Genomic DNA, 913241 nt, shown 5'->3' with positions numbered 1-913241 from the left:
CCGCCTCATCAACGTACTCCATGTGATCCCACTCGGTCAGGCCCAGCGGGTCGGCGATGAGGTGGTCGAGGAACGCGTTGTCCCACTCCTCGTTGATGAGGCCGGCACGGGGACCCTGGAGCTGGTGGCTCATGCCGCCGGTGCCCCAGATCTGCACGTTGAGCTCCGGGCCGTCCCACTTGTCGAGGGCGCGGCGAAGGGCCTTGCCGAGCTCGTAGCAGCGGCGGCCGGAAGGCACCGGATACTGCACCACGTTGACGGCCAGCGGGATGACCTTGCACGGCCACTCCTCGACGTCGCCGAAGACGAGCGAGAGCGGAACGGTGAGCCCGTGGTCCACGACCATCTCGTTGACGAGGGTGAGGTCGAAGTCGTCCTGGATAACCGACTGCGCGATGTGCGCGGCGAACTCCGGGTAGCCCTTCACGCCGGGCACAGGGCGGGGGCCGTAGCCCTCGTCCGCGACCGGGTATTCTGCCCCGGTGCCGAGCACGAAGGTGGGGATGATCGACGAGTCGAAGGCCGTGGCGTGGTCGTTGTAGACGAGGATGACGACGTCGGGCGTATTCTCCTTGGCCCACCTGCGGGTCCACTCGTAGCCGGAGAACACCTTCTTCCAGTACGGCTCCTCGGTTTTGCCGAGGTCCATCGCGGCGCCGATCGCCGGGACATGCGAGGTGAACAGCGCCGACGTGTACTTCGCCGGGGCGTTCTCGCGCATGGTCTGGGACTTCTCGCGCGGCGCCGGCGGGACCCAGCCGTCGAGGTCCTTGAGGCGGTTGCCCTCGGGGCGGCGTCCGCCGCCGATCATCATGTCGCGGTAGGCGGCCTCGGACATGCCAGTCATGGAGCCGGCCATCTGCTGGAAGCTCAGGCCGTGCGTGGCGCCGATCTTGCTCAGGAAGTAGATGTTGCCGCCCTCGGCCATCATGGCGTTGAGGTCCATGTCCAGCACGGCCTGGCGCTGCTTGGGCGAAAGGGGCCACTCATCGAGGTACGCCTCGCGGTCGGCCAGGTAGCGCTGGCGGTTCTCGGGCTTCATCAGCGACATCGAGAACTGGTTGAGGTGGTATCCCTTGCGGGCCATCTCCGCGTCGAAGATGATCGTGCCGGGAACGTCCTTGTACGGCTTGTCGAGTGCCATGTCATGCTCCTTCGGGCCAGTAGAGGCGGCGCGGGTTGTCCACGAGCAGCTTCTGCTGCAGCTCGGGGGTCGTCGCGATCTGTGGGATGTAGTCGACCAGCAGCCCGTCGTCGGGCATGTGGTCCTTGAGGTTGGGGTGGGGCCAATCGGTTCCCCACAGCACGCGGTCGGGGAACTCCTCGACCACGCGTCGGGCGAACGGCACCACGTCTGTGTAGGCGTGCTGTTCGCCGTCGAGAGCGCGCGGGCCGGTGACGGACAGGCGCTCTGGGCAGGAGACCTTGGTCCACACATTGGTGTTCTCGCGCATGAAGCGCAGGAACAGTGCGAACTCAGGGCCGTCCGGGTCCTTGGACACGTCGGGTCGGCCCATATGGTCGACGACGACGTCGGTCGGGATCGCGGAGAAGAAGTCGTAGAGCTCCGGCAGGTCCTCGGCCTCGAAGTAGATGACCACGTGCCAGCCGAGCGGCGCGATCTTCGCGACGATCTCCCCGAGCGAGTCGGTGGGCACCCGGTCGACGAGGCGCTTGACGAAGTTAAAGCGGACCCCGCGGACGCCGGCCGCGTGCAGCTCGGCCAGCTGCTCCTCGGTCACGTCGCGGCGGACCGTAGCGACGCCGCGGGCGCGGCCGCCGCTGCGCTGCAGCGCATCGACCAGTGCCCGGTTGTCGGCGCCGTGGCAGGTTGCCTGGACGATCACGTTGCGGTCGAAGCCGAGTTGGTCGCGCAGCGCGAAGAGCTGCTCCGCCGAGGCATCGCACGGGGTGTACTTCCGCTCGGGGGCGTAAGGGAACCGCTCCCCGGGTCCGAACACGTGGCAGTGCGCGTCGACCGCGTCGTCCGGCAGTCGGAACGTGGGCTTGGTGGGGCCGTCGTACCAGTCGAGCCAGCCTGCGGACTTCTCGAAGCCTCCCGTGGTGTCTCCGTGCGCCACGGTCACTTCTCCACGTACTCGAGGCCGGCGGCGGCGAGCGGCTCCCGCATGCCGTAGATATCCAGGCCCAGGACGCCCTCACGGAACTTCACGCGTTTGGCTTCCTCGTTATCCTCGCGCTTCTGGCTGGCGTCTGCCACCGCTCCGACCAGCCCGCGCGGGACAACCACGACGCCGTCGACGTCGGCCACAACGACGTCGCCAGGGTTCACCACGGCGTTCGCGACCACGACGGGGACGTTCACCGATCCGAGGGTGGCCTTGACCGTGCCCTTGGCGTTGACAGCGCGGGAGAACACCGGGAAATCCATCTTCTCCAGATCGGCGACGTCGCGGACACCACCGTCGATCACCAAGCCCTTGCAGCCGCGGGCGGTCAGCGAGGTGGCGAGCAGCTCACCGAAGAAACCGTCCTCGCTTTCGGTGGTGCAGCCGGCGACGATCACATCGCCTTCCTGTACCTGCTCGGCGGCGACGTGGAACATCCAGTTGTCACCGGGCTGTAGCAGCACGGTCACGGCCGGACCACAGAGCTTAGCGCCGGTGTAGGCCGGCCTGATGTAGGGGCGCAGGAGCCCGACTCGCCCCATCGCCTCGTGGATGGTGGCGACGCCGAACTGCGAAAGCCGTTTGACGTCCGCGGGATCCGGACGTTCGATGTTGGTGCGGACGATGCCGAGGTTGTTCAGTCGCATGTGGTGGTCCTCTCAGAGTCCGCGTGCAGTAAGGGCGCGGTCAAGCCTTGGGTAGACACGGCGGGCGTTGGCTTCGAACACCTGCGCGCGCTGCGCGTCGTTCAGGTTCGGGGTGGCGTCGACGTAACGCTTGGTGTCGTCGAAGTAGTGTCCGCTGCGCGGGTCGATGTCGCGCACGGCGCCGATCATCTCGCTCGCGAAGAGGATGTTCTCGGTCGGGACGACCTTGGTGAGAAGGTCGATGCCCGGCTGGTGGTACACGCAGGTGTCGAAGAACACGTTGTTCAGCAGGTGCTCCTCGATTACGGGCTTGCCCAGCGCCATTGCGAGCCCACGGAAGCGCCCCCAGTGGTAGGGAACGGCGCCGCCGCCGTGAGGGATTACGAGCTTCAACTCGGGGAAGTCGCGGAACAGATCGCCCTGGAGCAATTGCATGAACGCGGTGGTGTCGGCGTTCAGGTAGTGCGCTCCGGTCGTGTGGAAGGCCGGGTTGCACGAGGTGCTGACGTGCACCATCGCCGGGATCTCGTATTCGACGAGTTTCTCGTAGATCGGGTACCACGAGCGATCGGTCAGCGGCGGTGACGTCCAGTTGCCGCCGGACGGGTCGGGGTTGAGGTTCACGGTGACGGCGCCGAGTTCCTCGACGGCACGAGTAAGCTCGGCCACGCTCGTCGCGGGATCCGTACCGGGGGACTGGGGGAGCATCGCCCCCATTAGGAAGCGTTCGGGGTAGAGCTCGCTGACGCGGGCGCACAGGTCGTTGCAGATCCGGGCCCAGGTCTCGCTAACAGCCAGGTCTCCGATGTGGTGCGCCATGAACGAGGCCCGAGGGCTGAATACGGTGACGTCGCTGCCGCGCTCGTTCATAAGCTTGAGCTGATTGGCCTCGATGGTCTCACGGATGTCGTCATCGCTGATGCGCAGGGCCGCAGGGTCAGGAGCGTCCGCGCGTCCTTCAGTGAATGCGATCTGCAGATCACGCCAGGCTCCAAGCTGTGTTGGAGCTGTGGTGTAGTGGCCGTGGATGTCGATAATCACGCGTGTCGTCCTTGTCACTGAGGGTAAGCGGTGCGAAAGCAGCTGCACTTCGTTGATTCAGTGCTGCCCCAACTGACTCTAGGGGTGTTTGCCACCGTGGTCCAATAGATATGCAAAGACTGAGTCATAGATAGGATCTATGACATGACGTTCACCGACCTCAACCAGCTCCGGACATTCGTCACGCTCTACGAGCTGCGCAGCGTCACGGGCGCCGCCAGGCAACTGCACGTGACACAGCCCACGATCAGCTATTCCCTGAAGCGGCTCAGGGAACGGTTCGGCGACGAGCTGTTCCGTCGCGAGGGGAACGACATGGTGCCGACCGCGAAGGCGACGCAACTGTTTGGGCCCCTACACAACGCCCTGGCACAAATAGACGCGACCGTCATGGGATCGGACGTGTTCGAACCGACCGGATTCAGCGGCGAACTCGTGCTCGGACTCACCTCGATCGGCGAGCAGACGTTCCTCCCACCGATCATGACCGCCCTCGGGCGGGTCGGCGCCGATCCGCGAATACAGGTAGAACGGCTCGATTCGGACGAGGTCGAGAGCGGGCTAATCCGCGGCACCATCGATCTGGCATTGACCGTGTCGCTGATCGCCACACCGCGGCTGTGGAGGACGCACGTGCGTTCGGTCGAATACGTGGCTCTGTCGTCCGGGTCGCATCCACTGCCCGCGACCGGGCCTGACATGTTCGAGGGGAGGCGCTTTGTGCGGGTCTCCGCCCGTGGCGGGCACGTCTATCCTTTGCAGGCGCTGACCGAACACGACTTGATGTCCCAGGTCGTGCTGACCATGGAGGAATACGGCACTGTGCCCGCCGTGCTCGAGGCGACGGATCTGGTCGTCCTGCTGCCTCGGCATGTAGCGGGGGTGTTCTGCGGCTGGTTCCCCCGCCTTCGCATCGCCGAGCTGCCCTGGCCCGGGCAGAGCACACCAGTGGAGTTGTACACGCGGCGCGAGGCCAGCCTCTCGCAGGCGCAGCGCTGGTTCCGCTCGCTGGTGCTTGATGCGGTTGCGGCGGACGAATACAAGTCGTAGTCACAAGCGTCTGCGGGCGTTTCAAAATCGGACAGGCTGCCCATCGCCGGCAGGCCAAAGCGGAGCGCTAGCGTTTCGTCCTGTTCCAGCTGGCCTTACCCGGAGCGAACGGGCTACGCACATGGATTGACCATGACGAGTGTGGGTGGATCGTCAGAATCGCGTGCTCCCACCAGGCGCGGGCTTCGTCAGGGAGCTCCGCTAGAACCGCATCCTTGTCGGCGTCGTCCTCCGGACGGGGGCGGAGCGCCTTCCAGACCAGCTGCACCTCGGGCGCCCCGGTCGGAATGCCGTCGACGTCGATCACTGCACGATCCCACGGCAGCTGCAGTCGGGGATCTCGTCGATAAACCCAGACGCTATCCGTGCCGTCCTCGACGTTGACCTGCAATACCCATGCGCCAGTTGCGTCATTATGGATACGGATCGGCTGCAGATCGGCATCCATATCAGCCTCTGCCCAAGGGAGAACGCCGTCGCCTGACGGAACCCACGCGCTAAACGGCGCCGGCAGGGCCTGCACCACTTGAGGCAGGTCGGCGATCGTCGTGCTGACATCGATATTGTCGTGCCCGCGAGTGTTAGTGCCGAGCCAGTGGTCGAGCGCCACCCCTCCGGAAAGCCACCAACGCGCCGATGACGGCCCCAGGAGCTCCGCCACGACTCGCAGGGGCAGGGGTTCCCAGCGCGTCGCTAGGGTGGGTGTGGATGAGGCCATGGCTCAAGGTTACCCGTGGGCGGCGGTGGTTTGTCGAAATGGCAAGGGGATCGAACAGGAAACCTGCGGGAGCAAACGATCCAACAAGGAATTCAGGCTGCTCCTTAGCGCCGCCACATCAGGAACGCCCGACGGCGGGAGTGTCCCGCCGTCGGGCGTTCCTGGGGCTGATAGGGAAACCAAGCGCTTGCTATCAGAGCACGGGGAGGCTGCCGGCGCTCCTGCCTACCCGTGAGTAGATTCCTCCAGACTAGCCGCGGGCCTGGGCGGTGGTGGCCTGGGCTGTGGCGGCCGCGTGGCGGGCGGCCTGCCAGCCGAAGGTCATGCCGGAGGCGACCTGCACGCCTGCGCCGGGGTATTCCGAGCCCATGACCGACGCGGCGTCGTTTCCAGCGGCATAAAGTCCGGCCACCGGTTTGCCCTGGGCATCGAGTGCCTGCCCGTTTCCGTCGGTGAGCACCCCGTAGGCGGTGGCCAGCGGTGTGGGCACGACGGCCATCGCATAAAAGGGCGCCTTCTGCAGCGGCCCGATGTTCGGGTTCGGCCCATGGTCCGGGTCCCCGGCCACCCGGCCGAAGAGCAGCTCGCCCTTGTGGAAGTCCTCATCCACGCCGGTGGCGGCAAATCCGTTGTAGCGCTGCACGGTCGACTCCAAGCCCGCGGCGTCCACGCCGATCTGCGCCGCCAAGCCGGTGAGGGTCTCAGCCTCGTAGAGGTAACCGTCCTTGATGTAGCGCCGCAGTGCCGCACGCGGCAGGTGGGGCATCGTGATCATGCCCAGCCCATACTTTGCCAAGGTCCGCGAGTCCACGACCAGCCAGGCCGGAACCGCCGCGGCGTCCGGGGAGGCGAACATGGCCCGCACGAACCGGTGGTAGGAACAGGATTCGTCCACGAAGCGCAAGCCGTTAGAGTCCACGGCGATCACGCCGGGACGGGCACGGTCCCAGATGTGCGGGAAGACCACGCGGGAACCGTCCCTTCGCCGTCCGATGGAGCTGGGGAACCACAGTGCGTTTTCCCCGTTATCCTTGGCCAGCGTGGCACCGGCCTCCCTGGCCAGGGACAGCGTGTCTCCGGTGGCCCCTTCCCCGGCCCGCGAGTAGAGCGGCGTGGGGGACGGCAGCAGCTTCTTTCGCATTTCGGCGTTTTGGGCGAAGCCGCCGGCGGCGAGCACCACGCCTTGGCGGGAATGGATGCGCAGGCGCCTGCCGTTCTGCACAACCACCGCACCGACAACACGGTCCCCGTCCTTAAGTAGTTCGGTGGTTTGCGCACCGAAAAGGAATTCCACCCCGCGCTTGCGCGATTCGTGGAACATGCGGGCCACCAGCCCGTTGCCCATCACCAGACGTGTGCCTCGCGGACGGGTGAGCCGGTCAAGTGCCCACCGCAGGCCGAGTTGTGCAGCCAGAGCCACGGCCTTGCCACGCTCAGCCAGTGAGCCGTTGTAGAGCTTGAGTAAGGCGGACACGTCCGCACGGCGCAACATCAGGGTCCCGCCCAGAAGGGCGAATTCCGGTACCGGCGGACGGACACGGGCGAAGTCGGCCTTGTCCAGCAGGCGCCCGTCGAAGGGGTCCGGTTCCAATGCGCGTCCGGTCTTACCAGTCTCGGGCAGTTCGGAGTGGTAGTCGACCACGGCAGGGGAGCGACGGAAGGTGACGCCGAGGTCATGCATCGCGTCCAGCATCTTGGGCGCGGCGTCCAGATAGGCGAGCCAGCCTTCACGCGGGGCCTTGTCGCCCACCACAGCATCCAGATAGCGTGCGGCGCGGTCGTAATCGTCCAGGATTCCGTCTTCACGCTGGAATCGGTTGTTTGGCACCCAGCAAGTGCCGGCCGAGTACGCGGTGGTTCCCCCGAGGAGTTCGGTTTTTTCCAGGACCAGGACTTCCGAGCCCAGGGCCGCGGCAGTCAACGCCGCTGAAAGCCCCGCCGCTCCGGTACCGAGCACCACAAGGTCCACTTCCTGATCCCAATTGTCCGACAGGGGCGTTTTCATGTTTCTCCTTCGCGCACATCTGTGTGCGTCACGTGCTGTATGTCCTCCTCATTATGGGCGCCATACAATGTAGCGTCTATGACTAAGTAGGTTACTGATTATGTGCAAAACAAGAATAGTCTGGGTCTGATGCGATGGACCGACGTGCCGCGGTCGTACCGGGACGGGGAACCTGGCACCCGCAGATCGTTTCGGAGCCGCTGGCTTCTGAAGAGGTAAATCCCGAGTGACTCATTGGTGGTTGGACCGCCGATGCCCCCGTCCGAGGACGGTGCTATGTGCGCAAGCTCCCTGTGCTGGTCCGGGGGGTAATCCCTGAAAGCTAGAGCCCCCTGTCCGCCCGACGTTCAGGTTGAGGGTACATTCTGAAGACATGACTGAAATCCGTTGGCTGGAGGCGTTCGTTGCGGTGGCCGAAGAACTGCACTTCGGCCGTGCTGCGCTGCGCCTGCACACGTCGCAGTCCCCGCTGAGCCAGACGATCAAGAAGCTCGAGGCGGATCTGGGGACGCGCCTCTTTGAGCGCAACACCAGAAGCGTGGCGCTCACGCCGGCGGGTTATGCCCTGCTGCCGCGCGCTTACCGCGTACTCCAGGACATGCGCCTGGCCCGCGAGGCGGCACGGGCGGAGGTTGAGGGCGTCCGGGGCAACATCAGAATCGGGTTCTCCGGTGCCGTGAACCACCTGACCCTCCCGCCGCTGACCCGTGCGGTGCGCCGTCGTCATCCCGACATCAAAATGGAACTCACCAGCCGGGTGCGCACGGCGGACGGATTGACCAGCGTGGCTAACGGAACCCTGGACCTTGCCTTCGTGGGCCTTCCCGAAACTCCTGTCCCTTCGGTGCTGACGCGGCTGGTCGCCAGCGAGGAAATCGGCGCGGTGCTGCCGCTGGATCATCCGCTGGCGCAGGAAAAATCCATCCCCTTGCAGGCTCTGGTGGGCGATGACTTCATCTCGCCGCCGCTGGACGGCTCGTCCTCCATGACCGAGGTGATGCTCGCATCCTGCATGGCGGCAGGCTTCCGCCCGCGCATTGTCCAGGAGTTGTCGGACCCCTACATGGTGCTGACCTTCGTGGCCGCCGGTGTGGGAGTCACCCTCATGAGTAGCGGGATCGCCGGGATCATCCCCTCCGGCGCAACATACGTGGCCCTGGATCCGCCGCGCCACTTCATGAACCACGCCATCGCGTGGTCCGAGGGAAATGACTCCGCCGTGCTCGCGGCCGTGCTCGCCGTCGTCGAGGAGATCTTCCCTGAGATCCCCCACTGACCTCACCTCATATAGTCGAATTGCGGCATAGTGATAGATCATTTTAGTCGTGGACACACTAAGTGATTGCAGCCACACTGGAGGGAGAAGCCGCATAACGTGGCAAACCGTTTCGCAGCTGGCCCACCCCCAAGAGCCCCGAGACGGTCCTGTTACCTGAAGGGAACACAATGTCAGTGTCGACATCGGCGCCAGCACGACCCAAGAACAATGCGAAGATCGCAGCCGTTTCAGGGTTCGTGGGAAGCGCACTCGAGTACTACGACTTTTTCATCTTCGGCTCGGCGGCAGCGCTGATCTTCGGCAAGCTGTTCTTCGCCCCCGGTCCTTCCGCGATGCTCTTGTCATTCGCAACCGTCGGCGTTGCTTATGTCGCACGTCCGCTTGGGGCTGTGATCTGCGGACACCTCGGCGACAAATTCGGCCGCAAGAAGGTCCTGCTGGTCACCCTCCTGCTGATGGGCTCCTCGACGTTCCTCATCGGCTGCCTGCCCACCTACAACGACATTGGAATGGCAGCGCCGATCCTCATCGTGGCTCTCCGGCTCCTGCAGGGACTCTCCGCCGGCGGCGAATCGCCGGGGTCAAGCTCCCTCACGCTCGAGCACGCACCGGACAGGAAGCGCGCCTTCTACACGAGCTGGACGATGAGCGGCATCATGTTCGGCATCGTGCTCTCCACGCTGGTGTTCATTCCGGTGGCGTCCATGCCCGAGGACCAGCTGCTGGCCTGGGGCTGGCGCATCCCGTTCCTCGCCAGCGCAGTGGTGACCGTCATCGCCTTTGTGCTCCGTCGGCTCCTGGAGGAGCCGCCGGTCTTCGCCGACGTCAAAGCGCAGGACGAAGTGGTCAAGGTTCCGATTGTCACCCTGTTCCGGCACCACTGGGTTACCGTCATCCGTGTCACCGCCATGTCGCTGTTCACCATCATCAACACCATCATCAATGTCTTTGCGCTGTCCTACGCCACCTCCGTGGTCGGCGTTGAAAAGGGGCTGATGCTGACCGTAATCGCAGTGGCCAACCTCGCCGCAGTGGCCATGGGCCCGCTGGCCGGCATCCTCTCGGACCGGATCGGGCGTAAACCCGTCTTCGTCACCGGTCTGGTGCTGCAGATAGCGATGATCTTCGTGTTCTTCTCGGCCTTGTCGGCGGCGAATGTTCCGCTGATCTTTGTGACCGGCATCCTTCTGATCGGCGTTGCGTACACCGGGTCGAACTCCATCTACCCCGCATTCTTCCCGGAGCAGTTCCCGGTCAAGGTCCGCTACTCCGGCATGGCCATCAGCCTCATGTTCGGACTCCTGCTGGCAGGATTCGCTCCGGTCATTTCCGAGCTGCTGATCGGTGGCGACAAAGCCAACTGGGTTCCGGTCGCAACGTTCGCCGCCGTGGCCTGCGCCATCTCCGCCGTCGCAGCGCTGCTGGCACCCGAGACGTTCAAGACTCCGACGGCCCTGCTGGGACTGAAGAAATCTGACCCGCGGCGCCACGCGGCGTCGTCCGTCACCCCGGAACCCGCAGCACCACAATCCAGCACGGCCGACGCCGCTTCCCACGCAGTTGCCGACAAGGCACGGGCATGAGCCAGCAAACCCTGGCGGGAACCCGGGCATTCCGGCCGCGTGAAGCCAATACCAGCCATCGGTTCGTGGTGGGTTTGCTCGGCTCCGGTATCGGCGGATCGCTCACTCCGGGCCTGCACGAAGCCGAAGCCGACAGGCTGGGCCTTGCCTACACCTACCGCGTCATCGATCTGGACCAGATCGGAGAACCTGCGGAAAGCTCCGCGGCGCTGGTCCGGCACGCAGCGGATCTCGGCTTCGACGGCCTGAACGTCACCCACCCGAGCAAGCAACTGGTCCAGGACAGCCTGGACGAGCTTTCCCCCGAAGCCCGGATCCTTGGTGCCGTCAACACCATCACCTTTCAGGACGGCAAGGCTGTAGGCCACAACACGGACCACACCGGCTTCACCGAAGGCCTCAAGGCCGGTCTCCCGTCCGCCGCCACCGACTCGGTGGTGCAGATCGGTGCCGGAGGAGCCGGCGCGGCGGTGGCCTTCGGTCTGCTCAGCACCGGAACCCGGCACCTGGTCATCGCGGACATCGAACCGGCCCGAGCCGAAGCCCTGGCCACCCGGCTGGCCCCGCACTTCCCGGACAGCCAGCTCTCGGTGACCCGCACGGATGCTGTTGCCGGAAGCATCCGGGAAGCCGACGGGCTGGTGAACTCAACACCCATCGGTATGACAGGCCACCCCGGTATGCCCGTGGATCCCGATCTGATCCACTCCGGGTTGTGGGTAGCGGACGTGATCTACCGGCCGCTTGAAACCGAACTGATCAAGGCAGCCCGCGGCAAGGGCTGCGCCGTGCTCGACGGCGGATGCATGGTGGTGGGGCAGGCAGCCGCCGCCTTCGAGCTCTTCACCGGCATCCCCGCCGACGCCGAGCGCATGCTGGCCACGTTCCGACAGGCGGTCAGCTAGCTATGGATTCCCAGGCACCGAGCACCATCGCCGAGTCCCGCTGCCTGGTCATCGGGGCGGCAAGCGGCATCGGACGTGCGACGGCGGCACGCCTCAGGGCGTCCGGCGCCGCGGTGACGGGTGCGGACCTGCCCTCGGCCACCTGGCCGGGCGGACCAGGCACCTCACTCGCTATGGACGTCACCGACCCGGCATCGGTTGCGGCGGCCGTCTCCGAGGCTGAACGGGAGATGGGAGGGCTCGACGCGGTGGTGAACTGCGCCGGCATCCTGGGCCCTGTGGCCCCGGCTGCCGCCACAACGGTGGCGGACTTCGAACGCATCATGAAGATCAACCTGACAGGGGCGTTCATCGTCTCGCAGGCCGTCCTGCCTGGGATGGCCAAGGCAGGATATGGGCGGCTCCTCCATATCTCCTCGACGGCGGGCAAGGAAGGCGTCGTCAACATGCCCGCCTACTCTGCCAGCAAGGCCGGGATCCTGGGCCTGGTCAAGTCACTCGCCAAGGAGTTCGCATTGTCCGGCGTCACCGTCAATGCCCTCGCCCCCGGCAATGTGGTGACCCCGCTCTTCGCCGAAGTGCCGAAAGAACAGCAGGCGGCCCAGGCCGCCAAGATCCCGATGGGCAGGTTCGGGACGCCCGACGAAGCGGCCGCCCTCATCGAATTCATCGTTTCACCGGCGGCGTCCTACACCACCGGCTCCGTCTTCGACCTGTCCGGCGGCCGGGCCACCTACTAGCCCCGCACCAGCCTCTGCCGGACCGCACCACACTTTCCTACCAGCACCAGAAAGATGGCACCTGTTGATGATCACCCCATCACCTGTCACCGCCCGCACCTTCCGCATCGGAATCGTGGGCTGCGGTGCCATCTCCCGCAACCACCTCGAGGCGTTCCGCGCCCTGGTGAAGGCCTGCGATGACGCCGGCGAGAAACTCGGTGTCCTCTTCCAGCGCCGTTTCTGGCCGTATCCGCGGCGGCGGAGAACCGGCCATCACCGGCCAGGACGCGACGAAGGCCTTGCGGATACTGCTGGCGGTTTACGAATCGTCCCGTACAGGTCTTCCGGTTCGCTTCGACCGGCTGCCTGAAAACACACGATCCCTCGCACAGGTTGCGGGCTAAGGAACAGTAATGGAACAGAACACACGCTACGCCGCCCGCCCCCTGACACTGGGCCGCAACGGCCGCACCCCAAAGACTCTCCGCTATGACGCAGCACAGCGGATCGCCTCTCTCCTGACGGCCGGGGCCACCGCCAACAACGAACTGAGCCTGAACGGAGCAAAGTCATGACCGAAAACGCGCACAGGCCCGTCGGCCTGGCCCAGTTGTCCCTGCTGAACACCATGCCGCCTGACCTGGTGGAAGTCGCCGCCCGGGCGGGTTTCGATTTCATTGGCGTCCGGGTCCGCCCCGTGACACCGGCGGAGCGGCCTTACAACCTCCAGCCAGGCTCACTGATGCTGCGCGAGACGCGGTCGAGGATGGAGGACACGGGCGTGACCGTGCGGGATATCGAATTCCTGCTGCTGGACGGCAGCGACCAGCGCGAAGCATGGCTGCGCATGATGGAGGCGGGCCAGGCCTTGGGGGCAAGCTCCCTCACCGTGGCCGGTGCGGATCCGGACAGCGCCCGACTGGTCGGCACGCTGGCCCGGATGACCGAGGACGGCCGCGGTTTCGGGATCACCCCCACCCTGGAGGCGATCTCCTATCAGCCCGTCGCCTCGATCGCCCAGGCCGCGGACATCGCCCGCCAGGCAGGCTGCCGGATCGTGGTGGATACCCTGCACTTCAACCGCTACAACGGTCCGGGCGCGGCCGATCAGTGGGAGGAGCTGCGCGCCAACGCCGACCTCGTGCCGCTCCTGCAGTTGTGCGACGGCCCGGCGGAACGGCCCGCCAGCCGGGACGGGCTGGTCCTTGAATCCCGATCCGAGCGGGGCGTTCCCGGCGAGGGCGAGTTCGGCCTCGTGGCGGCGGTTGCCGCACTTCCGGCCAGCCTTCCGGTCAGTGTGGAGGCCCCTTCGGACCGGCGCGTGGCGGAACTCGGCAAGCTGGGGTGGGCGCGTCTGCTCAAATCAGGAGTTGACGCCGTGCTGGCCCAGGCAGGCAGCGCGCAGCTGACCGGCACTCTTGACAGGGCAGGTGCGAAATGAGCGGCACCACTGCAGAGTTAGCGACGGCGGAACTCGCGCCGGACGTGCGTATGCCGCTTATCGGCCTGGGCACCTGGCCCCTGACGGGTGAGAACGCCGCCGCGGCAGTGTCCCAAGCCATCGGCATCGGCTACCGGCACATCGACACGGCCGAGAACTACGCCAACGAGGCCGCCGTGGGGGAGGGCGTCCGCCGCAGCGGCGTCGACCGCGGTGACCTGTTCCTCACCACCAAGTTCAACACCCGGTGGCACAGCCGGAACGGAGTGCGCGAGGCCTTCGGCCAGGCGGTGCGGCGGCTCGGAACCGACTATCTGGACCTGTTCCTGGTTGACTGGCCCAACCCCGCCCAGGGGCGATTCGTTGAAGCCTGCGAAGGGCTGCAGGACCTCGTGGAGAACGGCTCCATCAGGGCTTGGGGTGTCTCAAACTTCAAACCGGCGCACCTGCAGGCCGTTCAGGAGGCCGGCCTGGCGGTCCCGCTGAACCAGGTACAGGTTGATCCCGAGCACGGCCAACCGGCCCAACTGGCGTACCACCGCGAGCACGGAATAGTCACTGCCGCCTACAGCCCTTTGGGCCGCAACGGGAGTTTCCTGGAGCAGACGGCTGTGCGCGACCCTGCCAGGGAGCTTGGCAGGACACCGGCCCAGATCGTCCTGCGATGGCATGTGCAGCACGGCCGCGTGGCGGTGCCGAAGTCCGCGGACAGCCAACGCCAACGGGAGAACCTGGACGTCTTCAGTTTCGCCCTGACCCAGCAGCACATGGCCGCGATTGATGCACTCGAAACCGGTGCGCCGCCGCGCCTGGACTCCGACACCTACTTCCACTGAGAAAGCACTGAACATGACTGCACCTCTGAAATCCTCTGTTGGACGGCCGAGTCTGGACTGCGATGTCCTGGTAGTCGGCTCCGGCGCGGGCGGTCTGTCTGCCGCCGTGACCGCCGCCTATCACGGACTGAAGGTAGTGGTTGTTGAAAAGGCCGATGTCTGCGGCGGCGCCACGTCCTGGTCCGGCGGCTGGGCCTGGACCCCGGGCAACCCGCTGGCCCGGGCCGCCGGCGTCAACGAGGACCGCGAACAGTTCCGCACCTACCTTCGCCACCGGCTCGGCAAGAACTACCAGGAAGACAGGGTGGAGGCATTCCTCGAGGCGGTCCCTCATATGGTGGGCTTCTTCCAGGACAAAACCAGCCTCCAGTTTGTACCGGGAACCAAGATCAAGGACATCTACGGCAGCACGCCCGGCGCCGGCACCGGGAACCGATCCGTGGGGCCCAAACCGTTCAACGCACGCAAAATCAAGCCTGAGCTCCGCGCCAAGATGCGCCACCAGCTGTACGAGACCTCTTTCCTCGGCATGGGCATCATGGCAGGCCCGGACCTGACCAAATTCCTCTCCGCCTCCCAAGGCAACATCAAAGGCATCTTCCACGCAGGCTGGCGGGTGGGCTTCCACATCCTGGACTTGGTTACTCACAGGCGCAACATGCAGCTGGTCAACGGGACCGCACTCACGGGCCGGCTGCTGAAGTCCGCCGATGACCTGGGCGTGGAGATCCGCGTCTCCACCCCGGCCAAGCACCTGCTGACCGACGGGTCCGGGAAGGTGACGGGCGCCGTCGTAAGTTCCCCGGAAGGCGAGCTGCAGATCAACGCTTCCCGCGGCGTCGTCCTGGCCGCCGGCGGCTTCCCCAACGATGTCTCCCGCCGAAAGGTGCTGTTCCCCAAGACGCCCACGGGCCGTGAGCACTGGACACTTGCGCCGAAGGAAACCACGGGCGACGGCATCACCATGGCGCAGGAAGTGGGCGCCCGCTTCGAGACGGACGTGGAGTCCCCGGCCGCCTGGTGCCCGGTCTCGCTGGTGCCGTACCGCAACGGACGTACCGGAACCTTCCCGCACATCATGGACCGGGCCAAGCCCGGCAGCATCGGAGTGCGGCGGGACGGCAGGCGGTTCGTCAACGAGGCCAACGGTTACTACGACTACGTCGAAGGCCTCCTAAACGCCACTCCAGAAGGGGAAGCGGTGGAGGCCTGGCAGATCGCCGACGCGGCGTTCGTCCGTAAGTTCCCCTTGGGGATGGCCAAGCCGCTGCCGGTGCCGCTCTTCCCCTACCTGCGCTCGGGATACCTCAAGAAGGGCAAGACCCTTGAGGAATTGGCGGCTGCCTGCGGGATTGATCCGAAAGGGCTCGCCGCGACTGTCGCTGAATTCAACGGCAACGCGCGCAAGGGTATTGATCCCGACTTCGACCGCGGCGCCAGCGAATTCAACCGTTACGGCGGGGACCCCGAGAACACCCCGAACCCCTCACTGCGTCCCCTGGAAAAGGGGCCGTTCTACGCCGTCAGGATTGTCCCGGGATCCTTCGGCACCTTCGCCGGACTCGCGGCCGATTCACGGGCACGGGTCCTGAACAACGATGGCCAGCCCATCAGCGGTTTGTACGTTGCAGGCAACGATCAGGCCTCCGTCATGGGCGGGCACTACCCCGCCGGGGGCATCAACCTTGGGCCGGCGCTGACCTTCGGCTACGTTGCCGGCCGCGACCTCGCCGGAGCCACGCACTACGAAGATGACGGCACCAGAGCCCCGGAAGAACGCGCCGGAAACAACGATGCGACGGTCAAGCGGCCGAGTTTGAATTAGCAGAGGTCGGCCCTGATCTGTCGAGGATCCCAAGCCTGCAGTGAGTGTTCGAGGTTGCAGCCACACACCCTGGGCATCGGATCGGGTGGTATTGGTGCCGGACTGGGCTCGATTGCGGAGGTTTTCGGGGGAGCGGCGGGGCCAGATGGCTGCTGGTCGCACCGAAGCCTTCGGTAGAAGCCCGGACCAAGGCATGACGTGTAGGCAGAAGTGCCCGGCTGGACGGCCGGGGTAGAGCCGGCGGGGATACGGATGCAGCGCCTCGGCTATTCGGCCGTAACGCTGGCCGGTGACTTTTTGACCGTGGCCAGCAGGAGGACTCCGGCGACGGCTGTTGCGCCGGCAAGTAGGAAGGCGATGAATGCTTCTGCCGGGGCTGTGTCGGCCTCACCGAGGACGGCGATGCCTAGGGTGACGGCGACAAGCGGATCGATTACTGTCAGGCCCGCGACGACGAGTTCGGATGTCCCTCGGGTGTGGGCGTTTTGGACCAGGAATGTCCCGAACAGGGCGGCGATGATTAGCCCTGCAAGACAGGTCAGGGATAGCCATTCGAAGTCCCCTTGGAAGAGTCGGGCAATCACGGTTTTGGCCAGGGCCGCGACGAACCCGAAGAGGATCCCGGCTCCGGCGGTGAACACGACGGCGCCCCAGCGGTGGCGCCAGAGACCGAAACCCGTGCCGAGCGCAGCGAGGACGGCGCCGAGCAGTATCAGAATAGTGATGAGGTGCCGGTCATTGATTTCAACGTCCCGCGCGGAAACTGCAGCGACTGCAACGAACACCCCTACACCGGCAATGCACAGGGCCACGGATGTGAGCGCGCGGCGGCCCGGGGACCGTCGGGTCATTCTGGCGGTGGCCAGGGTCGTGACCACAAGGGCGACCGCGCCGATGGGCTGTACGACGATCAGGGGTGAGAATCTCAGACTTGTGAGCTGCAGTAGTATTGCCGCTCCCAGCATGGCTGTGCCGACGAGCCAGGCTGGTTTGCCCAGGAGGGCCTGTAACCGGCCCCCGCCCATGCTCCCGGCGGCGCGCCCTGGTGCGGGTCTCTGCTCGTCTACGGCTTTGTGTTGGAAGAGGGTGCCGAGGGCCAGCAGGATCGCTCCGGCGACGGCGATCGGGATGCCAAGCCAGTGATAGGAAGACAAGGCCGGCCCTGCGATAGTCTGGATCATGATTCGACCCTAAAGGTGGCTGGCAGCGCTCACTGCACCGCCTCAGCACCTTCCTGCGAACGCGCCCGAAGATCCGAAGCCTTTCCAGAGTTTCTCGAGCTGGCCGGGGGTGCACAGGATCCCCTGGCCCAGAAGATGGCCCGGAACGGTATTCATCCACAGCGGGCAGGTGCTTCTGCTTAGAGCTGGGGTCTGGCCCCGGACAAGGAGCCTGGTTCCTAGGAGGACCAGCACCGTTTCCGCCTTGGACTCATCAGGACAACGGGTGCAGGTCAGACGCCTGCAGGATCGATGACGCCATGGCGTTCAATGGTCGCCAGTTCTTTCAGCTCGTGCAGAATCTCCAGCTGCTGGCTGTTGATTGCCATAAGCAGCTCAATCTCTTCCTTCGCCTTTACGTTGGTGTCGTAGTCGTGTTGGGCCATGGCGGCGGCGATGGCATCCTGCCTCTTGGCGGCGATCAGCAGGATGGCGCCTTGGAGTCCGGCCAGCATCGAGAGCAGGAGGTTTAGAAGGATGTAGGGGTAAGGATCCCAGGAATTGGTGGCCAGGGCCCAGGTGTTTATGGCGGCCCAGATGAGCATGAAAGCGACGAAGCCGCCCACGAATGGCCAGCTTCCCATTCCGTTTCGCATGATGTCGGCGGCGCGCTGGCCTCTTGTGAGGGTGGCTTTGTGCCCCTCGTGCCAGGTCTTTTGGTGGTCGGTCATGACTCAGGGTGGCCGGGGGAAGACTACCGTCCACCCTCTGCTTGCCAGTGGAAACTGATCCGGAGCGGATGGGAACGCCGCGGTCTTGTTGACTCCTTGACTTAGCGAGGGCTCGTGGAGTGATGCCGATCATGTCGGCGGCTTAAGGGGGCCGAGTTCGCAATGTGAGTTATGGGCGCTGGCCGCGGTGGCGGGCTCCGCTGCGTCATTGGCGGTGCGTGCTCACTTCGTGGACGGCCGGACCGTCGGTCATGCTCGCTAGTGCTGTGCTTATTCGGGGCCGCAGGTCAACCTCCTGTTGGACGGTCGAGTGTGTACAAACCGACCGTCAAGCGGAACCACCAGGACCTGCCAGACCATGCTCGAGCTGCATATCCGTTCCGTCATCGGTCACGTCCCCGTGAACAAGCTCGACTACCGCGTGATCGCGCATCGGGTCAGGTCCATGATGGCCAAGGGTAAAGCGCCGAAGACCATCCACAACGTCCACGGCCTGATTTCGGCCGGCATGAATACTGCAGAGATGCTCGGATACATATCGCGCAATCCCTGCCGCGGCGTGCAGCTTGATTGTGGAGGGCATGGGGGAGCGGTACAAGGCCTTCACCAATTTCCTGGTCATGACCGGAACGCGCTTTGGCGAAGCTACCGCGCTGACTGTGGCGCGGACGTGGATCCGCTCTCCAAACCGCCAACTGCCGCATTAACAAGGCTTGGAAGCCGGATGGGCAGAATCAGTACTACATTGGGGCCACCAAGACGGGTGCAGGTACTGGCTAGTGGCGGATTTCAACGTTGCCGCTGACCGTTGCAGGATGTTTGATGTGGGGGAGTTGACCGCCGCCCCAGCTACGTTGAATCCATGGTGAGGGTATAGTCCTGGCGGCTCGCCCGTCATTTAAGCATGTCGCTCATGACGGGCGCCTTCTTGTCGTTGTCCGTCAGCGGCGCGAGGCCCCACTGGCTTTCTACCGTGTGCAGCACAGAATAGTGGCTGAATGCTGCATCGGATCTGAACCCCTTTTTCGCTGCGGGCCCGGCGAAAATCGTTGGCACTTTGTTGCTGCTGTCGTCACCTTCGTCCCAGGTGACCACCAGCAGGGAGTTCTGGGTTGTGAAGGCCGGCGATGCCAGAATTGCGGAAACCTGTCGCGACAGCCACTCGTCCCCAGTAGTCACTGGGCAGTCGTGCATGTCGTTGCACATATTAGGGCTGATGAACGCATAATCTGGGAGGCTAGACGCACCCTTCAGGTCCTCGCCCAGTTGTGTCAAGGCAACGACATGTGCCGCGCACGAGGCTTTATCGCCGGTGACACCGGGGTAGTACATGAACGGATTGTGCTTTACCGCGTACTTGCCTGAATTTTTCGCCGTACAGGGGGCGGGCATGTCCTCGGCGTACATTTTCCAGCTTCGGCCTGATTCGCCGATCCGCTCTACGATATTCGGCACATTTGCCGTGCAATTGCCACCGGGGCTGCAGTCATCGGTGATGCCGGCGTTGGTGCCGCTGGTCAGAGCCAGGTAATTGGGCAGGCTCGGGTGCGTCACTGCCTGATAGTTGACGGCCAGCGCGTTATCGGCGGCCAGTGTGTTGATGTACGGCGCATCGCTATTGTCGATGATGAGCTGTGAAGGCTTGTTTTCCTCCACTATGATGACGATGTGATCCAGCCCGCGCGGAGTCCGGACACCGGCAGCGGGACCGCCCGATGACGAACCCGCGGCCGGCTCAGAGGGACTTGTAACGGGAGCCGGAGCCGAACGGGACGGAACCGGAGCAACCGCCGGCGGTGGTGTTGTGCATCCCGCCGTGAACAGCCCCAAAGCGAGGGACCCACAAGCGAGGACCAGGGATCTTCTCTTCCTGCCCATCACCGGTGCTAGCCGCATATTCCCCGCTCTGCTACCTGTCATTGGCTCTCGCGGCGTCGGAGAGTATTGACGTCATTCTACAACGCGGCCACCCTGAGCGGCAGAGCGGGACCGAAGAGATTTCTGGCGGGCCGGGCGCGGATGGCCAAAAGGCGCCGTGACGATCGAGCAGGTTTTTGCAGAGGCACGGCGCCGCGGAGCTCAAGCCATCCATCGACGGGGGTGGTGACGCCGGAGGCGGTCAGCCTGTCAACCTCGTGCAGCGCCGGCGGCTGGTCCGCCGGCGGCGAATGACGGCGCTTGACCGCCTGCTGCTTGATGGAGGAGATCCTCTGCCAGGGCGGCCCACTGGGGCCGGAAGGAATAGAGGCAGCCGAGCCGGAGGCGGGCCGCAGCGGCGTAGGCGTCGAAGCGGGCCGGGGTGACCCGCAGTTCCTCGGCGGCGGCGATGACCTGGTGGCGGGCGCTCCGGTATCGCTCGGGTGTCAGGCGCCCTTGGCGCAGGCGCAGGCGCAGGTGGACGGCGAGGTTTGCGAGGTCGGCGGCGGCTTCCGCCAGCCCGGCCTCGTCGAAGTCCAGCAGCCCCAGGGGAGCATCGGGCGCGGTGGCGAAAACCTGCTTGTCATGAAGGTCCCCGTGGGACCAGACCAGCGGATCAGGGCTGGTCCGGAGCAGCTGCTCCGCGATCCGCCCTGCGGCCGCAGCCACCCCGTCCCGCTGGGTCCGGGCGCCCGGTACGTCCTGGGCATGCAGCAACCACCGGTCCACCATGCGTTGCAGATTTTCGAGTTCGACGGCGGCCGTGCGGGGTGCCAGCGCCGCCAGTGACGAACGGTACCCGGCAGCGCCGGCCAGGGACTGCTGACGGACCCAAGCGTGGGACCATTTTTGCCAGATTCCTTCGAACCCGGCGTCGCTGACCGCGGGGTCGTTTCCCAGCTCGAACAGCGAGCGGCCGGGGAGGGCGGTGATCAGGAGGCAGCCCTGGGTGTAGGAAACGACTTCAGGGCTAAGGAAGTCCCCGGCAGCCAGAAACGCGGTCGTCCGGATGTGCCGGTCCGCGGCTTCGTCGGACTGCCGGGGCCGGAAGATCTTGAAATAGCGGTCGCCGGCCCTCACCACGGCCCGCTTGTGGGCCCGGTGCACCACCACCTCGCCCAGCGGTTCCACTGGGGCCAGGGCGGGCAGGCGCCGGTCGCCGCCCTGAGGCAGCAGCTCCAGCGCTCCGGCCCGGAAATGCGCGGCCCGGACGCCCGCCCGTCCGGGCGCCGCAAGCTCCATGATGTAGTCCCCTGCCGTGGGCTCGGGCCACGCCCGCCGGACCAGCCATTGCGCTCCGTCCGCGTCCGGGATGGAGAGCGGGACGGGCGGGTGCCAGCTCATGTCATCAGCTCCTGGGCGCGGCGGACCGGCGGATGCGAGGCGCGTTCGTCGAGCGCGGCGAGGGCCAGGGACAAGCGGCCCGGCAGCGGAGAACAGGCCAGACGCAGCCAGGCGGCATCGGAATACGCACGGAACCTGTCCGGACTGACCTGCAGCCGGTCAGCGGCGGCTATTACCTGCCGGTGGGCCGTGAGATAGCGTGCCGGCGCAAGGCGTTGTTGGCGTACCAGAAACTCCAGGTGGACATCCAGATTGGCCAGATCGAGGGCGGCCTCGGCCCGGGCAGTGTCGTCGAAATCGAGCAGTCCGAGGGCGGACGCGCCGTCGATGGCGATGAGTTGCTTGTCGTGGAGGTCACCGTGGGCCCACACCAGCGGATCCGGTGCCGACCGGAGCAGGTCCCGTGCCACGTCTTCCGCCCTGGCGCATAAGGCATCGCGTTGCGACGACGCTTCGGGGAGATCCCCATAGTGGCGCAACCACCGGTTCACCCACCGCGACAGATCCGCTACTTCGACGTCCGGCGAGTGGACCGGCAGGGCGGCCAAGGCACTGAGCCGGGCGGTGTCGTAATGGGCGCCTACCTGGGTGGTCCAGGCCAGCGACCAGTTCTCCCACAGCAGGGCAAAAGCTGCATCGCTGACGGTCACGAGGTCCTTCCCCAGCTCGCCCAGGGTCCGTCCGAAGATGGAACTGAAAACGATGACATCCGCGGAGCTCCGCATGACCCTGGGCGCTCTGAAGGGGCCGGCGCCCAACAAGAGCTCGGTTTGTGCGCAACGTTCGGCGGGCACGGTAGCCTCGCCGGCGCGGAAGATCTTGATGTAGCACCCCTCTGCGCGTACCACAGCGCGTGTGTGGGGCCGGTGGGCAATGATTTCCCCATGCCGCGCTTCGGCTATGAGGGACGGCAGTCCGGGGTCGTCTCGTGGCACCACCTCAAAGTGCCCGGACCGGAGGTGGGCTGCCCTAACGCCGGTCTCTCCGGTTGCCGTGACCTCCAGTTTGTAGTCCCCCGGGGTCCTGTCGGGCCATGCCCGGCGGACCTGCCAAGTTCGCCCGGAATCGTCCACCGCGCACTTCGGGAGCGGCGGAAGCCAGCTCATGGGACCAGCTCCCAGGCTCTGTCGATGTGCCTGGACATGTCGGCCGCCCATTCAGGGCACCGGTCCCGGAACGGGTCCACGCTGCCGGCGAACAGCCGGAGCGCTGCCCAGGCATCCGTCTCTCCGGGCACAAACCGGCCACCTGCAAGGACGTAACCCTCCAGCAGGGGTGCCAAGCGCGACAGGCTCGTGGTGTTCCCTCGCCAGCAGCCCATTTCCTCAACGGCGGCGAATGAGCCGAGATCGGCCTCCGGAATTCCCGTGCGGGCACGGTCGAAGTCGATGAGCCGGACCTCGGACCCGCTGACCAGCACCTGATCAGCGGAGAAGTCCCCATGGACGACGACGGCGGGCCCGCCGTCGTCGGCGCCTTCGAGACTGTGGCGGATCCGGGCCGCCACTCTGGCGGCACGCAGTTCCAGCGCGGGGACGAGCGCCGTAACCATGGCGCAGGTCACCGCCAGTTGGCGCTCCACGAGGGTCCCGGACCCAGCGGCGAGGCCGCCGTCTTCCGCCGCCGGAATGCTATGAAGCCGGGCGAGGGCTTCGCCTGCCCGGCGTACACTCTCAGGGTCGTCGCTGGCCGCTAGATCCCGGTCGCCCCACAGGGGGCTCGCGCTGGTGCCGTGGTCCCGGCAATCAGCACCGCCGAGCATGGGAAGTACGGGAACTCCATGGCGCCGCAAACGCTGGTGGAGACGGTCCGCGTTCTCAGCCGGATGGGCCGCGGTCTTGATCACGAGCGGCGCATCCTGATGTTGCTCCAGCAGGACCACGCGCCGCTCGGGCTTGTAGCGCAGCACCGTGGCGCCGCTGCTAAGGAGTCCGGGCCCGGGGCGCGGCACGGCGCCGAGCTGTTCCAATCCCACGTCGGCGAGCCAGCGGAGGTTGTTACACAGTGCCCAGTCATCCTCGATTCCACCGACGGCGATCACGGCATCGGTGTGGGCCGGGGCAGCAGGCAGGAGGCGTAGTCCCCCGCCACGCCGCTCCGACTTCTGGGCACGTCCGTCCAGCTTGACGTTGCCACGCGTCGTGAGGGCCCAGCCATACTCTTCCTTGCCGTCAAGGGTGCGGCGGAAGGCAACGAGGGCAGATGTGCCCGGCTTGTACCGGACCCGGTTAATGCGGACCGGTTCCCCCAGGACTTCGGAGAGCAGGTCGTCGTCGAGTACCACGGCAAGGCAGGGCAGCCGGTCGTCCCGGCAGGCGAGCGAGAAGTCGGCCTCGCGCAAAGGCATGCTCACGGCATTCAAGTGGGCACCTCAACATCGCGGAGCACTACTCGCTGTTCGTCCTCCTCCACCGCTTCGTCCTCTGCTGCGCGGATGGTGGGCGGATCTCCCAACCACCTGCTGAACCGGCTGTCGGGGTCCTGCAGCAGCTCCAGCGGACGGCCCTCTTCGAGGATGCGACCGTCCTCGAGCCAGATGACCCGGTCGCAGAGGCGGGCGGCGAAAGCATCGTGGGTGATCGTGATCGAGGTCCGCCCCCGGGTCAGGATCTCCAGGGCATCCAGGATCGATTCCCGGGACGCCGGGTCCAATCCCGCGGTCGCCTCGTCCAGGATGACGATCGGCGCCTGCCGGAGGATGGCACGGGCGATCGCGATCCGCTGCCGCTGCCCGCCCGAGAGATCTTTGGCCGCTTCGCCCAAAACCGTGTCGTAGCCATCCGGAAGGGCACGGATAAAGTCGTCCGCCTGGGCCAGTGCCGCGGCGTGTTCGATCTCTTCATCGGAGGCATCCAGGCGACCGAACCTGATGTTCTCCCGCACGGTGTTTCCGAAAAGGACGGAGTCCTGGAGCAGGATGGAGACGTGGGAGCGCACCGACGCGATCTGGAGGTCCTTCAGGTCCTCGCCTCCCACCCGGACCGTGCCGGTGGCGGGGTCGATCATGCGCAGGATCAGGCTGGCCAAGGTTGATTTTCCGGCACCGGAGGGGCCGATGATGGCCAGGCGTTCCCCGGCCGGAATCGTCAGGTTGATCGCGTGCAACACCGTGGTGCCCTCGCCGTGGCCAGCGGAGACGTCTTCGAACACGACGTCCGGGTGGCGGCTTTCCAGGGGGCGGGCGTTAGGAAGCTCGGGCAGATCCGTTTCGGCCTCGAGTAGGTCGGCCACGCGTTCGCCGGAAGCCGTGGCCTGCGCGATCCGGCTCGTTTGCTTGGCCAGATCCTTCAGCGGCTTCATGCCGGTTTTCAGGTAGGTGAGGAAAACGACCAGGTCCCCGGGGGTAATCGAGTGATCCAGTACGCGCCAGCCTCCACCCGCCAGGACGATGGCCGTGGCGAAGCCGATCAGCACATCGGTGCGCCGTTCAAGGCCGGCGGCCAGCCGGAGTGCGGCGACGCCGGTCCCGAGCGTGGCTGCGTTGCTCTTCCGGAAGCTGGAGCTGATGGTGTCCTCGAGCCCGTAGGCCTGCACTTCGCGCATGGCCCCGAGGGTCTGGGCGGCCGTGGTCGCCAAGGCTCCCTCACCCTTGCGGGATTTACCCGCTGCCTTCGTAATCGAGCCCGAACTCCGACGCGACAGGAGGGCGAAAATGCCGGCCGCCAGGAAGACAACGAGCGCCAGCATCGGATCAAGCCACAGCATGATGACGGTCATGGCCACGAGCGTGACAGCGTTGCCCAGCATCGGAAGACCGGCGGTAACGGCGACGTCCTGCAGGCGTGAGACGTCACTGACGAGCCGCTGGACGGTGTCTCCGGAGGACGCCCGCGTGTGGTGCCGCATGGACAGGCCCTGGACGTGGCGGAACGTGCGGGCACGGAGGTCGGCCGCGACCCGGGAACCGACGAGGGCGAAGGAGATAGCGGACCAGTAGTTGGCGATGGCGCGCAGGATGCTGATGACCACGATCGCGGCGCCGCAGAGCAGCAGCGTCTGCAGACTGGCTTCCAGTGCGGGTCCCGGCCTTCGCAGGGTCGCGCCAAGGGAGCGTGTCACGGCATCGATCACCAGTTTCACGGGCCATGGCTCCAGCAGGCGGAACAGGACGTCGGCGGCAAGAGCCGCGAATCCGATGACCATCCGCAACCGGTGCTCGCGCAGATGCGGGCCGACGCACCTCAGGGTCCGGCGGAGCCCGGAGACTGGTTTGTCAGCCTGGCCGCGGCGCATCCCCCGCCAGAGTCCCTTCGGGGTTCGGGCGGGTACGTGCCTGGGCGCGGTCATGGCCAGGCCGCCTGCCGCGGGACTGGGAGCGCCGCCGTGATGCGGGAGAGGACCCCGTTCCAACTGAAGCGTTTTTCGGCCTCTTCGCGGGCCCGGCTGCCGAGATCTTCGCGCAGGGCAGGATCGCCAGCCACGCGGGTAAGTGCCGCAGCGAGAGCCGCGGGCTCCGAGGGTGGGACCAAAATGCCCGTGCGTCGGTCTTCCAAGATGGAGGGAATCTGGCCCACGGAGCTCGCGATGATCGGCATCGCGGCGGCCATGTACTCGTAGACTTTCAGCGGCGAAAAATAGTCGTCCCGTCCCTCTTCTTCCGCGGGATAGGGCGCCGCGGCGGCGTCGCACTCGTGCAGCAGGGCCGGCACGTCCGCCGGCCGCACGGCACCGATGAACTCCGTCTCAACCCGCAGCGAGCCGGCGAGCTGTTCCAGTTCCATCCGGCCCGGGCCGTCGCCGATGATCCGTACCGCCCACCGACGGCTCGGACCGGGGGCGGTGGAATTCGCCAACGCGACGGCCTGCAGCAGGTCCGGCACCCCGTGCCAGGGCTTCAACGTTCCGACAAAGGCCACGGTGAGGTGGTCGGGGTTTTTCCGGCCGTGGCGGCGCGCCGTGATGCGTTCGGTGTTGACGCCGTTCGGCGCCAAGAGCGTCCGGGCCCTGGGTACCCGGGCGTGCACCCAGCGGACCACCGGCTCCGAAACACAGGCCACGACGTCGGCGGTCCCGGCATTGCGCCGAAGGACCGTTTCGGCCTTCCTGACGTCCAGCAGTTCGCGATACTTCTGTTGTTCCTCGATCAGCGGGGCGTTGACTTCCAGTACCGAGGGGATGTCCAGGACGCGGGCCAGCACCGAGAGTGCCGGGCTGAACAGCGAATAGCGTTCGTACACCAGACCGCAGCCTTGGCGCAGGACCTGGTCAACGAGGGCGAGTGCGGCGTCCTCAAGTGCCTGCTCACGGGCCGGCCCGGGGACGCTGTCCGGCTGGACTTCGACGACGTCGAGGTCGTCAAGGTCGTCGGGGCGGTCGGTTCCCAGCCGGGAGCAGTAGACCGTGACATTGGCACCTGCCACGCGCCAGGCCCGGACGATTTCCTGGACATGCACGGATGAGCCCTTGGTGCCGAAGACGGGCACCCCGGGGTCCGCGCAAATGTAGGCCACGTGCATCAGGCGACCCTCCTTTCCGCGAGGGCGAGGGATCGAAGGAGTTCGGCTTGGCGTCGGACGTCGAAGTCCTGCTCGATCAGTGCGCGTGCGTTGCGGGTCATTGCGACCCGGTCGGTGCCGGGGGAGCTCATCTTCTGGATTGCGCGGGCCAGGAAGTGCGGGTTTGCCGGCTGCGCCAGGATCCCGGTTGAACCATTACGGACCACTTCCGGGATCCCGGTGACGGCCGTGCTTATGCAGGGAACTCCGGCGGCCATTGCTTCCAGGAGGACCGTGGGCATGCCGTCCGCGTTGCCGTCCGCCGCGACGACACAGGGCGCGATGAAGATGTCGGACGCATCGAGCAGCTCATGGACCTGGTCCTGGGTCTGGGCTCCGATCAGCCGGACGTGGTCGCCGAGGCCGAGGCGTTCGATGGTCGCCTCAAGCTCTTCGGCCAGCACACCGGTTCCGGCGATGCGCAGGTCCAGGCGGAAGCCCGCATCCAGGAGTTCGGCGGCTGCGGGCAGCAGATGCTGGAATCCCTTCTTTTCCACCAGGCGCCCGACGGCGGCGATCCGCACCGCGGTGCCGAGCGGGCGTGGATCCCGGTACGGGAAGCGGTCCAGGTCCAGGCCGTTGCGCACCAAATGGAGCCGGGCCGTCGCGGCCGGGAAGCGCCTGCGCAGGTAGCGCAGGTTGAAGTGACTGATCGTCACGGCGTGGTGGGCTTGTTCGAGCTTGATCCGGAGGTCCTCGCTGTTGACCGAGTCATGGAAGATGTCGACGGCGTGAGCGGTGAAAGAGTAGGGGATACCCGTGATGGCCGAAGCCAGCCGGGCGACACTCGTGGCTCCCGATGCGAAGTGGACGTGCATGTGCCGGATATTCCGGTGCTGCAGGGCAACGGCCAGGTTGATGGCACGGACGGCGTCGTCCGGCGCGGCTGCGGAGAGTTCGGCGAAATTCCTGCCCAGCGCGCCCGTGAGCCCGGCCGCTCCGGCCGCATGAAAGCACTCCCAGAGGTCGGACGTCTTCAGCGGCCGGTCAATGTAGGTCACCGGCGCCTGGACCCTTGCGAGTTCGGAGTGGAACCGGGGGTCGTTGGGCGGCAGCAGGGAGAAGATCTCGATCCTGTCCCCTGCCGCTTCCCGGGCCAGGATCTCGGACACGATGAAGGTCTCGGAGAACCGCGGGTACATCTTGAGGACGTAGGCAGTCCCCGGCTCAGACGGCGACACGGGCGGCGCCTTCTTTCGGACTGAGTGCCGGATCGCTGGCATTCGGACGGAACAGCGGCTGGAGCAACTGGGCCGCCAGTTGGGGAACACGGATCAGCCCGTCGAGGACCGCGCGACGGCGATCCACCGTGGTGCCGACCCGCGCCGCGAGCCAGCCGCCGAAGATGTCGGGGGTCAGCGTCCCGATGTCCTGCTGTTCCAAATAGCCGGCGTTGGCTAGCGACGTGGCCCGGATGCGCTGCTCAGCCCGAGCCTGGGTGCGGGGCACGATCAGGGCGGGCACGTTCGTGCTCATAATCTCGCACACCGTGTTGTAGCCGCCCATCGAAACGACGGCCGCCGCGTTGCGGAGATGATAAATAAGGTCATCCACCGTGGCGACAACCTTGACGCCGGGCCCGGCCAGCTGCCGCAATTCGTTGAGCTGCTCGCCGGGCATCTCGGGCCCCGCCACGATCAGGTGTCCCAGGCCCTCCGGCACGTGGGCGGCGACCGCCACTCTTGCCAAGGCATGGCCGTCTGAGCCGCCGCCGACTGTCGTTAGGCAATAGGAGCCGGGCATGCAACTGGTTCCGGAGCCGGGGGGCCGTCCCTCGGCAAGATAACCGGTGTAGCGGATAAGCGTCCGAAGGGAGAATGGAATTTCGCCGGCCGCCACGGGATCGTGGACGGCGGGATCGCCGTAGATCCAGATCTCATCGAATAAGGCCTTGACCAGCCGCGGTCCGCCAAAACGGGCCCATTCACTGAAGGCTACGTCGGGGGAGTCCAGGACTTCCCGGAGCCCCAGCACCACCCGCACCGGGGCGCCCGAGCGGGCATGCCGCAGAGCGGATTCAAGTTCGCGGTGCACCCCGGTCGCGTGGCGGTCCACTATCACCAGGTGCGGGCGGAACCCGGCCAAGACGGCTTTGAGCAGCAGTGCCCGCATCGACACGAGTTCGTGCATGGGCATCGCGAGGTTTCGCGGCAGATAGCCTTCCGGGCTTTTCCCCACACCGGGCAGCAGTACCCAGTCCCAGCCGTCCGGCGCCTGGAACGCGGGCGCATGCGCGGTGCCGGTGATGAGGATGCCGGTGACGGGACGTCCGGTCAGCCCCGGAAGTTGATTGTTCAGCGCATGCGCCAGCGCCAAATTCCGGCGCACATGCCCCAGACCGACTGAATCATGTGAGTAAAGCACTATTCGCATCGGATCCATTTCGGTCCTCCAAACACACGGCCCGCAACTCAGGGGGTATTCCCTCCCAGCGGTGGTTGATGTCAAGAACCAGCCTGCCCCGCAAGCGTGAGGAAGGGATGAGGGGAAGATTAAGGACTTCTCATGTACAGCGCTCGGGCTGCCGTCGGTTCAGAGCTTGAGGCCCACGGTCTGCAGCGGTACCCGGATCATGAAGCGTGATCCCTGGCCATAGGCTGATTCCACGCTGGCCGTGCCACCGTGGGCTTCGGCGATAGCTGCGACGATGGCAAGTCCGAGGCCGGATCCTTCCTCGCCTCGGCCCGGGCGGACCCGGCCGAAACGCTCAAAGATCCGCTGCTGGTCCTTCACCTCGATGCCGGCACCCGTGTCGCGCACCCACAGCACGAGCGTGTCTGAACCGGCCAGCGGGGTGCCGTCCGGCGCCGTCGGACCTTCGATCCTGCCGCCCAGAGCGATCGTGGAGGAGCCCCCGGTGTACTTGACGGCGTTGGCGGCCAGCTGGACGAGAGCCTGGGTGAGGCGCTGGGGGTCGGCCTCCACCACGTAGTCGGCGCTTTCATCGATCTGCCAGTGACGGTCCGCGAGGACATGGATTTTCTCCATTACCTGTTGGAGGAATTCGGGGATCCGGATGGGCGCTTTCCTTATGAAGTCGCGGTGGCCGGCATTGGCGAGCACCAGCAGGTCATCCACGAGACGCTGCATCCGGTCCAGCTCTTCGAGCAGCACCTCCCTCGTGGCGATCACATCGGCGGGGTCGTCGACGGACACCAGTTCCAGGTGCCCCCGGAGAATCGTGAGGGGGGTTCGCAGCTCGTGGCCGGCGTCGTCTAGGAACTGTTGCTGCTGCCGGGCGCCCTCATCGAGTCTTTCCAGCATGGTGTTGAAGGTCTTCGTCAGCAGCGTCACGTCGTCCTCGCCGTCGCGCACTTCCACCCGCTGGGTGAGATCCTCATGGCTGACCACCCGGGTGGCTTCGCGCAAGCGGCGGAGCGGATCCAGCAGGCGCCCGGCTACCAGCCCGCCGATCAGGGCCGCGGCGAGCAGCGTGCCGGCCGCTACCAGGGAGTACGTCTGGACGGAGGCGAGATTGTGGTCTCTTTGGTCGGAGGCGTCCCGGCCCAACAACAGATACGTCCCTGTGCTTTGAGCCGTCGCATCCTTCACCGGCAGGACGACGGTCCTGAGCGGACGGCCGCCGGCGCTGAACTCGCCGAAGGCTGCGGCCGAGGGCTTAGGGAGCCGGGTGACGGCCGGTTGCAGCGCTTGGTCCAGGAGAGGCTCATCAGGGTTCCCCTCTTTGATCCACTCAATGCGCCCGTCCACGATTGCGGCCATGACTTCGTTGCTGCGCGGTGCGATGTCCTCGGCGGAGTCGCGGAGCTTGTTGCTGTAGGAATCGCTGCTGTCACCGCTGTTGGTCTCTACCAGCTTGACCAGTGAATTTCCCTTGTCCAGGATGGCCTGGTCAACCCGGGCGTCGGAGTCCTGGAACTGGACAATGAAGGCGATCAGTCCCGCACTCACCAGCCCTGCGAGCATCATGCCCAGCATGGCGGCCACCACCCGGAAACGCACCGAATGGAACTTCGCGCTCCAGCCGGACGGGTCTAAGTCCGCGGACGGGGGAGCTCCGCCTGCCGTCGTGGCAACGGCCGCCATCACGGGCACGGTGCGGCCGTTTCCAAATAGCCGCTGCAGCACGGATTTCACGAGTTACCTTCCCTGGCAAGCCGGTATCCCGCGCCGCGCATGGTGACGATGCGGTCCGCGCCAATCTTTTGCCGAAGCTGGCGGACGTAAACGTCCACCACATTGGACTTCCCGTCAAAGTCATAGCCCCACACGTGACTGAGGATTTGTTCCCGGCTCAGAATCTGCCCCGGATGAAGCAGGAACATTTCGACCAACGCGAACTCGCGGGCCGAGAGTTCAATCGCCTTGTCCCCGATACTCACCTCATGGGTGTGCAGGTTCAGTTCCAGGATGCCGTGGCGGATAATGTGCTCGGTTGGATGGTAGTTTTCCCCGGCGCGAACGCGGCGCCTGATGCGAGCCACAAGTTCCTCGAAGCGAAATGGCTTGGCTATGTAGTCGTCTGCGCCGCCCTCTAGGCCCGCTACGGTGTCTGCGGCGGAACCCCGGGCGGTGAGGATGATAACTGGAATGTCCAAACCGCCTTTGCGCAGCACGGTCAGCACGGCAAACCCATCAAGGCGGGGGAGCCCGACGTCCAGCAGCAGTAGATCGAACTGGCCGCTGGACGCGTAGTCCACGGCTGTGACACCATCAGCGACCACCGTGGGGACGAATCCGGCGCCCCGCAGGCCCTTCTCAATGAACCGGGAGATGCGTTCTTCGTCTTCTGCGACGAGTATGCGGATCACGTTGACCTCAAGGTAATGCCAAGTTCGGTACCTCCAGGTGCACTGCGTGCTCCTGGCACTATTTCCGGTACTTCAGGGCTGGTCCAAACTGTGGCGTCTCCTACTTGGGAGGAAAGGATGTGGCTCAGCGGCATCATTGGTCGCTGGCGTCCAGGCTGCTTCCTAAGGGACCTAGCGCCGGTGAGCGGTGTCATGGTGTGGGACTGGAGCTTGGGCAGGCAGGAGGGTGAGGGAGTTCAGGGCAGACGGGATCCCTAAAGCACGGTAGTCCCAGCCGGCCGAGCGGTAGGCATCGGCGTCGAGGGCATGCCGGCCGTCCACGATGTTGCGCCGTGAGACAAGCCGGCCCAGCTCGACGGGATCGGCGCGTTTAAAGACCTCCCATTCGGTCAGGAGCGCGAGGACCTCTGCGCCCGATACCGCCGCTTCGGTGCTAGCCGCGTAGGTCAACTCCGGGTATTTCCTCCGAGCGTTGTCCATGGCCCGGGGGTCGTATACCGTCACCTGCGCCCCGGCTTGGTGGAGTATGCGCGCGACATCCAGGGCAGGGGCGTCCCGGATGTCGTCGGAGTCCGGTTTGAACGCGGCGCCAAGGACAGTGACCTTGACGTCGGCCAGATTGCCATAGGCGAGGTCGGAGACGAGGTCCACCGTCCGCTGCCTGCGCCGCCGGTTGATGTCATCGACCTCGCGCAGGAAGCTAACTGCCTGACCGACCCCGAGTTCGCGGGCACGGTAAGCGAAAGCCCGGATGTCCTTGGGCAAGCAACCACCGCCGAAACCGAGCCCTGGTTTGAGGAACTGACCACCGATCCTGCTGTCGTAGGAGAGTGCCTCAGCCAGCAGGTTCACGTCCCCGCCGGTGGCTTCGCAGATTTCCGCCATGGCATTGATGAAGGAGATTTTCGTTGCAAGGAACGAATTCGCGGCTGACTTGACCAGTTCCGCGGTGGGCAGGTCCGTCGTGACCACGGGGGTGCCAGCCTCGATCAGGGTGGCGTAGACGGCGTTTAGCTGCGCCCTTGCCCAGTCGCTGGCCACGCCGAAAACGAGACGGTTGGGCTGGAGCGTGTCTTCGACGGCATGTCCTTCACGCAGGAACTCGGGGTTCCACGCAAGTTCCACAGCCCGGCCCCCTGGGGATAAACCGCCGACAAGGGATGCCAGCCGGCTGGCCGTGCCGACGGGAACCGTGGACTTGCCCACCACAAGGCACCTGTGGTGCAGATGGCCGGCCAGACGACGGACAGCGGCGTGGAGGAAGCGAAGATCCGCAGCGTCCGAGTCGGTCGATTGAGGAGTTCCAACGCAGATGAAATGAATGTTGGCGTCCTCGGCGGCTGAGAAATCGGTGGTGAACCGCAGCCGCCCTGTTTGAAGTGCCTGCCCGAGGAGTTCTGCCAATCCGGGTTCGAAAAACGGCAGCTGGCCCCTCGATAGGGCCTCAATCTTGGTCTCATCGACGTCGATTCCCATGACGTTATGGCCAAGGAGAGTCATGCAAACGGCATGGGTGGCGCCCAGGTATCCGGTTCCGATGACGGAGATGGTGAGGGAGCCCGGTTGCCTGAGAGCCTCAGCGGCACCGGCTGGCTGCGTGATGGCGGTAGATCTCATGGGAATTCTCCTTAGCAACTGCGGGATGCTGGAGGCCGCTTCCCAGTGAGCGGCGGGACCTGGCATAGGGCCTGCACCGGCGTTGCGTCCCGCAGCCCTCCCACGATCCCGCGACGGCGGTCCGTTTGGAAGGCGGCGTGACGGTGAACGTGACATCGTCGTTGGCCCCTGCGCAGCTAAACCGCGGCGGAGATTGGGCGGTGCGTGAGTGGTGTCGGCTGGGGTGCCAAGGTTCAGGGTTGTCGGCCAACGCAGTGTTGGCCCAGGCCGTTTGCGGGCGGAGCGGCGTGCACTTCAGAGTCCGCAGCCCGCTGTCCGGGCCCGAGAGGCACCTAGTGCACTCCTTCCTGCACCCTCGGGCGCGGGAAAGGAAGAACTGCTTATTTGGTTCGAGATGGTAGCGGCGCACAGTACCTCACAAAGCTAACGGCCGACCGGAGACTGTCCCATCGAGTGGCTGGCACTGGGTTTCTCCCGCCATCACAGCCTCGGCAGCCGGTCCGCTAAGTGTGGCACAACGCGATCCATCAGTACACAGGTGATCCCGCCCACAAGGCCGAGGTGGCCGGCGCTGGCTTGGCCAGCAGCTGGAGGCGCCCGGCCGACGACGGCACGTTCCTGGTGATCCCCCACCGGGTTCCCATTCGCGAATCCTTGAGGCTTAGAATCTCCCTTATGGGGGACGAGTGCTTCCTCGTGATTGCTTATTTTGGGGGTGTGAGTTGGGGTTCCGTTACCGCAAGTCGAAGAGTTTCGGGCCTGTAAGGATCACGGCGTCGAAGCGCGGGGTGAGTACGAGCATTGGGGCAGGCCCGTTCCGGGTTACGAAGTCCACGACAGGCCGCACGACGAGCACAGTGAGGATCCCTGGAACGGGCGCCTCGTATGTGGCCACCGGCTCTGGCCGCCGGTCGACACAGAGGCCTGCTACCCGGGCGTCCCAACCGACTCGCCCGCAGCTTGCGCATCAGACCATCAGCGACGAGACATGGCGGGAGTTCCTCGCTACCGATGGGACGGTCGCGGCGTCGAAGTTCCAGCGTAACTTCGTTCGTGCGGCTGTCGCACGCCGAACGGGCAAGCGCCCGAGTCTGATGCACCTGACCTTGGGACAGGCGGCGCGCGTCCTGGAGCATGTGGGTCAGAGCCCGGCTAAGCTGAACGCCGGCGGCCGCGGCGTGCCGAGCCTAGAGAAGGCTGGGACGTTTGCCCAGTGGATCATGTTCGGGGTGCTGGTGCTGGTGCTGATTGTGACGGTATCCTCACCTACTGGGTTTCTGCTGGCCGCGGGGATCGTCGGGCTGATGTTCTTTTTTCGGAAGCGGCGCCGTGACCGGCAGGCGTGGGAGGACGCGACCGGGGCGGTGAGTCCAGTCAGCGGCGTGCAAGGAATCGCGGTTCCTGATGTCCAGATTGAGGCCCCGGCGAATCACGCCGCCCCAAAGCGGGTCGCCTCTGAGGCTCAGGCACCAATTTCGCCGGTCACTCGCCCCGTTTCCTCAAGCCAGGGGCTGTATCGCGTGTCGCTCGGCCGGTTGGAATGGCCGAACGTCGAAGTCGTGGGCGAGCACGCGTACAGCCAGGTGATCAAAGCCGCGCTGCGCGGCAGTGAGGCGCCGATCGTTGCACGGAGCGACAGCGAAGTCGAAGGCGTTCAGGTGGAACTGGTCTCCGAGCCGGATAACCCGTATGACACGAATGCCATCAGCGTTCGTTGGCGGAATCAGGTCCTTGGCTATCTCAGTGGAGAAGACGCGATCCGTTACGCTCAACCTCTCAAGAGAATTATTGCGAGCGGGCTCACGGCGGTTACGACGGCTCGCATCTGGGCGTACGACGGCGGCGATCAGCTCCAAGCCCGAGTCACCGTCGCCCTGCCCGAGCCGGAGCTGATCACGCCGCTCAATGAAGCCCCGACGGGCGTCACCACTCTTGTACCGTGGGGATCGGCGATTCAAGTCCTCAAGGAGGAGGACCATTTCGACATTCTTTTCAACTACGTGCCACCGGAAGGGGTCGGTCTCCTGATCGTCAGTCTGCACAAGGCGATCCGCACACTTAAGAACGGTGCCGAGCGTCCATTTGTCGAGGTCCGACTTGAAGGTGAACGCGTCGGTGAGCTTAGCAACGTCACCTCGGCGCATCTGTTGCCGCTTCTCGAGCACACCGAGACTATCGGAGAAACGGCCCTCGCTTACGCAAAAATCACCGGCTCAGCCCTCGCTGCCCAGCTCGTTCTGCACGCCGCCAAGGCCACCGAGATCAGCGACGACTGGCTATCCGACGGCCCACACCCAGCTCCAAAGCTCCTTCCAAGGGCCACGGGATATGAGGTCCCGCCGGCTTACGCTACATAGGAGACACCCCGGACCGATCCGATCAACAGAAGTGGCCGGTGGGGAATGAGAATCTCGAGGGATTGATTTTTGGGAATGGGATCCCCGACCCTGAGGCGACTGGTATGGCTTCGGAACCGCAGTGGTTCCCGGCCATGGACCGGACACGGACCTTCGGCCAGTGGTGCTGGCTGACTGAGTTCCAGTCGCGCGTCGATCGCCAAGCTCTTTGTTGTCCGGGAATGGGCCCTTTTAGTTTGTGGCCTTTGTGTGGCCGGGTGGCCCGTGCTCTTGGGTTATCGCGACTCTTCGGGGCTTGTTCCTTCTTCATGGCGTCGGCGGTGGTCTACTACATGATCACCGGGAATTACCAGCCTCTGAACTGCTTCACGTAGTTCTCGACGGCGTCCGTGGTTTGAGTTTCGTTGGTCGGGGCCGTCACCACCCGTTCGTACCCGGGCCGCCCTTGAACGGGCCAACGATCTGCGTGGTGATCCAACCGCCGTAGAAGTCACCATCCTGGAAGGTCACTTGCTCGCCGTTGACCTCACAGGAGTCCATGTGATCCGGGTATAGGGCCACTCGGGTACTGAGCGCCTCGAAACCCCGGGTGGGTTCCGGGTAGGTCCACCCGGCACGGGCAGCTACGACTCCGCCGGCAACGACGTCGAAGTAGTGCGCTTCTCCCTTGAACTCGCAGAAGCTGGTGCCCTCGACCGGGACGAGCACACCGGCAGGGAATGCGTCCAATGGCAAGTAGTAGACAGGGGGATGACTCGTCTCCAGGACGCGCACTGCATCGGTGGTGTCGGCAATCAGCTGCCCGCCAAGCCGGACGGTGACCCGGTCGGATCGAGGCTCGACCCTTGGTGGCCGCGGGTAGTCCCACACCGATTCTTGACCGGCCTGGGGTTTGATGGGCTGGGGACGCCGGAAGAAGCCGGAAAAACCGTGAGCAGGAGTCATGTCCCCATGCTCCCATGTTCCGCTGGGATGCCACCGTGAACGCCGGGGAGGTCTCGGTTGGCACTTGGGGCGGTATCGAACCCGGCCGGCGTTCTTCGGCGCGTCTAGCCGGTGCCGCCGCCGGGGACGGCGCCAGCCGGTCCGGACTTTAGCCGCCGGCCTTGGGGCTTCCTGTTGTAATTTTGGCGAGGTCGTGGCGGAACATTTCGGGCTCACTCTCCACAGGGAGGTCGACAATGTCTTCGGCTGCATCGAGAGACTCGGCTGAGTCGGGCGTCAGGGGGGGTGTCCCTATGCTTTTGGTCAAGCCGTTTGGGGAGCTTTTTCCTCGTAGAGTGTGCCGTTGCGGAGCATGGCATGGATGACGTCGCAGCGGCGGCGTGCCAGACAAATGACGGCGGCGTTGTGTTTCTTCCCTTCGGCGCGTTTCCGGTCGTAGTAGGCCTTGGAAACGGGGTCGTGGCAGGAGGCGATCCAGGCGGATCGGAAGAGTGCGTTCTTGAGTTCCTTGTTGCCGGAGCGGGCAGGGAATTCGCCACGGATGGACGTTCCGGACCGTCGAGTGACCGGTGCGATGCCCGCGTAGGCGGCGAGGTGGCCGGAGGTGCGGAAGCTGCTCCCGTCGCCGATGGTCAGGAGTATCGTGGCGGCGGTCTTGATGCCAACTCCCGGCATGGACATCAAGACCCGGGAAAGAGGGAAGTCGTCCAGGAGCTTTTCGACTTCTTCGGCCACGATGGTCCGTTGGCGTTTGAGTTCCTTGATCTGGGCGGCGACGCGCGGGATGACCAGCTCCACCGCCTCGGTCCCGGCGACGGTTACCGTCTGCTCGCCCAGGGCGGCGAACACGGCGTCGATGAGCGCGGCCGGGTCTTTGCGGCTGTGGTTGCGGACCCAGCGCAGCACATTCGACCGTCCCGCGGCACGAAGACCGGTCGGGCCCGCGTATCTGATCAGCATTTCCAGGACCAGGGAACGGGTAAGGACGGTGCCGGGAAAGGCCCGTTCCAGGGCCGGGAAGATCTGCAGCAGCAGGGACCGGAGCCGGTTGATCGCACGGGTGCATTCGTGGGTCAGATCCTCATCAAATCCGGAGAGCACCTTCAGCGCCGAGAGGACCTCGCTGTCACGGTCGACCGCGCGCAGAGTGTGCGGCATGGCGCGCGCCGTGGCCGCGATGATGAAGGCGTCACGGGCATCGGTCTTGGACTTTCCCGGGTAGAGGTCTGCCGCTTTGCGCATGGCCAGTCCCGGCAGATAAGCCACCTCGCAACCACAATCCCGGGCCACAGCAACCGGCAGCGCCCCGATGGTGTTGGGCTGGTCGACCACCACCAGGACCTGTCCGTGCTCCTGGAGTGCGGTAAACAGCATCCGGAGCCGTGCTTCGTCCTGCGGCAGCGGTTTGTCGAAAACCCGCTCCCCGGCGGCGTTGAGCGCGGTTGCATGATGTTCGCTCTTGCCGACATCGAGCCCGCAGAAGATGTCGAATTCCTGTTCCATACCGGCGCTCCTTTGCACCACCATATGGCCGCAGTCACGACACCCGATGCCGGCACCCACGTTACAAAGAGACCTGGACGCTATCGCCCGGCCGTGTCCCTATCAGCGGTCAGCAAGTGTCTCCGAACCCGGCGACAACACCCCCCGGATCATCAATGACAGGGCGAGAAAGTCATACCGGGTTCAGCGACCAAATCCCCGGCCTTCGGGGACCCAATAAATGTAACGGGTGAAGAGGGTGGTGAGGTCGTCCTGCTCGGGTCCGTGGTCGGCGATGAGTTCGAGAGTTTTGTGGTTGGCGGCGTCGATGTGAAGGCTGCCGATGAGTACGCGGGCGATTTGGTCCCGTGCAATAACGCCGTCGGCTGGTGATCCAGAGTGTTTCCTATCGCCTTGGAGCATGGCGATCTTCCGCTGGCCGGGTTGGTTATAGTCAAACCATCCGGGGCGCACGATTGTGTACGGGTTGCCGCTGGCGCGGACGAGCCGCTCGCTCCGCAGCTTCCACTCTGCGTAGGCGACGCCGGGCCGCGTGGTGCCGATAGCAGTCATGAGCACGATGCGTGTCCGGCGGCCGCCCAAGGCTTTGAGCATGTTGGCGACGCCGCTGTAGTCGTTGTCCCGCACGTCCCGTTCGCTGGTGGTGGATCCGTGCGTGAACACGATCGCGTCGACTCCGTCGACGGCACCGACGATCAGAACAGTGGAGGGACGGTCGTTCATTTTCCCTCCTTGACTGCGGCCTCTGCGGTGTTCCGCTGGGTGGCGGCCCAACTGGCGAGGACTTTCAGCGCGTCCTCGGAGGGCGTCCCGGGATCTGCTGTGTAGACGTTGATGCGCAGTCCCGGGTCTGCGGGGAGTTCCAGCGCTTCAAAGCTCAAGTCCATGTCGCCAACGATCGGGTGGTGGAGCCGTTTGCGGCCGGCGCGGTGGTACTTCACGTCGTGACGGGCCCACCGGGTGCGGAACTCCTCGCTGCGGGTTGAGAGTTCACCGATCAGGTCCGTGAGGTCCTTGTCGTACGGGTTCTTTCCGGCCGTGGAGCGCAGGACAGCGACGATGTCATCCGCCGCGCGTTCCCAATCGGCGAAGAACTCCCGCGCTTTCGGATTCAGGAAGGTGAACCGTGCGCTGTTCGGCGGAGTGGGTCCCTCTGCCATCATGTCCAGATAGAGCGCACGGCCCAGTTCGTTGGCGGCGAGGACATCCCCGCGGTCGTTGCGGACCCAGGCCGGCGCCGTCGTGATCGCATCGATGACGCGTTGCACGCTCGGCCGCACCGTCTGCGGGCTGCGCTTGCGCCGCACCCGGGGGGAGGCGGTGGCGGCGCGGGCCAGGTCAAAAAGGTGGGCCGTTTCGGCGTCGTCGAGCTTCAGGGCACGCCCCAGGGCTTCAAGGACGCTGTCCGAGGCGCCGGAGAGGTTTCCCCGCTCAAGGCGTATGTAGTAATCGATGCTCATCCCGGCGAGCATCGCGACTTCCTCGCGGCGCAGCCCGCTAACGCGCCGGTTGCCGCCATAGACCGGCAGGCCGGCCTCATCCGGCGTGATCCTTGCACGGCGGGAAGTCAGGAACTTCCGCACGTCGTCACTGTGTGTCATGGCATCCACGCTACGCCGCCGCCCCGGAACGAAGGAGGTACTGGCGTTACCCGGAAGGGCCGTGACTCCCGGCCAGTAAGGAATCACGGTTGCATTGAAAGCATGAAACCTGAACCCGCAACCGCGCCCCACCCGGCAGCCATCCTGGCGATCATCCTGGCCAGTTATTTCATGATCCTGCTGGACAACTCGGTCATCTTCACCGCGCTGCCGAGCCTGCAGGCCGACCTGCGGCTGAGCACCGGTGAGCTCTCCTGGGTTCAGGACGCCTACACGCTGGTCTTCGGCGGGCTGCTGCTGCTCGGAGCCCGGGCAGGAGATCTGCTGGGGCGCCGCCGGGTGTTCGTGTTCGGTTTGGTGGTGTTTTCGATCGCGTCGCTGTTGATCGGGCTGGCGCCGGCGGGCTGGTGGGCGATCGCCGGCCGCGCCGTTCAGGGTATCGGGGCTGCGATCGTCGCACCCGCGTCACTGTCCCTGCTCACGGCGAGCTTCCCGGAGGGCCGTGATCGCACCCGGGCGGTGGCGTTGTACGGCGCTACCGCAGGGATCGGTGCCAGCCTTGGGCTGGTCATCGGCGGGGCGCTGGCCCACTGGATCTCCTGGCGGGCAGGGTTCTTCGTCAATGTACCCATCGGCGCCGCGATGATCGCACTTGCACCGCGGTTCATCCCGGAATCGGGCCGGGCCCGCGGCCGCTTTGATGTATTCGGCGCGCTCAGCACCACGCTGGGTGTCGGCGCTTTCGTGTTCGGCATCATCAACTCCGCCGACGACGGATGGGCCTCGCCGGTCACAGTCACGGCTGCCACCGTCGGCGTCGTGCTCCTGGCTCTGTTCGTCCAGATTGAACGCCGGGCTGCCCAGCCGATCATGCCGCTGCGGCTGTTCAAGAGCCGCCGCCGCACCGGCGCCTATGTCGCCCGCTTTCTGTACCTGGGCGCGATGATCGCATTCTTCTTCTTCACGACCCAGTACCTGCAGGAAGTACTGGGCTTCGACCCCCTGCAGGCCGGCATGGGATTCCTCCCCATGACCGCAGTCAACTTCGCTGTGGCAATGAGTATCCCACGGCTCATGGGCAAAATGCCGGGTTCAATTCCACTCGTGGCCGGCATTCTGATCACCCTTGCCGGGATGTTCTGGCTCAGCCGGGTCGGCGTCGACTCCAGCTATCTGACCGGGGTGGCACTGCCGATGGTCCTCATTGGCGCGGGCCAAGGTCTTGCTTTTGCGCCACTGACCTCGTTCGGCATCATCGGCGCCCCGGCCTCCGACGCAGGGGCAGCGTCGGGCCTTCTGAACACCTTCCACCAGATCGGCACCTGCCTCGGGCTCGGCATAGCGGTCGCCGCCGCAGCCACCGTCCCCACGGGCGGTTCTGCCGCAGCGCAGCTGGCCGCGCAGGTCAGCGCCGCGCTCACCACAGGCAGTGTCCTGCTGCTCATCGCCCTGGCCGTCACCGCGGCCCTCATCCTGCCCGCAGACCTGGCCACCCGCCGCACCAGGACACCACTCGGGGCCGCCCCTGCGCTGCAGCTCGAAGGCGCCCGCTGAACCTGACGCGACACACTTCAAGGGGGTACTGATGTGCACTCCCACAACGCCGCACATCTGAATACCGTGAAAGGCATGATCATGGAACTAACACTCAACAACGGCATCACCATCCCAGCCCTCGGCCTGGGCGTCTTCCAAAGCGCCCCGGAGCAGACCACTGCCGCCGTCGAGGCCGCGCTTGCAACCGGCTACCGGCACATCGACACTGCCGCCGCCTACGGCAACGAGCGGGAAGTCGGGCAGGGCATCCGCAACTCGGGCCTGGATCGTTCGGAGGTGTTCATCGAGACCAAGGTCTGGGTCAGCGACTACGGCTACGGCCAGACCCTGCATGCCTGGGACAAGGCAACAGGCAAACTCGGCGTCGACTACCTGGACCTGCTCATCCTGCACCAGCCCGCCCCCGACCGGTTCGACAAAACCATCGCCGCATACAAGGCCCTGGAGACCCTGCTTGCTGACGGGCGCGTCCGTGCGATCGGCGTCAGCAACTTCATGCCCCACCACCTGAAGCAACTGCTCGACTCGACCGACGTCGTCCCGGCCGTGAACCAGATCGAACTGCACCCCTACTTCACCCAGCCGGACGTCCAGGCAGCCGACGCCCAGCACGGGATCCTCACCCAGGCCTGGTCGCCGATCGGAGGGATCACCTTCTACCCAGGGTGGGGCGGGGACCGCCGGAACGTCATGGAAGACCCGACAATCGCCGCCATCGCACGGGCCTACGGCAGGAGCCCGGCGCAGGTCATGCTCCGGTGGCACCTGCAGCAGGGGCGCTCAGCCATTCCGAAATCGACCAACCCGGCACGCATCGCCGAAAACTTCGACGTCTTCAACTTCGAACTCAGTGCGGACGAACTCGCCGCCATCGACGCGCTCGACACCGGCGTGCGTAACGGACCGGACCCGGACGAGGCCCGCGAGGAACGCTTCGCCATGGTCATCCCCGAATCCTAAGCCAGAGAGAAGGAACCAGCATGGAATACCGTCCCCTCGGCCGCACCGGCGTGCAGGTCAGCCCCTTGTGCCTCGGTGCGATGATGTTCGGCCCCTGGGGCAACAACGACACCGCCGACTCCATCCACATCATCCACCGCGCCCTCGACGCGGGCATCAACTTCATCGACACCGCCGACGTCTACTCAGGCGGGGCATCCGAGGAAATCGTCGGAAAGGCAGTGGAAGGCCGGCGTGAGGACGTGTTCCTCGCCACCAAGTTCTTTATGCCCATGAGCGAGGACCCCAACGAGCGCGGCGGATCCCGCCGCTGGATCATCCGCGAAGTCGAAAACTCCCTCCGCCGGCTGAACACCGACTACATCGACCTCTACCAGGTCCACCGGCCCAGCCCCGATACCGACGTCGAGGAGACCCTCGGCGCGCTCACCGACCTCGTCCGCCAGGGCAAGGTCCGTTACATCGGCTCCTCGTCCTACTCGGGATCCCAGATTGTCGAAGCCCAGTGGGCATCCCGGGAACGAAACCTCGAACGGTTCATCACCGAACAGCCGCCCTACTCGATCCTGGTCCGCGGCATCGAGGAAGACGTCCTTCCCGCGGTGCAGCGCCACGGAATGGGCACCCTCACCTACAGCCCGCTCGGCGGCGGCTGGCTCTCCGGACGGTGGCGTAAAGACGCAGCGTCCGCACCCACCTCGTCGGCCCGTCCGGGCGCCCGGTTCGATATGACAAGCCCGGCCAACCAGCGCAAGCTCGACATCGTCGAAGACCTCGCCCAGCTGGCCGAACAGGCCGGGCTGACCCTCATCGAGCTGGCGATAGCGTTCGTGATCAACCACCCCGGCGTCACGGCGGCGATCGTCGGGCCCCGCACCATGGAGCAGCTGGAGTCCTACCTGCCGGCCGCCGATATCACTCTGTCCACCGACGTGCTGGACGGCATCGATCAGCTCGTCGCGCCCGGGGTCACCGTCAATCCCGATGACAACAGCTATGGAGCCCAGGAACTGACAGCGCAGGCACGGCGGCGGAGACAGGCGTGAGCGCCGCCGCGGTGGAGGAGCTCCACAGCGCTTCGTGCGAGGCGATGGTGGCCGGGGATGTGGCCGGGCTGGACAGCATCCTCGCCGACGAATTCACCCTTACGCACATGACCGGATACGTGCAGTCAAAGGCGGAATGGCTTGATGCCATCGAAACCGGCCAGATGCAGTACCACCGGATGGAAACAGTGGAGGCAACCCTCGGCACGGACGTCACCGTGCCAGAGATGACCGCCCGCACGTTCACCGACGCCACGATCTGGGGATCCAGGGCCACCTGGCGGCTGACGCTGCGTTCCTGGTTCGAACGCCGTGGAGACGAATGGGTCGTAGCGCGCACAGTCGCATCAACCTGGTAAGTCCCACGCGGCCCATCCATTTGACGCGAGCAGTAGAACACACAGATCGGAAGGAGATGTCATGGAAGGGCTGGAAACCGTCGTACTCCTGGGCATGACCGTGCTCGCGGGCACGCTCTCGAAAACGGCGTGACCCAGGAGGAGCTCATCGAAGCCATCACCCATGTCACGCCCTACGCAGGCTGGCCAAGGGCATGTCTGCGATGGGCGTCGCCAAGCAACTCTTCACAGACATCAAGCAAGGAAAATCATGAACATCGAACCCTCTGTGCCCACCTCGAAAAACCCGGCGGCCCAATTCGCCGGCGACGTCTGGCTGGATCCGATCGCTCTTCCCCACGAGTCTGACCAGACGATGGTCGTCGCGACCGTCCGTTTCGCGCCCGGAGCACGTACCGCCTGGCACTCCCACGAGCACGGCCAGTATCTGCGTGTCACCCAGGGCGTGGGCCGTTTCGGTACCCGTGACGGCAGGATCATCGAGGTCCACCCGGGCCAGACGCTTTACACGCCGCCCGGCGAGGAGCATTGGCACGCGGCTGCCCCAGGCTGCTTCATGGAACACATTGCGATGCTCCAAAACGGCGAGGACCCGTCAAAGACCACCACTTGGGGCGAGCACATCACAGACGACGAGTACAACGGCCGCTGACCGGCCGCGGGCGTTTCATGGAGCAGGAAGCAAAGGTGGCCTCCTAGAGGCGCCGGTCCGCAGCCGCAGTCGTCCTGCCCTCCGGCGGGAGCTGTAAGTTCCGGTTGGTTCGGGGCCGAATACCACGGTAATCGATGGAGAAAACGGACGGGATGAAACGCGGCACGCCCGCTTCCGCCGCCGCCTCCAGCAAGCGCGATTGAGCACCGATGATGGCGCTGTCGAGACCGTTGATCGCGGAGACTACGGAGTCAACCTCCGTGCAGGCTCTTCGGAGGCCGCCCGGGTCGTCGTAACCGGTCTGGACCACCTTGACCCCTGGGCGCGTAGCTGTGAGATCCGCGCCGTGCTGGTCCCTGGTCGTGTCAGGATTCGAACGGTGGCCCCAAGGGCGACCAAATTCCACAGGATGCGTCCCCCGAGATCGCCGGTGGCACCGGCAAGAAGGACTGTGCCTGGCGGGGGTGGCATCGCGGTCATGATTCACACCTCAAGTGATGTCTGGCGGAAAAGCGATAGTCGGCTAAAGACTATCTGCTTCTCCAATCCCCCACACTGACAGGACCGCCGCTGTGGTGTCCATGCGGGCGCCGTTCGCGACGACTCTTACTGCTCTGGCTGGGGATCCGATGGTAGTGGTGCGGGTGAGTCGCACGATGGGCACCTTTACATTCGCCGTCTTCGCGTTCAGGCGTTGGCGGGGGCGAGGACGACGTCGAAGCGGGTGCGGGCCCAGGTCTGGTCGCCGAGGTCGCGGCCGTCCGGGGTTGGAGCGTTGGCGGGCTGGGGTTCGAATTTCTTGATGAGGGAGTTTTTGACGCCGAAGACGGAGTCGCCGGTTTCGATCTGCGGGTCCCCTGCGACGAAGATGTGCGTCACGAGGGTGCGCAGGCCGGGGGCGGTGACCATGAAGTGCAGGTGGGAGGCGCGGACGGGGGAGCGGCGGGTGGCTTCGAGCATTTTGCCGACCGGTCCGTCGTGGGGGATCGGGTACGGGGTGGGGGTGAGTCCCCAGAACGCGTAGTTGCCGTTGTCGTCGGCGAACAGGTGGGCCCGGCCGGCGACGCGGGCATCGGTGTACTGGACGTCGTAGAAGCCGTCTTCGTCGGCTTCCCAGACTTCGATCCGGGCTCCCGGCACAGGGTTGCCGGAGGTGTCGGTGATGGTGCCCTCGACCCAGCAGGGCTGGCCGGCGGCGCCGCCGGCGATGTCGCCGCCGATGGGGATTTCGGGGGCGTCGTCCACAAAGAACGGCCCGAAGACCGTGGCCTCGGTGGCGGGGGCGGTGCCGGTGTAGGCCTGGTTGTTGATGGCGATGGTTTGCATGGACAGGCCCAGGACGTCGGAGAGGAGGATGAATTCCTGGCGTTTGTCATCGGTGATGTGTCCGGCGGCGGTGAGGAATTCAATCCCGGTGTTCCACTCGTCCTCGGTGAGGCGGACTTCGCGGACGAAGTTGTGCAGGTGCCGGGTCAGGGACTGCATGATCTGCTTCAGGCGCGGGTCCCCGGCCTTTTCGAAGGACGCGACGACGGTGTCCACAAGTTCCTGTTCGACGGCGGCCTGTTCGGGGCTGATGGTGCCTTGGGGGTGGGTGGTGTGGGACATGCTGTACTCCTTAAATCTGTGTGTGGTCGGGGCCCGGGTCAGAGACTCAGCAGGACCGCGGGGTCTTCGCCGGTGAGGGCTGCCGCCAGGAGGCGGGTGAGGTTCTCGGTGGTGACGGGGCGTGGGTTGTTTGCCGGTACGGCGGGAAGGATGATGGCGGCGGCTTCGGGGATCCCGTCTGCGGTGAAGCCGTAGTCAGAGAGTGCCTTGGGCGCGTCGAGTCGTTTGCGGAGTTCCTGGAGACCGGTGAGGGCGTCGGTGGTGCCGAAGGCGGCGGCGATCCGGGCGCTGGCCTCGGGGGCGCAGGGTGCGTTGAAGGCCAGGACGTAGGGCAGGACGGTGGCGTGGGTCTGGGCGTGGGGCAGGTTGAAGGTGCCGCCGAGGACGTGGCAGATTTTGTGGTGGATCCCGGATCCGGCGGAGGCGAACGCGACGGCGGCGAGGTAGGCGCCGTAGAGGGATTGTTCGCGCCCCTCGGTCCCGGCCGGGTCCTCCGCGATGAGGGGCAGTCCCTGGTTGAGGGCGCGGATGCCTTCGGCGGCCAGCGCGGCGTTGATGGGGTCGGCTCGGGGGGCCCACATCGAGTCGATGCAGTGGGCCATGCCGTTCAGGCCGGAGGCGACGGACATGGCCACGGGCAGGGACAGGGTCAGGGCGGCGTCGTAGATGACGGTGGCGGGCAGGACGGCGTCGTCGACGCCGGTGGTTTTCCGGGCTGCCTCGGTCAGGCCCCAGACGTTGGTGGCTTCGGATCCGGCGTAGGTGGTGGGCACGGCGATGATCGGGATCCGGGTGGTCATGGCGATGGCTTTGGCCAGGCCCGTGGTGGACCCGCCGCCGACGCAGACCAGCAGGTCGATGCCGGACCCGGCCGCGGCGGCCCGGGCCTTTTCGGCCGTTTCGATGGGGACGTGCATGACGACGTCGTGGTGCCAGAGCGCGACGTTGATGCCGGCGGCGACGGTGCGGGCCATCGGCGTCTCGAAGTCGGAGGCGATCACCATGATCCGCTGAGCGCCCAGCCGGGCGACCTCCGCTGCGAGGTTCGCAGCAGCCTTACCGGTGCCGAACAGGACACGCTGGCCCAGGGTCACATGCTCAAAAGACAGGCTCATAGTCAGTTCTCCAGATTCAGGATTGCGCACACGGCGCCGTAGAGGGCACCATTCGGATCCGCCGGCAAGCGGTCGGCGCGCCAGCCGACGTGCTTGTCCGGGCGGACCAGCACGGCACCATCTTCCGCCACACCACGCAGTTTCGCCCAGTCGAAGTACAGGTCCGTGACCTCCTGGCCTGGGCCGATCACTACGGCCTGGACCGTGACGCCGAGCTGGTCGCTGACCTTCTGCGCGGCCGTGCGCCAATCCACGCCCGTGCTGCCGGTGAATAGCGTGAACTGGCCGTACGGGGCAAGGTCGTGGGTCGAGAGCTTGCGGGCGCTGTCGCCCAGCCAGGCATGCGGGAGCCGTCCGCCCGGATGTGTCGATGCTTCGTAATAAAGTTCCGGATCCCGGGCCGGGACAGCGCGGGTGGTTCCGTCGCTTACGATCGCGGAGGACTCGTAGTGCTGGCCGAGTTCCACGCCATGGGCATTGAATTCGTAGTTCTTGATCTCCATCGCCGCCTGGATGGCCTGGCGCTTGGCTGCGCCTTCGGCGGTGTTGTCCTTGCGGGACTCGATCAAGGCGTGCATCTCCTCGGCGGTCTCGGCCTTGTCGATCCCGAGGGCCTCGAAGAGCTGGCCGAATTCCCGGCCGGACTTGTTGGCCCTGGTCACGATCTGCTTCGCCACCGGGGCGCGCTCGGCGGTGTAGGTCTCCAACAGATCCTCGCCGGCCTGTCCGTTGAGCACGGCGGCGATCTTCCAGGCCAGGTTGTAGGAATCCTGGATCGAGGTGTTGGAGCCGAGCCCGTTGCTCGGCGGGTGCTTGTGCACGGCGTCTCCGGCGCAAAAGACACGCCCGGACTGCAGCCGCGTGGCGTACTGCTCGTTGTTGCCCCACAGCGAGGTTCCCGTGATTTCGACGTCGAGGTCCGGGACACCGATCAGGTTCCGAACGATCTGGGCCGCGGACTCATCCGTCACAACGGGCGGCTCGTCGTTGATGTCGAAGCCCCACACGATCAGCCACTCGTTCCACGGCCGCACCATGCGCACCAGGCCGGCACCGATGCCGCCGATGTTCGATCCGGGCTGGACCACCCAGTACAGCACCGAGGGACGGTGCCCCACAAGCCCGGCGATGTCCGCCTTGAAGGTGATGTTCATCGAACCTGCGATGTCCATCTGCCCCTCGTACGGCAGCTTAATGTCCGAGGCAACCTTGGAACGGGCGCCATCGGCGCCGATCAGGTACTTGGCCCGGATGGTGTATCCGGTTCCAGTGAGCCGGTTCAGCACCCGCACGCTCACGCCGTCGACGTCCTGGCTGTGCGAGAGGTACTCGGTGGAGAACTGGGTCTGCGTACCGCGCATGGTCGCGTTCTTCACCAGGATCGGCTCGAGGTAGGTCTGCGGGATATCGCAGTTCAAGGACGGTGACGCCAGTTCATAGTCGGCATGACGCGCCGGATGTGTTCCCCAGCTCAGGATCCGCCCGATCTCCTCCCCGGCAATCGACGTGCAGAACACGGTATCGCCGATCATCTCGTGAGGCGTGGCATCGGCCAGGACCTGGTCCTCGATCCCCATGTCCCGGAAGATCTCCATGGTGCGCTGGTTCGTGATGTGCGCACGGGGCGTGTTCGCCGTCCAGCGGTACTTGGTGATCATGATGTTCGGCACGCCCAGGCTGGATAGGAACAGTGCGGCCGAGGACCCCGCCGGGCCCGACCCGACGATCAGCACGTCGGTGTGGACGACATTTGCGTCCGGGAGAGCCGTTTCGGCAACCCCGTCGTTAAAAATAACCATTGTTTTCCTTCGGTAAGGCCCAGGGGCCGGAAGTTTGAGGCTGAAGTGGTGCGCGCTATCGGTGCGCCGGGCTATCCTGGCCGCTGCTCTCATAGAGACCTTCCCATGGGGAGGCTGAGATCGCCTCCGGCCGGGCCGGCCAGGTGCCGGGCTGCCCGGCACCGTCCGACGGCGTGGCGTTCGACGGTGGGCAACCTCCATGAGCGGTCCCAGCCGCCGGACACGTTCTGATCCTGATGCTGCCGAACATGGTCAGCCCGCAACTCTTGCAGTGTCGGTGGCCCGGGTCCGGATCGAGTTGGCCACGAGGTTCATCACGTCGGCGCTGGCCGGCAGGACGTTGACCATGGAGAAGAAGGCGTGCATCTGTCCCGGCCAACGGTGATGTTCGACGTTGACGCCCGACTCTTCGAGGCGCGCCGCGTAGGCCTCGCCTTCGTCGCGGAGTATGTCGTGCTCGGCGGTGACCACCAGCGCGGGTGCAAGGCCCGCCAGCGAACCGGTCCGTAGCGGGGATGCCTCCGGTTGGATCCGGAGGGCCGGTTCGGGCAGATAGAGGTTCCAGAACCACTGCATGAATTCTGTGGTGAGGAAGGACTGGTTTTCCGGTTCAAGGTAGGAAGCCCGGGAAAAGTCCGAGTCCGTGGAGGGGTAGAGCAGCACCTGGCCGGCAAGTTCGGGACCGGCGTTGTCCCGGGCGCGGATGGCGGTGACGGCCGCTAGGTTTCCGCCGGCGCTGTCACCGCCGACGAACAGCGGTACACGCGCTCCGGCAAACCGTTCCACATTCTCCCCAGTCCACTTCAGGGCTGTCCAGGCATCCTCGACCGGAGTCGGGAACGGGTGCTCGGGGGCCTTGCGGTAGTTCACGAGAACGATGACGGCGCCGGATTTCGTGGCGAGCTGCCGTCCCAGGGTTTCGTAGCCCTCGATGTCATCCAGGACCCAGCCGCCGCCGTGCATATATACGAGCACGGCGTTTGGCTTGTCGTTGGGAACAAGGACCCTGACCTTGAAGTTCCCGCCGTCGTAGCCGGTCAGCGTGTGGTCTTCAGCGTTGTGGACGTCGGGGCCGGAGCCGTAGAGGTCCTTCAGCCCGCTGCTGGCGATGCGGGCTTCCGCCGCGGTCAGCTCCCACAGGGGTTTGGCGTCGGGGCCGGCGGCCTGTGCCATGCCGGTCAGGAATGCGGTGGTTGCTTCGTCGAGTGCCATGGGTTCTCCTCGTTGAGATGTGGCGTGGTGATGGGGTTTGGGTTTGATCAGAACGGACGACGGCGGCCGGTCAGCTGATTGCCGACAGCTCGCCGAGCCGGTGCCAGGCCCGGTTGTGGTAGACCAGCGGGCTGGTGTCGGCGTCCGGCCCGGGTTCGGATACGGAGGCCTGCAGGACCTGGACGGCTACGACGGTTGAGTCGCCGGCCTGCATGCGGTCCACGATGCGGCCGCGCAGCCAGGTCGGGGCGTCGTGCAGCACCGGTTCACCGGTGACCAGCCGCGACCACGTGGCGGTGTCGGCGAAGCGGTCGATCCCGCTTGTGGCGAAGGTCTTGGCCAGGCCCATCTGGTCCGCGCTCAGGAGATGGACCACGAGGGTTTCGGCCCGGGCCAGTGCCGGGGCCGTGGAGGAGAAGGCCGACAGGGAAAACACCAGCAGTGCAGGGTTGGCCGAAACCGAGATGACGGATGTGGCGGTCAGCCCGACGGGGCCGTCCCCGGCATCCGCGGTGATAACCGCTACGCCGGCCGGATGGTTACGGAACGCGGCCTTGAAATCATCGGCAGAGAGCATATCCCCGGATCCGACACTGCCCACCCTGTTGGTGAAATGGTCCGCATGCGAAGCGCTGACAGCGTTCGTGGCGCTCATCGCTGTGCCTCCTGTGCAGGCGTTTCGGCCGATGACTTTTCGGCAAGGGAGAAGAAGACCCATTCGGCGTTCTTGGCCAGCCCGGAAAGCATCCGGCCGCACGCCTGCAGCACCACCGGACCGGAGGTCATGTGCTGTGTTCCGGCGTGCATGTCCCGGAAGAAGCGCTGCAGGTCGCCGTGCCGGAGGGCGGCCGTCGCCGCCCACTTGTAGACGGTCATGCAGACCTCATGGGCGGACCAGGTGGCGTTGTTCAGCGCGAGGCGGGTCAGGGTTTCCTGTTCGGCCGAGAGCAGTCCGTTGCCGTCCAGGGTTGCTTCGTTGTCCCGCCAGACCTCGAAGACGAAAGCCCGGGCGGAGCGCAGTGTGGCTTCGGCTTTGGCGTACTCGGCAGCGAACTGGTCAGTATCGACGCTGGCGCCAGGGGCGCCTGATTTCTTCTGGGCGAGGGACTTCATTTCGTCGAGCATCCGGCGCCCGACGCCGAGTGCCCACCCGGCGTGGTTGATGCCGGACATGTTGGCCAGGCCCATCCGGTAGAGGGCTCCGCCATAGACGCTCTCTTTGGTGGTGACGTCGTAGGTGTATGACTCCGGCACGAAGAGGTCTTCGCAGCTGTAGTCGATGCTGCCGGAGGCCTTGAGCCCCATGACGTCCCAGTTGTCAACGATCCGTGCCTGTTCCTTGGGCAGGGTGAAGACCAAGGGCTGGCCGGTTTCAAGGACGACGGCGGCCGTATGGATGTGGCTGGCGTGCGGCAGCCCCGACGCGAACCTCCAGGACCCGGTGAGGAGGTATCCGCCGTCGACCTTTCTTGCCGTTCCCATCCGTGTGCCCTGGCCAGCCATCAGGTGGTAACTGCCGTTGGCGAAAAGCTCATCCGTGGCGTCTTTGCCTTGGTATGCGGCTGTTGTTCCGGTGATCATCTGCAGTGCCATGACGGCCCAGCCGGTGGAAGCGTCGGCATAGGAGAGCTTTTCGATGACTTCGATGACCTGGCGGGCGGATGCCTCATAGCCGCCTAGTTCGCGGGGGATGCCCAATCGGAAGACCCCCGAGCCGTGGAGGGCCTGGACAGCTTTGTCCGTAAGACGCCCGAGTTCCTCATTCTCGTCCGCCTGCGACTTCAGCACTGGCGTGATTTCATCGATGCGGGCGAGAAGGGCCGGGACGTCGTCGCTGACATGCAGGCGGCCTGTTGATTCCAAAAGTGTCTGGGACATTTCTTGCTCCTAGCTTGTTACGTTGCCGTAGTTGCAATTTATGCGTGATCCGCCTCACGTTGGATACGATGGAGTGCACATGAATGTTGTGACAGTGAACACATTTTTTGTCGCAGAGCGGGCCGCCGAAGGGGATGTTGTATGAGCAAGCCCCTGAAGGACGACGCCGTGACGGCGCGGTTTGTGACCGAGCAGGCCAAGGATCCCGGGTCGTGGGGCGCAATGGTCTCATCCACTCTTCTTGCCCTGGATATGCAAACCGATCATCCCGAATCGTTTACGGCCCGGATGCGGAACCGTGTTCAGGGCGGTATCCATCTCGCGGAAATCGAAGCCTCCGGACATGCGGCGCGGCGAGGGGCCGAACGCGTGGGCGCGGATGGCGGATCCCTGGTCCTATGCCATGTGCTCAGCGGCGAAGGCTATATTGTCCAGGACGGCCGGCAGGCCCAGTTGGGGCCGGGGGACTTCGGTTTCTACCAGACCGGGCGGCCGGTTGAAGTCGTTGTTCCCACGGGCTTCAACATCCTCTTCCTGAAGTTTCCGCAGTCCTTGATCACGCTCTCGAGCCTCCAGATTGCGGAACTGGTGGCGGAGCGGCTGGACAGCCGCTCCGGCCTGGCTCCAGCGCTGGCGGGACTACTGGGCGGGCTGAATTCAGTGGTGGACAACCTGACGCCCGAACTGCAGATGCTCACACTCCATAACGCGGTGGACCTGACATCGACGATGATGGGCCATGAACTGGCCCTGGCTGACAGCCCCGAGCCCGCAGGGCAAAAGCGTGTCCGCTTCGAAGGCATCGCAGCCTACATCGACGCGCACCTCCACGACCCGGACATTTCACCCCGCAGCATTGCCGCCGCCAACTTCATCTCGGTTAGGTACCTGCACGCCATCTTTTCCGAATCCGGCGAGACTGTGGGGTCCTGGATGCGCACCCGAAGACTGGACCGCTGCGCACGGGACCTGCGGGACCCCCGCCTGGCCGGCGTCCCGGTCAGTGTCCTAAGCCACCGCAATGGCTTCAAGAACCAGTCCTATTTCAGCCAACTCTTCAAGGAAGCGACGGGGCAGGCACCGGCCGAATACCGGGCAGCAGCCCTGGCACGTGCTTGAGGACGCACCGTCGCAGCAGCCTGAGTCCAGGCCCATCCGGCTTCACCCCCCAGAACGCCCCGGCCGCCACGGCGCCACGGCGCCCGGGGCGTTCTGCGTCCGGGGCACGGCGCCGGAGGCGGTAGCCTCCTCGAGCCGGGGCGTTAACTCCTCAACCCGGGACGCTGAATGCGGAGTCGGTTAGCGTGGCTGGTTGTCCGCCGGTCCTGTCAGGCATGGGTGCGGCATTCTCCGGGCCCTTCCGGCGCTGTTGCCGCGTGGTGAGCAGGATGACGAGGAACGCGATACCGGCCCCAAGGGTGGTTTCCATGGCCCGGTCGGTGACCAGCACGCCGGCTGGCTTTGGGGCGACGAATTCGGTCATCATGAGGGCCACCGGAGTCATCCATACCAGCGCGATGCTGTAGTGCCGGACCACGAAGACCTCACCCACGAACTGCAGGACCGCGAGCAGGACGGCCAGTTGCAGCGGCGACCAATTGACAGCAAGCAGGCAGGCCGTCAGGAGCACCCCGCCGTAGGTGCCCAGGGTGCGGTGCACCGCCCGGATTAGGCCGTGGGTGGCGTCGGCCGCGGCAATCGGGGCCGCTGCCGCCACCATGGCCCAGTAACTGTGGCCCAGACCGGCCAGTGTGGCGATGGAGCCCGCCAGGCCGATGGCCAACACATACCGTCCGGCATGTTTGAGCATCCTTGGCCAGGGTGGGTGTGCCGGTTCGCGCAGGCTGCGTTGGGGGTCGGAGCGGCGCGCGCGGAGGCGCCCGGAGAAACCTAGCAGGAGTACGACGGCGACACTGACCGCGGCTGCGGCGGCTGCCTGCCAGAGCGGCCCGCGGAAAGGGATGGAAGCGCTGGCGGTGAAGGCAAACAGAAAGAAGAACGGGCCAGCCGGGCGAAGGTGGAGACGGTCGGCCACCAGTGAGAGCGCACCGGCAACGGCAGTGCTCAGCACGATGAGGCTCCACCCGGTCAGACCCGCGGCGGCTGCCGTGACGCCGCCGATGACGCTGGCACACATGATGATGCCCGCGAAGCTCTGATGCTTGAGCCGCAGCCAATGCGGCTCCACGCGGCCGTAGACGCCGGTGAGCGCCCCGAGCAGCGCGTAAATGGTCAGGTCCGTCCTGCCCATCAGGACCAGCGCGAGCAGCGGGATGACGATGCCGATGGCAACCCGGAGTGCGGGCATCCGGTGGCCCCGGGCGGGCGGAACATGGAAGAACTCTCGGGCGTACTGCCTCACGGGTTGGTGTGCGCCTCCTCGGCATGGGATACGGACTGGGGACGTTGCGGCTGACGCTCGTCAGGGATCGCCGGGATGCGGTTCGAGGCCGGCCAGCAGCGCGCGCAGGTCCCGGGCAAGTTCACCGGCAGTGGACGGATCCAGCACGGAGAGCAGCCCCGCCTCGAACTTCAGGACGGATTCCAGAATGGGCCGCAGCAGGCCGCGGGCCTTCGGCGTCAGGCGGACGAGCGCACCGCGGCCGTCCTGCGGGTTGATGTCCCGCTGGACCAGCTCCGCGTCCCGGAGCTTCTTGATCCGCTTGGTGGCGCCGGCGCCGGAGATGAGCAGTTCGGTGGCCAGCTCGGTTGGAGCCATCGGTCTTCCTACCCGGGCCAGCAGCGAGAGCATGTCGAACTCGGCCCGGGTGATGCCGTTCTCGGCCAGCACCGCGTCGCTGCGCAACTGGATAATCTGGGCAATCCGGTTGATCCGCGCGACGATGTCGACAGAGCCCGTCTCCAGGCCTCGGAAAATCTGCTCCCACTGCTGACGGACGCGGTCGACATAATCCGGCTGTGTGCCGGGCTGGTCCTCAGGCATGACCGAAATGGCAAGATCCTTTTCTCGATAAGTACTTTATTTACTTTACCAGAAAAATATCTCAAGCGCAGCGGCACAGTCTCGGATTTAGGTCCTGCCTTGTAAATCGGCGGGGTGCATCGAAGATGAAACGACGGAAGCCGCTCCCACTGAGTGAGCGGCTTCCGCGTCAGGGAGAGGATCTACGCCCAGATATATTCTTCGGCGATCGCTCCGTCACGCCACTTCGCGACCGTCACCATCCGGCTCCCATCCGCGAACTCGCCGATGACACAAGTCCACTCACCGGATCCGAAGGCGATCGGGTGGGAGGTGATCTGGGGCGGGGTGCCCCCAACGGAATCGACGTAAGCCTTCATCGCGTCTATGTGCTGTTCGACCCCGTGTGTCGGTTCCTGGCCCTTCCAGTCCACAAGAACGTCATCAGTGTGGTGATGGGCGAAGATGCCGTTCCAGTCGGCCTTGTTCCAACCGTCGAAGTCGAGGTCGTCCATTCCCTTGAGGTTGTGATCAACTTGTTCGTCCTGCATGGTTCCTCCTTCTCCAAGCGCGCCGACCTGGGTGTCTGGCAGCGCTGCCGTACCAACCTTGAGCTTGACCCGACCAGCGTCGATGAGAAGTCAACGACGTACAACGCTCCCATCAACGACGGTCCGACGGAGTGCCGCCGGCCGTCACTCCGGCCGTCACTCCGGCCGGCCGACGACGACCTGCGCGGGACTGTGGGTGATGTAGCCGTTGAGCCAGGAAAACAGTGCGCGGACCTTCTGCTGGAATCCCGACAGGAGGGCGAGATGAACCAGGAGCCAGGCCACGAAAGCCAGCGGCCCCTGCAGCTGGATGCGCTTGCGCCCGATCTCGGCGACCGCGGCGCCCCTGCCGATCATCGCCATGTATCCCTTGTCGAAGTATTCGAAGGGCCGCCGGGTACCGCCGGTGAGGTCGGCGTGGATGTTGCCGGCCGCCCACTTCCCGGCCTGCTGCGCCACGGAGCCCAGCTGCGGTAGTTTGGCCCCGGTCGAATCGGTCATGTTGGCCGCGTCGCCGAGGACATACACGCCCTCGACATCCGGGGCGGTCAGGTCCGGGCGGACATCGATGCGCCCTCCCCGGCCTTGCGCCAGGCCAGAGCCGGCAATGAACTCTCCGGCCTTCAGGCCTCCGGCCCACACCACGACGCGGCTGGGTATGACGGTCCCGTCGGCAAGCGTCACGCCGTCGGCACGGACCTCCGTGACGCCGACTCCGAGGTGCACCTGGACCCCGATCTTCGTCAGGCGGTGCCTGGTGTATTCCTGCGACTTTGCCGAGAACGCATTGAGTACGGCCGGGACCATGTCCACCAGGTGGACACGGCACCGGGATGCGAGCTCCGGCGAAAAGAACTTGGGCACCACGAACTTGACGTTTTCCGCCATGGCGCCGGCGGTCTCCACACCTGTCGGGCCGCCCCCGACGACGACGACGTCCACGGAGCCGCCGGTCTCCCGATCGGCCTCATCCAGCAGTTGGGTCAGCCTGGTACCGAGCCGGGTGGCGTCGGTGACCGAATACAGCGGGAGGGCATGCTCATCCGCGCCCGGCGTATTGAAGAAGTTCGGCACGGCGCCTGCGGCGATGACCACGATCTGGGCCCGGAAGGTATCGCCCTCGACGGTGGTGACGGAGCGGTTGGCCGCATCGACCGCTGCCACCTCCGCGGTGAGTACCCTCACTTTCCTGAGGCGGCGGAAAACGGACCGAAGCGGCCGGGCAATGGCCGACACCCCGATCTGTGACGTCGCGACCTGGTAAAGGAGCGGCTGGAACTGGTGATAGTTGTTGGAATCGATGAGCAGTACCTCGACGCCCCTGCGGCCCAGTTCCTTGGCCGCCGTCATGCCGGCGAAACCGGCCCCGACCACGATGACCTGATATGTGTCCTCCATCCGAGCAAGCTACTCCACCTGACGCCGGTGCAACAGTGCCGAAGGGAACGCCGTCAAGCAAGGAGGCTTAAAGATGCTGCCTGCGCAGCTGAATCGCACCGGGCTTGATGGTGGTATTGATTCCCGTGGGTGGCTTCCCCGGGGGATTCAATCTTCTGGGGGAGTGCCGGTCGGAGTGTGGCGGAATTCGCCGATCACGACCCATTCGGCGGCGGTGGCCTGCCGGGTGGCGGAGCGGGCCAATTGGATGCGCCATACCAGGGGCGTGTGGAGGGCCCGGATGCCCGCCCCCTGGCCGTGCTGCAGCGCCGACTCGGGCAGGAAGGCGACCCCCAGGCCCTCCCGGACCAGTTCCAGGGCCATGGTGAAGGACACCACTTCGGTGTGGACCGTGCGGTGCAGCCCCGACGCGGCGAAAGCGGCGTCCACAGTGGTGCGGTTTCCCCAGCCCTCGGGAAAGTCGATGAAAGGCTCGTCCGCAATCTCGGACAAGCTCACGCGCTTCCGGACGGCCAGGGGATGGGAGTCCGGGCAGGCAAAGACGATGCCCTCGGCGTGCAGCGGGTACAGCTCGAGGCCCGGCGCAGCCTCTTCGGGCACGGACACCAGGGCCAGGTCCAGGGCGCCGGAGCGGACATCGGCCAGGCTGGTGCGGGTTCCCTGGACGGTCTGGCGCAGCTTGACGACGATGCCCGGATAGTCCCGCCGGACCGTCCGCAGGATCTGCAGCACGTCGACGGAACCGGCATGGGCCAGTGTGCCCAGGGCGACTGTCCCGCGCACGGTCCCGCGGACGGCGTCGACGGCGTCACGTGCGGCCCGCACATCGGCAAGGATGGCGCGGGCGCGCGGGAGCAGGGCTTCCCCGGCAGGGGTGAGGCGGATCGTTCTGCCCTGGCGGATGAACAAGTCGGAGCCAAGGTCGTGTTCGAGTTGACGGATGGCCGCCGAGACGGCGGACTGGACGATGTTGACCCGCCGGGCGCCTTGGGTGAAGCTCAGCGCCTCCGCCACCGCGATGAAGTATTCAATCTGAAAAAGCTGCATGCATCCAGTATCGTGGATGACGATGGGTATCAGCGTCAATAAGCGTTGGACGCGATGTGCCGCCACGCCAATACTGGAGGAATGACGCACACATTAACTTCCCCCTCCCTCCGGGCTGACGCATCCGAGCAGGCGCACCAGCGCCGGCATGGACGCGGGTTCTGGATTGTCACGTTCGTCATTATGATCACGATGGCGTTCGCCGCCGCGCCGGCCCCGCTGTACGTGCTGTACCAGCAGCGGGGCGGGTTCAGTGCCTTTACCATCACGGTCATCTTCGCAGCCTATGCTGCCGGTGTGGTGGCCAGCCTGTTCCTGGCCGGGCATATCTCCGACAGGTTCGGCCGCCGCAGGGTGATCGCCCCGGCCGTCCTGCTCAACGTCGTCGCGGCGCTGATCTTCCTGGTCTGGCCGGATCTTCCCGGCCTGCTGCTGGCCCGGTTCATCTGCGGCCTGGGCATCGGCATGCTGACCGCCACCGCCACGGCCCATATGACCGAACTGCACAGCGCCGCACGCCCCGGCACCGGGTCCCGGCGCGCGGAGGTCATCTCGACCGCGGCCAACATCGGCGGACTGGGCCTTGGCCCGCTCATCACGGGCTTCCTTGCCGAGTACGTGCCGATGCCGCTGTACACCCCGTACGTGGTATTCGCGTTCCTCCTGCTCGCAGGGCTGCTGCTGATCGTGACCGTACCCGAAACCGTCAACACGGTTGACGAAACCTGGGTCTACCGGCCGCAGCGGGTCGTGGTCCCGCGCGCCGCACGCGGACAGTACGCGGCCGCGGCCATGATGGCCTTCGTCGGGTTCGCCATGTTCGGCTTCTTCACCTCCCTGGCACCCTCCTTTGTGTCCCGGCAGTTGGGCATCACCTCCCACATGGTGGCCGGCGCCGTAGCCTTCGTCGTCTTCGCCTCCTCGGCAGCGTTCCAGGTGCTCTCCTCCCGCTGGGAGCGCAGCAGGCAGTTCGTCGTCGGCCTGATCCTGTTGGGAGCAGGACTCGGGCTGGTCACCGTGTCGATCGCTGCCTCCTCGCTTCCGCTGCTGATCGCCGGCGGCCTGGTCGCGGGGTCCGGGGTAGGCGTGACGTTCAAATCCGCAGTCGGCACCGTCATCGCCATCTCGGCTCCGGAGACCCGCGGTGAAGCGCTGGCCGGGTTGTTCCTGGTCGGGTATGTGGGCATGGCAGTGCCGGTCGTGCTGCTGGGGCTGATCCTTCAGACCACAGCCCTGGTTCCGGCAGTCGTGATGTTTGGCGCGGTCATGCTGGCATTGATTGTCATCACCGCTGTGACCCTTGCCCGCGCCTATGGTCGGGGCCGCTCCCTGCCCGCCGGTTCGCCCGTATCCTCGAAGTAGCCGATCCAAAGGAGAACGCATCATGGCTGACTGGCAGGACTCCCTTCCCCTCTGGGCCGCCGCCTGGGCCGCCGTCCGCGGACAAACCTCGGCCCCGGAGGGCTCCGGAGTGCTCACCGCAGCGGCGGGGGAACACTCCCATCCGGAGTACATCCTCGCCTGGCCCGGAACCGACGCTGACCGCGCCGCAGAGACCGTCCGCCAGCATCCCGGGGCGGTCCTGACACTCGTGAGCGGCGGCTCCGGGGACGCGCTGGGTTACGCCGCCGCCCGCGGCTTGGCCCCCGTGGGCCACGCAGTGCTGCTTACCGCCCGCACGGATGAGCTGAACGCCGTGCCGGAATTACCCGAGAACGCCGAGCTGGCCCAGGCACCCCTCGAGTTGTATGACCTCGTGGAAATATCCGTTTTCGACCACCCGGTCGCCAGCGGCCGCATCAGGATCGAGGACGGCCTGGCCGTCATCGGCGGCCTGCAGACCCACACGGCGGAATCCGGGAAGAGCTTCGAGCCGGCGGTTCTGGCGGCACTGGCGGACGAGGCCTACGTGCACGGTGCGGACACGCTCTACACAGTCCTCGGCCCGCACCAGGTGGCAGACTACACCGCCTCGGGATGGACAGTGGCAGCCCATATCATCAGCCTCGGCGCGCCCGGGTGAACCTTGAATCCCGCCCGGCCTTGTCACGGATGATCCGGTGCCTCCATCTTTATGGCCAAGCAGTTTAGGCTGTTTTTCCTCGAAGGGCGCTGGGCATGGTTTAAGTAACATCGGACCCCGGTTGACGCCTTTTGGGCGTCAACCGGGGCCGTGCGGTTCAGGGTTCCCGGGGTGCGCCGGCGAGCAGGCCGAGGATGCCGGCACTGGGCGCCACCCCGTTGACGACAAAGTCGCCAACAGCCTGCTGCCGGTAGATCGCCGGATTGTGGGAGGAAATGGTCCGCGCGTTGCGCCACAGCCGGTCCAGTTGGCGGGACCGCGACGTCGCGGAGGCCCCGCCCACCTCGAACACGCGGGAAACCAGGCCGAGCACCAGATCGATCACGGTCGACTGGACACCGTAAACATGCGCATCGGCTTCCGCGAAATCGCGGTCGACGGCGGTGCCGGCCTGCTGCGCGTCACTCGCCCTCTGCACCGTGAGCGCGGCGGCCAGGACGGTTGCCTTGACGGTTTCGACGGTGCCGTACCCCCAGCCGATGACCTGCAGGGAAACCGGGTCCCGCTCCGGCGCGACGGCGGGGTTGAACAGGTTACGGGTCCGGGACCGGATGAACGCGGTGATCTCTTCCAGCGCGGCGGCCCCGATTCCTGCGAGCGCCGCAAGGTGGACCAGCTGGTACACGGCGTTCTGGACAGTTGCGGTGAACTCGCCGGCGCCGCGCAGGTTCAGGAGCCGCGGATCCACTTCCACACCCGTGAACTCGGTGGTGCCGGATCCGGTCAGGCGCTGGCCGAAACCGTCCCAGTCATCGTGGATCCGCACGCCCGCCGCGTCGGCGCGGACCTGCACGGTGGCCAGGCCGGGCCCGCCGTCCCCGGCCTGATCCACGCCAACACCCACGTGGATCCAGTCCGCGAAAATGGACCCCGTTGTGTAGTACTTCGCGCCGTTCAGCACCAGCCGCCCGTCCACCGGGGTGACCTTCGTGGCAGGCTCTCCGAATGTGCCGGTGCGCTCGCTTTCGGCATTGCCCACCAGTGCTCCGGCGGCCAGCTCGGCAAACCAGAATTCCCGGTACGCGGCGTCCGGATGGGCCAGGACGTATTCCACGAAGCCGATGTGGCCGCGCAGCGCCTGCGGGATGTTGGAATCCGCGGTGCCCAGGCCGATCAGCAGCTGCACCAGCTGGCCGATGCCGACGCCGAAGCCTCCGGCCTCGCGGGGGACCCGCAGCCGGCCAAAGCCGGCCTCCCGGAGCCAGCCGATTTCCTTGTGGGGTAGCCGGCGGTCTGTTTCCCTGTCGATGGCACCTTCGCGGATGCGGTCAAAGACGGGCTGGAAAATGTCCAGCAGTTCCCGGTCGGTCAAGGGCGCCGGCGCTGCCTGCAGTGTATTAGTCATGGACAAGTTCCTTTTCGATGGTGGTGTCGTTCGGGTTGGCGTTGCCGAAGGCGCCACGGTAGCGGGCGGCAGGGTGGCGTTCATTGAGCCGGTCCTGTCCGAAGAGCTTGCGGCGCAAGGTGCCCTCGGCATACTCCGTCTTGGCCAGCCCCCGGCGCTGGAGCGTCGGCAGGAGCTGTTCGTTGAACTCCTGGTAGCTGCCGGGCAGGCGCCAGTTGATGACATTGATGCCATCCGCGCCTGCGGCCTGCCAGTCGGCCAGACGGTCTGCGATCTGGTCCGGGGTGCCGGCCACGTAGCCGCGGCGCAGCCGGCCCTGGGTCAGGTCGGCCAGGGTGGGTTCGCGGTCGGGGATGGCCGCGCGCAGCCAGTCCACGTGCCCCTGCCCGCCGTTGTTCGGGAGGTCCTTCAAGGGTGTGTCTTCGGGCAGCCGGGTGCCGTCGGGCAGGATCCCGAGCGAGGCATGGGTGAGGTAGCCCACCACCGATGCGTACTGCAGGTAGTCGGACTCCTTGCGCCGCACCTCCGCCGCGGTGGACCCCACCACGAAGCTGAGCCCCGGGAAGAACTTGATGTCCTGCGGCTGGCGCCCGGCGCCTACGACAAGCGCGCGGGCCTTCCGGATGTGTCCGTGAGCGACCTCAGGGGTCGGGGTACCGAGGAAGACCGCTTCGGCATGCTGCGCAGCGAAGCGGCTGCCTCGCGCCGAACCCCCTGCCTGGAAGAGCAGCGGCGTCCGCTGGGGTGACGGCGAGGGCAGGTGCGGGCCCGCGACCTTGTAGCGCAGCCCCTCATGGTGGATCTTGTGGATCTTTGCCGGGTCTGAGTATGTTCCCCGGTCCCTGTCCTTGAGCAGCGCTCCCTCGTCCCAGGATCCTTCCCAGAGCTTGTAGACCACATCCAGGTACTCATCGGCCCAGTCGTACCGGGCGTCGTGTTCCGCCAGCGCGGGGAGGCCGAAGTTGCGGGCAGAGTTCTCCTGGGTTCCGGTCACGATGTTCCACGCGATGCGTCCGTTGGAGATATGGTCCAGCGTGGAAGCCTGCCGCGCAAAGTTGAACGGATGGTTCTGCATCGTATTGGAGGTATACGCCAGGCCAATGTTTTGCGTGTGGACGGCCAGGGCGCCGAGCAGGACCGCCGGGTCGTTGCTCGGAATCTGCAGGCCTTCGTGCACGTTGTCCGTGTAGACACCGTCCACCGGACCGTAGAGGCCGGTCACATCGGCGAAGAACATCGCGTCGAAGAATCCTTCCTCCAGTATTCCGGCCAGCTCGATCCACAGCCCGACATCGTTGAATTCGGCCTGTCGGGCGTCCGGGTGCCGCCACTGTCCATGCTGGATGTGGGATCCCGTGTTCATCAGGAATGCGTTGAAGTGCAGCGGGCGGGTCATTCTGTGCCTCCGTGGCTGTTGGACCGGCCCGCGCCGGCCAGGCCCAGCGCGGGCACGGATGCGAGCAGTTCCTGGGTATACGGCTGTTGCGGGTTGTTGAAGATCTCCTCCGCGGTTCCTTGTTCCACCGCCCTGCCGTCTTTCATCACCAGCACCCGGTCGCTCATGTGGTGGATGACGCCCAGATCATGGGAGATGAAGAGATAGCTTAGTCCCAGTTCCTGCTGCAGGTCCGAGAGCAGATCCAGGACCTGCGCCTGCACGGACACATCCAGGGCTGAGACCGCCTCATCCAGCACGATGACTTCGGGCTCCGGGGCCAGCGCCCGCGCAATGGCCAGGCGCTGCCGTTGTCCGCCGGAGAGCTGCAGCGGATGTTTGGACAGGTGTTGCGCTTGCAGCCCCACCTGTCCGGCAAGTTCAATGGCCCGGGCCGTCCGGTCCGCGTCCGCCGGGAAATCCTGGCGGGAAATCGCATCCAGCAGGATCCGCTCCCCGTTCCAGCGCGGATCGAAGGAGCTCAGGGGATCCTGGTAGACCACGGTCATCAGGCGGCGGCGCGCACGGCGGGCCGCCGTCGTGATTCCGGTCCATGCCGCACCATCGAGCAGTACGCGGCCGCTGTCCGGTTCCAGCATGGCGAGTGCCATTTTGGCCGTCGTGCTTTTCCCGGAGCCCGATTCGCCGACGATCCCCAGCGTCTCGCCGACGCCGAGCTGGAAGGAGACGTCCTGCACCACCGTCCGCACCACACCGTCCGGCCCCTTGTAGCTCTTGGCCAGATTCTCTGCCCGCAGCGCGGGCGGGGCGGCGGGATCGCGTTCGGTGCGGACACGGCGGCTGACGGCGGTGATGCGCGCGCGGCCGGTCCTCGACAGCGGCGTACCCTTCGTGTGCTCGGACGGGATGGCGTCCAGCAACGTCCGGGTGTAGTCGTGCTTCGGGTTGTACAGCACTTCATGGGCAGGGCCCTGCTCGACGATGGCGCCACCCTGCATGACGGCCACATGGTCGGCCAGCATGGCCACCACGGACAGGTCATGGCTGATCAGAATGATGCCGGTGCCGCGGTCCTTCATTCCGGCGAACAGCTCAAGGATCTGGGCCTGCACGGTAACGTCCAGCGCTGTGGTCGGCTCGTCGGCAATCACGATTTTCGGATCCATGGCAATGGCGGAGGCGATCAGGGCGCGCTGGCGCAGTCCGCCGGAGAGTTCGTCCGGCCGCTGCCCGGCACGCATCTGCGGGTCAGGTACGCCCACGCTGGCCAGCAGTTCGACTGCCTTGGCCGCCCGGCTTCGATTGTTCCCCCAGCCGTGCAGCCGGAGCGCCTCCTCGATCTCCTTGCCCACGGGGCGGAGGGGATCGAGGGACACCAGCGCATCCTGCAGGACGAAGCCGACGTCCTTGCCGCGCACTTGCCGCCACTGGCGCTCCGCCAGGGCTGCCACCTGGTGGCCGGCCAGTTCCAAGGTGTCCGCCTGCACCCGGGCCGTGCCGCCGGGCAATCCCACCAGCGTACGGGCCATGACAGATTTGCCCGAACCGGATTCTCCGACAATCGCCAGGCACTCGCCGGCTGCCAGCGAAATCGACACGTCCTTGACCACGTGGTGAAGTCCGGCGTTCCGGCCCTTGCCGACGGCGAAGGACACATTCAGGTTCTTCACGCTGAGCAGGTCCTGCTTGACGGCAGCTGCTGCGGCCCGGTGTTCGAGGGTGGCGGTCATGACGGTGCTCCTTCAAGCTTCTTCTGAATGAATTGGCCCAGCGAGGTGGCGGCCAGGGCAATGGCCACAATGGCCAGGCCTGGCATTACTTCCAGCCACCAGGCCCGGGTGATGAACATGCGGCCGGCATCCAGCAGTGCGCCCCACTCCGGCGACGGAGGGGCAACACCGAGCCCCAGAAATGCCAGCCCTGACGCCCAGACAATGGACTGGCCGATGCCGAGCGTGATGACGGCAACCAGCGGGCGCATGGCATTGGGAAAGACGTGGCGGCGCAGCACGGTCCAGCGGCTGTGGCCCAGCGCATGGGCCGCTTCCACGTAGCCTGAATTGCGGACGGAAAGCACCTGGCCACGGATCATCCGCGCATAGCCCGGGGCGGTACCCAGGCCGACTGCGATGATCTGCGTGGTGACGCTGGGCCCGTAGATGGTGACGAACAGCATGGCCAGCAGCAGCACGGGAAACGCGAAGAGAACCTCAAGCCCGCGGCTGATCAGCCCGTCGGACAGCCTGCCGCCCAGGCCGGCGGCGGCGCCCAGGATCAAGGCGACGGCCGTGGCCAGTACGGTGGCGCCCAAGCCGATCAGCAGCGATTCCCGCGAGCCGTAGATCACGCGGGTGAACAGATCCCGGCCGGACTGGTCGGTGCCGAACGGGTGGGCGAGGCTGGGGGGCTGCAAGGAGTTGGCCAGGTCAATCACCAGCGGGTCCCGCGCGGTCAGCAGCTGTGGCGCCAGCGCGGCAATAGCAAAGAAGAGGACGACGGCGGCGGCCACCGCGGGTGCCGGGGGCACCTCGCGCAGCTTCCGTCCTGCGGCGGCCAGCAGCCCGGGGCCCCGGGTCGCATTCAGGGTTGCGGTGGTCATGAGTTCTTCAACCTCGGATCGATGAGAGTGTAGGCGATGTCTACCAGCAGATTTGCCAGCACATAGATGGCGGCAACCAGGATGACGATGCCGCAGACCACCGGCAGGTCGCGGGAATTGACGGCGGCGACAAGGACCTTGCCCAACCCGGGCCGGGTGAAGATGCTTTCAGCGATTACTGCCCCGGAGAAGAGTGATCCCAGCGCCCAGCCGGAGAGAGTGACGCCGGGCAGGACCGAATGCCTCAGCACATGGCGCAGCCGCACGCCGGTGTCTCCCATCCCGCGCATCCGGGCTGAGAGGGCAAAAGGCTGCTCCATGGCTTTCTCGAACTCCGTGCGTGTGACCTGGCCCAGGAATCCCGCCAGCGGAATACCCAGGGTCAGGGCGGGCAGAATCAATCCGTCGAGCCCGCTGCCGCCCACTACCGGGAACAACCCCAGGTTCAGCGCCAGGACGACCAGCAGGATGACCCCCAGCCAGTACTGCGGCAGCCCTGCTGCCACAGCCTCGAGGCCGGACGCCACCGAGGACACAATCCGGTTGCGCCGTGCGGTGCCGACGATCACCACGGCCGCGATGATCCACGCCACGATCAGCGACGCGAAGGTCAGGACGATGGTCGGTCCCACCTGGTCCCCGATGACCTCGGCCACCGGTTTGTGCAGTTGATAGGACACGCCCAGGTTCCCGGCCACCAGATCACGGAGGAAGTTCAGGTACTGGACGACGAGCGGATCATCAAAGCCGTACATCTTGTTGATGGGGGCCAACTCCGCAGGCGTGCGGGCCTGCACCTGCCCTGTGAGCTGGTTCAGCAGCGCGGTGGCCCGGTCGCCGGGGAGCAGCGCCTGGATGAGGAAGGTGAAGGTGGCGGCGGCCCAGAGCACGCCGGCAGCCGTCAGGAGGCGCCCGGCGCCCCGGCGCAGGCCGCGCGTTTCAAGGATGCTCATATTCCGCCGCCGGTCACTTCGTGAAATACGCATCGTGGAACACGGGCTCGCCTTGTGAAGCCTCGAGCCAGACGTCCTTCAGCGTTGCCTTGGAGGCGACCGAGGCGGTCTGCGTGTAGAGGCCAACGGCCACTGCCTCGTCGCTGAGCCGCTGCTGGGCCTGGCCATAGTACTTGTTGGCTTCCTCGGTGGTCTTCGCCGAGTTGGCTTTCAGGATGAGGCCCTCGATCTCGGCATTGTTGTAGAAGGTCGAGTTGGCGTAGTTGGGCTTCTCCTTGGTGTTCTGCCGGAAATTGATGTAAAGGATGCCTGCCGTGGGGCTGGTCCAGTACCCGAGCGAGGCGTCGTACTTGTCCGGCGTGGAGTAGGCGCCCGAGAACAGGTCAGCCTGTGTCACAGGCACCAGGGTGACCTTGAAACCGGTGGGCTTGACCTGCTCCTGCAGGTTCTGCAGCGCGGTGGCACCCTCGGTGGTAACAATGGAGTTCAGGCCAAAGACAATCCTGACCTCAAGCTCCTTGCCGTCCTTGACCCGGACGCCGGCGGAATTACGGGTGGTCCAGCCGGCGTCGTCGAGCAGTTTGTTGGCCTTGGCCTGGTCAAAGGGGTAGGCGCCGGCAACATCGGCGTTGTAGCCGGGAGTGCTCTTGCTCACTGTCCCGTTGCCTTCGAAGGGAACAACGCCCAGGAAAGCCGAATCAACGGCGGCCTTCCGGTCCGAGCTGTAGGCAAACGCCTGGCGCACCTTTACATCGGCGAAGGGGCCCTGCACGGTATTGAGGGAGAGCGTCACCGGGCGGCCCGGGGTGATGTACTGCTCCACCTGGAACTGTGACTTGGCCGCGTCGAAGTTCACTGTGGGAACTTCTCCGATGGCATCCGCGGCTCCGCTGGCCAGTGCACCGTAGCGGGAAGTGTTGTCCTGGACGAAGGACCAGACAACACTGTCGACGTAAGCCGGACCCTGGTGCCGGGCCGTCGCCGGGGCCGAGTTATAGCCGGCGTTCCGGTTGAACGTGATCGATTCCCCGCGCTTCCACTGCCCGACGGTGAACGGGCCGGATCCGATGGGGGCTTCGCAGTTCTGCTGTTTGGTGCGGCCAGACAGCGCCGCAGGGGACTGGATGCCGAAGTAGCCCTGGCCCAGGGCCGAGAGCAGCGGCGAGTACGGCGCCTTGAGCTTGACTTCCAGGGTCAGCGGATCCACGGCCCGGCTCGACTCGTAGTAGTCGCCGATGTAGGCCGTGACGGTGCCGTTGCCGCCACCGACCCAGTACTTGAAGTTCTCGCTCACGGCCTGCGCGTCCAGCGTCGTGCCGTCGGTGAATTTCACGCCGTCCTTGAGCATGAAGGTCCAGGTCAGCTGGTCGTCGCTGACCTTCCAGGACTGCGCCAGCCACGGAACGATAGTGCCGTCCGCTTTCTGCGAGACCAGCGAGTCAAGCACCTGCCGGGACAGGTAGGCCTGCTGGACCCAGCCGCCATAGACGCAGGGCGGTTCCTGCAGGTTCGCATACCGGAGGGTGCCGCCGTCCACCTTCTGTCCGGAATTCCCGGCGCTGGCAGAACCTGCCGGCGTGGCGCCGCAGCCTGTCAGCAGGAGGGCCAGTGCGGAAAGGGTTGATCCTGCCGCCAGCAGGGTTTTGGATGGTCGACGTGCCACGGGAAATCTCCTCATTCGAAGCTTCAGGCTCAGGGTTGGTTGTGAGCTGCGACCAGTGAAGCGCAGTCATGATTGCCCGGGCAACGTCAATGACGCGGCACGCTTTTTACCGTCGCAAAGCCTCAACCTGCCGTCGCAAAGCCTCAACAGGAGGCAACACGGCGCCACGGAAGCCCACATTCGGTCACAGGATTTCCGCCGCCATTCATCCTGCTGGAAGCATCGGTTCCCACCCGCCAGATGCACCCGAACGTTAGGACCGCCGCGATGCCGCAGCCACTGCATTTCAATGCTTTTGTTATGAACACCACCTCACACATCCACCACGGACAGTGGCGCCGGCCGGATGCCGGCCAGACCGAGTTCAACGATGTGGATACCTGGATCGGACTCGCGCAGACACTGGAAGCGGCCAAGTTCGATGGAATGTTTTTTGCCGATGTCACCGGACTCTATGGCGACGCGGATGCGGACTTCGATGTGTATGTCCGCGAGGGCCTGCAGATCCCCAGCAATGATCCGACCGTTCTGCTGGGCGCGCTCGCCGTGAAGACCAGGAACATCGGTCTGGCACTGACGTCGAATGTGGCCCAGAACCACCCCTTCAATTTCGCCCGCCAGGTCTCAACCCTGGACCACATTTCCGGCGGCCGGATTGCCTGGAACATCGTGACGGGGGTGCAGGACAACGGTGCGCGGAACTTCGGGCTGGATCAACTGACCGATCACGCCGAGCGGTACGAATGGGCCCAGGAATACGTCGACGTTGCCTACAAGCTGTGGGAGGGTTCCTGGGACGAGGGGGCCCTGCTTAAGGACAAGGAACGCGGAATCTTCTCCGACCCGTCCAAGATCCACAAGATCTACCATGAGGGCAAGCGCTACCGCGTCGAGGGGCCGCACCTGCCCTCGCCCTCAGCGCAGCGCACCCCGGTGCTGTACCAGGCCGGCTCGTCGGCGTCCGGACGGGCGTTTGCCGCGAGGAACGCGGAAGCCGTCTTCATTATCTCGGCTAATCCCGACGTTGCTGCCCTCCAGATCGCCGATACCCGCCGCCAGGCGGTGGAAGCCGGCCGGAACCCTGAAGACATCAAGTTCTTCCAGGGGCTTTCCTTCATCATCGGCGAGACCGAAGAGGAAGCACTGGCGAAAGCCAGGGAGTACGACCAGTATGTGAGCGTCGACGGCTACCTGGCCCACGCCGCGATCGTGGACAAGACCGGACGCGTCTATCCGGCCGACACCCCGCTGTCAGAAGTCGACACCAACACCATGAAGGGGTTCCAGGAGTGGGTCTCGAAGGCCATTACCGACCGTGAACCGGTGGTCGGCGATCTTGCCCGGCTGCAGGCGCAGAACACCCGAGTGGTCGGCACCCCGGAGCAGATCGCGGACGAGCTCGAAAAATGGCAGGCGGCCGGAGTCGACGGCATTAACGTGATCAACTGGGTTATCCCGGGCTCCTTTGAGGAATTCGCCGATAAGGTCATGCCTGTGTTGCGCGAACGCGGCGTTGCCCAGTCCGAGTACGCCGAGGGTCCGCTGCGCCAGAAACTGTTCGGCGCGGCCCGCCTGAACGACCGCCACCCCGCCGCCAGGTACCGCGGTGCCTTCGCCTCCGGTCCGGGCAGCTGGGCAGAAGCCGACGCCGCCCGTGCCGCCCAGGAAGCCGGCGCCGTCAGCGCCGGCGCCTAGCCGCAATACCGTTCAGGCCCTCAGGCGCGGGTTCCGGAGGTGCTTCAGCCGCCCGCACCACCGGTTGGCCTGAAAGCGTCCAGGGCGGGCAGGCCGTGGCCCCACCAGTCGAACAGCGTGAGATTGCTGTGCGCGTTGCCGGTGCGTTCGTCTGCCGGTACTCCGGGAAGCCAGCCGGGTTCCCAGATGAAGTATCCGGCGCCGCGGCCATTGGGGACTTCGCGCAGGATCCGGTTGAGCGTCTCGAAAAAGAGGGCCTGTCCCTGCGGCGTGGGCGGGTAGGCCGCGGCATCAGGCAGGGCGGCTGCCGTGCTTACGACGCTGGGAACGCCGCCGCTGCCGGACAGTGTCCAGGGGTAGGCGGTTTCGGCGATGATGATGTCCTTGTTGTAGCGCGTGGCCAACGAGTGCAGGTTCCGGCGCAGATCCGCCAGCGATCCATTCCAGAAGGGATAGTAGGAGAGCCCGATCAGGTCAAAGCTGACTCCCTGCTGCCGGAGATGGTCATAGAAGTAGTTCGACGCGTTTTGGTCTCCGCCGGTGTCGGAGTGGACCATGATCAGGGGAACCTGTGCCGGGTTGCCGGCCCTGGCCCCGGCGGCCCCGGCCTTGACCAGTTCGGCGAATCCCGCCCAGGATTCACCGCCCGGAGTGTAGATGCGGCCATTGGGCCAGAGCATGCCGTGGTTGACCTCGTTGCCGATCTGGACGATGTCCGCCGGGGTGCCCTGGCGGGCCAAGGCGGCGACCGAGTCGCGTGAATAGTTTTCCACGGTGGAACGCAGGTCCTGTTCGCTTTGGCCCTGCCAGGCCGCAGGTATTTGCTGGGTGGTCCGGTCCGCCCAGGAATCTGAGAAGTGAAGGTCCAGAAGCAATTTCAGGCCGGCTGCGTGGGCGCGCCTGGCGAGTTCCAGGGCTGAATTCAGATCGCTTCTGCCTCCCTGCGGGTTTACCCAGAGCCGGAGCCGGACGTAGTTTGCGCCGTGGCCGGCCAGGATCTGCTCCACGGGCGCAGCGGTCCCGTTGTCGCTGAGGACCTGATTGATGGCTTCCTCCTGCAGGGTGAATGAGATATCGGCGCCGCGAATCCGTAATTCCGGCGAGACGGCGGCCGGGCCTATTGCTGTTGCGGCGACGAGGGCGCCGAGCGCTGTCACGGCCGCGGCGAGCGCGGTGCCCAGGCGCCAGGGCTTCATCGGATGATCCTGACGGCGGCGTACTGTTCCGCGGCGTCGAGCCTGTGGGTTGAGCCGAGGGCATGCGCCTGCGTTGTCAGTGCATGACCGTTGGAGGGGCTCGGCGGCGGCGACGTTTCGGAGCGGTAGGCGTCCAGGGCCAGGGCCTTGGCGGAGACGGGCCAGCCGGAAATGTCCTCGAAGGTGTTGAACTTCAGTCCTGTCGGAGTGAGCTCCAGGCTATAGGCGGCCACGTGGTAGACAAATACGCTGCGGGCGTACCAATGGTCTGCCTTCATGGAGGCACGGGCCGATCTCATCCCGGCTTCGTAGACCGCAATGTGGTCCTGGTGCAGGTCCGGGTAGGGCAGGTACACCTCGTCGGGCTGGTGTTTGTCGAGCAGGTCGTCGAAGGCTGTGACGAGGCTTCGTCCGCCGTAACCCTGTTCCAGTTCCAGCCAGTGCATCTCGCGGTAGCCAAGGACTCTCCTTGCGTTGGCCGCTTCTTCCCGGCGGATGTGGGAGGGAACGGAGCAGACGGCGACGACGCACTCGTCCGGGTACTTGGCGAGGAGGCCTCCGCAGCCGAGGACTTCGTCGTCGGCATGCGGGGCGATGATGAGGCGGGTCATGATGTGTGTCCTTCCGGATGGAGGGCGCTGGTCGGTCAGTGAAGGAATCGGGACAAATAGGCCGGGTATGCGGAAGCGGAGGCAATGACAAGTACCCAGGCCGAGGCCGCGAGGACCAGCGGGGTGACAACCGTGCCGCGGAGGGCTGAGGCGAAGGACGCCGAGGCGTTCCGGGCGGCTTCCCTCGCGTGCAGGAGCGGGACCGCCAGGGTGACGATGCCGTAGCAGGTGGCCCCGAGGATGCAGAGGAAGACGTACCCGAACGCCCCGGTGCTTGCTTCGCCGATAAGCGCGGCTCCGGCCAGTACGGCGGAAGTGGCTCCGAAGGGAAGGACCAGCCGCGTCGGCAGCGGTTCCAGGCCGCCGGTGGTCTTGGGCGTGACCCGGAAGGTCAGCGGCTGCGGGCGGATCTTCTGCATCACGGCCGCCAGGACACCCCAGCCTATGAAGGGCCAGCGGGCAAAGGCATACATCCAGTTTTCCCAGCTGATGATCGGCGCATTCTGCGGGCGCAGCAGGCCACGCCGGCGTATGAACAGGGTAATGGCGAGCATGCACGCGTTCAGTGCCATCCATCTCAGGATGAATTCGAAGTAGTTCACGTTGATCCACGCCGCACCGGAGACCGCCGCGAGCACGGGCATGGCCAGGCCCGCGATGGTGGTCACCGTCAGCAGGGGATAGTAGGAAAGGGCAAAGAGGAAGCGCACCCGAAGGGGCCAGGACAGCCGGAGCAAGTGCTTCGGGACCATGTCGAAGAACAACATGACAAGGCTCCTGGACCACTGGAACTCCTGGGTGGCCATCGCGGCGAAGGTATGGGGGCCCTCCCCGTGGGCTTCCGCGGTGTGGGCGAAGGCGGATTTCCAGCCTGCGGAGGTGAGGAGGAAGGCGGTTGAGAAGTCTTCGGCCAGCTCCGGGCCGATACCCCCGATGGTCTTCAGCGCCTGGGTGCGGACTGCATAGTGTGAGCCGATGCACGAGGGGGCGAGCCCGTCGGAGTGGCCGAGCTGGACCGGCCCGTGGAACGTCGCTTCGCGGTGCAGCCGGCCGCGGGCGGACCATGAGGCCGTGGCATTGGAATCGTTGACACTGGGGGCTGCCACGTAGCCGATGGCCGGATCGGCGAAGGGCCGGACCATTTCCGAGAGATACGTCGGGGCGGGCACATGGTCGCAGTCCAGTTGCGCGATGACGTCGTAGTCGCGGTATCCCTGCTTGTCGTAGAAGTAGGCGAGGTTGCCTTCCTTGCACCGGGTCCGGCGCGGCCACTGCTTCTGGTGGTATTCGGCGACGCCGTGGCGGCTTGATACGTCGACCCCGTGCTGTGCGCACCACGCCAGCACCTCGTCGCTCGGATCTTCATCACAGAGCCACACGTCATAGGGGTGTGGAAAGCGCTGTCCGAGCATTGCCTCGAGGGTCTTGCTCGCGACTTCCCAGGGTTCAGAGGGCGCCTTGGTCACTACGAAAGCCGTCCGAAGCGCGGGGACCGCCAGCTCCGGGTTGACCCGGTGGAGTCGGTTAACCACCACCAGGAAGTAGCTTGGCAGATAGGACAGGTAGAACAGGAGGGCGGAATTGAGGATCAGTCCCGCCCAGCCCACCCGGTGGTCGGGCTGCAGCCACCAGACCCAGAAACCGACGAATGCGAGAACCCAGACAATTGTCAGCCCTGCAACGACTGCCCTGTCCGGCTTCGAAAGCGTCGGGATGAATGTTCCGCGCCGCGTCTTCACCGCTGGTGCCCGCCGGCCGGACAGGATGGGCCCGGCCGGGGTCGTGGCCACCACGGTCCCCCAATCCGGCGTGCGGTCTTCCCGGGCGGCTGCGGTGGAGGCAGTCATCGTGTCCTCCCTGCCGTGGCCGGGGCAGCCGCGTAGCCCATCGGATACCGCTCCTGGAAGCGCCAGGCGTCCTGGCACATCTCCGTGAGGTTCCGGTGCGCTGTCCAGCCGAGTTCGGAGTTGGCGAGGGAAGCGGAGGCAACCAGTTCGGGGACGTCGCCTGGCCTGCGCGCCACAATGCGGTAGGGGATCCTCTTGCCTGAGGCGGCAGCGAATTCGCGGACCAGCTCCAGGACCGACGTCCCCACTCCGGTTCCGAGGTTGTAGCGGCGGAAACCCGGAACGGGGCCGGTTTCGAGGGCCAGCCGGTGCCCTTCGACGACGTCCATCACGTGGATGTAGTCCCGCACTGCGGTGCCGTCCGGGGTGGGGTAGTCGGAGCCGAAGATCTTCAGTTCGTCATGCCGGCCGGCGGCAAGCTGGGTCAGGTAGGGCAGCACATTGCCGGGCACTCCCGTCGGATCTTCGCCGAGTTCGCCGCTTTCGTGGGCACCCGCCGGGTTGAAGTAGCGCAGCGCCGTGACAGACCATTCAGGGTAACGGGCGCACAGGTCGGTCAGGATCTGCTCACACATCCATTTGCTTTGCGCATAAGGATTAGTGGGGCGTGCAGGTGACTCCTCCGTTAGCGGGAGCTTAAGGGCATCCCCGTAGATGGAGCACGACGAGGAAAAGACCAGGTGCTTCACCTCGGCGTCGCGCATGGCATTCAGGAGGCTCAACAGTCCGGTGAGGTTGTTGCTGTAGTACTCCAGCGGGCGGTTCATGGAATCGCCGACCGCCTTGTGGGCCGCGAAGTGGACGGCGACGTCGATCCTGTGAACTGCGAAGACCCGGTCCAGGGCATCTTTGTCAGCTATGTCCAGCTCGTAGAAGGTGAGCTCGCCGCCGCTGATCTCGCGGACGCGTTCGATGGCGGCCGCCGAGCTGTTGATGAGGTTGTCCACTACGACGACGTCGTAGCCGTTCAGGAGCAGGTCCAGGCAGCAGTGGCTGCCGATGAAGCCGGCGCCGCCGGTGACGAGGGCTGTTGGGTTGGTCATGTTGCTTTGTCCTCTCTTTTTCGCGGGGGTTCCTAGCGGGCCGGCCGGCCCATCGCCCGGACGGTCCATCCGGCGGACCGCCAGTGGTCGATATCCAGCGTGTTCCTGGCGTCCAGGATGCGCGGAGCGGAGACCAGGGTCGAAAGGTGGACCGGGTCGAGTAGTTTGTATTCCTGCCATTCGGTGAGATGTATTGCCAGTTCGGCACCCTCGAAGGCCTTCTGGACCTCGGTCGTGTAGTTGAGGGCCGGGTGCGCCGCGCGCGCGTTCTCGATGGCTTCGGGGTCGTGGACGCGGACGTGGGCGCCCTGGCTTTGGAGGGCATTGGCGACGCTGAGGGCAGGGGAGTCGCGGATGTCGTCGCTGTTGGGTTTGAAGGCCGCGCCCAGGACGGCGATTCGTTTGTCCTGGAGCGAGCCGCCCAGCATGACCTTGGCCAGGTCGACGGCGCTGCGGCGCCGGTTGACGTTGATGGTGTCGATGTTCTTCAGGAAGGTGAGGGCTTCCTCGATGCCCAGTTCCTCGGCGCGGGCGAGGAAGGCCCGGATGTCCTTGGGCAGGCAGCCGCCGCCGAAACCAACACCGGGGGACAGGAAGCGGCTGCCGATGCGGGCGTCGTGGCCCAAGGCCGCGGCCAAGGGCATGATGTCAGCCCCGACGGCCTCGCAGACTTCGGAGATCGCGTTGATGAAGGAGATCTTCGTGGCCAGGAAGGCGTTGGCGGACACCTTGACGAGCTCGGCGGTCGCGACGTCTGTGGAGATGTACGGCGTGCCGTCGCTGAGGATGGTCGCGTACACCTCCCGGAGGACAGCGTCGGAATGCGCCGAGGCGACTCCGACCACCAGCCGGTCGGGATGGAGAGTGTCATTGACGGCGAAACCTTCCCGGAGGAATTCCGGATTCCATGCGAGGTCGACCCGGCTGTCTGCCGGTGCCAGTTCGGCGACCATTGTGGCCAACCGGGCTGCCGTGCCGACCGGAACCGTGGACTTGCCCACGATCAGGCACGGCCGATGCATGTGGGGCGCCATTCCCTCGATGACGGCGTCAACGTACTTCATGTCCGCAGCGGTGGAGCCTGGACGTTGCGGAGTGCCGACGCAAATGAAGTGCACGTCGCCGAATTCGGCGGCTTCTTTCAGGGACGTGGAGAACTTCAGCCGACCGGCGTCGATGTTCTCGCGCAGCAGTTCAGGGAATCCTGGTTCGTAGAACGGTGCATGTCCTTGAGCGAGCCGATCGATCTTTTGAACGTCGACGTCCACTCCGAGGACGTCGTGGCCGAACTGGGCCATCCCGGCTGCATGTACGGCGCCTAGGTAGCCTGTTCCAATAACGGTGATGCGCATGGTGACCTCCTGAGATGGCGGATGCGGATCCTGACGGGCCGCAGCCTGGATAAAGGGTTGGAGATGGGGAGTCAGGCCAGCCTGGCCATGGCCGGGCTGTAGGCGGGGGCCCCCGCCTGGTGGATTCCCTCGAACTGGGCGCCGGCAATACTGCCGGCCGCCGCGGATACTTCTGCGGCGTTGGAGCGGAAATAGCTGATGGTGTGAAGCAGGCCTTCCTCGGTCGAGACCTGGGGCTGCCATCCCAGCCGCGCGGCCGCGAGGCTGATGTCCGGGCGGCGGCGGCTCGGATCATCCACCGGCCGGGGGTGGAATTCGATGGCCGAAGCCGATCCGGTGATCTCCAGGACGAGTTCGGCAAGTTCCTGCACTGTCCGTTCCACGGGGTTGCCCAGATTGATCGGCCCGGACTCATGGCTGTCGATCATGGCGGTAATTCCGCGCACCAGGTCGTCGACGTAGCAGAAGCTGCGGGTCTGTCCGCCGTCGCCGTAGATGGTCAGCGGATCGCCGTTCAGTGCCTGGGCGATAAAGCTGGACACGACCCGGCCGTCCTCGGCGCGCATTCGCGGACCGAAGGTATTGAAGATACGGACGATGCCCACATCGACACCGCGGCTGCGCGAGTACGCCATCGAGATGGCCTCGGCAAAACGCTTGGCCTCGTCATAGACGCTGCGCGGCCCGACGGAGCTGACGTTGCCCCAGTAGTTCTCGGTCTGGGGATGGACGGTCGGATCCCCGTAGACCTCGCTGGTGGAGGCCAGGACGAAGCGCGCGGACTTTTCCTCCGCGAGTTTCAACGCGTTTTCGGTGCCCCTGCTGCCGACGGCCAGGGTTTCCAGCGGCAGCCGGTGGTAGTCGGGCGGCGAGGCCGGACTGGCCAGGTGGGCCAGGACGTCCAACGGTCCGTTGAGCCGAAGCGACGTACTGACGTCGCACTGCAAAAAGGTGAAATTCGGATGGTCGGAGAAGGCTGCGATATTGTTCCGCCGGCCTGTGGAGAGATCATCGGCGCAGATCACCGTGTCCCCCCGCTGAAGCAATGTCTCGCACAAATGGGAGCCCAGAAAGCCTGCCCCTCCGGTTATTAACGCACGCATGTTTACCCCTCACCAGATAGTGGTTTTCATCATCGAGATTCATCGGAAATGAAATGCGCCGGGCTGCGAAGAGATTGCATCCGCCGGACGCTTTGCCGGACGTTTCTCCGGACTTTTCGTTGGGAGGCACTTGGCCTCCCATGCGGGCCGGCAACCGATGCCTGCCGGGTAGGGCCAACCTACGGCGAGCGGCGAACGGCGCACCCGGGTAGTGGATACCCGCCTTTGTGGGGTCCTTCTACCCGCACGTAACATGAATGTCGTGCGGCCACTCGGTTGATTCACCCGGGCGAAACATTTTGGCCGGCACCCGTTGCCCGACTACGGGGATCTGCTTCGAAATAACTGATGGGAATTCGAATTGAAACATGCCCGCGGCGCGAAGTTAACCGGTCCGGCCGGGCAAAAGGGCGGGCATGGGAGGGCAAAAGGGCAGGTGCGATGTGCATGGCTCCGCGTGGCCGGGAGGCGCAGGACCCAAACGTGCAGCGCGGCAGACATCGCTCACATCAACAGATACTTGAAGCTTCAATAAAAGTGGCGTATGATGTTGTTATGACGCAGACACTTGACCGCCCTCCCGTCCTCTTTCTCAGCCACGGTGCACCGCCGCTCGCCGACGATGCCACTTGGACCAGCGAACTCAATGCCTGGTCCGGCACCTTTGACAAGCCCAAAGACATCCTGATGGTGTCCGCCCATTGGGAAAATGCCCCCGTCACCCTGAGTGCAACGAAGCGCAATCCGGGCCTGGTGTATGACTTTTGGGGCTTCCCGCAGAAGTACTACGACGTCGCCTACGACGCCCCGCAGGCATCCGAGCTCGCCACCGAAGTGGAGAAGCTCGTGGCCGGCCATGGCCACCATGTCGAGCGCGATGAGAGCCGTGGACTGGACCATGGAGCCTACGTGCCGCTCAAGGAGATGTACCCCGATGCGGATGTGCCGGTGGTTCAGATGTCCATGCCGACCCTGGATCCGCAGGGACTGTTCGACCTCGGCAAGTCGCTCGGGCCGCTCCGGGACCGCGGCACGCTGATCGTCGGGTCCGGCTTCACCACGCACAATCTCCGCTGGTTCAACCCCGCGGGCGGGCCCGACAGCGCCCCGCCCGCAGCATCCAGCGAATTCGATCACTGGGCAGAGGAAGCCATGGCACGCGGCGACGTCGATTCCATCCTCGACTTCCTGCACAAGGCACCGGCCGCCCGCGAGGCACACCCGAGAAGCGAGCACTGGGCACCGCTGTATGTCGCCCTCGGCGCAGCCTACGGCTCCGGCGACATCCAGGCAAAGACGGCAATCGAAGGATTCTGGTTCGGGCTGTCCAAGCGCTCCTGGACGCTGACGTAGTCAGCGACTGGACCCGGTCTTTTAGGATCCGGCGGATCCGGTCGCCAGGTTTCGTTTCAGGATCTTTCCGCTGGGGCCGAGGGGAAGTTCAGCGAGCAACCTGACGACTCGCGGGTACTTGTAGGCGGCGAGCTGGGCGCTTGCGAATTCGATCAGGTCTGTCTCGGTGGCGGTGGCTCCCGCGTCGAGCACGATCGCGGCCGCAACTTCCTGGCCGTGGACCTCGTGCGGGATTCCGTAGACGGCGGCGCTGACCACCTGCGGGTGGGTGAGGAGGATTTCCTCAACTTCGCGGGGGTAGACGTTGTAGCCGTTGCGGATGATCATGTCCTTTTTTCGGTCAACGATTGTCAGGTAGCCGTCGTCGTCCTTCGTACCGAGGTCCCCGGTGCGGAACCAGCCGTCGACGATTGCTTCGGCGGTGTCCTCGGGCCGGTTGAGGTAGCCCTTCATCAGCAGGTGTCCGCGCACGACGAGCTCGCCCAGCTCACCCGGGGGCAGAAACTCGATGCTCTCGACCGTTTCGGCGCGGGCAATTTCGATGTCAACGCCCCAAATGGCGACCCCGATGGTGCCGGGCCGGGGCGGGGTGCCGACGTGGTTGAACGCGGCGACGGGGGAGGTTTCGGTCAGGCCGTAGCCTTCGTGGATTTCCACGCCGAAGACGTCGCGGAACTTGTCCATCACAACCAGCGGGAGGGATGCGCCGCCGGAGATGCCGTAGCGCAGGGCGGACGGGCGGACTTGAACCGTCTTTGCCGCTTCAAGTAGCGCGACATACATGGTCGGCACCCCGACGAAGATGTTCACGTTGTGCCGGGCCATCAGCTTGAGGGCGCCCTCGCCGCTGAAGCGGGGCATCATGACGATGGTCGCGCCCGCGCGGAGTCCCGCGTTGAGGACAACTGTCTGGCCAAAGGTGTGGAACAGCGGCAGCCCGCCGAAGAGGACGTCGCCTGGCCGGAAGTCCATGACGGACGTCAGAATGACGGAAGTCTGTTCCACTAGGGCGAAGTGAGTGCCGAGAGCGCCCTTTGGTTTGCCGGTGGTGCCGGAGGTGTAGAGGATGGTGGCGGTGTCCGAGGGCCGGCAGGGGACGTACGTGCGGATTGGCTCGGCTGCAGCGGCCTCGCCTTCGAGCCGCGGCAGCCCGCCGTCGTCGGGCGCCATCACGGTCAGCAGTTCGACGCCGGTGCTGCTGGCACCGGCAGCCCCTTCCTTCAGCAGCGGCGCTGCGCAGATCAGCAACGTGGCGCCGCTGTCCTGGAGCACGTATTCGATTTCGCGTGCCTTGAGCAGTGCGTGCACCGGAACCACAATGGCTCCCAGCGACAGGACCGCGAAATAGACGCGGGCGAAGTCCGCAACATTGGGAATCAGCACGGCAACTGCATCGCCGGGGCCGATGCCGCGCGCCCGCAGTGCCCCGGCGTAGGCGCGGGTCTCACGCCAGAGATCGCCGTAGCTGGTTTCCTCCTCACCGACGATCAGCGCGGTGCGGTCCGGGGTCCTTCGAGCGGACTCGGCCAGGATGGCTGCCACGGAGATCGTTCCGAAGCCCTCTGCGGGATTGTTGGTATTCATGGCCTGCTTCTTGGTAGGGATGGTCACGCCTTCAGGATCGGGGCGTCGCCCTGGCCGCCGCCGCCGCAGAGAGCGGCGACGCCGACACGGCGTGGATCATGCGAAGGCGGAGATGCCGGTGATACCGCGCCCGATGATCAGGGCCTGCATCGTTTCGGTGCCTTCATAGGTGTGGATGGCCTCGATGTCGGCGAGGTGGCGGGCGACGCGGTTTGCCAGCAGGATGCCGTTGCCTCCGAGGAGATCCCGCGCATTGGAGGCAATCGCGCGGGCAATACGGGTGCAGGTGTATTTGGCGAGTGATGCCTGTTCGGGTGTGAGCAACCCGTCTTCATCGAGACGGGTGAGCTGAACCACCATCAGCTGCATGGTGGCCAGTTCGCTGAGCATCCGTGCCAGTCGTTCCTGCACGATCTGGGAGGCCGCCAGCGGCCGGCCGAACTGCACGCGTTGCTTCGCGTACTGCACCGCGGTTTCGTAGCAGGCTGTGGCATGCCCGACGGCGGACCAGGCGACGCCCAGCCGGGTGGCCAGCAGCACACGCGCCGTGTCCTTGAAGGACCCCGCCCCCGGCAGGGCATTCTCCTCGGGGACAAAGACATTCTCCAGCCGGACGTGGGCCTGCCAGATGGCGCGCAAGGCAAGCTTGCCTTCAATCGTTGTGGCCGCGTAGCCGGGGGAGTCCTGCGGCACGAGGTAGCCGTGAACCTGGCCGTCGTCGCCCCTGGCCCACACCACGCTCACTCCACCGACGGAGCCGTTGCCGATCCATTTCTTCTCGCCGTTCAGAAGGTAACCGCCGGCCGTGCTGGTGGCCGTGGATTCCAGAGCCACCGCGTCCGAGCCGTGGGTAGGTTCCGTCAACGCGAACGCAGCGAATTCCTTGCCGGCGGCGACCGCCGGAAGCCACCGCTTCTTCTGTTCGGCAGACCCGCACTCCGCTATGGACCGCAGGGCAAGACCGCCCTGAACCGCGATCATGGTTGCAACGGAGCCGTCGCCGCGACTGATTTCCATGTTCACCAGGCCGGCCGCCATCCTGCTCATCGGGGCGAAACCTTCCACCTGCACTCCGTCACGCAGCAGGTCCAGTTCGCCAAGGCGTCTGACCAGGTGCAGCGGGTAATCGGCGCGCTCCCAGTAGCTGTCTATTGCGGGCAGAACCTCGTTCTGGACGAAGTGGCGGGCGCGGTTCCAATAGCCGCGGTCTTCGTCGCTGATACCGGCGAACACGGACGCCGGGTCCGTGCCCAGGGCCTCCGTCAGGACGTAGCCGGGTTCTACGGTGCCGACGGGAAAATGGTCTGAAGCATCTGTGGCAGTGAAGCCGGAATCGGGTGACGTCGTCGTCATTTATTCGTCCTCTGTCTCGGCGCCGGGTACCAGTCGCCGACGCGCTGTGGCTCACACCACATCGACCAAGGATGCTTTGAATCGTAGTTCCATGTCAAGGAACGCAGTGTCAAAAGATCCGTATCTGCGATTCAGGGCAGGGCGTCACGGACTGCCTTCAGGATTGCGTCCTTGTCGGCGCCCGCAGTAAGTACGGTCACGACGACGGCCGGGGAAGCGTGCGCGGGGGTGATCGGCCCCAACAGTGCCGGCCGGAAGATCTCGGAGAGGGCATGGAGTTCGTCCGCGAGTGCCGCAGCCTTCTCCCGGTCGGCCCGAATCTCTGTTTCCTGGGCGTCCTGTGTCGAGCGGAGCCACCGCCGGAGGAAGGCGTTGTGCACGGCGACTGCGGCTGCGGCGAAGGCTACAGCCTTGTATTCACGATGCTCGCCGTCAGGCAGTTTATCCAGCAGGTGCAGCAGGAACGCCCTCTCGTACCGGTGCGAGGTGACCAGCTCCCGATCCCGGAGGGCCGGCACGGCCTGCATCAGCTCATACCGGGCACGCGACGTTTCCCGGTTCCGCAAGTGGTGATTGAAAACCAACAGCGCCGCGTCCTCGATTGCTGCCAGTGGTTCCTGCATCGTTTCCGCCAGGCCGTCGGTCACCCGCGCCAGTATCCGCTCGTGGTCGGCGAAGACGACATCCTCCTTTGACCCGAACTTTCGAAAGAACGTGCTGCGGCTCATGCCCGCGGCATCCGCCAGTTCGTCAACGGACGTTGCCTCATAGCCCTGCCTTGCCAGCAGCCCGACGGCGGCGGCAGCGGGCCCGTCGGGGTTGTGTGGTGTCGGCTGCGAGATCATGGGCCGAAATCTAGCACAACCACGGGAGCCCCCCCGCTCCCGGCGTCGGCAGGTGCGGTTCAGAAGAGCGGGATGCCGGTGAGTTCAGCGAGTCGGCCCAGGAGCTGGTCCTGGAAGCCGGGGTCAAGGGCAACCGGCGCGGGCATTCCCCGTTTCCGGTGGTACCAGTAGCCGCCACTGACCATCGCGGCCGGATCGTTGCTGGCGGCGAGCCAGGTCTGGGTGAGGTGCCCCATTTCCAGATCGTCCGGAGCGCCGGGGCCACCCATTTTCGTGGCGACCCAGCCTGGATCCACGGCATTGCTGAACACCTCCGGCCAGTGGCGCGCGATCGCCAGGGCGAGCGCGGCGATGTACAGCTTGCTCTCGGCGTACGCCTCGCCTGCACTCCACCGCCGCTCGGTCCAGTCGACGTCGTGCAGTGAGCTGCTGCTTCCCCGGTGCATTCCGCTGCTGAGGTAGACCAGGCGGGAGGGCCGCTCAATGAGTGCGGTGAGCATGTAGGGCGCCAGGGTGTTCACGGCGACGGTCCGCGCGTGGCCCTCGGGCGTCGCAGCCCGTTCCGGCTCCAGATAGGTGCCGGCGTTGTGGATGACAGCGTCCATCCTCCCGATGCTGTTCACCTGGTCGGCCAGGGCGATGGTTTCAACCGCGCTGCTGAGATCCCCGACGACGACGCCTGCTGCCCGTGCGGTGAGATCGGCGACGGCGGCTGCACGCTCGGGCGTCCGGACGTGCAGGACGACCTCGTGGCCCTCGCCCAGGAGGGTGCGGGCTGCTGCGCGGCCGAGCCCGTCGGCGGAGCCGGTGATGAAGATGCGTGCCACGGAATGTTCCCTTCGTCAGTTCGGTCGGTATGTGGACAATACGCCCTCCAGTGTGTGCGGATAGGCTTCCCTACGTGACCTCGAGCCCATTCCCCGGCCACGCGGCGGCCCGACGCCGGCGCGTCGGGCAGGCCGCGGTGGCGGGCATGACAGGGCCGGTCCTGTTCGTGTCCGGCTTCACCGTTCTCGGGTGGCTGGACCCAGGCTACTCCCCGACGCGCATGTTCGTCAGCGAGCTGTCGCTCGGTCCCCAGGGCTGGGTCCAGATCCTGAACTTCGTACTCACAGGCACCCTGGTGGTGGCGTTCGGCCGGGGCCTCGCCGCTCACTTCAGCACCGGAGCGGCCTCCCGGGCCGGGCCGGTGCTAGTGCAGAGCATTGGAGTCAGCCTGATCGCGTCCGGACCATTTACCACCGACCCGTCGGCGATGTTCGAGCAAAGCAGTCTGCACGGCTTCGTGCACGGCATCTTCGGCGCCGTCGTCTTCACGCTTGCGCCCCTCAGTTGCTTCGTCTTCCACCGGCGTTTCCACGGGGACCCCGTGTGGCGCTCCCTGGCCGGGTGGACACTGTTCAGCGGCCTTGTGCTCACCCTCGGGATCGGCGTCCTGAAGATCAGCCAGCAGCCTGGGAGCGGGCTGTTCGAATGGAAGGGGGCCGTGCAGCGCGTACTGCTCGTCACGTTCATGGCGTGGATTTTTGCGGTTGCATTCCGCCTGCGCCGCTGCTGCCGGGACCAGGAGCGCGGCTCCTTCACCCCGCCGCCGTCCTAGCGCAGCCCTTGCCACATGACCGGCGTCGGATCAATCGGGGCGGCATTCACAGCCTGGGCACAGGCGTATCCGGCCATTGGCCAAGGCGGCTGGACCACTGTTGGTCCATGAGGTTTTGGGAATCAACGACGGGGATCTGGAAGAAGATCATGGTTCCTGGCCTTGCGGCTATGGCCATTGCCCTGCTGGGCGCGGCCGGAGCGTCCGGCATCGACGAGATGGCCAGCGCCAGAATCGTGCATCCGGCTTCCGCCGGGGTGGCGGCCGCACCGGACGGACAGCCGCCGTTACGCCATATCATCCTGCTCGGCCTCGCCAGGGGTTCGCTCCCGGGCGGGCTTCCGCACGATGAACTGCGCGAAGAAAAGAACGAGGAGAACTATCAGGAGGCCACGGTCCGCTTGGACAGCGCCAACAGCGGTACGGCATTTTGAGCACCGCGGACTTATCTGGCGCGGCAACATGCGGGCGGCGTTGGGAAGACGCGCGGGTTAATCGGTGGTGCGCAGGCAGCGGTCGTCCGGGTCGATGGCGTGCAGGATGCGTTGCCCGATGTCGCCCAGTTGGCGTGATTGTGCCTTCGTGAGGGGGTCGAAGACGAGGGCGCGGACGGCTTCGACATGCCCGGGGGCTGTTTGAACGACTTTCTCCCATCCGTCGTCGGTGAGGGCAGCCAGCGTGATGCGGCCGTCGGAGGGGTCGGGGGAACGGCGTACCCAGCCCCGCTTCTCGAGCCGGCCCACGACCTGGGACAGGCGGGGGAGCCCGGATTCGGTGAAGCCGGCCAGGTCGCTCATCCGGCGTGTGCGGCCGGGGGCCTCGGAGAGGCCGGCGAGCACCATGTACTCAAAGTGGGTGAGCCCGGCGTCGCGCTGCAGCTGCGCGTCCAGCGTGGAGGGCAGCCGCATCACCACGCCAACGAGCGTGAGCCAGGCATGACGCTCGTCGCTTGTCAGCCAGCGGGCGTCCACGGGGGTATCCATAGCCAAAGAATAGCCCAAGAAACTTCACGCATGAAGTGTAATGGTGGTCAAATCACTTGCATCATGAACTAATGGCTTATAAGTTTAAGTTGAACATTGAAGTAAAATTCCAGTGGTTGGGGTTGGCCCGGTTCGGGCCCTGCTCCTTCTGATCCGCCGGCCGTTGGCTGGCCGCCTGACCCTTTCTTATCGAATGCCTGAGGACCCGAGATGACCGTTTTGTCTGAGACCACCGTGCCGCCGCTGGGTGCCGCGCCTGCCACAGTGCGCAGCCAGGTTACCGTGCCGCTGCGCTTCCCGGACGGCTTCACCGCTACCGCCGAGGTCCTGACATTCCACGGGCTGGCAGACGGCAGGGAACACCTGCTGCTCGCTTTGGGCGAGTGGGAGCAGGCGCTGCTGCAGCAGGCGCCGGCGGGCTCGGGGCCTTTGGTCCGGCTGCACAGCGAATGCCTGACGGGGGATGTCTTCGGCAGCCAGCGCTGTGACTGCGGTCCGCAGCTGCGGGAGGCGGTCGAGCAGATCGCCGCCGCCGGCGGGTTCCTGCTCTACCTCCGCCAGGAAGGCCGCGGCATCGGCTTGTACTCCAAGCTCGATGCCTACGCCTTGCAGGACACCGGGCTGGACACCTACGAAGCCAACGTGGCACTCGGCCACGGCGAGGACGAGCGGGACTACACCGCCGCCGCGCAGATGCTGGGCGCCCTCGGCGCCACCACCGTCCGCCTGCTCAGCAACAACCCGGACAAAGCCGCCCAGCTCACCGACCTAGGCATCGGCGTCGCCGCACAGGTCCCCACCGGGGTGCACCTGTCCCCGGCCAACCACCGCTACCTGGCTGCAAAACGCGACCATACCGGGCATACCCTGGAGCTCCCGGCCGCCGCCGGAATCCGACAGGACCCCCGCATCACCGCCTTCCGCGCCGATCCCGCACCCACCATGACAACTTCGACGCCGGCGGCCGTCCCCACTCCCGAGGACCTGCTCGCCCGCGTTGACGAACTCCTTCCCCGCCTCCGGGAGCGGGCCGAGGAAACGGAGCGCATTCGCCAAATTCCGGACGCGACGATGGAGGAGTTGAAGGAGGCAGGAGTCTTCGGCATGCTCTCCCCGAAGGCCGTCGGGGGATTTGGCATGGGATTGGAGACCTATGTCCAGGTCGTGCGCCGGCTTGGCCAGGGATGCCCCTCCACGGCCTGGACCGTTGGTCATCTGATCGAGCACGCCTGGATGCTTGCACGGTGGCCCCGGGAGGTTCAGGACGAAGTCTTCGCGAACGGTCCGGCGCCGTTGGCTGCTGCCACCGGGGCCCCGGCAGGTGTCGCCGAGAAGGTCCCGGGCGGGTACTTGATCTCGGGCCGGTGGACCTTTGCCTCCGGGGTGATGCATTCCGAGTGGGCCCTGCTGGCCGCGCAGCATGACAACGTCCGCCTGCAGTGCCTGGTCCCGATGTCCGAGGTCGAGTTGCTGGACGTCTGGCACACGGCAGGGCTGAGGGGGACCGGCAGCAATGACATCAGGGCAGGGAAGCTGTTTGTCCCGGCGTATCGAACGCTGGACTGGGACCTTCTGGCTGCCGCGGACAACCCTGGCAGCCGGATCCATGAGGATCCCATCATTCACACCCCGATGGCGTCGCTGCTGAATATGGTGGGGCCCGCCGCAGCCTTGGGGGCCGCCGAGCATGCCGTCGACCTGTTCCGCGAGCGGATGATGGTGCGCCGGGTCAAGAACGCCGTGGAGAACCGCCAGGCGGATTCGCCGCTCGCGCAAGCAAGGTTCTCGCAGGCCTACGGACTGGTCGTCACCGCGCGGCTGCACTGGGAAGAAGCCATCCGGGTGGTCTCTGCCGAGTATGGCCGTCGGCCGTCAACGATGACAGACGGGGAACGGGCCCGGTACCGGCTCTCCCAGGCGCTCAGCGGCGAGGCATCGGCGGAAGCCGTCCGTCTCATCATGACGGGATCGGGAGGGAACGCCTACCGGCTTTCGCAGCCGCTGCAGCGGATCCAGCGCGACGTCAGCGTTCTGCTCAGCCACCCGACCCTGACCATGGATCCGATTCTCGAGCAGGCGGGGCGAGGCCTTCTGGGCCTCGGCTTCACGATTCCCGCCTTCTGACCGGGCCAGGCCAGCGTCCCCAGGAGTAGTGTTTGTCCGAACTGACGAAGGGGTTCAAATGAGCTACAAATATCGGACCGTCCGGGTTCGCGGCACCGAACTGGTTGGAACCATTGCGCGCAAACACGGGGGCGCGCCCGAGATCTACGAAACCTCGAAGGACCCGAATACGTCGGTAGTTCCGGTGTTTTTCCAGGCGACGGGCGAAATCCGCTTTTTCGACAGGTCGATGCTGGAGGATGTAGTGGCGCCGGCGAATTAGATCCGGCGAATTAAATGCTGTGGTGCGGGCCACGGTTCCGGAGGAAAATGCAAGACATGAACACTGTGGAGCACGAGAACTTTGGCAAGCCCAGCGAGACCCGGACCTTTCCTCACGGCAAGGCCGAGATTCTGAACATGGGTGATGGCACTGTCGGTCGGCTGACTCTGGAGCCGGGTTGGCGGTGGTCGAACGACGTTAAGCCGATCGCCGGAACGGAGAGCTGCGAGGCGCCGCATTTCCAGTACCACGTCTCCGGGCGGCTGGCCATACGCATGGATGACGGAACCGAGTTCGTCGCAGGTCCCGGCGACGTCACGAGCCTCCCTCAGGGGCACGACGCCTGGGTGGTCGGTGACGAAACGGTCGTGACCGTCGATTGGTTCGGCGCCACGAACTATGCGAAGGCTTCCGAGTAGGAGCGTCCTCCATCGGGGTGATGCCTGGCTGCGCTCCTTGTGGACGCCGGCTATCCACGCTCCAGCTTCGCTTGCTTCGATGTCCAGCCTTGCTCGTGAAGCCGCTCAAAGCCGTCGAGGAGTAGATCCAGGGCGAACTCGAATTCGAACTGGTCGTCGCAGCCGTGCCCGACGACCGCGCCGCCGTCGTGGGTCATGGATGTGGCGAAAGCCACGATATTCGGATAGCGCCCGGCCATCTGCCGGGGCATGGCGGCCCGGGCCGCCGGGGGTACCTCCGCCGGCGCCTCCGTCTTCGGACCGGCCGGGTCGTCGAACAACTCCTGGGTGAATCCCCACATGCGGCCCCCGATGGCATGCATCACGTGGTGCGTGAGATCGACCGAGAAGCCGCCGGCCAGGAACATGCCGGTAAACGAGTCCATGTAATCGAGGACTGCCGGCGTCTTGTTGGTGCGCGATTCGACCACCTGGCGGGCCCACCGGTGCCGTTGCAGTGCCCGCCTTGCGGAGAGTACCCTCAGCCGGACCGCGCTCCGCCAGCCGGCATCGGGGACCGGGGGGTCGATCTCGCCGACCACGACGTCGACCATGCCGTCGAGAAGTTCTTCCTTGTTGGCGACGTGCTTGTAGAGCGCCATCGGGACCACGCCGAGCTCCTGGGCCAGCCGGCGCATGCTGAGCGACTCGATGCCTGCGTCGTCAGCGAGCGCGACGGCGGCGTGCAGCACCCGGTCCCGGTTCAGGGGGTCCGGCGGGCCGCGAGCTGCTGAGTCATCCTCGCCGGTCCCTGTCGTGACCCACATCTCCAGCGTCACCGTGTACAGCCTGCTCGGCGCGTTCCAGTTCGTTCCCGCACTTCGAGGCCGGCGCGGCTGGCACCGCATCGCCGGCCGCATTCTCATACCCGCCGGCCTGCTCGCGGCCCTCTCCGGCCTGTGGATGTCAGCCTTCTACCCGCTCCCGGCCAGGGACGGCATCGCCCTGTTCGTCCTCCGGCTCGTCTTCGGTTCGGCCATGCTGGCGGGCATCGTCCTGGGGCTGCTCGCGGTCCTGCTCAGGGACTTCGTTTCGCACGGCGCGTGGATGACGCGCGGCTACGCAATCGGCGTCGCCGCGGGAACCCAGGCCGTGATTGGCATCCCCTGGATGCTCCTTGTCGGCCCGGCCGAGGAACCGACCCGGGCGGTTCCCCTGGGGGCGGATGGGTCATCAACCTGGCGGTGGCGGAGTTCGTCATCTATCGGCGCGCCCAGCTGTCCGCGCGGGCGTCCCGTACTTCTCAGGCTGCTTGCCCAGTCGGCCTGGGGATTTCGACGTAATAGAAGTAACCGCGCTCGAGAGGGAACATCGCGTGCATCCTGTGCCGGAGGGGCCGGTAAATGTGCCCGAAAGGGTCCTCAACGAAGATATGTGCCAGGCGCTTGTTTCCAGCGAGTTGGCGGCCGACGTCTGGCAGAGTCGCCGGATGTGAGACCTTGCCGTCGCTGGTGAGGGTCCATGGCGCGGAAACCGGGCCGCGCTCGAGTTCGAGGATTTCGAATACTTCGGCCAGCACGGCGTCCTTGGCGGACGGGTAGAAGCGGTGCAGTGGATGGTCGCGCGGATGCCGGCGTTGTTCGTCAAGCCATGCCTTGCGGAGCCAGTTGAACTCGACGGGACCGAAAGAGGGTCCAAGGCGGAGATGGCGGTCCGCGTCCATGGCCAGGTCGAAGGTGGTGCCGGTGCGGTCAATGATGCAAGCGGCCTCGTCGATGTATTCAAATCCGGCAAGCAGCGCAGTCTGGGACGGGTGATATGAGAACGACCCGCCGTCATCGACTGTCACGTAATCAGCTGTGTGCCCCGCGGGTTCTTCGGGGCCGGCCGGGGCTGCGTGGGTCGGGGTCGGGGTAGCGTTCATTGCGGTACTGCTCCTGCCGAGGACGCCGGGTGACAGCCAGGATGGCTGCGGGGACCTCTAATTCCATGGGACCACCGCAGACCGTTCGGGAGAGCGGTCTTAACACTTTCGATACGCGGCGGTGCCAAGATTTGACGTCATCTTAATGGCACCGGGCCGCGGAACTGACGGACGGGGAGTCGGCAGGACCACGGGCGGCGGGATGTTAAGGATTCGTATGGATTGATCCGGTGGCACGTAGCAAGGCGTCCCGCGGGGGATATCGTCGGGAGTGATCGCGGTGCTGCACACCGCGCGGAGAGGGATAGATGACCACGCTGAGCAGGCCGCCGGCCGATCCTTCGGCGCCCCGGCCCGGGGCCACGGAGAAATTCAGGAGCTGGCTGCTGTTCGGCCTGCAGGACGCCAAGGGGTCCCATCAGGGCCCCGGCGCGGTGGGCGATTCCCATCTGAAGAAGCACGCGTGGTGGCAGGTGATGTGCCTGACCGGCGTCGACTATTTCTCCACCCTCGGGTACCAGCCCGCGATCGCCGCGCTCGCCGCGGGGGTGATCTCCCCGCTGGCCACCCTCGTGCTGGTGGCGGTCACCCTGCTGGGCGCCCTGCCGGTCTACCGCCGGGTGGCCGGGGAGAGCCACCGCGGAGAAGGTTCCATCGCCATGCTCGAGCGCCTCCTGCCGCGCTGGAGCGGCAAGCTCTTTGTCCTGGTCCTGCTGGGGTTCGCCGCCACGGACTTCATGATCACCATGACCCTGTCCGCCGCCGACGCAACGGCGCACGCGCTCCAGAACCCGTTTGCCCCGGGCTGGCTGCAGGGCCAGAACATCCTCGTCACGCTCTTCCTGCTCGCCCTGCTGGCCGCCGTATTCCTGCGCGGATTTAAGGAGGCCATCGGTGTTGCTGTCGTCCTGGTCGGCATCTACCTGGGCCTGAACGTCGTGGTCGTGATCACGACCATTCTGGAAGTATTCACCCACCCGGTTGCCGTGGGGGACTGGTGGCACGCCCTGTCCACCCAGCACGGGAATCCGTTCATGGTAGTCGGTATCGCGCTGCTGGTGTTCCCCAAGCTCGCCCTGGGCCTGTCCGGATTCGAAACCGGCGTGGCTGTCATGCCGCAGATCCAGGGGCGCCCGGGTGACACCGAGGAGAGCCCAGCCGGCCGGATCGAGCGGGCCCGACGGCTGCTGACGACGGCGGCCGTCATCATGAGCTGTTTTCTGGTTACCACCAGCTTCACCACCGTCATCCTGATCCCGGAGCAGGAATTTCAGCCGGGCGGCCAGGCCAACGGCCGCGCCCTGGCGTTCCTGGCCCACGAGTACCTCGGCGTCGGGTTCGGCACGGTCTATGACATCAGCACCATCGCCATCCTCTGGTTTGCCGGTGCCTCCGCCATGGCGGGGCTGCTGAACCTGGTACCGCGGTATCTGCCCCGCTACGGCATGGCCCCTGAGTGGGCCCGGGCCGTGCGCCCCCTGGTGCTGGTGTTCACCCTCATCGGGTTCCTGATCACCTGGCTGTTCAACGCCGACGTCGACGCGCAGGGCGGCGCCTACGCCACCGGCGTCCTGGTGCTGATGACCTCCGCCGCGGTCGCCGTGACACTCTCTGCCCGGCGCCGGCACCAGCGCAAGCGCACCGTCGGGTTCGGGGTCATCGCCGTGGTGTTCATCTACACCACCGTGGCCAACATCGTTGAACGGCCCGAAGGCATCCGGATCGCCTCGTTCTTCATTCTGGGGATCATTGTGATCTCCCTGCTGTCCCGGGTCCGCCGCTCCTTTGAACTCCACGCCACCCATGTCCATATGGACCGGCAGGCGCTGGAGTTCATGTCCGCCAACCTGGACGGTCCCATCGCCATCATCGCCCACGAACCCCTGCGCCTGAGCCCCGAGGCCTACCGGGACAAGCTGACCTCCGCCATCGAGGTCAGCCATCTTCCGGTGGATTACCAGGCGCTGTTCCTGGAGGTGGTGGTGGACGACTCCTCCGACTTCGAAACCGCGCTGGAGGTCCACGGCGTGACCCGGCACGGCTACCAGATCCTGGAGGTGCACGGTCCCGTCGTCCCCAACACCATCGCCTCCGTGCTCCTGCACATCCGGGACGTCACCGGGCTGATGCCGCACATCTACTTCCGCTGGACTGAGGGAAACCCAGTCACCAACCTGCTCCGCTTCCTCTTCCTGGGCGAGGGCGAGATAGCACCCGTCACCCGCGAGGTGCTCCGCGAAGCCGAACCCGACGTCACCAAACGACCCTGGGTCCACGTCGGCTGAGCCGGGCCGGGACGACCCGGTGTTAAGACGGCGTCAATATTCGGCATGGCGGCATTAAGGATCCATCAGGAACCGGGTCAATTCCCGCTGGGAGGAGTTGACTGTCAGTAGCCCCGCAAACGGGGCGCGGATGAAAGGAACCTGCAATGGCCGATGTGGCTGTGATCGGAATTCTCATGGTGTCCATGGGGTTCGTGATGTGGATCGGCCACGTGCTGGCCGGGATGGTCGGCGGCGCCGAGGACCGGCCGGAGGGCGGGCAATGAGCGCCGACGCGATCATGTGGCTGGTCCTGCTCATTGCGGGACTGAGCCTCTTCGGATACCTGCTGGCCGTCCTGATCCATCCGGAAAAGTGGTGAGCGGATCATGACCTTCAACCCGGCATCCTTTGTTGTCCAAATCGGGGCACTTCTCATTGTTCTCGCAGCCCTGCACAAGCCCCTGGGCATCTACCTCACCCATGTTTTCGAGGGCACGACGTCCAGCCGGCCCGAGCGGCTGTTTTATAGGCTCGCCGGGATCGACGCCGGCACCGACCAGACCTGGTCCGTGTACCTGCGCAGCGTCCTGGCGTTCTCGGCTGTCTCCATCCTGGCCGTGTTCGGCCTCCAGCGGCTGCAGGGCGTCCTGCCCGGCAGCGGATCCCTCCCCGGCGTGGACCCGTGGATTGCCATGAACACCGCCATCTCCTTTGCCACCAACACGAACTGGCAGACCTACGTACCCGAAACCACGGTCGGCATTTTCGTGCAGATGAGCCTGCTTGCGGTGCAGAACTTCCTCTCCGCCGCCGTCGGTATCGTCGTCGTCGTCGCCCTCATCCGGGGCATCGCCCGCACCCGAACGCACCGGCTGGGGAACTTCTGGGTGGACCTCGCCCGGACGACGTTCCGGCTCCTGCTCCCGCTCGCGTTCGTCGCGGCCCTGGTCATGGTCCTCGGCGGTGTCATCCAGAACTTCTGGCCCACCGACGTCACCAACCAGGCGGCCGGGATCAGCCAGAGCATTCCCGGCGGGCCGGTCGCGTCCCAGGAGGCCATCAAGATCCTCGGGACCAACGGCGGCGGCTACTTCAATGCCAACTCCGCCCACCCGTTCGAGAACCCCAACGCCCTCATCAGCCTCTTCGAAGTGTTCCTGATCCTGCTGATCCCCTCGGCCCTGCCCTACGCCTTTGGCAGGATGGTCGGCGACCAGAAGCAGGGCTACACGGTCGCCGCCGTCATGGGCACCCTATGGCTGGCTTCCACCGCCCTGATGGGCTGGGCCGTGGCTTCCGGCCAGGGAACCGCGACGGCGGCGGCCGGCGGCCTGGGCGAAGGCTTTGAACAGCGCTTCGGCCCCGTGCCGAGCGCGATCTTCGCCACGTCCACCACCCTGACCTCCACCGGGGCGATCAACGTAGCCCATGATTCCCTGCCGCCGCTGGCCGGCGGAGTGGCCATGGTGAACATGATGCTCGGCGAGGTCGCCCCCGGCGGAACCGGTTCCGGGCTCTACGGCCTGCTGATCCTGTCCATCATTTCCGTCTTCATCGCCGGGCTCATGGTCGGGCGCACTCCGGAGTACCTGGGCAAGAAGATCGGCCCGACGGAAATGAAGCTCGCCGCCATGTACATCCTGGTCACCCCTACCGTGGTCCTGGCCCTGTCCGGCATCACCGTCCTGCTGCCGGACGCCTTGGCCAACGCCCCGGCCACGGGTCCGCACCAGTTCAGCGAGGTGCTCTACGCCTTCACCTCCGGGGCCAACAACAACGGCTCGGCGTTCGGCGGCATCACCACCTCTGGCCCCTACCTCTCGGTCATGATGGGCCTGGCGATGCTGCTGGGCCGGTACCTGCCCATTGTCCTGGTGCTCGCCCTGGCCGGCTCCCTCGCCCGTCAAGGCAAGGTCCCCGCCTCCGCCGGCACCGTCCCCACCCACGGCCCGCTGTTCGGCGGCCTGCTGCTAGGCGTGACAGTGATCATGACCGCTCTGAGCTACTTCCCGGCCCTTGCCCTGGGCCCCCTCGCAGAAGGACTCCTCAAATGACCCCGTCCCGGACGGACATCGCCGCCCAGACCTACGCCGACGGCAACCCCCTCGGCACCCCCGGCGAGCACAAGCACCACACCAAGGCCCCGGCAAAACTCACGCTCACGTCCGTCATCGCCGCGCTGCCGCTCGCGGTCCGGAAACTCTCCCCGCGGCAGATGATCCATTCCCCGGTCATGTTCACCGTGCTGGTGGGGGCCGCCCTGTGCACGGCCATCTCCCTGTACCGGCCGTCAGTGTTCGGCATCGCCGTCACCGTCTGGCTGTGGCTCACCGTCCTCTTCGGCACCCTGTCCGAATCCATCGCCGAAGGCCGCGGCAAAGCCCAGGCCGACAGCCTTCGCGCCAGCCGCAAAGGCGTGCAGGCACGGCTCCGGCTCCCCGACGGCACCACCAGGGAGGTCCCCGGCACCGAGTTGCGGCTCAACGACGTGGTCATCTGCGAAGCCGGGGACGTCATCCCCTCGGACGGCGAAATCATCGAAGGCCTGGCCAGCGTCGACGAATCGACCATCACCGGCGAATCAGCCCCTGTCATCCGCGAATCCGGCGGAGACCGTTCCTCCGTCACGGGCGGCACGAAGGTCCTCTCGGACCGGATCGTCATCCGTATCACCGCCGAGCCCGGACAGACGTTCATCGACCGGATGATCAAGCTGGTCGAGGGCGCCGTGCGGCAGAAGACCCCCAACGAAATCGCCCTTCACGTGCTGCTGGTGTCCCTGACCATTGTGTTCCTGGCCGTCACCATGTCCCTGGCCCCGTTCGCCGCCCTGGCCGGCGCCACGCCATCGCCGATCGTGCTGGTCGCCCTGCTGGTGTGCCTGATCCCCACCACCATCGGGGCGCTGGTCCCCGCGATCGGCATCGCCGGCATGGACCGCCTGGTCCAGCACAACGTGCTCGCCACCTCCGGCCGGGCCGTGGAAACCGCCGGGGACATCACCACGCTCCTGCTGGACAAGACCGGGACCATCACCTACGGCAACCGCCGCGCCGTCAGCTTCTTCCCCGCCACCCATGTGGAGCGGACCGAGCTCATCGAAGCGGCCCGGGTCTGCAGCCTGGCCGACGAAACCCCCGAGGGACGCTCCATCGTGGACCTCGCCGCGGACAAGGGCGTGACCGGGGCCGATCTGGCCACGCTCGAACGGAGCTCCGGCGATTTTTCGGTGGTCCCCTTCAGCGCCAGCACCCGCATGAGCGGGCTGGACTTTGACGGCCGGCAGATCCGCAAAGGCGCCGCCTCCGCGGTTTCGGCCTTCGTTGCCGAATACGGCGGCCACACCCCGGCGGAAGTGGACCATCGGGTGAAGGAAATCTCCGCCCAGGGCGGCACCCCCCTGCTCGTTGCCCGGGTGGGCAAGGATGGCCGCGCGGACATCCTGGGGACCATCCACCTCGCCGACGTCGTCAAACCCGGCATGCACGCCCGCTTCGCCGAACTGCGGCAAATGGGCATCCGGACCGTGATGATCACCGGCGACAACCCCGTCACCGCCAAGGCGATCGCCGCCGAAGCCGGGGTCGACGATTTCCTGGCCGAAGCAACCCCGGAGGACAAGCTCGCGGTCATCAAAAAGGAACAGGCCGCAGGCCGGCTCGTGGCCATGACCGGGGACGGCACCAACGACGCCCCGGCGCTGGCCGCGGCAGACGTCGGCGTCGCCATGAACTCCGGAACCCCGGCCGCCAAGGACGCTGCCAACATGGTGGACCTCGACTCCGACCCCACCAAACTCATCAACATCGTCGGCATCGGCAAGCAGCTGCTCATCACCCGCGGTGCCCTCACCACGTTTTCCGTGGCGAACGACGTCGCCAAGTACTTCGCGATCGTCCCCGCCCTCTTCACCGCCGCCTTCCCAGGGCTCGGGCTGCTGAACATCATGGGCCTGGCCACCCCGTCCTCGGCCATCCTCTCCGCGGTGATCTTCAACGCCCTGATCATCATCGCCCTGGTGCCGCTCGCCCTCCGCGGCGTGAAATACCGTGCCGTGTCCGCCAACCAGGCACTGGCACGGAACCTGCTGATCTACGGGCTTGGCGGCCTGATCGCCCCGTTCATCGGCATCAAGATCATCGACATCATCATTTCCCTCATCCCCGGAATCGGCTAGGAACGCCCCATGAACACTCTCACCGGCTACCTCCGGCAGGCCGGCACCGCCGTCCGGTTCCTGCTCCTCGCCACCCTGGTCCTCGGCGTGGCCTACCCCCTGGCCGTCTTCGGCATCGGGCAATTGATCGCCCCGTACCAGGCCAACGGCTCCATCATCAAAGACGGTGCCGGCGCCCCGGCCGCGTCCGCCCTGATCGCCCAGGCCGCGGCCGACGACGCCGGTGCCCAGGACCCGCGCTGGTTCCACGCCCGGCCCTCGGCCGTGAAATGGGACCCGGCGTCGTCCTCCGCCAGCAACCTGGGCCCCAACGATCCGAAACTGCTCGACGCCGTCACCGCCAACCGGTCCGCCGTCGCCGCCGCCGAAGGCATCAGCGAGGAACAGGTGCCCGCCGATGCCGTGACCGCCAGCGGTTCGGGACTGGACCCGGACATCTCCCCGGCGTACGCCCGGGTTCAGGTGGCGCGCGTCGCCGCGGCCCAGCATCTGGGCGCCGACACCGTGATGTCCCTGGTCAACAGGCACACCACGGGCGGCCTGGAGGCCTTCCTGGGCCAACCGTCCGTCAATGTGACAGCCCTTAACGTTGATCTGGCCGCCGCAACACCGTCCAAGTGAGAGTCCAAGCGGAGGGATGACGCCATGTCAGGTGGAACGCTGCGGATCTTCCTGGGTGCCGCGCCCGGGGTCGGCAAAACCTACGAGATGCTCGAGGAGGCTCACCGTCTGGGCGAACGCGGCGAGGACGTCGTCGTCGCGTTCGCCCTGGACCACGGACGGGCCGACACGAGGGACCTGCTGAAGGGGCTCGAAGTCATCCCGCCCCGGCACCTGCCCTACCGTGGCACCGAGTTTGAAGAGATGGACCTGGACGCCGTTCTCGCCCGCGCACCCGGGACCGCGATCGTGGACGAATACGCCCACTCCAACATTCCCGGCAGCCGTCACGCCAAACGCTGGGAGGACGTCGACGAACTCCTCAATGCCGGCATCAATGTCCTCTCCACGGTCAACATCCAGCACCTGGCCTCCCTGGGCGACGTCGTCGGCGCCATCACCGACGTGCGCCAGGCCGAGACAGTGCCGGACGAGATCGTCCGACGGGCAGACCAGATCCACCTGGTCGATATCTCCCCCGAGCTGCTCCGCCAGCGCCTGGGCGACGGAAAGATCTACGCCGCCGACAAAATCGACGCTGCCCTCACGAACTACTTCCGCCTCGGCAACCTCACCGCGTTACGGGAACTGGCACTGCTCTGGCTGGCCGACCGGGTCGATGAAGGCCTGGCCCGGTACCGGGCCGAACAGGGCATCGAAGCCAGCTGGCCGGCCCGCGAACGCATCGTTATCGGGCTGACCGGCAGCCCCGAAGGCGAGGTCCTCATCCGCCGCGGGGCCCGGATCCTGAACAGGGTCAACGGCGGGGACCTGCTGGCGGTGCACGTCCGCGCCGCCGACGGTATCGCAGAGGAGTCGCCGCAGGCGCTGGACGCCCAGCGCCGCCTGATCCTGGACCTTGGCGGCAGCTACCATGTCGTGACGGGCGAAGACCCTGCCGGGGCGCTCCTGGACTTCGCCCGCAGCGTCAACGCCACCCAGATCGTCGTCGGCATCTCCCGCCACAAAGGGCTCGCCGGCCTGCTGGGAACACTGCTCGGAGGAGGCGTCGGAACCCGGGTCGTCCGCGACTCCGGCGACATCGACGTCCACATGGTCTCCCACCCCCTCGGCGGCCGCGGCGCCGGCCCGCGCCGGCAACGGGACCTTGGCCGCATCCGGGTCGCCGCCGGCTTCATCCTGGCCGTCGTGCTCCCCGTGCTGCTGCAGATGCTGCTCTCCCTGAACCCGGATCAAAACGTCGCCACCGCGGCGCTGGTCCAGCTCGCCGGGGCCGTCGCCGTCGCCCTTGTCGGCGGACTCTGGCCGGCGGTTCTTGCGGCCCTCTGGAGCAGCCTGTTGGTCAACTACTTCTCCACCCCGCCGGTCGGCACCCTGACCATCAGCGATCCGCAGAATCTCCTCGCCCTGCTGGTCTTCGTCGGCGTCTCCGCGGCCGTCGCCGTCGTCGTCGACCTCTCCGCCCGCCGGTCCAAAGAAGCCGCCCGCGCCCGCGCCGAAGCCGCCACCCTGGGAGACCTCACCCGCGGCGCAGCCCGTGCCGAGGACACCCTGAAAGGACTCCTTGAACAGGCCCTGGACGTGTTCCAGGTCAGCGGCGCCGCGCTCTACACCTCCACCGGATACACCGGGAAAGGAGCTGTTGGGAGCACCGGCTGGCGGCTCGTTGCAGAGGCCGGCACGATCCCTCCCTCAGCGCCGCAGGGTGGAGAAAACGTCGAACAGATCGACCCCACAACCCGGCTCGTCCTCACCGGCCGCACCCTGCCGGCCAGCGACCGACGGCTGCTCGGAGCGTTCGGTGTGCACCTGGCCGCACAACTGGAACGCCAGCAACTGGCGGCCAGCCGCCGCGAAGTCGTGCGGCTAGCCGAAAGCAACACCATGCGCACCTCCATTCTCCGTGCCGTCTCCCACGACCTCCGCACCCCGCTGGCCGGTATCAAACTGGCTGCCGGCACCCTCCTGCAAACCGGCGTGCAGTACACCCCCGAAGAGGAACATGAACTGCTGCTGACCATCGATGAATGCTCCGACCGGCTGGACCTTCTCGTGGCGAACCTCCTGGACATGTCCCGGATCACCTCCGAGGCCGTCAACCCCCTTCTCGGGCCCGTGCGCTGGTACGAAGTCATCCCCGCCGCGCTGCGTGGGATACCGGCCGGCCGGGCCAGGGTGGAGCTTCCCCCGAATATGCCCGAAGTCGACGCCGACGCCGGAATGCTCGAACGCGTCATCGCGAACATCGTCGAGAACGCCGTCAAATACGCACCGGACTCCGACGTCGTTCTCGTCGGAGCGGGAGGCGGTCTCAGCCACGCAACCCTGGGCGGGCGTCCCGCGGGAGAACTGCGCATCATCGACCACGGCCAGGGCGTCCCGGCAGAAAGCGTCGTCGAAATGTTCCGCCCCTTCCAGCGCCTCGACGACGTCCCGCAGACAACCGGCGTCGGACTCGGCCTGGCCGTAGCCAAAGGATTCACCGAAGCCATGGGAGGAACGCTGACCGCAGAACAAACCCCGGGGGGAGGGCTCACCATGGTCATCAGACTTCCGCTGTCCACCGGCGCAACCGCCGAAGGAAGCTACAGCCAGGCACCCCTGGTTCCACAGTCAATCCTCGCCCGGCGGACCCACGCGCAGCCTCTCACGCCATCGAATCCCGATACGCCATGACCGCTGTCCTGGTCGTCGACGATGACCCCTCCCTGCTGAAAATACTGAAAATCACCCTTCCGGCCAACGGCTATGCGGTCACCACCGCCACAGACGGGCAGTCCGCACTCCTCGCCGCCACGCAGCACAATTTTTCCCTGATCATCCTGGACCTGGGACTGCCTGATATGGACGGGACAACTGTCATCAGGAGACTCCGGAGCTGGAACAGCGTTCCCATCCTCGTTCTCTCAGCCCGGCGCGGCTCCGAAGACAAGGTGGAGGCGCTGGACGCCGGCGCCGACGACTACATCACCAAACCCTTTGGCCCGGACGAGCTCCTTGCCCGGCTCCGCGCCCTGCTACGCCGCACCTCCGAGCAACCCCGGGAAGAACCTGTCGTCGTAACCGACTCCTTCACCGTGGACCTGGCCAGACACCGTGTCATCAAGGATGGAACGGACGTGCGCCTGACACCCACCGAATGGGACATCCTGGAACTCCTCGTCCGCAACCCCGGGAAACTCATCACCCAGCGGCAGCTGCTGTCCGAGGTGTGGGGGCCCGCGTATACAAAGGACTCCAACTACCTGCGCGTCTACATGGCCCAACTCCGCCGTAAACTCGAAACGGACACCGGCAACCCCCGGCACCTCCTCACCGAGGCCGGCATCGGCTACAGGTTCCAGCCATAGCCGGGCGCACTTCCGCCGGAAGCGTGCTCCTCCCGGCGGGGCACATGCTTGGCCGCCGGGACCCGCTCCGGTCAGGGCAGCCGGTCCAAGGACACAGGTTGTCGCTGAAGGCGCCCATGAAGTTGGAGGCGTCCTCCCACGAGACGGTGATCGGTTCACCGACGACATGCGAAGCGATATCCACGGAGGGGTAAGTCTGCTTCAGCGAGTGGAGCATGAGCCGGACCCGTTCGTCAGAGTCCAGCTGCAGCCGTTCGAGGGCATCGTCATTCCAGGGATCGGATTCCCTGCCGATACCCTAGCAGCCGGCACGGCAAGCACCGCGGGGCTGCTGCCCGGCCTCCATACGGCCTCGGGCATGTGAGGGAGTATTCCGCAGCTTTGAGTGACCCTCCGTCGGCACCAGGAACGGCGACGGTGGCACAGGGTGGGTGCCGCCGTCGCCGTACCGTATCACTGAAGCCGGGTGCGGTTACCGTGCAGGCCGGATCCGTCCGGCGACCTCGCCGAAGTTGATCCGCGTGCCGCCGGGGCCCGGAGCGGTGCCTCGGATCCCGACGGTGTTCCCGTCCTCGAGGAAGCTCATTTCCCTGCCGGAGTCCAGTTTCAGGGGTTCCTTGCCGCTCCAGCTCAGCTCCAGGAAGGAGCCGCGCTGGTTTTTTTCGGTGCCGGAGACGGTGCCGGAGGCAAAGAAGTCCCCGGACCGCAGGCCGGCGCCGTTGACGGTCATGTGGGCGAGCATCTGTGCCGCGGTCCAGTACATGCCGGCGACAGGCGGGCGGGACACGGTCTGCCCGTCCAGCACCACTTCCAGTGCGATGTCGAAGCCCCATGGCTCGGCATTGCTGTCATCCAGGTACCCGGCGAGGGGTTTTGTGCGGGCCGGCGGGGTGACGCGGGCGGCGTCGAGGGCCTGCACGGGTACAACCCAGAGGGATACGGACGTGGCAAATGACTTGCCCAGGAACGGGCCCAGCGGAACGTATTCATAGGCCTGGATGTCGCGGGCGGACCAGTCGTTGACCAGGACCAGGCCGAAGATATGGTCGCCGGCGTCGGCCAGCTTCACCTCGCCCTCCGGAACGCCGGCGCCGATGACGAATCCCACCTCGGCTTCGATGTCCAGGCGGCGGGACGGCCCGAAGGTCGGCACGCCGTCCGGCTCGGGCCGCAGGCCCTTGGGCCGGGGGATGTCGGTGCCGGATGGGACGATGGTGCCGGCGCGGCCATGGTAGCCGATGGGCAGGTGCTTCCAGTTGGGCGTCAGCGCGGCCTGGTCCGGACGGAAGATCCGGCCCACGTTGCTTGCGTGGTTCTCGGAGGCATAGAAGTCCACGTAGTCAGCCACGGTGAAGGGAAGCTGCAGCCGCACGGCGTCGACGTCGTGCAGGTTCTCCTCAAGGGCTGCGGCCGCAGCGGCCGAGCCAATGAGCGCGGTCAAGCGGGCACGGAGCTCCTCCCAGACCGGCCGGCCTGCGGCCAGCAGTGCGTCCAGGTTGGGACCGGCGACGGCGGCGCGCAGGGCGGAGGAAGCCGCGGCGTCGGCGTTAACCGCGGCGGGCACGTCCAGTACGGAGTTGCCGATGCGGACGCCGAGGCGCGCCTCTTGCCCTGCGGGGGCGAAGGAAGCGTAGGGAAGATTCTCGATCCCGAAGCCCTCGGTGGCGTACTTCCAGGCAATGCTGCCGTTCTCGGTGGTGGCGGTCATGCTGGGTTCGCTTCCTGTCGGGTGTGGGCATGGGTGGTGTGTGACGGGGCGATGCCTGCAGGCAGTAGTCCCAGCTCTTCGAGGCTCTCCGCCGGTTCGGCCACGCTGCAGGTGCCGAAGGAAATGAAGTCCCGGCGCCAGCCCGGGGAGGCCGGCCCGGCGGGGGAGAGGGAGCGGAACCGTGCCGTGAGTTTCTGGCTGTCGGTTTCCAGCAAGGCGTCCTCAAGCTGCCGGGCATCGCAGCCCCGCTGCGCCAGCGCCGCGGCCACGGCGATATTGAGGAAACCATGGTGGGTGAAGCCGGTGGCCTCGTTGGTGTGGCGGACCGCCTGATGCAGCCCGGCGGTCAGCTTGAACGGGATCCTCCGTGCGGTCGCGGCAGCCATCGTTGCCGCGAGCAGCGCCGGCGTCGGGAAGAGATGGTCTTCGATCCCGCCGGTGCGGTACTTCAGCCGGACACCGGTCCCGGCGATCAGCTCCAGCGCGCCTGCATCGATCTGGGAGGCCGTGAGCTCCACATAGATCTGGACGCCGGACTCCGCCGCGGCGGCGGCTTCGGCCAGCTCGCGTTCCCAGTCGGCCTGCTCCGGACTGGTCTTCAATTCCACGGCGATGATCCGCAGCGCGGGCCCCGCGACGGCGCCGGCCTCCAGTGTGGCGGAAAGCCGGCCGGCGGGAGTGACCACGCTGACCAGGACCGGCCCGGCGGAAAGATCCTGGCCGGCAGCCAGTTCCCGGGCCATGGCCAGCTCAGCGAGCGGCAACACCACCGGTCCCACCGCGGCGGCAAGCGGCGTGCGCCGTCGGGCCACATGGTCCGCGATTGCCTGATCCAGGGGTGCAAGTCCCGGTGGGAAGACGGCGGCGTCGTCGAAGAAGGCGAGGAAAGCCTGGGGTACTTTCTCAACCATTGATCCACCGGCCCCCGGTCCAGGAGGATGCGTATTTCCCGTCGTCGGAGGCCAGGGCTGCTTCGCCAAGGTCCAGCGGGCGGAAGGTGTCCACCATAACGGCCAGTTCGTCGAAGTACTCGGCGCCGAGGCTGCCCTCGATGGAACCCGGCTGCGGGCCGTGGGCATGGCCGCCGGGGTGGATGGAGACTGAGCCCTTGCCGATGCCGGATCCCTTGCGGGCCTCGTAGTCGCCGTCGACGTAGAACATGATCTCGTCCGAGTCCACGTTGGAGTGGTAGTAAGGCACGGGTACGGAGAGCGGGTGGTAGTCGACCTTGCGGGGGACGAAGTTGCAGATCACGAAGTTGTTGCCTTCGAAGACCTGGTGCACGGGCGGCGGCTGGTGGACCTTGCCGGTGATGGGCATGTAGTCGTTGATGTTGAAGACGTACGGGTAGAGGCAGCCGTCCCAGCCGACGACGTCGAAGGGGTGTTCCGGTACGGTGTGGATGGTGCCGGCCAGTCCATTGGGGCCGGATCCGCGGTGCTTGATGTAGATCTCCACGTCCTGCTCATCGACCAGGAGCGGGCCTTCGGGGCCGCGCAGGTCCCGCTCGCAGAACGGGGCGTGCTCGAGCAGCTGCCCGTGTGTGGACAGGTACTGCCGGGCCGGGCCGATGTGGCTGTTGGCCTCCACGAAGTAAAGCCGTGCAGTGTCCCCGTCCTGGATGACCCAGCGGTGGTTCGTGGCGCGGGGAATGATCACGTAGTCGCCCTGGGCCACGGGCAGGGAACCGAAGACGGTTTCGACGACGGCGGCGCCGGACTCGACATAGACGCATTCGTCGCCGGTGGCGTTGCGGTACAGCGGTGAGGTCCTGCCGACCCGGGCGTAGCCGATCCGGACGTCCCCATTGCCCAGGATCAGCCGGCGGCCTGTCACGGCGTCAGTCTCCGCGGCCTGCTCGTCGGTGAACAGGTCATGCAGTTTCAGGTGCCGGGGGAGCAGCGGGGCGTTCGGGGTCAGGGTCTGGTCCGGTAGGTCCCAGACGCGGGCGCCGACGATCGCGGACGGAATACCGCGGTGGTAGAGGAGGGAGGAGTCCGAGGAAAACCCTTCCTCGCCCATCAGCTCCTCGTAGTAGATGTCGCCGGAATCGGCGCGGAACAAGGTATGCCGGGTCTTGGGGATGGAACCTTGCTGGCGGTAGTAGGCCATATCGCACTCCTTCGTGATTTGCGGTCTTCCAAAATGATAAACACATTTACTAAATAATGCGACCCCCAACACTGCTGCCTGGGCGGGAGCGCCGGGGCCGGCGAAGTTCGGACGGCACGCCTGGGGTACATTGGCGGCATGAGCGAGCAGCAGGGCGCGGTGCCGGACGTTTCGGACCGGAGCGCCAAAGATCTGGACTACTGGTCCTTCGTGGAGCTGGCCAAAGAACGGCTGGACCATGAATTTGATGACAACGACGCCAGGGCGACGCGGGTGATCCTGACCCTGAACCGCGCGGCCTCCCTGGTGACCTACGACCTCGAGTCGAGCATCCACCGCCCGCGCGGCGGGTCCTGGTCCGCCTTCCGGATGATGTTCGTTATCTGGCTGGCGGGACCCATGGAACCCAATGTGGTGGCCAATCTTGCCGGCATGAGCAGGGCGGCCGTATCGAATCTGGCTAAGACGCTGGTGGCCAAGGGGCTGTTGCGGAAGGATGCCGCGGCGGACGATGGCCGCGCCGTCACACTGACACTCACGGCGCCGGGTCTGGCTGAAATCCGGGACACCTTCAGGGAGCAGAATCGGCGGGAGTCGAGCTGGGCAGCCGTCCTGACGGACATCGAGCAGGACCTGCTGGTGATGCTGCTCGAAAAGCTGATGTCCCAGCGCGAACAGGTGGGTGCCAAGGCGCGGAACTGACCCCCGCGGCTGTCGCCATCCAGGCACAAAGTAATACACGTATTGACTAAAGCTCTGTGATGCTCCTAACGTTGCATACCGACCGACCATTCGATCGCCAGTTCATAGGAGAACAATGAGCGAGCAGCCAACCCTGTACAGCTACGAAGACCAGCCAGCGGACTTCTGGGCCCAGCCCCACCCGGCCGTAGTCATCGGCGGCGGCCCGATTGGCCTGATCGCGGCGCTCGGGCTGGTCCGCCGGGGCATCCGGACGGTTGTGGTCGAAGCGGGCAATTCCGTCTCTGTCGGCTCGCGCGCCATCTGCACCTCCCGCCATACCCTTGAGGTGCTGGACCGTCTGGGCGCCGGAGACCTGGTCCAGAATGACTCCCTTATCTGGTCCCGGGGCCGCAGCTTCCACCGCGACGAGGAAGTCCTCAGTTTCGAGATGCCTTCTTCCCCGTCCAGCGTCCGGCCCGCCATGGTCAACATTTCCCAGGCCGTCATTGAACAGCACCTCATCGACATTCTGCGCGCTGAGCCCCTGGCAACTGTCCTGTTCGAAGCGAAGCTCACCAAATGCACGGAGCACTCCGATTCCGTGGAGCTGCGGGTCGCGACCCCGGCCGGGGAGCGGACCCTGTCGGCCGCCTGGGTGGTTGCTGCCGACGGCGCCCGCAGCGAGGTGCGCAGCCAGCTGGGCCTGCGCCTGAACGGCACCAGCTATGAGGGCCGCTACGTCATCGCGGACATCCGCTGGAAGAGCCAGTGGCCGACGGAACGCAAGGTCTGGTTCGATCCGGCCAGCAACCCCGGTTCCACCGTCATCATGCACGAGCAGCCTGACGATGTCTGGCGCGTGGACTACCAGCTGGACGACGCCGACGACGCCGACGCCGAAACGCAGCCCGAGCGCATCCGCGAGCGCATCGCCCGTCACTTCGCCTGGCTGGGAATGCCGGAGGAAGAGTACGAGCTGGTGTGGTCCAGCCTTTATCAGGCCCGTGCGCTTTCCCTGGACAGCTACCGGCACGGCAGGGTGCTTTTCGCCGGGGACGCCGCCCACCTGGTCCCGATCTTCGGCGTCCGCGGCCTGAACTCGGGCGCAGAGGATGCCAGCACCCTCAGCTGGACCCTGGCCTCCGTCATCAACGGCGATGCGGACCCGAAGCTGTTGGATGCCTACGCCTGGGAACGCCGGAATGCCTGGGAACAGAACATTGCCAACGCCAAACTGAGCACCCTGTTCATGACCCCCGGCAGCATCGGCTACAAGACCACGCGCAGTGCCGTGCTGGCCATTGCGAATGATCGGCCGGTCTTCCGGAACCTGATAAACCCGCGCCAGTCCTCGGCGACGCATGCGCACGGCTCCGCCATCAACTGGGCCAATGATCCCGCCGAAGCGGGCTCCACGGGGGCGAAGCCCGGTGACCCTATTCCGGACGTGTATCTCACGGCGGACAAGAGCCACACTCTCCTCGGTGAAGGCGGCAGCGGCTTCATCATGGTGGGCAACCAGGGGATCGCCGGTGTCCTGACGGGCCTGGCTGAGGCCTTCGGCACTGCCTTCCCGCTGGAAGGGGCGCGCGCTGTCGTGCTTGACGACGAGACCAGGCATCGGCTTGCCGGGGAATTCGGGACCAGCCCCAAAGAAGCGTTTGTCATCCGACCCGAGGGGCTGCTGCTGGCCCGGATCGATACGGAGCGTGCGTTCGACGCCGCGGAAATCATTGAAGGCGTCCGGGCGGGGACGGCCGAACGCCACGTGCCGCTGGAACCGGAACTCCGCGACGTTGAGGCGGACGCCGCCCGGGTTGAAGAGGTTTGGAAGGGTGTCAGCGATGCCCTGGATGCCACTCCCGCCGCCGAGCACACCGTGCTGCTGGCCAAGCTCGTGCTGCTGCTCGCGGAAGACCTCCCGGAACCGGGGCGGGTGCAGGAGCTGATAGCCCTGGCGCAGGCCCGTTCCTGACCGTCCCACTGACCTGTTCCATGCAATCTTTACCCGCTCCAGGAGAGCCATGTCCGATGGCGGGCGCCGCCGTCGCCGTCGGATTGCTTCCCAACTATGCCCAGATCGGCATCGCGGCCCCGATCCTGCTGGTCGCCCTGCGCATCCTCCAGGGATTCTCCGCCGGAGGCGAATGGGGCGGCGCGGCCCTGCCCGCCGTCGAACACGCGCCGGCCAAACACCGCGGCCTCTTTGGTTCCTTCCCGCAGATGGGTGTTCCGGCCGGCATGCTGCTCGCCACGGTTGTCCTGGGTATCACCACCGCGACCATGAGCAAGGAGGCCTTCCTCGGCTGGGCTGGCGCATTCCGTTCGTGCTGAGCATCGTGCTGTTCGCAGTGGGCCTGGCCATCAGGGCCAAGGTGGCGGAAAGCCCCGTCTTCGCCGAACTGCAGGCCAGCAAGGAGGCCTCGAAGATGCCCCTGGCGCAGCTGTTCAGCTTCCGCTGGAAGCCGCTCATCCTGTGGTCGCTGACCTTCGTTGGCGTCGGGGCCGCCGGCTACATGATCACCGGCGGCTACGTCCTGTCCTGCGCCAGGACGGTGGTCAAGATGGACCGGACCGCCGAACTGGTCGCGGTCTCCGTCTTCGCGGCATGCTGGATCGCCACGACCGCCTGGGGCGGTGCGCTGTCCGACCGGATCGGCCGCAAGCGCACCTTCCAGATCGGCTTCGCTGCGCAGATCCTCTGGGTTTTCCCCATGTTCCTGATAATCGACACCGGCAACGTCCTGCTGCCCGGCGCCTCCATCGCCTGTGCGCTGGGTTCCAGCCAGGGCGGTGCCTTCGCCCCGATGATCGCCACGTGGCTGCAGGCGTCCACCGGCACCACGCTGTCCGTCTCCGCCTATCTGGCGCTGTTCACGCTGTTCGCCCTGGCGGCGGTCACCCTGTTGAAGGACCGTGACGGCCAGCCCCTGGCCTCGTCCGACGACGGAGTCTATGGTTCAGGCACTGCCGGGACCGAATCCGGCGGACTCCTCGTGCCGGCCGGGGCCGCCCGCCGCTGAGTCCGGCCACACGGACTGCGTACGGCACGTGAGGATACGGGCAGGCAACAATGGAAATATCCGGCACCCCAGGGTGGCCGGATATTTCCATTTGCAGGCTGACGAGTCAGCCGTTGATCACCTGGGGAACGCCGAGGGATTTCAGCCCGTCGACACCGAATTCCACCCCGTAGCCGGACTGCTTCACGCCGCCGAAGGGGATCATCGGGTGGACGCCGCCGTGGGAGTTGATCCACACGGTGCCGGCCTCGATCCGGGCCGCCACCTTGCGGGCTTCGGCCGGGTCCGCGGACCAGACCGAAGCCCCCAGCCCGACGTCGAGCGCGTTCGCCATGGCTACGGCCTCGTCCACCGTGCGGTAGCGGATGATCGGGAGGGCAGGACCGAACTGTTCCTCGGCGACCAGCGGGTTGCCGTTGTCGATGTCGGCAACCAGCGTCGTGGGGTAGAAGAAACCGGGCTGGTCCGGATCCGGGTTGCCGCCCAGCAGCACCCGGGCGCCGGAGTCCTTGGCAGCTTCCACGAGCCGGGCCACGATGTCGAACTGCTGCCTGTTCTGCAGCGGGCCGAGGACGTTGGCCTCGTCCAGCCCCACTCCCATGGGCATGGCGGCAGCGACGGTGGTGAGGGCCTCGCACACATCGTCATAGATGTCATCGTGAACGTACAGGCGCTTCAGGGCCGCGCAGGTCTGGCCGGTGTTGATGAAGGCGCCCCAGAACAGGCCCTCGGCGATGGTCTTCGGGTCGGCGTCCGGGAGCACGATGCCGGCGTCGTTGCCGCCGAGTTCCAGGGTGAGCCGCTTAACGGTGCCCGCAGAGGACCTGATGATCGCCTTGCCCGTTGCAGTGGAGCCGGTGAACATGATCTTCCCGATCGCCGGGTGTTCAGCCAGGCGTGCGCCGACCTCGCGTCCGCCGGAGACAACGGACAGGATGCCGTCCGGGAGCTCCTGGTTCAGGATACTGACCAACGCCAGAACGCTGAGTGGGGTGTATTCGGAGGGCTTGACGACGACGGCGTTGCCCATCCGCAGGGCGGGGGCAAGCTGCCAGACGGCGATCATCATGGGCCAGTTCCAGGGCCCGATGGCGCCGACGACGCCGATGGGCCGGTAGTGCATCTCGGCGTGCGTTTCGCCGTCGTCCACCACGGTCTCGGGTTCCATGGGGATGGAGGCCGTGGCACGCAGCCAGGCGGAGCAGGCGCCGACCTCAAAGCGGGCGTTGGGGCCGTTGAGCGGCTTGCCCTGCTCGCGGGAGAGCAGTCGGGCCAGTTCTTCGGCGGCACGGTCGACGGCGTCGGCCGCCTTCAGCAGTGCGGCGCTGCGGGCGTCGTGGCCCAGCGCCGCCCATGCCGGCTGGGCTGCCTGGGCCGCCGCGACAGCGCGGTCCAAATCTTCCACCCCGTGGATCGGGGCGTCTCCCACGGCCTGGCCGGTGGCAGGGTCAAGAATCGTCCGGGTCTCCCCGGACGCCGGGGCGATCGAGGCGAGAAGAGCGTCGTAGGTTTCCATTGGTACTCCACTTTTGAGTAGGCGGGCACGCACGCCGGGACGGCATTGCAGCGGTCCCTCAAGCCTGCCCCGCCTGGTCCCTCCGGTCTTGTCGATCCGCGAAGGGCACTTGACCAGAAGCGAACGATCCCGGCACTCCGTCGCGCGCTGGACGCGTCGCTGCGCTCAGTTACAACAACCGATCGCGGATCGACAAGTGCGGAAAGGGCGTGTGCTGCCATGCTGGATTGCAAGGTGCCAGGCACTCCATTCCATCGAAGCTCATGACCATGAAGAAGGATCCAATGAGTATTTCCAGTTCCGAGACCCAGACCGCTGAAGCAGGTCCCAGCAAGGAGCACACGACTGCCCTTCGCGCCGGCAGCGTCGGCGTTATGGGCATTCTCTTCTTTGTTTTGTCCGCCCAGGCGCCGCTGACCGGAATCGTCGGAGCGTCCCCGCTGGCTGCGGCCCTCGGCAACGGGCCAGGCGCTCCTGGGGCGTATCTGGTGGTCGGCATCGTGATCGTGATCTTCGCCGTGGGGTTCGTCGCCATGAGCCGGAAGATCCAGACCAACGGCGCTTTCTACGCGTACGTCACGGCGGCGTTCGGGCGCAAGGTCGGAGCCGGTGCCGCATGGCTGGCGCTGCTTGCCTACAGCACCGTCCAGGCTGCCATGTATGGCCTGTATGGTGCCGCGTTCTCCGGCCTTCTCGCCTCGGCGGGAGTCACCGTGCCCTGGTGGCTGCTGGCCGTCGTCACGATGGCTGGCGTGCAGGTACTGGGATCCCTGAACATTGAACTTGGCGCCAGGGTCCTTGCCCTGCTCGTGGGCCTGGAAGTCGCGATCCTGCTGATGTTCGGATTCACGGTTCTGCTCAGGGGCGGAGGTCCCGAGGGGATCAACATCGCCGCGTCGTTCTCGCCCGAGGCGATCGGCAGCGGCGCCCCCGGCGTGGCCATCATGTTCGCGGTGGCTTCCATGTTCGGGTTCGAGTCAACCGCCATTTATTCGGCCGAGGCCAAGGACGCGCAGCGCACGGTCGCCAGGGCAACCTATCTCTCGGTGGTCGTCATCGCCGTGTTCTTCTCCTTCATTTCCTGGATGCTGGTCAGCTACTACGGCCCCTCGCGGGTCATCGATGCGGCCGGCGCGGCCCTGGAATCCGGCGACTCGACGTCCTTCGTGCTGACTCCCATGGTGGAGTTGTTCGGCCCGTGGGCAGGCATCACCACGGGCATCCTGCTCGTGACATCGCTTCTTGCCGGCATCATTGCCTTCCACAACGGCATCAACCGCTACCTGCACTCGCTGGCGCTTCGCGGGTCCATGCCCGCCGTGGTGGCCCGTACCAACCGGCACCGGGCTCCGGCGGTTGCTGCCCGGATCCAAACCGTGATCGCAGTCGTGCTGGTGGCGCCGTTCGCGCTGCTTGGCCTGGACCCGGTGCTGACGCTTTTCTCCTGGTTCAGCGGGCTGGCTGTTGCGGCGCTGCTGGTGCTCTATATGCTGTCCTCCTTCGCCGTCGTCGGCTACTTCCGGCGCGAGCGGGTAGCCGGCCAGTACTGGCAGACCCTGATCGCACCGGTGCTCGCGTCAGCGCTGCTCGCCTGGGTGCTGTACCTCGTGGTCAGCAACTTCACTGCACTGATCGGGGGGAGCGCCGAAACCGCGGTGGGACTGCTGATAGCCGTCCCCATCATGTTTACGGCCGGCGTGCTGGTGGAGGTCGGGGTGGAGCGCAGGGCCACGCCCAGCCGGACCGCCGGCTAGGTACCGGCTTCAAGGCAGAGGGCGCGGCGCCGGAGTGATCCGGCGCCGCGCCCTCTGCACCTCTGCTGCCTGGTGGGGTTTCGGCGGACGGGCGGCTCAGGCGCCGCGCCGCCAGTCACTGGGCGATTCGCCGAAGGCGTCCCGGAACGAGCGGCTGAAGTGCGCCGCATCGAGGAAGCCCCAACGGGCGGCCACCGTCCCCACGGACTTCCCTGAATGCAGCGGATCGCGCAGCTCACGCTTGGCACCTTCCAGCCGCTGGCTCCTGATCCAGCTGGCAACGGTGGTCCCGGATTCGTGGAAAACGTTGTGCAGGTGGCGGGTGGAGATGAAATGGGCTGCCGCAATCGAAGCGGGGGAGAGAGTCGGGTCGGAGAGATTCGCCTCGATGTACTCGCGGATGGCGGAGGCCAGAAGGGCCAGCGGCTTCATCCGGTCCGGCGCCATGTCGAGTTCGGAATGAAGCATCGTGGAGACAAGGTCAAGGGCGTTGGTGGCGAGCCGTGAGCCGCTCGGACCATTCAGGACGTCCAGGTTTTCCGCGAGCCGGGAAATGAACGGGCCCACAAGGCTGGTCAGGCCGCCGCCCGCGGCCATCCGCACCGCCGAAAGCTGGCCCACACATTCGGGCGGCAGTGACAAGGCGTCGTAGGGAAACATCACCACCATCATCCGGGCCTGCTCTTCAAACGCGAGGCTGTATGGCCTGTTGGTGTCATAGATTGCGAGGTCGCCCGGACGCAGCACGGCCTCACGGTTGTCCTGGACAAGAAGGCCCGTTCCCTGGAGCTGGAGACTGAGTTTGAAGTACCGCTGATCCGACTGCGCAATCAGCGCAGCCGTGCGGTGGACTTCGTGGCTCGTCGATGAGACCTCGACGATGGCCAGGCGGTCCAGCAGCCGGGACCGCAGGCGGCCGTGGAAAGTCTCCGCATCGCCGGTCTGGGCCAGCAACGGAACAAACGACTCCGCCACAAGGTGCCGCCAATGGTCAAAGGAAGTGGCCACGCTGGTGCGGAGTTCCTGCCTGTCGGGATGCGCTACCGCTGCTGTCATTGAAGATCCTGACGCCTAAATCATCTTGGGTCGTGTGTTGTGGGACACAGTCTTTACAGATTAGCGCGGCTGCCGGCCGGTGTCATCTTTTTTCAACACTTGGCGAAAAAAGATCAGCGGGCCGGGCAGAGCAGGCTCAGGTATCCGTCCAGTTCGCCCATGAGATCGGTGCTGATCGGGCCTTCGGGTGCCAGTGCGGCGGTAATTTGTGCGCCCAGCAGCATGTTCAGCAGGTGGCCGGCGACGGCCTCGTCCGGAACGGCGGCCGTGACATCGCCCGTGGCCCTGGCCTGGGTGAGGTATCCAAGTATCATCCTGCGCCACTGGTCCATTGACGAACGGTGGATCAGCGCTTTTTCCTCGTCGTTGACCGCCTTCTGCCAGAAGGGGATGACGATGCGCGCTTCGTTGACGCGCTCTTCATCCAGCGGGAGCACCTCGAGGCAGAAGTCCCTGAGGGCCGCAACGCCGGATTTTCCCGCGGTGACCGCCGCCACCCGCTCATTGGTCCGGTTGAAGACATGGCTGAAGGCGAAGGCGAGCAGTGTGTCCTTCGTGGGGAAGTACGGCTTGAGGGCGCCGTTCGCGAAGCCTGCCTCGATGGCGATTTCCCGCATGGTGGCCCCCTCCACGCCCAACCGGGCGATGATCCGCCAGGTTGCGTCCACGAGCTCCAGGCGCCGCTCATCATGATCAACAATCTTTGGCACGCAACTGCTCCCCGGGTCTATTTTGCGGCGGACTCTTGTGGCACATCTTACGTACGGCTATTCTCTACACCTATAGAAAATAAAACTACGACCCGTCAGGGTCCCGGACAAGAAGGCCGCCATGACGCCCTCAAAAACTGACACGGTTACCCCGTACCGCCTGGCAACGGGCGCCGAAATCACCGAGGTCCAGAGCATCCTGCGCGCCGCGGGTCTTCTCGGACCGGAGAAACGCATCGCCTACCTGGGCCTCCTGGATCCGGCCCGCAACGCTCCGGATCGGGAAGACCGCCGCTTCCGGGCGTTCATTCACGACGTGTCCGGAGCCCGTCCCTCGGACGTCACCGTCTCCGTGACGCAGCAGTCAGTGGTTTCCTGCATTGAACTGGATACCACCGCCACCGGCGAGCTCCCTGTCCTGGAGGAGGAGTTCGAGGTCGTGGAGGAGCTCCTGGCTGCGGACGGGCGCTGGCTGCAGGCGCTCGCTGACCGAGGCCTGGACGTCAGCAAGGTCAGGGTCGCCCCGCTGTCGGCCGGGGTCTTCGAATACCCGGAGGAGAAGGGCCGCCGCATCCTCCGGGGCCTCGCGTTCGTGCAGGATTTCCCCGAGGACAGCGCCTGGGCGCACCCCGTCGACGGGCTTGTCGCGTATGTCGACGTCGTCAGCAAGACGGTGACCCAGGTGCTGGATACCGGCGCCGTGCCGATTCCCGCAGAACACGGCAACTACACCGACCCTGGGCTCACGGGGCCGCTCCGCACCACGCAGAAACCCATCAGCATCACCCAGCCGGACGGGCCCAGCTTCACGGTCAGCGGCGGGAACCATGTCGAATGGGAAAAGTGGAGCGTCGACGTCGGCTTCGACGTCCGTGAAGGCGTGGTGCTGCATAACATTGCCTTCCGGGACGGTGACCGGAAGCGCCCCATCATCAACAGGGCCTCCATCGCCGAGATGGTGGTTCCCTACGGGGACCCGTCGCCGATCCGGTCCTGGCAGAACTACTTCGACACCGGCGAGTACCTGGTGGGCCAGTACGCCAACTCCCTGGAACTCGGCTGCGACTGCCTGGGCGAGATCACCTACCTCAGCCCGGTCATCAGCGACGCCTTCGGGAATCCCCGCGAGATCCGTAACGGCATCTGCATGCACGAGGAAGACTGGGGCATCCTGGCCAAACACACCGATCTCTGGTCCGGCATCAGCTACACCCGCCGCAACCGCCGCCTGGTGATCTCCTTCTTCACCACCGTCGGCAACTATGACTACGGCTTCTACTGGTACCTCTACCTCGACGGCACCATCGAGTTCGAGGCCAAGGCCACCGGCGTGGTCTTCACCAGTGCCTACCCCGACGGCGGATCGGCGAATATCTCACAGCTGGCCCCCGGCCTGGGCGCCCCGTTCCACCAGCACATCTTCAGCGCCCGGCTGGACATGGCGATCGACGGCCTCACCAACCGCGTCGAGGAAGAGGACGTTGTCCGGCAGGCAATGGGCGAGGGAAACGAACGGGGCAACGCCTTCTCGCGGAAACGCACCGTGCTGGCCCGGGAATCCGACGGTGTCCGCGAGGCCGATGCGCGTGCAGGGCGGACCTGGGTGATCTCCAACCCGGAGTCCAGGAACCGCCTGGGTGAACCCGTGGGATACAAGCTCCATTCACAGGGCCAGCCCACCCTGCTGGCGGACCCGGATTCCTCGATTGCCCGCCGGGCGGCCTTTGCCACAAAGGACCTGTGGGTCACCCGTTTCGCGGAAGACGAGCGTTACCCCACCGGCGACTTCGTGAATCAGCACGCCGGGGGCGCGGGGTTGCCGGCGTACATTGAGCAGGACCGGGACATCGACGGCCAGGACATCGTCCTCTGGCACACCTTCGGGCTGACCCATTTCCCCCGGGTGGAAGACTGGCCCATCATGCCGGTCGACACCGTGGGATTCAAACTGCGCCCGGAAGGGTTCTTCGACCGCAGCCCCGTGCTGGACGTTCCTGCTTCGGCCGAGGCCGCGGGGGGCCACTGCCATGGTTAGAAGTTAAGCGATGGCCTCGATTCCGGCATGGGGCCGGGCAACTGGCCCCATGCTCCACTCCCGGGTGTGCGCCGTCGTGACGGCCGGGTCCTGCCTGGCGCACCTATGGTTCGCCCTCGGGAACCAGCACGGGCCTTGGCTGAGTCTTCTTATGCTTGCCATGGTTGCCGTGTGCGTTCCGTGTTCGCTGCATATCTGGCGGCACCGCCGCGTCAGTGCGCTGCGCAAGGTCATGGTCTCGGCATCGGTCATGGCCGCGCTGCATGCATTCCTGCTCCTTACGGCGGGGCCGTCGGGCCACAGCCACACAACGACGGCCGCGGCCGCGGCCGGAACCGCAACGGCCGCGGCCGGGGCGTCGCTGGCCATCATCGCTGTGGAAATTACGACGGCGATGTTCGCCGCCACGGTGGTTGCCCGGCTCCGCGTCCGGGTAGGGTGACCACGTCTCCGACGAGGAACACGGCAGGAAGCAGAGGTCCAGGCACCTGTGCCAGCCCTCTTCGTGACGTATGGAAAGCGTTAAGGCCCCTTCCGGCCAGAGCCGGCCGGTGATGTTATGAAGCAGAAGAAATGCCGCGGCCACTGTGGACGCGGGCCGTTCGTCAACAGGAGCAGGATCCGCCATGAATGCCACCTCCCGACCGGACACGGCAGGCGTTCCGGCGCCTGCGGATGACGCCCGCGATTTCGTCGTCGTCGATGACAGCGGCGCGTTTTCGTACTATCCAACCGCACAAGACCTGCTTGGGGACTTCGAGTACGTGGGGGAAGCGTCGTGCATCATCGACCGCAGCGGCACCTCGTGTGACCTTGCCCTGGACAGGAACCGCCACCTGATCCTTGGCCGGGATCACGGTCCGGTCGAATTCCACTGGCTGCGCCAGGCGGTGGCCGATGCCTGGGAGACCCATCCGGAAGAGCACCGGCTCAGGCGTCTGCCGGCCCCCACCCTCGGCGCTTTGGTATCCGGCCTGTTCGAAACCCTCCAACTGGTTGAGGGTCACAGCCCGGAACCCGGTCCGTGGACCGTTGACATCGGCGGCCTCACCGTGCGCCGATCAACCCTGCGCGATGTCGATCAACGGCTGGCCACCGAGGACCAATTGGACGGCATCCGGGTGAAGGACCCCCTCGGCCACATCTACCGCCCGGTGAGGCACCGCAGACACTGGTTCCTGCCGAACGGAACCGGATTCATCGTCTATGAAGAGGTCCCGGCAAAAGCGCAGTGACTCCGCCGCGTCCGGGCCCGGGACCGGCGGCGGAGCCCATGCCCCGGATCAGGCGGGGGCGAGGAGGGCGTCGAAGCGGGTGCGGGACTCCTTGGACTCCTCCTGGGCCCCGTGTCCCTCGTCTTCTGCCTGATCTGCGTCGCGCTGATGGGAATCGGCGGCCACTCGGCGCAGAACCTGATCAACGCCACCGCCACCAACGCCGTCGCGCCCCACTCCCGGGGAACCATCCTCGGACTCACGAACACCATGGCGTTTATCGGATCGTTTATGGGTCCGTTCTTCGGCGGCGTGGCCTTTGCCTCCGACGGGCCCGCGGGGCTCTTCACGCTCTACGCCGGCTCCGCCATCCTGTGCCTGCTGATCAGCGTGGGGCTCTTCTACGCACACCGGGCGCCGGCCAGCCGAACTGCCGCAGAGGGCATCCCCGTGCTGGTGGAAAGCTAAGCCTCACCCGCGACGTACTGGAGGCAACGGTGGCATAGGCAGGGAGCGATTCCGGCGACATTTACTTGACGCTTCAATTATTAATGCCTACATTAGTTGTAGGTGCAAGCAATAGTGATCGAAGCGCCCGTTCCAGTCCGCCGGAAACAGGCACCTGCTTGAACCGCCCAGCCCATCACAAAGGAAAATCATGACCACGTATGCAGTTACCGGAGCCACGGGCCAGCTTGGCGCGCTTGTCATGGAGGCCCTGCTTGGCCAGGACGTCAATCCCGCGGACATCGTCGCCATTGTCCGCAACCCGGCCAAGGCCGCGGGCCTGTTCGAACGCGGCATCGACGTCCGGCAGGCCGACTACACCGAGCCGGACACCCTGGCGGCCGCCCTGGCCGGCGTCGACAATCTGCTGCTGATTTCCGGCAGTGAGGTTGGCCGGCGGGTGGCCCAGCACAGCAACGTCGTCGCGGCCGCCATGGCCGCCGGCGTCCGGCGGATCGCGTACACCAGTGTGCTGCGGGCCGACACCACGGCTCTCGCATTGGCTCCGGAGCACAAGGCCACCGAGGCCATCATCCGCGACTCCGGCATCGAGTTCACCTTCCTGCGCAACGGCTGGTACACGGAAAACTACACCGGCCAGCTGGGCCAGTACCTGCAGGCCGGCGCGGTCGTCGGCGCCGCCGGGGATGCCAAGGTTGCCGCTGCCACGCGGGCGGACTTCGCCGCCGCGGCCGCCATCGTGCTGACCGGGGAAGGCCACGGGAACCAGATCTACGAACTGGGCGGCGTGCCGTTCGGCTTCGCCGAGCTGGCCGCAACGGTCAGCGACATCACGGGCCGGGTCATCCCGTACCGCAACGCCAGCCTGGCCGAATACCAGCAGGGCCTGATTGCTGCCGGGCTGGATGAAGGGACGGCGGGTTTCTTCGCCGCGCTTGAAGCCAACACGGCGGCGGGGGATCTTGACACGGACAGCGAGGATCTGGCTAAGCTGCTCGGCCGCCCGGCCACCCCGCTGTCAGAAGCGGTCCGCGCGGCACACGCGGCCTGAGCCCGGCCGCCGCATCCCCGGACACCCTGTCCGGGGACGCGGCGGAGCGACCGGAGGGTGCCGGGCGGCGGAACACACGGCGTCGTCCGGCGCCCTACTCGTAGATGGTGGGGATGGCCGGTGCGCCGCGCTGGAGCCTTTTCACCTCCGCCGCCAGCTCGTCCAGGGAATCAGCATGGCGCCGTCGGGCACGCGCCACCGCCGCCGGGCCGGTCCAGCCCGGAATCAGCTCGCCGTCCTTCATGAACTGCTGCAGGAGTGCACGGCCTTTGGGCCCGGCAGCGGGGGGATGGCCGACGCCGATTACCTCCTGCGTGGCGGTCCCGCCGTCGTCGAACCTGCGCAGCGCATACTTGCGGCCGCCCACGGTGGCCTTGTTCCGGGAGGTCTTGGCCACCGGAACGAATTCGCCGGCTTCGTTGGTCCGGCTGACCAGCTTGTAGACCATGCCCGCCGTCGGGGCGCCGGAACCCGTCACGAGGGACGTTCCAATGCCGTAGGCGTCTGCCGGGGCGGACCGGAGCGCGGCTACGGAGAATTCATCCAGATCCGAGGTGACCACGATCTTCGTGTGGACGTTGCCCAGCCCGTCCAGCAGTGTCCTGACCCACTTCGCCTGGGCCACAAGGTCCCCGGAGTCCAGCCGGACAGCCCCCAGCTTGTCCCCGGCCAGTTCGACGGCCGTGCGGACGGCCGTCTCGACGTCGTAGGTGTCCACGAGCAGGGTGGTTCCTGGCCCGAGGGAAGCCAGTTGCGCCGCGAACGCCTCGCGTTCGGAGTCATGGAGCAGGGTGAAGGAATGCGCAGCAGTGCCCACCGTCCTCAGGCCGTAGCGCCGGCCGGCTTCCAGGTTCGAGGTGGCAGCGAATCCCGCAATGACGGCCGCCCGCGCGGCTGCGGGAGCCGACTCCTCCTGGGTGCGCCGGGAACCCATCTCGATGCAGGGCCGGCCGCCGGCCGCGCTGATCATCCGGGACGCGGCGGAGGCAATGGCGCTGTCATGGTTCAGCACAGACAGGACATACGTCTCCAGGATGCACGCTTCGGCGAACGTTGATTCAACGATCAGGACGGGGGAGTTCGGGAAATATGCCTCGCCTTCCGGATAGCCCCAGATATCTCCGGAAAACCGGTAGCCGGCGAGGTGGTCCAGGGTCTCCGCATTGACGACCCCGGTCCGGGCCAGGAAGTCCAGTTCGGACTGGCCGAAGCGGAAGCCGGCGATGCCCTCGAGCAGGCGGCCGGTACCGGCCACGACGCCGTAGCGACGGCCGTCCGGGAGCCCCCGGGCAAACGCCTCGAAGACGGTCCTGCGGTGTGCCGCGCCGGATTCGAGGGCCGCCTGGAACATCGTCAGCTCGTAGTGGTCCGTAAACAGGGACGTGCGGGGCCGGTCCGGTGCGGGGGAGGTATCCATAGTCCACTCTAATCCGCTCGATTGTGGGCACAATGGACGGGTGACTTCTCCTACTGTCCCTCGGGACTCCGCCTGCGCCGCCGGGCCGTTCGATCTGGGCACCATCGGTGCCAGCCTGGCTTTTGCCGACTCGCTGGGCGGGCTCGCCGCCGCGCTGCGTGCCGGCGCCCCGGCGGGAACTGCGGTGGTGCAGGCGCCTCCGGGGACGGGCAAAACCACGCTGGTTCCACCGCTGCTCGCCAACCTTGCGTCCGCCGCCCCACAGGCGTCACGAGGAAAGGCCCCGCGCATCGTGGTGACCCAGCCGCGCCGCGTCGCCGCGCGCTCGGCGGCCCGGCGCCTTGCCGCCCTGGACGGCAGCCGGCCCGGGGACCGCGTCGGGTACACGGTCCGCGGCGAACGCCAGGCAGGACCCGGGACCCTGATCGAGTTCGTCACCCCCGGCATCCTGCTGAACCGGCTGCTCACCGACCCGGGGCTCGGCAGCACCGACGCCGTGATCCTCGATGAGGTCCACGAACGCGGTCTCGAGACGGACCTGCTTATGGGTATGCTCGCCGAGGTCCGCCAGTTGCGCGGCGACCTGATGCTCGTCGCCATGTCCGCGACCCTGGACGCGCCGCGCTTCGCCGCCCTGATCGGGGACGCCGACGGCGGCGGCCCGGCTCCCGTCGTCGACTGTCCGTCCGCGCTGTACCTGCTGGAAACGGTGTGGGCACCCGCGGCGGTGCCCAGGCTGGATACCCGGGGAGTGACCCGCGCCTTCCTGGACCATGTGGCGGACACGGCGGCGGCGTCGCACTCCGCGGCGCTCGGGGCCGGCGCGGACATCGACGCCCTGGTGTTCGTCCCCGGAGCGCGGGAAGTGTCCCACGTCGCTGCCCGCCTGCGCGGCCGGGGTGCCGCAGAGATACTGGAGCTTCATGGCCAGGCAGGCCCGGCCGAGCAGGACCGTGCCGTCTCCGGACGGGAACCCGGCGGGCCGCCCCGGATCATCGTCTCGACGGCGCTCGCCGAGTCCTCCCTGACGGTTCCCGGAGTCCGGCTGGTGGTCGATTCGGGGCTGTCCCGTGAGCCGAGGCGTGACGCCGGCCGAGGCATGTCGGGACTGGTCACCGTGTCCTGCTCCCGGGCCTCTGCAGAACAGCGTGCCGGGCGGGCGGCCCGCCAAGGGCCCGGGCGGGTGGTCCGCTGCTACGACCAGAAGACCTATGGCGCCGCACCGGCCCACCCAACCCCCGAGATCGCGGTCGCGGACCTGACGGGTGCCGCCCTGGTCCTGGCCTGCTGGGGATCGCCCGGCGGCCGGGGACTGGCGCTTCCGGATGCCCCGCCGCAGGCTGCGATGGAGGAGGCCGTGGAGGTACTCCGGGAGCTCGGCGCGGTGGAGGAAGGCGGCCTCGCCACGGAGCTGGGGAAGACCCTGGCCAGGATTCCCGCCGACCCGCGGCTGGCCCGCGCCCTTCTGGACGGCGCCGCCGTCGTGGGCCACCGGACCGCGGCGGAGGCCGTCGCCCTCGTCTCCGGAGACCAGCGTGCTCCCGGCGCCGACCTCACCCGCCTGCTGGGCACACTGCGGACCGGCAAGGACCCGGCGGCCCGGCGCTGGGCGGAGGATGTCCGGCGGATGGAGACGATCGCACACCAGGAGAAGGCCGGCGCCGTTCCTTCCCCCGCCGCACGGGTCACGGCCGCGGAGTCCGTCGGTTTCGTCGTCGCCCTCGCATTCCCCGACCGGGTGGGACGGCGCGTCCCGGGCGCCGGACCGGAGCGCTACCTGCTCACCTCCGGCACACGGGCCGGACTGCCGGCCGGCAGCCCGCTCTCCGGGCAGGAGTGGCTGGCCGTGGCCGAGGTGTCCCGCGCGGAAGGGCGCGACGCGGCCGGAACAGGCGCCGTCATCCGGTCCGCGGCGCCGCTCGCGGCGGACACGGCGGAGGCCGCCGCCCGGCAGCTGCGCAGTGAAACGGTGGAGGCGCAGTTCGGCCAGGGCAAGGTCACGGCCCGGCGGGAACGCCGTCTGGGGGCAATCGTGCTGTCCTCCACCCCGGTACGGCCGACTGCGGACGAGGGACGAGCGGCGGTGGCCCGCGCCCTGGAGAAGGAAGGGCTGGGGACAATCGGATGGTCGGCGGCGGCCGGCGCCCTGCGCCGCCGCATCGCACTGCTGCACCGGGAACTGGGCAATCCCTGGCCGGATGTGTCCGAGCAGGCTTTGCTGGGCAGGCTGAACGAGTGGCTGGCTCCGGAGCTTGAGGCCCTGGCCGGCGGGGCTGCCACGAACGCGATCAACCTGGCCGATCCCTTGCGGCGGCTGCTGCCGTGGCCCGACGCGGCCCGGCTGGGCGAGCTGGCGCCCGAGACGCTCGAGGTGCCGAGCGGTTCGCGGGTGCGGATCGACTACCCGGACGTCGGGGGCGACGGCCGGCCGGTGGTGGCGGTCAAGCTGCAGGAGTGCTTCGGCTGGGACCAGACGCCCCGGCTGGCGGGCGGAAGGGTGCCGGTGCTGTTCCACCTGCTCTCACCGGCCCGGCGGCCACTGGCCGTGACAGACGACCTGGCTTCCTTCTGGTCCGGACCCTACGCACAGGTCCGGGCGGAGATGCGGGGCCGCTACCCGAAGCATCCCTGGCCGGAAGACCCGTGGACGGCACCGGCCACGGCAAGGACCAAGGCCAGGAGCTGACCCCGATCCGCCGGCAGGCACCCCCGGCACCGGATGGCCCCGTGAACGAATGATGCAGGCCTTTAGCTGCGGGCCTAACGGTAATAACGTGGGAGCTTAACGACGGAAAAGTCGCCCGACCTATCAGGAGGGCCTGCCATGTTGCGCCTGCCGGCTATTGAAGAGCCGCTGAATCCGTTTCCGCAGTACGAAACGATGCGGCAGAGCCAGCCCGTTTTCCAGGACCAGGAGACCGGGGTGTGGCATGTGTTCCGCTACGACGACGTGCAGCGGGTCCTGTCCGAGCACTCCACCTTTTCCTCCCGGATGGCAGGCGGGAATCCGTCCGAGACGGGCCAGCTCTTCGCGGCCAGCCTGATCAATACCGATCCGCCCCGTCACCGCCAGCTCCGTTCCCTCGTCACGCAGGCATTCACGCCGCGGGCGGTGGAGGCCCTCGCCCCGCGCATCTCCGAAATCACGGATGCTTTGCTGGCCCCGGCCCTCTCCGCGGGGACCATGGACCTCATCGAGGAACTGGCATATCCCTTGCCGGTCATCGTCATCGCGGAGCTCATGGGGATCCCTGCAGCGGACCGGGACCGCTTCAAGCAGTGGTCCGACGTCATCGTCAGCCAGACCCGGCCGGCGCCCGAAGAGTCCGGGCAAAGTGCCCCGCAGGACCACGGTACCGCGCATCGGGAGATGGCCGAGTATTTCATGGGCATGATCGAGGAACGCCGGCACCGTCCGGGCAACGATCTGATCAGCAAGCTGCTGGCGGCGCAGATCGACGGGGAGCACCTCAGCGTCGTCGAACTTCTCGGCTTCTGCGCCCTGCTGCTCGTCGCGGGCAATGAAACGACCACCAACCTGATCGGCAACGCGGTCCTTTGTTTCACCGAAAATCCCGGCACGATCGAGCGGCTCGGCGCCGGGCCGGGACTGCTCCCGCACGCGATTGAAGAAGTGCTCCGCTACCGGTCCCCGGTCCAGTCGATGTACCGCATCGCGGCCGCCGACACGACACTGGGCGAACACCGGATCCCCGCCGGTTCGCCGCTCGTCGCCTGGATCGGCTCGGCGAACCGCGATGCGGATCAGTTCCCAAACCCGGATGCGTTCGACGTCGGACGGGCCCCGAACCGCCACCTCGCCTTCGGCCAGGGCATCCACTTCTGCCTGGGCGCGCCACTGGCCCGGTTGGAGGCCAGCATTGCGTTGCAGGCTGTGGTCTCGCGCCTGCCCGGGCTGGCACTGGCCCCCCGGGCCCGTCTGGAACGGATGGAAAGCACTATCATCTATGGCCTCAAACAGCTTCCCGTGACCTGGGAGCCTAGGCCCGCGACAGGCTCGCCGGCCTGACCGTTGCCGCGGCCGAGAGATCGCCGAATGCCCCGCGGTACCGGTTGGCCGGATGTGTCGGCTCGGATGCGCTCGTGCTGGCCGGTTTCGGGGCGTCGCACTCATCCTCCTCGAGGCTGGACCGCCAAGGGGGGGCAAAAGCCGCCATCATGGCATGGTGCCGCAGACCCGTTACAGAGACCGCGGAGGAGCCGTCGTCCTGCGGACCACCAGGTGCGGCGTCCTGACGACGTGGACCGGCGTTTGGCTTCCTTCTATCCGGTCCACGGCCCGGTCCACGGCCGCGGCGGCCAGGAGCGGGGCGTCCTGGCTGATCGATGAGAGCTGGACATAGCTGAGCCGGGCGAACTGGCTGTCGTCATAGCCGAGGACGGACACGTCTGCGGGGACGTTCAGCCCCGAACCGCGGAGGCTCTCCATCACACCCAGGGCTGACCTGTCGTTGAATGCGATCACTGCCGAGGGAACGTCGGCCTTCAGTAAACGGCCCGCGCTCAGCCCGTCTTCTTCGGTCGGCCCGCCGGGCACGATGACGGGCTCCAGGCCGTGGCGGATCATCCCGGTCCGGAAGGCTGCCCGGCGCTCCTCCGCGGCGACCGCCGTGCCGCCGTCGACATGGACGATCCGGCGGTGGCCCAGGCCGGTGAGGTGGTCAACGGCCAGCCGGATGCCGGCGTCGTTGTCACTGCTGACGGCATCCACGCGACCGTCGACGTCGTCCCGGAGGAGGCTGACGACGGGCACCTGGCCGGCGTACCCGGCCAGGGCCTCGCTGCTCAGGGTCGGAGCGATCAGGATGAGCGCTTCGGACCCGAAATCCAGCAACGCCTCGATGGCGCGTGTCTCGGGCCTGCCATCGGCGACGGCACTCAGGACAATTTCGTAGCCGCGGGCGGCGGCTGCGGCGTAGGCGGCGTCGACAATTTCCGTGTGGAACGGCTGCGAGCTGGAGAAGCTCAGGCCAAGCAGCCTGGTCCTGCTGCTGCGCAGCAGCCTGGCGCGGGAGTCCGGCCGGTAGCCGAGTTCCCGGGCGGCGTCCAGGACTTTCCGGCGGGTGGCTTCCGCGGCGCCCGGCGCGCCGCGCATCACGATCGAGACCAGGGCGCGGGAGACTCCGGCGGCATGGGCCACGTCCATCAGGGTGGGCCGGCGCTGCTGTTCCGTCATGTTCCTCCTCTTCCCAAACAGTCTATAGAACGATCTAGACAGCGCGGGTGGGACATGCCACGATAGTTCGGCTAGAACGATCTAGAAGCCTATTTCAAGGAGTCGCCATGAGTTACCTTCAGCACCCGGTCAGCCCGGGCCGGCCAGTCCGCATCGGCTTGATCGGCGCGGGGTGGATTGGAAGCTTCCACGCTGAGTCCGTTGCCCGCCGCATTCCCGGCGCCCGGCTTGACGCCATTGCCGATCCGGCCCTCCCCGCGGTGGAGGCCCTGGCCGGCAGTCTGGGGGTCACCAGGATCAGCTCGGACGCGGCCGATGTGATCAATGATCCGGACATCGACGCCGTCCTGGTTGCGGCGCCGGCGCGGTTCCACTCCGGGCTGATCGCGGCTGCGGCGCGCGCCGGCAAGGATGTGTTCTGTGAGAAGCCCGGCGGCCGGACCGTGGCGGAACTCGATGACGCCCTCGATGCGGCCGGTGCCGCCGGAGTGATCGTCCAGTTCGGTTTCAACCGGCGCTATGCTGCCGATTTTGCTGCGGCACGGAAGCTCATCGACGACGGCGCGGTGGGAACACCGCAGCTTCTGCGGTCCCTGACCCGCGACCCCGGCAGCGCGGCAGGAATTGCGGATCCGGAGCGGATTCCGCCGGGTACGATCTTCCTGGAAACCCTGATCCATGACTTTGACACCTTGAACTGGCTGAACCCCGGCGCCGTCCCGGTGCGCGTCCATGCGGTTGCCGATGCGCTGGTGGCCCCGGAAGCAAAGCCCGGGGGGCTGCTGGACACGGCAGTCGTCACGATCACCTACAGCAACGGCGCCATCGCGGTCGCGGAAGCGAACTTCAACGCCTTGTACGGTTACGACGTTCGCGGAGAAGTGTTCGGCTCAGCCGGCATGGTGACAGCCGGCGGACCGCAGGCCTCCAGCGCGACGAGCTACACCGCGGCCGGGATCGGCGCGGCCACCGTGCGGCTGAACGTGGACCTCTTCCACGACGCCTACACCGCGGAACTGGCCCATTTCGTCGACGCTGTGAAGGCCCGCCGCGACGGACTGGAGGCGCCCGGGACCCCGGGTCCCGGCGGGACGGATGCCCGGAACGCCTTGGCGGTTGCCCTGGCCGCGGCGCTTTCGGCCAGGACCGGTGCCACGGTGGATGTATCCTCCATTGCCGGACTGCAGGCGGCCGAGCCCCGGCTCCATCCGGTCGGTAAGAGCGCATGAGCTTCCGTCTGGCCGTGTGCGCCGAAATGGTTTACGGGGACTTGCCCCTGATCGACCGCGTGCACCGGATCCACGAGCAGGGCTTCGAGGTGGAGCTCTGGGACACAAGGGGGCGGGACATCGGCGCCTTGGCTGCAACGGGCGCCCGGTTCTCCTCCATGAGCGGCTACTTCGGCGGCAGCCTGATCGATCCGGACAGTGCTGACGAGGTCCTGGCCTCCGCGGCAAAGCTGATCCGCACAGCACTGGAACTCGGAGTGGAGCGGATGGTGGTCCATCCCGCAGAACTGGGGGACGGCGGCATGGCCGTCCGTCCCGTCCATCGGTCCACGGGCCAGATGTGGCTGACGGCTCTCCGCACGCTGGAACGACTCGCAGCCCTGGGCGGGAAGCACGGGGTGACGTTTGCGCTGGAGAACCTGAACACGGTCCGGGACCACCCCGGTATTCCGCTGGCCCGGGCCAAGGACACCTTGGCCCTCGTCTCGGCCGTGGACCGCCCCAACGTCCGGATGATGCTGGATCTTTACCATGCGCAGATCGGCGAAGGAAACCTGATCGAACTGGTCCGTGCCGCACGGCCCTGGATCGGGGAGATCCAGGTGGCCGACGTCCCCGGCCGGTTCGAACCCGGCACCGGAGAGATCAATTACCTCGCCGTCGCAGCGGCACTGAACGACGCCGGGTACTCCGGCGTCATCGGCCTGGAGGCCGGCGCCTCCGGCGGCCCGGGCCTCAAAGCGGGGGACAAAGCCCTCGCCGCCTTCCGTGCGGCCTTTGCCGGCTGAGCCGGCAGCAAGGCGGCAGGGCCGGCGGAAGTTATGCCGGAAGAATCCGTGGAGTTCCAAATGTCTTATTTCGAAACCTTAAATTTCAATACCACAGTCCGGTGCGTAACATTGAGGTCAATCAAGGCTCCAGCTTGCCAAATGTACTGAAAAGGACTACAGACGTTGTCACTCGAAACTTTGCCCGTACTTGACTTTTCCCGTTTGCAGGCTGGTCCGGAAGAGGCGGCCGCATTCCGGGACGAGCTGCGTGACGCCATGCATGAGGTCGGCTTCTTCTACCTGGCCGGCCATGGGGTCCCGCAGGAACTGACGGACGCCATGCTGGAGGTCTCCCGCCGCTTCTTCGAGTTGCCCGACGAACAGAAGCTCGCACTCGAGAACGTCTTCAGCCCGCAGTTCAGAGGGTACACGCGGGTCGGCGGAGAGCTGACGGACGGTGCTGTGGACTGGCGCGAGCAGATCGATATCGGCGTCGAGCGCATCGCCGTCGCGCCGGGCCCGGGGGTTGCCGACTATTGGCGTCTGGAAGGCCCCAACCTGTGGCCTGAGGCGCTGCCCGGGATGCGGGCGATTGTCTCGGAGTGGACCGAGCGGCTGAGCACCATCTCACTCACACTCCTGCGGGCCGTGGCGGTATCGCTCGGGGCACCCGAGGACACTTTCGACGCAGCCTTCGCGGCGCAGGCTTTCCCCCTGCTCAAGATTGTGCGGTATCCGGGGGAGTCCAACCCGGAGCCCAAGCAGGGCGTCGGCTCGCACCGCGACGGCGGGGTGCTGACGCTGCTGCTGGTCGAGCCCGGCAAGGGCGGACTTCAGGTTGACTACCAGGGGAAGTGGATCGACGCACCGCAGGTTCCGGGCACGTTTGTGGTCAACATCGGGGAAATGCTCGAACTGGCCACGAACGGCTATCTGAAGGCGACCCTGCACCGGGTGATTTCGCCTCTCAAGGGCACAGACCGGGTCTCGCTGCCGTTCTTCTACAACCCGGCGCTGGACGCGACCATGCCGCAGCTCGCGGTAAGCCCGGAGTTCCAGGCCAAGGCCCGCGGCCTGTCGGTGGACCCGACGAACAGCCCGATTCTGGAAACCTACGGGGACAATGCCTTGCGTTACCGGCTGCGGGCACACCCCAACGTCGTCGAGGTGCACCACGCTGACCTGGTGAACGGCTGACCGCGCTTTTTCCCCTCAGTGGTGCGGCAGCACCGGTTGCGTCATCCCCCGGCGCATGCGGAAGCGGATCGCCTTGTGTGCCGCGTCGGCAAACAGCACACCGGGAATGGCCAGCGCCGCGATGACGAAGCCCTCCAGCGTCGGCGGGGCCTGACCGAGCAGTTCGGCCACCGGGAGCGCGAAGAGGAAGATGCACAGCAGCGCTACCTCGATCAGCACTGCCCAGATGAGCCGGGGGTTGCCGTTCCAGCGCAGCCGCCAGAAGGGTTTGCCGGCGCTGCGGCAGGCGACGGCGTTGGCCAGCTGTCCCAGCACGACGGCGGTGAATGCCGTGCCGGACGCCGCCGCCATCAGCCCGGGGTCCGGCAGCGGTCCGCCCGCCCGCCAGCCACCGGCCAGCAGCACCACAAGGAAGCCGCTCATCTCGAACAGCACCTCGACCGGGCCCAGCAGTGCAAAGACCCGGAAGACCAGGCTTCCGTCCAGCAGATGCCGCTTCTCCGGGGGGCGCGACATCACGCCGTCGCCCGGTTTTTCACTGCCCAGGGCCAGGGCGGGCACGAGATCGGTGCCGATGTCGAGGAAGAGGATCTGCAGCACTCCGATGGCCAGCGGGAAGTGGCCGCCGGAGAGCGCCCAGATGACGAACGGGGCCAGCTCGGCCACGTTGTCCGTCAGATGGTAGGTCAGGAAACGGCGGATGTTGGAGTAGGTCGCCCGGCCCTGTTCCACCGCCACGATCATCGTGGCGAAATCATCGTCCAGCAGCACCAGGTCCGCGGCGTTCCGGGCGACGTCGGTTCCGCTCAGGCCCATTGCGACGCCGATGTCCGCCGCCTCCAGGGCCGGGCCGTCGTTGACGCCGTCCCCGGTCATGGCCACCACATGGCCGCGCTGCTGCAGGGCCTGGGCCACCATCAGCTTCTTCTCCGGGGAAACACGCGAGACCACAACTCCCTCGCGGTCCAGCAGGGCACCAAGGACTTGCAGGTCCTCCGGGAGCTGGTTTCCGTCCAGGACAATCCCGGGGCCAGGTTCGCCGCTGCCGGGCGTCCCATCGCCGATCAGTCCGATCTCCCGGGCGATCGCGGCGGCCGTGACCGGATGGTCCCCGGTGAGCATGGCAATCTTGATTCCGGCTTCCCGGGCCTGGCGGATTGCGCCGGCAACGGTCGGGCGCGGGGGATCGTGCAGGCCAAGCAGGCCCAGCAGCTCAAGCCCGCTCTCAAGGTCGGCAGCCCCCAGTGCGCCATCCATGGCTCCCTGCTGCTCCGCGGCGGAGAGCCGGCGCCCCGCCACCGCCAGCACCCGCAGTCCGACAGAGGCCATGGTGTCCATCGCGGCCTGGGCGTCTGCGCCGGGATCGGCGCCGGGGGACCCGTCCTCCGGCCAGACGCAGGCCGCGAACACGGATTCCGGTGCGCCCTTGACCCACAGCTGATCGCCCGAGACGGCGCCCGTGCGCTTGCGGACCTTGTCGAACGCGAAACTTACCTCGGGCGGGGACGCCTCCGCACCCCCGCCCAGCCGGCGGTCGAGGGCGACGATGGCAGCCTCCATGGGATCCCCCAGGGCACGCCAGCGGCCCTCATGTTCCTCGATGTCGCCCTGCGACGCGGCACGGGCGCCGGCGGCGAGGACGGCGGCCAGCCGCCGGGCAGCATCCGTGCCGTCGAATTCCGCGCTGGGCTCGTAGCCGTTGCCATCCACCGTGAGGGTTCCCTCCGGCGTCCAGACCTGAACGGCGCTCATCCGGTTCTGCGTCAGGGTGCCCGTCTTGTCCGTGCAGATGAAGGTGGTTGAACCCAGGGTCTCCACCGCCTGCAGGTTCCGGACCAGGGCATGACGCTTGCTCATCCGTTGCGCACCGATGGCCAGGGACAGCGTAACGGTGGGCAGCAGGCCCTCGGGCACCATGGCCACGGTGACGCCGATGGCGAAGAGGAAGGCGCCCGTCAGCGGGTTGCCGATCAGCAGTGAAATCAGGAAGAAGGCGACGCCGACGCTGATCGAGATGGCGGCGATGATCTTGACGATCCGCTTGAGCTCCAGGTCCAGCGGGCTGGGCGGGGGAGCCGCCCGGGTGGTCAGGCGGGCAATCTCCGCCAGCCGTGTGGCGCTGCCGGTGGCCGTCACGAGGCCCACGGCATCCCCTTCCGCGACGAATGTCCCGCCCGGTACGGAGTCTCCCGGAAGTCCCGGGACCGGCTCACTTTCGCCGGTCAGCATGGACTCGTCGAACCTGAGGGAAGAGCTCGAGATCAGCTGAAGGTCCGCCGGGATCCGGTCCCCGGCGGTGAGCAGGACGACGTCGCCGGGGACCAGTTCCGCCGCGTCCACCGTGGTGGGCTTGCCGTCGCGGCGCACCCTGACACGGGCCGGCAGCAGCTCGCGCAGCTTTGCGGAGGCCCTTTCCGCGCGGGCCTCCTGGAAGAAGGCGAACAGGCCGTTGACGACGACGACGGCGGCGATCGCCCAGCCGAGTTGCGGGGTGCCGGCCACGAAGGCGAGGATGGCTGCCGCCCACAGCATCAGCGCGAAGAAGTGGGTCAGTTCTGCGGCCAGCCGGGACCACCACGGCCGGGTGCGCTCCGCCGGAATCGTGTTGCTGCCGAAGCGGGCACGCAGTACGGCGACATCGTCGCTGCTGAGGCCAAGCGATGCCTCCCGGAGGTCATTCGCCGGTTCCATGCCTCATTGTTACCCGGCAGGGAAGCGAAGGGGAAGGTATTGGCGTGCGTTGGTCCCGCTGCGGACCTGGCGGATTAAAATAGGAGGCAGACGTCCATGATGGCGGCGATCCCGTTTACGCGCGTCCAACAAGGGGGTTTCCATGAACGAGTCAGCATCGCAGCAGTCCCTGGTCGTGATCATCGGGGGAGGGTATGGGGGCATCAATCTGGCCAAGGCATTGGATGAGTATGCCGCGGTTATCCTGGTCGAACCCAAGGACGCGTTCGTGCACAACATCGCGGCGTTGCGGGCAGTCGTGCAGCCGGATTTCCTGCCCCGCATGTTCCTGCCCTACGACCGTCTGCTCGCGCGTGGCCGGGTCATCCGCGACCGGGCCGTCAGGGTTGACGGGAACAGCGTCGGGCTTGAATCCGGGATGCAATTAACGCCGGACATCATCGTCCTGGCTACCGGGTCAAGCTACCCCTTCCCGGCCAAGAGCGGCACGGACAGCACCGCGGAAGCGCTCGAGCGGTATCGGACCGCCCACGAGAATCTCAAGCGGGCCGGCCGCGTGATGCTGCTGGGCGCCGGGGCGGTCGGGCTCGAGTTTGCCGGGGAAATCGCCGCAGCCTGGCCGGACAAGGAAATCGTCCTGGTGGACCAGGCCGAACAGATCCTGCCCGGGCCCTACGACCAGCGGCTGCGGGATGAGCTTAACCGGCAACTGCGTGACCTCGGGGTGGAGCAGGTGATGGGAAGCCCCCTCACCCGGCTTCCGGAGCTGCCTGCGGGGCAGGCCGGCAGGTTCTCCGTTTCCACGGCGGCCGGCAGCACCATCGACGCCGACATCTGGTTCCGCTGCTATGGGATAGCGCCGCAGACCGGCTACCTGGCCGGGGACCTGCTGGCAGCCCGCACCGCCGAGGGGTACCTGCTGGTCACCCCTGAACTGACGGTCGCAGGATCCAAGAATGTCTACGCGCTGGGCGACATCGCGGCGATCGATGTGAACAAGGCGAGCGTCGCAGGCAACCAGGCCAGGATTGCCGCCGCGAACATCCGGGCACAACTGGCGGGGAGCACGGAACGCACGGAATATACCCCGGCACCGCCTGTGATCATCCTCCCGCTCGGGCCGGCTGGGGGTTCCGGGCAACTTCCCGGCGGGGAAATCGCCGGCACGGAGCTCATCTCCCGGATCAAGGGACAGGACATGATGATCACGCGGTACGCCGAGATCCTCAATCTCCCGGGCTGAACCCGCCGGGCCGGCCCCGCACAATCACGGCTTCCGGGATGTCGGTGCTGACAGGTCAGGATCGGACAGCGTGAGGGGATGCGCCGGGGTCTCCGGAAAGGGGAAGCTGGCGGTCACCGCGAGATCCGGACCGACATGCACGAGTTCACCGGCCACTACCGGCCGCCAGCCGGGATTGTGATCCATCGGCTCGGTGGCGATGAGGACCTGGGCCGAGCGGGCGAGATCCTCGCTGCGGGCGTGGATGCGGGCGCTTCGGGCGTCCAGAGGGGCTGCAGGGCGGGGGGCACCGGCCGGGTCCCGTTCCAGGATGTACAGCTCATGGCTGGCCGGGTACCTGACCGCCCAAAGGTCCGTCGCCGTCGTCAGGATGAGGTTCAGGCTTAACACCGGCAGCTCCCCGGCGATCCACGTGATGGCCCGGGTGATGCCTTCCCCGACGTCGCCGCCGGTCCGCCGGCTCTCGGCGGTGATGAGCGCGAAAAGGCGTTCGCTGTCGGTCTGCCCGTGCACGAGATCGGCGGCCCCGAGGCGGGCCAGGCGCTGGTCAATCCGGGGGAGGTCACCAAAGGCGCCGTTGTGGGCGAACAGCCGCCCGTCCTGCTCAAACGGGTGGGTGTTGACCATGGTGTGTGCGCCGGTGGTGGCATACCGGACATGGGCCAGGAACGTTGTGCTCTTCAGGTCCCGTGCCTCGCGCGCGAACGCGTGGTCCTCCCACGCGGCCAGCGGCTGCTTGGCCACATGCGCCCTGCCTGCCGCGTCAAAGGTGCCTATTCCGGCGCCGTCGGGCTCCCTCCTGCTCTGGTCTGCGAGGCTGTCAGGGGCATCCAGGAGCCAGAACGTGGCCCGGACCGGCTCGGGACCGGCGTGCAGGCCGAACAGTCGGCACATCGGCACTCCTTATCCGGCGTCAGCCGGCTAGTGGTGGAAGGCCGGGGTGTGCCCCTCCGAGGGGAAAGGTGCGTTCAGGCCGTCCAGATAGGTGACCTCCTTTTCGAGGTCCTCCAGGAAGCTGGCTGCGAGGTCGCGGGTGAACCCGTTCCGGACGACGACGCGCTGTACGGTGATGTCGCTGAGTCCGTCAGGCAAGGGATAGGCGGGGACAATCCAGCCGCTCATGCGCAGCCGCTCGGAGAGGTGATGAAGGTTCCAGTTCCGGGTGTGGCCGTCGGTGAGTTGCCACGCGAAGACGGGAATATCGGATCCGTCACTCAGGAGGGTAAAAGCATCCATCTTTCCGATTTGCCCGGACAGGAACACGGCGACGTCCCGGGACGCGGACTGGACCGATTTGTACCCGTCGAAACCGAGCCGCAGGAAGAGGTAGTACTGCAGCAGGACCTGGGCTCCGGGCCGGGAGAAGTTCAGTGCGAAGGTCGGCATGTCGCCGCCGAGGTAGCTCACGTGGAAGACCAGGTCATCGGGCAGCGCAGCTTCGTCCCTCCAGACGATCCAGCCCAGGCCCGGATACACCAATCCATATTTGTGGCCTGAGGTGTTGATGGAGGCCACCCGGGCGAGACGGAAGTCCCAGACGGTGTCCGGCTGCAGGAAAGGGGCGATCATGGCCCCGGAGGCGCCGTCGACATGGATCGGAATGTCGAGTCCGCGGCTGGCCTGGATTTCGTCCAGGGCCGCCGAGATCCTGTCGACGGGTTCGTACCGGCCGGTGTACGTCACGCCCATGATGGCGACTACGCCTATGGTGTTCTCGTCCACGTACTGGTCCAGGTCGTGTCCGTCGAGCACCTGATGCTCCATCGATACGGGGACGTAGCGGGCTTCAACGTCCCAATAATTGCAGAACTTCTCCCAACAGACCTGGACGGCGGAGCTGAGGACCAGATTCGGCTTCTCCGCCGATTGGCCCGCCGCGCGCCGGGCGTGCTGCCATTTCCGTTTCAGTGCAAGGCCTCCGAGCATGCACGCTTCGGAGGAACCAATCGTGGAGGTCCCGATGGCCTTGGCCGGGTCCGGCGCATTCCACAGGCCCGCGAGCATACGCCAGCAGCGGGTCTCAATCATGGCCGTCTGCGGGTACTCGTCCTTGTCTATCATGTTCTTGTCGAAGGACTCTGCGTAGAGCCTGGCCGCTTCCGGCTCCATCCAGGTACCGACGAAGGTCGCCAGATTCAGCCGGGCGTTGCCGTCAAGCATGGCTTCATCGTGGACGATCTGGTACGCGGTCGAGGGCAGGGATTCCTGGTTTGGCAGCTCAAAGCGCGGGAACATGGTGGACTCGCCGGGCCGGCTGAACATGGGGTTGAGTTCAACGGCCGTGTCGGGCTCGCTTTTCGATGTCCGGTGTGACCTGTTGATGGCTCGCTCCTTTGGAATCGCCGCGTCGCGGCTGTGGCACGGTTTGCCGTGCCCCACGCTACCGTGGGCAACGCCCACCTGGCCTTCACTGCCGCGCGGCGGCAACGGACAGTGCCCGGACTATCCGGCTTCTTCGCCCTCCCAGCTGACGTGGACCCAGCGCTGCCCCTCGCCGTCCCAGGACTCCGTGTGTCCCAGCCGGGCAAGGTCGTCAAACGCGGCGGCGATGCCATGCCGCTGGAGGGTGTCCCGCAGTTCCTGGATGGCTTCCCGGACGGCCGAAGCCACGACCTCCGGGGTATTTGACGTGACGCGCCGCGATGCCTCGTATGTTGCACTCATGAGTGCCATTGTTCACGTTCCGCGCCGTCATGGGAATGGCACGTGCCAACACCGCCCCGGAGCCCGCCGGGTATCGCGCCGCGGTCATTCCAGGCGCATCATAAAGTGAGATGCCGCCGATGGAGCCGCCGCTGGTCCAGCGTCAGCCAGGCGACGGGGAGTGATCGTCATGCATTTTTCCTTCATATCCATTCCCGCCGCGGGCCACGTTAACCCGACCCTGGCCGTGGTTGCTGAACTGGTCCGCCGCGGCCACCGGGTCAGCTATTTCACCGCTGCCAACTTCGCCCCGCAGATCGAGGAAGCCGGGGCGGCATTCCACGCCTCCGGGGAGAACTGGATGGCACTGTTGCCGGATCAGGGGCCCGGTCTCCCTGCCCGGGGGCAGTTAATGCTGCCGATGATGAAGCGCGTGTTCGAGGATCTTCGTGCCAGCTTTCCGGTCCTGGTGGAACAGCTCAAGGAGGACCCGCCCGACGCCGTCTGCTTCGACGCGATGACCATCAGCGGCAGCATGGCGGCGGAGAAGACCGGTGTGCCTGCGATCGCTCTGATGCCCACGTATGCCACCAACGAGCACTTCTCGATCAGGACGCTCCTTCCCGCCGCGCCTCGCCCGGAAATGGTGGAGGCGTGGACGACGGCGGGCCGTTGGCTCGTTGAGTTCGCCGCCGAACAGGGCGTAAGAGCTCCACGGATGTTCGACGGACCGCCAGCGCCGTTCAACATCGTCTTCATTCCGCGCGCGTTCCAGCCCATGGGCGAGACCTTCGATGAACGGTTCCAGTTCGTGGGTCCGTGCGTTGGCGGACGTGAATCCCATGCGGAGTGGACCCATGAGGGGCCGAAGCCCTTGCTCTTCATCTCGCTCGGCACCACCCCGTTGAATCGGCAGCCGGACTTCTTTCGAATGTGCATGGAGGCCTTCGGCCAGGGCAAGTGGGACGTCGCGATGGCCGTCGGCGAGCAGACGGACCCCGGCTCGCTGGGACCGGTTCCCGCGAATTTCCAGGTCCTGGCGTTCTTTCCGCAACTGCTGGTACTGCGCCACGCGGATGTTTTTCTCACCCATGCCGGGATGAACTCGACCATGGAAGCACTCTACTTCGGGGTCCCGATGGTGGCATTTCCCCAGCAGCCCGAGCAGGAAGCCACGGCCCGCCGCCTGACGGAGCTAGGCCTGGGGCTGCAGCTGGCGGCCGCGGACCTCACGCCGTCGGCCCTTCTGGACGCCGTATCCGGGGTCAGTGGCGATCCGCGGATCCGCCGGAATGTCGCCGGAATGAGCCTGGCAGTCCGCGAGGCCGGAGGGGCCGAAGCGGCCGCGACCGCCATCGAAACCTGGCTGCACGTCCGGTAGGCCGGCGCACGGGCGTCAGCTATTGGGTTGCGGGTCCGCCGGGAGTAGCTTGTCCCCATGGTCAGGGAAGAAGCAACGGTCACTGTCACTGGTCCGCAGGGGGCCCGGGAACTGCGGATATCGAGTCCCGGGCGTGTCCTCTGGCCGAAGCCGGGCCTGAGCAAACTGGACCTCGCCCGGTACATCGTCGACGTCGGGGACCCTTTCCTCGCAGCGAACGGCGGCCGGCCCGTGACGCTGCAACGGTTCCCGGACAACGTCGACGGCGAACAGTTCTTCTCGAAGAATCCGCCCAAGGGGGCCCCTGACTTCGTGAGGTCGGTGGTAGTGGTCTATCCGAGTGGCCGCTCACACCCGCAGCTGGTCATTGACGAGGTCGCCGCCGCGGTCTGGGCGGTGCAGATGAACACGGTGGTGTTCCATCCGTGGGCGTCCCGGGCCGGCAACCCGGACAATCCGGACCAGCTGCGGATCGACCTTGACCCGCAGCCCGGCACGGGGTTCGCGGAGGCGGCCACCGCCGCCGTGGAGCTGCGGTCCGTGCTGGCCGAGGCGGGGCTGACCGCCTTTATCAAGACCTCCGGAAGCCGCGGGCTGCACGTGTTCGCCCCCATTGAGGCCACCCGCGAATTCCTGGCGGTCCGGCACGCCGTGATCGCGGCCGCCCGCGAACTCGAACGGCGGATGCCCGAAAAGGTCACGACGGCCTGGTGGAAAGAGGAACGCGGCACACGGGTCTTCGTGGACTTCAACCAGGCGAACCGCGACCGCACGATGGCTGGCGCCTACAGCCCGCGTGCCTTGCCGAATGCCACGGTCTCGTGCCCGATCGGTTGGGAGGAGCTGGACGGCGCCAACCCGGACGACTTCACGGTCATCACCGTCCCGGAGAGGCTCAAGAGCACCGGCGATCCGTGGGCGGGGATGCATTCGAGCGCGGGCACCATCGACGCCCTCCTGGAGTGGTGGGAGCGGGATCTTGCGGCCGGGCTCGGGGAGCTTCCCTTCCCGCCGGACTTCCCGAAAATGCCCGGAGAACCCCTGCGGGTGCAGCCCAGCCGGGCACGCAGCAAAGGCTGAAGGCCGACAAGGAGCCAACGATGACCACAGCAAACCGTGCCAGGCGCAGACTGCGCCGGTCCTTCACCGCAGTGTGCCTGGCCGCCGCGCTGCTCGCCGTGTCGGCGTGCACCGGCTCCGGGCCGCCGCAGCCGGGATCGACGTCGTCGGCCACCAGCACTTCCACCGCTCCTGCCACTGCTACTGCTACTGACACGACGGCCACCAGTACCGCGGCGGCACCGGCCCTGCTGCCCCTGGATAAGGCGCAGCTGCAGAAGACCTTCGAGGACACTGCCAAGGAGCTGCTGGTTCCGGGGGCAGTCGTGCTGCTGCGCACCCCGGAGGGGGGATTCACCTCCACCTACGGGGTCAGCAACCTCGGGGGAAACGCGCCGGTCTCGCTGGATGACCACATCAGGATCGGTTCCATCACCAAGACGTGGACCGGAACCGTCATCCTGCAGCTCGTGCAGGAAGGCCGGCTGAAGCTCAGCGACCCGGTCGCGATATACCGGGCGGATGTTCCCAACGGTGCCAACATCACGATCGAACAGCTGCTCACCATGCGGAGCGGCCTCTACAACTACTCTGAATCGTACGAGCTCAACCTGGCCCTGGATACCACCCCGCAACGCGTCTGGACGCCGGAGGAACTCCTCGCAATCGCGCTTCCGCTTCCGGTCTACTTCGCACCCGGGCAGGGCTTCCACTACTCGAACACCAACACCGTCCTGCTGGGCCTGATCGCCGAAAAACTTGAAGGAAAACCGCTGGCCCGGATCATCCAGGACCGGATCCTCGGGCCGCTCGGTCTGAGCCAGACGTCATTCCCGCCGTCGGACTCGAATGTGCTGCCGTCCCCGCATCCGCAGGGCTACATGTACATGACCAACGTCCTGACGATTGCCAGCTCCCAGCTGCCGGCCGACCTGATCGCCCGGGCAAAAGCCGGAACCCTTGCCCCGAACGATTACACCAACTCCAACCCGTCGTGGGCGTGGGCCGCCGGCCAGGGAATCTCGACCGCCGGCGACCTCGCGACCTGGGCCGAAGCCATCACGGGCGGCAAACTCCTCAGGCCCGAGCTGCAAAAGGTATGGCTGGACAGCCCCCGGCCGGTGGACCCGAACGACGCCGGAGGGGCTCTCTACGGACTGGCTCTGGCCAAGTTCGGGCAGCTCTACGGGCACACGGGGGAGCTGCCCGGTTTCAACTCGTTTATGGGCAGCGACCCCGTGAACAAGGTGACGCTCGTGGTGTGGACGAACCTCGCTCCGTCGGCGGACGGACGGGACCCGGCGGCGGTGATCGCCCGGGCCCTGATCGGCGGGATTTACGCGCCGGCGGCCTCCCCGTCCCCGGGCTCTTCGGAGTAGGCGCCACGGCACACCGCCATCCTGGAGCCCTCGCCTTGGCTCATGCAGACCCGTCAGTTCACGAACCCGTCGCGGCTCGCCGGACGCCGGGGCTGACCCGCGCTAGGCCTTGACAGTACGGGCGACGCCGCGCACCACGACGCCGACGGCGCACACGAGCGGGACCAGCACGGCCAGCAGCGCCAGGGTATTGGGCCGGAACACCATGTGCCCGCGCGGGCCACGCCCGTAGACGCCCAGCGGAAGCACGAATCCGCCGCCCCCTCCGCCGGCTGCACCGTCCCCGCCATTCCCGGCGTCGGGATTGCTGCCCCCGCCGAAGCCAAAGGACACCAATGCCACCGGGATGATTTCTTCCCCGGCGATCTGCACCGGAGTGCCGTAGGCCCTGGACACACCTACGTTTTTGAATGCCTCGACGAGAGACGCGAAAGCTTCAGACATAGCCAACACGATAGGCACCCGACGCGGGGAGCGCCAGAGCCGTGCGCCTTGTAATCATCATTGCGGACGAATCCGAAGGACGTGTCCCCTGTCCGAACGCCATGTTTGCCACATAGATTGAAGGCAGCAAGGCGCGGGTGCGCTTCTTGGAGCAGGCACAGTGTTGGAAGAGAGGCAATGAACATGGCGAAAACCACGGGAGTGGCATCACGGCTGGCCGGCGCGCTGGCGATCGTCCTCGGGACCCAGGAGATCCCGCTCCGGCTGCGGGCGTGGGACGGTTCTGAAGCCGGCCCGGCTGACGCCCCGAAGATTGAGTTCCGCTCCCGGCGGGCGCTGCGCCGGATCCTGTGGTCGCCGGGGCAGCTGGGGCTGAGCCGGGCCTACGTGGCCGGGGATATTGACGCGCCCGGCGACATCTTCGCGACCTTCGCTGCCCTGAGCTCCGCCGGGAAGTTCGCCGAGCCCGGCCCCTTCCGCCCGCTCACGGCGCGCGAGATCTGGACCCTGGTTACGGCCGCCGTCCGGCTTGGCGCCCTCGGGCCCAACCCGGCGCCTCCGCCGGAGGAAGCCCGTGTCACGCGTTACGGCAAACGCCATTCCAAGGGCCGCGACGCGGCGGCCATCTCGCACCACTACGACGTCGGCAATGACTTCTACGCCCTCGTGCTGGGCCCGTCGATGGTCTACTCGTGTGCGGTCTGGAACGACGAGAGCACCGGCCTGGACGCCGCCCAGGCGGCCAAACTGGACCTGGTCTGCCGCAAGCTGGGGCTGAAACCGGGCATGCGGGTCCTGGACGTCGGTTGCGGCTGGGGCAGCTTCGCCCTGCACGCGGCACGGAACTACGGGGTCGACGTCGTCGGCGTCACGCTCTCCACCGAACAGGCGGCGCTGGCCCGCAAACGCGCGGCCGACGCCGGGCTGACGGACCGGATCGAGATCCGCGTGCAGGACTACCGCGACGTCGACGACGGACCGTTCGACGCGATCAGCTCCATCGGCATGTCAGAGCACGTAGGCGGCGGCGAGCAGATCCGCCACTACGTCTCCCAGCTGCAGGGGCTGCTGCGCCCCGGCGGCAGGCTGCTCAACCACGCCATCTCCTGGAACGCCGGACCCACGGCCCCGGACCCGGATTCCTTCATTCCCCGTTATGTCTTCCCCGACGGCGAGATGCTCAGCCTCTCCGAGATGCTCGGGGCCCTGGAGTCCGGAGGGCTGGAGGTGCTCGACGTCGAGGCCCTGCGCCGGCACTATGCGCTGACCCTCCGGGCCTGGGTAAAGAACCTGGAAGAACACTGGGATGAGGCCGTGCAGTCCGCCAGCCTCGGGCGGGCCCGGGTGTGGCGGCTCTACATGGCCGCGAGCGCCCTGGGCTTCGAGGCGGGACTGACGGGCGTCAATCAGGTGCTCGTGCAGCGCCCTGGCGGCGCCGAGCCGCCGCTGCGCCGGACCGCCTGGCTCTGAAGGGGGGAACGCGTCATGGCTGAATGGCAGGACGCCCTTCCCGGATGGGCCGCCGGATGGCTCGCCGTCCAGGGCCGGGCATCGGCGGTCGAGGCGGACGGCGTGATGGCCGTCCCGGACGGGGAACACCGCCAGCCGGAGTACATCCTCGCGTGGCCGGGAAGCGGCGTCGACGGCGCCGCTGCGGTGGTCCTCCAGCAACCCGGAGCCGTCCTGGCGCTGGCAACCAGCGAGCCCGAAAAGGCGCGGGCCTATGCTGCTGCCCGCGGCCTGGCCGCCGTCGGGGAGGAATCCCTGCTCGCTGCTAGGACGGAAGACCTGGACGTGGTACCGGCGCTGCCCGAGGACGCGCAGCTCGCCGAGGCCCCCCTGGAGCTGTACGACGTCGTCGAAATTTCCGTCTTCGACCATCCGGTCGCCAGCGGGCGGATCAGTATCCAGGACGGCCTGGCGGTGATCGGGGGAGTCCGCACCCGGCATCCGGACGACGCCGATCACCTGGGGGCCGCGGTGGTCGCGGCGCTCGCCGACGAGGCCGGCGTGCACGGCGCGGGCACACTCTACACAGTCCTGGACCCGCTGGACGTGGCCGGCTACACGGCCGCGGGCTGGACGGCCGTGGCCGACGTCCTGCGCTTCAGTGCACCTTCATGAAGGCCGCGACCGGTCCGGCCAGCGAGGCCCCCACTTCCTCGGGGCTGCGCTTAAGCCCGGCGACCTCAAAGGTGTGGCCGCCGCCCTGGCTCCACTGAAGCGTCGCGGACGGGATGCGGGCCACCATGCCCTCCAGCAGTTCAGGGCTCGCGAAGGGATCGCGCGTGCCCTGCAGAAAGAGCATCGGCAGGGTCAGTCCGTAGAGGTGCCCGTCGCGGAGCTTTTCCGGTTTTCCCGGGGGATGGAGCGGGTATCCGAGGTAGACCAGTCCGGCCGCCGGCATGCCCTCGGCAACGGCCATCGAGGCCATGCGCCCGCCGAATGACTTGCCGGCGGCCCACACCGGCTCGCCGTCCGAACGCGAGGCTGCCGCCTCCATGGCGGCCCGCCAGGTTGCGATGGCAGCCGGCGGCCTGTCCGGGAACTTCCTGCCCGCCTCGCGGTACGGGAAGTTGAAGCGGAGTGTTGCGACGGATTCCTCGTTCAAGGCCCGGGTGAAGCCGGTCAGGAACGGATGGTCCATGCCTGCCCCGGCACCGTGGGCGACGACGAGCGTGGCAAAGGGGCTGTCAGGGCGGGCATAGGCGCCGGGGACTGTGCCGTCGCCGACAGGGATGGTGATGGCGGATTCGGGGATGGGCATGAATCAATGATGCTGGTAGACGGCCACAGTACAGAAGTCGGGCACCGGGATCCGGGCGGCGCTAGGCTGTGCTCATGAGCAATACCGAAGTTGCCCCCCAGGAAGTTCTCTGCGAAACCGACGACAGTTGCATCGGCGTGGAAATACTGGTCCCGCGGCAGGTCCCGTTGGGCGGACCTCGGGCGATGGATGTGCGACGCACCCTTCCCCAACGCCAGCGCAGCCTCATCGGTGCCTGGTGCTTCCTGGACCATTACGGCCCGGACCGGGTCGGCGACAGCGGCGGAATGCACGTCCCGCGCCATCCGCACACCGGACTGCAGACGGTCAGCTGGCTGTTCACCGGTGAGATCGAACACCGCGACTCGGCCGGTTTCCATGCTGCGGTGCGGCCCGGCGAAGTCAACCTGATGACCGCGGGCCGCGGTATCAGCCATTCGGAGTTCTCCACCCCGGACACCGATGTCCTGAATGGCGCCCAGCTGTGGGTGGCGCTGCCGGAACGCGCCCGCCACATGGAACCGACCTTCGAGCACTACCGCCCGGAGGCGCTCAGCGGGGACGGCTGGACCATGCGCGTCTTCCTGGGATCCCTCGCCGGTTCCACCTCTCCGGTCACCACCCACACACCCTTGCTCGGCGCGGAGATCATCCTCGAGCCGGGGGCGCAGCTGCGCCTGGACACCGAGCCGTCCTTCGAACACGGACTGCTGGTGGACACGGGAACCCTGGACCTGGACGGGCACTCCGTCGCGAAGGACCACCTCGCCTACCTCCCGCTTGGCCGTGCGTCCCTGACCCTGGCGGCCGGCAGCGGACCGTTGCGCGTACTTCTCATCGGCGGGGAACCGCTGGGCGAACCAATCGTGATGTGGTGGAATTTCGTCGGCCGCAGCCACGAAGAAATCGTCGGATACCGGGCACAATGGCAGGCCGAGATCGGTGCGGAGGACGGCGGGGCTGCTGCCGCCGCAGGAGCCGGGGGCCCCCGCTTCGGCACCTTTCCGGGCGGCCAGCCGGCACCGCTGCCGGCTCCGGCCCTCCCGAACGTCCGCATGCGCCCCCGCGACTGAACCGCCACCCGGAGAGAAGCGAGGAGAGCTTGGCCATGATCACCATCCGCAACCACCCTGAGCGGGGCCGCTTCGAAGTGCTCGACGGCGAAGCCGTCATCGGCCAGTCGGCCTATCTGGATCACGATGGTTCCCAGCGGATCTTCTACCACACGGTCATCGACGAAGAGTATGGCGGGCAGGGGCTTGCCGGGCGGTTGGCGGCCCAGGCCCTTGACGAGACGGTGGCCGCCGGGCTCGTGATCGTCCCGGTCTGCCCGTACATCAGGAATTACGTGGAGAAGCACACCCGATATGCGGCGCATATCAGGACGCCCACCCCGGACATCCTGGAATTTCTCAACACCTCGCTGGCAGGGCGCGCCCGGCGATGAGGGCTTTCCGCACCGCGCCCGGCGCAGGCGCCGCTGACCCGTTCCCCGGCCCGCAGGATCTCAGCCGTTGGGTTCAGCGGTGCGCGTGAGGAACCGCTCCACCCGCCGGTCCGGAAGGAGCCAGATCGCTGCTACGCCGCTGTAGACCACGAGGCCCAGGACGGGGTTCACCAGGCTGAGCCCCATGCCCAGGATGTAGAGGAAGGGGGATCCCTTTCCCTTCCAGTCCCGGCCCAGGGCCACGTCCAGCGGGCCGTTCCTTCCTTGCTGGCCGATCAGGGCCGACTTCAGAAGATAGAAGGCGACGGCAGCGAGAAGCAGATTCAGCCCGTACACCAGGACGGGGACCTCCGCCAGGCCCGCGGTGTTCAGCCAGCGTGTGGTGAAGGGGAAGAGTGAGAGCCAGAACAACAGATGCAGGTTTGCCCAGAGCACCCCGCCGTTGACCCTGCCGGCCAGATGCAGCATGTGGTGGTGGTTGTTCCAGTAGATCCCGACATAGATGAAGCTCAGCAAGTAGCTGAAGAACGTCGGGAGTTCGTCCAGCAGCGCACTCCAGCTTGGCTCCGCAGGAACGTGGAGTTCCAGCACCATGATGGTGATGATGATGGCAAGCACGCCGTCGCTGAATGCCTCCAGCCGGTTCTTATTCATAAAAGGGCTTTCATCCCGGAATTTTGCTCGAGTCTACGCCGGGGGTCCGGCGGCGGCCAGCCGGCGATGCAGGGGGCCTGCGCCCGCCCTTCCGGCCCTATGCAGGCATTCTGAATGGTGCTAGATTCCGACCATCTTCACCGGGAATCTGCACGCACCTTCGGGGCGGGGGATGCATGCTCGTCGGAAGGCATTGCCGTGAGTGAGCGATCCGAAGGAAAACCAGTATCCCTCTGGGTCGCCACGGCCGGGGTCACCGGATATCCCGCGCTCGACGGCGACCTTGAGGTCGACACGGCGGTGATCGGCGCCGGCATCGCCGGCCTGACCGCGGCGCTGGCCCTCAAACGGGCGGGCCACAGTGTGGCCGTGGTTGAGGCGGCCCGTGTCGGCACCGGAGTCACCGGGCACACCACCGGAAAGGTCACGTCCCTGCACCGTCTGGCGTACACGGCGCTGGCGGACCGCCACGGTGTGGACACCGCGCGCGGCTACGGGCAGGCGAACCAGGCCGCGGTCGAGCACATCGCGCGCGTCGTTTCGGCGGAGCGGATCGACTGCGATTTCCGCCGTGTGGCCAACTTCAGCTACGCCGAAACCGACGAGGCCCTGGCCCTGGTCCGGGACGAAGCCGCCCTGGCCGCCGGGCTCGGCCTTCCCTCCGTCTTCACGAGCGACGTTCCCCTGCCCTTCGCGGTGAAGGGCGCGGTCCGCTTCGAAAACCAGGCACAGTTCCACGCGGTAAAATACCTGCAGGGCCTCGCCCGCGCCGTCGACGGTGGCGGCAGCTTTGTGTTCGAGGAGTCCCGGGCCGTGGCGCTCCGCGACGGCTCGCCCGCCATCGTCGAAACGGGGCGGGGTTCGGTCCGGGCGCGTGACGTCATCGTGGCCACCAACGTGCCGTTCGGCGACGGCGGATTTTTCGACGCGCGGTGCCTCCTGCACCGCTCCTACGTCGTCGCCAGCCGGGCCGGCTCCCTGCCGCTGGAAGGAACCTATATCAGCGTCGACGATCCGATGCGCTCGATCCTGGCGGTCCAGGTCGAGGGCACCGGCTACCTGCTTGCCGGCGGCGAAGGCCACCCGGCGGGGGAGTCCGTCGACAGTACCGAGCGGTACCGCCGGCTCGCGGCGTTCTCCCGTGACCGGCTTGGCGCGGGCGGGGCGGAATTCCGCTGGTCCACGCAGGACGGGCTCCCGATCGACGGCCTGCCCTTCGTGGGGATTATGCCTCCCTCGGCCTCGCATGTCCATGTGATCACCGGCCTGCGCAAATGGGGCCTGAGCAACGGCACCGCCGCGGCCCTTATCCTCGCCGATACCTTGTGCGGCCGGGTGAACCCCTGGGCGCGGGTGTTCGACAGCAACCGTGCCACCCCGGCCGTCAGCGTGGCACGGCCCGTGGACCGGGACGGTCCGGCGGCGGGTCACGCGCTTCCCGCTCCGGGGGAGGGGTCCGTCGTTGAGCGGGACGGCGAGAAGGTTGCCGTCTACGCCGACCCGGCCGGGAAGCTCCGGGCCGTCTCGGCCGTCTGCACGCATCTTGGCTGCACCGTCGAGTTCAATTCTGCCGATGTGACCTGGGACTGTCCGTGCCATGGCTCCCGGTTTGCCACCGACGGCACCGTCATTCAAGGTCCCGCATCGACCAGCCTCGTGCCGAGGCCATCACCTTTCGGCCAGCCCTAGTCACGCGGCGGCTTCCTTACCGGCCGCCAGTCCGCCCGAGGCCCGACGACGTCGCGGCGCCCCGCGGCATGCGGTGGAGGCGCTCGAGCTCGACGACGTCACGGCCGAAGGACAGGACGAGCAACGTGAGGGCCAGGGCGAGTCCCGCCGCGCCCAGAGCGGACGGGACGCCGGGGGCCAGGGCGAACAACAACGCGGAAGGCTGGAAGGCGCCGATAACTTTCCGGGCGGTACTGGGTGGCAGCGGTTCCCGCAGCGACGGCCGGAACCAGCCGCCGGCGAGGAAGGCGTAGTACATAAGACCGATGCAGAGCGTCCAGGGGCCGGCTACTGCCGCCGCCGCAGATGAGAGCACCAGCACGAGAGCGCCGTCCGTATCCGTATCCAGTCGTGACCCCGCAGCGGACGCGGTGCCGGTGAACCGGGCAACGCGGCCATCCACGGCGTCGAGCAGAAGGGCCACGGTGCCCATCAGGACGAGGAGCAGCGCCGGCCGGGACCCTGCGAACAGTCCCGCAACGGTTACGGTGCCGCAGCACGCCACCAGCACGGCCCGCAGCAGCGTGACGCGGTCAGCGGGAGAAGACAGCAGGGGGCGGCGTCGAAGAATGGCGGCGGCGGCCCGCCCGACCACGGCGGCGCCGGCAGCGATGGCCAGGACCCGTGGGCCGCCGCCGGGGATGGTGATGGCCGAGAGCCAGATTCCGGGCACCAGAAACGCCGCCATCGCCGCTGTCACATCGGTCACGGCACGACGCTCCGCTGTCCCTGGCATGAACCACCTCGCCCCCATGCTAACAAGTTCCGCAGGCGCCACTTCGGCATCGCTGCAGGACCCGCGACGGCGGCCCCGGCCCGCGGCGGAACGCTCGGGAGCGACGCGCCGGGGCCTACGCCCGGTGCCGGCCCGCCCGGACGAATCCCAGGCCGGCCAGGATTGTCCCGGCGGCTTCCGCCGCCGCGCTGAGGGACTTTTCGAAGAACCAGACCGGGTCATACATGGCCGGGAAGGGACCGAACGCGGGCAGGTTCACATAACGGTAGAGGACCACTGCCGCAAAGGCGCTCAGGGCGACGATGAAGGCGGCCGCATAGGCCGCCCTGCTGCCCCGCAGGAGGACATACAGCGCAGCCAGGACCGCGGCCGCGGACTCGAGCAGGAAGAGGTTTCCCTGGCCGATCCCGGCAGAGTTCCCGGCCGGATAGCCGGGTGCGAGATGGATATGGACGCCGGCATCGATGAACAGGGCGACGGCCGTGAACACCCGTAAGGCCACGCTGCTTCCACGCACCCCCACGACAGTGCCGGAGTGGCTTCGGACGCTCACTTGACCGTCAGCGTCCCGTGCATGTTCGGGTGGTAGATGCAGTGGAAGGTATAGGTGCCGGGCTGTGACGGAGCCGTAAACGTCGCGTTTCCGCCGCTGCCCTTGACCTCCACGTCAAACGCCGAGCCCTGGTCTGCGGTCACGGTATGCTCCGCGGTGTCCATGTTGGTCACCGATACCGTCGCGCCGGGGGACACCGTCATTGGATCGCCAAAGGCGAAGTCCTTGATGGTGATGGCGGGGGCCGCGGCCGGCGCTGCGGAGCCTTCCGCGCCCGGGGCCGCCGACGTCATGGCGGAGGAAGACTCCATGGGCATGCCTGCCGTCGCGGACGCCGTGGCGGACGACGGCGGGGCCGTTGTTCCGCCGCCAGCGGCGCAACCGGCCGTCCCGAGCAAAACCAGGGCCCCCAAGAGTACGGCCCGTGCCTGTCCAATGTTCATGGCGTACCATCCTCGGCGCTGGGAATTAGCAGTTACGGGAGAATCCACTACTCACCATTGTCCGCCTGGTGCAAGGAAAGAGCGCCGGCAAATTCAGTGCCGGCCCGGCCAGTCCGCCGCACAGCACGCAACGTTATTGATCTATATCCGGCCGGAGTGACGCCGGGCCGCCTCACACGCCACCGGCTGAGGTGCCGGATCCGGACCATGCCTCCAGCTGCGCGTCCGAGGCCAGCAGTGCCTCGATCACCGAGGAAGGGGCCGGCCGGCCAAGGAGGTATCCCTGCCCCATGGTGCAACCAAGGGAACGGAGGAGGGCCAGCTGTTCAGGGTCTTCGATGCCTTCGGCGATCACGTCGAGATCGAGTTTCTGGGCCAGCCCCAGGATGGCCTCGAGCATGGCGGCCGACGGCGGGTCCGAGGCCTGGCCGGCGAGGAAGGAGCGGTCGATCTTGAGGATGTCGGCGGGCAGGACGGCCAGCGAGCTGAGGGAGGAGTAGCCGGTCCCGAAATCGTCGATGGCGATGCGTACCCCGAAGCTCTTCAGCCTGCTCAGCGCGGTGATCCCGCCGTCGGCGGTGGTCGCCAGGGCCGTCTCGGTGACTTCGAGCACCACCCGGTCCGCCTGCGCCGCGGGGTCCGCGAGGATACTCTCGATGGCGGCCATGCTCCGGGGCGTCGGCAACTGCAGCGTGGAGATGTTGACGGAGACCCACAGATCCGCGCAGTGGCTCAACGATTCACGCCAGCCGGCGGCCTGGCGGCAGGCTGTTTCGAGCACCCAGCAGCCGATGGCATCGATGTCACCGGTCTCTTCGGCCAGGGGAATGAACTCCGCCGGCCCGAGCCGCCCCAGAGTGGGATGTTCCCACCGGACGAGCGCCTCCACGCCGAGGATCTCACCGGTGTGAAGATCGGTCACCGGCTGGTATTCGAGCCGGAGTTGCCGCGCGGGCACAGCGGCGGCGAGGTCGGTCCGGAGGGCGGCGCGGTAGGTCATCTGGTCATACCCCTGGGCGTCAAAGAGCTGGTATCGCCCCTTGCCGCCGTGCTTGGCCATGTACATCGCGAAGTCGGCCTGCCGCAGCAGCTCCGCGGGGTCCCTGGTCTCGGGGCGGCGCTGTGCGGCGCCCATGCTGACCGTGACCTTCAACCGGACTTCACCGATCGAAAACGGTGCACGCAACGCCTCATGGATCCGCTCGGCGATCACACCGGTAACGGAACCGCCGCCGTCGTCCATGACTACTACGGCGAACTCATCGCCGCCCAGGCGGGCGACGAGGTCATGGGCGCGCACGCAGCCCTGCAGCCGTTTGGCCAGGTGCACCAGCAGTGCGTCGCCTCCCTCATGGCCCAGCGAGTCGTTGACGTCCTTGAAATCGTCGACGTCGATGATCAGCAATCCCTCGTGCCGGGTCTGTCGCTCGCTTCCGGGCCTGAACGCCGCGTTCAGGCGCTCGGTCAGCGCCGCGCGGTTGGCCAGCCCGGTAAGGGGGTCGTGGGTCGCCCGGTGGGTCAGGGCCAGATGACTGTCATGGACGGAGCCTGCCATGGAGTTAAACGCCTCGGCCAGTTCTCCGAGTTCGTCGCGGCGGACAACCTCGATGCGGTGGCTGTAGTCCCCGGCGTGCAGGCGGACAGCCCCGCGATGCAGGCCTTCGATAGGCCTGAGCAGGTACTTCACCATCCGGCTGCGGAAGAATACGACTCCGGCCGCCGCCAGCGCAAACAGCGCGCTGCGCGCCGCGATCACGATCTGTTGGAGTTCCGCGCTGTAGGCAAGGCCGGCGTCCATCTCATCCAGCGAGGAACGCTGGATGCCGGCCAGCAGCGCACGGATGCCGGCACCGGCTGCGCCAAGGGCAGGAGCCTCCGGCAGGTGGTCCCCTTGGAGCGCCTGCACCTGGCTGCCCCACAGGCCGTGGGCCGTCAGGGCGTCCTGCCAGGCCTGGCGTGCCGTGATGACGGTGGACCGCATGTCCCGCTCGGCCGGAAGGACCCTGGCAGCGTCGTCGAACCGGTGGTTGAGGTCCTCCTGCTGCCGGATGAAAGCGGACGTGTCGCCCGGCGGGGCGGCCAGCAGTTGAAGAGCGGCCTGTTCGTGGGCCTCGAGGGCGGAACTCAATTGCGCCACGGTGTCGGACTCGAGGTGCAGCCGGGTGGCAGTGTCCTTGACCTGGTCCGTGACACCCCGCACACCGACGATCGTTGCCCCGGCCCCGGCCAGCAGTGCCACCAGCATCAGCATGGAGGCCCTGGACCATTCACGCTTCAGGCTCCAGGTGCGGGACGTCCGTCCGGTGGGGGTCAGCGGCAGCCCGGCGCGTGACCCCGCCCACCTGATGATCCTGTACCGCATGAGTTCAGCCTCCGGCCACGTGCCGGCACTCGCCGCATCGTCAAAGAGGAGCGTACCGGAACGTGACTCTCATTACATGCTGGGTAGCTTCGTGGGGCAATTGTGAAGCGTGGGACGGGCCAGCGCCAGCGGACCGGTCCGTGCCCGCCGTCGCCGCAGCCGCCCCGGAGCCGGTCGATCAGCTCAGGCAGTCGGCACAGTAGGCGTGGCCGTCTTTTTCGCGGGCGAGCTGGGACCGGTGCCGGACCAGGAAGCACGAGTAGCAAGTGAACTCGTCTTCCTTCTGCGGGATGACAGTGACCGTCAGCTCTTCGCCGGACAGGTCAGCGCCCGGCAGTTCCACGCCTTCGGAGGTGTCGGCCTCGTCGAGCTCACGGGCTACGCTGCGTGCATCCGGCGCATTCGCGGAGCGGAGGGCCTCCAAGGAGGCGTTGCGTGATTCCGCGACGTCGGATCGGACTTCGTCATAATCGGTTGCCACCTGGTTAATACTCTTTTCGGTTGTTCTGACTTTCCGGGATGAACGGTACAGCATAAAACCCTTAATTTGCCGGGTACAGGGGGTCCGGGCACCGTGACCCTCGCGACAGCCGGGGCCGCCTGCCGTAACCCGGGATGCCCGGATTCGTTCCAATCCCGTCGCCTGGATGTCATGCGCCGTTAATTCCGGTGACCTAGCCTGTTGCTTTAACCAGGACCCGTCGGAAGGGATTCATGATGGCCGATATCGCTGCAGTGATGGGACGGCTGACCCCAGCCGAACTCGACGAACTCAGGGATCTTGGTCCCCAAGGACATCTGAGCAGAAAGCACACCGAGGCCCTGGACCGGGCTGCCGGCGGCCCGGATGCGGGCCGCGGTTACTACGTTCCCACCGGCAGCGTCAGTGCCACCGGCGGACCGCACCTTGTCCTCCGCAGCGATGTTTCCGGCTGGCTCTTCGGCCCGGCCACGCAGATCCCGCAGTCCCAGACAGGCATCTGAGGCACCGGCTCCGCCCCCTCCGGACTGCGGGGATCCCGACGGCGTATGCGGCACCCGGCCCGTGGTGCTCGCTAGGCTGGGCGGATGACGGAGCCTGGTGATTTCCTGCCCACACTGCTGGGAGTCGGGATCCTGATGGTCCTGACGGTGGGAGTCCTTGCGGCATTCCGCGCGCCCCACAGTGCCGCCCCGGCGCTCTCAATCCTGCGCGGAGCGGCGCAGCTTGCCACTATCAGCGTGATTCTCGGCGGGGTGATCACCAGCCCGGTGTGGGTCGCCGCCGCACTGCTGGTGATGTTCACCGTCGCCGTGTGGACCGCCTCACGCCGGCTCGGAGGGGGCTGGAGCCGCCTGGGCGTCGTAGCCGGATCGATGGCCCTGGGCATCACAGCGACCCTGGCCATCATCTTCAGCACCGGCGCCATCGCATTGACACCCCGGTATGCCCTGGCGATAGGCGGCATCGTGATCGGAAATGCGATGACGATCGCCACGCTGGCTGGCCGACACCTGGCCGAGACCGTGATTGCGCGCTGGGACGAGGTGGAGGCATGGCTGGCCCTGGGGGCCACGCGGCGGCAGTCGACCCTGGAACTCGCACGCCGCGCTGTCTATTCCGCCCTCATCCCTTCGACCGACCAGACCAGGACGACGGGTCTGGTCACCTTGCCGGGGGCGTTTGTCGGGGCGATCTTCGGGGGAGTTTCGCCCGTGGAAGCGGGCCGTTTCCAGATCGTGGTGCTGGCGTCGATCATGGCGGCCGGGTCCATCACCGCCGTCACGCTGATCGGCATCCTGGCGCCCGTCCGGGTGCGGCCTGCCCCGCTTGGATAGGGACGGATCCGGCGGCGCGGTCCGGAAGGAAGGTGGGGATGCGGCTGTGTTGGGGGCCTTAGACCTTCACCCGGATGAAGAGGGGGTCCATCGACTGTTGCGCCGCGTACTGCCCGTCGAACAGCTCCGCACCCTCGGGGGAGATCACGACGTCGACGTCCGCCCAGACGAGGGATCCGTCGATTTCGCGCGGCGCCGAGGCGTGCACAAACCCTACCGCGGTACGGCCCTGGCCGCCGGTGCTGATGGACAGGACCCCGCGGCCGCCGGTGAACGCGATCCACGGGTCCAGCAGCCTGACGAACAACATTCCGTGGTGCCCGGCGAGGCGGACGTCCCCGCGGAAGCGCAGCACCCCGGTGCCGAGAGCGACGTCATAGTCGGATTCTTCGGGGCTGAAGCAGAACAGGCTGGATTCGACCACCGTGGCGCCGTCCGTCGCCGAGACGGTGCCGTCCGGCAGGTCCCTGATGTAAGCGATGAAACTGCGCTTGATACCCCAGGTGAGGCCCAGCGGAGGCAGCTGATCAGGTGTTGCGGACGCTGGGTTCACGTAGGTTCTCCTGTGGCTGGTGGGCTCGTCTGCTTCCGAGCCTAGCGGCGGATCCGCGGCTGGCGGAACTATTGCTCCGGCGCGTGACATGCGGCGTATTTCTCTGACGGCGTAGGGTGCGCGGGACTACCGGTGCAACGCCGGTGGTTGACTTGGATAAGTACCGTTCGTAGGAGGTGCACCGTGGCCACTGTCATCAGCAGGGTTCCTGGGTCGGACGCGTCCGATGACCCGCTGGATTCCTATTCCGCGACGGTCATCCGGGTAGCGGAGACTGTCACCCCGCACGTTGCGGCGATCGAGATGACGGGCAGCGGGCGCAACGGCAGGTCCCGTGCCGGGGCAGGCTCGGCAGTCCTCTTCACCTCGGACGGGTACCTCCTGACGAACGCCCACGTGGTCGGCGGCATGCGGGACGGCCACGCGGTTTATACCGACGGAACCAGGACTGTGGTGGAAGTCGTCGGCGCGGACCCGCTCTCGGATCTCGCCGTCGTCCATGGCAAGGCTCCCACCGCGACGCCAGCCGAATTCGGCGACGCCGAGTCCCTCAAGGTGGGGCAACTGGTCATCGCCGTCGGCAACCCCCTGGGATTGTCGGGCTCCGTGACGGCCGGAGTGGTCAGTGGCCTTGGCCGATCGATCCCGGTCTGGTCCGGGCGCAACCGCCGGATGATCGAGGATGTCATCCAGACCGACGCCGCCCTCAACGCGGGCAGCTCGGGAGGCGCGCTCGCGGATGCCCGCAGCCGGATCGTTGGCATCAACACGGCCGTAGCCGGAGCCGGCCTGGGGCTGGCCGTTCCCATCAACGCCACCTCCCGGCGCATCATTGCCTCACTGCTCAAGGACGGGCGCGTCCGGCGGGCCTACCTCGGCTTGGTCAACACGCCCGTCCAGCTCCAGGCCAGCGCCGTGGTCCGGACCGGACACCGTGAGGGGTTGCTCGTCGTCGAGGTCCTCGCCGGGTCTCCGGCCGAACGTGCCGGCCTCCGTTCCGGAGATGTCCTCCTGAGTGTCGGCGCGACGTCCGTGTCCAACGCCGAGAGCCTGCAGAAGTTGCTTTTTGCCGAGGCCATCGGGGCGCCCCTGGACCTGGGCGTGCTGCGCGACGGTGTTGAACTGCATGTCGTGGCGGTTCCCGAAGAGATGACCGAGAGGGATTAGCCGTCCTGTATTCAACGCCACAGCACGGTGTTCCGGCGAAAATCTACTTGCTTCGGCTGCTGACTACCCGCTTACCGTTCCGAAGGCGTACTCGGCGGTACTGACACCGGTACGCGTCTTTCTCCGGCGAAAAGATCGGGTAGTTTCAGCGCTTGTTGCGCCAACTTTGGCGTGTCACGGTGTTATTGGAAGGTCGGAGGGAACAGCGTCTCAGTACAGCTTTGTTCGGCAGTGATTCCACCCTCCACCTTCCGATTACGTTTGTTTGTCTGGGGAATCGGAGACCATCGTGGAAAACCAGGCCGGAGCTACACCGTCAATTTCAGTCCGTCTTTTCGGAACGTTTGAAGTTCGCCGGAACGGCGAGACGCTGACTGCCGCGGACATGGGCGGATGCAAGCCGCGGCATATTCTTGAAATCCTCCTGCTGAATCTTGGAACGCCGGTATCCAAGACCCGACTGATCGAAATCCTCTGGGGCCCGGGTGCCAGCGACGGCGCTGTCGCAACACTGGAGAGCTACATCAGCGGCGTCCGCCGTGCGATCCAGCCGGGCCAGTCCAAGACCGGACCGCTCCGCACCGCCAACAGCGGCTACGTCCTGGATCCGCAGCTTGTCGACCTGGATCTCGCGAATTTCCGCCGCTTGGTCCATGCAGCTGGCGGGTCGGGGCCCGCCGAGGCCCACCGGATGTTGTTGGAGGCCTTGGAAATAGCCGCCGAGCCGCTGCTGGCGTTCGAAATGACCTCCGAGTGGGCTGACGAAGCACGCAGCCAGCATGAAGCCGAGAAGGTGGCGGCAGAGCTCTTCGCCGCGGAGACTGCGGCGCTGCTTGACAAGCCCGCCGTCGCCATCGGCCTGGCCCAGGAAGCCATCCGGTCCGAACCCCTCAACGAAAGGGCCTGGACCATGCTGGTGAAGGCCTACGAGCAGGCAGGCCTGCCGGTGGAGGGCCTCTCGGCGTACGACCGTTGCCGCCGGCTCTTCGACCGCGACCTGGGCTGCGCGCCCGGCCCGGGCCTCCAAGCGGCGCACCTGAGACTCCTGAGGCAGCGTGCCGATGGCAACTCCGAGCTCTCAGAGGTCCTCGCGGCGCTGCTCTGCCTGGGCGAACGGCTGAACGGTCCCAAGGGGCGGCAACTTCCTGCGGGCGAATCCAGGCGTATGCAGGAGAACGCGGGCCGGGTCCTTGATTCCTTCCTGCAGCGGGCGCGGGCCGCCGTGTAGGGGCCGGATACCCGTCTCGCCTAATGTGGTGCCCGGTTGCCTGCGGGTGTCCGGTCAGGATCATCGCCCACGGATTCGGGCGGCTTGCGGCTGCGTTCCTGGCTGAGCTGGAAGTCAAGATCCCCAGGCCTCCGGCCCCGGCGGAGTTAGTTTCATCACGTCCTCCGCAATCTCCGGAGATCCGGTCCCCGCGAGCCTCATACTGGGAAGGACCCCGGCGGACTTTCCCCACCGCCAGGCATGAGGAGGGTCCATGAAAACCTTGAATACCTTGAAAACCTTGAATACCTTGAAAACCGTCGTGACCAGCGAGTATTTTCCCGCGTCGGCCGTGCTGTCCGGAGTGGTCATCTTCTGGACCCTGGGACTGTTCGGCGGGCTCTCCCTGCTGAGCACCAGCCAGACGCCGTTGATGACTATCACCTGGCTCCTGTTCGTCTACGGCGCGGCCGTTCTGTCGCCCCTCGCCGGAGTGCTGGCCGTCGCGGATCTCGTCCGCCGCTGGCGGCGGAACCGCCACTCACGCGGCGGTCTGCCGGGCGGTACGGCGTCCGCCTGACCTGAAGCAGCCGGGCCAGCGCCGGCGTGGGCCTGTGCCGGCCTATTCGAACCGGGAAGGGTCGCCCATTCCGCGCCGGACCACATCCGCGACCCCGCTGGAGAAGTCGATGACCGTCGTCGGCTCCGCCCCGCAATCGCCGGAATCGATCACGGCGTCCAGCACATGGTCGAGGCGTTCCTTGATCTCCCAGCCCTGTGTGAGCGGTTCCTCCTCGTCCGGCAACAGCAGCGTGCTGGACAGCAGGGGTTCGCCGAGCTCGGCCAGCAGGGCCTGAACCACATGGTTGTCCGGGATGCGCACGCCGACGGTCTTCTTCTTCGGGTGCAGCAGCCGCTTGGGGACCTCCTTGGTGGCGGGCAGGATGAAGGTATAGCTGCCAGGCGTGACGGCCTTGATACTGCGGAACACATCGTTGTCGATCTGCACAAACTGCCCGAGCTGCGCAAAGTCCTTGCAGACCAGGGTGAAGTGGTGTTTGTCGTCAAGGTGCCGGATGGCGCGGATCCGGTCCAGCGCCTCCCTGTTCCCCAGTTGCGCACCCAGGGCGTAGCAGGAGTCGGTCGGATAGGCGATCAGGCCGCCCGAACGTAAGATTTCGACCGCCTGGTGGATGGAGCGGGCCTGCGGATTGTCCGGATGCACATCGAAGTATCTCGCCATCCCACGAGCTTACGCCCGACGGCGGCCGGCCCGCCTCCGCCGGCCAAAGCCCTGGCCCTGCTGCGGCGCAGGCCGGCGCCCGTGGACGGCGTGAACGATGCCAATCGGGCATGCTTGGTGGTTACCCGCAACACTGAGGAGCCAAATGGCCTTGGCCCTCCTCCCCGTCCGTCTGGCGACGGGCTCCGGCGATTTCACTCCGAGGCGTCCCTCGAGAGCACCGTCATAACAATATTTGTAACGGTATCCGTGCCGATGGCCGGCACCAGGGTGGCCTGGTAACGGCGGATTCTCATGCGCGCCGCTATGGAGCGGACCGGGTTCCGCCCACAGACAACCGGCGCACAGCGCATGTTCCTTGATGGTTGCTCAGCGCGGACCTGTCGCCGGCAGAACTGACGACCCTGACGCCCGCAGCCCTGTGGGCCCATACCCTGGAACATCTGCAGCTGACGCTGTTGGCGGCGGTGATCGTGCTGGTCGTGGCGGTTCCGCTCGGAATTGCCTTGACCCGCAAGAGCCTGCACTTCCTGAGCGGTCCGGTGCTGGTACTGGCGAACATCGGCCAGGCTGCGCCATCCATCGGGCTCGTTGTGCTCCTGGCCTTCTGGCTTGGATTCGGCTTCTGGGCCGCCGTCATTTCCCTCGTCCTGTACGGGTATTACCTGTACTCCGGAACACCATGGTGGGACTCCAGCACGTGGACCAGCGGCTGGTGGAGGCTGGCCGCGGCATGGGCATGACCGCCGCCGCGGTCCTGCTGAAGGTGGAATTGCCGATGGCCGTACCGATCATGCCCGCCGGGATCCGCACGGCGCTGGTGCTGCTGGTGGGGACCGCCGCCCTGGCCACCTTTACCAACGGGGGCGGGCTGGGGATCCTGATCACCACGGGCGTCCAGCTCAACCTGCCCACGGTCCTGGTGGTCGGATCCTTGCTGGTTGCCCTGCTGGCGCTGTTTATTGACTGGGTTGGACGGGTCGTTGAACACGTGGCCCGTCCGAAGGGACTGTAGATGCTCTTCAAATCGAACAAACCGGCGGGAGCCGGGCACCATCCGGTCCGTTGCGGGTGCAGCCGGGGCGCATCTGACGGTCACCGGACGGAACAATACCGAGGGGCTCATCCTGGGCCAGATGGCGGTACTCGCCGTCAAGGCAGCCGGTTTCGAGGTTTCGGACCTGACAAACGTCCCCGGCAGCCAGCCCACCCGGTCCCCGATGCTTGCCGGGAAAGCAGACATCCTCTGGGACTACACGGGTACCGCCTGGCTTTCGTTCATGGGACACCCGTCCGGGATCCCCGAGCAGGACGCACAATGGCAGGCGGTCCATGACGAGGATCTGGGCAACGGCCTGACCTGGGTCGCGAAGGCTCCATTGAACAACACGTATGCCCTGGCCGTGACGAATGAAACGGCTGAAAAATACGGGCTGGCCACGTTGTCGGACATCGCCAAGCTGCCGGTTGGCCAGCGGACGTTCTGCGTCGGACCGGCCCCGCCGCCCGGCCCCCTCAGCCGGCTTCCAGCCCCGCAGCGGAGTATGCCGCCTGGGCCGGACCGGCGGTCAGGAACGCCAGCAGTGCCGCGGCGCCGGAGTGGTCCCGGGCGCCGGCAGCGATACCGGCGGAAAACTCGGTGTAGTGCTGGACGGCAGCCGGGAGCGGCCCGGCGATTATCGCCTCCGGCACGTAGCGGAGCTCGCTCACTTGCTGGACCGCAAGGTCCGCCCGCCCGTCCAGCAGTGCCAGCGCGGTGAACCCCGTCTCGACGACGGTGGCCCGTTCGTTGACCTTTTCCGCGATGCCCAGTTCCCGCATCAGCCGGGCGAGATAGACGCCGCTGGGTCCGTTCCGTGAGTAGGCCACGGAGCGGGCCGCGGTCAGTGCACTGATGAGGGCCTCTACCGTCGAAACGTCCGGTACGGGGGTGCCGGGGCCGACGGCGATACCGATCCCGGCCTTGGCGAGCGGCGCCAGCGTCCCGGCGTCGAGGATCCCGGCGTCGCCCAGCCGTTCCATCGCGGCGGCGATACCGATGACGACGTCGGGGCGTGCGCCGGCGTCGATCTCCTGGACCAGGGCGCTGGTCGTGGCGTAATGCGCGTCGACGACGGTTCCGGTTTCGCGGGTGAAGGCGGGCAGGATGGCGTCCTGCACGGCGCCGCGGAGGGCGATGGCGCAGGACACGGACAGGGCGGGGCGGATACCGGGCATGGATACATCCTGCAGCACAGCAAGCAACCTCGCGAAGTTGACGTGCTGCTCCGTAATATCAGGCTGCAAGCGCCGCGAACGTGACTGCCGTCGATGCCGCGGCCGGCGCGGAACGCCGTGTAGAGCGAGGCTGCCAGCAGCAGTGCCGTCAGCCCCCGGCTCAGGGCAGCGGTCCCGATCACCGGTGCCGGTCAATCCTGCTCGTCGTGGTGGATCCGTTCCCCGAGTTGCCGGAGTGGTTCCCCGCTGCCGTTCCACTGCTTGGCGATGAACTCCGCGGCGATGGACACCGCTGTCTCTTCGGGCGTACGGGCGCCAAGGTCAAGGCCCACCGGGCTGTGGAGCCTGGCCAGCTGCTCCTCGCCCAGGCCCGCCTCACGCAGCCTGGCAAGCCGGTCCGTGTGGGTCCGGCGCGAACCCATGGCACCGATGAAGGCGATCGGCCGGCCGCGCAGGGCAACGTCCAGCAGCGGAATGTCGAACTTCGGATCGTGCGTGAGGACGCAAATCACGGTGCGTTCATCCACCAGGCCTTGTGCCAGCTGCTCGGCAAGATAGCGGTGCGGCCAGGCGTTGACGACCTCCGCCGCATCGGGAAAGCGTGCGGGGGTGGCGAAGACAGCCCGGGCATCACACACCGTGACGCGGTAGCCCAGGAAGGTGCCCAGCCGGGCCAGGGCTGCGGCGAAGTCGATCGCGCCGAAGACCAGCATCCGCGGCGGCGGGGCGTAGCTGGCGAAGAAGACCCGCATCCCGGTGTCCAGCCGCTCCCCGTCGGGGCCGTAGCTCAGGATGCCGGAGCGGCCGGCGGCGAGCAGGCCCCGGGTGTCATCGCCCACGGCGTGGTTGGCCCGCTCCGAACCCAGGTCGCCCTCAAAGCCGTCCGGCCGCACGATCAGGTGCCGGCCCAACCACGTGGTGTCCGGGTGTTCGATGACCGTGGCGACGCCGACGCGCCGCTCACCGGCGATGTCCTGCCTGACGGCGTCGAGCTGGGCGAAGCTTTGCCGGGAAACCGGCTCGACGAAGATGTCGATGATCCCGCCGCAGGTCAGGCCGACGGCGAACGCGTCGTCGTCGCTGATCCCATAGCGAACCAGGACGGGGGTGCCGTCTTTCTGGACCTGGGTGGCCAGCTCGTACACGGCGCCCTCGACGCAGCCGCCGGAGACGGAACCGACTGCTTCCCCCTCGGCGGTGACGAGCATCGACGCGCCCGGAAGCCGCGGGGCTGACTTGAACGTGCTCACAACGGTGGCCAGGCCGGCGGTGTCACCCTTCTGCCAGCCCGGCATCATGGCGGCCAGGACATCACGCACGGTCGGACTTCAGCCTCCCGATCGCCCGGATCAGCCGGAACGCGGACGTCCGGCCCGCCCAGTAGGAGGCGCACGCCACCACCGCCACGAGCGCCAGGACCTTTCCGGGGCTGGAGAGCTGCTCCTCCGCGATCCCCTTCGCGAGGCTGAGGACGTCCAGGCTGCCGGCGGGTGCGCGGCTCGGGAGGGCGGCCGACGGCATAGGTTTGGCTGCTGGCGGGGCAGACGGCGAGGCCGCCGCCGACGGCGCGGCCGCGGGCTGGGTCACGGGTTCCGGCGCCGTCCCGGACGCCGGTGCCGCGGTCCCGGCCCCGGCGGCAGGCTCCGGCGCGGGCCCGGCGATCATGGCCTGCAGATTGCCGGCGAACAAGGCCATCATCTGTTCGGTGACACTCCCAATCACGCCCTTGCCCATGGCTGCGGCCTTGCCGGAAAGCGAGAGATCGGCGTTGACGGTGCCGCGGGTTGTGCCGCCGGCCTCGTCCGTCAGTAGCAGGGTCACCGTGGCTTCGGCGGTGCCCTGGCCGCGGGTTTCCTGCGCCTTGCCGCTGAGCACGGCGCGGTGTCCGGCGGCGTTGCGCTCGATCACGTTGAGCAGCCCTTTGTACTGCATGTTGACCGGGCCCAGCTTCACGGTCATGCCCACCTGGTAGGCGTCGTCCGAGAGCTTGTTCAGGATCCTGGCGCCGGGGACGCAGCCGGCCACACGTTCAAAGTCCATGATGGTGTCCCATACGGTGTCGATCGGGGCGACGACCGAGAAAGTGCTGTCTATCTGCATTGCTTCCCTCTTTCCTTGAGTGATGACTATCCTTCGCCGCCGATCGCGGCCGCCACCTCCGCCAATGCCGCGTAGCTGTGTCCGCTGACGAAAGCGTCGCAGTATGGCAGGGCCGCCGCCATGCCGCCCGCCAGCGGCCGGTATTCCGGAGCGGCCTTGCGTGGGTTGACCCAGATGATCCGGTGAGCCAGCCGCCGTAGCCGCGCCATCTGGGCCGCGACCTGTTCGGGATCCTCCTGCGCCCAGCCGTCCGAGAAGATCACCACCACCGCGCCGCGGGCCAGGCCGCGGCGGCCGTGTTCGTCGACAAAGTGCCGGATGCTGTCGGCAATCCGGGTGCCGCCGGCCCAGTCCGGGGCGGCCTCCGCGGCACGGGCCAGGGCCTCGTCCGGATCGCGGCGCGTCAGTTGCCGGGTCAGGCGCGTCAGCCGGGTGGAAAATACGAAGGCCTCGGCCCCGGCAGTTGCCACTGCTCCCTGCAGCACCGCGACGAAGATCCGCGCATACGGTTCCATCGAGCCGGAGACATCGCACAGCATCACCAGCTTGCGGCGCTGCTGGCGACGGCGTGCATACAACAGGCGGGTGGTGCCGGTGCCCGAGCGCCTGGCCGCGCGGACCGTGGCGCGGATGTCCAGGCGGGCGCTGCTGTGTGCTGATTTGCGGCTGCGGCGGCTCAAACGCGTTGGGGTGGCAAGCAGCAGCCGGGACGCCAGCCGCCGGATCTCCTTCACTTCCTCCCCGGTCAACTGCGCGAAGGACGTTTCGTGCAGCCGCTCCTGGGTGGAGGCCATGGCCAGCACGGCTTCCCGCTCCGGGGTGGTGCGGTCCCCGCTGTCCGGTCCCGCGGAGGCAATCGCCGGTGCCGTCCGCTGTTGCGCCGGCGCGTGTCCCGGGGTGCGGTCCTCGGCCGGGGAGGGCCGGGTGCGTGCTTCGCCAGGGCCACCGGGCGGTGACGCTGCCGGGGCCGCGGCACTGCGGGGCCGCGCGGCGGGGTCGAAGCCGCCGCGGAACACCGCAGAGAAGACGGCGTCGAAGACGGGCAGCTGTTCGCGGGCGGACACCAGCACCACCCGGCACGCCCAGTAAAGCTTGTCGACGTCGCTGGGTGGGATCAGGCGAAGGGCCTCGGCCAGCCGGGCTGCCCGGTCCGGCGAGCAAAACAGCCCCGCCCGGCGCAGCGCGGTGACGAACGCCGCAGCCAGGCCGGCCGCCTCCACCGAGGGGAGCGCGGCGGCCGTGGCCTTTATGCTCCCGGCCATCAGGGGGCTCACCCGCCCGTGCCGGCCACGAGCCAGTCGGCCCCGCGGGCGCCGACCAGTTCCAGGTCGTCGCGGTTCTTGACGATCGAGCCGAGGGTCCGTTCCGCCGTCGTGGCGTCTATGTGTCCGATGCCCAGCACGGCGAGGGCGGAGACCCAGTCGATGGCCTCGGAGATCCCCGGCGGTTTGGCGAGGTCCAGGGTGCGCAGCCTGGTGATCACCGCGGCGGCCTGCAGGGCCAGCGGGCCGCTGCTGGCCGGCACGCGGCGACGCACAATCTCCGCGATCCGTTCCGGGCCGGGGTAGTCGATCCAGTGATAGAGGCAGCGCCGGGTCAGGGCGTCGTGCAGGTCCCGCGTCCGGTTGGAGGTAAGGATGACGATTGGCGGGTGGGTGGCCCGGATGGTGCCCAGCTCCGGGATGGTGACCGCGGCCTCGGCGAGCAGTTCGAAGGTGAAGGCCTCGAACTCGGCATCGGCGCGGTCGATCTCATCCAGCAGGAGGACCGCGGGCCGCGGACCGGGATGTTCGATCGCCTGCAGCAGCGGCCGGCGCAGCAGGTATTCCGGGCCGAAGAGGTCGGTTTCGGTGACGGCGGCGTCCCGGACTTCCGCCAGGCGGATTCCGAGCAGCTGCCGCTGGTGGTTCCATTCGTAGAGGGCCTCGCCGGCGTCGATTCCCTCGTAGCACTGCAGCCGGTACAGCGGCGTGTCCAGCAGCCCGGCCAGGGCCTTTGCCGCCTCGGTCTTGCCGACGCCGGCCTCGCCCTCGAGCAGGATGGGCTGCGGCAGCCGGACGGCCAGGAACAGCGCTGTGGCCAGTCCGACGTCGGCCAGGTAGTCGCTGCTGTCGAGCGCGGCCATCAGTGACGGGACATCCGGGATCCGGCGCTGCACGTCCTCCTCCGCGCCGGTCCGCGCCGCCGTGTTCACGGCGTGCCCTCCAGTCCGGCCAGGACCCGGCGGTAGTCCTCTTCCGTGTCGACGTCCGGCGGGACGGGGCCCGGAACGGGTAGTTCGACGACGTCGTCCGCCCGCTGCTCCAGCAGCTTCCAGACTGCCTTGTCGCCGTGCAGGGCGGCAAGCTCCGGGAGCATCCGGCGGGTGAATGCCATGGGGTGGCCGACGCCGTCGTCGTAGCGGCAGACGGCGATGCCCGGGGCGCCATGGCCGCCGCTGGCCTCCCCGGCAGCCTCCCCGGTGGACAGCAGCGCGAGGACCGCCCGGGCGTTGACGGCACGGACTCCCGGCTGGTCACCCAGCAGGAGGACCACGGCGTCCGTGTCCGGGTGGAGCACGCCGATGCCGGCGGCGATCGAGGACGAACAGCCCTCGCCGAAGTCCGGGTTGAGCACGATCTCGCAGCCGCTGGTGTCGACCGTGCGCTGCACTTCCCCGGCTGCACCTCCCAGGGCCAGCACGGTCTGGTCGAAGCCGCAGTCCCGGGCGGTCGCCAGCACGGCGTCGAGGAGGACGCCGTGGCCGTAGGGGAGCAGCTGCTTGGGCCGGCCCAGCCGCAGCGACGCGCCGGCCGCCAGGATCAGCCCTGCCGTCCGGTGCATTGTGGGCGGGCGTTCAGAGGGTGAGGGCATAGCGCTCCGGATCTTTGCGGAAGGCCGCACGGCAGCCGGACGAGCAGAAGTACACGGTGGCACCGTTGTGCTCGAGCTGCAGCGAGGCTTCCACGGCGGCGACGGTCATGCCGCAGACGGGGTCGATCGCCGTCGCCGGCACGGTCGCAGGCGCCGGGGCGGCGTGCCGGGACTTCGCCCGCTCCTGGATGAGCTGGGCCAGGATCGCGAGCGCGATTTCGCCGGGGGTGCGGGCGCCCAGCTGCAGGCCGGCCGGGGTGAAGACGCGGGCGCGCTGCCACGGGTCGACGTCGAGGGATTCCAGCACCGCGGCGCCCCGCGTGCTGCTGGCCACCAGCGCGACATACGGCACTCCGGCACGCAGGGCGGCCTCGAGCGCGGCTTCCTCCGCTTTGCCGTGCGAGGCCACAATCAGCGCCGCATCGTCGGCCCGCGGCGCTGCTGATTCCCCGTCGGTGAGTTCCACGGCCAGGCCGACGCCGGAGCCGAGTGTCTCCAGGGCCTGGGCCACCGGCGTGGTGCCGACAACCAGAACCCTGGGCGCCGGGATGTGTGGCTCGAGGAAGATCTCGATGGCCCCGCCGCTCAGGCACGGGTTGGAGACCTCGACCGCGCCTTCCTCGGCGCTGCGGGACGGCTCGCCGGGGATAATGCGCAGCAGCAGGGGTTCCTGCGATGCCAGGACCCGCAGGCTGTACTCCCGCACCGAGGACTCGACGCAGTTCCCGCCGACGAAACCCTGGATCTCGCCGCTTGGCAGGATCAGGGCCGTGTCCCCGGCATGGGCGCTGGTGGGGTGCTGGGCGCGGACCACGATGGCGTGCACGAACGGCTCGCGGCGGGAGGCGAGCTCGTTCGCCCGGGCCGCAAGGGAGTCTGCAGTCGGCGTCATGTCAGATCGGCGGCCTTGCGTGGCCCTGCATGGCGGCCCAGACGCGGGCCGGGGTGCAGGGCATGTCCATGTGGACCACCCCGTAGGGTGCCAACGCGTCGACGACGGCGTTCACGATGGCCGGGGGCGAGCCGACGGTGGCGGACTCGCCGATGCCTTTGGCTCCGATGGGGTGGTGCGGTGACGGGGTGACGGTGAAACCGGTTTCCCAGTCCGGCACTTCCATCGCGGTGGGGATCAGGTAGTCCATGAACGACCCGCCCAGGCAGTTTCCCTCGGCGTCGAACTCGATGATCTCCATCAGGGCCATCCCGACGCCGTCGGTGAGTCCGCCGTGCACCTGGCCCTCGATGATCATCGGGTTGATCCGGGTACCGCAGTCATCCACCGCGATGAAGCGGCGGACCTTGACGTGCCCGGTGCCCGGATCGATGTCGACCACACAGATGTAGGCTCCGAACGGGAACGTCAGGTTCGGCGGGTCATACGTGACCTCGGCGTCGAGGTTGCCGTCGACCCCCTCGGGCAGCGTCATGGTGCCGTGGGCAGCCATGGCGATTTCCGAGATGGTCTTCCCTGCGCTGGGATCGCCCTTGACGAACCAGCGGCCCTTCTCCCACTCGAGGTCTTCCGCCCGGGTCTCCAGCATGGCCGCCGCGATCAGCTTCGCTTTCTCCCGCACCTTGCGGGCGACGAGGGCGACGGCGCCGCCGCTCACCGGCGTCGAGCGGCTCCCGTACGTGCCGAGGCCGAACGGTGTCTGGTCGGTGTCGCCGTGGACGACGTCGATGTCCTCCGGCGGGATGCCGAGTTCCTCGGCCACGATCTGGGCGAAGGTGGTTTCGTGGCCCTGGCCCTGGCTTTGCACCGAGAGGCGGACGACGGCCTTGCCTGTGGGGTGGACGCGCAGTTCGGCGCCGTCGGCCATGCCGAGGCCAACGATGTCGAAGTGCTTCCGGGGGCCGGCTCCCACGACTTCCGTGAAGAAGGAGACCCCGATGCCCATGAGTTCCCCGCGCCCGCGCCTCTCCTGCTGCTCGCGGCGGAGCTCGTCATAGCCGGCCAGCTGCATGGACAGCCGCATGGCGGGTTCGTAGTTGCCGGAGTCGTACACCCAGCCGGTCTGATTGGTGTAGGGAAACTGCTCGGGCTTGATAAAGTTCTTGAGCCGGAGCTCCGCCGGGTCCATTCCGAGTTTGCGGGCCAGGATGTCCACCATCCGCTCAACGAGGTAGACGGCCTCCGTGACGCGGAAGGAACAGGCATAGGCGACGCCGCCCGGCGCCTTGTTCGTGTAGACGCCCGTGACGGAGCAGTACGCGGCTTTGAGGTCGTAGCTTCCGGTGAAGATGGAGAAGAAGCCGGCCGGGTTCTTGGTGGGCTGGGCGGTGGCGTTGAAGGCGCCGTGGTCGGCCAGCACGTGGGTGCGCAGGGCGAGGATCCTGCCGTCCTTGGTGGCCGCGATCTCGCCTTGCATGATGTAGTCCCGGGCGAAGGAGGTGGACATCAGGTTCTCGGAGCGGTCCTCCACCCATTTGACCGGGCGGCCGGTGACGATTGAGCCGACGACGGCGAGGATGTAGCCGGGGTAGATGCCGACCTTGTTGCCGAAGCCGCCTCCAATATCGGGGGAGACGATCCGGATCTTGTGCTCGGGGATGCCGGCGACAATCGCGAACAGGGTGCGGTGGGCGTGCGGGGCCTGGGTGGTCTCGTAGAGGGTCAGTTTTCCGCTGACCGCGTCGAAATCGGCGACGGCGCCGCAGGTCTCCATCGGCGCGGGGTGGACCCGCGGGTACACCATCTCCTGGCTGACCACGACGTCGGCGGAGGCGAAGACTGCCTCGGTTGCGGCCTTGTCGCCCATTTCCCAGTCAAAGATGTGGTTGTCCGTCCGGCCCTCGATGTCGTCGCGGATCACCGGAGCGTCCGGGTCGAGCGCCTTGCGGGCGTCGATGACCGGGGGCAGGACATCGTATTCGACGTCGATCAGCTCCAGCGCGTCGCGGGCGGCGTAGCGGTCCTCCGCCACGACGAAGGCGACCTCCTGGCCCTGGAAGCGCACCTTGTCCGTGACCAGGACGGCCTGGACATCCGCGGAGAGCGTCGGCGCCCACGCGAGCTTCAGGCCGAGCAGGTCCTTGCCGGTGATGACGGCCACCACCTTGGGATGCGCCAGGGCGTTGGTGGTATCGATGGACACGAGCCGGGCGTGCGCCACCGGAGCCCGCAGGATGGCGCCGTGCAGCATGCCGGGCAGGACAATATCGTCCACGTAGTGGCCCTTGCCGCGGACAAAGCGCGGGTCTTCCTTGCGCTGGATCCGGCCGTAGCCGATCGGGCGGTCCTCGTCGCCGGCAGCCGGATTCGACGGCCGGTCGTGGATGACGGTCATGCCTTCACCTCTGTGTCCTGTGCCTCTTCGGCTGTGGCCGCGGTGTCCGCGGCCGCGGTGACGCCGGCCGGGTGGGCAGCCGCCCACTGTACCGAGCGGACGATCGTGGCGTAGCCGGTGCACCGGCAAATCTGGCCTGAAATGGCCTGCCGGATCTCGGTGGCGTCCGGGTGCGGGTTCTTATCGAGCAGGGCGCGGGCGGTCAGCATCATCCCGGGGGTGCAGAAACCGCACTGCAGCCCGTGCTCCTCCATGAAGCCCTGCTGGACCGGGTCCAGGGTTGCGCCGCTGGCCAGTCCCTCGACCGTGCGGATGTCATGTCCGGCAGCCATCGCCGCGAGGACGGTGCAGGACTTCACCGGCTGGCCGTCCATCAGGACCACGCAGGTCCCGCAGTTGCTGGTATCGCATCCCCAGTGGGTACCGGTCAGTCCGAGGACCTCGCGGATGTAGTGGACCAGGAGCACGCGGGGCTCAATGTCGGACGTGACTTCGTTGCCGTTGACGGTCATGCTGATCTGCATCCGCTTCAGCCTTCCTGGGTCCGGGCGGCGCGGGCGCAGGCTTGCCGCAGCACCCGCCGGGTGAGTTCGTCGGCGAGATGCCGTTTGTAGTCAATCGGGCCGCGCTGGTCGGACACCGGGTTGCAGGCTGCCGCGGCAAGGCGTCCGGCCTCCACAAAAAGTTCCTCTCGGGGCTGCTGGCCGCGGAGCAGCCCTGCGGCCTCGGCGACGGTGTGGCCGAGCCCGAGAGCTGTGAGTCCGACAGCGGCCTCGGCGATGGTGCCGTCCGCCGCGAGGGTCACGGACGCGCCCGCGGCGCCGACGGCCCAGTCGCCCACCCGGCGTTCGACCTTTTCGTAGGCGCTGCCGGAACGGGGATGGATCGGGAAGCGGAGCTCACACAGCAGCTCGTCCTGGCCCACCGCCGTTTCATACGGTCCGCGGTGGAAGTCAGCCATCGCCAGGATGCGCTCGCCGGCCGGCCCCCGGACCACGGCTTCCGCGCCCAGCACATCGCAGACCGTGGACAGGTCCTCGGCCGGGTCAGCCTGGCAGAGCGATCCGCCGATGGTCCCGCGGTTCCGGACGATCGGATCGGCAATCACGGCTTCGGCGTCACGGACGATGGGAAAGAGCGCCGCGATTTCATCCGACTCCAGGAGCGTCGTGTGCCGCGTCAGCGCACCGACGCGCAGGGTGTCGCCGTCGCGCAGGATGAAGTCGAGTTCGTACAGGTCGTTGATATCGATCAGCCACTCGGGCCGGGAGAGCCGGAGCTTCATCATCGGCAGGAGGCTGTGGCCCCCGGCCACGACCCGTGACTCCGTGCCGTGGCGCGAGAGGAGTTCCAGGGCGTTGTCCACCGAAGTGGCCCGCACATAGTCGAAAGGAGCCGGAATCTGCATAGTCCCACCTCACGCCAGGGCGCTGGCAACGTCGCGCAGCGCCGATTTCAGGCCAGTCTTGCCCCGCCTGATACGGAGTGTCAATATCGTCATAAGCGAAAGGTTATGACGCCGTGTCGATGACATTGAGCCAGCTCCGCACGTTCGCCCTCGTCGCCCGGCTGGGCTCGCTGCACGCTGCCGCGGAGGCCCTCGGCGTCAGCGAACCGGCGGTGTCCGCTGCTTTGACGGCGCTCCGGCAGGACCTTGGTGATCCGCTCTTCGTGCGCGCCGGGGGAGGCATAGCACTGACCCCCGGCGGCCGGGCGCTGGCCGACCATGCCCAGGACATCGTCGGGCTGGCGGACCAGGCCCGCTGGGAAGTTTCCCACGCCCAGAACGACGCCGGACGGCTGAAGATCGCTGCGACAGCGCCGTTCGCCGAGCACGCGGCCGGCCGGCTGCTGGACCTCTTCACCAAGCGTGCCCCCGGCGCTTCGGTGGACGTCGTGGTCGAGTCCGCCGAGGACCTTGCCTCACTCCTGCAGGAACGCGCGTACGACATCGCCCTGGGTGCCCGTCCGAGCGCGCCGGCGGGTACGGCCGTGAGCAAGCCGGGCCTGGAGTGCGTTCCGTTCCTGCGCTACCAGCGAGCCCTGGTCGCGGCCGCGGGGCATCCGCTGGCCCGGCCGCACGGACCGGTCTCCGTGGCCCGGCTGCTGGACCGGCCGTGGTTTGCCGGACCGGCGGGGATCCAGGACAGCTCGGAGGAGGGACGCTGGCTGGCGTCAATGGGGGTGGCGCCGGAGGTCATCCGGCTCAGCAGCGAGACGGAAGCCTTGGCTGCGGTCCGGGCGGGGGAGGGCATCATGCTGGCGCTCGGCCACATTGTCCGGGCCGAGTTCCAGGGCGGGGTCCTCGTCCGGCTGCCCGTCGTCGGGACACCGGTCACAGGCCTGTGGTGGGCGAGCACCCTGGACCACCACCGGACCACCACGATGGCGCAGACGCTGCAGCGCTTCGCCGGCACTGCCGACGCGACCGCCGCGATGGTCGCCCCGGGCGGTTCGCGGGGGCTCGAGCGCCGGGGTTCGAAGTTCCACGTCGCGCTGTGGAGCTGAGGACGGGAGCCGCCGTGGAGCATTGCACAACACCGCGGTCGGTGCTAACCCTTGTGGGGAACGCTAACCGACTGACGCACCCTGTGAAGAGGAGTAAAAATGACGTTGCCCCGGGACGAAGACAGTTCGCTGCGGCACTGGAGCGCCCGCCTGATCCAGGCATTGCAGATCCTTGACCTGGAAGTGGACCACGGGAAGATCGTCCAGGTCGCGGACGAGTCGCTGAAAGCCGTGGGGCCGCACGCGGATGCGATCAGTGCCTTCATCGTCGGCTACGCCGCGGGCACCGCCTCGACCCACGGCCGGAAGAGCACGCAGGACGCCGTCTATGCCGCTGCAGACAAGGTCATTGAGTTGTGCGAGCACGGCGAGTCCGGCGGCCCTGACGAAGAGGGCTGGGCCAAGCGGGCCCAATAGCGGCAGCCAGCCTCCTCGGGACATGCCCTCCCTTCGGACCCGGGAATGGACATGTTGGCAATATGTCCATTGCCCGCGGTCTGGACTGGGCATGTCCCGTGGAGCGGGCGGCCCTACCGTGCCTGGGCCGCGCCGGATGCCAGGCTGGCCGGACCGTCCGGGGTCTGGTCCTTGCTGGGTTCGAGCCGGACAATCACCGCCTTTGAGACTGGAGTGTTGCTGCCTTCGGCCGTGTGGTTCAGCGGCACCAGCACGTTGGCCTCCGGGTAGTAGGCGGCCGCGCAGCCGCGGGCGGTGGGGTAGGAAACCAACCGGAACTTGCGGACCACGCGTTCCTCGCCGTCCTCGTATACGCCGCGGATATCGACATACTGCCCGTCGGCAAGGCCGAGTTCGGCGATGTCCTCCGGGTTCACGAACACGACATGGCGGCCCTTCTTGATGCCCCGGTAGCGGTCGTTATGCGAGTAGATGGTGGTGTTGAACTGGTCGTGGGAGCGCATGCTCTGCAGGATCAGCGTGCCTTCCGGCTTCTCCACGTGTTCCAGCCAGTTGACGGTCAGCACTGCCTTGCCCGTCGGTGTGGGGAAGGTGCGGGAATCCCGCGGCCCGTTCGCCAGGATGAAGCCACCTTCCTGCCGGATCCGCTCGTTGTAGTCCTCGCAGCCGCCGACGACCCGCGAGATGTGGTCCCGGATCAGGTCGTAGTTCTTCTCGAAACCGTCCCAGTCGGCCTGGACCGTGTCACCGACCAGCGCCTTGCCGAGCCGGCTGACGATGGCCGGTTCGGAGAGGAGTTGGTGTGAAACCGGTTCAACGCTGCCCCAGGAGGGGTGCACGGCGCAGACGGTGTCCTCCACCGACACGAATTGTGGCCCCGACTCCTGGACATCGATCTCGCTCCGGCCCATCGTGGGCAGGATCAGGGCTTCCGCGCCGGTCACCGTGTGGGACCGGTTGAGTTTCGTGGAGATCTGTACGGACAGTTCGGTGTTCTGCATGGCCGCTTCAGCGGCGTTCGTGTCCGAGATGGCGCCGACGAAGTTGCCGCCGAGCGCCACGAAAGCTTTGATCCTGCCGTCGCGCATCCTGTTGATGGTTTCCACGGCGTCCACGCCGTGTTCCCGGGGCGGCTCGAAGCCGAACTCCTTGCCGAGGGCTTCCATAAAGGACTGCGGCATCTGCTCCCAGATGCCCATGGTGCGGTCGCCTTGGACGTTGCTGTGGCCCCGGATGGGGGACGCGCCGGCGCCGGGCTTGCCGATGTTGCCGCGGAGCAGCAGGAGGTTGATAATCTCCTTGATGGTGGCCACGCCCTTCTTCTGCTGGGTGATCCCCATGGCCCAGGTGATGATGACTTTCTCAGCCTTGAGGTAGCGGGCGGCGACCTCATCGATGTCCTCGCTGCGCAGGCCCGTGGCTTCCAGTACGGCGCGCTCATCCAGCCCGGCCAGGTGCTCCTTGAGCTCCTCAAGTCCCTCACAGTGTTCTGCCAGGAACGCGTGGTCCAGGACCTTCCCGGGGTTCTTTGCCTCGGCATCGAGGACGCGCTTGGACACGGCCTGCAGCAGCGCCATGTCGCCGCCGATCCGGATCTGAAGGAATTGGTCCGCGATCTGGACGCCGTGGCCGATGACTCCGTTGACCTGCTGCGGATTCTTGTACCGGCGCAGGCCGGCCTCGGGCAGCGGATTGACGGCGACGATCTTGCCGCCGTTGTGCTTGCAGTTCTCAAGCTCGGTCATCATCCGGGGGTGATTGGTTCCCGGGTTCTGGCCCATGACGATGATCAGGTCCGCGTTGGCGTAGTCGTCGAAGTTGACGGTGGCCTTGCCGATGCCGATGGTCTGGCCCATGGCCCAGCCCGAGGATTCGTGGCACATGTTGGAGCAGTCCGGCAGGTTGTTGGTGCCGTAGCCGCGGACCAGCAGCTGGTAGAGGAAGGCGGCCTCGTTCGACGTCCGGCCGCTGGTATAAAAGGCAGCCTCGTCAGGTGAGTCCAGGCTCTTGAGCTTGTCCGCGATGATCCGGATCGCTTCGGGCCAGGTGACCGGCTTGTAATGGTCCTCACCGGCCGGCTTGTGGACCGGCTCCGTGAGGCGGCCCTGCATGCCCAGCCAGTACTCGGAGCGGCTCCGCAGCTCGCTCACGGAATGCTCCGCCCAGAACTCGTGGGCGATGACCACCGGCGTCGCCTCCCACGTGACGGCTTTTGCTCCGTTTTCACAGAATTCGAAGGCCTTGCGGTGGTTCGGGTCCGGCCACGCGCAGCTTGGGCAGTCGAAGCCGTGCTTCTGGTTCATGGCCATAACGGTTTTGCGGGTCCGGTTCAGCCCCATCTGCTCGATCGCCGGCTTCATGGAGTGGTATACGCCCGGGACGCCCGCGGCCCAGCTCTTCGGCCCGTTCCCGACAACAAGCTCTTTCTCGGACGGTTCCTCGACCTGAGGAGTCTTACGAGTCACGTGAACTTCCCTTCTGCAACCACCGACGGTTCAGGCCGGCGCTTATCTACCACTACGCACCCGACCCTTTGGCCTGTTACAGGCCTATCAGCTGTGCCGGAGTGCCGCAAGGGTTTTGCCGTCGACGGCGGCGCGGCAGTTCCGTAGCATGTGCGGTACGCGGGGCTGCCGTGGTGAGCGGGGTCCGCCGGGATCCTGCGCCTGGAGACGGCGACAACGATGCGAACAGAGGAGCAGCGATGAAACTGATGACCGTGGTGTGGACGGCGGCTGCGACCGCAGTGACGGCGGCGGCCGGCGGGGCAGCGACGGATCCGGAGAGCCGCTGGTACCGGCGGCTGCGCAAACCCGATTGGCAGCCGTCCGCCATTGCCTTTCCCGTGGTGTGGACAGCACTCTACGCGGACCTCGCCGTGAGTTCCGCCGTCGCCCTGGACAGCACAGCTGCGATAGACGCTCCCGGCGGCGAGTCCAGGCGGCAGCAGATCCGCGCCTACCGGGGTGCCCTGGCCGCCAACCTCGTTCTCAATGCGACGTGGAGCTGGCTTTTCTGGCGTGCCCGCCGGCCGTGGCTGGCCGCGGCGGAGTGTGCCGTGCTGACGGCGAGCAGCGCCGACCTGGTGCGGCGGACGTACCGGTTGAACCGGACCGCCGGAGTGTCCTTGGCCCCGTACGCCCTCTGGTGCGGATTCGCCACTGTCTTGTCGACCGAAATCGCGAGACTCAATCCCGGCGCGGCCGTGAGGCAGCAGTAGTCACCCGGTTCAGCGCCCCGCCACGAGGGCGTCCCTGATTTCACGGCGCAGGACCTTGCCGATGAGCGAGCGCGGGAGCACCTCCAGGACTTCCACCCGGCGCGGCACCTTGTACGCCGCGAGATGCTTGCGGGCAAAGGCCAGCAGCGCGTGCGCATCAACCGTGGTCCCGGCGGACGCGACGACGGCGGCCACCACGTCCTCGCCGCCGCCGGGACGGGGCAGGCCGACCACCGAGACCTCGGCGATGCCCGGGTACCCTGCGAGGACGTCCTCCACCTCGGAGGGCGAGACGTTGAACCCTCCGGTGATGATCAGTTCCTTGATCCGGTCCCTGATGGTGACGAAACAGTCCTTGTCCACCGAGACGATGTCGCCGGTGCGGAACCATCCGCCTTCGAGCAGGACCTCCTCGGTCTCCTCCGGCCGGTTCCAGTAGCCGGCGAAAACCTGCGGCCCGCGGATCAGGAGCTCGCCTTCCTCGCCCGGGGCACGGTCGGTCAGCACGTTCTGCGGGTCCACGACGCGGATGTCGGTCAGCGGAAACGGCACCCCGACGGTTCCCGGTTTCCGGCTGGGACCGAAGGGATTGCCGAGGGCGATGGGGGAGGTTTCCGTCAGCCCGTAGCCTTCGATGAGGTACCCGCCGGTCGCCTTCTCCCAGGCCTCCACCGTCGACGTCGGAAGGTTCATGGCCCCGGAAATGGAGAAGCGGATGCTGCCCAGCCCGACGCCGCGCTCCGCCGCCGCGGCGGCGATCCGGTCATAGATCGGCGGCACCGCCGGCAGGAAGGTGGCCGGTGACTTCCTGAGCGCCTTCAGCACGAGGTCGACGTCGAACTTGGGGAACAACACGAGCTTCGCGCCGATGCTCAGTGCAAAGGTCATGCAGAGGGTCAGCCCGTAGGCGTGGAACATGGGCAGCACCGCGTAGACGGTTTCGCTGCCGTCGCGGAGCCCCGGCACCCAGGCCCGGCCCTGCGCGGCGTTGGCCCGCAGATTGGCATGGCTGAGCATGGCGCCCTTGGGCTGGCCGGTGGTGCCGGAGGTGTACTGGAGGACGGCGAGGTCCTGGGCCGCGGGACGGGGGTGCTTGTTCTTCAGCTCGCCGGCTTTGAGGAGCTCCTTCCAGCGCAGCACCGTGCGGGGGGCCGGCGCCGTGTGGGCCGTGGGTGCATGCTTCCCGACGGAGAGGGCAGCACGTGCCTTGCGGGCCGCGGGCACCGGAAGCCGCAGCGCCAACCGCTGCAGCAGCGGCATCGCCGGGATCAGTTCCACCGAAACAATGCTCCGGACCCCGACGTCGGCGGGCAGTAGCCGGACCCGTTCCACTGCCTTGTCCCAGACGATCGCCACGGTGGCGCCGTGGTCCTCGAACAGGTGGCGCAGTTCGCGGTCCGTATAGAGCGGGTTGTGTTCCACAGCCACCGCTCCCAGGCGCAGCACCGCATGGAAGGCGATGATGTGTTGCGGGCAGTTCGGCAGGACGAGGGCCACACGGTCCCCGGCTTTGACGCCCAGCTTCTTCAGCCCGGCGGCTGCCCTCCTGATCAACACGCCGAGCTCGCGGTAGCTGGTCCGGGCCCCGAAGAATTCCAACGCCGTCCGGGACCCGTAGCGCCGGACGGAGGCGTCCATCAGGTCCACGAGGGAACCCTCGGGAAGTTTGAGGTCCGTGGGAACACCCGTGCCGTAGTGGACCGTCCAGGGGCGGTCAGCCCCGGTGCGCCCAGGGGCTGGTGTTCCCCTGCTGCATTTCCTGCTCATCGTGCGTCCTTGCCGCTGCGTCCGCCGGAGTCTGTTTCCGGCTTTGCGCCCGAAAAAGCCTATCCGGAAATCCTATCCGTGAGCAGGAGCGGTTCGCGAACGTGACTTTCGGCCCTAGGGGCGGTCACGGCGGAGGCGGAAGCTTGAGGGTAAGTCGCGATGCACAAGTCAAACGCGTTCTCGTCCATGCACCCGTCGTGGCTCTGGCAGCCCGTTGCCGGACGGACACGGGCAGCGGAACGGGAGCACCATGAAACAAGAACAGCCGAGCCTCCGGTTCCTCGGAGCCACCGATACCGTCACCGGTTCCCGGTACCTGATCGAAGCCGGGGGCAAACGCGTGCTGGTCGACTGCGGACTCTTCCAAGGCTACAAACGCAGCCGCGAGCGTAACCGGGTCCCTTTTCCCGTCCCGCCGCATTCCATCGACGCAGTTGTCCTGACCCATGCGCACCTGGACCACACCGGCTACGTTCCCGCGCTGGTCCGCGACGGTTTCGGCGGACCTGTGTACGCCACGGAGGGCACCACCGAACTCTGCAAGCTCATCCTCCCCGACAGCGGACACCTGCAGGAGGAGGAGGCCCGCTATGCCTTCCATCGGGAATCGTCCAGGCACAGCCCGCCGCTTCCACTCTACACCGCGGCTGATGCCGTGAAGTCCCTGAACAGCTTCAGGATCCAGGGCTTTGACGACCCGCTGGAGCTCGGCGGCGGCATGGAAATGACCTTCCTGCCCGCCGGTCACATCCTGGGGGCCTCGCAGGTCCACGTGCAGATGGGCTCGCAGTCCGTGCATTTCACCGGCGATCTGGGGCGGGCGGACGACCCGTTCATGTATCCGCCGCGCCCGCTCGTCGAGACCGGCGTGCTGGTGACGGAATCCACCTATGGGAACCGGAAACACTCCACCGAGGACCCGGAGCAGCAGCTGGGCGAAATCATCAACCGGGTCGCGAAGCGGGGCGGAGTCATCATGTTCGCCGCGTTCGCCGTCGGCAGGGCCGAGACGCTGCTGCTGTATCTGTCCAGGCTCCGGAGGAAGAATGCAATCCCGGACATCCCGGTTTACCTGAACAGCCCCATGGCCATCGATGCCTCCGGGATGTACCAGCGGCACCCCGAGGAACACCACCTCAAACGGGATGAATACGAGAACATGTACAAGCTGGCCAAACTCACGCGCACGGTGGATGAGTCCAAGCTCCTGAATCTCCGGGGCGGTCCGATGATCATCATTTCGGCCAGCGGCATGCTCACCGGCGGCAGGATCCTGCACCACATCGCCGCGTACGGCCCGGATCCGAAGAACGCCATCATCCTCAGCGGCTACCAGGCCGGGGGAACCCGCGGCGCGAGCCTTGCAGCCGGCGGGCGCGAGCTCCGCATCTACGGCGAGGATGTCAGGATCCGCGCCGAAGTGGTCCAGATGGAAAGCCTGTCCGCCCACGCCGACGCCGACGGTGTCATCGCCTGGCTGAAAGCCGCAGAGAAAGAGCCCCGCATGACCTACATCACGCATGGCGAGCCGGAAGCCTCGGACGCCCTCCGGATCCGGATCAAACGGGAACTCGGCTGGCGGGCCAGAGTGCCCGAGCACCTGGAGACCATCTCCATCGGGGATCCGCGATGAAGCCCGGGGCGGTCACGAAAACCTCCGTGCTGCAGGAGATCCACGCCCTCGCCCGGCCCCTGAAGACCGACCGGGACCTGGACGGGCTCGTGCGGCGTGCCGCGGACTGCCGCTTCGTCGCGATGGGTGAGGCCTCCCACGGGACCCACGAGTTCTATACCTGGCGGGCCACGCTCAGCCGGCGGCTCATCGAGGAGCAGGGCTACAACTGGATCGGAGTCGAGGGGGACTGGCCGGACTGCTGGCGCATCAACCGCTGGGTCCGCGGCCAAGGCAGCCAGGACCAGGGTGTCCACGCCCTGCTCGCCGGCTTTGAACGCTGGCCGACCTGGATGTGGGCCAATGAGGAGGTGGCGGGCTTCCTGGACTGGCTGCGCACCTGGAACGCCGGCCGTCCGATGGCCCGGCGGGTCGGTTTCTACGGACTGGACGTCTATTCGCTGTGGGATTCCCTGCGGGAAATCATCGGCTGGCTTGAGCAGCATGAGCCCGACGCCGTCCCGGCGGCCATGCGCGCCTGGCAGTGCTTCCTGCCGCACCACGAGGACCCGCACGAATATGCCTGGAACACCCGGCTGGTCCCGGAGTCCTGCGAGGCCGACGTCGTCGGCCTCCTGACGGAGGTCAGGAACCGGGCGTTCAGCCCCGGGGCCCACGACGAGGAGGCCTTTGACACCGTCCAGAATGCCGAGGTGGCAGCCAACGCGGAGCACTACTACCGCGTCATGGTCCGTGGCGACCGCCAGTCCTGGAATATCAGGGACCACCACATGGCGGACACCATCGACCGGCTCAGCCACCACCTGGGCGCCGGGTCCAAGGGTCTCATCTGGGAGCACAATACCCACGTCGGGGATGCCCGGGCCACCGACATGGCCCAGGACGGCCTCGTGAATGTGGGCCAGCTCCTGCGCGAACGGCACGCCGGCGAAGGCGTGATGCTGGTGGGGTTCGCCGCCCACCGCGGCGAGGTGATCGCCGCGGACGCCTGGGGCCGTCCGGAGCGGATCCTCCCGGTGCCGCCCGCCCGTCCGGGCAGCCACGAGGACTTCCTGCATGAAGCCCTTGGTGTGCCCGCGGTCCTCGAGTTCAGCGACGACCGGTCCGGCCCATGGCTCTCGACCTGGCTCGGCCACCGGGCGATCGGGGTGGTGTATCAGCCGGAGCGGGAACTCGGGAACTACGTCCCCACCCGGATGGGGGAGCGCTACGATGCCTTGATCTGGCTCGAACGCACGGCAGCCCTGCGGCCGGTGCATCATGAGGAGCCGCCCCGGGAACCCGAGTTCGAGACCGAGCCGTCCGGTTTCTAGGCCGGCGCTACCCGCGCAGATGGGTGGCTTGAGGGGCTTAAGGCCCTAACCGGCTGCCTGCCGACGGCCCAGACTGAAGTGTCGGCAGTCCGTTGTGCTGCTGATGCACGGATCACGCGATGGAGAAGAGCAGGATTCAGAATGAATAAACCAATCGTCGTCGGTATCAACGGGTCTGCGGGCAGCGAGGCCGCCTTGGCGTGGGCCCTCCAGCGTGCCTCCCAGCACAAGGTTCCGGTCATCGCCATCCACGCGGTGGATGACCGCTGGATGTCCCCGGACTTCCAATACCACGAACTCATCAGGCAATCAGGGATGGAACTGCTGCAAAAGGCGCAGGCCAGCGCCAGCGAGCAGGTCCCCGGTGTGGAGGTCGATATCCAGTTGCGGCACGGCAGCGCGGGTGCCGCCCTCAGGGAAGCGTCCAAGGAAGCCTCGATGGTGGTGGTCGGGGCGCATGACCGGCATTGGCTGGACGGCGGCCCGATGACGGACCGCGCCCTGCAGGTCGTTTCCTCCTCGGCCAGCCCAGTTGCCGTCATCCCCACCACCCGCGGGACGGGAGACCACGGAGTCGTCGTCGGCGTGGACGGATCCGAGGAGTCGCTCCAGGCCGTCTCCTTCGCCGCCGCCGAAGCTGACCGTGGCGGCGATGAGCTGACCGTGGTCCTTGCCTTCCGGAGCCCGGCCCGGTGGGTCGAGAATCAGCTGCCTTCGAGCGGGCTGGCCGAGACCATCGTCGAGGAGGACCGTGTGGTCCTCGCCGAATCGGTGGCAGGACTCGGTGACAAGTATCCGGACCTCGTGGTCCATCAGCGCCTCGAAACGGATACCGAGCCGGCCAAGGCCCTGGTCGACATCGCGCGGGAGGCGCGCCTGCTGGTGATCGGCAGCCGCGGGCGGGGAGGCTTCTCCCGGATGGTGCTCGGCTCCACTGCCCATGCCGTGCTGCTGAACGTCCCGTGCCCCACCATCGTCACCCGGGTGCACAAGGTCAAGCACGACGAAGACTGACGCCGAAGTACCCTGAGCAACGCAAGGGGAGCCCCGCACAGCCGGGGCTCCCCTTGCAATGTGCCAGGTTTCCCTTGAGGCACGTCCCGGCCGGTGGCACGATGGACGCGTGGACCCCTTTTTCAGTTTTGTCAGCCACTACTGGTGGCTGGTCTTCCCCATGAGCGGGCTGATCGGCGGCTGGGCGCGGTCCTGGTCCAAAGCCAGCGAACGCCGGCACCGGCGGCGGGTGGAGCTCTACCAGCTCCGCAACCAGGCCACGCAGGCGGTGCAGGCGAGCCAGACCGAGGTCCTGGCGCTGATCGCAACGCACGATGCCGTGAACCGGCGCTGGCTCGACTACGAACTGGATGTGGGAAAACTCATCGACTATCCGGTCATGACGGACGTCCGCGAACCGCTCACGGTTGCGTTCCTGCGCGCCAAGCGGGAAGCCGACGGGCTGCGTCCCGCCGCCCCGGGAGACATCGCGTCGGCGGCCCGGCTGGCGGAGTACCGGGCGGCGGTGAACAGCTTCGAACTGGCGTTCGATGTGGCCGAGCGGGAGGCCAAACGGATCAAGGACAGCAATTTCACCGGACCCGAACGCCAGCGGCTGGCGACGGCCCGGCAACTGCTCCGGATCGCCTCCGACGGTGCCGCCACACCGGCCGAACGGCAGACTGCCTACAAGCGGGCCCGGCGCGAACTGGACGGGCTGATTGTTCTGCCCGAAGCGACCGTGGCGGCCCTGGAGGAAAAGATCGCAGGGATTCTCGACGCCGGAAGGGCCCCTGACCGGCATCAGGGCTGACCGGCGCCCCCACCAGCGCGGAAGGCCGGACGGGGCCGCGAAACCCGGTGCCCCAACAAGGAAAGCCCCCTCGATGAGGGGCCTTTCCTTGTATCCTGAACGGTCTCGGGACCCGGCCCGGATGCTGCCTGGCCTAGGAAAGTCCGCCTAGATCCACTTCGGTGCTGCCGGAACCGCACCCTGGGCCGCGTCCGCGGCGGGTCCGGCGGCGGTTACGCCGCCGTTGCCCCGTCCGGCGGCCCATTCGACGACCGAGGGAAGCGGGCCGGAGACCACTGTCGGGGACTCGGCCGTCGTGTCGCCGAAGGTGAGTTCCTGATCCTGGCCGGTGACCTTGACCACGAGCCCGGTGTCGGTGCGGCGGGTTTTCCAGGCGCCGGTGATGTCTTTGAGCAGGCGTTCAAGGACCGGGGCGGGGATGTCGGCAAACCTCGCGCCGTTGTCCAGGTCCACGGCGTGCATCCAGACTTCCCGGCTGCGCATCCAGACGGTTTCGCTGGCGGGGACTTCGCGGCCCTGGATGGTGCGCACTTTGTGGTGCCAGGCGTCCTCGGGCAGGTCCCGCCATTCGACGTTCAGGTGCACGGCGGAGTGGTCGAAGAGGTGCCGGAGCGCGATCGGGGACAGGGTGGCGCCGAAGTTGATCTCGTGGTCCCGGACGTCCGTGGACGCGTACATCGGGGTTTCCACCCCGGTGGCTGCCCACTCGACCAGGCGCGCGATGGCCCGGGCGTTGTAGCCGATGTGCGCGGTGATGTGGCGGCGGGTCCAGCCCGGCAGCAGCGTATCGCCGTCGAGCTCCGCGTCGGTGAGTTCGTTGAGCTTGCGGGCGAAGAACGCGGTGCCCCGGCGTGCCTGCAGCAGGGCTGCGAGCAGTTCGGGGTCCGTCGTCTGGTCGTGGCGTGCAACCATCAGGCTTCCTTGACGACGCGGTTCTTCAGCTGGCCCAGTCCCTCGATGGTGGTGACCAGGAGCTGGCCTTCCTGGAGGTAGCGCTTGGGGTCCTGGGCGTGGCCCACGCCTCCGGGGGTGCCGGTGGCGATGACGTCGCCGGGGTTCAGGGTGATGATGGTGGAGATGTAGGAGACCAGGAATTCCGGGGTGAAGACGACGTCGTTGGTGGGGGTCTGCTGCTGGATCTCGCCGTCGACCGCGGTGGTCATCAGGCCGCCGCTGAATTCGTCCTTGGTGACCAGGGCGGGGCCGAACGGGGTGGACTTCTCCCAGGTCTTGCCCTGCAGCCACTGGATGGTGCGGAACTGGTAGTCGCGCATGGACACGTCGTTCAGGACGGCGTAGCCGGCGATGTGGTCCGCGGCGTCGGCTTCGGCGATCCGGCGGCCCTTCTTGCCGATCACGACGGCGAGTTCGGATTCCCAGTCGACCGTGGACGATTCCTGCGGCAGGGCCAGGTCATCGTTCGGGCCGATCAGGGATTCCTGGTACTTGGCGAACAGGGTGGGGTACTCCGGGACTTCCCGGCCCATTTCCTTGATGTGGTTGCGGTAGTTGTGCCCGACGCAGATGATCTTGCCCGGGAACGGGACGACGGCGTCCAGGTCCGCGCCCTCAAGCGGGTGCGTGGCACCGGCCGCGGCCTTCGCGGTGGCCTCCCAGCCGGCGGTGTTGAGCAGTTCCCCGACGTTGGCGAAGCCGTCGATCTCGGTCAGGGTGGTCCCGTCCTGGCGCACTGCCTTGGTTCCGTTCTTGGTGCGGAGGGTGAGGAGTCTCATTTGTTGTTGCGTCCTTCGATGTAGGTGCGGTTGAAGTTCAGGCGTTCGAAAATGGGGGCGTCGCTGAAGCGGAACAGGTCGAATTCCGTCCCGGCCTGAAGGTCCGCCTGAAGGGACCAGGCGGCCCAGGACGGGACGACGAACAGGTCACCCTTGGCCAGGTTCTTCGTTTCCCCGTTCAGGACCACCGTGCCGGTGCCTTCGAAGACCTGCCAGACACTGGAACCGACCTCACGGACGGTCTCGGTGCCGGCCCCGGCGCGGAGGCGGTGGAACTCGGCCCGGATGGTGGGCATCACGTCCCCGCCCGTGGTGGGGTTGGTGTAGCGGACCGCGGCGTGGCCCTGGGACACCGTGGCCGGGTGGCCCTCGTCCTCGAGCAGCAGCTGCTCGGCCAGGGCCCGGTCGGTGTATTCCCAGCGGTACGCCGCGATGGGGGAGCTCGTGGTGTCATCCAGGCCCGAGAGCGGGCGCAGGCCCGGGTGCGCCCAGAGCCGCTCGGAACGGGAGATGTCCGGGGTCGCCTCGTCGGTGACCCGCTCGGTGCCGAACTCGAAGAACCCGGCGTCGGCGTAGTGCACGAACGGGATGTCCAGGCCGTCGATCCACGCCATCGGCTCATCGGTGTCGTTGTGGTGGCCGTGGAAGTTCCAGCCCGGGGTCAGCAGGAAATCCCCGCGCGACATCCGCACCGGATCCCCGTTCACAACGGTCCAGACGCCCTCGCCCTCGACGACGAAGCGGAACGCGTTCTGGGAGTGGCGGTGCTCCGGGGCGGTCTCACGGGCACCGAGGTACTGGATCGCGGCCCACAGCGTGGGGGTCGCGTACGGGGTCTTGCCCAGGCCCGGATTCGCCAGGGCGATCGCACGGCGTTCCCCGCCCCGGCCCACCGGCACCAGGTCACCGGCGCGCGCGGCCAGCGGGTACAGATCGTTCCAGCGCCAGACGTGCGGAACGGCTTTGGGCGTGGGGACCATCGGCATCAGGTCCGCGATCTCGGTCCACAGCGGGATCAGGTTCTCGGACTCAAAGTCCTGGTACAGCTGCTCCAGCTGGGCAGCCTCCTCCGGCGTCGGCTCCGCAGCGATGTGCTGCGCGGCGACTGACTCATGCGTGGTGTTCTCGGCGCTGATGGACACGTGGACCTCCTCGGTTATTGCAGAACGGTTCTTAGGCGTATGCCGACTCTACGGAGCCGGGTGTGTGACATCCAACATATTCTGCAGAACAGAATCACCGCCCGGGTCCGGGCCGGGATCAGTCCGGCTCCGCGGGATTGGCTGCGATCTCGATCTCCAGCTGGCGGCAGGTTTCACGCATGGCGGCCACCAGCCCGGCGTCGAAAACGCTGCGGAAGCGGGTCGCCGGAGTGGCGACGCTGAGCGCCCCCACGACCTGTCCGCGCCGGTTGCGCAGCGCGATCCCGAGGGCACTGACGCCGTCCTCGGTGCCCTCGAAATTTGCGGCGAAACCGTTGCTGCGGATGGCGTCCAGCTCGCGCAGGAATGCCGGGTATTCGCCCTCCGGAATAGCATCGGCACCAGTATCAGCACTGTTGCTGCGGAACAGCTTTTCGAGCATCGGCGGTTCCAGGTCGGCCAGCATGGCCTTGCCGCCGGAGGTCTTGTTGGCGGGCAGGACAGTTCCCTGCCGGTCGCCCACGCGGAGCACATTGTCTCCCTCGACAGTCGCCAGAAACCGGACTTTCGTACCCACCCGGACCATGAGGTTGACCGTTTCATTGAGCCGGCCCGAGAGGAGTTCCATGTGGGGCAGTGCGAGGCCGCGCAACAGCCGGGTCCAGCTGAGTCCGGCCGGCCCCACGCCCATTGCGGGGCCCGGAACGTAGCGGCGCGTTTCATCCTGGACGGCGAAGCCCCGGTAGACGAGCATGGCGAGCAGCCGGTGCGCGGTGGACGGTGCCACCCCGAGCTCGGCGGCGGCGTCCTTGAGCCGCAGGGCGCCGCCGTCGCGCAGGAGCTGCAGGAGCTGCAGGGCGTTGTCCACTGCTTCGATGGAATAGGTGGGCCGCTTCTGGATGGGTCTCCGGGAGATCCTGGCTGATGGCTTGTTCTGCACATCAGAATTGTATTGTGGTTCACCTGCGGTGAAGACGACAGTAGTGGGATGAATCACAAACCTTCTGCTGCAGCGCCGGAGCAGCTAACACCGCTTGCCTCCGGGCCCGCCACAGGCAAGGGACCTGGATCCGGTTTTTCGCGACAGTCCGCCCTTGCCGTCCTTGTCTGCTGGCTCCTCGTGGTTTTCGATGGTTACGACCTCATCGTCTACGGCACGGTCCAGTCGTCGCTGATCTCTGAGACCGGCTGGGGCCTGACGAAGGCCACCGCCGGCACCATCGGATCCATGGCCTTCCTGGGCATGATGATCGGAGCGATCTTTGCCGGCCGGATGGCCGACTCCTGGGGCCGTCGCCGCACCATCCTTGCCTGCGCCATTGTCTTCTCGTTCTTCACGATCCTCTGTGCGTTCGCCCCGAACGCGCCGTTCTTCGGTGCCATGCGCCTTCTCGCCGGGATTGGACTCGGTGGGCTCGTGCCCTCAGCCAACGCCCTTGTCGCCGAGCTGGTGCCCGCCAAATGGCGGTCCACCATCGCGACGCTGATGATGTCCGGCGTCCCGATCGGCGGATCCATTGCGGCCCTCGTCGGCATCCCGCTGATCCCCGCGTTCGGCTGGCCGGCCATGTTCCTCGTTGCCGTTGTCGCCCTGCTCGTGGTCGTCCCGCTGGGCCTGCGCTTCCTCCCCGAGACACTCGCCCCGAGCCGCGGCGCCACGAAGATCAAGGAGCCGGCCGGCTTCTCCTCGCTGCTTCGCGCCCCCTACCTGGGCATCAGCGTGCTCTTCGCGCTGGCAACGCTGGCCACTTTGTTCGCCTGGTACGGACTGGGGACCTGGCTGCCGAACCTCATGCAGCTGGCAGGCTACAATCTGGGCTCCGCCCTGACCTTCGCCCTGGCCCTGAACCTCGGTGCCGTGGCCGGTTCGGTCATCACGGCCTGGGCCGGCACCCGCTTCGGTCCGGTACGGACGGCGATCGCCGCGGCGGCCGTCGCCGCAGCCGCCCTCGTGGTCCTCGTCACCGGACCGTCTGTCGGCGTCGTGTACCTAATGCTCGTCCTCGCCGGCGTCGGCACCCACGGCACGCAGTGCCTCATCATCGCCGCCGTTGCGAGCCATTACCCCGGCCACCTCCGCGGAACCGCCCTCGGCTGGGCCCTGGGCGTAGGCCGCATCGGAGCCGTCGCAGCACCCCAGGTCGGAGGCCTCCTGCTGGCCGCCGGGCTGGGCGTCAATTCGAACTTCCTCGCCTTCGCCGCGGCAGCAGCTGTCGCGGCGGTACTGCTGGCTGCGGTCGGCATCAACCTTAAGTCAAAATCAACAACCTCACAAGGAGTTAGCAATGTCTGAGCACGCCAAGGCCACCGATGTCCTGGTCATCGGAGGGGGAATGGCCGGACTGGCCGGTGCCCTCGCACTGCGCGAAAACGGCGCGAACGTGACCCTCGTGGAACGGGCCCCCGAATTCGGTGAGGTCGGAGCGGGCCTGCAGATGGCGCCGAACGCCTCCCGCGTCCTGCGGCGCTGGGGCCTGCTGGAGAAGGCGCTGGAAATCGGTGTCCAGCCCAAGCACCTCGTCTTCCGCGATGCCGTGACCGGCGAAGAGCTCACCCGCCAGACCCTGGGCGACGAATTCGAGGAACGCTACGGCGCACCGTACGTCGTGATCCACCGCAGCGACCTCCACCGCGTCCTGCTCGAAGGCTGTGAGGCTGCGGGCGTCAAGCTCGTGAACGACGTTATGGTCGAAAGCGTGGAAACCGTCAACGGCCGCGGCGTCGCCCACACGGCAGCCGGCGTGGACTACGCAGCCGACGTCGTCATCGGCGCCGACGGACTGAAGTCCACCTTGCGCCCGCTGGTGGCAAGCGACGAGCCGGTCCCCTCGGCCTACGTGGCCTACCGCGGCACCGTTCCGATCACCGAAAACACGCCGAAGGCCGACCTGGAAGACGTCATCGTCTACCTCGGACCGAATTGCCACCTCGTGCAGTACCCGCTGCGCAAGGGTGAACTGCTGAACACCGTGGCCGTGTTCAAGTCGCCCTCCTTCGAGCGCGGTGAGGAACAGTACGGCGGCGTCGATGAACTCGAGGCAGCCTACAAGGACTGTGTGCCCGAGGTCCAGGCCGCACTGAAGAACCTGGCCACCGGCATCCGCTGGCCCATGTACGACCGCGACCCGATCGAAAACTGGGTCGCCGGCCGGATGGTCCTGATGGGCGACGCCGCCCACCCGATGCTGCAGTACCTCGCCCAGGGCGCCTGCCAGGCCCTCGAGGATGCCGCGGCGCTGCAGGACGTCAGCAACGGCACGGTCTTCACCGCGGAAGGGGTCAACCCGGCAGCCTGGGACGACGCCATCCGTGAATTCAACTCACGCCGCGCCGGCCGCACCGCCCGGGTCCAGCGCACCGCCCGCGTCTGGGGCGAATCCTGGCACGTCTCCGGCCTGGCCCGGACCCTGCGGAACCTCCTGTTCAAGAGCCGCAAGGACAACGACTTCCAGTACAACGACTGGCTGTACGGCCAGACCGGCGAGGGCATCCCCGCCGCGGAAAGCCCGGCACGCCGGGCGCACATCCCCGCCTGAGGCGCCCCCCCGCCGCCCGTGAAGCGGTGAAAGAAGCGTAAAAACGGAATGCCGGGCACCGGACAAGTGCCCGGCATTCCGCATCTCCGGCGGGACCGTCGGTTGTTTTGCCGCGCCGTCTTTCCCGCGTACGATCTATAGGGTTTCAAGCTGCATTGCCGTAGACCGCAAGCCACTTCATCCGAACACCAGATGAACACTGGGGGGCATGACGGCAACGGGGAAGTGGAACTGCTGACCGTCGACTCTGCAGATTGGGCAACAGGTGGGAATCACCGTAATGGTGGCGCTGGTCATAGCGCTGGCGCTGTTCTTCGACTTCACCAATGGATTCCATGACACCGCCAACGCGATGGCCACGCCCATCGCCACCGGTGCCATCAAACCGAAGACCGCGGTGGCCCTGGCGGCCGTGCTGAACCTGGTGGGGGCGTTTCTCTCCACCGAGGTTGCCAAGACAGTCTCCGGCGGCATCATCCGCGAAGGTGACGGCTTCCACATTTCGCCGGAGTTGGTCTTTGCGGGCCTGATGGGCGCCATTCTGTGGAACATGATCACCTGGCTCAAGGGGCTGCCCTCGAGTTCCTCGCACGCCCTTTTCGGCGGCCTGATCGGCGCGGCCATTGCCGGCATCGGCATCGACTCGGTGAATTTCGCGTCCGTCCTCCAGAAGGTCATCCTGCCGGCAGTCTTTGCGCCGGTCATCGCCGGCGGCGTGGCCTACCTGTGCACCAGGCTGGCTTACGCCCTGACCTCCCGGCACAACCCGGAAACCGGCGACAAGCTCACCCAGAAGCGCGGCGGCTTCCGTACCGGCCAAATCTTCACCTCCAGCCTCGTGGCCCTTGCCCACGGCACCAACGACGCGCAGAAGACCATGGGCATCATCACGCTCGTCCTGATCGCAGCAGGCAGCCAGGCCGCGGGCTCCGGCCCCCAATGGTGGGTCATCGGCGCCTGCGCCCTCGCCATCGCGATCGGCACCTACGCCGGTGGCTGGCGGATCATCCGCACCATGGGGGCAGGCCTCACCGAGGTCAAGCCCGCCCAGGGCTTCGCCGCCGAGGCCAGCACGGCTTCTGCCATCCTGGCGTCCTCACACCTGGGCTTTGCCTTGTCCACCACCCAGGTGGCCTCCGGCTCCGTCATCGGTTCCGGGATGGGGCGCCGGGGAACCACGGTGCGCTGGGGCACCGCCGGGAAGATCGCCGTCGGCTGGCTCTTCACTCTTCCGGCCGCCGGGATAGTGGGCGCGCTCACCGCCCTGCTCGTCAACACCGGAGTGGGCGGCGTCGTCATCGCGGCAGTGGCAGGCACGGCCGCTGTCTCCTACATGTTCGTGCATTCCCGGAAGTCCCATGTGGGCCACCACAACGCCGTCGAGGTCGAGGAAGCGGGCCAGATCGTGGAGTTCCGCAAGAAGAAGTCGGCCGGCAAGCCCGGCAAGGATCCCAGCAAGAACAAGGATGCCCAGCGATGAAATGGTTGGAACTTCTCACGGTTGCCGGCGCGACGCTCGTATCGGCGGTGACGGTTGTGGTCCTGTACTCGCTCGGCGTCCGGCTGACCGCGATCGCCGGCGACGTCCGGGAAAGCAACCCGGCCTGGGTCCGGCCGCTCGCCTACCTGTGTTTCGGCCTGTGCGGCATGGCCGTCCTCTTCGGGCTCTACCTGATCATTCCGTACTTCAGCAAATAGGCGTGGGAACCCCGGGCCGGAATGGCTAGGCTGGGGCCATGTCGAGTCTCCAATACTTCGTGGCCTCCTCCCTGGACGGGTTCATCGCCACTGCCGATGACAGGCTCGAGTGGCTGCTCGAGTTCGACGGTTTCGCGGGCGGCAAGGAGAGCTACGACGCCTTCATGGCCGACGTCGGCTGCATCGTCATGGGCGGGGAGACCTACGCGTGGCTGTTGGAACACGAACCCGGCAATTGGCCATACCCCGCAACGCCCTGCTGGGTCTTCACCCACCACGAGCTGCCGGCCCCGCCTGGCGCGGATATCACCTTCGTCCGCGGACCCGTGGGGGAATTCGTCGGGGACCTCAAGGAAGCGGCAGCGGCGCGGAACGTCTGGATCGTCGGCGGGGGAGTCCTGGCGGCGCAGTTCGCGGACGCCGGCCTGCTGGATGAGCTCATCGTCTCGATCATCCCGGTGGTGCTGGGCAGCGGCAAGCAGGTGCTTCCGGTCCAGGCTCCGACCCCGCCACTGGAGCTGATCTCCTCCCGGACGATGGGCCGCGGGATTACTGAGCTGCACTTCCGCTTCAGCCCAAAGCCCTGACGGAAGGCGCTGACCGAAAGCCCTGGGGCGCCGCACGCCGCACGCCGCGCTTCCGCCGGGCGCCTACGCCGCCTTGTCCCGGATCAGGTTGGTGATCCGGGCGGTGGACAGCCGGCGCCCCTGCTCGTCCGTCATGATGATCTCGTGCGTCGTGAGCGTACGGCCGAGGTGGATCGCGGTGCAGGTTCCGGTCACGGTGCCCTTCGCGATCGAGCGGTGATGTGTTGCCCCGACTTCGATGCCCAGGGCGTACCGTCCCGGTCCGGCATGCATTCCGGCCGCGAAGGAGCCCAGCGTTTCGGCGAGCACCACATGCGCGCCGCCATGCAGGATGCCGGCCACCTGGGTGTTGCCTTGCACGGGCATCGTTGCCACCGTGCGCTCCGGACTCATCTCCAGGAAGTGGATCCCGATCTTCACCACGAGGGCGCCCACGCCCATCCGGCCGAGCCAATCGTGGAGTTCCGACGGAACCCCGGCGGCCGCCAGTTCGGCTGTGAAAGGGGCCGGCGTGAAATTGTCCATCATGGGAACTAGGCTGGCACCTGTGAGCGAAACTACCAAACCGGCCCCGTCCCCAACCGCAGTGGACACTGCATCAGAAACAGCAGCTGCCGCTGAGCCGGCAAGGAGCGCCCCGGTTCTTGTGGCGGAGCGCAAGAAGCCCCTCCGCGCCGTGGCAGAAGTATCCGCCACCGAGGCGCCCGTGGTCCCCATCACGGACCAGCCACGCCTGATGGTCCTTGACGGCCACTCCATGGCCTTCCGCGCCTTCTATGCCCTGCCGGCCGAGAACTTCGCCACTTCCTCGGGCCAGCACACCAATGCCGTGCACGGCTTCACCTCGATGCTGATCAACCTGATCAAGGAGCAGAAGCCCACGCATGTCGCCGTCGCCTTCGATGTCTCCGATGACACGACCTTCCGCAAAGCCGAATACGACGGCTACAAGGGCGGTCGGAATGAGACGCCCCGCGAGTTCAGCGGGCAGATCGAGCTGATCGAAAAGGTCATGACGGCCTGGGGCATCAAGACCATCAGCATGCCCGGCTTCGAGGCGGACGACATCCTCGCCACCCTTGCCGCCCAGGGCGACGCCGCCGGCTTCGAGGTGCTCCTGGTCTCCGGCGACCGTGACACGTTCCAGCTCATCACGGACAACGTCTTTGTGCTCTACCCGAAGACCGGTGTCAGCAACATTCCGCGGATGGACGCCGAGGCCATCGAGACCAAGTACTTCGTCACACCGCCGCGGTACTCGGACCTCGCGGCCCTCGTGGGGGAGACCGCGGACAACCTCCCCGGGGTGCCCGGCGTCGGACCCAAAACGGCTGCCAAATGGATCAACCTCTACGGCGGCCTGGAAGGCATCCTGGAAAACCTCGACTCGATCGGCGGCAAGGTCGGCGACTCCCTTCGCGAGCACATTGAGTCCGTCAAGCGGAACCGCCGGCTGAACCGGCTCCTGACGGACCTCGAACTGCCCGTCACGCTCAACGATCTGGAGGAGCCCCGCCCGGACCACGACGCCATCGAGGAAATCTTCGACCGGCTGGAATTCAAGACACTGCGCACCCGGCTCTTCGCGCTCTACGGCAACGACACCAGCGGCGACAGCGAACCGGACAGTATCGCGGTTCCGGAATTCTCCACCCTCACCGGGGCTGCGGAGCTCAAGGCCTTCTTCGACGCCGGCAAGGGCCACCGCACCGCCCTCGCCATCGAATTCGTTCCGGGCCGGGTCGTGGACGACGCCGCCGCCATCGCGGTGCTCCGCAACGACGCCGCAGCCTACATCGACCTCACCGCCCTCGACGCCGAGGCCGACGCGGTGCTGGCCGGCTGGCTGTTGGACCCCCGCGCCGCCAAGGTCACGCACGGCTTCAAGGACGCGTTGAAGGCCTTCACGGCACGCGGCCTCGGCCTGGACGGCGTCGTCGATGACACGTCCATCTCCGGCTACCTGATCCAACCGGACCGCCGCAGCTACGAGCTTGCCGAACTGGCCCAGCACCACCTCAAACTCAACATTTCCTCGGCCGCCGCCAAGACCGGCCAGCTCGAGCTGGCGTTTGCCGGGGAGGACGACGCCGCCGCGGCCGGAGCGCTCGTCCAGCAGGCCGCCGTCGTGCTGGCACTGAGCCAGCACTTCGAAACGGAACTGAAGACCCGGAAAGCCCAGGAACTGCTGACCAGCCTTGAACTGCCGGTGAGCCGGGTCCTGGCCCGGATGGAACTCACCGGCATCGCGGTTTCCATGGAGCGGATGAACGACCAGTTGGCGGACCTTGCCAAGGTGGTCGACAACGCCCAGGAACTCGCCTTCGCCGCGATCGGGCACGAAGTGAACCTCGGCTCGCCCAAGCAGCTGCAGACGGTCCTGTTCGAGGAACTGGGGCTGCCCAAGACCAAGAAGATCAAGTCCGGCTACACCACGGACGCCGCCTCGCTGAAGAACCTGCTGGAGAAGACCGGTCACGAGTTCCTGGTCCAGCTCATGGCCCACCGGGAATCCTCCAAGCTCCGGCAGATGGTGGAATCGCTGAAGAAGGCGGTGGCCGAGGACGGCCGGATCCACACCACCTACGCCCAGAACGTGGCCGCCACCGGCCGGATTTCCTCCAACAACCCGAACCTGCAGAACATCCCGGTCCGCAGCGAGGAAGGCCGGCGCGTCCGCAGCATCTTCGTCGTCAGCGAGGGCTTCGACTGCCTGCTGTCCGCGGACTACTCGCAGATTGAAATGAGGATCATGGCGCACCTCTCCGGCGATCCCGGCCTGATCCAGGCCTACCAGGAAGGTGAGGACCTGCACCGCTTCGTCGGTTCGCACATCTTCGGCGTGCCGCCCGCCGAGGTCACCAGCGCCATGCGCTCCAAGGTCAAGGCCATGTCCTACGGCCTGGCGTACGGGCTGACCTCCTTCGGCCTGTCCAAGCAGCTCGAAATCTCCGTCGATGAGGCCCGGACCCTCATGAAGGAGTACTTCGAACGCTTCGGTGCGGTCCGCGACTACCTCCGCGGCGTGGTGGACCAGGCCAGGATCGACGGCTACACGGCCACCATCGAGGGACGGCGCCGTTACCTCCCGGACCTGACCAGCACGGACCGCCAGCTGCGCGAAATCGCCGAGCGGGTCGCGCTGAACTCGCCGATCCAGGGTTCGGCCGCGGACATCATCAAACGCGCCATGCTGGGCGTCTCCGGTGCGCTGGCGGAACAGGGCCTGAAATCGCGCATGCTGCTGCAGGTCCATGATGAACTGGTCCTCGAAGTGGCCCCCGGCGAACGTGAGGCCGTGGAGAAGCTTGTGACGGAGCAGATGGGCTCGGCCGCCCGGCTGACCGTTCCGCTGGACGTCCAGATCGGCATCGGCTCCAGCTGGTACGAGGCAGGGCACTAGCGGGCCCGCGCCCACAATTTGCACGGCATCGCCGGGGAGGACGACGTGGCAGACAAGTATGAGATCCGCCGGTTCAGCGCGGCCGAAAAGGGCACTGCGGCCTACGCCGGTTGCGCCGCGTGGGTCCGGGCGGTCGGATTCGGATTCCACGACACCCGCCGTAATGACGGGTTCGTGGACAAGGTGCTCGCGAACTACCGTGCCGACGACGGCGAGCTGACCGGCGTCTATCAGGCCGGAGACGCGGCGCCGCATTCCCTGGCCGCGGACGTTCCGGTCGCCACCTTCGCGTCCCTGCGCAAACACCTCAACATCGGCTACGGCCGGCAGCTCGAGGCGCACTTGGTCACCGCCGTGACCGTCCGCGGAACGCACCGGCGGCAGGGGCTGCTGCGCCGCATGATGACCGAAGACCTCGCCGCCACAAAGGACGCCGGCCTGGCCGTGGCGGCCCTGACCGCTTCGGAGGCATCGATCTACGGCCGCTTCGGCTTCGGCGTCGCAACCTTTGAGCGCAGCATCAACGTGGACACGGGGCCACGGTTCCGGTTGCGCCACGAGGACCGGGGCACCGTGGAGATCGCGGACCGGAAGGTCCTCCTGGAACTGGCCCCGCAGGTGTTCGAACGCCTCCACCGGGTCACGCCAGGCTCCATCGTGCGCCAGGAGGCGTACCGGCAGCGGAGTTCGGGCTCCCTCGGCAGGGACGGAGCCGAGGACGAGGGGATCAGGTGCGCCCTGCACTACGACGCCGACGGCGGGGTGGACGGCTACGTCTCCTATAAATTCGCCGGCTGGGACACCAAGCCGCACACCATGGAAATTGTCGACCTCGTGGCCGCGGACGGCGACGCCTACCTGGCGCTGTGGCAGTTCCTCGGCAGCATCGACCTGGTCCAACGCGTCAGCTGGCAGGATGCACCGGTGGATGACCCGCTGGCATGGGCCCTCGATGATCCCCGCTGCATCGACTCCTCGGACCATCGGGACATGCTCTGGCTCCGGATCCTGGACACCGCCACGGCGCTCGAATCGCGCCGCTACTCCACCGACGGCTCGCTGGTCCTTTCGGTGGCCGACGGGCTCGGGTTCGCGGCCGGCACCTTCCTCCTTGAGGCAAAGGGGGGAGAGGCCAGCGTTTCCGCCGCACCCGCCGGCGCGGCCCCGGAACTGACCCTCGGCGTCGCCGCCCTCGGCTCCATCTACCTCGGCGCCGTCTGCCCCGTCACGCTCACGACCGCCGGGAAGATCACGGAACACGCCCCCGGAGCGGCGCTGAAGGCGCGGCTGATGTTCGCCGTCGAACGCGCGCCACACTGCCTGACGCACTTCTGACGGCAGGCCACCGGCGGCGCCCCCTGATCCCGCCCCCTGACCCCGCCTTTGGCCTCCCGCCGACGCCGGGGTTGACACCCGGCGCTTTGACCGGCGTTGCGCAATACGACTAGAATGAACGGGCGTGTACCACGTGCGCGTATCTGTAATCCCTAAATAATCCACAAACCAGGATGACCTGGCCGATCGCCATTTGATATGCCGTGTTCTTCGCCTGCATTCCATAATGCGGGCGAAGCGGTTTTCCTGACCGACTTTCTATCCACAACGGAGCCCCTACTACATGACCATCACCTCCACCGAGAAGCCCGGTACCCCCGTAGTCGCGATTAACGACATCGGTACCGCTGAGGACTTCCTCGCAGCTGTCGACGCCACCATCAAGTACTTCAACGACGGAGATCTCGTCGAAGGTACCGTCGTCAAGGTCGACCGCGACGAAGTCCTGCTCGACATCGGTTACAAGACCGAAGGTGTCATCCCCTCCCGTGAGCTTTCCATCAAGCACGATGTTGATCCCGGAGACGTTGTCTCCGTCGGCGATCTCGTCGAAGCCCTGGTGCTCACCAAGGAAGACAAAGAAGGCCGCCTGATCCTCTCCAAGAAGCGCGCTCAGTACGAGCGTGCCTGGGGCGACATCGAGAAGGTCAAGGAAGAAGACGGTGTCGTTACCGGTACCGTCATCGAGGTTGTCAAGGGTGGTCTTATCCTCGACATCGGTCTGCGCGGCTTCCTGCCCGCATCCCTCGTCGAGATGCGCCGTGTGCGCGACCTTGCTCCGTACATCGGTCAGAAGATCGAAGCCAAAATCATCGAGCTGGACAAGAACCGCAACAACGTTGTGCTGTCCCGCCGTGCCTGGCTCGAGCAGACCCAGTCCGAGGTCCGCTCCACGTTCCTCAACAAGCTGGAAAAGGGCCAGGTCCGTCCCGGCGTCGTTTCCTCCATCGTCAACTTCGGTGCCTTCGTGGACCTGGGCGGCGTAGACGGCCTGGTTCACGTTTCCGAGCTGTCCTGGAAGCACATCGACCACCCGTCCGAGGTTGTCGAAGTCGGCCAGGAAGTCACCGTCGAGGTTCTCGAGGTCGACCTGGACCGCGAGCGTGTTTCCCTGTCGCTCAAGGCTACGCAGGAAGATCCGTGGCAGACCTTCGCCCGCACCCACGCCCTCGGGCAGGTTGTACCGGGTAAGGTCACCAAGCTGGTTCCGTTCGGCGCGTTCGTCCGCGTTGAAGACGGCATCGAAGGCCTGGTCCACATCTCCGAGCTCGCCGTGCGCCACGTTGAGCTGGCCGAGCAGGTTGTCTCCGTTGGTGACGAGCTGTTCGTCAAGGTCATCGACATCGACCTCGAGCGCCGCCGCATCTCCCTCTCCCTCAAGCAGGCCAACGAGGGTGTCGACGCCGAGTCCACCGAATTCGATCCGGCTCTCTACGGCATGGCCGCTGAGTACGACGAAGAGGGCAACTACAAGTACCCGGAGGGCTTCGACCCGGAGTCCAACGAGTGGCTTGAAGGCTACGAGACGCAGCGCGCCGCCTGGGAGCAGCAGTACGCTGATGCCCAGACCCGCTGGGAAGCCCACAAGAAGCAGGTTGTCCAGCACGCTGCCGACGACGCTGCCGCTGCAACGTCCGGCGAGAGCGATTCCGGCACCACCAGCTACTCCTCCGAGCCGGCTGCGACCGAAGCCGGGGCAGGCACGCTTGCTTCGGACGAGGCTCTTGCAGCACTGCGCGAGAAGCTGACCGGCAACTAATTGCCCGATCTCCTCCCGGAGCCCGCTCCGTGAGCGAAGGCGCTTAGTACGCTGAAGGTGGCCGTCCCCTAGGGGGCGGCCACCTTTTTGTATCAGGACGTCTACCGGCTCCAGGAGTGCCACTTGCCGTCGTCGCCGTGCCACCAGCCGCCGTGGTCGTTGTCGGACCGCCGGTTGCCGTTGTCGTCGCGCCACCAACCCCAGCCGTCGCTATTGCTGTGCCAGCGGTGCCACTGGTCCCAGTGGCCATTCCTGGAATCGCGGCGATCCCAGCGTTCGTTGTTGTTCTGCCGGTTGTTGTTCCAGGAGGTGTTGGCGGTGACCGTCACGGACTTGAGCCCGGTGTCTGCTGAGGCTGCTCCCGCAGACAAGGCGGACCCGCCGATGGCCATGCCGGTGACCAGCAGAGTGGAACCGAGCAGTCGAATTGACTTCTTCATGAGTTTTGCCTCGCTTGTGATTCTTTCCTGATGGATGCACAGGCAGATCCAGGCATGCAGGATCACGATCGGAACCAGTTCTTTTGAGCACACGCGGACTTTCTTTCACCTCGCGTGCGCAGCAGCGGGTTCCTGCTCCGTAGTCTGTCTGCGGTTGTTGGTCCCAACGTCTGGGAACCTCCGCGCCCTGTCCTTTTTGGATGCACGGCCCCAGCCGTGTTGAGGGAGCGGTGATCAGATGTGGGCACCCCCCGCGCCTACCCCAATCGCTGCGGTCCAGGGTAAGGAAGGGTGATCCATAGCCTGGTGCAGCGCCGGAACACGACCCCGCCCCGTCCGAAACGGCTATTCACGGAGGGGTCTGCTCACTCGAAACGATAGACCGATGGTGGCCGGGAAAGAAGGGCCGGGGGTTTATTTCGGCGAAAATTCAGCTAATCTCGAGTCGGGACGTGCCATGCGGCATGCCTCCGCCGGTGCTGTGCTGGGACGGCACAATGACGCCGTCAGATCGGCCCAACGCGGCGTCCCGGGCCCGGACCGGACCGGCGATGTTACGTGGGGTGTCCCGCCGGGACGGGCCGATCAGTTGAGCGGCACATCGATCCACTCCGTGTCTCCGGGCAGCAACGTGGCGCTCCCGGCCGACAACGCCGCAAGGCGCTCCGCCGCCCTGGCCAATCCCGCCGGGCCGTCCGGGAGGGCAAGCCGGAGGACAGTGGCTTGCGGCTCATAACTCGTTCCGGCCATGACAAAGCCGGCGGCGCGGAGGTCATTCTCCAGCCGGCCCGCCGCCGCATGCGCCACCGCCACCGAGCAGATCCGCAAGCGGCGGCGTTGCACGAGGGGTGCACGGTCCAGGGCGCCGGACACCGACTCGGAATAGGCGCGTACCAGCCCGCCGGCGCCGAGCAGGATCCCGCCGAAGTAGCGGACGACGACGGCGGTGAGGTCGCTGAGGTCCGTCACCCCGGGACCTGTTTCGCGTCTCAGCAGGGCCTCGAGCATCGGGATGCCGGCGGTCCCGGACGGCTCGCCGTCGTCATTGGAGCGCTGGACGCCGCGGTCGGGCCCGAGCACGAAGGCGGAGCAGTGGTGCCGCGCGTCGTGGAATTCCTTGCGCAGCCCGGCGACCACGGACCGGGCGCTGTCCTCGTTGCCGGTGCGGGCGAGGACGGTGATGAACCGGGACCTCTTGACCTCGATCTCGTGCCGGAACTCCGGTCCGGCGGCGAGCGTGGTGTACACGGTGGCCCTGCTCTCGGGGGAAACCGCGTCTTCTGCCACCGGATCAGTTTAGTCTGGTGGGGTGTTGAAGATCGGGTTGACCGGCGGCATCGCCTCAGGGAAGTCAGTGGTGGCCTCACGGCTGCGCGAGCTCGGCGCGGTGCTCGTCGACGCCGACGCGCTGGCCAGGGAGGTCGTGGAGCCCGGAACGCCCGGACTCGCCAAGGTCGTGGAGGCCTTCAGCAACGCCGTCCTGATGCCCGACGGCGGCCTGGACCGGCCGAAGCTCGGCGCCCTGGTCTTCGGCAACCCGGAACGCCTGGCGGTGCTGAACGGCATCATCCATCCCCTCGTCCGGGAGCGCGCGGGCGCCCTGGCCGACGGCGCACCGAAGGGCGCCGTGGTGGTTCAGGACATCCCGCTGCTGGTCGAGACAGGCCAGGGCGCCAACTTCCACCTCGTGGTGGTGGTGGACGCGCCGGATGCGGTCCGGGTGCAGCGGATGGTGCAGCACCGGCACATGACGGAGGCGGACGCCCGGGCCCGGATGGCTTCCCAGGCCACCAGGGAGGACCGCCTGGCAGCGGCCGACGTCGTCCTGGACAACTCCGGTTCCAAGGAGGAACTGCGGGACGCCGTGGACCGGCTCTGGAAGTTCCGGCTGGCCCCGTTCGCGGAGAACCTGGCCAGGCACCGCCTCGCACCGCGGACCGGCGGCCCGGTGCTGACGCCCGCCAACCCGGAGTGGCCCGCGCAGGCCGCCCGGCTCATGGCGCGCCTGCGGGCGGCCGCAGCGCAGGACATCCTGGCCCTGGACCATGTCGGTTCCACCGCCGTCCCCGGACTCGCCGCGAAGGACGTGCTCGACCTCCAGCTCGGCGTCGTGGACATGGCCGCCGCGGACAGGATCGCACCGTTGCTGGCCGACGCGGGCTTCCCCGGCTGGCCCGGCATCAATGCCGACAACCCCAAGGCGTCCCACCCCGACCCGGCGGACTGGCCCAAGCGCCTGCACGGCAACGCGGACCCCGGGCGGGCGGTGAACCTCCATGTCCGGGCCGTGGGATCCCCGGGCTGGCGGTTCGCGCTCTGCTTCCGCGACTGGCTGCGCGACGACGCGGATGCCCGGGCCGACTACCTCGTCGAGAAGTGCCGGGTCGCCGGGCTCCATGGCGTGGACAAGTCCACCGCGGGCTACGCGGCGGACAAGGAGGGCTGGCTCAGCGGATACGCCGCCCCCCGGATGGACGCCTGGGCGCAGCGCACCGGCTGGCAGCCGCCGTCGTACGCCTGAGCCGCGCTGGCCCGCAGCCGCCCGGTACTGCCGAAAGCTGAATCAGGGGTGGCGGGCGGCGGGCGGCGGTAGATTAGATACATGAGTCTTGCGCAGGAAATCAACCGCGTCGTGGCGCCCTTCGAGGTCATCAGCGAGTTCAAACCGGCGGGCGACCAACCGGCCGCGATCGCCGAACTCACCGAGCGCATCAACAACGGTGAGAAGGACGTGGTGCTGCTCGGTGCCACCGGTACCGGTAAGAGTGCGACGACGGCATGGCTGATCGAACAGGTCCAGCGACCCACCCTGGTGATGGTGCAGAACAAGACCCTCGCCGCCCAGCTTGCCAACGAATTCCGCGAACTGATGCCCAACAACGCGGTGGAGTACTTCGTCTCCTACTACGACTACTACCAGCCCGAAGCCTACGTCCCGCAGACCGACACCTTCATCGAGAAGGACTCCTCCGTCAATGAGGAAGTGGAGCGGCTCCGCCACTCCGCCACGAACGCCCTGCTGACCCGCCGCGACGTGATCGTCGTGGCCACGGTCTCCTGCATCTACGGTCTCGGCACGCCGGAAGAGTACATCGCCGGAATGGTGACGCTCCGCAAAGGGGCGGAAATGAACCGCGACGAGCTGCTCCGCAAGTTCGTCGCCATGCAGTACACCCGCAATGACATGGACTTCCACCGCGGCACGTTCCGGGTCCGCGGCGACACCGTGGAAATCATTCCGATGTACGAGGAACTGGCCCTCCGGATCGAGTTCTTCGGGGACGAGATCGAGAACATCCATACCCTCCATCCCCTGACCGGTGAAGTGATCCGGGACGAGGAGGAAATGTACGTTTTCCCGGCCTCGCACTACGTGGCCGGGCCCGAGCGCATGGCCCGGGCCATCACAAGGATCGAAGACGAGCTGGCAGCGCGGCTGGCGGTCCTGGAGAGCCAGAACAAGCTCGTGGAGGCACAGCGGTTGAGGATGCGCACCACCTATGACCTGGAAATGATGCAGCAGATGGGCTTCTGCAACGGCATCGAAAACTACTCCCGGCACATTGACGGCCGCGACGGCGGCACCGCGCCGCACTGCCTCATCGACTACTTCCCGGACGACTTCCTCCTCGTGATCGACGAGTCCCACGTCACCGTGCCGCAGATCGGCGCCATGTACGAGGGCGACATGTCCCGCAAGCGCACGCTGGTGGACCACGGATTCCGGCTGCCCTCCGCGATGGACAACCGGCCGCTGAAATGGGACGAGTTCCTGGAGCGCGTGGGCCAGACCGTGTACCTGTCCGCGACCCCGGGTAAGTACGAGCTCGGCAAGGCGGACGGCTTCGTCCAGCAGATCATCCGGCCCACCGGTCTGATCGATCCCGAAGTCATCGTCAAGCCCACCAAGGGCCAGATCGATGACCTGCTCGGTGAAATCCGGACCCGCACCGCGAAGAACGAACGCGTCCTGGTCACCACCCTGACCAAGCGGATGGCCGAGGACCTCACCGACTACCTGCTGGGCCACGGCGTCAAGGTGGAGTACCTGCACTCGGACGTGGACACCCTCCGCCGGGTGGAGCTGCTCCGCGAACTCCGGATGGGCGTCTTCGACGTCCTGGTGGGCATCAACCTGCTGCGTGAAGGACTGGACCTGCCCGAGGTGTCGCTGGTGAGCATCCTGGACGCGGACAAGGAAGGCTTCCTCCGCTCGTCCACCTCCTTGATCCAGACGATCGGCCGTGCCGCCCGCAACGTCTCCGGGCAGGTCCACATGTATGCGGACCGCATCACCGATTCGATGGCCCACGCCATCGACGAGACCAACCGCCGCCGCGCCATCCAGGTGGCGTACAACACCGAACACGGCATCGACCCGCAGCCGCTGCGGAAGAAGATCGCCGACATCACGGACCAGCTGGCCAAGGAGGACGCGGACACCCGCGAACTCCTGGCCGCCGCGGGCAGGAACCGCGGGAAGGGCAAGGGTGCGTCGACGATCCGCGCCGACGGGCTCGCCGCGGCCCCGGCCGAGGACCTTGTGGGGCTGATCGAACAGCTGACGGAACAGATGCACGCCGCTGCCGGGGAACTCCAGTTCGAACTGGCCGCACGGCTACGTGACGAGGTGGGGGAGCTCAAGAAGGAGCTGCGCCAGATGCAGTCCGCCGGGCACGCCTAGGGTAAAGTTGTTCAAACGTAGGGGAGTATCCCAAGCGCTACGATCGTCAACACGCACGGCACAGATGCCTTGCCGGGCGTAGCGGGCAGCCAGGCAGAACCAGGTACGCGGTACCGGACATGCAGAGCAGCCGGAGAGACTTACACGGCTTAGCTGTACCCTGCGAAAGGTGCCTCCGTGCCCCAACTTCCGCTTTGGTTCGAGATCGGCTCATTTGTGGCCCTCGGCATCATCCTGGCCATTGACCTGCTGCTGGTCGTTAAACGCCCGCACGAGCCCTCCATGAAGGAGGCCGGGCTGTGGGTCACCTTCTACGTGGTCCTGGCTCTGGTCTTCGCCGGCGCCATGTTCGCCTTCACCGGCCCGGAATACGGCAGCCAGTTCATCGCCGGCTGGGTGACGGAATACAGCCTCAGCATCGACAACCTGTTCGTGTTCATCATCATCATGGCCCGCTTCTCGGTCCCGCGTAAGTACCAGCAGGAGGTGCTTATGGTGGGCATCATCATCGCGCTGATCCTCCGCGGCATCTTCATCCTGCTCGGTGCGATCGTGATCGAACAGTTCAGCTGGGTCTTCTACATCTTCGGCGCCTTCCTGCTCTGGGCGGCCTGGAAGCAGGCACAGGACGAGGGTGAGGATGAGGAAGACAAGGAAAGCCCGCTCATCGCCCGGATCCGCAAGATCCTGCCGATGTCCGAGACGTTCGACGAGGGCAAACTGCGCACCGTGGTGGGCGGCAAGAAGGTCTTCACTCCGATGCTGATCGTCTTCGTGACCATAGGCATGACGGACCTGCTGTTCGCGGTGGATTCCATCCCTGCCATCTTCGGCCTGACCCAGAGTGCCTTTATCGTCTTCACCGCCAACATCTTCGCCCTGATGGGCCTGCGCCAGCTCTACTTCCTGCTGGGCGGGCTGATGAACCGGCTGATCTACCTCAAGCACGCGCTGTCCGTCATCCTGGCGTTCATCGGCGTCAAGCTGGTCCTGCACGCCATGCACGTCAACGAACTTCCCTTCATCAACGGCGGCCGGCACATCGAGTGGGCTCCCGAGATCCCCACCTACGTCTCCCTCGGCGTGATCATCGGCACCATCATCGTGGCCGTCATCGCCAGCCTGATCAGCTCCAGGGCCACGAAGTCCAAGCTGGACGCACGGCTGGAAGAGGACTCCCGCAAGAGCCTGAGCGACGCCGAGTAGCAGGAGACCCGGCCAAGCCCCGGCCAATCAAGGACCTGCTGGCCTAGACTGTGGCTCGGAGGACATTCCGAGGAGGGGCGATGGCGCGATTGAGTATCCTGGACCGGTTCAGGCCCGTCGGCGCTCCGGGACCGGCGGGGCCGGCCGGCGTGCCGGCTACCGATGACCAGGGTCCGGCTGCGGAGTTGGTGCCGGTATTCGCCGCACTGGCCGGCGACGTCGCATCGTGCGCCGCACTCGTTGAGGAGGCGCGCCTGGGCGCGGAACGGGAAGTGGCCCGGGCCCGCGCGCAAGCGGCCGCGATCGTCTCCGCGGCCCGGCTTGAAGCGGGTGCCGAGCGCGCAAAGGCCGCCGCCCGGGTCGAACAGGCCGCCTCGGAGCGGGACACCCAACTGCTGGAACAGGCACGCCGTGAGGCCGCGGCGCTGGAAGAGTCCGGCCTGGCGCTTATTCCGGGCGTCGTCGGCAGGGTCATCGACACGCTGCTGGCTCCGCAGAGCGCCGGCCAGGAATGAAAGCGGACTGGGTGGCTGCCTCGGTGCGGGCCCGGTCCATGGCCCAGCGCCGCGTCGGTGCCGGTACCAGCCGTGGGATGGCGGCCCAACCGACCCTGGACCGTGCGCTGTCCTCGCTGCGGGAATCAAGCTATGCGGAACGGCTCAGCGGGGCGCCAGGGCTGGCGGCCGCCGAACGCGCCCTGCAGGAGACGGTCCTGTGGCAACTGCGCGTGCTGGCCGGGTGGCTTCCGGCCTCGGGCACCGCCCTTGCGCGGGCGGCCGCGGGGATTTTTGAAATCGAGAACATCATGGCCCTGGCCCGCCAGCTCGCCGGCGGGGCGAAGGCCCCCGAGCCCTATCAGCTGGGTGCCCTGGCGACCGCATGGCCCCGCGTGCGCTCGGCCGGATCGAGCGAAGAACTCGGCGCGATCCTGCGCGCTACGGCCTGGGGCGACGCCGGCGCCGCCGGCGTTGGCCCGTTGCGGGACGCACTGACCGTTGCCTGGGCGCGCCGGCTGGCTGCTGCCGCAGCCCCGGCGCGGCCGTGGTGCGGTGCGGTGTGCGTCCTTACGGCGGCCCGGATCCTGACCGTCGACGGCGTGACGCCGGCGCCGCCGGTCGTTCACCTGCTGGAACCAGTCATCGGCCGATCGTGGGAAGCCGCGAGCAGCATCGCCGCGTTCTCTTCCGCGCTTCCGCCGTCGCTGCGGACGGTGCTCCTTGGTATTGCGTCCCCGCAGGAGCTGTGGCGTGCGGAGGCCCGGGCATGCGCCGCGGTGGAGAAAGACGGGTTCAGGCTGCTCCGCGGTTCCCTGCCCGGGCCGGATGTTGTGCTGGGCGCCATCGCGGTCCTGTCCATCGATGCGTGGCGGGTCCGGGCGGCGCTGGCTGCCGCTGCCGCAGGCGCCGGGTCAAGCGAGGTGCTCGATGAAGCGGCGTGAATCCCTGGCTCCCGTCCGGATGCAACGGGTGGCCTTGGTGGTGCCCGAGCAGGACCGGCGCCGCATGCTCATGGAAGTGGCACGAAGCGCCCTCGTCGAGCTGGACCTCCCGTACGCCCCGGGCAACGGCGCCGAGGAACTGGACAAGGCGGCGGCGGCCGCTGTCGTCTCCGGGCCGTCAGCGGCCCTGGTGGGGTGGATGCCCCGGCACGGGATTCCGGCGCTGGCAGCAGCGCTCGCCCCGCTCGGGGCGGCGGTCGTCCCGCTGCCCCGGCCGAGGTGGATCCAACCGCCCACGATGCTCGGCGGCGGCGCCCGCCCACGCGTCTCCCGGACGCTCGTGGACACCTACGGAACCGTTCCCTACGAGGACCTGGATCCCTCCCGACTCGCCGGCATCGCCTACGTCCTGATGTTCGGGATGATGTTCGGCGACGTCGGACACGGAGCGATCCTGCTGGCCGCAGGCCTCCTGCTCCGCGGGGGACGCATCAAAAAACTGGCCAAACTGCAGAGAACCTGGCTTTTCGTGAGCGGAGCCGGCCTGGCCGCCATGGCCTTCGGAGCGCTGTACGGGGAGGCCTTCGGCCCCACCGGCCTGGTGCCGGTGCTGTGGCTTGAGCCCCTGGCGAATCCGGTTCCGCTCCTGGTGGCCGGACTGGGGGTCGGAGCTTTCCTGCTTGCCGGCGCCTATGCCATCGGCACCATCAACCGGGTCAGGGAGGGCGGCTGGGGATATGCCCTGTATGCCCGCTCCGGCGTCGCTGGCTCCCTGTTGTTCCTCGCCGTGGGGCTCCTGGTCTGGGGACTCGCCACCGGCACCGGGCTCCTGACGGCGGCGGCAGCCGTCGTAGCGCTCGGCGCGCTGGTCTTCATCTTCATCGGCCTCTTCGCGGAAGCCGGCGGAGGCGCCACCGCAGCCTTCCAGGCCGTCATCGAACTCGTTGACACCGTGATCCGCCTGGGCTCGAACCTGGTCTCCTTTGCCCGCCTCGCTGCCTTCGGCCTGACCCACGCCGCGCTGCTGATGGTGGTCTGGAACGGGACGACGGCGTTGTGGGCGCCGGATTGGCGCGCCGCCGCGGCGGTCCTGCTGTTCATAGCGGGCAATGCCGTGACCTTCGCGCTCGAAGCGCTGGTGGCAGGAATCCAGGCCCTGCGGCTTGAATACTACGAACTGTTTTCACGAATTTTCCAGTCCGAGGGCCGCCCGTTCAGGCCGTGGTCACCGGAGCTCACCGCCGCCGGAGCCCCCGGCACCGATCCTGCGATTGTCCCCTCCGGCATACCGGCTGAAAGGCAACTACCGTGAACCTCTGGTTCGGCACCGTTCCTGTTTTCCTCATCGCTGCAACAGGGGCCATCCTCCTGGTCCGACGCTGGCGGAAGTCTGCCTTCAAGATCCTGGCAGCCCTCAATGTCGCCGTGATGGTCGGATCCCTGGCGTTACTGGCCGGCGCGCTGAGTGCAGCGCCCGCGGCCGCCTCGGGCGGAGTGGCTCCGGCCCTCGCCGCGGCAGCCACCGATGCGCCGGCGGGTGCTGGCGGCTCAGCGCTGATCGCGGCTGCCATCGCCGTGGCCGGGTCCTCGATCGGTGCGGCGTTTGCCGTTGCCTACACCGGATCGGCTGCCCTCGCGGCGATGAGCGAGCGCCCGGAAATCTTCGGCCGGGCGATGGTTGTGGTCGGGCTGGCGGAAGGGATCGCCATCTACGGCCTCATCATCGCCATCATCCTCATCGGCAAGGCATGAGCGGGGGAGCCGGAACGATGTCCGGAACCATTGCCGCGATCGGCGACCAGGCCCTCCTGGACGGGTTCCGGCTCGCCGGCGTCAGCGTCTTCCCAGGCTCCACCGATGAGGAAATCCTCCGCGCCTGGACGGCACTGCCCACGACCACGGCAATCGTCATCCTCACGCCCCGTTCCGCACACACGCTGGAGCCGGTCATGGCCGATCCCCGCTCGCCCATGACCGTGGTGCTTCCCGCATGACCGGCCTCGCACCGGAAGCCGACGCCGCCTTGGGGCCGGTGCGCCAGGCACTCCGGGCTGCGGCCGAAAAGCAGGCCACTGAGCTCCGCGACGACGCCGGCAGGCAGGCGGCCGCCTTGTTGGATGCCGCCCGGGCCGAAGCCGCAGGCATCCTCGCCGCCGCAGCCACGGAAGGGGAGACCGCCGCCCGCGCCGAAGCCGCACTGCGCTCGGCGCGGGCGCGCCGCCAGGCACACGAGCTGGTCCTGGCACAGCGCAGCTCCCTGCGGCTGGAACTCCACCGCAGGGTGCGGGAGGCCGCGGCCGGACTCAAGTCAGACCCCCGGTACGCGGAGCTGATGGCACGGCTGACGGAGCAGTGCAGGGAGCTGCTCGGGCCGGACGCCAGCGTGTCCGAGAGCCCGGAGGGCGGCGTCGTCGCCGAGGCCGGCTCACGCCGCCTGGATCTTTCCCTTCCTGCCCTGGCGGAGCTGACCCTGGACTCCATCCCCGGGGTGCGTGAGCTATGGACCCGGTAGCAGACCGGCGGGACGGCACCGTCGTGCGGGTCAGCGGGCCCCTGGTCGAGATTGAGGGCGCGGAAGGGCTGTCCATGCTTGAGCTGATCGCCGTCGGCCCCCGGCGCATCAGCGCGGAGACCGTGTCCATCGCCGGGACACGGGCAACGCTGCAGGCCTACGAATATACCGGCGGGGTGAAAGCCGGCGATGCCGCTGTCCCTACCGGCGGTGAGCTGTCCGGGCTGTTGGGTCCGGGCCTGCTGGGGCACGTCTTTGACGGGCTCATGCGCCCGCTGTCGTCGGCGCCGATGTGGCTGACGCCCGAGCGGTCAGGCTCCGCGGAAGACCCCACCGTACTGGCCCGCGAATGGACCTTCAAGCCCGCGGCCGTGGCCGGTACCAAGGTTTCCGCCGGCGAGATCCTGGGCACCGTGCCGGATTCCGGGTCGGTGGGGCACCGGGTCCTGGTGCCGGCGGGCGTGTCCGGTGAGCTGAGCTGGCTGGCAGCCGAGAGCCGGGTCCACGTGCTCGATACGGTAGCCGTGATTGACGGCCACGAGGTGGCGCTCTCCGAACGCTGTCCGGTGCGCCGGGCGCGGCCATTCCGGTCCAGGCACAGCGGCACCGTGCCGCTGCACACCGGCCAGCGGGTCCTGGACCTGATGTTCCCGGTGGCGCGCGGGGCTGCCGCGGCGGTTCCGGGAGGATTCGGAACTGGCAAGACGATGATGCTGCAGCAGATCGCCAAGTGGAGCGATGCCGACGTCATCGTCTATGTGGGCTGCGGGGAACGGGGCAACGAAATGGCCGACGTCCTCGACGGGCTCTCCCAGCTTGAGGACGGACGCACCGGCGGGAAGCTGATCGACCGCACCGTCATCATCGCCAACACCTCAAATATGCCCATGATGGCGCGTGAGGCGAGCATCTTCACCGGGATCACGGTGGCGGAATATTACCGTGACATGGGTTACGACGTCGTCGTGATCGCGGACTCGACCTCCCGCTGGGCAGAAGCGCTGCGTGAATTCGCCAACCGCAACGGGGACCTCCCCGCTGAGGAGGGCTACCCTGCCAACCTCGCGTCCGAACTGGCCTCGTTCTACGAGCGGGCCGGCCGGGTCACGACGCTCGGCGGGAAGACTGCCTCCGTGACGGTGATCGGGGCTGTTTCCCCGCCCGGCGGTGACATGACGGAACCGGTCACTACGGACTCCCAGCGCTTTGTCCGGTCCCTGTGGACACTGGACCGGGATCTGGCCTACTCCCGGCATTATCCCGCCGTGAGCTGGACCGGCTCTTTTGCCCGCGATGCGGAAGCCCTCGGCAGCTGGCATGCGGCCAACGGGAATCCTGGCTGGGCCGCCCGCCGGGCCCGGGCCGCCGCCCTGCTGGCCGAGGCGGACCGGCTGGCCGAACTGGCGGAAATCATCGGGACCTCATCGTTGCCGGGCCACGAACGGATGGTGCTGCTGGGCGGCCGCCTGCTGCGGGACGGTGTGCTGATGCAGAACGCGCTGAGCGCCAACGACGGCTTCTGTTCCGCGGAAAAAGGTGCCGCCTTGCTGGACCTCGTGCTCGACGTCGTCGACGCCTGCCAGGGACTTGTGGAACGCGGCGTGGCAGCCACCACCATCGAGCAAAGCGACTTTGGTCCGGTCCTTCGGGCCCGTGAAGAAACGGGGTCCTCGGACGCGGCGGCTGTCAAAGCCCGCAGCGGCGAGGTACTCACGGCATTGGAGGCCCTGCAATGAACGAAACAAGAGTCACGGAGCCCGGCAGCGCCGGACCGGTGCCGCTGTCGCTCGGCTTCGCCGCGCAGATCTCCCACGGAGATGTGCGGGAGCTCCGCGGGCCGCTGCTCATTGCGGGCGGGATCGACGGCGTGGGCTGGGATGAGTTTGCCACCATCGACATGGACGGCGGCGAGCGGCGCCATGGCCTCGTCCTGGAAGTGGACCAGGACCTCGCCACCCTGCAGGTGCTCGAAAGCACCGATGGTATGTCCCTGGACGGGATCCGGATCCGCTTCGGGGGCCGTCCGCTGCACATTCAGGTCGGGACGGAATGGCTCGGACGGGTCTGCAACGGACGCGGGGAACCGCTCGACGGCGGCCCGCCGGTGACGGGCACGGCGACCCTTCCGGTCAGCGGCTGGCCCCTGAACCCGGTCTACCGGGAACCCCCGCAGGAACCGGTCCTGACCGGCATCTCGGTCATCGATGGCCTGACCACCCTGGTCAGGGGACAAAAACTCCCCATCTTTTCCGTACCGGGACTCCCGCACCTGACCCTGGCGACCCAGATCGCGGCACAGGCGACCTCCGGCGGCCACTCATTCCGGGTGGTGTTCGCGGCCATGGGGTTGACGCATGCGGACATCGCCTATGTCCGGGACCGCCTTGAAGAACGTTCCGCCGGGGGAGAGCTGGTTCTCCTCCTCAACGCCGCCGACGATCCGGTGATTGAACGCATCCTCACGCCGCGGATCGCGCTGACCATCGCCGAACACCTCGCCTACACCGAGGGCCACGACGTCCTGGTGATCATGTCGGACATGACCAGTTACGCTGAAGCGGTCCGCGAGGTATCCGCGGCCCGGCGGGAAATCCCGGCACGCCGGGGCTACCCGGGGTATCTGTACAGCGACCTCGCCACCCTCTACGAGCGCTGCGGGCGGGTCAAGGGCCGTGATGGCTCGGTAACGATCATTCCGGTGCTGACGATGCCGGCCGGCGACATCACCCACCCGGTCCCCGACCTGACCGGTTACATCACCGAGGGCCAGATTGTCCTGGCACCCGAAATAGACGCCCGCGGCATCTACCCGCCGGTGGACGTCCTGGCCTCGCTGTCGCGGCTGATGCGCAGCGGCGCGGGGAAGAACCGGACGCGCGAGGACCACCTTGATGTCGCCGCCCAGGTGCTGGCCGCCATGGCCCGCGCCCGCCAGGCCGCCGAACTGGCCGAGCTGGTGGGCGCGGCGGCACTCAGCGAAACCGACCGCAGCTACATCAGGTACCGGACGCTGGTGGAGACCGGGCTCTTCAACCAGGGACGCGACGAAATCCGATCCTTGGACGATACCCTGGGCCGGGCCTGGGCAGCGCTGGCTGCGCTGCCGGAACAGGAGCTGACCATGCTGTCCACTGCGTTCCTGGAACGCTACCTTCCCCAGAGCGATGACCGGCCATGAGCAGCCTGGGGCGGGCAGGCAAGGTCCGGGTCGAGCGTCGGCTGACGACAGCCCGGCACGGCGCCCGCCTGCTGGACCGCAAGCAGCACATCCTGGCGGACGAGCTGGAACGGCTTCAGCTTCGCGCGGAACTGAGCCGGGCCGAGTGGGAAGACGCAGCCCGGGAAGCTGCGCTCTGGCTGCGCCGCTCTGCCGCGCTGGATGGCAGCGGTCACCTAGAGGCAGCTGTCCCGTCGGAGCCCGCCGGGGTCCAGCTGCGCTGGGGCAGCGCGATGGGTGTGCTGTATCCGGAGGATCCCCGCTGCAGCCTCCCGGCGGCACCCCGGACAGGCGGAAGCTCGGCCCTGTCCTTCACGGCTGCCGTTCATCGCAGCGCCCTCGAAGCCGGAGTACGGTATGCCGCCGTCCAGCGGGCGGAACTGCTGCTGGTTGCCGAACTTGCTGCGACCCGGACCCGGCAGCGGGCGGTTGAAAACCGCTGGATTCCCAGGCTGGAAAATGAACTGCTGGCTATCCGGCGGCAGCTTGACGCGCAGGAACTTGAAGAAAGCCTGCGTCTGCGCTGGGCCGCTGACCGGAACCTGGGAAAGACGGAGAGACCGGCGCAGGATCCTAATAGGAAGGGGGGCTCATGAGCGACGTGGTCCTGGTGGCGGTGAACGACTCCCGGGCCGCGTTCAGGGCAGCCGAAGTGGCGGTCGACTATGCGCGCCGGCTCGGCGCCAGCCTGCGGGTCGTGACGGTCCGGGAGCCCGGGGCGCTTGACCGGCATCCCGACAGCATAGAGCCGGCCGTGTTGGCGAGACATGCCGAGCTGGCTGCCGAAGCGGCGCTCAGCCATGTGGCCGCGCTGGGAACGGCGGCCGGGGTGGAGGTCTCGTTCAGCCGGCGCTCCGGCCGGGTGGCAGCCGAAATCCTGGCAGAGGCCCGTGAGATCAAGGCGACCCTGATCGTCGTCGCCCTGGTGGACCGCCCCGGCAACGCGACGCCCTATATCGGAAGCCACACGCTGCGGGTTCTGGAGTTCTCCGGCGTCCCCGTGATGGTGGTACCGCTGCGCGGGGCATCCTGAGGCCGGAATGCCGCCTCCGGTCCGATGTTCAGGTCGTGCGGACTAGGATGCACATTGAGGCCAGTGAAAGGAAAGACAAATGACCAGTAACAGCCCATTCATGATTGTGGTTGGTTTTGACGGTTCCGGGAATTCCCAAAATGCACTCGGCTGGGCCGTGGACGAGGCCCGGCAGCGCAACGGCCGGATTCTCCTGGTCACGGCATGGAGCAAACCGCCGCTGGCCTGGTATCCGGCCGTGCTGGAAACGGCCGCCGGCGAAATCGCGGCAGAGGATTCCCCGCAACGCATCGCGGAGACCCTGCAGGCTGACGCCCTGAAGACCGCTGCAGCCGAGGGCGTGGCGGCCACCGGGCAGGTCGTGCACAGCGATTCACCGGCATCAGCCATCCTGGACGCAGCCCAGGGCGCGGACCTCGTCGTCGTCGGCTCCCGCGGCCACGGCGGATTCCCCGGCCTGCACCTGGGCTCCGTCTCCAGCCAGGTGATCAGCCACGCACCCTGCCCTGTCCTCGTCGTCCGGTCCAAGGACTCCTAGGGTGTGAACAGCCCTGCGTCCCGGGCCGAACGGGCCATCCGCAGCAGCCGGCCGAAGATCGCTTCGCCGTCGTCCGCGATGCCGTCATGGTGGAAGTCCGCGGACTCCCAGACCTGCAGGCCCCGGACTGCGGCGGCGGTTTCCAGTGAGAGGTCCCGGTCCACATAGATGTCATCGCGGTACACGGCGGCCGCCACGGGTACGGTGTTGAGGGCCAGCCTGCCCTGATCGTAGAGCGGCTTCCAGTCGCACTTCGCGGCCAGCAGCCGCGCCACGTTGCGCAGCGGACGGAGCGCCGCGTCCTGCTCGAAATACCAGGGGTAGACCATCTCGCCGGTGAGCAGCGGCTCGGCGGCGTCGGGGCGGAACTCGGGGAACTCCTGCAGGACCCGCCAGGCTGCCCAGTCCGTGGCGTCGCCCTGGCCGTAGATGGATTCATGCATAACGGCGTACAGGGGGTTGGCGGAGCGGGACACGATGCCGCGGACCTGCTCCAGGAAGGCGTCCGAGAGGCGGTCGCCGTCGGGGGTGCTGACGAAGGCGTCCTCCAGCAGATGGTGCAGGCCGTCGACCCGGGTGTTGCCGCCCAGGAACGAGCCGACCATCTGGAACCGCTCGACGGTGAGGCGGCCGCCGTCGGGCAGGAACTCCTCGGTGTCCCGGAGGTGCCCCGCGATCCGGGTGACCGTGGCGCGGTCCTCCGGATACCAGCCGAAGTACTCGGCGTTGCGCGCGGCGACGCGCTGGAAGGTGGCCCGGTAGACCCGGTCCGCCGGTCCCGCCAGTGGGGCGAGGCCGCCGGTGACCAGCACCCCGCGCAGCCCCCCGGGCGCGAAGGAGAGGTAGCTGAGCGCGCAGAATCCGCCGTAGCTCTGCCCGTAGACGGTCCAGGGCCCGGAGCCGAGCGCCGCGCGGATCGCCTCGGCATCGGCAACGATGGAGTCGGCCCGGAAATGGGACAGGTAGTCTGCCTGGGCGGCGTCGTCCCCTTGCAGGGGCAGCGTTTTTCGGTCAATCGGGGAGGACAGGCCGGTGCCGCGCTGGTCCAGCATGAGGATCCGGAAGTCCTTCGCCGCGGCCTTGCTCCAGCCGCCGAGGGTCGGGAACCTGTTGCCCCGTCCGCCGGGGCCGCCCTGCAGGTACAGCAGCCAGGGAAGCCGAGCCGCGTCGTCCTCGCTGTGGTCCGTGGAGACGTATTCGCGGGCGAAGACGGTGATGGTCCGGCCGCCCGGTCCGGCACCGTCGTCGCCGAAGTGGTCCAGCGGCACGTCGAAGTAGTGCTCGGCCGTGCGCATTCCGCGGTATTCGTGCCGGGCCCTGACGGTGTGGGCAATGGTGCCCGCTGCCTGGCGCCGGTCGGCGGCGGCCAGGCCTGCCATCGCCGGCTCAGCCACGGGCCCGGGCCTCGTGGGTGCTCTCGTGGGTGTTGCCCAAGGCTTCCAGCGCGTCGCCGGTGAGCCGGAAGGTGGACCATTCCTGCATCGGGGCCGCGCCGAGATTCCGGTAGAAGCTGATGGCGGGCTCGTTCCAGTCCAGCACGCTCCACTCGACGCGCGCATAGCCGCGTTCGACGGCGGTCGCGGCCAGGTACCGCAGCAGGGCTGTGGCGTGGCCTTGGCCGCGGCAATCGGGCCGGACGTAGAGATCCTCGAGGTAGATGCCGTGGACGCCTTCCCACGTGGAGTAGTTCAGGAACCAGAGGGCGAAGCCCTCGACGTCGCCGGAGCCGTTTTCGGCCATCGTGGCGAACACCCGGGGGTTCTCGCCGAACAACACCCCGGCCAGCATTGCCGGGGTGTTGCGGACGGCGTCGGGTTCCTTCTCATAGATGGCCAGGTCATGGATCATCTGCAGGATGGCGGGGACATCTTTTGCCGTCGCGGGCCGGATTACACTCATTGTTCGAGTTTACTGGCGCCTAGAGCCGGTTAACGTCGGTCACCCGGACGACGGCGGTGCCGGTCTCGTCGGAGGCTGCCAGGTCCACCTCGGCCGAGATGCCCCAGTCGTGGTTGCCGGCGGGATCATCGAAGATCTGCCGGACCTTCCACGCCCCGGGCTCCTCGGTGATGATCAGCAGGCCCGGACCGCGCGCGTCCGGGCCGGTGCCGATATCCTGGTGTTCGTCGAAGTAGTCATCCAGCGCGTCTTCCCAGCGCTCGGCGTCCCAGCCGGCACCGCCGTCGAGCTCGCCGAGCTCCGTGGCGGCCTCCTCGGCGAACAGCTCCACCCGGCGGAACATCTCGTTGCGCACCATCACCCGGAAGGCCCGGGTGTTGGAGGTCAACGACGGCGGCGGGGGAGGGGGTGCGTCGTGCGGCGTCGGCGCGGCACCGGAGGTGAGTTCCTCCCACTCGTCCAGCAGGCTGGAGTCGACCTGGCGGACGAGTTCCCCGAGCCAGGCAATAAGGTCTTCGAGGTCTTCGCGGAGGGCGTCCTGCGGGACGGTCTGGCGCAGCGCCTTGAAGCCATCCGCGAGGTAACGCAGCACGATGCCTTCGGAGCGGGCCAGGCCGTAGAACTGGACAAACTCGCCGAAGTTCATGGCGCGTTCGTACATGTCCCGGACGATGGACTTGGGCGCGAGTTCGAAGTCGCCGATCCACGGCGCGGCCCGCCGGTAGACGTCGAACGCCTCGCCGAGGATCTCCGCGAGCGGCTGGGGATAGCTGACTTCCTCGAGCATGGCCATGCGCTGGTCGTAGTCGATCCCGTCGGCCTTCAGCGCGGCGATCGCCTCGCCGCGGGCCTTCTTCTGCTGCGCGGAGAGGATCTGACGCGGCTTCTCCAGCGTCGACTCGATCACGGACACGACGTCGAGGGCGTACGACGGCGACTCCGGGTCCAGCAGCTCCAGCGCCGCGAGGGCGAAGGGGGACAGCGGCTGGTTCAGGGCGAAGTTGGCCTGCAGGTGCACGGTGAGCCGGACGGTGCGGCCGTCCGCGCCCTGTTCCTGAAGCGGGATGCGCTCGACGACGCCGGCCGCCAGCAGCTCCCGGTAGATGCCGAGGGCCTTCTTCATCAGCCGCAGCTGCGAGGAGCGCGGCTCGTGGTTTTCGGTGAGCAGCCGCCGGGTGGCCTTGAACGGATCGCCGGGGCGTTCCATCAGGTTCATCAGCATCGCGTGGGTGACGGTGAAGCTGGAGGTCAGCGGATCCGGGACGGATTCGACCAGCCGCTTGTACGTCGGCTCGCCCCATGACACGAAGCCCTCGGGCGGCTTCTTCCTGACCACCTGGCGCAGCTTTTTCTGGTCGTCGCCGAACTTCGCCGTGGCCTTGGCCATCGCTTTGACATTCTCGGTGACGTGCTCCGGGGCCTGGACCACCACGGTTCCGGCCGTGTCATAGCCGGCCCGGCCGGCCCGGCCGGCGATCTGGTGGAACTCGCGGGAGTTCAGCAGCCGGGTGCGGACGCCGTCGTACTTGCTGAGCGCGGTGAGCAGCACCGTGCGGATGGGAACGTTGATGCCCACCCCGAGGGTGTCGGTGCCGCAGATGACCTTGAGCAGGCCGGCCTGGGCCAGCTGCTCGACGAGGCGCCGGTATTTCGGCAGCATCCCGGCGTGGTGCACACCGATGCCGTGCCGCACCAGCCGGTTGAGGGTCTTGCCGAAGCCGGCCGCGAAGCGGAAGCCGGCGATCAGCTCGCCGATCCTGTCCTTTTCCTCGCGGGTGCAGACATTGATGCTCATCAGGTTCTGGGCGCGTTCAATCGCCTCGGCCTGGCTGAAGTGCACCACGTAGACGGGGACCTGCCTGGTGGCGAGCAGCTCCTCCAGGGTCTCGTGGACGGGCGTCTGCTCGTAGTAGTAATGCAGCGGAATGGGCCGCTCGGCGGAACTGACCGTCGTCGTCGGGCGTCCGGTCAGCGCGCTGATCCCCGCCTCGAAGCGGCTGACGTCCCCGAGCGTGGCGGACATCAGGAGGAACTGGGCCTGCGGGAGTTCCAGCAGCGGGACCTGCCACGCCCAGCCACGCTGCGGGTCGGAGTAGAAGTGGAACTCGTCCATGATGACGGCGCCGAGCCCGGCCGCCGCCCCCTCGCGCAGGGCGATGTTGGCCAGGATTTCGGCGGTGCAGCAGATGATCGGCGCGTCCTGGTTGACGCCGGAGTCGCCCGTGATCATGCCGACGTTCCCGGCTCCGAAGATCTCGCACAGGGCAAAGAATTTCTCCGAGACGAGGGCCTTGATCGGCGCGGTGTAGTAGCTGCGCTGCCCGCGGGCCATGGCCTGGAAGTGCAGGCCGATTGCGACCAGCGATTTGCCGGACCCGGTGGGTGTCGCCAGGATGACGTTGGCTCCGGAGGCAAGCTCCATGATCGCTTCGTCCTGGGCAGCGTAGAGGGCCAGGCCGCGGGTTTCGGTCCATTCGACAAAGCGCGTGTACAGCTCGTCCGGATCAAGGCCCGTCCTGCCGGGGACTCGGGCGGCCGGGGCGGGGAGCTGATCAACGAGTTTCATTGCCTTCCAGCTTAGTGCCCGCGGCCCGGGCCGGGTGTCCGCCTGCACCCCCGGAGCACGCCCGTTGTTTGCGTGGCTCCTTGGCCCGCGGCCCGGGCCGGGGTTACGCTTCGGGATGGGCGCCGCTGCCGGAGACTGGAGGAAAACATGAAATGGGATCCGGCCAAATACGTGCAGTTCGGGGGCTACCGGGACAGGCCCTACTTCGACCTGACGGCCCGGGTCCACGCCGAGGCCCCGAAGCACGTCGTCGACCTCGGCTGCGGCCCCGGCAACCTGACGGCAACCCTCGCCGAGCGCTGGCCCAAGGCGGAAGTCCTGGGCCTGGACTCGTCTCCGGAGATGCTCGCCAAGGCCCGGGACCATGCCGCCAGGGCCGCCAATCTTTCCTTCCAACTGGCCGACATCGCCGGCTGGAGCCCGTCACCGCTGACCGATGTGGTGGTCACGAACGCGGCCCTGCAATGGGTCCCCGGCCACCGTGAACTGCTGCCGCGCTGGCTTGACGCGCTTAAGCCCGGGGCGTGGTTCGCACTGCAGGTACCGGGCAACTTCACGTCTCCCTCGCACACTCTGATGCGGCAACTGGCCGAGTCCGAGGCCTGGGCGGGCCGGCTCGCCGGCGTCCTGCGCCACGACGACGTGGTGGGGGACGGTTCCGAATACCTCGGGATCATGCTCGACGCCGGGTGCGACGCCGATGCCTGGGAGACCACCTATTTCCAGCTCCTCCCGGGTGCGGACCCCGTGCTGGAGTGGGTCCGGGGCACCGGGCTCCGGCCCGTCCTCGCCGCGCTTTCCGCCGAGGAAGCCCGGGAATTCGAGGCCGAGTACTCGGCACTGCTCGCTGAGGCCTACCCGGCCGGCCCGCACGGAACGGTCTTCCCGTTCCGGCGGACCTTTGCCGTGGCCCGCAAGCGGGACTGATCCGGGCCCGGATCCAGCGATGGAGGTTCGGTGTTAATCCAGTGCTGATCGGACTGATGCGGCGGCTGTTATCCGCCCACAAGGCGACCGTGCTCGCGATCGTCCTCCTGCAGCTTGTCCAGACCACCGCGAACCTGCTTCTGCCCACCCTGAACGCCGCCGTCATCGATGAGGGCATCGTCGGGGGCAACATCCCGGAGATCCCGCGCCTCGGCGCCTGGATGGCTGGAATCGCCGCCGTCCAGGTGGTGGCTGCCGTCGCCGCGGGCTACCTCGGCGCGGTTGTGGCGATGGACGTGGGGCGGCAGTTGCGCGAGGAACTTTTTGCAAAGGTGCAGTCGATGTCCTCGCAGGAAGTCGGGGCGTTCGGCGCGCCCAGCCTCGTCACCCGGGCCACCAACGACGTCACCCAGATCCAGAACCTCGCGGTCCTCGTCTTCACCATGCTGGTGGCGGCGCCAGCCATCTTCCTCGGCGGCATCGCCCTGGCGATACACCAGGACGTCGCACTGTCCGGCATCGTGATGGCGGTGATTCCGGTGCTTGCCCTCATCATGGCGGCCATCGTGCGCCGGCTGATCCCCCTGTACCGGGAGGGCCAGGAACTGATCGACCGGATCAGCCGGGTGCTGCGCGAGCAGATCATCGGCGCCAACGTCATCCGCGGTTTCGTCCGGCAGGGGCACGAAATCCGCCGCTTCGACGGGGCCAACAAGGACCTCACCCGGAACAACCTGCACTCCGCGCTGCTCGTCGCCGGCATGATGCCGATGATCATGCTTGTGGTCAACCTCTCCTCCGTGGCCGTGGTCTGGTTCGGCGGCCACCGGATCCAGGCCGGCGAGATGCGGCTGGGCGCGCTGACCGCCTTCATCGCCTACATCCTGCAGATCCTGATTGCCATCATGATGGCCATGTACGTGTTCACGACTGCCCCTCGTGCGGCCGTCTGTGCCGAACGGATCCAGGCGGTGCTGGACACCGTTCCCGCGATCGCGGACCCGGCACCGGCACCGGCACCGGCGGCAGGCAGCACCCGGGCGTCAGGCGGCCCGGCGTTTGCAGGCAACGCGCCCACCCACAACACAGCCAACACCGGGAATACAGGCATCAGCGTCGAGTTCCGCGGGGTGACCTTCGCCTACCCCGGCGCCGAGGCACCGGTGCTCGACGGCATCAGCTTCACGGCGGTGCCCGGGACCACAACTGCGGTGATCGGTGCCACCGGCAGCGGCAAGACGACCCTGCTTAACCTGATCCCGCGCTTCCTGGACGCCACCGGCGGGGAGATCCGCATCGGCGGCCGCAATATCCGCGGGCTGCCGCTCGGGACCCTCCGCGGCCTTATTTCCATGGTCCCGCAGCAGTCCTACCTGTTCTCCGGGACGATCGCGGACAACCTGCGCATGGGTTCCGCCGAGGCAAGCGACGAGGAGCTCTGGCAGGTGCTCGGGACGGCGCAGGCCGGGAACTTCGTCCGCGGGTTGCCCCGCGGGCTTGGCTCCGCCGTGAGCGAGGGCGGCACCAACTTCTCCGGCGGCCAGCGGCAGCGGCTGTGCATTGCCCGGGCCCTGCTCCGGGCTGCCCCGGTCTACCTCTTCGACGACAGTTTCTCCGCCCTTGACTACGGCACGGACTTGAGGCTCCGTGCGGCCATCGAACCGCTGCTGCGCTCCGCCACCGTGCTGATCGTGGCCGAGCGGGTGGCCACCATCGTGGACGCCGGCCTCATCCTGGTGCTCGAAGGCGGCCGGTTGGTCGCGCAGGGCACCCACCAGCAGCTTATGGAGTCCTCGCGGAGCTACCAGGAGATCGCGGCCTCCCAGCTCGTCCTGGAGGAGACGCCGTGACTCGGTCCCGGGACGGCGGCCCATCCCGGTGGCGGGCCGCCGTCCGGCTGCTGGGGCTGCTGAGGCCCTCGAAGTGGCGGATGCTTGGCGTCATCGCGGCGACCTGTGCCTTCGCGGCACTCAACGTGGGGGCGCCCAAAGTGCTGGGCGACGCCACCGACGTCGTGGTCGCCGCTGTGGTGGGGGACTTCTTCGACGAGGAGAAGCTGGCCGCCCTGCTGCTGGGGGTCTCCGTCATGTATCTCGGGGCCTCGGTCTTCAGCTGGATCCAGGGCTCGCTGACAGCCACGGCGGTGCAGCGCATCGGCTACGGGCTCCGCGCCTCGGTCGAGGAGAAACTGCACGTGCTGCCGTCCAGCCATTTTGACGAACAGCACCGCGGGGAGGTCCTCAGCAGGGCCACCAACGACGTCGACAACATCTCGCAGGCGCTGAACCAACTGCTCAACCAGCTCATCATGTCCGTCCTGATGCTCCTCGGAGCGCTGGCCATGATGCTGTTGCTCTCGCCGCTCCTGGCGCTGATCGCCCTGCTGTCCGTGCCGCTCTCGACCCTGGCCACCGTGCTGGTGGCACGCAGCTCGCAGGCCCACTTCACCGAGCAGTGGAGCAGCACGGGCGAGCTGCACTCCCAGCTGGAGGAATTCTTCACCGGACACGAGGTGATCAAGGCCTTCGGCAGGCAGGAAGCATCGGCCGCCAGTTTCAGGGCAAGCAACGCCAAGCTCACCCGTGCCAGCGCCCGCGCCCAGTATGTGTCCGGCGCCGTGCAGCCGCTTATGGTCTTCGTTTCCAACCTCAACTACATCGCCGTCGCCGTGGTGGGTGCGCTCCAGGTCACGACGGGTGCCATGACCATTGGCGGCCTGCAGGCGTTCTTCCAGTTCAGCCGGCTCTTCAGCCAGCCGATGGGCCAGATCGGCGGCATGCTGACCCTGGTGCAGTCATGCCTGGCCTCGGCCGAGCGCGTCTTTTTCTTCCTGGATGCGCCGGAGATTCCGCCGGAGACCCCGGCCACGGCCCCGGGGCGACGCCCGGTCCCGAAGCCGTCCCCGGCCCCGGTCCGGAACACGGCGCGCCACAGCTCCCGGGAACCGTCCCTGACCCCGGGGGAGGACAGCGCCGCCGCGACGCAGCCGGTAGTGGCGGGGCACGTCGTCTTCGAACACGTCACGTTCAGCTACGGCCCGGGTTCCCCGGCGGTCGAGAACCTCTCCTTCGCCGTGGAACCGGGGCAGACCGTGGCGATCGTCGGCCACACCGGCGCAGGCAAGACGACGGTCGTCAACCTGCTGATGCGCTTCTACGAACTGGACTCCGGCCGGATCACCGTCGACGGGACGGACATCGCGGAGCTGCCCCGGGATGAACTGAGGAGCCGCTTCGGTACCGTGCTGCAGGATGCGTGGCTGTTCACCGGCACCATCCGGGACAACATCGAGTACGGACGGCCCGGCGCCTCCGACGCCGAGATCGTCGCCGCGGCCCGGGCCAGCCATGTGGACCAGTTCGTCCGGTCCCTCCCGGCCGGCTATGCCACCATGCTCGGCAACGACGGCGACTCGCTGAGCCGCGGCCAGCGCCAGCTCATCTCCATCGCCCGGGCCGAGCTGGCCGGACGCAGCATCCTGGTGCTGGACGAGGCCACGAGCTCGGTGGACAGCCGCACCGAGGTGCAGATCCGCAAGGCGATGAAACGGCTGCGGGAAGGTCACACAAGCTTCGTCATTGCCCACCGCTTGTCCACGGTCCGGGACGCTGATCTAATTCTTGTCATGGACCACGGACGGATCGTTGAACACGGGACCCATCAGCAGCTGATGGCCAGGGGCGGGCGCTACACCGCTTTGTATGAGGCCCAGTTCGCCGGCCGCGAACAAACGCAGGGCGTCACGGGGCCGGAGCAATGAGCCCCGCCGAGATTTCAACGGAGCGTTTCCCGGGCGTCTGGAAGCCCAACCCGGCCAGTTCCGTGCCGCTGTTCGAACAGCTCCGCCTGAACATCATCGAACGTGCCGACAACGGGACACTGGCGCCGGGCACCAGGCTGCCGGCGGTCCGCAGCCTGGCCGGTGAACTGGGGGTCGCACCGCACACCGTGGCGCGCGCCTACAAGGAACTTGAGGCTGCCGGCGTCGTGGTGACCCGCGGCCGGAACGGGACGGTTGTCTGCGCCCGGGACGAGGCCTGGAGCTCATTGTCCGCCGCGGCCGCGGCCTTCGCCGCGGCCGCGAATGCCCAGGGTGCCAGCTTCGCCGAGGCCGTGCAGTTGCTTGCCGCCGCCTATGACCGCGACTAGCAGATCCGGCCGGTGGAGACTTCGGCGGGAATAGTTGTTCGAAGAAATTTTCGATTAGCATTGGTAGCGTGCCTAAAGCTGTAGCTGAAGATCCAGCCGTTGAAGTCCAGTCCTCCGTTCCGAAGGGCTCAGCTCCCGTGAACTCCGCCAAACCGGGCCGCGCGGACGATTCCCGGCCGGAGCTGAAACGTCCCGACCTGTCGCGCCTCATCGTCAAGGGCGCGCGCGAACACAACCTGCGCAACGTGGACCTGGACCTGCCGCGCGACGCGATGATCGTTTTCACGGGGCTGTCCGGCTCGGGAAAGTCCTCCCTCGCCTTCGACACGATCTTCGCCGAAGGCCAGCGCCGCTACGTGGAATCGCTGTCCGCCTACGCGCGGCAGTTCCTCGGCCAGGTCGACAAACCCGACGTCGACTTCATCGAAGGCCTCTCACCCGCGGTCTCCATCGACCAGAAATCCACCAGCAAGAACCCCCGTTCCACCGTTGGCACCATCACCGAGATCTACGACTACATGCGCCTGCTGTGGGCCCGGGTCGGCCGCCCGTACTGCCCCATCTGCGGGGAGCCGGTGGCGAAGCAGACCCCGCAGCAGATCGTGGACCAGTTGCTGGAACTCCCGGACGGCACCCGCTTCCAGGTGCTCGCACCCGTGGTCCGTGGGCGCAAGGGCGAATTCGTGGACCTGTTCCGGGAACTGACCGCCAAGGGCTACTCCCGCGCCCGGGTCGACGAAAAGCTCATCCAGCTCAGTGATCCGCCCAAGCTGGGCAAGCAGTTCAAGCACACCATCGAAGTCGTCGTGGACCGCCTCGTGGTCAAGGACGGCATCCGGCAGCGCCTCACGGACTCGGTGGAGACCGCCCTCGGACTGGCCGAAGGCCGGATCCTGGCCGAATTTGTCGACCTCGACGCGGCGGACCCGGAGCGGACCAGGGCCTTCTCCGAACACCTCGCCTGCCCCAACGAGCATCCGCTGGCCATCGACGAGATCGAGCCGCGTTCCTTTTCCTTCAACAACCCCTTCGGCGCCTGCCCGGCGTGCAGCGGGATCGGCACCAAGCTGGAAGTCGATGAGGAACTCATCATTCCGAACCCGGAGCTTTCCCTCGCGGAAGGGGCGATCGCGCCGTGGTCCCTGGGCACCGCGACGACGGAGTACTGGAACCGCCTGCTCGCCGGCCTCGCCCAGGAGCTCGATTTCTCGATGACGGACCCCTGGCAGAAGCTGTCCGCCGAGGTCCGGCAGACCGTCCTGCACGGCAAAGACCACAAGGTCGTGGTGCAGTACCGCAACCGGTTCGGCCGGGAGCGCAAGTACAGCACGGGCTTCGAGGGCGTCATCCAGTACGTCCACCGCAAGCACACCGAGACCGATTCGGATTCGGCCAGGGACCGCTACGAGGAGTACATGCGGCAGATCCCGTGCCCGGCCTGCAACGGTGCCCGGCTGAACCCGGCATCGCTCTCCGTGCTGATCAACGGCAAGTCCATTGCCGAGGTCGCCGCCCTGCCGATGCGAGAATGCGCCCACTTCCTGGACACCCTTGTGCTCACCGGCCGCGAGGCCCAGATCGCCCACCAGGTCCTCAAGGAGATCCAGGCCCGCCTGACCTTCCTGCTCGACGTCGGGCTGGAGTACCTGAACCTGGAACGGCCGTCCGGGACCCTGTCCGGCGGCGAAGCCCAGCGCATACGGCTGGCCACCCAGATCGGTTCCGGCCTCGTGGGCGTGCTCTACGTCCTCGACGAGCCCTCGATCGGCCTGCACCAGCGGGACAACCGCCGCCTGATCGAAACGCTCACCCGGCTGCGCGACCTCGGCAACACCCTGATTGTCGTGGAGCACGACGAGGACACCATCCACGAAGCCGACTGGGTGGTCGACATCGGACCCGGCGCCGGCGAGCACGGCGGCGTGGTCGTCCACTCCGGCTCCTACGAGGACCTCCTGAAGAACACCGAGTCCCTCACCGGCGACTACCTCTCCGGCCGCCGGAAGATCGACATCCCGACGAAGCGGCGCAAGTACGACAAGAAGCGTGAGCTGAAGGTCACCGGGGCCAAGGAGAACAACCTCCTCAACGTCGACGCGACCTTCCCGCTGGGCCTCTTCACGGCCGTGACCGGGGTCAGCGGCTCCGGCAAGTCGACCCTGGTCAATGAAATCCTCTACAAGGTGCTGGCCAACAAGCTCAACGGCGCCAAGCAGGTCGCCGGTCGGCATAAGTCCGTCCAGGGACTCGAGCACCTGGACAAGGTGGTGCACGTTGACCAGAGCCCCATCGGCCGCACCCCGCGCTCCAACCCGGCCACCTACACGGGTGTCTTCGACCACATCCGCAAGCTCTTCGCCGACACAACCGAGGCGAAGGTCCGCGGCTACATGCCGGGAAGGTTCTCCTTCAACGTCAAGGGCGGCCGCTGTGAGGCCTGCTCGGGTGACGGCACGCTGAAGATCGAAATGAACTTCCTGCCCGATGTCTATGTGCCGTGCGAGGTCTGCCATGGTGCCCGCTACAACCGGGAAACGCTCGAGGTCCATTACAAGGGCAAGACCATCGCGGACGTGCTGAACATGCCGATCGAGGAAGGCGCCGGGTTCTTTGCGGCCTTCTCGCCGATCGCACGGCACCTCAACACGCTCGTCGACGTCGGACTGGGGTACGTCCGGCTGGGACAGCCCGCCACGACGCTCTCCGGCGGCGAGGCCCAGCGCGTGAAGCTGGCGGCCGAACTCCAGAAGCGTTCCAACGGCCGCAGCGTCTACGTCCTCGACGAGCCCACCACGGGCCTGCACTTCGAGGACATCAGGAAGCTGCTGATGGTCCTCCAGGGCCTCGTGGACAAGGGCAACACGGTCATCACGATCGAGCACAACCTCGATGTCATCAAGAGCGCGGACTGGATCGTGGATCTGGGGCCCGACGGCGGCTCCGGCGGCGGCCGGATCGTCGCCTCCGGTACGCCGGAGCAGGTGGCAAAGTCGACGGAGAGCCACACGGCGGCGTTCCTCGCTGACATCCTGGCCTGACCGCGACGCGCCGTCTGCCCCGTGACGCGCAAATGCCCTGGCGCTGCCGGAATTCCGGCAGCGCCAGGACATTTGCGCGTCGCCAGACGAAAAGCAGGGCGCGGATGCGAGTTTCTGGCATCCGCGCACTCGTGAGAAACTAAGCCGGTGACCCATACAACAGTGCCCGTGATCTTCGACCTGGACGGCACTCTTGTCGATCCGGCCCGGGGGATATCGGACGGAATCGCCGCGGCCCTCACGGAACTCGGACTCGCTGTGCCAGGCCGGGCCGGGCTGGACGCGATGATCGGCCCGAAGCTCAGCCACTCTCTTCTGGACATCGCCGGCGTTCCGGCGGAGCAGCTGGAAGAGGCCATCCGGATCTACCGGGCGCACTACCTGTCCACCGGGATCGCGCAGAGCCGGCTCTATCCCGGCGTCCGGGCCTTGCTGGAGTCATACGCCGAGGCCGGACGGCCGATCGCCGTCGCCACCCAGAAGCCCGAATACCTGGCCCGCATCGTGCTGGAACACCATGGGATCGACACCTGCTTCCGCTCCATCCGCGGCTCCGCCGCCGACGAGGCCAGCCCCGCGGATGGCCCGGAGGGCAAAGCCGGCATCGTCGCCGCAGCCCTGGGCGATCTCGGCACGCAGTACGCCGTGATGGTGGGGGACCGCGCCCAGGATGTGGCCGGCGCCGCGGCGAACGGACTGGACTGCATCGGCGTCGCCTGGGGTTTTGCGCTCGACGGCGAGCTGCGCGAGGCGGGCGCCGTCGAGATCGTGCACAGCACGACGGGCCTGCACGAGACCATCAGCAGGCTGGACGGCGTCCGGGCGGATGCCCGGGACACCAACGCCGCGATGGCCGACGCCCTGAACGAGGTGCGCACCGATGGCAGTGTTTGACGCAATCCGCTGGACCACCCGCGGGCTCATTTCCTCCACCTGCCGGCCCACTGTCATCGGCCTGGAATACGTGCCTACGGAAGGCCCGTTCATCGTGGCGCCGAACCATCTCTCCTTCCTGGACAGCGTGATTGTCCAGGCCCTGATGCCCCGTCCCGTAGCGTTCTTCGCCAAGGCCGAGTACTTCACCACCGGGGGCGTCAAGGGCAGGGTCATGAAGTCCTTCTTCGAAGCCGTGGGGTCCATCCCGGTCGAGCGTGGCGAACAGGCAGCCAGTGTCCAGGCACTGAAGACCCTGCTGGAGATCCTCGAGGCCGGCAAGGGCATCGGCATCTACCCCGAAGGCACGCGCTCCAGGGACGGCATCCTGTATCGCGGACGCACCGGCGTCGGCTGGCTCGCGCTCACCACGGGCGCCCCGGTGATTCCGGTCGGCCTGATCGGGACCGAGAACCTGCAGCCGGCGGACAGCAAGTCCGTCAAACCGCAGCACTTCACCATGAAGGTGGGCGAACCGCTCTACTTCGAGAAGACCGGCCCGGACCACTCGCTGCCGGCACGCCGCCAGGTCACCGACCGCATCATGGACGCCATCGCGGAGCTGACAGGCCAGGAACGCTCCACCGGCTACAACCAGAGCAAGAGCGTCGAATAGCCCGCACGGCCTGCGGCAGGGCGGGCAGCCGCCGCGCCACCCGGTCAGGTTCACCGCGGCATGCTCAGTAGACTGGATACGTGGCAGATCCAGCGAGTTACCGTCCCCAGACGGGTGAGATTCCGACCAATCCGGGCGTGTACCGCTTCCGCGACCCGCATGGGCGGGTCATCTATGTCGGCAAGGCCAAGAACCTCCGGTCCCGGCTGAACTCCTACTTCGCCAACCCCTCCGGGCTGCTGCCCAAGACCTACGCCATGGTCCACACGGCCAGCAGCGTCGAGTGGACCGTCGTCGGCAGCGAACTTGAGTCCCTCCAGCTCGAATACACCTGGATCAAGGAGTTCACGCCCCGGTTCAACGTCATGTTCCGGGACGACAAGACCTACCCGTACCTCGCCGTGACAATGGGGGAGAAGTACCCCCGCGTCCAGGTCCTGCGCGGCGAACGCCGGAAGGGCACCCGCTACTTCGGCCCCTACACCGCCGGCGCCATCCGGGAGACCCTGGACACCCTGCTGCGCGTCTTCCCGGTCCGCAGCTGCAGCGCGGGGGTGCTGAAACGGGCCGAAGCCAGCGGCCGCCCCTGCCTGCTCGGCTACATCGACAAATGTGCGGCCCCCTGCGTCGGCCGCATCTCGGCCGAGGACCACCGCGCCCTGGCGGAAGACTTCTGCAGCTTCATGGGCGGGGAAGCCAGGCCCTTCGTCACGAGGCTGGAAAAGGAGATGGCCGCCGCCGTCGCGGAGCTCGACTACGAACGGGCAGCCCGGCTCCGGGATGACATCGTCGCGCTGAAGAAGGTCTTTGAACGCAACGCAGTGGTCCTGTCCGAGGACACCGACGCAGACGTCTTCGCCCTGCACGAGGACGAGCTGGAAGCGGCGGTGCAGGTCTTCCACGTCCGCGGCGGCCGGATCCGCGGCCAGCGCGGCTGGGTCGTGGAAAAGGTCGAAGACTCAACCACCCCGGACCTCGTCGAGCATCTGCTTCTGCAGGTCTACGGCGACGAGGCCGGGATCCAGGGCAGACTGCCCCGCGAGGTCCTCGTCCCGGCCGAACCCAGCAACGCGGCCGAACTCACGGAATGGCTCAGCGGGCTGCGGGGCGCCAGGGTCGACGTCCGGGTGCCGCAGCGCGGCGACAAGGCCGCCCTGATGTCGACCGTCCGGGAGAACGCCGAGCATGCCCTGCGGCTCCACAAGACCCGCCGCGCCGGCGATCTGACCGTCCGTTCCCAGGCCCTCCAGGAGTTGCAGGAGGCGCTGGAGCTGCCCGTCGCCCTGCTGCGGATCGAATGCTACGACATCTCCCATGTCCAGGGCACCAACGTGGTCGGCTCCATGGTCGTCGTTGAGGACGGGTTGCCGAAGAAGTCCGACTACCGGAAGTTTTCCGTCACCGGGGCAGCGGCCAGCGACGACACCGCGGCCATGCACGACGTCCTGACCCGCCGCTTCCGCCATTACCTGGACGACCAGGCGGCCCTGGCCGACGCGGGCCGGCAGCCCGGCCGCCAGGCCGGGCCCGCGGCAGCGGCGGCCGGCGCCACTGTCGTCGCCCTCGCGGTGGAAGACACCACGACGCCGGCGGTGCGGACGAAATTCGCCTACCCGCCGAACCTCGTGGTGGTGGACGGCGGCCAGCCGCAGGTCAACGCCGCGGCCCGGGCGCTGGCCGGACTGGGGATCGAGGACGTCTATGTCGTCGGCCTCGCCAAACGTCTCGAGGAAGTCTGGCTGCCGGACAGCGACTTCCCGGTGATCCTGCCACGCGCCTCGGCCGGGCTCTACCTGCTGCAGCGCATCCGCGACGAGGCCCACCGCTTCGCCATCTCCTTCCACCGGCAGAAGCGCGGCAAGGCCATGACCGTGTCCGCGCTCGACGGCGTGCCCGGCCTCGGTGAGTCCAAGCGGAAGGCCCTGCTGGCCGAGTTCGGATCGCTCAGGAACATCAAGGCGGCGACTCCCGAGGAACTGACCGCGGCCAAGGGGATCGGGCCGTCCCTGGCCGGGGCGATCGTCCGGCACCTCCACACGGACGACGGCGCCGAAGCCGCCACCGTGCCCGCCATCAACATGACCACCGGGGAAATCCTCGACACTTAGCTAGCACCGGGAATCTTAGCTAGGGTTAGGAGTTGGGAAACGCCGTGCGGTGCCTGCAGCCAAACGAGGCGGCAGACACCGCGCGGCGTCCCCCAGACAGCGGCAAAACAGAGCCAAGACCAAGACACAGCAAGAGACACAGCTGGAACGGACAGCAGAAACGGGGCTTCACAGATGGCAGACTCGACGGCGGGATCCGGACCGGAGGCGGACAGCATGACGCCGGTCAAGCCCGTAGAGGCGGAGCTGCTCGTAGTGACGGGGATGTCGGGAGCCGGCCGGAGCACCGCCTCGGACGCCCTGGAAGACCATGGCTGGTACGTGGTGGAGAACCTCCCGCCGCAGATGCTGGGCACACTGGCGGAGCTGGTATCCCGCACACCGCACTCGATGTCCAGGCTCGCGGTGGTGATGGATGTCCGTAGCAAGGAGCTCTTCGCTGACATCCGCACAGCCCTCCGCGCCCTGGCAGCCAGCGGCGTCACCTTCCGGGTGCTGTTCCTGGACGCCAACGATGACGTGCTGGTCCGCCGCTTCGAACAGGGCCGGCGGCCCCATCCCTTGCAGGGAGGGGGCCGGATCCTCGACGGCATCGCGGCCGAGCGGGAGCTGGTGCGCGAGCTCCGGGACTCCGCGGACATCGTCCTGGACACATCCGAACTGAACGTGCATGGTCTCGCGACCGCCATCACGGAACTGTTCAGCGATACCGGACCCGTGGCGCTGCGGCTCAATGTCATGAGCTTCGGGTTCAAGTACGGGCTTCCCGTGGATGCCAACTTTGTCGCCGACGCCCGCTTCATCCCCAACCCGCACTGGGTGCCGCAACTGCGCCCGCACACGGGCCTGGACAAGGATGTCAGCGACTATGTGCTGGAGGCCCAGGGCGTCAAAGAGTTCGTGGAACGCTACGTCCTGGCGCTTGAACCCGTCCTGGACGGCTACCGGCGCGAGAACAAGCACTACGCGACGCTCGCCGTCGGCTGCACCGGCGGCAAGCACCGTTCCGTGGCGGTTGCCGTGGAGCTGTCGCGGCGGCTTGCGCAGTACCCGCGCGTCACCGTGACCACCACGCACCGGGACCTGGGCCGCGAATAATGGCACTCCTCACCGGCCCGATGCCCCTGGTGCCGCCGGCCAGCGCGGCATTCGCCAGCCAGCAGGACAAGGGCCCCTCGGTCGTTGCCCTCGGCGGCGGCCACGGCCTCTCCGCCTCGCTGTCCGCGCTGCGCCTGCTCACCTCCGAACTGACCGCCATCGTCACGGTGGCGGACGACGGCGGCTCGTCCGGCCGGCTCCGGGAAGAGTATGGTGTCCTCCCGCCCGGAGACCTGCGGATGGCGCTGTCGGCGTTGTGCGACGACACCGACTGGGGCCGCACCTGGCGCGATGTTATGCAGCACCGCTTCAAGCCGGGCAAAGGCCGTGGCGGGTCCCTCGATGAGCATGCCATGGGGAACCTGCTGATCGTCACCCTGTGGGAACTGCTCGGGGATACGGTGGCCGGCCTCAAATGGGCCGGTGCGCTGCTGGGCGCCCGCGGCGAGGTCCTGCCGATGTCCAGTACTCCGCTGACCATCGAGGGCCAGATCAGCGTCACGGCGCCGGACGGCAGTTCCGTGCTGCAGACCCTCAGCGGACAGGCGAAGTGCGCCGTCGCGGGATCCCTGCAGCACGTCAGGCTGCTGCCGGAGGACGCGCCCGCATGCATCGAGGCCCTGACCGCGATCGAACTGGCCGACTGGGTGATCCTTGGCCCGGGCTCCTGGTACACCTCCGTGCTGCCGCACCTGCTGCTGCCCGAGATGCGTGAGGCGCTGTGCAATACGGCGGCCCGGCGCTGCCTGACGATGAACCTGGCCACGGACACCAAAGAGACCATGGGCATGACCGCGGCCGACCATCTGCGCGTGCTGCGCGAGTATGCGCCGGGCTTCACGGTCGACGTCGTCCTGGCGGATCCGGCGTCGGTGCCGGACCTCGCCGATTTCAAGCTGGTGGCAGGGATGCTGGGAGCCGAGGTGGTGTTGGGTAAAGTGGGGGCGTCTGGTCGACGTCCGGTCCACGACCCGCTGCGTCTGGCAACGGCGTACCACGACATTTTCGGGAACAGTTAGGAAAGGTGCCATGGCACTGACAGCATCAGTCAAGGAAGAACTTTCCCGTCTGGATATCAAGAAGTCCTCTGTCCGCAAGGCAGAAGTGTCGGCCATGCTCCGCTTCGCCGGCGGGCTGCACATCATCTCCGGCCGGATCGTGATCGAGGCCGAAGTCGACCTCGCCTCCACCGCGCGGCGGTTGCGTGCCGCCATCGCAGAGGTCTATGGCCACCAGAGCGAGATCATCGTCGTCTCCGGCGGCGGCCTGCGCCGCGGCAGCCGCTACGTCGTCCGGGTGGTGCGCGACGGCGAAGCCCTCGCCCGCCAGACCGGCCTCCTCGACGCCCGCGGGCGTCCCGTCCGCGGGCTCCCATCGGTGGTGGTCAACGGATCCGCCGCCGACGCTGAAGCAGTCTGGCGGGGCGCGTTCCTTGTCCACGGTTCCCTCACCGAGCCCGGCCGCTCCTCCGCCATGGAGGTCACCTGCCCGGGCCCTGAATCCGCCCTGGCCCTCGTCGGCGCGGCCCGCCGCCTTGGCATCCAGGCGAAGGCCCGTGAGGTCAGGGGAGTGGACCGCGTCGTGATCCGCGACGGCGACACCATCGCGGCGCTGCTGACCCGGATGGGCGCCCACGACGCCCTCATGGTCTGGGAGGAACGCCGCATGCGCAAGGAAGTCCGGGCCACGGCGAACCGGCTGGCGAACTTCGATGACGCCAACCTGCGCCGCTCCGCGCAGGCCGCCGTCGCCGCCGGCGCCCGGGTTGACCGCGCCCTGGAAATCCTCGGCGACGACGTCCCGGGCCACCTTAAATACGCCGGGGAGCTGCGGGTCGCCCACAAGCAGGCCAGCCTCGACGAACTCGGCCGCCTCGCCGACCCGGTGATGACCAAGGACGCCATCGCCGGCCGGATCCGCAGGCTCCTGGCCATGGCGGACAAGCGGGCCGAGGACCTGGGAATTCCGGGAACGGAGGCCAATGTGACGCCTGAAATGCTCGACGACTAACCGCGGCCTAGAATCGACAACAGACTTCCGGGTACTAAACCATCCGGATGCACAATCCCAGAGTTACCAAACCGGACAACTGTCCACGACATTGGAGGATTTTGTGACCGAATACGTACTGCCAGAACTCGAGTATGACTATGCAGCGCTTGAGCCCCACATTTCCGCACGGATCATGGAGCTGCACCACAGCAAGCACCACGCCACCTACGTGGCCGGCGCCAACAACGCCCTGAAGCAGCTGGCCGAGGCACGCGAGAAGGGCGACTTCGCCAACATCAACCGCTTGTCCAAGGACCTGGCGTTCCACACCGGCGGCCACATCAACCACTCCGTGTTCTGGAAGAACCTCTCCCCGGACGGTGGCGACAAGCCCGAGGGTGAGCTCGCGGCGGCCATCGACGACGCGTTCGGCTCCTTCGACGCTTTCCGCGCCCACTTCAGCGCGGCGGCGCTGGGCCTGCAGGGTTCAGGCTGGGCATTCCTGGCCTACGAGCCCATCGGCGGCAACCTCGTGATCGAGCAGCTCTACGATCAGCAGGGCAACGTTGCGGTAGGCACCACCCCGCTGCTGATGCTGGACATGTGGGAGCACGCCTTCTACCTGGACTACGTCAACGTCAAGGCCGACTACGTCAAGGCCTTCTGGAACATCGTGAACTGGGCCGACGTCGCCAAGCGCTTCGACGCGGCCCGTAAGAACGCAAGTGGCCTCATTACCCTGTAAGGGTGACGCGGCGCACATCTGCCTGTAACAAACTTCACATTCCGCGCCTTTAAGGGCGAATCGTGGATGGTCCGCCCCCGCACTTGCGGGGGTGGACCCCGTTAAACGTAAGATAGGTCACGGAAGGCGGTTAGCCTTCAGCAATGTGGCTGGTCGCCCTCCGATCTGTTAATCATCTCTGCCCAATGGCGTGCGGGATCTGTTAGTTGGCTTGAACGCCTTCTCAACTAATCGTGCTTGCAAGAGCACCAAGGAGACTGAAAACGTGACGACCCGTATTGGTATTAACGGCTTTGGCCGCATCGGCCGCAACTACTTCCGCGCCGCCCTGGCACAGGGTGCAGACCTGGAGATCGTTGCCGTCAACGACCTCACCAGCCCGGAAACCCTCGCCCACCTGCTGAAGTACGACTCCGTGGGCGGACGCCTGGCCCAGACCGTCTCGGTTGTCGACGGCAACATCGTCGTCGACGGCAAGTCCATCAAGGTCCTGGCCGAGCGCGATCCCGCGAAGCTGCCGTGGGGTGAGCTCGGCGTCGACATCGTCATCGAGTCCACCGGTTTCTTCACCAAGGCTGCCGACGCGCAGAAGCACATCGACGCCGGTGCCAAGAAGGTCCTGATCTCCGCTCCCGCCTCGGACGAGGACATCACGATCGTGATGGGTGTCAACCACGAACTCTACGACCCGGCCGCGCACCACATCATTTCCAACGCCTCCTGCACCACCAACTGCCTCGGCCCGCTGGCCAAGGCCGTCAACGACGCCTTCGGCATCGAGCGTGGCCTGATGACCACCATCCACGCCTACACCGCTGACCAAAACCTGCAGGACGGCCCGCACCGGGACCTCCGCCGGGCCCGTGCCGCCGCCATCAACATGGTCCCCACCTCCACGGGTGCGGCCAAGGCAATCGGCCTGGTCCTGCCCGAACTCAAGGGCAAGCTCGACGGCTACGCCATCCGCGTCCCGGTCCCGACCGGTTCGGCAACCGACCTGACCGTCACAGTCTCCCGCGAAACCACCGTCGCGGAAGTGAACGCAGCCCTCAAGGCGGCCTCGGAGACCGAAGAGCTCAAGGGCCTGCTGACCTACACCGAGGACCCGATCGTCTCCTCGGACATCGTCGGAGACCCGGCGTCCTCGATCTTTGACTCCGGACTCACCAAGGTGATCGGCAACCAGGTCAAGGTTGTTGCCTGGTATGACAACGAATGGGGCTACTCCAACCGACTGGTGGACCTCACGGAGCTCGTCGCAGCCAAGCTGGGCTAGGGTAAGACACATGACATTCCACACCCTCAACGAACTGATCGCTGATGGTGTCCGCGGGCGGTACGTTCTGGTCAGAAGTGACCTGAACGTGCCGCTCGACGGCTCTACAGTCACTGACGATGGCCGCATCAAGGCCTCCCTGCCAGTGCTGGAAAAGCTGACGGACGCCGGTGCCCGCGTGCTGGTCACAGCACACCTGGGCCGCCCCAAGGGCGCCCCCGAAGACAAGTACTCGCTCAAGCCAGCCGTCGCCCGCCTGGCCGAACTCGCCCCGTTCAAGGTTTCCCTCGCGGAAGACACTGTCGGCGGGTCCGCGAAGGCCCTGGCCGGCGCGTTGCAGGACGGCGAAGTGCTGGTCCTGGAAAACGTGCGCTTCGACGCCCGGGAGACGTCCAAGGACGACGCCGAACGCGGCGCCTTCGCGGACGAACTCGTCGCCCTCACCGGTGACAATGGCGCCTTCGTGGACGATGCCTTCGGCGCCGTGCACCGCAAGCATGCCAGCGTGTACGACGTCGCCACCCGGCTGCCGTCCTACCAGGGCGACCTGGTGCGCACAGAGGTCGAGGTGCTGCGCAAGCTCACCACGGACACTCAGCGCCCCTACGTCGTGGTGCTCGGCGGCTCCAAGGTCTCCGACAAGCTCGCCGTCATCGACAACCTGATGGGCAAGGCCGACACGATCCTGGTGGGCGGCGGCATGCTGTTCACCTTCCTCGCCGCCGAGGGCCACAAGGTCGCCGGAAGCCTGCTCGAAGAGGACCAGATCCCCGTCGTCCAGGCCTACCTGAAGCGTGCCGCCGACGCCGGGACCGAATTCGTGGTCCCCACCGACGTCGTGGTGGCCAGCAAGTTCGCGGCCGACGCAGAGCATGAGACGGTCCGTGCCGAGGCGATCGAATCCGGCAGCTTCGGCCCCCAGGGGATCGGGCTGGACATCGGCCCGGAATCGGCAGGCACCTTTGCTGAACGGATCAAGGGAGCCCGGACGGTGTTCTGGAACGGGCCCATGGGCGTCTTTGAGTTCCCGGCATTCGCCGGCGGCACCCGGGCGATCGCCCAGGCGCTCACCGAGACCGGGGCCTTCACCGTTGTGGGCGGCGGCGACTCCGCCGCAGCAGTCCGGACGCTCGGCTTCGCCGATGACCAGTTCGGCCACATTTCCACCGGCGGCGGCGCCAGCCTCGAGTACCTTGAAGGCAAGGAACTCCCGGGACTGAGCGTCCTGGACCGCTAAACCCCAGCAGCCGGCAGGGCCGCCTCGCACCACGGTGAGGCGCCCTGCCGGCTGTTCCACTGCTAAGAACTTTTTGGAGATCACGTGACAACGTCAAGCAACGGCAAATTCGATCGCACGCCCTTCATCGCAGGCAACTGGAAGATGAACATGGACCATGTCCAGGGCATCACCCTGCTGCAGAAGCTGGCCTGGACCCTGTCCGACGCCAAGCACGACTACAGCCGGGTGGAGGTCGCCGTCTTCCCGCCGTTCACCGATCTCCGGGGTGTCCAGACGCTGGTCCAGGGCGACGAGCTGAAGGTAGTCTACGGCGGCCAGGACCTCTCGCAGTTCGACTCCGGCGCCTACACCGGCGACATCTCCGGGCAGTTCCTCGCCAAACTCGGCTGCAGCTACGTCCTGGTCGGCCACAGCGAACGCCGCACCATCCACCAGGAGTCCGACGAGTTGCTCAACGCAAAGGCCAAGGCCGCCTTCCGGCACGGACTCACGCCCGTGCTGTGCGTCGGAGAGGGCCTCGAGATCCGCCAGGCCCGGACCCATGTCGGGCACACGCTCGCCCAGCTGCGCGCCGGCGTCGAAGGCCTTACCCCCGAGCAGGCAGCCGGACTTGTCATCGCCTACGAGCCCGTCTGGGCCATCGGAACCGGCGAAGTTGCCGGCCCGGAAGACGCGCAGGAAATGTGTGCAGCCATCCGGACCGAGCTTGCCTCCCTCTTCGGGGCGGACGTCGCCGCCAAGACGCGCCTGCTCTACGGCGGTTCGGTCAAGGCCAACAACGCCGCGTCCATCCTGCAGGAACGCGACGTGGACGGACTGCTGGTGGGCGGTGCCAGCCTGGACGCCGCCGAGTTTGCTAATATTGTCAGGTTCGAGAGTCACCTGTTGACGGATTAGTCCGGACACAGGTGTGGCTCCCGCAATCCAAATCTTCTGAAAGGCCGTCGTGGACGTTCTTCATGTCATCCTGCAGGTGCTCCTGGGCATCACCAGCCTCCTGCTGACCCTGCTCATCCTGCTCCATAAGGGACGTGGAGGCGGGCTGTCCGACATGTTCGGGGGCGGCATGAGTTCCGGACTGAGCTCCTCCGGCGTTGCCGAGCGGAACCTCAACCGGTTCACCGTCATCCTCGGCGTGACCTGGGGCGTCGTGATCATCGGGCTGGGACTGCTCATGCGGTTCAGCACCGGAGGCGATTCCTAGGAATTTTGTCCGAAACTTCCTGCCGCCGCTCCGGCGGTACTCCCGGCATCGGGAACTGACGAACTAAACTGTGGCTGATTGCCTGCACCATTCCGTCAGCCAAGTAGCCAGGAGTTCCCGATGCTGCATTCCGCGTCCGGTTTCAGGGGGGTCCGCGTAGGAGCCAGTGTGGGGGGCACGCCCCGGCATGAGCCATTGAACGGGGCGGCCGCACGCCAGCCGCGGATCCGGGTCTCCTATTGGTGCGCCAAGGGCCATGAGACCTCGCTCGTCTTCGCCCAGCTTCCGGAGGACCAGATCCCGGGCATCTGGGATTGCCGCCGCTGTGGCGGAACGGCCACCCGCGATGAGGCACAGTTCGCCCTTGAGGACATTCCGGCCGAGGGCTACAAGAGCCACCTTGAATACGTTAAAGAACGCCGCTCCAGCCAGGACGCCGAAGACGTGCTGGCTGGAGCGCTTGAGAGACTACGCGCCCGACGGGCCCTTCCGGACGAGCTGCTCGGGGACCCGTGAGGCTGCGTTTTCGTCGATCAGCCACAGCGTCTCGCGGCGCCCGCGCGGTCCGGCCGCTGGGACCTGCACCGGGTTGGCGCCGGCGAGGGCCAGCCCCACCGCACCGGCCTTGTCGTCGCCGGCCACCACCATCCAGACTTCTGACGCGGTGTTGATCGCCGGCAGCGTGAGGGAAACCCTGCCTGGCGGGGGCTTGGGCGAATTGCGGACGCCGACGACGGTCCGTTCCTTTTCGCGGATACCGGCCTGCTCCGGGAACAGGGAGGCGACGTGGGCATCCGGTCCAACGCCCAGCAGGACAATGTCGAAGCGCGGGAGCCTGCCCGGGTGCTCCGGACGGTCGTCGGACATATCCGCGGCGTGCTCTGCCGCGGCCGCCTCGCTGAGGCTGCGGGCGTAGTCCTCCGCAGCCTCCTCGGGCGTGGCGAAGTCATCGGAGGAGCCGGGCACATGGATCCGTGCCGGGTCCGCGTTGATGTGAGAAAGCAGCGCCTCGTCTGCCTGGCGGGCATTGCGTTCGGCGTCGTCTGCCGGTAGGAAGCGTTCGTCGCCCCACCAGAAGTTCACCTTGGACCAGTCGACGGCGGGCGCCGCCGCCGACTGGGCCACGGCCTTGAGCGAGCCGATCCCCATCGAGCCGCCGGTAAGCACCACAGTCGCCTCACCGTGTTTGTCCTGGATATCCACGAGCTTGGTGATCAGGCGGGCCGCGATCGCCGCCAGGAGGACGGTCGAGTCAGGGTGGATGCTTACTCTGGGGTCAGCGTTCACTGGGACGGACACTCCTTAGGTTGGTACGTGGAAGTCCCATAGTAATCACTTCGCCGAAGACTTCGTCCGGGTCGAGGCGGCGCAGTTCTTCGGCGAGGCAGTCCATCAGGCTGCGGCGGGGCAGGGAGATGCGTTGGGCGGGCTGGCCGGGCTGGGTGAGTTCGGCGATGGTGAGGCCGGGCCGGAACAGCTGGATGTCACCGGCGGTGCGGCACAGCCGGACGCGGCGGATCCCGGTGCCGGCGGGGTCCGCGACGATGGTCACGGGGGCGTCCAGGGCCAGGGTGAGCCAGGCCGCGAGCAGGATCGTGCTGGGGGAGTCGGACGCGCCCTCGACGGCGACGGCTGTGACGGGGGTGTCGTCGACCTGGTCCAGGGCCGCGGCGAGCTGGATCCGCCAGTTGGTCAGCCGGGTCCAGGCGAGGTCGGTGTCGCCGGCCTTGTAGGTCCGGCGGATGGTGTCCAGGGCAGCCTGGGGGTCCGCTTCGTTGGCGGAGTCGGTGATCCGGCGGTGCGCGATCCGCCCGATGGACGTCTGCCCCGCGTTTTTCGGGGCGCCGTGCGGCCACCACGCCACGATCGGCGCGTCCGGCAGCAGCAGGGCCGCGACCAGGGATTCGCTTTCGGCGGCGAGTTCGCCGTAGCCGCGGAGCAGGATCACTTCGGACGCACCGGCGTCCCCGCCGACCCGGATCTGGGCGTCCAGGCGGGTGGGCGCGCCGGCGCCGGCGTCCGCGAGGACGATGATCCGGCAGGGGTGCTCGCGGCTGGCCTGGTTGGCGGCCTCGATGGCCTCCTCCTCAAGCCCGGACTTGGTGAGGACCACGAGGGTCAGGACCCGGCCCAGGGCGATCACACCGCCCTGCTCGCGCAGCGCCATGATCTCCTTGGAGATCTTGGAGGTGGTGGTGTCGGGAAGATTTACGATCATGGCCTTCTCCAGGTGCGTCCGTCGCGGGCCAGCAGCTCATCGGCCGAGGCGGGGCCCCAGGATCCCGGGGCGTAGGGTTCGGGTTGTTCGTCCAGGGCGGCCCAGTAGTCCTCGAACGGGTCCAGGATCTTCCAGGACAGTTCCACTTCCGCGTGCCTGGGGAACAGCGGCGGTTCCCCCAGGAGCACGTCGAGGATGAGCCGTTCGTAGGCTTCCGGGCTGGACTCGGTGAAGGAGTGGCCGTAGCCGAAGTCCATCGTGACGTCGCGGACCTCCATCTGGGTGCCCGGGACCTTGGAACCGAAGCGGATCGTGGCGCCTTCATCGGGCTGGACCCGGATCACGACGGCGTTCTGCCCGAAGTCGTCCTCGCCGTGGTCCGTGAAGAGCAGGTTCGGTGCGCGCTTGAGCACCACGGCGATCTCGGTCACCCGCCGGCCCAGGCGTTTGCCGGCCCGCAGGTAGAACGGCACACCGGACCAGCGCCGGGTGTTGATGTCCACCCGGATCGCGGCGAACGTCTCGGTCTTGGAATCGGCCGGGATGCCCTTCTCCTCGAGGTAGCCCAGGACCTGTTCGCCGCCCTGCCAGCCGCCGGTGAACTGGCCGCGGGCCGAGTGGGTGGACAGGTCCGCGGGGAGCTTGACCGCGGCGAGGACCTTTTCCTTCTCGGCACGCAGGTCATCGGCGTTGAAGGAGATCGGCTCCTCCATCGCGGTCAGCGCGAGCAGCTGCAGCAGGTGGTTCTGGATCACGTCCCGGGCCGCGCCGACGCCGTCGTAGTACCCGGCCCGGCCGCCGGTGCCGATGTCCTCGGCCATGGTGATCTGGACATGGTCCACATAGTTCGCGTTCCACAGCGGCTCGAAGAGCTGGTTCGCGAAGCGCAGCGCCAGGATGTTCTGCACCGTCTCCTTGCCCAGGTAATGGTCGATCCGGAAGACCGCGTCCGGCGGGAACACCGACTCGACAATGCCGTTGAGCTGCCGGGCCGAGGCCAGGTCGTGCCCGAACGGCTTCTCGATCACCACCCGCCGCCACTTCCCGTCCTCGGCCTGGGCCAGCCCGTGTTTGGAGAGCTGGCGGCAGACCAGCTCGAAGGCCTTCGGCGGGATGGACAGGTAGAACGCGTGGTTGCCCCGCGTGCCGCGCTGCCCGTCGAGCTCATCGAGCGTGGCGGTCAGCCGCTCGAAGGCGGCGTCGTCGTCGAACTCGCCCTGGACGAAGCGGATGCCCGCGGCGAGCTGCTCCCACACCGTTTCATCGAACGGGGTCCGGGCATAGGCCTTCACCGAGGCCTTCACCTCCGCGGCGAAGTCCTCGTCCTCCCACTCCCGCCGGGCGAAGCCCACCAGGGCGAAGCTCGGCGGCAACAACCCCCGGTTCGCCAGGTCATAGACGGCAGGCATGAGCTTCTTACGGGCAAGATCCCCCGTGACCCCGAAGAGGACCAGCGACGACGGCCCGGCGATCCGGTTCAGGCGGCGGTCGCGCGGATCCCGGAGCGGGTTACGCGCCCGGCCCCCCGACCGGGTGCCGTTGTAGGTTTTTGGCATGGTTGAGTGGGTGCCTTAGCTTTTGGTGGAGGGTGCTGCCTGGCCGGCCAGCGAAGTGACGAGGTCCTGCAGCTGCAGGACGCCCGCAGCGCGGTCGGTCAGGTGCAGCCGGAGGACGGGCCGGCCGTGTTCGGACAGGACCTGGGCGTCCCCGGCGGCCTGGGCCGAGATCAGCTCGCCGAACGTGAAGGGACGGTCCGGGATCGCGAGATCCGTGGCGGACGAGGCCGTCACCTGCAGGAAGACGCCGATCGCGGGTCCGCCCTTGTGGAACTGGCCGGTGGAGTGCAGGAAGCGCGGGCCCCAGCCGAACGTGACGGGACGGCCGCTGAGCGCGGCCAGCTGGTCCCGGACGCCTTCCAGCGGGGCGTAGGCGAGACGGTCGAAGTAGGCCTGGACGCTGAGGTAGCCGTCGTCGCCGAGTTCTGCGAGCAGGGCGCTGACGGCCTCCGCGGCGGTGGCCGAGGTGCCGAGCCAGTCGCCGCCGCGGACCTCGATGGCGCCGTCGGTGAATCGGGCGGGCGTCGGTTCGGGCTGGGCGTCGAGCAGTCCGCGGGCGGCCACCTTGGCGGCCTCCACGTCGGGCTGGTCGAAGGGGTTGATGCCGAGCAAGCGGCCGGCCACGGCGGTGGCGAACTCCCACGTCATCATCTGGGTGGGCAGGCCGCCGGCAATGGCGACCTCGTTCTCACCGAGCTGTACGTCGTCGGCGTCGGCCGCAACGAGCCGGATGACCAGCACATCGGGGGCGCCGAGGGTGGCCTCGGGCGAGGCCGGGCCGGCGACGACCGGCAGCACGCCGGTGCCCAGCTTGCCGGTGGATTCGGCGATGAGCTGTTCGGCCCAGTCCGCGAAGCCGACGATCCCCGAGCCGTCCTCGGCGATCACGATCTTGTTGCGCAGCGGGTTGGTGCCGCCCAGCGCGGTGCCCAGGGCCAGTCCGATGTTGTCCTCCGAGTCATCGTTGAGGACCTCGGCGGCTTCCTCGGCCTCATCCAGGAACGCCTGGATGTCGACGCCGGCCAGCCCGCAGGGGACCAGGCCGAAGGCGGTGAGGGCGGAGTAGCGTCCGCCGACGTTCGGGTCGGCGTTGAAGACTGCCCGGTAGCCAGCCTCGCGGGAGGCCTTGTCCAGCGGCGAGCCCGGATCGGTGACGATGATGATCCGGCTCTTCGCGTCGACGCCGGCCTCGGTGAAGGCATCCTCGAAGATCCGCCGCTGGGAGTCGGTTTCCAGCGTGGAGCCGGACTTCGAGGACACCACGATCGCCGTCTCGGCCAGGCGGTCCGCCAGGGCGGCGCCGACCTGTTCAGGGTCGGTGCTGTCCAGCACGGTCAGTTCGACGCCGGCGGTGCCGGCGATGACCTCGGGGGCCAGCGAAGAGCCGCCCATGCCGCAGAGCACGATCCGGGTGACGCCCTCGGACCGCAGGGCGTCCCGGAGTGCCAGGATGTCAGCCACGAGCGGCTGGGAAACGGTGGCCGCCTCCACCCAGCCGAGCCGGACGGAAGCCTCAGCCTCGGCGTCGGGTCCCCACAGGGTGGCGTCCTTGGCGAAGATCCGGGTGGCAACCCGGTCCTCCAGCAGGGCGGGCAGGTGCTGGTCGTGGGCCTGGCGGGCGGCGCCGGTGGCGTCGTAGCTGAGAGTCGTCATGTGCGTCAGGCGTCCTTCCGTGCGGCGGCGAGGGCTGCCTCGACATCGGCGAGGAGTTCCTTCCAGCTGGCGACGAACTTGTCGAGGCCTTCGGATTCGAGCACGGCGACGACCTCGTTGTAGGAGATGCCGAGGGCGTCAAGGGCGTTGAGGGTGGTGTTGGCGTCGTCGTAGCCGGAGCTGATGGTGTCACCGGTGACCACGCCGTGGTCGAAGGTCGCGTCGAGGGTCTTCTCCGGCATGGTGTTCACGACGCCGGGAGCGACGAGTCCGGTGACGTACAGGGTGTCCGGGTACGCCGGGTCCTTGACGCCGGTGGAGGCCCAGAGCGGGCGCTGGGGGCGGGCGCCGGCTTCGGCGAGGAGTCCCCAGCGTTCGGTGGAGAAGAGCTCCTCGTAGACCTGGTAGGCCAGGCGGGCGTTGGCCACCCCGGCCTTGCCCTTCAGCGCCCGGGCCTCGTCGGTGCCGATGGCGTTGAGGCGCTTGTCGATTTCGGTGTCCACGCGGGAGACGAAGAAGGAGGCCACGGAGTGGATCGTGGAGAGGTCATGGCCGTTTTCCTTGGCCTGCTCCAGTCCGGACTGGAAGGCATTAATGACCGCGCGGTAGCGTTCCAGCGAGAAGATCAGGGTCACGTTGACGCTGATGCCGGCGGCCAGCGTGGCGGTGATGGCCTCGAGGCCTTCAAGGGTGGCGGGGATCTTGATCAGGACGTTGTCCTTGTTGACCTGGCCGTAAAGTTCCTTGGCCTCGGTGATGGTGCCTGCGGTGTCCCAGGCGAGGCGGGGATCCACCTCGATCGACACGCGGCCGTCGACACCCTTGGTGGCTGCGGCCACAGGGGCAAAGAGATCGCAGGCATCCGCGACGTCGGTCGTTGTGATGGCGAAGACGGTCTCCTCGACACCGGCGCCGGCTGCCGCCATCTCCTGGATCTTAGCGTCGTAGTCGTGGCCGGTGGTGATGGCGGCATGGAAGATGGACGGGTTGGTGGTGACACCGACGACGTTCTTCTCTTCGATCAGCTTGCGCAGCGAGCCCGTGGCAAGGCGGCCGCGGGACAGGTCGTCGAGCCAGATGGAGACGCCGGCGTCGGACAGTTGCTGGGTGGGGGTGGTGGTCATGTCATAACTCCTGGAAGTCTGGGGCCGCCGCCTTCAGTCGGGGCGGCGGCCCGGAAAGCGTGAAGTTCGGATCAGTTGGTGAGGCTGGCCAGGGATTCCCTGGCTGCGGCGGTGACGGCTTCGGCGGTGATGCCGAATTCCTGGAAGAGGCGCTTGTAGTCCGCGGAGGCACCGAAGTGCTCAAGGCTGATGGAGCGGCCGGCGTCGCCGACGAATTCCTTCCAGCCCAGGGCCAGGCCTGCTTCGACCGAGACGCGTGCCTTGACTGCGGCTGGCAGGACGGCGTCGCGGTAGGCGGCGTCCTGCTTGTTGAACCATTCCACACACGGCATGGACACCACCCGGGTGGGGATGCCTTCGGCCTGGAGGGCTTCGCGGGCGTTCACGGCCAGCTGGACCTCGGAGCCGGTGCCGATCAGGATGACCTGCGGCCCGGCGGTTTTGCCGTTGACGGAGGCCTCGGCCAGGACGTAGCCGCCCTTGGCGACCCCCGCGGTGGAGCCGAAGGTGTCGCCCTCGGCGTCGCCCTCGCCGCGGGCGTAGGTGGGGATGTTCTGCCGGGTCAGCACGATGCCGGCAGGGTTTTCGTGGTTTTCGAGCATGACCTTCCAGGCCACGGCGACCTCGTTCGCATCTCCCGGGCGGACGACGTCCAGGCCCGGGATGGCCCGCAGCGAGGCGAGCTGCTCCACCGGCTGGTGGGTGGGGCCGTCCTCGCCCAGGCCGATCGAGTCGTGCGTCCAGACGTACAGCGACGGGACGCCCATGAGGGCGCCGAGGCGGATCGCCGGGCGCTGGTAGTCACTGAAGATCAGGAAGGTGCCGGAGAACGCGCGGGTCCCCCCGTGAAGGCTGATCCCGTTCACGATCGAGGCGGCGGCGTGTTCGCGGATGCCGAAGTGCAGCACCCGGCCGTAGGGGTTGCCCTTCCACGCGTTTGTCTGCTTGGACGCGGGGATGAAAGAGGGGGAGCCTTCGATCGTGGTGTTGTTGGATTCGGCGAGATCGGCAGAGCCGCCCCACAGTTCGGGCATGACCGGGCCGATGGCGTTCAGGACCTTCCCGGATGCGGCGCGGGTGGAGACGTCCTTGCCGGCTTCGAAGACCGGGAGGGCGGCGTCGAGTTCGGCCGGGAGCTTGCGGGCTTCGACGCGTTCCAGCAGCGCGGCGCCCTCGGGGTTGGACGCCTGCCAGGCCTCGAAGCCGGTCTGCCATGCCCGGCGGGCCGCTGCGCCGCGGGCGCCGGCTTCACGGGTGTGGGCCAGGACGTCGTCGTCGACCTGGAAGGACCGCTCCGGGTCAAAGCCGAGGACCTTCTTCAGTCCCGCGACTTCCTCAGCGCCCAGGGCGGAGCCGTGGATCTTGCCGGTGTTCTGCTTCTTCGGGGAAGGGTAGCCGATGATGGTGCGCAGCGAGATGATGGACGGCTTGTCCGTCTCGGCCTTGGCGGCCACGAGGGCGGCGTGCAGTTCGGCCACATCCTCCTTGTACTCCCCGGTCCGGGTCCAGTCCACGCGCTGGGTGTGCCAGCCGTAGGCCGCGTAGCGGGCCAGGACATTCTCGGTGAAGGCGATGTCGGTGTCGTCCTCGATGGAGATGTGGTTCTCGTCGTAGATCACGACAAGGTTCCCGAGCTCCTGGTGCCCGGCCAGCGAGGACGCCTCGGAGGTCACGCCTTCCTGCAGGTCGCCGTCGGAGGCAATCACCCAGATCGTGTGGTCAAACGGGGACGTGCCCGGGGCGGCGTCGGCGTCGAACAGGCCGCGCATGCGGCGCTGGGAGTACGCGAACCCGACGGCGGAGGCCAGGCCCTGGCCGAGCGGTCCGGTGGTGATCTCCACGCCCGCGGTGTGCTTGTATTCCGGGTGCCCCGGAGTCAGCGAGCCCCAGGTCCGCAGCGCCTGAAGGTCTTTCAGCTCCAGGCCGTAGCCGGACAGGAACAGCTGGATGTACAGGGTCAGCGAGGTGTGTCCGGGGGACAGGACGAACCGGTCACGTCCCAGCCAGTCCGGGTTCGCCGGGTCGTGCCGCATCATCTTCTGGAAGAGGAGGTACGCGGCCGGGGCGAGGCTCATGGCGGTTCCGGGGTGGCCGTTGCCGACCTTCTCCACGGCATCGGCGGCCAGCACCCGGACAGTGTCCACGGCGCGCTGGTCCAAGGTGGTCCATGACAGTTCTTGCTCTTCCAAATGTGGCACGAAAACCGGGCCCCTCTCTGTGCTGACGGCGGGTAGTACGGCCGGTCCCAGCCCGGGCACAGTTCGGTGCCCGCTGCGGTTCGTACCAGCCGTTCACCATCGAAACGTTTGTCTTGCACTCAGGCGCATCTGCAACTGCACTGGTGCAGGTAGCTTATGCAGATAAGGGGAGTAGCCCTTTCAGGCTATGACCCCTGTGCGCTGATCTGCAGACAGCTTAGCCCTATTCAACCCTCCGGGTGGCGTATATCTCACCTAATGGACCGGAGTTTCGCTTATATGAATCACCGCCGGCCCCGGCGGGTGGTGAGCCCGTGTTAACCCGCCGGAATCACGGCACCATTGTCCCGGCCATGCGGCGGACCCCGGCGCCGCGAGCACCACGGTATGATGGGTCGAGGCTTCCAACGGGGTCGAGGACGCGCGCGTGCGCTGTGCGCGGACCCCGCCCGATGCAATGTGCGTTGAGAAAACCAGCCGGACTGAACAGCCAGACAGAACAGAGTGACTGCCACCGTGAGCACAACAGAAACGCCGCTGAACACCTCCCCGATCCCGGGAAGAACCGGCTTCGGCCGCAAAGCCAAGGCATATCTGGCGCTTACGAAGCCCCGTGTCATTGAACTCCTGCTGGTCAGCACCTTGCCCACGATGATCTACGCGCAGCGCGGCTTCCCCTCGGTCGGGCTGATCCTGGCGACGCTGGTGGGCGGGGCCTTCGCGGCCGGTAGCGCCGGCGCCTTCAACTGCTACCTTGACCGCGATATCGACAAGCTTATGCACCGCACCGAGAACCGGCCCCTGGTCACGGGCGAGGTCACGCCGCGGGAAGCCCTCGTCTTCTCCTGGCTGCTCGGGGCGGCAGCGATCGCCATCCTCTGGTTCGGGGCCAATCCGCTCTCCGCCTGGCTGGGCCTCGGCGCGATCGTCTTCTACGTGGTCATCTATACGATGATCCTCAAGCGCCGCACCGCGCAGAACATTGTCTGGGGCGGCGCCGCGGGCTGTTTCCCGGTCCTGATTGCCTGGGCGGCAGTGACCAACACGGTGCAATGGCCCGCCATTGTGCTCTTTATGGTGATCTTCCTCTGGACACCGCCGCACTACTGGCCGCTCTCCATGCGCTACGGCGAGGACTACCGCAACGCCAACGTGCCGATGCTCGGCGCGATCGCGGGCGCCAAGGTCGTTTCGGTCCAGGTTGTCCTTTACGCCTGGGCCATGGTGGCGTGCTCGCTGCTGCTGATTCCGGCTGGCCGCGCGGGCTGGGTCTACACCGTCACCGCCGTCGTTGCCGGCGGCTGGTTCCTCTACGAATCGCACGCGCTCCACACCCGCGCCCAGGGCGGGGACGTCTCCAACAAGGGCGCGATGAAGGTCTTCCACGGCTCCATCAGCTACCTGACGCTGCTGTTCATCGCCCTGGCCGTCGATCCTTTCGTGGGTCCGGCCGTCATGGGCGGCTAGCTGTTCCCTGCCCCTGCCCCTGCTCCTGCGCAACAGCAACGCGGGGTCACTTACGGCCCATCCCGGCGCTCCGGATGGGCCGTAAGTGACCCCGCGTTGTTTCTGCCGCGGCGGATCCGCCAGATCACGACGGCGACCAGGGCGGCCAGCACGACGCCGGCGGTGATGTCCCGTCCGGCAATCCTGGCCACGGCCTCATAGGAATTGCCGGCAAAGAAACCAAGCAGCACACAGCCGGCACCCCAGACCAGGCCCCCGGCGGCATTGAAAGCCAGGAAGCGCGGATAGTGCATTTGTGAGGTCCCGGCCAATGCCGGCATGACGGCCCGGAAGAAGGCAACAAAGCGGCCGAGGAAGACGGCGGAACCGCCGCGGCGCCGCAGCAAGTCCTGCGCCCTGTCCAGCTTCTCGCGCCGCTTCCTCAGGGGCCTTGATTCAAGCAATCTCGGGCCGAACCGTTTGCCCACTTCGTAGCCGACGGTGTCGCCGACGACGGCGGCCAGGACCACGACGGCCATCATGGCCCACAGCGCGACCTCGCCACGGCTCGCGACGACGCCGCCCAGTACGGCGGCGGTCTCGCCGGGGAGGACGAATCCGATGAACAGCGCGTCCTCGGCGAAGACCAGGAATCCCACGATCGCGAAGGCCAGGCCCGGGCTGATGTTCAGGACGCTCTCCACGAACGCATTCACCGAAAGCGCCCTCCTCTGCCCGGGACCGGCCCCGCTGCCCTGCACCGGCCGCGCCGCATCAGGGGGCCCGGAAACCGGCTGCTCAGGTTATTTCACAACTCTATTGGACTGCGTCAATCCCGTCGGGCTGAAACGGGCGAGGTCTGCGGCGTTGGTGGTGGCGCCCATGAGCAGCGCGGCGCCGAGCATGTGGGCGCCCACCAGCAACGCGGGGATGCCGTTGTAGTACTGGGTGAAGCCGATGACGGCCTGGAGCAGGGTGACGCCGAGCAGCAGGAACACCGCGGTGCGGAACGGTCCCGCAATCCGGCCACGGAGCACCAGGAATAAGCCGAACAGGGCCCCGGCCGTGACCAGATAGGCCGGCACGGCGTGGATGTGCGAGAAAAGATCCCAGTCCAGGTCATTGCGCGGCGCATCGGCGTCGCCCGCGTGCGGGCCCGCCCCCGTCACAATGACACCCAGGCAGACGGCCACGGCGGAGAAGAGTGCGACGGCGTTCATCACCGGACGCGCGACGCCCGGCAGCGCGGCAAGTTCCGCGGTCCGCGCTTTGCCGGTGCGGCCGTACGCACGGTTGACCAGCAGGGTCGCCAGGACAACGAGCGCCATGGAGACGAGGAAGTGCAGGCCCACCACCCAGGGATTGAGGCCGGTGAGCACCGTGATGCCGCCGATGATGGCCTGCACCGGGATGCTCGCAAGCAGGCCAAAGGCGAGCAGGAAGAGGTCGCGACGTTCCTTGCGCAGCTTCCACAGGTAGACCAGCATCATCACCGCGACGGCGGCGAGGGCGAACGTCAGCAGCCGGTTGCCGAATTCGATGAATCCGTGGATGCCCATTTCCGGGGTATTCACCAGCGAGCCGTCGGTGCAACGCGGCCAGGTGGGGCAGCCCAGGCCCGATGCGGTGAGGCGGACGGCACCGCCGGTCACCACGAGGACGATCTGGCCGATCAGGGACAGCACCGCCAGGCGCTTCACCGTCCGATCGACGGTGACGGGCAGCCGGGACGTGATCCGGGAGACGATCCGGGGAGTGCGTGACGCCGTGCTCACAGTTTTCTCAATTCCATTTGAACCAACGGGTTGCTGCGCCGCCGGCCAACGCCGTCCAGAGCAGCAGGACAAGCACGGAACCAGCGTTGACGCTGCCGTGCAGGAAGGCATCCCTCAGCGCCTGCCCGAGCGCGCCGGAAGGCAGGAAATGCACCACGGCCTGGGCCAGGGCGGGCAGCCGTTCGGCCGGGATGACGATGCCGCCGAGGGCCCCCAGCAGGATCCACAGCAGGTTGGTGATCGCGAGGGTCGCCTCCGGCCGGACGGTGCCGGCCACGAGCAGCCCCAGGGCCGTAAAGGACGCGGCGCCCAGCACCAGCAGGGCCAGCCCCGGCAGCCACCCCAGCGGATCGGGCCGCCAGCCCAGCGGCAGCGCCACCGCGGTGACCACGAGGACCTGCAGGAGCAGCACTGCCAGCACGGCGAGGATCTTGCCGGCGATGAGTCCGGTGCGGCCCAGGGGAGTGGTGGAGAGGAAGCGGAGGACGCCGTACCGGCGGTCGAAGCCGGTGGCGATCCCCTGTCCGGTGAAGGCGGTCGACATCGCACAGAGGGCCAGGATGCCCGGGACAGCGACGTTGATCCGGCTGGAGCCGAGTCCGTCCAGCAACGGCGTGACCGTGAGGCCCACCATCGCCAGCAGCGGCAGGACCACCGCGAGGATCAGCTGTTCGCCGTTCCGGATCATCGTGACGGTCTCATACCTGCCCTGCAGCAGGATCCTGCGCAGCAGCGGCGCGGGCGCGCTGCCCAGTACAGGACCGTCCATTGACGGACTGCCAGGAACGGTGGTCATCGGATCTCCCTTCCGGAGATGTCCAGGAAGACGTCTTCGAGGCTGCGGGCTTCGAGGCTCATGGATGTGGGCATGATGCCGCGCGCCGCCCACCAGGCGGTCAGGGCGGCCAGATCGGACGGGGTGAGGGCGCCCGTGGCGGCGTAGCTTCCGGCGCGGGCTTCCTTGACGTCGACGGCGTCGGGCAGCACCCCGGTGAAGTCCAGCCCCGGTTCGGCCTCGAACAGGAGCGTCCTGACACGCTGCTCGCCGGACCCGTGCGGCAGCTCATGCTGCAGCAGCTGGGCAACGGTTCCCTCGGCCACATTCCGGCCGGCGTCGATGATGTAGACGTAGTCGGCGAGGCGCTGGGCGTCGTCCATCAGGTGGGTGGTCAGGATGATCCCCATGCCGCGGTCGCGGAGTTCCGAGATGAGCTCGAACACCAGCTGCCGTGACTGCGGGTCCAGGCCGGCGCTCGGCTCGTCCAGGAAGAGCACCTCGGGGTTCCCTGCCAGGGCAGCGGCGAGGGCGAGGCGCTGCTTCTGGCCGCCGGACAGGCGGCGGACCGAGGTGCGGCTGAAGCTGTCGATCCCAAGGCGCCGGATCAGGTCCTCGACCGGCCACGGGTCCTGGTACATTCCGGCGATGTGCCTGAGCAGGGGAATCGGCCGGGCCGACGGCGGGAGCCCGCCGTCCTGGAGCATCACGCCGACCCGCGCCCGGAGTCCGGCGCCGGCCGTGTCCGGGTCCTGGCCGAGCAGGCTGATACTGCCGGCGGTGCGTTTCTGCAGTCCCTGGGCGCATTCGATGGTGGTCGTTTTGCCGGCGCCGTTGGCTCCCAGCAGCGCGGTGATCTGCCCCCGTTCGGCGACGAGGGAAATGCCGCTGACCACCCGCAGCATCTTGCCGTCGAGGGTGGGCAGCGGGCCTACATCCTTGACTAGCCCGCTGATGGACAGGACGGGGGATTCGGGGGATCGCACCACAGCATTCTACGTGATGTAGTACGCGGCGGGCCGGCACCCGCACTGGAGCATCAGGCTGCCATGGCCGGAGGGAAGCCATGCCTTACTGGATCGCGGGAGTAAATTACGACATGATTGTGTTGTGTATTCCATGAGCCCGTCTATTTCTGTTGCCCTCTCCGGACCTGACGACCCGCGCCTTGCGCCGTCGGGCGCCTCCGCGGAAATGGCACCGAAGGCAGCTTCCGCCGCGGTCGCCTTTCCGGCGGCCGACGTCGAGGAACGCACCAGGGACCGCGTCCTCGGCGCCGTGCTGGAGCACGGCCCCATCAGCGCCGCCGAACTGGGTGAGCTGCTCGGCTTCACCCCCGCCGCCGTGCGCCGCCACCTCGACCACCTCTCGCGCGACGGCGTGATCGAGGTCAAGCGGGCAGCCCGCGCCGGTGCCGGAGCCGGACGTCCGGCCCGCCGCTATGTCCTCAGCTCGCAGGGCCAGTCCTCGCTCGGCGACGACTACCTTGACATCGCCACGTCCGCGCTGCGGCGCCTCAGCGAAATGGCCGGTCCGGAATCGGTCCGGGAGTTCGCCGTCGAGCGGTTCGCCACGATGGAAAGCCGCTACGCCCCGGAAATCAACGAGGCGGGTGCCGACATCACGGCACGCGCGCAGGCGCTGTCCGAGGCCTTGAGCCGCGACGGGTTTGTCGCATCGGCCGCCTCCATCGAGGCCAAGGCGCCGCTCCCGGCGGCGCTTTCCAGCGTCCAGCTCTGCCAGGGCCACTGCCCGATCCAGCAACTGGCCGCAGAGTTCCCCGTGTTCTGCGATGTGGAGACCGAAGTATTCTCCCGGCTGGTCGGCGTCGACGTGCGCCGGCTCTCCACCTTGGCGCGCGGCGGCCACGTCTGCACGACCCACATACCTACAGGACGTCCGGCGGCCAAGGGGCCCCACGGCCCGGCAGCCGCCCCGGACAACCTGGACGAAGTATCCAACCATCTGCAAGAAAGGCCGTGATGACGGACCAACTATCAGAGAACAAGGTTGCTGACTCTACTGTGATTTCGGAGATTCTGGAAAAGAATCCCGAGCTGCACGGAATCGGCACCTACGAGTACGGCTGGGCCGACAAGAACGACGTCGGCGCCAACGCGCGCCGTGGCATCAATGAGGACGTCGTCCGGGACATTTCGGCCAAGAAGAACGAGCCCGAATGGATGCTGGACCTCCGCCTCAAGGGCCTGAAGTACTTCGACCGCAAGCCGATGCCGACGTGGGGCGCCGACCTGTCCGGCATCGACTTCGACAACATCAAGTACTTCGTGCGGTCCACCGAGAAGCAGGCCGCCACCTGGGAAGACCTTCCCGAGGACATCCGGAACACCTACGAGAAGCTGGGCATCCCGGAAGCCGAACGCAGCCGCCTGGTCTCCGGCGTCGCGGCACAGTATGAGTCCGAGGTTGTGTACCACCAGATCCGCGAGGACCTGGAAGCCCAGGGCGTCATCTTCCTGGACACGGACACCGCGCTGCGCGAGCACCCGGAGATCTTCCAGGAGTACTTCGGCACCATCATTCCGGTAGGCGACAACAAGTTCGCCTCGCTGAACACGGCCGTATGGTCCGGCGGTTCCTTCGTGTACGTGCCCAAGGGCGTCCACGTGGACATCCCGCTGCAGGCCTACTTCCGCATCAACACGGAAAACATGGGCCAGTTCGAGCGCACGCTGATCATCGCGGACGAGGATTCCTACGTCCACTACATAGAAGGCTGCACCGCGCCGATCTACACCTCGGACTCGCTGCACTCCGCCGTCGTGGAAATCATCGTGAAGAAGGGCGCCCGCGTCCGCTACACGACCATCCAGAACTGGTCCACCAACGTGTACAACCTGGTCACCAAGCGCGCCATCTGCGAGGAGAACGCCACCATGGAGTGGATCGATGGCAACATCGGTTCCAAGGTCACCATGAAGTACCCGGCCGTCTACCTCGTCGGCGAAGGGGCCAAGGGCGAGACCCTGTCCATCGCGTTCGCCGGAGCAGGCCAGCACCAGGACACCGGCTCCAAGATGGTCCACATCGCGCCCAACACCAAGAGCTCGATCGTGTCCAAGTCCGTGGCCCGCGGCGGCGGCCGTGCTGCCTACCGCGGCCTGGTCCAGGTCCGCGAAGGGGCCAAGCACTCGGCCAACACGGTCCGCTGTGACGCCCTGCTGGTGGACACCATCAGCCGTTCGGATACCTACCCGTACATCGACATCCGCGAGGATGACGTCACCATGGGGCATGAGGCCACGGTCTCACGCGTCAGCGAAGAGCAGCTGTTCTACCTGATGTCCCGCGGCATGCGCGAAGACGAGGCCATGGCGATGATCGTCCGCGGCTTCATCGAGCCCATTGCCCGCGAACTGCCGATGGAATATGCCCTCGAGCTGAACCGACTGATTGAACTGCAGATGGAAGGATCGGTCGGTTAATGACTGACATCACTACTGAAAAGGCCCGCATCGGCGCGCCCTCGGCCCAGCCGTTCATCAACGGTTTCACCGAGGAAGGCGAAAGCCTTTCCCCGGTGAACGCCGCAGAGTCCAAGTCGCCGCTGGCGGGCGGGGCCGTCAAGGCCCACTCGCACGGCGGCGGCGTCGGCGTTCCGGACAGCTCACGCGCCGGCCGCCTGACCTCCTACAAACTGGCGGACTTCAAGCCACTGACCGGCATGGAGGAAGACTGGCGGTTCACCCCGCTCAAGCGCCTCCGCGGACTGCACACCGACGTCCTCAAGGGCGCCGCGCCGACCGTCAGCGTCACCGCCCCGGACAGCGTGAGCGTGGAAACCGTCGGCCGCGACGACCGCCGGATCGGTTCGGCTGCCATCCCCGAGGACCGCGTCTCAGCCAACGCCTGGGAGAACTTCTCCGAGGCCACCGTCATCACGGTTCCCGCCGAGGTCCAGGCCGACGGCGAAATCTCCGTGCTGCTGACCGGCCAAGGCACCGAAGCGTCCGCGCAGCACCTCGTGATCGTGGCGGAAAAATACTCCCGGTCCGTCGTGGTCCTGGATCACCAGGGCACCGCCGTCGTCTCGGAAAACGTGGAGATTGTCGTCGAGGAAGGCGCGCAGCTCACCGTCATCTCGCTCCAGGAATGGAACGACGACGCCGTGCACGCCTCCTCCCAGCAGGTAAAGCTCGGCCGCGACTCACGGTTCAAGCACATCGTGGTCAGCCTCGGCGGCGACCTCGTCCGCGTCACGCCGTCGGCACGCTTCACCGCCCCGGGGGCGGAAGTCGAACTGTTCGGCCTGTACTTCGCCGACGCCGGCCAGCACCTCGAGCAGCGCCTGTTCGTGGACCACGCCGTGGCGAACTGCAAGTCCAACGTGCTCTACAAGGGCGCACTCCAGGGCCGCAATGCGCACACCGTGTGGGTGGGTGACGTCCTGATCCGCAAGGAGGCAGAAGGCACCGATACCTACGAGGCCAACCGCAACCTGGTCCTGACCGACGGCGCCCGCGCGGACTCCGTGCCGAACCTCGAAATCGAGACCGGCCTGATCGCCGGCGCCGGCCACGCCAGCGCCACCGGACGCTTCGATGACCAGCACCTGTTCTACCTGATGGCCCGCGGCATCCCGGAAGAGGTGGCCCGCCGGCTGGTGGTCCGCGGCTTCCTGAACGAGATCATCCAGCAGATCAAGGTGCCGGCCATCGAAGAGCGCCTGACGGCGGCTGTCGAGCGCGAACTCGCTGCGACGAACCACTAGTGCGCAGCACCAGAGGACACAGGAAAGCATCAGATGACTGAACAGCCAAAGGGCGAGCTCGTCTGCAACGCCAGCGAGATCCAGCTCAAGCAGGCGCTGCGGATCCTGATCGACGACTACCCGGTAGCAATCGTGAAGGACTCGATGGGGGAGATCCACGCCATCGGTGACACCTGCTCGCATGCGGACATCTCCCTTTCCGAAGGAGAGGTTGAAGGCTGCCTGATCGAGTGCTGGGGCCACGGCTCCCAGTTTGATCTGCGCAGCGGAGAGCCGCTCCAGCTGCCGGCCTACGATCCCGTTCCAGTGTTTGCCGTCACCATCCAGGGCGACGACGTGTATGTCGACGTCACCAACGTCCTGAACGGTGCCGAGGCGCCGAACTTCAGCTGACCGCCCTGGCGGTCCGCGCACCAGCACCCGCATCAAAGAACTTTCACCAAGAAACCGCACCGTGCCGGAGGGCACGGTGCAGAGGAGAACAAGATACATGTCGACTCTTGAGATCAAGGACCTGCACGTCAGCATTGACACCGAGCAGGGCGTCAAGGAAATCCTGAAGGGCGTCAGCCTGACCATCAGGACCGGCGAGACGCACGCCATCATGGGCCCCAACGGCTCCGGCAAGTCCACGCTGGCGTCCACCATTGCCGGCCACCCGCGCTACAACGTCACCTCCGGCTCCATCACGCTGGACGGCGAAGACGTGCTGGCCATGAGCGTCGATACCCGCGCCCGCGCCGGCCTGTTCCTGGCAATGCAGTACCCCGTCGAGGTCCCAGGGGTCAGCATGACCAACTTCCTGCGCACGGCCAAGACGGCCATCGACGGCAAGGCCCCCGCCCTCCGCACCTGGACGAAGGAAGTCAAGGCCGCCATGGCGGAGCTGCGCATCGACGCCGACTTCACCCAGCGCAACGTCAACGAAGGCTTCTCCGGCGGCGAGAAGAAGCGCGTGGAGATCCTCCAGTTGGAGCTCTTCAAGCCGAAGTTCGCCATTCTGGACGAGACCGACTCAGGCCTGGACGTCGACGCCCTCAAGGTTGTCTCCGAAGGCGTCAACCGTGCACAGGCCGAAGGCAACATGGGCACCCTGCTGATCACGCACTACACCCGGATCCTGCGCTACATCAAGCCGGAATTCGTGCACGTGTTCGTTGACGGCCAGGTTGTCGAAGAGGGCGGCCCGGAACTTGCCGACCGCCTCGAAGAAGAAGGCTACGACCGCTACGCCACCGGCGCCGGTGCAGCCACCATTGCCGCCGCTGCCGCTGCAGCGCAGGCCTAGTTAGGACTCTGCCATGACGGAAATCAATGTGGCCCGCACGGGCCTCGAGGATGTCGAAGAGGCACTCAAGGATGTGATCGACCCGGAACTGGGGGTCAACATCGTTGATCTTGGCCTGCTGTACGGTCTGAAATACTCAGACGACGACGGCGCCCTGCTGATCGACATGACGCTCACCACGGCCGCCTGCCCGCTCACCGACGTGATCGAGGAACAGGTCGGCAAGTCCCTCGACGGGATCGTGGACGAGTGGCGCCTCAACTGGGTCTGGATGCCGCCTTGGGGTCCGGAGCGGATCACCGAAGACGGCCGCGACCAGATGCGCGCCCTCGGCTTCAACATCTGATCCCCCATTACGTCCCTGACGCGAAACGACGGCGGGCCCACCTCTAGAGGTGGGCCCGCCGTCGTCGTGGCGGGTCGAATCGGCTGCTCAGTAACTGCCCCTATGGCCGTCAAAACGGCCGTTACGGAGCAACCGATGGGCTGTCAGGGGGTGGCCACCCCGAAGGTGTCGCACTGGTTGATGTCGCCGGTCTTGTAGCCCTGGTAGAACCACTTCTGCCGCTGCGCGCTGGAGCCATGGGTCCACGACTCGGGCGAGACACGGCCCGTGGCGGCTTTCTGGATCCGGTCGTCACCCACCGCCGAGGCCGCGGACAGCGCGTCGCTCAGGTCCTGCTGCTTGAGCGGTTCCAGGAACGGCTGCCCGGTCTTGGGATCGTTCGTGGTGGTGGCGTAGCGGACCCACAGGCCGGCATAGCAGTCGGCCTGGAGTTCCACGCGCACGGCACCGGACTGCGGCCCCTGGGGATCCTGCTGCGCGCGGTCCAGGTTGCCCAGCAGGTTCTGGACATGGTGGCCGAATTCGTGCGCGACCACATACTCCTGGGCGAGCGGGCCGCCGGAGGATCCGAACCGGTCCACGAGCTCCTGGAAGAAGCCCGGGTCAAAGTAGGCCGTGGTGTCTGCCGGGCAGTAGAACGGGCCGACCTCGGAGGTTGCGGCGCCGCAACCGGTGTCGGTTCCACCGCTGAAGATCACGGTCTGCGGCTGCGGGTACTTCTTGTTGTACTGCGCCAGATACGCCGGCCAGAAGGCATTCAGGCTGTTGACCGTTCCGTTGATCCGGCAGTCGAGGCGGGCGTTGGCATCCGCGCCGGTCTTGCAGGCCAGGCCGGTGGTTTGGCTCTGCGGCTGCTGGTCCTGGGTGGTGCCGGTCAGGCCTTCCAGAAGCTGCGGGTTGATGCCGAACAGGGCGGCGAGCAGCAGGATAATTCCGCCCCCGATGCCGCCACCGATCTTGGTTCCGCGGCCCATGCCGCGCCGGTCCTGGACCTGTGAGGGGTCCAGCTCAACATTGTCATTGAAACTCATAAGGTCACAATAACGCGCACCGTCATCGGCGGTGTCCCCGGCCGGTAAAGTTGATCCGATGCCATTCCTTGACAGACTCCAGCGCTGGGCCGGCGAGCTCCCCGACGGGACCGCCGTCGCCGTGGCCGGGCAGCGCCTCAGCTGGGCGGACCTCAGGGACGCGGCCGCCGCGCTGGTTCCCGGGGCTCCCGCGGTCGCCCTCCTGTCCGAACAGAATTCCCTGCACTTCGCCGTCGCCTTCGCGGCGGCCGTGGCGGGCGAGCGGCGCTGCGCCGTGCTGGATCCGGACTGGCCGCAGCAGCTTCAGGACGGGATCGCGGCCCGCATCTCCGGGGCTGTACCACCGGTTCCCGGCTCGCTGGCGGAAGCCCTGGCGGGACGGGTACCGGCCCTCGGCCCGGACCTTGCCGACGGACGGCCCGATACCCCGTTCCTGATCGGACTGACATCCGGCACCACCTCGGTCCCCAAGGCCTTCAGCCGGTCCCGGCGCTCCTGGCGGCAGTCCTTCGACGCCTCGATCGGGTTCTTCGGCCTAGGCCGGGAGGACAGGACGCTGGCCCCCGGACCGCTCGCCGCCAGCCTGAACCTCTACGCCCTGGCCGAATGCCTTTACGCCGGCGCCGAGTTCCACACGCTGGAACACTTCGACGTCGGCGACGCGCACGCGGCGATCAGCCACGACGGCATCACCCGCCTGGTCCTGGTCCCCACCATGCTCAGGCTCCTCAGCGAGCGGGGCCTCACCGGCGGCGTCGACGCCTCGGGGATCCGCAGCATCATCTGCGCCGGCTCGAAACTGGACGCACGGACCCTCGAAGCGGCGCGGCGCTGGGCACCCAACGCCACCATCTTCGAGTATTACGGCGCCTCCGAACTCAGCTTCGTCGCCGGCTCCGGCCTGCGCCCCGGCGAGTCCCCGGAACCGGGCGGAACCGGCATCGGGGGGCCGTTTCCCGGCGTCGGGATCCGGATCCTGGACGACGCCGGAACGGTCCTCCCGGACGGGCGGGACGGGAACATCTGCGTCCGCAGCGGCATGGTCAGCGACGGCTACCTCTGGGGCGACGACGGTCAGGCCCTGCGCTGCTTCGACGGCTGGTTCACCGTGGGGGACCAGGGCTTCCTCTCCGGCGGGACGCTGCACATGCTCGGCCGGCGCTCGGACATGATCATCACAGCCGGCACGAACGTCTATCCGCACGAGGTGGAACTGGCCCTGGCATCCGTTCCCGGCGTCGCGGCAGCCGTGGCCGCCGGCCAGCCGGACGACCTCCGCGGCCAGCGCGTGGTCGCCGGCGTGGTGCCGTCGCACGGTGCCCTGACAGCCACCCAGTTAAAGGCCGGCGTCGAGGACGTGCTGGTCCGCAGCAAGCGCCCGCTGGAGTACTTCGCGCTGGCCGAGCTTCCCCTGACGGACCGGGGCAAGATCAGCAGGCAGCTCCTGCTCGACTGGGTCGCCAGCAACGATCCCCGGATCCGCCGCCTTGCCTAGGCCGGGCGCCCAACCTGTCTCCGGCGGCCCGCCGATCCTTCCCGAGGACCGCCAGCCGGTGATCATCGCCGCCCGCCGGACTCCGCTCCGCCGCGCCAACGGCGCCCTGAAAGGGCTCCGCGCCCACCAACTGCTGGCCCCCGTGCTGCGCAGCCTGCTGGAAGGTGCCGACGTGCCACCGGAGGCGGTGGCCGACGTCGTGATCGGGAACGCCGTCGGCGGCGGCGGCAACGTGGCGCGGCTGGCGGCACTGGAGGCCGGACTGCCGGTCAGCGTTCCCGGCGTCACGGTGGACCGGCAATGCGGTTCCGGACTCGACGCGATCGTGCTGGCCTCCCGGCTGGTGGCGGCCGGCGGCGGCGGGATCTACCTCGCCGGCGGGGTGGAGAGCATCAGCACCGCACCCCTGCGGGCGCACCGCAACAGCGACGGTGCGCCGGAGTTCTTCGCCCGGGCGCAGTTCGCGCCCGCCGGCCACGGCGATCCGGACATGGGCGTGGCCGCGGAGAATGTGGCGGTCCGCTGCAGCGTCAGCCGGGAACGGCAGGACGCCTTCGCGCTCCGCAGCCACCACCGGGCGCTGGCCGCCGCGGCCGCCGGCGTGTTCAAAGCCGAGATCGTCCCGCTTTCCAGTTCGGCGGCCGGCAGCCCCGCGCTCGTGGAGCTCGACGACGGCCCGCGCCCAAGCCTCACCGCGGCGCTGCTGGCACGGTTCCCCGCCGCTTTCGTGGCGGGGGGCACCGTCACCGCCGGCAACTCCTGCTTTGACGCTGACGGGGCCGCCGCCGTTGTGATCACCTCGGTGGAACGGGCCCGCAGCCTCGGCGCCCGCGACGGGCTCCTGGTCCTGGGCACCGGCACCGCAGGCGTGGACCCGCAGCTGCTGGGAACCGGCGCGGCAGCTGCGGCGGAGCGGTTGCTCGCGGCGCAGGGGCTGTCCGCGGAAGATATCGGGCTGATTGAGTTCAACGAGGCCTTCGCCTCCCAGACCCTCGCTTGCCTGGACCGGTTGGGGATCGATCCGGAACGGGCCAACCTCGACGGCGGGGCGCTGGCCCTGGGGCATGCCTACGGGGCCTCCGGGGCGGTGCTGGTCACCCGTCTGCTGGCCCAGGCGCGGCGCAACCCGGTCGAAGGGCAGCTCGCCCTGGCCCTGATCAGCATCGCGGGCGGGATGGGTACCGCGGTGCTACTGGGATACCGCACATTCCCCTAGACTCCCGGTGGGACATGCCCATTCCTGGGCGCAAGGACCGGGCACAGTGGGTTTATGTCCCGTGACCGTGGGCAGGGGAGGGCATGTCCGGTGGCAAGTGAGGCTGCCGGACGTGCTGTCAGCCGTCCCGGTCCTCGGCTTCACCGAGGCCGCGCGCGGCGAGGGCTTCGCCGGTCTGCCTGGCAAAAGCCACGGTGGTGATGAACACGGGCAGCACAAGCGCGCGGGGATTCCGTTCAAGCCCCCTTGCCCGGGCGGAATCCCGGACGTCAGCGTAGGCGCCGGCGATGAAGGGAATACTCCGCAACATGATCGCGATGGTCAGGGCGAAGCGCTCCGGGTCCGCGCCGAAGCGCCGGAACGGCCCCGCCAGGGACGCTACCCCGTCCAGCAATGCCTGCACAGGGGTAGTGGCGGTAAGGATCGACGCTGCCACCACGCAGACCAGCACGTTCAGCACGATCCGGGCCGCCGACGGGCCGCCGAGCTGCCACCATTGGAACAGGCCGATGGCCAGGAGAACGGGCAGCGCGGGCCGGACCGCGCGGACCAGCCGGGCAGCCCCGGCGCCGCTGAGCAGGAACACCGCGCACAGCATCGCCAGCACGCCCGCCGCAACGGCCCAGTCCGCAATCACGAACGACGCCATGCCGCACCCGAGGACCAGCAGGAACTTCAGCCACAGCGGCGAACGGTGGACCAGGGACGCACCCGGGGCATAGTTCGCCAGCAGGAAGCCTTGGCCGCTCACCGCTGCTCCCGGCCAAGGCGTGCCGGGTCCGAGGGCGGCAGCCCTGCCGCGGAGAGCGCCCGGTAATGGCCGACGGCGGCGGCCGCCCCGCCGTCGAACACCACCCGCCCGGCATCCACCACCAACACCCGGTCCATATCCTGGGCGAGGTCGAGATCGTGGGTGGAGAGGATGACCTGCTGGCTGAGCCCGGCCAGCGTCCGGCGCAGCAGTTCCCGGTTGCGCAGATCCAGCAGGGTTGAGGGCTCGTCCAGCACCAGCACCTCCGGGTTGACGGCCAGGACGGCGGCGAGGGCCAGGAGTTGGCGTTCCCCGCCGGAGAGCTCGTAGATGCTCTGGTCCGCCAGCGGCAGCAGTCCGAAGCGGTCCAAGGTCGCCTCCGCGAGGCGGCGTCGATCTGCGGCGTTGCGGACCGAGCGCCGCAGGGACAGCTCCACGTCCTCGCGGCCGGTGGGCATCACCAGCTGGGAGAGCGGATCCGTGAAGACAAAGCCGACCCGTCGCCGGACCTCGTGCACGGCCCGGACGGTGTCCGCGCCGTCGACGGTCACGGCACCGTTGCTCGGCGCCACGAGCCCGTTGAGCAGCCGCAGCAAGGTGGACTTGCCGGAGCCGTTGGCGCCGATCACCCCGATCCGCCGCTCGGTGAGGCTGAGCGAGAGTTCGTTGAGCAGGGTCTTGGCGGCGCTGCGGCCGTCCACCTCGACCCGCACCGCCACCCGGTCCAGGATGATGGTGCTCACGGCCGGCTGTCGGCCTTGGGCAGGCGGCGGACCAGCAGATCCGGGAAGGCCCTGTGCAGGGCCAGTGCAATGCTCACGGCCAGCACGTTCTTGATCACGTCGCCGGGGTAATAGGGCAGGTCGGCGAGGAAGGCCTTGGGCAGGTCCAGCTTGGCGTTGACCACCATGCCCAGGATGCCGAGGCTATGGACCAGCACTATGCTGCTCACCATTGCCGCCGCGAACAGGAGGACGCCGCGGTACCTCAGTGCAGTGCGCCGAAGCACGACGACGGTCAGCCAGCCCACGGCCGCGGCTGCCAGCGGGAACGCAATGATATAACCCGCGGACGGGCCCGCCAGGATGCCGAGGCCGCTGCGCCCACCGCTGAAGATCGGCAGCCCGGCAAGCCCCAGGAGGACATACAGGCCGACGGCGGCGAAGGCGCGGCCGGGGCCGAGGGCCAGCCCGGTGAGCATCACGGCGAGCGTCTGGACGGTGATGGGGACGCCGAGTCCGCCCACCGGAATCGCGGCGATCAGCGCCGAGGCCGCTACCAGGGCGGCGAAGACTGCTATCAGTCCAAGGTCGGTGGCGTTCCAGCGGTTCCGCCGCGCAGTCCGGGCGGTGACGGCTTTGTCAGTCTGGGTCATGGGTGATCCTGTCGGGTGAATCGGCGGGCATAAGGTCTTGTTTCCGAGAGTACGGCTGCGGCGCATTGGCTTTTTTGTAGCCCTTCCACAAAACGGCGGCCGGGATGCTGGAGGGCACCGCCATGGCCGCCGGAGCCGGCCGCCCCGCCGGTGCCCGCACTCCGCTGGCGTCATTCCCCTTCGCCCATGTCATCCGGCGGGGACGGTGCCGGTAGACTTATGGAGGCCGAACTCTTGGCCATACCGTCCCGGCATCTTCCAGACTTCACCGGTCTGCCGCGGCGTTCCCTGTTGTGAAAGGCCTTAGCTGCATTGATTACCGTCCAGGATCTCGAACTGCGCGCCGGCGCCCGCCTCCTTATGGACCAGGTGAGCTTCCGGATCGACAAGGGAGACAAGATCGGCCTCGTCGGCCGTAACGGTGCAGGAAAGACCACGCTGACCCGGGTGCTCGCGGGTGAGGGCCTGCCGGCCGCCGGCAAGGTCACCCGCACGGGCGAGATCGGCTACCTGCCGCAGGACCCCCGAACCCCCGACATGGAGCAGCTGGCCCGCGACCGGATCCTGTCCGCCCGCGGCCTGGACATCGCCGTCGGCAAGCTCCGCCAGACCCATGAGGACATGGCCAGCGAGGACGCCGAGGTCCAGCGCAAGGCGATGAACCGCTACGACCGGCTGGAATCCGAGTTCCTGGCCGCCGGCGGCTACGCGGCAGAGGCCGAGGCCGCGGCGATCTGCTCCAACCTCGCCCTGCCGGACCGCCTGCTGAACCAGCCGCTGAAGACGCTCTCCGGCGGCCAGCGCCGCCGCGTGGAGCTCGCCCGCATCCTGTATTCCGGTGCAGAGACCATGCTCCTCGATGAGCCCACCAACCACCTCGACGCCGATTCCATCGCGTGGCTGCGCGAGTTCCTCAAGAACCACCAGGGTGGCCTGATTGTGATCAGCCACGACACGGAACTGCTCGAAGCCACCGTCAACAAGGTTTTCCTGCTCGACGCCAACCGCGCGCAGATCGACTTCTACAACATGGACTGGAAGCGCTACCTCCAGCAGCGCGAAACGGATGAGCGCGCCCGCAAGCGTGAGCGCGCCAACGCGGAGAAGAAGGCCCAGGTCCTCTTCGACCAGGCCAACAAGATGCGCGCCAAGGCGACCAAGGCTGTCGCCGCGCAGAACATGGCCAAGCGCGCCGAACGACTCCTCGGCGGACTCGAAGCGGTCCGCGAGACCGACCGCGTGGCAGCCCTGCGCTTCCCGGATCCCTCGCCGTGCGGCAAGACCCCGCTCACCGCGGACGGCCTCAGCAAGTCCTACGGCTCGCTGGAAATCTTCACCGACGTGGACCTTGCCATCGACCGCGGCTCCAAGGTGGTCATCCTTGGCCTCAACGGCGCCGGCAAGACCACCCTGTTGCGCATGCTCGCCGGCGTCGACAAGCCGGACACCGGAGAAGTCATTCCCGGCCACGGGCTGAAGGTGGGCTACTACGCCCAGGAGCACGAGACGCTCGACGTCGACCGCACCGTCCTGCAGAACATGCGCTCGTCGGCCCCGGATATGAATGACGCGGAAGTGCGCGGCATCCTGGGCTCGTTCCTCTTCTCCGGCGACGACGTCGACAAGCCCGCCGGCGTGCTCTCCGGCGGCGAGAAGACGCGTCTGGCGCTGGCGACGATCGTGGCCTCGAGTGCCAACGTGCTGCTCCTCGATGAGCCTACCAACAACCTCGACCCAGCCAGCCGCGCCGAAATCCTGGGCGCCCTGAGCAACTACACCGGCGCCGTCGTGCTGGTCAGCCACGACGAGGGTGCCGTCGAGGCGCTGAATCCTGAGCGCGTTGTGCTGCTGCCCGACGGCGTCGAGGACCTCTGGAACGAAGACTACCTGGACCTGATTACGCTGGCGTAAAGCCACCCAACTGACTCGCAGTTGTTGTCGTTTTCAGCGCTCAAAACGACAACAACTGCGAGTCACTTGGGTTCGGGGAGGGTCTCAGGGCTCATCGCTCAGAACCCCTGCGCGTCGAGGATCGCGTCTTCCTCTTCCTCCGCCGTTGCGTTCTTCCGCTTCCGCGCCACGGGACGCTGGCGGCGAACAGGCGCCGGGCCACTGGAGTGCAGGTAACCGCCGTCGGGGTTCAACGCTTCCTCGGCCGCGTCCTCGGCGTCGATGGCGGCGTTGCGGGCCTGTTGCCGGGCCGCGTAGCCGAAGCCGATGAACATCAGCACCCCGAAGGCGAACCACTGCAACGAGTAGGACAGATGCGTGCCTTCATCGGTCGACGGCATGGGGAAGGCAACGGGCATGGCCGCCGCTGACGGGCTCTCCGAGGCCAGTTGGCCGTAAGCGCCGGTCAGCACGGGATAGCCCAGCTGGGCGGAATAGGCCGTGAGGTCGATCGAGGCGAGCTGGCCGTCCGGGGCACCACGCTGGAGCTCGGGTTCGCCCGCTTTGAGACGGGCAATGACAGTCACCTGGCCCTGCGGAGGGGCCGGAATGGAGTCCGGATGGCCCGGGGTGTCGTTGCCAATGGGCAGCCAGCCACGGTCGATCACGACGGTCTCGCCGCTGACCAGCTTGAGCGGGACCACGACCTCGTAGCCGGGCTGGCCGTTGAGCGGCCGGTTGCGCACGATACGCTGGCCGGCGACGTCGTAGCTGCCGCGGAGTTCAACCTGCGTCCACTCGCGCTCGGCGTCGAGGCTGACGAACTCGTCCCGGGCCTGGGCGAAGCTGATCGGGGTGGCCGAGTAATTACTCAGGACACGGTTGATTTCGGCGAGGGTCTCGGCGCGGCGGTCCATTTGCCAGCGGCCCAGCCCCACACAGGCCGCGGCAAAGATCGCGGCCAAAAGCAGATACCCCAGCCATTTACTGGAGAAGAGGAAACGGTACATTCAGTTAACCCTGCCTGGAATCGGGGAGCCGGTGCCGTCCGCAAGCTGCACTTCCGGCACCGCGGCGTCAAGGGCGACGGTGTCCTTCCAGAGCCCGCGGGTCTGCAGATAGTCTTCGAGCCAGGCCCGGTGCTCGCCGCAGGCAAGCCAGATCTTGCGACGTTCCGGGGTGTGGATCTTCGGGTTGTTCCACAGCAGCTGCCACTGCGCCCCGGCCCGGCAGGCTTTCCGTGAGCACACAGCTGCAGCAGCCGGGGTGGTGGCGCCGTTCCCGGCCAGGTCAAAGAGGTTCATGAAGCAGCCCGTCCGTGGTCCTCATCGTCCTCATCATCGATCAGCTCGCCCTGCAGCAGCGTCATCGAGGCGTCTTCCGCTGCGTTCGTCCCAGGCCCGGAGGCAGGGCCGGCAGCAACGCGCGGGGCATCCAGTTCGCCCATCGGGACGTAATCCAGCAGGGAATCGCTGTGGATCTCCGCCTTGTCGCTGCCGTTGGCGATCACCACGGCGATCCAGGGCAGGAACACGGCGCCAATGACGGGCAGGATCTTGAACCAGCCATCGACCACAAAAACCAGGATCAGGCACACCATGCGGATGCCCATCGCTACGGCGTATTTGATCATCCGCTGGCGCATCTCATCGGAGTGTGCGGCCGCGGCGTCCGTAATGCTGTGAACCTCGGTATCACTGGATAATGACTCCGGGTCCCCGGGCACAGACGCACCGGGTCGGTTTTTGAGTGTCAAGGCTGTCAGATCACGCTCCCAAGGCTTGGCTTAATTCTCTCACCATCGGCGGAGCCGCCCAAACGGAAGCGTGCCGGGCGCTAAGATCGGAGGCAGGAAAATCCAGTCCCCAGCGCGGCCGCGACCCGCCGCAGAATCCCGGAGCACCACATGTCTGAAGCAGCAACCACCGGCCGCAGCGTCCTGATCACCGGTGGAAACCGGGGGATCGGCCTGGCCATCGCCGAATCCTTCCTGGCCAACGGCGACAAGGTTGCGGTCACCTACCGCAGCGAATCCAAGCTCCCGGAAGGCATCCTCGGGGTCAAGGCCGATGTCACCGACGAGGCGTCCGTGGACGCCGCCTTCACCGCAGTTGAGGCCGCCCATGGTCCCGTGGAGGTGCTCGTCGCCAACGCCGGCATCACCAAGGACACGCTGCTCATGCGGATGAGCGAGGATGACTTCACCTCGGTCATCGACACCAACCTCACGGGCGCCTTCCGCGTCATCAAGCGGGCCTCCAAAGGAATGATCCGGGCCCGCAAGGGCCGTGTGGTCCTCATTTCCTCCGTCTCCGGCCTCTACGGCGCCCCGGGCCAGGTCAACTACTCGGCATCGAAGGCGGGCCTGGTCGGGATTGCCCGTTCGCTGACCCGTGAACTGGGCGGCCGCGGCATCACCGCGAACGTCGTGGCACCGGGATTCATCAACACGGACATGACGGCGGAACTGCCCGAGGAGACCCAGAAGGACTATCTCTCGAAGGTCCCGGCCGGCCGGTTCGCGGAGGCGTCCGAGGTTGCCGACGTCGTCCGCTGGATCGCCAGCGACGAAGCCGCCTACATCTCCGGCGCGGTCATTCCGGTCGACGGCGGCCTCGGCATGGGCCACTGACCCACATTCCCCAGCGAAGGGTCCACCACGATAGGCCTTTGGCCCTAGGCAGTAACCAGCGTTGGAGCGTGTAATGGGCTTACAGCCCCGACTACGCCAAGGCAGGGGCATGGAACCAGGAGGAATATCATGGCTGAACTCAGCAAGTGGGCACCCTCGGACGTGCTGGAGCCGATCCGTCGCTTCCTCGACGGCGAGCTGCCGATGACGTCATCCATCAAGGTGGAACAGTTCCTGGACGGCAGCACCCTGGTGGTGCGGGCGGAAGTGCCCGGGATCGATCCTGACAAGGACGTCGATGTGTCCGTGAGCGAGGGCATGCTGCACATCAAGGCCGAACGTGAGGAAAAGTCCGAGCACAAGAGCAAGTCGGGTTACCGCTCCGAATTCCGTTATGGCTCCTTCAGCCGCAGCATCGCCCTGCCCCCGGGAGCGAAGGAAGAAGACATCACAGCGAGCTACAAGGACGGTGTGCTGGAAGTACGTTCCCCCGCTCCCACGGCGGTGCCGGAAGCGGCCACCAAGAAGATCCGGGTCGACCGCAGCTGACGCGGCGGCCGCCGATTGGTACCTTCTGCCGGTGCCGGCCGGAACCGCGCCGGCCGGCACCGGGCCCGCCACTAGCATGGAACCCCTTCTTTGTGGACCCTGAACAACTGAATAGTCCCGGCCCGCTGGCATGATGGACTGCAGACCCACAGTTTTTTGGACGTTTGGAATGAAGGAGCTCGTATGGGACTGCTGGACAACAAGACTGCAATTGTGACCGGTTCATCGCGGGGGATCGGCGCTGAAGTCGCCAAGTTCCTCGCCGCCGAAGGTGCCGCCGTCGTCGTGAACTACCGCCAGAAGGCGCCGCGCGCCAACAAGGTGGTTGCGGAGATCGAAGCCAACGGTGGCCGCGCCGTCGCCGTCGGAGCGGACCTGACCACGCAGGAAGGCGTCCAGGCACTGGCCAGCGCCGCCATGGAGAACTTCGGCTCGCTCGACGTCCTGGTCCTCAATGCCTCCGGCGGCATGGAGTCGGGCATGGAGGAAGGCTACGCGCTGAAGCTCAACCGCGATGCCCAGATCAACATGCTGAACGCCGCCGTGCCGCTCATGCCCGAGGGCTCCCGCGTCGTGTTCGTGACCAGCCACCAGGCCCACTTCATCACCACGGTGCCCACCATGGCCGAGTACGAGCCGGTGGCCCGCAGCAAGCGCGCCGGCGAGGACGCCCTCCGTGAACTCGTCCCGAACCTCGCCGAGAAGGGCATTTCGCTCGTTGTGGTCTCCGGCGACATGATCGAGGGCACCGTGACGGCCACCCTGCTGGACCGCTCGAACCCCGGTGCCATCGAGGCCCGGCGTGCGGAGGCCGGCAAGCTCTACTCGGTGTCCGAGTTCGGGGCGGAGGTCGCAAAAATGGTGACGGCCGACGTCGAAACCGGCCACACCGAATACGTCGGCGGCGGCGACTACTTCGGCAAGAGCGCCGAGTAGGTTGAAATGAATCAGTAGGAAGATACGGCAAGGGCCGGGGCGGTTGCCCCGGCCCTTGCCGTATCGAGGAATTCAGAAAGCGGATTCAGGAAACGGGTTCCGGAAGCGCGGTCACACCCCGGCGATGTGCCGCACGGCATCGAGGTAGGGCAGGTTCACGGCCGCGTCGGCGGCGGCGCGCACCGCAGGCTTGGCGTTGAAGGCGATGCCGATCCCGGCGGCCCCCAGCATGTCCAGGTCATTGGCGCCGTCGCCCACGGCAATCGTGTGCTCCATCGGAATGCCCTCCGCGGCGGCCCACTCCCGCAGGTACTTCTCCTTCGCGGCACGGTCGACGACGTCGCCAAGCACCTTGCCGGTCAGCGCGCCGTCCACAATTTCAAGCTCGTTGGCGATCCAGTAGTGCAGGCCGAGGCCCTCGGCGATCGGGCGGAGGATCTGGTTAAAACCTCCGGACACCACGGCCACCACATGGCCCGCGGCCTTGAACGCCGCGACCAGTTCCGCGGCGCCGTCCGTCAGCTTCACCTCGGCCCGGACGGACTCGACGACGTCGGCCGGCAGCCCGGCGAGCACCGCCACCCGGGCGTGGAGGCTCTGGGCGAAATCGAGTTCGCCGCGCATAGCGGCCTCGGTCACGGCCGTCACTTCCTCGCGCTTGCCGGCATAGGCAGCCAGGAGTTCGATGACCTCCTGCTGGATCAGGGTCGAATCCACGTCCATGATCAGGAATTTCCGCGGGGCGTTCCGCAGCGCGGCGGGAACCAGTGCGATGTCCACGCCGTCTACGCCGGCCCCGGTCACGGCCCGGCGCAAGCCGGCCAGAGCGGCCTCATTCAGCGCCGCGGGCGTGCCGGCGCCGTGCGGTCCGGCACCGGACTCAAACGAGCAGTCCGCGGTGTACACCTCGAAGCGGCCGTCTCCGGTGCGGGTTTCGGCGTCGCAGGCAAGCCCCGCTGCGGCCAGCAGCGAGCGCAGGCTCTGCACGTCGGGAAGGGACAGTTTAAGGCCATAGCTGACTGCGGTCACGTGCGAACTCATGGCTGCAATCCTAGCGAGCGGGCAGATGGCGGCCCGAATTCGTTGCGCTCCACGGGCGGCTACGTGACGCCCGGCGGCTGTGCTGCGCCGCTCCTTGGCCGGCCCGCGCAAGCTGCAGACCGCCGCGGACTGCCCGGCCGGCGTTCCGGTTATCAGTCGCCCGCTTTTTTGTCCTAGTGTCTACTCCTATGAGTGAAGTTCTTGAAATGGCCGCCGTCAGCGTTGTACGAGGGGCAAAGACCCTCCTGGACAAGGTGGACTGGCAGGTCAATGAGGGCGAGCGCTGGGTGGTCCTGGGCCCCAACGGCGCCGGCAAGACCACTTTGCTGCAGGTTGCCGCGGCCCGGCTCCATCCCACCAGCGGGATGGCCGGCATCCTGGAAGAAGTCCTCGGCGCCGTCGACGTCTTTGAACTGCGCCCCCGGATCGGCCTGTCCTCGGCCGCCCTCGCCAACCAGATCCCCGAGCAGGAGAAGGTCCTCAACGTTGTCGTCACGGCCGCCTATGGCGTCACCGGCCGCTGGCGCGAGGGCTACGAGAAGGACGACGAACGCCGCGCCTTCGGCCTCCTCAACGAATGGGGCATGGGCCCGCTGCTGAACCGCACGTTTGCCTCGCTGTCCGAAGGTGAACGCAAGCGCGTCCAGATCGCCCGCGCGCTCATGACAGACCCGGAACTGCTGCTCCTCGACGAGCCCGGCGCCGGGCTTGACCTGGGCGGCCGCGAGGAACTTGTCCACCGGCTCAGCGAACTCGCCCAGGATGACAGCGCCCCGGCGCTCGTCCTGGTCACGCACCATCTCGAAGAGGTCCCGCCGGGCTTCACGCATGCCCTGCTGCTGCGCAACGGCGGCGTGGTGGCTTCCGGCCCGATCGCCGAGGTCCTCACCCAGGAGAACCTGAGCGAAACCTTCGGCCTGCCGCTGGACGTCAGCGTCACCGCCGGACGGTACACCGCCACCGCCAGCCGCTGACCGGGCCGCTGACAGCGCGTGGAGTACCTCAATAGCGTCTTCATTTTCTTTGCCGGGCTCTGGGCGGGAACGATCAACTCCGTGGTGGGCTCCGGCACCCTCGTCACCTTCCCGGTGCTGATAGCGCTCGGCTACCCGCCCGTCACGGCGTCGATCAGCAACGCGATGGGCCTCGTGGCCGGTAACGCCGCCGGGGCGTGGGGCTACCGCAAGGAACTGGCGGGGCGGGGAAAACAGCTGCTCAGGCTGATGCCGGCCTCGCTGCTTGGCGGCATCACCGGCGCCTACCTGCTGCTGCACCTGCCCGAAAAAGTCTTCTACTACGCGGCGCCCGTGCTGATCGTCGTGGCCCTGCTGATGGTCGTCTTCCAGCCCCGGCTCCAGCAGTGGGTCCGGAACCGGGAGCAGAATCCCGAGCACGCGATCCGGGACCGCAGCCACGGCATCCTGCTGGTGGTCCTGGTCTATCTCGCCGGCGTCTACGGCGGCTACTTTGTCGCCGCCCAGGGGATCCTGCTGGTTGGCATCCTTGGCGTCTTCATGACCGGGACCATGCAGAACGCCAACGCCATGAAGAACATCCTGGTGCTGTGCGTCAACATCGTGGCGGCAGCGTCCTATCTGCTCTTCGCCTTCGGCCGGATCAGCTGGACGGCGGTCGGGCTGATCGCCGTCAGCTCCCTGATCGGCGGCGTGATCGGTTCCAAGGTGGGCCGCCGGCTCTCGCCCGTGGTGCTGCGTGGGGTCATCTTCACCCTGGGCCTCGTGGCTCTGGGCTTCATGATCGCCAACCTGCTGAAATGACGGGCCCGTGACCTTCCACCACCTTGACTCCGCGGACGATCCCCGGGTCTCCGACTACACCCATCTGACGGACGTGCACCTGCGCAAGCTCAGGGAACCCGCCGAGGGCCTGTATATTGCCGAGTCCTCACGCGTGCTGCGCCGTGCGCTGGCAGCAGGCCACCGGCCCCGGTCCTTCTTCCTGGCCGAGAAGTGGCGCGGGGACCTGGCGGACATCTTTGAGCAATATCCGGAAGTGCCAGCCTTCATCGGCTCCGCGGGGCTCCTGGAGGAGATCACCGGATTCCACCTGCACCGAGGCGCGATGGCCGCCATGCACCGCCCTGCCCCCGTGCCGCTGCCCGAACTGCTTGCCGGCGCCCGGCGGGTGGCCGTGCTGGAGGACATCGTGGACCACACCAACGTCGGAGCCATCTTCCGCTCCGCCGCGGCACTCGGCGTGGATGCCGTCCTCGTGTCGCCGCGCTGTGGGGACCCGCTGTACCGGCGCAGCGTCCGGGTCAGTATGGGCACCGTCTTCCAGGTGCCGTGGGCGCGGCTCCAGGACTGGCCCGGGGACCTGGCGGTACTCCGGGATCATGGCTTCACGGTGGCGGCCATGGAGCTCACCGCGGACGCCGTGGACCTCGACCGGCTGGCCGCCCGGCAGCCGGGAAAGCTGGCCCTGGTGCTCGGCACCGAGGGTGCCGGGATGAGCGAAAGCACCCTCGCCGCCGTCGACCTCGCCGTGAAGATCCCGATGCGTGCCGGCGTGGACTCGCTCAACGTCGCGGCGGCGTCCGCTGTCGCGTTCTGGGAGCTGCGGCCCCGGGACTGACGGTCCCTCCGTGGTCGTCCAGCGTGGTCGTCCGCCCGGCGGAGGTGCGCTATGATTGGTAGCTGGCTGTAACGTGCCTTCCGGCGCCAACCGGCCATCCCATTCATACCTGGCAACTGGCAAAATCCAGTTGTGCGAACAAAGGTCCAATTATGAAGTCTGATACTCACCCGAAGTACGAAGCTGTTGTTTTCAACGACCTGGCTTCCGGCGTCAAGTTCCTGACCAAGTCCACCGCGTCTTCCAAGAAGACCATCGAGTGGGAAGACGGAAACACCTACCCGGTTATCGACGTCGAAATCTCCTCCGAGTCCCACCCGTTCTACACGGGCAAGCAGCGCATCATGGACTCTGCAGGCCGCGTCGAGCGCTTCAACGCTCGCTTCAAGGGCTTCGGCGGCAAGAAGTAACTTTCTTCCCCAAGGTCTTTTGGAAAAGCCCGCACCGGTGACGGTGTGGGCTTTTTGCGTTCCTGGTGCTGCGCTCCGTGGCAGGATTAAGGGCATGACACCCCTTCCCGCTCCTTCGGGCTCCCACGGCACTGACGACGACGGCGGCAACCGCCACCACGGTGAGTACAAGGTTCCCGGCGGAAAGCTGGTGGTGGCCGACTTCGACGTCGTGGACGGGCACCTGGCCCAGGTCTCGCTCAGCGGCGACTTCTTCCTGGAGCCGGATGAGGCGCTGCTGGAGATCAACCGCGCGCTCACCGGGCTGCCGGCGGCCTCAAGCGCCGAGGATTTTGCCGCCGCGGTGACCGCCGCGCTGCCCGCCGAAACGGTCCTGTTCGGATTTTCTGCCGACGCCGTGGCGGTCGCCGTCCGGCGGGCCCTGGCCAAGGCCACCGGCTGGCACGACCACCACTGGAACATCATCGCGCCCTCGGTGCTGCCGACCCACGTCAACGTGGCCCTGGACGAGGTCCTCACCGAGGAGGTAGGGGCCGGGCGGCGCAACCCCACCCTGCGCTTCTGGGACTGGGAAGAACCCTCCGTGGTGATCGGCAGCTTCCAGTCGGTGCGCAACGAACTCGACCCCGACGGCGTGGCCCGGCACGGTATCAGCGTGGTCCGGAGGATCAGCGGCGGGGGAGCGATGTTCATGGAGGCGGGGAACTGCATCACCTACTCGCTGTACCTGCCGCAGACCCTCGTGGACGGCGTCAGCTTCGCCGACTCCTATGGCTTCCTGGACGCCTGGGTGATGGCGGCACTGAAGAAGCTGGGGATCAGCGCCTTCTATGTGCCCCTCAATGACATCGCCACGGAGCAGGGAAAGATCGGCGGCGCGGCCCAGAAGCGCCTCGCGAACGGCGGGATGCTGCACCACGTCACGATGAGCTACGACATCGACGCCGACAAAATGGTGGAGGTGCTCCGGATCGGCAAAGAGAAGCTGTCGGACAAGGGCACCAGGAGCGCCAGAAAACGCGTGGATCCGCTCCGGCGCCAGACCGGCCTGTCCCGCGCCGAAATTGTCGCGGCCATGATGGACGTTTTCACCGAACGCTACAACGCGACGCCGTCCGAACTCAGCGACGCCGAGCTTGAGGCCGCCCGGGCCCGGGTGGAGTCCAAGTTTGGCACCGCGGAGTGGCTGCACCGGGTTCCCTGAACCGGGGTGTTGGCAGCGGTGCCGCCACGGGCCGCAATTCTTCGGGGGAGCAGGTGCCGCCGTCAGAGCCAGGCTCTTGCCAGCGCGGCGTAGCCCTTGTCCATCAGGGTGTCGACGGCTGCCTCGAGGGAGTTCAGCCGCGGTCCTCGGCTGCGGCGCGGTCGAGCACGCTGTAGTGGTGGGTGAGCTCGTAGCTGAGTTCCACGCGCGCCCTGCGCCCGACGAACCCCCAGGCCGGTGGCTTTGATGGCGAGCAGCCACATGGGGGTCACGAGGATGAGTGCGAGGAAGTAGTTGAACGGGACCAGGACGTCCTGTCCGATCAGGCACACAATGATGATTGCCACCACCCACCAGGGGCCCGGGTTGAGAACGCCGACGAGCGCGACCACGAAGAGTCCAACAAACGTGGGCCTGCCGAGCAGCAGCGCGGTCTGGGGCGAGAGCTGGCGGACCTGGCCGGGAACGCCGGAATTTTCCAGGACGCTGGCGGCCAGGCCCCGTTTATGGCCAGGAGTGCGCCTTCGCGCTGGCGATGGCCCCTGTTCCTGGTGGTCGGCCGGGCCGAGTTCAGTGTCAGCCAGGCGCGGTTCACCGCGCCGTAGTGCAGGGACGGGGCGATGGTTTCCCGCACGGGCGCAGGGCGAAGAAACCAGCGAGCCATGGGCGGAGGCGGTGGACGGTTGCGCGGTGGGGCAATGGCACCCTGGAAATTCCTTTCGAGGTGGGACAGGCAGGCTCACCGGCGGCTGGGGCAGTGGTGGTGGCGGAACGCTTCCACCACTGCCCCTTCGGGCTCAGGCCTGCGCGGTATCGGTGCCCAGCAGCGCGCGCGTCTGCAGGATCGCCTGTTCGACGTCGTCGTTGAGGTCTCCGGTGTGGAGGGGGCCGCCTCAGCCCGGGGCGCTCCAGTGGTATTTCCCCAACATTGCCGGGCAGTGAGGGCTCGATATCAGGGTGTACCCGGACGTAAGCTGGCCGGGGCTCCGGTAATCGCCGTGGTCGAGCTGCAGCAGGCAAGAGCCAAGGAACGGGACAACATGGATATCGAGGACGTGGACCTGCTCGTGGTCGGCGGAGGCAAGGCCGGGAAAACCCTGGCGATGGACCTGGCCCGGGCCGGCAGGACCGTCGCCATGGTCGAACGCTCGATGATTGGCGGGACCTGCATCAATGTCGCGTGCATCCCCACCAAGACCCTCATCAACAGCGGCCGGGTCCTGAAAACCATCCGCCGGGCCGCCGAATTCGGTATTTCCGGGGCCGGGAACCCGCGAATGGACCTCAAACTGCTGCGCCACCGCAAGGAAGACGTCGTGGAGACCATGGTCGGGGGCCAGCTGTCAGCCTTCACCGGATCGGGCATGGACTTCATCCTCGGCGAGGCGAGGTTCGTCGCTCCCCGGACGGTGGAGGTGACCCTGAACGACGGCGGCGTGCGCACCCTGCGCGGCACCGACGTCGTGCTGAACCTGGGCACGGAGCCGCTCCTGCCGCCCATCGAAGGCCTGGCGGAGTCGAGGGTGCAGACCAGCAACACCCTGCTGGAACTGGAATCCCTGCCGGAGAGCATCATCATCCTTGGCGGCGGATACGTCGGCTGCGAATTCGCGGACCTGCTCAACACGATCGGCGTCAAAGTCACCATCGTCCAGGGCGGCGGACAGCTGCTCGCACGGGAGGACGCGGACGTTGCCGCTGCCATCGAGCAGAACTTCAGGGACGCCGGCATCACCGTGCGGCTGGGGGCCAGGGCACAAAGGATCTCCCGCGCCGCAGACGGCACCGTCACGCTCATGCTCTCCTCCGGTGACACCGTCACCGCCGATGACATCCTCGTTGCGGTCGGGCGCAGGCCGATGACCGGAGGCGCGAACCTCGAAGGTGTCGGCGTGGAACTTGACGACCGCGGATTCATCAGGGTCGACGATCAGCTGCAGACCACGGCCGAAGGAGTGTGGGCAGCCGGTGACGCCGCCGGGACACCCCAGTTCACCCATGCCTCCTATGACGACTACCGTGTGCTGAAGACCAACCTGGCGGCCAGAAACGGCGCCGGCCAGCCGCGCAGCACCGCTGGCCGGCTGATTCCCTACTGCGTGTTCACCACGCCCGAGCTCGGCCGGGTGGGCCTGAGCGAGCGGCAGGCCCGGGACGCCGGCTACCACGTCCACATCGCGAAGATGCCCGTGACGGCCATTCCCCGTGCCCGGACCGTGGGGCATCTGGAGGGCTTCTGGAAGGCGGTCATCGACCGCGAGACCAACCGGATCCTGGGCGTGGCACTGCTGGGCACCGAAGCCAGCGAAGCCATTGCCGTGGTGCAGATGGCCATGCTTGCCGGACTGGACTACACAGCCGTGCGCGACGCCATCATCACCCACCCGACCATGGCCGAGGGCCTGACCCTGCTGTTCACGCCGGCCTTCCTCGAAGACTGAGCAGCGCCCCGGCACAGGTGTCGGCGAGGCCGTTCAAGCGCCGGGCGTCGCGGCTGACCAGGATGAGGTTGCAGCCCTCCTCCGCCAGCAGCAATGCCATTTCCCGTCCGATGCCCTGGGAAGCTCCGGTGATCAGGACTGTCTTTCCCTGCAGGCGCAGATCCATCGTGTGTCTTCCTTCCTGGATGGGTTGTTGGCGGCGCCGGCGTCAGGAGACGCCCAGCGCCGTCAGGGCCTGTGCCTTCAGGGCACGGAGCAGGTGGCTGCGCTGTTCAATGACGATGCGGCGCAGCGCCCGGGGCGCGTCAGGGTGTCCGGTGAGCCAGTTGTCGGTCCGGACGATTACGGCGTGGGTGGTCGGGGCGCCGCCGTGCCCGTCCAGGTCCTGCCCGGCCGGGTAGAGGCCGCGGATGATCCGGCTGGCAATCTCGATGCTGCGCCCGGCCCAGACCGTCTCCAGGCATTCAAAATAAGGCTCGATGAAGGCTGACAGGAGGGAGGCATCCCCGGTGGTGAATCCCGCAATGGTGGCACTGAGCAGCTGGTTGGACAGCGCCGTTCCATGCACCGCGGCACGCCAGGCTGCGGCCTTCACCCCGGCCTCGGGCCGGGCGGCGAGGGCCGTGGCGTGGCCGGACTTTCCCGCGGCGGTGTTGTCCCGGGCCAGCTCCGCATCAAGCTCATCGGGCGACGCCTGGCCGTTGGCTGCCAGCGCATGCCAGAGGTTCCAGCGGAGTTCGGCGTCCACGGCGAGCCCCTCGAAAACGGCGCTGCCGTCGAGGATACCCCGGACCAGGTCCAGCCGGCCGGCGTCATACCGGCTCGTGGCGGCGAGCGTCCGCGCCCATGCCAGCTGCTGGTCCGAGCCCGGCTCGGCCGCCTCCAGCTCGATGGCCGCCGTGGTGAGGAAGCCGTGCCGCACCGCGCCCCGTTCCGCCCTGGGCACGTACCTTTCGATCGCCGTGGCGGCATTGCCCAGTACGTTCAGCAGGACGCCGACGCCGGTTTCGGCCGGGCCGAAGCGCTCCACGGCGTCCACATAGAGGGACGACGGCGTGACGGCGTCCCTGGCCGAATCCCACAATGCCGTCCAGCACAGGGCCCGGGCCATGGGATCGCTGAGTTCATCGAGCGAGCTGCGCGCGGTGGCCTCGGAGCGCGGGTCCAGCCGGATCTTGGCGTAGCTGAGGTCGTCGTCGTTGACCAGCAGCAGGGCAGGCCGCGGTTTGCCGGCCAGGGCGGCCACCTCGGTCCGGGGGCCGCTGACGTCGGTCTCGACGCTGTCCGTGCGGACCAGGGCACCGGCCGCGTCGCGGTTGTAGAGTCCGATCCGAAGCCGGTGCGGACGCGGAACCTGCCGGCCGGTGATGGGGTCTTCGGCGTCCTGCACGAGTGTCACACGGCCCAGGATGGTGCCCGGCACGCCGTTGGGCTCTTCAATCTCGCTGGTGATGGTCGAGATGCCGGAGGTCTGCAGCCACTGGCGGCCCCAGTCGCCGAGGTCCCGGCCGGAGGCGGCGCTGAGCGCGGCGAGGAGATCGGCCAAGGTGGTGTTGCCGTACGCATGGTCCTTGAAGTATTGCCGGGAGCCGGTTATGAACGCCTCGAAGCCGACATAGGCCACGAGCTGTTTGAGGACGGAGGCGCCCTTGGCGTACGTGATGCCGTCGAAGTTCTGCTTCGCGGCTTCAAGGTCCGGGATGTCGGCCACAATCGGGTGCGTGGTGGGCAGCTGGTCCTGCACGTAGGCCCAGGCCTTGCGGTTGTTGGCGAAGTTCACCCATGCCGTGTTCCAGCCGGTGGTCCGGTCCACCCCGAGGGTGCCCATGTAATCCGCGAAGGATTCCTTGAGCCACAGATCGTCCCACCACTGCATGGTCACGAGGTCACCGAACCACATGTGGGCCATCTCGTGCAGGAGCGTATTGGCGCGGGCCTGGTACTGGGAATCGGCGGCACGGGAGGTGAAGACGTAGCTTTCCGTGAAGGTCACCAGCCCGGGGTTCTCCATCGCGCCCAGGTTGTATTCCGGCACGAAGGCCTGCTCGTATTTGCCCCAGGGATAGGGGAAGTCGAAGAGCCCGTTGAAGAATTCCAGGCCCTTCCTGGTGAGCTGGAACAGGGTCCCGGTGTCGAAGGAGTCAGCCATCGAGGCCCGGCAGTACAGCGCCAGCGGCACCTCCAGGCGGGTACCGTCCTCAAGCGTCCCGGTCCAAGTGTCCTCGGCCTTGAAATACGGCCCGGCGAGGACGGTGGTGATGTAGGTGGACATCACCTTCGTGGGGGCGAAGTCCCAGCGGCCCAGCGCCGGATCGCTGGTCAGTGGCGTACGGAGGGTCTCGACGCCATTGGAGGACACCTGCCACTGCGCGGGGGCCGTGATGTGAAAGGTGAATTCGGCCTTGAGGTCGGGTTGTTCGAAGTTCGCGAACACCCGGCGGGCGTCCGCGGGCTCGTATTGGGTATAGAGGTAGCACTGCCCGTCGGCCGGGTCGAAGAAGCGGTGCATGCCTTCGCCGGAGGTGCTGTAGAGCGCGGTGCCGGTGACGGTGACCTGGTTCTCGGCCTGGAGATTGTCGAGCCGGATGCGGGAGCCGTCCACGATGTCGGCGACGGGAAGGCCCTCTCCGTTGAGGAAGACGCTGTGCACTTCGCTGGCGATGAAGTCCAGGAAGGTGGAGGCCCCCGGCTCGCTGGCGGAGAAGTTGATGATGCTGCGGCTGCTGTAGCCGGCAACCTTCGGGTCCGCTGCCTGCCGGACATCCAGGGAGACGTCGTAGCTGTGGGTGGTTATCAGGGCGGAGCGTGTTGCGGCTTCATCGCGGCGCAGGTTCTGGTTCGACACCCAGCTATCTAATCACGCGGGCCGTTCCACCAGGCCCGGATCAGCCCCGCTGGACTATCAGCACGGCTGCTGCCAGCCCCAGCACGGCGATGAGCAGCCAGGAAGCCAGCGCAGCGAGCAACGCCCGGGCCCCGGTGTGCAGCAGCTGCCCCACCCGGACGGCCGAGCCGAGTCCGAACAGCGCCATCCCCAACAGGAGATCCTGCAGCGCGGCGGCCGCCTCGAGCACCGGTGCCGAAAGCCAGCCGGTGGAACGCAGCGCCGCCAGCGCCACGAAGCCGAGAACGAACAGCGGGACGATCGGCGGAAGCCCTGCTCCGGCGTCGGCGTTCCGGCGGTGGTGGAGGCCCGCGGCGGCGACCATCGGCGCCAACAGGATCACCCGGGTGAGTTTGACGACGACGGCGATTGCCAGCGCCGAGGCACCCGCGGTCTGGGCGGTGGCGACCACCTGGCCGACGTCGTGCACGGAGGCCCCGGCCCATGCCCCGAATTCTTCCGGGCCGAGCCCCAGCGGCTGCACAAGCAACGGCAGGACGCCGATGGCCAGGGTGCCGCAGAGGGTGACGAGCGCGACCGGGAGCACCGTCTCCTGCGGCTTGATGCGGCGCACGGCGGCCATGGCACCGATGGCCGAGGCGCCGCAGATCGAGAAGCCCGTTGCGATCAGCAGCGAGATCCGGGGCGGAAGCCGGAAGAGCCGGCTGATGCCGTAGGTGCCGGCGAAGGCCGCGAAGACCACTCCCGTGATCACCAGCAAGGCCTGCCAGCCCAGGCCCAGCACGTCCGCGAGGCTGACTTTCAGGCCCAGCACTACGATCCCGCCGCGCATCAGGTGTTTGCCCGCGAACTCGAGGCCGGGCCGGGCGGGCCCGGCCGTCCAGGCGCTCAGGCCCGGCAGGTTGGCGGCCAGCAGCCCGAGCAGCACGGCGAGGGTCATCGCCGGCAGCACCGGAACCAGCGCATGGACGGCAAGGGCCAGCCCGACGGCGGCCGCCGCGCCCAGCAGGCCCGGGGCACACATCCTGGGCGCTGCTGTGAATTTCGGAATGAACGGGGGCACTCCCATACCTTGCCGCAAGCTGGCCCGAAACCCGAAACGCCACGACGATGGCCCGGCCGGTGCACCCGCGGGGATCACGCCGTCGGTCCCTCGAAATGATTTAGAAACAAAAAGATGGTTGGCTAGTCACCATGTCTGACCTATTCCAGGATTACTCCGAGGCTGCCGCCCGCACGGGCGCCTACGACGAGATGTTCACCCCGGGGCAACAGGCCCGGAAGTCGTACGGGCAGGTCGCCGGAGCCCTGCGTGAACTCTCGCTGGCTGATGTCACCGCCCGCGCCGACTCCATGGCGCGGACTTTCCTGGACCGCGGCGTCACCTTTGACTTCGCGGGGGAGGAGCGCCCGTTCCCGCTGGACATCGTCCCGCGGGTGATCCCGGCCGACGAATGGACCATCCTGGAGAAGGGTGTGGCGCAGCGGGTCCGCGCCCTTGAAGCTTTCCTCAACGACGTCTACGACAAGATGACCGTGGTGGCCGACGGCGTCATCCCGCGCCAGCTCGTCACCACCAGCGCCCACTTCCACCGTCAGGTGCATGGCTTTGAGCCCGCCGGCGGAGTCCGGGTCCACATCTCCGGCATCGACGTCGTCCGTGACGCGGCTGGCACCTTCCGCGTGCTGGAGGACAACGTCCGTGTTCCCTCGGGCGTCAGCTACGTCCTTGAAAACCGCCGGGCCATGGCCAAGGGGCTGCCGGAGGCGTTCGGCCAGCAGCTCATCCGGCCGGTCGAGGAGTACCCCCGGCGGCTGCTGTCCGCCCTGCGCAAGACGGCGCCCGCCGGCGTCGACGACCCCACCGTGGTGGTCCTGACGCCCGGCGTCTTCAACAGCGCCTACTTCGAGCACACGCTCCTCGCCGGCCTGATGGGCGTGGAACTTGTCGAGGGCCGCGACCTCATCTGCCGCGGCAACCGCGTCTACATGCGCACCACGGCCGGCGAACAGCGCGTCGATGTCATCTACAAGCGGATCGACGACGAGTTCCTGGACCCGCTCCAGTTCCGGGCCGATTCGATGCTCGGCTGCCCGGGCCTGGTCAACGCCGCCCGTGCCGGCGGCGTGACCATCGCCAACGCGGTGGGCAACGGCGTGGCCGATGACAAGCTGGTCTACAGCTACGTCCCGGACCTGATCCGGTACTATCTCGGCGAGGAGCCCGTGATCGCCAACGTGGACACCTTCCGGCTGGAGGAGAAGGAAGCCCGGGAGCATGTCCTGGACCGGCTGGACGAGCTCGTGGTCAAGCCCGTGGACGGCTCCGGCGGCAAGGGACTCGTGATCGGCCCGGATGCGTCCAAGGACGAGCTTGAGGCGCTGCGCAAGCGCGTCATCGCCGACCCCCGTGGCTGGATCGCCCAGCCTGTCCTGCAGCTGTCCACGGTCCCCACGCTCAGCGGCGACAAGTTCGGCCCCCGCCACGTGGACCTGCGGCCGTTCGCCGTGAACGACGGCGACGACGTCTGGGTCCTTCCCGGCGGCCTGACCCGCGTGGCGCTCAAGGAGGGCTCACTGATCGTGAACTCCAGCCAGGGCGGCGGCTCCAAGGACACCTGGGTGCTCGCGGATTCCCCGCAGGTGCCGGTGGAGACCCTCCCGCGCCCGGCCATCGCGGTCCGCGAGCGGGTCTCGGTCTGGCCGGTGGAGAGCAACTGGCGCGACAGCCAGAAGGAACAGCAGCAGCAGCAGATTTCCGACGCGCAGGAGGTAGCCGCGAATGCTTAGCCGTATTGCCGAGTCCCTTTTCTGGATCGGCCGTTATGTGGAACGTGCCGACGGCACCGCCCGCATCCTCGACGTTCATCTGGAACGGCTCAACCACCTGCCCATGGAAGAGCAGCGCAGCGTCGCACAGGAGCTCCTCGCCGTGATGGGGGCACGCGCGCAAAACGAGGAATTCGGCCTCCCCGAGCTGCTGAACGCCCTGGCCTACGACAAGCACAGCGCCACCTCCATTGCCGGTTCGCTCGGTGCCGCCCGGGAGAACGCCCGGCGCGCGCGGGAAACGGTGTCCTCCGGACTCTGGGAAAGCCTGAACACCACCTACTACGGGCTGAACCAGCACCGCAAGGACGTGGTGGGGACCTACCGGTTCTGCAACTGGGTGCTGGAACGCACCGCGATGGTCAGCGGATTGGCGGACACCACCGTGAGCCACGACGAAAGCTGGCTTTTCCTCGTCCTGGGCCGTTCCCTCGAACGTGCCGACATGACGGCGCGCATGCTCTCCACCCGTGACGTCCTCTCCGCCGGGATGTCGTGGGTGAACATGCTCCGCTGCGCCGGCGCCTACGAATCCTTCCTGCGCACCAGGCGGGCCGCCTTCGGGGACCAGCACGCCGCCGAGTTCCTGCTGCTGGACCGGCTGTTCCCACGGTCCATCGTGTACGCCCTGCGCGACGCCGACGAATGCCTGGCCAAGCTGGACCCGTCGGCGCAGCGCGTCGGCTTCATCAACGACGCCCGCCGGATCGTCGGGCAGGCCCGGACGTTCCTGGAGTTCCACCGCACCGACGACCTGATGTCGGAACTGCCGGAGCACATGGAACGGGTGCAGAAGGCCGTGTCCCAGGCCTCGGACGCCATTTCCCGTAAGTACTTCAATCAGGCGGACGAACTCGCCTGGGTGGGAGAAGTTTCATGACCCGGCTGAGTATCGTCCACAAGACGGCCTACAAGTACAACAAGCGCGTGACGCTCTCCTACAACGAGGCCCGGATGACCCCGCTGACGGACCCCCAGCAGGTGGTGCTGGAATCCTCGATGAAGGTTTCGCCGGCGCAGGCCGCGCTGAGCAGCTACCGTGACTTCTGGGGTACCCGGGTGACGGCCTTCGACATGCAGATGCCGCACGAGCGCCTTGAAGTATTGTCCACCACCACCGTCGAAGTTCACCGTGTCGAGAAGATCCCGACCGAGGCGGACCTCGTCGGCTGGGACGTGCTGGCTGCCCCGGAGACCTTGTGCCGGTTCAGCGACTGGATTCCCCAGTCGCAGCTCACGGGGCCCGGCGCGGAGGTGCTGGAAATCATTCCGGGCGTGGTCGAGGGCCGGAAGCCGCACGAGGCCGCCATGGCGGTCTTTGAATGGATGCGCGGGGAAATGACCTATATGAAGGGCTCCACGGGGGTCACCACCAATGCCGAGCAGGCCTGGAACCAGCGCCAGGGCGTCTGCCAGGATCTTGCCCACCTGGCGATCGGTGCGTTGCGCAGTTGCGGCATCCCGTCCCGCTATGTCTCCGGGTACCTTCACCCGCGCTCGACGGCGGAACTGGGCGAGACGGTTGCCGGACAGTCGCATGCCTGGCTCGAGTGGTGGGACGGCGAATGGCGGAGTTGGGACCCCACCAACCACAAGCCCGCCGGGGACTTCCACGTCACCGTGGCGCGCGGCCGCGACTACCGCGATGTGCCGCCGCTCAAGGGCATCCTGTCCGGTGGCGGCGGATCAGCCCTGAGCGTGAGCGTGGAAATCACCCGCCTCGCCTGAGCCGGGAGGGGCTTACTCGAGTCCGGAACGGGTGGCGTCGTCCAGCGGCGTCCACCAGGTCAGGGGCGGCACCACCTTGAAGCGCCGGCCGGTGACATCGTCCGGAGTGATCCGGACGAAGTGCTCCTTTTTGCCCGCCTGCCACGGAAACAGCAGCAGGCCCACGGTGTCCAGGACCTCCTGCTGGTTCTGCACCGCGGCGGCCTGGCCCTTGATCACGACGCTCCAGGCGATGCCGCTGTCCGCGTCGACGCCGTCGGCTTCGACGGCCACCGGGGTGTCGCCCGTGGCGGCCTGCAGTTTGGTGCCCTCCGCCGTGCGGAAGATCAGCGTCCCGTGGTCCACTTTGTAGTTAATCGGGAAGATGTCCGGATGGTTGTCAACCCAGACCGCCAGCCGGCCCACCGTGACGCTGCGCAAGAGCCTCCAGCATTCGTGGTGGTCAAGGTTTTCAACGTCATGTGGGTGCTGGTCTTTGGACTGCGGGTCTTTGGACTGCGGGGCGCCCGGGCTGGGTTCAGTACTCATGGCGCCGAGCCTACGCCAGTCCGCCGCCGGACGGCTAGGGCACAAGGTCACACTTGGAGCGGATAGCTTCCGGTTTCCATGGGTGCTGTAGGGCGGGATCAGGGTATTCTGGCAACACGTCATCGGCGCGGATGTACGTCGTGAGGAATTGGGGCCCTGAAAATGCATTCAAATGAAAATCCGGACCTCGGCACCACTCCGGGGAATCCCCGGATCGAGGACCTCCTGAAGGACTTCGTGTCCCGGGCGGGGGAACCGCTACAGTCGCAGGAGCGCATGGGCGGCCTCCTGGAAGCCGTGGTCGCGGTGGCCGAGGACCTAAGCCTGGACGCCGTCCTCGAACGCGTGGTCCAGTCCGCCTGCCGCCTGCTGAATGCCCACTACGGAGCCCTTGGCGTGATCGGTGACGACCGGTCGCTGAGCCACTTCATCACCGTCGGCATCGATGGTGAACTGAAGCGCCGGATCGGCCCGCTGCCCACCGGCCATGGGGTGTTGGGCCTGTTGATCAGCGATCCCCGGCCCCTGAGGCTGCATGACCTGCACAAGCATCCGGAGGCCCACGGCTTTCCGGCCAGCCATCCTCCCATGCAGTCTTTCCTCGGCGTCCCGGTGCGGGTCCGTGACAGGGTCTTCGGCAACCTCTACCTGACGGAGAAGGAAGGCGGAGGCGATTTCACCGCCGAAGACGAAGGGCTGGCCGTCGCCCTGGCTGCTGCCGCCGGCGTCGCGATCGAGAACGCCAAGCTCTACGACGACGCCCGGCGGCGTGCCCGCTGGCTGGAAGCCTGCATGGATGTCTCCGGGTTGATGCTGGGCAGCGACCGCGACTACACCTCGGGCGGCCTGGACCCCATTGCCGGCCGGGCCCTTCAGGAGTCGGAGTCCCAGCTGGCGCTGATCGTGGCACCGTCCGTGACGGGTCCCGGCTATATCGTGGCGGGAGCGGCCGGAGACCGCGGCAGATTATACTCGGGAAAGAACCTGGCCCTGGACCTGCCGGAGCTGCAGGGTGTCCTGGCCGGGGGCGAGCCTGTCGTCCTCGACGACGCTTCGGTGCTTTTTTCCGGACCCGATGGCGGGACCGGCCCGCTGCTGGCCGTGGCCCTGAGCACCCAGGGGGCCCACCACGGGCTCCTGCTGCTGGTGCGCGACGGCGGCTCGGTCCGCTACGCCCGCACCGACATCGAGATGGGCGCCGTATTCGGTTCCCATGTCGCCCTTGCCCTGGAGCTCGCCCGGGTGCACCGGCTGCGCGAGGAGCTGCTGGTCTTCACCGACCGGGACCGGATCGCACGAGACCTGCATGACCTGGTCATCCAGCGGCTGTTCGCGGCCGGACTGAGCGTGCAGAGCCTGACCCGCTTCACCAAGGACGAGCTGGCACTGGAACGCATCCGCAACATCACCGGGGAGTTGGACGAAGCGATCCGGAGCCTGCGGGACACCATCTACTCGCTCAAGAGCAGCAGCGGGGAGAACGAGCTGCTCAGCGGTCGGATCCGGAGGGTGACACGCAGCTCCGCCAAGTCCATGCCGTTCACGCCACGGCTGACCATCACTGGCCCCGTGGACGCGGTGACTCCGGACAAGGCGGACAACGTGGTGGCGGTGGTGTCCGAGGGACTCAGCAATGCCATCCGCCATTCCGGCGCCGATGCCATCTCCGTCTCGGTGGCCGTCATCAAGGGCCAGGTGACGGTCGTCATCACGGACAACGGCTCCGGCTTCACGGAGCCGGACAAACGCAATGGCCTGGCCAATCTTGAGGACCGGGCGCGCATGCTGGACGGGGAGTGCACCATCGTCAGCGCGCCCGACGCCGGCACCAGCCTGGAGTGGTCCGTCCCGCTGTAGCGGACGCTTCCCCTAGCGGACGATGTGCGGCCGTCCGGTTTCGGGGATGCCGTGGGCGGCAGGCGGGACTGGGGATGCCGGGCTGGCAATGAAGACCGCGGCCTGCGTGCGCCGCTCGAAACCGAGCTTGGCCAGCAGCGACGAGACGTAGTTCTTCACCGTCTTTTCCGCGAGGAACATTTCGGCGGCAATCTGGCGGTTCGTGAGCCCGCCGCCCACGAGCTCCAGCACCCGGCGTTCCTGCGGCGTCAGCGACGAGGTACGCGGATCCACCTCCACGGCGTCCACGAGGCTTTCGACGATGCCCGCGGCCACACCCTCCTCGAACAGCGATTCGCCCGCCGCAGCCCGCCGCAGCGCACCGATCAGGTCGGTCCCGCCGATCTCCTTCAGGACGTAACCGCAGGCTCCGGCCAGCACGGCCCCGCGCAGGGCCTGTTCGTCGTCGAAGCTGGTCAGGATGATGCAGTTGAGCGCGGGATCCACGGAGCGCACATCCCGGCAGACCTCGATCCCGGTCCCGTCGGGGAGCCGGGCGTCCAGCACGCAGACATCCGGATGCAGGGCAGGAATCCGTCGCGTCGCCTCCACCGCGGACCCCGAGCTACCCACCACCAGGAAACCCTCGCCTTCGAGGAGTTCCTGCAACCCGCGCCTGACGAGTTCATGGTCATCGAGAATAAAGACACGGATGACGGCCGGAATGCCATCTGGTGCCGCACGCCCTGCGTCTGCCCAGGCAATCATATTTCTCCCGTCCGGCCGCTGACGCGGCCTGGTGTGTCCGGTGCTCCCGGCCTGCCGCGCAAGAAGGTGCGGGGTCGTGCCTGCTGAATCCGTTGTCCTGAATCCATTGTCGCTGGCCCGGCGCGTTTCACGTCATCGGGCCCCGCCCGTCTATTCTGCTATTCTTCTGCACAGCCTGATCGCACTCAAGGGTCCTTTGACCCAGCGCGGGACCTAACGCGGGGCTTCCGGGCCGCCGGCTCCGTGACCTTCGGCCCTAGGCGCGCCGCGGGGTCAACGGCATTCTTGGATTGACGCGCCATCAGCACGATGAAGGGATCAACCATGACCGAAGCCAGGGAAGTCCGGAACATCGTCGTCGGCGTGGATGGTTCCGACGCCTCGGTCGAAGCGCTCCGCGAGGCCCAGGCCCTGGCAATCCCGCTTGCTGCCCAGGTGGTGGCGCTGGCGTGCTGGGACGTTCCGCCGGTGTACGACGGCTACGTCGCGATGGGCATCAACGACTTCGATGTCCGGGCCGGGGAGATCCTGCAGGAGGCAGTGGCCAAGGCCTATGGCCCCCAGACGCCGGACAACGTGGAAACCCGCCTTGTGCAGGGCCACCCGCGGCCCACCCTGATCGAGGCCAGCAAATCAGCCCAGATGCTCGTCCTGGGCCGGCGCGGCCACGGAGGCTTCGGCGGCCTGCTGCTGGGGTCCGTGAGTTCTGCCTGTGTGGCGCACGCCCATTGCCCGGTGCTGGTCGTCCACAGCCCGTCACGGCACTAACGGCGCATCCGAACCCCCGGACTCTCTGCAGAGGCGGTTGTCCGGGCATCCGGGACGCCTCCTATTCGAAGGACGACCGGCGCGGATCGGAGAGGCGTGTGCTCCACAGGTCCGGATTGTTGACCTTGAAGCGGCGTCCGGTGAGCGCCTTGGGCGACAGGCGCACGTAGAAGTCTTTGTCGCCGGCCTGCCACGGCTCCAGAAGCCGGGCATCGGCTGCGTCCTTGTCGTCCTGGCTTTCAATCAGCTCGGCCTCGCCGCGCGCGACCACGCTCCATGCCTGCTGGTCGTGCGGGTCATAGCCGTCGATTTCGAAGGCGACGGGTTTGCTCGTCATCGCGCCCCAGAGCTTCGTGCCCCCGGCGGTCCGGAAGACGATGCTGCGGCGCTCCAGTACAAAGTTCACCGGAAAGATCTCAGGATGGCCGTCCACGATGAGGGCGAGCCGCCCGACGACTTCCGTGTCGAGCAGCACCCAGCATTGGTCGATGGAGAGCTGGTAATCCGGCGGCGGCGTCGTCTGTGTGTTCATGTAGACCCACGTTACGGACCGTGGCGGAGCCACATTAGGGCCAATAGGCCTATAGCCGTGGCCTGCGCGGGGAGGGTCAAAGCGCTTCCTACCAAGGGCTGGGCTTGTAGTCCTTCAGGAAGACGCCGTACTGGTCCTCCCCGGCTTCGCCCATGACTATGGGGTCGTAGACCCGGGCGGCACCGTCGACGAGGTCCAGCGGTGCGTGGAATCCTTCCTCCATCAGGCGGACTTTCGTGAAGTGCGGGCGTTCATCCGTGATCCAGCCGGTGTCGACGGCGGTCATCAGGATCCCGTCGGCATCCAGCATCTCCTGGGCGCTGGTCCGGGTCATCATGTTCAGTGCGGCCTTGGCCATGTTGGTGTGCGGGTGTCCGGGGCCCTTGTAGGCCCGGGAGAACTGGCCTTCCATGGCGCTTACGTTGACGATGTACTTGCGCCGGGCGGTGGAGCGCTTCATGGCCCCGCGCAGGCGGCTGACCAGGAGGAACGGCGCGGTGACGTTGCACAGCTGCACCTCCAGCATCTCCAGCGGGTCCACCTGGTCCACCACCTGGGTCCAGCTGTTGATGGCGGCCACGTCCGGAACCAGGCCGCCGGCGTCGATGGCGGTGCCGGTCGCGATCCGTTCCAGCGAGGCGGAGCCTGTGGACAGGGCGAGCGAGGTGATGGCGTCCCCGGCGAGCACGGGATGGTCCAGGACACTGCTGGCCAGGGCCAGCGGGTGCTTGTCGTGGGCATGGCCGAAGGTCACCAGCTCCGGGCCGCCGTTGCCCGGCTGCAGCGCAGCGGGCAACGGTTCATCCTCGGCGTCGACAAGGGGCTTGTAAGCGTTGCCGGAGCGGCGGACGGTCTGGGCGGCGTTGTTGATGATGATGTCCAGCGGCCCGGCGGCATCCAGTGAGTCCGTCAGCGCCATGACCTGTGAGGGATCGCGCAGGTCGATGCCCACGATCCGCAGCCGGTGCAGCCAGTCGCCGCTGTCTTCCATGGCCGCGAAGCGCCGCGCGGCGTCCTTGGGGAAGCGGGTGGTGATCGTGGTGTGGGCGCCGTCGCGGAGGAGCCGCAGCGCGATGTACATGCCGATCTTCGCGCGACCGCCGGTGAGGAGCGCACGGCGACCGCTCAGGTCCGTGCGGGCGTCACGCTTGCTGTGGCTGAAGGAGGCGCACTCCGGGCAGAGCTGGTGGTAGAAGGCGTCCACCTGCGTATAGTGCTGCTTGCAGATGTAGCAGGGCCGCGACTTGATCAGGTGCCCGGCTATCTCACCCGTGGCGGAGGGCGCGAGCTTGTTGCCGCGGGTCTCGTCGTCGATCCGGTCCGGGGCCGCCGTCGCGGTCTGGGCGATCACGGCACGGTCAGCTTCAGCGATCAGGTCCCTCTTGCTGACCCGGCGGTGGCGCTTGACGGCCTTGAACATTTTTCCGGTGGCCCGGCGCACCGAGACGTAGTCCGGGTGCTCCTCGTCGTACACGTGGATGCTGTTCAGGACCTTGAGGCAGGCCTGGATTTCCTCTGCCGTCAAATCAGCTGCCGACAGATCGGCGGCGGTCACATCAGCAGGGGCCAGTTCGGAAGGCAGATCGGGGTAGCTCATTGCCCCAATTTTACAGCCTGCAGGGAGCCCGGTCCGACGCCGGCGCCGGGCCCCAGCTGCAGCGGATCCGGCTTAGTCGGCTTTGGTTGACCGCGGGGTCACGACGCCGACGGCGGCGGCTTGCACTTCGGCAACCTTGTCAACGGAGTCCCGCAGGGCCGGCCAGTTTTCCGTGGCGGCCCTGACCGCATCCGGCACCAGGATCAGGTTGGCGGCCGATAGGGCACGCTCCGCCTCGCCCGGTTCCGGGACCAGCTGCCCCTTCGACAGCACGGTGATGCCCGAGTCGGTGACCTTGAAGCCGCGGGAGCGGTCCAGATCGGCGTCGAGGCCGATGGCCGCATGCGCCGGGACCCTGACGTTCTTGTCGATGATGGCGCGCTTGACGACGGCGCCTTCGCCGATGTTGACCTTGTCCATCAGCACGGAATCGAGCACGCGGCTGGACGTACCGACGTAGACGTCGTTGGAGAGCACGGAACCCTCGACGATGCCGCCGGAGATCACGGTTCCGCTGGCAACGATCGAGTCCAGCGCCGAGCCTACGGTGTTGTGCTTGCCGCGGACGAACTTGGCCGGCGGCGAGATGCTCTGGCGCGTGTAGATCGGCCATTCGGAGTTGTACAGGTTGAACACCGGCACCGGGGAGATGAGGTCCATGTGCGCGTCGTAGAACGAGTCGATGGTGCCGACGTCGCGCCAGTAGGTGCGGTCGCGTTCCGTGGAGCCCGGGATCTCGTTGAGGGTGAAGTCGTAGACGCCGGCCTCGCCCTTGTTGACGAAGTAGGGAATGATGTCCCCGCCCATGTCGTGCTTCGTGTCGAGCCGCTCCGCGTCGACGTGCAGGGCCGCGACGAGGGCATCGGCGTCGAACACGTAATTGCCCATGGAGGCCAGGAACTGGGTGGGGTCGGCGGCGAGTCCGGGAGTGGAGGCGGGCTTCTCGACGAACGCAGCGATCTTCTGCGGATCGTTCTGGTCCACCTCGATGACGCCGAACTGGTCGGCCATGCTCAGCGGCTGGCGTACGGCGGCGACCGTGGCCTTCGCGCCGCTGGCGACGTGCTGCGCGACCATCTGGGCGAAGTCCATGCGGTAGACGTGGTCGGCGCCCACCACCACCACGATGTCCGGGTTGGCGTCGTGGATGAGGTTCAGGGACTGGTAGATGGCGTTGGCGCTGCCAAGGAACCAGCTCTTGCCGACGCGCTGCTGCGCCGGGACGGACGCGACGTAATTGCCCAGCTGCGTGGACATCCGCCAGGTTTCCGAGATGTGCCGGTCAAGGCTGTGCGATTTGTATTGCGTCAGGACGACGATCTGCAGATATCGGGAATTGACCAGATTGGACAACGCAAAGTCGATGAGCCGGTAACTTCCGGCAAACGGCACGCCGGGCTTGGCCCGGTCCGCCGTTAGCGGCATGAGCCGGTTTCCTTCGCCACCTGCGAGGACAATTGCCAATACTTTCTTCTGCGGCATAGTGGTCGCTCCTGAACGCCTTTGTAACTCCCCAAACAATCCGGCACGCCCGGACGTCTTCACACTAGATCAGTTCCACCGTAGCGACTACCTTGGGATTTGTGCGTATAGACATAGTGACCAAAGAATTCCCGCCCGAAATCTATGGCGGAGCCGGAGTCCATGTAGCCGAGCTCAGCAGGGTGCTGGCCCAACGTGTGGATCTGCGGGTGCGCGCCTTTGGCGCCCCCCGTGAGCCCGGGTATCACGGAGCGACGGTCACGTCCTACGCGGTGCCCGAGGATCTGGGTTCAGCCAATGCGGCCATCCAGACCCTGGGGGTGGATTTGCGGATAGTCCCCGACATCGCCGGCGCGGACCTTGTGCATTCGCACACCTGGTACGCCAACATGGCCGGGCACATCGCCTCGCTGCTGCACGGGATCCCCCACGTGCTCAGCGCCCACAGCCTGGAGCCGCTGCGGCCGTGGAAGGCCGAGCAGCTCGGCGGCGGCTACGCCGTGTCCTCCTGGGTGGAAAAAACCGCCTATGAGTCCGCGGCCGCCATCATCGCCGTCTCCGAAGGCATGCGGCAGGACATCCTGCGCAGCTACCCCGGGGTCGACCCGGCCAAGGTCAGGGTGGTGCACAACGGCATCGACGTCAGCCTGTGGAACCGGGACGAGGGTGAGGACGTGGTCCGCGGCCTTGGGATCGATCCGGCGCTGCCCAGCGTGGTCTTCGTAGGCCGGAATACGCGCCAGAAGGGTGTCCCGTACCTCCTGCGCGCCGCCGCGAAGCTGCCGGCCAACGTCCAGCTGGTCCTCTGCCTCGGCGCCGCGGACACTCCCGAACTCGCCGCCGAAACGGCCCGCCTGATCGAGGAACTCCAGAGCCAGCGCGGCGGCGTGATCCTGGTGGAACGGATGCTGCCGCGCAACGAGCTGATCCAGGTCCTCAGCCACGCGACCGCCTTTGCCTGCCCGTCGATCTACGAGCCGCTCGGCATCGTGAACCTGGAGGCCATGGCCTGCGGTGCCGCCGTGGTGGCCAGCGCCACCGGCGGGATCCCGGAAGTTGTCCGGCACGGCGAGACCGGCCTGCTGGTGCCGCTGGAGCAGGTCACCGATGGAACCGGCACGCCGCTGGATCCGGAGAAATTCGTGACCGAGTTCGCCGCCGCCCTGACCGAAGTGGTGTCCGATCCCGCACGGGCGCGCGCGATGGGACAGGCCGGCCGGCGCAGGGCCGAGGAGCACTTCTCCTGGGAATCCATCATGGAGACCACCCTTGAGGTGTACCGCTCGGTCCTGCCGGCGGGGGTTTCCTGAGCGCTGTACCCGAAGAACAGACGATGGCGCCGCCCCGGCGGAGGGGCGGCGCCGCCGTCGTACTCCGGCCGGTTCAGGCGCCGGACGACTTGGTCCCGTGGCCCTTGCGGGCCAGCAGGATCTTTTCGTCCACCGGGGCCTGGCCGCTGGCGCGCTGCGCACGGAGGTAGTCCCGGGCCTCGTCCTGGCGGAGCTTTTCCGCGCCGGTGGCGATTTCGGCGCGGAGGTGTTCCGGTGCGAAGCCGAAGGCATCCACGAGATCGAGTGCATGGGGGCGGATCCTGGCCAGCAGACGGTTGATATATTCGCCCACGGTGCGCCCGCGCTGCATGGAAAGCCGCCCGTTCATGAGGTACCAGGACAGGTTCTTCTCGATCAGGGACAACCCGAAGAGGTCGCGCAGCCAGGTCAGGACCACTTTGGTGCCCGGGTCGGCGACCTTCCCGAGGGCTTCGGTGAAGGCTTCCCACTGCAGCAGTTCGGCATGGGCCTGCGCTGCTTCGATGAGTTCGTTCTGGTGTTTGTTGAACAGCGCCGCACCCTTGTCCTGCGGCAGCTTGTTGGCACCCTTGAGGGCTGAACCGACCTCGGCGACCATGGTCTGGACGCGGTCGGTGAGCAGCGCCCGCTGGCCGGCTTCGTCGCGGATGGCGATGGCCGCCTTGTGCACCGAGCCGGAGTCGGCCACGAACTGCGCGACGCCGCGCAGGCCGGTGCGGTGGATGGCGGCACCCGTGGCCTGGCCGACCACGTAGCGGGCCAGGACGCCGAAGTTGGCGTTACGGAACTCCTTGGCGTAGTCAGTCAGCAGGCGCTTGGCGACCAGCTGCAACAGAACCGTGTTGTCGCCTTCGAATGTGGCGTAGACGTCGAGGTCGGCGCGCAGCGAGGCGAAGCGGTTCTCGATCAGGAAGCCGGCGCCGCCGCAGGCCTCACGGCATTCCTGCAGGGTATCGATCGCGTGCCAGGTGCTGAGCGGCTTGAGCGCTGCGGCGAGGGTTTCGAGGTCCTGCCGGTCCTCGTCCGTATCGTGCCGGCCGGAGAAGACGTCGTCGAACTTCTGCAGCAGCTGCTCGCTGGCGAAACCCGCCGCGTAGGTGGTGGCCAGCCTGGTGAAGAGCCTGCGCTGGTGGCGCTGGTAGTCCAGCAGCACTTCTTCGTCGGTCCGGGAGGAGGCGTTGAACTGCCGCCGCTCGGTGGCGTACTGGATGGCGGTCTTCAGGGCCAGCTTGGAGGCGGTCACCGCGGCGCCATCGAGGGAGACCCGGCCCTGGACGAGGGTGCCCAGCATCGTGAAGAAGCGGCGTCCCGGGCTGGCGATCGGGGAGCTGTACCCGCCGTCGGCGGCCACGTCGCCGTAGCGGTTGAGCAGGTTCGTGCGGGGGATCCGCACGTTGGTGAAGTGCAGCCGGCCGTTGTCGATGCCGTTCAGGCCGCCCTTGACGCCGTCGTCCTCGCCGCCGATGCCCGGCAGGAATTCCCTGGTCTCCGGATCACGCAGCTCCACGTAGAAGGCATGGACACCATGGTTGACGCCCTTCGTGACCAGCTGGGCGAACACGACGGCGGCGAGGCCGTCACTGGCCGCGTTGCCGATGTAGTCCTTCCAGGCGGCGCGGAAGGGGGTGTGCAGCACGAACTCCTCGGTGGCCGGGTCATAGCTGGCCGTCGTGGCGATGCTGGCCACGTCGGAGCCGTGTCCGGTCTCCGTCATTGCGAAGCAGCCCGGGATCTCCAGGCTCATGATGCCGGGCAGCCACTTCGTGTGGTGCTCCCCGGTGCCGAGGTGGTTGACGGCCGAGCCGAAGAGTCCCCACTGGACGCCCGCCTTGATCTGCAGCGACGGGTCCGCGATCACGAGCTCCTGGAAGCCTGCAACGTTGCCGCCGTGATCGTCCGAGCCGCCGACGGACCGGGGGAAGGCTCGGTGGACGGCGCCGTTCTCCACGAGGACCTTGAGCTGGCCGAAGGTGCGCTTGCGGTGCTCCGTATGGGTCAGGCCTTCGGTCTTGTGCAGTTCGGGGCGTGCCGCGAGGGCGCGTGACTTCCGGCGGGTGTCCGCCCACTTGCCCAGTAACTGCTCGCCGAGTGCGGCGACGTCGACGGCGGGGAGCACCTTGGCCGATGACGCTGCCGGGTTCCTGGTACGGCCGGCGGCGCGGTCCGCTAGTTCAGTCATGTCGATTCCTTCGGTAGTTCGGAGGGCAGGGGCAGGTTCTCGAGCTCGGGGGCAATCCCGAAGCAGAGCCAGTCGGTGATCTGGCGCGCCATCGCCTCCTGGCCCGCTTTGTCCGGGGAGGCCGGGCTGGCGAGCCACTGTTCGCCCGCGTTCCGGACCAGTCCGATGGCCGCGTTCGGCCAGTAACCGATCACGGCTTCTTTGCCGGGACCGGCGCCGAGATGGCTGCGCATGGGGCGGGCGATCATATCGCTGATCGCCGCGAAGAAGTGGCTGAGGGCTCCGGCGGTGGCGATGGAGCCGCCCGAAGCGCTGCCGCCGTCCGGCTCGCCGGGGACGTAGCGCGTGACAAAGGCGTAGACGTTCGGGCTGGTTTCCGCCATTTGCAGGTATGCGGACACCATGGCGAACAGGCCCTCGCGGGGCGTCTGGGCGGCCTGGGCGGCCTCCTGGATGCGCCGCTGCATCTGGCTCAGGACCACCTCTCCAACCGCCTGCTGGAGGCCCGCCTTATCGCCGAAGTAGCGGTAGAAAACGGACTTGGATGTTCCTGCCGCGGCGGCGATGTCCTCCATGGACGCGTCGCTGCCGAGCGCATGGACCGCCTTGCGGGCGGACTTGATGAGTTCCCGCCGGCGTTCCTCGCGGTGGGCCTGCCAGCGGGAGTCACGGCCGTCGACGGCGCCGTCCGGCACACCGGCAGCGGACGCGTGGAGGCGGGGACGACCGGTCTGGGGGTTGTTCACGATACCCACCGTATCAGGTACGCTGGGTATCGGTAACCCGCTTTGATCGAAGGAGACAGCCCATGTCCGTCAACGGACAGTCCGCACCCGGACCCCAGGAATCGGCCCCGGCCGCCTCAGCCGCGGGTGCATTGCCGCAGCTCCGCAAAGCCGTGGTGGTCGGCGGTAACCGGATTCCGTTCGCCCGCACAGGGGGTGCCTACACCAGGTCCTCCAACCAGGACATGCTCACCGCCGCGCTCGACGGACTCATTGCCCGCTTCGGCCTGCAGGAGGAGCGCATCGGTGAGGTGGCCGCAGGCGCCGTACTTAAGCACTCGCGCGATTTCAACCTGACCCGGGAAGTCGTACTCGGCTCCGCACTCTCCGCCGAGACCCCCGCCTATGACCTCCAGCAGGCCTGCGCCACCGGCCTGGAAGCAGTGCTCGGGCTCGCCAACAAGATCAAACTCGGCCAGATCGACTCGGCCATCGCCGGCGGCGTCGACTCCGCCTCGGACGCCCCGATCGCCGTGAGCGAGGGCCTGCGGGAGGTACTGCTGGACCTGAACCGCGCCAGGACGCTACCCCAGCGGTTGCAGATTCTCAGCCGCCTGAGGCCCAAGGACCTTGCCCCGGACGCCCCGAACACCGGCGAGCCACGCACCGGCCTGTCCATGGGCGAACATCAGGCCCTCACCACCGCCCAGTGGAAGATCACCCGGGAGGCCCAAGACGAACTGGCCTGCAACAGCCACCGCAACCTCGCCGCGGCCTACGACGCCGGCTTCTTCGATGACCTGCTCACGCCCTACCGTGGGCTGGGCAAGGACTCCAACCTCCGGGCGGACACGTCCCCGGAGAAGCTGGCCACCCTGAAGCCCGTTTTCGGCAAGAACCTCGGCTCCGAGGCGACCATGACGGCAGGGAACTCCACCCCGCTGACCGACGGCGCGTCCACCGTGCTGCTCGCCTCCGAGGAATGGGCTGATGCCCATGAGCTGCCCAAGCTTGCCACGGTGCTTGACAGTGAGGCCGCGGCCGTGGACTTCGTCCATGGCAAGGACGGCCTCCTCATGGCTCCGGCCTTCGCTGTGCCCCGGCTGCTGGCGCGCAACGGACTCACCCTCGAAGATATCGACTTCTTCGAGATCCACGAGGCCTTCGCCGGCACCGTGCTGTGCACGCTGGCGGCCTGGGACGACGAGGAATTCGGCCGCACGCGCCTCGGCCTGGACGGCGCCTTCGGCAGCATCGACAGGTCCAGGCTCAACGTCAACGGATCATCGCTCGCCGCCGGCCACCCCTTCGCCGCCACCGGGGGACGGATCGTGGCCTCGCTGGCCAAGATGCTGCACGCGAAGGGCCACGTGGACGGGCACCCGGCACGTGGCCTGATTTCGATCTGTGCCGCCGGCGGCCAGGGCGTCGCCGCCATCCTCGAAGCCCACTAAGGGGAGACGATGACCGATAAATACACCCAATTCGTGAGCCGGGGCCTGGGCAAGGACATCGCCAGGAAGCTCGGACTGCCGCAGCCGGTGGTTCTCCGGCGGCACACGCCGGGCCAGCCCCTCGTCGAAGGCCCCGTTCTGGTCCAGGGCGCCGGCCAGGGTGCCGACAACCTGGCAGCAGCCCTGCTGTCCTGGAACCTGGACGTCCGCCGGCACGCGGTACCCAGGGAAAAGCTCGCCGCCATCGTCCTGGTCCTGGACGAACTGGCCCGCCCGGAGGACCTGGAAAAGCCGGTCCTCAGCGCAGCCGCCTCCCTGCGCGACCTGGCGCCCAACGCCCGCGTGGTGACCGTGTCCCGGTCCGCGGCCGATGCTGCGGACCCCGCCGCCGCGGCGGCCCGGCAGGGCGTCGACGGGCTGCTGCGGTCCCTGGCCAAGGAACTCCGCGCCGGCGCCACGGGCAACGGAGTCCTCCTCGCCGCCGGGGCCGGTACCACCAGCCCCAGCACCCTGGGGGCGCTGAGGTTCCTCCTGTCCGGCCGTTCCGCCTTCGTTGACGGGCAGTTCCTGACCGTCAGCTCGGATGCCGGGCGGCCGCCCGTCGACGTCGAGAAGCCCCTGGCCGGGAAGGTCGCCGTCGTGACCGGGGCGGCCCGCGGGATCGGGGCCGCAATTGCCCGCACCCTGTACCGCGACGGCGCGGCACTGATCGTCGTCGACATCCCGGGGGCCGGTGACCACCTGGCCTCGGTGGCCAATGAGGTGCACGGGACGGCGCTGCAGCTGGACATCAGCCGCGAGGACGCCGGGCAGCGGATCATCGACCACGCCGTGGAACGCCACGGCCGCCTGGACATCGTGGTCCACAATGCCGGGATCACCCGGGACAAGCTGCTCGCCAACATGGACCAGGGCCGCTGGAACTCCGTCATCGCCGTGAACATCGCTGCGCAGCTGCGCATTAATGAGGCGCTGCTGGCCTCGGAGCACTTCCGGAACTCGCCGCGGATCGTGTCCGTGGCCTCCACGAGCGGCATCGCCGGCAACCGCGGCCAGACCAACTACGCTGCCTCGAAGGGCGGGGTCATCGGCATGGTCCGTGCCACGGCGCCGCTGATCGCGGCGCACGGGGGCTCCATCAACGCCGTCGCGCCGGGCTTTATCGAGACCGCGATGACGGCGATGATCCCGTTCGCCACCCGGGAAGTGGCCCGAAGGCTCAATTCGCTGCAGCAGGGCGGCCAGCCGGGCGATGTCGCCGAGGCGATCGCCTTCCTGGCGAGCGACGCCGCCGGCGGAATTTCCGGCGGGGTGTTGCGGGTCTGCGGGCAGAACCTGGTCGGCGCATGACCGCTTCGCAGCCCGTCATCCTGGGCGAGATGCCGTCCCTCTCCAAGCTCTACGTCAACGCGGCCGCCACGGCCGCGCGGCGCCGCATCCTCGGCACGCATGCGGGCCCTCTGCTCCCGGCGTGCAGCCACGAGGTCCGCGGAGTGAAGGCCGAGGTCGCCAACCTCACGGCATACCAGCACCTGATCGGTGAGACGGCGAGCGACGTCCTGCCGGCCGGGTTCGTCCATGCCCTGACGTTTCCGCTGGCCATGAGTGTGATGAATCGGGACGACTTCCCGCTGCCCCTGCTGGGAATGATCCACCTGAACAACAGCGTGGCGCAGTACCGCCGGATCGGCTTCACCGAGGAGCTGGACGTCCGGGCCCGGGTGGAGAAGCTGCGCGGCCACCGGGCGGGCACCGCGTTCGATGTCGTGGCCGAGGTCCGCGCGGCGGGGGAGGACACCGTCCACTGGCGCGGTGTGTCCACTTACCTGTCCAAGGGCATGTTCCTGCCGGGGATCGACAAACCCTCGGCACCCTCGGCCCCGGTAAGCTTCACTGCCCCGGATCCGACGGCGCTGTGGCAGTTGGGCGTCGACACCGGGCGTGCCTATGCCGCGGTATCGGGCGACTTCAACCCGATCCACCTGAGCGTCCTCACGGCCAAGGCGCTGGGCATGCGCCGGTCCATTGCGCACGGGATGTACCTTGCGTCCAGGGCGCTGGCGGACGTGGGTGCGGCCAAGGGCGACGCTTTCAGCTGGGACGTGGCCTTCGAGGCTCCGGTGTTCCTGCCGGCCCGTGTGGCCCTGGACATCAGCACCGTGGAGGACAGCGACGGCGCGTGGCAGTGCTCCGGCTATGTCGCCTGGAACCCGCGCTCGGGACGCAAGCACTTCAGCGGATCAGTCGCCGCGCTCTAGCAGCGGACCATGAGGCGAACGACGGCGGCGGCCACCTTGGCGGGTGGCCGCCGCCGTCGTTTGTTCAGGCCTGGGCGGACTCTACGACCCGCAGCACGCGGTGCAGGCTCAGCAGGATGGACTCGGCCGCACTCGGCGCATCCGTAGCCACTTCGCCTGCGGCGATCCGGGCGGTGAGGTCCTTTACGGCGGCCTCCGCGGCTTCGGTAAGCGCTGCCTGCTCCTCCGGGCTCTCCTCGATGGAACGAAGAACGTCCCCCACCGCCGACATGGCGTCGGCGAGGGGCACCGTGTATTCATCCGGTATGACGAAGGGCGTGTCGGTGGCCCAGATGATGTCCGCGAGGACCTGGGTCATGTCCTGGATGTGGAACGTCAGCCGCTCCAGGTCCCGCAGGTTCCGATAATCCAGGTCCACGTCCCGCGGATGGAGCCGCCGGCGGGGGTTGGCGCGGCGGCTGGCGTCGGCTTTCTGCACAGCCAGCCGGACGGAGCGGGCCGAGCCGGCGAGCTCCTCGGACCTGCGGGACCAGTCCTCGTGCTCCGGCGGCCAGCTTTCCTTCAAGGCCTTCGCCATGTCCCGCAACTGCCGGGCGAGGGCCAGCCGCAGTTCCGCGAGGCTGAGCGCCGCGGCCCGGAAGTGGAGCGGCGGGAAGACGAGCAGGTTCACGACGATTCCCACGGTGACTCCGACGCCCATCTGCAGGAGGTAGCCGAAGGAGAACCGGTCGGGATTGTGCCCGCCGACGAGAAGGACCAGCAGCGCCGCCGTCGGGATCCAGTCGCGGCCTGAACCGATCCTCGGGAGCCCGGCAAGGATGACGCCGAACGCCATGACGATGGCGACCGTGAGCGGTGACGGTTCCCCGAGGACGAACAGCACGTAGGCCAGCCCGATTCCCAGTCCCAGCCCCACGAGGGTCTGGATGCCCTGGCGCATGGAGCCCGCGACGTTCTCGTACATCGCGACCAGCGCGCCCAGCGGCGCGTAGTAGGGGTAGTCCGCCGCGGATCCGGGCATATAGGGGGCGATGAAGAAAGCGAGGCCGGCGGCCAGGCCCGCCTTGGCGGCCAGTTGGAGCCGGGGCCACAGCAGCGCCGAGGACACGCTTGCGGCGATGAAACCCCGGAGCCTGCCGGCCCGGGCGGTCACGCCGCCCCGTGTCCCGGGGCGACTTCCTCTCCGGCCCGGACCGGGCCCGGCGGTGTGCCGTCGCCGAACGGCCTGCCGCCGAGCGATTCCCGGCCGTGTGCGGTGAGCCAGTTGTCCTGTCCGGGCCCCTTCGGGACGATGCCGGTGGGATTGATGTCCTCATGGACGATGTAGTAGTGCTGCTTGATCTGCACGAAGTCGATGGTGTCGCCGAAACCCGGTGTCTGGAACAGGTCGCGGGCGTAGGCCCACAGCACCGGCATCTCGCTGAGCTTTTGCCGGTTGCACTTGAAGTGGCCGTGGTAGACAGCGTCGAAGCGGGCGAGGGTGGTGAACAGCCGGACATCGGCCTCGGTGATGGTGTCACCCACGAGGTAGCGCTGGCCGGACAGCCGCTCCTCCAGCCAGTCCAGGGCGGTCCAGAGCCTGTCATAGGCGGCGTCGTAGGCATCCTGGGAACCGGCGAAGCCGCAGCGGTAGACGCCGTTGTTGACCTCGGTGAAGACCCGCTTGTTGACGGCGTCGATTTCCTCGCGCAGGTGCTCCGGGTAGAGGACCGGGGCGCCGGGGCGGTGGTGCGCGGTCCATTCCGTGGAGAAGTCCAGGGTGATCTGCGGGAAGTTGTTGGTGACGACCTGGCCGGTGGGAATATCGATGATGGCCGGCACCGTGATCCCGCGCGGATAGTCCGGGAAGCGGCGGAAATAGGCGTCCTGGATCCGCTCGATGCCAAGGACAGGATCTTTTTCACCCGGGTCCAGGTCAAAGGTCCAGGAGCGTGCGTCATGGGTGGGGCCGGGCTGGCCGAGGGAGATCACGTCTTCCAGGCCCAGCAGCCGCCGCACGATGACCGTGCGGTTGGCCCAGGGGCAGGCGCGGGCTGCGATGAGCCGGTAGCGGCCGGGTTCAACCGGCCAGCCGGGTTCGCCGTTGCTGCCCGGGGTGCCGTCACGGGTGATCCGGTCCTCGATGTAATTGGTGTCCCGGGTGAATTCTTCCCCGCCGGTGACGTAGGCGCCCTTGGTGGAGTATCCGGGATCGTCCCGGTGGTCGGTGCTGGTGGATGTCTGGCTCATGGTCCCAGCCTATGCCGGGATTGGCCCCTGGCCGAGAAGTGTTGCCAGCACCTGGGCCATCGGCTGCCAGGCAGACCACCAGGATGCCGCAACCACGGCGGCGAACAGCAGGATCCAGATGGGGGCGGGCACGCGGGTTGCGCGGTACAGCAGGAAGGCGTCCGACGTCGGCAGCTGGTCACGGCGCCGCAGGTGGACGGACAGCAGTTTGCCCAGGTCCCGGACGGCGGCAACGAGGAGCGCGAGCCCCAGCACGATCATCACGTGCCCGTTGAACTCCGGCGGGACGAAGAGCACCAGCAGCACGGCGGCCAGCACCGCGGCGGCCGTGATCAGCAGGCCGATCCCGTTGCGGAGGAACAGGAACGAAGCCAGCAGCACCACGGTCCCGACCGACATCGCCGCCGGACCCCAGCCGTTGAAGCCGCACCAGACCATCGTGGCGCCGACGACGGCCGGCACCGGGTAGCCCCAGAACGTAGACCAGACCGTGCGCAGCCGGCCCCTGCTGTAGGTGGTGGTGGTGCCGGAGTGGTCCAGGCCCAACCGTATCCCGCCCAGCCGCTGACCCGTCATGAGGGCGGCGAAGGCGTGGCCCAGCTCATGGGTGACGGTGGCGAACAAGCCGAAGTACCGCCACGTGGCACGGGGGAGGGACAGCGCGACGGCGAGGAGGATCACCACGGCCAGTTCGGTGCTGGTCACATGGGGGATGGGGGACTGGGTGAACCCGGAGACGATCCGGTCCCACCACGTCCCTGCGAGATTGTCCGTGGGAAGAAGGAGGATCGGGAACTGTTCGATGTCGACCATAGGCTGCAAGGCTAACGTGATCCGCCCGTCTCCGTCGAAACCGCAGGGGGAGCGTTTAGAGTGGGCCCATGACGGACGCTACGCACCACGACAACGTGAACACCGACGACGACGGGCTGCTGCGGGAACTGGCAGCGGCCAACGGAGTAGGGACAACGTTCCGGGGGTGGGACGGCGTCGAACGGTCCGTCTCCCCAAGCACCCTGCGCGGTGTCCTCGCCGCCCTGGGGGTCCCGAACAACGGGCCGGCCGAAATGCAGCGCTCGCTGGACGCCACCCGGCTGGCGCCCTGGCGGCGCACCCTGCCGCCGGTCGTCGTCGTGCGGGAGGGGCAGCAAGTCCATGTTGACGTCCACGTGCCGCACGGGAGTCCCGTCAGCGTCTGGATCATCGCCGAGGACGGGAGCCGTCACGCGGCCGTCCAACACGATAACTGGGACGGTCCCGTCGACGTCGACGGCGTCCTGACCGGCCGCGCGACGTTCGCCGTCCCGGACCATCTGGACCTCGGCTGGCACACCCTGTTGGCCGAGGCGGACGGCGGCACTGCCGAATGTCCGCTCGTGGTCACGCCGCAGCGGCTCCGCACCACCGGACTGCTGGCCGGACGGCGCAACTGGGGACTGACCGCGCAGCTCTACTCCGTACGGTCCTCGCGCTCATGGGGGATCGGCGACTTCGCCGATCTGGCTGACCTGGCCGGGATTTCCGGACAGGAGGGTGCGGGCTTCGTGCTCGTCAACCCGCTGCACGCCGCCGAACCGCGGCCCCCGGTCGAGAATTCCCCCTACCTGCCGACCACCAGGCGCTTCTTCAACCCGCTGTACCTCAGGGTGGAGGAGATCCCCGAATACGGTTACCTGGACACGGCAGCGCGGGCCGAGGTGGAAGCACTCGCCGGGCGGTTGCACGCGGCCAACAGCTCCGCCGGGCTGCTGGATCGCAATTCCAGCTACCAAGCGAAGCTGGCCGCCCTTGAGCTGGTGTTCAAGGTCCGGCGGGGCCCGGGCCGCGAACGCCAGTTCGCCGGCTTCTGCACGGAACAGGGGCAGGGACTCGACGACTTTGCGCTCTGGTGTGCGCTCGCCGAACGGCTGGCACCCTCGGCCCCGGAGTGGACCGGGGACGCTGCTGATCCGGGAACGCCCTACTGTGCGGAACGGCGCGTCCAACTCGCTGACCGGATCGACTTCCACCGCTGGCTGCAGTGGACCTGCGACCAGCAGTTGGAGTCGGCACAACGCTCGGCCCGCCAGGCCGGCATGGAGATCGGCGTCATCCATGATCTGGCCGTCGGAGTGAAGCTCGGCGGCTCGGACGCATGGACCCTCGACGGCGTGCTTGCCCGGGGTGTCACCGTGGGGGCGCCGCCTGACATGTTCAACCAGCAGGGCCAGAACTGGACCCAGCCGCCCTGGCATCCGGCCCGGCTCGCCGAATCCGGCTATGCCGCCTACCGCGACATGCTCCGGACGGTGCTCCGCCACGCCGGCGGGATCCGCGTGGACCATGTCCTGGGACTGTTCCGCCTGTGGTGGATCCCGGCGGGCGCCGGACCGGAAGAGGGCACCTACGTCTACTACGACCACGAGGCGCTGATCGGAATCCTGGCGCTGGAGGCACAGCGCGCCGGGGCGATCGTGATCGGCGAGGATCTGGGCGTGTTTGAACCGTGGGTCCGGGACTATCTGGCCGAGCGGGGGATCTTCGGCACCTCGATCCTCTGGTTCGAGCACGGTGCGGACGGCCCGATTGCACCGGAAAGATACCGCCGGCAGTGCCTGACCAGCGTCAACACCCATGATCTGCCTCCGACGGCGGGTTATCTGGCCGGTGAACACGTCACCCTCCGCGAGTCGTTGGGGCTGTTGAAGCGCCCGGTCGCTGAGGAACGCGCCGAAGCCGCCGCCGAGCAGGAAGCCGTGCTGGCGCTGGTCCGCGAGCGCGGACTGTTGCCGGATAATGCTGAGGCAGGGGTCAGGGAGACGGTCGAGGCACTCTATGCATACACGGCGCTGTCGCCGTCGTTGCTGCTGGGGGTGGCCCTTGTCGACGCGGTCGGGGAGACCCGCACCCAGAACCAGCCCGGCACCAGCACGGAGTACCCGAACTGGTGCATCCCGCTGGCCGGAGCCCACGGGCCCGTCCTCCTCGACGGGCTGGCTGCTGACCCCGGGTTCCGGTCCCTCGTCGGGACCGTAAAATCCGCGCTGCATCACGGGGCATGAGGGAGGCTGCGACCAGCTGTGCCGGTGGCCTGCCAGAAATCGTACCAGCCGTAATTCTTTGGCTCCAGAACGTGCTCCCAGGTTTACTCGATCTCGGTCCGCAGGCCCTCCGGCCAGCGCCGGATTCCCAGATCCCGTACCCCCGCCGCCGTGACCCGTGCGGCGAAATCGTCCAACACACGATCCAGCCGGGCACCGTACTCTTCGTCGCTCTCGCCCGGGAGATCCCGATGGACGCCGACCTGCTTGCCCGCGCCACCGAATTCACGTTCCTCCCCGAAGGGTCCGCGACCGACGAGAAAGCGGCGGGATGGGGGCGACGTCGAACGGACCGGCCACGGTGTTGGTGGGCTTGAGGAATACCACGGGCACATCGGGGACGGGAGCTCCGGACTCGGCGGCGTGTCCGGCGTAGTTCAGCCCGATGTCCACGACGGCACCCGGCCGTGCCACCGGTGACCCCATGCGCAACTGCGCGGCGCCGGTGATCTCCGGCAGTGTCCCGGCGGCGAGCGCATCCCGGGCCTGCCCGATTCCCCCGCTTTCCAGGAAGGCGCCGTTAATGTCGGCTGTGAGTCCGGTGAGGGAAAACCACTTTCCGCCGGCGTCAGGGCCGTCAGGTTGTACGGCCGGCTGTTCACTGCCAGGAGCTCCGAGCCGCGCAGATTTTACCGGTCAACACTCCTTTGTGGCTGCTGCAATTTGGTTCCGTGACCATGGAAGCACGCCGCTCGCGGCGGCTTCCAGTTGAACCTAATGTGACTGTGCGGCAGGCCGGCGCGGGCCTCGAATCCCTCCAAACGGCGGGCTATTCCTCTTCAGCCCCGGGAGTCCTACACTGTGCGAGAGGACCACCCTGGAGACCCGATGAAAAAGAAGAAGATACTGACAATGGTGTTGACCTCGCTCCTGGCCCTGGCCGTGGCCGGCGCTCTCGCTGCCCCCGCGGCGCATTCGGCGGAACCGTCGGTGAAAGTCCTGGACACCACCGCCACCATCACCGACCCGGGCTGGTTTGTCAGTGCCTACAACGCGGGCTTCCGGCTGTACGTGATGCATTCAACCGCGTGGGGGACCTGCACTCCATGGGACCGGACACAAACGCAGCTCAAGATGGCGCTGGACGCCGGACTCAAAATTGCCGTCTACACCCGCAACGCGGAATGCTGGGAGGGCGGCATAGAGGCCACCGGTCCGTACCGTGAGCAGCTAGAGTTCTTTGCACTGGACGTCGAGCTAGGCGAACCGCCCATTACCAGGAACATGGTTGACGGTGTCCGGGCCATGGGCGTGCGGCCCATTGTTTACGGCATTCACACTCACTGGCCCTTGATAATGGGCGACAGCAGCGAGTTCTCGGATCTTCCGCTGTGGGACGGGGATTTCCATGCCTTCGACTACGAGCATTGGACTCCGGACCTTCTTTCGCCCGCGCCGGTTTCCTACGGCGGCTGGAACGTGCCGGGGAACATGCGTGTCGGTGTCCAGCAAAAACTCGGCCAGGACATCGGCGGAATCCACGTCGACCTCAACTCCTTCAGCCCGGACTTCTTGCGCTAGTCGCTCTCAGCGTCCCCGCACCGGTGCGTCGCTTCGGTGCACGCTGCCCTCGTGCAGGTCCAGCGCGCTCATGACCAGGGCAAAGTGGCTGAACGCCTGCGGCGTGTTGCCCAGTTGCCGGCCGGTTTCCACCCCCCACTCCTCGCTCAGCAGGCCGACGTCGTTGCGCAGCGCCAGCAGCCGCTCGAAAAGTTCCTTGGCTTCGCGCCGCCGGCCCACGCCGATCAGTGCCTCCACGAGCCAGAACGAGCAGGCCAGGAACACGCCTTCATCTCCGGGCAGGCCATCGTCGCTTTCCGCAGGACGGTACCGCAGCAGGAAGCCATCGTGCATCAGTTCACGCTGCACGGCCTCAATGGTGCCCGCCACCCGCGGATCATCCGGCGGCAGGAAGCCCACCCGGGGTATCAGGAGAAGGCTGGCGTCCAGCTCCGGCCGCCCATAGGACTGTACGAAGGTGTTGCGTTCGGCATCGAAACCGTTGGCCATGACGTCGTCGTGGATCCTGTCGCGCAGCGCTTCCCAGCGGTCCGCGAGCCCGACCAGGTTTGAATCCCGCTCGCCCTTGACCATCCGGTCCGCCGCCACGCATGCCATCACTTTGGAGTGGGTGAAATGCCGGCGGGGGCCGCGCATCTCCCACAGCCCGTTGTCGGGACTGTCCCAGGCGCCCTCGAGGTGTTCCATCAGGGCGACCTGGACATCCCATGCCTCGTCGGTGTGCTTCAGGAGCGAGTTCCGCGTGAGTGACAGGCAATCCAGCACTTCGCCCCACACATCCAGCTGCAGCTGGGCCGCCACCCCGTTGCCGATCCCCACCGGTGCGGACTCTTCATAGCCTGCCAGCCAGGGGACCTCCATTTCCGGCAGCCTGCGTTCCCCGTGGATGCCGTACATGATCTGCAGGTCGGCGGGGTCTCCGGCGACGGCGCGCAGCAGCCAGTCATGCCAGGAGGCCGCCTCATCCGTGTAACCGGCGGCAAGAAGCGCCTGCAGGGTCAGCGCCGCGTCGCGGAGCCAACAGTACCGGTAGTCCCGGTTCCGCGGCCCGCCCAGCTGTTCGGGCAAGGACGTGGTAACGGCGGCAACGATACCGCCGGTCGGGGCGTAGGTGAGGGCCTTCAGGGTGATCAGCGAGCGCTGAATGGCTTCCCGGTACGCCCCCGTGATCTTGCATTTGGCCGACCACTCCTGCCAGAACGATTCCGTGGATTCCAGCTAAGGGAGTCAGCCATATCCGCCCGATTTTCGGCGAGTACTACGGCGACCCCTGTAAGCGTCCGCATGCGACGGTTCGGCAAGGGAATTGTCCGGCACGAGGGCCCGGTTGAGAGGAGGGCTGCCGATGTGTCAGGGATGCTTCCTTGCGTGCGCCTCTGATGGGCCGCCCCAGGGAAGCGGCGTCGACGGCCTGGTAAAACGGCGTTTGTGCCAGACATTGCGCATCCGCCCCTAAACGGGGGTTAGTGTCATATTTGGCGAAGGCAGCGCCCTCTGGCCACCGGGCAGGATGGCGAATTCCGCCGCGTCGTCCGGGATGAAAACGCGCCGAGGGTGGCCCAGCCAAATACGATCCTGGCAACAGTCGCGTCATCGCCAAGGTCATCGACCCTGCCGATACCGTGGTCTTCGGCAATGCTGGGTCCCTCCCTTTTTATGCCCCGGCCACGGAAAGCCGCAATAAAAAAGATTCTGTCCCTAAAACGTCGTTTCGCCCCGCCGGCGCTTTACGATGAGCTCGTTTCATCACTCGACAGCATGGGGGCACACCGTGAGTTATCCGCAATACCCGCAACAGCAGCAGGCCCAGCCCTGGCAGGGCGGCGAACCGCCGCTGTGGGCTCCTTACTGCGGCGCGACCTTCGGAGCCGCGGTGAACCGGTTCTTCAAGAAGTACACGGTCTTCCATGGCCGGGCCAGCCGCAGCGAATACTGGTGGTGGATGCTGGTCTCCTTCGGCGTCTCCATCATCCTGCAGATACTGATCGCCTCCGGAAGCGGCGGGGCCATGGCGACCTCCGGGACGTTCAGCTCGGCCCCGGGTCCGGGGCTCGTCATCGGCGGCTTACTCGCAGCAATCTGGGGCCTGGGCACCGTCATCCCGTCGCTGGCCCTCATGGCGCGGCGCCTCCACGACGTCAACCTCAGCGGCTGGCTGATGCTCATCGCCCTCGTGCCGTTTGTCGGCGCCCTCGCAGTGGTGATCATGACGATCCTGCCGTCCAACCCGGCCGGGCAGCGGTTCGACCGGCCCGGCAGCATTTAGCCAGGCCACATTTCGACAGGCAGCGACGCGGAATCTGTCACGGACCGTCCAGATGTTGCCGTCACAGAGAAGCGTGAACCGGGCGCCGTCCGTTGGCAGCTGCGGTCAGCCGAATTCTGTGGCGAGGCGGTCCTTTACGCTCTGAGGCATCGTCGAACACGAGTTGTCCTGCTGATCGGCGTGATCCGCGGCGGTGTCCGTGATGCCGACCGTCGCGACGGCGGCTTCCCACCCGCCCAGACCCTCAAGCTGGCTGGGGAGCCAGGCGTTGGCGGCCCCGTTGACCAGGTCCCGGACTTTAGGGGGAGCATTCCCACTCAGGTCGATACCTCCGCCGGGGTCGCGGCGGACAAGGCCCGGCAGGGGCAACACCCCCATCAGCTGCGCCGACTGGTACTCCGACATGTTCCACGGAGGCGCCGTACAGACGGGAGCCGAACTGGGCGTAGTTCAGGTAGAGCTCCAGCATCCGCTTCGCGTTCACGGTGTAGCTGAACTGGGTTGCCAGGCCCGCTTCAACCACCTTTCGAACTGCTGTGGATGTTCTCCCTCATCCCACAGGAAGATGTTCTTGACCAATTATTACGGGATGGTGGAACCGCCGGGATCCTTTTCTCCGTGTATGTAGGCGTCCGCCCGGGCCATCAGGTCGGACCTCGCCACCGTCATCAACCTCGTCCACGGCCTCGTCCACTGACGGGCCGGTCGCCGGCGACCCCTTCACCTGGCTGCCCCATCTATGCATGGTCCCCGCCGGGACGGATCGGGAGGGGAGCATGGTTCACGGAATCTGTACGGTCGGTCCGGCCTGCTGAATGCGCAGCTTCCGCCATTGACCCTGCCGGCGACTGGCGGCTCAGCCGTGGCTTTAGTCTTCGGGGTTCCGTTTTCGGGCACGGAGTGCGGCCCGAACAGCAAGGACGGCAAAGACGATGAAGAGCACGACGGGCAAGAGCGCCAGCGGGTTCCAGCCTTCAAGTGTCATCGGTTATCCCTCGATCCGGTATCACTGCTTTGTGGAGACTCTACGCCGGCTGGCCGGTACCTCATCATGGACTTTCGTCCCCGGTTTCGGCGTTCGTTCGTGGAGGGATTCGAGGCGGACCCACCCCATGCCGCGTCACTCCACCATGGCAATCGCGAAGCCACCCCACGCCCGCTTCTTCCTGCTCTCGCGACCGAGCCCATGCTGTTCGAGAAGCGCCAACCCGCCGGATCGGAGAAGTTCGGACAGGCGCTCACGCGACGGCGGCGTACTGTCCACGCCGAACTTTATCGGTTCGCCCACTGCTTTGGCGGCCGCCCTCCCGTACCGCCAGTAAGGCCTGCTCGACTCGAGGGCCTCGGTCGTGAAGTAGTCGAAGGCGAGCAGGCTGCCTTTGGCGCAACCCGCGACCTTGCGCAGCGTGTCCTCGATCGCTTCCCGGTCGAGGTACATCGTCACGCCTTCCCAGAGGAAAAGCGCCGGGCGCCCGGGGTCGAAGCCGGCGTCCACGAGTTTGGCGAGCCAGTCATCCTGCTCAAAGTCCGCGGGCACGAACGTGACCTTGCGCGCGTCGATCCCTGCCTTGTCCAGCATGTCGCGCTTGACCGACTGCGTCTTCGGGGCATCGATCTCGAAGGAGTAGACGGGCTTGTCCTGCGGGAGGCGGTATGGGCGCGTGTCGAAGCCGGCGCCGAGGATGACCAACTGGTCCACCCCGGGGAGGAAGTGGTCCACGGCGCTGTCGAAGAACGTAACCCTGGCCGACGCCTCGGCATGCGGACGGATCTCGCCCTCGAAGGGGTACCGAAAGGTCTTCGGGACGAAGCCGGTCACGCGGTGCGCGAAGACCGTCGGCCAGAATGCCGACCGCATGGCCAGCCAGGGCACTCCGGGCAGGATGGGCAACAGCCGGTTCGCGGCCTGGTCGTCGCGCACGCCGAAATTGTGCATTGCCCACCTGGCGGAGAGCGGGGCCTGCGCGCTGGTCGACACACCGGAAGGCTTCGCGGCCAGGAGCTTGCCCACCCAGATCACATAGCCGGGTAGCGAGACCGGGAGTAGCACAATACTGAGCAGATAGAAGGCGAAGGCGGCACCTGGCTTGCGCATTCCCGACCCCTTTCGGCTCATGGTGCTCACTGAGATTATGCAGTCTGCGTCAACTCTTATGAGCAGTCTTGGACCCTGCGTCGTGTACAAAAAGGCGGGCTCCTGTGCGCGGGGACACAAAAAGTCCTTTCGGGAGGGTTACAGGCCGAGGTCTTTCTCGGCGGTGACCCAGTTGTGGGCGATCGCCTTCTGCGCGGCTGACAGGGTGACCTTGTGCGAGCAGACGGCCTTGTTCAGCCGGGTCTCGATGGCGTCCTTCGGGTTGGTGGTGCCCGGCGCCCCTGCACGGTTCGGCTCCGGCCACAGATTCGATACGGCATTTGACCCTCCAAGCTGGAGTGACACCAAATGATCGAACTCGGTGCTGGCGGCCCGGGTCTGGCCGTACTGGGTCAGGCTCAGGGCCTTGACTTTGTTGGTGTCCGAGGCCGGCGCCCGGACGGTGGTGGTGTAGCCGGACTTGCAGATCGTGGAGGCCAGGTTGTCCTGCGTGACGGCCGGATCGACCGCGCCCGGGGTGCACAACGGGTCCGGCAGGTACAGGCCGGCCGCGGCGTCAATGGTGCGGACCTTGCACTGGCCCGGCGAAAGGGCCAGGTCGATGGCGACCTTGTCCGGGGAGTGGATCGACTTCACATCAGGGGCCGCGCCGGTCACCGGTCCCGCCGGGACTGCCGCCACGGAAGGCGTGGTTCCGTCCGCCGGTCCGGTGTCCGCGGAGCTGTCCTCGCTGTCGGCGGAGGCCGAGGGGGTCGACGACGCTGCCGCGTTGGGGGCCGCGGCGTGGGAGTTCTGCGAGCTCGTGTACAGGAAACCGACGATCACCAGGGCGGCGACGAACAGTGCAGCGAACAAGGCGAGGCGGGTGCGGGAGAAGGTCATGGTCCTCATGTGTACGGCGGGTCAGGAGAGCGTGCCCGGTCGGACAGCAGGGAGGGGACTCAGGAGCGTCCCATCCTTCCTTTCTACCCGGGCTGACCCGCCGGTGGCCGGTGCGCCGCGCCGGTCAGGCGGCCGCCTCGAGGGCTGCGAACAGCTGGCTGTCTTCGCGGACATGGACGGCGGTACGCCACGGGCGGCCCAGTTGGTCATTGCCGGACGGGACCGTGACGCTGTCCAGGACATGCCGGCCGTTCATGTAGCGGGTCAGCCTGATGGCGATACGACCATCGGGCATTGCCTTGGCGCTCTCGATGTTGCCGGAGACCAAGCGTCCGTTGTGGTCGGTGGAACCGGTCTGGATGTGCAGCCCGGCCAGTTGCGGGGTGAGGGCGACGAGGTCGTCGTTAGGGTCGTCGTTAGGGATGTTGCGGATGTGGATGCTCATGGGACCTCATGTGTGCGGAGTGCAGGGCCACTGTCACCAACCGGGCGAATGCCGGGCCGCAAAATGTACCTGGCCGCGTCATGCCCTCATTGGGGACGACGGCGGAAGTGTCCATCGACGAATCTGTCCTTCCGCTGATGAGGCTTAACCCAGACCTCACCGGAGGTTTTCGTCGATACAGGCCCGGCGGCCAGATCGATCGTCGTCCTGCTGATGTCGCTGAGCGCGGCGGCCCGTGCCCGGTTTTCTCCCTCGAACGCCTCGTCCATGAAGTCCAGTGCGTCCGCCCGGATACCTGAGGTGATAGCATCCTCGCGCCAGTGTGACACGGCCTCGTTGACGAGCCGGATCCTGTGGACCGCTTCGTCATGAGTGAGCCGGAAGCTATCGGCGTGCTTGACGAGCAGTCTGATGTCGCGGTCCCCGGGGTCGTCGTCCGGGGTGAGTGGCGTGTCGGAGCGGCCGGTTCTTGATGCGTTGACGTCGAACGATGGGGCCAGGCGCCAGCCATTGCCGATATGCAGCAGTCCATGGTTGCGCATGTGATCGTCGATGTTGTTGACCAGGGCAATGAAAGCGGCCCTGGAAAAGAGTTCGGCAGCATCCGCGGAGGGCCGGGCGGAGATCGCGGCGACCTTTGTGGCAAGCGTGGCGTAGTCCGGGTGCTCGTACTGGGCCAGGGCGAACGCGTTCTTGAAGCTCCAGTAGGGGAGGCGGCGCTCCCCATCACGGTCGAACCTGCGCGTGAGGAACACTGACTGTCCCTCGCTGAGAGGGACCGTGGAGGAGGACTGGACCTGGATGCCGGCCCGGCGCTGCAGCCGGATCGCCGTGAGCTCCCATGCCGAGGTGTCGGTCACATCGGAAGTCCGCGGGAATTTGGCCAGGTGCATCTGCCCGACGTCATCACGAACCCAGGCCTTCGGCTGCGCGCCGCCGGGTGAGGACCCGACGCCGATGAGTTCGCTGACCTCGCTGTCGATCTCACCGGTGTCGGCAAAGCGCTGCGCCGCGTGCACGAGCATCGGCAGCTCGTGAAGATCGGCCCGCCAGTGCTCGGCGGCGAGGAAGTCCGTGCCGGTGCGGAAGCGCAGCGCGCCTTGGCGCGTCGCGTCATCGACAGCCAGGAGCAGGTCAATTTCGGACGGCGACGTGAACGGTGTTCCGTGTTCACGGGCGCGCTGTCGCAGGCTGGCAAGAAGGAGACCACGGCCCCAGCTATCAGGTGCGGCGTCGTCGAAGGTGAGGAACGTGGTCCTGTGGGCGGCTGGAGTGTGCGGTCCACGCTGCAGGGGCAGGTCGGGTGAAATGGCGAAAGCGCTGCCGTCGGCGAGCCATTCGTCGAGGTAGGTAAATGTCATGGACGGCTTCTGAAAGCCGGGACGTACGTCGATGGAGAAGACACCGGCCTGGCGGTTGTCGACCCAGACCTCGTGGATCACTGGCTTCTCCGGGCTCGCTGGCGGCCCAGGAGGTGCGCGCGCAGGCGTCCCAGATCGGTTTCCAGAGGATCTGTTGCTTCGGCCAGCCGGTCGGAGAGGCCGAGGACGTCAGCCAGGGCGAGGAAGCTTCCGAGCCGGACGCCCGGGTCCCCGCGCTCAATGCGCCGCAGCGTTGGCATGGACAAGTTCGCCCTGTCCGCAGCCAGCTCCTGGCTTAGCCCAAGCACGATTCTCCACTGCCGCAGGTGCTCGCCGAGCTGCACTGTAATTCCGTCCATAACGTCATATTCCTCCTGCACTAATGGTACTCCTATGTGTTGTTACAGACCCTAATGCAATGCATTAGTTTTGTTAGCAGTGGAGTCCGCGGGCAGGTCATCGCGGATGCCGAGAAGGTAGTCGTGCCGGGCCGCGGTGTGCTCCAGCGTGGCGACAAGATCCTTCTTCGCCTTCGGGCTTGCTTCGAAGGTGGCCAGATCTTCCCCATGCGTGCGGAAGGGGCGCCCCGGCTCACCGGGACAGCCCTTCTTGTTGTCGGCTTGCGGGATTTGAACCCGGATCTTCCGCGACCATTCGCGGTGCTCTGGAGCTAGCATGTTGGCGGTGCCGTGAGTGTCTAGAATCCGGCCCTGGTCCCTGTTTCGCCCTCGCCTGGTTGAGCTATCGGCCGTGGTGCCTCCGGGGCGAACCGGCGGCTGGTGCGGTCTAGCTGCCCGTCCTTGGGACGAGGCGGATCGTCGCCTCCCACCCGATGTAGTCCTGCAGCGGACCGTACTTCGGAGGCCTGTACTTGATGCCGCTATAGTCGCCAGCCAGTTCGTCGATCCGCTCCAGTGAGGTGCCGGCCGCAATGATGTCGAAGACATCCTGGCTGTAGGCCTCGACCGAGCCCAGGAAGCCCCTCAGGTGGATGATGCCGCCACGGGCGTAGGGCAGCTGCACGGAGTGGGAACTCCAGGGAAGCCAGAATGCAACGGGCTCATGCGTTTCCGCTGCCATGCCGGCCACAACCCCCGCATCTCTGCCCTTACGTTCCTCAAGTCGGGATGCCCGAGTTGCCGGGGCGCCGAGACCCGGAAGGTCCAGAAGAACTGGCTGGCGGACACACTGCCGGAGATGGCTTCGCAATGGCATCCGACGCGCAACGGCAAGCTGACGCCTCAGGATGTTGTCTGGGACTCCCAGCGCACTGTGTGGTGGCGGGCCGATTGCTGCGGACACGAATGGCAGGCCACACCCCGCGATCGTGACAAGTACACCCGGCTGCGGTGCCCGAAGTGCCGCACGATCCTGGGCTCACTGGCCTGGCAGGATCCAGGGTTGGCCGCTGAGTGGAGCCCGGCAAATCCACTCACCGCCTGGGATGTCCGGACCCACGCCTTGACACCCTTCATTCCGCAGTGGATCTGTGCCACCAACACGGCGCATGTTTGGCAAAGCTCCCTAAGCGGCCGCTCAAACGGATCAGAATGCCCGGAATGCAAGGTGGCAGGCAAATCAAAGGTCGAGCTGGCGCATCATGCTGCCGCGGAGGAAGTCTTCACTGGCGTCCGCTCCGGCGCTGTCCTTCGTGACACAGCATTTGCCACCCTTCTGCCGGTGCAGTTCCTTGTGGATCTTGCGGGCCCCGTAGACACCGTAGTTCCTCTTATGGATGTCATGGATCTCCTCGGCCAGCTCCCTGTCCTTGATGCTTCTGGCGGACTCGGGCCGGGAACGGTGGGCGTAGTACGTGCTCGGGGCGATCTGCAGTGCCTTGCAGATCGGCTCGACCCCGTGTTCATCGCGGTGCTTGTCCACGAAGGCGCACATCACCTCGACGGGCGGTCGAGCTCCGCCGCGATAGACAAGCCGAGGCCTGCTTCAGGATCGTGTTCGCCCGGCGCAGCTCGCGGACCTCACGCTCGAGTTCAGTAATCCGGTCCGCGTCCGCCGTTGTCGTTCCCCGGGCGCAGGCCCTCGTCGATCTCGGCCCGGCTCACCCCGGGTCCGGAGCGCTTCGGGATTCACCCCGAGCTGCTCGCCGATCCGGCGGTATGCGCCGGTGCTGGTCGCAGGGTCTTTCCTTGCATCAATGGCCATCCGTGTTGCGCGCTCACGCAACTCGACCGGGTACTTCCGTTGTGCTGGCATGGGAATCGGCCTTCCGGGTAATCGATGTCTCCATCAAACCCGGTGCGATTCACCCTCTACGGTGCACGGAAAACCTTAGCGTCGAATATTTGACTTTTTCACAAGCCACCCCAGGTAGATCCCGTCCGGGAGCTTCGAACCCTCTGACGGCAACAATCCAGTCCGGACGTCAAAACCCTCCGCGCCCGAGCAGGGCTCCCTGCTGTTCGGTCAGCTCGCCCGGCAGGGCTGGCACTCGCCTGATTCCTGCGCTCCGGTGGCCAAGGCTGCGCGAAATGCCCAGAGAAGGAATGGTTTCACACTCGTGTCGAAGAATCCATTGTCAAAAAACCGATGCACGGAAGTGGTGATCGCAGTATCGTATCCGTGCCGGTCATCGGCTGTGAGTCTCCGGTGGCTGCCGGTCACCCCCAATGGTGATCGGCAGCCACCGGACAGGGAATCCCGTGTCGGCGGTCATGTCAGCTTCGCTGTTTAAAGCGTCGGTGTCTGATGTCTTAGGCACGCTGACGACGTGGTGGTACGCAGTCGTTCTGACCCGCGGGCGGTTGGACCCGGTGCGGCGCCGCGTCGGACCCGGGGCCCGCGCATGGCTTCCGCAAGTCTGCATGGCCGGGGAGACGGGCCGTCCGGCGGGCCCTGGCTGCGTGCCTTTGGACTGCGCCCAGGGGATGGCGGGCACTCACGGACCAGGCATCCGCCCGGGCCCGGTCGGCACCGGAGGGAGGGCCGTCTGGTCCGAGATGTGGGACGTGGCAGCGCCTTCCCGCACAGCCTCGACACCTTTCACTGCGGCGGAAATGTCGGGGTAAGTTCGGGAGAGGGCCAGCACCATCCCATTCCCGTCAACGAGCCGTAGGAGGAACCCTCCCCCGTCGGCACGGACGATCTCAAACGTACTGGGCGTTGAGCGCCAGGGCAGTTCATCGACGGGAATGGCGTCGGACCCGGCTGGCGCCGGGACAAATGGTCGGCTTCGATATACGGATGCGTGTTGAACGGAGGAAGGCAGACGCGGGGAAGGCTTCGGCATGGTGGCTCCACGATGAGGTTCCAATGGCCGCTTCCTGACCTCCCCTGACTATACGCCCAGGACAGCGCCGGGATTTGCCCGGCCCAGATTGTCGGCGGGGTCGACGCCATGTCTTCAATCAACGACATGCCCGGGGTGTCCCGGCCGCTGTTGTGCCGTCGAGGCCGTTCAGCTGTCGGCAGCGGGGAGTCTCGGAGTGATGAATTCACCGCTACTGGTGAGGTGTTCGGCAATGTCCCGGAGTTTGATGTTGGATCTGGAGCTGGCGCGGCTGAGGAGAAGGAAGGCCTGCTCGGCGGTGAGCTTGTATCGCTCCATCAGGATGCCTTCGGCCTGGCCTATGACCTGCCGGGCAACCAGCGCTTCGCCGAGCTGATTGATTTTTTGGGAGTCCGCGAATGCCACGGCGGCGTGCGCGGCGACAAGCAAGCCGACTTGCTCGGATTCGCTGTCGAAGGCATTCGGGCCGGTTCCGTAGAGATTCAACGCGCCTAGCCGGTCACCTTCTACAAACAACTGGAAAGCATGCTCCGTGCCCCGAGTTTCACGGCGCCCTGCGAGAAGTCGGGCCAGCGGTCTTCCCTGCTGAGGTCGGCAACACGAACCACCCGCTCGTGGTAGGCCGCGTCCAGGCAGGGGCCTTGCCCCGTGGAACTCTGCAGGGCATCGACTTGGCGGGGGAGTTCTCCCGATGCGACTTCGGAATCAACTTTTTTCCTGCCCGTAACGAGGCTAATCGAGGCATGCGCGGTACCCGGGATCAGGTCCAGGGCAGCCTGGACGATGCCGGACAAGACGGCGTGGACATCGTCTTCCTGCTGCAGCTCCCGTGCGAGGTCACTGAGCTGGGTAGCCAGCCCCGCGCTGGCGCGGTTGTTTCCTTGCCGGGTATTGCTGACCTCTGGTCGGTTCCCGCCCATAACAGGCCTCCGCTGCTCCGTGTGATTCGATCTTATGCCTATACGGGCCGGCCTCCTCGGTCCGGGTCCCCAACCAGCTCACCAGCATCACCAAGGAATTCGTCGAGGCAGCACACTAAACCCTGCTCATCGGCACCTGACTGCGCCATATAACGCCGCCAAATACCCGCCAAATACCGCGGAGAATTACAGCCCAGGCCATCAGGATGGCGCCGAGGACTTTGCCACCGGACCTGTACATCCAGTCCCCGATGTCCTTCTTGTCCTTGGCGCTCTGGTCCAGGACACGGTCTTTGAAAATCTTTTCGCTCATACCCTGAAACATGCGTAGGCAACCAGGCCACGGGCGTCGGTTGACCGCCGCGTCCGCCGGGAGTAAAACCGTGGGGGACCGGGAGGATGTGGCGCCGATGGGGTCGCGAAACAATGCCAGGCGGGGGCGTGGGGAGCGCCGGGTGCCGGACGCTGAAGCTCAGAGGCGCAGGGACTCCGAGATGGCCCGCTACCTGGCGAAGACGCGGACGCTCGTGCCGGATGCGCTCAGAAGGTGGTGCGACCAGATGGGCGTGATGGAGCTCCCAGAGGCCACGGTCAGGAACCTGGAGTGCACCCTGGAAGGCATCACCCGGCGGGCCAGGTACCAGCTCGACTTCACGGTGAACGGGCTGCAGTTCAGGGGCAAGGTCTCGTACACCGATGACCGCTGCAAATACAAGATGCGGCTGATCTGGCCGAACGGCGCCAAGGGCCCGGAGATAACCAGCGTCGCGGAACTGTCGGCTGCGCTTGCCGGGGACCCGGGATGATCACCTCCGGCGAGGATCCGCAGCGACGGCACCGTGCTCGGCGCGGTTCAGTAACTGCCTCTCATCGAGTTGATCGCCACGAACAGCCAGATGACGTAGATGATGAGCAGTGAGGTCCAGAAGTATCCGAGGATGAGTCCGGCGGTCGCCATGCCCGTCCCGCGTTCGCCTGTGCGGCGGATCTGGGATTTAGCCACGTGCCCGAAGATGATGGCAAGGACTGTGCCGCCGAGGAACCCGAGGATCATAGACGTAAGGGCGAAGATGTTGGTGCGGTCCGACGCCTGTGGGGCCGGATGCCGCTGCAGCGGGGATCGGTCGGGGTCGAAAGTCAAGGTCGGGGACGCGGCCTCGGCAATTGCTCCGGTGGTGATTCCGGCGGCCCTGCGTTCGGCGATGGTCATCCTCCGGCCGGTGCCGGCAGCGTTTCCGGCCTGGAGCGTGGATGCCTTATCCAGGGACGTTCCGCAGGTGCTGCACGAACGGGCGGTCCGGTCATTGGGTGTGTGGCAGGTCGGGCAGTTCATGGTGTTCCCCAATGGTCGGTGTCCGTCACGGACCCCCGGCCCGTACGTAGGGTTGCGATCAGAATTCTGTACCGGGCCCGGCGAGTCAAGCACTCCGCGATTGTTACTCAGACGCTGTGACTGCACCCCACAGCATTCACCATTCGATGCGGAGAAGGCGCGGGAGCTTCGCTTCGCCACCGTTGCCGACCGCGGCGCCCAGCGGCCGACCCGTTGACAGGTGCGGCTTGGCCGGTGCCGGGTGCGGGACATCGACCCCGGCGCGGTCTATCGGTGAGCCGATAAGTTGCGTGTGGTCGCCGGTCCTCATCCAGTGCGGCGTGGCGGCGATCAGCTTCGAGTTCTCCAGGACAGCGGTCGCATCGAAGGTATGCCAGGGCTCGACAGCGTAGTCGGTGAGCATGCCGCGCGTGACCCACCGGTAGGGTCCAGTGGCGTCGTTGATGGCGAAGTCGGCTTCCAAGTTGAGGAATGATTCGCTCAACAGGTGCCTGTCCGGGAACCATTCCTCCCAGTGGGCGACACCGATGCGCGCGGCAGGGGAGTCTTTCCCGCGGCCGGGGAAGACCCGGAGCACGATGGCCATCTTCTTGTAGATTACGTGCCGCGGGTCGGTAGCTGTGTGGGTGGAACGGTCCGGGTGGGGGCGGCGATGAAAACGACCGTCAGCCCTGAGGTTTCCAACGGGCGGGCGGCGATGAGCTCGGCCCAGCGGCGGACCTTGTTGTCAAAGGACGCGGACGCTGTGGCGGTCAGTTCGAACACGATACGCATGCCGTCCTCGCGGATGATGGTCCCGTCCGCGCGGCGGTTGTCCGCCTTCGGCAGTCTTCTGCCCAGGCCGGCGCCGGCGAGCAGGTCCACAGACGAGAGCTTCTCGCCCATGACGAGACCCACGGGAAGGTACTCCGCGGCGCGCAGTGCGAGCTCGGTGGCGAGGATGTTGTGCCGGTCCTACTGGCCGCCGGTGGACCAGGGATGCCCGGCGGTGACGGAGAGCAATTCCGGTCCGGTGAGGGTCGGTTCGATGACTTTGTCGAACGCATCCGAGTTGGAGGTGCGGTAAACGACGTTGCGGTTCATGCCCGGAGTGGGCTGGCTCTTGTTCGGATACGTGCCGATGTCAGTTCAACACCCCCGCACCGTCCACGATGAAGGGCATGCTCCGCGTCGTGCAGGACCGCTACGTCGGCGACACGAAGCTCAACGACTCCGTCTCCATCGTGGCGCTGATGAACCCGATCGAAACCACTGTCGACGCCTACGACCTCCCGGCACCCATGGCGAACCGCATGATGCACCTGAAGTGGGCTTCTCCGGTGACGGTGAACTGTAGCGCAAGGCGGCAATCAACCTGGCCAAGCGCCCGAAGGCTGCAAGCCCGACGTGGCTTTCTCCATCTTCGATGTAAGCCACAAAAACATTATGCGGGGGTCCACCCGGCGGGTGTCGCTTTTCAGCATCCGCGTGGGTGAAACCGGAGCTCGTGTGCGTGAAGAAAGAAAAAGACCCCTGGAATCCTTGGATTCCAGGGGTTTTCCCTTGTGCGCGGAGGGGGACTTGAACCCCCACCCCCTTTCGAGGACTAGCACCTCAAGCTAGCGCGTCTGCCATTCCGCCACCCGCGCAGGTGGTAATTCAGGGAAGCTTTTCGCCTTTCAGCGCTTTGCTTTTCTCCGAAGCAGCGAGAAAGACTCTAACACGAAGTTTCCGGAAACATCCAATCGGGGCTTGTGGGTAGGCTGAAGCCAGCAACTGAGCCAGCCCACGAGGAGCGATACATGACTGACATCAGGCCCGAAGACGAAGTCGTCAGGATCTGCCAGGAACTCATCCGGATCGACACCTCCAACTACGGTGACGGCTCCGGCCCGGGGGAGCGAGCGGCCGCCGAATACACCGCGGGGCTGATGGCGGAGGTGGGGCTCGACGCCGAGATCTTCGAATCCGCCCCCGGCCGGGCCAGCGTGGTGACCCGCCTTGCAGGCGAGGACCCCTCCGCCAGTGCCCTCGTCGTCCACGGCCACCTGGATGTCGTTCCGGCCCTGCGCGAGCAGTGGTCGGTGGACCCCTTCGGTGCCGAACTCAAGGACGGCATGATCTGGGGCCGCGGCGCCGTGGACATGAAGGACATGGACGCCATGATCCTGTCCGTCCTGCGGAACTTTGCCCGCACCGGCCGCAAACCCAAGCGGGACCTGATCTTCGCGTTCTTCGCCGACGAGGAAGCCGGCGGCAAATTCGGCGCCAGCTACGCCGTCGACAAACGCCCCGAAATCTTCGAAGGCGCCACCGAGGCGATCTCCGAGGTCGGCGGCTTCTCCGCCACCATCGGCGGCCAACGGACCTATCTGCTGCAGACGGCGGAGAAGGGCCTCTCCTGGCTCCGCCTGGTGGCCCACGGCCGTGCGGGCCACGGATCCCAGATCAACACGGACAACGCCGTGACACGGCTTGCCAGCGCCGTCTCGCGCATCGGCGAATACCGGTGGCCGGTCGAGCTGACCCCCACCACCCGCCAGTTCCTCGACGGTGTGACCGAACTCACCGGCGTGGAATTCGATCCGGATGACCCGGACAAGATCCTCAAGGAGCTCGGAACGGTGGCCCGCTTCGTCGGCGCAACCCTGCAGAACACCACGAACCCCACCCTGCTCAAGGGCGGCTACAAGCACAATGTGATCCCCGAATCGGCCGAGGCGCTGATCGACTGCCGGACGCTGCCGGGCCAGGAACAGCACGTCCTGGAGATCGTCCGTGAGCTCGCGGGCACCGGCATCGACATCAGTTACGTCCACAATGACGTCTCCCTGGAGGTGCCCTTCGCCGGCAACCTCGTCGATTCCATGATCGACGCCCTGCACGCCGAGGACCCGGGCGCCAAGGTCCTGCCGTACACGCTCTCCGGCGGCACGGACAACAAGTCCCTCAGCCGGCTCGGCATTACCGGCTACGGCTTCGCTCCGCTCCAGCTCCCGGAGGAGCTTGATTTCACCGGGATGTTCCACGGAGTCGACGAACGTGTCCCCACCGAGTCGCTGAAATTCGGGGCCCGCGTGCTGGACACCCTGCTCACCAACTACTGATCCCGCAGCGAAAGCCAGAGTGAAACCGTGACGCCGGAAGATATCCTCACCGAGCCCCTGCTGGAACGGATCCGCGGCCGCGCCGCCGGTTACGACCGGGACAACGCGTTCTTCCAGGACGACCTGGAAGAACTGGCTGCGGCGGGATACCTGAAGATCTTCGTACCGGCGTCCGACGGCGGCCTCGGGCTCGGACTCGCGGCAGCGGCGCAGCTTCAGCGGCGGTTGGCGACGGCGGCCCCGGCCACCGCGCTGGCGATCAACATGCACCTCGTGTGGACCGGCGTCGCGCAGGTCCTCGCGGCCCGGGGCGACGCCTCGCTGGAATTCGTCCTCAAGGAAGCCGCGCAGGGGGAGATTTTTGCCTTCGGGAATTCGGAGGCGGGCAACGACTCGGTGCTGTTCGACTCGCGCACCGAGGCCGTCCCGCAGCCCGGCGGTGGCTACGCCTTTACCGGCCGCAAGATCTTCACCAGCCTCTCCCCGGCGTGGACCCGGCTGGGGATCTTCGGCAAGGACAACCTTGCCCGGGACGGCGAGGGGGAGCTGGTGCACGGCTTCATCACCCGGGAGACACCCGGCTACGCGATCCTGCCGGACTGGGACACCCTGGGCATGCGGGCCAGCCAGTCCAACACCACGGTGCTCAACGGCGCCGTCGTCCCGGCCGGCCGGATCTTCCGCAAACTGCCGGTGGGTCCCGGCGCGGATCCGCTGATCTTCGCGATCTTCGCCTGCTTCGAGACGCTGCTGGCAGCGGTGTACACCGGCATCGGCGAACGGGCGCTGACGCTCGGCGTGGAGGCCGTCCAGCGCCGGACCTCGTTCAAGAACGGCGGGCGCAGCTACGCCCAGGACCCGGATATCCGCTGGAAGGTGGCGGAGGCCGCCATGGCCATGGACGCGCTCTACCCGCAGCTTTACCGCGTTGCCACGGATATCGATGAACTGGCCGAGCACGGCGTCCAGTGGTTCCCCAGGCTGGTGGGCCTCAAGGTCCGGGCGACGGAGACGGCGCGGACCGTGGTGGACCTGGCGATCCGGGTGTCCGGGGGATCGAGCTATTTCCGCGGTTCGGAACTGGAGCGGCTGTACCGCGACGTGCTGGCGGGCATGTTCCACCCCTCCGACGACGAGTCGGCGCACAACACGGTGGCCAACGCCTGGCTCGGGCCGCTGGAAACGCCCTGACGGGAGCCTAGACGGTTCGCTGGACCTGGGTGACCCTCCGGCGCAGCCAGAAACGCCGTCCGCCGCCCAGATAGAGCACGCTGCGCTCAAGTTCCCACTTGCCGTACTCGGAATGCTCCACGAGGCGGCGGCGGGCCTCCGGCAGGGAATCCTCAGGGCTGACCGTCAGTACGAGGTATTCGTACTGCTTCACATAGTCCCGCTCCCGCCGGACTGAACTGCTCAGAAAATGTTCCTTCATTGCTCTCCATTTTCGTCTTTTTCCCGCTAACGTGAAGTCATGAGCATCGATCCGCGTGTCGCGCTTGAATCACTCACTTCCGCCCTGCAGGAGCACCTGGCCGCTGCCGCGGCCCGCCGTGGCGATGGGGATCCCGCGGTCGAAGCGGCTTTTTTTGCCGTTGCCGATGCCTTTGAAGTCTACGAGGACTCCCTCTATGAAGCCTATGGGGAAGTGACGCCGCTGGAAGTCATCGACGACGAGGACGATGAGGAAGACGTCGACGACGAGGAAGACCTCGAGATCCTCCAGGACTGACCCAAAGACCACACCGACCTCACGGACCGGGTGGCGCCGGCACCACGCCGGCGGGAGTCAGGCCGGGTCGGACACATCTTCCAGCGCCTGGGCGATCTCCGGGGGGAGCGGGGCCAGCGTTGCATCCAGGACTTCCTTGAGCTGCACGGGCGTCCGTGCGCCCACGATCGCTGTAGCGACACCGTGCTGGGACAGCAACCAGCTCAGCGAGACGTCCAGGGCAGTCCGGCCGAGTCCCTTCGCAGCCATCGCCACGGCTTCCACCACGCTGGACGCCGCCCCCTCAAGGTACGGCTCCACATAACCTGCGAGCCTCTCGTGGGCGGCACGGGAGTCCGCCGGGATGTGGCCGCGGTACTTCCCGCTCAACACCCCGCGGCCCAGCGGCCCCCACGCCATCAGGCCGAGCCCGGCGTCTTCGATCGCCGGGATCAGCTCCGTCTCGGGCGTGCGGTGCAGCAATGAGTACTCAGACTGGTTCGCGACCAGCGGGAACCCCGCGACGGCCGCGGCCTTCGCCGTCTGCCAGCCGTTGAAGTTGGACACCCCCACATAGCGCGCGCGGCCGGAGCGGACCGCGAATTCGAGGGCGGACAGCGTTTCCTCCAGTGGCACGTTGGGGTCCCATGCGTGGGCGAACCAGAGGTCCACATAGTCCGTGCCCAGCCGCGCGAGGCTTGCGTCCAGCCCGGACAGCATTCCGTTACGGGAGGTGTCGACGCTGCGGCGGCCGCCCGACATCGAAAGTCCGGCTTTGGTGGAGATGACCAGCTCGGAGCGCGCGACGACGTCGCCCAGCATCCCGCCAAGCATCACCTCAGCCTGGCCCCCGGCGTAGGACGCCGCCGTGTCGATCAGGGTCCCACCGCCGTCCACGAAGCTCCTGAGCAGCCCGGAGGCATCCTGCTCATCGGTTTCGCGGGCCCAGGACATGGTGCCAAGGGAGAGAGAGGACACACGCAACCCACTGTTGCCGACATAACGCTGCTGCATGTCAGCAAGCTTACGGTGATCCGGGCGGTTCATAACGTAGGGTCTATAAACGTGAACTGGTTTGAAGCCGCCCTGCTGGGCCTTGTGCAGGGACTGACAGAGTTCCTTCCGATCTCCTCGAGCGCCCACCTGAAGATCGTGGGGTCATTCCTCTCCAACGCAGCCGACCCCGGCGCGGCGTTCACCGCCATCACCCAACTCGGCACCGAGACAGCCGTGATCGTCTACTTCCGGCACGACATCGTGCGCATCGTCAAGGCCTGGTTCGGCTCCCTCACCGGCAGGGTGCCCCGGCAGGATCCGGACGCACGGATGGGCTGGCTCGTGATCCTCGGCAGCCTGCCCATCATCATCCTCGGGCTGCTCTTCCAGGACCAGATCGAGTCGGTACTGCGCAGTCTCTGGATCGTTGCGACAACCCTGATTGTCTTTGGCATGATCCTCGCCGTCGCGGACGCCGTCGGGCGCCAGGAACGCGAGCTGAGCAAGCTCAGCTACAAGCAGGGGATCTGGTATGGGCTGGCGCAGGCCATGGCACTGATCCCAGGGGTGTCCCGCTCCGGTGGAACCATCACCGCAGGCCTGCTGATGGGCTACACCCGCGAGGCTGCGGCCCGCTACTCCTTCCTGCTGGCCATCCCCGCCGTGTTCGGCAGCGGCCTGTACCAGCTATACAAAGTCGTCTCCAAGGAAGGCATCACGGGACCCTACGGTCTCCCGGAAACCGCCCTCGCCACCGCCATCGCCTTCGTGGTGGGCTACATCATCATTGGCTGGTTCCTCAAGTTCGTCTCCACCCGGAGCTACCGACTCTTCGTCTGGTACCGGATCTTCCTGGGCCTTGCGCTGTACCTGCTGCTCGGTTTCAATGTCATCAGTGCCTAGCACTAGGCTTGGGCTGTGAAATCCTGGATATCCCGCCCTGTTCCCCAGCTCCCGGGCAGCATGCCTGCCGTCCGCCTCTTCGACACCGCCAAGGGCGGAATTGTCACCCTCGAGGCAACGGGTGAGCAGTCCATGTATGTCTGCGGGATCACCCCGTATGACGCCACCCATATGGGGCACGCCGCCAGCTACGTCGCCTTCGACCTGCTCAACCGGGCCTGGCGCGACGGCGGCCAGCAGGTCTCCTACGTCCAGAACGTGACCGACGTCGACGACCCCCTGCTGGAGCGCGCGACGGCGACCGGCGTCGACTGGCGGGAGCTCGCGGCGAGCCAGATCGAGCTCTTCCAGACGGATATGGAAGCCCTCAACGTGCTGGCGCCGGACCGCTATGTCGGTGCCGTCGAAGCCATCCCCATGATCGTGCCCGCCATCGAGCGGCTCCTGCACCAGGGCCTGGCATACAGGGTGGCCGGCGGCGCCGGCGAGCCCGACGGCGATGTCTACTACGACGTCGAGGCGGCCGGCAAGCACACCGCCGACGCCGTCGACGCCTGGACGCTCGGCTCTGTCTCGGGACTCTCCGACGCCGAAATGCTGGGGCTTTTCGCCGAACGCGGCGGAGACCCGGGCCGGGCCGGAAAACGCCAGGCGCTGGACCCGCTGCTGTGGCGGGTTGCCCGCGAGGGCGAGCCGCGCTGGGACGGCGGCGAACTGGGAGAAGGACGCCCCGGCTGGCACATCGAATGCACCGTCATCGCCCAAAAATACCTGCCCGCACCCTTCACCGTGCAGGGCGGCGGCTCGGACCTGATCTTCCCCCATCACGAGATGGGCGCTGGGCATGCGTACTCGCTCGCCGGCGTTCCACTGGCACGCCACTTCGCGCACGCCGGCATGGTCGGGCTGGACGGCGAAAAGATGTCCAAGTCCAAGGGCAACCTGGTCCTGGTCTCCAGGCTCCGCGCCGCCGGGGAGGATCCGGCCGCCATCCGCCTGGCGATCCTGGCCCACCACTACCGCTCCGACTGGTCCTGGACCGACGCCGGCTTCGCCGACGCCAAGGCGAGGCTTCTTTCCTGGCGTTCCGCCGTGGCCGTGGCACCCGCCGGCTCCGCCGGCGCGCTGGTCACCCGGCTGCGGACCGAACTGTCCAACGACCTGAACGCCCCCGGTGCCGTGGCCGCGGTGGACCAGTGGGCCGCGTCCGCCCTGGCGCACAGTGCGTCCGCAGCGAGTGCGGCCGGTGCCGCCGGCCCGGCTTCAGCGCCGGCAGTCAGCGCCGTCGACGCCGCGCTGGTCAGCGACGCCGTCGACGCCCTGCTCGGCGTCGAACTCTAAGCCTGCAGCGCCACCGCCGGGCCACAGCAGGGCGGGTGTCCCAGGTGCCGGCCTCCGGCTACTGCTTGTCCTTGCCCCGGCGCTTGAGGTAACGCTCGAATTCGCGGGCGATCGATTCCCCGCTCGCCTCGGGGAGGTCGGCGGTGTCCTTCGCCTCCTCGAGCTGGCGCACATAGGCCGCAATTTCAGGGTCCTCCGTGGCCAGCTCGTCCACACCGCGCTCCCAGGCATCCGATTCCTCGACAAGGTCCGTGGTGTCCAGGGGGACCTGCAGCAGCTCCTCGATCCGGTGCAACAGAGCCAGCTGCGCCTTGGGGGAGGGCGCCTGGGCCACGTAGTGCGGCACGGCGGCCCAGAGCGACACCGTGGGCAGGCCGGCCAGCATCGCGACCTCGGCAAGCACCCCGACGATCCCCACCGGACCCTCGTACTGCGAGGCCTCCAGGTCCAGCCGCTCCCGCACGGCATTGTCATCCGTGGAGGCGCTCACCGGGATGGGGCGGCTGTGCGGCACGTCCGCGAGCAGGGCACCGACCAGGATCACGTAGTCCACGTGCAGGGCCTCGGCGTGAACCAGCAGCTCGGCGGTGTAGGCGCGCCATTTGTAGGACGGTTCGGTGCCCTGGACGAAGATGACGTCCACATTCGAGTGCGGAACGCTGGCCTTATAGATCCGGGTGGACGGCCACTTGATCTTCCGTTCGCCCGATGCGGTCCTGCGGATGGTGGGGCGGGTGAACTGGAAATCGTAGTACTCGTCGGCGTCGATCGAGGCAACCTTCTTGCCGCCCCAGAGCTTGTTGAGGTAGCGCAGGGCATCGCTCGCGGCTTCTCCGGCGTCGTTCCACCCCTCAAAGGCGGCAAGCATCACCGTGATGCGCTGGCCCTCCGGAACCGGCTGCAGCAGCCGTTCCGGTTCAGGCACGGCGCCCGTTTCCGTGGTGTCTCCGTCGAAGCTGTTCATCCCTTCACCCTACGTCCAAGGGGCGGGCCCACGCAGCGAATGAAGCGCCGGAAATAGGCGGAACATGACTGATATTCGCCCTAGGCGTAGTCACCAGCCCCCTCACAGGGCCGCCCCGTAGACTTGGGGCATGCAATCCTTCGCTTCCCGGCCACTGCTCAAAGCTGCGTTATGGGACATGGATGGCACCATCGTCGACACCGAGCCGTACTGGATCGAAGCCGAGCACGCCCTCGTCGCGGCCCACGGCGGCCAGTGGTCGCACGCCCAGGCCATGCAGCTCGTCGGCCAGTCCCTCATGTTCTCGGCCGGGCTCCTGCAGGACGCCGGCGTGGCATTGGGGCAACGTGAAATCATCGACAGCCTCACGGCCCACGTCATCGGCCAGGTCCGGAACTCCGTGCCGTGGCGGCCCGGGGCGCGCGAACTGCTGGACGAGCTCCACACGGCAGGCATCCGGTGCGCCCTCGTCACGATGTCCGAGGCGCCGCTCGCCCGCGAGATTGTCGCAAGCCTGCCCAAGCCCTACTTCGACTTCCTGGTCACGGGGGACACCGTCACGCACGGGAAACCCCACCCTGAGGCGTATCTGAAAGCCGTTGAACTGCTCCAGCTCCAGGATCCCGGCCTCACCCTGCACGAATGCGTAGCGCTGGAAGACTCCGTCCCGGGCGTTGCGGCGGCCGTGGCCTCCGGTGTTGTGACCGTCGCCATTCCGCACATCATGCCACTGCCGCACGATCCCCGCCGCGCCACCTGGGACACCCTCCAAGGGCGCACCGTCGCCGACCTCGAGCAGCTCGTGGCCCTGCGGCACGAATTCCCGGATGCAACATTCGGGCTGGATAGCGCCGCCACCCCCAACACCAGGAGCATGGCCATTGACTGACACCGCCCCCCAGGCGCAGCCCGGCAAGGGCCCAGCCAGCCGGAAGGACGGAATCCCGCTCGGGCGGATCGCCGGCATCCCGGTGGTTCTGGCCTACTCCTGGTTCATCATTGCCGCGTTCACCGTGATTGTGTACGGGCCGGTGCTCCAGCACAACAACCCCTCGCTTGGCCTCACGGCCTACGTGGTGGCATTCGCCTACGCCGTGCTGCTGCTGATCTCCGTGCTGGTGCACGAGCTCGCCCACGCCCTGACCGCCAAGGTGTACCACTGGCCCACGCAGAAGATCGTCCTGAACCTCTGGGGCGGCCACACCCAGTTCGAGAGCTTCACGGCGTCGCCGGGCCGCTCGGTCCTGGTGGCCCTGGCCGGACCCGCCGCCAACTTCGTCCTGGCAGGCGGCGGCTGGCTCCTGGTGTCGACCGCCGGGCTCACCGGCGTCGCCGACATCCTGGCCAACATCTTCGTCTGGGCCAACCTGCTGATCGGCATCTTCAACGTGTTGCCGGGCCTTCCGCTGGACGGCGGACGGCTGGTCGAATCCGCGGTCTGGAAGGTGACCGGCAGCCAGGAGAAAGGCACCATCGCCGCCGGTTGGGGCGGCCGGATCATCGTGATCGCCCTCGCCGTGTGGTTCGTCGTCCTGCCTGTGCTCAGCGGGGGGCCGCTGGACATGTCCTTCGTCCTGATCACGGCCCTCGTAGGCAGCTTCCTCTGGATGGGCGCCGGCGCCTCGATCCAGCAGGCCCGCCTGCGCGGCAGGCTGTACCTGGTCGACGCCGCAGCCCTCGCCGAACCCGCCGTCGGACTTCCGGAGTCCGCCAGCGTCGCCGATGTGCTGACCCTGGCGCGGGACGCCGCCACGGGCACCCTCCCCGCCGTCGTGCTGTGCGGTCCCGACGGCCGCCCCGTGGCCCTGGTGGACGCAGGCGCCGTCTCGACGGTCCCGCCGGCCGCCGCCGCGACAACCCCTGTCAGCGCCGTCGCCTACGCCCTCGGTGCCGGGGCCTATGTCCCCGAATGGTCCAGGGGCCAGGAACTGGTCCAGTACCTCGCCCAGCTGGATGGCCAGGAGTACGCGGTGGTGGACGGCGCCGGAAACGTGACCGGCCTGCTGCGCCAGTCAACCGTGCTGAACGCCATCACCGGCAAGGATCCGGGCGGCTACAGACGCGCGCCTGGCGGGGCCGGCAAGCAGGCCGGCAGGCAGCCTGACGGCCAGAACCGGTAGAGTTACCTGCCGGTCGTGTATTCCGGCCCCAGGCGCATGGCCACGCGCAAGGACCGGTGCCGCCGGCAATCCGCGGCCACACAGCTTTACAGGAGCGAGGACTATCTTCATGAGCAGCGACACCGCCGCAAACACCAACCCGACATCCATCGGCGCAGCCACCACGGCCGCAGCCGACACGGCAACCGACCCAGGCGCGGCAGATCCGGCCAGCCCCACCGCCGGGGCTTCGCCCGTCGGGGCCGCACGCCGCCGCGGACCGTTCCGGGAGGGTGAGCGGGTGCAGCTCACCGACGAGCGCGGCCGCATGAACACCATCAGCCTGGAAGTTGGCGGCGCGTTCCACACCCACCGCGGCTTCCTGAACCACGACGAGATCATCGGCAAGCCTGACGGCTCCGTCGTCGTCAACAACGTCGGCCAGCAGTACCAGACCCTGCGCCCCCTGCTCTCGGACTTTGTGCTGTCGATGCCCCGCGGCGCTGCTGTGGTCTACCCCAAAGACGCCGGCCAGATCGTCACCATGGCGGACATCTTCCCCGGCGCGCGCGTCGTCGAAGCCGGCGTCGGCTCCGGCGCGCTGTCCATCTCGCTGCTGCGTGCGGTGGGGGACAACGGCTACCTGCATTCCTTCGAACGGCGTGCGGAATTCGCGGACATCGCGCGCGGCAACGTCGAGACGATCTTCGGCGGACCGCACCCGGCCTGGAAGATCTCCCTCGGCGACTTCCAGGAGGAAGTCGTCCGCAGCGAGGCCCCGGGTTCCGTGGACCGCGTGGTGCTGGACATGCTGGCACCCTGGGAGTGCCTCGACGCCGTCGCCACCGTGCTGGCTCCCGGCGGCGTGTGGATCAACTATGTCGCGACCGTGACGCAGTTGTCCCGGACCGCGGAAGCGATCCGCGCGGACGGCCGCTTCACCGAGCCGGACGCCTGGGAATCGATGGTCCGCGGCTGGCACCTCGAAGGCCTCGCCGTACGTCCGGACCACCGCATGGTTGCGCACACCGGGTTCCTGCTGGTCACCCGCCGGCTCGCCGACGGCGTTACCGGCATCTCGGTGAAGCGCCGCCCGTCCAAGACCGACTTCAACGAAGAGGACGTCAACGCCTGGACCCCGGGCGCCGTAGGGGAACGCGCCGTCTCAGACAAGAAGCTGCGCCGCGCCGCGCGGGACGCCATCGCCGGAACCAATGTCAAGGACACCCCGGAGGTCACAAACTAGCAGCTATATTTCGGAAGTCTCCAGCTGCACCCGCCATCTTGGGGCTAAGGTCTTAATAGAAGCGCAGGAAGGGGCTGATGCACGATGGAGACTCCGAACACCGACCCGGGCCGCACACCGGCAGAGAACGCCGCAGAAGCGGCTGCACTGACAGCCGCCCAGGCGGCGGCAGGACAGGGAACGGCCACTGACGGTGACCGCTATGGCGCGAATGAACTGTCCGTCGCCGAGCGGCAGGTCAATATCCTCCGGGACAAGCTCCGGCATATTGACCGCCAGCTCGCCGCCGCGACGCAGAACAACTCCAAACTGGTCAGCATGCTGGAGACGGCGAAGGCCGAGATCCTCCGGCTGAAGAACGCCCTAGACCAAGAGGGCCAGCCGCCGTACAGCTTCGGCACGATCCTCCAGCTCAACCCTAAGCGCCAGGCCTCCGCCGGCAGCAGCGGCCAGGCGGTCACCGAGGAATCCGTGGACATCTTCAATGCCGGCCGCAAGATGCGCGTGGGGATCAGCCCGCTGGTCAACATGAACCAGCTCGCGGTCGGCCAGGAAGTCCTGCTCAACGAGGCGCTCATGGTGGTCGCCGGGCTCGGCTACGAACGGGCCGGCGATCTCGTCACGCTCAAGGAAATGCTGGGGCCGGACCGTGCCCTCGTGGTCGGCCGCGCCGACGAGGAGCGGGTGATCCGGCTCTCCGGGGCACTGCTCACGCAGAAGCTCCGGGTCGGTGACGCGCTGTCGATCGATTCGCGCACCGGGTACGCGCTGGAGAAGATCCCGCGCTCCGAGGTCGAAAACCTGGTCCTCGAAGAAGTACCGGACATCACATACCAGGACATCGGCGGCCTCGGCCCGCAGATCGAACAGATCCGCGACGCCGTCGAACTCCCCTTCCTGCACCCGGACCTGTACCGCGAACACGGGCTGAAGGCACCCAAGGGCATCCTGCTCTACGGCCCGCCGGGCTGCGGCAAGACGCTGATCGCCAAGGCCGTGGCGAACTCGCTGGCCGCCCGGGCCGCCGAACGCACGGGCAAGACGGACATGAAGAGCTACTTCCTGAACATCAAGGGCCCCGAACTCCTTGACAAGTACGTCGGCGAGACCGAACGGCACATCCGGCTGATCTTCGCCCGCGCCCGGGAGAAGGCCTCCGAGGGCAGCCCCGTGGTGGTGTTCTTCGACGAAATGGATTCGCTGTTCCGCACCCGCGGCACCGGCATCTCCTCCGACGTCGAGACGACGATCGTGCCGCAGCTGCTCAGCGAGATCGACGGTGTGGAGCGGCTCGACAACGTGATCGTGATCGGCGCCTCGAACCGCGAGGACATGATCGATCCGGCCATCCTGCGGCCGGGCCGGCTGGACGTGAAGGTGAAGATCCAGCGCCCGGATGCCGAGGCCGCGGCGGACATCTTCAACAAGTACATCACCACCGACCTGCCGTTCCACGAGTCGGACCTCGCCGAGCACAACGGCGACGTCCAGGCCACCGTCGACGCGATGGTCCAGCGCACCGTCGAGGCGATGTACGCCACCGAGAAGTCCAACGAGTACCTTGAGGTGACCTACGCCAACGGCGACACCGAGATGCTCTACTTCAAGGACTTCAACTCCGGCGCCGTGGTGCAGAACGTCGTGGACCGGGCCAAGAAGTACGCCATCAAGGACCTGCTCACCATCGGCCAGAAGGGCCTGCGCATCGACCACCTGCTCCGCGCCGTCATTGACGAGTTCCGCGAGCATGAGGACATGCCCAACACCACGAACCCGGACGACTGGGCACGGATTTCGGGCAAGAAGGGCGAGCGCATCACCTACATCCGCACCATCGTCCAGGGCAAGGCGGGCCAAGAGCCCGGCAAGTCCATCGAGACGATGCCGAGCACGGGCCAGTACCTGTGACGGCTGCTGTGCCCGGCAGGCCCGCCCCCAGCGGTGGCCTCCCCGCCGGCGGCGCCATGCGCGTGATGGGTTCAGAGACCGAATACGGCATCCACGCGCCTTCCGCGCCGGGGGCGAACGCCACCATGATGTCGGCACGGGTGATCCAGGCCTACGCCCAGGTGACCCGGCAGCGCGCCGCCGGCGGCGCGGAGACGCGCTGGGACTATACGGACGAGGAACCGCTGCATGACGCGCGTGGCTGGACCCTGGAGCGCAGCGCAGCGGATCCCGAGCAGCTGACCGACCGGCCGCCGGTCCTGGATGCCGAAGCGGTCGCCCTCGCCTACGGCCGGCAGGAGCTGGAGGCCGACGGCGAAGACGAATCCAGCACGCTGCTGATGAACATGGTGCTGGGCAACGGGGCCCGGCTCTACGTCGACCACGCCCACCCCGAATACTCCAGCCCTGAAGTGACCAACCCGCGCGACGTCGTCGCCTGGGATGCCGCAGGCGACCTCGTGGCCCTGGCCGCAGTCCGCCGCCTGGCCGCGGACCCGGAACTGCCGCCCATCAACCTGTATAAGAACAACACGGACAACAAGGCCGTCTCCTACGGTTCCCACGAGAACTACCTGATGCCCCGCTCGGTGCCGTTCGGCGACATCGTGCGCGGCCTTACGCCGTTCTTCGTCACCCGCCAGATCTTCTGCGGCGCCGGCCGGGTCGGCAGGGGCCAGGACAGCTCCCGCCCCGGCTACCAGATCAGCCAGCGCGCGGATTTCTTCGAGACCGAAGTCGGACTCGAGACCACCATCCGCCGCCCGATCATCAACACCCGTGACGAACCCCATGCCACCGCTGACAAGTACCGCCGGCTCCACGTCATCATCGGGGACGCCAATCTCAGCCAGGCCTCCAACTACCTCAAGTTCGGCACCACGGCGATGGTCCTGAGCCTCATCGAGGCAGGCCTGGCCCCGCGCCTGGAAGTCCACGAACCGGTCGCGGCGCTCCAGGCCGTCAGCCACGACACCTCGCTCACCACCACCCTGCGGCTGCTGGACGGACGCCGGCTGACCGCCCTGGACCTGCAGTGGATCTACTACGAGGCCGCCGCGAAGCATGCCCAGGACACCGGCGTCGCCGACGCCGTGTACGGTGACGGACACACCCATGCCGTGCTGGAACGCTGGGCTGCGACGCTCACGGACCTCGGCGGCGACCGGGCGGCGGCCGCGTCCTCCGTGGAATGGCTTGCCAAGCTCTCCCTGCTTGAGGGCTACCGGCAGCGTGACGGGCTGGGCTGGGACAGCGCACGGCTGGGCCTCGTAGACCTGCAATGGGCCGACATCCGGCCTGAAAAGGGCCTCTACTACCGCCTGCTGGCGCGTGACCGGATGCAGCGGATCGTCGACGACGCCACGATCGCCCGCGCGATGACCGAACCGCCGTCGGACACCCGCGCCTACTTCCGCGGGCGCTGCGTCAGCCGCTTCGGCACCGACCTCGTCGGTGCCAGCTGGGATTCCGTGATCTTCGACGTGCCCGGCCGGGGAAGGCTCCAGCGGGTCCCCACACGGGAGCCGCTGCGCGGAACGGAAGCCCTCACCGGCGGCCTTTTTGCCCGGCACCGGGAAGCCGGAACCTTCCTTGCGGAACTCCTGGGGCTCAGCCCGAGTTCTTAGAGACAAAGAGCCCCGTCGGCGGCCCGGGCGTGGCAATATTGCTACAGGATGTCCCTTACGAACAATGGGACGGACAGAAGGAGAAGACAATGGCAGGCCAGGAACAGCAGCAGCCGCAGTCGCGGGACACCGAGGTGGACGAGGGCGCCCCCGCAGCGCCGCCGGCCCCCGCGGAAGCCCAGGCATCAGCGGCCACCCAGGGCGTCGATGATCTGCTCGATGAGATCGACGGTGTCCTGGAGTCCAACGCCGAGGACTTCGTCCGCGCTTTCGTCCAAAAGGGCGGCCAGTAGAACCGCCCGCCAGCCACCGCAAGGACGCGGTTTGAGGGGCTGAATGCCGGAAGAGTCGTTGATCCACCGCTTTGAGGGAGTGCGCCAGTGCAGGAAACAACAGCCAACCAGGTAGCAGCCCGCGCGACGTCCTCCTTCACCGAGCATCTGCAACGCGAACGGCCTGGCTTACTGCCCTTTGGCCTGTCACCCTTCCAGCAGCTGCCGGCCGCGGCCCACGCCGCCGCTCCGGTCCAGGTGCCCCACGGAACCACCATCGTGGCGCTGAGCTACGCCGGGGGAGTCCTGATGGCCGGGGACCGGCGCGCCACCATGGGCAACGTGATCGCCAGCCGGCACATCGAGAAAGTCTTTCCCGCCGACCAGTACTCGGTGCTGGGCATCGCCGGGACCGCCGGGATCGCCCTCGACATCACGCGGCTGTTCCAGGTTGAGCTGGAACACTACGAGAAGATCGAGGGAACGCTCCTGAGCCTGGATGGCAAGGCCAACCGGCTCGGCGCAATGATCCGCGGAAACCTCCCGATGGCGATGCAGGGCCTCGCCGTCGTCCCGCTGTTCGCCGGATTCGACCGGCCGGCAGGCGTCGGCCGGCTCTTCTCCTACGACGTCACCGGCGGACGCTACGAGGAACTCGAACACCATAGCGTCGGCTCAGGCTCGATGTTTGCCCGCGGGGCGCTGAAGAAACTCTGGCGGCCCAACCTTTCCGAGCAGGACGCCGTCGCCGTCGCCGTGGAAGCACTGTATGACGCCGCCGACGACGACTCCGCTACGGGCGGCCCAGATCCGGTCCGGCAGCTCTGGCCGGTGGTCTACGTGGTCAGCCGGACGGGTGCCTTCCGGGTCCCGGACCGCGACCTCGCCGCCGTGGCCAACGCCATCATCGAATCCAGGGCCGTGGCCCAGCGGGAGGCCTGAGATGACCCAGCAGTTCTATGTCTCGCCCGAACAGCTGATGAAGGACCGGGCGGATTTCGCCCGGAAAGGCATCGCGCGGGGGCGCTCCGTCGTGGTCATCAGCTGCCGGGACGGGATTGCCCTCGTCGCGGAGAATCCCTCTCCCTCGCTGCATAAGATCGGCGAGATCTACGACAAGATCGCCTTCGCCGCCGTCGGCAAATACAACGAGTTCGAGAGCCTGCGCCAGGCCGGCGTGCGGTATGCGGACGTGCGCGGCTACTCCTATGACCGTGAGGACGTCACGGCCCGGGGACTGGCCAGCGTCTACGCGCAAAGCCTGGGCGCGGTGTTCACGGCTGAGCAGAAGCCCTTCGAAGTGGAGCTGGTCGTCGCCGAGGTCGGCCCTTCCCCGGAGGCAGACCACCTGTACCGGCTGACTTTTGACGGGTCCATTGCCGATGAGCACGGTTTCATCGTGATGGGCGGACAGGCGGACAAGGTGTCCGAGGCCGTCGAGGCGGGCTGGCAGGGCGAGCTCGACTTCGCCGGGGCCATCAGGCTCGCCCTGGCCGGCCTCGTGGCGGACAAGGAAACCACCACCCTGCCGGCGTCGGCCGTGGAGGTCGCAGTGCTGGACCGCGGCTCGGAAAGCAGCCGCGGCACGCGCCGCGCTTTCCGGCGCCTCGAGGACGCCGACATCGTGGCATTGCTGGCTGAGGAGAACTGACATGGACAAGCGTATTTTCGGCATCGAAACCGAATTCGGAATTTCCTACTCAAGCCCGGAATCCCGGCCGCTGGCGCCCGAGGAGGTGGCCCGCTACCTTTTCCGCAAGGTGGTCAGCTGGGGCCGGTCCTCCAACGTCTTCCTGACCAACGGATCCCGCCTGTACCTCGACGTCGGATCGCACCCGGAGTACGCCACCGCCGAATGCGACGACCTCGCCCAACTGATTGCGCACGACCGGGCCGGGGAACTGATCCTCTGCGACCTCGTGGACGAGGCCCAGGAACGGCTCGCAGCCGAGGGCTTCAACGGGACCGTGTACCTGTTCAAGAACAACACCGACTCGGCCGGGAACTCTTACGGCAGCCACGAGAACTACCTCATTCCGCGGCGCGGTGAATTCTCCCGGCTCGCCGAAATCCTGATCCCGTTCCTCGTCACCCGCCAGCTCATCGCCGGGGCGGGGAAGATCCTGAAGACCCCGCACGGCGCCACCTTCGCGTTCTCGCAGCGGGCCGACCACATCTGGGAGGGAGTCTCCTCCGCCACCACGCGGTCCCGGCCGATCATCAACACCCGCGACGAGCCGCACGCCGACGCCGAGTTCTACCGGCGGCTGCACGTGATCGTCGGCGATTCGAACATGTCCGAAACCACGGCGCTGCTCAAGGTCGGCACCGTGGACCTGATCCTGCGGATGATCGAGGCAGGTGTCATCATGCGCGACATGCGGATGGAGAACCCGATCAGGAGCATCCGCGAAATTTCGCACGACCTCAGCGGCCGGGCCCTGGTCCGGCTCGCGAACGGGCGGCAGCTCACGGCCCTCGAGATCCAGCGCGAATACCTGGGCAAGGTGACCGCGTTCGTGGCCGAACAGGGCGCCCACAACGCGCACGTACCGCTGATCCTGGACCTGTGGGGACGCACGCTGGACGCGATCGAAAGCGGCGACACCAGCACGATCGACACCGAGATCGACTGGGCGATCAAGAAGAAGCTGATGGACAACTACCGCCAGCGGCACGGGTTGGGACTCGACGCGCCCCGGATCGCGCAGCTGGACCTGACCTATCACGACATCTCCCGCACCCGCGGGCTGTACTACCTGCTCCAGTCCCGCGGGGCGGTCCGCCGGGTGGTTGATGACCCCACCATCAAGGACGCCGTGGATGCCCCGCCACAGACCACCCGGGCCAAGCTGCGCGGCGATTTCGTCCGCCGGGCCCAGGAACTGGGCCGGGACTACACCGTGGACTGGGTGCACCTGAAGCTCAACGACCGTGCCCACCAGACCATTCTGTGCAAGGACCCGTTCCGCAGCGTTGACGAACGGGTGGATGCCCTGTTGGACTCTATGGGTTGATACCCAGCTTTCCACGTTATTCTGGGAGGGGCCGTAAGCTGGCCACCGCTTTCCTTGCCGCGGGTAACCGCCCGGCAATGCGTCCACCCTGCCTCGACGAAAGTTTTTTTGTGCGCCGACTATTAGCAATTCTCCTTCCGGGCCTGCTGCTGCTGACCGCCTGCGGCGGAACGCCCCCGGCCCCGGAGCCCACCAGCCAGTCCGCCGGCGAAACCGCGAAACTGGACTCCCTCAAGCTGACGGACAATGGCGACAAGAAGGCCCCCGGTGTTGAATTCACCAAGCCGCTCGACGTCAAGGAACCCACCATCAAGGTAATCACCGAGGGCACCGGTGACCGGGTCAAGGCAAACCAGATCGCCGCAATCTCCATCGTGGCCTTCAACGGCACCGACGGTTCGACCCTGGAAGACACCTTCGCGAATGATCCCGAACAGCTCGAACTGAACGATGACCTCAAGACCAGCAGCGCCGTCATCTACAATGCCTTCGTCGGCGCGAAGACCGGCTCCCAGCTGGCCCTCGCCGTCCCCGGCAAAGCCGCAGCCGAGGGTACCGACGCCCAGCCCAGCCAGCTGCTCGTGATCAAGCTGGTTTCCGCCAAGGACGCGGCTCCCGTCCTGGACAAGCCCGAAGGCGACGCCGTCACCCCGCCGGCAGGACTGCCGACCGTGAAAGACAACGACAAGGGCGTCCCGGAGATCTCGGTCACCGGCGTCGCTGCCCCGACCGCCCTCATCTCGCAGGAGCTGATCAAGGGCAAGGGCGCCGCGGTCAAGGACACGGATACCATCACCGTGAACTACGTGGGCGTTGCCCTCGCCAGCGGCAAGGTCTTCGATTCCAGCTTTGACAGCGGCAAAAAGGCCACCTTCCCGCTCACCGGCGTCATCAAGGGCTGGACCCAGGGCCTGGCCGGCAAGACCGTCGGCTCCCGCGTCCTCCTGGTCGTCCCCAAGGACCTCGCCTACGGTGACGAAGGACAGGGAGACGCCAAGGGCGACCTCGTCTTCGTCGTCGATATCCTCGGCATCAAGTAACCACAACCCCCACGCACACACCCAGCCACTCAAGAAGGAGCAACCATGTCTTTTGGAGACCGCAAGCTTGACCGCGAGAAGCCCGAAATCGACTTCCCCCAGGGCGACGTGCCCACCGAACTGGTCATCACCGACCTGATCGAGGGCGACGGCGCCGAGGCCAAAGCCGGGGATACCGTCTCGACCCACTACGTGGGCGTCGCCTGGTCCACCGGCGAAGAATTCGACGCCTCCTGGGGCCGCGGCGCACCGCTGGACTTCCGCGTCGGCGTCGGCCAGGTCATCCAGGGCTGGGACCAGGGCCTGCTGGGCATGAAGGTCGGCGGCCGCCGCCGGCTGGAAATCCCCTCCGAACTGGCCTACGGCTCACGCGGCGCCGGCGGGGCAATCGGCCCCAACGAGGCCCTCATCTTCGTCGTCGACCTGGTCGCCGTCCGCTAGTCCCCACCCGCCCCTATCCTCGCAAGCTCGGACAGGGAACCCTGCGGGCGTGGGCCCAGGCCCCCGACCGGCGAAGCGCGGTAACAATCGGAAAAGTTCTTCCGGCTGTTGCCGCGCTTTCGTCATTTTCGCGCAGGGACTTTAGTAGCCTTGCGGGGTGTCCGCCTCACGTACAGAACGCCTCCTGAACCTGCTGATCGCGCTGCTCAACACCAAGTACGGGCTCCGCCGCAGCGAACTGCGCGACAAGGTCTACCGCGACACCACGAGCACCGACATCGCCTTCGGGCGGATGTTCGAACGCGACAAGACCGAGCTGCGCCAGTTCGGCTTCGACGTGGAGACGGTGCTGGACAAGGGCTGGGGTTCGGATGATCCGGCGACCACGCGCTACCGGATCGGCAAGGAATCCAACCGGCTCCCCGACGTCAGCCTCACCCCCGGGGAATGCACCGTGCTCATCCTGGCGGCCCAGCTCTGGGAACAGGCCGCGCTCGGTTCCGCAGCCCTGAACGCCGTGCGCAAGCTGCAGGCGGCCGGGGGACTGCGTGACGCCGAACTCCCGGCCGGCGTGCAGCCGCGGATCCGTCCGGCCGGCCAGGCCTTCGAGGACCTCGTGGCCGCCGTCCATGCCCAGCATCCGGTCAGTTTCCGCTACCTTGCCGGCAGCACCGGCAGCGAGGAGGAGCGGCTCGTTGAGCCCTGGGGCCTGGGCAGCCGCTTCGGCCAGTGGTACCTCGTGGGCCAGGACCGGTCCCGCGGAGCCAAGCGCTTCTTCCGGCTCTCGCGGCTGACCTCGGCCGTCACTGTGCTGGACAAGGAAACCTTCAGCCCGCCGTCGGGATTCAACGTCCGGGCCGAGCTGGCCAGCCTGCAGGAGCTCCCGGTGCGGTCCGCCGTCGTCGACGTCCAGGCGGGAAGGCTGCTGGGCCTGCGCAAGCGCGCCACCGCCGTGGCAGCAACAGCAGGCGGACAGCCCGACGCCGGCTGGGACCGCCTGAGCGTCCCCTTCCGGGACGCCGAGACGCTCGGCGAGGAACTCGCCTCCTACGGGCCCCGCGTGGTCGTGGTGTCCCCGCCCGATCTCACCACGGCCGTCCGGCTCCGTCTGGCCGCCGCGGCGGCATTTGCCGCAACCCCCGCACCAACGGTGGCTTTCCCCGCCGCCGGGCCGGCCAAGCGCGGCCGGAAGCGCACCTCGGAGGACCAGCTCAAGCGGATGCTGCAGCTGGTGCCGTTCCTGGTCCACAACCAGGGCCTGCACATCAGCGATGTCGCCGCGAAGTTCGGCGTCACCCGCGAGGAGCTCGAGGCGGACCTGCGGATCCTGATCTGTTCGGGACTGCCCGAGGGCTACCCGGACGACCTGCTGGACATCCAGTGGGACGACGACCATGTCTTCATCAGCCAGGACCTGGAGCTGAACCGGCCGGTCCGCTTCACGGTGGAGGAGGCCTGCGCCCTGATGACGGGGCTGGAAACGCTCAACGGCCTGCCGGAACTGGCCGAAAGCAGTGCCTTGGAGTCCGTGACGCTCAAGCTCATGGCGGCGGCGGGGGAGGAAGGGCTGAAGGCTGCCTCACTCTCCGGCCCGGAGGTCGGGCCGGCGGACTCCGCCACCCTCGAAACGGCCCGCGAAGCCATCCGCGCCGGCGCGCAGCTGCGGCTGCGCTACTTCTCGCCGCAGCGGGATGCCCTGTCCGAGCGCGATGTGGATCCCCTCAGGCTCTACTCGCTGGACAACACGTGGTACCTCGAGGCGTATTGCCACTCCGCCCAGGGCCTGCGCAACTTCCGGCTGGACCGGATCGAAACGCTGCAGCCGAACGGCCGGCCCGTGTCCGAGACGGCCAGACCGGCGGACAGCTTTCCGGTGAAGCTCTTCACCCCGAACGACGACGACACCCTGGTGGTGGTGGAACTGACGCGCCGCGGGGCCGGGCTCGCCGACGACTACTACGCCGAGCGGACCGCGCCCCTGCCGGACGGCGGGATGCTGGCCGAGATCCGCTTCGGCAGCACGGACTGGTTGCCGATGTTCGTCGCCCAGCATGGCGGCACGGTCCGGATCCTGCGGCCCGAGGCCCTCGCGGGGGCCGCCCGGGACTGGATCGAGGCGGCCCTGGCCCGGTACGGCGGCTAGACTACTCAGCATGCCTTGGTGGTCCTGGATCGTGATCTGGATAGCGCTTGTCGCGTTGTCGCTGTTGTTTTTCGTCGTGCTGGGCATCCGGCTGTTCCGGCAGTTCATGACAACGGTCAAGGAACTTGGCGAGGCAGGGGAGCGCTTCTCCCGGTTCCCGCCCGCCCCCGCCGATGCTGGACTGCCGGATCCGGCTTCCGGGTTGCTGGCTCCGGCGCTCCGGGGGTCGGCCGTTTTTGCCTCGCCCGCCCAGGTGCGGGATGATTACCGTGCATCCAAGTTGTCCCGGCAGGAAGGACGCCGTCTGCGGCGGGTCCAGCGCAAGGCGGACCGCGGCCAGCCCCAGGCGCTCCGCGACATCGATTTCCGTTAGACGTAGGATGTATACAAACGAAAGGACCTCACCGTATGAGGCTTGAAGGCTGGCATCTCATCATCATCATCGTTCTCGCATTGGTGCTTTTTGCCGCACCGAAGCTGCCCGGCATGGCCAGGAGCCTTGGCCAGTCGATGCGGATCTTCAAATCGGAAGTCCGCGAAATGAAGAAGGACGGCTCTGCGGCGTCCGCCGCCGACTCCGAGGCCGTTGAAGGCAAGGTCGTGAACCACCCGAAGCCCGCCGGCGCCGAGAGCCGCACCGGAGACGGAACAGACGTTCCGCCGCCGAACCGCGCCTAAGACCCCATGGCAGTAACTATGAGCCGTCGATCGAACCCCGAGGGGCGGATGGCGCTCCTTGACCACCTCAAAGAGCTGCGGAACCGGCTCTTCAAAGCCGCGGTCGCCGTCGTGCTGGGAACCGTCGTCGGTTTCATCGTCTACGAGCCCATGCTTGCGGCGCTGATCAAGCCGATCCGTGATCTGAACCAGCATGAAGGCCGGCAGGCGACGCTGAACTTCGACGGCGTGGCCAGTTCCTTCGACCTGATGATCCAGGTGTCGGTCTTCCTGGGTGTCATTGTGGCCAGCCCCGTGTGGCTCTACCAGCTCTGGGCGTTCATCGTCCCCGGCCTGCACAAGAAGGAACGGCGGCTCGCCCTCTCGTTCGTCGCGGCGGCCGTGCCGTTGTTCGTCGGCGGTGTGCTCCTGGCCTGGCTCGTGCTGCCGAACGCGGTGCGGGTGCTCACCGATTTCACGCCCTCCGGCGGCTCCAACTTCATCAGCGCCCAGATCTATCTGTCCTTCGTTCTTCGCCTCCTGCTGGCATTCGGTATTGCATTCCTGTTGCCGGTGGTGCTGGTCGGCCTGAACATGGCCGGCATTGTCAAGGGTCAGCAGCTCGTGAAGAGCTGGCGCATCACCGTGTTCCTGGTGTGCCTGTTCTCTGCCATGGCCGCGCCGGGCGCGGACGCCACGAGTATGTTCTACCTTGCCGTACCCATGCTGGCCCTGTTCTTCACGGCCATCGGTCTGTGCCTGCTCAATGACCGGCGGCGGGACCGGCGCGACGTCAAGCTGGCCGCCGAAACCGAAGCCACCGCAGACCAGGCAACTCCCAGCTCCGATCTGGAGAATCTCTAGCCGTTGGCGCACTAGGCTGGAAGCATGTCCTCAATACCCGGGCCGGAGTCGCCGTCCGAACGCTACCGCGCCAGCGCCGAGCGGGCCGCAGAAGCCAAAACGTACCTGGGCGGGTTCATCCGTTCGCTCGAATTCGAACTCGATGACTTCCAGCGCGAGGCGTGTTTGTCCCTTCAGGCCGGACGCGGGGTGCTGGTCGCAGCCCCTACCGGGGCCGGCAAGACGATCGTGGGGGAGTTCGCCATCTATCTGGCCCTGCAGCGCGGACTCAAGGCCTTCTACACCACCCCAATCAAGGCACTGAGCAACCAGAAGTACTCCGAGCTGGCCGAGAAGTACGGTGCAGCCCAGGTGGGCCTGCTGACCGGTGACACCAGCATCAACGGGGACGCATCCGTGGTCGTGATGACCACCGAGGTGCTCCGCAACATGCTGTACGCGGACTCGGACACCCTCGACGACCTGGGCTTTGTGGTGATGGACGAGGTCCATTACCTCGCAGACCGCTTCCGCGGCGCCGTCTGGGAAGAGGTGATCATCCACCTGCCCAGTGAGGTGCAGGTGGCATCCCTGAGCGCCACCGTCTCGAACGCCGAGGAGTTCGGCGCCTGGCTGGACACCGTCCGCGGACAGACCGATGTGATCGTCTCCGAACACCGCCCGGTACCGCTCTGGCAGCACGTCATGGTGGGCCGGAAGATCGTGGATCTCTTCGCCGGCGACACCAGCTTCGACGAGATCGCCCCGGCCGGCGAGGCCGGCGCTCCCGGAACCACGGCAGCCACAGACGTCGGCACGCGGCCCGGCTTCGAGGTCAACCCGGAGCTGCTGTCCATGGCGCGGGCCGAGAGCCAGATGAATTTCCGCGGCCGCTTCGGACGCGGCGGGCGCAACCAGCGGCGGCAGCCGCATCAGAGGGGCGACGAGGCCCAGCAGGGCGGCCCGCGGAGCCCCGTCCGGAAGGCCAGCCGCCCCCAGGTCATCGCCAGCCTGGACCGGCAGGATCTCCTGCCGGCGATCACGTTCATCTTCTCCCGCGCCGGCTGTGACGCCGCCGTCGCCCAGTGCGTCTCGGCGGGGCTGTGGCTGACCACGGAGAAGGAACAGCTCATCATCGCCCGGCGCGTCGATGAGGCCGCCCAGGACATCCCCTCCGACGATCTGGACGTCCTCGGGTTCTGGAGCTGGCGGGACGGCCTGCTCCGCGGACTCGCCGCCCACCACGCCGGTATGCTGCCCACCTTCAAGGAAGTCGTCGAGAAGCTCTTCGCCGACGGGCTGGTCAAGGCCGTCTTTGCCACCGAAACCCTGGCCCTCGGCGTCAACATGCCGGCCCGCTGCGTCGTGCTGGAGAAGCTGGAGAAGTTCAACGGCGAGGCGCACGTGAACATCACGGCGGGGGAGTACACCCAGCTGACGGGCCGGGCCGGACGCCGCGGGATCGACGTCGAGGGCCATGCGGTGGTGCTCTGGCAGCCGGGCACGGACCCTGCCGCCGTCGCCGGCCTCGCCTCGCGGCGCACCTACCCGCTGAACTCGAGCTTCCGGCCGACCTACAACATGTCCATCAACCTGCTGGCCCAGTTCGGCCGGCCGCGCGCCCGCGAGATCCTCGAATCCTCCTTCGCCCAGTTCCAGGCGGACCGCTCCGTCGTCGGCCTGGCCAAGCAGGTCCGGAGCCGGGAAGAATCCCTGGCCGGCTTCAGCAAGTCGATGACCTGCCACCTCGGCGACTTCACCGAGTATTCCCGGCTGCGGCGCGCCCTCTCCGATGCCGAGAAGAACGCCTCCAAAGGCAGCTCCCGGGCACGGAAGTCGCTCACCGAGGATTCCCTGAGCCGCCTGCTCCCGGGCGATGTGGTGGACGTGCCCACCGGCAGGGCACCCGGGCTCGCCGTCGTGCTGAGCTCGGACCACCACTCGCGCGAACCGCGCCCCGCCGTCATGACCCTGGACAACCAGCTGCGGAGGATCGGGACCCAGGATGTGGAGGGCCCGCTCTCTCCCATCACCCGGATCCGGATCCCGAAGTCCTTCAACGCCAAGGTACCCAAATCCCGCCGCGATCTGGCCTCGTCGGTGCGCAACGCGATCCGGGACAACCGCCCGCCCGCACCGCCCGCCCGGGACGAGGATTTCGGCCGCGCCGCCGCCCTGCCGGACCAGGAGAAGAAGATCGCGGAACTGGGCCGGCAGCTTCGCGCCCACCCGTGCCATGGCTGCAGCGAACGCGAGGACCACGCCCGGTGGTCCGAGCGCTGGTGGAAGCTCCGCCAGGAAACCGACGGGCTGGTGCGCCAGATCCAGGGCAGGACGAACACCATCGCCAAGACGTTCGACCGGGTCTGCGGGGTGCTGACCGGCTACGGTTACCTGGAGACCTCGGAATCCGGCGTCCTGTCCATCAGCACGGACGGGCAGCGGCTCCGCCGGATCTACGGGGAGAAGGACCTGCTCATTTCCCAGGCCCTGCGGATGGGTGCCTTCGACGACCTCGACGCCGCCGAAATCGCGGCCCTCGCGAGTGTCCTGGTCTACCAGGCCAAACGGGAGGACCGCGGCTTGCGGCCCAAGATGCCCAGCGTTTCGCTGGAGTCCGCCGTCGACACCGTGGTGCATGAGTGGTCCGCGCTCGAGGACGTGGAGGAAGCCGCCAAACTGCCGCTCACCGGCGAGCCCGAGCTTGGCCTGGTCTGGCCGATCTTCAAATGGGCCAAGGGCAAGCACCTCCAGGATGTCCTCAACGGCACCGATCTCGCCGCAGGCGACTTTGTCCGCTGGGTGAAGCAGGTTATTGATCTCCTGGACCAGCTGGCCAAGATCCCGGGCCTTGACCCGCGCGTCACACGGCTGTGCGGGGAAGCCATCCGGCTCGTCAAGCGCGGCGTTGTCGCCTATTCATCGGTGGCATGACATTTCCCTGAGGACCGTCCCGGCACAATCCCACAACCCTTTTGAATCTCCCGCCGACACCGGCGAGCAACTCCCAGCCCCAAGGAGCTCCCGCATCATGACCGATTCACCGGCCACGCCGGCACCACGCAAGATCACGCTGTACCGCAACGGTTCCGTCTACACGGCTGCCGACCCCTTTGCGACGGCGATGCTGGTCGACGGCGACACTGTCGCCTGGGTCGGCTCGGAGCACGCTGCCACCTCCATCGCCGACTCCTCGATGGACGTGGTCGACCTTCAGGGCGCGCTGCTCGCCCCCGGCTTCGTCGACTCCCACGTCCACCTGACCGAGACGGGAATCGCCCTGGGCTCGCTGCAGCTCGGCGGCGTCCGCTCCGGCGCCGAACTCCTCGACGCCGTCGCGGGCGCCGCCGCAGGTGCCGGCCCAGGCAGCACCGTGCTCGGCCACGGCTGGGATGAGACCCTGTGGGCCGATCCGGCACTGCCTTCGCCCGCAGAGCTCGAACGGGCCGCGGCCGGCCGCAAGGTCTACCTCTCCCGCGTCGACGCGCACTCGGCACTGGTTTCTTCCTCGCTCGCGGCGGCGGCCGGGAGCGCGGCCCTCGCCGGTTCCGGCGTCGACGGCCAGGTCAAGCACGCCGCCCACACGGCGGCCCGGCTCGCGGCGCGGGAGCTTCCCGCCGCCGCCCTCCGCGGTTACCAGCAGCAGGCGCTGGCAGAAGCCGCCGCCAACGGCTACGTCGCCCTCGCCGAAATGGCTGCCCCGCACATCGGCGGTATCGAGGACCTGCGGCTCGCCGCCGCCTGGAACGCCGGCCCCGACGCCGGGCCGTCCGTCCCGGAAATCCTGCCGTACTGGGGGCAACTCGCCGGCTCGGAAGAACATGCCCGGTCCATCCTGGCAGGACTGGGCGTTTCCGTGCTCGGCCTCGCCGGAGACCTGAACATTGACGGGTCCATCGGTTCACGCACCGCCGCCCTCCGCGCCGACTACAGCGACACACCGGGGGAGCGCGGCAGCTTGTATCTCTCGGTCGCTGAGGCGGCGGCGCACCTGGCGGCGTGCTCGCTGCTAGGCATCCAGGCCGGCTTCCACGTGATCGGCGACGCCGGCCTGGACGCGGCCCTGGACGCCCTGGACCAGGCCGCGGCCGAGGTGGGCGAGCAACGGCTCCGGGCCGCAGGCCACCGCTTTGAACACGTCGAGATCGCCGGCCCGGACGCCATCAGCAGGCTGGCGAAGTACTCCGTGACGGTCAGCGCCCAGCCGGTCTTCGACGCGCTCTGGGGAGCGGCGGGCGGCCTCTACGAGCAGCGCCTCGGCGTCCGTCACCAGGCGATGAACCCGTTCGGCTCCTACTATGCTGCCGGCGTGCCGATCTGCTTCGGCAGTGACAGCCCGGTCACACCGCTCCGGCCGTGGTCCAGCGTCCGGGCCTGCCTCGAGCACAACAATCCGGCGGAACAGATCTCCGCCCGGGCGGCCTTCCTCGGCCACACCAGGGCCGGCTGGCGGGCAGCGCGCCACCGGAACCCGATGGCCGGGCAGCTGGTCCCCGGCGCTCCCGCCAGCTTCGCCGTCTGGGAAGTCGAGGAGCTTATGGTCCAGGTGGCAGACGGCAGGGTGCAGTCCTGGAGCACGGACCCGCGGGCCCGCACACCGTTGCTGCCTGCCATGGACACGGGAACAGATCCGGCCTGCCTCCTCACCGTGCGGGATGGCCGGGAACTGTTCAGGCACGGTTCCCTCGGCTCCTGAGCGGGCTTTGGGAGCGGGCATCGGGAGCGCTCTGGCGGGTCCGGGGCCTGCCGCTCCCGTGGTGCCGCGGCTCCGACATAAGGGATCACAGGCCCGAAACCTTGGTTCCGGAAACCCGCCCCTGACCTGCGGCGACGGATGAAGCGGCAGGTCACGGCACGGTTGACAGATCGGCAGGCCCCCGTAGCATTGAGGGTCAACGGAGCGTTGCGGACGACGCGGGCTCCGGTTGATCCCGGCCAGTTCGAGGGTGCCGCAAGCGCGGCCGCCTTATCAGGCCGTGACCATGGGCGCCCCCAGGGGGCGGGTCCACTTCGCAGCAGAAAACGGTTCCGGCGGCGCTACTCGTGGGCTTCCGGAACTGGCCCGAAGCGGGTGGACCTGCCCGGGGGATCGCCGCGGCCACCGAGGGGCCGCCGACTCCCTATAATGGGGAGTTGCGCCGCGCTGTCAGTCAGTACTGCCGCCCGGCGCTTTGACCGTCCCCTTCAAGGAAAGGCCTCGCTGTGCGTGTCCTCACCATTATCCCGACCTACAACGAGCTGGAATCGTTGCCCAAGACCCTCGGGCGCCTGCGCACGGCCGTGCCGGCCTCCGATGTGCTGGTTGTTGACGACAACAGCCCCGACGGTACGGGCCAGCTGGCGGACCGTATCGCGGGTGAGGACAGCCAGGTCCATGTCCTGCACCGCCAGGGCAAGGCAGGACTCGGAGCGGCGTACATCGCTGGCTTCAAGTGGGGCCTCCAGGCCGGCTACGACGTCCTCGTTGAGATGGATGCCGACGGCTCGCATCGGCCGGAACAGCTCCAGCAGCTCCTCGACGCCGTCGAACAGGGTGCCGACCTTGCCATGGGGTCACGCTGGGTTCCCGGCGGCAGTGTTGTGAACTGGCCCCTTTACCGGCAGGCCATCTCCCGGGTCGGCAGCACCTACGCCCGAGTCATGCTGGGCGTCAACATCAAGGACGTCACGGGCGGCTTCCGCGCCTTCCGCCGGAGCACCCTGGAGAAACTGGACCTGGACTCCGTCGACTCGGTCGGCTACGGCTTCCAGGTGGATCTCGCCTGGCGGGTGGCGAAGCTGGGGCTGAACATCGTGGAGCGGCCCATTACCTTTGTGGAGCGCGAACTCGGCGCCTCGAAGATGAGCGGGAACATTGTGGTGGAAGCCATGATCAACGTCACCAAGTGGGGCCTGACGGCCCGCTGGAACACTCTCAGCGGCAAGCTCACCGGCAAAAACAGGAACACGGCCCAGAACACCGGCAAGGCCTAGCCCGCAGCCTGCACGACTCAGGGCCGGTCCCGCCACGTCGTTCCGATGTGGCGGGACCGGCCCTGAGTTCTTGGTGCGGGGTGGCTGTCAGGCCGAGCGGCGTTCGCCCCGGCGTTCGCGAAGAATCGTGAGGCGGTCTTCGAGGATCTGCTCCAGTTCGGGAAGGGAGCGGCGTTCCAGCAGCATGTCCCAGTGCGTGCGGACCGCCTTCTCGTTGCTGTTGACGGGACGTTCGCCGTCGACCAGCAGCGCTTCCTTACCCGTCTTCGAAACCCACACCGGAGGGATCTCCGCTTCGGAGGAGAAGGTCACGAATACCTGCTCGCCGTCCGCGCAACGGTACTCAACACGCTGGCGCGGAGCCGGTTCGACGCCGGATTCGGTCTCCATGCTCTGTGCGCCAAGGCGCATACCCCGCAGGCTGCGATCGCTCATCTTTTCTCCCTCTATTCGGTTCGCAGAGCCATGCCCTGCGTTAGCCGGGAGCCCTGAGGCCTCGCCGGACTACTGTTTGCATTGCGCTGCACCAGTGCTTAAGTACTGGAAAAATCATCACTTGCATAACGCTTTGCGAAGCATAATTGTTCCGGCTGTCTGAACCGGCCGGACAAATATTCAAGTATACGGGAGCGGTCCGCTTCCGGTAAAGCCTGCGGCCGCCGGGAAGCCGGGCCAACCAGGGGCGCCCGCCTCGGCGGACGCCCCTCCCGGTTCACTTCGGCTCTGCTGGCTCGGGCGCATCCGGACCGAACAGCCCCTCGGAGGCCTGGCCGGCGTTGGCGCCACCCAGAGCGTTGCCGATACCCTTGAGGGCCTCGCCGACCTCACTCGGAATGATCCACAGCTTGTTGGCCGTGCCCTCGGCAATCTTCGGGAGCATCTGCAGATACTGGTAGGCAAGGAGCTTCTGGTCCGGGTTGCCCTTGTGGATGGCGTCGAACACCTTCTGGATGGCCTGCGCTTCACCGTCGGCCCGGAGGATCGCGGCCTTGGCGTCACCTTCGGCCTTCAGGATGGAGGACTGGCGCTGGCCCTCCGCGGTAAGGATGGCAGACTGCTTGGTGCCTTCCGCGGTAAGGATGGCGGCACGGCGGTCACGCTCGGCACGCATCTGCTTCTCCATCGAGTCCTGGATGGAGTGGGGCGGATCGATCGCCTTGAGTTCCACCCGGGAGACGCGGATTCCCCAGCGGCCCGTCGCTTCGTCCAGCACGCCGCGCAACTGGCCGTTGATCTGGTCACGCGAGGTGAGGGCCTCTTCGAGGTTCAATCCGCCCACCACATTGCGGAGGGTGGTGGTGGTGAGCTGTTCGACGGCCTGGATGTAGTTGGCGATCTCGTACGTCGCGGCCCGGGCGTCGGTGACCTGGAAGTAGACCACGGTGTCGATGGAGACCACCAGGTTGTCTTCGGTAATGACCGGCTGCGGCGGGAAGGAGACCACCTGTTCCCGCAGGTCGAGCAGGGGCAGCAGCCGGTCAACGAAGGGGATCAGGATGGTCAGGCCGGGGTTGAGGGTGCGCTGGTACTTGCCGAGCCGTTCGACGACGCCGGCACGCGCCTGCGGGATGATCCGCACCGAGCGGACCAGCACAATAATTACGAATGCGACCAGAACCAGCAGCACAATTGCGACTGCGATATCCATACATCACCTTTTCCCCAGTTGTTTGGTTTTGCTTTAGCTTGCCGGACGCCCGTTAGCGGGCGGCTGTTATTGATCGCCGGCTTCGGGTTCGGGGGTCACGACGGCGGTGGCGCCGTCGATGGCGCTGACCACGGCATGCTGGCCAGGTGCGAGGACGCCGGATACCGAGCGCGCGCTCCAGACGTCACCGCCGATCTTCACCAGGCCCCCGCTGGCGCTGACCGCCTCCATGACGAGGGCGGTTTCGCCGATCAGGCGTTCGATGTTGCTGCGCTGGTCCGCCGGCCCCTTGCGCAGGTGCTTAAGGGCGACCGGGCGCACGAAGCCGATCATGAGGAGCGAGACGACGCAGAAGGCCACGATCTGGAGCCAGAGGTCCGCGCCGGCGAAGTCGGCCACCAGGCCGGCCAGGGCGCCGCCGCCGAGCATGATGAAGAAGAGGTCCAGGGTGAGCATTTCCACCACGGCGAACGCCAGGAAGGCCGTGAGCCACAGCGCCCACCAGTTCTCGGCCAGCCATTCGAACATCTGTTCCCCCTTCGTCCAGGGAGTTGGCCTCGCGGCCCTCCAGTCACTGTGGTTCAATCCTAAGCCGGAGCACAGGGGACGCGGCCGGCTACGCAGAACTACCGGGGAAAGTGGCCGAGTCGTTATCCGGCGGGATGCTTGAGCGGGTCAAAGACGCTGATCCGGAAGCGGGCGGAGACGGCGGTCAGCGGAGGAAGGCCGGCGGCCAGCGCCGCCAGGTCCTGCCGGTCCAGGTGGTGGCCGGCCGGTCCCATCAGGGCAAGGTTGGCGACGTCGGCCGGGGCCAGGGACAGCTCCACATCCAGATCCCGGGCGGAGTGGGCGATGAAGTATCCCTCCAGCGAGGCTGCCAGCCGTTCCTCCTTCGCCGGTTCGATCCCCAGCATTCCCGTCCGTCCGGAGACCTCCGCGAGGTGCCCCGGACGGGGTGTCACCACCACCAGGCGGCCGCCGGGCCGGAGCACCCGGGCAAACTCTGCCGCGTTGCGCGGGGCGAAGACAACGGTGACAACGTCGACGGCGTCGTCCGCGACGGGCAGGGGCTGCCACACGTCACAGACCAGGTTCACCGCCTCCGGGTTCAGCCGTGCCGCGCGGCGCAGGGCGAACTTTGAAATGTCCAGTCCGATCGCCGCCGCCGGGATCCGGTCCAGCAATGACCTGAGGTAGTGGCCGGTGCCCGTGCCGGCGTCGAGCACCGTTGCGCCGCTGCCGTTGAGGGCGCCCGGAAGGGCCGGGGCGGCCAGCTCGGCCACGGCCTCGGCGAGCGGCCGGTAATGCCCGGCGGAGAGGAAATCGAAGCGGGCCGCCACCATGTCGGCCGCGTCGGCTTCAAAGACCGTGCCCTTGCCGACCAGGAAGTTGAAGTAGCCCTGCTTGGCCGCATCGAAGCTGTGGCCGGCCGGACAGACCAAAGTGCGGCCTCCGCCGTCGCCCGCGCCGAGGGCGCCCCGGCAGACGGGGCACAGCAGGGCGGCGGTCGAGGCGGGGAGCATGAGTCCATCCTAGGGCCGGCACCGCGCGGGCGCTGGTTGGACGCCGGCCCGGAGCCGCAGGCTGGTTTCTCCGGGAACGGACTAACCCGGAGTCCCTTACGGCTCCGGCAGGAACCCGAGTTCCTGCCGGGCCAGGGCGATGTCCGGCTGGGCCCAGCGGGTCGAATATTCGGCGCTGTTGCTGATGGAACGCAGCTCGGCGCGGTCAAGGTACAGGATCCCGTGCAGATGGTCCGTCTCGTGCTGGACAATCCGGGCCTGCCAGCCGGTGAAGTCCCGTTGCCTCGGAGTTCCGTCGGGGGCGGTGAAGTCAAGCCGCACCGACGCGGGCCGCACCACGGCGGCCTGCAGTCCGTTCAGCGAGAGGCAACCCTCATAGAAGGCTGCCGTTGAGGTGCCGAGGGGCTGGTACTCCGGGTTCAGCATGGCGAAGAAGGGCAGCGGCTCCCGGCCGCGCACGGCGGCGACCTCGGCGTCGACCTCGAACTGGTCCTCGAGCACGGCAAGCTGCAACGGGATTCCCAGCTGCGGTGCCGCCAGCCCGACGCCCGGCGCTTTGTGCATGACGCTGCGCATGAGGTCGATCAGCTGCAGAAGCTCGGCGGAGCTCAACTGGCCGTCGAAGGGTGCTGCCAGCTGCCGCAGGACGGGATGGCCGGCCTGGACTATCGCGGGAAGCACCCCCGCGTTCAGGATCTGCTGGAAGGTTTCGTGGATGCGGGCGGCGCTGAAGTCAGTGGGCTTGGCATCTGATGGCATGGCAACAGACTACTGGCCCCCGCAAGCCGCTGTGACAAAGTCGTAGATACGTCCGCGCAGAAGTCCTCCGGCGTCGACCTTCAGGACGCCTTCCCGCCCGCCAGCCCGCACCCGCAGCGGGAGCAGCGTCCCCACTTTGTCCTCGGCAACGGCGTGCGGATCACACCGCGCCGGGCGGATGCGCAGCCGGACTTCTTCCGGCTGCGCTGACGCGCTGACCTCCACGGAGCGGGGCCATGGGGCGCCCGGGTCCTCTTCCAGCAGCGTGGTGCCCTCGATCCGGTCGATTGTCAGGGTCCCGGCGTCGGCGGTCCCGGGGTTGCGGGGCGTGATGGCCAGACGCACGACTGCGCTGCGGCCATCCGCGGACACGTCAAGATCCGGTTCCAGCCGGAAACCGGCGACGGCGGCGGCGGCCTCGGCCAGGCACATTTCGGCATTGTTCCGCGGGAGGACGCCGTAGGGGTCGGCCGCCGGTGCGGTGAGCGGCTGCGGCTCCGCCAGGGCCGCGGCTGGGGCCAGTCGGAGGGAAACCGTGGCAGCATCTTCCGGACCGCCCGCCGGGGCTGACGCTGCCACGGATCCTTGAGTGCAGTCGGGGGCGGGCAGCGGTGCGGGGAGGCTCTTGGCCTGTCCCGGCGGAAGCCCGATCCCGCCATCCGCTGGCTGCCAGATGATCCCGGAGCTGAAGAGCGGGCTCGTCAGCTCCGCCCCCAGCATCGTCAACGAGGCCGTGGAGTTGTTTGTGAGCTGTATCTCGATGATCTGCTTGCCGTAGTTGTCGCGGAACTGGCTGATCCCGGCCGTCACCGGCGGGGCCGAGGACGGGCCGGCGGCCGGAGCGGTGGGGGGCGCGGGGGTGCTGGGGGTGCCGGGGGCAGCCGCACCGCAGGACGCCGTCGTGGCCAGCAGCAGCAACGCAGCCAGCAGCTTGGGGACGGTGGTCCTGGCAGCGCCCGGCGCGATGCCGGCCGCGCCGGGGGCCGTGCGCCTTCGGTGCTCCGGGTAGAGGCAACCCATGCGGACAGTGTAAGCGGCACGACGCCGTCACTGCATCGTGAACCGGCGGGCCAGGAGCGAGTTCACCGCGGGAACACCGGCGGCCGCCGAGATGGCATGGTTCCGCACCGCCAGGAGGCGGCCTGCCAGGGGCCGCCCCAGCGCCATGTTGATTTCCGACTGGCGTGCCGCCCTCGCGGCGGCTCCCAGCCGGGCGCGTTCGAAACGCCGCAACTGCCCGGCAACGCCGCTGCCGTCCAGTGCGGCGGCGACAAGCGGTGCCAGCGCCAGGGCGTCGAGCCAGCCGAGGTTCATGCCCTGGCCGCCGATCGGGCTGATCTCGTGGGCGGCATCCCCGATCAGCACGGTCCGACCGCTCACCATCCGGCGGACCACCCGCGTGCGGACCCCGAAGCCGCTGAGCATGCTGTTCGTTCCCGGGTCGACGTCGACTCCGGTGCGGTCACGGACCCGGCGGGCCAGCCAGCCGGCGTCGACGTCGGCTGGCCCGGCAGCCAGCCGGAGGACCCAGCGGCGCAGTCCGCCCGGAAGGGGGAAGGACTCGACAATGCCTTCGTCGGCCAGAAACAGTGCGGCATCCGGCCCGAAACCGGTGCTGTCGGCAAAATCACCCATCAGGTAGCAATCCGGATAGTCCTTTGCCCGCACGGCGGTGCCTTCCAGTGCCCGGACGGTGGACCGCACGCCGTCCGCCGCAATGACGAGCGCCGCCGAAAAACGAAGGGGCCCGCCGCGTGACGTGGCCTCCGCGGTGGTCCGGCCGCCGCCGTCGTGCAGCCGGGTGAGCCGGACCCCGCGGTGCAGGGCATCGGCGTCGAGCTCCCGGACGCGCCGTTCCAGCACCGCTTCGGTGCGCGTCTGGGGGAGCGAGAGCACGTAGGGGAAGGTGTCCGACACACCGGCAAAGGCCATCTCGGCAATCCGCCTTCCACCGACGACGGCGATGCCGCGACGGATGGCGACCCCCTCGGCCACGAGTTCCGGAGCGACGCCGGCTCGTTGCAGCGCTGCGAGGGCCGGGGGATGGATGCCGATCGCCCGGGAGTGCGCCTCCGGGGCTGTCCGCTGTTCCAGGACGCGGACCTGGACACCGTGTTGCAGCAGAAGGGCTGCCATGAAGAGCCCGACCGGGCCGCCGCCGATGATCAGTACGTCAGTGGCCCGCGGCATCTTCACCGGCCGGTATCCCGGTACCCTTGTCAAGCATCAGCAGGTTATGGAAGGGGAAGTGGCGGGCCACGTTCCAGCCCGGGGGAGCAACTGTCTGAAGCTCCTCGGTGGTGTAGCTCCGCCGGATCGAGGTCAGGCCGTCCGGACGGATGTAAGAGCCGATGAACGGCCAGGAACCCGCGTAGAAAAGCGCATACGCGGCGCGGCTGCGCCGAAGGTCGTTGTGGATGGCCAATCCCCGGCAAAGCGCTGCGGACTCCGCGAGGAACGCCGGCAGCGCGGCGTCCTCCAGATGGTGCAGCACATGGTTGGACACCACGAGGTCATAGCTGCGGCCTTCGCCGATGAGATCCGACGTCCGGGCCTGGCGGAAGGTGATGCCGGCGGATGCGTGCCGCTGCCGGGCGAAGCGGCTGGCCCGCGCGTCCGGATCAATGGCCGTGGTCTCCAGGCGCAGGCCATCCCGGGCGGCCCAGCGGGAGATTCTGACGGGCACGTCGCCGCCACCGCAGCCGATGTCCAGCAAGGTGGTGACGGAGCGGGCGGAGAGCCGCGGCCTGAGCAGCGTGCGGTAGATGCACCGCCAGCCGGAGACGGCCCGGTTCACGACGGCGAACTGGGCATAGCTGCGGTCCAGCCGGGCCGGGTCGCAGCCGGGCAGGTCCATTTCCTCGACGGCGTCGGCTTCGCGTCCACGCAGGAATCCCATGCGTGGGCTCAGGCCAACGCCGATGCCGGGACGACGGGTCCGGCATCCCGGTCAGGAACGCGGATCTTGGTGAACAGGGCCGTTTCGACCGTCAGCCCGGGCCCGAATGCCATGGAACAGATCCGCTCGTCTCCGGTTTCGCTGCCGCCGGCCGGAAGGTCCAGGATGTGTTTGAGCACGAACAGTACCGTGGCGCTGCTCATGTTCCCGAAGTTGCGCAGGGTATCGCGGGCCGGCACCAGTTGCTCGTCCGTGAGGTCCAGCCGGGACTGGACCCTGTCCAGGATGCTGCGCCCGCCAGGGTGGATGGCCCAGTGCCGGATCTCCCGGTAGGGGAGTCCCAGCAGGGTGGCGTCGCGTGACAGCAACGGTTCGAGGGCGCCGATGATGTGGTCATCGATGATGTGCGGGACGTAGTTTCCGAGCACCATCTCAAAGCCCTGGTCGCCGATGTTCCACGCCATCGAATCCTCGCCGACCGGGGTCAGGACCGTCTCGAAGTGGTCCAGCCGCAGCAGCGCCGCAACGCCTGGCATCTCGCGGGCGCTGACGATGGCTGCCGCCGCGCCGTCGGCAAAGAGGGCCGAGCCCATGATGGTGTCCGGGTCGTTGGAGGTCCGGACATGGAGGGAGCAGAGTTCCGCGCAGACCACGAGCACAACGGCGTCCGGATCGGCCTCGCAGAAGGATTTGGCGGCCCGCAGCGCCGGGAACGCCGCGTAGCAGCCCATGAAACCGAGGTGGTAGCGCTGGACCGCGGGATTCAGGCCCAGGGCACGGACGATTTTGTAGTCCGGGCCGGGGTTGAAAAAGCCTGTGCAGGAGACGGTAATAAGATGAGTTATGTCAAGTAAATCGATTCCGGGGCAGGCAGCCAGGGCCTTCCGGGCGGCCTCGACGAAGAGTTTGGTGGCCTCGGTGGCGAAGATGTCGTTCCTGACCTTCGTGCTGGGGCTGAGCAGCAAGCCCGTTGCCGGGTCAAAGAACTGCGGATTCTCGGCCCGGCTGTCCTTGGTCAGTTCCTCGACGGCGGTGTACCGGGTGTCGATGGCCGCCGAGTCAAAGCACGTGGCCACCAGCCGGGTACCCAGCCTGGTGAGCCCTGGCTGGGCCGCGAACACATCGCGGGCCTCGGACTGGATCAGGACAGTTGGCGGAACAGCAGTTTCCAGGGACCTCAGGTAGACCGTCATGGTTCATTCTCAGCGCGGACGGCGCCAAAGACAATGCATTCGGCGCGGCAATGGACCTGAAGATGGGCGGATTCCAACCGGCCTGGTTAAGCGGCCATGCAGCCCCTTCCAGTCGCCCTCCCGGAATGCCGATAATCAACATTATGTAAAGCTGAAGTGATCCGATTGCAGAATCTGCAGATTAGGACATAGTGATACGCCCTTGACGTTGTCGGCTGCTTGGATGTCCCGTCTCATCTAAGTCGAGGCATTCTCACTTCAGTTAAGGCATTGTGGCGTTCTTTCTCAGTACAGTTAAGGTATTGGCTCGGCGTGTCTCACTTCACTTGAGGCATGAGCGGGTTTCGTCTCACTACAGTTAAGGCATGGGACTCGCAGCTGCGGCGTCCGCGGCTTGTACCGGACGCGAAATTGCTCCAGGCGCCCTGACGTTCAGGGAGCAGTTTTCTTCTGCGCCAACGACCGGTCTTCTTGCAGATTGCTGGATGATCCCGTGCGAGAACGGCCGCCCGATTCGGGCCGCAGCGGCCTTCAAAGGGCAACGCAATTTTGCCGGTCTGTGGTGGTGTGGCACGAACCAGCGGCATGTCGGTTTTGAGTCCTGGTGCGAACGTGACCATCTGATGTGCCTGGACTTCGATGGTTACGTCCCGCGGAATGGTGTAGATCTCCGCAGTTGCGCGTTGCTCCGGCAACGTAGTGAGCCATCGTGCGATGGTCAGTGAGTACCGATCAAAGTCACTCACAGAAAGACACAAACACACGATGGCTCTAGACCAGTCTGCCCTGCTTGACCTGCTTGGCCAACTGAAACTCACCGATGTCTCCGACCGGATCCGCTCCGCGACCGAAACGCTGTACCAGCAGCTCATCGAGGCCGAGGCGACCGCGTTCATCGGCGCCGCCCCCTTCGAACGCTCCGAGACGCGCACTACCCAACGCAACGGGTCCCGGCCCCGGACGTTGACGACCACCGCCGGGGACCTGAACCTGAAGATCCCCAAGCTGCGGAACGGGTCGTTCTTCCCGGCCCTGCTCGAACGCCGCCGCCGCGTGGACCAGGCCCTCTACGCGGTCGTGATGGAGGCCTACCTGCACGGGGTCTCGACCCGCAAGGTCGATGACCTGGTCAAGGCCCTCGGTGCCGGCACGGGGATCTCCAAGTCTGAAGTGTCCCGGATCTGCGAGGACCTGGACCACGAAGTCGGCGCGTTCGAAGGACCGCGACCTCTCCGCCATGGACTACCCGTACGTGTTCCTCGACGCCACCTACTGCAAGGCCCGCGTCGGGCACCGCGTCGTGTCCCAGGCCATCGTGGTCGCCTTCGGCGTGGCCGCGGACGGGCGGCGGGAGGTCCTGGGCTTCGACGTCGGCGACAGCGAGAACGAGGGGTTCTGGACCGCGTTCCTGCGGTCGTTGAAGGCCCGCGGGCTGGACGGGGTGAAGCTGGTGATCTCCGACGCCCACAGCGGGCTGAAGAAAGCCATCGGCACGGTATTCCAGGGCGCGGCGTGGCAGCGCTGCCGCGTGCATTTCATGAGAAACGTGCTCTCGACCGTGCCGAAGGGATCCCAGGACATGGTCGCCTCGATCATCCGCACCGCCTTCGCCCAGCCCGACGCCGGACACGTGAACACCCAGTTCGACGAAGTCACCCGGATGCTCCTCAAATCCCACCCTAAGGTCGCCGCGATGCTCGGCGACGCCCGGGACGACGTCCTCGCGTTCACCGGGTTCCCGGCCAGACACTGGCGCCAGATCTGGTCCACAAATCCCATGGAACGAGTCAACAAAGAGATCAAAAGACGCACCGACGTCGTCGGGGTCTTCCCCAACCCGGCAGCCCTTCTCCGGCTCGCCGGCGCGGTCCTCGTCGAGCAACACGACGAATGGGAAGCCGGCGACCGCCGCTACCTCTCCGAGGCCTCCATGGCCGAACTCAAGGCCATGAACACGACACCCGCCACGCCGATAAAGGAGGCGATTTTGCTCCCCGAACTCACGGCAGCATAATCAAATAACTGACCTGCACGGTGTCGAGAAAACTCCACCACTCAGCGGGACGTAACCACTTCGATCCGGAGGTCGTCGGGTCTCGTCCCAGCCCTTCCGCATCACTTTGCCTGCATCACTCCCCCAGGATTCACATGTGCCCGACTATTTCGTCCGGCGCGCGGATGGATCAGCTGTCGTGATCGATGTGCGGCCGGACTTCCGGGTGAAGCCCGCCGATCAGAACGTTTTCGATGCCACGGCGCAGCTCTGCTCGTCGGTGGCCTGGGGTTATCAGCGTCTGGGCGGACTGTCCGCCGTCTATCTGGCGAACCTGCGGTGGCTGGCCGGTTACCGGCATCCGAGGTGTTCGCACGAGCCCATGGCCACACTGTTGACGGACGTCCTATCGAACGGCCCCGCATCCATACGTGGCCTGGCTGCGGCGGCGGCGGCCGACCCTGTCATCGTCCTCCCGACCGTTTTTCACCTGCTGTGGAAGCAGAGAATCTGCGGGGATCTCAAGCACCGCATTCTCCACATGGATACCCGGGTGGAGTTGGGAGCGGCTCCGTGACAACTAAACCTGTGCTGCTCAAGCTCGGTGATGACGTCGAATTCCATGGAATCACGTATCGGCTCACGGCCCTTGACGGCGACGTCGCCATGCTCGCCGTTGCCGGCGAAGCACCGGTCGCCATGAAGGTCGGGTCGCTCCTTGCCGATGAGACCTTCAGAATCGTGGGAACACGGCCAACGCGGCGGCGGATTACCGGTCCCTCCCCGCTGTTTGACTCGCTGCCTCCGGAAGTGCGGCAGAAAGCGCGGCGGCTGGAAGGACACATCACCGAGGTCCTGGACGGCGTCCCTTGCAACGCTGACCCAGGCCAGGTGGCCAGACGAACCTATAATTTCGCACATACCTCCCTGCGGCAGCGTGACCAAGCCAAGCTGGCGGAGCTTCACGAGCTGGGTGAAACCATGAGCATCGGTTCGCTGCAGAGGCTGCGCTATGCATACGGGAAGAAGGGAGTCATCGGACTGGTTGATAAACGGCTCATCCGCCGCGTTCCCGTCGCCGGACAAACCGACCAGCGCGTGGTCGACGCCATTCTGTCAACGCTGGAGGCCAATACGCAGCAATCATCGGGATCCATGGACCGGCTGATGCGCCAGGTCCGCAAGCAAATGGAATCCGAGCACGGCCCCGGGATTGTTCCGTTTCCTTCCCGGGCGACGTTTCACCAGCTTATCGGCCGGCTTGCCGCCGGCCGTAACGCGACAGGGTCAGCCCGGACCAGACGCACCCTTGCCCAGCGGCCGGAGGCGCCTTTCGGCGCCGTCTATCCGGTCAGGCCCGGGGAGCTGATGCAGATCGACTCCCCTCCCCTGGACATCGCCGTCGAACTCGACGACGGCGTCATCGGACGCGTGGAACTGACGGCCATGGTCGACATCGCCACCCGCAGCATCCCCGCCGCGGTGATCCGGCCCGCCACGAAGGCCGTCGACGCGGCCCTCCTGCTCGCCCGCTGCCTGACCCCGGAACCCATGAGGCCCGGCTGGGCAAAGGCGGCGTCGATGGCCGCCTCGGCCCTGCCCTACCGGTCGATGAAATCCATCGACGAACGCCTTGCCGGTGCCGCCGCGAAACCGGTCATCGTGCCCGAAACCATCGTCTGCGACCACGGCAAGGCCTACCTCTCCAACACGTTCAAGAGCGCCTGCCGCAGCCAGGGCATCAGCCTCCAGCCGGCCCACCCCGATACGCCCACCGACAAGCCCGTCATTGAACGGACCCTGCAGTCCATCGGCACGCTCTTCGCCCAGTACGTCACCGGTTATCTCGGTTCCTCGGTCGAGCGGCGGGGCAAGAACGCCGAGGGCCAGGCCGTCTTCTCGCTGCCGGAGATTCAGGACCTGCTCGATGAATGGATCGTGACCGGCTGGCAGAACCGGCACCACGAAGAACGGCGAAACTACTGATTGGAGCTCCGGATTTCTGTCCACGACAGCAGCTTTGCCACTGTGGACTACCAGCATGAGGCGTCACCGGTCGCTTCTATGTAGGATTCCAGCCGCGGGATTACTTCGACGATCCCGCGGCAAGCGATCCCGTCGATCTTCAGGTCGAATCTTCCGGGTTTTCGCGCTGGGCTTCGAACGTGGTCGGAACAAAGGTCGACCCCTCAGATTTGAGGGCGATGATGGCAGCCGAGGGTGTCGATGAACCCGAGGACGTCTTTGTGGAAGACACCGTTGTTAGGCTCCTGAATCGCATTGGCATGCCCTTGCCCGCTTGGCTGCAATCTGAACAATCCTCCCCCCAGGTTGAAGTCCGAGAGCAGGAAATCGAAAAAGAATGGGCCGCAGTGACGGCGGCAGTGGCGCAAGACCTTGAGACCATGACTAGTCGCGACTATCTTCTCATTACCTACGACATTGGGCGTCAGCACTACTCCGCGTACGGACAGCTCACGCTCGATGATGGCACCTTTCAATGCGAGGTTGTCTCCGATCGCTTCCTGCCGGCCGACGCATGGCCTATTGATGATGCGTACTTCCTCAACACCGGATGGTCAGCACCCGATCGCGGAAACCCCAACTGGTCCAGGTACCAGAAAGGATCGGCGGAAGCAGCCGCCACCGTTCTAAATGCCCTGCGAACCGGCCGAAGATGCAACAACCCCCGACTATTAAGTTGGTCGTCAGGAGTTTTCTAATCCACAGGGCCCCTCCTCTTACGGCACGTCGACCTTAGAACGAATGCAGGCACCCTTCGACAAAGGCACATGCAACTTTGAGCCTTGGGGTTAGCGCAGGATTCTGCGATTTGGGCTGAACCCAGAGGATGGCACCGTCGTCCGTGACACCGTCAATGGTGCCGGTCACTATTGTTTGTCCGTGTTGGATTATTTCCGCTCTCGTGGCACCACCGGCTGAAGTCCAGTTTTGACTCGCCGGAGTTGGCGGTCAGTTGCGGACATAATCTCTCTCCTGATCTGGGTCTGGAAGGGCTAAAAATGGTCGGCCCCACCCTTGCCCCTGAGCAGGTGGAGAGCTTGAGAGGCTTCCCCATCGCCGAGGATTTAGGCCTCCGGGAAGAAATTTAGGCGCTGCAGTGCCTCTGCCGCTCGGACTCCGTTGATTGACAGATGGTTCTCCATGGCGGTTCGAGCGGCCTCGGCATCACCCTGGCGGAGCGCGTCGAGAATCTCCTCATGCTCGTCGGCTGCCTGCTGGTCCCAGCCGGGAATGATCTCGCTGAAGCGTAAGGACATGGTTTTGGAGAGGATACGGATCACGGACATCAGGCGGTGGGAACTACCCGTGCTATTGATGATCTTGTGGAACTGGAAGTTGTAATTCTCTTGGGTTTCGGGGTCCTTCACCGCACGCATGGCTTCGTTGATTACCTCGAGCTCGTGAACTTGTTCAAATGACAAGGCCCGGGCGGCACGCGCTGCCGCCATTCCCGCTACTCGTCCGAAGATTTCGTAGTGATCGATAATGTCCTCGGGCTGGAGCGACTGGACGTAGTGCCCTCGGCGCGGGTAAGACATGACCTAGCCCTCGCCCTCGAGGGCTATCAAGGCTTCCCTGACAGGCAGCTGGCTGACTCCCCACTCCTCAGATACAGCGGCCAAATCAATGCGGCTGCCTGGCTTGAATTCACCCGTCAGGATTCTGTTGCGCAGACTTTCCGCTATTTCTTCGCGAAGATTCCTGCGACGTTCTACAGGGCGCGACAGAGGACGGGGGACGGGTGTCATTGACACAGCGTATTTCAGCGCCTCCCCGGTAGTGACTTCGGCCCGGGTGTGTTGACGGTCCGGCTGCGGGACGGCGCCGGTAACCGTCCCGCTTCCCGCATCAGGAAACGAATTCCTGCAGGACCTTGTTGTCGCTTTTCTTGCGCTCCAGGATGAAGCCGTAGGCCAGCGCAATCGTGAATGTTACAAAGGGGAGTGCGACGAGGCACCATCCGGTGGCATTCATTTCCCATTCCGGGCTGTCCGCGCCTGCTGTGCCGCTGATGAGTCCGAAGCGTGAGAGCAAGAGGTACTCGGCCACGATGATGGATACCAGTCCCAGCAGAGGTGCGATCAACGTATTCCAGATGCGGGTATCGGCCCGGGTTTCCCTGAAGAAGCGGATGACTGCGATGCAGACCAGCCCCTGGATGAAGGTCAGTCCCAGGATCGCGGTGATGGCGAACCAGTAGAAAAGGGTTACGACAGGGTCGAGCCCTGCCAAGGCAAAGGCCACGACTGTCACGACACCAATGATTGTCTGAAGTACCGATGCACGTACGGGTGTCTTGAACCGGCCGGTGACGCCGAGGCTGGCAGGCAGCAGCCCCGAACGGCCCATTGCGTAGAAGTAGCGCGTAGCGGAATTGTGGAACGCCAGAACCCCGGCGAAAAGGCTCGAGATCAGCAGCCAGCTCATGACTTCGGGCAGCCAGGGCCCCACGTATTGTCCGGCGACGGAGAAGAGCAGCTGGGTGGGGTCGGCCAAAGGCGTGCCTTCGAGGGTTGTCATTTCGAGTGTCCGGTTGACGATGTCTGCGGAACCAGCACCGGAGATGATAGCGAACGACGTCAGAGAAAAGACCAAGGTAATGATGATGACGGCAGCATAGGTTGCCCGGGGAACGGTCCGTTTTGGATCACGGCATTCCTCGCCGTAAATTGCGGTGGCTTCGAATCCGATAAAACCTGCGAAGGCGAAGGCAAATGCGATCCCGGGGGCGCCTTGGAAGACGTTTTCCGGGCTGAACGAAGCCGCAAAGTCGAGTCCGTTGGGTCCCCCGCCTTGGAAGACGACAGCAAGACCGGTGACAACCATCGACACCAGCTCCAGCGAGAGCAGGACCCCGAGGACTTTTGCGCCGAGGTCAACGTTAAGGATGCCGAAGACCTGGACGACACCGATGCACAGAAGGCACCAGAACCACCACGGCAGGTCAAGCCCAAGCGATGTCATCTTCTGCGAGACGGTGGCCCCGAGGAATCCGTAAATGGCCGTTTGGACCAGGCAGTAGGACAAAACGGAGACAAAAGCCGCGGCAACACCCCACGGTGCACCCAAACCCCGCCCCACGTATGCAAAGAACGCCCCGGCATGGGTCACATGATGGCTCATGGTTGCGTAGCCGACAGCAAAAAACATCAGCATGATGCCGGCAATGAGGAATGCTCCGGGGGCGGCAGCCCCGTTGCCCAGGACGATGGTGCTCGGGACGAGACCCGTCATGCCCGCAATGGGCGCTGCCGCTGCCACAACGAAAAATACGATCCCGGCAACGCCCATGGAGTTCCGATGCAACTGGTTGTCAGGGGCCTCCCCCTCCACTGCGGATCTTGGGGGCACAGTCAATACTTGTTCTGGTGACGTCATTGCTAGTCCACTTCCTTGTGTTCTATAACGATTGATTTGAGGGTGTACGGATGGGCGGCCGGGAAGCCTAACCCATGACAAGAACCGCGCGGCCCTTGATGCCGCCAGCCCGAAGAAGGTCATGTGCGTGCTGGGCCTGGTCAAGCGGGATGGGCTCAATAGTGTGCTGCAGTGGATGATTCTGGGCGAACGCGAGAAGTTCCTTGAGCTCATCAAGGCTTCCCCAGATGCTCGTGGTGAGAACTGCTTCGCTGGGCAGGACTCCTACGCCAAACTCAATACGGCCGCCCCAGAGACCGACGACGATGATGATGCCCTGTCGGTCGATACTCGATGCTGCCGCTGCCATGGTCGCGTCTGCTCCCACAAAGTCGATGACTGCATCGTATCTGCCGGTAAGCCCTTCGACGCCGCATGTCAGGTCGGCACCAAGGCTGCTCGCCACATCCAACTTGTCGGCTGACGTGTCCACGACGGTCACCTCCGCGTTGGTCAGGGTTTTGAGGAACTGAATGGCGAACTGCCCCAGCCCGCCTGCTCCTATGACGATCGCTCTGGAGTTCTTGCCCTGCAGGTGGGGCAGCGCCCGCTTGACCGCGCGGAAGGCTGTCAGGCCGCCGCAGGCCAGCGGTGCCGCGGAAGCCGGATCCATATCTCCAATGGGGATGAGGTAGTCGCGTTTGGGGACCCGCATGTATTCGCTATAGCCGCCGTCGGAGACGATGCCCGCTTCACGGCCGTTCGGGCAGATCATTTCCAACCCCGATGAGCACTGACGGCACTCCGGCAAGCCACAGCCCCACGGTGCGTAGAGCAGGACGCGACCCAATTCAGGGTGTTCTCCCACCACTTCGTGTCCCAGCACCACAGGGTAGGGTCCGCCGAAATCACCATCAGCTACGTGCAGGTCGGAATGGCAGACTCCGCAAGCCAGAACCCGGATCACTTCCTCCTCCGGCCCAAGCGGAACCGGGATCTCCCGGTCCACCAGTTCCAGGGGGGAATGAGGCTTGCTCACGACTATTGCTTTCAAGGGGATCTCCGTTCATATTTGGTATACGGGATACGCTACCTAGTGACTTAGATTACACTGATCAAATATCGAATATCTAGTGAGAGATCGAGGAACCTCATGAACCCCATCGCTTTGACATCGCCGTCAACCTTGGAGGACTGTGCAAGGATCGCGGAGGAAAACGGCATCCACACCGTTGAATGCGTCTTCACAGACACGTGGGGATTGCCGCGCGGCAAGATGCTTCCCTTGGAACAGTTTTTGACTGGAGCCGGATTCTGCATCGCGCAGGTGGCGTTCTCCTGGGACATGCGCAGTGATATTCACCCGACGCCGTGGGCGCCCGAGGACAGCGAATATCCGGACATGCATGCCGTGCCCGATCTTCCTACGTTCCGGGTGGCCGGATGGACAAAGGGCATGGCGACGGTCATGTGCGACATGCGCGATCCCAAGACCGGTGAGCGTATCGCCATGGATGGGCGGGGCATGGTGAAGGATACGCTCAAGGAGTTTGAGGCCATGGGCTACCGAGTGGACATGGCCACGGAACTGGAATTCCATCTGTTCACCAGCGACTGGAAGCCCATTTCGGACAAGTCCTTCTGCTATTCCTTGGACCGGGCAAATGAACTTGAACCGGTGGTCGGTGCAATCCGTGCCGCGCTCACGGCGTCCGGGATCACGGTCGAGGCCAGCAACGTCGAATACGGTCAGTCCCAGGTTGAGATCAACCTGAAATACGGCGATGCAATCACGATGCTGGATAACACGATTCTCTTCCGCCACATCGTGCGGCAGGTGGCGCGGCAACATGGGCTCAACGCCACATTCATGGCTAAACCCATCAACGGGGGCGCCGGCAGCGGACTCCACGTGCATCAAAGCCTGTGGAACAGCGACGGAATCAATGTGTTCTCGACGAAAGATGTTGAAGGCCAGGTGCACTCGGATGTCATGCGCCGCTACCTGAGCGGGCTTGTGGCGCATCAGCTGGAGCTTCAGGCGATCGCGCTTCCGACGGTCAACGATTACAAGCGCATCGTGGACTACTCATTCTCCCCGACCCAGGTGTGCTGGGGCCTGGACAACCGCATGGTTGGTGTCCGGTGTATTACCAACGCCGGTCCAGGAACGCGCCTTGAAGTGCGCTGGGCCGCCGCGGACGCAAATCCCTACTTGGTGGCCCAGGGCTACCTCCGCGCGGGCCTGGACGGGCTGCGGAATGATCTGCCTTTGCAGCCCATTTCGTCCGGTGATCCCCATAGTGATCCCTCTCTTCGGAGGGTGGCCTCAACACTGGCTGAGGCCGTGAACACGTTCTCCGGCAGCCCGTTCGCCAAGGCAGCTTTCGGCGGAATCTTCGTGGACACGTACTGCGCGATGCAGAGGGTCGAGTTGGCTGCCTTCGCTGCCCACGTCACGGACTGGGAGTTCAACCGCTACCACGACATTCTCTGATGGGAGTCATGACTTCCAATTCGAAGACCATACTCCTCATCACGCACGAGCAGACGTCCTCCACCGACACCGGCATCGTCGGGCAGGCGCTGCTCGAGGCCGGCCATGCCATCCACACGCACGAAGTGTTCTCCATCAACGAGGACGGCACACGGACAATCGACCCCCGTTTCCCTGCTCCCGGCGACTTCGACGCCGTCATTGCTTTCGGCTCCTTCAGCCATATTTACGAGATTTCAGAGGACTGGATAACCCGGGAGATCCAGTACATCTCGATGCTCCACCAGCAAGGGACCCCATACCTTGGCATCTGCTTTGGCGCCCAACTGCTTGCCGAGAGCCTGGGCGGGCGCACTGTGCGCGCCGACAGGACCGAAGCGGGGCTGATCACATTCGAACCCGGACACACCTGTCCGATAGCGCCCGGTCCATGGTTTTCCTGGCACAGCGACAAGGTCGAACTGCCCGACCATATTGACGTGCTGGCCAGGACCGCCGTCGCTCCGCAGGTCTTCCAGAGCGGCCGCTCCATCGGAGTTCAGTTCCACCCGGAGGCCGACGCGGAACTTATGGAGGAATGGATCAGAATCGGCGGCCACGAGTTGGAGGGGATTCTCCCCATCAACGACTTCCGACGCGGGTGGGCCGCGCACGAGCCGGCTGCTGAACGTAACACCAGGGAACTGCTGGATTGGTTCCTAAACGCACAGTAATTCCTGGTGCCAAAAGCCCGCGTTCTGGGCTGAAGGACCAAACAGACAGTTACCGACCGGTGCGCGGAGCACCCAAAATTTTAGAATGGACAGGAAAATGGAGACACAGCGGCGCAGACCCCTGATTGCCGTACCGGGCCGATTTTCCGAGAGCGCCTCTGCGCTGAGGTACAAGGCACTGGTCAACGCTCACGCACTCATCAAGGGCGTCTACGAGGCCGGAGGCGAGCCGGTCACCATACTTCCGGTCGCAGATCCCGGAACGTCAGAAGGCGCACTCTATGAGGAGGTGTCGCAGCGGCTGGATTTCGCTGACGCGGTACTGCTTCCGGGAGGCGGGGATATAGCCGCCTGGCGCTACGGGCAAGAAGACCATGCCGAGTCCGACGCCGGGGACGACCTGCAGGACGTGTTTGATCTCGCCGTTGCCCGGTACGTGGTGGAAAATAAGGTGCCCACCCTCGCCGTTTGCCGCGGCATGCAGATCTTGAATGTGTCCCTGGGCGGCGATCTGGAACAGCACCTTCCCACCCCCCACATGAACCAGATCCACACTATTACTCTCGACGATGCCAGCTCGTTGACGTCATCGATCGCCCGAAACCCCCAGGTCTCCTGCTATCACCACCAGGCCGTCAGGAACCTCGGGAAGGGCCTGCTCGCCACGGCCTGGGCCGACGACGGCACCATCGAAGCACTGGAACTTCAGGGAGCCCAGTTCTGGATCCATGCGGTGCAGTGGCACCCCGAGGACACCGTAGCTTCGGACCTCGCCCAACAGGCCCTCCTCAAGGAATTCATAGCAAACATCCCTCTGGGCTGAGCCCGGAGAACCACTCAAATAAATAAGGGCCGACCAGACGATCGCTAAGATACCGTATACGGTATGCACATATACCGTTTATCTGGGCGGCGCCACCAAGGAGACGCATCATGAGCCAAACCCAAGTGCACAGCCACGACGCACTTTCTGACCATGCTTTCGAGGATGGGGTCCCGTACGAGTACTTCGACGCGGCCAGAAGGGAAGACCCCGTCCGTTGGATCGAGGAAGAAGACGGCCCGGGCTACTGGTCCGTGACCCGTTATGCCGACGTCGTCGCCGTCACTCGCAATTTCCAGCAATTCTCGTCGGAGACGGGGGGAACCACCCGTGAAGACATCGGGCACGAGGACCTGATGGCACGGCAGACCCTGATCGATACCGATCCGCCCCTGCACACAGCGATGCGGCGAGTCCTTTCCCCCCGATTCACTCCCGGCAATGTCCACAAGGAATGGGTTGGCTTCGTCGAAGAGCTGGTCCAGAAGACGCTCGACCAGGCTTTCTCGCGGCCCGGCTTCGACTGGGTGGCCGACGTGGCCTCAGTCATCCCCATGATTGTGCTCGGCGAACTGCTCGGGGTTCCGACCGAGGACAGGGCATACCTCAAGGCACTCGGTGATGAAATGATCGCAGGTGCGGACCCTGACCACGCTCCCCGCACGGCTGACTCCCCAGAGAACGTCAAGGAGAACAGCGGCTATCCGTTCTCCAGCCCCGCGGGCAGGGACATCTGGAAGTATGCGGATGCCTTGCGCGACCGTAGGGGCGGCAACCTCGGCCACGACGTGTTCTCGCTGCTCATGACCGGGAACCTCAACGGGCGAAAGCTCACGACGCGCGAGCTGGACAATTTCTTCTCCCTCCTAGTGGTAGCAGGCAACGAGACCACCCGCATGGCGCTTTCCCACGGCCTCCTTGCTTTCGCCCAAAACCCCGACCAGTTCCGCCGCCTCCAGGAAGACCCATCCCTCCTCAACACTGCTGTTGAGGAAGTGCTCCGGTGGGCTACCCCAATCCATCATTTCCGCAGGACGGCGCTGGTTGACACCACGATCGGCGAAACAACGATCAAGGCCGGGGACAAAGTCATCATCTGGTACGCGTCGGCGAACCGGGACGAGACTGTGTTCGACGCACCATACACGTTCGATATTTCACGCAAGCCGAACCCGCATGTGGCGTTCGGCGGCGGAGGTCCCCACATCTGCCTGGGCAACAGCCTGGCCCGGCTGGAGCTGCAGATTGTTTTCCGCGAGCTTGCCAAGCGGGTACAGACCATTGAAATTGACGGCCCTGTGCACCGGCTTCGCTCCAACCTCACACACGGAATCAAGGAACTGCCGGTCCGCCTGACGTACGCCTGATCCAACAACATTTATTGCCAAAAAGGGAAAGCCATGACATACGACGCAGTACTTCCGGCGACCTCACACAGGATCTCCGCCGCAACGCAAGCCTTCATCGAGCGGGCACAGGGGCTTCGAATTGGCGACGACACCGATCGCGGAGCCACATCAGGGGCCACCTTCCAGTCCATCAACCCTGCGACGGAGGAAGTGCTCGGTTCCATCGCTTCGGGCACGTCAGAGGACGTTGACTCCGCGGTTGACGCGGCCACCGCAGCCCTCTCCTCCACGGAATGGGGCGGCGCGAGCCCGGCCGCCCGCGCCCAGTACCTGTTCGATCTGGCTGACGCCGTCGACGCCAACCGCGAGCAGCTGGCAGAACTGGAAACACTGGACATGGGCAAACCCATCTCCCAGGCGCTGGACGACATAGGCGGCGTGGCAGCCGTTTTCCGATACTACGGCGGCTGGCCAACCAAACTCGAAGGCTCAATTAATCCCGTCCGCCAACCGTATTTCGGCATGACCCAGATCGAGCCCCTGGGTGTCTGCGGCGCCATCACGCCCTGGAATTTCCCGCTCGTGATGGCTTCGCACAAGATCGGACCCGCCCTCGCCGCCGGCAACACGATGGTCATCAAACCCGCCGAAGTCAGCAGCTACTCAACACTGCTTTTGGCCGACCTCGCTCGTCAGGTTGGCCTGCCCCCTGGAGTGCTCAACGTGGTTACCGGGCCCGGTCGCACCGTGGGGCAGGCGATCGTGGATCATCCCGACGTCGTAAAGATCTCCTTCACGGGGTCCACGCCTGTTGGTCGCCGGATCCTAGAAGCAGGCAGCCGGCAGATGAAAAAGGTCAGCGTCGAACTCGGCGGAAAGAGTGCGAACATCGTTTTTCCTGACGCTGACATCCAAGCGGCCGCCCGAGGTTCAGCTGAAGCCATGTGGGAGAACGCCGGACAAGTGTGCGTGGCGCCCACCAGAATGTTTGTCCATGAGGACGTTTATGACGAACTCGTGGAGGCACTGGCCAGGGAAACCAGGACGCTGCGGGTCGGGGACCCTCTTCTCTCCGACACTGACGTGGGACCGCTCGTCTCGAAAGACCAGTACATGTCTGTCCAGGAGTACATCAACATCGCACGTTCTGAAGGAGCGCACCTCAGTGTTGGAGGGCGGGCGTTGGATCAGGTGGGCTACTTCGTCGAACCGACCATCTTCACCGAGGTCCGGAACGACATGAGGATTGCCCAGGAAGAAGTTTTTGGTCCGGTTCTTTCCGTACTTCGTTTCCGCACGGAAGAGGAAGCCATCAGGCTCGCGAACGATTCACCATATGACCTTGCAGCTGCCGTATGGACCCGGGACGTCGCCAGGGCGCTGCGCATGAGTAAGGCGCTCAAGGCCGGTACCGTGTGGGTGAACACCCACGGGCGGCTGGATCCCGCACAGAGCTTCGGAGGTTACAGCAAGTCCGGAAACAGCCGCGAGCTTGGCCGTGAAAGTGTACTTTCCTACACGAGGTCCAAAGCAGTCATGATCGATATGTCTGCCTAAGACCCTTGGTGTAGCCCGGTCCTTGGGGGTCGGGCTACACGGTGTGGACTGAGTGCAGCCCGCGGCCGGCGAGAATGTGCTCGTGGGCGACTTTGCTCGCCAGTTCCGGATCGCCGGATTCGGCGGCCTCCACAATGGGCCGATGCAGCTCGGGGAAATCAACGGAAGTGCGGCTCTCCAGGATGTCGGCCCAGACGTGCGCGGCCATAGCCGTCTGCCAAATCACGTCGAACATACTCAGGAGGTACTCATTGTCCAGTGCCTCCACGGTGCAGCGGTGGATCGCCTTGTTGACCAGGAAGACCTCCATGGCGGTGGTCTGCGGGGCCAATACCAGCTCCTCGAACGTTGACCTCACATAGTCCGCCGCCGCGCCGCCGCGCCGCGCAACCTCCGCCAGGGCGAAGGGTTCGATAGCACCACGGGCAGCGTACTGCTTGTCCAGCTCGGCATCGGTAAGCTTGCGCACAATGTAGCCACGGCGCCCCCCGGGCTCGATCACGCGTTCCATCTCCAGTCGGTGCAAAGCCTCACGCACCGGCGTCCGGCTGATCCCCAAACGGGCTGCCAGATCGTCCATCAGCAGCCTGGTGCCCGGACCCAGATCCTGCGTCAGAATTCCCTCGGCAATCTGCGCATACGCAGCGTCAGCGAGCGTCTCACGAGCAAACTCAATTTTCTTCACGGTGTCCGCCACTTTCCTGTTTTTCACAGCCTACCGGCTATTGGCTTACATGGGATTTCCGTATACCGTATACCTTATGCGGGGACTATTCACGCTCTTTCCGTCCTCACCAACTGACCCATGAGCGTCACGAACCACCAGCGAAAGATCCAATTACGAAGGAGGCGGCCCCATGACCGCACACATCACCGTCGGCGGCACTGAGCTCATTCAGGAGCGCAGGCTCGTCACCGGAATCCCGGGCCCCCGCTCCCGCGAAATTCTTGAGCGCAAGGAGTCGGCAGTCGCCCGGTCAGTCGGCCACACCCTGCCCATCGTCGCTGATGTGGCCGGGGGCGGGACGCTAGTGGACGTCGACGGCAACTCGTTCATTGACCTGGGCTCAGGCATTGCCGTTACCAGCGTCGGCAACTCAAACCCCCGAGTGATTCGTGCAGTGCGCGATCAGCTGGACCGGTTTACGCACACGGCCTTCACTGTGGTGCCTTACGAGAGCTACATCGCGGTGGCGGAGAAGCTCAACCAAATCACTCCCGGCAAATTCACCAAACGCACAGCCCTGTTCAATTCGGGTTCGGAAGCGGTGGAAAACGCCGTCAAGATAGCCCGGCACGCTACAGGCCGCCAAGCCATCGTGGCGTTCGAACACTCATTCCACGGTCGCACCAACCTTGCCATGGCCCTCACCGCCAAAAGTGCGCCCTACAAACAGGGATTCGGCCCGTTCGCCCCGGAGATCTACCGCGTTTCGGGGTCCTACCCTTACCGCGATGGCGGTCTCACCGGGCAGGAAGCCGCCCGCCGGGCGATCGAGCATATTGAAAACGAGCTCGGGTCCCAATCGGTTGCCGCCATCATCATCGAACCGATACAAGGAGAGGGCGGCTTCATCGTTCCCGCCGAAGGCTTCCTGCCAACCCTGCGGGAATGGACGGAGCGCAACGGGATTGTGTTCATCGCAGATGAGATCCAGTCCGGCTTTGCCCGGACCGGAAGGTGGTTCGCAGTCGACCACGAAGATGTTGTCCCCGACCTCATCACGATGGCCAAAGGCATAGCGGGCGGGCTGCCGCTTTCCGCAGTCACGGGGCGTGCTGAACTCATGGACGCGGCCCAGGTCGGTGGCCTCGGCGGTACATACGGCGGTAACCCGATCGCGTGTGCAGCAGCGCTTGCGACCATCGAATCCTACGAAGAGGACGGATTGCTCGAACGCGCCCGGCGGATCGGGGACATCCTGACTGATTGCTTCACCGCCCTGCAGGGGGCCGACCCCCGCATCGGCCAGGTGCGCGGACGCGGAGCGATGATTGCCATCGAGCTTGTCGACCCGGACACCCTGAGCCCGGATCCGGCGTTGACTTCCAAGGTGGTCAAGTACGCCCATCAAAACGGGGTCATCCTCCTCGCCTGCGGAACCTACGGAAACGTCATCCGGTTCCTTCCCCCGCTGACCATCGAGGATCAATTGCTCCACGAAGGAATCGGAATCGTCGCGGACGGATTGGCGCGTTCATAAACCACCTCCAGACCCGGTGGTTGCCCCGCACCGGTCTTCCCGTTCAGCAAAGGATGAAACAGCCATGACAGCACAGAGCAGTGATTTGATCAGCCGTCTCGAGGATAGTGACGGCCTGACGCAGTACGGCCTCTACATCGGTGGTGCCTTCACCGGGCCCGAGGATGGCGAGTACTTCGATACTGTCAATCCGTACACCGGAGAAGTCTGGGCACGGATCGCCAAAGGCGGCCCGGCCGACGTATCCCGGGCCGTCGCTTCTGCTTCGGAGGCTTTCAAAAGTTGGAGCAGGACTAAGCCTCAGCACCGCGGCAAGTTGCTCATGGATCTGGCAGATCTAATCGAGGCCAACAGCGAACATCTTGCCCGGATTGAGGTCCGCGACAACGGAAAGCTCTACGCGGAGATGGCCGCACAGACCCGCTACATGGCCGGGTGGTACCGCTACTACGGTGGCATGGCCGACAAGATCGAGGGTTCAGTCATTCCCAGTGACAAGCCCAACATCCTCAACTACACCCGGCTGGAGCCTCTCGGGCCGATCGCCATGATTACGCCGTGGAACTCTCCCCTGCTTCTTCTGGCATGGAAACTTCCGGCGGCGCTGGCGGCAGGGAACACGGTGGTCATCAAACCCTCGGAATTTACCTCCGCGTCAACGCTGGAGTTCATGACACTCTTCGAAAAGGCGGGATTCCCTCCCGGCGTGGTCAACACGGTCACGGGATTCGGGCAGGACGTCGGGGCCCCGCTGGTCAGTCACCCGAATATTGTGAAGGTGGCCTTCACCGGTTCCGAGGCAGCCGGGCAGAAGATCTATGAGAATGCCGCGAGCCAGTTCAAGCATGTTTCGCTCGAATTGGGCGGAAAGTCCCCGAACATCGTCTTTGAGGATGCGGATCTGGATGCCGCTGCTGCCGGTGTTATTTCCGGCATCTTCGCAGCAACCGGTCAGACGTGCATTGCCGGCTCGAGGCTGTTGGTCCAGCGCTCCATTCACGACGATTTCGTCCAGCGGGTCGTGGCGCTGGCCGAACAAGCCAAGATCGGGGACCCTATGCTGCCCGATACGCACGTGGGGCCCGTGACCACCCGTCCCCAGTTTGAGAAGGTGCTCGACTATATCGACATCGCTCGGCGCGAAGGGGCCACGTGTGTCCTGGGAGGCGCCGCTTACACCGGGGAGGGCGCGTCGGGGGGACAGTTCGTCCAGCCAACGATCTTTACGAATGTTCGCAATGAGATGCGCATCGCCCAGGAAGAAGTCTTTGGTCCTGTCCTGGCGGTCATCCCGTTCGACGACGAAGAGGACGCACTGTCCATTGCGAATGACATCAACTACGGCCTGGCCGCCGGAGTCTGGACGCGCGACATAGGCAGGGCCATCCGCCTTTCGGAAAGCCTGCAGGCCGGCACAGTATGGGTCAACACCTACCGTGCGGTCAGCTTCACATCCCCCTTCGGAGGATACAAGCGCAGCGGTCTGGGCAGGGAAAGCGGGATTGACGCCATGAAGGAGTACCTCCAGGTCAAGTCAGTCTGGATTTCTACGGCTCCGGATACTTCGAACCCGTTCGTCATCAAGTAGGCGGTGAGTAGAAAGGTCCGCGGGAGTACTCCCCCGGACCTTTCTGCTGTCCCGGTACCGGATAAGGCCGGCGCACTGGAGGGCATCCGATGCCTGTGAAATACCACAGGACCGGGGGCCCTGCATGTGCGCCTTCCGGATAACAAGGCGTCAGGACTGGCCCGGATTCCCCGTGACGGTGAGGGTTCCGCGGGGTCAATCTGCAAGCCCGGTAACCGGGCACTGACAGCCAACCGGTCACGCCGCTTCCGATAGGGTGCCTGTTCTTCACCCAGCGGGCGTTAGAAGGTGCTGCAACGCCAGTCCGGAAGTCCCCGATCGCTCGGATGGAGCACGTGCAGCAGGAAAGGATCTGCCCGGGCATTCAGTACCGGCCGATCGGCAACCGGTTTCGGTGTCCAGGGCCGATATCCGCCGCCGGGACACGGGGGAAGCCGGCGGCATGGGATCTCCGGATCAAACCGGGCCGTACAAACGCCGGCAGCAAGGGCACCACCTGCACCGACCCGACGGTGCGCATCGCCCACCGACCGCAATGCACTGGCCCAGCCACAGGCAGGCATCACGTACCGGCACGGCGTGATCACCATACCGGGCGTAAACACAACAGGGTTACGGCGATTTGTCTCCGCTTCGAAGGCAACGGGTTCTCGTGAAGGCGCCCCCTGTTGCGCGGGCAGACCGGCAGGCCGCCGGGGTGCGTGATCGGCGGCCGGAGCTGGCGGGGAATGCTCAACAGGATCGGTCAGGCGTACCTGCCTCTCCTGGAAAATGCCGCTTCGAACAACTGTTATCGGGCTCAATCGTGACTGAACACCCCGGGCCGGGGCTGGGGCAACCCGGATCAGCGCCAGGACCCCTGCGGCCGGATCACGCTCATGCTTGCCAATTCTCCAGAGGGTCCGCGCACATCAGTGCCGGGAAGGGGAGTCGTGGTCTTAGCCCGCGGCGCACCGGTTGTGTTTGATGGGGCGGGGTTGTTCTGGTCTGGGTCTGGGTTCGGTCGATGGGCATGATGGAGTTCTCGGCCTTGCTGCCGGTGATGTTCCGTGGTCCTGGTTGCGCCGAGTCGGCTGGGTGGTCAGTTGGCGGCGGTCCGTGGTGGCCCGCAGGCCGCTTCGAAGAGTTGTGACCAGCTGGTTTCCCAGGGCCAGTGAGCGGGCAGGTGCAGGGTGATTTTCCGTGCCGAGGTCGCGATCCTGGCGGGGACGGTGATGAGTTTTCGGCGGATGGTGCCGCTGCGTGCTTTGCCCAGGTCGGTGCCGGCGAGGGTGCCGATGGCGCGCGAGAGGTTGAAGGCGATGGTCGCCAGGACCAGCCAGGCCGCGTTGGCGCTGAACTTTCCAGAGGGCAGGTGTGCCAGGGCACTGTCTTTGAGGTCCGCCTTGGCCTGCTCGATGATGGCGTGTTGGCGGTGGGTTTTGTCTGCGGCGACGGTGTCCAGGGCGCTGGTGGTGAAGAAGGCGTGGAAGCGGTGGGTGTCGAACAGGGTCTGTTGCCCGGCTCCTGCTTTGGCGTTCAGTTCCGGGATCCGGCGCACGACCAGGCGCCCGTGGACGCGTTCGGCTTTCTTTCGGCCCACGAAGGCGGTGAAGGCTGTTTCGGCGACTTCCGCCGAGGAGATCCAGGCTCCGGTGGTTTCATCGCGGACCGCGTCGGTGTATTGGATTGTGGTCCAGGCCGTCTCGTTGATGGTAGCGATGGCACGTTTGACGGCCGGGTCCATCCTGGCGGTAATGGACACTTTCGCGCCTGCGCGGTGGGCAGCGGCAACGACCGGGTAGCCGTAGAACGCACTGTCGGCACGCAGCAGCACCAGACCGCTGGCATCCTTGCCGCGCAGCCGTTTCACGGTGGCAAGGATGTCACCGATGAACTTCCCCGCCCCGCGCGGGGAGCCGGAGCTTCCCTTGCGCAGCCTCGCGCCGATGATGACCGGCGCCGCGGTCGCGGTCGAGAGGATCCCGATCAGCGCGTTCAATCCCCGGACCCCGGAGTAACCGTATCCGGAACCCTGTTTCCGGTAGCCGTGGACTTCCTTGATGGTGTCGTCGATATCGACCAAGGCGTAATCATCGATACCGGAGGCGATCGGGGCCACTGCGGCGACGTTCACCAGCCACCGGGCGGCGAGGGCGTCGAGCTGGCGGACATGGCCGAAGGTGAACGCCCGCAGGAACGATCCCAAAGTCGACGGGGCATATGCACCGGCGAATAGTTTCTTCATCCCGCCGTGCCGCAACAAGGCCATGTCATCGATGGAATCGGCCCCGGCGACCATGCCCGCGACCATCGCGGTGACCTTCAACCCCGCATTCGCGCCGAAGTATCCGGGCAGCGTCAGCCACTGATCAGCGAGTTCGCCAAGGCAGGTTTTCACCGCCAGCGCCATCGCCGGGACCAGGCCTGCGGCCGACACGAGATTGGAATCATCGAACGCGGCTGACACGCGCTTGGATCTATGGAAAAGTTGGTCGGGTAGCCCGAGCGCATTGCTGCGCCCGGGCCCCCTCAGAACCGGACGTGCGACTTTCACCGCATCCGGCTCAAGCAAGCCCCTGTGGGCGTTCTTTCTGTTGTTCGCTGGTCCCGCTGTCGTTTCCGGCTTGGCGTGTACGACAATGGATGTGAATGAGGCGATGCGTGGCGGGATCGTCGCCGTGTTGGCCATCCACCGCGAGAGCGTTCTTGCGTATCGCCTTCGTGATGGTCTTTGTCCACTGCTCCCATTCCTGGGGACTTTGCGGGCTGTGGTCGGCGAGCAACAAGAGCGTCCCGCATGCCGGGCAGCGTCCTTTCTGCTTCAGCAGCAAGGACGCGGTGGTTCCGCCCAGTTGCGAGTGCGTCTTGCGTCGCCGCTGCTCCCAGTACCGGTCAAGTGCCGGATCATCTGGGGAAGCAGTGCCCATGACCTGTGTGTGGCGGACGATCTTTGTCCAGGCGAACTGGCGGAGATAGGTGCCGCTTTCGCGGTCGCCGAAAACCCACCTGTCCTTTCTGGACGGGTTGAACGCGTCGAAGTATTTGTCGACAACCCAACGCTTCGACTTGTTCCGGTGGGTATGCAACGCCCACACGTAGAGGTGTCGCCAGAGATGATGATCCACCGCTGTAAACACTTCCTTCGATACCACGCTCCGGTAGTACGCCGCCCAACCCCGAATGATCGGATTGAGCCGTCGGAGCACCGCTTCGGCGTTGGCTCCCCGCAGAGAGCGCACCTCAGCGGCGAGCCGTTCCCGGACTCGCCTCACTGCCGCCGGAGACGGTTTGATGAGCAGCTTGCCGCCGTAGCGACGGCAGTTGACCCCGAGAAAATCGAAACCCTCGTCAATGTGGACAATATGGGTCTTGTCCTGATTGAACGCGAGCCCCCGCGGGGCCAACCACTCACCCAACCGATGCCAGGCCTGCTCGGCCTGCTGCTGGCTGTGACACATGACGACAAAGTCGTCGGCGTATCGCACCAACACCGGCGATCCCGCCGCCACGTGCGCTCCATAAGGATCGCAACGCAGGTAACGGACCCCGGCAGCTTCTTCCATTCCATGCAATGCGATGTTCAGCAGCATCGGGCTGATCACCCCGCCCTGAGGAGTGCCCTCCTCAGTCGCGGCGAACCGGCCCCGCTCAATCACACCCGCTTCCAACCAGCCCGCGATGAGACCCCGGGCGGGGAACCCATCCAAGTGGGCCAGAAGGCGTTCGTGATTGATGCGGTCGAACGCCGCTGATAAGTCCGCGTCAAGCACCCATTGCCGCTTGGACCGCTGGCCGCTGAGCGTCATAAAGATTGCCTGGATCGCGTCCTGACAGCCACGCCCGGGCCGGAACCCGTATGAGCGTGGTTCGAACCGCGCCTCCCACTCAGGTTCCAGCGCGTTGGCGACACGGGCTTGCTGCACCCGGTCCCGTAGCACCGGAATCCCCAGTGGTCGCTGCTTCCCATTCGCTTTCGGAATGTAAACCCGCCTGACCGGTTGGGCCTGCCACAACATCATGTGCCGGTGGAGGTCCACCGCCAACGACGCCTTGGCCGGAGAGGTCAATGCGACCTCTCCGTCGATGCCCGCGGTCTTGCGGCCAGCGTTGCGCTCCGCAACCCGGCGAACACTATGAAACGTGTTCGATCGGCTACGCAGCATCAACTTCTGCAGGTTGCGGACTCTTTTCATGTCCCCATCCTGCGACGCCTTGAAGATCCTTCGCCGCAACCGCCATACGTCATCCTCGACGGCACGCCAATCGATCGCGTCCCAATCCAGTTCATCGCCCTGCGGTCCGTTCACCGTGATGGTGTCTAACTTGCCCGCAAGCACCGACGGTGCCAACATTCTCACTCCAAAGACTCACCTGGTCCACGTCAGCACCCTGTCGGGTTCGGGGCGATGCCCGTATCCGGCCAGTTATGCGAACCCTTCGATGAAGGAAGCGAAGACACGGGTTCGGTTTCCTGCCGCCTTTCGGCCACCGGCATTAGCTTCTTGAACCATCCTGTTCCCGTCAAAGACTTCAGCGTTCCTCACGGTCGGCCTACCGGGCGAAAAGCCCGGACCTTGACGGGGTTACCACGTTCCGCATGCGCAAGACCCGGCCGGGAAGGGTGCCGCTTCTACCCCGGGGCGGCGGTGTTCACACGACCGACTAAATGCCTCCGGTCGCCGCCTGCTGCTTCACAGCAGCTAGCCCTCACCCCAGTTCCACATCCCATCACCGAGGCTCATCTTGACGAGGCGTCAACAGCGGTTCACTCTCGTTCACCCGTCCGGCCTTCCCCTTGCCTGCGACCCCTGGATGGAACAGGGGCCCTTGGGCTTCTCCCTTGAGCTTCGCACCCCGCCGTTACCGGCAACGCACGTCAAGGTGGGGACAGGACTTGAACACTGCCTGAGCTACGCTATCGACGTCACCGCCGACCTCCAATCAACGCGCCACTTGCCACATGCGACCTCGTGTCGCACCACTTACGAGATGCCTCTCGGATTGGCCAAACGGAGTTCTAGACAAACCCAATTTTTCCCGATCCGACAGGCATTCTCCGTTTAAACCGCCGCTACAACCTCAACCCGACCGGTGGATCGAGGCTTAGCCCGCGGCGCACCGGCGGATCCCGGACTATGGCCGAGGAGTCACGATGACCCTGCAAGTAGCGGCCTGAATGGGCAACGGCCCGGAACGGCACTCTTTTCTCCGCTGGTGCGGTGCGAGGCGTCATTCAGCGGACCGCGGACACGTCCTCGAGCACACCGGCGAACCAGGCGACTGCGCACTCGCCAACCGGCTCCCAGGTCGAGGCGTCGTAGCGGCCGATTTCCCCTACACGCTGCGCCCCCAGCTCCGTGAGTTTGTCGTCGAGTTTGGTGGCCCCGTGTCCGTAGGTTTCCGTGTAGAACGTATCGCCGAGTCCGAACATTGCATAACGCATGCCGGAGAGGTCCGGGCGGACGACTGATAGGTCTGCATAGAAGGGCAGCGCCGTGTTGGGCAGGTCGCCCTCCCCATAGGTGGAACAAAGAAAAACGTACATCGAGTCATGCTGCAGTTCCGAAATTGAGAACGATGACAGGTCTTGTACTTCCACTTCCTGGCTGTCGTTCCTTACCGACTCGGCAAGATCTTCAGCCGCGACCTCTGCGTTGCCCGATTCGGTCCCGAAAAGAACTTGGATCTTCATCATTTTCTCCAATCTAGGATGCCTGAGTTAGTTAGCGCCGGTGCCGGCGGAGGTTTGAACGAGCTTGTTGTGTGCGATCGCGACCATGTGTTCATGGCTGGGGAATTTTCGGCGGGAGCGGTCCCCTGGCGCAGCTTCCGTCTCAGCGGCGTCCACCCGCTTCCAGGCGGAATAATCGACAGCCCTCGCGCGGACTTCGTCCGGCAGGCCACCGTAGCCCGGCTTTGTCTGTCGTTGGAGAGCATCCACACTTGCGACGATCTCTTCCGCTACGGCCTTGGCACACGATCTGTTTTCGGCGATCGTTCCACGGGAACCCCGCTTGATCCAGCCCGTGCGGTACAGACCGTGATCCATAGCCCCGGATTCGAGGTTTGCCTTGAGCGCGCCGAGTCCGTGCCAGTCACCGTCGTCAAAATCAAAACCGACGGCTGTTACCACTGAGTCGGCGTCCAGGTGCAGATTACGCCGGTCGTCATTAACGGAGCGCAGTTCCACGTTCCGGACGTGGCCGTCCCCATTGATGCTCACTGGTGCCCAACCGAAGTGCAATGCCACCTCCACACGTGTTTCAGTGCCAGGGTCGATTGCAAGAAGCCCCTCAACGGCCTTGGCCCGCGCCAAGGCAGTACGGGGGGCGCCCTCCGCTACCTCGATGGGGTCCGGGCATGAGAATCTCACGCCCTGTATGCGTCCGAGTTCGGCAAGCATTACCGGATCGGAGGGTGCGTTCGTGATTGTCGACCGGCAAATGAGGTCGATACGGCCCGCAGGCGCGCGGACGTAGTCAGCCAGGACGGCGTCGTCGATGTCGCTGTTGACGAAATCTTCCGGCTGTTTGATGAGCATGCGCAGGACGTCGATGGACACGTTGCCGCCGCCGATAATGGCTACGGATTTCCCGAGCTTGGGGACTCCGGTCTGCTCAAGCGGGTGCGCGTTGAAGAGTCTTGTAAGGCGGCCGGCGCGATATACCTCGGGAAGGTCTTCACCCGGAACCCCCACCGGGCGGTCCCCCGGCAACCCAGCAGCCAGCACGACGATGTGATGGGTGTTTCGGAGCTGGTCCAGGGAGATGTCCCTGCCGACCTCGATGTTCCCCGCGAAGCGGACATTTTCGCGCTCAAACAATCGGGCGAACTGCGACTGAATTGATTTGGTGCTTTGATGATCCGGCGCGACGCCGTAGCGAACCAGTCCAAAGGGAGACGCAAGCCGGTCGTAAATTGTGATCTCCGACTGGGGAAATGACCGCCGGAGGCTTTGGGCAATGTAGCAGCCGGAGGGTCCGCTTCCTATCACCGCGATCGATAAGGGTGTATCCATCAGTGAGCTCCTTCGGTTGAGGCCATGCTGATGGCGGGTCCAGGCAGGAGTACGGTGGCAGGCGCCAACGTAGTGCCGGCCGGGTACTTGCCAAAGAACAGTTCCGAGCCCCGTTCCGTCAGCCGAAGATCAAGCACCGCGGGGCCAACCTGCCCGGGCTCAAGGGTTGCCGTGGCGAGCTCGAGCCGCGTTCCCGCCGGGGCTGCGTCGTCCATGATGTACATGCGGACCATGTCCTGGGATATGTGGAAGCTCGGGTCAGCTATCCGAAGCGAAAGAACGCCCATATAGGCACGAAATTCGACGGCGCCGCCGAAGTGCAGGTTTTCGCTGCCCGACGATGTGTCAATTCTGGGGAAGTAGTAGTACCCGTCGTGATCGCGTGAGGCGCCGGCCGAAACCGTGACGGTTCCGTCACCGGTCTGATTCCGGACGTAATTGTCAAAGGAGGCATCAACGCGCCATTGCAATGAGTCCGCACCCCTGGGGGCCTGCTTGAGTTCGACCACGTCAGCTCCTTCAAGTTCAATTCTGTTCACAAAGCGTATACCGGATACGAAATACCTACAAGGGTTGCTCAGCATGGATTGATCCTTCTTGCTGCGGTACGGGACCTGCGCGACGGCCGGGTGGAACCGTGTGGATTGGTTCATTATTGGTCAGCTGATGCATCCTTCGGGCCCCCGGTACGCGGAACAGACCCTTAGCGCTCTGCGGCCGGAGTCCCTGCGGATCCCAGCGGGAATTGCCTCGAACAGGGCGACGCAGGAGCAGTCCAACACATCGCCGCCCATCCGACAGGGGCGCTCAGCTCTTCCCTGCGGCCAAGTTAACTCCACGGAGAAGAAGCGGGCCTGTCTGGCGTCATTGGATTGGTCTCGGACGACGGCAACGCCCGGTGGAATTCACAGCTTCCGGCACACCCATGCCTGGGCTGGATCGGTCATACGACCCGTAGCGCGAATTCCGGCCACTGCTGGGCAGGCAGCGGATGCCCGCGAAGAACGACCAGGGACATTGCTAACGTCCCGCAGGAGCCCTCTAATATCGATAACCCCCACCGGGCTTGCGGTCGCAGGCTTTCGAGCATGCACGGGAGAGCTGGCTTCTGGGAGGCTTTCGGAATGGCCGGACTTATGCCCGGACGTAGGTCATGCGCTAACTTGCGGCGTCCAAGGCGGCTGGTCCGGGTCTTTCCTTGGCTGGTTCTGCATCGGTTGCCGGAAGTGGTGCGGCCAGTCGCTCGTCGAAGTTGGCTGCGAGCAGTTCCCCTGAATGGATGATGTGCGCCACCATGGCTGCGCGCGTCTTCTCCAGGTCCCCGGAGCGGATCCCCTCTAGCAGTTCCTCATGGTCGGTCACTGTCGCCTGGGGCCAGCCCGGGATGGAGGAGTAGAACTGCCTCGGGACATACCGGGTGACCAGGCCCAGCATCCAGACGATCTTCCGGGAACCGGCCATCAGGTTGATCTCGCGGTGGAAGGCGTGGTTCTTCTCTTCGAGCCGATCGTGGTCATTCCGGGCGGCGGCCGCGATCAGCTCATGGTGCAGGGCCTCGAGCTCGGCCACATCCTGCTCGCCCGCGCTGGCGGCGGCGCGGGCGGCTAGTTCCCCTCCGATGAGGGCCTGGACCTGGAAAAGATCCCGGATGTCCTGTCCGGTAAGAGGCGCCACAACGAACCCGCGCCGTGGCACGAGTTCCAGGAAGCCCTCCACCCGCAGGGCCTGGAGCGCCTCGCGCGCCGGCGTGGTGGAGATACCTAAGTCCTCCCCAATGGTCTCTGGCCGGACGAGGGTACCGGGCCGCAGTTCGCCTGACATGATGAGGCCACGGATGTAGGCGGTTGCTTTCTCGCTCAGTTGCGGGCGTGCGCTGCTGGGGCTGCGGCTGGTCATGGTCTCCGGACTCTTTCTGATCATTTTCCCCACCTAACATACGGCATCAGCCACGGCCGGCCTGGAGCACAGGCCTGCCATGCCTGATGGGCCACCAGGGGAGATTCAGTTGGTGGTTTCGGACCGGGCCAGGGCGGGTGCGTCCAGCCCCAGTTCGGCCAGGATCCTTTCAGTGTGCTGGCCGATCTCCGGCACTGGACCCATCCTCACGTCCGCCTCCCGGGAAGTGACCGGGGGGAGCAGGCTGCGCAGCGGTCCGACGGGCGATTCAACGTCCCGCCAGCGGTTGCGCTCAGCCAGCTGCGGATGAGCGGCGAACTCGTGCATGTCCCGCAGCTGGGCATTGGCGATGCCCGCGGCATCGAGACGGGACAGGACCTCGGCTGCCGGAAGACGGCCCAGAACTGCATTGATGGCATCATGCAGCGCCGGACGGTTGTCAACGCGCAGCGCGTTGCCTGCGAATCGGCCGTCCTGCGCCAGCCCGGGCTGCTGCAACACGTCCGTGCAGAACTTGGCCCATTCGCGCTCGTTCTGGATGCCGAAGAACACGGTGGCATCGGCGGCGCCGAACGGTCCGTAGGGTGCGATGCTCGCGTGCTGGGCGCCGCTACGGGCCGGCGGAGCCCCGCCGTATTGGGCGTAGAAGTAGGGCTGGGCCATCCATTCGCCCAGTGCCTCGAGCATGGAGATTTCCAGGACGTCGCCCCGGCCTGTGGTGGCCCGCTGCAGCAATGAAGTCAGGATGCCGGAGTAGGCGTACATGCCGGCCGAGATGTCGGCGATGGACACTCCCACCTTGGCTGGGGACTCCGGGGTACCGGTGACGCTCAGCAGCCCGGCCTCACACTGAACCAGGAGATCGTAGGCCTTTTTCTGTTCGTAGGAACCGCCGCGGCCGTAGCCGGAGATCGAGGCATGGATCAGCCGCGGGTTCAGGGCCAGTGCCTCTTCTGGCCCAAGGCCCAGGCGTTCGATGGCGCCGGGAGCAAGGTTCTGGACCAGTACGTCTGCCCCGCACACGAGCTTGCGCAGGACCGCCATTCCCTCTGCCGATTTCAGATCCAGGACAATGCTTTCCTTGGACCGGTTCAGCCAGACGAAGTAGCTGGCCATGCCGTGGACCTTCGTGTCGTAGCCGCGGGCGAAGTCCCCCGTGTCACGTTCGACCTTGATCACGCGGGCGCCCAGATCGGCGAGTTGGCGGGTGGCGAACGGGGCCGCAACGGCCTGTTCCAGGGAGACGACGGTGATGCCCTCCAATGGTAGGCTGCCCATTTACTGCTCCTTCCCTGCGTGCTGCAGGATACGTTTTGCCCGTTCGGTAACGGGCAGGTCGATCATTTGTCCGTCTATCTGGGCGGCGCCGCCTTCAGCGCCGATCACGGACAGGGCCCACTCGACGTCCGCCTTTGACGGGGCGAATGCCCCGTGCACGGCGGCCAGTTGGGCAGGATGGATGCAGAGCTTCCCGCCGAAGCCGAAGTTCCGGGCGAGGCGGGCCGAATCAGCCACCCTGCCGGCGTCCCTGATCTCGGTGGACGGTGAATCCAGCGGCGCGGCGATGCCTGCCGCGCGGGAGGCCAGGACCAGGTGCGCCCGGGTATGGTCCAGGAAGCGGTCCCCGCCGTCGGCGTTGATGTCCAGCGCGAAGTCGATGGCGCCGAAGGCCAGCCGGGTCACGCCCGGCACCCGTGCCAGTTCCAGTGCGTTCACCACGCCGGCCGCTGACTCCACGAGCGGAACCAAGGCCAGGTGTTCGGGCATACTCATGCGCAGCCGGCGCAGTGCACCGGCGTCTTCGGCCTTGGGAACCACGATGCCGAGCAGACCGGACCCCGGCGTTGCGGCGGAGAGTAACGCGGTGATTTCGGCGTCGTGCCGGCGCGAACCAGCCGGGTTCACGCGCACCAGGGCGCGCACGGGGCTCGCGCCGCTCGGAGTAAGAGCTTCCAGCGCCGCGGACAGCGCTGCGTCCTTGGCGTCCGGCGCGACGGCGTCCTCCAGATCGATGATGACCACGCCAGCACCGGCGGCTGCGGCTTTCATGAACCGTTCGGGCCGGTCTCCGGGGACAAACAGGGCGGTGACAGCCTCTGCCACAGCCCGCGCGCCGGCCGTGTTGCCCGCTGCCGCAAGGTTGCCTGCCGGGGCTGTCACCGGAAATCGCCGATCAGCGGCAGACTGGACTCGTCAGGGCGCGCAGCCTCTACGCTGGGCAGGTGACCCTGGCGGTACACCATGAACGTGCGGCGATAGCTGATGACGATTTTGCCATCCTGGTTAAAGCCCTCGGTGGCGACCGTGACCAGGCCGAGGTTGGGGCGGGACTTCGATTCCCGCTTGTCCAGTACCTTGGACCGCGAATAGATTGTGTCGCCTTCATAGACCGCGTTGGGCATGCGGACCTCGTCCCAGCCCATGTTCGCGAAGACGTTCATGGACAGGTCGATGGTGGACTGGCCAGTGACCAGCGCAAGCGTGAAGGTGGAATTGACCAGCGGCAGACCGAACTCTGTGCCCTTGGCGAAATTACGGTCCACATGGGTCTTGGCCACGTTCTGCGTCATCAGCGTAAAGCTCTGGTTGTCTGCCTCGGTCACCGTCTTGCCAAACGGATGGTAGTAGATATCCCCCGGAACGAAGTCTTCGAACAAACGGCCGCTCCAGCCCGGTATCACGCGACTTTCGGATGTCCCTGCCTGAGTTATTTTTTCGGTCATCGATGATCTCCTTGGCTTCCGTTGCACCCTCCGCGCCAATCTCTACTGACCGCCGAAAGCTAATATATTGATTGTCCCAAGCGATTATGCCCAAGAAATGGCAGCAACGTCAAGCATTTCAGAGTCGGAAGGGATGCGCAGGAACCCCTTGCCAGCTTCCAATATATTGGAGTAAGGTCAGCTGCCATGGGTGACGGAGATTCGCCCGGATCGATTTCAAGGAGCAACGATGCAAACCCTGACCACCGGACTGGATCAGCTGCGCGAGCAGACCCGACTCATCTGTGCAGGTTTTCCCGATGAATACTGGCGCGAGACGGACCGCAACCGCCGCTACCCGCAGGAGTTCGTTGACACTCTGACGGAATCCGGCCTCCTCGGCGCCCTTATTCCCACCGAGTACGGGGGCCTGGGCCTGGGCCTGACCGAAGCAAGCGTCATCATGGAGGAAATCAACAAGTCCGGCGGTCACTCGGCAGCCTGCCACGCGCAGATGTACACCATGGGCGCCCTGCTTCGCCACGGCAATGACGCGCAGAAACAGGAGTACCTGCCGCAAATCGCCGCCGGCGAGCTGCGGCTGCAGGCCTTCTCAATCACTGAAGACAAAGCCGGTTCGGACACAACCAGCATCGAGACGGCCGCCGTGCGCGACGGCGACGACTTTGTCATCACCGGGCACAAGAGCTGGACCAGCCGGATCGAGGAGTCCGATCTGGCCTTCGTGCTTGCCCGCACAGCTGCGAAAAACGGGAACAAGACTGAGGGGATCACCCTTTTTCTGGTGGACCTGCGCCAAGTCCGTGCCGAACAGCCCGCCACACTCAAGGTGACCAAGGTCCGCACCATGTTCAACTACGCCACCAACCAAGTCCACTACCAAGGCATGCGAGTGCCGGCCTCCGCGGTCATCGGCGAGGTAGGCCAGGGCTTCCGCTACGTCATCGACGGCTGGAACGCCGAACGCATCCTGCTCGCTTCCGAAGCCATCGGCGATGGCTACTGGTTCACCCGGCGCGGTGTGGACTATGCCAACAGCCGTGAAGTCTTCGGCCGGAAGATCGGCACCAATCAGGGCGTGCAGTTCCCCATCACCGATGCGTACATGAAAGTCCGCGCCGCAGACATGATGAGATACGAGGCCGCGCGACTCTTCGATGCCGGCGAACCCTGCGGCGCCGAAGCCAATATGGCCAAGCACCTAGCCTCGGAGGCGAGCTGGGCCGCGGCAAACGCCTGCCTGGACACCCACGGCGGCTATGGCTTCGTCGACGAATACGACGTCGAACGAAAGTTCCGCGAAACCCGCATGTTCCAGGTAGCCCCGGTCAACAACAACATGATCAAGAGCTTCATCGCCACCAAGGTCCTCGGCCTCCCCCGCTCGTACTGAGGACTCCGAGGGAATGGTCCCGACATACGTTCGCAAGCAGCCAGCACCCGAGGCACGGGGTGGGTGACGTCCGGATGTCACCAAACCGCATAAGGAGACTCGAATGGCGCGCAACCTAGGTACGCTCCCTCTAAACGGCAATACATTTCCGTTTTCGCCGACCTTCACCGTGGTAAATGTCGGTTCGACCGCGGTGCGCGCCATCGTCAGTGGCGCAGACAAGATGGCGGTTCGCAAGCGTGTACGCGCTCTCGCGCAAGTACTCAGCACCTACGACGTACCAGGCCTCATCCGAGTGGTCCCGACGCACGATTCACTTCTGGTGGAATTCGATCCATCCCTTATTGAAGCTCCCACGCTTAAACGGTTGGTCAGATTAGGCGATGCTTTAGCTTCGGGGCCCTGAAGATGGCTAGCCGCGCGCGCCGACCGATTTGTGAGCCGAAGTGTAAAGCAGGCCGCGGCCCTCCAACGGAGACGTTAGCAGCCTCGTCAAGGATCCCGAAGCAGCGGTTTCGCGAGCCGAACGCCGGGCTGGGAGGTGGCGTACGTTTCGGCAGCTTCCACGACGTCGACGTTCAGTGCGGTGATGAGGGGCCCGGCGGTGCCGACGCCGTCGCGGGAGACGCTGTAGAGCGTGACATTTCCGCGCACGAACTCTTCCGGGACGAACTGCGGGCGGGAATCGGTGTCCACGGTCGTGTCCCGCTGCGGAGACCTGCGTACGGGGCTCCTGGGACAACGCGGCGGAGGAAAATAGATAATTGACGGATTCCGACTGAGCCGCTCACGCACGGAATTATTTGCACACAACGACCCGGACGAAGCGGGCCGGCTGCTCGGGGACCAGACGGAGCCGCGGGCACTCATCGCCGTCGAATCCGTCTACAGCGTGCACGGCGACGAGGCCCCGCTCACGGACCTCCTCACACTGGCCGAGCAGCACGACGCCGTGCTGCTCGTTGACGAGGCGCACGGCCTGGGAGCCACAGGCACCGGCGACTTTCAGGACAAGGTTCGGTGGCCGGGACGGCCCTCGCCGGGCACCCCAACGTGGTCGTCACGGCAACACTGTCCAAGGCCCTGGGCAGCCAGGGCGGGGCAGTCCTCGGCCCGAACCTGCTGCGCGAACACCTCATCAACCGTGCCCGCAGCTTCATTTTCGACACTGGACTGACGCCGGCATCGGCAGCGGCGGCCCTCGCCGGGGTGCGGATCATCCGCGACGAACCCTGGCGCGCGGGAGCCGTCCGGCGCAACGCCGCAGCCCTTGCCGCAGGGCTGGGCCCGGTCCTTGCGGCCCGCAGGACCACGAACCCGAATGGATCCGGCTCCTATCCTTCCAGGCACCCCGGACAGTCACAGTAATGAACAGACCATGCTGACCGTATGCCGCGTTCATATGCGGACCACTCCCCCCGTAGAAAATCTGTTCCAAACACCAGGGTCCATGCTCGCGTGAACCTCGCCCGCACTCATGCCTGTTGGACGTTTCTTCAGCTGAGATCGGACTGCGGCCCCAGCCAGACCGATAGGTTACTTTCCCACTTGAATCCGGCGAATCGCGTCCGGTGCGAATTCGACGGTGTCCTGTGTCATGTCTCAGCTGAGTTGTCGCAGTCTCACTTAGGTTGGCGCATCCGTGCTTCTTGTCTCACCAAACCTGTCCGCAGGCCAGAAGCCTGTGACCCCATTCGGATTGTTCCGTCTGTGATAACTAACTTGAGACAAACCGGCCTCAGCTGTCTCAAGTTGGTTGTCGCATCCCACGTCAGAGGCATGATACTGCGTCAACTTAATTGAGACAGGACAGTTTTGTTGGCAAAAATCTCAATAGACATGGCAACCTACGGGTTTTCGTCCCTGTCTCACTCGAGTTGGCAACGCGGGTCGGCGGCTCCCAGGGAGCCTGTGGGCCGATTGGCTGCGCACCAGGGCCGAGACGCATACGGAATTGCCAACTTGAGTGAGACGACAGCGGCACGATCTGTCTCATGTAACGTGGCAAAACGCAGGTCGCTGTTGCCAACTTCATGGAGACCGGACAAATCAGTTGAATTAGTTTAATGTCTGCGCGCATTTCGACGATTCAAAAGCCGCCCTTGTTGCCTGCCGGAACATCCGACGGGGCACGGGTGCAGGCAAATCCCCGTTCAGCCGGGGCTGCCAGTTGCCCTACCGTTCTTTGTGGGAGGAGCGGAGCCCAAGCCGCTTTGGGCGTTGGGGTCCACGAACTTGGTGGTCTAGGCTGTCCGGCGGCCGTGGAGGGATTCGAGTCGCTCGGCGGAGAGTGAGTGTTCGATGGCGAGGATGCTGGCACCGATGACGCCGGCCTGGGGCCCGGAGTGTGACTGTTCGATGGTCAGGTGTTGGGTGGCTATGGGTGTGGACCGGCTATACACGGCTTCGCGGATTCCAGCGATGAGGTGTTCGCCGGCTTCGGCCATCGAGCCCCCGATGGTTATGACGGAGGGGTTGATAATGCTGACGCACATGTTCAGGACCTCACCGATGTCCCGGCCTGCCTGTCGGACGGCCTGTATGGCGGCGAGGTCTCCGGCGCGCACGAGTGCAATGACGTCCTCCCCCGTACGGACATCCGCACCGTTCTTCCTGAGGCCGGCAGCGACTGCCGGCCCGCTGGCGAGGGCTTCGAGGCAGCCCATGTTGCCGCAACTGCAGGGGACGAGGGCGCCACGGGAGATGGGGATGTGGCCGATGTCCCCGGCGGTTCCGTCGGCTCCGCGTTGAAGCTGTCCGCCGCTGATGATCCCTGCTCCGATGCCGGTGGCGACCTTGACGAAGATCATGTGGTCCGTGTCGGGCCATTGGGCTGAGCGTTCACCCAGGGCCATGATGTTCACGTCATTGTCGACCAGGACGGGCACCTGGAATTTTTTCCGCATGGCTGCCGGAACGTCGAATCCGTCCCAGCCCGGCATGAGGGGCGGCTTGGAGGGTTTCCCGGTGTCGTGCTCGACCGGGCCGGGCAGTCCGATGCCGATGGCCATGAGTTCGCTGGAATCACGGCCGATCTGCTTGAGCAGCGACGTGATGTTCTCGGCCAGGGAGGTGAGCACATCGTCGGGCCTGTCTGAAATTTCAAGTCTCGTATGTGTTTCAGCGATTCTGTTCCCGGCGAGATCGGTGATGGCGATGGTGGCGTGCGTGGCGCCGAGGTCGGCGGCCGCCACAATTCCGGCGCCGGCGTTGAAGGCAATTTGAGACGACGGCCGCCCGCCGGTTGAAGAGGCATACGAGACTGGCTTGACCAGCCCAAGCTCCGAGAGGGTATCGATCCGCGCACCGATGGTCGACCGTGAAAGTCCCGTTTGAGCAGTCAGTTCGGCCCGGGTTCGGGGCTTGCCGTCGCGCATGAGTTGAAAGACCTCGAATGCACCGAATCCCGGCGTCTGGGCACTCACTGAAACTGTCTCCCTCCGGTAGGACTGCGAAGCTCTACTTTGTCTCATCTGTTGATTATTACACGCCATCCGGATTGTCGTCGATGATCTATTGAGCAAACTTAGGTATCTTTTGACGATCACTTGACAGAAGACAGGTGATGAATGTCATACTGTTGCAATGAACGAGAACGGAACTGATGCGGTGTCCGCCCCGCTGCGGGCGGGCTTTATTGGTGGCGGGTTCATGGCAGCTGTTCACGGGAGGGCTGTCCGGACTGCCGGTGTCATCCCTGCCGGGGTGGCCTCCTCGACGCTGGAGAGCGCCGGACGGGCGGCTGCCCGTCTGGGGCTTGGCCACGCTTATTCTTCCGTCGAGCAGTTACTCGACGATGACTCGATCGATGTGGTGCATATCTGCACGCCGAACGTCACCCACGCGGAGTTCGCCGCGGCGGCGCTTCAGGCGGGCAAACACGTGGTCTGTGAAAAGCCGCTGGCCACCTCCGTGGAGGACGCTGCGGCGGTGACCGCACTGGCCCGCACCCTGGGCCGCACCGCCGCTGTGCCCTTTGTCTACCGGTTTCATCCCATGGTCCGGGAGGCGCGGGCCAGGGTGCGCCATGGCCAGGTCGGACGTGTCCTGACCATCCAGGGTTCATTTCTTCAGGATTGGCTTCTGTCCAGCGAAGACGACGACTGGAGGGTCGATGAAAGCCTCGGAGGACCCTCACGGGCCTTCGCCGATATCGGCTCGCATCTGTGCGACGTCATCGAATTCATCCTTAATGACCGGATCAGCCGCCTGGCCGCCCTGACCCGGACGGCCTTCAGCCAACGGGGCGGCCGGGACGTCAGGACCGAAGACATTGTCTCCGTTGTCTTCGAGACCCGCGGCGGCGCCGTGGGTACGCTCCTGATCAGCCAAGTCGCCCCGGGACGTAAGAACCGCCTCGCTCTGGAAATTTCGGGAACGACGGAAACACTGACCTTTGATCAGGAGCAACCGGAAACTCTGTGGGTCGGGCGCCGCTCAGGCTCCCAGCTCCTGGTCCGCGATCCGGCCGTCCTTGATCCGTCGGCTGCCCGATACTGCAGCCTGCCGGCAGGCCATCCGCAGGGCTATCAGGATGCCTTCAACTCATTCATATCCGATGTTTACCTCGCGGTGAGATCCGGTACGGCTCCGGATGGCCTGCCCCTGTTCGAGGACGGCCTGCGGGCTTCCCGGCTCACCTCCGCCGTCCAACGCTCCGCCCGGGAGGGCGGCTGGCAAGACGTTCCCCCGAACTACCCGGAACCGACCGGGCACAAGACCCCTTTATTAACCCTTAAGGAAAGGCAGTAGGATGATCCGATCTCGCAATCGCGTCAAGCGATCCCGCATCGTAGCGGGCCTGGGAGCCGCGCTCACCGTAACCCTGTTGGCAACCGCATGCACGGGCGGGTCATCAACACCCAACACCGCCGCGGCCAAACCGGCAGAGCTGCGGATGCTCTACACCACCGATGAAGCCAACAGTGCCGCCGTCGCGTCGCTGGTGCCGCAGTTCAAGGAAAAGTTCGGCATCGATCTGAAGATCGACAACCAGCCGTACGACGCGTTGCAGCAGAAGGTCTTCTCCGAGTTCGCTTCCAGCAGCAGCTACTACGACATCGTCGTCGTCGACACCCCGTGGGCGCCGGCCCTGGTGCAGAACCTCGAACCCCTGACCCAGTACATCCAGAACGGCGCCCTGAACCCCGACAGCCCGCAGTCCAACGTGGGCGACTTCATCCCCAAGGTGTTCTACGACACAGCCGTCTACAACGCTGATTCCCCGATCAAACGCTACCCGGACCCCACGGCAAAGCCCGACGCATCCGCGATCAAGAACGCCGGATTCGACGTGTACGGGATGCCGATCCAGTCGAACGTGGCCGTCATGGCCTACCGCAGCGATCTGTTCAACGACCCGGTCCAGAAGGCGAACTTCAAGGCCAAGTACGGCAAGGACCTCACGGTCCCGAAGACCTGGGACGACTATGCCCAGGTGGCAGAGTTCTTCACCCAGCCTGACAAGAAGCTCTATGGCACCACGGTCATGGCAGGCGTCGGCGACTGGGCCACCGATGACTTCAAGACCCTGCTTGCCTCCTGGGGCGGAGACGGGACCCTGGCCGACCAGAACGGCAAGCCCACGTTCAACACACCCGAAGGAACCCAGGCACTGGACTACTACGCCAAGCTGGCGCAAAGCGGACATGTACCCCCGGGCAGCACGTCAGCGGACTGGGGTACAACTGCCGAATCGTTCGGCAGCGGGCTGACCGCCATGACGATCAATTACCACGACCTCAAGCTCGGTGACAACGTCAAGGGCGGCACCATCGGCTATGCCCCGGTGCCCAGCGCGAAGGCCGCCGGACCCCACTTCGGGACCTGGATGCTGAGCGTCAACAAGAATTCCAAGAACAAAGAATGGGCCTACCAGGGGATCAGCTGGCTGACCGCCGCCGAGCAGCAAACGACGATGACCGCCAAGTCCCTGCACCCCAGCCGGACCTCCGTCTTTGCCGGCATCAAGAGCGATAACCCCCTCGCACCCTTCTACGACACCCTCGGAAAATCCCTCGCAGAAGGCGTGGGCCGTGCACGGTTGACCAACTACACCGAAGTCAGCCACGAAGTGGCCGTCGCGGTGAACAACGCAGCAACAGGCGCTTCCTCGCCATCGGACGCCCTCAAGTCCGCGTCTGACAAGGTCTCGGCCCTCCTTAAATCGGCCGGCTACTAACCCATCGGACCGCTCAAGGTCGCCCAAGGAGTATCGATTATGAAAGCAACCGCCGCACCATTGGATGCGACCTTGACGGTTGACGCTTCCCGCCGCGCGGCCGGCCGTGCCACGGCCGGCCCGCACGGCAGAAAGCCTCTGACCTGGAAAAAACGTTCGACCCCGTGGGTCTACATGGCCCCGGCCATGTTTGTCCTGCTGCTGATGACGGTGGCCCCGGCCATTTTTATCTTCTACTCGGCCTTCCGCAACGACAAGATCCTCGGGGGCGTGGGCAAATTCGTCGGACTGGACAACTTCATCACGGCGGTCACCAATGCCTCGGTCCAGCACGCATTCCTGATCACGTTCGGCTTCGTCGCGGTCGCGGTGATCCTGGAGATGATCCTCGGCTTCGCCCTGGCACTCCCCCTGGCGGCCCAGACCCGCGCCAACAAAGTCGGGGCCGCGCTCATGCTGCTGCCGTTCGCCGTCACGCCGGCGGTCGCGGCCATGGTCTTCAAGCAGCTGCTGAACCCCAACTACGGGTGGGTAGGCTACTACCTCGGCGTCTTCGGATTCCCCAAAGGCATCGACCTGCTCGGTGATCCGACATCGGCATGGATCGTCCTGGTCATTCTCGACATGTGGCAGTGGACCCCGTTCATCGCCCTGATCCTGATGGCCGGGCTTCAGTCCCTGCCGGGGGAACCCCGGGAAGCAGCCATGGTCGACGGAGCCACCCCATGGCAGATGTTCCGGCACATCACCTTTCCGGCAATGGTTCCGTTCATTGCCATCGCGGCCGTGCTGCGGACCATCCAGGCCTTCAAAACCTTCGATTCCTTCAAGATCCTCACCGGCGGCGGTCCCGGGGAATCCACCGAAATCATCAACCTGGGCATATTCCGCGTCGGCCTTCAAAGCTTCAACGTCGGTCTCGCCTGCGCCCTGGGCGTGGTCTTCCTGATCATCCTCTCGCTCCTTATCCCCTTCATGCTGCGCATCATCGGCCGCCGAGCAGACCCCGAGGAAATGTAATGACAACCACATCATCAACGAGCCGCGGCGGTGCCGTGGCACGCGTCATCATCGGGCGCACCTTCCTGTGGGCATGGCTCCTGATCGGCCTTGTGCCGCTGCTGTTCATGTTCATCACCTCCATCAAGCCGGCCGGGATCGCCAACCAGATCCCCCCGGCCTGGATCTTCCAGCCCACCCTGGACAACTACGCCTCCGTGCTCTCAGCCGGCGGCGGCAAATCCGAGAGCTTCGGTCAGCTGCTCACCAACAGTGCAATCGTCAGTCTCGGTGCCACCGCCCTGGCCATCGTCGTGGGGGTCCCTGCCGCCTACGCCCTGACCATGAGGGATTTCCGGGCCCGCAAGGGACTCTCATCCTGGATCCTGTCGACCTACATGTTCCCTCCCATCGTCGCCGTCATCCCGGTCTTCGTCTTCGCCGGCAAGCTCGGGCTCATGGACACCTACCCGGCCCTGATCATCCCGTACGCCGCCTTCAACCTGCCCATCGTGGTCTGGATCCTGCGCAGCTCGATCCTGCAGCTGCCCTATGAGATCCAGGAAGCCGCCATGGTCGACGGGGCCTCGACATGGGAGGTCCTCCGCCGGATCATCTGGCCCCTGCTCGTGCCGTCCGTCGCGACGGCCGCCGTACTGACCATCGTCCTGTCCTGGAACGAATTCCTGTTCGCCCTGTCCCTGACCCGCAGCGGAGCCAAGACCGCTCCGGTGGGCCTGCAGCAGTTCACCGGCATGTACGGCACGGACTGGGGCAACATCACCGCCGCCGCGACCCTGATCGTCGCGCCCATCCTGGTGCTCATGGTCGTGCTGCGCCGCCAGATGGTCGCCGGCCTGACCTTCGGTGCAGTCAAGTAAATGAGTATTGGAGAAGAAACGATGAAAGCAGTCATCCTCCCCGGTGACAAAAGAGTCACCGTCGTGGAACGCGACCTCCCGGAGCCGGGACCGCATGAGGTGCTGGTGCGGACCCGTGCCTCCGCGATCTGCCGCAGCGACATGAGCATCTACTACGGCACCCCGATCGTCGGCGGCGAAGGCGCCGGCCACGGCTCGGTGATACCCGGGCACGAGGCAGCCGGCGAAGTCGTCAAGGTCGGAAACGCCGTGACCCACGTCAAAGAAGGCGACCGCGTCGCCGGCTACCTCGCCCTGGGCTGCGGATTCTGCGAGTACTGCCTCAGCGGCTACATGATGCTGTGTGACCAGTGGAAATGTTTCGGTTTCGACGTTCACGGCGGTGACGCCGACTACTTCGTGCTGCCCGAACGCAACTGTCTTCAGCTCCCCGACGAACTCAGCTTCCGCGCCGGGGCGGTCATGACCGACATGGTCGGCAGCCAGTACCACGTGCAGAAGCAGCTCGGCGTGGCCGGCGGAAAAACCGTCGCCGTCTTCGGCATGGGACCAATGGGATCCGCCGCGGTACTCATCGGCAAGGCCTTCGGCGCCCGCGTCATCGCCGTCGACGTCATCGACCACCGGCTCGAACAGGCCAGCTCGCTCGGCGCGGACGCCGTCATCAACAGCACAACAGCCGACGCCGTCCAGCAGATCCGGGACCTCACCCAGGGCCGCGGAGCGGACGTCTGCATCGATTGTTCCGGCAACCCCGCCGGGCAGAACTCTGCACTGGACGCCGCCGCCAAGCTCGGCGCCGTCGCGTTCGTCGGTGAGTCGCGGGCCACGCAGATCAACCCCAGCGACCAGATGCTCAGAAAACTGCTCACCGTCGTCGGCGGCTGGTACTTCCCCATCAGCGACTGGGAAGAAATCGTCCGCCTCGTCATCGACCAGAAAATCCCGGTCGAAAAGCTCATCAGCCACGACTTTTCCATCGATCAGGCCGAGGAAGCCTTCCGCGCCTTCGACCAGCGCGAAACCGAAAAAGCCGTCTTCGTCTGGTAAACCCCGTCAGACCCTCCGAAGGAGAGAACCCATGTTCAGATACGCCGCCGAGCTCGTCCCCTACCACGACCACGGCTTCGAAGACTCGATCCGCGACCTTGCCGACATCGGCTTCAAGGAAGTCAACCTCTGGTCCTCCGCAGCACCGCTGGCCCACCACGTCAACCCGGGAGATGACCCGGGCAAAATCCTCGGAGTGCTGGACAAATACGGCGTCAAACCCTGCGGCCTCACCGTCTACGGAAAGACCCAGGAAGAGATCCTTGAGCGTGTCGATTTCGCCGCCGACCTCGGAATCGACACCCTCATCTTCGACTGCGAAGCCAACTACCCCGACTTCGTCTCCACCTTCCTGCCACCCATCGTCGAAGCAGGAGCGCGCCGCGGAGTCCGGATCGCGGTCGAAAACCATCTCACCGTGCCGTTCGCCGCCGATTTCGAATCCGGTGCCAACGAAGACCAGCGCTGGGACGAAGGCGTTGACACGCTCGCCCAGATGAAACGGCTCATCCGCGACATCGACGACCCCTACCTCGGCGTCTGCATCGCTCCCCCGCACCTGTGGGTGATGCAGGACACCATCAGCGAAGCGATCACGTTCCTCGCCGAACGCAAGCGGCTCTTCTACTACTACATCTGGGACATCGACCGCGCCTACCGCCACGGCACAGACGGGCTGAACTTCGGTCCCGCCGACCAGCAACTCCCCCGCCCCGACGGAACACTGGATCACTCCGTAATGCTGGGAACACTGCGCCGTGTCGGGTATGAAGGCGTCGCCAGCCTCAAATGCCACGGAACGCAGGGATGGAGCTTCGAAAAAATCGGTGAACACCTTCGCGCGTCCGATGCTTACGTCAAGGACTGCATGAAGAAAGCCCAAGCCATCTGAGAATCCCGGACTCACCACATGGTGCGGGGTCTGCGGCCGCAATGCCCGGTATTTTCCTGGCCGTACCCGACCCGCAGTCCCCGGACCTCAAGAACGGAAATCCGAAAAGGCAGCAAGCGTTGCGATAGCCGGACCGACAACCTTTGATCCGGACGCATCGACCCGAAACCGACGATCAGCCCCAAGCCGGAGAATCCGGTAAAGGCAAGGAGCCTGACATGCCCCGCCCGTACACCCTGTTCACCGGCCAGTGGGCCGACCTGCCCTTCGAGGAAGTCGCGCGTTTGGCCTCCGGCTGGGGCTATGACGGCCTGGAAATCGCCGTGTCCGGTGACCATCTGGACGCCTGGCGCTGGGACGAACCCGGCTACGTCGGCTCCAAGCTCGCCGTCCTGGAAAAGTACAGCCTCAAGGTCTGGGCCATCTCCAACCACCTCAAAGGCCAGGCCGTCTGCGATGACCCCATCGACTTCCGCCACCAGGGAATCGTGGGGTCCAAGGTCTGGGGCGACGGCGACCCCGAAGGCGTCCGCACCCGCGCCGCCGAGGAAATGAAACACACCGCCCGGCTCGCCAAAGCCCTCGGCGTGGACACCGTCGTCGGCTTCACCGGCTCCTCCATCTGGCAATACGTCGCGATGTTCCCCCCCGTCCCGGAAGAGGTCATCGAGGCCGGCTACCAGGACTTCGCCGACCGCTGGAACCCCATCCTGGACGTCTTCGACGAATGCGGAGTCCGCTTCGCCCACGAAGTCCATCCCTCCGAAATCGCCTACGACTACTGGACCACCGTCCGCACCCTCGAGGCGATCGGCCACCGCGAAGCGTTCGGCCTCAACTGGGACCCCTCCCACTTCATGTGGCAGGGCATCGACCCGGTCTCCTTCATCTGGGACTTCAAGGACCGGATCTACCACGTGGACTGCAAGGACACCAAGCTGCGCCCCACCGGCCGCAACACGGTCCTGGGCTCCCACCTGCCCTGGGGCGACCCGCGCCGCGGCTGGGACTTCGTCTCCGCAGGCCGAGGCGATGTGCCCTGGGAATCGTCCTTCCGCGCCCTCACCGCGATCGGCTATAACGGCCCCATCAGCATCGAATGGGAAGACGCCGGCATGGACCGCCTCCACGGCGCCCCCGAAGCCCTCGCCGCCCTCAAAAAGTACGACTTCCCGGCGTCGAACACCTCCTTCGACGCCGCCTTCAAGCAGTAGCTCACCGGGCCGGGACGGTGTGACCAATACGGCCGGGCGAAGGCGACATCAGAAACCAGAAAGGACTCCACCGATGGATCCAGAAGAAGCACCGCTGCGCATCGGCATCCTGGGAGCGTCCCGCGTCAGCCCCACATCCATCATTGAACCTGCCAGGCTGACAGGTGCGCGGCTGGTGGCCGTCGCAGCCCGCGACCGGGACCGGGCACAGGACTTTGCCGACCGGTACGGCGTCGAACGGGTACTCGGCTCCTACGAAGAGCTGGTCAATGACCCGGAGATCGAAGCGGTCTACAACCCGCTGGCCAACTCGCTGCACGCACGATGGAACCTGGCAGCCATCGCCGCGGGAAAACACGTCCTGTCAGAGAAACCGTTCGCCGCCAACGCAGCAGAAGCCAGAGAAGTGCGCGACGCAGGCAAACGCGCGGGCGTCAAGGTCGTCGACGGATTCCACTATCTCTACCACCCCGTCACAAAGAGACTCCACGAACTCGTCGCCTCCGGGGAACTCGGCGAACTCCAGCGCGTCGAAACCATGGTGATGATTCCGCCCCCGCCACCCGAAGACCCCCGGTGGTCACTGCCACTCGCGGGCGGAGCACTCATGGACCTGGGCTGCTACAGCCTCCATGCCATCCGGGCCATGGCCCCCCTGGCAGGCGGGAATCCCACCCTCATCAACGCCCGGGGAGCCGAACGGACCGGCCTGCCCGGAGTGGACGAATGGGTTGACGCTGATCTGGTCTATCCCTCCGGAATCACCGCAACGGCACGATGCAATATGAACGGGACCCGAGCCGAAATGACCTACCGCGCCATCGGAAGCCAGGGACAAGCCACCGTGGCAAATTTCATCCTCCCTCACACCGATGACAGCCTCGAGGTGAAAACGGCTGACGGCCAACGGATCGAACACCCGGGCACACGATCCTCCTACACCTATCAGCTGGACGCTTTCACCGCCCTGATCCGGCACGGAATCCCCATGCCCACAGACAGTGACGACGCCGTCCAAACCATGGAACTAATCGACCAATGCTACAAAGCCATCGGACTGGAACCCCGTGCCGGCACCCGAAACGAGGCAAACCCCCATGAACGCTAGGAGAATCCTTTAACGGTCCGCAACGATCACGCAATTGACGTCGTACTTCGTAAGCCGGCCAGGGTCCATGGACGTTCAGGAGGATTGCGGAGAATGATCCACGGAGGGATGGCCATGACTCCTAATACCAATGCCGTTCGCCAGTCCACTCCGTCGACGGAAAGCCATGGAATCAGGAAACCAGCCAACAGCATGAGCACCCACCACGCTGTATAGAAGGTCCCGCGTTCCCTGCGCTTCCACCAAGCAAGACGTCCCTCGATAGCGGTCGGGGGCTTACGATCCGCGCCGGAGGGCTGGCCCACGAGGAGTCCCGTTATCGCGGCTCCCACAACATAGAACGGCAGGACACCGCTGGCAATGCCCACAGAAACGATGATCAGCACAGCCAGCAGGAACACGTTCACCGCGATCCGGACGCGCGGGCTCAGTCTAGCTCGATTGCCATCGCTCTCACCCTCCATGATGCCTCCTCGAGACAGCGTGGACACGAGCCGAACACACGGCCTTGCTTGCCGCACGCGGCGGTTCTCTGGTTTCTGTTACTGCAGAATACGCCGGTGGAAAAACGGTACTAAACACCAGAAGTGCGCACGAGTCGTATGCGTGGATGACTGCTTTGGCCTGATTTCCGCCGGTGGGCGGGAAAGCTGAGCCAAGGGCGTAGGGTGTGTTGTCGTAGCTGGCCCCGGCGCTGCCGCGAGGACGGACAAGTCCGCTGTCGTGGCCCCCGACCAGCCGTAGCGGGAGCGTTCAAGGGCCAAAGCAACTTCGCCGGCTTGTGGTGGTGCGGGACGAACGGGCGCCATATCGGGTTCGAATCCTGGTGCGAACGTGATCACCTGATGTCCCTGGACTTTCACCCGGACGTTGTCGGTATCTCATCCCAGCCCTTGCGCATCGGCTTGCCTGCACCGCTCCCCCGGCATTCGGACGTCCCGGATTATTTCGTCCGCCGTGGCGACGGGTCCGCTGTTGCGCCCGACGTCCGCCCGGACACCCGGGTGAAGCCCGCAGACCAGAGCGACCTCGGCCCGGCGTCTGCGCTCATCGTGCGGGTGCCGGTGCCGGTGCCGTTGCCGCGGACTGGCCTAGTGCCTGGGCAACGGTTCGGACCGACGTCGATCCATTGGCCGTCCGCGCCGCGAGCCAGGTGATGAAGCTCTCGAAGAGCGCGGGGCTGATGGTCAGCGTCGGGTCGGTGCCGACCGCGATGTGGTGGAAGGTCAACTGAAGCCAGCCGCCGGTTGATTCGGCATTCGTGACCAAGTCCTGCAGGTTCTTGAGGGTCCAGGTGCTGTCGACTTCGTCCGGCGCCTTGGTGACCATGGGGTTGCCCGGCGGCAGGGTTTCCGCGAAGGGGCATCCCGCGCAACTGGCCGGCGAGGTGATGTCACCCAGGCCACGGGCGCTGGCATAGCCGCAGTCCTTCACTGCAGTCTGCACGGCGGCGTTTTCCGAAGCGAAGGGATAGGCAAAATTACGGACCGGGAAGCCCCAGTTTTCCAGGGTCGTCTTGCCGTTGCAGACCTCGGCCGCGGCGGCCGAAGGGCTCAGGGTAGTCAGGTCCGGATGGGTGACGGTGTGGCCGCCGATCTCGTTTCCGTCGCTGGCCAGGGTCTGCAGATTCGTTTGCGTCAGGTACCCGGCCGTGCCGATCCAGCTGGTCGTGATGAAGAACGTACCCGCCAGTCCATGGGACTTGAGTACCTGAGCGGCGGCGAACTGGTTGGCATTGCCGTCATCCAAAGTGAGGCTGACAATCGTTGTGGGCGCAGCGTGGGCCGGGATAGCGACGCCTGATAGGGACGCCGTAACAAGCAATAGGATGCTGCCAGCAGAAGCCCACCGTTTGCACCTCTGCCGGCCTCCTCCACCCGGCCGCTCCGGCTTAGCCGTTGCTTGGTTTGGCAACTTGTGAAAAGAACCATTTAACCAGCGCATCATTCCTCCAGGATTGTGGCCCTGCGGCGGGACTATGGACGTAGAATACGCCTCAATCCCCGCGGACCGAAGACTCCGCGTTGACTCATCAAAGATGCCCGCGTAGCGGCGCGTCTGCTGGGGTGGTATCCGCTGGCCCGGCACTGTGAGCCATAGAGCTCTCGATGAGCGAACGCAAGGCCGTCACGAAGACCACCGCCCTCCGATATGCCCGGTCGGACCGGGCCGGCAAGAAGGCGATCCTGGACGAGCTATGTGCCCTGACCAGCTGGCACCGTGATCATGCGCGTAAGGCGCTGCGCCAGGCACGGGTGCTCAAACAGGTCAGGCCCAGGCACCTCAGGCCCCCGCTCTACGGGGAGGACGTGATTGAGGCCCTGCGGTTCTGCTGAGCCGCGCAGGGCACCCCGTGCGGGCGCCTGCTGGCAGCAGCACTGCCGGATCTGGTTCCCCGGTTGCGCCGGTTCAAGGAGCTGAGTATCGAGGATGGAACGGCGGCGTTGCTGTTGAAGATCGCCCCGGCCACCATCGACTGTCGGCTCAAGGCAGATCGGGGAAACTCGATCCAAAAGGCCATTCCCACACCAAGCCAGGAACACTGCTCAAGGACTCGATCCCGATGCGGACGTGGGCCGAGTGGGACGATGCGGTGCCCGGTTTTGTCGAGATCGATCTGGTCTGCCACGAGGGCGGAAATTCCAAGGGTGAGTTCTGTTTCACGCTGACGATCACTGACGTTTCCACGGGGTGGACCGCGACCCGGTTGGTGAAGAACAAGGCCCAGAAATGGGCGTTCGCCGCGATCATGGAAGCCACCGCGGCGTTCCCGTTCCCGATCGTCGGGATCGACTCGGACAACGGGAGCGAGTTCATCAATTGGGAGCTGCTGCGGTGGTGTGAACAGGAGCAACTGACCTTCACCAGGTCCAGGTCCCGGAACAAGAATGACGGCGCCCATGTGGAACAGAAGAACTGGCACGTGGTCCGGCAAACCGTCGGATATCACCGCTACGACACGGCTGCTGAGCTGGAGCTGCTGAACCGGATCTGGGCACTGCACGGGCAGCTGACCAACCACTTCGGGCTCCAGCAGAAACTCGTCCAAAAGATCCGAACCGGCGCAAAGATCATCAAGAAGTATGACCTGCCAGGGACCCCGTACGAGCTGGTCCTCACCGACGAGGGCACAGTCCGGAAAGTCGTGAAGGCCAAGTTGAAGGGGGAAAACAAGCCCTTGAATCCAGCCGCAATCCAACGCCAGGTTCAAGCCTTATGCTCCGAGCTCCTCACCTTGACCACGGCAAAGCAAGGCCCCAAAAGCCAGCCGACCATCCGGGCATTCTCAAATGATTCTTCGACAAGCGCTACGCGGGCATCTTGACATGATTCACCGAAGACTCGTTTCGACCGGGGTGCTACTTGATACCGGGCAGGTCACGCCGGAGGCCGGCCGGGCCGTGGAATCCGCTTGAGGGCGCTGAAGCAGCCGGTGCGAAGCGGGCATTGTGAAAGGCTGGGGACATGGCGGTGTCAGCAGCATTTGAGAACGAGGGCCTCTCGGAAAAGGTCAAACAGACCATTGTGGACCGGGTCGTTGACGGCACCTATCCTCCCGGCTCCCGGCACCCGGCTCGTGGAGCTGCAGCTTGCCAGGGAGTTCGGCGTCAGCCAGGCCCCGGTACGCGAAGCGTTGCGGGAACGGTCCTCCACCCGGCTGGTTGAAAGCCTCCCCCCGGCGCGGAACCTTCGTCCGCGCCCCCTCCCAGGATGACCTCGCCGAGGTCTACTTGGTCCGTTTGGCGCTGGAGGGAACCGCGGCCGCCCATGCCTACCGGGCCCTGTATGCCGGCCCCGGGCCGCTCCGCGAGGCCCTGTCCGGCATGCGCGAAGCCGCGGCAACAAAGGATGCGCACGGCCTCGCCAAGTACTGCACGGAGTTTCACCGGGCAGTGGTCGCGGCCTCCGGGAACCGGCTCATGATGGAAATCTGGGATTCCCTGTTTGTTGAAGCCCGGACCATGGCCACCGTCGTCCGCGGCCACGTTGATCTGCACGCCGCTGCCGAAGCCCACGTCCCGATCCTGGAAGCGTTCGAGACCGGCTCACCGGAGCTTTGTACCCGGCTGGTCATCGAGCATCAGCACGAGTACTCCGGCTACGCCCACGAACTCGAAGTCGCCTGCAAAGCCATCCAGGAAATGCGCCGCCGCGGCATCCGCGTCCTCCCCGGCGGGGACTACGGCTTCGCCTGGACCCCCACGGCACCTACGCCCGCGACCTTGAGCACTTCGTCAAGCTCTTCGGCTACACGAGATGGAAGCCATCATTGCGGCCACAGCACTCAGCGGGGAACTGTTCCAGAAGCCCGACGAGCTCGGCAAGGTGCTGCCCGGATTCTATGCCGACCTGATCCTGGTTGACGGCAACCCGCTGGAGGACATCACGATCCTCCAGGACATCACCAGGATCACCGCCGTCATGAAAAACGGCGAATTCCACCGCGAGCCCGCCGAACACACTCCCGCCACAACAGCCGCTGCCGATCTGGCGCTCACGGCGCCCTGAACCCACAACGACGACGGCGGCGGTACCGTCCTGCCTCACCCGGTCGGGAAGGTGCCGCGCCCGTCGTCGGGCGCGTTGCCGGAAGTCATACAGAAGAGTTCTGCCTCCGCACGCGCCAGAGAGCCCGGTACCGTTGTACAGTTCTTTCACTGTCTTCCGCTTTCCAAGGGCCTAATGTCCTGGATTCAGCGGAAGCGGTAGCACTGTTCCGGACTCAGCCGGAACGGAGGAACAAAGGAATAGCCCATGGCGAGGGACCCGTTATTCTTTTCCGCACACTACGGGAGCGAGCCTCCCGCCGAGCCCCTTCCGGGCTCGCATTACGGCGATGACGACTCCGGGATACGCCGCCAGGCCTCGGAGATCATCAGGGCGGTGCTGGCCGATCAGGCGCCCGGGGAGGCCCGGGCCAGGGATCAGCTTCGCGAACACGTGGCCGCGCATCCCGGGCAGCCGGAAAAGGCGCTGGCGCAACACCTGATGGCCCTCCGGTCCGCCTCCCGGATCGAGGCGGTCCTGAACGGCAGGATGCTGCTGACCGCATTTCAGCCGATCTTCGATCTCTCCACGGGTGCCGTCATCGGGGTTGAAGCGTTCACCCGGTTCGTCAGCGACGGACCTGACGCCGCCGGCTGGTTCGCAGAAGCTGCCGAGGAACGGCTGGGAAGCGAACTTGAATTCGCGGCGCTGGAGTGCGCCCTCACCGCCGCGCAATCCCTGCCGGCGCACCTGTACGTGGCACTGAAACTGTCCCCGGACACCTGCCTGGACCCACTGCTGCCGGAAGTGCTGCAGGCATCGGCGCTGGCCCCGGACCGCATGGTGCTCCAGCTCACCGACCCCCTGACTGCCGAGCAGGCCGCCGCCCTGGTACCGGCGCTGTTGCCCCTTCGCCGGCGCGGAGTCCGCCTCGCGGTTGACCACGTGGGCTCGTACTTCGATTCGATCCGCCACACCAGGCTGCTCGGACCCGACATCATCAAACTTGACCGGAATCTGATCGCCGGAATCGACACGGACACGCTGCGCCATGCCTTCGGCGAGGCCATGACCGTTCTCGCGGAAGAGATCGGAGCGGCACTCATCGCCGAAGGGATCGAAACCAGGGATGAGCTTGGCGCTGTCACAGGTCTCGGCATGACAGCCGGACAAGGATATTTCCTGGGCCGGCCCTCCACCCGCCCCCAGGACTGGGCCGGCTGGAACCTCCCGGCAGGGGAATTCCAGGCCCTCATAAAACACGACGGGGCCGCGCGGTCCTGATGCCACGGCACCCGCCGGCGCCCACCGATAACCCAGGCAGGTGGAGGGCAAATGACAGTTCGGAGCGCAGGCATTCTGCTGTTCCGCCGGGGCGCTGCATCTGAAGTCGAGGTCTGGCTCGCGCATATGGGCGGACCCTTCTGGGCCCATAAGGATGCACGTTCCTGGTCCATTCCCAAGGGTGAATACCTCGAAGACGAGGACCCGTGGGTGGCCGCGCAGCGTGAGTTCGCCGAGGAGATGGGCACTCCCGCGCCCTCCGCCGACTACATCCGGCTAGGCTCCTTCCGGCAACCTTCGGGCAAGGTCATCACAGTTTTCACGGCCGAGGCGGACTTCGAACCCGACCGTATCGTGAGCAACACCTTCTCATTGGAATGGCCGAAGGGATCCGGCACAGTCCGGAGTTACCCCGAGATCGACGGCGCCGCCTGGACCAGGGAAACCGAAGCCCGGACCAGGCTGGTACGTGGCCAACTGCCGGTCCTCGACGCACTCCTCCAACACCTCCGGAACGGCCGCGCCTGACGGTCGCGGCTCCGGGTGATGCAGGGCATCAGATATAATTCTCCAGAGAAATACATTTGTGCGCCGGCACCCTGCCGGCTGCCCCTCGAAGGAGATCCGCTGCACCACTTCAAAGAAATCTTCCGGCTGACCCCGGCCCGCAACGATCACCACCCTGCGATCCGCACCGCAGTCGGCGTCGGCGTACCGCTCCTCGTGCTCGTACTGGCCGGACGGATCGACCTCACGATCTTTGCGTCCTTCGGAGCCTTCACCGGCATCTACGGGCGCAACCAGCCCCACCGGCAGCGGCTCGTCCACCAGGCGAAGGCCAGCCTGCTTCTGCTCCTGTTCATTTTCGCCGGGGCGGTCTGTGCCCATGCCGGGATCGGGCCATGGGGCATTGTCATCGGCACCACCCTTGTCGCCGGCCTGGGAACCCTCGGCACCGGTTTCGGGCGGCTCCAGCCGGCCGGATCGCTGTTCCATATCTTCGCGTTCGGCGCCATTTCCTCTGTTCCTTCCCAGCCTCCCGTCTGGCAGGGAATGCTGGCCGCCGCCCTGACGGTGGCCTTCGCCCTGGCCGTCGCCGTTTCCTCCCGGGTACACCCGGGCCACCGCAGCCCCTGGACCCGGCCGCTGGCCGAGCCATTCACGCCCGGCGAGCGGAAGGCCATCCTCCTCGATGCCGTCCGCTACACCACCGCCGCCGGCGTAGCCGGCTCGATCGCCGTCCTGCTGGGCATCGGTCACAGCTACTGGGCCATGGTGGCGGCCGTGGTCCCGCTCGCCGGACCCACGGTGACCCACCGCCTTGGCCGGGCCCTCAACCGCATCCTCGGCACGACGGCGGGCCTGGGGCTCACCTGGGTCATCCTGCTCGGCGAACTCCCGCCCTGGGCGCTGGTGCTGGTCATTGCCGTACTGCAGTTCCTCGCGGAAAGCTTCATCGCCCGGCAGTACACCATCGCCCAGACCTTCGTCACGCCGCTGGCCCTGGTCAGCACAGAACTGGCCCACCCGAGCGGCCCGCTCCCCCTCATCCAGGACCGCGCCATCGAAACCCTGATCGGAGCCCTCGTCGGAGTGCTGGTGGTGCTCGCCGCGTCCGGCCGTGACCGCACCGCCGGCAGACCCCGCGTCCGCTGAACAGCCCTTCGACGGTGATCGAAATCATAGATAATTCGCCAGCGAAATAGGTATATGCTTTTGCATGTAAAGGAAATTACCGCCCCGACAGCCCGTCTCCGCTGCCCCGGCGCATCGACTAAGGAACACCCCATGTCACAACGCGTGCTTATCACCGCCGGAGCCAATGGAATCGGCCTGGCCATCGCCAAGGCCTTCGCCGCAGTCGGCGCCCGGGTCCATATCGCAGACATCAACGCCGACGCCGTCAATGCGGTCACCGGCGGCAACCCGAACATCACAGGGTCCGTCACCGACGTCAGCAACCCCGCAGCCGTCGCCGCGCTCTTCGAGGACGTCAAGGCCCAGCTTGGCGGGCTGGATGTCCTGGTCAACAACGCCGGCATCGCCGGCCCCACCGCCCCCGTGGACCAGTACGACGCCGCCGCCTTCGCCGCCGTGATCGGCGTGAACCTGCAGGGAACCTTCAACGTCACCCAGCAGGCCATCCCCCTGCTGAAGGAATCCGACGCCGGGGCCATCGTCACGATGTCCTCCCTCGCCGGCCGGTTCGGCTACCCGAACCGCGTTGGCTACTCCACCACCAAGTGGGGCCTGGTCGGCTTCGCCAAGACCCTCGCCATGGAACTGGGCCCGTTCGGCATCACCTCGAACACCATCCATCCCGGCGCCGTGGACGGCCCCCGGATCATGGGCGTCTTCGAAGGCCGCGCCTCCGTCTCCGGCCGCACCGTCCAGGACGAGATCGATTCCGCCATGGCCAACCAGTCTGTCAAGAAGTTCATCAACCCCGACGACATCGCCGCGCTGGTGCTGTTCCTCGCCGGCCCGCACGCCCGCACCATCTCCGGCCAGATGTTCCCCATCGACGGCGACTCCAAGGCAGCCGTCTGATGAGCACACAAACCCATCCCGCGCAGGCACCCGCACCTTCTGCACCGGCCACGGCCGGCCGGGCCCGCGCCGGTGGCTTCCCGGCACCACGGCCGGGCAGCCTCTGGCGCGGACGCGTCGTGCTCATCATCGGCATCGTGCTGCTGGGAATCACCCTGCGGCACGCGGTCACGGGCCTGTCCCCGTTGCTTCCCCTGCTCCGGCAGGAAATGGGCCTGGACCTTGCCGCCGCCAGCTTCCTGGGCATGCTCCCCACCCTGAGCTTCGGCGTCGCCGGCTTCCTGGCACCGGTGCTGATCCGCAGGAGCGGACCGGAACTCACCGCGGCCCTGGCCATGGTTCTGGCCGCGGCCGGAACGTTCGGCCGGGCCCTGACGGACAGTATTCCGTTGTTCTTCGTGCTCAGCGTCGTGGCGCTGTTCGGCATGGGCATCGGCAACGTCGTCGGCGCGCCGCTGGTCAAGAAATACTTCCCGGACCGCCAGGCCGCCATGCTGACCGTGTTCGCCCTGCTTATGCAGGCCGGCGCGACACTCCCGGCCATGACCGCCGTCCCGCTGAACAACGCCGCCGGCTGGCGGGCGTCCATCGCCACCTGGTCCATCCTCTCCCTGGCCGCGGCACTGCCCTGGATCATCCAGCTGGTCCGCCTGCGCCGGAACCGGACCGCCGCCACCGCCGGGACACCGACCCCCGCCACCGCATCCGGCCCGAAACTGGGCCTAACGCGGCTGGTCACCAGCCCGATCGCCGTCGGCACCGCCCTCTTCTACGCGATGGCCTCACTGAACACCTACGGAATGCTCGCCTGGCTGCCGACCATCCTCAAGGACAGCGGCATGGACCTTGGTGCCGCCGCCGGCGCGTTCTCCGCCTTCACCTTCATGACACTTCCGATGGCGTTCATCGTCCCGATCCTGGCGTCCAAACTCAAAAACGTCTTCCCGCTTGCCGCCGCCCTCAGCCTCGTCGCCCCCATCGGCTACATCGGCCTGGTACTGGCACCGGGGACACAGGTGCTGTGGGTCTTCATCATGGGTATTGGCGGCGGTGCCTTCCCGCTGGCCATCACCATGTTCAACAAGCGCACCCGCACCGCCGCCGGCTCCGCGGCCCTCGCCGGGTTCGCCATGGGCGTAGGCTACCTCTTCGGCACCCTCGGCCCGCTGCTCGGCGGCACCATCTTTTCCCTCACCGGCGGCTGGACCACGGCCCTTCTCGTCTTCGCCGGCACCGGCGCAGTCATGGTCACCGGCGCGTGGATGATGACACCCCGCAACCGCTACCTCGAAGACAAATTCACCCCCGCAACACCAGCCAACCAGCCATAGGCAGGGAAGAACAATGACCGCAGCCCGCGACTACATTGATACCGTCCAGGACCAGTGGCGGCGCATCGATCCCGACATCAGCAGCGCCCCCGCCGCGATTGTCGGGCGGATCCGCCGCCTGGCCCAGCTCATCCAACTCCAGAGCGACAGCGTCCTGACGGGCTGCGGCATCAGCCGCGCCGAATTCGACATCCTGGCGCTGCTGACCCGGACCGGGCGCCCGATGACGCCGTCGGAACTGGCCGCCGACCTCATCACCTCGGGCGCTGGAACCACCAAACGGATCAACAAACTGGTCGACGCCGGGCTCGTCACCCGGGAAAGCAACCCGCGGGACGGGCGCGGGGCGTTCATCCGGATGACCCTCAAGGGCCAGGAAATCATCCTTCCCGTGCTCCGCTCGGTCTCGGACTTCGAAGAACAGGTCATCAGCTTCATGTCCGCCGCAGACCGGGAGGAACTGACCCGGCTGCTGCGGAACCTGCTGGTCCATGTTGAAGCAGGGAAGCCCTCAACGTCCTGACTTCAGCCGTGCCGGTCAGACCCGGGCCGACGCCCTCAGTCGTTCACGCGGCAAATGCCTCTTTGATGATCCGTACGGTGTCTTCGACGTCCTGGGGCTTGACCAGCACACCCGGATCCAGGACATCGCCCATGACGGCGCCCTGGATGACGCGCTTGAGCGGAATTTCCAGCCGCTTGCCCGAGGGGTTGCGAGGAATGCTGGGCACGAATACGACATCGTCGGGCACGTGCCGGGGCGAGAGTTCCGTCCGCAGCGATCGGCGCACCGAAGCTTCAAGTGCGGTTTTGTCGGCCCCTTCCTGGGCCTCGATGAGCAGCACCAGGCGGCCCATTCCGCCGGCAGGATCCTCGAAGTGCAGGACCATGCTGTCGTTGACGGCGGCCAGTCCGTCAAGAACCGCGTAGAACTCGGCTGTGCCCAGGCGGACCCCGCCGCGGTTCAGCGTGGCGTCGGACCGGCCGGAAATCACCCAGGTGCCCCGCTCGGTCTCGATGAGCCAATCCCCGTGCCGCCAGACGCCTTCATAGGCACCGAAGTAGCTCTCGCGGTAGCGTTCCTGGCCCTCGTCACCCCAGAAGAAGACGGGCATCGACGGCATGGGCCTGGTGGCGACGAGTTCCCCTGCCTTGCCGTGCAGCGGCCGTCCCTCCGGGTCCCAGGATTCCACCGAGACACCCAGCGGGCGGCAGGACATTTCGCCGGCATAGACGCCCGTCAGCGGGCTGCCGCCCAGGAAGGCTGCACAAATGTCAGTGCCGCCCGAGGTGGGGGCCAGCAGCAGCCCCGGGCCGACGTCGTCCATCACCCAGGCGGCGACGTCCGCGGCGAGCGGCGAGCCGGAGCACTGGATCTCGCGCAGCCGGCCCAGGTCCCAGGTCTTCCCGGGCGTCAGGCCCGCGTGGGCGCAGGCGGCCAGGTAGGCCGAGCCGGTGCCGAGGTACGTGGCCTCCGTTTCGGCCGCCACGGCCCACTGGGACCATTCCCCATCAAGCGAGGGCCAGTTCGGGTCCCCGTCCATGAGCACCATCGCGGCACCGGTCAGCAGCGTGGAAACCCCCAGCGTCCACACCATCCAGCCGGTGGTAGTGAACCAGAAGGCGGTGTCGGCCGGGCCCATGTTGAAGTGCAGCCCCATGGCCTTGAAGTGCTCCAGCAGCAGGCCCCCGTGCGAATGGACGATCGCCTTGGGTTTTCCGGTGGTTCCGGAGGAAAAGAGCACCGTGAGGGGGTGGGAAAACGGAACGGGCTCAAAGCGGATCTCCCCGGTTTCGGAGGTGAAGTCGGCGTAGGAAATGGCGCCGGCAGGAATGTCGCAGTCCTGATCCAGGTACGGCAGGAGGACCACCGGGGTCTCCGGGAGCTGTTCCCGGATCCGGGCCAGGTCGTCCGCCCGCGACAGGTCCTTCCGGCCCCACCGGTAGCCATCAATCGCGAGGATCAGGGACGGTTCCAGCTGGCTGATGCGGTCCAGGACCGATTTGGGACCCATCTCCGGCGGCACCGAGCACCAGATTGCTCCCAGTGCGGCCGTCGCCAGGTAGGCGGCCAGCGTCTGCGGAATGTTGGGGAGGTATCCGGCCACCCGGTCCCCGGCGGTGATGCCCAGGCGGATCAGACCCTGCTGGATGCGGCCGATTTCCTCAAGCAGGCGTGCACCGGTCCATTCGGAACTGCCGGTGGTCTGGCTGCGGGACTTGATCATGACGCCGTCACGGCGCTGGCCAACGGCGCGGACGATGTGTTCCGCGTAGTTGATCGTCGCACCGGGGAACCATTCGGCGCCCGGCATCTTCTGGTCCCGCAGCACCGTCTCGTACGGGCTATGGGTGATGATCTCGAAGTGCTCCCAAACGGCCCCCCAGAACTCCTCCAGGTTGTCGACGGACCATTGCCAGGCTTCGTCATAGTCGGCGAAATGCCGGCCTGTCTTCCGCTCGATGTCTTCGAGGAAGACACCCATCCGGGAGCCGGACCAGTCCTTCCGGGACGGGGCGGCCCTGAGCAGGGTGCCGGTTTCAACTGAACGCATGGGATTCCTTCTGGTGGTTCCTGGGCAAATGGTGCGGCGGCCGTTCAGGCCGTGGTCGTGCTGGGCGCCACGGCGGCCTCGAGCATCCCCGCGGGGCGGGTGCGCCTGACAGAGATGCCGAGCGCCACGATGCAGAGGGTGGAGGCTGCCAGCGGGATGGCGAAGAGGAAGAAGTTCGTCTCCGGCTTCCATCCGCCCGAGATGAGGTAGCCGACAAGGATCGGGGCCACGATGGAGACCAGGCGGCCAAGGCCGATCATCCAGCCGATGCCGGTGGCCCGTGCCCGGGCGGTGTAGATGTCAGGGGCGACAGCGTAGAAGCCGGCGATGCCCGCGGTGGTGAGGATACCCAGGAACAGGGCCACCACAATGGCGACGCTGATCTGGGAGAACACGAGGCCGAAGAGCAGGTAGGCTGCCGCTGCGAGGCCGAGGGACCATACCAGCAGGGGCCGGCTGCGGAACTTGATGGCCAGCGCACTGAAGATGAAGCAGCCGAGGATGCCGCCCGCATTGGCGATCACGCCGATGGTCACGCCGAGGGAGTCGTTGCCGGAGGCTGCCGCGACGATCTTCGGGGTCCAGGTGTTCGCGAAGTAGTAGGCGGCGACGAGGCAGGCGTACCCGATCCACAGGGCCAGGGTCCGGAAACGCGTGGGGCGGCTCAGGATCTCAGCGACGGCGCTTTGCTGGCGGACCGCCGCAGGGAGGACCGGCAGGCCGTCAAGTGCCGGGCGGCCGATCTTGGCCAGGATCCCGTTGACCTTGGCCAGCGCACCGGCGGGGCGGCTGGTCAGCAGGTAGTCCAGGGATTCCGGCAGGAAGCGCCACGAGACCAGGAGCATCAGCACCGTCAGGGCGGCGCCCGTGACGAACACCGAGTGCCACCCATAGACGGGAATGAGCGGTGCGGACATAAGGCCCCCGATCGTGGCGCCGATCGGGTAGCCGGCGGCGTAGATCCCGATGATGGTGCCGCGGCGCTTGTCGGAGGAGTACTCCGATACGAGCACGTTCAGGTTGGCCATCATCCCGCCCACGCCGAGCCCCGTGACGACGCGGAAGGCCATCAACTGCATGGCGTCGGCACTGAAGATGGAGAGCACCATACCGATGCTGATGATGACGAGCGAAATCAGGGCGAGCCGGCGGCGCCCGATCTTATCCGCCAGCGGAGTGAGAAATATGGAGCCGGCGGCCATGCCGAAGAGGCTGGCGCTGAGCAGGAAGCCGAGGGTGACCGGGTCGAGTCCCCAAGCCCTTGACAGGCTAGGGGCGGCGTACGCCATCACGGCGACGTCAAATCCGTCAATGAGGATGAGTGTCAGTGCGATTGCCACGGCCATCACTTGAAAACGGGTCATCCGTGACTGACGGATTTGAGCTAAGACGTCCATGTCTACTTTCTTGATGCGGCCGGGTTAGGCACGCCTGGTGCGGGGAGGCAAAAGCGCCATGAAGCGAGCGTAGTCACAGACAACCACGACATGCCACAATTTTGTTGCAAATTTCGGCTAGCGGAATACGCATTCAGGGTCCTCTTATCTACCCTGCAGGCTGACAGCGTCATAGCTCAATGAAGATATTCTTGGGCGGTAGCGCAGCACTGTGCGACGATTCTGCTATGCGAAATTCTGAAAGTCCCTCGAAACTCGAATCCGTCGACCGGGCACTTCAACTGGTGACCTGGCTGCGCACCGGAGAGGTCATGAGCGTCAAGTCCGCCGGGGAGCGCTTGGGTGTGGCTCCGTCCACAGCCCACCGACTGCTCGGTGCCCTCGTCGACCGGGACTTTGCCGTTCAGGACCGGGAACGCCGCTATCGCGCGGGTCCCCAGCTGGTTTCTCGCGGCGAGAGTCATTTCTCGGTCAACCAATTGCGGCAGGCGGCGCGCCCGGCGCTGCAGCAGCTATATGGAGACGTCAACGACACCGTCCAGCTCATGGTGCCGGCGGGCCCGCACGTCCGCTTTATCGACGGAATCGAGTCGGAGGCCGCGCTTCACGTGAAAGCCCGGATGGGGGACCTCATGCCGGCCTATTGCTCCGCAGGCGGCAAGGCGATGCTGGCCGAACTCGGCAACGTGGAACTCGAACAGGTCTACCGCGGCGGCCTGCCCCCGTGGCCTACCGCCAGGATCCACGCCCTGCCCGTGCTCAAGCGGCAGCTGGCGGCGGTCCGCAAGGCAGGCTACGCGGCAAATCTCGAGGAAACGGAGCAGGGGGTGAGCGGGCTGGGGGTCTGCATCAGGGACGCCACCGGAAAGCCCGTCGCCGCCTTCACGACGGCGATCCCCACGGCGAGATACAAGAAGGCGATGCTCCCCGATCACGTCAAGGCACTCAGGGAAGCTGCGTCCATGACCGAGAGCGGGCTGCTGTCCGGAGGCGCCGATAGACCCTGAATTGCGCAGAGCGGAATCTCTTCCAAATGCGTTGCTTACAGCGGGATGCGTCCCTAGTCTGGGAGAAAGTGGCGGACGCCACATTCGGCTTGTTCAACGACGGCAGGCCTGAGAGAGGAAGTACCCACATGGACGTTGACCTGGAGGAGCTCGCTGCGATTATCGAGCAGCTCGATAAAACAGAGTTCACTGATTTTCTTTATGAGAAAGGCTCGCTGCGCCTCCACGTACGCAGGGGCGGATACATTCCGGACAATGCGGCCCAGCACACGGCTGTTGCGGCGGCCGGAACATCTGCGCCTCCGCCCGCAGCGCTGCCCGCTGCCCCGGCAGGTCCGATTTCCGCGGCCCCGGCGGTGGCACCGGCCCCCACCGCTGTGGCGCAGAACGGCCATTCCCCCGCCGTCAGCCCCGGCTCGCTGCCCGATGGGCACCTCCTGGTCACCGCGCCGATGCTCGGCACCTATTACGGGGCACCCAAGCCCGGCGAGCCGGCCTTTGTGAAGGTCGGGGACTCGGTGGCGGCCGATGCGGTGCTGTGCATCGTCGAGGTCATGAAGCTGATGAACTCGGTGACCGCGGGCGCTGCAGGTGAGGTGACCGCCGTCTTCGTCAAGGACGGGGACCTGGTGGAGTTTGAGCAGCCGCTGTTTGCCATCCGGACGGCATCATGAAGCACCGCATCTTTGTCGCGAACCGGGGGGAAATCGCGGTCCGCATCATTGAGGCCTGCGACCGGCTCGGCTACGACACGGTGCTGGGGGTCTCAACGGCGGACAAGGACACCCTGGCTGCCCGGCGCGCAGGCCGCGTCGTCACGCTTGGCGCACCCCGGCCCGCCGACAGCTACCTGAACATGAACGCCGTCGTCCAGGCTGCCATCTCCACCGGGTGCACCGCAGTGCACCCGGGCTACGGCTTCCTCTCCGAACGCCCGGCGTTTGCCGAACTCTGCGCCGAGCACGGCCTGACCTTTGTGGGCCCCTCCCCTGACGCCCTGCGGGCGCTCGGCGACAAGCTGACCGCGCGCCGGCTGGCCGAATCCGTGGATGTTCCCGTCTCCGCCGGCGGCACCGCGACGTCGGCCGGTGAAGTGCAGCAACTGGCTGAGGGCATCGGCTATCCCGTACTCATCAAGGCAGCCCACGGCGGCGGCGGCCGCGGCATGAAGCTCGTGGAAAACTCCGCGGAACTGGCCGAAGCCTGGCAACTGGCCTCGGCCGAGGCCGAAGCATCCTTCGGCGACGGCACCGTGTTCCTCGAGCGTTTCGTCCAGGACGCCAAGCATGTGGAAGTCCAGATCATCGGTGACCGCCACGGCCACCGGGTCCACCTGGGCGAACGCGAATGCTCGGTCCAGTACCGTTACCAGAAAGTGGTTGAAGAGGCACCCTGCACGGTCCTTCCCGAAGCCACCCGGACGCTGCTGTACGAGAGCGCCCTGCGGATCGCAGAGGCCTTGGACTACGTGGGCCTGGGCACCGTGGAATTCCTCTACGACGTCAGCCGCGATTCACTGGCTTTCCTGGAAGTGAACCCGCGCCTGCAGGTGGAACATCCGGTAACGGAAGCCGTCACCGGGGTCGACCTGGTCCGGGAGCAGCTGCTGGTCACCCTCGGCGAACCGCTCTCCTTCACCCAGGCCGACATCCGCCTGCGCGGCCACGCGGTCGAATGCCGGATCACCGCACAGGATCCGGACCATGACCTGCGTCCCTCGCCGGGAACCGTCACCCGCTGGCGGCCCTCGGCAGCGGGAGGCCTCCGGCTTGATTCACACATCTACGAGGGGTACCGGTTCCCGCCCTTCTACGACGCCCTGATGGCCAAGCAGATTGCCTGGGCACCGGACCGGGCGGCCGCCATCGAACGGATGGAACAGGCACTGGCCGCATTCGAGATCGAAGGGGTCACCACCTCCCTTCCCCTGCTGCAGCGGATCCTGGCCCACCCCGTCTACCGGGACAACACGGTCACCACGCACTGGCTGAACGGACTCCTGACGGAGAAGGTGCCCTCATGACCGACATCAAGCTCGTCGACGTCTCCCTCCGGGACGGCAACCAGAGCATCTGGGGCGCCACCGGCGTCACCACGCGCATGGTCGAGGGAGTCGCCCCGCTGCTGGACCAGGTCGGCTACCACGCCCTGGAACTGGTCTCCAGCACCCTCATGGCCACCGCCGTGCGCTACCACCACGAGGATCCGTGGGAGCGGCTGCGCGCCGCCCGGGACCTGATGCCCAACACCCAGCTCGGATTCCTCACCACCGGCAAGCGCTTCATCACCTTCCACCGCACCCCGGACGCGGTCTTCGAACTGGCCTTCCAGCTCCTGGTGCGCAACGGCGTCAAGCGGTTGTGGGTGATCGACCCCATGCATGACATGGAGGGCGCCAAGCGCACCGCCGAAATGGCCAAGCGCGTCGGCTTCGAAGAAGTCATCGGCGGGATCTGCTACACCACCAGCCCCGTCCATACCGATGACTACTTCGCAGCCAAGGCCGCGGAGCTGGACGACTGTGCCGCCATCGACAGCGTCTACCTCAAGGATCCCGCCGGGCTGCTGACCCCGGACCGGCTCAAGAGCCTCGTCCCGCTGCTGCAGTCCAGCCTCACCTCCACCCGGCTGAACGAAATCCACTCCCACAGCACCACCGGACTCTCACCGATCACGGTCCTGGACGCGGCGGACCTGGGTATCGACACCATCCACTGCGCCCTGCCACCGCTGGCCAACGGAAGCTCCCACCCCGAAGCCCAGCGCCTGGTCCACAACCTCCGGGCCCGCGGCCACAGCGTCAACGTGGATCTGGACGCCATGGCGAAGGCCTCGACCTACCTGCAGCGGCAGGGACGGATCAAGAACCTGCCCGTGGGCACCCCGAACGAATATGACGAGGCCTATTACCGGCACACCATCCCCGGCGGGGTACAGTCCACCACGCGGCGGCAGCTCGGCGAGATCCGCCGTGCTGATCTGTTCGACCAGGTGATCGAGGAGTCGGTCCAGGTCCGGGAAGACCTCGGCTGGCCGATCGTGATGACGCCGTTCGCGCAGTACATCGTCACCCAGGCCACACTGAACGTCATCACAGGCGAACGGTACAAACAGCTCTCCGACGAAGTCATCGACCTCCTGCGCGGGGACTTCGGGCCGCTGCCGGGAGCCGTGAACCCCGAGCTGCTGGACCGTGCCATGGCAACCAAGCGCGGGCAACAGCCCGTCAACGACGGCGGCGACATCACCATCGCCGATCTGCGGCGGCGCTTCGGGGCCACGATCAGCGATGAAGAGCTGCTGCTGCGTGCGGTCATGCCCGCCGAGCAGGTCGACACCATGTACGCCGCCAAAAAGAACTCGGCGACGTCGACGCTGCGCCGGCTGCTCGCGGCCGTGAACGACCGCCCATCGACGTACTCGGTGTCCCTCAGCGACGGCACCACCAAATTTTCGTTTCAACGCAGCCCTTCCAACGAAGCGGCCGCCGCACAAGGGGTTACAGCATGAACGACGGAGTCGGAAATTCACGGGCGTGGGTGTTGGACGTCGACGGTTGCCTGATGCGCACCGCCCGTGCCGGCGGCGCCGGCGGGACAGCCATGCCCCGCGCGGGGGAACTGGTGGACGCGCTGCGGCGGGCCGGGCACGCCGTCCTCATCTGCACCAACGCCTCCCAAAAGCCCCCGAGGGAGTACGCCGCGCATCTGCGCTCGGCGGGGATCGATGTCCCGGATGCGGATTTCGTCACCGCCGGCAGCGCGGCAGCGGACTACATTTCCACGCACCACGCCGGGGCCCGTGTGCTGGTGGTGGGCGAGGATGGCCTCGCGGATCCGATCCGGAAGCTGGGACTCGAGCTGGCGGAGCCCGACAGCAAGACCCTTGCCGACGTCGTCGTGGTCGGAGCGGCAAACGGCTACAGCACCCGGCTCCTCAACGCCGCCTGCCTCGCCGTCGACGCCGGTGCGCCGCTGTACACCACCGTCAACGCCCCGTGGTTCCACGGCGGGCTGGGCAAATCCGTCGCCGTCTCCGCAACCATCGCGGCCGCCATCGGGTGGACCACCGGCACCGTGGCCCAGGTCCTGGGCAAGCCCTCCGCCGCGCTGGGGGAAACCCTGCTGCACCGGCTGGGTACCCCCGCGGCTCAGGTCACGGTTGTCGGCGACGCCACCGTCGAAATCGAACTGGCCAGGTCCATGGGTGCCCACAGCGCCCTCGTCCTCTCCGGAGCAACCTCCCCCGGGCTGCTCGCCACACTCGAGGGCGCCGCGCGGCCGGATCTTGCCGTGGCTGACGTCGCCGCACTACTTGAATACCTCACCCCATCCCTTTCACAGTCGCAAGGAGCCAGGTCATGACCGACATCGCAGGAACCACCCCTAAGAGCACCGCCCGCTTCCCGTTCTTCAACGAGGCCACAACACCGGCCGGAGGCGAAGGCTGGGAATCGATGTACCCGTATTACCTCGTCCCCTCCGAGGAAACCACCGAACACGAGAACAAGCAGTTCTGGTTCGCTGACACCATGCACTGGTCCCGCGGCTGCCATCCCTTCGACAGCATCGGCGCGGAAGCCGTGTACCTGGGAGTCGGCACGTTCAGCACCCGGATCTTCGCCCTGCCGGTTTCCCTGGGCCTGGACGTCCGCGTGGTCAACGGCTACGTCTACATCTCACCGCTGGCAGTCGAGGACCCGGCACGCATCCAGGAACGCGTGGCCATCTTCCAGGAGCGCGCCGGCTACTATTACGCCAACTGGGATGAGCTGTACGCAAAGTGGAAGACCAAGATGGAGGGAGCCATCGATTCCCTGCGCACCATCAGCTTCCCGCACCTGACCGAGTACGATCCGGCAGAGGTGGTCAGCGAAGCGCGCGGCCGCTCATCGGCCATGGCGGTCATCGAAAACTACCACCGGCTGATCGACGAATTCTTCTCCATCTGGCAGTACCACTTCGAGTTCCTCAACCTCGGCTACGGCGGCTACATCACCTTCTTCCAGTTCTGCAAGCAGGCCTTCCCCCTCATCAGCGAACAGTCCATCTCCCGGATGGTGGCCGGGGTCGACGTCCTCGCCTTCCGCCCGGACGACGAGCTGCGCAAGCTCGCGGCACTCTCCAATGAACTGGGCCTGAACCCCATCATCACCGGAGACACGGGTGCCGACGCCGTCCTGGCCGCCCTGGCCGAAACCGCGAACGGCCGGACCTGGCTTGCCGCGTTCGAGTCCGCCAAGGACCCCTGGTTCAACTACTTCGCCGAATACGGTTTCACCCACGACCAGGAAACCTGGGCCAGCGACCTCTCCATCCCGCTGCAGGGCATCGCCCGCTACGCCGTGAAGATCGCCGCCGGCGAGGACATCTCCCGGCCGATCGAGCGGCTCCGCTCCGAACGGGACGAGATCGTGGACGAGTACCGCGCCCTGCTCACCGGCGACGAAGCACGCCAGTTCGACGAGCTCCTGGGGCTGGCCCGCAAGGTCTTCCCCTACATCGAAGAACACAACATCTATGTCGAGCACTGGTCCCACAAGATCTTCTGGGAGAAGACCTGGGACCTCGCCCGCTTCCTCGTCGCCGCCGGCTTCCTCGACAACGCGGAGGACATGTTCTACCTCAACCGCTTCGAACTGGACACTGCACTCTTCGACGTCGTGGACTCGTGGGCCATCGGTGTACCAGCCCGCGGCAAGAAGCGCTGGCAGGCCGAGATCGCCCGCCGCCGGCCGATCGTCGCAGCGCTCCAGGCCGCCGGCGCCCCGCCCGCCTACGGCATCCCGCCGCAGCAGGTGACGGACCCGTTCGCCGTGATGAACTACGGCGTCACCACCGAGCGGGTGCAGGACTGGCTCGGCGCCTCCGGCGGAGCCACGGACACGCTCAACGGAATCCCAGGCTCGCTCGGGGTGGTCGAGGGCCCCGTCCGCGTCCTGCGGTCAGAGAAGGACCTCCCCCTCCTCCAGCCCGGCGAAATCCTCGTCGCTCCCATCACCGCGCCCTCGTGGGCCGCGGCCTTCGCGGTGGCTACCGGGGTCATCACCGATATCGGCGGCATGATGTGCCACGCCGCCATCGTCTGCCGTGAATACGGCATTCCCGCCGTCGTGGGCACCGGCTTTGCCACCGCCCGCCTGACCACCGGACAAAGGGTCCGGATCGACGGCAAGGCAGGGACCGTCGTCGTTCTGGAACCCGCAACACCAGCCGACGACGCCACCGCCGTCGCGGCCCTTTAGGAGAACCCAGATGTATATCCACGAATTCAGTGACCCGGATTGCCAGGATGTCCGCGAAGTAGGGGGCAAGGCCGCAGGCCTCGCCCAAATGACGGCGGCCGGGCTGCCCGTCGCCCCGGGTTTCGCCGTCACCGCGGCAGCCTACCGGAGCTACCTCCGGACCGGCGGCCTGCAGGAATTCACCCGCGGGGTGCTCGACGGGCTGGGCAGCAGCCGGGACCAGTCCGCGTTCGACGACGCCGAACGCACCATCACCGAACGGTTCGCCCAAGTGCCGCTGCCCGAAGAGGTCGCGGTCCCGGTCCGCGCGGCGTACGCCAAGCTCTGCGCCGACACCGGCGTGCCGGACATCGCTGTGGCCGTCCGTTCCAGTGCAACCGCGGAGGATTCGGTCGGCGCCAGCTTCGCCGGCGAGTTTGAAACGTGGGTCGACATCGTCGGCGCGGACGCCGTCCTGGCGTACGTGCACAAATGCTACGTCAGCGTCTTCGCCGGGCGCGTGCTCTCCTACCTGGCCGAGAAGGAGATTGACCCACATGCCATCGAGATGGCCGTCGTGGTCCAGAAGACGGTGCGCGCCCGGTCCGCCGGGGTGATGTTCACGCTCAGCCCCACGAGCGGGGACCGGTCCAAAATCGTCATGGAAGCCAGCTGGGGCCTCGGCTTGTCAGTCGTCGGCGGCGAAGTAACACCGGACCGCTTTGTGGTGGACAAGGTGGGACTGGAAATCGCGGACCGCGTCCTGGGAGACAAGATCATCGAATACCGCCGCGGTGACGCGCCGGTCGACGTCCCGGCCGACCGCCGGCAAACCCTCTGCCTGCAGGACGAGGAGGTGGTGGCACTGGCCGCGCTGGGAAAGAAGCTGGAGAAAATGCATCAGGCACCACAGGACATCGAGTTTGCGGTGGATGAGGAACTGCCCGAAGGCAGCAACCTGATCCTGCTCCAATGCCGCCCGGAAACCGTCTGGTCCCATGCGGTCCGCAAGCCGGCCTTCGACGCCGCGGCCGGGATGATGTCCTGGATTACGGGAAGCATCTCCGGAGCAACTGCCGCGCCGGCGCACGCGCACGACGCCTCCCACCAGCACTAGGTCGTTCAACACTCTGGACGCTGTGAGCCGGTCCGGTCATCCACCAAGGTGACCGGACCGGCTTTCACTATGAAGAGAACGACGCCGTTTCCCGCTGGGGCGGGGCCAGCTTCAGCGCTGACTCAACCGTTGAGGCCGCCACGCGCAACGCGTCGACATACCGGAGCATGTCCGCCCGGCGGAACCGGATGCTGGGAGTCGCCGTCGTCAGGGCGGCAACGGGCTTACCGCCGGCATCATTAACGCTGACGCCCAGGCCGATCACGCCTTGCTCCGTCTCCTCGAAATTGGTGGCGAACTCCGCGCGTCGGATCTTGGTCATGCTTCTTTTCAGCATCGCCAAGGAAGTGATCCTGCTTGTGGGCCAGGCCTGCAGACCGTCCCGGTAGAGCTCATCGAGTTCGGCGCTGCTGAGCCGGGCCAGCATGGCTTTCCCCCCGGCAGAAACGAAGGCGGGCATCTGAGCGCCCACCAGCATCCCGACCCGCAGGGTGGCGTCCGATTCAATCCCGTCGATGAACTGGATGTTGCCGCCCCGAAGCACCATAAGTTGCACCGTTTCCGCCACCGCCGCATGCAAGGTCTCCAGCGCGCCGCGTGCACGTTCCCGGAGCACCTGGACCGTGAAGGCCTCTCCCACATGGTCCGAGAGCGCCGGCCCTGGACGGTAGCGGCGCTCGCTGTCCTGGACGCAGAAGCCCCGAAACGCCAGCGCCGAGAGCAACCGATGAGCCGTGGAAGGAGCAACATGGAGATACTCCGCGGCGGCCTTCACGGAGATCGGTCCCTCCGCCCGCATCAGGAGAACGAGCAGAAGGGCACGGTCGACGGACTCGACCGGAGAAGCGGCAAGATTGCGCATGATGGAATTATCACATGCATGTTCTGTTCCACGGAATGGGGTGCGGGTGGGTTGCCCGCGCCGTCTGAGATCTGGATCAAGCCTTCATGGCGGCACCGCGGTTCAGGGCACCGGTTCATGCCGCAGGTAGCTCCGGCGGAAGCGCCCGCTGCCCGCGGTCAGCGCCCGCAGCTCGATCCCGTAACGCAACAGCTCCTGGTCCGGAACTTCGGCAGTGATCTCGGTGAGGTCTCCCCCGGCGGACGATGTTCCCGTCAGGCGTCCACGTCGGGAGGACAAATCGCTCATCACCGGTCCCACGTAGTCGTCCGAAACGCTGATGGTCACGGCCGAGACCGGTTCCAACAGCTGGATGCGGGTCGCGGCGGCGGCCTCCCGCAGGGCCAGCGCCCCGGCAGCCTGGAATGCCGCATCGGAGGAGTCAACGCTGTGCGTCTTGCCGCCCACCAGCGTGACGCGGATGTCGACGACGGGAAATCCGGCGGCCACCCCTTTCTGCAGCTGCGTCCGCACTCCCTTCTCCACCGAAGTGATGAAGGGCCCGGGAATCACCCCGCCTACGGTCCTGTCGACGAACTCGAACCCGGCACCCCGGTCGAGAGGCTCGACCAGGATGTCGCAGACGGCGTATTGGCCGTGGCCTCCGGATTGTTTGACGAACCGTCCGTGGCCCGCCGCCGCGGCGGTGAAAGTCTCCCGCAGGGGCGTCACCACGTCCACGGTATGCAGGTTCACGCCCTGGTCGCGCAGTGTGCGCAGGACCACTTCGGCGTGCGCCTCGCCCATGCACCACAGGATCAGCTGGTGGGTTTCGGAGTTGCGTTCCACCCGGAGCGTCGGGTCCCCGGCGGTGACCTTGCCAAGGCTCCTGGCCAAGGCGTCCTCATCACCGTGCGACGCCGCTTCGATCGCAACCGGCATCAGCGGCTCGGGCATGTCCCAGGGGACGATCAGCAGCGGCAACTCCTTCGCCGAGATGGTGTCTCCGGTCTCGGCGGTCCCCAGTTTGGTGAGCGCGCCGATGTCGCCGGCCACGCAGTACGGAACCGGACGCAGGCCGGCTCCCAACGGGGAATAGAGGTGCGTGACCCGCTCGTCAGTGTCATGGTCCTCGTGGCCCCGGTCAGACAAGCCGTGGCCGCCCACATGCACGGACGTGTCCTCCCGCAGCGTGCCGGAAAAGACCCTCACCAGGCAGACGCGCCCGAGGAAAGGGTCGATCGTGGTGCGCACCACCTCGCCAAGCAGCGGCCCGGCGGGATCACAGCCCGGCTGGCCGGCCGGTGCCCCGGCAAGGTCGGTCACGGCCGGCAGCTCCCGCTCGACGGGAGACGGGAACGCGCGGGTCAGCACCTCCAGCAGTTCCGCCAGCCCGACGCCGGTCTCTGACGAGGCGGCCAGCACCGGATAAAATGACCCGCGGGCGACGGCCGTCTCCAGGTCCCGGATCAGGATTTCGGCCGCGATCACTTCGCCACCGAGATACCGGTCCAGCAGCGTCTCGTCCTCGCTCTCGGCAATGATCCCTTCGATGAGCGCACCCCGGGCGGATTCTGACGCCGCGCGTTCGACGTCGTCCGCGTCCCGGTGGGCCGGCGTCGCAGCTGCCGGATCCTGGTGCGAAACGGTGCCCGACAGCAGCCCCAATAATCCGGTCACCGCAGCACCGGCGCGGACCGGAAGGTAAATCGGCAACACCGAGTCCCCGAAGGCAGCCTGGCATCGGGCGAGGGCGGCGTCGAAATCCGCCCGGGGGTGGTCCAGGCGGCTGATCACCACCGCCCGCGGCAGTCCGAGCCGCTCACACTCCCCCCACAGGGCGGTCGTCGCGGCATCGATGTCGTCAATCGCGGACACGACGAACAACGCCGCGTCCGCCGCCCGCAGCCCGGCGCGGAGCTCGCCGATAAAATCCGTGTAGCCCGGGGTGTCGATCAGGTTCACTTTGACCCCGTCGACGACCACCGGAACCACTGAGAACGACACCGAACGTTGTTGGTGGATTGCGGACGGGTCCGAGTCACTCACGGTGGTGCCGTCGGCGATGGAGCCCTTGCGGGAAATCGCGCCGGTCGCGGCGAGCAGCGCCTCGGTCAGCATCGTCTTTCCGGATCCCGACCGCCCCACCAGCGCAACGTTGCGGATTTCTTCCGGCCGCTGCGGAGGCGCGAGGCCGGCCGCGTCGGCACGCCGGAGCTCAGACGCTCCCCGGCCGGGACTCTTCGCCGGGACCTTCGGAGCTTTCGTGGCCATGATGACCTCCAGGGTTCGTATCCGTCATCCGTCTTCGCTGTTCGCAGGCTCTCAGGGCGTTCTCAGGAACCGTCATACGCCCGCTGCAACGCGGCAATATCCAGTTTCCGCATCCCGAGCATCGCCTGCATGGCACGTTGCGCGCCGTCGGGATCCGGCCCACCGACCAGTTGGCCCAACACCGACGGGATGACCTGCCAGGACACGCCATACCTGTCCTTGAGCCAGCCGCAGCGGCTTTCCGTCCCGCCGTCGGTCAGCGCCGACCAATACCGGTCCACTTCCTTCTGCGAGGCACAGCCAATGACGAAGGACACCGCCTCGTTGAAGCTGAAGGCCGGTCCCCCGTTCAGGGCCGTGAAGGTCCGGCCGTCGATTTCGAACTGGACGGTGATGGCCTGCCCCGCGGGTCCGGGTCCGCCGTCTCCATAGCGCGCCACGTTGAGCACCCTGGATCCGTCAAACACGGACACATAGAATTCGGCAGCTTCCTCGGCCTGGGTATCAAACCACAGGCACGTGGTGATCTTCTCTGTCACGGATGACCTCAACTCTTCTCGCACCTGCCGCCGGGGTGGGCCCGACGGCGATCCCGGGTCTGGCCCCGAGCCTAGTCCGCCGTGATTCGCCACACAACGGCGGATGGACTCCCGGCCCGAACGGGGGCAGCCCGCCGGCGTACCCCGATAGGCTTGGACTCATGCCTTCGTCGACACCCCCGGTCCCCCGTCCGTCCACCGGCCACCGGCCACGGTCCACAAGCAAGGGTTCCGCACTGCTGGCCGCGGCCGCCGATGCGGTGCTGATCCTGGCCTTCGCCGCCATCGGCCGGGACGCCCACCAGCGCGGGGAGGTCATCACCGGCGTCCTTGCCACCGCCTGGCCGTTCCTCGCCGGAGCCGCCGTGGCGTGGCTCGGCCTGCGGCTGTGGCGCGCTCCACTGGCACTGTGGCCCGCCGGCGTCACCGTCTGGCTGGGAACGGTAGCCGTCGGCATGCTCCTGAGGGCAGTCACCGGGCAGACCGTGGTGCTGCCTTTCATCATCGTGGCGCTGATCAGCCTGGCGGTGTTCCTGCTCGGCTACCGCTTGGCGGTGGCAGGGTTGCGGCGGCTCCGGACGCGCCGCGGGCAGGCCTGATGTATTAGGCTTGCAAGCACATGGCACGGTCCGGAGGGGCCGGCAACGGCGCAACAGATCCGGAAAGGTTCACACGTGGTCACCGCTATCGTCCTGATCAAAACAGAGGCTTCCCGTATCCCCGAGACCGCGGAAGAAATCTCCGCCATCCAGGGGATCAGCGAGGTCTATTCGGTGACGGGCGAATGGGACCTGATCGCCATCGCCCGGGTGGCCCGGCATGAGGACCTTGCGGACGTCATCGCCGACAAGCTCTCCAAGGTTCCAGCCGTAGTGCATACCACCACCCAGATCGCGTTCCGGGCCTACTCGCAGCACGACCTCGACGCGGCCTTCGCCCTCGGTTTCGAGCAGTAACGCCACGACAAAGCGGGGCCCGGCAGATGCCGGGCCCCGCTTTTTCGTCGCATTCCTGAGCAGATCCGGGCTTGAGTCAGCTCCGCGAAAGGGCAACCCAACGATCCAGGACGGCGGCCGCCGCGCCGGAGGCAACAGATTCCTCGGCCCGCTTCATCGCCGCTGTCATGCGCTCGGTGAGCGTCCCGACGGCGTCCAGGTCGAAGGCCACCAGGCCGGCTGCGGCGTTCAGCAGGGCGGCATCGCGTGCCGGGCCCGGGGCACCGGACAGGACAGCGCGGACGACGGCGGCGTTCGCCACGGCGTCGCCGCCCCGCAGTTCGTCCAGCGTCGCCTGGCGGATCCCCAGCTCGCGCGGATCAAAGACGGACTCGACGACCTCGCCGTTGCGGATTTCCCAGACGTGCGAAGGGCCGGTGGTGGTCAGTTCGTCGAGGCCGTCGTTGCCACGGAACACGAGTCCCCGGCTGCCGCGCTTGGCCAGTACTCCTGCCACCAGCGGCGCCATCTGTTCGTTGGCCACGCCGACCGCGGAGGCCTGCACATTCGCGGGGTTGATCATGGGGCCCAGGAAGTTGAAGGCAGTCGGCACGCCGAGTTCGCGGCGCGCGACGGCGGCATGCCGCATGGAAGGGTGGAACACCTGGGCGAAGCAGAAGGTGATTCCGGCCTCCTCCGCGTTACGGGCCACACGCGGAATCGGCAGGTCCAGGCGCACGCCCAGGGCTTCCAGCACGTCGGCGGACCCGGACGTGGACGATGCCGCACGGTTCCCGTGCTTAACCACCTTCGCCCCCGCGCCGGCGGAAATCAGCGCGGCCATGGTGGAGATATTCACGGTGTTCTGCTGGTCCCCGCCGGTTCCGACGATGTCCAGCTTCTCGCCGGCAATCTCAATGGGGTTGGCGTTGGCGATCATTGCCTCGACCAGTCCTGCCAGTTCGTCCACGGTCTCGCCCTTGGAGCGAAGCGCCACCAGGAAGCCGGCGACCTGTGCGGGGCTGGCCTCACCGGACATGATCGAGTTCATGGCCCACTCGGTATTGCCGGCGGTGAGGTCCGTACCGTTAATGAGGGCGTTGATGAGCCGCGGCCAGGTGTTGCCTGCCGCCTGTGCAGATGCCTGAGAAGTCACGTTCTGATGCTATCGAGGTGGGTGCCGCAATGACCAATCTGAACGGGGGCGGGAACTTTTCCGCGCGAATTCGCGTCTTTGTAGAAAAAGTCCCCTCAAAACGCGTTTTGCGTTGGGCACCGGGGAGTTTTATAGACATAATGTCTATGTGACATCTGCGACCCATGCCCCCAGTACCCCGGCGCACCCGACGCTGAATCGCCCGAACATGGTTTCTGTTGGAACCGTCGTCTGGCTCTCCAGTGAGTTGATGTTCTTCGCCGGTCTCTTCGCCATGTACTTCACACTCCGTTCGACTTCCGGACAGATGTGGGCCGAGGAGACAGCCAAGCTCAACTTCCCCTTTGCGCTCGTTAACACCATCGTCCTTGTGGCAAGTTCCTTTACCTGCCAGATGGGCGTCTTCGCCGCTGAGCGGCTCCAGCCGCGCCGGAGCGGAGGACCCCTGAGCTTCACCCGGTGGGGAATGAACGAATGGTTCACCCTCACCTTCCTCATGGGTGCCTTCTTCGTTGCCGGCCAGTCGACGGAGTACGCCATGCTCGTTTCCGAGCATGTCTCGCTCTCCTCCAACGCTTATGGCTCGGCGTTCTACATAACGACGGGCTTCCACGGCCTGCACGTTATCGGCGGCCTGGTTGCCTTCCTGCTCATCATCGGCCGCTCCTTCGCTGCAAAGAAGTTCGGCCACTTTGAGGCAACCTCAGCGATTGTCACCTCGTACTACTGGCACTTTGTGGACGTCGTGTGGATCGGCCTCTTCCTGGTCATCTACGTCCTCAAGTAGCCACGACTTGACTCTTTTTCTACAAGAGGCAGAATTTCAAGAATCGGCTCCAGGAGCCAACGCAGGATCGAAAAAAGGAACCACCACGTGAAGGCACTCTCGCAGAAGCGACGTCACCCACTGGCAGCAATTGCATTGCTGCTGATGGGCCTCCTGGTCACTGGTGGGCTGTATGCCGTTGCCACAACCGTCAATCAGGCCAAGGCCGACACCACCAGCTCCACCGCAAGCGACGTAGAGGAAGGCGGCAAGCTCTTTGCCGCCAACTGCGCCACGTGCCACGGCATGGGTGCCAGCGGCTCCAAAGACGGACCCTCCCTGGTCGGCGTCGGCGCAGCCGCCGTTGACTTCCAGGTCGGCACCGGACGCATGCCCATGCAGATGAACGGCCCGCAGGCCAACAAGAAGCCCGCCCAGTTCAATGAGCAGCAGACCAGCCAGCTGGCCGCTTACGTGGCTACGCTCGGCCCCGGCCCGTCGATTCCGGAAGCGGGTCTCCTTGATGAGAAGGGCGACGCCGCAAAGGGCGGCGAGCTCTTCCGGACGAACTGCGCCATGTGCCACAACGCTGCTGCCGCGGGCGGCGCACTTACCCGGGGCAAGTTCGCCCCGGCCCTTGCGGGTGTCAGCGGCACGCACATCTACGAAGCGATGGTTACCGGCCCCCAGAACATGCCGGTCTTCAGCAACGCCAATATCTCCCCCGAGGGGAAGCGCGACATCATCACGTTCCTGAAGCAGATCGAAACCAACGGTTCACCCGGTGGCGCCGACCTGGGAGCTTTGGGTCCTGTATCCGAAGGTCTGTTTGTCTGGATTGCCGGCCTGGGCGTCATCATCGCCTTCACCATCTGGCTGACATCCCGGACGTCCTGACGGACCCTGTTGCACCTGTAAGAATTTTCTGCTGACCCGTCAGCAGTTTGAATTGAAAGCTAACTCGGCGTATGTCGAGACGAGAGAGGGATGAGGCGAATTATGGGCAACCATAGTGACGGCAGTCCGAACCACTCGGGCACCGTAGCTACGGCTGGTCAGAATGAGGTGGAGAAGTTCCAGGATCCTGGAATTCCCCCGCATCGTTTGCGCCTGGCTGACACGGACCCGAGGGCCGCGAAGAAAGCAGAACGGCAGGTAGCCCTTCTTTTCGGGATTTCGGTCGTTGGCACCCTGATTTTCCTGGTGGCGTACTTTGCCATCGATCTGGGAGACGACTCCTCGATCGGGACCATCCGGTTGCAGAATGCGCTGCTGGGCATCGGCACCGCCTTTGCCATGCTGGGCATCGGCACCGGCATTGTCCACTGGGCCAAGGCCCTCATGCCGGACCATGAGGTCTCGGAAGAGCGCCATGCCATCCGTACTGAGGAAGACCGGCTGGCCGCCGTCCGCATTGTCGATGACATTGTGGAGGAAACCGGCATCAAGCGCCGGCCGCTGATCCGCAACACGCTGCTTGGCGCCATGGCGCTGGCTCCCCTGCCGGCGCTGGCCGTCTTCGGAGACCTTGGTCCCCGCCCGGACGACAAGCTTGCGCACACCATGTGGGCACCGCAGGGTGGCAAGCTCAAGCGGCTCACCCGCGACCCCGATGGCACCCCCATCAAGGCCACAGACGTCACCATCGGCTCCGCCTTCCACGTCATCCCGGAAGGACTCAACGAGCTGCAGGAGGGCAAGCTGAACGAAAAGGCCAAGGCCGTCGTCCTGCTCATGCGTCTCAACCCGGAATCCCTCAAGCCTTCCGCGGGCCGCGAGGACTGGAGCTACAACGGCATCGTTGCCTACTCCAAGATCTGCACCCACGTGGGCTGCCCTGTTGCCCTGTACGAGCAGCAAACCCACCATCTGCTGTGCCCGTGCCACCAGTCAACCTTCGACCTGACCCAGGAATGCAAGGTTATCTTCGGCCCGGCCAGCCGGCCCCTCCCCCAGCTGCCCATCGCGGTAGACGCAGAGGGCTACCTGGTCGCTACCAGCGACTTCCATGAACCTGTTGGACCGAGCTACTGGGAGCGTGATGAGCATGAGCGCACCGTCAACAGCTGAAGCCCCCACCTTCGTCGCCAAGACTAAAGGTGGCCGTATAACCGACTTCGTCGACGAGCGTGTCGGTGGATCCGGAATTCTCCGTGAATTTGGCCGTAAGGTCTTCCCGGACCACTGGTCTTTCATGTTCGGTGAAGTGGCACTGTACTCCTTCGTCATCCTGCTCCTTTCGGGCACGTTCCTGACCTTCTTCTTCGATCCGTCCATGGCGGAGACCCACTATGCGGGCTCCTACACGCCGCTGAAGAACGTCGAAATGTCCGTCGCCTACAGTTCCTCGCTGAACATCTCCTTCGATGTCCGCGGCGGCCTGTTCATGCGCCAGGTCCACCACTGGTCGGCCCTGCTGTTCGTGGCTTCGGTGTCCGTTCACATGCTGCGCGTCTTCTTCACCGGCGCCTTCCGCAAGCCCCGCGAAATGAACTGGGTGGTGGGCGGCGTCCTGCTGATCCTCTCGATGGCCGCCGGCTTCACCGGTTACTCGCTCCCCGATGACCTGCTCTCCGGCAACGGCCTGCGCATCATCGACGGCGTCATCAAGTCCATCCCGGTGATCGGCACGTACATCTCGTTCTTCCTCTTCGGCGGAGAATTCCCCGGCACCGCCATCATCGGCCGCCTGTACATGCTCCACATCCTGCTGGTTCCCGCACTCATCCTCCTGATGATCGTGCTCCACCTGTTCATGGTGGTCGTGCACAAGCACACGCAGTACCCCGGCCCCGGACGTAACGACGGCAATGTCGTCGGCTACCCCCTCGGCCCGGTCTACGCAGCCAAGGCCGGCGGATTCTTCTTCATCGTCTTCGGCGTGATCGCCCTGATGGCCGGGTTCTTCACGATCAACCCGATCTGGAACTACGGCCCCTACGATCCCTCCCCCGTCTCCGCAGGAACCCAGCCTGACTGGTACATCGGCTTCGTCGACGGTGCCTTGCGCCTGATGGCGGGTACGTTCGGCGACTGGCACGTCGAGCAGCTGTGGTTCGGTCACGTCTTCACTTTCAACGTGCTGCTGCCGGCCCTGGTGCCTGCGGGGATCCTCTTCACCGTGATGTTCACCTACCCGTGGATCGAACGCTGGATCACCAAGGACAACCGCGAGCACCACGTCCTGGACCGTCCGCGCAACGCCCCGACCCGTACCGCCATCGGAGCAGCCGGTTTCACCTGGTACTGCGTCATGTGGGCCGCGGCCGGCTCGGACCTGATCGCCACGCACTTCCACGTCGCGCTGAATGATGTGACGTACTGGCTGCGGGCCCTGTTCTTCGTCGGCCCGATCCTCGCCTTCATCGTGACGAAGCGCGTTGCGCTGGCGTTGCAGCGCAAGGACCGCGAGATCGCCCTCCATGGCCGCGAAACCGGCCGTATCGTGCGCCTGCCGCACGGTGAGTTCATCGAGGTCCACGCCCCGCTGGACGAGTACAAGCGCTACAAGCTGATCGGCTTCGAATCCCCGGTTCCGCTGCCTGAGGTACCCAATGAGCACGGCATCGTGGACCGGAAGGAGAAGCGCCGCGCGAAGCTCTCACGCTTCTTCTTCGAGGACCGGGTAGCCCCGGCAACCCCGGCCGAACTTGAGGCGGCCCATGGCCACCACGGCGGCCACGAGGCTGTTGAGTCTGCAGGGTCCCAGAAGACCCTCAGCCACTAAACGGCTCCACTGCCTCACCACAGAAGGCCCGGTCCCTCAGGACCGGGCCTTCTGCGTGTCCAGGCCTTCTGGACACCAGACCCCGTGTTGCTTCCTTAGGGGCGGTACCCGGAGGCGTAGTTGCGGGTCGGCCTGATGCCGGGACGCTGCAGCGGCACCCAGAGTTTGTACCGGTCGGCACGGTAGTAGGACACCGAGTAGTCGACCATTGCCCTGGCAACAAAGGCGTGCCGCTGGATCTTCAGGAGCGGGGAGCCGACGTCGACGTTAAGCAGCCGCGCCGTTGAGGGTGACGCAGCCGTGGCCTCGATCATGTCCTCGCCCCACTCCATCACGAGGCCGTAGCGTTCGCTGAGCACGTTGTAGAGCGAGGTGGGCGGCTCGCCGTCGAGCAGGCCGGGCACACGGTGGGCCGGGATGAAATTCTCGTCCACGCTCATGGGCTCGTTGTCGGCCAGCAGGAGGCGCCGGAACCGGACGAGGGGCGTCCCCTCGTCCAGCTGTAGTTCGCGGGCCAGGAAGGCGCTGGCGCCGATCTGTTCGAAGCTGAGGACTTTTGCCGCCGGGACCATGCCGCGGCGCTGCATTTCCTCACTGTAGGAGGTCAGCTTGACCTGGAGATCCAGCTTTGGCTTCCGGACAAAGGTGCCCAGACCCACGACCCGCTCGATGACCTCCTCCCCTACGAGGGCGTCGATGGCCTGCCGGACAGTCATCCGGGCAAGCCCGAACCGTTCCGAAAGGTCCCGCTCGGACGGGAGTGCCGAGCCCGGCGGGCAGGAAGTCGCGATGTGGGTGCGGAGGATTTCGCGCAGCTGGACGTAGATGGGCGTGCCATTCTGCCGGTCGATCTCACCGGCCATCCGCGAGGCGTTAGAACCCATGTGCGGCCCTGGAGAATTCGTTCATATATCAAGGGTAGGCCACCACCGGCAGAGGTCTAGACCACCCTGAGGACATGGTTCGTCCGGCGTCCCGCCCCCGGCTACGCTTTAAGGTACGCACGGACGGCGGCAGTTCCGCCGGATAATCCCGTGAGAACAAAGGAGTTCCATTGCCAGTTCGGAAGGCAATCGTCCAGGCGGCCGTCGGCCTCCATGCCCGCCCGGCGGCGGTGTTTGTCCGGGCCGTCACCGAGACGGGGCTGCCGGTCACCATCAGCAAGGACGGCAAGCCGGGCGTCGATGCACGTTCCCTGCTGGAGGTCATGACCGAGGACTTCTACTATGGCTGCGAAGTCGAACTCGCCGTGGCACCCGACGCCGTGCCGGACCGCTACACCCTCACCGACGCGGAGAGAGCCCTCGAACTCCTCTGTTCCGTGTTGGAGTCCGCACAGGCCCGCTAGCAGGCAGCACAAACGACGGCGGGCCCCACCGGATGGTGGGGCCCGCCGTCGTTTGTCGCAATATCTATCCGGGCTGCTTCCTAGCGGATGCTAGTGCGCGTGGTCGCCGCGGCTGTACTCGTAGACCCAGCCGACCAGGGCGACGACCGCGAGGCCGCCGGCGATGAAAACGATCCAGAATCCAACGGCCATTCCGAGGAACCCGCCGGCGCAGGCGAGACCCAGGACCAGCGGCCACCAGCTCCACGGGCTGAAGTGGCCCTGTTCGCCGGAGCCTTCGTGGATCTCGGCGTCCATCCGGTCCTCGGGACGCATGCCGACGCGCTTGCCGGTATAACCAAGGTAGGCGCCGATCATGCCGGAGAGGGCGGCTACCAGCAGGAGGGCCAGGGTCCCCACCCACTCAGTCCAGTGCGTCAGGAATCCGTAGACCACGGCGACCGGGACGAAGAACAGGGGTCCGCCTCCAAAAATCCATGATTCAATCCTCATTTGGAGTTGTCCTTCTGATCGGCGTTACCGAGCACCGCCGCTGCCGGGGCAGGAGACTCAACGGTGTGCGACTGGGCAAGCTCTGGATGGTGGAGGTCCAGGGCGGGGCGCTCCGAACGGATGCGCGGCAGGGAGGTGAAGTTGTGGCGCGGCGGCGGGCAGGACGTGGCCCACTCCAGCGAAGCGCCGAAGCCCCACGGGTCGTCAACTTCCACGCGCTCGTTGCTGCGCCAGGTGATGTACACGTTCCAGAAGAACGGGATCATCGAAGCGCCAAGCAGGAAGGAGGAGTAGGTGGAGAACTGGTTCATCCAGGTGAAGTTATCCTCCGGCAGGTAGTCCGCGTAGCGACGGGGCATACCCTCAACGCCGAGCCAGTGCTGGATCAGGAAGGTGCCGTGGAAACCGAGGAACAGCATCCAGAAGTGGATCTTGCCGAGGCGTTCGTTGAGCATCTTGCCGGTCCACTTGGGCCACCAGAAGTAGAAGCCGGCAAACATCGCGAAGACCACGGTGCCGAACACCACGTAGTGGAAGTGGGCCACCACGAAGTATGAGTCCGAGACGTGGAAGTCGAGCGGCGGTGATGCCAGGATGATGCCGGTCAGGCCGCCGAAGAGGAAGGTGGCCAGGAAGCCGATGCTCCAGAGCATGGGGGTTTCGAAGGTGATCGAGCCCCGCCACATGGTGCCGATCCAGTTGAAGAACTTCACGCCCGTAGGCACGGCGATCAGCATGGTCATGAAGGAGAAGAACGGCAGCAGCACCGAGCCGGTGACATACATGTGGTGGGCCCACACGGTGACGGACAGCGCGGCAATGGAGATCGTGGCGTAAACCAGGCCCTTGTAGCCGAAGATCGGCTTGCGGCTGAAGACCGGGAAGATTTCCGACACGATGCCGAAGAACGGCAGCGCAATGATGTACACCTCGGGGTGGCCGAAGAACCAGAACAGGTGCTGCCAGAGGACGGCTCCGCCGTTTTCGGGGTCGAAGATATGCGCACCGAAGCGGCGGTCCGCCCCGAGGGCGAAGAGTGCCGCGGCCAGCGGCGGGAATGCCATCAGGACCAGGATGGACGTGACCAGTGCGTTCCAGGTGAAGATCGGCATCCGCCACATGGTCATGCCCGGGGCGCGCATGCAGATGATCGTGGTGATGAAGTTGACCGCACCCAGGATGGTGCCGAAGCCCGAGAGCGCCAGGCCGAAGACCCACAAGTCGCCGCCGATACCGGGGCTGAATGTTGTGTTGGACAGCGGCGCGTACGCGAACCAGCCGAACGACGCCGCACCCTGCGGGGTGATGAAGCCGGAGACGGCGATGGTGGAACCGAAGAGGAAGAACCAGAAGGCCAGTGCGTTCAGCCGCGGGAAGGCGACGTCGGGTGCGCCGATCTGCAGCGGCATGATCACGTTGGTGAAGCCGGCGAACAGCGGCGTCGCGAACATCAGCAGCATCACGGTGCCGTGCATCGTGAACAGCTGGTTGTACTGCTCCTTGGTCTGCAGGATCTGCATGCCGGGCTCGAAGAGTTCGGCGCGGATCAGCAGCGCCATGATGCCGCCGAAGCAGAAGAACACGAAGGACGCGATCAGGTACATGTACCCGATGGTCTTGTGGTCGGTGGAGGTAATCCAGTTGACGACGATGCGCCCCTTGGATTTGGGCACTACGGGAGCCTCAAGGGTCCCGGCGGATTGAGTGTAGGTGGTTGCCACGTCGCTCGCCTTACTTTGTTACGTTCAGCAGGTCGGGGTTGCGGTCGTACTCATCACCGAGCAGGCCGGTGTTGCCGTCCTGGCGAAGCTTGTCCAGGTGCGCATTGAACTCCGATTCGGAGACAACCTTGACGCGGAAAAGCATTTCGGAGTGGTATTCGCCACAGAGTTCGGCGCACTTGCCGTCATAGGTGCCCTCTTTGGTGGGGGTGAACCTGATGTAGTTGGTCTTGCCGGGGATCATGTCCCGCTTCTGCAGGAAGGCAGGAACCCAGAAGGAGTGGATCACGTCGCGGGAGTTGAGCTCCAGGTCGACGGACTTGTTCACCGGCAGGTAGAGCGTCGGCAGCTTTTCCTTGTCGATGTCTGAACCGGTGAGGTGGGCCTGGACGCCGGCTTCGTGTACATCTCCGGTGACGACGTCACCCTTCTTGTAGTTGAAGTCCCATGCCCACTGCTTGCCGCGGACGTCTACCACGACGTCGGCCGGCTTGGAGCGGTCATCAATCGACTGCTGGTCGCGGTCGGTGAAGTAGAAGAACACCAGGACCATGAACACCGGGATCGTGAGGTAGAAAACCTCAAGGGGCAGGTTAAAGCTGTTCTGGCGGGGGAAACCTACGGTGCCCTTCCGCCGCCGGTAAGCGACGATGCACCAGATCATCAGGCCCCACGTAATGATGCCGACGACCAGCGCGGCGATCCATGAGTTGACCCAGAGGTCCATGATGCGGTCAGTGTTACTGGTGGTGCCACGCTCAGTGGGCAACCACCCCTTCTGTACCTCTGGTGAACATCCAGTCAAAGCCAACGCGCCGGCTAGTGCCAAGCCAGTGATCGTAGTGATCTGTTTGCGTCGGCTGCCGGTTCGGTTCTGCGAACTCACAGACGGCCCTTCCTACTTGTTGCTGTCGCCCGGTCCCGCCTGTGGCGGTCCGGGCACACTAAAAGTTTTACTACTCGGTGTAGAGCTTACCGCTCCCCCGGAGTTTTCGCCCGCATGTCCGCGCAGTGCGTCGGGACCTTTTTGCGCGGCCCGTTCGTTGACGGTTCTGCGGCACTAAGGCCGGGCAGTTTGCCCGGCCTTAGTGGAAGGAATCACCGCATGCACAGGAGCCGCCGGCGTTCGGATTGTCAATGGTGAAGCCCTGCTTGGAGATGGTGTCCTCGAAGTCGATGCTGGCACCGCTGAGGTAAGGGACACTCATCTTGTCCACGACGACTTCAACGCCGTCGTAGTCGCGGACGGCGTCTCCGTCCAGGATCCTCTCGTCGAAGTAGAGCTGGTAGATCAGGCCGGAGCAACCGCCCGGCTGCACGGCGACGCGGAGGCGCAGATCGGTGCGGCCTTCCTGCTCCAGGAGGCTGCGGACCTTGCCGGCGGCGACGTCAGTGAGCTTGACCTCGTGGGTGGCCAGCTCCCCGGCCGCCGTGGCGGTGGTGTCGGCGCTGTTTTCATTGGTTGTAGTGCTCATGGCCTACCTTCTGACGACGGTGGTGGCGGCACCGCTTTCACGGCGCCCGCCCTTATGCGGTATGGGCTATAGCTACATGCTACGTCGATCAGCCCTGTAGCTATAACTCCTGACGTAACCACCGGAGCGGGCTGGATGTTCCCCGGGAACCTCCTCCTGCCGGGGCAGTTCAGCCCAGTCCTTCCGCATTCAGGCGGCCCAGCAGGAGCGCTTCGGCGATGATCGCGTTCCGGAAGTCTCCAAGGTGGAGCGATTCATTCGCGCTGTGCGCACGCGAATCGGGATCTTCCACCCCGGTGACCAGGATCTGGACGTCCGGGTAGAGCTCCGTGAGGTCGGCAATGAAGGGAATCGAGCCGCCGATCCCCATTTCCACGGCGGGCACGCCCCACGCTTCCCCGAGTGCCCACATGGCCAGGCCTGCCGCCCTGGAGCCGGTGTCCGTCCGGAACGAGTTGCCGCTCTCCCCCGGGGTGAAGACAACCTGGGCTCCGAATGGCGCGTTGGCGTGGACATGCGTCCGGACGGCGTCCATGGCGGCCGCCGGATCCTGTCCGGGGGCCAGCCGCAGGCTGAACTTGGCGCGGGCCCGCGGGAGCAGGGTGTTCGAGGCGACGTCCACCGCCGGGGCATCAAAGCCGATAATGGACAGGGCCGGCTTGGTCCACATCCGCGAGGCGATGCTCCCGGTCCCGGCGAGCTTTACGCCGTCGAGCACGGAGGCGTCGGCGCGGTATTCCTCTTCGGTCAGGTCTACGGCCGCCTCGTCACGGCTGACAAGTCCGGCGATCGCGACGCTGCCGTCGGCGTCGTGCAAGGTTGCGATGAGGCGCGCGAGCAGCGTCGGGGCGTCCAGCACGGGGCCGCCGAACATACCGGAGTGGACGGCGTGGTCCAGGACCCTGACCTCGATCGTGCCGTCCACCAGGCCGCGGAGGCTCGTGGTCAGGGCCGGGACACCGACCTTCCAGTTGCTGGAATCCGCCACCACGATCACATCGGCGCGCAGCAGTTCACGGTGGGTCTCCAGGAAGGACCGGAACGTCGGCGACCCGGCTTCCTCTTCTCCTTCGAAGAAGAAGGTCACACCGAGGCCCAGCTCCTCCCCCAGCACCCGCGTCACCGCCGAGTATGCAGCGATATGGGCCAGGATCCCCGCCTTGTCATCGGCGGCACCCCGGCCGTAGAGGCGTCCGTCGCGTTCGACGGCGGTGAACGGCTCGGTTTCCCAGAGCGCCGGGTCGCCTGGCGGCTGGACGTCGTGGTGGGCGTACAGCAGGATGGTCGGCTTGCCCTCGGCGGCGGTCCGGCGGGCGACGACGGCAGGGCCGCCCGGGGCGCCGTCTTCCTTGTCGCAGCGCAGGATGCGGACATCGTCGAATCCGCTGGCGCGCACCAGATCGGCAACGGCCCCGGCGCTGGCGTCCAGCGGGGCGGGATCGAAACTGGGCCAGGCGATGCCCGGAATGGCGACGAGCTCCTTCAACTGGCTGATGGTGGCGTCAAACGATTCGGTGACAGCCTGGCGGAGTGCCTCGGCGTCGAAGTTCCCGACGCGGGCGGTGGCGGTCTGCGGGTTCCCCGCGGGTGATGAAGTCATGGCCAAAACACTACCCGTGTCCCGGATCACGGGAAACAGGGCCACGGCGTCTCCCGGGCCGTGTGGGCTGGGTCTCGGGAACGCACGCGCGGGGTATTCTTTAGGGGTGTTTGGACGTAAAAAGGAAGCGCCTTCGGCGCAGGACGTAGTTGACCAGCAGGCGGCCGAGGCAGCAGCCCGGGACGCCGCCATCGGCAAGGGAGCACCCACGCCTAAGCGCAGTGCGCAGGTGGCCGCCCGCAAGCGGCCGCTCGTCCCGGAGGACCGCAAGGCCTCCAAGGATGCCGAACGCGCGGCGGTCCAGGAGCAGCGCCTGAAGATGCGGCAGGCGATGGACACCGGGGATGACAAGTTCCTGCCGCTGCGGGACAAGGGCCCGCAGAAGCGCTTTGCGCGCGATTACGTCGACGCCCGCTTCAGCCTCGGCGAGTACCTCATGTTCGGGGCGCTGGTCTTCGTCGTCGTTTCGCTCCTCGTGCCGGCCTCCAGCGACCAGATGATTTACGTCCTGGGCGGTTTCTGGGTGATGTTCCTGGCGGTCTTCGTGGATGTCTTCATCCTCTCCCGCAAGCTCAAGACGCGGCTGGCCGAGAAGTTCAGCGACGTCGAGCGCGGCACCGTCTGGTACGGCTCCATGCGCTCGCTGCAGTTCCGCCGCCTGCGCCTGCCCAAGCCCCAGGTCAAGCGTGGCGAGTTCCCCGCCTGATTGGACCCCGATCTGAGGAAGCCCCCGGCAGCGTGCTGCCGGGGGCTTCCTGCATCTGCCGGGCTTAGCGCCGGGACGGGTGCTTCGCCAGCTGCCGGTTGATGCGTGCGGCCCAGAAGGGCCCCTCGTACAGGAAGGCCGTGTAGCCCTGCACCAGGGTGGCACCGGCGTCGAGCCGTTCCTGGACCTCCTGCGCCGATTCGACGCCGCCGACGGAGACCAGCGTCAGTTCCCCATGGGTGGCGTCCTTCAGCCGGGCCAGCACCTCGAGGGAGCGCTTCTTCAGCGGCGCGCCGGACAGGCCGCCGGCACCGCAGGCTGCGACCTGGTCCGGGCTGGAGAGGAGCCCGCTGCGGGCGATCGTTGTATTGGTGGCGATGATGCCGTCCAGCTTCAGGTCCAGCGCCAGGCGTGCGACGTCGTCGAGGTCCTCGTTGCTCAGATCCGGCGCGATCTTGACCAGCAGCGGCACGTGGCGGCCGGCTGCCTGGTCCGCTTCCTGCCGCACGGCCGTCAGCAGCGGGCGCAGCGTTTCCACGTCCTGCAGCAGCCGGAGCCCCGGGGTGTTCGGCGAGCTGACGTTGACCACGAGGTAGTCCGCGGCGGGCGCGAGGCTGCGGGCGCTGATCAGGTAATCGGCGGTGGCGTCGCCGAGTTCCACGGCCTTGCTCTTGCCGATGTTCACCCCGATCACCGGCCGGACGCCGGGATGGCGGCGCTGCAGGGCGGCCCGGGCGGATTTCAGGCGCGGTGCCACCGCGGCGGCGCCGTCGTTGTTGAAACCCATCCGGTTAATGACGGCACGGTCCTCAATGAGGCGGAAGAGCCGTGGTGCCGGGTTGCCGGGCTGGGCCTGTCCGGTGATGGTTCCGACTTCCACGTGGCCGAATCCCAGCTCGGTCAGGGCCTCGATGCCGTGCCCTTCCTTGTCGAAGCCTGCCGCGAGGCCGAAGGGCGAGGGGAAGGTCAGCCCGAACGCCTGGGTCTGCAGGGAGGCCGCCGGGGCGGTGAACTTCTGCAGCACCCGTCCGGCACCGCAGCTGTGGACAAACCGGATGGCCTTGAAGCCGATCTTGTGGGCGCGTTCGGCGTCCATCCATGAGAAGGCCAGCCGGAAGAAGGTGGGATATACGCGCATGGTCCTAGTTTTCCCGTTCGGACCCCTCCAGACCAAACCCGCACCCCGCCCGCCCCCGTATGACTGCCGCTCGTGACTGCCCCTCGCGACTGAACCCTGCGGGGCTAGCATGAAGCCATGACCAGTGATCAGGGAGCTGCCGGGGCGCTGCGGCACGGCCCGACCGGCCGCGCCGCGGCGTCGGAATTCCGGGAGTAGCAATGGAATGGCAGCCGGACATCCTGGGCGAAGGTTTTGAAGCCTGCACCTTCCAGGCGGCGGGCCCGGATGGCGTGGAACGCACGGCCACCCTGGTCCGGCACGTGCCGGACCCCGCCGAAGGGGACGCCGGCAGCCGGCAGCCGGAACGGGCCGTGCTGTTCCTGCACGGTTGGAGCGACTATTTCTTCAACGAAGAGTTGGCGGCATTCTGGGCCGGGCAGGGCTTCGCTTTCTTTGCCCTGGACATGCACAACCACGGGCGGAGCCTGCGGCCAGGCACCCACGGCGGCTATGTGGCCGACCTGGACAATTACGACGCCGAGATTACGGCGGCGATCGGCATCATCGGATCGCTCCGTCCGGACGGTTCGGCCCCGCTGCCCCTGACGCTGATGGGACATTCCACCGGTGGCCTCATTGCGGCGCTGTGGGCCAGCCGGCACCCGGGGCAGGCCGCCCAGCTGGTCCTGGACAGCCCGTGGCTGGAAATGCACGGCAGCCCGGCCGTGCGCCGCGCCGCCCGCACCATGGTGGAGCCGCTCGCCCGGTTCTGGCCCGAATCGGTGATCCGCCTTCCGGAGCGCGCCTTCTACTGGCGGAGTATCAGCAGCGCGGCGGAGGGCGAATGGGCCCTGGACGACAACTACCGCCCGCCGCATGCCTTTCCGGTCCGCGCCGGGTGGCTGAGCGCCGTGCTCACCGGCCACGCCAGGGTTGCCCGGGGCCTGAACATCGACGTCCCCATCCTCGTGCTGATCTCCGGGGCCAGCGCCAACGGGATGTTCTGGAAGGAATCCATGCGCCGCACCGACGCGGTCCTGGATGTGAACACGATCGCCCTCCGCGCCCTGAGCCTGGGCCGCACGGTGACGCTAGAGAGGATCGACGGCGCCCTGCACGACGTTTTCCTGTCCGCGCCGCCGGTCCGGGCCGACGCCTACGCGCGGCTGGCGCGGTGGATCCGCGCCTACGTCCTCGGGGACGGCGGGACGGAAGGACCGTCGACAGCCCCGCCATAGCGGCGGTCCCGCTGGGCATAGATCTCGACGGCGTCCCACAGCGTCCGGCGGTCCACATCCGGCCAGAGCGTGTCCAGGAAGACGAACTCGGCGTAGGCGGACTGCCACAGCATGAAGTTGGAGAGCCGCTGTTCGCCGGAGCTGCGCAGGAACAGGTCCACGTCCGGGAGGTCGGGCTCATCCAGGTACTTCTGGATGGTCCGCTCGGTGATGGCGCCCGGCTTGAGGCGTCCGGCGGCCACCTCACCTGCAATCGCGGCGACTGCGTCGGCGATCTCGGCCCGGCCGCCGTAGTTGACACACATGTTCAAGGTGCAGGTGCTGTTGCCGCGGGTGAAGTCTTCGGCTTCTTCCAGTTCGCGGATGACCGATCCCCACAGCTTCGGGCGCCGGCCGGACCAGCGGATGCGGACCCCCCACTCATCCAGCTGGTTTCGTTGCCGGCGCAGCACGTCCTTGTTGAAGCCCATCAGGAAGCGGACCTCCTCCGGGGAACGGCGCCAGTTTTCGGTCGAGAAGGCGTAGACGCTCACGTGCTCGATCCCCAGCTCTATCGCACCGGCCATGACGTCCAGCAGGGCCGGCTCCCCAGCCTTGTGGCCCTCAATCCGCGGCAGGCCGCGCTGGTTGGCCCAACGGCCGTTGCCGTCCATTACGATCGCCACGTGCCGCGGAATGAACTCCGCGGGAATGGCCGGCGGCACGGCGCCGGACGGGTGCGGATAGGGAGCCAGCACCGGCGCGCTGCGCTGCCGGGCGGCGCCTGTCCCGCTGCGTGCCTTGCTTCCGACGATTTTCGCCTGGCTCTTACCCAGGCCTCTTCCCAATGACACGGTTAAGTTCGCTCCACATGTTTGAGGGACTTCAGGACACGTTCCAGATGCCATTGCAGGTAGCTGGCCACCAGGCCGGCGGCTTCGCGCCGGTGAACCGGCAGGGACGCGTCCGCCGTCGTCCAGTTCCCGGTCAGCAGGGCGCCGAGCAGGACGACGGTCTCCGCGGCGGGCGCCGGGGAACCCGGCGGCCTGCACTCGTGGCACACCATGCCGCCGAGCGGCGCCGAGAAGGCGGTGTGCGGCCCCGGCGCGCCGCAGCGGGCGCAGTCGGTGAAGCTCGGTGCCCAGCCGCCGGTGGACAGGGCGCGGAGCAGGTACGAATCGAGGATGAGCTCGGGCGTGTGGTCCCGCCGGCTTAACGATGCGAGGGCGCCCACGAGCAGGTGGTACTGCGCCGTTCCGGATTCGCCGTCGACGTCGGTGAGCTTCTCGGCGGTCTCCGTCATGGCGGCGGCCACGGTGTAACTGCCGTAGTCGGCCGCGATGTTGCCGCCGTAGGCGCCCTTGGCGACAGCCTGGGTGACGATGTCCAGGGTGCGTCCCGAGACCAGCTGGAGGTCGGCAACCATAAAGGGCTCGAGCCTGGCACCGAAGCGGCTGCTGGTGCGTCGGACCCCCTTGGCCACCGCCCGGACCTGGCCGTGGTGCTTGGTCAGCAGGGTGATGATGCGGTCCGCCTCGCCAAGCTTGTGGGTGCGCAGCACGACGGCGTCGTCACGATAGGCGCGCGATGCAAAACTAGGTTGGGCCACGGTTAATCTTCGCACTGTCTTTCTGGAAACACTGTCTCTGGAAACACTGTCTTTCGGGGAACACCGCCACGTGCTGCGCCGCCGGACGGATCCGGCGGCGCAGGCTGACACGGGGTGCGCGTGCTCAGGCGCGGGCGTCCCGGATGGCCCGGTTCACGGCCGAGATAACGGCCTTGAGCGAGGCCATGCTCGTGTTGGCGTCGATCCCGACGCCCCACAGGACACGCTCCCCCACGGCGCATTCGACGTAGGCGGCGGCCAGGGCACTGCCGCCCTCGGACAGCGCGTGTTCGCTGTAGTCCAGCACCCGGACGTCGACGCCGTCTTCGCGCAGGATGCTCAGCAGCGCCGCGATCGGGCCGTTGCCGGTGCCGGTGCGGCGGACCTGGTGGCCGTCCACCTTCAGCGCGGCGGTCAGCGTCATCGTTCCGTCCTCGTCCGATTCGGTGCTGACCGCGCCCAGCGCGTAGCGCCCCCACTGCGCATCGGCCGAGCCGGAGGGCAGGTACTCGTCCTGGAAGACCTGCCAGAGCTGGGCGCCGCTGACTTCGCCGCCGACGGTGTCGGTCTGCTTCTGGATGACTCCGGAGAACTCGATCTGGGCACGGCGCGGCAGGTCCAGGTTGTGCTCGTTCTTGAGCAGATAAGCGACGCCGCCCTTGCCTGACTGGGAATTGACGCGGATGACCGCCTCGTAGCTGCGGCCGAGGTCCTTCGGGTCAACGGGCAGGTACGGGACCTGCCAGGGGTAGTCGGAGACGTCCTTGCCGACGGCAGCGGCGTCCTTCTCCAGGGCTTCCAGGCCCTTCTTGATGGCGTCCTGGTGCGAGCCGGAGAAGGCGGTGAAGACCAGGTCTCCGCCGTAGGGGGCCCGCTCCGCGACCGGCAGCTGGTTGCAGTACTCCACGGTGCGGCGGACTTCGTCGATGTCGGAGAAGTCGATCATGGGATCGACGCCCTGGACAAACATGTTCAGCCCCAGGGTCACCAGGTCGACGTTGCCGGTCCGCTCGCCGTTGCCGAACAGGCAGCCCTCGATCCGGTCGGCCCCGGCCAGATAGCCCAGCTCGGCGGCGGCGACGCCGGTGCCGCGGTCATTGTGCGGGTGCAGGGACAGGATGATGCCCTCACGGGGGTGCAGGTTGCGGCTCATCCACTCGATGGAGTCCGCGTACACATTCGGGGTGGCCATCTCCACGGTCGCGGGCAGGTTGATGATGACCTGGCTGTCGGCGGACGCCTCAAACACGTCGGCGATCGCGTTGCAGACCCGCAGGGCGTATGCCAGTTCGGTCCCGGTGAAGGATTCCGGCGAGTACTCGTAGGTGATGTGCGTGTCCTCGAGGGTCTCCTCGTACTTCTTGCACAGGCGGGCACCCTGCAGGGCGATGTCGAGGATGCCGTCCTCGTCCTGGTTGAAGACCACACGGCGCTGCAGGACCGACGTCGAGTTGTAGAGGTGCACGATGGCCTGCTTGGCGCCGACCAGCGACTCATAGGTCCGCTCGATCAGGTGCTCACGGGCCTGGGTCAGCACCTGGATGGTGACGTCGTCGGGGATGTGGCCGCCTTCGATCAGCTGCCGGACGAAGTCGAAGTCCGTTTGTGACGCCGAGGGGAAGCCGACCTCGATCTCCTTGTACCCCATGCGGACCAGCAGCTTGAACATCTTCAGCTTGCGGGCCGGGCTCATCGGGTCGATCAGGGCCTGGTTGCCGTCACGCAGGTCCACGGCGCACCAGCGCGGTGCCTTGGTGATGACTTTGTCCGGCCAGGTGCGGTCCGGCAGTTCAACCGTGATCAGGTCCTGGAACGGGACGTAACGGTGGACCGGCATTCCTGAGGGCTTTTGTGCGTTTCGCATTACTTATCGGGGCCTTTTCTCTGGTTCTTTCTGAAAGGGTGGCCGGGCAACACAAACTCCGCAGCGAGGGTGGGCCTTGCGCTAGATCGCGTCTGAGGCCTCGCCGCGGCAGCTAAGGAGAAGGAGCTCTGCGCGCACCTTTTCACAGTAACACGGGTGCGTAAGATGAAGGAGCCACATGACCGCAATGTCCATCATGCAGACCTCGCACCGGTGCCAGTTCCGCTGCCAGGCTGCCTCGCAGAGGAGCACCTGTGCCACTTTCGGGAATCGACCTGTCCAATTTCGACGCCGGCGTCCGGCCGCAGGATGACCTGTACCAGCACGTCAACGGCACTTGGCTCAAGAGCACCACGATTCCCGATGACCGGCCCCTGGAGGGCACGTTCACCGCCCTGCGCGACGGATCGGAGCAGGACGTGAAGGAGATCATCGAGGAAGCCGCCGGCCGCGGCGCGGAAGCCACCGGCATCGAGCGGAAGATCGGGGACCTCTACAACAGCTTCATGGACGAGCCCGCGGTGGAGGCCAAGGGCCTGGACCCGATCCGTGAACGGCTCGCCGGCGTTTTCGCCACCGCTTCGATAACCGAGCTCGTCGCGCTGGCCGGTCGCCTGTTCCGCGCCGACGTCCCCGGCCTCTTCTACATCTATCCCGCACCGGATGCCGGGAACCCCGACCGGATCCTGCTCTACACCGGCCAGGGCGGGCTGGGGCTTCCCGATGAGTCCTATTACCGGGTGGAGAAGTTCGCACCGGTGGTCCAGGCCTACCGTGAGCATGTGACGACCATGCTCGGCCTGGCCGGGGTAGCCGATCCGGACGGCGCCGCCGGCCGCGTCGTGGACCTCGAGACCGCCCTCGCCTCGCACCACTGGGACAACGTAACGCTGCGGGATCCGCAGAAGACCTACAACCTGAAATCCGCCGATGAGGCGGCACAGCTGTTCCCGTTGCTCCCGACCTGGTTCGACGCCGCCGCCATCGCCCCGGAGAAACGCGCGGACATCGTCGTCAGCACCCCTGACTTCTTCGCGGGGGCGGCCTCGCTGCTGGACGCGGAACCCCTGGCCAGCTGGCAGGAGTGGCTCGCCATGCGCGTCCTCGGTGCCGCCGCCCCCTATCTGCCCGCGGCATTCGTGGACGCGAATTTCGCCTTCTACGGAACCACCCTCAGCGGCACCCCGCGCAACAAGGACCGCTGGAAGCGCGGCGTCGGCGTCGTGGAGGCCGCCCTCGGTGAGGCCGTCGGCCAGATCTACGTGGCCCGGCACTTCCCGGAGAGCCACAAGGCCCGCATGCAGTCGCTCGTGGCCAACCTGATCGAGGCGTACCGCGAATCCATCACCGGCCTGACGTGGATGGGGGAGGAAACGAAGCTTGAGGCGCTCAAGAAACTCGAATCCTTCCGCGCGAAGATCGGCTACCCGGACAAATGGATTGACTATTCGGCCGTACAGATCGATCCGGCCGACCTGCTCGGCAACGTGGAGCGCGCCCACAGCGCCGACGTCGACCGCCACCTCGACGAGGTGGGCAAGCCGGTGGACCGGGAAAAGTGGCTGATGACCCCGCAGACGGTGAACGCCTACTACCACCCGCTGCTCAATGAGATCGTGTTCCCCGCCGCCATCCTGCAGCCGCCGTTCTTCACCGCCGAGGCCGACGACGCCGTGAACTACGGCGGCATCGGCGCCGTGATCGGCCACGAGATCGGCCACGGCTTCGATGACCAGGGCTCCCAGTACGACGGCAACGGCCTGCTCCGGAACTGGTGGACCGAGGATGACCGCACCGCGTTCGAGGCGCTGGCCTCGAAGCTCGTGGCCCAGTTCGATGCGCTCTCCCCCACCGCCGCGCCGGGGCACCACGTCAACGGCAAACTCACCCTGGGTGAGAACATCGGGGATCTGGGCGGCCTGACGATCGCCTACAAGGCGTACCTGATCAGCCTGGGCGGGCAGGAACCGCCCGTGCTGGACGGGCTCACCGGTGTCCAGCGGTTCTTCGCCTCCTGGGCCGCCGGCTGGCGGCAGGTCATCCGGAGCGAGGAGGCCATCCGCCGGCTTGCCACGGACCCGCACTCCCCCAACGAGTTCCGCACGAACGCGATCGCCAAAAACCTCGATGCCTTCCACGCCGCCTTCGGTGTCGCGGAGCAGGACGGCATGTGGATGCCGCCCGGGGAGCGCGTCAGCATCTGGTGAAGAACCGGCAGGAAGACTGAAGGGCCGGCCCTTGGAATCCACCAATGGCCGGCCCTTCGTTTGTCATCTCAGCAGGCGGAACGGCTGAGCAGGGACGGTTTAGCGCGTGATCAGCGCCGGGTTAGCCTGCTGGCAGACCGTGTCCCCCGCCGTCTGGTTGACGATATCCGCGGGCAACTGCGGCGCAGCATCGGCGGTCGGCGTTCCGTTCGCGAAGTCACTGCCCAGGTAGACCTGGACGCCGGCGACCCCGGCAGCCGGAAGAACCCGTGCCGCGGGGATCCCGAGCAGGGCTGCAACATCGGCGGCCACGTCGGCATACTGTGCGCCGTAGTAGACGGCCGTCGTCGCGACGGCCGGGGCCGTCAGCTGGCCGAGCCGGGTGAAGCCCCCGGCCTTGAGGGCCTGCAGGAGCTCCTGGGTCCGCGCCGGGACACCCGAACCGTTGGCCACGGTGACGGGCTGCAACGCCTTGTCATACGCCGGGGCGGCGGTACTGGGCTGCGGCTCTGCGCTGGCGCTGGCGCTGGGTTCGGCGGAGGCGCTGGGCGTCGCCGTCGGATCGGTCAGGTCGATGTTCTTGCGCAGGGCAGCGAAGAGCTGCGTGGCCCCAGGTTCGGCCATCTGCAGCCGGTTGGGGTCGCTCTCCGCCGGGACCGTCGGGACAGCGACGAACGCGACCTTGCCGACGTCGATGTTCTTGAGCCGGTTGCCCACCGTCAGCAGCGTCGGGATGGAGGCCAGGCCGTCATCGATCGTGAGGTTCTTGGTGACCGCGTCCGCGATCTGCAGCATCCTGGCCGGGTTGGTCAAGGTGCCGTCGTCCTTGATCTTCCGGGTCAGCGAAGACAGGAAGGCCTGCTGGGCCTTGATCCTCCCCAGATCCCCGCCGTCGCCGAAGGCATGCCGGGTGCGGACGAAGGACAGCGCCTGCTCACCCTGCACGGTGGATGTGCCTTTGGGGAGCCGCAGCTGCGAATCCGGGTCGTACACCGCATCGCTGATGCAGACATCCACGCCCCCGACGGCGTTGGAGAGTTCCTTCACTGCGTTGAAGTCGGCCATCATGAAGTGGTCGATTTCCATGCCGGTGAGCTTGTTGACGGTGTCCACGGCGCAGCCGATGCCAGCCTCTGACATTGCGGCGTTGATCATGACGTTCTTCTGCGCCGGGTACTCGATGTTGGTCTTCGGGTCCTTGCACTTCGGGATGTCCACGAGCAGGTCGCGGGGGAAACTGATGACGTTGACGCGTTTGTTATCGGCAGAGATGTCCAGCAGCATCATGACATCGGAATGTCCATAACCGGTGGAGTCCGCCGCGGTGCCGTATTGGGAATTCTTCCCGTCGCGGGTGTCCGATCCGAGGACGAGGATCTGCATCCGGTCTGTCGAGTCGTTGACGGACCCCTCGGTCTTGGTGCTCCCGGCTCCCAGCGACGCCGTGGTGAGGTTCCCCTGCAGCCGGATGGCCCAGTAGGCCCCGAACGCGATGACGCCCACGAGCAGGACGGAGACGACTGCCGTGCCGATCTTCAGCCAGGCGGGAGTGCGCGACATGGCCCCCAGGTGCCGCGCCGGGCCTACGGAAGGATCCTCCGTATGCCGGGCAGCGGCGTGTGACCGAACCGGGGAACCGGTTCCGCCTGCACGGTCTTTACGGGGTCGAGCCACTTGTTGAGCCTTCCTTCACGAACGGGAGTCAGCCCATTTTAGTGTCCCAGTCTGGGAAACTGCCGATGGGCGGGACCTTGGGAGCGGCGGACGCCGGAAGCCCGGCTCAGAAACCAAGCTTGACGAGCTGCTTCGGGTCCCGCTGCCAGTCCTTGGCGACCTTGACGTGGAGATCGAGGTAGATGCGGGTACCCAGCAGCGCCTCGATGCCCTTCCGCGCGGTGGTGCCGACTTCGCGGAGCCGGGCGCCGCCCTTGCCGATGATGATGGCCTTCTGCGAGGGCCGTTCGACATACAGGTTGACCCGGACGTCCAGGAACGGGCTGTCCTCCGGCCGGCCTTCACGGGGCACGATCTCATCGACGACGACTGCCAGGGAGTGCGGCAGCTCGTCGCGGACGCCCTCGAGGGCTGCCTCGCGGATGAGTTCGGCAACCATCACGGCCTCGGGTTCATCCGTCAGTTCACCGTCCGGGTACAGCGGCGGCGACGGCGGCATGTAGCCGATCAGCACGTCCGCCACGGTCTCCACCTGGAAGCCGTCCGTCGCGGAGACCGGGACGATGTCCTTCCAGCCTTCCTCGCCCAGGACCGAGCGGCCCAGTGCCGCCACGGCGAGCAGCTGTTCGGTCAGGGCCTGGCGGTCCACGAGGTCGGCCTTCGTCACGATCGCGATGATCGGCTTGTTTCCGACGGCGGCGAGCTGCGCGGCGATGAATTTGTCGCCCGGGCCGATCTTCTCGTTCGCGGGCAGGCAGAAGCCGATCGCATCGACCTCGGAGAGGGTGTCGGCGACGAGGTCGTTCAGGCGCTTGCCCAGCAGGGTGCGGGGACGGTGCAGCCCCGGGGTGTCCACCAGGATCAGCTGGGCGTCCTCCCGGTGCACGATCCCGCGGATGGTGTGGCGCGTCGTCTGCGGCTTGGCCGAGGTGATGGCGACCTTCTTGCCGACGAGGGCGTTGGTGAGGGTGGATTTGCCCGCGTTGGGCCGGCCTACCAAAACCGAAAAGCCGGCGCGGTAGCCGCCGTAGGCCGCTTCGCCGTCGGACTTATTCTGCTTGCTCACGTGGGACTCCCTGTTGGTTCGGTACGGCCTCGTCGAGAAGGTCTTCAAGGTCAGTTTCTTCCTTTGGAACGGCGGCCGCAATGATGTGGCTGACGCGGTTCCGTCGGCCCTCCAGCCGGTCGGCCCGGAGGGACAGTCCGTGGACCTGGACGGTGCTGCCGACGATGGGCACCCGTCCGAGCGTCTTGGCGAGCAGGCCGCCGACGGTGTCCACTTCGTCGTCGTCGAGCTCCATGTTGAAGAGCTCGCCGAGGTCATCGACGCTCATGCGCGCGCTGACGCGGTAACTTCCGTCCCCCAGCGACACCGCCTCTGCGCTTTCGGTGTCATACTCGTCGACGATCTCTCCGACGATCTCTTCGATCAGGTCCTCCAGGGTGACCAGTCCGGCGGTGCCGCCGTATTCGTCGATCACGATCGCGACGTGCGTGGATTCCTTCTGCAGTTCGCGCAGCAGCTCGCTGACCGGCTTGGAGTCCGGCACGTAGCGCACCTCGCGGGCCAGCGCGTCGACGACGGGCGGCTCCTGCCCGGGGGCCAGCCGGTGCAGCACGGCGGCCACGTCCTTGAGGTACACAATCCCCAGGATCTGGTCGGTGTTTTCGCCGATGACCGGGATCCGCGAATACCCCGATCGCAGGAACAGCGACATCGCCCGGTGCAGCGTGGAACCCGAGTCGATGCAGAGGATGTCCGTCCGGGGCACCATGACCGAGCGGACCAGGGTGTCACCGAAGTCGAAGACCGACTGGATCAGCTCCGCCTCGTTGTCCTCGATCACATCGGACTCGGTGGCGCGGTCCACGAGTTCACGGAATTCCTCTTCGCTGAAGAACGCTTCGCTGTCGGCCGGGGCACCCGGTGCCACGGTGCTGCCCAGGCTGACCAGCCAGCCCGGGATCGGCCCCAGCACTCCGCAGAGCGAACGGATCAGCGGGGCGGTGAAGCGGACCAGGGCGGCGGAATGGACCCGGCCCAGCTGCCGCGGGGAGACTCCCACGATCACGAACCCCACCAGTGCCATGATCCCGGTGGCGGCGAGACCGGCGAGCCACGCATTGTCCAGCAGGGTGTGCAGCAACACGGTCACGGCAACGGCGGAGGCCATCTCGAACCAGATCCGCCAGAACCGCAGGGCACGCATATGGGCCACGGGCTGCGCCATGATGCGTTTGAGCGCGGTGCCGCGGCTGTGCAGGATTGCCTGTCCGGCATCATGCCGGGGAAGGAAATTGAAAGCGGACTCGGCCGCGGTAAGCAGCGCGGCAAAGCTGAGGAACACCAGCGCCATGCCGGCGAGGATCAGTGGGGTCACTGAATCGTCTCTGCAGGGGCTTCCTTGCCGGTGAAGGCGGAGAGGAGTTCACGCTGCAGCCCGAACATTTCTTCCTTCTCCTCCGGCTCGGCATGGTCAAAGCCCAGCAGGTGCAAAATGCCGTGCGTGGTCAGCAGCAGCATCTCGTCCTGGGTGGAGTGGCCGGCGTTCCGGGCCTGGACCTCGGCCACCTGGGGGCAGATGGCGATGTCGCCGAGCATGCCCTGGGGAGTCGGCTTGTCCGGCGTGCCCGGGGTCAGCTCGTCCATCGGGACCGAGAGCACATCGGTGGAGCCGGGCTCATCCATCAGTTCGAGGTGCAGCTTCTCCATGGCGGGTTCGTCCACCAGCAGGATGGACAGCTCCGCCTGGGGATGGATGAAGAGGCGTTCGAAGATGAACCGGGACAGCGACACCAGCTGGGCTTCGTCGACGGCGATGCCGGACTCGTTGTTGATCTCGATGCTCATGCGTGTTCTCCCCGCTTGTCGCGGGCAACGGAGTGTTTGACCCGGTTTCTCTGGATTTCGTCCCAGATGCTGTACGCGGTGACGATGTCGCCCACCAGGCGGTGCCGGACGACATCGGAGGCATCGAGAACGCTGAAGTTGACGTCATCGATTCCCTGCAGGATCTCCTCGACGATCCTCAGCCCCGAGCGGGTGCCGAACGGGAGGTCCACCTGGGTTACGTCACCGGTGACCACCATCTTGGAGCCGAAGCCCAGGCGGGTGAGGAACATCTTCATCTGCTCCGGCGTGGTGTTCTGCGCCTCGTCCAGGATGATGAAGGCATCGTTGAGCGTACGTCCGCGCATGTAGGCCAGCGGTGCGACCTCGATGGTGCCGGCAGCGATCAGCCGCGGGATGGACTCGGGATCCATCATTTCGTGCAGGGCATCATAGAGCGGGCGCAGGTAGGGATCGATCTTGTCGCTGAGGGTTCCCGGGAGGAAGCCGAGCCGTTCCCCCGCCTCGACGGCAGGACGCGTCAGGATGATCCGGCTGACTTCCTTCTGCTGCAGGGCCTGGACGGCCTTGGCCATGGCGAGATAGGTCTTGCCGGTGCCGGCCGGGCCGATCCCGAAGATCACGGTGTTGGCGTCGATCGCGTCCACATAGTTCTTCTGGTTCAGCGTCTTGGGCCGGATCGTCTTGCCCCGGGTGGAGAGGATGTTGGTGGTCAGGACGTCCACCGGGTTCTGCAACGACTGGCTGCGGAGCATCGACACGAGCTGCTTCAGCAGGGCAGGAGTGATGATGGTCCCCCGCGCGACGAGAGCCCGCACTTCGTTGAGCAGGCGCATGATCCGCGGCACATCGGCGGCCGGCCCGCTGATCGAGAGCTCGTTCCCGCGGACATGGAAGTCGACGGCCGGGAACTGCCCTTCGATGAAACGCAAGGCTTCGTCATGGCTGCCGAGGGACTGGACCATCTGATCGGAGTCATCGAACAGGACCACCTCCGTCCGCAGCCCTGGTAGGGAGTGGGGAAATTCACCTGCGGTGCGCCCTCCGGCGCTGATCCGGGCCTTGCCGTTCGTTGCTTCAGTCATGGTGTTGGCCCGCGGGCCTCTGGTCCCCTCCAGTTCGGAAATGGTCTGCCCCCTGGTCCGGTCCGACGGCGGTGCGTGCCGTTTGGTTCCGGGTACAGCGGGTCCTTCCATCTTACGCCAGCACGGCGATCCCGACGCCGGCCGGGATCCGGCGGCCCCCGCGGCCGGATGGCTGCCCAGGCATGGTCATGCCACGCTCTCCAGCGCCCCGGCCTGGGACCGGACGCCAACATGGCTGCCCTTGTAGAAGAGCAGGGGCTCGGCGTCGGTGCGGGCGCCCAGGGCCCGGACGGCCGCCACAACAATGGTGTGGTCGCCGCCGTCGTACTCCTGGTGCAGTTCGCAATCGACCCACCCCAGCGCCAGATCCAGGACCGGGTTGCCCAGCGGCGACGGCGAATGGCCGACACCGGCGAACTTGTCCGCTCCGGAACGGGCGAACTGCGCCGCCAGGTGCTGGTGTTCAGCCGGGAGGATGTTCACGGTGAACCGGCCGGCCTGGCGCAGCAGCGGCCATGTGCTGGAGGTCCGTGCCGGGCTGAAAGTGACCAGGGCCGGCTCCAACGACACGGATGAGAAGGGCTGGCAGGTAAACCCCGCCGGCCCGTGCTTTGTTGCTGCCGTGATCACCGTCAGCCCGCTGGCGAAGTGTCCGGGAATGTGGCGGAGGTTCTTCGGGCTGAGGTCGGAGTGTTCCGTCATGGCGAGTCCTTACAACGCTTGTAGCCCCAATCAACCACCCCGGGCGCAGCTTCGCAACCCCGGCTGAAACGCACAGTCGCGCAGCGACGCAACACGTCACGGCCCGAAACATGACGTAAGAATCCGCTCGTGGGCAGCCGCCGGCGGGGCGGTGCCGGCCGACACTTTGTCTCAACTTCGCATCGGCCGCATATCGTTCCCGTTGCAGTTCCGGGCGGCCGGCCGAATCCGCGGTTTCGCGCCGGGTCCGTATGCCATGCTGGAATCCGGCTGGCCCCACGGCCGCCCGGCCGGTCTCCCGGAAGGGAAAGACGGGCGGCCGCGGGCCGTCTTCGACGGCTGGAAACGGATCATCGCCGCTGACCGCGGCTGTACGCGAAGGGACAATGGCATCAGGCAGCGTGGAGTTGATCAGTCAGTTGCGGGCCGCGTCCGCGGCGTCGCGCTGGCGCTGATGCTGCCTGCCACCCTTGTGCTGTCCGGCTGCGTGGCGACGCCGCAGGGCGGCATCACGAACTCCGGCAGCCCGTCCGAACTCATTCCCGCCTCGGCATCCGCCGGCGCACCGACCACCAGCGCACCGCTGGAAACCACCCAGGCCTCCAACAAAGCCCCGGTCTACTGGATTGGCCGGAGCAATGACAACGTATTCCTCTACCGCGAGTTCCGTGATGTGCCCGAACAGGAGAACCCCGTCACGCGGGCCCTGAAGGTGATGATGTCCCAGAAACCGCTCGACCCGGACTACTTCACGCCGTGGCAGAACCCGAAGAAACTGGCCACCTCCATTTCCGGCAAGAATGTGATTACCGTGGACGTGTCCGCTGACGCCTTCAACTCCAATGTGGATGCGGCGATGGCCGAGCACGCCGTCCAGCAGCTTGTCTACACCGCCACTGCGGCCGCGGCCAGCGCAGGACTTATCGACTCGGGGCAGCAGATACAGGTGGTGGTGCTCGTTGACGGGCACACCGACTACGTCGCCTTCAACCATGTCCGGCTGGGCTCGCCGACCTCCCGGGGCGTGGGGATGGTCGCTCCCGTGTGGATCATTGATCCCCAGGAAGGGACGTCGGTGGACGACGGCACCGTCAGGATCACCGGCCGGAGCACCGTTCCGGGCGGGAAACTGCGCTGGGAGATCCTGCGGGTCGATGGCAGTGTGAAGGCCCCCTATCTGAACGGCACCGCCGCCGCAGCCAGCGACACCGCCCAGTCTGGCGTGTTCAACATCTCGGCGAGCCTCGGCCCGGGAAACTACGAGGTCCGCGTGTCCCAGCTCGAAGCGGGGAACCCGGCCCAGGATCTCAATGTCGACACCCGCGGTTTCACCGTCAAGTAGCCGTCAGGAACCGCCCGGCCCCGCTACCAGCGGCCCAGGATATCGCTCGCCAGCACGGTCGCGGCGGGTCCGGCGGTGGATGAGCGCAGCACGTGGTGGCCCAGTAACGCCGTGACGGCACCGGCGTCGCACAGCCGCGTCACCTCCCGCGGGCTGATGCCACCTTCCGGGCCCACAATCAGCAGGACTTCCCGTGGCAGCCCGGCGGGGTTGCCGCCGTCGGACCCCGGACCGTCCGCCCAGGCCTCGAGCACCTGGCGCAGGGGCCGTACGGCATCTTCGTGCAGGATGACCGCGAGGTCCGCGGCGGCCACGGCCGCCTGCAGGCCGGGGCCGTCGACGGCGGCCCGCACCTCCGGGATCCAGGCCCGCCGCGCCTGTTTCGCAGCAGCCGTGACGACCGACTGCCATTTGGCGTGGGCCTTCACGGCCCGCTCGGCCTTCCACCGGACGATGGAACGCTCCGCCTGCCAGGGGACGACCGCGTCGATGCCCAGCTCGGTGGCGGTCTCGGCCGCGAGCTCGTCGCGGTCGCCCTTGGCGAGGGCCTGCACGAGGACCAGCCGGACATCAGGCCGGGGTTCCACGGCGAGGTCCGCGCACTCCACGGTCAACGCGCCGGGTGCGGCGGCGGTCACGGTGCCGGTGAGCCGCTTGCCCGCGCCGTCGGCGACGTCCACAGTCTCACCGACGGCGAGACGCTTTACGGTGACCGCGTGGCGGGCCTCGGCTCCCTCCAGGCGGAAGGTCGAACCGGGGACCTGCGCATCGAGGGTCCCTGGGGCGGTGAAGAAGACCGGGTTGCTCACCGCTACAGGTTCCCGAGCCGGTCCCGGAGCTTGGCGAACACGCCGCCGCTGGCGGCGAGCTTGCCCTCGGTGAACTGTTCGCCGCGCAGCTTGGCGAGCTGCCGGAGCAGGTCTTCCTGGGCGCCGTCGAGCTTGGCCGGGGTATCCACCTGGAGGTGGACCTTGAGGTCTCCGCGGCCGTAGCCGCGCAGGTGGGTGACGCCGAGTCCGCGCAGGGTGATGACCTCGCCGGACTGGGTACCAGCCTTGACATCAATCTCCTGCGGACCGTCGAAGGTGTCGAGGCTGAGCTCGGTGCCGAGGGCGGCGGCCGTCATCGGAATGTTGAGGCTGGCGTGCAGGTCATCGCCCTCGCGGACGTAGGTGGCGTCGTTGTTGACCCGGATCTCCACGTAGAGGTCGCCGGCGGGGCCGCCGGCGGGGCCCGCCTCGCCCTGACCCGAAAGCTGGATGCGCGTTCCGGTGGCGACGCCGGCCGGAACCTTGACGGTCAGGGAACGGCGGCTGCGGATCCGGCCCTGGCCGCTGCACTCGTTGCAGGGATCCTTGATGACCGTGCCGAAGCCCTCGCAGGTGCCGCAGGGGGCGGTGGTCATGACCTGGCCGAGGATGGAGCGGACGGCTCGCTGGACCTGGCCGCTGCCGCCGCAGATGTCGCAGCGTTCCGGGTGGCTGCCATCGCGGCAGCAGGAGCCTTCGCAGGTGGGGCAGGTGACGGCGGTGTCGACTTCGAGCTTCTTGTTGACGCCGAACACGGCGTCACGCAGGTCGATCCGCACGCTGATCAGGGCGTCCTGGCCGCGGCGGACCCTGGACGCCGGGCCGGACTGGCCGCCGGCGCCGAAGAAGGTCTCGAAGATGTCCTGGAAGGCGAAGCCCTGGCCGGAGTAGCTGCCGCCGCCGAAGCCGTTGTCGGTGCCGTTTTCATTGCCGGTGGTGTCGTAGATCCGGCGTTTCTGCGGATCGGACAGCACCTCGTAGGCGTGCGTGACCGCCTTGAAACGGTCAGAGGCATCATCCCCGGGGTTCACGTCCGGGTGCAGGTTCCGTGCCAGCTTGCGGTAAGCCTTTTTGATCTCTTCCCCCGTCGCTTCGCGGGAGACTCCAAGAACGTCGTAATGGCTGCTCAAAGTTCGTTTCTCTTCCTCGTTGTACTGCCGGTGTTGTACTGCCGGTAAGGGGCAAAAAGTCCAGTGTGCGACGGCCCGCGGCGCTGCCGGCTGAGCCGTCCCGGCGCTTCAGGGCCGGTTCTTCAGGGTCCGAGGATCCTCGAAAGGTAGCGGGCCACCGCACGGACGGCCGCCATGGTGGTTGGATAGTCCATCCGCGTGGGGCCCAGCACGCCGACCTTGGCCGTGGCATCCGGGCCGTAACCCGTCGCGACCACGGAGGCCTCGGCCAGCCCGTCATACGGGTTTTCCCGTCCGATGCTCACCGTCACGCCGCGCGGGTCCTCGGCCATCTCGCTGAGCAGGCGGAGCATGACCACCTGCTCTTCCAGCGCTTCGAGCACCGGGCCGATGCTCAGCGGGAAATCAACGTTGGAACGGGCAAGGTTCGCCGTCCCGGCCATCACCATGCGCTCTTCGCGGCTGCTGGCGGCAAGGGCTTCGAGGCCGCGGGCCAGCGACTGGGCCGCGGCGCGCCGGACCGGCTGGCAGCTCGCGACGACGGCCTGCAGGTTCTGCGGCAGCAGGTTCAGCGGGGTGCCGGACAGGCTGCCGAGGAACTGGTTCCGCAGCTCCGCGAGGGCGTCGTCGGGCAGGTCCCGGCCGATGTCGATGATGCGCTGTTCCACCTTGCCGGTATCCGCAATCAGCACGGCCAGCACCTTCCGGGGCGCGAGCAGCACAAATTCGATATGCCGCACGCGGGCGCGGCTCAGATGCGGATACTGCACGACGGCGACCTGGTTGGTCAGCTGCGCGAGCAGCCGGACGGTCCGGTCCAGCACGTCGTCGAGGTCGTCCGAGCCCTCCAGCAACGCCTGGATCGCACGGCGTTCCGCGGGGGAAAGCCGCTTGACCGCCGAAATCTGGTCCACGAAGAGCCGGTAGCCCTTGTCCGTGGGGATCCGTCCGGCACTGGTGTGCGGGGCCGTGATCAGTCCCTCGTCTTCCAAGGCGGCCATGTCGTTGCGGATGGTGGCGCTGGACACGCCGAGGTGGTGCCGTTCAACGAGTGCCTTGGAGCCAACGGGCTCGCGGGAATGGACGTAGTCCTCCACGATGGCGCGCAGCACTTCGAGTTTGCGCGGTTCGCTCACGCTCCACCTCCAATCGGCTTTCCCGCATGCGGTGCCGCCCGCCGCCTGCCGGTAAAAGCGGCCCGCGGTTAGCACTCGACATACCTAAGTGCTAACCAGTCTAATATGAGTCGCCGCGTTGTTAGCATTGGATTCGCTCCGGGCGTTACTCCCGGGCTGGTGTTTCCGGGCGTAGCTGTTTCCGGGCACAGCCCGGCCGCCCCTCGATCGTTTCCCTGACCGCCGTACATTCCGAGTGCAAAGCAGTGTGTAAGAGATGTCGTACCAGAACTGGGGACCCCAGGACCTGTCCGCTCCCGCCAAGACGCAACTCCCCGAGGTTCCGGTGGAACGGGACATGGTGCTCGAGGAAGTGCAGACCGGCTGGGTCGGCGCGGTCACGCGCGTCGAGAAGTCCGGCGGGATGCATGTCGTGGCCCTCGAGGACCGCCGGGGCAAGTCCCGGTCCTTCCAGCTGGGTTTCGGTTTCCTGCTGGACGGCCAGCCCATCCGCCTGATGCCCCCGGCACCCCGGAAGAACCCGGCCCCCGCTCCCACCCGCACTGCCTCGGGATCGGTCCGGGTTGAGGGCCAGCGCGCCCAGGTGGCGAAGGCCAGCCGGATCTGGGTGGAAGGCAAACACGACGCCGAACTCGTCGAAAGGGTCTGGGGCGACGACCTCCGGGTGGAAGGCATTGTGGTCGAGCCGCTGCACGGCATTGATGACCTCGCCGGCGCCGTGGCGGCCTTCCGCCCGGGCCCGGGCCGGCGGCTCGGGGTGCTGGTGGACCACCTTGTGCCGGATTCCAAGGAATCCAGGATTGCGGCCGCGGTCATGGCCTCCCCTGGCGCCGCAGGGAACGTGCTGATCGTGGGCCACCCCTATGTGGACGTCTGGCAGGCCATCCGCCCCGCAGTCCTGGGCATTGAGCAGTGGCCGGTGATCCCGCGCGGGATGGACTGGAAGACCGGCATCCTGACGGCCTTCGGCTGGCCGCACAGCACCAAGGAGGACATCGGGCTGGGCTGGCAGAAGCTCCTCGGCGCTGTCCGCAGCTACGCCGACCTCGAACCTTCCCTGCTGGGCCGGGTGGAGGAGGTCATCGACTTCCTCACCGTGCCCTAGGCATTCCGCCCGGCGCACCATCACGGCCGGGCCCGATCCACTTTTCACGCCCAGGCAAGTATTCTTGGTACGGCGGCTCCATGCGGGGCCCGGCTCTCCCAGGCACCAACGCACCACCGCAATCCGAAGGATGTAACCGTGGCAGATGACGCACGCGAACACACGGGCCACCAGGCCGGCCATGGCCAGCCCCCGTACCATGGCGTTCCCGCAAATGCGCTGCCGCTGACGGCAAACGAGGACCGGCAGTGGGCCACCCTGGCGCACTTTGGCGGAATCCTTGGCTGTGTACCGTCGTTGCTGATCTATCTGATTTTCAAGGACCGCGGCCCGTTCACGGCCCAGGAGTCCAAGGAAGCGCTCAACTTCACGCTTCCGCCCACGATTGCCGCGGTGCTGGCGAACATCCTGGTGTTCCTGCCGGTGGTGGGCAACCTCTTCGCGGTCCTGGCCACCGTGATCTGGATTGCGGTCACGTGTTTCTCCGTCGCGGCGGGCATCCACGTCAACCGTGGCCAGCCGCACCGCTACGAGTTCAACCTGCGCTGGATCAAGTAGGGCCGCCGCCAACTCCCCGGGGGCGCTGTTCCCCAGGCGTGCCGCCGGCCGGCCGGGTCAGTCCGGCAGGAGCCTGCGGACGACGGCGTCGGCGAGGAGCCTGCCCTTGAGCGTGAGGACCAGGCGGCCCTTGAAAGCCACGGCCGGGTCCACGAGGCCGTCGGCGATGAGCCCGGCGACGGCATGGCGTCCGGTATCCCCCAGCCCTGCGGTCTCCAGCCCCGAGTTGAGCCGGGCCTCGAGCATAACGCGCTCCACGTTGCGGGTTTCGGCGTCGAGCGTTTCCCGTCCGGCGGCGGGCGACACGCCTGAACCGAGCCGTCCCGCATATGCGGTGGGGTGCTTGACGTTCCACCAGCGGACACCGCCGACGTGTGAGTGCGCGCCCGGACCGATCCCCCACCAGTCGTCCCCGCGCCAGTAGGCGAGGTTGTGCCGGCAGGCCTGCTCCGGCGTGCGGGACCAGTTGCTGACCTCGTACCAGCCCAGGCCGGCGGCGGTGATCAGTTCGTCGGCAAGTTCGTACTTGGCGGCGTGGTCGTCGTCGTCGATTCCGGGCACTTCGCCGCGGCGGATCCGGGCGGCGAGCTTGGTGCCGTCCTCGACGATCAGCGCGTAGGCGCTGATGTGGTCCGGACCGTAGGACAGCGCGGTCTCCAGCGAGCAGCGCCAGTCGGCCAGGGACTCCCCCGGGGTGCCGTAGATCAGGTCCAGGCTGACGGCGAGGCCGGCGTCCCTGGCCCACTGCACCGCCCGGGGAACCCGGCTCGGGGTATGGGTGCGGTCGAGGACCTTCAGGACATGCGGAACGGCGGACTGCATGCCGAAGGAGACGCGCGTGAAGCCGGCGTCGGCGAGCAGCTGCAGCGATTCGGGCGTGACAGAATCCGGGTTCGCTTCCGTGGTGACCTCGGCGCCGGGCTGCAGGCCCCACGCCGCGACGGCGGCTGCCAGGATACGGGCCAGGTCCCCGGCCGGCAGCAGTGTCGGCGTTCCCCCGCCGAAGAACACGGTCCCGAGGGGCCGTTCCGGCAGGCCGGAGCCCTGCAACGCCCGGGCGGCGAAGTCCACCTCCGCGATGGCTGTGGTGGCGTAGGCGTCCTGGGATGCCCCGCCGCCCAGTTCGGTGGCCGTGTACGTGTTGAAATCACAGTACCCGCAGCGGACGGCGCAGAACGGGATGTGGACGTAGAGCCCGAAGGCCCGCCCGGTGGCGCCCTCCACCGCCTGGGCGGGCAGCAGCCCGTCCGACGGCGCCGGGTCGCCCAGGGGAAGAACGCTCGGCATGGCTACTTCTTGGCCTTGTCCTTGGATTCGTCCGTTGTGAGGGCGGCGATGAAGGCTTCCTGGGGCACCTCGACGCGGCCCACCATCTTCATGCGCTTCTTGCCTTCCTTCTGCTTCTCCAGCAGCTTGCGCTTTCGGGTGATGTCACCGCCGTAGCACTTAGCCAGGACGTCCTTGCGGATGGCCCGGATGCTTTCGCGGGCAATGATCCTCGATCCGATGGCGGCCTGGATGGGCACCTCGAACTGCTGCCGCGGAATGAGTTCGCGCAGCTTGCCGGTCATCATCACACCGTAGGCGTAGGCCTTGTCACGGTGCGTGATGGCGGAGAAGGCGTCCACCTGTTCGCCCTGGAGCATGATGTCCACCTTGACCAGATCGGCGACCTGGTCGCCGTCGGCCTTCCAGTCCAGCGAGCCGTAGCCGCGGGTCTTGGACTTGAGGATGTCAAAGAAATCGAAGACGATTTCGGCCAGCGGGAGGCGGTACCGGATTTCCACCCGGTCCTCGGAGAGATAGTCCATGCCGCCCATGATGCCGCGCCGGCTCTGGCACAGCTCCATGATCGCGCCGACATACTCGTTGGGCGCCAGGATGGTGGCGGACACCATCGGCTCGCGGACTTCAGCGATCTTGCCGCTGGGGTACTCGCTGGGGTTCGTGACGTGGATGACCTTCTTGTCCTCGAGGGTCACCTCGTATTCCACGTTGGGGGCGGTGGAAATCAGGTCCAGGTTGTATTCGCGCTCGAGCCGCTCACGGGTGATTTCCAGGTGCAGCAGGCCCAGGAATCCCACCCGGAACCCGAATCCCAGCGCGGCGGACGTCTCCGGCTCGTACACGAGCGCGGCATCGTTGAGCATCAGCTTCTCGAGCGCATCGCGGAGCACGGGATAGTCCGTACCGTCCAGCGGATACAGGCCGGAGAAGACCATCGGCTTGGCATCCGCATAGCCGGGGAGGGACTGGGTGGCCGGCTTGGCCAGGTTGGTGACGGTGTCGCCCACCTTGGACTGCCGGACGTCCTTCACCCCGGTGATGAGGTAGCCCACCTCGCCGACGCCGAGGCCTTTGGAGGGGGTGGGTTCGGGTGAGCTGACGCCGATCTCGAGGAGTTCGTGGGTAGCGCGGGTGGACATCATCTGGATGCGTTCGCGGGGGTGCAGCATGCCGTCCACCACACGGACGTAGGTGACGACGCCGCGGTAGGTGTCATAGACCGAGTCGAAGATCATGGCCCGGGCTGGGGCATCCGGATCGCCGGTGGGGGCGGGAAGGTCGCGGACGATCTTGTCCAGCAGCAGTTCGACGCCGGCGCCGGTCTTGCCGGAGACGCGCAGCACGTCCTCGGGGTCGCCGCCGATCAGGCTGGCCAGTTCGGCGGCGTACTTCTCGGGCTGGGCCGCGGGGAGGTCGATCTTGTTCAGGACGGGGATGATGGTGAGGTTGTTTTCCATCGCCAGGTAGAGGTTGGCGAGGGTCTGGGCCTCGATGCCCTGCGCCGCGTCAACGAGCAGGACCGCGCCTTCGCAGGCTGCCAGCGAGCGGGAAACCTCATAGGTGAAGTCAACGTGTCCCGGGGTGTCGATCATGTTCAGGGCGTAGCTGGTGCCGTCGAGCTCCCAGGGCATGCGGACGGCCTGGGACTTGATGGTGATGCCGCGTTCACGCTCGATGTCCATGCGGTCCAGGTACTGGGCCTTCATGTCACGGGACTGGACGACTCCGGTGTACTGGAGCATCCGGTCGGCCAGGGTGGATTTGCCGTGGTCAATGTGCGCAATGATGCAGAAGTTCCGGATGATGGCCGGATCTGTTGCGGCAGGCACCGGGGCGGTGCGGGCCATGGGAGACACGCAGGGTCCTTACTGTTGGCATTTGACGGCTCGGCGCGGACGGCGTTCGGCCATCCAGCGGCACGCCGCATATCTGATTTACCAGTCTCCCACGTCCGGGCCCATGGGAGTGCATTCCGATCGGATCCGGCGGCGCACTGCCGGTATGGTTTCCCCATGGCCCTGAACCTACGCTCGATCGGCAATGCAGTCCGCGGCGCGCTCCGCTTCCTCGACAGGCTCGGCAGTGCAGCCCCGGCTCCGTCCCGCAGGCCCGCGGGGAAGAGGCCCGGGCAGGCGGCCGCCGGGCCCGGCGGCCGGAAGAACCAGGTACGTGGCGCAGGCGGCGCCGCCGTCGGACTGGCCGGAAAGTATCCGGGAGACTTCCGCGGGACCGCGGCCGTCCGGTACGGACCCTCCCCCAACGGCCTTCCCGAACCGGGCGAGATCGTCTGGACCTGGGTGCCTTTCGAAGAGGACCATTCCCAGGGCAAGGACCGGCCGGTCCTGCTGGTGGGCAGCAGGGGCCGCTACCTGCTGGGCCTGATGCTGACCAGCAAGGACCACGACGGCGGCTCCCGCCGGTCCGGGGACTATGTGGACATCGGCACGGGCCCCTGGGACCGGCTGTCTCGTCCCAGCGAAGCGAAGCTGGACCGGGTCCTGCAGATCAGCCCGGAGGATGTCCGGCGTGAAGGGGCCATCCTCGACGCCGGCCGGTTCAGCATCATTGCCTCGGCACTGCGCGGGCGGCACGGCTGGACTTAGCCGCCGCTCCGGCCCTGCAGTCCGCCGCGCCGGAGCGGCGACTGATCGCCACGGTCATGGCGTCTCTGCTATTATTGACAGCTGTGTGTCCGTGCAGGTCGACGGCCACAGATGGTTGGTCGCCATAGGTATCCCCACGCCGCTCAGTCAATGGCCAATCTGAAAGCCCTCTAGACCATTTTCCGCATTGAAAAAGAGAGTTCACACGTGGCTAATATTAAGTCCCAGAAGAAGCGCATCCTCACCAACGAGAAGGCCCGCCTGCGCAACAACGCAGTCAAGTCCGAGCTGAAGACGGCCATCCGCGCCGTCAACACCGCCGTTGAGTCCACCGACAAGGATGCCGCGGCTGCTGCTCTGCTTTCTGCCAGCCGCAAGCTGGACAAGGCTGTCAGCAAGGGTGTTCTTCACAAGAACAACGCCGCAAACCGCAAGTCCGCGATCTCCAAAAAGGTCAACGCGCTCTAAAGGTTTCCAGTTCATCTGAACTGATGATTGTGGCCGGCACCCCTGGGTGCCGGCCACTTCCGGTTTAACGTCCACTGTGAGCCGCAGCCTGGCAGCCCCGAGGCCGGGGCCACCTCCGGGTAGGCCCCGTGTCAGCGGGTATGCCCCGTGTCAGCGGCGGACCGAGCCCGCGATCACCGTCACGGCGTGTTCCACGGCGTAGACCGGATCCCGGGAGAGTCCCTTCACCTGCGCGTCGGCCTCGGCGGTCACCTGGATGGACCGGACCAGCCCCTCGGGAGTCCAGCGCCGGACGTCCCGCTGGGCCTGCTCCACGAGCCACGGCTGCAGGCCCAGCTGCTTGGCGATCTGTGAAGAGGAGCCCTGCGCTCCGGCCACCTTGGCCAGGGAGCGCAGCTTCGAGGCCAGCGCCGCCACGATCGGAACCGGGTCTGCCCCGGTGTCGAGGGCGTGGCGGAGGGTGGACAGTGCAAGGGGCGCGTTGCCGGCCATCGCCGCATCGGCGACCTTGAAGGCGCTGGCTTCCACCCGCCCACCGTAATACCGGTCCACCATGGCGGCGTCGACTCCGGTGGTGGCGTCGGCGATCAGCTGGCTGCAGGCGGCCGCGAGTTCGGCAAGGTGGGCGCCGACGGCGTTGACCAGCGCGTGCATGGCGTCCGGATCGATGCGTCTGGACGCCGCCTTGAATTCGGCTGCAACGAAGGCAATCTTGTCGGCGTCTTTCTTCAGCGGCTGGCAGTCGACCACGGGCCAGCCGCCGGCCTTGACGGCGTCCAGCAGTTTCTTGCCGCGGACTCCCCCGCCGTGGCGGAGGACCAGGACGGCGTCCGGCTCCGGCCGCGCAAGATACTTCAGGGCATCGGCCAGGAAGGCGTCGTTCATGGCCTCCAGCCCTTCGACCTCGATGAGCTTGTGCTCGCCGAAGAGGGAGGGGCTCACGTTCATGGCCAGCGAGCCAGGTTCGTAGCTCCCGGCGTTGAGCCGGGTCACCTCGACGTCGGGCTCTGCCGCGCGGACCTGAGAGCGGATGCGGTCCATCGCCCGGCTGCCCAGGTAGTCCTCCGGCCCCCCAACCAGCACCACGGCGGCCGGGGTCACGTCACGCCAGGTGGCGGTCCTCGGCGCGGAAGTCCTGGTGCGTTGGGTCTGGGCAGCAGCCACTGAAGATTCCTCCCGGAAGTTGGTTTGCAGAGTCTAAGCGTGCCACGCCCGGACCGGTCCACCAAGCCGTGCCGGTCCACCAAGCCGTGCCGCCCATGCCGGACGGCCAGGCCGCGTTGGCCATGCCGGCCGCGCCGGACGGCCAAGGACAGGTCGAGGCAGGCCACAGCCCAGGAGTGCGCCGCAACGGCGAGCCGTACGGCCGCGGCGCGGTGCAGGGCGAACCAGAGCGTCGCAAGCGAGGCGACGGAGAACAAGGCCATCGTTGTGAGGCCGAAGAGGCCTTCCGGCCATGGCAGCACGGCCCCCGGGAGGGCGGTGAAGAAGCGTGCGACACCGGCCACGCCGCCGGCAAAGGCACCCGCAACCGCCATCAGTGCCGCCGCGAGAGGAGGCACCAGCTGCACGAGCGGGACGGCCGCGGTGCCGAGCAGTGTGACCGGGGGTACCAGGGCGGCTGCCGCGACATTGGCCGGCAGCGCGTAGGCGGAGAACTGGGGCTGCAGCAGCACGATCACCGGCCCACAAAAGACCTGCGCGGACAGGGGCACGGCCAGTCCGGCAGCCACCCATCGTGGCACCGCGGGCGGCAGCCAGTCCATGATGCGCCGCCCGGCCACGACGATTCCCAGGGTGGCCAGCACGGAGAGGATGAATCCGAAGCGAGTGGCCAGGCCCGGATCCGTGAGCAGCAGGCCGATCACCGCAAGGCAGAGGAAGCTCAGGCCGCGCCCTGCCCGGCCGAATGCCAGGGATGTCAGGCCGATGGCCCCCATGAGGGCGGCCCGCAGCACGCTGGCGTCCGGACCGACCATCAGCACGAACATCCCCAGCCCGGCCAGGGAGACCGCCGCAGCCGCGCGCCGGGGAAGCCGCAGGCTGCGCGCCGCCAGCAACAATGTTCCGAGGATCAGGCTGCAGTTGGCTCCGCTGACGGCGGTCAGGTGGGTCATCCCGACGGTTTTCATGGCGCCGTCCAGCCCTGCGTCCAGCCTGCTGGTATCCCCGGTGACCATCCCGGGCAGGAGGCCACGGGCATCTCCGCCCAGCGTGGCCGCGGCGGCAGTGAAACTCCGCCGGAGCATGCCGGGTCCCTCCTGCCAGCCATCGGGGGCACCGAGTGTTACCGGCACGGATGATGCTGACAGGATTCCGGCATCCGTCTGCCCAGGCTCGGCAGCCTTCAGCCTTCCGGTGGCGCGCAGGCGCTGGCCCGGGACAAGGTGTTCCCAGTCCTTGCCCCCCAGCACGAGGAGGCTGGCCTCGGAATCAACCCTCTGACCCGCCGAATACATGACGAGCAGCGTCGCCGGGACTGCCCACCGGTCGGCGAGGCCGGATCGTCCCGGCACCCTGAGCTGCCGCGGATGGCCCGCGATCTGAAGTTCCGCCACGACGGCCGCATGCGCGGCGCCGGCCTCCGCAACGGCTCCGTCCTGGCGCAGGGACGCCGCGACGGCGGAGTGGGCGCCTGCTGCGGCGGCGAGCAGCATGGCAATGGCAAGGGTCGTCAGAAAGCTCCGTGGTGCGGGCCGGCCTGATACGTGGCCCCGCCCGGCCGCTCTCTGACGCCGGGCCCCAGGGACGGCGCCCGGGCTGGTCCCGGGGTTGGTCCCGCTCCCGCGCCTGGCCTTTGTCCGCCCGCGCGCGCTTACCCTGGCCAGGATCACTCCCGCTGACGCCGTCAGGATCAGGCATAACGCCGCCAGCGGGACCGGGGCAAGCCAGCTTCCGGCGACGGCCGCAGCCCAGACCAGCAACGCCGGGGGAACCAGCCGGAGGTCCGTCCGGCGCGGACGCCCCTCGGACGGGGCCGCTGCGGCAGGCTCCGGAATCAGCCGGGCCAGGAGCCGGGCCCTGGCCTCCGCCCAGCGGCCAGGCGGCGCCTCCTGCCCCGGCGCCTCCCGCCCCGCCCCGGGCCGCCTGGACGATGCACCCGCGGGAGCTGCCGCCTCCCGGGACCCTGTCCGGGGTTCGCTTACGGCTGCCTCAACGTACCGTTGCCAGCGGCTCGGCTGTGCCATCCCGGGCCCTTCGATTTCAGACCCGGACCAGGGGAAGAAGGGCCTCGAGCATCTTGGGCCCCACTCCCTCCACCGCGTCCAACTCGTGCACCGTCTTGAACCGGCCGTGCTGCTTGCGCCAGTCCACGATGCGCTGGGCCAGGACCGGCCCGACTCGTGGAAGGGTCCCCAGCTCCTCGACACCCGCGGTATTCAGGTCGATCTTTCCGCCCGGAGCGCGGGAGCCGCTTTCCCCCGCCCCGCTTCCGGATTCCCCGCCGGCCTCCCCCGGCCCAGGCTCCGCCGGATCCCCCCGCACCGGAACAAGGACTTTCTGGCCGTCCTCCAACACGGCGGCCAGGTTGAGCCGGTCCGGATCCGCGGCGGCTGTGCTGCCGCCCGCCGCGTCGATGGCTTCGTGCAGCCGGCTCCCCTGCGGAAGCTCCACCACTCCGGGCTTGGCCACTGCGCCGGCAATGTGCACGATGATCTGCCCGGCAGCGCTGCCTGCACCGGACGGGGCATCCGCGTCCCCGCCGCCCGCTGAAGGCCGTTGACCGGATGCCGGGGACACCTCACTGAGCGGGATCCCTTCCGGCGTGCCGGTGGCGACGCGCCACCAGAACCAGCCGCCCAGGACCGCGGCAAGGACTGCGACCAGGACGGCGGCCCGCAGCCCGGTCCGGCCCCTCAGCCTGGCGGACATCGGTCGCCTGCCGCCCCGGCAGCCACCGCCGTCGTCTCCAACTGGGGACCCGGCTTCCACGGCGGACAAGGGCAATTCGAGCAGGCCGCCGCCCATGCCCCCGTCTGCTGACCGGCCCAGGGTTGCCGACAAACGGTCCCGGGCAGCCCTGACGCCCATGGCGGATTCAGCTCCCGGGTTCCGGCGTGACATAGGGCCCACCCTAGGAAGGGCCGGAGCACGCGTACACCCCCGGTCCGGCCTATGTGGAAACAAGTAGTGGGCAGGACCCGATACGTAATCCCTACGCTTAAATCCCCGGCCGCGGAAGGGTAATGTCTGGATCCTGAATCGGGGAAAGACCTTGCCGGCTGGGGGCAAAGCTATTCGCCTGGCCGTCCCTGCCAGGCGTCGAGAGCTGGTACGCCATGAAGAAATTCCTTCTGCCATCCGCAGTGGTTGCGCTGGTGAGCGCCGCTTTGATGGCCCCGCCGGCAGAGGCGGACTCCACCCAGACAGTTCGCTTTTCGGTTTCCGGACTCTACTGTCCTGAAGACGGCGTCTACGGAATTTCGCATGTGTCGGTGAACGGTGCCGCGGGCATGCGCGCGGAGCAGAACTTCATTTGGAACACGAAAACCGCCGCCACGTCGATCAGTTCGGTTCCGCCCGAAGGGGCGCTCGCCAACGTCACCGTCACCTACCGCTGCAACGTCAAGGTGCTGTGGTGGTATGAAGCGGGCAGCGGCCAACAGGCGGCCGGTACCCGCTGGGTGTACGGCTCGGGCCCGCAACCAGGCTATACGCTCTTTCCCTAGCGGCTACTGCTGGTAAGTGATGTAGGCCTCGTATTGCACCCGCCATTTCCCGGGGGCCGCGGGGTCGGGCACCGTGGTCGTGAGGAACTGGACGCTGGTCACCTGGCCCTTGAGGTATTTCAGCCATTTGGTCACCTCTTCGGCGACGTCCCTGTCGAGTTGTGCGACGTGGTGAACTTGCATTGCCATGGGGGCCTCCTGTGCCGGTGGGGAGACTGTACTACCAGCGCTCCGATTCAGCCACTATTCCGCCGTTCTACTCCCCCGCGGCGGCCCCTTCGGTTGGTCCGCAAGCGCCGCCGGCAGGCTCCTTGGCGAGCGAACCGCCGTCGAGCGGTGTGCTGCTTTCCCCCACGATCACCGCCAGCACGCCGAGACCGGCGTGCGCCGCCAGCACGGCCGGAAGGGCGCTGATCTGCGCCGGCGGGGTATCGGGCAACAGGACCGCAAGCCGTGACGCAAGCTGGTCCGCTTCTGCCGGGTTGCCGAAATGGTGGACGGCGAGCCGCGCCTGGCCATCCGGCCGGGACAAGGCATCGGCGGCGACGATTTCCTCAAGCCGGGCAATCGCCTTCGCCGCGGACCGGACGCGTTCCAGCGGAACGATCTTTCCGTCCTCGACCGCCAGGATCGGTTTGATGGAAAACATGGTGCCCCAGAGCGAGGCGGCCGCGCCGATCCGGCCGCCGCGGCGGAGTTGCTCCAGGCTCGGGACATAGAAATAGACCCTGGCGCGGGCCAGCCGTTCCTCGGCGAAGGCCCTGACCTCCTGGGCGTTCCTGCCGTCAGCCGCGGCGACGACGGCGCTCTGCACCCCCATGCCCTGCGCCATTCCCACGGTGCGTGAGTCCACCACCTCCACCGGGATGCCGACGCGGTCCGCAGCGAGGCGGGCGGAGTCTGCGGTGCCGGAGAGCTCTCCGGAAATATGGATCGATACGACGGACTCGAAGCCTCGTTTCAGCGCCGCAAGGTAGGCCTGTTCGAACTGCCCCGGCGAGGGCCGCGAGGTCTTAACGGGCATCCCGCTGGCGAGGGCGACCGCGATCGTGGCCGCAATGTCATCCTCGCCCTCACCGTAGATCTCGGCTCCCACCATGACGGGCATGGCGACGACTGTCAGCCGGCCGTCTGCCGTGCACGCCCGCACCCATTCGGCGGGCAAGGCGGCGGCGGAGTCCGTCACCACGGCCGTGCGCACGACGGCGGCGGGCACCGCCTCGGGGACGGCGCCGGGCGGCGTCGCCTGCCGGAGCCGGATGAGGCGCTCCTTCAGCCACGGCCAGCCTGGCGGCTCGCGGTCTGGCACCAAGGGCCTCCTGCCGGCTGGTTGCGCTGTCCTGGAAGTCTGTCCGGTCCTGCTGCGGACCGGCCGCCGGCTTTCACCGGCGGCCGGCTTTGAATTCGCCTGGCCCGGCTAGGCCGGGACGATGTTGACCAGTTTAGGCGCCCGGACGATCACGGTGCGGATGCCCCGGCCGTCGAGGGCCCGCTGCACATTCTCCGAGGCCAGCGCCAGTGCGCGCAGCTCGTCCTCGCCGATGCCCGGCGATACCTCCAGCCGGTCGCGCACCTTGCCCTGGACCTGGACGACGGCGGTGACCGAGTCCTGCACGAGCAGCGCCTCGTCGTGGGTGGGCCAGCCGGCGTTGGCCACCGACGCGGGATGCCCCAGCACGTTCCACAGGTCCTCCGCCGTGTATGGCGCGAAGAGGCTCAGGATGACCGCGACGGCCTCCACGGCCTCCCGTACTGCCGGGTCGGCCCCGCCTGCGCCGGTGCCTGCGTCAATAGTCTTGCGGGTCGCGTTGACCAGCTCCATCAGCTTGGCCACGACCACGTTGAACTTGTTGTGGTCCAGCAGTGCCTCGGCATCGGCTATGGTGCGGTGCGTGACGATGCGCAGGGCGCGGTCACCGGTAGCGAAGTCGACGCCGGGTTCGCTCGCGACGTCCTGTCCGAGCCGCCAGGCCCGGGCCAGGAACTTCGCGGAACCCGAGGGCGAGACGTCCGCCCAGTCCACGTCGTCCTCCGGCGGGGAGGCGAAGATCATGGTCAGGCGTACGGCGTCGACGCCGAACTTGTCCAGCTGCTCGCCGAGGTCAACGCCGTTGCCGAGGGACTTGCTCATGGCTTTGCCGCCGTTGAGCACCTGGCCCTGGTTCAGCAGCGCGCTGAAGGGTTCGTCGGCGTCAAGCATGCCCATGTCGTGGATGACCTTGGTGAAGAACCGGGCGTAGAGCAGGTGCAGGATGGCATGCTCCACGCCGCCGACGTACTGACCGACCGGCATCCAGTCGTTGATCTTCTCGGGATCGAACGGCCCCCCGGTGTACTGCGGGGAGACGAAGCGCAGGAAGTACCAGGAGGAATCCACGAAGGTGTCCATCGTGTCCGTGTCCCGCTTGGCCGGCCCGTGGCAGTTGGGGCACTGGACGTTGACCCAGCTTTCGACGGCGGCCAGCGGTGACGTGCCCTTCGGGGACAGGTCCTCGCCGCGCAGCTCAGCCGGCAGCGTGACCGGCAACTGCTCGTCCGGGACCGGGACCTCGCCGCAGGCCGGGCAGTGGATGATCGGGATCGGGGTGCCCCAGAAGCGCTGGCGGCTCAGCAGCCAGTCGCGCAGGCGGAAGTTCACGAACTTCTCGCCGGTGCCCTGCTGCTGCAGGATTTCAATGGCGGCCGGGATGGCTTCTGCCTTGGGCAGTCCGTCCAGGGCGCCGGAGTTGATCAGGGTCCCCTCGCCCGAGGTCGCGGTACCGCTGACTGCGGGGTCTTCCTCGCCCGTGTCCAGCACGGCGCGGACCGGCAGGTCAAAGGTGCGGGCGAAGTCGAGGTCGCGCTGGTCGTGGGCCGGGACGGCCATGATGGCGCCGGTGCCGTAGTCGGCCAGGACGTAGTCGGCGGCCCAGACCGGCAGCTTCTCACCGTTCAGCGGGTTGACCGCGTAGCGGCCGGTGAAGACGCCGGTCTTCTCTCGCTCGGTGGACTGGCGCTCGATTTCGGAGAGGGCCTTGACCTGCTCGCGGTACGCGTCCAGGGCGGCGGCGTGCTCGTCCGTGACCAGCCCGACGGCCAGCGGCGCATCGGCCGCCACCACGAAGAAGGTGGCGCCGTACAGCGTGTCCGGGCGGGTGGTGAAGACCGTGACGTTTTCCGCGGGCTTGCCGCCGTCGGCCTCGATGACGAAGGTGACGTGCGCGCCTTCGGAACGGCCGATCCAGTTCTTCTGCATCGCCAGGACACGCTCGGGCCAGTGGCCGCGCAGTTCGTCCATGTCGTCCAGGAGCCGGTCGGCGTACTCGGTGATCTTGAAGTACCACTGGTTCAGGGACTTCTTGGTGACGGGGGTTCCGCAGCGCTCGCACGCTCCGTTGACGACCTGCTCGTTGGCAAGCACGGTCTGGTCCTTGGGACACCAGTTGACCGGCGAATTCTTGCGGTACGCCAGGCCACGCTCATAGAAGCGCTTGAACAGCCACTGGGTCCAGCGATAGTACTCCGGGTCCGAGGTGTGGATGCGGCGGGACCAGTCAGCGGAGATGGCGTAGCGCTTGAAGGATTCCGCCTGGGTCTCGATGTTGGCGTAAGTCCACTCGCTGGGGTGCGCATTGCGCTTGATCGCGGCGTTCTCGGCCGGCAGCCCGAAGGAATCCCAGCCGATCGGGTGCAGCACGTCGTAGCCCTGCTGGCGCAGGTAGCGCGCGACGACGTCGCCCATGGCGAAGGCTTCGGCGTGGCCCATGTGGAGGTCGCCGGACGGGTACGGGAACATGTCCAGCACGTACCGGCGTTCCTTGGACCCGTCGTCGAGGGGCGTGAAGACCTTGAGGTCCTCCCAGACCTGCGGCCATTTGGCTTCCATCGCCGCGAAGTTGTAGGCGCCCTCCTCGGGCGCTTCCGTCGCGGCTGGTGCTGCTGTTCCGGTCTCTGTCTCCGGCTGAACGCTCACTGCTGGCCTCTTCTGTTCTGTCAAGCCTGGGTACCGCCATGTCTGTGCTGCCATGTCTGTACCGTCAAGGCTACTTGTTCTGCCCTGACCCCTCTGTCCCCTGTGCTGTTCTCCGCCGGGGACCGGACGGGACCCCCAGACACACAAAAGCCCCTCGACATGGAGGGGCTGCCGCTCGGCAATCCGAGTTCTCTTCGGGATGCCGGGCGGCTAGCTAAGCAGAAGGATCGCACGCATAGAACTACTTTAGCGTCTCCGGCTGGTCCGCGGCGAAATGGAAGGCCCCGCCGCCGGGCCTAAACGGAGGGCTCCGGTCAGGCTTAGCTGACCGGAGCTCCCGTTGGGTGAAGGCTGTGCGAAGGCTTACTTCACGTCGTCGTCGACCCAGTCCATGGATTTGGTGACGGCCTTCTTCCAGAGGCGCATCTGGCGGTCCCGCTCGGCCGACTCCATCTTCGGCTCCCAGCGCTTGTCCTCGGACCAGTTGGCCGAGCACTCGACCAGGTCCTTCCAGAAGCCGACGGCGAGGCCGGCCGCGTAGGCAGCGCCCAGCGCGGTGGTCTCGACAACCTTCGGCCGGATCACCGGAACCCCGAGGATGTCCGCCTGGAACTGCATCAGGGCATCGTTGGCGACCATGCCGCCGTCGACCTTCAACTCCGTCAGCGGCACTCCGGAGTCGGCGTTGACAGCGTCGAGCACCTCGCGGGTTTGGAAGGCCGTGGCCTCCAGCGCCGCGCGGGCGATGTGGTTCTTGTTCACGAACCGGGTCAGGCCGACGATCGCGCCGCGGGCATCGGAGCGCCAGTACGGGGCAAACAGGCCCGAGAAGGCCGGAACAATGTACACGCCGCCGTTGTCCGGGACCGCGGCAGCGAGGGTCTCGACTTCCGGGGCGCTGCTGATCATGCCGAGGTTGTCACGCAGCCACTGGATCAGTGAACCTGTGACGGCGATCGAGCCCTCCAGCGCGTAGTGCGGTGCCGCATCGCCGAGCTTGTAGCCCACCGTGGTCAGCAGCCCGTTCTTCGAGTGGACGATTTCCTCGCCCGTGTTGAAGATCAGGAAGCAGCCCGTGCCGTAGGTGTTCTTGGCTTCCCCGGCCTCGAACGCCGCCTGCCCGAAGGTCGCCGCCTGCTGGTCGCCCAGGATGCCGGCGACGGGTACTTCGCGCAGCAGTTGGGAGGTGTGCACCGTGCCGTAGACCTCGGAGGAGGACTTGATGGCTGGCATCATGGAGGCCGGGACGCCGAAAGCGTCCAGGATCTCCTGGTCCCAGGACAGCGTCTCGAGGTCCATGAACATGGTCCGCGAGGCATTGGTCACGTCGGTGACGTGCACACCGCCGTCGGTCCCGCCGGTCAGGTTCCAGAGCACCCAGCAGTCCGTGTTGCCGAAGACCAGATCGCCGGCTTCAGCCTTGGCGCGGGCGCCCTCGACGTTGTCCAGGATCCACTTGATCTTGGTGCCGGAGAAGTAGGTCGCCAGCGGCAGGCCCACCTTCTGCTTGAAGCGCTCCGGTCCACCGTCTTTGGCCAGTTCATCCACGATCGGCTGCGTGCGGGTGTCCTGCCACACGATGGCGTTGTAGACCGGCGTGCCTGTCGTCTTGTCCCAGACGACGGCGGTTTCGCGCTGGTTGGTGATGCCGACGGCGGCGATGTCGTGGCGGGTCAGGTTCGCCTTGGACAGGGCCGAGGCGATCACTTCGCGGGTGTTGTTCCAGATCTCGGCGGGGTCGTGCTCCACCCAGCCGGCCTGCGGAAAGATCTGCTCGTGCTCCATCTGGCCCGAGGAGACGATGTTGCCGCTGTGGTCGAACACGATGGCGCGGGTGCTGGTGGTGCCCTGGTCAATGGCGATTACATATTGAGACATCGTTGTTTCTTTCTGTAGTAACGGATGCAGGGAATCTTGGCGCGGGGACTACTTGACCACAATGGGAATCCACTGGGACATCAGGCCGCCCAGCACGCCGCCGATGATCGGCCCAACAATCGGCACCCAGGAGTAGGCCCAGTCGCTGGAACCCTTGCCCTTGATGGGCAGCAGGGCGTGGGCGATGCGCGGGCCGAGGTCACGGGCAGGGTTGATGGCGTAGCCGGTGGGTCCGCCGAGGGAGGCGCCGATGCCCACAACCAACAGGGCAACCGGCAGCGGGCCAAGGCCGGCAGCGCTCTTGCCGAACATCAGGATCACGAAGACCAGCACGAAGGTGCCGATGATTTCCGTGACAACGTTCCAGCCGTAGCTTCGCATGGCCGGGCCGGTGGAGAACACGCCCAGCTTGTTGGCGGCCAGCGGCTCCTCGTCGAAGTGCTGCTTGTAGGCCAGCCAGCAGACCACGGCACCGATGAAGGCACCCAACAGTTCCCCGCCAAAGTAGGTGAAGATCGATGCGGCATCAACGGGAATGCCGGGGACGAACTCCTTGGCGCCGCTGGACACGATGCCCAGGGTCACTGCGGGGTTCAGGTGAGCCCCGGACTTGGCAGCGACAAACACGCCGGCCATGACCGCAAGACCCCAGCCCCAGTTCACCAGGTGGAACCCACCGGCGTTGCCCTTAGTGCCCTTCAGCGCAACGTTGGCCACCACGCCGCAACCCAAGAGGGTGAGCATCATGGTTCCCATCACTTCGGACAGGAAAACTAATCCAAGAGACATCTTTGACTCTCCTCTATTTTCTGTTGTCGGCCCTTCGCGAGTTTGAAGGTCCGTTGGGCCGGCCGCGCGTTGGCGCCGCCGGCCGGCTACTGCGCCGGCCGCCGGGGCGGACCGCGCAGGTCTTGCGCCCGGGTTTCCCGGTCCGGGCACGTATGTCGTGTCAGGAAACCAGGCTGTGGACCCGGACACCGTGGAACCGCTGGAGCACCTCCTCGGCATGGCTGATCTCAAGGGCCCGGGTTGCCGTGTCCCAGCCCAGCGGCCCGGACAGGATGCCGGCAACCTCGTTCAGCAGTTCTCCGGTCACGAGTCCCCGGAAGGCGAGGGAAGTCCGGCGGATCAGGACGTCGGCCAGATGCCCGATCTGTTCGTTCTGCGCCATGAACGCCAGCTCGCGGACGCTCAGTTCATGGGTGGAATGCAGGAGCCGGTCCGCATCGCCGTCGGGGGCGCTGTCCATGAAGCCGATGACTTCCCCGGCCCGGGTCCCGTACCGGGTCAGCAACCCTGCGGTGCGCTCAGCGCCGCGGCCGGCGGACATGTGGGCCTTGATCCACCGCTGGACGCCGTCAGCATTGTCCGGGAAGCCGGCGCCGCCGCCGATGGGGAGCCTCGCCGTCGAGACCTTCCTTTCCATGCCGAGCTCGGCGAGGACGTCATTGCTGAGGTGCTCCGCAAGGGCCCGGAATGTGGTCCACTTGCCGCCCACGAGGCTCAGGACGACGGCGCCGCCGCCGGGCGCCGCAACCGCGTCATCCGCTGCGGGCGCCGGGACGGCCCGGCGTTCGATCCGGTAGTCCCGGCTGACGAAACCGGGCTGCGTGGCGTCGTGCTTCGGAAGCGGGCGCACGCCCGCGAAGGAATAGACAATCTGCCCGCGGCTCACCGCCACATCCGGGAACACCTGGCCGATCAGCGCGAAGAAGTAGTCGATCTCGGCCTCGGTGCAGACGGCGTCCTCGGCCAGGTCGGCGTCGACGTCGGTGGTCCCCACGAGGACCCGGTCGCCCATCGGGTAGATCAGCACGATCCGGCCGTCCGTGTGTTCGAAAAAGATCTCCCGGCCGTGGCACGCCTCCAGCAGCTCCGGGTGGTCCAGCACGATGTGCGAGCCCTTGGTGCCGCCCATGAAGGACGATGCCGCGCCCAGGGCCCCGTTGGTCAGGTCCACCCAGGCGCCGGTGGTGTTGACGATGACGTCCGCCGTGAAGTCAAACTCCTCCCCGGTGAGTTCATCGCGGAGCCGGACAGTACTTCCCGTCCGGGCGCTTCCGGCTTCGCCGCCTGCTCCGGGCATGGAGACAAGCGAGACGTAGTTGCTGGCGCGGGCCAGGCCGCCGCCCGCCGCGCCGGCCTTTTCACCGTCCTGCAGGACATCAAGGGTAAGCCGTTCCGGGTTGTGGACCGAGGCGTCGAAGTATGTCGCGGTGTACTTGATGCCGGGGTGCAGCCGCGGCAGTTCGGCGAGGGCCCGCTTGCGGCCGCGGAACTCGTGCCGCGGCACCGAGCCGCCGTCGCGGGAGAAGAAGTCGTACAGGCTCAGGCCAAGCTTGATCAGGACGGCGCCCCGTTCCTGGGGCCTTCCCCGCTGCTTGTGGGTCAGGAAGCGCAGCGGCGCGGCGAGGATGCCGGAGAAGGTGCTGAAGACGGGAATGGTGGTCTGCAGGGGCTTCACATAGTGGGGGGCGATCCGCAGGAGGCGGTTGCGCTCCACCACGGACTCCTGGACGAGGCGGAACTCGCCGTTTTCGAGGTAACGGATACCGCCGTGGATCATGTGCGAGGAGGCGCCGCTGGCGCCCTGGCAATAGTCGCCGCGCTCGACGAGCGCCACATCCACCCCCTGCAGGGCCAGGTCACGGAAGGTACCCACTCCGTTGATGCCGCCGCCGATAATGAGCACCTGTGCGTGCCGCCGCGTCCGCAGCTTCTGCACTGATGCGCGCACGCTGGCCGGGGCCTGGATGCGGGATGAATCCTTGTTTCCCAAAACTGCTCCCTGGGGTGTGGTCAGTCGCGGCGCGCCGCAGGGCGCACCGCCGTTCATCACTATTGTTTGGAGTAATGGAAAATGGAGTCAAGCACTATGCACAAACGTGCAGAACGGAAATGGGATGACACCCTCACGCCACTCCGACGCCCTCCGCGCGGCCCAGCTTTACTACCTTCAGGACCTGACGATGGACGCGATCGCACGCGAACTCCGGACGTCCCGATCCACGGTTTCGCGGCTGTTATCGGCGGCGCGTGAATCCGGCCTGGTGCAGATCCAGATCCGGAGTCCGCTGGACACCGGGCCCGAACTGGAGAACATGATCCGGGCCGAATACAAGGTGGATGTTCATGTTGTTCCCGTGGTGGACACGCTGAACGAGGCGGAAACACTGGACCGGGTGGCCATGCAGGCGGCCCGGACCATCGGCCCGCTGGTGGACTCCAACGCCATCATCGGAGTGGCCTGGGGGTCCACCCTGAGCGCCGTCAGCCGGCACCTGACGCGCAAGATCACCCATGACAGCGTGGTCGTCCAGCTCAACGGCGCCGGGAACATGCAAACCACCGGCATCACCTACGCTTCGGACATCATGCGCCGGTTCGGCAGCGCTTACGGCGCACGGGTCGAGCAGTTCCCGGTCCCCGCCTTCTTCGACCACGCCGCGACCAAAACCGCGATGTGGAATGAGCGCAGTGTTCAGCGCATCCTGGCATTGCAGGCGCGGATGAGCATCGCGATCTTCGGCGTCGGATCGGTCGACGCCGACTACCCCAGCCATGTCTATGCGGGCGGCTATCTTGACGAGGAGGACCTTGTCGTCCTGGCGAATTCCGACGTCGTGGGCGACGTCGCCACCGTCTTCTTCCGGGCCGACGGCTCCTCGGACGGGATCACGCTCAACGAACGCTCCACCGGGCCGGACCTGGCCCGGCTCCGGCAGGTCCGGCGTCGTATCTGCGTGGTGTCCGGCGCCTCCAAGATCAACGGGCTGCGCGGCGCACTGGCGGCGGGCCTGGCCACGGACCTGATCCTCGACGAGGCCTCCGCCCGGCGCCTGGTGAGGTACGACGGCCTGTCCTGAGCGGGTACCGGACGGCCTGTCCCGTGGGGCGGCAGGCCGCGGAGTCGGTAAAGTCAGTGCTATGAAACCCTCGCCCCGGCTCAGCCTCAATAACGGCGTCCTGATCGACCAACTGGGATTCGGACTCTACAAGGTCCCCCCGGCCGATGCTCCCGGACTCGTGACGATGGCCATCGAAGCCGGCTACCGGCACTTCGACACCGCCGCCATGTACGGCAACGAAACAGGCGTCGGACGGGGAATCGGGACCCTCTCCGGATTCACCCCGGGCGACGATACCCGGGGCGGTTCCGGCGAATCCTCCCCGGCGCTCTCCCGCGAGGACCTGTTCATCACCACCAAGCTGTGGAACGACGACCACGGCTACGACGCCACCCTGCGCGCCTTCGACACCTCGATCTCCAACCTCGGCCTGGAATATGTGGACCTGTACCTGGTCCACTGGCCCTGCGCCCGGCGCGGGCTCTACACGGAAAGCTACCGGGCACTGGAGACGCTGTACCGCGAGGGCAAGGTCCGGGCGATCGGAGTTTCCAACTTCCAGCCCGCCCACCTGGAGCACCTGCTGGAAACCGCGGAGGTCGTCCCCGCCGTAAACCAGGTCGAGCTCCATCCCTGGCTGCAGCAGGCCGAGCTGCGATCCCTGCACGGCAAGCTCGGAATCACCACCGAGGGGTGGAGCCCGCTCGGGCGCGGCCAGGCCCTGAAGGATCCGGTGGTGCTGGCGCTCGCCGCGGAGCACGGCCGGACCGCGGCGCAGATCATCCTCCGGTGGCATGTCCAGCTGGGCAACGTCGCGATCCCCAAGGCGAGTTCCTACGCCCGGATCCGGGAGAACCTCGACGTCTTCGGCTTCAGCCTGGATGCTACGGACATGGCGGACCTTGCCGCCCTTGAACGCGGCTTCCGCACCGGCTCCCACCCCGACGCCGTCAACTAGGATTCGAACGAATGGAACATGTGGACACCGCCCCCTCCCCCACGCCCCTTTTCAGCGCTGAGCTGCCGGCCCGCACACGGGCCGCGGCGGTGGACCTCGACGGCGGCGCGGTTGCGTACTGGAGCTACGAGCCCGTCCGCGTGACCCCTGGAACCCGGACCATCCTGGTGATCCACGGCTTCCGCGGCGACCACCACGGACTGCTCCGGGTCGCCGACCAGCTGCCCGAGATGCGCCTCATCATGCCGGACCTGCCCGGGTTCGGCAGCTCGCCGGCTTTCAGCGGCGGCGAACACAGCGTCGGACGCTACGCGGACTTCATCGGTGACTTCATGGCCGCCCTGGGGCTCGGTGCGGAAACGGTCCTGCTGGGCCATTCTTTCGGCTCGATCGTCGCCAGCCATTTCGTGGCGGCCAACCCCGGCGCGGTCGCGGAGCTGATCCTGGTCAACCCCATCGCCGCCCCCGCCCTCGAAGGACCCAAGGGGCTCATGACCAAACTGGCGGTGCTGTACTACGAGGCCGCCGCACGGCTCCCGCGGCGGATCGGTCTCGCCCTGCTGCGCAGCCAGCTGATCGTCCGGGTGATGAGCGAAGCGATGGCCAAGACCAGGGACAAGGACCTCCGGAGGTTCGTCCATGCCCAGCACAGCGCCTATTTTTCCGCGTTCGCCGACCGGGACAGCCTGCTGGAGGCGTTTAAGGCCTCGGCCGGCAGCAACGTGTCCGAGGTGGCCCGCCGGCTCACGCTCCCGGTGCTGCTGATCGCGGGGGAAAAGGACGAGATCGCCACCCTGCCGGACCAGCACAAGCTCTTGGCGCTGCTGCCGGACGGCAGCCTGGATGTCATTCCCGGCGTCGGGCACCTCATCCACTATGAAACCCCGGAACCCGCCGCGGCCTTCATCCGCCGCTTCCTGAAGGACCATGCAGCGTGAAAATCCTCATCGACGCCCGCTTCACCAGGCTGGACCATCACGACGGGATCAGCCGCTACGGCGCGAGCCTCATCGCGGCCACGGCCAGGATCGCGGACGTCTCGATGCTGATCAGTGATGTCCGCCAGCTCGCCCTCCTGCCTGAGGTGCCCTACACCCTGATCAACAGCCCGCTCTCCCCCGCCGAACTGTTCGTGGCCGCAAAGGTCAACAGGCTCGGCGCCGATGTGGTGGTGTGCCCCATGCAGACGATGGGCAGCTGGGGCCGCAAGTACGCCCTCGTGCTGACCCTGCATGATCTGATCTACTACGAACACCCGGAACCTCCGGGATTCCTGCCGGCTCCCGTCCGGGTCCTCTGGCGCCTCTACCATAAGGCGTTCTGGCCCCAGCGGGTCCTGCTGAACCGGGCCGACGTCGTCGCCACCATCAGTGCGACCACCGCGGCCCTGATCGCAAAGTACCGGCTCACGAAGCGCCCCGTCCGGATTGTGGGCAACGCCCCGCAGCATGGACATACCCCTCGGGACCCGGAGGCGGGGGCGGAAAGGACGCTGCTCTACATGGGCTCCTTTATGCCGTACAAGAACGTCGAGACCATGATCAGGGGCATGGCGGAGCTGCCGGAGATGACCCTGCACCTGCTCAGCCGGATCAGCCCGGCCCGCCGCGCCGAGCTTGAAGCACTCGCCCCGGCGGGCGCGGCGATCGTTTTCCACAACGGCGTGACCGACGCCGAGTATGAGGCCCTGCTGGCCCGCGCCACGGCCCTGGTCAGCCTCTCCAAGGCGGAGGGCTACGGGCTCCCGCTGGTGGAGGCAATGTCCCACGGTACCCCCGTGATCGCCAGCGACATCCCGATCTTCCGCGAAGTGGGTGAGGACGCCGTCAGCTACGTGCATCCGGATTCGCCGGCGGAGTTCGCCGGGGCCGTGCGGAAGCTTGAGGAGCCCGAGTTGTGGAAGGCACGCTCCCGCCGCTGCGTGGAGCGCGCGGCCGACTTCAGCTGGGACACGTCCGCGCGCAGGCTCCTCGAAGTCGCCGAAGAGGCCGTGGCGCTGCGGGGACGCCGCTCCCGGGCCGGGAAGCAGCCAGCGCGGAAGTAGCCGGCACGAAGAATCAATCCGGTCCGCACCCGCCGCGAGGCCGGGAAGCCCCCGGCCACGCGTCGCGGGTCATGGAGCACCCATTTGCCACAGAGGGCCGCTATGGGGCCGCCATTCCGGCCGTCTGTGGCGAATCGCCGGCACCTGGCCGGCCATCGGCCAAACGTCCGCCAGCCGCGCTCACAGCCTCCGTGGGAAGTGCGCCTAAAGCACGTCGACGCCGTCGAGCCGCAGCTGCACGGGCTCATCACTGCGTTTGGCGGCGGCAGCTGCCTTGACCGCCCGCATCACCTTGGTGGCCTCCGCGGCCTGCGCGTACGGGATGAACAGCAGCGTCCGGACATCCCCGCCGCCGTCCCGGGGCCGCTGCCGTGCCCCCGCAGGGCTGCCGGCCTGGTCAGCCGACGGCCCGGGGGTCAGCAGGGGCGCCGGTCCTGCCGCCCGCAGCACGATCCCTTGCGCTCCCAGCCGCTGCTCGACGGCCAGGGTGAAGTGTCCGACGGCGGTCCGGCCGCCGGTGATGGAAGCGACCCGGACGGCAGGCGGAAGCTGCAGTTCCTGCCGCAGGGCCAGCTCCCGGCGGGCATAGCCGGCGGCATCCCAGCGCAGCAGGGCCCCGACCCCGGCGGCGTCATCGGCCGTGATGACCACGAGGCCGCCGTCCGGTGCCGGGCGCACCAGGGCGGCGGCGTTGAACCAGCGGCGGACGGCGTCCTCCCCGGCCCGCAGGTTCTCCCGGCGCAGCAGTGAATCCCCGTCAAGCAGCAGGGCCGCGGCGTAGCCGCCCGGGGCGACCGGCTCCGCCCCCACCGTAGCCACGACCAGAGCTTTCGCATCCGGCACGACGGCCAGGACGCGGTCCCCGGATGAGGTCATCACGGGCGTTCCGGGAAAGGCCCGGCCCAGTTCCTCGGCCGTGCGGAGGGCCCCGGTGGCGGCTCGCCGGAGGCTCACGCCGTTGCACGTGCTGCAACGCCATGCGGGGGCCGGCGCGGAGCACCAGCGGCATTGCGGCGCGGCGGAGCTGCCGCCGGACCCGACAATGGCCAGCGGGCCGCTGCAGGCCGTACAGCGTGCCGGTTCACGGCAGTTCTCACAGGCCAGCGAGGGCGCGTAGCCGGCCCGGGCCACCTGGACCAGGACGGGTCCGCGTTCCAGGCCGTCCTTCGCGGCCCGCCAGGCCGCGCCCGGCAGCCGTGCGATCCTGGCGAGCGGATCATGCTCGAGCTCGAAGCTGTCCGCCGTGTTGAGCACCCGCGGGACGGTGCGGCGGACGACGGTGCGTTCCGCCTCGACGGGCCAGGCCCAGCCGGACTCGACGAGCCGCTGCGTTTCCGTGCTGCGCGAATGTCCCGCCAGCAGGCAGGCGGCGCCCTCCTGGCCGGCGCGGAGCAGCAGTACCTCGCGGGAGTGGGCGTACGGGGAGCGCTGCTCGATATGGAGGTCATCGCCGTCGTCCCAGCAGACCACGAGTCCCAAGCGGCGGACGGGAGCGTAGGCAACGGACCGGGTCCCGATGGCGACGCCGGCAGCGCCGCTGAGCACCCGCAGGAAACTCCGGTAGCGGGGCGTCTGGCCGTCGTCCGCCGTAAGCCGGGCGATATCGTCGGCGGGGAGGAGTTCGAGCAGCGCGGCCTCCACCCGGTCCAGGTCGCGGTAGTCGGGCACAACGACGACGGCGCCCCGGCCGGACAGGCGGACGGCGGCGACGGCCCCCGCCACGAGATGCGGCCAACCTGCCGGGCCGAAGCCCTGGAGCGCGCTCAACACGGCACGCGGGGACTCCCCGGCGGTCAGGTGCTGGAGGAAGGCCGGACCGTTGCGGTAGCCGGCCCAGCCGGCACCCGGCGCGGACGCCGCCCGGGAACCAGGCCCCGGAGCCATCGCGGGCCCGGTGGTGTCAGACGCGGCCGGGGTCGGGGCCGCGAAAAGGGCCGGATCCAGGCGTCCGTCCGGGGCGAACTCCTTTTCGAGTTTCGCCATCCGGGGCGGCACGGCCACCCGCAGGACATCACTGACCGTCCCGGCGTACCGTCCGGCGACCCGTCCGGCGAGTTCCAGGACTGCCGGGGTGAGCACCGGCACCGCAGAGACGACTTTGTGCAGCGGCACCAGGGCATGCCCGGCGTCGGACTCCGCGGTCCGGTCCACAAGGTAGCCGGGCAGTTCCTGGCCGTTGAACTTCACCTTGACCCGGACGCCGGGCTGCGCCGCGGCGTCCAGGCTGGCCGGGACGCTGTAGTCGAAGGGCCGGTCCAGATGAGGGAGGGAGGATTCGAGCAGCACCCGCGCCACCGGCAGTTCCGCCGCGAGGGCGGGGCCGGATGCTTGCGCAGCCGAGGCGGGAAAGCCCTGCAGCAGGGACAGCTGAAGGGGTCCGCCGGGCACTCTGCCGGCAGGCAGTGGATTCATGGCGGCACCTCCCCTCCGGATCGTTTCGACACAGCAGCTAAATCGACACAGCAGCTAAATGGCAAGTAGCCAGGCCGCCGGTAGGCGGCCTGGCTACAGCAGATCACATGGCACTGACAAAACGGCGTTGCATGCCGGTGTGGTTGCAGGCTTCAGGCCCCGGGGCCTCAGGCGTTGAAGAATGACTTGAGGTCGTCCACCCTGTCCAGCCGCTCCCAGGTGAAGTCCGGATCTTCGCGGCCGAAGTGGCCGTGGGCGGCGGTCTTGGCGTAGATCGGGCGCTTGAGGTCGAGCGCGTCGATGATGGCCCGGGGGCGCAGGTCGAAGATCTCGGCGATCGCGGCGCTGATCCGGGCCGGGTCCACGGTCTCGGTTCCGAAGGTCTCCACGTAGGTTCCCACCGGGCGTGCCTGGCCGATCGCGTAGGCGATCTGGATTTCGGCGCGCTTGGCGAGCCCGGCGGCCACGACATTCTTCGCGACCCAGCGCATCGCGTAGGCCGCGGAGCGGTCGACCTTGGACGGGTCCTTGCCCGAGAAGGCGCCGCCGCCGTGGCGGGCCATGCCGCCGTAGGTGTCGACAATGATCTTGCGGCCGGTGAGGCCGGCGTCGCCGACGGGACCGCCGATGACGAACGCTCCGGCCGGGTTGAGGATGTTTTTGGTCCGCGAGATGTCCAGGTTCGACATCGCCATGACCGGATCGACGACGTACCGGGCCAGGTCGGCGCGGAGTTGGTCGAGGCTGGCGCCTTCGGCGTGCTGGCTGGAGATGACGACCGTCTCAACCGAGACCGGGCGGTCGCCGTCGTAGCCCACCGTGACCTGGGTTTTGCCGTCCGGGCGGAGGTAGCCGAGCAGTCCGTTCTTGCGGACTTCGGTCAGTCGCTCGGAGAGCCGGTGCGCGAGCCAGATCGGAACGGGCATGTAAGAGGGGGTCTCGTCGCTGGCGTAGCCGAACATGAGGCCCTGGTCCCCGGCCCCCTGGAGGTCGTAGTCGTCCTCCTGGCGCCCTTCGCGTGCTTCGAGGGAGTTGAACACGCCCCCGGCGATGTCGTTGGACTGCTGCCCGATGGAAACGGACACACCGCAGCGGGCGCCGTCGAAGCCGTTGGCCGAGGAGTCGTAGCCGATGCCGAGGATGGTCTCACGGACGATCTGCGGGATCTCAACGTATGCATCCGTGGTCACCTCGCCCGCCACGTGGACCAGGCCGGTGGTGGCCAGGGTCTCCACGGCAACGCGGGATTCTGGGTCTTTGGAGAGCAGGGCGTCGAGGATCGCATCGCTGATCTGGTCACAGATCTTGTCCGGGTGCCCCTCGGTCACCGACTCGGAGGTGAAGAGCCGGAGCGAAGCGGGTGTGGACCCGTGGAAATCAGGGATGTGCAGCGGTAAAGTCACTCAACTACCTTACTGGTTGGAAAACGGACGTCCGGCGGCGTGTGTCGCTGTGCGAAGGAGACGGTGCTTATGCCAGGCTCAGGCCGGCGGGACAACCCGGCTCAACTCGGCGCTGATGCGGTCAATCACGGCCGCCGCAACATCGGACTTGGAACCCGATGCCTCCTGGGGTTCGGAGCCGGAGCGGGAAAGGATGACCACCGAGTTGCTGTCCTGGCCGAAGACCTTGCCCTGGCCTACCTGGTTGACCACCAGCAGGTCGCAGGCCTTGCGGCGGAGCTTGGCCTCTGCGTACTCGAGGACGTCGCCCTCGGAGTCGCCCGTCTCGGCTGCGAAGCCGACGATCAGCTGGTCGCGGGAGGCGGCGTCGCGGACCTCGACGAGTTCCTGCAGGATGTCCGGATTGCGCACCAGGGAGATGACGGGATCGGCGACGTCGTCGCGCTTCTTGATCTTCGTCCCGGAGACGTCGGCCGGACGGAAGTCCGCCACGGCGGCCGCCATGATCACGACGTCGGAGTCGGCGGCCGCGTGCAGCGCCGCCTTGCGTAGTTCCAGTGCCGTCTCGACTTCAACGAGTTCGACGCCGTCCGGTGCAGGGACGTCCATGTGGGCGGCCAGCAGCCGGACCCTGGCACCGGCGTCGCGGGCCGCGATGGCCAGGGCCACTCCCTGCTTGCCGGAGGACCGGTTGCCCAGGAACCGCACGGGGTCCAGCGGTTCACGGGTGCCGCCGGCGCTGATGGTGACGGTGAGCCCCGCGAGGGGCTGCTTTGCAAGCGGCAACGCCGGGGGCGGGAATGACGCCGGGAGCGCACCCGTCCCGGCCGGCGCGCCGGCCAGGACCATGGCGGCCTCGAAGATGGCCTCGGGTTCGGGCAGGCGGCCGGGGCCGGAATCCGCGCCGGTCAGCCGCCCGCTGGCGGGCTCGAGCACGGTAATGCCGCGGCTGCGCAGGGTTTCGACATTGGCCTGGGTTGCCGGGTGGCGCCACATTTCGGTGTGCATGGCAGGGGCCATCAGCACCGGCCCATGGGCCATCAGCAAGGTGGTGCCCAGCAGGTCGCCGGCCTGGCCGGTGGCGGCGCGCGCCAGTAAATCCGCGGTGGCCGGGGCCACCACGATCAGCTCGGCCTCGTGGCCCAGGCGCACGTGGTTGACGGCGGGGACCTCGTCAAAGACGCTGCTGGTGACGGGGTGCCCGGACAGGGCTTCCCAGGTGGCGACGCCGACGAACCGGGTGGCCGCCTCCGTGGGGATGACCGTGACGTCATGGCCGGCTTCAGTAAAAAGCCGGAGGAGCGACGCCACCTTGTAGGCGGCTATCCCTCCCCCGACTCCGAGGACTATGCGCACGTGATCTCCGTCAACAGGCAGTCAGTCTATTTTGCTTCCGGAATGCTCTACTACTCTGCAGCTTCGAACGGCGTGGAAACGAGCTTGCCTTCGTTGATCTCGCGCAGGGCGATGGACAACGACTTCTCGTTCAGCTTGGTGTCGACCAGCGGGCCGACGTACTCGAACAGGCCCTCGTGCAGCTGGGCGTAGTAAGCGTTGATCTGGCGTGCGCGCTTGGCACCGAAAATCACCAGTCCGTACTTCGAGTCGGCAGCCTTCAGCAGCTCGTCGATCGGCGGGTTGATGATGCCTTCAAGGTTCGTGGACACGAATTCTCCAAATTCTAACGGGCCGATACGTCCCGGCGCCTAGCGCGGGTTCGGGGTCAACCCCATGAGTGAAACAAGCTCGTCCGCTGCCCGTCGAACGTCATCATTGATGACGCTGTGGTCAAACTCCGGTTCAGCGGCAAGTTCTAGTTTAGCGGTTTCCAGCCTGCGCTGCTGTTCCTCCGCTGATTCCGTGCCGCGGCCCACCAGGCGGCGGACCATTTCGTCCCAGCTCGGCGGCTTCAGGAACACGAATTGGGCGGCAGGGACGGCCTTCTTGACCTGCCGGGCGCCCTGCAGGTCGATTTCCAGCAGCACGGCCCGGCCCTCGGCGATGGCGGCGTCCACGGTGCTGCGGAGCGTGCCGTAGCGGTTCCGGCCGTGCACGACCGCCCACTCGAGGAGTTCGCCGTTGTCCACCAGGGCATCGAATTCCTCGGCCGACTTGAAGAAGTAGTGGACCCCGTCCACCTCCCCCGGCCGCGGCGGACGCGTCGTCGCCGAGACGGAGAGCCAGACGCCGGGATAGTTGTCCCGGATGTAGGTGGACACGGTGCCTTTGCCAACAGCCGTCGGGCCGGCGAGGACTGTCAGTCCCGGTTTCTTGCTCACATATTCCTTTGGGGCGGTGTCTGAATCAGCTGGGCCTGAATCAGGTCGATGGAAGGGTCTACTTGTTGTCTATGAAATCTACCAGCGCCCGGCGCTGGTGGATTCCCAGGCCACGGACCCGGCGGGACGCGGCGATCCCGAGTTGCTCCATGATCGACGCGGCGCGGACGCGTCCGATTCCGGGCAGCGCCTCCAGCAGCTCCACGATCCGCATCCGTGCGATGGCGTCATCAGACTCCCCGGAGCTGATCACCTGGGCGATCGTCAGCTCCCCGGACTTGAGCCGCTCCTTGGCCGTGGCCCGGGTGGTCCTGGCGGCGGCGGCCTTGTGCAGGGCGTCTGCACGCTCCTGCGGGGTGAGGGGTCGCAAGCTCACTGAAGTCCTCCTGCGGTTGCCGTGGGACGTGTCCTGAACCTACCGCCTCGACGAGGCAGAAATCAATGGACAAGTGCCCGCGGCCGGCAAGCAACCCGGTTGGTACAGCTACGCCGCGCGCAGTTCGTCGAGCGTGCGCCGTGCCGCGTCGTGCAGATCCCGGAGCCGCGGCCCGGCGCCCAGGATGTCCCGGCTGGAGGTGCCGAGCACCTGCGGGTAGGCGTCGCCGAAGGTCCGCCGCAGGTCCGCCGCCGTCGCGCCCTGGGCGCCCAGGCCGGGGGCCAGGATCGGCCCGCGCACCGCGGTGAGGTCCAGGCCCAGCTCGGTCAGGGCCGAACCGACGGTCGCGCCGACCACGAGGCCCACAGAACCGAGCCCCGGCCCGCCAGGGACGGCGAGGTAGCGCCTGTTCTCAGCGGCGGCGGCCTGTACGATCCGGCGGGCTACCGAGTCCGCCCCGCCCACGTGCTGGACGGAAGCGCCCTCCGGGTTGGAGGTCAGCGCCAGCACGAACACGCCGCGCCCGGATTCCGCCGCGAGGTCCAGGGCCGGCCGCAGCGACTCGAAGCCCAGGTACGGGCTCAGCGTCACCGAATCCGCGGCCAGCGCCGAGCCGTCCCGCAGCCAGGCGTCCGCGTAGGCGGCCATCGTGGACCCGATGTCGCCGCGCTTGGCGTCCGCGATGGTCAGGACCGAGGCTGCCGCCGCTGCGGCGAGGGTCCGTTCCAGCACGGCCATCCCGGCGGAGCCATGGCGCTCGTAGAGCGCCACCTGCGGCTTCACCGCGGCAGCGATCGAACCCACGGCCTCCAGGACCGCCAGGGAGAAGCGTTCCAGCCCTGCGACGTCGTCCGCCAGGCCCCAGCGCTGCAGCAGCGCCGGATGCGGATCGATGCCGACGCAGAGCGGGCCGCGGTCCGCCATGGCCCGGCCCAGCCGGGAGCCGAAGGACTCCCGGCCGGCCGGATCAGTGTTGGCAGCAGACTCAGGCATGCTGCGCAGCTGTTTTCTGCGATGCGGCGAGGGCGGCGGCGTGCTCCTGCAAGCTTGTGACGGACCATTCGTAGGTGCGCAGCGCCTCGATGGCCTGGACGGCCGCGTTGAATTCGGCCACCGTCGTGATGCACGGGATGCCGATCGACGTCGCCGCGGCGCGCAGTTCGTAACCGTCGCTGCGGGCTTCGCCACCGGAGGGGGTGTTGAAGACCATATCGATCTCACCGGCGACGATGAGGTCGGCGATGGTGCCCTCGCCTTCGGCGCTGGATCCCTCGGCGACCTTCCGGACCGGGGTGGCCTGGATGCCGTTGCGGCGCAGCACGTCGGCGGTGCCGCCGGTCGAGACGATCTCGAAGCCCAGGTCCGAGAGCCGCTTGACGCCCATGATCACCGAGCGCTTGTCCCGGTTGGCCACCGAGACGAAGATCTTCCCTTCCGTGGGCAGCGCGTTGTTGGCGGCCGCCTGGCTCTTGGCGAAGGCGGTGTCGAAGTGCTTGTCGATGCCCATGACCTCGCCGGTGGAACGCATTTCCGGCCCGAGCAGGGAATCGACGACCTTGCCCTCAGGCGTGCGGAAGCGGCTGAACGGCAGCACGGCTTCCTTGACCGAGACCGGCGCGTCCAGCGGCAGCGTGGAACCGTCGCCGGTTTCCGGCAGCATTTTGTAGGCGCTGCGGAGCTGGTTGATGGTCACGCCGACGCCGATCAGGGCCGCCGCCTTGGCCATCTGGACGCCGGTCGCCTTCGAGACGAACGGGACCGTGCGGGAGGCGCGCGGGTTGGCTTCGAGGACGTAGAGCACGTCGGAGGCCAGGGCGAACTGGATGTTGATCAGGCCGCGGACGCCGACGCCCTCGGCGATCGCCAGGGTGGCGGTCCGGACCCGGTCCAGGACGTTGTTGCCCAGGGTGATGGGCGGCAGGACGCACGCCGAGTCGCCGGAGTGGATGCCGGCCTCCTCGATGTGCTCCATGATGCCGCCCAGGTACATCTCCGTGCCGTCGTAGAGGGCGTCGACGTCGATCTCGACGGCGTCCTCGAGGAAGCGGTCGATCAGCACCGGGTGGTCCGGGGTGATCTCGGTGGCGTTGGCGATGTAGCGGGAGAGGTTGGGCTCGTCGTAGACGATCTCCATGCCGCGGCCGCCCAGGACATAGGACGGGCGGACCAGGACGGGGTAGCCGATTTCGTCGGCGATCTTCTTGGCGTCCTCGAAGGACACCGCGGTGCCGTTCTTGGGCGAGATCAGGCCCGCCTCGTCGAGCACGCGGGAGAAAGCGCCGCGGTGCTCGGCGAGGTCGATCGCCTCCGGTGAGGTGCCGAGGATCGGGACGCCGGCGTCGGCGAGCTGCTGGGCCAGCTTCAGCGGGGTCTGGCCGCCGAGCTGGACAAACACGCCCATCACCCCGCCGGTGCGCTCCTCGGCCGCGATGACCTCGAGGACGTCCTCGAGGGTGAGCGGCTCGAAGTACAGGCGGGTGGAGACGTCGTAGTCGGTGGAAACGGTTTCGGGGTTGCAGTTGACCATAACGGTCTCGTAGCCGGCCTTGCGCAGGGCCATGGAGGCGTGGACGCACGAGTAGTCGAACTCGATGCCCTGGCCGATCCGGTTCGGCCCGGAGCCGAGGATGATGACGGACGGCTTGGCGTGCAGCGCAATCTCGTCCTCCTCGTCATAGGAGGAGTAGTGGTACGGCGTGTACGCGGCGAACTCGGCGGCGCAGGTGTCCACGGTCTTGTAGACGGGGCGGATGCCCAGGGCCTGCCGGACGCCCCGGACGACGTCCTCGGAGTTGTGCGTCAGGGCGCCGATCTGCTCGTCGGAGAAGCCGTGGCGCTTGGCGCGCTTGAGCATTTCCGGGGTGAGGGCGGCGGCCTTGCGGATCTCCAGCGAGATCTCGTTCAGCAGCTGGAGCTGGTCCAGGTACCAGGGGTCGATCTTGGTGGCTTCGAAGAGCTGCTCCACGGTGGCGCCGCCGAGCAGGGCGCGCTGGACCTGGTGCAGGCGTTCCGTGGTGGGCCGCTTGGACTTCTCAATCAGCTCCGGGACTTCCCATTCGGGGACGTGGCCGAAGTCCAGCTGGGAGCCCTTCTGCTCGAGGGACCGGAGCGCCTTCTGCAGGGCCTCGGTGAAGTTGCGGCCCATGGCCATGGCCTCGCCCACCGACTTCATGGTGGTGGTCAGGGTGGGGTCCGCCGCCGGGAACTTCTCGAAGGCGAAGCGCGGGACCTTCACGACGACGTAGTCCAGGGTCGGCTCGAAGGAGGCCGGGGTCTTCTGGGTGATGTCGTTGGGGATCTCGTCCAGGGTGTAGCCCAGCGACAGCTTCGTGGCAATCTTGGCGATCGCGAAGCCCGTGGCCTTGGAGGCGAGGGCCGAGGAGCGGGAGACCCGCGGGTTCATCTCGATCACGACGACGCGGCCGGTGTCCGGCTCGACGGCGAACTGGATGTTGCAGCCGCCGGTGTCAACGCCGACCTCGCGGATGACCGCGATGGAGATGTCGCGCAGCCGCTGGTATTCGCGGTCCGTCAGGGTCAGGGCCGGGGCAACGGTGATGGAGTCGCCGGTGTGCACGCCGACCGGGTCGAAGTTCTCGATGGAGCAGACGACCACGACATTGTCGTTCTTGTCCCGCATCATCTCGAGCTCGTATTCCTTCCAGCCCAGGATGCTCTCTTCGAGCAGCACCTCGGACGTGGGGCTGTACTGCAGGCCCTGGCCGACGATCCTGCGCAGGTCGTTCTCGTCGTAGGCCAGGCCGGAGCCGAGTCCGCCCATCGTGAAGGAGGGCCGGACCACCATCGGGTAGCCCAGGTCCCCGGCGGCGACGAGGGCCTCGTCCATGGTGTGGATGATGTGGCTGCGGGCCGACTCGGCGCCGCAACGCTCCACGACGCCCTTGAACTTCTCGCGGTCCTCGCCGAGCTCGATCGCCGCGATGTTGGCGCCGATCAGCTCGACGTTGTACTTCTCCAGCACGCCGTTCTTGTCCAGGGCGATGGCGGTGTTGAGTGCCGTCTGGCCGCCCAGGGTCGGCAGGAGCGCGTCGGGGCGTTCCTTGGCGATGATCTTCTCGACCACCTCGGGGGTGATCGGCTCCAGGTAAGTGGCATCGGCGAACTCGGGGTCCGTCATGATGGTGGCCGGGTTGGAGTTGACGAGGATGACCCGCAGGCCCTCCTCCTTGAGGACGCGCAGTGCCTGGGTTCCGGAGTAGTCGAATTCGGCCGCCTGGCCGATCACGATCGGGCCGGAACCGATGACCATGACGCTCTTGAGGTCAGTTCTCTTGGGCATTACTTCTTGTCCTCAGTCTTGGAATCGGTGGAGGTCTGGGCGCCGGCGGCGGCTGATTTGGTGTCTGCCATCAGCGCGATGAAGCGGTCGAAGAGGTAGGCGGCGTCGTGCGGTCCGGCCGCGGCCTCGGGGTGGTACTGCACGGAGAAGGCGGGGATGTCAAGGCAGGCGAGGCCTTCCACGACGTCGTCGTTCAAGCTCACGTGGCTGACCTCGACGCGGCCGTAGCGCTCCTCGGGAGCCCGGGTGGCGCCGTTGAGCGGGGCATCGACGGCGAAGCCGTGGTTCTGCGAGGTGATTTCGACCTTGCCGGTGCGCCGGTCCATCACGGGCTGGTTGATGCCGCGGTGTCCGTAGCGCAGTTTGTAGGTGCCGAAGCCCAGGGCGCGGCCCAGGATCTGGTTTCCGAAGCAGATCCCGAAGTACGGGATCTTCTCGTCGAGCACCGAGCGCAACAGTTTGACCTGGCTGTCGGCGGTGGCAGGGTCGCCGGGGCCGTTGGACATAAAGACGCCGTCCGGGTTGACCGCGTTGATCTCCTCGATGGTCGCAGTCGCCGGGAGCACGTGCACGCGCACGCCGCGCTCGGCGAAACGGATGGGGGTCATCCGCTTGATCCCCAGGTCGATCGCGGCGATGCTGAACAGCGGTTCGCCGTCCCAGCCGAAGTCCTTGGGCTCCACCGTGTAGGCGGTGTCCACGCTGACTTCCTCGGCCAGCCGGGAGCCTTCCATCGGTGCGCTGGCCAGGACGGTGTCCACGAGGTCCTTGTCCGCGGCGCGGGCTGCGTCGCCGGAGAAGATGCCGGCGCGCATGGTCTTGTGTTCGCGAAGGTGACGGGTGATGGCGCGGGTGTCGACGCCCTGGATGCCGACGATCCCCTGCTCGACGAGTTCGGCGTCAAGGGACCGCTCGGAGCGCCAGTTGGACGGGCGCCGGGCCGCGTCGCGGACGATATAGCCGGCCACCCAGATGCGCCGGGACTCGGCGTCGTCCTTGTTGACTCCCGTGTTTCCGATGTGCGGGGCCGTCTGGACGACGAGCTGGCGGGCGTAGGAGGGATCGGTGATGGTCTCCTGGTAGCCGGTCATCCCGGTGGCGAACACCGCCTCGCCCAGGGCGGTTCCGGTGGCGCCGTAGCTGGTGCCGCGGAAGATCCGTCCGTCCTCGAGCACGAGGACTGCCGGGGCGGGCGTTGCTGCAGCTGCTGCAGTTCCTGTTGTTTGTGTCACTTCGTCCGTCACGTTGTTACTTTCCACTATCGGTATCTGCCTGGGGGGCTGCGGAGATCAATTCCTGCAAAGCCGCCAGGAGGGTTGTCTTGTCTTCGGCACGTCGGGTGCGGAACCCGGAGTCCAGTTCGCGGGCGCCGAGCCGCCAGCTGAGCACCAGCAGCCCGTCTTTCTCCACGAACTTTCCGGCCATGCCGCTCTCCTGCCGCACCCCGGACAGCCGTCCGGCCGGGATGAACACGGGGCCGGCGCCGTGGCGTTCGAAAAGCACGCCTTCGGGGTGGACACTGAGCTCGGCGTTGGTGCGGAGCCCCAGGTTGTGGACCGCGATGCGGTCCAGCCAGTCGCCCGCCGTGGTCGAGGCGACGTACTGTCCCTCGGCTGCGGCCAGGGCTGCGCCCAGTTCCGCGGGGACCGGGGGAAGGGGGTCGACGTCGGACTGGCGGCGCAGGCGGTTCCGCCAGCCGATGCCCAGCAGTACGAAGACGACGGCGGCGAAGGCCAGCATGGCCAGTCCCGGGAGGAGCCTGTCCATCAGTTCCGCCCCGCCGTTGCGGTCCCGGTGGCATCTGCCGGGTAACGGTAGGGGGTGTTGAGTTTGCCGTCCAGGACGGTGGGATGGCCCTTGAAGAACGTCGCCACCACCTTGCCGGGAAGTTCCCGGCCGGCAAACGGAGAGTTACGGCCCATGGTGGCCATCTTAGAAGGGTCCACGGTCCAGCGCGCAGCCGGGTCCACCAGTATGACGTTGGCCGGTTCGCCCGCTTCGAGGGGACGGCCCTGGTCTTCGAGCCGGCCGATCGCGGCGGGTGCGCTGGACGTGACGCGGGCGAAGTCGGCCCAGCTCATCAGCCCGGTCTCGATCATGGTGTGCTGGACCACGGACAGCGCGGTTTCCAGCCCGGTCATGCCCATGGCAGCCTGCGCCCACTCGCATTCCTTGTGTTCGCTCGGGTGCGGGGCGTGGTCCGTGCCGACGACGTCGATCGTGCCGTCGGCCAGGCCGGCGCGCAGGGCCTGGACGTCCGCATCGGTGCGCAGCGGCGGGTTGACCTTGTAGACCGGGTCGTAGCTGCGGGCCAGTTCATCCGTGAGCCAGAGGTGGTGGGGCGTGACCTCCGCCGTGACGTTGACGCCGCGGGACTTGGCCCAGCGGACAATCTCCACCGAACCGGCGGTGGAGACGTGGCAGACGTGCAGCCGGGAGCCGACGTGCTGGGCCAGCAGCACGTCGCGGGCGATGATGCTTTCCTCGGCGACGGCGGGCCAGCCGGTGAGGCCGAGGACGGCGGAAACTTCGCCCTCGTTCATCTGGGCACCTGCGGTGAGGCGGGGTTCCTGCGCGTGCTGGGCCACAACGCCGTCGAACGCCTTGACGTATTCCAGCGCGCGGCGCATCAGGACCGGATCATGCACGCAGACGCCGTCGTCGGAAAAGACCCGGACCCGGGCGCGTGAATCGGCCATCGCACCGAGCTCGGCGAGCTGCTCCCCCGCCAGGCCCACGGTGACCGCGCCGACCGGGCGGACGTCCACCCAGCCGGCGGTGCGGCCGAGGGTGAGGACCTGTTCGACGACGCCGGCCGTGTCGGCGACGGGGGTGCTGTTGGCCATCGCGTGCACGGCGGTGTAGCCGCCCAGGGCGGCGGCGCGGGTCCCGGTCTCCACGGTTTCCGCGTCCTCGCGGCCGGGTTCGCGCAGGTGTGTGTGGATGTCCACCATGCCGGGCAGCGCCACGAGGCCCGCGGCTTCGATGACGGTGGCGCCGTCGGCGGCCAGGTCCTTCCCGCGTCCGGCGATGATGCCGTCGCGGATCAGCAGGTCTTCGGCGGCTCCGCCGAGGATCGCGGCGCCCCGGATGAGGTAGCCGCCGCTGTTGCCTGCGTCCTGTTGCTGTTCGGCCATCAGTGGCTCTCCTTGTTCGGGGTGGCGGAGTATGGGGTGGCGGAGTATGGGGTGGCGGACTTCGTTGTGGCGGCTGGTTCGCGGGTATCCCCCGAGAGCAGGAGGTACAGGGCCGCCATCCGGATGGACACGCCGTTACGCACCTGTGCCAGCACGGTGGAACGGGGCGAGTCCGCGGCGGCCGAGGAAATTTCCAGGCCCCGGTTCATCGGGCCCGGATGCATGATGATGGTGTCCTTCAGGCCCAGGCTGTCGAGGGCGCGGAGCCGGTTGTCATCGAAGCCCCAGCGCCGGGAGTACTCACGGGTCGTCGGGAAGAAGGACGCGTTCATCCGCTCGCCCTGCACGCGGAGCATCATGATGGCGTCCATGCCCTTCGCGAGCGTTTCGTCGAGGTCGTAGCTGACGCTGCAGGGCCACTTTTCGACGCCGACGGGCAGCAGCGTGGGCGGCGCCACCAGGGTGACCTCGGCACCCAGGGTGCGCAGCAGCCAGACGTTGGAGCGGGCCACCCGGGAGTGCAGCACGTCCCCGGCGATGGCGACGCGCATGCCTTTCAGGGCCGCCCCGGCGGAGGGGGTGCCGGCCAGTCTGGACCAGTGCCGGCGCATGGTGAAGGCATCGAGCAGGGCCTGGGTGGGGTGTTCGTGGGTGCCGTCGCCGGCGTTGATGACGGCGGCGTCGATCCAGTCGGTGGCTGCCAGCCGGTGCGGGGCGCCGGAGGCCCAGTGCCGGATGACGACGGCGTCGGCCCCCATCGCGGCCAGCGTCTGGGCCGTGTCCTTGAGGGACTCCCCTTTGGAGACGGAGGATCCCTTCGCGGCGAAGTTGATGACGTCGGCGGAGAGCCGTTTGGCCGCGGCCTCAAAGGATATCCGGGTCCGGGTGGAGTCCTCGAAGAACAGGTTGACGACGGTGCGGCCGCGCAGGGCGGGCAGCTTCTTGACCTCCCGCTCCCCCACGGCCGCCATTTCCTCGGCGGTGTCGAGGATTCGGATGGCGTTGGACAGGCTCAGGTCCTCGGTGGAGAGCAGGTGCTTCACGCGACCGCCTCGATGACCACTTCGTTGACGGGGGCGCCGTCGACGGAGTCTGTTTCCTCAAGCCGGACGCGGACCTTCTCGGATGATGAGGTGGGGAGGTTCTTGCCGACGTGGTCGGCCCGGATGGGCAGTTCCCGGTGGCCCCGGTCGATCATCACGGCGAGGCGGACGATCCTGGGCCGGCCGAGGTCGACGATCGCGTCCAGGGCGGCCCGGATGGTGCGGCCCGAGTAGAGGACGTCGTCGATCAGGACAACAACCTTGTTGTCGATCCCGGTGCGCGGCAGCTGGGTGGGGTACGGCGGGCGCATGGCCTGGTGCGAAAGGTCGTCACGGAACATGGTCACATCCAGCTGGCCCACGATCGCCGCGGCATCCACGGTGGGATCGGCGGCGGCTATCTTGGCGGCGAGGCGGACTGCGAGGGGATAGCCGCGGCGTGGGATGCCGAGCAGGACGAGGTCCTGGGAGCCCTTGTTGGCCTCGAGAATTTCGTGGGCGATACGAGTAAGTGCGCGGTCGATGTCGGCCTGGTTGAGTACAACCCTGGTGAGGACAACCTTGGCCGGAACCGGTGATTCTGGAACAGAAGTCAAAGCTCGTCTCCCCTTTCCCCGCCTCACGGGACGGAATTAAAAAAGGACTATTTGCTCTTTCAAATTACCACACGGGACTTCCCGGACTCCGCTGCGGGAATGCCGGAAAGGTCAATGCGTCCAAGGTCACAGCGGTCAGGGCCACAGCGTTCAAGGCCACAGCGGCATGATTCACTTTGCCGCCGCAACCGCCCGGACACGGGAAGAGCCCCGTGCCGGCTGACCTGCACGGGGCTCTTCATAAGTTGCGCGGAGCTTAAGCGAGCAGCGAAGGTTTCAGCTGCTGCAAGCGGCCGAGCAGGCCGTTGATGAACGACGGCGATTCGTCCGTGGAGAGCGTCTTAGCCAGGGCCACGGCCTCGCTGACAGCGACACCGTCCGGGACGTCGTCGTTGTAGAGCAGTTCCCAGGTGCCGATCCGGAGGATGGCCCGGTCCACCGACGGCATCCGCTCGAGGGTCCAGCCCTGCGAGTAGGTTTCGAGGAACTCGTCGATGGCCGCGTGGTGGGACACAACCCCCTCGACGATTTCGAGGGTGTACGGGTTGACGATCTGGTCGGTCTGCTCGCGGCGGGACCGCAGCACGTCGAACGGCGAAACGGAGCGCTGCTCCGCCTCGAAGAGAACATCCAGGGCCCGGTTACGGGCCTTACCGCGTGCACTCACTAGTCGTTGACCCTGCCAAGGTAGCTGCCGTCGCGGGTGTCGACCTTGACCTTGGTGTTGTTCTCGACGAACAAGGGCACCTGGATCTCGTAACCGGTCTCGAGCGTGGCGGGCTTGGTACCTGCCGAGGAGCGGTCGCCCTGCAGGCCCGGCTCCGTGTAGGTGATCTCGAGCACAACGCTCGGGGGAAGTTCGATGTAGAGCGGGTTGCCCTCGTGGATGGCGATGTTGACCATCTGGTTCTCGAGCATGAAGTTGGTGGCGTCACCGACGGTGGGGCCGGGGACGGTGAGCTGGTCGAAGTCCTGGGTGTCCATGAACACGAAGTCGGCACCGTCCTGGTACAGGTACTGGTAGTCGCGCCGGTCAACCGTGGCGGTCTCGATCTTGAGTCCGGCGTTGAAGGTCTTGTCGACGACCTTGCCGGACATCACGTTGCGCATCTTGGTGCGCACGAACGCGCCACCCTTGCCGGGCTTGACATGCTGGAACTCGATGATGTTCCAGAGCTGGCCCTCAAGCTTAAGGACGGTTCCGTTCTTGATGTCGTTAGTGGTTGCCACTGTATCCTCTGGTTTCTCTATTGACTGGTTCTAGCTTCCAGCCGGCTATGTCAGGCAGGCCTGCCATGCGGCCCGCCAGCGCGTATTTATCAAAAATCCAAGATCCATTCTACCGGTTCCGCCAAGTGGATGCTTTACGGGCGCCCGGCGGGAGCCCCGGCGGCGGTCCGCCGGGGGTCCGCAGAGGCCACGGACGCGCCCTAGGACGCCAGGTCCAGGACTTCCCTGGCCCGCTGCAAGGCCACCGCGGAGGCATAGACCAGCGCCGCGTCCGCGGAGTCCGCGACCCGGAGATCAAGCGCCTTGGCGAAGGACTCGACGGCGGCGGCGATGTTGCCGCCGGCAAAGTAGGAGCGGCCGAGCTGCTGGCGGATCGATGCCTCATCCGGGGTGCCCTGGGTCTCGGCCAGCAGCTGCCGGAACAGCTCCACGGCACGGTCGTACCGGTTGGAAACCCGCAGCACGTCCGCCTCGTAGATGCGCAGCCGGAGCGAATCGGGATTGTTGTATCGGGCCTCGGCGAGCAGCTCCGCGGCCTCCGCCGCGTGGCCCTCGACGAGGCGGACAAAGATCAGGTCTGCGGGATCCGTTGATGCTTCCAGCGCGGCGGCGCAGACCTCCTCGTTAACGATCTGCGGCATCAGGCTGTCCGGGTTGATCCTGATCCCGGGGAACCCGGCATCAGGCCAATCGCTGGTCCCGCCCGGGATAGTGCCCATCAGGAGGCTATCTCCTGGTACGCGGCGAACAGCAGCGACGTGTCCGGGACGTCAAGGATGCCGGGGCGTGCAACGCCGTCGAGCACAACGAAGCGCAGCAGGTCGCCGCGGGACTTCTTGTCCCGCCGCATCCCGTCCAGCAGCGCCTGCCAGCGGTCCCGCCGGTAGGTGATGGGGAGCCCCAGGCTCTCCAGGATGCTGCGGTGCCGGTCGGCGTCGGCGTCGGAAAGGCGGCCGACGCTGCGCGACAGCTCGGCGGCGAACATCATGCCGACGGAGACGGCGGCGCCGTGGCGCCAGGAGTAGCGCTCGGCGAGCTCGATCGCGTGGCCCAGCGTGTGCCCGTAGTTGAGGATCTCGCGCTGGCCGGCTTCCCTGAGGTCCGCGGAGACCACCCTGGCCTTGACGGTGATGGCGCGTTCGATCAGTTCCCGCAGCACGTCGGAGCGGGGATCGGACACAGCCGCGGGATCCTTTTCGACCAGGTCGAGGATGGCCGGATCGGCGATGAAGCCGCATTTGATGACCTCGGCCATACCGGAGATGACCTCGTTCTTCGGCAGCGTGTCAAGGGTGTCGAGGTCCGCGAGGACGCCGGCCGGCGGGTGGAAGGCCCCGACGAGGTTCTTGCCTTCGGCGGTGTTGATGCCGGTCTTGCCGCCGACGGCGGCGTCCACCATACCGAGCAGGCTCGTAGGCATGTGGATGACCTTGACGCCGCGCAGCCAGGTCGCGGCGACGAATCCGGCAAGGTCGGTCACGGCGCCGCCACCGACGGCGACGACGGCATCGGAGCGGGTGAAGTCGTTTTGTCCGAGCACCTGCCAGCAGAAGGACGCCACCTCGATGTGCTTGCCCTCTTCGGCGTCGGGGATCTCGGCCGTGAGCGCGGTGAAGCCGGCCGAGGACAGCTCCTCACGGACGGTGTCGCCGGTGAGCCGGAGCGCACGCGGGTGGATGACGAGGACGCGTTTGACGCGCTCGCCCAGCAGCGCGGGCAGGCCGGGCAGCAGTCCGCGGCCCACGACGACGTCGTAGTTCTCACCGGGCGTTTGTCCGGTGACCTTGATGACGGTTGATTCGGTGCTCACTCTTCAACTTCCTTTGTCGCCGCTGGCGTGCGGTCCGCCGCGGTCTTCGCGGCGGTGTACTCGTCCAGCGCATCTTCCAGCCGGTGGGCCAGGTCCGTAACGGATCCGTGCCGGACATCGAGAATCAGGTCGGCGAGCCGTTCGTAAACCGGCTGCCGGGTGGCAAACAGCGTCCGCCAGCGCCCCATGGCGTCTCCGGCCAGCAGCGGCCGGCCGGAGTTCCTGGCGATGCGTTCCGAGACGGTGTCCGCGTCGCATTCGAGGTAAACGACGGTACAGCGGCCCAGCAGCTGCTGCGTGCCGGAATCCAGGACGGCGCCGCCGCCGAGCGAGATGACGGTGTTGCTGCCCTCGGCCGCTTCGATAGCCTGCGCCACCGTCCGCGCTTCGATCTCCCGGAACGCGTGTTCGCCCCGCCCCGCGAAGATATCTGCAATCGTGCCGTGGCCGGCCACGATCACGACGTCGGTGTCCACGAAGGGTTCCCCGAGATGCTGGGCGAGCTGTGCTCCGATGGCCGACTTGCCCACGGCCATCGGACCGATCAGGACGATCGGCCGGGCGTCCGGAACGCGCTTGCCGGTCCTGGCATGAGCGAGCTGCCTTGCCGCGGCACTATGCCTGCCCGGCACTACTGGCCGATCGAGTCCAGGGACGCCGGAATATTGTCCAGGTAACCCTTGATGTTGCGGGCGGTTTCCTGCACGGAATCGCCGCCGAACTTTTCCGTGATTGCTTCCGCGAGGACCAGGGCCACCATGGCTTCGGCCACGACTCCCGCGGCGGGGACCGCACAGACGTCCGAGCGCTGGTGGTGGGCCTTGGCGGCCTCGCCCGTACTGACGTCGATGGTTTTCAGCGCGCGGGGCACCGTGGCGATCGGCTTCATGGCCGCGCGTACGCGCAGCACGTCGCCGATGCTCATGCCGCCCTCGATGCCGCCGGCGCGGTTGGACGTGCGGATGATCCTGCCGTTTTCATCCTTGACGATCTCGTCATGGGCGGCCGAACCGCGGCGGGCGGCGGTCAGGAAGCCGTCACCGACCTCCACACCCTTGATCGCCTGGATGCCCATCAGTGCCGCGGCCAGGCGTGAGTCGAGGCGCCGGTCCCAGTGGACGTAGCTGCCGAGTCCCGGCGGCAGTCCGTAGGCGAGGACTTCGACCACGCCGCCGAGGGTCTCGCCTTCCTTGTGCGCAATGTCGACCTCGGCCACCATGGCGTCGGAGGTTTCGCGGTCGAAACAGCGCAGCGGATCGGCGTCGAGGGCCAGGACGTCGTGCGGGACCGGCAGCGGCCGGCCTTCCGGAACAGCGACGCTGGCAATCGAGACGGTGTGCGAGACGAGCTCGATGCCGAGCTGCTTCAGGAAAGAGGCCGCGACGGTGCCGAGGGCCACGCGCGTGGCGGTCTCGCGGGCGCTGGCGCGCTCCAGCACGGGACGGGCCTCGTCGAAGCCGTACTTCTGCATGCCGGTGAAGTCGGCGTGGCCGGGCCGGGGCCGCGTCAGCGGGGCGTTCCGTGCCTGGTCGGCCAGGATTGCGGGGTCCACGGGATCGGCAGCCATGATCTGCTCCCACTTGGGCCATTCGGTGTTGCCGATCTGGATGGCGACGGGGCCGCCCTGGGTCAGCCCGTGGCGGACGCCGCCGAGGATCGTGACCGCATCCTGTTCAAATTTCATCCGCGCACCGCGGCCGTAACCGAGGCGCCGGCGCGCCAGCGCACCACCGATCCGGGCACTGGTGAGCTCGACACCGGCGGGCACGCCTTCAATTATTCCGACCAGGGCCGGACCATGGGATTCTCCGGCAGTCAACCAACGCAACATAAAATCCATCCTGCCATGTCCGGCACTTAGAACACTCGTCGAGGGGCCCCGACTGCGTCACACATCACATCTATGACTTCGGCCGGGACTGCGGGGCCCAGTCCGGTGAAGTGGCGGACCTGTTCCACCGCCTGGTAGATCAGCATCTCCAGGCCCGGGACGACTTTGCCGCCCGCGTCCTGCCAGACGGCGGCGATCCGGCTGGGCCACGGATCGTAGGCCACGTCCAGCAGCACGCCCGGTTTTTCGGGGGCGGGTGCGCTGCCGGAATCGCGGGCGGTCTCCCCCGAACGTCGCCGCAGCAGTTCCTGCTGCAATTCTGCGGCAAGCGGGTCCGCGGCACGGGGCGGCAGGGTGGAGATGACGACGTCGGCCGCGGCGATGGTGGCGGCCGCGCCGGCGATCGAAAGCACCTGGAGGGGAATTCCGAGGGCCGCCGCGGCGGCGCGCGCTTCGGCGGCGCGGCTGACATCGCGCACGAACAGGTCCACGGCCGGGGCGCCCAGGTCCTTCAGGGCAGCGATCGCGGCAGCTGCCGTCCCGCCGCCGCCCAGCACAACCGCGTTCGGCGCGGAGACGGCGCCGGCGTGCCGCAGGGCGTTGACGATGCCGGCGACGTCGGTGTTGTAACCGACGAGGCGGATCATGTCGCCGTTTCCTCCGGACGGGCCGGAGCCGGAAGCACCGGGTTCGAAAGCGACGGTGTTGACCACGCCGAGGACTCGTGCCACGCCGCAGATCTCGTCCAGCTCCGCCACCATGGCAGACTTCAGCGGCATGGTCACCGACAATCCACGCCAGCCCGCCCCGCCCCGCGCCTCGTCGCGGACCGTGGCCATGAAGTCCGGCAACTGTGCCTCGGTGACGTCAATGGCCGAGTAGGCAAGCTCCACGCCGAGGTAGGCGTACGCTGCCCGGTGGAGTGCCGGGGACTTCGAATGACTGATGGGGTGCCCAAGCACCGCCGCCCGCAGGGTCATACGCAACGGTTCGGGTTGGCGTCGCACCAGGCGTTGTACTTTGCCACGTTGACGTTGTGCTCCGCCAACGTCTTGGCAAACTTCGTTTCCTTGGTGTCGAGGTTGATGGTCACCCAGTACAGGTAGTCGTTGGCCTTGGGGTTGGCGGCGGCGTCGATGGCCGTCTTGCCGGGCGAGCCGATCGGCCCCGCCGGCAGGCCCGGATTGGCGTAGGTGTTGTACGGGTTGGACTTGTCGGCCTTCTGGACCTCGTCGATGTGGAAGCTCCTGATCCCGAGTCCATAGGTGACGGTGGCGTCGGACTGGATCAGCCCGTTGGTCTCGGTGTTGTTCGGCTTGAGCCGGTTGTAGATCGCCCCCGCCACGTCGCCGTATTCCGCCTGGCCGCCCTCGGCCTGGACGATGCTGGCGACGGTGACGACATCGTACTGCTTGGCCGGATCCGTGACGCCCTGTGCCTTGAGTTCGTCCAGCGTGGCCGTCACCAGCTTCTGCAGGATGTCCTTTGCGGTGGTGCCCAGCGGGAACCGGAATTCGCCCGGCGAGAGGAAGCCCTCGAGGTTCTTGGCCTTGGCCGGGACGCCGAACTGCGCCGGCGCATCGCTGAGGGCCTTCAGATCCGCCACGGGGATACCCGTTCCCTCGGAAATCGCCTGCAGGGACTCGCTGATCCGCTTCCCGGCACTAAGCGCGAAGTACATGACCTTGCTCTTGTCCTTGTTCAGCAGCACGGCCACGGCGTCGGAGTTCTTCATCTCCTGGCGCATGCTGAAGTCACCCGGGCTCAGCGCACCGCCGGAAGCGGCAAACTCCTTGAGGAAGGACTCGGCATTCGCGATGACTTTCTTGTCCTGGAGTTCTGTGGCGACCGACTTGGGGCCGGCGCCTTCCGGAACGGTGATCGTCACCTGGCCGGTGCCCGGACCGGGGTAGTCGGCGACGGTGTCGCCGCCGAGGAGCGGTTTGAGGAACTGCGCGCCGACGGCGATCGCGACCACGAATACCGTCAGCGACAGCACCAGGGCCAGGAAACGACGGCGGCGGCGGACCTTCTTGGACGGGCCCTTGGCGGTGCGGATACTCGCGGCTCCTGTCATCAGTTCGGGGCCGGACCCGTCGTACCCGGCCGGGTCTTCGTGATGCACGTCCCCGCCGTCGTAGAACTGGTGGGCCCCGTCCTCGGGATGGGCCGCGTAGCCTTCATGGTCGTCGGCTTCATGCTGGGCTTCGAAGCCGTGCTGCGGCGCGGGCATGTATGGCTCCCCTGCATGGAAAGCGACGCCGCCGGCGTACTCGTGCACCTGCTCTTCCGGCACGGGCTCTTCGTATAGGGGGTGGTCCGGCACCGGTTCGTCAGGCACCTGCGCTTCCGGCGCGGGCTCATCGTGGACGGGCTCTGCATGCACGGTCGGGGCTGGCACCGGCAACTCCGGGGCGTCCGCCGGCGGGAGCGGCGCGGGAGGCGCCGGCGCCTCCGGCCGGACGGCTTCCGGCGTTTCCGCCGGCCGGACGGCTTCCGGCGTTTCCGCGGGCCGGACCGCGGCTTCCGGCGTTTCCGCGGGCCGCGTATCCTCGCCGGTCTCGAAGGCCTGCGGCGGGATCAAATGAGTCTGGGTCGCCAGGAGCTTTTCCCGGGCCCGGATCTCCTTGCGCGTCAGCGGCCGGTCTGTGCCGCTGGAAGGAACACCTGAGGCGTCGTCACTGTTGACCGGGCTCACTGTAGCCTTCCATCTTCTGCTGATCGGGTGTTCGCTGCCGGGCTCTTTACCGCCGGACTGTTTAGTGCCGGGTCGGCGTCAACGCCGGCTCCGGTTGGCCCCGGCGCGGACTCCGCGTACACGCGGCTTCCGACCTCCGTTCCCCTGGCCTTTTGCATATCGATCGCATGCTGCAAGATCCCTGCGGCCGCAACCTGATCCACCACTTTACGGTGGTCCCGGCTGCTCATGCCAGCTTCGTGGAGGTTGCGGTGGGCCGTCACCGTACTCAGCCGCTCATCGACCAGGCGCACCGGCACCTCGGCCCCGGTGTCCCTTAGCGAACCGGCGAGTAACTTTGCGTAGTCTGTCGCCATCCTGGCCGAGGCATGCTCTTCACCCTTCATGGTCCGTGGCAGGCCCACGAAGATCTCCACCACGCCCAACTCCGCGGCAAGGGCCGCGAGGATAAGCACGTCGGTGTTCTTCTTCGCGTTCCGCGCCAGGGTCCGCAGCGGGGTCGCCAGGATGCCGTCGCGGTCGCAGACGGCCACGCCCACGCGGACGGTGCCGACGTCCACCCCGAGTTTCACGCCCTGGGGGTAGACGCCGGGCACAGCAGCTTCAGTCATGTACGGTCCCGTTATCGCCGGGTGATGGCATCCACGACGGCGGTGAGCGCCTCACCGACCCTGGCGGCGTCCGTGCCGCCGCCCTGCGCGACGTCGTCCTTGCCGCCGCCGCCGCCGCCGAGGACTCCGGCGGCGAGGCGCACGAGGGCGCCCGCCTTGACGCCGGCGGCCCGGGCGGCTTCGTTGGTGGCGATGAGGATCACCGGACAGTCGTTGCTGACACCGGCTACGGCGACGGCGGCCGGCCCGGAGCCGAGGCGGGTCCGGAGGTCCAGGGCGAGGCCGCGGAGGTCGTCCGCACCGCTGACCGCCCCGGCGTCATGCGCGATGACCTTGACCCCGGCGGCGTCCCTGGCGGTGCCGACGAGCTGCGCGGCAGCAGCCGTCAGCTGCTCCTTGCGCAGCCGCTCCAGTTCCTTCTCGGCAGTCTTGAGCTTGGCCAGGGTGGTCGCGATCCGCTCCGCGAGCAGGCCGGACGGAACCTTGAGCATTTCCGTCAGCTCGGTGACGAGGGCCCGCTCGGCGGCGAGGTGGCGGAAGGCATCCATACCCACGAAGGCCTCGACACGGCGGTTTCCTGAACCGACGGACTGGTCCCCGAGAAGGGACAGGCTGCCGATCAGCGAGGTGTTCTCGACGTGGGTTCCGCCGCAGAGCTCGCGGGACCAGGCGCCGTCGATCTCCACGACGCGGACCTCGTTACCGTAGTTCTCGCCGAAGAGCGCCATGGCGCCGAGGGCCTTGGCCTCGGCGAGGCCCATGACCCTGGTCTCCACCCGGTAGTTGTTGCGAATGGCGATGTTGGAGACTTCTTCGATCTCGGACCTCGTGGCGGCGCTGAGGCCTTCGCCCCAGGCAAAGTCGAAGCGGAGGTAGCCGGCCTTGTTGAAGGAGCCGCGCTGCAGCGCTTCCGGGCCGAGGATCTGATGCAGGGCCGCGTGCACGATGTGCGTACCGGTGTGGGCCTGTTCGGCGGCGTGCCGGCGTTCCCGGTCCACAGCGGCCTGAACGAGCGAATCGGCAGCGATTTCACCTTCGCGGACGATCGCCTTGTGCACGCTCAGGCCCTTGATGGGGCGCTGGACGTCAAGGACCTCGACGACGAAGCCGTCGCCGGTGATCAGCCCGGTGTCGGCCGCCTGGCCGCCGGCCTCGGCGTAGAACGGGGTCTCCGCCAGCACGAGTTCGATTTCCTCGCCGGTGGAGGCCTGGGCGACCTTCCGTCCGCCGGACAGGATGCCGCGGACCCTTGATTCCCCCGCGAGCTCGGTGTAGCCAGTGAAGACGGTCTCACCGGCGGAGAGCAGTTCCTGGAAGGCGCTGAGGTCGGCGTGGGCGCCCTTCTTGCCCTTCGCATCGGCCTGGGCACGGTGGCGCTGTTCGAGCATCAGCTTGCGGAACTCGGGCTCGTCGACCTTGAGCCCGGCCTCCTCCGCCATTTCCAGGGTGAGGTCGATCGGGAAGCCGTAGGTGTCGTGCAGCGCGAAGGCGTCCGCACCGGAGAGCGGCTTGCCGGCGGCTTTCGACTCCTTCACGGCGTCCTCGAGCCGGGCCGTGCCGGAGGCGATGGTGCGCAGGAAGGCCTTCTCTTCGGCGTACGCGATCCGGCTGATCCGGTCGAAGTCCGTCGCCACGATCGGGTAGACGCCCTTCATGGCGTCCCGGGAGGCCGGCAGAAGCTCAGGCAGGCAGGCCTTCTCGACGCCGAGCAGCCGCATGGACCGCACGGCGCGGCGGATCAGGCGGCGCAACACGTAGCCGCGGCCCTCGTTTGTGGGGGTCACGCCGTCGGCGATCAGCATGAGCGCGGAGCGGATGTGGTCGGCGACGACGCGCATCCGGACGTCGTCGGTGTGGTGCGGGTCTTCGGGCGTCTCGGCGGAGGTGTATTCACGGCCGGAGAGGGCGGCGGCCTTGTCGATCACGGGGCGGACCTGGTCCGTCTCGTACATGTTCTCGACGCCCTGCAGGATCATCGCAAGGCGCTCCATGCCGAGGCCGGTGTCGATGTTCTTCATCGGCAGTTCACCGGTGATGTCGAAGTCCACTTTTGAGCGGACGTTGTCGATCTGATACTGCATGAACACGAGGTTCCAGATTTCGACGTAGCGGGTCTCATCGGCGATGGGTCCGCCTTCGACGCCGTAGGCGGGTCCGCGGTCGTAGTAGATCTCCGAGCAGGGGCCGGCGGGGCCGGGCTGGCCGGTGGACCAGTAGTTGTCCGACTTTCCCATCCGCTGGATCCGCTCGGCCGGGACGCCGGTGTTCTTCAGCCACAGCTCCTTGGCCTCGTCATCCTCTTCGTAGACGGTGACCCAGAGGCGCTCGGGGGGCAGTCCGTAGCCGCCGTCGTCCACGCCCGTGGTGAGCAGTTCCCAGGCGAACTTGATTGCGTCTTCCTTGAAGTAGTCGCCGAAGGAGAAGTTGCCACACATCTGGAAAAAGGTGCCGTGACGGGCTGTCTTCCCGACTTCCTCGATGTCGCCGGTCCGGATGCACTTCTGCACGCTGGTGGCCCGCTTGAAGGGGGCCTCTTCGCGCGCGGTGAGGTACGGGATGAACGGGACCATGCCGGCCACCGTGAACAGCAGGGAAGGATCGCTGGAGACCAGGGAGGCGGAAGGAACCGCGGTGTGGCCCTTGCTGACAAAAAAGTCGATCCAGCGCTTGGTGATCTCCTGCGACTTCATGAGCTGATTACTTACCCTTCAATATTCACGGCGTATTTTGTCCACGCGCGTAGTCTGCGGAACAAGCTTGATTCCAGTTGTGGCTGCGGTCTGGCGGCCGTGCCGGCGGCCCCTTCCGGGGACCGCGCTTTCTAATTCTCCCCCGGCTAGCGCCGGACTGCATCCTGGCCGCCGATGGCCCCGTCCGCGGCACCGTCGATGCCGAGGGCGGAGCGGAGCTCGGTCTCCCGCTCGTGCATGCCCTCCCGGACCGCGTCCGCGAAGTCATACAGGCCGTCGGCCAGCCGTCCGACGGCCCGGTTCAGGCCTTCGGGGCCCAGGTTCGACTGTGCCTGGGTGATCTTGCGGAAGGCGATGACGCCGATGGCGACGCCGATTCCCATCCAGATGATTCTGTTCATGTCAGGTTCTCCAGCAGGGACTAGCGGCTGCGGCGGCCGGTGGCGGGCTTCTTGCGGGCGGTGAAGGCAGAACGCACGCCATAGCTGAAGGCGGCCACCTTGATCAGCGGGGACCCTACGGTGGCGGCCACGAGCGAGGACAGCGCCGAGATGTTGGCGGAGGCGTCCGAGACGTTGGAGGTGATCCCGTCGACCTTCTTCAGCTGCTGGTTGGTGGTGGAGACGGTCGCGGTGACTTCGTCCATGAGCGGAGTGGCGCCGTCGCTGATCGAGCGGATGGAGGTCCGCACTTCGTCAAAGACTCCCCCGAGCTTGAGGATCGGCACGGCGAGCAACAGGACCAGCAGTGCAAACACTCCGGCCGCGATCAGGCCGGCAATATCGCCACCAGACATAGACATTCATCTCCTTGTTGCGTCAAATTCCTGCGCGTTCCTCCGGCCGGCACGTTCCGCAGCCGGAGAACTCCCCCCAGTACCTTACATACAAAGAAGCCCGCGGCGCTTGCCACGGGCTTCTTTGGAGGTACTGCGTTCGATCCGGGAGGATCTAGCGTGCGTAGAATTCCACGACGAGCTGCTCTTCGCAGGTCACGGGGACCTCGGAGCGCTTCGGGCGGCGGACCAGGCGAGCCTGCAGAGCGTCAAGCTTGACGTCCAGGTACGCCGGAACCATCGGCAGGACGTCGCGGTGCGCGCCGGCTGCTGCAACCTGGAACGGGGGCATGACTTCGCTGCGGCTGTGGACGTGGACCAGCTGGCCCTCACCGACGCGGAAGGACGGGCGGTCAACGCGGATGCCGTCAACCAGGATGTGGCGGTGCACAACCAGCTGGCGGGCCTGGGCGATGGTGCGGGCGAAGCCGGCACGCAGCACGAGGGCGTCAAGACGCATTTCGAGCAGTTCGATCAGGTTTTCACCGGTCAGGCCCTTGGTGCGGCGCGCTTCTTCGAAGGCGCGGGTCATCTGGGCTTCGCGGATGCCGTACTGGGCGCGCAGACGCTGCTTTTCGCGCAGACGTACGGCGTAGTCGGAGTCCTGCTTCTTGCGGGCACGGCCATGCTCACCGGGGCCGTACGGGCGGCGCTCCATGTACTTGGCGGCCTTGGGGGTCAGAGCGATGCCGAGTGCACGCGAGAGGCGTGCTGTACGGCGAGCACGAGTGTTGTTAGCCACTTGTGTCCTTCCAATATCTGCGGTGTGTCAGTGTTACTGGCCTCCACGATGGAGAGCATCGGCCAACCGCTGCCTTTTGCTACTGGGCGCGGGGCAACCCAAACAAACCCGGTCAAACCAGGAATTTGGTGGAGTGTGCGTCCGCGCCTTGCCAGACAACGGACAAGCCTATCAGATTTTGGCGTGCACTCCGCGGCTGCTTCGCCGGCCGAACGATGCCGCGCCCAGGAATTCAACGGCCACAAACGGTTCCGGCCCCACCACCCATTCATCATGGCCGGGAGGAATCGCGTAGGTGTCATTGGCGTGGATCGTGGACCGCAGCCCGCCCGAGGATTCAACTTCCATCGAGCCGGAGACGCAGAATCCGAGATGGTGGTGCTGGCACAGCTCGGTCGACTCAAAGGCCTGGATGCACTCGGACCACCGCCAGCCCGGGCCAAGAATCAGCCGTGCCACAGAGTAGTCGTTCACGGTGACAAGATCGAATTCGGCCTTGTCCGGGCACCGTTTCCGGTCCGGGGCATCGAAGGACTTAACAGCCAAAGCTGTGACGTAATTTACAGACATCGGAGACCACCTGGGAACTGAGACGAGGGCGCTTGGCGTGGATCCAGGCTCATGGGGTGCCGGCCGCCGAGTTGAGGCCTGGGGTTACCAACAACCGGTAAAGTGCGCCGTTCTCCCCAGCAGCGCACGCAGGTTCAGCAGGTCAATGCTGAGATATTTCCACGTTAGACCACCCTGAGCAGTTGTCAACGGCGCACTGTCAACGGCAGCTTGTCACCGGCGCCGTCACCGGCCGGATGACACGGCGGCCCGTCACTTGCCCCGGATGATCTTCCGCAGGCGTTCCAGCCGGGTGGCGATGTCCCGCTCCGCACCGTTCGCGGTGGGTTCGTAGTAGTCGCGGCCCACCAGGTCATCCGGCGGATACTGTTGGGCGGCCACCGAGTGCGGCGCGTCGTGGGCGTATTTGTAGCCCTGGCCGTGGCCCAGCTGCTTGGAGCCTGGGTAGTGGGCGTCCCGCAGGTGGGCGGGGATGCCGTTTCCGAGTCCGGCCCGGACATCGGCGACCGCCTTGTTGATCCCCAGGTACGCCGCATTGGATTTGGGCGCGGTGGCGAGGTGCACCACGGCCTCGGCCAGCACGATCCGGCCTTCCGGCATGCCGATCAGCTGCACGGCCTGCGCCGCGGCAACAGCGGTCTGCAGCGCCGTCGGATCGGCCATGCCGATGTCCTCGGCAGCCGAGATGACAATGCGCCGGGCCACGAACCGCGGATCCTCCCCTGCCTCGAGCATCCGGGCGAGGTAGTGCAGGGCGGCGTCGACGTCGGAGCCGCGGATGGACTTGATGAAGGCGCTGGCGACGTCGTAGTGCTGGTCTCCCGCACGGTCGTAGCGGACGGCGGCGACGTCGAGCGCGCGTTCGGTGTGCCGCAGTCCGACGGTCACGGCATTGGCAGCGTCGGCGTCGTCCGCATCCCCGAACGCCACCCCGGCGGCGGCCTCCAGCGCGGTCAGCGCCCGGCGGGCGTCCCCGCCGGAGAGCCGGACGAGGTGGGCCATGGCCTCGGCGCTGAGGTCGACCTTGCCGTTCAGGCCCCGGACGTCCGTGACGGCCCGCAGCAGCAGTGACTCGATGTCCGCGTCGGTGAGCGGCTTGAGCGTCAGCAGCAGGGAGCGGGAGAGCAGCGGGGCGACGACGGAGAAAGAAGGGTTCTCGGTGGTCGCCGCGATGAGCACCACCCAGCGGTTCTCGACGCCGGGGAGCAGCGCGTCCTGCTGGGCCTTGTTGAAGCGGTGGATTTCGTCCAGGAAGAGCACCGTGGTGGTCTTGAACAGGTCCCGGGCAGTCAGGGCCTCCTCCATGACGCGCCGGACATCCTTGACGCCGGCGGTGATGGCGGAGAGCTCGACGAACTTCCGGCCGGGCCCCTTGGCGATCACGTGCGCCAGCGTGGTCTTACCGGTTCCGGGAGGTCCCCAGAGGATCAGCGAGCTCGGTCCCGCCGGGCCGGTCGCGTCCGTGCCAGCGGCCAGTTGCCGCAGCGGTGAGCCCGCTCCGAGCAGATGCTGCTGCCCGACCACGTCGTCGAGCGTCCGTGGCCGCATCCGGACCGCCAGCGGGCTGCGCGGCGAGGCGGGGCGCCCGGCGGAGCCCGCGGTGCCGTCGCCGTCGTCGTCTGTGTCTGTGTCGTCGGTGTCAGTCCCCGGGCCAAATAAATCATCCACCTAGATAGGCTACTTCCAGATGTCCGGTACGGATCACCGGCGCCCGCCCCAACATCCGGCAAACCCAGCTTTGGAGACACACACGATGGCAAGCACTGACTCCCGTCTGGCCTTCGTCCCCGGTCCACGGCTTTTGGGCTGGGTGGAACGGTTCGCCGCCAGCCATGGCGCGGTGGCGCAGGAGGAGCTCGACGCCGGACTGCAGCTGCGCGCCGCGGACGGCGCCGTCGCGCTGCTCCAGCCGCCGTGGAAGGTGGACGGCCGGCCGGGCCGTGGCGGCGACGCCGTCGCCCGGCTCGCCTCCCTCGCTTCGCAGCCGCGCTGCCTGGGAGCCGTGCTCATCCGCCGCGGCGGCTATTCCGTGGCCGTGGTCAACGGGGGTGCCGTGCTCGCGTCCAAGACCGGGACGCGCCACGTCCAGTCACGGACGGCTGCCGGCGGCTGGTCCCAGCAGCGCTTCGCCCGCCGTCGCGCCAACCAGGCCGATGCCCTCGTGGAGGCCGTCGCCGAGCATGCCGGCCGGATTTTCGCGGAGCACCGGATCGAGTATGTTGCTCCGGGCGGTGACAGGACCCTCTCCGAACTTGTGCTCGCGGAGCCGGTGCTGAAGCGGTACGCGGCGCTGGAGCGGCTGCCCTTCCTCGATGTGCCCGATCCGCGCGCCGCCGTCCTGAAGAAGGCCGCCGCGGACCTGTGTTCCGTGCGGATCCTGGTGACCGATCCGCCGGCGTAACAACCCGCGGCCGTCCCGTGGGCCCGGGCGGACACTAGATGGCGGTGTATCCGCCGTCGGCGTTGATAATGGATCCCGTCAGTGCGGTGGAGGCATCGCTGGCCAGGAACAGAACAACGTTCGCGATCTCCTCCCGTCGAAGCAGCCGTCCGATGGGTTGTCTGGAAAGCATCTCGGAGCGGGTCTCTTCCGGGAGTTGAGCCAGCAGCGGCGTGTCCACGTAGCCTGGTGACACAGCGTTGAAGCGGATCCCCTCCCGGGCATAGCTAAGCGCAGCAGAACGGGTGAAGTTGGCTACGGCGGCTTTCGCTGCAGAGTAGGCATTGCTGTTCGCCTGGCCCACGTGGGCCAGAATCGAGGCCATGTTGATCACCGAAGCGGTCCGAGGTTCTGCGGCCTCCCTGCGGAGCCCCAGGATCGTTGCAACGGCCCATTTGTTGCAGATGGCAACACCCGTGAGGTCGACGTCGATGACACGTTGCCAATTGGACATGTCGAGTTCGTGTAGCGGTGTTTTCACCTCGGGAATGCCGGCGTTGGCTACCAGGATGTCCAGGCCTCCAAATGCGCGCGCTGCCCCTTCCATCAGACCGCGCACCGAAGATTCATCGGTCACGTCCGTGCGAATGAATTGGGCCCTGCCCCCACGGGCTGTTATGTCATCGACAACCCGGGGGACGCTGCTCCCAATATCGCCGATGGTGACCGCAGAGCCTGCTTCCGCAAGTTTGCGGGATATGGCTTCCCCGATTCCCGAAGCCCCACCCGTCACGACAGCGGATTTTCCCTTCAGCATCAGACGCCGGCCACGCGCGTCACGCCGCGGTCGGCCGCGAGTTTGGCGATGTCGCGGCCTGCGCGGTAGCCGAACACGAGGGCCGGGCCGATGTGCGAGCCGTAGCCGGGGTAACCGCCGCCGAAGACGCTGACCGCCGCGGCGCCGACGGCTACCAGTCCGGGGATCGCGGTTCCCTCGCCCGTGACGACCTCGGAGCGCTCGTTGACGCCGATGCCGGCGAACGTGCCCAGGTCGCCCATCTGGATCCTGGCCGCGTAATAGGGCCCCTTGCCGACCGGGGCAAGGTTGGGGTTCGGCTTGTGCTCCATGTCGCCGCGGAAGTGGTTGTACAGGGTGGAGCCGCGGCCGAACTTCGGGTCCTCTCCACGCCCGGCAGCGGGGTTGAATTCGGCGACGGTGGCCTTGAGACCTGCGGCGTCGATGCCGAGCTTGCCGGCGAGTTCCTCGAGCGTGTCACCCTTGACCAGGTAGCCGGTCTTGTAGAAGTAGCCGCGCGGCATCGGCCAGGGCTTGGCGTAGCCGATGCCGTACTTGTGCATCGTCTTCGCGTCGCCGATCACGTAGCCGAACGTCTTGTCCTCGTCCTTGTTGTGTTCGATCATCGCACCGCCAAAGTCGTGGTAGCTCAGGGCTTCGTTGCCGAAGCGCTTGCCGTGGCGGTCGACGGCGATCAGGCCGGGCAGGCCGATGGCCCGCAGGTGCGGGAAGAGCCGCTGTTTGCCGTTGAGGTACTTGAAGACTGTCACCGGCGCCCAGGAACCGACGCTGGACACCGAGTCATCGATGTGGCCGCCGGCGCTGATCGCCAGGGTGGCCGCGTCGCCGTCGTGGCCCAGGGTCGGCGTGAAGTGGTCATCGCCGTTCGCGTCGTGCGGGAAGTACTGCTTCCGCAGTTCTTTGTTGCCGGAGAAGCCGCCGGCGGCGAGGATGACGCCCAGGCGTGCGGTCACGGTGCCCGCATGGTCTCCGCCCATCACCGCACCGGTGATGGTCCCGGCGTCGTCGCGGGTCAGTGAGAGCGCCGGGGAGGAATTCCACAGCCTGATGCCCAGGTCGTCGGCGCTCTTGACCATCAGGGTCATCAGGGCGTTGCCGTTGGAGCGAAGGACCGGGCGCCGGTATCGGGCCGCATCGAACCAGGTGCGCAGCAGTTTCCTGGCAACGTAGGCGAACGACTTGACCGACTGGTTCACGTGGAAGAACTCGTTGATGTCGGGGCCGACCTGCGGCATGTAGCCGAACACCGTGTAGGAACTCATGTAGGGCTGCATCAGGAGGCGCTTGTCCCCGAGCACTCGGGCGTCAACGTCCTGCGGCAGGATGGCCCGTCCGGAGAGCTTCGCCCCGGGCAGGTCCATCTGGTAATCCGGGGACTTCTCCGGGTAGGTGAACTTCACCTCGGTCTCGTTCTCGAAGAAGGCGATGGCTTCGGGCACCGTGTCCAGGAAGTCCCGGACCCCGGCCGCATTGAACGTCTCCGGCGCGAGGTTTTTCAGGTACGTTTCCGCGTCCTCGCGGGTATCGCCCTGCTCCACGCCTTGCCTGTTGCCCGGAAGCCAGGCCCAGCCTGCGGAAATCGCAGTCGTGCCGCCGAAGTACCGGTCCTTCTCGGCAACGATCACACTGAATCCCTGCGAAGCGGCCTTCAACGCTGCAGCCATCCCGGCCACACCGGAGCCGATGACAAGGACATCACAGACAGTCCCGCTCGTGGTCTCACTCATGGTTTCCTGCTCCGTTCAGTCGACAGTCCGCATCCTTGCGGCCGCCGTGGTGGAATACTAAACCCCCAGTAGACCCGGTGCCGGACCCGGCCGCGAGGAGGATTACCATTGAGCGGGAATCCTGAGGAGGTTCAATGGCTAACTCGGCATCGGGCGAGTCGATCATCGGTCGGTTCGTGAAGATCGTCAGCGCCTTTGACGACCGCCACCCTTCCATGAGCGTCGCCGAGCTGGGCCGCCGCAGCGGCCTCCCCGTGACGACCACCTACCGCCTGGTCCGTGACCTGTTGCTGGAACGCCTCCTGGAGCGCGATTCCAGCGGGGATGTGCACATCGGAACCCGGATGTGGGAACTGGTGTCCCGCAGTTCCAAGATGGTGGGCCTGCGGGAGGCTGCCTTGCCGTTTATGGAGGACGTCCAGGCGGTGGTGCAGCATTCCACCACCCTGGGCATCCTCGATTCGGACGAGGTCCTGTATATCGAACGCATCGGTTCCGACGCAAGCATCGTGGACATCACCAAGATCGCCGGCCGGCTGCCCCTGCACGCGACGTCGTCCGGGCTCCTGCTGCTGGCCCACTCCCCCGCCGCCTACCAGGAGACCTTCCTGGCCCGCCCGCTGGCCAAATACACGGCGACCACCCTGACAGACCCCGCCGAGCTGCGCCGCCACCTGGCCGAGATCCGGCAGCGGGGCTTCGCGGTCATGCCGGGGGTGATCGTGCCGGAATCCAGCGGCATCGCCGTCCCCGTCTTCGGCCCCGACAACACCGTCGTCGCAGCGCTCAGCGTCGTGGTGCCCCGGAACGAGGAGAACGTCCCTGCCCGGGTGCCGGTCCTCCTGGCCGCCGCGCGCGGCATTTCCCGGACCCTGGGCTGGCGGGGCGAGCTCAAGGGAGCCCTCCGCCAAAGCCACTGAACGCTGGATTTCCGTTCATCGGCAATCATGTGGCCCGGGTCACAGGCGTGCTGTCACTCTGGTTGGAGACGCAGCAAGCAGGCTGCAGGCATTCGCTACAACCCGCCGCAAGGACGCGGCAGGAGGAGCAGACCATGAGCCACACCATCCACCGGGCCGATGCAGCACCGGAAGCCCGGAAGACCCCGGGGAAGGCCGCCCTGGCGTCATTCCTGGGCAGCACCCTGGAGTACTACGACTTCTTCATCTACGGAACTGCGGCGGCGCTCGTTTTCCCGCACCTGTTCTTCCCGTCCGCCGATCCTGCCATCGGGCTGATCGGTGCCTTTGCGACCTTTGGCGTCGCCTACGTTGCACGGCCGGTCGGCGGACTGGTCATGGGCCACTTCGGCGACAAACTGGGCCGGAAGAAGATCCTGCTGCTCACGCTGGGCATCATGGGCCTCTCCTCCCTCGGCATCGGTTTCCTGCCCGGCTACGAGCAGGTCGGCGTCTGGGCACCGATCCTGCTGGTGGCCGGGCGCCTGGCCCAGGGCTTCTCCGCCGGGGCCGAATCGGCCGGGGCGTCCACCCTGACCCTGGAGCATTCCCCGGAAGGCAAGCGCGGTTTCTTCACGAGCTTCGTGATGACCGGGTATGCCTCCGGGATGGTCCTGGCCACGCTGGTCTTCATCCCGGTCACGGCGCTTCCCGCGGAGGCCATGATGAGCTGGGGCTGGCGCATCCCGTTCTGGCTCTCGATCGTGGTCCTGGCCATCGCCTACTGGGTCCGGACGCACCTGGACGAAACACCGGTCTTCGACGAAGCACAGGAGCACCAGGAAGTCAGCCGGATGCCGCTCAAAGAGGTCCTGAAGTTCCAGGCCCCGGACGTGCTGCGGGTCGTGGGAATGTCCATCATGTCCGTGATGCAGACCATCTTCACCGTCTTCGGCCTGGCGTATGCCACCTCCACCGCGGGCTTTGACCGGGCTTCCATCCTGACCGTCAACGCGGTCGCGATCGGCCTGTCCATGTTTGCCATGCCGCTGGCCGCGAAGCTTTCGGACCGGATCGGCAGGCGCCCCCTGCTCCTGACGGCCGCAATCGGCTGCTCCGTCACGATCTTCCTGTACTTCCTGGCCCTGTCCTCGGGCAGCATCCTGTTGGTCTTCCTCGCGGCGTTCCTGAACATGACCGTGCTGTACTCCGGCTTCAACGGCATCTGGCCCTCGTTCTTCGCCGAGCAGTTCGCCGCGCCGGTGCGCTACACCGGCATGGCCATGGGCAACCAGCTGGGGCTCGTCCTGGCCGGCTTCGCGCCGATGATCGCGGGCCTGTTGCTGGCACCCGGTGCCACCGGCTGGGTTCCTGTGGCGGTCTTCGCAACGGTCTGCATGCTGATCGCAGCAGTATCGGTGTTCTTCTCCCGGGAGACGGCCAGGACACCGATCCACGAGCTGGGCGCGCCCTACCTGGCAGGCAACGCCCGGCGCCGCGAACTGCTCGAAGAGCAAAAACAAGAGCTGAACCAGACGCACCAGCTCGCCGCCCAGGTCCCGTAGCACCCCGGACGGACTGCTTGACGGCGCTTGCCGCCCGACCCGTCCGGGTCCGGCAGGCGCCTTCACCAAAACCAGAGGCCCCCCGGTTTCCCGGGGGGCCTCTGGCATCCGGCCGTGAGTGCTACTCGGCCTTTTTGGTGTCTTCTGCCTTCGAGGCCTCCGCCTTCTTGGCTTCCGGCTTGAAATCGACGCCGGCTTCCTTGCGCTGCTGCGCCGTGATCGGCGCGGGAGCCTGGGTCAGCGGGTCATAGCCGTTGCCCGTCTTCGGGAAGGCGATGACATCGCGGATGGACTCAACACCGGCCAGCAGGGCGACCACACGGTCCCAGCCGAAGGCGATGCCGCCGTGCGGAGGCGCACCGAACTTGAAGCCCTCGAGGAGGAAGCCGAACTTGGTCTGGGCGTCTTCCTTGTCCAGGCCCATGAGCTCGAAGACCCGTTCCTGGACATCACTCTGGTGGATACGGATGGAGCCGCCGCCGATTTCGTTGCCGTTGCAGACGATGTCGTAGGCGTAGGACAGCGCCGATTCGGGGTTCTTGTCGAAGCTGTCCAGGAATTCGGGCTTGGGCGAGGTGAAGGCGTGGTGCACGGCGGTCCACTGGCCGGCACCGACGGCGACGTCGCCGGAAGCGACGGCTGCGGCGGCCGGTTCGAACATGGGGGCGTCGACGACCCACACGAACGCCCAGTCGGTGGGGTTGATGAGGCCGGTGCGGTGGCCGATCTCGACCCGGGCGGCACCCAGCAGGGCCCGCGACGGGGACTTCTCGCCGGCAGCGAAGAAGATGCAGTCGCCCGGCTTGGCGCCGACGGCGTCAGCCAGTCCGGCACGCTCGGTGTCGGTGAGGTTCTTGGCCACGGGTCCGGCCAGTTCGCCGTCTTCCTTGTACAGGACGTAGGCCAGGCCCTTGGCGCCGCGCTGCTTGGCCCATTCCTGCCAGGCGTCGAGGGCGCGGCGTGCCTGGGAGGCACCGCCGGGCATCACGACGGCGCCCACGTAGGGCGCCTTGAAGACACCGAAGTTGGTGTCCTTGAAGAATTCGGTGAGTTCGGTGAGCTCCAGTCCGAAGCGCAGGTCCGGCTTGTCCGAACCATACCGGGCCATCGCGTCGTGGTACGTGATGCGCTGGATCGGCGTCGGGATCTCGACGTCGATCAGCTTCCACAGTGCCTTGACGATGCTTTCGCCGAGGCGGATGATGTCGTCCTGCTCCACGAAGCTGGCTTCGATGTCGAGCTGGGTGAACTCCGGCTGGCGGTCCGCGCGGAAGTCCTCGTCGCGGTAGCAGCGGGCGATCTGGTAGTACTTCTCGAAGCCGCCGACCTGCAGGAGCTGCTTGAACAGCTGCGGGGACTGCGGCAGCGCGTACCACGAGCCCGGCGCGAGGCGTGCGGGGACCACGAAGTCACGGGCGCCTTCCGGCGTCGAACGAGTCAGCGTGGGGGTTTCGATCTCGACGAAACCGTCCTCGTGCAGCAGTTCGCGGGCCACGCGGTTGGCCTCGGAGCGCAGCCGCAGGTTGCGGGCCGGGCCGGGGCGGCGCAGGTCCAGGTAGCGGTGCTTGAGGCGGGCTTCCTCGCCGACCTCAACGTGCTCGTCGATCTGGAACGGCAGCGGGTCCGAGGTGTTGAGGATCGTGACCTTCTCGGCCATGACCTCGATCTCGCCGGTGGCCAGCGCCGGGTTCTCATTGCCCTCGGGGCGCCGGGAGACGGTGCCCACGATCTGCAGCACGTACTCGTTGCGCAGGCCGTGGAAGACTTCTTCTTCACGGACGACGACCTGGGCGATGCCCGAAGCGTCGCGCAGGTCAACGAATGCGACACCACCGTGGTCACGACGCCGGCCGACCCAGCCGGCGAGGGTTACGGTTTGTCCAATGTGCTCGGAGCGAAGAGATCCGAGGTCATGTGTGCGCAGCACAGCATTCCTTTCAGGTGGCGTTCAAAAGGATCGCTACGGAAACGATCCCGTTCGAGTTTACCCGGTGGCGGCTGCCCTGCCGCCAAGGAGGGAAGCGTTCCGGCAACCGGCGCGGAGTCCCTTTCGGCCAGCCGTGCCTGGTCCGGGCCGCTCAGCCGGCCTCCACAGGCGTTGCAGGCATTTTTCCCCATTCGGCCCAGGAGCCGTCGTAGACCCGGACGTGTCCGCGCCCCATCAGGTAGCTGAGCGCGAACCAGGCCGTGCACGCGCGGGCACCGACAGTGCAGTAGGTGATGACTTCGCCGGCTGAGTCCTTAACCGGGGCGAACAGCCGACGCACTTCCTCGGCGCTCCGGAAAGCCCCGTCAGGGGTGAGCAGCCCATCGACCGCAAGGTGCATGGCTGAGGGGATGTGTCCGGCGCGGCCTTCGGGCTCGGCAAGGCCTGATGGCCAGAACCGCTCGCCCCGGAATTCAGCGTCGGTCCGGACATCCATGAGGATCACCGCCGGCAGCCCGACCGCGTCCTGCACCGCCTGTTGCCCGGCGCGGATTCGCCCGTCCTGGTCAGGCAACAGATAGTCGGTCACGGCAGGCACAGGCGCCTGCACGGTCCATGGCCGGCCATCCTGCTCCCAGGAGGTCCTCGAGGTGTCCAGGATCCGGAGCCTGGAATGACCATAGAGCTTCATCAGCCAGAACCCCATCGCCGGTGCATAGCCGTAGAAGACCACCGTGGAGTCGGGCGCAATCCCGGACGTCCGCACCAGATCCTGCACGGCTGCCTTGTCCACGAGCCTGTAGTTCGAATCCTTCAGGTCCCCGTAGATGTTCCACAGGACGGCCCCGCCAATATGTCCGGTGTTGTAGGCGGTGCTGCTCACATCGACTTCGACAACACGAAGCGTGGGATCGTGAAGGTGGTCTTGCAGCCATTGCGGACCAACAAGAACTTCATCGCTGGCATATTTCCCGTCCTGCATCGCCTGACCTCCTGGAGGGGTTTTCAAGCCTCGGTAAGGAAAACTTTACGCCGCGGCCAGTGGGATGCCCACAGGATCGCACCGGAAAGCCCCGGCGCGATGCCGGCCCCTAGGCCTTGAGGACCCGGACGTGCAGGTCTTCCTCCGACGGGGTCCAGCTGGCCGGGTCGGCGTCCGTCTGCTCGCCCGAACGGATGTCCTTGACCTGGTGTTTGCCGTCGTCGTCCGTGAACCACACAAACGGGATGCCACGGCGGTCCGCGAACTTGATCTGCTTGCCGAACTTCTCCGCCTTGGCCGCAACCTCGGTGGCAATGCCCCGGCTGCGCAGTTGCGTGGCGACATCCTGCGCGGCGCCCCAGCTGTCGTCGTTGTTGAGCGCCACCAGCACGGCGGTCGGAACCGACCGTGTTGCCTTGGCGAGGTCGTGGCTGAGGATCCGGGTGACCAGGCGGGTCACGCCGATCGAGAGTCCGACGCCGGGGAACTTGCGGTTGCCCTTGCTGGCCAGCGCGTCGTAACGTCCGCCGGAGCAGATCGAGCCGAGCTGTTCGTGGCCCACCAGGACGGTCTCCACCACGGTGCCGGTGTAGTAGTCCAGGCCGCGGGCGATGCTCAGGTCCGCGACGACCTTGCCGGGCGCGCGCTGGACCGCTGCCGCGATGACCTGCTCCAGTTCGTTGAGGCCCTCTTCGAGCAGTTCGTTCGTGACACCCAGGGCGCGGACCTGTTCCACGAAGGAGGTGTCTGCGGTGCGGATGCCGGCCAGTTTCAGCGCCGCCTGCGCCTGCTCCTCGGTGGCGCCGAGTTCGGACCGGAGCAGTCCGGCGACCTTCTCCGGGCCGATCTTCTCGAGCTTGTCGATGCTTCGCAGCACCCCGGCGGTGTCGGTGAGTCCGATGCCGGTGTAGAAGCCCTCGGCGAGCTTGCGGTTGTTGATCCGGAGCAGGAAGTCAGGGATCGGCAGGGCGTTCAGGGTTTCGGCGATCACCAGCGCAATTTCGACGTCGTAGCGGAACGGCAGTTCGCCGTCGCCGACGACGTCGATGTCCGCCTGGGTGAATTCACGCGCCCGGCCTTCCTGCGGACGTTCACCGCGCCAGACCTTCTGGATCTGGTAGCGGCGGAACGGGAAGGCGAGGTAGCCCGCGTTCTCCACCACGTAGCGGGCGAACGGCACGGTGAGGTCGAAGTGCAGGGCCAGGGCGTGCGCGTCGCTTTTGCCCTTGGCTTCATCTCCCTCGTCGTCCTGGAGCCGGCTCAGGCCGTAGACCTCTTTGTCGATTTCGCCCTTGCGCAGCAGCTGTCCCACCGTTTCCACGGCCCGGGTTTCGATCGAGGAGAAGCCGTGGAGTTCAAAGATCCGCCGGATCGTGTCCAGCACATGCAGCTCCACCAGCCGTTCCTCGGGAAGCCACTCGGGGAATCCGGACAGGGAGGCTGTGCGTGCCATGGTGGATTTTCTCCTAAGGTAACAAACCGGCGGTATCGACGCCCGACGGCGCTGTGCGCCGCATTCTGTCCGAAACGGGGAACAGAGGGGCGGCAGACCGGCCAGTCGTGCATAAACTGTGTGCGGCAGTCAGTTTATGCGTTCGGGCCCCTGCATCTCCAATGCGGGCGCGCGCTGCGCTGCTGCCGGCAGCTTTGCTGCTGAACCCGCGACGGCGCCCCTGGCCCGTCACGGGCTCAGCCCTACAACCAGGAGGACTTTTGGCGGCCAGTTCACGGAGCGCCCGCGAAGCCAAGCGGCGCATCCAGCAGATGGAGGCGAAGCGCGAACTGCGCAAGGAGCAGGACAAGCGCCGCAAACGCGACAACGTACTCGCGATCGGTGCCGGGGCGGCAGCCGTCGCCGTCGCCCTCGTCCTCCAGCTGACTGTCTTCTCCTCCAACCCCACAGAGGAGCAGTTCGCGGCCGCCCAGGCGGACCTGGCCAAGCCCACGGCGTCCGCCACGCCGTCGCCCACCAACGGTGAGAACATCCCCAAGCCGGAAACCGCCGCGGGCAAGACCTTCACCGGCGAGCTCACGCTGAACACCGGCACGCTGGGCGTCGAGCTGGACGGCACCAAGGCACCGCAGGCAACCGCCGTCTTCAAATCCCTCGCGGACCAGAACTTCTACAACGGCCTGCGCTGCCACCGCCTGACCACTGGCGAGAGCTTCGGGGTGCTGCAGTGCGGTTCCAAGGCAGGCGACGGCAGCACCGATCCGTCCTACACCTGGGGTCCGCTGGAAAACACGCCGCCGAACAACACCTACCCGGCCGGAACCATCGCCGTCGCACGGACGGCCGGAAACGCCTACGGCAACGGCACCCAGTTCTTCATCGTGTACAAGGACACCGTCATTCCGGCGGACGCCGCCGGCGGCTACACCGTGGTGGGCAAGGTGACGTCGGGCCTGGACGTGGTCACGAATATCGCCGCCGCAGGCAATAAGCCCGGTGATAGCCCCACAGACGGCGCACCCGCGGAACCAGTCACGATAGACTCGTTCTCTCTGAAGTAACAGACCGGGCCCCTGGGGGCCGCGGTCCCGGTATTTCCCTCCAAGCGAAAGACTTCTAGCGGTGACAGACAGTCAGAAATCCGACGAAACATTGTCAGCAGCAGCTGCCAACGAGACCGAAGCCGAGGCGGCAGCAGCCGACGGCACGGCCGACGGCACGATCCCGGCCGACCCCGCAGATCAGCCCGCAGACAATTCCACGCCCGCCCCCGCTGGGGCTGCGGTGCCTGTTCCCGCACCGGGACCCGTCCCCGCGAACCGGCCCGCGCCGTCACCGGCAGCCTTCGCGGCGCGTCCGAAGGTGGGCCCGTCTGTGGCCTCCCCCGCACCGGCAACCGTGTCCTCCGCCGCCTCGCTGGCCGAAGCCGCCCGCTGGGGCCGCGTGGAAGGCGACGGCCAGGTGTTCCTGACCGTCGACGGCGCGGAACACCCCGTTGGCCAGTACCCGGGCGTCAGCGACGACGAGGCCCTGGGCTACTTCGCCCGCAAGTACGACGACGTCCTCGCCCAGATCGTCCTGCTCGAACAGCGCATCAGCTCCAAGGCGCCCACGACGGACATGCAGAAGACTGTCACGCACCTACGCGAACAGCTGGCCGAACGCAACATGGTGGGCGATCTCCGCACCGCCGAGGCCCGCCTGGATACCGTTTCCACCCAGATCCGCGACCTTGAGAAGGCCGAAAAGGCCGAACACGACGCCGTCCGGGCCGCCGAGCTTGCGGCCCGCGAGGCCATCGTCGCGGAGGCCGAAGAAATCGCCGGCCACGATCCGGCCCAGATCCAGTGGAAGACCTCCAGCGCCCGGATGAACGAACTGTTCGAGAGCTGGAAGACCGCGCAGAAGAGCGGCGTCCGGCTCGGCCGCAGCAACGAGGACACCCTCTGGAAGCGGTTCCGCGCCGCCCGCACGGTCTTCGACCGGCACCGCCGCGCGTACTTCTCCCAGCTGGACAGCAACAACTCGGCAGCCAAGGCTGCCAAGGAAAAGCTGATCGCCGAGGCGGAAAGCCTCTCCATTTCGACCGACTGGGGCTTCGCAGCCGGCGAATACCGCCGCCTGATGGATGACTGGAAGGCTTCGCCGCGCGCGAGCCGCAAGGACGACGACGCCCTGTGGGCACGTTTCCGTGCCGCGCAGGACGTGTTCTTCACCAACCGCCAGGCAGCCAACGACGAGATCGACCAGGAATACGGCGCCAACCTGACGGTCAAGGAGGCGCTCCTCGCGGAAGCGAACGAACTGCTGCCGATCAAGGACCTCGCTGCCACCAAGAAGGCCCTGCAGTCCATCCGTGACCGTTGGGAGGAAGCCGGCAAGGTTCCCCGCGCCGACATGGGCCGCATCGAGGCCGGCCTGCGGAAGGTCGAGGACGCCGTCCGCCACGCCGAGGAGGAGAACTGGAAGCGTTCGAACCCGGAGACGAAGGCCCGCACCAACAGCGCCCTGACACAGCTGGAATCGGCCATCGCCGGGCTCAAGGAAGACCTGGCCACCGCCGAGAAGGCCGGCGACCAGCGCAGGATCAAGGCGGCCCAGGAAGCCCTCGAGGCACGCCAGGCGTGGCTTGAGCAGCTGGAAAAGTCGGCAAGCGAGCTCGCCTAGGAGGGCGGCACGCCAGAAAGCTGGCCCAGGCCCCGTTTCGGTTATCCACATGGCCGGGACGGGGCCTGTTCTATGTCCGGGGAGCCGGGAACGATGACTGGATGGTCCTCCTGTCCGCCACGCCGGCTCCCCGCTCCCACCGTCCGCTCGCGTCGGTTCCTTCCCCGCCCGAGTCGTCCCCGGACGAGCTCTACTCCCCCGGGACGCTCTTTTCCTGGCCGGAGCTGCAGGCCATGGCGTCCGACGGCGTGCTCAGGCAGCTGTATCAGCGCGGCTACCTGCCGCCCGGAACCCGGTCCACGCCGCAGCTCCGGGCCCGGGCGGCGGCCTGCACGATTCCCCCGGCGATCCGGCAACGCGTGGTGGCCGGGCGGATGACGGCTGCCTGGATCTACGGCTGCGCCCGGGAACCGGACCGGCTGGCGCTGCTGGTGGATGCCAACCGGAGGATTTCGAGCCTGAGATCGACCCGCGGATGCACTTTCCATGAAGTCCGGCTAGGGCCATTCGACGTCGTAAGCCTCGGCGGGCTGATGGTGTCCAGCCCGCTGAGGACCGCCGTGGACATTGCCCTGCACGTGGAGGCTGATCATGCCCTGCCGGCCCTTGCGGCCATCCTCGCGAGGCCTGAACTGGACGTGCGGCTTCGCCTTCTCAGGCTTGCCGTGGAAGCCACTCCGCGGGTCCCGCACAAGAAAGCGGCGCTCGAGAAGCTCGCCGCGCTGCTCCCGGCACCGCCGGATGCACCAAAGACTGGCTGACTCCTCCCGGGGTCCGGAAGGCGTCGAAGCTAACCGCGCCGACGGTTTCCGGTGGTGCGGTAGACGTCGAAGACCCCGTCAATGCGGCGGACGGCGCTGAGCACGTGACTCAGGTACTTCGGATCACCCATCTCGAAGGCGAACTTGGAGATCGCGACCCGGTCGGTGGATGTGTGCACGCTGGCGGACAGGATGTTGACGTGGTTCTCCGAAAGCACCCTCGTGACGTCGGACAGCAGGGACTTGCGGTCCAGCGCTTCGACCTGGATCTCCACCAGGAACACGCTCGACTGGGTGGGCGCCCAGTCGACCTCCACGATCCGGTCCGGCTGCTCCCGCAGGCCCGCAACATTGGTGCAGTCCGTCCGGTGCACCGAGACTCCGGAACCACGGGTAACGAAGCCGAGGATCGGGTCCGGCGGCACCGGGGTGCAGCACCGGGCCAGTTTGACCCAGACATCATCAACCCCACGGACCACTACACCCGAATCCGAATACCGGACCTTGCTGACCTGGCTGGGGATGGAGAGCTCGGAGAATTCATCATCAGGTGTTTCAGGCCCGCGGAGGCTCTCGACGAGCCGTTCCATGACCGACTGCGCGGAGGTGTGACCGTCGCCCACCCCGGCATAGAGCCCGGAGATGTCCACGTACTTGAAGTCCTCCGCGATCGCCGCGAGGGCATCGTGGGTCATGAGCCGCTGCAGGGGAAGGTTCTGCTTGCGCATGGCCTTGGTGAGGAGGTCCTTGCCGCGGTCAATCGACTCCTCGCGGCGCTCCTTGCTGAACCACTGCCTGATCTTGTTCCGGGCGCGGGCGCTCTTGACGAAGTGTTGCCAGTCCTGGCTGGGGCCGGCGCCTTCGGCCTTGGAGGTGAAGATCTCCACCCAGTCGCCGTGGTTCAGTTCGCTGTTGAGCGGCACGAGCTTGCCGTTGACCCGTGCGCCGATGGTCCGGTGGCCCACTTCGGTATGGACGGCGTAGGCGAAGTCCACGGGCGTCGAACCGGCCGGGAGCGCCATGACCTCGCCCTTGGGAGTGAAGACGAACACCTCCCGGGCGTTGATCTCAAAGCGCAGGGAGTCGAGGAACTCGCCCGGATCGGAGGTCTCCTGCTGCCAGTCGACAAGGGACCGCAGCCAGCCCATATCGCCGTCGCGCGGGCTCCCGGGGCCGGCCGCCGTGCGGTTCGGCTGGTCCTTGTACTTCCAGTGGGCGGCGACACCGTATTCGGCCCGCCGGTGCATTTCATGGGTGCGGATCTGGATTTCCACCGGCTTGCCGCCCGGACCGATCACCGTGGTGTGCAGCGACTGGTACATGTTGAACTTGGGCATCGCGATGTAGTCCTTGAACCGGCCGGGAAGCGGGTTCCACCGTGAGTGCATGGCACCGAGGGCCGCGTAACAGTCCCGGACGGAATCGACCAGCACCCGAACGCCCATCAGGTCGTTGATGTCGTCGAAGTCCTTATCGCGGACGATCATCTTCTGGTAGATCGAGTAGTAGTGCTTCGGCCGGCCGGTGATCGTGGCCTTGATCCTGGCGGCGCGCAGGTCATCCGTGATCTGGTTGCGGATGACGGCGAGGTTCTTCTCCCGCTCGGGCGTCCGGTCCCCCACCATCCGCACGATTTCCTCGTAGACCTTCGGATACAAGGCCGCGAAGGAGAGATCTTCAAGTTCCCATTTGATGGTGTTCATGCCGAGCCGGTGGGCCAGCGGCGCGAAGATCTCCAGGGTCTCCCGGGCTTTTTTTGCCGAGGACTCGGCGGAGACGAAGCGCCAGGTGCGGGCGTTGTGCAGCCGGTCCGCGAGCTTGATCATCAGCACACGGATGTCCTTGGCCATCGCCACGACCATTTTGCGTACGGTTTCAGACTGCGCCGCCTCGCCGAAGCTGACCTTGTCCAGCTTGGTGACGCCGTCGACCAGCATCGCCACTTCCGGACCGAACTCGGCCTTGAGGTCCTCCAGGGTGTAGGAGGTGTCCTCCACGGTGTCATGCAGGAGGGCCGCCGCCAGCGTGGTGCCGCTCAGGCCCAATTCGGCGAGGATGGTGGCAACCGCCACAGGGTGCGTAATGTACGGGTCGCCGCTCTTGCGCTTCTGTCCGCGGTGGCAGCGCTCCGCCACGACAAAGGCCCGCTGGATGAGGTCGAAGTCCTCTTTGGGGTTGTTCGCGCGGACGGTGCGCAGCAAGGGCTCCAGGATCGGCGAGTACGCCGGAGCTCCCCGGCCTGTCAGCCGGGCAAGCCTGGACCGGGTGCGTTCGCGGCGGCCGGGAAATGTGGCGCGGGCGCCGGAGTTATCGACCGGCACGGGTACATCGGGACGCCCGGAAGCCACTACACCGGTCGGCGAACCCTGGCCGTGACTTTTATCCGCCGGTGCCGCCGGCACCGGCGTCGAACGTTCATCCAATGGAGCACCTCTCAGAACCCGTTAATTATCCCAGTCTATTCCCAGCAGGACACTTCGATAACCGGCCACGATACGGCGAAGGGCCGGAGAGCGTCAGGTATGACACTCTCCGGCCCGGCGGATCCGGAGATGCGGGGCCGCTGCGGTCTAGGCCGTCGCGGGAGTTGCCTGTGCATCGGCCTTGCCGGCAGCCTCGGCACGGCGCTGTTCGACACGCTTGGCCTGCTTGACCAGATCGGGTTCGCCCTGGCGCAGCCAGGCGTACAGCGGGGCTGCGACAAAAATCGTGGCTGCCGTTCCGATCAGGATGCCCACGAACAGGGCAAGGGACAGGTCGCGCAGCGTTCCGGCACCCAGCAGCCCGGCACCGATGAAGAGGATGGCACCGACCGGGAGGATGGCCACCATCATCGTGTTGATGGAGCGGACCAGGGTCTGGTTCACGGCCAGGTTGACTTCCTCACCGAACGTCCTGCGGGTGGAAGCCTGCACGTCCGCCGTGTTTTCGCGGATCTTGTCGAAGACCACCACGGTGTCATACAGCGAGTAGCTGAGCACGGTCAGGAAGCCGATAATGGCCGACGGCGTCACCTCGAAGTCGCTCAGCGAATAGACGCCGGCGGTGATGAACATGGTCACCAGCATGCCCGCGAGGGCAGACAGCGACATCTTCCAGGTCCGGAAGTACAGCGCCATCAGGACCGCGGCCAGCCCGACAAAGATCACCAGGCCCAGCAGGGCCTGCTTGGTCACGTCGGCGCCCCAGGTCGGCCCGACAAACGTCGAAGTCACCTCGTTGTCGGTGACGCCGTAGGCGGTGGTCAGGCCGTCCTTGATCCGCAGGGTTTCATCGTCCGTAAGCTTGTCCGTCTGGATGCGCATCGTATTGCCGGCGACGTTGGCCACGCGCGGCACGCTGCCCGGGACAACGTCCCGGACGGCCTTCTCGCCGAGCGTCGCATCCGTGGTCTTGACGTTGGAGACGGTGAACTCGGACCCGCCGCGGAACTCGATCCCGAGGTTGAAGCCGCCCTTGGCGACCGGGAGGAGGATCGAGAGCGCAACGGCGACGGCTGCGATCAGGAACCAGATTTTCTTGGACGCGACGAAGTCGTACGAGCGCTTGCCCGTGTAGAGCTCGTTACCGAATGTGGCGAAGCTGGCCATTTACTTGCCCTCCTTGGCTGCGCTCTTGGAGGAACCGGCGAGCTGCTCCTGTTTTTCCGCGAGGCGGCGTTCTGCAATGGTCATCCGGCGCTCGGCCTCGGCTACGGCGCCGGTGTTCTTGGCACGGACCGCGACGGCGGGCTTGTCTTCCGGCGTGCGGATCCGGCCTGCGCCCCGGTACAGGGGCACGGCGCCGAGGCGCTTCGGGTCAAGGCCGGAGAACCGGTGGCCTTCGCCGAAGAACCTGGTCTTGGACAGGACCTGAAGGGTCGGGTGGGTGAACATGAAGACGACGATGAGGTCGGCGATGGCGGTCAGGCCGAGAGTGAATGCGAAGCCTCGGACGTTGCCGACGGCCACGAAGTACAGCACCAGGGCGGCGAGGAGATTGACGGCCTTGGACGCGAGGACGGTGCGCTTGGCACGCTTCCAGCCGTTCTGGACCGCCGAGACCAGGCCGCGGCCTTCGCGGAGCTCATCACGGATGCGTTCGAAGTAGACGATGAACGAGTCCGCAGTCTGGCCGATGGCCACGATGAGGCCCGCAACACCGGCGAGGGAGAGCCGGTAGTTCTCCGTCCAGCCCAGGATCGCTATGGCGAGGTAGGTAATTGCACCGGCCACCACCAGGGAGGCAATGGTGACGAAGCCGAGCGCCCGGTACTGGAACAGCGAGTAGACAACCACCAGGAGCAGGCCGATCAGGCCCGCCAGCATACCCATGCGGAGCTGTTCCCCGCCGAGGGTGGCCGAGATCTGCTGTTCGCTCTGGATCTCGAAGCTGATCGGCAGGGCGCCGAACCGCAGCTGGTCCGAGAGTGCCTTCGCGGACTGTTCGGTGAACCCGCCGGTGATCTGCGGACGTCCGTCGGTGATGACGGCGAGGGAACGCGGCGCGGAAATGACCTGGTCGTCGAGCACGATGGCGAATTGCGCCTTCGGGTCGGAGCCGCTCTGGCCGCCGCCGGCCACATAGAACTGGTACAGGCGCTCGGTGACTTCCTTGAACTTGGCGGTGCCCTGCTCGTCGAACTGGATATTCACGGCCCACTCGTTGGTGACGGCGCCCTGGGCACCGCGCTGCAGCTGGAACGAGGAGGACTTGATGTTCGAGCCCTTCACCTCGACCGGCCCCAGAATGTACTTGATGGCCGGCGACGTGGCGGATGCGGGCTCGCAGGTGACCAGCGGCTTGGCCGGGTCGGACCGTTCCTGCTTGTCCTGGGACGGGTTGTCACAGTCCAGCGTCTCGAACTTCTTGTAGACGTCGGCGGTGATCCAGTTCACGTCGCTGCTGTTCGCGGGCGCGGCCGTCGGCTGGGGCAGCTTGTCGTCCGGGGTCAGGGACGCCGTCGGGACCGCCGCGCCGGCGCCGGCCTGGAGGACCGGCCGGAAGTTCATGTCCGCGGAGGCCTGGATCAGGGCACGGGTCTCCTTGGACGGGGTGCCCGGAAGGCTCACGACAACATTCCGGCCGGACTGCGTGCTGATTTCAGCCTCCGCGACGCCCGAGCCGTCCACGCGCTGGCGGATGATTGCCACGGCCTGGTTGAGCTGTTCTTCGGTGATGTTCGAACCGCCCTCAACCTTGGGCGCCAGGATCATCTGGGTGCCGCCTTCAAGGTCCAGGGCGAGCTTGGGAGCCCAGCTCGCCTGGCCGGCCATGGTGCCGCCCGCCAGGACCGCAGTCAGGACGGCGAGGATAACGCCAAGCCAGACCAGCACCCTGCGGGCTGAGTTTTTGGGGCCAGTTCGTGCCATTGTCGATCTTTCTATTAATTACGGAGGGTCCGCCGGTGCCGGCCATGAGTGCCGCACCGGCGGATGCCCGCGGCAGTTTCTCGCGGGATAGCCCGGGTAGGCAGACTAGCTGTCTTTCTTGCCTTCATCGTTGAGGCGGCGCAGGGTTTCGTCGGGCGTTTCATTGCGCGCGGCATCGGTACCGGCGGCGGTGCTGTCGGCCTTGTCGAGGGTCAGCGAAGAAGCATCGTCCGGAACAACCGTGGTCGCGTCGGCTGCGGCAGCCGGCTCGACGATCTTGGTCACTGCCTGGCGGTGCACGGTGGCAAGGTTTCCCGGCGAAAGTTCCAGGACAACTTTGTTCTCTTCCTCGTCGATCTCAACGATCCGGCCGAACAGGCCAAAGCTCGTCATGACCTCCACCCCCGGTGCGAACTTCGACTGGAGCGCGACGGCCTGTTCCTTGGTCTTCTTGTTGCGGCGGAACATCATGAAGACGAAGAGTCCGAGCATGACGAAAAGCAGGATGTTCATTGGATCCACAGGGAAATTCCATTCTGTACTTGCGTAGCTGGTCATTGGCAACGTCTGCTTCGCTCCGGGCAGGCTGACCGGGCCCTGTCTGGACCCTGGCCTAAACCAAGCCCAACCACCGGGGGCCAAAAGCAGCCGCCCACGGAAACAAAGACCCGAACGCACCGAGCGTCATTCCAGTCTAAAGGGAAAAGAGCATGCGGGAGTGCTACTGGGTGTTATGGATCCATTCCGGATCGGATTCTTCATCGAGGTCAGCACCCGGCCCGGAGGCCTGGAACAGCTCCAGGGGGTCCTGCCCGAAGGCGCCGGCGGGGACTGCGAATCCAAGGTGGGTCCACGCCGGTGCCAGGGCGATCCGGCCCCGCGGCGTCCGGCCCAGCAGGCCTTCGCGGACCAGATAGGGCTCGGCCACCGTTTCGACCGTTTCCGTCTCTTCGCCGACGGCGATGGCGAGGGTGGAAAGGCCCACCGGCCCGCCGCCGAACTTGGTGATCAGTGCCTCGAGGACGGCGCGGTCCAGCCGGTCCAGGCCGCGCTTGTCGACCTCATACATGTCCAGGGCCGCCGAGGCGGCGCGGGCATCGATCTGCTCGATGCCGTGGACCAGTGCCCAGTCGCGGACCCGCCGCAGCAGCCGGTTGGCAATGCGGGGTGTGCCCCGGGACCGTCCGGCGATCTCGCTGAAGCCCGCGGAATTGACCTTGAGGTCCAGCAGTCCCGCGGAGCGCCGGAGCACGAGTTCCAGCTCCTCGACCGAGTAGAACTCGAGGTGGCCGGTGAAGCCGAACCTGTCCCGGAGCGGCCCGGGAAGAAGGCCGGCCCGGGTGGTGGCGCCGACCAGCGTAAACGGCGGCAGCTCCAGCGGGATGGCGGTGGCGCCGGCACCCTTGCCCACAACAATGTCGACGCGGAAGTCCTCCATCGCCATGTAGAGCATTTCCTCGGCCGGCCGGGACATCCGGTGGATCTCGTCAAGGAAGAGGACTTCGCCCTCCGAGAGCGAAGACAGGATGGCGGCGAGGTCTCCGGCGTGCTGGATGGCCGGGCCGCTGCTGATCCGCAGCGGGGCGTTCATCTCGGCGGCGATGATCATGGACAGCGTCGTTTTACCCAGGCCCGGGGGGCCGGAGAGCAGCACGTGATCCGCGCTTCGGCCGCGCATCCGCGAGGCTTCCAGGACGAGGGACAGCTGTTTGCGGACCCGGTGCTGGCCGACGAAGTCATGCAGGTTCTTGGGCCGGAGGGCCGCCTCGATGGCCCGCTCCTCCGGCTCATCTCCCCCCGCCACGAGCGACGGCTCAGCCACGGGCGCCTGCCCGGTTCCCGGCGCGGGCGCCGTCCTGGCCCAGCCAGCGCAGAGTGGCCCGGAGGATCTCGGCGACGTTGCCCTTTTCGGCGAGCCCTGGCGAATCGGCCAGGGACTTGTCGATGCTGGCGGTCGCGTCCTTTTCGGACCAGCCCAGGCTAGTCATGGCGGCGATGACCTGGGGTTTCCACGCGGCTTCCGCGGTTGCTGCCGGAGCGGTGCCGGTGGCGGTGCCATGCGGCACGAGCTTCCCGGCCAGTTCCAGCACGATCCGGCCTGCCACCTTGGGCCCGATCCCGGGCACCTTGGTGAAGGCCTTGCCGTCGCCGGAGTGCGCCGCGACCCGGATCGCCTCCGGCTCATGGACGGCCAGCACGGCCAGCGCCAGGCGCGGTCCGACTCCGCTGACGCTGAGCAGGACGTCGAACACCTCACGCTCGTCGTCGCTGGAGAACCCGAACAGGGTCAGGGAGTCCTCGCGCACGATCAGCGAGGTGAAGAGCTTTCCCTCTTCACCGGCCCGGAGGCTGCTAAGGGTCTGCGGCGTGGCGTTCACGCTCATGCCGGCGCCGTTGAGGTCGATCACTGCCGAGGACAGGCCGACGTGCGCTACGGTTCCGCGGAGAAAACTGATCAAGGCCGGGCTCCTGGGTCTACAGCGAAAATACCGCTGACAATACAGCCGGGAAGACCCGGCTATCCGAACATATCTACGAATAGCCTACCAAGTTCTGCGGTGGCACAGTCGGACATTCACCGCGCACGGCGCGCTTTGGCCTCGGCTTCTGCCCAGGCGCGCTGGGCCGGAGTCAGCGATTGGCTGCCCGGTCCGGTGCTGGCTGCGCTCTGGTTGGAAGTCCCGCTGCCGGCCCGCCAGGCGTGGGTGATCGCCAGTGCCAGGGCATCGGCGGCGTCGGCCGGCCGCGGCGGGGCGTCAAGCCGGAGGATCTTGGTGACGAGTTTGGTGACGGCGTCCTTGTTGGACGTCCCGCTGCCTGTGACGGCGGCCTTGACCTCCGACGGCGTGTGCAGCGCCACCGGGATGCCGCGCCGTGCGGCCGCGGCAATGACCACGCCCGAGGCCTGGGCCACCCCCATCACGGTGCTGACGTTGAGCTGCGAAAAGACGCGCTCGACGGCGAGGACGTGCGGTTCGTACCGGTCCAGCCAGTCATCGATGGAGGTGGCAATCACCAACAGCCGCTGGTCCAGGCTCTCGTCCGGTGATGTGCCGACGACGCCGAACGCCACCATGGTGGCCCGGCGGTTCTTTTCCACGTCCACGACGCCGATCCCGCACCGGGTAAGGCCCGGGTCGACACCGAGGACGCGGAGGGTCACTCGGCTTCCAGTGCGGCCTGCACTTCGTCGCTGAGGTCGGCGTTGCTGTAGACGTTCTGGACGTCGTCGAGTTCTTCCAGGGCGTCCACGAGCTTCATGAACTTCTTGGCGGCTTCCAGGTCCAGCGGCACCTGCATGGACGGCACGAATTCGGCCTCATCGGTGTCGTACTCAATGTTCGCTTCCTTGAGCGCATCGCGGATGGCCTGGAGGTCGGTCGGCTCGGAGTGGATCTCGAAGCTGTCGCCGTTGTCCTTGACTTCCTCGGCGCCGGCGTCGAGGACTGCCATCAGGACGTCGTCCTCGGTCAGGCCGTTCTTCGGCAGGGAAACAACACCCTTACGGCTGAACAGGTAGCTGACCGAACCGGGATCGGCGATCGTGCCGCCATTGCGGGAAATGGCGAGGCGGACTTCCGAGGCGGCACGGTTCTTGTTGTCCGTGAGGCATTCGATCAGCAAGGCCGAACCCTGCGGGCCGCGGGCCTCGTACATGATTTCGGAATAGTCCACGACTTCGCCGGTGAGGCCGGCGCCGCGCTTGATCGCACGGTCGATGTTGTCAGCCGGGACCGAGGTCTTCTTGGCCTTGGTGACTGCCAGTTCCAGGCCGGGGTTGCCTGCAAGGTCCGGTCCGCCCATCCGCGCGGCGACTTCGATGTTCTTGATCAGCTTGGCGAACGATTTGGCACGGCGGCTGTCGAGGATGGCCTTCTTGTGCTTGGTCGTCGCCCATTTGGAGTGGCCTGACATGCTTTAAACTTCCCCTCTGATCATTCGAATAAACAGTTCATGCACGCGCTTCTCCCCCGTCACTTCCGGGTGGAAGGAGGTGGCCAGCAGCTTGCCGGAACGCACTGCAACAATTCTAGCCGTCCCGTGCAGGGAATCGGGGTGGGATGCCTTGGACGGCTCCACCTGGGCCAGGACCTCCACACCCTCGCCGACGCGCTCCACCCAGGGCCCGCGGATGAAGACTGCGTGCACCGGGGCCACGCCGTTCTCTGTGGCACTGAACTCCAGGCCCTTGAAATCGAGGTCGGTCTCGAAGGATTCGCGCTGCCGGCCAAAGGCGTTGCGGCGGACCGTGATGTCCAGGCCGCCGAAGGTCTGCTGCGGCGCCCCTGACAGGTCCGTCGCCGGGTCCGCGATCTGGTCCGCGAGCAGGATCATGCCAGCACAGGAACCGTAGACCGGCAGCCCGTCCTGGATGCGTTCACGCAGGGGGTCCCGGAGCCCGAAAATCCTCGAGAGCTTGTCGATGGTGGTCGATTCGCCGCCGGGAATAATGAGGCCGTCGAGGCCGTCGAGCTCGGCGGGGCGTCGGACACCGATGCCGGTGGCGCCGGCGTCCCCGACGGCGTGCAGGTGTTCACGGAAATCGCCCTGGAGTGCCAGGACGCCGATCCGCAGGCCTGCACCCGCGCGGGAAGGAGGCGCAGAAGTGGGGGTGGTCATCGGACCAGCATAGTGCTAGGCGCTTTCCGGACTTGCACCCGCCACCCCCTGCCGACGGGCTTCCATGCCGCCACTGGGATATATTACAAAGCATGTTTTACTTCAGCGTTCCGCTCGGCAAGCTCGTCCGCCGGGTCTCCCGGCTCAGGGGCGGAGGCTCGGCCCTTCCCGGGCTCGTCGTCGAAAAAATCGACCCTGGCTTCATGCGCAGGACACTGTCGACGCTGCCGCACGGCGTCGCCGTCGTCAGCGGCACAAATGGCAAGACGACCACCACCAAGATGGTGGTGGAACTGCTCGAGAGCCAGGGGCTGAAGGTCTTCACCAACCGCACCGGCAGCAACTTCACCCGCGGCGTGGCCGCTGCGCTGCTCGGCGCGGTGGACTGGCGGGGACGGCTGAACGCGGACGTCGCCGTGCTGGAACTTGACGAGGCCCACGCGGTGCACTTCGTCAACCAGGTTCCGCCGCGCTACTGCCTCCTGCTCAACGTCCTGCGGGACCAGCTGGACCGCTTCGGCGAGATCGACAAGACCGCGGAACTGCTGCAGCACATTGCCGCCAAGACCACGGGAACCGTTGTGCTGAACCGGGAGGATCCGCGCGTCGCCCGAATCGCGGACACGCTCAACGGTCCCGACGTCCTCTACTTCGGCCTCGACGACTCCCTGCTTAGCACCTTCCCGAACGACGACGAGCTGCGGGCGGCCGACGGCAGCCCGGCGCCGGCCGCCCCCGAAAGGCCGCACGCCGACGTCGTGCTGCGCCGGGTGGGTGCGGCGGACGCGGACTTTGAGTACGACGGCGTGACCGTCACCACCGCCATGAAACTGCGCGGCGTCTACAACATCTTCAACGCCGCGGCTGCCCTGGTCCTGGCCCGGGCCATCGCGGTCCGGGACCCGGGAACCGGACCAGCCCTGGAGGGAAAACCGGAGGGAAAAGCAGTTGCGGACAGCAACCGCCTGCTGACGGCATTGTCCCAGGTGGCGCCGGCGTTCGGCCGTGGCGAGAGCCTCGTCGTGGACGGCCTGCCGCTGGAACTGGTGCTGGTCAAGAACCCCAGCGGCTTCCGGCTGGGCCTGAAATCCTTCCCCGCGGCAGGATACGCCACGATGATCGCGATCAATGACAACTACGCCGACGGCCGGGACATGTCCTGGCTGTGGGACGTCGAATTCGACACCCTCCGCGACGGCGGGGTGGATCAGCTGACCGGCTCCCGGGCCTACGACATGGCGCTGCGGCTGCAATACGACGACGTCGCCGTCGGCGCCGTGGACACCGAGATCGCCCCCGCGCTGGCCGCCTTCATCCGCGGGGCCAAGGAAAAGCCGAAGCGGGTCTTCTGCACCTACACAGCCATGCTGGCCATCCGCCGCGGGCTGTCCAAAATCACCACAGTGGAGGTGGTCTCATGACCCCCCGGTCCGGTCAAAAGGTCCCGCCCGGACACGAAATCCCGCCCGGCGACACGCCGGCCGCCAGCAAAGGCACCATCCGGGTCCTGCAGCTGTACCCGCGGGACATGAACATCTACGGCGACTGGGGCAACGCCCTGGTCCTCGCCCAGCGCCTGCGCTGGCATGGGTACACGCCGGAACTGCTCGAGTACAACCCCGGGGACGACTTCCCCGCGAACGTTGACCTGATCGTGGGCGGCGGCGGACAGGACAGCGGGCAACTGGTCATCAAGGACGATCTCCTCTCGCGGGAGTCGCTGCTGAAGCAGCTCGCCGAGGATGGCACCCCCATGCTCGTGATCTGCGGGCTGTACCAGCTGTTCGGCAAGTTCTTCAAGACCCGGCTCGGCTCCGTCATTCCGGGCATCGGCATCCTGGACGTGGAGACGCACGGCACCGACCAGCGCCTGATCGGCAACGTCTCGGTGTCCTCGCCCGAGTTCGGCACCATCCTGGGCTATGAGAACCACAGCGGCCAGACCACGCTGGGTCCCGGCGTCACACCGCTGGGAACCACGGCCACGGGAACCGGCAACAACAGCCGGGACGGCCAGGAGGGGGCCCGCTACCGGAACATCGTGGCGAGCTACCTGCACGGCTCGCTGCTGCCCAAGAACCCGGCCGTGGCGGACTTCCTGATCCAAACCGCCGTCGAACGCAAGTACGGCAGCTTCTCCCCCGGCACGCCGGATGACTCCTACGCCGTCCTCGCCCGCGAACACGCGGCCCGCCGGCCACGCTGAGACCCGCCGTCCGCGCTGTTTCTCCCCGGCTTTGAAGTTCCGGGGCCGGAACACGCCGCCGGTCCCGGCCGGCGCGCCGGCGGCGCCCGCCAAAGCCGGGGAAACTCCTGCGGGCGGAAACACTCCGCCCTCAAGCGTTACGGCTCCTTGGAAATGAGCAGTTCGTGGGCACCGGCAGCCGCGGCCCCCATGGACTCGACGACAGCCCTGGTGCGCAACCGGGTTGCGGCGTCGGCGGCGGCGCCGGCACAGGGGCCCTGCGGGGCATCGGATGCAACTGAGCACCAGCGGTAGGGTCCGCGGACAATGACCGACGGCACCCAGGCCAGGTCCGAGGCGGTCCACGTGCCGGCGGCGTCCTGGCTGAACTGGACCCGGACCAGCAGGCCTTCATTGTTCACCACGTACGACGGAGACAGCTCGGTGACGCCGTTGCCCAGGCCGTAGACAATCCAGGTTCCCCTGTACTGCTCGATCGGCAGCACCGAGTGGGTGTGGTGGCCGTAGATCATGCTGAACTGGCCGCTGTCCACGAGGGCGTGGGCGGCATCCTGCTGCCGGGCGTCGGGGACACTCGCGTATTCCTCGCCGGCGTGCATGACGCCCAGCACGACGTCCGCCCCCAGCGCGCGGGCCTTCCGGGCCTTGGCGATCATCGCGGCCGGATCGAGCATGTCCACCTGCCAGGCCTGCTCCGGGACTTGTCCGTTCAGTCCATAGGTACCCTCGATCACGGCGATTTTCGCCGCGGCGGTCTGCAGGATCAGAACGCCGTGCGAGTCAGCCTCGGTCCGGTAGGAGCCCGTGTGCTGCAGCCCTGCCGTGTCCATGGCATCAAGGGTGCGGACCAGCCCCGCGGTGCCCCGGTCAATCGTATGGTTGCTGGCCGTGGTGCACGCCTGGTAGCCCACCCGCCGGGACGCCTCGATGATTTGCGGCGGAACGTTGAAGGAAGGGTACGCCGAGAAGGGACCGGCCGGACCGGCCACCGGGGTTTCCTGGTGGCAGATCGCGAGGTCGCTCTTCCCGATGTATCGCCGCTGGCCCTCCAGCAGCGGGCCGAAGTCAAGGCCCTTGGCCCCGGTGGCCAGGGCATCCGCACGGGCCTGCTCCCAGAGCTGCGCGTGGACCAGCATGTCCCCGGTGACCACCACTGAGGCGCAGCGGACCGCGGGGCACGCGGGCCCCTTCCCCGGCGTCGGCGTGCTCGCCGGCGGCTGTGCCGCCGGCGCTTCTCCGCCCGCTTCTCCGCCCGCTGTGCCGGGGGCTGTGCCGGCGGCTGTGCCGGCGGCTGTGCCGGCGGCTGTGCCGGCGGCCGCCGGACTGCCCGTGGCATTGTCCTGCCCGGCAGTATTTTCCTGCCCTGCGATGAGGCCGCACGCGGCCAGCGACGCCGCTGCGGCCGCGGCGACTAATCCGGTGCGCAGCGGGCCACGCAGCATTGTATTGGTCTTCCCCATGCCCGCCATCCTAGGGCGTGGGCGATCACAACACGCTGGGAAGTCCGTTGAGAACCGCCGCCGTACATGAAAGAGTTGTTTCATGACCAATCCCCTGCTGAGCCCCAGCACCCTGCCGTTCGGCCTGCCGCCCTTCGCTGACATCGACGACGCTCACTACGCCGAGGCCGTCGAGGCTGGCCTCGCGGAGCATCTGGCCGAAATCCAGGCGATCGTGGACACTCCGGGGCCGGCTACCTTCGAGAACACCGCCCTGGCCATGGAGCGGTCCGGCCGGCTGCTGGACCGCGCCGCCGCGGTCTTCTTCACGCTTGCCTCGGCTGACGCCTCGGACACGATCCGGGAACTGGAGACCCGGCTCTCGCCGCTCTTCTCGGCCCACCAGGACGCCGTCTACCTCAACCGGGGGTTGTTCGAACGCTTCGCCGCACTGGACACCGCCGGCCTTGATGCGGAGTCGGCCCGGCTTGTGGAGGAGTACCTCAAGGAGTTCCGCCAGTCCGGAATCCGGCTCGACGACGCGGGCCGGGAACGGCTCAAGGCCGTCAACGCCGAGCTCGCCCGGCTGGGGACCGAGTTCGGCCAGCGCGCCAAGGAAGGGATGAAGTCCGCCGCCCTGCTGCTGGACGACGACGCCGCGCTGGCGGGCCTGCCCGCGGACGACGTCGCCAGCGCCGCCGAAGCCGCCCGCGCCGCCGGGCACGAGGGCAAGTTCCTGCTCACCCTCATCCAGCCCAGCAACCAGCCGGCCCTGGCCGCCCTTGAAAACCGCGAGGTCCGCCGCCGCCTGTACGAGGCGTCCATCGGCCGGGGCAGCGGCGGCGGCAGCCTCGACGTTCGGGACCTCGTCACGGACATGGTGCGGCTCCGTGCCGAAAAGGCCGGCCTGCTGGGCTTCTCCAACTATGCCGAGCTCACCGTGGACCGGCAGACGGCGCCCGACTTCGCAGCCGTCCAGGCCATGCTGACCCGGCTGGCCCCGGCTGCCGTCCGGAACGCCGACGCGGAGGGCGAAGCACTGGCGGAGATCGCCGGGCACCCACTCGAGGCCTGGGACTGGGCCTACTACTCCGCCCGGGTGAAGCGTGAACGGTACGCCGTGGACGAGCAGGCCCTGCGCCCCTACTTCGAGCTGGACCGGGTGCTCAACGACGGCGTGTTCTTCGCCGCCAATGCCCTCTACGGCATCACCTTCCACGAACGCAGCGATCTGGCCGGCTACCACCCGGACGTCCGGGTCTGGGAGGTCCGGGACCCGGACGGCACCGGGCTGGGCCTGTTCCTGGGCGACTACTACACCCGCGATTCCAAGCGGGGCGGAGCCTGGATGAACGCCCTTGTGGAACAGTCCGGCCTCTTGGACACCCGGCCGGTGGTGATCAACAACCTCAATATCTCCAAACCGCCGGCCGGCGAGCCGACGCTCCTGACCCTGGACGAGCTGCGCACCACGTTCCACGAGTTCGGGCACGCCCTGCACGGGCTGTTGTCCGCCGTCACCTACCCTCGGTTCTCCGGCACGAATGTGCCGCGGGACTTCGTGGAGTACCCCTCGCAGGTGAACGAAATGTGGGCCATGTGGCCGGAGGTGCTGGCAAACTATGCGCGGCACCACGCCACCGGTGAGGCCCTGCCGCAGGAGGTCGTGGACAAACTCAACGCCGCCCTGCTCTGGGGCGAAGGATTCGGCACCACCGAATACCTGGGCGCCGCACTGCTGGACCTCGCGTGGCATGTCCTGGACGGCTCCGAGGTGCCCGAGGACGTCCTTGAGTTCGAGGCGAAGGCGCTGGCCGCCGCCGGGGTGGCGCACCGTCTGATCCCGCCGCGCTACCGTACCGGCTACTTCCAGCACATCTTCGCGGGCGACGGCTACGCCGCGGGCTACTACTCCTACATCTGGAGCGAGGTGCTGGACGCCGACACGGTGGAGTGGTTCAAGGGCAACGGCGGCCTCACCCGCGCCAACGGGGACTTCTTCCGGGCCGAACTGCTCGCCCGCGGCAACAGCCGGGATCCGCTCGAGTCGTTCCGCGCCTTCCGCGGCCGCGACGCTGAACTCGAACCGCTGCTCAAACGCCGCGGCCTCGAATAGCCCCGGGCCGGCCCAGCCCAACTGACTGACAATAGTTGTCGCTTTGAGCCCTCAAAACGACAACAACTGCGAGTCAGTTGGGAAAACAACGACGGCGGCGGGTCACCTCAAGAAGGTGACCCGCCGCCGTCGTTCAGTCAGGAGCACAAGGCGAAGGGCGGTGTGATCCGGCAGCGTGCGTAAAAGGGGCCCCGCGCCCCGAGCAGCCGCTCAGCTGCCAACAAGGCGCGGGGAATAGCACGCAGAGGATCAGCGCCGTCCTGCGCCCCCAAAGGCGCGAACGCTACCAGCCGCGCTCGGCGAGGCGGTGCGGCTGCGGGATTTCGTCCACGTTGATGCCGACCATCGCTTCGCCCAGACCGCGGGAGGCCTTGGCGATCTCGTCCGGGTCGTCGAAGAAGGTGGTGGCCTTCACGACGGCGGCGGCACGCTGGGCCGGGTTGCCGGACTTGAAGATGCCCGAGCCGACGAACACGCCGTCGGCGCCAAGCTGCATCATCATCGCCGCGTCGGCCGGGGTGGCGATGCCGCCGGCGGTGAAGAGGACGACGGGGAGCTTGCCGGTGGCGGCAACTTCCTTGACCAGTTCGTACGGTGCCTGCAGTTCCTTGGCGGCGACGTAGAGCTCATCCTCGGCCATGCCGGCAAGCTTCTTGATCTCCGCGCGGATCTGGCGCATGTGGGTGGTGGCGTTGGAGACGTCCCCGGTGCCGGCCTCGCCCTTGGAGCGGATCATCGCCGCGCCCTCGTTGATGCGGCGCAGCGCCTCACCCAGGTTGGTGGCGCCACAGACGAAGGGAACCGTGAAGTTCCACTTGTCGATGTGGTTGGTGTAGTCGGCCGGGGTCAGCACCTCGGACTCGTCGATGTAGTCCACGCCGAGGGACTGCAGGACCTGGGCCTCGACGAAGTGGCCGATCCGGGCCTTCGCCATGACCGGGACGGAGACGGCGGCGATGATCGCATCGATCATGTCCGGATCCGACATGCGGGACACGCCGCCCTGGGCGCGGATATCGGCGGGAACGCGTTCCAGCGCCATGACGGCCACGGCACCGGCATCCTCGGCGATGCGGGCCTGCTCGACGTTGACGACGTCCATGATGACGCCGCCCTTGAGCATCTCCGCCATGCCGCGCTTGACGCGGCTGCTGCCCGTGACGTTCTTGGCGGACGCGCCGGCTTCGCTGCTTACATCAGGTGTAGACACAAAAACCCCTATGGGTAGATAGATGACCTCGCCGGGGCGCAGGCGGCACGCAAATACCTCAACTGCACACACCGGATTACCGGATCCATTGGCCGGTAAGGACAATACTAGTCCCCCGCCGCGACCCGGCAGAATCCGGGTTACTGCCCCGGAAATACATGCCACAGCGGTGGCCCCGGCGCGGGCCGGGAGCGGCCGCGGGGTGCGCTCAGGCGGCCTGTTCGGAGGCGGTGCCCCCGGTGCCCTCGGTTTCCTCGAGCGACTGCCGGTGCACGGCGACGATCCGCTGCACCACCGTCACGAGGCTGGCCGCGGCCAGAAGGCAAAGCGTGGCGAACAGCACCACGGTCGGCAGGCCCAGGCCGGTGAAGCCGGTGACCACCAGCACCGAGACGAGCCGCTCGGCACGCTCCGCGATCCCGACGTTGGCATGGAAGCCCAGGGCCTCGGCCTTGGCCCGGGCGTAGGAGACCACCATGCCCAGCACGAGGCAGAGGACGGCGGCAATCGCGATGGGAGCGTCCGCGCCGCCGGTGAAGAACCAGACAGCGACGCCGGCGAACAGGGCGCCGTCGGCGACCCGGTCCAGGGTGGAGTCCAGGAAGTTGCCCCAGCGCCCGCCCCGTTCCTGCATCCGTGCCATGATGCCGTCAATGACGTCGGAGAAGATGAAGGCGGTGATGAACAGGGTTCCCCACCAGAGCTGGCCCAGCGGGTAGAAAACGAGGGCGCCGGCCACCACGCCCAGCGTGCCCACGATGGTGACGGCGTCCGGTGAGACGCCGATCCGCAGCAGCCAGCGGGCAAGCGGCGAGAACAGCGCGGTGAAAAAGCCGCGGGCGTGCCTATTCAGCATCCGTCGCCCCGGCGGCGTTCTCCTGTGCAGGTGTTTCCCCGGGCCACGCCTCCGAAACCTGCTGCCTGACCTCGCCCAGCGTCTGGGTGACGGCCTTGGTTTGGGCAATGATCGGGAAGAAGTTGCCGTCCCCGCCCCAGCGCGGCACCACGTGCTGGTGCAGGTGGCCGGCGATCCCGGCCCCGCCCGTGACGCCCTGGTTCATGCCCAGGTTGAAGCCGCTGGGGTTTGCCACCTTGCGCAGCACACGCATGGCCGTCTGGGTCAGCTCGGCGAATTCCGCGGTCTCCTCCACGGTCAGGTCCGTGTAGTCCGGAATGTGCCGGTACGGGCAGACGAGCAGGTGGCCGGGGTTGTACGGGAACAGGTTCAGCACAACGTAGCTGGTCCGCCCCCGGTACACGATCAGGGAATCCTCGTCCTCGCGCTCGGGCGCGACGCAGAACGGGCAGTCGTCCGGGTTCTTGAACTGGTGCTGGCCGCCCTTGATGTACGCCATCCGGTGCGGGGTCCACAGGCGCTGGAAGGCGTCCGGAACCCCGGCCAGGCTGAAGTCGTCCGTCACGGCGGCGTCGCCCGGATACTCCGGCCCGGCCCCTGTCCTCTCCTGCACGCCTTGCCCCTAGCTGGTCCGGTTGCGGACGGCGTCGACGATCCGCTGGACTGCCTCGGCCACGGGCACGCCGTTGTCCTGGCTGCCGTCACGGAAGCGGAAGGACACCGCGCCGGCCTCGGCGTCGTCCCCGCCGGCGATCAGCACGAACGGGATCTTGTCCTTGCTCGCCGTGCGGATCTTCTTCGGGAAGCGGTCCGAGGAGATGTCCACCTCGGCACGGATACCGGCCGCTTTGAGCTGGCCGACGACGTCGAACAGGTAGTCATTGAACGTCTCCGCCACCGGAATGGCGACCACCTGCACCGGGGCGAGCCAGGCCGGGAAGGCGCCGGCGTAGTGCTCGGTCAGGACGCCCATGAAGCGCTCGATCGAGCCGAACAGCGCGCGGTGGATCATGACGGGCCGCTGCCGGGTGCCGTCGGCCGCCTGGTATTCGAGCTCGAAGCGCTCGGGCAGGTTGAAGTCCAGCTGGATGGTGGACATCTGCCAGGTCCGGCCGATCGCGTCGCGGGCCTGCACGGAGATTTTCGGACCGTAGAACGCGGCTCCGCCCGGATCCGGGACCAGCTCGAGTCCGGATTCCCGGGCCACCTCGGCGAGGGTCTGGGTGGCTTCCTCCCAGACCTCGTCCGAACCCACGGACTTTTCCGGGTCCTTCGTGGAGAGCTCGAGGTAGAAATCGTTCAGCCCGTAGTCCTTAAGCAGCGCGAGCACGAAGTTCAGCGTCTTCGTCAGCTCGTCCTTCATCTGCTCGCGGGTGCAGTAGATGTGGGCGTCATCCTGGGTCATGCCCCGGACCCGGGTGAGGCCGTGCACGACGCCGGACTTCTCGTAGCGGTAGACCGAGCCGAATTCGAACAGCCGCAGCGGCAGCTCACGGTAGGACCGGCCGCGGGAGCGGAAGATCAGGTTGTGCATCGGGCAGTTCATCGGCTTCAGGTAGTAGTCCTGGCCGGGCTTGCGGACCGTCCCGTCCTCGTTGAGCTCCGCGTCGATGTGCATCGGGGGGAACATGCCCTCCCGGTACCAGTCCAGGTGGCCGGAGACCTCGTAGAGGTGGCCCTTGGTGATGTGCGGGGTGTAGACGAAATCGTAGCCGGCCTCGACGTGCCGCTGGCGGGAGTAGTCCTCCATGGCCTTGCGGATGATGCCGCCCTTGGGGTGGAACACCGGCAGGCCGGATCCCAGCTCGTCCGGGAAGGAGAACAGGTCCAGTTCCACGCCGAGTTTGCGATGGTCGCGGCGCTCGGCCTCGGCGATCCGCTCCTGGTAGGCCTTGAGGGCGTCCTTGGTGGGCCATGCGGTGCCGTAGATGCGCTGCAGCTGCTTGTTCTTTTCGCTGCCGCGCCAGTAGGCCGCCGAGGAGCGGGTCAGGGCAAAGGCGTTGGAGATCAGCTTGGTGTTGGGCAGGTGCGGGCCGCGGCAGAGGTCGCACCACACGACGGCGCCTTCCTTGCGCTCGACGTTGTCGTAGATGCTCAGCTCGCCGCCGCCGACCTCGACGCTGGAGCCGTCGGCATCGGAGCCGGCGCCCTTCAGCCCGATCAGTTCGAGCTTGTAGGGCTCGTCCTTCATCGCCTCGCGCGCCTCGTCCTCGCTTACGACGCGGCGGACGAACTTCTGGTTCTGGTTGATGATCTTTTGCATCATCTTTTCCAGCTGGCGCAGGTCTTCGGGGGTGAACGGCTCCTCGACGTCGAAGTCGAAGTAGAAGCCGTCGGTGATGTAGGGGCCGATTCCGAGTTTGGCGTCGGGGCGGAGCTGCTGCACGGCCTGGGCCATCACGTGGGCCGTGGAGTGGCGCAGGACGTTGAGCCCGTCCGGGGAACCGATGGTGACGGCCTCGATCGTGGAACCTTCGGGAAGGGGCTGGTCCAGGTCCTTCAATTCGCCGTTGACCCGGGCCACAACGACGTCGCGGCGCTCAAAAAAGAGTTCCGCGCCGGTGGTCCCGGTAGCCACCTTGGTCTCTTCGCCGTCGACGAGAAGGGTGATCTGCTGGGCATCTGACACGGGTGTCTCCTATTCAAAGTTTAGGCTTCGTAGCTTGTGGCGTACGGGGACCACAGCCAGCCTCGTCCATGCTATCGGTTTCCGGATAGGCCAACCAACGCGGCGCCGGGGTACGGCAGGCTCTCGGTGCGGCTGAGGTCCCACGCCATGCTGGCACTGATGCTGATCCCGCGGGGCCCGGTCCGGCGGGTGGTGCCCCGGATCAGCAGCAGCCGGGTGCCGAAGAGCAGCGGTCCGGACTGCTCCTGGGCCTCATGGAAGAAGACCGAGTCCACGCAGCCCGTGCCGTCGTCGACGCTAATGAACACCACCCGGCGGCCGCCGCGCATGGGCGGGGTCTGGGTGGCGACCCTGACTCCGGCCACCAGCACCTCGGTACCGTTGCGCAGCCCCAGCAGCTTGTCCGCGGTGGTGACGCCCAGCCGGTCCAGGAGGGGACGGTGGCTGGCCATCAGGTGTTCGCTGACATCCATGGCCATCAGGTCCAGTTCCGCCCGGACGGTTTCCACCATGGTGGGTGCGGGCAGCACGGCTTTCAGGTTTTTCAGCTCGACGTCGCCCAGCGGCAGGGCCAGCTGGCCCTCGATGACCTCCACCCCTTTGCGCTGCGGGCGGTCCTGCAGGTTCTGCAGGTGCCGGACCAGGTCCGCACGGTTCGAGGCTCCACCGGACTCCCGGTGCAGGGAGTCGAAGGCGCCCAGCTGGGCCAGCCGCTTGATGCCCTGCTTGCCCAGCCGGGACCGGGCCCGCAGGTCCGCCAGGGAGTCATAGGGCTGGGCCGCCACGATTCTTTTCAGTTCGGCGCCGGACAGCCCGTAGATGCCGCTCAGGCTCAGCCGGATGCCCAGCCTGCCGCGGTCCGGGCCTGCTTCCACACGTTCCACCCGGTACTCCGCCTGGCTCTTGTTGATGTCCAGCGGCAGGATGGGGATCCCCATCCGCCGGGCCTCGGCCACCAGGAGCCGTTTGGGGTACATGCCGGGATCGTGTTCCCAGAGCCCGGCGAGGAACGCTTCCGGGTGGTGCGTCTTGAGCCAGGCGGACTGGTAGGTGGGCACGGCAAAGGCCGCCCCGTGGGCCTTGCAGAAGCCAAAGCTGCCGAAGGCCTTCAAGGTGCCCCAGACCTTGTCCACCACCCCGGGGGCGTAGTTCCGGGCCCGGGCCTCCCTCCGGAAGAACTCCTCCACCTTCCCCTCCAGCACCTCGTTGCCCAGCGCGCGGCGGAATTCATCGGCCCGGGCCAGCCCGCAGCCGGTCATCACGTCGAAGGTCTTCAGGATCTGTTCGTGGAAGACGGTCACCCCGTGGGTCTCCTTGAGGACCGGCTTCAGGTCCGGGTGCGGGTACACTTCGGGGGCGAAGCCGTGCCGGTGCTCAAGGAAGGGCCGGACCATGTCCGATTTCATCGGTCCCGGCCGGAACAGCGAGATGTCGATGATGAGGTCGTTGAATTCCCGCGGCGCCAGTTTGCCGATCAGTTCGCGCTGGCCCGGGGACTCGATCTGGAAACAGCCCAGGGTGTGGGTGCTGCGGATCAGCTCGTAGGTGGGTTCGTCATCCAGCGGGACGGCGTTCAGGTCGATGCGTCCGTCCGCAGCGATGTAGTCCGGACCTCTCCCGTCCGGACCTTCCGGATGTGCGCCGGCCGCGACCACCTCGGCCTTGGAGGGGTGGAGCCGGATCACCTCCCGGACGGCGAAGGCCATGGCGCTCTGCATCCTAACCCCCAGCACATCGAGTTTGAGCATCCCCATGGGATCCATGTCGTGCTTGTCGAACTGGCTCATCGGCAGGCCCAGGCCGCTGGGCTGGACGGGCGTGCGGTCCAGCAGGGTGGCGTCGCCCAGGATGACACCGCACGGGTGCATGGAGATGTGGCGCGGCAGCCGGTCCAGCCGTTCCGTGAGGTCCACCAGCAGGTCCAGCTGCTCGTTTTCGGTGATGTCGCGCTGCTCCACCCTTCCGGCGAATTCCCGCAGTTCCGGTTTCTCCACGAGGGCTTCGCGGAACTTCCGGGCCGAGAACCGCCACAGCTGCTTGGCGATTTCCCCGACTTCCCCGTCCTCCATGCCCAGCGCCAGGCCTGCGTCACGCACGGCACCGCGAGCGCGGTAGCCGTTCTGCATGCTCATCAGCGTGACGCGTTCGGCCCCGAAGCGCTCGAAGATCTTCCGGTAGACGTTGTGCCGTTCGGCGCTTTCGACGTCGATGTCGATGTCCGGGAGGGTGGCGCGGTCCCGAGAGAGGAAGCGCTCGAAGATGAGGTCGTGCTGGAGCGGGTTCACCTGGCTGACGTCGATCAGGTAGTTGACCAGGCTGGAGGCGCCCGAGCCGCGGGCGGCGGCGCGGACCCCCATATCCAGGATCATCCGTGAGACCTCGGCGACGGTCAGGAAGTACGCGGCGAAGCCCAGGCTGCCGATGATCCCCAGTTCGTGGTCCAGCCGGGCGCGCAGCTGTTCGGCCGGTTTCCCGGAGATTCCCGGGAACCGGCGGCCGATTCCGGCCTCGCAGCGCCCGGTGAGCTCCATCAGGGGGTCGCCGGCGATGCCGATCACGGACGTTTCCGGGACCACCGGCTGCTTCCAGCCCATGTCGGCCACAGGGTCCATCCGGCAGCGGTCCGCGAGCGCCTCGGTCTGGGCCATCAGCCGTTTGAGGTCTGCGGCGCCGTACCCGGCGGCATGCATGATCTCCTTGCCCAGCTGCAGCATCTGCGCCGCCGATTTGAGCCAGGCCTGCCCGTTGGGCTGGAGCAGCGGGGCGGCGGAGAGCTCCGGGAGGGATTTCAGGGTCCGGGCGGAGTCCAGCACGTCCGCCGTGGCCGCGCCGTCCTCGGCGACGTACCGCACGGCGTTGCTCAGCACGGCGGGCACCCCGTGTTCGGCGGCGAGTTTGAGCATGCGCACCGCATGGGCGGTGCTCAGGGGTTCACCGGGCGGGCTGAGCTGGCTGACCACCTCGGCGGCGAGGGTCCCCGGCGGCATGGCCTCCAGCCAGCGTTTGAACAGGGTGCGGGGGCGCAGGTAGCGCCGGCCGCCCATGGAGCGTCCGACGTCGGAGTCCGGGCCGAGCAGTACGGTCAGCACCGGCTTCAGGTTTTCCGGGTGCAGGGTGCGGGAGGCCAGCTCCGCGCGGGTCACGGCCACCGGCACCGCTCCCTGCGCCTTGCCCGTGGTGCGGGCATGGGCGTCGGAGATCAGCCGGCACAGCGCCCGGTACCCGGCGCCGTTGTTGTGCCCCTGGGCGAGCACGACGACGCGTCCCCCCACCTGGGTGCGGAGGTCGCCGTCGTCGTCAAGGACCGCAAGGTCCACCCCGATGATCGCGTCCAGTCCCGCCGCCATGCAGGCCGACAGATGCTTGACCGTTCCATAGAGGCCGTCGCGGTCGGTGCAGGCCAGCGCGGTGGCGCCGTCCGCGGCCGCGGCAGCCGCCAGCTCCTCCGGCCAGGAGACCCCGTAGTGGGCGCTGAAGGCCGTGGAGACGTGCAGATGGGTGAAGCTCATGCTGTTTTCGGCTTCCGGACGGGCTGCAGGGCGTCGTGGATCCGCACGAGCCGCCAGCGGCCGCTGCGGATTTGCCGGGACAGGTCAAGGGTGAGGGGCTCCCCCGGGGCTCCGCTGTCCGGGGACGGGTCAGACAGGTGCACCTGGACCCGCCAGATCTCGTGGTCCACCAGGCCCGGCCCGCTGCCGAGCGGGGCCCGGGTTTCCTCTGCCCACCACTGGCGGCGTTCATACCAGCGGACCGGCTCCGCGCAGACGGTGTAGTGCCGCCCGGCCCAGCCAAGCGTCAGGGGCTGGCCGGTGGGTGTGCAGACGACGTCGACCGACTCGCTGAACATGCCCATTCTTGCCTCCCGGAACAACCCGACCGCAGGGTTCCGGCACAGCTCAAGCCGGGACTGCGGTCAGGTACACGTAGTTTTCGAAGTAGTTCGAAGTAGTTATTCGAACATATCTTCGAATAACTTCAGTGTATGCCGGGACCGGAGCAAAACCTAGGTCAGGGGTGGACGGACGGGACCGCTGGGGGCAGGATTGAGCCATGAGTTCCCATAACGCACTCCTCAAGCACGTAAGCATCGCCGCCAAGGACACCACCCTGGTGGCGAAGTTCGATATAGACGGAAATATTCCGGGATCGGGGGCCTACGTGGTCGGGCTCGTGGCGGCAACCCCGGACCATTCCCATCAACGCCGGATGGGAATCGAATTCATGAACGGCGAGGCCGTTTCCTTCTACTGCTTCTGCCACGACGGGACCGAGGAGAACTTTGACCTCAAGGGCGTCGAGCACTCGGGCAACACCATCACCGGCAACTTTCCCATGAGCACGGTGATGGGACTGCCCAAAGGCCACCTGATGACAGCCTTCAGCGACTGCGACGGCCGGGACTACCAGGCCAATGTGGCGGTGGAGGAAGCCCTGTAGGCCAGGAACCCGCTAAAGAAGCGCTCCGGGGGCTCAGCTGCTGGCTTTATACACTTCCAGTTCAAGCGTGGTGAAGGCTTCGATCATGGCCCGGTAGGTCTTTTCGACGATCTCGGCGTCGATGTCCTTCTTCTCGGCCACGCCGCGGACATGCTCTATAACGCGCTCGACCCGTCCGGGAGCCCGCACCTGGCCGCTGTCCTCCTTCAGGGTTCCGGCGATCCGGATCAGCCGCTCGCGGCGTCCGATCAGCAGGACGATCTGCTCATCCACTTCGTCAACGGCCACCCGTACCGCGGCGAGCTGTTCCTTGTCGGCCTGGGCATCTTTGTGGTCTTCGTGATTTACGGACATGTCCATGACAGTATCGAAAGATGCAGCCACGAGTCGACCTAATTTCACTGGGTGTCCGCAGCATTGACGCCTCCCGCAGCTTCTACGTTGACGGCCTCGGCTGGCGCGTCCTCCGGGAATCCCCCGGCGACGTCGTCTTCATCCAGGCCAATCACGGCCTCGTCCTCTCCCTCTGGGATGCCTCCCGGATGCAGGCGGAGGCCGGGACTTCCAGCCCTGACGGGATTCCCTGCATCACCCTGAGCCATAACCTGGGCAGCGCGGCGGAGGTCGACTGGGTGATGGCCGAGGCCGAGGCGGCCGGCGCCACCATTGTGGCCGCGCCGAAAACCCAGCCCTGGGGCGGCTACACGGGATACTTCGCCGATCCGGACGGCTTCCGCTGGGAAGTTGCCTTCAACCCCACCTGGGCGGTCGACGCCGGCGGCGCGGTCATGCTCTGACCGGGCCACGGGCCGCCTCGGCCCGGGAACTTTTCGTCCGCGCACTGGAGCTGGAAGGCGCCGAGCCGGCGCTGCTCATAGCTTCGGCCGCGTGGCAGCCCGGGTTCGCGCTGTTGTGGATGGCCCGGGATGCTACCGAACGGGCACCGGTCATACCCTCCGCGCATCCGGTGCTGACGCTCTCAGCAGGGGAATGAAGACGATCAGAGCGACCAGCTGGGTTCCGACGGTGAAGATCACGAGCCCCGCATACGACGCCGTGTAAAGGGCGCCGATGATGGTGGACCCCGCCAGCCACGCCATCCCGTAGCCAGCGGTGAAGATGCCGTAGCCGGTCCCCCGCCGAACAGCGGGCACGAGGTCGGCGACGGCGGCGCGGAGCGTGGATTCATGGATCCCCAACGCCGCTCCCCAGACCACTGCGCCAGCCCAGACGAGGGCCGGGGCGGTCGTGAAGGACAGGAACGGGACGGCCGCGGTCAGCGGCAGCGCGATGAGCAGACCGCGCAGCCCGATCCGGTCATAGAGCGCTCCGGAGGCCAGGGCCGCCAGGGCCGCAGCTCCCATGGAGACGGCGTAGGTGACCGGTATCAGGGCCGAGGGCAGGACCTTCTGGACTTCCAGGTGGTAGGAGATGACGCCGAAGGTGGAGAACCCGAACATCGACACGGCGGTGAAGGCGCTATACCACCAGAACCTGGCCGGCAGCGGGACGCGCGCTGCACGGCTGCCCCGTTCAACAGCGTGGTCGGTTACGGCTTGGGCGTCGAATCGTTCCGGCACCGGGACGGCCCGGCGGAGCAGGAGCACGGCGACGAGGGCGAGTGCGCCAGGGATAGCCAGGACACCGAATCCGAGCTGGTAGCCAGAGACGGCGATCATGAGTCCCATGAGCAGCGGACCCAGGAGGGCCCCGGACTGGTCGAGGGCTTCGTGGATGGCGAAGGCCTTTCCCCGTCCCATTTCTGCCCCGGCATGGGAGAGCATGGTGTCCCTGGCCGGGGTGCGGACGGCTTTGCCGAACCGCTCCATGACAACCAGCGCCGACGCCTGCCACAGCGAGCTGGCCAGGGCCAGGAGCGGGACGGCGATCACGGTCAGGGCGTAGCCGGCGATGGTCAAGGGCCAGTATTTGCGGGTCCGGTCTGCCAGGGGGCCGGTGCCCAGGCGCAGGACCAGGGCCACGGCTTCGCCAAATCCGGTGATGAAGCCGACCATGACCGCGGACGCACCGAGGGTGGCCAGGAACGGACCCGTGATTGACCGGGCGCCTTCGTAGACGACGTCGGCGAGCATGCTCACGACGCCGAAGGCCAGCACGAACCCCATGGGTCCGAGCCTGTTTGCCGAGGTCTTCCCTGTCCGGCCCGTCATTGCGTGCTCCTGATTCATTTCCGGCACGGCCGCTCCCTGAACTGGTTCGTCGGTATGGTTCGGTGGACGGCCGGTGTCATAGCAGGCTGGCCAGGGCGAGGCCGGCGGCCGCGGCGCCGACTGCGGCGGCGGCGGTGCCGATGCCGTTCAGAAGGGCCAGGCCGGTGCGGCGGGACTGGATGAGCCGGACGGTTTCGAAGCTGGCCGTGCTGAAGGTGGTGTATCCGCCGAGGAAGCCTGTCCCGGCGATGGTTTGGAGCTCGACGGGTGCGGCGTGGACGATCACGGCCCCGGCGACCAGTCCCAGGAGGAAGGATCCGGTGATGTTGATAGCGATGGTGCCCACTGGCAGGGCGGTGCGGAGCTTGGAGCGGGCCAGCCCGTCGACGACGAAGCGGGTCCCGGCGCCGAGTCCGCCGGCGAGTCCCAGCAGCAGAATGGTCAGTGCGTTCACCGGTTGCCGTCCTGCCGGCCGGGGCGGAGGGCCGCATCCCGGCGCCGGGTGGTCATCCTGGTGTGGTGTCCGGCGGCAGCGCGGATCCCGGCCACTGTTGCCACGGCCCCGCCGAGCAGCGTGGCGGCGACATAGATCAGCGCGTCGGTCGTGCGTCCGGCGCCGAGCAGGGTGTTCGTTTCCAGGGCCAGGGTGCTGTAGGTGGTGAAGGCGCCCATGAACCCGGTCCCGGCGAGCAGCCGGATCATCCTCCGCCGCCCGGCGTCGGGACCGCGGCGGACCAGGGCCTCCAGCAGAACGCCGAGCAGGAATGCTCCGGCCAGGTTGATGATCAGGGTGGGCAGCGGCCACCCGCCCGGGGAAGGCAGGACGGTGCTGAGACCGTAACGGGCCAGGGCTCCGAACACGCCTCCGGTGATGACGACCAGCACGTAAACGGGGTGCAGGTGAACCGGGCGGTGGGTGTGCGCCTCGCCCAGCGTCCCTGCGTCCGTATCGTCAGTGATGGGCCCGGCCGCGTCGCCGTCGACGGGAAGCCGGTTCTCGCTCCCGATTGCGGATGCCCCGGACATACGGGCGGGGACTGCCGTCTCGGGTGTGGGCGGTTCCATCAGTGGCTCTCCTGCCGATGGTGCCTGGCGTGCGGAGTGAGCGGAACAACCAGGACGGGCCGGTGCTGGCGGTGGGTCAGATGGACGGCGACGGACCCGACGAGCAGCTCCTCGAACCGGGCTCCGAGCCCGCGTTCGCGGGTGCCGACCACGATGACGGACGCATCCGCGGAGTCCGCCAGACGTCCCAGCGCCCTGGCCGGGTCTCCGGCCCGGGTCACGAAAGACCAGCGGATGCCGGTTCCGTCCAGGGCTTCCTGAAGGCGTTCTTTGATACTGGCGCTGATGCCTTCGATGTCGTCGTCGATGCCGTCCGGGTCAATCGGCAGGGCTTCGACCCGTCCGTCGGGTTCTTCGGCGAGGTAGGTGGTGACGTCCACGTAGGCGCAGATCAGCTTCACGTTCAGGCTGTAGGCCAGTTCCGCGGCGCGGTGTGCCACGGCCAGGGGCTGGCCGGGCACCACCCCCATCAGGACCGGCCCGGTGATCTTCCGCGGGACGTAGGCGGTGGGCCCGGTGGCGGGCCGGGTTTCCTTCTCGGGCTCATTCATGGGCGCTCCTGTCGGTCGGTGTCTACTGGTCGTTGAGGTGGGTGCCGGTGGGACCGTAGAGCAGCTCCGGATACTCATCGGTGATCTCGAGGAGCCGGTTGTACTTGGCAACACGTTCCCCGCGGGCCGGTGCCCCGGATTTGAGTTGTCCGCAGCCGGAACCGACGGCGAGGTCCGCCACGAAGGTATCATCGGTTTCCCCGGAGCGGTGCGAGACCATGGCCCCGAACCCTCCGCCGGCTGCGGCGGTGAGGGTGTCGAAGGTTTCGCTCACGGTTCCGGCCTGGTTGGATTTGATCAGGACCGCCGTCGCGGACGCGGTCCGGATGCCGGCCCGGACCCGGTCGGCGGGGTGCGCGCCGCGGGCGCCGGCACCGGCCTTCCACAGCTCGATTTCCACCACGGCATGGGCCCAGGTGTGTCGGGGACACAACCCGAGCGAGGCGCGCAAGAGCCGGCGCATGCTGCCGTCCATGATGTCCCCGTGGACGAAGGACCACAACTGGCGTACTTCCTCCAGGGAAAGTTCCAACGGGCCTACGGGCAACAACGAACCGGCGGGCCTGTCCCGCTCCCATGCCTCCGGGCCTGCCAGCCCCTTTCGAATCCCTGCCACGACCCAACTCCTGCCGTTCAGTTCGGGCAGGAACCATCAGCCATGCCGGCAGTCCGGACCGCAATTCAACCGGTCCCGGTGGGATCCATCACCGTTACAACAAGGCTAAACCCGCAGGGACCGGACCGGGCAGCAGTTTTCACAGAGCATGGGTTCCGCGAGCGCAGTCCAGAGGATGAACGTTTCAGTTCCCCGGAGTGCCGGCGCCGCTAACGGAGGCCAGGGCTGCCCGGAGGCGGGCATCGGCGTCGTTGGCGACGTCGCGGACGGCCGGGCTGTCGCTGAGTGTGACCATGGTCTGCGGGTCGATGGCCTGGACGGTTGTTTCGGCAGCGTCTTTGCCGCGGCGGACGACGACATTGCAGGGCAGCAAGGCGCCCATGTCCGGCTCTGCGGAGAGTGCCCTGCTTGCCAGTGCCGGGTTGCAGGCGCCCAGGATCACGTAGTCGCCGAGGTCCTCGCCGGCACCGGCGCCGAGTTTGGCCTCAAACGTGGTACGGACATTGATCTCCGAGAGAATGCCGAAACCCTGTCCGGCGAGGGCCTCGCGGGTGCGCTGCACTGCCTCGTCCCAGGCCAGCGGGACAGTGACGGTATGCGTGTAGCTCATGGATGCTCCTGCATGGTTAGTGGCGGCGTGCCTCAGGCGAGGGAGAGGAAAAGTTTTTCCAGGTCCTTGGTGTCCATGCTCGCATCCCCGCGGACCAGGCACTGCTCAAGGCCGCTGGCGATGATGGCGAAGCCTGCCCGGTCCAAAGCCTTCGAGACAGCTGCGAGCTGGGTGACGATGTCCTTGCAGTCCCTGCCCTCCTCCAACATGCGCGTGACGGCGGCGAGCTGTCCCTGGGCGCGCTTGAGCCGGTTGATGACGGGGGTGAGTTCTGTCGAATCAAGTTCCATGGCGGACTCCAAAGGTGGGCGGGCACTTTGCCAATTCTATACCCCGGAGGGTATAACGGCTAGCGGTGGACATTCAGTGTCCGATCCGACATCGATCGCTTGCAATATACCCCTGGGGGTATTATCGTTGTGATTAGAGGAACGGAGGATCCGCTCCCGGAAACTCCCCCACCGCCCAACGAAGGAGTCCCATGCTTATCGAGCGCATCTACGACGAAGACCTCGCCCAGGCCAGCTACTTCATCGGCTGCCAGGCCAAGGGCGAGGCACTCGTCGTCGACCCCCGCCGCGACATCGCTGTGTACCAGTCCCTGGCTGCAGCGAACGGCATGAAGATCGTGGCCGTCACCGAGACCCACATCCACGCCGACTTCCTCTCCGGCACCCGTGAACTGGCCGCTGCGACCGGCGCCACCGCCTACGTCTCCGGTGAGGGCGGCACCGACTGGCAGTACCGCTTCGAGGCCGAACGCCTCAATGACAACGACGAAATTACCCTTGGCAACATCACCGTCAAGGCCCTGCACACCCCCGGCCACACCCCGGAGCACCTGTCGTTCCTGATCACTGACGGTGCGTTCGCCGACACCCCCGGCTACCTGCTCTCCGGTGACTTCGTCTTCTCCGGGGACCTGGGCCGCCCGGATCTGCTCGATGAGGCAGCCGGTGGCGTGGACACCCGCTTCGCTGGCGCCAAGCAGCTCTTCACCAGCCTGCGCGAGAAGTTCCTGGCCCTGCCGGACCACGTCCAGGTCCACCCCGGCCACGGCGCCGGAAGCGCCTGCGGCAAGGCCCTGGGTGCCATCCCCTCCAGCACGGTCGGCTACGAACGGCTCTACGCCTGGTGGGGCCCGTACCTGGCCGCCAACGACGAGCAGGGCTTCATCAACGAACTCCTCGACGGCCAGCCCGACGCGCACGCCTACTTCGGCCGGATGAAACGCGAAAACCGCGAAGGCCCCGCCGTAATGGGCGAACGGACCCCTCTTGAGGAACTCGCCACCGCCGATGTCGTGGCCGGCCTCGCCGCGGACACGGCAACCTTCGTCGACACCCGTTCCAACACCGAAGTCCACGAGGGCACCGTCACCGGCTCCCTGAACGTCCCGGCCGGCAAGTCCACGGCCAGCTTCGGCGCCTGGGTGGTCAACCCGGAAACGGACAAAAACCCGCTCGTGCTGCTGGCTCCGGACCAGGCGGCCGCGCAGGAGATGTGGGACCACCTGGTCCGGGTCGGCATCGACAACGTCGCCGGCTACCTCACCAGCCTCGAAGGCCTTCCTGCCAGCACCCCGAAGCTGATCCAGCCCGAAGAACTCGAGGGGTTCGACGCCGCGATGGTCCTGGACGTCCGCAACCGCACCGAACACGCCGCCGGACACATCCCCGGCTCCCACCAGCTCAGCGGCGGCCGCGTGATGTGGAACCTCGATGAGCTCCCGACCGAGGGCACCATCGTCTCCTACTGCCAGAGCGGGGTCCGGAACTCCGTCGCGGCCAGCGCACTGCGCCGCGCCGGCTACGACGTCGTCGAGCTCGACGGCAGCTACGCAGGCTGGGCCGCCTGGCAGCAGTCGCGGGAATCCGTTTCCAGCAGCTGATCATGGCAGCACCTGAAGTAATTGATTGACATGCGTTGGCGGCGGTCCGGGACACCGGGCCGCCGCCAACGCGTGTCCCGGACAAGCGGAGTACACAGATGACGCCCGGTAATGCCCCAACACCCCAAGACCGCGCAGTCCGACGGGAAAACCCACAACGCCCCGGCGTCTCGCTGGGGTTGCGGCAGAACCTGGCCCAGTTCATGCTCCTGGTCGCCGTCAATGCGCTTGTTGGCGGGACCCTCGGGCAGGAACGCACGGTGCTGCCCCTGCTGGCCGGGCAGGTCTTCCACCTGGACCTCTATACGTCCGCGCTGACGTACATCCTGGCGTTCGGGCTGGCCAAGGCTGGCACCAACTACTTCGCCGGCACGCTCTCGGACCGCTACGGCCGCAAGCCCGTGCTCACCGCCGGCTGGCTCATTGCACTTCCTGTACCTTTGCTGCTGATTGTCGGACCGTCCTGGGGATGGATCGTCGCTGCCAACGTCGTCCTGGGCATCAGCCAGGGCCTGACCTGGTCCACCACCGTGGTGATGAAGATGGACCTCGTCGGCCCCTCCCGCCGCGGCATGGCCATGGGCTTCAACGAGGCCGCCGGCTACCTCGGCGTCGCCGGCACCGCCCTCGCCACCGGCTACATCGCCGCCAGCTACGGGCTCCGGCCCGGACCGTTCCTGCTCGGCGCCGCCTACATCGCCCTCGGGCTCAGCCTCTCGGTCTTCGCGGTGAAGGAAACCCGGGGCCATGCCCGGCTCGAGGCCGCCAACCACACCGCCGCCCATGCCGGCGCCCATGCCGAGCTGAGCAACGGGCAGGTCTTCACCCTCACCAGCTTCCGGGACAAGTCGCTGTCCTCGGTCAGCCAGGCCGGCATGGTGAACAACCTCAACGACGGCCTCGCCTGGGGGCTTTTCCCCGTCCTGTTCGCCGCCGCGGGACTGACCATCGAAAAAATCGGCATCCTCGCCGCCGTCTACCCCGCCGTCTGGGGCGCAGGCCAGCTCATCACCGGGGCATTGTCAGACAAGCACGGCCGGAAACGGCTGATCGTGGGAGGCATGCTCGTCCAGGCCGTGGCACTGGTGATGGTCGCCTTCGGGACCGGCTTCGGGATCTGGCTCGCCGCCGCGGTCCTGCTCGGCGCCGGCACCGCCATGGTCTACCCCACCCTGCTGGCCGCCATCGGCGACGTCGCGCACCCGGTCTGGCGTGCCCGCTCGGTAGGGATCTACCGGCTGTGGCGCGACGGCGGATTCGCCGTCGGCGCACTCCTCGCCGGCATCCTCGCCGATGCCTACGGCATCCCGGCGGCGGTCGCCGTCGTGGGTGTCCTCACCGCACTGTCGGGAATCATCGTGGCTGTACGGATGCGCGGCACCGACCACAAACCCGCAATTTAGGGTACCGCACTGACGCCGGTCCGGCGGCGGCAACGTCCTCGGCGAGGACCGATAGTGTCCCCCATCAGCCGCCGCAACGGTTTTGCTGGGAGACGCCGGTGAAGCGGGTGCGGCAGCCGGCGGGGCCGGGCCCCGGTGGACGTGGAGCTTCAGCTTTCGGAAGGCCGGTACCTTCAGGAGGTCCACGATGAACCCGCCCGCCGCGGTCGCGATATCAATCACCCATGCAGCCACCAACAATCTGGAGGGCCGGTCCGTCCACGCCGGCCGCGCTGTGCGCACGACATAGCTCGTGATCTGGCTGCTGAAGACGAGCGTCAGGAAGATAACGGTGCGCAGCTGGTCAAGTCCGCCTCCGGGCCACCGCTGCCCTGAAGCCCAGAGCAAGGCCACGGAACCGCCGATGACGTCGCCGGGAACCACCCGGGCGGCCGGCAGCAGAGTCCACGTCCCGTCACGCAACACCCGGGCATTGACCTCCAGCCGGGTTCGCAACAGATCGACTGCCGCCTCGGACCGCTTCTCCTGGATAATTCCCGGTGCCGTATTCAGGCTCAGGACCGCCAGAATAATGAGCGAGTCGAGCGACTTGGCGAGTGCGAGCTCAAAGACAATTGTTGCCTCCAGCATCCAGGGCACCGGCGCCCAGAGTTTCCTCAGGATGCGCACCGCGAGCCCGGTCCGCTTCAGGGGAACCGCATTGGGGCCGATAGTCTCCAGAAGCCGGGTTGCCTGCGCGGATGAGGGCCCCTGAGGGCCTGGCACCTGCCGTCAGCCTTCAGGAGCACCTCCGCGGGATGCCCCGCTGTCACTTCACCGGTGACAGTCACCCCGGCTTCGGATGCCCGCCGCAGCACATCAGCGTGCACGTCCCGGGCGTTGTCTCCGAACGCCTCATGGTCTTCAGCCCTGCCGGCGGCGTCCCGACGTCGTCCCGCAGGGCCAACGATCCTCCCGATGCGCAGTGCAATCAAGAGGATGCCCTTGGAGGAGGCGGACGCGGGTCACGACGCCCGCACCCCCTGGCAAATCAGAGAGGGAGACGCTATGCCTGGCGCAACCCGCGGCCCTGTGACGAGACGAGACTATCCAGCCATTCAATTGCCTCCGCGCGCGAGGTGAAGTAGGCGTGCGGACAGAAGCCATGCCGTCCCAGGGCGGCCGCCAGAACCTTGTCGACGACGGTGGATCCCACCATAGCCACAGCCAAGACGGCCTCGGCCCGTTCAAAGGCGCCCCTCGCCGCGGCACTCATGGTCACATCAGAGATTTCGACCAGGAGAGGCAGCGCCAGGCCTGCGCCCAGGCCCTGCATCTTCTCGATGGACTTCATGGCGTCATCAAGGTCGACCTGTGAACCGGGCGTCCAGAACAGGTGAAGAAACCCTGCCCCGCTGACACCGAGCCGCCCTTTCCCGCCTGCAATCAGGACTTCTTCCACGACATCCCCCTAGGCACGACACGCTACTCTTTCGAAGGCTGCAGCCGCCCCGGCACGCCGGACTGCCGCCCCATCTGCAATGGGAAGTATTCCCCCAAAAATACCCCATGGGGTATACTTCTCGGATAATCCATTTATGCAAGGGAGCAACCAGATGTGCCGTGCAGTGACATGCAAGAAGTGCCAGAAGACGACGTGGGCGGGCTGCGGCCAGCACGTTGACCAGGTCATGCGCGGGGTTCCGGCTTCCCAGCGCTGCCGGGGGCACGAGCAGGAAAAGTCGACCGGCAAGGGCTTCTTCGCGAAGCTGTTCGGACGGTAGCTCGAACCTGCCAGTACCCAGGCACACACGTTGCGAAATAGACAAGCGCCGGAGGGCATGTCCTCCGGCGCTTTCTTTGTCCCGTTGCGGTCACTCTCAGGAGAGGAGCGCCTGCACCGCGACGTAAGCGGCGATGACCAGGACCAGAATCCCGAAACCGCGCTTGAGTGCCTTATCCGGAATGCTGGTGCCGATCCGTCCGGCCGCGAGTGACGCGGCCATCGCGGTTACCGCGAACGCTGCCGTGACGGCCCAGTCGATCTGCAGGTCACCCAGGTGCGCTGCGAAGCCGGCGGCGGAGTTGATGACGATGATGACCAGGGACGTCCCCACGGTCAGCGCCATCGGGAGCCCGAGCACCAGGGTGAGCGCCGGGACGATCAGGAAGCCGCCGCCCACGCCGAGCAATCCGGTCAGGAAGCCCACGACGGCACCGGTGGCGATGGCCTTGGGCAGGCAGCTACGCCAGTTGATGCCGCCTCCGGGCAGTGCGCAGGCGCCGCCGGAGGATGTGGACGGCATCAGCATCCGGATGCCGGCGAAGACCATGATGGCGGCGAAGGCCAGCAGCAGGATCTTTGGGTCCAGGAGCCGGTTGACCATGGCACCGAGGTAGGCGGTGGCGGTTCCTGCGGCGCCGATGATCAGTGCCAGCCTCCAGTTCACCCCGGTCCGCAGCCGGGGCAGCACCGCGACGGCGGAGGAAACGCCGACGACGGCCAGCGACGTCGGGATCGCCGCGGCAAGCGGCAGCCCCACGCCATAGACCAGGGCGGGGACGGCGAGAATGGATCCGCCACCCCCGACCAGGCCCAGCAGGCCGCCGACGATGAGCCCGAACGCCGCCGCGGTGATGATCATGCCTTCGCGCCCAGGTTCTGCAGGGCCTGGTGCGCGGTGGGCTCGTTGGCGGAGCGGTTCCACGGCATCTTGGAGAGCATCTGGCCCATCGCGCAGCTGTTGGTCGCTGCGGAGAACGTCAGGCCCGCCCCGATGCCGCCGGCAACCAGGCCCAGCTTCGGCGAGACGAATTTCGACGCGACGATGCTGGCGAGCACCAGGGAGCCCGCGGTCATGCGGACCTGGCGTTCCAGGGCCCAGGGGCCACGGCCGCGGACAACGTTGCCGCCTGCGGTTGCGTAGGCGGGGACACCCCCGGACAGGACACTGGCACTGGCCAGACCGACGGAATCCAGGTGTTTGCGGGCCTGCTCGGCCCGGTTGCCCGACTGGCAGACGAGGACCACGCGGGTGCCCATTTTTGCCGCGAATTCTTCCGTGTGTTCGCTGAGCATAGCCAGCGGCACATGGTAGGAGCCCTTGATATGCATGGCATCGAACTCTGCGCCGCTGCGCACGTCGATGATCATCAGATCGTCGTGGTTTTCTTCCCAGGTCTTCAGGGTCGAGGCATCGATGGACTTAGGAGCGGAATCAACGGCATTGGTCGTATTCAAGGAAGTCATGATCTCTTTCGGTATAACTTGGAGCATTTCGGGTGGCGGCCCCGTGCTTGCGGGTAGCCGCCGTCCACCGCCTGGTTCGCCATGTCAAGGACACGGCCCGGGCAAGTGGAAGCCCGGGCGGCACGTGGGGGCATGCCGCCCGGGCGGTCTGATGGGGTCAGCCGGTGGGGAGGCCCGCGGCTGACCAGTCGAGCATCCCGCCGGGCACGGTGTAGGCAGTGAAGCCTGCGGCTGCCAACTGGTCCGCAGCAGCGGCACTGCGGCGCCCGCTGCGGCACACGGCGATGACGGGTCGGGACTTGTCCAGGTCATTGAGGCGGCCGGCCAGTTCGCCCAAGGCAATGTGCCTTGCACCGGGGATCATCCCTCCGGCGACTTCAGCTGATTCGCGGACATCAAAAATCTGGACTTCACTGCCGCTCTTGAGCTGTTCCGCGAGCTGCTGTGGGGTCATTTCCATGGGCTGGACCTTTCGGTTGGACGGGCTGTTGCGGTGAAAAATATGGACTGCGGGTTGCCGAGGAAAAAGGCCGGGGCCAGCCTAGGTCAGGCGCGGGAAGAGTGTGCGGATTTCCTGCAGGGTGGGCTTCTGGGGGCTGACGGTGGAGGGCATGCTCACTTGCCGCCGGCCTGGTACTTGACCGGGTGCCCGTTGCGGTACCACTCGGTGATGCCACCCATGACATTCACCGCGTCGTAGCCTTCCCCCGCAAGGTGTGCCGTAGCACGGGAACTGCGGCCACCGGAAGCGCACATTACATAGACCGTCCGCCCGATCGGAACGTCACCGAGGGACTGCTGGAAGCGCGAGAGTGGAATGTTCCTGGTTCCCGGGACCCAGGCCTCCGAGTACTCCGCCTCTTCCCGGACGTCGATGATGGAAACATCAGGCCCGAGTGCGGCCAGGTCGTTCACTGAAATGCTCTTCATGCCGGTGTCCTCTTGTGGTATCCGGGAGCCGGGGCATCTCCCCTTCCATCATGATACCCCCGGGGGTATAAATGCAAATCAACGCCCATCTTGCCTGAATACCCCCTAGGGTATATTATTTTGCCATGGCAACCATCGACATTTCCGAAAAGACCTTCCACGGCACCATCGCCGGCAACGACATCGTACTGGTGGACTTCTGGGCAGCCTGGTGCGGCCCCTGCCGGATGTTTGCCCCCACGTTCAGCAAAGCATCGGACAGCCACCTGGACGTCGTCTTCGCGAAGGTGGACACTGAGGCCGAGCCCGGCCTCTCCGCGGCCGCCCGTATCACCTCCATCCCCACTCTGATGGCCTTCCGGGAAGGGATCCTCGTCTTCTCCCAGCCGGGGGCGATGAACGCGAGCGGGCTGGAGCAGCTCATCAACGGCATCAAGGAACTGGACATGGAAGAGGTCCGGGCGAAATTGGCAGCCTCCCCGGCATCCTAGGAAACCACCGGACCCAGCCCCGTCCCGGGCCCCGGGGCAGCATGCCAAACCGACGGATCGAGAAGCACACATGAGCAGCGAACCAGTCATCACAGCCCTCGGCCTTGGGTCCGACGTTATCCAGCCAGTACGCGTCGTACACCAGGGCGGTGACCGCTTCGACATCAATGTCCGCGGTCACATCATCAGGACTGACCAGCCAGCCAGCGACGGCGGGGAGGATACCGGCCCCACCCCGACGGAGCTGTTCATTGCGAGCCTCGCAGGATGCGTTGCGTTCTACGCCCGCCGCTACCTGGACCGGCACAACCTGCCCACCGACGGCCTGGCCGTGGAGGCGGGTTTCAGCATGGGCTCACGCCCTGCCCGCGTCGCCCGGATCGAGGTGCGCCTTACCATCCCCGCAGGCGTGCCCGCCGAGCGGCGCGGGGCTCTGCTCGCCGTCGCGTCGCACTGCACCGTGCACAACTCACTGATAACAGCCCCTGAGATTTCGGTGGTCTCCGCCGGCGACCACGGACGCCCAAACGTAAACCCATAGGTCACAAGCCGGCCGCGGCCGAGAAAATCGCCACGGTGTGTCCGATCGCTCCACTGCTTCCACCGGCCTCAAGTGGCCCGCAGTTCCCGGCAACGCGTCCCCGGGCTCCGGGGACGGATTGCCGGGCAGGTCCTGGACCGTCGGGTCAGCCGCAGGTGCAGCGCTGTTCCACCGGAACGTCGGCCATGACCGATTCGACATGCTCGCCGCAGCCGGCCCAGGTGATCTTTCCACATTTGTTGCAACGGACGGGACTGCACATTTTGACTCCTCGGATGGGGTGGCTACACAATCAATAATACCCCCAGGGGTATCGCTTGCCAAGCCCCGCGGGATCCTCTTGCATACCCCTTGGGGTATCTGGAAGACTGGGATAATGGTAACAACTCCCGGGTCCACAGGACGACCGCCCCTCGCTTCCCTGGCCGGCCACGCCGTTGGCGTCCCGCCTCAGCGCAAAGTGGTCTCCGTGCTGGTCGGCGGCCAGATCCTTGGCGGGATCGGGATGGGCGCGACGTTGTCCCTCGGCTCCCTGCTCGCGGCACAGCTTTCCGGATCGCCGGCATGGTCGGGCATGGCCGCCACGATGAGCACCCTCGGGGCGGCCGTCGCTGCCGTGCCCCTTGCCCGGCTCGCGGTCGCCCGGGGACGGCGGATGTCGCTCTCCACCGGGGCGCTCATCGCCGGAACCGGCGCCGTCATTGCCATTACCTCGGCCTCGGTGTCGGTCTTTCCCCTGCTGCTGCTTGGTTTGATGCTGCTCGGGGCGGGTTCCGCGGTCAACCTGCAGGCCAGGTTCGCCGCCACTGACCTTGCCCGGCCCGGCACCAGGGCGCGGGACCTCTCGATCGTCGTCTGGTCCACCACCATCGGGGCAGTGCTTGGCCCCAACCTCTTCGGTCCGGGCGAAGCCGTGGGCTCCGTGCTCGGCCTGCCGCCCCTGACGGGCGCCTTCGCCTTCTCCGTGGCCGCGCAGCTGGCCGCGGCCCTCGTGTACCTGACCGGGCTGCGCCCCGACCCGCTGCTGGCGGCGATGTCGCTGCGCGAGCTAAGCGTCGAGGCGCCCCGGCCACGGAGCGGCTCCCTGATACTGCGCAGCAACCCGGGGGCGCGCTACGCGGTGGCCGCCGTCGCACTCAGCCACGCCACGATGGTGGCGCTGATGTCCATGACCCCGGTCCACCTGCGCGAACACGGAGCAAGCCTGGTAATCGTAGGCTTCACCATCAGCCTGCACATCGCGGGGATGTACGCCCTCTCCCCCGTCTTCGGGTGGCTGGCGGACAAAGCCGGCAGGCTGCGCGTCGTGCTGCTTGGCCAGGCCATGCTTCTGGCCTCCCTGCTGATCGCCGGTGTCGCAGCGGACTCCCGCACCGGAGTCACGGTCAGCCTCGTCCTGCTCGGACTCGGATGGTCGGCTTCGGTAGTGGCAGGTTCTGCCATGGTCGCGGAATCGGTCCACATCCAGGACCGGCCCGCCATCCAGGGCCTCTCGGATTTGAGCATGAATGCTGCCGGCGCTCTCGGCGGGGCCCTGGCGGGCCCGGTCCTGGCCTCGGTGGGCTACTCCGGACTGGGTTTCCTCGCGATGGCCCTGGTGGCTGTCGTGGTCATCTGGACCTTGCTGCACGGCCGCCGCGCATCGGCGCACGCAAAACCCGTGACCAGCTAGGAGCCGACATGGATAGGAACAGCCGGATCGAGCAAGAAATCTTGGCCGAGGCCGGCCGTGGAAGGATTCATGCACGGCTGGATTCCCTGGGCCGTGACTGGCGCCAACTCCGCAGCTGGCAGTGGTCACGGGCGGCCGCCACTGGTATCGCTGCTAGCGCCGCCGCGGCTGTTGTCGTCTCACTGAACGATATGACGACAGCCACCGGTGCCGCTTGGTGGAATGTCCTGATTGTCACAGCCGGATCACTCCTGACGGGACTGGTGCTCGGCAGCTACCTCGGCGCACCTATCGGTGCCGAGGCCACCGTTTGCGACACCCGTTGGCCGGTGCTTGGCCTTACCGGACTGGTGATCGCAACCTCCACCGGCCAGGGGACCCTAGCCGCTAGTCTGTTCGCCGGCTCTGCCCCCGCAGTGCTGACGGGGGTGATCCAGCCCGCCTTCGCACTTCTCTCCCTGGCCTTGTTGGGCTGGGCGCTGCGGGAGCGCCTCGAACTCGAGCGGAAAGCCGTATCACCCTCCGCCGATGGAGAGACAGGCGATGTGTGCACTACCTGCCGGCCGCTCTTTCCCACCAAACCCGGTCCGTCGGGCGGCCCCGACGCCTGATGGCACCGGCATCACAGGCGGATGTAGGCCCGGCCTTCCCACTGCCGCGCCGCCAGATGGGCAATGGCCGCCGGCACGGAATCGACACCGGGAAGAAGCTCCCCCGGCGTCCGCCCCACCGAACGCAGGCTGTTCCCGCAGGCAAGGATCCGGATGCCCTGGCCGAGGGCTTCGCTGATGGACTCTCCCAGCGTTGAAGCTGTGGCCAACAGAACCACTCCCGGCCCCTGGACAACGACCTCCACAGGGACACCCGGAGCGAGGGCTGCCACTGCGTTAGCCGCGCGCTGCAGCGAGCCCGGCCCTCCCGGCCGGTCCAGCGAAGTGGACCAGAACGCCCCGCACGGTCTGGCCTTCCGATATATCGTTCGAAAATTCGGTGTTCGGCATAACGGCTCCTTCAATTACAGCGGGGCCAGCCTTTGGCCCGGCAACATCCTGTGGTGGCCGGCACGGAGCTCGCTTGCAGCCGCCACGGTCCCGGCGTATCTGGTCGTGGCTGTACCGGCCAGCCTCATCGTCCCAGCATGGCAGCCGGCGGCAAGGCGAAGGGTGCTGTGGAGAACTGCGGCGCCGCGGCGTTCATCAGACGCCCCCACTGGCCGCCTGCAATATCGGCCCCGTCGACGGCGGCATAGTATTTTCCGTTGATCGTGACGTTCTGGTTGACCCAGCGTGGACCAATGCCTTGGTAGCTTCCGAACCATGAGGCCGTGGATATGCCCGAGGTGGCACCGACGGTCCAGGTCATGGAGTTTCCGTCGGTGGTGCCGGTTTTGGCGAAGATGTCATAGCTCTTGTTGACCGGGATATTGTAGCCGGAGCCTTTCGTGAGCACGTTCTTGAGTGCGTAGGTGACGCCGGCGGCGACATCAGGGTCGATAGCTTGCCGGCAGTCCGCGCCAGGCACGGGATAGTTCCGTCCGTGCGGACCCGTCACCGAGTCCAGGGCGATCGGGTCGCAATGCACTCCCTTCGCGGCGAACGTGGCGTAGGCGTTGGCCATGGACAGCGGAGCGACGTCCTGGGTGCCGATCAGGCTGGCGATGCTGGACAGGTCGTAGGGCTGGTTCGTGTGCCCGTTCGCGACTCCTGCCGCCGTCGCCATCTTCTGGATGTTGCAGAAATCCAGCTGGGCAGCGGACTGGAAGGTGATGGTGTTGATGGACTGGTACAGGCCCTGCAGGACGCTCATCCGGTAGTAGTGGTCAGGGTCGTCGTTCGGCAGCGGGGTCTGGCCGAGGGCAGGGTCATAGGAGCCTGTGGTGGTGCCGCAGGAGTTTTTCCAGGGGTAGCCGGCCCTGTAGACGCGAACCGATCCGTCCAGCTGGGTGGCCATTGATTTTCCGGAGTTGAGCCACTCGGCGAAGATGAACGGTTTCATGGTGGACCCGATCTGGAACCCGCCCGCGCCGTCGAGCGGCTGGCCGGTGGCGTCCTTCTCCGGCAATGCGAAGTTTCCGGTGTAGTTTCCGGGCGCCGTAGCGGGGTTGTAAACGGTGTTCTGCGCCATGGTCAGCACCTTGCCGGTGCCGGGCTGGACACTGACGAGCGAGGAACCGCGCTGCAGGGGATCGGCGGCAGGCATGGACGCGTTGACCTGGTCCTGGGCCACCTTTTGAAGCTTGGGGTCCAGTGTCGTGCGGATGGTGAGCCCGCCCAGATACAGGAGTTTTTTGCGGGCAGTCTCATCGGCCCCGAAGGCCGGGTCGTTAAGGATCAGCCGCTGGATGTAGTCGCAAAAATACGGTGCCGCCACCGCACCGAAACAGCCCTGGCTGCTCGGATGGACGTTCAGACCGATCGGCGCTTTCGTCGCCGCGTCATGCTCGGCCGCGGTGATATGTCCTTGCTGGAGCATTTTGTCCAGGACTTCGTTCCTGCGGGCCACGACGTGGTCTGGTTGGGTGAGAGGGTCGTAGTAGACGGGGCTGTTCACGACGCCGGCCAGCGCTGCGGCTTCGGGCAGCGTGAGGCCACTCGCCGGGACGTTGAAGTATTCTTTGGCTGCGGCGTCGATGCCGTAGGCGCCGTTGCCGAAATAGACGACGTTCAGGTAGCCCTGCAGGATCTGGTCCTTGGAGTATTTGGTCTCCAGGGCAATGGCGAGCTTCATTTCCCGTAGCTTGTCGCCGACGGTTTTGGCGGAGCCGAGCTTGACCTGGTCGCCTTTGCCCTGGGCAACGAGGGATTCGATGATCATGTTGTTCACGTACTGCTGCGTAATAGTCGAGGCGCCTTGGCGGCCGCCCTGGGCGGTCACCACGAGGGCCCGGAGGATCCCGGTGGTGTCGATTCCGCCGTGCTGGTAGAAACGTGCGTCCTCGATGGAGACGATGCCGTCCCGGATGAACGGGGACATCTTCTCCAGTGCCACGGGTACCCGGTTTTCCGCGTAGAAGGTGGCAATCACGGACCCGTCGTTGGCCAGCACCGTCGAGGACTGGGGCGGTGCGTTCATGTCCAGCTCATCAGGCAGCCGGTCAAACATGCCGATCGAATTGCTCACGACTGTTCCCGCAACCGCGGCCCCGGGAAGGAAAAGTCCCGCGGCCAGGACGCCGCAGAGTACGCCGGCAACAACGAAGGAGAGGATTTTCCGCCATTGTGAGTCCTTACTGAGCATCGGCGTGTTCCTTCGGCGTGGACTCTGGTTTCGGCCACGGGCCGGACGACGGCGGTTGCCCGGCGGCGTCGGCGGCGCGGATGGCGACAGAACGTTCAGGGCGGTACAGCAGCACAAATCCGACGGTGCCCGCCAGGAAGATCAGTGCCGCGACCCAGGTGTTCACCCTGAGCCCCAGGATCAGGTTGGCGTAGTCGGAGCGCATCAGTTCAAAGACAAACCGTCCGGCGGTGTAGCCCGCGACATAGAGCGCGAAGACGCTCCCGGCGCCGAGGCTGAATCGCCGGTCAAGGTACAGGATCAGGAATCCGGCCGCCACGCACCAGAGGGATTCGTACAGGAACGTGGGCTGGAAATAGCCGAGGACGACCGGGGCACCGGAGGCGTCGGTGAGCACAGATCCGGTGGCGGTGTCCATCTGGTGGATCTGAAGTTTCCACGGCAGTGCGGTCGGATCCCCGTAGAGCTCGTTGTTGAACCAGTTCCCCCACCGGCCCAGCGCCTGGGCAAAGAGCACACCCGGTGCCACCGAGTCCAGGAAGGCAACCAATGGGACGTTTGCCCGGCGGCAGCCGATCCAGGCACCCAGACACCCCAGGGCGATCGCGCCCCAGATCCCCAGGCCGCCGTCCCAGATGGCGAACGCGTTCCAGGGGTTCCTGCCGGGAAGGAAGTACAGTTCAGGATCGGTGATGACATGGTAGATCCGGCCGCCGATAATCCCTGCCGGGATAGCCCACAGGCAGATGTCCAGCACCTGACCAGGGTGGCCGCCGCGGGCCGCCCAGCGGCGGGATCCGAGCCAGACGGCCACAGCGATGCCGGCCATGATGCAGAGGGCATAGAAGTGGATGGTCAGCGGGCCCATCTGGAAGGCGCTGACGGTCGGGGACGGAATGAAGGATTCACTGGCAGTCATAGCGGGGAAGGATCCTGTCGGGAGTGGTTCGGGGCGGAAGTATGCGTGGCCGGTCCCGGGGACCGGCCGGGCGGATCCCCCGGAGCCGGAGCACTCCCCCCGGGCGCCTTTGGGCCGGGAGCTGCCGGCCAAGGAGTGAGAGCACTGCGGCGACCACGCCCAGGACGGCAAAAAGCGCCACGGCCATCCGGAAGCCGAGCGCGGAGGAGGCCGGCCCCGCCGCGCCGCCGCTGACGCCGGCGGCCAACGAGTAGGCGACGGCCCCGAGCGCGACGCCCAGGGAGGTTCCCACTCCTCTGGTCATGTTCAACACTCCGCTGACCATTCCCGCCTGGTGGTCATGGCCGGCCGCTGCAACGGCTGCGTTGTTGGCCGGAGTGAACAGCCCCAGACCCAGTCCCATGACTGCCAGGGCGGCACCCATGGCCCACAAGTTGCCTGACGAAAGACCCAGTATGACAAGCGCAGCCACGGTCAGGCCCATGCCGGTAGACGTCGGCACACGGACGCCGAACCTGTCCGCCATCATCCCCGCAACGGGCGCCACGAGGGCCAGGGCGACGGGAAGGACCGTCAAGAGCAGGCCCGCCTGTGCTGACGGAAGGGAATGCGCCGATTCCAGATACAACGGTGTCACGAAAAGGATCCCGAAGAGCACCAGATAACTCAGCAAACCCGTCGCGATGCCCCGGCTGAACGTTCCCGTCCTGAACAGGGAAAGGTCCACCAGCGGGTGTGCTGTCCGGCGCTCCCATAAGACAAAAAGGATGCAAAGAATCAGCGACGATACCAGCAGCGCCAGGACAATCAGGCTGCCAAACCCGAGCCTGGACGCCTCGGACAGCGCCAGAAGCAGGGCCCCGACGGCGGGCATCAAAAACACCAGTCCCAGCCAGTCCATCCCGGTCCGGGGGGCCTTGATATGGGTGCGCGGGAGGAGGAACCAGCCCAGCAGTATGCCGATGATCCCCGCAGGGATGTTGACGAAAAACACCCACCGCCACCCTCCTGCGCCGATGAGCAGGCCGCCGACCGACGGGCCCATGGCCAGCCCGACGGCCTGCGCCGCACCCTGAAGGCCGATAGCCTTGCCGAGCTTTCCGGCCGGCATGCTGGTCCGGATCAACGCCACACTGTTGGCCTGGAGCATGGCCGCGCCCACCGCCTGAACCGCCCGGGCCACGAGAAGCCAGGTGATGTCAGGGGCAAGCCCACACGCAAGCGAAGCGAGCGTGAACAGGGCGAACCCGTAGACGTACAGCAGCTTTCGACCCAGCATGTCCGCCAGACGGCCAATAGCGGAGATACTCCCCACCAACACCAGCAAATAGATCAGCGCCACCCACTCAACCTGGGAAAGCGGGGCCTTCATGTCGGTCCTGATGCTCGGAACCGCCAGCGTCACGATGCTGGCGTCCAGTTGGCCCATGAACGCACCAATGCATACCGTCGCCACGACCAGCCACGGCGCTCCAGGCCGCCGGCGGATCCAGTCCGGCCTCGCAGGCTCCCTGAACAGCCACCCCCGGGAGGGCTGTCGTCCAACGCCCGCAAGAGCTGCATGCGGAAAAAGTGGTTCGGTCACAGAACTATTCTATACAGGGAACTATCGCGATAGGCTGGCTTCATGAACATGGCCGAGGTGTCCCTCCAGGAAACCGGGGTGGCCCAGACCGGAGCCGATGCCTGGTCATTGACCGGCGCCATCACACGCCTGCGCCGGGTTCTGCGCTCGAGCGTCCGGCAGGAGTTTCCGTGGGAATCACTGCCCATGGCCCAGGTCGAGGTACTGCAGCGTCTGGCCGATGAACCGGGCCTGGGTGTCAGTGGACTTGCTGCGCGCCAGCGCCTGGCCACCAACACGGTGAGCAACCTGGTCCAGCAAATGGTGACTTCCGGACTCGTGCAACGCCTGACCCGTCCCGGCGATCGCCGGTCCGTAAGCCTTAGCCTGACGGCCAAGGGAACGGACGTGCTCAGCGCGTGGCAGGCAGCCAATGACCGCCGGCTCGGGCAGGCTCTTCAACGCTTGCCGGAGGCCTATCAGAAGGCGATCGAAGACGCTGTTCCCGCCCTGGCCGCCCTCGCGGCCCTGCTGGAGACCGACGACCAGATCCGGGACGGCCGCACGGAAACAGAGACGGCCCCGTGACAGCCCGGGCATCCTCGACCATGAGGGCAGCGTCATGATGGGCCTCATCGAATCCCGGTAACACGGCGATGCGGCCTCAATGACTCACAGTGCAGCCCAATGATGCGACTACGTATACCCCGCCGGGCCATTGTGCCCTGTTCCGGGAGGCGGCCCGGACGTAGTTTCACACGAGGAGGTCTGATCATGATGGATGGCTGGTACGGGCATGGCTGGGGTATCGGCGCGTGGGTGGCCATGGCCCTGTTGATGCTGATTTTCTGGGGCGGCGTGGTCACCGTCGTTGTGCTCCTGGTCCGGCGTACCCATCCGGGCGAGGGACCGGCCGCGCTGCGGCCGCCGCACCACGACGCCGAGCGGATCCTCAATGAGCGCTTCGCCCGGGGGGAAATCGACGAACAGGAGTTCATGGCCCGGCGCACGGCGCTCAGGCGCCAGGATTGAACCCGTTGACCGGACGCGGTCAGCTCATCCTCGGGGCAGCGGCCGTGATTCTTCTGACCGCCCTGTCGCTCGTGGCGGCCGGCCTCGTGGGCAGTCTTGTGAATCCCGGGGGCACCGGTTTTCTGTCCCGCACCCGGTGCCTGGCTCCCAATCTATCCGGCCAGCTCGTCAGCGTTTCACTGACCAACATGGGCGGGCCCATGGTGGTCCGGCCCAACCCCATAATGGGCGGCGCCATGCGGATGACGGCCGACCGGAGCACGGTGGCACACGGCACGGTCTCGTTCCTGGTAACCAACGGGGGAACCATCAGCCATGAACTTGTCATCCTTCCCCTTCCTGACAACCAGATCCCCGGCACCCGCCCGATCGGCGGGGACGCCAAAATCGATGAGACTGGCAGTCTCGGGGAAGCCTCCAATACCTGCGCCGAAGGCACCGGCCAGGGAATCCTGCCCGGCGCGTCAGGCTGGGTGACTGTCACGCTGGCCCCGGGGCACTATGAACTGGTCTGCAACCTCCCCGGCCACTATGCCGCCGGCATGTACACCCAGCTCACGGTCAACTAACCGCCGCCCAGCCCAAGCCGTGACGAACCCGGCGCTGCCAGGGACCACGCGTCGCAGCGTCGCCTGAGGTGGATGTCACACCCGGACCCCGTTTGTGACAGATACCCCCTAGGGGTATATTTAGAAGGCAGACCTCCCGCCGCCGGAGGAACTTCCAAAGGAGCGCACCGATGGACCAGGACCACCACAACGGACCTTCCGCCCGGCAGGACGAGCCCAGCGCTCCCCGCAGCGGGTCCGCCGTCGCGCATGCCCCTGACGCCCACGCCGTCCATGGCCATGGCATGGACGACGAGCACATGGTGCACAGCCACGGCCAGCATGCCGGCCACAGCGTTGCGATGTTCAAGAACAGGTTCTGGCTCACGCTGGCCCTGTCGGTGCCGGTGGTCTACTTCAGCCCGATGTTCGGGCACCTGCTCGGCTACATGCCCCCGGTTTTCCCGGGCTCGGCCTGGATCCCGCCGCTGCTGGGCACCGTGATCTTCGTCTACGGTGGTCAGCCCTTCCTCAGGGGTGGCCTGGAGGAGCTGAAGAGCCGGAAACCTGCCATGATGCTGCTGATCGCCATGGCCATCAGTGTCGCTTTCATCGCCTCCTGGGTCACCAGCCTCGGGATCGGCGGTTTTGACCTGGACTTCTGGTGGGAGCTGGCCCTGCTGGTGGCGATCATGCTGCTGGGGCACTGGATCGAGATGCGCGCCCTCGGCTCCGCACGGGGCGCGCTCGACGCTCTCGCCGCACTCCTGCCCGACGAGGCGGACCGGATCACCGCTGAGGGCACGGAAACCGTCAAAGTCAGCGAACTCGTGGCAGGGGACACCGTTCTGGTCCGCTCCGGCGCCCGGATGCCGGCCGACGGCATGGTCGTCGACGGCCAGGCCGAGTTTGACGAATCGATGATCACCGGCGAATCCAGGACCGTCCTCCGCTCACCGGGCGATAAGGTCATCGCCGGAACGGTTGCCACAGACAACACCGTCCGCGTGCAGGTCACCGCCGTCGGGGATGACACCGCCCTGGCCGGGATCCAGCGGCTGGTCGCCGAGGCGCAGGCCTCCTCCTCCAAGGCCCAGGCCCTGGCCGACCGGGCCGCCGCGTTCCTGTTCTACTTCGCCGCCGGCGCCGGCGTCATCACGTTCATCGTCTGGTCAATGCTGGGCAGCGTTCCCGACGCCGTCACCCGTACCGTCACCGTGCTCGTGATCGCCTGCCCCCATGCCCTGGGCCTGGCCATCCCCCTGGTGATCGCAATCTCCACCGAGCAGGCGGCCAGGGCAGGTGTCCTGATCAAGAACCGGATGGCCCTGGAGCGCATGCGCACCGTCGACGTCGTGCTCTTCGACAAGACCGGGACGCTGACCAGGGGCGAACCCGCGCTCAAGGACGTCGCGGCCGCCGAGGGCTTGGACCGGAACGATCTCCTGGCGCTGGCCGCAGCCGTGGAAGCGGACAGCGAGCACCCGGTGGCCCGGGCCATCGTCCGAGCCGCGCGGGAGCAGGGCATGGCGATTCCGGCGGCTTCCGGATTTTCGTCCATGACCGGCCGCGGTGTCCGCGCCACGGTCGACGGCAGGACCGTCCAGGTCGGCGGCCCGGCCCTGCTCCGCGACCTCGAAGCGGAAGAACCGCCGGCACTGGCCGCCGCCACCCGGGCGTGGATGGACCGCGGCGCCGCCGTGCTGCACATCATTGACGGGCGAAGGATCCTCGGAGCCGTGAGCCTCGAGGACGCCGTCCGCACCGAATCCCGGCAGGCCGTCAAGGCACTGCAGGACCGCGGCATCAAAGTCGCCATGATCACCGGTGACGCCCGGCAGGTCGCCCGCGCCGTCGCGGAAGAGCTCAACATCGATGAGGTGTTCGCCGAAGTCCTCCCGGCCGATAAGGACAAGAAGGTCGCTGAGCTGCAGGCCCGCGGACTGAAGGTCGCCATGGTCGGGGACGGCGTCAACGACTCCCCCGCCCTGGCGAGGGCCGAGGTGGGGATAGCGATCGGCGCCGGCACCGACGTCGCGATGGAATCCGCCGGCGTTGTCCTGGCCGGCAACGATCCCCGGGCCGTCCTGTCGATGCTGGACCTCTCCCGGGCCAGCTACCGGAAAATGTGGCAAAACCTCATCTGGGCCACCGGCTACAACATCATCTCCGTCCCGCTGGCCGCCGGAGTGCTCGCCTTCGCCGGCGTCGTGCTCTCGCCTGCTGCCGGCGCCGTGCTGATGTCCGTCTCCACGATCGTCGTCGCCCTGAACGCGCAGCTGCTGCGCCGGCTGAAACTGAACCCCGCCCAGGTCCGCTGAACCCGGCAGCCACCCGGGCCCGCACCGGGCCGGTAATCTTGAAGCCAACCAGGCCGCACAGAAGGAGGAACACCATGACCGCCATCTGTTCCGGGCGCGCCACGGCGTTCCTCCGGCGGGCGGCCCTTCTCGCGGGATTGCTGGCGATCGTCGCCGGCATTTTGGGCATGCACATCATGACCGGCACGCACGCCATGACGGCGCGGGCCACCGGTCATAACACCCGGGCGCTGCCCGCCATGCAGGCGTCGGACCACCCCGGCCACGTCGCGGTGACCCCCGCGGCCGCCTCCGCCGCACAGAGTCTCACGCACCCGCCAGGGCCGTCCTGCGGCGAGGCGTGCGGGTACACGGCGATGTCCGCCATGCACGCGGACTGCGTCCCTTCTCCCGGGAGCACGACGCTGGCTGCTCCGCCACCGGGCGCCACGCCGCTGACTTCCAGCGGCGGGCCCATCACCGCCGTTCCCGCCACCGGGTACGGGTTCATTCCGCGAAGTCCTTCGCCGGGCCAGCTTTCCATCAGCCGGACGTAAACGGCCACGCTGCGCCGTGTCCTGCCCGGCGCGCCCCGCTTACCCGATACGCACCTCCCGGCCGTTCAGGCCGGTTATGGGCGTGTTATCCGCAGTCGTGCAACAACGACGATTTGATGATTTAAAGGACTTGAATTCCATGAAGAAAATTCTGACCATTTCTGCCGTTGGAATTGCCGCCGCCATAGCCCTGGCGGGCTGCGCGGGGACCTCCGGAAGTACACCTGCCAGCTCCATGCCGGGCATGGGCCAAAACGGGATGGGGATGTCCTCGAGCTCAGCCCCCGCGGCCTCGAACCACAACGCTGCGGAAACCATGTTCACCCAAGGGATGATCCCGCACCACGCCCAGGCCGTAGAGATGAGCGACATGATGCTCAAGAAGCAGGGCATGGATGCCCGGATCACCGCTCTCGCCACCAGGATCAAAGCCGCGCAGGCCCCCGAGATTGAGCAGATGACGGGCTGGCTCAAGTCCTGGAACGAACCGGCCCAGATGGCGTCCGGCCATGGCATGGGCGACGGGATGATGGGCGATGACGATCTGAACAAGCTCGATGCCGCCCAGGGTACTGAAGCGGCCAAGCTTTTCCTGACCGGGATGATCGCCCACCACCAAGGCGCCGTGACGATGGCGACGGCTGAAATCAGCCAAGGCAAAAACCCCGACGCCATCAGCCTCAGCAAGGCAATCGTGACCTCGCAGACAGCCGAAATCCAGGAAATGAAGGGTCTGCTGGCGGGCTTCTAGCCAGCAGCCCGGCTCCGGTCCGTCACAGGGCCGGGGCCTTACGTGGATTTTGGCCGCCCTCGCGGGAGGTCCGCTAGAACAGGCTCCCGACCGGCTGGATGAGTTCGGGCGAGTCGTTCCTGACATTCCCGACGGCGGTGCCGACGGCGTCGATCGTCCAGCCCTCCGCGACGTCGTGCGCCCCGGCCCGCACCAGCGCCACGAGGGCCGCGGCGTCATCGGCCTGCGGGTCCAGCCAGGCCTGCATCGTGCCGCGGTCCATCGGCAGCGGGACCCGGTCGTGCAGGGCCGTGAGTTCCGCGAGCATTCCGCCGGCATAGCCTTCGGGCGGCGAGTCCGTTGTCAGGATCGAGGTCGAGAGCAGCCAGCGTTCCGGATCGCCGTCGGCCTTGGACGGGTCCTTCCACCATTCGTACAGCCCGGCGAACACCATCGGGTGTTGGTCCCTGGGATGCACATAGTAGGGCTGCTTTCCCCGCCCCTCGCCCTTCCATTCGTAGTAGCCGTCAGCCGGCACGGCGCAGCGCCGGGAGCGGGTGGCCTTCCGGAACGCGGGCTTCTCCAGGACGCTTTCGCTGCGGGCGTTGATCATCTTCGACCCGATGCTCGGATCCTTGGCCCAGGACGGCACCAGCCCCCAGCGCGCGATGTGCAGTTGGCGGACCGGGCTGCCGTCCACGAGCCGTTCCAGCAGGATCGGCACATCCACCGTCGGGGCGACGTTCCAGGACGGCGGGATGACAATCTCTTCCTCGAGCCCGGCGTCGAACTCCGCCAGCAGGTCTCCGACGGCCCGGGCCATCACATAGCGTCCACACATGGCACCAGCATGCCACCGCGGGCATGCCGTGTCATCCGGACCCGGCACGCACCCCGTCACGCCATGGGGAATAGCGGTGTGCGGGTTACGGTTGAAGGGAACGACACCCCTGACAATGAGCATCGAGGAGAAACTTCGTGGACTTCACCCCCGAATCCGGCACCATCACCATGTTTTCGACCACCTGGTGCGGCTACTGCAACCGGCTGAAGAAGCAGCTGGACGCCCAGGGCATCGGTTACACGGAGATCAACATCGAAGAAGTCGAAGGCACCGCCGACCTCGTGGAGAAGCTCAACGGAGGCAACCGCACCGTCCCGACCGTGCTGTTCCCGGACGGCACCGCGGCCACGAACCCCTCGGCAGCCGAGGTCAAGAACCGGCTCGCCGCCTAGCCCGGACACGTTCCGGCACAATTTCAACCACGACGGCGCGGCCCCGACAGGACCGCGCCTTACCGCGTGTTGCGACGCGCATGAGGGAGCTTTTCCATGGTCCACAAAGTCAAAGGCGTAGTTGCCCGCTCCAAGGGAGCACCCGTCACGGTGGAGACCATCCTGGTCCCGGATCCGGGGCCCGGCGAGGCATTGGTGGACATCCTCACCAGCGGCGTCTGCCACACTGACCTGCACTACAAGCTCGGCGCGATCAACGACGACTTCCCCTTCCTGCTCGGCCACGAGGCCACCGGCGTGGTCAGCGCCGTGGGTCCGGACGTCACCGAGGTAGCCCCCGGAGACCGCGTGGTGCTGAACTGGCGTGCCGTCTGCGGCGAATGCCGTGCCTGCCGCCGCGGCCAGGCGCAGTACTGCTTCAACACCCACAACGCCACCCAGAAGATGACGCTTGAGGACGGCACCGAGCTCACCGCGGCCCTCGGCATCGGCGCCTTCGCCGAGAAGACCCTCGTCGCCGCCGGCCAGTGCACCAAGGTGGACCCGGAAGCCGACCCTGCCGCCATCGGCCTGCTGGGCTGCGGCGTCATGGCGGGCCTGGGTGCCGCCATCAACACCGGCGGCGTCAAGCGCGGCGATTCGGTCGCCGTCATCGGCTGCGGCGGAGTGGGCACCGCGGCCATCGCGGGGGCCGCGCTCGCCGGCGCCACCACCGTCATCGCCGTCGACATCGATGCCAAGAAACTCGACCGCGCCAAGGAACTCGGCGCCACCCACACGGTGGATTCCTCCGCCGTCGACCCGGTCGAGGCCATCCGCGAGCTCACCGGCGGCTTCGGCGCCGACGTGGTGATCGACGCCGTCGGGCGCCCCGAGACCTACAAGCAGGCGTTCTACGCCCGGGACCTGGCCGGCACGGTGGTGCTGGTGGGCGTACCGAGCCCGGACATGACCCTGGAACTGCCGCTGCTGGATGTCTTCGGCCGCGGCGGCTCGCTCAAGTCCTCCTGGTACGGCGACTGCCTGCCCTCCCGCGACTTCCCGATGCTGATCAGCCTCTACCGCCAGGGCAAGCTGGACCTCGACGCCTTCGTCACCGAACGCATCACGATCAACGACATCGAGGAAGCCTTCGGCAAGATGCACGCCGGCTCGGTGCTCCGCTCCGTGGTCGAACTGTGAGCGGCGCCGGGACCCCGCTCCGGATCGACCGGCTGGTCACCTCGGGCACGTTCTCGCTCGACGGCGGCACCTGGGATGTTGACAACAACGTCTGGATCGTCGGCAACGACGAGGAATGTGTCATCATCGACCCGGCGCACGACTCTGCCGCCGTCGAGGCCGCCGTCGCAGGCAGAACCGTGACGGCAATCCTGCTCACACACGGGCACGATGACCACATCGGCGCCGTCGGCCAGGTCCGCGGGCGCGTCGACGCCCCGGTGTACCTGAACCGCGAGGACTGGATGCTCTGGGAACGTGTGTTCCCGGGGACCGAACCGGACCACGCCATCGCGGACGGGGACACTTTCGACGTCGCCGGGGCCCGGCTCGTGGCCCTGCACACCCCGGGGCATTCCCCCGGGTCCATGTGCTTCTACCTCGAAAGCGAAGGCACGGTCTTCAGCGGCGACACGCTGTTCCAGGGTGGACCGGGCGCCACCGGCCGGTCCTTCAGCGACTTCCCCACCATCGTCGAATCCATCCGGAGCCGGCTGCTGACGCTCCCGGCTGACACAGTGGTGCGGACCGGCCACGGGGATCCGACGACGGTCGGCGCCGAGGCCCCGCAGCTTCAGGAGTGGATCGCCCGGGGGCACTAGCCAGGCAGCCGGCCGAAGTCGCCGTAGTCCAGGGTGGCGTAGCGGGCGTAGGTGCCGATCACGGCCGCCTCGATCGCGTCCACGTCCAGGTGCGGGACGAGGTCGTTGACGGCGCCGGCCGTGGCCGGGTCCCAGTCCAGGCCCAGGGCCGCGTAGCTGGCCTCCAGCACAGCCCGGATGGGGGCGGAGTTCTCCACCACGATTACGGAGCTGAACAGCCAGCCGCCGGAAACGACGCGCTGGGCGGTGCCGATCAGCTTGATTTTGCGGTCCGGGAAGGCCTGGTCCTGGCCGTGGACGCTGAATTCACCCGGGCAGTATTCACCCGGGATTTCCCCGACGGCGGCGTCCACTCCCGTGCTGCGCAGCGCCTGCGCCAGCAGCTCGCCGAAGAAGGAGAACCGGCCCTTGGCACCCGCGATGGCGTCCTGCTGCGGCTCGACATGGTCGATCACGAGCGTCCCCTCGTGATACGCCGCGGCACGGCCGCCGGCCTTCCGCACGAGCGGCTCAAAACCCAGGTCCCGGCAGGCCCGCGCCGCGGCGTCGAAGCCTGGCAGATGGGTGTCCCGCTGCCCGAACGCCACGGTGGGGGCCGGGCGGTAGAGCCGCAGGGTGGGGCCCACCACGCCCGTCTTGACCTTGTTCAGCAGCTCGAGCGCGAAGTCGAGGTCCCCGGCGGCACCGAGCGATTCCTCCTGCCGGACAACCGTCAGTGTCCGTGGTCCGCCAGCGGCCTGCGGCATGTTGCTATGCTCCCTTATGGTCATCTTGCAGTTCCTCGTTGTAGCCGCCGCGTTTGCCGTCATCGATTCCGTCTGGCTCAAGTCGATGAGCAGGTTTTACCGGAGCCATCTGGGGCACCTCATGGCGGACAAGCCCCATCTAGGGTACGCCGTCGTCTTCTATGTGCTGTACATCGCCGGGATCGTTTTCTTCGCCCTCCAGCCGGCGCTCGACGGCGGCAGTTGGCTGACCGCGCTGGGTTACGGTGCCGCGCTGGGAACCTTCGCCTACGCCACCTACGACCTCACGAACGCCGCGACGTTGAAGGACTGGCCGCTCGCGATCGTGCTGGCGGACATCGTCTGGGGTGCGTTCCTGACCGGCGTGGCCACCGTCGTCGGCTGGCTCGTCTTCCACTAGCCTCCCGCACCCAACCAGGTGGCAGTTGTTGTCGTTCTGAGGGCTCAAAACGACAACAGCTGCCGGCCAGTTGGGATGTCAGGACTTGCGCAGCGTCAGGATCTGCTCCGCGCGGCCGAACGGGCCCTTGAGGTCGTGCAGCACCGTGGAGGTCAGCCCGATCCCGTCGGTGCCGAAGGACACCTCGTTGTCCAGTCCCAGCCACTCCCCTTCAGGGTGCCGGTACATGTGGATCTGCAGGTCCAGATTGGGAAAGGCGTAGCTGCCCTTGCCCGGCGGCACCCGCGCCGCGATGCCGTTGGCCGTGTCCACCAGCCCGATCAGCCTGGCCAGCCCGCTGCTGTCCGCCTGGTCGGTGAGCGGATGGCTGGTGTGCAGCCACACCGTACCGGAGCCCGCGCGATGGCCCTCCGCGATCCGCATCTGCAGCGAGGCGATGTAGCCGCCGGGCCAGACGAGCGCGGCGTCGTATGGATCGCAGTCCTCCGGTCCGGCGATCCCCGGATCCTCGAAGGCCGCGATGGCGGTGGTGTCGGAGGTGATCATCCGCCAGGCCGTGGCGCGGATGGCGACGCGGCCGCCGGCCACCAGTTCCGCCTGCAGCAGTTCTATGGTCCGGCCGGGGCGCAGGGTCGTGGTGGTGACTTCAAACTCGCCGCCGGGAATCAAGCCCAGGATTTCGTAGCTCAGGCGCGCCATCCGCATGTCGTCGCGGGGCTCGTGCCGGGCCAGGCAGTCGGCCATGATGCCGGAGGCCGGTGCCATATGCTGCTCGTGCTCGTTCCAGGCGCCCTGGGCGTGGATGGTGGAGCGGAACCGGCCGCCACCAAGCACCTCGTAGTAAAAATCGCCCTCGGCAAGAACCGGCAGTCCAGCAGCCAACGTCAACCCTTTCGCAGCTTCCATCGATGAATCCCGAACCACCCTACCGCCTGCGGGGGCCGCCGCCACCGGTTCAACGACGCGCGGCCGGCCCTCGTTCCGCACCGGCCACCGGCTCGGCGGCTGTGTCATGGATCCCCTTTGCTTTCCCCGACTGGGTAGACTCGGAGACAGATTCCACAACTATCCGCCGAAGAGGTGCCCTCCTGATCCGAGTCATTAGCTACAACCTCCGCAAGCACAAGGCCAGTGGTGAGCTGGTCGATCTGGCCACTGATTTCGGGGTTGATGCGTTATGCCTCCAGGAGTGCGATACGGAGGACCTGCCGGCGACCATCGGTGATCTGCACCTTGCCGACGCCACCAAGGGGAACCGGCTGGGCCTGGCCATCTACTACCGCCAGGACCGCTTCACCGCGCACGACACCAGGACGTTCGCCCTGAAGAAATCCCTCCACGATCATGTCCTGGCTCCCGCACACGAGCGGCTCATCGGCACCCACGTGGTCGACAACGAGACCGGGCATGACCTGGTCATCGCGTCCTTCCACGCCGCGCCGCTGACAGCGTCGAACTCTCTGCGGAGGAACCAGATCCATGCTGCGCACGCCGAGCTGCTCAGCATGGGCGGTGGCCTGAGGACACTGATGGTGGGGGACTTCAACTATCCGTTCTTCACCAAGTACCTCACCGAGCAGATGAAGGACGCCGGCTACGAGCTCTCGCTCAGCGACCGGCGCACGTACACGCGGTACAAGGTCTTCAAGGGCCACTTCGACTTCGCGACGTCCCAGGGCATGGACATCGACAGCGTGGAGACCCTCCCGCGCGGCGCTTCCGATCACCTGCCCATCCTCGTGTCCGCGGAGTACGGCGAGGATACGACGGCGGCCGGCCCAGCGGGACCAGCCGCTGACTGAGCAGTTCCCATCAGGGTCGACGGCGGCGCAGAAACTCTGTTGAGCCGTAACCGGCGGCCAGGACGAGGATGCAGCCGGCCCATCCGAGCGCCAGGACAATCAGGGTCGCCCGATCCCGATCCTCATAGGGAGTCAGCGACTGTCCGGCGACGACGACCCTTCCGGCCGCCGAACGTGCCACGATCGCCATCCGAAGCTCCGGTTCCGGTTCCCAGGTCACGACATCGGAGCCCGATGTTCTGGCGGTCTGGAGCACGCCGGCGGGAAGAACTGGAAGCGAGCCGTGGAGGGTGGCCGTCCCCGACACCGGGTTGTCGTCCTCCCCGTAGACGATGACGAAGACTCCGCTCTCCGGGGTCAGTTCCAGACGCGGCAACGGTGCCGACTCTGAACCTATGAGCTGGAGTTGGGCGGCGACCGCCGCTGCGGGCGCCGCATTCGCTGACTGCCGGCCGAGCTGTTGCAACGCCACATAGGCGCTTCCAAGAATGAGCGTGATGACTATGGCTGCCGCCAGCCACCCGATGACCCTTTGCATTTCTCCATCATCGGGCATGCCTCTTCGTCAGGGGCGGTTTCCAGGGAGCGTTTTGTTGATGTCAGCCCCGGGCTCCGGTCTGGGGCGCAACGTCGCGGCGCTCAGGCCTGTCGCTGTGCCACGGCGCCGGCAAGCGAAGCCAGGCCCCGTTCGAAGTCCGCGCCGATCATCTTGTCCATATTCATGACCACGGCGAAGAGCTTGGCGATGCCCTTGTTCTCGCCGGTCATGGCCCAAGTCACCTGTGTCCCGCCGGCGGCAGGGGCGAAGGTGAAGACCGTCGGGTTGACCGCCTTGAAGGGCTTGGTGAAGGCGAGGCGGATCTTGATGCTCTGCGGCTCAATGGAGTCGACGATCTCCATGGTCCCGGCGCCCGCCTTGCGGTTGCCGCTCCAGGCGTACTGGGCGCCGACGCCGGAATCGTTGCCTGAGTAGCTGCGGTCCATCGCGGGATCCACGGATTCCCAGGGCGACCATTTGGTCCACTCATGGAAACTGTTGACGAGCGGGAAGATCTCTTCGGCCGGGGCCGGGATGACGGCGGTCCGGGTGACTTCATAGGTAGACATGGGGCAATCCTAAGGCGTAATTGGCGCGGTCGTTGGAGACACGGGCGGCATAGAATCGAGCATGACGAACGCCGGATGCCCGCAGCCAGCGAACCGGGGTGCCCCGTCGGCGCCGGCGGTCGGGAACTGACGCGGGGCCCCGTGCGCCACGCGTGGAGCCTGCCGCCCGGCCTCAAGACTGTCCTCGACTATGAGCGCTCCTGGCTGAAATCCGACCTTGCCGCCGGCGCCGCGGTCAGCGCCGTCCTTATCCCGGCCGGGATGGCCTATGCGGAAGCCTCCGGGCTGCCTGCCGTCACTGGCCTGTACGCCTCGGTGATCCCTTTGCTGGCCTATGCCGTCTTCGGACCCTCCCGGGTCCTGATCGTTGGCCCGGATTCAACCCTGGCGCCGATGATCGCCGCCGCCGTGCTGCCGCTGGCGGCCCGGGGTTCCGACCACGCCGTGGCCCTCGCGGGGGTCCTGGCCCTGATGATCGGCGTCATCCTCCTCGTCGGGCGCGTCGTCAGGCTCGGGTTTGTCACCGGGCTGCTCTCCAAACCCATCCGCGTCGGCTACCTCAACGGCATCGCGCTCGCGGTCATCCTCAGCCAACTGCCCAAGTTCCTCGGAATTCCGTCCCCGGGCGGCTCGCTCGTGGACAACGCCGCCGGCACGGCCCGGGCGGTGCTCCACGGCGCCGTCAATCCCCTCGCGCTGCTCTTCGGCGCCGGAACGGTGGCCATCATCGTCGCCTGCCGGTTCCTGCCGTGGAAGGTGCCCGGAGTGCTGCTCGCGGTCGTCGGGGCCACGGCCCTTACCGCCGCCCTGGACCTGACGGCGGCGGTCCCGATGGTGGGTGCGTTGCCCGGCGGCTTCCCTTCGCCAGGCATCCGCGGAGTCACCGGCGCCGAGGTTTTCGCCCTCATCGGCCCGGCGGCCGGCATTGCACTGATGGCCTTCGCGGACACCTCCGTGCTGTCCAAGAGCCTGGCCGCGCGACGCGGAACCCGCGTGAACGGGAACCAGGAAATGGGGGCCCTGGGTGTCGCGAATGCGGCCTGCGGCCTGTTTGGCGGGTTCCCCGTCTCCGGCAGCGCCTCGCGTACCCCGATCGCCCTCGAGGCCGGCGCGAGGAGCCCGTTCAGCGGAGTGGTCGCGGCGGCCCTCGTGGTGCTCTTTATGCTGGCCGTGCCCGGTGTGACATCCTTCCTGCCCTCCAGCGCCCTGGCCGCCGTCGTGATCGTGGCAGCCGCCTCGATCGTGGATGTGAAGACGCTCATCCGCTTGTTCCGGATGAGCCGGAGGGAGGCTGCACTGCTGCTGGCCACTTTCCTTGGTGTGGCGTTCGTGGGGGTTCTCGAAGGCATTGTGGTGGCGATCGGCCTGTCGCTTATCGCCTTCGTCCTCCGGGCCTGGGATCCCTACCGGACCGAATTGGCGAGCGTCGGGGACGTACCGGGCTACCACGACCTCAACAGGCACCCCGAGGGCCAGCGGGTGCCGGGGCTCGTGATCGCACGCTTCGATGCGCCGCTCTTCTTCGCGAACGGGGCCGTATTTACGGAACACATCCGGACCCTCGTGGCGAACGCCCCCGGGCCGGTGCGGTGGGTGATCGTTGCCTCGGAGGCCATCACGGATCTGGACACCACCGCCCTGGATGACCTGGTGGAGCTGGATGACGAGCTGGCGAAGATCGGCATCAGCCTGGTCTTCGCCGAGATGAAGGGCCCCATCAAGGACCGGCTGATCCGCTTCGGCGTCAGCAGCAGGTTCGGGCCAGGACACTTCTTCCCCACCGTGACCAACGCGGTCCGCAGCTATAAGAGGGAGTTCGACCTCCCGTAGCCTCAGCCCAGCAGGGGGACGACGTCGATCCTGCCGTCGGGTGCGATGGTCACCAGAACACGCCTGCCGGTGACGCCGTCCAGCGCCGTTGCCAGCCGCTCAGCGAGTGCCCCGGCGACGGGGATGGCCGTGTCACCGCCGGCAGGGCCGGCGTCGGCACGTCTCCAGACGGTGACGCCGGCACCCGTGGCCTCCTCGATGGCCCGGTGCAGCGGTGCGGGGTCGGCGCCGGTGACCAGGATTACTTGGCCGATGGTGGGCCTCCGCGCGGGGCCTGCCGCGGCGAGGACCGCACGGTCATGCCGCCACACCGAGAAGTGGTACCCGGCGGCCAGTCCGGTGGCCACGAGCAACCCCAGCGGGGCGCGGACCCGGTCGACGAGGCTGCCGCCGGTGACCGTGTCCAGGAAGAACTCGAACACCCGGAAGCCGACCACCAGCAGGGCTGCCAGGGCCACCGCGGCACTGAGGCCGAAGACAGCGATGAGGTAAACGCGCCGCCCCGTCGGAACGGCGGCCACCATCCGGTGTTGCCTGCCGGGCTTCCATGCCAGCCACCAGACGCAGCCGCCAACGACGAGGGAGCTGATGCCGCCCAGCAGCAACGTCCGGGCGCTCCCGCCCGCCAGCGGCGACACCGCCATGGACAGGGCGGCGTTCAGGATCACGCCGACGCCGCTGGCCGCTGCTGCCAGGGCCACGCCCGACGTCACGAGCATGCCTGCCTGCCGGGTCCGTTCGGACCGGCCCACCGCCGCGGTGCGGTGATAACGCCAGACCAGCGCGCCAACGGCGGCAGCGGCGAGGGCAACACCGAGGGGTGCGAGCAGCTCAGTCAGGGAGTCCTGCCGGTCAAACGCCAGCCGCAGCAGCACGAAGAGAACCGTTCCGGCCCCGCCCAGGGCGAGCAGGCCCGCCGCCAACACGCCGACGACGACCAGCCCCACATCGGCGAACCCGCCCATGAGCCGGCGCGCACCGCCGCGGAACCAGTGCCACCACCAGACCAGGGCTCCCCCGGCCGCCCAGATCAGCTCGCGGAGGGTCGAATCCCACCACGGGTCAACTGTCGAGGCGAGGTCCATCGACCCGCGGATAGCGACGTCGAGCAGGCTCCCCAGACCCGCAACCGAGGCGCCGACGCCGAGGCCCAGCCCGAAGAAGGTCCCGATGACGGCCGGCACAGTCGCGAGCGCGATAGGGCCGCGGGCGTGCCGCCACATCCAGCGGTGCCAGACCCAGACGAGCAACCAGACCAGCCCGACGGACAGCGGTGAACGCCACTCCGGGTCCTTTCCGCCGACGAAGGACGCGGCCATGGCCAAGAGCGCCGTGATGGACATAATGAGTGCATACGTGTAGACGACCGCGATGTAGAGTCCCCACGAGGTGGCGCCCCGCTCCGCTTCCTCATCCAGCCGCCGCCAGACGAGCCACCAGAGCAGCGCGGCGAGCGGGCCGCCGATCAGGGTGAAGGCGAGCGAGAGCGCCAGCCCCGCAACGCCTTCACCGGCCAGCACCTGGCCGGAGCGCAAGAGCCGCTCCAGCAGGCCGCTGAGCCCGTTGGCGGCGATCAGGACGAGGGCGAACAACAAAACGAACACGACGAGGCGGCGGACCTTTGCCTGGGCAGATCCCGGTGCCTGGCCGGTGTGGGTCCTGGCGGTACTCACTTTTTCAGCATCCCGCCGGCACACGTCTGCAGGCTGTAGGGCAGTTCGTTGATCATCCATTTGCCGCCCGCCTTCACCAGGCCCAGGACGCCTTCCTCCGCATATTCGGACGGGCCGAACGGGCCGGCCTCGGCGGAGTGGACTATCGAGACCTTCACCGTGGCGGTCCCTCCCCGTTCTGTCGTGGAGATGAGGACGACCCGGCTGGCCTGCGCGCCGCCGTAATAGTTGGCGCAGCGCGAACGGGCGTTGTCGGTCAGGTACGCGTCCGCGGCCGCGGTATCGGAGTCGATGACCGCCTTGCTGTAGCGCTGCACGACGCCCGCCGGGGTGGACTCATCCAGCAGCTGCGGCTCCCCGCGCAGGAACACCACACCAAGGGCTACGACCACCAGGACCGCGATCGCCGCCACGATGCCGAACAGCACACGGTCCGGCCGGTCCCGCCCCGCACCCGGGGGCGGAACGTCCGGTGCGCCGCCGCGTGTCGGCTCTGCGGGGTCATCGGGCTCTTGGCTCATGCCGTAAGTATGGGCGGGCGCCGGCCCGCGGTCATGGTGTCTTTAGCCCCCTTTCCGCCCGGGATCCCGTCGACGACGTTGGAAGCAGGCACTACGCTCGGGAAATGGGAATCATGGGGAAAATCCTCGGCGTCGTGGTTCTGGTCATGGTCGGGCTGGTGGGGGCAGGGCCGGCGGCGCTGGCCGTCAGGCCGGTCGACGTCGTCGTGGCGGACCGGGCCGGGGTGCTGGACCAAAACACGCTCCTGCCGGCACTGCGCGCCGTCGACTTCTACCAGCCCACCAAGGTCGCCGTGTACACGTACAACGGCACGGCGGCGGACAACCTGAACGAGGAAATCCTGCGCTTCGCCCGTGCCGAGCACCCGGACTGGATCAGCGCTGACGGGCAGAAATGGGCTGACGGGCTCTTCATCTTCGCGCTGGACCCGGTGGGCCGGCATGTGGGGACCTACATGGGGGAAGACCGTAAGGTGTCCCTCGGGCAGCGCGATGACATCCAGAACGCGTCCAAGGACCTGTTCCGTGACGCCCAGTGGACCGAGGGCACGATTGCCGGAATCAAACGCGGCGCCGAGCTGATCAACCAGCCGTGGTACCGGTCTGCTGCCTTCCTCATCACGGCCTGGACCACGGTGTCGGCAGCCGCCGCCGGTGCCGCCGGCTGGCTGATCGTACGCTGGCGGACCAGGATCGGCAGCCGCAAGGAACTGGCGCGTGGCGACGCAAGCTACGCCAACGTGAGCATGGACCTCCAGGTCACCGAGCTCAACGCCAACACCATTCCCGAGTCCTCCCGTTACGGCGGCTCCGTCCTGGAGAAGCACCGCACCTTCCTGACCCGGTACAACACCGCCACCGGGCTGTCCCAGCAGGTCCATGCCCTCTCGTCCCGGGACCTGAGCCGGCGGCCGAACCTGAGACTCGTCCGGAAGTACGCCGATGCCTCGGCCGAGCTGGACGCGCTGGACGACGTCATCGCGGACACCAACGCCCTGCTCAACCGGGGGTCTTCCTGGGCCGCCGCCTGGGACCGGCAGCTGGCCCCGTTCCGTGCCGACCTGGCCGGGCTGGAGCAGCTGCTCAGCAGGCGCCACGGTGCGGGCGATTCGGTGACGGCGGCGGCGCTCCGGTCCTTCCGCGAGCAAAGCCAGCGCGAGATGGAACGCTGGACCTCCGAGCTCGCCGACAGCGCCATCAGCCCGGAGACGGCGCTGGACCGGCTCCGGGACGCCCGGACACAGCTCTCCGAGCTGTTGAAGAACCATGCGGACACCGTCATCGAGGGCTTCGCCAGGAATGAGAAGGAAGCCAAGATGATGCGCAAGGAAATGGAGAGCGCGCAGGCAGGTTCCAAGGCCAAGTACGGCCGCGCCTACGAGCCAAGCATCCTCGGCACGGTCTACCCGTCCTACTACTTCTTCTCCGTCCCCACCTTCAACTCGGGTTTCAACACCGGGGTAAGCAGCGTCAGCAGCGCCCGCGGCGGGGGTACCACCACCGGCTACGGGAGCAGCGGCGGCAGCTTTTCGGGTTCCGGGAGCTCATCGGGCTTCTAGCTCAGCCGGCCTCCTTCGCTTCGCTCCGTTCGCTCCGTTCGACGACGAAATCGCCGCCGGGAATCAGGATGGTCTCGTGACCGTCGTCAAACCTCACCTGGTACGGCGGCGCACCGTCGGCGCCCCTGACCTCAAGGATCAGGCCGTGCCGGTCCGCGGACTCGACTGTGTGGCCCCGGATGATGATCCGGTCCCCTGGTGCAGCTTTCATGGAATTCACCTCCCTTCTACAGGGTACGTTTGTCCGGCCCGCGGGGGAACGGCCATTCGCTTGGGAAACCCTGGGTCAGGAGGCCAGTTCCCGACGCCGGAAGCCCAGTTCCCGCTGGGCCCCGCGCAGCGGCGACCCGGCGAACGGCAGTTCCTCCAGCCGGATGGCGGCGGCCGCGGCCAGGGCCGTGCTGTTCGCCGAGGCGGCAGCCCGGGCCGGCAGCCCGAGGGCACCGGCAAACTCCGTCCAGTGCCTGGCCCGGAGGTTCCTCGTCTTCCCGGAGACGGGCAGCGCCAGGGTTTCATCCCCGTACAGCAGGGTGCACGGCACGTCGAACACAGGAGCCATCGTGAACCCGCGCCCGCTGCCCAGGATGGCGACATTCTTGGCATGCAGGTCGCCGTTGCCGGTCAGCCAGGCGAAGAGGAACTGGAGGTAGAGGTTGCGGCTGGCGACCACCGGTGCCGTACACCGTCCGGCGAGCGCCGTGGCCACCTCCTCGGAGCTGACGGCGTATTTTGAGGCCGGGGGCAGGCCCAGCACCTGAGTTCCGTCTTCCAGCGGCAGCCGGACCCACGGGCCCGCAGGGCCCTTGACCCGGTCAAACCGCTCCACGAGCAGTCCCCTCAGTCCGTTCCTGTCGGTAATGACCGAGCCCTTGGCCACCGGGATCTTCAGGGCCTTCGCCCCGCGCAGGTGCGCCGCCTCGTTCTCCACCAGGTGCGGATGTTCCGGGGGATCCAGTTTGAGCAGGTAACGGTGCCCCCGCAGGGCCAGCGGCGTCGTCAGCATGGAGGCACTCGTCTTGCGCTGGACCCCGGGCAGCCCGTGGAGGTCCACCGTGTTGGCGAGGGCGGAGAAGTCCAGCTCTTCCGGCCGCGAGGTATCGGCCAGGGTGGGCGGTTCCACCGGGGGCTCGCCGGCAGGAACCACCTGGACGTCGCCGGGCACGTCGGCCCCGACGGCGAGCAGCAGGGTCAGTTCGTCGTCAAAGCTCGTTTTGGTCGCATTCTTCAGGACCGTGAGCCGGTGCCCTTCGGGCAGGAGTCCGGCAAAGAAGGCCGGCAGGGCCCCGGCCGGGGTCTCGACAGCAGCCTCAGACAACGGGAGGGAGACGGCCACCGGGGGGAGGCCGCCGGCCAGGTACCGGGCGAGGTAGGCGAACCTCACTCCCCCGTAGCCGGTCCGCATCAGGTGCCCTGCCAGGATCCCGTTCTTGTAGACGTCGGCCGCCCTGACAAATTTCAGCTCCTGCAGGTCCGCGGGCATCAGCGCACCATGAGCTGCAGGCCGAGAACGTTGCTCACGGCTACCACAGCCTGCAGCGAGGGGTTCCCCGTGGCCGTCTCGATCGCCCGGACGGTACGCACCGAGGTCCCGGCCAGGTGCGCCAGGTCTTCCTGCGTGATCCCGGCGTCCTTGCGCGCGCTGCGGATGCCGGCCGCGATGCTGGCCACGTCGCGCATGGGGTCCCTCCGTTTCCAGTGCCCTGACTCAACGGTCCATCCGGCAGGATCTTGCCGGTTCAGACGCTTCCACCCTTCCATCGTGCCGCAGATCTCCGGATTCGGCAAGATATTGCCGGAATAGGATGTTCCAGGGGAAGCGGGGCCGGCCAAGGCCCGACCCGGCAGGATCCTGCCGCCCGGCGTCGGCGGCTTCCGGAAGGTGACCACCCGCGGACGCGCCACCAAAACGGCGGACAGCGACCCTGCGAGCCCCGCCACGATGATCGAATTCGCCGGCATCTGGCGGGACATGCCCAAGATCGTCTATTCGCGGACGCTGGAAAGCGCGGGCTGGAATACCACGGTGGCGCGCGGCGTCCTCGTCGAGGAGCTCATGTGGCTCAAGGAACAGCCTGGCGGTGACCTATGCCTTGGCGGCGCCGATCTCGCCGCGGAGTTCCGGCGGCTCGGGCTGGTCGACGAATACCGGGTCTATGTCCATCCTGTACTGATCGGGCGCGGCAAGCCCCTATTTCAAGAGGCGGAGTTCCAGCCCCTCGACGCCATGGAGAACCTCAGCCTGGAAGAGACGCGCGCGGTCGGAAACGGAGTCGTGCTGCGGTGTGCCCGCGAGGACGGACAGGGAACTTCTTAAGCCTTTCTTAAAGGCCGCACGGGAGGGTTGAAGCAGGCGCCGGACAGCGCCCTTGCCCCGACCCGGAGGACTCCATGCCTGGACCCGCCCCTGTTGACCGCGTTGCAGTACCCCATGACCCCGCCGGCGCACGCCCGGCTGCCGGCCCGCAGTTCCGGGCCATCCCGCAGGCCCGTCACTGGCTGCTGCTGGGTATTCTGCTGTCCGCGGCGGTCCTTGCGCTGGGCCTGACGGCCAAGCTGGTCCCCGGTGGCAGCGTGGCCGAGCTGGGCGTGGACCAGGATCTCAGCCAGCACCATGCCGCGCTGCTGACCGCCGTGGCGATGGCCCTGAACGTCGTGTTCGGCCCGGCGGCCGGCGTCGTCCTCGTTGCCGCCGTCGCGCTCTATCTCTGGGTGGTCCGCCGCTCCCTGGTGAAGGCCGTCGCGTTCGGCCTCGTCGCCTGCTCCGGCTGGGTGGCCAGTGAGTTCTTCAAGCTCATCATCGCCCGCCAGCGGCCCAACCCGGCCCTGCTGTTCGATCCGCTCGCCCCGGAAACGGGCTCCAACAGCTTCCCCAGCGGGCACGTTTCCTTCGCGGTCGCGCTGGGATTCGCGCTGTACTTCCTGGCCCGCGGAACCCGCTGGGCCAAGGTGACAGCCGTCGCCGCGGCGGTGCTGGCCCTCGTGGTCGCCTGGTCGCGGCTGTATATCGGGGTCCATTACCCCACCGACGTGGCAGCCTCGTTCCTCGCGGCGAGCGCAGCGGTTGTGCTGCTGGCCGGGCTGTGGAACCGGTTCGCTCCGCGTATCCTGGACCGCCTGCCGGCCGCAGCATCCGTTCGGTCCACGCAGCCTTCCCGATCACCCCGTCCCTAAGGAAGTGACCATGCACGGCATTTACGCTTCAGGGCTTGGCCCGGTCCTCTCGGCCGCGGCCGGAACCCCCTCGCTCCTTGACCCGGCGAGCCTGCTCGAGGGTCTCGGCCCGGCGGCGCTCGGCGTCATCTCACTTATGGTGTTCATCGAATCCGGCGTCCTCTTCCCCTTCCTGCCCGGGGATTCACTGCTCTTCACCGCAGGCCTCCTGCATCAGCAGCTGCAACTGACGCTGCCGGTGCTGATCGGCGTCGTCACCGCCGCTGCCGTGGCCGGCGACCAGGTCGGTTACATGATCGGACGGACGTACGGCCGCCGATGGTTCAAGGACGACGCGCGGATCCTGAAGACAGCGCACCTGACCACCACCGAGGACTTCTTCCGCCGCCACGGCGGGGCCGCCGTCGTGCTGGCACGTTTTGTGCCCATGGTCCGGACGTTCGCACCCCTGAGCGCCGGCATCGCCCGCTACGGGTACAAATCCTTCACGCTCTGGAACATCACCGGGGCGCTGGCCTGGGGCTCATCCGTGACCCTGCTCGGGACATGGCTGGGACACTATGAGGTCATCGCCAAGAACATCGACGTCATCGCCGTGGTCATGGTCCTCGTCTCCGTCCTGCCGTGGGGCGTCCAGCTCCTCAAACGCCGCCGCCAGAACCGCGGCCCCGCGGCCGGACCCGCGGCTGACCGTGGTGACGACACGGCGGGCGGACTGCCGGCGGAAGGTATGGCGCGGGAGAATAACTGACATGACAACCGCTGACGGCCGGCCGTCCCTGCTGCTGGTGGAGGACGACGTCGTCCTGGGACCGCTCATCGCCGAACTGCTGGAACCGGACTACCTGATCCGGCTGGCCACCAACGGCCAGGACGGACTGCACCTGGCGCTGACCCAGGTCTGGGATGTTATGGTGGTCGACCGCGGCTTGCCCCTGATGGACGGCATCGCCCTGATCAACGCGCTGAGGTCCAAGGGGGTTTCGACGCCGATCCTGATCCTCACGGCCCTCGGCGCTACGGATGAAAAGGTCAGGGGCCTGGACGCGGGCGCCAATGACTACATGAGTAAACCGTTCGACGCCGACGAGCTCGCGGCACGCCTGCGCGCCCTGACGCGCAGCTACACGCCGGCCGCCGCGCCCGTGAGCATCGGCGACTGGGAACTCGATCCGGCGTCGCGCTCTGTGCGCTCGGTCTACGGGCCGCTGGTCTCCCTCACCGCAAAGGAAGCCGAGCTGCTGGGAGCCCTGGCCGCCGAACCCGGCCGGGTTTTCACCCGGGAAGAATTGCTCAACAAACATTTCCAGGCCGCCGACCAGCCCGGCGTGATCGACACCTACGTCCACCACCTCCGAAGGAAGATTTCCAAGGCCGTGGTCCGCACGGTCCACGGCGTCGGCTACCAGATCGGCGACGCCCATGAATAGCAGGCCTCCGTTGGCCGGCGAACCGGACCAGGACACCCTCCGCCGGGCCTCGCTCAAGGTCGCTTTGCGGATCAGCGCCGCCTGTGCGGTGCTGGTCCTTTGCCTCCTCGCCGCGGCGACCGTCTATCTGATGAACAAGCTGGCGCACCCGGATCTGCCCGGCTCCGCGGCGGCCGGGAAGGCTTACACCTATCTCGATTCCAAGGACCTGATTGAGGCGATGATCATCGCCGGGGTGGCGGGCATTGTGCTGGCCGGCGTCGTCGGGTGGCTCAGTGCGCGCAGCGCCATCCGGCCGCTGGGGGAAGCACTGGCCCTGCAGCGGCGGTTCGTCCAGGACGCCAGCCATGAACTGCGCACGCCCCTGGCCATCTTGGACGCGCGCATTCAGCTCGCCCAGCGCGACGCCGTGCCGGACTCCAAACCGGGCCAGGCCCTGGGCAGGATCCGGGAAGATGCGGCCACCCTGACCGGGATCGTCAACGAACTTCTGCTGGCCGCGACCGGCGCCGCGCCGGACCGTTCCACGGAACCGGTGGAGCTGGCCGACGTCGCCGGGTCCGTCACCGAGAGCCTGCAGGAACTGTCGTCACGGCATGACATCCGTCTCGCCTTCTCCGACGGCGGCCGGCCGCTGGCCCGGATCGACCGGAACTCGCTGCGGCGGGCTGTGCTCGCCCTGGCGGACAATGCCCTGGCCCACACGCCGTCCGGCGGGAGCGTCACTATCAGCACCGGGGTGGAGCGGAACCATGCGGTTATCAGCGTGGCGGACACCGGGCCCGGAATCACGGGCGTGGACCAGGCCCGGATCTTTGACCGCTTCGTCCGGACCCCCAGCCCGGATGGAACCCGCGGGCAGCGAAGCTTCGGCATCGGACTGGCGCTGGTCCGCGAGATCGCCACGGCCGCCGGCGGCACCGTCGAGGTGGCCCGGACCGGGCCGCAGGGTACAACCATGAAGCTCACGCTTCCGCTCGCGGGGCGCTAAGAGCGGGGCTTCAGGGGCTTCAGGGGCAGAGTGGCTTCGGGTGCGGAGCTTGCCCGGTCCACACGAAAAGGCCGGTGATCAGCCGCCCCCAAGGCAGCTGATCACCGGCCCCTCCACACGCCGTTCAGTCAACGTGTCAGCCGTGCGTAGGCTTAGGCACGGACGAAGGTCACGCCGCCGGTGGCCGTCAGCCAGGACAGCGGGTGGACGATGGTGGAGTTTACGCCGTTCATACCGCCGCTGATGACCTGGCCGTTGCCGGCGTAGATGCCCACGTGGCCGGACTGGACCACCATGTCGCCCGGCTCGGGCGTTGCCACGACGGTGCCGTAGTTCAGGAACTGCATGGGGCCAAGGTCCCCGACCGGCTTGCCGGCGGCGCCGAGGGCTTTCTCGACCATGGCAGTGCAGTCCTGCGTGATGCCCAGCTGGCCGTAGGCGGCGGCGAGCATGGCGGCGTTGAGGCCGCCGGCTGCCGGAGCGGCGGCGGCCGCCGGGGCTGCCTTGACCTGCACCGTGGCCTTCGGAGCCGTGGGTGCCTGCGCCGCGGCGGCGGGGGCAGCTGCCGCGGCGGGGGCGGGCTGTGCGATCACCGGAGCCGCCGTCGAGCTGACGGCCGGGCGTTCGAAGCTGATCCGGACGCTTGAGTCCGCGATGAGCGGCGCGCCGACCTGGCCCTTGACGTCAACGGACGACGCCGGCACGGAGTTGCGTTCCGCGGGTGCTTCTGCGGCGTTGGCGGCCATGGCCCCGCTGAGGACCAGGCCGGAGGCTGCGGCGATGACGGCGGCGTGGCGGCCGATGGTGCCTGCCTTGCCGGTGATTGCGGATGAACGTGCCGAGCGCCGCGTGGTGTGCGTGGCAGTGCTGCTGTGCGAATTGACGGTGTCTGAAGACATGGCTGTAGCCTCTCCCAATGCCTGCGAGGTGAGCTGTCGGATTCGGATGGGAGGCACCCGGCCGCACTCAGGCCCGCGGCTGCAGGCTGTGCGGCTTCACCCCAAGACCTGTATGACAGCAGGTCAAAAGTGGTTTCCCCGTCTCTGCCGGACGTTTGCTGCGAGATGCCCCGAGGCCGCGGCAGAGTTAGGCAATCGGCTGGGGAGTGCCCGTATCGGAGACAACAGGCACTTAACAACCGTACGGGCGCAGCGGCCAAATGTCACATTAAGGTAACGGCCATGGGGTGGAATCCATGGGGATCCCGGGGGAATCGGGCCCGATTCCGTGGGCCGCCGGGGGCCCGGGCATAGGATGATGCCATCAGCGATCCCGAAGCGGAGGCCCGAAATGACCAGCCACTGTGTCGCCATCTGCCAACTGAGTGATCAGCCGCAGGACGACTTCGACGTCAACACCGAGCTGTTGATCCTGGAGGGGAAAGAAGTCCATGTCCTGACCTGGGATGCCGAACCCCGGGATGGCGGCTTTGACGCCCACGTCCTCAATGACAGGGTGGACGCCCTCGGGTTCATGGTGGTCACCGACTGGGAGTTCCTGGACGGCAAGGCCTACGCGGTGGTGGAGCGCCGGCCCCAAGACTAGGCCCATGATTTACGGAGCCGCGGAAAGAAAGCGTTTGCCGGGTGACCGCACTAGGCTCAGTCCATGGCCAAAGACTCCAAGAGAAGCGATGACACGGCATCAGTGATCTGGCTCCCCGAGCCGGAGGAACATGACTACCCGGCTGCGGAGAGCTACCTCGCACTCCTGACCGATGGTGCCGGTGCCGCCGCGATCGTGCAGTCACTGCGCAATGCCCCGGTGACGCATCAGCTCGCGAAAGACATCCTGCGCGCCTCGGGGCTGCCGCTCCTGAGGCCGGACAACCCGCACGTCGCCGCGGATCTGGCCAAGATCGCCGCCGGCAGGAAGCTTTCGCCGGTACTGCTGGTCCGCGGAATTCTCCAAGCCGGCATCCCGGCCCAGATCGCCGACGGGTACCACCGGGTCTGCGCTTCCTACCTGACAGACGAGAACACGCCCATTCCGGTGAAACTGGCAGATATGGGAACCCGGGGTGCTGCCGGGCCGGGCGTGCGGTGACGTTCCTGTCCCTGGCGCTGATCGCCGTCGTCGCCCTCGCGGGACCCCTGCTGGCGCTGCCGGTGCGCTGGAGACTTCCGGTGGTCCTGGGTGAGTTGCTGGCAGGCATCGTGATCGGACGGACGGGGCTTTCGCTGGTCGACGCCGGCGATCCCACCTTCAGTCTGCTGGCAAACATTGGCTTTGCCCTGATGATGTTCGTCGCCGGAACCCATGTGCCGGTCCGGGATCCGCAGATCCGCTCCGCACTCGGGAAGGGCTTCGGCCAGGCCGCCGCCGCCGGGTTCGCCGCCGCCGTCGTTGGAACCGGGATGGGCCTGGCCTTCGGGACCGGGCACGCCCCTTTGTATGTGGTGCTGCTCGCGTCCTCGTCCGCGGCCATGGTCCTGCCGATTGTCGATTCCCTGCGCCTGGGCGGCCCGAAGGTGGTGGCCATGACCGCGCAGGTGGCCATCGCCGATGTCGCCTGCATAGTCGCGCTGCCGCTGGCCCTGGATCCGCCGAACGCGGGCCGCGCCGCACTCGGGGCGCTCGCGGTGGGTGCGTGCGCCATTGCGATCTTTTTCGTCCTTCGCTCGCTGGAGCGCAGCGGCGCCCGCCGGCGCATGCATCGGCTCTCGGAAAACCGCAAGTTTGCCCTGGAGTTGCGGATCCAGCTGGTTCTGCTGTTCGCGCTGGCCGGGGTGGCCAATTTCGGCCATGTCTCAGTGATGCTGGCTGGATTCTCGTTCGGGCTGGTGGTGGCCGCGGTCGGCGAACCGAGACGGCTGGCCCGCCAGCTTTTCGCCGTCAGCGATGGTTTCCTGGGACCGATCTTCCTTGTCTGGCTGGGCGCCTCCCTGAACCTGCGCGACCTGGCCGGCCACCCGGACATGATCGTGTTGGGCCTGTCCCTGGGACTTGGCACGGTCCTGATCCACTCCGGACTAAGGGCGTTTGGGCTCCCGCTGCCGCTGGGAGTCCTCTCGGCTGCGCAGCTTGGCGTACCGGTCGCAGCGGCAAGCATTGGCACCCAGCTGCACGTCCTGCTCCCCGGAGAGAACGCCGCCCTGCTGCTGGGAGCTCTCATCACGATTGCCGCGAGCGCCATGGCAGGATCCCGTGCAGCGAAGTCATTCGCGCAGCCGGTGGCCGCCGGTAGCGGTAAACCCTGAACTTTGCGTCGTGCTCCCGTGGGGCACACATCGGCGTCAGACGTCAGCGGACGCGAACCTAAGTTCGGGCCGCGTCCTCGCCAGCTCAGCTAGCACCCGCGAGATCGCTTCCCGGACCACCGGGCCATCGGGTCCCTGTCCCGGCGGATCCGCGAGTACGGCCCTGGCATGCCGGACGAAGCCGTCCCAATCCCCCGCTCCCGCCCCCAGTGCCCGTAGCGGGGAGAGCAGCGCGGCACGGCGCAACCAGGCGTCGGGCTCCCGCACCCACCGGTCCAGCACACTGTCGGCGCGCACCCTGCCCAGCACATCCAGTCCCTCGACCAGGGGACCGATCACGTCGACGGCGAGCGGATCCACCAGCCCGCGCAGTCGGGCGCTTCTGACGAAGCCCTCGATCCGGGTCAGATCCAGGTTGCCCAGCACCGTGAGCCTGGACTGCAACAGGACAATCGCCGCGAGCCGGCGCTCGAACACGGGCACCTCCCACAATTCGGAACTAAGCGCCGTGATGTCATCATGGGCCATCCCGGTATGACGGCGGAGGGCATCACGGACCGTTCCCCGGACCGCACCCACGGAGGCGCCGTAGAACCGCAGCTCGCGTCCGTCCAGCCCGCTTCCCAACCGGGCCCGCGCCGCGGCAGCACGGTGCCAGTCGCCCTCGCGCTGAAGGGAGGAATCGATGAAATCGCCGGCGTCACTCACCTCACCATTCTTTCCCCTCCGGGCCGGATCACGAACCGGCGGCTCCATGTCAGCCAGGCACTGTCAGTCGTCCCCGTGCGATGCTTTCCGTGGAGTGCGCCGGATCTCCGTCATAGGGCTCGTTGGATATGTCCACAACGGGGTACTGGGCCAAATCCAGTCCGCTCGGGATGACAAAGACTCCGGGGTCATTGCCCAGGACTCCCAGACTGACCATCTTGGACAAGTCGGCGGAGCCCACCCAGACCTCGCGGAAACCGGAGACATTCTCATCAGGCAAGCGGATGACGAGCTGACGCGTGCCATTCGGGAGCCTCTGCACCACTGCGTCCCCGCTTGCGGCGTGGGCTGCCAGGGGTTTTAGCGGCGTCTCGGCCAGGACCACTGCCGACGGCGTGGGGACCGCGACCGGTGGTTCAGCGCGGCCAAAGATGCTGGCCGCAGTCCAGGCGCCGGCTGCGCCCAACACTATTCCCGCAGCAACTCCTGTGATCCACAGGCCGCGGCGTGCCCAGGGCTGCCTCCTGCCGGAAGGCAAGGGAACCGGAGGTGCAGATGACGAAAGGGGCAACGACGTCGGCGCTTCCGCGGGGTTCACCGATGGCTCACCGAAATCGCGAGCGTCGCGGGCACGTGCCGCGGATTGTCCCAAAGGATCCCCTGCCAAAGATGGCGACAGCCCGAGTGCCTGATGGATAGCGTGCCAATTGTGGCTCCCCGGTTCCATAAGTTCGACGCCTGCGGGGTCGGCGGTAGCAACCAGGACAGTGCGCCGCAGTGCGGCGAGCGTTTCTCCGCATTCGCGGCAGCTCGCGAGGTGGATGGCGGCGGATTCGTTCCCGAGCTGCTCGCCAAGGGCAAGGAGGCTGATAAGTTCGGCGTCAAGGTGTTCCATGTTCCACCTCCAGACGGGTCCGTAATCGGCTTAGGCTGCGCCTGATGTGGCTCTTGACGGTGCCGAGCGGAAGGTCCAGGCGTGAGGAAATCTGGTCATGGGTCAAGTCCTCATAGAACGCCAACCGCATTATCGCCGTCTGTGGATCCCCTAGCCGCTCCAACTCCTCTTCCAAAGTTATGCGGTCCGCCACAGCCTCCACGTCCTTGGCACTCGGATTGGTGGTCGGGTCGCTGACAAGGTGCACGGCTGCCTGTTCAAGATCGCGCTGGCGGGAACGGGACGACAACGCATCCGAAATAGCGTTTCGCGTGATCCCGATCAGCCACGCCGGCAGTCGTGCGGCCTCCGGCCGATAACTCGCCCGCGATTTCCAAGCCCGGATGAACACCTCCTGCGTAACGTCGTCAGCGGCCGCCCGCTCGCCCAGGGACCTTAGCGCCAGAGTGTAGACGAGGGGACTCATCTTCCGGTATGCCTCCGCCAGGGCCCGCTCCTCGCCGTCGGCGAACGCATGATCGATACCCACGTCCCAACCGTGCGCGGCGGCCTCCATCGGATGCTCCTTAGAGCGGCATCGAGCCCTGTGGATCCACATTATTCCGCGCTCGGCGTCGTGGGGCAATGGTGGATCGACGGCGGAGACGTCCGGTGGGGCCGCGCCGAACGCGACCCCACCGGTTGGCGAAGGCAACATGTCACGCCTGAGGCGAACGCACGTTAGCCGTTGTGCCCCTTGTGTCCGCCGGAGTTGGAGTCCACCACCTGCACAGCGACACCCAGATTGTTGTCAGCAAGGCTGCCCCAGGCATAGACGATCGTGTTCTTCCCTGCTGCGACGGTGACGTCGGCCGGGCCGATCAGCGGAGCGGTGGTTCCCGCGGCAGCGACCGAAGCGGACACAGTCCCGGCCTTGAGGGTGAGCGTCTTTTGGTGGGGATTGGTCAGGCCCTTGATAACCGCGGTTCCGCCGGCCAGGACGTCGACGGCCGGTGCGGCGGCAACGTGGCGGACGGTCAGCCTGCCCTTCCCGTCGGGGCTGGCGCAGGTGTTGTTCGTGAAGAGGGTGGCGGTGGGAGTTCCGTCAGCGGCCAGGTGTGCCACTGCCGTGTAATTCCGCCCTGCTTCCAGGTCCACTGTCACGGGACCGATCACCGGGTTGTCCGCGCTCCTGGCATCGGCTCCGGTGATCGCGATCTTGTGGTCTCCGTCGGGGACAGTCAACGGCCCTGCCAGTGTTCCCGGCGTGAAGTTGTCCAAGGTCAGTTTGCCATCCACCCAGACATCCACCGTGAGGCCTGGTACGCCATGCAGTACGGACAGTTCTGCCGTCTCCTTGCCATCGCGTCCGTCGCTGGCCTGGGCGGGACCGGCGACGGCGAGCCCGGCCAGAAGCGTCATTGCTCCGGCGACTGCAGAGATTTTTTTGCGCATTTCAAACTCCTCGTGGAGGCCCAGCATACGGGCGGTGCTTTTGCTTACACCCTTACTACCGGCCGAAGGCCCTGCGCGGATGCAGTCCGCCCGAACTTTCCACCTGCATGGACTGGAAGCATCTTGTCCCCGGGCCGAGGCGGTCTTCGCAACCTGGCATTTCGACGTCGCCTGGCCGGGCGACCCGCTTATGGCACAAAACTGGCGCAGGCAGGTGTCGTTCCCGTGTCAGTAGCTGGGCCGGCCGTCACCGCCCACAATCGTGCCGCCGGCAATGGTGCCATCCACAACGGTGCCGTAGCGGTCGGCCAGGTTTTCACTGCCCCTCGCCAGCAGGGCCACATCGGCACCGACCAGGATGAAGTCCACGCCGGCATCGAGATAGCGGCGCGCCGTAGCTTCGGCAAATGCATTCACCCCCGCAGGTTTGCCGAGTCCGGTGATCGTGCGGATGCAGTGTTCGACGGCGGCAACGACCTCCGGATGGTCCTGCTCGCCCAGATGCCCCATGGACGCGGCGAGGTCGGAGGGGCCGATGAAGACCCCGTCGACGCCTTCGACGGCGGCGATGGCTGCCACGTTTTCGACCGCGGTGACCGTTTCGATCTGCACCAGCACCGTGACCGTCCCAGCAGCACGCCCCAGGTAGCCTTCAATCCGGTTCCAGCGCGAGGCACGTGCCAGCGCGCTCCCGACGCCGCGGATCCCGTGCGGCGGATACCTGACGGCCCGCACGACGGCGGCAGCCTGCTCCGCGGTGTCGACCATGGGGATCAGCAGGTTCTGCACGCCAAGGTCGAGGTACTGCTTGAGCAGTACGGCGTCAGCGACCGGCGGGCGGACGACAGCGTGGATCGGATAGCCATGGACCGCCTGCAGCTGGGCGAGGATCGATTCGAGCCCGTTGGGGCTGTGTTCGGCATCGATGAGGAGCCAGTCCAGCCCGGAGCCCGCACAGATTTCGGCTACCAGGGGGCTGCCCGAGCAGACCCACATTCCGGCCTGGGGGCGGCTGGCCCCGGCCAGCCGCGCCGCGAAGGTTTCCCCCGGTTCTACTCGAATCGGCATGTGATGGTTCCCAACTGTCCGTAGTCTGCGTACACCGAATCGCCCTTGTAGACCCACATGGGGCGGGTGAACGATCCGGCCAGGATGATTTCGCCGGCACCGAGGGTGGTGCCGTGGGCGGCGAGTTTGTTCGCCAGCCAGTGGACACCGGCCGCGGGGTGGTTGAGCACACCGGCGGCCACCCCCGTTTCCTCAATGACCTGGTTGCGGTACAGCAGCGCCGCAACCCAGCGCAGGTCGATGTCCCGCGGCTTCACGGGGTTCCCGCCGATCACCATGGCCCCCATGGCCGCGTTGTCGGAGATGGTGTCCACGATGGTCCGGCCCTCCATCTCGATCCGGGAATCCAGGATCTCCAGCGCCGGAACGACGTAGTCGGTGGCGTCGAGGACGTCGAAGATGCTGCAGTTCGGCCCGGACAGCGGTTTCCCCAGCACGAACGCCAGTTCCACCTCGACCCGCGGATGCGTGTAGTCATCCCATTGCAGGGTGGCACCGTTTTCCAGCACCATGTCATCGAGAATCACGCCGTAGTCCGGTTCAGTGATGCCGGTGGCGGCCTGCATGGCTTTGGAGGTCAGCCCGATCTTGCGGCCCACCAGGGTCCGCCCCGATTCCTGCAGGCGGTCGCTCCAGAGGTTCTGGACGGCGTAGGAGTCCTGTACCGTCATCTCCGGGTAGCGGGCGGTCAGCCGCGGGATCGGGGTACGGGTCCTTCGGGCCTCCAGCAGTTCGTCGGCTATGGCGGCAACAGCCTTTTGATCGAGCACTAGAGCTGGGCTCCGAGTTTGAAGCCTTGGGCGGCGCTTTCGGCGTCTTTGCGGGTGTAGGAGAACCCGTCGGCACCCACGGTGACCGCCATTTCGGAAGCGTCAGTGCGCTGGATGACGGGCTGGGGGTTCCCGTCGAGGTCCAGGACCAGGGAGGCCTCGGTGTACCAACTGGGGACCACGGGGTTGCCCCACCAGTCGCGGCGCTGGTTGTCGTGCACGTCCCAGGTGATGGTCGGGTTGTCCGGGTCGCCGGTGTAGTAGTCCTGGGTGTAGATCTCGATGCGGTGGCCGTCCGGGTCAAGGATGTACAGGTAGAAGGCGTTGGAGACGCCGTGCCGGCCGGGGCCGCGTTCGATCCGGTCGCTGATGCGCAGGGCGCCCATTTTGTCGCAGATCTGGATGATGTTGTGCTTCTCGTGCGTGGCGAAGGCGACGTGGTGCATGCGCGGGCCGTTGCCGCCGGTCAGCGCGGTGTCGTGCACGGTCTGCTTGCGGTGCATCCAGACGGCGTACGAGACGCCGTCGGAGTCCTGGATGTCCTCGGAGACGCGGAAGCCGAGGTCTTCGAGGTACTTCCGGCCGCGCGGGACGTCCGGGGTGACCTGGTTGAAGTGGTCGAGCCGGACCAGTTCGCCGGCGGAGTAGAGGTCGTAGCGCTGGGTGAGGCGTTCGACGTGCTCCACGTCGTAGAAAAATTCGTAAGGGAAGCCCAGCGGGTCCTCGACCCGGACGGAGTCGCCGATGCCCTTGGTGAAGCCGTCCTTGCGGCGCTCGGTGCGGCAGCCCAGTTCCTTGTAATAGGCCTCGGCGGCGTCCACCTCGGCCGGGGACTTCACCCGGTAGGCGAAGGCCGCGACGGCGGCGATGGGGCCCTTGCGCAGGACCAGGTTGTGGTGGATGAACTCCTCGAGGGAGCGCAGGTAGATATTGTTCTCGTCTTCCTCGGTGACGTGCAGTCCGAGGAGGTCCACGTAGAATTCGCGGGACTTGGCGAGGTCGGTGACCACGATCTCCATGTAGGCGCAGCGGACGATGTCCGGTGCCGGGACGGAGGGCTTGGGGATGACGTTGTTCATGGTCTTCTCTCTTCGTTGAGGAGGGTTCTGGGGTGGAAGGTACGACGACGGCGGGCCGGCGGGGGCGGCAGCGCCGCCTAGGCGCCGGATGTGGGCGTGTGGCCGAACTTGGGAGTATGGACGCTGCCGAGGGTGATGTGCACGGCCTGCTGGTCGGTGTAGAAGTCGATCGAGCGGTAGCCGCCCTCATGTCCCAGCCCGGAGGACTTGACGCCGCCGAAGGGGGTGCGGAGGTCACGCACGTTGTGGGAATTCAGCCACACCATCCCGGCTTCCATGCTCTGCGCGAAGGTATGTGCCCGGGTGAGGTTCTGGGTCCAGATATAGGCGGCCAGCCCGTACTTGACGCCGTTGGCCAGCTCCAGCGCTTCCGAGTCGGAATCGAAGGGGGTGATCGCGACGACGGGGCCGAAGATTTCCTCCTGGAAGATCCGGGCATCGGGGGCGACGTCGGCAAACACCGTGGGGGCGACGTAGTTCCCTTCCGGGAGTCCTTCCGGCCGTCCGCCGCCGGCCAGCAGCCGGCCCTCGGTCTTGCCGATCTCGACGTAGTTCATGACCTTTTTGTAGTGCTCCGGGTGGACCAGGGCACCGACCTCGGTCTTCGGATCGTGGGGGTCGCCCACCACGATATTCCTGGCCCGGGCGGCGTACTTGTCGCAGAACTCTTCGTAGATGCCGCGCTCCACCAGGATCCGTGAGCCGGCGGTGCAGCGCTCGCCGTTGAGGGAGAAGACTCCGAACAGGGCGGAGTCGATGGCGGCGTCGAGGTCGGCGTCGGCGAAGACCACGCACGGGGACTTGCCGCCGAGCTCCATGGACAGGCCTTTGAGGTTTTCCGCGGCGTTGCGGAAGATCGTCTGGCCGGTGGTGGTCTCGCCGGTGAAGGAGATCAGCGGGACGTCCGGGTGCTTGACCAGGGCGTCGCCGGCTTCTTCACCGAGGCCGTTGACGAGGTTGAAGACGCCAGCCGGGACGCCGGCGGCGGTGAAGATATCCGCCCACAGCGAGGCGGACAGCGGCGTGAACTCGGCGGGCTTGAGGACCACGGTGTTGCCGGTCGCCAGCGCCGGGGCGAGCTTCCAGGACTCCAGCATAAACGGGGTGTTCCACGGCGTGATCAGGCCGGCAACGCCGATCGGCTTGCGGTTCACGTAGTTGATCTGCGCACCGGGGACCTTCATGGCGTCGTCGAACTGCGCCACGATCAGGTCGGCAAAGAAGCGGAAGTTCTCGGCCGCGCGGAGCGCCTGGCCCTTGGCCTGGGTGATCGGCAGGCCGGTGTCGAAGGTCTCCATCTCGGCGAGCCGGTGTTCCTGCGCCTCGACGGCGTCGGCGATCCTATTCAGGATCCGGGCGCGTTCCCGCGGCTTCATTCCCGGCCAGGGGCCGGAGGTGAAGGCCTTCCGGGCCGCCTGGACCGCGGCGTCGATGTCCTCTTTCTGTCCTGCCGCCGCCGTCGCATAGGTGACGTTGGTGACCGGGTCCAGGACCTCGAACGTGGCTCCGTTGATGGAGTCGACGAATTCGCCGTTGATGAAGTGCCGGATGTGGGTGGGCAGGTTGTCAGGCAGGTAGTGTTCGGCCATGGTGGACCATTCCTTTTCCGTGGATTCGGGTGTGTTTAGAGTGCCGACGGCGGTTGGTGGGTTTGCGCCAGGAAGGCGTTCAGCGTGTTGGTGCGGTGGGCCCGGGCCGCCATTTCGATCTCGTGTGCGGTTCCGCCGGCCTCGATGAGGTCAAGCAGCCCGGCATGCTCCGCTACCGACTGGTGGGCCCGTCCGGGGACGTAGTTGAAGGTGGAGGTCCGCATCGCGCCCAGCCGGTTCCAGCCGCGGTGGACCAGGTCGAGGATGTGCGGATTGGGGCAGCGGCCGTAGAGGATCGCGTGGAACTCGGTGTTCAGCCGGGTGAACCGGGCAGGTTCGAAATCCGCCAGGCACCCGCGCAGTTCCTCGTTCAGCGCCCGGGCACGGGCGATGTCCTCGCCATCGATCAGCGGGGCCGCGAGCGCGGTGGCCGCCCCCTCGATGATGCTCAGGGTCTGCATGGTGTGCAGGTAGAGCGTGGGATCAACGCCGGCAACCGTGGCACCTACGTTCCGTTCGAAGGTCACCAGCCCTTCGGCTTCAAGCCGCCGGATGGCTTCACGGACCGGAACCACGCTGACCCCGATATCCCGGGCAATCGTGCTGAGCACCAGGCGATAGCCCGGGCCAAGCTCTCCGCCGGTGATGCGCTCCTTGAGCCGCCGGTAGGCCTGCTCGGACTTGGAGCCTTCGGGGCCGGCAGCTTCGAGTGTGCTGACGCTGGTCATGGCCGGCCTAGCGGTTCCGGCTGGCGGCACGCCATTGGGTGTACTTTTCCTGCCACTGCGCATTCATCGGATAGAGACCGTCCACGCTGTTGCCCTGCCTGACCATTTCGAAGATGAACTCCTCCTCCTGCTCCTGGGCGATGCAGTCCTCAACCAGTTCCGCGGCGATAGCCGGCGGAATGACGAGGATGCCGTCCGCGTCGGCGACGATGATGTCGCCCGGCTGGACAGTGGCTCCGCCGCAGGCAATGGTGATGTCCGTGTCCCACGGGATGTGCCGGCGTCCCAGGACCGCCGGATGCGGGTTGGCGAAGTAGGTCACCATGTCCAGGCCGGCGACGGCGGTAAAGTCCCGCACTCCCCCGTCGGTAATGACGGCGGCCGCTCCGCGGACCTGGGCACGGAGCGCCAGGATGTCGCCGATGGTGCCCGTTCCTTTTTCGCCGCGGGCTTCCATCACGAGGATGTCCCCCTCGTTGACCGAGTCGATGGCGCGTTTCTGGGCGTTGAATCCTCCGCCGTGGCTCTTGAAGAGGTCTTCCCGGTTGGGTACATACCGCAGGGTCCGTGCCAGCCCGACGACCCGCCGCTCCGGACGGGTGGACTGCAGCCCGTCAATGCTGACGTTGTTCAGGCCCCGCTTGCGCAGCTGGGAGGACAGGGTGGCGGTGGCTACGGACTCCAGCTTGGCCTTCAGCTCCGGCGTCAGGACCGGGGCCTCCGGCAGCAGCCCTGCCGCCGCCGCGGAGCCGAAGGCTTCCACCCGGTCCTGGTCGGTGATCCTGGGCTTGGAACCGTAGTCGGCAAAGGATCCCCGTCCCTGGACCACGGTCGTCGTGAGCCTGCCGCTGCTCAGCGGCGCGCCGCCGTCGTGCGCCAGCGTCTCGACCTCGACTTCCATGACGTCGCCCGGCACCGCCACCGAAGAGCCGGCCGGAGTGCCCGTGAGGATCACGTCGCCGGGTTCGAGGGTCATGAGCTGCGAAAGGTCGGCGATGATCTGCGCGAACGGAAAAAGGAGTGACTCCGTGGTGTCGTTTTGCACCAGTTCGCCGTTGACCCAGGTCCGGATCCTCAAGGCACCCGGATCAACCCTGTCCGCGGGGATCAGGTCCGGACCGAGGGGTGTGAAACCGTCGCCGCTCTTTGACCGGATGTTCGACCCCTTGTCCGCGTATTTGAGGTCGTAGACGCCGAGGTCATTGGCGGCCGTGACGGCGCCCACATGGCTCCACGCATCCTCGAGGCCGACGCGCCGGGCCGTCCGTCCGATGATCAGCGCTATCTCGCCTTCGAAGGCGAGCAGTTCGGTCCCGGCGGGGCGTTCCACGGCCGAGCCCGACAGGCTCAGGGACGAGGATGCCTTCATGAAATAGGACGGCTCCTTCGGGACCCGTCCGCGCTGGGCCGCCCTGGACGGGTAGGAGAGGTGGACGGCCAGGACCTTGCGGGCCTGCTGCAGGGTCGCCGCGTCGACGGCGCGAAGCGCCGCTTCCGGGGTGCTGATATGTTCGGTCAAGACCATCTCCAGATCGTGTATAACATCGTATACGATCAATCATGGCTGGTGATCCGGGCCACGTCAAGGGCAGGTGGTATTTCGGATCCCGGGCCCCACCCGTCCTGGTCTCCTGAGTGCCGGGAGGTGCCTTTCTGCCCGGTCCGTCCCTACAATTAACTGTCGGTCTCCACGGCAATCACGCCGAGTAGGGCCGCCGATCAAGGAGGACCATCATGGGTTGGGGTGACAGGATCCATATCGCTGCCGAGAAACTCCACGGCAGGGGCAAGGAAGCAGCCGGTGCCGCCACCGGCAATGACCGGCTCCGGGCTGAGGGCAAGGCCCGCCACTTCCGGGCCGATCTGAAGCAGGCCGGCGAAAAGATCAGGGGCGCGTTCAGGAAGCACTGATCCTCGAGCCGGAAAACTCGAGCATGGAAAGGGGTGCGGCCCGGACGGGCTGCGCCCCTTGCCGTGCAGCGGTGGGCTGATTCCCGGGCATTCCTGCCGCCGGCAGCACTACCAGCCAGCCAGGTCCATTGTCCCCGGCGCGGCACAAGAAAAAGCCAAGAACACAAGCGCACAGTAGGAAGATGAAATCACTACTGAGCGATGAAGTCGTCGCCGTACGTGGCGTCCTCACTGATACCCATCCGGTCGATTTCCATGTCCTTGGAGTCGCCGGCGCAATTGACCGCTTGGCTCATCCCCTCCGCGAACGCGGGACCGTGGTGCATCTGGAGACTCCGCACCACGGGATGGAAGTGGACCGGCAGTCGGCAACACTTCTGTACCGGGCGGCGCAGGAGCTCCTCAGCAATATCTACAAATTCGCCCAAGCATCGGCGGTGACGGTCCGGCTGGGCTGCGTCGCCCACGGCATCAGCCACGGTATTCAACTCAAAGTGACCGACGACGGCGGCGGCTTCGACATCCCGGACGCCACCGCTGGGCGCCACACCGGCATGGGACTGCGGCTCATGCGCCTCGCCGTAGGCTCGGCCGGCGGAGAGATGACTATCCACTCGGCCGCCGCAGGAACGTGTGTGACGATAACTTTGCCGCTGGACTAGCCAGCCGTTGCGGGCCGCCAGGGAGTGAGCCGCGGCAGCCAGCGCGGGACGTTTTCGCGATACGCCTCATATTCGCTGCCGAATTTGCGCGCCAGCCCAGGCTCCTCGTGCAACCTGACAAATGCCTCCACCGGGATCGCGCCCAGCGCTGCCAGGCCGAACAGCTTCGGCTGTCCGAGCAGGAGGCCCTGTCCGGTGACGGCGGCCGCCAAGGCCACGTAGATGGGGTTCCGCACGAAACCGTAAAGGCCGCCGACCACCAGGTGTTTGGTCTCCGCGAAGGGCGCCGGAGTCCCGATTCCCTCGACGGCGAACCGGACGAAGGAACTCGCGATCACCACCGCGCCTGCGCCGATGAGCAGGACGCCGGCACCTTGCGCCGGCAGACCGCCCGGCACCGGGCGTTGAACTTTCCAGTGCGTCAACAGCCACGGAAGGAGGCCGGCAGCTGTCGCGGGCGCGGCCGCGAACAGGGCGGTGCCAAGAGCCGCACGCCTCTTCTCAGCCGCGGTTTCTCCGGAGGGTGTCATGTAGATCATTCTGAACCGCCCGAGGACCAGGGACAAGCGGCCATGATCTGCGATACTCCGGGTATGGGCAAATGGGTTCGACGACGCCGAAAACAGCACGTGCCCCTCCCGACGCCGCCCTCGAGCCGGACCGGGCACCGCTCCCCGCCACCGCTGGTGGGCTCCCTCACCGATTTCGGGGCAGCGGACGTGGCGCTGGCCGGCGGCAAGGGCGCCAACCTGGCTGAACTGGTCCGGGCCCGGTTCCCGGTGCCGGCCGGTTTCATCATCACGACGGCGGCCTATACCGCCCTGCTTGACGAAACGGGACTGGGGGCAACGCTGGCCGGGCTGCTTCTGGCCGGGGCTGAGGGGGCCCGGATCCGGGAGGCGTTTGCCGCAGCCTCGATGCCGCCCGCCCTGCGCGACACGATCCTGGCCGCCTACCGCCGGCTGGGCGGAGAAGCGGTTGCGGTCCGGTCCAGTGCCACCGCCGAGGACCTGCCCGGGGCCGCGTTCGCCGGCCAACAGGACACTTTCCTGAACATTGCGGGCGAGGACGCGCTCATCCGGGCGGTCGAAGAATGCTGGGCATCGCTCTGGACGGACCGGGCCATCTCCTACCGCGGCCGCCTGAACATCCGGCCGGAGGACCTATCAATCGCCGTCGTCGTCCAGACCATGGTGGATGCCGAGGTTGCCGGTGTGATGTTCAGCGCCGACCCGGTCACCGGGCGCCGGGACGGAATCGTCCTGGACGCCAGCCGGGGACTCGGTGAGGCCGTGGTCTCCGGGCGCGTCACGCCCGAACACTACGTGGCCACCCGCCACGGCCACCTCCGGCGATGGACACCGGGCGGCCACGAGGTGGTCATCCGACCCGCCCCGGACGGAGGCACCGTGGAATCAGCGGGAGAGCCAGGAAACGCCCCGTCGCTGACGAAACGGCAACTGGCCACCCTCGCCGGGATCTCCCGCCGGGCGGAGGCACACTTCGGAGCACCGCAGGACATGGAATGGGCCGTGGCCGGCAGCCGTGTGTTCGTGCTGCAGGCGCGGCCGATGACGGCCCTGCCTGCAGAACCGGCCCGGCTCAACGCCTTCCAGAAGAAGCTCGGCCCGTTTTATGCCGAAATGTTCAACCAGCGACCCTACCCGCTGGATGTGTCCGGCTGGCTGGAGCACGCGCTGCTGGTCATGCTCCGCGAAATGACCGCCAGCGTCGGGGTCGCGTTCCCCTCCCCCGCACAGGTACTCCCCGAAGAAGGCGGGGTCGTCGTCGCGCTTGTTCCCCCGGTGCCGCGCCCAACGCTCAGGATGCTCGCGGCCCCCCTCTCAGTCCTCGCCCGGGCCAGGCGCTTTGAACTGTCCCGCTGGAAGGACGACCATCGCCTCGCCGCGTACCTCGAGGAGGCCGGCCGGCTCAACCGCGTTGATCCGCGGCAGCTTTCCTGGCAGCAACTCACCACCCACGTCCAGCACATCTTTGACGCTGTCGGACCGATCACCGCACTGCGGGTGTCCTACCTGCCCGGGCTGCTGCTGTCCCAGCTCAAGCTCTGGCCCCTGCTGGTCCTGCTGGGGAAGCGGCGGCTCGGACCGGCACTGATCGCCGGGGCACCGACCCGCACCGGCGACGCGAACCGCGAACTCGAACGCCTTGCCGGCCGGGTCCGGTCCGACGAGGGCCTGATGCACCTGTTCGACGTCGTCCCGCCGGCGGACCTGCTGACGCGCCTGGCCGGCGACCCCCGGTACACGGCATTCAACACGGCGTTCAGCGATTTCCTCACCGAGTACGGGCACCGCGAATCCACCAGCGTGGCACTGAGCAGCTCACCGACCTGGGCGGAGACACCGGAGGTGGTCCTGGGACTCGTGAAGGTTCTCCTCGGGCACCAGGGCCGGACCACGGACCAGACCGGCCAGGCCCTGCGCGAACTCGGCAACCACCCGGCCCTGCGCAATCCCTGGCTGCGCCGGCAGGTCTTCACCGCGGTCGATGGGTCCAAGGCGGGGATGGCGTTTCGGGAAGACACCCACTTCTACGCCACCATGCTGCTGCCGCCGCTGCGCCGGGCCTTGCTGGAACTCGGCGCACGGCTGCGGGCAGCAGGGGTCCTCGATGAGGCCGGGGACGTCTTCCACCTGCGCTTTGAGGAACTCTGTGCGGTCAGCGACGCCGCCGCCCTCCTGGCCGCAGACCGGGACCGCCTCCGGACCGCCGTCCTCGCCCGGGCCGCGAAGCGCCAGGAACTGGCCGCGACACCGGTGGTGGATCTGGACGCCCTGTTCCTGGACCGCAAGCCACAGCGCGACGCCCTCGTCACCGGTATGGGTGCCAGCCGCGGCACGGCCACGGGGACCGTCCGCATTGTCCGCGGACCGGCCGACTTCGGCGCGCTGCGGAGCGGGGAGATCCTCGTCTGCCCCTACACGAATCCGTCCTGGACGCCGCTGTTCCAGCGTGCCGCCGCCGTCGTGGTCGATGCCGGCGGGACCGGCTCGCACGCCGCCATCGTGGCCCGCGAATACGGCATTCCCGCCGTCATGGGAACCCGCAACGCCACGGCCGTGCTGACGGACGGGCAGTGTGTCACAGTCAACGGCGACGCCGGATCCGTCACGGCCGCCAATGAGAGACTGAAGCGGTAGTACCCTTGGAACGTTTCGGACCCCGCTGAAAGGTATTCCCACGCTTCCCATCACCATTGCCGTCGCCATGCGCGCCAAGGAGTCACAAGGCGGGTTGCTGCTCGAACGGGCCACCCAGCTGTGCAACACGGCCAAGACATTTCCCGGCTATCTGCACTCGAACATCCGGCTCCGGGATGCGGATGCCAGCCAGGAAGTCATCGTCGGCCTGAGCTTCCTGCGTGCCCGGGATCTGACGGTCTGGGAACAAAGCGAACAGCGCGCCGGGCATCTGCAGGAGTGTGAACTGCTCATGGAGGGACCCGGCCGCCACCTGTCGCTGGCGGATCTGGACAGCGGCATGGCGGGAGACACTCCGGGCCAACTGGCAACAGCGCCGCCACGGTGGAAGACCGCCCTGTGGGTCTGGATCGCCCTCTTCCCGACCTCGGTGGCGCTGAACTTTTTCGTGGCACCGCTGCTCGGCGGACTCCCGCTGGTCCTGCGCACCCTTATCACGACCGTGTTGACGGTCCCCATCGTCATCTGGCTGGGCGTGCCCGCCGCGCACTTCGTGCGCGACCTGTTCTGGCGCCGCCGCTGACCCCGGGCCCACGACGACGGCGCCCTGGCTGTTCCCGTTCCGGCGTGGTGCCCCTTACTGCCCCGGCGCCCGGTAAGAAGGTGTCTTCCGGGCGGCTTCATCTATGTCCTCGGGCGTCATGAGCGGCGTCAGGTTCAGGGTCACGGCCCCCGTGGAGTTGATCATCAGCGACAGCGCCGCTGCGCTGGACTGCTCCGGAATATCCAAGATGCAAAAGACGTCCGTCTCGCCAAAGGCATAGTAGAAGCTATCCACGGATCCCTCGACGGATTTAAGTGACTCAATGACGGCGTCCCGACGCTTCGAACCGCCCTCACGCATCAGGCCCTTGATTCCTTCGCCAACATAATTTGCTCGACACAGATACTTGGTCATGGCATTTACCGTCCTGTACAAGGTCAGGACGCGCACCTCATGCGACCACGGCTGGATCCCATGAGAGGGTCCCGATTCCATTCCCCGAGCGGGGCTGACAGCATAGTGTAGGCTTCCGCAGTCCGCCGGACAATAACGCGGGCCTGAGGTCGTGGCCCTGGCTAGAACGGGTTCAGCAGCCGGTCCACGAACTGCCGGGTGCGCTCCTCCCGCGGGTCGCGCAGGACGGTGTCCGGGTGGCCGCGTTCGACGACGACGCCGCCGTCCATGAAGATGACTTCGTCGGCGACCTGGCGGGCGAATGCGAGCTCATGGGTGACCACGACCATGGTCCAGCCTTCGTCCGCCAACTCCTTGATGACGGTCAGGACGTCTCCCACCAGCTCCGGGTCCAACGCCGACGTCGGCTCGTCAAAAAGCAGAAGCTGCGGGCGCAGGGCCAGCGCACGGACGATCCCGACACGCTGCTGCTGCCCGCCGGAGAGCTCGAAGGGATAGCTGTTCTCCTTGTCGGCCAGCCCGACGCGGGCCAGCAGTTCCCTGGCTTCCTGGACCGCTTCGGCCTTGGGCCGCTTCTGCACCTGGACCGGGCCCTCGATGATGTTCTCCAGGACGGTCTTGTGAGGGAAGAGATTGTAATGCTGAAACACCATGGCGCTGCGGTCCCGCAGCGCGGCCAGCTGCTTCTTGGACACCGGTGTGGAGAAGTCGACGCTGAGTTCGCCGGCGACCTCCACGACGCCGGCGTCGGGCACTTCGAGCCCGTTGAGGCACCGCAGGACCGTCGTCTTGCCTGACCCGGACGGCCCGATCAGGGTGACGACTTCGCCCCGGCGGACGTCGATGTCGATGGATTTCAGCACTTCGTGCGGGCCGAACGCCTTGCGCAGTCCCCGGACGGCCAGGAGCGCGGCGGCGTCCGGGAGCGTGGATTCAGTGGGCGACATAGCGGTCCAGCCTCTTCTCCAGGACGGACTGTCCGCTGGCGAGGACCAGGCAGATTATCCAGTAAATGACGGCTGCCTCCAGGTACAGCAGCATGAATTCCTGGCTGAAGGCTGCTACCTGCTGCGCCTGGCGGAACAGCTCGGTAACGAGGATCAGGGAAGCCAGCGACGTGTCCTTGACCAGGCTGATGAAGGTGTTGGACAGGGGCGGCACCGAGACCCGCGCGGCCTGCGGCAGGATGATCCGCACCAGTGCCTGGCGCCGCGACATGCCGATGGTGTGTCCCGCCTCCCACTGCCCCTTGGGGACGGAGAGGATGGCCGCCCGAATGACCTCTGCGGCGTACCCGCCCACATTCAGAGAGAAGGCGATGATCGCACTGGGCCATGGGCTGATGGTGATTCCGATGGAAGGCAGCCCGTAGAAAATGACAAACAACTGGACCAGCAGGGGGGTGCCGCGGATTACCGAGATGTAGATCCGCGCGATCGCAGCGAGGACAGGATTACGGCTCAGCCGCATCAGGGCTATCAGCAGGGCCAGCAGCAGCCCAAGGCCGAACGACGCCAGCGCCAAGGGAATGGTGCCGGTAATCCCGCCCATCAGGATGGGTCCCAGCGAACTCCACACGAGATCCCAGTTGATGGTCATGCCCTACCGCAGCGTTCTTCGACGGCTTCCATCCGCTACTTCGAGACGTCAGCGTCGAAGTACTTCTGGGAAATCTTGGCCAGGGTGCCGTCGGCCTGCAGCTCGCCGACGGCCTTGTTGACGGCCTCGACGAGGCTGGTGGAGCCCTTGCGGAAGGCGAAGGCGCTCAGCGACTTGTCCGTGGTCTCGGCGGCAATCTTGATGCTGTCGTCGTGCCCGGTCTTCTGGTAGTCCAGGTAGGTCAGTTTGTCGTTGATGGTGGCGTCAACGCGCCCCTGCTTGAGCAGCGTGATGGCCTGCGCCCACCCCTCCACCGCTTCCACGTTGGCGCCGCTCTGCTGCGCCAGCTTGTACCAGTTGCTCGTCAGCGATTGCGCCGTGGTCTTGCCCTTGAGGCCGTCGAAAGAGGTGATGCTGTTGCTGTCGGCCTTGGTGACAATGACGCCGGTGCTCACGGTGTACGGGGTGGAGAAATCGTACTTCGCTTTGCGCTCGTCCGTGATGGAAACCTGGTTGGCGACGACGTCGAACCGCTTGGCCTCAAGGCCGGCAAAGATGGCGTCGAACTGTGTTTCCTGGAATGACGGCTTGACGCCAAGCTTGCCCGCGACGGCCGTGATGATCTCCACGTCATAGCCGGTCAGTTCGCCGCTTCCGTTGGCATGGAAGGAGAACGGCTTATAGGTGCCTTCCGTGCCGATCTTGAGCACGCCTGCGCTCTTTACGTCACTCAACGAGGTGTCCGTGCCGGCCGCCGGTGCTGAGCTGGCCGGAGTGGTGGACGCCGACCCGCAGCCGGCCACGGCGAGTGCTGCAGCTGCAATGAGGCCGAATACTGAAAGTCGTGTGTGCTTCATGATGGTCCTTCGTTGTAGGGCCGGAAGGGGCTCGCCAGCTGTGCCGCATGGCGCCAGTCCCTAGCGACGATAGCAAGATCTCGCCCTGGTTTGGAGACCCCCGCGCACCTCATCGCGGGGCGGTCCGCCAGGAGCAGATCAGTGCGGCGGTACCGCGGCTGCTGTCGCCGACGGAATCCGTGGCACAGGTGATTCCGAACGAGGTGTCCAGGAAGTGCAGGTCCATGCCGGCGGAGTGCCCGGAGGCCGCTTCCGTGCCCGGGGCGGTAGCCGGCGTGACATCCACGGTGCGGTTCAGCACGGAGACCGGCTGGCACCCGGTGAGGAACAGTGCGCCACCGGCCAGGAGGATCATGGCCGCGCTCCGCGGGAGAGGGACCGTCATCATCGTGCGCACGCGTGCGGACAACGCCGGTCCCGTCAACGGGGCGGACAACACCAGGGTCCTGAACACTGGTGCGCCCCGTCTCGTAGAAGAGACGTTCGCATATAAAAAAGGTGGGTAGAACGCATTTTTGAATCATACGGGAAATGGGACATTGCAGGCCCCGGATCATCGGGTTGCCGGGGAGTCAGGTTCCGTCCAGCCAACTCGGGGATAATGGGAAAGGGCGCAGGACTGCCCCTGCATTCACATTCGTATCAACAGGCGTGGGTCGGTTTTGCCTTAATTCAGCTGAAGTTGGAACCGGCCAGATAGAGGCCCCGGAGGTTATGTGGCGTTACTAATTGATGGAACAGTCGGGACGGCCATCCCGCAAACTACAGTTCGACGGCGGCTGGACGGCCTGGACGTCCTTCGCGGTTCCGCCGTTGGCGCGGTTCTGTTGGGACATTCCTGGCCCGGAATATTCCAAGGTGCCGGCATCGTCGGTGTCATTGTTTTCTTTGTGTTGAGCGGGTACCTGATCACCGGCGTGCTGCTCAGGGATATCGGACAGCATCGCAAAATCCGGTATGGCCGTTTTTATGCGCATCGGGCCTTCCGCCTGTTGCCGGCACTCATTTCCTTCCTGGGCGTGTATGCCATCGTGGAATTGTCGGCCGACGTCCTCGGAGACCGGTCCAAGGGCATCATCGGTTATACGGTCCTGGCCGGTTTGGGCTACCTCAAAGACCTGCCGCTGCCGTTCGACGTCAGCCTGGCCATCGGACCGCTCTGGACGCTGGCGGTGGAAGAACAGTTCTATCTGATCTGGCCGGCGCTGCTGGTGTTCGCCCTGCGGACTAACCGTCAGGGACGGCTGATCGGCGCCTCTGCCGCCGTCGTGGTTTCGCTTATGACGGCGAGTGTGCTGGCGATGCTGATCCTGGCCCCGCAGCTCCACTCCCTGGTCTACGCGCTGCCGACGACGTGGGGGCTCGGGCTGATCATCGGTTCGGCGTTGCGCCTCTACCGGGTGCGGGTGTTCAGTTGGTTCGCGGGCCGCCGGCCAAGGCTGGCGGCCCTGCTCGGCGCGATCCTCGTCCTGGCCACGCTGATCTTCTTCCCCAAGGCCAACGAAACGCCGGCCTTCTTCTTCGTGGGGGGTCCGCTGGCCATGGCGGCGGCGGCTGTCCTGGTGGTGCTGGCCGCCTCCGCTACCGGAGGGATGCCCAAGTGGACACGTGCGCTGCAACTGCTGGGCACCGTTTCCTACGCCGCGTACCTGTGGAACTATGCCGTCATTCTCTGGCTTAACGGCGGATCGACGGCGGATCTGCCGCCGCTGGTGGCCGTGGCGGCCATCCTGCTGACCCTGCTCCTGGCAGTCATCAGCTGGCACACTGTCGAAAGGCTCGGACGCATCGCGCGCGATCGCTTCGACCGGGCGCACGCCTGACAGCGCGAACAACTCCCCGGGGCTGATTGACCGTCCCAGCACCGGCGCCCGCGTCAGTCCCATCCCAATGAGGGCCGGAGGTGCCGGGAAATCGTCTCGAGCAGCCGGACGTTGAAGTCCACGCCAAGCTGATTCGGGACCGTGACGAGCAACGTGTCCGCCTCGGCCACGGCCGCGTCCCGTGCGAGCTCCGCAACGAGCCGGTCGGGCTCGCCGACGTAGCTGCGTCCGAATCGGGCCAACCCGCCGTCGAGGTAGCCCACCTGGTCCCGTGCCTCGGCCTGGGCACGCAGCCCGAAGTACCGCCGCGATTCGTCATCGATCAGCGGAATAACGCTTCGCGATACGGACACCCGCGGAGCGTGCAGGTGGCCGGCCGCTGCCCAGGCCTCGCGGTAGCCGGCAATCTGCTCGGCCTGCAGCTCATCGAAGGGGACCCCGGTGTCCTCCGTCAACAGGGTCGAGGACATGAGGTTCATGCCCTGCTGTCCCGCCCACCGGGCGCTGGCACGGTTTCCGGCACCCCACCAGATCCGCTCGGGGAGCGTTGGTGACAACGGCTGAACCGGGACCAGTCCGGTGTGCCCGCTGAGCTGCGGATTGGCCCGGGCCATGCCTGCGCCGGAGATCGCGGTCCGGAAGAGCGCCGTGTGCCAGCGGGCCATGTCGGCGTCGGACTCGCCGGCCTCGGGCAGGTGCCCGAAAGCCTCGTAGCCGGCCACCACCGACTCGGGCGAGCCACGGCTGACCCCCAGCTGCAGCCGGCCGCCGCTGATGAGGTCGACGGCGGCGGCCTCCTCGGCCATGTAGAGCGGGTTTTCGTAGCGCATGTCAGTGACCCCGGTGCCAATCTCGATCCGGGAGGTGCGCGCGGCAATCGCGGCGAGCAGCGGGAACGGCGAGGCCTGCTGCTCGGCAAAGTGGTGGACGCGGAAGTACGCTCCGTCGATCCCGACTTCCTCCGCGGCCACCGCCAGCTCAATCGCCTACAGGAGGGATTCCTGGCCGGAACGGACGCGCGCACCGGGAACGTTGCGCCAGTGCCCGAAGGACAGAAAGCCAATCCGTTTCATAGCCAACCTTCTCATAAAGCCGGGCATTCCCGGACGTGCCCGCCAGGCCCTAGGAATCAAGGGGCAGGTAGGTGTTCACCGGCCTTCCGGTCGCGCCGTAGGCCAGATGAAGCTGCAGGAGTCCTTTGCGTTCCAGTTCACTGAGGTACCGCTGGGCTGTCGGGCGGCTGATACCGATGCGGTCCGCGATATCGGAGGCACTGATGGGTTGTCCGGCGAGGACTACGGTGTCGAGGACTTTTTGCATGGTCGGCGGGAGGCGGCGACTCCCGCCGGCCGGGGACGGTCCGCGCCTGAGGTTGAAGAGTTGGTCGACGGCGGCCTGGTCGGCGACGGTCCGTGCGTCCGCCTCCCGGCGCCAGCGGCGGTACGAGTCAAGCTGGGTTTGAAGTTGTTCGAAGCCGAAGGGCTTGACGAGGTAGTAGACGGCTCCCCCGCGCATGGCGGCACGCACAGTTGCCAGGTCCCTGGCCGCCGTGATCATGATCGCGTCGATATTCTCCCCGCGCGCCTGGAGTGAACGGAGGAGGCTGATCCCGTCCTCGTCCGGCAGATAGACGTCAAGGAGCAAGAGATCCGGTTTGAGCTCTGCGATGGCTGCGCGCGCGGCCGCCGCGGTGTGGGCCTCTCCTACGCATTCGTATCCCTCGATCCTGTCCACCCGGGCGGCGTGGATCCGGGCGACACGGAAGTCGTCATCGACCACCAGGGTGCGGATCATGCCGGTCCCTCCCCCATCGACGCGGGCTCGTGGAGCGGATGTCCAGGCTCAGGCTCGGGCAGCCAGACCTCGAAGCGTCCTCCCGGCCCGGGGAAGACATCCAATGTCCCCCCGGCCCGGTGCACGATCCTGGCAACGAGCGCCAGTCCGATGCCCCGGCGGATGCCGGGACGCTGCTCCTTTGTGGTGAACCCGTCGATGGCCACATCACCGAGCATCTCCGCCGGGATGCCGGGCCCGTTGTCTGTTACGGAGATGAAGATGCCGGCGGAATCATCGAGCTGGAGCATGACGAGCCGGGGTGCGGCCTGCCCGGCGACGGCGTCGACGGCGTTGTCCAGGAGGTTTCCGATGATGGTGAGGAGCGACTGGGTGTCCAGGAACGGCTGCCGCAGCTGTGAATCATCCGTGACCGTGACGTGTACGTCCTGCTCCGCGGCAACCGTGATCTTGGCCAGCAGCAGGGCCGCCAGTTCCGGAGGTTCCACCCGGGAACGCAGGCCCTCGCCGAGGGAACGCGAGGTGTCCGAAATCCCCGAGACAAACCGGCGGGCCTGGTCCACGTCGCCCATCTCCAGCAGTCCGCCCACGACATGAAGGCGGTTCGCGTACTCATGCTCCTGCGCCCTCAACGCTTCCATCAGGCCCCGGACCGAGCGCAGGTCCCGGACCAGGCCCTCGACCTCGGTGCGGTCCCGCAGCGTCACGACGGCGCCGATGCTCCTTCCGCCCTGGCTGACTGCCATCCGGTTGGCCACCAGCAGGGCGTCCTCGGTGATCACCACCTGGTCGGTGCCGGCAAGCTCTCCGGTGAGGAGCGAAAGGAGCCTCCCCGCCGGAAGGAGGTCCTCAAGCCGTTCGCCGAGGATGCTCCCGTCCAGATGCAGCAGGCGGCGCGCCTCGGAGTTGATCACGGTGACGCGGCCGCCGTCGTCGACGCCGATCATCGCCTCGCGGATGCCGTGCAGCAGCGCTTCGCGGTCCTGCAGCAAGGAGGCGATCTCGGCCGGCTCGAGGTCGAAGGTCACCCTTTTGATCCGGCGCGCCAGCAGCAGCGAGCCCAAGGCACCGATCAGCAATACCACTGCCGAATAGCCGGCGATGAGCCAGGTCTGCTGCCCCCGGTCCTTGTCTTCGGTTGTTTCCAGGATACCCACTGATACCTGACCGATCACGCTGCCGTCGCCCGCACGGATGGGCGCCTTGGCGTTGGCCGACGGTCCCAGGCGGCCGGGCTCCGTGCCGACGTGAGTCTGGCCATCCCGTACTTCCAGGGGCTCGTGCACGACCGTTCCGATGAGGTCCGGGTCCGGGTGGGCGAACCGGACGCCGTTCCGGTCGGTGACAATGACGTAGTCCGGATGCGCCTGGGACTGAACGGAGGCTGCCACCGCCTGGATCGACCGGGACGGGTCCCCGGTTTGCAGGGCTGCCGCGACGTCGGGCATCTGGGCCACAGTCGTGGCTATCGCCAGGGCACGCAGTCGGTACTGGTTTTCAATGGTGTGGTTGCTGATCCGGTCATAGAGGAACGCCCCGCCGGCGACGGTCAGCAACAGGATGCACAGCACCCACACCAGAATCTGTGATGCGAGCGGCTTCGATTTTAACCGCCGACCCGGGATCCTCACCTTCCCCAGTTTATGTGATAGAGCCCACAGCTGGATTGAAGGAAGCATCTGAAAGGAGAGTGCCGGTGAGCTAAAGGCTCAAAACATGAATGATGACTCATAACCTTCGCAAGGTACGGAAGCCTAGGGCCGCTGCTGGCCTTCTTCCTATCGTTGGGGTATCAGCGGTGGCGTGATTCACACGACTACCACCCCCACTTAAGGACTATCCCAATGAACAAGATCATGCGTGTTCTCGGCACCACCACGGCGACGCTGGCCTTGGGCCTGGGCGCAAGCGCCCTGCCGGCGAGCGCGGCCGCCCCGACCGCCGGAAGCTGGGACCACAACTCTTCCAACAACATCCGCCACCAGATGAAGGACAACAACCGGCACGACAGCCAGCATGGCTGGTGGGACGCGCAGAACCGTTGGCACGATTGGTCCGACGGATCGGGCTGGCGTGACGACAACGGTAACTGGCGTTCCGACGACGACTTCAACGGGTGGTGGATCGGTCGCGACGGTTTCCGGCACGACAAGGACGGCTGGTTTGACAATCTGGGTCACCGGCATATGAACGACGGCAACCAGCACGCGCGCACCTGGTAGCCCGGCTCCGGTGCGGACGGCCAACTGAGGCTGCTGCGCATCCGGCCGGGCATCCCTCCAGCCGGAGGACGGGAGTCAGTCCCGCCCTCCGGCTGGCGTCCGGCCCCCCTCACCGTGCGCGGGGTTCAAGCCCTTGGCGTATGCGGCCTGCCCCACGTGCTGGAGGCAGTCGGCAATGATGCTCACAAGCCGCACCCCGAGGGTGACCGGCGGGTCCCACCGGGTGTCGACGATCCGGTCGAAGTCCCCGTCGCCGAGAGTCTTCACGAACTCCACGGTCTGCCGGTGGACGGCGTCGTAGTACTCGGCCAACAGCGCCGGCGGGGCCTGCACCGCGTCGACCTTGTCGGTCGAATGGCCGTAACCGGTGTCGCGTTCGGGCAGCGGCAGGTCGAAGCGGCGGGCGAACCCCTGGGCGGTCCAGACCTGTTCCAGGCCGGCGGCGGAGGCGAGCTGCGCGTCCTCCACCCGGCCGAGGTGCCAGATCAGCCACGCAATCGAGTTTCCGTTGCCCGCAGGCCGACGGACCAGGGACTGGACGTCGAGCCCTCCAAGCGTGGCGGCCACGGTGTCATGGATCCGGCCGAAGGCGTCCAGCAGCAGTTCGTTGGATTTCAATTCAGTCCCCTTACCGTGTATTGGCTCTGAGCCCCCATGCTTGCATGGAAGCCCCGGCACCGGATAGGGCCCCGGGCGGGATGTTGAAGGGTGTGATGACGTCGATCTTGGAGGGCTCGCCGGCATCGCCGTCTGCCAGGGCGCCCTGGGTCTGCATGATGATGCGGCAACATCTCTGGATGTCCTGCTTCAGGTCGTGGTGCAGCACCGCACTCATTCTTCCCTCGCGCAGTAAGGCCACGTTGTCCGGGGCGAGGTCGTGGCCGATGAACACTGTAGGGCGGCGGCCCGCAGCGTCGAATGCTTCGCTGATGCCGGCAGGTAACCAGGGTGACCACCGGGATCCCCGCCCGTGCCAGCCGGTCGACGGCGGCCGTGATGGAAGGCACGTCCGGGGCCTTGGGGATGACGCCATGGCTCCCGCGCTTGGCGATCGTGTCCAGTTCCGTCACACATTCCTCTGCGTTCCACTGCTCGTGCAGGTGGAAGCGGGCGCGGAACACTGCCGGCCGCATAAGCGGGCCATCGCGGCCGCGATCCGGTGCGTGATGATCACCGTGGTCCGCCCGGTGGTGACCTCCCGAAGCGCCCGCATCACCGCGTCCTCGGAACGGGCGTCCAAACCGGTCGTCGGCTCGTCGAGCACGAGGACCGGGCAGCCCTGCACGAAGCCGTGGGCCTGGGCGTCGCGGGCGGCCTTCTCGACCTCTTCCGCCGAGGAGGGCTGGCCGGATCGGCGCCGTCGAAGTCCTCCCTGTCGTTGCCCCCGTGGGCGCCGTCGGTGGGACATAGGAGCCGGTCGTCGAGCAGGACGTACCGATAACCTCTGTTGGGGCAGCGTCGGGCCGGTCAGTACCCCGGCCAGGCGCCCGGTGTCCCACACACCCGTTCGGGGATTCAGCAGATCTCCAGATCCTTCGGAGAGCAGTCCAGGTGCGTTGCAGCGGATGACGTGCGGACGCCAAGCGTCCAGCGCCGCGAGTGCGGTGATTGCCTTGGAGAACAGCACGAACGGCATGACGTCGCCGTCCTGGTAGCTGTACCGGACCTCGCGGTCGAACCACCTTGGAAAGCCGAGCCTGAAGACGTCCACTCCGCCCAGCGGCGGCAGCCGGCGGACTACGACGCGCTCCGCGACCGGGCCGAACGGAACGCGAAGGTCAGCACCGGGCTCCCGCCGAGCCCTCGATACGCCGGGATCAGCAGGCGGACGTCGAAGCCGAGCTCGGCCAGCCACTTCGGCAGCGCGCTGCTGACGTCCGCCAGGCCGCCCACCGTGACGAACGGGTAGGCCTCCGCGCTGGCGAACAACACGCGCTGCGTCTGTCGCGATGGGCTGCCCACCGCGGAGGTCTGCACGTATTCGAATGGAGCTGGGATCTGGAGCGGCAGGCCTCAGAAGAGATCTGCCAGGTCCTCGTTGACCTCTTCCACGTCGAAAGCCTTGGGGTCCAAGGTCTCGCCGGGCCGGAGTCCCAGCCATTCCCGGTATTCCTGGTGCTCCTCGTGGCGTGGATCGTTGACGGCCTGGACGATGTTCGCCCAGCCCCAGGTGCCCCCGCTGTCCTCCGCGGGCGCGGCACCGCGGCCAGCGGTGCACCGCGGGAGCTGCCCGACGCCGTCGTCGTCCACCAGGATTTTCTCCACCGTGATGGCGTGCTCCCAGTCGTCGCCGAAATCATAGGTGTAGGTCATGGTGGTGCCCACCGCCGGCAGCAGTTGACCGACGGTCGCCTTCGATTCGTCGCGGGAAGGCTCGCCGTAGAAAGCATCCTCGGCGTCCGGGCCCACCGGCGCGTAGGTGGGGCCGCGGAATCCTCCGGTCTGGAACTGGTGCAGGTGGTAGTCAAGCCAGCCGAACAGTGCCTGGATCACCGCGTGCAGCTGAGGCAGCGGCATGCCGGCCGGGACCAGGACCCGCCGCCAGATGGGCGGCCTTGAGCCTTTCAGCATGATTTTCAGCTGCAGAACCGGCTGGGCACCTTGCTGCGGCGCTGCCGGCGCCGGTTCCGCCGGTTCCGCCGGTTCCGCCGCGAAGGCTGTTGCCTCAGCAGCTCCCGGCTCGACATCCGCCTCGTCCGGGGCTTCGCCGAGGCCCAGCTCCGCCATCACCCAGTCGTGGTCGAAGGTGTCCGCCACGCAGCGGATGAGCGCCGGCGGCACCCGGAAATGAGTGTCGATGGCCAGCAGCCCCAGTTCGGCGAGGGCTTCCAGCCGGCCCACGGCCACGCGGGTCAGGGCGTCTGCCATCCTCTTCTCGGCGTCCGGCGCGTGATCCGCGGCGGCCAGGACGCGTTCCAGCAGGGGCGGTTCCGGCGTGGCCGCCGCCATCAGGATCGATGCCTGCAGGCCGGCGATGATCCTTTCCCAGGGCTGCGCCGGATCGTGGCGGAGCACAGCCTCCGTCAGGAAGCACGAGGTGAACATCGAGAACTCGTCCAGCTGTTCCGAAGGACCGCCGGTCAGGAAGCCTTCGCAGTCCTCGAACGGCACCACCTTTGTTGACCTGATCTCAATCAGCTCGGCGGCTTCGAGCGCGGACCACATCTGCGCCAGCAGCGGCACCTCGTACATGCTCCGGACCGTCGGTACGGAGTCCGCCGGACCCGCAGTGCCCGGCAGCGCGGAATCTGCCCGCTTGGTGCCGCCTCTGACGGTCACCCCGACGCAGGCAGCCGCCGCTTCAATATCCCGCAGGCGCAGCGCACCGGTTCCGGTGACAGGCTTCCCGTCTCCAATCCACCGAAGCAGCGCCGTGGCCCGCCGGATCAGCGGCAGCCCGGAGAAGACCTTCAGGGCTTCTGCTTCGGGAATGTCCGGCACCTCGAGGTAACCCGGTCCGTCGTCGTCCTCCGCGATGGTCTCGAAGAAGTCCACGACGCCAGCCAGCTGTTCCGGAGACCCGCTCCAGCGGCCCGTTTCGGACAGGAATTCGACGTAGGCGTGGACGGCGTCGACGGCAAAGACCGCGTTCTCGACGTCGGCCACCCCGGCGGCGGGAGCGTCGGCCGTGGCAGCGAATTCCTCGGAGATCGCGATCGCCAGGGCAACAGGCTCGAAGCCCGTCACCTCTGCCGCAGGAGTGCCGTCCAGGTAACGGCCCAGGACGGTTTCCACCTGCTTCAGGTATTCCAAAGCGGCAGTGGCGGCGCCTGGTGAGCCGTCGTCGAACCATTGGACGAAAGCCGGCGTGAGTGCGTCCAAGGCACGGCCGGCACGGAAGGCGCTCAGGGAAACGGACCCCGAGGCCTGGGAACCGGGCCCGCTTTTCGCCGCGGGGCCCTTTCCCGTGCGCCGGTTCTTGCTGTTCTTGCCCATGATGCACCTGCCTGCTGACGAATGGGTTGTTGCCATGACGCTACTGACTCTGAGGGCAGCATGCCAGTTTTTGACATTTCCCTTATCGACGGCCCGGCCCCGTTAGGCTGATTCTCTCGGCATGCACTTCCGTTGAGGCCTGGAATGTCAGTCACCGTCCGCCCTTTGCGGCAGAACCCGGAGGTCAACTGTGAATACCGGCACCCGTTCCGGGACTTCATCCTTCGGGAGGATCGGAAAGGCACTCACCGGCCGGGAATGGGCATCGGTGGGGCCATGGCCGGCGTCGTCATCGCCCTGCACGGGGCCGGCTGGGGTGTGCTCGCCTGGGTGGTGGCACCCCAGCACCTCCCGCTGGGTTCGGACCAGGCCTTCGGGATCGGACTCGGCGTCACCGCCTATATCCTAGGCCTGCGGCATGCCTTCGACGCGGACCACATCGCGGCCATCGACAACACCACCCGCAAGCTCATGCAGGACGGCAACCGGCCGCTGTCGGTGGGATTCTGGTTTTCGCTCGGACATTCCAACATCGTCTTCGGGCTGTGCCTGCTGCTGTCCGCAGGAATGCGAGCCCTGGCTATGACGAGGCCGCACCGGAGGAGAAACTGAACAGCCGGGGGCTGATGAACCGGTTCTTCGGCCGCGCAACCCGGGTCATCACCCGGCCCTGGCAGGTGTACGTCGTCGGGCTGCTGTTCGGCCTGGGCTTCGATACCGCCACCGAGGTCAGCCTGCTAGTCCTCGCCGGAGGCGCCGCCGCGTTCGCGTTGCCCTGGTACGCGATCCTGACGCTGCCGGTGCTCTTCGCGGCAGGGATGAGCCTGCTGGACTCCCTTGACGGGTGCTTCATGAACTTCGCCTACGGATGGGCGTTCGCCCGGCCCGTGCGCAAGATCTACTACAACCTGGTCATCACCGCACTCTCGGTGGCGGTGGCCCTGATCATCGGCAGCATCGAACTCATCTCGATCCTGGACGAGAAAGCCGGCATCACCACCGGTCCGCTGGCCGCCATCGGACAGGTGGACCTGAACAACGCCGGCTACGCCATCGTCGGGCTCTTCGTCCTGACCTGGATCCTTGCCCTGGCAGTCTGGCGGTACGGGCGGATCGAGGAAAAATGGTCGGCTGCCTTCAACCCGCCGGAAGGACCCGGCCCCCGCTGAGCGCGGATTTAGCTGCGGGATTCCGGGCCGCGGAGCCGGCGCTTGATGATGATGGACAGCGCGACGAACGCAATCACCAGGAAGAGAGCGACGGCTCCCGCTGTGATCAGTCCCGCCGGGACGGCCCCGCTGGTATCTGCCGGGGCTGGAGACGGGGACGCCGACGGCGTTGCGGCGGCGGCCGTGTTGGCGGCGCCGGCGCTGCCGGCGGTGAAGGTGAAGGTTCCGTCGATGGGGTGGCCGTCGGAGGACACCACCCGCCAGACCACCGTGTACTTCCCTTCCGGGGCACCGGTCTTGACCGCCTGGCTGACATGGTTGTCCACGATCGCCACGGGCCCGTCGGCCTGGTCGGTGCCGGTGGGGTCCTGGACGCGGACCACGGATCCGATCGCGATCGGGGTGTGGTTGAAGGTCAGGCCGATCGTTGCCGGAACGGTGCCGACAACGGACCCGTTGGCCGGGTCGGTCGTCTCGAGGGCGTCGTGGGCCTGCGCCGCCGCGGCGGGAACCATCAGGAACGCGGCCGTGGCCAGGGTCAGCAGGAAACGGCCGGCCCGGTATCCGGAACGGTGACGGGGTGGGGTTTTCACGGGTGGGTCCTTTCGGCGGCCGGCGCCTCGGGGCGTCGGAGGGCCGTAGGGCCTCCGGGGGCCGTGGCGGGATGAGGTGCGTCCCGCCACGGCCCCGGAGGCGTTGGTGATTACTTGGCGGTGCGGGTGCGGCGGCCGGCCAGGACCAGGCCCAGCGCTGCTGCGCCGAGGACGAATCCGGCGCCGCCCAGGACGGTGCCCCACACGGATTCCCCGTTGCCGGAGACCTCGGAGGTCTGGCTCGCGGGGGCGGCGGCCACCGGGGACGCGGAGGCCGTGGGCCCGGTTCCGTCTTCGGCGGTGGTGGTGAAGGACGGGGCCGGGTGCTTGGGCTCGGGCTGGCCCTCGGCGGCTTGTTCGTCCCAGTTGACCACGGTCCCGTCGGTGTAGGTCTGCGCCGCGGGCAGGGTCACGACGGTCCCGGCTGCGGGGAGCTTGCCCACGGACAGCGAGAACGCCTGGTACTGGTTCTGCCCGATCTGGTGTGCCTCGTCCGCGGTCCAGACCACGGAGCCCGGTGCCTTGGTGACGGTGGTGCCGGACACGGTCACCGGCTTGGGCAGGTCACTCGTGATGACCTGCGCGGTCCAGCCCTCGACGGGCTTGACCGAGACGGAGGTGAACGGGGTCCCGGTGGGCAGCGTGACCTCGAGTTTGCTGGTCTTCGCGGTCGGGGATTCGTTCGGGACGTTGAAGGTCAGGTGCGAGTAGCCGTTCGCGCCGGTGTCGTCGGGGTCGACCTTGACGTGGGCGGAGGCGGCGGTGGCGCCCAGGGCGATCAGCCCCGCCGTCGCGGTCGCGGCGGTGACGGTCTTGAGGGTACGGCGGATTGAGGTTTTCATGAACATGCCTTCCAACAAAAAAAGGGGGTGCGCCAAGGGGCCGCTGACGCGGCGGCGCGGGAGAGGGGACCACGCGGCCGGGCACCGGCAACGGATTGCCCCGGGATAGGGCCAGGGTCCGGGCGGACGGGCGCGTGGGTGTGGCTGTGCCGCTCAGGGAGCGGGGCAGGCGCACGGCGGGCCGCGCCGGGCCGGCAGCCGGAGGCTTCTCCACCGGGAAGGAATGACGATGAGGTGCGGCGCCGGAAGGTGGGGCCAGTCAGGAATGAGCACGGCCGTCAGCAGCCGGATCAGGGGGCGCAGCCAGGCTGCCAGCGCCCACAGGGCTGCCTCGCCCCGGGCCAGGAGCAGTGCGGTGGCCAGGGTCGCTGCGGCGTGCAGGACCAGCATCAGTGCCCCGGGCGCAGCGGTGTGCTCCGGCATCAGGGCCCCCGCCGGCGGGAGCACGGGCACGGTTCCATGCAGATGCCCGCCGGACCCGGCAGCGAATCCTGACGAAACCGACAAGGCATCGAAGGCCTCATGCAGGGCCAGCTGGCCGGCCCCGAGCAGCACGGCCATCACCGGCGCCGTGATCCTGATCCTGGTCAGGACCATCACCGGCGCCAGAACCAGCACCAGCAGGCCCACCGCAATGCCCGGCCCGGGCAGTTCGCCGCCGGCCAGCACATGGGCTCCGGCGGCCAGGGCGAACACCGCCGCGGTCACCGCAACGGCACGGGGGAAACGCAACGGGGCACCCATGCCGATCGCCACCCTTCCCTCCCGAGATACATCCGGACTCCACTCTAGCCGGGGCATGCCCGATAATCACGCACCGAACAGCAATCTGGATGTAGGGACAGGGTGGAGAGCCGCCGAGACCGGAATCGACCCCGTCGCCGGCCGCCCGAATTACTCCAGGGAGGACGGCGGCATTGAGGCCAAACTACGGCGTGACGCTGCCGGAAGACGCGGGTGAAGCAGGTTTGGCAAGTTGGGCTGTAATCTGATCGGTCCAGGCGTCGACAGCCGCCCAGTCCCGCAAGTCTCCGAAGCGGCCCCCGATGAGCCGGAACAAGACCCGGAGGGGTGCCGGCATCTGGACGGCCTTGTAGACACCGGAGAAGACCTTGTGGCCGCGAAGCGGGACTTTCTTGAACAGAACCCCTGCCAGACGCTCCTGTTGCACTGCCGCAGCGCGCCTGCGAAACGGCTTAGGCAGGGCGTCAGCCATCCCCACGCTGAAGGCCCAGACGGGCAGTTTGGCCAGTTCGGGCGCATGGCAGGTGAAAAACTGTGAAACCGGGGGCAGCCACGCCTGGTTGTGGATGGCGCTGCCGACCACAACAGCCTCGTAGCCGGAGACGGACTCGACCTGCTCCACGGACCGGCACTCGACCTCGCCCAGGTTAACCGCCATTCGGGAGGCTACATGTTGGGCTATCTCCCGGGTGGACCCCAGCGCACTTGCAAAAGCAACTAGAACAGTCATGACGAGGCCTCCTGCCTTCCCTTCCCCAGTCTCATGGAACCCGCGCCGGCTGGAATGTGCCGTAAGTCCCGACATGGGCTCAGACAATAGAGCGCTGTACGTGGACCAGGAGGCACCCGCAGGGCACGCACAACTGGCCGGACGGAAGTTTCACCCGTCTGTTGGAGATGGCTAGCGACGTACTGCAGACAATCCTTTGTCCGGGTGCCATCATGGCCTCATGAACCGTGCGGCCGGGGAATCGATGGCACCCAGGGTGTTGGTCCTCATGGGTGTTTCGGGCTGTGGAAAGACGACTGTTGGTGCACTGTTGGCCAGGCGGTACGGCTGGAAATTCCAAGAGGGAGACGAGCTGCATCCGCAGGCAAACGTGGACAAAATGCGTTCCGGCCACCCTCTGGACGACGCGGACCGCTGGCCGTGGCTTCAGAAGGTAGCGGCCTGGATCGGTACGCAGCTCGACTCCGGCTCCGACGGCGTCATCACCTGCTCCGCCCTCAAACGCTCCTATCGAGACGTCCTCAACCGCCGTGGCGCCGGCGTCGTATTCGTCTACCTGGCCGGCACACCCGAGACGATCGCAGCCAGGCTCGCGGTCCGCCGGGGCCACTTTATGCCACCGGGGCTGCTGGCGAGCCAGTTCGAAGCCCTGGAAGAGCCGGCACCGGATGAACCGTTCATCCGGATCGATATCGGAGCCCCACCGGAAAAAGTCCTCCAAGGAATTGTCGATGAACTGGGCTTGGACCGCCGAGCCGGAACGGAGAATCCCCCATGCGCGCCCTGACCGCCGGCTTCAGCATCCTGGCCGACTCGACCACCGACAAGATCCATGATCCCTGGGTGGCCCACGATACCCAGGTCCTCATTGTCGCCGCCCTGGGCATCGTCCTCGTCGTTGTCCTGATCATCTGGGCCAAGTTCCACGCGTTCCTGGCCCTGACCATCAGCTCCCTTCTCGTCGGCGTGTTTTCCGGCATTTCATTACCCGACGTCACAAAATCCTACGAAAACGGTGTGGGCGGCGTGCTCGGATACGTGGGCGTGCTGATCGCCCTCGGAGCGATGCTTGGCAAATTGCTCGGCGATTCGGGAGGCGCCGACAAGATCGTTGACACCCTGCTGCGCGGGCGGGCGGCCACACTGCCGTGGAAGATGGCGCTCATCGCGGGCATCATCGGCATTCCCATGTTCTTCGAAGTCGGACTGGTCCTTCTGGTCCCGGTCGTTATGCTCGCCGTCCACCGCTCGCGGGGACCGGCCATGCTGCTGGCCATCCCCGCTCTGGCGGGTCTGTCCGTGTTGCACGGATTCATTCCGCCGCACCCCGGCCCGGTGGCCGCCATCGGCCTCCTGCACGCCGACATCGGCATCACCCTGGCCCTGGGCCTGTTGATCGCCATTCCGGTCGTAGCCGTCTGCGGCCCACTGTTCAGCCGTCTTGCCGCCCGCTGGGTCCCCATCGGCGCAGCCGGGGCCGGCCTCGCTTTCGTCGGGGAAACCGCAGGCACCACCACGCCCGGAAGCGCCACACAAACTGCAGGCAACGGGCAACAGGCCACGCACCAGCAGCAGGAACCACAGTCCTCCGAGCCGCGGCAGGGTTCCCAGGATCCGGAGGCGACGCGGTCCCCGTCCTTCGGCTGGACACTGGCCACGGTGTTGTCCCCGGTAGTGCTCATGCTGCTGCGGGCCGCCGCGGACCTCTGGGTGGACCCTCACAGCGCCCTGTACAACGTGCTCAGCATCCTCGGGGACCCCGTCGTGGCCCTGCTCATCGCCGTGCTGCTGGCCATGGCCACCTTCGGAACGGCGGTGGGCTTCTCCGCAGCAACCCTGGGCAAGAAAATCGGGGCCAGCCTGCTGCCCATCGTGGGCGTCTTGCTCATCGTCGGCGCCGGAGGCGGCTTCAAACAGGTACTGGTGGACGGCGGCACCGGCACCGCCATCGGCAAAGTCGCCGCGGCGGCGAGCCTCTCGGCGTTGATGCTGGGCTGGATTGTAGCCGTCCTGATCCGCGTCTCCACAGGATCCGCGACGGTGGCAACGGTGACCGCCGCAGGCATCGTGGCGCCTCTCGCATCCGGACTGCCACCGGCCCAACTGGCGCTGGTGGTCCTCGCCGTCGGCGCGGGCTCCCTGTTCTTCTCCCACGTCAACGATGCGGGTTTCTGGCTCGTCAAGGAATATTTCGGCATGACCGTCTGGGAAACCATAAAGACGTGGTCGGTGATGGAAACCCTGATCTCCGTCATGGGTCTGCTCCTGACCCTGCTGCTCTCCACATTCCTGTAGGCCGCTGGCGACCGGAAGAGGCCGGCGTCGGCACCGCACGGCCGCCGGGCCCTGACCCTGGCCCTGATCACCTCCGGCGCGTTCTGGTACGCCTGCCCTAGACGGCGAGTTCTTCGGCGGTCGCTTCGGCGGCCTCCGCCGGCGTCGGGGCATACCCGCGCAGCGGGACTTGCTTGATAAACCAAGCAAGCACAAAGCCGGCCGCCGCGATGATCGATGCCCAGAGGTAGACGTCCTGGATGCCGCTGGTGACGGCATGTTTGAAGAGGTCCTGGACGGCGGGCGGTAGCGAGTGCAGTGTTGCGGGGGTGATCTGGCCGCTGGGGTGGACTCCGCCGGCAGCAGGCTTGCCCATCGTGTCGGCAAGGCGGCTGGCATAGATCGACCCGAGCACCGAGATGCCCAGCGATCCGCCCATGTTCCGGGCGAAAGTGCTGGTGCCGGTGGCGGCCCCGATGTCCCTGATGTGGACACTGTTCTGCGCGATGAGGTTCGTGGTCTGCATCATGCAGCCCATGCCTGCGCCGAGGACCGCCATGTAGATCCCGGAGAGCCAGGCCGGCGTGTCCAGACCCATGGTCGAGAACAAGTACAGGCCCGCCGCCATCAGGGCAGCCCCGGCGATGGGGAGGGCCTTGTAATGCCCCGTGCGCGTGATGAGCTGTCCGCCGGCCAGGGAAACCACCATCGCAGCAAGCATCATGGGCATCAGCAGCAGCCCGCTGCCCGTCGCCGACTGGCCTTGGACGTATTGCTGGAACTGGGGCAGGAACGTGATCCCGCCGAACATGGCGAACCCGACGACGAAACCGAGCAGGTTGGCCAGGGAGAAATTGCGGCTGGAGAAAAGACGAAGCGGGATGACGGGTTCGGCGGCTTTGTTTTCGATGTACAGGAATGCGACCAGTCCCACGACGGCGGTCGCGCCGAGTCCGATGATCTCCGGAGAATTCCATTCATACTGGCTCCCGCCCCAGCTGAGCATGAGCACCAGGGCGGTGATCCAGATGCTCAGCAACGCCGATCCCCACCAGTCGATGCGCACCTTTGCGTTCCGCGCCTCCTGGGGCAGTTTGAGGGTGAACCAGCACACGATCAGGGAGATGATGCCCAGCGGCAGGTTGACGTAGAAAGCCCACCGCCAGGAGGCATGGTCGGTAATGAATCCACCGAGCAGGGGTCCGCCGATCATGGCCAGGGGCATGACGGCCATCATGATGCCCTGGTACTTGGCGCGTTCCCGCGGCGGAACCATCAGCCCGATCGCTGCCATGATGCCGACCATCAATCCCCCGGCGCCGAGGCCCTGGAACGCCCGGGAGGAAATCAGCGCAGTCATGTCCTGGCTCATCCCGCACAGCGCAGATCCGGCCAGGAACACCACGATCGAGACCATGAAGGTCACCCGGTGGCCGAAGATATCCCCAAGCTTGCCCCAGATCGGGGTGGCCACGGTGGAGGCCACCACGTACCCGGTGGTGACCCAGGCCAGGTGCTCCATGCCACCGAGCTCCCCCACAATGGTCGGCAACGCCGGGGCAACGATCATATTGTCCAGCTGCGCCAGGAGCATCGCGATGATGAGCCCGCTCATCGCAGTGACAATCTGTCGGGGCGAAAGTCGGGCCTGCCCGAGCTGGCTCTCAGCATCCATGCCTGGTGTCCTCCGGAAGTTGTTTTGCGGTCCGCTTACCGCACGGTTAGCATGGTACTTACCGGCCGGTTAGTAATCAAGCCTTCCGGCTGGCGGAGTCACCTAGGAAGGCAGCGGTCGCACGGATGAGGGAAACAGCAGCGGGTGCATCCGAAGCAGGCGGGACGCGGGAGAAGATCCAGTCCGTTGCCCTGCGGCTGTTCGCTGACCAGGGGTACGAGTCGACGTCGATGCGGCAGATCGCAGAGCAGCTGGGCATCACCAAGGCTGCTCTCTATTACCACTTCACCAGCAAGGAAGCCATTGTCCGGGCGTTGATCGAGGCCATGCTGGCCGACGTCACCGCCCTGGTGGAATGGGCCCGTGCACAGGAGCCCGGCCCGGACCTGCGCCGTGAAGTGCTCGGACGCTGGTCGGCCATCATGCACAACCAGGGCCTGCGGATGTTCCGCTTCCTCGGCGCAAACTACCGCCTGGTCCGCGACATCCGTGGCGAACCCGGACAGCCCGGCGGTATGGCCGCCGTCGTCGGTGAACTGTTCGCTATCCTGACCCCTCCGGACGCCAGCGTCGAAGACCAGCTCCGGGTGCGTTTCGCCCTGCTCATCATTAATATGACCGGCATGGCAGCCCGCGATCTCGACGCCGGCGAAGAGGACATCCTCGACGCCGCGGCACGGATCTCCATCGGACTGCTGCCGCCCGGCGTCTGATCCCGATTTTGACCACGCCGCCGCTCCTGAGCCGTCCCGGCGATTCCCTTTTCCGCACACCCAAGCCCACGCCCGATTTCGACTCCTGATTGGAAACCCCCATGTCTGAACCAATCCTCGCCGCGCGCGACCTGATCAAGACCTATGGGCGCGGCCCCGACCGCTTCGATGCCCTCAAGGGCGTCTCCCTGGAGATCGCCCGCGGCGATTCCGTGGCCATCGTGGGTAAAAGCGGCTCCGGCAAATCAACCCTGATGCACCTTCTCGCTCTGCTGGACACCCCCGGTGGCGGCGAGATCCTCGTTGACGGGACCGACGCGAAGACCCTGAACGGACGCAGGCTCAACGCGCTGCGGAATTCCATGTTCGGCTTCGTGTTCCAGCAGTTCTTCCTGAACCCGGCCTCCAGCGTGCTGGAAAACGTCGTCCTGCCGCTCAAGATCGCCGGCATCGGCACCCGCGAACGGCGCGCACGCGGCATGGCCATCCTGGAACAACTCGAATTGGCCGACAAGGCGCGCAACAAGGCCGGCAACCTCTCCGGAGGCCAGAAACAGCGGGTCGTGATCGCCCGCGCCCTGGTCAACACCCCACAGGTCCTGTTCGCGGACGAGCCCACCGGGAACCTGGACACCGCCACCGGACGCATCGTCGAGGACATCCTGTTCGACCTCAATACCAACCACGGCATCACCTTGATCACCGTCACCCACGACCATGACCTGGCCGCCCGCTTCAACCGCCGTCTCTACATCCGTGACGGCCTGCTGATCAACACCGACGAGGAGCACGCGGCATGAAACCGCTCGAAATCCTGAAGACCGCCATTACAAACAGCTTCCGCAGCAAACTGCGCACGTCACTGACCATCCTGGCCATCTTCGTCGGCGCGTTCACGCTCACCATCACCAACGGCCTCGGCACCGGCATCTCCAACTACATCGACACCCAGGTCGCCGCCGTCGGCTCCAGCAGCACCTTCACCGTCGCCAAGACCGACACCAGCGGCAATCCCGCCTCGGGGCCGAAAAAATACGACCCCAGCACCAGGGTCCTCGCGGCCGGCGGGCGGCCCGGCTCAACGCAGCAGGCCCTGGGCCAGGCCGACCTTACTACGATCGGCACCATCCCGGGCATCACCGGGGTCACTCCGGTCACCCGGCTCAGCCCGGACTACGTCCAATGGAACGACGGCGAGAAGTACCAGCTGTCCGTCAGCCCCCTCGCCGGAGCCCAGCCCCAACTCGCGGCAGGCACGGCCCTGGACGATTCCGGCACCCAACCCCAGCTCATCCTTCCCGCCAGCTACGTGGCACCGCTGGGATTCGCGGACAACAACCAGGCCGTCGGCCAGGACGCCACGATCGGCATCACCGACGCGACCGGAACGATCCACCCCATCACAGCCCGCATCACCGGCATCGAACAAAGCGCCCTGCTCGGCGGCGGCGGTGCCTTCATCAACACAGCGCTCTCCACCGCCCTTGCCGATGCCCAGGGCACCGGAGCAGCGGCCACCACTAAAACCGCATGGGCGGCTGCGACAGCCACCTTCGCCCCGTCCTCCGCCGCGCAGATCAAGGACATGAAAAACAGGCTCGCCGACGCCGGATACACCGCGCAGACGCTCGATGACCGGATCGGCACCGTCAAGACCATCATCAGCGGGATCATCGGAGTCCTTGACGCCTTCGCCGTCATCGCCCTGATCGCCGCTGGCTTTGGCATCGTGAACACCCTGCTGATGTCCGTACAGGAACGCACCCGGGAAATCGGCCTCATGAAAGCCATGGGGATGGGCAGCGGATCCGTCTTCGGGCTCTTCAGCACCGAAGCGGCATTCATCGGCTTCCTCGGAAGCGCCATCGGCTCCGCCGCCGCCATCGGGATCGGCACCGCCGTCAGCGGCGCCCTCGCCCGCGGGCCCCTCAGCGACCTGGCCGGCCTGCATATTCTCGCCTTCGCCCCCGGTTCCGTCGCCGGGGTCATCCTCCTGGTCATGGCCATCGCCTTCATCGCAGGAACCCTGCCGGCCTGGCGGGCCGCCCGCCAAAACCCGATCGACTCGCTCCGCTATGAATAGCTGCGCAGACATCCCAAGAACAGCCAAGTGCCAGCGGCCGGGAGTTACCGGCTGACGTCGCTCCGGTACGCGTCCGGAGTGCGTCCGCGGACGGGCCAGCGGGCAACTGCGCGCACGCCGCGGTGAGCTGCCGGACCGCCCGCTCCCACCTTTCCTCGCCACCGGCCTCGGCACCGTGCGAACGGGCGCGCCCGGCCGCTGTGACGAGTCCAAGAGCGCGCCCGACGGCGGCCGTCCGTGCGGCGGTGCCCGGTGCCGGGCCGGCGAGCGCGGCACCCAGCAGCACCGGGAGCTCGAAGAGGGTGCCGGTCGTCAGGCGCGCGACCTCGTCCTCCGGCGCGCCGCGGCCCGGGTGCTCCGGAATGCCTTGCAGCCGCAGGAGGGTTCCGGCGCACACGTCGGCGCTCGCACGGCTCATAAGCTGCACGTAGCCGGAGCCGAGCTGCGCGGCCAGGCCGAAGGACCGGAAGAGCAGATAGTCGCCGGCGGACACGGCGAAGCGGTTCGCGGACCGGGTCGGTGCCCCTCCCGCAGGTGCGGGATCCAGCACGTCCTCGTGGGCGGCGAGCGCCAGGCAGGCGAGCTCGGCGGCCACCGCGAGCTGGTGCGCGTCCCGCCCGGCCGCCGCGCCGACGGCCATGGCGCCGGCCCCTGCGCCAGCGCGGGCCACCTCACCAGCGCCGGCGGCGCTGAGGAGCAGCAGTGCGGTGCGCACGCGTTCGGCTGGCACGTCCCGCAGCTCGGCCGCCGCCGTGTCGAGCATGGGAAGCTCGTCCGCCGCGAGCGCTTCGAGCGCCTGTTCGACGTCGTGGATCCGGTCCAGCAGCCCGTGCGCGGTGAGCCACCGGTCCACCGCGGTCCGGCTGCGCAAGGCCTGCCGCGCCGGCCGGTCGTAGCTGCGGATCGCGGCGCGGACGCCACGGTACAGCGGCCTGTCCACCGTCAGGGTGTCGCTCGCGACCCTCGAGACGAACTCGTGGTTGTCCACCAGCGCCCACGCCGCGCTCATGCGGGGCCCGAAGCGGCGCTGCAGCTCCGCGCCGTACCCGACGACCTCCGTGCCACCGGCGCGGATGGCCCTTGCTCGAAGGCGTCACCGTCGGCGGCCACCGGCTCGATGATGAGCGGCAGGTCCTGGCCCTGGCCGTCATGAAGGGACCGTAATGACTGCCCATTCCGCCCCTAACCCATCGGATATTCCAATCGCCCATCGCACCCACTCTTGACGGTTCCGTCACTACAATTAACTGTCGGCCTGCACGGCATTCACGTCGCGTGGGCGGCCAAATAAGGAGAACGACCATGGGTTTGGGTGACAAGATCCACAACGCCGCCGAGAAACTCCACGGCAAGGGCAAAGCGGCCGCCGGCGATGCCACCGGCGACGACCAGCTGAAGGCCGAGGGCAAACACGAACAAGTCAAAGCGGAGCTTAAGCAGGCCGGCGAAAAAATCAAAGACGTCTTCAAGAAACACTGAGACACGCAGCCAGAAGGCAGAGGTGCGGTCCGGACGGACCGCACCTCTGCCTATGTCGGGCAGCAGGACAGATCACTGAGGCACCGTCCGGCCCTGAGGTTTTTTTCAAGGCCCAAGCTGTGTGACTGATAAGTTCCGTTTGACGGGCGTCGCCGCGGACATTCGCCCGGGCCAGGCCCTCGACGACGGCGGTCTCGCCGATCATCACCGGGTTGTTCCTGGCTGGCCAGGATCCGCGCCAAGATGCGGCGCCGACATATGCCTGCATGCCACTCTCCAAGGTGTCCGGAGACCGGCGAGGCGCCTGCACACCTCGCTGCAGCCGGGCGGCCAAAGCCGCCGTCCCGGCCGGCGCCGCCGCCCTGTTGCGGCGCAGTGGCTCTGGCTAGACTTAAATTGCGCCGGAGTAGACGCATGAGTTCGTCTCGGGAGGGCAGGATCATGAAAGACCGCAGCGAATCCGAAGTGCCCGCGGATCAGGCGGCCACGGAAAAGAAACCAGAAGAACGGGAACTCCGAGGCCGGTACGTCGAAGGCAGCTATGGCAAGGCCGGCGTGCAGAGCGGCCGCCACGCGGAGGACGAGGAAGGCCAGTACATCGAAGGTGATTACGGTGCGGCCGGCAGTGAGGGCGGTCTGCCCGAACCCTTGGGAGACCAGGCCAAGGAATCCGGGCGCTACGTGGCGGCCGACTATGGCGACGCCGGGACGGCTCCGGGACGTACGGCCGGGTCGGAAATCGGTCAGTACTCCGAGGGTGACTACGGTGCGGACGGTACCGTGGATCCGGTGCGCAAGGCCGGAACAGATACGCGCAAAGGCAAGCCGACGACCCGGAACCCACTCGGCAGCCAGGACGCTGCGCCGCAGGCCGCGCACCCCTCACCGGGGGCCGATGCCCTGGCCGATCGCTCCCACAGCGGTGCAGATGTGGGAGAAGCGGTCGATATCGCTGAGGCGGGCACCAAAGCGCAAGGGGTTCACTCGCATCCGGAACGGGCAAAGTCGGGCGAGGCGCCCGTCGAGCAGGTGTTCAATGACCCCGCCATGACCGAGGGGCAGCGGACCGTGACCGGCTCTGCAACTCCCGCCCGGCCCGTACCACCTGGACCTTCGCCTGCCGAAGCCGGATCAGGTGGAGCCCAGTCCGTTATCGGGGCCCGAGAGTCGGACCGTCTCGCGGCGGCCGAGCCGCCGACCACGGGCAAACCCAACGACAGCGGCACGAAGAACACCGAAACCGACGGCGACGGTTAGCACGTTTACGCTCAGCTCCACACGGCCACGGGAGCATGTGCCCCGGATGTCTTCGCTGGCTCAGAACGGGCCTGTATGAGCATGGACCCACGTGACAAAATTGGGGTGTTACACACCACGGCATCTGCGCTCGCTTGCACGAAGGATCGGGAATGAAGAAGGAGCTGGACAACGCCGCGAACGCGGTCGAGGAGGCATCGAATTCCAGGGCCCTTGTGATCGCCGCCAGGGCAGGTTTTGCCGTCAGCGGCCTGTTGCACGTTCTGACCGGCTCCGTCGCCATCCAGCTGGCCTTCGGCAAGGCCGGACAGGCGGACCAAGGCGGCGCCGTCGCCCAACTCGCCGGACAGCCCGAGGGACTGCTGCTGCTGTGGACCGGATTCGCCGCCTGCGTGGCTTTGGCGCTCTGGCAAACCGGCAACGCCGTGTTCGGCTACGGTCAGCTGGAAGCCAAGAGGAAGGTGGGGAACAGACTTTCCGCAGGCGGCAAGGCGGTCGTGTTCGCCGTCATGGCGCTGACGTTTGCTGCCTCCGCGAGCGGAAACAGCAAGAACAGCGGTCAGTCCACCAGCGATTTCACGGTCTCCATCATGAAAGCACCCGGGGGTCCGTTCCTGCTGATCGCCATCGGGGCCGCGGTCGCCGTCGTCGGCATTGTCTTCGTGGTCCTTGGATTTAAGGCATCGTTCAAGAAGGATCTGCGGCTGCCGCCCTCGGGCGCCGGCCGGTCCGTTATTACGGGGCCGGGCGTTGTCGGCTACATAGCCGAGGGCATCGCACTGTTTCTGGTGGGATTGCTGTTCATCATTGCCACCGTTTCCGCCCGCCCTCAGGAGTCCACTGGCCTGGATGGCGGGTTGAAGGCGCTGCGCGAGCAGCCCTACGGGGTATACATGCTGACCGCCGTCGGCGCCGGCCTGATCTGCTACGGCCTTTACCTGATGGTGAAGGCCAAATTCGCACGGATGTAACCCGCCCCCGGCGCGGCCCCGACTCTTCCGGCCAGGCTTTTCAGGTCCTCCTGCGCCCGCGGAAGAAGCCGACGGCCGCGAGGATCAACAGGACCACGCCAACCCAGATCAGGAAGTTCATAGAAGGAATCAGCCCGCCACCGAAGAAGAACAGCACCGCGAGGATCACTGCGATGATCAGAAGAATGTTCATGACCGTTACCTGCCTTTTCTTTGAAACGTTCAACAATGACACCGGCACCGGCGCCCCGGTGGGTGCTCCGCAATCCAGGCCTACCGGCGGCGGCTCTCCACAAGAGGCCGGTTCCGGCCCGATGACTGCCCTCCGGGCCTGGTTTTACTGCGATGGCTGGGGAATGTCACAGGCGATCTTGGGGTTCAGGCCCGTGTAGTTCAGCGGCCCCGTAACGATGGTCAGCGCGACAGTTCCAACCGAGGCGCAGGATGCCGGCTGCCCGGAGAAATAGCCGCGCTGCGCGGCCGCGGCGACCCCGATCGCGAGCCAGACGATCACCAATATTCCGACGATGACTCTGACCGTGGCCCTCATTTTGTCCTCCGATACCGGATCTGACTGACGCTTCAGCGTCATTATTCACACCTTGGAGGGAATTGATCCCACCGGGTCAGAGCGGCCGCCTCAGCTGATCCTCTGGCCCGCCCTGGTTGCGGCTGCTCTGGCCATCGCCGGAGATGTCTGATCCTGGCCCGGTTCCCTGAGCAGGCCGGCCGGGCTGGCCGCCGCCTCCGTCAGGACCCGGCCGGCCCTCCTCGGTCCGGGCGTCCCGGCGTCCGCCGGCATCAACATCCGGATCCAGTTGATCAGCTTCCCGGACCCGCTCCTGCGAACCCTCACGAACAGTCCGGGCCTCCTCCTGACGATCGCGGGCCTCGTGATCTGCCTCTTTCCGCTTGCAACAATGCAGATACCACCAGTAAACAACAAAACCTGCCCACTAACCATGGAATGACCGGCGCTGTCAAACTATGGTGGCGCCTGCATGGTGGTTAAGAGAAGGAGGCCGGGTGCCATCGGTTCGATGGCACCCGGCCGCCCCACTTAGGGATGCGGCGTCAGGCGACGGCCGGGTCGGCCGGGTCGGCCGACTTCAGCTCGAAGCCGCGGTATCCGTGCGACGTGACGTCGTCCAGGACGGCGCGGTAGTTGCTCAAGCCGCCCAGGTAGAACAGCACGCTGGGCTTCTTGCCCGCGATGTTCGCGCCGAAGATCCACGATTCGACCTTGGTGAACACCGTCATGTTGGCGATCTGGGGGCATGTCTCGGTCCATTCGGCTTGGGCCTCGGGCGTGGGTTCGATCGCCCGCACCCCGTTGCGCTGGGCGTACTGGATCGTGTTGCTGATCCACTCGACCTGGGTCTCGATGCTCGGCGGCAGGTTCGTGAACGGGCCGTTGGGGCCCAGAACCATGAACCAGTTGGGGAAGTTCGCCGTGGAGGTGCCCAGGTAGCTGGTCGGCTGCCCGGCCCAGTGGTCGTTGATGTTCAGGCCGTTGCGGCCGCGGATCTCCGTGCGCCGGTAGTTGCCGTCCACGGCGTCGAACCCGGTGGCAAAGACCAGGACGTCCAGTTCGTGCAGGACGCCGTCCTCGGTCACCACACCCTTGGGCGTGATCTCGCGGATGGGGTTCTCCTTGATGGCGACGGCTTCCACGTTCGGCCGGTTGAAGACCAGGAAGTAGCCGTCGTCGCACAGCGGGCGCCGGGCAAACAAGCCCGTCGGCATCAGCTTGCGGGCCGTTTCCGGGTCCTCGATGATCTTGGCGATCTTGGCACGGATGAAGGACGCTGCAGTCTCGTTGGCTTCCTCGTCCGTGGCGATGTCACCGAAGGTGCCGAACATGAAGTGGAATCCGCCGCCATGCTGCCAGGCATCCTCGTAGACCCGGCGGCGCTCCTCCTCCGAGACACTCATCGCCGGCATGATGCTCTCCTCGAAGCCGAAGGCCACACCGGAGCCCTTGATCTGCGTCCAGATCCCTTCGTAATCGGCCTTGATCGCGTCGATCTGCTCCGTGGTCACGGGGCGCTTGCCGACCGGGACGGAGTACTGCGGGGTCCGGACGAACACGGTCAGCTTGTCGACCACCGGCGCGAGGGCCGTGATAACCTGCTGGCCGGTGGAGCCGGTGCCGATCACGCCGACACGGCGGCCGACGAGGTCCTTGCCCTCGGGCCACGCCGCGGTGTGGTGATCTCGTCCTCAAACGAGTCCATACCCGGCAGCTTGGGGAGGTTGATGGCGGAGAGCAGCCCGACGGCGTTGACGACGTACTTCGCGCGGTACGCGTCTCCGGCGTCGGTGGTGACCTCCCAGAGGCCCTCGTCGTCGAGATAGATGGCGGACGTGACCGCGGTGCCAAGCGGAAGTGGCGCCGCAGGTCGAAACGGTCGACGACGTCCTCGAGGTACTCGAGGATCTCGGGCTGGGTGATGTAGGTGTGCGCCCAGGTCCCGTCCTGCAGCAGCCCAGGGTCGAACGAGAAGCGGTACACTCCTTGGTCTTGTCCGCACCCTCCGGCGGGCACCCGATGCCGGGGACTCCGCCGACGGTGTCCTCGCGGTAGGTGACGCCCTCGGGCTCGACAGTAGGCTGGTGCCACTCGTCGAACATGGAACGGAACAGGCGCATGCTCAGGTCAGGCGTCGTCGCCATGGTCTGCGGCCAGTCGGTGTAGAGGGCGTGCAGCGGGTCCGGGACCCCGGAACCGGCGGGAGCGGCGTCAGGCATTCCCGAGATGTTGGTGGTCATGGAGTCGTCCTTTAGTTGGTCGCAGACCGGCTCCGGACCAGAATGACCGGTGCCATGCCCGGGCTCTGTTTTCTTATTGCCGGGACCCCCCTGTGATGGCCTCCACTGCGTCTTATCCCAAAATAGGGGTGTGATCCGGGGCACAAGTGTTCCAATGTGAAATAGTCAGTGCCGCTGAGCAATATCCGTGCCGTCGATGCCGTGTTTAGAAGGCAAACCCTCTCCGGGAGCCGGCCTGCGCGAGGGTAACGCTGCAATCCACGCAATTTCATCAATACTGTCGGTGGCAGCTGATTGGATGGGGGTGTGGATGGCAACGTGGCATGGAGATGGAGTGCGGACAGCAGGGAGGCCCTGGCGGCCGTCGCCGCGTCCGCTGCTGCGCTTGCTGCCTTCACCGAAGCGGGCGCGGACCACGCTGATCTGCCCGGCGCCGTTCCGCTGCCCGGCGCCGATCCGCTGCGGCGCCGATCCGCTGCGGCGCCTGGCGGATGGTTGCCTGGACGGGCTGGCCGAGGTGGCCCGGCTGGAAGCCCGGACCGCGGCGCTGAAGGTGCGGCTGGCCGCGGAATACGTGCAGGCGGCCAGGGCCCTGGCGTCACCGGCGGCGTCCGCGCGGGAACGCACCGCCGAAGAGATGGCCCTGGTCGCTGAGGTCGCCTGTGTCCTGACCGTCAGCGAACGGGCCGCCGGGGCCCTCCTGTCCGAATGCCGGGCCCTGACGACGGCGCTGCCGCTGACCCCCGCCCGGGGCTGCCGGGCCGGGGACCTCGTGGCGTCCCGGTTCCGGGCCAAGGCACGCACCTGGCGGGAACGCCACCACCCGGTCAGCATCGAAAAACGCCACACCAAAAGCGCCGGGGACCGGCGGGTCGAGTACCTCCCGGACCGGGACGGCATGGCCTGGCTTTCGGCCTACCTCCCGGCAGATACCGCCGCAGGGATCTGGGAACGGAGCACCGCCGCCGCCCGCGCCCTCCAGGGCCCGGACGAGGCCCGGTCCCTGGCCCAGCTCCGCGCCGACATCACCGCCAGCTGGCTCCTCACCAGCCACACCACCTGCGCCGCGGGCGGAATGGCCGGCGGCGGCATGGCCGGGTGCGTCGCCGGACGTGTCCCGTCCCCGAGGGCGCAGGTCCTGATCACCGTCCCGGTCCTGTCCCTGCTGGGCGCCACCGCCGAACCGGCCACCCTGGACGGGTACGGGCCGATCCCGCCGTCCATGGCCCGCCGCCTGGTCACCGACGGCGCCGGCTCCTTTTACCGGGTCCTGACCGACCCCCGCGATGGCGCCCCGCTGGAAAACGGACGGACCAGCTACCGCCTGACGAAGGCGCAGCGTCAATGGCTCCGCCTCCGCGACGGCAGGTGCCCCTTCCCCGGCTGCAACAACCACTCACTGGACAACGAGGCAGACCACCTCCTGGCCTGGGCCGACGGAGGCACCACCGCCATCTCCAACCTGGGCCAACCCTGCCCCAGACACCACCGCCTGAAACACGGCTCCGCCTGGACACCCACCGGAGCCAGCAAGGACAGCCCGCCCGGGTGGACCTCCCCATCCAGACGGCACTACCCCAGCGAACACCAGGACTGGGAACCACCCCACTGGCCACACCACATCCAAGCCACCGACGCAGGCCCGGACACCTGCGGCGATCCCGAACGGGAACTGCCCCAGGACCCCTTCCCGGACTGGCACTCATTCACGGCCGCACACCCATTCCCCGCCGCAGACACCGACAACCCGGGCTGGCCGGCGCCCCTCGACGACCCCTACCCGGAATGCTTCCTGCTCCCATGCGTCTGACCTATTAGTTTCATGCCCTTTCAACGCGGTCATCCAAGCAGATTGATGCGGCGGCTGGACGTGGGAGGATCGGGGCATGGAAAACACCCCTGAGGTCCTCCGTTATGCGGCCTTTTCCACGACGCCAAATGGCGGGAATCCTGCCGGGCTGGTCCTGGATGCCGGCCATCTGGATGATGCCGGGATGCTGGCGGTGGCGGCCGCCGTCGGGTACGCCGAAACGGCATTTGTGACGGAGCAGGCCGTCGATGGGGACCCGCGCCGGAGCCGGGTTCGGTACTTCTCCCCGATCGCCGAGGTGCCGTTCTGCGGCCATGCGACGATTGCGCTGGCCGTTGCGCTGAGCGAACGCGACGGGGCAGGATCCTTCACCTTCGACACCCCTGTCGGCCCCGTCGTCATCGAAACATCAGGCGTCGGCGCCGACATCACCGCCGCGTTCACCGCCGTTGACCCACAGCTGGCAGCCTTCGACGACGCCGTCCTGGCTGAACTCCTCGGATTGCTCGGCGTAGGGCGGGGCGATCTCGATCCGGCCTATCCGCCGCGGATCGCGTATTCGGGCAACTGGCATCCGGTGCTGGTCCTCGCCGACCGCACCCTTTTCGATTCCTTTGGCTTCGATCCGGAGGCGGTGCGCCGCCTCATGGACGTACAGGGATGGGCCGCGACGGTGACCGTCCTGCACCCTCTTGCAGATGGCGAATTCGAAGCCCGGAATCTGTTCCCGGTAGGCGCCATCACGGAGGACCCTGCAACAGGGGCCGCCGCGGCTGCGGTCGGCGCCTACCTGCGCATCCTGGGCCTGGTCGAGCCCCCGTCGAGAGTCCTGATCCGCCAGGGACGGCACGTCGGCCGGCCGGGCTTGCTCACAGTGGACATTCCCGCGGCCGGTGGAATAGTGGTCAGCGGCAAGGCCGTCCGGATCCCTGTCCTTGCGGTCAACAGATGATCAAAGAAACGCGCCGGCCGCTCCCGAGAACGCACGGGCTTCCTCCGGCTACGCGGGCAACGTTGACAGGTCAACGCGACCGCTTGTATTTTGTTCGGCACCGTCCCACCATGGAACCGTGACTGCGCCAAAGAAGGCTGCGGACCGGAGCCTGACTGAGTTCCTCGAGCCGGAGGAAAGGGCATGACCGAAACGGCCATCGAGCTCGTAGGCGTCACAAAGCGATTCGGCTCCGTCACCGCCATCGACGACCTCAGCCTGCGGGTTGGGCGCGGGGAGATCTTCGGCCTGCTCGGGCCCAACGGGTCGGGCAAGACGACCATCATCAACATGATCAGCGGCCTGAGCCGCCCGACCTCCGGCGGGGTCAGGGTCCTGGGCATAGACATGCTTGCGGATCCGCGGCGGATCCGACGCTCGCTGGGGACAGTGCCGCAGGAGAACGCCCTATACGAGGAGCTCACGGCGGAAGCCAACCTCCGGTTTCACGCCGACCTCTTCGACGTGCCGCGGCGGGGCCTCGAGAAGCGGATCACCTCGCTGCTCGAGCTGGCGCAGCTGGAGGAGCGACGGAAGAGCCGCGTCTCCACCTTCTCCGGTGGCATGAAACGACGCCTGGCCCTGGTCCGGGCGCTGCTCCACGACCCTGAGCTGCTCTACTTCGATGAGCCCGCCCTGGGGGTCGACGTGCAGAGCCGGCGCGCGCTCTGGGACCGGATCCTCGAGCTTAAGGAGCGCGGTACCACCGTACTCATCACCACGAACTACCTGGAGGAGGCAAACGTCCTCTGCGACCGGCTGGCCATCATCGATCGCGGGCGGCTGGTGGCGCTGGACTCGCCGTCGAACTTACGCCGCAGTTTCGGTGACACCGTACTTGAGATGCGCACCCGGCCGGCGCCAACCGGGGATATCGTTCGGAAGGTCCGTGCGCTGCCCGGCGTGGTCTCCGCTATTGCGTCCAACGGATCGCTGAAGGTCACGGTGGAGGGCGGCGCCGACGTCACCGGCAAGGTCGTGACGGCGGTGGTCGAGTCCACAAGCCTCGAGGAGATCCAGAGCCGCGAGCCGAGCCTGGACGAGGTCTTCCTGAGCCTGACGGGCAAGGAGCTCCGGGAATGAGCCTCCGACACAACCTGCGGGTGGTCCGGGCCGTGGCGGCGGCAGACATCCGCCTCACCCTCCGCGAACCGCTGTTCGTGATAGCCGGCGTCGTCATCCCGATCAATTTCCTGCTGCTCTTCCTTCTCTTCGCGATCAGCGGCGGCCAGGCGCCGATCGCCGTGGTGATGAAGACCCAAGGACCGTTGGCCGAACAGTTCGTCCAGGCCATGAACAACTCGCAATCGTTTATCATCCATACGGCTTCCCCGGCCGACGCGGAGCGCGAGATCCGTGCGGGGACCGTCGTCGCCGTCGTGACGGTACCGCAGGACTTCGATGCCGCGCTCAGCGCCGGGACGCGGGTTGATATTCCGGTCGAGGTCAACAACCTCAACGTCGATTTCACCAACGACATCCGGAGGGCGGTGCCGCTCTCGATAACATCCTTCTACGCCGATGCGTTCCCTGAACAGGTCGTCGTGCGGGCGCTCGAGTCCGACGTCCAGGAGCACGACACCGGCTACATTCCCTACCTGGCCGTCAGCATCGTGGTGGCCGGCATGATGCTCGCCTCGCTCCTGCAGGGCAGCGTCAACACCGCGCGGGACTACGAGCTGGGAACCGTCAAGGAACTGGCACTGGCGCCGGTGAGCCGGCTGGCGATCGGGCTGGGAAAAATGCTCGGCTCAGCCGCGCTCACGGCAACCTCGGCACTGCTGGTGCTGGGCGTCGTGATCCTGCTGATCGGGGTGCACCCGCTGCATCCCCTGGAGGTACTCGGTTTCGGCCTGCTGATGATCGCAGCCTTTCTCGCCCTCGGCGTTCTGGCCGGGACGCTGGTCCGCCGGCGGCAGCAGGCGATCCCGCTCGCCATCGCCAGCGTCCTGCCGCTGTTCTTCCTGAGCGGTCCGTTCGGACCGGCGAACTGGCTCGGTGCAGTTCCCGGCGCGATCGCGGCCGCGTCCCCACTCACCTATGCGATCGCCGCCTTCCAGCACGCCTTCCACGGTTACCAGACAGCCACCCAGGACCTGACCGTCGACACCATCGTACTGGCCGGGTTCACGGTGGTGACGGTCGCGCTCACGGCATTTGTTTTCGGCCGCCGGGGGGTCGCGCACTGATGGGATCGCACTGATGGGAGCCCTGCGGGCGGTGCTTGCAATCGCGGGCAAAGACATTCTGACGTGGGTGCGCACACCGTCGGCGATCGCGGTCAGCCTGCTGCCGCCGGTCGCCTTCTTGCTGATCATCTTCATCGTGGCCGGGGCAACCGGCCGCAATCCGGTGGCAGTCGTGGCCGAGGACAACGGCCCGCAGGCTCAGCGCCTCGTGTCCATTCTTAATGAGTCGGACGCGTTCCGCGTCCAGCCCGCAACCCCGGGTGAAGCGGCGCAACTGCTGGACACCCTGCAGGTGGCGGCAGTCATCACCATCCCCGCGTCCTTCGACGACGATTACCGGATGCACCGGCCGGACCCGGTACGGATCCGGATCAACAATCTGAACCTGGACTTCACCAACGACCTGCGCCGATCGCTGCCGACGGCGATCACGCGCTTTTACGCGGGCGAGCCGGACAACCCCATCATGGTCGGCGTCGCCGAGTCGGATCTGCGGCCGCACGACGTCGACCTCGTGCAGTTCGAGCTGGTTCCCATCCTCGTGCTGCTCCTCACGCTCATGGGCGTCGTCAACGGCGGGCTGGCCACCGCCCGGGAGTTCGAGGACCTGACGATCAAGGCCCTGCTGCTTGCGCCGATCGGCCGCGGGGCACTGATCGCCGGGAAAATCCTGGGGTGCTGGGTGACAACCATGCTGGTGGCAGCGCTGGTACTGATCCTGTCGGCGGTCTCCGGCATCCTGCGGCCAGCGGGGTGGTACTGGCTGCCGGCGCTGGCGGTGATCGGGCTGATCGCACTCGCGGCGGCCGGGGTCGGGGCCGCCCTTGGGGGCACCTTGCGCCGATTCGCACCGGTGTCGGCGGCCGGTATCAACCTGTCGATCTACCTGTTCTTCCTCAGCGGCGGAATCAGCGTCGCGGCGTTCCTGCCCGGGTGGATCCAGACCATAGCGCACTTCACCCCGACCTTCTACGGGGTGGATGCGCTGGAGGCAGCGATCTTCTACCAGTCGACCGACAACCTGGGCCGGGACGTGGCCGTGCTGGTACTGACAGCCGCAGGCGGCCTCGTATTGGGCATCATGTCGCTCCGGCGGCGACTTGTAGCCTCCTAGGGTCGTCGCAGAAGCCGGGCGGACCATAGACTGCTCGTCCACGTCCACCCGGCGAGTTCGCGGCTTCCCCTCCGCAAACGTGCTCTGAAAGACGAAGCGGCATCAACCCGTTGCGGTTCAGCCTGGGAGCTTCTTCTCCCGTGAGCCGTGGTCAATCGGACAGGGCTATCGGCCTGGGAGGTCGTTATCACCATCGGGGGAGTTTTCGACTCGGGATAACTTCATCGTGTGCCGGCATTTTGGAAAACGACTGCACCCGAAGAAGTATCCGTAGCGTGAGGTCCGCTGAACCATGCACCCTTCGTTGCATTCCGGGCAGATGGTGGTGCGCAGGGCTTTCCCCTCCGCACCGTGCACGGTGAGATTGTGGTCCTTGACGAGCTCCATCAGGAAAGGTGATTCCTTGTTTCGTATGGTGAGCAGGAGGACAGACCGTTTGGCTCGAGTCATGGCCACATAAAAGAGCCGTCTTTCTTCCGCCAAAGGGAACGCATCCCCCTCCGGCATGGCGAGTCGGAGCACAGGATCATCATTAATCGTGCTCGGGAATCCGTAGGCACCGGTGTTCATCCCAAGAATCACGATGAAGTCGGCTTCCAGCCCCTTGGAGCCGTGAATGGTCTGGAATCCTACATTGAGGCGCTCCCAGTTGTTCCTGTTTCCCCTCGCTTGTCTAAGTCCGTCAGAGACCCGGTTCAGGAGGTTCCGGTAGCGACCGAGGATTCGAACCTGTACCTGTCCCCCGGCGCCTGCGGGGATTGCTCCGCTTTGCACCCCCCGGTTCAGCTCATCCAGATGGTCCTGGAGAACGCTGGCGAACTGAACCGCGTGGCCAACGGATATGGCCTTCATCGTCGGTGTGAATTCCGGCGTTGAGGAAATGACTTGTTTTGCCAGCTGTGCGGGGTTCTTTTGGATGAACGCGCTTGAGATGTCGCAGATGCTCTGCGGAGACCGGAAGGTTCTTTCCAGGCGCAGGATTTCGCCGTCGCCGAACCACCGGTCGAAGTCTGTCATCACTGACAGGTCTGCTCCTGCGAATCTGTTGATGCTTTGCCAATCGTCGCCCACGGCGAAGAGGCGCCTTCCGGGACGATTCACCAGTGCACGTGCCAGCCGTGCCCGCGCATGGCTGGCATCCTGCATCTCATCGACCATCACGAGTTCGTAGCCGCTGTCCCATCTGCCTGATTCCAGATGGTCCGCAGCGATGTTGAGCATGTCTTCAAAGTCGATGAAGTTCTCGGCAGCGAGTTTCTCATCCCACTTCTTGCGGATGACCGCGAACAGGCTGAGGAACATTCCGTGCCGAAAACGGAATTTGGTGCCTGGCTGGGCGTTGAGCCGTCTCCGCAGTTGATCGTCGTCGAGTTGATTGCTTTTCGCGTGGACCAGAAACGTGCGGAAGGTTCGCACTAGCTGACCATTTTCAATCGGCTGACGCCCGTGCACCGGCCGGTCGGGGTTGGGGTCAAGGACGATGCCCCGGGCTGTCAGTTCCTGGCCAGGTAGACGAACGCCGTGCCATCCCACAAACCGGCCATGGTCGTCTCCAGCAGCGTGGTGCCGTAGCGCTGATGGGTGGCTCGTTTCCAGATCACACCGTCCAGATAACCGTGGAACTCCGACGGCGGCAGACCATCTTTGTCCAACGCAAAATGCTCATGGTAGACATTGATGCCGGGGTAGTGGAAATCCGGGGAATACTGGCGGTGGGTGGCATCGGTGGTGTCGTGCTCGTACCGTGTTTCATAGCTGTACCGGACGCCGTTGTAGAAGAGCCAGTCGGCGATCATCCGCTCACCCTGGCTCTTGACCACTTCACCCTGCAGTGTCTGGAATCCTATCGACTTGCTGCCCTGGTCCCAGTCTTCCGGGTCGTCTTCTTCCTGGCCGAACGCAGGAAGATCGCGGCCCAGTACGATGCGAAATAGGTCCCAACGAGTGCGGAAGATGGGGTCCGCGGCCTTCAGCTCGTCGACGATGCGCATCAGTTGCTCACTGTCCTGCCCGCTGTCCAGCCACGGCGCGAGTGCCGGCTTCCGGCCGGTAGCTCTGCCGATGACATCCAGCCCGAATGCGTGAAAGGTTTGTGCGGCGACATTGCCGCCGTCGAGCCCCAGAGGATGCAGACGGTCATGGATTCGCTGCTGCAGTTCTCTTGCCGCGTCCGTGTTGAAGGCAAGAAGCAGAATCTTTTCGGCCGGCACGAGGTTCCGGTGCAAGGCGTACGCAGCCTTGGCCACCATGGTTGACGTCTTCCCTGAGCCGGCGGAGGCGACCACCTGAACCCTGTTGTCGAAGCAGACCACGGCGCGGGCCTGCTCATCCGTCAAAGGCGAGCGTTCGACCCGGTTGAAGAAATCCCTGCACGCTTCTAATTCCTTTTCGAGATGGCCTTCGTTCCAGGCTGCAATGTACCCGCCGAGACCGGCCTTCCAGAGATCGATCGCTTCCAGCACTGCGCCGTTCTGTGCCTCGATATGCTCTGCAATACTTGCTTCGTTCAGCAGCTTGTCGAAGTCTCCCGCTGGTTTCCTGGTCTCCCAACGCAGTCTGAACTCTCGGGTCAGCCAGCCCTTGGCCGCAAGATGGGTTCGTGCCGCGTCGAAAAATGCGGCAGCCCACGCCTCCACATCTGCTGCTGCCTGGTCGAATGAGGACCGGGCACGGTCGACCCTCACTGTCTCAACGTGCCGGGCCAGGGTCGTTTCGAAAGCCAGCGCAAGTCCTCTGGCGGACCTGTTCGGGATGCCCTGCAACACCACCCGGCGGCCGTCCAGCTGCAAGTCGACGATGGACCAGAACGGGCCATCCTGACCGTCCGCGACCCCAACCCGTCGATACGAGCCCGCAATAACGAACCCGCCACGCTGACGGTCAGCCCGCTGTCATCCAGACTCAGCTGCCAGTCGCCCGAGCGCGTAAAGCGCTTCCCCCAGACTGAAGGACCCCAAATCGTCGGCATTCGTCTCCCCCTTGGCGTCCCCGCCGCTTCTGCAAATGCGCGGAAAAGATTCGGTGAATGAATCGATTCCTCACCGCGCAGCGCTCTTACCTGGCTAGGCTAATGCCCGCATGCGTCCAGGTCCTCAAATGAATCGGACATGATGCGTCATGGACGGCCTACTGCATGCAGGTGCCTGCAGTAGGCCGTTGGTTCCCCCGTACCGCGGCGGCTGGATTCCCGTATGTGAGCCGCAACCTCGAGTTTCAAAAACAGGAGGACAACGAATTCCTGTGCGCCGTGTTACCCCGGAATCTGGATCCTCCGGTGAGGTGCTGGACATCTACGAGGCCGCGGGCATGCCCAAGCCGTCACTGGACGACCTGACACCGGAGTTCATCGCCAAGACGCAGCAGGCACGGAATCCGCAACTGGCTATCGAGGCTCTGCGGAAGCTGATCGCCGACGAGTCGGCGAGGACGGCGCGGAACAACGTGATCCGGCAGCGGGCCTTCTCCGAGCGGATCACCGAGCTGATGAAGAAGTACACCAACCAGCAGCTGACGTCCGCAGAGGTTATCGCGGAACTGGTGGAACTGGCACGGGAGGTGGCCGCCGAAGGAAACCGCGGGTCCCGGTTCACTCCCCCGCTGAACTCCGATGAGCTGGCGTTCTACGACGCCGTGGCTTCCAACGAGTCGGCCGTGGCAGTCCAGGGCGAAGGGAAGCTCAACAACGGCGATACCAAGGGTGCCCCACAGCAATCTGTAGTCAATGGCTGGTACGCAAATGACATCGCCTCGATTGAAGCGTCCCAGAACTCCTACATCGCAGCCAGCTCGGCCCGTAATGGTACTTTACTGATGCTTATCGGCATCGGGATTGCCGGTGAGCTGGTCATCCGCGGCCTCGATGGATCAGGCGTGTTTGGAAAGAAACCCAAGCCGATTCAAGAGGCGGAAGGGGTCCGATGATCAAGGGAATCGCAATCGCGGTCGTTGGCGCCGCCTTCCTGGCGCTGGTCGGAGCAAACGTGTTTGGGTTCAACCCGTTCCAGTTGGGCCACGCCGGCCGGGACCACCCCGCGCTGTTGAAGTCGATCCAGGACGTCAGCCAGTACCACGCCGCGATCGGCCACTTTGAAGTGGTGATCGACGACAAAAGCGACGACACATGGGTGCCCCCATCATCGCCGGACGACGGACGTTGTTAGTCGCTGCGGGCACCGTCAACGCCTATGTCGATCTGACCGGCGTCGCCGAAAAGGACCTTACGCTGTCCTCGGACGGCAAATCGGCGAAGATGCGACTGCCTGAGCCGCAGCTCGACAGGCCCAACCTCGACCTTGACCGGTCCTATATGTACAGTCAGGACCGAGGTGTTATGTACAGTCAGGACCGAGGTGTGTTGGACCGGATCGCCGATACGATCGAGGCGCCCCAGCAAGCGCCAATCTACAAACTCGCCGAGAAGAAGTTCGTGGACGCCGCGGAGGAGTCGGAGCTACGGAAGCAGGCTACCGAGAACACCAAGGCATTTCTGACCGGTTTGTGCGGCGCGCTCGGAATCCAAGTCATCTTCCTCGACGACAAAGTTGGATAGGCGCCGTCCGTCAAGCCTTCATCCGTAGTGTTGGCCGAACGAGACGACCCCGCACGCGCCTGCGTGCGGGGTCGTTACTGATCACCTTGTTTCCTTGGTTTTCCCAAGCATCTTCCGCCGTCGGGTTACCGACCGAGTTGGCGAATTGTGCCGAAACGCCAACGTCGTCGCCCCCGCGGCGATTAGAAAAAACATGCATGCTCAATGGCCCGGACGTCTCGCGTGACCGGGCTGGATCAATCCTTGATTCCCGGACGCAGCCCTCCGATGAGTCCTGCCAGGGCTGCCGGCAGGGCGAAGAGACCCGCGATCTGCGGAGACATGGACGGGGGCGTCATGATCATCATCGCCATGCCCACCAGCGCTGCCGGCGCGGCCACGCAGATCGTCACCCAAAGCCGGTTACCCCGGACTTGCGACCAGATGGCTGCTGCAAGCGACGTGGCAGACCCGGCGAGCATGAACAGCCTGCCCACGCGCAGCCGCTCGATGAACTCGTCGACGGGCATGTAGGCGAAGAATGCCGTGCGTTCCAAGGCAATGCCTGTCAGGACGATGGAGACAACCACCAGGGCGGCCCAGGGCAGCGATCTTTCCCTCCACCACGGACGGACGACATAGCGTTCGTTGCCGTTCTGCGAACTCATCATAGGGCGAGCCTAGCGGCCCCTCGGCGCCGGTCGGAGGAAGCTCCCGTAGCATGGTGCGGATGGTGTTCATACGGCTGTACCGCGAAGGAAAACTCGAACGCGACGATGTCAGCGCCCACGAGATCGAGGCCTTGGCCCACCAGGATGACGTGGTGCTATGGATCGACTACACAGATCCGACGGCAGATGACCTCCTGGGCGTCGAAACGGTGTACGGGCTTCACCGCCTCGCCGTCGAGGACGCCGTCCATGACTTCCAGCGGCCCAAGCTGGACCGGTACCCTAACCACCTGTTCCTCTCGGCCTACCAGGCAGGGCTGCAGCCGGGCACCGGCGAACTGGCCATCGCCGAGATCTCGGCATTCGTGACCAGGAAAGCCCTGGTGACGGTGCACGGGCCCGAGTTCGACGCCGACAAACTGATGGCGCACTGGGACGCCGAGACGGACCTGGCCGCGCACGGGGTGCCCTTCCTCTTCTGGGGCCTGCTGGACATGATCGTCGACGGACACTTCGACGCCGTCCAGGAACTCGACGGCCACATCGACGCCCTCGAGGAATCATTGTTTGATGACCACTCCCCCGACCACGAGCTGCAACGCAAGACCTTCGAGCTGCGCAAAAACCTGGTCCGGCTCCGCCGGGTCGTGCTGCCCATGCGCGAAGTCCTCAACACCCTCCTGCGCCGGGACGACCTGATCGGCTGCAGCCCCGCGATGCAGCCGTTCCTCCAGGACGTCTACGACCACGTACTGCGGGCCACCGAATGGACCGAGTCGCTCCGTGACCTGGTCACCACCATCCTGGAAACCCACATCAGTATCCAGGGAAACCAGATGAACCTGGTCATGAAGAAGGTCACCAGCTGGGCCGCGATCATCGCCGTCCCCACCGCCGTCACCGGCTTCTTCGGGCAGAACGTGCCGTTCTTCGGCTTCCAGAGCGATTACGGTCTCTGGCTGTCCACCGCACTGATGGCCGGCGGATCAATCTTCCTGTACCTGGCCTTCAAGAAACGGGACTGGATCTAGCCGCCCCGCCGGGACAAGCACGCTTGTTCTAGGGTCGTCATCATGAAGCTACTGATTCTGCTCGACGTCGACGGAGTCCTCAACCCTGTCGTCCGGCCGGGCATCGACGATGACGGTCCGGCGCTTGTGCTCTCTGAGAACCGCAGCGAGCTGGTTCGGCGGCTGGCGCGCTGCGGCCGGATCGCCTGGGTGTCCACCTGGCCGGTGGCTCAGACGGCCGGGCTGGAGGCCCGGCTCAGACTACACACGGAGCCGCTGCGGGTCCCGCTGCCCAGGCCGGCCCTGGACGCATCCGACGCAGCGACACCCAAGCTCCGACCAGTGACCCGGTGGCTGGCCCGAATCGACGACGCAGGAGACGCCGACCGGAATGGACTGGTCTGGATCGACGACGTGCTCGGTCCCGATGCCCAGGCGTGGGCAGCCGAGCAGGCAGAGCCGGTGCTGCTGATCAAGCCGTTGGCCGCGATCGGGCTGACCGCCGAGAATGTTGAATCCGTCGAGCGCTTCGGGCGCACCTGACGCGCCGATGGCCGGTCCCTGTCCGGCTGGCTGTTTGCAGTCCCGGGTGCCGGACCTATGCTGGGGGCTCAGGGACAATTTCTGATGCCCGCAGGTTTACCCAAGAAAAGTGGAGACGTTATGAGCGATGAGTCCGAGCAGAAGAAGTTTGAGGAAGAAGTCGATGCCCTCGAGGAGGCGCAGCCGACCCAGGAGTTCAAGCGCCAGGTCAGCGGCGAAGAGTGGCACGGTGATTCCGCCGACCAGGCCAACGACCTGCGCGAATACGAAGAGGAATCGGAAATCCGGGAGCAGTCACGCCGCCCGGGGGACGCAAAAAAGTAGCTCGTCCGGCGGGATCTGACCCCCGAGCGACGGCACCGGCGCCGCAAGGCTGGACGGACATGTCCGACGGTCCCGGCGCGGTCACATGGTGAGCTGGCCTGACATGGCCGTGATCAGGGTGGAGGCTTTGATGCTGACCAGGACCAGGGCGAGCAGGACCATGCCGATCGTGGCCCACACAGGCGCGAGCCCGCGCCGGGGTGCGACCTCGTGGACGATCACGGAGCGGCCGATCACGTAGAGCTCCCGGCTGAGGAAGACCCAGGCCCAGTGGAACGGGCGGACAACGCCGTCCCTCCGGAGTTTTTGCCAGTCCAGGTAGGCCATCACGGCCGACACAGCGTAGATGAGGAAAGCGCTGGCGATCAGCAGAAAGTACGGCAGCGTGAAGATCGCTGCCGGGTCCGCCGTCTGCACGCGCCGGAGGCCCGTTGTGCGGAGCCGGAGGACGGGGTTCCAGAACATCAGGATGATGAGCGGAATGATCGGCAGTGCCACGATCAGCCAGATGAACAGGTTATAGACGGGGGTGTTCCCGCTGATCTGCGGCCGGCCCGCCGGTATGGCCGGCGTCGGCGCGTTCAGGTGCCCGGTCCAGGCGGTGCCGTCCCACCAACGGAGCCGGCCGGAACCGGCAGGGTCCGGATACCAGCCCGGCGCTGGCCGGGGGCCGGGTACTTGGTTGCCTGGTGCTTGGTTTCCGGGCGGGACGGTCATGGCAGGTCCTTCTCAACGACGGGCTCTTCTGGGGTGCGGGGTCTGGTGTTCATGCTTTGGGTGCGGTTCCGAGGGTGACGTCGAGTTTTTGTTCCTTACCGCCGCGGAGCAGGGTGACCTTGACGGTGGCGCCGGCGGGCTGTTCGCTCACGGCGGAGGTCAGTTCCTCGGCGTCCTGGACGGTGCGGCCACCGATTCCTGTGATGACGTCACCCTTTCGGATGCCGGCTTTCTCGGCGGCGGATCCGGCGGTGACACCGCTTACCTGGGCCCCGACGGTGAACTGCGAACCGGTCCCGGCGGCCTGGGGCGCGACGCTTGCGCCGAGCTGACCGTGGGTCGCGGATCCGGTGGCGATGATTTCCCGGGAGATGCGTTGGGCGTTGTTGATCGGGATGGAGAACCCGACGCCGATGCTGCCGGACTGCGTATCGGCCGTTGTTGCGCCGGCCGAGGCGATGGCTACGTTGACGCCGATGACCTCGCCGGAGACGTTCAGCAGGGGACCGCCTGAGTTGCCGGGATTGATTGCGGCGTCGGTCTGCAGGACATTGATGCTGATGTCTGCCTGGCCCGCTCCGGAGCTGTTCTGCGATCCGTTGGGCGGGGCGTAGCGGAAACGGCGCCCATTGCTCCCGGTCGAGCCGCTCGTGTCAGGCGCGGCGGAGGAGGCGATGCTGATGGTTCTGCTCAGTGCGGAGACGATCCCGTCCGTGACGGTGCCCTGCAGCCCGAGCGGCGCGCCGATGGCGATGGCCGTGTCGCCGACGTTGACCTTCGAGGAGTCCCCGAGGGCCGCGGGCACGAGATCCGCAGCGTCGATTTTGACGACGGCCAGGTCCGACAGGGGGTCGGTCCCCACTACCGTGCCTTGGTAGACCTTTCCGTCGTTGGTGCGGACCTCGATCGTCGCGGTGGCGGCCTGCCCGTCAAGGGTCACGACGTGGGTGTTGGTCAGGATGTGGCCCTGACTGTCCAGAATGATCCCGGACCCGGTTCCGCCGACGTTGCCCGAAGCCGCCGAGATGGTGACCACGCTGGGAGAGGCTTTCTTCGCCGCGGCGGAAACGTCCATGGCGTTATCGGCGCTGTTCACCACGACCTGCTCCGGCACCGACGCCGCGGGCGCAGCGGTGGAAACGGACGGCGCCTCCAGCAGCCCGCCTGCGCCGGCCGCAGTGACACCTCCGAGCAGCCCGGCGGTCAGCACCGCGCCGACCAGTACCGGCACGCCAAAGGTCTTCCGGCCCCGGCCCGGGCCCGAGGCCGCCGGGTCGCCGTCGCTTTCAAACATGGCATGTCCCTTCATCGCTGTTGCCCCCATTCTGGGATCAGCGGTTGTGGATTACGTGGGCGGTTCCTGTACATCTGCTGTGCGTCCGCAACGGGCCAGGAAAGAAACCCCTGTCCGCCCGGGCCGTACAGGCGCAGTCGGGCACTGCAGGGGGCCACAGGGACGTTGCCGCCGGCCGATATTTGTTCTATAACTTATATAACAAAGGCGGGAGGTGGGAGTGATGATCCTCAACGTCGACCTGGCCAGCGAGGTGCCGCTCTACCAGCAAATCCGGGACCAGATCGTGGAGGCGATCGCCGAGGGCGTGCTGGCCGAGGGCAGCTCATTGCCGGCCACCAGGACGCTCGCAGCCGACTTCGGGATCAACTTCCACACCGTGAACAAGGCCTACGACCTCCTGCGCCAGCAGGGCCTGATCCGGCTCAACCGCAAGACCGGTGCGGTGGTGACCCCGACGGCCGCGGACCCGCCGTTCTCCACGGAGTGGACCGCGAGGGCACGGATCCTGCTGGCCGAGGCCGTCGCCAGAGGCTTACCGGCCGACGAGGTTCTCAAGACCTGCCGCTCGATCCTCGATTCATTTGATGCCAGGAAGCCAGAGGAAACGCCATGACCGTTGCCATCGTCCTGAGCTCCACGTTGCTGGCACTCGTGCTCGCAATCGCCCTGGTGCTGCCCTCGATCACCAGCCCCACCGTGCCCTTCGGGGTTCGGGTACCGCCCCAACATGCCGACGACCCGACGGTGGTCGGGCAGACCCGCATCTACCGATGGCGGGTACTCCTCAGTGGAATTGCGACTGCCGGGGTCGGCGTCGTCATCTACGCCGTGACCGGCGAGACGTTGCTGCTGCCGTTGTCGGTGCTGGTGCTCGACGGCGTCTGGTGGGGCTGCTTCTTCCTGGCCAACCATGAGATCCGGGCCGCCAAGGCCGCCGGGGGCTGGTACAAGGACCTGCACCAAGGCATCGCCGTGGACACCGGGCTGCGGACCGATCCACCCCGGTTTCCCTGGCTCTGGCTGGCACCGGCACTTATCATTACAGCCGCCACTGTGGTGATCGGCGTGATCAGCTACCCGTCGATGCCCGAGATGCTCGCGGTGCACTACGGCGCGAACGGAGCGCCCCACCGGCTGGCCGCCAAGTCGGTCGGGACCGCCTTCTCACTGGTTTTCGTGCAGATCGGCGTGACCGCGCTGCTCGTCGGTATCGCGGCGGCGATCTTCCGCAGCCGGCCCGACCTCGACCCGGCGCACCCGGTCGGCTCCGCGCGCTGGTACCGCCAGTACATGTCCCTGGGCGCCAAGGCCCTGCTCGGGCTGGTGGCGATGATCGACCTGGGAATGCTGGGATCGTCGCTGCTGATGTGGACCGGGACGGTCACGCCGTGGGCGCCGCTGGTGGTCGTGCTCCCGATCCTGGCCGCCGTCGTGGTGGTCGTCGTAATCCTGGCCAGGAACAACCGTGAGCGGGACGACGCCGAGGAAGACACCGGGCTGATCCACCGGGACGATGACAAGCACTGGCGCGGTGGCCTCTTCTATATCAACCGCGAAGACCACGCGCTGATGGTTCCGCGCCGGTTCGGTCTGGGATGGACGCTTAACTTCGGCAATCCCAGGGCAGCGATGCTTCTGGCCGGCGTGGCCGCGATGATCGGCCTGCTGATCACCCTACGTTTTGGCGGCTGACCCCACCTAGCGTCGCGAGCGACACAGCGTTTCCTGTGCATTGACAGCGGCACTTCAATTCGCGACACGGGCTCGGTCAGCCAGGACGGGCCCCACTTTCGTAGACTCTATGGAGATTCGGCATGTCTCCTCGATGGAGACAAGCCCGCCACAGGAAGAGCCATCGATGAAGATTATCGTCCTAGTAAAGGAGGTCCCCGACACGTACGGGGACCGAAAATTGAACCTTGAAACAGGCCTCGCGGATCGAGGGGCCAGCGAGGCAGTCATTGATGAGATTGGTGAGCGGGCCTTGGAGCTGGCACTGAAATACGCAGACGCGAACGAGGGCACTGAGGTCGCAGTCTTCTCCCTCGCCCCCGAGGGTGCGACGGCAACGATACGCAAGGCGCTTGCGATGGGCGCGGGCAGCGCCACCCACATCTTTGACGAGGCGCTCCGGGGTGCGGATCTTGGACTGACCGCCGAAACCCTCGCAGCAGCGATCCGTCGCGTTGGGTTTGACCTGGTGATCACCGGCAACGTCTCCACCGACGGAAGCGGCGGCATGATTCCCGCGATGCTTGCGGAATTGCTTGACGTGCCGCTTGCTACCGGCCTCAGCTCTGTGGAGATCAGCGACGGCGCCGTGTCCGGCACCAGGCCCGTTGAATCCGGGGTGCAGAAGGTATCAGCGAATCTGCCGGCGGTGATTTCCATTACCGAGTCGCTTCCCGGGCCGCGCTTCCCGAACTTCAAGGGAATTATGGCCGCGAAGAAGAAGCCGCTTGAGACGCTGACCCTCGCAGACCTGGGGATCACGGCCGACAATCCGGAAGTGGCGCGTTCAATCATGCTGGCCGTTGCAGAGAAGCCCCCGCGTGCGGCGGGGGTCAAGATCATTGACGAGGGTGATGCCGGCGAGAAACTCGCTGGGTTCCTTATCGAAAACCGACTGGCGTAGGGAAGAACGACATGACCGATTTCCCTCGTGACGCCATCCTCGTCGTCGTGGAAACCCTGGCATCCGGTGAACCCGAGAAGGCCGCGGCCGGACTCCTCGGCGCTGCCGCTGCAGTTGGCACGCCTATTGCATTGGTACTTGCCCCACCCAGCGCAGGGACCGCCGCCGCCGCGGAGGCCGCGGTCCTTGGTGCCACGCGCGTCCTGATCGTGGAGAGTCCGGATCCTTCCGCGCTCGGCGTGCCGGGCGTTGACGCGCTTGCCGCCGCAGTGGAACAGGTTCAGCCAGACGCGATCCTGATTTCGCATTCCCTGAACGGGCGCGACCTTGCTGGCCGTTATGCTGTTCGTTCGCATGCGGCGATTTCCGCCGATGCGATCGGTGTCTCACGTGATGACGAGGGCATCGTGGCACACCACTCCGTCTATGGCGGCGCCTACAATGTCACGTCAACGTCCACGTTTGGGGCGCCGGTAATTACTGTCCGCCAGGGCTCCATCGATGCGCGTGCTACGGCTCAGCCGCCAGCGTCGGAGACCTTGGCAGTGACGCCCTCCGGGAAGCCGGCCGCGCGGATCGACTCGTTCGAGGAGGCAGTTGCCGCCACCTCGCGGCCGGAACTGCGTGGTGCCGCAAAGGTTGTCGCGGGTGGCCGCGGCCTCGGGTCGGAGGAACAGTTCGCCCTCGTTGGACAGCTCGCCGATACACTCGGCGCTGCCGTTGGTGCTTCGCGGGCCGCGGTGGATGCAGGATACATCCCGACGTCGCATCAGGTCGGCCAGACCGGGGTTTCAGTGTCACCACAGCTGTATGTCGCGCTGGGCATATCCGGCGCGATTCAGCACCGGGCCGGCATGCAGACCGCGAAGACGATCGTCGCCATCAACAAGGATGGGGACGCACCGATCTTCGAGGTCGCCGACTTTGGTGTGGTGGGCGACCTCTTCAAGGTTGTACCCCAACTGATCAGCGCACTTGAGGCTCGGAAGAAGTAGTGATGGCAACTCAGTCTGGGGCTATTCGGCGGGGCCTGCCGCGCGTGCAGGGCGGCGAGCCTTGGCCACCTGCGGGCGAGGTTCCGGTATCAGTGGCGGCCCTGTCCGGGGCTCCCGCCGCAGTCGCCACACCCGCGCCGCCCGCAGAAGCCAGTGCTGCAGCACAAGCAGCGCCGGCACCGCCTGCGGCTGCTCCGGCCACCGCACCGGCCACGACGACGGCGGGAACCACCTCACTTCGTCGCGGGCTTCCCCGTGTCCCCGGTGGTGAACCGTGGCCGCCCGAAGGATTCGCGCCCTCAGTTGCTACAACGGCTGTCGCCCCGGCAGTCACCGCAACTGCCGCTCAGGCACCGGCTGCGGCGACTGCCGAAACCGCGGCGCCCGCCGTTGCCGCGCCTGAAGCACCGGCCGTGGTGAGTGAGGCACCCTCGGCGCCTGCCGCCGTCGTGCCTCCAGCACTGCCTGTCCCGAAGGCGGTTGCCGCTGAAAAGCCCGTGAGGCCAAAGGCCGAGGCAAGGCTCTACGGTTCACGCACCCTGGGTCAGTGGATCAAGCGCGTGGTGCTCCTCGCCGTTGGCGCCGTGGCCGCCGCAGCGATTCTTGTGCTCGCCGCGCGCGGTGTGACGACCCTGCCGGGCGTGCCAGGGTTCCTCCAGAGGTACCCCGGCGCGTATCAGCTGCCCGAGACGGCGGAGTCCGGCTTCCCATGGTGGGCGCAGTGGGCGCACTTCCTGAACATCTTCCTGATCGTGCTCATCATCCGCTCCGGCTATCAGGTGCGCGCCCAGCAGAAGCCGCCGGCGTTCTGGACGCCGAAGGGCGGTGGCAAGAAAATCAGCATCAACCTGTGGCTGCACCAGTCGCTCGACATTTTGTGGCTGGCCAACGGCCTCATCTTTGTGGTGCTGCTGTTTGCCTCAGGCCACTGGATGCGGATCGTACCGACCAGTTGGGAGGTGTTCCCGAACGCGCTCTCCGCGCTGCTGCAGTACATGACACTCGACTGGCCCGTGGAGACGGGCTGGGTGAATTACAACAGCCTGCAGCAGCTCATGTACTTCCTGGTGGTGTTCATTGCGGCCCCGCTCGCGGCGATCACGGGTGTGCGCATGAGCGAGTTCTGGCCGAAGGACGCGAAGACGCTGAACAAGGCCTACCCGGTGGAGGCTGCGCGCGCGATCCACTTCCCGACGATGCTGTTTTTCGTGCTGTTCATTCTCATCCACGTGTTCCTGGTGTTCTCGACCGGTGCGCTGCGCAACCTGAACCACATGTTCGGCGGCACCGACGTGGTGAACTGGACCGGGTTCTGGCTCTTCGCGGCTGCCATCGCCATCACCGTTGCCGGGTGGTACGCCGCCCGCCCGCTCCTGCTCGCACCCATCGCGAAGCTGTCCGGCCAGGTGAGCAGCCGCTAGGCTTCGGAGAAACGAGGTGGACACCAGGTATTCTGGCTGGACCCGGGGCCGCTAGCTGGGCTCCACCCGCACACGGAAGGAATGCTCATGCAGGCCTCCAGCCTCGACAGAATGGCACGCTCCTACATCGAGGCCGTTGGCTCCCACGATATGGACACCGTTGAAAACCTGCTCGGTGACGATCTTGTAGCCACCTTCGCTGGCACCACTCTCGACAAGGCCGGCTGGACCACGGCGCTCAAGCGCCTTCTCCCGGTGCTGGTCAGCAACGAGATCCGGGAGGTCTTCACCGCGGAAGACCGTGCCTGCGTCGTGTATGACTTCATCACCGATACGGCTGCTGGTGCTGTCAGGTGCATCGAATTGCTGACAATCAACGCAGGCAAAATCCGCGAGATCGAACTTGTCCTGGATCGGGCCGCCTTCGCCCCCGTCAACGAGGCGCTGAACGCGCCGGCGCCGCCGTCCGAATAAGAATCGCGGCTCAGCGGCTCGTGGATCCGGACCGGCCCAGACCGGGCGCCGAACGTCAGCTCTAAGCGGTCAGATGCGGCGGTGAGGGCGGTCAGTACTCGCCCTTGATCACGAAGTAGGAGCCTCGGATGACGCCCGCCAGCTTCGATTTTTGGCGGGCGAACTTGAATCGGGATTCCAGTTCCTCCGGAATGTCCATGCCGTCGGCGAGTTTGAACCCGACCGCGCGCTTCCCGCCGTCGTCGATGCTGTACATGACGTTGATCGACAGCCCCGACTCGTAAAAGACGTAGGCCATCCGCAGACCGTCAACTTCGAAGGCGGTCGCTTCCAGCGGGAGGGAGCCGATGACGATGTCACGCTCGTCCCGGAGTATCCGGCCCACCCGGTCGACCACCTCCGGCACCTCGCTTGCGGGGCTCACTTTGAAGACGTGGTCGTACTTGTTCCGGTAATAGCGGGCCTCGTTGGCGCGCAACCCGGCGAGGGCCTCGGCGACCGGAGACGATTCCAATCCGACAGTGGAAACCTTCTCGAAGTCAACGATGTAGGGCATGCATCCTCCTGATAAGACCTGTTGGGACCAATGCTAACGCGAGGACGTGCCACCGCTCCCCAAGGCCGCGGCCGGAAAACGCGCCACCGAACGCGAAGCTTTGTGGCGGCCTTCGCATCCATATAGCGGGGCGTTAACGCCGTGCAGGACCGAACCAGCGGGCCAGCGCGTCCTCCAGCCCCCGCTGGGTCCCGTCACCCGTCCACGCCACATGCCCGTCCGGCCGGATCAACACGGCCGCAGGAGCGCTGACTGAACCGATCACCGGAAGCTCCCAGCCGCCGTCGTACGTGGCATCCACCAACTGCACCCGGTCCGCCCACGGCCCCGGGTCGATGCTGCCCGGCGCGCGGAGGTTGAGCAGCACCGCACGGGCATCGTGCAGGAGGGTGAACACGCGCAGCGGGCCGTTGGCGGTGACGACGTCGAGATCGGGCATGCGGCGCCCCAGCAGTGGGTGCCCATCACCGAAGTCGTAGCGGACGTCCAGGCCGGAGATGAGCCCGGCCAGCCGCTTCCGGGCCTCATCGATCGTCAGCAGGCCAGCCACGGTGTCGGCCAACGCGCCGATGCGCGGGTCGGCCCGCTGCATGAGCGACTGCGCCATCGTGTGCTTCAGTGCCCGGGCTCCGGCGGGGTGCCGCTCGGCGTGATAGGTGTCCAGCAGGCTGTCCGGCGCAATGCCCTTTACGACCTCTGAGACCTTCCAGCCTAGGTTCACGGCGTCCTGGATGCCGAGCCCGATCCCCTGCCCGCCCGAAGGAGCATGGATGTGCGCGGCGTCCCCGGCCAGCAGCACGCGGCCGCTGCGGTAGGCCGCGGCCTGCCGCGTGGCGTCGGTGAACCGCGAGATCCATGTCGGCGTATGGACCCCGAAGTCGGTGCCGTACACCTCGGTCAGCGCCTTGCCGAGGTCAGCCAGGGTGGGCTCGGTGGCCGGTCCGAGTTGCTTCTCGGTCACGATTACCCGCATGGTTCGCCCGTCCTCCATCAGGTGAAGCCCGTGGATCCCCACCTCGTCGATGCGGGCGCCGGCGGGCGTCTCTTCGGTCACCTCCACTTCGGCGATCAGGCTGCTCCTTGTCGCATCCCAGCCTGGGAACCCGATGCCGGCCGCCTTGCGGACAGCACTTCGCCCGCCGTCGGCGCCGACCAGGTACAGCGCGCGCATCGTCCCGCCGTCGGCGAGCTGCACGTCCACCCCGCTGCCGTCCTGGGCGAAGCCGGACACCTCGAGCCCGCGGTGGACCGGCACACCCAGCTCCTCGATCCAGCCGGCCAGGATCCGCTCAATATGGTTCTGCCACAGGCCGAGCGTGTAAGGGTGCCGGGTAGGAAAGTCGCTCACGTCCAGCGTCGTGGTCCCGAAGAACGCCGCCTGGACGGTCTTGCCCTCGGCGAGGAACCGGTCGGCGATGCCTCGCTGATCGAGGATCTCGATCGTCCGCGAGTGGAACCCGCCCGCACGCGAGCCCACCAGTTCCGGCGTCGTGCGGCGCTCCACAATCGCCGCATCCACCCCCGCCAGCGCCAGCTCGCCGGCCAGCATCATCCCGGTCGGGCCGCCGCCGGCAACGATCACATCAACCATCACAGCCCCCGCCTCTCCAAGCCTTTTCCGTGCATTCTTCCGGGCACGTCTTCCGGCACGTCTGAGCCAGTTTGAGGCATCACAGGGGCCTTGCCGCAAGCCCCCTTGTGCGCGATAGATTGGAAGTGGCGGGACAAACAGCGCCAGCCTTCACTGTCGTCACGCCGGGGCTCTTGCTCTCCGCGGCCGCTCCGCGTATGAGAGAGGCATGGGTTCGCAACGAGACGTCCTCCGCGGGCGCGTGGCAGTCGTGACTGGCTCGACACGCGGTCTGGGATTGGCCATGGGCCGGCTGCTGGGACATCAAGGCGCGACGGTGGTTCTCGCGTCCAGATCCGACGACGACGTCGCGGCCGCCGTCGAGCGGCTGCTCGCGGAAGGGATCGCAGTGTCCGGACGCCGCTGCGACACCGGCGAGCTGGCCGACGTCGAGGCGCTGCGCGACGAGGCCCTCAGCCACGGGACGCTCGACATCTGGGTCAACAACGCCGGAACCTCCGGCGTCTTCGGGCCGACGGCATCCACTCCGGTCGACGACTTCACGCAGGTGGTGCGCACAAACATCCTCGGCACCTTCCACGGCTCGCGGGTCGCATTGCCGGTGTTCCTAGGCCAAGGCAGCGGCGACCTCGTCAACGTATACGGCCAAGGCGACCGGGGACCCGTGGCACTGCAGAACGCATATGCGTCGAGCAAGCGATGGGTCCGCCAATTCACCGAGACATTGCGGCAGGAGACCAGAGGCACCGGCGTACGCGTACATGGCATGAACCCGGGCCTAGTGATGACCGACCTGCTGGGGCACGTCACGTCCCAGCCCGGGTACGAGCATCGACTGGGCGGTCTGCAGATCGTTGTCGGACTGTGGGGACAGACCCCAGACGACGCAGCTCGCCCTCTCCTGGACCTCGTAACGTCGGACGCCGCCGAGTTCCGGTATCTGACCAAGAGGACCATGGTGACCCACGGGGTGCGCAATCTGCTGGCCGGACGCTTGCGTCGCGCCAACCGCATGCCCCTGGACGTCACCATTCTCGGCACGAACCGCCAGGGCTGACTGGGCCGGGGCTTCCTCTCGGGGAAGCAGACCGGGGCTGCCGCATGTTGCAGGACCGCTCATCCCGACAGGACCGCTCATCCCGACAGGGGCGCGAACTGGCTGGCAGTGAACTCCGCCCCCCGGGGGTCCCGGATCAGTGCCGTGCGCGCCCACCCGGTCTCGTTTTGGCTAAGGACTTGTGCGCCGAGTCGCGTGGCCTCAACCACCGTCTGATCCCGGTCGGCAACGGTGAACGAGACGTGCCAGTGCGGCGGTTCGTCGGGGGCCGTGGTCGCGATCCAGGCAATCGCGTCCTCGAAGCCGGGTGGGGCGGCCAGGCACCCGGCTGGTTGACCACTTGTGCCCCTAAGCGTCGCTTAGCCTGCCAGAGGCGGAATTCGGCGCCCTCCGGATCGGTCAGCGCCGCGCTGCGCCCGCCTTCTCCGGCATCGGCAGGCGCCGATCGCACCGTGGCGCCGGCGGCGACCAGCCGCTCAACTGCGGCATCCGCGTCCTCGACAGCCACGTAGGTACTCCACACCGCGGCGCCCTCCTGGGTGCTGGCCATCCCACCGATATCCTGGCCGCCGAGCTTTGCTATCAAGTAACGGCCCGGCGCTCCCGGCGGCATGACGTCCTCGAATGTCCAGCCGAAGAGTCCGGCGTAGAACTCGGCGGCCGCCTCGACGTCAGGCTGCTCGGTATCGATCCAACATGGGACGCCCTGCGGGTAGGTCCGTTCGGTCATGGCTGGCTCCCGTCCATGGATAAAGCCTAGCCAGCCAGGATCCGGCCGGGTACGCACACCCGTGATAGCAGCTCAGGCGGTCTGGCGCGGGATCCTCGAGGCATAGCAAGAAGAAGATGTGAGACCTAGGGTTACTTGGCGGAAACCGGTGGAGAAGATAACTCTGCGCCCGATCGAAGTCACCGTGATCCTGCCCTCCGCTTGCGTTTCTGGTTCCATAAGCCATCGATCCGCGGTTCGTAATTCGAAGAAATCCACGCCGCCCCACGAGCATCCCGCGCTCGGAAATTGTCACAACCTAGCAGCGGGTGCCCCCGCCTCGCCAAGCCTCTTCCTGCAAGTCTTCCGGGCACGTCGTCCGGGCACGTCTGAGCCAGTTTGAGGCATGACCGGGGCCTTGCCGCAAGCCCCCTGGTGCGCGATAGATTGGAAGTGGCGGGACACACAGCGCCAGCAGGCACGAGAGGCACGGCTATCGCATCCGGAACCGCGAAGTCGTTCACGGCGCTGCCACAGGGGCAAGAGGCCGCAGGCCCACCGCCCAAGCTCATTGGAGAGCCGATGCTTGCCACGGATGTTTAGGGCAGACTGGTGGTGTGAGCGGAATCCGGTGGGTGCTGCACGTTGATCTCGACCAGTTCATCGCGGCGGTCGAAGTGCTCCGGCGGCCGGAGCTTGCGGGCAAGCCGATCATTGTCGGCGGTCGGGGCGACCCCACGGAACGAGCTGTGGTGTCGACCGCATCCTACGAGGCCAGGGCGTTCGGTGTGGGTTCCGGAATGCCCTTACGCATCGCGGCCCGGAAAGTGCCCGACGCTGTGATCCTGCCCGTCGATCAGGAGGCCTACCTCGCGGCGTCTGAAACGGTGATGGCTACCCTGCGCGCGCAGCCCGGCGCCACCGTGCAGGTGCTGGGTTGGGATGAAGCCTTTGTTGGCACTGAGACAGAGAATCCGGAAGCCTACGCACGGCAGGTGCAGGCCGCTGTCCTGGAGCGAACGCAACTGCATTGCAGCGTGGGCATCGGCGACACCTTGGTTCGAGCCAAGGTCGCCACCGGTTTCGGCAAGCCGGCCGGCGTCTTCCGCCTCACTGCCGGGAACTGGCTCGACGTCATGGGCAGTCGGCCCGCCAAGGACCTGTGGGGCGTCGGAGCCAAAGTGTCGGGCCGGCTGGCCAAACTCGGCATCAACACAGTCGCCGAGCTCGCCGCGTCCGACCCCCAAGACCTGGTCCCGGAGTTCGGCCCCAAGATGGGTCCTTGGTACGCGGAGCTCGGACGCGGGGACGGCTCCAGCGTTGTGGACGACACCCCGTGGGTTGCCCGCGGGCATAGCCGTGAGACCACCTTTCAGCGAGACCTGACCGCGCCCGCCCAGGTGGACGACGCCGTAAGGGAGCTGGCAGCGCGTGTCCTTGAGGACGTTGTGGCCGAAGGACGGCCCGTGGTTGGGCTGTCCCTCAAGGTTCGGTACGCGCCGTTCATCACCAAGACCCACACGAGGAAGATTCCCGAGACATTCGACGGGAACGAAATCCTCGCGCGGGCGTTGGACCTTGCAGCCGGAATCGAAGCGGGCCGTCCCATCCGACTCCTAGGCCTGCGGGCCGAAATGGCAATGCCCGACGATGCCCGAAAGGGACATACGCCGACGCGCGGCGGTTGGTGACGGGGTCGCTCGGTCGACGCCTCACAGAAGAAGTGTGAGACCTAGAGCTCGCCAGATACTAATTCCTGTGATTCCACCGTTTCCGCCAGCCCGGCCTCAGCCTGGTTACCGTCCTGGTTGGCGATTTATGCCGCCGGGCTCCAAGCCGAGGTGATGTCAGCTATGGTTTTCCTATGTGTTCAGGGGCGGACGGTGAACTGGACGGGTCGCGATGGACGAACCTCCCGTCGAACCGATAGCCCTGGCGGCGGCACCCGGGGCCGCATCCCCCGGTCGGCCGCCGGCCTTCCCCGGGATTTGAAACCCGTGACATAGGCCGCCCGGGTCCGCACAAATGAACGGTGTATCTGTTCCTGAATGAAAGCAGTCCCCTTGTGAAGAAGCTTCTCCCGCTTGCGGTGACATTGGCCGGCATTGCCCTGACGGCCTCTGCCTGTTCGACTGCAACCCCGGGGCCCGGCACGGCGGTCCCCACGGCGACGCAGACCGGCATCCCCTCCGCGGCGTCCGCAACCGGCTGGGAACTGAACACCCGCGGAAGCGCCGACCGGATCAAAGCTGCAGGGCTGGAGGTCCTGAACGCCGAAGGTGCCGCCGAGCACTTCCACGCACACCTGGACGTCTTCGTTGACGGCAAACCCGTCACCGTTCCGGCCGACATCGGCTTCAGCTTCACCAGTGACGGCAAACCGAACGGCATCTCCGCGCTGCACACCCATGACGAGTCCGGCATCATCCACATCGAGGCCCCCGTCGCCGGCATGACCTATACACTGGGCCAGCTCGTCACCGAATGGGGCGTCCTGGACGGCACCGACAAAGCCCCGGGCGCGGCACGCTCCAGCATCGACAGCTGGACTGTCGCAGTGAACGGCGCGAAGCAGGACACCAAGGTCACTGACGTTGTCCTGAAAGCCCACGACGAAGTCGTCCTGTTCCATGGCAACGCTCCCGCCACACTGCCTTCGGCCTTCAAATTCCCCGAGGGACTCTAGACCGGCTTTGGCCGCCGGGGAAGACCTCCTGTGCTGCTCCACACACAGCTGGGCCAGCCCGGCGGACGCCTTGCCGGGCGATCCCTGCGCTGCCCCCTGGGCCGTGGGCGCGCTGCTAACGGCGGCGAGGCGAAACTCCCTCGCCGGCTCCGCATCGAATGGTGAGCGGGGGCTTGCCCAGTTGCTTCACACCGCCACCCCTATTCAAAAGACGGCGCCAGGTCTAACCTCACGTCATGGTGCGCAGCGTAGGGGTTCTGCTTGTCCATGGCATGGGGACTCAGCCCGAGGGTGACACCTTGGCCTATCTGGGTGACCCTTTGCTCACCTGGGCCTCGGCCTGGCTGGCCGGGCACGGCGGCCACGGGTGCGTCACCGGCTGCGGCCGGGGATGCAGCGTTGCCGGTACCCCGCGGCACGTGCACGCACGATGGGAGCTCAAACGGGGCGGGGACAAGAACGACAGCGACTGCGTCGACGTCTTAATCGCCGAGGCGTGGTGGGCCAACTTATTCGAGCCGCCGTCGGCGTCAAGGATCTCCGGCTGGATCACTCCGCTCATCTGGGGTGTCGGCTGGCGCGGTTTCCTCTCCGCCGCAATAACCGCCGGCGTCGTGATGTTCAGCGTCGAAGCGTTCTCCGGCGACTGGGGCGGATCACTCGTGGTGGCCACGGTCCTTGCAGTTGCCCTCTGCATCGTGGTTGCACTCCTCCCTGCTGCTCTGCTGCTGGTCGGGAAGCTTCCCGGAAAAGTCGGTGACGCCTCGGCCTCTGCCCTGAACTTCCTCGTTCTTGCGGTGGGCGACGTCATGGTCTACCAGCGGAATCCCCGCAACGCGTTCGCTGCACGGGAAAAAATACGACAGGATCTACATTGGCTCACCGACCGAACCGACAAGACCGTTGTCGCTGCCCATTCCCTTGGCTCATTGCTGTCAATCGATGTGCTGTCCGAAACCAAAGAACCCAAAGTCAAGTTCCTCGCCACCTTCGGTTCCCCGATCAAGCTCCTCAAGCTGCGCAGGAACCACTTCCTGGACCGGCTCGATCAGGTGGACCGCGGGACGAGCTGGGCGAACTTCTATGATCCGCTCGACTTCATCGGTGGCCCGGTCGACAACCTGCCAGACTTCCCGTACAACGTGAAAGTCGACAACGGCCGAAGCGTTCTCGGCGCCCACGGCGGATATCCGGACAACGCCGAGCAGTTCCAGGACGCCCTCTACCGCCTGATCATCTTCAATGACGACAACGATCCCGGCACCACAGACGGCAACCTCGCAGCGCCAGACACCAGAGCCATTCCAATGGAAAACGCTCCGGACAACACGTCCGCGACCAGCGACGATAAGGCCCGGGTGGAAGACTCCAAGCTCAAGAAAGCGTTCAACGCGCGAGGGTGTCGGTCCTTCAACGGAACCGCCTTCATGGCGCTTTCCCTGCCAGCGGCCCTGGCCGGTGCTTACCTGCTCTACCGCAATGGCTGGGCCCAGAGGGTCGCCCAACTGATCAAAGGGCAAAACTTCATACCCAACAGCGTCCGGGATTTCGTCACTGCCGCAGTCAATAATCCTGACGAACGGCAACGCGTGGCCGGCACGCTGCTGATCTGTCTGGGGACCACAGCCGTCGTGGCGGCCTTCCTCCTGTGGATCGGCCATCTCCTTCTTATGCAGTACGAAGGCCGCGCCGAAGAATCCGTAGCGGCCGGCAAACACCCGGGGCGAAATAATTTCCGGGTGTACCTGACCGGTATCTGGCTCGCGTTGTCACTTCCGATACCTTCCGCCCTCGAGTTCTACTGGTCCGACCTCCCACACATCCTCACCCTCCTCAGCATGCCCCTGCTCGTTATGGCAGCCATGGTCGCCTGGATTTGCCACGTGCGCAGCTTCCGGCCGCTCGACCTGAAGCCGGGGGCCGAGAAAGGGGGCTCCGGCCGGGCTAGGATGGTGGACGCCGCCCTCGGACAAGTCTTCAATGAAATCAAGCAACAGTCTCGTCGACAAGCCCCGCCAAAAGCGTCCAGGCCTCGGTTCGCGATGCCGTTGCGCCGCTAGACTCCGGCGTTGTAGACGTCGAGTCCGAACCGGTTCAGTCCGGGTGTTCCCGCGTACCCCAGGTAGGGCAGGGCGAAGGTGTCTTCGATGCTGGCCAGCAGGCTGTAGTGGTTGTACGGGGTGGTGGACCAGGTCCCGCCCTTGGTGAAGGGGGAGAGGACGAGGGCACCGACCCGGCCGCCGCCGGGGCCGGTGAGGCCCGGCTGGGGCGAGTTGGGTCCCGGGCCTTCGCCGCAGCAGGCGGTCGCGTCGGACTGGGGGCCGTCGGATTCGTCGAAGGTGATCACCAGGACGCCGTCCTGTTTGAACGCCGGGGAGGAGGTGATGGCCGGCACCCATTGCTTCAGCCACGCATCGGCGCTGGCCAGGCCGCCGGGCTGCCCGTCGACGCAGCGGGTGTCGTGCCCGTCGTGGCAGAGGTCGGGAGTGATCATGGACAGGTTGGGCGTGGTGGCGGCCGACGCGAGGTCCGTTTTCAGGGCGCTGAGGTCGACGTCGTTCCTGGCGCAGTCCGGGGAGCCGGTGATCCCGGCGAAGTACACGAAGGGGTTGTGGCGGGCCGCGTACTGGTCGCCGACTTTTGCCTTCTGCGTGTCATCCACGGCACCGGGGGCGGGGTGCCGGCACGGGGTTCCCATGTCCTCCATGTAGCCCTTCCAGGTCTTGCCCGCTGTGGTGAGCTGGCCCGCGACCGTGGGGACGCTGGCGGGGAAGACGCAGCCGTCGCCGACGGCCTGGCCTGGGCTGGCGGTTCCGGTGCCGACGAAGGGTGAGTAGTTCTGGCAGTCGGCCTGCATCTGGGGGTTGGGCCCCTGGCCCGAAATCTGGGCCACGTAGTTGGGCTGGGAGTTGTGGGCCGTGCCGAAGTACTGGTTCAGCAGCACCCCCTGGGCTCGGAGCGTCTGGGACAGGTACGGGGCGGCCGACGCCGGACCCCACGTCTCGTCGTAGCCCTTGTTTTCCAGGTTGATGACGAAGACGTGCTTTGCCCCTGGCAGGTAGCCCTGGCCCTGCGTAGCCGTCGGGGCACCCGCTATGGCGGCCGGCTGGACCGGTCCGTAGCCGATCGCCGCTGCGGTGAGAAGGACAGTGGCCGCGGCGGAGGCGCGCAGAGTGAGGCGGCGGCCGCGCCTGCGGGATCCGGGGGTCGCCGTCGTGCGGACTGTTTTGGTGCTCATGGCAGTTTCCATCCGTCGGCGAGTGCTTTCTGTTTGAGTCCTGACCACTCCTCTTCCGGGGGCGGGCCTACCGGGGTGCAGGCCGGTCCTGCCACGAACGGCGGGACCAGGTACTTGGGGGCGGCAAGGTTGGGGGCGGCACTGAAATCAAGCACCTCGGCGATGTTGCGGGCGGCCCTGTCCCGGGGAGTCAGCGGCGGCAGGTTCCACCGCCACTCGATGGCCTTCAGGACCGAGGTGTGGTCATAGACGTCGTGGGCGACATACCGGCGTCGGGCACGCGGGGAGATCACCAGGGAGGGCACGCGGAAGCCGCGCAGCGCCGTTTCCGCGTCAGCGTCCGGGGCTGTGCCGGGTGCGACGTGGTCGTAGAACCCGCCCCACTCGTCGTAATTGACCACCAGCATCGTGTTGCCCCAACCCGGGCCCGCCGTGACGGCGTTGTAGACCTCCGCCAGGAAAAGTTCGCCAGCGCGGATGTCCGCGTGCGGGTGGTCATCACCGGATGTTCCGGAACCTTCCTCGGTGAAGCGGGGATCCACGAAGGACACCGCGGGCAGGCTGCCGGCGCTGCAGTCGGAGAGGAATTCGGAGTAGTGGTGGGAGATTCCGAGGTACTTGGTGCCCCAGAGGGCGGTGAAGGGGATGTCGCCGTAGTAGTACTTTCCGGTGACCCCGGCGGCGGCGAGCCGGTCCCAGATGGTCGGGAGTGTGGAAGTCGCCGTTGAGTTATGGAGCCGGTCGGTGGCGGCGGCGTGCTGGTAGAACCGGTTCGGGTAGGTTTCGGCCATCGTGGCCGCGAAGTACCGGTCACAGACCGTCCAGTCCGGTCCGGCCTGACGCCAGAAATCCAGGTCGGCGGCGTCGTAATAGCCGACGGCGAACTCGTCATTATCGCCGGCACGCAGCCAGCCGTTGTTCTTGCCGTTGTTGTATTGGATCCGCCCGCCCTCATAGGAGTGGTCCGGGTCCGGGTGCCCGCACCCCTGGAAATCCGTCAGGTGATGGGTGGTGTGCGGAATCCCGTAACGGTCCGTGTAGCTCAGGCCGGCCTGTTTGCCGTCGGCGCCGGGCATCCAGCCCACGAAGTGGTCGAAGGACCGGTTTTCCATCATCACCACAATGATGTGGTCGATCCCTGAACTGGCAGCGGCGGGCAACGGGGGCGTAGCCGCATCAGCGGGCCACGCCGAAGACCCCGCAACCACCGCCCCGGCAGCGGCCGCACCCAAAAAAATACGTCTCGAAAAGTTCACGTCTGTGGATTCCTTCATCATCATGCTCGCGGTTCCCGGCAACAACAGAAGTGTCTTGACGGCGATTTTTTCAGTCGCCTTGCCAAGCGTTGAATCCGCCCAGCCACATGGGTAATCGTTCCCACGGCCGCAGAAGTTACGCGGCGACGCAAGATTCTTTGGTGGGGCGTCGCCGGCCTTGATTCGATCGTCTTCGGGCGGCCGGCGAGATCAAGGGTGAGAGCGGATTTCTACCCGCCCCCCGTACGGAGTCATAAGAACTATCGCTGATTGACCGGCCGGTGGCCGGATACGTGCCTATGTGCCCCCCCCTCGTGCAGCCAAGGCTCGCTCGTTCCGGTGAGCATCGGCTGCTGGCAGGGCCTTCCGGTCAGAGCGAGTAGCGCCGGGTCAGGACCGTCATGGTCCGGCCGCTGTCCGACAGGGCTTTTCGACTTGGCAGCCGGCCATCTTTACCGGACCTACCGGATTTCCGCAGTCTCCGGCGCATCCCTGTGAGATAAACCAACGCCGCCCGGACAGGGGGTTACATGGCGGTGAATGTTTGGGATACCGGCCCTAAACCGGCGTGTCCGCAACGCTCCTCCGGGCGGCCGTTCTCCCGCCATGGCCTAATATAGGCACGGTACAGAGTGGATAGAGGTATCCGGTCCCCGGGGATTCGCACCGGCAACCTCACTCCGGCTCCGGCCGCGGGCCTCGTCATCGGGGCAGCCGTCGCAGGCCGGGCTTCAGGGAAGCGCGTCGCTCCCCCATGATTCACCGTGAAGAGATCGGAATAGTTGCTGTGGCATGGACCCCGGACCGGAGGTCATTCCTGCTGGCCGCCGCCACCATGGCACTGGCCGGCTGCGCCCCGGACCAGGCAGGACAATCCCTCGGTGACACCCCGGAACCAGCCGTCAACGCAGCAGCCGGAATCGGGTCTCCCCCCGCCGCGCAAGCAACTGCCTCCCCGGCCACGGCGGGCGGGCCTGCCGCCCAACCGCGGACGGTGTTGACCCGGGACGAGGTCACGAAGACCTATGCCGCACAGGCTGCGAAGTACTGGGGACTGGAGGCCCCGGGGGTGCTTACCCGCCTGCCCCCGGCGGCCGCCGGGGTGACGCTGACGTTTGACTTTTGTGGTGGGGCCAACGGCAACGGAGCCGATCTGGCCATCTTGGCCGTCCTGCGGCAGTTACACATCCCCGCCACCTTGTTCCTGAACTCCCGATGGACCACCGCCAACCAGGCCCTGGCTAAAGACCTGGCCGGTGACCCGCTCTTCGAACTCGCCAACCACGGAACCTCCCACCGCCCGCTGTCCGTCACAGGCCGGAGCGCCTACGGGATCCCGGGCACCAGGAACCCCGGCGAGGTCTACGACGAGATCATGACCAACGACGCCGTCCTCACCGCACTCACCGGACAGCGGCCCCGCTTCTTCAGACCGGGCACCGCGTATCTGGACGAGGTCTCCGCCCAAGTCGTCCGTTCCCTGGATCTCATCCCGGTCGGTTTCACCATCAACGGCGACGGCGGCGCCACGTTCCCCGCCGCCACCGTCACCCGCGAGATCTCCCGGGCACGGGCCGGGGACATCGTCATCGCCCACGGCAACCACCCCGCCGGCGGCACCAGCCCCGGCCTCGTGCGTGCCCTGGCGGTCATGAAAGACCGCGGCGAGACCTTCGTCCCGCTCCCCCGGACTATCAGCACCTGAACACCACCGGGACGGTCCCAGGCGCAGTACCGCCGCCGCTGGCTAGTCTGGTGCAGGACGGTGTCTGGAGGCTTGGCATATTGTGTTCACTTTTGAGCCGGGCTTCCCCAAGGTGTCACGCCCTCGAGTGCGATCGAAGCGCAGTTCCGCGCAGACAGCCGCTTGGGGCCGTCGTCATTGACGTTGCAAGAATTGCGGCAACGTTGACCCGCGACAAATTGCCCAACGCGGCACGAGGGCCAGCCGATCCAGCCGTTTCCGGGTCCTGGGACCGGAAGAAAGTCGGCGCATCACGGCTCCGGGCCAACGAAGGAACGTTCCCACGGGTGCAGGCGTCCGGTGATTTCAGGTGCCGAGTGGAACCGGAATGACGCTGGCGGGCACACGTCCTTGACTGGTTGTTTCGGCCAGCCCGGGTCCGGGCTGCTGCCCTTAGGAGACGGCGTAGAGGGCTACGGCCAGGCCTACTGCCAGCAGGACTTCCTGGAGCCCGCGGGTCTTGGGGACGGGTATCGCTCCCGTCCCTGCCGGGGTGGCGAAGGTGGCCAACAGCCACCCGGCACCGGCCAGGACCAGGACGATGGCGCCCGTCAGGTCCGTGAGAATAACACCGAGCTCGTGGGCCGGATGCTCCTGCACGGAGCCCGATGCCCTAGCCGCTGAGATGACGACCCAGGCCGCGATCCCCATCATCAACGCGGAATAGAGCGCTGCCGCGCGACCTCTGTCCGCCGTGGGGAACACCCGGCCTCCGTGGCATGCTGCCTGAAGAAGGAAGGAGGCCCCCACCACTGCGAGGAGCGGCAGCGCGGGAATGATGTCCCCGCTGCCCCAACCTGCGGCAAGAGATGCCATCACACCACCGGCCAGCGCGGTCAGCGCGTTGTTGAACCGGGCCGTCCAGGATCGCGCCGTGACTGCCCTGACGGCACTGACGATTACGAGCAGGCAAAAGATACTGATCAGGGCGATAACGAGGTACGGGCTGCGAAACATTAGAACAGCTCTCTTCGGGTTAGGTGGAGGAACGAAGAACGGTGGCCAGAGCCTGCCCTCCGGCGGGGCTTGGGGATCCCATGACCGGAAGAGGGGCTTCTGCACCGGTAGCGCCGGCGCTCCTGGACCGGGTTTGACTGCGGGAGGCCGGAACCGGCGTCGTGGTGGAGAGCCTGCCAGTCGTCGGCGCAGGTATTCACGAAACCACGGTCACCTGGGAAGGAACCTCAGGGGCTACCCGTTGGCCTATCCGATGATGAGCATCGCCGTGAAGTAGATGGCGCCGCCGGCCACGCAGTAGATGGCGAAGGGCGTCAAGGTCCGGGTTTCGAAGAACCTGAGCAGGAATTTTGTGGCGAACCATGCCGCGACGGCGGAGCAGACGGCTCCGACGAGGAAGGCCGGACGCTCCTCGGACATCGCAGGGCTGAGCAGCTCCGGGAGTTTAAGGACCGCGGCCGCGCCGATGATGGGCGTGGCGAGCAGGAAGCTGAACCGGGCGGCGTTTTCGTTGTTCAGCCCCGAAAGCAGGCCCCCGACCATGGAAGAGCCGGACCGGGAAATACCCGGCACCAGGGCCGCGGCCTGCGCCGCGCCGATACCCAGCGCCTGTTTCCAGGAAAGCGTCGTGGCGATCCGGGCATCCGAAGCCGGGCCGTCCGCGGCGGAACCGCCCGAATCCGGACCGGGCACCGGATGCGCTGTGACGCGTGGCCGCTCGCGCCGCCGCAGGCGTTCTGCGGTGAAGAGGACCAGCCCGTTAAGTATCAGGAAGGCGGCCGCGATGAGCGGAGATGCGAACAGCGCACGGATGGGTTTCTCCAACACCAGGCCCAGGATACCGGCGGGAATCGTTCCGATGATGAGCAGCCAGCCGAGTTTCGCGTAGGTGTCGGCCGGGCTGATTTTCCGGTCCCGCACGGATCGGCCCAGGCCCTTGAAGATCTCAATCCAGTCTTTGAGAAAGAAGATGAACAATACGATGGCGGTGGCCAGATGGGTGGCGATGAGGAAGGTCAGAAACGACGGCGCGTTCTGGTCCAGGTTCCACCCGAACAGCTTTGGAAAAATGACACTGTGACCCAGACTGGAAATGGGAAAGAGTTCGGTGATGCCCTGGAGGAAGCCAAGGACAGCAGCCTGGATCATATTTATCATTATGCGAGCTTATCCGGGGACGGTATCAGGCAGATAAACGGGGCAGGAATTCCGGTCGAGCCCCCGAATGCACCGGCCGGATGCCCGGGCTAGCCAGCGTCGAGTGAAAACTGTGTGCCAGCGCCGGGACGGGCCGGTATCGGCGGACCGCGGCGGGAGCCCGGTCTCTCCCGGGGATGTAAGCGGCAACTTAGAAGTGACCGGAGACAACATCGCGTACCGGGTCAGCACGCGCCTCAGCACCGGATACCGGTGGATGAACAAGCCAGGGATTGAGCGGCTCCTGCACCGGGCCCGGGCCGAACTGGAGAAGCGCGGTGCGGTCCTGATTTTCGCTGGCCGTTACCTTCCCGGAGGCCGCACCGCCGTGAATCTCAGCGCCGGCGCCACGGCCTATCCGCTCACCAGATTCATCTGGCTGGACGCGGCTGCCTCCCTCGTCTGGGCCCGGGTCACCGGACCCGAAACCGGCGACCCAACCCAAACCCCGAACTAGAACCTTAAGCGGCGTCCTGGAGATTCCGGACGGCCGCGCGCCGTTACGACCCATGAACCGCCGCCAGTCCCACCGCCGTCCGTGGCGCGCAGAAACCGGCCCGTCAGTGGACGAGGCCGGAGACGAGGTTGATGACGGTGGCGAGGACGATGGCGCCCAGGACGTAGGAGAGCAGGGCCTGGCGGAGGGCGGTGTACCGGATGGCGTCCGTGGTCAGGTCCGTGTCGGAGACCTGGAAGGTCATCCCGATGGTGAAGGCGAGGTAGGCGAAGTCCGCGTAGCGGGGCGGTTTCTTTTCGTTGAAGTCCACGCCGTCGCTTTCCCTGTAGTAGAGGGTGGCGTACCGGAGCGTGAAGAGGGTGTGCACCAGGAGCCAGGAGAGCGTGACGCTGCCGAGGGCCAAGGCGATGATGGCCGCCTTCGACCCGCCCTGGGCGGAGCCTGCCTCCAGCAGGATCAGTGCGACGCCGCCGAAGCTGGCCAGGGTGGCGACCAGCACCAGCACGTCCGAGACGACCCGTCCCGGGTCCTCCCCACGTGCGCGGGCGTGGGCGGCGGTGCCGGTGGCGTCCAGGCGCCCGATGACGGACCAGACCAGGATCAGGTAGGTCAGTGATGCGGCCGCCCAGCCCAGGGCCGGGGCGTAGGCCCACGACCGGAACATTCCAACTGGCAGGGCGACGGCCAGCCCGGCAACGGCCATGGCAGCCACGCTCACGCCGGAGCGGTGGAAGGCTGTACTGAAGTCAGGAATAGTCATCGCACGATCATGACATCCGGGCGCCGTGCAGCGTGGGTCATGCGGTGTGTCGTACCCCCAGGACGGCGTGAACTGTGCCGACGCGCCTGACGGGGGTTCCCAGCAACGGCCAGTATCATGGGCGGGTCCGAATGTCCCCGGGAGAGGTAGCCACATTGCTCGGTCGTCACCACACACCTGGCCCGGAATCAGGGCCTTCCGCGCCCGTCCCCTACCCCGGTCAGGGCACGCTGGTTGATAACAGCCGCAATCACCCGGCCCGCCGGCGGCCGCGCTGGCTCAAGATCACCGGCATCGCCGTCGCCGTGGTGTTCCTGGGGGTTGTCGTTTTCGGCGGCTACTGGCTCTGGCGCCTCCAGTCGAACATCTCCAGCTCTGCTCTCGGAGCCGGCGGCCTCCGGACCGAAGGCCCGGTCGACGACCGCAAGGACCGCCTGCAGATCCTCGTCCTGGGCAGTGATACCAGGAGCGGGAAGAACGGACAGTACGGGACCGCCGACCAGTCCTCGGGCTATGGGCAGTCCGATGTCATGATGCTGCTGGATATTTCCGCGGACAACAACCACGTCAACGTCATCAGTTTCCCCCGTGACCTGCTGGTCGACGTCCCGGCCTGCACGGACCGCACGACGAACCAGCGCCACGACGCGCGCCCCAACGTGATGATCAACAGCGCCATGGCCGACGCCGGAATCGGCTGTGCCGTGGACACCGTGAACAAGCTCACCGGAATGGAAGTCGACCACTTCATGATGGCTGACTTCAACGCCGTGAAAGAACTCTCCAACACCGTCGGCGGCGTCGAGGTCTGCGTCAACGCCGCCGTCTTCGATCCCGAATCCGGCCTCCGCCTGCCCAAAGGGACCTCGCAGGTCCAGGGCGACCAGGCCCTGGCATTCCTGCGCACCCGCCATGCCTTCGCCGACGGCGGAGACCTGGGCCGGATCAAGGCCCAGCAGTCGTTCCTCGCTTCCCTGACCCGGAAACTCAAGGCCGACGGCACCCTGGGCAACCCGCAGAAGATGCTGGGCGTTGCCGACACCGTTACCAGGAACCTGACGGTCGATGATGGTCTCGCCTCTGTTCCGACGATGCTGACCCTCGCCGACCGGCTCAAGAACATCGACCCGGCCAAAGTCAACTTCATCACCGTCCCCACCGTCCCTGCGGCGTCGGATCCCAACAGGCTGGGCCTGGACGAACCGGCAGCAGGCAACCTGTTCGCCATGCTCCGGCGAAGCGCCGATCTCAGCCAGCCACCACCCGGCACCGACCCGGGAACACCCTCCGCGGATCCGTCCACGGCGGCGGCAACAAAGCCGGGCTATGACAAGGCACTCCAGCCCGTCACCGTCGCCAACGGAACCAGCGTGCCCGGCAGGAGCACCGACATCGGGGCACTCCTGACCGGGGCCGGCTACACCAAACTGGCCCGGATCCAGGCACAGCCCCGACCGCAGTCCATGGTCTACTACGGCCCCGGCTTCGCCGACGTCGCCGCCGACATCGCCGCACTCTTCGGGCTCCCGCCCGCGAGCGTGCAACAGGTAACCGGTGTCCAGGGCGTACAGCTCTACGCCGGTGAAGACTTCACCAGCGGCACAAGACCAGCACCACCTACCCCCGCCCCAAGCGACGTCGTCGCCCAGACCGCAAACGACCAGACCTGCCAAACCACCAATCCGGGTGGTTAGGCAGATTGCCCGGTGAGTGTGCGACGGCCGCCCCGATCTGAGCCAAGAGTGCGGGCATCCGGACCGCGGCTGAAAAGGCCGCCCAAGGATCAATTGCCCGAATGTGCCCTTTCTGGCCGGTGGTCCCGCCCCTGCAAGAGTCCCGGCCGGACTTGCCGGTACTGCGCAGGGCTTAGGAACTCCGGGCCGGTTGCCGGGACATCCGGGCGTCTTCGGCGTTCTGGTTGGTGCGGGTGACGGCGAGGATCATGCCGATGCCGGCCAGCGAGGAGACCATGGCAGAGCCGCCGTAGGAGATGAAGGGCAGCGGGACTCCGATGACGGGGAGCAGGCCGCTGACCATGGCGATGTTGATGATGGCCTGTCCGATGATCCAGGTGATGACGCTGCACGAGACAATTCGGGCGAAAGCATCCCGGGTCCGGGCGATGGTCTTGAACACGGCGACAGCGAGGATGGCGAAGAGTCCGAGGACCAGCAAGGTGCCCGCCAGGCCCAGTTCTTCCCCCAGGATGGTGAAGATGAAGTCGTTGTGCGCTTCGGGGATCCAGTTCCATTTCTGCCGGCTTTGCCCGAGTCCCACCCCGAACCAGCCACCGGATGCCAACGCGTATTGGCCGTTCAGGGCCTGGTAGCCCAGTCCCTGCGAGTCTTCCGTGGAGCCCATCCCGAGCCAGGAAAAGATCCGTCCCATCCGATTGCCGCTGGTCGCGGCCAGGACCAGTGCCGCCACGGCGCAGGCCGCCGCGGCCACCCCGAAGACCTTCATCGGAATGCCCCCGTAGAACAAGGTGGCGGCAAGGATCATCATGATGATCAGGGTCGTGCCCAGGTCATGGCCAAGGGCGACGAGTGCCATGATGACCGCGCCCACGGGCAGCAGAGGAATGACCGCGTGCTTCCATTGGCCAAGTAATTTCTGCTTCCGGGACAGCACGGCGGCAGCCCAGACGATGAGCGCGAGTTTGGCAAACTCCGAGGGCTGGGCGGTGAACCCGCCCACGTTCAGCCAGTTCCGGTTGCCGTTGACCGTCATGCCCAGCGGCGTGAAAACCAGGACCAGGGCGATGGTGGCGGCGATCAGCATGGGCCATGCCAGTTTCCGGATATAACGGACCGGCAACCCTGCAAGGACCAGCATGATGACGACCCCGGCGAGGGTCCACATGCCTTGTTTCAAGGGAAGATCATAGGGGTTGACCCCGGAGGCGACGGACTCTACCGAGGAAGCCGAGGCGACCTCGACCAGGCCGATCGCCGCGAGCGTCAGCACCACGGCCAGGATGACCGGCCGCTGACGGTCCGCGGATTCGTCCGCCAGCCACCCTCTGATACGGCCCGACCAACGCCCCGGCAGGGTCTTGTGCGGAAGCGGTTTCTTTGTTGCGGTCATCATCTCATTGCTCCGTGGCTTCCGTCCGGCTCTGGTCCCCGCGCCGGTCCGTCGCGCGGACAATCGGCACCCAAAAACGATACGTCCTCTGTCCGTCCCGATTGCCGACCTCGGGCGCTGCGCGTCCGTGTCGGACGGTTCCTCAGGTTCAGCGCCGGCGCCGGATTCCGGTGGTCCGCTGCACCCCGTACAAGAGGACGGCCAGCCGGCGGCCCGGTCCCTAGTAGAATGGGGCCTGCCCGACGCCTGTTGCCGCGGTCCGAAGACGGTGTTACCAACCTGGCTCATTGTTCGGTCAACCGCCGGGCAACCGGGCCCCGACTAGTGTTTCCCACGCGGAAAGAGGCAGTATATGAGCCAGCAGAACGCCGTCGTGAAGCCGCGCAGGAATGTCGAGGCCCTCTTGCTGCTTGTGGCGTTGATCATCGGGATCGGTGCCAGCGCGATGGTCAGCCTGGACAGGAACGAGGCCCTGGGTTCGGGGTTCTGGTTCCAGGCGGGAACCCTGACCGTTCTGGCTGCGGTGTTCCATGTTGTTTTGCGGGTGCGGGCGAGCTACGCGGACCCCGTGATCCTTCCGATCGTGGTGGCCCTGAACGGCATCGGCATCGCGATGATCCAAAGCCTGGATACGGCCGCAGGGACCGACGCCGGAGGCAACCAGCTCAAGTGGACGGCCGTGTCCGTCCTCATCGCCGCCGCCGTCCTCTGGTTTCTCAAGGACCACCGATTGCTGCGTCGGTACACGTTCATTTCCCTGGCCGTCAGCGCCGTGCTGCTGATCCTGCCGCTGGTTCCCGGTGTCTCCGCCGGTGACATCAACGGTGCCAGCGTCTGGATCCGTCTGGGCCCATTGCAGTTCCAGCCCGGAGAAATCGTCAAAATCACCCTGGGGGTCTTTTTCGCCGGATACCTGTCCGCCAACCGGGACCTGATCCTGCTGGCCGGCAGGAAAATCGGACCCCTGCAATTCCCCCGCGTCAAGGACATGGGGCCGATGGTGACTGCCTGGGCCGTCAGCGTCGGGGTGCTGGTCTTCCAGCACGACCTGGGCATGTCCATTCTCTTCTTTGGCCTGTTCATGGTCATGATCTACGTCGCCACCAGCCGGGGCAGCTGGCTGCTCCTCGGACTGGTCCTCATGGCAGGCGGCGGCTATGCCGCGGCTAAGATATTCCCGCATGTGAGTCTGCGCATCGACGCCTGGGTCAACGCCTTCGACCCGGTTGTCTACGAACGCTTCCCGGGCGGGAGCGCCCAGATTGTCGAGGGTCTGTTCGGGATGGCCTCCGGCGGCCTGCTCGGCGAAGGCCTGGGCCTGGGGCGCCCGGACCTGGTGCCCTTCGCCAACAGCGACATGATCGTCGCCTCCCTCGCGGAAGAACTGGGTCTGGCCGGCATCGTTGCCATCGTCAGCCTCTACATACTGCTCTTCACCCGCGGGTTCCGGGCCGCCCTCGGGACCCGGGACCCGTTCGGGAAACTGCTGGCCTGCGGCCTGTCTTTCGCCATGGCGCTGCAATGCTTCATCATCATGGGAGGCGTCACCCGTCTCATCCCGCTCACCGGGCTGACCACCCCGTTCCTCTCCGCCGGAGGCTCCTCCCTGCTGGCGAACTGGATCATCGTGGCCCTCCTGCTGCGCATCAGCGACGCCGCCCGCAGACCCCACGCAACCGGCCCGCTCACGACAGAGGCAGAAGAAACTGTGGCCAGTCCGGACCGGAAGACCCCAGCCGGTCCGATGCCCGGCCACTGAACTGGACGCGGGAACCCGCGGCCGCAGCCCGGTACCGCCGTAATCGACTGCCGCCTCTCCAGCGTCCTGATCAGACCTACGCGAGCGACGTGTGGGTGAGGTGCGGATTCAGGTCGCTTCAAAATCGAATGGAGCCGCCTGCCGTCCCGCGAGGCGTTCATCGGCCGCACCGGTGACGCTGTCTGTCAGCGGCCTGACCCGTGGCGGGACTGTTCGCCCCTGACGCCATCGTGTCCGCGCCGTGGGCGTCCCCGGTGTGGCTGACCGGTGCCCTATGCCGGGCAGCGGCGTGACTGCTCCAGGGCAGCGGTTTGAAAGAAGCGGCCGGGACCGGTTTCAGGTCCTGGGCGCGTGCCGGCGTCCGGCCGGCAGGAGGTCCCGGAGGCTGTTGCCGGCCAGGGTCCCTGCTGCGACCAGGACGATCGGGAGGAGGGGCTCGTGCCAGAGGATGCTGCCGATGCAGCCTGCCGCGATCGCGGCGATGAACAGCAGCCGCGCTCTGGTCGCCTTTTTTCGTCCCCGCACCGGCACAGGCACGGAAGCAGGCCTTGTCAGCCGGGGCGGGGCTGATGTCCGGGAGGGGGTCGGGGTGCCGGGTTCGTGGTCGGCGATGAGGCTCACGAGCGGCACGGGTACGCGTGTGGTCCGGGCTGCCTGGGCCGGGGTGAGGCCCCGGGAAAGCAGCCGGGGCACCAGCAGGGTGCGCAGCCCGGGGCGGTGGTCGCGGTCAGGCCGCGGAGTATGGCCGTAGTTGGATGCCCGGCCCGGTGTCGCGGGTGTCTGGTTCATGGCGCTTCGCCCGCGATGTCCGGTCAGTTTCCCGGTGCCGTCTGGCTGTTTCGCGCGGTGTGCCTGTTGGGTTCACGGTGTGTCCAGTCGGAGGGGATGGCGGCTTCGAGCGCGTCATCAACGGTGATGACGCCCAGGATGCGTCCTTGCCCGTCGAGGACGGGAAGGGTGAGCATGTTGTAGTCGGCCATGGTGGTGGTGACGTCGATGATGTCGTCCCCGGCGGTCGCGCTGACCGGCTCGGGGTCGGCGGCGTCCCCGAGCAGGGCCGCGGGGTCTGCCTGCAGGGCCTGGACCAGGCCGATCACCCCTGCGAGGGTTCCATCCGGGTGCAGGCTGTAGATCGTGGTGAGGGCTTCGGGTTGTTCGGTGGTGGCGGTGCGGATGCTCTCGAGTGCCTCGGCAATGGTGGCCGTGGCCGGCAACGCAGTGTAGTCGGTGCCCATGAGTCCCCCGGCGGTGGCGTCGTGGTAGCCGAGCAGGGCCATGACCTTGGTGTGCTGGGGTCCGGGGAGGAGCGCGAGGATGCCCGTCCGGCGTTCCTGCGGGAGATCCATGACGGCGTCGGCGGCGTCGTCGGCGCGCATGCGGGACAGCACGTCCGCGACCTCCTGGTCGGTGCGGTCCTTGAGGATTCTCGACTGGCGGTCCTCGTCGAGTTCTTCAAAGACGTCGGCTTCAAGTTCCGGGTCCGTGTGGACCCGGGCAAGGAGCTCATCCTGTTCCTTCTCCGAGGAGCCCTCGATGAGGTCCGCGATCTCGGCCGGTTTCAGCTGCCCGAACCGGGCGGACAGGGATCGGGCCTTGCTGGATGCCTCGTGACCGATGAGGGGCAGGAACCGGTTCCAGTCTTGGAAGGGGTGCGTGTCGTGCCGCCGGTCGATGCCGAACCAGCGCGGCTTGTGCACGTCCAGACCGGTGACGGACCACCCCGTGGACGTGTCGTGCAGTTCGATGTCGTATGCCTTAACCATTACCGTGTGGTCGGTGTCGATCAGCCGGTGGCCAAGGACATCTTCCTTGAGCAGTACCTCGCCCTCGCGCCTGGTGAACGGACGCAGATCAAGTTTGGCCGTCCGCAGCCGGATGCTGCCGGGTTCGATGCCGGCGAGCTTCTCCATCGGGGCGAAGAAGCGGTTGGATCCGACGGCAACGACCAGACCGGCCAGCCGGGGGTAGTCACCTTCTTGGAGGCGGACGATGGCGTCGGCGAGGGTCCCGATCTGGTTGCCTTTGGAGTCCAGGACGGGGCGGCGCAGCAGGGCCGAGAGCCGGATGGCCGGTATTGCCGTGGTGCCGGGGGTGCTCATCTTCGGGGGTGCCTTTCGGAAATTCTAGGATAAGGGGTGGGATAACTGTCCTATCTGGAATCTACGCTGTGCCTGTTCAGCCGCCAAGGGGTTCAGCCGCCGAGGGCGAGCTGGACCACACGGACGATCACCAGGATCATGGCGATCAGCAGGTAGGTCCGCAATACGGTCAGCCCGGTCCGGCCGGCGGTGGAGAGTTTGGGGGCCGTCAGCAGCGCCAGGGGAGGCATGCGCCAGTCCTGCCTCCCGGTCCGGTCGATCGGCGCCGCACCCGGGCCTGGCCGGAATCTGGCATAGAGCAGGTAGGCCGCCGTGCCCAGGACGCAGACGGCTGCCCCGCCCGCGAGGATGCCGATAATCGCCCCGCTGCCCATGTCGGGGAAGAGCACCCCTGCGGTCAGGACGAGGGAGAGGATCACCAGGACTGCGATGATGAGGGCGGTGAAGACGTTCGTGGCCCTGCCGTTCACCCAGGGGCCCAGGACCTGTTTGTCGTTGCACAGCAGCAGCAGGAACACCGTGGCCGAGGGCAGCAGGACACCGGCGAGGACCTGGACGCCGACGGTCATCAGCCCCAGCGGGGCCCCCGGGATCAGGACGATGACCGCTGAGATGATCAGGATGCCGGCGAACACGGCGTAGAAGCCTTTCGCATCGGAGATTTTCCGGTGCAGGGAATGCTTCAAACCCAGCACATCCCCCAGCGCATAGGAAGTGGAGAGCCCGACCGCGGCCGCGCCGATGATTGAGGCGTCGATCAACGCCACCGCGAACAGCACCCCGGCGGCCTTCCCGACGTAGTTTTCCAGGCCGTCCGCCACTCCGCCGGCGTCGGTGAAGTTCCCGAATTCAGGGTGCCCGGCGAACGTGGCCGCGGTGAACCCCATGATGGCTCCGGCGCCGATGATCACGATCCCGATCCCGAGCCACAGGTCGACCTTCTCGTACTTCATGTACCGGGGGGTGATGCGCTTGTCGATCAGGTACGACTGCTGGAAGAACAGCTGCCACGGGGCGATGGTCGTGCCGACGATGCCGATGATCAGCAGCGTGACCGTGGACAGGTCTGAACCGACAGGGAGCCCGGGGATGAAGAAATCATGGGTCACCTGCCCCAGGTCCGGGTGGACCATGACGATGATGGGCACCAGCAGCAAGGACCCGGCGACCAGGGTCATGCACACCCGCTCGAACCGTTTGAATGACCCGGTCGAGGCCGCGCCGATGATCACCACGGCGGCCACCAGCACGCCCGCGGCCTTGGGGATGCCCAGATAGTCCAGGCCCAGGCTGATGCCTATAAATTCGGTGACAATGGTCAGGGCGTTGAGGATGAACAGGTCGATGACGCTGAACGCGCCCCAGAACTTCCCGAACCGTTCCAGGATCAGCCGGGCGTGTCCGACGCCGGCAACCACCCCGAGGCGCAGAACCATTTCCTGGTTCACGTACAGCACCGGAACCAGCAAAAGCAGCGTCCACAGCAGCGACGTGCCGTAGTTCTGTCCGGCCTCGGTATACGTCCCGAAGGCCCCGGCATCGTTGTCCCCGACCATTACGATCAGGCCGGGACCGATAATGGCCAGCAGCGTCTTGACCCGGGTCTTCCAGCCGCTTCCCGGCGATTCCTCACCGAGCCGGATGGTGCCGAAGGCGCCCTTGATGTCGCCGATGTGGGCGCTGTCCAGGACAGCCGCGGGGGCCGGGCCGGCTGGCACTGCCGGGCCTGGAGTCCTGACTGGCGAGGGCGCTGGCGCCGGTGATGGTGCCGGTGATGAGGCAGTGTGGGGTGTGGGTGTCGGCCCGGAATTGGTGCTGGGCTCGGGACCGGTGTGGGTGTTGGCGGGCATGGGAATGTCCTCCCGGAACGTAGAGACCTTTTGGATGCAGAACGCGGACATCACAGATGCCGGCGCAACAGGAAGAGGTCCCGGAATTGGCTAAGCGGTCAGGATGCCGGCCTGCACAGAGCAGCGACCGGCGGGGGAAGAATTTGTGTTCAGGACCGCGCGGAGGCGGTACCGGTAGATGGACTATGACCATCGTTCACGGGTAACCACCTCCATTCCGGGTCCGGCGGCGCCGCGGAGGAGGCCGGACCCTGCGGCCGGCAACTGCCCCTCCTCGTAAGACCTTTGGCACTTCACGGCGTGAACCCGGCGTTCCGGGAGCCAATCGGGGCAACCCCTTAGACCGGGGGAACCTGTCCTGACCCGGGGCGTCTCTCGACGTTGGGGGTCGCTGGCATGTATCCGCGAAGGAGCCTCAGCTAACGAACGACACCTTGCCCAGTAAATATAGGCCTCCCTCCCTGCACGCGCCAAACAGGCCACAAAACGTCCGCCCCGGGGCCCTGCACGCACCAGACACGCTGGACCGGCTCCGGAGCATAGGAGCCGGCCCCGGCGCCACCCGACATGCCTCATTCTATTCGTATGAAACAATATACGTATGGATGCAGATAAAGCGATATGCGGGCGGGAACCTGACAGCCAGTACGTGGAACTGGCTGTCGAAGTGTTTGCCATGCTGGCTGACGCCACAAGGGTGCGGATCATTCTTGCCCTGCGCGACGGCGAACTTCCCGTCGGCCAGCTCGCCGAGGTGGTCCATAAATCCCCGGCATCGGTATCCCAGCATCTGGCGAAAATGCGCCTCGCACGCCTGGTGACCACCAGGCAGGATGGAACACGAGTCTTCTACCGACTGGAAAACGAGCACGCCCGCCAGCTCGTCGCCGACGCCATCTTCCAGGCCGAACACTCCCTCGGGGGAACACCCCGACATCACCACTCCGAAAGCGCGGACCAATCATGAGCACCCCCCACGACCGCGGCACCCACTCACACCCCACGCTCGAAACAGACCCTCACGGACACGACGACCACGGGCATGACCACGACCATGGGCATGGGCATGGGCACGGGCACGGGCACGGGCACGGCCATTCCCATGAGCATCCGACGGGGATCAAGGGCTTCCTGTACGGGTTATTCGTCCCGCACACCCACGACGCCGCGGACTCCGTCGACGATGCCCTTGAGGCGAGTGAACAGGGCGTCAGGGCGGTGAAAATCAGCCTCTTCATGCTGCTTGGCACCACCGTCCTTCAATTCATCGTGGTGCTGATCAGCGGCTCCGTAGCTCTCCTCGCTGACACGATCCATAACTTCTCCGACGCCCTGACGGCGGTGCCGCTGTGGATCGCGTTCCTGCTGGCCCGCCGGCCCGCGACCCGGCGTTACACCTACGGCTTCGGCCGGGCCGAAGACCTGGCCGGACTCTTCATCATCGGCGTCGTCGCGCTCTCGGCCCTGGTGGCCGGGTGGCAAGCGGTCGACCGTCTGATCCACCCCCAGCCCATCCACAACCTGGGATGGGTCGCCGTCGCCGGCCTGATCGGCTTCGCCGGCAATGAGGCCGTGGCCATCTACCGGATCCGGATCGGCCGGAAGATCGGCTCCGCGGCCCTGGTCGCCGACGGCGTCCACGCCCGGATGGACGGCTTCACCTCTCTTGCCGTGGTGCTGGGCGTCATAGGAGTCTGGCTAGGGTTCCCGCTGGCCGACCCGATCGTGGGGCTGCTGATCGCGGCTGCCATCATCATCCTGCTCTGGGGGACGATGCGGAGCATCGGCCGGCGCCTGATGGACGGCATCGACCCCGACCTCCTGGACCGCGCCCGGTCCGCCCTCGCCGGGACCCCCGGCGTGGAGGCCGTCCCGGCCCTGCAGCTGCGCTGGATCGGCCACCGCCTCCAGGGCAACGCCAGCATCCAGATCGCCGATATGCCCCTCTCAACCGGCGAACAGATCGTCCGGGACGCCGAGCACCGTCTTGGCCATGCTCTCCCGAACCTGGACGGCGTTTTCATCCGCCCCGTCACCGCTCCCTCCGGCCACGGCGAGGCGGTCCCCGATGACCCGGCGCACGTCCACCACCATGGCTGAACAGCATCAGATGGTGACGATGCATGACGTGGTGGCCCGGATTCCCGGGCATCGCAGCTTCACCGTGACCGCGGAGGCCCTGGCCATGATCGGGGTATTCGGTGGCTTCCTGTATTGCCATCAGGGGAAAGGCGGCTGCCGCAAACAGGGGCTGTACTTCTCCCGGACCGAACCCAAAAAATCCCTCCGCTGCCGGCTCACCACCCCGGCCTCCACGGGGCCCGAACTAGATCCCGGACTCAGCCAGGACAGCATCGAAGAAATCATCCTGGCCGTCAGCCATGAACTGGCCCCGAGACTGGACAGCGCCGTGCTGGACTTCGGAAACTACAACAAAATGCAGCGGTTCATCTGGTCATCGATGCCGGCCGCCAACGGGCCGCGCTGCGTATGCCGCCGCTCCATGGGCACCCCCGCCGGAAAACGCTCCCCCTGCCTCGACGATCAAGGAATCGGACTCAGCGACTCCTGAAACACCGGACACCGAGGCCTCGCTCGTCCCGACTTTCGCATCCGCCCCCGGCGGTGGCGGCGCTGTCCGGACCAGCAGGGCACTGCGAGCAGGAATTACGGGCGATCGTATGGCTGCGCTCACCGCTGATTAGCGTCATATCTCTTATGCCTGCAGCAGCATCGCCACCTGCGGTCGCCCTGGACAGCATCCGTGGGCACCGTCTGGCAAGAGTGACGACGCCCGTCAGCAGGCACCGGCCGGCTCGGCCTGGCCTCTTGGCCTCGTGGTCTCTTGGCCTCTGGCGCCTTGAGTTGATTCGCGCTCTACTGGCGCCATGGAACCGGATGATGATCCATTCCCGCCCGAAGCGTCCGCTTCCTCACCTGGTGCGGAGGAACTTCGTGAGTCTGCGGACCCGCGGGCACCTGTTCAGCGCGTGCTTCGTGACCTGCGGGCGAGCCGTGCGGGGTTGTCGGAGCGCGAAGCGGCACGGCGTCTGGTGGTGTACGGGCCGAACGAGATCACCCGGCGTGGAGGCCTGCAGTGGCCGCGCCAGATCGTCCGGCAGCTGGTGCACCCCCTCGCACTGCTGCTCTGGCTTGCGGCGCTGCTGAGCTATTTCAGCGGATCAGCCGCGCTGGCGGGGGCAATCGTCGCGGTCATCCTCCTCAACGCGGGGTTCGCTTTCCTCCAGGAACGCCATGCGGAACGGGCCGTCGAAGCCCTCTCCGCCTACCTTCCGCCGCAGGCCCGGGTCCTGCGCGACGGTGAGGAGAAGCAAGTCCAGGCCAGGCTGCTGGTCCCGGGCGATGTGCTGGTGGTGCGCGAAGGCGATCGTGTCAGCGCCGACGCCCGGCTCCTTGAGGGCTCCGTGGAAATGGACGTCTCCACCCTCACCGGGGAATCCCTTCCCGTCCTCAGGAGCGCGGCGGGCCGGCCGCCGGAGGGACCGCTGCTTCAGGCGCCGGACATGGTTTTCAGCGGCACCAGCTGCACCGGCGGCGATGCGTTGGCCGTGATCTTTGCCACCGGCATGCACACCGAACTCGGCCGGATCGCCGCGCTCTCCGAACGCGTGGGCCACGACCAGAGCCCGCTCGAAAAGCAGGTCACCCGGGTCGCGCGGATCATAGCCATCGCCGCCGTCGCCATGGGCATCGCGTTCATCCCCGTAGGCACTCTTCTCGGCCACCTTTCCCTGAGCGACACCCTGAACTTCGCGATCGGGCTGCTCGTCGCCAATGTCCCCGAAGGCCTGCTCCCAACCATCACCCTCGCCCTGGCCGTCGGCGTGCGCATCCTCGCCCGCCAGGGGGCCCTGGTTAAACAGATCTCCGCGGTCGAAACCCTGGGCTCGACCAGTGTCATCTGCACCGATAAAACCGGCACCCTGACCATGAACCGTATGCGCGTCACCAATACCTGGACTTCCGGCGGGTCCCTCGACCTGGACGCCGCACCACCATTCGCAGGGCCTGGCTCACCGCCCGTGAGGCTGGCCGCGGCCGCGGTCGCATGCAACAACGCCGGTATTGACGGCGCAGGCAACGAAAGCGGCGACCCCACCGAGCTGGCCCTGTTGCACGCCGCCGTCACCCTCGGCGTGCCCGCGGACCGGCACGCCGTCGAACGGCTCACCCAGTTCCACTTCGACCCGACCCTGCGGCGCATGTCCACCGTCGACCGCACGCCCGACGGTATCCGCGTCCACTGCAAGGGAGCCCCCGAGGAACTCCTGCCCCTATGCACCTGGATCGCCACGGACGGCGGCGGAGCACGGCCTCTGGCCCAGGCGGAGCGCGCCGCCACGGGCTCGATCGTGGACAGCTGGGCCGAGAAAGGCCTGCGGATCCTGGCAATCGCCGAACGGGAACTCACCTCTCAAGAGGACGCTGGTTTGCCCCGTGAGAAAGCCGAACGAGACCTGACCCACCTCGGACTCGTCGCAATGTTCGACCCGCCCCGCCCCGAAGTCCCCGACGCCGTCGCACGGTGCCACACCGCAGGAATCCGGCTCATCATCGTCACCGGCGACCACGGCCTCACCGCCCGCGGCATCGCCGCCCGGGTAGGCATCGGCGACCGAGGCATCCGCATCACCACCGGTGCCGAACTGGACCGGATGCCCGAAAAGGACCTCGATGAACTTCTCAACACCGAAGAAGAACTGATCTTCGCCCGCAGTTCGCCCGAAGCCAAACTCCGCATCGCCGATGCCCTGCGCGACCTGGGACAGGTCGTGGCCATGACCGGTGACGGCGTCAACGACGCCCCCGCCCTCCGCCATGCCGACATCGGCGTGGCGATGGGAAAATCCGGAACCGACGTCGCCCGCGAAGCCGCCACCATGGTCCTTACCGACGACAACTTCGCCTCCATCGTCAGCGCCGTCCAAGCCGGACGACGCGTCTACGACAATGTCCGAAAATTCATCATCTACATCTTCGCCCACGCCACCCCGAGGTCGTCCCCTTCCTGATCTACGCCGCTTCCGGAGCCAACATCCCCCTCCCCCTCACCGTCATGCAGATCCTCGCGATCGACCTCGGCACCGAGACCCTCCCGGCCCTCGCCCTCGGCCGCGAACCCGAAGAACCCGGAGAACCCGGAACCATGAACCGGCCACCGCGCCAGCGCGGACAAAACGTCATCGACGGACCCATGCTCGCCCGCGCCTGGGGCCTGCTCGGCGGAGTCTCAGCCCTGCTCGTGACCACAGCCTTCCTCACCCCCCTTGTCCTCGGAGGCTGGCAATACGGCGCAGACACCCGCACCGGCCCCCTGCACCAGGTCTGGATGCAGGCCACCACCATGAGCTTCCTGGGCATCGTCGCCTGCCAGATCGGCACCGCCGTCGCCGCACGCACCCAGACCGCATCCCTGGCTCAAATCGGGCTCACCAGCAACCGCCTCCTGCTTTGGGGCATCGCCTTCGAAATCACCTTCACCGCCGCCGTGGTCACCCTGCCACCACTCCAGGACATATTCGGCACCCGCCCGCCCGAACCATGGCAGATCCTGGCCCTCGCCCCCTTCCCCCTCGTCGTCTGGGGAACCGACGAACTCTGGCGATATAGCCGGCGGCGGAAAGCACAGAGGCAACGGCGGGCCCCGGGCTGACGCACCCGACACGCATGCCCCGCCGAAACCCGGCATGCCGGGGTCGCAGCCACCGCGCCTCTATCGCGAGAGCCTCGGCACTGCACAACCCGGAGTTGGAGCCAGTTCCGGACGCGGCGCCCCGCAAAGTCAAGCTCAGCATTGGCGGCTCCGTCCACGACCCCACCGATCCCGTTGGCCGGCTTCTCTTCAACGTCCTGGCCATGGTCGCCGAACTCGAAGCCGACCTGATCCGGGCAAGGACCCTAGAAGGGATGGCCGTCGCCAAGGCAAAGGGCCGCCTACGAGGGAAGGAACCCAAGCTTTCAAAAACACAGGAAGCCCACCCGGTCTCCGTTCAACGAGCGGGGACACACGTCGGTGGAACTTTCCGAGCTATCCGCGGTAGCCCGTTCAACCGTCTACCGTGCCATCAAGCGCGCTGGCGAGACCACCGGTTAGATCCGAAAAATTTCACCGCCCAAAGCCGAAATCAGCACCGATACGCCCTAAACGTGAATTTCCGTTCCGATCTTCCCCGGACCCCGGCTATTGGCCTGCGTCGGTTCCCGGTTCATCCGGTGAGGAGCCGTCGGTGGAGGGCGTGTAGCGGCCTTGTGAGCGGTTGCCGACGCGCAGTATTTCTCCGTTCCGCAGGTACCAGATGGTGCCGTCCCCGGCGCGGACCCGGGTGATGCGCAGGCCCACAGACTCAACGGTTCCCACGACTTCGCTGGTCTCGATCACATCGCCGATACCGTATTGGTCCTCCAATGTGATAAAAATTCCGGCCAGGAAGTCACGTATCAGCTGCTGGGCGCCGAAGCCGATAGCGATGCCCAGTATCCCGACGCTGGTCAACAGCGGCGCGACGTTGACCTCGAGTGCGCCAAGTGTGTAGATGATCACTGTCACCACGACAAGGACGGTGACAATGCTGTTCAGCAGGGATCCGATGGTTTCCGCCCGCTGGACCCGGCGTTCGTGATCCAGGGTCCGCAGGACGGGCTGCGCCCACCGGAAGTGAGGCCTCTTCAGCATGGCGTAACCGTTGCTGACACGCCCGACGATGCGGGAAATGATGGACCGGGCAACAGCCCAGGTCGCGACCCCAAGGCCGACAGTAATCACGACCTGGAGAAGGACGCCGATCCATTTATCCGTGAAAACCATTCATGGCACCCGCTGTCCATCTGCGGGGACCCCCGCGGTTGAAAAACTACGGCTTCCAGCGTAACGGCCACCGCCCGCCGCAGCACCCGCCGGCCCCAGCCGGCCCTCCAATCAACCGGCAAACGCGTGCCGTCGAGGCAGGTGCCTGCTCAGGACACATCACAGCCGGTCATTCCCCCGCGGCTCCAACAATCAGAGCGCTGCCTTGACCACATGACTTTGCCCCGCCTGCGACGGAACAATCTTCACAATTCAGCAAGATCCCTGCTTCTCAGGCTTGAACCAGAGAGAAAGAGCGGCGCGGGATCGTGATCCGGACGGGCTCGAACAGCGTCAGGTAATCCGCTCCCGAAGCCATGCCGCGGGGTGCGGCAGGTGAACAGATGACGGCGGCGGCTCTGACCTATCTTCTCCGGGTTTGGTCCAATCATCAGGGCCCTGAACCCGTCCGCGGCAGCCGCCCGCCGTGAGGATCCGGAGCGGGGCACGGCGGAAGCGCTGATTCTCGCGGCCACCGTTGCCAGTTTCGGAGGCGTCGCACTGATTCTTTTCGACGCCGGGAACTCCCAAGGCGCCGCCAAGGCTGGCATCATCGCCCTGGCACTGGCAGCATCGCCGTTTCCTGGTTCCTGGTCCACGCCCTCTTCGCCCTCCGCTAGGCGTCCCTGTACTACCGGGACGCAGCCGCCGTGGACTTCAACGAGACCACCCCGCCGAAGAAGGCGAGATCCTCCCGGGGCGGGGGGGGTGTCCCTATGTTCTTTGTCAAGCGTTCGGGGTGGATTTTTCTGGTCTGTGTGGCAGCGGGTTTGGGGCCAGGGGGTGTTGGCTGGCGAGGATGCCCGCCAGCTGCAGGGAGCGGGAGCGTCAGGCGGCTTTGGGCTTGGGTGCTTCGTAGAGGGTCATGTCGCGGAGCATGGCGAACAGGACGTCGCAGCGGCGCCGGGCGAGGGCGATGAGGGCCTGGTTGTGGCGTTTACCCTCGGCCCGTTTGCGGTCGTAATACGCCCGTGAGGCGGGGTCCTTCAGCGCGGCGAACGCGGAGAGGAAGAAGGCGCGTTTGAGGATTTTGTTGCCTTTCCTGGAGGGGTGGTCGCCGCGGATGGACGTCCCGGATCTCCACGTCACCGGGGCTAATCCGGAGTAGGAGGCCAGGTGTCCGGCGGTGTTGAAGTCCTTACCGATGACCTCGGTGATGATCCTTGCCTCTGTCCTGGCGCCGACCGCCGGCATGGATGTCAGGACGGTGTGAAGAGGGTGGGCCTCCACGATGGCCTCGACCCGGGTCAGGACCTCGGCGCGGGCAGCGCGCAGTTGGGCCAGCTGTGCGGCCAGGCGCGGCAGGACGATGCCGGCGGCACCGGTGCCGGCGACCACTACGGTCTGTTCGGACAGGGCGGTGAATATTTCTGCAGCCCAGCCCGTGCCGGCCCGCGGCGCCCATTTGCGCAGGTACTCGCCGACCCTGGTCTGGCCGGCCTTACGCAGGGCCGCCGGGGTCGGGTACTTGATCAGCAGCTCGGCCATCGCCGGGTGGTCCAGGTGCGGGCCGATGACCCGCTCCAAGGCGGGGTGGATCTGGGTCAGGAGCCCGCGGATCCGGTTCGAGGTTGCGGTGGCCTGTTGGGCCAGGTCGTCGTCGAAGCCGCAGAGCATGGACAGTTCCGCGGTCTGTTCGTCGGCAACCGCGATCGAGCGCAGGGTGTGCGGCATGGTGCGGGCGGCCTCGGCAATGATGAACGAGTCGCGGGCATCGGTCTTCGCCTCGCCGGGGTGCAGGTCGGCGATCCGGCGCATCGCCAGCCCGGGCAGGTAGCCGACCATGATCCCGGCGGCCTGCGCGACGGCGACAGGAAGGGCGCCGATGGTCGCGGGCTGATCCACAACCAGCAACAGCGTCCCGTGTTTGGTCAGGGAACCGATGATGGAGCGCAGTTTCGCCTCGTCCTGGGGCAGCGCCTTATCGAGGAGCTTCTTGCCCTCCCGGTTCAGCGCCACCGCGTGGTGGTTGGTCTTGCCGACGTCGACGCCGATGAAGACATCGACGAGATGGTGGTCCTTGATCACCGCTACCTCCAGTCATGAAACCCAATAAGAGAACGCCGGTCTGTCCTGCGGCCCCAGAGCTCGGCATCCACGTTACGGTCCGGCCTGCCACGGTCGAGTCTGCGACTGGTCTTGTCCCCATCAGCGATCCCCTGGCGCCTATCGCACCCCGGTGACAACACCCCCCGGATCATACGGTCGACTGGGGGTAAGAACCATGCCGGGACCGACAGGCCAGCAACCCCGATTCTTGCTCGTTCAGGGGCTATAAGAAAGGTAACGGGGGGGTGTCCCTATGCTTTTGGTCAAGCCGTTTGGGGAGCTTTTTCCTCGTAGAGTGTGCCGTTGCGGAGCATGGCATGGATGACGTCGCAGCGGCGGCGTGCCAGACAAATGACGGCGGCGTTGTGTTTCTTCCCTTCGGCGCGTTTCCGGTCGTAGTAGGCCTTGGAAACGGGGTCGTGGCAGGAGGCGATCCAGGCGGATCGGAAGAGTGCGTTCTTGAGTTCCTTGTTGCCGGAGCGGGCAGGGAATTCGCCACGGATGGACGTTCCGGACCGTCGAGTGACCGGTGCGATGCCCGCGTAGGCGGCGAGGTGGCCGGAGGTGCGGAAGCTGCTCCCGTCGCCGATGGTCAGGAGTATCGTGGCGGCGGTCTTGATGCCAACTCCCGGCATGGACATCAAGACCCGGGAAAGAGGGAAGTCGTCCAGGAGCTTTTCGACTTCTTCGGCCACGATGGTCCGTTGGCGTTTGAGTTCCTTGATCTGGGCGGCGACGCGCGGGATGACCAGCTCCACCGCCTCGGTCCCGGCGACGGTTACCGTCTGCTCGCCCAGGGCGGCGAACACGGCGTCGATGAGCGCGGCCGGGTCTTTGCGGCTGTGGTTGCGGACCCAGCGCAGCACATTCGACCGTCCCGCGGCACGAAGACCGGTCGGGCCCGCGTATCTGATCAGCATTTCCAGGACCAGGGAACGGGTAAGGACGGTGCCGGGAAAGGCCCGTTCCAGGGCCGGGAAGATCTGCAGCAGCAGGGACCGGAGCCGGTTGATCGCACGGGTGCATTCGTGGGTCAGATCCTCATCAAATCCGGAGAGCACCTTCAGCGCCGAGAGGACCTCGCTGTCACGGTCGACCGCGCGCAGAGTGTGCGGCATGGCGCGCGCCGTGGCCGCGATGATGAAGGCGTCACGGGCATCGGTCTTGGACTTTCCCGGGTAGAGGTCTGCCGCTTTGCGCATGGCCAGTCCCGGCAGATAAGCCACCTCGCAACCACAATCCCGGGCCACAGCAACCGGCAGCGCCCCGATGGTGTTGGGCTGGTCGACCACCACCAGGACCTGTCCGTGCTCCTGGAGTGCGGTAAACAGCATCCGGAGCCGTGCTTCGTCCTGCGGCAGCGGTTTGTCGAAAACCCGCTCCCCGGCGGCGTTGAGCGCGGTTGCATGATGTTCGCTCTTGCCGACATCGAGCCCGCAGAAGATGTCGAATTCCTGTTCCATACCGGCGCTCCTTTGCACCACCATATGGCCGCAGTCACGACACCCGATGCCGGCACCCACGTTACAAAGAGACCTGGACGCTATCGCCCGGCCGTGTCCCTATCAGCGGTCAGCAAGTGTCTCCGAACCCGGCGACAACACCCCCCGGATCATCAATGACAGGGCGAGAAAGTCATACCGGGTTCAGCGACCAAATCCCCGGCCTTCGGGGACCCAATAAATGTAACGGGCCACCCGTCCCAATGCCTTGGAATATGATGCGTGCCGCGTTGCCCCTGGCGGCCAAAAAGTAGTCCGACGTCGCGAAGCACGGCCGCACCGGCAGGCCCCCATGGGCATACAAGCCGGTGTCTACGGAAAGTCCAGCCGTCCGGTCGGCCGTTCTGGCGGTCGATGGCATCGGGGTCGGGCCGCCGGGAGGGTTGTTGGTTGTTCATTCCCGCGTTGCCGGCTGTTAGCCGTTCCATGGCTGGTCTCCCAGCCCGCTGCCCTACCTTGGCCGGGACCTCCCTTTCTCCCGACCGAAGGACTCTTCCGTGTCTGTTACAGCGAACAAGCTCAAGCGCACCTCCCTCGTCGTGATGGGTGCCGCGGTCACCGCCGCGGCCATGGCCTCCGCCGCCCTGCCTGCCTCCGCGACACAAAACCGCGAGGCGCCGGTCAACCCTGCCGGTTACATCGTGAAGACCTTCTCCCCCGTGGGCACCGAGTCGGCCCCCGACGACATCGCCCGGCTGGGCGATTCCATTTACGTCTCCTACCAGAACGGGGTCGGCCCCCTCGGCGAGCCCTCCGCGGCCGGAGCGGCCGCCAGCACCATCCAGCAGTACGGCCTCAACGGAACCCCCGGAAAGTCCTGGCAGGTCACCGGCAAGGTCGACGGGCTGACAGCCGACCCGGCCCACAACCGTCTCCTCCTGACCGCCAACGAGGATGGCAACTCCAGCATCTCCACCCTCACCCCGGACCAGCCGAAGCCGCTGACCACCTACGCATACTCAGGCCTGACCCACGGCGGCGGCACCGACGCCATATCCGTCAACGACGGCACCATCCTGGTCAGCGCCTCCGCCCCGGCCGACACCACCGGCCCCGCCGCGTACTCCGTTGACCTGCAAGGCACCACCGCCAAACTCACCCCGCTCTTCGGCGACAACGCCATGGCCACCGCCATGGCCACCGCCGCCAACGGCAACCACACCGGACAGCCGGAGTCTCTGGCCCTGACCGACCCGGACTCCAACACGATCGTCCCTGACTCCGCCCCACGGTTCAAGAACGCCTTCATGCTCGACGCCCAGGCGGACCAGCAACTGATCTTCGCTTCCAGCCCCGGCACCGGCCATCAGAGCCTCCAGACCCTGGCCGTCGCCCAGCCCCTGGATGACACCGTGTTCGCGGCCCACACAGGGCAGACACTGCTGGTTACCGATCCCAAAGACAACAAGGTCTTCTCCGTCACCGGCCCGTTCAAGGCCGGCCAGGCCGTCTCGACCGTCGTCCCCGACGCGGCCCCGGCCTACCTCGCGACCCTGGACTTGACCACCGGGGCCCTCACCCCGATCCCGGAACTGGCAGCCATCCACCCCAAGGGCTTGGCATTCACCGGGCAGGCCGCGGATAAGTCCGAGGGACACGAGGACAGCCGGCTGCAGGACGGCAACCAGACTCACTAAGGCCAAAACCCTTAGAGGCGCGTTTTATCAAACGGTCGTTGCAACATCCAGGATTTTCCGGGGCGTTGCAACGACCGTCCTCATTTGAAAGTAGAATTCACCGCAAACAGCAGGACTCCGCCGGCCGGATGCCAGCTTCCAGGAAAACCATCCACGCCCCGGCGGCCCGCCGAAGCATCCCCCGTAAAAATGGCGGCCAGGGAAATGCAAACCACCACGCCCGGCACCATCCACCGGGTCGCGCAATCGCGGGCCCAAAATCCGGCGGCAACCATGGCCACGACACCGTGCTGGGAACTGATCCCGACCGCACCTGCCTGTGAGTTTCCGAAAGGTTTCATGACGCACGGTTGAACCTGCGGTGAACCTTCGGCTGGGTCGCTCGAAAACAGAGGAGGAAAGGACCTGCCATCGGCAAGAATCCTCAAGGGGAAGCAAATCATTCCGTGATTTTCACATTGGCGAAGGGTCATATTTTGATGAAGTCAGCTAAGAAAAACGCGGTTGCCGCAGCCGGGGTTCTCGGTGCGGTCATGATGGCGGGTTCGGCAGTGGCGCCGGCGCTGGCCGACAACGGTCAGCACGGCAATGACGGCCAGAGCGGCAGGGGCGAAACTTCCAAGCATGTCCTGCTGCTTTCAGTGGATGGCATGCACCGGAAGGACCTGGACTGGTACGTCAAGAACCACCCGATGTCCTCCCTTGCTTCGCTCGTGAACCACGGCACGAGTTACACCCACGCCCAGACACCGGTGCCCTCGGACTCGTTCCCGGGACTCGTCGGCCAGATGACCGGCGGAAACCCCGGCACCACCGGGGTCTACTATGACGACACGTTCAACCGCGCCCTGTTGCCGGCCGGCACGACAGACTGCAAGAGCACCGCCCCGGGGGCCGAGGTGGCGTTCACCGAAGCGGCCGACAAGAACCCGCTCGCACTCGATGCCGGACAAGGTCTCAGCGGCCTGCCCGCAAGCATCCTGAACATGACGGGACACCCGGAAACTCTCCTGAATCCGGCCGCCCTCCCGGTGGATCCGGCGACATGCCAGCCGGTCTACCCGCATCAGTACCTGAAGGTGAACACCGTCTTCGAGGTCGCCAAGAGCGCCGGCCTGACCACGGCATGGGTGGACAAGCACCCGGCCTATGAAATCCTCAATGGGCCCTCAGGCAAGGGCGTGGACGACCTGTTCACCCCAGAAATCAACTCGAACGTCCCCTCGCCGTTCAACGGGGACTGGACCAAGGACAACGCAGCCACCCAGCAGTACGACGGGTACAAGGTCCAGGCCGTGCTGAACGAAATTGCCGGCAAAGACCACTCCGGGACCCAGACCGCCGCCGTGCCCGCTATCTTCGGCATGAACTTCCAGTCCGTCTCCACGGCGCAGAAACTCCCGACGTCCGACGGCATGACCGGCGGTTACCTTCCCGGCGGCGCCACCCCGGGCCCCCTGCTGAGCAAGGCCCTTGACTACATCAACGCCTCCGTCGGCAAGCTTCAGTCCGCACTGGAATCCACCGGCCACAGCAAAGACACCACGGTGATCCTGTCCGCCAAGCACGGCCAGTCACCCATGGATCCCGCTGCACTGACCCGGGTTCCGGACGGCGCGGTCATCGACGGCCTCAATGCGGCATGGAAGGCCGCCCACCCGACGTCCGCGGACCTGGTGGCATTCGCCACCGACGACGACATCATGCAGCTATGGCTCTCCGACCACTCCGAAGCCGCAGCACAGTTCGCCAAGGATTACCTCGCATCCCACCCGGCCGCGGGTAACGACATCAACAACGCCCCCAGGACGGTTCCAACCTCGGGACTCAGCAAGATCTACGCAGGAGGAGGAGTAGCCAAGTACCTCGGAACGACCACCAACGACTCCCGCTACCCCGATGTTCTGGGCATCGCACAGACCGGCGTGGTCTACACCGGCGGTCAGGGCAAGATCGCAGAGCACGGCGGAGCCTCCGCCGACGACCGGGACGTGCCCCTCGTCATCTCCGGCGCCACCGACGAAAATGCCCGAACCGTGACCAGCACCGTCGCCACCACGCAGATCGCCCCCACGATCCTCAAAACCCTCGGCCTGGACCCAAACAAACTGCAGGCAGTGCAGATCGAAGGAACCAAGGCCCTTCCTCAGCGCTGACCCCAGACAGGCCCGACACCGGAGGGCTTCCGCGGAAGCCCTCCTACGTCGCAACCGGCCGGAACCACCCCGGCGCTACCGGCTGATCAGCTTTCGCAGCCGATGCACTACGACCTGCCGTTTCCGTTCCCTGCCCTTCCGGCTGCGGCGCCGGAGGGCCAGTTTCATCAACGGCGCCTCCCTGGTCAAGCTGGCGGGGCCGTGATCGTCGATGCCTTCGACAAAGATGAGGCCGCCCGGACGCGGTCTGGCGGTCGCTGACGGGCTGCACGCCGTTCATGGATCGCACGTGCGCAGAAGGTGGTCTTCACATCCCGGCCGTTGTAGCGGCTTAACGAAAGACTCCCCGGGGCAATGCGCCGGGGAGTCTTTTACGTCATGTCGCAGGAGCGACGGTATTGCGGTGGATGTTAACGACCGCCGCCACCGATCACACCCTTTTCCACGGCCTTCGTAACGGCATCGGCTTCAGCCTGCGTCAGCGTGCCACCGGTCACGGACTTGTCCAGCTTGGTCTTCAGAGCAGCCGCGCGCGTCGCCTGCTCTGCGCCATGGATGTCTGTCAAGGCTGTGGTGACCTTCGCCTCGTCAATGCCCAGAGTCGTAGCCAGCGACTTGGCCATCGCTGCGTCCATGGCGGCGTGGTCAGGCTCGGTGCCCTCCGCCGGCTTCGTGGCGGCCTTGTTGGCATCACGGAAGGTCCTGAGAGCGGCCGTGACCTTAGCCTGGTCAACGCCGAGCTTCGAGGCAAGGTCTGCAGCCAGTTGTCCCCGGTCCGCGCCGTGGCCGCCGCGCATCCCGTGGTTGTCCGGATTATCGGTGGCGGCGCTGGAGCTTGTGCTTGGGGTAGGGGTCGGAGTAGTCGCTGAAGCCATGCCTGTGACTCCCAAGCCGAGGCCCAGGGCCAAGGCTGTGGCTGAGATCCCTAGCGTGATGTTCTTCTTACGTGACAACGTATCGTCTCCTCGCATTTCGACCGGCGGGTTTCACCGGCTTCACAGACCACGTTGCAGCACCAAGATCGGCAGCGGCTGTCCGGAAACTGTCGTTGCCCTGTGAATCCCAGCGGAAGGGCAGGGCAGTCCTGCCATCGGGCAGGGGAACGACCAGCGGGCACGCACAGAGCCGGACCTGATCGCCCCCCCTGGCTCATCGGCAACGACTTCCAACGGGTAGTCGGGCACCGCTCCACCTTGCACAGAACACCGGTGGTAGAGGTCAGCGGAGCCTGTGAGGCGCTTCGCGAGCTCGGCAATGACCCCGGGCCTGCCGCGCCAGAAGTCACGGACGACGTCGCGGAACTTCCCGTTCCACTCCACCCACCTCGGGGGATAGTTGCCGAGCTGGTAGCCGTCCGGGCCCGCGGAACAGCCGTGAACGCCGGGGCCATCTGGCGCCTTCTGAACCGGCCGGGGCATCAGGACATGCCGGAAGCCGATTGATAAGGGCGGTAAAGTGGGAGTCCTGATGAATCGAGGAGCAAGCATGGCGGACGACCTGGTATTTGATCAGGCTCATGACTCCACCCACGAGCTGGCCGGTGCTGTGGTGACGCGGGTGTTCTACATCGTCAATGCGGGCCCATATGCTTCATCCCCTGAATTCAGTGCCAGGGATCAGGCTGTCGCGTATGCGCGGGAACGCAGTGCTTCCGGTGAGTTCGGAGACCTCCTCCCGGCTGCGGTCGAGGTCGAGGTTCGTGCGGAATACCGGCTCAGCTCCGGCAGGACCACCCAATGCACGGTGGAAACGCTCACCGTCACGGCCTGACGCGAGGCGGGCACCCCTCCGGCTCCGGATGCCTCCTCAGAGGCCGGCCACGCGGCGCGGGTGTTTGATGTGTCCTGCCGCCCGGCATCTCAACGCCGGTGGTTCCCTAAAGCGGGCAAGCAACAAGTGATTCCCAGCATCTTCCCAAGAACCACTGGGAAACTTCTAGCCGCAGGCGCTCGCCATGCAGTGACGCGGGCTCATGTCCCGCGCCGCGGCGCCGACTGCACAGGGAAAGAATAAATGAAGCCGCCTTCACCCGCCGTCCCACCCCTGCACCTGCCGGGGCGTTCGTGGTGGCTGGTGCCCGCGTCCGCGGTCCTTTTCGCCATCGCGCTCACCATCGGATTCCTGGCAAAACTCTACGGCTCCCCCGGACCGGACCTCACCTGGGACGAAAGCCTGATTCCTCGCCGGACCACCGCACAGTCAGGCCTTGCGCTGGCCTTGAACACCCTTTTCTCTCCTGGCGGGAACATCATCATCCTGCTGCTGGCCTGCCTGGTCCTGGCGTTCGGACTCCGTAAACCGCTCACCGCACTGGCATTCGGATCCCTCACCAGCGTCGGCTGGCTGTCCTCGGAAATAGGCAAGCTCAGCGTCGCCCGGCTCAGTCCGCCCGCCGAGGCGACGCAAGCGCTGATAACGGAGACCGGCAACAACAGCTTCCCCAGCGGCCACACAGCGTTTGCCGCGTCGTTGGCCTGGGCCGTCGTCCTGGTGCTCGCACGCACCGGGACACAACGCACGATCACCGCCGTAGGCGGCGTTCTGCTGGCTGTCGCCGTCGGGCTTTCCCGCTTGTACCTGGGCGTGCACTATCCCAGCGACGTCATCGGCTCGCTGCTGATCAGCACCGCGGGCATTTTGCTGTGGCTGCCATTATGGAACAACCTCGTCGAGCCCCGCTTGCGCGGAATCGCTACCATCATGAGGCTGACAGGCACGACACGATCCCACCGCACAGCCACCAGCTGAAAACAAGCCGCATCTTACGGATACAGCGAGTGGGCGTAGTTGCGGTTATCTTGGTCTCGCTCCTCCCGGGGAACGGCGGCGCCCTGCGCGCCGGCGGTCATTGCTCCGGCTCCTGCGCGGAATCGGTCACGGCGCCGGCTTCAGAGCGGTCCCTGCGCGCCTTGCGGACCCGCCAGATGATGAACCCGATGACCACGACCGCCGCCACGACCGCGGTGATGTCATGTCCTGCAGCCTGGGCGACCGCCTCGTAGGAGTTGCCGGCCAAAAAACCGAGCAACACAAACCCTGTACCCCAGACCAGGCCGCCGGCGGCATTAAAGACAAGGAACCGGGGATAGTGCATCCGGGAGGTTCCGGCCAATGCCGGCATGACCGCCCGGAAGAACGCGGTAAACCGGCCCAGGAACACAGCCGATCCTCCCCGCCTGCGCAGGAAGGCTTGCGCCTTTTCAAGCTGGGCGCGGCGCTTATCCAGGACCTTCATATTCAAGACCCGGGCGCCGAAGTGCTTACCCACCTCATAGCCAACCGTGTCCCCGATGATCGCGGCCACCACCACAAGAACCATCATCACCCACAGCTCCACATGGCCACGGCTGGCGACCACCCCGCCCAGGACCGCCGCGGTCTCCCCCGGGATCACGAACCCGACAAACAAAGCGTCCTCGGCAAACACCAGCAAACCCACCAACACCAGCGCAAGGACCGGATCGACGCTCAGAATGGCGTCCACGAATCCGCTCACGATCCATCCCTTCCCGGGCTGAGGAAGCCGGGGGCATCGCTGAGGACGCAGCTAATACACGGCGCGACAACGACACTGGATCGCCAGGCCCGTTCCGGCAACCAACCATAAGTCGAACCGCCAACTAGCCCCCGAGAGGAGGAGGCAACAGAAGAAGAAAGAAAGTGTGAGACCCAAGGACACTTGGCGAAAAGCACCAGATGCGGACCACCGTAATTCCGAGGTTTTGGTGGACTACTGCCCATATCGGCTGACTGACCTAGGTTGGCGAAACTGATAGGCAATGTGAAGTATCACCCTGATAATAGCTGAAAGGTACACATCTTCGTGGCCACCTCATAGAAGCGAGGTGGCTTGTACCCACGCGCCTTGCTTCACGAACTCGCCCACTCTTCAGCGGGTACTCAACTGTAGCTTTCGAGCCTGCTGATCAGAAGGTCAGGGTTGGGCGTCGATCGTCTTGTTGCGTGCACGGATGAAATCCCTGCTGCGTTGTAAATACTCGAGGTATTCGTCGGGGGTCTTTGGAACTGCCGGTGTCCTGAAGTTGTCGAACGGGTGGAAGAACCGGATGGTGCCATCCTCATTGATGAGGTCCTGCAGTAGGAAGAATTCAACGTACCCGTCAAAGTCCTTGAACAGGGCGAAGAAGTCTGAATACCTGTCCAGGACTTCTCCGAATTTGTTCGACGGCTCACCTGAATAGTGGCGGCGGATGCATTCCAGGGTCACGTCGAAGCGGTCGGCGATGCTGGGGTTGAATCCCCGTGCACTATTGATCTCCATTTTTCTGCCGATGCGGTTGCCAGGAAACACGAGGGCGCTGCCGGCGGTGTAGCCGCCGTATTGGGGCAGTTCATGGGCCGAAATCTTCGCTATGGCTTTGGACGCCTTGTCCGTCAGCCTGGTGGTGATGGCGTCGCTGGCAAGAAGGAAGACACCCAGCTCGGACCGGTGCACGAGGTACCCGCCCGGCTCCGGTGCCAAATCGAACCGCCCTCCGCCGTAGGGCAGATCCTTGCTCCACAGCAGCTGGTGGTGCCTGCGCAGGGTCGGGCTGTGCTTGTCGGGGTCCTTTCCGGGCGGAGTATCCGAGCGGTAGTCAAAGGACGTATCGACGCCTGCGGTCATAGTGTTTCTCCCCCTGCTTGCCCGATTCAGCGGACATACCGTCACCGGTTCCGCTGCGTCGAGGCCACTGAGCGTGGCCAGCTCCCCGGCCGCCACAAAACGAGACTTTACCTCGCCGCCGCCCTCCAGGGCGTTCGCCGCACACATCTTGCGGGGCATTGCATTCATAGCGGCATCGACACGAATCCAGCTTGGCTTCTTCAGCCTCCGGGTGACCGACCACGGCGAACTGCAGCAGCACTGCCGTTTTGTGGACGAATTCGTACTCTGTCAGGAACTCCTAACAAAGAGTGCAGTATTTGAAGTGTCCGCCCAACGATAAGGCCCCCGCACGCGTCTGCGTGTGGGGGCCGTTTCGGTTTTACTCCTTCAGATTTCCCGGCAGTTCAGTCTTGTCTTTCTTCTTGGACTTGAACATCCCGGTGACCTTCCCGCCCACCGCGTCTGCGGCACCGGCGATTGCACCGCCGACGCCCTTGACCGCGGCGATCGCCTGGGGCTCATCTGGAATGCCGTCCCCGTCGAGGTCCACGCTACGGAACGGGCGCGGCGGCAGCGCTGGCGTGGTCATGGCCAACGGCTCCATGTCCTCCAACTCCGGCGGCGAGGGCGAGATCCGCGCCCAGCTCGTCGAGGCGGACCTGGTCTCCTGCATGGTGGCGCTGCCCACCCAGCTCTTCCGCAGCACCGGCATCCCCGTCTGCACCTGGTTCTTCGCCAAGGACAAGACCGCCGGCCCGCGCGGGTCCGTGGACCGGACCGGGCAGGTGCTGTTCATCGACGCCCGCAACCTCGGCTACATGGTGGACCGCGCCGAGCGCGCGCTCTCCGATGAAGACATCGCCAAGATCGCCAACACCTACCACGCCTGGCGCGGCACCGCTTCGGCGGTCGAGGCCGGTCTGGCGTACGACGACGAGGCCGGCTTCTGCTATTCGGCCAGCCTCGCGGAGGTCAAGGCAGCGGACTACGCGCTGACGCCGGGCAGGTACGTCGGTGCGGCTGACGTCGAGGACGACGGCGAGCCGATCGAGGAGAAGATCGCACGGTTGTCCAAGGAGCTGTTTGCACAGTTTGAGGAGTCTGAGCGGTTGGCCCAGGTTGTGCGGGAACAGTTGGGGAGGGTTTCGTGAACGGCTGGCGCTTCAGCCCCTTGGTGGACCTCGTGCAGGAACGACAGATCTCGTATGGAGTTGTCCAGCCAGGGAATGACTCGGCCACCGGCATCCCGATTGTTCGAGTGAAAGACGTCAGAAACGGGATTATCGATACGTCGAGTCCGATGCGAGTTGCCGAGGAGATCTCGCGGGCACACAGCCGTACGACGCTTGTAGGCGGCGAGCTTCTACTTACGCTGGTGGGAACGGTTGGCGAATCGGCAGTGGTTCCGGAGTCGTTAGCCGGGTGGAATGTAGCTCGAGCGATTGCCGTAATCCGTCCCGAAGGTGTCAGCTCCCGATGGTTGCAACTCTGCTTCGAATCACCCAAGACGATCGAATCGATCCGCGGTGTCCTAAACACAACCGTTCAAGCCACTCTGAACCTATCCGATCTCAAGCAGATCCCCATTCCAATACCACCAGAACCCATAAGGCTCGGTATTGAAGAAGTAGTGAGGGCCCTCGACGACAAGATCGCCGCCAACACGACGCTTGCTGGAACGGCTGAAAAGCTTGCGGCCACTGAATTTCATCGACGCGTTGGCCATCTACCCTTCTCCCAGCAAGCATTTGGAGATCTTGCAAAGGTGAGCGGTGGCGGCACCCCGAGTACTTCTATCCCAGAATTCTGGAGTGGGGACGTGTTGTGGGCGACTCCCACTGACGTGACTGCGCTCAAGGGGCCATATCTGTCCGCTACATCACGCCGGATTTCCGACGCGGGACTGGCGGCATGTGCTTCCGAACTCTACCCGCCGGGAGCGATTCTCATGACCTCACGGGCCACCATTGGCGCCTTCGCGCTGGCCCAGGAGCCGATGGCTGTCAATCAGGGGTTCATCGTCGTGCAGCCTCACGACCCGGATCTTCGTTTCTGGTTCTTCCACGAAATGCGGAGCCGCGTGGAAGAATTTATTTCGTTGGCAAACGGAGCAACGTTTCTTGAATTAAGCCGTGGCAATTTTAAGAAGTTCAAAGTGCGGCTTGCCGAGCCGCACGTCATGGAGCAGTTTGTCGCCCTGGCGGAGCCACTTCATGCGGCAGCCGCAAACGCGCTTTCGGAGAACGCCAAATTGGCCGCCACCCGCGACGCGCTCCTCCCCCAACTCATGTCCGGCAAACTGCGGGTCAAGGATGCGGAAGCGCTGGTCGCCGCCGCAGTGTGACGCCGCCAAGAATGTCAGGGCCCGCGGATACGTTCGAGGTGAAATGACCGCCCGGGAAGGAACCGATCAGCATGGCATCAGCAGCGTCGTTTGAATCAACGCCCGCGAAGTCCAGCATGCCGGATTGGTACCCGGAGCTGCTGGCGTCCGTATCCACCGAGGTCCGTTCGGGTCGTTCCAGGGCAGTTTCAGCCGCCAACCGGGAGATGCTGCTGTCCTACTGGTCGATTGGCAACGAGTTGGCCAAGCGGGAGTCTGCGCAAGGATGGGGCAGTAGAGTGGTCACGCGGCTCTCGGCTGACGTCCGCTCGGCCTTTCCTGAGGCAAGAGGATTCTCGCCGCGAAATCTCCGCTACATGAAGTCGTTCGCTGAAGCGTGGCCGAACTTTCCAATGTTGCAAGCGCCGCTTGCAACATTGCCTTGGTACCACCAAATCGCCCTGCTAGAGAAGCTCAGCGACCCGGAGACCCGCCTCTGGTACGCGGCTGCGGCCGTCGAACATGGCTGGTCCCGGACCGTGCTGGTCCACCAAATCGAAGGCAAGCTCCACGCGCGCGCCGGCAAGGCGATCACCAACTTCAAGGCGACCTTGCCGCCGTCGGACTCCGACCTGGCCCAGCAGTCCTTCAAGGACCCGTATGTCTTCGACTTCGTGTCTATGACCGGCAAACGGAACGAACGCGAGCTTGAGGGCCAGCTAGTCCTGCACGTCGAAAACTTCCTTCTGGAACTCGGCCAGGGCTTCGCCTTCGTGGGCCGGCAGTACCGTTTGACGATCGGCGAGGACGAGTTCTTCGCCGATCTGCTGTTCTACAACTTCAGGCTGCGCTGCTTCGTGGTGGTCGAGCTGAAGGCCACCGCCTTCAAGCCCGAGTATCTGGGCCAGATCAACATGTACATGTCCGCCGTGGACGATCTCCTGGCCCGTGCTGACGACCAGCCGACCATCGGGCTGCTGCTGTGCAAGACCAAGAACAATGTGGTGGCTGAGTACTCCCTACGTGGATTCTCCAAACCGATCGGCATCGCCGAATGGGAATCCGAGATCGTGAAGTCGCTGCCCGAGGAGTTCGCCTCCAGCCTTCCCAGCATCAGCGAACTCGAAGCCGAACTTTCAGGCGATAATTCAGAGTGACATCCGGTCAACCAGGGGGAACCACCGTGACAGCAGCACCCACAGTAGCCTTTTCCGAAGCCGACTGGGAGGGCATGGCCCTGGAGCTCCTGGCCGAGCCGCTCGGCTGGCGGCCGGTTTCCGGGCAGGACATCACGCCCGGCACCGGCGAGCGGGACTCCTGGGACGAGCTGCTGATCCGGCCCCGGCTGCTGGCCGCCCTGCAGCGGTTCAACCCGACGGTCCCGGTCCAGTACCTGCAGCAGGCCCTCGCGGAGATCGCCTCGCCCAAGTCCAACGACGCCATCACCGAGAACCACCGGATCCACAACTACCTCGTGGACGGCTACCGGCTCAGCTACATCGACTCGGACGGCAACGAGGCCAACCCCACCATCCACCTGCTCAGTGCCGACCCGGACCAGAACGACTGGCTCGCCGTCAACCAGGTCACCCTGGTGCAGGGCGACTACAAACGCCGCTTCGACGTCGTGCTCTACTGCAACGGCATGCCGGTGAGCATCATCGAGCTGAAGAAGGCCGGCAGCGCCACGGCCGACGTCGCCGCCGCGCACGCCCAGCTGCAGACCTACCTGCGCGAGTTCCCCCTGGCGTTCCGCTTCTGCGTGTTCACGCTCGCCTCGGACGGGATCCAGGCAAAGTACGGCACGCCGTTCACTCCCCTCAACCACTTCTCGCTGTGGAACGTCGACGACGACGGCGTGCCCGTCGCGCCCGGGTTCATGGAAGACGGCGAGGCCGTGACGGCGCTGGAGACCGCGCTCAACGGGCTCTACAACGTGGACCGTTTCCTGCAGCTGACGCGCAATTTCACCGCGTTCGACGGCGGCCCGGACGGGCTGAGCAAGCGCATCGCCAAGCCGCACCAGTATTTCGCCGTGACCAAGGCTGTGGGAAGCGCCATCCAGGCGGTGGCCAGCAACGGCAAGGCCGGCGTCGTCTGGCACACCCAGGGCTCGGGCAAGTCCATGGAGATGGAGCTCTACGCCAATCTGGTGGCCCGGAGCCCCCAGCTCAAGAACCCGACCGTCGTCGTCATCACGGACCGCAATGAACTCGACGGCCAGCTGTTCGAGGGCTTTGACCGGAGCCTGCTGCTGGCCGAGTCCCCCAAGCAGATCCGCAAGCGCTCCGAACTCCGGGACGAACTGAGCAACCGGACCACCGGTGGCATCTACTTCACCACGCTGCAGAAGTTCGGCCGCAGCAAGTCGGAGAAGGACGCCGGCACCGACCACCCGCTGCTGTCCGACCGGCGCAACATCATCGTGGTAGTGGACGAGGCACACCGTTCCCACTACGACGACCTGGACGGCTACGCCCGGCACCTCCGCGACGCGCTGCCGCACGCGACGCTGATCGCGTTCACCGGGACGCCGATCTCCTTTGATGACCGCAACACCCAGGACGTGTTCGGCGAGTACATCGACATCTACGACCTCTCCCGGGCGGTGGAGGACGGCGCCACGGTGCCGGTGTACTTCGAGCCGCGGCTGATCAAGGTGGAACTGGCTTCCGGCGTCACCGAGGAGGTCCTGGACCAGGCTGCCGACGAGGCCACGCTGGGCCTGGACGATACCGAGCGGGCGCGCATCGAGGCGAGTGTCGCCGTCGTGAACGCCGTCTACGGCGCGCCGCAGCGGACCGCGGCGCTGGCCGCGGACCTGGTGGCGCACTGGGAGAACCGCCGCGCCCGGATGGGCAAGTTCATCGAGGCGCCGGGCAAGGCGATGATCGTGGGCGGCACTCGGGAAATTTGCGCGAAGCTGTACACGGCGATTGTGGAACTGCGGCCCGAGTGGCATTCCGACGACCTCGCCAAAGGCAAGATCAAGGTGGTCTACTCCGGCACCGCGTCCGATGTGCCGCCGGTGTCCGACCACGTGCGCCGCGACTCGCTGAATGCCACGGTGAAGGAGCGGCTCAAGGATGTGGACGACGAGCTGGAACTGGTGATCGTCAAGGACATGATGCTCACCGGTTACGACTCCCCGCCCCTGCATACGCTGTACCTGGACCGGCCGCTCAAGGGCGCGCTGCTGATGCAGACCCTGGCCCGGGTGAACCGCACCTTCCGCGGCAAGCAGGACGGGCTGCTGGTGGCGTATGCGCCGCTGGCGGAGAACCTGGCCAAGGCGCTGGGCGAATACACGCAGTCGGACCGGACGAATAAGCCGGTGGGGCGGAATGTGGATGAAGCGGTAGGCGCTGCCCTTGGCCTGGTGGATTCCCTGCGGGGGCTGCTGGCCGGTTACGACTGGAAGGGTGTGCTGCTGAAGGGCGGCCCGAAGGCGTTCCTGAACGCCGTCACCGGGGCCGTCAGTTACCTGCGGAGCCCTGGCACGCCCGGCAACCGGCCGGCTGAGGGCGAAGAGTCGCTGGCCGCGAAGTACCGCAGGTTCTCCAGCCAGCTGTCCCGGGCGTGGGCGCTGTGCTCGGGGTCCGATACGCTGGCCGAGCTGAGGCCGGAGATCCAGGTGTACGAGGAGATCCGCGTCTGGATGGCGAAGTACGACGCGGCCGACCGGCAGGCCAGCGGCGAGCCGGTGCCGGAGGAGATCCAGCGGCTCCTGGGTGACCTGATCGCGTCGGCGACCTCCTCCGGGGAAGTGCTGGACATCTATGAGGCCGCGGGCATGCCGAAGCCATCCTTGGACGATCTGACGCCGGAGTTCATCGCCAAGACCCAGCAGGCCCGGAACCCGCAGCTGGCCATCGAGGCCCTGCGGAAGCTGATCGCCGACGAGTCGGCGAAGACGACGCGCAACAACGTGATCCGGCAGCGGGCGTTCTCCGAGCGGATCACCGAGCTGATGAAGAAGTACACCAACCAGCAACTGACGTCCGCAGAGGTGATCGCGGAGCTGGTGGAGCTGGCGCGTGAAGTGGCCGCCGAAGGCAACCGGGGATCCCGGTTCACTCCCCCGCTGAATTCGGACGAGCTGGCGTTCTACGACGCCGTGGCTTCCAATGAATCGGCCGTGGCAGTCCAGGGCGAAGGGAAGCTGGCGGAGATCGCGCGGCAGCTCGTTGGCGTCATGCAGCGCGATGTGCGCACCGACTGGACGGTCCGGGACGATGTCCGGGCCAAGCTGCGCTCGTCGATCAAGCGGCTCCTGGTCCTCAACGGCTACCCGCCGGACAAGCAGCCGGAGGCCATCAAGCTGGTCATGGAGCAGATGGAGTCTATGGCCCCGCGGTTTGCCGAGGCGCGAGCGTAATGTCAAAGCTGGATGATGTACTAGTAATTGGAATAGCCTCAAGCGCCCTATTCAATTTGAGCGAAGGGCATTGCATCTTTACGGACGAAGGGGTGGACGCATACCGCGCCTATCAGCTGAAGAATCGGGACTCAATCCTCAACCCCGGTACTGCGTTCGAATTTGTGAGAAAGATCCTGGCTCTGAACGATCTCGCCTTCGATAGGAGACTTGTCGAAGTAGTGCTCCTATCCAGAAATAGTCCCGATACTGGTCGTAGGATAATGACATCCATCAAATATTACGGTCTAGACATTTCGCGAGCAGTCTTCACACAGGGGCGTTCACCGTACGTTTATCACGAAGCCTTCGAAATTGATCTATTCCTGTCAGAAAACGACAGTGACGTACGTGAAGCGATCAAGCTAGGGTGTCCTGCGGGAAGAGTGTATCCCGCCCGGGAGCCCCTGCTACCTGCCCTGATCGAGCATTCACTGACCATCGCGTTCGACTTTGACGGCGTACTTGCGGATGACTCGTCTGAGAAAGTCTATGCGGAGGGTGATCTCCAGAGTTTTCTCATTCATGAAGTCGACAATATGGACGTACCTGCAATTGATGGACCCATCAAGCCGTTTTTCATGGCCATTGCTGCAATTCAGGCCCGAGAAACTCAGAGAAAGGATTCCGACTCAACCTACCAACGCCGCCTCCGATCTTCCATCGTTACGGCCCGGAACAGCCCTGCCGACCTCCGAGTACTCAACACGCTTGAGTCTTGGGGGGTAACCGTTGACGACGCTTTCTTCCTGGGTGGACTTAAAAAGGGCCCTGTATTGAGCGTGCTGAAACCAGACATCTTCTTCGACGACCAAAAGGTTCACATCGAGGACGCTGCAAAGCACACGATGTCAGCCCACGTGGTATTCGGCGTCAGAAATGAAAAATCTTCTGCACCGGTCCACACTGAAAGGCCAGCGAGGGTTTCTCGCTAAAAGAGCAGCTTCGTGCATCCAGTCCGCGCCTGGGGGAATCCTATTCGAGAAATCGAACACGCATCATTTTGCCTGTCGCCCGTGCCAGACGAGCGATTCATTGAAGTTTCAGGCGCTTCCTGCGTGGTTGCTTTGACGGTTGCCGCCGCTGTCCACTGATTCGGGCGGCACTTACTGCCTTGGGCTCTGGGTCTTGTCCTGCCGCCAGGTCAAACGAAAGCTGCTGCGCCCCAGATGACGGTTGCTCCACTGGAGCCGCGTTCAACGATAGGGCCACTCTCCGCCATGCGGACAGCGAGCCCTTCTTGCCCGGAACCTTTTCGAGGCTTCCTGCTTTTTGCAAATTGTAAAACCGTTGTTTGACGAGGTTTTCGGAATGAATCCCTGTTATCTCCCGCGCTGCTTTATTGGTGATCTCGTCATGGCTCTCTAAATATTCCAAGATGAGTTCTTCTGGCCGGGCCAGAGGCGTATGCCCAATCCTCACCACAAAGTAATTACCCTCAAACCTAAACTCAGGATCCTTTAGCTTTGCCTCTTTCATTTTCGCGAAAGCAGTCTGAAGACCTTCGCCAATGTCTTTGTTCGGCGGGTCAGGATACTTGTTGAGCAGCCGGACGACGGTGCCATTTCTGGATGCGCGGTCGGTGAAGATATTCTGGAGTGTAATGTGGCCGGGGAGCTTGCCTGGGCTGTGCACTTCGACCCTGTTATTAAAAATGTAAATGAGAATATCATCCGCTAAGTTATAGTCCCGGTGGATGACCGCGTTAACAATGATCTCTTTCAATGTTTCAGGCGGATACCGCGTTGGCACTAGTTGTCCCGACGAATCCCTAGTTTGGACCGCTTGAATCTCCTCAGAAACAGCATCCAGTGCTTGGTCGATCAGGCTTCGCGCAGGGCCTTCCAAAGAACGCGGAACACCCTTCAGGTAGTCCCGATTTGCCTCTTCCAGGTCGGTTTCATACCGAGCTATTTTGATTCCACATCTCTTGCTGAGAATGCTCTGCGGATGTTCGGCGAAGAGCAGGGCCGCCGATACCTTCATGCCCTCTGTTTTTCGGTTGTACAACCTCTCACGCCGAAGGAAGTCCTCGGGCCTCATTGCAGGGCTGATGCTCAAAAGAAAGTCCTTGAGTTCCTGCTCCTCAGCCGCCTCCTCCAGGAAGTAATCGCCCAGTTCCTGATCCTCGTATGAAACTGCGCCTTTAGACAGGCTCAGGTTCACGATCTCTTGCCCGGTGATCTCCGTGGACGCAGCGTGGTGCCGGACGTACACCTTTCCACCGGCGGTGTAGTGAACATCTCCACTCTTCGTGATGGTCACCAGGCACACGAACCCCCGGTTCTCTTGCCCCTCAATTTCCAGATAGTCCACTGAGTAGGGAAGCGGCGGCTCGCAGTCTTGAGACAACGCCTGATGGACGGGGTTCAGCTCCTCGATGGAGCCATAGCCTTGCCAGCGTTCCAAGCTTACGACTGACGTCTTCACGTCTTCGATTCCGAGCGCAAATTCCCCGCCATCACCATTTGCTAAAGCAACGGCGATCTTCTGAATAACCGACCCCTTAGCCTGCTGGCTCTTCACGTCCCAGAAGTGTGATTCCTCGCGTTCAATCAAGCTCACCGCTTCTTCCAAGGTGATGGTTCGGCGTTCCAAGGTTCCCCAGTTCCGTCGTTGTGGCTTGTTCTCTTAATGATTGCGAGATCCAGGTGCTACGTCGTTATCTTTTTCGTGGCAAGTTATTGCCCAGATTCGCCCACTTCCACATACACGCCGGAATTAATGTCTGACGCGAAAGCAAGGTGAGGCGCGCGGTCTAATTGCATTATTTGCAAGGCACAGACTATTTGTAGGACGTGGAGCCTCCCGGACTAGGTCGACATCTCACAAGAGAGAGACTAGAAGTCCCAGTCGTCATCCTCAGTATTGACAGCCTTACCAATCACATATGAAGACCCCGACCCCGAGAAGAAGTCATGGTTCTCGTCCGCATTCGGCGACAGGGCCGAGAGGATCGCCGGGCTCACGTCGGTGACAGAAGCCGGGAACATGGCCTCGTAGCCCAGGTTCATCAGGGCCTTGTTGGCGTTGTAGTGCAGGAACTTCTTGACGTCCTCGGCCAGGCCGACGGAGTCGTACAGGTCGTGCGTGTACTGGACTTCGTTCTCGTACAGCTCGAAGAGCAGCTCGAAGGTGTAGTCCTTGATTTCCTGCTTGCGCTCCTCGGAGCACTTCTCGAGGCCCTTCTGGAACTTGTAGCCGATGTAGTAGCCGTGCACGGCCTCGTCGCGGATGATCAGGCGGATCAGGTCGGCAGTGTTCGTCAGCTTGGCCCGTGAGGACCAGTACATCGGCAGGTAGAAGCCCGAGTAGAACAGGAAGCTCTCCAGCAGCGTGGAGGCCACCTTGCGCTTCAGGGGGTCGTCGCCCTGGTAGTAGTCCATGACGATCTGGGCCTTCTTCTGAAGGTTCTCGTTCTCGGTGGACCAGCGGAACGCCTCATCGATCTCCTTGGTGGAGGCCAGCGTGGAGAAGATCGAGGAGTAGCTCTTGGCGTGCACGGACTCCATGAAGGCGATGTTCGTGTACACAGCCTCTTCATGCGGCGTGATCGCATCCGGAATCAGCGAGACGGCGCCGACGGTGCCCTGGATGGTGTCCAGCAGGGTCAGCCCGGTGAATACGCGCATGGTGAGCTGCTGCTCGTCCGGGGTCAGCGTCGCCCACGACTGCACGTCGTTGGACAGCGGCACCTTCTCCGGCAGCCAGAAGTTGTTGACCAGCCGGTTCCAGACATCCACATCCTTGTCATCCTGGATGCGGTTCCAGTTGATCGCTTCGACGTGACTAAGCAGCTTGACCTTCTCGGTCATATCGTCCTCATTACCTAGGGTTCTTCGTTAAGTTAAGCGTACGACGGCGGGCGGTGGCCCGCCGTCGTACCGTTACAGTTGAGTTGAAGCTACAACTAAAGTGCGCAGCTGACACAGCCCTCAACCTCGGTCCCTTCCAGCGCGAGCTGGCGGAGACGGATGTAGTAGATGGTCTTGATACCCTTGCGCCAGGCATAGATCTGGGCCTTGTTGATGTCGCGCGTGGTGGCGGTGTCCTTGAAGAACAGCGTCAGGGACAGGCCCTGGTCCACGTGCTGCGTGGCGGCGGCGTAGGTGTCGATGACCTTCTCGTAGCCGATCTCGTACGCGTCCTGGTAGTACTCCAGGTTGTCGTTCGTCAGGTACGGCGCCGGGTAGTACACGCGGCCCAGCTTGCCTTCCTTGCGGATTTCGATCTTGGACGCCACCGGGTGGATCGAGGAGGTGGAGTTGTTGATGTAGCTGATCGAGCCGGTCGGCGGGACGGCCTGCAGGTTCTGGTTGTAGATGCCGTGCTCCATAACGGAAGCCTTCAGCTCGCGCCAGTCATCCTGCGTGGGGATGTGGATGTTCTTGAACAGCTCCGCAACCTTCGCCGTCTGCGGGACCCATTCCTGGTTGGTGTACTTGTCGAAGAACTCGCCCGAGGCGTACTTGGACTTCTCGAAGCCGCCGAAGGTCTGGCCGGTCCGGATGGCCAGCTGGTTGGAAGCCCGGACTGCGTGGAACACCACCGAGTAGAAGTAGATGTTGGTGAAGTCGATGCCCTCTTCGGAGCCGTAGTGCACCCGCTCGCGGGCCAGGTAGCCGTGCAGGTTCATCTGGCCCAGGCCGATCGCGTGGCTCTGGTCATTGCCGCGGGCAATCGAGGGCACCGAGACGATGTTGGACATGTCCGAGACCGCCGAGAGCGCACGGATGGCGGTCTCGATGGTCAGGCCGAAGTCCGGCGAGTCCATCGCCTTGGCGATGTTCAGCGAGCCCAGGTTGCAGGAGATGTCCTTGCCGGTCTGGTCGTAGGACAGGTCCTCGTGGTACGTGGTGGGCTGGGAGACCTGGAGGATCTCGGAGCACAGGTTGGACATGATGATCTTGCCGTCGATCGGGTTTTCCCGGTTCACGGTGTCCTCGAACATGATGTACGGGTAGCCCGATTCGAACTGGATCTCCGCGAGGGTCTGGAAGAACTCGCGCGCCTTGATCTTGGTCTTCTTGATCCGGGAATCGTCCACCATCTCGTAGTACTTCTCGGTGACCGAGACGTCGGAGAACGGCATCCCGTAGACGCGTTCGACGTCGTACGGCGAGAACAGGTACATGTCCTCGTCCTTCTTGGCCAGCTCGAAGGTGATGTCCGGGATCACGACGCCGAGCGAGAGGGTCTTGATGCGGATCTTCTCGTCCGCGTTCTCCCGCTTGGTGTCCAGGAAGCGGTAGATGTCCGGGTGGTGCGCGTGCAGGTACACCGCTCCCGCGCCCTGGCGGGCACCGAGCTGGTTGGCGTAGGAGAAGCTGTCCTCGAGGAGCTTCATCACGGGGATGACGCCGGAGGACTGGTTCTCGATCTGCTTGATCGGCGCGCCGACCTCGCGGATGTTGGTCAGCGCGAACGCCACGCCGCCGCCGCGCTTGGAGAGCTGCAGGGCGGAGTTGATGGACCGGCCGATCGACTCCATGTTGTCTTCGATGCGGAGCAGGAAGCAGGAGACCAGCTCGCCGCGCTGCTTCTTCCCGGCGTTCAGGAACGTCGGGGTGGCCGGCTGGAAGCGGCCCTCGATGATCTCGTCGACCATCTGGGTGGCGAGTTGCTCGTCGCCGCGGGCCAGGTGCAGGGCCACCATGCAGACGCGGTCCTCGTAGCGCTCCAGGAAGCGCTTGCCGTCGAACGTCTTGAGCGTGTAGGAGGTGTAGAACTTGAAGGCGCCCAGGAAGGTCTCGAAGCGGAACTTCTTCTTGTACGCGCGCTGGTAGAGCTCGCGGATGAAGTTCATCGTGTACTGGTCGAGGGTTTCGCGCTCGTAGTACTCGTTCTTCACGAGGTAGTCGAGCTTCTCCTCGAGGTCGTGGAAGAACACGGTGTTGTTGTTCACATGCTGCAGGAAGTACTGGTGGGCAGCCTCGCGGTCGGCCCCGAACTGGATCTCGCCGTTCGGCCCGTACAGGTTCAGCATGGCGTTGAGCTCGTGGTAGCCCAGACCCTGGTAAGCGGCCGGCATGGCCGGCTTCTCGCCGGGGATGGTGTGCCGCTCGACGGCGGCCGCGTGGGAGCCGGAGCCCCCGGTTACTGCTGTGTCTTCGACAGTCGTGTCCAAAACTCTTCCAATCCTTGTTGAACCTTGCTGACGTCTTCCGGCGTCCCCATCAGTTCAAATCGATATAAGTGCGGGACGTTGCATTTGGTGGCGATGATGTCGCCGGCCATGCAGTAGTTGTCCCCGAAATTTGTGTTTCCCGCGCTGATCACTCCGCGGATCAGCTTCCGGTTGGCGGGGTCATTCAGGAACCGGATGACCTGCTTCGGAACAGAGCCGTCTCCCCCGGTGCCACCATACGTCGGAACCACCAGCACGAAGGGTTCGGCCGCCCGCAGCGGGACGTCCCGCTGGTGGAGCGGAATCCGTGCAGCGTCGATGCCCAGCTTCGCAACGAAGCGCCGGGTGTTTTCGGAGGTGGAGGAAAAATAGACAAGGTGGCTCCGCGTCACCTTGGGAGCCGCCGTGCTGACCGCTTCCCCGCCGTCAGCCTTGGCAGCCACCCGATCTTCAGTTGTAAGGGCAACCATGGGACTCACCTCATCTACCTTGAATTCCCGCCCGGTAGCGGCGTCCGCAACGTTTCAGGCGACGGCGAATGCCTGCGCCAGTTCTTCGATCTTGTCCGGGCGGAAACCGGACCAGTGGTCCTGGTCCGTGACGACGACCGGGGCCTGCAGGTAGCCCAGGGACTTCAGGCGCTCGAGGGCATCCGCATCCTGTGAGATGTCGACGCTCTGGTAGGTGATGCCTTTCTTGTCCAGCGCGCGGTATGTTGCGTTGCACTGAACACAGGCCGGCTTCGTGTAAACCGTAACGGTCATGGTCCCTGTCCCCTTTGTTGAAGTCTCTTGTACGGCGTTTCTTATACGGCGTCTTTGGTGCGGCGTTGTCTTGTACGGCGTCGCCGCTGTGGCGTCTCGGGGCGGGCGGTTTCCTGCTCATCCTGCCGTGCCCCGGTGCTGTGCTCAAACTGTATGTCGATACTACATGTAGTGCAAGGCCCCCGCTTGGACCCCAAGATGATGTATTACAAGTATGTCATTTTACGCAGGGTTAATCCACAGGGAGGGGCCTTCAAAACGTCCGTGATCCCGCGGTTTTCGGGGACGAAATCCACAGCCTGTGGACTACTTAGCCACAATTAATCACCCCGCGTGTCGCCCCGTGGACGGCGTGTCGGACAGTGAGCCAGGACACGCAAACAGGTGTGCGGAGACACAGGAAAAGCGGACACCCCGGGGTGTCCGCCCTGCCTGGCGTGACGCTTCTGACAGCCCTGTTCCTGCGGCTGCGCCTCTCCTACGCGGCCCGCTTGTCCAGCACGATCTGCTGGACATCAAGGTACCCCGACTGGAAGCCGGCCCGGGAGTAGCAGAGATAGAACTGCCACATGCGCTGGAAGATCTCGTCAAAGCCCAGGCCGCGGACTTCCTCGGCCCGGGCCATGAAACGTTCCTCCCAGAGGCGGAGGGTCTGCCCGTAGTGTTCCCCCATGGCGAGGCGTTCGCGGACCCGGAGCCCGGTCTGCTTCTCGGTGATGTCCTCGATGGCACGCACCGAGGGGATGACGCCGCCCGGGAAGATGTACTTGTGCACCCAGGTGTAGCTGGAGCGGGTGGCGAGCAGCCGGTCGTGGCCGATCGTGATGGCCTGGATGGCCACCTTGCCGCCCGGGGCCAGGACCCGTTCGATCGTCTGGAAGTAGGTGGCCCAGTACTCGAAGCCCACCGCCTCGATCATCTCGACCGAGACGACGGCGTCGTACTCGCCTTCGACGGCGCGGTAGTCCTTGAGTTCGATGGTGACGGCGTCGGTGTATCCGGCGTCGGCGACGCGCTTGCGGGCCAGTTCCTGCTGCTCGCTGGAGAGGGTGACGGAGTAGACGGTGGCGCCGCGGGCGGCGGCCCGCAGGGCGAGTTCGCCCCAGCCGGTGCCGATCTCCAGCACCCGGGTGCCCTGCCCGACGCCGGCCTTGTCCAGCAGCCGGTCGATCTTGGCCCGTTGGGCGGCAGCGAAGCCGTCCCAGGCGACGGTCTTCATCGTCTCCCCCGACTCCGGGAAGAGGGCGCTGGAGTAGGTCATAGTCTCGTCCAGGAACGAGGCGAAGAGTTCGTTGGAGAGGTCATAGTGCCGGGAGATGTTGGAGCGGGTGTTCTGCTCGGTGTTGCGTTCCCGGCGCGGCTGGCGCGGCAGGTAGAGGGCCCGAAGTTTCTGCAGCGGCTCGGGAACCAGGCTGCCGACGCTCCCGGCGAACACCTCGAGCACGGCCGTGAGGTCCGCCGCGTCCCAGTCGCCGGCCATGTAGGACTCGCCGAGGCCGATCAGTCCGCCGTCGCCGAGCCGGGCGGCGAAAGCCTCCGGCCGGTTGATCGTCATGACGGGACCCGATTTTCCAAGGACCGTTCCGTCCGGGTATCGGACCTCCAGCGGCAGCCGGCGCACGGCGGCCTTGAAGATGGCTTCGGCGGCGCGGCCGGCCACGGCGGCCTTCAGGCCCGAGGGCACCGTGGCGATGCCGGGCCAGGCCTCGGCGTCGACGTGGCTGGGCGGCTGCGGGACCGTGTACGGAGCCCCGGCGGGAACGCGCTGTGCGGCGGCTGATCCGCCCGCTTCGGTCATAGTCACTGGACTGCCTCCTGTGAAGGGTGGTGTGGTCGTTTGATGATGGGCAGGCGACGTGCCCACAGCTTAATGCCCTGCCAGTGGATCTGGCCGACAACGCGCAGCGGTGCCACGGGTACCGCGAGCGCGGCGGCCAGGATGTTCCGCACGGTGGCTTCGTGCCGTTCGCCGTCCATGGTGGCAATGAAGGGTTTTTGCCCCTCCCGTTCCAGGACGATCGACACCGCGAGCCGGCTGTCCGGTTCGGGCAGTTTCATCCGGTACTGGCCCTCAACGTCGTTGAACGGCGAGACGTAGAAGGCCTTGGGGACGCTGGCACGGCCGGCGTCGTCCGTTTCCAGGACGTAGCAGTGCCGTTCGCCGTAGGTGTTGTGGACCTCGGCGAGGACGCAGCGCAACTCCCCCGCGGCGTCGTGGCACCAGAACAGGGACAGCGGGTTGAACACGTGCCCGAGCACGCGGGCGCTGGCCAGCATGGTGATGCGGCCGCCGTCGAGCGCTATCCCCCGGGTGGCCAGGAAACGCTCAACGTTGCCGCGCAGGGTGCCGGCCGGGTCGCCCAGATGGTCCGCGGCGCAGAAACCGGCGAGCGGCTTCAGGAGGCGGGGCACCGTGGGGAGATGGTCGACGTCGACGTACCAGCTGTAGCTGCGGTAGGTGAAGGCGTTGTGCAGCGGGGTGCGCCGCACATGCGAAATGGAGGTGCGGTAGATGACTGCCGGTGCGCTCATGCGCCCTCCGCAGCGACGGTCTGGAGGTCAGGGTCAAGGGCGACGTTTCCAGGGACGACGGCGGCCCCGTCCCAGTGCCGCCCCAGCCGGGCTGCGGCCTTGACGCCGGAGAGGGCGCCATCCTCGTGGAAACCCCAGCCGTGGTAGGCGCCGGCGAAGGCCAGCCGGCTGTCGCCCAGTTCAAGGATCTGCTGCTGGGCTTTCAGGGAATCCGGGGTGTACTGCGGGTGCTCGTAGACCATCCGCTCCAGCACCGTGCCGTCCGCGATGAGTGCGGATTCGCCCAGGCTCACGAGGTAGGGCCGGCCGTCCGCGGGGTTGAGCCGCTGCAGCCGCGTCAGGTCGTAGCTGACCAGGACCTTGTCCGGCCGGGCGTCGCAGGAGGGCAGCCGGTAGTTCCAGGAGGCCCTGGCGTTGCCGCTGGACGGCAGCACGGAGTCGTCGCGGTGGAAGACGGTGTGGTTGACCGAGTACGGCATGTTCGCCAGGGCATCCTTCTCCGCGGGCGAGGCGTCGGAGAGCATGCGCAGCGCCTGCTCCGGGTGGGTGGCAATCACGACGGCGTCGAAGTTCTCCGTGCTGGACTGGCCAGGGCCGGGCCCGGTGGTGAGTTCGACGCCGTCGGCGTGGCGCCGGACGCCGGTGACGGGGGTGGAGAGGCGGATGTCCGGCAGCGTGGCGGCCAGCTTGTCCACGTAGCTGCGGGATCCGCCGGTGACGGTCCGCCACTGCGGCGAGCCGGCGACCCCGAGCAGGCCATGGTGGCCGAGGAAGGTGAAGAGGTAGCGGGCCGGGTAGGCCAGCGCCGTGGTGGGGTCGCAGGACCAGACGGCGCTCACGATCGGCGTCATGAAGTGCGAGCTGAAGTAGCTGCTGAACTTTTCGCGGGCCAGGAACTCGCCCAGGGTCAGCTCGGCTGATTGCCCGTCCACGCCTTCGGCTAGCGGTGCGCCTTCGGCGAGAAGGGCGCCTTCGGCGAGCAGGGCGCCTTCGGCGAGAAGGGCGCGGGCCCGGCGGTAGAAGCGCGTGACTTCCAGCAGCATCAGCAGGTACCGGCCGCGCAGCAGGGTGGAGGGCCTGGGGATGATGCCGCGGCCGTGGGCCCGGGCGCCGGCGTATTCGAGGCCGCATCCGTCGCAGCGGATGGACATGCTCATTTCGGAGGGCTGGGTTTCGACGCCGAGTTCGGCGAAGAGCCGCAGCAGCGTGGGGTAGGTCCGCTCGTTGTGGACGATGAAGCCGGTGTCCACGCCCAGGACGGAGCCGTCCGGTTGCGGGACGTCGTGGGTGTGGGCATGGCCGCCCAGCCGCGGGTCCGCCTCGAAGAGGGTCACCCGGTCCGCCCTGTTCAGTATGTAGGCGGCGGTCAGTCCCGCCACGCCGCTGCCGATCACGGCTACCCGCCGGCCCTCCGGAATCCCTGCTGCTTGTGACACTGTTCTGCTCCTGTTGGCTTGCCCGGATTGTCCTGGTGAATCGTCTTATGGGCAATTCGTAGCCGTGGGGGCTCCGGATGTGTCTGGATTTCAAGCGGTCTGCTCCCGACCAATGTGCCAGAATAAAGCGGGATCGCGGTCCCGCCTCACCGAACATGCGAAAGGCAGCCCTTGATCAACCCCGTCCATCTGCGGACCCTTGTCGAAGTGATCCGGCTGGGCTCGTTCGCGGCGGCCGCCACCCCGCTTGGCTACACGGCGTCCGCGGTGTCCCAGCAGATGTCCGCCCTCGAACGGGACACCGGGGTGAAACTGTTCCAGCGCTCGGCGCGCAGCATCCAGCCCACGGAAGCCGCCGTCGTGATGACCCGGCACGCCTCCAAGGTCCTTACCGACATCGAGGCCCTCATGGCGGCCGCCTCCCGCACCCATGACGCGACGAGCCAGGAGCTCCGGCTGGGCATCTTCCCCAGCCTGGCGACCTACGTGCTGCCGCGGATGCTGCAGAATCCGGCCTGGAAGAACCTCGGGATCGACCTGCGGGTGTCCGTGGCCGAGCCGGCCCAGACCATCCAGGGGCTGCGGACCGGCGGCGAGCTCGATGTGGCGCTGGTCTACCAGGTGGGCCAGTCCGGCCTCGCCTGGCCGCACACCGTGAACCGGCAGTGGATCGGCGACGACGACTTCCGGGTGGTGCTGCCGGCGGCCTGGGGCATCGGCACGGATTCCAAGGTGGCCGCGGACCATCTCTCGGACATGCCGTGGATTGTCCACCACCCGGGCACGTCCGACGCCACGGTGATCGAGCGCCTCTTTGCCAGCTGCAACCTGCATCCGCGGGTGGTGGCGTACAGCGATGACTTCCATGCCAGCCTGGAGATGGCGGCGGCCGGACTCGGCGCCGCCCTGGTGCCCGAGCTCGCCCTGCTGCACCGCCCGGCCGGGGTGGTGGTGCTGGACGTTCCGGAGATCCGGCTGGCCCGCAACGTCTTCGCCCTGCTGATCAACGAGAAGCGGACGGCCCGGGTCCAGCTGTTCGTTGAGCTGCTGGCGGACACGCTGCACAAGCTCGGGACCACCCGCAAGGACTGAGCATGTCCACCTGCAGTGGCCACGGCTGGGCATGTCCCCCTGCCGCAAGGGGCCGGGTCAGCGCTTGCGGCGCCGCATCCAGGCCCGCGCCGTGAGGGCGCGGCTGATCCGGTCCTTGGCTTTGCCGTACGGCGGGTAGATCAGCTCCAGGGTGTCCGGCCGGAGCGGCTTGGCCAGGCTGGCCCGCTCGTGCGAGAAGGTGCGCACCGAGTCTTCCCCGTGATAGGCGCCCATGCCGCTGCCGCCCACCCCGCCGAAGGGCAGGCCCGGCACCGTCAGGTGCGCCGCCGGGATGTCAAAGCACAGCGCCCCCGAGGAAGTCCGCTCGGCGAACTCACGCCTGGTGCCGGCGTCGTTGCTGAACACATACAGCGCCAGCGGCTTGGCGCGGGCGTTGATCATCCGGATGGCTTCCCCGCGTCCGGTGACCGGGAGCAGCGGCAGCAGCGGGCCGAAGATCTCCTCCGCCATGACCGCGTCCCCGGGCGCGGGCCGCAGCAGCGTCGGCGCGAAGTACCGGGTGGCGGCGTCCCGCTGCCCGCCGTGGACCACGGTGCTGCCGTCCGCGAGGGCGGCGAGCCGCTGGAAATGGCGGTCATCAACAATCCGCCCGTAGGACTCGCTCCGGGCGGAATCCGTCCCGAAGAGTGCGGTGATGGCTTTGACGAGCTCGTGTTCCAGACCGTCCAGCACCTCGGGGGTGGCCAGGACGTAGTCCGGCGCCACGCAGGTCTGCCCGGCGTTCATGAACCGGCCCCAGGCGATCCGCTTGGCTGCCTTCGCCAGGTCCGTGCTGGCATCCACATAGGCCGGGGACTTGCCGCCCAGCTCCAGGGTCACGGGGGTGAGGTTTTCGGCTGCCGCGTGCAGCACCACCTTGGCGGCGGCTTCGCCTCCGGTGAAGAAGATGTGGTCGAAGCGTTCGGCCAGGAGCGCGGTGGTCTCCGGGATGCCGCCCTCGACCACCTCGGCGGCGCCGGCCAGGTATTCCGGGATCCAGCGCGCCAGGGCGGCCGAGGTGGCCGGGGCGTGTTCGCTGGGTTTGAGCACCGCGGTGTTGCCGGCCGCCAGGGCGCCGGCCAGCGGCGCGAGCACCAGCTGCAGCGGGTAGTTCCACGGGCCGATCACGAGCACCACGCCCAGCGGCGTGAGCTCGGTCCAGGCTTTGGCCGGCTGCACGGCCAGCGGCACCGGCACGGGCCGCGGCCGCAGCCAGCCTTCGAGGTGCCGCTCCAGGTGCGCGGCTTCGGCCGTGACGAAGCCTATTTCGGCCAGCTGGGCCTCGGTGCGGTGCTTGCCGAGATCGCTGCCCAGGGCGTCGATGAATTCCGTACGCCGCTCGCCCAGCATCCGGCGCAGGCTGCCGAGTTGCTCCAGCCGCCACGCCAGCGGACGGGTGGCTCCGCTGCCGAAGAGTTCGCGTGCGCGGGCGACGGCAGGGGTAACTGTTTGCATCCGATCAATGTACCGGGGTGCGGACGGTTGTGCCGGCAACGGGTAACCTCAATCCATGGGGACCCGTATCAGGTGGGCCGATGGGCTGTGGTCGCTGCTTGTCCTGCTCGCAGGAGTGGTGATGACCTCCGGGTTGGCCTACTCGTTCAACTTCATCGCCCGGTCACCCACCGACGCTGAGGGCCACAGGCTGGTACTCCTCGGAGCCATGGCGTTTGCCGGGGCCTGCGTGTGGGCGAGGCTGCGGCGAAGGCCCCTCTGGGTGTCGGTTCTGACGGCTCTTCCCGCGGTGGTCGTCGGCGGGCTGGCCATAGAGCTCCCGGATGGCCTCTATGCGCATTTCGCCGGCCTCTTCCTCATCCCCGCCGCGCTAAGCGCGATGCTGGCAGAGCTGCTGAGCCCTGGAGTATCCCATCAGTCCTGATGGGAAGTCCGTGGGACGGGCCGTGTTCCCGGGGGCCTTCGCCGGCATCCCTACAGCTTCTTCAGGAGGCGTTCGACGCGGGGTTTGACCTCGGTGGCGAGCAGGGTCAGGGATTCCAGGAAGTGCTCGTGGGGCAGGCCGCCGATGTCCATCTGCAGGAAGTGGCGCATGTGTCCCATATGCCCGTGGAGGTCCACGATGCGTGCGGCGATTTCGTCGGGGTCGCCGACGTAGTAGGCGCCCGGGGCCTCTGCCTGCGCCAGGAACTGGCGCTTGTCCGGTGCCGGCCAGCCGCGGAGTTTGCCCATTTCGATGTTGAGGTTGTACCAGCCGGGATAGAAGCGCTCGAGTGCTTCCGTCTTGGTCGGGGCGATCAGGCCGAGGGCCGCCACGGAGACCTTGACATCCTCACCGGTATGTCCGGCCTGCGCGGCGGACTGCCGGTACAGCTCTGCCAGCGGGGCAAACCGTGCCGGGGCCCCGCCGATGATGCCGTAGGAGATCGGCAGGCCGAGCTTTCCGGCGCGGACCGAGGACGGGGCACTGCCACCGGTCGCCAGCCAGAGGGGCAGCCTGCCGTTGACCGGGCGGGGCACGACGGCCAGGTCGTGGAGTGCGGGGCGGACAGTCCCTGACCAGGTGACGTTTTCGGTTGTGCTGTTGTTGATGGTCATCAGCAGGTCCAGTTTTTCGGCGTAGAGCCGGTCGTAGTCGTTGAGGTCGTAGCCGAAGAGCGGGAAGGTCTCCACCGAAGATCCGCGGCCGGCGGTGATTTCCACCCGGCCGCCGCCGGAGACGGCGTCGGCGGTGGCGAACTGCTGGAAGACCCGGACCGGGTCATCGGTGCTGATGATGCTCGCGCCGCTGCCGAGCTTGATCTGCTTTGTGGCGGCCGCCGCGGCGGCGATCACGGTCCCCGGCGAAGAAGCGGGCATGTCCAGGGTGTGGTGTTCGCCGACGCCGAAGTAGTCCAGCCCCGCCTGGTCGGCCAGGACGATCGCCTCGAAGAGGTTTCCGATGGCCTCGGCGGTGGGCCGGAGCGTCCCGTCGGGGTTGCGTTGGGTGTCGCCGAAGCTGTAGGCGCCGAGTTCCATGATGTTCTCCTGTGTGCAGTGCCGTGGGGCCCGGAAAAACTATGTTGTTTTACAGACTATATGCTCAACAGAACATCTGAACAACTGCACGCCTGGCGGTATGATGTGTTCATGAGCGACACCACATCCGGCCGCCCCGGCACGGCCACGGCAGCTGTCCCGGCAGCTGTCCCGGGTGACCTGGGATGGGACCTGGGCATGGTCCTTCGCGGCTACCAGACCCGCTTCGAGGCAGCCGTTGCGGGGATGCCGGCCGGCATCCGGGGCTTCCAGGTGCTGTCCGCCGTCGTTCACAAGGATCCGCCAAACCAGCAGGCCCTCGGCGCGCACCTGGCCATCGACAGGACCGTGCTGACCTACCTGCTCGACACCCTGGTGGATGCCGGCGTCGTCGAACGCATTCCGGACCCGGCCGACCGAAGGGCCCGGAAAATCATCGCCACCGCAAGCGGACGGCAGATGCTGGCCGCCTACGAGGAGCGGGTCGCCGCGGCTGAAGCCGACCTCCTTGCCGGTCTCGAAGCGGACGACGCCCGGGACCTCGGCCTCCTGATCAGCCGGCTCGCCAGGAACGTCCACCGCACCCAGCCCGGGGCCAGCCCCTGCGAAGCGATGGACAACCTCTAAAACCCTCAAGCGCGACCCGGACAGCCCCCAACACGCTGTCCCGCACAGGCGGTCCGATGTCGGGATGCCCAACGACGAATCGCAATGGAATGGGGTATGTTCGCCGGAGAGCGGTAGTACCGCGTGAACGAGGGGGGATCGGATGCCGGAGTCCGGCGTCGAGGTTGTGTGGGGCGCGTTGTCGAATGCCTGGCGGAAGGCCCAGTACGAAGAGCTGTGGCTGCAGTTCCGGCCCCGCGGTTCGAAGGATGTTTTTGACGCGGTCAGGGCCGCGGTTGAGGTCGCGAACCAGGCAGTCGAGGACGCCGGGTGGGGCGCCGAGGTCTTCACCGAGGGGGTCTCGGACTCCGACGCCGGACCTGCGGCGCTGATGAGCAGAGCCGGCCCCGAGGAGGGTGTGCGCGCCTGGCTGGATGCCTTCGCCCGGCATCTGCAGGACCTGGGGATGTCCGGGAAGATCACTGCCGCACCGAAGGCGTTTTTCCCGGACTGGCTGAGCGGCGAATTCGAGCTGCCGAGGCAGCTTACGGCCTTTGTTTCCTACCAGACCCTTGACCTGACCCTGCTGGACGCAGACGAACAGGAGCGTGGCTGGCATGTCCCGTCCGCCCTGACATCGAAGATAGCCGACACCGCCACGGCGTGGGGCCGGTTCAACGGTGCGGACGTGTACCTGCTGCGAAACATCTACCAGACCCGCACCAAGAACCCCGACGTCGGGCCGACGCTCGCGGACGGTGCCGCGCGGTTCGGACAGGCTCGTGTTGCCTATCTGCGTTCGGAGCCGCGCCGGTTGGCCTGGGCGTCGCTGAGCACCCTGGGCCGAACCTGCTACGGGGTCATGGACGACACGGCATCTTGGCAGGACCGGCTTGCGCAGGTTCTCCGTGCCATGGTCGCGTTCCCCGGGGACACCGATCTGGCGTTTGTGCAGTACAGCAATGCCCTCACCCTCGGCTGGAGTGAGCTTGCCGCCGGCAGGCCCGAGCTGCCCTATGTGAAGGAATGGCAGATCCGCTACAACAGGCACCTGGATGCGCAGTACATTGCCGACGCGCACGGAATTCAGCTCCTCACCGACGCCCACCTGGCCCACGCGAACGACCTGTCCGACTGGATCATCGAACCCCTCGGCGCAGGCAAACACCTCGTGCAGGCCAAAGACCTGGAGCCCTGGTACGCAACTATCGACCCGGACCCGGACACACTGGCAAAGGCACGCGCCGACTTCGGAGGCATGGTCCTGACCCCCGAGATCATCGCGGCCAACCCGCCACCCTGGCGCTGACCAATAGGCCGGCGAAGTCGGCCATCCCGTCATTGGGCGTTCTTGCGGGTGAGGGCGGGGCCCGCGGTTCCGTCTGCACCATCTGGCCCCGGGGCCGGCCCGGTACCCGATAAAATCCTTGGGAATGCTGGAATGGGGCGGTCTTCAGGACTATGTTGAAGATATGAGCAAGGTAGCGAGCCAGCACTTCGGACAGGTCCAGCTCAACCACGGGAGGGACCATAACTTCACCGCCCAGCACGAACTGGCGGGCCATCCCGTAGAGCTTGACTTGAACGTCAACGCGCATGACCACTTCGATGAGGCGGCCCTGCACAAGGTTGACTACCGGCTGCGGTTCCTGCCCGAAATCGTCGACCAGGTGCGTGAGATGATCGCCGCGGAACTGGAAGAAGAAGGCACCAGCCCGCAGGAATACCGGCGCTTCCACTGCAGCGCCATCAAGGACGAGCAGCTGAAAAAGGTCTTCGGCGTCGAGGACATGAGCCAGCTGACCAATGATGTCTTCCTGAAGGCACTCAAGCTGGGGCACGTGGGCATCTACCCCGGCCAGCCCGAGCGCTACTTCGTCCTGGACTTCACCCTCGGCGCGCACTTCACCGACGAGGTACTGGTCGCCTCGGCCGATGAGGACGGCGTCGTGGACGACGAGATCCTCTGGGAGTCCTGAATCCCTGACTCCCTGAATAAAGCCCGACGGCGGCCATGACGTACGTCAACAATATCGGCGATGTGGGACAAGGCGACGTCGCCGTGGCCGGCGGCAAGGGCGTCGGACTGGGCGGCCTCATTCAGGCCGGGGTGCCGGTTCCTCCGGGGTTTGTGCTGAACACCGCAGCCTATGCGGATTTTGTCGAGTCCAATCACCTCCAGGCCGGAATCCAGGAGTTGGCTGCACTCTCGCCGCAGGCGCCGCCCCAGGACTACGAGGATGCCTCGCAGCGGATCCACGCCCTGTTCAGCGGCGGAACCATCCCGGGCGGGATCGCAGCAGAACTCGGCGCTGCCTACGGGCGTCTCGGCAACGGGGACACGGCCGTGGCGGTGCGCTCCTCCGCGACGGCCGAGGACCTAGCCTGGGCCAGCTTCGCCGGGCAACAGGAAACCTACCTTAACGTCCGCGGGATGGAGGCCCTGGCCGCGGCCGTGAGGGATTGCTGGGCTTCCCTGTGGACGGCGCGTGCCATGGCCTACCGCGCCCGCGAAGGGATCGGCCCGGACACGGTAGGCCTCGCCGTCGTGGTCCAGCGGATGGTCGAAGCTGAGGCCGCCGGGGTCATGTTCACCGCCAATCCGGCGAACGGGCGCCGCGACCAGACCGTGATCAGTGCCGCCTGGGGACTGGGCGAGTCCGTGGTCAGCGGAACGGTGACCACGGATGACGTCGTCGTCGAGGCAGGGACGGGCCGTGTGCTGTCGCGCCGGACCGCTGACAAGGAGGTCATGACTATCTACGCGGACCACGGAACCCGGGAGCAGCCGGTACCGGCGGCGTGCCGTCGTCAGCCCGTACTCGACGACCGGGCAGCGGCCGAGCTGGCCAGCTACGGAACACGGATTGCGGATCATTTCGGGGCGCCGCAGGACATCGAGTGGGCGCGGGCCGGTGACGGGTTCTTCATCCTGCAATCGCGGCCCATTACCGCACTGCCCGAACCGGCGGCCGACACCCCGGATACCTGGCCGGTGCCCTACGCGCACGGGCTCTACTTCCGGGCGAGCATCGTGGAACAGTTGCCCGACCCGCTCTCGCCGCTGTTCGCCGACCTCATAGACGGCTCGGTGTCCCGGTCGCTGAGGGCCTTGATGGCCGGCGCCGTCGGCAAGGACGTCATCCGCCAGGACGACGTCGGACTGCCCACCATTAACGGCTACGCCTATTACTACTACCGCACCTCGGGAATGTGGCGGGTGATGGCCAAGTCGCTGACCGCGCTGCGCGCGCTGGCCCGCGGCAAGGCGCACATGGGAGTGGCCGGCTGGCGGGAGTTCTCGCGTCCCCGCTACGAGGAGGTGATCAAGGACTGGACCGCGAAGCCCGTCGGGGAGCTCTCCGGAGAGGAACTGCTGGAGGGTGTGCAGACGCTGCTGGACGCCGGCACCGTGTACTACACGGCTGTGCAGTCCATCATTCCGATCGCTGCAACCAGCGAAATCTCCTTCCGGACGTATTACGACAAGTTCGTTCGGCGCGACGGGGATCCCCCCGCCCAGACGTTCCTCCTCGGCTACGACAGCGAACCCATCCGGGCGGAGAAGTCGCTGTACGACCTCACCGTCTGGGCCCGAGAGGTTCCCGGGCTGGCCCCGACGCTCCTCAATCAAGCTACAGCCGCACTGGCCGAGTCGCAGCGCACCGGGTTCCCGCCTGCCGGTTTGGACCCGGCACTCTGGCAGCAATGGTATACCCGCTTCCAGGACCACCTCGGCCGGTTCGGCCATGCGGTCTACAATCTGGACTTCGTCAGCCCGGTGCCCGCCGACGATCCCTCGCCGCTGCTGGAGACGGTGAAGTTCTACCTGCGGGGACAGGGCAATGACCCGCACGAGCGCCAGCGGCTGTCGGCCGCACGCCGCGAGGATCAAACCAGCCGGACGATCGCCCGGCTCGGCCCGGGACGCCGGGCCGCGTTCCTCCGGCTGCTCCGGTGGGCACAGAGTGCCGCACCGATCCGCGAGGATGCCCTGGCCGACGTCGGCCTGGCCTGGCCGCTGATCCGGCAGATGCTGCTCGAGCTCGGAGGACGGCTGGTTGACTCCGCTGTCATCGCCGAGCCCGCCGACGTGTTCTGGCTGCGCCACCGGGAGCTGCAAAGCGCCGTCGGGTTCGGCCTCGCCGGGCCGGCAGCCCTGGTAAGTCCCGGAAGCCAGAACATCCAAGGCGTTCCGGAGCGGCCGGGCGCACCGGCGGCAGTGGCAATTACCGGAGCAGACCGGCCCGTCCGCGCCGCCGCCGTCGAGGAGCGCAAAATGCTGTGGCGAGGCCAGGCAAAGGCCGCTGTCCCGCAACTGCTGCCGGAGAGCCGGTGGATGGAGCGGGCCTTCGGGGCAATGATGCCGGCAGGCTCACAAGACCAGAGTGGCGACACAATCAAAGGCGCCGGCGCCAGCCCGGGCCGGGTCACTGCTCCCGCCCGTGTCTTGAGCGGCCCCCAGGATTTCGCCCGGATGGTGCCCGGAGATGTCCTGGTCGCCCGCATCACCACTCCCGCCTGGACCTCGCTGTTTGCCATGGCCTCCGCCGTCGTCACCGACGTCGGCGGCCCCTTGAGTCACAGCTCGATCGTGGCCCGGGAGTACGGAATCCCGGCCGTGCTCGGCACCGGAGTGGCCACCCAGCGGCTTACCAGCGGACAGCGGATCCGTGTCGACGGCGACGCCGGCACCGTCACGATCGAGCACCCGTGAGTGAGTGAGTGGCATCACTGATGAACCGACGACGGCGGCCGGCCACTTTGAGGGGGGCCGGCCGCCCGTTCGCTCGCTTCTCAAGGGCCAGTGCGGCAGGCCGCACTAGCCCTTGAGCCTCTGCGAGCTCTCCTATTCAGACCGCCGTTACTTGGCGGATTCCAGCAGTCCGGCGCGGACCGTCTTGGTGGCCGCGACCAGGTTGCGCAGGGACTCCTCGGTCTCGGCGTAGCCGCGGGTCTTCAGTCCGCAGTCCGGGTTGACCCAGAGCTGGCGGGACGGGACATGCTTGACAGCGGTGCTGAGCAGCTCGGTGACTTCCTGCTCGCCCGGGACGCGCGGCGAATGGATGTCATAGACGCCGGGGCCGACTCCGCGGCCGAAGCCGTGGTGCTCGAGGTCGTGGACGACCTCCATGCGGGAGCGGGCGGCCTCGATCGAGGTGACGTCGGCGTCGAGTCCGTCGATCGCGTCGATGATGGCGCCGAACTCGGAGTAGCACAGGTGGGTGTGGACCTGCGTGCTGTCACCGGCGCCGGCGGTGGCGAGGCGGAAGGACTTCACGGACCAGTCCAGGTACGCGGCCTGGTCCGCCTTGCGCAGCGGCAGGAGCTCACGCAGGGCGGGCTCGTCCACCTGGATGATCCTGATGCCGGCGGCTTCGAGGTCGGCGATCTCGTCGCGGAGGGCCAGGGCAACCTGGTTGGCGGTCTCGCCGAGGGGCTGGTCGTCGCGGACGAAGGACCAGGCCAGGATGGTGACCGGACCGGTGAGCATGCCCTTCATCGGCTTGTTCGTGAGTGACTGGGCATACTTGGCCCATTCGACCGTGATCGGGGCGCTGCGGGTCACGTCGCCCCACAGGATGGACGGGCGGGTGCAGCGTGAGCCGTAGGACTGGACCCAGCCGTGCACGGTGACGTCGAAGCCTTCGAGGTTCTCGGCGAAGTACTGGACCATGTCGTTGCGCTCGGGCTCGCCGTGGACCAGGACGTCGAAGCCGAGCTCTTCCTGCAGCTCCACAACGCGCTTGATCTCGTCCTTCAAAAGCTGCTCGTACTGTGCCGTGGTCAGCTCGCCCTTGTTGGCCCGGGCACGGGCGGTACGGATTTCACCGGTCTGCGGGAAGGAACCGATCGTGGTGGTCGGCAGCGGCGGCAGGTGCAGCGCCGTCTCCTGGGCCGCTTCCCGGACTGCATAGGCGGAGCGGTTGAAGTCGGCGTCGGTCAGGGCGGCGGTGCGGGCCCGGACCTCGGCGCGGCGGACGCCCTCGGCCCCGGGCCGGGAGGCGATGATGCGGGTGGCCTCGTCGATGGCCGGCTGGACGGCCGCGGCGTCGGTGAGCAGGCCGGCCAGGGTGACGACTTCCGCCGTCTTCTGGTCTGCGAAGGCCAGCCAGCTGCGCAGCTGGGCGGAGAGCTGGACCTCCTCGTCGACGTCGTGCGGGACGTGCTGGGTGGAGGTGGAGGTGCTGATGGCCAGCTTGGCCACGCTCTTCTTCAGCTCGGCGATCTTCTCCGCGGAGGCCGCGAGGTCGTTGCGCCAGATGTTGTGGCCGTCCACGACGCCGGCGACCAGGGTCTTGCTGCCCAGCGCGGCCAGGGCCGCGGCCGAGGGCACCGCGCCCTTGAAGACGTCCAGGTGCAGGGCATCGATGCCGGTCGCGGCGAGGGTGCCGAGCTGGCCGTTGAGGGCACCGTACGGGGTGGAGACGAACAGCTGCGGGCGGTTCGCGACGGCGGAGAGGGCCTCGTAGGAGCGTGCGACGGCGGCCTGTACCGCCTCGGCGGGGGTGTCCTGGTCCGCCACGAGGGCGGGCTCGTCGAGCTGGACCCAGCTGGCACCGGCGGCGGCCAGCTTCTCCAGCAATGCGGCGTAGACCGGCAGGATGTCCTCGAGGCGGGACAGCGGCTGGAAGCCGGCCGGCGCGTCGTCGGAGGCCTTGCTCAGCAGCAGGAAGGTGACCGGGCCGACGATGTACGGGCGGGTCTCCACTCCGTTGGCGAGGGCGTACCCGAATTCCTCGACGATGCGGTTGGAGGTCAGCGCGAAGCTGGTCTCCGGGCCGATTTCCGGCACGAGGTAGTGGTAGTTGGTGTCGAACCACTTGGTCATTTCCAGCGGCTGCTGGTGCTTGTTCCCGCGGGCCAGGGTGAAGTAGCCGTCGATGTCCAGCTGGCCCGCTGCGTCGAGGAGGTTGCCGAAGCGGGCGGGCACGGCCCCGAGGTGCGCGGCGGCGTCGAGGACCTGGTCGTAGTAGGAGAAGGTGCCGGGGACGGCTGCGGCTTCGGTCAGGCCCAGGTCCTGGAGGCGCTTGGCGGTGCCGAGCTGGATCTCCTTGGCGGCGGCGTCGAGGGCGGCGGCGTCGATCTTGCCGGCCCAGTAAGCCTCCACGGCCTTCTTGAGTTCGCGGCGGCGGCCGATGCGCGGGTAGCCCAGGATGGACGCGGCCGGGAACGGGGTGGTGGGGTTCTGCTCAGTCATGGGAGTTCCTTGAAGTAGTCGGTGAAGCGGGGTGAGGAAGTTGGTGGTGACTAGCTGGCGAGCCGGATGCGGCTGGCAGTGCGCCGGGACGCGTTCGGCAGTGTTCGGTGCGGCCGGGGCAGTGCGAGTTTGTCCAGCACCTCGAGCGCGGCGGCGTGTTCGTTGAAGGTGTAGAGGTGGATGCCGGGGGCGCCGGCGTCCAGGGCCGCGTTGGCCAGGTCAACGGTGGCGTTGACCCCGATCCGGGTCCGTTCGGCGTCGGTATCGGCGCCGGCGAGCCGCCCCATGAGTTCCGGGGTCGGTTCGACGCCGGTCAGCTCGCCGAGGCGGGTGAGCCGGCGGATGCTGGTCAACGGCATCACGCCCGGAATGATCGGGATGGTGACGCCGGCCCGGCGGGCGCGGGCCAGCAGGTCCGCGTACTGCCGGGTGTGGAAGAAGACCTGGGTGATGGCGAAGTCGGCGCCGGAACGCTGTTTGGCCAGCAGCACCTCGACGTCGTGCGCCTCACTCGGGGATTCCGGGTGCCGGGTGGGGTACGCGGCAACGCCGACGGCCACCTTCCCGGCGCACAGCAGCGCCGAGCGGCGCTGTTCGACGCGGCGGATGAGTTCGATCAGGTCCTGGGCGTAGCGCAGCGACCCCTCCGGAGGGGTGCCGCCGTCCTTGGGCCGGTCGCCGCGCAGGGCCAGGATGCCGCGCACCCCGACGTCGAGCAACTCGCCGATGATCTCCGCCAGTTCCTCCGGGGAGTTCCCCACGCAGGTCAGGTGGGCCAGGGGCCGCAGCGTCGTTTCCTGCACGAGCCGGTTGATCAGCTCGACGGCGGTGTTCCGGTTGGAGCCGCTGGCGCCGTAGGTCACGGAAACATAGTCCGGGTCCGTGGTTTCCAGTTCGCCGATGGTGGTCCAGAGCGATTCCGCAGCCGCGGCAGACCGCGGCGGGAACAGCTCATAGGACAGGGCGACGGGCGCCGCCCCGGCAAGATTGGGATGGGTGTCGATAAGGCTTGGTGGTGACATTTGCGTCCTTGGCTGTGAACCATTGACGGAGGCTGCGCCGGGAATGCTCCCTAGGATGCAGCTTCGCCGTCAATGAATTGAGTTGGGGAACACGGAGAGAACTCCTGCAGGACGCAGCCGCGACTGTTACGCCTGATACGAAGTTGTCCGTGAGCAAATGTCAGGCCCACATGGGGGCACCCACACCCTCCTTGGCCGCCCTGGGGTGGCCCGCAGCGGAGGATCGCTGACACGTTACTGAGGTAACTTGTATAGAACTCTAGGGCCCGCCGTGGGGGCGTTCAACTCGGCCACCGAATTAAGACGCAACTTTACGGAACATTTCGCTGCCGGGCAGAATATTCTTCGCCGTACCGGACCGTAGGTGCCCTCCCCATCGCGGCTGCGCAGGGCTATCCTGTTGCCATGATCCAGCTTCCAGTCAGTTACCAGGAGTATCTCGCCGGCAAGAGCGAGAGTTTCATCAACACGGTCCGGCCGATTCTCATGCAGTCGGCGGCGGACAAGCTGCACGGTGTCCGGATTCTCGTGCTTCCGCACGGCCATCAGGCGCACGTTGACGACACCCTCCCGTTCGGAACCGTCATCGAGGACATCGACTGACGGCCCGGCCGGGTCCGGCCTAGCCCCCCAGCAGGAGGCGCTGGGAGCGCGGGGCGAGCGTATGCTCGAGCACGAGGCAGGCCGCACCGATGGCGCCGACGTCCTCACCGACTCCGGTGCCGACTACTTCGATCGCGTGGATCTTCCGGGTGGCGCTGTTCTCCCGGACCAGATCCGGGATCCGTTCCAGGTACTTGGCCGCAAGGCAGGACCAGAATGGGCCGCCGAATACCACGCGGTCCACATCCAGGACATTGGTGACGGTTGAGACGGCGCGGGCCAGCAGCACGGCGGAACGTTCGATGATCTGCGAGGCGTGCTCGTCCCCGGCGTCGGCCTTTGCGCAGAGACGTGCAAAGCGCTCCTGGATCACGGGTCCGTCGGTGCCCTCGGCGGGATGCATGGAACCGCCGAGGATGCCGGCCGCCTCCGCCTGGGCCACGAGGACCCTGGGTATGCAACTGGACTTCACGCAGCCGCGCAGCCCGCAGCCGCAGGGCGCGCCGTCGGGGTCCACCACGATGTGGCCTATTTCGCCGGCATTGCCGGAGGTGCCACGCAGCACCTCGTCGTTGAGCACGATCCCGCAGCCGATCCCGGTCCCCATGTACATGAAGATGAAGCTGCCGGCGCCGCTGGGACCGCCGGCCCAGGTCTCGGCCACGGCCGCGCTGGTCACGTCCTTGTCCACGAGGGTGGACAGCCCGGTGGCCGCCGCCAGGGCGTCCCGCAACGGCACGCGGTGCCAGCCGAGCAGCAACGGCGGGTCGACGACGGTGCCCTCCTCCAGGTCGATCGGGCCGGGCGAAGCGACGCCCAGCCCCGCGATCCTGGCAGGATCCACGCCGGACTCCGCGATGAGCCGCTTGATCTCGGCAGCGATGATGCCGATGACGGCGTCCGGGTCGGCGCCGGTGGGTGGCTTGATCCGTGAATTCCTGACCACGGCGCCGACGAGGTCCAGCACCACAAACGTCGTCACCGCCGGGTCCAGATGGACACCCACGGCATAACGTCCGGCGGAGTTCAGCCGCAGCATGGTCCGTGGCTTGCCGGGACCGGTGCCTTCCTTGCCCGCCTCGACGATCAGGTCCTGGTCCAGCAGGCGGCGCGAAATATTTGAGATCGTCTGCGGGGACAGCCCGACGATCTGGGCCAGCTCCACCCGGCTCAGGCCGGCCGGCGCGCGCCGGATGGCGTCCAAGATGACGGTGAGGTTGAAGTCACCCATGCGGGGCAGGTTCGTTCCGCGTCTCGGTGAGGGCTGGCGGATCATGGTCACTGATACCCCCTGAACGTCATCGTTTGAGCAGTGCTGATGTCAGAATCGTACGTTACGGGCAGGCAGCCGCCCACAGGCCTGGCTCACGCCCGGGCAGTTTTCCTGGTGCTCGCCGTCACAGTGAATTTCGGGTTCCTGCCGACCTCGCGGGTGGGCCCGATCAGGCGTTCCAGCGCCGGTTGATAGTGCAGGTGGCTGTTGAACACCGTCCACAGTTCACCGCCCGGTGCCAGGACCCGGCCGGCCGCCTCGATCATCTTGATCCCGGCCCCGGCGTGCACGGCGGCCCCCAGGTGGAAGGGCGGGTTGAGGAGGACCAGCCCGGCACTCCCCTGCGCCAAGGAGCCCATGGCGTCATCCTGGAGGACGTCGATCTGCCCCTCCAGCCCGTTGGCACGGGCGGTGGCGAGGGCGGATCCGACGGCGGCGGCCGACTGGTCCGTGGCCGTGACCCCGGCGTCCGGGTGGCTGCGGGCATACATGGCGGCGAGGATTCCCGTGCCGCAGCCCAGGTCTATGGCGTGCCGTGCGTGCGGCATCCGGGGCAGGAAGTCCAGCAGGAACCGGGTTCCGATGTCCAGGCCTGTGCCGGCGAAGACGGCGCCATGCGCGCAGACCACCAGGCCCAGCTCGGCGTTGTTCCCGGTGACGGGAAACGGCGGCGCACCGGTGAGCGGCTTTGGTCCGCTGGCCAGCAGGATCCGCGATTTCTGCCGGGCAAGCTGGGGCCGGACCTCGGTGAAGTAGCGTTCCAGCACGGTGTTCATGCCCAGGCTCATGTGTTTGACCCGGCCGCCGGCCAGCAGCACCACGCCGGGAGCTGCGTGGCGGGCCACGGCGTCGGCGATTTCCTCCAGCTCCGCCAGCGACTTCGGCAGCTGCAGCAGCACCACGGACGCGCCCGCCAGCGCAGGTCCGAGGGGAAGCTGCTCAAAGCCTCCGCTGATGCCCAGGGCTTCGGCATTGTTGCGCAACGCACGCTCGCCGGTGACGAGGTCCTGGTGGACCCGGACCGTCCGGCCGCTGCCGGCCGCCAGGGTGAGGGCGCCGAGGGTCAGCGCGCCGTACCGGTCCCCCACGACGGCGAGCGTGCTTCCGGGCCCCAGGAGACCGGCCGCCGTGTCCAGCAGGAGCTTGTCCGTGGCGTCCCAGGCCTGCAGGTTCGTGGACTCGACGTCGGGGAACCTCCTGAGCTTGGAGAATAGGGATTCGAGATTGTTGTCCGCCACGCGCGTTGTGCCGCCTAGTCTGTTCGGGCTTGGGATTGGAGCCGGGGTGTTTGGATCTTTGGTACTGCACTGCAACGCGGGGTCACCTACGGCCCATCCTGAGCCCCGGGATGGGCCGTAGGTGACCCCGCGTTGCTTTTTGTTATCCCGGACCCGCCAGCATTTTGGCGATGCCGGTCACGGCGGCCCGGCCGGCCCGGTTGGCGCCGATAGTGGAGGACGAGGGTCCGTAGCCCACCAGATGGACCCGCGGCTCCACGGCCACCCGGGTGCCGTCCATCGCGATCCCGCCGCCCGGCCCGCGCAGGTGGAGCGGGGCGAGGTGTTCGAGCTCGGCCCGGAAGCCGGTGGCCCACAGGATCACGTCGGCGGCCAGGAAACCGCCGTCGGCCAGCCGCACGCCGTCGGGCTCGATGCCTGTGAACATCGGATGCCGCTCAAGCACGCCGCGCGCGGCGGCCGCCCGAAGGGCCGGAGTCCAGATCAGTCCGGTCACGGCGACGACGCTCTGCGGCGGGAGGCCCTGGCGGACGCGCTCCTCAACGAGGGCGACGGCGTCGTGGCCTGCCTGCCGGTCGAAGGCGGCGTCCCGCCAGACCGGTTCCCGACGGGTGAACCAGGTGGTGGCAGTGACCTTGGAGATCTCGTCGAGCAGGCCGACGGCCGAGATGCCGCCGCCGACCACGATCACGTGCAGGCCGCGGAACTCCTCGGCCGAGGCGTAGTCGGCGACGTGGAGCTGCCGCCCGCGGAACGTGGTCTGGCCCGGGTAGATGGGCCAGAACGGCCTGGTCCAGGTGCCGGTGGCATTGATCACGGCCCGGGCGGACCACTCGCCGCGGGAGGTGGTGATCCGCAGGCGTCCGGCAGGATCGTCGTCCTCCCGGCGGACGGCGCGGACCTTGAGCGGCCGTTCGATGGCCAGTCCCAGTTCCTCCTCGTAGCCGGCGAAGTAGCGGGTGAGGAAGCTTGAGCTGGCCTCGGCCGGGTCGACGTCGGGCTGCGCGATGCCGGGCAGGTCGCTGATGCCGTTCACGGTTGCCATCAGCAGGCTCTTCCAGCGGTGCCGCCAGGCCCCGCCGGGTCCGTCCTCAGCGTCGAGCACGATGTAGGTCCGGGGCGGTACTGCACCGGCGGGCGCTGCCGGTTCGGGGGTGGCGGGGACAAAGCCGCGGCGCTGCAGGTGGTACGCGGCGGACAGCCCGGCCTGCCCTGCGCCGATCACGACGACGTCGGAAAACCGCAGCCTGCCCCCGGCGCCGTTGGCTGTGCCCAGATCGGTAATGGTGGTGGCTCCGTCAGATCTTTTTGACGACGCTGGACTTGAGCTGCATGGGGCCGAAGCCGTCGACCTTGCAGTCGATGTCGTGGTCACCGACTCCGTTGACGAGCCGGATGTTGCGCACCTTGGTACCGACCTTGATCGGGCCGGAGCCGCCCTTGACCTTCAGGTCCTTGATGACGGTGACGGTGTCCCCGTCGGCGAGGACGTTTCCGACGGCGTCCTTGATGACGGTTGCGGCGGATTCTTCCTCGGTGTCCGTGGCCTGGGACCATTCATGCGCGCACTCGGGACAGACCAGGAGCGCCCCCATCTCATAGGTGTACTCGCTGGAGCATTCAGGGCACGGGGGCAGGGTCTCGTTCACAGTCCCCATAATAGTCGGGTGGCCGACGCCGGGCTCTCGTGTGAAGCGGCGTTGACCCGCCTCCTGCCGGCGGCGCTGCCCCCGGGAAAAAGTTGAGGCCCCGCTCAATGAGCGGGGCCTCTTCGGTGGAGCTGAGGGGACTCGAACCCCTGACCCCCTGCATGCCATGCAGGTGCGCTACCAGCTGCGCCACAGCCCCGAAGTCGCCGGGAGAAGAACTCTGTTCCCGAAAGCAACCTGATCAGCTTAAACCACATTTCCCGCAGACGCGAATCGACACGCCCGGTGGGAAATGCAGTGAAAAACCCGGTGAAAGGAAAGGAAACCAGGAGGCTTCGAAGGGGCGGCACCTTTCATTCCCCAAAAATGCCTTGTCCACAGGGCCCGCGGCCACCGCCCCGACAATGTGGCAGCTTTGAGCAAGCGGCGGTACGGTCGCGGGGCACTTTGGCAGGGACACGCCGTCGTTCAGCACTCTCGGGTGCCCTGTAGGTTCCAAAGTTCCCCCGGACCGCGCCACACCGGAGGTCTCCGATGGGTTGGCACGGCGGGGGCATAAAATAATCCGCCGGAATCTTTCGATTCCGGCGGATTATCCGGTGGAGCTGAGGGGACTCGAACCCCTGACCCCCTGCATGCCATGCAGGTGCGCTACCAGCTGCGCCACAGCCCCGAATTTTCGTTGCTCCGACTCCGTCCGCTGACGCGTCCGACTCCGCACTTGGTCCGGATCTCTCCGAAGCAACTCAAATATCTTAGAACAGCCTTTCCGAAAATTCCAAATCGGGCATATTCAGGCTGTTGACGTTCCGGCTGTTTCCAGCCGGCCTACTCGGTTTCGGTTCCGGCCGTGGCTTTTGCCGAGACGTCGTCGCCGAGCTGGAGATCGACCACCGGGCAGTCCTTCCAGAGGCGTTCCAGGGCGTAGAACACGCGGTCTTCCTCGTGCTGGACGTGGATAACGATGTCGCCATAGTCCAGCAGGACCCAGCGGCCGCCCGAACGGCCTTCGCGGCGGGTCGGCTTGAGGTCAAACTTGGCGAGTTCTTCCTCGATGCCGTCGACGATGGCGTTGACCTGGCGTTCGCTGGGCGCCGAGGCGATCAGGAACACGTCGGCCAACGCGAGACGTTCGCTGACGTCCAGGGCGACGATGTCATCGGCCAGCTTGTCCGAGGCCGCTCGGGCTGCGTGGCGGGCTGTGGCGATGGATGAATCTGTTGCAGTCACGGGACTCCTTGTTGTGGTGTAAAAGCTTGATGTCTAAGTGCTTCGTCAGCGCCGCGGTGGTCGAGGCACCGGCGCTCAGGGACGGGGGCTAGCGCCCCAGACTGGTGGCGATCAGCGTGATGCCGACGATCAGGGCAACGACGCCCAGGGCCAGCACCCCCAGCTGGATCATCCGGAGCCGGCGGGCCCGGCCGAGGCCGGCCGTGGCGGCATCCAGCGGATCAAGCCCATAGGCTGAATTCGCGGCCACCGGCGCCCTGCCGGCGAACTGCTCTTCGGACTCAGGTTCCGCCGGGTTTCCGCCGACTGCACCTGAGGGCGGCACAGCCCCGGATGCTGCCCTTGCGGCGGCCTCCGCGCGGGCCAACACACCGGCACGGCCGGTCGTGGGCCCGGAGCCCCGCTGCCGGGACAATCCCGGCCGGCGCCCGCCGGACTTCCGGGGGTTCTCAACCCGGGGGCCCGGGTTAGTGACGACCGGAACATAGGACGTGGCAGGGCGCTTCATGACCGGCCGCTCCACGCCAGGGACCTCGACGAATTCCAGCGGTGTGACCATGGCCAGGTTGCTCGCTGTCGAGGGAGCGTTGCGCAACGGGGCCGGCTGGCTGGTTTGTTCAGCCAGTTTCTGCTTGGCCGCGGCGCGGCGGTTCAGCACCGCCGTGCGCTCGGCCAGCGCAATCTGCTCGGCCAGCACTGCCGGATCGACGGCGTCGGGATCCGTGGCAGCGATGTGCGCCATCTTCTTGATCTGGTTCTGCGCCTGCCCGGCCAGGAGTTCCCGGGCGGCCAGGGCCTGCTCGACCGTAATCCCCTCGGGCGGCTGCCCACCGGGGCGTGCCGCGCCGCCGTCGGCATCCTTGCCGGTGCCCTTGGCAGCCTGTCCCGGGCCTGCACTGCCCTTGGCCGGGCTGTCTTTGCCCGTGCCGGGCCTTGCGCCGGGGTTGGCGCCAGGCTGGGCCACGACGGGGGTGGCACGGGTCCGCGGCGAGGCCGGGACAATCAGATTCGCCTGGGTGGCCGGGGCCGTTTCGGCCGCCAGCTGCAGCAGTCTCAGTTGGCGCCGGGTGGGCGCGCCTCCCGGCGCGAGGTGGCCCTCTTTCTCCGCCAGTTCCTTGATGGTGCGCAGGGTGGCCCGGTCCCGGGCCCGCACCTGCGATGACCGTTCGGCGGAGGACGGGGCAGGAACCGAGTCGACGGGGCCCTCGGCTACCCGGCGGATCCGGCCGGTGATTTCGGCGGGCGCAGGCTCGGCGGGTTTCGCCGCGGAAGGTTTCGAGGCAGGTTTAGTGGCAGCCGGAACCGCGCCGGGACCCGGGGTACCGGCCTGCTGCTTGGTTTCCAGGCGTTCATCTCTGGCCTGGCGCAATTCGCGCCGGCTGCGGACGGGTGGCTGTTCCTGACTCATTGCAAACTCATTCAGTGCGGGCTGGTTGGGTTATCTCGATGGCTGGGTCATGCCGCGCGTCGATCCGGGCAGGATCGCCCTCCGCCGGAAAGTCCTCGGCCACGCTCTCCGCCGGATCGGCGTGGCCGGCGTACAGGCCGTACTTGGCGATGTACTGGACCACGCCGTCGGGCACCAGATACCAGACCGGATTACCGTCAAACACCCGGGTGCGGCAGTCGGTGGAGGAGATGGCCATGGCCGGGACTTCCAGCAGGCTGACATCCTTACGGCCCATGCCGTCCAGCACATGGCCGGGCCGGGTCACGCCCACGAAGTGCGCCAGCGACCAGAGTTCATCGATGTCTTTCCAGGAAAGAATCTGGGCCAGTGCGTCCGCGCCGGTGATGAAGAAGAGATCCGCCTCGGGGCGCAGCGTACGCAGGTCACGCAGCGTATCGATCGTGTAGGTGGGACCTGGCCGGTCCACGTCCACCCTGCTAACGGTGAACCGGGGGTTCGATGCCGTGGCGATGACCGTCATGAGGTACCGGTGTTCGGCCTCGCTGACCTTCCGGCTCGACTTCTGCCAGGGCTGCCCGGTGGGCACGAACACCACTTCATCCAAGTCGAACTTGGCCGCGACCTCGCTGGCCGCGACAAGGTGGCCGTGATGGATCGGATCGAAGGTACCGCCCATCACGCCCAGGCGCAGGCGGCGCTTGGCGCCGCGCTGCTTCACGGTGGCGGAAATAGCTAGTGTCCCTGGGCCTGGCCGTGATCGTGCTTGTTCGTGTGCTGGCGGTGCGGATCCGCGTGCTCCTCGACGGCCTCATGGCGCCGGCCCAGATTGGAGTAGGACAGCGTGATGAACATCAGGACCAGGAGGATCGCGAACATCGAGCCGCCAATCACCAGCGGCGGCGCAATAAGCGGCGCCAGTTCCTCATGGCCGGATTCGCCGGCGGCGGCGACAAATGTGGCGATCTGCTGCAACAGCATGTTCTCCCCTAGTTGAGTTCAAATTTTGACAAGTCTGGATTTGACGACGGCGGATGCCCCGGCCGTCCGGTCTTCCGTTCCATGTTACAGCGTTGCTAGCCCCTGATCTGGCCCTCGCCCTGCACAATCCACTTCGTGGTGGTCAGTTCGGTGAGTCCCATGGGGCCGCGCGCGTGCAGCTTCTGGGTCGAAATCCCCACTTCGGCACCCAGTCCCAGCTCGCCGCCGTCGGTGAACCGGGTCGAGGCGTTCACGATCACGGCGGCGGAGTCGACCTCCGCGATGAAGCGCTCGGCGTTGGCGAGGTCGTTGGTCAGGATGGCCTCGGTGTGTCCGGTGGACCAGGTGCGGATGTGCTTGACGGCGTCGTCCAGGCTGTCCACCATGGCCACGGCAAGGTCCAGGTCCATGTACTCGGTGGCCCAGTCCTCCTCGGTGGCGGGCACGGATTCGATCGACGCCGGGAGGGCGGCGCGGACCCTCGCGTCCGTGTGCAGGGTGACGCCGGCCGCGCGGAGGGCAGCGGCGACGGCGGGCAGCACGGTGGAGGAGGAGTGCACCAGCAGCGTCTCCACGGTATTGCAGACGCTGGGCCGCTGGGTCTTGGCGTTGAGCAGGATCTCCACCGCCATTTCCTCGTTTGCGGAGGCATCCAGGTAGATGTGGACGTTGCCCTCGCCGGTCTCGATCACCGGAACTGAGGCGTTGGTCACGACGGACTGGATCAGTTCGCGGCCGCCGCGGGGAATCAGCACGTCCACCCGGCCGCGGGCGCGCATGAGGACGTTGGCGCCTTCGCGGCCATACTGGTCGATGGTCTGGACGGCGTCGGCCGGCAGGCCTGCCGTTTCCAGGGCGTCGCGGAGGATCGTGACGAGGGCGGCGTTGGTGGCGGCGGCAGCGCTGCCGCCGCGCAGGATAACGGCGTTGCCGCTCTTGAGTGCGAGTCCGGCAATATCCACGGTGACGTTGGGGCGCGCCTCGTAGATGGCGGCAACAACGCCCATCGGCACGTTGATCTGGCGTAGCCGCAGGCCGTTGGGCAGCGTCTGGCCGCGGACCACGTTGCCGACAGGATCGGGCAGGGCGGCGAGGTTCTCCATGGCGGCGGCCAGCGCCTCGATCCGGCTGCCGGTGAGGGTCAGCCGGTCCAGCAGGGCGGCGGTGGTGCCGTTGGCCCGGCCGGCGGCGACGTCCTTGGCATTGGCGGCGAGGATCTGGTTCTTGTGCTCGAGCAGCGCGGCGCCGATGGCGCGCAGGCCGCGGTCCTTCCACGCCCGGTTGGCGCGGGCCATCCTGCGGGCGGCAAGCCGGGAGCCGTCGGCGATGGCGTGGACGGCGGACTCGACGTCGGCAGCGGAGCCTGCCTTCGGTACCGCCGGGGTCCCGGCGTGTCCGGAGGAATCTTCAGAAAATTCTGTGCCTTCGGAAAATACGGCGGCGTGGGGAGTCAGGGCCTCAGTCATGCTTCAAGTTTAGGCGAGCCGGAGGCTCAGACCAGCACCAGGTCGTCAACATGAACCACGACCCGGTCATATCCGCGGCCCAGGGCCTTGCCGAGTTCCTTGGTGGACCGGCCCAGCATCTGCGGCAGTTCGGCGGCGGCGTAGTTGACCAGCCCGCGGGCAATCACCGTGCCGTCCGGCGATACCATCTCCACCGCGTCGCCGGCCTCGAAGTGGCCGTGGACGGCGGAGATGCCGGCCGGCAGCAGCGAGGTGTGGCGCTCCCGCACGGCCCTGACCGCGCCGTCGTCGAGCACGAGGGTGCCCTCCACCGAAGCAAGGTGGGCCAGCCACAGCAGCCGGATCGGCTTCCGCGAGCCGTTGACGGAGAACCAGGTCCCCACGTCCTCCCCCGCCAGCGCGGCGGCCGCGTTGGGTGTGGACGTCACGAGGGCGTGGATGCCCGAGCCCGCCGCGATGGATGCTGCCTCGACCTTGGTGAGCATGCCCCCGGTACCGACCCCGGCCTTGCCGGTGCGGCCGATCGAGACGCCCACGAGGTCCTGGGGCCCGGCGACGTGCGGAATCCGCTTGGCGCCGTGCGAGGGCGGACCGTCGTAGAGCGCGTCGACGTCGGAGAGCAGCACGAGTGCGTCGGCGCGGACGAGGTGGGCGACGAGGGCGGCGAGCCGGTCGTTGTCGCCGAAGCGGATCTCGTGCGTGGCGACGGTGTCGTTCTCGTTGACCACGGGAACGACGCCGAGGTTGAGCAGCCGGTTCAGGGCCCGGAACGCGTTGGTGTGCTGGCTGCGCCGCATGAAGTCATCGGCGGTGAGGAGCACCTGGCTGACGGTCACCCCGTGCGCCCCGAATGCGTGCGTGTACCGGGCCATCAGCAGGCCCTGGCCGACGCTGGCGGCGGCCTGCTGGGTGGCGAGGTCACGGGGACGCTTCTCCAGACCGAGGGGAGCCAGGCCGGCCGCGATGGCACCGGAAGACACCAGGATGATCTCGGTGCCGGCGTTGCGCTTGTGGGCGAGGGCATCGGCGAGGTCCGTCAGGGCCTCCTCCGCGATGCCGCCCTTGATCGAGGTCAGCGAGGACGAGCCCACCTTGACCACGATCCGGCGGGCCCCGGACAGCACGGATCTGTCCGGGGTGAGCGCTGAACCGGGCACAGTGACGGCCTTACTCGTCATCTGTTTCGCCCAGTCCACTCTCCTTGAGCGGCTTGGCGGCGCGGCGGCCGCTGACGGATTCGGTCCAGATGCCGGCTTTGCGTTCGGCTTCGAGTTCGGCGCGGGCGGCGGCCTTGGCCTCGCGGCGCTCGAGCTGCTCGTCGCGCTTCTGCCCGCGGGTGGGGCGATCGCCGATGTCCGCGAAGCGGACGTCGGTGCCGCGCGGGGAGGCCAACAGTTCGGCGCCGGCCATCATGGTCGGCTCCCAGTCGAAGACGACGCCGTCGTCCTCGCCGATGACGACAGTGTCGCCCGGCTTGGCGCCCTTCTTGAACAGCTCATTTTCGATGCCGAGCTTGGCGAGGCGGTCCGCGAGGTAGCCGATCGCTTCCTCGTTGGTGAAGTCAGTCTGCTTGACCCAGCGCACCGGCTTGTCGCCGAGTACGCGGAACAGCGGCTCCAGGTTCTTCTCTTCGCGGCGGATCGTGAAGCCGGATTCGTTGACGGCGCGGGGCTTGAGCACCGGTGCGTGCACCTTGGGCGGTGCGGCGGCGACGGCGTCGCGGGCTGCCTTGACGATCTCGCCCATGGCGAAGCCGAGCTGGCGGAGGCCTTCGTGGCTGGTCGCGGAGACTTCAAAGACCTTGTAGCCGCGGGATTCGAGTTCGGGGCGGACAAACTCGGCCATGTCCTTGCCGTCGGGCAGGTCCACCTTGTTAAGGGCGACGAGGCGGGGGCGGTGGTTCAGCGGCACGACTTCGCCGTCGGTTCCGCTGTAGCTCATGTCCACGGCATACTTCTCCAGCTCGGCCTCGATGATGGCCAGGTCGGAGAGCGGATCGCGGTCCGATTCCAGCGTGCCGCAGTCCAGCACGTGCACCAGTGCGGCGCAACGCTCGACGTGCCGCAGGAAGTGGTGGCCGAGGCCCTTGCCTTCGCTGGCGCCCTCGATCAGGCCCGGGACGTCCGCAATGGTGAAGCGCACCTCACCGGCCTGGACGACGCCCAGGTTCGGGATCAGCGTGGTGAAGGGGTAGTCGGCGATCTTGGGCCGTGCCGCGGACATCGCCGCGATAAGGCTGGACTTGCCCGCCGAAGGGAAGCCCACGAGGGCGATGTCCGCGATGGACTTCAGTTCCAGGACGATGTCGCTGGACTCGCCCTCGATTCCGAGCAGGGCAAAGCCTGGCGCGCGGCGCTTCTGCGAGGAGAGCGAGGCGTTGCCGAGGCCGCCGATGCCGCCGGCAGCCGCAATGTATTCGGTGCCTTCGCCGACGAGGTCGGCCAGGACGGTGCCGTCCTTGGACTTGACCACGGTGCCCTCGGGAACCGGAAGGATCAGGGTCTCGCCGTTCTTGCCGCCGCGCCAGTCGCCCATGCCGGGGCCGCCATTGGTGGCGTGGCGGTGGGGGGCATGGTGGTAGTCCAGCAGGGTGGTGGTCTGCGGGTCGACGCGCAGGATGACATCGCCGCCATTGCCGCCGTTGCCGCCGTCGGGGCCACCGAGGGGCTTGAACTTCTCCCGGTGGACGGAGACACAGCCGTGGCCGCCGGTACCGCCGGATACGTGCAGTACTACCCGGTCTACAAAGCTCGCCACGTGGATCTCCTCAGTGCTGTTCCCCGGGCCCCCAAGGAGGCCCAAGATGATTGTAATGCGGTTAAAACACCGGTGGAGCGGACCTAATGGCCCGCCCCACCGATTTAGAACTTGTTGTTACTCTGCAGCTGCAGCAGCCACGATGTTCACAACGCGACGACCACGGCGGGTGCCGAACTCGACTGCACCGGGGGCCAGTGCGAACAGGGTGTCGTCCCCGCCGCGGCCGACGCCGGCGCCCGGGTGGAAGTGGGTGCCGCGCTGGCGGACGATGATCTCGCCTGCGGAAACTACCTGGCCGCCGAAGCGCTTGACGCCGAGGTACTGGGCGTTGGAGTCACGACCGTTGCGAGTGGAACTCGCGCCTTTTTTATGTGCCATCTGAAATGCCTGCCTTAAAAATTCTGGGGAATCTGCTGAAAACCTGAACAGTAACGGTTAGTTACTTGATACCGGTGATCTTGACCTTGGTCAATTCCTGACGGTGACCCTGGCGCTTCTTGTAGCCGGTCTTGTTCTTGAACTTCTGGATGACGATCTTCGGACCACGAAGGTCTTCGAGGATCTCAGCCGTAACCGTTACCTTGGCCAGGTCCGCGGCAGCGGACGTAACCTTGTCACCGTCTACCAGGAGCAGTGCGGGCAGCTCAAAGGTGCTGCCGGCTCCACCGGGGACGCGGTTCAGGGTAACGAAGTCTCCAACGGAAACCTTCTCTTGGCGGCCGCCTGCGCGGACAATCGCGTACACCACTGTGGAACTCACTTCTCTCGACGTTTATTACTAGATTTGCGTGCGGAACCTGGGTCCAAGTTATTTGGTCCGGCTCACGCTGTGCCTCTACGCCGGTGGGTTCCCCGGGGGAACCCATGAGCTATCCCGTGGACAATTCCATTCGGTATCGAATGAAGTGTCCTCAAGGTCATAACCCAAGTGTTGGCGTAAGCACCGAAGATCTAGACTACGCTAATTTTGCCTTCGGCCGCAAATGAGGCTGGTTCCGGTGGATAGTTCGTGATAGGCGCCACGCGGCAGTGACCACGTGGTACCGCGATAATATCCGGAACCGTGCCCGACTATCGTACAGGCAATGCGGGGCCGGTCAGGTCAAGAGTGCAGCCTCGGCGCGTCGAAGAAATCGACTTCATAGCGCGCCGACTGCCGGAAGGCCAGCACCATGGCATTCCGTTCGCTTTCCGAGGCGGACCGCGCTGCCGCATCGGTGAAGGCGATCGCCTGCCGGGTCGCGGCGGCAAACTCCTCGTCGGCGTAGGTCCGCAGCCAGTCCGCGTAGGGGTGCTCCGGCGGGGCGCCGGCCGCGAGGAACTCCCCGTGCAGCGTGGCCCCGACCTCGGCGTAGAGCCAGAAGCACGGCAGGGCCGCGGCCACCAGCACCCCGTAGCTGCCTGCGACCGAGGCAGCGAGCAGGTGGTCCACATAGGACTTGGTGACGGGACCCAGGTGCGCGTCGGTCGGGCGGGTGCTGAGCCAGGTCCGGTGCAGCTCGGATTCGACCTCGAGGCAATTCTGCGCGGAGCGGGCCCAGAACAGCTGTTCGGCCTCCGACGGCGCGAGGGCGGCCGCGCGGGCCAGGACCCGGGAGTAGCCGTTGAGGTAGATGGCGTCCTGCGCGAGGTAGTAGGCGAACTCGTGCTCGGGCAGCGTGCCGTCGGCCAGGCCCCGGATGAAGTCCAGGCCGAAAATCGTGGCCAGGTCTGCGGCCGCACCTTCCCGCAGTGCCACGGCGAACTCGCCTTCTGCCGGGGCCGGGCCGTGGGCCCGGGCTGTGCTGCCATGATCCTGGCTGAGATGCTGGAGGTGGTGGAAGTGGTGGACGGGGCCGTTGCCGGATCCGACGTCGAGGCTCCCCGCCTCCCGCAGGGCGCCCTGCAGCCAGGGCTTGACCTCCCGGAGGGCGGCCTCCCAGTCCCCCACCCGGGCATATACGGTGGCCATCGCCGAGGACAGCGAACAGCCGGTGCCGTGGCTGTTGCGGGTGGCTACGCGTTCGCCGGGCACCACGACGGTCTCGTGCCCCAGCAGTCCCCCGGTGTTGACGAGCGCGTCCGGGCAGCCTCCGCCGTCGGCGCCGCCGTCCTTCAGGTGTCCGCCCTTGACCAGCACGGTGGTGCCGGCCAGTGCGGCCAGCCGTTTTCCCTGTTCCAGGGCCGCGGCCCAGTCCGCGGCGACGGGCTCCTGGAGCAGGATGGCCAGCTCGGCGAGGTTCGGCGTGATCAGGTCAGCCAGTGGCAGCAGGGCCTGCAGGGCGGCCGCGGCGGACTCCGCCAGGAGCCGGTCCCCGCTCGTGGCCACCATCACCGGATCAAGCACCACCACGCCGGGGCGGACCTTTTCGAGCCAGCCGCGGACGGCGTCGATCACGGCCGCGTCCCCCAGCATGCCGATCTTGACGGCGTCGATCATGATGTCCTCGCTGATCGCGTCCAGCTGCGCGGTGAGGAATTCGGCCGGGGGCACGTGCACGGCCCGGACTCCCCGGGTGTTCTGTGCCGTCAGGGCGGTGATGGCCGCCATCCCGTAGCCGCCGTTCGCGGCGATGCTTTTCAGGTCGGCCTGGATCCCCGCTCCGCCGGAGGGGTCGGAGCCGGCGATGGCCAGCACCCGCGGAATCCGGGGCTGCGTAGCGGCAAGCGGCGGGTAAGGAAGAAACGCAGACGGAAGGCTTGAAAAGGACAAAACAGACATCCCTTCGCCGGTGTTAACCGGACAGGTTCAACGGGTCTGGATCTCAGCCGGCCCGATGCGCGGCACCCCGTGTCAGTCCTCCAGCCTAGCCTTATTCCCTTAACGAACCCGCGGGTGCGGCCCGGAACCGGCGTATTGCTACGCCGGCCCCGGGCCGCACCCGCGGTCCCAGGCAGTACCGGAGTGCTACAGCTCCGACGCCGGCACACCGACGCCGAGGATGATCGGCTCGTTCGCTGCGGCGGGCTTGGCCGCCGGCGTGGCCGGAGCCTTGGCCTCATGGACGGCTGCGGCCGGCCGGGTTGCCTCGCGGTGTTCAAGTGCCTCGTGGTGTTCAACGGACGTCGCGTTGGCTGCCCCCTGGGCGCGGCTGGCGCTCCGGTTCCGGCGTCCGCGGCGGGCGCGGGGCGTGGTGCCTTCCGCTGCCGGCGCGGGCCTGGAGACCGCAGGCCGGGACACGGCTGCCGGAGCCTGGTCTTCCTCAACCTGGGCTTCTTCGCCCAGCTGGGCGAAGGCCTCATTCAGCAGATCCAGCGTGAGTGCCGGAGCCGGCGCCTCCTCGGTGTGCTCCACGAACGGCAGGGCAACCTGCTCGCCGCCGAAAGTCAGCACGGCGGCGGGACGTCCCGACGCAGCATCTTCCTTCTCGGCCAGCTCGAGGGCCGCCTGGACCGCGGCCTGGCGGGCCGCGGCGTCGGCCCGGCGGGTTCCGGCCTCGGCGGCCGTCTCCCCATCGTGCAGGTGGGCGGCGTGCGCAGCGGCGGCGATGTTGGCCAGGGCGGCACGCGTTGCCTCCGCCTTGGCGTGGCGCTCTGCCTCGGTGGGCTCGGCGTGCGCTGGCGCAGCCGTCGGGGCGCCCTCCAGGGCCTGTCCGCCCTTTCCGCGGCGGCGGCCCTTGCGCTCGGTCCGGACGGCCGCGGGCTGGGATTCGGTCCGCGGCACGTAGTGTTCGGCGGCGACGGTGTTGGCCCGGCGGTGCTCGACCGGCTCGTCGTGCGTGACGATGCCGCGGCCGGCGCAGGCCTCGCACTGTTCGCCGAAGACCTCGAGCAGCCCGGTGCCCATCCGCTTACGGGTCATCTGCACGAGCCCCAGCGAGGTCACCTCGGCCACCTGGTGCTTGGTCCGGTCCCGGCCCAGGCACTCCACCATGCGGCGCAGGACCAGGTCGCGGTTGGATTCGAGCACCATGTCGATGAAGTCGATCACGATGATGCCGCCGATGTCCCGGAGCCGGAGCTGCCGGACGACTTCCTCGGCCGCCTCCAGGTTGTTCTTGGTGACGGTTTCCTCAAGGTTGCCGCCGGAGCCGGTGAACTTGCCGGTGTTGACGTCCACCACGGTCATGGCTTCGGTGCGGTCGATCACGAGGGAACCGCCGGAGGGCAGGAAGACCTTGCGGTCCAGGGCCTTGTGGATCTGCTCGTCGATCCGCCACGCAGCGAAGATGTCCGTGTCCTTGGTCCACTTCTCGAGCCGGCCCACCAGATCCGGCGCCACGTAGGTGACATAGGCCTCGATGGTGTCCCAGGCTTCCTCGCCGGAGACGATCAACTTGGAGAAGTCCTCATTGAAGACGTCGCGGACCACCTTGATGGTCAGGTCGGGTTCGCCGTAGAGCAGCTCGGGGGCGAGGATCTTGGTGGACGTGGACTGGCTTTCGATGCCTTCCCACTGGGCCCGCAGCCGGTTGATATCGTGTGTGAGCTCTTCCTCGGATGCACCCTCGGCCGCGGTACGGACGATCACGCCGGCATCTTCCGGCAGGCGGTCCTTGAGGATCCGCTTGAGCCGGTTGCGTTCGACGTCGGGCAGCTTGCGGGAGATGCCGGTCATGGAGCCGCCGGGCACGTACACGAGGTAACGGCCGGGCAGCGAAATCTGGCTCGTGAGGCGGGCGCCCTTATGGCCGACAGGGTCCTTGGTGACCTGGACGAGCACGGAGTCCCCGGACTTCAGCGCGTTCTCGATCCGGCGCTGCTTTCCCTCGAGATTGACCGCATCCCAGTTGACTTCACCGGCGTAGAGGACGGCATTGCGGCCGCGTCCGATGTCGACGAAGGCGGCTTCCATGGAGGGCAACACATTCTGGACCTTGCCCAGGTAGACGTTGCCGATCAGGGAATCCTGCTGGGTCTTGGAGACAAAGTGCTCGGCCAGGACGCCGTCCTCGAGGACGCCGATCTGGATTCTGTCGTCGCGCTGGCGGACGATCATCTGCCGGTCCACGGATTCGCGGCGGGCCAGGAACTCGGCCTCGGTGATGACGGTGCGGCGGCGTCCGGTGTCGCGGGATTCCCGGCGGCGCTGCTTCTTGGCCTCAAGGCGGGTAGAGCCCTTAAGGGACGTGACGCGGTTGTTGACCGGCGCCTCGGTGGCCGCACGGGGTGCGCGGACCCGGGTCACCGTGTTGGGCGGATCGTTGTCTCCCCCGCCCGTGAGTTCGAGGTCCTGGTCACCACGGCGGCGGCGCCGGCGGCGGCGCGAGGTCACGCCCTCCTCCAGGGTTCCCTCGGAGCCTTCTTCGGCTTCCTCTGCGGAACCTTCTGCCTCGGTCTCGGATTCGCCGGCCGTGCGGGTCGTGCGTCCGCGGCGTCCGCGGCTGCGACGGCGGCGGCGGCTGGCGTCTTCGCCTTCTTCGCCACCTTCTTCTTCGTCCTCCTCGGCGGCCTCAACCGTGACCGGGCGGACCACGGTGCTCAGGTCGGGGGCCTGGAAGATCATGGACGTGACTGCTCCGGGCTCGAGGAAGAGCGAGGAGGCCGGAGCAGGGGCTGCGGCAGCAGCCGGGGCCTCTGCGGCGGGGGCACCTGCTGCAGAAGCTTCAGTCGCCGTTGTGGCGGCGACAGCCGTCCCGGCAGCCTCCGCTGCGAATTCCTGCGCTGCGACTTCCTCCGCTGCGGGGGCCGGTTCCGGTACAGCTTCAACGGCCGGGGCGGCAGTCTTGGCCCGGCTGGCACGACGCCGGGCAGGCTTTTCTGCTGCGGGAGCCTCGGCGGGAGCTTCAGCGGTCTGGGCTTCAGCCCCGGGCTGCGCGCTTGCCTGGACAGCGGCCTCACCCGCGGTTTCCTCCCCGGCAGTTTCCTCGGCAGGGGGCAGCGGCTCGGCCGCCGGCTTCCGGGCGCGGGTGCGCCGGGCCGGTGCCTTGGCTTTTACTTCGGAGGCTGCTGCCTCGGCCGGCTCTGCAGCCGGGACTGCGGCGGGTGCTTCGCCCGTGGCTGCCGCTTCAGCGGCAGGCTCCGTCGGCTCTGCTTTCGGGGTGGCTTTGCGCCGTGTCCTGACAGCCCGCTTGGGGGCTGCCGGAGCTGCTGTTTCCGCGTTTTCTTCTGTTCCCGCTGTCTCTGCTGTTCCCTCGTTAACAACTGCTGCTTCGTTAACGGCTACAATCTGGTCATTATCCATATGTGGCAACACTCCTGCCCCTGATGTGCCGCCACATCCGGCACCCGTCGGGGCAACTATTCGCCAACACCCGCAGGCATTGACAGAAGTCAATTGGATACCCTCAGGTTCGCACCGGCAGTGGGGTGCGGCAGCCCTGGAGGGCCGGCGAGATTGTTCTGGAACCCGTTGATCTACACGCCACAACCAGGTGCCGTCCAATGGCATTGCGGATAGCTTGGATCAGAGGATCCGTAGCTCCCTGCTCATCATTGGCGGTCTTGGAAACAAAGTCACCGGACCGGAATCCGGATGTGGATCGGGTTCCAGCCACGATCATTGTCTCACAAGAGCCGTCAAAGCAGCTGTAAGCAGGGGGTGTCAGCGCAGAATCAGCGCTCCGCAGGAGCGCCATCGTGCCGGGTCAGGGGCACGTCACCGGGTTTGCCCGGCCTGCGGCGATACAATCGGTACCAGAAGCACCCGACGCAAAGGACTGTCATTCCATGCCCAGCATCTCCAGCGCCACCGGCGACGCGACCGCGCAACACAGTGGCTCCGGCCCGGCAACGGCGGAGCGGCCGCTTCCGCCAATGACCCGTGACCGGCCGTTCGCGTGGCTCCTGCTGATCACCGGCGTCGTCGGGTGGCTGGCCTCCGGAACCCTGGTGCTGGAGAAACTTGAGGTCCTCAAGGATCCGAAGCACGTCACCGTCTGCGACGTGAACCCGTGGATTTCGTGCGGCCAGGTCATGCAGACCTGGCAGAGCTCGGTCTTCGGCTTCCCGAATATGTTCATCGGGATTGTCGCTTTCGCCGTGATCATCACCACCGCCATGGGCATCCTCGCCGGCGCCCGGTTCGCCCGCTGGTACTGGCTCGGCTTGCAGGCCGGTGTGACCCTGGGCTTCGCCTTCGTGGTGTGGCTCTGGTCCCAGGCCCTGTACTCCATCCACATCCTGTGCCCGTTCTGCATGATCGTCTGGGCCGCCATGATTCCGCTGTTTGTCTGGGTGACGGTGCGCAATGTGTCCCACGGCGTGATCCCGCTTCCGGCCGGCCCCACCCGGATCCTGGGCGATTCCGGCTGGGTCCTCGCGGCGCTGCTCTACGTCGCCGTGATCGCCACGATCTTCTTCGCCTTTGTCCAGGTCTTCGTCGGCACCTCCGGCTACTGACATCCCGACCGCCGCGAGGTTTCAGCTAAGGCCAATGAACGCGTGCGTTCATTGGCCTTAGCTGTCACCTCGGTGGGGCGGTACCCGGTAGCTCCTAGAACCAGATGCCGATCTCGCGTTCGGCCGATTCCACCGAGTCCGAGCCGTGGACCAGGTTCTGCTGGACCTTCAGGCCCCAGTCGCGGCCAAAGTCGCCGCGGATCGTGCCCGGCGCCGCCGTCGTCGGGTCCGTGGTGCCGGCGAGCGAGCGGAAGCCCTCGATGACCCGGTGTCCCTCGTAGACGGCGCCGACGACGGGTCCGCTGAGCATGAATTCGACGAGCGGCTCGTAGAACGGCTTGCCGACGTGCTCCTCGTAGTGCTGTTCGAGCAGTTCACGGCTCGCGGTGACCATCTTGAGGTCGGCAAGGGTGTATCCCTTGGCTTCGATCCGGCCCAGGATGGCGCCGGTCAGGTTACGGGCGACGCCGTCGGGCTTGATCAGGACTAGGGTGCGCTCAACGCTCACAGCTGCTCCAATGTGTCGGGGTGGGGTTCGGAAATAAGTCTAGTTGCTCTGGCCTTCGGGGTGGGCGGCGTCCCAGGCGGCCTGCACGCGTTCCCGCTGGCCTGCCTCGCGGTCAATCCGGATGCCGGTCCTGATCCCGTACCACCAGGACACGGCAAACAGGAATCCCACCACAAACATCGTGGGCTCGACGATTCCGGAGAGGACCAGCACGAACTGCAGGATCCAGCCCAGGCCGATGCCCCAGGGCTTGGAGACGACCGCGCAGGTGAAGACGAGCACCAGGAACAGGGCGATCCCCACCGCGAAGATCAGGACCGGGGGAAATTCGCCACGCCGCAGTCCGAAGACCGCCAGCGTGCCGAAGAGCGCCACGAAGGCCTCCAGCAGCAGGACTGTGGAGGCGAACATGACCTTGGTGGAGCGGCGCTTCTTGGGCATACCCGGGCGCCATTCGCGCTGGGCTTTGGTGAGTCGTGCCATCGCTCAGGCATCTGCCTTTCCGAGCAGGATCCGGGCTTCTGCCACGAGGGTGATGGATCCCGTGACGAGCACGCCGCCGGCGAGTTCTTCATTGGCTTCGGCACGTTCCACGGCCCATTCCAGGGCGTCGTCGAGCTTCTCGGCGACGTGGATGTTGTCCTCGCCGAAGCCCAGGTCCAGCGCGAGTTCGGCGAGGTCCTCGGCCGGTACTGCCCGGGGGGAGTTGGACTGGGTGAAGCAGTATTCCCCGGCGAGGTCGCCCAGGGATTCCTTGAGCTGGCGGAGGATCTCTTCGGCGTCCTTCTCACGCAGGACGCCGACGACGACCACGAGTTTGGTGAAACTGAAAGCCTCGTGGATGGCCTCAGCCGAAACCCGGATGCCTTCCGGGTTATGGGCCGCGTCCACGATGATGGTGGGCGCGGTGCGGACCACCTCGAGTCGTCCGGGGGACGAGACGGAGGCAAAGGCCTCCTGCAGGATGTCGGCGTCGAGCGCCTTCTCGCCGCCGAAAAAAGCCTCCAGGGCGGCCACCGCGACGGCGGCGTTCTGCGCCTGGTGTGCCCCGTGCAGGGGCACCAGGAGTCCCTCGTACCGGCCCGCAATGCCCTTGATGTCCACCATCTGGCCGCCGACGGCGACAGTCCGGGATTCGACGCCGAACTCCACACCCTCGAAGCGGAACGGCACGTGCGTTTCCTTGGCCTTCTCCAGCAGCACCTGCGCCGCGTCCACCGGCTGCGCGGCGCTGATCAGGAAACCGCCGGGCTTGATGATGCCGGCCTTTTCGTAGGCGATGTCCGCGGTGGTGTCGCCCAGCAGGTCCGTGTGGTCCAGGGAGATGGGTGTGACCACGGCGACCTGGCCGTCGCCGACGTTGGTGGCATCGGTGATGCCGCCCAGTCCCACCTCGATGACGGCGACGTTGACGGGCTGGTCCGCGAAGATGGCAAAGCCGAGGATGGTCAGGCACTCGAAGTAGGTCAGCCGGGGCTGGCCCTCGGCCTCAAGTTCACCGTCCACGATCTGCAGGTAGGGCCGGATCTCGTCCCAGATCCGCACGAACGTCGCGTCCGAAACCGGGGCGCCGTCGATGCTGATCCGTTCCGTGACCTTGGACAGGTGCGGGCTGGTGTAACGCCCGGTGCTGAGTCCGTGCGCGCGCAGCCCGGCCTCGATCATGCGGGCCGTGGAGGTCTTGCCGTTGGTGCCGGTGATGTGGATGATCGGGTAGGCCTTCTGCGGCTCCCCCAGGATGTCCATCGCCCGGCGCAACGGCGCCAGCCGCGGCTCCATCTTGTTTTCCGGCGCACGGCCCAGCAGCTCGGCGTAGACGCTTTCTACGGAGAATTCGTCGGTCATTGCTCAGGCCTCTACTTTTTCGACGGTGACTTTTTCGACCGTGATCTGCGGTTCCTTGACGTCGGCCGGAACGGTGTCCAGCTCCAGGGTCAGGGTTTCGGCCGTGACGAGCCCGGCGTGGGCCAGCAGCGCGTCGATGGTGTCCTGCGCCGCGGTGACGGTGGTGTGGATCCGGTCGCTGACGTTGAGCCCGGCGTCCTTGCGGGCCTGCTGGATGGCACGGACCAGGTCCCGGGCCAGGCCTTCGGCTTCGAGTTCGGGTGTGACCTCGGTATTGAGCACCACGAACCCGCCGCCCGGCAACACGGCAGCGGCCCTTGCGCCGGCCCCTTCCGCGGCTTCCGCCACGACGGTCTCCAGGGTGTATTCCTGCGGCTCGAGTTCGAGTCCGCCGGCGGTCACCACGCCGGTGTCATCCACTGACCAGTCGCCGGACTTGGAGCCCTTGATGGCCTGCTGGACATTCTTGCCCAGGCGCGGACCGGCCGCCCGGGCGTTGACCACAAGCTTCTGTTCGATGCCGAACTCCTCCGGGGAGGCGCTCCCGGCGTCGAGCATGCGGACCGAACGCAGGTTCAGTTCATCGGCGACGACGCCGGCGAACCCCGCCAGCGCATCCGCGCCGGGTGCCACCACGGTGAGTTCCTGCAGCGGCAGCCGCACGCGGAGGTTGGCAGCCTTGCGCAGCGAGGATCCGGTGGAGCAGATCTGCTGGATCCGGTCCATCGCCTCGACGAGTCCGGCGTTGGCCGGGAACTGTTCCGCGTCCGGCCAGTCGGCCAGGTGCACGGAGCGCGCGCCGGTGAGGCCGCGCCAGATCTCCTCGGAAACGAGCGGCAGCAGCGACGCAGCCACGCGGCAGACCGTTTCCAGCGCCGTGTACAGGGCATCGAAGGCGTCCACGTTCTCGTCAAAGAAGCGCTGCCGGCTGCGGCGCACGTACCAGTTGGTGAGCATGTCGAGGTAGCCGCGCAGTTCGTCGCAGGCCCCGGAGATGTCGTAGCTGTCCAACTGGGCGGTCAGGTTGCGGACCAGGTCGCCGGTGTTGGCCATCAGGTACTGGTCCAGGGTGTCGGCGTAGCCGTCGTAGCGGAGTTTCGCGTCGTAGCCTGAACCGCCAAAAGCGGCATTGGTGTAGAGCGTGAAGAAGCTGTACACGTTCCAGAGCGGCAGGATGACCTGGCGGACGCCGTCGCGGATTCCCTGTTCGGTGACCACCAGGTTGCCGCCGCGCAGGATCGGGCTGGACATCAGGAACCATCGCATCGCGTCGGAGCCGTCGCGGTCCAGGACCTCGGAGACGTCCGGGTAGTTCCGCAGGCTCTTGGACATCTTCTGCCCGTCCGAGCCCAACACGATGCCGTGGCTGATGACGTTCCGGAAGGCCGGGCGGTCGAACAGCGCCGTGGACAGGATGTGCAGCATGTAGAACCAGCCGCGGGTCTGCCCGATGTACTCGACGATGAAGTCCGCCGGGTTGTGCGTGTCGAACCAGGCCTCGTTCTCGAACGGGTAGTGGACCTGGCCGTAGGGCATGGAGCCGGAGTCGAACCAGACGTCCAGCACGTCCTCGACACGGCGCATGACGGACTGGCCCTGTTCCGGGGTGCGGGGGTCGTCCGGGTTGGGGCGGGTCAGTTCGTCGATGAAGGGCCGGTGCAGGTCAACCTGGCCTTCCTTGTTCAGCGGCAGGCGGCCGAAGTCGGCTTCCAGTTCGGCGAGGGAGCCATAGACATCCGTGCGCGGGTAGTCCGGGTCGGTGGACTGCCACACCGGGATGGGGCTGCCCCAGTAGCGGTTGCGGCTGATGGACCAGTCGCGGGCGTTGGCCAGCCACTTGCCGAACTGGCCGTCTTTGACGTTGCCGGGAATCCAGTTGATCTCCTGGTTCAGCTCAAGCATGCGGTCCTTGAACTTGGTGACCTCCACATACCAGGAAGACACCGCGCGGTAGATCAGCGGGTTGCGGCAGCGCCAGCAGTGCGGGTAGCTGTGTTCGTAGCTGGCCTGGCGGACCAGGCGGCCCTGCGAGCGCAGCACCTGGGTGATCGGCTTGTTGGCGTCAAAGACCTGCAGCCCGGCGATTTCGGCGAGCGGGCCGTGGCCGAACATCGGCAGGAACTTCGCTCCTTCGTCCACCGAGAGCACAACGGGGATGCCGGCTTCTTCACAGACCTTCTGGTCATCCTCACCATAGGCGGGGGCCTGGTGGACGATGCCGGTGCCGTCGGTGGTTGTGACGTAGTCGGCCACGAGGAAGCGCCAGGCGTTGTCGGTGCCGAACTTCTCGGCGTCGTTGAGGTAGTCCCAGAGCGGCTCATACCTGAGCCCCTCGAGTTCGGCGCCGGTGTGCCGTGACGTCACGGCGGCCCCGGCAGCGGCGGCACCCTCGGCGCCGTCGCCGTAGCCGAGGTCCTTGGCATAGCTGCCCAGCAGCTCGGCGGCGAGCAGGAAGCTGCCCGTGACAGGCGCGTCGGCGGAGGCGGCCTTGATGCCGAGCGGGCCGGCGGGCAGGACCACATACTCGATGGAAGGCCCGACGGCGAGAGCCAGGTTGGTGGGCAGGGTCCAGGGCGTGGTGGTCCAGGCGAGCGCCTGGACGCCGGCGAGCTGCCGGGACAGCGCGGACTCCCCCGCCGTGATGGGGAAGGTGACCGTGACGGTCTGGTCCTGGCGGTTCTTGTAGACGTCGTCGTCCATGCGCAGCTCATGGTTGGACAGCGGCGTCTCGTCCTTCCAGCAGTAGGGCAGCACACGGTAGCCGTTGTAGGTCAGGCCCTTTTCATGCAGCTGCTTGAAAGCCCACAGCACGGATTCCATGTATTCGACGTTGAGCGTCTTGTAGTCGTTCTTGAAGTCCACCCAGCGGGCCTGGCGGGTGACGTATTCCTGCCACTCGCCGGCGTACTTCATCACGGAGGAGCGGCAGGCGTCATTGAACTTGTCGATGCCCATGGCCTCGATCTGCTTCTTATCCGTCATGCCGAGCTGCTTCATGGCTTCCAGTTCGGCGGGCAGCCCATGGGTGTCCCAGCCGAAGCGGCGCTCCACCCGGCGGCCGCGCTGGGTCTGGTAACGGCCCACGAGGTCCTTGGCGTAGCCGGTCAGCAGGTGGCCGTAGTGCGGCAGCCCGTTAGCGAAGGGAGGCCCGTCGTAGAAAACGAATTCGTTGCTGCCTGGTTTCCCGCCGGGCAGCTCGGCGGCGCGCTGGTCGATGCTCGCCTGGAAGGTGCCGTCCTCGTCCCAGTATTTGAGGATGCGCTCTTCGATCTCGGGGAACTTCACGGAGGCCGGCACGCCGGAGGTGGTGGAAGCGGAGGTGGTGGCGCCCGCGCCGGTGGGAGCGGCGGAGGCCTTCGGGTAATAAGTCATCTCGACATCCTGGGTTGAGCTGGTGAACAAAGGGATTCATTCAGGATGCGAGGACGGCCCGTGCGCTGCTGTCCAAGCATCTTGGACACAGCAACCCGGCACCGCGGTACCACCTCACTTACCGGCACCGGTCCCGCTCCCTTATCCTGCAAGGAAGAGAATCGGCGTCGGCCGCTCATTACTGCTGTGACGGGCTTACCCGTCCGGTTCTACTGGCCCTGGTCCCTGTGGGGCGCCGCTCAGTGCGAGCGGCAGGGCGTTCTTCCGGAAGCTCACCGGTGATAGCCGGGTCAAAGCTGCTGCCACAAGTCTAACGGGTGTGCTGCGGGACTCCACAACCTGGGCTCCGGCGCGGGGCTGCTGCCGGGCATCGTGGATTTCTGGTCCGCCCCCATGGCCAGCAGGGGTGCTGCCACCAATAATGGACCCATGCAAGCCACCGTGCCGGAAGGCCGCAGGGCAGTGCCATCCCGGCACGCCGGCGTCTGGCGTGCGGTTCTTCTCAGCCTGCTGGCCGTTCTGCTGGCCCTGCCCGGCGCGGTGCTGACGGCCGTCCGAATCGGCCCCTGGGAACTGGGAACACCCTGGGTCCAGTTGCTGTCGGGCTATCCCCTGACGGTGCCCCTGACCCTCGCCTCCGTGCTCGCGGCTGTCCTGGTCGGGAGGCGCCGCCGCGTCCGGCTCGTGGTCTCGGCAGGCATGGTCCTGGTGCTGGCCGTCCAGCTTGCGATGCTGGCGCCCCGGCTGGTCCCGATGCTTGCGGAACGCGGTGCAGCGGACCTGGCTGCCTCCGTGATGGAAGGCCCCGGCAGGTTATTGACGGTGATGTCGCTGAACGTCGGCAGCTCGGATCTGGATGCGGCTGCGCTCCTGGACGCCGTGCGGGCGAACCACGTCGACATTCTCGCGCTTCCGGAACTTGGCCCGGTAACGCTGGAACGTCTTGAAAACGCGGGCATCTCCGGACTCCTGCCATACCGCGTCACCGACGTCGATTCGGCAAACGTCGGGAACGGGATTTTCTCGGCCTTCCCGCTGACTACGCCCGGCCGGGTCCCCGGCAGCCAGTTCTTCCAAAGCAGGGCCGTTGCAACGGTGCCCGGCATCCCGTCGGGGATTCATCTGACCTCGGTCCATGTGAACTCTCCCCGCCCCGGGCACGTTCCCCGCTGGCAGAACGACCTCAACGAACTCGCGGCGCTGCAGAACGGGGCGCAGGCGAATAGTCCGACGGTATTGCTCGGCGACTTCAACTCAAGCCTCGACCACCGGGGGCTGCGGAACCTCGTGTCCACCGGGCTCAGCGACGCCGCGTCCGCCACCGGCCGGGGCCTGTGGCCGACGTGGCCGGCGAATTCACCGGCTCCCCCGTTCGTGCAGATCGACCACGTCCTGGTCAGCAGGGAGCTTACGGTGGTGAGCTTCACGACCGTCCCGGTCCCGGGGTCGGACCATTTGGCCGTGCTGTCGGAACTCTCGTACCGCGGCTGACGGCGGCTGTCCGGGTATGGCCCCGGCCCTGCTGCTAGCCCTTGCGGATCAGCTTGTAGTTGGCGGCCTGCGCTACCGGGCGGATCACGATCTGGTCCAGGTTGACGTGGTGCGGTGCCGCGACGGCGTAGCGGACCACCTCGGCGACGTCGGCGCCCGTCAGGGGCTTCTCGACGCCCTGGTAGACCTTCGCCGCGGCTTCCTCGCTGCCGAGGCGGTTCAGCGCGAACTCCTCGGTCTGCACCAGGCCGGGGGCCACCTCGATCACGCGGACGTTGTGCTCGGCCTCCTCCAGGCGCAGGGCCCCGGTCAGGGCGTGCTGGGCGAACTTCGCCGCGTTGTAGCCGCCGCCGCCCTCGTAGGCGGACAGTCCCGCGGTCGAGGTCAGGTTCAGGACGGTGCCCTCGCCGCAGGCGCGCAGCATCGGCAGGAACGCACGGGTGAGCTTCATGGTGCCCAGGACGTTGACCTGGAACATCCATTCCCAGTCCTCGGTCCTGGCCCCGGCAATCCTGTCGGCCCCGCGGGCCCCGCCGGCGATGTTGATCAGGGTGTCGATGCCGCCGGCGCGGGTGACCTCGTCCACGAGCCGGGCGACGTCGGCGTCGTCCGTGACATCGGCGGGGACGGCGACGGCGCCGGTTTCGGCGCCGAGCGCCTCGAGCCGGTCGGCGCGGCGGGCCACGGCGAAGACCTTCCAGCCTTCGGTCCGCAGCGCCCGCACGGTGGCCTCGCCGATTCCGGTGCTGGCGCCGGTGACAACTGCTGCTTTGCTCTGGATTCCCTCAGTCATGGCTCCACCCTAACCGCAAAGGCAGCGATCCTCCCGCGGCGTGCCCGCAGCATGAAGCCGGATGAATCAGCGCGCCAGGAACTCCATCAGGACGCGGGCATGGTTGGTCTCCGGGTCCCTGGCGCCGAACAGCAGCGTGACCTTGCTATGCCGGGCCGCGAGGTCCAGGAGCGTCTCCACGGCGGGGTTGCTCTCCAGCTCCGCTTCATAGGCGGCCCGGAAATCGGCGAAGCGCTCCTGCATGTGCGCGAATTCCTTCCGCAGCGGCGGTGATGGCGCCACCTCCTTGAGCCACAGCTCAAGCTGTGCACGTTCCTTGCTGACCCCGCGCGGCCAGAGCCGGTCGACCAGGACCCGGCAGCCGTCGTCGTCGGCGGGATCGTCATAAACGCGCTTGATCACGAAATTTCCGGCAGGTTTGTCCATCTGCGTATGCTACTCCTGGACCCGCTGCCGGGCGCCGTGCGGTGGGATGAAGGCGGCCGTGAAAGAATTGCCCCATGGCTGAAGACACTCAGGGTACAGACACGCCCACCACCGCCCCCATCAACGTTCCGGACAAGCCCGCCCTGGAGGGGCTCGAAGCCGCTCTCACCCGGCGCTGGCTTGACGACGGGACCTACAAGTTCAACCCGGACACCACCAGGGAACAGGTCTACTCGATCGACACGCCCCCGCCCACCGCGTCGGGGTCCCTGCACGTCGGCCACATGTTCTCCTACACCCAGACCGATGCCCTGGCCCGCTACCAGCGTATGCGGGGCAAGAACGTCTTCTACCCGATGGGCTGGGATGACAACGGCCTGCCCACCGAGCGCCGGGTGCAGAACTACTACGGCGTGCGCTGCGATCCCGCCGTCCCCTACGACGCCGGCTACCGGCCGCCCGCCGAGCCCGCCAAGAACCAGCGCGACTTCGACGTCGTCTCGCGCCGGAACTTCATCGAACTGTGCGAGGAACTCGCCGTCGAGGACGAAAAGGTCTTCGAAAACCTCTTCCAGACCCTGGGCCTCTCGGTCGACTGGGACCTCACCTACCGGACCATCGACGACCATTCCCGGGCCGTGTCCCAGCGCGCCTTCCTGGCGAACCTTGCCGCCGGCGACGCATACATGGCCGAGGCCCCCACCCTGTGGGACGTCACGTTCCGCACCGCCGTGGCGCAGGCCGAGCTGGAGGACCGCGAGGTCGCCGGCGCCTACTACCGCTACCCGTTCTTCACCGCCGAGGGCGAGAAGATCTACATCGAGACCACCCGCCCGGAACTGCTGGCCGCCTGTGCGGCACTGGTGGCGAATCCCGACGACGAACGGTACCGGCCGCTGTTCGGCAAGAAGGTCACCTCTCCCCTGTTCGGCGTCGAGGTCGAGGTCAGGGCCCACCCGCTCGCGAAGGCTGACAAGGGCTCCGGCGTCGCCATGGTCTGCACCTTCGGCGACCTCACCGACGTCACCTGGTGGCGCGAACTCCAGCTGCCGACCCGCGCGATCGTGGGCCGGGACGGCCGCATCATCGGCGAGACCCCGGACTGGATCACCAGCGAGGAAGGCCGTTCCTGCTTCGCGGCGATCGCCGGCAAGACCGTCTTCAGCGCCAAGGAAGCCGTCGTGGAACTGCTGTCCGCGGCCGGACTGCTCGACGGTGAGCCCAAGAAGATCATGCACCCCGTGAACTTCTTCGAAAAGGGCGACAAGCCCCTCGAGGTCGTGACGTCCCGCCAGTGGTACATCCGCAACGGCGGCCGTGACGCGGACCGCAGGGAACGGCTGATCGCCCGCGGGCACGAGATCGACTTCCACCCCGCCTTCATGCGCTCGCGCTACGAGAACTGGATTTCCGGACTGAACGGCGACTGGCTCGTCTCCCGCCAGCGCTTCTTCGGCGTGCCCGTGCCGGTCTGGTACCCGCTGGACGCCGACGGAAACCCGGAGTACGGCGCACCGATCGTCCCGTCCGACGCTCAGCTGCCCGTGGATCCCGCCGCGGACGCGGCCCCCGGCTACGAGGAAGCCCAGCGCGACGTGCCCGGTGGCTTCACCGGCGACGCCGATGTCCTGGACACCTGGGCGACGTCCTCGCTGACGCCGCAGATCGTAGGCGGCTGGAGCAGCAACGAGGATCTGTTCGCCAAGGTCTACCCCTTCGACCTGCGGCCGCAGGGCCACGACATCATCCGGACCTGGCTGTTCTCCTCCGCCGTGCGCGCCGATGCCCTGCAGGACACGGCGCCCTGGAAGCACGCGGCCATCTCCGGCTGGATCCTTGACCCGGACCGCAAGAAGATGTCCAAGTCCAAGGGCAATGTGGTGGTCCCCACCGACGTCCTCAACGAGTACGGCTCCGACGCGGTCCGTTACTGGGCCACCTCGGCCCGGCTCGGGGCGGACACCGCCTATGAGATTGCGCAGATGAAGATCGGCCGCCGACTGGCGATCAAGCTGCTCAACGCCTCCAAGTTCGTGCTGAACCTGGGCGCCACCGAGGACTCGGTGGTTGCCGGGGACGTTTCAGCGCTGACCAACCCCGGGGTTGATCGACCCAACGCGGAAAAAGCACCCGCGTCGGGGCCCTTGATCAACCCCTTGGACCGTGCCGTACTGGCGCAGCTCTCCGAGGTGGTCCGGCAGGCCACCACGGCGTTCGAGAACTACGATTACGCCCGGGCCCTGCAGATCACCGAGAGCTTCTTCTGGCACTTCACCGACGACTACGTGGAGCTCATCAAAGACCGCGCCTACGGTGCCGCCGGCGAGGCCCAGCAGGCCTCCGTGCTGGCCGCGCTGGCGACGAGCCTGGACACGCTGTTGCGGCTCTTCGCCCCGTTCCTGCCCTTCGCCACGGAGGAGGTCTGGGGCTGGTGGCGCACGGGGTCCGTGCACCGCGCCGCCTGGCCGTCCGCGGTGGAGATCGACGGCGACACCACCCTGCTGGCCACCGTGGGAACCGCGCTGAGCGGCATCCGCAAGGCCAAGTCCGAGGCCAAGGTCAAGCAGCGCACCGAGGTCCGGTCCGCGACCATCACGGCCTCGGCATCCCTCACCACGCAGTTGGACGCCGGCCTCGCCGACCTCAAGGCCGCGGCCAACGCCCGCGAACTGACCCTCGTGGCCGGTGAAGGCGAGCTGACCGTGAGCGACGTCGTCCTGGCACCCGCCGAGGAGCCTGCCCAGGCGTAGCCCCAGGCTGACGCAGGAGGGTTCCGCCCGGGTATTCCCGGGCGGAACCCTCCTTTTTGCCCCGGCTCACTGCCATTCACCCCTTCGGGACTTCCGCTCCGCGGTGTCGATCGCCCAGGCGGCGTTGACGAGCCCGATATGGCTGAATGCCTGGGGGAAATTGCCCAACAGCTCGCCGCTGTCCCGGGCGACCTGTTCTGCCATCAGGCCCAGGTCCGTGGCGAACCCGGCGGCCCGTTCGAAGACAATGCGCGCCCGGTGCGTGTTGCCGGCCAGGGCAAGGGCCTGGGCCAGCCAAAAGGTGCACAGCAGGAACGTTCCTTCCTCCCCGGGGAACCCGTCTTCGCCCAGATAGCGGTATACGAGCCCCCGGCTGTCGGTGAGCCGGTCTTCGATAGCCTCAATCGTGGCCAGCATGCCGGGGTCATCCGCCGGAAGGAAGCCCACGATGGCGAGCATCAGCGCCGAGGCATCGAGCTCCTCGGAGCCGTACGCCTGGGTGTAGGCGTTCGCGGCCGCGCTCCAGCCGTTCGTGCGGATGGAATCCGCGATCCGGGCCCGCACCCTTGTCCAGTACGGAACCCTGCCGGCCGCGTGCAGGACGTCGGCGAGCCTGATAGCCCGGTCCACGGCAACCCAGCACATGAGCTTTGAATGCAGGTAGTGGCGGGGAGGTCCCCGGACCTCCCAGATCCCCTGGTCCGGAGACTGCCAGCGCGCGGCGGCCGCGTCGGCCGCAGCCGCGAGGAACCGCCGGGTTTCCGGTTCCATGTCGGCGAGGAACTGCGGCAGCGTGGCGGCGGCGTCGAGAAGCTCACCGTAGACGTCGAGCTGGCGCTGGTTCCACGCGCCGTTGCCGACCCGGACCGGGGAACTGCCGCCCCAGCCCGGCAGGCGGGGCAGTTCCCGTTCGGAGAGGTCCCACTCTCCGCCAACGCCATACATGATCTGCAGGTCAGCCCCGCCGGCAAGTTGGCTGCCGGCTGCCGAAGCCATGAACCGGAAGAACTTTCCGGCCTCGTCCGGGCAGGCAGCCACCCACAGCGCCTGCAGGGTCATGCTCGCGTCCCGGATCCAGGTGTAGCGGTAGTCCCAGTTGCGCGTGCCTCCGGCGACCTCCGGCAGGGACGTCGTCGGGGCCGCCACGATCGCGCCGGTCGGATAGTAGCTCAGGGCCTGCAGGATCCGCCCGCTGGCGGCGACGAGGTCTTCCCACGGGCCATGATAGTTCTGGTGCATCCCGGACCAGCTGATCCAGCCCTGCAGCGTGTCGGCAAGCCGGCGCGTGATCTCCGGCTGGGTCCAGAAGATCGGCCCGTCCTGCCAGCTGTGCCGGTGGTGGAGCGCGAAGCCCAGGACTTCCCCGGCCCCCAGGGTCAGCGTGGCATGCGCGCCGTCCCCGCTGAACTCGAACGGGACCGTAGTGGAGAACGCCATGACATCCGCTCCCCCGCGGGCAAGAAGGCCGCCGTCGGCGTTGTACAGCAGCGGGGTGACCAGCCCGTACTCGGGGCGCGGCGCGAACATCACGTCCACGTCGACGGTGCCTTCGGTGCAGGCGAGCTGCCGGAGCAGCGCACCGGGTGCCTGTGCGCCGAGATCGTGGCCCCGCTGACCGTCGCCGAGCATGAGCGCATCGGTCACGGTAAGGCTGCCGGCCGGGGTGTTGTAGACGGTCTGGAGCACCATCGTCGCGCCGAGGTAGCGCCGGCTTGAGGAGTATTCGCCGGCGGGCAGGATCGACCAGAAGCCCGCGTCCTGCCCCAGCAGCCGTCCGAAAACCGAGGGGCTGTCGAAGCGTGGAAAACAGAGCCAGTCCACGGAGCCGGCGGTGCTGACCAGCGCGGCTGAGCGGCAGTCGGAGAGGAGGGCGTAGTCCGCAATGGGTTCGCTGCTCATGGCTCCACCCTGACGGAATAGTGCTCCGTGGGCCAGCCCTTCGTGGCCGGAATGTGTTCTGGCCGGAATGTTCGTGGGCCGGTTGTTTTCGGACAAAGGGGAAGCCCCATCAGCGTATTGCCGTTGGTGGGGCTTCGACTTTTCGATTGTCACGTGACGTCTTAGACAATCTGGCGGGATCCTTAGATTTCCAGGTCTTCCTACCTCGTCACTGGTAGCCATCATCTGACTTTGCCGAAGGCTGCGTCGGATGAGTGTCACTGAATCTTTGGTTCCTGCGTCCCGCTTCTCTCGAAGTGGGTAAGTTCTATTGTTCTCCTCGCCGTACGGATGCACAAGAGCCCCGAATGAACTACATCAGAGTAATTCTCCGGGGCTCTTCGTGCGCCTGGCATGCGCCCGGCGCGTACCGGCCCAGCGGCTCGTGGAAGCTCAGTTGAAGGAGGGGCTTTCGGTACGGCTGCGCTTGATTTCGAAGAAGTACGGGAAGGAGGCCAGGGTCACCGAGGCATCCCACAGGCGCCCGGCTTCCTCGCCGCGCGGGATGCGGGTAAGCACGGGGCCGAAGAAGGCGGCGCCGTTAAAGGCAACGACGGGGGTTCCGACGTCCTGGCCGACGAGCGAGATGCCGGCTTCGTGGCTGGTGCGCAGCTGGGCGTCGAAGTCGCCGCCCTGGCCTGCTGCCGCGAGTTCCGCCGGCAGTCCGACCTCGGCGAGGGACTTGGAGATGACCTCGTCGATGTCGCCGTTGCCCTCGTTGTGGATCTTGGTGCCCATAGCGTCGTAGAGGGCCTTGATGTACTCGCTCCCGTGCTGTTCGGCCGCAGCGGTGATGACCCGCACCGGGGCCCACGCCTTGAGCATAAACTCCTTGTACTGCGCGGGCAGTTCGTCGCGTCCCTCGTTCAGCACGGCAAGGCTCATGACGTGCCACTCGGTCGTGATATCGCGGACGCCTTCGACTTCGCCGATCCAGCGTGAGGTGACCCAGGCGAAGGGGCACATCGGGTCAAACCAGAAGTCGGCCTTGTTGGGAATGGTTTCAGTCATGGATGAATCCTCTGCAGCTCGAAAAATGACGTCAGCGGACGCCTGGAAATGAAGCAGGTGGTAAGGCTCAGGCCGACTTGCGGCGCTTGACGGAATCGTGCGCGATCAGGGTGGGCGCGGCCTTCTTGGCCACGACGGCCTCCGTGATCACGACGGTGGCGATGTCGTCGCGGCTGGGCAGGTCGAACATCACCGGAAGCAGGACTTCCTCCATGATGGCCCGGAGTCCGCGGGCCCCGGTGCCGCGCTCGAGTGCCTGGTCGGCAATCGTGTTCAGCGCCCCTTCATCGAAGAGGAGTTCGACGCCGTCGAGCTGGAACATCTTCTGGTACTGCTTAACGAGGGCGTTCTTGGGCGTGGACAGGATCTGGATCAGCGCCGAACGGTCCAGGTTGGAGACCGTCGTGATCACCGGGAGCCGGCCGATGAACTCGGGAATGAGCCCGAACTTGAGCAGGTCCTCCGGCATGACTTCGCCGTAGGAGTCAGTGGTGTTCTTGACCTCGTTGAGCGGTGCGCCGAAGCCGATGCCCTTGCGGCCGGAGCGTGAACCGATGATGTCCTCGAGTCCGGCAAAGGCGCCCGCGACGATGAACAGCACATTGGTGGTGTCGATCTGGATGAATTCCTGGTGCGGGTGCTTGCGTCCGCCCTGCGGCGGGACCGAGGCGACGGTGCCTTCGAGGATCTTCAGCAGCGCCTGCTGCACGCCTTCGCCGGAGACGTCCCGGGTGATCGAGGGGTTCTCGCTCTTGCGCGAGATCTTGTCAATCTCATCGATGTAGATGATGCCTTGTTCGGCCTTCTTGACATCGTAGTCGGCGGCCTGGATGAGCTTCAGGAGGATGTTCTCGACATCCTCACCCACGTAGCCGGCCTCCGTCAGGGCGGTCGCGTCGGCCACGGCGAAGGGGACGTTGAGGCGCCGGGCCAGGGTCTGCGCGAGATACGTCTTGCCGCAGCCGGTGGGGCCGATCAGGAGGATGTTGGACTTGGCGATCTCGACGTCGTCGTGGTGGACACCGTCGGCGAGGTTGCCGCTCTTGGGCGCGTGGCCGGCCTGGATGCGCTTGTAGTGGTTGTAGACGGCGACGGCCAGCGAACGCTTGGCGGGCTCCTGGCCGATCACGTATTCCTGCAGGAAATCGAAAATCTCCCGGGGCTTGGGCAGTTCGAAGCTGCCCAGGTCGGCTACTTCGGCAAGTTCTTCTTCAATGATCTCGTTGCAGAGTTCAATGCACTCATCGCAGATGTAGACGCCGGGCCCGGCAATAAGCTTCCGGACCTGCTTCTGGCTCTTTCCGCAGAAAGAGCACTTCAGCAGATCCGTGCTCTCGCCAATCCGAGCCATGTGTGAACCCCTTTGTATCTTGCTGGTGCCTGTATCGAACAGGTAAACAACCTTGCACCATTACTGGAATCACGGACGATCCAACGCGGCGCCGGCCGTGACATGTTCCACTCTAGGTCACTTTCTCCCCGTTGGGTGGAAAGCGGACGCCGGTGCGGCAATTTGGGATGAGCCGCACCGGCGTCGTGGACTGCTTGTTACTGCGTCAGGGCCTGGGGCTTGATCTTACGGGAATCAAGGACCTGGTCGATCAGGCCGTACTGCATGGCCTCGGCCGCGGTCAGGATCTTGTCGCGCTCGATGTCGTTGTTGACCTGCTCCGGCGTGCGGCCGGAGTGCTTGGCCAGGGTGTCTTCCAGCCAGGCCCGCATCCGCATGACCTCGGCCGCCTGGATCTCCAGGTCCGAGGCCTGGCCGCCCTGCCCGCCGGACAGTGCGGGCTGGTGGATCAGGACGCGGGCGTTGGGCAGCGCGAGGCGCTTGCCCGGTGTGCCGGCCGCGAGGATCACGGCGGCAGCGCTGGCTGCCTGGCCCAGGCACACGGTCTGGATCTCCGGCCGGATGTAGGTCATCGTGTCGTAGATCGCGGTCATGGCCGTGAACGAGCCGCCGGGTGAGTTGATGTAGAGCGTGATGTCGCGGTCCGGGTCGGTGGACTCGAGCACCAGCAGCTGGGCCATCACGTCATCGGCCGAGGCGTCATCGATCTGGACACCCAGGAAGATGATGCGGTCCTCGAACAGCTTCGTGTACGGGTCCTGGCGCTTGAAGCCGTACGGGGTACGCTCCTCGAACTGCGGCAGCACGTAGCGGCTGCTCGGCAGGTTACCGGCAGTCGATCCGAAATTGTAGTTCATGTTCATTACTCCTGAATTCATTTCTGTCTACGTGCCGGTCAGTTCTCGGTGGCAGTGCTGGCGGCTGCGCCGCCATTGCCGTTGGCGTTCGTTCCGCCGCCGCCGGCCACGGATCCGGCATGCGCCGCGATCTTGTCGAAGAAGCCGTACTCAAGGGCTTCCTTGGCGGTGAACCACTTGTCGCGGTCGTTGTCCTTGAGGATGGTCTCCACCTTCTGCCCGGTCTGGTCGGCGGTCAGTTCAGCCATGACCTTCTTCATGTGCAGGATCAGCTCGGCCTGGATCTTGATGTCCGAGGCCGTGCCGCCGATGCCGCCCGAGGGCTGGTGCATGAGGATACGGGCGTTGGGGGTGGCGTAGCGCTTGCCCTTCGTGCCGGAGGAGAGCAGGAACTGGCCCATGGAGGCGGCGAGGCCGGTGGCGACGGTGACGACGTCGTTCGGGATGAACTGCATGGTGTCGTAGATCGCCATGCCGGCGGTGACGGAGCCTCCGGGCGAGTTGATGTAGAGGTAGATGTCCTTTTCAGGGTTCTCTGCCGAAAGCAGCAGCAGCTGGGAGCAAATCGCGTTGGCGTTCTCGTCGCGGACCTCGGAGCCGAGCCAGATGATGCGCTCTTTCAGCAGGCGATTGTAAATGTAGTTATCCTGGGCTGCCGGATCGACGGTAGCCATCCGGGGTGCCCCTGCTTGCTGTGACATATGTACTTACCTCTCACTGGCGACGGTGACGCCACTTGACGGCATCACTGAACTTTCCTACTTGGACACTAACGGTTTTCCCAGCCGCTTTGTGCTCAGGCGCGGGGCTGTTCGCTGACGGCGCACGATTGCCGGGGCAGGCCTGCGGGCCAGGCAACGGCTTAAAAGACGCAGCCCCCGGATCAGTGATCCAGGGGCTGCGCAGGCTGCCGGAGCAGGGAGTGTTAGAACTTCACTGCTGCCGGGTCATCGCTCGGCGTGGAGTCCGTGGCGGCTTGCTCGGCAGTGGTGGCGGCGGCGGTTTCCTCGTCGGCGGTTGCCGCTTCAGCGGGAGCCTCGTCGCCGCCGGGGCGGACGAATTCGCTGAGGTCAACCTTGTTGCCCTCAGAGTCCGTCACCTCGGCCTTGCCCAGGACGACGGCCAGTGCCTTGCGGCGGCGCACCTCGGAAACCATCATGGGGACCTGGCCGCTCTGATCGATGATCTGGGCGAACTGGTTCGGGTCCATGCCGTACTGGCTGGCGGTGCTGACGATGTAGTCGATCAGCTCGTTCTGGCTGACGTTGACTTCTTCCTTGTCCGCGATGGCGTCGAGGATGATCTCGTTCTGGAAGGCACGCGCGGTGTTGGCCTTGACCTCGGCGCGGTGCTCTTCGGTGTCGTGCTCTTCTTCACCGTGGGAGTTCTCGGCCTTGAAGTGCTGCTCGAGCTGCTCTTCGACGACGGAATCCGGAACGGGGACCTCAACGAGCTCGACGAGCTTGTCGAGGACCTTGTCGCGGGCCTCAACGCCCTGCTCGACGACCTTGGACTCGGCGGCCTGCTTGGCGAGGTCCTCGCGGAGCTCGGCCAGGGTGTCGAACTCGGAGGCGAGCTGGGCGAAGTCATCGTCGGCCTCGGGCAGTTCGCGCTCCTTGACGGACTTGACGACGACCTTGACCTGGGCCGCCTCGCCGGCGTGCTCGCCGCCCACGAGGGTGGTATCGAAGATGGCGTCTTCGTCTGCGCTGAGGCCGGTGACGGCTTCGTCGAGGCCTTCAAGCATGGTGCCGGCGCCGACCTGGTAGGACAGACCGGATGCGGAGTCGACCTCGGTGTCGTCGATGGATGCAGCGATGTCGATCGTCAGGAAGTCCTTGTCGGCGGCCGGGCGGTCAACGGACTTCAGCGTGCCGAAACGGCCGCGGAGCTCGTCAAGGGCCTTGTCGACGTCGGCGTCGGAGGACTCTGCTGCGGCAACCTCAACCTTGATGCCCTCGTAGTCCGGGAGTTCGATCTCCGGTCGGACGTCAACCTCGGCGTGGAACTTGAGTTCGCCGTCGGTGGCGGACGGGTCCGGGACCTCGGTGATTTCGACCTCGGGACGGCTCAGCGGACGGATGCCGGTTTCCTGGACAGCCGCCTGGTACCAGCCGTTGAGGCCTTCGTTGATGGCAGTCTCCAGGACGTAGCCACGGCCAACGCGCTGGTCAATGAGCTTGGAGGGGACCTTGCCCTTGCGGAAACCGGGGACCTGGATCTGCGAAGCAACAGTCTTGTATGCCTCTGCGATGCTGGGCTTCAATTCCTCAAAGGGGACCTCAACATTGAGCTTGACCCGCGTGGGGGTGAGGTTCTCGACAGCGCTCTTCACAGTCTAAGTACTCCTGGCTTGGGGGGATGGGGTTCTGCATTGCCACGTTCTGGCAGGACTCGCAGAGTCGGGGTGACAGGATTTGAACCTGCGACTTCCTGCTCCCAAAGCAGGCGCTCTAGCCAAGCTGAGCTACACCCCGTAAGTGCACAGAACAGTCTACGGTCATACGGTGCCGATTTGCACATTTGACACTGGGGCACTGAATTGGGTTTAGTTGTATCCGGCTTCAACAGCCGCCCGGAAGTCTTCCCGATCAGCCTGGTCCACCGGAACAGGTGCACCGGCAGATTCCCGGGGACGTAGCTTAGTGGTAAAGCCTCAGTCTTCCAAACTGATGATGCGGGTTCGATTCCCGTCGTCCCCTCCAGGACAGAATACGAAAAAGCCCCTCCGCTGAGGGGCTTTTTTGTGTCTCCATTTTTCAGGACTGTGTCTAGTGGTGATTTTGGCTCGTTCGACGGGGTTTCAGGTCCAGGCTTCTCCTCGCCGGGGGGACATGCCCAGCCTTCGCGCCCGGGAGCGGGCATCACCGGAATATGTCCATTCGCCAGCCCCGGCGTGGGGCATGTCCGGAGGAGGCGTCGCACTCCTTCCCGGTTGCCCGCCACCGGTGTCCTTCTCCATCACCCCTGCTGGCAGGCCGGACACCAGTAGAGTTTCCGGGCCCCCAACTCCGTCAGGGCGATCGTGGTTCCGCAGTCCCGGCAGTCGAGGCCCTGCCGCCGGTAGACGAAGTGGGCATCGCCCGGGGCTGGCAACCCGCCGCCGGACTCACCTGGCCCGCCGTCGGGCGCGCTCCAATAGCGCGGCGGAGTGGTGACGATCCGGCCGTCGCGGACGCCGTCGGACATCATCGCCACGGTGTCATCCCAGAGCAGCCGCGCCGCCTCGGCGGGCAGCGCCGCCCCCGGCAGCCACGGGTCCAGCCGCTGCCGGAACAGCAGTTCGGCGCGGTACACATTCCCCACGCCCGCAATCAGTTTCTGGTCCATCAGCAGCGCAGCGACCGGCGTGCGCCGGGCCAGCATCCCGGCTACGAAGCCGTCCCGGTCACCGGGAAGGTTACGCAGCGGATCCGGTCCCAGCCGGGCCACCACGGCCGCGGCTTCCGCCTCCGTGATGGCTTCACACGTCGTGGCACCGCGGAGATCGGCCCAGCCGTGGCCGCTGGCGAGCCGCACGCGGACGGCGCCGACCGGCGCGGGCGGCCCGGCGTAGGCGGGCATCAAGGTGTCAGCCTCGCCGTCGTCGTAGACCTCCCGCTCCCCCACCTTGCGCGGCGCGCCGATGCTGGAGGCCCCGCGGAAGGTGGCGTCGCCGCCGAAGTCCCAGGCGCCGTAGAGGCCCAGATGGACGTGGAGCACCAGGCCGTGCTCGAAGTCCAGGAACAGATGCTTTCCATGCGCGACGGCGCCGGTGAGGGTGTAGCCGTCCAGCAGCGTCGCTCCCTGGGCGAACCTGCCCTGCGGACTGGAAACCGCGAGGCGCTCCCCCGCAAGGACGTCGCCGAACTGGCGCGCCAGCCGGTGGACCGAATGCCCTTCGGGCACTACTCGACGACCTCGCCGGTGCGCTCGTACGTGGCGATCTTGCCGATCCGGCGGACGTGGCGCTCGTCGTTGCTGAAGGGCTCGGTGAGGAAGGCTTCGATGATGGCGGTCGCCTCGTCCACGCTGTGCTGGCGGCCGCCGACGGCGACGACGTTGGCGTCGTTGTGCTCGCGGGCCAGCCTGGCCGTGGAGAGGTTCCAAGCCAGGGCCGCGCGGACGCCCTTGACCTTGTTGGCCGCGATCTGCTCGCCGTTGCCGGAGCCTCCGAGAACGATGCCGAGGGCGTTGGTGCCGGCTTCCTGGTCGGCCACGACGGCGCGGGCGGCGTTGATGCAGAAGGACGGGTAGTCGTCCTGCGCGTCGTAGGCCTTGGGCCCGTGGTCGACCACGTCGTAGCCCTTGGCGCCCAGGTGGCTGACGAGGTGGGCGCTGAGTTCCATGCCGGCGTGGTCGGTGGCGATGTGCACGCGCGGGAAATCGGTGGAGGTGGTCACGGCGTATCCGTTCAGTTGGGGCTCCGGCTGTTTCGGGTTCGGGGCTGCCGGGCTGCGGTTGGGGGCTGTTCCAAGCGTACTAGGGCGCCGTCGTCACAGATCCGCAGCTTCGCCGTTGCGGCGGGCGCGGGCCGCCACCCGGGACAGGACCTGCGCGATGTTGTCGGCCGCGGCGATGCTTCCGCCGCTCACCGTCAGGTGCCGCCCGTCGGAACGGTCGACGACGACGGCCGGGCCGCTGCTGACCAGCAGGGCCGTTGTGGCGCCGTGGCTCCGGTAGCCCCAGCCGCCGTAATCGGCGGCCCTGACTTCCTTCGGCGTCGCGGCGTCGATCGCCGCGGCGGGCACGTCCATCACCCGCACGAATCCCGCCGCGAACACGCGGAACCCGCTCCGGTCCACCCGGATGCGGGCGACCAGGAACGCCGCGGCCAGCAGCGCTATGGCCACCAAAAGCGCAGCCAGCCACGGCACGGCGATGGTGAGCAGGGCCGCGGGCAACAGCGTCGCGATGCCGATCATGACAAAGACCGAGCTGCGGGCGTGGACCCACAGGCTGACGGAGTCCCGGGCCAGCTCGGGATCCTGTTCGCGTTCCAGCGCCTCCCGCATGGCCTGGTCATCGTCGACCGACCAGCGTTCATCCGCTTTGAACACAAACCCCATGACAACCCCGAGACCCAGGGCCGCCCCGCTGCCCATGGCCAGGACGGACACGTCCACCCGGGCGTCCCGCGCGTTGTCCAGGCCCAACTGGCCCACCAGCACGGCGGCGAGGACAGTGGTGACAAAGAGGCTCAGGGCCAGGCCGGCCCCCATCATGATGCGGCGCATCAGCGCCGGACGGGACAGCGGTACGGCCTGCAGCAACACGGCCCAGCCGATCAGCACGATCAGCGCCGCACCGCTCCCCACGACGGCACCGAACGGCGCAAAATCCGCGGCCCCGTTCCCGGTCCAGCGGACGGCCAGCGGCTCCGGCAAGTCGGACCGGACCAGGAAGGCGCAGACGGTGAAGCCGGCAGCCAGCATCACCGGGAACCCCACTGCAAAGCGCAGGGCCCTGACGTCCACAGAATCCCGGAAGTTTCCCATACTCCAACGCTACCCCGGTGCGCTTGCGCTGATGAGGATTGTTGTGATCCGCACAACTTGCCAGCGGCCCGAAGCGTGAAAGAATAATTTCAAAGTATCGACTTCACTGTTTCTATCCTTTTCTGGAGGCCAACTTTGCCCGGTATGAACCTGACACGCACCGAAGCCCGCGAGCGCGCAGCCCTGATCGCCGTCGAATCCTATGAAGTCAGCCTGGACCTGACCCGGGGCGAGAAGGTCTTCGGCTCCACCACGGCCGTCAAGTTCACGGCAAAGCCGGGGTCCTCGACGTTTATCGACGCCGTCACCCATGCCGTGCAGAGCGTGACCCTGAACGGCCGCGAGCTGGATCCGGCCGAGGTCTCCGACGGTGTCCGCATCCAGCTGCCGGGACTCGCCGCGGCGAACGAGCTGCTGATCGTGGCCGAAGCCCCCTACATGAACACCGGCGAGGGCCTGCACCGCTTTGTGGATCCGGTGGACAACGAGGTCTACCTGTACACCCAGTTCGAGGTCCCGGACGCCCGGCGGATGTTCGCCGTCTTCGAACAGCCCGACCTCAAGGCCAGCTTCACCTTCGCCGTGACGGCGCCCGCGCATTGGGACGTCGTGTCCAATTCCCCCACCCCGGCACCGGTCGGGACCACTCCGGGTACCGACGGCGGCGCCCGCTCCGTGTGGGATTTCGCCCCTACGCCCAGGATTTCCTCCTACGTAACCGCCCTGATCGCCGGACCGTACCAGTCCGTCCGCAGCGAGGTGACCTCCGCCGAGGGCCGAGTCACGCCGCTGGGCCTCTTTGCCCGCAAGTCCCTCATGCAGTACCTCGATGCGGAGAACATCTTCGAGCTCACCCGGCAGGGCTTCGAGTTCTACGAGGCGCAGTTCGGCTGCCCTTACCCGTTCGAGAAGTACGACCAGCTGTTCGTGCCCGAGTTCAACGCCGGTGCCATGGAAAACGCCGGCGCCGTCACCATCCTGGAAGGCTACGTCTTCCGCAGCAAGGTCACGGACGCCCAGGTGGAGCGCCGCGCCATCACGGTGCTGCACGAGCTTGCGCACATGTGGTTCGGTGACCTCGTAACGATGCGCTGGTGGAACGACCTGTGGCTCAACGAGTCCTTCGCCGAGTACATGTCCCACCTTGCCGCCGTGGAGAACACGAAGTTCGACCACGCCTGGACCACCTTCGCCTCCGTGGAGAAGTCCTGGGCCTACCGGCAGGACCAGCTGCCCACCACGCACCCGATCTTCGCCGAGATCAACGACCTGCAGGACGTCGAGGTCAACTTCGACGGCATCACCTACGCCAAGGGAGCCTCGGTGCTGCGCCAGCTGGTGGCCTGGGTGGGGCCGGACGAATTCATGGCCGGCGTCCGCGAATACTTCCGCAAGTACGCCTGGCAGAACACCGAGCTCAACGAGCTGATGGCCGAGCTGGAGAAGGCCAGCGGCCGCGACCTGGACAAGTGGGGCCGGCTCTGGCTGGAAACCTCCGGCGTCAACACGCTCACGCCGGAGCTCTCTGTCGGGGAGGACGGCGTGATCAGCTCCTTCACGATCCTCCAGTCGGCAACCGCGGACCAGCCCACCCTCCGGCCGCACCGGCTCGCCGTCGGCTTCTACAACCTCAACGGCGCCGGCAAGCTGGAGCGCGTCCACCGGGAGGAGCTCGACGTCGACGGCGAGCGCACCGAGGTTCCGGCGCTGGCCGGGCTCGCGCGCCCGGACCTGGTCCTGCTCAACGACGACGACCTCGCCTACGCCAAGGTCCGCCTCGACCCGGCGTCCCTCTTGACGGCGACGGCCCACCTGAAGGACTTCAGCCAGAGCCTGCCCCGGACCCTCGTCTGGGGCTCGGCCTGGGACGCGGCCCGCGACGGCGAGACCCCGGCCCGCGGCTACGTGGAACTGATCCTTGCCAACATCGCCGAGGAGTCCGATTCCTCGGTGATCCTGGTCCAGCTCCGGCAGCTGGCCACCACGCTGGGCTTCTACGTTGCCGAGGAACACAAGGAGGCCACCGCCGTTGCCGCGGCGGACCGGCTCTGGGAGCTCGCCTCCGGCGCAGCGTCCGGCTCCGACACGCAGCTGCAGTTCGTGAAGTCCTACGCCCTGCTGGCACGCAGCGCCGGACAGCTGGACACGGTCGCCGGCCTGCTGGACGGCTCGCTGACGCTGGACGGCCTCACGGTGGACCAGGACCTGCGCTGGGAACTGATCGCCTCCCTCGTCACCGGCGGCCGCGCCGGGCAGGAACAGATCGACGCCGAGCTGGAACACGACAACACCGCCAACGGCCAGAACGCGGCGGCCCTCGCCACGGCGGCCATCCCCACCCCGGAGGCGAAGGCCGCGGCGTGGGAATCGATTGTGGTCAAGGGGGACCTGTCCAACGCCCTGCAGGGCTCGGCGGTGAACGGCTTCACCCGGGTGCTGGACACGTCCTTGCTGGAGCCCTACTCCGAGAAGTATTTCGAGGCCGTTCCGGGCATCGTGGCGAACCGCACGCACGCCCTGGCCCAGCAGATCGTCGTCGGGCTTTACCCGGCGCAGCTGACCACGCAGGAGACGGTGGACCGCACGGACAAATTCCTGGCCTCGCTGCCGGAGGACAGCACGGCGCTGCGGCGCATGATGCTCGAGAACCGCGACGGCGTGGCCCGCGCCCTGCGGGCCCGCCAGGCCGACGTCGGCTGATCATGAGCCTTGACGAACACCGCTACGTGCTGACGGTCCGCTGGACGGGGAACCGGGGTGAAGGGACGGCGTCGTACCGCGGCTATTCACGGGACCACGACGTCGAGATCCCCGGGCTGCCGGTGTTGCACGGCTCGGCTGATCCGACCTTCCACGGGGACCGTCAGCGCTACAACCCCGAGCAGCTGCTGCTGGCGGCACTGTCCCAATGCCATATGCTCTCCTTCCTGCATGTGGCCGTGAAGCACGGCGTCATCGTGACGGCGTACGAGGACCAGGCTGCCGGGCTGATGCGGACCAACCCGGACGGCAGCGGCCAGTTCGAGTCGGTCACGCTGAAACCCGGCGTCACCGTCGCCGCCCCCGTCGCCTTGGAGCTGTTGGAGCAACTGCACGCCGAGGCGAACAAGCTCTGCTTCATCGCCCGGAGCGTGAACTTCCCGGTGCTCCACGAGCCGACGGCCAGGGTGGATCCGCAGGCGGGCTGAGCCGCGTACCGCGGGGACAAGGATGCGGATGGGTCCACCGGACGGCGCTAATGTGGAAGGTAGCTAAAGTCTTAAGGAGCTTCCCCCGCCGATGTACAGCCCGTATTCGACCACACCCATCACGCCTCCGGATATTTCGGTGATCAATGTCCCCGGTGTCCTCATCAGCATTGGGGTAGGCGTCGCCATCTGGCTCGTCGCCTCCTTCCTGATCGCCGGGATCACGAAGCGCGTCGCCGCCGGCACCAAGTTCCTCAAGAAGCCGCATTTCCGCTGGGTGGCACCGGCCCTGCGTGCCTTGGACCACGAACGCCGGGTCCAGCGGGCCCACACGATCGGTTCCCTGCTCAACAGCATTGTCGGTGTCCTGATCTCCGTCATCACCATCATCTATGTGTTCAAGAACCTGAACGTGGACATCGCCCCGCTGCTGACCAGCGTCGGAATCCTTGGTGTCGCGATCGGCTTCGGCGCCCAGCAGCTCATCCGGGACTTCCTGGCCGGCATTTTCATCACCATCGAGGACCAGTACGGGATCGGCGACGTCATCGAATCATCCGAGGTCGTCGGCACGGTCGAGGCCATGGGCCTGCGGATCACCCGGGTCAGGGCCGACGACGGCACGGTCTGGTACCTGCGCAACGGAGAAATCCTGCGCGTCGGCAACCGTTCCCAGGGCACCTATATCCCTCCCACCGAGGAACCGTCGGACAGCACCGACGCCGGCACCGGACGCCCGCAACAGGCCGGAGAATAACCATGACGATCCCCAGCGCCGGGGAACCCCGGCAGCCCAAAATGCTGATGCAGAATGACCCGTTCAGCCAGCCCGGTTACACGGACAATTTCTACGACGCCGTCGGCGGCCATGAGACGTTCGTGAAGCTGATCGACGTGTTCTACGACGGCGTCGCGACGGACCCGCTGCTGCGGCCCATGTACCCGGAAGCGGACCTCGGCCCGGCCAAGCGCCGCTTCCTGATGTTCCTGGAGCAGTACTGGGGCGGCCCCACGAGCTACGGCGAGGAACGCGGACACCCCCGGCTCCGGATGCGGCACCAGCCCTTCCGGGTCACGCCCGAGGCGAAGGAGCGCTGGCTGCACCACATGCGCACCGCGGTGGATGCCCTGGAGTTGGCGCCGCTGTATGAGGGGACGCTCTGGGACTACCTGGAGCGGGCCGCCCTGTCGATGGTGAACAGCCCCTCGGAGGCCTGAGCGCGCCTCGGGCCACGGTTACCGGGCAGGCTTACCGGGCAGCGACTGTAGCGGTCAGAGACCGGATCCGGTCCGGGCCAGGACATGCCCGCGGGGTCCGCTGAGCCGGAACCAGCGGCCGGCCCGGTACAGCTTCTGCTCGCCGTCGGCCAGGAACCCCAGGGTGAGGGCTGCAAAGGCGGCACCTGCCGGGAGCCCTCCGCCGTCGGGCAGTGCCCTGCCCCAGACCGTTGCCCTGGCGTTGTTGACGATCAGCGCGCCCGGCTTGTCCGGAATGATCGCGGCGACCTCGGCGATGCCGGCTTCCGCGGCCTGCCGCAGTGCGACGTCCTGCACGGTGCCCAGCAGTGCCCAGCCGCTCCGGGGCGCGCCGATCCCGGCCCAGGACTCGGCGACGGTGACCGGCGGCAGCGGCAGTTCGACGTCGTGCTCGCCCGCGTGCGCCAGCCGGTCCAGAACCGCGGACAGCGGCACCGTCACGTCCGTGTCCGCCGGCTGCGCCAGCGCCATGGTCCGCAACCCGAGGATGGTCGGTGTGGACTCCCCCAGCAGGCGGGGCCGGAGCACGCATACGTAGGCGGCCAGGACAGGACCGGAGGCCTGGAGCCGGATGGCACCGTCGTCAATGGACCTGGCGCGGGTGGCATAGGTGCGCAGGTCGGCAAGGTCGCTGGGATCGTTGAACTTCAGGGGCTGGGTTAGGACATCAGACACAATATGGACTCTACCGGGTGCGCCTCTTTTGGGCGGTGCGGCGGGGACGTCTAGAGTCAAACCATGACTGAAGCCGAAGCCGGATTGCAGGGCCTGCGTGCCCAAGACCCCACCTCCTCGCTGATCGAATTGCTCGACCTCGGAGAGCTCCAGGGCGCCCGAACCGACGAGGACATCTTCATGGGTCCTTCGCAGAAGCAGCCCCGGCATCGTGTTTTCGGCGGACAGGTCCTGGCGCAGTCGCTCATTGCCGCAATGCGCACGGTGGAAGAGGGACGCAGCGTGCACTCGATGCACGGCTACTTCCTGCGTCCGGGTGACGCCAACGAACCGATCACCTTCGGCGTCCAGCGCCTCCGTGACGGGCGCTCCTTCTCGGCGCGCCAGGTCCACGCGTACCAGGAGGGAAAGCCCATCCTGTCCATGATCGCCTCGTTCCAGACCCCCGACGAAGGCATCGAGCACCAGTCAGTGATGCCGTCCGGGATCCCCGATCCGGAGTCCCTGCCCAGCACGGCAGACCTGCTGGGCAAGTTCGACCACCCGGTGGCGAGGCATTGGGCCTATGAGCGGCCGTTCGACATCCGCCACGTCGCTCCGGCGCTGTACGTCTCGGCGACGGGTGACAAGGAAGCCCGCAACGCCGTCTGGATGAAGACCTTCGGGCCGATGCCGGATGATCCCGACGTGCACCGCGCTGCCCTGGCCTTCGCGAGCGACTACACGCTGCTCGAGTCCATCCTCCGCAAGCACGGAATGAGCTGGATCACCCCGGGAATGAACGTGGCGAGCCTGGACCACGCCATGTGGTGGCACCGGCCGGTCCGGGTGGACGAGTGGCTGCTCTACGTCCAGGAGTCCCCCAGCGCCCAGGGCGCCCGCGGGCTGGCGACCGGCAAGATCTTCAACCGGGAAGGCCTGCATGTCGCCACGGTGGCGCAGGAAGGCATGATCCGCGTCCCTACCGGTCTCCCGAACGAGGTTGCCGGAGCCGCCGCGTCAAGGTCCTGAAGCACCAGATGCGCAAGGCAGAGCGCGGCTGTCCCCGGGACAACGAAATGGCCGGTTCCCCATTGGGGAGCCGGCCATTCCTTGTGATGCCAGGACTCAGTCGCGGGTAAGGCGGCGGTGGGTCACGCGGTGCGGCTTGGCCGCGTCCGGGCCCAGACGCTCGACCTTGTTCTCCTCGTAGGACTCGAAGTTGCCTTCGAACCAGTACCACTTGGAGGGGTTGGCTTCGTCGCCTTCGTAGGCGAGGATGTGGGTGGCGACCCGGTCCAGGAACCAGCGGTCGTGCGAGACCACGACGGCGCAGCCGGGGAATTCGAGCAGGGCGTTTTCCAGGCTGCTGAGCGTCTCGACGTCGAGGTCGTTGGTCGGTTCGTCAAGGAGCAGCAGGTTTCCGCCCTGCTTCAGGGTCAGGGCCAGGTTCAGGCGGTTCCGCTCACCACCGGAGAGCACACCGGCCTTCTTCTGCTGGTCCGGGCCCTTGAATCCGAAGGCGGCGACATAGGCGCGGGACGGCATTTCGACGTGGCCGACCTGGATGTAGTCGAGCCCGTCGGAGACAACCTCCCACAGGTTCTTGTTCGGGTCGATGCCGCCGCGGCTCTGGTCGGCGTAGGAGATCTTGACCGAGTCGCCGATCTTCAGTTCGCCGCCGTCGAGGGGCTCCAGCCCGACGATCGTCTTGAACAGCGTGGTCTTGCCGACGCCGTTGGGGCCGATGACGCCGACGATGCCGTTGCGGGGCAGCGTGAAGGACAGCCCGTCGATCAGGGTGCGGTCCTCGAAGCCCTTCTGCAGGTTCTTCGCTTCCAGCACCAGGCCGCCGAGGCGCGGTCCCGGCGGGATCTGGATCTCTTCGAAGTCAAGCTTGCGGGTGCGGTCTGCCTCGGCAGCCATTTCCTCGTAGCGCGCCAGGCGGGCCTTGGACTTGGTCTGGCGGCCCTTGGCGTTGGAGCGCACCCATTCGAGTTCCTCGGTGAGGCGCTTGGCCTGCTTGGCGTCCTTCTTGCCCTGGACTTCCAGGCGGGCCCGCTTCTTCTCCAGGTAGGTGGAGTAGTTGCCCTCATAGGGGTACAGGTGGCCGCGGTCGACTTCGGCGATCCATTCGGCCACGTGGTCGAGGAAGTAGCGGTCGTGGGTCACGGCGAGGACGGCGCCGGCGTAGCTGGTGAGGTGCTGCTCGAGCCACAGCACACTCTCGGCGTCGAGGTGGTTGGTGGGCTCGTCCAGCAGCAGCAGGTCAGGCTTCTGGAGCAGCAGCTTGCAGAGCGCGACACGGCGGCGCTCACCACCGGAGAGGAGCGTGACATCGGCCTCGGGCGGCGGGCAGCGCAGGGCGTCCATAGCCTGCTCGAGCTGGGAATCGAGATCCCAGGCGTCGGCGGCATCGATCGCTTCCTGTAGCTGGCCCATTTCTTCGAGGAGGGCGTCGTAGTCAGCGTCGGGGCTGGCCATCTCTTCGGAGATCTCGTTGAAACGCTGGATCTTCCCGTAGATTTCACCGACGCCTTCCTGGACGTTGCCCAGGACGGTCTTTTCCTCGTTCAGCGGCGGCTCCTGCAGCAGGATGCCGACCGTGTAGCCGGGGCTGAGCCGGGCCTCACCGTTCGAGGGGGTGTCCAGGCCCGCCATGATCTTGAGAATGGTGGACTTGCCCGCACCATTCGGGCCAACAACACCAATCTTGGCCCCCGGGAAGAAGGACATGCTCACGTCATCGAGGATAAGTTTTTCGCCAACAGCCTTGCGGGCCTTGGTCATTGTGTAGATAAATTCCGCCATGCCTACAAATCTAGTGGCTCGGCACGGATAACTCACATTCAGGCAGCCCCGAGGCCCCGCGGGAGCCGCTCGCCAGACGGGGTCTCAGGCGGGGGTTCAGGCAGGGGTTCCCACCAGGCACCGGCCCTGTGCCAGCACCGGGAGGACGCTGACTGTAACGCTGCCCGTCCGGAGCTGGGCCACGATGCAGTCCGTGCCCAGCTTCACCGAGGCTTCGACGGCGTCGGCATCCAGGCCGGTGGGCGTCCGGCTTGCCGTGACTTCGACTTGCCCGGGGCTGAAGCCGGCGTCGGTAACGGCAGCCCGGATACGATCCGTGGCGGGCTTTCCCCCTGCCGCGACGGCACCGTCCAGCGCTGCTTGGACCCGGGCTTTCGCCGCCGCCGTGGCCGGGTCCAGCGAGGACTGCGCGCCCGCAACCGGGGACGGCGGGACCGCCGGAGTGGCCAGGGTGGCCGCGGGCGATGGGGCCGCAGGGGTGGCCGCCCCGCCGCCTGCACCGGTGGGGGCCGCACATGCGGCTGCTGACGCGAGCACCAGGACCAGGACCCCGATCGAGGCGGCAGACCGGACAGCCGGGGCTCCCCGCTGACTCCCGGCGGGGAGGCACTCCGTCCCGTTGTTGCTTCTCCTGGCTCGCATCACCCGGCAATTCTGCCACGTGCGGCGTGGCCCCGGGGCCGGGGTGCCCCGGGACCAGGGCTCCCGGAGTCAGGGAACCTCGGGGGCAGGGCACACCCCGGGGCGTTTCCTTCGTTCCCGGAGCGGCGGGCGCTGGGGCCGCGGGGATGTTCGGATCAGGCTGCCATCCCCTTCAGTTCACCGGTTTCCTCATCGACCTCCTCCGCCTCGCCGGTGGCGTCGTCAACGAAGACGTGGGACTGCGCCGCGCCTTCGTTCTCCTCCCCCTCGGCCGGCGGTTGCCCGGCGTCGCTTTCCTCATCGTCCGTGGCGGAGGTTGCGGACTGCGCGGCGGCTGCCGGGTTGCCGGCAGCGACCATGCGGGTGAAATTCGCGGAACCCCACATGAGGTCGTGGCCCACCGACTCGGCATCGATCTCCGCCACATGATAGATCCGGCCCTCCTTCTCCCAGCTCCGCATCTTCAGCCGCCCGACGACGATGACCCGCTGGCCTTTCTTAATGCTGCAGCCGATGTTTCCGGCCAACTGCCGGTAGCCCTGGACGGTGAACCAGTTCGTGTTTCCGTCGACCCAGGTGCTGGAGGCACGGTCAAAGCGCCGCTCGGTGGAACCGAGGCGGAACGACGCGGTGGCCACGCCACCGGGTGTCGTGGAACTCCTGATCTCCGAGGCGACGAAGCCACGGACCGTGATGTTGTCACTCATTCTCATGTCCTGTCTCGAATTGTCGTGCCCTTAGCAGGCATGTCCAGCTTCATCCAGCGAGCCATGCACCGCGAGGGACCGGCCGCTCCATGTGGATAACCGCAGCAGGAAAACGGTGTTGGGGAGAGGTCCGGGGCCCGGAGGACAGGCCGTCTGGCCGCCTGACCGCCGTCGGGCGCGTGACACGGTAAACTTTTTGAGGCGTCCCCGGCAGCATCCGGCCGGTACGCCGACGTGCCCCAGTAGCTCAGGGGATAGAGCAGCGGCCTTCTAATCCGCCGGTCGGGGGTTCGATTCCCTCCTGGGGCACAAGAATGCGGCTCTGACCTGCTGGAACTTTCCGCAGGTCAGAGCCGCGATCCCCACTACGGGTCCAACGCGGGCCAATCCCGAGCGCCTAGATCCATTTGTTGTGCCTGAACGTCCAGTACAGCACCAGGCCCATGGCGATCATCAGGCCCAGGGCCATCGGGTAGCCAAGAGCCCAGTCGAGTTCGGGCATGGCGCGGAAATTCATTCCGTAGATCGATGCGATCAAGGTCGGCGCGAACAGGATGGCAGCCCACGACGAGATCCGCTTGACCTGCTCGTTTTGGGCGAAGCTCGACTCCGTCAGGAGGCGCATTTCGTCGTTTTGCCGCTGGGCCACCAGGGCTGCGTTGACGGCCAAGGCATTTTGCAGCAGCGCGCGGAATGCCACAACCCGCTCCCCGAGCCTGAGGGCGTGGTCCAGGACGTCGCGGAAATGGTCCTGCAATTCAGGGTCCGGCACCCCATCCGGTCCGCTGCCCATGAGGGCCTGCAGGATTCCGGCAAGCGGGGCCGTCGCGCGCTGGAACGTGATGACCTGGCGCGAGAGTTCGTAGATCCTGCGCGACACCCCGGGATCGGCCGCGAAGAGATCATCTTCGATTTCATCGATGTCGTTTTCCAGCCCGGCCGCAACCGGTTCGTACTCGTCCACCACCTGGTCCAGAATCGCATACAACACCGCGTCCGGTCCGAGAGCCAGGAACTCAGGCTCGGACTCCATACGCCGGCGCACCCGGGCCAGATCGGGAGACTCTGCCCGGCGGATGGTCACCACAAAGTCCGTGCCGGCGAAGACATGGATCTCGCCGAACTCGACCTTCTCCACATCGTCAAGGTACCGGGCAGGCCGCAGCACCAGGAACAAGGTGTCGCCGTAGTGCTCCAGCTTCGCGCGCTGGTGGCCGGCGAGCGCGTCCTCCACCGCCAGGTGGCTCAGGTCGAATTCCTCGGCCACCGAACGCAGCTCGTCAGGGTCCGGACGGTAGAGCCCGATCCAGGCCATGCCCTGGCGCTGCCGCAGGAGAAAATACGTCTCATCCAGATCCTCGGGGTCCGCGGTCCGGTGGCCGTCCACGTACACGGCATTGTCCACAATGGTCACGGCAATGCGCCTCCTCCACAAGGCATTCCTTGGCTGTGACGTTATACCGCGCCGGGTCCGGTGCCAACAGCCGATGATTCACTATCGGCGCCGGGCCGCCGGGTCTAGGATTCGCCTTAGGCCATCCTGGCCGGTTCCTTCCACTCCGGAGGCGAAAATGTTGAGCGAAACCAGCGTCCACACGACCCTGCCCGCCATCGAGATTGAGCGGGCAAAACAGTGGTATCAGGAGAAGTTGGGCCTGTCTCCCGTCGAGGAAAGCAGCGGAGGGCTCCGCTATGAAACCGGGGGCGGGTCCGGCTTCTTTGTCTATCCCACCCCCAACCCGAATCGCGGCGGGCACACTCAGATGGGCTTCCGCGTCACCGATCTTGGCACGGAGATGTCGGCGCTGCGGGCCACCGGCGTCGTCTTCGAAGACTACGATTTTCCTGGCTTCAAAACGGCCGATGGGGTTGCGGAGGTGGACGGCCGGCGATCCGCATTCTTCAAGGACAGCGAAGGCAACCTGATCGGGCTCGTGGAATACGCCTGAGGCGTCCTGGGGGCCGGAGGGCCGTTTCCCGGGCGGCATCCGCATCTCTAACATCAGTACGCTTACTATTGACGTAGCAGGCAGGCCCGTCGGGCCTGCCTGGCGTGCCGGCCTGCGTGCCGGCATCCACGAAGCGGTGTCGATCCGCCCGTCCCGTCCCAGGGGACGACCTTGGAGAGGAATTACCGTCATGACCGAGACACCCCGCGATATTGAGCCCAATAGTTCTACGGTGGCCCGGCAGCCCGGCGCGCCCGCTTCCAGCTCGCCCGGCGACGCCCCGGCTGGAATGCCGCAGGTCCCGGCCGGCGGCGCCGAAGCCGCCACCGGGCGGGCTGAAACAGTGGAGACGCCGCCACTCGCAGTGAGGCCTGGTGCCGCCGGCCCGGCGCGGCACGAGGTTACCCGCGCCGGAATGATCTGGGTGGCCGTTGCCAGCGCCCTCGTTGTGCTGATCCTGCTCATCGCCTTCATCCTGCAAAACCAGGACTCCGTCAGCGTGAAGTTCTTCGGTTTGGACGGCGCAGTCTCGCTCGGCATGGCCCTGTTCATTGCCGCCGTGGGCGGCGGCGTGCTTGTCGCCATTGCCGGAGCCGCCCGGATCATCCAGCTCCGGCTTGCAGCCCACCGCCAGCGGGCCAAGCCAGCCGGGCGCAGCTGACGCTGCCCCAAGCGGGACAGCGGTCCGGCTGGCCGCCCCGCGGCGGCCCTGACTTGCGTAGCCCCCGCCGGCAGCCTGTCAGGGCAAGGTCAGGATGACGGGCCCGTCGGCCGTAATGGCCACGGTGTGTTCGCTGTGCGCCGCCCTGCGCCCGTTCGCCGAACGCAGGGTCCATTCATCGTCGTCGTGGAAGTAGTCATCCTTGCCACCCAGGATCAGCATCGGCTCGATGGCGATGACCAGCCCCTCCGTCAGCTTGATCCCACGACCGGGCCGGCCGTCGTTGGGGACGTGCGGATCCGCGTGCATGGTCCGGCCGATCCCGTGGCCGCCGTGGTCTGCGAGCATACCGTAGCCCGCCCGGCGGGACGCCCCGCCGATCGCATAGCCCAGATCACCCATCTTGTTCCCGATCCGGGCGGCCTCGATGCCGCGGGCCAGGGCCGCCTCCGTCGCATCGACAAGCGCCTGATCCACCGGGTCTGCAGTCCCCACGATGAAGCTGACCGCGGCATCGCCGCACCAACCGGCCAGGAAGGCGCCGCAGTCCACGCTCAGCAGATCACCGTCCTGCAGCCGGTAGTCGTTGGGGATGCCGTGCACCACGGCGTCGTTCACGCTGGTGCAGATCACCCCCGGGAACGGAACCGAGGCCCAGCGGGGCCGGTAATTCAGGAACGCCGGGGTGGCTCCCGCGTCCGCGATCGTCGCCGCAGCCACCGAATCCAGTTCCTTGAGCGAGACCCCGACGGCAGCGGAGTCCCTGACCCTGGCCAGTGCGTTCGCCACTACCCGGCCCGCCTCGCGCATCAGGGCAATCTCTTCCGGACTCTTGATCATCGACATGCGGCTTCCTTCCGACACGGACCGGCGGCCCGCTGGCATCAACTTTAGGGCCTGGCGGCCGGTGCCTAAAGTGGCACCATGGCCAAGACCCAACTGATGACCGCGATCCGTTCCGGGCTGCAGGGCGCTGCGGATCCCCTCCGGGCGGCAGGGGCGCAGGCCTACCTCAAATCCGATGCCGTCGCTGGGGGTGCGTGTGCCGGAGGTCCGCAGGATCGTGAAGGCTGCCGCTGCCGGGCTGCCCCCGGCCGCCGTCGATGAATTGAAAGCCACAGTGCTGGAACTGTGGCGCGGTGCCACGTGGCGCGAGGAACGATATGCGGCCATCGACCTCACCGGCCTCAGGCTGGCCGCCGGCGAGCTGGGCATGCTGGCGGTGTACGAGGAGATCATCCGGAGCGGGGCCTGGTGGGACCTGGCGGACGGAAGGCGATCGGCTGGGCGCTGCGCGGGTAAGCCAAGACGGATCCGGCCTGGGTCAGCGCCTTCGTGCTGCGGAACGGCGAAGAACTCAGCCCGCTGTCACGCCGGGACGCACTCAGGAACCTGCCTGCCTTACCGGCGCGGCCCCGGAACCTGGAGAAGCAGTCAGATGACCGGGCGGGTGGTGACCGGTTCGTCCGATTTGCTGAACAGCAGCTTGGTCCGCGGATCCAGGAAGATCAGGTACAGGGCAAACAGCAGGGCGATGATGGCCGCGGCGTTGCGTGCCAAGGCAAGGGCCAGGCCGAGGTCCGCGGTCTGCAGGTAGGGGAAGACTTCCAGCTGGTCCGAGATCGCGTAGACCATAAAGAAGGAGACCATGAAGTAGAGCGCCTTGACCTGCCAGTCGTCGCGGATGCCCGTGACGGCAAAGAGCGGAATGAGCCAGACAACGTACCAGGACTGGATCATCGGGGCCAGGAAGACGACGGCGGCGAACGCCAGGGTCAGGCGCCGCATCAGCCGATCGTGGTCCCCGCGGAAGATCTGCCAGGCGACGATCCCGAGGGCCAGCAGTTTACCGGCGTCGTACACCCACTTGGCCATCCCCCAGCCGTCCAGCCCGAAGGCGTTTGAGATGGAGGCGACCACCAGCCCGAGCAGGCCGACGGGGGCGTACCAGATCCAGATGCTGCCCGGGGCCGAGAGACCGTTGATCCAGCCGAAGCCGAAGCCGTTGACCAGGCTCATGGCATACAGGAGCGCCAGGCTGACCCCGGCGGTGAGCCCCCAGAAAAGGATCTTCCGGGGCCAGCCCGCGTTCTTTCCCGCCCAGAGCAGGCCGATGAACGGCAGGAAGACGATCGTTATGGGTTTGACCGAGATGGACAGCGTCACCAGCACCAGGCCGAAGACGACCCGCCTGGTCGCACAGTAGTAGAGGCCGGCCAGGGCCAGGCCGATCATGAGGGCGTCGTTGTGGACGCTGGCGATGAAGTTGGTGAGGAACAACGGGTTGGCGGCCGTCAGCCACAGGGCCCGGTGCGGATTGACGCCGTGGAGTTCGGCGAGCTTGGGCACGTAGATCACGCACAGGACGATCCCGAGCAGCGCCGCGAGGCGGAACAGCATGATGCTGGCTTCAGGCTGCACATTGGTGGACCAGACGACGAACTGTTCAATCCAGAGGAAGAGCTGCCCGTACGGGACCGGCGCCTCGGTCCACATTTTGTCCGCGCCGAGCTGGAAGTAGTTCGACAGCGCCGAGATGCCGTTTTGGTACGGGTTGAAGCCTTCCACCATCAGGCGGCCCTGGCCGATGTAGGCGTAGACGTCCCTGCTGAACAGCGGAACGGAGAACATCATGGGAAGGCCCCACGCCACGACTGCCTGGAGCGTGGCCTTGCGCGCCCCCGCTCCCCAGACGCGGACCCTTTGGCCCAGCCGCAGCCAGGCACGGACCAGCAGCATGCCCCCGACGGCCAGCAGCACGATGCACAGGCCCACGCCGACGGCTTCGGTGCGCATCCAGATGAAGAGGGGAACCCTGCGGAGTTCGGACACCGGGGCAAGCCAGCCGACGCCCAGCGAACCGATCGCCATGAACATTGATCCCAGGAACCCGGAAAGTATGGGGGAACGCGGGTTGTCCACGTCAGCAACAACTGCGGCCTGGGAGGTGCGGGACGTACCGGCAGCCGTGATCCCCGCCGCAGGTACAGGCGCCGTCATCTCAGGATCGTCCAATCTGTTGTGGGGTACGTTTCCGCCCTCAGCCGGCCGACGGATCCGGCCCGGGGCATGCCGCGATGACGAAAAATTTCGACGGCCGCGTACCCGAAATCCTAGCACCGGACGGCTCTGGGGCGGCGGAACGGTAGGCTGGGCGGGTGCCTATATCTAATGAACGCATCGTCTGGATCGACTGCGAAATGACCGGCCTGGACAACATCAAGGACGCCCTCATCGAGGTCGCCGCCCTGGTGACGGACTCGGAGCTTAATATCCTGGGTGACGGCGTCGACGTCGTCATCAAGCCGGACGACGCCGCGCTTGCCCAGATGAACGACTTCGTCCGCGACATGCACACCCAGTCCGGCCTGCTGACGGAACTCCCGCAGGGCAAGACCATGGCCGAGGCGCAGGCCGCCGTGCTCGAATACATCAAGAAGTGGGTGCCGGACCCCAAGAAAGCCCCGCTGGGCGGCAACTCGGTGGGAACGGACCGCGTCTTCCTCGCCCGGGACATGCCCGAGATCGTGGAGCACCTGCACTACCGGGTCATCGACGTCAGCACCATCAAGGAACTCTCCCGGCGCTGGTTCGCCCGGGCCTACTTCCAGTCGCCGGCCAAGCTCGGCGGCCACCGCGCACTGGGCGACATCAAGGATTCCATCGACGAACTCCGCTACTACCGCGAGGCCATCTTTGTCCCCGCGCCTGGGCCGGCGAGCGCCACGGCACAGCAGATCGCCAGGCGGATCATGGGCACCGCGGACGCCCCGGCAGACGCCGCCGGGGCAACGACGTCAGCACCCGCCGAGTAGCCTCCGAGGGCTGGCCGGGGATGTAATCTGCGCCACGTTTTGCGGAAATTTTGGCGAATTTCCCAAAAGTGGCAAAACCACCCCCGAACAACAGGTAAGCTATTTGTCGTTGCCTTTTCAGCCAGCCGGTAAGCCGGAAGGCGTGCCGAGGCACATGGTGGGCGTAGCTCAGTTGGCAGAGCGCCTGGTTGTGGTCCAGGAGGTCGCGGGTTCAACCCCCGTCGCTCACCCTCATGAAGGACGGCAGTGATTGTCCGACCTTAGACAAAGGCCGTACCGGTTATCCGGTGCGGCCTTTGTTGTCTGTCCGGTCCCGTCTGTCCCCGGATCTGTCTATGGAAGGAACCGCCATGAAGCGCAAGCTCTTTGAAGAAGACCACGAGATGTTCCGCGAGATGGCTGCCGAGTTCAATGCGCGTGCGGTGGCCCCTCATTACGCCCAGTGGGACAAGGACCACATGATGTCCCGGGAGCTGTGGACGGCGGCGGGCGGGCAGGGCCTGCTGGGACTCGCGGTCCCCGAGGAGTTCGGCGGCATGGGCATGGACGACTACCGATTCCGCGCCGTGCTGGACGAGGAATTCGCCAGGAGCAACCACCTCGCCGTCGGCCTTGCCTTCCACCTGCATGACGACCTGGTCCTCCCCCACCTGCTGGCCTACGGCTCCGAGGACCTCAAGTCGCGCTGGCTTCCCGGCATGGTGTCCGGCGAGACGGTCACCTCCATCGCCTGGACCGAACCCGGTGCCGGCTCCGACCTGCGCGGCATCCGCGCCAAGGCAGTGCGCGACGGCGACGACTGGCTGGTCAGCGGCCAGAAGACGTTCATCGGCAACGGCATCTCCGGGGACGCGTCCCTCGTCCTGGCCCGGACCGACGGCGGCACCGGCCGCGGCAGCCACGATTCGTTCTCGCTGTTCATGGTCCGGAAGGGCGAGGGCTACAGCACCGGCAAGCAGCTGGACAAGATGGGGCTGAAGGCCTCCGACACTGCGGAGCTGTTCTTCGACAACGTCCGCGTCCCGCACGCCGATCTCGTGGGCGAGGCAGGCAAGGGCCTGCAGTACGCCGCCGAGCAACTCCCCCAGGGCCGGCTCGCGATCGCCGTGGCGAGCTCCGCCGTCGTCCGCGCCATCTATGAGGCGACCGTGCGCTACACGAAGGAGCGCAACGCCTTCGGCGAACGGATCATCGACTTCCAGAACAGCCGCTTTGAACTCGCCGACATCCTCACCGAGGTCGAGGTCACCGAGACGTATGTGGACCAGGCGATCCTTGCGTTCAATGCCGGGGAACTCGACGCCGCGTCCGCCGCCCGCGTGAAGCTGTGGGCCTCCGAGCGCGCCAAGTCCGTGACCGACCGCTGCCTCCAACTGCACGGCGGCTACGGCTACATCCTGGAATACCCCGTGGCGCAGGCCTACCTCGCGGCCCGGCTGCTCACCATCTTCGGCGGCACCAATGAGATCATGCGCGACGTCGTCGGCCGCACCATCGCCGACTGACCGTCACAAGACAAGCTGCCGACAGCACGGGAGGAACCAACTGATATGACAGTTTTGCCCATCGTGATCTGGGGCGAGCCCGTGCTGCACCGCCGGGCCGCCGAGGTGGAAGTCTTCGACGACGGACTCCGGACGCTGATCGCCGACATGTTCGAGACCAACGACGCCGCCAACGGCGTCGGCCTGGCCGCGCCGCAGGTCGGGGTGGGCAAGCGGCTCTTCATCTACAAGTTCGAAAACGACGACGGCGTCCCGCCCTCCGGTGTTGTGGTTAACCCGGTACTGACCCTCTCCAAGGTCTCCGGCGCTCTGCCGGACCCGGACGAGGAAGTGGAAGGGTGCCTGTCCTTCCCCGGCGGCCAGTACCCGCTCAAGCGCGCCGAGTGGGTGCGTGTGCAGGGCTTCGACGGCTACGGTAAGCCGGTGGAGTTCGAGGCGACGGACTGGTTCGCGCGCGTGCTCCAGCACGAGTACGACCACCTCGACGGCAAGCTCTACGTCAACAGGCTGATCGACCGGTACTCGCGCAAGGCGATGAAGCAGGCCAAGAAGAGCGGCTGGGGCGTCCCGGGGCTGACCTGGATGCCCGGCGTGGACCCGGACCCGTTCGGGCACTGACGACTGCCGGCAGTGCCCGGCGGAGGGCTACCGGTGTTGGTGCTTTTCGAGGCTCGCCGCGTAGTCCGGAACATAGCGGAAGAGTTCCCGTGGCGGGCGGGTGTAGTTGACCGCCTGGGGCCTCTTTGGCAAAGTCACCGGCTCCGTCCGCACCTCGGTGTAGTCGATGCCGGAGAGCAGATGCGCGATCATGTTGATCCGGGCCCGGCGTTTGTCCTCCGCTTCCACCACGTACCAGGGCGATTCGGCGGTGTCCGTCTGCACGAACATTTCGTCCTTGGCCCGCGAGTAGTCTTCCCACCGGAGGATCGCTTCCCGGTCCATCGGTGAGAGCTTCCATTGCCTCAGCGGATCATCCAGCCGGGACTTGAAGCGCCGCTCCTGCTCTTCATGGCTGATCGAGAACCAGTACTTGAAGAGCAGAATGCCGTCCTGGATCAGCAGCCGTTCAAAAACCGGACACTGCGCCATGAAGCGCTTATGTTCCTCGGGCGTGCAGAAGCCCATCACATGTTCGACGCCGGCCCGGTTGTACCAGGAACGGTCCATCAGGACGATCTCCCCGGCCGCCGGAAGATGCTCCACATAGCGCTGGAAGTACCATTCCCCGCGCTGCCTTTCCGTCGGGGACGGCAACGCCACTATCCGGGCAACGCGCGGATTGAGGTACTCCGTGACCCGCTTGATGGCGCTCCCCTTGCCGGCGGCGTCCCGTCCCTCAAAAATCACCAACACCCGCGCACCGGTGCTGCGGACCCATTCCTGAAGCGCGACCAGCTCAGCCTGGAGACGCAACATCTCGGCTTCATAGGTGTCGAGGTCAAGCCGGACGGACCGCTCCCCCGCGTGTCCAGGCCCGATCCCTTTGCCGCCGCGCCCCTTGGCCGCGCCGTCCTTACGATGTGCCATGCTTCCCGTTCCAGTCGTCGCGGCAGACGGAAATCCCTGCCGCGCCCATTCTTGCGGAGCAGCTGACTGCCCACAAGGGGACGCCGTCCCTGCCTTACGGGCGCTCCGGGCCCGGTCTTCTATGCTTGGGCGCATGGAAGCCTCAACACGGACGGCGATGCAGCCTATTCTCACGCTCACCGTGAATCCTGCCCTGGACATCAGCACGTCGACTGAACAGGTCACCAGCGGCCACAAGTTGCGGTGCAGCCCCAGCCGTCTTGACCCGGGCGGCGGCGGGGTGAATGTGGCCCGGGTCGTGCAACGCCTGGGAGGGCGGACGCTGGCGGTCTACACCGCCGGTGGACCCACCGGGGAGGCATACCGACGGCTTATCGAAGCCGAACGGATCCCCACCCTGGTGGTGCCGATTCAGGGCAGTACCCGCGAGGACTTCACCGTCGATGAGACGACGACTGGAAAGCAGTTCCGCTTCGTTCTCCAGGGCCCGGAGTTGAGTGAGTCCGAATGGCGCGCCTGCCTGGCACTCGTCGAAGAGTCCATCCCGGTGGGCGGATACGTGGTCGCCAGCGGCAGCCTGCCGCCGGGGGTTCCTGACGACTTCTATGCCAGGGTGGCCCGCCTGGCCCGCGGGCACGATGCGCGTTGCATCGTGGATGCCTCCGGGCCGGCACTCGCCGAGGCTCTCGCCGAGGGGGTCTTCCTGGTCAAACCCAGCCGGCGGGAGCTCGGCGTCCATGTCGGAGCAGCGCTCGAGAGCGATGAGAGCCAGGTCGAGGCGGCCTCCGCCCTCGTGGCGGACGGCTCCGCGGAACACGTCGCCCTGACCCTTGGCGGCGAAGGCGCCGTGCTCGCCTCGAAGTCTGGAACACTTCGTTTGTCCGTGCCGCAGGTGCAGGTGCGAAGCACCGTCGGAGCCGGCGACAGCTTCCTCGCCGCCTTTGTGCTGCGGTTGGCGCAGGGGCGCACTCTTGAGGCGGCGTTCCGGGCGGCCGTCGCCGCCGGAACCGCGACAGTGACGACGCCCGCCACCGAGCTGTGCAACCGGGCCGACGTCGAACGTCTCGAGTCCGGTCTCGCGGCTGCGGTGGAGGGCCGGCCCTAGCGTGGCCAGTGGGCTGCTGGAGCGCCGATCAGGGCATCACCTTGTACAGGTCGACGACGGTCTCCTCAGGCGGCGAGGCAAACCCGCCCTCGATGCCGGCCTGCATCCGGGGCATGAGGATGCCGTCGCGGAATTTCTCCCAGCTCTCCTTCGATTCATGGACCGCCATGATTGTCCATCCACCGGCAGAAGCGCCACCGGCGTGAAAGACCTGGCCCTCCGGCAAGCGGCCTTCACCGGGATGAACCGCGGCGATGGACGCCTCGTACTGTTCCTTGGTTCCCCCGGGAAAAAAGTGCACAACTCCGTAGGCGGTGGAAGCCATTTCTGCTCCTAGAATGGTGGGTTGTAGCTGACACGCCCAGTTCTAGACCCCCGGTACTTTGCCTGTCAATGAGCCTGGGCTTCAGGGCCGGTTCCCGGGCGCGGAACAATGGTCTGCTGCTGGGGGCACGCGCCGAGGACCCGCTTCATCGCCTCCTTCTCCGCCGGGGTCACCCACAACCGGTAGGCCGCCTTGACGGAGATCTGCCGGGCGACGTAGTGGCAGCGGAAGGCCTTGTTCGGCGGCAGCCAGGTGGCGGCGTCGGACGCGCTCTTGTCCTGGTTAGCGGGACCGTCGACGGCGATCAGGTTCAGCGGATCGTTTGCCAGGTGCTGGCGTTGTTCCGCGGTAAGCTGCTGGGCCCCTTTTTGCCAGGCGTCGCCGAGGGCCACGACGTGGTCGATCTGCACGTCCTTGCTGCTCTCTGCCCCCCGGCGGAAGGTGATGGCGCGGCCCGTGTACGGTTCCTGGAATGTCCCGCCGGCCACCCGGCACCGCGAACCTTCGGTGAATTCGGCGTCGGCCAGGTCGCGGCGGAGGATGTCGTTGCGGGTGTCGCAGCCGTTGCGGTCAACGTCCAGCCAGGCCTGGCCGAAGGCGCTCCGGTCATAGTTGTCCTTGGCGGCGCGGCCCTTGACCGCAAGGGTTTCCAGCGCGGCGGCCGCCGCTCCCTGCGGGACGGGGCGGACAGGAGCCACGGCTTTCATCCAGCCGTCGGCCAGCACCGGGGCTTCGGTGGGGCCGGTGGACGGGGGCTCCGACGCGGCGAACTGGCCTGCGGTGAAGAACCAGAACAGGCATCCGAGTAACGCCGCGGCCACGGCAGCCAGCAGGACCCAGGCCTGGCGGGAACGCCGGCGGGCACGCCGGAACTCCGTCCAGGTGATGCTCACGACGTTTTCCGGTGGGGGTTTTCCTGCTGCACCCCCAAAGCCTAGGCCAGGGCTCCGACATTGAAGGTGTTATCAACAGTGTGGAGGACAGCTGGCCAGGTTACTGCTCCTTGGTCACGCGCCTGAGGTCTTCATTGGCTACGTCCAGCAGCGCCCGCAACTGGTTGACCCTGGCGTCGTCGATCTCGCCGGCCCCGTGCTTGGCGAGGGCATCGTCGAGGAGGCGCTGGGCTTCCTTGGCGTTCCGCCGCGCAATGTCCAGTGCGTGCTCCAGGGTGGTTTCATGCTCCACAGCGGGGTTCTGTTCCATGGCTCCATTGTGGTTCCCTTTCCCGGCCGATTCCAGAGCATCGGCCGGGAAAGGAGCAAATAAGTCCCGGTCAGGGATGTGCGGTCAGTCCGCCGCTATGAGGCGCGTCTATCAGGCCTCGACGGAGAGACCGGCGGCGGCCAGGACCGAGGCCGCGTCCTTGGCGGGGAACGACGGCGGGTTCACGCCGGCCATTTCCTCCATGACGCGGACAACCTGGCAGCTGTAGCCGAACTCGTTGTCGTACCAGACGTAGAGCACAAGATTCTTGTCGTTGGAGATGGTGGCCAGGCCGTCGACGATGCCTGCCCGGCGGGAGCCAACGAAGTCTGTGGAGACAACCTCGGGGGAATCGATGTAATCGATCTGCTTGCGCAGCTCCGAGTGCAGCGACATTTCCCGCAGGTATTCGTTGACCTCGTCCTTGCTGGTGCCGTTTTCCAGGCTCAGGTTCAGGATGGCCATGGAAACGTCCGGGGTGGGGACGCGGATGGCATTGCCCGTGAGCTTGCCTTGGAGTTCCGGCAGGGCCTTGGCGACCGCCTTGGCGGCACCCGTCTCGGTGATGACCATGTTGAGGGCGGCGGAGCGTCCGCGCCGGTCACCCTTGTGGAAGTTGTCGATCAGATTCTGGTCGTTGGTGAAGGAGTGGACCGTCTCGACGTGGCCGTGCACGACGCCGTAGCGGTCATTGATGGCCTTCAGCACGGGGGTGATGGCGTTGGTGGTGCAGGAGGCCGCGCTGACGATCTTGTCGGCTTCGGTGATCGAGCCGTGGTTGATGCCGTGCACGATGTTCTTCAGCTCGTCCTTGCCCGGTGCAGTGAGCAGCACGCGGGAGACGCCCTTGCTCTGCAGGTGCTGGGACAGCCCTTCGGCGTCGCGCCAGCGGCCCGTGTTGTCGACGACAAGCGCGTCGTGGATGCCGTAGGCGGTGTAGTCAACCGTGGCCGGGTTGTCCGAGTAGATGACCTGGATCTGGACGCCGTTGGCGGTGATGGTGTCATTCTCGAGGTCCACCTTGATGGTGCCCTCGAAGGAGCCGTGGACCGAGTCGCGGCGCAGCAGGCTGGCGCGCTTGGTCAGGTCGTTGTCCGAGCCTCGCCGGACCACGATGGCGCGCAGGCGCAGGCCGTGGCCGCCACCGGCCTTTTCGATCAGGAGGCGGGCCAGGAGCCGGCCGATGCGTCCGAAGCCGTAGAGGACGACGTCGGTGCTGGTGCGGTCGTCGGCGCCGCGTTTGCCCACGACCTCGGCGAGTTCTTCACGGAGGAATTCATCAAGGGTGGCGCCGTTGCCTTCGGCCCGGTACTTTTCGGCGAGTCGGGCGACGTCAATGGCGGCCGCACCCAGTTCCAGCTTTGTCAGGGCCTCCAGCAGCGGAGCGGTCTCTTCGAGGCGCAGCTCTTCTTTGCTCATCCGGCGGGCGAAACGGTGCGCCTTCAGGATGCTCATGGTGGACTTGTTGATCAGGCTGCGGCCGTGGATGCTGGTCACCACGTTGTTCTCGCGGTACAGCCGGCCGATGAGTGGAATCATGGCCTCGGCGAGCGCCTCCCGGCCCATCCACGTATCAAGACAAGAATCTGATGTCTGGCTCACAGAACTACCTTCCTAAAATCCACCACATACGTCCGCGTATATGGAAGTCGGCCGCCGGAGGGTGTCCGGAACCTAGCCGCCGGCGGGGATTCGGTCCACCCCGGGCGCCTGCATGAAGTGCAAAGAAAAGCCACCGGCTGCGAACGCAGACCCGGCGGCAGAACTTCTACGTTCGCTAACCATTCTAGGGCGGCGGCGCGGCTGCCGGTGGCGGGTGCGGCGTGAAATCACTCACACCTGCGGGGGCGGCCGGCGCCGCGGCGTGGGTGGGATGGGTTGACCGATACGCCGGGTTCTGTGTTCCCGCGCCGTTACCGGCACGGGAGTAGCGGCCATCCATCTACGAACGCCGTTGCCGACGCCCTCCAGCGGCCTACCCGGACACTCGGGCGAGCAGCCCTCAAACGTGCCCTGTCTGGCCTTGCTCCGGGTGGGGTTTACCTAGCCTTCCCGGTCACCCGGGAAGCTGGTGGTCTCTTACACCACCGTTTCACCCTTACCTGCACTGCCGCCTGTGCAAGCACACGCGGCAGGCAGGCGGTCTGTTCTCTGCGGCACTGTCCTGCGGGTTACCCCGAGTGGGCGTTACCCACCACCCTGCCCTGCGGAGCCCGGACGTTCCTCGAGCCACTTGCGTGACGCGCGGCCGCCTGGCCAACCCATCCGCTGTCCATTCTACGGGCTCCTTGCGCCCGGCACGGCCGCAGTCCCGGAGGGCAGACGGGCCCCCGGATCCCGGTCCTTTTCCGCGCCCCGGTGGGACAATGGAACCGGGAGATTATCCTGCGGGCTCCGCACTGTAGGGCTCTTCATGCAAACAAATTCCGGCAATCAGGAGGAGATCCGGATGGACCTCACCAGCGTCGTCATTCTCATCGTCGTCGTCATACTGCTGCTGACGCTGGCCCGGATGTCCATCCGGATTGTGCGCCAGTACGAGCAGGGCGTCCTCTTCCGGCTGGGCAGGGTCGTCGGGGTGAGATTGCCCGGGCTGCGCTTCATCATTCCGGTGATCGACAGGCTCCCGCTCGTCAGCCTGCGGATCGTGACAATGCCGATCCAGTCGCAGGGCATCATCACCCAGGACAATGTGAGCGTCGACATCTCCGCAGTTGCGTACTACCGGGTGGTCGATGCCGTGAAGTCCGTCGTGGCGATTGAGAACGTGGCTGCGGCCATCAACCAGATCGCACAGACCACGCTTCGGAAAGTCGTCGGCCGGCACAGCCTGGACCAGACGCTGTCCGAGACCGAACGCATCAACAGCGATATCCGGGAGATCCTGGATGCCCTCACGCTGGAATGGGGCGTTGAGGTCACCCTGGTGGAGCTCAAGGATATCCAGCTGCCCGAGAGCATGAAGCGTGCCATGGCGCGGCAGGCGGAGGCAGAGCGGGAGAAGCGGGCCAAGATCATCGCGGCGGAGGGCGAGTCCATCGCCGCCGCCGCCCTGGGCGCGGCCTCGGACATCATGATGGCGCATCCCCTGGCCCTGCAGCTGCGCAACCTCCAGTCCCTGGTCGAAATCGGTGTGGACAAGAACACCACCGTCGTCTTCCCTGCACCCCTGATGAGCACCATCGGGGAGCTCTCCGCCTTCCTTGCCCGCGAAAACCAGGCGGCCCAGGCGGCAGCGCCGGCGTCCGCCACAGCGATCAAGGCGGCGTAGGCCGTCGTCGGACACCCGGCCTGATCGGGCGCCGGTAAGATCGAACGGTGCTGATTCTGTTGCCGCCCTCCGAGGGCAAGACCCCCGCTGTTGGCGGCAACGCCGTCGACTGGACCTCGCTGAGCTTTCCCGGACTCAACACCTGCCGGGCCAAAGTCCTGGAATCCCTCGGGACGGTCAGCGCGCACGAGGATGCCCTGGCGCTGCTCGGCGTCGGCGCCTCGCTTAAGGCCGACGTCGAACGCAACACCCGGCTGCATGCCGAACCGGCGGCCCCCGCGCACCAGGTCTATTCCGGCGTGCTGTACGACGCACTGGGCTACGACTCCCTGACGGCGTCGCAACGCAAGAAGGCGGACGGGTCCGTGCTGGTCATTTCCGCGCTCTGGGGCGCTATCCGCTTCGCGGACCGGGTGCCGGCCTACCGGCTGTCGATGGCGACTGCGCTGCCCGACGTCGGACGGCTGGCGTCCTTCTGGAAGCCGGCGCTGACGGATGCCCTTACCGCCGCCACGGACGGCGAACTGCTGGTGGACTGCCGCTCCAGCACCTACACGGCGGCGTGGACTCCCCCGCCTGCGCAGACTGTCGCGGTGAATGTCTTCAGCGAGGTTGACGGTGTGCGCAAGGTTGTCAGCCATTTTGCCAAGCACACCCGCGGCGAGCTGGCGCGGCATCTGCTGCAGCGCCGCGGCAAGGCGCCGCAGACCCCCGCGCAGCTGCTGAAGGCCTCGGCCGAGAAGTGGACCGCCGAACTCGTCCAGGGCACGGCCCGGAAGCCGCACACCCTGAACATCATCCTGCCCAACTGACCCGCATTAGGTGCCGTTTTGGGCGCCCAAAACGGCACCTAATGCGGGTTACTTGGGGGTCGAGGCTAGACCCACTCGGACGAGCGGACCAAGATGCAGCCCGAATCCGGGCAGAACACGATGTCGTCCTCGGCCGCGGCCTTGATCTCCGCCAGATCCCCGGGGCTGAGCTGCATGCCGGAGCCTTCGGAGGTGCCGTGGAACAGCCGGGCTGCGCCGACGCCGCGCTTCGCCAGGGTCTTCTCGTAGACTGCCAGCAGGCCCGCGTCCAGCCCTGCGGCGAATTCTGCGCGGCGTCCGCGGACCACGGTGGCCTCCGCGGCGATCTCGGCCAGCGCCTCATCCAGTTCGGCGCGGATGACGCCGAACGAGCCCTGGATGTCATCGACGATCTGCTGCTGGGCCGCCTGCCTCAGCCGCAGCGAGTCCAGCCGTTCCAGGACCTCCAACTCGACGTCTTCGAGGTCCGAGCGGCGCTTGTTGAGCGAGACAAGGTCACGCTGCAGGGCCACGAGGTCCTTGGACAGGCCGGTGCCGCTGTTGAGCTTCGCCTCGTCGCGTTCGATCCGGGACGCCACCTGCTCCACGTCCGCCTCGGCGCGCTTCAGTTCCAGTTCGGCGTCGTGGACGGCCATCTTCGCGCCACCGAGCTCGCTGTGCGCAACACTGAGGGCGGCTTCAAGATCGGTGATCCGGGAGTCGCTTTCAAGGGCCAGGCGGCGGTTGGACAGGGACTTGAGCTTCGCATCGAGTCCCTGCAATTCGAGCAACTTCAACTGTTCCGCCGGTGCTGCCTTGGCCACTATTACCTCCGCTTGTTCCCTTCCGGCCGGGGCCGGGCACCTTATCGGCGCTTAGTAGACTCTAGTCCCCGCCCGGAGTCAGAATGAAGTCCCAGGGGTCGCTGTTGGTGCTGCTGACCCGGATGTCCACCTCGTGCCCCTGGTCGGTCAGGACGTTCCCGAGCGCCGCCGCGGCCGCAGGCAGCCACAGCCACTCGCTGGCGAAGTGTGAGACGTCGATCAGGTAGGGCCGGCCGCCGACGGCGCCCTCGCGGGCTTCCGACGCCGGATGGTGCCGAAGATCCGCCGTCACGTAGACGTCGGCGTTGCTGGCCCGGACGGCGCCGAACAGGGAATCCCCGGCGCCGCCGCACACGGCGACGCGCCCGACGAGGCCGTCCGGGTCGCCGGATACCCGCACCCCGCCGGCGACGGACGGGAGGATGCCGAAAACCCGCGCCGCGAAGTCGCCCAGGGTCAGGACGTCGGGCAGGTCACCGACCCGGCCGATGCCTTCCTCCGGGAGCCCGTTCGCGGCCGGAGTCAGCGGTGCCACGTTCTGCAGCCCAAGGGCATCGGCCAGGACATCGGATACGCCTCCGACGGCGGAATCGCCGTTGGTGTGGACGGTCAGGAGGCCGGTTCCTGACTCGATCAGGCGGTGGACGGCCTTGCCCTTGGCCGTATTGGCCGCGACCGATGTCACGCCTCGAAGCAGCAGCGGGTGGTGTGTGATCAGCAGTTCGGCGCCAAATTCGATGGCCTCCTCGATCACTTCCAGCGTCGGGTCGACGGCGAAGAGGATCCGGCTCACGCCGGCCGAGGGATGCCCGGCCACGAGGCCCACCTCGTCCCATTCCTCGGCAAGTGATTCGGGCCAGAGTTCCTCGACGGCGAGCAGGATGGTTCCGATCGTGGCGGCAGCGTCTGTGGCCGTGCCGGTGGCAGCCTCAGTGCCTCGGGCCGGCTCAACTGAAACGTCGGTGTTCACTGGTTCCATAACCTCATTCTTACCTTATGGAGTGACCGGCCCCACGTCCGAGGGCATTAAACAGGCGGCTTCGGGAATCATCCGGGCCGTTCAACCATTGAACAGGGCATGAGAACTTTTGTACTCGGCGGGGGCTGCTTCTGGTGCCTCGACGCCGTCTACCAGATAACCAAGGGCGTCAGCTCGGTCGTGTCGGGCTACACCGGAGGGCATGACCGCGACCCCGACTACTATTCCGTGTGCTCGGGAACCACCGGCCACGCCGAGGTCGTGGCGGTGACCTTCGACGAGGATGTGATCCCGGCGGAGGTCATCCTGGACATGTTCTTCGCGCTCCACGACCCCACCACGCTGAACCGGCAGGGTTACGACGTCGGGACCCAGTACCGCTCCTCGATGTTCTACCAGACGACGGACGAGAAGATCCTCTTCGAAGAGGCGATCGACCGCAACCAGCCGCTGTGGGGACACCGGATTGTGACCGAGGTCAGCCGGCTGCCCGTGTTCCATGTGGCGGAGGATTTCCACCAGAACTACTACGCCAAATATCCGGAGCAGGGCTATTGCCAGGTGATCATCAACCCGAAGCTGGCCAAGGCCAGGAAATATTACTCTGCATGGCTTAATGCTTAGCTAGGGTCCGCGCGCGCTCGTTACGCTGACCTCAGCAATCCCCTCTTCAGAGATAGGCACATATCCACATGGCACGGATCTATGACGATGTTACCCAGCTGGTTGGCGGCACTCCGCTGGTTCGGCTCAACCGGCTCACCGAGGGGCTCGACGCTACGGTGGCCGTCAAGCTGGAGTTCTACAACCCGGCCAACAGCGTCAAGGACCGCATCGGCGTCGCCATTGTTGATGCTGCCGAGAAGTCCGGTGCCCTCAAGCCCGGCGGAACCATCGTCGAAGGCACCTCCGGCAACACCGGCATCGCCCTTGCCATGGTCGGGGCGGCACGCGGTTACAAAGTCATCCTGACCATGCCGGAAACCATGTCCACGGAACGCCGTGTCATGCTCCGTGCCTACGGTGCCGAAATCGTGCTGACCCCGGGTTCCGAGGGCATGCGCGGCGCCGTCGAGAAGGCCCAGGCGATCGTCGCCAGCACGGAGAACTCGATCTGGGCCCAGCAGTTCGCCAACGAAGCCAACCCCGAGGTCCACCGCAGGACGACCGCGGAGGAAATCTGGACCGATACCGACGGCAAGGTGGACATCTTCGTGGCCGGCGTCGGCACCGGCGGAACCGTGACCGGCGTCGGACAGGTCCTCAAGGAGCGCAAGCCCGGCGTGCAGATCGTGGCCGTAGAGCCGAAGGACTCCGCCCTCCTCAGCGGCGGCCCCGCCGGCCCGCACAAGATCCAGGGCCTCGGCGCCAACTTCATCCCGGAAATCCTGGACACCAACGTCTACGACGAGGTCCTGGACGCCACCCTGGAAGATTCTGTCCGCGTCGCCCGTGACCTCGGCGTCAAGGAAGGCATCCTGGGCGGCATTTCCTCCGGCGCGATCGTCTGGGCGGCCCTTGAACTGGCCAAGCGCCCGGAGAACGCCGGTAAACTCATTGTTGCTGTTGTCTGCGACTTCGGTGAGCGCTACATCTCCACCGTGCTGTACGACGATATCCGCGGCTGAGTCCAGCCCGCTGTCCCACGATTCCTGTAGAAAGGTCTTTGTGAGCTTTTTCGCAAGACTTAAAGAAGACCTCGATGCCGCCCGGTCGCATGACCCGGCGGCTCGGGGTTCTTTTGAGAACTTCTTTGCCTACTCCGGCCTGCATGCGATCTGGTTCCACCGCCTGACGCACAGGCTGTGGCAGAACCCTGCCCTGCGGTTCCCGGCGCGGCTGATTTCCCAGCTCGCCCGGTTCCTTACCGGGATCGAGATCCACCCCGGTGCGACGATCGGCCGGCGTTTCTTCATCGACCATGGCATGGGCGTGGTCATCGGCGAGACGGCCGAAATCGGCGAGGACGTCATGATCTATCACGGCGTCACCCTCGGCGGGCGATCCCTGGCGAAGGTCAAGCGGCACCCCACCATCGAGGACCGCGTAGTGATCGGCGCCGGGGCCAAGATCCTGGGCCCCATCACCATCGGCCGGGACAGCGCCGTGGGCGCCAACGCCGTCGTGGTCAAGGACGCCCCGGCCGAATCGATCCTTACCGGCGTGCCGGCCACCTGGCGCCACCGGGACGCGCAGCGCGAGACCAAACCCGCCGTCGACCCGGCCGAATACCTGATCGAATACCGCATCTAGCCCCCACGGCCCCGCCGGGGGATGCTAGGCCGGGAACCGCTTGTAAATGTTCCAGATCACGACATCGAACACCCGGTCCGGCAGCAGGCGGCGCAGCAGCAGGATGGCCCGCGCCCCCTTGCCCACCGGATAGCGGGTCTTCGGGCGCGGGGACGTCGCGGCGTGCACGATCGCGTCCGCAATCACGTCCGGATGGGTGGACATCGCGGAACCGTCGGTGGACGCCAGCGCCGCCGCCACGATCTTCGCCTGATCCATGTAGGGGCCGTGGCCGGACGTGGCCAGCAGGCTCTCGCCGGAGATCGCGCCCCATTCCGTCTGGGTACCCGCCGGTTCAATGATCGCGACGTCGATGCCGTGCGGCTTGAGCTCTATCCGCAGGGAGTCACTCAGGCCTTCCACGGCGAACTTGGTGGCGTGGTACCAGGCGCCCAGCGGCTCGTACATCTTCCCGCCGATGGAGGACACATTGATGATCCTCCCCCGGCCCGCGGCCCGCATCGCGGGGAGCACCAGCTGCGTCATCCGGGCCAGGCCGAAGATGTTGACGTCGAACTGGCGCCGGCCTTCGGCGAGGTCCACCTCCTCCAGCGAACCGTAGGACCCGTAACCGGCGTTGTTGACGAGGACGTCGATCCGGCCGTGCGCGGCGAGCACTTCGCCGACGGCGGCGCTCATGGACTCCTCGTCCGTCACATCCAGCGACAGGACCGTCACACCGTGGGCCTTCAGCGGCTCCATCTTCTCCACCCGGCGGGCCCCGGCGTACACGGTGAAACCGTGCGCCGCGAGCTTCTTCGCCGTTTCAAAACCGATACCGGTCGACGCACCGGTGACAAACGCTACTGGCTGGGGCACTTCCGGACTCCTGAACTCTGGGGGCTGCTCGGATGCTGCTCGCCCGGCGCATCTGCTACGGAACACGAACGGCCGGCGCCCCCAGAGTATCCGGAAAGCGCCGGCCGTTCACGGTGGCTGCGGTGGCCTCCCGCCCCCTGGCGTCAGCCCCGGGTTTTCAGGCCCGCTTGAGCCTAGTGTGTGTCGACGGCCTCGATTTCGGACTTGTCCTCGCCCCAGAGGGTGTGGAAGGTGCCCTCGGCGTCGACGCGGCCGTAGGTGTGGGCGCCGAAGAGGTCGCGCTGGCCCTGGATGACGGCGGCCGGCAGGCGCTTGCGGCGCAGGCCGTCGTAGTAGGCCAGCGAGGAGGAGAACACCGGCACCGGGATGCCGAGCTGGACCGCCGTGGAGACGACCCGGCGCCAGGCCGGGAGGACCTCGGCGATGGCCTTGGTGAAGGCCGGGGCGAAGAGCAGGTTCGCCGGTTTCTGGTCCGCGGCGTAGGCCTTGGTGATCTCCTTGAGCAGTTCGGCGCGGATGATGCAGCCGCCACGCCACAGCGAGGCGATCTCGTCCAGCTTCAGGTCCCAGCCGTATTCCTTGGCCGCGGAGCCCAGCATGTCCAGGCCCTGCGCGTAGGAGACCAGCTTGGACGCGTACAGTGCCTGGCGGACGTCCTCGACGAAGCCTTCCGGGACCTCGACGGCGGCCTCCCCGCCGGCGAGCAGGTCCTGGGCCAGGGCGCGCTGCTCGGCCTGGGAGGACAGGGCCCGGGCGAAGACGGATTCGGCGATGCCCGAGACCGGGGAGCCGAGCTCGAGCGCGGAGATGACCGTCCAGCGGCCGGTGCCCTTCTGGCCGGCCGCATCCACCACGACGTCCACGAACGGCCTGCCGGTCCTGGCGTCGACGTGGCCCAGGACCTCCGCGGAGATCTCGATCAGGAAGGAGGCCAGATCGCCCTTGTTCCACTCCGTGAAGATCCTGGCCTGTTCGGCCGGTTCGATCCCGGCACCGGAGCGCAGCAGGTCGAAGGCTTCCCCGATGACCTGCATGTCCGCGTATTCGATCCCGTTGTGGACCATCTTCACGAAGTGGCCGGCGCCGTCGGTGCCGATCCAGGCGCAGCACGGCTTGCCGTCCACATGGGCGGCGATCTTTTCCAGCAGCGGGCCCAGCGCGTCGTAGGACTCCCTCGAGCCGCCGGGCATGATGGAGGGCCCGTTCAGGGCGCCCTCCTCGCCGCCGGAGACGCCGATCCCGACGAAGTGCAGGTCCTTCTTCGCGAGGGCGGCTTCGCGGCGGCGGGTGTCCTCATAGTGGGAGTTGCCCGCGTCAATGATGATGTCGCCGGCCTCCAGCAGCGGTTCGAGCTGCTCGATCACGGAGTCCACCGGCTTGCCGGCCTTGACCATGATCAGGACGCGGCGGGGCTTTTCCAGCGAATCAACGAGTTCCTGGAGCGTCTCCGTGCGGATGAAGTCGCCGTCCGCACCGTGCTTTTGCAGGAGCGCGTCCGTCTTCTCCACGGACCGGTTGTGCAGGGCAACGGTGAAGCCGTTCCGGGCCAGGTTACGGGCAAGGTTGGCCCCCATCACCGCAAGGCCGGTGACACCGATATGTGCTGACATCAAAACTCCAATTCATTCTGTGCAACGAGTGCAGTTCGTCCCGCGGTTGCTGCGGGACACGGTTCTTGGGATCAGTGGCTGTCAATAAACCATATGTATTCCGCCGGCTACGGGAAAGTAGCGCCCACGTTCCGGAATACGCGCCGTCCGGACCAGTCTATGTTTCCGGGCGCCCTCCCTGCCGGTCCGGGGCTGGAATGGCCGCTGTGTCCCCGTGCACAGCACTATGCTTACGACTATGTCAACCAGCCTCCACCATCGTGCCGTTGAGAACCTCGGAACCCGCATCGTCGCGGGCGACCTGCCCACCGGCCACGTCATGCTGGCCGAGCAGCTCGAAGCCGAGCTGAAGGTCTCCCGCTCCGTGGTCCGGGAGGCCGTCCGCGTCCTGCAGTCCCTGGGCCTTGTCGAAACCATCAAGCGCGTCGGCATCCGTGTCCTGCCGGCGAACCGCTGGAACCCCTTCGATCCCCAGGTGATCCGCTGGCGCCTGTCCGGCGAAGGCCGCGGTGCGCAACTGCGCTCCCTCGCCGAGCTGCGCACCGCCGTCGAACCCGTGGCGGCTGAGCTGGCGGCCGTCAACGCCCCCGAAGAACTCCGGCGTGAGCTGGTGGAGGTTTCCCACGCCATGCGCGACGCCGGCCAGGCCGGTGACGTGGCACGGTTCCTGGAGCTGGACATCCTCTTCCATTCCCTGCTGCTGACCGGCTCCGGCAATGAGATGTTCGCCAACATGGTGGGCCAGGTTGCCGAAACCCTGACCGGACGCACCGTCCACGGCCTGATGCCGGACCACCCCCGGACGGCTGCACTGCAGTGGCACGTGGACCTGGCGGAAGCGATTGCCGCCGGAAACGCCGTCAAGGCCCGGGAGGTCTCGAACCAGATCATGCGCGGTTCCATTTCGGAGCTGGAGCCGACGTGGAAGGGCCAGCCCAGGGTGTTCGTCCCGGTGCAGCGCCGCTGACCCTACATCCTGGCGGCGGGGCTCACTCCTCCGGGGCCGGCCTGAAGTCCAGGAGCACCTTTCCGGAAACAGCTGAGTTTTTGGCAACTTCGAAAGCCTCCAGTCCATCGTCCAGCGTGAAGGTGTGGGTGACCACCGGGTCCACGAACAGTGATCCGTCCGCGAGTGCGCCAATCACCTCATCAATTTCGTCATTGAAGCGGAAGGAGCCCAGCAGCTCCAGCTCGCGGGTGATCGCCAAGGAGATTGGGACGGGCTGCGGGCCGGAGGGCAGGAGCCCCACCATCACGACCTTGCCGCCGCGGACGGCACCCTTGATCGCCGAGGCCAGGCCGTGATGGCTGCCCGAGGACTCGATGACAACGTCCGCTTCCACCGCCGCGATGGCCTCGGCGTCGTCGCCCTTGAGGACCTCGTCCGCGCCCACGGCGCGGGCTGTTTCCAGCGGCCTGGCGTGCATGTCCACGGCCACGATCCGCTGCGCACCGGCGCGTTTGAGGACAGCCACGGCCAAGGCTCCGATGGGGCCGCTGCCGATCACCAGGGCCGTCTTTCCGACCACGTCGCCGGCACGCGAGACGGCGTGCCAGGCCACGCTGGCCGGTTCCACCAGGGCGGCGGTCCTTAGCTCCAGGCCTGCGGGCAACGGACGGAGCATCCGGGCAGGAAGGGTGGCGTACCGGCTGAAGGCCCCGTCTGTGTGCGGGAAACGTGCGGCACTGCCCAGGTAGGTGCAGCCCGGGGAAAGGTTCGGACGGTCTTCGGGGTACCGGGCGGCGCCCGGACGCGGCGTGGCGGGATGCACGGCGACAGCCGTGCCGGCCGCGGGCCCTGTGCCATCCTCGGCCGCCCGGAGCACGGTTCCCACGATTTCGTGGCCCAGGATCATGGGCGCCTTGAGGACTGATTCACCCGCAGCACCGTGCATCCAATAGTGGAGGTCCGAGCCGCAGATGCCGCCGAAGGCGACTTCGACGACAGCTTCATCGGGCGCCGGTACGGAGACAGGGATGTCCTCGATCCGGAGATCGCCCGCGGCATGGGCCACCACCGCGGCCGCCGTGGCCGGAAGTTCGTTCACGCCGCCCATCAGACCACCACCGTCATTCCGCCGTCGATGAAGATCGTCTGGCCGTTCACGAAATTCGAACCGTCAGACGCCAGCCACACAGCCGGGCCGGCCAGGTCCTGCACGGTCCCCCAGCGGTGTGCCGGGGTCCGGCCCAGGATCCAGGAGTTGAATTCCTCATCGTCCACGAGGTTCTGCGTCATTTCGGTGTGGATGTAGCCGGGCGCGATGCCGTTGATCTGCAGGCCGGATCCGGCCCACTCCGCCGTCATGGCCCGGGTCAGGTTCCGGAGTCCGCCCTTCGCCGCTATGTAGGGGGCGATCGTGGGCCGGGCGAGGTCCGTCTGGACGGAGCAGATGTTGATGATTTTGCCGCGGCCGCGCGGGATCATGTGCCGCGCGGCCTCACGCCCCACGAGGAATGCGCTGGTCAGGTCCGTGGAAATCACCCGTTCCCAGTCGGCGACATCCAGCTCCAGCATGGGCACACGGTGCTGGATGCCGGCGTTGTTCACCAGGATTTCGAGCGGTCCCACGTTTTCTTCCACCCAGGCCACGCCGCGGGCCGCCTCGGAGTCGCGCGTTACGTCGAAGGCGCAGCTGTGAACCCGGCCGGGCGGGTAGTCCGCGGCCATAGCGGCTTCTGCGGCCTTGAGCCGTTCGGGGTTGATGCCGTTGAGCACCACCGTGGCGCCGGCGTCAGCCAGGGCCCGTGCCAGGGCATTGCCGATCCCGCGGCTGGAGCCGGTGACCAGCGCGGTCCGGCCTGTCAGGTCAAAAAGTGCACTCATGGTTCGTTGTTCCTCAATTGGTCTTGGCTGTTTTGTTGCATCTGGCGATGCCGCTGAGATTGGAGATTGTTTGCCGAACGACGGCGAGGTCCCGGTCCCCCAGTCCCTGGCGCAACAGTGCCGCATAGAGTTCGACGCCGGCGTCCGCCATCGGTACGGCGGCGTTTACGGCGGCGGCGCTTTCGAGCACAAAGGACAGGTCCTTGTGCATGAATTTGGCCGGCCCTGTGGGCTTGTAGTCCTTGGCGGCGAGCCGGGGCCCCACGATGTCCAGGACCCTGCTGCCGGCCAGGCCGCCCGCGAGCACCTCATAGAGGGCCGCGACGTCCATGCCCGAGCGTTCGGCGAGTTCCGCGGCTTCGGCGAGTGCCGCCGTCGTGGTTCCCACGATGAGCTGGTTGCAGGCCTTGGCGAGGGATCCCGAGCCCAGCGGCCCCAAGAGCCGCACAGTGCTGCCCATCGCGCTGAAAAGCGGCAGGAGCCGCTGGAAGTCCTCTTCGTTTGCCCCAGCCATGATGGCCAGGGTCCCTTCCACGGCACCTTTGGTGCCGCCGCTCACGGGAGCATCGACGACGACGGCGTTTCCGCCGCTCGCCCGGGTCACCCGCGCCCCGAAATCCTTCACCGCGGCCGGCGAGACGCTGCTCATGACGACGACGGCGGTCCCGGCGGCCGGCGGCTTCGCGGACCAGCTGGCCAGGAGTCCCGCGGCCGAGGCTTCGATGTAGGAAAGATCGGGCAGCATGAAGATGATGACCGGCTTGTCGCGCAGACCTTCCACCTCGGCCACCCGTGCGCCGCCGAGGGCTTCGAGCCCGTCAAGTGCAGCCGGTGAGCGGTTCCAGGCGGTGACGGCCCATCCTGCCTTGAGGAGGTTCGCTGCCATTGGCGAGCCCATAAACCCCAGGCCCACAAAACCGGCTTCCTTCCGGTCCGTATCCATGTTGCCTCACTTCTTTGTGGTTGATTCAGCGGTTAATCTTCAAAATCTGTTCAATATCCTATCCTCCATTCAGTATGATGAACACTATGACGTCTAAAACCACCGTCGCGATCGCCGTCCCGCTCGAAGCAGAGCTTGTGGAGCGCATCCGCGCAGTAGATCCTTCCGTTACCGTCCTCTACGAGCCAGAGCTGTTGCCGCCGGAACGCTTTCCGGCAGACCACTCGGGAGATCCGGACTTCCGCCGGACGCCTGAGCAGGAAGAGCGTTACTGGGGCATGCTCAATAAGGCTCAGGTCCTGTACGGGTTCCCCAACGAAAGCCCCGCCGGCCTCGCGCGGATTGCGCGGGAGAACCCACATCTGCAGTGGGTCCACGCCATGGCCGCCGGCGCCGGAGGAGCCGTCAAGGCCTCCGGCCTGGACACGGAAGAACTGTCAAAGTTCAAGGTGACAACCTCGGCCGGCGTGCACGCCCTGCCGCTCGCGGAATTCGCGGCGCTTGGTATCCTGAATGGCTTCAAGCGCAGCGCCGAGCTCGCCGTGGACCAGGCGGCCAGGGTGTGGCCTGAACTGCGCACTCCGACCCGCCTCGTCAACGGCTCGCGACTGGTCATCACGGGGCTGGGCGAGATCGGGCTTGAGACTGCACGGATCGCCCGCGCGCTGGGCATGACGGTCAGCGGCACCAAGAGGACCGTGGAACCCATCGACGGCATCGAGGAAGTCGCGGACAACGACGGCCTCGTCGGCCTGCTGGCCACGGCGGAAGCCGTCGTCAACACCCTTCCCGGCACGCCGTACACCGAGAGGCTCTTCAACCGCGAAGTTTTCGCGGCCATGAAGCCCGGAACTGTCTTTGTGAACGTGGGCCGCGGCACCGTTGTGGACGAGGAAGCCCTGCTGGAGGCGCTCGGGAACGGCCAGGTCTCGTATGCGTGCCTCGATGTGTTTGCCGTGGAGCCGCTCCCCCAGGACAGCCCGCTGTGGAACCACCCGAAGGTTATGGTTTCCCCGCACACGTCCGCCCTCAGTGCTGCAGAAAACCGCCTGATCTCCGAGCGCTTCTGCTCCAACCTGCGCACCTTCCTCGGCGGCGGCGAACTCCCCCATCTCGTCGACACGGTGCACTTCTACTGAGTCCCGAAGGCTATTCCACTATTCCAAACAGGCGGCCCCTCCGGAAACGGAGGGGCCGCCTGTTTGCGTTGGTCACGGGCCGCCCCGCCGATACCCGCCCCGTCCGACGACGCGTTTCTGGTACGGCGACTCGCGGATGCCCGCGTCGCCAGGCAATGCCCGCGTCGCAAAACGGCCGTGGCCCCTTCCTGTCTGGAAGGGGCCACGGCCTGGGGTCTCACAGACGGCGGCCTGGGGAGCCAGGAGCGCCTAGCTCGCGTCCTCCGTGAGGAGGAGGTCGCGTCCCACCGTCTCGGGGGTGAAGAACGTGGTGACAAACGAGATGAGTGCAAGGACCAGCGAATAGACGGCGAGCACCAGCCAGGAGTAGTTCGTGGCGGCCAGGAGCGCAGCGCCCACCAGCGGAACAAGTCCGCCCGCCATGACGGCAGAGAGTTCACGACTCATGGCCACGCCGGTGAACCGGTACTGCGAGCCGAAGAGTTCGGGCAGGAGCGGGCACTGCGGGCCGAGCATCGACTGAACGCCAAGGGCAATGCCCACCACCATGACTGTCCAGACGAGCGTGACATTGCCCAGCGTCACCAGATAGAACGCCGGCAGCGCGATGAGGGCCTGGAAGAGGGCGCCGTAGCGGTAGACGGGCACCCGGCCGAACCTGTCCGACAATGCACCGAAAGTCACCACCATAACGGCGGCGAAGCCGGCGGCGATGAGCAGGCCCACCGGGCCGATGAACTTGTCGCCGGGGAAGACCCCGTCCTTGGCTGCCAGGAAGGCGATGAGCAGGGCCGAATAGATCGAGGAATTCCCGTTCTCGCCCATCCGCAGGCCAATGCCGATCAGCACGTTCTTCTTGGAGTGCTTCCAAAGTTGGCCGATGGGGTTCTTGACCACACTCTTGTGCTTCTCCAGCTCCTGGAAGACGGGCGTTTCCTTCAGCCGCAGCCGGATGAAAATGGCCACCGCAATCAGGATCACACTCGCCAGGAACGGTACCCGCCACAGCCAGCCTTCAAGGACGGCCTTGTCTGCCATGGCAATCAGGGCAAACGTTCCGGCACCGAGCAGGGTGCCCAGCTGGATTCCGACGAAGGGCAGCGAGGCGAAGAAGCCACGACGGCGGCGCGGTGCAACTTCGGAAATCAACGTGGTGGCGCCCGCCTGCTCAGCGCCGGCGCCCAGGCCCTGGAGGATGCGCAGGGTCACCAGGAGAACGGCGCCCAGCATGCCGGCCTGTTCGAACGTCGGCAGCAGACCTATGGCGAAGCTTGCGGTACCCATCAGGCCGATAGTGAGGATGAGGACCATTTTGCGGCCGAACCTGTCGCCGATGACGCCGAAGATCATTCCGCCGAAAGGCCGGGCCGCGAAACCCACCCCGTACGTGGCAAACGATGCGATCAGGGCTCCGTTGTCGCCGAGCGGCTTGAAGAACAGCGGGCCGAAGATCAGGGCCGAAGCCAGGCCATAGATGTAGAAGTCGTAGTACTCCAGAGCGGAGCCCACCGAGCTGGCAAGAGTTGCCCTTCGCAGCTGGTCCGGATCGACGACGGCGTCGTCGGCTTCAGCCAGCGGTGTATTAGTACGAGTTGTCACAAGCACTCCCTCAAGAACACTCCAGACCCCCGTTGGCCTGGTGGGATAGGAACAACACCTGAGGCGCCGATCACTATGTTGAACAGCGTACAACATAGTGATCAGTTAGCCAATGCATAATCAGATTTAAGTTTCAGTCGCTCAATCGGCGGGACGGGGCCGGCTCTACCCCATGGGATTGCCCAGCGACCGGGCGAGTTCCTTCAGTTCTTTCACCATCATTGCGCCCTGTTCTTCCGAGTAGGTGGCCTTCAGCGCAGTGACCGACAGGCCCAAGCTGGGTCCGTGCGCACCGCGCGTCGGGACCGAGACGGCCAGGCATACGACCCCCGTGGTCGATTCCTCATCCTCGAAGGCGTAGCCCTGCTGCCGGATGACGGCGAGTTGGGCCTTGAGCTCGGCCCCGGTCCGCAGCGACTTCGGAGTCAGGACGGGCAATGGGGAGTCGTCGGCGAACATGGCGTCGATGTCATGGTCGTGGAGCCGGGCGATGAGCGCCTTGCCCACGGCACAGAGCGAAACCGGCATCTTGTCGCCGATATTCGACGTCAGGCGCACGGCGGGGTGGCCCTCATAGCGGGCGAGGTAAATGACATTGGCGCCGTCCAGCATAGCTATCCGGACAGTTTCGCGGGACAGCGTTGGCGCCTGCTCACAAAACCTGTAGAACTCCTGCACCTCGTCCAGGCGGCTGAGATACGCTGCACCGAGCTCAACGAGCTTGCGCCCGAGCGTAAACTCGGCGCCCTGCCGGTTGACGAGCCGGGCTTCCTCGAGTGCAAGCAGAAGGTTGGAGGTGGAAGACTTCGGGATTCCCAACTCCCTGGCGAGGTCGCTGAGGGTGAGCCTTCCGGTGGCAGAGGCGGCCAGGGCCTCCAGCACCGCCGCGGCGCGGGTGACCGCCGGTGCGGGTGAGGCGCTCCCCGGCACGTCAGAGGTTCGGGAAACTCGGGAATCGGCCATGATTCTCCTTCAGGTATCGCGCGCATGTCGCCGGAGCCATTCGAATGCTGTTCAATCAGCTGAACACTAACCATCATAATGTCTGGCCCCGGAAATCCCACCCTGGTGCGGCACTCCGCCCAAGGCACTTTCCTGATCCGGTGAAACGTCGGCGACGGAGTCCAGGCAGGCTCACGAGCAGCTCACCCGTTGAGAAAACCCGGTCGCGGCAGGTCATCCCATCGGTCAGGCCTGTCACGCGATGCTGGCGAATACAGTCAAGCTGCGGCCACCACCGGATTCGTAAGCTCGCCGATGCCTTCAATGTGGCAGGTAACGGTGTCGCCGGGAACTATGCGCGCGCACTCGGCGGGGAAGCCCGTGAGCACCAGATCGCCAGGGTGCAGCGTCATAAAGGAGGTGAGGTAGACGAGGATTTCCTCCACCCCCCAGCCGAGATCGGCGGAGCTGGCCGCCTTGAGCTCCGTGCCGTTGTGCTTGATCCCGATCGCCAGGTTGGCGCCATCCAGCTCCGTGACGATCCATGGCCCTGCCGGAGTGAACGTATCCTGGCTTTTGGCGCTGATCCACAACTCGTCGGATTTCTGCAGGTCCCGGGCGGAGACGTCGTTTCCGATGGTGAAACCCAGGACTGCGGTCCGTGCGTTGCCGAGCGTCAGTCCGCGGACTTTGCTTCCGATGACGATTGTCAGTTCCGCTTCCGGGTCAACGCGGCCCACGCCTGGCCGCAGTTCTATTGCGTCTCCCGGACCGACCACACTGGTCGCTGCCTTGTGGAAGGCCTGGGGCGGGAGATTGCGGCCCGCCGGGCCGGTGTTGTGCGCCATGCCCAGGACGTTGGCCGGGACGCTTGGCGCCAGGAAAAGGAACGAGCCCTCCTCAACCGTGTCACCGGTTTCCCAACCAGTGCGCGGTGCGCTCCCGGCATTGGCCAAGGAACCGGGAAACGGCGTGTCCGTCACCGTCCACGCCTTTCCTGCTTCACTGTCGAAGTCCAGGGCGTCATTTGTGACGAAAAAGTGTTCGGCATCCGAAAGCCGTGACAGGGGACGGACTCGGGCAATTCGGAGGGCACTCGTGGCGGTCATGAAGACATCCTAGGTCCCCGGCCGGGGCCGGTGCCGGAATGTGTCAGGCCAGGGCGGCGGACCCGGAAGCCAGTGCCGTTGCACCCCCTGTGGGCCTTGATGAAGGCAACTCCGAGGTGTGTGGCCGTCCGGTTCGTTGACTCCCTGGCGGGTGGTTGCGGGGCCTGTGGGGTCAGGTTCGTTATTTCACATTTCCTAATATTCACGGTATATTCGTAACAAGCCTTCCACCGCGGCATCCCCCAATAGTCGCGGTGGAAGGCTTTTCCAATGCCCCGGCATGGGCGGCCCGCGGGGCCCGGATTATGCCGCGTCCGCCGTGGCCTCCCGAAGGCGCCAGCCGCCGCCCAGTCCGTCATGGATGATTTCCATCGTGGTCAGGGCCGAACCCGGATTGTGGCCCAGCCTGGCCTGGATCTGCCAGACCTCGACGTCGACGCGGCCCAGTCCCTTGGGCATCCGCCGCTCGGCCTCCCACCAGCTCACCCGCTCGAACCAGCGGACCGGCTCCGCGCCGACAATCCATTCGCGGCGGCCGCGCACCACCGCGCGGGGCCTGCCATCCGGGCCCGATTTCACCATCACGTGTTCCATGCCAGCCACGGTAGGGCCGGGCTCCGACAATATCCGCGGCGTGGCCCCGAAGCCCGGCCGACAACACGGCGGCCGTCCGGCAATCCTCGTCCGCACGCAAAAAAACCCCGCCGTGCGGCCCTTGGGCGGCACTGACGGGGTTTTCCTTGGTGGGTCCTACCGGGATCGAACCGATGACATCCACGGTGTAAACGTGGCGCTCTACCAGCTGAGCTAAAGACCCAATCCGCTGTTTCGGCGCCTCAGCGCTTCAACCAACGAACAGTTACTGTACCGGATGCACCGGGCGGAGCGCCAATCGGGGTCAGAGCGGAGGCAGTTCCGCCGCAAGCCAGGCCAGCGCGCCGCTGACACCGGCGTCGAGCTTGATGGTGGCCAGCTCGTCCCCGCGGGTCTGCCCCCGGTTAATGATGACAACGGCCTTTCCCTGCTTTGCCGCGTGGCGGACAAAACGCAGGCCGCTCATCACCGTCAGCGAGGAACCTGCGACCAGGAGTGCAGCCGCCTCATCCACCATGGCGTAGGAGCGCTCCACCCGGTCCTTGGGCACGTTCTCGCCGAAGTAGACAAAGTCCGGCTTCAGGATGCCCCCGCAGGCAGGACAGTGGGCCACAACGAAGCTTTCGATCAGGCCGGAATCCTCCACGGCGGCATCCGCGTCCGGCGCCATCTCGACTGTGCCGGCCGCAAGTGCCCGTTCCAGGAATCCCGGGTTGAGTTCTTCCAGCACACCTGCCAGCAGCGCCCGGCTGTACCGGCGGTGGCAGGCCAGGCAGACGACCTGGTCGAAGCGGCCATGCAGGTCCACAACATTGATGCTGCCCGCGTCCTCGTGGAGCCGGTCCACGTTCTGCGTGATGAGCCCGGTGAGCAGCCCGCGGCGTTCCAGCCGGGCCACGGCGGCGTGCCCGCCGTTCGGATCGGCGCGGCGCAGATGCGACCAGCCGATGTGGTTGCGCGCCCAATAGCGTTGCCGGTTTTCCGGCCGGGCGATGAACTCCTGGTATGTCATCGGTGCCCGCGGTGCGGCACCCGGCCCGCGGTAGTCCGGGATGCCTGAGTCGGTGCTCAGGCCTGCCCCGGTCAACAGCGCGAAGCGCCGCCCGGCGAGGAGCGCGTGGATTTCCTGCAGCACCTGGAGTTCGTCACGGGCAGGTTCGGCGGCCGCGACCGGGGGAAGGCTGGCAAAGCCAGTCATGCCGACCCCTGGCCGCCGCTGCCTCACGGGTTCAGTTCCCGCCAAGTCCCGCCAGTGCGGCGCGGTATTCGGCAAAGTCCCGGGCCTGGCCGCGGGGGTTTACCACCATGTAGCGGACGATTCCGTCCGCGTCGATGATGAACGTCCCGCGCGTGGCCATGCCGCTCTCCGGGTCAAACACGCCGTAGCGTTCGGCGACGGCGCCATGCGGCCAGAAGTCGGCCAGCAGGTCGAAGCCGTAGCCTTCCTTCTCGGCGTAGGCCCGCTGGGTGAACTTGCTGTCCACCGAGACGGCCAGCACGGCAGCGCCGGCGCCCTCGAAGAGCGCCAGGTTGTCCCGGATCTCGCACAGTTCACCGGTGCAGATGCCTGAAAAAGCGAACGGGAAAAACACAACGACGACGTTTTGTCCCCGGAACTCCGAGAGCTTCACGGGTTCGCCGAACTGGTTCACCAGTTCGAAGTCGGGCGCCAGTTCGCCGACGGCGGGCACGGTTCCGAGGGCAAGCTGCCCCGTGGACGCGACTGCCCCGGTCATTTGTTCTTCCGGGTGACCAGGCGCGTGGCGCTCCAGTCCTTCGAAACGCCCGCCGAGGTGGTGTAGTGCAGGCCCGCAGTGGGAGCGGCGTCCTGGATGTCTGCCGGCGACACGTAGCCCACCCGGCCGGACTTCGGCGTCAGCACCCAGACGACACCGCCTTCGGTCAAGGTGGTCCGTGAGCCGACCAGGGTGTCAACGAGGTCGCCGTCGTCGGACCGCCACCAGAGAATCACGGCATCAACCACTTCGTGGTCGTCTTCATCGAAGAGTTCCGAGCCCGTGAGGTCTTCGATGTCGTCACGCAAGTCGAAGTCGACGTCGTCGTCATAACCGAATTCCTGAATCAGGTCCCCGTCTTTGAAACCCAGTTTCTCCGCCACATTTACCGAAGTGGCGGCGTCGGCCTCGCTCACGTGTTGCTCCTATGCTTAGTGATTTCAATGTCTCCAGTGATTTCCATTACTCCAAGCCAACACCCTTTGAGCCTGCGCTTCAAGCTGTTGGCACCGCGATCCGCCATATTCTGCGTCACACGGGGCGATCCGGTGTCCGCCGGGAGGAACTTCGTCACACAACCAGTATGCCCGTCAAATGCGACAGGGCCCCCACGCGACGGCTACGCATCCCCGAGCCGTCACAGCTAGAGTGGCTGATGACGACTGCGCCCGCGAGGGCAACCGCCCCGCTGATACAGGCAGGCACAGTTGTGATTGGACCTTGCCCGGCACACATGACCGGGCTGTTGTAACCGATATGTCGCACACGTCGCGTTCACGCACGGCAGTTACCCTGCCGGAGCTGAGGGTGCCGATGAATGCGCTCAAAGAGAGGTTGGACGTGGCTGCAGGAGATACCTCCCATATCCTCAGCGGGTTGACAAACCAGCTGCCTGATCGTGATCCGGAAGAGACCGCCGAATGGCTGGAGTCCCTGGATGACCTGATTCAGGAACAGGGCACGGAACGTGCCCAGTACATTATGCGCAGCCTGCTCCAGCGGGCGGGTGCGCAAAGCGTCGGGGTTCCGATGGTGACCACCACGGACTACGTCAACACGATTCCCGTGGACCAGGAAGCTCCGTTTCCGGGCGATGAGGAGATCGAACGGAAGTACCGCGCCTGGCTGCGCTGGAACGCCGCGATCATGGTGCACCGCGCCCAGCGGGCCGATATCGGCGTCGGCGGGCATATCTCCACCTACGCAGGCGCCGCGACCCTGTACGAGGTCGGCTTCAACCACTTCTTCCGCGGCAAGGACCACCCGGGTGGCGGTGACCAGGTCTTCTTCCAGGGCCACGCCTCCCCCGGCATGTACGCCCGCGCCTTTATGGAGGGCCGGCTGACCGAAGAGGACCTCGACGGTTTCCGGCAGGAGAAATCCAAGGCCGGGCACGCCCTGTCCTCCTACCCGCACCCGCGGCTGATGCCGGACTTCTGGGAATTCCCCACCGTTTCGATGGGCATCGGCCCGATGAACGCCATTTACCAGGCGCAGTCCAACCGGTACCTGGAGAACCGCGGCATCAAGGACACTTCCGACCAGCAGGTCTGGGCGTTCCTGGGCGACGGCGAAATGGACGAGCCGGAATCCCGCGGCCTGCTCCAGCTCGCGGCCAACGACAAGCTCGACAACCTCAACTTCGTCATCAACTGCAACCTCCAGCGCCTCGACGGACCGGTCCGCGGCAACGGCAAGATCATGCAGGAACTCGAAGCCTTCTTCCGCGGTGCCGGCTGGAACGTCATCAAGGTGGTCTGGGGCCGCGAGTGGGACGCCCTCCTGGACAAGGACGAGGACGGCTCGCTCGTGAAAATCATGAACGAGACCGTCGACGGTGACTACCAGACGTACAAGGCAGAGTCCGGCGCGTTCGTCCGCGAACACTTCTTCGGCCAGACCCCGCAGACCAAGGAAATGGTCCAGGACCTCACCGACGACCAGATCTGGAACCTCAAGCGCGGCGGCCACGACTACAACAAGGTCTACGCCGCGTACAAGGCCGCCACCGAGTTCAAGGGCAAGCCGACGGTCATCCTGGCGCACACGGTCAAGGGCTACGGCCTGGGCACCCACTTCGAGGGCCGCAACGCCACGCACCAGATGAAGAAGCTCACCCTGGCGGACCTGAAGGCTTTCCGCGACCACCTGCGCATCCCGATCACGGACGAGCAGCTCGAAGCGGACCTGTACCGGCCGCCGTACTACCACCCCGGCATGGATGCCCCGGAGATCCAGTACCTGATGGAGCGCCGCCGCGAGCTCGGTGGCTTCGTCCCCGAGCGCCGGCACAAGCACACCGAGATCACGCTCCCGGAGGAGAAGGTCTACGAGGTCGCCAACCGCGGCTCGGGCAAGCAGCACGCCGCCACCACGATGGCGTTCGTCCGCCTGCTCAAGGACCTCATGCGGGACAAGGAGTTCGGCAAGCGCATCGTGCCGATCATTCCGGACGAGGCCCGCACCTTCGGGATGGACGCGTTCTTCCCGACCGCGAAGATCTACAACCCGAACGGCCAGAACTACCTCTCCGTGGACCGTGAGCTCGTCCTGGCCTACAAGGAGTCCATCTCCGGGCAGATCGTGCACGCCGGCATCAACGAGGCCGGTTCCGTCGCGGCGTTCACCGCCGCCGGAACCTCCTACGCCACCCACGGCGAGCCGCTGATCCCGATCTACGTCTTCTACTCGATGTTCGGCTTCCAGCGCACGGGTGATTCCTTCTGGGCCGCGGCAGACCAGATGACCCGCGGGTTCATCATCGGTGCCACCGCGGGCCGGACCACGCTGACCGGTGAGGGCCTGCAGCACGCCGACGGGCACTCCCCCATCCTGGCCTCCACCAACCCGGCGGTCGTCTCCTACGACCCGGCCTACGGCTACGAGATCGGCGTGATTGTCCGCGACGGCCTCAACCGCATGTACGGTCCCGGCACCGACTCCGCCGCCGGAACAGACACGGACCGGAACCTGATGTACTACATCACGGTCTACAACGAGCCGATCATCCAGCCGCCCGCCCCCGCGGACCTCGACGTCGAGGGCATCACCAAGGGCATTTACCTGCTCGCGCCGGCCAAGATTGACGGCCCGCGCACGCAGATCCTCGCCTCCGGTGTGTCCGTCCCCTGGGCCCTCGAAGCCCAGAGGCTCCTCGCCGAGGACTGGGGCGTCTCCGCCGACGTCTGGTCCGTGACGTCCTGGACCGAACTGCGCCGTGATGCCATGGCCGCCGAGGAAGAAGCCTTCCTCAACCCGGGCCGGCCCGCCCGCGTCCCGTTCGTCACCGAACAGCTCGCCGGCGCCACCGGGCCGATCGTGGCCGTCACCGACTACATGAAGGCAGTGCCGGACCAGATCCGCCAGTTCCTCCCGAACGAGTTCGCCTCGCTCGGCGCGGACGGCTTCGGCTTCTCGGACACCCGCGCCGCCGCGCGCCGCTTCTTCAAGAACGACATCCACTCGATCGTGGTCCGTTCGCTGCAGATGCTGGCCCGCCGGGGCGAGGTGGATGCCCAGGCTCCGGCCCAGGCGATCGAGAAGTACAAGCTGCACAACGTCAACGCCGGCACCACCGGCAACGCGGGCGGCGACTCCTAGACCGGGTCTCCAGGCCAGGCACGGTACGACGGCGGCTCCCTCCGGTTGGTGGGGAGCCGCCGTCGCCTTTTAGGCCTGTGGCCCGGACGGTGATCCAGCACTGTGATTCAGCGCATGGCGCGTTGTAGCCTTCGCACAAATGGAGCTTGGGCGGCGGGCACCGTATGCTCGATGCATGGCAGAGCCGATCACCACTCCCGCAAAACGCAAGCCAAGCTCGAGGGCGATGACTCCGGAGAAAGCCGAAACCCTCAAGAAGCTCAGGGGCAGCGTGGGCCAGTTGTCCACCACGACGCTGCGCCAGCTCGAGAAGTCACTGCCCTGGTACAGCCGGCTCAACTCCGATGAACGCTCTGCCCTGGGCATGGTGGCCCAGAACGGCATCGCGGCCTTCGTCACCTGGTACGAGCGCCCCAGCTCGCCGTCGTGGATCCTCTCCGATGTCTTCGGCACCGCGCCGACCGAGCTCACCCGCTCCATCAGCCTGCAGAAAGCCCTCCAGCTCATCCGGATCGTCGTGGAAGTCGTCGAGGACCAGGTGCCGGTGATCGCCCCGGAGGCGGACCAGTCGGCCCTGCGCGAGGCCGTGCTGCGCTACTCGAGGGAAGTCGCCTTCGCCGCCGCCGACGTCTATGCCCGGGCCGCCGAGTCCCGCGGCTCCTGGGACACCCGGCTGGAAGCGCTCATTGTCGATGCCATCCTGCGCGGCGAAAACACTGACGCGCTGCGGTCCCGGATCGCCGCCCTGGGCTGGAAAGCGCAGGAGCGCTTCACCGTCATGGTGGGAAATTCCCCGTCCGAACCCAGCGCCAGCTACGTCAGCGAACTGCGCCGCACGGCCAGCCGCTTCGCCGAGGACGCCCTCGTGGGCATCCAGGGCGACAGGCTCATCCTCATCCTGGGCGGGGTCAAGGACCACGAGACGGCCTACCTGAAGCTCAGCGAACTCTTCGCCCCCGGGCCCGTGGTCTACGGCGCCGAGGCGGGCTCGCTGCTCGAGGCCAGCGGCTCCGCCCAGTCCGCCTTCGCCGGACTCACGGCGGCCCGCGCCTGGCCCTCTGCGCCGCGTCCGGTTGCCGCGGATGACCTGCTGCCCGAGCGGGTGATCTCCGGCGATGACGCCGCCCGCCGCTCCCTCGTCAAGAACATCTACCGGCCCCTGCTGGCAGCGTCCAACGGGCTCGTGGAGACCCTGGGCACCTACCTGGAACTGGGGCATTCCCTTGAGGCGACGGCCCGGGAACTCTTCGTCCACGCTAACACCGTGCGCTACCGGCTCAAGCGTGTCTGCGACGTCACAGGCTGGGATCCGCTCCTTCCCCGGGAGGCCTTCGTGCTCCAGACCGCGCTTGTCGTGGGCCGGCTTTCCGCCCCGCTGAAGCCCGTTGCCGAACGCCAACCGTCCCGTAACAACGCCTAATCAGTTGTAGACTTCCTACAAACTGACCCAGTGAGCTTGGTGCATGAATGCACCGATAATCACGCGGTAATTTGGAAAGCTGGATACGTGCTTGCAATCGTTTGCCCTGGACAGGGCTCCCAGACCCCTGGCTTTCTGGCCCCGTGGCTAGAACTGCCTCCCGTCGCAGGCCATTTGGCCTCCCTGAGCGAGATAGCAGGTATCGACCTCGCCGTCCACGGCACCACCTCCGATGAGGAGACCATCAAGGACACCGCCGTTGCGCAGCCCCTGATCGTCGCCGCCGGCCTGGTGGCCGCAGCGTCCCTGTTCGACGTCGAACTCGGCACGCTACCGGTGATCCTGGCCGGCCACTCCGTCGGCGAGATCACGGCCTCGGCCCTGGCCGGGGTCCTGACCGAAACCGAAGCCATGACGTTCGTCCGCGAACGGGCCAACAGCATGGCCGCCGCCGCGGCAGCCACCCCCACCGGCATGAGCGCCGTCGTCGGAGGAGACCCGGCCGAGGTACTGGCAGCCATTGCCGCCTGCGGCGCCACGGCAGCCAACGTCAACGGCGCCGGACAGACGGTCGCCGCGGGAACCCTGGACCAGCTCAAGGCCCTCGCGGACAAGCCGCCGGCCAAGGCCCGGGTGATCCCGCTCAAGGTTGCCGGGGCCTTCCACACCTCGCACATGTCCCCCGCGGTTGCAGCCCTGCGGGCCCTCCGGCCCGCGCTCCACCCGCGGAACCCCCAGGTTCCCCTGCTGTCCAACTTCGACGGCGCGGAAGTCACCGACGGCGGCGCCGCCGTCGAGAGCCTGATCGCCCAGGTCTCCCGCCCGGTCCGCTGGGATCTCTGCATGGAGACCCTTGTGCGGCGCGGCGTGACCGGCGTGATTGAGCTCGTCCCGGCCGGCACCCTGGCCGGACTGGCCAAACGCGGCATGCCCGGCGTCAAGACCGTCACCGTCAAGACCCCGGACGACCTGTCCGCCGCCCTGGCCCTATTCGCAGAACTGGAAGGACAGGCATGAGCGTTCCTACCCTGAAGCAGGCGCCCCTGCACGAGAACACCCGCATCATGGGAGTCGGGGCTTACCGGCCCAGCGTGATCGTCACCAACGAGGACGTCTGCCAGTGGATCGATTCCTCGGATGAGTGGATCCGCCAGCGCACGGGCATCATCACCCGGCACCGCGCCCCCGCCGACGTCAGCGTGATCGACATGGCCGAAGGCGCCGCCCGCGAAGCGCTCGCGAAGGCCGGCATCGAAGCATCCCAGCTCGGCGCTGTGATCGTCTCCACCGTGACGCACCCTTACGCGACGCCGTCCGCCGCCGCCAGCCTCGCTGACCGCATCGGCGCGACGCCGGCCCCGGCCTTCGACATCTCCGCCGCCTGCGCGGGCTACTGCTACGGCATCGCCCAGGCCGACGCGCTGGTGCGCTCCGGTGCGGCCGACTACGTCCTGGTCGTCGGCGCCGAGAAGCTCTCCGACGTCATCGACAACACCGAACGCACCATCTCCTTCCTGCTCGGCGACGGCGCCGGCGCCGTGGTTATCGGCCCCTCCGAAACCCCCGGTATCGGCCCCTCGGTGTGGGGCTCGGACGGCAGCAAGTGGGACACGATCGGCATGACCCACTCGATGCTGGACCTCCGTGAACTCGCGACGACGGGCAAGCACGGCAGCGCCATCAGCGACGAGGAAGCCGCCGTGACCGACGCGTCACTGTGGCCCGCCCTGCGCCAGGACGGCCAGTCGGTGTTCCGCTGGGCGGTCTGGGAGATGGCCAAGGTGGCGCAGCAGGCGCTGGACGTTGCCGGCATCACGGCGGACGATCTCGCCGCCTTCGTTCCGCACCAGGCCAACATGCGCATCATCGACGAGATGGTCAAGAAGCTGAAGCTTCCGGCCACGGTCAAGGTTGCCCGGGACATCGCCGACGCCGGCAACACCTCGGCCGCCTCGATCCCGCTGGCCACCCACCGCCTGCTCCAGGAAAACCCGGAGCTGAGCGGCGGTCTGGCACTGCAGATCGGCTTCGGAGCCGGACTGGTCTTCGGCGCCCAGGTGATCGTGCTCCCGTAGCACCCAACGCTTTCCCCCGAACTGAATACGTTCTAACCAGCACGCATTCCCACACCAAGCCGAACCCTCGGTTTGAATCATTTCCGCCCGAGACTGCCGGCATTCCACCGGCCGCCGATGGCAATAACAAGAAAAGGAGCCATCAATGGCTAGCAACGAAGAGATCCTGGCCGGCCTGGCTGAAATCGTCAACGAAGAGACCGGCCTCGCCACCGAAGCCGTCGAGCTGGACAAGTCCTTCACCGAGGATCTGGACATCGACTCCATCTCGATGATGACGATCGTGGTCAACGCTGAAGAGAAATTCGGCGTGCGCATCCCGGACGAAGAGGTCAAGAACCTCAAGACCGTCGGCGACGCCGTCAGCTTCATCGCCAACGCCCAGGCCTGATCCAGGCTTTCGTGGCTCCGGCCGGCAACGGCTGAACCCGGTGGCCGGTCCGGGGCGCTGCACAGCGCCCCGGACCGGGCCACTTCCAGCATCACCAGAGTTTGCGCGACCCAGTTCGCAAAACCGAAGAGTTTTCCCCACGCAGGCCCCCGGCAATCCGGTTCCCGGTTCCGGACACGGCAGGCGCACCGACAGAGAGTGATCCCATGGCACGCAAAGTAGTCATTACCGGTTTGGGTGCCACCACGCCCATTGGCGGCGATGTCCCCACGATGTGGAAGAACGCGCTGAAGGGCGTCTCCGGCGCGCACACGCTTGAGGACGACTGGGTGGCCAAGTACGAGCTGCCCGTCCATTTCGCCGCCCGCGCCACCACCCCCGCGACTGAGGTCCTGAGCCGGGTGGAAGCCAAGCGCATGGACCCGTCCACCCAGTTCGCCGTCGTCGCCTCCCGCGAAGCCTGGGCCGATTCCGGCATCACCGAGGTAGACCATGACCGGCTCGCCGTAGCCTTCGCCACCGGCATCGGCGGCGTCTGGACCCTCCTGGACGCGTGGGACACGCTGCGCGAAAAAGGCCCCCGCCGTGTCCTGCCCATGACCGTGCCCATGCTGATGCCCAATGGCCCCGCCGCTGCGGTCAGCCTTGATCTCGGCGCCCGCGCCGGCGCCCACACCCCCGTCTCCGCCTGCGCCTCTGGCACCGAGGCCGTCCACATGGGCCTGGACCTGATCCGCTCCGGCAAGGCCGACGTCGTTGTCTGCGGCGGCGCGGAAGCTGCCATCCACCCGATGCCGATCGCCGCGTTTGCCGCCATGCAGGCACTTTCACGCCGGAACGACGACCCCGAACACGCGTCACGGCCCTACGACCGCGACCGCGACGGCTTCGTTATGGGTGAAGGCGCCGGTGCCCTGGTGCTCGAAGCCGAAGAACACGCCTTGGCGCGCGGCGCCCGGATCTACGCGGAGCTGGCCGGCACCTCGGTCACGGCCGACGCATACCACATCACGGCCCCGGATCCTGAGGGACTGGGGGCCACCCGGGCGCTCAAGGCTGCCATGTTCGACGGCCGCATCCAGGCCGAGGACGTCGTGCACGTCAACGCGCACGCCACTTCCACCCCGGTGGGTGACAGGCCCGAGTACGCGGCGCTCAAGGCCGCCCTCGGCAACCACGTGGACAGCGTGGCCGTCTCCGCCACCAAGTCCCAGATGGGCCACCTGCTGGGCGCGTCCGGCGCGGTGGAAGCCGTGCTCACCGTGCTCGCCGTGTATGAGCGCAAGGCCCCGGTGACCATCAACCTGGAGAACCAGGATCCCGAGATCCCGCTCGACGTCGTCACGACGGCCCGCGATCTGCCCGGCGGCAGCATCGTGGCGCTGAGCAACTCCTTCGGCTTCGGCGGCCACAACGCCGTCATCGCGGTGCGGAGCATCTAGTTCCACGCTTCAGCCTCTGAGGCGCTCCCCCGCACCGGGATGACAGATGGCGGCGATGTTCCTGTGAACATTGCCGCCATCTGTCATTGGGCGTAACGGTGAAGTTGCTATGGAAGGTACTGCCTGCCGCCCGGACCCGGTGGGCCCGGGCGGACGCTTAGGAGCGCGCTGAACTAATGGCTGTTTGAGGGGCCGGTTCGGTGTCTGGGCGTCCGGGGCGGCCCCTTCGTCGTTTCGGGGGTTCGGGCGGGACGGGCGTTTTCCGGTCGCCGGCCCGTTTGGAGTATCGGCGGCGGGGGCGTGGGTGCCTTCGCCGGCGGTGCCCGGAGGGCGCGGCTGGCGCCCCGGGGCTATGCGATGGCCCAGGCGCCCTCCCGGACGGTCAGCCCGAGGCTGAGGAGGCGTTTGAGGTTCACCGCGCCGGCCCGGAGCCGGAACCAGGCATCGTTTTTCGCCACGCCGAGGTAGCGCAGGCGCCGGTTGTTCCCGGCGGTGAGCCACGCGATGGAGCGTTCGACCATGGGCCGGTGCTGTTTGTAGTCGGACTGGAAGTCCTCGTTCCGGGCTGCGGCGCGGTGGGCGCGCATCAGTTCGTGGTCGGGATGCAGTTCGATCTTGCGGCCGCCTGCCGCGGTCGTGCACCTGTCTTTCAGCGGGCACCCGCGGCAGGCGGCGCCGAAGGTGACGCGGCCCTTGGCCGTGATCCTGCGGCTGAGCCCGTTCGGGCAGGTCAGCGTCCCGGCGGCCTTGTCGTAGGCGAAGTCATCGATCGTGAATCCGCCGGCGATGGCGGCGGCCAGCGGTTTGGGTTTGACCAGGGCCCGGTGTCCGGCCGCGGCGAGGGCCTTGAGCATGTCCCCGGTGCCGTAGGCCGAATCACCGAGGGCGTCCACCTGCTGGTTTTCCTCCACCGTCGGGTCCGCTGACAGCAGCCCGGCCCCGGCCTCGGCATCCGAGGAACCGGGGCCGGCGGCCTTCGTTACCGCGGCGGCAGTCACGATCCCGGTCCCGGGCTCGTTGACGATGTGTGCCTTGTATCCGTCCCGCATCGCCTTGCGGGTCTTGTGGGCGTGCCGCGCGTCGGGGTCCACGATGGAGATCATCCGGTCCGGGGCGGTTTTCCGGGCGATCTTCCACCGCCCGTCCGTGCCGTCCGAGTCCTCGGCCGGTTCCACGTCCTGCCCGGCAACCAGCGCCAGCAGCGCATACGCTTCGGCGGCCTTCGGATCGCCTGCATCGGAAGGATCGCCGGGGTTTTTGTCGAACTGCTGCGGGTCCACCGCCGCCAGCAGCGCCAGCGCGTCGTTGACCAGGGCGGAGATCAGCTCGTCCCTGGCCTGCGCGTCGTCCCAGGCGATGTCCGGTTTCCCGGCACGGGTGTAGTCGTACCCGGTGGCGTGGGCCGCGATCAGGTCCTTGCCGCCGGGCACATCGCGGCCGAAGCGGCGCACGGCGGCGATCAGCTGCGTGACGGTGTCCTGCCGTGCGACCGCGTCATCCAGGACCGTCGAGTCAAGTGCCCTGCGGTTGCGGCCCTTGAGGATCCCGGTGGCGGTGACGACTTCGGTGACCGCGTCCATGATCCGGTGCGGGTTCGCGCTTGCCGCCAGGCGCTTGCGCCAGTACACGAGCGTGGTCGGGTGGAACGCGGTATCCGTCAGCGCGTACCCGCAGGCCGCCTTCCACCGCAGGTCATACGTCAACGCCTCGGCGGTCTCCCGGTCCGAAAGCCCCTGCAGGGCCTGCAGCACCAGCACCGAGCCGATCACCGGCGCCGGCACCGAGGGCCTGCCCCGCTTCGACCCGAACAGGTCCTCCATCATCGAATCAGGGAACAACCGTCCCCGGTGTTCGGCCAGGAACGCGAAAACGCTGCCCGGGGCCAACAGCTCCCCGGCCAGCGCCTCCACGTCCAACAGCGTCCGCTGTTCCCGCTCACGTCCTTGCATAAGACCAGTCTTAACCACCGGGCCGGCAAGTCCAGCAGGCACGCCTTAAACCTTCGAGATTACCGACGCAAATTGTTCAGCACCCTCTTAGCCGACCTGGTGGAGCCAGCGGACGGGAGCGCCTTCGGCTGCGTGCCGGAAGGGCTCGAGTTCCTCGTCCCAGGCTTCGCCGAGGGCCAGGGAGAGTTCGTGGTAGACCGCGGAGGGGTCGCCGGCGCCGGATTCGTAGGCGTAGCGGATACGGTCCTCGGAGACCATGATGTTGCCGTGGACGTCCGTGACCGCGTGGAAGATGCCGAGTTCAGGCGTGTGGGACCAGCGGCCGCCATCGACGCCCTGGCTGGGCTCTTCCGTGACTTCGTAGCGCAGGTGCGCCCAGCCGCGGAGCGCGGACGCCAATTGGGCCCCCGTGCCCGGGGTTCCGGTCCACGAAAGCTCGGCCCGGAACATTCCGGGCGCGGCTGGCTGAGCGGTCCACTCCAAATCCGTCCGCTTGTCCACGACCGACCCTATGGCCCACTCGACGTGGGGGCACAAGGCAGTCGGGGCCGAGTGAACAAACAAGACACCGCGGGTCAGTGCAACAGACATTCCATCCTCCATAGCTATAGGTACGTCTTCCCCAACGACCTCTGCCTGGATGTCTGTCTGTTGCTCGGATCCGAATCGGTGCCGGTGGTCCCTGCCAGACTATTAAGTTGATACGGCCGGGTTTCGAGCTGAGGCGTGAAGCGCTCTAGCTTCAAGCACAACTTGAAACTTACCGGTCGTGAGTCCCATTCTGCCGTACCCCTTCTAATTGCGCCAGTGGAATTCGGCGCGTCTTTTCCGGCGCGCCGTGCGGGGTAACAAAAGGGACTCGAAGCGCCCCATCCAGGTCCGGAATCAGGCCCGCGGGTGCGCCTGCTGGTAGCTCTGGCGGAGCCGTTCGACGGAGACGTGGGTGTAGATCTGGGTGGTCGCCAGGCTGCTGTGGCCCAGGATTTCCTGCACTGCACGGAGGTCCGCCCCGCCGTCGAGCAGGTGGGTCGCTGCCGAGTGCCGCAAGGCGTGGGGCCCGGTGGCGGCGGTGTCGCCCAACCCCTCCAGCATCACCTTGACCACGCTTCGCACCTGGCGCTGATCGACGCGGTTGCCGCGGGCGCCCAGGAACAGGGCGGCCCCGCTGGTACCGGCAGCCAGCGCCGGGCGGCCGCGGCGGAGCCAGTCGTCGACGGCGAGGGCGGCCGGCACGCCGTAGGGCACCGTCCGTTCCTTGTTGCCCTTGCCGAGCACGCGCAGGGTCCTGCGGTCCGGGTCGAGATCGTCCACGTCCATGCCTGCCAGCTCGCCGACCCGGATGCCGGTGGCGTAGAGCAGTTCCACCATGGCCCGGTTGCGGAGGGCCAACGGTTCTCCCCCGGACGCGGCGGATTCCGCCCCCTCGACAAGCCGCAGCACCTGCTGCTGATGCAGCACTCCGGGCAGGGATTTCTCCCGCTTCGGGGCCCTCAGCCGCAGGGCCGGGTCCGCGTCGATCAGGTCCTCACGGACCGCCCAGGCCGTGAACGCCCGGGCGGTGGCGGAGCGGCGGGCCAGGGTGGCACGGGACATGCCCGATTCGCTCTGGGACCCGAGCCAGCGCCGCAGCGTGCCGAGGTCCAAGCCGTCAAGGTCCGTGACTCCTTCAGATACCGCGTGGGCCAGGAGGCTTCCAACGTCCGAAAGGTAGGCCCGGACAGTGTGGGCCGAGCGCCCCCGCTCCATCTCCAGATAGCGGCCGAACCTCTGGGCTGCCGCGGCCAGGACGGCCGGGAGTTGCTGTGTAGACACCCTCCTACTCTCGCAGTATTCGCCCGGCAATCAAGGAGCGGGACGGCGAGCCGTCAGACTGCCGCCTGGCCGGGGTCCGGCGGCATGGATTCAGCCCGCCTTTCCGGCGCGTTTCCAGCCTCCCCGATGCGACTCGGCCAGGCCGAGCAGCCCGAGCCTGCCCAGCCCGGCTCGGACGGACTCCGGGCTGAGCCCCGCAACGGCCGTCAGCTTTTCGACCGAACTCGTGGTCCGCAAGGGAAGAGCATCCAGCAGGATCAGGTCCTCAAGGGTCAGGCCGTCGTGGTCCTCCACCCTGCCCCTCTTGTCCTGGGGCAACGATTGGCCACTGGGCGAAGCCAGCTCCGCAATCTCCCCCGCATCGGTGACACAGACCGCCCCGCCTTCCCGCAGCAGCCGGTGGCAGCCGGCGGAATTGGCACTGTGGACCGATCCCGGGACTGCACCGACGGCCCGGCCCAGGCTTTCGGCATGGTGCGCCGTATTGAGGGCACCGGACCGCCACCGTGCCTCGACGACGACTGTCACCGAAGCCAGCACAGCAATCAGGCGGTTCCGCTGCAGGAACCGGTAGCGCGTGGGCGCGGAGCCAGGCGGGACTTCCGCCAGGACGGCTCCCTGGTTCGCCACGGCCCTGAGCAGATCCTCATTCCCGGACGGGTAGAACCGGTCCACTCCCCCGGCCATGACCGCGATCGTCGGCACCCCTCCGGCGCTCCCTGCGAGGGCGGCCCGGTGGGCGTGGGCGTCGATCCCGTAGGCGCCGCCCGAGACGATGGTGAAGCCGCGCTGCGCCAGCGAGTAGGCAAGATCGCCCGTCACGGAAGATCCGTAGGCAGTGCTGTCACGGGAGCCCACCAGGGCGATAGATTTCGCGGCCGGGGGCAGTTCCTGCTCGACTCCGCGCCACCAGAGGCACAGGGGCTCCTGCAGACCGAGGTCCGCCAATTGCCGGGGCCAGAGTTCATCAGCGGGGATGATCATGCGGCCTCCGAGCCGGGCCAGCGTTGCGAGGTCCCGTGCCGGCGCCAGATCCGGAACCCGCGGTGCCCAGCGTTTCAAGGCCTCACCCAGGCCTGCCCAGCCGCCGCCGGAGCCGGCATCTGCCAGCAGCCGGGAAATCTCCTGTTCCAGGCCTGGGCCGGCGGCGAGCCGGCCGGTGGCTATCCTCAGGGCATCGTCGGCTCCCGTGAGCTGCACGAGTGCCAGCCCGGCGGCATCCTGAGGCTCGAACAGGCGGGACAGTGCAGCCCGGGCGGTCCTTTCGTCATCACTCATGGTGTGTCCTTTCGCGTGGCTGATAGCCGGTGGTTTGGCGGGGCTGCCGTGGCCTGGCGCTCACGCGGCGGATGTGGCCGCTTGCCGGAGGCTGAGTGCCTGCCCGATGTCGTCCGCGTGCGGAGTATCCCGGCGGGACAAATCCGCCAAAGTCCATGCCAGGCGTAATACGCGGTCGTAGCCGCGGGCTGTGAGTACGCCGCGCTCCAGGGCGTGGTCCAGGATCCTTGTCGTTGGCGGGGCAAGGCGCAGCGCGCCCCTGAGCACCCGCCCGGGCACCTGTGAATTGGTCTCCAGGCCGAATGGCAGCAGCCTTTCCAGCTGGCGGTCCCGGGCCGCCCGGACGCGTTCCGCGATCGCTGCGGTGTCCTCCTCCCCGCCTGTCTGGCCGAAGTCTGCCAACGAGACCCGCTCAATCTCCAGCTGGATGTCGACCCGGTCCAGCAACGGACCGGACATCCGTGCCAGATAGCGGCGCCGCATGGTCGGTGTGCAGCTGCAGTCCAGACCCTTGCCCGAGGCCTTTCCGCAGGGGCATGGGTTAGCTGCGAGGACCAGCTGGAAACGGGCCGGATAGGCAGCTGTCCCGGCGGAGCGGTGAATCACCAGCTCCCCGCTTTCGAGCGGCTGCCGGAGGGCGTCGAGGACGCGGCGCTCATATTCCGGCGCCTCGTCAAGGAACAGCACGCCGCGGTGTGCCCGGGACGCCGCACCCGGCCGCGGGAGCCCTGATCCGCCGCCGATGATGGCGGCCGACGTGGCGGTGTGATGAGGGTTTTCGTAGGGCGGCCTCCTGAGCAATTGCACGGAAGCCGATGGCAGGGAACACAGCGAATGGATGGCGGTCACTTCCATGGCCTCCGTGTCGCCCAGATCCGGAAGGAGGCCCGGGAGACGTTCGGCCAGCATCGTCTTGCCCGCTCCCGGCGGACCCGTCATCAGGAGGTGATGGGCGCCGGCGGCCGCAACTTCCAGGGCACGCCTGGCATCGGCCTGGCCGGCGACGTCGCACATGTCCGGCACCTGGAGCGGGACGGCACCGGTGTCCCCGGCACCGTCCGCCTCGTCCGGTCCGGGTTCAAAGTCCAGCGCCAGATCCTGTGGATCGGCGCCGAAGTCGAATGCCAGCCGGGCCAGCGTCGTGTAGCCCTGGACCCGGGCGCCGGGCACAAGACCGGCCTCTGCGGCGTTGGCCCGGGCCACCACCACATCCGGGTAGCCGGAGCGGACGGCCGCCATGACCGCCGGGAGGATGCCGCGCACCGGCCGCAGCCGGCCGTCGAGGCCCAACTCGGAGATGAAGACCGCCCGCCCGGTGGATCGGATGTCATTCGAGGCCAGCAGGGCAGCCATGGCGATCGCGAGGTCGAACCCGGAGCCGCGTTTGGGCAGCGATGCGGGAATGAGATTGGCCGTGATCTTCCTGCGGCTGAGCGGGATGCCCGAGTTCTGCGCGGCGGAGCGGATCCGTTCCTTAGCCTCATTGAGCGAGGCGTCCGGCAGGCCCAGGATCACGAACGCGGGCAACGTCTGGCCGATGTCCGCCTCAACCTCGACGATGTACCCGTTGAGCCCGACGAGGGCCACGCAGTAGGTCCGGCCTAACGCCACCTAGCCCACACCCTTGAGGTGTTCAAGGGCCGGTTCTCCGATGCCGTCGTCGAGCACGGCAATCACGTCCACCCGGCGCTGCGGCGGCCGCCGTTCATGCTCGCGGCACCAAGCGGACGCAAGGCGGTGGAGCCTGGCCAGTTTCTCCACGCCCACGGCCTCGAAGGGATGCCCGTACTCGAGGGACTTCCGGGTCTTCACTTCCGCGATGACCAGCGCATCGCCGTCGAACGCGACGATGTCTATTTCGCCCTCCCGGCAACGCCAGTTGCGGTCCATGATCCGCATGCCCTGGGCTTCGAGGTAATCGGCGGCGAATTCTTCCCCCCGCCGGCCCAGTACGTCCTTAGCTCTCATGAGACCAGCCTGCGGCTGTGCAGCGGACCGGCACAGGGCGTCAGCGCGCTATGTGGGAAACTCCGGGCAGATAGGCCCTACGCGGCACCTGCGGGAGGTGTTGAGGAACAGTGGAGGTCCGTCCTCAGTCCCGGCTCAGTTGCCCAGGTCCCCGACCTTGGGCAGGCCGAGCTCCTCGCTGCGGGGCAGTTCCTCCACGTTGACGTCCTTGAAGGTAAGCACGCGGACGCTCTTGACGAAACGGGCGGAGCGGTAGACATCCCATACCCAGGCATCCTGCAGCGTCAGGTCGAAGTAGACTTCGCCATCCGCGCTGCGGGCCTGCAGGTCCACGTGGTTGGCAAGATAGAAACGCCGCTCGGTCTCGACGACATAGCTGAACAACCCGGCGACGTCACGGTATTCGCGGTAGAGCTGGAGCTCCATGTCTGTCTCATAGTTTTCAAGGTCCTCGGCACTCATGCTTCCATCTTGCACCATCCGGCGCCGGGATCGCGCCACAACGTCCCGCGGCCAGGGCCCGGACCGCCCCGGACCGCACAATCAGAGCAGTTGCCAGCTGACGCGGTGGTAGGGCGTGGGCCCGGCGGCACGGAGCGCCTCCTTGTGGGCGGCGGTCCCGTAGCCCTTGTTCTCGTCCCAGCCGAACGCCGGGTATTCTGCGTGCAGCCCGCACATGAGGCGGTCACGTTCCACCTTGGCCAGGACGGACGCCGCCGCGACGCTCAGGCACTGCATGTCGGCTTTGACGAGGGTGTACACGGGCGCGTCGCAGTGGGGCTCCTCGGGCACCTCGTCAAAGAGCGAGGGCTGGGCCGCCGGCGAGAGCCAGTTGTGGCTGCCGTCCAGCAGCACGACGTCGGGCGTGACCCCCATGGCCAGCACCGTGAGCCAGGCACGGTTCCCCGCAAGGCGGAGTGCCCCCACGATGCCGAGGTCGTCGATTTCCCCGGCGGTGGCGTGGCCGACGGCGGATGCGACGCTCCAGCTGCGGACCAGCGGTTCCAGCCGTTCGCGCTCTGCCACCTTGAGGAGCTTGCTGTCCCGCACGTCCGCCAGGAGTTCCTGCTGCTCCAGGTCGATGACGGCGATCCCGACGCTGACCGGTCCGGCCAGCGCGCCTCGTCCCACCTCGTCGATGCCGGCAAGGAACCGGGCGCCGGAGCTGCGGAACCGGCGTTCATAGTCGAGGGTGGGTGCTTCGGACATTGTGGCGGGCCTTACTTTCCGGCCGGTGCGGGCACGTTGCGGAATACGTCGGGGTAGTCGTCCAGGGCGCCGATGCGGTTCAGCGGCCAGGCGATGACCGTGGCCCTGCCCTCGATGTCGGCGACGTCCACGAAGCCACCGTTGGCGTCCGGGTGCGAGCGGGAATCTGCGGAGTGGTTCCGGTTGTCCCCCATGACCCAGACCTTGCCGGCGGGCACCACAACGTCGAAGGCACGGGCCTGCGGGACCTCGGCCGGGTTGATGTATGTCTCGTTCAGCGCCGTGCCATTGACGGTGAGCCGGCCGCCGGCGTCGCAGCAGACGACGTGGTCACCGGGCAGCCCGATGACGCGCTTGACGAGGTGCTGCTCCGAGTTGTCCGGCAGCAGGCCGACAAACGTCAGTCCGTCCTGCACCCAGGTGAAGGGCCCCTTGGCTTTCTCGGGCGCGGGGACGAGCCAGCCCTTCGTGTCCTTGAACACCACGACGTCGCCGCGCTGGAGGGCAAAGGGCTCGGGGACGAGAAGGTTCACGAAGATGCGGTCGTTCACATCGAGGGTGTTGACCATCGATTCGGAGGGGATGTAAAACGCCCGGAAAAGGAAGGTCTTGATGAGGAAGGACAGGACGATCGCGACCACCACCACGGTGGCCACTTCCTTCAGCCACATGATGAGCGGGCTGCGCCCTTCCCGTGCCTTGGCCTTCTTCGCGCGCCGCGAGGACCCGACGGCGTGGGCAGGCCCGACGGCGTGGGCACCCCCGGCGGACGGGGGACCGGGCTCACCGCCCGGCTGGTAGTCCGCGGGGGGAATCGCAGAGGAAGCCACCCGGGGCTGCTCCTGCTCCCGCTCATCAGGAGTCCGGGGTCCGGTCTCGGGCATCTACTGTCCGTTCGTCGTCGAAGTAGCCGCGGCCTGGACGGGCCGTGGTAATGCTGCGAATCTATCAAGTGGCCAGATGATCTGGACAGGCCGGCCGATCACCCGGTCTAGGGGCACCATACCCCCTCCGGGGGCCCCCAGGAGGCTTCGGGAATCGGCAGACATGGAGCGGTGGTCCCCCATCAGCCAGAGCCGCCCGGCCGGAACCACCACGCTGAACGCCAACTCGCTGGGGGCATCGCCGCCATACAGATAGGGTTCCGCAATTTGCTGGCCGTTGACTGTGAGTTTGCCGGCAGCGTCGCAGCACACCACATGGTCGCCCGGAAGCCCGATGACCCGCTTGACGTACGTGCTGTCGCTGCCCGCCAGGCCGAGCCAGTGCCCGGCCCCGGCGAGCAAGTCCGCCACGGGCCCCTTGCCGCTGTTCAGCGGGGCAAAGGAGCCCCGGCCGTCGAACACCACAACATCGCCGCGGCGCACAGGCTCGGCGCGGAAGTCGGTGCGCGAGACAAGGATCCTGTCCCCCGAGAGGAAGAGCGGCTCCATGGATGCGGAGGGGATGAAGTAGACGTCCAGCCACAGCGAACGGATCAAGCCGCTGATGGCCACGGCCAGGACAAGCGCCAGCAACACAAAACGCCAGCCCCGTTTCCCGGGCTGGCGTTTTGTCTGTTCCATGATCCGTATCCTGTAGCGCTTTCCTGAATTCAATGCGCTGTTGCGGAGAGCTCCGGCAATACGCCGGATACGGTCCGTGGATCCGAGAAGGGAGTCCGGAGGACTTACTTGGCGGTCTGGAAGTCGCGCTTTTCCTTGATCTTCGCGGCCTTGCCGCGCAGTTCGCGCATGTAGTAAAGCTTGGCGCGGCGCACGTCACCCTTGGAGACGAGCTCGATCTTTTCGATGATCGGGGAGTGCACCGGGAAGGTACGCTCCACACCGACGCCGAAGGAGACCTTGCGGATGGTGAAGGTTTCGCGGAGACCGTCGCCGTGGCGGCCCAGGACGAAGCCCTGGAAGATCTGGACGCGGGAGTTCTTGCCTTCGATGATGTTCACGTGAACCTTGAGGGTGTCACCCGCGCGGAACGTCGGAATATCGGTGCGCAGCGAGGCTGCATCTACGGAATCGAGGATATGCATTGATTCACTCCTGGTGGACGCCACAGGTCATTCACGTTGGGTCACGGCGGCCAAGCCCGGGTGCCAAAAGCGGCCCGGAAATTCCCGCCGAAAGTTTCTGTTCCGGTTCCGTCAGGAATTGACGGGGCCGGGGTGCCAGGCTGTTGGTAACGCTCCCCCTGTGGCAGGTTCGGACCCAGCAGGCACAAGGACTAATTTTGCCACATCAGGGGCGTTCCGGCCAATCCCGCACCAGCCGCCCCGGCTGTCATGATGCCGGGACGTGCCGGGAAGCCTGCTCGCCGTCCGCGCCGGCGTCCGGTCGGCGCCTCAGGCGGCCGTCGACGACGTCGTACCCGAGGTCCACAAATGCTGTACGGTCCGCGCGGGGCAGCTTGCCGGCGTCGAACTCCTCCAGCAGGTCGGGCCGGCGTTCGGCGGTGCGACGGTACTGCTCATGCCGGCGCCACTGGGCGATCTTGCCGTGGTTGCCGCTCAGCAGCACGGCCGGGACGTCGCGGCCCCGCCAGCTGGACGGCTTCGTGTAGACCGGGTATTCGAGCAGCCCGTCCGAATGCGATTCCTCCACGAGGGATTCGGGGTTCCCGACGACGCCCGGCAGCAGCCGCCCGATCGCCTCCACCATGGCCAGCACGGCCACTTCGCCGCCGTTCAGGACATAGTCCCCCAGGCTCATGGGACGGACGGTGAAGTGCTCCCCGGCCCATTCCATCACGCGTTCGTCGATGCCCTCGTAGCGGCCGCAGGCGAAAACCAGCCGGTCCTCGGCGGACAGCTCCTGGGCGGTGGCCTGGGTGAACCGCTCCCCTGCCGGCGACGGGACGATCAGGACGGGTTTTGCGGCCGCCGCCGGCCCAGCAGCACCCTCGGGCCGTTCGGCGGCCACAGCCGCCAGGGCCTGGGCCCAGGGCTCGGGCTTCATGACCATGCCGGCGCCGCCGCCGTACGGGGTGTCATCCACGGTGCGGTGCCGGTCCGTGGTGAAGTCGCGGAGGTCGTGGACCTTCAGCTCCAGCAGCCCGTCCTGGCGGGCCTTCCCGATCAGGGACAGCTCCAGGGGTGCCAGGTACTCCGGGAAGATGCTGACGACGTCGACCCTCATCTAGGCGTTGTCCCCGGCTTCGGCATCGCCGGTGGCCCCGGCCGCGTCGGTGACCCCGGCTTCTTCGGCGTTGACCTCAAAGAGCCCGGGAGGCGGGGTTACCAGGATGAACTTTTCGGCCACGTTGACCTCGGGGACGATCTGTTCCACGAAAGGGATCAGGATTTCCTTGCCGTCGGTCGAGGTCACGACCAGCAGGTCCTGGACCGGGAGGGTATTCAGCCCTGAGACCTTGCCGACCACCTTGCCGCCGACGCGGACGTCCAGGCCGACGAGCTCGTGCTCGTACCAGCCCTCGTCCTCGTTCCCGTCTGCGAGCTCCTCCGTCTCGATGAAGAGCTTGGCGCCACGAAGCGTCTCTGCCTGGTTGCGGGTCTCGATTTCATCGAAGGCCAGGAGCAGAATGTCCTTGTTCCAGCGGGCGCTGATGACGGTGAGCGGGCCGGCCGAGGCGGGCTCAACCACGAACCGGGTGCCCGGAACAAAGCGGTCCCCCGGTGCATCGGTGAGCACCTGGACGGTCACTTCGCCGCGGATGCCGTGGGGTTTTCCGATTCGTGCCACCTGAAGCTGCATCTGTTCCTCTGTTCCGGGTTCATAAAATTTGGTTCTTTGACTGCGGAAAACAGTCCGGCCCCTCCACCATTATCTGGTGAAGGGGCCGGACTGAAAGACAAGTAATGCTGAAAGCGTTACCGGCGACGGTCGGTATCGACGACGTCGACCCTGACCGGCTCGCCGTCCGCCAGCGCTGCAACCACAGTGCGCAATGCGCGTGCGGTACGGCCCTGGCGGCCGATCACCCGTCCGAGATCGTCCTGATGAACGCGCACTTCGAGGGTATCCCCGCGGCGGTTGTTCTTCGCACTGACCTTGACATCCTCAGGACTGTCAACGATCCCGCGGACGAGGTGTTCGAGCGCTTCTGCCAGCAATTTACTCAGCCTCGGTGGTCTCTGCTTCGGCGGGGGCCCCGGCGGCGTCGTCCTTCTTGGCCTTCTTGGTGATGGCTTCCGGGATGATCACGGAACCCTTTTCCGGGGTAACGAAGGCAGCCTTGGGAGCCTTGGTCTTCAAGGTACCCTCCTGGCCCGGGAGACCCTTGAACTTCTGCCAGTCACCGGTGATCTTGAGGATCGCGGCAACCTGCTCGGACGGCTGTGCGCCGACGCCGAGCCAGTACTGGGCACGGTCCGTGTCGACCTCGATGTACGAGGGCTCTTCGGTCGGGTGGTACTTGCCGATCTCTTCGATGGCACGGCCATCGCGCTTGGAGCGTGCGTCCATGACGACGATGCGGTAGTACGGTGCGCGCATCTTACCGAAGCGCTTAAGGCGAATCTTTACGGCCACTTTTGTGGTCACTCCTGTTTCTGAAACGGGGTCGAGCCCGGCGTTCTGCACCCGTGGGGCGGGCCGTACTAGGGGGTTCTAAAAGGACAAGATCCGGACGCGGAGAGAGGGGCCACGCAGATCAAGTACCTGTTCATTGTGCCAGATCAGCGCCGGGATTTCGACTTGACAGCCATGCATGGCCGGATTAATCGCCCCCGGAGGGTGCCGAGGGCCCTCCGGGAGGTGCCGCAGGGTCCCGGGACGGGACTCTGCGGCCGCCCGGCAAGCGGGGGTCAACGGAGGCGTCAGGAGGTCCAGACGTAGAGTTCGGACTTCGTGGCCGGGTCGATTCCGGCGGCCATTTCGGCGAACTGCCGGACGTAGCTCAGGGCCTGGTCCGCTCCAAAGGGCATGTCCTCCTCGGCAGCCCAGGCAGCGGCCACGTCCTCCAGGACATTGCCTTCGCCTTCGGTTTCGTAGCTGAGGAGCTCGGCCAGTGCCCGGACCATGGCGTGCGGAACGCCGAGCAGCGATTCGCTCGCCACATCCACCATGGCCAGCTCATAGTCGGCCCCGGAGGCGTGCACGGCGGCCCCGGCGAGGTCGCCGAGCCGCTCAATCTCATAGTCGCTGATGTCGGGGATCCGTACGGCACCCGGCACGGCCGCGCCGCCGCCGTCGAGGGCAGTCGCGCGCTTGAGGGCTTCGTTGTGGGTGGACACAAAGACTTCGGTGTAGCCCATGGAACTGATCCTTATCCTGTAGGTGCTGTCCCCGGCGGGGAGGTCCTGGCCGGCGGGGCCGCCGCTCCGGCGACCGGAGTCGCCGGTGAGCGCCAGCCGTCGCTTTTCAGCCTAACCCAGCCGGGCAGCGTCATCCGCCCGGTGTCAGCGGACGGCGACACGGAGGCGGTTGCGCCACGGATCCTCGAAGCGCAGTTCGGCTCCGGTGTGGTGCGACTGGACGCCGGCGACCTTGAGCCGGTCGGCGAGGGCTCCGACGTCGTCGCCGGAGGGTACTTCGATCAGCACTTCGCCCAGGCCCAGGGTGTCCCGCCGGGGGCCGGCGCCGCGGCTGTTCCAGACGTTCATCGCCATGTGGTGGTGGTAGCCTCCGGCCGAGACGAACAGCGCCTGGCCGTGCCATCCGGCGGTCTTCTCGAAGCCGAGGGTGCCGACGTAGAAGTCGTGGGCCGACTGGACATCGCCCACTTGCAGGTGGACGTGCCCGATCCCGGCCTCCGTCCCGCGCTGGCCGGTCAGGGATTCCTCGGTGAGGAACTGCTCGAGGTAGCGCTGGGGCGGGAGGGCCAGGCTGTCCATCACGACGTTCTTGCCGTCCCAGGACCAGGCCTCGCGGGGACGGTCCCAGTACAGCTCGATGCCGTTACCCTCGGGGTCGTTAAAGTAGAAGGCTTCGCTGACCAGGTGGTCCGCGCTGCCGGTGAAGGACCGCGGCTCGTACTGCGCGGCGGTGGCGACGGTGGCGGCCAGGGCGGTCTGGTCATCGAACAGCAGGGCGGTGTGGAAGAGGCCGGCCTCGCCGCGGGAGGGGACGGTCAGCCCGGGGGCGGGGGCGAGGTGGACCAGCGGCTTCTGCTTGCGCCCGAGGTACAGGCCGCCGTCCTGCTCGGCCACGATGTCGAGGCCGAGGCCACGCTGATAGTAATCCGTCATGAGCTTCATGTCGCCGACCTTGAGCATCACGGTGCCCATGGTGAGTGCGGCGGGAAGAAGGTCCTGGGTGGTGGCTTCAGCAGTCATTGTGAACGCTCCGGTGGTTCGGCGGCCATCGACCTTCGATGACCTTTGCATACTGTTAAATTACTTGAAGCTTCAATTTATTCCTAATGGATGAGTTCACCCCGCAGCACGATGTGCCGGGGTCCATCCAGCGTGCCGAGCCGGGCCCTGGGGTCCTCGGCACAGACCAGGACATCGGCGCCGGCACCTTCTACGATGGCCTCGGCCCCGAGCCACGCGCGTGCGGCCCAGGCGCCGGCATCGAGAGCAGCCCGGGCCGGGAGCCCGGCGGCGTGCAGGGCCTGGATTTCGTCCGCGATCCGTCCGTGCCTGATCACGCTGCCGGCGTCTGTCCCGGCGTAGATGGACACCCCGGCCTCGAACGCCTCCAGGATCCGTTCGCTGCGCCGCTCCCAGAGCCCGCGCATGTGCGCAGCGTAGCGGGGGAACTTCGCCTCGGCCTGGGCGGCGATCTCTGGGAACGTGGCGATGTTGATCAGCGTCGGGACGATCGGTACACCCTGTTCCACAAACCGGGGCAGGTGCCGGGGAAGCAGCCCGGTGCCGTGCTCGATGCAGTCGATCCCGGCGTCGAGCATGTCATCCAGGGTCTGTTCGGCGAAGCAGTGCGCCGTCACCCTGGCGCCTTCATCGTGCGCGGCCTGGACGGCGTCCTTGAGGACCGCAGCCGGGAAGGACGGTGCCAGGTCACCGGCGCCGCGGTCAATCCAGTCCCCCACGAGCTTGACCCAGCCGTCGCCGGCGAGCGCCTGCTTGCGCACGGCCTCCACCAGGTTCTCCGGCTCGACCTCGACGGCGAAGCCCCGGAGGTAGCGCCTGGTCCTCGCGATGTGGCGGCCGGAGCGGATGATGCGGGGCATGTCCGCACGCTGCTGCAGCCAGCGCGTGTCGTGGACGGCCCCGGCGTCGCGCACGAGCAGCGTGCCGGCGTCGCGGTCCGTGATGGCCTGCTCCTCCGCGAGGTGTTCCGGGACGTCTCCGCCGGGGCCGAGCCCGATGTGGCAGTGCGCGTCCACCAGCCCGGGAATGACCCAGCCGTCCAGCACGAGGTCCGGCGCAGCGGCGGGACGGCGGAAAGTCAGGATGCCGTCGACGGACCAGAGGCCGGGGTGCTCCTGCGCCGCACTGGTGAGGACCGGCCCGCTGAATTCGATGATCCTGGTCATGGCTTAAAGCGTAGCCCGCGCGGCGGTCCGGCCCCCGTCACATGCAGTGTGGCCCAGGGCGGACTGTGGTAGCTTCGTCTACGACCACACGGGTGCCCCTGCAGGGGCTGAGATCGGGCTGACGCAGCCTGCGACCGTTGAACCTGTCCGGGTAATGCCGGCGAAGGAAGTGAGTATTCCGTGAATACGCAATCGACACAGCACAGCCCTGCCCAAAACGGGACGCGGTCCCTGGATTCGCACTCGTTGGCGTACATCGGGGAGGCTGGAAGCGGCATCCGGGTGCCGGTCACCGAGATCGCCCTCGCGGACTCGCCCGGCGGCGCGAAGAACGCACCACTGCAGGTGTACCGGACGGCCGGTCCGGGCAGCGACCCGGTGGTGGGCCTCGCCCCGGTCCGCGCACCGTGGATCGAAGCCCGTGGTGACACGGAACCATACGGCGGACGGGAACGGAGCCTGCTCGACGACGGCAAGTCGGCGGTGCGCCGGGGTGCGGCGTCGGCCGAGTGGGAGGGCGCCCGCCCGGTGCCGCGCCGCGCCGTCGACGGCAAGACTGTCACGCAGATGCGCTACGCCCGGGACGGCGTCATCACCCCGGAGATGCGGTTCGTGGCACTTCGCGAGAACTGCGACGTCGAGCTGGTCCGCAGCGAAGTGGCGGCCGGCCGGGCCATCATCCCCAGCAACATCAACCATCCCGAATCCGAGCCGATGATCATCGGCAAGGCCTTCCTGGTCAAGATCAACGCCAACATCGGCAACTCGGCGGTTACCAGCTCCATCGCCGAGGAAGTGGACAAACTGCAGTGGGCCACGCAGTGGGGTGCCGACACCGTGATGGACCTGTCCACCGGCGATGACATCCACACCACGCGCGAATGGATCCTCCGCAACTCGCCGGTTCCGATCGGCACCGTGCCGATCTACCAGGCCTTGGAAAAGGTCAACGGCGAGGCCAATGCGCTCACGTGGGAGATCTTCCGCGACACGGTCATTGAACAGTGCGAGCAGGGCGTGGACTACATGACCATCCACGCCGGGGTGCTGCTGCGTTACGTGCCGCTGACCGCGAACCGGGTCACCGGCATCGTGTCCCGCGGCGGGGCCATCATGGCCGGCTGGTGCCTGGCGCACCACCAGGAGAACTTCCTCTACACCCATTTCGACGAGCTGTGCGAAATCTTCGCCAGGTACGACGTCGCCTTCTCCCTCGGCGACGGCCTGCGGCCCGGCGCGACGGCGGACGCCAACGACGCCGCGCAGTTCGCCGAGCTGGACACCCTCGCCGAGCTCACGCAGCGCGCCTGGCAGTCCGACGTCCAGGTCATGGTGGAAGGACCGGGCCACGTCCCGTTCCACCTGGTCCGGGAGAACGTCGAGCGGCAGCAGGAACTCTGCAAGGGCGCCCCCTTCTATACGCTGGGGCCGCTGGTCACCGACATTGCGCCCGGCTACGACCACATCACCTCGGCGATCGGCGCCACCGAAATCGCCCGCTACGGCACGGCCATGCTGTGCTACGTCACGCCCAAGGAACACCTGGGCTTGCCGGACAAGGACGATGTGAAGACCGGTGTGATCACCTACAAGATCGCCGCGCATGCCGCCGACCTGGCCAAGGGGCATCCGGGCGCCAACGAACGCGACGACGCCCTGTCCAAGGCCCGGTTCGAGTTCCGCTGGCGCGACCAGTTTGCGCTCTCGCTGGACCCGGTCACCGCCGAGGCCTTCCACGACGAGACGCTCCCGGCCGAACCGGCCAAAACAGCCCACTTCTGTTCGATGTGCGGCCCGAAGTTCTGCTCCATGCGGATCAGCCAGGACATCCGCGACGAATACGGCTCCGCGGAGGCGCAGGAAGCACTCGCCGGCATGGCGGCAGGGATGCGGGAAAAGAGCCAGGAATTCCTGGCCGCGGGCGGCAAGGTCTATCTGCCGGCGCCCACCGTGGGCAGCCGCTGAGCATTCAGGACCAGTTCACGACAAGCGGGTCAGGACCAGCAGTTCAGGCGGCCGGCCCTAGCATGCCTGGGCATGCTGGCGCCGGCTGACCTCGGCAACGAAGGAGCGGATCAGGCGGTCGCCCTCCGCTGAATCCTGGGGCCGGTGCCCTCCCGCAGCGATGCGGTGCAGGGCGCCGGTCTCGCGCAGGTAGCCGGCGATTTCCTCGTAGAGGGGTTCCCAGCCGCCGGTCAGGACCAGGGTGGGGACGCCCGGCACGATCTGCAGGGGCGCTTCCCAGCCCGGCGCCTGCAGGCGGAGGCGCCGGGCTTCCCGGCGGGCTTCCGGCGTCGTCGGCCCCGGTGCCTCCGCCGAGAAGGCCCGGCGGAGGAACTCGCGCTGGAAGTCGGCGTCGCTCAGTTGGTGGCGGACCTCGAAGAGCGGCTGCATCAGGGCACGGTGCGCCGCCGTCGCGGGCAGTTCCGCGGTAAGCGAGAGGCAGGCCGGCTCCACGAGGGTAAGGGACTGGACGAGGTCCGGCCGTTCGACGGCGGCCATCATCGCGGCGATGGCCCCCTGCGAATGGGCCACCACGTGGCCGCCCGCCTCGCCCCGGCCGTCGTCTGCCAGCGCACCGAGCACGATCGCGGCATCGGCTGCGAAGTCGGACTCCAAAGGTTCGGCGACGGCGTCAAAACCGCGGCGGCGCAGGAACAGGGCGTCGTAATTGAGCGCCATCCCGTGCTGCTTTGGCCACGCGGCGGCACCGAAGCTGCCTTCCCCGTGGACGAAGACTACGCGCTGCTTGAACATGCTCCTACCTTATGGCACCGGCCCGTGAACCCGGCCGTCGACATACGGCTGCTGCCTCGCTGCCCGGAAATTACTTGCTGCCGCCGAGGAACTTGTCAAAGCCCTTGGGCAGGTTCAGCTGGGACGGATCGAAGTCCCCGCCCTGCTGGCCGAAGGCGGCACCGGTGGGCAGTGCCGCGGGGCCCGCGGCACGCCGGGCCTGGGCATCCTTGAGTTCCTGTGCGGCCTTGGCAGGGTTGCCGGAGCGCGCCTTCTTCTTCGGTGCGTTCTTGGCACCCTTTCGGGCTCCTCCCCCGCCCATGCCCGGCATCCCCGGCATTCCGGGCATTCCGCCGCCGGCCGCCATCTTCTTCATCATCTTCTGGGCCTGGGCAAAGCGCTCCAGCAGCCCGTTGACCTCGGAGACGTGTACGCCGGAACCGCGCGCGATCCGGGCCCGGCGGGAGCCGTTGATGATCTTGGGCGCGACGCGCTCATGCGGGGTCATGGACCGGACGATGGCCTCGACGCGGTCGATCTCGCGTTCATCGAACTGTTCCAGCTGCTGCCGGATGTTCTGCGCGCCCGGCATCATCATGAGCATTTTCTTCATCGAGCCCATGTTGCGGATCTGCTGCATCTGGGACAGGAAGTCGTCCAGGGTGAAGTCTTCCTGGTCGGCGAACTTCTTCGCCATCCGGGCGGCTTCGTCCTTGTCCCAGGACTTCTCGGCCTGCTCGATCAGGGTGAGCACGTCACCGAGGTCAAGGATGCGCGAGGCCATGCGGTCCGGGTGGAAGAGCTCGAAATCGTCCAGGCCTTCCCCGGTGGACGCGAACATAACGGGCTTGCCCGTCACCGATGCGACGGAGAGCGCGGCACCGCCGCGGGCGTCGCCGTCGAGCTTGGACAGCACGATGCCGGTGAAGTTGACGCCTTCATCGAAGGCCATCGCCGTGTTGACGGCGTCCTGGCCGATCATGGCGTCGACCACGAACAGCACTTCGTTCGGGACGATGGCGCGGCGGATCTGGCGGGCCTGTTCCATCATTTCGGCGTCGACGCCGGTCCGGCCGGCGGTGTCCACGATCACGACGTCGTGCAGGGTGCGGCGGGCTTCCTCGACACCGGCGCGGGCGACGGCGACAGGATCGCCGATGGGGTGCTCAAGCTCGGTGGAGGTGGCGCCCGGGTGCGGCGCGAACACGGGCACGCCGGCGCGCTGGCCGACGACCTGGAGCTGGGTGACGGCGTTGGGCCGCTGCAGGTCGCAGGCCACCAGCATGGGGCTGTGGCCCTGGGCCTTGAGCCACTTGGAGAGCTTGCCGGCGAGGGTGGTCTTACCGGCGCCTTGAAGGCCGGCGAGCATGATGACAGTGGGCCCGGTCTTGGCCAGGCGGATCCGGCGGGTCTCGCCGCCGAGGATCTCGACGAGTTCCTCGTTGACGATCTTCACGATCTGCTGGCTCGGGTTCAGTGCCCCGGAGACCTCGGCGCCAAGGGCACGTTCGCGCACGCGGCCGGTGAACTCCCGGACAACGGAGACGGCAACATCAGCGTCAAGGAGGGCGCGCCGGATCTCGCGGACCGTGGCGTCAACGTCCGCCTCGGTCAGGCGGCCTTTGCCACGGAGATTCTTGAAGGTTGCTGTCAACCGGTCAGAGAGTGAATTGAACACGCGCCGTGCACTTCTTTCAGTGGATCTACAGATGGCGGCCGGTCCGGCACGCCAGCGTCGCGACTGATGTTCGCCTTGACGAACAGCCTCGACAACGGGACTCGACTCTCTAGGGTATCAAGTCGGGCCTTCAAGATGGCATGCTGGCTGGGTGACCAGCCAAACAAGTGTGAAAACCCTGCTCATCCTGGGCGCCTCGGGCGACCTCACCGGCAGGCTCCTGCTGCCCGGACTGGCCAGGCTCGTGGCCAGGGGGCACGCCCCGGGCCTGGTCCTCGTCGGGGCCGGATCGGACCCGTGGACGCCGGAGCAGTGGCTGGAGCGTATCGAGGAATCCTTCGCGGACGAGAACTCCCAGGCCGAGGCCTACGGCCGGCGTGAGCTGAAGCGGATCCGCGAATCGACAAGCTACCACCAGCTGGACGTCACGGGCGAGGGGCAGCTCGCCGGGCTCCTGGCGCAGCTGGAGGGTCCCGTGGCCGTCTACTTTGCGCTGCCGCCGCGGATCAGCCAGCTTGCGTGCGAGGCGCTGGCCTCGGACCGGGTGCCGGCCGGGACCCGGCTGGTGATGGAGAAACCGTTCGGCTCCAGCGAGGAATCCGCCCGCCATCTCAACGAAACGCTGGCCGCATTGGTCCCGGAGGACCACATCCACAGGGTCGACCATTTCCTGGGCAAAGCGACCGTACTGAACATCCTGGGCCTGCGGTTCGCGAACAACTTCCTGGAACCGGTGTGGAACCGTGAGCACATCGAGAAAGTCGAGATCATCTTCGATGAGGACCTGGCGCTGGAGGGACGCGCCCGGTATTACGACGGCGCCGGCGCCCTGCGCGACATGATCCAGAGCCACCTGCTCCAGATCATGGCGCTGATGGCGATCGAGCCCCCGGCCTCCGTCGGCGAGCGGGATCTCCGCGATGCGGTGGCCACGGTGCTGCGCGCCAGCAGCATCAAGGCGCCCTATGCCAGGAACACCCGACGCGCACGCTACACCGCGGGCTCCATCGACGGCCGGAAGGTTCCGGACTACGCCAAGGAGACCGGCGTGGATGCATCCCGCGGCACCGAGACGCTGGCCGAAGTCCAGGTGGAGATCGACAACTGGCGCTGGCAGGGCGTTCCGTTCATCCTGCGCTCCGGCAAGGCGCTGGGGAACAAACGCAAGGAGGCCGTGGTGACCTTCCGGCCCCCGCCGCACCTGCCCAAGGGGTTCACCGGGGTGGACGCGCCCAACCAGCTCCGGATCGGTTTCGGCCCGGACACTCTGGCGTTCGACGTCGACGTCAACGGGCCCGGGAACGTCCTGAGCCTGGACCGTGCAACGCTCAAGGCCGAGCTGAGCGCCTCAGACCTTCTCCCCTACGGTGAAGTCCTCGAGGGAATACTCACCGGGGATCCGCTCCTGTCCGTCCGGGCCGACACGGCGGAGGACTGCTGGCGGATCGTTGATCCGGTCCTGAAGGCCTGGGCCCGGGGCAGCGTACCTCTTCAGGAGTACCCGGCCGGGACGTCCGGCCCCGGGGACTGGCTGGCCTGACCGCCGTCGGAAGTCAGCCCTGCCCCACGGAAGGCGGGCCGGATACCGTTTCCGGTATCCGGCCCGCCTTCGTTGTCCAGTGGTCCGTGAGGTTCAGTGGTCCGTCAGATTGCGGCCGCCCCGCGTTCCCCGGTGCGGACCCGGACTGCCTCGAACACATCCATCGTCCAGACCTTGCCGTCGCCGGCCCGGCCGGTGTTCGAGCTGGCGATGATGACGTCCAGGATGTCGTCCGCCTGTTCGTCCGTGGCCAGGACCTCCACCCGGATCTTGGGCAACAGGTCCACGTTGTACTCGGCACCCCGGTACACCTCGGTGTAGCCGCGCTGCCGGCCGTAGCCGCTCGCCGCGCTGACCGTCAGGCCCTGCACACCGTAGGCTTCCAGGCCTTCCCTGATGGCGTCGAGCTTTTCCGGACGGACGATCGCTGTGATCAGTTTCATGCCCCCACACTTTCCTTGCCTGCGGCGGACTTCTTGCCGTTGGACCTGACGTCCACCGTGCCGGTGGCCGGTCCTGTTTCTTCCGGGATCCCGGCTTCGCCCAGCGGCTTGCCCGTGATGAGTTCATGCAGCGGCTGGAAGCTGCCGCCGTGGCCGCCGACGCCGAACTCGTAGGCGGTCTCTGCGTGCAGGCTGAGGTCCACGCCCACCACTTCCTGCTCCTGGGAGACCCGGAAGCCCATGAGCTTGTGGATCGGGAAGGCGATGATGAACGTCATCACCGCGGTGAAGAGGATGGAGCACAGTGCCGCGAGAACCTGGGCGACGAGCTGGGTGGTGCCCCCGCCGTAGAACAGGCCGGCCTGGCCCTGGCTCGGGGTGGCGAGGAAGCCGATCGCGACGGTGCCGATGACACCGGAGACCAGGTGGACACCGACGACGTCGAGCGAGTCGTCATAGCCGAACTTGAACTTCAGGCCGACGGCCAGGGCGGAGGCCACACCGGCGATGACGCCCAGGCCGATGGCACCGATCGGGGAAACGTTGGCACAGGCCGGGGTGATCGCGACCAGGCCGGCGACTACACCGGATGCGGCACCGAGTGAGGTCGGGTGCCCGTCGCGGAAGCGCTCCACGGCCAGCCAGCCAAGCATTGCGGCGGCCGGGGCAGCGAGGGTGTTGACCCAGATCAGGCCGGCCTGCTCCACCGTTGCAGCGGCACCGGCGTTGAAGCCGAACCAGCCGAACCAGAGAATTGCGGCGCCCAGCATAACAAACGGGACGTTGTGCGGGCGGTGGTTCGGATCCTTGCCGAAGCCCTTGCGGTTACCGATGATCAGGACAAGGATCAGGCCGGCCACGCCGGCGTTGATGTGCACGACGGTGCCGCCGGCGAAGTCGATCACGGGAGCGAACGTCTGGCCGAACCAGCCGTCCTTGGAGAAGAGTCCGCCACCCCAGACCATGTAGGCCAGCGGCGCGTAGACGAGCGTCGCCCAGATGGGAGTGAAGATAACCCATGCCGAGAACTTTGCGCGGTCGGCGACCGCGCCCGAGATCAGTGCCACCGTGATGATGGCGAAGGTGGCGGCGTAGCCGACCTTGAGCAGATCCGCGGGATCGGTGAAGTTGTGCAGCCCGAAGTGGCTGAACGGGTTTGCGAAGATCTGGAAGAAGTTGTCGTCGTTGCTCGTGGCCATCGACGCGCCCCACAGGACCCACATGATGCCGACGGTTCCAATGGCGACGAAGCTCATCATCATCATGTTCAAAGCAGATTTGGCACGAGTCATGCCGCCGTAGAAGAATGCGAGGCCCGGGGTCATGAACAGCACGAGTGCTGAAGCGACCAGGAGCCAAACGAGACCTGCGGTGAGTTCCATGGTCTACGTCCTCTCTTGCTTTTGTGCGGAGTTGCCCGCCTGTCCCAACGCGGTTTGCGTTCTTATAAGAGTTTTGCCGGGCCGTGTTTCACCTGCAGAGGATTTACATTGCCGGGTTGTTACGAGAACCTCCCGGAAGTAAATGGTGCGTCTCGCGCTTGTTACGGTTATGTTTCACGCGCTTAATCACGCCCTCTATCCCTTCCCTCCGATTTCTCCCGCAAGGACGACAGCACCATGAGCAAGACCATCCGCCCGGCCGGCGGCGCCCGTCCCCGGGCCGGCGCCGGGAAACCGGGCAACGCCCGGTTGCCCCGGGATATCAAGGTGATGCTGGTGGCAGCGTTCCTGATTGCGATCGGCTTCGGCCTTGTGGCACCGGTGCTCCCCCAGTTCGCGACCACGTTCGACGTCGGCGCGACGGCGGCGGCCGTGATCGTGAGCATCTTTGCCCTGATGAGGCTGCTTTTCGCGCCGGCCGGCGGTGCCCTGATCGTGAGGCTGGGAGAACGGCCGGTCTATGTGGCCGGACTGCTGATCGTGGCGGCCTCGACGGCGGCCTGCGCTTTCGCCCAGGACTACTGGCAGCTGCTGGTGTTCCGGGGGCTCGGCGGCGCCGGCTCGGTGATGTTCACCGTGGCGTCGATGGCGATGGTCGTCCGGTTGGCGCCGCCGAAAAGCCGCGGCCGGGTCTCGGGGGCCTACGCCTCCGCCTTCCTGATCGGCAACGTGTGCGGCCCGATCGTGGGCGGGCTGCTCGCCGGCTTCGGCTTGCGCGTGCCGTTCCTTGCCTACGCGGCCGCACTGGTGCTGGCTGCCCTCGTGGTCCAGACCCAGCTCAGCCATGTCCCGGCGGCCTCGCGCCTTCCGGGAGGGGCGGCCCCGGCCATGGAACTGCGCGAAGCGCTGCGGGACAGCGCCTACCGGGCGGCGCTGTTGTCCAGCTTCGCCAACGGCTGGGCCACGATCGGTGTGCGGATGGCCACGGTGCCGCTGTTCGCCGTCGTGGCTCTCGGCGGCGGCCCGGAGTCCGCGGGCTGGGCCTTGGCCGTCTTCGCAGCCGGTAACGCGGTGGCGCTGACCTTCTCGGGGAGGCTGGCGGACAACCTTGGCCGGAAGCCGTTGATGATTGCCGGCCTGGTGGTTACCGGAACGGCCACGGCGGCCATCGGGTCCACCCACCATTTCCTCTGGTTCCTGCTGGCCTCCGCCGTGGCCGGGATTGGTTCGGGCCTGCTCGGGCCGGCCCAGCAGGCGGCCGTTGCCGATGTGATCGGCAATGAACGGTCCGGCGGACGGGTGCTCGCCGTGTTCCAGATGACGGCGGACAGCGGCGCGATCGCCGGCCCGGTGTTCGCCGGGCTTCTCGCGGACCGGCTGGGTTACGGCTGGGCCTTCGGCGTCACCGGGGCCGTCCTGCTCGCCGGGGCCGCGGGCTGGCTGCTGGCGCGGGAGACCTTCCGGCCCCGGACAGACTAGTTCAGCAAGGCGTCGACGAAGGCTTCGGCGTCGAACGGGGCCAGGTCATCGGCGCCCTCGCCGAGGCCGATGAGCTTGACCGGGACGCCGAGGGACTTCTGGATCGCGACGACGATCCCGCCCTTGGCGGTTCCGTCCAGCTTGGTCAGGACGATGCCGGTGATGTTGACGACCTCGGAGAACACACGGGCCTGGTTCAGGCCGTTCTGGCCCGTGGTGGCGTCCAGGACCAGCAGTACCTCGTCCACTTCGGCGAGTTTTTCGATGACGCGCTTGACCTTGCCGAGTTCGTCCATCAGGCCGACCTTGTTCTGCAGGCGGCCGGCGGTGTCGATCATAACGACGTCGACTTCCTGCTCGATGCCTGCCTTGACAGCTTCGTACGCCACGGAGGCCGGGTCCGCACCGTGGACGTCGGACTTGACGGTGGGCACGCCCACGCGCTGCCCCCAGGTGGCAAGCTGCTCGGCGGCGGCGGCGCGGAAGGTGTCGGCGGCGCCCAGCAGGACATCCTTGTCCTCGGCGACGAGTACGCGGGCCAGCTTGCCCACCGTGGTGGTCTTGCCGACGCCGTTGACGCCGACCACCATCATGACGGCGGGCTTGTCATCGTGGCGTGTCACCCGGAGGCTGCGGTCCATCGAGGGGTCCACGAGCTTGATCAGTTCCTCGCGCAGCATGGCCTTGACGTGCTCCGGGGAGCGGGCGCCCAGCACCTTGACGCGTTCCCGGAGCGCGTCAATCAGCTGCAGGGTCGGTTCGGTGCCGAGGTCCGCGAGCAGGAGGGTCTCCTCCACCTCGTCCCAGACGTTTTCGTCGATCCTGTCCGCGGAAAGCAGGGCCAGCAGGCCCTTGCCGAGGATGTTGTTGGACTTGACGAGGCGTTCGCGCAACCGGGTGAGGCGGCCCTCGACGGGCAGCGGGGTCTCGACCGGAACGGTTTCCAGACCGGCCACGGTGTCCGGCACCTCGACCGTTTCGAGGCCCTCGAGGTCGACGGCGTAGGGTGCCGTCCTTTCCGGTGCCGGCGCCGGCGCCGGGCGGTCCTCCAGCAGGGTCCCGCCGGCGCCCGGTGCGGCCGGCCCTGGCTCCACAGGATCGTTCGCGTCACGCTTCCCGGGGTACCGCGTGATGTTCTTCCGGGTCTTCATCAGGACCGGAATCAGCGCCCCGAGGACCACCAGGGCAGCGAGAATGGGCAGAATAATCGGGAGGATGTCGTTCACTCCCCTAGCTTCTCACAACCCCCACCGCGCCGGAGGCGGCGCGGCGCCAGCGTCAGCCGGCGTGTCAGATCCCGGCGCCGAGCCGCTGGCTGATGACGGTGGAGACGCCGTCGCCGCGCATGGTGACCCCGTAGAGGGCGTCGGCAATTTCCATGGTGCGCTTCTGGTGCGTGATGATGATCAGCTGGCTCGATTTGCGCAGCTCCTCGAAAATTGTGAGGAGCCGCCCCAGGTTGGTGTCATCCAGGGCCGCCTCCACCTCGTCCATGACATAGAACGGCGAGGGCCTGGCCTTGAAGATTGCCACCAGCAGGGCCACCGCGGTCAGGGAGCGTTCGCCGCCGGAAAGCAGGGACAGCCGTTTGATCTTCTTGCCGGCCGGACGTGCTTCCACCTCGATGCCGGTCGTGAGGAGGTCGGAGGGATCCGTCAGGACCAGCCGGCCCTCCCCTCCCGGGAACAGCCGGGCGAAGACGCGCCCGAACTGGGCAGCGGTGTCCGCGAAGGCTTCCGCGAACACCTTCTGCACGCGTTCGTCGACTTCCTTGATGATGTCCAGCAGGTCCTTGCGGGTGGCCCTCAAGTCTTCCAGCTGGGCGCTGAGGAACTGGTGGCGTTCCTCGAGCGCGGCGAATTCCTCCAGCGCCAGCGGATTGACGCGGCCCAGGGCGGACAGATCGCGTTCGGCTTTCCTGAGCCGTTTTTCCTGCTCTTCGCGGACAAACGGTGTGCCCTCGACGATCCCGCGGTCCGGGCCGTAGTCGGCGACGAGCTGGTCTGCGCTGAGTCCGAGCTCCTCGATGCTTCGCAGCTCCAGGGCCTCGATCCGGAGCCGCTGCTGCGCCCGGGCCAGCTCGTCGCGGTGCACGGAGTCCGTCAGCTCCGCCAGTTCACGGGCAGAAGCGTCGTTGCCGGTGCGGACGCCGGCCAGCTCGCCATCCACCTGTTCCCGGCGTTCCTCGGCGCTGTCCCGCTCCTGGCGGGCAAGTTCCACGGAGACGTCGATGAACCCGATGGCCTGCTCCACCGCGGCGGAAACGGCTGCGGCCCGCCGGGCCTGGAGCCGGCGGCGGCGCGCCCGTTCGGCGGCTTCCTCGCGGGCACGGCGTTCGGCGGCGGCGGCGCGTTCGAGCGAGGAGGCACGGTGGCGCGTGGCCGTGAGCTGTTCCTCCGCGCTGCGCAGGGCGAGGCGGGCGTCCGTCTCGGCGGAGCGGGCCAGCGAGGCCGCCAGCGCGAGCGCGTCCCGGTGCCCCGGTGAAGGCTCCTCTTCCGTAGGCGCCTCCTGGGCTGCGGCAAGCCTGGCCGCGACGGCTTCGAGTGACGCCTGTTCGGCCAGGATGTTCGCTTCGGCCCTGGCGAGGGACGCGGCGAGGCGGTCGCTCTCGCCGACGGCGCTGCGCAGCACCGAATTGAGGTGCCCGAGGCGTTCGGCCACGGCCGCCAGCCGGGCGTCCGAATCGTGGAGTAGCGCCAGGGCCGCGTCCGCGCGGTCCTGGGCCTCGGCCCGCCGGGCCTGCGCGGCGGACAGGGCAAAGCGGTTGCGCTCCAGTTCCGCGGTCACGCCGGCAAGCTTCGCCGAGGCGTCGTCGACGGCGGCCTGGACTTCGAGCAGCGACGGCGCCCTGGCGGAGCCTCCGCTGACCGTCAGCGCGGTGAAGACGTCCCCGGCCCGGGTGACGGCGGTGAGTTCCGGCCGTTCGGCGATCAGCCGCGCCGCCGCATCCAGATCGTCGACGACGGCGGTTCCCGCCAGGAGCCGGGCCACGGGCGGACGGCTTGCGGCTCCCCCGCCTGGCGGCGGGACCGTGACCAGGCCGGCGGCCCAGCGGGCCCCGTCCGGAAGCGGCGCGGTGTCCGGCCCGGCGGCATCGGAGGCGCCGGCGGAACCGGCGGCCAGCAGCAGCGAGGCGCGTCCGGCGTCGTCGTCCTTCAACAACCGCAGCACGGCGGCGGCGGTGTCCCGGTCCTGCACCACAACGGCGTCGGAGCAGACACCGAGGGCTGCGGCGATGGCGGACTCGAAACCAGCCTCCACCGTGATCAGGGAAGCCAGTGATCCGAGGACCCCGGGCAGCCCCGAGCCGAGCACGTGGCCGGGGCCGTCCTTGCGGTTGAGCCCAAGCTGGAGGGCATCGCGGCGGGCCAGGAGGGCGCCGCGTTCCCGCTCGCCCTCCCGCCCGGCCGCTTTCAGCGCCTCGATGTCCGCGAGGATGGCGTCCAGCGATGCGCCGGCGTCTTCGTAGTCGGCGTCGAGGGTTTCCTCGCCGTCCTCGACGCCGGCCACCTGGGATTCCAGCGCCGTGAACTCGCTGTGGGCGAGCCGGCGGCGTTCCTCCCCTGCCTTCTGCGATTCCCGGAGCCGGCCGAGTTCGGCCTGGGCCGACTCGACACGGGTGCGGGCAGCGCCGACCTGCCCGGCGAGTCTGGCGAGACCTTCACGCCGGTCCGCGGCGGCGCGGAGCAGGGCGGCGAGCCGTTTGTCCTCGGCGGCCGCGGCGTTTTCCGCGTCCTGTCTTGCGGCCGCTGCGGCGTCCAGGGCGCTGCGGCGTTCCCCGATCCGTTGTTCCAGGCCGGCCTGTTCATCCCGGACGCGGGCGGCCTGCCGGTCGAGCTGATCGGGATCGCGGCCGGAGTCCGGGACGGCGTCGGCAGCGCCCAGGAGCCGGCGGCGTTCCCCGGCGAGGGACCCGAGGGCGCGCAGCCGTTCGCGCCCGGCGGAGAGCTGGTACCAGTTGTCCCGTGCGGAGTTCAGCTTCGGGGTTGCCTCGGCGGCGAGCCGTTCGAGGGCCGCCTGGCGCTGCCGTCCCGCCTCAAGGTCGCGCTCGACGACGGCGCGGCGGGCCTTCAGCGCGGACTCGTCCGCGACCTCCTGCGCCAGCGCGGACCGCAGCCGGACGAGGTCGTCGGCGAGAAGGCGGGATCGTGCGTCGCGGACCTCGAACTGGACGGCCTGGGCGCGGCGGGCCACCTCGGCCTGCTTGCCGAGCGGGGTGAGCTGGCGCCGGAGTTCCGCGGTGAGGTCGCTGAGCCGGGACAGGTTCGCCTGCATGGCTTCGAGCTTGCGGACCGTTTTTTCCTTACGCCGGCGGTGCTTGAGGATGCCGGCGGCCTCTTCGATGAAGCCGCGACGGTCCTCCGGGGTGGCATGCAGGACCCTGTCGAGCTGCCCCTGGCCGACAATCACGTGCATTTCGCGGCCGAGGCCGGAGTCGGAGAGCAGTTCCTGGATGTCCAGCAGCCGGCAGCCCGCACCGTTGATGGCGTATTCGGAACCGCCGGCGCGGAACAGGGTGCGGGAGATGGTGACTTCGCTGTACTCGATGGGGAGGGCGCCGTCGGAATTGTCGATCGTCAGCGAGACGTGCGCACGGCCCAGCGGCGGCCGGCCGGAGGTGCCCGCGAAAATAACGTCTTCCATCTTTCCGCCGCGGAGGGTTTTGGCGCCCTGTTCGCCCATGACCCAGGCCAGGGCGTCCACCACATTGGACTTGCCCGAGCCGTTGGGACCGACCACGGCGGTGACGCCTGGTTCGAATTCCAAGGTCGTCGCCGATGCGAACGACTTGAATCCCCGGACGGTCAGGCTCTTGAGATGCAAGGTATTTCGGTTCTCCTGGCTGGCGGACTGGGCACGCTGTTCGATGCAGGCATGAATCGGGCTGCTGTTTTCCGGTGCGGGTGTTTTCTGGTGCGGGTGTTCTGGACGGCCCCGGGTACCTACAATCTACTGCGAAGCTGCGACAATTCCGCGCAAAACCCGCGCGAAACCGCGGTCGGGGCGGTCTGGGCATGCGGGAACAGGCCTGCACCGGGCATAGTTAAGCCCTTGGGCCTGTGCTTGAAGGTGCGGTCAACCGCCTGAGCGCAGTACAGACACGAACAGGGGCTTGACTTGGTAGGGAACGCAACATTCCGGCACGGCAACACCGCATTGCTTTCGGTGAGCAGCGTCGAAGCTCCGGAGATCGTCAGTTCCGCGTACTTCGACCGCAGGCTGGCACCGACCCTGAGCCGGCTGAAGTTCCCCCCGAAGTTGCTCGAACGGGTCGCGGGCATCACGCACCGGCGCTGGTGGGCCCCCGGGACATCGTTCGACGACGCCGCCATCGAGGCCGGCGCGAAGGCGTTGGCCGAGTCCGGCGTCCAAGCGTCCGAGGTCGGCCTGCTGATCAACACCTCCGTCACGCGGCGCAGCCTCGAACCGTCCGTCGCGGTGAGGATCCACCACGGGCTTGGCCTGCCGTCCTCGGCCATCAACTTCGACCTGGCCAACGCGTGCCTCGGATTCGTCAACGGCATGACACTGGCCGCCAACATGATCGACAGCGGCCAGATCAAGTACGCGGTGATCGTCAACGGCGAGGACGCCCAGGCCACGCAGGAGGCCACCCTGGCCCGGCTGGAGCGGCCTGAGACTACCCGGGCTGACTTCAACCGCGAGTTCGCCACGCTCACCCTGGGTTCCGGAGCCGCCGCAGCGGTCCTGGGCCCGGCGGACCAGCACCCCGGGGCGCATCGGATCGTCGGCGGCGTGATGCGCGCCGGCACCGAGCACCATGAACTGTGCGTGGGCGGCATCGACGGGATGGCCACCGACACCAAGGGCCTGCTCGAGGGCGGCCTGCGGCTCGTGGTCGACGCCTGGCACGAGGCACAGCCGGATTGGGACTGGGCCTCGATGGACCGGTACGTCACGCACCAGGTGAGCAATGCCTACACGCAGGCCATCATCGACGCCATCGGCCTTGACCCGGACAAGGTGCCGATCACGTTCCCGCACTGGGGCAACGTGGGCCCGGCATCCCTCCCGATGACCCTCGCCGCCGAAGCGCAGAGCCTGGGACCCGGGGACCGCGTGCTGTGCATGGGCGTCGGTTCCGGCCTGAACACCGCCATGGTGGAAATCGTATGGTAGGCGCCCGCTGGCCCGGCGTGGACCCGGAGTGGTCGCGTGAAGTCGACGTGGCGTCCACCTCCGCCGCGGATGAGCCGGGAACGATCCGCCGCTGGCACCTGCTCGACAACGGCGCCCAGCTCTCCCGCCGCGGCCTGGCTCCCGCCGGCACCCTGCTGTGCGTGCACGGCAACCCGACCTGGTCCTACCTGTGGCGGACCCTGCTGACCGCCGGAAGCGACTCCGCCCATCCGTGGCGCGTGGTGGCCGTGGACCAGCTGGATATGGGCTTCTCCGAGCGCACCGGTACGTTCCGGCGCCTGGCGGACCGGATCAACGACCTGGGCGACCTCACCGCCGCGCTCGGGCTGGGCGGCCCGGTGGTCACGGTCGGCCACGACTGGGGCGGCGTGATCAGCCTCGGTTGGGCCCTGGCCCATCCGCAGCAGCTCGCCGGGGTGGTGCTGACCAACACCGCCGTCCACCAGCCCTCCGGCACCCGCATCCCGCCGGCGCTGCGGCTTGCCCTGCACCCGGCCGTGCACCGCTGGGGAACCACGACGTCGGCGACCTTCCTGCGGGTGACCCACTCCCTGGCCCACCCGCCGTTGACCCCGGATGTCCGCGCCGCGTTCATGGCCCCCTACCGCGGCGCCGGGCGGCGCGCCGGCGTGGGGAACTTCGTCGCGGACATTCCAGCGGCCCCGTCCCATCCCAGCTTCCCGGTGCTCAGCCGCGTCGCCGACGGGCTGGGCGGACTGGGCGTTCCGGCCCTGATGCTCTGGGGCCCGCGGGACCCGATCTTTTCCGACCGGTACCTCAAGGACCTCATCGGCCGGCTGCCGCACGCCGAAGTGCACCGTTTCGAGGGAGCCGGCCACCTGGTCGCCGAAGACCGGGACATCGCCGCTCCCGTCTTCGAGTGGCTTGCCGCGCGCGGCCGGGACAGCGGACCCGGTCGTCGTCGGCCGGACGTCATGGCCGGCGGCCCGGTGCCGGAGGACGACGCCGCGACCCGGCCCCTGTGGGCTCCGCTCACCGAACTGGCCGCAGGACCCGCCGGCGGGGAAACCGCCGTCGCGGAAATGGCCACGGACGGTGGCGTCTCCCGCTCGCTCAGCTGGCGGGAGCTGGAGCAGAACGTCGCCGCCCTCGCCGCGGGCCTGCAGGAAGCCGGTGTCGGGCCCCGCAGCCGGGTGAGCCTGATGGTCCCGCCGGGCGTGGACTTGGCCGTGGTCCTCTACGCCTGCCTGCGGCTCGGGGCGGTGGTCGTCGTGGCCGACGCCGGGCTGGGCACCCGCGGCCTGAGCCGCGCCGTGAAGGGCGCCACCCCGGATTTCCTGATCGGAATCGACAAGGCACTGGCGGCAGCCTCGGTGCTTGGCTGGCCGGGACGGCGGATCAGTGTGCGGGACCTGCCGGCCGCCCGCCGCCGCCTCCTCGGCGTCGAAACCTCCCTCGCCGCCCTCGGCCGCCCCGGAGCCGGCCCCGGTCCGGAACTCCCTTGCCGGGGTCCGGCCCTGGCCCCGGAGCCGGCTCCGGAAGCTCCCGCCGCAGTACTCTTCACCTCCGGCTCCACCGGCCCCGCCAAGGGCGTGCTCTACACGCACCGGCAACTGGCCGCGATGCGGGATACCGTGGCCGCGACGCTGGGGATCCGCCCGGGCGCGCGCCTGGTGGCGGGCTTCGCGCCGTTCGCCCTGCTGGGACCGGCCCTCGGTGCCGTTTCGGTGACGCCGGCCATGGACGTCACCGCGCCCCGCACCTTGACTGCCCGCGCCCTGGCCGACGCCGCCGCGGCCATCGACGCCACGGTCGTCTTCGCCTCGCCCGCGGCGCTGCGCAACGTCCTCGCGACCAAGGGCGGCCTGGGCCCAGCCGGACACGAGGCCCTGGGGCGCGTGGATCTGCTGCTCTCCGCCGGCGCGCCGGTCCCCGAATCCCTCCTCGAAGAAGTGCAGCGGCTGCTGCCCGGGGCCTCGCTGCACACCCCGTACGGGATGACCGAGGCGTTGCCCGTCACCGACATCAGCCTCGAACAGATCCGCGCCGCCGAGGCCGACGCCGGAAACATGGCGGGGGCGGGCAACGGGGTGTGCGTGGGCCTGCCGGTGCACGGTGCCCGCGTGGCCGTCATCCGGCTCGCCGCGGACGGCAGCGCGCACGGGACCGGCTCGGTCACGGACGCAGTCACGGAGGCGGGCGTGACCGGCGAGATCCTCGTCAGCGCCCCGCATGTGAAGGAGGCCTACGACAGGCTCTGGCTGACCCAGCGGAACAGCGTCCGCACGCCCGGATGGCACCGCACCGGCGACGTAGGGCACTTTGACGCCGCCGGCCGGCTCTGGGTGGAGGGACGCCTCGCGCACCTCGTGACGGCGCCCGGCGCCGTGGTGACGCCCATCGGCGCCGAACAGGCTATCGAGCGCCTGGACGACGTCGGGCTGGCCGCCGTCGTCGGGGTCGGCCCGTCCGGGACGCAGGCCGTCGTCGCCGTCGTCGAAACCGTTCCGCCGGTGCGCCGGGCCGGCCCGGCTGCGCCGCAGCTCGCCGGGCGCGTGCGTGACGCGGCCCGGCAGGCAGGCGTCAGCGTTGCCGCCGTGCTCGTCGTCCCCTCCCAACCGACCGACATCCGCCACAACGCCAAGATCGACAGGACCCGCCTGGCCCGGTGGGCTTCCGCGGTACTGGCCGGCGGCCGTCCGGGCACGCCGTGAGGGTCCTTGTCACCGGCGCGAGCGGCCTGCTCGGTCGTGTTGTGGCCACGCTGCTGGTACGCCAAGGCCACGCCGTCACCACGTTCCAGCGCCGTCCCGCGGGCGTCGACGGCGCCGCGGACCTCTCCGGATCCGTCACGGACGACGACGCCGTCCGTCGCGCCGTCGCCGGCGCCGAGGGCGTCATCCACCTGGCGGCGAAGGTCTCCTTCACCGGCCGCGCCGCGGACTTCGACGAGGTGAATATCGAAGGCACCCGCCGCCTGCTCCGTGCGGCCCGCGAGGCCGGGGTGCGGGACCTGGTGTTCGTCTCCTCCCCGTCCGTGGCGAACTACGGGGTCGCCATCGCCGGACTGGGCGCCGAGCCGGCGGACCCGGCCCGCGCGCACGGCGACTATTCCCGCACCAAGGCCGAGGCCGAACTGCTGGCTCTGGCCGCGGATTCGCCGGAACTCCGGGTCGCGGCGGTGCGTCCGCACATCGTCTGGGGCCCGGGCGATACGCAACTGGTGGAACGGGTGCTGGAACGTGCCGGCCGCGGCCGCCTGCCGCTGCTTGACGCCGGGGCGGCCCTGATCGACACCACCTACGTGGACAACGCGGCCTCGGCGATCGTCGCCGCGCTGCACCGCATGGAGCATATTCACGGCCGGGCGCTGGTCATCACAAACGGCGAGCCCCGCCCGGTCGGCGAACTGCTGGCCGGCATCTGTGCCGCGGGCGGCGTCCCCGCACCGTCGTGGCGGGTGCCGGGCAGGCTCGCGCGGGCAGCCGGATCAGTGGTTGAGAGGCTCTGGGCCCGTTCCGGACGGGCCGGCGAGCCGCCGATGACCAGGTTCCTCGCCGAACAGCTCTCCACCGCCCACTGGTTCGACCAGCGCGAGACCCGCGAACTCCTTGACTGGACTCCCGCCGTCTCCCTTGACGACGGCCTGGCGAGGCTGGCCGAGCACTACGGTTCCCGTCGCCGCGGCGGCGCTTGAGGATGCCGGCCGGCTCCTGAGGATGCCGGGGCCGGCCGCGCTACCGTACGACCGACGGGGACCAGGCGTGCTCGATGAAAAGGGCCGGCCGGGCGGACGGATCGGTCCTGATGGACCAGATGTCGCTGTCCACTTCGGAGCCGTCACGGGGAAGTCCGTACAGCAGGGTGGAGTTGTCCAGCCATTCAATCTGGTCATCGATGCTCTGCTGCTCCGCCAGCACGGATTCCGTGCCGCTGGCAAGGTCCAGGACCGCGATGCTGCGGTGCCCTGTCAAGGTGCCGGTGTCGCTCTTCTTGTAGGCGAGGCGGGTGCCGTCCGGAGAAATTGAAGGGCATTCAATCCCGTTGCGGACCACGGTGAGCGTCCGGCCGGCGATGCTTCCCTGGACCAGCCAGATTTTTCCCTGGGATGAAGCGGTGGCGTAGAAGGCATCGGGTTGGCCAGGGACGAAGGTGACCCCCCAGATGTTCCTGTCGGTGGCCTTTATCCGGGTTCCGTCCAGGATCAGGGCAAATCCCTCAAGGCTCCCCGTGCCCGTCCCGGACTGGTCCCGGATGACAGTTTCGGTGGAAAAGCCGGCACCGGAGTAGGCGTGGCCCGAGACGAAGACCGTGCTGGCCAGCAGCGAGCCGTCCGCATTGGTCCGTGCCCTGCTGGGGATGCCCGGAAGCGGCCAACTGGCTGTCTCCTTCCAGCCGCCGTCGTACACCGTGGCCTGGAAGTTCGTGGCCAGCCCGCGGTTGGTCTGCAGGCAGAACGACAGCGTGTTGCTGCCATAGACGCGGTCGCAGCTTTTGCCGCTCAGGGCCCGCTGGCCGCCGGGATCCGCAAGCGGCACGGTCGCGGCTTCACCGAAGCCCTGCCCGGGCGCGGTATTGCGGAAAAGGACGTAGGGGGCCGACGGCAGGGTTTCGGAGGTGGTGACGTTGACGGGGGGCCGCGCGCTTTGGCTGGCCTGGGCATCCTGGAAAGCCGTCGCGGCGTAGATTCCCGCCGCCGCGATGACGGCCACGGTGATGAGCAGCAGCAGCATGATGCGCCGCCGGCTGGTCATGCGCAGGGCCGTCATGCGCGGGATCCCTGGTTGTGCGGGGTGCGTTTTTGCGAGGCCCCCATCATCACGGCCGTGGCCGCCAGCGCCACAGCCAGCGCGACGGCTGCTGCCAGCATGGCCGGTGCGGCTCCGATGGAGAACCAGAGGATGCCGAAGCCCGCGGACGCCGCCATCCGGCACAGCGCCACCACGGTCTGGGCGGCCCCAATGCCGGTTGCCACCTTCTCCGGGCTGACCAGCCGGCTGGCCAGCGCTGCCAGCACGCCGTCGGTAGCGGCGTAGAACAGCCCAAGCAGCATCAGGCAGGCCACGGTGATGCCCAGCCCGCCGAAGGGGGCTGCCGCCAGCAGGTAACACGCCAGCAGGGCCAGGTGGCCGCCGAGGAACACCCTGACCCGGCCCCAGCGGTCCGCGAGCCGCCCCAGCGGAACCGCCAGGACGAGATAGATGACGTTGGTTCCGACATAGAGCAGCGGGAACCATTGCACGGCGAAGGAATCCCGGGCCTGCAAAACGAGGTAGATGAAGCCGTCCCCGACGGTCAGCAAGGCCAGGATCCCCGCGGTGACGAGCAGCCGGGTGAGTCCGGGGTCCTTCAGCTGGCTCCAGGTGAAGGGGTGGCGCAGCTTTTTCGGCCGCTCCGTGGCCCGCGGCGTCTTCCGGTCCGGCACAACGAGCACCAGCACGGCTACGCCGATCACGGCGAAGGCGAGCGAAACCACAAAGACGGTACCGAACCCGTTCGGGATGAGCAGGAGGATGAGGAAGGCCAGGAGCGGGCCCGTGGCGGCGCCGATGTTGTCCAGCATGCGGTGCACCCCGAAGGACCTGGCTAGATACTGCGGCTGCGCAACCGCCGAGATCAGGGCGTCCCGGGGCGCGGTGCGGATGCCCTTGCCGATGCGGTCCCCGGCGATGATGCCGATCAGCGAGACGAATCCGCCGGCGAACAGGAGGCCGATGCGGGCCAGCATGGACAGCCCGTAGCCGGCCACGGCCACCCGTTTCGGGTGTCCCGTGCGGTCGGACGCCCAGCCGGCAGCAATGCGCACGATGGCGCTGGCTCCCTGGTTGAGACCGTCAATAAACCCGAAGGCGATAGTGGAGAGCCCCAGGAAGCCCGTCACGTACAGCGGAAGGACGGCCGCCACGGATTCGGACGAAATATCGGTGAGCATGCTGACAATGCCGAGCCAGAGAATGACGGGCGACAACCGGAAGGCTGCGTCCGGAACCGACAGGGCAGCCGCCGTGGCGGCGTCCTTCTTGCCGCCGGTGCGGTCAGCCATCGAGATGTACATGGGCGGCCTCTTCTCTCGTTTCCAAGTTGTGGCCGCCCGCGCACCCACCATCCGCCATCGACGGACTGCTGGGCCCCGGCTCCCACCGCCACAGTCTGTCAGCGGGATGAACGGTTCGGAAGAGTAGGGCTACTTGTTTCTGGCCTCAAATACCCTGTGGCTCACCAGCGGCCGTTGCGGGGCCGGGGCTGGCAGACGGGGCAGGTGTAGGAGGAACGGTTCATGAACTGCTCCCGCCTCATCCGGCTGGCGAGGCCGGCAGCGGCGCAGCGGCTGCAGGCCTCGCCCTCGCGGCCATAGGCATTCAACGAGCGGTCGAAGTACCCGGAGGCTCCGTTGACGTTGACGTAGAGGGAATCGAAGCTCGTGCCGCCGGCGGCCAAGGCCTCCGTCATGACCTCGCGGGCCGCGTCAAGCACCCGCAGCGCCTCGGCGCGGCGCAGGGTGTCTGTGGGCCGGGCATAGTGCAGCCGCGCCTTCCAGAGGGCCTCGTCCGCGTAGATGTTGCCGATCCCGGAGACCAGTCCCTGGTCCAGCAGCGCCCGCTTGAGCCCGGTCTTCCGGGCCCGGAGGCGCCGGTAGAAGTCGTCGAAGGAAAAGCACGGATCCAGCGGGTCCCGGGCAATGTGCGCGGCTTCCTCGGCGATGAGCGGCAGCGGCGTTTCGGCGAGGCCGCCCGGGCCGCCGTCGTCGGTGGGGATCAGCGAGGTGAGGAACAAGCCGCCGAAGATGCGCTGGTCCACGAACCGGAGCTGCTCCGGCATGCCCCCGGCCGGGCTGAGGCGCAGCCTGACCTTCAGGTGTTTTTCATCCGGAACGCCGGGATCCTGCATGAGCAGCTGTCCCGACATGCCCAGGTGGGCCATCAGCGCGACGCGGGGGGCCGGATCTCCGGCCTGGGCTGGATCTCCGGACGCTTCAGGGGTGTCCGCCAGCGGCAGCCACAGGAACTTGCCGCGGCGGACCACGTCCAGCACCCGCGCGCCTTCAAGGTTGCCGGCGAAGTCCTCGGGGCCCAGGGCGTGGCGGCGGATGGAGCGCGGATCCAGCACGTCGACCGACGTGATGGTTCGGCCCCGGACCCAGCTTACGAGCCCGCGCCGGACCACCTCGACTTCGGGAAGTTCAGGCAATGCCGCTGCCTAGCTGCCGGTCGGGGTCTGCGGCTCGGTCTGCATCTGCTGGGGGTCCGGAGCCGGCGCGGTCAGCCTGCGCCAGGCGTCAGCGGCAGCTTCCTGCTCGGCTTCCTTCTTCGAGTTGCCCGAGCCGGTGCCGTAGTCCGTGCCGCCGATGCGCAGGATGGCTTCGAAGGTCCGGGCGTGGTCCGGACCGGAGCCGTCCACGGCGTAGTTGATGGTGCCCAGCTGGCGGCTGGCGGCGAGCTCCTGGATGCTGGTCTTCCAGTCGGTTCCGGCGCCAAGCGCGCCGGCGTCCTGGAGCAGAGGCCCGATCAGCCGCATGACCAGCTGGCGGGCCGTCTCGATGTCGTTGGAGATGTAGGTGGCGCCGATCAGCGCCTCCATGGTGTCCGCCAGGATGGACGCCTTGTTCTTGCCTTCGGTGAGCTTCTCGCCCTGTCCGAGGTAGATGTAGTCGCCGAGGCCGATGCTGCGGCCGATGCCTGCCAGTGCCCGGGTGCTGACGACGGCGGAGCGCCGCTTGGCCAGGTCCCCTTCGGGCAGGGAGGGGTTGTCACGGTACAGCGCGTCGGTTACGGAGAACCCCAGAATGGAGTCGCCCAGGAACTCGAGCCGTTCATTCGTGGGGATGCCGCCGTTTTCGTAGGCGTAGGAACGGTGGGTGAGCGCAAGACGAAGCGTCCCGGCGTCAATATTGACACCGAGACGCTTCAGAAGCTCTTCAGTTGAAGACATCTTTTTCAGCCTGGTGGCGGATTAGACGTCTGCGACCTTGCGGCCCTTGTATTCAAGGAACAGCGCGGTGCCAGCCGAGTCGGTAACGACCTTTGCCTGGTGCGGCAGGCTGTAGGACACCTGGCCGTTTTCGACAGTCTTCACCAGGTGGGGGGCAGTTGCCTTCCACTGGGAGCGGCGGGCGCGGGTATTCGAGCGAGACATTTTCCGCTTCGGGACAGCCACGGCTAACTCATTTCTCTCTAGTCAAACACTTACAAATCAGTTTTGCCGGTCAGGCTTAGCCAAGTCAGCTAGGGCGGCCCAGCGAGGATCTACGATCTCGTGGTGATGCCCCGGCTCGTCTTCCAGGCGAACTCCACATTCGGAGCAAAGGCCCTGGCAGTCTTCCCGGCACACCGGCTGGAACGGCAGCATGGTTACAACTGCGTCCCGCAACACCGGCTCAAGATCGATCAGATCGTGCTCGATTCGATATTGCTCTTCTTCGTCTTCCTCGTCGGAGAACACAGCGTCCTCGTAGAAGAAAAGTTCTTGCACATCGACCTCTTGGTCATACGCAAGGGGATCCAGGCATCGTCCGCATTCGCCCGTTACATGGACGCTTGCGGTTCCTGATACCAGGATTCCTTCGTGTACGGCCTCGAGCCGCAGATCCAGCCCGACATCCGAGCCTTCCTGCACGCCAATGAGCGCCACACCGAGATCACCCGGTGCGGGTACATGTTCCTTCAGCGTCCGCATGCTTCCCGGACTGCGTCCGAGATCCTTGACGTCGAACGCAAGGGGCGAACTAGCATCTCGTTTAATGAGAACTCCTGTTGAACATATGACCGACGTACCATCTTAGCCTGAACTTCCGGGCGGACTCAAACCGGGGGCAGGCCCATGGTTCACACCACGACCAGCTTGTGGATAAGCGCCGCGCAACCGGCAGCAGGCCGCCGAGTACCGATCAAGCTTACCCTCTGCGCGGCTGGTCCCGGTCCGGCTCGCCGGAGTTCAGCCGTTTCAGCACGGACTTGGGCACAAAGTCCGAGACATCCCCGCCGAGCGTGAACACTTCCTTGATCAGGGTGGAGGACAGGTGCAGGTAGCGGCTTTCCGCGGGCAGGAAGACAGTTTCGACGCCGGTGAGCTGGCGGTTCATGGTGGCCATGGGCAGCTCGTAGTCAAAGTCCGAGGACGAGCGGAGGCCCTTGACGATGGCGGACACCCCGCGCTGGCGGCAGTACTCGGCCAGCAGGCCCTCCCCCACCGGCTCCACCACGATGCCGCGCAGCGAGGCGAGCGTTTCCTTGGCCATGTCGATCCGCTCCTCGAGGCTGAAGCGGTATGTCTTGGCGTAGTTCGTGGACACGGCCACGATGACCTCGTCAAAGAGTCCGGCGGCCCGGGCAATCACTTCCAGGTGTCCATGATGGATGGGGTCGAAGGAGCCAGGGCATACGGCGCGTCTCATCCTCCGAACCTACCGTATCCGCGGCACGGACCGGGATAACATGACTGGATGTCAGCATCCAGCAATCCTTTCACCGTGGCCGGAGGCGTGGTCCTCGTGACCGGAGCCGCCATGGGCATGGGCCGGCTCTACGCCCTCCGCGCGGCCCGAGAGGGCGCCGCCGTCGTCCTGCTTTGGGACCTCGACGCGGACGGACTGGCGCGCACCGCCGCCGAGGTAGCCGCGCTCGGGGCGCGCGCCGTCACCCGGGTGGTGGACCTGGCCGACCGCCGGTCAATCGCCGACGCCGCCGCGGAGGCCAGGGCCGAGGGGCCGCTGGCGCTGCTGGTCAACAACGCCGGGATCGTCCGCGGCGCATATTTCTGGGACCACTCTCCGGAGCGAGACATCGCCCTGACCATGGACGTCAACGCGCTGGCTCCGATGTACACCACCCATGCGTTCCTGCCGGACATGATGGCCGACGCCGGCCGTCCCCGCCGGATCCTGAACGTCGCCTCGGCGGCGGGTACCGTGTCCAATCCCCGGATGAGCGTGTACGCGGCCTCCAAATGGGCGGTCATCGGCTGGAGCGACTCGCTCAGGCTGGAACTCGAGCAGCGGGGCTACCGCCACCTCAGGGTGACCACGTTCTGCCCCAGCTATATCTCCACCGGCATGTTCGAGGGCGCCCGGGGTCCCCTGCTGACCCCGCTGATGACCCCCGAGGACGCGGTGGGCCGGGCCTGGCGTGCCACCGCCGCCGGGCAGCCGCAACTGATCGCCCCCGCCATGGCCAGGCTGGGCAAGGTCCTGCGCGGCATCCTGCCGGTGCGGGCCTGGGATTTTGTGGGCGGGAAGGTCTTCGGAATCTACTCCACGATGGACAGGTTCACCGGCCGCGCCGCCGGTAAGGCAGGCTCCCGGTGACCGCCGCACTCCAGTTCCCCTGGCAGCGTGCCGCGACCGGCGCCAACCTGCTGTCCCCCGACGGCACCCTGGGTGTCACTATCTTCGAGGAAATGACCACGCTCGCGCTCAGGAGCGGCGCCATCAACCTCGGCCAGGGCTTCCCTGACGAGGACGGTCCGGCCGAGATCAAGGCGGCCGCGCAGTCCGCCATCGCGGCGGGCTACAACCAGTACGCCCCGGGCAAGGGCATCATTGAACTGCGCGAGGCAATCTCCCTGCACCAGGAGCGCTTCTATGGGCTGACCCCGGACCCGCAGACGGAAATCATCGTCACCACCGGCGCCACCGAGGCCATTGCCGCCTCGCTGCTCGCCCTCGTGGGCCCCGGCGACGAGGTCCTCACCTTCGAACCGTTCTACGATTCCTACGGGGCCATCATCGGCCTGTCCGGCGCCCGCCACGTCACGGCCCCCCTGCTGGCCCCTGACTTCATGCCGGACCTGGACGCCCTCGAAGCGGCGTTCAGCAGCCGCACCAAGGTGGTGCTGGTGAACAACCCGCACAACCCGACCGGTGCGGTGTTCCCCCGCGAGGTGTTGGAACGCGTCGTCGAACTCGCCGCCAGGCACGACGCCGTCATCATCACCGACGAGGTCTACGAACACCTCACCTTCGGTGCCCGGCACATCCCGGTGGCCACCCTGCCGGGAGCAGCGGAACGCACCCTGACCATCTCCTCGGCCGGGAAGACGTTCTCCTTCACCGGCTGGAAGATCGGCTGGCTCAGCGGCCCGGAACACCTCGTCGCCGCCGCCCGGACGGTCAAGCAGTTCCTGAGCTACAGCTCCGGCACCCCATTCCAGGGCGCCATCGCCGTGGGGCTGGGGCTGCCGGAGGAGTTTTACGCCGGGATCGCCGATACCCTCCGGCTCAAACGCGACATCCTCAGCGAGGGCCTCCGCGCGGCGGGGTTCGACGTTTTCACCCCTGAGGGCACGTACTTCGTCAACGTCGACACCGCGCCGCTGGGCATCACGGATTCCGTGGACCTGGCCCGGCGGCTCCCGGAGCTGGTGGGGGTCGCGGCTATTCCGGTGCCGGTTTTCTGCCATCCCGAAGGTGCCGAGCGCACCCGCAGCCTGCTGCGCTTCGCGTTCTGCAAGCGGATCGATGTCCTGCAAGAAGCCGCCGGGCGGCTCGCGACCCTGCGCGACAGGATCTGAGGATGGGCGCGACACCGGCGTCGCGGTTCCTGCGGACCACGGGCCAGCATGCCACGATCGAGCCGGATGCCTTCACTGAGGGCGGCTATGTGCTCAGCATCGGCGGGGCCGAACAGTCGCACGTGAACCTGGCGGACCCCTCGGATATCTTCTACGAATACCTGCGCCGGATCGGCCACGTGGTGGATCTCGCGGCGCCATGGGGCGAACCGGTCAGCGCCCTCCACCTCGGAGCCGGCGCCCTGACGCTGGCCCGCTACATCCAGGCGACCCGGCCCGGCTCCGTGCAGTACGCCGTGGAGCTGGAACGGGAGCTGCTGGACTTCGTGCTGGCGCAGCTGCCGCTGCCCGAGGGCACGCAGCTGCACCCCGTGATCGGCGACGCCCGCGCCGCCCTGGCCGAGCTGCCGCCGGATCTCCGCTTCGACGTCGTGATCCTGGACATCTTCTCCGGACCCGAGGCCCCGGAACACCTTGCCTGCACCGCGTTCTACCAGGAGGCGGCCGCGAAGCTGACCGCCCGTGGCGTGCTGGTCGTCAACGTCGGCGACGAGCCCGGGCTGACCCTCGTGCGGAGCCAGATGGCCGCGCTGCGCCGGGCCATGGCCGACGTCTCCGCCTTCGCCGAAGCCGGCATGTTCACCGGCCGGTATCCCGGGAACATTATCCTGACCGGGACGCAGGGGCCGTGGCCCGAGGTGTGGACCGCGGCGCTCACGGCACGGGGCCCGCATCCGGCCAAGGTGCTCTCCGGCGTTGGACTGGACGTGCTCTCGGCCTAGCTGCCGTCCTGCAATCCGGCGTCCTGGGCGTCATCAATTGCATTTTCTGCCGCGTCGTCAGGCGCTTCTTCCGGACCCGGCTCCGCGAACCACAGCCGGGTCTCGCCGTATTTCCGCTCCGCAAACCGTTCCATCCCGTCCGGCCAGGCCGGTTCCGGGGTCCGTGAGGAGCGTTCCACCACGACGACGGCGCCGGCCGCGAGGTGCGGTGCGAGTTTGGCCAGCACCCCGGCCAGCGCGGGTTCTTCCAGCGGGTAGGGCGGGTCGAGGAAAACGAGGTCCCAGCGGACAGCTTCCGTGCTCCGGTCCAGGAACGATTCGACCTTGGAGCGGTGCACGGAGACCACCTTGCGGCCCGCGGCCGTGTTGACCAGGTCGGCGTTCCGCTGGCACACCCCGCTGGCCTTGGCATCGAATTCCACGAGGTCCACCGACACCGCGCCCCGGCTGGCACTCTCCACGCCGAGCGAGCCCGATCCGGCGTAGAGATCCAGCACCCGGGCGTCGGCAATGACCTCAAAGGCGTCCAGGCGGGAGAAGAGCGCCTCCTTGACCCGGTCGGTGGTGGGACGGGTCAGTGAGCCGGGCACGCTGACCAGCGTGGTTCCGCCGGCGGCACCGGAAATGATCCGGCTCATGGGCGCAGCCCTGTGTATGGTGTCCTAGCCGCGTTCAAGGAACGCCTCCTTCTCCGGGTTCAGGTATTCGTCAATCGCCTCGGCGAGTTCGGGGTGGGCCGCCAGGGACGGATCGGCGCCGACGATCCGCTGCGCGTCCTGCCTGGCCCGGGCGATCACGTCCTCGTGTTCGAGCACCCGCAGCAGCTTCAGCGTGGAACGGCCGCCCGACTGCGAGGCCCCCAGGATGTCCCCTTCCCGGCGCAGCTTGAGGTCCTCCTGCGAAAGCGCGAAGCCGTCCGTGGTGGCGGCGACCGCGTCGAGGCGGCGACGGCTGGGATGGCCGGGTTCCAGCGTGGTCACCAGCAGGCAGGTACCGGGCAGCCCGCCACGGCCCACCCGGCCGCGGAGCTGGTGGAGCTGGGAGATGCCGAACCTGTCGGCGTCGAGGATCACCATGAGGGTCGCGTTGTGGACGTCCACGCCGACTTCGATCACGGTGGTGGAGACCAGGAGTTTGGTCTCGTTGGCGGTGAACGCGGCCATGGTCCCGGACTTGAGGACGGGGTCCTGGCGGCCGTGGAGGGGCGCCAGCGGCACCCCGGCGAGCGCCGGCTCGTCCCGGAGGTAGTCGACGACGCCGGTCACGGACGCCAGTTCCCGGGAACCGTTGTCCCCTTCCAGGTCCGCGGCCGACGGTTCGGCCTCGCCGGGGCTGAAGTCGCCGTCGTCGTCCGCGCCGATCTTGGGGCAGACGACGTACACCTGGTGGCCGGCGTCGATCTCTTCCCGGGAGCGGGTCCAGATCCGGGTGGCCCACGCGGGGTGTTCGGCGAGGCCCACCACGTGGGTGGAAATGGGTGCACGTCCGGCCGGCAGTTCATCCAGCACGGAGGTTTCGAGGTCGCCGAACACCGTCATCGCCACGGTCCTGGGGATGGGCGTGGCGGTCATGACCAGCAGGTGCGGCGGTTTGGTGGCCTTGGAGCGCAGCGCGTCGCGCTGTTCGACGCCGAAGCGGTGCTGTTCGTCCACGACGATCAGCCCGAGGTCATAGAAGGAGACATTGTCGCTGAGCAGGGCGTGGGTTCCGATCACGATCCCGGCCGTGCCGGAGGCGGCGTCGAGCATGGCCTGCTTCCGGGCGGCGGTGGGCATGGATCCGGTGAGCAGCGTGACCTGGACGGCGTCCGGCCCGAAGCCGCCGAGCATCCCGTCCCGGGACAGCGGGCCGAGGGTGCGGCGGATGGATTCGAAGTGCTGGGCGGCGAGGACCTCGGTGGGCGCCAGCAGGGCCGCCTGTCCCCCGGCGTCGACCACCTGCAGCATGGCGCGCAGGGCCACGATGGTCTTGCCGGAGCCGACCTCGCCCTGCAGCAGCCGGTTCATCGGCGAGTCCTGGGCGAGTTCCCCGGCGAGCGTCTTGCCGACGGCGGACTGGCCGGCGGTCAGGGTGAACGGCAACTGGCGGTCGAAGGAGGCCAGCAGCCCCCCGCCGAGCGGCCGGCGGGCCGTGGCTTCCTCGGCGGCGAGCTGGGCGCGGCGCCGGGCGAGGGCTGACTGGAGCACGAGGGCTTCCTGGTATCGGAAGCGGTCCCGGGCCCGATTCCAGTCGGCCGGGGCCTGCGGGGCGTGGATCAGCCGGTAGGCCTCTGCGACCGGCAGGAACTTCTCCCGGGCCGTGATGTCCGCCGGCAGCGGGTCGCCCAGGGTGTCCAGCTCAATGGTGTCCACTAGCGTGGAGATGACCTTCTGGATGGACCAGCTGGTGAGCTTTGCGGTGGCCGGGTACACCGGGATGGGCATGACGGCCAGCTTCTCCGGATCCATTCCCGGAGCGTCAGGATCCTCGTCCAGCAGCAGGAAGTCGGGGTTGGTCAGGCCCAGCGAGCCGCCGTAACGGGTCACCTTGCCCGAGAACATGGCACGGCGGCCGGGCTGGAGCTCGGCCTTGGCCCGGAAGCCGTTGAAGAAGCTCACCTTCAGGGTGCCCGGCATCCCGGCCCCCGGGGACCGGACGCCCCCGGCGGCCCCGGCGTCGTCGGAAATCACGACGTCGGTGAGGGAACCCCGCCGGGCGCGCATGGGACGGGTGCTGTTGGAAACCACCCGGGCGATGAGGGTCACTTCCTCGTCGAGCGGGACCTCGCTGATAGGGGTGAGCTCGCCACGGCTGAGGTAGCGGCGCGGGAAGTAGTTCAGCAGGCCGCCGACGGTGGTGATGCCGAGGTGTTTTTCAATGACCGCGGCCGAGCGTTTTCCGATCCTGCGTTCCAGGCCCAGTCCAAGTTCAGCGGTCATGTCCGTCGAAGTCCCGGGTTTCGGGTGCGGCCACGCTGGCTGCCGGAACGCTGGACAGCCCTTCATCCGGGTCCCGCGGCACGGCGAGCTCGCTCACGGAAATGTCGGAGGGTTCGCCGAGGGACCGGATCAGGGCCACGGCAGGGCCGGCGTCAAGGACGTGGACATGGACGCGCCAGCGGTAGTGGCCGGACGAGTCCGCCGCGCCACCCACCTGGCTCATGATCACAGAGTCGCCCATTTCGTCGAGCCGCTGGCGCAGCATGGCAGCATCCAGCGGCGAGAGTTCGATGGTGCACATGACTTCCACGCCCTGGTCGCGCGGCATGTCGGCGTGGATGTGGGGGTCCTGGACGTCGTAGCCGTGCAGGCCATCGAGGAGTTCGCTCTGGAGTTCCTCGCCCAGCACGGCGGACCGCAGGCAGTCGAGGATCAGCAGCATCCCCACCCCGCCAGCATCCACCACATGCGCGGTATGCAGGGCAGCGAGCTGGTCTTCGGTGCGGACTACGGCTTCGAGTGCAGCCTCGACGGCGGCGTCCAGCGCCAGGCCGAGCGTGTGGTTGCTGTCGTCGCCGTCGTGGGCCGAGTCCACGGCCGCGGCAGCCCGGGCGGCCGCCTCCATGACGGAGAGCATGGTTCCGGGCACCGGGTCGCTCAGCGCGGACCAGGCCCGGAGCTGGGCCCGGTTCAGGGCAGCGGCGAGCAGCGGGGCGCTCAGCCGGGTGTGGCCGGCCAACGGTTCGGCGGCGGCGCAGAGGAAGACGGCGAAAAGTGTCCCGGAGTTGCCGCGGGCCTGTTCCATCGCTGCCTGGCCCGCCTGCGCCAGGACCGCGCCGACGTCGTTCTGCGCCGGATCGGGTGGTCCGAAGACGTGCTGCGGGAGGTCCTCCGGGCCGCGGATGTCCGCCGCCGGGACAGTCTTGTGCGTGGCGTGGGCCGCGGCGCGGACCGTCAGGTAGAGGTTGGTGCCGGTGTCGCCGTCGGCGACGGGGAAGATGTTGATGGCGTTCAGGCGGTCGCTGTGGTTCCCTAGCGTTGTTTCTGCCTTGCCCAACCACCGCTTCATCGCTTGCGCGTTGGCGGCAATTTTAGTCTGCAAAGTGATCCCATCCCACAGTGTCAGCGGGCCTGCCCGCTATCTTGACGCCCGTGCTTTCCGTTGCTGCAGGGGCTTCTACCGAGCCTATCGCAGTGAAACCGGGAGGTAGCTGAACGTCTGCCGGGAATGTGGCGAGCAGGCCGTGGTCTTCGCCGCCGCCGAGGACCCATGCCATCGGGTCGGTTCCCAGCAGGTCCGAGGCCGGCCGGAGCGGGACGGCGAGTTCCTTCAGGGCGGCGGTGTCCAGGTTGAGCACGGCGTGGCTCGCCGCGGCAAGCCGGTTGCCGTCCCGGACCAGGCCGTCGGAGATGTCCATCATGGCCGTGGCGCCGGCGTCCCTGGCCAGCGGCCCGGCAGCGAGCGGCGGCTGCGGCCTGCATTGGGTGTCCATCAGCCCGCGCAGCTCCGCACCCAGGGTGTCGACGCTGGTGGCCGACTCCAGCAGGGCGAGCCCGGCGGCGGCGCGGCCGACGGTGCCGGCCAGGGCCAGGGTATCCCCCGGGCGGGCGCCGGAGCGCAGCACCGGCTCCTTGCCGTCGAGGGTCCCGAGGACGGCAACGGTGACGGCGAGTTCGCGCCCCCGGCCGAGGTCCCCGCCGGCCACCGCGCAGTCCGGTGCGCCAAGTCCGCGGATTCCGGCGGTGAGTCCGTCCGCGAAATCCTCCACCCAGGAGACGGGGGTCTCCGGCGGCATGGTCAGGCTCACGACCATGGAGGTGGCGCGGGCGCCCATGGCGTTGATGTCACTCAGGTTCTGCGCCGCGGCCTTCCAGCCGACGTCGTACCCGGACGTCCGGTAGCCGTTGTTCCACTGGAGCCGGAAGTCCTGGTCCGCCACCTGGGTGTCGATGCTGAGCACCGTCCGGCCATCCGGGGCAGCCACGATGGCGGCGTCGTCACCGGGGCCCAGCAGCACAGTCCTGTTGCCGTCGGAGGCGCGGTTGAGGCGGGGGAAGATCCGTTCAAGGAGCCCGGACTCGGAGAGCCCGGCTACGGTCAGGGGTTTTTCGATCATATTGTTTAGGGGGGCGTCAGGCACAGCAGTTTCAGGCACAGTCCAACGCTACCGCGAGGGGGCGACAACGCGGTCTCCGGTGCCGGTCGCGGCGTCCGGAGGCGCCCTGTCGCCGGGATAGGCTTAAGGAATGCACCAGCTCCGCACCCAGGGTTCCGTCCGTCCGCTCCTGATCCTGGCTGCAGCCGCCGCCGGGCTGGTGCTGAGCGGTTGCTCGCCGGTCGTGGATGTGGCCCCGGCGAAGGATGCGGCGAATGCTGCCTGCGCGCCGATGATGCTGGCCTTGCCTGACGTGATCGGCGAGGCCAGGCTGCGGAAGACCAACAGCCAGGCGACGTCGGCGTGGGGTGACCCCTCGCTCGTGGTCCTGCGCTGCGGCGTCAACGTCCCCGGGCCCACCACCGACCGCTGCGTCACGGTGAACGGCGTCGACTGGGTCATCAAGGAAGGCGACCCGGTGTGGACGCTGACCACCTACGGGCGCGAACCGGCCACGGAGATCCTGATGGATCCGGACAAGATCAGTTCCGCCACCGTGCTGGCAGACCTCGCCGTCTCCGCCCAGAAGATCAAGGCAACCCGGAACTGCGTGGGCCAGGAAGACCTGCAGAACCTGCCCTCCACCAAGTAGCGTCCGGGGCGTCGGTACGCCCTACCGCAGCCCGGTCTTGCGGTGCAGCGCGAGGTAGATGAGCTCGTCGATCAGCTCCGGGTAGCCCAGCCCTGAGGCCTTCCACATCTGCGGGTACATGCTCTTCGGTGTGAACCCGGGCATCGTGTTGATCTCGTTGATGATCAGCTCTCCCCCGGGTGTGTAGAAGAAGTCGACCCGGCTCAGGCCCTCGGCACCGACGGCGTCGAACGCGACGGCGGCCAGTTCGCGGACCCGGGCGATGGCTTCCTCGGGGAGGTCGGCCGGGCAGCTGAGCGCGGCGGCGTTGTCCTCCACGTACTTGGCGTTGAAGTCGTAGAACTCGTGCCCTCGGCCGGCCACGGAGATCTCGCCCGGCATGGAGGTCCGGGGAGCGTCGGTCCCCCGGCCTTCCAGCACGGCGCATTCAATCTCGCGGCCCGTGATGCCGGCCTCGATGACCAGCTTGGGATCGTGCTGGCGGGCAGCCTCGATCGCGCCGTCCAGGCCCTCCATGGAGTCGACCTTGGAGATGCCCATGGAAGATCCGGCCCGGGCCGGCTTCACGAACACGGGGAAGCCGAGCCGGTCCACACGCTTGCGGACGGTCTCAGGATCATTGAGCCACTGCCGGTCCGTCACGGCGATGTACGGCCCCACGTGGAGCCCGGCGGATTCAAAGACAACCTTCATGAAGTGCTTGTCCATACCGACGGCGGAGGCCAGCACGCCGGCACCGACGTAGCGGGTGTCGGAGAGCTCCAGGAAGCCCTGGATGGTCCCGTCCTCGCCGAACGGCCCGTGCAGCAGCGGGAAGACAACGTCGACGGCGCCGAGTTCCAGCGGGACCTCGTTCGGCGAGGCCACGATCAGCTGGTGTTCGCCGCCGATTTCGGCAAGGGTGACGGTCTGCGCCGAGGATTCCACCTCGGGCAGCGAGGAGGCGGAGAGGGACCAGTCGCGGGTGTCGCCGGAGGCCAGCACCCATTGGCCGGTCTTGGCGATGCCGATGGGGATCACCTCGTACTTGTCCCTGTCGATCGCCCCGAGCACACCGGCCGCGGTGACGCAGCTGACGGCGTGTTCGCTGGAGCGGCCGCCGAAGAGCACCGCCACCCGGGGCCTGGACTGGCCGGAGCGGCCCTCTGTGGTCACGTTCGTGGTCACGTAATTTTCTGACACTCTCAGTAATCGCCTTCAGGTTTCAAGTCCCGGGACAACAGCAGCGGTCCCAGTTCGTCTACGGACAGTTTTCCGGCCAGCACGGCGACGACGGCCGCGGTGATGGGCATTTCGACGCCGAGTTTTCCGGCCAGCTCGTGCACGGCCGGGGCCGATTTAATCCCCTCGGCCGTCTGCGTCATTTCCGCGCTGACCTGGTCGAGGGTCAGTCCCTTGCCCAGCAGCCGTCCGGCCGTGTGGTTCCTGGACAGCGGCGAGGAGCATGTCGCCACGAGGTCCCCGAGGCCGGCAAGTCCCGCCATTGTCCGCGCCTCGCCGCCTAGGGCGAGGGACAGCCGCGAGGTCTCGGCCAGACCGCGGGTGATGACGGAGGCCTTGGTGTTGTCGCCCATCTGCTTTCCCTCGCAGATGCCGACGGCCAGTGCAATGATGTTCTTGACGATGCCGCCGATTTCGACGCCGACCACATCGGTGGTGGTGTACGGGCGGAAGTAGGGTGCGGTGCAGCTGCGGGCGATCCAGCCCGCGGCCGCGGAGTCGGCGCACGCCACCACGGAGGCGGTCGGTTCCTCGCGGGCGATCTCCATGGCCAGGTTGGGCCCTGAGACCACGGCCACACGGCTTGCCGGAATCCCCAGCTCCGCGCAGATGACTTCGCTCATCCGGGAGTCGGAGTGCAGCTCGAGGCCTTTCATGAGGGACACCACGAGGGCGCCCGGGGCCAGAAGGTGCTTCCATTCGCGCAGCTGCGGCCGCAGGGTCTGCGCCGGGACGGCCAGCACCACCAGCTCGGCCCCGGCGAAGACTCCAGCGACGTCCATCGAGGCGGTGATGCTGGCCGGGAGGGCAACGTCCTTGAGGTACTGCTCGTTCCGGTGCAGTGTGTTGATCTGCTCCACGACTTCCCGACGGCGGCCCCAGAGCCGGATGCTCCGCTCGACCCCGGACGCGATCGCCGCATCGGCGAGGATCTTCGCGAAGGTCGTCCCCCAGGATCCTGCTCCGAGGACGGCAACCGTGGCAGCCGATCCGGAACCGCCGAAGTCCGGCGTCATGTGGCGTCCTCAACGCCGGCTCCGTTGTCGCCAGCGGCGGGACCGCCGTCGCGTTCGATGAAGCGGCCATGCGTGGACTGGTTGTGGGCCGCGGGATCCCAGCGGACCGCCGGCGGCTGTTCGCCGCGCAAGGTTGCGAGCAGACCGGTGATGGCGTCCATGATGACGTTGGTGGCCTCGGTAAGCGTCGCCTTGTCCAGCGGGCGGCCGGCAAAGGCACTGAGGTCGACCGGGGCTCCCACGATCACGCGGGAGGTCTTGCGCGGGAAGGCGTGGAGCCGTTTGGCGTAGCGGGGCAGCACCTCGTGGGCTCCCCAGTGGGCCATCGGGACCACGGGGATGCCGCTCTCGAGTGCCATCCGGGCGGCGCCGGTGTGGCCTTTCATCGGCCACAGCTCCGGGTCCCGGGTCAGCGTCCCCTCGGGATAGATGACGATGGCACCACCCTCATCCACCACTTGCTTGGCGAGCTGCAGCGAACGGTTGGCGCCCCCCGAGGAGCGTTCCACCGGGATCTGCTTGGTGGCGCGCAGCACGGCCCCGAGGACCGGCACCTTGAAGAGTCCGGCCTTGGCCAGGAAGTGCGGCATCCGCTTCTGGTTGTAGAGCAGGTGTCCCACCACCAACGGGTCGATCTCGGTGCAGTGGTTGGGTACGGCGATGAAGCCTCCCGCCGGGAGCTTCTCGAGGCCTTCCCACTTCTTGTTCATCAGCAGGTTCATCACCGGCCGGACGATGCCGGCGGCAATGACAAAAGCAATGTGGCTTGTGGCCGTTTCCTTCACAAGGTCCCCGCTACTTGGCCGAAGTGATGTCGAAATCGGCGCCCAGGCCCGCGAGCTTCTCCGTGAAGCGCTCATAGCCGCGGTTGATGATGTCGATTCCGGTCACCCGTGAGGTGCCGGTGGCGGCGAGTGCCGCGATCAGGTGGCTGAAGCCGCCGCGCAGGTCGGGCACGTCGATGTCGGTGCCCTTGAGCTGCATCGGCCCGGAGATCACGGCCGAATGCAGGAAGTTGCGCTGGCCAAAGCGGCAGGGCACGCTGCCGAGGCATTCGCGGTGGACCTGGATGTTGGCGCCCATCCGGATCAGGGCCTCGGTGAAGCCGAAGCGGTTCTCGTAGACGGTCTCGTGGACGATCGAGACACCCTCGGCCTGGGTCAGGGCGACGATCAGCGGCTGCTGCCAGTCCGTCATGAACCCGGGGTGGACGTCCGTTTCGAGGACCAGCGGATTGAGCTTGCCGCCGCGGTGGTAGAAGCGGATGCCGTCGTCGCCGATGTCCATGCCGCCGCCGACCTTGCGGTAGGTGTTCAGGAACGTCATCATGTCGCGCTGGGTGGCGCCCTCCACGAAGATGTCACCGCGGGTGACCAGCGCAGCGGAGGCCCAGGAGGCCGATTCGTTGCGGTCGGAGAGGGCGCGGTGGTTGTAGCCGCCGAGGTCCTGGACGCCTTCGATCCTGATGGTGCGGTCGGTCTGGACGCTGATGATCGCGCCCATCTTCTGCAGCACGGCAATCAGGTCGACGATTTCCGGTTCGGTCGCCGCGCCGGAGAGCTCGGTGATGCCCTCGGCCCGGGTGGCGCTCAGCAGCACCTGCTCCGTCGCGCCGACGGACGGATACGGCAGAGCGATCTTGGCGCCCTTGAGCCCGTTGGGTGCGGAGATGTGGATGCCGCCGGGGCGCTTTTCCACGACGGCGCCGAACTGGCGAAGGACGTTGAGGTGGTAATCGATCGGCCGGTCGCCGATTTTGCAGCCGCCGAGGTCCGGGATGAAGGCCTCACCGATGGCGTGGATCAACGGTCCGCACAGCAGGATCGGGATGCGGGAATCGCCGGCGTGGGCATCGATGGCCGTGCTGGAGGCAGTCCTGGCGCCCGTCGGATCGAGGGTGAGGTCCCCCGTGACGGGGTCCTTGTCCACGGTGACACCGTGGATCTGGAGCAGGCTGGTGACAACCTCGACGTCCTTGATTTCGGGGACGTTGCGGAGCACCGAGGGCTCGTTGCCCAGCAGGGCGGCAACCATAGCCTTGGGGACAAGATTCTTGGCTCCGCGGACGGTGACACGGCCAGTCAGCGGGACACCTCCGCGGATTGTCAGAACACTACTCATATACCGGTTTCCTCACGACGACTCGCCCCCAAATCCTTACAAAGGCTCCAGCTAAGCATAGGAGCTAGCGTTACCGATCTGAAATACGGGGTGCTTGGGGGCGTGCAGGAGCGGACCTGGGCGGGAGGAGTTTCAGGACAGCCGGGCGGGCAGCGTCGTGGGCTTGAAGGCGGCCCTGGTGGCCTCAAAGGCGGTGATGTCTTCCTCGTGCTTGAGGGTCAGTCCGATGTCGTCGAGGCCCTCCAGCAGGCGCCAGCGGGTGTAGTCATCGATCTCGAACGGCGCCACGAGGTTGCCGCACCGGACCGTCTTGGAGACAAGGTCCACCGTGACCGCGGTACCGGGGGCGTTTTCCAGCTCTTTCCAGATGAGTTCAATGTCGTCCTGGGCCAGTTCGGCAGCCAGCAGCCCCTGTTTGCCGGAGTTGCCGCGGAAGATGTCCGCGAAGCGCGAGGACAGTACGGTCTTGAAGCCGTAGTCCTTGAGTGCCCAGACGGCGTGTTCGCGGGATGATCCGGTGCCGAAGTCGGGGCCGGCGACGAGCACGGAGCCGGCATTGAAGGGTTCCTGGTTCAGGATGAACGCCGGGTCCTTGCGCCAGGCCGCGAACAGGGCGTCTTCGAAGCCCGTCCGGGTGATGCGCTTGAGGTAGACAGCGGGGATGATCTGGTCGGTGTCGACGTTGCTCTGACGCAGCGGGACGCCGATTCCGGTGTGGGTGGTGAACTTTTCCATGGCGGATCCTTCTAGGCTGTGGGCAGTTACGCTGCGTCGATGCGGATGGCGGCGGACTCCGGAGCGGGCTCCAGGTCCGACGGCGAGCTCAGGGTGCCGCGCACGGCGGTGGCGGCGGCGACCACGGGCGAGACCAGGTGCGTGCGGCCGCCCTTGCCCTGGCGTCCCTCGAAGTTGCGGTTGGACGTGGAGGCGCAGCGCTCCCCCGGTTCCAGCTGGTCCGGGTTCATGCCCAGGCACATGGAGCAGCCGGCGAAGCGCCATTCAGCCCCGAAGTCCTTGAAGACCTTGTCCAGTCCCTCGGCTTCTGCCTCGAGGCGCACGCGGGCGGATCCGGGAACCACAAGCATCCGGACGTTCGGGTCCTTGCGGCGTCCGCGGATGATGTCCGCGGCGGCCCGGAGGTCCTCCATCCGGGAGTTGGTGCAGGACCCCAGGAAGACGGTGTCCACCCGGATGTCCTTCATCGGCGTGCCGGCCTCGAGGCCCATGTATTGCAGGGCGCGCTCGGCCGCGGCCTTGGCATTCTCGTCGCCGAAGTCTTCGGGCGAGGGAACCGTGGCGGACAGCGATACACCCTGGCCCGGGTTGGTCCCCCAGGTCACGAAGGGTTCCAGCGTGTCGGCGTCGAGGTCCACCTCGACGTCGAACGTGGCGTCCTCGTCGGTGAGCAGCGTGTTCCAGTATTCGACGGCGGCGTCCCACTCCGCGCCCTGCGGCGCGTGCGGCCGGCCGTACATGTAGTCGTACGTGGTCTGGTCCGGGGCAACCAGGCCGGCACGCGCGCCGGCCTCGATGGACATGTTGCAGATGGTCATCCGGGCTTCCATGGACAGCGCGCGGATCGCGGAGCCGCGGTATTCGAGCACGTAGCCCTGGCCGCCGCCGGTGCCGATCTTGGCGATGACGGCCAGGATGATGTCCTTGGCGGAAACGCCGGGGCGCAGGGTGCCCTCGACGTTGATGGCCATGGTCTTGAACGGTTTCAGGGACAGCGTCTGGGTGGCCATGACGTGCTCCACCTCGGAGGTTCCGATGCCCATCGCGAGGGCACCGAAGGCTCCGTGCGTGGAAGTGTGCGAGTCGCCGCAGACCACGGTCATGCCGGGCTGGGTGAGGCCCAGCTGCGGGCCGACCACGTGGACGATCCCCTGCTCGGCATCGCCGAGGGAGTGCAGCCGGACGCCGAACTCCTGGCAGTTGTTGCGCAGCGTCTGGATCTGGGTGCGGCTGGTCAGATCGGCGATTGGCTTGTCGATGTCAAGCGTGGGCGTGTTGTGGTCTTCGGTGGCGATGGTGAGGTCCGGCCGGCGCAGCTTGCGGCCGGCCAGGCGCAGGCCTTCGAAGGCCTGCGGGGAGGTAACCTCGTGCACCAGGTGAAGGTCGATGTAGAGGAGGTCCGGCTGGGCGTTGGCTCCTTCGCCTTCGCCCTTGCGCACCACGTGCGCGTCCCAGACCTTCTCGGCCAGTGTCTTTGCCACGGCCTGCTCCCTTCACTGCTGTACTTGTTCCTGCGGACTGTTGTCTCCACTGAATCAGCACTCCCGCTGAATGCGCCAGCGAAATGATTTGCATCTCAGATAATGAGACGGCAATATCATTACATGGACAATTCTAGTGGAGTCGGTGTCATCGATAAAGCGGCCCATGTGCTTGACGCACTTGAGGCCGGCCCCACCACCCTCGCGCAGCTGGTTGCTGCCACGGGGCTGGCGCGGCCCACCGTACACCGGCTGGCGCTGGCGCTGGTCCACCACCGGCTGGTCAGCCGGGATATCCAGGGCCGGTTCGTGCTCGGCAGCCGCCTTGTGGAGCTGGCCTCGGCCGCCGGCGAGGACCGGCTGATCGCCTCCGCCGGGCCCGTGCTCATGCAGCTGCGTGACGCCACCGGCGAGAGCGCCCAGATCTTCCGCCGCCAGGGCGACTGGCGGGTCTGCGTCGCCTCCGCCGAACGCCCGATCGGGCTGCGTGACACCATCCCGGTCGGCACCCAGCTGTCCATGAAGGCCGGCTCCGCCGCCCAGGTGCTGTTGGCCTGGGAGGACCACGACCGGCTCCTCGAGGGGCTGCAGTCCGCCCGCTTCACCCCCACCGTCCTGGCCGGAGTCCGACGCCGGGGCTGGGGCCAGAGCCTCGGTGAACGTGAGCCAGGGGTCGCCTCCGTTTCGGCCCCCGTCCGCGGCCCGTCCGGCCGCGTGATCGCCGCCGTGTCGATCTCGGGTCCGATCGAACGGCTGACCCGCCAGCCGGGCCGCCTGCACGCCGAGGTGGTCTGCAACGCCGGCCGGGTCCTGACCGAGGCGCTGCGCAAGACCAACGACTAGCGGCATAGGCTGTCCGCATGAGCGGTTATGCGGTATTTCTGCGCGGGGTCAACGTCGGCGGCATCACCATCAAGATGGCCGAACTGAAGCAAGCCCTGGCGTCCCGGCCATTTTCCGGCGTGAAGACCCTGCTGGCCAGCGGCAACGTTGTGCTCTCAAGCGGGCTGGATCCGGCCGGCGTCAAGAAGGAATTCGAGGCGTGCCTCCGGGAAACCTTCGGCTACGACGCCTGGGTGGTGGTGCTGGCTGCCGGCCGCGTGGCCGAACTTGTGGCCGCCTGCCCATACCCGCCCGATGATGCCACCACGCACACCTACCTGACCCTCGCCTCGGACCCGGCCGTGCTCACGGCGCTCTTCGAGGCCGGATGCGCGCTGGACGGAACGGAGCTGACCCTCCTCGGCCCCGAAGCCATGGCCTGGCTGGCACCCGTCGGCGGAACGCTGGACAGCCCGTTCAGCAAAATCTCTTCGAAGCCGAAGTACAAGGCGGCCACCACCACCCGGAACCTGCGCACCATGATCAAGGTCCGCGACGCCGCGGCGTTGCTGTAAGCCGGCCGCCGCGCAGGGGGACATGCCCAGTCCTCGCGCCGGGGACCGGGCATAACCGGAATATGTCCTTGCGCCGGCCCCTGCGTGGGGCATGTGCTGTGGGCGGGCCGGCCCCTATCGCGCCGCGGCCAGGGCCCGGTTGAAGGACTCCAGGCGGCTGACCTCAAGCTCCACCGGCTCCACCACGAGCTCCGCGGCCACGCCGGCGATGGCGGACTTGAGCCGTTTCCGGGCCGCCGCCCCGCGGGAGCGTGCCGCGGGAGCGTGCCGCGGGAGCGTGCCGCGGCGCCGGCAATGAACTTCGCCGCGACCGCCAGGACAATGCCCAACAGCACTCCCCCCGGCGATCATGACGGTGGGGATAGGCCAGCCCTGCACCCGCGGCACCTCGGGGACGGGCAGTTGCAGGTAGCCCAGTGCCGCCAGCACACCGAGCCATCCGAATCCTCCGAGGGCCGTCAGCAGCGCCAGCCACTGGATGACGTTGAACACCGCCCACCACCAGGACGTCCTGCCGGCTTTCAAATCCGTTGCCGCAATCGCCTGGTCCAGCGCGTCCGGGAGCCTGCCCCGGCCTTCGCGGGCGGCGCCGCGGATGACGGCGCGCCAGGGGCCCGGAGCGCCGGCGGACGCCGCCTCCGCGAATTCCCGGACGGCGGCATCGGTCCTGGCCCGTTCCGGCGCGCCGGCGGGCGGCAGGAGGTTCAGTTCCGGCCTGGCACCGTCCCTGTGCAGGTTCAGCCGACGCAACGGATCCGGCCGGAACCGGACCAGCCAGCGGGTCGCGGGCCAGCCGGCGCGGCGGGTGGCTTCCTGCCGGTAGGAGTGGACCACGGCATCGACGACGAGCGGTACATTGGCGGCCGCCGCCAGTTCCTCGGCCAGCCTGGACTTGTGGGCGGCGCTGGCTCCGGCCGCCTCGCCGGCCCCCGAGGCCTCGGCGAGCCGGGCGGCCGCCCTGGTGACATCCGCGGCCAGCCTCCGGGAGACGGCCTGCCGCTGCATCGCCGCCTGGCGGATGGCGGCGCGGACCTTGTCCCCCCCCGTTCCGACCACGGCGGAGGCGCCCAGGACCTGCACCTGGCCCAGTCCGTCGCGCGCCAGGATGCCCCTCAACGAGTCCAGCACGGGCCGGACCTCGTGATGGGGCAGCCGGTCGAGCTGGTTCAGCACCACCAGGGTGACGGCTCCATGGGAGGCGAGGGGCGCCAGGAAGTCGTTGTGCACGGCCGCATCGGCATATTTCTGCGGATCCAGCACCCAGACGAGCACGTCCACGAGCCCGACCATCCGCTGCACGGTCTCCCGGTTGGCCGACCGCGTCGAGTCGAAGTCCGGCAGGTCCAGCAGGATCAGGCCGGTGCCCTCGTCGGCGAAGCCGGGGACCGGGGCTGCGTGGTGGCGGTTCCGGACCTCCAGCCAGTCCAGCAGCTCCGCGCTGCCGTCGGCGCCCCAGATGCCGGCCAGCGGTTCCGAGGTGGTCGGGCGCCGGGCGGCCGCCGTCGCGATTTCCGCCCCGCTGACGGCGTTGAACAGGGAGGACTTGCCGCTGCCCGTGGCGCCAAAGAAGCCCACCACGGTGTGGTCGGCTGAGAGCGAGCGCCGCGAGCCGGCACGGTCCAGTACCTGCAGCACCTCGTCGAGGACTTCCTGCGGCAGGGCACCGGCGGAAAGTTCCCGCGCGTCGTTGAGGGCTTCCAGCCCGCGGTGCAGCGCCGAGGCTTCGCGGGCCGCTGCGTGGCGGTTCACGCGGATGCCGCCAGCCGGCGCAGCGCCGTGGCGTGCGCCGCGAGCACATCCGGCGGCACGCCCCCGGAGCGGTCGAGCCGGGCCAGGAAACGCTGCTGCTGCTCGGCCCTGAGCAGGCCCTGGCAGCGGGTGTGCAGGTCTTCCCGCGCGGTCCTGGCCAGGCGGCGCACGGCATCCTCGCCGAACACCGCATCGAGGAGCCGCTGCCCCACGACGGCGGTCCCGCCCGCGACGCCGATTTCGAGGCCCGTGAGCCCGGCCGTCATCGAGAACATCACAATCATGAGGGTGGCGCCCAGGCCGTTGATCCCGAAGGAATCTCAATGATGTTGTCAACGGGTATCTGTGTGCCGCTCCTGTGTCCCGGCCAGCGCTGGCCGGGACACCAAGGGCTTTTAGCTGGTCCAGCCCGGATACGGCCTGCGGTCCTGGTCAGGCAGTTCCGCGGCTGTGGCGGGGAGGCTGTCCGGGCCGTCGGACCGGCCGGAGGCCCAATGGAGGAAAACCTCGGCGGTGATCGCTTCGAAGCAGGCGCCCTGGGACCGGAACCAGCAGGTCGAGGTGTCACCCTCGACGCAGGTTCCATAGCCGAACAGTTCCCCGCTCACGTCACGGCTGCGGGCAACGGCGAAGATGATGTAGGGCCAGCATCCGGCGTCCCAGCCTTCGCTGCCCCAGTTCGGCAGGACCGACCAGGCGGTGCCGTCGAGGGTGTCCATCCAGTCGTACCCGTCCCCTGCCCTGTCATCGGCGGGAAGAACCGGGGCAGTGACCCGTTCCGCCGTGTCGGCTGTGGCTGTCTGGGTCACGGTTTGTGTGCTCATGAGGTGATGCTCCGTTTCGCTCGGGCGGGGCGGGTGCCTGGCATACCGGCTATCCCTCTCCCCCACCATGTTTTTTGCCTGCTGGCGGAGCATCGCGTAGCTGTGCCCGACGGAGCCGGCGCAACCCGAAGGGCAAGCAGCGGATGGATTGTGGGAGGAAATAAGCGCAGCGCCGACCCAAGGCATCCGGTGCGCGGCCGTCCGCAGGACGGTTGAACCGGTGGAGCGGGCACGTACGATCCGCAGGACACCAGCAAAAAAGAAAAGAAAAAAGCGCTTGTACTGCCCGAGCGCAGCGAGGTCAGTGGACGCAACTCGGATGGCCGTCTTGCTTCCGGAAGTCACGTCGGCGAAGACGTCGCGTTTCTGTACGCCGGCAGCGACCAACGCGTCCCGTTGCAGCTGGGACGCAGGGAGCCTGCTTTCCGGCCCAAACTGGTCTTCGGGATCTTCGCTGCCCTCGCCGAGTTCGAACGCGAACTCATCTCCGAACGAACTATCGCCGGCCTCGCCTCCGCCCGCGCCCGCAACGGCGGACGCCCCTACAAGAGACCCCGGCGAAACTCCGGCTCGCCATGGCCTCCATGGGCAAGCCCAATACAAAAGTGAGCGAACTCTGCCAGAAGCTGGGCATCACCCGCCAAACGCTGTACCGGCACGTATCACCCACCGGGGAACTGCGTCCGGACGGCGAAAAGCTGCTGTCCCGGTAAACGTCTGGGCACCGACGACGTTGACGCGCCCGCTGATAGACCCATCCCGCAACGTGGGAACCGCCATTTCCAACTAAAGTTACAGCCAGGCAGAGGCAACAGGTCACGCGGCATCCTTGACGCAAGCACGACGGCGGTTAGCGCCGGACGTTCATCCGGGGAAGGGATGCGCTGCTTTCCCGCGCTTGCCCAAAGTCAGCGAATCAACGCGGAGACGGCCCATGCTTCGTAGCCTTGGGCTTTGTCGATCATTTTCCGTGGGTTGTTACCTTCCTGGGCGAGCCAGAGGATGTTGGAGTCTTTTGTGGCGTGGTCAACGCGGCCGGTGCGGACGGGGTCTCCCTGGCGCCGGATTTCGACTGTTGCCCCGATCAGGCGGGACCAGTCGTCATGGCGGATTATCAAGGCGGTTCCTTTCAGAGTGGTGTTGCTACCAGCCGCGCTCGGCGAGGCGGTGCGGCTGCGGGATTTCGTCCACGTTGATGCCGACCATCGCTTCGCCCAGACCGCGGGAGGCCTTGGCGATCTCGTCCGGGTCGTCGAAGAAGGTGGTGGCCTTCACGACGGCGGCGGCACGCTGGGCCGGGTTGCCGGACTTGAAGATGCCCGAGCCGACGAACACGCCGTCGGCGCCAAGCTGCATCATCATCGCCGCGTCGGCCGGGGTGGCGATGCCGCCGGCGGTGAAGAGGACGACGGGGAGCTTGCCGGTGGCGGCAACTTCCTTGACCAGTTCGTACGGTGCCTGCAGTTCCTTGGCGGCGACGTAGAGCTCATCCTCGGCCATGCCGGCAAGCTTCTTGATCTCCGCGCGGATCTGGCGCATGTGGGTGGTGGCGTTGGAGACGTCCCCGGTGCCGGCCTCGCCCTTGGAGCGGATCATCGCCGCGCCCTCGTTGATGCGGCGCAGCGCCTCACCCAGGTTGGTGGCGCCACAGACGAAGGGAACCGTGAAGTTCCACTTGTCGATGTGGTTGGTGTAGTCGGCCGGGGTCAGCACCTCGGACTCGTCGATGTAGTCCACGCCGAGGGACTGCAGGACCTGGGCCTCGACGAAGTGGCCGATCCGGGCCTTCGCCATGACCGGGACGGAGACGGCGGCGATGATCGCATCGATCATGTCCGGATCCGACATGCGGGACACGCCGCCCTGGGCGCGGATATCGGCGGGAACGCGTTCCAGCGCCATGACGGCCACGGCACCGGCATCCTCGGCGATGCGGGCCTGCTCGACGTTGACGACGTCCATGATGACGCCGCCCTTGAGCATCTCCGCCATGCCGCGCTTGACGCGGCTGCTGCCCGTGACCCGGGGAAGTGACTGATTCACTGGATGTCTCTTTCGTTGTTGTGGGTGGTGACAAGCGCCGGGGTGACACGGCTCCCGCCGGACTCCTGGTTGGATCCGAAGCTATTTCAGTACGACGGTCCGGTTACCTTGGAGGAAGACGCGTCCCTCGCAGTGCCAGCGGACAGCGTTGGAGAGTGCTTTGCGCTCGGTGTCGCGTCCGGCGGCCACAAGGTCCTCGGCGGAGTAGGTGTGGTCCACCTCCACCACCTGCTGGGAGATGATGGGCCCTTCGTCGAGGTCCGCGTTGACGTAGTGGGCGGTGGCGCCGACGGTCTTCACGCCGCGGGCGTGCGCCTGGTGGTAGGGCTTCGCACCTTTGAAGCTGGGCAGGAAGGAGTGATGGATGTTGATGGCGCGGCCATCCAGACGGCGGGTCAGGTTGTCGCTGAGGACCTGCATGTAACGGGCCAACACCACAAGCTCCACATCGAACTCGTCCACCAGTTCCAGGAGGCGGGCCTCGGCCTCGGGCTTGGTGTCTGCCGTGACCGGCACGTGGAAGAAGGGGATGCCGTGCCATTCGACGATCCCCCGGTGGTCGGGATGGTTCGAGACGACCCCGACGATGTCGATGGGCAGTTCGCCGATGCGGGCGCGGAACAGCAGGTCGTTGAGGCAGTGCTCGAATTTGGAGACCATGATCAGGACCCGGTGTTTCTCCCCGTGTGCGCGAAGGTGCCAGTGCATGCCGAATTTTTCGACCACGGGCACGAAGGCCCGCCGGAGCGAATCGAGGGTGGCCGGTCCGCCGCGGGAGTCCCCGGCTGAAGCAAAATGGATCCGCATGAAGAAGTGGCGGTCCGGCTGGGAGTCGAATTGCTTGCTCTCCAGGATGTCGCAGCCCTGTTCCAGCAGGAATCCGGACACGGCGTGGACGATTCCCCGTGTTTCCGGGCAATCAAGGCTCAGAACGTATTCAGCGGCGCTGCTATTGAAGGTATCCACGGTTCAGCACTCGATCACGTTCATGGCAAGGCCTCCGCGGGAGGTCTCCTTGTATTTGGCTTTCATGTCTGCTCCTGTCTCGCGCATGGTCTTGATGGCTTTGTCGGGCCACACTTTGGCGTTGATTGCTTTGACGCTGGCGATCGCATTGCGTTCGATGCAGGGATCTGCACCAGCCCGCCCACGGGGTCGCAGGTCAGCCCCAGGTTGTGCTCGATTCCGACTTCGGCGGCGTTCTCCACCTGCGCCGGAGTAAGCATACTTAGGAATAGGTCCGGGGCCTTGTCTCTGGTCCTGCCAGGATCATGCGAGGGCTGCCTGGACGGCGTCAATGACCTCGGGCGAGTCAGGCTCCACGGCAGGGGTAAAGCGCGCTACAACCCCGCCGTCTCGGTTCACCAGGAACTTCTCGAAATTCCACTGCACCTGGTCGGGAAGATCGGCGTTCTTGAACTTGGTCAGCTCTGCGTAGAGCGGGTGCTGGTCCTCGCCATGGACGTCCGCCTTGGCGGTCAGCGGAAAAGTCACGCCGAAGTTGCGTTCGCAGAACTCGGCGATCTCGGCGTCAGCCCCCGGCTCCTGCCCGGCGAACTGGTTGCACGGCACCCCCAGCACCGCGAAGCCCTGCTCCCGGAACTTGTTGTGGAGTGCCTCGAGCCCTGCATACTGCGGCGTGAATCCGCACTGGGACGCGACGTTCACCACCAGCACCACCTCCCCCTTGAAGCGGCCGAAGTCAGTTTCCGTGCCGTCGATGAGGGTGAGTTGAATGGAGTGCAGAGCGGTCATGGGGAGTCCTCGCAAAGTTGTTGGTCCGAAGTGGTGTCCCGGAAAGGGCTCCGCGTGTCACGTGGCACCGACGCACGCCGGGACGGATTTGTGCCCTCCACGCCGCGCGCCTGCGCGGGTGCCGTCCGAGGCTTGGTTTCAGTCTGGATGGCTGTCATGGTTCAGCACTCGATCACGTTCACGGCGAGGCCTCCGCGGGAGGTTTCCTTGTATTTGGTTTTCATGTCTGCTCCTGTCTCGCGCATGGTTTTGATGGCTTTGTCGAGGGATACTTTGTGGCTGCCGTCGCCGTGCAGGGACAGCCGGGCGGCGTTGATGGCTTTGACGCTGGCGATGGCGTTGCGTTCGATGCAGGGGATCTGCACGAGCCCGCCCACCGGGTCGCAGGTCAGGCCCAGGTTGTGTTCGATGCCGACTTCGGCGGCGTTTTCCACCTGCGCCGGGGTGCCGCCGAGGACTTCGCAGAGCCCGGCGGCCGCCATGGAGCAGGCCGATCCGACTTCGCCCTGGCAGCCGACCTCGGCCCCGGAGATGGAGGCGTTGATCTTGAACAGGATTCCGACGGCGGCCGCGGCCAGCAGGAAGCGGATGACCCCGTCGTCGTTGGCGCCCGGCACAAACTTCGTGTAGTAGTGCAGGACCGCCGGCACGATCCCCGCCGCACCGTTGGTGGGCGCGGTGACGATCCGGCCGCCCGCGGCGTTTTCCTCGTTCACGGCCAGGGCGAACAGGTTTACCCACTCCATCGCGAGCAGCGGGTCGGCCGAGGCCGAGCCGTCCAGTTCCGCGTCGGTGGCCGAGAGCGTCCTGAACAGCGACGGCGCCCGCCGCCTGACGTTCAGCCCGCCCGGCAGGATGCCCTCGGCGGCGCAGCCGTTGTCGACGCATTCGCGCATGACCGCCCAGAGCGCCAGCAGTTTCTCCCGGAGTTCGGCTTCGCTGCGCCAGACGAGTTCGTTGGCGAGCATGATGTCGGAGATGGACTTGCCTTCGCGGGCGCAGGTCGCCAGGAGCTCATCCGCCGTGGTGAAGGGGTAGGGGAGCACGGTGGTGTCGGCGACAACCTTGTCCGTGCCGGCGGCGTCGCCGGCCACGACGAAGCCGCCGCCGATGGAGTAGTAGCTGCGTTCGGCCAGCACCTCCCCGGTGTGGTCCAGCGCGCGGAAGGTCATGCCGTTCGGATGGGCCGGCAGGGACTTGCGGCGGTGCAGGACCACGTCCTCGTCCCAGTTGAAGTCCACCCGGTGGCTGCCGCCCAGGCGCAGCTCGGCGTCGAGGGCGGCAGCGGCAACCTGGTCGTCGGCGGTGCGGGTGTCCACGGTTTCCGGGGACTGTCCCTGCAGCCCCAGCACCACGGCCTTGTCCGAGCCGTGGCCGCGGCCGGTGGCGCCCAGGGAGCCGAAAAGCTCGGCCTGGACGCGTACCGTGGCCGCAAGCTGGCCGGACGATTCAAGACCGTCCGTGAACTGCTTCGCTGCCCGCATCGGGCCGACCGTGTGTGAGGACGAGGGCCCGATGCCAACAGAAAACAGGTCGAGCACGCTCAGGGCCATTTAGGGGACCTCTGGTGAGGCGTACTCCCGCATGGAGTCCAGGAGCCAGCGCCCCAGGAACTCGGCGAACGAGGCCCTCGGTAAGATCCGGTAGGTCTCCTCCGCGGTCTTCCAGAGCACGGCCGGTATGTGTCCGATTTCCGTGGCCAGGGCGGTCCCGGTCTTGAACACCGACGGGTGGAGGTCCAGCGAGCAGCTCTTCTCGAGTACTGCACGGGCCCGGGGGCCGGCGAGTTCGAAGGTGGTGCGGTTGGCGGAGAGGTCCACGACCTGGCCTTCGCCGGTGCCCAGTGCCGCCGTGAGATCGCTGACCAGCGATCCGCCGAGGGAGTCGTGCGACTCCTCCGGGGCGACGACCATGAACTCTGTGGGTCCGAGCCACAAAACGGCAGCGCCGTTGACCGCAGCCCCGTTGACGTCGCCGCAGGAGGCCGGCAGCCCGCCGGTCACGGATGCGATGCGCGTCCCGGCGTCGGAACCTCGCTCAACGCGGATCCCCACCATCGTCTGGTACGGGATTTCCTTCAGCTCCACGGTACCCGGCACGGAGCCGGCCGCGAAGGCCTCGGCGAGGTGCGAGGCCGGGCTGCGTCGGGCAGCCCGGAGTCCGTTGACGTGTGCTTCTGCTGGTGCGGTTGTCTCAGCCATCTTTGCGGGTCCCTTCAGCGTCGAAAAGTACGGTTTCGCCAACAACCACGTCGACCAGTTGGTCTCCGACTGAGGCCACGAGGGTCTCACCGATGCGGTTGCGGCCGTTGTGGATCAAGGCCAGGCCGAAGGACCGGCCCAGCGCGGCACTGTGGTAGCTGGAGGTCACGAACCCCTGCATGGGCACGGGGCCGTAGGCGGGGTTGACGGTGATGCCCTTTTCCACGAGCTGCGTTCCTTCAGGCAGGCGGATCGTTCCGTCCACCGGGAGGACGCTGACCAGGTGCTTGCGGTCGGTGCGGGCGGCGTCCTTGCGGTTGTAGGAACGCTTGCCGATGAAGTCCTTGGCCTTGGACACGACCCATTCCATGCCGGCATCCTGCGGGGTGACCGTGCCGTCGGTGTCCTGCCCGACGATCGGGTAACCCTTTTCGGCGCGCAGCACGTGCATGGTTTCGGTGCCGTACGGGGTGATGTTGAACTCTGCCCCGGCGGCGGCCACGGACTCCCAGGTGTTGAGCCCGTACCAGGACGGCACGTTGATCTCGTAGGCCAGTTCGCCGGAGAAGGAGATGCGGCAGATGCGCGCCTGCACCCCGGAGGCCAGCGTGGTCTCCCGGAAGGTCATGAACGGGAATGCCTCGGCGTCCAGGCCGCCGTCGGCGGCCAGCTGCGGGGCGAGCTTGGCGATCACGGCACGGGACTTCGGGCCGACGACGGCGATGGTGGTCCACTGTTCCGTCACGGAGGTGCAGTGCACATCCAGTTCGGGCCATTCGGTCTGGTGCCATTCCTCCAGCCAGTCCAGGACCTTGGCGGCGCCGCCGGTGGTGGTGGTCATGAAGAAGCGGTCCTCGTCCAGGCGCAAGGTGACGCCGTCGTCGAAGATCATGCCGTCCGGGGTGCACATGACGCCGTAGCGGGCCGAGCCCGGGGCGAGCTTCTTGAACGCGTTGGTGTAGATGCGGTTCAGGAATTCGCCGGCGTCCTTGCCCCGGATCTCGATCTTGCCCAGCGTGGTGGCGTCCATGAAGCCCACGGAGTCGCGGACGGCGGCGCATTCACGCAGCACCGCGGTGTCCATGTCCTCGCCGGACTGCGGGTAGTACCAGGGGCGCTTCCACTGTCCGACGTCCTCGAACAAGGCTCCCTGGGCGACGTGCCACGGGTGGACGGACGTTTTGCGGGCCGGGTCGAAGAGTTCCCCGCGCTGGCGTCCGGCCAGGGCTGCGAAGGCCACCGGGGTGAACGGTGCACGGTAGGCCGTGGTGCCGATCCCGCCGATGCCGGCCGTTTCCGCGCCGCCGGACTTCAGCGCCGCTGCGATGACGCCGATGGCGTTGACGCCCGAGGTCTTGCCCTGGTCGTTGGCGGTGCTGATCGAGGTGTAGCGCTTGACGTGTTCCACGGAGCGCATCCCGGCCCCGGTGGAGCGGATCACGTCGGCGACGGACTGGTCGCGCTGGAAGTCCACGAAGTGGTGGTGCCACTGCCCGGGGGTGCCTTCCTGGCCGGGGACCAGCCAGAGCTGGCGGATCGGGGCGGAGGCCACCGGTGCCTTGGGCCCGGCGGGGACGACGGCGGAGGTGAAGCCCGCGGCGATGGCGGCTGCTGCGCCGGCGGAGGTGCCCTCGGCCAGGCAGTCCGTCAGTGCGTAGCTGCCGCGGCCGGATCCCACGACCTGCTGGTCCTTGACCGCGGCGGCCGGCACGAAGGCGGCGAGTTCCTCGTCCCAGCGGAGCTTGCCCTGGCGCTGGGAGTGGAGGTGGACTACCGGGCTCCAGCCGCCGGATACGGCGAGCAGGTCGCAGGCGAGCTGCTCGACGCCGGAGGTGAGTTCGCCGTCGTCGTTGATGCTGCGGACGGTGACGCCGGCGAGGCGGCCGGTGCTGTCCCCGGCGGTGTCGGCAACGGCGGCACCGATCAGGACCCGGATGCCTGCTGCGCCGGCGGCGGCTGCCGTTTCGCTTAGCTGCGGACGGGCGTCCACGACGGCGGCCACGGTGACCCCGGCTGCTAACAGGTCCGCTGCGAGTGCGTAGGCGGAGTCGTTGGTGGTGCTGATGACCACCTTCGATCCGGCTGCCACGGCGTAGCGGTTGAGGTAGCTGCGGACGGCGGAGGCGAGCATGATGCCGGGGCGGTCGTTGTTTTCGAAGACCAGCGGGCGCTCGTGGGCGCCGGGGGCCAGCACAACCTGCTTGGCACGGATGTGCCAGATGCGCTGGCGGGACACACCGGGCGCCGCGGGGCCGGAGAGGTGGTCCGTGCGGTTCTGCGCGGCGATGAAGTAGTTCGAGTCGTAGGAACCGAAGGCCGTGGTGCGGTTGAGCACGGTGCATTCGGCGGCGGAGACCAGCTCCGCCTCCACATCGGCGATCCATTCCAGGGCAGGCTTGCCCTCGACGGTGTCCTGCAGCGCCGGGGCCGTGGAGCCGGAAAGCAGTGAGCCGCCGAGCTCGGGCTGGTCATCGATCAGGATGACGCGGGCACCGGTGCGGACTGCTTCACGGGCCGCGGCCAGGCCGGAAACGCCGCCGCCCACCACCAGGACGTCGGTGTGGACGTACTTCTTGTCGTATTCGGCCTGGTCCTCGTCCGGATCCAGCTTGCCAAGTCCGTTGAGCAGCTCGGCGGCGAGTCCGTCCACGAGGGACACCGTGGTGGCCTGGAGCATGGACTCGGCCACGTGCCCCGGGAACCGGGCGGCGACCTTCACGAGGGCATTGGGTTCCTCGACGCCGGCGGCCATGATGCCGCGGGGGCGGCCCTCGTAAAGGGAGTTGCCGGCGCTGATCCGGCCGTTGGCCAGGAGTGCCGAGGCGATGGTATCGCCGGGGTGGCCGGTGAATTCCTGGCCGTCCACGGTGAACCGCCAGGTGATGCTGCGGTCGATGCGGCCGCCGGTGGCGAGGCGGGCGTTCTGGCTGGTCACTTCTGGGCTCCTTCCGGGGAGATGGCGGTGGTTGCTGCAGAGGCTGCAGGTCCCACGTCGGGGCGCTTTTCGCCCATCTTGTAAATGGCCTGGATTTCGTAGCTCACGGTGTCCCGGAGCATGTTGAACCATTGCCGGCAGCCGGTGCTGTGGACCCAGCGTTCGGCGAAGGCACCCTTGGTGTTGTCGCGGTAGAACAGGTATTCGGCCCATTCCCGGTCGCTCAGGGCGTCAGGGCTTTCCGGGTAGGCCACATGGGCCTGGCCGCCGTAGTGGAATTCAGTTTCGTCGCGTGCCCCGCAGTTGGGGCATGAAATCAGGAGCATGTCCTTACCTCTTTCTAGTGGGCGACGGCGGCGGCGCCGTGTTCGTCGATCAGGGCACCGGTTTCGAAGCGTTCCAGTGCGAAGGGCTTGTTGAGCTGGTGCGGGGCACCGGTGGCGATGGTGTGGGCGAAGGTCAGGCCGGCCGCGGGGGTGCCCTTGAATCCTCCGGTGCCCCAGCCGCAGTTGACGAACATGTTCTCGACCGGGGTGGTGCCCACGATCGGCGAGGCGTCCATGGTGGTGTCCACGATCCCGCCCCAGGTCCGGAGCACATGGGCCCGGGCGAAGATCGGGAAGAGCTCCACGGCGGCCGCCATCTGCTCCTCGATGACATGGAAGGAGCCGCGCTGTCCGTAGCCGTTGTAGGAGTCCACGCCGGCGCCCATGACCAGTTCGCCCTTGTGCGCCTGGGAGACGTAGACGTGGACGTGGTTGGACATGACCACCGTGGGGTGGACGGGTTCGTGCAGTTCTGACACGAGCGCCTGGAGCGGGTGGGACTGGATCGGCAGGCGGAAGCCGGCCATTTCGGCCAGGACGCTGCTGTGTCCGGCAGCGCAGAGGCCGACCTTTTCGGTGTTGATGGTGCCGCGGCTGGTCTTGACGCCCACCACGCGGTTGCCGTCCTTGATAAAGCCGGTGACTTCGCAGTTCTGGATGATGTCCACGCCGAGTTCGTCGCACTTGCGCGCGAAGGCCCAGGCGACGTGGTCGTGCTTGGCGATGCCTGCGCGCGGCTGGTAGGTGGCGCCCATGACGGGGTAGCGGATGTTGTCGCTGATGTTCAGGATGGGGCAGAGTTCCTTGACCTGGGCCGGGTCCAGCCACTCGGCGTCGACGCCGTTGAGCTTGTTCGCTCCGACCCGGCGGATGCTTTCGCGGACATCGCCCAGGGTGTGGGCAAGGTTCATCACGCCGCGCTGGCTGAACAGGAAGTCGTAGTCCAGTTCTTCCGGCAGGATCTCCCACAGCTTCAGCGCGTGCTCATAGATCGCCGCGCTCTCGTCCCAGAGGTAGTTGGAGCGGATGATCGTGGTGTTCCGGGCCATGTTGCCGCCGGCGAGCCAGCCCTTTTCCAGCACGGCGATATTGGTCATGCCATGGTTCTTGGCCAGGTAGTACGCCGTCGCCAGCCCGTGTCCGCCGCCGCCGACAATCACGGCGTCGTAGGACTTCTTCGGGTCCGGATTGTGCCACAGGAACTCGGGGTGCTCCGGCAGGTGTTCGGTCGTCACTGTGCAACTCCGTTCGGGGAGGTTCCGGCAGTGCCGGAAAGATTCGGGTAAAGCGGAAATTTCTCGGCCAGGACCGTGACCCGGTCGCGGAGCAGCACGGCGGACTCTTCGCTGAGTTCGCCCTTGATGGCCTCGGCGATGATGTCGGCAACCTCGGTGAATTCGGCCGGGCCGAAGCCCCGGGTGGCCAGCGCCGGGGTGCCGATCCGAAGCCCGGAAGAGACCATCGGCGGGCGGGGGTCAAACGGGACCGCGTTGCGGTTCACGGTGATACCGATCCGGTGCAGGCGGTCCTCGCCCTGCTGGCCGTCCAGCTCGGAGTTGCGCAGGTCCACCAGGACCAGGTGGACGTCGGTGCCGCCGCCCACCACGGAGATCCCGTATTCGGCGACGTCCGGGGCGAGCAGGCGCCCGGCCAGGATCCTGGCCCCTTCCAGGGTGCGCTGCTGGCGGTCCTTGAAGTCCTCGCTTGCGGCGATCTTGAAGGACACGGCCTTAGCCGCGATCACATGTTCCAGCGGTCCGCCCTGCTGGCCGGGGAAAACAGCGGAGTTGATCTTGCGGGCCAGGGACCCGCGGCTGAGGATGACGCCGCCGCGCGGGCCGCCCAGGGTCTTGTGCGTGGTGGTGGTGACGACGTCGGCGTACGGCACCGGGTTCGGGTGCAGCCCCGCGGCCACCAGGCCGGCAAAGTGGGCCATATCCACCATGAGGTAGGCGCCCACCAGGTCCGCGATCCGGCGGAACTGGGCAAAATCCAGCTGCCGGGTGTAAGCGGACCAGCCGGCCACGATCAGCCTGGGCCGGTGTTCCAGCGCCAGCGCCTCCACCTCGGCCATGTCCACGGTCATGTCTGATTCGCGCACATGGTACGGCACGACGTTGTACAGCTTGCCGGAGAAGTTGATCTTCATGCCGTGGGTCAGGTGCCCGCCGTGGGCCAGGTCCAGGCCCATGATGGTGTCCCCCGGATCCAGCAGCGCGAACATCGCCGCAGCGTTGGCCTGCGCGCCGGAGTGCGGCTGGACATTGGCGTGTTCGGCGCCGAAAAGTGCCTTGACCCGGTCGATGGCGAGCTGCTCGATCACATCAACGTGTTCGCAGCCACCGTAGTACCGCTTGCCCGGGTACCCCTCGGCGTACTTGTTGGTCAGCACGGAACCCTGGGCCGTCATCACGGCCGTGGGGGCAAAGTTTTCCGAAGCGATCATTTCCAGCGTCGACTGCTGGCGGTCCAGCTCCCGGGCAATGGCCGCGTCGACCTCGGCGTCGACGCTGGCCAGTGATTCGTTCAGGGTGCCCGTCATGGCGGCCTCTTTCGTTACTAAGGAAACTTATAGACTTATGCAACACTGTTGCGTTGAATGCAACTCTAAGACGCAAACGGTGTTGCGTCAATCACTTCACGCCTCTTGCCCGGTGTAAACATATTTCTTTTGAGGCCATCCATAAACCCTTGACTGTGTTTCAGCTCACGGATAATCTGATGCAACAGCGTTGCGTTCAATGCAACCCAAATTTTCATTGGTGGACATATGAGTAACGAACCAAACCCAGCGGCAACCCTCCCGGACAAGAAGTCCCGGCGGGATCCCGCCCCCGCGTCCCCTCACCCTTCCACGGCCGGCGGGTCCGGCCCTGACGGAGGACACCCCGTGGTCAGCAGGGAAACCCGCCGGCGGGTGATTGCTGCCAGCTTCATCGGTAACTTCGTTGAATGGTTTGACTACGCGGTGTACGGCTACCTGGCCGCAACAATCGCCACGGTCTTCTTCCCCGAATCCAATCCCCAGACCGGGCTTCTGCTGACGTTCGCGCTGTTTGCCATCTCGTTCCTGGTGCGGCCGCTCGGCGGTTTCGTCTGGGGCCACATCGGCGACAAGGTCGGGCGCCGGACCGCACTTTCCCTGTCAATCCTGATCATGTCCGGAGCGACGTTCTGCATCGCCCTGATACCGGGGTTCAACTCGATCGGCATCTGGGCCCCCATCCTGCTCCTGGTCGTCCGGGTCGCCCAGGGCTTCTCCGCTTCCGGTGAATACGCCGGAGCGTCCGCGTTCCTGGTGGAGTACGCCCCGGCCAACAAGCGCGGCCTGTACGCCGCGGTCGTCCCCGCCAGCACGGCCGCCGGCCTGCTCCTCGGCTCCCTGCTCGCGGGCCTGCTGACAGTCCTGCTCAGCTCCGATGCAATGCAAAGCTGGGGGTGGCGTCTTCCGTTCCTGCTGGCGGCCCCGATGGGCCTGATCGGACGTTACATCCGCACCAAGCTCGAAGACACCCCGGTGTTCCGCGAACTGGCAGCCGAGGACCATGCCATCAAGGCACCGGTATCCAGCCTGTTCCGGAACCACTGGCGCCTGCTGCTGAAGGCGGTCGGAGCAGTGCTGCTCAACGCCGTCGGCTTCTACGTGATCCTCAGCTACATGCCCACGTACCTGTCCTCGGAACTGGGTCTCGGAAAAGCCGAATCCTTCCTGGCCACCACGATCGCCCTGGTGACGTACATCGGGTTCATCTTCCTGACCGGAATGCTCTCGGACCGCTTCGGCCGCAAGAAGGTACTCATCGCAGCATCCATCACCTTCATCGTGCTGACCGTGCCGGCCTTCGCCCTGCTGGGCACCGGAAACTTCCTGATCATCGTCCTGGTCCAGATCCTGCTCGGCGCAATGCTCACCCTCAATGACGGCACGCTGCCCAGCTTCCTGGCCGAAATGTTCCCGACCCGCGTCCGCTACAGCGGCTTCGCCGTCAGCTTCAACCTCTCCAACGCGCTCTTCGGCGGCACAGCCCCCTTCGTGGCCACCCTCCTGATCGCCGCCACGCACAACAATCTGGCCCCGGCCTGGTACCTGGCCGCAGCCGCAGTCATCTCCCTGATCGCCGTCGCACTCTCCCGCGAAACCAGCAAAGAACCACTGCGCCACGAATAGTCCGGCCCGCCCCAACTTTCCCCACCCATAAGAACAGCACCAAAGAAGGACATCACCATCATGACCACCACAGCATCAACGAACGCCTCGAACGTCTCTGAACTGGAGCGCCTGAAGGTCCTGCACAACGGGCAGAAGGAAAAGCTGACCTTCTCCAACGCCGAATTTGAGCGCCGGCTCAGCGGACTGCGGTCGATCATGGCAGCGAAGGACCTGGACGCCGTTGTGCTGACCAGCTACCACTCCATCAAGTACTACTCCGATTTCCTCTTCACATACTTCGGCCGTTCCTACGCCATGGTGGTCACCAAAGACGACACCGTGACCGTCACCGCCAACATCGACGCCGGCATGCCGTGGCGCCGCAGCTACGGCGACAACGTGGTCTACACCGACTGGCGCCGGGACAACTACATCTTCGCCATCCAGGAAGCCCTGCGCACCCGCGGCATCAACCCCCGCCGCCTGGGCGTCGAAGACGATTCGCTCCCGCTGGACAACCGCAACAAGATCCAGGCCGCGTTCGACGGCGCCACCCTCGTCGACGTCGCCCAGGCCGCCATGCGCCAGCGCATGATCAAGTCCGCCGAAGAAATCGCCGTCATCAAACACGGCGCACGCATCGGCGACCTGGGCGGGGAAGCCATCCGCAACGCCATCACCACCGGCATCACCGAATACGAAGTCGCCCTGATCGGCACCGAAGCGATGGTCCACGAGATTGCCCGGACCTTCCCGGACTCCGAAATCCGCGACACCTGGGTCTGGTTCCAGTCCGGCATCAACACCGACGGCGCCCACAACTGGGCCACCACCCGCAAGCTCCAGGAACACGACATCCTGTCGCTGAACTGCTTCCCGATGACCTCCGGCTACTACACCGCGCTGGAACGGACCCTGTTCCTGGGCGAGCCCGACGCCCGCTCCCTGGAACTGTGGAACATCAACGTCGAGGTCCACAAGCGCGGCCTGGAACTGATCAAACCCGGCGCGGTCTGCAAGGACATCGCCGCCGAACTCAACGAGATCTACGTCTCCCACGGGCTGCTGGCGAACCGGACCTTCGGCTACGGGCACTCCTTCGGCGTCCTGAGCCACTACTACGGCCGGGAAGCCGGCCTGGAGCTCCGCGAGGACATCGACACCGTGCTGGAACCGGGCATGGTCGTCTCCATGGAACCGATGATCACCGTCCTGGACGGTGCGCCCGGCGCCGGCGGCTACCGCGAGCACGACATCCTCGTGGTCGGCGACGACGGCGCCGAAAACATCACCAAATTCCCCTTCGGCCCGGAACACAACATCATCAGCGCCTGACACCCCGCGGCCCGGAAGCATAACCGCAAGGAAGCGGCGCCACGTCCACCGTGGCGCCGCTTTTCGGCTCCCATACGGAATGATGGTAAACACTATGACCCCAGCAGAAACTCCCGAGACCAACGGAAACGGCGACACCAAGGGCACCTCCGTCATCGTCAACGCCATCGCCGTGCTGCGGACCTTCAGCGCAGACGAGCCGCTGCTCGGAGTCACCGAGATCGCCAACCGGATCGGCCTGCACAAAAGCACCGTTTCCCGGATCCTGGCCACCTTCGAACAGGAACACCTGGTGGAACGGGACCCGGAAACACGCCGATTCCGCCTGGGCCTGGGGCTGATCGCCGTCGCCGGACCACTGCTGGCCGAACTGGAAGAACGGCGCGTAGCCTACCCCGTCCTGCGTGAACTCACCGAACAGACCGGAGAAACCAGCGCCCTCATGGTATGGAACGGCACCGAATCGATATGCGTGGAACAGATCGCCAGCCACCACAAGATCAAACACACCACCCCGCTCGGCGCGAGCTACAAGGACGCCATGAGCTCCTCCATACAGGTCTTCCTCTCCGCCGAACCCGCCGAACGGGTCCGTACCCTGCTCCGCAGCGGAGCCATCACCTATCCGGGACTCGACGACACCAGCCTCGAGGCCTACCAGATCAGACTTAAGGACGTGACCCGTCGTGGCTGGGCCATCAACTACGGCGAATCCTCCATCGACGAGGTAGGCGTGGCAGCACCCGTCTACGACCACCGCGGCGACATCGTGGCCGCCATCCTGATCCCGGCACCCCGGTTCCGCGTCTCACAGGACAGACTGCAGAACCTGGGCGAAGCATGCGCAGCCGCAGCACACCGGGTCACCACGCGCCTGGGCGGACGTCCGCCCAAAGGCGCAGAACAAGACGGCCCAAGCTAGGAACACGGAGCCACACCAAGACCCGCCGGGACCTTGCGGCGCGTGGGATTCAACCCGAACCGTGAGCCTGGGGTCCGGGACTTTGGCTGGAAGTGACCAAGGGTTCCCCTCTCGGAGATTGTGCAAGCCACGGGCATCACCCGATCCAGCCTCTACCGCCACCTGCCGCCCCGCCCACCAGAGACGCTGACCGCGCAGAGCCAACGGAACGCCCAAGAGAACGGCTCCCGGGCCGATGTTGAGTGGTGCCGACGACTTTCGATCACTATCGCGGTTGGTCCGGGCGACTTCGAGCTCTTCCATGTCCGGAGCCGCCTGCACCACCCCGCACTTCCGCAGGATCCAGTGCAGACGACTTAGAGGAAAATGACAACACTGTGACTTTCAGAGTTATTTGGCACGTTTCTTGCGGCGCTATTTGGCACCTTAGTCCAGTCCCCACGTCCCGTTAGCGGATCCTTCACCGTGCATAGGACTTCGAGCATCGACGACCGCAGGAAGCCGAGGTGCGGAGATTCACAATGGCGGTTTCCGAGCCCGGTTTGGCGGTGTTGAACTTGCGACGTCGTCGGCCAGGCACTGTTGAGAAGCCGGGGAATGATGCGTGGTGTGCGTGCGTGGTCTATTTGCCGGCCAGGAGGCGTTCGACGCGGGGCTTGACCTCGGTGGCGAGCAGGGTGAGGGATTCAAGGAAGTGTTCCTGGGGCAGGCCCCCGATGTCCATCTGCAGGAAGTGGCGCATGTGTCCCATGTGGTTGTGCAGGTCCACGATGCGCTCGGCGATTTCATCCGGATCTCCGACGTAGTACGCGCCGGAGATGTCCGCCTGTGACAGGAACTGGCGCTTGTCCGGTGCGGGCCAGCCGCGGAGTTTGCCCATTTCGATGTTCAGGTTGTACCAGCCGGGGTAGAAGCGCTCGAGTGCTTCCTTCTTCGTGGGGGCGATCAGGCCGAGGGCCGCCACGGAGACTTTGATGTCCTCGCCGGTGTGTCCTGCCTGAGCGGCGGTCTGCCGATACAGCTCTGCCAGCGGGGCGAACCTTGCCGGGGCCCCGCCGAGAATGCCGTAGGAGACGGGTAGGCCTAGCTTTCCGGCGCGGACCGAAGACGGGGCGCTGCCCCCGGTTGCGAGCCAAAGTGGCAGCCTGCCGTTGACCGGCCGGGGTACGATGGCCAGCTCCTGTAGCGCGGGCCGGACCGTCCCGGACCAGGTCACGTTTTCGGTTTTGCTGTTGTTGATGGTCATCAGAAGGTCCAGCTTTTCGGCGTAGAGCCGGTCGTAGTCATTCAGGTCGTAACCGAAGAGCGGAAAGGTCTCCACCGAGGATCCGCGGCCGGCGGTAATTTCCACCCTGCCGCCGCCGGAGACGGCATCGGCGGTGGCGAACTGCTGGAACACCCGCACCGGGTCGTCCGTGCTGATGATGTTCGCACCGCTGCCGAGCTTGATCTGCTTCGTCGCTGCAGCCGCCGCGGCGATCACGGTCCCCGGCGAGGAGGCGGGCATGTCCAGGGTGTGGTGTTCGCCCACCCCGAAGTAGTCCAGGCCTGCCTGGTCGGCCAGGACGATTGCCTCGAAGAGGTTGCCGATCGCCTCGGCGTTGGGACGGAGCGTCCCGTCGGGATTGCGTGGGGTGTCGCCGAAGCTGTAAGCGCCGAGTTCCATGATTTTCTCCTGATTGCAGTGCAGTGCTGTGAGGTCGCTTGAGCGTTAGTTCAGGCGCGGCAGGTTCCCGGTCCGCAGCCAGGCGGAGCGCAACTGCTCCGCCGCGCGGCTGCCGTTGAAAATCGCGGTGCCCAACTGGACGACGAGTCCGGCTGCGAGCGGACCCGCATCAACAAGTAACCTCAATCCGGGCAAGGAATTCGGAACCGGCCCAGGGATGGTTGATTTCGGCAAATTCCTGCCGGAAGATACTTGACCCGCTCCGGAATGTGAGGCGTTCCGGAGCGGGTGTCGTACTCGCTGTCAGCCCTCCCGGATGGCGTGCAGGCCGGTCAGGGGTCCGCCGTCCACTTGCATCAGGCGGCCCATCGGTAGCGGGCCGAGGTCGACGGGGGCGAACCCGAAGCCCTCGACGACGGAGCGGAAGAGCTTCTTGGAGTTCTGGTCGTCGCCCGCGTAAAAAAGGATCCGGCGGCCGGCTGCGGTGATGGGGTCGGCGGCAACATAGGGGCCATACATGTTGTCGAAAGCCTTGATGACGTGCGCCCCGGGGATCAGTGAGGCGACGAGTTCGCTGCCTCCGATGTCGAGCTTGTCCGCGACAAACGTGGGGGTCAGACTCGCCCATTGGTTGGTGGCATCGATGACGATCCGCCCCTCGCGGGCAGGTAAGTTACCCACCACCTCCCGGACCTTTGTCCAGGGGACGGCGAGGACGACGAAATCAGCGGCACCCGCTTCTGCTATGGTGCCGGCGGAGGCGTGCGGCCCGAAGGCGTCCACAACGTCCTTGAGCGTCTCGGGGCCTCGGCTGTTGCTGAAGACCACGTCGTGACCGGCCTTCACTACGTGACCGGCTATGGCGCGGGAGAGCGTTCCCGCACCTACCATTCCGAACTTCATGGGCTTGTTCCTTCGCTGGTTGGGGCTGCCCGGCCCACCGCCATCCGTGCGTGCCGGGGGGCGGTGAGTCGGCATATGAGCGTGTGATCTGTGTCGCAGAAGGCCGGGGGCCTGGCCGGGAGCCCGCCTTGTGAGCGGTTGCGTCACTCGCCGCCTGTGCGGCATCGGGTCGAGGGGTGGGGCTTGCGGGGACTCGATCTTAGAGATCGAGTCCCCGCACCGGTCGCCGGATTGGTCCATCTGGTCCCGCGGGCCCGTTACTCCCTTGTTGTCTCGGCCGATCCGGATCGGGAGCGGCGCTTTGACGTGCGTTCAGCCGAGAAACTTAATGCTGAGGGAGAAGTTCTTCTGCCGCTGGGCCTGACCGAGAAGCAGCAGACCCGCTCCTTCCAACCAGTGCGCGGTCTTTAGGTTACCGGTGTCCAGCGGGCGCAGTCCGAGGCTCTCGACGAACGAGGACACGGACGCCTTGGCGTTGGCGTCGTCACCGGCGATGAGCACATCGAGGGGGCGGCCCTCGACCTCACCGGACGCGAGGACGCCGCCGAAGAGCGTGTTGAACGCCTTGACGACATGCGCGCCCGCAGGGGCGGCCTTGGCGATCTCCTGTGCGGCCGAGCTGTCGTCGGGGGTGACGAGCGCGGTGAACGTGGTGAGATCGAAGGGGTTGGTGATGTCGACGATGACCTTGCCGGTCAGCGCGTCCCCGTACTGGCTGACAATGGATGAGGCGCTGGCGTACGGCACAGCCAGGATGACGATGTCACCGGTGAGCGCGACGCTTGCGATCGTCCCTGCTGTGGCGTTGCCGCCGAGTTCCCCGGCCAGGGCGGCGGCCTTGGTACCGTCACGGCCGACGACCTGGACGCTGTGGCCGGCAGCGACCGCCCGGGTGCCGAGAATTCGGGCCATGGTTCCGAGACCGATGATACTGATGCTGCTCATGATGTGTGCCTGCTTTTCATAGTCGAAGCTGAAGTTGTGTAACGGGGTGGGAGTCGGTCAGACGTGCGCTGCGGTAGCGCGTTCGGCCGCCTGGGCAAGGCGGACGACGACGGACTTGAGTTCGGTGGCGATCTCGCTGTCGTCGAGCGGGTGGGTGTCGGCGAACCGTGTCAGCGAGTCGGGAATGGAGAGGGTGATGTCCTCAAGCACGTTGGCCTGCGCAGCTGTTGCTGCCTTCCGGGCATCTTGGTGTGCCCAGACGCCGCCGTACTGGCCGCCCGAGGCGCCGATGACGGCGACGGGCTTTCCGGAGAGGGCGCCGGCTCCGTAGGGGCGGGAGAGCCAGTCGATGGCGTTCTTCAGAACGGCGGACATGGTGCCGTTGTACTCGGGGACGAAGAGCAGGAGGGCATCGGCACGCGCGGCGGACTCCCGAAGCGCTGCGGCGTGCTGCGGGATGCTCCCCTCGCTGTCGAGGTCCTCGTTATAGAAGGGCACCTGATCCAGGTTTTCCTGTATGGACAGCTCGACTCCCTCAGGCGTGAGCTTGGCGGCGGCCTGGGCGAGCTGGCCGTTGTGTGATCCGGCGCGTACGGAACCGACGAGGGCAAGGATGTGGATTGACATGGCGTCTCCTGGTGCTGCTTGGTGAGGCACGCGTCCGGGCGGACGGTGCTGGTTCAGGGTGAGGGGCTCTGTGTGGAGCGGGGCGGGCCGGGCGGCGGAGCGATCTGCCTCCCGGCCTGGCAACCTGCGCCTGCGACAGGCGCGGGTTCGGCTGGGCGCGTGGCTTATGCAGTCAGGGACAAGGCGGCCACGGTTGCCACGGAGACCAGGCCCAGGACGGCCGGGGCCATCGCCGGGCCCCGGGTCTTGGGGTTGGCGTAGTCGCCGGCGCGGCGGTGGTAGGCGATCGCTCCGGCGAACACGACGGCCAGGCCGGCAGCGGCCGCGATACCGAGCGGGTGCCAGAAGACTCCGACCGCCAGTCCGATCGCCGCGGCGGCCTCGGCCAGGCCGATGAACCGGGTGAGGGAGGCGCTGGCGCCCATGTGTTCCTGCAGTTGGCGCGGGATATCGCCCTTGAGCCTGATCTTCGGGATGCCCGCGCCCAGTGCGGCGAGGGCCAGCAGAGCGCTGAGAACGATGGCTGTGATGGTCACGGCAAAACCTCCAGGTAGTTTATGTGTTAACCAAATCGTAGGCGTTGAATGGTTAACATGTCAACCATGGGGTAACGTGACAGATATGAGTGATCAACGTTGGCTGGACGACCGGGAGCAGCGTGCCTGGCGCAGCCTGATGACGATGCAGGCCGATCTGTCCCAGTACATCGAGCGGCAGCTGCGCCAGCGCAGCGGTCTGTCGAGCGCCGATTACGAGGTGCTGGCCCACCTGTCGGAGGCGCCGGACGGGCGGCTGCGGGCGTTTGCGCTAGGCGACGTTCTGCGCTGGGAGAAGAGCCGGCTCTCGCAGCATCTGACCCGGATGGAAAAGCGCGGTCTCGTGGGCCGTGAACGCTGCGCGGCGGACCAGCGCGGCGCCGTCGTGGTCATCACACCGCAAGGTCGCGAGGTCATCGAGGCTGCCGCCGCGCCGCACGTGATGGACGTGCGCAAGGTTCTGATCGACCACCTCACCCCGGAGCAGCTCGACTTGATCTGCGGGCTCGGCGACCAGGTGCGGGCCCGACTGGCAGAACTCGAACAGGAATCATGAGCACCGCAGCTACCTCCATGCAGAGTTTCAGAACCGACTGCTACTTGCCGGCGAAAGCCCCGCCCTTACAGAAGACGGAGTGCACGGCTTGCCTCACTGACCTGCACGTGAGATGCGCCAATACCTTGTCTCAAAAACCAACAGTTTTTCGAGACACGGACTTCGTGTCGGGGAGGTGTGACTGTTAGCGCAGAATGGCGGTTAAATCGCAGTTCAAGATGGCGGTTTCGAGGTTCGATTGGCGTCATTAGGACGGTCGAAGCTCGAGTCGTCGGCCTGGCCAGTCAATGAAATCGTTGCTCGGCATCGACTTCAGATTGGGGTGGTGAATTCAGCTGCGGTGAGGCCTGTTCGTCGCGTCCGATGTTCAGGCAGCGGTAGATTGTCGCCCGGCTGAGCCCGATTTTCTTACCGATGTCGGCGGGTTTGAGCCCTGATGCTTTGAGTTCGTGGGCGCGTTTCACGGCCGCGTTTTCCGCTGTGATGGCAGGTCGTCCGCCGTGGCGCCCATGGGCTGCCGCGAAGGCCATGCCTGCCTTGGTCCGCTCGGTTGTCGTGTCACGTTCGAGCCGTGCCAGAGCGGTCAGGATCGTCAGCATGGCCTTGCCGTTTGGGCCAGTGGTGGTGATGCCCTCGGTCAGGGAGCGGAATGTCACGCCCTTCGCGTCCAGGAGTTCGATGAACGGGAGCAGCTTTTTCGTGGAGCGAGCCAACCGGTCCAGCTTCCAGATCACCAACTCGTCCCCGGGGCGCAAGTGGTCAAGTATGTTGTCCAGCTCGTCTCTGCCGGCCCGTGTGCCGTTCACATCATGATCTGCGAAAATCCGGTCACAGCCGGCTTCCTTCAGCGCGGATGTTTGAAGCTCGGCAGTCTGCTCTGCAGTGCTGACCCTGACATATCCAATGGTTACCACATCGCCCCGCTTGTCGGATGAGTAATTGGGTTCTGACGTTTCCGGATCTCGTGTCCGTCTTCGAGGTGGACCAGGTGCCGGTACTGCGCATGCCGGTGCGGTTTGGCGGTTAGCTGATGCCGATGACAAGTGTTGAACGTGCGGCTTCGATGACGTCGTCGGTGATGATGTTGAGCTCGTTGATTTTCATCACGCGGTCGATCTGGGTGAAGAGCCGGTCGATGAGGCGGAAGTTTCCCCTGGTTATGCGGGCGACCGCGGCAATGGCCTGAGCGTCGGTGAAGTCTTCGGGGTCCAGGGCGTGTCCGAGTTTGTGCCAGCGGCGCTGCAGGACGAAATGCAGTTCTTCTTGTTCGAGGGGACGGTATTCATGGGCGAATCCGACCCTGCTGTAGAGCTGGGGGTAGCGGCTGAACCATTTTTCGATGCCGGGCATGCCGATGAGGATCAGGGCTAAGTTGTCGCGGTCGTAGCGGTCGCGCAATAGTTCCAGGGCGGTGGCGCTGAGCCGCTCGGATTCGTCAATGATGAGCAGCTCCACATGCTTGCTCATACCGGCGGGGCAGCCGGTCTTCTTGCCGATCTTCTCCAGATGCTGGTCCACGCAGATCGAGACGCGGGTGCTGATGTGCTCGAGGTCGGCGTGGATCTGTTTGGGTGTAGTGAGCACGGCGGGGGTGTAGAAGACGGTTCGGGAGCGGGAGAGTGCGGCATAGACGAGGTGGTCGGAATCCTCCCGCGGTCCCCACTCCTCCAGGAGCTTCTGCGCCTTGTGCCAGTTGGCGTAGCGTCTGGCGGAGAGGGTCTTGCCTATGCCGGCTTGACCGTAGCAGATCCCGATGGTGTGCTGCCGGCGCACCGCGTCGGCGAACTCGACGAATCTGCGGTGTTCCTTCGTGGCGATGAAGCCTTGCCCTGTCATCGGTCGTCCTCCAGATAGGTGCGGAGCTTTGGACGCTTCTCTGGCCGCTCCGTCGCCTCGGGGGCCGGGCCCTGTCTGACGGGTGCCAGGTCAGGCAGATGCCTGGCGACCACGGCGATACGCTGGTTGATTTGTCCGCGAAGTTCGCGGCGGCGGGCCGATCGTGCGGCCTGGATGTCCTTGAGGGTGATCGTTGAGGTCTCGTGGTCAGGGTCCACGGCCCGGCAGATGAACTGGTTCTTGTGGAAGACCCGGATTTCGGTGATGTCCCGCGGGTCGTAGCGCACGGTGACGGGTTCGCGAACGTAGGCGGCCAACAGGGGTGAGACGTACCGGAGTCCTTGGAAGTGCACGCCGTCACGGTGGACGATCCGGGGTTTGGCCACGGTCAGCAGAAGCAAGTTGAGTTCATCCATCGACGCCGGCAGCCTGGGCAGCCAGCCGTCGCCGGTCCAGGCATGGTGCGGGGTCGCCTTGATCTCCGGGTGCTCGCGCTGGTGGTAGTCCTCCGTGATGAAGCGGCCAACGGCTTTATCGAGTTCCTTCAAGGTCATTGCCGGTGGCGGCTGGGTGTGGCCGCGGATCAGGTGCCCGGGCAGTTCGGCCAGCAGCTCCGTATTTACGGTGCCGTAAAACCGTTCGATCTTGCCCCGCCCCTGGGGCCTCGCGACCGTGGAGTAGGTGATTTCGAAGTGAAGGTCCTTCGCGGTCTGGGTCAGGTGGCTGCTCGTGAAGTCAGATCCGTGGTCAACGTAAAGGACGTCAGGGATCCCGCACATCGGCCAACCAGCCCCGGCCTTGGGCCAGATGGCCTGCCGCAGCGCCAGGGCCGTGTTCATGGCCGACGGTGCCCCGAGGAAGATCGTGTAGCCGCAGATCGCGCGGGAGTAGTCGTCCAGGATCGTGGTGAGCCAAGGACGGGCCGGTTTCAGGTTGGCGTCCAGCACGAGGATGTCCAGTTCGGTGTGGTCTGCCTGCCAGATCGCATTCGGCCGCTCGGCGCGGTGCCGCCATACCAGTTCATAGGTGTCCCGGTATGCGGCCGTTCCCTGCTGGGCGAGCGTTCTCATGCCGGGATCAAGGCCGGCGGTGATGGACCGGACGGTGCTGTACGAAGGGGCTCGCCATCCGTGACCGGCAGCGACCCGGTTGGTCTTGCGGGCGATAAGGGCCACCGGAAGGGCAGGTTTCACCAGGGCCAGACCCTCAATGAGCGCAACCAGTTCAGGGTCGGTCCTGCGCTGAGCGGTCGGGCGTTTTGCTGCCGCGGTTACGTCCCGCGGAATGGTGTAGATCTCCGCAGTTGCGCGTTGCTCCGGCAACGTAGTGAGCCATCGTGCGATGGTCAGTGAGTACCGATCAAAGTCACTCACAGAAAGACACAAACACACGATGGCTCTAGACCAGTCTGCCCTGCTTGACCTGCTTGGCCAACTGAAACTCACCGATGTCTCCGACCGGATCCGCTCCGCGACCGAAACGCTGTACCAGCAGCTCATCGAGGCCGAGGCGACCGCGTTCATCGGCGCCGCCCCCTTCGAACGCTCCGAGACGCGCACTACCCAACGCAACGGGTCCCGGCCCCGGACGTTGACGACCACCGCCGGGGACCTGAACCTGAAGATCCCCAAGCTGCGGAACGGGTCGTTTTTCCCGGCGCTGCTGGAACGCCGCCGCCGCGTCGATCAGGCCCTCTACGCGGTCGTGATGGAGGCCTACCTGCATGGCGTCTCCACCCGCAAGGTCGATGACCTGGTCAAGGCCCTCGGTGCCGGCACGGGGATCTCCAAGTCTGAAGTGTCCCGGATCTGCGAGGATCTGGACCACGAGGTCGGCGCGTTCGAAGGACCGCGACCTCTCCGCCATGGACTACCCGTACGTGTTCCTGGACGCCACCTACTGCAAGGCCCGCGTCGGGCACCGCGTCGTGTCCCAGGCAGTCGTGGTCGCCTTCGGCGTGGCCGCGGACGGGCGGCGGGAGGTCCTGGGCTTCGACGTCGGCGACAGCGAGAACGAGGGGTTCTGGACCGCGTTCCTGCGGTCGTTGAAGGCCCGCGGGCTGGACGGGGTGAAGCTGGTGATCTCCGACGCCCACAGCGGGCTGAAGAAAGCCATCGGCACGGTATTCCAGGGCGCGGCGTGGCAGCGCTGCCGCGTGCATTTCATGAGAAACGTGCTCTCGACCGTGCCGAAGGGATCCCAGGACATGGTCGCCTCGATCATCCGCACCGCCTTCGCCCAGCCCGACGCCGGACACGTGAACACCCAGTTCGACGAAGTCACCCGGATGCTCCTCAAATCCCACCCTAAGGTCGCCGCGATGCTCGGCGACGCCCGGGACGACGTCCTCGCGTTCACCGGGTTCCCGGCCAGACACTGGCGCCAGATCTGGTCCACAAATCCCATGGAACGAGTCAACAAAGAGATCAAAAGACGCACCGACGTCGTCGGGGTCTTCCCCAACCCGGCAGCCCTTCTCCGGCTCGCCGGCGCGGTCCTCGTCGAGCAACACGACGAATGGGAAGCCGGCGACCGCCGCTACCTCTCCGAGGCCTCCATGGCCGAACTCAAGGCCATGAACACGACACCCGCCACGCCGATAAAGGAGGCGATTTTGCTCCCCGAACTCACGGCAGCATAATCAAATAACTGACCTGCACGGTGTCGAGAAAACTCCACCACTCAGCGGGACGTAACCGCTGCCGCCAGCCCGTTGATGCCGTGACGTTTATGGGCAGCATGCCAACGCTGAAGCGTCCGAAGTCCTATGCCTTCGTGCGCCGCGAGGGTTTTCAACGGCACACCGTCTTCGACATGCCGGCGCAAAATCTGCCAGCGCAAGAACGCCGTGTGTTCAGGCATGGAGGCAGCGTCACCGTTCGGGGTGCTGCCTCCGCCTGTCACCGGACGGTCTTCTTGGTTGCGGTTGACTGCCGCCGTCCCGCAGCAGGGGCCGGTTCGCGCCGCAGTGCCCGGTAGACGGTGGTGCGGCTGACGCCGAGAACCTCGCCAATCTTGGCCACCGTCATGTCCTTCTGCTCATACATCCGGCGGGCGGTCCGGAGCTTGTCCTTGGTCAGCAGCGCAGGCCGGCCGCCGACGCGTCCTCGTGCCCTGGCCGCCTGAAGACCGGCGTTCGTTCGCTCCCGGATCAGGTCCCGTTCGAACTCCGCCAGCGCCGCGAAAACGTGAAAGACCAGCCGGCCGCCCGATGAGGTCGTGTCGATCGCTTCTTGAAGGGAACGGAATCCGATGCCCCGCTCCTGGAGGTCGGCCAGCTGGTCGATCAGATGCCGGATGGACCTGCCGAGCCGGTCAAGCCGCCACACGACCAAGGTGTCTCCGGGTCGGAGCTGATCCAGGACCTTCGTCAGTTCGGGACGGGACTCCAGGGACCCGGAAGCCGTGTCGGCGAAAATGCGGTAACAGCCGGCAGCCTTCAACGCGTCCTGTTGAAGGGCCGCGTCTTGGTCCCCGGTCGACACACGGGCATAGCCCAGAAGATGACCCATGCGCCAAACGTACCAATACCCGTCGACCGGGGGAAGAACCGGCACATAGAAAACGGCACTGGGTTTAGCTACAAAAAATCGGGGTGCATCGAATCTTTTGGAAGTAACTGTCGGTTTGTAGCGGAAACGGTCGTTTCCCGCACACCGAGAAAGTCCCGACCAGGCACTCGCCAACGAGCTTCCGCTGATTCTGAAGCTGCCTCAGCCAGGTCTGAGGGATCGCAGCTTCGGCTATTCGTCAGCGCCAGGGCGGCGGGTTGTTCGCGATGATCTCGGGCGTGAGGATCATTCCTCCGAAGTCGGCGCGCGCCTTTGCCAGTGTGTCCGGGTCCGGGTCGATGGTGGCGTACCAGGGCTCCAGGTCTTTGGCCTGCACGAGGTGCTTTCCTGCCCCGAGAGGTTCGATGATCCAGTCGGACAGGTCGTTTGCGTGTGTCAGGTGGGCGTCGGTGAGGAGCTGCAGCCCGTGCGCGTCGGGAATGTACTGCGCATACAGGTGCCTGTTGTAGAAGATCTGGGTTTCGTCCACGTAGGGGAGCAGGGGCCTGCCGGTGGAAAGATCGCTCCAATAGGGGTAGACGTGGCTGTGCTGTATGAACGCCAGATCGGTGTCCCCGGGGAACGCGACCAGGGCCCGGACAACCTGGGCCAGCCGGTCCGGCCAGGGCACCGTGTCGTCCATGACCTGATAGCAGGCCCGGCCCTGAGTGCCCAACGACATCGAAACCATCCGGCGCGGCTCGGACCGCAGGTAGGTCACACCAGCCTGTCCGAACTTCGCCACGCCGTCCGCCAGCGGCGGCCCAACGTCCGGATTCTTCGTCCGGACCCGATGGATGTTGCGCAGCAAATAGACGTCGGCACCGTCAAAGCGGCCCCACGCCGCGCCGGCGTCAGCGATCTTGGCCGTCAGTTCGGACGGGACGTACCAGCTCCTTCTGCGCTCCTGCTCATTCAGCAGCGCCAGATCATCAGTCCGGTAGGCCACGAACGCGGTGAGCTGTCGGGGCAGTTCGACTTTGCCGCTCAGCCAGTCCGGGAAAAACGCCTGCGGCGCCGCCGTGACCTTCCCGGACATCCCCAGGACCTGCAAATGCCGGGCGAAGGCATCAAACCAGGCCCGCACACCCTCCTTGGGGCCGGCCCTGCTCATCAGCGCCACCGGTCCGGCATCGGAATCCGAGAGCCCCCCCGTGAAGACTTCGGCGCCCCACCCGGCATCCTCGACTTCCTGGTTCGCGACCTGGACCGCAGCCGCGACGGCGTCAAAGGCATCCTTCGAACCGCGGGGCCGGAACTGCAGCCACAGTTCCTCGTACTGGGCCTTCCGCCACGCCCTCGACAACGCGCCCCACACAACCTCGACACTGGGCTCCGGCATACGATCCCCCTTCGTTCACGCGGTGCTATCGATATTGAGCCGTGGCCATTGGTCAGCGCCAGGGTGGCGGGTTGGCCGCGATGATCTCCGGGGTCAGGATCATGCCTCCGAAGTCGGCGCGCGCCTTTGCCAGTGTTTCGGGGTCCGGGTCGATGGTGGCGTACCAGGACTCCAGGTCTTTGGCCTGCACGAGGTGCTTTCCTTCGCCGAGAGGCTCGATGATCCAGTCGGAGAGATTGTTCGCGTTTGCCAGGTGTGCGTCGGTGAGGAGCTGCAGCCCGTGCGCGTCAGGGATGTACTGCTTATTCAGGTGCCTGTTGTAGCGGATGTCGCTTTCCTTCACGTAGGGCGGCGCTGGCCTGGCGGTGGAAAGTGCCTGCCAACTACTGGTGAGGGGATTGCTGTACTGCACGAACGCCAGATCGGTGTCCGCGGGGAACGCGGCCATGGCCCGGGTGACCTGGGCCAGCCGGACCTGCCAGGACACCGTGTCGTCCATGACCCCGTAACAGGTCCGGCCCAGGGTGCCCAGCGACGCCCAGGCCAGCCGGCGGGGCTGAGACCGCAGGTAGGTCACACGAGCCATGGCGAATTTCGCGGCCGCGCCCGCCAGGGCAGACCCCACGTCCGGGTTCTTCGATCGGGTCTGGTGAATGTAGCGCTGCAGGTACACATCCGCGCCGTTGAAGCGGCCCCACGCCGTGGCGGCATCGGCCACCTTCGCCGTCAGTGCGGCCGGGACATGCCAGGCACGCCGCTCTTCGTCTGCATCCAGCAGAGCCAGATCGTTGGTCTGGTAGGAAACAAAGGCCGTAAGCTGCCTCGGCAGCCGGACTTCGCCGCTCAGCCAGTCCGGGAAAAACGCCGTCGGCGCGGCGGTGACCTTCCCGGACAGCCCCAGGGCCTGTAAATGCCGGGCGAAGACAGCAAACCAGGCGCGCACGCCCTCCTCGGTGCCCACCCTGCTCATCAGCGCCACCGGTCCGGCGTCGGAGTCCGAGACTCCCTCGGTGAACACTTCATCGCCCCACCCGGCGTCCTCGACCTCCTGGTTGGCAACTTGGACCGCGGCTTGGACCGCGTCAAAGACATCCTTCGAACCGCGGGGTCGGAACTGGAGCCACAGCTCGTCGTGCCCGGCCTTCCGTAAGGCCCGCTCCAGAGCGCCCCATACAACCTCGACACCGGGCTCCGGCATACGATCCCCCTCGTTCACGCGGTACTACCGCTCTCCGGCGAACATACCCCATTCCACTCCCAATACTCGAGGAAACCTCTCGAACCAGCCCGCTCCACCCTCGCCGTTCAGCCCCAGCCAAACCGCCAAACCGAGCTGTGAAAAAACCGCCATTCCGAACGAACAGTCACAGGGAGGGTCGAAGGAATCGGCGTCCTGCCGG

Annotated in this window: 846 protein-coding genes, 8 tRNA genes, 1 other RNA gene, 19 pseudogenes, 5 riboswitches and 1 other annotated feature (1 of these 880 cut by a window edge); of the genes and pseudogenes, 381 read left to right on the top strand and 493 right to left on the bottom strand. The window is 66.7% G+C overall.

Annotation, left to right across the window (positions count from 1 at the left end; genetic code table 11):
* The 4 genes in view from E5206_RS14135 to E5206_RS14120 are tightly spaced (at most 12 nt apart) and all read right to left on the bottom strand, a layout consistent with a single transcriptional unit that may run on beyond the window.
* Nucleotides 1–1144, bottom strand: partial view of a protocatechuate 4,5-dioxygenase subunit alpha/beta gene (locus tag E5206_RS14135; RefSeq protein WP_136323043.1) — the 5' portion only. 158 nt of this gene lie to the left of the window's left edge; the window shows 1144 of its 1302 coding nt (coding positions 1–1144); the start codon lies at nucleotides 1142–1144; the stop codon falls past the left edge of the window.
* Between the two features lies 1 nt (nucleotide 1145).
* Nucleotides 1146–2081, bottom strand: a complete 936-nt coding sequence (locus E5206_RS14130) for an amidohydrolase family protein (RefSeq protein ID WP_136323042.1) — start codon at nucleotides 2079–2081, stop codon at nucleotides 1146–1148.
* A gap of 2 nt (nucleotides 2082–2083) precedes the next feature.
* Complete coding sequence (ligK, locus tag E5206_RS14125) at nucleotides 2084–2776, bottom strand: 4-carboxy-4-hydroxy-2-oxoadipate aldolase/oxaloacetate decarboxylase (RefSeq protein WP_136323041.1); 693 nt, start codon at nucleotides 2774–2776, stop codon at nucleotides 2084–2086.
* Between the two features lie 12 nt (nucleotides 2777–2788).
* Nucleotides 2789–3817: an amidohydrolase family protein gene (locus tag E5206_RS14120; protein ID WP_136323040.1), complete on the bottom strand. Its 1029-nt coding sequence runs from the start codon at nucleotides 3815–3817 to the stop codon at nucleotides 2789–2791.
* 144 nt (nucleotides 3818–3961) lie between these two features.
* Between E5206_RS14120 and E5206_RS14115 the strand changes: the two genes are divergently transcribed.
* Nucleotides 3962–4867 (top strand): LysR family transcriptional regulator, encoded by a 906-nt coding sequence (locus tag E5206_RS14115; protein WP_136323039.1) that lies wholly within the window; start codon nucleotides 3962–3964, stop codon nucleotides 4865–4867.
* Nucleotides 4868–4934: 67 nt separating this feature from the next.
* Here the strand turns inward: E5206_RS14115 and E5206_RS14110 are convergent, their stop codons facing one another.
* Together E5206_RS14110 and E5206_RS14105 are read right to left on the bottom strand one after the other, a co-directional pair.
* Entirely contained in the window at nucleotides 4935–5528 is a 594-nt protein-coding gene (locus tag E5206_RS14110) for a hypothetical protein (RefSeq protein ID WP_240689751.1), read from the bottom strand.
* A 307-nt stretch (nucleotides 5529–5835) separates the two neighbouring features.
* On the bottom strand, nucleotides 5836–7590 hold the full coding sequence (locus E5206_RS14105; RefSeq protein WP_136323037.1) for an FAD-dependent oxidoreductase: 1755 nt from the start codon (nucleotides 7588–7590) through the stop codon (nucleotides 5836–5838).
* 373 nt (nucleotides 7591–7963) lie between these two features.
* Here E5206_RS14105 and E5206_RS14100 point away from each other — a divergent pair, with 373 nt between their 5' ends.
* The 9 genes from E5206_RS14100 to E5206_RS14065 all read left to right on the top strand — a co-directional run bounded on the left by E5206_RS14100 (nucleotide 7964) and on the right by E5206_RS14065 (nucleotide 16181).
* Nucleotides 7964–8866, top strand: coding sequence for a LysR substrate-binding domain-containing protein (locus E5206_RS14100; RefSeq protein ID WP_136323036.1), 903 nt, complete (start codon nucleotides 7964–7966; stop codon nucleotides 8864–8866).
* A 170-nt stretch (nucleotides 8867–9036) separates the two neighbouring features.
* Entirely contained in the window at nucleotides 9037–10452 is a 1416-nt protein-coding gene (locus E5206_RS14095) for an MFS transporter (protein WP_240689749.1), read from the top strand.
* Nucleotides 10449–11357, top strand: coding sequence for a shikimate dehydrogenase (locus tag E5206_RS14090; RefSeq protein ID WP_136323035.1), 909 nt, complete (start codon nucleotides 10449–10451; stop codon nucleotides 11355–11357). Before E5206_RS14095 ends, E5206_RS14090 begins: the two co-directional genes overlap by 4 nt.
* Before the next feature lie 2 nt (nucleotides 11358–11359).
* Nucleotides 11360–12097, top strand: a complete 738-nt coding sequence (locus E5206_RS14085) for an SDR family oxidoreductase (protein ID WP_136323034.1) — start codon at nucleotides 11360–11362, stop codon at nucleotides 12095–12097.
* 67 nt (nucleotides 12098–12164) lie between these two features.
* The gene (locus tag E5206_RS19470) at nucleotides 12165–12449 is read left to right on the top strand and encodes a hypothetical protein (RefSeq protein WP_205759933.1); all 285 of its coding nucleotides are present in this window, start codon (nucleotides 12165–12167) and stop codon (nucleotides 12447–12449) included.
* Nucleotides 12450–12492: 43 nt separating this feature from the next.
* Entirely contained in the window at nucleotides 12493–12654 is a 162-nt protein-coding gene (locus tag E5206_RS19325; protein WP_168709349.1) for a hypothetical protein, read from the top strand.
* Nucleotides 12651–13520, top strand: a complete 870-nt coding sequence (locus E5206_RS14075) for a TIM barrel protein (protein WP_136323033.1) — start codon at nucleotides 12651–12653, stop codon at nucleotides 13518–13520. Before E5206_RS19325 ends, E5206_RS14075 begins: the two co-directional genes overlap by 4 nt.
* Nucleotides 13517–14356 carry an aldo/keto reductase gene (locus tag E5206_RS14070; protein ID WP_136323032.1) on the top strand — a complete coding sequence of 280 codons (840 nt, stop codon included), beginning with the start codon at nucleotides 13517–13519 and terminating at the stop codon, nucleotides 14354–14356. Before E5206_RS14075 ends, E5206_RS14070 begins: the two co-directional genes overlap by 4 nt.
* Before the next feature lie 13 nt (nucleotides 14357–14369).
* Nucleotides 14370–16181, top strand: a complete 1812-nt coding sequence (locus E5206_RS14065) for an FAD-dependent oxidoreductase (RefSeq protein WP_136323031.1) — start codon at nucleotides 14370–14372, stop codon at nucleotides 16179–16181.
* Nucleotides 16182–16447: 266 nt separating this feature from the next.
* Here E5206_RS14065 and E5206_RS14060 read toward each other — a convergent pair whose 3' ends face one another.
* Together E5206_RS14060 and E5206_RS14055 are read right to left on the bottom strand one after the other, a co-directional pair.
* On the bottom strand, nucleotides 16448–17362 hold the full coding sequence (locus E5206_RS14060) for a DMT family transporter (protein WP_136323030.1): 915 nt from the start codon (nucleotides 17360–17362) through the stop codon (nucleotides 16448–16450).
* 272 nt (nucleotides 17363–17634) lie between these two features.
* A complete protein-coding gene (locus E5206_RS14055; protein ID WP_136323029.1) occupies nucleotides 17635–18072 on the bottom strand; it encodes a DUF1003 domain-containing protein in 438 nt (145 codons plus the stop codon).
* A 358-nt stretch (nucleotides 18073–18430) separates the two neighbouring features.
* Between E5206_RS14055 and E5206_RS14050 the strand changes: the two genes are divergently transcribed.
* Nucleotides 18431–18877, top strand: coding sequence for a hypothetical protein (locus E5206_RS14050; protein WP_205759932.1), 447 nt, complete (start codon nucleotides 18431–18433; stop codon nucleotides 18875–18877).
* 89 nt (nucleotides 18878–18966) lie between these two features.
* On the opposite strand, the gene E5206_RS14045 is transcribed toward E5206_RS14050, so the two are convergent.
* The 11 genes from E5206_RS14045 to E5206_RS13995 form a co-directional block, all read right to left on the bottom strand.
* A complete protein-coding gene (locus E5206_RS14045) occupies nucleotides 18967–19728 on the bottom strand; it encodes an alkaline phosphatase family protein (RefSeq protein ID WP_168709348.1) in 762 nt (253 codons plus the stop codon).
* Nucleotides 19729–20199: 471 nt separating this feature from the next.
* Nucleotides 20200–21333, bottom strand: coding sequence for a phosphotransferase (locus E5206_RS14040; RefSeq protein ID WP_136323027.1), 1134 nt, complete (start codon nucleotides 21331–21333; stop codon nucleotides 20200–20202).
* Complete coding sequence (locus tag E5206_RS14035) at nucleotides 21330–22181, bottom strand: phosphotransferase (protein ID WP_240689747.1); 852 nt, start codon at nucleotides 22179–22181, stop codon at nucleotides 21330–21332. Before E5206_RS14035 ends, E5206_RS14040 begins: the two co-directional genes overlap by 4 nt.
* 254 nt (nucleotides 22182–22435) lie before the next feature.
* Nucleotides 22436–23680, bottom strand: coding sequence for an aminoglycoside phosphotransferase family protein (locus E5206_RS14030; RefSeq protein ID WP_136323025.1), 1245 nt, complete (start codon nucleotides 23678–23680; stop codon nucleotides 22436–22438).
* Nucleotides 23681–23691: 11 nt separating this feature from the next.
* Nucleotides 23692–25620 (bottom strand): ABC transporter ATP-binding protein, encoded by a 1929-nt coding sequence (locus E5206_RS14025; protein ID WP_240689745.1) that lies wholly within the window; start codon nucleotides 25618–25620, stop codon nucleotides 23692–23694.
* A complete protein-coding gene (locus tag E5206_RS14020) occupies nucleotides 25617–26789 on the bottom strand; it encodes a glycosyltransferase family 4 protein (RefSeq protein ID WP_136323024.1) in 1173 nt (390 codons plus the stop codon). Before E5206_RS14020 ends, E5206_RS14025 begins: the two co-directional genes overlap by 4 nt.
* The gene (locus E5206_RS14015) at nucleotides 26789–28009 is read right to left on the bottom strand and encodes a glycosyltransferase family 4 protein (protein ID WP_136323023.1); all 1221 of its coding nucleotides are present in this window, start codon (nucleotides 28007–28009) and stop codon (nucleotides 26789–26791) included. The genes E5206_RS14020 and E5206_RS14015 overlap by 1 nt, the downstream gene beginning before the upstream one ends.
* Entirely contained in the window at nucleotides 27996–29156 is a 1161-nt protein-coding gene (locus tag E5206_RS14010; protein ID WP_240689743.1) for a glycosyltransferase, read from the bottom strand. The genes E5206_RS14015 and E5206_RS14010 overlap by 14 nt, the downstream gene beginning before the upstream one ends.
* Nucleotides 29157–29360: 204 nt before the next feature.
* A complete protein-coding gene (locus E5206_RS14005) occupies nucleotides 29361–30926 on the bottom strand; it encodes a HAMP domain-containing sensor histidine kinase (RefSeq protein ID WP_136323021.1) in 1566 nt (521 codons plus the stop codon).
* Nucleotides 30923–31600, bottom strand: coding sequence for a response regulator transcription factor (locus E5206_RS14000; protein WP_136323020.1), 678 nt, complete (start codon nucleotides 31598–31600; stop codon nucleotides 30923–30925). The genes E5206_RS14005 and E5206_RS14000 overlap by 4 nt, the downstream gene beginning before the upstream one ends.
* A gap of 171 nt (nucleotides 31601–31771) precedes the next feature.
* Nucleotides 31772–33217 (bottom strand): UDP-glucose/GDP-mannose dehydrogenase family protein, encoded by a 1446-nt coding sequence (locus E5206_RS13995; RefSeq protein WP_136323019.1) that lies wholly within the window; start codon nucleotides 33215–33217, stop codon nucleotides 31772–31774.
* Between the two features lie 1094 nt (nucleotides 33218–34311).
* Between E5206_RS13995 and E5206_RS13990 the strand changes: the two genes are divergently transcribed.
* Nucleotides 34312–35574, top strand: coding sequence for an HIRAN domain-containing protein (locus E5206_RS13990; RefSeq protein WP_240689741.1), 1263 nt, complete (start codon nucleotides 34312–34314; stop codon nucleotides 35572–35574).
* Between the two features lie 417 nt (nucleotides 35575–35991).
* On the opposite strand, the gene E5206_RS13985 is transcribed toward E5206_RS13990, so the two are convergent.
* The 4 genes from E5206_RS13985 to E5206_RS13970 all read right to left on the bottom strand — a co-directional run bounded on the left by E5206_RS13985 (nucleotide 35992) and on the right by E5206_RS13970 (nucleotide 39623).
* Complete coding sequence (locus E5206_RS13985) at nucleotides 35992–36519, bottom strand: DUF427 domain-containing protein (RefSeq protein ID WP_136323017.1); 528 nt, start codon at nucleotides 36517–36519, stop codon at nucleotides 35992–35994.
* A gap of 303 nt (nucleotides 36520–36822) precedes the next feature.
* The gene (locus tag E5206_RS13980) at nucleotides 36823–38022 is read right to left on the bottom strand and encodes an IS110 family transposase (RefSeq protein WP_136322486.1); all 1200 of its coding nucleotides are present in this window, start codon (nucleotides 38020–38022) and stop codon (nucleotides 36823–36825) included.
* Nucleotides 38023–38205: 183 nt separating this feature from the next.
* Nucleotides 38206–38745 (bottom strand): NAD(P)H-binding protein, encoded by a 540-nt coding sequence (locus E5206_RS13975; protein ID WP_136323016.1) that lies wholly within the window; start codon nucleotides 38743–38745, stop codon nucleotides 38206–38208.
* The gene (locus E5206_RS13970; protein WP_136323015.1) at nucleotides 38742–39623 is read right to left on the bottom strand and encodes a helix-turn-helix transcriptional regulator; all 882 of its coding nucleotides are present in this window, start codon (nucleotides 39621–39623) and stop codon (nucleotides 38742–38744) included. The genes E5206_RS13975 and E5206_RS13970 overlap by 4 nt, the downstream gene beginning before the upstream one ends.
* A 102-nt stretch (nucleotides 39624–39725) precedes the next feature.
* Between E5206_RS13970 and E5206_RS13965 the strand changes: the two genes are divergently transcribed.
* The 6 genes from E5206_RS13965 to E5206_RS13940 all read left to right on the top strand — a co-directional run bounded on the left by E5206_RS13965 (nucleotide 39726) and on the right by E5206_RS13940 (nucleotide 44197).
* Entirely contained in the window at nucleotides 39726–41177 is a 1452-nt protein-coding gene (locus E5206_RS13965; protein ID WP_136323014.1) for an MFS transporter, read from the top strand.
* An 81-nt stretch (nucleotides 41178–41258) separates the two neighbouring features.
* Nucleotides 41259–42140: an aldo/keto reductase gene (locus tag E5206_RS13960; RefSeq protein WP_136323013.1), complete on the top strand. Its 882-nt coding sequence runs from the start codon at nucleotides 41259–41261 to the stop codon at nucleotides 42138–42140.
* Nucleotides 42141–42160: 20 nt separating this feature from the next.
* Nucleotides 42161–43186 carry an aldo/keto reductase gene (locus tag E5206_RS13955; RefSeq protein WP_136323012.1) on the top strand — a complete coding sequence of 342 codons (1026 nt, stop codon included), beginning with the start codon at nucleotides 42161–42163 and terminating at the stop codon, nucleotides 43184–43186.
* Nucleotides 43183–43545, top strand: a complete 363-nt coding sequence (locus tag E5206_RS13950) for a nuclear transport factor 2 family protein (RefSeq protein ID WP_136323011.1) — start codon at nucleotides 43183–43185, stop codon at nucleotides 43543–43545. The genes E5206_RS13955 and E5206_RS13950 overlap by 4 nt, the downstream gene beginning before the upstream one ends.
* Before the next feature lie 129 nt (nucleotides 43546–43674).
* Entirely contained in the window at nucleotides 43675–43893 is a 219-nt protein-coding gene (locus E5206_RS19635; protein ID WP_240689739.1) for a hypothetical protein, read from the top strand.
* Nucleotides 43796–44197: a cupin domain-containing protein gene (locus E5206_RS13940; RefSeq protein ID WP_136323010.1), complete on the top strand. Its 402-nt coding sequence runs from the start codon at nucleotides 43796–43798 to the stop codon at nucleotides 44195–44197. The genes E5206_RS19635 and E5206_RS13940 overlap by 98 nt, the downstream gene beginning before the upstream one ends.
* 687 nt (nucleotides 44198–44884) lie before the next feature.
* Here E5206_RS13940 and E5206_RS13930 read toward each other — a convergent pair.
* From E5206_RS13930 to E5206_RS13905, 6 genes are all read right to left on the bottom strand, one after another.
* Nucleotides 44885–45805, bottom strand: a complete 921-nt coding sequence (locus E5206_RS13930; RefSeq protein ID WP_136323008.1) for a dioxygenase — start codon at nucleotides 45803–45805, stop codon at nucleotides 44885–44887.
* Between the two features lie 38 nt (nucleotides 45806–45843).
* Nucleotides 45844–46920, bottom strand: a complete 1077-nt coding sequence (locus E5206_RS13925; RefSeq protein WP_136323007.1) for a maleylacetate reductase — start codon at nucleotides 46918–46920, stop codon at nucleotides 45844–45846.
* 2 nt (nucleotides 46921–46922) lie between these two features.
* Nucleotides 46923–48719 (bottom strand): FAD-dependent monooxygenase, encoded by a 1797-nt coding sequence (locus E5206_RS13920; protein ID WP_136323006.1) that lies wholly within the window; start codon nucleotides 48717–48719, stop codon nucleotides 46923–46925.
* A 252-nt stretch (nucleotides 48720–48971) separates the two neighbouring features.
* Nucleotides 48972–49931: an alpha/beta hydrolase gene (locus E5206_RS13915; protein WP_136323005.1), complete on the bottom strand. Its 960-nt coding sequence runs from the start codon at nucleotides 49929–49931 to the stop codon at nucleotides 48972–48974.
* 70 nt (nucleotides 49932–50001) lie between these two features.
* Nucleotides 50002–50508 (bottom strand): flavin reductase family protein, encoded by a 507-nt coding sequence (locus E5206_RS13910; protein ID WP_240690191.1) that lies wholly within the window; start codon nucleotides 50506–50508, stop codon nucleotides 50002–50004.
* A gap of 74 nt (nucleotides 50509–50582) precedes the next feature.
* Nucleotides 50583–51809 carry an acyl-CoA dehydrogenase family protein gene (locus tag E5206_RS13905; protein WP_136323003.1) on the bottom strand — a complete coding sequence of 409 codons (1227 nt, stop codon included), beginning with the start codon at nucleotides 51807–51809 and terminating at the stop codon, nucleotides 50583–50585.
* 141 nt (nucleotides 51810–51950) lie between these two features.
* On the opposite strand from E5206_RS13905, the gene E5206_RS13900 reads away from it, so the two are divergent.
* Complete coding sequence (locus E5206_RS13900) at nucleotides 51951–52928, top strand: helix-turn-helix domain-containing protein (protein WP_136323002.1); 978 nt, start codon at nucleotides 51951–51953, stop codon at nucleotides 52926–52928.
* 151 nt (nucleotides 52929–53079) lie between these two features.
* Here E5206_RS13900 and E5206_RS13895 read toward each other — a convergent pair whose 3' ends face one another.
* The 5 genes from E5206_RS13895 to E5206_RS13875 all read right to left on the bottom strand — a co-directional run bounded on the left by E5206_RS13895 (nucleotide 53080) and on the right by E5206_RS13875 (nucleotide 57728).
* On the bottom strand, nucleotides 53080–54171 hold the full coding sequence (locus tag E5206_RS13895) for an FUSC family protein (RefSeq protein ID WP_136323001.1): 1092 nt from the start codon (nucleotides 54169–54171) through the stop codon (nucleotides 53080–53082).
* Nucleotides 54172–54231: 60 nt separating this feature from the next.
* Nucleotides 54232–54753 (bottom strand): MarR family winged helix-turn-helix transcriptional regulator, encoded by a 522-nt coding sequence (locus tag E5206_RS13890; RefSeq protein WP_136323000.1) that lies wholly within the window; start codon nucleotides 54751–54753, stop codon nucleotides 54232–54234.
* A gap of 182 nt (nucleotides 54754–54935) precedes the next feature.
* Nucleotides 54936–55283: a hypothetical protein gene (locus E5206_RS13885; RefSeq protein ID WP_136322999.1), complete on the bottom strand. Its 348-nt coding sequence runs from the start codon at nucleotides 55281–55283 to the stop codon at nucleotides 54936–54938.
* 156 nt (nucleotides 55284–55439) lie between these two features.
* Nucleotides 55440–56681 (bottom strand): NAD(P)/FAD-dependent oxidoreductase, encoded by a 1242-nt coding sequence (locus E5206_RS13880; RefSeq protein WP_136322998.1) that lies wholly within the window; start codon nucleotides 56679–56681, stop codon nucleotides 55440–55442.
* Nucleotides 56682–56828: 147 nt separating this feature from the next.
* Nucleotides 56829–57728, bottom strand: a complete 900-nt coding sequence (locus E5206_RS13875) for a LysR family transcriptional regulator (protein WP_136322997.1) — start codon at nucleotides 57726–57728, stop codon at nucleotides 56829–56831.
* 81 nt (nucleotides 57729–57809) lie between these two features.
* Between E5206_RS13875 and E5206_RS13870 the strand changes: the two genes are divergently transcribed.
* Nucleotides 57810–59090, top strand: a complete 1281-nt coding sequence (locus E5206_RS13870) for an MFS transporter (RefSeq protein ID WP_136322996.1) — start codon at nucleotides 57810–57812, stop codon at nucleotides 59088–59090.
* Between the two features lie 22 nt (nucleotides 59091–59112).
* Nucleotides 59113–59751 (top strand): hypothetical protein, encoded by a 639-nt coding sequence (locus E5206_RS19320; protein WP_168709345.1) that lies wholly within the window; start codon nucleotides 59113–59115, stop codon nucleotides 59749–59751.
* A gap of 157 nt (nucleotides 59752–59908) precedes the next feature.
* On the opposite strand, the gene E5206_RS13860 is transcribed toward E5206_RS19320, so the two are convergent.
* The 6 genes from E5206_RS13860 to E5206_RS13835 are packed head-to-tail and all read right to left on the bottom strand — an operon-like array spanning nucleotide 59909 to nucleotide 67767.
* The gene (locus tag E5206_RS13860; RefSeq protein WP_168709344.1) at nucleotides 59909–61156 is read right to left on the bottom strand and encodes an acyl-CoA dehydrogenase; all 1248 of its coding nucleotides are present in this window, start codon (nucleotides 61154–61156) and stop codon (nucleotides 59909–59911) included.
* Nucleotides 61149–62552: an LLM class flavin-dependent oxidoreductase gene (locus E5206_RS13855; protein ID WP_136322993.1), complete on the bottom strand. Its 1404-nt coding sequence runs from the start codon at nucleotides 62550–62552 to the stop codon at nucleotides 61149–61151. Before E5206_RS13855 ends, E5206_RS13860 begins: the two co-directional genes overlap by 8 nt.
* Nucleotides 62549–64282, bottom strand: a complete 1734-nt coding sequence (locus E5206_RS13850; protein WP_136322992.1) for an ABC transporter ATP-binding protein — start codon at nucleotides 64280–64282, stop codon at nucleotides 62549–62551. Before E5206_RS13850 ends, E5206_RS13855 begins: the two co-directional genes overlap by 4 nt.
* Complete coding sequence (locus tag E5206_RS13845; protein WP_136322991.1) at nucleotides 64279–65151, bottom strand: ABC transporter permease; 873 nt, start codon at nucleotides 65149–65151, stop codon at nucleotides 64279–64281. The genes E5206_RS13850 and E5206_RS13845 overlap by 4 nt, the downstream gene beginning before the upstream one ends.
* The gene (locus tag E5206_RS13840) at nucleotides 65148–66104 is read right to left on the bottom strand and encodes an ABC transporter permease (RefSeq protein WP_136322990.1); all 957 of its coding nucleotides are present in this window, start codon (nucleotides 66102–66104) and stop codon (nucleotides 65148–65150) included. The genes E5206_RS13845 and E5206_RS13840 overlap by 4 nt, the downstream gene beginning before the upstream one ends.
* Before the next feature lie 13 nt (nucleotides 66105–66117).
* Nucleotides 66118–67767, bottom strand: coding sequence for an ABC transporter substrate-binding protein (locus E5206_RS13835; RefSeq protein ID WP_205759931.1), 1650 nt, complete (start codon nucleotides 67765–67767; stop codon nucleotides 66118–66120).
* Nucleotides 67768–68034: 267 nt separating this feature from the next.
* On the opposite strand from E5206_RS13835, the gene E5206_RS13830 reads away from it, so the two are divergent.
* Nucleotides 68035–69462 carry an LLM class flavin-dependent oxidoreductase gene (locus tag E5206_RS13830; RefSeq protein WP_136322988.1) on the top strand — a complete coding sequence of 476 codons (1428 nt, stop codon included), beginning with the start codon at nucleotides 68035–68037 and terminating at the stop codon, nucleotides 69460–69462.
* 44 nt (nucleotides 69463–69506) lie between these two features.
* On the opposite strand, the gene E5206_RS13825 is transcribed toward E5206_RS13830, so the two are convergent.
* From E5206_RS13825 to E5206_RS13800, 6 genes are all read right to left on the bottom strand, one after another.
* The gene (locus E5206_RS13825) at nucleotides 69507–70658 is read right to left on the bottom strand and encodes a glycosyl hydrolase 53 family protein (protein WP_136322987.1); all 1152 of its coding nucleotides are present in this window, start codon (nucleotides 70656–70658) and stop codon (nucleotides 69507–69509) included.
* The gene (locus tag E5206_RS13820) at nucleotides 70655–71269 is read right to left on the bottom strand and encodes a PIG-L deacetylase family protein (RefSeq protein WP_136322986.1); all 615 of its coding nucleotides are present in this window, start codon (nucleotides 71267–71269) and stop codon (nucleotides 70655–70657) included. The genes E5206_RS13825 and E5206_RS13820 overlap by 4 nt, the downstream gene beginning before the upstream one ends.
* 35 nt (nucleotides 71270–71304) lie before the next feature.
* Nucleotides 71305–73116 (bottom strand): glycosyltransferase family 2 protein, encoded by a 1812-nt coding sequence (locus E5206_RS13815; protein WP_136322985.1) that lies wholly within the window; start codon nucleotides 73114–73116, stop codon nucleotides 71305–71307.
* Nucleotides 73113–74159: a UDP-glucose 4-epimerase GalE gene (galE, locus tag E5206_RS13810; RefSeq protein ID WP_136322984.1), complete on the bottom strand. Its 1047-nt coding sequence runs from the start codon at nucleotides 74157–74159 to the stop codon at nucleotides 73113–73115. Before galE ends, E5206_RS13815 begins: the two co-directional genes overlap by 4 nt.
* A gap of 32 nt (nucleotides 74160–74191) precedes the next feature.
* Complete coding sequence (locus E5206_RS13805) at nucleotides 74192–75511, bottom strand: UDP-glucose/GDP-mannose dehydrogenase family protein (RefSeq protein WP_136322983.1); 1320 nt, start codon at nucleotides 75509–75511, stop codon at nucleotides 74192–74194.
* A gap of 71 nt (nucleotides 75512–75582) precedes the next feature.
* The gene (locus E5206_RS13800) at nucleotides 75583–76614 is read right to left on the bottom strand and encodes a UDP-glucuronic acid decarboxylase family protein (RefSeq protein WP_136322982.1); all 1032 of its coding nucleotides are present in this window, start codon (nucleotides 76612–76614) and stop codon (nucleotides 75583–75585) included.
* Nucleotides 76615–77169: 555 nt separating this feature from the next.
* On the opposite strand from E5206_RS13800, the gene E5206_RS13795 reads away from it, so the two are divergent.
* Nucleotides 77170–77967, top strand: coding sequence for a class III extradiol ring-cleavage dioxygenase (locus tag E5206_RS13795; RefSeq protein ID WP_136322981.1), 798 nt, complete (start codon nucleotides 77170–77172; stop codon nucleotides 77965–77967).
* Between the two features lie 21 nt (nucleotides 77968–77988).
* On the opposite strand, the gene E5206_RS13790 is transcribed toward E5206_RS13795, so the two are convergent.
* From E5206_RS13790 to E5206_RS13775, 4 genes are all read right to left on the bottom strand, one after another.
* Nucleotides 77989–79551 (bottom strand): long-chain fatty acid--CoA ligase, encoded by a 1563-nt coding sequence (locus E5206_RS13790; RefSeq protein ID WP_136324148.1) that lies wholly within the window; start codon nucleotides 79549–79551, stop codon nucleotides 77989–77991.
* 96 nt (nucleotides 79552–79647) lie between these two features.
* Nucleotides 79648–80904: an acyl-CoA dehydrogenase family protein gene (locus tag E5206_RS13785; RefSeq protein ID WP_136322980.1), complete on the bottom strand. Its 1257-nt coding sequence runs from the start codon at nucleotides 80902–80904 to the stop codon at nucleotides 79648–79650.
* 131 nt (nucleotides 80905–81035) lie between these two features.
* Nucleotides 81036–81749, bottom strand: a complete 714-nt coding sequence (locus tag E5206_RS13780; RefSeq protein ID WP_136322979.1) for a TetR/AcrR family transcriptional regulator — start codon at nucleotides 81747–81749, stop codon at nucleotides 81036–81038.
* A gap of 59 nt (nucleotides 81750–81808) precedes the next feature.
* Nucleotides 81809–82576, bottom strand: coding sequence for an SDR family NAD(P)-dependent oxidoreductase (locus tag E5206_RS13775; protein WP_136322978.1), 768 nt, complete (start codon nucleotides 82574–82576; stop codon nucleotides 81809–81811).
* Nucleotides 82577–82650: 74 nt separating this feature from the next.
* Here E5206_RS13775 and E5206_RS13770 point away from each other — a divergent pair, with 74 nt between their 5' ends.
* Together E5206_RS13770 and E5206_RS13765 are read left to right on the top strand one after the other, a co-directional pair.
* Nucleotides 82651–83349, top strand: coding sequence for a DUF998 domain-containing protein (locus tag E5206_RS13770; RefSeq protein WP_168709343.1), 699 nt, complete (start codon nucleotides 82651–82653; stop codon nucleotides 83347–83349).
* A 107-nt stretch (nucleotides 83350–83456) separates the two neighbouring features.
* On the top strand, nucleotides 83457–83783 hold the full coding sequence (locus tag E5206_RS13765; protein WP_136322976.1) for a hypothetical protein: 327 nt from the start codon (nucleotides 83457–83459) through the stop codon (nucleotides 83781–83783).
* Between the two features lie 57 nt (nucleotides 83784–83840).
* Here E5206_RS13765 and E5206_RS13760 read toward each other — a convergent pair whose 3' ends face one another.
* The gene (locus E5206_RS13760; protein ID WP_136322975.1) at nucleotides 83841–84332 is read right to left on the bottom strand and encodes a MarR family transcriptional regulator; all 492 of its coding nucleotides are present in this window, start codon (nucleotides 84330–84332) and stop codon (nucleotides 83841–83843) included.
* A 210-nt stretch (nucleotides 84333–84542) separates the two neighbouring features.
* On the opposite strand from E5206_RS13760, the gene ribA reads away from it, so the two are divergent.
* Genes ribA through E5206_RS13745 form a run of 3 tightly spaced genes read left to right on the top strand, consistent with a single transcriptional unit; the run spans nucleotide 84543 to nucleotide 87137 of the window.
* Nucleotides 84543–86456: a GTP cyclohydrolase II RibA gene (ribA, locus tag E5206_RS19760; protein ID WP_136322974.1), complete on the top strand. Its 1914-nt coding sequence runs from the start codon at nucleotides 84543–84545 to the stop codon at nucleotides 86454–86456.
* Between the two features lie 58 nt (nucleotides 86457–86514).
* A complete protein-coding gene (locus E5206_RS13750) occupies nucleotides 86515–86718 on the top strand; it encodes a hypothetical protein (RefSeq protein WP_136322973.1) in 204 nt (67 codons plus the stop codon).
* Between the two features lie 56 nt (nucleotides 86719–86774).
* Entirely contained in the window at nucleotides 86775–87137 is a 363-nt protein-coding gene (locus E5206_RS13745; RefSeq protein WP_136322972.1) for a cupin domain-containing protein, read from the top strand.
* A gap of 50 nt (nucleotides 87138–87187) precedes the next feature.
* Here the strand turns inward: E5206_RS13745 and E5206_RS13740 are convergent, their stop codons facing one another.
* Nucleotides 87188–87943: a TetR/AcrR family transcriptional regulator C-terminal domain-containing protein gene (locus E5206_RS13740; protein ID WP_136322971.1), complete on the bottom strand. Its 756-nt coding sequence runs from the start codon at nucleotides 87941–87943 to the stop codon at nucleotides 87188–87190.
* Between E5206_RS13740 and E5206_RS13735 the strand changes: the two are divergent.
* Nucleotides 87828–88268, top strand: a pseudogene (locus tag E5206_RS13735) (DUF2306 domain-containing protein); the annotation flags it as partial. The gene E5206_RS13740 and the pseudogene E5206_RS13735 sit on opposite strands and share 116 nt — an antisense overlap.
* A 151-nt stretch (nucleotides 88269–88419) precedes the next feature.
* Here E5206_RS13735 and E5206_RS13730 read toward each other — a convergent pair.
* Nucleotides 88420–89040: a hypothetical protein gene (locus E5206_RS13730; protein ID WP_136322970.1), complete on the bottom strand. Its 621-nt coding sequence runs from the start codon at nucleotides 89038–89040 to the stop codon at nucleotides 88420–88422.
* Nucleotides 89041–89348: 308 nt separating this feature from the next.
* Between E5206_RS13730 and E5206_RS13725 the strand changes: the two genes are divergently transcribed.
* From E5206_RS13725 to E5206_RS13695, 7 genes are all read left to right on the top strand, one after another.
* The gene (locus tag E5206_RS13725) at nucleotides 89349–91325 is read left to right on the top strand and encodes an amino acid transporter (RefSeq protein ID WP_136322969.1); all 1977 of its coding nucleotides are present in this window, start codon (nucleotides 89349–89351) and stop codon (nucleotides 91323–91325) included.
* Between the two features lie 262 nt (nucleotides 91326–91587).
* A complete protein-coding gene (locus E5206_RS13720; RefSeq protein ID WP_116765591.1) occupies nucleotides 91588–91686 on the top strand; it encodes a potassium-transporting ATPase subunit F in 99 nt (32 codons plus the stop codon).
* Nucleotides 91687–91693: 7 nt separating this feature from the next.
* Complete coding sequence (gene kdpA / locus E5206_RS13715; protein WP_136322968.1) at nucleotides 91694–93361, top strand: potassium-transporting ATPase subunit KdpA; 1668 nt, start codon at nucleotides 91694–91696, stop codon at nucleotides 93359–93361.
* Nucleotides 93358–95484 (top strand): potassium-transporting ATPase subunit KdpB, encoded by a 2127-nt coding sequence (kdpB, locus tag E5206_RS13710; RefSeq protein ID WP_136322967.1) that lies wholly within the window; start codon nucleotides 93358–93360, stop codon nucleotides 95482–95484. The genes kdpA and kdpB overlap by 4 nt, the downstream gene beginning before the upstream one ends.
* A gap of 9 nt (nucleotides 95485–95493) precedes the next feature.
* Complete coding sequence (kdpC, locus tag E5206_RS13705) at nucleotides 95494–96105, top strand: potassium-transporting ATPase subunit KdpC (protein WP_136322966.1); 612 nt, start codon at nucleotides 95494–95496, stop codon at nucleotides 96103–96105.
* A 24-nt stretch (nucleotides 96106–96129) separates the two neighbouring features.
* Complete coding sequence (locus E5206_RS13700) at nucleotides 96130–98781, top strand: DUF4118 domain-containing protein (protein WP_136322965.1); 2652 nt, start codon at nucleotides 96130–96132, stop codon at nucleotides 98779–98781.
* Nucleotides 98778–99455: a response regulator gene (locus E5206_RS13695; RefSeq protein ID WP_136322964.1), complete on the top strand. Its 678-nt coding sequence runs from the start codon at nucleotides 98778–98780 to the stop codon at nucleotides 99453–99455. Before E5206_RS13700 ends, E5206_RS13695 begins: the two co-directional genes overlap by 4 nt.
* Before the next feature lie 94 nt (nucleotides 99456–99549).
* Here E5206_RS13695 and E5206_RS19620 read toward each other — a convergent pair.
* From E5206_RS19620 to E5206_RS13675, 4 genes and pseudogenes are all read right to left on the bottom strand, one after another.
* A pseudogene (locus E5206_RS19620) lies at nucleotides 99550–99729 on the bottom strand (amine oxidase); the annotation flags it as partial.
* A gap of 198 nt (nucleotides 99730–99927) precedes the next feature.
* Nucleotides 99928–101163 carry a fumarylacetoacetase gene (gene fahA / locus E5206_RS13685; RefSeq protein ID WP_136322963.1) on the bottom strand — a complete coding sequence of 412 codons (1236 nt, stop codon included), beginning with the start codon at nucleotides 101161–101163 and terminating at the stop codon, nucleotides 99928–99930.
* The gene (locus E5206_RS13680; RefSeq protein WP_205759930.1) at nucleotides 101160–102074 is read right to left on the bottom strand and encodes a hypothetical protein; all 915 of its coding nucleotides are present in this window, start codon (nucleotides 102072–102074) and stop codon (nucleotides 101160–101162) included. Before E5206_RS13680 ends, fahA begins: the two co-directional genes overlap by 4 nt.
* Nucleotides 102067–103275 (bottom strand): homogentisate 1,2-dioxygenase domain-containing protein, encoded by a 1209-nt coding sequence (locus E5206_RS13675; protein WP_136322962.1) that lies wholly within the window; start codon nucleotides 103273–103275, stop codon nucleotides 102067–102069. The genes E5206_RS13680 and E5206_RS13675 overlap by 8 nt, the downstream gene beginning before the upstream one ends.
* A 138-nt stretch (nucleotides 103276–103413) precedes the next feature.
* Between E5206_RS13675 and E5206_RS13670 the strand changes: the two genes are divergently transcribed.
* The 4 genes from E5206_RS13670 (at nucleotide 103414) to E5206_RS13660 (ending at nucleotide 106982) form a co-directional block, all read left to right on the top strand.
* On the top strand, nucleotides 103414–103977 hold the full coding sequence (locus E5206_RS13670; RefSeq protein WP_136322961.1) for a MarR family winged helix-turn-helix transcriptional regulator: 564 nt from the start codon (nucleotides 103414–103416) through the stop codon (nucleotides 103975–103977).
* A 115-nt stretch (nucleotides 103978–104092) separates the two neighbouring features.
* Complete coding sequence (locus E5206_RS13665) at nucleotides 104093–105934, top strand: FAD-dependent monooxygenase (RefSeq protein ID WP_136322960.1); 1842 nt, start codon at nucleotides 104093–104095, stop codon at nucleotides 105932–105934.
* Nucleotides 105935–105990: 56 nt separating this feature from the next.
* Complete coding sequence (locus E5206_RS19315; protein ID WP_168709342.1) at nucleotides 105991–106293, top strand: MFS transporter; 303 nt, start codon at nucleotides 105991–105993, stop codon at nucleotides 106291–106293.
* A complete protein-coding gene (locus E5206_RS13660; protein ID WP_168709341.1) occupies nucleotides 106287–106982 on the top strand; it encodes an MHS family MFS transporter in 696 nt (231 codons plus the stop codon). Before E5206_RS19315 ends, E5206_RS13660 begins: the two co-directional genes overlap by 7 nt.
* Nucleotides 106983–107088: 106 nt before the next feature.
* Here E5206_RS13660 and E5206_RS13655 read toward each other — a convergent pair whose 3' ends face one another.
* Nucleotides 107089–108498 carry an aldehyde dehydrogenase family protein gene (locus E5206_RS13655; protein WP_136322958.1) on the bottom strand — a complete coding sequence of 470 codons (1410 nt, stop codon included), beginning with the start codon at nucleotides 108496–108498 and terminating at the stop codon, nucleotides 107089–107091.
* Between the two features lie 284 nt (nucleotides 108499–108782).
* Here E5206_RS13655 and E5206_RS13650 point away from each other — a divergent pair, with 284 nt between their 5' ends.
* The gene (locus E5206_RS13650; RefSeq protein WP_136322957.1) at nucleotides 108783–110252 is read left to right on the top strand and encodes an APC family permease; all 1470 of its coding nucleotides are present in this window, start codon (nucleotides 108783–108785) and stop codon (nucleotides 110250–110252) included.
* Nucleotides 110253–110348: 96 nt separating this feature from the next.
* Here the strand turns inward: E5206_RS13650 and E5206_RS13645 are convergent, their stop codons facing one another.
* Together E5206_RS13645 and E5206_RS13640 are read right to left on the bottom strand one after the other, a co-directional pair.
* Complete coding sequence (locus E5206_RS13645; RefSeq protein ID WP_136322956.1) at nucleotides 110349–111308, bottom strand: helix-turn-helix domain-containing protein; 960 nt, start codon at nucleotides 111306–111308, stop codon at nucleotides 110349–110351.
* Between the two features lie 113 nt (nucleotides 111309–111421).
* Entirely contained in the window at nucleotides 111422–112018 is a 597-nt protein-coding gene (locus tag E5206_RS13640; RefSeq protein WP_136322955.1) for a TetR/AcrR family transcriptional regulator, read from the bottom strand.
* 121 nt (nucleotides 112019–112139) lie between these two features.
* Here E5206_RS13640 and E5206_RS13635 point away from each other — a divergent pair, with 121 nt between their 5' ends.
* From E5206_RS13635 to E5206_RS13615, 5 genes are all read left to right on the top strand, one after another.
* Nucleotides 112140–114053: a primary-amine oxidase gene (locus tag E5206_RS13635; protein WP_136322954.1), complete on the top strand. Its 1914-nt coding sequence runs from the start codon at nucleotides 112140–112142 to the stop codon at nucleotides 114051–114053.
* 49 nt (nucleotides 114054–114102) lie between these two features.
* Complete coding sequence (locus tag E5206_RS13630) at nucleotides 114103–114495, top strand: hypothetical protein (RefSeq protein WP_240689737.1); 393 nt, start codon at nucleotides 114103–114105, stop codon at nucleotides 114493–114495.
* 184 nt (nucleotides 114496–114679) lie between these two features.
* Nucleotides 114680–115288 carry a hypothetical protein gene (locus E5206_RS13625; RefSeq protein ID WP_136322952.1) on the top strand — a complete coding sequence of 203 codons (609 nt, stop codon included), beginning with the start codon at nucleotides 114680–114682 and terminating at the stop codon, nucleotides 115286–115288.
* A gap of 111 nt (nucleotides 115289–115399) precedes the next feature.
* Nucleotides 115400–115735 carry an MFS transporter gene (locus tag E5206_RS13620; RefSeq protein ID WP_136322951.1) on the top strand — a complete coding sequence of 112 codons (336 nt, stop codon included), beginning with the start codon at nucleotides 115400–115402 and terminating at the stop codon, nucleotides 115733–115735.
* 190 nt (nucleotides 115736–115925) lie between these two features.
* Nucleotides 115926–116786, top strand: a complete 861-nt coding sequence (locus E5206_RS13615) for an NAD(P)H-binding protein (RefSeq protein ID WP_136322950.1) — start codon at nucleotides 115926–115928, stop codon at nucleotides 116784–116786.
* A 94-nt stretch (nucleotides 116787–116880) separates the two neighbouring features.
* Here E5206_RS13615 and E5206_RS13610 read toward each other — a convergent pair whose 3' ends face one another.
* Complete coding sequence (locus E5206_RS13610; protein ID WP_136322949.1) at nucleotides 116881–118203, bottom strand: nicotinate phosphoribosyltransferase; 1323 nt, start codon at nucleotides 118201–118203, stop codon at nucleotides 116881–116883.
* A gap of 40 nt (nucleotides 118204–118243) precedes the next feature.
* Between E5206_RS13610 and hrpB the strand changes: the two genes are divergently transcribed.
* Together hrpB and E5206_RS13600 are read left to right on the top strand one after the other, a co-directional pair.
* The gene (gene hrpB / locus E5206_RS13605) at nucleotides 118244–120889 is read left to right on the top strand and encodes an ATP-dependent helicase HrpB (protein WP_205759929.1); all 2646 of its coding nucleotides are present in this window, start codon (nucleotides 118244–118246) and stop codon (nucleotides 120887–120889) included.
* A 138-nt stretch (nucleotides 120890–121027) separates the two neighbouring features.
* Nucleotides 121028–122233 (top strand): cytochrome P450, encoded by a 1206-nt coding sequence (locus E5206_RS13600; RefSeq protein ID WP_136322947.1) that lies wholly within the window; start codon nucleotides 121028–121030, stop codon nucleotides 122231–122233.
* Nucleotides 122234–122404: 171 nt separating this feature from the next.
* Here the strand turns inward: E5206_RS13600 and E5206_RS13595 are convergent, their stop codons facing one another.
* Complete coding sequence (locus E5206_RS13595; RefSeq protein WP_136322946.1) at nucleotides 122405–123400, bottom strand: LacI family DNA-binding transcriptional regulator; 996 nt, start codon at nucleotides 123398–123400, stop codon at nucleotides 122405–122407.
* Nucleotides 123401–123507: 107 nt separating this feature from the next.
* Here E5206_RS13595 and E5206_RS13590 point away from each other — a divergent pair, with 107 nt between their 5' ends.
* From E5206_RS13590 to E5206_RS13580, 3 genes are all read left to right on the top strand, one after another.
* Nucleotides 123508–124629 carry a Gfo/Idh/MocA family oxidoreductase gene (locus tag E5206_RS13590; RefSeq protein ID WP_136322945.1) on the top strand — a complete coding sequence of 374 codons (1122 nt, stop codon included), beginning with the start codon at nucleotides 123508–123510 and terminating at the stop codon, nucleotides 124627–124629.
* Nucleotides 124626–125417, top strand: a complete 792-nt coding sequence (locus E5206_RS13585; protein WP_136322944.1) for a TIM barrel protein — start codon at nucleotides 124626–124628, stop codon at nucleotides 125415–125417. Before E5206_RS13590 ends, E5206_RS13585 begins: the two co-directional genes overlap by 4 nt.
* A 165-nt stretch (nucleotides 125418–125582) precedes the next feature.
* A complete protein-coding gene (locus tag E5206_RS13580) occupies nucleotides 125583–126596 on the top strand; it encodes a 2-oxoglutarate and iron-dependent oxygenase domain-containing protein (RefSeq protein ID WP_136322943.1) in 1014 nt (337 codons plus the stop codon).
* A 15-nt stretch (nucleotides 126597–126611) separates the two neighbouring features.
* Here the strand turns inward: E5206_RS13580 and E5206_RS13575 are convergent, their stop codons facing one another.
* Entirely contained in the window at nucleotides 126612–129287 is a 2676-nt protein-coding gene (locus E5206_RS13575) for a cation-transporting P-type ATPase (RefSeq protein WP_136322942.1), read from the bottom strand.
* 142 nt (nucleotides 129288–129429) lie between these two features.
* Between E5206_RS13575 and E5206_RS13570 the strand changes: the two genes are divergently transcribed.
* A complete protein-coding gene (locus E5206_RS13570; RefSeq protein ID WP_136322941.1) occupies nucleotides 129430–130530 on the top strand; it encodes an FAD-dependent oxidoreductase in 1101 nt (366 codons plus the stop codon).
* Nucleotides 130531–130554: 24 nt separating this feature from the next.
* Here E5206_RS13570 and E5206_RS13565 read toward each other — a convergent pair whose 3' ends face one another.
* The 3 genes from E5206_RS13565 to E5206_RS13555 form a co-directional block, all read right to left on the bottom strand.
* On the bottom strand, nucleotides 130555–131424 hold the full coding sequence (locus E5206_RS13565) for a class II glutamine amidotransferase (protein ID WP_136322940.1): 870 nt from the start codon (nucleotides 131422–131424) through the stop codon (nucleotides 130555–130557).
* A 27-nt stretch (nucleotides 131425–131451) separates the two neighbouring features.
* Nucleotides 131452–132852 (bottom strand): glutamate decarboxylase, encoded by a 1401-nt coding sequence (locus tag E5206_RS13560; protein ID WP_136324147.1) that lies wholly within the window; start codon nucleotides 132850–132852, stop codon nucleotides 131452–131454.
* A 120-nt stretch (nucleotides 132853–132972) separates the two neighbouring features.
* Entirely contained in the window at nucleotides 132973–133194 is a 222-nt protein-coding gene (locus E5206_RS13555) for a hypothetical protein (protein ID WP_136322939.1), read from the bottom strand.
* Between the two features lie 169 nt (nucleotides 133195–133363).
* Here E5206_RS13555 and E5206_RS13550 point away from each other — a divergent pair, with 169 nt between their 5' ends.
* From E5206_RS13550 to E5206_RS13540, 3 genes are read left to right on the top strand one after another with little or no spacing between them, the layout of a single operon-like run.
* Nucleotides 133364–134554, top strand: a complete 1191-nt coding sequence (locus tag E5206_RS13550) for a macrolide family glycosyltransferase (protein ID WP_205759928.1) — start codon at nucleotides 133364–133366, stop codon at nucleotides 134552–134554.
* Nucleotides 134555–134611: 57 nt separating this feature from the next.
* Nucleotides 134612–135634: a non-homologous end-joining DNA ligase gene (gene ligD / locus E5206_RS13545; protein ID WP_136322938.1), complete on the top strand. Its 1023-nt coding sequence runs from the start codon at nucleotides 134612–134614 to the stop codon at nucleotides 135632–135634.
* A gap of 20 nt (nucleotides 135635–135654) precedes the next feature.
* Nucleotides 135655–136992, top strand: a complete 1338-nt coding sequence (locus E5206_RS13540) for a serine hydrolase domain-containing protein (RefSeq protein WP_136322937.1) — start codon at nucleotides 135655–135657, stop codon at nucleotides 136990–136992.
* A gap of 102 nt (nucleotides 136993–137094) precedes the next feature.
* Here the strand turns inward: E5206_RS13540 and E5206_RS13535 are convergent, their stop codons facing one another.
* Nucleotides 137095–137436, bottom strand: coding sequence for a hypothetical protein (locus E5206_RS13535; RefSeq protein ID WP_136322936.1), 342 nt, complete (start codon nucleotides 137434–137436; stop codon nucleotides 137095–137097).
* A 183-nt stretch (nucleotides 137437–137619) separates the two neighbouring features.
* Between E5206_RS13535 and E5206_RS13530 the strand changes: the two genes are divergently transcribed.
* Together E5206_RS13530 and E5206_RS19310 are read left to right on the top strand one after the other, a co-directional pair.
* The gene (locus E5206_RS13530) at nucleotides 137620–138906 is read left to right on the top strand and encodes a cyclopropane-fatty-acyl-phospholipid synthase family protein (protein ID WP_136324145.1); all 1287 of its coding nucleotides are present in this window, start codon (nucleotides 137620–137622) and stop codon (nucleotides 138904–138906) included.
* A 15-nt stretch (nucleotides 138907–138921) separates the two neighbouring features.
* Nucleotides 138922–139560, top strand: coding sequence for a hypothetical protein (locus E5206_RS19310; RefSeq protein ID WP_168709340.1), 639 nt, complete (start codon nucleotides 138922–138924; stop codon nucleotides 139558–139560).
* On the opposite strand, the gene E5206_RS13515 is transcribed toward E5206_RS19310, so the two are convergent.
* Entirely contained in the window at nucleotides 139544–140203 is a 660-nt protein-coding gene (locus tag E5206_RS13515) for an alpha/beta family hydrolase (protein ID WP_136322933.1), read from the bottom strand. The two genes, E5206_RS19310 and E5206_RS13515, sit on opposite strands and share 17 nt — an antisense overlap.
* Nucleotides 140204–140277: 74 nt before the next feature.
* Between E5206_RS13515 and E5206_RS13510 the strand changes: the two genes are divergently transcribed.
* Nucleotides 140278–141276, top strand: coding sequence for a pirin family protein (locus tag E5206_RS13510; protein WP_136322932.1), 999 nt, complete (start codon nucleotides 140278–140280; stop codon nucleotides 141274–141276).
* 35 nt (nucleotides 141277–141311) lie between these two features.
* Nucleotides 141312–141650, top strand: coding sequence for a GNAT family N-acetyltransferase (locus tag E5206_RS13505; RefSeq protein ID WP_346763448.1), 339 nt, complete (start codon nucleotides 141312–141314; stop codon nucleotides 141648–141650).
* A 60-nt stretch (nucleotides 141651–141710) separates the two neighbouring features.
* Here E5206_RS13505 and E5206_RS13500 read toward each other — a convergent pair whose 3' ends face one another.
* The gene (locus tag E5206_RS13500; RefSeq protein WP_136322930.1) at nucleotides 141711–142304 is read right to left on the bottom strand and encodes a TMEM175 family protein; all 594 of its coding nucleotides are present in this window, start codon (nucleotides 142302–142304) and stop codon (nucleotides 141711–141713) included.
* Nucleotides 142305–142502: 198 nt separating this feature from the next.
* Here E5206_RS13500 and E5206_RS13495 point away from each other — a divergent pair, with 198 nt between their 5' ends.
* Nucleotides 142503–143993, top strand: coding sequence for an FAD-dependent oxidoreductase (locus E5206_RS13495; RefSeq protein ID WP_240689734.1), 1491 nt, complete (start codon nucleotides 142503–142505; stop codon nucleotides 143991–143993).
* Nucleotides 143994–144009: 16 nt separating this feature from the next.
* On the opposite strand, the gene E5206_RS13490 is transcribed toward E5206_RS13495, so the two are convergent.
* The 5 genes from E5206_RS13490 to E5206_RS13470 form a co-directional block, all read right to left on the bottom strand.
* Nucleotides 144010–144741: a CDP-alcohol phosphatidyltransferase family protein gene (locus tag E5206_RS13490; protein WP_240689732.1), complete on the bottom strand. Its 732-nt coding sequence runs from the start codon at nucleotides 144739–144741 to the stop codon at nucleotides 144010–144012.
* A 142-nt stretch (nucleotides 144742–144883) separates the two neighbouring features.
* Nucleotides 144884–145270 carry a hypothetical protein gene (locus E5206_RS13485; RefSeq protein WP_240689730.1) on the bottom strand — a complete coding sequence of 129 codons (387 nt, stop codon included), beginning with the start codon at nucleotides 145268–145270 and terminating at the stop codon, nucleotides 144884–144886.
* Nucleotides 145271–145317: 47 nt separating this feature from the next.
* A complete protein-coding gene (locus E5206_RS13480; protein ID WP_205759927.1) occupies nucleotides 145318–145764 on the bottom strand; it encodes a cupredoxin domain-containing protein in 447 nt (148 codons plus the stop codon).
* Between the two features lie 172 nt (nucleotides 145765–145936).
* Entirely contained in the window at nucleotides 145937–148126 is a 2190-nt protein-coding gene (locus E5206_RS13475; protein WP_240689729.1) for an EAL domain-containing protein, read from the bottom strand.
* A 178-nt stretch (nucleotides 148127–148304) separates the two neighbouring features.
* Nucleotides 148305–148607 (bottom strand): DUF4193 domain-containing protein, encoded by a 303-nt coding sequence (locus E5206_RS13470; RefSeq protein WP_136322927.1) that lies wholly within the window; start codon nucleotides 148605–148607, stop codon nucleotides 148305–148307.
* A 233-nt stretch (nucleotides 148608–148840) separates the two neighbouring features.
* On the opposite strand from E5206_RS13470, the gene E5206_RS13465 reads away from it, so the two are divergent.
* On the top strand, nucleotides 148841–149110 hold the full coding sequence (locus tag E5206_RS13465; RefSeq protein WP_240689727.1) for a hypothetical protein: 270 nt from the start codon (nucleotides 148841–148843) through the stop codon (nucleotides 149108–149110).
* Nucleotides 149111–149194: 84 nt separating this feature from the next.
* On the top strand, nucleotides 149195–149944 hold the full coding sequence (locus E5206_RS13460) for an ABC transporter permease (protein WP_136322926.1): 750 nt from the start codon (nucleotides 149195–149197) through the stop codon (nucleotides 149942–149944).
* A 58-nt stretch (nucleotides 149945–150002) separates the two neighbouring features.
* On the opposite strand, the gene E5206_RS13455 is transcribed toward E5206_RS13460, so the two are convergent.
* On the bottom strand, nucleotides 150003–150497 hold the full coding sequence (locus E5206_RS13455; RefSeq protein WP_168709339.1) for an HtaA domain-containing protein: 495 nt from the start codon (nucleotides 150495–150497) through the stop codon (nucleotides 150003–150005).
* A gap of 183 nt (nucleotides 150498–150680) precedes the next feature.
* Here E5206_RS13455 and E5206_RS13450 point away from each other — a divergent pair, with 183 nt between their 5' ends.
* The 3 genes from E5206_RS13450 to E5206_RS13440 all read left to right on the top strand — a co-directional run bounded on the left by E5206_RS13450 (nucleotide 150681) and on the right by E5206_RS13440 (nucleotide 153451).
* Entirely contained in the window at nucleotides 150681–151664 is a 984-nt protein-coding gene (locus E5206_RS13450; protein ID WP_136322924.1) for a trypsin-like peptidase domain-containing protein, read from the top strand.
* 385 nt (nucleotides 151665–152049) lie between these two features.
* The gene (locus E5206_RS13445; RefSeq protein ID WP_136322923.1) at nucleotides 152050–152892 is read left to right on the top strand and encodes a BTAD domain-containing putative transcriptional regulator; all 843 of its coding nucleotides are present in this window, start codon (nucleotides 152050–152052) and stop codon (nucleotides 152890–152892) included.
* A gap of 253 nt (nucleotides 152893–153145) precedes the next feature.
* Complete coding sequence (locus E5206_RS13440; protein ID WP_240689726.1) at nucleotides 153146–153451, top strand: hypothetical protein; 306 nt, start codon at nucleotides 153146–153148, stop codon at nucleotides 153449–153451.
* A 42-nt stretch (nucleotides 153452–153493) separates the two neighbouring features.
* Here E5206_RS13440 and E5206_RS13435 read toward each other — a convergent pair whose 3' ends face one another.
* A complete protein-coding gene (locus E5206_RS13435; protein ID WP_136322922.1) occupies nucleotides 153494–154114 on the bottom strand; it encodes an L-threonylcarbamoyladenylate synthase in 621 nt (206 codons plus the stop codon).
* A 362-nt stretch (nucleotides 154115–154476) separates the two neighbouring features.
* Between E5206_RS13435 and E5206_RS13430 the strand changes: the two are divergent.
* Together E5206_RS13430 and E5206_RS19615 are read left to right on the top strand one after the other, a co-directional pair.
* Nucleotides 154477–155129, top strand: a pseudogene (locus E5206_RS13430) (ABC transporter permease); the annotation flags it as partial.
* 121 nt (nucleotides 155130–155250) lie between these two features.
* Nucleotides 155251–155529 (top strand): annotated as a pseudogene (locus E5206_RS19615) (glycine betaine ABC transporter substrate-binding protein); the annotation flags it as partial.
* A 100-nt stretch (nucleotides 155530–155629) separates the two neighbouring features.
* Here the strand turns inward: E5206_RS19615 and E5206_RS13420 are convergent.
* The 10 genes from E5206_RS13420 to E5206_RS13375 all read right to left on the bottom strand — a co-directional run bounded on the left by E5206_RS13420 (nucleotide 155630) and on the right by E5206_RS13375 (nucleotide 165979).
* Entirely contained in the window at nucleotides 155630–156331 is a 702-nt protein-coding gene (locus E5206_RS13420; RefSeq protein ID WP_136322921.1) for a substrate-binding domain-containing protein, read from the bottom strand.
* A 191-nt stretch (nucleotides 156332–156522) separates the two neighbouring features.
* On the bottom strand, nucleotides 156523–157650 hold the full coding sequence (locus E5206_RS13415) for an XdhC/CoxI family protein (RefSeq protein ID WP_136322920.1): 1128 nt from the start codon (nucleotides 157648–157650) through the stop codon (nucleotides 156523–156525).
* The gene (locus E5206_RS13410) at nucleotides 157643–158431 is read right to left on the bottom strand and encodes an SRPBCC family protein (RefSeq protein ID WP_136322919.1); all 789 of its coding nucleotides are present in this window, start codon (nucleotides 158429–158431) and stop codon (nucleotides 157643–157645) included. Before E5206_RS13410 ends, E5206_RS13415 begins: the two co-directional genes overlap by 8 nt.
* A gap of 26 nt (nucleotides 158432–158457) precedes the next feature.
* Nucleotides 158458–159693, bottom strand: a complete 1236-nt coding sequence (locus E5206_RS13405) for a VWA domain-containing protein (RefSeq protein ID WP_136322918.1) — start codon at nucleotides 159691–159693, stop codon at nucleotides 158458–158460.
* Nucleotides 159694–159701: 8 nt separating this feature from the next.
* Nucleotides 159702–160625, bottom strand: coding sequence for a MoxR family ATPase (locus E5206_RS13400; RefSeq protein ID WP_205759926.1), 924 nt, complete (start codon nucleotides 160623–160625; stop codon nucleotides 159702–159704).
* Complete coding sequence (locus tag E5206_RS13395) at nucleotides 160622–161284, bottom strand: nucleotidyltransferase family protein (RefSeq protein WP_205759925.1); 663 nt, start codon at nucleotides 161282–161284, stop codon at nucleotides 160622–160624. Before E5206_RS13395 ends, E5206_RS13400 begins: the two co-directional genes overlap by 4 nt.
* The gene (locus E5206_RS13390) at nucleotides 161268–162176 is read right to left on the bottom strand and encodes an XdhC family protein (RefSeq protein ID WP_136322917.1); all 909 of its coding nucleotides are present in this window, start codon (nucleotides 162174–162176) and stop codon (nucleotides 161268–161270) included. The genes E5206_RS13395 and E5206_RS13390 overlap by 17 nt, the downstream gene beginning before the upstream one ends.
* A 1-nt stretch (nucleotide 162177) precedes the next feature.
* Nucleotides 162178–164571, bottom strand: a complete 2394-nt coding sequence (locus tag E5206_RS13385; RefSeq protein ID WP_136322916.1) for an aerobic carbon-monoxide dehydrogenase large subunit — start codon at nucleotides 164569–164571, stop codon at nucleotides 162178–162180.
* Nucleotides 164568–165095: a (2Fe-2S)-binding protein gene (locus tag E5206_RS13380; RefSeq protein ID WP_136322915.1), complete on the bottom strand. Its 528-nt coding sequence runs from the start codon at nucleotides 165093–165095 to the stop codon at nucleotides 164568–164570. The genes E5206_RS13385 and E5206_RS13380 overlap by 4 nt, the downstream gene beginning before the upstream one ends.
* A 5-nt stretch (nucleotides 165096–165100) precedes the next feature.
* Nucleotides 165101–165979, bottom strand: a complete 879-nt coding sequence (locus E5206_RS13375) for a xanthine dehydrogenase family protein subunit M (protein ID WP_136322914.1) — start codon at nucleotides 165977–165979, stop codon at nucleotides 165101–165103.
* Nucleotides 165980–166098: 119 nt separating this feature from the next.
* On the opposite strand from E5206_RS13375, the gene E5206_RS13370 reads away from it, so the two are divergent.
* Nucleotides 166099–167079: a LysR family transcriptional regulator gene (locus E5206_RS13370; protein WP_136324137.1), complete on the top strand. Its 981-nt coding sequence runs from the start codon at nucleotides 166099–166101 to the stop codon at nucleotides 167077–167079.
* 99 nt (nucleotides 167080–167178) lie between these two features.
* Nucleotides 167179–167496: a DUF6457 domain-containing protein gene (locus E5206_RS13365; protein ID WP_136322913.1), complete on the top strand. Its 318-nt coding sequence runs from the start codon at nucleotides 167179–167181 to the stop codon at nucleotides 167494–167496.
* A 113-nt stretch (nucleotides 167497–167609) separates the two neighbouring features.
* Here the strand turns inward: E5206_RS13365 and E5206_RS13360 are convergent, their stop codons facing one another.
* On the bottom strand, nucleotides 167610–169961 hold the full coding sequence (locus E5206_RS13360) for an FdhF/YdeP family oxidoreductase (RefSeq protein WP_136322912.1): 2352 nt from the start codon (nucleotides 169959–169961) through the stop codon (nucleotides 167610–167612).
* Between the two features lie 239 nt (nucleotides 169962–170200).
* On the opposite strand from E5206_RS13360, the gene E5206_RS13355 reads away from it, so the two are divergent.
* Entirely contained in the window at nucleotides 170201–170716 is a 516-nt protein-coding gene (locus E5206_RS13355; RefSeq protein WP_136322911.1) for a TspO/MBR family protein, read from the top strand.
* A gap of 9 nt (nucleotides 170717–170725) precedes the next feature.
* Here the strand turns inward: E5206_RS13355 and E5206_RS13350 are convergent, their stop codons facing one another.
* On the bottom strand, nucleotides 170726–172483 hold the full coding sequence (locus E5206_RS13350) for a long-chain-fatty-acid--CoA ligase (protein WP_136322910.1): 1758 nt from the start codon (nucleotides 172481–172483) through the stop codon (nucleotides 170726–170728).
* Between the two features lie 250 nt (nucleotides 172484–172733).
* Here E5206_RS13350 and E5206_RS13345 point away from each other — a divergent pair, with 250 nt between their 5' ends.
* From E5206_RS13345 to E5206_RS13330, 4 genes are all read left to right on the top strand, one after another.
* Nucleotides 172734–174116, top strand: coding sequence for an MBL fold metallo-hydrolase (locus tag E5206_RS13345; protein ID WP_136322909.1), 1383 nt, complete (start codon nucleotides 172734–172736; stop codon nucleotides 174114–174116).
* Nucleotides 174113–175429 (top strand): erythromycin esterase family protein, encoded by a 1317-nt coding sequence (locus tag E5206_RS13340; protein ID WP_136322908.1) that lies wholly within the window; start codon nucleotides 174113–174115, stop codon nucleotides 175427–175429. The genes E5206_RS13345 and E5206_RS13340 overlap by 4 nt, the downstream gene beginning before the upstream one ends.
* 141 nt (nucleotides 175430–175570) lie before the next feature.
* On the top strand, nucleotides 175571–176443 hold the full coding sequence (locus E5206_RS13335) for a universal stress protein (protein WP_136322907.1): 873 nt from the start codon (nucleotides 175571–175573) through the stop codon (nucleotides 176441–176443).
* A 109-nt stretch (nucleotides 176444–176552) separates the two neighbouring features.
* Nucleotides 176553–177236, top strand: a complete 684-nt coding sequence (locus E5206_RS13330) for a hypothetical protein (protein ID WP_136322906.1) — start codon at nucleotides 176553–176555, stop codon at nucleotides 177234–177236.
* A 147-nt stretch (nucleotides 177237–177383) separates the two neighbouring features.
* On the opposite strand, the gene E5206_RS13325 is transcribed toward E5206_RS13330, so the two are convergent.
* From E5206_RS13325 to E5206_RS13310, 4 genes are all read right to left on the bottom strand, one after another.
* Entirely contained in the window at nucleotides 177384–178148 is a 765-nt protein-coding gene (locus E5206_RS13325) for a maleylpyruvate isomerase family mycothiol-dependent enzyme (RefSeq protein WP_136322905.1), read from the bottom strand.
* Nucleotides 178148–178969, bottom strand: a complete 822-nt coding sequence (locus tag E5206_RS13320) for a fumarylacetoacetate hydrolase family protein (RefSeq protein WP_136322904.1) — start codon at nucleotides 178967–178969, stop codon at nucleotides 178148–178150. The genes E5206_RS13325 and E5206_RS13320 overlap by 1 nt, the downstream gene beginning before the upstream one ends.
* Nucleotides 178966–180111 carry a cupin domain-containing protein gene (locus tag E5206_RS13315; RefSeq protein ID WP_136322903.1) on the bottom strand — a complete coding sequence of 382 codons (1146 nt, stop codon included), beginning with the start codon at nucleotides 180109–180111 and terminating at the stop codon, nucleotides 178966–178968. Before E5206_RS13315 ends, E5206_RS13320 begins: the two co-directional genes overlap by 4 nt.
* Nucleotides 180112–180229: 118 nt before the next feature.
* On the bottom strand, nucleotides 180230–181051 hold the full coding sequence (locus E5206_RS13310) for an IclR family transcriptional regulator (protein WP_136322902.1): 822 nt from the start codon (nucleotides 181049–181051) through the stop codon (nucleotides 180230–180232).
* 48 nt (nucleotides 181052–181099) lie between these two features.
* On the opposite strand from E5206_RS13310, the gene E5206_RS13305 reads away from it, so the two are divergent.
* The 5 genes from E5206_RS13305 to E5206_RS13285 all read left to right on the top strand — a co-directional run bounded on the left by E5206_RS13305 (nucleotide 181100) and on the right by E5206_RS13285 (nucleotide 185932).
* A complete protein-coding gene (locus E5206_RS13305; RefSeq protein ID WP_136322901.1) occupies nucleotides 181100–182404 on the top strand; it encodes an aromatic acid/H+ symport family MFS transporter in 1305 nt (434 codons plus the stop codon).
* Nucleotides 182397–183647 carry an FAD-dependent oxidoreductase gene (locus E5206_RS13300; RefSeq protein WP_136322900.1) on the top strand — a complete coding sequence of 417 codons (1251 nt, stop codon included), beginning with the start codon at nucleotides 182397–182399 and terminating at the stop codon, nucleotides 183645–183647. The genes E5206_RS13305 and E5206_RS13300 overlap by 8 nt, the downstream gene beginning before the upstream one ends.
* A 265-nt stretch (nucleotides 183648–183912) precedes the next feature.
* Entirely contained in the window at nucleotides 183913–185127 is a 1215-nt protein-coding gene (locus E5206_RS13295) for an inorganic phosphate transporter (protein WP_136322899.1), read from the top strand.
* The gene (locus tag E5206_RS13290; RefSeq protein WP_136322898.1) at nucleotides 185124–185345 is read left to right on the top strand and encodes a hypothetical protein; all 222 of its coding nucleotides are present in this window, start codon (nucleotides 185124–185126) and stop codon (nucleotides 185343–185345) included. The genes E5206_RS13295 and E5206_RS13290 overlap by 4 nt, the downstream gene beginning before the upstream one ends.
* A 38-nt stretch (nucleotides 185346–185383) precedes the next feature.
* Nucleotides 185384–185932 (top strand): dihydrofolate reductase family protein, encoded by a 549-nt coding sequence (locus E5206_RS13285; protein WP_136322897.1) that lies wholly within the window; start codon nucleotides 185384–185386, stop codon nucleotides 185930–185932.
* A 63-nt stretch (nucleotides 185933–185995) separates the two neighbouring features.
* Here the strand turns inward: E5206_RS13285 and E5206_RS13280 are convergent, their stop codons facing one another.
* Nucleotides 185996–186460, bottom strand: coding sequence for a hotdog fold thioesterase (locus tag E5206_RS13280; protein WP_205759924.1), 465 nt, complete (start codon nucleotides 186458–186460; stop codon nucleotides 185996–185998).
* Nucleotides 186461–186689: 229 nt separating this feature from the next.
* Between E5206_RS13280 and polA the strand changes: the two genes are divergently transcribed.
* The 3 genes from polA (at nucleotide 186690) to rpsA (ending at nucleotide 192429) form a co-directional block, all read left to right on the top strand.
* Nucleotides 186690–189335, top strand: a complete 2646-nt coding sequence (polA, locus tag E5206_RS13275; RefSeq protein ID WP_240690187.1) for a DNA polymerase I — start codon at nucleotides 186690–186692, stop codon at nucleotides 189333–189335.
* A 45-nt stretch (nucleotides 189336–189380) separates the two neighbouring features.
* Nucleotides 189381–190670 (top strand): GNAT family N-acetyltransferase, encoded by a 1290-nt coding sequence (locus E5206_RS13270; RefSeq protein WP_136322896.1) that lies wholly within the window; start codon nucleotides 189381–189383, stop codon nucleotides 190668–190670.
* Between the two features lie 283 nt (nucleotides 190671–190953).
* Nucleotides 190954–192429, top strand: a complete 1476-nt coding sequence (rpsA, locus tag E5206_RS13265; protein ID WP_136322895.1) for a 30S ribosomal protein S1 — start codon at nucleotides 190954–190956, stop codon at nucleotides 192427–192429.
* A 101-nt stretch (nucleotides 192430–192530) separates the two neighbouring features.
* On the opposite strand, the gene E5206_RS13260 is transcribed toward rpsA, so the two are convergent.
* On the bottom strand, nucleotides 192531–192869 hold the full coding sequence (locus E5206_RS13260) for a hypothetical protein (protein ID WP_168709338.1): 339 nt from the start codon (nucleotides 192867–192869) through the stop codon (nucleotides 192531–192533).
* Between the two features lie 585 nt (nucleotides 192870–193454).
* Nucleotides 193455–194156 carry a YigZ family protein gene (locus E5206_RS13255; protein ID WP_136322893.1) on the bottom strand — a complete coding sequence of 234 codons (702 nt, stop codon included), beginning with the start codon at nucleotides 194154–194156 and terminating at the stop codon, nucleotides 193455–193457.
* 22 nt (nucleotides 194157–194178) lie between these two features.
* Between E5206_RS13255 and coaE the strand changes: the two genes are divergently transcribed.
* From coaE to E5206_RS13185, 14 genes are all read left to right on the top strand, one after another.
* On the top strand, nucleotides 194179–195390 hold the full coding sequence (gene coaE / locus E5206_RS13250) for a dephospho-CoA kinase (RefSeq protein WP_136322892.1): 1212 nt from the start codon (nucleotides 194179–194181) through the stop codon (nucleotides 195388–195390).
* A gap of 81 nt (nucleotides 195391–195471) precedes the next feature.
* Nucleotides 195472–197553 carry an excinuclease ABC subunit UvrB gene (uvrB, locus tag E5206_RS13245; RefSeq protein WP_136322891.1) on the top strand — a complete coding sequence of 694 codons (2082 nt, stop codon included), beginning with the start codon at nucleotides 195472–195474 and terminating at the stop codon, nucleotides 197551–197553.
* A 177-nt stretch (nucleotides 197554–197730) separates the two neighbouring features.
* Nucleotides 197731–198759: a TerC family protein gene (locus tag E5206_RS13240; RefSeq protein WP_136322890.1), complete on the top strand. Its 1029-nt coding sequence runs from the start codon at nucleotides 197731–197733 to the stop codon at nucleotides 198757–198759.
* An 80-nt stretch (nucleotides 198760–198839) separates the two neighbouring features.
* Nucleotides 198840–199274, top strand: coding sequence for a hypothetical protein (locus E5206_RS13235; RefSeq protein ID WP_136322889.1), 435 nt, complete (start codon nucleotides 198840–198842; stop codon nucleotides 199272–199274).
* An 11-nt stretch (nucleotides 199275–199285) separates the two neighbouring features.
* A complete protein-coding gene (locus tag E5206_RS13230) occupies nucleotides 199286–200197 on the top strand; it encodes a V-type ATPase subunit (RefSeq protein WP_136322888.1) in 912 nt (303 codons plus the stop codon).
* Nucleotides 200184–201509 carry a V-type ATPase 116kDa subunit family protein gene (locus tag E5206_RS13225; protein WP_136322887.1) on the top strand — a complete coding sequence of 442 codons (1326 nt, stop codon included), beginning with the start codon at nucleotides 200184–200186 and terminating at the stop codon, nucleotides 201507–201509. Before E5206_RS13230 ends, E5206_RS13225 begins: the two co-directional genes overlap by 14 nt.
* The gene (locus E5206_RS13220) at nucleotides 201506–201949 is read left to right on the top strand and encodes an ATP synthase subunit C (RefSeq protein WP_136322886.1); all 444 of its coding nucleotides are present in this window, start codon (nucleotides 201506–201508) and stop codon (nucleotides 201947–201949) included. The genes E5206_RS13225 and E5206_RS13220 overlap by 4 nt, the downstream gene beginning before the upstream one ends.
* 17 nt (nucleotides 201950–201966) lie before the next feature.
* Nucleotides 201967–202191, top strand: coding sequence for a V-type ATP synthase subunit F (locus E5206_RS13215; protein ID WP_168709337.1), 225 nt, complete (start codon nucleotides 201967–201969; stop codon nucleotides 202189–202191).
* Nucleotides 202188–202709 (top strand): hypothetical protein, encoded by a 522-nt coding sequence (locus E5206_RS19465; protein ID WP_205759923.1) that lies wholly within the window; start codon nucleotides 202188–202190, stop codon nucleotides 202707–202709. Before E5206_RS13215 ends, E5206_RS19465 begins: the two co-directional genes overlap by 4 nt.
* Nucleotides 202697–204445: a V-type ATP synthase subunit A gene (locus tag E5206_RS13205; RefSeq protein ID WP_136322884.1), complete on the top strand. Its 1749-nt coding sequence runs from the start codon at nucleotides 202697–202699 to the stop codon at nucleotides 204443–204445. Before E5206_RS19465 ends, E5206_RS13205 begins: the two co-directional genes overlap by 13 nt.
* The gene (locus E5206_RS13200; RefSeq protein WP_136322883.1) at nucleotides 204442–205887 is read left to right on the top strand and encodes a V-type ATP synthase subunit B; all 1446 of its coding nucleotides are present in this window, start codon (nucleotides 204442–204444) and stop codon (nucleotides 205885–205887) included. The genes E5206_RS13205 and E5206_RS13200 overlap by 4 nt, the downstream gene beginning before the upstream one ends.
* Nucleotides 205884–206522 (top strand): V-type ATP synthase subunit D, encoded by a 639-nt coding sequence (locus E5206_RS13195; protein ID WP_136322882.1) that lies wholly within the window; start codon nucleotides 205884–205886, stop codon nucleotides 206520–206522. The genes E5206_RS13200 and E5206_RS13195 overlap by 4 nt, the downstream gene beginning before the upstream one ends.
* Nucleotides 206519–206959: a universal stress protein gene (locus E5206_RS13190; RefSeq protein ID WP_136322881.1), complete on the top strand. Its 441-nt coding sequence runs from the start codon at nucleotides 206519–206521 to the stop codon at nucleotides 206957–206959. Before E5206_RS13195 ends, E5206_RS13190 begins: the two co-directional genes overlap by 4 nt.
* A gap of 79 nt (nucleotides 206960–207038) precedes the next feature.
* Nucleotides 207039–207497 (top strand): universal stress protein, encoded by a 459-nt coding sequence (locus E5206_RS13185; protein WP_136322880.1) that lies wholly within the window; start codon nucleotides 207039–207041, stop codon nucleotides 207495–207497.
* On the opposite strand, the gene E5206_RS13180 is transcribed toward E5206_RS13185, so the two are convergent.
* From E5206_RS13180 to E5206_RS13170, 3 genes are read right to left on the bottom strand one after another with little or no spacing between them, the layout of a single operon-like run.
* Entirely contained in the window at nucleotides 207494–208876 is a 1383-nt protein-coding gene (locus tag E5206_RS13180; RefSeq protein WP_136324133.1) for an alpha/beta fold hydrolase, read from the bottom strand. The two genes, E5206_RS13185 and E5206_RS13180, sit on opposite strands and share 4 nt — an antisense overlap.
* Before the next feature lie 7 nt (nucleotides 208877–208883).
* Nucleotides 208884–209396, bottom strand: coding sequence for a GNAT family N-acetyltransferase (locus tag E5206_RS13175; RefSeq protein ID WP_136322879.1), 513 nt, complete (start codon nucleotides 209394–209396; stop codon nucleotides 208884–208886).
* 19 nt (nucleotides 209397–209415) lie between these two features.
* Nucleotides 209416–211962, bottom strand: coding sequence for a DEAD/DEAH box helicase (locus E5206_RS13170; RefSeq protein WP_136322878.1), 2547 nt, complete (start codon nucleotides 211960–211962; stop codon nucleotides 209416–209418).
* Nucleotides 211963–212109: 147 nt separating this feature from the next.
* Between E5206_RS13170 and E5206_RS13165 the strand changes: the two genes are divergently transcribed.
* The 17 genes from E5206_RS13165 (at nucleotide 212110) to E5206_RS13085 (ending at nucleotide 231804) form a co-directional block, all read left to right on the top strand.
* Complete coding sequence (locus E5206_RS13165) at nucleotides 212110–212889, top strand: trans-aconitate 2-methyltransferase (protein WP_136322877.1); 780 nt, start codon at nucleotides 212110–212112, stop codon at nucleotides 212887–212889.
* Between the two features lie 56 nt (nucleotides 212890–212945).
* Nucleotides 212946–214739 carry an ABC transporter ATP-binding protein gene (locus tag E5206_RS13160; RefSeq protein ID WP_136324132.1) on the top strand — a complete coding sequence of 598 codons (1794 nt, stop codon included), beginning with the start codon at nucleotides 212946–212948 and terminating at the stop codon, nucleotides 214737–214739.
* 80 nt (nucleotides 214740–214819) lie between these two features.
* A complete protein-coding gene (locus E5206_RS13155) occupies nucleotides 214820–216649 on the top strand; it encodes an ABC transporter ATP-binding protein (protein WP_136324131.1) in 1830 nt (609 codons plus the stop codon).
* Nucleotides 216646–217038, top strand: a complete 393-nt coding sequence (locus E5206_RS13150) for a GntR family transcriptional regulator (protein WP_136322876.1) — start codon at nucleotides 216646–216648, stop codon at nucleotides 217036–217038. The genes E5206_RS13155 and E5206_RS13150 overlap by 4 nt, the downstream gene beginning before the upstream one ends.
* A gap of 137 nt (nucleotides 217039–217175) precedes the next feature.
* Nucleotides 217176–220076, top strand: coding sequence for an excinuclease ABC subunit UvrA (gene uvrA, locus E5206_RS13145; RefSeq protein WP_240690186.1), 2901 nt, complete (start codon nucleotides 217176–217178; stop codon nucleotides 220074–220076).
* A gap of 147 nt (nucleotides 220077–220223) precedes the next feature.
* Nucleotides 220224–220970, top strand: coding sequence for an HAD hydrolase-like protein (locus tag E5206_RS13140; RefSeq protein ID WP_136322875.1), 747 nt, complete (start codon nucleotides 220224–220226; stop codon nucleotides 220968–220970).
* Nucleotides 220957–221625 (top strand): lysophospholipid acyltransferase family protein, encoded by a 669-nt coding sequence (locus tag E5206_RS13135; RefSeq protein ID WP_136322874.1) that lies wholly within the window; start codon nucleotides 220957–220959, stop codon nucleotides 221623–221625. The genes E5206_RS13140 and E5206_RS13135 overlap by 14 nt, the downstream gene beginning before the upstream one ends.
* Before the next feature lie 80 nt (nucleotides 221626–221705).
* Complete coding sequence (gene uvrC, locus E5206_RS13130) at nucleotides 221706–223733, top strand: excinuclease ABC subunit UvrC (protein WP_136322873.1); 2028 nt, start codon at nucleotides 221706–221708, stop codon at nucleotides 223731–223733.
* Nucleotides 223734–223907: 174 nt separating this feature from the next.
* Nucleotides 223908–224831 carry an RNase adapter RapZ gene (gene rapZ / locus E5206_RS13125; protein ID WP_136322872.1) on the top strand — a complete coding sequence of 308 codons (924 nt, stop codon included), beginning with the start codon at nucleotides 223908–223910 and terminating at the stop codon, nucleotides 224829–224831.
* Nucleotides 224831–225850, top strand: coding sequence for a uridine diphosphate-N-acetylglucosamine-binding protein YvcK (gene yvcK, locus E5206_RS13120; protein WP_136322871.1), 1020 nt, complete (start codon nucleotides 224831–224833; stop codon nucleotides 225848–225850). Before rapZ ends, yvcK begins: the two co-directional genes overlap by 1 nt.
* A gap of 10 nt (nucleotides 225851–225860) precedes the next feature.
* On the top strand, nucleotides 225861–226841 hold the full coding sequence (gene whiA / locus E5206_RS13115) for a DNA-binding protein WhiA (protein WP_136322870.1): 981 nt from the start codon (nucleotides 225861–225863) through the stop codon (nucleotides 226839–226841).
* Between the two features lie 103 nt (nucleotides 226842–226944).
* The gene (locus E5206_RS13110) at nucleotides 226945–227568 is read left to right on the top strand and encodes a superoxide dismutase (protein ID WP_136322869.1); all 624 of its coding nucleotides are present in this window, start codon (nucleotides 226945–226947) and stop codon (nucleotides 227566–227568) included.
* A 265-nt stretch (nucleotides 227569–227833) separates the two neighbouring features.
* Nucleotides 227834–228844 (top strand): type I glyceraldehyde-3-phosphate dehydrogenase, encoded by a 1011-nt coding sequence (gene gap / locus E5206_RS13105; protein ID WP_136322868.1) that lies wholly within the window; start codon nucleotides 227834–227836, stop codon nucleotides 228842–228844.
* Between the two features lie 10 nt (nucleotides 228845–228854).
* Nucleotides 228855–230081: a phosphoglycerate kinase gene (locus tag E5206_RS13100; protein WP_136322867.1), complete on the top strand. Its 1227-nt coding sequence runs from the start codon at nucleotides 228855–228857 to the stop codon at nucleotides 230079–230081.
* Between the two features lie 84 nt (nucleotides 230082–230165).
* The gene (tpiA, locus tag E5206_RS13095) at nucleotides 230166–230981 is read left to right on the top strand and encodes a triose-phosphate isomerase (RefSeq protein WP_136322866.1); all 816 of its coding nucleotides are present in this window, start codon (nucleotides 230166–230168) and stop codon (nucleotides 230979–230981) included.
* Between the two features lie 49 nt (nucleotides 230982–231030).
* Nucleotides 231031–231288 carry a preprotein translocase subunit SecG gene (gene secG / locus E5206_RS13090; RefSeq protein ID WP_136322865.1) on the top strand — a complete coding sequence of 86 codons (258 nt, stop codon included), beginning with the start codon at nucleotides 231031–231033 and terminating at the stop codon, nucleotides 231286–231288.
* Nucleotides 231289–231408: 120 nt separating this feature from the next.
* Nucleotides 231409–231804, top strand: a complete 396-nt coding sequence (locus tag E5206_RS13085) for an RNA polymerase-binding protein RbpA (RefSeq protein WP_136322864.1) — start codon at nucleotides 231409–231411, stop codon at nucleotides 231802–231804.
* Here the strand turns inward: E5206_RS13085 and pgl are convergent.
* From pgl to tkt, 6 genes are all read right to left on the bottom strand, one after another.
* Nucleotides 231757–232575, bottom strand: coding sequence for a 6-phosphogluconolactonase (gene pgl, locus E5206_RS13080; protein ID WP_136322863.1), 819 nt, complete (start codon nucleotides 232573–232575; stop codon nucleotides 231757–231759). The two genes, E5206_RS13085 and pgl, sit on opposite strands and share 48 nt — an antisense overlap.
* On the bottom strand, nucleotides 232565–233506 hold the full coding sequence (locus E5206_RS13075; protein ID WP_136322862.1) for a glucose-6-phosphate dehydrogenase assembly protein OpcA: 942 nt from the start codon (nucleotides 233504–233506) through the stop codon (nucleotides 232565–232567). Before E5206_RS13075 ends, pgl begins: the two co-directional genes overlap by 11 nt.
* Entirely contained in the window at nucleotides 233503–235062 is a 1560-nt protein-coding gene (gene zwf / locus E5206_RS13070) for a glucose-6-phosphate dehydrogenase (protein ID WP_136322861.1), read from the bottom strand. Before zwf ends, E5206_RS13075 begins: the two co-directional genes overlap by 4 nt.
* Before the next feature lie 15 nt (nucleotides 235063–235077).
* Nucleotides 235078–236715: a glucose-6-phosphate isomerase gene (locus tag E5206_RS13065; RefSeq protein WP_136322860.1), complete on the bottom strand. Its 1638-nt coding sequence runs from the start codon at nucleotides 236713–236715 to the stop codon at nucleotides 235078–235080.
* A 5-nt stretch (nucleotides 236716–236720) separates the two neighbouring features.
* Nucleotides 236721–237839 carry a transaldolase gene (gene tal / locus E5206_RS13060; protein WP_136322859.1) on the bottom strand — a complete coding sequence of 373 codons (1119 nt, stop codon included), beginning with the start codon at nucleotides 237837–237839 and terminating at the stop codon, nucleotides 236721–236723.
* Nucleotides 237840–237910: 71 nt separating this feature from the next.
* Nucleotides 237911–240028, bottom strand: a complete 2118-nt coding sequence (tkt, locus tag E5206_RS13055; protein ID WP_136322858.1) for a transketolase — start codon at nucleotides 240026–240028, stop codon at nucleotides 237911–237913.
* 513 nt (nucleotides 240029–240541) lie between these two features.
* On the opposite strand from tkt, the gene E5206_RS13050 reads away from it, so the two are divergent.
* A complete protein-coding gene (locus E5206_RS13050; protein WP_136322857.1) occupies nucleotides 240542–241504 on the top strand; it encodes a heme o synthase in 963 nt (320 codons plus the stop codon).
* Nucleotides 241505–241554: 50 nt separating this feature from the next.
* On the opposite strand, the gene E5206_RS13045 is transcribed toward E5206_RS13050, so the two are convergent.
* The 4 genes from E5206_RS13045 to E5206_RS13030 form a co-directional block, all read right to left on the bottom strand.
* On the bottom strand, nucleotides 241555–242199 hold the full coding sequence (locus tag E5206_RS13045) for a DedA family protein (RefSeq protein ID WP_136322856.1): 645 nt from the start codon (nucleotides 242197–242199) through the stop codon (nucleotides 241555–241557).
* An 87-nt stretch (nucleotides 242200–242286) separates the two neighbouring features.
* On the bottom strand, nucleotides 242287–243258 hold the full coding sequence (locus E5206_RS13040; RefSeq protein ID WP_136322855.1) for a COX15/CtaA family protein: 972 nt from the start codon (nucleotides 243256–243258) through the stop codon (nucleotides 242287–242289).
* 7 nt (nucleotides 243259–243265) lie between these two features.
* Entirely contained in the window at nucleotides 243266–244054 is a 789-nt protein-coding gene (locus tag E5206_RS13035) for an ABC transporter permease (protein ID WP_240689725.1), read from the bottom strand.
* Nucleotides 244051–245019 carry an ABC transporter ATP-binding protein gene (locus E5206_RS13030; RefSeq protein ID WP_136322854.1) on the bottom strand — a complete coding sequence of 323 codons (969 nt, stop codon included), beginning with the start codon at nucleotides 245017–245019 and terminating at the stop codon, nucleotides 244051–244053. The genes E5206_RS13035 and E5206_RS13030 overlap by 4 nt, the downstream gene beginning before the upstream one ends.
* A 208-nt stretch (nucleotides 245020–245227) precedes the next feature.
* Here E5206_RS13030 and E5206_RS13025 point away from each other — a divergent pair, with 208 nt between their 5' ends.
* From E5206_RS13025 to E5206_RS13000, 6 genes are all read left to right on the top strand, one after another.
* Nucleotides 245228–246016 carry a helix-turn-helix domain-containing protein gene (locus tag E5206_RS13025; RefSeq protein WP_136324128.1) on the top strand — a complete coding sequence of 263 codons (789 nt, stop codon included), beginning with the start codon at nucleotides 245228–245230 and terminating at the stop codon, nucleotides 246014–246016.
* On the top strand, nucleotides 246016–247479 hold the full coding sequence (gene sufB, locus E5206_RS13020) for a Fe-S cluster assembly protein SufB (RefSeq protein ID WP_136322853.1): 1464 nt from the start codon (nucleotides 246016–246018) through the stop codon (nucleotides 247477–247479). Before E5206_RS13025 ends, sufB begins: the two co-directional genes overlap by 1 nt.
* Nucleotides 247479–248765, top strand: coding sequence for a Fe-S cluster assembly protein SufD (gene sufD / locus E5206_RS13015; protein ID WP_136322852.1), 1287 nt, complete (start codon nucleotides 247479–247481; stop codon nucleotides 248763–248765). Before sufB ends, sufD begins: the two co-directional genes overlap by 1 nt.
* Nucleotides 248766–248798: 33 nt before the next feature.
* Nucleotides 248799–249158: a non-heme iron oxygenase ferredoxin subunit gene (locus E5206_RS13010; protein ID WP_136322851.1), complete on the top strand. Its 360-nt coding sequence runs from the start codon at nucleotides 248799–248801 to the stop codon at nucleotides 249156–249158.
* Between the two features lie 97 nt (nucleotides 249159–249255).
* Nucleotides 249256–250053: a Fe-S cluster assembly ATPase SufC gene (gene sufC / locus E5206_RS13005; RefSeq protein ID WP_136322850.1), complete on the top strand. Its 798-nt coding sequence runs from the start codon at nucleotides 249256–249258 to the stop codon at nucleotides 250051–250053.
* A 13-nt stretch (nucleotides 250054–250066) separates the two neighbouring features.
* The gene (locus E5206_RS13000; RefSeq protein ID WP_136322849.1) at nucleotides 250067–250399 is read left to right on the top strand and encodes a metal-sulfur cluster assembly factor; all 333 of its coding nucleotides are present in this window, start codon (nucleotides 250067–250069) and stop codon (nucleotides 250397–250399) included.
* 143 nt (nucleotides 250400–250542) lie between these two features.
* On the opposite strand, the gene E5206_RS12995 is transcribed toward E5206_RS13000, so the two are convergent.
* Entirely contained in the window at nucleotides 250543–251430 is an 888-nt protein-coding gene (locus E5206_RS12995; RefSeq protein WP_136322848.1) for a neutral zinc metallopeptidase, read from the bottom strand.
* A gap of 58 nt (nucleotides 251431–251488) precedes the next feature.
* Between E5206_RS12995 and E5206_RS12990 the strand changes: the two genes are divergently transcribed.
* Complete coding sequence (locus E5206_RS12990) at nucleotides 251489–252925, top strand: AMP-binding protein (RefSeq protein ID WP_136322847.1); 1437 nt, start codon at nucleotides 251489–251491, stop codon at nucleotides 252923–252925.
* A gap of 58 nt (nucleotides 252926–252983) precedes the next feature.
* On the top strand, nucleotides 252984–254141 hold the full coding sequence (locus tag E5206_RS12985; RefSeq protein ID WP_136322846.1) for a thiolase family protein: 1158 nt from the start codon (nucleotides 252984–252986) through the stop codon (nucleotides 254139–254141).
* Between the two features lie 118 nt (nucleotides 254142–254259).
* Here E5206_RS12985 and E5206_RS12980 read toward each other — a convergent pair whose 3' ends face one another.
* From E5206_RS12980 to E5206_RS12970, 3 genes are read right to left on the bottom strand one after another with little or no spacing between them, the layout of a single operon-like run.
* Nucleotides 254260–254892 carry an energy-coupling factor transporter transmembrane protein EcfT gene (locus E5206_RS12980; RefSeq protein ID WP_136322845.1) on the bottom strand — a complete coding sequence of 211 codons (633 nt, stop codon included), beginning with the start codon at nucleotides 254890–254892 and terminating at the stop codon, nucleotides 254260–254262.
* Nucleotides 254889–255635, bottom strand: coding sequence for an ABC transporter ATP-binding protein (locus tag E5206_RS12975; protein ID WP_136322844.1), 747 nt, complete (start codon nucleotides 255633–255635; stop codon nucleotides 254889–254891). The genes E5206_RS12980 and E5206_RS12975 overlap by 4 nt, the downstream gene beginning before the upstream one ends.
* The gene (locus E5206_RS12970; protein ID WP_136322843.1) at nucleotides 255632–256267 is read right to left on the bottom strand and encodes a biotin transporter BioY; all 636 of its coding nucleotides are present in this window, start codon (nucleotides 256265–256267) and stop codon (nucleotides 255632–255634) included. Before E5206_RS12970 ends, E5206_RS12975 begins: the two co-directional genes overlap by 4 nt.
* 312 nt (nucleotides 256268–256579) lie before the next feature.
* Between E5206_RS12970 and E5206_RS12965 the strand changes: the two genes are divergently transcribed.
* Nucleotides 256580–258178 (top strand): ABC-F family ATP-binding cassette domain-containing protein, encoded by a 1599-nt coding sequence (locus tag E5206_RS12965; protein WP_136322842.1) that lies wholly within the window; start codon nucleotides 256580–256582, stop codon nucleotides 258176–258178.
* A 98-nt stretch (nucleotides 258179–258276) separates the two neighbouring features.
* On the opposite strand, the gene E5206_RS12960 is transcribed toward E5206_RS12965, so the two are convergent.
* The 3 genes from E5206_RS12960 to E5206_RS12950 are packed head-to-tail and all read right to left on the bottom strand — an operon-like array spanning nucleotide 258277 to nucleotide 259913.
* On the bottom strand, nucleotides 258277–259167 hold the full coding sequence (locus E5206_RS12960) for an SURF1 family protein (RefSeq protein ID WP_136322841.1): 891 nt from the start codon (nucleotides 259165–259167) through the stop codon (nucleotides 258277–258279).
* On the bottom strand, nucleotides 259168–259461 hold the full coding sequence (locus E5206_RS12955; RefSeq protein WP_136322840.1) for a hypothetical protein: 294 nt from the start codon (nucleotides 259459–259461) through the stop codon (nucleotides 259168–259170). It lies immediately after the preceding gene.
* Nucleotides 259458–259913 carry a DUF3099 domain-containing protein gene (locus tag E5206_RS12950; RefSeq protein WP_136322839.1) on the bottom strand — a complete coding sequence of 152 codons (456 nt, stop codon included), beginning with the start codon at nucleotides 259911–259913 and terminating at the stop codon, nucleotides 259458–259460. Before E5206_RS12950 ends, E5206_RS12955 begins: the two co-directional genes overlap by 4 nt.
* A gap of 150 nt (nucleotides 259914–260063) precedes the next feature.
* On the opposite strand from E5206_RS12950, the gene E5206_RS12945 reads away from it, so the two are divergent.
* The 3 genes from E5206_RS12945 to E5206_RS12935 all read left to right on the top strand — a co-directional run bounded on the left by E5206_RS12945 (nucleotide 260064) and on the right by E5206_RS12935 (nucleotide 262274).
* Nucleotides 260064–260789: a beta-ketoacyl-ACP reductase gene (locus E5206_RS12945; RefSeq protein WP_136322838.1), complete on the top strand. Its 726-nt coding sequence runs from the start codon at nucleotides 260064–260066 to the stop codon at nucleotides 260787–260789.
* A gap of 129 nt (nucleotides 260790–260918) precedes the next feature.
* Nucleotides 260919–261338: an Hsp20/alpha crystallin family protein gene (locus E5206_RS12940; RefSeq protein WP_136322837.1), complete on the top strand. Its 420-nt coding sequence runs from the start codon at nucleotides 260919–260921 to the stop codon at nucleotides 261336–261338.
* Between the two features lie 183 nt (nucleotides 261339–261521).
* A complete protein-coding gene (locus tag E5206_RS12935) occupies nucleotides 261522–262274 on the top strand; it encodes an SDR family oxidoreductase (protein ID WP_136322836.1) in 753 nt (250 codons plus the stop codon).
* A gap of 111 nt (nucleotides 262275–262385) precedes the next feature.
* On the opposite strand, the gene serB is transcribed toward E5206_RS12935, so the two are convergent.
* On the bottom strand, nucleotides 262386–263315 hold the full coding sequence (gene serB / locus E5206_RS12930; protein ID WP_136322835.1) for a phosphoserine phosphatase SerB: 930 nt from the start codon (nucleotides 263313–263315) through the stop codon (nucleotides 262386–262388).
* 188 nt (nucleotides 263316–263503) lie between these two features.
* Here serB and E5206_RS12925 point away from each other — a divergent pair, with 188 nt between their 5' ends.
* The 5 genes from E5206_RS12925 to E5206_RS12905 all read left to right on the top strand — a co-directional run bounded on the left by E5206_RS12925 (nucleotide 263504) and on the right by E5206_RS12905 (nucleotide 267524).
* Nucleotides 263504–264289: an ABC transporter ATP-binding protein gene (locus tag E5206_RS12925; RefSeq protein ID WP_136322834.1), complete on the top strand. Its 786-nt coding sequence runs from the start codon at nucleotides 263504–263506 to the stop codon at nucleotides 264287–264289.
* An 18-nt stretch (nucleotides 264290–264307) separates the two neighbouring features.
* Complete coding sequence (locus tag E5206_RS12920) at nucleotides 264308–265093, top strand: sulfite exporter TauE/SafE family protein (protein WP_136322833.1); 786 nt, start codon at nucleotides 264308–264310, stop codon at nucleotides 265091–265093.
* Between the two features lie 7 nt (nucleotides 265094–265100).
* A complete protein-coding gene (locus tag E5206_RS12915; protein ID WP_136322832.1) occupies nucleotides 265101–265910 on the top strand; it encodes an RNA methyltransferase in 810 nt (269 codons plus the stop codon).
* Nucleotides 265911–266062: 152 nt separating this feature from the next.
* The gene (locus E5206_RS12910; protein WP_136322831.1) at nucleotides 266063–266320 is read left to right on the top strand and encodes a type B 50S ribosomal protein L31; all 258 of its coding nucleotides are present in this window, start codon (nucleotides 266063–266065) and stop codon (nucleotides 266318–266320) included.
* A gap of 94 nt (nucleotides 266321–266414) precedes the next feature.
* A complete protein-coding gene (locus tag E5206_RS12905; protein WP_136322830.1) occupies nucleotides 266415–267524 on the top strand; it encodes a biotin/lipoate A/B protein ligase family protein in 1110 nt (369 codons plus the stop codon).
* A 62-nt stretch (nucleotides 267525–267586) separates the two neighbouring features.
* Here the strand turns inward: E5206_RS12905 and E5206_RS12900 are convergent, their stop codons facing one another.
* On the bottom strand, nucleotides 267587–267871 hold the full coding sequence (locus E5206_RS12900) for a hypothetical protein (RefSeq protein ID WP_136322829.1): 285 nt from the start codon (nucleotides 267869–267871) through the stop codon (nucleotides 267587–267589).
* 591 nt (nucleotides 267872–268462) lie between these two features.
* Here E5206_RS12900 and E5206_RS12895 point away from each other — a divergent pair.
* Nucleotides 268463–269965: an FAD-dependent oxidoreductase gene (locus E5206_RS12895; protein ID WP_240689721.1), complete on the top strand. Its 1503-nt coding sequence runs from the start codon at nucleotides 268463–268465 to the stop codon at nucleotides 269963–269965.
* Here the strand turns inward: E5206_RS12895 and E5206_RS12890 are convergent.
* Genes E5206_RS12890 through E5206_RS12880 form a run of 3 tightly spaced genes read right to left on the bottom strand, consistent with a single transcriptional unit; the run spans nucleotide 269940 to nucleotide 273834 of the window.
* Nucleotides 269940–270131, bottom strand: coding sequence for an SDR family NAD(P)-dependent oxidoreductase (locus tag E5206_RS12890; RefSeq protein ID WP_136322828.1), 192 nt, complete (start codon nucleotides 270129–270131; stop codon nucleotides 269940–269942). The two genes, E5206_RS12895 and E5206_RS12890, sit on opposite strands and share 26 nt — an antisense overlap.
* Nucleotides 270132–270173: 42 nt before the next feature.
* Entirely contained in the window at nucleotides 270174–272810 is a 2637-nt protein-coding gene (gene pepN / locus E5206_RS12885) for an aminopeptidase N (RefSeq protein WP_136322827.1), read from the bottom strand.
* Nucleotides 272811–272850: 40 nt separating this feature from the next.
* Entirely contained in the window at nucleotides 272851–273834 is a 984-nt protein-coding gene (locus tag E5206_RS12880; RefSeq protein WP_136324126.1) for a putative sulfate exporter family transporter, read from the bottom strand.
* Nucleotides 273835–274004: 170 nt separating this feature from the next.
* Between E5206_RS12880 and E5206_RS12875 the strand changes: the two genes are divergently transcribed.
* Genes E5206_RS12875 through E5206_RS12865 form a run of 3 tightly spaced genes read left to right on the top strand, consistent with a single transcriptional unit; the run spans nucleotide 274005 to nucleotide 277367 of the window.
* A complete protein-coding gene (locus E5206_RS12875) occupies nucleotides 274005–275600 on the top strand; it encodes a circularly permuted type 2 ATP-grasp protein (protein ID WP_136322826.1) in 1596 nt (531 codons plus the stop codon).
* Entirely contained in the window at nucleotides 275593–276519 is a 927-nt protein-coding gene (locus tag E5206_RS12870) for an alpha-E domain-containing protein (protein ID WP_136322825.1), read from the top strand. The genes E5206_RS12875 and E5206_RS12870 overlap by 8 nt, the downstream gene beginning before the upstream one ends.
* Nucleotides 276516–277367, top strand: coding sequence for a transglutaminase family protein (locus tag E5206_RS12865; protein ID WP_136322824.1), 852 nt, complete (start codon nucleotides 276516–276518; stop codon nucleotides 277365–277367). The genes E5206_RS12870 and E5206_RS12865 overlap by 4 nt, the downstream gene beginning before the upstream one ends.
* 12 nt (nucleotides 277368–277379) lie before the next feature.
* Here E5206_RS12865 and E5206_RS12860 read toward each other — a convergent pair whose 3' ends face one another.
* The gene (locus E5206_RS12860) at nucleotides 277380–277895 is read right to left on the bottom strand and encodes a pyridoxamine 5'-phosphate oxidase family protein (RefSeq protein WP_240689719.1); all 516 of its coding nucleotides are present in this window, start codon (nucleotides 277893–277895) and stop codon (nucleotides 277380–277382) included.
* Nucleotides 277896–278057: 162 nt separating this feature from the next.
* Between E5206_RS12860 and E5206_RS12855 the strand changes: the two genes are divergently transcribed.
* Complete coding sequence (locus tag E5206_RS12855) at nucleotides 278058–279752, top strand: GAF domain-containing sensor histidine kinase (protein WP_136322822.1); 1695 nt, start codon at nucleotides 278058–278060, stop codon at nucleotides 279750–279752.
* Nucleotides 279753–279764: 12 nt separating this feature from the next.
* Here E5206_RS12855 and E5206_RS12850 read toward each other — a convergent pair whose 3' ends face one another.
* Nucleotides 279765–280499, bottom strand: coding sequence for a response regulator transcription factor (locus E5206_RS12850; RefSeq protein WP_136322821.1), 735 nt, complete (start codon nucleotides 280497–280499; stop codon nucleotides 279765–279767).
* Between the two features lie 324 nt (nucleotides 280500–280823).
* On the opposite strand from E5206_RS12850, the gene E5206_RS12845 reads away from it, so the two are divergent.
* Entirely contained in the window at nucleotides 280824–281267 is a 444-nt protein-coding gene (locus tag E5206_RS12845; protein ID WP_136322820.1) for a universal stress protein, read from the top strand.
* Nucleotides 281268–281328: 61 nt separating this feature from the next.
* Here E5206_RS12845 and E5206_RS12840 read toward each other — a convergent pair whose 3' ends face one another.
* The 3 genes from E5206_RS12840 to glgC all read right to left on the bottom strand — a co-directional run bounded on the left by E5206_RS12840 (nucleotide 281329) and on the right by glgC (nucleotide 284878).
* Complete coding sequence (locus E5206_RS12840) at nucleotides 281329–281799, bottom strand: pyridoxamine 5'-phosphate oxidase family protein (protein ID WP_136322819.1); 471 nt, start codon at nucleotides 281797–281799, stop codon at nucleotides 281329–281331.
* A gap of 88 nt (nucleotides 281800–281887) precedes the next feature.
* The gene (locus tag E5206_RS12835) at nucleotides 281888–283339 is read right to left on the bottom strand and encodes an SDR family oxidoreductase (protein ID WP_136324125.1); all 1452 of its coding nucleotides are present in this window, start codon (nucleotides 283337–283339) and stop codon (nucleotides 281888–281890) included.
* A 129-nt stretch (nucleotides 283340–283468) separates the two neighbouring features.
* Nucleotides 283469–284878 carry a glucose-1-phosphate adenylyltransferase gene (gene glgC / locus E5206_RS12830; protein WP_136322818.1) on the bottom strand — a complete coding sequence of 470 codons (1410 nt, stop codon included), beginning with the start codon at nucleotides 284876–284878 and terminating at the stop codon, nucleotides 283469–283471.
* A 101-nt stretch (nucleotides 284879–284979) separates the two neighbouring features.
* Between glgC and glgA the strand changes: the two genes are divergently transcribed.
* Nucleotides 284980–286188, top strand: coding sequence for a glycogen synthase (gene glgA / locus E5206_RS12825; protein ID WP_136322817.1), 1209 nt, complete (start codon nucleotides 284980–284982; stop codon nucleotides 286186–286188).
* A gap of 73 nt (nucleotides 286189–286261) precedes the next feature.
* On the opposite strand, the gene E5206_RS12820 is transcribed toward glgA, so the two are convergent.
* Nucleotides 286262–288367 carry an acyl-CoA dehydrogenase gene (locus E5206_RS12820; RefSeq protein WP_136322816.1) on the bottom strand — a complete coding sequence of 702 codons (2106 nt, stop codon included), beginning with the start codon at nucleotides 288365–288367 and terminating at the stop codon, nucleotides 286262–286264.
* Entirely contained in the window at nucleotides 288364–289062 is a 699-nt protein-coding gene (locus E5206_RS12815) for a TetR/AcrR family transcriptional regulator (protein ID WP_240690185.1), read from the bottom strand. Before E5206_RS12815 ends, E5206_RS12820 begins: the two co-directional genes overlap by 4 nt.
* A gap of 113 nt (nucleotides 289063–289175) precedes the next feature.
* On the opposite strand from E5206_RS12815, the gene E5206_RS12810 reads away from it, so the two are divergent.
* The 3 genes from E5206_RS12810 to E5206_RS12800 are packed head-to-tail and all read left to right on the top strand — an operon-like array spanning nucleotide 289176 to nucleotide 292804.
* The gene (locus E5206_RS12810) at nucleotides 289176–290546 is read left to right on the top strand and encodes an acetyl-CoA C-acetyltransferase (RefSeq protein WP_136322814.1); all 1371 of its coding nucleotides are present in this window, start codon (nucleotides 289176–289178) and stop codon (nucleotides 290544–290546) included.
* 9 nt (nucleotides 290547–290555) lie between these two features.
* Complete coding sequence (locus tag E5206_RS12805) at nucleotides 290556–291896, top strand: 3-oxoacyl-ACP reductase (protein ID WP_136322813.1); 1341 nt, start codon at nucleotides 290556–290558, stop codon at nucleotides 291894–291896.
* Nucleotides 291893–292804 carry a MaoC/PaaZ C-terminal domain-containing protein gene (locus E5206_RS12800; protein WP_136322812.1) on the top strand — a complete coding sequence of 304 codons (912 nt, stop codon included), beginning with the start codon at nucleotides 291893–291895 and terminating at the stop codon, nucleotides 292802–292804. The genes E5206_RS12805 and E5206_RS12800 overlap by 4 nt, the downstream gene beginning before the upstream one ends.
* Before the next feature lie 64 nt (nucleotides 292805–292868).
* Here the strand turns inward: E5206_RS12800 and E5206_RS12795 are convergent, their stop codons facing one another.
* Genes E5206_RS12795 through E5206_RS12785 form a run of 3 tightly spaced genes read right to left on the bottom strand, consistent with a single transcriptional unit; the run spans nucleotide 292869 to nucleotide 295846 of the window.
* The gene (locus E5206_RS12795) at nucleotides 292869–293957 is read right to left on the bottom strand and encodes an aromatic acid exporter family protein (RefSeq protein WP_240689717.1); all 1089 of its coding nucleotides are present in this window, start codon (nucleotides 293955–293957) and stop codon (nucleotides 292869–292871) included.
* Nucleotides 293954–295033, bottom strand: coding sequence for a glutathione S-transferase C-terminal domain-containing protein (locus E5206_RS12790; protein ID WP_136322811.1), 1080 nt, complete (start codon nucleotides 295031–295033; stop codon nucleotides 293954–293956). Before E5206_RS12790 ends, E5206_RS12795 begins: the two co-directional genes overlap by 4 nt.
* Before the next feature lie 9 nt (nucleotides 295034–295042).
* Nucleotides 295043–295846 carry a M50 family metallopeptidase gene (locus E5206_RS12785; RefSeq protein ID WP_136322810.1) on the bottom strand — a complete coding sequence of 268 codons (804 nt, stop codon included), beginning with the start codon at nucleotides 295844–295846 and terminating at the stop codon, nucleotides 295043–295045.
* A gap of 68 nt (nucleotides 295847–295914) precedes the next feature.
* Between E5206_RS12785 and malQ the strand changes: the two genes are divergently transcribed.
* A complete protein-coding gene (malQ, locus tag E5206_RS12780) occupies nucleotides 295915–298074 on the top strand; it encodes a 4-alpha-glucanotransferase (protein ID WP_136322809.1) in 2160 nt (719 codons plus the stop codon).
* Nucleotides 298075–298338: 264 nt separating this feature from the next.
* Here malQ and E5206_RS19840 read toward each other — a convergent pair whose 3' ends face one another.
* A complete protein-coding gene (locus E5206_RS19840) occupies nucleotides 298339–298527 on the bottom strand; it encodes a fumarylacetoacetate hydrolase family protein (protein ID WP_205759920.1) in 189 nt (62 codons plus the stop codon).
* 414 nt (nucleotides 298528–298941) lie between these two features.
* On the opposite strand from E5206_RS19840, the gene E5206_RS12770 reads away from it, so the two are divergent.
* Nucleotides 298942–299634 carry a hypothetical protein gene (locus tag E5206_RS12770; RefSeq protein ID WP_136322808.1) on the top strand — a complete coding sequence of 231 codons (693 nt, stop codon included), beginning with the start codon at nucleotides 298942–298944 and terminating at the stop codon, nucleotides 299632–299634.
* Between the two features lie 6 nt (nucleotides 299635–299640).
* On the opposite strand, the pseudogene E5206_RS12765 reads toward E5206_RS12770, so the two are convergent.
* Nucleotides 299641–300852: pseudogene (locus tag E5206_RS12765) on the bottom strand (glycoside hydrolase family 15 protein); the annotation flags it as partial.
* Between the two features lie 553 nt (nucleotides 300853–301405).
* On the opposite strand from E5206_RS12765, the gene E5206_RS12760 reads away from it, so the two are divergent.
* Nucleotides 301406–301900, top strand: a complete 495-nt coding sequence (locus tag E5206_RS12760; protein ID WP_240689715.1) for a DUF805 domain-containing protein — start codon at nucleotides 301406–301408, stop codon at nucleotides 301898–301900.
* A gap of 105 nt (nucleotides 301901–302005) precedes the next feature.
* Here E5206_RS12760 and E5206_RS19305 read toward each other — a convergent pair whose 3' ends face one another.
* The 12 genes from E5206_RS19305 to E5206_RS12695 form a co-directional block, all read right to left on the bottom strand.
* Nucleotides 302006–302305, bottom strand: coding sequence for a hypothetical protein (locus E5206_RS19305; protein WP_168709241.1), 300 nt, complete (start codon nucleotides 302303–302305; stop codon nucleotides 302006–302008).
* Between the two features lie 715 nt (nucleotides 302306–303020).
* Nucleotides 303021–303995 (bottom strand): SAM-dependent methyltransferase, encoded by a 975-nt coding sequence (locus E5206_RS12750; RefSeq protein ID WP_168709336.1) that lies wholly within the window; start codon nucleotides 303993–303995, stop codon nucleotides 303021–303023.
* A gap of 138 nt (nucleotides 303996–304133) precedes the next feature.
* Nucleotides 304134–304877 carry a hypothetical protein gene (locus E5206_RS12745; RefSeq protein WP_205759919.1) on the bottom strand — a complete coding sequence of 248 codons (744 nt, stop codon included), beginning with the start codon at nucleotides 304875–304877 and terminating at the stop codon, nucleotides 304134–304136.
* A gap of 124 nt (nucleotides 304878–305001) precedes the next feature.
* Nucleotides 305002–305322, bottom strand: coding sequence for a hypothetical protein (locus E5206_RS12740; protein WP_136322804.1), 321 nt, complete (start codon nucleotides 305320–305322; stop codon nucleotides 305002–305004).
* An 86-nt stretch (nucleotides 305323–305408) separates the two neighbouring features.
* Nucleotides 305409–306764: a type II toxin-antitoxin system HipA family toxin gene (locus E5206_RS12735; protein WP_136322803.1), complete on the bottom strand. Its 1356-nt coding sequence runs from the start codon at nucleotides 306762–306764 to the stop codon at nucleotides 305409–305411.
* On the bottom strand, nucleotides 306761–307042 hold the full coding sequence (locus tag E5206_RS12730) for a helix-turn-helix transcriptional regulator (RefSeq protein ID WP_136322802.1): 282 nt from the start codon (nucleotides 307040–307042) through the stop codon (nucleotides 306761–306763). The genes E5206_RS12735 and E5206_RS12730 overlap by 4 nt, the downstream gene beginning before the upstream one ends.
* A gap of 51 nt (nucleotides 307043–307093) precedes the next feature.
* Nucleotides 307094–307360: a hypothetical protein gene (locus tag E5206_RS12725; RefSeq protein WP_136322801.1), complete on the bottom strand. Its 267-nt coding sequence runs from the start codon at nucleotides 307358–307360 to the stop codon at nucleotides 307094–307096.
* Between the two features lie 109 nt (nucleotides 307361–307469).
* A complete protein-coding gene (locus E5206_RS12720; protein ID WP_168709335.1) occupies nucleotides 307470–307763 on the bottom strand; it encodes a hypothetical protein in 294 nt (97 codons plus the stop codon).
* Nucleotides 307764–308261: 498 nt separating this feature from the next.
* Nucleotides 308262–308564: an IS3 family transposase gene (locus tag E5206_RS19450; protein ID WP_205759918.1), complete on the bottom strand. Its 303-nt coding sequence runs from the start codon at nucleotides 308562–308564 to the stop codon at nucleotides 308262–308264.
* Nucleotides 308502–308617 (bottom strand) — a sequence feature (AL1L pseudoknot). Its footprint overlaps the gene before it by 63 nt.
* Nucleotides 308618–310098: 1481 nt before the next feature.
* Nucleotides 310099–310248, bottom strand: a complete 150-nt coding sequence (locus tag E5206_RS19605; RefSeq protein ID WP_240690184.1) for an ANTAR domain-containing protein — start codon at nucleotides 310246–310248, stop codon at nucleotides 310099–310101.
* Nucleotides 310249–310436: 188 nt separating this feature from the next.
* Nucleotides 310437–310850, bottom strand: coding sequence for a GAF domain-containing protein (locus tag E5206_RS19600; RefSeq protein WP_240689712.1), 414 nt, complete (start codon nucleotides 310848–310850; stop codon nucleotides 310437–310439).
* 115 nt (nucleotides 310851–310965) lie between these two features.
* Entirely contained in the window at nucleotides 310966–311163 is a 198-nt protein-coding gene (locus E5206_RS12695; RefSeq protein WP_240689710.1) for a hypothetical protein, read from the bottom strand.
* Between the two features lie 181 nt (nucleotides 311164–311344).
* Between E5206_RS12695 and E5206_RS12690 the strand changes: the two genes are divergently transcribed.
* Entirely contained in the window at nucleotides 311345–311656 is a 312-nt protein-coding gene (locus E5206_RS12690) for a hypothetical protein (protein WP_136322795.1), read from the top strand.
* Nucleotides 311657–311703: 47 nt separating this feature from the next.
* Here the strand turns inward: E5206_RS12690 and E5206_RS12685 are convergent, their stop codons facing one another.
* The 4 genes from E5206_RS12685 to E5206_RS19755 all read right to left on the bottom strand — a co-directional run bounded on the left by E5206_RS12685 (nucleotide 311704) and on the right by E5206_RS19755 (nucleotide 313266).
* Complete coding sequence (locus tag E5206_RS12685) at nucleotides 311704–312183, bottom strand: DUF4190 domain-containing protein (RefSeq protein WP_205759917.1); 480 nt, start codon at nucleotides 312181–312183, stop codon at nucleotides 311704–311706.
* A 136-nt stretch (nucleotides 312184–312319) separates the two neighbouring features.
* Complete coding sequence (locus E5206_RS12680; protein WP_136322794.1) at nucleotides 312320–312769, bottom strand: hypothetical protein; 450 nt, start codon at nucleotides 312767–312769, stop codon at nucleotides 312320–312322.
* 11 nt (nucleotides 312770–312780) lie between these two features.
* Nucleotides 312781–313080: a hypothetical protein gene (locus tag E5206_RS12675; protein ID WP_136322793.1), complete on the bottom strand. Its 300-nt coding sequence runs from the start codon at nucleotides 313078–313080 to the stop codon at nucleotides 312781–312783.
* Nucleotides 313081–313137: 57 nt separating this feature from the next.
* Complete coding sequence (locus E5206_RS19755) at nucleotides 313138–313266, bottom strand: hypothetical protein (protein ID WP_276605943.1); 129 nt, start codon at nucleotides 313264–313266, stop codon at nucleotides 313138–313140.
* A gap of 77 nt (nucleotides 313267–313343) precedes the next feature.
* On the opposite strand from E5206_RS19755, the gene E5206_RS19445 reads away from it, so the two are divergent.
* Complete coding sequence (locus E5206_RS19445) at nucleotides 313344–313658, top strand: hypothetical protein (protein WP_205759916.1); 315 nt, start codon at nucleotides 313344–313346, stop codon at nucleotides 313656–313658.
* Nucleotides 313659–313728: 70 nt separating this feature from the next.
* On the opposite strand, the gene E5206_RS12665 is transcribed toward E5206_RS19445, so the two are convergent.
* A tRNA-Leu gene (locus E5206_RS12665) sits at nucleotides 313729–313811 on the bottom strand.
* A 153-nt stretch (nucleotides 313812–313964) separates the two neighbouring features.
* Between E5206_RS12665 and E5206_RS12660 the strand changes: the two genes are divergently transcribed.
* Together E5206_RS12660 and E5206_RS12655 are read left to right on the top strand one after the other, a co-directional pair.
* Nucleotides 313965–315269, top strand: coding sequence for a M20/M25/M40 family metallo-hydrolase (locus tag E5206_RS12660; RefSeq protein WP_136322792.1), 1305 nt, complete (start codon nucleotides 313965–313967; stop codon nucleotides 315267–315269).
* Between the two features lie 27 nt (nucleotides 315270–315296).
* Nucleotides 315297–316460 carry an acyl-CoA dehydrogenase family protein gene (locus E5206_RS12655; protein WP_136322791.1) on the top strand — a complete coding sequence of 388 codons (1164 nt, stop codon included), beginning with the start codon at nucleotides 315297–315299 and terminating at the stop codon, nucleotides 316458–316460.
* Between the two features lie 7 nt (nucleotides 316461–316467).
* Here E5206_RS12655 and E5206_RS12650 read toward each other — a convergent pair whose 3' ends face one another.
* Entirely contained in the window at nucleotides 316468–316701 is a 234-nt protein-coding gene (locus E5206_RS12650; RefSeq protein ID WP_136322790.1) for a DUF5703 family protein, read from the bottom strand.
* Nucleotides 316702–316740: 39 nt separating this feature from the next.
* On the opposite strand from E5206_RS12650, the gene E5206_RS12645 reads away from it, so the two are divergent.
* Nucleotides 316741–316998, top strand: coding sequence for a hypothetical protein (locus E5206_RS12645; protein ID WP_136322789.1), 258 nt, complete (start codon nucleotides 316741–316743; stop codon nucleotides 316996–316998).
* 57 nt (nucleotides 316999–317055) lie between these two features.
* Here E5206_RS12645 and E5206_RS12640 read toward each other — a convergent pair whose 3' ends face one another.
* Nucleotides 317056–317991, bottom strand: coding sequence for an aldo/keto reductase (locus E5206_RS12640; protein WP_136322788.1), 936 nt, complete (start codon nucleotides 317989–317991; stop codon nucleotides 317056–317058).
* 51 nt (nucleotides 317992–318042) lie between these two features.
* Here E5206_RS12640 and E5206_RS12635 point away from each other — a divergent pair, with 51 nt between their 5' ends.
* Both E5206_RS12635 and mshC read left to right on the top strand, forming a co-directional pair.
* On the top strand, nucleotides 318043–318876 hold the full coding sequence (locus E5206_RS12635; protein WP_136322787.1) for an undecaprenyl-diphosphate phosphatase: 834 nt from the start codon (nucleotides 318043–318045) through the stop codon (nucleotides 318874–318876).
* Between the two features lie 15 nt (nucleotides 318877–318891).
* Nucleotides 318892–320217 carry a cysteine--1-D-myo-inosityl 2-amino-2-deoxy-alpha-D-glucopyranoside ligase gene (gene mshC, locus E5206_RS12630; RefSeq protein WP_136322786.1) on the top strand — a complete coding sequence of 442 codons (1326 nt, stop codon included), beginning with the start codon at nucleotides 318892–318894 and terminating at the stop codon, nucleotides 320215–320217.
* Between the two features lie 58 nt (nucleotides 320218–320275).
* On the opposite strand, the gene E5206_RS12625 is transcribed toward mshC, so the two are convergent.
* Nucleotides 320276–321181 carry a PAC2 family protein gene (locus E5206_RS12625; RefSeq protein WP_136322785.1) on the bottom strand — a complete coding sequence of 302 codons (906 nt, stop codon included), beginning with the start codon at nucleotides 321179–321181 and terminating at the stop codon, nucleotides 320276–320278.
* 130 nt (nucleotides 321182–321311) lie between these two features.
* On the opposite strand from E5206_RS12625, the gene E5206_RS12620 reads away from it, so the two are divergent.
* The 18 genes from E5206_RS12620 to E5206_RS12535 all read left to right on the top strand — a co-directional run bounded on the left by E5206_RS12620 (nucleotide 321312) and on the right by E5206_RS12535 (nucleotide 342487).
* Entirely contained in the window at nucleotides 321312–322070 is a 759-nt protein-coding gene (locus tag E5206_RS12620; RefSeq protein WP_136322784.1) for an HAD family hydrolase, read from the top strand.
* A complete protein-coding gene (locus E5206_RS12615; protein WP_240689707.1) occupies nucleotides 322063–323301 on the top strand; it encodes a site-2 protease family protein in 1239 nt (412 codons plus the stop codon). The genes E5206_RS12620 and E5206_RS12615 overlap by 8 nt, the downstream gene beginning before the upstream one ends.
* Before the next feature lie 109 nt (nucleotides 323302–323410).
* Nucleotides 323411–324526: a tRNA (adenine-N1)-methyltransferase gene (locus tag E5206_RS12610; protein WP_136322783.1), complete on the top strand. Its 1116-nt coding sequence runs from the start codon at nucleotides 323411–323413 to the stop codon at nucleotides 324524–324526.
* A gap of 84 nt (nucleotides 324527–324610) precedes the next feature.
* Nucleotides 324611–326434 carry a proteasome ATPase gene (gene arc, locus E5206_RS12605; protein ID WP_136322782.1) on the top strand — a complete coding sequence of 608 codons (1824 nt, stop codon included), beginning with the start codon at nucleotides 324611–324613 and terminating at the stop codon, nucleotides 326432–326434.
* 56 nt (nucleotides 326435–326490) lie between these two features.
* Nucleotides 326491–328101 carry a depupylase/deamidase Dop gene (dop, locus tag E5206_RS12600; protein WP_136324121.1) on the top strand — a complete coding sequence of 537 codons (1611 nt, stop codon included), beginning with the start codon at nucleotides 326491–326493 and terminating at the stop codon, nucleotides 328099–328101.
* Between the two features lie 89 nt (nucleotides 328102–328190).
* Nucleotides 328191–328394: a ubiquitin-like protein Pup gene (locus E5206_RS12595; RefSeq protein ID WP_136322781.1), complete on the top strand. Its 204-nt coding sequence runs from the start codon at nucleotides 328191–328193 to the stop codon at nucleotides 328392–328394.
* A gap of 87 nt (nucleotides 328395–328481) precedes the next feature.
* Nucleotides 328482–329315 carry a proteasome subunit beta gene (gene prcB, locus E5206_RS12590; RefSeq protein ID WP_136322780.1) on the top strand — a complete coding sequence of 278 codons (834 nt, stop codon included), beginning with the start codon at nucleotides 328482–328484 and terminating at the stop codon, nucleotides 329313–329315.
* Between the two features lies 1 nt (nucleotide 329316).
* Nucleotides 329317–330024, top strand: coding sequence for a proteasome subunit alpha (prcA, locus tag E5206_RS12585; RefSeq protein ID WP_136322779.1), 708 nt, complete (start codon nucleotides 329317–329319; stop codon nucleotides 330022–330024).
* 1 nt (nucleotide 330025) lies between these two features.
* Nucleotides 330026–331390: a Pup--protein ligase gene (gene pafA, locus E5206_RS12580; protein WP_136322778.1), complete on the top strand. Its 1365-nt coding sequence runs from the start codon at nucleotides 330026–330028 to the stop codon at nucleotides 331388–331390.
* Between the two features lie 110 nt (nucleotides 331391–331500).
* Nucleotides 331501–332430: an FKBP-type peptidyl-prolyl cis-trans isomerase gene (locus E5206_RS12575; protein ID WP_136322777.1), complete on the top strand. Its 930-nt coding sequence runs from the start codon at nucleotides 331501–331503 to the stop codon at nucleotides 332428–332430.
* 45 nt (nucleotides 332431–332475) lie between these two features.
* Nucleotides 332476–332871, top strand: a complete 396-nt coding sequence (locus E5206_RS12570) for an FKBP-type peptidyl-prolyl cis-trans isomerase (protein ID WP_136322776.1) — start codon at nucleotides 332476–332478, stop codon at nucleotides 332869–332871.
* 157 nt (nucleotides 332872–333028) lie between these two features.
* A complete protein-coding gene (locus E5206_RS12565; protein ID WP_136322775.1) occupies nucleotides 333029–335014 on the top strand; it encodes a WYL domain-containing protein in 1986 nt (661 codons plus the stop codon).
* A 10-nt stretch (nucleotides 335015–335024) separates the two neighbouring features.
* Nucleotides 335025–335387 carry a hypothetical protein gene (locus E5206_RS12560; protein WP_136322774.1) on the top strand — a complete coding sequence of 121 codons (363 nt, stop codon included), beginning with the start codon at nucleotides 335025–335027 and terminating at the stop codon, nucleotides 335385–335387.
* 35 nt (nucleotides 335388–335422) lie between these two features.
* Entirely contained in the window at nucleotides 335423–335692 is a 270-nt protein-coding gene (tatA, locus tag E5206_RS12555) for a Sec-independent protein translocase subunit TatA (protein ID WP_136322773.1), read from the top strand.
* Between the two features lie 48 nt (nucleotides 335693–335740).
* Nucleotides 335741–336535 (top strand): twin-arginine translocase subunit TatC, encoded by a 795-nt coding sequence (gene tatC / locus E5206_RS12550; RefSeq protein WP_205760064.1) that lies wholly within the window; start codon nucleotides 335741–335743, stop codon nucleotides 336533–336535.
* Between the two features lie 24 nt (nucleotides 336536–336559).
* Nucleotides 336560–339448 (top strand): DEAD/DEAH box helicase, encoded by a 2889-nt coding sequence (locus E5206_RS12545; protein ID WP_136322771.1) that lies wholly within the window; start codon nucleotides 336560–336562, stop codon nucleotides 339446–339448.
* 97 nt (nucleotides 339449–339545) lie between these two features.
* Nucleotides 339546–341210, top strand: a complete 1665-nt coding sequence (locus tag E5206_RS12540) for an amidohydrolase family protein (RefSeq protein WP_136322770.1) — start codon at nucleotides 339546–339548, stop codon at nucleotides 341208–341210.
* Between the two features lie 506 nt (nucleotides 341211–341716).
* Entirely contained in the window at nucleotides 341717–342487 is a 771-nt protein-coding gene (locus E5206_RS12535) for a polyprenol monophosphomannose synthase (protein WP_136322769.1), read from the top strand.
* 87 nt (nucleotides 342488–342574) lie between these two features.
* On the opposite strand, the gene E5206_RS12530 is transcribed toward E5206_RS12535, so the two are convergent.
* The 10 genes from E5206_RS12530 to E5206_RS12485 all read right to left on the bottom strand — a co-directional run bounded on the left by E5206_RS12530 (nucleotide 342575) and on the right by E5206_RS12485 (nucleotide 351255).
* A complete protein-coding gene (locus E5206_RS12530; protein ID WP_136322768.1) occupies nucleotides 342575–342922 on the bottom strand; it encodes an RNA polymerase-binding protein RbpA in 348 nt (115 codons plus the stop codon).
* 277 nt (nucleotides 342923–343199) lie between these two features.
* The gene (locus E5206_RS12525; protein WP_136322767.1) at nucleotides 343200–344135 is read right to left on the bottom strand and encodes an SPFH domain-containing protein; all 936 of its coding nucleotides are present in this window, start codon (nucleotides 344133–344135) and stop codon (nucleotides 343200–343202) included.
* Nucleotides 344136–344201: 66 nt separating this feature from the next.
* Nucleotides 344202–344663, bottom strand: coding sequence for an NfeD family protein (locus E5206_RS12520; protein WP_136322766.1), 462 nt, complete (start codon nucleotides 344661–344663; stop codon nucleotides 344202–344204).
* 122 nt (nucleotides 344664–344785) lie between these two features.
* The gene (locus tag E5206_RS12515; protein ID WP_136322765.1) at nucleotides 344786–345658 is read right to left on the bottom strand and encodes a methyltransferase domain-containing protein; all 873 of its coding nucleotides are present in this window, start codon (nucleotides 345656–345658) and stop codon (nucleotides 344786–344788) included.
* A gap of 96 nt (nucleotides 345659–345754) precedes the next feature.
* Nucleotides 345755–346417 (bottom strand): peptide deformylase, encoded by a 663-nt coding sequence (locus E5206_RS12510; protein WP_136322764.1) that lies wholly within the window; start codon nucleotides 346415–346417, stop codon nucleotides 345755–345757.
* 9 nt (nucleotides 346418–346426) lie between these two features.
* Entirely contained in the window at nucleotides 346427–347437 is a 1011-nt protein-coding gene (locus tag E5206_RS12505) for a hypothetical protein (protein ID WP_240689705.1), read from the bottom strand.
* A gap of 27 nt (nucleotides 347438–347464) precedes the next feature.
* Entirely contained in the window at nucleotides 347465–348607 is a 1143-nt protein-coding gene (locus E5206_RS12500) for an NAD(P)/FAD-dependent oxidoreductase (protein WP_136324119.1), read from the bottom strand.
* The gene (locus tag E5206_RS12495; protein WP_205759915.1) at nucleotides 348591–349316 is read right to left on the bottom strand and encodes a class I SAM-dependent methyltransferase; all 726 of its coding nucleotides are present in this window, start codon (nucleotides 349314–349316) and stop codon (nucleotides 348591–348593) included. Before E5206_RS12495 ends, E5206_RS12500 begins: the two co-directional genes overlap by 17 nt.
* Nucleotides 349317–349324: 8 nt before the next feature.
* Nucleotides 349325–350509 (bottom strand): type III polyketide synthase, encoded by a 1185-nt coding sequence (locus E5206_RS12490; protein WP_136322762.1) that lies wholly within the window; start codon nucleotides 350507–350509, stop codon nucleotides 349325–349327.
* Between the two features lie 317 nt (nucleotides 350510–350826).
* Entirely contained in the window at nucleotides 350827–351255 is a 429-nt protein-coding gene (locus tag E5206_RS12485) for a hypothetical protein (protein ID WP_136322761.1), read from the bottom strand.
* A gap of 19 nt (nucleotides 351256–351274) precedes the next feature.
* On the opposite strand from E5206_RS12485, the pseudogene E5206_RS12480 reads away from it, so the two are divergent.
* The 4 genes and pseudogenes from E5206_RS12480 to E5206_RS12465 all read left to right on the top strand — a co-directional run bounded on the left by E5206_RS12480 (nucleotide 351275) and on the right by E5206_RS12465 (nucleotide 355225).
* Nucleotides 351275–352523: pseudogene (locus E5206_RS12480) on the top strand (IS256 family transposase).
* Between the two features lie 136 nt (nucleotides 352524–352659).
* Nucleotides 352660–353079 carry a TnsA-like heteromeric transposase endonuclease subunit gene (locus tag E5206_RS12475; protein ID WP_240689703.1) on the top strand — a complete coding sequence of 140 codons (420 nt, stop codon included), beginning with the start codon at nucleotides 352660–352662 and terminating at the stop codon, nucleotides 353077–353079.
* On the top strand, nucleotides 353076–354488 hold the full coding sequence (locus tag E5206_RS12470; protein WP_136322759.1) for a DDE-type integrase/transposase/recombinase: 1413 nt from the start codon (nucleotides 353076–353078) through the stop codon (nucleotides 354486–354488). The genes E5206_RS12475 and E5206_RS12470 overlap by 4 nt, the downstream gene beginning before the upstream one ends.
* Nucleotides 354489–354706: 218 nt before the next feature.
* Nucleotides 354707–355225: a hypothetical protein gene (locus E5206_RS12465; protein WP_136322758.1), complete on the top strand. Its 519-nt coding sequence runs from the start codon at nucleotides 354707–354709 to the stop codon at nucleotides 355223–355225.
* A 366-nt stretch (nucleotides 355226–355591) separates the two neighbouring features.
* Here the strand turns inward: E5206_RS12465 and E5206_RS12460 are convergent, their stop codons facing one another.
* The 3 genes from E5206_RS12460 to E5206_RS12445 all read right to left on the bottom strand — a co-directional run bounded on the left by E5206_RS12460 (nucleotide 355592) and on the right by E5206_RS12445 (nucleotide 358923).
* A complete protein-coding gene (locus E5206_RS12460) occupies nucleotides 355592–356065 on the bottom strand; it encodes a GntR family transcriptional regulator (RefSeq protein WP_136322757.1) in 474 nt (157 codons plus the stop codon).
* 310 nt (nucleotides 356066–356375) lie between these two features.
* The gene (locus tag E5206_RS12450) at nucleotides 356376–357761 is read right to left on the bottom strand and encodes an APC family permease (RefSeq protein WP_240689702.1); all 1386 of its coding nucleotides are present in this window, start codon (nucleotides 357759–357761) and stop codon (nucleotides 356376–356378) included.
* Nucleotides 357762–357972: 211 nt separating this feature from the next.
* Entirely contained in the window at nucleotides 357973–358923 is a 951-nt protein-coding gene (locus E5206_RS12445) for an alcohol dehydrogenase catalytic domain-containing protein (protein WP_136322754.1), read from the bottom strand.
* A gap of 114 nt (nucleotides 358924–359037) precedes the next feature.
* On the opposite strand from E5206_RS12445, the gene E5206_RS12440 reads away from it, so the two are divergent.
* The 5 genes from E5206_RS12440 to E5206_RS12420 all read left to right on the top strand — a co-directional run bounded on the left by E5206_RS12440 (nucleotide 359038) and on the right by E5206_RS12420 (nucleotide 364823).
* On the top strand, nucleotides 359038–360381 hold the full coding sequence (locus tag E5206_RS12440; protein ID WP_136322753.1) for a glutamine synthetase family protein: 1344 nt from the start codon (nucleotides 359038–359040) through the stop codon (nucleotides 360379–360381).
* Between the two features lie 8 nt (nucleotides 360382–360389).
* Nucleotides 360390–361094: a hypothetical protein gene (locus tag E5206_RS12435; protein ID WP_168709332.1), complete on the top strand. Its 705-nt coding sequence runs from the start codon at nucleotides 360390–360392 to the stop codon at nucleotides 361092–361094.
* A gap of 97 nt (nucleotides 361095–361191) precedes the next feature.
* Nucleotides 361192–361917: a type 1 glutamine amidotransferase gene (locus E5206_RS12430; protein ID WP_136322751.1), complete on the top strand. Its 726-nt coding sequence runs from the start codon at nucleotides 361192–361194 to the stop codon at nucleotides 361915–361917.
* Nucleotides 361918–362027: 110 nt separating this feature from the next.
* Nucleotides 362028–363284, top strand: coding sequence for a cytochrome P450 (locus E5206_RS12425; protein ID WP_136322750.1), 1257 nt, complete (start codon nucleotides 362028–362030; stop codon nucleotides 363282–363284).
* A gap of 33 nt (nucleotides 363285–363317) precedes the next feature.
* A complete protein-coding gene (locus E5206_RS12420) occupies nucleotides 363318–364823 on the top strand; it encodes an aldehyde dehydrogenase family protein (protein ID WP_136322749.1) in 1506 nt (501 codons plus the stop codon).
* Between the two features lie 34 nt (nucleotides 364824–364857).
* Here E5206_RS12420 and E5206_RS12415 read toward each other — a convergent pair whose 3' ends face one another.
* Entirely contained in the window at nucleotides 364858–365520 is a 663-nt protein-coding gene (locus tag E5206_RS12415; RefSeq protein WP_168709331.1) for a GntR family transcriptional regulator, read from the bottom strand.
* Nucleotides 365521–365680: 160 nt separating this feature from the next.
* Here E5206_RS12415 and gabT point away from each other — a divergent pair, with 160 nt between their 5' ends.
* A complete protein-coding gene (gene gabT, locus E5206_RS12410) occupies nucleotides 365681–367027 on the top strand; it encodes a 4-aminobutyrate--2-oxoglutarate transaminase (protein WP_136322747.1) in 1347 nt (448 codons plus the stop codon).
* Between the two features lie 64 nt (nucleotides 367028–367091).
* Nucleotides 367092–368615 (top strand): aldehyde dehydrogenase, encoded by a 1524-nt coding sequence (locus E5206_RS12405; RefSeq protein ID WP_136322746.1) that lies wholly within the window; start codon nucleotides 367092–367094, stop codon nucleotides 368613–368615.
* Between the two features lie 1081 nt (nucleotides 368616–369696).
* Here E5206_RS12405 and E5206_RS12400 read toward each other — a convergent pair.
* The 9 genes from E5206_RS12400 to E5206_RS12360 form a co-directional block, all read right to left on the bottom strand.
* Nucleotides 369697–371064: an IS1380 family transposase gene (locus E5206_RS12400; RefSeq protein ID WP_136322745.1), complete on the bottom strand. Its 1368-nt coding sequence runs from the start codon at nucleotides 371062–371064 to the stop codon at nucleotides 369697–369699.
* 97 nt (nucleotides 371065–371161) lie between these two features.
* Nucleotides 371162–372949: a group II intron reverse transcriptase/maturase gene (ltrA, locus tag E5206_RS12395; protein WP_136322744.1), complete on the bottom strand. Its 1788-nt coding sequence runs from the start codon at nucleotides 372947–372949 to the stop codon at nucleotides 371162–371164.
* An 881-nt stretch (nucleotides 372950–373830) separates the two neighbouring features.
* Complete coding sequence (locus E5206_RS12390; RefSeq protein WP_240689700.1) at nucleotides 373831–374292, bottom strand: flavodoxin domain-containing protein; 462 nt, start codon at nucleotides 374290–374292, stop codon at nucleotides 373831–373833.
* 24 nt (nucleotides 374293–374316) lie between these two features.
* Entirely contained in the window at nucleotides 374317–375615 is a 1299-nt protein-coding gene (locus tag E5206_RS12385) for an FAD-dependent oxidoreductase (RefSeq protein ID WP_136322743.1), read from the bottom strand.
* On the bottom strand, nucleotides 375615–376124 hold the full coding sequence (locus E5206_RS12380; protein WP_168709330.1) for an HtaA domain-containing protein: 510 nt from the start codon (nucleotides 376122–376124) through the stop codon (nucleotides 375615–375617). Before E5206_RS12380 ends, E5206_RS12385 begins: the two co-directional genes overlap by 1 nt.
* Before the next feature lie 649 nt (nucleotides 376125–376773).
* Nucleotides 376774–377535, bottom strand: a complete 762-nt coding sequence (locus E5206_RS12375) for a GntR family transcriptional regulator (RefSeq protein WP_240689698.1) — start codon at nucleotides 377533–377535, stop codon at nucleotides 376774–376776.
* A gap of 81 nt (nucleotides 377536–377616) precedes the next feature.
* A complete protein-coding gene (locus E5206_RS12370; RefSeq protein WP_136322741.1) occupies nucleotides 377617–378789 on the bottom strand; it encodes a CaiB/BaiF CoA-transferase family protein in 1173 nt (390 codons plus the stop codon).
* Nucleotides 378790–379671, bottom strand: coding sequence for a CoA ester lyase (locus E5206_RS12365; RefSeq protein WP_240689696.1), 882 nt, complete (start codon nucleotides 379669–379671; stop codon nucleotides 378790–378792). It abuts the gene before it with no gap.
* The gene (locus E5206_RS12360; protein ID WP_136322740.1) at nucleotides 379668–380234 is read right to left on the bottom strand and encodes a MaoC family dehydratase; all 567 of its coding nucleotides are present in this window, start codon (nucleotides 380232–380234) and stop codon (nucleotides 379668–379670) included. The genes E5206_RS12365 and E5206_RS12360 overlap by 4 nt, the downstream gene beginning before the upstream one ends.
* Nucleotides 380235–380463: 229 nt before the next feature.
* Here E5206_RS12360 and E5206_RS12355 point away from each other — a divergent pair, with 229 nt between their 5' ends.
* Both E5206_RS12355 and E5206_RS12350 read left to right on the top strand, forming a co-directional pair.
* The gene (locus E5206_RS12355; protein WP_136322739.1) at nucleotides 380464–381627 is read left to right on the top strand and encodes an acyl-CoA dehydrogenase family protein; all 1164 of its coding nucleotides are present in this window, start codon (nucleotides 380464–380466) and stop codon (nucleotides 381625–381627) included.
* Between the two features lie 103 nt (nucleotides 381628–381730).
* Complete coding sequence (locus E5206_RS12350) at nucleotides 381731–382033, top strand: carboxyltransferase domain-containing protein (protein WP_136322738.1); 303 nt, start codon at nucleotides 381731–381733, stop codon at nucleotides 382031–382033.
* An 86-nt stretch (nucleotides 382034–382119) separates the two neighbouring features.
* Here E5206_RS12350 and E5206_RS12345 read toward each other — a convergent pair whose 3' ends face one another.
* On the bottom strand, nucleotides 382120–382323 hold the full coding sequence (locus E5206_RS12345) for a hypothetical protein (protein WP_136322737.1): 204 nt from the start codon (nucleotides 382321–382323) through the stop codon (nucleotides 382120–382122).
* A gap of 64 nt (nucleotides 382324–382387) precedes the next feature.
* Between E5206_RS12345 and E5206_RS19750 the strand changes: the two are divergent.
* A pseudogene (locus E5206_RS19750) lies at nucleotides 382388–382579 on the top strand (8-amino-7-oxononanoate synthase); the annotation flags it as partial.
* A 68-nt stretch (nucleotides 382580–382647) separates the two neighbouring features.
* Nucleotides 382648–382995, top strand: coding sequence for an aminotransferase class I/II-fold pyridoxal phosphate-dependent enzyme (locus E5206_RS19745; RefSeq protein ID WP_276605942.1), 348 nt, complete (start codon nucleotides 382648–382650; stop codon nucleotides 382993–382995).
* An 875-nt stretch (nucleotides 382996–383870) separates the two neighbouring features.
* On the opposite strand, the gene E5206_RS12335 is transcribed toward E5206_RS19745, so the two are convergent.
* Nucleotides 383871–385004 carry an ROK family protein gene (locus tag E5206_RS12335; protein WP_240690183.1) on the bottom strand — a complete coding sequence of 378 codons (1134 nt, stop codon included), beginning with the start codon at nucleotides 385002–385004 and terminating at the stop codon, nucleotides 383871–383873.
* Between the two features lie 208 nt (nucleotides 385005–385212).
* Between E5206_RS12335 and E5206_RS12330 the strand changes: the two genes are divergently transcribed.
* The 8 genes from E5206_RS12330 (at nucleotide 385213) to E5206_RS12295 (ending at nucleotide 393952) form a co-directional block, all read left to right on the top strand.
* Nucleotides 385213–386379 (top strand): Gfo/Idh/MocA family oxidoreductase, encoded by a 1167-nt coding sequence (locus E5206_RS12330; protein ID WP_136322735.1) that lies wholly within the window; start codon nucleotides 385213–385215, stop codon nucleotides 386377–386379.
* A 1-nt stretch (nucleotide 386380) separates the two neighbouring features.
* Complete coding sequence (locus tag E5206_RS12325; RefSeq protein WP_136322734.1) at nucleotides 386381–387808, top strand: sugar ABC transporter substrate-binding protein; 1428 nt, start codon at nucleotides 386381–386383, stop codon at nucleotides 387806–387808.
* 39 nt (nucleotides 387809–387847) lie between these two features.
* Complete coding sequence (locus E5206_RS12320; protein ID WP_136322733.1) at nucleotides 387848–388828, top strand: sugar ABC transporter permease; 981 nt, start codon at nucleotides 387848–387850, stop codon at nucleotides 388826–388828.
* Nucleotides 388828–389688: a carbohydrate ABC transporter permease gene (locus tag E5206_RS12315; protein WP_136322732.1), complete on the top strand. Its 861-nt coding sequence runs from the start codon at nucleotides 388828–388830 to the stop codon at nucleotides 389686–389688. Before E5206_RS12320 ends, E5206_RS12315 begins: the two co-directional genes overlap by 1 nt.
* Entirely contained in the window at nucleotides 389689–390738 is a 1050-nt protein-coding gene (locus E5206_RS12310; RefSeq protein WP_205759914.1) for a zinc-binding dehydrogenase, read from the top strand.
* Between the two features lie 31 nt (nucleotides 390739–390769).
* On the top strand, nucleotides 390770–391630 hold the full coding sequence (locus E5206_RS12305; RefSeq protein ID WP_136322731.1) for a TIM barrel protein: 861 nt from the start codon (nucleotides 390770–390772) through the stop codon (nucleotides 391628–391630).
* Nucleotides 391631–391848: 218 nt separating this feature from the next.
* Nucleotides 391849–392844, top strand: a complete 996-nt coding sequence (locus E5206_RS12300) for a sugar phosphate isomerase/epimerase (protein WP_136322730.1) — start codon at nucleotides 391849–391851, stop codon at nucleotides 392842–392844.
* A 73-nt stretch (nucleotides 392845–392917) separates the two neighbouring features.
* Entirely contained in the window at nucleotides 392918–393952 is a 1035-nt protein-coding gene (locus E5206_RS12295; RefSeq protein ID WP_136322729.1) for a Gfo/Idh/MocA family oxidoreductase, read from the top strand.
* A gap of 26 nt (nucleotides 393953–393978) precedes the next feature.
* Here E5206_RS12295 and E5206_RS12290 read toward each other — a convergent pair whose 3' ends face one another.
* A complete protein-coding gene (locus tag E5206_RS12290; protein WP_136322728.1) occupies nucleotides 393979–394416 on the bottom strand; it encodes a hypothetical protein in 438 nt (145 codons plus the stop codon).
* 583 nt (nucleotides 394417–394999) lie between these two features.
* A complete protein-coding gene (locus E5206_RS12285; RefSeq protein ID WP_168709329.1) occupies nucleotides 395000–395701 on the bottom strand; it encodes a polysaccharide deacetylase family protein in 702 nt (233 codons plus the stop codon).
* 359 nt (nucleotides 395702–396060) lie between these two features.
* On the opposite strand from E5206_RS12285, the gene E5206_RS19440 reads away from it, so the two are divergent.
* The 11 genes from E5206_RS19440 to E5206_RS12245 all read left to right on the top strand — a co-directional run bounded on the left by E5206_RS19440 (nucleotide 396061) and on the right by E5206_RS12245 (nucleotide 404128).
* Nucleotides 396061–396288 (top strand): hypothetical protein, encoded by a 228-nt coding sequence (locus E5206_RS19440; RefSeq protein ID WP_205759913.1) that lies wholly within the window; start codon nucleotides 396061–396063, stop codon nucleotides 396286–396288.
* A gap of 17 nt (nucleotides 396289–396305) precedes the next feature.
* A complete protein-coding gene (locus E5206_RS12280) occupies nucleotides 396306–397277 on the top strand; it encodes a DDE-type integrase/transposase/recombinase (RefSeq protein ID WP_205759912.1) in 972 nt (323 codons plus the stop codon).
* Between the two features lie 213 nt (nucleotides 397278–397490).
* The gene (locus E5206_RS19595) at nucleotides 397491–397667 is read left to right on the top strand and encodes a GntR family transcriptional regulator (RefSeq protein WP_240689694.1); all 177 of its coding nucleotides are present in this window, start codon (nucleotides 397491–397493) and stop codon (nucleotides 397665–397667) included.
* A complete protein-coding gene (locus tag E5206_RS19590) occupies nucleotides 397615–398316 on the top strand; it encodes a GntR family transcriptional regulator (RefSeq protein ID WP_346763447.1) in 702 nt (233 codons plus the stop codon). Before E5206_RS19595 ends, E5206_RS19590 begins: the two co-directional genes overlap by 53 nt.
* Nucleotides 398210–398461 (top strand): amidohydrolase family protein, encoded by a 252-nt coding sequence (locus E5206_RS19585; RefSeq protein WP_168709240.1) that lies wholly within the window; start codon nucleotides 398210–398212, stop codon nucleotides 398459–398461. The genes E5206_RS19590 and E5206_RS19585 overlap by 107 nt, the downstream gene beginning before the upstream one ends.
* A 246-nt stretch (nucleotides 398462–398707) precedes the next feature.
* Nucleotides 398708–399724: an EAL domain-containing protein gene (locus E5206_RS12270; RefSeq protein ID WP_136322726.1), complete on the top strand. Its 1017-nt coding sequence runs from the start codon at nucleotides 398708–398710 to the stop codon at nucleotides 399722–399724.
* A gap of 51 nt (nucleotides 399725–399775) precedes the next feature.
* Nucleotides 399776–400252 carry an NUDIX domain-containing protein gene (locus tag E5206_RS12265; protein WP_136322725.1) on the top strand — a complete coding sequence of 159 codons (477 nt, stop codon included), beginning with the start codon at nucleotides 399776–399778 and terminating at the stop codon, nucleotides 400250–400252.
* Nucleotides 400253–400270: 18 nt separating this feature from the next.
* Nucleotides 400271–401380 (top strand): FUSC family protein, encoded by a 1110-nt coding sequence (locus E5206_RS12260; RefSeq protein WP_240689685.1) that lies wholly within the window; start codon nucleotides 400271–400273, stop codon nucleotides 401378–401380.
* 132 nt (nucleotides 401381–401512) lie between these two features.
* Nucleotides 401513–402274, top strand: coding sequence for an SDR family oxidoreductase (locus E5206_RS12255; protein WP_136322724.1), 762 nt, complete (start codon nucleotides 401513–401515; stop codon nucleotides 402272–402274).
* Nucleotides 402274–403605, top strand: coding sequence for an MFS transporter (locus E5206_RS12250; RefSeq protein WP_136322723.1), 1332 nt, complete (start codon nucleotides 402274–402276; stop codon nucleotides 403603–403605). The genes E5206_RS12255 and E5206_RS12250 overlap by 1 nt, the downstream gene beginning before the upstream one ends.
* Before the next feature lie 13 nt (nucleotides 403606–403618).
* Entirely contained in the window at nucleotides 403619–404128 is a 510-nt protein-coding gene (locus tag E5206_RS12245) for a MarR family transcriptional regulator (protein ID WP_136322722.1), read from the top strand.
* Nucleotides 404129–404171: 43 nt separating this feature from the next.
* Here E5206_RS12245 and E5206_RS12240 read toward each other — a convergent pair whose 3' ends face one another.
* Together E5206_RS12240 and E5206_RS12235 are read right to left on the bottom strand one after the other, a co-directional pair.
* A complete protein-coding gene (locus tag E5206_RS12240; RefSeq protein ID WP_136322721.1) occupies nucleotides 404172–406160 on the bottom strand; it encodes an acetoacetate--CoA ligase in 1989 nt (662 codons plus the stop codon).
* Between the two features lie 44 nt (nucleotides 406161–406204).
* Nucleotides 406205–407506 (bottom strand): MFS transporter, encoded by a 1302-nt coding sequence (locus E5206_RS12235; RefSeq protein ID WP_240690182.1) that lies wholly within the window; start codon nucleotides 407504–407506, stop codon nucleotides 406205–406207.
* A 278-nt stretch (nucleotides 407507–407784) separates the two neighbouring features.
* Between E5206_RS12235 and E5206_RS12230 the strand changes: the two genes are divergently transcribed.
* The 7 genes from E5206_RS12230 (at nucleotide 407785) to E5206_RS12200 (ending at nucleotide 415904) form a co-directional block, all read left to right on the top strand.
* Nucleotides 407785–408564, top strand: coding sequence for an IclR family transcriptional regulator (locus E5206_RS12230; protein ID WP_136322719.1), 780 nt, complete (start codon nucleotides 407785–407787; stop codon nucleotides 408562–408564).
* Between the two features lie 128 nt (nucleotides 408565–408692).
* Entirely contained in the window at nucleotides 408693–409238 is a 546-nt protein-coding gene (locus E5206_RS12225; protein WP_136322718.1) for a biotin/lipoyl-containing protein, read from the top strand.
* Nucleotides 409235–410587, top strand: a complete 1353-nt coding sequence (locus E5206_RS12220; RefSeq protein ID WP_136322717.1) for a biotin carboxylase N-terminal domain-containing protein — start codon at nucleotides 409235–409237, stop codon at nucleotides 410585–410587. The genes E5206_RS12225 and E5206_RS12220 overlap by 4 nt, the downstream gene beginning before the upstream one ends.
* Nucleotides 410584–412074 (top strand): pyruvate/oxaloacetate carboxyltransferase, encoded by a 1491-nt coding sequence (locus tag E5206_RS12215; protein WP_136322716.1) that lies wholly within the window; start codon nucleotides 410584–410586, stop codon nucleotides 412072–412074. Before E5206_RS12220 ends, E5206_RS12215 begins: the two co-directional genes overlap by 4 nt.
* Nucleotides 412071–412928 carry an HAD hydrolase-like protein gene (locus tag E5206_RS12210; RefSeq protein ID WP_136322715.1) on the top strand — a complete coding sequence of 286 codons (858 nt, stop codon included), beginning with the start codon at nucleotides 412071–412073 and terminating at the stop codon, nucleotides 412926–412928. The genes E5206_RS12215 and E5206_RS12210 overlap by 4 nt, the downstream gene beginning before the upstream one ends.
* Nucleotides 412925–414808, top strand: coding sequence for a PEP-utilizing enzyme (locus tag E5206_RS12205; protein ID WP_136322714.1), 1884 nt, complete (start codon nucleotides 412925–412927; stop codon nucleotides 414806–414808). The genes E5206_RS12210 and E5206_RS12205 overlap by 4 nt, the downstream gene beginning before the upstream one ends.
* A 10-nt stretch (nucleotides 414809–414818) precedes the next feature.
* Nucleotides 414819–415904: a PEP/pyruvate-binding domain-containing protein gene (locus E5206_RS12200; protein WP_136322713.1), complete on the top strand. Its 1086-nt coding sequence runs from the start codon at nucleotides 414819–414821 to the stop codon at nucleotides 415902–415904.
* A 67-nt stretch (nucleotides 415905–415971) separates the two neighbouring features.
* Here the strand turns inward: E5206_RS12200 and E5206_RS12195 are convergent, their stop codons facing one another.
* From E5206_RS12195 to E5206_RS12185, 3 genes are all read right to left on the bottom strand, one after another.
* Complete coding sequence (locus E5206_RS12195; RefSeq protein ID WP_136322712.1) at nucleotides 415972–416766, bottom strand: IclR family transcriptional regulator; 795 nt, start codon at nucleotides 416764–416766, stop codon at nucleotides 415972–415974.
* Nucleotides 416767–416868: 102 nt separating this feature from the next.
* Nucleotides 416869–419019: an elongation factor G-like protein EF-G2 gene (locus E5206_RS12190; RefSeq protein ID WP_136322711.1), complete on the bottom strand. Its 2151-nt coding sequence runs from the start codon at nucleotides 419017–419019 to the stop codon at nucleotides 416869–416871.
* A 62-nt stretch (nucleotides 419020–419081) separates the two neighbouring features.
* Nucleotides 419082–419558 carry a VOC family protein gene (locus E5206_RS12185; protein WP_136322710.1) on the bottom strand — a complete coding sequence of 159 codons (477 nt, stop codon included), beginning with the start codon at nucleotides 419556–419558 and terminating at the stop codon, nucleotides 419082–419084.
* 161 nt (nucleotides 419559–419719) lie between these two features.
* On the opposite strand from E5206_RS12185, the gene E5206_RS12180 reads away from it, so the two are divergent.
* Together E5206_RS12180 and E5206_RS12175 are read left to right on the top strand one after the other, a co-directional pair.
* The gene (locus E5206_RS12180; RefSeq protein ID WP_136322709.1) at nucleotides 419720–420157 is read left to right on the top strand and encodes a DUF3054 domain-containing protein; all 438 of its coding nucleotides are present in this window, start codon (nucleotides 419720–419722) and stop codon (nucleotides 420155–420157) included.
* A gap of 75 nt (nucleotides 420158–420232) precedes the next feature.
* Entirely contained in the window at nucleotides 420233–420514 is a 282-nt protein-coding gene (locus tag E5206_RS12175; RefSeq protein WP_136322708.1) for an Lrp/AsnC ligand binding domain-containing protein, read from the top strand.
* Nucleotides 420515–420590: 76 nt separating this feature from the next.
* Here E5206_RS12175 and trpD read toward each other — a convergent pair whose 3' ends face one another.
* Nucleotides 420591–421649, bottom strand: coding sequence for an anthranilate phosphoribosyltransferase (trpD, locus tag E5206_RS12170; RefSeq protein WP_136322707.1), 1059 nt, complete (start codon nucleotides 421647–421649; stop codon nucleotides 420591–420593).
* A 148-nt stretch (nucleotides 421650–421797) separates the two neighbouring features.
* Here trpD and E5206_RS12165 point away from each other — a divergent pair, with 148 nt between their 5' ends.
* The 4 genes from E5206_RS12165 (at nucleotide 421798) to E5206_RS12150 (ending at nucleotide 426142) form a co-directional block, all read left to right on the top strand.
* Nucleotides 421798–422436 carry a heme-copper oxidase subunit III gene (locus E5206_RS12165; RefSeq protein WP_205759911.1) on the top strand — a complete coding sequence of 213 codons (639 nt, stop codon included), beginning with the start codon at nucleotides 421798–421800 and terminating at the stop codon, nucleotides 422434–422436.
* Between the two features lie 87 nt (nucleotides 422437–422523).
* Nucleotides 422524–423312: a c-type cytochrome gene (locus E5206_RS12160; protein ID WP_136322706.1), complete on the top strand. Its 789-nt coding sequence runs from the start codon at nucleotides 422524–422526 to the stop codon at nucleotides 423310–423312.
* Between the two features lie 102 nt (nucleotides 423313–423414).
* Nucleotides 423415–424485 carry a Rieske 2Fe-2S domain-containing protein gene (locus tag E5206_RS12155; RefSeq protein ID WP_136322705.1) on the top strand — a complete coding sequence of 357 codons (1071 nt, stop codon included), beginning with the start codon at nucleotides 423415–423417 and terminating at the stop codon, nucleotides 424483–424485.
* Nucleotides 424463–426142 (top strand): cytochrome bc complex cytochrome b subunit, encoded by a 1680-nt coding sequence (locus tag E5206_RS12150; RefSeq protein WP_136322704.1) that lies wholly within the window; start codon nucleotides 424463–424465, stop codon nucleotides 426140–426142. The genes E5206_RS12155 and E5206_RS12150 overlap by 23 nt, the downstream gene beginning before the upstream one ends.
* Before the next feature lie 95 nt (nucleotides 426143–426237).
* Here E5206_RS12150 and E5206_RS12145 read toward each other — a convergent pair whose 3' ends face one another.
* Nucleotides 426238–427026, bottom strand: a complete 789-nt coding sequence (locus E5206_RS12145; RefSeq protein WP_136322703.1) for a GntR family transcriptional regulator — start codon at nucleotides 427024–427026, stop codon at nucleotides 426238–426240.
* A 170-nt stretch (nucleotides 427027–427196) separates the two neighbouring features.
* Between E5206_RS12145 and E5206_RS12140 the strand changes: the two genes are divergently transcribed.
* Complete coding sequence (locus E5206_RS12140; RefSeq protein WP_136322702.1) at nucleotides 427197–427490, top strand: HPr family phosphocarrier protein; 294 nt, start codon at nucleotides 427197–427199, stop codon at nucleotides 427488–427490.
* A 90-nt stretch (nucleotides 427491–427580) separates the two neighbouring features.
* Here the strand turns inward: E5206_RS12140 and E5206_RS12135 are convergent, their stop codons facing one another.
* The 5 genes from E5206_RS12135 to E5206_RS12115 form a co-directional block, all read right to left on the bottom strand.
* The gene (locus tag E5206_RS12135) at nucleotides 427581–427982 is read right to left on the bottom strand and encodes a cytochrome c oxidase subunit 4 (RefSeq protein ID WP_136322701.1); all 402 of its coding nucleotides are present in this window, start codon (nucleotides 427980–427982) and stop codon (nucleotides 427581–427583) included.
* Nucleotides 427979–429703, bottom strand: a complete 1725-nt coding sequence (ctaD, locus tag E5206_RS12130) for a cytochrome c oxidase subunit I (protein ID WP_136322700.1) — start codon at nucleotides 429701–429703, stop codon at nucleotides 427979–427981. Before ctaD ends, E5206_RS12135 begins: the two co-directional genes overlap by 4 nt.
* Before the next feature lie 10 nt (nucleotides 429704–429713).
* Complete coding sequence (gene coxB / locus E5206_RS12125) at nucleotides 429714–430589, bottom strand: cytochrome c oxidase subunit II (RefSeq protein ID WP_136322699.1); 876 nt, start codon at nucleotides 430587–430589, stop codon at nucleotides 429714–429716.
* Between the two features lie 199 nt (nucleotides 430590–430788).
* Nucleotides 430789–431178: an iron-sulfur cluster assembly accessory protein gene (locus E5206_RS12120; protein WP_136322698.1), complete on the bottom strand. Its 390-nt coding sequence runs from the start codon at nucleotides 431176–431178 to the stop codon at nucleotides 430789–430791.
* 169 nt (nucleotides 431179–431347) lie between these two features.
* On the bottom strand, nucleotides 431348–432778 hold the full coding sequence (locus tag E5206_RS12115) for a dipeptidase (RefSeq protein ID WP_136322697.1): 1431 nt from the start codon (nucleotides 432776–432778) through the stop codon (nucleotides 431348–431350).
* Nucleotides 432779–432884: 106 nt separating this feature from the next.
* Between E5206_RS12115 and E5206_RS12110 the strand changes: the two genes are divergently transcribed.
* The gene (locus E5206_RS12110; RefSeq protein WP_136322696.1) at nucleotides 432885–433484 is read left to right on the top strand and encodes a DUF3043 domain-containing protein; all 600 of its coding nucleotides are present in this window, start codon (nucleotides 432885–432887) and stop codon (nucleotides 433482–433484) included.
* Nucleotides 433485–433548: 64 nt separating this feature from the next.
* Here E5206_RS12110 and E5206_RS12105 read toward each other — a convergent pair whose 3' ends face one another.
* On the bottom strand, nucleotides 433549–434622 hold the full coding sequence (locus E5206_RS12105; protein ID WP_136322695.1) for a quinone-dependent dihydroorotate dehydrogenase: 1074 nt from the start codon (nucleotides 434620–434622) through the stop codon (nucleotides 433549–433551).
* A 200-nt stretch (nucleotides 434623–434822) separates the two neighbouring features.
* On the opposite strand from E5206_RS12105, the gene E5206_RS12100 reads away from it, so the two are divergent.
* Nucleotides 434823–435842, top strand: a complete 1020-nt coding sequence (locus tag E5206_RS12100; RefSeq protein WP_136322694.1) for an alpha/beta hydrolase — start codon at nucleotides 434823–434825, stop codon at nucleotides 435840–435842.
* Here E5206_RS12100 and E5206_RS12095 read toward each other — a convergent pair.
* The 3 genes from E5206_RS12095 to leuA all read right to left on the bottom strand — a co-directional run bounded on the left by E5206_RS12095 (nucleotide 435791) and on the right by leuA (nucleotide 439294).
* Nucleotides 435791–436636, bottom strand: a complete 846-nt coding sequence (locus E5206_RS12095; protein WP_136324112.1) for an isoprenyl transferase — start codon at nucleotides 436634–436636, stop codon at nucleotides 435791–435793. The genes E5206_RS12100 and E5206_RS12095 overlap by 52 nt on opposite strands.
* Before the next feature lie 41 nt (nucleotides 436637–436677).
* A complete protein-coding gene (gene recO, locus E5206_RS12090) occupies nucleotides 436678–437430 on the bottom strand; it encodes a DNA repair protein RecO (protein ID WP_136322693.1) in 753 nt (250 codons plus the stop codon).
* Nucleotides 437431–437554: 124 nt separating this feature from the next.
* Complete coding sequence (gene leuA / locus E5206_RS12085; RefSeq protein WP_136322692.1) at nucleotides 437555–439294, bottom strand: 2-isopropylmalate synthase; 1740 nt, start codon at nucleotides 439292–439294, stop codon at nucleotides 437555–437557.
* 254 nt (nucleotides 439295–439548) lie between these two features.
* On the opposite strand from leuA, the gene E5206_RS12080 reads away from it, so the two are divergent.
* Complete coding sequence (locus E5206_RS12080; RefSeq protein ID WP_136322691.1) at nucleotides 439549–441501, top strand: M13-type metalloendopeptidase; 1953 nt, start codon at nucleotides 439549–439551, stop codon at nucleotides 441499–441501.
* A 99-nt stretch (nucleotides 441502–441600) separates the two neighbouring features.
* On the opposite strand, the gene E5206_RS12075 is transcribed toward E5206_RS12080, so the two are convergent.
* From E5206_RS12075 to E5206_RS12050, 6 genes are all read right to left on the bottom strand, one after another.
* Nucleotides 441601–443061, bottom strand: coding sequence for an LCP family protein (locus E5206_RS12075; protein ID WP_136322690.1), 1461 nt, complete (start codon nucleotides 443059–443061; stop codon nucleotides 441601–441603).
* Nucleotides 443062–443281: 220 nt separating this feature from the next.
* Nucleotides 443282–444241, bottom strand: coding sequence for a GTPase Era (gene era / locus E5206_RS12070; RefSeq protein WP_136322689.1), 960 nt, complete (start codon nucleotides 444239–444241; stop codon nucleotides 443282–443284).
* Entirely contained in the window at nucleotides 444225–445556 is a 1332-nt protein-coding gene (locus E5206_RS12065) for a hemolysin family protein (protein ID WP_136322688.1), read from the bottom strand. The genes era and E5206_RS12065 overlap by 17 nt, the downstream gene beginning before the upstream one ends.
* On the bottom strand, nucleotides 445553–446026 hold the full coding sequence (ybeY, locus tag E5206_RS12060) for an rRNA maturation RNase YbeY (RefSeq protein ID WP_136322687.1): 474 nt from the start codon (nucleotides 446024–446026) through the stop codon (nucleotides 445553–445555). Before ybeY ends, E5206_RS12065 begins: the two co-directional genes overlap by 4 nt.
* Nucleotides 446023–447111, bottom strand: coding sequence for a PhoH family protein (locus tag E5206_RS12055; RefSeq protein WP_136322686.1), 1089 nt, complete (start codon nucleotides 447109–447111; stop codon nucleotides 446023–446025). Before E5206_RS12055 ends, ybeY begins: the two co-directional genes overlap by 4 nt.
* Before the next feature lie 186 nt (nucleotides 447112–447297).
* A complete protein-coding gene (locus E5206_RS12050) occupies nucleotides 447298–447813 on the bottom strand; it encodes a flavin reductase family protein (RefSeq protein WP_136322685.1) in 516 nt (171 codons plus the stop codon).
* Between the two features lie 454 nt (nucleotides 447814–448267).
* Between E5206_RS12050 and E5206_RS12045 the strand changes: the two genes are divergently transcribed.
* Entirely contained in the window at nucleotides 448268–449155 is an 888-nt protein-coding gene (locus E5206_RS12045; protein ID WP_136324111.1) for a GerMN domain-containing protein, read from the top strand.
* Between the two features lie 23 nt (nucleotides 449156–449178).
* Here E5206_RS12045 and E5206_RS12040 read toward each other — a convergent pair whose 3' ends face one another.
* From E5206_RS12040 to hrcA, 3 genes are all read right to left on the bottom strand, one after another.
* Nucleotides 449179–449964 (bottom strand): 16S rRNA (uracil(1498)-N(3))-methyltransferase, encoded by a 786-nt coding sequence (locus E5206_RS12040; RefSeq protein ID WP_136322684.1) that lies wholly within the window; start codon nucleotides 449962–449964, stop codon nucleotides 449179–449181.
* Nucleotides 449965–449966: 2 nt separating this feature from the next.
* On the bottom strand, nucleotides 449967–451094 hold the full coding sequence (gene dnaJ / locus E5206_RS12035; protein WP_136322683.1) for a molecular chaperone DnaJ: 1128 nt from the start codon (nucleotides 451092–451094) through the stop codon (nucleotides 449967–449969).
* A 122-nt stretch (nucleotides 451095–451216) separates the two neighbouring features.
* Nucleotides 451217–452230 carry a heat-inducible transcriptional repressor HrcA gene (hrcA, locus tag E5206_RS12030; protein WP_136322682.1) on the bottom strand — a complete coding sequence of 338 codons (1014 nt, stop codon included), beginning with the start codon at nucleotides 452228–452230 and terminating at the stop codon, nucleotides 451217–451219.
* 256 nt (nucleotides 452231–452486) lie between these two features.
* Here hrcA and E5206_RS12025 point away from each other — a divergent pair, with 256 nt between their 5' ends.
* Nucleotides 452487–453335 (top strand): DUF3097 domain-containing protein, encoded by an 849-nt coding sequence (locus E5206_RS12025; RefSeq protein WP_136322681.1) that lies wholly within the window; start codon nucleotides 452487–452489, stop codon nucleotides 453333–453335.
* Between the two features lie 138 nt (nucleotides 453336–453473).
* Complete coding sequence (locus tag E5206_RS12020) at nucleotides 453474–453893, top strand: DUF4870 domain-containing protein (RefSeq protein WP_136322680.1); 420 nt, start codon at nucleotides 453474–453476, stop codon at nucleotides 453891–453893.
* A gap of 57 nt (nucleotides 453894–453950) precedes the next feature.
* Here the strand turns inward: E5206_RS12020 and hemW are convergent, their stop codons facing one another.
* Complete coding sequence (hemW, locus tag E5206_RS12015; protein WP_136322679.1) at nucleotides 453951–455180, bottom strand: radical SAM family heme chaperone HemW; 1230 nt, start codon at nucleotides 455178–455180, stop codon at nucleotides 453951–453953.
* 2 nt (nucleotides 455181–455182) lie between these two features.
* Nucleotides 455183–457036 (bottom strand): translation elongation factor 4, encoded by a 1854-nt coding sequence (gene lepA / locus E5206_RS12010; protein ID WP_205759910.1) that lies wholly within the window; start codon nucleotides 457034–457036, stop codon nucleotides 455183–455185.
* A gap of 156 nt (nucleotides 457037–457192) precedes the next feature.
* On the opposite strand from lepA, the gene E5206_RS12005 reads away from it, so the two are divergent.
* Nucleotides 457193–457783 (top strand): type II toxin-antitoxin system PemK/MazF family toxin, encoded by a 591-nt coding sequence (locus tag E5206_RS12005; RefSeq protein ID WP_136322678.1) that lies wholly within the window; start codon nucleotides 457193–457195, stop codon nucleotides 457781–457783.
* 207 nt (nucleotides 457784–457990) lie between these two features.
* Entirely contained in the window at nucleotides 457991–458251 is a 261-nt protein-coding gene (gene rpsT / locus E5206_RS12000) for a 30S ribosomal protein S20 (RefSeq protein ID WP_024365662.1), read from the top strand.
* Nucleotides 458252–458401: 150 nt separating this feature from the next.
* On the opposite strand, the gene holA is transcribed toward rpsT, so the two are convergent.
* From holA to E5206_RS11985, 3 genes are all read right to left on the bottom strand, one after another.
* The gene (holA, locus tag E5206_RS11995; RefSeq protein ID WP_136322677.1) at nucleotides 458402–459415 is read right to left on the bottom strand and encodes a DNA polymerase III subunit delta; all 1014 of its coding nucleotides are present in this window, start codon (nucleotides 459413–459415) and stop codon (nucleotides 458402–458404) included.
* Nucleotides 459349–460908, bottom strand: coding sequence for a ComEC/Rec2 family competence protein (locus tag E5206_RS11990; RefSeq protein WP_240689683.1), 1560 nt, complete (start codon nucleotides 460906–460908; stop codon nucleotides 459349–459351). The genes holA and E5206_RS11990 overlap by 67 nt, the downstream gene beginning before the upstream one ends.
* A gap of 547 nt (nucleotides 460909–461455) precedes the next feature.
* The gene (locus E5206_RS11985) at nucleotides 461456–462124 is read right to left on the bottom strand and encodes a helix-hairpin-helix domain-containing protein (RefSeq protein WP_240689681.1); all 669 of its coding nucleotides are present in this window, start codon (nucleotides 462122–462124) and stop codon (nucleotides 461456–461458) included.
* A gap of 407 nt (nucleotides 462125–462531) precedes the next feature.
* Between E5206_RS11985 and E5206_RS11980 the strand changes: the two genes are divergently transcribed.
* The gene (locus tag E5206_RS11980; RefSeq protein ID WP_136322675.1) at nucleotides 462532–462921 is read left to right on the top strand and encodes a hypothetical protein; all 390 of its coding nucleotides are present in this window, start codon (nucleotides 462532–462534) and stop codon (nucleotides 462919–462921) included.
* Nucleotides 462922–462924: 3 nt separating this feature from the next.
* Here the strand turns inward: E5206_RS11980 and E5206_RS11975 are convergent, their stop codons facing one another.
* The 6 genes from E5206_RS11975 to E5206_RS11950 all read right to left on the bottom strand — a co-directional run bounded on the left by E5206_RS11975 (nucleotide 462925) and on the right by E5206_RS11950 (nucleotide 471530).
* Nucleotides 462925–463110, bottom strand: a complete 186-nt coding sequence (locus tag E5206_RS11975) for a hypothetical protein (protein WP_136322674.1) — start codon at nucleotides 463108–463110, stop codon at nucleotides 462925–462927.
* A 67-nt stretch (nucleotides 463111–463177) separates the two neighbouring features.
* A complete protein-coding gene (locus tag E5206_RS11970; protein ID WP_136322673.1) occupies nucleotides 463178–464230 on the bottom strand; it encodes a DegV family protein in 1053 nt (350 codons plus the stop codon).
* A 108-nt stretch (nucleotides 464231–464338) separates the two neighbouring features.
* A complete protein-coding gene (gene leuS / locus E5206_RS11965; protein WP_136322672.1) occupies nucleotides 464339–466873 on the bottom strand; it encodes a leucine--tRNA ligase in 2535 nt (844 codons plus the stop codon).
* A 363-nt stretch (nucleotides 466874–467236) separates the two neighbouring features.
* Nucleotides 467237–468751, bottom strand: coding sequence for a glycerol kinase GlpK (gene glpK, locus E5206_RS11960; protein ID WP_136322671.1), 1515 nt, complete (start codon nucleotides 468749–468751; stop codon nucleotides 467237–467239).
* Between the two features lie 48 nt (nucleotides 468752–468799).
* Nucleotides 468800–469540 (bottom strand): MIP/aquaporin family protein, encoded by a 741-nt coding sequence (locus tag E5206_RS11955; RefSeq protein WP_136322670.1) that lies wholly within the window; start codon nucleotides 469538–469540, stop codon nucleotides 468800–468802.
* Nucleotides 469541–469700: 160 nt separating this feature from the next.
* Nucleotides 469701–471530 (bottom strand): glycerol-3-phosphate dehydrogenase/oxidase, encoded by a 1830-nt coding sequence (locus tag E5206_RS11950; protein WP_240689679.1) that lies wholly within the window; start codon nucleotides 471528–471530, stop codon nucleotides 469701–469703.
* 124 nt (nucleotides 471531–471654) lie between these two features.
* Between E5206_RS11950 and E5206_RS11945 the strand changes: the two genes are divergently transcribed.
* The 4 genes from E5206_RS11945 (at nucleotide 471655) to E5206_RS11930 (ending at nucleotide 475601) form a co-directional block, all read left to right on the top strand.
* Nucleotides 471655–472617: a sugar-binding domain-containing protein gene (locus E5206_RS11945; protein WP_136322668.1), complete on the top strand. Its 963-nt coding sequence runs from the start codon at nucleotides 471655–471657 to the stop codon at nucleotides 472615–472617.
* Between the two features lie 61 nt (nucleotides 472618–472678).
* Nucleotides 472679–473557 (top strand): aldo/keto reductase, encoded by an 879-nt coding sequence (locus E5206_RS11940; RefSeq protein WP_136322667.1) that lies wholly within the window; start codon nucleotides 472679–472681, stop codon nucleotides 473555–473557.
* 11 nt (nucleotides 473558–473568) lie between these two features.
* Complete coding sequence (locus tag E5206_RS11935; protein WP_136322666.1) at nucleotides 473569–474495, top strand: alpha/beta hydrolase; 927 nt, start codon at nucleotides 473569–473571, stop codon at nucleotides 474493–474495.
* Nucleotides 474492–475601, top strand: coding sequence for a glycosyltransferase family 1 protein (locus E5206_RS11930; protein ID WP_136322665.1), 1110 nt, complete (start codon nucleotides 474492–474494; stop codon nucleotides 475599–475601). The genes E5206_RS11935 and E5206_RS11930 overlap by 4 nt, the downstream gene beginning before the upstream one ends.
* A gap of 204 nt (nucleotides 475602–475805) precedes the next feature.
* Here the strand turns inward: E5206_RS11930 and E5206_RS11925 are convergent, their stop codons facing one another.
* The 28 genes from E5206_RS11925 to E5206_RS11790 form a co-directional block, all read right to left on the bottom strand.
* A complete protein-coding gene (locus E5206_RS11925) occupies nucleotides 475806–478013 on the bottom strand; it encodes a primosomal protein N' (RefSeq protein WP_136322664.1) in 2208 nt (735 codons plus the stop codon).
* 167 nt (nucleotides 478014–478180) lie between these two features.
* A complete protein-coding gene (gene metK, locus E5206_RS11920) occupies nucleotides 478181–479416 on the bottom strand; it encodes a methionine adenosyltransferase (protein ID WP_136322663.1) in 1236 nt (411 codons plus the stop codon).
* A gap of 78 nt (nucleotides 479417–479494) precedes the next feature.
* The gene (locus tag E5206_RS11915) at nucleotides 479495–480772 is read right to left on the bottom strand and encodes a bifunctional phosphopantothenoylcysteine decarboxylase/phosphopantothenate synthase (protein WP_136322662.1); all 1278 of its coding nucleotides are present in this window, start codon (nucleotides 480770–480772) and stop codon (nucleotides 479495–479497) included.
* 50 nt (nucleotides 480773–480822) lie between these two features.
* Complete coding sequence (gene rpoZ, locus E5206_RS11910) at nucleotides 480823–481083, bottom strand: DNA-directed RNA polymerase subunit omega (protein ID WP_136322661.1); 261 nt, start codon at nucleotides 481081–481083, stop codon at nucleotides 480823–480825.
* A 39-nt stretch (nucleotides 481084–481122) separates the two neighbouring features.
* On the bottom strand, nucleotides 481123–481695 hold the full coding sequence (gmk, locus tag E5206_RS11905) for a guanylate kinase (RefSeq protein ID WP_136322660.1): 573 nt from the start codon (nucleotides 481693–481695) through the stop codon (nucleotides 481123–481125).
* Nucleotides 481696–481753: 58 nt separating this feature from the next.
* Nucleotides 481754–482071 carry an integration host factor, actinobacterial type gene (mihF, locus tag E5206_RS11900; RefSeq protein WP_136322659.1) on the bottom strand — a complete coding sequence of 106 codons (318 nt, stop codon included), beginning with the start codon at nucleotides 482069–482071 and terminating at the stop codon, nucleotides 481754–481756.
* 108 nt (nucleotides 482072–482179) lie between these two features.
* A complete protein-coding gene (pyrF, locus tag E5206_RS11895; RefSeq protein ID WP_136322658.1) occupies nucleotides 482180–483064 on the bottom strand; it encodes an orotidine-5'-phosphate decarboxylase in 885 nt (294 codons plus the stop codon).
* The gene (carB, locus tag E5206_RS11890) at nucleotides 483057–486371 is read right to left on the bottom strand and encodes a carbamoyl-phosphate synthase large subunit (protein WP_136322657.1); all 3315 of its coding nucleotides are present in this window, start codon (nucleotides 486369–486371) and stop codon (nucleotides 483057–483059) included. The genes pyrF and carB overlap by 8 nt, the downstream gene beginning before the upstream one ends.
* On the bottom strand, nucleotides 486371–487603 hold the full coding sequence (carA, locus tag E5206_RS11885; protein ID WP_240689677.1) for a glutamine-hydrolyzing carbamoyl-phosphate synthase small subunit: 1233 nt from the start codon (nucleotides 487601–487603) through the stop codon (nucleotides 486371–486373). The genes carB and carA overlap by 1 nt, the downstream gene beginning before the upstream one ends.
* 16 nt (nucleotides 487604–487619) lie before the next feature.
* Nucleotides 487620–488138, bottom strand: a complete 519-nt coding sequence (locus tag E5206_RS11880) for a hypothetical protein (protein WP_136322655.1) — start codon at nucleotides 488136–488138, stop codon at nucleotides 487620–487622.
* A complete protein-coding gene (locus E5206_RS11875) occupies nucleotides 488138–489508 on the bottom strand; it encodes a dihydroorotase (protein WP_136322654.1) in 1371 nt (456 codons plus the stop codon). Before E5206_RS11875 ends, E5206_RS11880 begins: the two co-directional genes overlap by 1 nt.
* On the bottom strand, nucleotides 489508–490551 hold the full coding sequence (locus E5206_RS11870) for an aspartate carbamoyltransferase catalytic subunit (protein ID WP_136322653.1): 1044 nt from the start codon (nucleotides 490549–490551) through the stop codon (nucleotides 489508–489510). Before E5206_RS11870 ends, E5206_RS11875 begins: the two co-directional genes overlap by 1 nt.
* Nucleotides 490548–491147 carry a bifunctional pyr operon transcriptional regulator/uracil phosphoribosyltransferase PyrR gene (gene pyrR, locus E5206_RS11865; RefSeq protein WP_136322652.1) on the bottom strand — a complete coding sequence of 200 codons (600 nt, stop codon included), beginning with the start codon at nucleotides 491145–491147 and terminating at the stop codon, nucleotides 490548–490550. Before pyrR ends, E5206_RS11870 begins: the two co-directional genes overlap by 4 nt.
* 256 nt (nucleotides 491148–491403) lie before the next feature.
* Nucleotides 491404–491814, bottom strand: coding sequence for a transcription antitermination factor NusB (gene nusB / locus E5206_RS11860; protein ID WP_136322651.1), 411 nt, complete (start codon nucleotides 491812–491814; stop codon nucleotides 491404–491406).
* Nucleotides 491814–492377: an elongation factor P gene (efp, locus tag E5206_RS11855; RefSeq protein WP_136322650.1), complete on the bottom strand. Its 564-nt coding sequence runs from the start codon at nucleotides 492375–492377 to the stop codon at nucleotides 491814–491816. Before efp ends, nusB begins: the two co-directional genes overlap by 1 nt.
* A gap of 200 nt (nucleotides 492378–492577) precedes the next feature.
* Nucleotides 492578–493096 (bottom strand): tetratricopeptide repeat protein, encoded by a 519-nt coding sequence (locus E5206_RS11850; protein WP_136322649.1) that lies wholly within the window; start codon nucleotides 493094–493096, stop codon nucleotides 492578–492580.
* Nucleotides 493096–494187, bottom strand: a complete 1092-nt coding sequence (gene aroB, locus E5206_RS11845) for a 3-dehydroquinate synthase (RefSeq protein WP_136322648.1) — start codon at nucleotides 494185–494187, stop codon at nucleotides 493096–493098. Before aroB ends, E5206_RS11850 begins: the two co-directional genes overlap by 1 nt.
* Nucleotides 494184–494723 (bottom strand): shikimate kinase, encoded by a 540-nt coding sequence (locus tag E5206_RS11840; RefSeq protein ID WP_136324108.1) that lies wholly within the window; start codon nucleotides 494721–494723, stop codon nucleotides 494184–494186. Before E5206_RS11840 ends, aroB begins: the two co-directional genes overlap by 4 nt.
* Before the next feature lie 95 nt (nucleotides 494724–494818).
* Nucleotides 494819–496018, bottom strand: coding sequence for a chorismate synthase (gene aroC, locus E5206_RS11835; RefSeq protein ID WP_136322647.1), 1200 nt, complete (start codon nucleotides 496016–496018; stop codon nucleotides 494819–494821).
* A gap of 26 nt (nucleotides 496019–496044) precedes the next feature.
* Nucleotides 496045–496998, bottom strand: a complete 954-nt coding sequence (locus tag E5206_RS11830; protein WP_136322646.1) for a shikimate dehydrogenase — start codon at nucleotides 496996–496998, stop codon at nucleotides 496045–496047.
* Nucleotides 496995–498716, bottom strand: a complete 1722-nt coding sequence (gene mltG, locus E5206_RS11825) for an endolytic transglycosylase MltG (protein WP_136322645.1) — start codon at nucleotides 498714–498716, stop codon at nucleotides 496995–496997. The genes E5206_RS11830 and mltG overlap by 4 nt, the downstream gene beginning before the upstream one ends.
* Entirely contained in the window at nucleotides 498713–499327 is a 615-nt protein-coding gene (gene ruvX / locus E5206_RS11820) for a Holliday junction resolvase RuvX (RefSeq protein ID WP_136322644.1), read from the bottom strand. Before ruvX ends, mltG begins: the two co-directional genes overlap by 4 nt.
* An 11-nt stretch (nucleotides 499328–499338) precedes the next feature.
* Entirely contained in the window at nucleotides 499339–502017 is a 2679-nt protein-coding gene (alaS, locus tag E5206_RS11815; protein WP_136322643.1) for an alanine--tRNA ligase, read from the bottom strand.
* Between the two features lie 146 nt (nucleotides 502018–502163).
* Nucleotides 502164–502418: a DUF6167 family protein gene (locus E5206_RS11810; protein WP_240689675.1), complete on the bottom strand. Its 255-nt coding sequence runs from the start codon at nucleotides 502416–502418 to the stop codon at nucleotides 502164–502166.
* A gap of 20 nt (nucleotides 502419–502438) precedes the next feature.
* A complete protein-coding gene (locus E5206_RS11805) occupies nucleotides 502439–502813 on the bottom strand; it encodes a DUF948 domain-containing protein (RefSeq protein ID WP_136324106.1) in 375 nt (124 codons plus the stop codon).
* Between the two features lie 154 nt (nucleotides 502814–502967).
* Complete coding sequence (gene rpsD, locus E5206_RS11800; RefSeq protein WP_136322642.1) at nucleotides 502968–503594, bottom strand: 30S ribosomal protein S4; 627 nt, start codon at nucleotides 503592–503594, stop codon at nucleotides 502968–502970.
* Nucleotides 503595–503765: 171 nt separating this feature from the next.
* Nucleotides 503766–504164 (bottom strand): cupin domain-containing protein, encoded by a 399-nt coding sequence (locus tag E5206_RS11795; protein WP_136322641.1) that lies wholly within the window; start codon nucleotides 504162–504164, stop codon nucleotides 503766–503768.
* Nucleotides 504165–504416: 252 nt separating this feature from the next.
* Entirely contained in the window at nucleotides 504417–505832 is a 1416-nt protein-coding gene (locus E5206_RS11790; RefSeq protein ID WP_136322640.1) for a replication-associated recombination protein A, read from the bottom strand.
* 85 nt (nucleotides 505833–505917) lie between these two features.
* On the opposite strand from E5206_RS11790, the gene E5206_RS11785 reads away from it, so the two are divergent.
* Complete coding sequence (locus tag E5206_RS11785) at nucleotides 505918–506565, top strand: acVLRF1 family peptidyl-tRNA hydrolase (protein ID WP_136322639.1); 648 nt, start codon at nucleotides 505918–505920, stop codon at nucleotides 506563–506565.
* Between the two features lie 34 nt (nucleotides 506566–506599).
* Here E5206_RS11785 and E5206_RS11780 read toward each other — a convergent pair whose 3' ends face one another.
* Nucleotides 506600–507361, bottom strand: a complete 762-nt coding sequence (locus tag E5206_RS11780) for an SDR family oxidoreductase (protein WP_136322638.1) — start codon at nucleotides 507359–507361, stop codon at nucleotides 506600–506602.
* Complete coding sequence (locus E5206_RS11775; protein ID WP_136322637.1) at nucleotides 507361–509088, bottom strand: FAD-dependent oxidoreductase; 1728 nt, start codon at nucleotides 509086–509088, stop codon at nucleotides 507361–507363. Before E5206_RS11775 ends, E5206_RS11780 begins: the two co-directional genes overlap by 1 nt.
* A 134-nt stretch (nucleotides 509089–509222) precedes the next feature.
* On the opposite strand from E5206_RS11775, the gene E5206_RS11770 reads away from it, so the two are divergent.
* Together E5206_RS11770 and E5206_RS11765 are read left to right on the top strand one after the other, a co-directional pair.
* Nucleotides 509223–510008, top strand: coding sequence for an IclR family transcriptional regulator (locus E5206_RS11770; RefSeq protein ID WP_136322636.1), 786 nt, complete (start codon nucleotides 509223–509225; stop codon nucleotides 510006–510008).
* A gap of 134 nt (nucleotides 510009–510142) precedes the next feature.
* A complete protein-coding gene (locus E5206_RS11765) occupies nucleotides 510143–511552 on the top strand; it encodes an MFS transporter (protein ID WP_136322635.1) in 1410 nt (469 codons plus the stop codon).
* 121 nt (nucleotides 511553–511673) lie between these two features.
* On the opposite strand, the gene aspS is transcribed toward E5206_RS11765, so the two are convergent.
* The 3 genes from aspS to hisS all read right to left on the bottom strand — a co-directional run bounded on the left by aspS (nucleotide 511674) and on the right by hisS (nucleotide 515914).
* Nucleotides 511674–513479, bottom strand: coding sequence for an aspartate--tRNA ligase (aspS, locus tag E5206_RS11760; protein ID WP_136322634.1), 1806 nt, complete (start codon nucleotides 513477–513479; stop codon nucleotides 511674–511676).
* 151 nt (nucleotides 513480–513630) lie between these two features.
* The gene (locus E5206_RS11755) at nucleotides 513631–514461 is read right to left on the bottom strand and encodes a sulfurtransferase (protein ID WP_136322633.1); all 831 of its coding nucleotides are present in this window, start codon (nucleotides 514459–514461) and stop codon (nucleotides 513631–513633) included.
* 109 nt (nucleotides 514462–514570) lie between these two features.
* Nucleotides 514571–515914 (bottom strand): histidine--tRNA ligase, encoded by a 1344-nt coding sequence (gene hisS / locus E5206_RS11750; RefSeq protein WP_136322632.1) that lies wholly within the window; start codon nucleotides 515912–515914, stop codon nucleotides 514571–514573.
* A 260-nt stretch (nucleotides 515915–516174) separates the two neighbouring features.
* Here hisS and E5206_RS11745 point away from each other — a divergent pair, with 260 nt between their 5' ends.
* The 3 genes from E5206_RS11745 to E5206_RS11735 all read left to right on the top strand — a co-directional run bounded on the left by E5206_RS11745 (nucleotide 516175) and on the right by E5206_RS11735 (nucleotide 519342).
* Nucleotides 516175–516975: a peptidylprolyl isomerase gene (locus E5206_RS11745; protein ID WP_136322631.1), complete on the top strand. Its 801-nt coding sequence runs from the start codon at nucleotides 516175–516177 to the stop codon at nucleotides 516973–516975.
* 61 nt (nucleotides 516976–517036) lie between these two features.
* A complete protein-coding gene (locus E5206_RS11740) occupies nucleotides 517037–518581 on the top strand; it encodes a DUF349 domain-containing protein (protein WP_136322630.1) in 1545 nt (514 codons plus the stop codon).
* Nucleotides 518582–518682: 101 nt separating this feature from the next.
* A complete protein-coding gene (locus E5206_RS11735) occupies nucleotides 518683–519342 on the top strand; it encodes a type IV toxin-antitoxin system AbiEi family antitoxin (protein WP_136322629.1) in 660 nt (219 codons plus the stop codon).
* A 29-nt stretch (nucleotides 519343–519371) separates the two neighbouring features.
* Here the strand turns inward: E5206_RS11735 and E5206_RS11730 are convergent, their stop codons facing one another.
* From E5206_RS11730 to pdxT, 9 genes are all read right to left on the bottom strand, one after another.
* Entirely contained in the window at nucleotides 519372–521663 is a 2292-nt protein-coding gene (locus E5206_RS11730; protein WP_240689673.1) for a bifunctional (p)ppGpp synthetase/guanosine-3',5'-bis(diphosphate) 3'-pyrophosphohydrolase, read from the bottom strand.
* A 249-nt stretch (nucleotides 521664–521912) separates the two neighbouring features.
* Complete coding sequence (gene secF / locus E5206_RS11725; RefSeq protein WP_136322627.1) at nucleotides 521913–522932, bottom strand: protein translocase subunit SecF; 1020 nt, start codon at nucleotides 522930–522932, stop codon at nucleotides 521913–521915.
* A complete protein-coding gene (gene secD / locus E5206_RS11720) occupies nucleotides 522933–524693 on the bottom strand; it encodes a protein translocase subunit SecD (protein WP_136322626.1) in 1761 nt (586 codons plus the stop codon).
* 105 nt (nucleotides 524694–524798) lie between these two features.
* On the bottom strand, nucleotides 524799–525206 hold the full coding sequence (gene yajC, locus E5206_RS11715; RefSeq protein ID WP_205759909.1) for a preprotein translocase subunit YajC: 408 nt from the start codon (nucleotides 525204–525206) through the stop codon (nucleotides 524799–524801).
* 208 nt (nucleotides 525207–525414) lie between these two features.
* Nucleotides 525415–526515 (bottom strand): Holliday junction branch migration DNA helicase RuvB, encoded by a 1101-nt coding sequence (gene ruvB, locus E5206_RS11710; RefSeq protein ID WP_136322624.1) that lies wholly within the window; start codon nucleotides 526513–526515, stop codon nucleotides 525415–525417.
* Nucleotides 526508–527152 (bottom strand): Holliday junction branch migration protein RuvA, encoded by a 645-nt coding sequence (ruvA, locus tag E5206_RS11705; protein ID WP_136322623.1) that lies wholly within the window; start codon nucleotides 527150–527152, stop codon nucleotides 526508–526510. Before ruvA ends, ruvB begins: the two co-directional genes overlap by 8 nt.
* A 116-nt stretch (nucleotides 527153–527268) precedes the next feature.
* On the bottom strand, nucleotides 527269–527856 hold the full coding sequence (gene ruvC, locus E5206_RS11700) for a crossover junction endodeoxyribonuclease RuvC (RefSeq protein WP_136322622.1): 588 nt from the start codon (nucleotides 527854–527856) through the stop codon (nucleotides 527269–527271).
* Nucleotides 527853–528608, bottom strand: coding sequence for a YebC/PmpR family DNA-binding transcriptional regulator (locus tag E5206_RS11695; RefSeq protein WP_136322621.1), 756 nt, complete (start codon nucleotides 528606–528608; stop codon nucleotides 527853–527855). Before E5206_RS11695 ends, ruvC begins: the two co-directional genes overlap by 4 nt.
* 3 nt (nucleotides 528609–528611) lie before the next feature.
* A complete protein-coding gene (gene pdxT, locus E5206_RS11690; protein ID WP_136322620.1) occupies nucleotides 528612–529313 on the bottom strand; it encodes a pyridoxal 5'-phosphate synthase glutaminase subunit PdxT in 702 nt (233 codons plus the stop codon).
* A 92-nt stretch (nucleotides 529314–529405) separates the two neighbouring features.
* On the opposite strand from pdxT, the gene E5206_RS11685 reads away from it, so the two are divergent.
* Together E5206_RS11685 and E5206_RS11680 are read left to right on the top strand one after the other, a co-directional pair.
* Nucleotides 529406–530734 (top strand): Mur ligase family protein, encoded by a 1329-nt coding sequence (locus tag E5206_RS11685; RefSeq protein ID WP_136322619.1) that lies wholly within the window; start codon nucleotides 529406–529408, stop codon nucleotides 530732–530734.
* Between the two features lie 107 nt (nucleotides 530735–530841).
* A complete protein-coding gene (locus tag E5206_RS11680; protein ID WP_240690180.1) occupies nucleotides 530842–531519 on the top strand; it encodes a glutamine amidotransferase in 678 nt (225 codons plus the stop codon).
* 137 nt (nucleotides 531520–531656) lie between these two features.
* On the opposite strand, the gene E5206_RS11675 is transcribed toward E5206_RS11680, so the two are convergent.
* Nucleotides 531657–532979 carry a CapA family protein gene (locus tag E5206_RS11675; protein WP_240689671.1) on the bottom strand — a complete coding sequence of 441 codons (1323 nt, stop codon included), beginning with the start codon at nucleotides 532977–532979 and terminating at the stop codon, nucleotides 531657–531659.
* Nucleotides 532980–533061: 82 nt separating this feature from the next.
* On the opposite strand from E5206_RS11675, the gene E5206_RS11670 reads away from it, so the two are divergent.
* Nucleotides 533062–535074 (top strand): M3 family metallopeptidase, encoded by a 2013-nt coding sequence (locus E5206_RS11670; RefSeq protein ID WP_136322617.1) that lies wholly within the window; start codon nucleotides 533062–533064, stop codon nucleotides 535072–535074.
* A 283-nt stretch (nucleotides 535075–535357) separates the two neighbouring features.
* On the opposite strand, the gene pdxS (E5206_RS11665) is transcribed toward E5206_RS11670, so the two are convergent.
* The 6 genes from pdxS (E5206_RS11665) to E5206_RS11640 form a co-directional block, all read right to left on the bottom strand.
* Nucleotides 535358–536284 (bottom strand): pyridoxal 5'-phosphate synthase lyase subunit PdxS, encoded by a 927-nt coding sequence (pdxS, locus tag E5206_RS11665; protein ID WP_136322616.1) that lies wholly within the window; start codon nucleotides 536282–536284, stop codon nucleotides 535358–535360.
* A gap of 208 nt (nucleotides 536285–536492) precedes the next feature.
* A complete protein-coding gene (gene pgsA, locus E5206_RS11660) occupies nucleotides 536493–537140 on the bottom strand; it encodes a phosphatidylinositol phosphate synthase (RefSeq protein ID WP_136322615.1) in 648 nt (215 codons plus the stop codon).
* Nucleotides 537130–537753 (bottom strand): HIT domain-containing protein, encoded by a 624-nt coding sequence (locus tag E5206_RS11655; protein ID WP_136322614.1) that lies wholly within the window; start codon nucleotides 537751–537753, stop codon nucleotides 537130–537132. The genes pgsA and E5206_RS11655 overlap by 11 nt, the downstream gene beginning before the upstream one ends.
* A gap of 9 nt (nucleotides 537754–537762) precedes the next feature.
* The gene (gene thrS / locus E5206_RS11650) at nucleotides 537763–539769 is read right to left on the bottom strand and encodes a threonine--tRNA ligase (protein ID WP_136322613.1); all 2007 of its coding nucleotides are present in this window, start codon (nucleotides 539767–539769) and stop codon (nucleotides 537763–537765) included.
* A gap of 71 nt (nucleotides 539770–539840) precedes the next feature.
* Nucleotides 539841–543278, bottom strand: a complete 3438-nt coding sequence (gene dnaE / locus E5206_RS11645; RefSeq protein WP_136322612.1) for a DNA polymerase III subunit alpha — start codon at nucleotides 543276–543278, stop codon at nucleotides 539841–539843.
* Entirely contained in the window at nucleotides 543275–543622 is a 348-nt protein-coding gene (locus E5206_RS11640; RefSeq protein WP_136322611.1) for a DUF6504 family protein, read from the bottom strand. Before E5206_RS11640 ends, dnaE begins: the two co-directional genes overlap by 4 nt.
* Nucleotides 543623–543819: 197 nt before the next feature.
* Here E5206_RS11640 and E5206_RS11635 point away from each other — a divergent pair, with 197 nt between their 5' ends.
* Nucleotides 543820–544206 carry a hypothetical protein gene (locus tag E5206_RS11635; RefSeq protein WP_136322610.1) on the top strand — a complete coding sequence of 129 codons (387 nt, stop codon included), beginning with the start codon at nucleotides 543820–543822 and terminating at the stop codon, nucleotides 544204–544206.
* 33 nt (nucleotides 544207–544239) lie between these two features.
* Here E5206_RS11635 and E5206_RS11630 read toward each other — a convergent pair whose 3' ends face one another.
* Nucleotides 544240–544566, bottom strand: coding sequence for a chorismate mutase (locus E5206_RS11630; protein ID WP_136322609.1), 327 nt, complete (start codon nucleotides 544564–544566; stop codon nucleotides 544240–544242).
* 14 nt (nucleotides 544567–544580) lie between these two features.
* On the opposite strand from E5206_RS11630, the gene E5206_RS11625 reads away from it, so the two are divergent.
* Nucleotides 544581–545003 (top strand): VOC family protein, encoded by a 423-nt coding sequence (locus E5206_RS11625; protein ID WP_136322608.1) that lies wholly within the window; start codon nucleotides 544581–544583, stop codon nucleotides 545001–545003.
* A gap of 150 nt (nucleotides 545004–545153) precedes the next feature.
* On the opposite strand, the gene E5206_RS11620 is transcribed toward E5206_RS11625, so the two are convergent.
* The 7 genes from E5206_RS11620 to E5206_RS11590 form a co-directional block, all read right to left on the bottom strand.
* Entirely contained in the window at nucleotides 545154–546377 is a 1224-nt protein-coding gene (locus E5206_RS11620; RefSeq protein WP_136322607.1) for an MFS transporter, read from the bottom strand.
* A gap of 76 nt (nucleotides 546378–546453) precedes the next feature.
* On the bottom strand, nucleotides 546454–546822 hold the full coding sequence (locus E5206_RS11615) for a CrcB family protein (protein ID WP_136324104.1): 369 nt from the start codon (nucleotides 546820–546822) through the stop codon (nucleotides 546454–546456).
* Between the two features lie 5 nt (nucleotides 546823–546827).
* On the bottom strand, nucleotides 546828–547442 hold the full coding sequence (locus tag E5206_RS11610; RefSeq protein WP_240689669.1) for a CrcB family protein: 615 nt from the start codon (nucleotides 547440–547442) through the stop codon (nucleotides 546828–546830).
* Nucleotides 547442–547993, bottom strand: coding sequence for a universal stress protein (locus E5206_RS11605; RefSeq protein WP_136322606.1), 552 nt, complete (start codon nucleotides 547991–547993; stop codon nucleotides 547442–547444). The genes E5206_RS11610 and E5206_RS11605 overlap by 1 nt, the downstream gene beginning before the upstream one ends.
* Nucleotides 547994–548015: 22 nt before the next feature.
* Complete coding sequence (locus E5206_RS11600) at nucleotides 548016–548609, bottom strand: hypothetical protein (protein WP_240689667.1); 594 nt, start codon at nucleotides 548607–548609, stop codon at nucleotides 548016–548018.
* A gap of 20 nt (nucleotides 548610–548629) precedes the next feature.
* A riboswitch (Fluoride riboswitch) is annotated at nucleotides 548630–548711 on the bottom strand.
* Nucleotides 548712–548793: 82 nt separating this feature from the next.
* Nucleotides 548794–549219, bottom strand: coding sequence for a DUF302 domain-containing protein (locus E5206_RS11595; RefSeq protein ID WP_136322605.1), 426 nt, complete (start codon nucleotides 549217–549219; stop codon nucleotides 548794–548796).
* Nucleotides 549220–549251: 32 nt separating this feature from the next.
* On the bottom strand, nucleotides 549252–549509 hold the full coding sequence (locus E5206_RS11590) for a metal-sensitive transcriptional regulator (protein WP_136322604.1): 258 nt from the start codon (nucleotides 549507–549509) through the stop codon (nucleotides 549252–549254).
* 191 nt (nucleotides 549510–549700) lie between these two features.
* Here E5206_RS11590 and E5206_RS11585 point away from each other — a divergent pair, with 191 nt between their 5' ends.
* Both E5206_RS11585 and E5206_RS11580 read left to right on the top strand, forming a co-directional pair.
* Nucleotides 549701–551110 carry an MBL fold metallo-hydrolase gene (locus E5206_RS11585; protein ID WP_136322603.1) on the top strand — a complete coding sequence of 470 codons (1410 nt, stop codon included), beginning with the start codon at nucleotides 549701–549703 and terminating at the stop codon, nucleotides 551108–551110.
* A gap of 203 nt (nucleotides 551111–551313) precedes the next feature.
* On the top strand, nucleotides 551314–552513 hold the full coding sequence (locus E5206_RS11580) for an MFS transporter (protein WP_240690178.1): 1200 nt from the start codon (nucleotides 551314–551316) through the stop codon (nucleotides 552511–552513).
* A gap of 1045 nt (nucleotides 552514–553558) precedes the next feature.
* Here the strand turns inward: E5206_RS11580 and E5206_RS11565 are convergent.
* Nucleotides 553559–553954, bottom strand: a complete 396-nt coding sequence (locus tag E5206_RS11565) for an STAS/SEC14 domain-containing protein (protein ID WP_136322601.1) — start codon at nucleotides 553952–553954, stop codon at nucleotides 553559–553561.
* Between the two features lie 166 nt (nucleotides 553955–554120).
* On the opposite strand from E5206_RS11565, the gene E5206_RS11560 reads away from it, so the two are divergent.
* Nucleotides 554121–554276 carry a hypothetical protein gene (locus E5206_RS11560; RefSeq protein ID WP_168709239.1) on the top strand — a complete coding sequence of 52 codons (156 nt, stop codon included), beginning with the start codon at nucleotides 554121–554123 and terminating at the stop codon, nucleotides 554274–554276.
* Nucleotides 554277–554372: 96 nt separating this feature from the next.
* Here the strand turns inward: E5206_RS11560 and E5206_RS11555 are convergent, their stop codons facing one another.
* From E5206_RS11555 to E5206_RS11540, 4 genes are all read right to left on the bottom strand, one after another.
* Entirely contained in the window at nucleotides 554373–555137 is a 765-nt protein-coding gene (locus tag E5206_RS11555; RefSeq protein ID WP_136322600.1) for a sulfite exporter TauE/SafE family protein, read from the bottom strand.
* Nucleotides 555134–555742: a rhodanese-like domain-containing protein gene (locus E5206_RS11550; RefSeq protein ID WP_136322599.1), complete on the bottom strand. Its 609-nt coding sequence runs from the start codon at nucleotides 555740–555742 to the stop codon at nucleotides 555134–555136. Before E5206_RS11550 ends, E5206_RS11555 begins: the two co-directional genes overlap by 4 nt.
* Nucleotides 555743–555899: 157 nt before the next feature.
* Nucleotides 555900–556202 carry a rhodanese-like domain-containing protein gene (locus tag E5206_RS11545; protein WP_136322598.1) on the bottom strand — a complete coding sequence of 101 codons (303 nt, stop codon included), beginning with the start codon at nucleotides 556200–556202 and terminating at the stop codon, nucleotides 555900–555902.
* Nucleotides 556203–556357: 155 nt separating this feature from the next.
* The gene (locus E5206_RS11540; protein ID WP_136322597.1) at nucleotides 556358–556672 is read right to left on the bottom strand and encodes a rhodanese-like domain-containing protein; all 315 of its coding nucleotides are present in this window, start codon (nucleotides 556670–556672) and stop codon (nucleotides 556358–556360) included.
* 125 nt (nucleotides 556673–556797) lie between these two features.
* Between E5206_RS11540 and trxA the strand changes: the two genes are divergently transcribed.
* From trxA to E5206_RS11520, 4 genes are all read left to right on the top strand, one after another.
* The gene (gene trxA / locus E5206_RS11535) at nucleotides 556798–557163 is read left to right on the top strand and encodes a thioredoxin (RefSeq protein ID WP_136322596.1); all 366 of its coding nucleotides are present in this window, start codon (nucleotides 556798–556800) and stop codon (nucleotides 557161–557163) included.
* A 70-nt stretch (nucleotides 557164–557233) separates the two neighbouring features.
* Nucleotides 557234–557704: an OsmC family protein gene (locus E5206_RS11530; protein WP_136322595.1), complete on the top strand. Its 471-nt coding sequence runs from the start codon at nucleotides 557234–557236 to the stop codon at nucleotides 557702–557704.
* 376 nt (nucleotides 557705–558080) lie between these two features.
* Nucleotides 558081–559376 carry an MFS transporter gene (locus E5206_RS11525; RefSeq protein WP_136322594.1) on the top strand — a complete coding sequence of 432 codons (1296 nt, stop codon included), beginning with the start codon at nucleotides 558081–558083 and terminating at the stop codon, nucleotides 559374–559376.
* Between the two features lie 8 nt (nucleotides 559377–559384).
* Complete coding sequence (locus E5206_RS11520) at nucleotides 559385–559987, top strand: hypothetical protein (RefSeq protein ID WP_136322593.1); 603 nt, start codon at nucleotides 559385–559387, stop codon at nucleotides 559985–559987.
* 11 nt (nucleotides 559988–559998) lie between these two features.
* On the opposite strand, the gene E5206_RS11515 is transcribed toward E5206_RS11520, so the two are convergent.
* The 4 genes from E5206_RS11515 to E5206_RS11500 all read right to left on the bottom strand — a co-directional run bounded on the left by E5206_RS11515 (nucleotide 559999) and on the right by E5206_RS11500 (nucleotide 564961).
* Nucleotides 559999–560196 carry a hypothetical protein gene (locus E5206_RS11515; RefSeq protein ID WP_346763446.1) on the bottom strand — a complete coding sequence of 66 codons (198 nt, stop codon included), beginning with the start codon at nucleotides 560194–560196 and terminating at the stop codon, nucleotides 559999–560001.
* 305 nt (nucleotides 560197–560501) lie between these two features.
* Nucleotides 560502–562613, bottom strand: coding sequence for a transglycosylase domain-containing protein (locus E5206_RS11510; protein ID WP_136322592.1), 2112 nt, complete (start codon nucleotides 562611–562613; stop codon nucleotides 560502–560504).
* The gene (gene lgt / locus E5206_RS11505) at nucleotides 562603–563532 is read right to left on the bottom strand and encodes a prolipoprotein diacylglyceryl transferase (protein WP_136322591.1); all 930 of its coding nucleotides are present in this window, start codon (nucleotides 563530–563532) and stop codon (nucleotides 562603–562605) included. Before lgt ends, E5206_RS11510 begins: the two co-directional genes overlap by 11 nt.
* Complete coding sequence (locus tag E5206_RS11500) at nucleotides 563519–564961, bottom strand: DHA2 family efflux MFS transporter permease subunit (protein WP_205759908.1); 1443 nt, start codon at nucleotides 564959–564961, stop codon at nucleotides 563519–563521. Before E5206_RS11500 ends, lgt begins: the two co-directional genes overlap by 14 nt.
* Nucleotides 564962–565159: 198 nt before the next feature.
* On the opposite strand from E5206_RS11500, the gene E5206_RS11495 reads away from it, so the two are divergent.
* The 6 genes from E5206_RS11495 to E5206_RS11470 all read left to right on the top strand — a co-directional run bounded on the left by E5206_RS11495 (nucleotide 565160) and on the right by E5206_RS11470 (nucleotide 570284).
* A complete protein-coding gene (locus E5206_RS11495) occupies nucleotides 565160–565684 on the top strand; it encodes a MarR family transcriptional regulator (protein ID WP_205759907.1) in 525 nt (174 codons plus the stop codon).
* Nucleotides 565685–565870: 186 nt separating this feature from the next.
* The gene (locus E5206_RS11490; RefSeq protein ID WP_136322589.1) at nucleotides 565871–566128 is read left to right on the top strand and encodes an SHOCT domain-containing protein; all 258 of its coding nucleotides are present in this window, start codon (nucleotides 565871–565873) and stop codon (nucleotides 566126–566128) included.
* A gap of 5 nt (nucleotides 566129–566133) precedes the next feature.
* A complete protein-coding gene (locus E5206_RS11485) occupies nucleotides 566134–566697 on the top strand; it encodes a sulfocyanin-like copper-binding protein (protein ID WP_136322588.1) in 564 nt (187 codons plus the stop codon).
* A 170-nt stretch (nucleotides 566698–566867) separates the two neighbouring features.
* The gene (locus E5206_RS11480; protein WP_136322587.1) at nucleotides 566868–568997 is read left to right on the top strand and encodes a copper-translocating P-type ATPase; all 2130 of its coding nucleotides are present in this window, start codon (nucleotides 566868–566870) and stop codon (nucleotides 568995–568997) included.
* 74 nt (nucleotides 568998–569071) lie between these two features.
* On the top strand, nucleotides 569072–569533 hold the full coding sequence (locus tag E5206_RS11475) for a hypothetical protein (RefSeq protein ID WP_136322586.1): 462 nt from the start codon (nucleotides 569072–569074) through the stop codon (nucleotides 569531–569533).
* A 139-nt stretch (nucleotides 569534–569672) separates the two neighbouring features.
* Complete coding sequence (locus tag E5206_RS11470) at nucleotides 569673–570284, top strand: DUF305 domain-containing protein (protein ID WP_136322585.1); 612 nt, start codon at nucleotides 569673–569675, stop codon at nucleotides 570282–570284.
* Nucleotides 570285–570357: 73 nt separating this feature from the next.
* Here the strand turns inward: E5206_RS11470 and E5206_RS11465 are convergent, their stop codons facing one another.
* The gene (locus E5206_RS11465; RefSeq protein WP_240690174.1) at nucleotides 570358–571086 is read right to left on the bottom strand and encodes an SOS response-associated peptidase; all 729 of its coding nucleotides are present in this window, start codon (nucleotides 571084–571086) and stop codon (nucleotides 570358–570360) included.
* 155 nt (nucleotides 571087–571241) lie between these two features.
* Between E5206_RS11465 and E5206_RS11460 the strand changes: the two genes are divergently transcribed.
* From E5206_RS11460 to E5206_RS11450, 3 genes are all read left to right on the top strand, one after another.
* Nucleotides 571242–571499: a mycoredoxin gene (locus E5206_RS11460; RefSeq protein ID WP_136322583.1), complete on the top strand. Its 258-nt coding sequence runs from the start codon at nucleotides 571242–571244 to the stop codon at nucleotides 571497–571499.
* 96 nt (nucleotides 571500–571595) lie between these two features.
* A complete protein-coding gene (locus E5206_RS11455; protein WP_136322582.1) occupies nucleotides 571596–572681 on the top strand; it encodes an S-(hydroxymethyl)mycothiol dehydrogenase in 1086 nt (361 codons plus the stop codon).
* Nucleotides 572678–573322, top strand: a complete 645-nt coding sequence (locus tag E5206_RS11450; protein WP_205759906.1) for an MBL fold metallo-hydrolase — start codon at nucleotides 572678–572680, stop codon at nucleotides 573320–573322. The genes E5206_RS11455 and E5206_RS11450 overlap by 4 nt, the downstream gene beginning before the upstream one ends.
* Here the strand turns inward: E5206_RS11450 and E5206_RS11445 are convergent.
* Entirely contained in the window at nucleotides 573319–574068 is a 750-nt protein-coding gene (locus E5206_RS11445; protein WP_136322581.1) for a lipoate--protein ligase family protein, read from the bottom strand. The genes E5206_RS11450 and E5206_RS11445 overlap by 4 nt on opposite strands.
* A 16-nt stretch (nucleotides 574069–574084) precedes the next feature.
* On the opposite strand from E5206_RS11445, the gene E5206_RS11440 reads away from it, so the two are divergent.
* Complete coding sequence (locus E5206_RS11440; RefSeq protein WP_136322580.1) at nucleotides 574085–574468, top strand: DUF2177 family protein; 384 nt, start codon at nucleotides 574085–574087, stop codon at nucleotides 574466–574468.
* Between the two features lie 78 nt (nucleotides 574469–574546).
* Here E5206_RS11440 and E5206_RS11435 read toward each other — a convergent pair whose 3' ends face one another.
* Nucleotides 574547–575350, bottom strand: coding sequence for a thioesterase family protein (locus E5206_RS11435; protein WP_205760062.1), 804 nt, complete (start codon nucleotides 575348–575350; stop codon nucleotides 574547–574549).
* Nucleotides 575351–575559: 209 nt separating this feature from the next.
* Here E5206_RS11435 and E5206_RS11430 point away from each other — a divergent pair, with 209 nt between their 5' ends.
* The gene (locus tag E5206_RS11430) at nucleotides 575560–576270 is read left to right on the top strand and encodes an endonuclease/exonuclease/phosphatase family protein (protein ID WP_136324096.1); all 711 of its coding nucleotides are present in this window, start codon (nucleotides 575560–575562) and stop codon (nucleotides 576268–576270) included.
* A 10-nt stretch (nucleotides 576271–576280) separates the two neighbouring features.
* Here the strand turns inward: E5206_RS11430 and E5206_RS11425 are convergent, their stop codons facing one another.
* Nucleotides 576281–576826 carry a hypothetical protein gene (locus E5206_RS11425; RefSeq protein ID WP_136322578.1) on the bottom strand — a complete coding sequence of 182 codons (546 nt, stop codon included), beginning with the start codon at nucleotides 576824–576826 and terminating at the stop codon, nucleotides 576281–576283.
* 83 nt (nucleotides 576827–576909) lie between these two features.
* Entirely contained in the window at nucleotides 576910–577377 is a 468-nt protein-coding gene (locus E5206_RS11420; RefSeq protein ID WP_136322577.1) for an SRPBCC family protein, read from the bottom strand.
* 75 nt (nucleotides 577378–577452) lie between these two features.
* On the opposite strand from E5206_RS11420, the gene E5206_RS11415 reads away from it, so the two are divergent.
* Nucleotides 577453–579207 (top strand): SulP family inorganic anion transporter, encoded by a 1755-nt coding sequence (locus E5206_RS11415; RefSeq protein ID WP_136322576.1) that lies wholly within the window; start codon nucleotides 577453–577455, stop codon nucleotides 579205–579207.
* 2 nt (nucleotides 579208–579209) lie between these two features.
* Here the strand turns inward: E5206_RS11415 and E5206_RS11410 are convergent, their stop codons facing one another.
* Together E5206_RS11410 and E5206_RS11405 are read right to left on the bottom strand one after the other, a co-directional pair.
* A complete protein-coding gene (locus tag E5206_RS11410; protein WP_136322575.1) occupies nucleotides 579210–580880 on the bottom strand; it encodes a DUF5671 domain-containing protein in 1671 nt (556 codons plus the stop codon).
* Nucleotides 580877–581401, bottom strand: a complete 525-nt coding sequence (locus E5206_RS11405) for a hypothetical protein (RefSeq protein ID WP_240689665.1) — start codon at nucleotides 581399–581401, stop codon at nucleotides 580877–580879. Before E5206_RS11405 ends, E5206_RS11410 begins: the two co-directional genes overlap by 4 nt.
* A gap of 104 nt (nucleotides 581402–581505) precedes the next feature.
* Between E5206_RS11405 and E5206_RS11400 the strand changes: the two genes are divergently transcribed.
* Nucleotides 581506–582960: a DUF5129 domain-containing protein gene (locus E5206_RS11400; protein WP_136322574.1), complete on the top strand. Its 1455-nt coding sequence runs from the start codon at nucleotides 581506–581508 to the stop codon at nucleotides 582958–582960.
* Nucleotide 582961: 1 nt separating this feature from the next.
* On the opposite strand, the gene E5206_RS11395 is transcribed toward E5206_RS11400, so the two are convergent.
* The 3 genes from E5206_RS11395 to E5206_RS11385 all read right to left on the bottom strand — a co-directional run bounded on the left by E5206_RS11395 (nucleotide 582962) and on the right by E5206_RS11385 (nucleotide 584637).
* On the bottom strand, nucleotides 582962–583171 hold the full coding sequence (locus E5206_RS11395; protein ID WP_136322573.1) for a DUF1918 domain-containing protein: 210 nt from the start codon (nucleotides 583169–583171) through the stop codon (nucleotides 582962–582964).
* 75 nt (nucleotides 583172–583246) lie between these two features.
* Nucleotides 583247–584440, bottom strand: coding sequence for a HipA domain-containing protein (locus tag E5206_RS11390; RefSeq protein ID WP_136322572.1), 1194 nt, complete (start codon nucleotides 584438–584440; stop codon nucleotides 583247–583249).
* Nucleotides 584440–584637, bottom strand: a complete 198-nt coding sequence (locus tag E5206_RS11385) for a helix-turn-helix domain-containing protein (protein WP_136322571.1) — start codon at nucleotides 584635–584637, stop codon at nucleotides 584440–584442. The genes E5206_RS11390 and E5206_RS11385 overlap by 1 nt, the downstream gene beginning before the upstream one ends.
* 202 nt (nucleotides 584638–584839) lie before the next feature.
* Here E5206_RS11385 and E5206_RS11380 point away from each other — a divergent pair, with 202 nt between their 5' ends.
* From E5206_RS11380 to E5206_RS11360, 5 genes are all read left to right on the top strand, one after another.
* A complete protein-coding gene (locus E5206_RS11380; protein WP_240689663.1) occupies nucleotides 584840–585274 on the top strand; it encodes a dihydrofolate reductase family protein in 435 nt (144 codons plus the stop codon).
* 74 nt (nucleotides 585275–585348) lie between these two features.
* Nucleotides 585349–586131 carry a phosphatase PAP2 family protein gene (locus E5206_RS11375; RefSeq protein WP_168709326.1) on the top strand — a complete coding sequence of 261 codons (783 nt, stop codon included), beginning with the start codon at nucleotides 585349–585351 and terminating at the stop codon, nucleotides 586129–586131.
* Between the two features lie 10 nt (nucleotides 586132–586141).
* Nucleotides 586142–586882 (top strand): VTT domain-containing protein, encoded by a 741-nt coding sequence (locus E5206_RS11370; protein ID WP_136322570.1) that lies wholly within the window; start codon nucleotides 586142–586144, stop codon nucleotides 586880–586882.
* A 1-nt stretch (nucleotide 586883) separates the two neighbouring features.
* Nucleotides 586884–587561, top strand: a complete 678-nt coding sequence (locus E5206_RS11365; RefSeq protein WP_136322569.1) for a response regulator transcription factor — start codon at nucleotides 586884–586886, stop codon at nucleotides 587559–587561.
* Nucleotides 587554–588552 (top strand): HAMP domain-containing sensor histidine kinase, encoded by a 999-nt coding sequence (locus tag E5206_RS11360; RefSeq protein WP_136322568.1) that lies wholly within the window; start codon nucleotides 587554–587556, stop codon nucleotides 588550–588552. The genes E5206_RS11365 and E5206_RS11360 overlap by 8 nt, the downstream gene beginning before the upstream one ends.
* 152 nt (nucleotides 588553–588704) lie before the next feature.
* On the opposite strand, the gene E5206_RS11355 is transcribed toward E5206_RS11360, so the two are convergent.
* Nucleotides 588705–589451 (bottom strand): hypothetical protein, encoded by a 747-nt coding sequence (locus tag E5206_RS11355; RefSeq protein ID WP_240689661.1) that lies wholly within the window; start codon nucleotides 589449–589451, stop codon nucleotides 588705–588707.
* Nucleotides 589452–589455: 4 nt separating this feature from the next.
* Nucleotides 589456–589652: riboswitch (cyclic di-AMP (ydaO/yuaA leader) on the bottom strand.
* A 190-nt stretch (nucleotides 589653–589842) separates the two neighbouring features.
* Here E5206_RS11355 and E5206_RS11350 point away from each other — a divergent pair.
* From E5206_RS11350 to E5206_RS11340, 3 genes are all read left to right on the top strand, one after another.
* The gene (locus tag E5206_RS11350; protein WP_136322567.1) at nucleotides 589843–590097 is read left to right on the top strand and encodes a hypothetical protein; all 255 of its coding nucleotides are present in this window, start codon (nucleotides 589843–589845) and stop codon (nucleotides 590095–590097) included.
* 63 nt (nucleotides 590098–590160) lie between these two features.
* Complete coding sequence (locus tag E5206_RS11345; RefSeq protein WP_136322566.1) at nucleotides 590161–590598, top strand: hypothetical protein; 438 nt, start codon at nucleotides 590161–590163, stop codon at nucleotides 590596–590598.
* Nucleotides 590595–591752: a cation:proton antiporter gene (locus tag E5206_RS11340; protein WP_136322565.1), complete on the top strand. Its 1158-nt coding sequence runs from the start codon at nucleotides 590595–590597 to the stop codon at nucleotides 591750–591752. Before E5206_RS11345 ends, E5206_RS11340 begins: the two co-directional genes overlap by 4 nt.
* Before the next feature lie 36 nt (nucleotides 591753–591788).
* Here E5206_RS11340 and E5206_RS11335 read toward each other — a convergent pair whose 3' ends face one another.
* The 10 genes from E5206_RS11335 to E5206_RS11290 all read right to left on the bottom strand — a co-directional run bounded on the left by E5206_RS11335 (nucleotide 591789) and on the right by E5206_RS11290 (nucleotide 601548).
* Nucleotides 591789–592460 carry a DNA alkylation repair protein gene (locus E5206_RS11335; RefSeq protein ID WP_136322564.1) on the bottom strand — a complete coding sequence of 224 codons (672 nt, stop codon included), beginning with the start codon at nucleotides 592458–592460 and terminating at the stop codon, nucleotides 591789–591791.
* Between the two features lie 49 nt (nucleotides 592461–592509).
* On the bottom strand, nucleotides 592510–592929 hold the full coding sequence (locus E5206_RS19835) for a hypothetical protein (protein WP_346763445.1): 420 nt from the start codon (nucleotides 592927–592929) through the stop codon (nucleotides 592510–592512).
* Nucleotides 592930–593341: 412 nt separating this feature from the next.
* The gene (locus E5206_RS11325) at nucleotides 593342–593911 is read right to left on the bottom strand and encodes a sigma-70 family RNA polymerase sigma factor (protein WP_136322562.1); all 570 of its coding nucleotides are present in this window, start codon (nucleotides 593909–593911) and stop codon (nucleotides 593342–593344) included.
* Between the two features lie 164 nt (nucleotides 593912–594075).
* The gene (locus E5206_RS11320; protein WP_136322561.1) at nucleotides 594076–594789 is read right to left on the bottom strand and encodes a DUF4397 domain-containing protein; all 714 of its coding nucleotides are present in this window, start codon (nucleotides 594787–594789) and stop codon (nucleotides 594076–594078) included.
* Nucleotides 594790–595017: 228 nt separating this feature from the next.
* Nucleotides 595018–595857: an HpcH/HpaI aldolase/citrate lyase family protein gene (locus E5206_RS11315; protein WP_205759905.1), complete on the bottom strand. Its 840-nt coding sequence runs from the start codon at nucleotides 595855–595857 to the stop codon at nucleotides 595018–595020.
* A complete protein-coding gene (hpaH, locus tag E5206_RS11310; protein WP_136322560.1) occupies nucleotides 595842–596627 on the bottom strand; it encodes a 2-oxo-hept-4-ene-1,7-dioate hydratase in 786 nt (261 codons plus the stop codon). Before hpaH ends, E5206_RS11315 begins: the two co-directional genes overlap by 16 nt.
* Nucleotides 596627–597706 (bottom strand): 3,4-dihydroxyphenylacetate 2,3-dioxygenase, encoded by a 1080-nt coding sequence (gene hpaD, locus E5206_RS11305; RefSeq protein ID WP_136322559.1) that lies wholly within the window; start codon nucleotides 597704–597706, stop codon nucleotides 596627–596629. Before hpaD ends, hpaH begins: the two co-directional genes overlap by 1 nt.
* 77 nt (nucleotides 597707–597783) lie before the next feature.
* On the bottom strand, nucleotides 597784–599295 hold the full coding sequence (gene hpaE, locus E5206_RS11300) for a 5-carboxymethyl-2-hydroxymuconate semialdehyde dehydrogenase (RefSeq protein WP_136322558.1): 1512 nt from the start codon (nucleotides 599293–599295) through the stop codon (nucleotides 597784–597786).
* Between the two features lie 35 nt (nucleotides 599296–599330).
* A complete protein-coding gene (locus E5206_RS11295) occupies nucleotides 599331–600023 on the bottom strand; it encodes a GntR family transcriptional regulator (RefSeq protein ID WP_136322557.1) in 693 nt (230 codons plus the stop codon).
* A gap of 7 nt (nucleotides 600024–600030) precedes the next feature.
* Nucleotides 600031–601548: a fumarylacetoacetate hydrolase family protein gene (locus E5206_RS11290; protein WP_136322556.1), complete on the bottom strand. Its 1518-nt coding sequence runs from the start codon at nucleotides 601546–601548 to the stop codon at nucleotides 600031–600033.
* A 209-nt stretch (nucleotides 601549–601757) separates the two neighbouring features.
* Here E5206_RS11290 and E5206_RS11285 point away from each other — a divergent pair, with 209 nt between their 5' ends.
* The gene (locus E5206_RS11285) at nucleotides 601758–601934 is read left to right on the top strand and encodes a CsbD family protein (RefSeq protein WP_136322555.1); all 177 of its coding nucleotides are present in this window, start codon (nucleotides 601758–601760) and stop codon (nucleotides 601932–601934) included.
* A 182-nt stretch (nucleotides 601935–602116) separates the two neighbouring features.
* Nucleotides 602117–602596 carry an ATP-binding protein gene (locus E5206_RS11280; RefSeq protein WP_136322554.1) on the top strand — a complete coding sequence of 160 codons (480 nt, stop codon included), beginning with the start codon at nucleotides 602117–602119 and terminating at the stop codon, nucleotides 602594–602596.
* Here the strand turns inward: E5206_RS11280 and E5206_RS11275 are convergent.
* Entirely contained in the window at nucleotides 602593–603126 is a 534-nt protein-coding gene (locus E5206_RS11275; protein ID WP_136322553.1) for an isoprenylcysteine carboxylmethyltransferase family protein, read from the bottom strand. The two genes, E5206_RS11280 and E5206_RS11275, sit on opposite strands and share 4 nt — an antisense overlap.
* Nucleotides 603127–603189: 63 nt before the next feature.
* Here E5206_RS11275 and E5206_RS11270 point away from each other — a divergent pair, with 63 nt between their 5' ends.
* On the top strand, nucleotides 603190–605760 hold the full coding sequence (locus tag E5206_RS11270; RefSeq protein WP_136322552.1) for a PEP/pyruvate-binding domain-containing protein: 2571 nt from the start codon (nucleotides 603190–603192) through the stop codon (nucleotides 605758–605760).
* A 67-nt stretch (nucleotides 605761–605827) separates the two neighbouring features.
* Nucleotides 605828–606343: a hypothetical protein gene (locus tag E5206_RS11265; RefSeq protein WP_136322551.1), complete on the top strand. Its 516-nt coding sequence runs from the start codon at nucleotides 605828–605830 to the stop codon at nucleotides 606341–606343.
* A 54-nt stretch (nucleotides 606344–606397) separates the two neighbouring features.
* On the opposite strand, the gene E5206_RS11260 is transcribed toward E5206_RS11265, so the two are convergent.
* From E5206_RS11260 to E5206_RS11240, 5 genes are all read right to left on the bottom strand, one after another.
* Nucleotides 606398–606718: a GYD domain-containing protein gene (locus E5206_RS11260; protein ID WP_136322550.1), complete on the bottom strand. Its 321-nt coding sequence runs from the start codon at nucleotides 606716–606718 to the stop codon at nucleotides 606398–606400.
* Nucleotides 606719–606879: 161 nt separating this feature from the next.
* A complete protein-coding gene (locus tag E5206_RS11255) occupies nucleotides 606880–607665 on the bottom strand; it encodes an amino acid ABC transporter ATP-binding protein (protein WP_136322549.1) in 786 nt (261 codons plus the stop codon).
* Nucleotides 607652–608317: an amino acid ABC transporter permease gene (locus tag E5206_RS11250; RefSeq protein ID WP_205759904.1), complete on the bottom strand. Its 666-nt coding sequence runs from the start codon at nucleotides 608315–608317 to the stop codon at nucleotides 607652–607654. The genes E5206_RS11255 and E5206_RS11250 overlap by 14 nt, the downstream gene beginning before the upstream one ends.
* Nucleotides 608318–608352: 35 nt before the next feature.
* The gene (locus tag E5206_RS11245) at nucleotides 608353–609174 is read right to left on the bottom strand and encodes an amino acid ABC transporter substrate-binding protein (protein ID WP_136322548.1); all 822 of its coding nucleotides are present in this window, start codon (nucleotides 609172–609174) and stop codon (nucleotides 608353–608355) included.
* A 109-nt stretch (nucleotides 609175–609283) separates the two neighbouring features.
* Nucleotides 609284–609529: a hypothetical protein gene (locus E5206_RS11240; protein ID WP_136322547.1), complete on the bottom strand. Its 246-nt coding sequence runs from the start codon at nucleotides 609527–609529 to the stop codon at nucleotides 609284–609286.
* Between the two features lie 361 nt (nucleotides 609530–609890).
* On the opposite strand from E5206_RS11240, the gene E5206_RS11235 reads away from it, so the two are divergent.
* A complete protein-coding gene (locus E5206_RS11235; RefSeq protein ID WP_136322546.1) occupies nucleotides 609891–610997 on the top strand; it encodes an acyltransferase in 1107 nt (368 codons plus the stop codon).
* 53 nt (nucleotides 610998–611050) lie between these two features.
* Here the strand turns inward: E5206_RS11235 and E5206_RS11230 are convergent.
* From E5206_RS11230 to E5206_RS11220, 3 genes and pseudogenes are all read right to left on the bottom strand, one after another.
* Nucleotides 611051–612070 (bottom strand): annotated as a pseudogene (locus E5206_RS11230) (LLM class flavin-dependent oxidoreductase).
* Between the two features lie 49 nt (nucleotides 612071–612119).
* Nucleotides 612120–612791: a response regulator gene (locus tag E5206_RS11225; protein ID WP_136322545.1), complete on the bottom strand. Its 672-nt coding sequence runs from the start codon at nucleotides 612789–612791 to the stop codon at nucleotides 612120–612122.
* Entirely contained in the window at nucleotides 612788–614362 is a 1575-nt protein-coding gene (locus E5206_RS11220) for a sensor histidine kinase (RefSeq protein WP_205759903.1), read from the bottom strand. The genes E5206_RS11225 and E5206_RS11220 overlap by 4 nt, the downstream gene beginning before the upstream one ends.
* Before the next feature lie 273 nt (nucleotides 614363–614635).
* Between E5206_RS11220 and E5206_RS11215 the strand changes: the two genes are divergently transcribed.
* Entirely contained in the window at nucleotides 614636–615013 is a 378-nt protein-coding gene (locus tag E5206_RS11215) for a hypothetical protein (protein WP_136322543.1), read from the top strand.
* Between the two features lie 75 nt (nucleotides 615014–615088).
* Here the strand turns inward: E5206_RS11215 and E5206_RS11210 are convergent, their stop codons facing one another.
* From E5206_RS11210 to E5206_RS11190, 5 genes are all read right to left on the bottom strand, one after another.
* Nucleotides 615089–615631 (bottom strand): DUF664 domain-containing protein, encoded by a 543-nt coding sequence (locus E5206_RS11210; protein WP_136322542.1) that lies wholly within the window; start codon nucleotides 615629–615631, stop codon nucleotides 615089–615091.
* A gap of 10 nt (nucleotides 615632–615641) precedes the next feature.
* The gene (locus E5206_RS11205; protein ID WP_136322541.1) at nucleotides 615642–615848 is read right to left on the bottom strand and encodes a hypothetical protein; all 207 of its coding nucleotides are present in this window, start codon (nucleotides 615846–615848) and stop codon (nucleotides 615642–615644) included.
* 231 nt (nucleotides 615849–616079) lie between these two features.
* The gene (locus tag E5206_RS11200; protein ID WP_136322540.1) at nucleotides 616080–616724 is read right to left on the bottom strand and encodes a hypothetical protein; all 645 of its coding nucleotides are present in this window, start codon (nucleotides 616722–616724) and stop codon (nucleotides 616080–616082) included.
* A gap of 26 nt (nucleotides 616725–616750) precedes the next feature.
* A complete protein-coding gene (locus E5206_RS11195; RefSeq protein WP_205759902.1) occupies nucleotides 616751–616945 on the bottom strand; it encodes a glycogen/starch synthase in 195 nt (64 codons plus the stop codon).
* Between the two features lie 81 nt (nucleotides 616946–617026).
* Nucleotides 617027–618949 (bottom strand): plasmid pRiA4b ORF-3 family protein, encoded by a 1923-nt coding sequence (locus E5206_RS11190; protein ID WP_168709325.1) that lies wholly within the window; start codon nucleotides 618947–618949, stop codon nucleotides 617027–617029.
* Between the two features lie 144 nt (nucleotides 618950–619093).
* Here E5206_RS11190 and E5206_RS11185 point away from each other — a divergent pair.
* A pseudogene (locus E5206_RS11185) lies at nucleotides 619094–620118 on the top strand (HoxN/HupN/NixA family nickel/cobalt transporter).
* Nucleotides 620119–620126: 8 nt separating this feature from the next.
* Here E5206_RS11185 and E5206_RS11180 read toward each other — a convergent pair.
* From E5206_RS11180 to E5206_RS11165, 4 genes are all read right to left on the bottom strand, one after another.
* Entirely contained in the window at nucleotides 620127–620711 is a 585-nt protein-coding gene (locus tag E5206_RS11180; RefSeq protein ID WP_240689659.1) for a copper resistance CopC family protein, read from the bottom strand.
* 110 nt (nucleotides 620712–620821) lie between these two features.
* Entirely contained in the window at nucleotides 620822–621553 is a 732-nt protein-coding gene (locus E5206_RS11175) for a YcnI family protein (RefSeq protein WP_136322537.1), read from the bottom strand.
* Nucleotides 621554–621706: 153 nt separating this feature from the next.
* Nucleotides 621707–622309 (bottom strand): hypothetical protein, encoded by a 603-nt coding sequence (locus E5206_RS11170; RefSeq protein WP_240689657.1) that lies wholly within the window; start codon nucleotides 622307–622309, stop codon nucleotides 621707–621709.
* Between the two features lie 172 nt (nucleotides 622310–622481).
* Nucleotides 622482–623027, bottom strand: a complete 546-nt coding sequence (locus E5206_RS11165) for a flavodoxin domain-containing protein (protein WP_136322536.1) — start codon at nucleotides 623025–623027, stop codon at nucleotides 622482–622484.
* Nucleotides 623028–623247: 220 nt separating this feature from the next.
* Here E5206_RS11165 and E5206_RS11160 point away from each other — a divergent pair, with 220 nt between their 5' ends.
* On the top strand, nucleotides 623248–623814 hold the full coding sequence (locus E5206_RS11160; protein WP_346763444.1) for a gluconokinase: 567 nt from the start codon (nucleotides 623248–623250) through the stop codon (nucleotides 623812–623814).
* Complete coding sequence (locus E5206_RS11155) at nucleotides 623802–625322, top strand: SLC13 family permease (RefSeq protein ID WP_136322535.1); 1521 nt, start codon at nucleotides 623802–623804, stop codon at nucleotides 625320–625322. The genes E5206_RS11160 and E5206_RS11155 overlap by 13 nt, the downstream gene beginning before the upstream one ends.
* Before the next feature lie 97 nt (nucleotides 625323–625419).
* Here E5206_RS11155 and E5206_RS11150 read toward each other — a convergent pair whose 3' ends face one another.
* Nucleotides 625420–626976 (bottom strand): MDR family MFS transporter, encoded by a 1557-nt coding sequence (locus tag E5206_RS11150; RefSeq protein WP_136322534.1) that lies wholly within the window; start codon nucleotides 626974–626976, stop codon nucleotides 625420–625422.
* A 125-nt stretch (nucleotides 626977–627101) separates the two neighbouring features.
* Here E5206_RS11150 and E5206_RS11145 point away from each other — a divergent pair, with 125 nt between their 5' ends.
* The 3 genes from E5206_RS11145 to E5206_RS11135 all read left to right on the top strand — a co-directional run bounded on the left by E5206_RS11145 (nucleotide 627102) and on the right by E5206_RS11135 (nucleotide 629772).
* Entirely contained in the window at nucleotides 627102–627689 is a 588-nt protein-coding gene (locus E5206_RS11145; RefSeq protein ID WP_136322533.1) for a TetR/AcrR family transcriptional regulator, read from the top strand.
* A gap of 101 nt (nucleotides 627690–627790) precedes the next feature.
* A complete protein-coding gene (locus E5206_RS11140) occupies nucleotides 627791–628489 on the top strand; it encodes an ABC transporter ATP-binding protein (RefSeq protein WP_136322532.1) in 699 nt (232 codons plus the stop codon).
* Nucleotides 628486–629772 (top strand): ABC transporter permease, encoded by a 1287-nt coding sequence (locus tag E5206_RS11135; RefSeq protein ID WP_136322531.1) that lies wholly within the window; start codon nucleotides 628486–628488, stop codon nucleotides 629770–629772. The genes E5206_RS11140 and E5206_RS11135 overlap by 4 nt, the downstream gene beginning before the upstream one ends.
* Here E5206_RS11135 and E5206_RS11130 read toward each other — a convergent pair.
* Nucleotides 629702–630781: a polyprenyl synthetase family protein gene (locus E5206_RS11130; RefSeq protein WP_136322530.1), complete on the bottom strand. Its 1080-nt coding sequence runs from the start codon at nucleotides 630779–630781 to the stop codon at nucleotides 629702–629704. The genes E5206_RS11135 and E5206_RS11130 overlap by 71 nt on opposite strands.
* Nucleotides 630782–631074: 293 nt before the next feature.
* Between E5206_RS11130 and E5206_RS11125 the strand changes: the two genes are divergently transcribed.
* From E5206_RS11125 to E5206_RS11115, 3 genes are all read left to right on the top strand, one after another.
* Nucleotides 631075–631251, top strand: coding sequence for a CsbD family protein (locus E5206_RS11125; protein WP_136322529.1), 177 nt, complete (start codon nucleotides 631075–631077; stop codon nucleotides 631249–631251).
* A gap of 414 nt (nucleotides 631252–631665) precedes the next feature.
* A complete protein-coding gene (locus E5206_RS11120) occupies nucleotides 631666–632508 on the top strand; it encodes a hypothetical protein (protein WP_136322528.1) in 843 nt (280 codons plus the stop codon).
* A gap of 152 nt (nucleotides 632509–632660) precedes the next feature.
* Nucleotides 632661–633479 (top strand): DUF1206 domain-containing protein, encoded by an 819-nt coding sequence (locus E5206_RS11115; protein ID WP_136322527.1) that lies wholly within the window; start codon nucleotides 632661–632663, stop codon nucleotides 633477–633479.
* 40 nt (nucleotides 633480–633519) lie between these two features.
* Here E5206_RS11115 and E5206_RS11110 read toward each other — a convergent pair whose 3' ends face one another.
* The 3 genes from E5206_RS11110 to E5206_RS11100 form a co-directional block, all read right to left on the bottom strand.
* Nucleotides 633520–633672, bottom strand: a complete 153-nt coding sequence (locus tag E5206_RS11110) for an LPXTG cell wall anchor domain-containing protein (RefSeq protein WP_136322526.1) — start codon at nucleotides 633670–633672, stop codon at nucleotides 633520–633522.
* A gap of 144 nt (nucleotides 633673–633816) precedes the next feature.
* Nucleotides 633817–634071, bottom strand: coding sequence for a hypothetical protein (locus E5206_RS11105; protein ID WP_240689655.1), 255 nt, complete (start codon nucleotides 634069–634071; stop codon nucleotides 633817–633819).
* Between the two features lie 482 nt (nucleotides 634072–634553).
* Nucleotides 634554–635639, bottom strand: a complete 1086-nt coding sequence (locus tag E5206_RS11100) for an NAD(P)/FAD-dependent oxidoreductase (protein ID WP_205759901.1) — start codon at nucleotides 635637–635639, stop codon at nucleotides 634554–634556.
* 1030 nt (nucleotides 635640–636669) lie between these two features.
* Here E5206_RS11100 and E5206_RS11090 point away from each other — a divergent pair.
* From E5206_RS11090 to E5206_RS11070, 5 genes are all read left to right on the top strand, one after another.
* Nucleotides 636670–638061 (top strand): HNH endonuclease signature motif containing protein, encoded by a 1392-nt coding sequence (locus E5206_RS11090; protein WP_240690170.1) that lies wholly within the window; start codon nucleotides 636670–636672, stop codon nucleotides 638059–638061.
* 76 nt (nucleotides 638062–638137) lie between these two features.
* Nucleotides 638138–639013 (top strand): PhzF family phenazine biosynthesis isomerase, encoded by an 876-nt coding sequence (locus E5206_RS11085; RefSeq protein WP_136322524.1) that lies wholly within the window; start codon nucleotides 638138–638140, stop codon nucleotides 639011–639013.
* Nucleotides 639014–639196: 183 nt separating this feature from the next.
* Nucleotides 639197–640135: an ATP-binding cassette domain-containing protein gene (locus E5206_RS11080; RefSeq protein ID WP_136322523.1), complete on the top strand. Its 939-nt coding sequence runs from the start codon at nucleotides 639197–639199 to the stop codon at nucleotides 640133–640135.
* Nucleotides 640132–641241, top strand: coding sequence for an ABC transporter permease (locus E5206_RS11075; RefSeq protein WP_136322522.1), 1110 nt, complete (start codon nucleotides 640132–640134; stop codon nucleotides 641239–641241). The genes E5206_RS11080 and E5206_RS11075 overlap by 4 nt, the downstream gene beginning before the upstream one ends.
* Nucleotides 641242–641308: 67 nt before the next feature.
* Complete coding sequence (locus tag E5206_RS11070) at nucleotides 641309–642355, top strand: ABC transporter permease (RefSeq protein ID WP_168709324.1); 1047 nt, start codon at nucleotides 641309–641311, stop codon at nucleotides 642353–642355.
* Nucleotides 642356–642520: 165 nt separating this feature from the next.
* Here E5206_RS11070 and E5206_RS11065 read toward each other — a convergent pair whose 3' ends face one another.
* Both E5206_RS11065 and E5206_RS11060 read right to left on the bottom strand, forming a co-directional pair.
* Nucleotides 642521–643771, bottom strand: coding sequence for a UvrD-helicase domain-containing protein (locus tag E5206_RS11065; RefSeq protein ID WP_136322520.1), 1251 nt, complete (start codon nucleotides 643769–643771; stop codon nucleotides 642521–642523).
* A 77-nt stretch (nucleotides 643772–643848) separates the two neighbouring features.
* Nucleotides 643849–645144, bottom strand: a complete 1296-nt coding sequence (locus tag E5206_RS11060) for a UvrD-helicase domain-containing protein (RefSeq protein WP_168709323.1) — start codon at nucleotides 645142–645144, stop codon at nucleotides 643849–643851.
* A 478-nt stretch (nucleotides 645145–645622) separates the two neighbouring features.
* On the opposite strand from E5206_RS11060, the pseudogene E5206_RS11055 reads away from it, so the two are divergent.
* The 3 genes and pseudogenes from E5206_RS11055 to E5206_RS11045 form a co-directional block, all read left to right on the top strand.
* A pseudogene (locus E5206_RS11055) lies at nucleotides 645623–646027 on the top strand (type I restriction enzyme endonuclease domain-containing protein); the annotation flags it as partial.
* Nucleotides 646028–646272: 245 nt separating this feature from the next.
* Nucleotides 646273–646515, top strand: coding sequence for a hypothetical protein (locus tag E5206_RS11050; RefSeq protein WP_136322518.1), 243 nt, complete (start codon nucleotides 646273–646275; stop codon nucleotides 646513–646515).
* The gene (locus tag E5206_RS11045; RefSeq protein WP_136322517.1) at nucleotides 646476–646904 is read left to right on the top strand and encodes a DUF4230 domain-containing protein; all 429 of its coding nucleotides are present in this window, start codon (nucleotides 646476–646478) and stop codon (nucleotides 646902–646904) included. Before E5206_RS11050 ends, E5206_RS11045 begins: the two co-directional genes overlap by 40 nt.
* A 236-nt stretch (nucleotides 646905–647140) precedes the next feature.
* Here E5206_RS11045 and E5206_RS11040 read toward each other — a convergent pair whose 3' ends face one another.
* Nucleotides 647141–647554, bottom strand: coding sequence for a hypothetical protein (locus E5206_RS11040; RefSeq protein WP_136322516.1), 414 nt, complete (start codon nucleotides 647552–647554; stop codon nucleotides 647141–647143).
* 59 nt (nucleotides 647555–647613) lie between these two features.
* Here E5206_RS11040 and E5206_RS11035 point away from each other — a divergent pair, with 59 nt between their 5' ends.
* From E5206_RS11035 to E5206_RS11025, 3 genes are all read left to right on the top strand, one after another.
* The gene (locus E5206_RS11035; protein ID WP_136322515.1) at nucleotides 647614–648585 is read left to right on the top strand and encodes a magnesium transporter CorA family protein; all 972 of its coding nucleotides are present in this window, start codon (nucleotides 647614–647616) and stop codon (nucleotides 648583–648585) included.
* 42 nt (nucleotides 648586–648627) lie between these two features.
* Nucleotides 648628–649107 carry an HAD domain-containing protein gene (locus tag E5206_RS11030; RefSeq protein WP_136322514.1) on the top strand — a complete coding sequence of 160 codons (480 nt, stop codon included), beginning with the start codon at nucleotides 648628–648630 and terminating at the stop codon, nucleotides 649105–649107.
* A gap of 120 nt (nucleotides 649108–649227) precedes the next feature.
* Nucleotides 649228–649431 carry a hypothetical protein gene (locus E5206_RS11025; RefSeq protein ID WP_136322513.1) on the top strand — a complete coding sequence of 68 codons (204 nt, stop codon included), beginning with the start codon at nucleotides 649228–649230 and terminating at the stop codon, nucleotides 649429–649431.
* Nucleotides 649432–649512: 81 nt separating this feature from the next.
* Here E5206_RS11025 and E5206_RS11020 read toward each other — a convergent pair whose 3' ends face one another.
* Together E5206_RS11020 and E5206_RS11015 are read right to left on the bottom strand one after the other, a co-directional pair.
* Nucleotides 649513–650148 carry a DUF2510 domain-containing protein gene (locus tag E5206_RS11020; protein WP_136322512.1) on the bottom strand — a complete coding sequence of 212 codons (636 nt, stop codon included), beginning with the start codon at nucleotides 650146–650148 and terminating at the stop codon, nucleotides 649513–649515.
* Nucleotides 650149–650197: 49 nt separating this feature from the next.
* Nucleotides 650198–651442 carry a trypsin-like peptidase domain-containing protein gene (locus E5206_RS11015; RefSeq protein ID WP_205759900.1) on the bottom strand — a complete coding sequence of 415 codons (1245 nt, stop codon included), beginning with the start codon at nucleotides 651440–651442 and terminating at the stop codon, nucleotides 650198–650200.
* Nucleotides 651443–651665: 223 nt separating this feature from the next.
* Between E5206_RS11015 and E5206_RS11010 the strand changes: the two genes are divergently transcribed.
* From E5206_RS11010 to E5206_RS10985, 6 genes are all read left to right on the top strand, one after another.
* Nucleotides 651666–652058: a GntR family transcriptional regulator gene (locus tag E5206_RS11010; RefSeq protein ID WP_136322510.1), complete on the top strand. Its 393-nt coding sequence runs from the start codon at nucleotides 651666–651668 to the stop codon at nucleotides 652056–652058.
* Complete coding sequence (locus tag E5206_RS11005) at nucleotides 652055–653137, top strand: DUF5808 domain-containing protein (RefSeq protein WP_136322509.1); 1083 nt, start codon at nucleotides 652055–652057, stop codon at nucleotides 653135–653137. Before E5206_RS11010 ends, E5206_RS11005 begins: the two co-directional genes overlap by 4 nt.
* 166 nt (nucleotides 653138–653303) lie before the next feature.
* Nucleotides 653304–654080 carry an electron transfer flavoprotein subunit beta/FixA family protein gene (locus E5206_RS11000; protein ID WP_136322508.1) on the top strand — a complete coding sequence of 259 codons (777 nt, stop codon included), beginning with the start codon at nucleotides 653304–653306 and terminating at the stop codon, nucleotides 654078–654080.
* 11 nt (nucleotides 654081–654091) lie between these two features.
* Complete coding sequence (locus tag E5206_RS10995; RefSeq protein WP_136322507.1) at nucleotides 654092–655075, top strand: electron transfer flavoprotein subunit alpha/FixB family protein; 984 nt, start codon at nucleotides 654092–654094, stop codon at nucleotides 655073–655075.
* Between the two features lie 416 nt (nucleotides 655076–655491).
* On the top strand, nucleotides 655492–656496 hold the full coding sequence (locus E5206_RS10990; protein ID WP_240689653.1) for a cytochrome b/b6 domain-containing protein: 1005 nt from the start codon (nucleotides 655492–655494) through the stop codon (nucleotides 656494–656496).
* 87 nt (nucleotides 656497–656583) lie between these two features.
* Entirely contained in the window at nucleotides 656584–656970 is a 387-nt protein-coding gene (locus tag E5206_RS10985) for a nuclear transport factor 2 family protein (RefSeq protein WP_168709322.1), read from the top strand.
* A 91-nt stretch (nucleotides 656971–657061) separates the two neighbouring features.
* On the opposite strand, the gene E5206_RS10980 is transcribed toward E5206_RS10985, so the two are convergent.
* Together E5206_RS10980 and E5206_RS10975 are read right to left on the bottom strand one after the other, a co-directional pair.
* Entirely contained in the window at nucleotides 657062–657526 is a 465-nt protein-coding gene (locus E5206_RS10980) for a phage tail protein (protein ID WP_136322505.1), read from the bottom strand.
* 133 nt (nucleotides 657527–657659) lie between these two features.
* A complete protein-coding gene (locus E5206_RS10975; RefSeq protein WP_136324084.1) occupies nucleotides 657660–659117 on the bottom strand; it encodes an FAD-dependent monooxygenase in 1458 nt (485 codons plus the stop codon).
* 283 nt (nucleotides 659118–659400) lie between these two features.
* On the opposite strand from E5206_RS10975, the gene E5206_RS10970 reads away from it, so the two are divergent.
* Nucleotides 659401–660174 carry an SDR family oxidoreductase gene (locus tag E5206_RS10970; protein WP_240689651.1) on the top strand — a complete coding sequence of 258 codons (774 nt, stop codon included), beginning with the start codon at nucleotides 659401–659403 and terminating at the stop codon, nucleotides 660172–660174.
* A gap of 77 nt (nucleotides 660175–660251) precedes the next feature.
* Here E5206_RS10970 and E5206_RS19830 read toward each other — a convergent pair whose 3' ends face one another.
* A complete protein-coding gene (locus E5206_RS19830; protein WP_346763443.1) occupies nucleotides 660252–660383 on the bottom strand; it encodes a hypothetical protein in 132 nt (43 codons plus the stop codon).
* A 224-nt stretch (nucleotides 660384–660607) separates the two neighbouring features.
* Nucleotides 660608–660904, bottom strand: a pseudogene (locus E5206_RS19825) (VOC family protein); the annotation flags it as partial.
* Nucleotides 660905–661518: 614 nt separating this feature from the next.
* On the opposite strand from E5206_RS19825, the gene E5206_RS10960 reads away from it, so the two are divergent.
* The 3 genes from E5206_RS10960 to E5206_RS10950 all read left to right on the top strand — a co-directional run bounded on the left by E5206_RS10960 (nucleotide 661519) and on the right by E5206_RS10950 (nucleotide 665629).
* Entirely contained in the window at nucleotides 661519–662574 is a 1056-nt protein-coding gene (locus tag E5206_RS10960; RefSeq protein ID WP_136324083.1) for a DNA polymerase IV, read from the top strand.
* Nucleotides 662575–662948: 374 nt separating this feature from the next.
* A complete protein-coding gene (locus E5206_RS10955) occupies nucleotides 662949–663569 on the top strand; it encodes a hypothetical protein (protein WP_136322503.1) in 621 nt (206 codons plus the stop codon).
* A 614-nt stretch (nucleotides 663570–664183) separates the two neighbouring features.
* Nucleotides 664184–665629 carry a hypothetical protein gene (locus E5206_RS10950; RefSeq protein ID WP_136322502.1) on the top strand — a complete coding sequence of 482 codons (1446 nt, stop codon included), beginning with the start codon at nucleotides 664184–664186 and terminating at the stop codon, nucleotides 665627–665629.
* Here the strand turns inward: E5206_RS10950 and E5206_RS10945 are convergent.
* Nucleotides 665626–666807: an alkaline phosphatase family protein gene (locus tag E5206_RS10945; RefSeq protein ID WP_136322501.1), complete on the bottom strand. Its 1182-nt coding sequence runs from the start codon at nucleotides 666805–666807 to the stop codon at nucleotides 665626–665628. The genes E5206_RS10950 and E5206_RS10945 overlap by 4 nt on opposite strands.
* Nucleotides 666804–667922, bottom strand: a complete 1119-nt coding sequence (locus E5206_RS10940) for an alkaline phosphatase family protein (protein ID WP_240689649.1) — start codon at nucleotides 667920–667922, stop codon at nucleotides 666804–666806. The genes E5206_RS10945 and E5206_RS10940 overlap by 4 nt, the downstream gene beginning before the upstream one ends.
* A 7-nt stretch (nucleotides 667923–667929) precedes the next feature.
* Here E5206_RS10940 and E5206_RS19580 point away from each other — a divergent pair, with 7 nt between their 5' ends.
* Both E5206_RS19580 and E5206_RS10935 read left to right on the top strand, forming a co-directional pair.
* A complete protein-coding gene (locus E5206_RS19580) occupies nucleotides 667930–668178 on the top strand; it encodes a hypothetical protein (protein WP_240689647.1) in 249 nt (82 codons plus the stop codon).
* Between the two features lie 672 nt (nucleotides 668179–668850).
* Nucleotides 668851–669768, top strand: a complete 918-nt coding sequence (locus E5206_RS10935) for a polysaccharide deacetylase family protein (protein ID WP_240689645.1) — start codon at nucleotides 668851–668853, stop codon at nucleotides 669766–669768.
* A gap of 432 nt (nucleotides 669769–670200) precedes the next feature.
* On the opposite strand, the gene E5206_RS10930 is transcribed toward E5206_RS10935, so the two are convergent.
* Together E5206_RS10930 and E5206_RS10925 are read right to left on the bottom strand one after the other, a co-directional pair.
* The gene (locus E5206_RS10930; protein ID WP_136322498.1) at nucleotides 670201–670764 is read right to left on the bottom strand and encodes a hypothetical protein; all 564 of its coding nucleotides are present in this window, start codon (nucleotides 670762–670764) and stop codon (nucleotides 670201–670203) included.
* Nucleotides 670765–671010: 246 nt separating this feature from the next.
* On the bottom strand, nucleotides 671011–671913 hold the full coding sequence (locus tag E5206_RS10925) for an undecaprenyl-diphosphate phosphatase (RefSeq protein ID WP_205759899.1): 903 nt from the start codon (nucleotides 671911–671913) through the stop codon (nucleotides 671011–671013).
* A 205-nt stretch (nucleotides 671914–672118) separates the two neighbouring features.
* On the opposite strand from E5206_RS10925, the gene E5206_RS10920 reads away from it, so the two are divergent.
* A complete protein-coding gene (locus tag E5206_RS10920) occupies nucleotides 672119–672418 on the top strand; it encodes a VTT domain-containing protein (RefSeq protein ID WP_168709321.1) in 300 nt (99 codons plus the stop codon).
* Between the two features lie 103 nt (nucleotides 672419–672521).
* On the opposite strand, the gene E5206_RS10915 is transcribed toward E5206_RS10920, so the two are convergent.
* Nucleotides 672522–673178, bottom strand: coding sequence for a DUF1345 domain-containing protein (locus tag E5206_RS10915; RefSeq protein ID WP_136322495.1), 657 nt, complete (start codon nucleotides 673176–673178; stop codon nucleotides 672522–672524).
* A 131-nt stretch (nucleotides 673179–673309) separates the two neighbouring features.
* Between E5206_RS10915 and E5206_RS10910 the strand changes: the two genes are divergently transcribed.
* Nucleotides 673310–674872 carry an LCP family protein gene (locus tag E5206_RS10910; protein ID WP_136322494.1) on the top strand — a complete coding sequence of 521 codons (1563 nt, stop codon included), beginning with the start codon at nucleotides 673310–673312 and terminating at the stop codon, nucleotides 674870–674872.
* A 172-nt stretch (nucleotides 674873–675044) separates the two neighbouring features.
* On the opposite strand, the gene ftsW is transcribed toward E5206_RS10910, so the two are convergent.
* Nucleotides 675045–676268 carry a putative lipid II flippase FtsW gene (gene ftsW / locus E5206_RS10905; RefSeq protein ID WP_240689643.1) on the bottom strand — a complete coding sequence of 408 codons (1224 nt, stop codon included), beginning with the start codon at nucleotides 676266–676268 and terminating at the stop codon, nucleotides 675045–675047.
* 349 nt (nucleotides 676269–676617) lie between these two features.
* Here ftsW and E5206_RS10900 point away from each other — a divergent pair, with 349 nt between their 5' ends.
* Nucleotides 676618–678024 carry an FtsW/RodA/SpoVE family cell cycle protein gene (locus E5206_RS10900; RefSeq protein ID WP_136322493.1) on the top strand — a complete coding sequence of 469 codons (1407 nt, stop codon included), beginning with the start codon at nucleotides 676618–676620 and terminating at the stop codon, nucleotides 678022–678024.
* Nucleotides 678025–678360: 336 nt separating this feature from the next.
* Here the strand turns inward: E5206_RS10900 and E5206_RS10895 are convergent, their stop codons facing one another.
* The 3 genes from E5206_RS10895 to E5206_RS10885 all read right to left on the bottom strand — a co-directional run bounded on the left by E5206_RS10895 (nucleotide 678361) and on the right by E5206_RS10885 (nucleotide 681841).
* Complete coding sequence (locus E5206_RS10895) at nucleotides 678361–678813, bottom strand: hypothetical protein (protein ID WP_136322492.1); 453 nt, start codon at nucleotides 678811–678813, stop codon at nucleotides 678361–678363.
* Nucleotides 678814–678836: 23 nt separating this feature from the next.
* Nucleotides 678837–680123: a CBS domain-containing protein gene (locus E5206_RS10890; RefSeq protein WP_136322491.1), complete on the bottom strand. Its 1287-nt coding sequence runs from the start codon at nucleotides 680121–680123 to the stop codon at nucleotides 678837–678839.
* Between the two features lie 92 nt (nucleotides 680124–680215).
* Entirely contained in the window at nucleotides 680216–681841 is a 1626-nt protein-coding gene (locus tag E5206_RS10885) for an NRAMP family divalent metal transporter (protein WP_240689641.1), read from the bottom strand.
* A gap of 395 nt (nucleotides 681842–682236) precedes the next feature.
* Nucleotides 682237–682407: riboswitch (M-box (ykoK) riboswitch) on the bottom strand.
* A 167-nt stretch (nucleotides 682408–682574) separates the two neighbouring features.
* Between E5206_RS10885 and E5206_RS10880 the strand changes: the two genes are divergently transcribed.
* The 6 genes and pseudogenes from E5206_RS10880 to E5206_RS10860 form a co-directional block, all read left to right on the top strand.
* Nucleotides 682575–682940 (top strand): metalloregulator ArsR/SmtB family transcription factor, encoded by a 366-nt coding sequence (locus tag E5206_RS10880; RefSeq protein WP_136322489.1) that lies wholly within the window; start codon nucleotides 682575–682577, stop codon nucleotides 682938–682940.
* Nucleotides 682937–684073 carry a cation diffusion facilitator family transporter gene (locus E5206_RS10875; protein ID WP_240689639.1) on the top strand — a complete coding sequence of 379 codons (1137 nt, stop codon included), beginning with the start codon at nucleotides 682937–682939 and terminating at the stop codon, nucleotides 684071–684073. Before E5206_RS10880 ends, E5206_RS10875 begins: the two co-directional genes overlap by 4 nt.
* Entirely contained in the window at nucleotides 684066–684545 is a 480-nt protein-coding gene (locus E5206_RS10870) for a peptidase (RefSeq protein WP_240689637.1), read from the top strand. Before E5206_RS10875 ends, E5206_RS10870 begins: the two co-directional genes overlap by 8 nt.
* 451 nt (nucleotides 684546–684996) lie before the next feature.
* Nucleotides 684997–687006 carry an HAD-IC family P-type ATPase gene (locus E5206_RS10865; RefSeq protein WP_205759898.1) on the top strand — a complete coding sequence of 670 codons (2010 nt, stop codon included), beginning with the start codon at nucleotides 684997–684999 and terminating at the stop codon, nucleotides 687004–687006.
* Nucleotides 687007–687050: 44 nt separating this feature from the next.
* Nucleotides 687051–687647 (top strand): cation-translocating P-type ATPase C-terminal domain-containing protein, encoded by a 597-nt coding sequence (locus E5206_RS19290; RefSeq protein WP_168709319.1) that lies wholly within the window; start codon nucleotides 687051–687053, stop codon nucleotides 687645–687647.
* A gap of 122 nt (nucleotides 687648–687769) precedes the next feature.
* Nucleotides 687770–688088 (top strand): annotated as a pseudogene (locus E5206_RS10860) (recombinase family protein); the annotation flags it as partial.
* A gap of 87 nt (nucleotides 688089–688175) precedes the next feature.
* Here E5206_RS10860 and E5206_RS10855 read toward each other — a convergent pair.
* The 3 genes from E5206_RS10855 to E5206_RS10845 form a co-directional block, all read right to left on the bottom strand.
* Entirely contained in the window at nucleotides 688176–688799 is a 624-nt protein-coding gene (locus E5206_RS10855; protein WP_136322488.1) for a mechanosensitive ion channel domain-containing protein, read from the bottom strand.
* 867 nt (nucleotides 688800–689666) lie between these two features.
* On the bottom strand, nucleotides 689667–690878 hold the full coding sequence (locus tag E5206_RS10850; RefSeq protein ID WP_136322487.1) for an IS110 family transposase: 1212 nt from the start codon (nucleotides 690876–690878) through the stop codon (nucleotides 689667–689669).
* A 272-nt stretch (nucleotides 690879–691150) separates the two neighbouring features.
* Nucleotides 691151–692350, bottom strand: a complete 1200-nt coding sequence (locus tag E5206_RS10845) for an IS110 family transposase (RefSeq protein ID WP_136322486.1) — start codon at nucleotides 692348–692350, stop codon at nucleotides 691151–691153.
* Between the two features lie 536 nt (nucleotides 692351–692886).
* On the opposite strand from E5206_RS10845, the gene E5206_RS10840 reads away from it, so the two are divergent.
* Nucleotides 692887–694026 carry a hypothetical protein gene (locus tag E5206_RS10840; protein ID WP_136322485.1) on the top strand — a complete coding sequence of 380 codons (1140 nt, stop codon included), beginning with the start codon at nucleotides 692887–692889 and terminating at the stop codon, nucleotides 694024–694026.
* Nucleotides 694027–694106: 80 nt separating this feature from the next.
* Here E5206_RS10840 and E5206_RS10835 read toward each other — a convergent pair whose 3' ends face one another.
* Nucleotides 694107–694469, bottom strand: coding sequence for a hypothetical protein (locus tag E5206_RS10835; RefSeq protein ID WP_136322484.1), 363 nt, complete (start codon nucleotides 694467–694469; stop codon nucleotides 694107–694109).
* 36 nt (nucleotides 694470–694505) lie between these two features.
* Between E5206_RS10835 and E5206_RS10830 the strand changes: the two genes are divergently transcribed.
* Nucleotides 694506–696182, top strand: coding sequence for an alkaline phosphatase family protein (locus E5206_RS10830; RefSeq protein ID WP_136322483.1), 1677 nt, complete (start codon nucleotides 694506–694508; stop codon nucleotides 696180–696182).
* 410 nt (nucleotides 696183–696592) lie between these two features.
* Here E5206_RS10830 and E5206_RS10825 read toward each other — a convergent pair whose 3' ends face one another.
* Nucleotides 696593–697135: a hypothetical protein gene (locus tag E5206_RS10825; protein WP_136322482.1), complete on the bottom strand. Its 543-nt coding sequence runs from the start codon at nucleotides 697133–697135 to the stop codon at nucleotides 696593–696595.
* 532 nt (nucleotides 697136–697667) lie between these two features.
* Here E5206_RS10825 and E5206_RS10815 point away from each other — a divergent pair.
* The gene (locus tag E5206_RS10815) at nucleotides 697668–697952 is read left to right on the top strand and encodes a hypothetical protein (protein ID WP_136322480.1); all 285 of its coding nucleotides are present in this window, start codon (nucleotides 697668–697670) and stop codon (nucleotides 697950–697952) included.
* Nucleotides 697953–698195: 243 nt separating this feature from the next.
* A complete protein-coding gene (locus tag E5206_RS10810) occupies nucleotides 698196–698930 on the top strand; it encodes a phosphatase PAP2 family protein (protein WP_136322479.1) in 735 nt (244 codons plus the stop codon).
* 97 nt (nucleotides 698931–699027) lie between these two features.
* On the opposite strand, the gene E5206_RS10805 is transcribed toward E5206_RS10810, so the two are convergent.
* The 3 genes from E5206_RS10805 to E5206_RS10795 form a co-directional block, all read right to left on the bottom strand.
* On the bottom strand, nucleotides 699028–699678 hold the full coding sequence (locus tag E5206_RS10805; protein ID WP_136322478.1) for a DedA family protein: 651 nt from the start codon (nucleotides 699676–699678) through the stop codon (nucleotides 699028–699030).
* 438 nt (nucleotides 699679–700116) lie between these two features.
* Nucleotides 700117–700977 (bottom strand): hypothetical protein, encoded by an 861-nt coding sequence (locus E5206_RS10800; RefSeq protein ID WP_240689635.1) that lies wholly within the window; start codon nucleotides 700975–700977, stop codon nucleotides 700117–700119.
* Nucleotides 700978–701170: 193 nt separating this feature from the next.
* Nucleotides 701171–701380, bottom strand: a complete 210-nt coding sequence (locus E5206_RS10795) for a hypothetical protein (RefSeq protein ID WP_205760077.1) — start codon at nucleotides 701378–701380, stop codon at nucleotides 701171–701173.
* Between E5206_RS10795 and E5206_RS10790 the strand changes: the two are divergent.
* From E5206_RS10790 to E5206_RS10770, 5 genes and pseudogenes are all read left to right on the top strand, one after another.
* Nucleotides 701358–701942 (top strand): annotated as a pseudogene (locus tag E5206_RS10790) (N-6 DNA methylase); the annotation flags it as partial. The gene E5206_RS10795 and the pseudogene E5206_RS10790 sit on opposite strands and share 23 nt — an antisense overlap.
* Entirely contained in the window at nucleotides 701939–703135 is a 1197-nt protein-coding gene (locus tag E5206_RS10785; RefSeq protein ID WP_136322477.1) for a restriction endonuclease subunit S, read from the top strand. The pseudogene E5206_RS10790 and the gene E5206_RS10785, both read left to right, overlap by 4 nt.
* A 71-nt stretch (nucleotides 703136–703206) precedes the next feature.
* A complete protein-coding gene (locus E5206_RS10780) occupies nucleotides 703207–704271 on the top strand; it encodes a PDDEXK nuclease domain-containing protein (protein WP_136322476.1) in 1065 nt (354 codons plus the stop codon).
* 74 nt (nucleotides 704272–704345) lie between these two features.
* On the top strand, nucleotides 704346–707492 hold the full coding sequence (locus E5206_RS10775) for a type I restriction endonuclease subunit R (protein ID WP_240690168.1): 3147 nt from the start codon (nucleotides 704346–704348) through the stop codon (nucleotides 707490–707492).
* On the top strand, nucleotides 707492–708466 hold the full coding sequence (locus tag E5206_RS10770; protein ID WP_136322474.1) for a 5'-nucleotidase: 975 nt from the start codon (nucleotides 707492–707494) through the stop codon (nucleotides 708464–708466). Before E5206_RS10775 ends, E5206_RS10770 begins: the two co-directional genes overlap by 1 nt.
* A gap of 97 nt (nucleotides 708467–708563) precedes the next feature.
* Here E5206_RS10770 and E5206_RS10765 read toward each other — a convergent pair whose 3' ends face one another.
* From E5206_RS10765 to E5206_RS10730, 8 genes are all read right to left on the bottom strand, one after another.
* Nucleotides 708564–710096, bottom strand: coding sequence for an ATP-binding protein (locus E5206_RS10765; RefSeq protein WP_168709318.1), 1533 nt, complete (start codon nucleotides 710094–710096; stop codon nucleotides 708564–708566).
* A 275-nt stretch (nucleotides 710097–710371) separates the two neighbouring features.
* Nucleotides 710372–711346: a class 1b ribonucleoside-diphosphate reductase subunit beta gene (nrdF, locus tag E5206_RS10760; RefSeq protein ID WP_136322472.1), complete on the bottom strand. Its 975-nt coding sequence runs from the start codon at nucleotides 711344–711346 to the stop codon at nucleotides 710372–710374.
* Nucleotides 711347–711441: 95 nt separating this feature from the next.
* The gene (gene nrdE / locus E5206_RS10755) at nucleotides 711442–713562 is read right to left on the bottom strand and encodes a class 1b ribonucleoside-diphosphate reductase subunit alpha (RefSeq protein WP_136324078.1); all 2121 of its coding nucleotides are present in this window, start codon (nucleotides 713560–713562) and stop codon (nucleotides 711442–711444) included.
* 65 nt (nucleotides 713563–713627) lie between these two features.
* Nucleotides 713628–714128: a class Ib ribonucleoside-diphosphate reductase assembly flavoprotein NrdI gene (gene nrdI / locus E5206_RS10750; RefSeq protein WP_136322471.1), complete on the bottom strand. Its 501-nt coding sequence runs from the start codon at nucleotides 714126–714128 to the stop codon at nucleotides 713628–713630.
* 54 nt (nucleotides 714129–714182) lie between these two features.
* Nucleotides 714183–714422: a glutaredoxin-like protein NrdH gene (nrdH, locus tag E5206_RS10745; RefSeq protein WP_136322470.1), complete on the bottom strand. Its 240-nt coding sequence runs from the start codon at nucleotides 714420–714422 to the stop codon at nucleotides 714183–714185.
* A gap of 478 nt (nucleotides 714423–714900) precedes the next feature.
* Complete coding sequence (locus E5206_RS10740; RefSeq protein ID WP_136324077.1) at nucleotides 714901–716220, bottom strand: cyclopropane-fatty-acyl-phospholipid synthase family protein; 1320 nt, start codon at nucleotides 716218–716220, stop codon at nucleotides 714901–714903.
* Nucleotides 716221–716222: 2 nt separating this feature from the next.
* The gene (locus tag E5206_RS10735; protein ID WP_136322469.1) at nucleotides 716223–716954 is read right to left on the bottom strand and encodes a DUF1365 domain-containing protein; all 732 of its coding nucleotides are present in this window, start codon (nucleotides 716952–716954) and stop codon (nucleotides 716223–716225) included.
* Nucleotides 716951–718390 carry an FAD-dependent oxidoreductase gene (locus tag E5206_RS10730; protein ID WP_136322468.1) on the bottom strand — a complete coding sequence of 480 codons (1440 nt, stop codon included), beginning with the start codon at nucleotides 718388–718390 and terminating at the stop codon, nucleotides 716951–716953. The genes E5206_RS10735 and E5206_RS10730 overlap by 4 nt, the downstream gene beginning before the upstream one ends.
* Before the next feature lie 171 nt (nucleotides 718391–718561).
* On the opposite strand from E5206_RS10730, the gene E5206_RS10725 reads away from it, so the two are divergent.
* Complete coding sequence (locus E5206_RS10725) at nucleotides 718562–719482, top strand: LysR family transcriptional regulator (protein WP_136322467.1); 921 nt, start codon at nucleotides 718562–718564, stop codon at nucleotides 719480–719482.
* 57 nt (nucleotides 719483–719539) lie between these two features.
* On the opposite strand, the gene E5206_RS10720 is transcribed toward E5206_RS10725, so the two are convergent.
* Nucleotides 719540–720937 carry an aldehyde dehydrogenase family protein gene (locus E5206_RS10720; protein WP_136322466.1) on the bottom strand — a complete coding sequence of 466 codons (1398 nt, stop codon included), beginning with the start codon at nucleotides 720935–720937 and terminating at the stop codon, nucleotides 719540–719542.
* A gap of 121 nt (nucleotides 720938–721058) precedes the next feature.
* On the opposite strand from E5206_RS10720, the gene E5206_RS10715 reads away from it, so the two are divergent.
* Nucleotides 721059–721361 carry a hypothetical protein gene (locus E5206_RS10715; RefSeq protein ID WP_136322465.1) on the top strand — a complete coding sequence of 101 codons (303 nt, stop codon included), beginning with the start codon at nucleotides 721059–721061 and terminating at the stop codon, nucleotides 721359–721361.
* Between the two features lie 50 nt (nucleotides 721362–721411).
* On the opposite strand, the gene E5206_RS10710 is transcribed toward E5206_RS10715, so the two are convergent.
* The gene (locus tag E5206_RS10710; protein WP_136322464.1) at nucleotides 721412–722455 is read right to left on the bottom strand and encodes an LLM class flavin-dependent oxidoreductase; all 1044 of its coding nucleotides are present in this window, start codon (nucleotides 722453–722455) and stop codon (nucleotides 721412–721414) included.
* 111 nt (nucleotides 722456–722566) lie between these two features.
* Here E5206_RS10710 and E5206_RS10705 point away from each other — a divergent pair, with 111 nt between their 5' ends.
* The 4 genes from E5206_RS10705 (at nucleotide 722567) to E5206_RS10690 (ending at nucleotide 727778) form a co-directional block, all read left to right on the top strand.
* Nucleotides 722567–723082: a MarR family winged helix-turn-helix transcriptional regulator gene (locus E5206_RS10705; protein WP_205759897.1), complete on the top strand. Its 516-nt coding sequence runs from the start codon at nucleotides 722567–722569 to the stop codon at nucleotides 723080–723082.
* A 142-nt stretch (nucleotides 723083–723224) separates the two neighbouring features.
* Nucleotides 723225–724370: a hypothetical protein gene (locus E5206_RS10700; protein WP_136322463.1), complete on the top strand. Its 1146-nt coding sequence runs from the start codon at nucleotides 723225–723227 to the stop codon at nucleotides 724368–724370.
* 163 nt (nucleotides 724371–724533) lie between these two features.
* On the top strand, nucleotides 724534–725040 hold the full coding sequence (locus E5206_RS10695; RefSeq protein ID WP_136322462.1) for a DUF2004 domain-containing protein: 507 nt from the start codon (nucleotides 724534–724536) through the stop codon (nucleotides 725038–725040).
* A gap of 35 nt (nucleotides 725041–725075) precedes the next feature.
* Nucleotides 725076–727778 carry a PEP/pyruvate-binding domain-containing protein gene (locus E5206_RS10690; protein WP_136322461.1) on the top strand — a complete coding sequence of 901 codons (2703 nt, stop codon included), beginning with the start codon at nucleotides 725076–725078 and terminating at the stop codon, nucleotides 727776–727778.
* Nucleotides 727779–727925: 147 nt separating this feature from the next.
* Here E5206_RS10690 and metE read toward each other — a convergent pair whose 3' ends face one another.
* Together metE and E5206_RS10680 are read right to left on the bottom strand one after the other, a co-directional pair.
* Entirely contained in the window at nucleotides 727926–730262 is a 2337-nt protein-coding gene (gene metE, locus E5206_RS10685) for a 5-methyltetrahydropteroyltriglutamate--homocysteine S-methyltransferase (protein ID WP_136322460.1), read from the bottom strand.
* Nucleotides 730263–730312: 50 nt separating this feature from the next.
* Nucleotides 730313–731284, bottom strand: a complete 972-nt coding sequence (locus tag E5206_RS10680; protein WP_136322459.1) for a methylenetetrahydrofolate reductase — start codon at nucleotides 731282–731284, stop codon at nucleotides 730313–730315.
* A gap of 405 nt (nucleotides 731285–731689) precedes the next feature.
* Between E5206_RS10680 and E5206_RS10675 the strand changes: the two genes are divergently transcribed.
* On the top strand, nucleotides 731690–731887 hold the full coding sequence (locus E5206_RS10675; RefSeq protein WP_136322458.1) for a hypothetical protein: 198 nt from the start codon (nucleotides 731690–731692) through the stop codon (nucleotides 731885–731887).
* A 19-nt stretch (nucleotides 731888–731906) separates the two neighbouring features.
* On the opposite strand, the gene E5206_RS10670 is transcribed toward E5206_RS10675, so the two are convergent.
* The 17 genes from E5206_RS10670 to E5206_RS10590 all read right to left on the bottom strand — a co-directional run bounded on the left by E5206_RS10670 (nucleotide 731907) and on the right by E5206_RS10590 (nucleotide 749995).
* Nucleotides 731907–733118, bottom strand: coding sequence for an ROK family transcriptional regulator (locus tag E5206_RS10670; RefSeq protein ID WP_136322457.1), 1212 nt, complete (start codon nucleotides 733116–733118; stop codon nucleotides 731907–731909).
* Between the two features lie 134 nt (nucleotides 733119–733252).
* Nucleotides 733253–734398 (bottom strand): class I SAM-dependent methyltransferase, encoded by a 1146-nt coding sequence (locus E5206_RS10665; protein ID WP_136322456.1) that lies wholly within the window; start codon nucleotides 734396–734398, stop codon nucleotides 733253–733255.
* 142 nt (nucleotides 734399–734540) lie between these two features.
* Nucleotides 734541–735623, bottom strand: a complete 1083-nt coding sequence (locus tag E5206_RS10660) for an NAD(P)-binding domain-containing protein (protein ID WP_240689634.1) — start codon at nucleotides 735621–735623, stop codon at nucleotides 734541–734543.
* Between the two features lie 73 nt (nucleotides 735624–735696).
* Nucleotides 735697–736056 (bottom strand): zinc ribbon domain-containing protein YjdM, encoded by a 360-nt coding sequence (locus E5206_RS10655; protein ID WP_136322455.1) that lies wholly within the window; start codon nucleotides 736054–736056, stop codon nucleotides 735697–735699.
* A 117-nt stretch (nucleotides 736057–736173) separates the two neighbouring features.
* Nucleotides 736174–736246: transfer RNA gene (locus E5206_RS10650), tRNA-Ala, on the bottom strand.
* A 401-nt stretch (nucleotides 736247–736647) separates the two neighbouring features.
* Nucleotides 736648–736720, bottom strand: a tRNA-Ala gene (locus tag E5206_RS10645).
* Between the two features lie 155 nt (nucleotides 736721–736875).
* The gene (gene rsfS, locus E5206_RS10640) at nucleotides 736876–737277 is read right to left on the bottom strand and encodes a ribosome silencing factor (protein WP_136322454.1); all 402 of its coding nucleotides are present in this window, start codon (nucleotides 737275–737277) and stop codon (nucleotides 736876–736878) included.
* 88 nt (nucleotides 737278–737365) lie between these two features.
* A complete protein-coding gene (locus E5206_RS10635; protein WP_136322453.1) occupies nucleotides 737366–738685 on the bottom strand; it encodes a hypothetical protein in 1320 nt (439 codons plus the stop codon).
* A gap of 7 nt (nucleotides 738686–738692) precedes the next feature.
* On the bottom strand, nucleotides 738693–739364 hold the full coding sequence (nadD, locus tag E5206_RS10630) for a nicotinate-nucleotide adenylyltransferase (RefSeq protein ID WP_240690166.1): 672 nt from the start codon (nucleotides 739362–739364) through the stop codon (nucleotides 738693–738695).
* A 56-nt stretch (nucleotides 739365–739420) separates the two neighbouring features.
* Complete coding sequence (locus E5206_RS10625) at nucleotides 739421–739666, bottom strand: hypothetical protein (RefSeq protein ID WP_136322452.1); 246 nt, start codon at nucleotides 739664–739666, stop codon at nucleotides 739421–739423.
* Between the two features lie 95 nt (nucleotides 739667–739761).
* On the bottom strand, nucleotides 739762–741132 hold the full coding sequence (locus E5206_RS10620; protein WP_136322451.1) for a glutamate-5-semialdehyde dehydrogenase: 1371 nt from the start codon (nucleotides 741130–741132) through the stop codon (nucleotides 739762–739764).
* Nucleotides 741133–741158: 26 nt separating this feature from the next.
* On the bottom strand, nucleotides 741159–742310 hold the full coding sequence (proB, locus tag E5206_RS10615; protein WP_136322450.1) for a glutamate 5-kinase: 1152 nt from the start codon (nucleotides 742308–742310) through the stop codon (nucleotides 741159–741161).
* A complete protein-coding gene (gene obgE / locus E5206_RS10610) occupies nucleotides 742300–743889 on the bottom strand; it encodes a GTPase ObgE (protein ID WP_136322449.1) in 1590 nt (529 codons plus the stop codon). The genes proB and obgE overlap by 11 nt, the downstream gene beginning before the upstream one ends.
* Nucleotides 743890–744006: 117 nt before the next feature.
* Nucleotides 744007–744270, bottom strand: coding sequence for a 50S ribosomal protein L27 (rpmA, locus tag E5206_RS10605; protein WP_069952019.1), 264 nt, complete (start codon nucleotides 744268–744270; stop codon nucleotides 744007–744009).
* A 61-nt stretch (nucleotides 744271–744331) separates the two neighbouring features.
* Nucleotides 744332–744640 (bottom strand): 50S ribosomal protein L21, encoded by a 309-nt coding sequence (rplU, locus tag E5206_RS10600; RefSeq protein WP_018773353.1) that lies wholly within the window; start codon nucleotides 744638–744640, stop codon nucleotides 744332–744334.
* 354 nt (nucleotides 744641–744994) lie between these two features.
* Nucleotides 744995–746593 carry a bifunctional hydroxymethylpyrimidine kinase/phosphomethylpyrimidine kinase gene (locus E5206_RS10595; RefSeq protein ID WP_168709316.1) on the bottom strand — a complete coding sequence of 533 codons (1599 nt, stop codon included), beginning with the start codon at nucleotides 746591–746593 and terminating at the stop codon, nucleotides 744995–744997.
* Nucleotides 746576–746673: riboswitch (TPP riboswitch) on the bottom strand. Its footprint overlaps the gene before it by 18 nt.
* A gap of 106 nt (nucleotides 746674–746779) precedes the next feature.
* On the bottom strand, nucleotides 746780–749995 hold the full coding sequence (locus E5206_RS10590) for an Rne/Rng family ribonuclease (RefSeq protein WP_136322447.1): 3216 nt from the start codon (nucleotides 749993–749995) through the stop codon (nucleotides 746780–746782).
* Between the two features lie 485 nt (nucleotides 749996–750480).
* On the opposite strand from E5206_RS10590, the gene E5206_RS10585 reads away from it, so the two are divergent.
* A complete protein-coding gene (locus E5206_RS10585; protein WP_136322446.1) occupies nucleotides 750481–751152 on the top strand; it encodes a vitamin K epoxide reductase family protein in 672 nt (223 codons plus the stop codon).
* A gap of 94 nt (nucleotides 751153–751246) precedes the next feature.
* Here E5206_RS10585 and ndk read toward each other — a convergent pair whose 3' ends face one another.
* From ndk to ileS, 4 genes are read right to left on the bottom strand one after another with little or no spacing between them, the layout of a single operon-like run.
* Nucleotides 751247–751660: a nucleoside-diphosphate kinase gene (ndk, locus tag E5206_RS10580; protein WP_136322445.1), complete on the bottom strand. Its 414-nt coding sequence runs from the start codon at nucleotides 751658–751660 to the stop codon at nucleotides 751247–751249.
* 39 nt (nucleotides 751661–751699) lie between these two features.
* Complete coding sequence (locus E5206_RS10575) at nucleotides 751700–752143, bottom strand: DUF4233 domain-containing protein (RefSeq protein WP_136322444.1); 444 nt, start codon at nucleotides 752141–752143, stop codon at nucleotides 751700–751702.
* A 3-nt stretch (nucleotides 752144–752146) separates the two neighbouring features.
* Entirely contained in the window at nucleotides 752147–753505 is a 1359-nt protein-coding gene (locus E5206_RS10570) for a folylpolyglutamate synthase/dihydrofolate synthase family protein (protein ID WP_136322443.1), read from the bottom strand.
* A gap of 3 nt (nucleotides 753506–753508) precedes the next feature.
* Nucleotides 753509–756877 (bottom strand): isoleucine--tRNA ligase, encoded by a 3369-nt coding sequence (ileS, locus tag E5206_RS10565; RefSeq protein ID WP_136322442.1) that lies wholly within the window; start codon nucleotides 756875–756877, stop codon nucleotides 753509–753511.
* Nucleotides 756878–757306: 429 nt separating this feature from the next.
* Here ileS and E5206_RS10560 point away from each other — a divergent pair, with 429 nt between their 5' ends.
* Nucleotides 757307–758368: an endonuclease/exonuclease/phosphatase family protein gene (locus tag E5206_RS10560; RefSeq protein WP_168709315.1), complete on the top strand. Its 1062-nt coding sequence runs from the start codon at nucleotides 757307–757309 to the stop codon at nucleotides 758366–758368.
* A 34-nt stretch (nucleotides 758369–758402) separates the two neighbouring features.
* Here the strand turns inward: E5206_RS10560 and E5206_RS10555 are convergent, their stop codons facing one another.
* Both E5206_RS10555 and E5206_RS10550 read right to left on the bottom strand, forming a co-directional pair.
* Nucleotides 758403–759161 carry an SDR family oxidoreductase gene (locus tag E5206_RS10555; RefSeq protein ID WP_136322440.1) on the bottom strand — a complete coding sequence of 253 codons (759 nt, stop codon included), beginning with the start codon at nucleotides 759159–759161 and terminating at the stop codon, nucleotides 758403–758405.
* Nucleotides 759162–759227: 66 nt separating this feature from the next.
* On the bottom strand, nucleotides 759228–759587 hold the full coding sequence (locus tag E5206_RS10550; RefSeq protein WP_136322439.1) for a DUF488 family protein: 360 nt from the start codon (nucleotides 759585–759587) through the stop codon (nucleotides 759228–759230).
* 74 nt (nucleotides 759588–759661) lie between these two features.
* On the opposite strand from E5206_RS10550, the gene valS reads away from it, so the two are divergent.
* Nucleotides 759662–762337 (top strand): valine--tRNA ligase, encoded by a 2676-nt coding sequence (valS, locus tag E5206_RS10545; protein WP_136322438.1) that lies wholly within the window; start codon nucleotides 759662–759664, stop codon nucleotides 762335–762337.
* Nucleotides 762338–762403: 66 nt separating this feature from the next.
* Here the strand turns inward: valS and E5206_RS10540 are convergent, their stop codons facing one another.
* From E5206_RS10540 to E5206_RS10510, 7 genes are all read right to left on the bottom strand, one after another.
* Entirely contained in the window at nucleotides 762404–764236 is a 1833-nt protein-coding gene (locus E5206_RS10540; RefSeq protein WP_136322437.1) for a glycoside hydrolase family 15 protein, read from the bottom strand.
* Between the two features lie 432 nt (nucleotides 764237–764668).
* On the bottom strand, nucleotides 764669–765286 hold the full coding sequence (locus tag E5206_RS10535; protein ID WP_136322436.1) for a DsbA family protein: 618 nt from the start codon (nucleotides 765284–765286) through the stop codon (nucleotides 764669–764671).
* Nucleotides 765287–765353: 67 nt separating this feature from the next.
* Entirely contained in the window at nucleotides 765354–766637 is a 1284-nt protein-coding gene (gene clpX, locus E5206_RS10530; RefSeq protein ID WP_136322435.1) for an ATP-dependent Clp protease ATP-binding subunit ClpX, read from the bottom strand.
* Nucleotides 766638–766834: 197 nt separating this feature from the next.
* Nucleotides 766835–767494, bottom strand: a complete 660-nt coding sequence (locus E5206_RS10525) for an ATP-dependent Clp protease proteolytic subunit (protein ID WP_136322434.1) — start codon at nucleotides 767492–767494, stop codon at nucleotides 766835–766837.
* Between the two features lie 38 nt (nucleotides 767495–767532).
* Complete coding sequence (locus E5206_RS10520; protein WP_136324073.1) at nucleotides 767533–768168, bottom strand: ATP-dependent Clp protease proteolytic subunit; 636 nt, start codon at nucleotides 768166–768168, stop codon at nucleotides 767533–767535.
* A 251-nt stretch (nucleotides 768169–768419) separates the two neighbouring features.
* Nucleotides 768420–769829 carry a trigger factor gene (tig, locus tag E5206_RS10515; protein WP_136322433.1) on the bottom strand — a complete coding sequence of 470 codons (1410 nt, stop codon included), beginning with the start codon at nucleotides 769827–769829 and terminating at the stop codon, nucleotides 768420–768422.
* Nucleotides 769830–769896: 67 nt separating this feature from the next.
* A tRNA-Pro gene (locus E5206_RS10510) sits at nucleotides 769897–769971 on the bottom strand.
* 154 nt (nucleotides 769972–770125) lie between these two features.
* Here E5206_RS10510 and E5206_RS10505 point away from each other — a divergent pair.
* A tRNA-Gly gene (locus E5206_RS10505) sits at nucleotides 770126–770199 on the top strand.
* A gap of 256 nt (nucleotides 770200–770455) precedes the next feature.
* On the opposite strand, the gene E5206_RS10500 is transcribed toward E5206_RS10505, so the two are convergent.
* From E5206_RS10500 to E5206_RS10490, 3 genes are all read right to left on the bottom strand, one after another.
* Nucleotides 770456–771382 carry a DNA glycosylase gene (locus E5206_RS10500; protein ID WP_136322432.1) on the bottom strand — a complete coding sequence of 309 codons (927 nt, stop codon included), beginning with the start codon at nucleotides 771380–771382 and terminating at the stop codon, nucleotides 770456–770458.
* Nucleotides 771382–771876, bottom strand: coding sequence for a ribose-5-phosphate isomerase (locus E5206_RS10495; protein ID WP_136322431.1), 495 nt, complete (start codon nucleotides 771874–771876; stop codon nucleotides 771382–771384). The genes E5206_RS10500 and E5206_RS10495 overlap by 1 nt, the downstream gene beginning before the upstream one ends.
* Before the next feature lie 93 nt (nucleotides 771877–771969).
* Nucleotides 771970–772971, bottom strand: coding sequence for a hypothetical protein (locus E5206_RS10490; protein WP_136322430.1), 1002 nt, complete (start codon nucleotides 772969–772971; stop codon nucleotides 771970–771972).
* Nucleotides 772972–773115: 144 nt separating this feature from the next.
* On the opposite strand from E5206_RS10490, the gene pepN (E5206_RS10485) reads away from it, so the two are divergent.
* The 4 genes from pepN (E5206_RS10485) to E5206_RS10470 all read left to right on the top strand — a co-directional run bounded on the left by pepN (E5206_RS10485) (nucleotide 773116) and on the right by E5206_RS10470 (nucleotide 777377).
* Nucleotides 773116–775671: an aminopeptidase N gene (gene pepN, locus E5206_RS10485; protein ID WP_136322429.1), complete on the top strand. Its 2556-nt coding sequence runs from the start codon at nucleotides 773116–773118 to the stop codon at nucleotides 775669–775671.
* Nucleotides 775672–775673: 2 nt separating this feature from the next.
* Nucleotides 775674–776159 carry an OsmC family protein gene (locus E5206_RS10480; RefSeq protein WP_136322428.1) on the top strand — a complete coding sequence of 162 codons (486 nt, stop codon included), beginning with the start codon at nucleotides 775674–775676 and terminating at the stop codon, nucleotides 776157–776159.
* Nucleotides 776160–776250: 91 nt separating this feature from the next.
* Complete coding sequence (locus E5206_RS10475; RefSeq protein WP_136322427.1) at nucleotides 776251–776916, top strand: mechanosensitive ion channel domain-containing protein; 666 nt, start codon at nucleotides 776251–776253, stop codon at nucleotides 776914–776916.
* Nucleotides 776917–776918: 2 nt separating this feature from the next.
* Complete coding sequence (locus E5206_RS10470) at nucleotides 776919–777377, top strand: globin (protein ID WP_136322426.1); 459 nt, start codon at nucleotides 776919–776921, stop codon at nucleotides 777375–777377.
* A gap of 54 nt (nucleotides 777378–777431) precedes the next feature.
* On the opposite strand, the gene E5206_RS10465 is transcribed toward E5206_RS10470, so the two are convergent.
* Nucleotides 777432–778091: a hypothetical protein gene (locus E5206_RS10465; protein ID WP_136322425.1), complete on the bottom strand. Its 660-nt coding sequence runs from the start codon at nucleotides 778089–778091 to the stop codon at nucleotides 777432–777434.
* Nucleotides 778092–778154: 63 nt separating this feature from the next.
* On the opposite strand from E5206_RS10465, the gene E5206_RS10460 reads away from it, so the two are divergent.
* Nucleotides 778155–779102 (top strand): acyl-CoA thioesterase II, encoded by a 948-nt coding sequence (locus E5206_RS10460; protein ID WP_136322424.1) that lies wholly within the window; start codon nucleotides 778155–778157, stop codon nucleotides 779100–779102.
* 96 nt (nucleotides 779103–779198) lie between these two features.
* Here E5206_RS10460 and ettA read toward each other — a convergent pair whose 3' ends face one another.
* From ettA to E5206_RS10445, 3 genes are all read right to left on the bottom strand, one after another.
* Nucleotides 779199–780881 carry an energy-dependent translational throttle protein EttA gene (gene ettA / locus E5206_RS10455; RefSeq protein WP_136322423.1) on the bottom strand — a complete coding sequence of 561 codons (1683 nt, stop codon included), beginning with the start codon at nucleotides 780879–780881 and terminating at the stop codon, nucleotides 779199–779201.
* Nucleotides 780882–780977: 96 nt separating this feature from the next.
* Nucleotides 780978–781526 carry a hypothetical protein gene (locus tag E5206_RS19575; protein WP_240689633.1) on the bottom strand — a complete coding sequence of 183 codons (549 nt, stop codon included), beginning with the start codon at nucleotides 781524–781526 and terminating at the stop codon, nucleotides 780978–780980.
* A gap of 152 nt (nucleotides 781527–781678) precedes the next feature.
* Nucleotides 781679–782230: a single-stranded DNA-binding protein gene (locus E5206_RS10445; RefSeq protein WP_136322422.1), complete on the bottom strand. Its 552-nt coding sequence runs from the start codon at nucleotides 782228–782230 to the stop codon at nucleotides 781679–781681.
* Between the two features lie 236 nt (nucleotides 782231–782466).
* Between E5206_RS10445 and E5206_RS10440 the strand changes: the two genes are divergently transcribed.
* A tRNA-Arg gene (locus E5206_RS10440) sits at nucleotides 782467–782539 on the top strand.
* An 88-nt stretch (nucleotides 782540–782627) separates the two neighbouring features.
* Here the strand turns inward: E5206_RS10440 and E5206_RS10435 are convergent.
* The gene (locus tag E5206_RS10435) at nucleotides 782628–783644 is read right to left on the bottom strand and encodes a magnesium and cobalt transport protein CorA (protein WP_136322421.1); all 1017 of its coding nucleotides are present in this window, start codon (nucleotides 783642–783644) and stop codon (nucleotides 782628–782630) included.
* Nucleotides 783645–783801: 157 nt separating this feature from the next.
* Between E5206_RS10435 and E5206_RS10430 the strand changes: the two genes are divergently transcribed.
* Complete coding sequence (locus E5206_RS10430; RefSeq protein WP_136322420.1) at nucleotides 783802–784179, top strand: VOC family protein; 378 nt, start codon at nucleotides 783802–783804, stop codon at nucleotides 784177–784179.
* Nucleotides 784180–784369: 190 nt separating this feature from the next.
* Nucleotides 784370–784840, top strand: coding sequence for a lipopolysaccharide assembly protein LapA domain-containing protein (locus tag E5206_RS10425; protein ID WP_240689632.1), 471 nt, complete (start codon nucleotides 784370–784372; stop codon nucleotides 784838–784840).
* A 78-nt stretch (nucleotides 784841–784918) separates the two neighbouring features.
* Here E5206_RS10425 and map read toward each other — a convergent pair whose 3' ends face one another.
* On the bottom strand, nucleotides 784919–785686 hold the full coding sequence (map, locus tag E5206_RS10420; RefSeq protein ID WP_136322419.1) for a type I methionyl aminopeptidase: 768 nt from the start codon (nucleotides 785684–785686) through the stop codon (nucleotides 784919–784921).
* Nucleotides 785687–785764: 78 nt separating this feature from the next.
* Between map and E5206_RS10415 the strand changes: the two are divergent.
* Nucleotides 785765–786241 (top strand): annotated as a pseudogene (locus E5206_RS10415) (DNA alkylation repair protein); the annotation flags it as partial.
* 33 nt (nucleotides 786242–786274) lie between these two features.
* Here the strand turns inward: E5206_RS10415 and mptB are convergent.
* Nucleotides 786275–787840, bottom strand: a complete 1566-nt coding sequence (gene mptB / locus E5206_RS10410) for a polyprenol phosphomannose-dependent alpha 1,6 mannosyltransferase MptB (RefSeq protein ID WP_205759896.1) — start codon at nucleotides 787838–787840, stop codon at nucleotides 786275–786277.
* A gap of 200 nt (nucleotides 787841–788040) precedes the next feature.
* Between mptB and orn the strand changes: the two genes are divergently transcribed.
* The 4 genes from orn (at nucleotide 788041) to def (ending at nucleotide 790778) form a co-directional block, all read left to right on the top strand.
* Nucleotides 788041–788655, top strand: coding sequence for an oligoribonuclease (orn, locus tag E5206_RS10405; RefSeq protein WP_240690164.1), 615 nt, complete (start codon nucleotides 788041–788043; stop codon nucleotides 788653–788655).
* Between the two features lie 157 nt (nucleotides 788656–788812).
* Nucleotides 788813–788885 (top strand) — tRNA-His (locus tag E5206_RS10400).
* 120 nt (nucleotides 788886–789005) lie between these two features.
* Nucleotides 789006–790160: an acyl-CoA dehydrogenase family protein gene (locus E5206_RS10395; protein ID WP_136322417.1), complete on the top strand. Its 1155-nt coding sequence runs from the start codon at nucleotides 789006–789008 to the stop codon at nucleotides 790158–790160.
* 45 nt (nucleotides 790161–790205) lie between these two features.
* On the top strand, nucleotides 790206–790778 hold the full coding sequence (def, locus tag E5206_RS10390; RefSeq protein ID WP_136322416.1) for a peptide deformylase: 573 nt from the start codon (nucleotides 790206–790208) through the stop codon (nucleotides 790776–790778).
* Between the two features lie 27 nt (nucleotides 790779–790805).
* On the opposite strand, the gene ppk2 is transcribed toward def, so the two are convergent.
* Entirely contained in the window at nucleotides 790806–791687 is an 882-nt protein-coding gene (ppk2, locus tag E5206_RS10385) for a polyphosphate kinase 2 (protein ID WP_136322415.1), read from the bottom strand.
* Nucleotides 791688–791820: 133 nt separating this feature from the next.
* Between ppk2 and E5206_RS10380 the strand changes: the two genes are divergently transcribed.
* Nucleotides 791821–792792 carry a 1-phosphofructokinase family hexose kinase gene (locus tag E5206_RS10380; protein WP_205759895.1) on the top strand — a complete coding sequence of 324 codons (972 nt, stop codon included), beginning with the start codon at nucleotides 791821–791823 and terminating at the stop codon, nucleotides 792790–792792.
* Between the two features lie 28 nt (nucleotides 792793–792820).
* On the opposite strand, the gene E5206_RS10375 is transcribed toward E5206_RS10380, so the two are convergent.
* From E5206_RS10375 to rnpB, 5 genes are all read right to left on the bottom strand, one after another.
* Entirely contained in the window at nucleotides 792821–793117 is a 297-nt protein-coding gene (locus E5206_RS10375) for a hypothetical protein (protein ID WP_136322414.1), read from the bottom strand.
* A gap of 65 nt (nucleotides 793118–793182) precedes the next feature.
* Nucleotides 793183–794010, bottom strand: a complete 828-nt coding sequence (locus tag E5206_RS10370; RefSeq protein WP_136322413.1) for an HNH endonuclease family protein — start codon at nucleotides 794008–794010, stop codon at nucleotides 793183–793185.
* A gap of 100 nt (nucleotides 794011–794110) precedes the next feature.
* Nucleotides 794111–794320 (bottom strand): hypothetical protein, encoded by a 210-nt coding sequence (locus tag E5206_RS10365; RefSeq protein WP_136322412.1) that lies wholly within the window; start codon nucleotides 794318–794320, stop codon nucleotides 794111–794113.
* Nucleotides 794321–794431: 111 nt separating this feature from the next.
* Complete coding sequence (locus E5206_RS10360; RefSeq protein WP_240689630.1) at nucleotides 794432–795886, bottom strand: glyceraldehyde-3-phosphate dehydrogenase; 1455 nt, start codon at nucleotides 795884–795886, stop codon at nucleotides 794432–794434.
* Nucleotides 795887–796190: 304 nt separating this feature from the next.
* An RNA gene (gene rnpB, locus E5206_RS10355) (RNase P RNA component class A) lies at nucleotides 796191–796584 on the bottom strand.
* A gap of 185 nt (nucleotides 796585–796769) precedes the next feature.
* Here rnpB and E5206_RS10350 point away from each other — a divergent pair.
* Entirely contained in the window at nucleotides 796770–797591 is an 822-nt protein-coding gene (locus tag E5206_RS10350; protein ID WP_168709314.1) for a slipin family protein, read from the top strand.
* A gap of 47 nt (nucleotides 797592–797638) precedes the next feature.
* On the top strand, nucleotides 797639–798403 hold the full coding sequence (locus E5206_RS10345; RefSeq protein ID WP_136322409.1) for a peroxide stress protein YaaA: 765 nt from the start codon (nucleotides 797639–797641) through the stop codon (nucleotides 798401–798403).
* Nucleotides 798404–798468: 65 nt separating this feature from the next.
* On the opposite strand, the gene E5206_RS10340 is transcribed toward E5206_RS10345, so the two are convergent.
* Both E5206_RS10340 and E5206_RS10335 read right to left on the bottom strand, forming a co-directional pair.
* Nucleotides 798469–799206, bottom strand: coding sequence for a C4-type zinc ribbon domain-containing protein (locus E5206_RS10340; protein WP_136322408.1), 738 nt, complete (start codon nucleotides 799204–799206; stop codon nucleotides 798469–798471).
* Nucleotides 799207–799267: 61 nt separating this feature from the next.
* Entirely contained in the window at nucleotides 799268–800185 is a 918-nt protein-coding gene (locus tag E5206_RS10335) for a Nif3-like dinuclear metal center hexameric protein (RefSeq protein ID WP_136322407.1), read from the bottom strand.
* A 99-nt stretch (nucleotides 800186–800284) separates the two neighbouring features.
* Between E5206_RS10335 and msrA the strand changes: the two genes are divergently transcribed.
* From msrA to epsC, 3 genes are all read left to right on the top strand, one after another.
* Nucleotides 800285–800809, top strand: coding sequence for a peptide-methionine (S)-S-oxide reductase MsrA (msrA, locus tag E5206_RS10330; RefSeq protein WP_136322406.1), 525 nt, complete (start codon nucleotides 800285–800287; stop codon nucleotides 800807–800809).
* A gap of 68 nt (nucleotides 800810–800877) precedes the next feature.
* Entirely contained in the window at nucleotides 800878–801813 is a 936-nt protein-coding gene (gene cysK, locus E5206_RS10325) for a cysteine synthase A (protein WP_136322405.1), read from the top strand.
* A 40-nt stretch (nucleotides 801814–801853) separates the two neighbouring features.
* Nucleotides 801854–802438, top strand: a complete 585-nt coding sequence (gene epsC / locus E5206_RS10320; RefSeq protein WP_136322404.1) for a serine O-acetyltransferase EpsC — start codon at nucleotides 801854–801856, stop codon at nucleotides 802436–802438.
* Between the two features lie 24 nt (nucleotides 802439–802462).
* Here the strand turns inward: epsC and E5206_RS10315 are convergent, their stop codons facing one another.
* Together E5206_RS10315 and gndA are read right to left on the bottom strand one after the other, a co-directional pair.
* Entirely contained in the window at nucleotides 802463–803296 is an 834-nt protein-coding gene (locus E5206_RS10315) for an oxidoreductase (protein ID WP_136322403.1), read from the bottom strand.
* 173 nt (nucleotides 803297–803469) lie between these two features.
* Nucleotides 803470–804906, bottom strand: coding sequence for an NADP-dependent phosphogluconate dehydrogenase (gene gndA, locus E5206_RS10310; RefSeq protein WP_136322402.1), 1437 nt, complete (start codon nucleotides 804904–804906; stop codon nucleotides 803470–803472).
* 238 nt (nucleotides 804907–805144) lie between these two features.
* Here gndA and E5206_RS10305 point away from each other — a divergent pair, with 238 nt between their 5' ends.
* Complete coding sequence (locus E5206_RS10305; protein WP_136322401.1) at nucleotides 805145–805873, top strand: FCD domain-containing protein; 729 nt, start codon at nucleotides 805145–805147, stop codon at nucleotides 805871–805873.
* A 22-nt stretch (nucleotides 805874–805895) separates the two neighbouring features.
* Here the strand turns inward: E5206_RS10305 and E5206_RS10300 are convergent, their stop codons facing one another.
* Genes E5206_RS10300 through E5206_RS10290 form a run of 3 tightly spaced genes read right to left on the bottom strand, consistent with a single transcriptional unit; the run spans nucleotide 805896 to nucleotide 808676 of the window.
* Nucleotides 805896–806963, bottom strand: coding sequence for an L-idonate 5-dehydrogenase (locus E5206_RS10300; RefSeq protein WP_136322400.1), 1068 nt, complete (start codon nucleotides 806961–806963; stop codon nucleotides 805896–805898).
* Nucleotides 806963–807733, bottom strand: a complete 771-nt coding sequence (locus tag E5206_RS10295; protein WP_136322399.1) for an SDR family oxidoreductase — start codon at nucleotides 807731–807733, stop codon at nucleotides 806963–806965. Before E5206_RS10295 ends, E5206_RS10300 begins: the two co-directional genes overlap by 1 nt.
* A gap of 13 nt (nucleotides 807734–807746) precedes the next feature.
* The gene (locus E5206_RS10290; RefSeq protein WP_136322398.1) at nucleotides 807747–808676 is read right to left on the bottom strand and encodes an NAD(P)-dependent oxidoreductase; all 930 of its coding nucleotides are present in this window, start codon (nucleotides 808674–808676) and stop codon (nucleotides 807747–807749) included.
* A 74-nt stretch (nucleotides 808677–808750) separates the two neighbouring features.
* Between E5206_RS10290 and E5206_RS10285 the strand changes: the two genes are divergently transcribed.
* Entirely contained in the window at nucleotides 808751–809815 is a 1065-nt protein-coding gene (locus E5206_RS10285; RefSeq protein ID WP_136322397.1) for a D-2-hydroxyacid dehydrogenase, read from the top strand.
* Between the two features lie 249 nt (nucleotides 809816–810064).
* On the opposite strand, the gene E5206_RS10280 is transcribed toward E5206_RS10285, so the two are convergent.
* From E5206_RS10280 to E5206_RS10245, 8 genes are all read right to left on the bottom strand, one after another.
* Complete coding sequence (locus E5206_RS10280) at nucleotides 810065–811414, bottom strand: MFS transporter (protein ID WP_136322396.1); 1350 nt, start codon at nucleotides 811412–811414, stop codon at nucleotides 810065–810067.
* Nucleotides 811415–811579: 165 nt separating this feature from the next.
* Entirely contained in the window at nucleotides 811580–812377 is a 798-nt protein-coding gene (locus tag E5206_RS10275; protein ID WP_136322395.1) for an IclR family transcriptional regulator, read from the bottom strand.
* Between the two features lie 257 nt (nucleotides 812378–812634).
* Nucleotides 812635–813465 carry a fumarylacetoacetate hydrolase family protein gene (locus tag E5206_RS10270; protein ID WP_136322394.1) on the bottom strand — a complete coding sequence of 277 codons (831 nt, stop codon included), beginning with the start codon at nucleotides 813463–813465 and terminating at the stop codon, nucleotides 812635–812637.
* Nucleotides 813466–813768: 303 nt separating this feature from the next.
* The gene (locus E5206_RS10265) at nucleotides 813769–814059 is read right to left on the bottom strand and encodes a hypothetical protein (protein WP_168709313.1); all 291 of its coding nucleotides are present in this window, start codon (nucleotides 814057–814059) and stop codon (nucleotides 813769–813771) included.
* 147 nt (nucleotides 814060–814206) lie between these two features.
* A tRNA-Val gene (locus tag E5206_RS10260) sits at nucleotides 814207–814282 on the bottom strand.
* Nucleotides 814283–814363: 81 nt separating this feature from the next.
* Nucleotides 814364–815284, bottom strand: a complete 921-nt coding sequence (locus E5206_RS10255) for an NAD-dependent protein deacetylase (protein WP_136322393.1) — start codon at nucleotides 815282–815284, stop codon at nucleotides 814364–814366.
* Nucleotides 815285–815288: 4 nt separating this feature from the next.
* Nucleotides 815289–815795 (bottom strand): peroxiredoxin, encoded by a 507-nt coding sequence (locus tag E5206_RS10250; RefSeq protein WP_136322392.1) that lies wholly within the window; start codon nucleotides 815793–815795, stop codon nucleotides 815289–815291.
* A complete protein-coding gene (locus E5206_RS10245; RefSeq protein ID WP_136322391.1) occupies nucleotides 815792–816211 on the bottom strand; it encodes a DUF3052 domain-containing protein in 420 nt (139 codons plus the stop codon). Before E5206_RS10245 ends, E5206_RS10250 begins: the two co-directional genes overlap by 4 nt.
* 397 nt (nucleotides 816212–816608) lie before the next feature.
* Here E5206_RS10245 and aceE point away from each other — a divergent pair, with 397 nt between their 5' ends.
* The 6 genes from aceE (at nucleotide 816609) to fabF (ending at nucleotide 824723) form a co-directional block, all read left to right on the top strand.
* On the top strand, nucleotides 816609–819395 hold the full coding sequence (aceE, locus tag E5206_RS10240; protein WP_205759894.1) for a pyruvate dehydrogenase (acetyl-transferring), homodimeric type: 2787 nt from the start codon (nucleotides 816609–816611) through the stop codon (nucleotides 819393–819395).
* A gap of 175 nt (nucleotides 819396–819570) precedes the next feature.
* Nucleotides 819571–820815 (top strand): helix-turn-helix domain-containing protein, encoded by a 1245-nt coding sequence (locus E5206_RS10235; RefSeq protein ID WP_136322389.1) that lies wholly within the window; start codon nucleotides 819571–819573, stop codon nucleotides 820813–820815.
* 87 nt (nucleotides 820816–820902) lie between these two features.
* Nucleotides 820903–821832 (top strand): ACP S-malonyltransferase, encoded by a 930-nt coding sequence (locus tag E5206_RS10230; RefSeq protein WP_136322388.1) that lies wholly within the window; start codon nucleotides 820903–820905, stop codon nucleotides 821830–821832.
* A complete protein-coding gene (locus E5206_RS10225; protein WP_136322387.1) occupies nucleotides 821829–822890 on the top strand; it encodes a beta-ketoacyl-ACP synthase III in 1062 nt (353 codons plus the stop codon). Before E5206_RS10230 ends, E5206_RS10225 begins: the two co-directional genes overlap by 4 nt.
* A 145-nt stretch (nucleotides 822891–823035) precedes the next feature.
* On the top strand, nucleotides 823036–823281 hold the full coding sequence (locus tag E5206_RS10220; protein ID WP_011692310.1) for an acyl carrier protein: 246 nt from the start codon (nucleotides 823036–823038) through the stop codon (nucleotides 823279–823281).
* A gap of 206 nt (nucleotides 823282–823487) precedes the next feature.
* Entirely contained in the window at nucleotides 823488–824723 is a 1236-nt protein-coding gene (fabF, locus tag E5206_RS10215) for a beta-ketoacyl-ACP synthase II (protein WP_136322386.1), read from the top strand.
* Nucleotides 824724–825073: 350 nt separating this feature from the next.
* Here the strand turns inward: fabF and E5206_RS10210 are convergent, their stop codons facing one another.
* The 18 genes from E5206_RS10210 to E5206_RS10125 all read right to left on the bottom strand — a co-directional run bounded on the left by E5206_RS10210 (nucleotide 825074) and on the right by E5206_RS10125 (nucleotide 840334).
* Nucleotides 825074–826672 (bottom strand): IS1182 family transposase, encoded by a 1599-nt coding sequence (locus tag E5206_RS10210; RefSeq protein ID WP_136320799.1) that lies wholly within the window; start codon nucleotides 826670–826672, stop codon nucleotides 825074–825076.
* A gap of 87 nt (nucleotides 826673–826759) precedes the next feature.
* Nucleotides 826760–827263, bottom strand: a complete 504-nt coding sequence (locus E5206_RS10205; protein ID WP_136322385.1) for a DUF3145 domain-containing protein — start codon at nucleotides 827261–827263, stop codon at nucleotides 826760–826762.
* Between the two features lie 294 nt (nucleotides 827264–827557).
* Nucleotides 827558–828484 carry a tyrosine recombinase XerC gene (locus E5206_RS10200; RefSeq protein ID WP_136322384.1) on the bottom strand — a complete coding sequence of 309 codons (927 nt, stop codon included), beginning with the start codon at nucleotides 828482–828484 and terminating at the stop codon, nucleotides 827558–827560.
* A gap of 90 nt (nucleotides 828485–828574) precedes the next feature.
* Complete coding sequence (gene dprA, locus E5206_RS10195) at nucleotides 828575–829762, bottom strand: DNA-processing protein DprA (protein ID WP_136322383.1); 1188 nt, start codon at nucleotides 829760–829762, stop codon at nucleotides 828575–828577.
* A gap of 60 nt (nucleotides 829763–829822) precedes the next feature.
* A complete protein-coding gene (locus E5206_RS10190; protein WP_136322382.1) occupies nucleotides 829823–831373 on the bottom strand; it encodes a YifB family Mg chelatase-like AAA ATPase in 1551 nt (516 codons plus the stop codon).
* A complete protein-coding gene (locus tag E5206_RS10185) occupies nucleotides 831374–831730 on the bottom strand; it encodes a YraN family protein (protein WP_136322381.1) in 357 nt (118 codons plus the stop codon).
* 135 nt (nucleotides 831731–831865) lie between these two features.
* A complete protein-coding gene (locus E5206_RS10180) occupies nucleotides 831866–832192 on the bottom strand; it encodes a DUF2469 domain-containing protein (protein WP_136322380.1) in 327 nt (108 codons plus the stop codon).
* 81 nt (nucleotides 832193–832273) lie between these two features.
* Entirely contained in the window at nucleotides 832274–832939 is a 666-nt protein-coding gene (locus E5206_RS10175; RefSeq protein ID WP_136322379.1) for a ribonuclease HII, read from the bottom strand.
* An 11-nt stretch (nucleotides 832940–832950) separates the two neighbouring features.
* A complete protein-coding gene (gene lepB / locus E5206_RS10170; protein WP_240689627.1) occupies nucleotides 832951–833823 on the bottom strand; it encodes a signal peptidase I in 873 nt (290 codons plus the stop codon).
* Complete coding sequence (lepB, locus tag E5206_RS10165) at nucleotides 833824–834504, bottom strand: signal peptidase I (protein WP_136322378.1); 681 nt, start codon at nucleotides 834502–834504, stop codon at nucleotides 833824–833826.
* 104 nt (nucleotides 834505–834608) lie between these two features.
* Nucleotides 834609–834968, bottom strand: a complete 360-nt coding sequence (rplS, locus tag E5206_RS10160) for a 50S ribosomal protein L19 (RefSeq protein ID WP_136322377.1) — start codon at nucleotides 834966–834968, stop codon at nucleotides 834609–834611.
* 247 nt (nucleotides 834969–835215) lie between these two features.
* Entirely contained in the window at nucleotides 835216–836070 is an 855-nt protein-coding gene (trmD, locus tag E5206_RS10155) for a tRNA (guanosine(37)-N1)-methyltransferase TrmD (protein ID WP_136322376.1), read from the bottom strand.
* A complete protein-coding gene (gene rimM, locus E5206_RS10150; protein ID WP_136322375.1) occupies nucleotides 836071–836646 on the bottom strand; it encodes a ribosome maturation factor RimM in 576 nt (191 codons plus the stop codon).
* A gap of 116 nt (nucleotides 836647–836762) precedes the next feature.
* Nucleotides 836763–837005 (bottom strand): RNA-binding protein, encoded by a 243-nt coding sequence (locus tag E5206_RS10145; protein WP_056426755.1) that lies wholly within the window; start codon nucleotides 837003–837005, stop codon nucleotides 836763–836765.
* Between the two features lies 1 nt (nucleotide 837006).
* Entirely contained in the window at nucleotides 837007–837423 is a 417-nt protein-coding gene (gene rpsP, locus E5206_RS10140; RefSeq protein WP_136322374.1) for a 30S ribosomal protein S16, read from the bottom strand.
* A 287-nt stretch (nucleotides 837424–837710) separates the two neighbouring features.
* Nucleotides 837711–838148: a hypothetical protein gene (locus E5206_RS10135; RefSeq protein ID WP_205759893.1), complete on the bottom strand. Its 438-nt coding sequence runs from the start codon at nucleotides 838146–838148 to the stop codon at nucleotides 837711–837713.
* A gap of 144 nt (nucleotides 838149–838292) precedes the next feature.
* Entirely contained in the window at nucleotides 838293–839168 is an 876-nt protein-coding gene (locus E5206_RS10130; protein ID WP_136322372.1) for a VOC family protein, read from the bottom strand.
* An 83-nt stretch (nucleotides 839169–839251) separates the two neighbouring features.
* Nucleotides 839252–840334, bottom strand: a complete 1083-nt coding sequence (locus E5206_RS10125; RefSeq protein WP_136322371.1) for an amidohydrolase family protein — start codon at nucleotides 840332–840334, stop codon at nucleotides 839252–839254.
* A 78-nt stretch (nucleotides 840335–840412) separates the two neighbouring features.
* Nucleotides 840413–840520, top strand: a riboswitch (TPP riboswitch).
* Between E5206_RS10125 and thiC the strand changes: the two genes are divergently transcribed.
* On the top strand, nucleotides 840515–842299 hold the full coding sequence (thiC, locus tag E5206_RS10120) for a phosphomethylpyrimidine synthase ThiC (RefSeq protein ID WP_136322370.1): 1785 nt from the start codon (nucleotides 840515–840517) through the stop codon (nucleotides 842297–842299). Its footprint overlaps the riboswitch before it by 6 nt.
* Nucleotides 842300–842356: 57 nt before the next feature.
* Here thiC and E5206_RS10115 read toward each other — a convergent pair whose 3' ends face one another.
* Nucleotides 842357–843091 carry an alpha/beta hydrolase gene (locus E5206_RS10115; RefSeq protein ID WP_136322369.1) on the bottom strand — a complete coding sequence of 245 codons (735 nt, stop codon included), beginning with the start codon at nucleotides 843089–843091 and terminating at the stop codon, nucleotides 842357–842359.
* Between the two features lie 70 nt (nucleotides 843092–843161).
* Nucleotides 843162–844748, bottom strand: coding sequence for a signal recognition particle protein (gene ffh, locus E5206_RS10110; protein WP_136322368.1), 1587 nt, complete (start codon nucleotides 844746–844748; stop codon nucleotides 843162–843164).
* Between the two features lie 151 nt (nucleotides 844749–844899).
* Between ffh and E5206_RS10105 the strand changes: the two genes are divergently transcribed.
* Nucleotides 844900–846288, top strand: a complete 1389-nt coding sequence (locus tag E5206_RS10105) for a glucose-6-phosphate dehydrogenase (RefSeq protein WP_136322367.1) — start codon at nucleotides 844900–844902, stop codon at nucleotides 846286–846288.
* Nucleotides 846289–846392: 104 nt separating this feature from the next.
* Here E5206_RS10105 and E5206_RS10100 read toward each other — a convergent pair whose 3' ends face one another.
* Nucleotides 846393–846731 (bottom strand): P-II family nitrogen regulator, encoded by a 339-nt coding sequence (locus tag E5206_RS10100; protein WP_136322366.1) that lies wholly within the window; start codon nucleotides 846729–846731, stop codon nucleotides 846393–846395.
* Complete coding sequence (locus tag E5206_RS10095) at nucleotides 846728–848113, bottom strand: ammonium transporter (RefSeq protein WP_136322365.1); 1386 nt, start codon at nucleotides 848111–848113, stop codon at nucleotides 846728–846730. The genes E5206_RS10100 and E5206_RS10095 overlap by 4 nt, the downstream gene beginning before the upstream one ends.
* Nucleotides 848114–848350: 237 nt before the next feature.
* Here E5206_RS10095 and E5206_RS10090 point away from each other — a divergent pair, with 237 nt between their 5' ends.
* Nucleotides 848351–849592, top strand: coding sequence for an MFS transporter (locus tag E5206_RS10090; protein ID WP_136322364.1), 1242 nt, complete (start codon nucleotides 848351–848353; stop codon nucleotides 849590–849592).
* Here E5206_RS10090 and ftsY read toward each other — a convergent pair.
* Both ftsY and smc read right to left on the bottom strand, forming a co-directional pair.
* Entirely contained in the window at nucleotides 849589–850818 is a 1230-nt protein-coding gene (gene ftsY, locus E5206_RS10085) for a signal recognition particle-docking protein FtsY (RefSeq protein WP_136322363.1), read from the bottom strand. The genes E5206_RS10090 and ftsY overlap by 4 nt on opposite strands.
* A gap of 64 nt (nucleotides 850819–850882) precedes the next feature.
* Nucleotides 850883–854416, bottom strand: a complete 3534-nt coding sequence (gene smc / locus E5206_RS10080; protein ID WP_205759892.1) for a chromosome segregation protein SMC — start codon at nucleotides 854414–854416, stop codon at nucleotides 850883–850885.
* Between the two features lie 294 nt (nucleotides 854417–854710).
* Here smc and E5206_RS10075 point away from each other — a divergent pair, with 294 nt between their 5' ends.
* The 3 genes from E5206_RS10075 to E5206_RS10065 are packed head-to-tail and all read left to right on the top strand — an operon-like array spanning nucleotide 854711 to nucleotide 859412.
* Nucleotides 854711–855733: a 3-oxoacyl-ACP synthase III gene (locus E5206_RS10075; protein WP_136322362.1), complete on the top strand. Its 1023-nt coding sequence runs from the start codon at nucleotides 854711–854713 to the stop codon at nucleotides 855731–855733.
* Nucleotides 855727–858429 carry an alpha/beta fold hydrolase gene (locus tag E5206_RS10070; protein ID WP_136322361.1) on the top strand — a complete coding sequence of 901 codons (2703 nt, stop codon included), beginning with the start codon at nucleotides 855727–855729 and terminating at the stop codon, nucleotides 858427–858429. Before E5206_RS10075 ends, E5206_RS10070 begins: the two co-directional genes overlap by 7 nt.
* Nucleotides 858426–859412 (top strand): NAD-dependent epimerase/dehydratase family protein, encoded by a 987-nt coding sequence (locus tag E5206_RS10065; RefSeq protein ID WP_136322360.1) that lies wholly within the window; start codon nucleotides 858426–858428, stop codon nucleotides 859410–859412. The genes E5206_RS10070 and E5206_RS10065 overlap by 4 nt, the downstream gene beginning before the upstream one ends.
* Nucleotides 859413–859452: 40 nt before the next feature.
* Here the strand turns inward: E5206_RS10065 and E5206_RS10060 are convergent, their stop codons facing one another.
* From E5206_RS10060 to coaD, 7 genes are all read right to left on the bottom strand, one after another.
* The gene (locus E5206_RS10060) at nucleotides 859453–860484 is read right to left on the bottom strand and encodes a hypothetical protein (RefSeq protein WP_136322359.1); all 1032 of its coding nucleotides are present in this window, start codon (nucleotides 860482–860484) and stop codon (nucleotides 859453–859455) included.
* Nucleotides 860481–861770 (bottom strand): MFS transporter, encoded by a 1290-nt coding sequence (locus E5206_RS10055; protein WP_136322358.1) that lies wholly within the window; start codon nucleotides 861768–861770, stop codon nucleotides 860481–860483. The genes E5206_RS10060 and E5206_RS10055 overlap by 4 nt, the downstream gene beginning before the upstream one ends.
* Nucleotides 861771–861931: 161 nt before the next feature.
* The gene (mutM, locus tag E5206_RS10050; protein ID WP_136322357.1) at nucleotides 861932–862903 is read right to left on the bottom strand and encodes a bifunctional DNA-formamidopyrimidine glycosylase/DNA-(apurinic or apyrimidinic site) lyase; all 972 of its coding nucleotides are present in this window, start codon (nucleotides 862901–862903) and stop codon (nucleotides 861932–861934) included.
* 9 nt (nucleotides 862904–862912) lie between these two features.
* The gene (gene rnc / locus E5206_RS10045) at nucleotides 862913–863644 is read right to left on the bottom strand and encodes a ribonuclease III (protein WP_136322356.1); all 732 of its coding nucleotides are present in this window, start codon (nucleotides 863642–863644) and stop codon (nucleotides 862913–862915) included.
* Nucleotides 863645–863665: 21 nt separating this feature from the next.
* Nucleotides 863666–863869 carry a 50S ribosomal protein L32 gene (rpmF, locus tag E5206_RS10040; protein ID WP_104061248.1) on the bottom strand — a complete coding sequence of 68 codons (204 nt, stop codon included), beginning with the start codon at nucleotides 863867–863869 and terminating at the stop codon, nucleotides 863666–863668.
* 36 nt (nucleotides 863870–863905) lie between these two features.
* Nucleotides 863906–864388, bottom strand: coding sequence for a YceD family protein (locus E5206_RS10035; protein WP_136322355.1), 483 nt, complete (start codon nucleotides 864386–864388; stop codon nucleotides 863906–863908).
* 217 nt (nucleotides 864389–864605) lie between these two features.
* The gene (gene coaD, locus E5206_RS10030) at nucleotides 864606–865106 is read right to left on the bottom strand and encodes a pantetheine-phosphate adenylyltransferase (protein ID WP_136322354.1); all 501 of its coding nucleotides are present in this window, start codon (nucleotides 865104–865106) and stop codon (nucleotides 864606–864608) included.
* Between the two features lie 48 nt (nucleotides 865107–865154).
* Between coaD and E5206_RS10025 the strand changes: the two genes are divergently transcribed.
* The 3 genes from E5206_RS10025 to E5206_RS10015 are packed head-to-tail and all read left to right on the top strand — an operon-like array spanning nucleotide 865155 to nucleotide 868002.
* Nucleotides 865155–866015: an SDR family NAD(P)-dependent oxidoreductase gene (locus E5206_RS10025; protein WP_136322353.1), complete on the top strand. Its 861-nt coding sequence runs from the start codon at nucleotides 865155–865157 to the stop codon at nucleotides 866013–866015.
* Nucleotides 866012–867220, top strand: coding sequence for an aminotransferase class I/II-fold pyridoxal phosphate-dependent enzyme (locus tag E5206_RS10020; protein WP_136322352.1), 1209 nt, complete (start codon nucleotides 866012–866014; stop codon nucleotides 867218–867220). Before E5206_RS10025 ends, E5206_RS10020 begins: the two co-directional genes overlap by 4 nt.
* Before the next feature lie 2 nt (nucleotides 867221–867222).
* The gene (locus E5206_RS10015) at nucleotides 867223–868002 is read left to right on the top strand and encodes a fused MFS/spermidine synthase (RefSeq protein WP_205759891.1); all 780 of its coding nucleotides are present in this window, start codon (nucleotides 867223–867225) and stop codon (nucleotides 868000–868002) included.
* Here E5206_RS10015 and rsmD read toward each other — a convergent pair.
* The 4 genes from rsmD to E5206_RS09995 are packed head-to-tail and all read right to left on the bottom strand — an operon-like array spanning nucleotide 867999 to nucleotide 873037.
* Complete coding sequence (gene rsmD / locus E5206_RS10010; protein ID WP_136322351.1) at nucleotides 867999–868640, bottom strand: 16S rRNA (guanine(966)-N(2))-methyltransferase RsmD; 642 nt, start codon at nucleotides 868638–868640, stop codon at nucleotides 867999–868001. The genes E5206_RS10015 and rsmD overlap by 4 nt on opposite strands.
* Before the next feature lie 24 nt (nucleotides 868641–868664).
* Entirely contained in the window at nucleotides 868665–870920 is a 2256-nt protein-coding gene (locus E5206_RS10005) for an ATP-dependent DNA helicase RecG (RefSeq protein WP_136322350.1), read from the bottom strand.
* A complete protein-coding gene (locus E5206_RS10000) occupies nucleotides 870910–871989 on the bottom strand; it encodes a DAK2 domain-containing protein (RefSeq protein ID WP_136324064.1) in 1080 nt (359 codons plus the stop codon). Before E5206_RS10000 ends, E5206_RS10005 begins: the two co-directional genes overlap by 11 nt.
* A gap of 22 nt (nucleotides 871990–872011) precedes the next feature.
* The gene (locus E5206_RS09995) at nucleotides 872012–873037 is read right to left on the bottom strand and encodes a thiamine-phosphate kinase (RefSeq protein ID WP_136322349.1); all 1026 of its coding nucleotides are present in this window, start codon (nucleotides 873035–873037) and stop codon (nucleotides 872012–872014) included.
* Nucleotides 873038–873167: 130 nt separating this feature from the next.
* Here E5206_RS09995 and E5206_RS09990 point away from each other — a divergent pair, with 130 nt between their 5' ends.
* Nucleotides 873168–873668: a DUF3515 family protein gene (locus E5206_RS09990; protein WP_136322348.1), complete on the top strand. Its 501-nt coding sequence runs from the start codon at nucleotides 873168–873170 to the stop codon at nucleotides 873666–873668.
* Nucleotides 873669–873689: 21 nt separating this feature from the next.
* Here E5206_RS09990 and E5206_RS09985 read toward each other — a convergent pair whose 3' ends face one another.
* From E5206_RS09985 to leuC, 6 genes are all read right to left on the bottom strand, one after another.
* Nucleotides 873690–874835, bottom strand: a complete 1146-nt coding sequence (locus E5206_RS09985) for a D-alanine--D-alanine ligase family protein (RefSeq protein WP_205760058.1) — start codon at nucleotides 874833–874835, stop codon at nucleotides 873690–873692.
* A gap of 17 nt (nucleotides 874836–874852) precedes the next feature.
* Nucleotides 874853–875905 carry an NAD(P)H-dependent glycerol-3-phosphate dehydrogenase gene (locus tag E5206_RS09980; protein ID WP_136322347.1) on the bottom strand — a complete coding sequence of 351 codons (1053 nt, stop codon included), beginning with the start codon at nucleotides 875903–875905 and terminating at the stop codon, nucleotides 874853–874855.
* A complete protein-coding gene (locus E5206_RS09975; RefSeq protein WP_136322346.1) occupies nucleotides 875902–876690 on the bottom strand; it encodes a lysophospholipid acyltransferase family protein in 789 nt (262 codons plus the stop codon). Before E5206_RS09975 ends, E5206_RS09980 begins: the two co-directional genes overlap by 4 nt.
* Nucleotides 876691–876700: 10 nt before the next feature.
* Nucleotides 876701–878026, bottom strand: a complete 1326-nt coding sequence (gene murA / locus E5206_RS09970) for a UDP-N-acetylglucosamine 1-carboxyvinyltransferase (RefSeq protein WP_136322345.1) — start codon at nucleotides 878024–878026, stop codon at nucleotides 876701–876703.
* Between the two features lie 132 nt (nucleotides 878027–878158).
* On the bottom strand, nucleotides 878159–878761 hold the full coding sequence (gene leuD / locus E5206_RS09965) for a 3-isopropylmalate dehydratase small subunit (protein ID WP_136322344.1): 603 nt from the start codon (nucleotides 878759–878761) through the stop codon (nucleotides 878159–878161).
* A gap of 26 nt (nucleotides 878762–878787) precedes the next feature.
* Nucleotides 878788–880242, bottom strand: coding sequence for a 3-isopropylmalate dehydratase large subunit (gene leuC / locus E5206_RS09960; protein WP_136322343.1), 1455 nt, complete (start codon nucleotides 880240–880242; stop codon nucleotides 878788–878790).
* A gap of 123 nt (nucleotides 880243–880365) precedes the next feature.
* On the opposite strand from leuC, the gene E5206_RS09955 reads away from it, so the two are divergent.
* Nucleotides 880366–881085 carry an IclR family transcriptional regulator gene (locus E5206_RS09955; protein ID WP_026266447.1) on the top strand — a complete coding sequence of 240 codons (720 nt, stop codon included), beginning with the start codon at nucleotides 880366–880368 and terminating at the stop codon, nucleotides 881083–881085.
* 17 nt (nucleotides 881086–881102) lie between these two features.
* Nucleotides 881103–881639 (top strand): DUF1697 domain-containing protein, encoded by a 537-nt coding sequence (locus E5206_RS09950; protein ID WP_136322342.1) that lies wholly within the window; start codon nucleotides 881103–881105, stop codon nucleotides 881637–881639.
* 114 nt (nucleotides 881640–881753) lie between these two features.
* Here E5206_RS09950 and E5206_RS09945 read toward each other — a convergent pair whose 3' ends face one another.
* The 4 genes and pseudogenes from E5206_RS09945 to E5206_RS19570 all read right to left on the bottom strand — a co-directional run.
* Complete coding sequence (locus E5206_RS09945; RefSeq protein ID WP_136322341.1) at nucleotides 881754–883388, bottom strand: GTPase; 1635 nt, start codon at nucleotides 883386–883388, stop codon at nucleotides 881754–881756.
* Nucleotides 883385–883705, bottom strand: a pseudogene (locus tag E5206_RS09940) (ABC transporter); the annotation flags it as partial. The pseudogene E5206_RS09940 and the gene E5206_RS09945, both read right to left, overlap by 4 nt.
* A gap of 78 nt (nucleotides 883706–883783) precedes the next feature.
* Nucleotides 883784–884212 carry a hypothetical protein gene (locus E5206_RS19285; protein WP_168709312.1) on the bottom strand — a complete coding sequence of 143 codons (429 nt, stop codon included), beginning with the start codon at nucleotides 884210–884212 and terminating at the stop codon, nucleotides 883784–883786.
* Between the two features lie 318 nt (nucleotides 884213–884530).
* Nucleotides 884531–884614 (bottom strand): annotated as a pseudogene (locus tag E5206_RS19570) (recombinase family protein); the annotation flags it as partial.
* A gap of 30 nt (nucleotides 884615–884644) precedes the next feature.
* Here E5206_RS19570 and E5206_RS19740 point away from each other — a divergent pair.
* Nucleotides 884645–884925, top strand: a pseudogene (locus E5206_RS19740) (recombinase family protein); the annotation flags it as partial.
* Between the two features lie 195 nt (nucleotides 884926–885120).
* On the opposite strand, the gene E5206_RS09920 reads toward E5206_RS19740, so the two are convergent.
* The 11 genes and pseudogenes from E5206_RS09920 to glyA all read right to left on the bottom strand — a co-directional run bounded on the left by E5206_RS09920 (nucleotide 885121) and on the right by glyA (nucleotide 896014).
* Nucleotides 885121–885330, bottom strand: coding sequence for a hypothetical protein (locus tag E5206_RS09920; RefSeq protein ID WP_136322339.1), 210 nt, complete (start codon nucleotides 885328–885330; stop codon nucleotides 885121–885123).
* A 25-nt stretch (nucleotides 885331–885355) separates the two neighbouring features.
* Nucleotides 885356–886204 carry a pyridoxal 5'-phosphate synthase lyase subunit PdxS gene (gene pdxS, locus E5206_RS09915; RefSeq protein ID WP_240690159.1) on the bottom strand — a complete coding sequence of 283 codons (849 nt, stop codon included), beginning with the start codon at nucleotides 886202–886204 and terminating at the stop codon, nucleotides 885356–885358.
* 132 nt (nucleotides 886205–886336) lie between these two features.
* Complete coding sequence (purU, locus tag E5206_RS09910) at nucleotides 886337–887221, bottom strand: formyltetrahydrofolate deformylase (RefSeq protein WP_136322337.1); 885 nt, start codon at nucleotides 887219–887221, stop codon at nucleotides 886337–886339.
* Nucleotides 887222–887224: 3 nt separating this feature from the next.
* Nucleotides 887225–887481, bottom strand: a pseudogene (locus tag E5206_RS09905) (L-serine ammonia-lyase, iron-sulfur-dependent, subunit alpha); the annotation flags it as partial.
* A gap of 43 nt (nucleotides 887482–887524) precedes the next feature.
* Nucleotides 887525–888010, bottom strand: coding sequence for a glutathione peroxidase (locus tag E5206_RS09900; RefSeq protein ID WP_136322336.1), 486 nt, complete (start codon nucleotides 888008–888010; stop codon nucleotides 887525–887527).
* Nucleotides 888011–888171: 161 nt separating this feature from the next.
* Nucleotides 888172–889563, bottom strand: coding sequence for an L-serine ammonia-lyase (locus E5206_RS09895; RefSeq protein ID WP_136322335.1), 1392 nt, complete (start codon nucleotides 889561–889563; stop codon nucleotides 888172–888174).
* Nucleotides 889564–890211 carry a sarcosine oxidase subunit gamma family protein gene (locus tag E5206_RS09890; protein WP_136321433.1) on the bottom strand — a complete coding sequence of 216 codons (648 nt, stop codon included), beginning with the start codon at nucleotides 890209–890211 and terminating at the stop codon, nucleotides 889564–889566. It abuts the gene before it with no gap.
* On the bottom strand, nucleotides 890204–893146 hold the full coding sequence (locus tag E5206_RS09885; protein WP_136321434.1) for a 2Fe-2S iron-sulfur cluster-binding protein: 2943 nt from the start codon (nucleotides 893144–893146) through the stop codon (nucleotides 890204–890206). The genes E5206_RS09890 and E5206_RS09885 overlap by 8 nt, the downstream gene beginning before the upstream one ends.
* The gene (locus tag E5206_RS09880; RefSeq protein WP_136321435.1) at nucleotides 893143–893472 is read right to left on the bottom strand and encodes a sarcosine oxidase subunit delta; all 330 of its coding nucleotides are present in this window, start codon (nucleotides 893470–893472) and stop codon (nucleotides 893143–893145) included. Before E5206_RS09880 ends, E5206_RS09885 begins: the two co-directional genes overlap by 4 nt.
* A gap of 14 nt (nucleotides 893473–893486) precedes the next feature.
* A complete protein-coding gene (locus E5206_RS09875) occupies nucleotides 893487–894707 on the bottom strand; it encodes a sarcosine oxidase subunit beta family protein (RefSeq protein ID WP_136321436.1) in 1221 nt (406 codons plus the stop codon).
* Nucleotides 894704–896014 carry a serine hydroxymethyltransferase gene (glyA, locus tag E5206_RS09870; protein ID WP_136322334.1) on the bottom strand — a complete coding sequence of 437 codons (1311 nt, stop codon included), beginning with the start codon at nucleotides 896012–896014 and terminating at the stop codon, nucleotides 894704–894706. Before glyA ends, E5206_RS09875 begins: the two co-directional genes overlap by 4 nt.
* 348 nt (nucleotides 896015–896362) lie before the next feature.
* On the opposite strand from glyA, the gene E5206_RS09865 reads away from it, so the two are divergent.
* The 3 genes from E5206_RS09865 to E5206_RS09855 all read left to right on the top strand — a co-directional run bounded on the left by E5206_RS09865 (nucleotide 896363) and on the right by E5206_RS09855 (nucleotide 899879).
* On the top strand, nucleotides 896363–897640 hold the full coding sequence (locus tag E5206_RS09865) for an MFS transporter (RefSeq protein WP_205759890.1): 1278 nt from the start codon (nucleotides 896363–896365) through the stop codon (nucleotides 897638–897640).
* A 60-nt stretch (nucleotides 897641–897700) separates the two neighbouring features.
* Complete coding sequence (locus E5206_RS09860) at nucleotides 897701–898957, top strand: aminopeptidase P family protein (RefSeq protein ID WP_136322332.1); 1257 nt, start codon at nucleotides 897701–897703, stop codon at nucleotides 898955–898957.
* 94 nt (nucleotides 898958–899051) lie between these two features.
* The gene (locus tag E5206_RS09855; RefSeq protein ID WP_240689625.1) at nucleotides 899052–899879 is read left to right on the top strand and encodes an IclR family transcriptional regulator; all 828 of its coding nucleotides are present in this window, start codon (nucleotides 899052–899054) and stop codon (nucleotides 899877–899879) included.
* Nucleotides 899880–900501: 622 nt separating this feature from the next.
* On the opposite strand, the gene E5206_RS09845 is transcribed toward E5206_RS09855, so the two are convergent.
* The 6 genes from E5206_RS09845 to E5206_RS09825 form a co-directional block, all read right to left on the bottom strand.
* Nucleotides 900502–901545: an LLM class flavin-dependent oxidoreductase gene (locus tag E5206_RS09845; RefSeq protein ID WP_136322331.1), complete on the bottom strand. Its 1044-nt coding sequence runs from the start codon at nucleotides 901543–901545 to the stop codon at nucleotides 900502–900504.
* A 45-nt stretch (nucleotides 901546–901590) separates the two neighbouring features.
* Nucleotides 901591–901731 carry a hypothetical protein gene (locus tag E5206_RS19280; RefSeq protein ID WP_168709311.1) on the bottom strand — a complete coding sequence of 47 codons (141 nt, stop codon included), beginning with the start codon at nucleotides 901729–901731 and terminating at the stop codon, nucleotides 901591–901593.
* A gap of 117 nt (nucleotides 901732–901848) precedes the next feature.
* A complete protein-coding gene (locus tag E5206_RS09840; protein WP_091252634.1) occupies nucleotides 901849–902448 on the bottom strand; it encodes an NAD(P)-binding domain-containing protein in 600 nt (199 codons plus the stop codon).
* Nucleotides 902449–902760: 312 nt separating this feature from the next.
* Entirely contained in the window at nucleotides 902761–903393 is a 633-nt protein-coding gene (locus tag E5206_RS09835) for an NADPH-dependent F420 reductase (RefSeq protein ID WP_136322330.1), read from the bottom strand.
* Between the two features lie 57 nt (nucleotides 903394–903450).
* Entirely contained in the window at nucleotides 903451–904020 is a 570-nt protein-coding gene (locus E5206_RS09830) for an NADPH-dependent FMN reductase (protein WP_136322329.1), read from the bottom strand.
* 164 nt (nucleotides 904021–904184) lie between these two features.
* Complete coding sequence (locus tag E5206_RS09825; RefSeq protein WP_168709310.1) at nucleotides 904185–904556, bottom strand: DoxX family protein; 372 nt, start codon at nucleotides 904554–904556, stop codon at nucleotides 904185–904187.
* A gap of 85 nt (nucleotides 904557–904641) precedes the next feature.
* Here E5206_RS09825 and E5206_RS09820 point away from each other — a divergent pair, with 85 nt between their 5' ends.
* Nucleotides 904642–905112, top strand: coding sequence for a MarR family winged helix-turn-helix transcriptional regulator (locus tag E5206_RS09820; protein ID WP_136322327.1), 471 nt, complete (start codon nucleotides 904642–904644; stop codon nucleotides 905110–905112).
* A gap of 284 nt (nucleotides 905113–905396) precedes the next feature.
* Here E5206_RS09820 and E5206_RS09815 read toward each other — a convergent pair whose 3' ends face one another.
* The 3 genes from E5206_RS09815 to E5206_RS09805 all read right to left on the bottom strand — a co-directional run bounded on the left by E5206_RS09815 (nucleotide 905397) and on the right by E5206_RS09805 (nucleotide 908321).
* Nucleotides 905397–906026, bottom strand: coding sequence for a recombinase family protein (locus E5206_RS09815; RefSeq protein WP_136322326.1), 630 nt, complete (start codon nucleotides 906024–906026; stop codon nucleotides 905397–905399).
* 109 nt (nucleotides 906027–906135) lie between these two features.
* Nucleotides 906136–906948 carry an AAA family ATPase gene (locus E5206_RS09810; protein WP_136322325.1) on the bottom strand — a complete coding sequence of 271 codons (813 nt, stop codon included), beginning with the start codon at nucleotides 906946–906948 and terminating at the stop codon, nucleotides 906136–906138.
* Nucleotides 906945–908321, bottom strand: coding sequence for a Mu transposase C-terminal domain-containing protein (locus E5206_RS09805; protein WP_240689623.1), 1377 nt, complete (start codon nucleotides 908319–908321; stop codon nucleotides 906945–906947). Before E5206_RS09805 ends, E5206_RS09810 begins: the two co-directional genes overlap by 4 nt.
* Nucleotides 908322–908340: 19 nt before the next feature.
* Here E5206_RS09805 and E5206_RS09800 point away from each other — a divergent pair.
* Nucleotides 908341–909589 (top strand): annotated as a pseudogene (locus tag E5206_RS09800) (IS256 family transposase).
* A gap of 41 nt (nucleotides 909590–909630) precedes the next feature.
* On the opposite strand, the gene E5206_RS09795 reads toward E5206_RS09800, so the two are convergent.
* The 4 genes from E5206_RS09795 to E5206_RS09780 form a co-directional block, all read right to left on the bottom strand.
* Nucleotides 909631–909810: a helix-turn-helix domain-containing protein gene (locus tag E5206_RS09795; protein ID WP_240689621.1), complete on the bottom strand. Its 180-nt coding sequence runs from the start codon at nucleotides 909808–909810 to the stop codon at nucleotides 909631–909633.
* Nucleotides 909811–909848: 38 nt separating this feature from the next.
* The gene (locus E5206_RS09790) at nucleotides 909849–910460 is read right to left on the bottom strand and encodes a recombinase family protein (protein ID WP_136322324.1); all 612 of its coding nucleotides are present in this window, start codon (nucleotides 910458–910460) and stop codon (nucleotides 909849–909851) included.
* Between the two features lie 238 nt (nucleotides 910461–910698).
* Nucleotides 910699–911841 (bottom strand): hypothetical protein, encoded by a 1143-nt coding sequence (locus E5206_RS09785; RefSeq protein WP_136322323.1) that lies wholly within the window; start codon nucleotides 911839–911841, stop codon nucleotides 910699–910701.
* A gap of 52 nt (nucleotides 911842–911893) precedes the next feature.
* A complete protein-coding gene (locus tag E5206_RS09780; protein WP_136322322.1) occupies nucleotides 911894–913039 on the bottom strand; it encodes a hypothetical protein in 1146 nt (381 codons plus the stop codon).
* Between the last annotated feature and the right edge of the window lie 202 nt (nucleotides 913040–913241).

Source organism: Arthrobacter sp. PAMC25564 (assembly GCF_004798705.1).
Taxonomy (GTDB): Bacteria; Actinomycetota; Actinomycetes; order Actinomycetales; family Micrococcaceae; genus Arthrobacter.
This window is presented reverse-complemented; position numbering and strand designations above follow the sequence as displayed.

Bases quoted from the DNA above. Each gene is read 5' to 3' on its own strand.
- ligK (WP_136323041.1), bottom strand. From the start codon at position 2,776: ATGCGACTGAACAACCTCGGCATCGTCCGCACCAACATCGAACGTCCG.
- E5206_RS14115 (WP_136323039.1), top strand. From the start codon at position 3,962: ATGACGTTCACCGACCTCAACCAGCTCCGGACATTCGTCACGCTCTAC.
- E5206_RS14105 (WP_136323037.1), bottom strand. From the start codon at position 7,590: ATGAAAACGCCCCTGTCGGACAATTGGGATCAGGAAGTGGACCTTGTG.
- E5206_RS14100 (WP_136323036.1), top strand. From the start codon at position 7,964: ATGACTGAAATCCGTTGGCTGGAGGCGTTCGTTGCGGTGGCCGAAGAA.
- E5206_RS14095 (WP_240689749.1), top strand. From the start codon at position 9,037: ATGTCAGTGTCGACATCGGCGCCAGCACGACCCAAGAACAATGCGAAG.
- E5206_RS14090 (WP_136323035.1), top strand. From the start codon at position 10,449: ATGAGCCAGCAAACCCTGGCGGGAACCCGGGCATTCCGGCCGCGTGAA.
- E5206_RS14085 (WP_136323034.1), top strand. From the start codon at position 11,360: ATGGATTCCCAGGCACCGAGCACCATCGCCGAGTCCCGCTGCCTGGTC.
- E5206_RS19470 (WP_205759933.1), top strand. From the start codon at position 12,165: ATGATCACCCCATCACCTGTCACCGCCCGCACCTTCCGCATCGGAATC.
- E5206_RS19325 (WP_168709349.1), top strand. From the start codon at position 12,493: ATGGAACAGAACACACGCTACGCCGCCCGCCCCCTGACACTGGGCCGC.
- E5206_RS14075 (WP_136323033.1), top strand. From the start codon at position 12,651: ATGACCGAAAACGCGCACAGGCCCGTCGGCCTGGCCCAGTTGTCCCTG.
- E5206_RS14070 (WP_136323032.1), top strand. From the start codon at position 13,517: ATGAGCGGCACCACTGCAGAGTTAGCGACGGCGGAACTCGCGCCGGAC.
- E5206_RS14065 (WP_136323031.1), top strand. From the start codon at position 14,370: ATGACTGCACCTCTGAAATCCTCTGTTGGACGGCCGAGTCTGGACTGC.
- E5206_RS14060 (WP_136323030.1), bottom strand. From the start codon at position 17,362: ATGATCCAGACTATCGCAGGGCCGGCCTTGTCTTCCTATCACTGGCTT.
- E5206_RS14055 (WP_136323029.1), bottom strand. From the start codon at position 18,072: ATGACCGACCACCAAAAGACCTGGCACGAGGGGCACAAAGCCACCCTC.
- E5206_RS14050 (WP_205759932.1), top strand. From the start codon at position 18,431: ATGCTCGAGCTGCATATCCGTTCCGTCATCGGTCACGTCCCCGTGAAC.
- E5206_RS14040 (WP_136323027.1), bottom strand. From the start codon at position 21,333: ATGAGCTGGCACCCGCCCGTCCCGCTCTCCATCCCGGACGCGGACGGA.
- E5206_RS14030 (WP_136323025.1), bottom strand. From the start codon at position 23,680: ATGCCTTTGCGCGAGGCCGACTTCTCGCTCGCCTGCCGGGACGACCGG.
- E5206_RS14025 (WP_240689745.1), bottom strand. From the start codon at position 25,620: ATGACCGCGCCCAGGCACGTACCCGCCCGAACCCCGAAGGGACTCTGG.
- E5206_RS14020 (WP_136323024.1), bottom strand. From the start codon at position 26,789: ATGCACGTGGCCTACATTTGCGCGGACCCCGGGGTGCCCGTCTTCGGC.
- E5206_RS13995 (WP_136323019.1), bottom strand. From the start codon at position 33,217: ATGAGATCTACCGCCATCACGCAGCCAGCCGGTGCCGCTGAGGCTCTC.
- E5206_RS13990 (WP_240689741.1), top strand. From the start codon at position 34,312: ATGCACCTGACCTTGGGACAGGCGGCGCGCGTCCTGGAGCATGTGGGT.
- E5206_RS13985 (WP_136323017.1), bottom strand. From the start codon at position 36,519: ATGACTCCTGCTCACGGTTTTTCCGGCTTCTTCCGGCGTCCCCAGCCC.
- E5206_RS13980 (WP_136322486.1), bottom strand. From the start codon at position 38,022: ATGGAACAGGAATTCGACATCTTCTGCGGGCTCGATGTCGGCAAGAGC.
- E5206_RS13975 (WP_136323016.1), bottom strand. From the start codon at position 38,745: ATGAACGACCGTCCCTCCACTGTTCTGATCGTCGGTGCCGTCGACGGA.
- E5206_RS13970 (WP_136323015.1), bottom strand. From the start codon at position 39,623: ATGACACACAGTGACGACGTGCGGAAGTTCCTGACTTCCCGCCGTGCA.
- E5206_RS13965 (WP_136323014.1), top strand. From the start codon at position 39,726: ATGAAACCTGAACCCGCAACCGCGCCCCACCCGGCAGCCATCCTGGCG.
- E5206_RS13960 (WP_136323013.1), top strand. From the start codon at position 41,259: ATGGAACTAACACTCAACAACGGCATCACCATCCCAGCCCTCGGCCTG.
- E5206_RS13955 (WP_136323012.1), top strand. From the start codon at position 42,161: ATGGAATACCGTCCCCTCGGCCGCACCGGCGTGCAGGTCAGCCCCTTG.
- E5206_RS13940 (WP_136323010.1), top strand. From the start codon at position 43,796: ATGAACATCGAACCCTCTGTGCCCACCTCGAAAAACCCGGCGGCCCAA.
- E5206_RS13930 (WP_136323008.1), bottom strand. From the start codon at position 45,805: ATGTCCCACACCACCCACCCCCAAGGCACCATCAGCCCCGAACAGGCC.
- E5206_RS13925 (WP_136323007.1), bottom strand. From the start codon at position 46,920: ATGAGCCTGTCTTTTGAGCATGTGACCCTGGGCCAGCGTGTCCTGTTC.
- E5206_RS13920 (WP_136323006.1), bottom strand. From the start codon at position 48,719: ATGGTTATTTTTAACGACGGGGTTGCCGAAACGGCTCTCCCGGACGCA.
- E5206_RS13915 (WP_136323005.1), bottom strand. From the start codon at position 49,931: ATGGCACTCGACGAAGCAACCACCGCATTCCTGACCGGCATGGCACAG.
- E5206_RS13910 (WP_240690191.1), bottom strand. From the start codon at position 50,508: ATGCTCTCTGCCGATGATTTCAAGGCCGCGTTCCGTAACCATCCGGCC.
- E5206_RS13905 (WP_136323003.1), bottom strand. From the start codon at position 51,809: ATGTCCCAGACACTTTTGGAATCAACAGGCCGCCTGCATGTCAGCGAC.
- E5206_RS13900 (WP_136323002.1), top strand. From the start codon at position 51,951: ATGAGCAAGCCCCTGAAGGACGACGCCGTGACGGCGCGGTTTGTGACC.
- E5206_RS13890 (WP_136323000.1), bottom strand. From the start codon at position 54,753: ATGCCTGAGGACCAGCCCGGCACACAGCCGGATTATGTCGACCGCGTC.
- E5206_RS13885 (WP_136322999.1), bottom strand. From the start codon at position 55,283: ATGCAGGACGAACAAGTTGATCACAACCTCAAGGGAATGGACGACCTC.
- E5206_RS13880 (WP_136322998.1), bottom strand. From the start codon at position 56,681: ATGGAGGACACATATCAGGTCATCGTGGTCGGGGCCGGTTTCGCCGGC.
- E5206_RS13875 (WP_136322997.1), bottom strand. From the start codon at position 57,728: ATGCAGCTTTTTCAGATTGAATACTTCATCGCGGTGGCGGAGGCGCTG.
- E5206_RS13870 (WP_136322996.1), top strand. From the start codon at position 57,810: ATGACGCACACATTAACTTCCCCCTCCCTCCGGGCTGACGCATCCGAG.
- E5206_RS19320 (WP_168709345.1), top strand. From the start codon at position 59,113: ATGGCTGACTGGCAGGACTCCCTTCCCCTCTGGGCCGCCGCCTGGGCC.
- E5206_RS13860 (WP_168709344.1), bottom strand. From the start codon at position 61,156: ATGACTAATACACTGCAGGCAGCGCCGGCGCCCTTGACCGACCGGGAA.
- E5206_RS13855 (WP_136322993.1), bottom strand. From the start codon at position 62,552: ATGACCCGCCCGCTGCACTTCAACGCATTCCTGATGAACACGGGATCC.
- E5206_RS13850 (WP_136322992.1), bottom strand. From the start codon at position 64,282: ATGACCGCCACCCTCGAACACCGGGCCGCAGCAGCTGCCGTCAAGCAG.
- E5206_RS13845 (WP_136322991.1), bottom strand. From the start codon at position 65,151: ATGACCACCGCAACCCTGAATGCGACCCGGGGCCCCGGGCTGCTGGCC.
- E5206_RS13840 (WP_136322990.1), bottom strand. From the start codon at position 66,104: ATGAGCATCCTTGAAACGCGCGGCCTGCGCCGGGGCGCCGGGCGCCTC.
- E5206_RS13830 (WP_136322988.1), top strand. From the start codon at position 68,035: ATGCCGCAGCCACTGCATTTCAATGCTTTTGTTATGAACACCACCTCA.
- E5206_RS13825 (WP_136322987.1), bottom strand. From the start codon at position 70,658: ATGAAGCCCTGGCGCCTGGGCACCGCGCTCGCCGCGGCCGTGACAGCG.
- E5206_RS13820 (WP_136322986.1), bottom strand. From the start codon at position 71,269: ATGACCCGCCTCATCATCGCCCCGCATGCCGACGACGAAGTCCTCGGC.
- E5206_RS13815 (WP_136322985.1), bottom strand. From the start codon at position 73,116: ATGACTGCCTCCACCGCAGCCGCCCGGGAAGACCGCACGCCGGATTGG.
- galE (WP_136322984.1), bottom strand. From the start codon at position 74,159: ATGACCAACCCAACAGCCCTCGTCACCGGCGGCGCCGGCTTCATCGGC.
- E5206_RS13805 (WP_136322983.1), bottom strand. From the start codon at position 75,511: ATGCGCATCACCGTTATTGGAACAGGCTACCTAGGCGCCGTACATGCA.
- E5206_RS13800 (WP_136322982.1), bottom strand. From the start codon at position 76,614: ATGCGTGCGTTAATAACCGGAGGGGCAGGCTTTCTGGGCTCCCATTTG.
- E5206_RS13795 (WP_136322981.1), top strand. From the start codon at position 77,170: ATGACGCAGACACTTGACCGCCCTCCCGTCCTCTTTCTCAGCCACGGT.
- E5206_RS13790 (WP_136324148.1), bottom strand. From the start codon at position 79,551: ATGAATACCAACAATCCCGCAGAGGGCTTCGGAACGATCTCCGTGGCA.
- E5206_RS13785 (WP_136322980.1), bottom strand. From the start codon at position 80,904: ATGACGACGACGTCACCCGATTCCGGCTTCACTGCCACAGATGCTTCA.
- E5206_RS13780 (WP_136322979.1), bottom strand. From the start codon at position 81,749: ATGATCTCGCAGCCGACACCACACAACCCCGACGGGCCCGCTGCCGCC.
- E5206_RS13765 (WP_136322976.1), top strand. From the start codon at position 83,457: ATGAGGTTTTGGGAATCAACGACGGGGATCTGGAAGAAGATCATGGTT.
- E5206_RS13760 (WP_136322975.1), bottom strand. From the start codon at position 84,332: ATGGATACCCCCGTGGACGCCCGCTGGCTGACAAGCGACGAGCGTCAT.
- ribA (WP_136322974.1), top strand. From the start codon at position 84,543: ATGACCGTTTTGTCTGAGACCACCGTGCCGCCGCTGGGTGCCGCGCCT.
- E5206_RS13750 (WP_136322973.1), top strand. From the start codon at position 86,515: ATGAGCTACAAATATCGGACCGTCCGGGTTCGCGGCACCGAACTGGTT.
- E5206_RS13745 (WP_136322972.1), top strand. From the start codon at position 86,775: ATGAACACTGTGGAGCACGAGAACTTTGGCAAGCCCAGCGAGACCCGG.
- E5206_RS13740 (WP_136322971.1), bottom strand. From the start codon at position 87,943: ATGTGGGTCACGACAGGGACCGGCGAGGATGACTCAGCAGCTCGCGGC.
- E5206_RS13730 (WP_136322970.1), bottom strand. From the start codon at position 89,040: ATGAACGCTACCCCGACCCCGACCCACGCAGCCCCGGCCGGCCCCGAA.
- E5206_RS13725 (WP_136322969.1), top strand. From the start codon at position 89,349: ATGACCACGCTGAGCAGGCCGCCGGCCGATCCTTCGGCGCCCCGGCCC.
- E5206_RS13720 (WP_116765591.1), top strand. From the start codon at position 91,588: ATGAGCGCCGACGCGATCATGTGGCTGGTCCTGCTCATTGCGGGACTG.
- kdpA (WP_136322968.1), top strand. From the start codon at position 91,694: ATGACCTTCAACCCGGCATCCTTTGTTGTCCAAATCGGGGCACTTCTC.
- kdpB (WP_136322967.1), top strand. From the start codon at position 93,358: ATGACCCCGTCCCGGACGGACATCGCCGCCCAGACCTACGCCGACGGC.
- kdpC (WP_136322966.1), top strand. From the start codon at position 95,494: ATGAACACTCTCACCGGCTACCTCCGGCAGGCCGGCACCGCCGTCCGG.
- E5206_RS13700 (WP_136322965.1), top strand. From the start codon at position 96,130: ATGTCAGGTGGAACGCTGCGGATCTTCCTGGGTGCCGCGCCCGGGGTC.
- E5206_RS13695 (WP_136322964.1), top strand. From the start codon at position 98,778: ATGACCGCTGTCCTGGTCGTCGACGATGACCCCTCCCTGCTGAAAATA.
- fahA (WP_136322963.1), bottom strand. From the start codon at position 101,163: ATGACCGCCACCACCGAGAACGGCAGCATTGCCTGGAAGTACGCCACC.
- E5206_RS13680 (WP_205759930.1), bottom strand. From the start codon at position 102,074: ATGGTTGAGAAAGTACCCCAGGCTTTCCTCGCCTTCTTCGACGACGCC.
- E5206_RS13675 (WP_136322962.1), bottom strand. From the start codon at position 103,275: ATGGCCTACTACCGCCAGCAAGGTTCCATCCCCAAGACCCGGCATACC.
- E5206_RS13670 (WP_136322961.1), top strand. From the start codon at position 103,414: ATGAGCGAGCAGCAGGGCGCGGTGCCGGACGTTTCGGACCGGAGCGCC.
- E5206_RS13665 (WP_136322960.1), top strand. From the start codon at position 104,093: ATGAGCGAGCAGCCAACCCTGTACAGCTACGAAGACCAGCCAGCGGAC.
- E5206_RS19315 (WP_168709342.1), top strand. From the start codon at position 105,991: ATGGCGGGCGCCGCCGTCGCCGTCGGATTGCTTCCCAACTATGCCCAG.
- E5206_RS13655 (WP_136322958.1), bottom strand. From the start codon at position 108,498: ATGGAAACCTACGACGCTCTTCTCGCCTCGATCGCCCCGGCGTCCGGG.
- E5206_RS13650 (WP_136322957.1), top strand. From the start codon at position 108,783: ATGAGTATTTCCAGTTCCGAGACCCAGACCGCTGAAGCAGGTCCCAGC.
- E5206_RS13645 (WP_136322956.1), bottom strand. From the start codon at position 111,308: ATGACAGCAGCGGTAGCGCATCCCGACAGGCAGGAACTCCGCACCAGC.
- E5206_RS13635 (WP_136322954.1), top strand. From the start codon at position 112,140: ATGACGCCCTCAAAAACTGACACGGTTACCCCGTACCGCCTGGCAACG.
- E5206_RS13630 (WP_240689737.1), top strand. From the start codon at position 114,103: ATGCTCCACTCCCGGGTGTGCGCCGTCGTGACGGCCGGGTCCTGCCTG.
- E5206_RS13625 (WP_136322952.1), top strand. From the start codon at position 114,680: ATGAATGCCACCTCCCGACCGGACACGGCAGGCGTTCCGGCGCCTGCG.
- E5206_RS13615 (WP_136322950.1), top strand. From the start codon at position 115,926: ATGACCACGTATGCAGTTACCGGAGCCACGGGCCAGCTTGGCGCGCTT.
- E5206_RS13610 (WP_136322949.1), bottom strand. From the start codon at position 118,203: ATGGATACCTCCCCCGCACCGGACCGGCCCCGCACGTCCCTGTTTACG.
- E5206_RS13600 (WP_136322947.1), top strand. From the start codon at position 121,028: ATGTTGCGCCTGCCGGCTATTGAAGAGCCGCTGAATCCGTTTCCGCAG.
- E5206_RS13595 (WP_136322946.1), bottom strand. From the start codon at position 123,400: ATGACGGAACAGCAGCGCCGGCCCACCCTGATGGACGTGGCCCATGCC.
- E5206_RS13590 (WP_136322945.1), top strand. From the start codon at position 123,508: ATGAGTTACCTTCAGCACCCGGTCAGCCCGGGCCGGCCAGTCCGCATC.
- E5206_RS13585 (WP_136322944.1), top strand. From the start codon at position 124,626: ATGAGCTTCCGTCTGGCCGTGTGCGCCGAAATGGTTTACGGGGACTTG.
- E5206_RS13575 (WP_136322942.1), bottom strand. From the start codon at position 129,287: ATGGAACCGGCGAATGACCTCCGGGAGGCATCGCTTGGCCTCAGCAGC.
- E5206_RS13570 (WP_136322941.1), top strand. From the start codon at position 129,430: ATGAACGAGTCAGCATCGCAGCAGTCCCTGGTCGTGATCATCGGGGGA.
- E5206_RS13565 (WP_136322940.1), bottom strand. From the start codon at position 131,424: ATGTGCCGACTGTTCGGCCTGCACGCCGGTCCCGAGCCGGTCCGGGCC.
- E5206_RS13555 (WP_136322939.1), bottom strand. From the start codon at position 133,194: ATGAGTGCAACATACGAGGCATCGCGGCGCGTCACGTCAAATACCCCG.
- E5206_RS13550 (WP_205759928.1), top strand. From the start codon at position 133,364: ATGCATTTTTCCTTCATATCCATTCCCGCCGCGGGCCACGTTAACCCG.
- ligD (WP_136322938.1), top strand. From the start codon at position 134,612: ATGGTCAGGGAAGAAGCAACGGTCACTGTCACTGGTCCGCAGGGGGCC.
- E5206_RS13540 (WP_136322937.1), top strand. From the start codon at position 135,655: ATGACCACAGCAAACCGTGCCAGGCGCAGACTGCGCCGGTCCTTCACC.
- E5206_RS13535 (WP_136322936.1), bottom strand. From the start codon at position 137,436: ATGTCTGAAGCTTTCGCGTCTCTCGTCGAGGCATTCAAAAACGTAGGT.
- E5206_RS13530 (WP_136324145.1), top strand. From the start codon at position 137,620: ATGGCGAAAACCACGGGAGTGGCATCACGGCTGGCCGGCGCGCTGGCG.
- E5206_RS19310 (WP_168709340.1), top strand. From the start codon at position 138,922: ATGGCTGAATGGCAGGACGCCCTTCCCGGATGGGCCGCCGGATGGCTC.
- E5206_RS13515 (WP_136322933.1), bottom strand. From the start codon at position 140,203: ATGCCCATCCCCGAATCCGCCATCACCATCCCTGTCGGCGACGGCACA.
- E5206_RS13510 (WP_136322932.1), top strand. From the start codon at position 140,278: ATGAGCAATACCGAAGTTGCCCCCCAGGAAGTTCTCTGCGAAACCGAC.
- E5206_RS13505 (WP_346763448.1), top strand. From the start codon at position 141,312: ATGATCACCATCCGCAACCACCCTGAGCGGGGCCGCTTCGAAGTGCTC.
- E5206_RS13500 (WP_136322930.1), bottom strand. From the start codon at position 142,304: ATGAATAAGAACCGGCTGGAGGCATTCAGCGACGGCGTGCTTGCCATC.
- E5206_RS13480 (WP_205759927.1), bottom strand. From the start codon at position 145,764: ATGAACATTGGACAGGCACGGGCCGTACTCTTGGGGGCCCTGGTTTTG.
- E5206_RS13475 (WP_240689729.1), bottom strand. From the start codon at position 148,126: ATGCGGTACAGGATCATCAGGTGGGCGGGGTCACGCGCCGGGCTGCCG.
- E5206_RS13465 (WP_240689727.1), top strand. From the start codon at position 148,841: ATGATGGCCGATATCGCTGCAGTGATGGGACGGCTGACCCCAGCCGAA.
- E5206_RS13460 (WP_136322926.1), top strand. From the start codon at position 149,195: ATGACGGAGCCTGGTGATTTCCTGCCCACACTGCTGGGAGTCGGGATC.
- E5206_RS13445 (WP_136322923.1), top strand. From the start codon at position 152,050: ATGGGCGGATGCAAGCCGCGGCATATTCTTGAAATCCTCCTGCTGAAT.
- E5206_RS13440 (WP_240689726.1), top strand. From the start codon at position 153,146: ATGAAAACCTTGAATACCTTGAAAACCTTGAATACCTTGAAAACCGTC.
- E5206_RS13435 (WP_136322922.1), bottom strand. From the start codon at position 154,114: ATGGCGAGATACTTCGATGTGCATCCGGACAATCCGCAGGCCCGCTCC.
- E5206_RS13420 (WP_136322921.1), bottom strand. From the start codon at position 156,331: ATGCCCGGTATCCGCCCCGCCCTGTCCGTGTCCTGCGCCATCGCCCTC.
- E5206_RS13410 (WP_136322919.1), bottom strand. From the start codon at position 158,431: ATGCAGATAGACAGCACTTTCTCGGTCGTCGCCCCGATCGACACCGTA.
- E5206_RS13405 (WP_136322918.1), bottom strand. From the start codon at position 159,693: ATGGCCGGGAGCATAAAGGCCACGGCCGCCGCGCTCCCCTCGGTGGAG.
- E5206_RS13395 (WP_205759925.1), bottom strand. From the start codon at position 161,284: ATGCCCTCACCCTCTGAACGCCCGCCCACAATGCACCGGACGGCAGGG.
- E5206_RS13390 (WP_136322917.1), bottom strand. From the start codon at position 162,176: ATGACGCCGACTGCAGACTCCCTTGCGGCCCGGGCGAACGAGCTCGCC.
- E5206_RS13385 (WP_136322916.1), bottom strand. From the start codon at position 164,571: ATGACCGTCATCCACGACCGGCCGTCGAATCCGGCTGCCGGCGACGAG.
- E5206_RS13380 (WP_136322915.1), bottom strand. From the start codon at position 165,095: ATGCAGATCAGCATGACCGTCAACGGCAACGAAGTCACGTCCGACATT.
- E5206_RS13375 (WP_136322914.1), bottom strand. From the start codon at position 165,979: ATGCAGATTCCGGCTCCTTTCGACTATGTGCGGGCCACTTCGGTGGAC.
- E5206_RS13370 (WP_136324137.1), top strand. From the start codon at position 166,099: ATGACATTGAGCCAGCTCCGCACGTTCGCCCTCGTCGCCCGGCTGGGC.
- E5206_RS13365 (WP_136322913.1), top strand. From the start codon at position 167,179: ATGACGTTGCCCCGGGACGAAGACAGTTCGCTGCGGCACTGGAGCGCC.
- E5206_RS13355 (WP_136322911.1), top strand. From the start codon at position 170,201: ATGAAACTGATGACCGTGGTGTGGACGGCGGCTGCGACCGCAGTGACG.
- E5206_RS13350 (WP_136322910.1), bottom strand. From the start codon at position 172,483: ATGAGCAGGAAATGCAGCAGGGGAACACCAGCCCCTGGGCGCACCGGG.
- E5206_RS13345 (WP_136322909.1), top strand. From the start codon at position 172,734: ATGAAACAAGAACAGCCGAGCCTCCGGTTCCTCGGAGCCACCGATACC.
- E5206_RS13340 (WP_136322908.1), top strand. From the start codon at position 174,113: ATGAAGCCCGGGGCGGTCACGAAAACCTCCGTGCTGCAGGAGATCCAC.
- E5206_RS13335 (WP_136322907.1), top strand. From the start codon at position 175,571: ATGAATAAACCAATCGTCGTCGGTATCAACGGGTCTGCGGGCAGCGAG.
- E5206_RS13325 (WP_136322905.1), bottom strand. From the start codon at position 178,148: ATGGTTGCACGCCACGACCAGACGACGGACCCCGAACTGCTCGCAGCC.
- E5206_RS13320 (WP_136322904.1), bottom strand. From the start codon at position 178,969: ATGAGACTCCTCACCCTCCGCACCAAGAACGGAACCAAGGCAGTGCGC.
- E5206_RS13305 (WP_136322901.1), top strand. From the start codon at position 181,100: ATGAATCACAAACCTTCTGCTGCAGCGCCGGAGCAGCTAACACCGCTT.
- E5206_RS13300 (WP_136322900.1), top strand. From the start codon at position 182,397: ATGTCTGAGCACGCCAAGGCCACCGATGTCCTGGTCATCGGAGGGGGA.
- E5206_RS13290 (WP_136322898.1), top strand. From the start codon at position 185,124: ATGAAATGGTTGGAACTTCTCACGGTTGCCGGCGCGACGCTCGTATCG.
- E5206_RS13285 (WP_136322897.1), top strand. From the start codon at position 185,384: ATGTCGAGTCTCCAATACTTCGTGGCCTCCTCCCTGGACGGGTTCATC.
- E5206_RS13280 (WP_205759924.1), bottom strand. From the start codon at position 186,460: ATGATGGACAATTTCACGCCGGCCCCTTTCACAGCCGAACTGGCGGCC.
- polA (WP_240690187.1), top strand. From the start codon at position 186,690: ATGGCCTTCCGCGCCTTCTATGCCCTGCCGGCCGAGAACTTCGCCACT.
- rpsA (WP_136322895.1), top strand. From the start codon at position 190,954: ATGACCATCACCTCCACCGAGAAGCCCGGTACCCCCGTAGTCGCGATT.
- E5206_RS13260 (WP_168709338.1), bottom strand. From the start codon at position 192,869: ATGAAGAAGTCAATTCGACTGCTCGGTTCCACTCTGCTGGTCACCGGC.
- uvrB (WP_136322891.1), top strand. From the start codon at position 195,472: ATGAGTCTTGCGCAGGAAATCAACCGCGTCGTGGCGCCCTTCGAGGTC.
- E5206_RS13235 (WP_136322889.1), top strand. From the start codon at position 198,840: ATGGCGCGATTGAGTATCCTGGACCGGTTCAGGCCCGTCGGCGCTCCG.
- E5206_RS13225 (WP_136322887.1), top strand. From the start codon at position 200,184: ATGAAGCGGCGTGAATCCCTGGCTCCCGTCCGGATGCAACGGGTGGCC.
- E5206_RS13215 (WP_168709337.1), top strand. From the start codon at position 201,967: ATGTCCGGAACCATTGCCGCGATCGGCGACCAGGCCCTCCTGGACGGG.
- E5206_RS19465 (WP_205759923.1), top strand. From the start codon at position 202,188: ATGACCGGCCTCGCACCGGAAGCCGACGCCGCCTTGGGGCCGGTGCGC.
- E5206_RS13205 (WP_136322884.1), top strand. From the start codon at position 202,697: ATGGACCCGGTAGCAGACCGGCGGGACGGCACCGTCGTGCGGGTCAGC.
- E5206_RS13200 (WP_136322883.1), top strand. From the start codon at position 204,442: ATGAACGAAACAAGAGTCACGGAGCCCGGCAGCGCCGGACCGGTGCCG.
- E5206_RS13195 (WP_136322882.1), top strand. From the start codon at position 205,884: ATGAGCAGCCTGGGGCGGGCAGGCAAGGTCCGGGTCGAGCGTCGGCTG.
- E5206_RS13190 (WP_136322881.1), top strand. From the start codon at position 206,519: ATGAGCGACGTGGTCCTGGTGGCGGTGAACGACTCCCGGGCCGCGTTC.
- E5206_RS13185 (WP_136322880.1), top strand. From the start codon at position 207,039: ATGACCAGTAACAGCCCATTCATGATTGTGGTTGGTTTTGACGGTTCC.
- E5206_RS13180 (WP_136324133.1), bottom strand. From the start codon at position 208,876: ATGGCAGGCCTGGCCGCCGCCGACCGGCGCCAGGCAGCGGGCACCATT.
- E5206_RS13175 (WP_136322879.1), bottom strand. From the start codon at position 209,396: ATGAGTGTAATCCGGCCCGCGACGGCAAAAGATGTCCCCGCCATCCTG.
- E5206_RS13170 (WP_136322878.1), bottom strand. From the start codon at position 211,962: ATGAAACTCGTTGATCAGCTCCCCGCCCCGGCCGCCCGAGTCCCCGGC.
- E5206_RS13165 (WP_136322877.1), top strand. From the start codon at position 212,110: ATGAAATGGGATCCGGCCAAATACGTGCAGTTCGGGGGCTACCGGGAC.
- E5206_RS13160 (WP_136324132.1), top strand. From the start codon at position 212,946: ATGCGGCGGCTGTTATCCGCCCACAAGGCGACCGTGCTCGCGATCGTC.
- E5206_RS13155 (WP_136324131.1), top strand. From the start codon at position 214,820: ATGCTTGGCGTCATCGCGGCGACCTGTGCCTTCGCGGCACTCAACGTG.
- E5206_RS13150 (WP_136322876.1), top strand. From the start codon at position 216,646: ATGAGCCCCGCCGAGATTTCAACGGAGCGTTTCCCGGGCGTCTGGAAG.
- E5206_RS13135 (WP_136322874.1), top strand. From the start codon at position 220,957: ATGGCAGTGTTTGACGCAATCCGCTGGACCACCCGCGGGCTCATTTCC.
- rapZ (WP_136322872.1), top strand. From the start codon at position 223,908: ATGGCAGACTCGACGGCGGGATCCGGACCGGAGGCGGACAGCATGACG.
- yvcK (WP_136322871.1), top strand. From the start codon at position 224,831: ATGGCACTCCTCACCGGCCCGATGCCCCTGGTGCCGCCGGCCAGCGCG.
- whiA (WP_136322870.1), top strand. From the start codon at position 225,861: ATGGCACTGACAGCATCAGTCAAGGAAGAACTTTCCCGTCTGGATATC.
- E5206_RS13100 (WP_136322867.1), top strand. From the start codon at position 228,855: ATGACATTCCACACCCTCAACGAACTGATCGCTGATGGTGTCCGCGGG.
- E5206_RS13085 (WP_136322864.1), top strand. From the start codon at position 231,409: ATGCTGCATTCCGCGTCCGGTTTCAGGGGGGTCCGCGTAGGAGCCAGT.
- E5206_RS13075 (WP_136322862.1), bottom strand. From the start codon at position 233,506: ATGATCGTAAATCTTCCCGACACCACCACCTCCAAGATCTCCAAGGAG.
- zwf (WP_136322861.1), bottom strand. From the start codon at position 235,062: ATGCCAAAAACCTACAACGGCACCCGGTCGGGGGGCCGGGCGCGTAAC.
- E5206_RS13065 (WP_136322860.1), bottom strand. From the start codon at position 236,715: ATGACGACTCTCAGCTACGACGCCACCGGCGCCGCCCGCCAGGCCCAC.
- tal (WP_136322859.1), bottom strand. From the start codon at position 237,839: ATGACCACCACCCCCACCCAGCAACTGTCCGACGCCGGCGTCTCCATC.
- E5206_RS13035 (WP_240689725.1), bottom strand. From the start codon at position 244,054: ATGACCACCGTTCCTGGCAGTCCGTCAATGGACGGTCCTGTACTGGGC.
- E5206_RS13025 (WP_136324128.1), top strand. From the start codon at position 245,228: ATGGCACCGAAGGCAGCTTCCGCCGCGGTCGCCTTTCCGGCGGCCGAC.
- sufB (WP_136322853.1), top strand. From the start codon at position 246,016: ATGACGGACCAACTATCAGAGAACAAGGTTGCTGACTCTACTGTGATT.
- sufD (WP_136322852.1), top strand. From the start codon at position 247,479: ATGACTGACATCACTACTGAAAAGGCCCGCATCGGCGCGCCCTCGGCC.
- E5206_RS13010 (WP_136322851.1), top strand. From the start codon at position 248,799: ATGACTGAACAGCCAAAGGGCGAGCTCGTCTGCAACGCCAGCGAGATC.
- sufC (WP_136322850.1), top strand. From the start codon at position 249,256: ATGTCGACTCTTGAGATCAAGGACCTGCACGTCAGCATTGACACCGAG.
- E5206_RS13000 (WP_136322849.1), top strand. From the start codon at position 250,067: ATGACGGAAATCAATGTGGCCCGCACGGGCCTCGAGGATGTCGAAGAG.
- E5206_RS12995 (WP_136322848.1), bottom strand. From the start codon at position 251,430: ATGAGTTTCAATGACAATGTTGAGCTGGACCCCTCACAGGTCCAGGAC.
- E5206_RS12990 (WP_136322847.1), top strand. From the start codon at position 251,489: ATGCCATTCCTTGACAGACTCCAGCGCTGGGCCGGCGAGCTCCCCGAC.
- E5206_RS12970 (WP_136322843.1), bottom strand. From the start codon at position 256,267: ATGACCCAGACTGACAAAGCCGTCACCGCCCGGACTGCGCGGCGGAAC.
- E5206_RS12960 (WP_136322841.1), bottom strand. From the start codon at position 259,167: ATGTACCGTTTCCTCTTCTCCAGTAAATGGCTGGGGTATCTGCTTTTG.
- E5206_RS12955 (WP_136322840.1), bottom strand. From the start codon at position 259,461: ATGAACCTCTTTGACCTGGCCGGGAACGGCGCCACCACCCCGGCTGCT.
- E5206_RS12945 (WP_136322838.1), top strand. From the start codon at position 260,064: ATGTCTGAAGCAGCAACCACCGGCCGCAGCGTCCTGATCACCGGTGGA.
- E5206_RS12940 (WP_136322837.1), top strand. From the start codon at position 260,919: ATGGCTGAACTCAGCAAGTGGGCACCCTCGGACGTGCTGGAGCCGATC.
- E5206_RS12935 (WP_136322836.1), top strand. From the start codon at position 261,522: ATGGGACTGCTGGACAACAAGACTGCAATTGTGACCGGTTCATCGCGG.
- serB (WP_136322835.1), bottom strand. From the start codon at position 263,315: ATGAGTTCGCACGTGACCGCAGTCAGCTATGGCCTTAAACTGTCCCTT.
- E5206_RS12925 (WP_136322834.1), top strand. From the start codon at position 263,504: ATGAGTGAAGTTCTTGAAATGGCCGCCGTCAGCGTTGTACGAGGGGCA.
- E5206_RS12910 (WP_136322831.1), top strand. From the start codon at position 266,063: ATGAAGTCTGATACTCACCCGAAGTACGAAGCTGTTGTTTTCAACGAC.
- E5206_RS12905 (WP_136322830.1), top strand. From the start codon at position 266,415: ATGACACCCCTTCCCGCTCCTTCGGGCTCCCACGGCACTGACGACGAC.
- E5206_RS12890 (WP_136322828.1), bottom strand. From the start codon at position 270,131: ATGGATCTGCGCCTGCAGGGAAAGACAGTCCTGATCACCGGAGCTTCC.
- E5206_RS12880 (WP_136324126.1), bottom strand. From the start codon at position 273,834: ATGTGTGCCCCGGGCCTGCTGGGCGCGGCGGCCGCCGTCGGGCTGGCC.
- E5206_RS12875 (WP_136322826.1), top strand. From the start codon at position 274,005: ATGTCTGACCTATTCCAGGATTACTCCGAGGCTGCCGCCCGCACGGGC.
- E5206_RS12870 (WP_136322825.1), top strand. From the start codon at position 275,593: ATGCTTAGCCGTATTGCCGAGTCCCTTTTCTGGATCGGCCGTTATGTG.
- E5206_RS12865 (WP_136322824.1), top strand. From the start codon at position 276,516: ATGACCCGGCTGAGTATCGTCCACAAGACGGCCTACAAGTACAACAAG.
- E5206_RS12860 (WP_240689719.1), bottom strand. From the start codon at position 277,895: ATGAGTACTGAACCCAGCCCGGGCGCCCCGCAGTCCAAAGACCCGCAG.
- E5206_RS12855 (WP_136322822.1), top strand. From the start codon at position 278,058: ATGCATTCAAATGAAAATCCGGACCTCGGCACCACTCCGGGGAATCCC.
- E5206_RS12850 (WP_136322821.1), bottom strand. From the start codon at position 280,499: ATGATTGCCTGGGCAGACGCAGGGCGTGCGGCACCAGATGGCATTCCG.
- E5206_RS12845 (WP_136322820.1), top strand. From the start codon at position 280,824: ATGACCGAAGCCAGGGAAGTCCGGAACATCGTCGTCGGCGTGGATGGT.
- E5206_RS12840 (WP_136322819.1), bottom strand. From the start codon at position 281,799: ATGAACACACAGACGACGCCGCCGCCGGATTACCAGCTCTCCATCGAC.
- glgC (WP_136322818.1), bottom strand. From the start codon at position 284,878: ATGCCGCAGAAGAAAGTATTGGCAATTGTCCTCGCAGGTGGCGAAGGA.
- E5206_RS12820 (WP_136322816.1), bottom strand. From the start codon at position 288,367: ATGACTGAACTAGCGGACCGCGCCGCCGGCCGTACCAGGAACCCGGCA.
- E5206_RS12810 (WP_136322814.1), top strand. From the start codon at position 289,176: ATGTCCGTCAACGGACAGTCCGCACCCGGACCCCAGGAATCGGCCCCG.
- E5206_RS12805 (WP_136322813.1), top strand. From the start codon at position 290,556: ATGACCGATAAATACACCCAATTCGTGAGCCGGGGCCTGGGCAAGGAC.
- E5206_RS12800 (WP_136322812.1), top strand. From the start codon at position 291,893: ATGACCGCTTCGCAGCCCGTCATCCTGGGCGAGATGCCGTCCCTCTCC.
- E5206_RS12790 (WP_136322811.1), bottom strand. From the start codon at position 295,033: ATGAGCCAGACATCCACCAGCACCGACCACCGGGACGATCCCGGATAC.
- E5206_RS12785 (WP_136322810.1), bottom strand. From the start codon at position 295,846: ATGGTCGACATCGAACAGTTCCCGATCCTCCTTCTTCCCACGGACAAT.
- malQ (WP_136322809.1), top strand. From the start codon at position 295,915: ATGACGGACGCTACGCACCACGACAACGTGAACACCGACGACGACGGG.
- E5206_RS12770 (WP_136322808.1), top strand. From the start codon at position 298,942: ATGAAAAAGAAGAAGATACTGACAATGGTGTTGACCTCGCTCCTGGCC.
- E5206_RS19305 (WP_168709241.1), bottom strand. From the start codon at position 302,305: ATGTCGGAGTACCAGTCGGCGCAGCTGATGGGGGTGTTGCCCCTGCCG.
- E5206_RS12750 (WP_168709336.1), bottom strand. From the start codon at position 303,995: ATGCGCAAGCCAGGTGCCGCCTTCGCCTTCTATCTGCTCAGTATTGTG.
- E5206_RS12745 (WP_205759919.1), bottom strand. From the start codon at position 304,877: ATGACCTTCTCCCGCACCCGCCTCGCCTTGTTCGCTGCACTGTTCGTC.
- E5206_RS12740 (WP_136322804.1), bottom strand. From the start codon at position 305,322: ATGAGCATCCACATCCGCAACATCCCTAACGACGACCCTAACGACGAC.
- E5206_RS12730 (WP_136322802.1), bottom strand. From the start codon at position 307,042: ATGGACGGAATTACAGTGCAGCTCGGCGAGCACCTGCGGCAGTGGAGA.
- E5206_RS12725 (WP_136322801.1), bottom strand. From the start codon at position 307,360: ATGCTAGCTCCAGAGCACCGCGAATGGTCGCGGAAGATCCGGGTTCAA.
- E5206_RS12720 (WP_168709335.1), bottom strand. From the start codon at position 307,763: ATGGCAGCGGAAACGCATGAGCCCGTTGCATTCTGGCTTCCCTGGAGT.
- E5206_RS19605 (WP_240690184.1), bottom strand. From the start codon at position 310,248: ATGGAGCGATACAAGCTCACCGCCGAGCAGGCCTTCCTTCTCCTCAGC.
- E5206_RS19600 (WP_240689712.1), bottom strand. From the start codon at position 310,850: ATGGGCGGGAACCGACCAGAGGTCAGCAATACCCGGCAAGGAAACAAC.
- E5206_RS12695 (WP_240689710.1), bottom strand. From the start codon at position 311,163: ATGAGCGAAAAGATTTTCAAAGACCGTGTCCTGGACCAGAGCGCCAAG.
- E5206_RS12690 (WP_136322795.1), top strand. From the start codon at position 311,345: ATGGCCCGCTACCTGGCGAAGACGCGGACGCTCGTGCCGGATGCGCTC.
- E5206_RS12685 (WP_205759917.1), bottom strand. From the start codon at position 312,183: ATGAACTGCCCGACCTGCCACACACCCAATGACCGGACCGCCCGTTCG.
- E5206_RS12680 (WP_136322794.1), bottom strand. From the start codon at position 312,769: ATGGCCATCGTGCTCCGGGTCTTCCCCGGCCGCGGGAAAGACTCCCCT.
- E5206_RS19755 (WP_276605943.1), bottom strand. From the start codon at position 313,266: ATGAACCGCAACGTCGTTTACCGCACCTCCAACTCGGATGCGTTCGAC.
- E5206_RS19445 (WP_205759916.1), top strand. From the start codon at position 313,344: ATGCTCCGCGTCGTGCAGGACCGCTACGTCGGCGACACGAAGCTCAAC.
- E5206_RS12660 (WP_136322792.1), top strand. From the start codon at position 313,965: ATGACTGACATCAGGCCCGAAGACGAAGTCGTCAGGATCTGCCAGGAA.
- E5206_RS12650 (WP_136322790.1), bottom strand. From the start codon at position 316,701: ATGAAGGAACATTTTCTGAGCAGTTCAGTCCGGCGGGAGCGGGACTAT.
- E5206_RS12645 (WP_136322789.1), top strand. From the start codon at position 316,741: ATGAGCATCGATCCGCGTGTCGCGCTTGAATCACTCACTTCCGCCCTG.
- E5206_RS12640 (WP_136322788.1), bottom strand. From the start codon at position 317,991: ATGCAGCAGCGTTATGTCGGCAACAGTGGGTTGCGTGTGTCCTCTCTC.
- E5206_RS12625 (WP_136322785.1), bottom strand. From the start codon at position 321,181: ATGAACAGCTTCGACGGAGACACCACGGAAACGGGCGCCGTGCCTGAA.
- E5206_RS12620 (WP_136322784.1), top strand. From the start codon at position 321,312: ATGCAATCCTTCGCTTCCCGGCCACTGCTCAAAGCTGCGTTATGGGAC.
- E5206_RS12610 (WP_136322783.1), top strand. From the start codon at position 323,411: ATGAGCAGCGACACCGCCGCAAACACCAACCCGACATCCATCGGCGCA.
- arc (WP_136322782.1), top strand. From the start codon at position 324,611: ATGGAGACTCCGAACACCGACCCGGGCCGCACACCGGCAGAGAACGCC.
- dop (WP_136324121.1), top strand. From the start codon at position 326,491: ATGCGCGTGATGGGTTCAGAGACCGAATACGGCATCCACGCGCCTTCC.
- E5206_RS12595 (WP_136322781.1), top strand. From the start codon at position 328,191: ATGGCAGGCCAGGAACAGCAGCAGCCGCAGTCGCGGGACACCGAGGTG.
- prcA (WP_136322779.1), top strand. From the start codon at position 329,317: ATGACCCAGCAGTTCTATGTCTCGCCCGAACAGCTGATGAAGGACCGG.
- pafA (WP_136322778.1), top strand. From the start codon at position 330,026: ATGGACAAGCGTATTTTCGGCATCGAAACCGAATTCGGAATTTCCTAC.
- E5206_RS12570 (WP_136322776.1), top strand. From the start codon at position 332,476: ATGTCTTTTGGAGACCGCAAGCTTGACCGCGAGAAGCCCGAAATCGAC.
- E5206_RS12560 (WP_136322774.1), top strand. From the start codon at position 335,025: ATGCCTTGGTGGTCCTGGATCGTGATCTGGATAGCGCTTGTCGCGTTG.
- tatA (WP_136322773.1), top strand. From the start codon at position 335,423: ATGAGGCTTGAAGGCTGGCATCTCATCATCATCATCGTTCTCGCATTG.
- tatC (WP_205760064.1), top strand. From the start codon at position 335,741: ATGGCGCTCCTTGACCACCTCAAAGAGCTGCGGAACCGGCTCTTCAAA.
- E5206_RS12545 (WP_136322771.1), top strand. From the start codon at position 336,560: ATGTCCTCAATACCCGGGCCGGAGTCGCCGTCCGAACGCTACCGCGCC.
- E5206_RS12540 (WP_136322770.1), top strand. From the start codon at position 339,546: ATGACCGATTCACCGGCCACGCCGGCACCACGCAAGATCACGCTGTAC.
- E5206_RS12530 (WP_136322768.1), bottom strand. From the start codon at position 342,922: ATGAGCGATCGCAGCCTGCGGGGTATGCGCCTTGGCGCACAGAGCATG.
- E5206_RS12525 (WP_136322767.1), bottom strand. From the start codon at position 344,135: ATGGATATCGCAGTCGCAATTGTGCTGCTGGTTCTGGTCGCATTCGTA.
- E5206_RS12520 (WP_136322766.1), bottom strand. From the start codon at position 344,663: ATGTTCGAATGGCTGGCCGAGAACTGGTGGGCGCTGTGGCTCACGGCC.
- E5206_RS12515 (WP_136322765.1), bottom strand. From the start codon at position 345,658: ATGCTCCCCGCCTCGACCGCCGCCCTGCTGTGCCCCGTCTGCCGGGGC.
- E5206_RS12510 (WP_136322764.1), bottom strand. From the start codon at position 346,417: ATGCCATCAGATGCCAAGCCCACTGACTTCAGCGCCGCCCGCATCCAC.
- E5206_RS12505 (WP_240689705.1), bottom strand. From the start codon at position 347,437: ATGGGTTGCCTCTACCCGGAGCACCGAAGGCGCACGGCCCCCGGCGCG.
- E5206_RS12500 (WP_136324119.1), bottom strand. From the start codon at position 348,607: ATGCCGCGGGCCACTGACGTACTGATCATCGGCGGCGGCCCGGTCGGG.
- E5206_RS12495 (WP_205759915.1), bottom strand. From the start codon at position 349,316: ATGGGATTCCTGCGTGGACGCGAAGCCGACGCCGTCGAGGAAATGGAC.
- E5206_RS12490 (WP_136322762.1), bottom strand. From the start codon at position 350,509: ATGACGGTCTACCTGAGGTCCCTGGAAACTGCTGTTCCGCCAACTGTC.
- E5206_RS12465 (WP_136322758.1), top strand. From the start codon at position 354,707: ATGATGGCAGCCGAGGGTGTCGATGAACCCGAGGACGTCTTTGTGGAA.
- E5206_RS12460 (WP_136322757.1), bottom strand. From the start codon at position 356,065: ATGTCTTACCCGCGCCGAGGGCACTACGTCCAGTCGCTCCAGCCCGAG.
- E5206_RS12450 (WP_240689702.1), bottom strand. From the start codon at position 357,761: ATGACGGGTCTCGTCCCGAGCACCATCGTCCTGGGCAACGGGGCTGCC.
- E5206_RS12440 (WP_136322753.1), top strand. From the start codon at position 359,038: ATGAACCCCATCGCTTTGACATCGCCGTCAACCTTGGAGGACTGTGCA.
- E5206_RS12435 (WP_168709332.1), top strand. From the start codon at position 360,390: ATGACTTCCAATTCGAAGACCATACTCCTCATCACGCACGAGCAGACG.
- E5206_RS12430 (WP_136322751.1), top strand. From the start codon at position 361,192: ATGGAGACACAGCGGCGCAGACCCCTGATTGCCGTACCGGGCCGATTT.
- E5206_RS12425 (WP_136322750.1), top strand. From the start codon at position 362,028: ATGAGCCAAACCCAAGTGCACAGCCACGACGCACTTTCTGACCATGCT.
- E5206_RS12420 (WP_136322749.1), top strand. From the start codon at position 363,318: ATGACATACGACGCAGTACTTCCGGCGACCTCACACAGGATCTCCGCC.
- gabT (WP_136322747.1), top strand. From the start codon at position 365,681: ATGACCGCACACATCACCGTCGGCGGCACTGAGCTCATTCAGGAGCGC.
- E5206_RS12405 (WP_136322746.1), top strand. From the start codon at position 367,092: ATGACAGCACAGAGCAGTGATTTGATCAGCCGTCTCGAGGATAGTGAC.
- ltrA (WP_136322744.1), bottom strand. From the start codon at position 372,949: ATGTTGGCACCGTCGGTGCTTGCGGGCAAGTTAGACACCATCACGGTG.
- E5206_RS12390 (WP_240689700.1), bottom strand. From the start codon at position 374,292: ATGATGAAGATCCAAGTTCTTTTCGGGACCGAATCGGGCAACGCAGAG.
- E5206_RS12385 (WP_136322743.1), bottom strand. From the start codon at position 375,615: ATGGATACACCCTTATCGATCGCGGTGATAGGAAGCGGACCCTCCGGC.
- E5206_RS12375 (WP_240689698.1), bottom strand. From the start codon at position 377,535: ATGATCAGAAAGAGTCCGGAGACCATGACCAGCCGCAGCCCCAGCAGC.
- E5206_RS12370 (WP_136322741.1), bottom strand. From the start codon at position 378,789: ATGGGCAGCCTACCATTGGAGGGCATCACCGTCGTCTCCCTGGAACAG.
- E5206_RS12360 (WP_136322740.1), bottom strand. From the start codon at position 380,234: ATGACCGAAAAAATAACTCAGGCAGGGACATCCGAAAGTCGCGTGATA.
- E5206_RS12355 (WP_136322739.1), top strand. From the start codon at position 380,464: ATGCAAACCCTGACCACCGGACTGGATCAGCTGCGCGAGCAGACCCGA.
- E5206_RS12350 (WP_136322738.1), top strand. From the start codon at position 381,731: ATGGCGCGCAACCTAGGTACGCTCCCTCTAAACGGCAATACATTTCCG.
- E5206_RS12335 (WP_240690183.1), bottom strand. From the start codon at position 385,004: ATGCGCGACGGCAAGCCCCGAACCCGGGCCGAACTGACTGCTCAAACG.
- E5206_RS12330 (WP_136322735.1), top strand. From the start codon at position 385,213: ATGAACGAGAACGGAACTGATGCGGTGTCCGCCCCGCTGCGGGCGGGC.
- E5206_RS12325 (WP_136322734.1), top strand. From the start codon at position 386,381: ATGATCCGATCTCGCAATCGCGTCAAGCGATCCCGCATCGTAGCGGGC.
- E5206_RS12320 (WP_136322733.1), top strand. From the start codon at position 387,848: ATGAAAGCAACCGCCGCACCATTGGATGCGACCTTGACGGTTGACGCT.
- E5206_RS12315 (WP_136322732.1), top strand. From the start codon at position 388,828: ATGACAACCACATCATCAACGAGCCGCGGCGGTGCCGTGGCACGCGTC.
- E5206_RS12310 (WP_205759914.1), top strand. From the start codon at position 389,689: ATGAGTATTGGAGAAGAAACGATGAAAGCAGTCATCCTCCCCGGTGAC.
- E5206_RS12305 (WP_136322731.1), top strand. From the start codon at position 390,770: ATGTTCAGATACGCCGCCGAGCTCGTCCCCTACCACGACCACGGCTTC.
- E5206_RS12300 (WP_136322730.1), top strand. From the start codon at position 391,849: ATGCCCCGCCCGTACACCCTGTTCACCGGCCAGTGGGCCGACCTGCCC.
- E5206_RS12295 (WP_136322729.1), top strand. From the start codon at position 392,918: ATGGATCCAGAAGAAGCACCGCTGCGCATCGGCATCCTGGGAGCGTCC.
- E5206_RS12290 (WP_136322728.1), bottom strand. From the start codon at position 394,416: ATGGAGGGTGAGAGCGATGGCAATCGAGCTAGACTGAGCCCGCGCGTC.
- E5206_RS19440 (WP_205759913.1), top strand. From the start codon at position 396,061: ATGAGCGAACGCAAGGCCGTCACGAAGACCACCGCCCTCCGATATGCC.
- E5206_RS19585 (WP_168709240.1), top strand. From the start codon at position 398,210: ATGGAAGCCATCATTGCGGCCACAGCACTCAGCGGGGAACTGTTCCAG.
- E5206_RS12270 (WP_136322726.1), top strand. From the start codon at position 398,708: ATGGCGAGGGACCCGTTATTCTTTTCCGCACACTACGGGAGCGAGCCT.
- E5206_RS12265 (WP_136322725.1), top strand. From the start codon at position 399,776: ATGACAGTTCGGAGCGCAGGCATTCTGCTGTTCCGCCGGGGCGCTGCA.
- E5206_RS12260 (WP_240689685.1), top strand. From the start codon at position 400,271: ATGCAGGGCATCAGATATAATTCTCCAGAGAAATACATTTGTGCGCCG.
- E5206_RS12255 (WP_136322724.1), top strand. From the start codon at position 401,513: ATGTCACAACGCGTGCTTATCACCGCCGGAGCCAATGGAATCGGCCTG.
- E5206_RS12250 (WP_136322723.1), top strand. From the start codon at position 402,274: ATGAGCACACAAACCCATCCCGCGCAGGCACCCGCACCTTCTGCACCG.
- E5206_RS12245 (WP_136322722.1), top strand. From the start codon at position 403,619: ATGACCGCAGCCCGCGACTACATTGATACCGTCCAGGACCAGTGGCGG.
- E5206_RS12240 (WP_136322721.1), bottom strand. From the start codon at position 406,160: ATGCGTTCAGTTGAAACCGGCACCCTGCTCAGGGCCGCCCCGTCCCGG.
- E5206_RS12235 (WP_240690182.1), bottom strand. From the start codon at position 407,506: ATGGCCGTGGCAATCGCACTGACACTCATCCTCATTGACGGATTTGAC.
- E5206_RS12230 (WP_136322719.1), top strand. From the start codon at position 407,785: ATGCGAAATTCTGAAAGTCCCTCGAAACTCGAATCCGTCGACCGGGCA.
- E5206_RS12225 (WP_136322718.1), top strand. From the start codon at position 408,693: ATGGACGTTGACCTGGAGGAGCTCGCTGCGATTATCGAGCAGCTCGAT.
- E5206_RS12220 (WP_136322717.1), top strand. From the start codon at position 409,235: ATGAAGCACCGCATCTTTGTCGCGAACCGGGGGGAAATCGCGGTCCGC.
- E5206_RS12215 (WP_136322716.1), top strand. From the start codon at position 410,584: ATGACCGACATCAAGCTCGTCGACGTCTCCCTCCGGGACGGCAACCAG.
- E5206_RS12210 (WP_136322715.1), top strand. From the start codon at position 412,071: ATGAACGACGGAGTCGGAAATTCACGGGCGTGGGTGTTGGACGTCGAC.
- E5206_RS12205 (WP_136322714.1), top strand. From the start codon at position 412,925: ATGACCGACATCGCAGGAACCACCCCTAAGAGCACCGCCCGCTTCCCG.
- E5206_RS12200 (WP_136322713.1), top strand. From the start codon at position 414,819: ATGTATATCCACGAATTCAGTGACCCGGATTGCCAGGATGTCCGCGAA.
- E5206_RS12195 (WP_136322712.1), bottom strand. From the start codon at position 416,766: ATGCGCAATCTTGCCGCTTCTCCGGTCGAGTCCGTCGACCGTGCCCTT.
- E5206_RS12190 (WP_136322711.1), bottom strand. From the start codon at position 419,019: ATGGCCACGAAAGCTCCGAAGGTCCCGGCGAAGAGTCCCGGCCGGGGA.
- E5206_RS12180 (WP_136322709.1), top strand. From the start codon at position 419,720: ATGCCTTCGTCGACACCCCCGGTCCCCCGTCCGTCCACCGGCCACCGG.
- E5206_RS12155 (WP_136322705.1), top strand. From the start codon at position 423,415: ATGGGCAACCATAGTGACGGCAGTCCGAACCACTCGGGCACCGTAGCT.
- E5206_RS12150 (WP_136322704.1), top strand. From the start codon at position 424,463: ATGAGCGCACCGTCAACAGCTGAAGCCCCCACCTTCGTCGCCAAGACT.
- E5206_RS12145 (WP_136322703.1), bottom strand. From the start codon at position 427,026: ATGGGTTCTAACGCCTCGCGGATGGCCGGTGAGATCGACCGGCAGAAT.
- E5206_RS12135 (WP_136322701.1), bottom strand. From the start codon at position 427,982: ATGAGGATTGAATCATGGATTTTTGGAGGCGGACCCCTGTTCTTCGTC.
- E5206_RS12120 (WP_136322698.1), bottom strand. From the start codon at position 431,178: ATGAGCACTACAACCAATGAAAACAGCGCCGACACCACCGCCACGGCG.
- E5206_RS12115 (WP_136322697.1), bottom strand. From the start codon at position 432,778: ATGACTTCATCACCCGCGGGGAACCCGCAGACCGCCACCGCCCGCGTC.
- E5206_RS12105 (WP_136322695.1), bottom strand. From the start codon at position 434,622: ATGCGCGTATATCCCACCTTCTTCCGGCTGGCCTTCTCATGGATGGAC.
- E5206_RS12100 (WP_136322694.1), top strand. From the start codon at position 434,823: ATGGAATGGCAGCCGGACATCCTGGGCGAAGGTTTTGAAGCCTGCACC.
- leuA (WP_136322692.1), bottom strand. From the start codon at position 439,294: ATGCGAAACGCACAAAAGCCCTCAGGAATGCCGGTCCACCGTTACGTC.
- E5206_RS12075 (WP_136322690.1), bottom strand. From the start codon at position 443,061: ATGTCGCGCACTCCCGCCTGGCTGAAGATCGGCACGGCAGTCGTCTCC.
- ybeY (WP_136322687.1), bottom strand. From the start codon at position 446,026: ATGAGCATCGAGATCAACAACGAGTCCGGCATCGCCGTCGACGAAGCC.
- E5206_RS12055 (WP_136322686.1), bottom strand. From the start codon at position 447,111: ATGACTGAAGCAACGAACGGCAAGGCCCGGATCAGCGCCGGAGGGCGC.
- E5206_RS12050 (WP_136322685.1), bottom strand. From the start codon at position 447,813: ATGACGGAACACTCCGACCTCAGCCCGAAGAACCTCCGCCACATTCCC.
- E5206_RS12045 (WP_136324111.1), top strand. From the start codon at position 448,268: ATGCTGCCTGCCACCCTTGTGCTGTCCGGCTGCGTGGCGACGCCGCAG.
- E5206_RS12025 (WP_136322681.1), top strand. From the start codon at position 452,487: ATGTCGTACCAGAACTGGGGACCCCAGGACCTGTCCGCTCCCGCCAAG.
- hemW (WP_136322679.1), bottom strand. From the start codon at position 455,180: ATGCCGAGCGTTCTTCCCCTGGGCGACCCGGCGCCGTCGGACGGGCTG.
- E5206_RS12005 (WP_136322678.1), top strand. From the start codon at position 457,193: ATGGCCCTGAACCTACGCTCGATCGGCAATGCAGTCCGCGGCGCGCTC.
- E5206_RS11990 (WP_240689683.1), bottom strand. From the start codon at position 460,908: ATGCTGCTCGCCGCCGCAGCAGGCGCCCACTCCGCCGTCGCGGCGTCC.
- E5206_RS11985 (WP_240689681.1), bottom strand. From the start codon at position 462,124: ATGTCCGCCAGGCTGAGGGGCCGGACCGGGCTGCGGGCCGCCGTCCTG.
- E5206_RS11980 (WP_136322675.1), top strand. From the start codon at position 462,532: ATGAAGAAATTCCTTCTGCCATCCGCAGTGGTTGCGCTGGTGAGCGCC.
- E5206_RS11975 (WP_136322674.1), bottom strand. From the start codon at position 463,110: ATGGCAATGCAAGTTCACCACGTCGCACAACTCGACAGGGACGTCGCC.
- glpK (WP_136322671.1), bottom strand. From the start codon at position 468,751: ATGTCTCAATATGTAATCGCCATTGACCAGGGCACCACCAGCACCCGC.
- E5206_RS11955 (WP_136322670.1), bottom strand. From the start codon at position 469,540: ATGTCTCTTGGATTAGTTTTCCTGTCCGAAGTGATGGGAACCATGATG.
- E5206_RS11945 (WP_136322668.1), top strand. From the start codon at position 471,655: ATGACACCCTCACGCCACTCCGACGCCCTCCGCGCGGCCCAGCTTTAC.
- E5206_RS11940 (WP_136322667.1), top strand. From the start codon at position 472,679: ATGAAACCCTCGCCCCGGCTCAGCCTCAATAACGGCGTCCTGATCGAC.
- E5206_RS11935 (WP_136322666.1), top strand. From the start codon at position 473,569: ATGGAACATGTGGACACCGCCCCCTCCCCCACGCCCCTTTTCAGCGCT.
- E5206_RS11925 (WP_136322664.1), bottom strand. From the start codon at position 478,013: ATGAATCCACTGCCTGCCGGCAGAGTGCCCGGCGGACCCCTTCAGCTG.
- pyrF (WP_136322658.1), bottom strand. From the start codon at position 483,064: ATGCCTGAGTCTGCTGCCAACACTGATCCGGCCGGCCGGGAGTCCTTC.
- carB (WP_136322657.1), bottom strand. From the start codon at position 486,371: ATGCCCAAGAGAACTGACCTCAAGAGCGTCATGGTCATCGGTTCCGGC.
- E5206_RS11880 (WP_136322655.1), bottom strand. From the start codon at position 488,138: ATGGACAGGCTCCTCCCGGGACTGGCCATGCTGGCCTTCGCCGCCGTC.
- E5206_RS11875 (WP_136322654.1), bottom strand. From the start codon at position 489,508: ATGGCCGAACAGCAACAGGACGCAGGCAACAGCGGCGGCTACCTCATC.
- E5206_RS11850 (WP_136322649.1), bottom strand. From the start codon at position 493,096: ATGGGCACTATCCCGGGCGGGACCAGCGATTGGCCTGATGCCGGGTTC.
- E5206_RS11840 (WP_136324108.1), bottom strand. From the start codon at position 494,723: ATGGCCGTGGGCAAGTCGGCCATCGGAGCACAGCTCGCCCAGCATCTC.
- aroC (WP_136322647.1), bottom strand. From the start codon at position 496,018: ATGTTGCGTTGGTTGACTGCCGGAGAATCCCATGGTCCGGCCCTGGTC.
- E5206_RS11830 (WP_136322646.1), bottom strand. From the start codon at position 496,998: ATGACCCTGCGGGCGGCGGTGCTTGGGCACCCCATCAGTCATTCGAAG.
- ruvX (WP_136322644.1), bottom strand. From the start codon at position 499,327: ATGACTGAAGCTGCTGTGCCCGGCGTCTACCCCCAGGGCGTGAAACTC.
- alaS (WP_136322643.1), bottom strand. From the start codon at position 502,017: ATGAAGTCGCAGGAGATCACCAAGCGCTGGATCGACTTTTTTGTCAGC.
- E5206_RS11810 (WP_240689675.1), bottom strand. From the start codon at position 502,418: ATGAACAGAATCATCTGGATGGGAATCGGCGTCGCCATCGGCGTCATC.
- E5206_RS11805 (WP_136324106.1), bottom strand. From the start codon at position 502,813: ATGTCTGGTGGCGATATTGCCGGCCTGATCGCGGCCGGAGTGTTTGCA.
- E5206_RS11795 (WP_136322641.1), bottom strand. From the start codon at position 504,164: ATGTCTGTAAATTACGTCACAGCTTTGGCTGTTAAGTCCTTCGATGCC.
- E5206_RS11785 (WP_136322639.1), top strand. From the start codon at position 505,918: ATGGCAAGCACTGACTCCCGTCTGGCCTTCGTCCCCGGTCCACGGCTT.
- E5206_RS11780 (WP_136322638.1), bottom strand. From the start codon at position 507,361: ATGCTGAAGGGAAAATCCGCTGTCGTGACGGGTGGGGCTTCGGGAATC.
- E5206_RS11775 (WP_136322637.1), bottom strand. From the start codon at position 509,088: ATGAGTGAGACCACGAGCGGGACTGTCTGTGATGTCCTTGTCATCGGC.
- E5206_RS11770 (WP_136322636.1), top strand. From the start codon at position 509,223: ATGGCTAACTCGGCATCGGGCGAGTCGATCATCGGTCGGTTCGTGAAG.
- E5206_RS11765 (WP_136322635.1), top strand. From the start codon at position 510,143: ATGAGCCACACCATCCACCGGGCCGATGCAGCACCGGAAGCCCGGAAG.
- E5206_RS11755 (WP_136322633.1), bottom strand. From the start codon at position 514,461: ATGCAGGACGGGAAATATGCCAGCGATGAAGTTCTTGTTGGTCCGCAA.
- hisS (WP_136322632.1), bottom strand. From the start codon at position 515,914: ATGGCACGCACAGCCTCCCTGTCCGGATTCCCCGAGTGGCTTCCCGAG.
- E5206_RS11735 (WP_136322629.1), top strand. From the start codon at position 518,683: ATGGTCCTCCTGTCCGCCACGCCGGCTCCCCGCTCCCACCGTCCGCTC.
- secF (WP_136322627.1), bottom strand. From the start codon at position 522,932: ATGGCCAGCTTCGCCACATTCGGTAACGAGCTCTACACGGGCAAGCGC.
- secD (WP_136322626.1), bottom strand. From the start codon at position 524,693: ATGGCACGAACTGGCCCCAAAAACTCAGCCCGCAGGGTGCTGGTCTGG.
- yajC (WP_205759909.1), bottom strand. From the start codon at position 525,206: ATGAACATCCTGCTTTTCGTCATGCTCGGACTCTTCGTCTTCATGATG.
- E5206_RS11695 (WP_136322621.1), bottom strand. From the start codon at position 528,608: ATGTCAGGCCACTCCAAATGGGCGACGACCAAGCACAAGAAGGCCATC.
- pdxT (WP_136322620.1), bottom strand. From the start codon at position 529,313: ATGACCACCCCCACTTCTGCGCCTCCTTCCCGCGCGGGTGCAGGCCTG.
- E5206_RS11685 (WP_136322619.1), top strand. From the start codon at position 529,406: ATGTTTTACTTCAGCGTTCCGCTCGGCAAGCTCGTCCGCCGGGTCTCC.
- E5206_RS11680 (WP_240690180.1), top strand. From the start codon at position 530,842: ATGAACATCTACGGCGACTGGGGCAACGCCCTGGTCCTCGCCCAGCGC.
- E5206_RS11675 (WP_240689671.1), bottom strand. From the start codon at position 532,979: ATGGGGAAGACCAATACAATGCTGCGTGGCCCGCTGCGCACCGGATTA.
- E5206_RS11670 (WP_136322617.1), top strand. From the start codon at position 533,062: ATGACCAATCCCCTGCTGAGCCCCAGCACCCTGCCGTTCGGCCTGCCG.
- pgsA (WP_136322615.1), bottom strand. From the start codon at position 537,140: ATGCTGAATAGGCACGCCCGCGGCTTTTTCACCGCGCTGTTCTCGCCG.
- dnaE (WP_136322612.1), bottom strand. From the start codon at position 543,278: ATGAGCTTCACCCATCTGCACGTCTCCACGGCCTTCAGCGCCCACTAC.
- E5206_RS11640 (WP_136322611.1), bottom strand. From the start codon at position 543,622: ATGGGCATGTTCAGCGAGTCGGTCGACGTCGTCTGCACACCCACCGGC.
- E5206_RS11635 (WP_136322610.1), top strand. From the start codon at position 543,820: ATGAGTTCCCATAACGCACTCCTCAAGCACGTAAGCATCGCCGCCAAG.
- E5206_RS11630 (WP_136322609.1), bottom strand. From the start codon at position 544,566: ATGGACATGTCCGTAAATCACGAAGACCACAAAGATGCCCAGGCCGAC.
- E5206_RS11625 (WP_136322608.1), top strand. From the start codon at position 544,581: ATGCAGCCACGAGTCGACCTAATTTCACTGGGTGTCCGCAGCATTGAC.
- E5206_RS11620 (WP_136322607.1), bottom strand. From the start codon at position 546,377: ATGACGGGCCGGACAGGGAAGACCTCGGCAAACAGGCTCGGACCCATG.
- E5206_RS11610 (WP_240689669.1), bottom strand. From the start codon at position 547,442: ATGGAACCGCCCACACCCGAGACGGCAGTCCCCGCCCGTATGTCCGGG.
- E5206_RS11605 (WP_136322606.1), bottom strand. From the start codon at position 547,993: ATGAATGAGCCCGAGAAGGAAACCCGGCCCGCCACCGGGCCCACCGCC.
- E5206_RS11595 (WP_136322605.1), bottom strand. From the start codon at position 549,219: ATGAGCTACACGCATACCGTCACTGTCCCGCTGGCCTGGGACGAGGCA.
- E5206_RS11590 (WP_136322604.1), bottom strand. From the start codon at position 549,509: ATGGAACTTGATTCGACAGAACTCACCCCCGTCATCAACCGGCTCAAG.
- E5206_RS11585 (WP_136322603.1), top strand. From the start codon at position 549,701: ATGCTTATCGAGCGCATCTACGACGAAGACCTCGCCCAGGCCAGCTAC.
- E5206_RS11580 (WP_240690178.1), top strand. From the start codon at position 551,314: ATGCTCCTGGTCGCCGTCAATGCGCTTGTTGGCGGGACCCTCGGGCAG.
- E5206_RS11555 (WP_136322600.1), bottom strand. From the start codon at position 555,137: ATGATCATCACCGCGGCGGCGTTCGGGCTCATCGTCGGCGGCCTGCTG.
- E5206_RS11550 (WP_136322599.1), bottom strand. From the start codon at position 555,742: ATGACTTCCTTGAATACGACCAATGCCGTTGATTCCGCTCCTAAGTCC.
- E5206_RS11545 (WP_136322598.1), bottom strand. From the start codon at position 556,202: ATGGAAATGACCCCACAGCAGCTCGCGGAACAGCTCAAGAGCGGCAGT.
- E5206_RS11540 (WP_136322597.1), bottom strand. From the start codon at position 556,672: ATGAAGAGCATTTCAGTGAACGACCTGGCCGCACTCGGGCCTGATGTT.
- trxA (WP_136322596.1), top strand. From the start codon at position 556,798: ATGGCAACCATCGACATTTCCGAAAAGACCTTCCACGGCACCATCGCC.
- E5206_RS11530 (WP_136322595.1), top strand. From the start codon at position 557,234: ATGAGCAGCGAACCAGTCATCACAGCCCTCGGCCTTGGGTCCGACGTT.
- E5206_RS11525 (WP_136322594.1), top strand. From the start codon at position 558,081: ATGGTAACAACTCCCGGGTCCACAGGACGACCGCCCCTCGCTTCCCTG.
- E5206_RS11520 (WP_136322593.1), top strand. From the start codon at position 559,385: ATGGATAGGAACAGCCGGATCGAGCAAGAAATCTTGGCCGAGGCCGGC.
- E5206_RS11510 (WP_136322592.1), bottom strand. From the start codon at position 562,613: ATGCTCAGTAAGGACTCACAATGGCGGAAAATCCTCTCCTTCGTTGTT.
- lgt (WP_136322591.1), bottom strand. From the start codon at position 563,532: ATGACTGCCAGTGAATCCTTCATTCCGTCCCCGACCGTCAGCGCCTTC.
- E5206_RS11500 (WP_205759908.1), bottom strand. From the start codon at position 564,961: ATGGGCCAACTGGACGCCAGCATCGTGACGCTGGCGGTTCCGAGCATC.
- E5206_RS11495 (WP_205759907.1), top strand. From the start codon at position 565,160: ATGAACATGGCCGAGGTGTCCCTCCAGGAAACCGGGGTGGCCCAGACC.
- E5206_RS11490 (WP_136322589.1), top strand. From the start codon at position 565,871: ATGATGGATGGCTGGTACGGGCATGGCTGGGGTATCGGCGCGTGGGTG.
- E5206_RS11480 (WP_136322587.1), top strand. From the start codon at position 566,868: ATGGACCAGGACCACCACAACGGACCTTCCGCCCGGCAGGACGAGCCC.
- E5206_RS11475 (WP_136322586.1), top strand. From the start codon at position 569,072: ATGACCGCCATCTGTTCCGGGCGCGCCACGGCGTTCCTCCGGCGGGCG.
- E5206_RS11470 (WP_136322585.1), top strand. From the start codon at position 569,673: ATGAAGAAAATTCTGACCATTTCTGCCGTTGGAATTGCCGCCGCCATA.
- E5206_RS11465 (WP_240690174.1), bottom strand. From the start codon at position 571,086: ATGGCCCGGGCCGTCGGAGACCTGCTGGCGGAGTTCGACGCCGGGCTC.
- E5206_RS11455 (WP_136322582.1), top strand. From the start codon at position 571,596: ATGGTCCACAAAGTCAAAGGCGTAGTTGCCCGCTCCAAGGGAGCACCC.
- E5206_RS11445 (WP_136322581.1), bottom strand. From the start codon at position 574,068: ATGCCGCAGGCCGCTGGCGGACCACGGACACTGACGGTTGTCCGGCAG.
- E5206_RS11440 (WP_136322580.1), top strand. From the start codon at position 574,085: ATGGTCATCTTGCAGTTCCTCGTTGTAGCCGCCGCGTTTGCCGTCATC.
- E5206_RS11425 (WP_136322578.1), bottom strand. From the start codon at position 576,826: ATGCCCGATGATGGAGAAATGCAAAGGGTCATCGGGTGGCTGGCGGCA.
- E5206_RS11420 (WP_136322577.1), bottom strand. From the start codon at position 577,377: ATGTCTACCTATGAAGTCACCCGGACCGCCGTCATCCCGGCCCCGGCC.
- E5206_RS11415 (WP_136322576.1), top strand. From the start codon at position 577,453: ATGCCCGCAGCCAGCGAACCGGGGTGCCCCGTCGGCGCCGGCGGTCGG.
- E5206_RS11405 (WP_240689665.1), bottom strand. From the start codon at position 581,401: ATGAGCCAAGAGCCCGATGACCCCGCAGAGCCGACACGCGGCGGCGCA.
- E5206_RS11400 (WP_136322574.1), top strand. From the start codon at position 581,506: ATGGGAATCATGGGGAAAATCCTCGGCGTCGTGGTTCTGGTCATGGTC.
- E5206_RS11395 (WP_136322573.1), bottom strand. From the start codon at position 583,171: ATGAAAGCTGCACCAGGGGACCGGATCATCATCCGGGGCCACACAGTC.
- E5206_RS11390 (WP_136322572.1), bottom strand. From the start codon at position 584,440: ATGCCCGCGGACCTGCAGGAGCTGAAATTTGTCAGGGCGGCCGACGTC.
- E5206_RS11385 (WP_136322571.1), bottom strand. From the start codon at position 584,637: ATGCGCGACGTGGCCAGCATCGCGGCCGGCATCCGCAGCGCGCGCAAG.
- E5206_RS11375 (WP_168709326.1), top strand. From the start codon at position 585,349: ATGCCTGGACCCGCCCCTGTTGACCGCGTTGCAGTACCCCATGACCCC.
- E5206_RS11370 (WP_136322570.1), top strand. From the start codon at position 586,142: ATGCACGGCATTTACGCTTCAGGGCTTGGCCCGGTCCTCTCGGCCGCG.
- E5206_RS11365 (WP_136322569.1), top strand. From the start codon at position 586,884: ATGACAACCGCTGACGGCCGGCCGTCCCTGCTGCTGGTGGAGGACGAC.
- E5206_RS11360 (WP_136322568.1), top strand. From the start codon at position 587,554: ATGAATAGCAGGCCTCCGTTGGCCGGCGAACCGGACCAGGACACCCTC.
- E5206_RS11355 (WP_240689661.1), bottom strand. From the start codon at position 589,451: ATGTCTTCAGACACCGTCAATTCGCACAGCAGCACTGCCACGCACACC.
- E5206_RS11350 (WP_136322567.1), top strand. From the start codon at position 589,843: ATGACCAGCCACTGTGTCGCCATCTGCCAACTGAGTGATCAGCCGCAG.
- E5206_RS11345 (WP_136322566.1), top strand. From the start codon at position 590,161: ATGGCCAAAGACTCCAAGAGAAGCGATGACACGGCATCAGTGATCTGG.
- E5206_RS11325 (WP_136322562.1), bottom strand. From the start codon at position 593,911: ATGGAGGCCGCCGCGCACGGTTGGGACGTGGGTATCGATCATGCGTTC.
- E5206_RS11320 (WP_136322561.1), bottom strand. From the start codon at position 594,789: ATGCGCAAAAAAATCTCTGCAGTCGCCGGAGCAATGACGCTTCTGGCC.
- E5206_RS11315 (WP_205759905.1), bottom strand. From the start codon at position 595,857: ATGCCGATTCGAGTAGAACCGGGGGAAACCTTCGCGGCGCGGCTGGCC.
- hpaD (WP_136322559.1), bottom strand. From the start codon at position 597,706: ATGAACAACGTCATCCCCAAGCCCTCCGTCCCGGCACCGGACATCGTC.
- hpaE (WP_136322558.1), bottom strand. From the start codon at position 599,295: ATGGCCGAACACTACCTGCCTGACAACCTGCCCACCCACATCCGGCAC.
- E5206_RS11295 (WP_136322557.1), bottom strand. From the start codon at position 600,023: ATGACCAGCGTCAGCACACTCGAAGCTGCCGGCCCCGAAGGCTCCAAG.
- E5206_RS11290 (WP_136322556.1), bottom strand. From the start codon at position 601,548: ATGGTCTTGACCGAACATATCAGCACCCCGGAAGCGGCGCTTCGCGCC.
- E5206_RS11285 (WP_136322555.1), top strand. From the start codon at position 601,758: ATGGGTTGGGGTGACAGGATCCATATCGCTGCCGAGAAACTCCACGGC.
- E5206_RS11280 (WP_136322554.1), top strand. From the start codon at position 602,117: ATGAAATCACTACTGAGCGATGAAGTCGTCGCCGTACGTGGCGTCCTC.
- E5206_RS11275 (WP_136322553.1), bottom strand. From the start codon at position 603,126: ATGACACCCTCCGGAGAAACCGCGGCTGAGAAGAGGCGTGCGGCTCTT.
- E5206_RS11270 (WP_136322552.1), top strand. From the start codon at position 603,190: ATGGGCAAATGGGTTCGACGACGCCGAAAACAGCACGTGCCCCTCCCG.
- E5206_RS11265 (WP_136322551.1), top strand. From the start codon at position 605,828: ATGCGCGCCAAGGAGTCACAAGGCGGGTTGCTGCTCGAACGGGCCACC.
- E5206_RS11260 (WP_136322550.1), bottom strand. From the start codon at position 606,718: ATGACCAAGTATCTGTGTCGAGCAAATTATGTTGGCGAAGGAATCAAG.
- E5206_RS11255 (WP_136322549.1), bottom strand. From the start codon at position 607,665: ATGTCGCCCACTGAATCCACGCTCCCGGACGCCGCCGCGCTCCTGGCC.
- E5206_RS11250 (WP_205759904.1), bottom strand. From the start codon at position 608,317: ATGACCATCAACTGGGATCTCGTGTGGAGTTCGCTGGGACCCATCCTG.
- E5206_RS11245 (WP_136322548.1), bottom strand. From the start codon at position 609,174: ATGAAGCACACACGACTTTCAGTATTCGGCCTCATTGCAGCTGCAGCA.
- E5206_RS11240 (WP_136322547.1), bottom strand. From the start codon at position 609,529: ATGATCCTCCTGGCCGGTGGCGCACTGTTCCTCACCGGGTGCCAGCCG.
- E5206_RS11225 (WP_136322545.1), bottom strand. From the start codon at position 612,791: ATGATCCGCACCCTGGTGGTCGATGACGACTTCCGTGTCGCCCGGATC.
- E5206_RS11215 (WP_136322543.1), top strand. From the start codon at position 614,636: ATGAACAAGATCATGCGTGTTCTCGGCACCACCACGGCGACGCTGGCC.
- E5206_RS11205 (WP_136322541.1), bottom strand. From the start codon at position 615,848: ATGAGTGCGGTGCTGCACCACGACCTGAAGCAGGACATCCAGAGATGT.
- E5206_RS11190 (WP_168709325.1), bottom strand. From the start codon at position 618,949: ATGGGCAAGAACAGCAAGAACCGGCGCACGGGAAAGGGCCCCGCGGCG.
- E5206_RS11175 (WP_136322537.1), bottom strand. From the start codon at position 621,553: ATGAAAACCTCAATCCGCCGTACCCTCAAGACCGTCACCGCCGCGACC.
- E5206_RS11165 (WP_136322536.1), bottom strand. From the start codon at position 623,027: ATGACTGTTCTAGTTGCTTTTGCAAGTGCGCTGGGGTCCACCCGGGAG.
- E5206_RS11160 (WP_346763444.1), top strand. From the start codon at position 623,248: ATGAACCGTGCGGCCGGGGAATCGATGGCACCCAGGGTGTTGGTCCTC.
- E5206_RS11155 (WP_136322535.1), top strand. From the start codon at position 623,802: ATGCGCGCCCTGACCGCCGGCTTCAGCATCCTGGCCGACTCGACCACC.
- E5206_RS11150 (WP_136322534.1), bottom strand. From the start codon at position 626,976: ATGGATGCTGAGAGCCAGCTCGGGCAGGCCCGACTTTCGCCCCGACAG.
- E5206_RS11145 (WP_136322533.1), top strand. From the start codon at position 627,102: ATGAGGGAAACAGCAGCGGGTGCATCCGAAGCAGGCGGGACGCGGGAG.
- E5206_RS11140 (WP_136322532.1), top strand. From the start codon at position 627,791: ATGTCTGAACCAATCCTCGCCGCGCGCGACCTGATCAAGACCTATGGG.
- E5206_RS11135 (WP_136322531.1), top strand. From the start codon at position 628,486: ATGAAACCGCTCGAAATCCTGAAGACCGCCATTACAAACAGCTTCCGC.
- E5206_RS11130 (WP_136322530.1), bottom strand. From the start codon at position 630,781: ATGAGCGCGGCGTGGGCGCTGGTGGACAACCACGAGTTCGTCTCGAGG.
- E5206_RS11125 (WP_136322529.1), top strand. From the start codon at position 631,075: ATGGGTTTGGGTGACAAGATCCACAACGCCGCCGAGAAACTCCACGGC.
- E5206_RS11120 (WP_136322528.1), top strand. From the start codon at position 631,666: ATGAGTTCGTCTCGGGAGGGCAGGATCATGAAAGACCGCAGCGAATCC.
- E5206_RS11115 (WP_136322527.1), top strand. From the start codon at position 632,661: ATGAAGAAGGAGCTGGACAACGCCGCGAACGCGGTCGAGGAGGCATCG.
- E5206_RS11110 (WP_136322526.1), bottom strand. From the start codon at position 633,672: ATGAACATTCTTCTGATCATCGCAGTGATCCTCGCGGTGCTGTTCTTC.
- E5206_RS11105 (WP_240689655.1), bottom strand. From the start codon at position 634,071: ATGACGCTGAAGCGTCAGTCAGATCCGGTATCGGAGGACAAAATGAGG.
- E5206_RS11085 (WP_136322524.1), top strand. From the start codon at position 638,138: ATGGAAAACACCCCTGAGGTCCTCCGTTATGCGGCCTTTTCCACGACG.
- E5206_RS11080 (WP_136322523.1), top strand. From the start codon at position 639,197: ATGACCGAAACGGCCATCGAGCTCGTAGGCGTCACAAAGCGATTCGGC.
- E5206_RS11075 (WP_136322522.1), top strand. From the start codon at position 640,132: ATGAGCCTCCGACACAACCTGCGGGTGGTCCGGGCCGTGGCGGCGGCA.
- E5206_RS11050 (WP_136322518.1), top strand. From the start codon at position 646,273: ATGATCAAGGGAATCGCAATCGCGGTCGTTGGCGCCGCCTTCCTGGCG.
- E5206_RS11045 (WP_136322517.1), top strand. From the start codon at position 646,476: ATGGGTGCCCCCATCATCGCCGGACGACGGACGTTGTTAGTCGCTGCG.
- E5206_RS11040 (WP_136322516.1), bottom strand. From the start codon at position 647,554: ATGATGAGTTCGCAGAACGGCAACGAACGCTATGTCGTCCGTCCGTGG.
- E5206_RS11035 (WP_136322515.1), top strand. From the start codon at position 647,614: ATGGTGTTCATACGGCTGTACCGCGAAGGAAAACTCGAACGCGACGAT.
- E5206_RS11030 (WP_136322514.1), top strand. From the start codon at position 648,628: ATGAAGCTACTGATTCTGCTCGACGTCGACGGAGTCCTCAACCCTGTC.
- E5206_RS11025 (WP_136322513.1), top strand. From the start codon at position 649,228: ATGAGCGATGAGTCCGAGCAGAAGAAGTTTGAGGAAGAAGTCGATGCC.
- E5206_RS11020 (WP_136322512.1), bottom strand. From the start codon at position 650,148: ATGACCGTCCCGCCCGGAAACCAAGCACCAGGCAACCAAGTACCCGGC.
- E5206_RS11015 (WP_205759900.1), bottom strand. From the start codon at position 651,442: ATGTTTGAAAGCGACGGCGACCCGGCGGCCTCGGGCCCGGGCCGGGGC.
- E5206_RS11010 (WP_136322510.1), top strand. From the start codon at position 651,666: ATGATCCTCAACGTCGACCTGGCCAGCGAGGTGCCGCTCTACCAGCAA.
- E5206_RS11005 (WP_136322509.1), top strand. From the start codon at position 652,055: ATGACCGTTGCCATCGTCCTGAGCTCCACGTTGCTGGCACTCGTGCTC.
- E5206_RS11000 (WP_136322508.1), top strand. From the start codon at position 653,304: ATGAAGATTATCGTCCTAGTAAAGGAGGTCCCCGACACGTACGGGGAC.
- E5206_RS10995 (WP_136322507.1), top strand. From the start codon at position 654,092: ATGACCGATTTCCCTCGTGACGCCATCCTCGTCGTCGTGGAAACCCTG.
- E5206_RS10985 (WP_168709322.1), top strand. From the start codon at position 656,584: ATGCAGGCCTCCAGCCTCGACAGAATGGCACGCTCCTACATCGAGGCC.
- E5206_RS10980 (WP_136322505.1), bottom strand. From the start codon at position 657,526: ATGCCCTACATCGTTGACTTCGAGAAGGTTTCCACTGTCGGATTGGAA.
- E5206_RS10975 (WP_136324084.1), bottom strand. From the start codon at position 659,117: ATGGTTGATGTGATCGTTGCCGGCGGCGGCCCGACCGGGATGATGCTG.
- E5206_RS10970 (WP_240689651.1), top strand. From the start codon at position 659,401: ATGGGCCGGCTGCTGGGACATCAAGGCGCGACGGTGGTTCTCGCGTCC.
- E5206_RS10945 (WP_136322501.1), bottom strand. From the start codon at position 666,807: ATGAGCACCAAAACAGTCCGCACGACGGCGACCCCCGGATCCCGCAGG.
- E5206_RS10940 (WP_240689649.1), bottom strand. From the start codon at position 667,922: ATGATGGAAAACCGGTCCTTCGACCACTTCGTGGGCTGGATGCCCGGC.
- E5206_RS19580 (WP_240689647.1), top strand. From the start codon at position 667,930: ATGATGTGGTCGATCCCTGAACTGGCAGCGGCGGGCAACGGGGGCGTA.
- E5206_RS10930 (WP_136322498.1), bottom strand. From the start codon at position 670,764: ATGTTTCGCAGCCCGTACCTCGTTATCGCCCTGATCAGTATCTTTTGC.
- E5206_RS10925 (WP_205759899.1), bottom strand. From the start codon at position 671,913: ATGATCCAGGCTGCTGTCCTTGGCTTCCTCCAGGGCATCACCGAACTC.
- E5206_RS10915 (WP_136322495.1), bottom strand. From the start codon at position 673,178: ATGACTATTCCTGACTTCAGTACAGCCTTCCACCGCTCCGGCGTGAGC.
- E5206_RS10910 (WP_136322494.1), top strand. From the start codon at position 673,310: ATGTCCCCGGGAGAGGTAGCCACATTGCTCGGTCGTCACCACACACCT.
- ftsW (WP_240689643.1), bottom strand. From the start codon at position 676,268: ATGATGACCGCAACAAAGAAACCGCTTCCGCACAAGACCCTGCCGGGG.
- E5206_RS10900 (WP_136322493.1), top strand. From the start codon at position 676,618: ATGAGCCAGCAGAACGCCGTCGTGAAGCCGCGCAGGAATGTCGAGGCC.
- E5206_RS10895 (WP_136322492.1), bottom strand. From the start codon at position 678,813: ATGAACCAGACACCCGCGACACCGGGCCGGGCATCCAACTACGGCCAT.
- E5206_RS10890 (WP_136322491.1), bottom strand. From the start codon at position 680,123: ATGAGCACCCCCGGCACCACGGCAATACCGGCCATCCGGCTCTCGGCC.
- E5206_RS10880 (WP_136322489.1), top strand. From the start codon at position 682,575: ATGGATGCAGATAAAGCGATATGCGGGCGGGAACCTGACAGCCAGTAC.
- E5206_RS10875 (WP_240689639.1), top strand. From the start codon at position 682,937: ATGAGCACCCCCCACGACCGCGGCACCCACTCACACCCCACGCTCGAA.
- E5206_RS10870 (WP_240689637.1), top strand. From the start codon at position 684,066: ATGGCTGAACAGCATCAGATGGTGACGATGCATGACGTGGTGGCCCGG.
- E5206_RS19290 (WP_168709319.1), top strand. From the start codon at position 687,051: ATGCAGATCCTCGCGATCGACCTCGGCACCGAGACCCTCCCGGCCCTC.
- E5206_RS10855 (WP_136322488.1), bottom strand. From the start codon at position 688,799: ATGGTTTTCACGGATAAATGGATCGGCGTCCTTCTCCAGGTCGTGATT.
- E5206_RS10845 (WP_136322486.1), bottom strand. From the start codon at position 692,350: ATGGAACAGGAATTCGACATCTTCTGCGGGCTCGATGTCGGCAAGAGC.
- E5206_RS10835 (WP_136322484.1), bottom strand. From the start codon at position 694,469: ATGATTTGCTTCCCCTTGAGGATTCTTGCCGATGGCAGGTCCTTTCCT.
- E5206_RS10830 (WP_136322483.1), top strand. From the start codon at position 694,506: ATGAAGTCAGCTAAGAAAAACGCGGTTGCCGCAGCCGGGGTTCTCGGT.
- E5206_RS10815 (WP_136322480.1), top strand. From the start codon at position 697,668: ATGGCGGACGACCTGGTATTTGATCAGGCTCATGACTCCACCCACGAG.
- E5206_RS10810 (WP_136322479.1), top strand. From the start codon at position 698,196: ATGAAGCCGCCTTCACCCGCCGTCCCACCCCTGCACCTGCCGGGGCGT.
- E5206_RS10800 (WP_240689635.1), bottom strand. From the start codon at position 700,977: ATGAATGCAATGCCCCGCAAGATGTGTGCGGCGAACGCCCTGGAGGGC.
- E5206_RS10795 (WP_205760077.1), bottom strand. From the start codon at position 701,380: ATGACCACGCCAGCGCTGCCGCCGCGCCCGTTCCGTAGCGTGGACCTC.
- E5206_RS10780 (WP_136322476.1), top strand. From the start codon at position 703,207: ATGGCATCAGCAGCGTCGTTTGAATCAACGCCCGCGAAGTCCAGCATG.
- E5206_RS10775 (WP_240690168.1), top strand. From the start codon at position 704,346: ATGGCCCTGGAGCTCCTGGCCGAGCCGCTCGGCTGGCGGCCGGTTTCC.
- E5206_RS10770 (WP_136322474.1), top strand. From the start codon at position 707,492: ATGTCAAAGCTGGATGATGTACTAGTAATTGGAATAGCCTCAAGCGCC.
- nrdF (WP_136322472.1), bottom strand. From the start codon at position 711,346: ATGACCGAGAAGGTCAAGCTGCTTAGTCACGTCGAAGCGATCAACTGG.
- nrdE (WP_136324078.1), bottom strand. From the start codon at position 713,562: ATGCCGGCCGCTTACCAGGGTCTGGGCTACCACGAGCTCAACGCCATG.
- nrdI (WP_136322471.1), bottom strand. From the start codon at position 714,128: ATGGTTGCCCTTACAACTGAAGATCGGGTGGCTGCCAAGGCTGACGGC.
- nrdH (WP_136322470.1), bottom strand. From the start codon at position 714,422: ATGACCGTTACGGTTTACACGAAGCCGGCCTGTGTTCAGTGCAACGCA.
- E5206_RS10740 (WP_136324077.1), bottom strand. From the start codon at position 716,220: ATGACCGAAGCGGGCGGATCAGCCGCCGCACAGCGCGTTCCCGCCGGG.
- E5206_RS10735 (WP_136322469.1), bottom strand. From the start codon at position 716,954: ATGAGCGCACCGGCAGTCATCTACCGCACCTCCATTTCGCATGTGCGG.
- E5206_RS10720 (WP_136322466.1), bottom strand. From the start codon at position 720,937: ATGCAAACAGTTACCCCTGCCGTCGCCCGCGCACGCGAACTCTTCGGC.
- E5206_RS10715 (WP_136322465.1), top strand. From the start codon at position 721,059: ATGACCTCCGGGTTGGCCTACTCGTTCAACTTCATCGCCCGGTCACCC.
- E5206_RS10710 (WP_136322464.1), bottom strand. From the start codon at position 722,455: ATGGAACTCGGCGCCTACAGCTTCGGCGACACCCAACGCAACCCCGAC.
- E5206_RS10705 (WP_205759897.1), top strand. From the start codon at position 722,567: ATGAGCGACACCACATCCGGCCGCCCCGGCACGGCCACGGCAGCTGTC.
- E5206_RS10700 (WP_136322463.1), top strand. From the start codon at position 723,225: ATGCCGGAGTCCGGCGTCGAGGTTGTGTGGGGCGCGTTGTCGAATGCC.
- E5206_RS10695 (WP_136322462.1), top strand. From the start codon at position 724,534: ATGAGCAAGGTAGCGAGCCAGCACTTCGGACAGGTCCAGCTCAACCAC.
- E5206_RS10690 (WP_136322461.1), top strand. From the start codon at position 725,076: ATGACGTACGTCAACAATATCGGCGATGTGGGACAAGGCGACGTCGCC.
- metE (WP_136322460.1), bottom strand. From the start codon at position 730,262: ATGACTGAGCAGAACCCCACCACCCCGTTCCCGGCCGCGTCCATCCTG.
- E5206_RS10680 (WP_136322459.1), bottom strand. From the start codon at position 731,284: ATGTCACCACCAAGCCTTATCGACACCCATCCCAATCTTGCCGGGGCG.
- E5206_RS10675 (WP_136322458.1), top strand. From the start codon at position 731,690: ATGATCCAGCTTCCAGTCAGTTACCAGGAGTATCTCGCCGGCAAGAGC.
- E5206_RS10670 (WP_136322457.1), bottom strand. From the start codon at position 733,118: ATGGGTGACTTCAACCTCACCGTCATCTTGGACGCCATCCGGCGCGCG.
- E5206_RS10655 (WP_136322455.1), bottom strand. From the start codon at position 736,056: ATGGGGACTGTGAACGAGACCCTGCCCCCGTGCCCTGAATGCTCCAGC.
- E5206_RS10635 (WP_136322453.1), bottom strand. From the start codon at position 738,685: ATGAGTCAGGAACAGCCACCCGTCCGCAGCCGGCGCGAATTGCGCCAG.
- nadD (WP_240690166.1), bottom strand. From the start codon at position 739,364: ATGGGCGGTACCTTCGATCCGATCCATCACGGCCACCTTGTCGCGGCC.
- E5206_RS10625 (WP_136322452.1), bottom strand. From the start codon at position 739,666: ATGCTGTTGCAGCAGATCGCCACATTTGTCGCCGCCGCCGGCGAATCC.
- E5206_RS10620 (WP_136322451.1), bottom strand. From the start codon at position 741,132: ATGACTGAGGCCCTGACTCCCCACGCCGCCGTATTTTCCGAAGGCACA.
- proB (WP_136322450.1), bottom strand. From the start codon at position 742,310: ATGACGAGTAAGGCCGTCACTGTGCCCGGTTCAGCGCTCACCCCGGAC.
- rpmA (WP_069952019.1), bottom strand. From the start codon at position 744,270: ATGGCACATAAAAAAGGCGCGAGTTCCACTCGCAACGGTCGTGACTCC.
- E5206_RS10595 (WP_168709316.1), bottom strand. From the start codon at position 746,593: ATGTCTGTTTTGTCCTTTTCAAGCCTTCCGTCTGCGTTTCTTCCTTAC.
- E5206_RS10590 (WP_136322447.1), bottom strand. From the start codon at position 749,995: ATGGATAATGACCAGATTGTAGCCGTTAACGAAGCAGCAGTTGTTAAC.
- E5206_RS10585 (WP_136322446.1), top strand. From the start codon at position 750,481: ATGCCCAGCATCTCCAGCGCCACCGGCGACGCGACCGCGCAACACAGT.
- E5206_RS10575 (WP_136322444.1), bottom strand. From the start codon at position 752,143: ATGGCACGACTCACCAAAGCCCAGCGCGAATGGCGCCCGGGTATGCCC.
- E5206_RS10570 (WP_136322443.1), bottom strand. From the start codon at position 753,505: ATGACCGACGAATTCTCCGTAGAAAGCGTCTACGCCGAGCTGCTGGGC.
- ileS (WP_136322442.1), bottom strand. From the start codon at position 756,877: ATGACTTATTACCCGAAGGCCTCCGCCGCTCCCACCGGCGCGGGCGCC.
- E5206_RS10560 (WP_168709315.1), top strand. From the start codon at position 757,307: ATGCAAGCCACCGTGCCGGAAGGCCGCAGGGCAGTGCCATCCCGGCAC.
- E5206_RS10555 (WP_136322440.1), bottom strand. From the start codon at position 759,161: ATGACTGAGGGAATCCAGAGCAAAGCAGCAGTTGTCACCGGCGCCAGC.
- E5206_RS10550 (WP_136322439.1), bottom strand. From the start codon at position 759,587: ATGGACAAACCTGCCGGAAATTTCGTGATCAAGCGCGTTTATGACGAT.
- valS (WP_136322438.1), top strand. From the start codon at position 759,662: ATGGCTGAAGACACTCAGGGTACAGACACGCCCACCACCGCCCCCATC.
- E5206_RS10540 (WP_136322437.1), bottom strand. From the start codon at position 764,236: ATGAGCAGCGAACCCATTGCGGACTACGCCCTCCTCTCCGACTGCCGC.
- E5206_RS10535 (WP_136322436.1), bottom strand. From the start codon at position 765,286: ATGACTGAAACCATTCCCAACAAGGCCGACTTCTGGTTTGACCCGATG.
- clpX (WP_136322435.1), bottom strand. From the start codon at position 766,637: ATGGCTCGGATTGGCGAGAGCACGGATCTGCTGAAGTGCTCTTTCTGC.
- E5206_RS10525 (WP_136322434.1), bottom strand. From the start codon at position 767,494: ATGAACTACAATTTCGGATCGACTGCCGGTAACCTGCCGAGCAGCCGC.
- E5206_RS10520 (WP_136324073.1), bottom strand. From the start codon at position 768,168: ATGGCTACCGTCGATCCGGCAGCCCAGGATAACTACATTTACAATCGC.
- E5206_RS10490 (WP_136322430.1), bottom strand. From the start codon at position 772,971: ATGGGAAACTTCCGGGATTCTGTGGACGTCAGGGCCCTGCGCTTTGCA.
- pepN (WP_136322429.1), top strand. From the start codon at position 773,116: ATGAACCTGACACGCACCGAAGCCCGCGAGCGCGCAGCCCTGATCGCC.
- E5206_RS10480 (WP_136322428.1), top strand. From the start codon at position 775,674: ATGAGCCTTGACGAACACCGCTACGTGCTGACGGTCCGCTGGACGGGG.
- E5206_RS10475 (WP_136322427.1), top strand. From the start codon at position 776,251: ATGTACAGCCCGTATTCGACCACACCCATCACGCCTCCGGATATTTCG.
- E5206_RS10470 (WP_136322426.1), top strand. From the start codon at position 776,919: ATGACGATCCCCAGCGCCGGGGAACCCCGGCAGCCCAAAATGCTGATG.
- E5206_RS10460 (WP_136322424.1), top strand. From the start codon at position 778,155: ATGACTGAAGCCGAAGCCGGATTGCAGGGCCTGCGTGCCCAAGACCCC.
- ettA (WP_136322423.1), bottom strand. From the start codon at position 780,881: ATGGCGGAATTTATCTACACAATGACCAAGGCCCGCAAGGCTGTTGGC.
- E5206_RS10445 (WP_136322422.1), bottom strand. From the start codon at position 782,230: ATGAGTGACAACATCACGGTCCGTGGCTTCGTCGCCTCGGAGATCAGG.
- E5206_RS10430 (WP_136322420.1), top strand. From the start codon at position 783,802: ATGTTGAGCGAAACCAGCGTCCACACGACCCTGCCCGCCATCGAGATT.
- E5206_RS10425 (WP_240689632.1), top strand. From the start codon at position 784,370: ATGACCGAGACACCCCGCGATATTGAGCCCAATAGTTCTACGGTGGCC.
- map (WP_136322419.1), bottom strand. From the start codon at position 785,686: ATGTCGATGATCAAGAGTCCGGAAGAGATTGCCCTGATGCGCGAGGCG.
- mptB (WP_205759896.1), bottom strand. From the start codon at position 787,840: ATGACGGCGCCTGTACCTGCGGCGGGGATCACGGCTGCCGGTACGTCC.
- orn (WP_240690164.1), top strand. From the start codon at position 788,041: ATGACCGGCCTGGACAACATCAAGGACGCCCTCATCGAGGTCGCCGCC.
- E5206_RS10395 (WP_136322417.1), top strand. From the start codon at position 789,006: ATGAAGCGCAAGCTCTTTGAAGAAGACCACGAGATGTTCCGCGAGATG.
- def (WP_136322416.1), top strand. From the start codon at position 790,206: ATGACAGTTTTGCCCATCGTGATCTGGGGCGAGCCCGTGCTGCACCGC.
- ppk2 (WP_136322415.1), bottom strand. From the start codon at position 791,687: ATGGCACATCGTAAGGACGGCGCGGCCAAGGGGCGCGGCGGCAAAGGG.
- E5206_RS10380 (WP_205759895.1), top strand. From the start codon at position 791,821: ATGGAAGCCTCAACACGGACGGCGATGCAGCCTATTCTCACGCTCACC.
- E5206_RS10375 (WP_136322414.1), bottom strand. From the start codon at position 793,117: ATGGCTTCCACCGCCTACGGAGTTGTGCACTTTTTTCCCGGGGGAACC.
- E5206_RS10365 (WP_136322412.1), bottom strand. From the start codon at position 794,320: ATGGAACAGAACCCCGCTGTGGAGCATGAAACCACCCTGGAGCACGCA.
- E5206_RS10360 (WP_240689630.1), bottom strand. From the start codon at position 795,886: ATGGGCCGGGAGGCGCTCGCCGAGGCCATGATTCCACTCATCGGCCGG.
- E5206_RS10350 (WP_168709314.1), top strand. From the start codon at position 796,770: ATGGACCTCACCAGCGTCGTCATTCTCATCGTCGTCGTCATACTGCTG.
- E5206_RS10335 (WP_136322407.1), bottom strand. From the start codon at position 800,185: ATGGAACCAGTGAACACCGACGTTTCAGTTGAGCCGGCCCGAGGCACT.
- msrA (WP_136322406.1), top strand. From the start codon at position 800,285: ATGAGAACTTTTGTACTCGGCGGGGGCTGCTTCTGGTGCCTCGACGCC.
- cysK (WP_136322405.1), top strand. From the start codon at position 800,878: ATGGCACGGATCTATGACGATGTTACCCAGCTGGTTGGCGGCACTCCG.
- gndA (WP_136322402.1), bottom strand. From the start codon at position 804,906: ATGTCAGCACATATCGGTGTCACCGGCCTTGCGGTGATGGGGGCCAAC.
- E5206_RS10305 (WP_136322401.1), top strand. From the start codon at position 805,145: ATGTCAACCAGCCTCCACCATCGTGCCGTTGAGAACCTCGGAACCCGC.
- E5206_RS10300 (WP_136322400.1), bottom strand. From the start codon at position 806,963: ATGGGCGGCGTGAACGAACTTCCGGCCACGGCGGCCGCGGTGGTGGCC.
- E5206_RS10295 (WP_136322399.1), bottom strand. From the start codon at position 807,733: ATGAGTGCACTTTTTGACCTGACAGGCCGGACCGCGCTGGTCACCGGC.
- E5206_RS10290 (WP_136322398.1), bottom strand. From the start codon at position 808,676: ATGGATACGGACCGGAAGGAAGCCGGTTTTGTGGGCCTGGGGTTTATG.
- E5206_RS10285 (WP_136322397.1), top strand. From the start codon at position 808,751: ATGATGAACACTATGACGTCTAAAACCACCGTCGCGATCGCCGTCCCG.
- E5206_RS10275 (WP_136322395.1), bottom strand. From the start codon at position 812,377: ATGGCCGATTCCCGAGTTTCCCGAACCTCTGACGTGCCGGGGAGCGCC.
- E5206_RS10270 (WP_136322394.1), bottom strand. From the start codon at position 813,465: ATGACCGCCACGAGTGCCCTCCGAATTGCCCGAGTCCGTCCCCTGTCA.
- E5206_RS10265 (WP_168709313.1), bottom strand. From the start codon at position 814,059: ATGGAACACGTGATGGTGAAATCGGGCCCGGATGGCAGGCCCCGCGCG.
- E5206_RS10250 (WP_136322392.1), bottom strand. From the start codon at position 815,795: ATGACCGGGGCAGTCGCGTCCACGGGGCAGCTTGCCCTCGGAACCGTG.
- aceE (WP_205759894.1), top strand. From the start codon at position 816,609: ATGAATGCGCTCAAAGAGAGGTTGGACGTGGCTGCAGGAGATACCTCC.
- E5206_RS10235 (WP_136322389.1), top strand. From the start codon at position 819,571: ATGGCAGAGCCGATCACCACTCCCGCAAAACGCAAGCCAAGCTCGAGG.
- E5206_RS10225 (WP_136322387.1), top strand. From the start codon at position 821,829: ATGAGCGTTCCTACCCTGAAGCAGGCGCCCCTGCACGAGAACACCCGC.
- E5206_RS10220 (WP_011692310.1), top strand. From the start codon at position 823,036: ATGGCTAGCAACGAAGAGATCCTGGCCGGCCTGGCTGAAATCGTCAAC.
- fabF (WP_136322386.1), top strand. From the start codon at position 823,488: ATGGCACGCAAAGTAGTCATTACCGGTTTGGGTGCCACCACGCCCATT.
- E5206_RS10210 (WP_136320799.1), bottom strand. From the start codon at position 826,672: ATGCAAGGACGTGAGCGGGAACAGCGGACGCTGTTGGACGTGGAGGCG.
- E5206_RS10205 (WP_136322385.1), bottom strand. From the start codon at position 827,263: ATGTCTGTTGCACTGACCCGCGGTGTCTTGTTTGTTCACTCGGCCCCG.
- dprA (WP_136322383.1), bottom strand. From the start codon at position 829,762: ATGAGTGATGACGAAAGGACCGCCCGGGCTGCACTGTCCCGCCTGTTC.
- E5206_RS10185 (WP_136322381.1), bottom strand. From the start codon at position 831,730: ATGAGAGCTAAGGACGTACTGGGCCGGCGGGGGGAAGAATTCGCCGCC.
- E5206_RS10180 (WP_136322380.1), bottom strand. From the start codon at position 832,192: ATGAGTGCCGAGGACCTTGAAAACTATGAGACAGACATGGAGCTCCAG.
- E5206_RS10175 (WP_136322379.1), bottom strand. From the start codon at position 832,939: ATGTCCGAAGCACCCACCCTCGACTATGAACGCCGGTTCCGCAGCTCC.
- lepB (WP_240689627.1), bottom strand. From the start codon at position 833,823: ATGCCCGAGACCGGACCCCGGACTCCTGATGAGCGGGAGCAGGAGCAG.
- lepB (WP_136322378.1), bottom strand. From the start codon at position 834,504: ATGGAACAGACAAAACGCCAGCCCGGGAAACGGGGCTGGCGTTTTGTG.
- rplS (WP_136322377.1), bottom strand. From the start codon at position 834,968: ATGCATATCCTCGATTCCGTAGATGCAGCCTCGCTGCGCACCGATATT.
- trmD (WP_136322376.1), bottom strand. From the start codon at position 836,070: ATGAGGGTCGACGTCGTCAGCATCTTCCCGGAGTACCTGGCACCCCTG.
- rimM (WP_136322375.1), bottom strand. From the start codon at position 836,646: ATGCAGCTTCAGGTGGCACGAATCGGAAAACCCCACGGCATCCGCGGC.
- E5206_RS10135 (WP_205759893.1), bottom strand. From the start codon at position 838,148: ATGGGCTACACCGAAGTCTTTGTGTCCACCCACAACGAAGCCCTCAAG.
- E5206_RS10130 (WP_136322372.1), bottom strand. From the start codon at position 839,168: ATGACTGCTGAAGCCACCACCCAGGACCTTCTTCCCGCCGCACTCACC.
- E5206_RS10125 (WP_136322371.1), bottom strand. From the start codon at position 840,334: ATGACCAGGATCATCGAATTCAGCGGGCCGGTCCTCACCAGTGCGGCG.
- E5206_RS10115 (WP_136322369.1), bottom strand. From the start codon at position 843,091: ATGTTCAAGCAGCGCGTAGTCTTCGTCCACGGGGAAGGCAGCTTCGGT.
- E5206_RS10100 (WP_136322366.1), bottom strand. From the start codon at position 846,731: ATGAAACTGATCACAGCGATCGTCCGTCCGGAAAAGCTCGACGCCATC.
- E5206_RS10095 (WP_136322365.1), bottom strand. From the start codon at position 848,113: ATGGAACTCACCGCAGGTCTCGTTTGGCTCCTGGTCGCTTCAGCACTC.
- E5206_RS10090 (WP_136322364.1), top strand. From the start codon at position 848,351: ATGAGCAAGACCATCCGCCCGGCCGGCGGCGCCCGTCCCCGGGCCGGC.
- E5206_RS10070 (WP_136322361.1), top strand. From the start codon at position 855,727: ATGGTAGGCGCCCGCTGGCCCGGCGTGGACCCGGAGTGGTCGCGTGAA.
- E5206_RS10060 (WP_136322359.1), bottom strand. From the start codon at position 860,484: ATGACGGCCCTGCGCATGACCAGCCGGCGGCGCATCATGCTGCTGCTG.
- E5206_RS10055 (WP_136322358.1), bottom strand. From the start codon at position 861,770: ATGTACATCTCGATGGCTGACCGCACCGGCGGCAAGAAGGACGCCGCC.
- rnc (WP_136322356.1), bottom strand. From the start codon at position 863,644: ATGTCTTCAACTGAAGAGCTTCTGAAGCGTCTCGGTGTCAATATTGAC.
- E5206_RS10035 (WP_136322355.1), bottom strand. From the start codon at position 864,388: ATGCGGACGCTGAAGGAACATGTACCCGCACCGGGTGATCTCGGTGTG.
- coaD (WP_136322354.1), bottom strand. From the start codon at position 865,106: ATGAGACGCGCCGTATGCCCTGGCTCCTTCGACCCCATCCATCATGGA.
- E5206_RS10025 (WP_136322353.1), top strand. From the start codon at position 865,155: ATGTCAGCATCCAGCAATCCTTTCACCGTGGCCGGAGGCGTGGTCCTC.
- E5206_RS10015 (WP_205759891.1), top strand. From the start codon at position 867,223: ATGGGCGCGACACCGGCGTCGCGGTTCCTGCGGACCACGGGCCAGCAT.
- rsmD (WP_136322351.1), bottom strand. From the start codon at position 868,640: ATGAGCCGGATCATTTCCGGTGCCGCCGGCGGAACCACGCTGGTCAGC.
- E5206_RS10005 (WP_136322350.1), bottom strand. From the start codon at position 870,920: ATGACCGCTGAACTTGGACTGGGCCTGGAACGCAGGATCGGAAAACGC.
- E5206_RS10000 (WP_136324064.1), bottom strand. From the start codon at position 871,989: ATGAAGCGGTGGTTGGGCAAGGCAGAAACAACGCTAGGGAACCACAGC.
- E5206_RS09995 (WP_136322349.1), bottom strand. From the start codon at position 873,037: ATGATCGAAAAACCCCTGACCGTAGCCGGGCTCTCCGAGTCCGGGCTC.
- E5206_RS09990 (WP_136322348.1), top strand. From the start codon at position 873,168: ATGCACCAGCTCCGCACCCAGGGTTCCGTCCGTCCGCTCCTGATCCTG.
- E5206_RS09980 (WP_136322347.1), bottom strand. From the start codon at position 875,905: ATGACGCCGGACTTCGGCGGTTCCGGATCGGCTGCCACGGTTGCCGTC.
- murA (WP_136322345.1), bottom strand. From the start codon at position 878,026: ATGAGTAGTGTTCTGACAATCCGCGGAGGTGTCCCGCTGACTGGCCGT.
- leuD (WP_136322344.1), bottom strand. From the start codon at position 878,761: ATGGAAAAGTTCACCACCCACACCGGAATCGGCGTCCCGCTGCGTCAG.
- E5206_RS09955 (WP_026266447.1), top strand. From the start codon at position 880,366: ATGGACAATTCTAGTGGAGTCGGTGTCATCGATAAAGCGGCCCATGTG.
- E5206_RS09950 (WP_136322342.1), top strand. From the start codon at position 881,103: ATGAGCGGTTATGCGGTATTTCTGCGCGGGGTCAACGTCGGCGGCATC.
- E5206_RS19285 (WP_168709312.1), bottom strand. From the start codon at position 884,212: ATGAGCACACAAACCGTGACCCAGACAGCCACAGCCGACACGGCGGAA.
- pdxS (WP_240690159.1), bottom strand. From the start codon at position 886,204: ATGGCGGAGATGCTCAAGGGCGGCGTCATCATGGACGTCGTCAACGTC.
- E5206_RS09900 (WP_136322336.1), bottom strand. From the start codon at position 888,010: ATGACCGCTCTGCACTCCATTCAACTCACCCTCATCGACGGCACGGAA.
- E5206_RS09895 (WP_136322335.1), bottom strand. From the start codon at position 889,563: ATGGCCCTGAGCGTGCTCGACCTGTTTTCTGTTGGCATCGGGCCCTCG.
- E5206_RS09890 (WP_136321433.1), bottom strand. From the start codon at position 890,211: ATGGCTGAGACAACCGCACCAGCAGAAGCACACGTCAACGGACTCCGG.
- E5206_RS09880 (WP_136321435.1), bottom strand. From the start codon at position 893,472: ATGCTCCTGATTTCATGCCCCAACTGCGGGGCACGCGACGAAACTGAA.
- glyA (WP_136322334.1), bottom strand. From the start codon at position 896,014: ATGACGGGCACCCTGAACGAATCACTGGCCAGCGTCGACGCCGAGGTC.
- E5206_RS09860 (WP_136322332.1), top strand. From the start codon at position 897,701: ATGACCACCACAGCATCAACGAACGCCTCGAACGTCTCTGAACTGGAG.
- E5206_RS09855 (WP_240689625.1), top strand. From the start codon at position 899,052: ATGACCCCAGCAGAAACTCCCGAGACCAACGGAAACGGCGACACCAAG.
- E5206_RS09845 (WP_136322331.1), bottom strand. From the start codon at position 901,545: ATGGAACTCGGCGCTTACAGCTTCGGCGACACCCCACGCAATCCCGAC.
- E5206_RS09840 (WP_091252634.1), bottom strand. From the start codon at position 902,448: ATGAAGTTCGGAATGGTAGGTGCGGGAACGCTCTCCCGCGCCATAGCC.
- E5206_RS09835 (WP_136322330.1), bottom strand. From the start codon at position 903,393: ATGAGCAGCATCAGTATCATCGGTCTCGGAACCATGGCCCGAATTCTC.
- E5206_RS09830 (WP_136322329.1), bottom strand. From the start codon at position 904,020: ATGTCAATCCACATCCTTGCCCTCGTCGGTTCCGTACGCGCCGGATCA.
- E5206_RS09820 (WP_136322327.1), top strand. From the start codon at position 904,642: ATGAGTGATCAACGTTGGCTGGACGACCGGGAGCAGCGTGCCTGGCGC.
- E5206_RS09810 (WP_136322325.1), bottom strand. From the start codon at position 906,948: ATGACAGGGCAAGGCTTCATCGCCACGAAGGAACACCGCAGATTCGTC.
- E5206_RS09795 (WP_240689621.1), bottom strand. From the start codon at position 909,810: ATGCCTGAACACACGGCGTTCTTGCGCTGGCAGATTTTGCGCCGGCAT.
- E5206_RS09790 (WP_136322324.1), bottom strand. From the start codon at position 910,460: ATGGGTCATCTTCTGGGCTATGCCCGTGTGTCGACCGGGGACCAAGAC.
- E5206_RS09785 (WP_136322323.1), bottom strand. From the start codon at position 911,841: ATGCCGGAGCCCAGTGTCGAGGTTGTGTGGGGCGCGTTGTCGAGGGCG.
- E5206_RS09780 (WP_136322322.1), bottom strand. From the start codon at position 913,039: ATGCCGGAGCCCGGTGTCGAGGTTGTATGGGGCGCTCTGGAGCGGGCC.